Here is a 922,746-nt window from a genome sequence, read left to right as displayed (position 1 = left end):
GTGGCGCTTCGGCGGTCGTTTCTACAATTTCCAAGGCCTACGGGCATTTAAGGGCAAGTTTCAGCCGGGCTGGGAGCCGCGTTATTTGGCGGTATCGGGCTGGGCGAGCGCCGTTCTGACATTGCTCGATCTTTCGATTTTGGCGGGGGGCCGCCGTTCATGACTTTTCACGCAGTATTGAAAGCAATCAAATGGTTGGCGTTGCTGGCGAGTGCGTCGTCCATCTGCATCGGCGCGCAAGCAGCCGAAACCCATGTGTCGGGCGGGCGTTACGGCGAGGTGACCGTTGAATGGCCGCAAGGCGAGATGCGAGGCTTCGTCGTCTTGTTTTCCGCCGGCAAAGGCTGGACCGCAGCCGATTCGCAAGCGGCTCATGCATTGGCCGAGCAAGGCGCATTGACGGTGGGCGTCGATACCGGCCGGTATGCGGCGAACCTCGCGGCCGAGAAAACCTGCCGGCATTTGGACGGCGATGCGGAAGCGGTGAGTCACCAGCTCGAACGTCAGTTGAAGTCGAATCGCTACTTCGCGCCGATCATGGCGGGCACGGGCCAGGGCGCGACGCTTGCCCTGCACGTGCTCGCACAGGCGCCCGCGAATACCATCGCCGGAGCGGCGGCTGTCGATGCCCAAGCAAAGCTCGACCAGGATTTCGCACAATGCCCCCCCGATCCGACGATCAGTCGCGGCAGCGCCTTGCCCGGTTTTGTCGAGGTCGGCGTGACCAAGCAAAGCGCAATCGCCGCGATGCAAGCGGCCGAGCGCTCGGCCGTGAAGGAAGGCGCCGATTCGCCGGGATTCAACTTCGGTAAGAACGCGGATGCATTGGCGGCGCCCCTCTTGGCCAAGTCACCGCGCATGTTCGCGCCTACGACGACGAGCGCGACCCAACTCGTCGCATTGATCAAGCCGCACTTGCAAGCCGATACGGTGAGCGAGCAAGACGTCTCCGATTTGCCGCTCGTCGAATTGCCCGCCGCACATCCGCGCGGGATGCTGGCGATCGTCATGTCGGGCGACGGCGGATGGCGCGATCTCGACAAGACCATCGGCGAGCAATTGCAAAAAGACGGCGTGTCGGTCGTGGGTTGGGACAGCTTGCGCTATTTCTGGAGCGAGAAGAGCCCCGAGCAGGTGAGCCGCGATCTGAGCCGCGTGTTGCGCGCCTACGGCGCACGCTGGCATGCCACGTCGTTCGCCCTGATCGGTTACTCGTTCGGAGCGGACGTCATGCCGTTCGCCTACAACCTGCTGCCCGTGACGCTACGCAACCAGGTGTCGGTCGTTTCGCTGCTCGGCTTTGCTCCCGCCGCGGATTTCCAGATTCGCGTCACCGGCTGGCTCGGGATGCCGGCCAGCGATAAGGCCTTGCAGGCGAAGCCGGCTGTGGATCGTCTTCCCGCCGGTCTCGTTCAGTGCTTCTACGGCGAGGACGAAACCGATACGTTGTGCCCTGCGCTGACCGCGACTCAGGAAGTCATTCGCACGCCGGGCGGCCACCACTTCGGCCATGGCTACGACGTGCTGGAGCAGCGGATTCTCACCGGTTGGGAAAAGCGGATGCACGCCGGGGCCGGCACCCGCCTGACGCAATAAGTCGATCGACCGGACAGGCCTTAGGGCCTGTTCCTCCTCGCTTACTCCGAGACGCTCAGGGCGGTCTCAACAGACCGTCCTTCCTCCTCACGTAGCGTGCGGCTCATCTCGTCGCAGCTTGCCGACCAGTCCGTCAGCCAGCGCGGCATCTCCGGCGGCTCCGACGCAATCCCCATCTCGCGGGCCAGTTCTCGGGGCGATACCGTGCCTTGCGACGAACGGAACAGCCCCCGCATCACGACGACCCCTACGACACGCCCCTGCCGCACGAAGCGGTGCTCGACGAACGACCATTTGTCGTCCCAGCCCAGCATGCGCGTGTGAATCTCGAACGATTCGAACAGCTTGAGCTCGCGCCGGAACTTGCCCCATGTGTCGCCGACGATCGGCACCGCGCGATGGCGCAGCGCGACCCGAAAGGCGCCGGTACGCAGAACGTAATGCATGCGGCCGATATCGGCGAGCGTGAAGTAGCGGCCGTTCGTGACATGTCGATTGAGGTCGAGATCGGTCGGCCAAACGCGCATGCGTATGCACGTCGTCTCGAACGGATCGGCGCGCTGTCGCCAAGGCCGGCGCAGCAGCATCAAAAGTAGGCGAAACCAGAGATTCATCGGAGCGATAGGCGTTTTGGGTGAGCGAAACTCTATCGAAGCACGCCGTGTTCGGGTAGATGCGGAACTGACATATTTCATGCGAAATATGCAAACCCATTCGGCATGCATCGATTCACGCTTTGTCCATCTATGCGGATCGCGCGTCGTGCCAGAGAAAATTAGAGTGGAATACTTAGTGCCGATTTTGACGATGCGTGGGTTTCGACCTAAAACGTAGACCTAATCCACGGCGGCTCACAAGGACTCGGCGTGAAAACAACGAAAGGGCTTTGGCGGAGAGCGGTGCTGCTTGCGGCGGTGATCGTTGCCGTCGCAGTGTGGCGATATGAACGGTCGTCCCTGGCCGCGACGGAGGTTCCCGCTGTAGCGAGCGGCGCCCCGATGGCGTCGCCGCCGGCATCGCCGGCGAAAGAGACGCGGGCCGAACCGGGTCCGGCCGAACGTGCGCTCGATCTAGCGGCGCTGCGCCGAGCGCTCGCGGGTCGGCCGGATGCGCAAGCGCAACTGCAACGCATCGTCGCGTTCGCCCGATTTCGCGATCTCGTGGCTGCCTACGGCAACGGCAAGCAAAATATGAGCGCTGCGGATCGGACGCGCTTGGCGCGCCAAATCCTCGCCGAATTGCCCGAACACGTGGCCCGCAACGAGGTGTTGCCGTTGCAGGCGGAGGCGATGACCGCGGCGTTGCTGATGGATGCCGATCCCGATCCCCTCACGCGCAGCGCCGACCTTGAAGCCTCGCGCCGCCAGTGGGATGCCTACGCGCGCCAAACGGTCGGCCCCTCGCCGGCGCAGGATCCGCGATACGTCGCATACGCCCAGCAAAGCCAAGAGATCTTCCGTGAGGTCCAAGCGACCGTGGCCGATCCGCGGCAACAACAAGTCGTCATCGCGCAACGTTTGCAAGCGCTGCGCGTGCGGCTGTTCGACGGCGCTTCTTCACCCGACAAGCATTGAACTCACGGGGCGTGCAACCCGCACGTGCCGGTATTGCGTCGAGCAATCGAACTGGGAGGGGAGATGTTTGCATCGAAATGGCTCAAGGGCCTGTGCCTCGGTGGCATCCTGACGTGCGCCACGCTAAATGCGCACGCTTCGGATACGGTATTGCCGGACCCGTCGATTCCGTTTTATTCGTGGTACGAAGTCGTGCTGCCGGAAAGTAGCGGCGCCTCATGCGGCAACGGCACGCCCATGCGCTTCTATATCAATCGCGCGCAATCGAACAACATGCTTTACATGATGCAACCGGGCGGCGCGTGCTGGGACTATGCCACGTGCACGGAGACTGCCACGACCGGCCCCGAGGCGGGCCTCGGCGCCTTCAATCCCGACGGGATTCCGCAGAACTACATGAACGGCACGGCGAGCGAGACCTTGATGTCGTCGCTCCTTTCGCCGTTGATGGTCCGGATGGATCTTGCGCACATCCTTATCGGCGAGCCTCGCATCGAGACGCAGGATTGGACGCAAGTGTTCGTGCCGTATTGCACCGGCGACATTCATATGGGCAGCGCGGTGCGCAGCTATTCCTCGCCCACGGGAGACGCGCGTCTCCAGCACTACAGCGGCTTGAAGAACGCGCAGGCGGTCGCGCAATGGCTGATCGATCACGGCTTCGCTCAGCCGAGCCGATTGCTCGTCTACGGGACGAGTGCTGGAGGATACGGTGCGCTCGCCAACTACGCCAGGCTGCGCAATATGTTGCAGCCTCAAGCGAATAGTTCGATGCTCGACGACGCCGGGACGGTGTTCAACACGCCGTTCGGCGCCGACCCGTCGACGTACCCCTCCGTAGGCTTATACGACAAAGTTCGCGCGGAGTGGGATATGGACGGTCCCGACGGCATGATCACGATCAACAGCAAGCTGTCGCCGTACTTCGACCCGGACAACATGGGCAGTGCCTACGCGGCGCTCGCGAAGACATTCCCTCACGATAGATTCGGCTACACGACCTACCAACGCGATGCGATTATCGCCGCCTATCACTATCGCGAGTTCGTGCCGTCGGTGATTGCGGCACCGGACGATGCGAGCAAGGATGCGCTTTCGCTCGCGATGTTCGGCGACGAATTGAATCGACTCAAGCAGACGATCGATCCGTTGCCGAACTTCGGCTATTTCATGCCTTGGGCGCGCGGCGATTTCATGCATAACCATCAAGTCACGGCAGTCAGTTTCACCGGCTCGGGCATTCACGAAAACGGTATCGATGCCGACGTGGGTACCTTTGTTGCCGATTTGCTTAATCAACAAGACCCGGCAGCCACGCCCGTAATGAAGGCATTTCGCACTCAGCAATGGTCGGACTTCACGTTATCGACGTTTCTCGCGTGGGTAGACAGCGTCCTGAATCTGACGGGCGAGGCGGGGCCGATCTCGGGGCACCGGGCCTGAGCTTTGACGTGACGCGGCAAGCGAGGCGGGACGTCATCGAATCTCGATGCCGATAGCGGGTACGGTCGAATCTGGTAAGGTAATTGCGGTAACGACTTCAGACATGCGAAAACCGCAAACCGATACGCCATGCACGTCACGTTATTGCTTGCCGAGCATTGCTCGGCGACGAGCGCCACGATGGGGCTCGAGTTGCTTCATGCCGCGAATATCTTTGCGGGTGGCGACCGGCCGTTGTTCGAGGTGAAAACAGCCTCGCTCGACGGCCGCGACGTATCGACGTTCGGCGGGCAGACGTTGCAGCCCGATGTGCCGCTCTCGGAGATCGCCGGTACCGATCTCGTCTTGATTCCCGGCTTCATGTTCACGCTGCGGGATGCTTTGCCCACCTTTGCTCGCCACGGCAAATGGTTGCGTCGTCAGCATGGCCGCGGCGCCGTCGTCGCTTCGATGTGCACGGGCAGTTTCCTGCTGGCCGAATCGGGTCTGCTCACCGGTCTGCGCGCCACTACGCATTGGGCGTTTTCGGATTTCTTCGAGCGGCGATATCCTGACGTGCGACTCGATGCCAAGCAAATCCTCTGCGAAGACAATCGCGTGATCACGAGCGGTGGCGCGAGCGCCGCGATGGACCTCATGCTGTATTTGGTGCGTCGTTTCGCGTCGCTCGAGCTTGCGCAACTATGCAGCCGATATATGTTGATCGACAACGTGCGGACCGATCAGAGCCCATACGTGATGTGGTCGATGCCGAAGAGTCACGGCGACGCGGAGGTGCTGCGCGTGCAAGACTGGTTCGATATGAATTATGGCCAGCCCATGCTGATCGACGACGTCGCGCAACGGTTCGGCTTCGGCGTGCGGAATTTCAAGCGGCGCTTCAAGGAGGCGACGGGGTACGGGCCCTTGGCTTACTTGCAAACGCTGCGCTTGGAGAAGGCGAAGCAATTGCTCGAATCCACGCGCATGAGTTTCGATGCCATTACGTTTCAGGTGGGCTACGAAGACAGCAATTCGTTTCGACGGCTTTTTCAGCAGCGGGTGGGATTGCCGCCCGCCGCCTATCGAAAGCGGTTTCACGCTGCTAAGAGCGTCGCCGCCTAAATGGCCATGCCGCCCGATACCTCGATGCGCTGAGCGTTGACCCACCGATTGTCATCGGCGAGCAGCGCGGCGATCATGGGTCCGATGTCGTCCGGTAGCCCCGCTCTGCCGAGCGCCGTGATGTTCGCAACGAAGCGATTGATCTCGGGATTGTCGCGCACCATACCGCCGCTGAAATCGGTCTCGACGGCGCCCGGCGCGACCGTGTTGACGGCGATTCGGCGCGGGCCGAGTTCCTTCGCAAGGTAGCGTGTGAGTACTTCGACCGCGCCTTTCATCGATGCGTACGGCGCGCTGCCCGCAACCGCGACGCGCGTGAGTCCCGACGAGATGTTGACGATTCGGCCGCCGTCGTGGATGAGCGGAAGCAGCTTTTGCGTGAGGAAAAAGACGCCCTTGAAATGCACGTTGTAGAGGTCGTCCACGTCCTGTTCGGTCGTTTCCTCGATCGAGGCGTGATGCGAAATGCCGGCATTGTTGACGAGGTAGTCGAAGCCCTCGACGCCCCACCGCGAGAGCGAGCGACCGACATCTTCGACGAACGCATCGAACGTTGCGCACTTGCCTGTATCGAGCGAGAGAGCGACGGCGCGCCGTCCGGCTTGCTCGACTTGCCGTACGACGGCCTCGGCTTCGACTTGATTCGATCGATACGTGAATATCGAATCCACGCCGCGCGCCGCGAGATGGAGAACGGTGTTGCGCCCCAGTCCGCGGCTCCCGCCCGTGACGATTGCGATCTTGTTCGGCTTGCTTGCTTCGGATTGCTCTGCCATGTTTGCGCTCCAAGTGAGTCTAGATGAGCGCAAGCTTACGGGGGCAGGGGATCGAATTAAATGCCGAATCGGGGCGCGTTCTTGCCTAATCGTGCTCGGCCGCCGGCGCCACCGACGCACCGGCGATGCCATGCTTATTGAGCGACTGGGCAACGAATCCCGAGGCCTTCATCTCCTCGACGAACTTACGTAGTGCCGTCGCCGCCGCTTTGCCGCGGCGCTTCGGCGTGCCCATCGCTTGCCGGATCACCATGAATCGCTCATTCAGCAATCGAAGCCCCGGTGTTCTTTGTGCATCGGCTTCGAGCTGCTGTTTGACGCCGGCCGCGACTTCTAGGTTTTGCTCGAGGAAGGTAGAGACGACCGCTTGCGACGACGGCGCGCGAACGATTTGCGCGGCCTTTAGTTCGCGCGTCAGATAGAGGTCGTAAGCGCTGCCTTTGCCGACGGCGACCCGGTTATGCGGCTGATCGACCTCTTCGTTCGAGTTGATCGGTGCATCGTCTCGCACGAGATAGAAGCCCTCGATCAACACGTAAGGGGCGGTGAACTCGATCTTTTCCCCGCGCAGGGGATCGATCGCGAAGAAGCCGAAATCCGCGTGCTCTTCGCTGACCGCCTCGACCGATTTGCCGGCCGTATCGAACACGACGAGTTCGAGGTCGACGCCGAGCCGTTTCGCGAACGCATGGGCGAGGTCGATCGATACGCCGAACGGCTCGCCGGTTTCGGGATCTTTTTGGGCGAGAATGGGATTGCCGAGATTGATCGAAGCACGTAGCTTGCCGGTGGGCGTGAAGGCGCTGACGATAGACGGGTCGATGGTCATGGGCGCTCGCGATGGAGTGGGCATAGGGGAATTGGGCCGGTTCGATTACGCGGCTCGCGCGGCCAGCGCGTTGCTTTCTCGTGCGCGCATGCGTTTGCGCATCCAAATCGTCCAGAGCATCATCGCGCCGTAGATGACGTAGCTGATGATCGGCAAGACCGCTAGGGACCGTTCTACAGGCCAATGCCATGCGAGCCAACAGCGCAACAAGGCCTCCGCGGTTAGCGCTCCGCCCCACATGGCGGTCATCGCCCGTAGATTCGCGCGGAGGTGCGCCCGCTCATGCCAGAGCGCATCGAACCGGCCCGCGCTATTCGCGTCTTGACGCGCCACCGTGGCTCGGGCGAGATGGAACACGAGCGGCCGCTCGCGCAGCAGCGACAGCAAAAACACGACGCCGATCAATCCCGAGGCGAGCGATTCGCGTACAAGCAGGATTCGGGGGCTTCCGCCGAGCGCCATCAATACGATCGATAGGGCAATGCCGAGCAGCACGAGGACGCTGAGCGCGTCGACGCGCCGTACCTTCGCGAATTCGACGACGCTCCATATCAGCGGCGGTGCGGCCGATGCGTAGAGCGCGCCCAGCGAGCCGAGAGAGGGTAGCGCCAGGCGATACACGAGCCAAGGCAGGAAAAGGTTGACGACAAGCTCGAGGACAACGCCGGTCTTTATTTTCATATTGAATAGGCCTTCTATTGGACGACGGCTTTACTGCAAAGAAGGAAGTATGAGGCGAAAAGCACTTAGCGGAAAGTGTGTGCTTTGCGCTGACGATTGCGGTGCTGAGGAGTGCGCGCGAGCCTTGCCCCAAGCGAGCGTTCCGTACGCGCAGTAACATTGCGATACTCGATCGCATGGGGGAGTTAAATGACGCGCGCACTGATAGAGAGCGTCAAACGCTATACCGAGCGCCAAGGTGGGCAGAGCCCATTCGTTACGCCCATCGACGGCGTGACGATTTTGCGCGCCGATCGCGAAAGGCATCCATCGCACCTCGTGATGAAGCCGGCGCTGTGCGTCGTCGTGCAAGGCGCAAAGTGGACGACGTTCGGCGGCAAACGATACGATTATCGGGCGGGGCAAGCGCTGGTCGTGAGCGTCGAATTGCCGGCAATGAGTCGGATCGTGCAGGCGAGCCCTGACGAACCCTATCTTTGCGTGGTGATCGAGTTCGACCTCGGTTTGATGCGCGAGGTGATGGAGCAATTGGATCGCCCCCCAATGTCCGAAGGGGAGCTTGGACACGGCGTATTCGTTACCGACTTCGACGGTCCGCTCGCCGATTGCGTGCAGCGCGCGATTCGATTGCTCGACACGCCGCGCGCCATTCCCGTGATCGCGCCGATGATTATGCGGGAGATTGGCTATTGGCTACTGACGGGTGCGCACGGCGGGGAAGTCGCCAAGCTCGTTCTGGCGAACGGTCACGTGGAGCGTGTCGTTAGCGCGATCCATGATCTGCGCAATCGATTCACCGAGACGGTGCGAGTCGAAGAGCTCGCCTCGGTAGCGCAAATGAGTTTGTCGGCATTTCATCGTCAGTTCAAGGCATTGACTTCGATGACGCCGCTGCAATATCAAAAGCAGCTTCGCTTGCTCGAAGCGCGCCACTTGATGTTGACGGGCGCGGCGAATGCGGAAGCGGCCGCGTATCGCGTGGGCTACGAAAGCCCTTCTCAATTCAGCCGTGAATACGCTCGAATGTTCGGGGCACCGCCGCGGCGCGATATTGCCGCACTCGCCACCGCCTGAAAATTGCACGTTTAAGCATTAGTCCTTCGGCAGCGCGGCCTTGCGGCTGCGCTTCGGTTGTGGCTCGACACCGACTCGCGGGTCGCGTGCAAGCGCGATGGCGACGATGCGCTCGACAATCGTTTCGAACTCCGGATGAGCCTGCGAAATATAGAGCCATTTGCGGATCACCGGATGAACTTGCAGGGCAGGCATCTCTTCGATGAGCGAAGCATGATGGTCTTGCGACGTGCATACGAGCATGCCGTTCCACGGCTCCTTGCGGTCGCCCGCGGTGATGCAGAGCCGGGCGTCGATATAGGCGGCGTCCATGCTGAACATTCTTTTGCGGACAAAGGTCGGGTCGCGTTCGAACGCATCGAGGATCCAGGCAAGCGAGTTGCGGATGGTGGCGGGCATAGGTGAATTCTCGGCCGAAGATCAATCTGCGCGACGTGCCGCTTGCCGGGCTTCCCAAGCCGCGAGCGCCGCTTCGTATCGATCGAGCGCTTCTTCGTAAAGTTCGAATATGCAAGGCGAGCAGCCGCTATGGCAGCACTCGTCTTGCGTGGGACGCTTGGGCGGTGTGGGGCGAGGGTCGTCGATGGACGAATCCCGGCCGGAAACGTTAGGCACGGCGCTCGTTAAATGAATTTGAGCGCTTAGTATAAGTTTCTTTGGCGACCAATTATCGGCAGGCTAGCGATCTAAAGCGAAGGGGCCGCGCGAGCCGCTTGCTATCTCGCGCGGCAGGCCCGTTTGCGGGCTCGCTATGCCAGTAACTCCGCTGCTTGTACATACGGCTGGCCGAGCGCTTTCGCCACCGCCTCGTAGGTGACGTGTCCCTCGCATACGTTGAGACCGGCACGCAGGTGCGCATCGTCGCTCATCGCGCGCTTCCATCCCTTGTTCGCCAATGCGATCGCGTGTGCGAGCGTGGCATTGGTCAACGCGAACGTCGAGGTTCGCGCGACGGCGCCCGGCATGTTCGCGACGCAATAATGAATGACGCCGTCCACCACGAACGTCGGCTCGGCATGCGTCGTGGCATGAGACGTCTCGAAGCAACCGCCTTGATCGATGGCGACGTCCACCACGACGGCGCCTTTTTTCATCGTCGAAATCATGTTGCGCGTGACGAGCCTGGGTGCGGTCGCGCCCGGTATCAGCACGGCACCGATGACGGCATCGGCACTCGCCACGCATCGTTCGAGGGCGTGCGCGCTCGAAAAAGTCGTCGTGATTCGGTTGCCGAAAATCAAATCCAACTGGCGCAGACGGTCGACGTTCGTATCGAGGATCGTGACCCGGGCGCCCATGCCGACGGCCATTTGCAACGCGTTCGTTCCCACCGTCCCGCCGCCGATGATGACCACATGTCCCGGGGCTACGCCGGGCACGCCGGCTAGCAGCAGCCCCATGCCGCCGGCGGGCTTCTCCAGATGTGCGGCGGCAACCTGAATGGCCATGCGGCCGGCCACTTCGCTCATCGGTGCCAGCAGAGGCAGTCCTCCACCGGGGCCGGTAATCGTCTCGTAGGCGATGCATACGGCGCCGGAGGCAATGAGCTCCATGGCCTGTTCGCGGTCGGGGGCGAGGTGCAAGTAGGTGTAGAGGATCTGACCGCGCCGCAACATCGCCCGTTCCACGGCCTGCGGCTCCTTGACCTTGATGATCATGTCGGCGCGCGCAAAGATTTCTTGTGCGTCGCCGCATACCGAGGCGCCGGCGGCGACGTAGGCTTCGTCGGGCAGGCCAACGGCCGCGCCGGCATCTTTTTGAACGAGTACTTGATGACCGCGGCTAACGAGTTCGCGCGTGCCCGCGGGGGTAAGGCCTACGCGGTATTCCTGGTTTTTGATCTCTTTGGGAATGCCGACCAGCATGATGCACCTCCTCCGTGTACGGAATCGATCGATCGAATTTTCAGCCTAGGCTTGTGGCCTGGGATGACGTCGGTCAAGTTTTTGGCGCGTATGACCGAATTTGGCAGGGGAATGCGAAGAGCGTCTGAATGGCATGGGCATCGCCTGCTGAACGACATACTACGCCGTTGTACGCGATGGCGCGGTGCGGTTCGCGTAGCGAGAGGGCTTTCCAGCGCACGGCACTTCTGCGATGATCGCCCTATGGAACCTTGTAACGAACGCTTCTACGCTCGCCACCATCACGGCCGCTCAAAACCGCGCCGTGGTTCGTTACGTCCATAGCACTGAATGCAGGGATCACGAAGACCCTGACTCAAGTGAAAAAACCAAGGCGCTAATTCATTCGAATGGCGCCTTTTTTTATTGATACGGAGTAATTATGACGATGCTTCGCGGAACCCGTTTCGTTGTTGGAAAACAAGCCGCTGCCATGCGGATGCTCGAGAGCCGTTTCCGGAGTTACCTTCATCGATAGCGGTGCGCAGGAGGCGATCGTTCCGGCTTTGTGGTCGCAAGATACGTTCATCGAGAAAACCGGCGGCAGTGAAATCATCGATCAGATGTGGGCCTTTCCCGACAAGAAGGGGCGCCCGTGTTGCCTGATTCCGGAAGCCACTGCACTCTTTCAAGAGAAAGCTCGTGAATTGCTCGACGGGAAGCCGGAGCGCTTGCTTTTCTACATCGCGCGCTGTTATCGATATGAGCGCCCACAGGCGGGACGTTACCGCGAGTTCACGCAACTCGGATTCGAATATCTGTGCGAGGAGCCTCAGCGGGCATTGGAGGTTAGCCAAACCATCGCGAAAGGCTTCTTCGACTCATTGGGCCTTTGCTACGCATTCGATAGTGCGGCTAGACGAGGGCTCAGCTATTACCTCGACGGACAAGGCTTCGAGATGCGCTGTAGCGAACTGGGCGCGCAGCAGCAAGTGGCCGGGGGCGGGGCGTATCGAGAGGGGGCCGGTTTCGGCATCGGCCTTGAACGGCTATCGCTAGCGATGTCGATGCAGCGATTGTTGGAGTGAAGCCCTAGGGCCGGGCTTCGATCTGACGGCGAACGCGCGCAAAACGCGCGCGCCGCCGGCATAACGTGGCTTACAGGTAGCTGCAAACGTAATCGAGCGTTTCGATGACGTCGATGTCGAAGCGGCTCTTCCCCGGCACCGAGAACGACTGTCCCGCGCTATACGTCGTCCACTGATCGCTTCCGTCGAGGCGAATGCGGCATTGGCCGGCTTGCACTTCCATCAGTTCGGGCGCATCGGTACCGAAGTTCAAAGTACCGGGCAAGATCACGCCGAGCGTCTTGCGGCTGCCGTCCGGGAAGAGAACGGTGTGCGAGACGCACTTGCCGTCGAAGTAGACGTTGGCTCGTTTGACAACCGACACTTGATCGAATTGGGTTGCTGCCGTCATGGCGGTCTTCCTCCTGTTAGTCGCGAGTGGGTGATTGGGTGCACCGTTACGGGGCGCGCAATGCGGGCGCTTTAAACACAAGTGCGAACCCGCCATCATACCGACTGCGGGCAGGGTTGATCTCAAGCGCCCTGACCGACCGAGTATGATGCCCCTTTAAGAACGTACGGCCCCGGCATGCTTGCGCTGAAACTCACGCTTGTTCCGCTGTTCCTCTTGATCGTTTCGATGTCTGGAAAATGGTGGGGGCCGTCGATTGCCGGATGGTTGGCGGGGCTACCCGTCGTGGCCGGCCCGATCTTGTATCTGCTTGTGCTCTCGCATGGCCCGACCTTCGGCGCTCATGCCGCAGAGCGTTCGCTTTCCGCCGTGTTCGCATCGGAGGCATTCAATTTCGCTTATGCCTGGACCTGCCGCTCGCGCGGATGGCCCGTCGCATTGGCGGCCGCGTTGATGGCTTGGTTTGCCGCTGCGTGCGGACTATCGCTATTGCCCACGTCGGCTACATGGGCTGCCGCCATGGCGCTTGTCGCGGTTTGCTTCGGGCAATCGTTTTTGCCGCGAAGTTATGCGGTCGCACGGGCCGGATCGCTTTCCCGTGCCGATCTGGCGGGAAGGATGGCGGCCGGGGCGGTCCTGACGCTCATCGTGACTTCGATATCCGGTTGGGCCGGTCCCGCGTGGAGCGGCTTGCTTGCCGTATTCCCGCTGCTCGGAATCATCCTGTCGGTGTCTTCCCATCGCGCCCATGGTGAGCAATTCGTCATTGCTTTGTTTCGGGGCATGGTTCTCGGCAGGTTCTCGTTTGCGGCGTTTTGCTTGATGCTTTCATTCGCGCTACCGCGCCAGCGTCCGCTCATCGCATTCGCGGAAGCGGCGTTCTCGGCGATGATCGTGCAGTGGTGTACCAGGCAAGCGACGAGGAACGCACCCGCGAAGTCGAGCGTACTTCCCGTCGCAACGCAGGACTGAGCCGGTCGTATCGCCCCCCGATTTCTCGGCACGGACCGCGAGAGAACTTTCGTTTCGTATACCATCGAATCCCCGCTTAGGCGCCGCAATAACAAGAAGCATCGAGCCGACGCCCGCTATCTTTTCGATCGCCTTTCATGAGACTCGCTCGCTCGTTTTTCGATGAACTCAATCGCGATTACTTGCGGCTGTTAAGCATCGAGGGTGAGCTGTACTGGTCGGTCTATACAGGTCGGAGCAGCGAGCACGCGGCGCTTGCCGAGGCGACGCTTAATCGAAAAAGATTTGCGGGCGATGCAGCGCGCCTTGAGCGCGTGCGGGAACACCTTGCCCGCGTTATGGCGACAGAGTCGTCGCCCGAGCGCGACGCTCTGACGACAGGTCTTCGAGGCTGGGTGGCCGTCCTCGAAGCGAACGCGATCGGGAACGGTCGCGCCGCTGAAATCTTGAGTGAGCTGACTGCGCTGGACGCCGATCTGTTCGCGAGACGTCAAGCGTACAAAATGACCCACGTCAACGCCGACGGCCGGCGAGAAGACGCGTCGCCCTCGGCGTTGCGAAACAACCTGGCGTCGAACCCCAACGAGTCGGCGCGCAAGAGTTCGCATGACGCGTTGCACGGCCTTGAACAATGGGTATTGGCGAACGGTTTCGTCGATATCGTCGGCAAGCGCAACGCGCTTGCTCGGGAACTTGGCTACCGCAACTTTTTCGAATATCGGTTAAAGACGAACAGCGGCCTCACACCGGAACGATTGTTTTCGGTTTTCGATGAGTTCGAGAAAAGCACGCGAGAAACCCATCGGAGTGCATTGGCGCGTCTCGTCGAACAATATGGGCCCGACGCGTTGCTGCCGCATAACCTTACGTATGCGATGCAGCGCGGCGCTGCCGGTGAGGTCGATGCCTACTTCCCGCTTGGCAAGGCACCGGAGCGCTGGGCGGAATCGTTCCGACGTTTGGGCGTGTCGTACCGAGGCGCGCGTATCGAGATCGACTTAATGGAGCGGCCGGGGAAATTCCCTACGGGGTTCTGTATATCCCCGACGCCGGGCTACCACGACGACGTGCTCGGTCCGATTCCCGCGGACGTGAGGTTCACGTCGACCGCACGCTTGACGCAACCGGGCGCGGGTTTGCGGGCGCTAACCGTGCTCTTTCACGAAGCCGGTCATGCCGCGCATTTCGCCAACGTCAAAATGAACTCGCCGTGTTTTTCGCAGGCGTTTCCGCCGAGTTCTCCCGCTTTGCTCGAGGCGCAAGCGAAGTTCTTCGACGCCTTTCCAACCGATCCATGCTGGTTGAAACGCTATGCCAAGGACGTCGATGGAAATGCGATGCCTGACGAGGCGATTCGAGTTCAGGTACAAGCTCGTCAGGCTTATCTGGCCTATACCGAACGGCGCGATCTCGTTCCCACGTGTTTCGAGTGGGAGTTGTACAGCATGGACGACGCCGAGCGTACCGCCGGATCCATACTCGAGTTGGCGAAGTCGGTGACGCAAAGCGTGCTCGGCATTCCCGGCCACACGGACTATGTGCTCGCCACACCGCATCCGATCTACCACGACATCGCCGTCTACTACCAAGGTTACTTGATGGCCAAGATGGCCGCCGCGCAAGTTCGGGCGCATCTGACGAAGTCGTTCGGCTATATCGTCGACAACCCGCGAGTCGGCCCTTTGCTTGCCGAACACTGTTGGGCGCCCGGCAATAGCGCGACGTTGGACCAAACGTTGATCGCTTTGACTGGGGAGCCGCTCAATCCGTCATATCTCGCCACGCAATGCAATCGCTCACCGGAAGCGGCTTGGGGGCAGGCGATGGAAGCATTCGAGCGAAGCGACCGAATGCGACACGATCCGGTTTCCAGCGAACTCGATGCGTCGATTTCGTTAGTGCACGGCAGCGAACGGATAGCAGATAGCAGTGCTTCCTTGTCTGGGATGTATGCGGCATTCGAGCGTTGGATCGAAGATCATTCCGCGAGGTCTCGTCATGCAAGCGCTTAGAATCGCACGACCAGTCACCGATCTAGCTCGTGCGGAACGCATGTACTGCGCCGCGTTTGGACTGAAGGTCCTCTCTCGGTTCGAGGATCACAAAGGTTTCGACGGCGTGATGCTGGGCAGCGCCGGTATGGACTATCACTTTGAGTTCACGTATTGCACGCAGCATCCCGTAACGCCGAGCCCGACATGCGACGACCTAATGGTGTTCTATGTCCCCGATCGGGAGGAGTGGCAATCGCTATGCGACCGCGCCGAAGACAATGGATTCGTACAAGTGAGGTCGTTCAATCCGTATTGGGACGTGGCGGGGCGCACATATGCGGATCCGGACGGCTATCGGATCGTGTTGCAGCAAGGGGCGTGGAAGGTTGATAGCTGGCCACGCGGAAAATAGACGACCGGGTGCTGGAACCGGAGAGGAGGCTACATGAGATTCATATTGACAGTATTGCTTTGTCTTTTCGCTACTATGTCGCAGGCGGCTGGACTCAAATTCGCCGAGATTCCGGCCAGCGCCGGCGGCCCGGAATTGAAGGTGGCGATATGGACACCGTGCGCTGCCGCCGCAGGAAAGATGACGGTGGGCCCCTACGTTCTAGATGCAACGCCGAATTGCCCCACTGTCGGCAATAACCTTCCTTTGGTCGTGATTTCTCATGGCCACGCCGGCTCGCTGCTCAATCATCACGATGTGGCAGAAGTGTTGGCCGACTCGGGATTCGTCGTTGCGGCCATCAATCATCCCGGCGACAACTATTCGGACCTGAGCCGCACCGCGGATATGTCGGTTTTCATCGAGCGCCCGGCAGATATCAAACGATTGATTGATTACATGCTTGGCGCGGCGCCGGATGCGCAGCGTATCGACGCTGAAAAAATCGGCTTCTTCGGCTTTTCGCGCGGCGGCTATACCGGCCTGGTGTTGGCGGGTGCGAATCCCGATCCCCTTCACGCGAATGTGCCTTGTCCCGATCCGCAGCTTCCGATCTGCCGGCAATTGCGGCGCAAGCAGGTACCTCGCGAGCCGTTGACCCACGATTCCCGAATCAAAGCGTTCGTTTTAGCCGATCCGCTCGACGAGTTCCCGACCGCGAAAAGCTTGAAAGACGTAAAAGCGCCGATTCAACTCTGGGCGTCCCAGTTCGGCGGCGACGGCGTGCTACCGGAAACGATGCCGGCGCTTGCCCATACGCTTCCAAACGAGCCCGATTACCATTTGGTAGCCGAAGCAGGGCATTTTGCGTTTCTTGCGCCGTGCAGCCTCCAACTTGCGAAGGCTACGCCCCAGCTATGCGTCGACGCCAAAGCATTCGATCGCGCAACGTTTCATCGAGCGCTCGATCAGGAGGTATTGCAATTCTTCGAGGCGCATTTGAACTGAACCGCGGATGGCTGCTGCGGCCGGGTAGATCGAAGTCCGGCTCCTAGTCGGCCGCGCTTAAGCGCCATCGCGCAGCGCATCGACCACGATCGACAACGCTTTCGAATATTCGCGCCGGCTCGGATAGAAGATATGCAAGCCGGGGAACGTTGGAAACCACTCTTCGAGTACCCATCTAAGCCGCCCATCCTCCACGTGAGGCCGCGCGAGGTCCTCGGGGACGAACGCCAGGCCAGTGCCTGCGATCGCCGCGTTCAGCATCTGATAGGTGCCGTTGAACGTAAATTGTCCGTCCACGCGCACTTGCGTTTGGCGCTTCCCCTTCTTCAATTCCCACGCGTACAGTCCCCCGCGCGTGGGTAGGCGCAGGGTGATGCAGTTATGTTTGAGCAAGTCTTTCGGCTGCTTCGGTATCGGATGTTGCTCGAGGTAAGCCGGAGAGCCGACGATCGCGAGCCGGGCATCGGGCGCGATTCGAACCGCGATCATATCTTTCGCCACTTGATCGCCCCAGCGCACGCCGATGTCGAAGCGCTCGGCGACGATATCCGTCAACCCATAGTCCACCACTAATTCGACTTTGATGTCCGGATAGTCCGGCAATACCTTGGCTAGGCGGGGCAGCAGGACGGTATCGGCGGCGTAGTCCGTCGTGGTGATTCTGATCGTGCCGGCCGGCTTGCCGCGCGTTTCGACGATCGCGGCCAACTCGGTTTCGATCTCTTCGAAGCGCGGTGCAACGGTTCGCAACAAGCGTTCGCCCGCGGCGGTGGGCGCGACGCTGCGCGTGGTCCGGTTCAACAGCCGTACGCCCATGCGCGCCTCCAACGCGCGCAACGTGTGGCTCAGCGCGCTTTGCGTCACGCCCAGCTTTGCGCTGGCGCGGGTAAAGCTGCCTTCGCGTGCCACCGCGATAAAGGCGAGAAGATCGCTAACGTTTTCGCGCAGCATTGATGAGCCTCGTTCATAAGTCTTAGCGAATTCTACGGCTAGCCGGACGCCTCGGGGTTGTGCAAACTGAGAGGCTTCTTCCCTAACACAACGAACTAGGAGAGCGACATGTCGACTAAACCGACAACGGCACGCGAGTCATTCGGCGCGGTGGCGCCCAAGCTGGCCGAACTGAGCGACGACGTGCTTTTTGGCGATGTTTGGGAGCGCCCGGATTTGTCCAAGCGCGATCGCAGTCTCATCACTTGCGCGGCGTTGATCGCACAGGGAAAGACCGAACAAATGAATTTCCATTTCCCGCGCGCGGTCATAAACGGGGTGACGCCCGACGAACTGATCGAGATGATCACCCATCTCGCCTTCTACGCCGGCTGGCCGAGCGCAATGTCGGCCCTGGCCAAGTTTAAAGAACTCATTCCAGCTACGAACAAGTGAGAAAAACGCTATGCAATTGAAACGACCCGGCTCGCAGCCGTCGATCAAGGGGCCAGCGCAATGGTTCACTGGCACGGTGCGGATCGATCCGCTGAACGCACCGCCGCCGCCGGCGCGCGTGTCCTGCGCCAGCGTGACCTTCGAGCCCGGCGCTCGTTCGAATTGGCATACGCACCCGTTGGGTCAAACGTTGATCGTCACAGCCGGTTGTGGCTGGACGCAGTGCGAAGGCGAGCGCATCGTGGAAATCCGTGCGGGCGACGTGATTTGGTGCCCACCGGGCCACAAGCATTGGCACGGTGCCTCGCCGACGACATCGATGACCCATATCGCGATTCAAGAAGCGCTCGACGGCAAGAACGTCGAGTGGCTCGAACCGGTTACCGACGATCAGTATTTCGCCGGACCAACGGCACTCGGTTGAGTGGGCCGACGCGGATTCATTACCGAATTTATATGGATTAGCTCGCCGATTTTGCGGCATTCTTTTACCGCCTTCGGATACCGTTGAATCCTTTCCCAACGGGTAAGGCGGTGAAAATAATGATAGGCGAATCCGGCCGACCACGGTGTACGGGCCGTCGCACGCTCTGTAGCCTGGTATCTGCTGTGCTCGCTGCCATGGCATCGTCCGCATTCGCCAATGGCTTGGCCGACGCGGCGACCCAAGCCGGGGCGAGTGTCGCGATGCCCTCCGATTCGTTGGCGGTACCCGTCGATTCGAGACGGGTCCGACACGCCCCCTCGGAGCCAGCCGGAATCGTCTTGTCGGCGCACGATATTGCGACCGTATTGGCGTTGCGATTTCACGTCGGCCTCGAGGAGGCGGAGAGAATCGGGCGCGCGGTAATCGACGCGGCGCGCCGCGAGGCCCTTTCGCCGATGCTGTTGCTTGCGGTGATCGCAGTCGAATCGGGCTTCGACCGCCATGCGCTGAGCGAAGCGGGAGCGGTCGGTCTGATGCAAGTGTTGCCATCTCAGCATAAAGACCGGGTACGGCATGCTGCGCAGCTTTGGGATACGGATACGAACGTGAGTGTCGGGTCTTCGATCCTTCACGAGTACCTCACGGCCGCCGACGGCGACTTGAATGGGGCGCTCGTGCGCTACAGCGGCGGGGCGAGAGGCTACCCGGCTCGTGTGACGACTCGGTTGAATCAAATCGAGGTTGCGTTTCGTGGAAGGCCTCCTACCGTCTCCATCAACGAAAATGCCGCCAAATATTGACGATATTTTTACGCGGGCGGGCAATAGTTTTTCGGCATCTTTGCGCTTGGTTTGCTGCAATATCACTATCGACCAAGCCTAGTGAGGCAGGCAAGTGCTCAAACTCATGATCCCGATATTCAACGGCGGCGGGGCGCCCGAAGCTGCGCGTCACGCTGCCTTCCTGTTCGCCGAGCGGTGCGTATCGGAGGTTGAACTCATTGAGGTGCTGAAGGATGCGAATCAAGGACGCGCCGCGGCATTCCATTCCGCTGGAGACTTGCGTCGTAGAGAAATAGGGTCGATGCGCGATGCGTTGGCGACTACGCGTACGATCTTGGAGGACGCCGGCGTGCCTTACACGTTCAAGCGCGTGTTCGGACCGGCGGAACGTACGATCGCAGAGCACGCCGCAAGCGATCATGCCGACATCGTGGTGCTTGACGCGGGACGCCTCGGGTTTTTTCGAAGATGGGGGACGTTCGCACGATTGTGGCGATTATGCTCGAAGCCCGTGACTATGATTCATTGATATCGGAATACGTGGCTAGGCCATGCAGAAGGTTATAAAGTTTTAACAAGATTAACTTGAATATTTACACGGCGTTTCTCGGCTTCCACCTAGACTGAAGGCGTGTTCGACAGATAGCGTCCACGGCTCCGAGAGGGAGCGACGGCGGACGCCGGTACGATGAGATCACTCAACGAAAACGCCGCAACGGGAAGCCTCAGCGCAAATGAGTCACGCCGATCGACGCGGGTGCAAAGCGATCCTGATCCGCAAGATAGCGACGGCAAGGATACCCGCACGGTCTCGATGTCGATTCGCATTGGCAGCAGCGAGCTTTCGACCTTAAGGCGCACGCTTCATCAAGTTCTAGGCCCCGAGTTGGATGTCTACACGGCGGTCGTCGATAAAAAGCGTGACTGCGCCACGCTGCAAGTCATCTTGCACGCACAGCGGGTGCATCAAGCGATGACGCTCATCATGGGCGCTCTGCCCGAAGCCGAGTTCGGCCCGATCCGCTCTTCCGTTGCAACGCTACCCCATTAGAGAAAATGCCGGGAAATTTGAGTCCCGGCTGAGCTGCCTAGCGACGTATTTGCACGATTTTTACGAAAACAACGTGCTTTTTTTGATGAGTCGAGCGAATGAGCTCCATAGAATTCAGAGCTGTAGTTATTTGTATCGACTGAATACTTTGGGGTTTCTAAGTGAAGAACAAAATCATCGGCGTCGCCGCATTGGCCGCCTTCGGGGCAGCGGCATCCGCGCACGCGCAAAGCAGCGTCACACTCTACGGGTTGATCGACACGGGGATCGTCTACACGAACAACCAAGGCGGCCATAGCGCCTGGCAAGAAAACAGCAACATGCTGTCGAACGCTGTCTGGGGTTTAAAGGGTTCTGAGGATCTCGGCGCGGGCCTCCACGCGATCTTCAGGCTGGAAAGCGGCTTCTACGCGCAAAACGGCTCGAGCTACTACGGCAATAGCATGTTTGGCCGCCAGGCCTACGTCGGCCTACAGGACGATAAGTACGGAACCGTCACGCTGGGCCGTCAGTACGATTCGGTCGTGGATTACCTCGGCGCCATTGCGCTGGCGAACTACGGCGACGGCAACAACTTGGCCGCGCACCCGTTCGATAACGACAACATCGACGATTCGTTCTACATTAACAACTCGATAAAGTATACGAGCGCAAACTACGCCGGCGTGCAATTCGGCGGCGTGTTCGGTTTTAGCAATCAGCCAGGCGGCTTCTCGAAAGATCGTGCTTATAGCCTTGGCGCGTCGTATAGCAACGGTCCGATCAATCTGGCCGTGGCCTATATGCAGTTGAACAACGGCGGCTCGATCGGGAACGGCGCGCTTTCGACCAATGACGCGCCGAATTTCCCGGCCGCTCGTCAGCGCGTAATGGGCGCGGGTGGCAACTATACGTTCGGCCCCGCGACGATCGGTCTCTTGTGGACGCATACGTTGTTCGACGATACGTCGTCCGGCGCGGTGTCGGGTGCGATGAGCCGGCTGCATTTCAACAACTATGAGTTCAATGCGCATTACGCGTTGAGCCCGGCGATTTCGCTAGCGGGCGCCTATACGTTCACCGAAGGCGGATATAGCGGCTCCGGCGGGTCGGCCCATCCGAAGTGGCATCAACTCACGTTGATGGCCGACTATTCCCTTAGCAAGCGCACGGATGTGTACGTCGAGAGCGTTTATCAACATGCGTACGGCGCGGCAGCCGGCTCGGCGCTATCGGTGGCCGATATCAACGGATTGGCCGCATCGTCGACGCAGAACCAACTGGCTGCGACTTTCGGAATCCGGCACCGCTTTTAAGCACACCGGGCAAAAGGCGGAAATATGAAGGTCGATCCATTGATGCGCGTTCGTGGCGCTGCCAAAGTCGTCGTTGTGGCGATGTTGGCTAATGAAGTGTTGACCGTCGTGTTTGCAACGATTGCCCGGCGGATCGATCCTGACGTTTCCGTTCAGATGATCCAGATGTTCAGCTTTGTCATTGCCATGCTGGCTGGTTTTTGGTTTCAGGCAGATGCGAGACGCGCGTTTCACGAGGCGCAAAAAGGCGGTTACGTCGTGTTGCGACGCGTACCTGAGCCGGATATCCTCATTCGGGAGAATTGCCCAAAACGATGGATGGTCCAACTCTACGTCGAGTTGAATCCTTCGATGATTCGGGGATAAACGCCGATCGGACGATTTAAAATGCGTCCGATCGGCGTTTTGCCGTTTAGAGAATGAACCGCGGCGGTAGCCGGGATCGCCGGCGCATCGACGCTCGATCTCAGCGCGTTTACTGCTACGCCAGCGAAAACAAGAACGGCAGTACTGAAGCTAGATAGACAACCAGGCCCGCCACAGGCCAACCGGCTGTGATTGCAATCGCGGCGATCACGGCCCCTGCCAAAGCGAATTCATACTGTAGTTTCCTGCGGGCATGCCGACGGTCGAAGGTGTGCAACGATTTGGACGTCGCGAGAGATTCTTCTTTCACGGCATGCTTCCAAAACGTAAAGCCGAGCATGACATCCTCCAAAATGGATCGGACCATTCTGGCGCCGCGCCTATTGAAATAGGATAAATAACGAAGGCATGATTGCAAACGGCGCGTAAAAATCGAATCGCACCGCTTTGCCGTCGACTCTTGGCTCACATCTCCGGCGTACGCTCGCGATGCATCCCTCGATCGCCGAACTGCTGTTGCGTACGCGCAAATCGAAGCGCGAACCGCCGCTGTCTCACCGTCGCACTTAAGGTGTCGTCGAATCTTCTTGGTAGACTTGCGCTTCGAGCAAGACAACGGGGAGAGCGCGTGAGCCTCGACGAATACTACAAGCGGCTAGAACTGCCGGGCACAGCCACGCCGGCGGACGTCAAGCGCGCGTACCGGCGGCTCAGAGCGAAGTATCATCCGGACCGAAATAAAGGGCGTGAAGCGTCGGTCGAGCCGGTGTTCAAGCGTATCCAAGAGGCGTTCGAAATTCTGATCGGCGAACGCAAAGCGCCGATCTCGGCCAGCGTTTCGCCTGTGCGTACGCCTACACCCGCGTCGAAGCCGGCGCCGGACTGGACATGGACTTGGGGGCAGACGTCGGAACAGGCACACGGCGAAGCTGCAACCGAGCCGCCCTCACGCGGCCATCGCAGCGGACCGCCGCTACGCGGTGCAAATTGCCTGACCGAGCTGTTCGTGCCCCTCGAAGCGGCGATTCACGGCGGGGCCGTGGATGTGAGCTACATGGTGCAAGGCGTCTGCGACCAATGTCGTGGGCATGCGCGCAGCCGTTGCCCGTTGTGTTTCGGCAAGGGCGTGGTGTCCTATCGCAAGTGCGAGACGGTCAAGGTCGAGCCCGGCGCTTGGGACGGGCAGCGTATGGTCGTCGAAGGCGCGGGCCATCCGGGGACCAACGGCGGCGCGGCGGGCGATGCGATTTTTTCGATCGTGGTCGTGTGCAGTTCGGCATTTCGGCGCGATGGGCTGCATGTCGCTTGCGATATCGAGGTCGATTTCGTCACGGCCATGCTGGGCGGCTCATACCAAGCTCAGGTGCTAGGTTGCGCCCTGCCGGTCACGATCGAGCCCAATTCGGGACCGGGCACGACGATCCGTTTGCGCGGGCAGGGGCTCTCCGACCGCAACGGCACGCGAGGCGATCTGACGCTGCGCGTCGTGCTCGCCATGCCGGCCGCCGCCGTGCATCTGACCGAGCGAGAGCGCGATTCGTTGCGCGAGCTTTTCGCGGCGGCTGAGCGCCGCATGGCACCGAGATGAGCGCCCACCGCACCGAAGGCGAAAGAAGCTACGTATTCGTCAGCGACCCCTCGGATGTCGATTGGGCTCGCAAGACGGTCTTGGAATTGGCGCTGCACGAGCGCTTTACGCATAAGCGAGCTGGGGCATTGGCGACCGCCGTCACCGAGATCGCGCGCAACATTGTCGTTCACGCGGGCAGGGGACGCATATCGTTTGCGCCCGTGGCCGAGGGCGAGCGACAAGGTATCGTCGCGGTGGCGCGCGACGAAGGCCCCGGTATTTCCGATATCGCGCGCGCGATGCAGGATGGATATTCGACGAAGGGCAGCCTCGGGTTAGGGCTGTCGGGCGCAAAGCGGCTTGTCGACGAGTTTCATATCGAATCGGCCGCCGGCGCCGGCGTCACCGTTACGTTGACCCAGTGGAATAAGGACGATCTACACGACGAATGACAAGCGATTCACCGCGCCTTTTTCATTTCGATGGAAGCGAGCGGCAAAATCGCGGTCAAGGAAAATCCCGCGCCGGGCTGCGTGACGATCCGAATTTCCCCTCCGAGCAGCGTCGCTCGCTCGCGCATACCGAGTAGCCCGAAAGAATGCCGCCCCTTCGATCCGTCGTGCAAGGCGCCGTGCCCATTGTCGACAACGCGCACGATGCAATGCGGGTCCTCTCGCAACATCTCCAAGACCACTTCGCTCGCGCCCGAATGCCGCGCTACGTTGGTCAAGGCTTCCTGCACCATTCTGAACATTTCGATTCGGCATTCGCGATTGAAATCGATCGTACCCGCCTCGATGCGGCGAATGACGCGGATGCGATAGCGCGCGGAAAATTCGTCGATCAAGCTTTCGATGGCGGGAAGCAATCCCAAGTCGTCTAGGATCACCGGATGCAAATCGGCGGCGATGTGTCGCACGGATCGGACGAGCTCGTCGATCATTCCATAGATGCCGCTCAGCGCATCCGGTGGCGGCCACCGCTTCTCGCCGTCGGCGGGGTACTCCAAGATCGATGTCGCCATCTTCAAGGCCGTGAGCTGTTGCCCGAGGTCATCGTGAAGTTCGCGTGCGATCCGCGCTTTCTCTTCCTCCCTAACTTGCTGGACGTGCGCCGACAAACGCCGCAACTCCTCGCGCGACGCACGTAGCGCTTCTTCGTCGCGTTTGCGATCGGTGATGTCGAGGATCCAGCCGACCATCCGATACGGGACGCCCGCCTCGTCCCACAACGCCTGGCCCCGGCATTGCACCCAGCGTAGTTCGCCGAGCTTCGTGCGAATGCGGTATTCGACATCGAAGACGCGGCGATGCGTCAAATGCGACTCCAACGACTGGGCGGCTTGTTCGAAGTCTCTCGGATCGATTGCGTTCAGGTGGGCTTGGCGCTCGTTGGGCAATTCGTTGTCGCTGTAGCCCATGATTCGCTTGAAGAGGGGCGAGAAATACATCTCGTCGGTCTGAGGGTTCCAGTCCCACAGTCCCGCCATTGCGCCGCTAATGGCCAATTCGAACCGTTCTTCGCTTGCGGCCAGGGCCGCGCGGTAGCCGTTGATGGATAGCTCGAACGGCGCGAGAAGCTCGTTGAAGAAGGCGGTCGACGCCTCCAGCAAGCGGGGATGCTCGGCGGGTGGGCACGGGAGAACGAGCGTGTCGAGTGCGGCGCGATGTGCCGCGACCATGTCGAGCAATCCCATTCCGTCGGCCATCGCTTGCCGCCCCAGCTCATAGGCATGCGCGAATCCGGCCTCGCTTTCGCGTTCGAGGTAAGCGCTAAGACCGGCCAAATACTCGGCGCGCAGCGCGGCAAGCCTCGTCGTCATGGCGGCGCTCCCATGTACCGCGCCACGACCACGTGCGCATCGTCCGTTCCCTTCGCATACTTCGTCAAAAGCGACTCCGCGATGGCTTGCACGCCGAACTGCATGACGATACCTTTGCCGAACGTACTTTGAATGCCGTCGGTTGCCATCACGAGCGTGTCTCCCGGCGTCACGGGATAGCGCTCCACGCGCAAGGGCGGCAAGCGGTAGCCCACGACGCCGCCGCGCGTCGCGATCGCCTCGTCGCTCGATGAGGCGTTGGGGGCAGCGCGGATGAGCAGGCTATCCACGTTGCCGACCCCCGTCCAAGTCATCGACGCGTCGCGCGCATCGAACCACGCCACGCTCATGACGGCGCCGCGCGTCTTGCGCAGCGCGTCGTGGCATCGTTGCACGAGATCGGCCACCGATGCCCCCGCGTGCGCCTCGATGACCGGCATGGCGGCGCTGACGGCCTTCGCGGCTTCCGGGCCATGTCCGAGGCCGTCGAGCAGCGCGACGAGCGCCCCATGTTCGCACTCGACGACGGCGTGCATATCGCCCGAAATATGCTCCAGTGCGCGGCCCGCCCAACCCCATTCGATCACCGGGCGGCGCGGCGCTAGGGGGGCCGTCATCGTAGCCACCTCTTCATGCGGACCGTGGTGCCTTTGCCGACGACGGACGTCAACTCGAACTCGTCCATAATCCGCTTCGTGCCCGGTAGCCCGACGCCCAAACTCTTGGCGGTCGAATAACCGTCGCGCATCGCGAGTTCGATATCGGCAATGCCGGGGCCTTCGTCCTCGGCGACGATCGAGATCCCTATGCGGGCGCCGTCGTTGATCTGGCACATGATGACTTCGCCGCGATGCGCATAGCTGATGATGTTGCGTGCGATCTCCGAAATCGCGAGTGCGATGATCGTGCGATCCGTATTCGAAAAGCCCGCTTCGGCCGCGAGTTCGCGGCCCTTTTGGCGCGCGATGACGACGTCGGTCTCGCGCTCGATCGGCACGCGGATTTCAGCCGGCATGAGGCTGGCTCCCTCCCGCGCTCGCACCTGCGGAATACCGTAGATACTCGAGCCCCTCGTCGAGATCGAGCGCCGTCGCCACGTCTTCGAGATCAAGGCCCAATTGCACCATCGCGAACGCAACTTCAGGCTGGATGCCGACGACGACCGTTGTCGCCCCGCGCAGCTTCGCGACGTAGGCGATGCCGCGCAGCGTGCGCGTGGCGAACGAATCGAGTACGTCGAGCGCCGTGACGTCGATGACGACGCCCCGGCTTCGGAACAGCCCGACCTTTGCGGCGAAATCGTCCCGTAGCTGGACGAGGTCTTGATCGGAAAGCGCCGACTGTATGGTGGTGACGAGCACGTCGCCAAGTCTGAGGATAGGAGCTGACACGATCTCAACTCGCTACGTTTGCGAGCGCTTGGATCTGCTCGCCTTCTATCACGCGATAGCCGAGATTGCGTTCGGCCAACTCGATGCCGCCTTGGAGATCGCCTACGGTGTCGAGCCCGTTAAGCTCGATGCCTAGGGCGACGAGCGATTGCGCCACCGGCGCGGAAATCCCGGTCACGATGACCTTCGCGCCCATCAAGCGCGCCGCGGTTACCGTTTGCAGGATATGGTTCGCAACCCTTGAGTCGATCGTCGCGACGCCCGTGATATCCATCACGACCATTTTTGCGCGGTTGGTCCGAATCGCTTCCAATAAGCTCTCGGTGATGAGGCGCGCGCGGTACGTGTCGATCACGCCGATGATCGGCAACAGCAATAACCGATCGCGCAATTGGAGGACCGGCGTCGAGAGTTCGCGTATGGCGTCCTGTTGCTGGCGAATGATGCGCTCGCGCTCGAAGACGAGGACGTCGACAATGAGTCCAAGGTCGAAGAATGCGACCTTCTTAAGCGACATGAATGCCTCAAATGCGTCGACCGGCGAACGATCGGCGTATTTCACGACTTGCGTGCCGATATGCTTAAGTAGATTCAGAAACGCGCCTAAGAAGACGCGCGTGTCGAGCCCCGCCGCTGCGTAAAGCAGCCCCAATTCGATCCGCTGCTCGACGTATCGCTCGCCGTAATCGCCGGAGACGAGACCGCGCAAATGCTCGAGCTTCAATTGCCGCGCTTTCTCAGCCAATGCGCGGTTCTCGATCAGCGGATGCGCCTCATCGAGTTTCGCAAGATGGTCGAAGAAGGCGGACGCGTATTCGTCCAACTGCCTTAGCACCACATCTTTGATGGTTTCTATTCGTGTCAGGTCGCCCGGCGTGAGGCCGACGATTTGCTTGCGGCGCTCGATTGCTCCGCTCGAGAGCCCCATTTGATGCATCATTGCGAGCGACTCGCGTGATTCGGCCTGGCCTGGCATGCGCACCTCCTCGGTTGCTGTCGGGGGCGAGCGCCCCAGGACACACATTGGATTCGGGGATCTGACACGGCCGTACGGCAGCGGTCGGCGTGCCGGCGGCTCACCTAGGCGCAGGACAATGGCGGCCCGGTATGTAATGCGAATTCAATTCACGCCATGCCGCAACAATGGGAAGCAGGACTGCTTGTCCTCGCGCCGAGCCGATCCAACCCGCTTATTACGCAATTGCTCGAAGTATAGACACGCGCGGCAAACTGGCAAGGTTGATGCCGGTTGGGTGCAATGAGCCCCATCGGCTCGATGCGTAGACGTAAAAACGATTGCAGTCGTCGTTTCACCGCTTCCTCGGGCCTGTCGATTCGCGCACGATAAGCTCCGGTCCGCGAACGACGTAACGCTCTTGCGTCGGTGCCGTGCCTTCGACCATTTCAAGCGCGAGCGCAACGGAGCGAGCGGCGATGTCGGCGGTGGGAAGCCGAATCGTCGTCAATGCCGGACGGAATTGATGGGCCAACGTGATGTCGGTCAGGCCGATCACGGACAAATCGTCCGGTACACGCTTGCCAAGATCGGCAGCCGCCTGCATCGCGCCGATCGCCATCAAATCGTTCGTGGCGAACATCGCCGTCACGGCCGGTTTATTCCGCATGAGTTCCACGGCGGCTTCGTATCCGCTTTCGATCGAGTCGTGCGAGTGGACGACGACGAGCGATTTCTCCGAATGGCCGTGTGCCGCGAGGGCCGTCGCGAAGCCGTCGAGCCGAATCGTCTGCGGGCCGCCCGAGCCTGCACCGACGAGTGCGCCGAATTTGCGATGCCCGAGCCCCGACAGATGTGCCGCGGCGAGCGCGCCGGCCGCCGCAAAATCGACCGTGACGCAAGGCAGCGCCCGCGATGCCTGAACGTGCTCCCACATGCAAAGGACGACGGCGATGCCCTTGCGCGCCATCTCCGTCAATTCGCCCTCGCCAAGATCGGTATTCATGACGATGACCCCCGACGCAAGCGAGCCGGCGATTTGCTCCAAATAGGCCCGGGTGATCGCGGGGTCGTCGTCGGTATTGCAGACGAGCAGGAAATACCCGCGCTTGCGCGCTTCCCGTTCGGCGGCTAACACGAACTCCGGATAAAACGGATTGGTAATGTTCGACAGCATGAGCGCAAGCGTCGAAGTGCGCCCTCGCGCCAATGCACGCGCGGTCAGATTCGGCCGATAGCCGAGCTCGCGAATCGCCGCCATGACTCGCTCGACGGTTTCGGGCTTCACCTTCTGCGGATTGCGCAATACGTTCGAAACGGTTGCGCCCGTGACTTTCGCGCGTCGCGCGACTTCGGCAAGCGTCACCACAAACTCGTTCCCCCGACTTCAACACGCGCCGGCCTCTCGGCACGGATCGCGATCATTGTTCAAATGCTGGGATGGTTTCCCAAAAGTTGCGCAACCCTCGTCGATTGCGCTACGTTCCATCCCATCACGATAGCGATGCATAACAGCGGAGACGACATGGTACGAGCATATGCCCCGTTTTGGCGACAGAAATTTAAGCGCTTAAATTTTGTTGTCGTCGACACGACGTCCGACGACCGGAGAGCATGATGGCGGCCATTTCGTTGCGGCATGTTTCGAAGCAATACGGTCAGCACGCGCCGGTCCTGCGCGACGTCAACCTCGACATTGCACAGCACGAGTTCTGCGTGTTCTTGGGCCCGTCGGGCTGCGGCAAGTCCACGCTGTTGCGCATCATCGCGGGCCTCGAAGACTTGACCACGGGTGAGCTCTGCATCGCGGGGGAACGGATGAACGAGACGCCCCCGGCCGAGCGCGGCGTCGCGATGGTGTTCCAAAGCTACGCGCTGTTTCCGCACATGACGGTATTCGAAAACATCGGATTCGGGCTGCGTATCGCACGCGTGCCGAAGGACGAAATTCGCCGGCGCGTCGGCGAGGCCGCGCGTGTGCTGCAACTTGAAGCATTGCTCGAGCGCAAGCCTCGGGAGCTTTCGGGTGGACAACGCCAGCGCGTAGCGATCGGGCGTGCGATCGTGCGCGAACCGAAAGTATTTCTATTCGACGAACCGCTCTCGAATCTCGATGCGGCATTACGCGGCCAAACACGTATCGAAATCGCGCGTCTGCATAGCCGCTTTCCTGAAGCTAGCTCGGTCTACGTGACCCACGATCAAGTGGAAGCGATGACGCTGGCCGACAAAATCGTCCTGCTGCGTTCGGGCGATGAGGTTGCTCGCGCGGGCAGCATCGCGCAAGTCGGCGCGCCGCTCGATCTCTATCATCGGCCCGCGAGTTTATTCGTGGCCGGTTTCATCGGTTCGCCGAGGATGAATTTCCTGCCGGCCACGATCGAGTCGGTCGACGCGGATTCGATCGGATTGCGGTTAAGCGATAGCGACGAACGCTTGACGTTGCCCGGTAACGCGACGCGGCTGCCGCTTTCGGCCGGCCAGCCCGTTACCCTCGGCATTCGGCCCGAACATCTGGCGGCTGCTTCCGAAACCGACGCGACTGTCGGTAGGCAATCGATCGTGCGAACGGTACAGCTCGTCGAGCAGCTCGGCGAGGCAGCCTACGTCCACCTCGATCAGCCCGGCGGCGCGCCTTTGTTGGCCAAGGCTCAGGGCACGTCGGCGCTGCGCCCCGGGGACCGGCAGTCATTTCAGCTTGCCGACGGCGCGTGGCACTTGTTCGATGAAAGAGGTAATGCGATCGCGCTCGATCGAGCGCGCGACGCCCTCGTCCCCGCATAGCAGAAGCCAATCGATGCAGTAGACAGTCGGCGCGCCGACCCCAAGACCAATGAAAGGAGACAGAAATGAAGCTACCCGTTCGCATGCTCGCGCTCGCTTGCATGACTTGCACCGCGCTCGCCGCGGTATCGACTGTGCAGGCCGGAACGCTGAATGTCACCGTATCGGCGCGAGGCAATCAGCGCTCCACGTGGCAGAACGCATTCGATGAATTCAAGAAGGCGAATCCCGATGTCGATCTGAAAGTCAGCTACGTGGGCGAGGAGGCCTACAAGGTTCAGATGTCGGGCTGGCTCGCGACGGATCCTCCCGATGTGCTGAGCTGGCACAACGGCGAACGTATGGCCTATTTCGCCAAGCGCGGCTTGCTCGCGGATCTGACGCCCGATTGGCAAAAGAACGGATGGAATCAGAACTACGCATCGGTCAAGAGCTCGTCGACCTACGCGGGCAAGCAGTACAGCGTGCCGCTCGGTACCGACGCGTATGGTTTCTTCTACCGCAAGGACTTGTTCCAAAAAGCCGGGATCGCGTCGGAGCCCACTACGTGGGCGCAACTGCTGGACGACTGTAAGAAGCTGAAGGCGGCCGGCATTGCCCCGATCGCCGTGCCCGCGCGCGATGCTTGGACGCTGGCGGCGTGGTTCGATTATCTCGACCTGCGCGTCAACGGCTATGCCTTCCACCAGCAGTTGATGGCCGGCGACGTGGCCTATACGGATCCGCGCGTGAAGCATGTGTACGAAACGTGGAAGACCTTGATCGACGATAAGTATTTCGTCGACAACGCGCTCTCGTACGACGTCGATTCCATTAGCCCGCTGCTCGTGAACGGACAAGCCGCGATGATGTTGATGGGGACGTTCTTTTCCGCGGGCCTGCCGGCCGCCACGCGCAGCCAGATGGGCTACTTCCGTTTCCCGATCATCGACGCATCGGTGCCCGTCGCCGAGGACGGCCCCGTCAACGTGTTGATCATGCCGGCCAAGGCCAAAAACAAAGCGGACGCCCGGCGGTTGCTCGCATTCATGGGACAGCCGCAGATCAACGGCGAACTGGCGAAGGGCTGGGGGCAGCTGCCGTCGAACAACCAGGCCGCCGAGCCCCAAGATCCGATATCGAAGGTGGGCTTTCACACGCTTTCTTCGACGACGGGCGGTATCGCTCAGTTCTACGACCGCGATATGACGAAGGAGATGGCCGACGAGGGCATGAAGGCGATGCAGCAGTTCTATTCGGATCCGAACCAGCTCGACTCGATCTTGCAACACCTCGAAGCCACGCGTAAGCGCATTTACAAGAAGTAGGCGCATCGAGCGAACGGGGGGCGTGTCGCCCCCGGCCAATTTTGTCGGAGTGCGAATCAATGTCGATTTCCGTAACTCAGCGATCGTTGCGGCGAGGCACGTGCGCGGCGGCTAAGAAGCCCATGCCGCTCGGCGGGCGTCGCACGCGGGCCGCGTTGCTGTTCTTGCTGCCGGGCTTGGTGCTGTTCTGCGTTTTCGTCATTTATCCGATCGTGAGCAGCATCTGGCTCAGCTTCCATCATTGGGATGGCATGACGGACAAGACGTTCGCCGGCCTCGATAACTATCGCGAGATGTTTGCATCCGATACGTTCTATGTCGCGCTGAAGAACAACCTGATTTGGCTCGTGCTGTTTCTGCTCGCGCCGCCTGCCGGATTGGCGCTTGCGTTGTACTTGAATCAGAACGTGTTCGGCATTCGGCTCGTGAAATCGCTGTTCTTCGCACCGTTCGTGTTGCCCGGTGTCGTCGTGGGGCTCGTCTTCTCTTGGTTTTACGATCCGACGTTCGGCTTATTGAAGCTGATCGTGGGCCACGGCATTCCCGTCCTCGGCGATCCGCGCTATGTCACCTACGGCATCATTTTCGCCGCGCTGTGGCCGCAGATTCCCTTTTGCATGATCCTCTATCTGACCGGGCTCACAGGCATCAATCCGGAGATCATCGAGGCGGCCCGCATGGAAGGCGCACGCGGTTGGGCGCTTCTTTGGCACGTGATTTTGCCGCAGTTGCGGCCGGCCACGTTCATGGCGGTCGTATTGACCGTCATCGGCGCATTGCGCAGCTTCGATCTCATCTCGGTGATGAGCGGCGGCGGGCCGTTCGATAGCTCGACCGTGCTTGCCTATTTCATGTACGACCAAGCGATCAAGTACTACCGCGAAGGCTATTCGGCCGCGATCGCCGTCGTGCTTTTCGCCATCATGCTCGTCTATATCGCCTGGCAACTGCGGCGCCTCGTGCGCAACGAGTCGTAAGGAGCGTTTTATGTATCCAATGCCCGTTCAGCGGTGGCGCCCCGTACCGAGGGCGATCTATCGCTTGTCTTTGCCGATCGCACTCATTGCCTGGCTCGTTCCTTTGCTGGCCGTGCTGGTGACGTCGGTGCGCTCGAGCGATGAACTATTAGCCGGCGATTATTGGGGCTGGCCCAAGCATTTCGCGCTGATCGCGAACTACGGCACCGCGCTCACGCAGACGCCGATGCTCCATTACTTTTGGAATAGCTGTGTCATTACGGTGCCGGCGGTCGCTATCTCGATCTTCCTCGCTTCGATGGCCGGGCATGCGCTGGCCAATTACCGCTTTCGCGGTAATGCCGCGTTGCTAGGTTTGTTCGTGGCGGGCAACTTCGTGCCGATTCAGATTCTGATGATTCCCGTGCGCGAATTGATGGCGAGTCTCAATCTCTACAACACAGTGTGGGCGCTGATCGTATTTCATGCGGCGTTCCAAACGGGATTTTGTACGCTGTTCTTGCGCAATTTCATTCGCGAACTTCCCTACGAGTTGATCGAGGCGGCGCGCATCGAAGGTGCGAGCGAATGGGCGATCTACATGCGCGTGGTGCTGCCGCTCGTGCGGCCGGCGCTGGCCGCCTTGGCGATTCTCGTGTTCACGTTCGTTTGGAACGACTACTTTTGGGCGCTATGCCTCACGCAAGGCGACGATGCCGCGCCGATCACCGTCGGCGTGGCCGCGCTCAAAGGACAGTGGACGACGGCCTGGAACCTTGTATCGGCGGGCTCCGTCCTGGCGGCGTTGCCGTCGGTGGCGATGTTCTTCGCTATGCAAAAACATTTCGTTGCGGGCCTGACGTTCGGCGCCACGAAAGGTTGACCGATGCGCCGCACGCATCTATCACTCATCTCAAGACATGCAGGTGTGCGCGGCGTTGGCGCGCAAGCCTTCGTCGACGCAATCAAGGAATCTTAAATGCGGCTTGGCGTTTGTTATTACCCGGAGCACTGGCCGGAACATCAATGGGATAGCGATGCGCAGCGCATGGCGCGAATGGGCATATCGCGCGTACGGATCGCCGAATTCGCGTGGTCTCGCATCGAGCCCGAGCCCGGACGCTACGATTGGCCGTGGCTCGACCGCGCCTTGGATACGCTTGCACGTTATGGGCTCAAGGTCGTCATCGGTACGCCGACCGCCTCGCCGCCGAAATGGCTCGTCGATGCGCATCCCGACATCCTGCCCGTGTTGCAGGACGGGACCGTCATGCAATTCGGCTCGCGACGGCACTACGACATATCGAGTCCTACCTATCGGGAACACTGTGGACACATCGTCGAAGCGATGACGCGCCGGTATGGCGAACATCCGGCGGTTGTCGCATGGCAGACCGACAACGAATTCGGTTGTCACAATACGTTGCCGAGCTATACGCCGGCGGCGCTGCGGCGCTTTCGTCTGTGGCTGGCGGCACGCTACGAAACGATCGGTGCGCTCAATGCAGCCTGGGGCAATGTGTTTTGGAGCATGGAGTATCGTAGCTTCGACGAAATCGAGTTGCCGCAACATACGCCGACCGACGCGAATCCGTCGCACGTGCTCGATTTTCGTCGCTTCCAGTCGGACGAGGTAGCGAGCTTCCATCAGTTGCAAGCCGAATCTATTCGAAAGCATTCTCCTGGACGTGATCTCTTGCACAACTTCATGGGCTTTTATGCGGCGTTCGATCACTACGCATTCGCCCGGCGCGGCCTCGACGTGGCGGCATGGGATAGCTACCCGGTGCCGCGCACCGAAGTGCTGCCGTTGCCCGAAGCCGAGAAGCATCGCTGGGCACGTACCGGGCACCCCGACGTATCGGCGTTCAGCCATGATCTCTATCGCGGCGTCGGCAATGGGCGTATGTGGGTGATGGAGCAGCAAGCCGGGCCGGTGAATTGGGCGCCTTGGAATCCCGTGCCGAAGCCCGGCATGGTGCGGCTCTGGACGTGGGAGGCGTTTGCGCATGGGGCCGAACTCGTATCGTATTTCCGCTGGCGGCAGTGTCCCTTCGCGCAAGAGCAAATGCACTCGGGGCTCAATTCGCCCGACGACGAACTTTCGCCCGGTGGCCAAGAAGTATCGCGCGTCGGCGCCGAGTTGCTTGCGCTTGGACCGCTGGCGCAGGATCCGATGCCGAGCGAGCGCGCGCCGGTCGCGCTACTGTTCGACTACGAAGCCGAGTGGGTCATCGAAACGCAACGGCATGGCGCCGATTTCGACTATCAGTACCTCGTCTTCGAGTGGTACAGCGCGTTGCGCGAGATGGGGCTAGACGTCGATATCGTCTCTGCCCGGGACGATGTAGGCGCCTATCGGCTCGTGGTGGCCCCTACTTTGCCGATCCTGCCCGATTGCGTCGTCGAGCAGATCGAGCGCGGCGCCAATCACTGGGTATTCGGGCCGCGCACGGGATCGAAAACGGAGACGTTCGCGATTGTCGAGGGCTTGCCGCCCGGCAAATTGCGCTCTGCGCTGCCGGCTCGCGTCGTCGAAGTGGAATCGCTGCGTCCGTCCCTTCGGCCGACGCTCCGCTTGGACGGCATCGAGGGCGAGGCGGTGAGATGGCGCGAGCATGTCCAACCGGGTGTCGAAACGGAAGTCGTCGCTCGGTTCGACGACGGTTTGCCGGCACTGCTTCGGCGCGATCGGGTCACCTATATGACTGCGTGCTTCGACCGCGTGGCGCTCGGCGCGGCCTTGGCGAAGTGTGTGCGTGACGCCGGTATCGATACGGCGCGCTTACCCGAAGGCCTGCGCTTGCGGCGGCGCGGCGCATTGCGATTCGCGGTCAATTACGGCAATCGCGAACAGCGCGTGCCGGCGCAGGCAGGCGCGCGGTTCGTGCTCGGCGGCCCGATCGTGGGCCCGATCGACGTTGCCGCTTGGATCGAAGAAGACTGAACGGTGCGCACGCGTCTGACCGAACTTGTCCGCACGGCACACTTCGTGCCGCTTGCGACCGCGACGCTGATGCTCGGCGTCGCGTTGTCATTTACGGCACCGTACTTGTCGCTATTCGGGATCGAAGAGGCCTCGATGTCGCCCTTGCGGCTCGGTGTGTTCATGACTCTCGTTTCCGCGAGCGGTGTGTTGGCCAGTACCGCTGCCGGACGCTGGTCGGATCGTCGAGGCCGCCATCGCGGGATGCTCGTCGCATCGCTGGTCGCGGCCACGCTCGGCTTTGCGAGTCTAAGCTTCGTACGCGGCTATGCCGCCCTCACGGTGGTGGGCCTTGTGCTACTTGGCCCGGGCGCCGCATCGTTGTCGCAGATATTCGCGTTCGGCCGCGCCGCCTTGCGGATCGAAGACCCCGCGCAGAGCGAATTCGCCTCGGCCACCCTGCGGACGCTTTTGTCCGTCGCTTGGGTATTCGGTCCGGCAGTGGGGGCATTGATTCTGGCCCAGGCGGGCTTCAAGGGGCTCTTCGCGTTCGCGGCGGCGAGCTTCGCGGCTAGCGCGGTAATTGCGTTGCGCATCGCCGAAACGGGTGCGGATTCACCGAAAATCGCTGTGGTTGCCGATGCTCGATCGGCCTCGGTGCCAGTTACGGGGGCGATCGGCGATAAGGCTTCGAACGAAGCGCTGGCCGCCTACGCGCGCCGAGCGATCCCGCGTATCTTGATTGCGCTGGGGACGATCGGTCTGGTCGCCAATGCGACGATGATCCTATTGCCGCTGTATCTCCTTCACGCGCTCAACGGTACACGCTTGGCCGTATCCGCCGCGCTCGGCACGGGTGCGCTGCTCGAAATCCCGATGATGCTTTGGCTCGGCGTCATGTCCTCGAGATTGCACAAGCCGAAGTGGCTGACCGCAGCGGCGGCCGTGCATGCCGCATACTTCGTTGCGTTGGCGGCGATAAGCGATCCGTGGGCGGTCGTGCCTCTACAGGCGCTGTCCGCCACCGTTGTTGCGATTACTTCTTGCCTGGGGATGACCTATATCCAGGATCTGATGCCCGGCGAGACCGGTGCGGCGACGGCGCTCTTTTTCAACGCGTCGCGCGTCGGATCGATACTTGCCGGCGTGTTGTCGGGAACCATCGTGGGCGCATTCGGTTATCGCGCGGCGTTCTTGCTCTGCGCGGCGCTTGCGGTGTTTGCATTTGCGTTGCTCTCGTTCGACAGCGTGCAATTGAACAAAGCGAGCGCGCGCGCCGCCGTGCGGCGCGCTTGAATCTGCTTAACGCCGGCGGAACGCATCCAGCGATGCGAGTGCATTGCCGTGAAAGTCGAACAGCGTGTTGTTGTCCCACTGGTCGCCCGCGCCGACCTTCCAGCCCACGCCCGGAACCGGGGTCCATTCGGGCTCCCACCAGAACACGCCTTTCCCGCGATTGCTAGGCACTGCTTTGACGAGATCGACGAGGGCGCCGATGAATTGGGCTTGACCTTCGGGGGTGGGTGGATAGGAGACCGACCCGGTGTTCGTCATCGCATTGGGTTCGGAATCGCCATCGCTCGTCGTCCACGGATAAGCGGTCTCCACGACCATGACGTCCTTGCCATAGCGCGTGGCGAGATCGTTCATGTTCGCCCCGAGATCGGCGAGCGTGCCCTGCCATTGCGGGTAGTAGGACAGCCCAATGACATCGAACGTGACGCCGCGCTGCATGGCGTTGTCGAACCACCAGCGACTCGTGGCGTTGTTGCCGCCGCTGTCCAAGTGAAGCATGACGTCGATATGCTTATCGACGGATTTGACCGCGTCGTGCCCAGCCTTCAGCAGGGCCGCAAGATTGTCCCATTGGTCGTATTTGCCGAGCGGCCACAGCATGCCCCCCGTGATTTCGTTGCCGATCTGAACCCACTCGGGGCGTACACCCTCGGCGCGTAGCATCCGCAATACGTCCTCCGTGTACGCGGAAAGCAGACTGCATGTTTCGTCGAGACTCGCACCGGCCCAGGCATGCGGTGGGTACTGCTTGCCGGGGTCGGCCCACCAATCGCTGTAGTGGAAGTCGATGAGAACGCGCATCCCCAGCGCCGCGGCGCGGCGCGCGAGCGCGCAAACATGCCGCGCATTGTTGTATCCGGCCGAAGGGCTCTGGTTGGCGGGGAAGAAGTCGGGATTGCCGGGATCGTTCCAAACCTTGAGGCGAATCGAATCCACGCCATGACGACGGAGAATGTGTAGGCAGTCTTGCGCGACGCCATGTTCATAGTAGTGCGCGCCATGCGCCTCGAGTTCGAGCAGCGTCGATACGTCCGCGCCCATCGCGAACGGCCGATTGCCCGGTTTCGGCAGGTCGCTCGTTGCGGCGCCCGCTAGTTCCGGCAAGCCCGCGGTCATGCTTGCCGCCGCAGCCGTTGCCATCCATGCCAATACAGATCGTCTCTTCATCGGAATGCCTCCTGGTGACAGATTTACGTTCTTGGCCTGCGTCGGAAGATGACGTCGTCGTCAAAATTTAAGCGCTTAAATTTTTGAGCGAATCGACGCGTGAAATTACCCCTCGGAACGAAGGAATCCTAAGCGTTTAGACGAAGCGGCGCTTAGCCGACACAGTGACGTCAGCCTATCAAAGCCCTTAGCGCGATGCAAAAGGCTCGGCACGTGTCCACTATGTGGTTGGTACGGCCGGCCGATTGCGTCGCTCCAATCCTTAGGCTTGCACGATAGGCGAGTGTATGCGGCCACCGGCGGCGAGCAGTGACGCGATGACTTCGGGCAGTGTCGTTTTGCCAAAGCGACGTTCGGTCTTCGCCGTCTCTTCGACGTCGATTTTTCCGGCGTTATGCGCGTCGAAAAGTTCGGCGATCAAGCGCGCATGTTTGTCGGTCAGTCCAGCGCGCAGCAATGTTGCGGTCCATTCGCTGCGGGGCACTGCGATCGCGGCGATCTTGGCATTGCCTGCCTCGCCGAGGACTTGTGCGACGTAGTCGGCGCTGATTCGCTGAGGGCCTTCGACACTGACTATCCGTGCAAGATCCGATCGCGGCTTGTCGAGCAACAGTTCCGCGGCGACGAGGCCGACGTCGCGCGCGGACACGGTTGGGAACGGCTTGGTCACCGGATGATGCAAGCTCGGGAGAATGCCTTGTTGCGAAGCGATTGGGATCACGCGCGCCCAGTTTTCCATATGTTCGGCCGATCGCAGCAGCGTCAGACGTCCTCCAAGCGAATGGAGTCGTGTTTCGAGGTAATTGAAGAGCAAGGTGATCCCTGTGCCATGGCTCAGCTCGGCGCCGTAATCGGATAAGGCGAGTACGCGTGCGTGCGGGGCGGCACGCAGGGCCTCGGCGGCGACGTCGATCATTCGGCGCATCGTCGATTCGGGGTCGCTGTCGCCCACCGGAACGGGACACAGCATCTGAATGGCTTGCGCACCCTCGATCGCGGATCGCACGGACTCGGGGGTGCGCAGATCGGCTACGACACTCTCGCAACCGATCGCCGCGAACCGTTTGGCCTCGTCTTTGTTTCGCACAACCGCGCGGACGGCGTGCCCAGCTTGACGCAATGCGGTGACGGTGGCGCTGCCTACCTTGCCCGTCGCTCCGAAGATGACGTACATGAATCCTCCTTTGCTTGTCCTACTCGGTATCGAGTCATGCTACGGTCGTGCCGCCTTAGAGGCGATCAAGATCGGATCGAAAGAACACGAATGGATGGTCGGTTGAGTCGGTTGCGTGGTTCGTTGCGGGGATTCGGCCATGTCATTTAGACTCGTCGCAGCGACGCCGAGAACACTGCGAAGGATCGAACGCCATGAACGTTTTAGCTTCACGTGCCGAATTGGGCGACGGTACTCGTACGAGCTTGCTTTCAAGCAAGGGGCGGGGGTGGAAAGGTTTTGGGGCGGAGATCCTCGCGATTTCGGCGGGTACGCACCGAATTCCGGCGGCCGACCAGCACCGTGTCGGCGTTCATATGGGCAAACCCGTGAGAGCCCATTGCATCTGCGACGGCAGGCGGCACGCACGCGTCCAAGCCCATGGCGATGCCGATGTCGTTCCGGCCGGCATGGAAGGCGAATGGGCCGACGACTCCGATTGCACCGTCTTGCGCATCTGGTTCGACGAGGCATTCGCCGAATCGATCTACGAGCAATTGGAATTGAAGCCTTCTCGCGCCGAGTTTCAAATGCGTCTGCAAATGCGCGATCCGCGACTTCAGCATTTGGCGTGGGCCTTGCAGGCCGAATTGCAAGCCGAAGAGGCGTCCGATTCGCTGTTCGCGGAAAATCTTTGCACGGCGATGCTGGTTCGGTTGGCGGGCGCTGAGCTTGCGCTCGACCGGAAGCGTCAGGCGCTCGCACCCAAAGCGGCCGCGCGGATTGCCGACTTTGTCGACGGTAGCTTGGATCAGCGGCTGACGCTGGCGGATCTGGCGGCGGTACTTGGCATGAGCGTGCCGCACTTCAAGGTATTGTTTCGCCAGACGTTTGGCGTACCGGTTCATCGTTATATCGTGCAGCGCCGGGTCGAGCGAGCGAAAGCGTTGTTATTGACCGGGGCGCTCGACATCGCGCAGGTTGCGCTCGAAACGGGGTTTGCGCATCAAAGCCATATGGCGCATTGGATGAATCGGCTTCTCGGTGTCGGTCCGCGCGCATTGATCAAATCGAATTCGAACGAAGGATGAAGGCGTTCGGCCGCCAATGCGTCGCTTTTCGGCGCATTCCTATGCGGGAACGGACTATGCGACGCGGCGGTAATATGGCTGACACCGCCCGTGGGCGATAATGGCGGAGTTTGGGGCCGCTAAATGAGGCGGGCTGCCGGGCATCTTCATCTTTAGGGAGTATGCGATGGATAAACCGGACTCGATATCCGATGCGCAGTTCTTTGCCGAACGGCAACGCCGTTTCGAAGAGGATCTCGTCGACGCCTACGACGAGGAACTCGAAATGGAGATTGACGACCGCATTTTAGACGGTTCCGACGCCTTCACTCCCGAGGCGCGCAGCCTGCGCCGGCACTACTTCCGCGAGTTGTTTCGGCTGCAAGGCGAACTCGTCAAGCTCCAAGATTGGATCGTGGCAACGGGGCACCGGCTTGTCGTGATCTTCGAAGGCCGCGATGCGGCGGGCAAGGGCGGCGCGATCAAGCGGATCACGCAGCGGCTCAATCCCCGCGTATGCCGCGTAGCGGCGCTGCCCGCGCCGAGCGATCGGGAGCGCACGCAATGGTATTTCCAGCGTTACGTCGGCCACCTGCCCGCCGGCGGCGAAATGGTGTTGTTCGATCGTAGCTGGTATAACCGCGCCGGCGTGGAGCGCGTGATGGGGTTTTGCTCGGATGACGAGTACGAAGAGTTCTTCCGCTCGGTGCCCGAGTTCGAAAAGATGCTCGTGCGAAGCGGCATCCAGATCGTCAAATACTGGTTCTCGATTACGGACGAAGAGCAGGAGATTCGATTCCAGGCTCGCATTCACGATCCGCTCAAGCAGTGGAAGTTGAGCCCGATGGATCTTGAGAGCCGGCGCCGATGGGAAGCGTATACGCAAGCCAAGGAAGTCATGCTGCAACGCTCGCACCATAGTGACGCGCCTTGGTGGGTCGTGCAGGCCGTCGATAAAAAGCGGGCGCGCCTGAACTGTATCCATCACTTGCTGAGCCAGGTGCCTTATGGCGAGGTGGAACACCGCGCGATTCAGCTACCGGCACGGGTGCACAACGAAGACTATATTCGGCAACCGGTGCCGGGCAATATGATCGTTCCCGAGATCTACTGATCATTCTCGCAACGCGTTCGTCCGCTCCCGGCGCGACGATCGGCGCTAGGCCAAGACTGGGCGAAAGAAGCTGCGCTCGTAGCTGACAACGCAGCGGGTTTTTCGCGCGTAGTCGAATGCGGCGCGGCAACCCGGGTCTTGCTGCGAATCGGTTCGATATACCTCGTATGCCGCGAGGCTTGGAAACGAGAAAAGCGCCAGCGCGATGTTATTGGCGCCTTCGCCGGGAAGGAAGTAACCGTGATGCGTGCCGCCGAATCGCTCTACAAGGGGAATCCACATCTTCGCGTAGGTTTCGAATTCGGCGATGTGATCCGGATCGATGATGTAACGGACGTGGCAAGTGATCATAATGGACGATGGCGGAGGTGAGTCAGTCACATATTCGTCGAGCTGTAGATCTTAATGTTTCGGTGCTTGGCGTCAATATCTGTTCCGCAATCGTGCGGTCTCTCCTCTAGCGTCAGGCCGACGCGCTCGCAGAGTCGCCGGCTTTTCTTATTCCGTTCGTCGACTAAGGCTTGGACTCTGCGTGCCCGCAGATCGGCAAACGCGAATCGAAGCAATGTTTGCACGCCTTCAGTGATCAAGCCTTGGCCGAGATAGGGCGTTCGGCCCCACCAGCCGATATCGAATGCCGCATGCGACCAGACAGGCCGATGTATGCCTCCGCAGCCGATCACCGTGCTTGTGTCGCGAAGTAGCATGAGGAAGGGGAAGTCCCGCCGAGCCGCGAAGTTTTCGGATCCACTACGGCAAAACGTTTCGGATAGATCGACCGAAGGTACCTCGGTCGCCCATGGGAGCGACGCCGGGAATTCGCGCAGCTCATCGAGCGAATCCATCGTTGCTTCGAACACCGCTTTGCCGTCGCCGGTTTGGGGGCAGCGAATAGTTAGCCGTTCTGTATGGAAGATTTTGTTCACATCGAGTTGCTATGGAATTAGGATGCGGTGCCTGCAAGCGCGCCGATCGCGCATAGGCACGCGATCGCACGGTGGATCGTCAAGCACAACGACGACTTCAACCTTCAGTCCCGGCGTAGGCCGCCTTCAATGCGGCGACATCGAACTTAGTCATTTGCATCATCGCCTTGGCCACGCGCGCCGCCTTGACCGGGTCGGGATCCGAGATCATCGGAATCAGATCGTTTGGGACGATCTGCCACGAGACGCCGAAACGATCGCGGAGCCAGCCGCAGTTGTCATACGCGCCGCCGCCTTCGACAAGCATGTCCCAGTAGCGGTCGAGTTCACGCTGATCGCCGCAATTGACCATCAACGATATGGAGTGATTGAACGATTCGCCGCCTTCGTGGCTCATGGCGATGAAGGGCTGCCCAAACAGCAGGAATTCCACCACTTTGGTCGAGCCCGCGCCCGGGACAGCCGTGACCTTGACGATGCGCGAGTCGGGAAAGATGCCGGCATAGAACGCGGCCGCTTCTTCGGCTTGCGTCGAGTACCAAAGAAATGGCGTGATTTTCTGAATCGACATGGCGAGGCTCCTCAACATAACAAACTGAAAGGTACGGCGAAGGCCGTCATCGATACGACGATCGAAGGCCGTTGGGATCGACATGACGCGATCGCCCATGCGATCCGAACCTTCCGTGCGGCGCACCGGTCCAGTCAAGAATTCAAACAATCGTTTAACGGCGGCTCACACTAAACCGCGATTGCCCCGAGTTGTAGTAGGTGCGTTTGTGAATAAGTCGCCATTGTTCCTAAGATATGGGAACTATCGCATTTTCCGAGCGACGATTGTAGGAGACGCCCAAGCCATGAACGAACCCGCTCGTTCGCAGCTACACCCGAGTCGCCTTACTCCAGGGATCTTAATCGCGGTCGCCGCGGCGGTTTCGTTCGCCGGCTGTACCGCATTACCGCCCCAGCAACAGGGCGCAAGCGCGCAACAAGCTCAATGCGTCGGCGCGATCGAACCGCCCTATGGCCTCACGCCGGTCAGCGATCCGGCGTTACTTGCCGCTACGGTACAGCCGCCCGGAAAGGGCGGCCTATGCATGGGAGAGGCGTACCAGGTCACGCAGCCGCTCACGGTCTACCGCGTCTGGGATACGGCCAAGCCTTGGAGCGAACTCGGGAAATGGTGGAGCTTCGCACCGCCCGCGGGGCCGCGCGACGCCTACCGGGTAAAGAATGAGATCTGCCCAAGCTGGAGTGCACTGGATCAGGTGACGCAATGCCGATTGAAAGTCGGTTCGGAGATCGTCATCGGCCCCGGACAGAGTGCCGCTTGCGATCCCAAGGATAACGTGAACTATCCGCCGTCGGCTGAGATACAAGTCTATGTGCCAAACGACAATTCGAATCCGGGCAAGGAGCTCGTCTTCGATTGCGTGGCGAAAGCCGCCTGGCCTTAATGCGACGATGCCCGGTAGTCGATAGCCGAGATGTCGCTCGAATGGAGCAATCGAGGACGTTGTGAGAATGCGCGCGTTTCTCTAGACTGCAACTCATTGCCGCTATCGGCCGGGAGACGCGCGATGTCACGCAACGACGACGAGACGTTTTGGCTCAACGCTAGCCGGCATCTGGTTCGGTATGGCGGCAAGTTCGAGCCGATGATCATCGAGCGTGCGCAAGGCAGCTTCGTCTATGACGCGGACGGACGTGCGATTCTCGATTTCACGTCGGGGCAAATGAGCGCGGTGCTCGGGCACAGCCATCCCGACATCGTCTCCGTCATCAACGAGTACGCGGGCAAGCTCGATCACTTATTTAGCGGAATGCTCTCGCGGCCCGTCGTCGATTTGGCGACGCGATTGGCGGACATCACGCCCGCCGGCCTCGACCGTGCCTTGCTGCTGAGCACGGGCGCGGAATCGAATGAAGCGGCTATTCGGATGGCCAAACTCGTCACCGGCAAATACGAGATCGTCGGATTCGCGCAGTCGTGGCACGGGATGACGGGCGCGGCGGCCTCCGCGACTTATAGCGCCGGGCGCAAGGGCGTCGGTCCCGCCGCCGTCGGTTCGTTCGCGATCCCGGCGCCGTTCACCTATCGGCCGCGTTTCGAACGCGCGGGCCAATACGATTTCCTCGCGGAATTGGACTATGCGTTCGATTTGATCGATCGCCAGTCCAGCGGCAATCTGGCGGCCTTTATCGCCGAGCCGATCTTGAGCTCCGGCGGCATCATCGAATTACCGTTGGGGTATATGGCCGCGCTCAAGCGCAAATGCGACGAACGCGGCATGTTGCTGATTCTCGACGAAGCGCAAACGGGTGTCGGTCGCACGGGGACGATGTTCGCCTGCCAACGCGACGGCGTGACGCCCGACATGCTGACATTGTCGAAGACGCTGGGAGCGGGTTTGCCGCTGGCGGCGATGATCACCTCGGCGCAGATCGAAGAGCGGGCGCACGAATTGGGCTACCTGTTCTACACCACGCACGTATCCGATCCGCTTCCCGCCGCGGTCGGCTTGCGCGTGCTCGAGGTGGTGGAGCGCGACGGCCTCGTCGCGCGTGCGAACACGATGGGCGATCGGCTCAAGCGAGGGCTGCTCGATTTGATGGAACGCTTCGACTGCATCGGCGACGTTCGCGGAAGAGGGCTGCTTCTCGGGATGGAGATCGTCAAGGATCGCCGCACGAAAGAGCCCGCGGACGGGCTCGGTGCGAAAATCACCCGGGAATGCATGAATCTTGGGCTCAGCATGAACATCGTGCAATTGCCGGGCATGGGCGGTGTTTTTCGGATCGCACCTCCGTTGACCGTTAGCGAAGACGAGATCGACTTAGGCCTGCGCTTGCTCGCGCAGGCCATCGAGCGTTCGCTATGACGGGTTAGCCTTTCGTCGCACCGAACGTCAATCCGGCGACGAAATGCTTTTGCATCGCGAAGAACATCGCGACCGACGGCATAGCCGCCAGTATGGAGCCGGCCGATACGAGATTCCAGGCAGTCGTCCATTGCCCCTTTAGCGCCGCCACGCCCACGGTGATCGGTGCCGCATCGTCGCCTTGGGTCAAGCAAAGCGCCCAGAAGTAGTCGTTCCAGACGAACGTGAACACCAAAATTGCGAGTGCCGCGAGCGCGGGCCGAATGAGCGGCAGCACGATCCTGAAGAACACGGTCCACTCGTTCGCGCCTTCGATGCGCGCGGCCTCGATCAATTCGAACGGTAGCTGCTTGATGAAGTTTCTCAAGAACAGTGCGCAAAACCCCGTTTGGAACGACAAATGAAAGAGGATCAATCCACTCACGGAGTTGTATAGGCCGAGCCTCAAAGACAAGTCACGCACAGGAATCATCAAGACCTGAATCGGCACGAAATTACCCGCGACGAAGGCCGCGAACAGCGCCGAGTTGCCCGGAAACCGATAGACCGCGAGCGCGAAGCCGGCCATGGCGGCGAGCGCGATCGCACCGGCGACGGCGGGCAACGTGATCTGCACGCTGTTCCAAAAGTAATGGAGCATGGGCGATGCCGTCAGCGCTTCGCGGTAGTTCTCGACGAGAGCGAAATGCTTGGGCCATCCCCAATAATTTCCTTCGCTGAGTTCTTCCGAAGACCGCACCGATGTGACCAGGACGGCGATCATCGGCAGCAGCCATATCATGAGCGCGACCGGCAGCGTCAGCTTATAAGCGCGTCGTGCCGCGGGTTTCCATTTCTCGACCGGCATGGGATACATGTTCGTGACTCCTTATCGCTCGTTCTTGAGCAGCCGGCGCAGATGAAAAACGATGTAGAGCAGCATGATCGCGAACAATACGACAGCGATCGCGGCCGAGTAACCGAGCCGGTAATACTTGATGGCCTGGTCGTACATGTAATACGCGAGCACCGTCGAGCTCTCGAATGGGCCGCCGCCCGTCATGACTGAAATCAGATCGAAGCTGCGCAGCGCGCCGATCACGGTCACGACGACGGCCATGAACGTCGTCGGCCGCAACTGCGGCAGAATCACGTGCCAGAGGAGCGCCCAACCTTTCGCGCCTTCCATGCGCGCGGCTTCGATTTGCTCGCTGCTCAACGTCGTCAGGCCGGTGAGGTACAGAATCATGCAGTACGCGGTTTGCGGCCACAGCGCGGCGAGGATGATGCCCGGCGTTGCATAGTGGGGATCGCCGAGCACGGGGATCCCGTGTCCCACGATCAACGCGAGCAAGCCGAAGGTCGGGTCGTAGAACCATGAAAAAATCAGGCCGACCACGACGCCCGACAACACGAACGGCGCGAAGAAGAGCGACTTGACGATGCGAATGCCGGCGACCGCTTGATTGAGGTAGAGCGCGATCGCCAACCCCATCGGCGGCGCAAGCAAGAACATCGCCAGCCAAATGACGTTGTTCTTGAGTGCGGTATAAAACGTCTGCGAGTGAAAGAGTTCCACGTAGTTCGCCAAACCGACGAACGTCGCGTCGGTCATGCCGTCCCAGTTGTAGAGGCTGAGGCGGATCGTCGACAGTACCGGCCATATCACGTAGATCGCGACCATCACGCATGCCGGTGCGAGAAACAGCATCGCCGCGCGGCGTTGGCGGCGTGCCGTCGGCGATAGGCGACGGCGCGCACTCGGGCTTGGCCGGCCCGTCGGCGCGGACGGCGGGAGCCCATCGCCTGGGCGGGCGGCCCCGGCGCTATTGGCTCGCTGAGTGATGAACTGAGACACGTCAACCTCCTAAACGAACACGGCAGCGGCGCGCGGCGTACTCGATGAGCGGCGCCACGCGCGGCCTCATCAAGCTACTTCTTATAGATGCGCTGACGCGCTTGCTCCAGATGGGCGAGGATCGAATCGAGTTGCGTGGGATCGGATACGAACTGCTGCATACCCTTCATGCCTTCGTCGGCCATTTCCTTCGTCATATCGCGATCGTAGAACTGAGCGATACCGCCCTTCGTATTCGACAGAATTTGGAAGCCGATCTTCGAAATCGGATCGTCGGGCTCCGGAGACTGGCTGTTTGCCGACAAGGAGCCGAGTCCCACCGCGAGTTGCGCGCCGACTTGGGGCGTCTCGACGAACGCGAGGAATGCGCGCGCCTCGGCCTTGTTTTTCGCCTTCGCGGGAATGTTCAGCGTTTCGACGGGGCCGTCTTCCGCCGTCGGCACGTTCTGATCGATGATCGGGAATTGGAAGTAGCCCATTTGCTGCTTGACCGTCGGCGAAAAGCCGCCCGTGATGAACGTGCCCATCAACATCATCGCCGCCTTGCCCTGGAATAGGAACGGCTGTGCGGAGTCGAGATCGTACGACAGCGAGTTTTCGATGAAGTAGCCCGCATCGAGCAATTGCTTCCACGTCGTATAGACCTTCTTCACGCGTGCATCGGTGTACGGGACTTCCCCGGCCATCAACTTCTGATGAAACGCATTGCCGTTCAAACGCAAGTCGAGGTAATCGAACCAGCCCGCCAACGTCCATGCATCGCGTCCCGCCACGGCGATCGGCGTGATGCCCGCGGCTTTGAGTTTCTTGCAATCGTCGAGCCATTCGTTCCACGTTTTCGGTTCGCTCGCGATCCCGACTTTCTGGAAGAGATCCTTGCGATAGAACATGCCCCACGAATAGTAGACGGTGGGCGCGGCGTACTGCTTGCCGTGATACGACGACGCCTCTTTCGTCGACGCATAGGTCTGGTCCCAGCCGTTTTTCGTCCAATCGCCGGAGAGGTCTTCGAACAAACCGCGCTTGGCGTAATAAGCCATGCGTTCCCCGTCGTGCCAGTTCACGATGTCGGGCGGCGCCGTGGTCAACCAGCCGGGCAATTGAACTTTGTACGCTTCCTCGTCGATGAAGGCGACTTTGACGTCGGTGCCGGGATGCGATTTTCTGAATTCGTCCACCACCTGGGTCCATACGGCGCGCTGGCTCGCTCCCTTGAAGGCGATGTTGATGTCGAGCGTTGCGGCCTGAGTCGGTGTCGCGAGCGTGCCCATCGCGAAGGTCGACGCGAGCGCGACGGCGGCGAGCGTGGTGCGGGGTTTGTACGTCATGCCTGTCTCCTATGTATTACGTCGTTGTCGGTGCTGCATCGGAATCCGTGTCGGGCGTTCAGCGCGCCGGCGTGCGATAGGCGGCGATCCCTTGCGGCTCGAGATCGCGAGAGCCGACCAGAAACGCGTCGCTGGGTATGTCGGCCTGCAACGTGTGGGTTTGCGTGCCGTAATTGAAAACCCACGTGACGCCGCCGCGTCGACTTACGCGCACGGTATCGCCAAGCGGTTCGGGTGAGAGCCCCGCTTCGCGCGCGACGCGGGCGAAGAGCGCTTGCGTGGACGCATCGTCGAATAGGCTCGCGAAGTAATGCACCGCGCCGTATTTCACGTAGGCGGGATGACCGTCGCTGAACGCCGCGCGGATCTCGATCGATTCGCGGCTGTCTTTTCCGAGGTCGACGTCGATCAGGTCGCGCCAGTGCCGCGCATGTCCCTCTCCCACGTTGCCGCTAAACGTGACGCGCGGATGGACGTTCGGCCGCATCGAGTCGACGCGCCACACCCGCACCGGCATGATCGAAGCGAGGGGGCCGGGCGGCAAGTTGGAGGGAATCTGTAGTTCGGCCGTCTTCGATCCCGTGCGCGGCCCGATGATCACGTGGGCAAGCGAATTTTCGAGCCGCCGTACGAGATCGTGCGGCACCACGGGCAACGGCGGTACGACGATCAACCGGTAGCCGTCGAGCGACGCTTGCGTTGAGACGATGTCCACGTCGAATCCAAGCGCTCGCAACGCCGAGTAGTATTCGACGGCGAAGCGCGGATAGTGGAAATCGATCCCCTGCGGGTGGACTTCAAAGAGCCACTTGGCTTCGTAATCGAAGACGAGCGCGACGCGCGTATCGATGCTGCCTTGCGGGTCCGCGTCCGCATGGTCGGCTAACGCGCGCAGCTCCTGTGCGACGCGCTGCGCTTCGCTGCCGCCGATGTCGAGGCGATTGTCGGGCGTATTGAGTCCCGCGTGCATCTGTTCTTGCGCAAACCGCGCTTGGCGCCAACGGAAATACGATACGCAGCCCGCGCCGTGCGCGAACGCTTCCCAGCTCCATAGCCGCACCATGCCCGGCAGCGGCGCGGGATTCCATTTCGCCCAGTTCACGGGGCCGGGCTGCTGCTCCATGACCCAGAACGGCAGCTTCGACATGCCACGGTAGAGATCGTGATTGAACGATGCGAAATCGGGGTGGCCCGTGCGAAGGAATTTTGCTTTGACCTCGGGCTCGTACCACTGTTCTTCGAGCGCGCCGAGCGGGTAGCTGTCCCATGCGGCGACGTCGAGGTCGTCAGCCACCTTATAGTGGTCGAACTCGGTAAAGAGCTGCATGAAGTTATGCGCGATCGGCCGCCCCGGCGAATGCTTGCGGATGATGTCGACTTGCATGCGGTTATAACGCGCAAGCTCGTCGGATGCGAAGCGCCGATAGTCGAGCCGATGCGACGGATGCGCTTCGGTGACGGTGCCGATCGGCGCGTCGATCTCATCGAAGTCGCGGTACTCCATGCTCCAAAACACGGTGCCCCATGCGCGGTTCAGCGCGTCGATCGTGCCATAGCGCGCTTTCAACCATCCGCGAAAGCGTTCGAGCGCGGCGGGCGAATAGCTGACGACGGTTTGGTGGCAGCCGTATTCGTTGTCGGTTTGCCAATAGGCGACGGCGGGGTGCTTGCCATAGCGCGACGCAACGGCTTCGCAGATGGCCTTCGACGCTTCGAAGTACGAGGGCGAGGAAAAGTCGTAATGCCTGCGCGATCCGAATGCGCGCACGCGCCCATCGGCGCCTACCGGCAAGATGTCGGGATGACGATCGATGAGCCACTTCGGCGGCGTGGCTGTGGGTGTGCACATGACGACGTTGAGCCCTTCCGCCGCGAGCGTGTCGATCGCGCAATCGAGCCAGCCCCAATCGAATTCGCCGGGCGAGGGCTCGATGCGGCTCCATGCGAATTCGGCGATACGTACCTGCTTGATGCCGAGCTCGCGCATCCGCACGGCATCGTCTTTCCACATGGCCTCCGGCCAGTGCTCGGGGTAATAGCAGACTCCTAGACGCATTGCATGGTCCTCTTGTCGGTGTCGATGTCGATCACGCGTGTTGTGCGACGTTGCTGAGCGGCGCAACGGCGAAGCCGTCTTCCGCGAATAGGTGGCATGCATGGGCCGGCGCGCGAAAACGGACGGTGTCGCCGCGCGTTAGACGTGCGTCGCCCGGCGCCTTGGCAATCAGTACCGCACCGCCCGGTTGGTCGAGGTGCACGTAGCTGTGCTCGCCGAGGGCTTCGATGAGCGTGACGGTGCGATCGAGCGTGACGGCGTCGCGCTCGATGGGCTTGGACGTTTCGTTTTGTATGGGTTCGAGATGCTCGGGGCGCACGCCGAACGTGACGGCTTCGCCGATGAGAAGCCGCTCGCCTTGCAAGGGCAGCCGCACCGATTCGCCGCTGCCGTCGAGCGTGACGGTCACGCCGTCAGATTCGATCGAGGCGATGCTGCCCGGCAGGAAGTTCATACGTGGAGAGCCGATGAATCCGGCGACGAACTTGCTCTTCGGCCGGTGATAGAGCTCGAGCGGCGCGCCGACTTGCGCAATGCTGCCGAACCGTTCGGTGTCGCGGCCGGCATGCAGCAGCACGATCTTGTCGGCGAGCGTCATGGCCTCGATCTGATCGTGCGTGACGTAGACGACGCTCGCGTCCGCGAATTGCCGATGCAACCGCGCGATTTCGATGCGTGTTTGCCCGCGCAACGTGGCGTCGAGATTCGACAGCGGTTCGTCGAAGAGGAAGACGCCGGGCTCCCGAACGATCGCGCGTCCGATCGCGACACGTTGCCGTTGCCCGCCCGAGAGCGCTTTGGGATGTCGATCGAGCAGGGTGTCGAGTTGAAGAATGCGAGCGGCGTCGCGCACCTTGCGGTCGATTTCGGCTTTGGGCGTCTTCGCGAGTTTCAGGCCGAACGCCATGTTCTCGTAGACCGTCATGTGCGGAAACAGCGCGTAGCTTTGGAAGACCATGGCCACGCCGCGCTGCGCGGCGGGTACGTCGTTGACGCGCTTGCCGGCGATCGAAACGTCGCCGTCGGTCACGTCCTCCAAGCCGGCGATCATCCGCAGCAACGTGGACTTGCCGCAGCCCGATGGGCCGAGGAAGACACAGAATTCGTTCTTGCCGATTTCCAGATCGACGTCCCGGATCACCGGGGCGCCGTCGCCATAGGCCTTTTGCACACCGCGCAATGAAATGCTCGCCATCGTGCCGTCTCCGTGTTCTAATCTGCGCCAAATGATTAAGCGCTTAATCAGCGTCCCGTAAAAAGCGGTCGCGATGTGCGACCGGACGCTGCGTCTCCTGCATTTTTGTTGAGTGTTCGGTGCATGGTGCCGCGCTCGAGGCGATCACGCAAATGTTGAATAACCTTCCCATTTATTGAGAATCGATGCCGACACTGAACGAAGTGGCCGTGCGGGCCGGCGTTACGCCTGCCACGGTCTCGAATGTCTTGCGCAACAAGGGCCGAGTGGGGGAGGCGACACGCCAGCGGGTGCTCGGCGCGATTGCCGCGCTCGGTTATCGGCCGCATTTGCCTGCACGCGCATTGGCCGAGGGGCGGGCGCCGACGATCGCGCTGATGGTGTCGAGCATCGCGAACCCGTTTTATCCCGAGTTCGCGCTGGCGGTGGAAAACGCCCTGCGGCGTAAGGGGCAGTTCCTTATCATCTGCAATACCGAGGGCGATCCGCAGACCGGGCGTGCCTATCTCGATCAGATCGCGGGGACGTTATCGGAAGGCGTCTTGGTGATGAATGCGAACCTCGATTTCGAGGATTTGCGGATGACCGAGTTGCGTGGCGCGCCGGTCGTGCTGTGCATGTGGGAGCGGCCGCTCGATCCCCCCGGATTGCCTTGTGTGGCGGTGGATTTTCGATTGGCTGGGGAGTTGGCCGCCAAGCACCTGCTTGAGCTTGGGCATCGACGGATCGGGGCGATCATCGGTAGCAAGGTGTACGGGATTCATGCGGCCCGTTATGACGGATTCCTCGATGCCATGCGCGAGGAGGGGCTCGACGGTGCGGCTGCACCGGTGTGTTACACACCCGACACGACACAGGGCGGCTATGCCGCAGCACTCGAGTTGTTGAAAGCGCATCCCGATCTGACGGCGCTCTTTGCAACGAACGATTTGCCGGCGCTCGGCGCGATGCAGGCGGCGGCCGATCTCGGTCTAGACGTGCCGCGCGACCTGTCCGTGATTGGGATCACCGATATTCAACTTGCGCGCGAATCGCGTCCTGCGCTGACCACGGTTGCCGTACCGACGATCGAAGCGGCCGAGTTTGCCGTGGAGTTGCTGCTCGAGTTGATCGAAACGTCGGCCGCGAGAGCGGCGGGTGAGGGCGCGCGGCAGGCTCGCGTTTGCGTGACGTCTGCGCCGCGCCTCGTCGTCCGTGCGTCGACAGGGCCGGCGCAGAAGGCAATTTGACGAGCGCACTCACGACGTTTATGTGCTTTTTGCCGAACGCCGCCTAGCCTACCGGCGGCATGGGCTTGCCGGAGCATTGAGGCCATGCCGTGCTTGCAAGGCAGTGCCGCCGCGTAGGCAGCGCCACCGCCCGAACGGCACGGCAATCAAGCCCTCAGCGAGAGTCGCTTTAGATGCGCTTCGCTTATAGATAGAACATCCGGTCCTCGTCCGACTTCGTCGCGTGCGGTTCGGCTTCGCCGCGATCCTCATAGAAAGCGAGCACCGCTTCGAGGACTTGGTCGGGTTCGTCGATCACCTGCATGAGGTTCATGTCTTCGGGGTTGATGAGCCCCATCGGCAACAGGGCCGTCTCGAACCAATGCAGGAGCCCCTTCCAGAACTCGGCGCCCACGAGAATGATCGGCACGTGGCGCGACTTCTTCGTTTGGATGAGCGTGAGCACTTCGGCCAGTTCGTCGAGCGTACCGAAGCCGCCCGGCATGACGATCACGGCATCGGAGTTCTTGACGAACGTGACCTTGCGCGTGAAGAAGTGGCGGAAACGCAGCGAAATGTCCTGCCATTGGTTGCCCGATTGCTCGTGCGGCAACTCGATGTTCAGGCCGACCGATGGCGCCTTGCCCGCATGCGCGCCCTTGTTCGCGGCCTCCATGATGCCCGGGCCGCCGCCCGAAATCACGGCGAAGCCCGCGTCCGACAGCTTGCGTGCGATCTGGGTCGCGAGTTTGTAATAGGGAGAGCTCGGTTTAAGGCGCGCCGAGCCGTAAATGCTAACGGCCGGGCGAATCTCCGAGAGGTACTCGGTCGCCTCGATGAACTCTGCCATAATCGTGAACATCTGCCACGACGCGCGGGCCTTCTTGGCCGTTGCGCGTTCTTGATCTGCGAGCGATCGCAGACTCGGAATCACTTTTCTCTTGTTCATAATGCCTGAAGAACGGAACCTGAAAGGTAAGACCCTCGTTTTGGTCGACGGATCAAGCTATCTGTATCGGGCCTACCATGCGATGCCTGACTTGCGCGGCCCCGACGGCGAGCCGACAGGAGCCATCTACGGTTTCATCAACATGTTGCGTCGCATGCGCAAGGAAGTCACGGCAGAGTATAGCGCGTGCGTCTTCGACGCAAAGGGCAAGACGTTCCGTGACGATTGGTACCCCGATTACAAGGCCCATCGTCCGTCGATGCCGGACGACCTGTCCAAGCAGATCGAGCCGATCCATTTCGCCGTACGCGCGCTCGGCTGGCCGCTGCTGATGGTCGACGGCGTCGAAGCCGACGACGTCATCGGCACGCTTGCCACCGCTGCCGAACGCGAGGGGATGAACGTCATCGTCTCGACGGGTGACAAGGATCTGGCACAGCTCGTGAGCGATCATGTCAAGCTCGTCAACACGATGACGAACGAAACGCTGGACCGCGAAGGCGTCATTGCGAAGTTCGGTGTGCCGCCCGAGCGCATCGTCGATTACTTGTCGCTGATCGGTGATACCGTCGATAACGTGCCCGGCGTGGAAAAGTGCGGACCCAAGACGGCCGTCAAATGGCTTGCGCAATATGAAACGCTCGACGGCGTCGTGGCGCATGCGAGTGAGATCAAGGGCGTCGTCGGCGAAAATCTGCGCCGCGCGCTCGATTTTTTGCCGCTCGCCAAGAGGCTCGTCACGGTCGAGCGCGCATGCGATCTGACCGAGCATGTCGTCTCGATCGACGAAACGTTGCCGGCTCGGCCTGAATCGCCGCTCGAGTTGCGCGATCTGTTCATGCGGCACGGTTTCAGGACCTGGCTGCGCGAGGTCGAAGCGCTGATCGAGGGGGCGCAAGATGCCCAGGCCCAAGCGGGCGAAACGGAGCCGTCGGGCCTGCTCGCGGCCCAGAGCGCGCCGACGATCGCCCCTGAGCGTTGCTATGAGACTGTGCAGAGCTGGGAGCATTTCGACGCATGGCTCGCCAAGATCGATTCGGCCGAGCTGACGTCGTTCGACACGGAGACGACCTCGCTCGATCCGATGCAAGCCGAGATCGTCGGCCTATCCTTCTCGGTCGGCGCGGGATGCGCGGCCTATATTCCGGTCGCGCATCGCGGCCCGGACGCGCCGGTGCAGTTGCCGCGCGACGAGGTGCTGGCCAAGCTAAAGCCTTGGCTCGAAAGCCACGATAAGAAGAAGGTCGGCCAGCACTTGAAGTACGACGAGCAGGTGCTGGCCAATCACGGTATCGAGTTAAATGGCGTCGAGCACGACACGTTGCTGGAATCGTACGTGCTCGAGTCGCATCGTCCGCACGACATGGACAGCCTTGCCTCGCGTCACCTCGGGGTCAAGACGATCAAGTACGAGGACGTAGCGGGCAAGGGCGCGCAGCAGATCGGTTTCGATGAGGTGCCGCTCGAGAAGGCGGCCGAATATGCGGCCGAGGATGCCGACGTCACGTTCCAATTGCACGAGGCGCTCTTTCCGCAGATCGAGCAAGAGGCGGGCTTACTGCACGTCTATCGCGACATCGAACTGCCGACGGCACGCGTATTGCGCAAGATGGAGCGCAACGGCGTGCTGATCGACAGCGAACGGCTGCGTCGTCAGAGCAGCGAGATCGCCTCGCGTCTTATCGAATTGGAAGGCGAGGCCTATGAGTTGGCCGGCGGCGAATTCAATTTGGGCTCGCCTAAGCAAATCGGGCAGATCTTTTTCGAGCGATTGCAGTTGCCCGTCGTGAAGAAAACGCCGAGCGGCGCGCCGTCCACCGACGAAGAAGTGCTGCAAAAGCTCGCCGAAGATTATCCGTTGCCGAAGCTCTTGCTCGAGCATCGCGGCTTGTCCAAGCTGAAGTCCACTTACACGGACAAGCTGCCGCGCATGGTCAATCCGAAGACGGGGCGCGTGCATACGAATTATGCGCAAGCGGTCGCAGTGACGGGACGGCTTGCGTCGAACGATCCGAACTTGCAAAACATCCCCGTGCGCACGGCGGAAGGCCGCCGGATCCGCGAGGCATTCATCGCGCCGGCGGGCAGCAAGATCGTCTCGGCCGACTATTCGCAGATCGAGTTGCGCATCATGGCGCATATCTCGGGCGACGAATCGCTGCTGCGCGCGTTCGCTCAAGGAGAGGATATCCACCGCGCCACGGCGGCCGAGGTTTTCGGGGTGACGCCGCTCGAGGTCACAAGCGATCAGCGGCGCATCGCGAAGGTCATCAACTTCGGCTTGATCTACGGGATGAGCTCGTTCGGGCTGGCCTCCAATCTCGGTATCACGCGAGATGCGGCCAAGCTCTATATCGATCGGTATTTCGCGCGGTATCCTGGCGTGGCGCGCTACATGGACGAAACGCGCGCGAATGCGAAGATCAAAGGCTATGTCGAAACGGTTTTCGGGCGCCGGCTTTGGCTGCCCGAGATCAACGGCGGCAACGGTCCGCGCCGGCAAGCCGCCGAGCGGGCGGCGATCAATGCGCCGATGCAAGGCACGGCCGCCGATCTCATCAAGATGTCGATGATCGCGGTGCAGGCATGGCTCGAACGAGAAAATGCCAAGAGCCGCATGGTCATGCAGGTGCACGATGAACTCGTGCTCGAAGTCCCCGACGACGAACTGTCCGTCGTACGCGAGAAACTGCCGCAATTGATGTGCGGCGTGGCGGCGCTGAAAGTGCCGCTCGTGGCGGAAGTCGGTGCCGGCGCGAATTGGGAGGAAGCGCATTGATGCGCTGATCCCGGCGCTCATGCGTTCGCCCGTATGGCTTCAATAAGCCCGGGCCGCCTCGCGCGAGCGCCGCTTCGCGGACAATGACCGACCTTGCTCGCGGCGCTCCCCACGAGCAGGCGACCGAACCGAATTATCAACGGCATAGGGAGTATCGGCATGCATCGTTTTATCGTCGTGGGAGGAGGCGCGGGCGGGCTCGAGTTGGCAACCCGCCTTGGCGATCGTTATGGCGGGCGAGGAGCGGGCGAGGCGCGTGCGCTCGTCACGCTCGTCGATCGGTATCCGACACATATCTGGAAGCCCTTGCTGCATGAGGTCGCGGCGGGCAGTCTCGATCCGTTCACACAGGAACTCGAATATCCGGCACAGGCGCGCTGGCACGGTTTCGAATTCCAGCAGGGTGAGCTGGCCGGCATCGATCGCGCGGCCAAGCGCATCACGATCGCCCCCGTCATCGATGCCGACGGCGCCGAAATACTGCCGCGACGCGAGCTTCAATACGACACGCTCGTCATCGCCATCGGCAGCACGACCCACTTTTTCGGCGTAAACGGTGCAGCCGAGCATTCGATCGCACTCGATACCGTCGCGCAAGCGGATCGGTTTCGCAAGCGGCTCATCGCAGCCTGCATGCGGGCGGAACACCAGCCGCACGAGACGGTGGAGTCGGGCCCCGGCACGTCGCCGGAAACCGAGCCGCGAATTCAAGTCGCCATCGTCGGCGGCGGTGCGACGGGCGTCGAGCTTTCGGCCGAACTGCGCAATACGGCGCAGGTGCTCTCCGCGTACGGTTTGCATAAGCTCGATCCGCGCAACGACATCGGGATCGTTCTGATCGAAGCGGGCCCGCGCATTTTGCCGGCGCTGCAAGAGCGCGTATCGAGCGCAACGGCCGACTTGCTGCGCAAGCTCGGCGTGAAGCTCATGATCGGCGAGACGGTGGCGGAGGTCGCGCCCGGCATCGTGCGCACGGCGAGCGGCAAGGTCGTACGCGCCGATCTGACGGTCTGGGCGGCAGGCATCAAGGCGCCGCCCGTGTTAGGCCAATTGGACGGGCTCACGGTCAACCGCCTCGGGCAACTCAGCGTGCGCCGGACACTGCAAACGGAAGTCGACGACGACATCTTCGCCCTCGGCGATTGCGCGGCTTGCCCGTGGCCCGGCAACGAACGCAATGTTCCGCCGCGGGCCCAGGCGGCTCACCAGCAGGCGAGCTTCTTGTTGAAGGCGTTGTCCAAGCGCCTCGAAGGCAAGCCGCTGCCCGAGTTCACGTACCGCGATTTCGGCTCGTTGGTATCGCTCGGCCATTTCAGCGCGGTCGGCAATCTCATGGGCGGCCTGATCGGCGGCAGCATGCTCATCGAGGGGCTGTTTGCGCGCTTTATGTATATGTCGCTGTATCGGTTGCACGTCGCGGCGTTGCACGGTTATCCGCGGATGATGCTCGATACGGTCGCGCACTGGCTGCGGCGGACGACGCTGCCTCGGGTCAAACTGCACTAAACGCAGAACGACGCGTGCGGCCGAACCGCTAGGCCGCACGCCGACTATCGTGTTGGGTTCGTTCGGTCTGAATCGGGGCGCCGCCGCCTATTCTCTCTGGCTAAGCGATTAGGCTTCCTGTTTTTCTCCAGGATCGCGCCTGCGCCGGCGTATGGCCGCACGATTTGCCGAAAACATGAGCCACCCCCCTCTCGCCACCCATATGGTTTCGCTTCCCGACGGGAAGCAAACCAACAACGCGCTCGGTTATTGTACGAGCACGTCGGTCAACCCCGATCGCCCCACCACGCTGAGGCCGCTCGATTCGGCTTGGTCGAAATGGGTGCTCAAGGGCACGAACGTCGTCGTTAAATGGTTGAAAGTGCCCGGGCAACCCGAGTTCTTGCATGTGCTCGACGGCGAGACATCGACTTCGACCCGGCTGCCGCGGCGCTTGCTACAGCGATCCGCGGCCGATGTCGTCACGGTTCGGACGTTGCATCCTCGGTACTTTTCCACGGATGTCGCGCTGGAGTACGGTACGGCGTCGCCCTATACGGGCGCCTCGATCATGATCACTCCGTTGGGACGATGGCAATGCGACCTGCCGCTCGGCACCGGCGTCAAGATTCTCAATCTCAGTGCCCCGGGTAACCCGGTAAAGAGCGGGGAATTCGCATCCCAGTCGTCGATCGCCAGGTACGCTTCCACTGGCGCGAGGTTTTTAAAAGACGCGCCGGGCGGGTAGCCTGGGAATGGCGCCCGGCTCGTTTGCCCGTTCGGCCGTTACGGGTTCGGGCCGGTGGCGACCGGGCGCGACGGGTCGGCGCACCATTCGCTCCACGAACCGGCGTACAGCGCGGGGCCGTGCAAGCCCGCCACTTCCATCGCTAGCGCATTGTGGCAGGCGGTGACGCCCGAACCACATTGAAGCACGACCTGCTCCGGTTGCTTTTGTCCGATGACGGCCGTGAACTCGTCGCGCAGCGTATGCGCCGACTTGAAGCGGCCATCGGCCGTCAGGTTGTCGCGGAAGAAGCGATTGAGCGCACCGGGGATGTGGCCGGCGACAGGATCGATCGTTTCGTTTTCGCCGCGGTAGCGATCGGGGGCGCGCGCGTCGACGACAACGTGGTCGCCGCCCTTCATATTGGCGAGCACATGCTGCGCGTCGACGGTTACGGCAAGCGGTGCGGCGGCTTTGAAGTCGCCGCGTGCCGCAGCGGCCGGGGTGGCCGTCTCGAGTTGCTGCCCCGCTCCCTGCCAGGCTTGCAAGCCGCCATCGAGCACGGCGACCGAATCGTGGCCCAACCAGCGGAGCAGCCACCACAGGCGAGCTGCGTAGCCCCCGCCTTGCGCATCGTAGGCGACGACCTGTTGCTGCTGCTTCAAGCCATGCGCTGCCAGCGTGTCGACAAGCGCGTCGCGCTCCGGCAGCGGGTGACGTCCGTTCTTGCCGTTCTTGGCGCCCGAGAGGTCGCGGTCCAAGTGAAGGTAGTGTGCGCCGGCGATATGGCCCGCCGCATAGGCGCGTTCTCCGGCGGTGGGATCGGCCAGGTCGAAGCTGCAATCGAAAACGAGCACGCTGCCCGGCGCGGCGGACAAGCGTTCGGCCAGATTGTCGGCCGAGATCAGCGTTGTGTAATGGGTGTGCGGCATGATGGACTCCTCGTTGGCGAGCGTGCTCGCGCGTGGACGGCGGATGACTGAAGTCTAAACAAAAAGACGGGCAAGAGGCATTTTCGCCATCTTGCCCGTCTCGAGGATCGGCGCTAGTGCAGCCGGTCCTTAGATCTCTCCGAGTTCCCGTCGCAGGAATTCGTGGAAATGTTGCATGCCGTCTTCCATAGGGCTTTGATACGGCCCAACTTGCGATTCGCCGCGCTCGAGCAGCGCCAGCCGGCCGGCATCCATGCGCTCGCCGATCTCGTCGTCCTCGCGCGCCGTTTCCATATACGCGGCGCGCTCGGCTTCCACGAACTCGCGTTCGAACAGCGCGATTTCCTCAGGGTAGTAAAACTCGACGATATTCGTCGTCTTACGCGGCCCGCGCGGAATCAGCCACGACACCACGAGTACGTGCGGATACCACTCGATCATGAGGCCCGGGTAGTAGACCATCCAGATGGCGCCGTACTCGGGAGGGGCGCCGTCGCGCATACGCAGCACCTCGTCGTGCCACTTGCGGTAGATCGGGCTGCCGGCTTTCGCCAGGCCGTTATGCACGCCGACCGTTTGCACGCTGTACCAGTCGCCGAACTCCCACGTCAGATCGTCGCAGTTGACGAAGCTGCCGAGGCCCGGATGGAACGGCACGACGTGGTAGTCCTCGAGGTACACCTCGATGAACGTCTTCCAGTTGTAATTGCACTCATGCACTTCGACGTGATCGAACATGTAGCTCGAGAAGTCGAAGTGGTGCTGCGTGCCGAGCTTGGCGAGATCTTTCGCGACGTCGCGGCCTTGCGTTTCGAACAGCAAGCCGTGCCAATTCTGAAGCTTCGTAGCTCCGAGATTCAGGCACGGGTTGTCGGCGAAGTGCGGTGCGCCGAGCAACTCGCCTTCGAGGTTATAGGTCCAGCGGTGTAGCGGGCAGACGATGTTTTCGGCCTGGCCGCGCCCGTTGAGCATGATGGCTTGACGATGGCGGCAGACGTTCGACAGCAGCTCCACCTGCGAACGTGAGTTGCGTACGAGTACGCGCCCCTCGTTTTCGCTTGGCAGTGCGAAATAATTCCCCGCCTCGGGCACCATCAACTCATGCCCGATGTAACGAGGACCCTTCTTGAAAAGTGTTTCGATTTCTCGCGCCAGGAGCGCGTCGTCAAAATAAGCCGTGACCGGCAGCTGGCTCGAAATGGCCTTGAGCTGCAATGCAGTGCTCAGATTGGACATTCCCACTCCCGATGAAAACGTGAAAGCAGCGAACAACCCAACCATCGAAGATTCGATTTAGGGAACCGGCGATTATACCCTTTCCCCCTCGCTTGGGGCGCTTAAGTACATGATTTGGGTCAAAAAACCGGAGCAAGAAGCAATCCCCTCGTTCCGAGTCGGGGCCCGACTGTTGTTTTTTTGCCCCGGGTTCGAGGGGGCATCCGAGCTGGCGGATGGGTCGGGTTGTGCGCTTTTGCCGTAGAATGTCCGACTTGTTTTTAATTTCACCCCGATCCCGATGGCGAAGACAGCACCCGAAGGCGCGGCCGCGCCCGTGTCCGGCGGCGAACCAGGGGACTCGGCGCTGCCCCAGAACTATGAAGCAGCGGTGGCCGAGTTGGAAGAGCTGGTTTCCCGAATGGAAAGCGGCGCCTTGAGCCTCGAGGAATCGCTGGCTGCGTACCGGCGCGGTGCGGCCCTCGTGGCGTTTTGTCAGCAGCAGCTGGAAAACGTGGAACAGCAGGTGCGCGTTCTCGATGGCGAGACGCTCAAGCCGTTGCCCACCGGTACCGCTCCCGCGGATAGCGGAGACGACCTATGACTTTTGAAGATTGGATGCGCGCGGTGCTCGCGCGCGTCGAAGCAGCTCTCGACCGTTACTTGCCCGCCACGGCCCTCGAGCCGGCGCGTCTGCACGAAGCGATGCGTTACGCGGTGCTGGGCGGCGGCAAGCGCGTCCGGCCGCTCCTCGTGCACGCGGCGGGAGAGCTGACGAATGCCCGGCCCGAAGCCGTCGAAGCGGCGTCCGCCGCGCTCGAGATGATTCACGTGTACTCGCTCGTGCACGACGATATGCCGTGCATGGACGACGACGCCTTGCGCCGCGGCAAGCCCACGGTGCACGTTCAGTACGACGAGGCGACGGCCTTGCTTGTCGGCGATGCTTTGCAGTCGCAGGCATTCATTGTGCTGACCGACGAGACGGCCCTGGACACGCGGGCGCAAGCAGCCCTGGTGCGGGAGCTGGCGGTGGCGAGCGGCTCGCTCGGCATGGCCGGCGGCCAGGCGATCGATTTGGCGAGCGTCGGACTGACGCTTACGCGCACGCAGTTGGAAACGATGCACAGAATGAAGACGGGCGCCTTGCTGCGCGCGTCGGTTCGCATGGGTGCGCTGGCGGGGACAGCGCCCGATGCGGACGTTCTGCGTGCGCTCGATGCGTACGCAGCCGCCGTTGGGCTGGCATTCCAGGTCGTGGACGACATTCTCGACGTCACGACCGATTCCGCAACGCTCGGCAAGACTGCCGGCAAGGACGCGAAGGACGGCAAGCCGACCTACGTGTCGATTATCGGGCTCGATGCCTCGCGTGCCTTGGCGGCGCAGTTGCGCCGCGATGCGCACGATGCGCTCGCGCCCTTCGGTGAGCGTGCCCGGCGTTTGGCCGAGCTTGCCGACCTGGTGGTGAACCGGGTGAGTTGAACGCGAAGCCCGCTAGCGCGCTATTGGCCTCGAGCAGCGCGAGAGAAAAGCGGGCGCGTAACTTTTCCTACAATGGAACGACGATGTACGACTTGTTGAAAACCATCGACGACCCGGCGGATTTGCGCCGCCTCGACCGCCGTCATTTAAAGCCTCTCGCCGACGAACTGCGTGCATTCTTGCTCGACAGCGTGTCGCAGACGGGCGGGCATTTGTCGTCGAATCTCGGCACCGTCGAGCTGACGATCGCCTTGCATTACGTATTCGATACGCCGCACGATCGAATCGTTTGGGACGTCGGCCACCAGACTTATCCTCATAAGATTCTGACGGGTCGTCGCGACCGGATGCCTTCGCTGCGTCAACGCGGCGGCATTTCCGGGTTCCCGCGCCGTTCGGAATCGCAATACGACACGTTCGGCACCGCTCACTCGAGCACGTCGATTTCGGCGGCGCTCGGCATGGCGATCGCGAGCAAGCTCGAAGGTATCGACCGCTTCTCGATCGCCGTGATCGGCGACGGCGCGATGACGGCCGGCATGGCGTTCGAGGCGATGAACAATGCGGGCGTGTGCGACGATGTGCCGCTGCTCGTGATCCTGAACGACAACGACATGTCGATTTCGCCGCCGGTCGGCGCGCTCAATCGGCATTTGGCGCGACTGATGTCGGGCCGGTTCTACGCGGCTGCCCGTGCAGGCGTGGAACGTGTGCTGCGCGTGGCGCCGCCGATGCTCGAGTTGGCCCGCAAGCTCGAAGAGCACGCGAAGGGCATGGTCGTGCCGGCTACGCTGTTCGAAGAATTCGGCTTCAACTACATCGGCCCGATCGACGGTCACGATCTCGATTCGCTGATTCCGACGCTGCAAAACATTCGCGAACTGCGCGGCCCGCAGTTCTTGCACGTGGTGACGAAGAAAGGCCAAGGCTACAAGTTGGCCGAAGCCGATCCGGTGCTCTACCACGGTCCCGGCAAGTTCAATCCGGCCGAGGGGATCAAGCCGAGTACGGCGCCTTCGAAGAAGACGTACACGCAAGTGTTCGGCGAATGGCTGTGCGACGCGGCCGAGCTCGATTCGAGCGTGGTCGGCATCACGCCGGCCATGCGCGAGGGCTCGGGCATGGTCGAATTCGAAAAGCGCTTCCCCGATCGTTACTACGACGTCGGCATTGCCGAGCAGCACGCCGTGACGTTCGCGGGCGGTTTGGCGACGGAGGGGCTCAAGCCTGTCGTTGCGATCTATTCGACGTTCCTGCAACGTGCCTATGATCAGTTGATTCACGACGTCGCGTTGCAAAACCTGCCCGTCGTGTTCGCGATCGACCGTGCCGGGCTCGTGGGCGCCGACGGTGCGACGCATGCGGGCGCATACGACCTCGCCTTCCTGCGGTGCATCCCGAACATGACGGTGATGGTGCCGGCCGACGAAAACGAGTGCCGCCAGATGCTGTACACGGCGCTTCAGCAGCCGAACCCGACGGCGGTGCGGTACCCGCGCGGCGCGGGCACGGGCGTGGCGACGGTCAAGCAGATGACGGCGCTGCCGGTCGGACGAGGCGAGATCCGCCGCGAATCGACGGCCCCGAAGGGCAGCCGGATCGCGATTTTGGCGTTCGGCACGATGGTCGCGCCGGCGTTGGCGGCAGCCGAGGCCCTCGATGCGACGGTGGCAAACATGCGCTTCGTGAAGCCGATCGATGCCGATCTGGTGCGCGAGCTCGCCCAGACGCACGATGCGCTCGTGACCATCGAGGAAGGGTGCATCATGGGCGGCGCGGGTTCGGCTTGCGTCGAATCCCTGCTTGCCAATGGGGTTGTTCGCCCCGTACTACAATTGGGCCTTCCGGACAGCTTCATCGATCATGGCGATCCGGCCAAGCTGTTGGCGGAATGCGGCCTCGACGGCGCGGGCATCGAAAAGTCGATTCGCGCGCGCTTTCTCGAGCCGGCGGCCAAACTGGCGGCGCAACGCGTCGCTTAGATCCCATGCCGGCCGCGTAAGCGGCCGCATGGTATGGATGCATACATGGGCCTTCGGGCCCATGTTTCGTTATTGGCGCGACTCGCGCCGGCCCTCGCGCGCCGGCCTCTTAGCCTCGCTCACTAGGACAGAACAACGATGAACCAAATGAACCCTGCCTTCGTTATGCCCGACGTGCAAAGTACCGTCGACACGCGGCAGATTGCGATTCAGCGCGTCGGGGTGAAGGGCGTGCGTCATCCTTTGACGGTGCGTACGGCAAGCGGCGACGTGCAGCCGACTGTGGGCACTTGGAATCTCGACGTGCATTTGCCCGCGGATCAGAAAGGCACGCACATGTCGCGTTTCGTGGCGCTCCTCGAAGGCAATAAGGCGCCGTTGGAGTCGGTCACGTTTCGCAAGATGCTAGGCGAAATGCTCGAGAAGCTGGAAGCGACGGGCGGCCGCATCGAAGTCAAATTTCCGTATTTCGTGCCGAAAACGGCGCCCGTGTCGGGCGTAACGAGCTTGCTCGACTATGAAGTGACGCTCGCGGCCCAAGCGCGCGGCGGCGAGATTCGTACGTTCATGACCGTCCTCGTGCCCGTGACGAGCCTGTGCCCGTGCTCGAAGGAGATTTCGCAGTACGGCGCGCACAACCAACGTTCGCATGTAACGATCGAAGTGGAGCTGGCTGCGGACCTACCGGTGGAGGCGTTGATTCGCATTGCCGAGGAAGAGGCGTCGTGCGAATTGTGGGGCTTGCTCAAGCGCCCCGACGAGAAGTTCGTGACCGAGCGCGCTTACGAAAATCCGAAGTTCGTCGAGGATCTCGTACGCGACGTCGCGCAGCGGCTCAATGCCGACGAACGGATCGTCGCGTATGTACTCGAAGCCGAGAACTTCGAATCGATCCACAACCACAGCGCTTATGCCGTCATCGAGCACGACAAGCGCCATGCCGCCGCCGTTTGACGGTAACGGCCGCTCCTAGCGCTTTTTTCGTACGCGGATGTGATGGCGCGGCGCCGGATGCGGCGCGCTATCGCGCGAGCGACGATAGATCCCAGCGCGGCTTGACCGTGAACGCGTAGTCCTTATCCGCTTGCTCGGGCCAGCGCTGCAAACGTAGTGCGCCCGCGAGCGCGATCATCGCGCCGTTGTCGGTGCAAAGCGAAAGATCGGGGTAGTGCACGTGGAAGCCGCGTTTTTTCGCGGCGGCCGACAGGGCTTCGCGCAGTTGGCGGTTCGCGCCGACGCCGCCCGCCACCACGAGACGCTTGAGCCGGGTGCGTTTGAGCGCAGCCAACGATTTGGCCACGAGCACGTCGACGGCGGCGTCGACGAAGCCGCGCGCCAGATCGGCTTTCGCTTGCTCGCAGACGTTGGCCCCCAACTTCTTGCTCTGTGTCAGTACGGCGGTTTTCAGGCCGCTGAAGCTGAAATCGAGGTCGCCCGAATGGAGCATCGGCCGCGGCAGGGCCACGGCGCCCGGCGTGCCGTATTCGGCGAGCCGCGAAACCTCGGGGCCGCCGGGATAGCCGAGTCCCAAAAGCTTCGCCGTTTTATCGAACGCTTCGCCGGCGGCGTCGTCGAGCGTTTCGCCGAGCGTCTCGTACACGCCGACTTCCGTAACGCGCATGAGCTGCGTGTGGCCGCCCGAAACAAGTAGCGCAACGAACGGGAAGGGCGGCGGCTCGTCTACCAATAGCGGCGAGAGCAGGTGGCCTTCGAGATGGTGAATGCCGATCGTCGGCTTGTCCCAGGCCATCGCAAGCGCGTTGGCGATACTCGCGCCGACGAGCAATGCGCCCGCGAGGCCGGGCCCTTGCGTGAACGCGATCGCGTCGATGTCGGTGCGCGAGGCGCCCGAGCGGGCGAGGACGTCCTCAAGCAACGGCAGCGCGCGGCGAATGTGATCGCGCGAGGCGAGTTCGGGGACGACTCCGCCGTATTCGCGATGCATGGCGATTTGCGAATGAAGGGCGTGTGCGAGGAGACCGCGCTCGGTGTCGTAGAGCGCGAGGCCTGTTTCGTCGCACGAGCTTTCGATGCCGAGAACGAGCATGATGAGTGGCTGAGCGCGGCCGGCGCGAGGCCGTCACCGCAAGGTGCCCGTGAAAAACACAAAAGTATAGCAGCGCGCCGTAAGAGCCCGCTTGCGCAGGTAAAATGCGCGCCATGGAATCTTTCGATATCGCCGTCATCGGCGCAGGCGCGGCGGGCATGATGTGCGCGGCCGTCGCCGGACAGCGCGGGGCGCGCGTCGTGCTCATCGATCATGCGCCACGCCTGGCGGAGAAGATTCGCATCTCGGGCGGCGGGCGATGCAATTTCACGAATCTTCAGGCGGGCCCGGCCAACTATCTGTCGAGCAATCCGCATTTCTGCCGTTCGGCGCTCGCCCGCTACACGCCGCGGGATTTTCTCGCGCTGCTCAAGACGCATCGCGTGACATGGCACGAGAAGCACCGGGGCCAGCTTTTTTGCGACCATTCGAGCGAATCGATCATCGACCTGCTCAAAGCCGAGTGCGATGCCGGTCGTATCGTTTGGCGTCGTCCCGTCGCTGTCCAGGATGTACGTCGCGGGGAGGGCGGTGCGTTCTCGATCGATACGAACGCGGGCGAGATCGGTGCGCGGGCGTTGGTAGTGGCAACGGGTGGCCTGTCGATCCCGAAGATCGGCGCGACGGATTTCGCTTACCGTGTCGCCAAGCAATTCGGACACAAGCTCGTCGATATGCGGCCCGCGCTGGTGCCGCTCACGTTTTCGTCAGAACAATGGGCCTCGTTTGCCACGTTGGCGGGCGTCTCGCTCGAAGTCGAGGTGAGCGCCGGCCCCAAGCGCGCCCAGGGTTCGTTCGTCGAGGACTTGCTGTTTACGCACCGGGGGCTGTCGGGCCCGGGGATCCTTCAGATATCGAGCTATTGGCCAAGCGGCGAGCCGATCGCGATCGACTTGCTTCCCGGGCGCGATGCGGCCGCGGAGCTGCTCGAGGCCAAAACGAGCGGGACCAAGCGGCAAATCGGCAATCTGCTGGCCCAATGGTTACCGGCGCGCTTGGCGCATGCGTGGTTGGAGGCGCACGACATTTCGGCGGAAGCGCGATTGGCCGATTTGTCCGATAAAACGTTGCGTCGTCTCGGAGAGGCGTTTTCGCGATGGACATTGACGCCTTCCGGCACCGAGGGCTATCGCAAGGCTGAAGTGACGAAGGGCGGTGTCGATACGAAGGAATTGTCGTCGACGACGATGATGAGCGCGCGCGTGCCGGGGCTGTATTTCATCGGCGAAGCGCTCGACGTGACGGGCTGGTTGGGCGGCTACAATTTTCAGTGGGCTTGGGCATCCGGGGTGGCGGCCGGCGAAGCTGCGTTCGAGTTCTCACGAAGCGCTTGACAACTTTCGTGTATTTGTGCAGAAGGTCTGCTATACTCCCGGACCTTTGGGAAATTTCCTTTTGGAAACATGACGATCATCCGCGTAAAAGAAAACGAGCCCTTCGAAGTCGCGATGCGCCGCTTCAAGCGCACGATCGAGAAGAACGGTCTGCTGACCGAGCTTCGCGCGCGAGAGTTCTTTGAAAAGCCCACATCCGAGCGCAAACGCAAGAAGGCTGCCGCGGTGAAACGCCATTTCAAGCGCCTGCGCAGCCAGATGCTGCCGAAAAAATTCTACTGATTGTCCCCACGCCGGTTCGGGCGACCCGTGCGGTTCGCGCGCGGGGCTGCATCGGCGTTTGGTTTTGTGGTGGCATCGGCTTCACGGCCGTCCCGAATCGTTCTCCTCGTCATCCGATTCGGTCGATCGCCTGGTCCTTGCCCTGCATGTAGCGCATGCCCGCGCAAAACCCGCTTGAGGAAAAGTCCCAAGCGGGTTTTTGCGCTCAGCGCTGCGCTGCATGAATTCGTTACCTATTCTTCTCTTCTTGCTTCGGGTGAAAGATGAGTCTCAAAGATCGCATCAACGACGATATGAAAGCGGCAATGCGCGCGCGCGAAACGGGCCGCCTTGCCACGATTCGTTTACTGCTGGCCGCCGTCAAGCAGCGTGAAGTGGACGAGCGCGTGACGCTCGACGATGCCGCCGTCACGGCCGTCATCGACAAGATGATCAAGCAACGCAAGGACTCGATCAGCCAATTCGAAGCCGCGGGGCGTACCGATCTCGTCGAGCAGGAGAGCGCGGAGCTTGCCGTGCTGACCGCTTATATGCCGGCGCAACTGTCCGAGGCGGAGATCGCCGCCGAGGTGCAGGCTGCCGTGGCCGAGACGGGCGCCGCGGGCCCGCAAGACATGGGCAAGGTCATGGGTGTGCTCAAGGCCAAGCTGGCCGGGCGTGCCGATATGACGGCCGTATCCGGGCTCGTGAAAGCGGCGCTGACCAAGTAACCGAAAGCGCGGTGCCGGGATGCGTGCATCGAGTGCATGCGTCCCGGCCCGCTTAGCTTTACTTCATCGCCTGTGATTCCACACGCCTTTCTTCAGGATCTGCTCAACCGCGTCGATATCGTCGACGTGGTGGGCAAGTACGTCCAGTTGAAGAAAGGTGGGGCGAATTTCATGGGTTTGTGCCCGTTCCATAACGAGAAAAGCCCGTCGTTTACCGTTAGTCCAACTAAGCAGTTCTATCACTGCTTCGGTTGCGGCGCGCACGGTACGGCAATCGGGTTCCTGATGGAGCATGCGGGGCTGTCGTTTCCCGAGGCCGTAGGCGACCTGGCTCAATCGGTCGGCTTGACGGTGCCGCAGGAGCCGTCGCCCGCGCGCGGCGGTTATGGCGGCGGGAGCGGCGGCGGATTTGCGCCGGCGCCGGTCGACGGCAAAGCCGTTGCCGCGCTCTCCGATCTGATGCAAACCGCGTGCGACTACTATCGCAAGGCGCTGCGCGGTGCGCCGCAAGCTATTCAGTACCTGAAAAAGCGTGGACTGACCGGCGAAGTGGCGGCCCGTTTCGGGCTCGGTTACGCGCCCGACGGCTGGCAGAACCTGGAAGCCGTCTTCCCCGACTATCGAAACGACGGGCTTGTCGAAGCGGGGCTCGTGATCGTCAGCGAGAAGACGGATGCACAAGGCCAGGCTCGCCGTTACGACCGCTTCCGCGAGCGGATCATGTTCCCCATCCGCAACGTCAAGGGACAGGTCATCGGCTTCGGCGGGCGCGTGCTCGACGGCGGCGAGCCGAAATATTTGAATTCGCCGGAAACGCCGCTATTTAGCAAAGGGAGCGAGTTGTACGGGCTTTTCGAGGCGCGCTTGGCGATACGCGAGGCGCACTCGGTGCTCGTCGTGGAAGGGTATATGGATGTCGTCGCGTTGGCGCAGCTCGGTTTTCCGAATGCCGTTGCGACCCTCGGAACCGCGTGTACGCCGATTCATGTCCAAAAGCTGCTGCGTCAAACCGATACGGTGATCTTCAGCTTCGACGGCGATTCGGCAGGCCGTCGTGCCGCGCGGCGCGCATTGGACGCTTGCTTGCCGCATGCCGCCGATAACCGGACGATCCGTTTCCTGTTTTTGCCGCAGGAACACGATCCGGACAGCTTCATCCGCGAGTTCGGCAAAGAGGCATTTTCGGAGCAGATCGCGCATGCGCTGCCGTTGTCGCAGTTCATGCTCAACGAGGTATTGACCGGCAAGGAGCTCGATACGCCGGAGGGCCGGGCGCGTGCGCTCTTCGATGCGAAACCGCTGTTGCAGGCGCTGCCGGCGAACGCTTTGCGCGCGCAGATCATGCATATGTTCGCGGACCGGCTCGATGTGCCGTTCGAAGAGGTCGCGGCGCTGTGCGATGTCGATACGCGTATCGTGGCCGCGGCTCGGCCGGCGCCCGCGCGTAAGGACAGGCGCCGCGTGACCGGGATCGAGGAACGCGCATTGCGTAATTTGGTGATGTATCCGCGCATCGTTTCCGTGCTCGACGAGGAGAGCGAGGAGAGTCTCTTTAACCAAAGTCACCACGGCGAACTGTTCGCGGAAGCGGCGACGCATGCGCGTGCATTGGGCGAAGCGGCCGAGTTTCAGCACCTTTCGGATTTGCTTAGAAATGGGGCCAACGCGGCGACTTTCGAAGAAATCTTCCGCGAAATTCTGGACTATGATGAAAACGTACGCGATTTGCTAATGCGCGACGCGCAGGATGGCGCGGCGGCCGAGCAGCAGCAAGAGCGCGAACGCATCGCTGCCGAGGAGTTCCAGGCGGCCATCCTGAAAATCCGCTACGACGCGTGCAGCGAGCGGCTCGAGCGTTTGTCGAGACAGGCGAAGCTTACGCAGGACGAGATCGAACAATTCGCGGAACTGAACCGGCAACGGGCCGAAATGAAGCGGCAGTTGGGGCTATGAGCGCGGACGGGTTCGGAAGAGGGACTACGCCGTGTGTGATATAATAAAAGGTTTTCAGCGGTTTAGTTTGTCTTTTCAAAGCAGGGGCGCTGCGGCAGAGGCGAGATAGCGATGGCAAAGACTACGGGCGAGAAGGCTGCTACGGCACGCTTGACGGATCCTAGCAAGGGCGGTGCCCGAGGATCGGAGAAGCGGATGACGGGGCCGGCGCGCGGAGTTGTCGGAGCTGGATCTGCTGAGGCTTCTGTCGGAAAGAAATCGGCTGCGGGCGCAGCGGAGCGGGCCGGCAAGCGATCGGCAAGCTCGGGGGCTGTGCGAACTTCGGCGGCAGCCGCCGATATGACCAAGGCGGCAAAGACGTCCGCCAAGCCGGAGACGAGAGCCGCCGCCGCGAGGCGGGCCGGTTCGAAAAGCGCAGAGGGCGCGACTGCCACGCCGGACGATTCGGCAGTGCGCGATACCCAAGTATCCACGGTGCAACCGGCTGAAGTCCAGCAGCCGCGAGTCGAGACTATAGCCGGTACGGCGAACTCCATGACGAAAAAGCTGAACGAAGTATCTGTCGATGACGACGCAACCACTCAAAACGAAGAGCCGCAAGCTCCTTCGGGCAAGGGTGAGAAAGCCAAGGCGCGCGATCGTCGCGCGAAGGAAAAGGCGCTGCTGAAGGACGCGTTCGCGTCGACTCAGCCTGGCACGGCGGAGGAGCTCGAAGAGCGCCGCTCGAAGCTGCGCGCGCTGATCAAGCTCGGCAAGGAGCGCGGCTTTCTGACGTATGCGGAAATCAACGACCACTTGCCCGATAACTTCGCCGAGACCGAAGCGATCGAAGGCATCATCAGCACGTTCAACGACATGGGTGTGGCCGTCTACGAGCAGGCCCCCGATGCCGAGACGCTGCTGTTGAACGACAACGCGCCGGCTGTTTCGTCGGACGACGAAGTGGAAGAGGAAGCGGAAGTTGCCCTTTCGACCGTCGATTCGGAGTTCGGCCGTACGACCGACCCGGTCCGGATGTACATGCGGGAAATGGGTACGGTCGAGCTGCTCACGCGCGAAGGCGAAATCGAGATCGCGAAGCGGATCGAAGACGGCCTGAAGCATATGGTGATGGCGATTTCGGCGTGTCCGACGACGATTGCGGACATCCTTGCGATGGCCGAGCGCGTGGCGAACGACGAAATCCGTATCGACGAGCTCGTCGACGGCCTGATCGATCCGAACGCGGAAGACACCGATGGCTTCTCGGCGCAAGAGGCCGAAGCGATCGAAAACGAGAGCGAAGAGGAAGAGGAAGAAGAGGGCGACGAGGAAGAAGAGGACGACGGCACGGCGCAGGCTACGGCCAACGCTGCGCAGCTCGAGGCCCTCAAGCGCACGTCGCTCGAGAAGTTTGCCTTGATCAGCGAGTGGTTCGACAAGATGCGCCGCGCGTTCGAGAAGGAAGGCTACAAGTCGAAGTCTTACCTGAAGGCGCAAGAGACGATTCAGAACGAGTTGATGTCGATTCGCTTCACGGCGCGTACGGTCGAGCGTTTGTGCGATACGTTGCGTGCGCAAGTGGACGAAGTGCGTCAGGTCGAGCGTCAGATTTTGCATATCGTCGTCGACAAGTGCGGTATGCCGCGTTCGGAGTTCATCGCGCGCTTCCCGAGCAACGAAACGGACCTCGACTGGTCCGAGAAGGTCGTGGCCGAAGGGCATGCGTATAGCGCGATCTTGTCGCGTAACATCCCTGCGATTCGCGAACAGCAGCAGCGCTTGCTCGATTTGCAAGCGCGCGTGGTTCTGCCGCTGAAGGATTTGAAGGAAACGAATCGCCAGATGGCGGCGGGCGAATTGAAGGCTCGTCAGGCCAAGCGTGAGATGACCGAGGCGAACTTGCGTCTCGTGATTTCGATCGCTAAGAAGTACACGAACCGTGGTTTGCAGTTCTTGGATCTGATTCAGGAAGGCAACATCGGTTTGATGAAGGCGGTGGACAAGTTCGAATATCGTCGCGGCTACAAGTTCTCCACGTATGCGACGTGGTGGATTCGTCAGGCCATCACGCGTTCGATCGCCGACCAGGCGCGCACGATCCGTATTCCGGTTCACATGATCGAGACGATCAATAAGATGAACCGTATTTCGCGGCAGATTCTCCAGGAGACGGGTCTCGAGCCCGATCCGGCGACGCTCGCGGAAAAGATGGAGATGCCCGAAGACAAGATCCGCAAGATCATGAAGATCGCGAAGGAGCCGATCTCCATGGAAACGCCGATCGGCGACGACGACGATTCGCACCTTGGCGATTTCATCGAGGATTCGAATACGGTTGCGCCTTCGGATGCTGCGCTGCATGCGAGCATGCGCGATGTCGTGAAGGACGTGCTCGATTCGCTGACGCCGCGCGAAGCGAAGGTGTTGCGTATGCGTTTCGGTATCGAAATGAGCACGGACCACACGCTCGAAGAAGTCGGCAAGCAGTTCGACGTGACGCGCGAGCGGATCCGTCAGATCGAGGCTAAGGCGCTGCGCAAACTGCGTCACCCGAGCCGTTCCGACAAGCTCAAATCGTTCCTCGAAGGGAACTGATTCGAGAGGATCGGTCGGTAGGGAAAAGAGGCCCGGCATCGATATGCCGGGCCTTTTTTTGAGGTGTCGGCATTCGGTATGTGTTTGTTGAGCTTTTTGCCGATTTTGCTATTTGCACGTTGCGGCATTAGCCGATAGACTCGCAATCTTTCCGCGACGATCCCGCTCGCGGACATGGACATCCGCCACGATCAGAGCATTCCAAACCGTGGCGCGAGACGGGCCGGACGCCGTGCTGGTTGCAGGCAGCGGACTCATAATCCGCCTCCGAAAGGACACCGTGGGTTCGACTCCCACCCGGCCCACCAAAGAATCTCCCGACTATCCCCAACGTCTCCCAAAAACTACGGTGAGACAAGGGCTTGGCGAGATCATGTTACCAAGTTTCACCAGAGTTTACCATTGACACCCAAAAAATTTGGGGGCATCGTTGGTGGCATCTCTTCGATTCTTGGGGCATCAATATGCCCCCTGCTTCTGATGCCCCTTACCGACGTTGCAGTACGAGCCGCGAAGCCTCGCGAGAAAGCCTACAAGCTCGCCGATGGACATGGAATGTACCTCGAGGTTATGCCATCGGGAGCCAAGTATTGGCGGCTCAAATACCGAATTGACGGGAAAGAGAAGCGCGCCGCATTGGGCGTCTATCCAAATGTGTCCCTGTTGGAAGCGCGCAAGGAGCGGGACAAGATCAAAGAATCCGTCCGGGCTGGGCTAGATCCAACGCATGAAAAGCGGCGGCTCAAGCTCGAGCGCACGCTCGACCGCGCGAATTTGTTCGAAGCTGTCGCGCGTGAGTGGCACGACAAACAGAAGGTCGGTTGGACTGAGAAGCATGCCAATCGTGTCTGGAAGATGATCGAGAACGAGCTGCTCGCTCCATTGGGCGCGCGGCCGATCCGCGAAATCTCCGCTCCCGAACTGCTTGCCGTCATGCGCACGATCGAGAGCCGCGATGCCCTAGACATCTCACATCGGTGTCTACAAACGGCGAGCCAGATCTTTCGTTATGCGATCGCAACCGGCCGGGCCGACCGCGACCCGGCGCCAGATCTCCGCGGAGCACTGAAGACGCGCGCCGTCGTGCACATGAAGCGTATCGGCGAGTCAGAGTTGCCCGAGCTGATGCAGAAGATCGCGACCTACGACGGCGACCTTCAAACGCGCCTGGCGCTGCAACTGCTCGCGCTGACGTTCGTGCGGACGGTCGAGCTGCGCAACGCCGAATGGTCGGAGATCGACGAGGTAAAGGCTGAATGGCGTATCCCAGCCGCGAAGATGAAAATGCGTTCGGAGCACATCGTCCCGTTGTCGACGCAGGCGCTCGCTGTCATCAAGCAGCTTCGGGAACTGAACGGCAACTGGGCGCTGCTGTTTCCGAGCAGGTCCAACGCCAGGAAGCCCATCAGCGAGAACACCGTGCTATACGCCCTGTACCGTCTGGGTTATCACTCTCGGATGACCGGCCACGGCTTCCGCGGGCTGGCGTCGACGATCCTGAACGAGAACGGCTTCAACAGCGACTGGATCGAGCGTCAGTTGGCTCATACGGAGCAGAACAGCGTTCGGGCGGCTTACAATCATGCGCAGTACCTGCCGGAGCGCCGACGAATGATGCAGTGGTGGGGTGCCTACCTAGAGCAATCATCTGCTGATATTTCAATTTGAAAGAAAAGTCACCATGTGGTGACTGATGGTGCTCGAGGGGGCGAGCTGCTTGCCAGGGGCGAATTTTTTCGCTTGCTAGCGAACAAAGCGTTACTTCTTGTTGAGAAATCACAAATTTTTCCCTCAACTTGTTGTGTAGAATGCCGTTAAAGCACAGGTAACGGTCTTGCACCTCACCTTCCACCGGAGAGTCCCATGAGCAACAAAGGCAATACCGGGAGCATCCACGGAATTGAAGATGCACCTCGCGACGGCGAGCATAGTCACGACGAGGAAGTTCCTCCAGTCAGCGAGCGAGCCGTTGTCCTGAACATTGCGCGCACCGTTGAGGCGCTGAAAGGTCCTTTTGTAACCGTGCCCTTGGGGCTGACCCGAGAAGAAAAGCGCCGTTTCATCCTGAGTCACGCAAAATAACACCGTCAAATGGCGTACACCTGGGCATTTAATGCGCAGTTCGCACTAGAATTTTCAAGATTCCAGAAGGACCAGCAAGACGCCGTCTTGGACTTTACGGACACGTTCGACGCCCACGGCCTTTCCGACTTCACGAAGTTCCCGGGCAAGATTACATATTCGTGGAGAGGCCTGCCGCCTGGGTCGCCTGAGTTCGTGTACGCTCGGGCAAACGAACTTTGGCATTACCATATCGGGTTGCCGGTCTATACGACCGGTCCGAAATATTCGACGTCAGATTGGGTCCTACACTTTCAATGGCCCGGTCGCGGCGATCATGTCAATCTCGTGGACCTCTGTTATCACTACACTTCGTCCGGACAGTTCTACATGCCGGGCGCAAAGTACTTGATTCCGAAATCTGACGAATAGCCTCTGCATAATTCGCCCCGCGCGGGCTTTTTCACATCTACAGCACCGCACACCGCGCCGGCGCGATCGGCACCTCAATCGCCTCCCCGACCCACAGCACCGGCCAGTCTGACGAGCCGTCGAAGCCGAGGAAATTCCACAGCATCTCACCCGCGGCGTTCCAGCCGTTGAAGCGCGCCGGCTGGATCTCGTCTTGCCACTCGTGGCCCGGCTCGCATAGGTCGCGGTCGTCGGCGTCCGGATCGATCTCGGGGATAACCCAGTAGAAGACGCCGGGGATCAGTTGCTTGTCGTTCACCATCGGATCACCTCGCGTGACGGGTTCAACGCAAGGGTAGTCCCGTCGATCGCTGTTGCGGCCCCCGGGGCGATCGTCTCGCGCTGTTTCGTGCGCGAAGCTCACTATGTGAGCCTGGCTATCTCGTGACGTACTGCGCCCACCGGGGAAACTGATCGAAGAATGTGTCGTCGAGTTGGCAGGTCAACGTGACCGGCGAGCCGGGCGCGGCCGTCTGCATCGGATCGACAATGTTGCCCATGATCAGTCGAGCATCGTTGCCGGTGTTGCGCTCCCACGCTTCCAGATCTTCTTCGAATTGCATTCGATCCCGCTTCGGAATTGTGAAGGTAGCCTGGCGCATCGTGCCCTCGAAGGTTTGAACTCGGCAGCCATTATGTCGGCGCCGGATTACGTCATCGTCGCGAGGCGATAAGATCTCGGCAATTACCGCACGCAAGGCGTCCAATGAAGATACGTCTCGACGAATGGCTCAAGCGCGAGTTCTATCCGCCGCCGGCGGTCCGGACCGCTCGGCTCTGGATCAAGCAGGGAAAGATCTACCCGCCTCCGATGAAAGTCGGACGGGCGTACTACGTTGACGAGAAGGCTGTCTACGCAGATAGCCGTATTCGTCCCACATTGGCTGAGCGCGTTTTTGGCAGGCAAAGCAAATGAGCATCCTCACCGACGAAGAGCTGGTGCAGCTTACTGGCGGCCTCAAGCAGGGCGCTGCGCAATGCCGGTGGATCGAGCGGCAACTTGGGTTCAGGCCGCCTCGCAAGATTGACGGCCATCCAATGATCACTTGGGAGCAGATCAACGGAGCGGTGCAGCCCGAGTCCAAAAAGTCCACGAGGTCGAAGATCAACTGGAAGACGCCTTTGTGAGCGACTACCTATCATCCTATGAACCCGCCGACCTTATCGGCTGCAAGCACAACCAGCGCGCGGCGATGACGAAGTGGCTGGAGCAGAATGCGTGGCCCTTCGTGGTTGATCGAAACGGCTTGCCGAAGGTTCTTCGCACGTATCGAGACTGGAAGCTCGGCATCAGCGAAGAGCGACCGGATACGCGATACGACGCTCAGCCAAACCTCGATGCGTTTAAGACGTGATACGCGACCCGTAGAGCTGCTCCATCTCTTTCACTGCGGCAGTCCGACGAGCGTCGATGTATGCAGCCAGGTCTTCGATGTGGACACCCTTTGCTCCCTTCTGCGAAGACTCCATGCGTATGACCGGTAAGCGGACCTCGCCAGCCGAGATCTTCCGTAGCAGCGTCGGCACTGTGAGCGGCGCGAAGTAGTCGCTGCAAACCGATGCGATGGGAATCACCGCTTGAGCGTCGTACTGCGCCATCAGCAAAAAGACCGTCTTCATAGATCCGTCCTTAGTTGAGGTCGATCGAGTTTACAAAATTCCGCTTGACGCCCTGTGCGCTCGCGCACTAATCTTGAATCGTCGCTGAGACAACAGCGGCCTGGGTTTAGCAGCCCGGAATACACAGGCGGACGACCGCCAATAGGCGGTATTTTTTCGTCCGTTGTATCATTGCGCACCCAGTTTATGGGTGGGCCGTGGTGGGGAGGCGCTCGCGCCTGCCGGTTCCTGTGTTCCGGTCTGCTAACCCCACTACGTGCCTGCCCACCCGTTTAGCAGCGACGGCAGGCTCTTCGAACACAGGAGCCCATCATGCCCAGTGCATCTGCTCGTCTCGAGCATCCCCAGCAACTCATCTCCATCGTCACTCACGCGATCCGTGCGGCCGCTCTGGCCCCGTCCGAACGTGAAGCGCTCGACATCGTCGGGGGCGCCTTGTCCGACGCCGTTGCGCTCCTGAAGTCCGAATCGAATCAGCGTTCTGAGGCCGTCCTCTGCCTCTTTTCGACGAATTGACGACCTGATAGTCAGTCGCAGAATTTGAGAAGAACTGACCGCGACGACAGGTCGATGAATCTGTTAGGACTACGAAATAATCAGACGATGGAGAACCATATGGACCGAAATACCGAAAGCACCGAAGCAGTCGCACATACTTTTCCGTCGACTAAACCGGCCATCAGTGAACTGCAGGCGTGCCAAGAACAACTCGCCGGCATCGACAACATGTGTCAGGTGCAGCTCGGCCAAATAGAAGCGATCGCAACTACGATGCTTCGCGCAATGGAAACACCGAAATTTTGGATGTCTCCCGAGACCATGATGGAGAACTTGGGCCTCATCCAGTACCTCGCCGCGGACCTGGCGAACTACGTCAATAGTGCCGCGGAAGAGGTGGGATGCAACTATGTCGACGAGATCAAGCGCACGCAGCAACGGCGCATCTGCGAGGCGTTTCTGACAACTCATCGGGATGAGGTCAGTCATGGATAAGCACATCAACCTCGCATCGCTCCCCAAGGACGAGGCGCTTCAGCACGCGCGCGCCGGTGGCCGTTCAATTTTCGGCGACGAGGGTGCCGTATCTTCCGTGTACACGGATTTGCTGAGGCATTGGATCGATGCGAACATGCCCTGTGCGGTCGGCCAGACGGACGAAGAGTTCGACGAGATCATGCTCGAAATGGAAAAGGAGTTCGAAGCCGGCGTCGACGATGCGATCAAACAGGCTCGTTCCGATATTCAACCTGCCGCGGCGCTCAAGCGCGCATCCGTCATGCTGATCGACGAGTCAACCGCAGCATGGCGGATATTCAACGTCCTCGCGTTCATGGCGGAGGCAATCCCGGACGATGATCGAGATGGTCTGCCAGTGAAATGCACCCTGATCAATCTACGAGAAGACATGGAAAAGCTGGCGTTGAACCTCATGGACCTGGTTTCGAAGGCTAAAAGCGACGTGGAAGACGGTGGCGGCCCAGCATGAAGGTGAATCCATCAAATCAGGTGGACCCTCAGCTCATCGATGCCGTGAATGCTGGGTGTATCGTGGTATTTTCCGATGAGTGGGGGAACGATCGAACGCTGGAAGCTCGAGCACTGGCCGTCGTATCAGGTGGCACCGCAGCATTAGTTGGGTATCAACTTGATGGCGGTGTTGGCATTGCGCCGGAGCAGCTTTGGAAGCGGATAGACGCATTGAGTCGCTTCACTGTGATGGAAGTTGCAGGAGACCTTCCTGCGCGATCGATACCGTCGCAGTACGTCGAAAATGTTGGGCGACTGCTGGCGCTGGCGCCCAATACTACGTGGGACCAGACGCGGCATATCACATCGAGCGACGATGATGCGTGATAGCGAATGCTACTTCATCCAATCCGGTTTCCAGTCCGACGTTAGTACCGGTCTCGACGATTCTCCGAACAGGCGTTCGACATGGGATCGCAGCACGGCGAGCGAGCCGTCCGGCCGCATCTTGTGCTGGATGCCCATGCTGTTGAGCACGCGAATCCTGGCGGCGTTTTGGCGCTTGCCGGTAAGCTCGGTCAGATCGTCTTCGGTCAGGAACATCGTAGGCATGGCGGTTTCAGGATAGGACGGTAGACCGCCATAATAGTTGACAACCGCGCCTAGCCCGACGGGGCGAAAGCAGGGCTCCCTTACCCTGTTGGCGCGGTTCCATTTTTAGGGGTGCGTGAGGTCGCAGATGAAGATCGGAGCTTTCAAATACTGGTATTCCATTGCTGAAGCTGCGCAAGTTGCCGCGCAGAAGATTGGCGAACCCATCACCTCCAGCGACATCGTCGACAAAATCGAGTATGGGGAATTGGATGCATGGTTTGATGCAACCGGGCGCTATGCGAAGAGGGTCTATCTTGCTTCGCACAATGAGCCTGAAACCAAACAACATCGTACCCCCGGTTTCCTTGCTAGTGGTAGTCAAGAAATAGAGGGAATGATGGGCTACTACCGGCTATACAAGGGGCCTCGCAGCGGCGAAGTGAGATTCGAGCCGATTGACGATAAGATTGCGAAAGCCGCATGGGTGGATGGTACATTGCTGGTCGATCACGATGAGGAATCCGTTTTGCAAATCGTGAAAAGGAAGGCTGGCGTATCAATGGACAGTCGAAATTCGAAAGATTTTGTGATTTGCTATGACGAATTTCCTCGCGATAAAATATGGATCGCTTCCGATGATTTACGGGGCCTGCTTGACGATAGTCGTCCCCCTCTTGAAGCGGTAGCCGACATGAGCGCTACGGAAAAGAATGCCGTCTATAAGCTACTCGCGGCGATGGCTGTTAAGAATTATGAATACAAACCTGGTGCAAAGAAGCAAGCAAAAGGTGTTATGTCTAGTATCCAGGATCACGTAAAGAGTATGGGTATCAGCCTATCCGACGAGACGATCGCAAAGTATCTGCGGGACGCCACTTCCCAGTTTGTGAAGGATACCAATCCTATCCAGGCCATGGCCAAACACCTCGCAGTCGGGAAATAGGAGCCTGGCCAATCAACCAGAAATCGTCTTGCACAACTCGATTTCGGGTTTTAGAAATTCCACTTCTCTACGATTCGCTCACCTACCAACCACAGCAAGGTTGAGCGAAAGTGACTAAGGCATCCGAAACGGCCGACCGCGGCCAAGCCGCAGCGCCGATCCTCCCTCCAATCGGCCGCTCCAAGTTCTCACAGATCGAGCCGTTCATCGGCATGTGTCGCGAGTCCTGGCGCAAGCTCGGCCTCGCCGGCAAGGCGCCGCGGCCAATCCGCCTCACGAGCTCGTGCTCGCTCTATGACAACGCGGAAGTACACCGATGGATCGCCGATCCACTCGGCTATTCCGCCGTTTCTGCACACGCTGAACAGCAAGCCGCCTGAGGCCCGCAATGACTATCTCTCAGCGGCGCGTGCGCACGGCGCGCGCATTCACTCGGCCGCGTCTTCAAACATGGTCGATGCGCGAAGCCGCACACATGGGGCTGGAAGGTCCCGAGGCCGACGAAGTGGCGCGTGAAGCGCGTATTACGGCCTTGGGAATGCTAATCAAATCGCCGACTGCATCGCCTCTATGGCGGCGCGTGGTTTGGCGTGAAGAGCAAGCCGAGATCAAGGCGCGAACACCCAATCGGATCGCCGTTATGGAACTGGCGCTCATGGAGTCGCTTTGTCAGCCGAAATCTGAGGCGGCACAGCTTTCCCGGCTGTTCGGAGACCACGAGTGAGGGCATCCGATCATCTGCTCGATCTTGGGCGTCCCGTCGCGTATTACCCAGGTCTCGTCAAGCACTTTGGTAGCGTCAACGCAGTGCTTTTCTTCGCTCAGATCTTTTACTGGCAGGACAAGGCCACATCCGAGTTCGGCGTCTACAAGACTGTCGAGGAAATCGAAACCGAAACGGGCATGACCTACCGCGAGCAAGTCACCGCTCGTAAGCAGCTCGTCGAGCAAAAAGTCTTGATCGAGACGCACAAGCGATTTGAGCATCGCATTTACTACCGAATCGATGTCGATCGCCTGAACGAGATCCTGCAATTCGCGAACTGCGGAAAGCGCATTTCGGGGCATGCGGAAAACGCAGCTCGGGAAGTGCGGAATCCGCAAGTCGGTAATAAGACAGAGATTACTACAGAGACTACATCACTCTCTCGTGCGAAAGAGATCGATACGAAATTCGAGGAAGCATGGCGGCTGTATCCGAAGCGTGAAGGCGGAAGTGTCAAGAAGACGGCATTGAAGGCATGGAACGCCCGGATGCGCGAAGGCATCGATCCGCACGTCCTGATCGCGGCCGTCAAAGGCTATGCGAAGGCCATGGAGCGTGCGGGCAACATCGGCACGCGGTTCGTGAAGCAAGCATCGACGTTCTTCGGACCGGACGGGCATTTCGAGGAATACGCGCCGAAGTGTGCCGAAGCGCCAGATCTGCTCTCGAGCGCCTCGGCGTCGGATCCATGGTGGGCGCGTGCCGGTTTCGACAACGAATGGTCGGCGATGAACGCCGGCGCCACGGAGCGTAGCGCGGGCTTGTGGCGCGACGGGCGGCCGATACGCAAGATCGCCGGTGCGAACGTCGAGCCTTGGCCGGAGGCGACCGCATGAACGCACGCGAACTGTCCGCGCTAATGGCCGAGAGCGCCGCCACGATCGCCGAGCATCTGCTGCCACAGGGCAAGAAGCAGGGCAAGGAATGGAAGGCCGGCAGCATCGGTGGGGAAGCTGGGGGCAGCCTGTCCGTCTGCATTTCTGGCGCCAAGCGCGGCGTGTGGAAGGATTTCAACACGGGCGAGACGGGCGATCTGCTCGACCTGTGGTGCCAATGCCGCGCGTTGTCGCTTGCCGAAGCCATGCGCGAGGCGAAGCAATTCCTCGGCGTGCGCGACGACATGCCCGAGCGGAGTAAGCCGGTCTATACGCGCCCGGCCCGACCGCAGGCGAAGCGGCCGACGACAGTGATCGGCGAGTGGCTGTCGGATCGCGGACTGACCGAGCAGACGATTGCGGACTTCAAGATCGCCGAGCAGAGCCGCGGCGATGCTACGTTCGCCGTGTTTCCATACCTGCGTGATGGCGAGTTCATCAACGCCAAGTATCGGAACGTCTCTGACAAGCGCGACATGCGGCAGGAAGCCGGCGCCGAGCCGTGCCTGTTCGGCTGGCATCTGATCGACCCGCGAGCGCGCACCATCGCAATCGCCGAGGGCGAGATCGATGCGATGACGCTGCACCAGGTGGGCATTTCCGCGCTATCGGTCAACGCAGGCGCCGGCAATCACCAGTGGATCGACAACGACTGGGAGCGCCTGGAGCGCTTCAGCACGATCTACCTCTGCTTCGACAACGACGAGGCGGGCCGCAAGGGCGTCAAAGAGGTCGCGAATCGTCTCGGCCTCGAGCGATGCCAGGTCGTCACTTTCGGCGATGCCAAGGACGCCAACGAGTACTTGCAGGGCGGTGCCACCCACGATGAATTCAGGAGGTGCCTTCGCGAATCGCGGACGTTCGATCCGGACGAACTGCGGTCGATCGCGGACTTCTGGCCGGGCGTCAAAGCGCTGTTCTATCCCGCTCACGACGAAACGCACGATCCGTTTCTCCGGTTCGGCTCCGAGTCGCAGGTGTGGTTCGAATTTCGACCGGGCGAGGTGACGGTTTGGACTGGCTACAACGGCCACGGGAAATCGCTGCTGCTCAACCAGGTACAGATCGGCCTCATGCAACAAGGCGAGCGCGCCGTCGTGTTCTCGGGAGAGATGACGCCGGAGCGTCAGGGCAAGCGCGTAGCGAAGCAACTAGGAGGCCTTGACCGTCCCGCGCCGGCGTATCTCGACTTTATGGCCGAGTGGCTACGCGATCGTCTGTGGCTCTTCAACCTTGTCGGCACAGCGTCGATCGATCGGCTGCTGATGGTCTTCACGTACGCGTACAAGCGCTACGGCATCCGTCATTGCGTGATCGACAGCCTGATGATGACCGACGTCCCATCGGACGGTTCCGGCGCCATTACGGCGCAGAAGGAGGCGATGCGCAAGCTCGCCAATTGGGCTCGGACGAACGGCACGCATGTGCATCTCGTCGCGCACCCGCGCAAAGGCCAGGACGAGAAGCGCACGCCGGGAAAGCAAGACGTCGCCGGCGCGGGCGTCATCACCGATGCCGCGGACAACGTCTTCGCGGTCTGGTCTGCCCAGAAAGATGAGACGGAAGGACCGGACGATACGCCCGATTCATTCCTGACGCTCTACAAGCAGCGCAACGGCGAGACGCAGCATCGTTCGCTCGCGCTGTTTTTCAATCGCGACGCGCAGCAGTTCTGCACGAGCCCAGCGCGCCGTCCCCACGTGTACTTGCCGTATAGCAACACGAACCAGGAGCAAACTGCATGAGCACTATCGAAAGCAATCTGGCCGTTATCGAGATCGGCGCGCTGAAAATCTCGTTTTCGATGAACGATCCGCGTATCGCATCGCTGTCGGAGCAAATAGCCGAGACTAGCAATACTGTGCTCGGACTTTCGGTCCCCGAGGTTGGCGCCTATTGGGACGGGCAAGGCGGGATCTATGCCGGCATCATGCCCGCGCGCGACGGAAAGCGGCCGTATCACCTGATTGCGGCGATCGAAGATGGCGTCGATTTGCAATGGGGCGCCGGCGGCAACGAAGCGAAGAGCTTGCACGATGGACTCGAAAACACGCGAGCGCTCGTTGAGCGTGAGCACGATCATCCGGCGGCCGAATGGGCGTCGAAGTACACGAAGGACGGCTGCTCTGATTTTTATCTGCCGGCGCAGCGAGAGTTGAACCTCTGTTACGCCACGTGCGCCGAGCAGTTCGAGAAGGACTGGTACTGGTCATCGACGCAGTACTCGGCCCTCAACGCCTGGTACCAGCACTTCGATGATGGCACCCAGGACTACGCGGACAAGGACCTCACCGGTCGCGCTCGGGCCGTCCGCAGATTGTTCATTTAATCATTCACCAATTTCAATTCGGCTAGGCCTGATCACTGGGCGACAAGGACGAAAAATGCAAACCTACATCGGCACGAAGCTCGTGCGCATGCAACCCATGACGCGCGGCGAGTACAACGACTTTCGCGGCTGGTTGCTTCCCGCCGACGAGAACCCGGAAGACGAAGGCTATCTCGTCGAATACCTCGACGGTGGCGCGCCGAACACGCCGCACTATGCGGGCTACGTGAGCTGGTCTCCGAAGGCGCAAGCGGACGCCGCCTATCGCCCGACAAGCGGCATGTCGTTCGGGCTGGCGATTGAGGCGCTGAAGAAAGGCGCGCGAGTGGCTCGGGCTGGGTGGAATGGCAAGGGCATGTGGCTGGCGTTGACCCCTGGGAGCGTCATCCCGTTTGAGGCTGCCCGCAGCGGAGCGTGCAAGGCACAGGCCGAGGCCGAAGGCGTTGCCTCTATCACAATTCTCTCGCATATCGACATGTGTGCCGCCGACGGAAGCATTGTGATCGGCTGGTTGGCATCGCAGACCGACATGCTCGCCGACGACTGGGCGATTGTCGAATAACCACGAGCGCAGCACCTCGGGGCAGCGGACGTTGCGCGTAAGACCCCTTGGGCACTTGGAGGAACGATGAAACTCTGCAAAGACTGCAAGCACGTTGCGATGCCGAATCCCTTGGCGAATGCTAATGCCGGATACCCGCCATACGTCATGATGATGTGCGGTCATCCATCGGCACCCAGTAGTCCGGTCGATGGACGCGCCTTGGCGACATGTTCCCAGGCGCGCGGTGAGGGACAGTTTCTGCGCGAGGCAGTCGAAGTGCTGGACTGCGGCCCGGACGCGAAGCTATTCGAGCAGCGTGAAGCAGAAGCACCGGGTATTGGACAAATGGTGCCGGTGCTCGTCAACGAGCAGTTTGGCGCAGAAGCCGCCAAGCCATGGTGGCGTCGGGTTTTCGGAGGGTAACGACAGTGAGTGAAGCCGACCTTGATCAATACGTTGCCCGCTGGGTTCACTGGTGCAATACTCGGCGCCTATTGGCACCCGGCGTGAAGTCGAACATTCTGGCTCGCCTACAGCCGGCCAAGGTTCGCACCGTCGAACCTGATGCGTTGATGGATGCCTCGATGCCTCACTTCAACGCGGCGATCCACGGCTTGTGCGAGCAAGGCGGTGACGAGGAGGCTGCCGCGGCGTTTTTGGGCGTCTACTGGTACGCAGTGAACATCAAGGCATTGGCTCGAGAGCAAAAGTGCGCGCGCGGCACCGTCTATAACCGCGCGCGCCGGTTTGCCCGTCAAGCTATCGCGATGCGCGAAACGATCCGCAAGGTGCATGAATCGATGACGGCTGAGAAGTGTTCAATTTCAGTTGAACATCACAGCGCTTGTATGGATTGAACACTTTGCCGGAAAATTGGCGCTTGATAGGCAGGCTGAATAACTGCATTCTAGATTCTCAGGAGTAGCGGGACGGCCGAAGCCGCCCCGCGTTTCCTAGGAGAGTTCCCGGAATAAATGGACGACCACAGTCACAAGTTGCATGACTTTGATCGCCACACCGACCCAAGCGCCCACCTTCATTGCTGCCGAGCGTTTCATGGCGTAACCCAAGAAATGCCCGTACCGGTACAGGCGTTTGACCTGTGTGTACTTATAAAGCGCCCTGGCTGGCGCTTGCGGTCAGCTTTCTAGAACGGCCTCACGCGCTGGCGATTGGGGGTTCTCCCATGGTCAGGGTCCAATCGACAGACGGCTCAACTCCGATCGGGTAGTCGCACACGGGGGCTCACTTTTTTAACGTGGCGTGGACCACGAAACTCGCTTTTTAGCGTGGGCGCACCACGACCCGAATACGGCGCCTTCACTCGGCATCACCTTTAGCGGTTTGCGAAGCCGCAACCGGGGTTCGCGGCCCCGGCCCGTAAAGAATAGCAGAAAGCATTTTCTCCGCTCGACATGCCCGTATCGTCGACCTTTGCCCCGCCAAGTGCGGGGTTTTTCATTTCTGGATCCGGAATGGCAAAGCTGAGCAGTCTGGCTCGAAAGCGCCTGAAGCCGTCGGACTTCGCTGATCCGAAGGATCGCAAGTTCCCGCTTGAGGACAAGGCGCATGTCCGCGCGGCCGAGTCATACGAGGGCTATGCCACGCCGCCCGAGCACAAGAAGATCGATGCGGCCGCGCGCCGCGCTTTTGGAAAGAAACGATGATCCAACCAACCGATGACCGAATCGTTGTCGAGCCGGACGAACTACGCGACGACGTCACCGACGCCGGAATCGTCGTCAAGGTGGCGCAGACGATCGAGAGCAAGCGGCACCTGGGTAAGACGGGCGTTGTCGTGGCCGTCGGCCCGGGCAAGCGCAACGGCGCCGGCCACCGCGTGCCGCTCGTGCTGAACGTCGGCGATCGCGTCGTGTTCGGCGAGTTCGAGCACCGGGAGCATCGGGAGGACGGCAAGCGCTACCTGATCATGCAGGAGGCGGATGTGTGCGGGGTTCTGGAATGAAGATCACGAAGCAGGGCCTCGACATGGCAGCGTATGTGGTCGATCTTTCGTGCGATCTGTGCCTCACCGAATTCGAAGCGTCGGCCGATCCGAAGGCTGGCGAGGCGCATGTCTACGACGGCGGCGATGTTCCCCCTTCCGGCGAAGTTCGCCAGTTGAGGGCGATTTGCAATTGCCCGAACTGCGGCGTGCAGCAGAACCAAGCCGTCCACTTGCGCAAGGTGATGGAATGAAACGGCCGCCGCTCGTTTCTCTGCCGATCCGATCCCTCCATGACTCTCAGCATATGGCGCAGAAGGTCCGCGCGCTGAGCTATCGCCTCCCGCTGCATGTCCGCGTACGAGGCGAGGTGCTGACGTTCTCGATCAGCGCCTGGCGCGGAGCGGTATGATGGAAGCCACGCACGTAATCTGCTGCCCGACGAGCCCGAATGACGGCAAGCGCGTTCGGCTCGTATCAGAGCACGGCTACAACCCGCGCACCGACGCCTACGAGCGCGGCTGGGTCGAGGTCGAAATGGTAGAGACGGGCGTAACTGGTTCGATCGAGCGCCGGTTCTTGGCCGAGGTGCAGTGATGGGGCGCCCGTCGAAGCTGACCGATGCCCAGTGGGAGGCGATCGGTAAGCGCTTGCTCGCCGGTGAGTCGGCCGCTGCTTTGGCGAAAGAGTTCGGCGTCGATCGCGCGGCTGTCACGCGTCGCTTTTCGCAACGTAACGCAACAATCAAAAATGTTGCGAATCAAATAGTTGAGACCGAGCGCGCTCTTTCGTTTCTCAACGCGTCGGAACAAATCGCAGCACGGTCGCTCGCCGACGATCTCAAGGCTATCAGCGAGCATCTCGCAGGTGCGGCTCGATTTGGCGCAGCTACCGCGCATCGATTGTCTGGGATTGCTCACAGCAAGGCAGCCGAGATTGACGATGCCCAGCCGCTGAACGAGGAAAGCATCGGCGCGTTGAAGGGAATCGCAGCGTTGACGAAACTGGCTAATGAGTCGAGCGAGATCGGCGTGAACCTGCTGCGCGCGAACAAGGAAGAGATCGAGCGCATCAACAACCCGGTGACCGGCCGGATCGGCACGATCACACGGCGCATCATCGATGCGAAGGTCGTGGAATCGAAATGAGCGGACCGGAGCTCGTCCTAGACACGCCTCGGGTGTTCATGCCCCTGCTCGAGCCCGCGCGCTACAAGGGCGCGTACGGCGGCCGGGGATCCGGCAAGTCGCACTTCTTCGGCGAGTCAGTGATTGAGCGCTCGGCGATGGAAAAGACAGACGTCGTCTGCGTGCGGGAAAAGCAGAAGTCGCTTCAGCAGTCGGTCAAGAAGCTGCTCGAGTCGAAGATTCAAACGATGAACACCGGCTACTACTTCGACGTGCAGGACGCGCTGATCAAGAGCATCCACGGCGGCCAAATCATCTTCGAAGGGATGGCGAACCATACGGCCGAGTCGATCAAGTCGCTCGAGGGCTACGACGTCGCCTGGGTTGAGGAAGCGCAGACGCTGAGCCAGAAGTCGCTCGACATGCTGCGCCCGACGATCCGCAAGCCGAAGTCCGAGCTGTGGTTCTCGTGGAACCCGCGTTTCAAGACGGACCCGGTGGACGCGCTGCTGCGCGGGCCGGATGCACCGCCGAACGCGGCCGTCGTGCAGGCGAACTACTCGGACAATCCGTGGTTCCACGAAACCGAGCTCGTCGCGGAGATGGAGTACGACAAGCGGCGCGACCCGGACAAGTACACGCACATCTGGCTCGGCGGCTATCAGCAGAGCAGCAACGCGCGCGTTTTCAAGAACTGGCGCATCGAGGAGTTCGAGCGGCCGGCGGGCACGATCTTCCGCCTCGGCGCGGACTGGGGATTTTCGATCGATCCGAGCGTGTTGATCCGTTGCTCGATCGAGGGCAATGCGCTCTACGTCGACCAAGAGGCGTATCAGGTCGGGTGCGAGATCGTGAACCTGCCCGAATTGTTCATGAGCGTGCCGGATGCCGAGAAGTGGCCTATCACGGCCGACTCGTCGCGCCCAGAAACGATCAGCCATATGCAGAAGCACGGCTTCCCACGCATCACGAAGGCCGTGAAGGGCCCGGGCAGCCTGGAAGAAGGCGTCGAGTTCCTGAAGTCATTCGACATCATCGTGCATCCGCGGTGCGTGCATACGATCGACGAGCTGTCGCTGTACCGCTACAAGACCGATCCGTTGACGGATCAGGTGCTCCCCATTCTTGAAGACAAGGACAACCACGTGATCGATGCGCTGCGATATGCCTGCGAAGGTGCGCGCCGGGCTGTGAAGCGTGTCGTGAAGCCGCAGGTCTCGCGTGTGCCGCAGCATCTGGTTGGAGGGGCCGGCTCATGGATGGCATGAAGCAGCAAACGAAGCCGCATATCTCGTTCTACCGAGTCGGAGACAGCAGTTTCGCGCGCATCGATGTGTCGCACGTGCCGATCGGCTGGAACTCGTTTCACGTTCACGTTTCGGATCGGCGTTGGGGCAAGCGTAACCGAGCGATCCGCAGGCTATTCGACAACGTGATATATGCGGCTGGCGTGCGCGGATATAACGCGCTCACAGGTCAAGCATTGCCGACCGTTCCGTGGGACTGGTCTCGGGGGCGCCCCGGCGCTTATCCATCGGACTACCAGCAGTACAAAGCATGCCGCCTCGCGGAGATGCAAGCGTGATCGTCGACCCGTCAGGCAAACCGCTCGAGTCCGGCCGCTCGTCGATCATCAAAGAGTGCGCCGAGAATCTGAAGATCGCCGTCGATGCGGATACGCAGAACCGCGCGCAGGCACTGCTCGACCTGAAGTTCGCCGCAGGCGACCAGTGGCCGGCTATGATCCAGACGGCGCGCGAACTTGAGCATCGCCCCTGCCTCACGATCAACAAGACGGATGCCTTCGTACGGCAGGCCGTCAACAACATGCGCGAGCAGCGGCCGCGTATCCAGGTCCATGCCGTCGCGGATGGCGCGGACAAGCAGAAGGCCGACGTCATCGCAGGCCTGATGCGGCATATCCAGGTCAACAGCAACGCGGATGTGGCCTACGACACGGCGGCCGACTTCCAGGTGCGTATGGGCTGGGGATACTGGCGCGTGGCATCGCGCTACGTTCGCGAGGATAGCTTCGACCAGGAGCTGTACGTCGATCGCGTACGCAACCCGTTCACGGTGTACTTTGATCCCTCGAGCACGCAGCCCGACGGCTCGGACGCCGAGTGGTGCATCATTAGCGACCGGATGAAAAAGAAGAAATTCCGGCGCAAGTATCCGAAGGCGCAGATCGTCGACTTCAAGACGCTTGGGGCCGGCGACGAGCTGATGGACTGGGCGACCGACGACGAGATCCGCGTGGCGGAGTACTTCAAGGTCGAGAAGACGCCCGACGTGCTGTGTCTGCTGTCGACCGGAAAGACGGCCTACAAGTCGCAACTAAAGCAGGATGAACTCGACCGTCTCGGCATCTCGATCGTGCAAGAGCGCGATTCGGTGCGCCGTCGGGTCATGTGGTACAAGATGACCGCCAAGGAGATCCTCGCCGAGCGCGAATGGCCCGGCCGCTGGATCCCGGTGATACCGGTCTACGGCGCCGAGTACGAGCTCGAGGGCAAGGTGATCCGCTACGGTATGGTGCGCGGGATGCAGGACCCGCAGCGCATGTTCAACTATTGGCGCACGTGCGAGACGGAAGTGATTGCGCTCGCTCCGAAAGCGCCATGGGTCGTGGCGGAAGGACAGCTCGAAGGCAAGGAAGAGGTCTGGAACGCGGCCAACAACAAGAGCTTCTCCTACCTCGAATACAAGCCCGTCGTGCTCGACGGCAGCATACCTGTGCCGCCGCCGCAGCGTCAGCAGCCGCAGGGCATGCCGCAGGCCCAGGTGAATGCGGCAATCGGCGCGAGCGAGGACATGAAGGCCGTTGCAGGCATGTTCGATCCGGCGCTCGGCGCACCCGGGCAGGAAACGAGCGGCGTCATGGTGCAGCGCCGCCAGCAGCAGTCCGACCGGTCGAACTTCCATTTCTACGACAACCTGTGCCGCTCGATCAGGCATACGGGCAAGATCATTCTGGACTTGATCCCGCACTACTACGACACGCAGCGCGTCATCCGCATCATCGGCGAAGACGGCGTGCCGGATAGCGTGACGATCAACCAGAAGCAGACGAACGAGCAGGGCGTAATCACTGCGACGCTGAACGACGTGACGGTTGGCGAGTACGACATCATCATCGACACCGGCCCGGGCTACCAGACGAAGCGCGAAGAGGCCGCAGACAACATGCTTGGCCTACTCGGCACGCCGCTCGGCGAGAAGGTGGCGGCCACGGCCGACGACATCATCATGCGTCAGTTCGACTGGCCGGGCGCCGATCAGATCGCGGAGCGCCTTGCCGCGGCGAACCCGATCGCGATGGCCGAGAAGCAGATGCCGGAGAACATTCCGGACGACGTGAAGGCGATGATCGCGCAACTGCAAGGGAAAAATCAGCAACTCACGCAAGCATTGCAGCAGGCCGAGCTCGACAAGAAGTACCGCATGAGCGTTGAGCAGATGAAGCAGTCCGGCGAAATGCGGCGTGCGCAGATGCAGGACGAAACGAAGCGCCACGACGTCGCGAGCCGCGACACCACCGCGCGCGACATCGAAGAGATAAAAGGGCACATCGCGCTGTTGCTGGCGCACATGGACGCCCGAAAGGAAACCGCCGCGATCGAGGCAGCAGCCAAGAACGACGCGACGCACTGACAGTTTCAAGTTTCATTCTCGCCCCACCCGGTTACCCCGCCGCGTGGGGCGTTTTCATTGGGGCTCGTGGAGTTATCCATGTCCGAAACACGTTCCGTTGTCACTTCCGAGACGCTAATGCAGCACCTCACCGGCCAAGCCACCGCGGCACCCGAAGCGAAGACGCCTGAAAAGACGGGCGATCCGCAGTCAACGGGCGCTGAAACGACCGGCAAGGACGGCGAGCAGCAGCCGAAGAAGAAGCCGTTGGTGGAGGAATTGGTCCGTACGCGTCACGAGCGCAACGCCGCACGCGGGGAAGCCGAAGAAGCAGCCGCTAGAGCGGCGCGCCTCGAGGCGGAACTGGCGGATCTGCGCGCGCGAATGGAGGCGAATCAGGCTATGCCGGCGCCGAAGGACCCCGATCCGAAGCCGCAGCGCAGTCAGTTCGTGTCCGACGAGGACTATCAGGAAGCGCTTACCGACTGGAAGGTCGATCAGAAGCTGGCAGAGCGACAACAAGCCGAGCAGCAAGCGCGCGTCGAGGCAACCCAGCAACAGCTCGCCGATAACTGGGCGCAGCGCCTGGAGATGGCTAAGAGCGAACTCGCCGATTTCGATGAGGTAGTAGGCAAGTCCGAGATCGACCTGCCGAATCACCTGTACGTCGCGATCGTGGAGAGCGACATGGGCCCGCAGTTGGCCTATTACCTGGCTCAAAACCCGAGCGAGGCTCGCCTGCTGAAAGGCATGTCGCAGACCGCCGCGTTGCGCATGCTCGGCAAGCTCGAGGATCAACTGGAAAAGGCCAGCGAAAAGCCCAAGGAACAACCGGCAACCGGCGCTGAGAAGAAGCCGGAATCCGCAGTCGAAAAATCAAAGGCGCCGCCGCCTATCGAGCCTCTGACCGGAGCGTCAGGACCTGTCGAAAAGCCTACCGAGCAGATGACGTACCAAGAGTACAAGGCTCATCGACAGGCGCAGATCAAGGCTCAAAACGGCCGGTAGCGCTCTACAAGCCAATGAAACCCGCTTCGGCGGGTTTTTGCATTTATGGAGCCTGAAATGAGCAACACGATGCTTACCATCAGCGACATCACGAATGAGTCGCTGATGGTCCTGGAAAACGAGTGCGTCTTCTCCGACAAGGTGACGCGCGAGTACGACGACAAGTTCGCCATCCCCGGCGCGAAGATCGGCTACACGGTCAACGTGCGGCGTCCGGCCCGCTTCAAGGGCACGGTCGGCCCCGCATTGAACGTCGAGGACTTCGTCGAATCGAGCGTGCCGGTCACGCTGACGACGCAATTCCACGTCGATACGCAGTTCTCGACGGCTGACCTCTTGCTGTCGATGGACGATTTCAGTCGGCGCCTCATCAAGCCGGCGGTCGCCACGATCGCGAACAAGGTGGATTTCGATGGCTTGCAGTTTGCCTATCAGAACACCGCCAACGCAGTCGGAACGCCGGGCACCAAGCCGACGGCCGCGCTCACGGCGCTGACCGCGAAGGCCATCATGGATTCGGAAGCCACGCCGGATGACGGGGAGCGCTGCATCATCCTCGACCCGTTTTCCATGGTGAGCATGGCCGACGCGCTCAAGGGACTCTTCAACCCGCAGGCAGCGATCGGCGAGCAGTACAAGAAGGGCATGCTCGGGAAGGCCACGTTCGGCTTCGACTGGTACCAAGACCAGAACGTCAACAGCTACAACGTGGGTGCGCAGGGCGGCACGCCGGTGTTCTCGACGTCCGGCACCTCGTCAGCCCTGATCACGACCGGCTGGCAGGACAACGGCACGCTGTACACGACCGGCTGGACGGCTTCGACGAACGTGCTGAACGTGGGCGACGTCATCACGATTGCCGGCGTGTACGCGGTGAACCCGCAAAACCGCGCTCAGTGGGGATCCAATCAGCTTCGTCAATTCGTCGTGCGCCCCGCCGTGGGTACGCCGTCGAACGGCACGTTCACGCCGATCACCAACAGCTTCGGCCAGGTGGTGGACGGCAAGTACACGTCGGACGGCTCGGGCATCCTGCAACTGACGATTGCTCCGGCGATCATCAGCGGCGGCCAGTTCCAAAACGTTTCCGCAGCGCCGGCCAATAACGCCAGCATTACGGTGTTCGGCGCGGGCGGCACGTACAGCCCGCAGTCGATGGCGCTGCACCGGAACGCGTTCACGCTGGCGATGGCCGACTTGGAGCTGCCCGACGGCGTCCACTTCGCGGGCCGCGCGGCCGACAAGAAGACCGGCATGTCGATCCGCATCGTGCGCCAGTACACGATCAACAACGACGCAATCCCGGCTCGTATGGATGTGCTGTACGGCTGGGCGTCTCTGTACCGAGAGCTCGCCTGCCGCGTTGCCGGCTAACCGCATTGAGGCCGCTCTCAGGCGGCTTATTCCTTTTCAGGAGCAAGCAATATGACCACGACCAATCCGGGTCCGGCGATCACGTCGAATCCGGTCCCCACCGGTTCCGTCGGGAACATCCAGAAGCAGGCGATTTTGCAAACGGCGTCGATCACGCCGGCGGCTGTCTCTGCGAATACGACGGCGCAGCAGTCGTTCACGGGTGTGGGCCTCGGCACGCAGCCGGGCGACTACCTGCAATCGCTTGCATTGCCCGGTGCATTCCAGGCGGGTCTCGCGATTGTCAACGTGACCGCGGATGCGACCACGAACGACAAGATCACGATCACGTTCGCCAATCTGACGGCGTCGCCGATCACGCCGAACGCCGGGTCGTACACGTTCGAAGTCTCGCGCCCGCAACCCGGCGACGTCGTCGCGGCCGGCTCGGGCTACATGAACTCGTTCTAACGCCGCGGGGCGCTTCGGCGCCCCAATGAAACCGGAGGAATGATGGAATTTCCCAAGATGCTCTACCGCGCGGATCGGCAGTTCGAGGACCAGGAAGCGCTCAAGATGGCTACGCAAACCGGCACGCTCAAGACGATGATCGTCGAGTCCGTCGACGAGCAAAAGGTGGCTCTGAAGAAAGGTTGGATCGAAGATCTCGCGTCGCTGGTCAAAGCTGAGCCCAAGGCTGAGAGCGAGGCCAAGTAATGTCGGCGACTGCGCTGGATGTCATTACGGGCGCGCTCAAGCGCATCAACGAGCTCGCGGCCGGCGAGACGCCCGACGACAATACAGCGAGCGATGCGCTCGCCATGCTCAACGACCTGCTCGACAGCCTGTCGAATGATCATCTCGCCTGCTACGCGCGTGTCGAGAACATCTTCGACCTGACGAGCGGCCAGAACATCTACACGGTCGGCAATCCGGCCGGCGGGACGTTCCTCGGGACAGTGACGCAGGGAAGCAACGTCATCTCGAACGTCACTGCGATGCCCGCTGATCTCGCGATCGGCGCTTCGGTGAGCGGATCGGGCATTGCGGCTGGTGCGACGGTAACGACGATCGGCGCAAACACGATGACGATGTCGGCCCCTGCTACGGCGACGTTCTCGGTACTGTTCCAGATCACGTACACCACGCCGGGCAACATCGCGATCCAGCGTCCCTTGCGTGTCCTAACCGGCTTTACGCGGCTCACGACGAGCGGGATTTCGCAGGTCGACTATCCGCTCGACGTAATCGGCCTCGACCAATGGTCGTCGATCGGCTTGAAGAATCAGCCGGGCCCATGGCCGAAGGTGCTGTACTACGACGCCGCGGTCCCGCTCGGGACGTTCTACTTCTTCCCCAACCCTTCACAGGGCGGTGAGGTGCATCTGTGGACCGACAACCTGTTCACGGATTTCCTGACGCTCGATACCCCGGTGACGCTGCCGCAGGGTTATGCGCGTTTCCTGAAGGTCGCGCTCGCGCTCGAGTTGTGGCCGGAATACAAGGGCATGGCGCCAATGCCGCAAGCGCTTGTCGAGCAATACAAAATCGCCAAGGCCGCAGTGAAGAACCTGAATGCCCAGGCGCAGAGCACCGCGACGTATGACCACGCGATTGCCGGCCGCGCGAAGAATGATGCCGGTTGGATTTTGCATGGAGGCTTTCGCTAGCCATGCCTCAATTCGCGTTTGTCGGGCAGGCGTATGAAGCGCCGATGTTGCTTCAGGATGCCGAAAAGCTGGTGAACTGGTATGTCGAAGTCACGCAGAACGGCGATTCGAAAACGCCCAAAGCCCTGCTCGGCACGCCGGGGTTGCTCAGTCAGATCGTGATCGGCAGCGGCCCCGTGCGCGGTGGCTGGGTGCTTCCCGGCGGATCGCAGGCGATCGTGGTGTCAGGCAATCAGGCTTTCATCGTTACCGTTAAGTCGGCCGCGACCGAGACGATGCCTGCCGTGCTCACTTCGATGGCGGTCGGTACGCTCTTGACGAGCTCAGGTCCAGTCGTCGTGCGCGACAATGGCGCTGGCGGCATCGCTGCGATTGTTGATGGCCCCAATGGCTACATCGTGAACATCGCGAAGGCCACGTTTTGGCAGATTGCAGATGCGGCGTGGCTTGGCGCGACGCGCGTCGCCTTTATCGATGGCTGGCTTGTATTCAACAAACCGAATTCGCAGACGTTCTATACGTCGCCGTTGTATTGGGACGGTAAGACGGCCCTCGACGGCACGTACTTCGCACTTAAAGACTCAAGCACTGACAACCTCGTCACATTCATTGAGGACAAGCGCGAGTTGTGGCTCATCGGAGAGCGCACCACAGAGGTTTGGTACGACGCGGGCGGCGCGACGTTTCCGTTCTCGCGGCTTCAGGGTGTCACGATGCAGCATGGATGCGCGGCAGCACAAAGCATCGCGCGCGCCGGCAACAGCCTGATATGGCTGGGTGCGAACGAGCAAGGCCAGAACACGGTGAAGGCTGCAATTGGGTATGAGATCGCCGATCGATCGACGATCGCCGTGAATCATGCGATTGCCAGCTATCCGGTGATCAGCGACGCGATCGCGTACGCCTATCAGGAGGACGGGCACCTATTCTACGTTCTCACGTTCCCGACCGCCGACGCGACATGGGTCTGGGACATAACCACAAACCTATGGCATGAGCGTTTGAGCTATGACGCCGCCGCGGGACAGTTCCATCGGCATCGCTCCAACTGCTTCATGAACTTCGCTGGTATGCGGATGGTGGGCGACTACCAGAACGGCAACCTGTATCAGATGACGCGCTCCGCCTATAGCGATAACGGCGCGCCGCTGGTTTGCTGGCGCCGCACGCCGCACGTTTGGGACGAAAGCGATCGGGAGCGCGTTTTCCATCAGCGGCTGCAACTCGAATTCACGCCTGGCGTCGGATTGCAGACAGGTCAAGGCAGCGACCCGCAAGTCATGCTGCGATGGTCCGACGACGCCGGGCAGACGTGGAGCAACGAGCATTGGAAGTCGATCGGGAAGGTCGGCAAAACGAAGAACCGGGCCATCTGGCGACGCCTCGGGAACGCGCGCGATCGTGTGTATGAGGCGAAATTCTCCGACCCGGTTCCGCGCGATGTCGTTGGCGCGACGCTGATCGTGAGCTGACATGCCCAATATCCCCGCTGGATTCCCGCTGGCGAACGTGCCGTCGTGGACGGACGCGCAAGGACGCCCTGTTCGCCCGTTCTTCTATCTGATCCAGACGCTTTGGCAGCGAACGGGGGGCGCGTCTGGATCGTCGGGCAGCACGTCCGAAACGATCATGACGTCCCCGGCATTTCTGGGAGACGGCGATAGCGATTCGAGTGATGGGTTCTGGATTCCGGGCCCGGCTGGATCGCCTGGCATTCCGGGTGCGGCTGGGCCAGCGCTGCTGCTCGACGCCCCGGAGGCCGACGAACTGATTATGCGCGCGGGACTGCTCGCGCCGGGCGGATGGTTCGACGAACAGGGTAGCGGCGGCACGATCGGCTTTGCCGCGGGCGTTGATTTCACGGGCGGCACGTCAACGACGCTGACGCTCTCACAGCCGTACGGCTCAGCGGCCAATTTGATCGTGGCCTTCGACGCTGGATTTCAGGGCGGCGATACGTTCTCGCTCAACGGCAAGATACTCACTTTTACCTCGGCGATTCCCTCTGGCATCCAGAAGGTCTACGTCAAGGGCTTCCTGATGCCACAGTAAGGAATCCAAATGGCAGCGAACAAGATACTGCGCTTCGGCCCGGTAGCACTGGGCACGACCGCCGCGAACATCGTCAATCCGCCATCGCTCAGCGGAGGGACGGGGCTCGCAGGCACGAACGCCAATACCTACGTGGTCCTGAAGCATATCCGCATCGTCAATACAGGCGCGTCGGCAGCTTCCCCGTCGCTTTACATCGGCGCGACGGGCGGATCAGCATCGGGGACCGCATTCGCTTTCAACGGAACGAGTATTCCGGCCGCCGGCAACCCCGGCAACTACCTCGACTGGTACGGCCTGTGCCGTCTCGACGTAGCCGACTTCCTGACTGGCTTGGGATCTGCGGCCGGCCTCGTGCTCGAGGCTGAAGGTGAGATCGGCATCGTCTAAACGGAGAAAAGCATGTCCGCAATGAAATTTCGCCTCGTCTCGCAGGCGAGCACCAACCTGAACCCGGTCAAGCAATACGGCGCCAATCTCAAGGGCGCGCTCTTGATCAACACGAACGCGGCAGCACGCTATGTGAAGCTGTATGAGTCGACGGATGCGCCGACGGTTGGCACGACGACGCCCGCGCTTACGATCGAGGTGCCGGCGTCGAGTCAGTTGCCGCTCGCATGGCCCGACGGCGTGAACTTCAGCAAGACGATGTGGGTAGCCACGACGACGGGCGTCGCTGATAGCGATGCAACGGGCGTGGGCGCGGGCGATCTCTACGTGCAACTGTTCGTGGAATGAGCGTCGTTTCTATCTCGCGTACGCGAGACATCGGCCTGATACGGTCGATCATGACCAATCGGTGGGTTTATCGTCACATCACCGATGACGGCTCACCCGGGGTGGACAGTTTCGATCCGCCCATGGACGAAAGGATCGTCTATCTCGCGGCGTCGGACGCCACGGGAAAAGTACTCGGCGTTTTCATGCTTCATCCGCACAACACGGTCTGTTACGAGGTCCATACGTGCATGACGCCGGCCGCATGGGGACCATTTGCGAAGGAAGCGGGCGCGGCCGGGTGTGCGTGGATGTTCGAAAACACGCTGTGCGAACGAATCATCACGAACGTGCCCGCGTACAACAAGATCGCCGCGAAGTTCGCGATCGATTGCGGGATGAAGCAGTTCGGAACCAATGACCGAAGCATTCTGAAAAACGGAGTGCTTCACGACCAGCTCGTGTACGGTCTGAGCAAAGGGGATGGGCTATGCCAGCAGCAGTGCCGTTAGCCATTGTCGGCGGGTCGATCGCGGGTGGCTTGATCTCGGGGAGCGCGTCGAAATCGGCCGCCGACACCCAAGCCGCGGCGTCGAACAATGCGACAACCGCCCAAATGGCGATGTACAACAACACGGTGTCGCAAGAGCAGCCGTTCTTGAATACCGGGACGACTGCGCTATCGACGCTTACCGGTCAGTTGCCGGCGCTCAATACCCCCATGGGGATCATGCCGTCGATCAACAACACGAACTGGAAGCAGTACATGAGCCCCGCGTACAACTTCCAGTTGGATCAGGGGACGCAAGCCTTGCAGAACAGCCAGGCTGCGCAGGACGGTGCGCTCTCTGGCGCAGCCCTCAAGGGTCTCATCAACTACAACCAAAACTTCGCACAGACGGGCTTTAACAATGCGGCCAATCTGTACATGAACGAGAACAATCAGCAGTTCAACCAGTATCAGACGCAAAACCAAAACATCTACAACCGTCTCGCCGGCCTCGCACAGCTTGGACAAAACGCTGCCTCGAATACCGGGATGACGGGCGCCGGCATGGCGAGCGGAATCGCCAACACGATCACCGGGGCGGGCAATGCGCAGGCCGCAGGCACGGTGGGCACGGCCAACGCCATCACCGGCGGCATCAATAACGCGATGGGGTACTACATGATGAACAACCTCGCAGGCGGAAACCTGTTTGGGGGAGCCGCTAATGCGTCGGCGATGAGCGCCAATACGCCCCAAGACATGATCGCTAATTACACGGGGTAACGACATGCCGATCGATCCGAGCATTCCCTTGCAGGTCAATCAGGGCAGCCCGATGCAGTCGATGGGCCAAACCCTGCAACCGATGGTGTCGCTGGCGCAACTCGCTAACATCCGGCAGCAGAACCAGATGATGCAGGCCGAGACGCTGAATCTTCAGCAGCAGGCGAGCCAAGGCGCACAGCTTCAGTCGGAGCGCCAGGCCTATTCCGCGGCGCTACAGGATCCGAATTCATCGTTTTATAACGCTGACGGTACGGTAGATCCGAACAAGTTTCAGGTATGGGCAACTCATAACATTCCGCTCTCCCAGAACCTCTACGGGCAAGAGCTACTGGCGCACACCGATGCGATCAACAAGTACAAGACGACGGTCGCGAACATGTCTCAAGGCGATCATCAAATCGTCAATGCGGCGATATCATCGTTCGTACGCCCCGACGGCTCCGTGACATCGACGCCGCAGCAGATGGGCGCGCAGCTCGACGCTCTCACGCCGCAACTGACGGGCTACGGAACTAGCTTTGTCAACCAGGCAAAACAGGCGATTGCGAACACGGCTAGTAATCCGCAAGCACTTGGCCAAGTGCTGACGCAGCTCGCACGCACGACGACGCCTGCAACGACGCAGCAAGATCAGCGACGCGCGAGCACCGCGCTCATCAACAACGGCGCGGCCACGGTCCCGGTTTCGAACACTGGCGATTACGGTGTGCAGCCGGGCACGCCGACCGGCGGTGGCATCGCGAATCAGGTCGGCCCGGAAGGACGGCAGACGGTTACCGGCAATCCGCTCACGGGCGGAATGTCAGTCGTGAACCGGGATGCCAACGGCAACATCACCGGCGTGACGAATCCCCCGACGCAGGGCGTGTACGTACCGCAGCCGGGCGACGTGCAAGCGCTGCCCGAGCTTCAAGCCGAGCGCGACTCCGCGCGCACGCAGTACACGGCGGCCGGCACGCAGCATGAGAACAATCGGATCGTGCTTTCCAACATCGATAACGTCGGAGCGACGGGTGTGTCCGGCCCGGCGTGGCGCAACATCGCAAGCGTTTTCGGTCTCAATCCCGGCGATGCGAAAGATTCGGCCACGGCCTACGACATGGTGGGCAAGGGGCTCGAGCGCTCTGCGTTGCAAGCCGCTCAGTCGATGGGGCCGCAGACGAACGCCGGCCTCGACGCACAGATCAAGGCAAACGGTAGCCTGGGATACACACCGCAGGCGATCAAGGAAATCACGAAGCTCAACGACGCACTGGTGACCGGCACGCAGTCGTATCAGCCCGGGCTCGAGCGCGCGATCGCAGCAAATCCGTCCGCCGGCGTGTTCGCAAAGCGTCAGTTTGATCAGGCCTGGGGTGCGAACTTCGACCCGACGATCTTTCGCTACTACAACGCGATCAAGAACGGCGACGCGGCCGAACAGCAAGCGATCGTGAAGCAGCTCGGAGGCCTGAACTCAAAGGGCTATAACGCGATGATGCAGAAGGCCAAAAACCTACAGCAACTGTCGAATACTGGGAGTCTCCAGTAATGGATGACCTGTTCGCCACGCTGCAAGGGGCAAGCAATTCGCCGCAAGCTGCGCCGAGTTCTCCAGCTCCAGCATCGGCTTCCGCGGGCACGCCGTCGAATATCGCGTTCGACCCGACCAAGAGCTACGGGACGCCGGCAAAGATGCTCGACAATCTGGAGATGACGGAGAGCAGCAACGGTAAGAACCTCGTCAACAAGACGACTGGTGCGATGGGTCCTTATCAGTTCACGCCGTCGACGCTGGCGATGCTTCGCAATCAGGGCGTCAAGTTCGATCCCTTCGATCCGCAGCAGTCGCGCGCGGCAGCGGACTGGTATATCCAGCAACTGAAGGAACAAAACGGCGGCACGTATCAGGGCGCGCTGAAATCTTATGGCGGCTTCGTGCATGCCGATCCGACGCAGTACATAGCGAAAGTCATGGCGGGCGTTCCCGAGAGCGCCTCGGCGCCCGCTCCGACGATCCCAGGGCAATCCAACTCAGGGCAGCAGCCGCAGCAGAACACGGGGCCGATGTCGGATCTGTTCGCGACGCTTCAGAGCGGCACACAGCAGGCGCAAAAATCGGCTCAGACGCAAGCGTCTCAACCGACGAGCGCTGCGGTCGCGCCCTCGACCTCGACTCAAAAGTCGAGCACATTGGCGACTTTCGGCCAGGGGATGGCAGGACTAGCCGATACGATCGCAAGCGCACCCGGCGCCGCCATGCAGGGCGCGGACTATGCCGTACGCCGCGCGCTGCAACAATCGCCGGATCAGGCTCAACAAGGTGCGACTGGTGATTTCGGCGGCTCGATTCACCCGTTCGGCAACCTGTTCGGCGTCACGAACACGGCTGGCTACCAAAACGAAGAGTCGCAGCGTCTTGCCAGTCTCGCCGGCAACGCCATCAACAAGGGCGCGACAGCTGTCGCCAATGCCACGGGCCTCCCGCAGCAAGACGTTTCCAACATGGCTGGATCGCTTTCGATGCTCGTGCCGGGTGCAGTGAAGGGCGTGGCGAAGGCTGTTGCGCCGATGGCACGCAACTTGGCCTCTGTGGCCGGCGATGCTGCGTGGGAAACGGCGGCAGATGACGCCAACGTACACCCGCAGGCATCCCCGACGCCGACTGCACCGCCGATGCAGGAGCGCACGGTGGTCGGTGGTGGGGCTGCCTCGACGAACATGAACCCATATCCGGTGCTAACTGGCGAGGAAAACGCGCGCGGGCCGTTTCCCCAGGTAAAGACGTCGAAGATCGCACAGGACGTGACGCCGCAAGAGCAGGCTGTGCGCTCGCAGATCGCTTCGACGATCCTCGGCGATCAGGGCGACACTGTGCGTCCGGGTGTGGTGACTGGAAACGAAAACACGCTTCGAGACGAATACGCAGCGGCCAAGTCACCGGTCCAGACGCCGGGCACGATGGCGATGAAGCAGCAGATCGCGAACGAGCAAGAAGCGCTGTCCAACTATGCGCAGGACCGGATCGACGCGACTGGCGCCAGTCAGAACATCCTCACCAACGAGGAACGCGGCCGCGTCATCAACGATGCGATCTACGGACCGGAGGACAGCCTCACGTCTTACCTGCGTGACACGAAACGAGCTATCTACGACGAAGCCCAGCGCGTGGCCGGCGACAACCCGATCAAAACGACCCACATCGATTCACTGCTCAGTGATCCCCAGTTCCAAGCCGGCGTCAAACTCAGCGGCAACGAGGGGACCGTTGGAGGCGCCGCAGACCTGATTCAGCTCGCGCGCACGACGGGCTTTCGTGATCCGGTCTCCGGCGACATGTACGCGCCGAACAGCGTGGCCGCATGGGATGCGGTGCGCAAGTCGATCAACAGCGAATGGAGTCCGTCCAATCGAAATGTCGTGCGTCAGTTGAATGGTGCGATCGATAAGGATATTGCTGCGGCCGGCGGCCAGGAAATGTACAAGCTCGGCGATCGCATCCATCAGGTCGAACAGACGCTGCTCGACTCGAAAGGTATCGGCTCGGTGCTCGGCGAATATGACGACAACGGCATCAAAACAGGCCCGTCGCTCGAGAGCATCCCGCAGAAGCTCAACACGATGCCACTCGACCAGTGGCAGCACATTCACGACACGCTCGACGATCTGTCGCGCGGCCAAATTCGCGGGGCGCCGAATGGAATGCCACCGGTTCCCCCACAGGTGCAGCAGGCCGCAGCCCAGGCGCGCCAGGAAATGAGCGGCGCGCTCGCGCGCTCGGTGTATGAGGCAGGGGGGGCGAAAGCCGGCGTATGGAACCAGAACGCGGTCAACAAGGTGCTCAATTCGTCGGTCGGGCAAAAGATCACGCGCAACTTTTCGCCGGACGAGGTGCAGGCCTTCCACACGCTGAACTACGGCGGCCAGATCATGCCAGGTGTGCACTCGTACGAGGGTGCCGGCAACCAACTGGCGCGGCTCGCGAAGCCTGGATTCGTCGAGAAATACGCCCCGAGCGTTGGCGTGAACGTGGGGCATGTGCTCGGCGCCGCGACGCAGATCCCGGGCGCGCGCTGGCTTGGATCGGTGGCCGGAGAACGATTCGGCAGGAAGCTATCCGACCTCGCGGAAACGCGCCGCGGCCAGAAGCAGTACACGCAAATCATGCAGGAGATGCGCAGGAACGCGCAGCTCGGTAAGCAACAGCCGTAACAGAATCACTGACCCAGCGAACCCGCCCACCGAGGCGGGTTTTTTCGTTTACAGGCCCGCAGACCAGTGGGCCTTTTTTGTTGAGGTGACCCGATGGGCGCATTGCTCGCACCGGATCCGATGTTCCGGGCCTACGACAACAACAACAATCCGCTGGCCGGCGGTCAACTCTACACCTATCAGGCTGGCACGACGACGCCCGCGACCACATACACGGACTCGACCGCCGGCACGTCGAATTCGAATCCTGTCGTCCTGAACGCTCGAGGCGAGGCTCCAGTCTGGCTTTCGCCCACGCAGGCATACAAGCTCGTTCTCAAGGACGCCAACGGAAACACGATCTGGACCGTCGATCAGGTCACATCGCCCGCGCCCGTTGCCGTCGGAAACATGACCGACGAGCTCGGCAGCGATGGAAATCCAGGATTCAAAACGGGAGCCGATTTTACGCCCGGAACGACGACGTCTCTCACGCTTTCGCAGAACTACGGGACCGCCGCGAACATTTGGGTGGCATTTGATGCCGCGGAGCAGGGCGCAGATTCGTTCTCCCTGAATGGCCGCACGCTTACCTTCAACGCGCCGATTCCGAATGGTACGATCAAGGTCTATGTCAAGGGCGGAACGACGCTCACCACGGGCACACCGTCAGCAGGAACCATCACTGACGCATCCGTCGCAGCAAACGCCGCCATCGACAGCAGCAAGCTCTCGTTTCTCAATTCGGGCATCGGGGCGAACAGAATCGCTCTGTCGACCTTCTTTCAGAAGTTCTACCTTCCCGAAGAATTCGGCGCAAAGGGTGACGGCGTAACCGACGATACGGCCGCTCTGCAAGCCATGGCTGCTGCAATGCGCGCCGCGGGCGGTGGCATCGCGATCATCTCTAAGCCGCACGCGGTGTTCACGACGTCTGCCGAGGCCAACGGCTCGACCCTTTTCGATCTCACGGGTTGCAGCAACGTCATATTCATCTACGAGGCCGGCGGCCTCATCAATGCGACCTATCCGAACGGCAGTAGCGTCGGGACCGCATGGATTTTCGGGTTAAACGGCGTGACCGGCTTCAAGGCCATCAATCCGACGCTCGTTGCAGCCTCGAACATTCCGACCGTTTCGGGCGTGGTGCATTTCGCCGTGAATACGACGCTCGGAGCTGGCACGCAGACGACGAACGTCGATCTCGAAAACGTCGATCAAACCGGCGGCCTTGGGGGGCTGCTCGTCTACCCGACGGGCAATGGCAGCGTGCGCGCGTCGGGCTTCCGCATGACCGGTTCTTTCACTGGCACTTTCTATCCGGCGAACTTCCAAGGTAACGGCGACGATTTCTGGGGAAAGTACGTCACGCGCAATTGTGGACGCAGCTACTTCCCGTACAACGTCTCACACCATGAGGCTTGGATCGATTCGAATAACGGAACGGGCTTCGATGACGTCGATGTTTCGTGCTACACGAACCCGAACATGCGCAACGAGACCTCCGACATCAAGGTCCATTACAAGTGCTATGGGGGATCGGCGCAGGGAAATGCGGTCGCGATCAACTTCATCCAATACGACAGCACGTCGCGCAGCGGGATCATGCACGACATCCACATCGATTTCGACTTGGACACAAGTGCTTATACCGGCGCATTCGTATCGATCAATAAGTATCTCTCCGGCAGCCCTGGAAGTCCCGGCGGCCCCGATAATACCGCGCGCGGGTACAACCTCTACAACGTCAAGTTCTCCGGGAATTGCATCAGCAGCGGCAACACGCAAAACCTGTTGCAGTTGTTCACGCAGGCGAACTGGACAGGCGAAATCGTCTATAACGTCGGCCTCACCGATTTCACGCTCATAGGCACGAACACGGTCTATATGGTGATCGACGGCCGAGGCTTGAGCTCAGGCGGCGGCGCACTGTATTTCAGAAACACCTATATCAGCATCCCGACTTCCTTTTCAAACATCCCGCAGGGCGTCACCAAGTACGACAACGCCGTATTCAACAGTGCGCGCCAGGACGGCATATCGGAATTGTGGCTCTTGCAGAGCACGGGCCCAGGCATCATGAGATGCACCTACAACGGGACAGTGTCGGCAGCAAACGGCGGTGGGGGATCGACCTTCGCGTTGCCGTTGGCCGACAAGCGCGGCGCGGCCCAGGTTTTCGCACAATCGGTCGGCACGATCTGTAGCTGGACCATCAACATCGTCGACGCAAGCCATTTCAACATCAGCCATAGCGCCGGGTCGCCCGTATCGTTCTCCATCGATGCGGTGATGGCTATCTAGAGGACCAACATGAAACGAATTCTCGTCGCGCTTATCACGCTCGCATCGTCCGTCGCATTTGCTGCGACAACCGTACCCATCCAACTGCTCAATCCGACTGGATCGAGCAGCGGACAGGCGATCGTCTCTATAGGTGCTTCGTCTGCGCCGGTATGGGGAAGCGTCGGCGCCGGTGCGATCGCCGGCACGACACAATACGACGTAGCGGTAGGGACTGGCTCCGGTCTCGGGTTTATTAGTCCTGGTACCTCGGGTTACGTATTTGGGTCGAACGGCACAAGTGCATATCCTTCGTTTCAATCATTGACGTCTCTCGGGATTGCCACGGCCGGGGCCAACGCGAACATCACGTCGCTCACTGGCCTGACGACTCCGCTTGGAACATGGGGCGGGGGCCTGGGCGCGAATAACAGTTCGGCGAATGGCGTCCCAGTGTTCTCAAGCGGCACGGCCACCGTCACGGCGACGACGGGCACAGGTGCGCCAGTGCTTGCCACGTCGCCGACGATAACGACGCCCGCAATCGTTGGCCCGACGAACGGAACGGCAGCAGCGGCGGGCAACGTCGGCGAGGTGATTTGCGCACAGGTCACGAACGGGGGCTCGCCGACAGGCTGCGCGACGAATTCGAGCACGCCGGTGTCACTGACGACGAGCGGCAATACGTACAACGTCACATCAATCATGCTGACGCCTGGCAATTGGCTCGTCTGGGGACAGGTTCTAACCATTCCCGCTGGCACTACTACGCAAAGTTCAGTAGCTGGCGGCATCAATTCAACAAGCGCCTCATTTACGGGCGTCGCTGCGGAATTCGTACTGCCGTTCTCTGCGGGCGCCGGCCAAGCCGTAGGCGGTGCGCTTCACCCGATGCCGATCCGAGTTACGACGAACACGACCTATTACCTTGTCGTTAATGCTGCGTTCGCGGTGTCGACCAACACAGCGATCGGCTATATCGCCGCGCAACGAACGAACTGAATGAGTGGGGTATCAATGACCGACCTGCACAAGACCGTGGAAGACCACTCGATCCGTATTGCCTTGCTCGAACAGGCGAAAGAAGAACACGCCGAGTCAATCAAGGGCTTGCAGGAAAGCGAGAAGGCGATCCTTGAGCGCTTGGCGATGACAGCAACCAAGGACGACATGATGGGGCTGCGTGGGCACTTTGACGGTGCGATCAATGGCGTCCTAAAAGACGCCATCAACGCGGTGCCGCAGCACGCAGCCAATTCGACGGCTCGACGTGCAAATGTCTGGTTCGCGCTGGCCGGCATTGGTAGTCTCGGCGCGCTCGCCGTGATGATCTTCGAGCATTGGAAATGAACGGCACGCTCGGTCAGCGCGCAGCGGATCTCGCAGCGAAACACATTGGAAGCTGGGCATTTCTGATCGCATTCAATATCTTCGTTACGTCGTGGTGTGTGGTCAATGCACTCCTTGGCGGCCGGGCCTTCGATCCCTATCCGTTCATCCTGCTTAACTTGGTCTTTTCCTGGCTGGCTGGCGTCCAAGCGCCGGTCATCATGATCTCGCAGAACCGCCAGGAGGAAGTCGGCCGAGAGACGCAACTCGCCATCCTGCGGCTACTACAAGCCCAGCAGCACGTCATCCAGCAGCAGGGCGAGCACATCGGCGCAACAAACGATCTGCTCGGCCAGGTCGAGAAGGCTTTGGCGAACATCGAAAAGCTCGCCAAATCGCAAGGTGTGATGCTCGAGCAAATCCTCGAAGAGGTCGAAGATGAATCTGACGCTGCTTGAAGCGGAATTGCGCCGCGATGAGAACGTGCGCTATTTGCCCTACTTGGATACCGCGGAACCGCCGAGACGCACGATCGGTGCGGGCCACAACATGGATGCGGCACCGTTGCCGACGGAGTGGACGTTTCCGCTCACAGATGCACAGGTCAATCAGCTACTCGCCCAGGACATTGCGAAAGCGTGCGCGGGCCTCGATCACTTCTTGCCGTGGTGGCGAAGTCTCGACGACGTGCGATCGCGCGTGCTGGCAAACATGGCGTTCAACATGGGTATCGGCAAGCTCCTGACCTTCCGCAACACCCTCACGGACATGAAGCTTGGGTTCTATGCCGCAGCCGCGAACGGCATGCGCTCTTCGCTTTGGGCGCGGCAGGTTGGCGCTCGCGCGCAACGTCTCGCGCGTGCAATGGAGACTGGCGTCATGCCCGATGAGCCAATTGCCGATTAACACTTTCCGTTTCAACACAAGTCCGGCCGCGCGCCGGTTTTTTTCGTTTACGGCCATGACCACAGCACAAGACACGCACGAAACGCATCGGACTCTCACCGAGGACGTCTTCTATCCCGGTCACGAACCGCGCACCGAGTCCGCCATCTTTCGCGCCAGCAAGCACGAAATGAAGGCCGAGGGCGGCTACGTGTGCGCCATTTGCGGCGACGAAGAGAAGGTCGAGTCACACCACCGATTTTTCGAATGGGCCTACAGCCACGCGATCGATTGGCGGTGGATCAAGGATGTTGCGACGAACAAGACCGACGTCATGTTCTCGCACAAGCTTCAGCGCATCGCGCCCATTCCGAAGAAGCACCCCGTGTGGGACTTGATTCGCCTCACGCAGGGCTTCGACTGGTCGGCGTTCGACCCTTGCAAGCCGGAGACGTTCGTCGATTCCGTCTTCAACCAGCTTCCGCTCTGCGAGCTTCACCACCGCGGCAAGGACCACGGTCGACACGAGGAGAGCGATCCAGTCTGGAACGTTCAGGCGTTCCTCATCCCGGGCTTCGTCTACTCCCCTGACGAGCTCAAAGCACTTCACCAGGAGCATGCATGAACCAAGCGAATAGCCTCACCACGGGCGGCATCACTATCAGCGCGGCCACGCTCGAGCCGGCCGTCAGTTGGGCGCTCACGGCGATCACCCATGCGCCGGTACCCGAGAGCGTCTCCGTGCTCGTCACGGGGCTTCTGGGTGCCGCAGTGCATGCAGCGGTGAGCTACGTCAACGCGCGATTCGGCGCCAAGCCGGTCGCTCAGCAGTAAGCCATTCGCCGCGTTCGCGGCTTCTCTCTAGTCTCAACTCCCGAAGGTTCTCACCATGAAGATGCTGCGTATCGCGGCAGGGGTAGCCCTGGCCGCTTGCTTTGCCTTGTTCGCCGGCTGCGCTACCAACGGCCCGGTCAAACTCATCCCGCCCAAGCAACTGGTCACCGATTTCTGTCCGATCGTCAATGCGGATCTGAAGGTCCTGGCCGCGTCGCCGCTGCTCAACGCGACCCAGCAACAGTTGCTGAACGGGATTCCGGGAGACGTCGCCCATCCCGGCATCATCGCCATCAACAAAGCGGTCTGCGCGGCCGGCGCGACGATCGACGCGACCGACCTTCAGACGCTCAACAACACGGCGTTTCCCGCGCTCATCGGCCTCGTCTCCGCACTTCCGATGCTGCCGAATCAGCCGGCCATCCTGCTCGGCCTGACGCTCGCACAGCCGATCCTCAATCAGGTGGCCGCACAGATCTTGCCGACGGAGCCGGCTGCTGCCTCGGCTCCCGTTGCCGCGTCGAGCCCGCAATGAAGGCCAAGATCGTCCGCGACAGCGCCGGGCTGTTTTACGGGATTCAGTACCGCTGCCCTTGTGACGACGAGGGTTGCGGGCTGACTACCCTCCCGGTGAACTGGAGGCCGGCCGGCGAATCTGCCGAGTCGCCTCACCAAGCTGGCCACCCCCATTGGTCGTTCAACGGCGATTTCGAGAAACCTGTATTTGGCCCGAGCGTGCTTAACACGTGGTCGGAGTGGCAGGGGCATGGCAAGCCGGGCAAGCCACATGTCTGCCATTCCTTCATAGGCTGCAACGGTGCTCAGCCCGGGCAGATCATCCTTTTGGGTGACTGTACCCACGGTCTTAAAGGGCAAACGGTCGATCTGCCGGAGATCGAACCATGATCGACTGGCAAGCGGCGGCGCTGGCGGCGGCGCGCGCGAACGCTGCCTACGTGATCGACGAGAGGGGGTCGAAAGCGGCGTTCGAAGCGCTCGGCGATGTCTGGATCGGCCAGTACGCTAATAGCTCGCATCAGGCCGTCCTATCGGTCGATCCGGCTGGCGAAACGCACCTTTCGATCAGTGGCACCCGGGCGAGCGCCTTCAAGGTGATGGATGTACTGGCCGACATGTCGCTTGATGCGGTCGCGGTCGACGGTGGCAACGTCACGGCGGGCGTATACGAGGGCATGCAACAGCTGTGGGAGTGGGTGCTTCAAGTCGTGCCGGCCGGCGACGTCGTGCATGTGGCGGGCCACTCGCTCGGCGGCAGCCGTACCCATCTGACGCCGCTCTTCCTGCCGGCGGCACAGATCGGCCAATTGCATAGCTTCGAGGCGCCTAAGTTCGCTGACGCCGCCTTCTATGCTGCGCACGCGGTCGCTCTCAGCGACATGGTGTGCGTCGTCAACGGAGCCGACCTATGGGCATCTTGGCCGTGGAAGGAGGGTCCGTTGAAGGATCTGCGCTGGCAGGCGCGGCCCGGGGTTCCGCACGTTTGGCTGAAAGACGACCGCGGTACGTTCTCAATCATCCCCGCGTCGCAATGGCCCGAAGGCGACGATCCTCTCGACCACGATATGTCACGCGTACAAGTGCGCGTTGACGCGATAGCCGCATCGGCCGTCAAGCCAGCCGCTTAGGCGCCGGGGGCGCGCCGACCCTCGTCGAGCACTCGGCGCCCCATTTCGTAGTTGCGGCGCCACTGCGCAAGCATCGCCTCCAATTCCCTCTGCTCTCTCGACGCGAACCCGTCAACGATCCACGCAACGACGAAGCACGGCACCGCGAAGACAGCCGTCATTACCATGATCGGAAATAGATGTCCGCCGGGCCCCTGATCTCCGATTCCGATGATGCCAAGCGCCACGATCAGCACGCCGATCGCTCGAATGACAATCACGATCCTGCGGGCCCCTTCGCTCGTTCTCATCTCACACCTCCGTTGATTGCCGTAGGGCTGAGCCTACTCAAACCACAGCGGGTACGGCTCGTCGCTGCGGTCGGTTACTGCGGGCGTAGAATCGACTGCCGTCGGTCGAGCAACCCACAGCGCGCGGACCAAAAGGCCAACGCAAAACGCGGCGATGCAAAGAAGTAGCGTCACGGTAAGACTGAAATTCATGGCCGTCCTCACGTCGAACGAGCCCTCATGCCGTCGGTTAGGTTCCCGAATCCCAGAAAAATAAGAAGGGGGCATGCAAGGGGGCATCAGTTAGTTTAAAAAATCAAACGAACCAAGCCCAACAAGCATCAGAGGCGAAAATGTGACGGGCACCCGGCCCACCAATTGAAAAGTTCCAGGGAAGCCCAGAGGGCACTCGGTCTTCTGGGGCGACTTGCCACCGCCTCACAGTAGCACAGCGGAGAACCCGCTTCAGCCTTCGCTCTTTCGCCAGTTCAAGACCGGACTAGAGTGAAGTTGACCCGCGAAAACGGACACCTATTCTTTTTGAAGAGGAGGTGCCGTTATGGGCAAGCATCGGAAGGCGTACCCGGCGGAGTTCCGGGCGCAGATGGTGGAGTTGGTGAAGGCGGGACGTACGCCTGAGGAATTGGCGCGCGAGTTCGAGCCGACGGCGCAAAGCATCATCAACTGGGTCGTGCAGGCCGATCGCGATTCGGGCGTGCGCCAGGACGGACTGACGACGGCCGAGCGGCAGGAATTGGCGCGGCTGCGTCGTAAGGTGCGCCAACTCGAGATGGAGCGCGACATACTCTCTCACGCGGCTGCCTGGTTCGCTCGGGAGACGGGGGCCGTACCGCCGAAGGGTACGGATTCATGAAAGCGAACCGGGCCCGCTGGCCCATTGCCACGATGGCGCGGCTGCTGCGAGTCTCCACCAGCGGCTACTACGCGTGGCTCGTGCGGGAACCCTCGAGGCAGGCATGCAGCGATGCGCAGTTGCTCTCGCGCATTCGCATGCTGCACGCCAGTTCGCGCGGCACCTATGGCGCGCCGCGTATCCATGCCCAGCTCAAACGCGAAGGCGTGCATGTCGGGCGCAAGCGCGTCGCGCGACTCATGCGTCTGGCCGGCCTGTGCGGGGCTAGTCGCAGGCAATGGAAATGCACTACGCGACAACGCGCGGGAGCACGGCGTGCCCCTGATCTGGTGCGTCGCCACTTCAGCGCCGCAGCGCCGAACGTGCTGTGGGTTGCAGACGCCACCTACATTCCAACCGGCGAGGGATTCCTGTATCTGGCCGTCGTGCTCGATGTGTTCAGCCGCCGCATCGTAGGCTGGGCAATGTCCAATCATCTGTACACGGAACTGATGCTGCGTGCGCTCGATATGGCGCTCGCGCAACGTCGAGCTCGCGGGGTCATTCTGCATTCCGATCAGGGCTGCCAATATACGTCGATTGCCTTCGGACGGCGCTGTCGTGAAGCCTGTGTGCAGCCTTCGATGGGTACGGCTGGCGACTGTTACGACAACGCGATGTGCGAATCCTTCTTCGGCACGCTCGAATCGGAACTGCTTATGCGCGAGCACTTCGATACGCACGAACAGGCGCGAGGACGTTTGTTCTGGTTCCTCGAGGGCTGGTACAACCTGCGCCGCCTGCACAGCAGCATCGGCTACCACTCGCCGCTCGAGTTCGAAGACGAGCACACAAAAAACGAAATCATGTCCCCGTGCGGGTTGCCCACCGCCGGGCGTCGTCGTGGTCGTGACAGGCGACCCGCCGCCCGTCCGTGGACAACCCGCGACTTACCGCTTAACGGAGGTTAAATCACATATCGATCGCTACTGCAAATCCGTCCGTAGAAGCGGGTCAACTTCAGAGCGTGCCAAGCAACTTATTGGCAACGTCTTTGAATACGCCGAATGCCTCCTTGAAGGGTGGCTTGTGCTGGCCATAAATCAACGGGGTGAGCTTGTCGGTATACTCGCCGATCGTTTGGGCATCGGACTCTATCTCGCCGAGCGCGGTCTTCATGCATGTTGCGGGATCGTCGACGAATGCCTTGTGCTTCGGAAACTCGATTCGATCAAAATCGACGAGATCCTTGAAGTGAGCGACTGCCCGATCAGCGGCGCCGGGGTCGACAGCCACGATGCGCCAGGTGTCGTAGATATGGCGCACCAACGCTTTGTCCCAGTCCTCGCGCACCTTTGCCCGGTGTTCGGCAAAGCGGCGCAGAAACGAGAGGACTTTTTCTGCCAGTGTCTCCTCTACGGAAACACATTGCATGGCGAAGGGCTCGCCAGCCTGATCAGCCAGTCGATCGATCAGATAGCCGAGCTGATGCTCGGACATCTCGAAGACGGGGGCGCGTACCGTGAACTCGACACTCAGGTGGGTGCGCAGGCTCTGATGTGGCCCGTAAACCGACGAATACATCCAGCTGCTCGCGAAATACCGGTTGGCATTTCTGGCACGAGCCTCTTCCGGAATCTCCTGGAAAGCCAGCTCCATCAGCGTTGCGGTCACCTTCCCTTTCAACGCGGAAAAGTGCCTTTTTAACGCGCTGTCGCTGAGGCCGTGCGCGGGAGACAGCACAATCTTGAGGTCGACATCCTCCGACATGCGCTCAATGATGCCGTGCGCTTTGGAGAGACTCGTCCCGCCACAGAAGACCAAGTTGACATGCTCGTGAGAGATGGCCGACAACGCACGTAAAGCGTCAGTGACATGAATGTCCTTCTCGAGAATGGCTGCGGACAGCCCGTCGACGTCTTCTTCAGCGAGTAGGGCGTCGATCAACTCCCGTTGGTCGGTCGTAATTGTTCTCATATTCAATGGTCTTTGGTCCGAAGCCCAGCTTGCGCGAGATGCGCCGATTCCCGGTATTGATTACCACGCCGGCGGCGATCTGCGTCGTCGTGCCCGCGTTATATTCGGCAGTCTGACGACGTGGATATACTTTCACGCCAAGCTTTTTCAGTGCTTCTGGTGCCAGGAACTCGACCGGCTCGACCGGGATCGGCTTCCCGCTCAACACGCTGCGCTTCGCCTTGGCGTAGACGCCTACCCCGATTTTAACCACTGCGCCTTCATCGACCAGATCGCGCAGCGCACGGCTCAGTTGGGCCTCGCTGCCCAAGTCCAAGAAATCGGCCCGCAGGAAGACATTTGTCCTTTTCCGGCCGAGCGCCTTTCTCAATTTGTCTCGTAGGGTCATGACGACCTCCGTCAAACATCAATCGCAATTCTAACCGATTGATTCTACGATGAAAATACGTCACGCGACGCTCACCGGCCAAGCTGATCCAGTATAGCCTTTGTGGACGTCTTCGCCTGCTCCACGGCCGTCAAAAGATGAGGGCGAGACGCTACAGGCGGCACAGGGTGCATGAGCACGCACCCCCACCCGGGTTGACCGGCAGACGGAGGCTGTCCTGAAAATGTGGGCCGTGAGTTCGCGATCTGGACAATTAGGTGTCGACGAGCCGCATGCGCCACGAATAGGCCAACTTGTTCCATTTTGTTCCGGTTCCCCTTGGGGGGTAGATTTGGGGGTAACCGCGCGTAATCGAATCCGAAGCTACCCGCGGGGCGGGCCTGCTCGACCTGAATGTGAATCCCACCCGGCCACCAACTGAAGGGCCCTAGGAAGTTCTAGAACGTGTCGACAACGCACGCGTGCTTCCCGGGCGGGGGAGCCATCTCGTTCGGCTATTGAGATTTGTTTGCCAACAACCTCATTGCAATCCTCATCTGCTCATTTTCCAACGCCGGCGCAAAGGCATCCAAGTCGTCGTTCGACATGCCGACCGGCGCTGATTTCGCAATTGCTTTCCAGTTGAGAATCGCCGTACATACTTCGGTGAGTACGCGCATGGCATCGGCCTCGGACAGCCAGAAGTAAGAGGCCGTGCGCACAATGTCCTTGATCGAATCAACCGGCCCCGAGTCGGCGGTGAGCCATAGCTTGAGTTCCGGGTCCTTGTCTGGAAAGGGGTTGATGTCGAAGGCTGGCGCGAGGCGCCATTGGCCATGCTCCACATGCAGAAAGCCGTGATTCTGGACGTGATCGTCAACGTTCGTGATGAGCAGGTTGAATGCGAGTCGACGCCATAGTTCCTCTAGGTCGCTTGCCGGGTTCGCGCAACGCGTTTTAATGACGTCGGCGATCTGGGTATAGGCGTGATCGTCGGCTCGCGACGCTTGCAGCATTGAGCCTGCGGAGAGGTACGGAATGCGTCCGCCGCCCTTCGCACGGTCGAATCGGCGCACGACCGCGACCGGAACGTCGTCCGACATAACAATCCTTGAATCGGCGACTGTGATGCCGGCAGCGGCGGCCAGGTGGAGGGCCAGCACTTCACCGCGTGTGACGCTGCGATCGTCCTTGACGCTCGGGAACTTGCCGATGGCTAAGTGTCCGTCCTGATCGAGTATCGTGCACTTGGGTCGCATCCCGCCTAGCGACGTACCGCGGCCTCGCAGGTATTTCAGGTCGGCTTCCGTTTCCTTGTTCATCTCCACCGCACGGGTAGCGCTGAGTAGCTGCGCGAGTTCAAGTAGCGGCGGTGTCCCGCGACATCCGTCCTCGCCGGCACGCAAGAAGTTGCCCGATGCGTCGAGTAGACGGAGCGCGCCGATACGGCTTCTGTCGTCGACGCCGAGCAGGTAATCCATCTCGGTCAGCGCGGCGCTAGACGCGGGGTTGCCAGCGGTATGAGCCGCTTTGCGCCGCTTCGCGTGGTCGCGCGCGATCACGCGGCAGCCCCAGCCATCAGGTTCGGTGTCCGCGAACGCGAAGTGAAAAATCGAATCTTCCTTTGAGGGTGCCTTGCGGAACTGGTGTCCCTCGACGAGCGCGAGATCGGGCGACAACTCGAAGCGGTCCGCCGCCGCTAGCCAAGCGGTGTCGTAAGCAAACGCGGTGAATTCGCGTCCGCCGTCTTTGCTGTAGGTAAGGGTGCCGACGGATCGTCCGGCCTCGCCTAGGGCTACCTTGACGGTTTGTTTTGCCGCCGATTTGCTCATAAGGCTCCCGAATCCGGCTTGATTCGCTTCTTTCGCACGCGCTGAGGCAGTTGCTCGTTCATGAGCGAAAGGCCGATGTCGTCGGACGCCGTGTCGAGCAATCGGGTGATTTTATCGAGCTCTCCTAGAACGAAGAACGCTTGAACGATAGTCCCAAGCGAGATCCCGGAGTCGCCGCGCTCCATCCGACGCACGGTGGCCTCGGATACGCGCAGCCGTTCGGCCATCGATGCTTGAGTTAGACGGCGGCGGCGACGCGCCAATGCCAGGTCCGCACCGAGCTTTTGCACGGCGCGCGTAACCGGGGCTGGGAGCGATTCGGTCGAACTTTTACCAGACATATTTGACCTCTAAAACGCGATAAGGTCACTTATTCGACTGCTATCAGATCCTATCGGGAATCCGCAGCATTCTCCCGCAGGTCAGGGGCAGCTGTCAACTTGCTAGAAAATTAATCGAACATATATGGATGTTTATCCCATATATACATCCATAAATGGCTGCTTATGGATGCATGTAGCGACTGGCGCCGACGCGCATGAACCAGCCGGGGAGCAAGGAGGTGGGCAGACTCATAAACCGTCTCCTAAAGGGGCGCCGTGGGTTCGAATCCCACTCGGCCCACCATCCGAAGAGTTCCGGTAAGGTCCAGAGGGTCCGGTTGGGGCATTCGGTGACGACTGCACCCGTCGAGGGCCGAGGCGGGCTAGCGAGCATATTTTTCGAACCCATCGCATCCCTGCGGTCCGAGGCCGTTAAACAACTCGCTGGCCACCCCTCAGCCAGAACCCAGCGCTACTCAGATTTGCGCCGGTATCCTTATCGAGCTCGGGCATGCCCAACTCGCACCCGAGTCGTTGACCGGTACGACCACGCCATTGGTCCCTAGAGACGATTTCACGCTGCTGTGACGGCCGACTTGCAACTCGCCGTTGGTGACGGAAAACGTCGATCCGCCGATGATGCTGCTGTTCGTGATGGCGATCCCGGTGTTGCCCGATGCCGGCACGCCCAGCAAGCTATTCGGCAGGCCGATGATTTCGCCCTGCGTACCTGCGCCCGTCGCGATTACATTATCGATGCTGACGTTCGCGATCAGCGGCAGATTTCCACCCGTGCCCGAGGTATAGGTATACGTGAACAGGAACGGCTCTTGAACGCCGATCATGCACGTATTGCGATAGATGACGCCGTTCGTGGCGCCGCTGTCTTTTGCCGTTTGATCGGTCTTGATTCGATAACCGTAGTCCGTACCGCTGAACTGAACGTTCTCGACCGTCACCTGCGAGACGCCTGGATCGCCAAGTGTATGTCCGGCCGCTTCCTGGCCGCCGATCGAGATGCCGTGACCGCCGCCGACCACGCAGTTGCTAATGTTGACGCCGGTAGTCGCCGCTTGGCCGGCATTGGATTTAATCGCGATGTCGTCATCGCCGGTATCGAGCAAGCAATTTTTGATCGTTGCGACGTTCGTGCCGATGATGTCGATAGCGTCCGTATTCGGCGCGAGATTCTTGCCGCTCGAATTGCGATTTGGGTTCGCATAGATCCAGACGCCGTCGATCGTCACGTTCTTCGAGCCCGATTCGATAACGAGTTGTTCCTTCGGCGAATTACGAATGATCAATGCGTTGCCGGTGTCGTTCGATGCGGTGGGGAATGCCACAATCGATTGCGGCTTGCCCGTATCCGTGAAGTTGGCGCCGACCTGAATGTTCGAGCCGGTAATGGCAATCAGTTTCGGGCGGGCCGTATTGCTCTTGCCCACCGCACTCGGCCAGTAGGCCTGTCCATCGCCGTCGATCGCGCCGGAGCCGGTAATGGTCACATTGGAGACCTTGCTGCCGGCGAGCATCGCGCTATCCGACGGTTGCGACGGCGATCCCTTTAACGTGAATCCCTTCTCGAGCTTGAGGACGATATTGCTCGCCAGGTTCACGCTCGTGATGACCGCCGTCGATACGCCGTTGTTCGCGGTGAGATCAACCAGGCCAGGGCTGCTAGCGGACCCCGTGCACTGATTGATCGCCGCTTGGAGGTTTGCGGTGTTTTGGGTCGACGACGAACTCCATTGAGGGGTGCAGGGGGCCGCATGGGTCGAGGAGCACATTAGTAGAAGAGCGGTCGACAAACCCGTCTCGAGTGCGATCACGATGGTTCTTTTTGTTTTCATCAGCATCTCCTTTCGTAGTAGAGAGGGAATCTACACAGCGCACAACTCTCCAATGCATTTCGCGGTTTCGGATGGATCAAGCGGGCCGCAACTCGACGCGCTCGATGTTCTTGACGATCACGAGATAGCTGAACACGGTCACGATCGCATTGATGCCGACAAAGGCCAGCGCACCGTTGAACGAGCCTTGCGTTGCCACGAGGTAACCGATCACGATGGGCGTGACGATGCCCGCGATGTTGCCGAACATATTGAACAGGGAGCCCGACAAACCGATGGCCTCCTTCGGCGCGGTATCGGCAATCACGGCCCAGCCTAGCGCGCCCAATCCCTTGCCGAAAAACGCGATGGACATGAGCGCGACGACGATCCAGTCGCTGTTCACGTAGTTGCAGCCGATGATGCACGACGACAGCATCATGCCGCCGACGATCGGGACCTTGCGAGCCACCGTCAAAGAACGGCCGGCGCGGATCAACGCGTCCGACGCCACGCCGCCTAAGACGCCGCCTAAAAATCCGCAAACGGCCGGCAGCGAAGCAATGAGACCGGCCTGTAGGATCGTCATGTGCCGAGCCTGCACGAGGTAGAGCGGAAACCAGGTGAGGAAGAAGTACGTCAGCACGTTGATGCAGTACTGAGCGAGATAGACGCCGAGCAACATCCGGTTACCAAGCAACTGGCGAACGACAGCCCAACTCGCCCCCTTGCGTGCGGCGGGCGTCGCCGGCCAGTGGCTCCCCGCGAGCCCGCCGCCTTGCACGATGTGTTCGAGCTCCTCGCGATTCACGCGCGGATGATCGGCCGGATTCATCATGGCCTTCAACCAAACACACCCGATTACGAGACCGCCCACGCCCATAACGACGTACACCCGATGCCATCCGTAGACGTGGGTGATCCATGCCATCAGCGGCGTGAACACTACTGCCGCGAAATACTGCGCCGAATTGAAGAACGCCGACGCCGTCCCGCGCTCGTGGGCCGGAAACCACATGGCGACCACCTTTGCGTTGGCCGGGAACGCCGGTGCCTCGGCCGCACCCATGGCGAAACGCAGCACAAAGAGCGCGGCTATCGCGGCGCCCACGCTGCCGAGCAAGCCTATCGCGCTTTGCAACAACGTGAAGATCGACCACAACACGATACTTCCTGCATAGACGCGGCGCGCGCCGAAACGGTCGAGTAACCAGCCGGCCGGCACCTGCGCGAGTACATACGCCCAACTGAAGGCCGAGAAGATGTACCCCATGCGGATAGCGTCGAGACCGAACTGCGCCCGGATGGCCGAACCGGTGACCGACAGCGTCGCCCGATCGGCGTAATTGAGCGTCGTGATAACGAAAATCAACGCGAGGATGAAGTAGCGGACCTTCGTTCGCCTCGCGACTTCTGCCGGGGCTGCGGTACGGCTCAAAGACATGTTGACGGACCTGTATTAGACGAATCGCGGTTCCGGGATGTGCGTTGTTGCCTGACATCACGTAAATTTGTAAGATCGGATCCTATAGTCCGTGAGGCATGGAATCAATGTCGATTCGTTGGTTTGTGCCGAAATCCAGGGTAAACGTGGATTCCTCAACTCGCACCCGACAACGGACGATAGCGCCATTGTTAGACAACTTAGACTAGCAGGGACTGCGCGTTCATTACGTGACACACAAGATTCGGACGACAAATCGATGCGCAACATGACGGTGCGGGGGAGCCTGCTTGGGGTACTGATTCTTTTCGGTGCGATGATCGCGATCGGCGGCATCGCAGGGGTGCTTGCACTGGGACAGGCGAATGCCAACGGGCAGCGCCTGCACGAAATCGCTCGCGAGACGATTCTCGTGAACGATGGATACAAGGAGACGACGCGTACGCGTTCGGCGCTGGTGCGCGCTTATAGCGCGCTCAAAGAGCGCAACGATACGGCCACGCGCGATTCGGCGCTCCAAAGCGCCGGCAAGACGTTCGAGCTCGCGGCACGCGATACGCAGGCGCTGCAAAACGCGCCCGGCTTCGAGGGCATGGACGAAGCGTTGAAGCGTCAGCTCATTGAGTCGTCGACGAGCCTTGCCGCGACGCTCGCGCGCGCAACGGACGCGTTGCGCAACGGCGATGTCAGTGCTTATGTCGCAATCAACGATCGCGATATCACGGCCGCCGGCGCTGAGTATTCGACGAAAGTAGAGAGATTCCAGCGGCTTGCGAACGAGCTCTCCGAAGCGGCGCTGAGGCAAGGCAACGTGCGCTATCGATGGATGGTGGGCCTAGTGGGTGCCGGTGTGCTACTGGCTCTCGCGCTCGTCGCGGGTACGTATTTCGTCCTACAGCGCACGGTTTCGCGGCCGCTTGCCGACGCTTGCACCGTACTCGACCGTATCGCATCGAACGATCTGACCGTGGATGTTCCGCCTGCGGGACGCAACGAGATCGGATTGCTGTTCGCCGCCATGCGTCGCATGCAGGCCGGCTTGTCCCGCACGGTGGCCGGCGTGCGCGACAGTTGCGACGCCATCCATGTTGCTGCACGCGAGATCGCGGCGGGCAATCTCGATCTATCGAGCCGCACGGAGCAACAGTCCGCCTCGCTGGAGGAGACGGCGGCCAGTATGGAAGAGCTGACTTCCACGGTGAAGCAAAACGCCGCGAACGCCTCGCAGGCCAGCACGTTGGCATCGGATGCGGCCGAGCGCGCCCGACGCGGCGGCGAGGTCGTGAACCGTGCGGTCCAGACGATGAAAGAGATCAGCGCCAGCTCGCGAAAGATCGCTGAAATCACGGGGATGATCGACAGCATCGCGTTTCAGACGAACATTCTTGCGCTGAACGCCGCGGTGGAATCCGCGCGCGCGGGCGAGCAAGGTCGCGGTTTTGCGGTGGTGGCCGGCGAGGTACGCACGCTCGCACAGCGCAGCGCGAGCGCCGCACGAGAAATCAAAGCGTTGATCGGCAGCTCCATCGATGATGTCCGCAACGGCAATGCGTTCGTCGCTCAAGCGGGTGAGGCCATGGGTGAGATCGTCGATGCGGTCGGCAATGTCGCGAAGATCATGGGCGAGATCACGACGGCCACCGCCGAGCAAAGAGCGGGCATCGAGCAGGTGGGCATCGCCGTCGGTCAAATGGATACGGTCACGCAGCAAAACGCTGCGCTCGTGGAGCAGGCGGCCGCCGCGGCGAGTGCGCTCGAACATCAAGCGCAATCGATGCGGGATGCGGTTTCCGTGTTTCGTGTCGGCGCCAACGCGTGTGTGGGCGCACCGGCCTGAACGATCTGAAGATCTACAACGACAACGATTGGAGAACGATGTGTTGAATACAACGGGGAACTTGCGCCATCTTATCGGTGGCGTGTTGGGGCTCGCTGCCTCAATGGCCGTCCATGCGGCGACTTACGTCTATGTCTCCAATGCGGACAGCCGCGATATCTCGGTGTTTCGCGCCGATGCCCAAAGCGGCGCACTCACCGCGGTCGAGACGGTGCCGGTAGGGGGCACCGTCATGCCGATGGCGCTATCGCCCGATCACCACAAGCTGTACGCGGCGTTGCGCTCGGAACCGTACAGTGCAGTGACCTTTGCGATCAACCCGCTCGACGGCAAACTGACCGAACTCGCCCGTTCGCCGCTCGCGCAGAGCATGGCCTATCTCTCCGTCGACGAGACTGGGCGTTATCTTTTGAGTGCATCGTACGGCGGCAATCTGCTGGCCGTGAATCGGATCGATCGCAACGGTGTTGTGGGCGACGTGCTCCAAACGGTAAAGACAGGTCCGATGGCGCACGCCATCCGTACTTCGACGGACAACCGTTATGCGTTCGCCTCGGTGCTTGGGGCCGACGTGTGGTTGCGGTTGAAGTTCGACAGCCGGACCGGGACACTGACCGAGGATCCGATGCCGGCCTACTCTTTGCCGAAGGGCTCGGGCCCGCGCCACTTCGTGTTCTCGCCGGATCGGCGTTTCGCTTACCTCATCGACGAATTGGACGGAAAGCTGCATGTGCTCGCGCTCCATGGGGCCGGCCAAACCGTCAAGCCGGTTCAGACAATCTCGATCTTGCCGCCCGACTTCTCGGGAGACAAGCCCTGGGGTGCCGATTTGCACCTCACGCCGGACGGCCGTTTCCTCTATACGTCGGAGCGCACGTCGAGCACGTTGGGCGTCTATCGTGTGAACAGGGTCACGGGCGAGCTCGTCCGTCTCAATACGTATGTCACGGAGCAGCAGCCTCGCGGCTTCGGCATCGCGCCCTCCGGACGCTACTTGTTCGCCGTCGGTCAACGATCGGCGACGTTGAGCGCCTACCGCATCGATGCACACACGGGTGCGCTTGAGCGAATCGGCCAGTATCCGGTGGGCAAGGGGGCGAACTGGGTGGAGGTCGTGCAGTTCGATGGGGCGAGCGATTAGCGGCATGACCCGCCCCCGCGGTTAGTACCGTACGTTAGGGTCCGTTCCAGCGAGGAACGGACAAGCGCAAAAATCAGCAGACCTCGAACCGATACGCTAACGTAACTGGGGCTTCAGGATCGAGCGTAACCGCCGTTGCCACACCTTGTGCGTTGATCGGATTCGCGGCAAGAGAGGCCTGGCAGCCCAACTCGAACGCACCGGCGATAGGCTCCACGCCGACGCACAGATTGCGGCCGTTCCATGGAGCATATCGGCGCCCACGGTTGCTGATCCACAGCAGCAGCGACGGCAGCACAGCCGCGTCCCAGGTGAGCCGGTACGCTACGTCCGCCACCTCGTCGATCATCGTCACGCTACCGTCCATGCCGCAAAGTTGAAGGATTTCTTCCGTGTCGTCTGCGAGCGGGAGCCGATCGAAGGCCGCATGCCCGCCGGCCCCGAGCGGCACGTTATCGAGCCGTGAAAATTGCGCACCGGCACGTGCGCGCGAAACGCCCGGCTCCGGGCCGCCCGGATGGACCATGCCGAAAGCGAATGCGCCCGGATCGATGCGCAACGCGCCGGTCAACGACGGCAATGCGATGTTCGGATGCAGCCCCAGCGGGCGGGCGCTTGTGCGCCGCGCCTCGATATGCAATTCGAAATCGATCGCGGGCGCGGCAAGATCCGCTCGGATCACGCGAGTGAGTCGGGAAATCGCCGACGACGTAGGATAGTCGATGGCGATGCGGATCTCGCTGGCGCTTTGCGAGACGAGGGTCCACTCGCCGATCGCGCCATAGCCGTGGAGTAGATCGTCGCTGGCGTCCATTGCAGGATCGTACTGGGCAGCCGAAGTCGTCAGCGCTGCATGCCATGCCTCGTCGACCTGGTTTGCCCGATAAGGCACGCCGAACGGCACGCAGGGAAACTCGCTGCGCATGTGCGCAACCAATCCCTGCGCCCCGGCGGCCTCTGCATCGGCTAGCCATGGTACTTCGTAGAACGGCCGCACTAGACGGCCTGCATGTTTGAACTCGACATTACCGAGCATGCCGCCCGTCGCGTAAACGGCAAGCGAGCCGTGGTGCCATTCGAGGTGCCAGCGTTGGTTCAAGGTCATGGTTGGAAAAACGAGAGGGTAGCGAGCGCAGGGGGCCGTTGCGCTCGCTTCGGTCAATTTTCTTCTTCGATCCAGCATGTCTCATGGCGCGCGAGTAGCGCGCTCGCAGCGGCCGGCCCCCACGTTCCCGCGGCATAGGGTTTCGGCGCCGCATCGGGCAAGCGCCACGCATCGAGAATCGGCGCGACCCAGCGCCAGGCCGCTTCCTGCTCGTCCCGTCGCACGAACAGCGCGAGCCGGCCGGCGATGGCGTCGAGCAGTAGGCGTTGATAGGCTTCCATCCGGTCTTGCTGGAAGAACTGATCGAATGCGAGATCGAGAAAAACACCGCGCAGATTCATCCCCATCCCGGGCTGCTTCGCAAGCGCATGCAAACGAATCGATTCGTTCGGCTGCAAGCGGATCGTGAGCCGGTTCGCACCGGAACGCAGTGGCTGCTCACCCAAGGCAGAATGCGGTACGGGCCGGAAGTTCACGACGATCTCGGCCACACGGCCGGCGAGGCGTTTGCCTGTGCGCAGAAAGAACGGCACGCCGGCCCATCGCCAGTTTTCCACTTCGACTTTCAGCGCCACGAAGGTTTCCGTCATGCTGCCCGGGCGTACCCCACTCTCGGCGAGGTAGCCGCGTACGGGCGATCCATTGATGGCGCCCGCGTGATACTGTCCGCGTACGACGTTGCGGCGGATGTCGTCCCCGCTAAGCGGTTTGAGCGAGCGCAGCACGCGCAGCTTCTCTCCACGTACGGCATCGGCATCCATCGATTGCGGCGGCTCCATCGCGATGATCGAGAGCAATTGCAACAGATGGTTCTGCACCATGTCCCGCATCGTGCCCGTTTGGTCGTAGAAGCTTCCTCGGGTCTCGACGCCGAGCTGCTCGGCCACGGTGATTTGAATGCTTTCGACCCATTCTCTTCGCCACAGCGGCTCGAACAGCGAATTGCCGAAGCGCAGCGCGAACAGATTCTGCACCGCCTCTTTGCCGAGGTAGTGGTCGATTCGATAGATCTGGTCTTCCGCGAAGATTCGTCCGACGGCGTCGTTGATCTCGTTCGACGATGCCAAATCGTAGCCGAGCGGTTTCTCCAGAACGACGCGAGCGCCGCCGGTCAACCCGGCCGCGGCCAGGCCTTCGCAAATCGGCACGAATAACGATGGGCCGGTCGCCAAGTAAAAGATGCGCGTGCCTTTCAGCGTGTCGCGCATCGCTTGTAACGCCGCGAACGCGGCGGGTTGGCTGACGTCGATCTGTAGGTAATCGAGACGCGCAAGAAATGCTGCCCACTGCGTATCGCCGGAACGGATCGATGCGATGTGCGGCCTCACATGTTCGTCTGCCCAACGCAGGTACCCGTCGCGATCGAACGGCGTGTGAGCAACCGCTAGGATGCGGCCCGACGGAGCAAGCGAACCGTCGCAATGCGCGGCATGGAGCGCCGGCAAGATCTTGCGCAGCGCGAGATCGCCGGTGCCGCCGAACAGGATGAACGTGAACGGACTGCCCGCGGCGAGATTGGCTCGTTTGCTCATGATTTCCGGGGGCTGTGCTCAGCGGGCACGGCGCGGCGCGCTTTGAACCGGTTGATCAGGTTGTTCGTCGAGCTGTCGTGCGTACCGACCGTACCCGGCGCAGCGATTTCGCGCTCGATCTCTACCGCGAGACGCTTGCCGAGCTCTACGCCCCATTGGTCGAACGAATTGATCTGCCAGAGCGCCCCCTGCACGAATACCTTGTGTTCATAGAGCGCAATGAGCGCACCGAGCGTCGCAGGTTCGAGGCGATCGAGGCAGAGCGTGTTCGTCGGCCGGTTGCCCTCAAAGTGCCGATGGGGCGCGTCGGGCGAAGGCGAACCGTTCATCAACGCTTCCGTTTGCGCGAAGCAGTTCGCAAGCAGGATGGCGTGGTGCACGTCGAGCGAATGGTGCGGACGCATGCAGGCGATGAAATCAGCCGGAATCAGCGCGCTGCCCTGGTGCAGCAACTGGAAGAAAGCATGCTGGCCGTTCGTGCCCGGTTCGCCCCAGATCACGGGGCCCGTTGCGTAATCGACCCGTTCCCCGCTCAGCGTGACGGTTTTTCCATTGCTCTCCATGTCCAGCTGCTGGAGGTACGCCGGCAGCCGGTGAAGATAGCGATCGTAGGGTGCGACGAGGTGGCTCGCCGCGCCGAAGAAGTTCGTGTACCACACGCCGATCAGCGCGAGCAGCGCGGGCAGGTTGCCTTCGAGCGGCGCCGTGGCGAAGTGCCGATCCATCGCGTGGGCGCCCGCGAGTAGCGAGTCGAAGCCGTCGGCGCCGATATACAGTGCGATCGGCAAACCGATGGCGGACCATAGCGAATAGCGGCCACCCACCCAATCCCAGAACGCAAACATGTTGGCGGTGTCGATGCCGAATGCGGAGACAGCGTCCGCGTTCGTCGAGACGGCGGCGAAATGCCGGGCGACGGCCGATTCGGGCGCGCCGCTCGCGAGGAGCCAAGCGCGGGCAGTGTGCGCGTTCTGGAGCGTTTCGCGCGTCGTGAAGGTCTTCGACGCGACGATGAAGAGCGTCGATGCGGGATCGACCGCGCGCAGCACCTCGTCGATGTCCGCACCGTCGACGTTCGAAACGAAATGCATCCGCAAGCGCTCGTGACCAAACGGCCGCAACGCTTCGCAAACCATGCGCGGGCCGAGATCGGAGCCCCCGATCCCGATGTTGACGATGTCGGTGATGGTGCGCCCCGTATGGCCGCGCCAAGCACCGTCGCGGACTGCGTCGCTGAACCGGCGCATATGGGCAAGGACCGCGTGCACTTGAGGTACGACATCGACGCCGTCAACGAAAATCGACGTGCCGGCCGGCGCGCGCAGCGCCACGTGCAGAACCGGCCGCGCTTCGGTCGTGTTGATCCGCTCGCCCTTGAACATTGCCTCGCGCCGGGCTTCGACGCCCGCCTCGCGCGCGAGCGTCGTCAGCAGCGCGATGGTCTCATCGGTCATCAAGTTCTTCGAGAAATCGGCGAACACGCCCGCGGCTTCGAGCGAGAATCGGTCGGCGCGCGTCGGATCGGCGGCGAATAGTGCGCGGATCGACGTACTCGAAAGCGCGTCGCGATGGCGCGTGAGCGCCTGCCAGGCGGGAGACTGTGTGAGCTTCGACATCGTGGTTACTTGAGCGAGTGGATCAATGGAAAGGTCGCGTTAGCGCGGCGACGACCAGCCCTTATAGCTGCCGACGTTGTCGCGCGTGACGAGCGTCGACGGCAGAAGAGTCGTGGCGCTTGCGGGCGGATGGCCGTTCATGATCCCGTAGCCTACTTCGACGGCCTTTTGCGCCATCGCCCACGGATCCTGGCTTGCCGACGCCTGCACGAGCGTATCGGTCTTCAATGCGGTCTCGATATCGGGCGCGCCGTCGACGGACGTGATAACGATGCCGCTGCGCTTGAGCTGCTTGGCCGCGAGATCGCTGCCGACGGCTTGCGGGTCGTTGATCGCAAAGACGCCGTTGATCGCCGGGAAGCGCGTCAGATAGCCCTGCATCGCGTTCATGCCGCCTTCGCGCGAGGCCTTGCCGTCCTGATCGGATGACAGCAGCTTGATGCCGGGCGCCTTTGCAAGCACCGTTTTACAGCCGTTTACGCGATCGATCACAGCCGAGACTTGCGGACCGTTTTCGATGATGACATTGCCCTTGCCGTTCAGCTTTTGCACGAGATACTGGCAGGAGATTTCACCTGCCTGCACGTTGTTGGTCTGGACTGTCGCGTTCGCGCCGGCGGCAGCCACGTCCACTGCGACGACGGCGATGCCGGCAGCCTGTGCCTTCTTCACAGCGGGTTCGATCGCTTTGGGATCGGCCGCGTTGATCAGAATCATGTCCACGTGTGCCGAAATGAAGTTGTCGATCTGCGTGAACTGCTTGTTCAGGTCGTAATCGGCCGATACCGACGTCACCTTTGCGTTTGGATTGATCTGCTTGGCTTTCGCTTCGGCACCCTTCACGATCGTGACGAAGTAGGGGTTGCCAAGCGAGCCGACCGTGATGCCGATGGACTTGAGGGGCTTGTCGGCCGCGTGTGCGGCGGACGATACGACGCCCAATGCGAGGGCGATGGCGGTCAATGCGGCCTTGGACTTGAACATATCGATGTCTCCGTGATGGTCCGTGTTATCGAATCGACGGCGAATGGGCCGCGCCTCTTTGGGAGGCACGGTGTCGAAGCGAATCGGGGTGAAGCAATGGGGCGAGTCGAGTCATACAGCGGTTATACGGCGAGCGAATCGCTCGCCGTATGACTCAGGTGCGTGCCGAGCCGCGCTGGCGATAGCGGTCGAGCGCGACGGCACCGATGATGACGAGGCCCTTGATGATGTATTGCCAGATGTCCGACACGCCGAGCAGCACGAGGCCGTTTGTCAGGACCGCGATGATCAATGCGCCGATCAACGTGCCGACGATGGAGCCGACGCCGCCGACGAAGCTGGTCCCGCCGAGGATCACCGCGGCGATCGCATCGAGTTCGTACGACTGGCCCATTTGCAATCCATTCGCCGCATACAGGCGCGCGGCCGACATCACTGCGCCGAGGCCGGCGAGCAGGCCCGAGACTGCGTAGACGAAAAGTTCGATCGCCCAGACCTTGATGCCGGCAAGGCGCGCGGCCTCGCGGTTGCCGCCGACCGAATAGACGCGCAGGCCGAGTACGGTACGACGCAACACGAACCAGGAGCAGGCCACGACGGCCAGTGCGATGATCACGAGCCAAGGAATGCCGAAGATCGCGCCGTTGCCGATAAAGGCAAACGGCAGTTGCGGATTGAAGACGGTCGTATCGTTGCCGAGCAAGCGCGCGACACCGCGCACGGCCGTCAACGCGCCGAGGGTGACGATGAACGGCGGCAGACGAAGTAGCGCGATCAGTCCGCCGTTCAGCGCGCCGAAAGCGAGGCCTACCGCAAGCGCGACGGGCACGCCGAGCCAGCCCCAATGGGGAATATTCGAGGCGAGCATCGCGGCGACGGCGGCGGCGGCAAGCACCGAGCCGACCGACAGGTCGATGCCGCCCGTCAGGATGACGAACGTCATGCCTGCGGCAAGCACGATGTTGATCGCGGCCTGCTGGGTAACGATCGATAAGTTCTGCAAACTGAAGAACGAATCGGTCATCAGGCCGAAGCCGATGCACAGTAGGATGAGGACGGGCAGCATGCCCGCGGTGCGCAGCAGCGATTGCAGGCGCTGACGATGATCGGCTGCGGCGTGCGCTTCTCGCTTCGTTACCGCGGGCTCGCCGGCGACGGCTGCGGTGGCTTGTTGTCGTGTCTGGTTCGACATGTCGTTCTCCTCAATATTCGCCTTGATCTGGCCTTGACGGTAGGGGCCGTGCATACGCAGCGTTACGCGGCCTCGCCGAGGGCGGGCCGCGAGCCCGTGGCCAATTCGATGATGGCTTCCTGGCTGATTGCTTTGCCTGAGCCGCCGCCTAGTTCTCCGGCGATCTCGCCCTCGCGCATGACGAGCACCCGGTCTGCCACGCCGATGATCTCGGGCAGCTCGCTCGAGATCACAATCACGCCGACGCCGGCCTTGGCAAGGTCGTTGACGATCCGGTAGATCTCGGATTTCGCGCCGATATCGACGCCGCGCGTGGGCTCGTCGAGGATCAAGATACGGGGCTCGGTTTCGAGCAATCGCGAAAGCAGAACCTTCTGCTGATTGCCGCCCGAAAGGGCGCCGACGTTGACGTTAGCGTGCGACACTCGAATCGACAGCGAACGGATCGCGCTACGCGCGCGCTGCGCACCCCGCGCGAGGTCGAGTACGCCGAGGCGTGCATCGCGATTGCAGACCGACACGTTGATGTTGTCGCGCACGCTCATGTCGAGAAAGAGCCCTTGACGCTTGCGATCCTCGGTGAGGTAGACGAGCCCGGCGTCGATCGCTTCGCGCGGCGAGTGCTGCGGCAGCACGCGGCCGTCGATCTCGATCTCGCCGCGGATACGGGGCTCGGCACCGAAGACGAGGCGAGCGAGTTCGGTGCGGCCTGCGCCGACGAGCCCGGCGATACCGAGCACTTCGCCCGCATGCAGATCGAAGCTACAGCCGCGCACGCGGCCGGCATCGGCCACGTCGCGCACGCTCAGTACGACGTTGCCCGGATCGTAGGGTGCGTGTTCCTTCTTGTAGAAGCCCGATAGATCGCGCCCGACCATCATCTTCACGAGCGAATCGGCGGAGAGCGCGTCGCGCATGAGCGTGCCCACATAGGCCCCGTCACGCAGCACCGATACGCGATCGGACAACTCGTAGATCTCCGCCATTCGGTGGCTGATGTAGATGATCGCGAGGCCTTCCGCGCGCAGTTGGCGAATCAAATGAAAGAGACGGTCCGTTTCACGCGACGAGAGCGGCGTGGTCGGCTCGTCCATTACGAGGATCCGTGCCCGAGTATGGACGGCGCGCGCGATCTCGACGAGTTGTTGCTCGGCGATCGACAACGTGCCGACGATCGTTTCGGGGCCGAAGCTTGCGCCTAGGCGCTTGAGTACCTCTTCGGAGCCGCGTGCCATGCCGGCCCGATCGACGAGGCCGAAACGCTTCCCGCCACGGCGCAGCTCGCGGCCCGCGTAGATGTTCTCGGCGACGCTCAGGTTCGGCGCGAGGCTCAGCTCTTGATAAATGACGGCGATGCCGAGCGCCTTCGCGTCCTGCGGGCCGTCGATCGTGACCGCGTTGCCGTCGACGACGATTTCCCCTCCCGCATCGGCTTGATAGGCGCCCGAGAGGATTTTCATGAGCGTGGACTTGCCCGCGCCGTTCTCGCCCATCAGCGAGTGGATCTCGCCGGCATGAACTTCGAGATGCACGTTATCTAGCGCGCGCACGCCGGGGAACGTCTTGTTGATGTTGCGCATCTGGAGCAACGGGTTGCTCATTTCAGTGCGGGACATGGTTGATCTCCTGCGCTTGAGAATCCGCGCCTTTCAGAATTCCGGCGCGCGGCGAGAAATTGAAGAACATCGGGAGCGATGCGGCGCCGATCGCACCGGCGTCGGGGCCGAACGAGCCCCGCATCAGTTCGGGGGTGCCGCGCGCTTCGGGTGCGCCGAGTACGAGCGCTGCATGCAGGCGCTTCATGAGGGTATCGATGAGCCCGGCGTCGATATCGGCGTCGACGACGACGACGGGGGCGTCGGTGACGCAAAGCATGGCGCGTACGGCGGGGGCGAGCGCGTCGATGCAATCGTCAATCCACGCATCGACGGCAGGCATGCCTCGGGCGACGCACGCTTCCAGCGCCGCCCGCGTATCCGCCACCTCGCCGCAATAGCGCAGATGGCGCGCGAGCGCGTTGAGCGAGGCGCGCGAGAGGAGAATGTCCCACGCGCCGGAAGGCTGCGGGGCGGATGGCAGGCGGCTCGGGGGTACCGGCATGACGGCGATGTCGCCGGCGTTGCTCTTGGCGCCGCGCAGGCAATCGCCGTCGATCGCGATGCCGCCGCCGATGGCCGGCCCCAGAAAGAGGTAGATGAAGTCGCTCGCTTGCCGGCCGCAGCCGTAGAAGAGCTCGGCAATCGCGGCGGCGTTGCCGTCGTTTTCGCTGAAGACGGGGAGCGGCGTAATGGACGCGAGTTCGCTGGCGAAATCGACGTCGTGCCAAGCATCGAACACATTCGGAGACAGGCCGAGCTCGCGCAGCCAACTGCCGAGGTTGAACGGCTGGGCTACGCCGATACCCGTAAGCCGTTCGCGCTCGACGGGCGAAAGACAGGCAAGCAAGGCACGGATGTCGTCGCCGACGAGTTCGAGGACTTTCGCGGGTGCCGGCAGCACCATGTCATGGCTGCGGCGCGCAAGCACTTCTCCCGCGAAATTGACAAGAACGCATTCGATCCCGCCGCGGTCGAGGCGTACGCCGATCCCGAACGCACCTTGCGGGGCCAATTGCAGCAACGAGGCAGGCTGTCCGCGCAGCCCTTGGACGCGGCGTCCCGTCGATTCGATGAGGCCCGCCTGCTCGAGTGCGGTGATGATGCTGCCGACCGATGTGCTCGTGAGATTCGCCGAACGTGCGAGGTCTGCCTTCGATGCGGGCTGCGTGCGGCGCAACGCTTGAAGCAGCAGACGCTCGTTGTAGCGGCGCAGGTTGGCCGAATTGCTGCCGCGGCCCACGATGGGATGCTTCACCTGTCTCCTCCGAGCGACGAGGAGCCCGCGTCGCGATTAATTAAATCAAGTGGATTTATTTAATCGCGAACGCTTCGGGGAAGAAATAAGGGTTTGTACCAGGGCCAGCCGCAGCGGCCGAATCAAGCTACGCGTCGTGGCGGACTCTCGCTTCTACGCGTCAATTCGCTGCTTGCCGAAGCAGCATTTTTGTCATGACCTACCCGCTTGTTCGAGCATAGAGAGGCGTACCGTGTTGCTATTCGATGAGGCAGCGTAGGGCAGGCGTGCCGTTTTTCGGTGGGCTATTTTGATGATCGATACCCGACGGGACGACCTTTGTACGCCTTGGCCGTCCCAACGTTGTCGTCGGGCGTGTCGAGCACTTCAATGGCCGATGTTCTCGTTCATGCAATCAGGCGGTCACGGCTCTCTTTTCGACGGCAGCCTCCGCGACCGATGCAATGCGATGGCTGGCAAGCTCCGAAAAGATCAAGGCCAGCAGAACGACGGAGCTGGCGAGATAGCCGAGGTTGTGGCTACCAATCACCGGGATAGCGCCAGCGCCAACCACGCCGGCAATCGAGACACCGATATAGGTGGCCGAAGTGTTCAAGCCGACCAAAACCGGGGCCATGGGCGGATTGAGTGAAACGAGACGGAACTGCTGCGGTACCAGCAAGCCCCAGGCACATGCACCCCATACGGCGATGGCGATGGACGCGCTCCATAGATGGATACTGGATACCGGCATCGTGACGATCACCGTCCCGACAACGAGCAGCATCGCGATAACGACCTTGCGCGAGCCGATCTTGTCGAGAATACGGCCGGTGAGCAGATTGGTAAGCGTTCCTGCGAGCCCCCAGAAAACAAGCAACATTCCAAGCACCGTTGCGTTCCCGCCGATGGCGCGATCGAACACAACTGAGAAGTAGTTGTAGATAACGAACGTTCCGATTTGCGCGAGTATGGTCGTTGCGAGCGTCAGACCGACACGGGCGTCCGTGAGCGGCGAGAGGCGCTTGCGTAGCGAGATGGCCGGCGGTAGCGGGACTTCGGGCAGAAGGGTCCAGATTCCGACGAAGCCGATCGCGCCAAGGCCAGCGACGAACGCCAGCGTCCAGCGCCAGTCGACCAAACCGCCGATGACCGCGCCAATGGGCGTACCCAGCGCAGTCGCGGTGGACAGCCCCGCGACGACAATGGAGAGCGCGAAACCTCGGCGCTCCGGCGGCACCAGTAACGTGCTCGTGCCGCTGGCCGTCGGTGAGAACATGGCGGCTCCGAAGCCTGCCAGTGCGCGGGTGGCAAGCGCAGCTGCGAGGCTAGGTGCGACGACCGTCCCGAGATTGGCCACCACGAAGATTCCCATTCCGGCGAGCAGCAAGCGCTTACGTGCGACGCCGGCCGCAAGCGCGGCAATCGTCGGTGCGAGCAACGCAAACGTAAGTGCGTACACCGTAATCATCTGCCCGACGGCGCCTATGCTCACATGAAACGAGCGAGCGAGCTGGGGCAGGATGCCGCCAAAAACGAAGCTGTCCGTCCCCAATGCAAACATGCCGAGGGCGAGGGTTAAGAGACGTCGGTCCATGGCGATTCCCCGGAAAAAGATGCCTAAATAAAAGTTGCGTGATGCAACTATATGAAGACGTCAGGAATCGCGGTATGGACAGAAATTGGCGAATACTTTATCGAAAACTGAGTAAGTTGCATGTTAAAACGTATGGTACAAATTCGCCATGGCAAAGGTTCGGGGAAATAGCGCCAGTAGCCTTACGTGATATCGAAATTTATTAGGAGAACTAAATTTATGAAACTGCTGTATGTGAAAGGGTCGCCCCGTGGCGATCGCTCTCGCAGTGCGCAAGTCGCGGCGCTCTTCATCGCAGCTTATCGTGCCAGGCATCCAAACGCGGAGATCGAAGAGCTGGACCTGTGGCAGGCTTCACTACCTGAGTTCGATGGCGATCGAGCCGCTGCCAAGATGAGCTTTTTCGGCGACCCGGAGATGAATGGCGCGCAGCGAACCGCTTGGGACGAGATCGCCAGGATTGCCAATCATTTTGCGTGCGCGGACGATTTCCTGTTCACGGTGCCCATGTGGAACAGCGGTATTCCGTATCGCCTGAAGCTCTACATCGACGTTATCACTCAGCCCGGGCTGTTGTTTGGGTTTGATCCGGCCACCGGCTACAACGGGTTGCTCAAAAACAAGCGTGCAACTGCCATCTACACGAGCGGTGTCTACGGTCCTGGCGTCGCGAAGCGTTTTGGCCGTGACTTTCATGCGGCCTATTTCGATGACTGGCTTCGATTCATTGGAATCGACGACATTGTCAGTGTTCGCTACCAGCCGAACATCTTGACTGCCGACGCGGCGGCCGGATTGGCAAGTGCTCAGCAGGCCGCGAAAGAGGCTGCGGAGCGCTGAGTTCCCAGGGCGCCGGAGCGGGGCGCGTGCGCAGTCATTGGGGGGTTCTAGGCGGTGTCGTCTTTCGCAAGATCCTGCAAAGTCTGGAGTGCTCGCTTATAGGGACCCGCATTGCCGTTTGCGGCCTGGAGAATCAAGGCGCCCTGGATGCGGGCTACCCAGTCCTCTGCGAAATATCGCGCACGCGATGCCGACAGACCGCTGTCGGCTGCCAATTTTTCGATTGCTTCAATCCAGTCCGAAAACGCCCCCTGCAAGCTCCCCCGGGCTTGGGGACCGATCGCACAAGTGGCCAATTGCCCGAGGACGCACGAGGTCCGGCCTCCTGCATACATATGGTCAAGCACCGCCACTATCTTGCGGATCCGAGCTTTCAGAGAACCCGAAGCACGCGCTGCATCGAGCAGCTCGCGATCGATCAAGATTTTTGCACGATTGAGTACGGCCTCGGCCATCTGCTCCTTGCCATCGGGGAAATGATGGTAAAGGCTGGATTTCCCCAGACCGGTTGCCCGCGACAGGTCCGCAATCGAAGCGCCGTCAAAACCTTGATCGCGAAACACCGTGAACAACCGTTCGACGATTTCGTCCTTCGACGTGGGGGTAGCCGACATGCCAAAGCTCCATAAAAACCGATCATTCGGTACAAACAACAGATTACGACATTGAAGCCGCCGAATCAATGCTTGACGGGTGCCGTGCTCGCTTGTATTGTACCGATCGTTCGGTTCAGAAATTGATGAGCCGGACATTTCCCAACTCAGGAGGTTTCAGCATGTCGACGTCTTCCCGCTATCGAACTGTTTCTGTCTCCGACTCGCGTTCCGGGGCGCCCCTCAACGTTTTCTATCGTGAGGCGGGTTCGCGCGACGCACCCGCTGTCTTGCTTCTGCACGGCTTTCCGACCTCGAGTCATCAATATCGCGGTTTGATTGACCGGCTCGCGGACAAGTACCGGGTAATCGCGCCGGATCTCCCGGGTTTTGGATTTTCCGATGCGCCGGAGGCGGCCAGGTTCGGTTACACGTTTGACCATCTGGCGCAAGTGATTGAGCGATTCACGGAAGCTGTCGGCCTGAGCCGATATGCCCTCTATGTGTTCGACTATGGCGCCCCCGTGGGCTTCCGTCTGGCGGTATCGCGACCGGAACGGATCACCGCGTTGATTACCCAGAACGGTAACGCGTACGAAGAGGGCCTGAGTGACGGTTGGAACCCGATGCGAGCGTATTGGCAAGATCCCACCGAGGAAAATCGCAACAATTTGCGGGCCTTTCTGAAGGCCGAGACGACGCAGTTCCAGTACACACATGGCGAGAGCGATGTGGCTTCGATTGCACCGGAAAGCTACACGCTCGATCAGCATTTTCTTGAACGGACTGGCAACGACGATATCCAGCTGGATCTGTTCGGTGACTACAAGAGCAACGTGGCGGCTTATCCGCGTTTCCAGGAGTATTTCCGTACTCATCGTCCGCCGACGCTGGCCGTGTGGGGGAAGAACGATCCGTTTTTCGTACCTCCCGGCGCCGAAGCATTTCGCCGTGACATCCCGGATGCGGAAATCCACTTTGTCGACGCAGGTCACTTCCCGCTCGAGACGCACCTCGACGAGATCGCGAGCACTATTCGTGCGTTTCTGGCCAAGACATTGGATAGGGCGCAGGGGCAAGCGCTATTCGGCGAGTTGAACGAGTCCTCTGTGTCGGAGCAGGCGCAACCGCTTCTCGACGCGATGCGGGGTGTGTTCGGTTTCGTGCCGAACCTCGGCTATGCGCTTGCCGCGGAGCCCTCCGCGCTCGGCGCTTACCTTACGACACTTCAGGCGCTCCAGGCGACATCTCTGAGTCCAGTTGCGCAGCAGGTCGCGCTGGCCGCTGCGAGTCATGCCAACGCGGCCGAATATGGTATCGCGGTTCATGCGACGCTTGCCGGCAAGCTCGGCGCACCAGCGGATGTCGTCGAAGCCCTGCGAGTTGGAGGCCCGCTTGTCGATGCTCAACTCGAAGCAGTGCGCAAGTTTGCGACCGCGGTTGCAACGAAGCGGACCCAAGTGTCGGACAGCGATGTGAACGCACTGACTGCCGAGGGTTTCGATCGCCGGGCGGTGGTGGCGATCGTGCTGGCTGTTGCGAGCAAGACGTTTGCCAATACGCTGGCTCATCTCGCACGACCTGAGATCGACTCGGCGTTCTTGCCGGTATCCGCCTCCGCGGCCTGAGGTTGGACGGCCTTTGCCGACGGGTGACTCGGTCATTCCTGTCGGACACGGTCTCCTCAAAAATACGGACACTGACGTGGACCGACTCGAAGCCATGGCAATGCTGATCGCGGCCGTCGACAAAGGTAGTTTGTCGGCCGCCGCGCGGGATCTGAACGTGCCCGTCCCTACGCTCACGCGCAAGGTCGGCGACCTGGAGGCGCAACTGGGAACGAAATTGCTCACGCGGACAACGCGCAAATTGACGTTAACCGACACGGGTTTCGCCTATGTGGCGGCTGCACGGCGTATTCTCGACCTCGTCCAAGAGCAGGAGCGCGAAGCCGCGGGGGAGTTTACTGCGCCGCGGGGCGATCTGGTTGTCGCGTCCTCAAATTTGTTCGGGCGCACGCACGTGCTGCCTTTAATCGCTGATTTCATCGCGCTGTTTCCTGAAATCAATGTGAAGCTGATGCAATCCGATCGGAACGTCGACCTGGTCGATGACCGCGTCGATCTGGCGGTGCGGCTCGGCGCGTTGCCTGACAGCGGCATGATTGCGACGCGCGTGGGATCGTTTCGCGTCGTAGTCTGCGCAAGCCCTGCCTTTATTGCCGGGCACCGCGTACCGCAACATCCATCGGAGCTGCTCAAGATGCCGTGTGTGATGTTTAACGGCCCGATGCTATCCCCGGAGTGGAGTTTCAAGGCGCCGGCAACCGGCGAACGCCTGGTCGTTCCCGTTACACCTCGTCTTCAGGTGTCAACGCCGGATTCCGCGGTGGACGCTGCGACGCGTGGCGTCGGGTTCACGCAGCTCCTGCATTACCACGTCGCTCACGAGGTCGACGAGGGCAGGTTGCAGATCGTCTTGCCGGAATTCGAAGTCGAGCGGGTGCCGATTCATCTCGTTCATGTTTCTCGCAACCTGATGCCGCTCAAATTGCGGTGCTTTATCGATTTCGTCGCGCCGCGTCTGCGAGAGTCGTTAGCTCGTTTTCAATGAGCATCTCGTCACGGAAATTTGCTGATCCCCCACGCAGTCAATAAAGTACGTAAGGAACGAAAATGAAATACGGTCGTATGCCGGTGCGCAGGTGTGCCTCTACCTTGCCGCTTGGCGAGGCGAAACGAAAGCGTGCAATCGCAGCCGTCATTGTCGCGCTGAGCGCTCTGATCGGTGCGGGGGAGGCAAGCGCGGCGCCAGTTCAATCGACCTCGGAAACCACCACGTATCACATGGCGAAGGTGGATGGAGTAGGCGTGTTCTATCGTGAAGCAGGACCGAAGGATGCGCCGACGATCGTTTTGCTGCATGGCTACCCTGCCTCGTCGCGTCAGTACGCATCGCTCATACCGTTGCTGGCGACGCGATATCACGTGATTGCACCCGACTATCCTGGGTTCGGCGAAAGCGATGCGCCGCCGCCGTCGCAATACGCCTATACATTCGATCAGTTGGCGCAGACGATCGCCGCCTTGCTCGACCAGTTGAAGCTCGACCGGTATGCCCTATATCTTCAGGATTACGGTGGTCCAGTCGGCTTTCGCATCATGGAGGCGCATCCGGAGCGGATCCGCGCGCTGGTGATCCAAAACGCCAACGCATATAAGGACGGATTGGGCAAGAACTGGCCGACCATTGCTCGCTATTGGGCTGATCCGGCGGCGCATCCGGAAGTGATCGACTATTTCATGTCGCTCGAACTGACGAAGCAACGGCATATCGTCAACAGTCCGAATCCGGAGCGCTACGATCCTCAGGCCTGGCTTGACGAATATGCGTTCCTGTCGAAACCGGGCGAGAGGGAAATCCAGGCCAGGCTGCTGTACGACTATCGAACAAACATTGCATCGTATCCGCGATGGCAAGAGTGGATGCGGCTACACCAGCCGCCCACCCTTGTTTTGTGGGGGCGTTATGACCCATCGTTCATTACACTGGGAGCACTCGCGTACCACCGCGATTTGCCTAACGCGGAAGTGGACGTTCTAGACGCAGGACACTTCGCCACGGAAGAGAAGGTCGACGAGATCGCATCGGACACCCTCGCATTTCTCGCGCGGGTGAAAACTGATCGCTGACAAGATGTTGCCCCAGCGGTTAATTCACTGAGTTCGCGTTACGTTTCTCGGCGTGAGCCACCGTTTCACGAAACGTCGCGAGAAGGCTCTAGACGTTCGCGGCGATATTGCGTGGCATCGCCGCTCTCTTGGAAGTCGACGTGTTGAATCAGCCGATTGCCGCCCAGCGACTTGGCGCGATATAAGGCTTGGTCGGCGGCCGAGAGCAGATCGGAAAGGGAGGATGCCTCGGGCCCCGGCACCGCTAGGCCGATGCTGACCGTGGCATGAAAGCGGTCACCGTCGGCACTATGCGATATCGCGGCAAACCTGTTTGCAACGGTCTCGGCGACCAATTTCGCGCTGTAGCTGTCGTAGCCGGGCAGCAGGGCCGCGAATTCCTCGCCGCCGATGCGCGCGAGAATCGCATTCGTATTGGTGGCGGCTCGAACCGTATCCGCAAATGACTTCAACACTTCGTCGCCGGCTTTGTGACCGTAACGATCGTTGATTTTCTTGAAGCGATCGAGGTCGAACGCCAGCAAAGCGGCCGGGCGACAATCTATCGCGCAGTCGTTGATAATCCGCTCTCCCTCTTCGAAGAACAATCTTCGATTGCCTAAGCGAGTCAAGTAATCCGAACGCGACTCCTTCAACAGTTCGCTATGAACCTCTTCTCTCGTGAGCCTAAGTAGCGTCATCGGCAAAATGACGGAATAAAGGACCCCTTCGTACATCGTGATGTCGCTGGAAATCGACAGCACGCGCACCCCGAAGATCGAGACGATCCATGGCAGAACGAAAGCTCTGGCCGCGTAAAACAGCGCGTGGATGCCCGTTACCGCCACCGCGACGCGTCGGGACTGCGCCGCCGGTATCGCATCGATTCTCATCAATTCGCGGGCTGTCATGGCGGACGCTAGCGCGATCGGAGCGGCGCTGACATAAAGCCAAACGGCAGCTTGCCAGCGCGTACCGGTTGCCGCCCACGTAAGGCTCATCAAGAGCAGCAAACCGCTCGAGCTTTTCACATGCCGCCGGCCGTTGAACATGGCCACAGCATGCAGAACCAATAGATAGCCGCCCAATATGACGAGATTGCTCACGGCGGGGCCGGCGACACCGGTCCCCAGCAGTTCATGCCGGAAGGCCGCGATCGCGCAACCGCCTCCAAGCGTCGCATAGCCGGCGGCCAGCGCTCGAAGTTCCTTGCTGCGTTTGGGATGCGATATGTGTTCCCAATACGTCATGGCCGAACTGGCCCACAATGTTCCGATCGCGAGAAGGTAAAGGGTGGCTAAATCGACTTTCATCGTCCGTGTTTAAGGGCGTCCCCGCGACGACGAGGAAAAGGTTGCGGACTAACTGAAATTACGGCAAGTTTCGCGAATTCTTGAGAAAGAGTAACGGAACGGCAATCGGCTGCAAAGAGAGTCGGCGCATCGACAAGTCGAGGAGGCCCTCGGCGTGCGATTCTTCGAGCGCACCACGCGTAGCGTGACGCTCACTACGGTCGGCCGCGTTTTCGCCTCGAGCGCAGAGCAACTGTTCGACGATCTCGACGTCGCGCTGCTCGGCATCCGCGACGTTTCGACGAGCCGTTTAGGCCATGTGACGATCGCGTGCGTGCCGTCGGTGGCCTACTACTTCCTCCCGAGCGTTATCTCAACCTATCGCCGCCGCTTTTCGCGGATCAGGGTCAAGCTTCGTGCCGGCGACGACAACCGCCCAGTTTTGCCCGAGCGTGCGAAACACCTCGCTCATGCTCGGACGATGCCTGCGCGCCTTGAATTCCTGGGTTTCTTCAAGGTTGCGGCGGAGCAGGAAGAGTTTCAGGAATGTTCGCCCGCGACCGGAAAAACGATAAGTGCAATATTTCGAACGATTGATGTGTATTCGTTATCAATCCACTAATCGACCGAACGAGAGGATTGGGCGCGCCACTTCGCGGGCGTGATGCCCACCTGCCGTTTGAAAATACGCTGAAACGCGGCTTCGGATTGATACCCCACCGCCTCGCCGATCTCGGCGATCGACATCTTCGTTTGCACGAGTTTGCGGCCGGCGATCGCCATGCGAATTTCCGTCAGCACGTCGCTCGGTGACCGACCGATCGCCTCGTCGAAATGACGCGCGAACGTGGCACGCGACATATGACATAGCTCGGCCAGCTTGGGCAGTGTCCATGGCTCGCCGGGTTCGTCGAACATGGCCGCGAGCGCCGGTTGCAGACGCTGACGCTGCGCGAGCGCAAGCAAGCCGCGCGGCGCGTCGCCGCTTTCCGAGGCATAGCGCAGGGTCAGCGCAAACAACGCGCCGGAGAGTTGGTTGACGACCGCTTCACTGCCCGGCCGCAGCTCGAATGCCTCTTCCCGCATCAATTCGATGACACGCGCAAGCCGGCTTGACGCGAATGCCGCATCGCGCGCCTGCTCGTCGCCGGCACTCACGCTGCTCACGAGCAAACGCTCCGGCAAATGGTCGCGCATCAATTGCCGCGGCACGGCCGGCAGCACGAAGCGCCCGCATAGGACGTCGGCACCCTCGCGCGTCTTGCCGTTCGTGGCAACCGTCAATGCGCCCCGGTGCTGCTTGCGCATCGTTCGAGGCGTCTTGCCGCTGCCGTCGTGCAACGTATGGGCGCTGCCGGCGGGAAACAACACGATATCGCCGGCTCTCATGTGAAGCGCCGCTTCGCCTTGCCCGTCGGCGTCTATTTCGACAACGGCTTCGCCGCGCAACAGCACGTGATAGGGCATTTCCCACTCGTTCGACTCGGGTTGGTCAATGCGCCACGGCGAGCCGAAGTGGCATCGCACATCGAGCCGTCCCGTGACGGGCATGAGCGCCAACAGTCGATCCAGGAGTTGCATGTGAGTCAATTGAGCATGAATTTGCGAAAGTATGGCATTAAACAACTCGTCGTGCATCCGTACACTGACTTCCATGCCATACGACATGGCTAACCCGCGCAACGATCGATCAACACTGAACCAAGGAGTCAATCATGTCCCGTCTGCACACCATCCGCCCCGAAGACGCTACCGGCCCGGCCGCCGAGGTATTCGCCAAGATCAAGAAGACCGTCGGCAAGGTACCCAACGCATACGCGGCCATCGGCTCGCACAGCCCCGAAGCGTTGAGCGCCGCGCTCGCGTTCGATGCTGCGGTTGCCGCGAGTACGCTCGGCAAGGCCGACATCGAAGTGATCAAGCTGGTTGTCAGCGAACACGTCGGTTGTGACTATTGCGTGGCTGCGCATACGTTGATGGGAAAACTCGCCGGGCTGTCGAACGACGAGATGAAGCAGGTGCGTGCCGGGACTGCAACCGGCGACGCGAAGCGCGACGCGCTCGCGACCTATGTGCGGACGCTCGTCGGTACGCGCGGTACGGTGCCGGAGGCGGTTGTCGATGCGGTGCGCACGGCGGGTTACACCGACCGCATGCTCATCGAAATCAACCTTGCCGTCGCGTCGATTACGTTCACGAATCTCGTCAATCGCGTCAACGACACGACGCTCGATTTCCCGGCCGTTCAGTAAGAGCGTTGGGGAGATTTGCGCTCGGCGCGTATGTCGCGCCGAGCGCTGGCCATCTAGGAAGGCGAACGGGTGATTACCGTAAGACAGAACGTACGCGCGGCACGATAACCGAGCGCTCGATAAAGATCGATAGCCGCACTGTTCGTCGAAAGCGCATGGAGCAACGGTATCCGGTCTCGTTGTTGGATCGATGCCGTGAGATGCGCCATAAGCGTTCTTGCGAGCCCTCGGCCCCGGCAATCGGGGTGGGTGCTCACGGCGCTGACTTCCACATATTTGCGGGCAATCATTCGCTCCCCCGCCATCGCGACGAGTCTGCCGTCTTCGCGAATCCCGAAAAAGTTGCCGAGTTGATGCGTGCGGGAATTGAACGGTCCCGGCTGAGCGATTTCGGCAAGTGTCCTGATATCGGCGACGTCGGCTTCTCCGAGCGAAACGATTCGATCGTCGCCGGGCGAAGAAAGCGGCCGTGAAGCAATCATTTGGATGAGCGTTGCCTCGAGTACCGTCTCGCAGTCTGTCGGAACCTGCGGGCGTTCGAGCGTGAAAAGCGAGGCCCGTTCGCCGGGACCGAGCATGGCGGCGATCGCCTTGACGTTCGTTTCCGAGTAGTTGCGCGCGGCTGCGAAAGGGGCGAATTCGGGCCTATAGCGCCGAACGTCGCCGTGGATCTGCGCCCATTGCGCGTGCGGACCGCAAAGCGCCGTCCAAACGATATTGTCGAGGGCGTCGTCGCAATCGACCTCGGGGTGTTCGTCGCCTGCCTGCTGCTCGATATTGGAATTCATGCTCTGTGTTCGGTGCGGGCTTTGGATAGGTATTATTTCGATGCGCGGCGCTGTTGAAAAGGACTGCAAAGGCATCGCCTACAAGCAGACTTCTGGCCGGTCTGTCGGCTGCACCCGATGCAGTTCGAGATTAAAACCGCATCTTCAACCCGATGTCGATTAGGATCATCCATGCTGACTGCCCTTGCCATTTCAAACTATCGATCGATTCGCGAGCTGGTCGTCCCGCTCTCCAATCTAAACGTGGTCATAGGCGCAAACGGGAGCGGCAAGTCGAATCTCTATCGCGCATTGAGTCTGTTGGCCGGCGTCGCGCGCGATGGCATCGTGGGTCCGCTCGCGAGGGAGGGCGGGTTGCAGTCGGTTCTCTGGGCGGGGCCGGACGACCGATCCGGCCGCATGCGGCGCGGGGAGGTTCCGATGCAGGGGCCCGCCAAAGGCGCGCCGGCGCCTCGTTTGCGGCTTGGCGTCAATGGCGAGGATTTCGGCTACGCGGTCAGTATGGGGATCGTGACGGGTTACGGAAACGAGGATAGAGAAACGTCTTCGTCATTCACGCTCGATCCCGAATTCAAACGCGAGTCGATCTGGTCCGGCCCCGTTCTGCGTCCGGCCGCCGTTCTCGTGGACCGCGAGGGGAGCGTGGTACGGCGCAGGACGGACGACGGATGGGCCGTCGTCACGCAGCATCTGCCGCGCTACGAAAGCCTGTTTTCGCAGATCGGGCGAGACTCCGTTAGCCCCGAGGTATTCCACGTTCGCGAGTCGATGCGAGGCTGGCGGTTTTACGATCACTTCCGGATCGATCCCGATGCGCCGGCCCGTCGCTCCCAAATCGGTACGCGTACATCGGTCCTGCATCACGACGGCCGAGATCTTGCAGCCGCGTGGCAGACCATTCGCGAGATCGGCGATCGCCGGGCCCTCGACGAGGCCGTTGCCGATGCGTTTCCGGGCGCGAGCGTCACGATACAGAGCCAGCCCGGAGGGCTCTTCTCATTGCAGTTCAATCAGGACGGGCTGATGCGTCCGTTGACGGCCGCCGAATTGTCGGACGGCACGCTGCGTTATCTGCTGCTTGTTTGCGCACTGCTGACGGCACGGCCGCCGGATCTCATGGTGCTGAACGAACCGGAGGCCAGTCTGCATCCGGATTTGATGCCGGCACTCGGGCGTTTGATACGGCAGGCGGCGCGTCACACCCAAATCTGGGTGATTTCACATTCGTCGCGATTGGCGGCGGCGCTCGACGAAGATCCGGAATGCAACTGCCTCGAACTAGAAAAGACGTTCTCGGAAACGGCGGTCGCCGGGCAGGGACTATTGGACCGTCCCGCCTGGCGTTGGGCGGACTAGGGGCCGGTCTATTTCACCCACGGCTCACCCGCCGCTCACCCAACGCTCTTCGGAAGCCATGAGGTGTGCGCGCATCGCCGTTTGCGCGGCGATCGGATCGCCGGCCTGTAAAGCCTTGAGCACGGCCTCGTGCTCGTGCACGGCGGCCGTCCACGTTTGAGCGCTTTCCGTATGGCCCCGCATCGCAGCCGCGATCGGGTCGTGGCGGCTATCGAACAATTCGCCCACGTAACGGCTGAGCACCGAATTGCCCGCCGCTTCCGCGATCAACATGTGGAATTGCCGGTCCGCCTCGACAGGCGATTTGCCGGCCGCGGCGAATCTGCGCATCCGGTCGATCGTGCGACGCAGCCGATCGAGTGTGGCGGCGGTCATATGCGCCGTGGCAAGCATAACCACGCTGCCTTCGATCGTCGCTCTCGCTTGCATCAATTCCGTCGGACTGTCGCCTAACGCTCCCACCGCACCCGCGGCGTCCTCGCTCGCTTCGCAGACATAAACGCCCGATCCCATGCGGATTTCCACTTGCCCGCCGATCTCCAGCGCGATCAGCGCCTCGCGCAGCGACGGGCGCGAGACGCCGAGCTTCAGCGCGAGCTCGCGCTCGGGCGGCAAGCGCTCTCCCGGCGGAAATTCACCCTGGCGAATCAACGCGAGGATCTGGGTGGCAACGGACTGGTAAAGCCGCTTAGGTTCTGTCGATTTCATTGTATGGGCGAAGAGGCACCGCGTAGGTTGCGTCGGAGTTTAGCACGGTGCCCGCTAACCATTGTCCCGTAAGCGATTCATAGCTCTATAGGGTTTTCACTATTGGTAAGATGTCTTTCGATGAATGAATATTGGCTTGACCAAAACGGCGATTTTGTCTTTAATTCAGCAAAATTGGACTGACCAGTTGCAAGCCAGGTTGGCCGTACATGGAGACGGAATGACAGTGCTCAGCAGTTCGCCAAGCGTTGCCGTGATCGATCCCGGGACACGGGGGCGAGAAATCCTGCGCCTCGAAGGCGTCGTGAAGCGATTCCCGGGCGTAGTCGCGCTCGACGGCATTCGTCTGGACCTGCGCGCGGGAGAGGTTCACGCGGTATGCGGTGAAAACGGCGCCGGCAAATCCACGTTGATGAAAATCATCAGCGGTCAGTACCAACCCGACGAAGGCACGATCGTCTATCGCGACGCCCCGGTTCGGTTCGGCTCGACGGCCGAGGCGCAGGCCGCCGGTATCGCCATCATTCATCAAGAGCTCAACTTGGTCCCGCACTTGAGCGTGGCCGAAAACCTCTATCTCGCCCGCGAGCCGAAGCGCGGACCGTTCGTGGATGCGCGCAAGCTCAATGCCGACGCGGTGCGCTGTTTGCAGAGGATCGGTTTGCATGTCGCACCGACGACGCTCGTGGGCACGCTGTCGATCGCGCAGCAACAGATGGTGGAAATCGCAAAAGCGCTTTCGTTCGATTCGAACGTGCTGATCATGGACGAACCCACGTCCTCCCTGACCGAATCGGAAACGGCCCAACTCTTTCGGATCATCCAAGAGCTACGCGCGGCCGGCGTAGCGATTCTTTACATCTCGCATCGGCTCGACGAGATGGCGCAGATCGTCGACCGCGTGACGATTCTGCGCGACGGCCGGCATATCTCGACCGACGATTTCGCCGCGCTGACGGTAGGCGACATCGTTGCGCGCATGGTGGGGCGATCCCTCGACGATGCATACCCCGCGCGGCATTCGGTGCCTACCGAGGACGTGTTGCTTCGCGCATGCGATCTGCGCCGCAACGGCGTATTCGGGCCTGTCTCGTTCGAATTGCGCAGAGGCGAAATCCTCGGTTTTGCGGGGCTCATGGGGGCGGGCCGCACGGAGGTCGCGCGAGCGATTTTCGGTGCGGACCGGTTGGATGACGGGACGCTCGAGGTGCACGGCGAGCGCTTGACGATCCGGTCGCCGCGCGAAGCGATCCGCCATGGCATTGCGTACTTGTCGGAAGACCGCAAACAAGAGGGCCTTGCGCTGGGAATGTCGGTCGCCGCGAATATCACGCTGTCCAACGTCGCCGCCGTCTCGTCGCACGCCGGCTTCTTGCGCTTCGCCGAAGAAGCCGAGATCGCGCGCCGCTATGTGCGCGACTTGTCCATTCGCACGCCCTCGATCGAGCAAATCGTCCGCAATCTGTCGGGCGGCAACCAGCAGAAGGTCGTGATCGGCAAATGGCTGTACCGAGGATCCAAGATTTTCTTCTTCGACGAGCCCACGCGCGGCATCGACGTCGGCGCGAAGTTCGCCATCTACGGGCTCATGGATCGGCTCGCGGCGCAGGGCGTCGGCGTCGTGCTGATCAGCTCGGAGTTGCCGGAGCTGCTTGGAATGACCGATCGGATTGCGGTCTTTCATGAGGGCCGCATAACGGCCGTTCTCGACACGAAACAAACCAGTCAGGAGGAGATCATGCACTTTGCTTCGGGGCGCACACATGCTTGAAATGACTTCCGATCGTAGTCAAAGCGCCGACCGCTCGGCGCAGCAGCGGCGCCGTGACCTCATTCAGAAATTCGCGGCCCTCGGTAGTCTCGTGGCGCTCGTCATCGCGTTTTCGGTCTCCAGCTCGGCGTTCTTTTCGGTCGACAACATGATGACCGTCAGTTTGCAAGTGACGTCGATCGCCTACCTGGGGGTGGCCGCCACCTGCGTCATCATTACCGGCGGGATCGATCTGTCGGTTGGCTCCGTGCTCGCGCTCGCCGGCGTCTCGGCCGCATTGCTTGCGAAGATGGGCGTGCCGGTACCTCTCGCGATGCTCTGCGGCGTGCTCGTGGGCGCGATGTGCGGATACGTCAACGGCATCTGCGTGACGCGAATGGGCTTGCCGCCGTTCATTGCGACGCTCGGCATGATGCTCGTCGCGCGCGGCCTGGCTTTGCAGATCACCGGCGCGCGGCCCGTTTCGGATTTGAGCAATGCGTTCGGCGTTCTCGGCAACGGCGCCTTATTCCGGGTGTCGCATATCGGCGCGGACGGATTTCCGGATACGACGTTTCCCGGTATTCCCTATCCCGTCGTCATCATGGTCGTGTTCTTCATCGCGGGCGCGATCCTTCTTTCGAAAACGTCGCTAGGCCGGCACATCTACGCCGTCGGCTCGAACCCCGAAGCCGCTCGTCTCTCGGGTGTCCACGTAAGCGGCGTGAAGATGTTCACCTACGTGCTCTCCGGCGCATTGGCCGGCGTCGCCGGTTGCGTGCTGATGTCGCGTCTCGTGACCGGCCAGCCCAACGAAGGCGTCATGTACGAACTCGATGCCATCGCGAGTGCCGTAATCGGCGGAACGTCGCTGATGGGCGGTGTCGGCACGATCTCGGGCACGGCCATCGGCGCATTCGTCATCGGCGTGCTGCGTAACGGTCTAAACATGAACGGGGTATCGAGTTTCATCCAGCAGATCATCATCGGCGTCGTGATTCTAGGCACCGTCTGGATCGATCAACTGCGAAGCAAGAAGCGTTAATCGAGCGTAGTTCAATCATCAAAAAAGAGGAGCGAGACATGGGCAGGCTTTCGATTTTTGCAGTATCGGCTTTGATGTGCGCAGCGTTTAGCACGGGCGCGTTCGCGGCAGGCGGCGAGATCGCCGTGATCGTCAAAACGGTCAATTCGAATTACTGGCAGAACGTGCAGAAAGGCGCGAAGGCTGCACTCGGCGATGCCAATGGATACACGATGACGTTCCAAGGTCCGGCCGCCGAATCGGATATCACCGATGAAGTCAATATGGTCGAGAACGCCGTCAATCGCCACGTCGCCGGTATCGTACTCGCGCCGTCGGATCCCGATGCGCTCGTCCCCGCGATCAAGAAAGCGTGGGAGGCGCATATCCCCGTCGTGTTGATCGACTCCGCGCTTTCCAATTCCGGCAAGCAGTACTACCAGTCGTTCCTGTCGACCGATAACGAGAAGGCCGGCGAGCTTTGCGCGCAGGCGCTGATCGACCGCGTCGGCCAAACCGGCAAGATCGCGCTCATGTCCTATGTGCCGGGCGCGGGATCGGAAATCGGGCGTGTCGGCGGCTTCAAGAAATATCTCGCGGCCCACTCGAAATTGCAGATCGTGGGCCCGTACTACTCGCAGTCCCAGATGGCGACCGCGCTGAATCAGACCACCGACGTGCTTTCCGCGAATCCCGATCTGAAGGGCATTTTTGGGGCGAACGAGCCGACCGCCATCGGCGTGGGCCGTGCGCTCAAGCAGTCCGGGAAGGCCGGCAAGGTGGTGGCGATCGGGTTTGACGGCAACCAGGATCTGCAAAATTTCGTGCGCGACGGGACGATCCAAGGCATCGCCGTTCAAGGCTCGTATCAGATGGGATACAAGGGGATTCAGACCGTCGTGAACGTCATCGAACATAAGCCGGTCGCGAAGGATATCGATACGGGCGTCGTGATGGTCGATCAGAAAAATCTCGACTCTCCCACGGCGAAAAACGTCCTCTATTGACGATGCCGTTCACGCCCGCGCCGACGCTGAGAAAGCGGCTGGCGTGGGTCTATACGGGCACCCCTTCAACGATCGATACAGTTACGAACGCGTCACTCGATGATCAACGCTCGCGAAATACGTTCTTTGCCGCGCGGTGGGTTGGCACTGACAGCCTTAGGTCTCGGTTGCTCTCAACTCGGCGGTCTTTATCGTCCGATCTCCGCAGCCGAGTCGGAGGCGCTCGTCGATGCCGCGTGGTCCGCCGGCCTGCGCTATTTCGATACGGCACCCTACTACGGCTATACGCTTTCCGAGCGACGCGTCGGTCAGGCGCTCGCCGCGCGCGAGCGCAATGCCTTTGCGCTCAGCACGAAAGTGGGGCGTCTAATGTGCGCCGATGCGAGCGTGCGGCCCGGCGACGATGGGTGGGCCGAGCCGTTGCCGTTTCGTCCGATCTTCGATTACAGCTACGGCGGCATCATGCGCTCGTACGAGGATAGCCAGCAACGGCTCGGGGTGCCTCGCATCGACATGCTGTACGTCCATGACATCGGGGCGATGACGCACGGCGATCGACATCCGCACTATTGGGCTCAGCTCACGGAAGGCGGCGGTTTTCGTGCGTTGACGCAGTTGCGCGAAAGCGGCGCCGTGCGCGCCATCGGCCTCGGTGTGAACGAATGGGAAATCGTCGTCGATGCGATGAACGAAGTGTCCCTCGACGTAGTCTTGCTCGCCGGCCGGTATACGTTACTCGAGCAGACGGCGCTCGCGCCGCTGCTCGACGCATGCGTGCGCGCGGAAACGGCTGTCGTCGTGGGCGGGGTATTCAACTCCGGCGTACTCGCGGGCAACGGAAAATTCAATTATGGCGATGCGCCGATCGAAGTCGTCGACAAGGTGCAACGCCTCGCCGATGTCTCCAAGCGGTTCGACGTCCCGCTGCCGGCGGCCGCGCTGCAATTCCCGTTTGCTCATGCGGCTGTCGTGTCGTGCGTCGTCGGCGCGCGCAGCGTCGCGCAATTGCAGCAAAACATCGCGTGGCTCGAACGACCGATCCCCACCACGTATTGGCAGGCCTTGCACGATGAAGGGCTGATCGCCGCCGATGCACCGGTCCCGAAGGGGCAAGCATGATGCAGCGTATCGATGCGCATCAGCACTACTGGCAAATCGCCGCGCGCGCCGGTTACTGGCCGCCTCGCGAGTTGCACGCGATCCATCGCGATTTTGGGCCGGCCGATTTGGCGCCCGAGTTGGCCGCGGCCGGAATCGGCGGCACGGTCCTTGTCCAATCGCTGCCCACCGAGGATGACACGCGCTTTCTGCTCGATCTCGCTGAGCGGACGGCCAGCGTGTTGGCCGTCGTCGGTTGGGTCGATATGAAGGCTGCCGACGCCGCCGCCAACGTTTCAGCATTCGCTCGGCACCCGAAGGCGCGCGGTCTGCGGCCGATGCTTCAAGACTTGCCCGACGTCGCATGGATCGACGACCCGGCGCTCGATAGCGCCGTCGCGGCCATGATCGAGCATGACTTGCGCTTCGATGCATTGGTGATGCCGCGCCATCTCTTTGCGCTTTACGAATTCGCGCGGCGGCATCCGGATCTGAAAATCGTCGTCGATCACGGTGCGAAACCGGGTATCGCAACGAGAACGGTCGAGCCTTGGCTGTCGGCGATGACGAAGCTCGCACTCCTTCCCAACGTGCACTGCAAGCTCTCGGGGCTTTGGACGGAGGCCGGCGACGCCGTCGATGTCGAAGCGATGAGCCGCCGCGTCCGTCCGTATGTCCGTGCGCTTGCCGAGCTGTTCGGCCCACAGCGGTTGATGTGGGGCAGCGACTGGCCGGTGCTTCGGCTCGCCTGCGCCGGCGGTTATCGCGAGTGGGTGGCCGCGTGCGAAGACGATTGCGCGCGGTTCTTGGGAGCCGAGGCGGTTCCCGACGTATTCGGCTCGAACGCCTGCAAGTTTTATCGCGTCGGCGACCTCCGTCGCCACGCTTGATTCGATCAAGAGGACATTCATATGCTTAGCGTGATCTGCGAATCGCCCGGGGTGTTGCGCGCCCAGCAATCCGACGTACCCGTTCGTGCGCCCGGCGAGGTGTTGCTGCGTGTGTCTCGGGTCGGAATTTGCGGCACCGATCTGCACATCTTCACTGGCAACCAGCCCTACCTTCAATACCCCCGCGTGATGGGACACGAGTTTTCCGCGGTGGTGGCCGATGCGGAAACCGACTCGGGCTTTGCACCCGGCGACGCCGTGTACGTCATGCCTTACTTGTCGTGCGGACAGTGTGTCGCCTGCCGGCAAGGCAAGACGAATTGCTGCGTCAACATCAAAGTATTGGGCGTCCATCGAGACGGCGCGCTGGCGGAGTACCTTAGCGTGCCCGCGCAGTTCGTTCACAAGGCCGAAGGCGTCACGCTCGATCAGGCCGCGATGCTCGAATTCTTGGCGATCGGCGCGCATGCCGTACGGCGTGCGGATGTCATGGCCGGTCAACGGGTGCTCGTGGTCGGGGCCGGTCCGATCGGCATGGCGGCCATGATCTTCGCGAAGCTGCGCGGCGCCAACGTGACTTGCCTCGATACGCGCACCGATCGCTTAGAACTTTGCAAGTCGCAATTGAATGTCGACGCGGCGGTTGCAGTCGGCCCGACCGATGCCGATGAGCTCGCATCGCTGACCGACAACGAGTTCTTCGACGCCGTGTTCGACGCGACCGGCAATATCGATGCGATGAATCGCGGATTCGGATTTGTCGCCCACGGCGGTAAATACACGTTGATATCGATCGTGCCCGGGCAGGTGACGTTCTCCGATCCGGAGTTTCATAAGCGCGAGACGACGTTGCTGGCGAGCCGGAACGCTACGACCGCCGATTTCGAAACCGTGCTGGAGGCGATGCGTGCGGGCCGCATTCCCGATCGGGCGCTGAACACGCACCGCATGCGGCTTGCCGATGTTCCGGAAGCGTTTCCGCGCTTGTTGGAGACGGGGCAGACGGTCGTGAAAGCCTTGGTGGAGTGTTGAACGAGCAGCATGGGACGTTGACGGACGCCAGTATGAATGAACCCATCCTTCAGTTCGGCACGAGCCGATTCCTTTTAGCGCATGTTGCGCTGTTCGTCTCCCAAGCGCTCGCGCGCGGCGATGCCATCGGCGGCATCGGCGTCGTGCAGACGACCGGCAATGCGGCTAGTCGAGCCCGTATCGCCGCGCTGTCGCGCGAGGGTAGCTATCCCGTCCGTATTCGTGGGAAAGAGTGCGGTTCCACTGTAGACCGGGTCGTCGTCTGTGACGCAATTCGTGCCGCGTGGAGCGCCGATAGCGATTGGACGGCGATACGCCGCGCGGCCGTCGAGCATGTGCGCGTCATCGTGTCGAACACGGGCGACGCGGGCTATCGCCTCGACGAACGCGATTCGGTCGAGCTGCTAGCGGACGACCGGGCGGTGCCGCGCAGCTTCCCCGCGAAATTGCTCGCCTTGCTTTATTCGCGTTGGCAGGAACGTGCGGAGGACGGCATTTCCATCTTTCCTTGCGAATTGGTCGCGAACAACGGCGATACGCTGCGTGACATCGTGCTCGGTCTTTGCATGCAGTGGTCGCTCTCCGACGCCTTCATCGATTACCTCCGGACTCGATGCATTTGGGTGAACTCGCTCGTGGATCGGATCGTGTCGGAGCCGATCGACCCCATCGGTGCGGTGGCGGAGCCGTATGCTCTGTGGGCCATCGAGCGACGCGCGGGTATGACGTTGCCTTGCACGCACGAAAATATCGTTCTGACGGACGACCTACGAAGCCATGAACGGTTGAAGCTATTTTTCCTCAATCTCGGTCACAGTTGGCTCGCGGACCAATGGCTCGCCGAACAGCGATCGCTCTCCGAAACCGTGCTCGATGCGATGAACGACTCGCGTACTCGCGGTGAAGTGGAGACGGTCTGGCAAGAGGAAGTCTTACCGGTCTTCGAGGCGATGGGCATGCGCGTACAAGCCGAGGCATATCTCGCCAGCGTTCGCGAGCGGTTCGGCAATCCGTACCTCGATCACCGGCTCGCGGACATCGCGCAAAACCACATCGCAAAGGTGAAGCGGCGCGTACAGCCGCTGATCGAACTCGCGAATACGTTGCCGATGCGGATCGAGCAGCCGCGCTTGCGTGGCTTGCTGTCGAAGCGCGGACTTATCTAATCGGCGAACACACCAGGCAATGATCATGGCGGATAGGAACGTCGTACGCCTTCATGACGACGACAACGTGGCGGTAGCGCTACGCGCATTAGGCGCGGGCGAGCACGTGGCGTTGAACGGACGGCATGTACAACTGCAAGCGGACATTCCCGCGGGACACAAGGTTGCAATCGCGGACATCGCCTGCGGCGCGCGGGTCTGCAAATACCGGCAAACCATTGGCGTTGCGCTGCGAGACATCTCGGCCGGCGAGCATGTACACGTGCATAACGTCGGCATGCCGGCTCGACACGAGCAGGGCCGGACGGAGGAGGGGGCGCTAGGCCTAAGCGTCGATGCACCGCTCTCCGACGCGTTCATGGGCTTCGTGCGGCCCGACGGGAGCGTGGGTACGCGCAATTTCATCGGTGTGATCGCCAGCGTCAATTGCTCGGCCAGCGTCTGCCATGCGATTGCCGATGCGTTCAAGGGCGACGCCATGACTTCGTTCGGGAACGTGGACGGCGTCGTTGCCATTACCCATCAAAGCGGATGCGGCATGTCTTCGACGGGAGACGGCATCGCGCTATTGCGCCGTACGCTCTTGGGATATGCGCGAAGCCCTAACTTTGCAGCGGTGCTTCTCGTGGGTCTCGGTTGCGAAGTCAATCAGGTCGACGCGCTGATCGAGTCGTTGGAGCCGGCCGGCGCTTGCCCGGTGAAGACGCTCGTCATCCAGGAGCAAGGCGGGGCAAGGGAGACGATCCGCAGCGGCATCGAGATCGTGCGAGGCTTGCTCGACGTCGCCGATCGATCGGTCCGGACGACGGTGCCGGCGTCGAAGCTGAAACTAGGGCTTCAATGCGGCGGATCGGACGGCTACTCGGGCATGACGGCAAACCCCGCGCTGGGCGTGGCCGTGGATCTGCTCGTGCGCAATGGCGGGACCGCGATTCTCTCGGAGACGCCCGAGATCTATGGAGCCGAACATTTGCTGACGGCGCGGGCGGCATCGAACGAGGTAGCCGAACGCCTGCTCGAGAAGCTCAGGTGGTGGGAGCGCTATGCGGCCGCGGGCGGCGGTGAACTCAATAACAATCCGTCACCGGGGAACAAGGCCGGCGGAATCACGACCATTCTCGAGAAATCGCTCGGCGCCGTGTCGAAAGGGGGCGCCTCGCCGCTCAATGCGGTGTACGACTATGCCGACCCGGTGCGCGAGGCGGGCCTCGTGTTTATGGATACGCCCGGCTACGATCCGGTGTCCGCTACGGGACAAATCGCGGGTGGGGCAAACCTGATCTGCTTCACGACGGGACGGGGTTCGGTATTCGGCTCGAAACCCGTTCCGACGATCAAAGTCGCCACGACAACGGCGCTTTTCGAGCGGATGCCGTCGGATATGGACTTCGACAGCGGGCCCATCGTCGATGGGGCGCTCAGCGTCGAGGAAGCCGGGCGGCAACTGTTTCGACTGATCTTGGCCGTCGCGTCAGGGCAGCGCACGTGCAGCGAAATGAACGGCATAGGCGACCGCGAGTTCGTGCCGTGGTTGCAGGGTGCCGTCATGTAGCGCTGCTCAGCGCAAGGGGCTCACTTTGGACTCGGCGTTCGCCCGTCGGCCTGTGCTGCGAACAACTCGCGAAGAGAGTCGATCGAGCGGACATCGAATTCGAACACTTGCACATCGGCAAGGAGTTGATGTTCTGACGGTGTCGGGGCGCGGCTCAAACAAGTCCGCTTGCGTCGGGTTAGCCGCGCCTTCGTGCCTACGTTATCCACAGATTTTGGGGGCAACGCTGTGAATAACTGCGCGGACTGAGACGCAAGTCATTGAGCGGTATCGGTTTTCTCCGTGCGCCTCGCCTTCAGTGCGAAACGAGTCAATCGAGGCGGCGAATGTCGTCGCTTCATGCGGCGATCGAAGCTTCGCTGTAAGCCGCGAAGACAGTGTGGTACCGAGGCAGGCCCGGCCGAAATAGGGGGCCGGCGAGCGGATCAGGCTCGTACGACGGCGGGCCGCGGTTATCCACAGATTTTGGGGGCAACGCTGTGTATAACGGTGGGAACCGCGCTGCAAGTCGCTGAGCCGTATCGGTTTTTGCCGACCGCTCAGGTTTCGTCTAAGGGTGGCTCCGGCATGATCGATTGCCGCTGAAGGTAAAATTTGGCGACTAGACCGTGTTGGAGCAGGTGCTTGACCGCGCAGAACCAAGGCTTCATTTTGACTCGCCACTGGCGTGATACGCCAGCTGGTACGGAGGTGGTGTTCTGGCTGGCGACCGACGACGGGCCGCGCCAGCTCCGCTTGCGCCCGCAGGAATCGGTGGCGTTCGTGCCTGCCGGGCAACGCGAACACGTCGAGCAGAGCCTACGACGGGATCCGCCGTCAGGGCGGATCGAACTACGTCCGCTCGAGTTGCGCGACTTTCATCATCGGCCGGTGCTCGGACTCTATAGCCAGCAATACCGGCAGCTCACCCAGTTGGAAAAGCGGCTAAGGCAGTCGGGTGTCGACGTATACGAGGCCGATGTGTTCCCGCCCGACCGGTACATGATGGAGCGCTTCATCACGGCGCCCGTCACCTATCACGGCCGGCCGGACGATCGGGGGACGCTGCTCGACGCCGAGATGAAGCCGGCACCCGGCTATCGCCCGAGCTTGCGCTTGGTCTCGCTCGATATCGAGACGAGTGCCCAAGGCGAACTCTATTCGATCGCGCTCGAAGGCTGCGGGCAGCGCCAGGTCTATATGCTCGGTCCCGCCAACGGTGACGACAGCGGCGTCGATTTCGACTTCGACTACTGCGAGAGCCGCGCAGCCTTGCTCGAACGGCTGAACGAATGGATGGCCCGCCACGATCCCGATGCGATCATCGGCTGGAACCTCGTGCAATTCGACTTGCGCATCCTCCATGAGCACGCGCAGCGCTATCGCGTTCCGCTGCGTTTGGGCCGCGACGGCAGTGCGATGGAATGGCGCGAACACGGACTCACGCAGGGGCATTTCTTCGCGGGGGCGGCGGGGCGATTGATCATCGACGGTATCGAGGCGCTACGCTCGGCGACTTGGAGCTTTCCGTCGTTCAGCCTCGAATACGTTTCCCAAGCGGTGCTCGGCGAGGGCAAGGCCATCGACAATGCCTACCAGCGCATGGACGAAATCCAGCGCCGCTTCGACGAGGACAAGCCGGCGCTCGCGCACTACAACCTCAAAGATTGCGAACTGGTGACGCGGATTTTCGCCAAGACGGAATTGCTCGCGTTTTTGCTCGAACGCGCGACCGTGACCGGTTTGCCGGCGGACCGCAGCGGCGGTTCGGTGGCTGCGTTCACGCACCGCTACCTGCCGCTCATGCATCGGCTCGGCTTTGTCGCCCCGAACCTAGGCGATGTCGCGGGGGCCCCGAGCCCGGGGGGCTTCGTGATGAATTCGCGGCCCGGCCTCTACGACTCGGTGCTCGTGCTCGATTACAAGAGCCTGTACCCGTCGATCATCCGCACGTTCCGCATCGATCCGGTGGGATTGGTCGAGGGCATGCGCCATCCGGACGATGCCGAGTCGATTCCGGGCTTTCTCGGGGCGCGCTTTTCGCGGACGCGGCATGGCCTGCCGTCCGTCGTCGCGCAGATCTGGGAAGCGCGCGAAGCCGCGAAGCGCGACCACAACAAGCCGCTCTCGCAGGCGTTGAAGATCATCATGAACTCGTTTTACGGGGTTCTGGGATCGACCGGATGCCGGTTCTTCGACCCGCGCCTCGCGTCCTCGATCACGATGCGCGGGCATGAAATCATGCACAAGACGCGCGAATTGATCGAGGCGCAGGGCTACGAGGTCATCTATGGGGACACGGACTCGACGTTCGTTTGGCTCAATCACGCGCGTACGGAGGACGAGGCGGCGCAAATAGGGCGGACGCTCGTTGCGACCATCAACGACTGGTGGCGGCGGCATCTACGCGAACGGTTCGATTTGGATAGCGCATTGGAGTTGCAATTCGAGCGGCACTATCGCCGCTTCTTCATGCCGACCATCCGCGGCACCGATGAAGGCAGCAAGAAGCGCTATGCGGGTCTTACCTTGCACGAGGACGGCCGCGAGGAAGTGGTCTACAAGGGGCTGGAGACGGTACGGACCGATTGGACGCCGCTAGCGCAACGGTTTCAGCAAGAACTCTACTTACGCGTGTTCAGGCGGGAGCCCTATCAGGATTACGTTCGCGACTATGTACGCCGGACGCTAAGCGGGGAATTGGATGACCTGCTCGTTTATCGCAAGCGGTTGCGTCGTCCGCTGGCCGCTTACGAGCGCAACGTGCCGCCTCATGTTCGCGCGGCCCGGATGGCCGACGAATTCAATCGGCAGCAGGGGCGGCCGTTGCAATATCAACGGGGTGGCTGGATCAGCTACGTGATGACGGGCACCGGGCCGGAGCCGCTCGAAGCGCGTCGCTCCGGACTCGATTACGAGCATTACGTGACCCATCAATTGAAGCCCGTGGCCGATGCGATACTGCCGCTGCTGAACGATAATTTCGAATCGCTGACCAGCGGTCAGCAAACGCTTTTTTAATCGGCGAGCCGAGCGCCCTTGTCGGGCGCAAGATACGATCTGAACTTTGCGCATCGGCGCTACGCTAGATGTGCGACTAGGAGCGTTCAATGACGCGACACGTGAGGGGAATCGATCATGTCGTCATTGCGGTGCGCGATCTCGACGCCGCGAGCGAACATTTCACGCGGATGGGTTTTGCGCTGACGCCCCGCGGCTATCACACCGTTGGCTCCGAAAATCATTGCGCGATGTTTGCCAACGGCTATCTCGAGCTGCTGGCGGTGAGGACGCCGCATCCCGTCACGGCGTATTTTTCTCGCTTCCTAGACCATGGCGACGGTGCGGCCGCCATGGTCGTCGCAACTGACAATGCCCAAGCGCTCCATCGCGATTGGCGTGCGGCCGGTGTGCCCGTCGCGGAACCCTTCGACTTTTCGCGGCCGGTGCAAACCGCGCGCGGCGATGCGCTCGCCCGCTTTCGGATCACTCAGGTCGATACGGCCTATACGCCGGGGGGCTTAGTCTTCGCGTGCGAGCACCTGACGCCGGAACTCGTCTATTCACCGGATGAGACGATGCATCCGAACGGCGCGACGGGGCTCGCCGCCGTGACCGTTTCGGTTGCCTCCGCGCAACTCGAGGCGGTCGCCGACCGATACGCGCGCGTACTTGCGGCCAGTACGGCTACGTCCGGCGAAGCGGAACGCTCGATCCGCTGCGGCGATGTGGACGTGCAATTGGACGATACGGCGTCCGAGGCTAAGCCGGGCACGGCGCCCTACGTCTCGGCGCTTACGTTCGCGGTCCGCTCGCTCGACGCACTCACCAACACGCTGCACCGAAACGGTGTTGCGACAAAGCGCAGCGGCGACACGCTGTCGGTCGACGGGGCAATCGTGCATGGCGTGACGCTGCGCTTTGCTCAGCGCGGTCAGACCAAACCAGCGTAATAGCGCCGACAACAGCTTGCAGGAAGCTGTCACAGACATTTCATCGAACTCATCGATACTCCGCCCAGGTTCGGAAAACGAACTCGCTCCGTGCCGGACGCACGGAAGAAAAAAATCGGAGGCTTGCATGAAGCAAGGCCTCTTTTTTTCTCGGTGGGTTGCACACGCGTGCATCGCCGAGTCAATGCTGGTTTATCAATGGGTGGGAGCACGGGGTCAAAAATGAAAAAGTCACTTTTCGCGGTGGTTGCCCTCAACGGTATTTGCGCGGCGGCGCACGCTCAGGGGAGCGTGACGTTGTACGGCATCGTCGATGCCGGCTTGGGTTATACGAGCAATCAAGCCGTGGTGAGCACGGCCGGCAAGGCCGGCACGCCCGCGGTGCTGGTCGGCAAATCGGCTTATAGCTTCGCGAGCGGTACGTGGTCGGGCAGCCGCTGGGGCTTGAAGGGCAAGGAAGAGCTGGGCGATGGCCTCGCGGCGATCTTCCAACTCGAAAACGGCTTCAACATCGGTACCGGCCAGTTGGGTCAAGGTAGCCGCGAGTTCGGCCGCCAAGCGTTCATGGGCTTGAAGAGCACGAAGTTCGGTACGGTGACGATGGGCCGGCAGTACGATCCGATCGTCGATTTCGTGGGCTCGATCGGACCGACGAGCTTCCTGACCGGTATGGGCGCGCACCCTGGCGACCTCGACAACATAGACAACCAATCGCGCGAGAACAACTCGGTGAAGTACACGAGCCCCTCGTTCGGCGGTCTGACGCTCGGCGCGTTGTACGGTTTCGGCAACCAAGCGGGCAGCGCGAAGAACCAGAGCACGTGGAGCTTGGGCGGTCAGTACGTCAACGGCCCGTTCGCGATCGGTGCGGCGTATCTCGTGGCAAACAATGCGTATGGGCCGACGAGCGCATGGACGGGCGCCTACGACGGCACGTTCTCCTCCTCGATCAACCAAGGCTTTGCCAGCGCCCAGTACCAACGCATCATCGCCGCGGCCAGCACGTACACGATCGGCACGGTCACGCTCGGCGTGTCCTATAGCAACACGCAATTCAAGGCGAGCAGCGTCTCGCTGTTCCAGGGCAAGGAAACGTTCAACTCGGCCGGCTTGACGGCGTCCTGGCAAGCGACGCCGGCGCTGCGCGTCGCAGCAGGCTACGACTACACCGCCGGTAGCGCAGTGGCTGGGCAGTCGGGCTCGAAGTACAACCAGTTCAACCTGTCCTCGTTCTATAGCCTGTCCAAGCGTACGGCGCTTTACGGCTTGATCGGCTATCAAAAGGCAAGCGGCAAGACGCTCGATCAGTTCGGCAATGTCGTGAACGCAACGGCTTCGATCGGCGACGTGGCGAACGGCATCTCGTCGGCTGGCAACACGCAAACGCTCGTGCGCGTCGGCGTGCGCCACACGTTCTAAAAAGACGCGGCAACGGCGGACACGGCGGTCGATCGCCGTGTCCGCTCGTGCAAGGCCAACGAGATCGAGACGGAAATATGTCGAAAGCAAAATGGATTGCTAACACAGCGGCGGCGGTAGCGCTGACGGTAGGCGCCGGCCATGCCGCGTTTGCGGCCACCGAAATTCAGTTCTGGCATGCGATGGAGGCTTCGTTGGGCGAGCACGTGAACGCCATCGCCGACGATTTCAATGCTTCGCAAAGCGACTACAAGATCGTGCCGGTTTTCAAGGGCAACTACGATCAGACGCTCGCCGCGGGGATTGCCGCCTATCGGAGCGGCGATGCGCCCGCGATCTTGCAAGTGTACGAAGTGGGCACGGCCACGATGATCGGTGCGAAAAAGGCCGTCGTGCCGGTATGGAAAGTATTCCAAGATGCCGGCGTGCCGCTCGACAGCAATGCATTCGTTCCGGCGATTGCGGGCTACTATGCGCAAGCGCAGACCGGGCGCTTGGTATCGATGCCGTTCAATAGCTCGACCCCGATCCTCTACTACAACAAGGACGCCTTCAAGAAGGCCGGTCTCGATCCCAACCGCGCGCCCAAAACATGGGAAGAAGTGGCCGCCGACGCCGCGAAGCTGAAGGCGAGCGGCATGTCGTGCGGGTTCTCGACCGCGTGGCAAAGCTGGGTCCAACTCGAGAACTACAGCGCTTGGCACGCCGCGCCGTTCGCATCGAAGAACAACGGTTTCGACGGCACCGACGCAACGCTCCAATTCAATCAACCGCTGCAAGTCCAACACATCGCGCGTCTCGCGCAGATGGCGAAGCAAGGCACGTTCACCTACGTGGGCCGCAAGGACGAAGCGAACTCGAAGTTCTATAGCGGCGATTGCGGCATCGTCACGAACTCGTCGGGCGCATTGGCCACGATCCGCAAGTCGGCGAAATTCGACTTCGGCACGGGCATGATGCCCTACGACGCATCGGTGAAAGGCGCGCCGCAAAACGCGATTATCGGCGGCGCGAGCCTGTGGGTGCTGGCCGGCAAGAACCCCGAGGTCTACAAGGGAGTCGCGAAATTCCTCGCGTACGTGTCGAGCCCCGCGGTCGCCGCCAAGTGGCATGAAGACACGGGTTATCTCCCGGTGACGAAAGCGGCCTACGAGCTTGCCCTCAAGCAGGGCTATTACGCGAGCCATCCGGGCGCGGACACGGCCATCAAGCAGATGCTGAACAAGCCGCCGCTGCCTTACACCCAGGGCCTGCGCCTGGGCAACATGCCTCAGATCCGCACGGTGATCGACGAAGAACTCGAACAGGTGTGGGGCGGGACTAAGACGCCGCAACAAGGCCTCGACGCCGCCGTCGCCCGTGGCAACGATCTGCTGCGCCGCTTTCAACAGCAGCAAAACTAAAGTGGTCGGATCCGCTGCGGATCCTTTATTCGGCGGTCGCGCATGCGCGCGGCCGCTCTCTTTATGCCAATCCGCTTCCGCGTCATATCGAGGAAGCGGACCGCTGAACGCATAGTCGACCGAGCCGATTTCACAGGAACGCACGCGTGGCAACGCTTACATTCAACGCCGTGGGCAAGGCGTACGCCGGTCAGTCGCCGGTATTGCAAAACATCGATCTGAACGTAGCCGACGGTGAATTCGTCGTCCTCGTGGGCCCGTCCGGCTGCGGGAAATCCACGCTGCTGCGCATGGTGGCTGGGCTCGAAAGCGTGACTTCGGGCAAGATCGGCATCGGCCCGCGTATCGTGAACGACCTAGAGCCCAAAGAGCGCGATGTGGCGATGGTCTTTCAGAACTATGCGTTGTATCCGCATATGACGGTCGAGCAGAACATCGCCTATGGCTTAAAGATACGCGGGACGGCGCCGGAAACTATCCGTGAACGAGTGGCCGCGGCGGCGGCCATGCTCGAACTTGCGCCGCTGCTCGGGCGCCGGCCGCGAGAGCTGTCCGGCGGACAGCGGCAACGCGTGGCGATGGGGCGTGCGATGGTACGCGAGCCCGCGCTCTTTCTGTTCGACGAGCCGTTGTCCAATCTCGATGCGAAGCTGCGTGCTCAAATGCGGGTGGAAATTCGCAAGTTGCACGCGCGTCTGGGTACGACGAGTCTTTATGTGACCCATGACCAGGTCGAAGCGATGACGCTCGCACAGCGGGTCGTCGTGCTCAACGGCGGAAGAGTCGAACAGATCGGCACGCCGGCGGAAATTTACGAGCGCCCCGCGAGTACGTTCGTTGCGAGCTTTATGGGCGCCCCGGCGATGAATCTCCTGTCGGGACGGGTCAACGAGGACGGGCGGCATTTCGACATCGCGGGCGGTCCCAGTCTTTCGATCGATGGGCTGCGAACGGCGGGCGCTCCGTTGATCCCGAATCGCGACTATGTGTTGGGCATCCGGCCCGAGCACATTTTGTTCGGCGAACATGCGACGAATGCCGCGCGCGCGGGTGTCACGCTGGCGATCGACATTTGCGAGTTGCTGGGCGCCGACAACCTGGCCCACGGGCGATGGGGCAAGCAAAGCGTGGTCGTGCGGCTGCCGCATCATGTGCGGCCTGAGCCGGGCACCGCGATCACATTGACGGTTCCGCCGTCGAGAATGCATGTGTTCGATACGCAAAGCGGTCGGCGGATCGGATAGTGCCGCGCGTGCTTTTCATACGGCGCGGCGAATAGGTCGCGCTGCCTGGCGTTGGCACGGACGTTGACACAGATGCGTCATGATCGGTCGCCACAATGACCGTTGGTGCGAATTTTAGTTGGGTTTTTGCGGGCATGATTGCACGCGCGTGCAATGCACGAGGCAAGCAAATTTTCGTTTGTAGTCAGACGTCTTTATTCACGGGGATGGTCGAAACTTATGGCTTCTTTGATCAAGCGAACGGGCATGTTCGCGTACTTGCGTACCTTTTCCGTTGCGGCGGCGCTGGCTGTCGTCTCGCATGCGAGTGCGGCGGCGGATCTCGTTATCGCGGGGCGCGACGACATTTATGGCCGCGCGCTTGCGCAAGCGGTCGAAGGCTTCACGGCACAGCATCCCGGCACCGATATCGAGTTGCTGAAGCTGCCGAATAGCGACCTTTATCAAAAGCTCAAACTGTCGATGCGCGAGAAGACGGGCGCGTACGACTTGGTGCTCATGGACGACACGTGGGCGCCCGAGTTCATCGGCAACGATTGGCTGGCGCCGCTGCCCGCGACGCTGGCCGATGCCGACATGATCGATTCCGCCGTTGCACTCGGCCGTGCGCAATCGGGTGGGCTCTACGCATTGCCGATCGTCGGCAACGTGGAGATGTTCGCCTACCGCAAGGACCTGCTCGCGAGCCGGGGCCTTCAGCCGCCGCGCACGTGGGACGACGTGCTGAAGATCGCGCAGACGATCGGCGGTGCGAACAAGGGTGTCTCGGGTGTCGTGTTCAGAGGGGCGAAGGGCAATCCGATCGTCACGGGGTTCCTACCGATTCTCTGGGCGTACGGCGGCGACGTCGTCGATGCGAACGGAAAAGTCACGATCGATTCTCCGCAAGCGCTGGCGGCGCTCAAGACGTTGTTGGCGTTGAAGATGTTTGCGCCGAAGGACGTCGATGTGTACGGTGCGGCCGAAGTGCGCGACGCCTTGCAAAAGGGAACGGCGGCGCAATCGATCGAGGTTTGGCCGGCATGGATTCCGGCGCTGGACGACCCGGCGCAATCGCGCGTTGTCGGCCAGGTCGCTCTACAGGCGCCGCCGGGGCAAGTGAAAGGCCCCGCACCGATGCTGGGCATCTGGCAGATGGGCGTTCCGAAGGACGCGCCCCATGCGAAACTCGCGATGCAATTTCTCGCTTACCTGACGTCGGCGAACGAGCAGACCCAACTGGCCAAAATGGGGATTCCGCCCACGCGCAAGAGCGTGTTTGGGAACGCCGAGCTGGTCAAGCAGTTTCGCTGGTATCCCGATCAACTCAAAGCGCTCGAAGCGGGGCGTGCTCGCCCGCGCGTGAAGAACTGGCAGCAGATCGAGGCGATCTTGGGCGATTCGCTCCAGCTTGCGGTGACCGGTCAGGCCGCACCGGATGCCGCGCTTCGCGGTGCCGCGCAAAAGATCGCGCAGGCGTTGCCGGCTTCGGCGAAGTAACGCGGGCATCAATCCGAACGCCGCTCGACGATGAAATCTTCTCGCCGCTATTTGCCGCTGCTCGTCTTGATGGGCCCCGCGCTGCTCGTATTGGGCGTACTCGCGCTGTATCCACTGGTGCGAGTGATCGTCGATTCGTTTTGCGACGTCGACTACGTGTCGGGGCATCGTGCGCTCGTCGGATTGACGAATTACCGCGCGGTGGTGTCGGACAGTGTGTTCGATACGAGCTTTCTGAACACGCTGCATTTCATGATCGCGGCGTCGGTTGCGGAAGTCGTGCTCGGGCTGGGGCTGGCCTTGCTCTTTGCTCGTTCGTTCGGTGGGCGCAGGATCGCGCTTCCGCTCGCGATCCTGCCGATGATGATGTCGACGCTGGTTTGCTCGTCGATCTGGCGTAGCTGGTTCAACTACAGCGGCTTCCTGAATGCGTTGCTCGGTGTGTTCGGAATCGACGGCGTGCCTTGGTTGTCGGATCCGCACGTCGCGATCTGGTCGCTGATCCTAGTCGACGTATGGCAATGGACGCCCGCCGCGTTTCTGGTCATCCTCGCGGGGTTGCAGTCGATTCCCCATGAGCTGACCGAGGCGGCGCGTACCGACGGCGCAAGCGAGTGGCAATGCCTGCGCGACATCACGCTCCCGCTCGCCGTGCCGCACATCATGCTGGCGATGTTGTTGCGGTCGATCGATACGTTCAAGCTGTTCGACAAGGTCTATGCGCTGACAGGCGGCGGGCCGGGTAACGCAACCGAAACGTTGTCGACCTACATCTACGACGCAGGATTCCGGTTTTTCAACGTTGGGCCCGCCAGCGCGGCATCGGTTTTGATGCTTGCGGCGTGCGCCGTGCTTGTCTCGGGTTACATATGGAAATCGGCCGCGAAACGGCAACTATGACGTTGGCATCGCCGGATACGCGCCAGGGCGGGCGCATTGCGCTCGGCGGATGGCTCCCTGGGCTCATGAGGTTTTGTGCGCTCGCAGGCTTGTTATTGCCTTGCGTATGGATGATCGGCGCGGCGTTCATGCCGACGCTGGAGCGCCTCGATCATCCGCTCGCGCTTTGGCCGTCGGCGCCGACGTTTTCGCATTTCTTGTCGGTTTGGCACAGTGGAATCGGGCGGCAACTGCTCAATTCGGCGCTCGTCGGACTCGGGGCAACGCTGCTTTCGTTGGCGATTGCGTTCCCCGCGGCCTATGCGCTTGTGCGCCTTCGTTTTCCGGCGAGGCTCGATCTAGTGTTTTTGATGTTCGTATTGGCGCTGAAACTCATGCCGCCGATCACGATCGCCGTGCCGCTCTTTTCGCTTGCCAAAGGACTCCATCTGTTGGACTCGGAAGTCGGATTGGTTCTCGTCTATCAGGTCTACACGCTGCCGATGGCCATCTGGATGTTGCTGCCGTTCGTGGGCGAATTGCCGATCGAATGCGAGGAGGCCGCCGGCATAGACGGTGCCAATCTGGCGCAGCGCTTGATACATATTGTCTTGCCGCTCTGCGCGCCCGGGCTTATTGCGGCCGGCATCTTCGTGTTCATCACGGCTTGGAATGAGTTCTTGCTCGCGCTGCTTTTCGTCTCCTCGCCGAGCCGCTTCACGTTGCCGCTCGCCATTGCGGGCTACGTGACGGAAAACGGCGTCGACTGGGGCGATTTGATGAGCGCGGGGTTGATCGCGTCTATTCCCACGCTCGTATTGGCGAGTTACGTGCAGCGATATCTACTGCGCGGATTCAGCGGTGCATTGAAATGAACGGCGAATGAACGGCGCTTGAACCGGCGTCGCTCGATGAGCGACGCCGTCCTATGCGCAACTCTTTCGCACGATGGTTTCGACGGGCACGATGCGCGTGCGCGATTCGCCGGAGAAGGTGCCGATCCGATCGACGAGCAGATCGACGGCCGCGTTCGCCAGTGCCTGCGTATCTTGCCGGATCGTCGTTAACTGATAGTTCTCATAGCTGGAGGCGGGAATGTCGTCGAAACCGATCACGAACACATCGCCCGGTGTCTGCAATCCGTAGTGATGACGTGCCGTATCGATCAGACCGAGCGCGATCAGGTCCGACGAACAGAACACGCCGTCGGGTCGCGGCGAATGCGCAAAAATGGCGTGCGCGGCGGCAACGCCGGATTCGTAGTCGTCGGAGGCGCTGACGTGCGCCCCCAAATAGAGTGCACCGGGAATGTTCGCACGCTTGATCGCCCGCCCGAATGCAGCGCCGCGTTCGCGAGCGCTGTAGCTGGTTTTCGTCGGGCCGACGAAGCTCAACCGTTTAGCCCCGGCGCTCGTCAGCATTCGCACCGCATTCGATGCGCCGGTTACGTTGTCGCTCAAGACGACGTCGGCGCCGGGCAAGTTTGCCGCTCGGTTGATCATCGTCACGGGGATGCGGGACTTCAGGTATTGCCGCGCCAGCGCGACGGGCGGCGACGCCGACGTCATGACCATACCGGCGATGCGATAGCTCAGCAAAACTTCGAGGGAATGTTTGATTTGGCGCGGGTCCTCGGCATTCAACACGAGCGGCGTGAACCCATGACCACTCAGCGAGGTAATGATCTGCGAGAGCAGCTTTGCGCGAAACGGGTTTTCGAACCCCGCGGTCACGACGCCGACCATGCTGCTGCGTTGCATGTTCATCTCGCGCGCGATCATGTTGACTTGATAGCCGAGCGCTTGGGCCGCCTTCATGACGCGTTCGCGGGTTTCGGGCGCGATGCTCGCCGTCGGCGTAAAAGCGCGCGATACGGCGGAGCGCGACACGCCGGCTCGTTGCGCGACGTCCGATGAGGTGACCCAGTGCCTTTGTGGTTTCTCTTTCATGCGCGATGAAAACGAGCGTAGGAATTCGGGCGGTGGACCCGCTGCCGATCGATCGGTGAGCGACATGATACGGCTTAGCGGCGTTCAGTGTGCGGAGTATGCCGCTAAAACCTTTACCGAACATTAACGCCTGACCTGAACTGCCACGCACCGTGCGAAATTCGTTTTTGTCGCGCGACGATGTTTGCGCTTCCCGATTATTTTATGAACGATCTTTTGACTGCATTGCCATTTCCTTCCGCCGACTGGATGTCGTCGATGGACGGGAGCCGAAAACTGCATACCTTCTCCCTGCCGGGGAGCCACGATACCTGCGCCTATACGGTGAACGACTCGCTCGCGCGCACACAAGACGCGACGCTTGAAGCGCAATTGCAGGCCGGAGTCCGCGTCATCGACATTCGCTGCCGTCATGAAAATGACACGTTTGCGATATATCACGCGGGCATTTCGCTCGACATGACGTTCGATCACGTCATCGATATATGCGGCCGATTTCTCGCCGGCCATCCGCGTGAATGCATCGTGATGTCGATTAAAGAGGAGTGGGCGGCTAAAGCGTGCAGCCGATCATTCGTTCAAACGTTCGACGGATACGTCTCGGAAAACGTGGGCGTGCGCTGGCATCTTTCCCCGATCGCGCCCACGCTCGAAGCGGCGCGCGGCTCGATCGTATTGCTGCGCCGCTTCGCAAGCGAGCGGCCGTTGGGTATCGATCTAACTGCTTGGCCCGACAATTCGACTTTCGTCATCGACGACGCGCCCACGCGCTTTGCGATTCAAGACGAGTTTCGCGTGCCGATTCGCGCATCCATCGAGTACAAATGGCGGGCTGTCGAAACGATGCTCGATACGGCGCCGGACGCGATGCCCACGCGCTGGGCGATCAACTTTTGCAGCGGTACGGGTATGAGCGCGCCCCCTCATTGGGTGGCGTTTGGCGATGACGAGGTGGCCGGCATCCATACGCGCCTCGATCGGCGGCTGGCCGCACGCAATCAAGCGTGCGGCACGGTCATGCTCGACTTCTGCGACTGGGCGGATTGGGCGCTCGTTCGCCGGCTAATCGCGTGTAACGTGGAGCGTGCCGCTTAGCTGCCGACGTAACGCGACGGCAGCGCAGGCGCATCGGCCGGAATGGACACGAGCGCCGTGTTGAGCCACGACTGCGGCGAACCGTTCGACTGCGCGTACGCGCCGACGTAAGGCATCATTCGCGTCGTTTGATAAACCTGCGGCGTCCAGCCCGCCGGTGCGAGGAATATCGATGTCGCTCGCTTTTCGCTATAGGGCGATGCACCGAACGTGGAGATATTCCACAGGGTCGATTGATAGGTGGAGTAGTCGGCGTTATGGCGTGAGCCCCCGGCTTGCCATCCTTCCAATTGAATGAACGTGTTGTAGGTGCCCGCGCTCGCCAATGCGTTATTCACGGTCCGTCCATAGAGGAAAGACAGGATGAGACCGCAATTGGCCGGAGCGAAGTCGCTGCCGACGCTAAGGTAGTACCGGCCGGTCGTGTTGAGCACCGAAGCGTAATGGGAGTTGCCGATATCGGTGGATGTCGATAGGCCGCTGGACCCCATGAAGTCGTCGAACGCTTGTACCGATACCCCGGCAGGAATGTCGTTCGTCGCGCTGATGGCGACCAGATGAGAGCCGGCCGCGAAGAGGGTGAGGAAGGCCGATACGCTGTCGGCGATCCAGTTGCCCGACGCGTCGACGAACGGGAATGCCCGATAGCCGCTTAGATAGAAAGTGGCAGGGCTGCTGCCGGCCTGGTAGGCGATTTGCGGCACCCACATCGTGAGCGGGCCGTTGCTCGCGGCGCTCGTGATGTAACGCTTGAGTTGATCGAGCAACTGAGCGTCGTCGCTAGGAACGACGGAGCCCCCTGTGCCATTAATCCAGCGGCTCGTCCATTGTGCGACGAACGAGGCCATCTGATTGCCCGTGAAGTCCGCGGGCGGAACGAATCCGTTCGCGGCAGTGCTTTGATAAGCCGACTGGATGACGTTGGCCGTCCTGATGTTGCTGCCGAACATGCTGTTGGCGAAGTCCTGGCAGTTGTTCCAAGCGTTCGACGCGAGCAGGCCGAGCGGAACGACGACGCCGCCGGCGGCGGTCGTCACGCCGCGATAGAGGTTGATATTCGCCACGGCGGCGTGGCCCGAGTAAGTGGCGGCATCCGCGCCCGCAATATAGCCGGAGGACGGTGACACGCCGACTGTCGTCGCGCCCGAGCCGAACGGATGGACGTAGGAAACGGCGAACGAAGCGTCGCCGCCCGCCAGAGCGAACGACCCGGTGCAATCGGCCGCATTGCTCGATGCGCTCACGGTCATGCTTTGGCCGGGGGCGACTTGTCCCGCGGACGATTGCGGCGTCGAACCGCTTTGGCTTGACGCATTGCCGAACGCCAGCGCCAAATCGGGCAGGCGATCGGTGAGATTGATCGTCATCGAGCGCCCGAAGACCCCAAGACTCGTTGCCATCGTGGTTTGAGCTTTGACGCTCGAAGATGCCGCGACGCTTTCCGTGGCGCCCCCGCCGCATGCGGAGAGCGCGCTGACGACCGGGGAGAGTGCGATTGCGGCGCCGCCTTTGAGGAATTGTCTGCGGGGTGCGGCAGACGGCTGTTTGCTTGACTTGCGAGCCATGTCGATCCTTATTGTTCACTGCGGTTGAAGGACGAGCTGCATTGCATACGTGTGCAACGCTCGACGATTTAATCAGCTTACGGATGCGATGCAACCGTCTTTATGAACGGGTTGTGTTAAAGGATTGCGACACGGGGTGCGATCGTGCGGAAAACGAGCGCGGCGGTGCGCCAATAAAAAACGCACCGATCCCGGCGAGGATCGGTGCGTTGTTCGCGGTCGGGACCGCGAGGCGGATTACTTCGCGACAGGCATCGAGAATTCCGCGCCTTTTTCGGTGCTTTCGGGCCAGCGTTGCATGATCGATTTTTGCTTCGTGTAGAAGCGCACGCCTTCTTCGCCGTAGGCGTGCATGTCGCCGAACAGGCTGCGCTTCCAACCGCCGAAGCCGTGCCAGGCCATCGGCACCGGAATCGGCACGTTGATGCCTACCATCCCCACTTCGATTTGCCGGCCGAACTCGCGCGCCACGTTGCCGTCGCGCGTGAAGCAGGCCACGCCGTTGCCGAATTCGTGATCGTTGATGAGCTGCACGGCTTCGGCGAAGTCCTTCACGCGTACGCAAGCTAGGACGGGCCCGAAGATTTCCTCGCGATAGATCCGCATCTCGGGGGTGACGTGATCGAAGAGCGTCCCGCCCGTGAAAAAGCCGTCCTCGTGACCCGGCACTTTCAGACCGCGGCCATCGACCACGAGCGTCGCGCCTTCCTCGACGCCCGTCGCAACGTAGCCTTCGATGCGCTCGAGCGCTTGTCGCGTGACGATCGGGCCCATCTCGGCGTCGGGCTCCATGCCGTTCTTCACGACGAGCTTGCGTGCGCGCTCGGCCAGGAGCGGTACGATCTTGTCGGCCACCTCGCCCACCAGCACGGCGACGGAAATGGCCATGCAGCGTTCGCCCGCCGAGCCGTAGCCGGCGCCGATCAATGCGTCGACCGTCTGTTCGATGTCGGCGTCCGGCATGACGACCATGTGGTTTTTCGCGCCGCCCAGCGCTTGGACACGCTTTCCGTGCTTAGCGCCCGTTTCATAGATGTAGTTGGCGATGGGCGTGGAGCCGACGAAGCTGACGGCCTTTACGTCGCGGTGCTCGAGCAGCGCATCCACGACGACCTTATCGCCTTGTACGACGTTGAATACGCCGTCCGGCAGGCCCGCTTCCTTGAGCAGCCGTGCCATGAACAGCGATGCCGACGGATCGCGCTCGCTCGGCTTGAGCACGAACGTGCAGCCGGCGGCCAATGCCACGGGGAACATCCAGCAGGGCACCATGCAGGGGAAATTGAACGGCGTGATGCCGGCGACGACGCCGAGCGGTTGACGCACGGTCCAATTGTCCATCCCACGGGACACCTGTTCCGTATAGTCGCCCTTGAGCAACTGGGGAATGCCGGCGGAGAATTCGATGACGTCGATGCCGCGTGCAACCTCGCCCTGCGCATCGGAAAACACCTTGCCGTGCTCGGCGACGATGATGGCCGCGAGTTCGTCTTTGTGTTGATTCATCAGCTCCAGAAAACGGAGCATGATGCGGGCGCGCCGGATCGGCGGCGTGTCGCGCCATGCCGGAAACGCGACTTTGGCGCTCGCGACCGCGGCGTTCACGTCGGCCACTTCCCCGAGTACGAGCCGGCGCGCGATTGCGCCCGTGGCAGGATTGAAGACCGGCTGCGTGCGATCTCCCGCGCCGCGCGCAAGCTCACCGCCAATGAAATGAATCACGTCTGCTGAATCGGTATAGGCCTGCATTGCCGTCTCCTGTCGAGTTAGTTCGTCGGGACTAGTGTACGAACCCGAAGACAGCGTGCACAGTACCTGCCGCTGAAATGATTGTTTTCAAAAACGAACAATCGACGAACGCAAATCTGAAAGATGCGGATGCATGGTGCTACCATCGACCGTGGTTCAAGACATGCGCGGGAATCGAATCGATGGATACGCAAAAAGTTGAGGCGCTTTGGATGCATCTGCATTGGCTGAACGTATTGGCCGCGCAGGGGAGCTTCACGGCTGCCGCCGCTCGGCTCGGCGTCAGCAAGGCGGCGGTGAGCCAGCGCATTGCGGAACTGGAGCGCGCTGCGGGTGTCGTGTTGGTGCAACGCACCACGCGAAGCGTGCGTTTTACGGAAGCAGGCAGGCAACTGGTGGAGGACACGCGTCAGGACTTCGAGCGCATTGCCGCGAGTTTTGCGAGCGTGCGCGAAATGGCCGACGTGGTGCGAGGGACGGTGCGCGTGACGGCGCCGGTCGCATTCGCGCGTCAGCAACTCGTGCCGCGTCTCGCCGAGTTTTCGCGTGCCTATCCGGAGGTGCGTATCGAGCTGGAACTCTCGGATCGTCTAAGCTCGATCGCCAGCGAGGGTTTCGATATGGCGATCCGCCATAGCGCGCATGTGCCCGACACGCATGTGGCTTGGAAGCTATGCGATACGCGCTCGGTGATCGTCGCAACGCATGCCTATCTGAAACTGCGGGGCGTCCCGCAAACGCCGGCGGATCTCGCCAAGCACGACTGTCTGTACTATCCGCGTCCGGTGGGATCGGGTATCTGGTCCTTCGAGAAGGCCGGCAGGCGCACCGAGAAGGCTCGCGTGAACGTCACGATCAACGGCCCGGTTTCGGCGAACAATAGTGAAGCATTGCGCGACGCCGCGCTCGAGCATCTCGGCATCGCGCTTTTGCCGGACTTTACCGCGCAGTCCGCATTGCAAGCGGGTAAGCTTGCGGTCCTGTTGGACAACTGGCGCCCGGTCGGCGCATTCGCGTCGCAATTGCACGTGGTACGCCCGTACGGCATGCAAGTGGCGCGCGCGGTAAAGTGCTTCACCGATTTCTTGCGACAAACGTTTAAGGACGGTTTCCCGCTTGAATGAGTGCAAGACCGGCAGGGAAGCGGGCGATGCAGGTACTCAAAACTTATGCTTCATCCCGACGCCTACGGCCCAGGGGGCGTACCCAGGTTGCACCGAATCGTTGGCGAACACCCCCACTCCCACGGTTCCATTGCGATTGTTCCGATAGTAGAGCGCATCGGCAAAAAGCGTCGTTCGCCGCGATAGGTGATACGCGTAGTTGAGCGAGTAGCTTTGGGTGACCCGGTCTCCTTGCTGAGTCACATGCGCGGTGCCGATATTGACGTCGTACGCGCCTAAAGGAATACCGGCATTGATCTGCCAAGACGAAGCGAACCAGTTATCGCTCGTGCGATGGGCATGGATATAGTTGCCTCCGATTTCGATGCCGTGCCAGCCTTTATAGGCCACGCTGACGAGCTCGGTTTTCCAGCTCGACGATGCGGAAGTTTTGTTGTCTGCGTAATAGCCGTAGTCGTTATAGGCGACGTTGAATTTGAACGGCCCGATCGCGTAACGGACCCGTGTGCCGATCTGGCGACCGGCCAGAGACTGGAAGCCCGCGACATTGGAAAAACCGTACGCGACGTCGGCGCTCAACCCCCTCCAATGCGGCGTCGAATAATAGACCGCGTTCGAAAAGTAGTCGGTGTACGTGTCGTAGCCGAGCACGGTGTCGTACTGGAGCTTGATCGCGGCAAGGCTCGAATCGCCGAAGTCGAGGTTGCGGTCGGAATCCACGTATGCCCAATAGTCGGGCTTGTGCATGCGGCCGAGCTCCAGCCGGCCGAATGCCGGGTTCGATAGTCCGACGTAGGATCCTTTGCTCCACTCGACGCCGTTGGACGGTCCTTTGCCGCTTAGAAGTTTGAACCCCTGCTCCAGAAAGAAGAACGCCACGGTGCCGCCGCCAAGCGACTCCGTTCCTCTCAATCCCCAGTACGAGGTGCCGTTCCACATCTCACGATTTTTTTGCCCGGCATCGGAATTGCCGTACATAAAACCCGTTTCCACTTTGCCGTACAGCAAGAGCGACGAGACGTCGGGCACCCGCTTGCCGGTATTGTTGAAGCTGCCGATGTCGGGGTCTTGCTCGCTAGTCGAGGCGTAAGGGGCATAGTCCGGCGGCGGCGCGCAATGGGCTGTATGCGCGAGCAGACCCGCGGTGCCTGCCGCCAGCAGGCTCCGTCCTGTCTTTGTCATCGATTCGTCTCCTAACTTATGTTCTTTTGGCTGAGCGGCTCGGAAGCGGCCGCAGCGCGTTATTCATGGCCGACGAGACAGTCGGGCGCCAACGATCGACGCGCGATGCTCATGAAGCGATCGAGCCGGCAGGCATTGCCATGGGCGGAATCCGCGCATTCTGGAATCGCCAAAGCGTGCCGCGACGGAGGATCGGCGAGCGTTAGGGGCTTCATCTCGCGCAACTGCGAAAGCGATTGATAAACGAGCTCGACAGTCACGAAGTCGGCATGAGCGAGCTTGTCTCGCCATAGCGAGAAAACGAGCGCACCGCCCGGCGGCGTATCGTCAGGCTGGTCGGGCAACGTCCAATCGAGCCCCAGCATGCCGGCCAGGTTGGCGAGATTCGTGTCGTGCGCCGCGAGCACGTACACGCGGCTGCTTGCCGGTGCATGCGTCGCGAACGCCGGCGTGCCCGTGGCGGACTGCGTGAGCGCGCCAAGGATGTCGGCCATGAGCGGCGTGCCTTTGCGCGTCGCAAGGTAAGGCGTTTTTGCCATCAGGTCGAACTGGGCATTGTGCGCCGCGAGTAGGCGCGCCCAGTCGTCGCGGTCGTGGATGGCGCCCCATGCGACGTTTTCGGGCGCCATTCCTTGGGCATACTCGAGCAAGAACACTTCAGAGACCGTGGAGGCGATGCCGAGCGGACCGTCGAGACGAAGGTGGCGGCCCGTAGCGTCGATTTGCACGCGATTGGCGAGCGTCGAGAAGCGGCACTCGGCCCCCGGCTTATCGTGCTCGCAGTATGGGCTCCTGCTGAAATCGAGCACCTTCTCCATCTGTTCGAGCGAGGCCCTGTAGCGATCGGTGACGGTATCGAGCCCCTCGCCGTCGAGCCTTGCGTCGATTGCCGCGCGGGCGGTGGCGGGGTCGAGCTTGCATTGCCCCGACTCCGTCGCGTGAAAGACGGGATCGTCTTGATCGAGTGCTTGTTGATGAGACGCGCGCAGCGTGCAACCCGGCGCGATCCCTTCGAGCAAGGCGTCCCCGGTTAGGCGCGTGCGTTGGTCGACGTCGGCCCAAGCGGCGACTTGGTTCGGCGCAGGGCAGGCACCTGCCGGCAGTACCTGCTCCTGCCTAAGCCATGCTCCGTAATAACCGCCCATCTGACCGATCAAGCTCGCGCCGCGCGCAGTCAGCTCGCCGGGCTGCACGGGCCACGTCGGCCAATCCTTGTGCGTCAGCATTGCCAACGGCGGTTTCGTTTTCGTGGGAGAACGCACGCCGTGGCGGCTGACGATGACCACCGACTCCAATTGCCAATCGGGCCGGGAAGCGACTTCGTGAGCGGTTGCGGGCGCCGTTTCGGCCCATGTCGAATGAGGGGCGCACGATGCGCCCGCAACGAGGGCTAAAAAGCCCAGCAAACGGATCGACCCTAAGCGGGGCCCCGGCGGCTGTGTCGTCATTTTTTGCACTCGATTGCAATGATGTTTAAACATAAGGAATGTTCAGAACTTTACCGTTATGCCCAAGATGACGGCCACCTGGTTGTTGGTGGAGGAGGGGGTGGAGTTTTGCGAGTCGCCGGCGAGCGCGGCGGCGTCGATGATTTGGCCGGATCCTTTTGCCCCAAGCGTCCGGCCGTTCGTGTGCGTATAGGCTTGCAACGCATACAGCGTGGTCCTCTTGGAAAGGTTGTAGGCCTCTTTGAGCGAGACTTGGTGGTAACGTGCGGCCGAGCTGATTCCGTTGGCTTTGGATGCGAGCGTGTACGAGTAGCCGGCGCCCATGGAAAATGCCGGCGTGAAATTGTAGACGGCTAGGCCGCTATAGGTATTGAAGATCGCCGTGTCGGTGAATAGCGAACGTGCGCCGGGGGCGTATCGAACGTTCGAGTAATTGAGTCCAAGCACGAGATCGCCGATCGTATAGTTTCCCGCGACGGCAACGTGCTGGATGCTGCGCGCCGAAACGTATCCTGCATTGACGGCGGAAGTGGGGATGCTGGCCGTGGATGCGCTGTCGAAGCCGCTCGCAAGCTCGGTGTTATACATCTTGAGGTAGCCGGCTGCGATGCCGATCGGCCCCGCCGCATAGCGCACCGCCGCGCTGATCGATTGACCGCGCTCGACGCTGCCCGGAATGCCGCCGACGCCGTATTGGGCCGAGGCGGTTACGCCGGCGATGGTCGGCGTGACATACGAAACCGAGTTGTTGATGCGAAAGCTGCTGTCGAGTCCGTCGATGTCGCCGGGATGCGCGGCGGTCGCCCCGGTGAGCCAGTTGCTCCCGGTGTACGGGCCGAGAAACAGGTAGTACGGCGTGTATTGCCGCCCGAGCGTCAAGGCGCCGGCTCGCTCGCTCTTGAGGCCGACGAATGCTTGGCGATTGAACAGCAGTCCCGACGTCGAGCTTGCCCCGGTATTCAAATCGAAGCCGGCTTCGAGTTGAAAGAGCGCCTTGAGGCCACCGCCCAAATCCTCCGTACCGAGCAAGCCGAACTTCGACGTCGCGAGGTTGCCGGCCCGCATGTAAGTGCGCGAGGCACCCTGCGAATTGTTGACGTAGGCGATGCCGTCGTCGGCGACGCCATAGAGAGTGACCGAGCTTTGCGCGAGCGCCGCTTGTGCGCCCAGCAAGGAAAGACCGGAGATGAGCCAGCGCAGAGCTGGTTGGGTGCGGCAAGGGCGCACCGGGCGATGCATCGACATACGACGTCTCCATTGTTTTAAAGCGCGGCACTGTGGCCGCGTTTGCCTCCGATCATTCGAGCGGAGGCTGTCACGGTGCGATCCGAAGGATTTGCACACGAGTGCAATCATCCTGCAAGTCCGGCAGCCTTTCAACGGGTAGGGCAGCTCTTTTAGATCGGCAATTACCCGAATGCTTGAGCCGGCCGTGAGCCGAAACGGCGCCAAAAATGAACACGAGTGCGAAGTTCGTACCTTTTGATAAGCTATCGCCCAAACCACAGTGGCGGCACGAAGGTACGCAACGACATGAACGAGAAGGAAAAGGATAAAAGTTGGGCGACGGCCGAGGATGTGGCGCGCCTTGCCGGCGTATCGAGGTCGGCCGTATCGCGGGCTTTTACGCCCGGAGCGAGCGTATCGACCAAGACCCGCGAACGGATCATGCGGGCCGCCCAAGAGTTGGGCTACCAAGTCGACTACAACGCCCGCAACATGATTCAAGGCCGCAGTAGCTTCGTCGGCGTAGTCACGTCGGGCCTCGACAATCCGTTTCGCGTCAAGCTGCTTGCGCCGATTGCGCACTATCTCGGCGAACACGGCTTCTTGCCGATTCTCATGAACGCCGACGATAGCGATCAGATCGCCCATTCGCTGCAAATCTTGCTGAGCTATCGAATCGCCGGGGTCATCATGACGTCGGGTGCGCCGCCGCTCGCGCTGGCGCGCGAGTATCTGAATCGGCGCGTGCCGGTGGCCATGGTCAACCGGGCGGCCGAACTGGACGGCGCGGATGTCGTCAATAGCGACAACGAAGCGGGCGGACGACTGGCGGCTCAGCGGCTCATCGAGGCGGGCGCGAAGCGTTTCGCCTTCGTCGGGCCGCACTTGTCGAATTTCAGCGGTAAATCGCGCTGCGACGCGTTCGTCGCCGCGTTGAAAGGCTTGCACGGTAAGCGCGGCGAGGCCGAAATTCTCAACACGCCCAACGACAGCTATGAGAGCGGTCAGCAGGCGGCCAACCAACTGTTGAATCGGGCGCGCGGCGTGCCCGACGGCGTCTTTTGCGCGACCGATATGATCGCGCTCGGCTTCATGGACGCCGCTCGCCATCGATTCGGGCGGCGCGTGCCCGAAGACTTGCGCATCGTCGGTTTCGACGATATCCCGCACGCCAGCCTCGACAGCTATCGACTCACCACGGTCGCCCAGAATGTCCAGGAACTCGCACGCCAAACCGTGCAGGTGCTCGTCGAACGCATGGCGGATTTTCACATGCCCGCTCGGATGCGATCCGTGCCGGTCGCGTTGATCGAACGCGAAAGCGCCGGCGTCCTGTCCGGGTAAGACCTTACGTTTTTTGGGGTACTCGTCGAAGATTTCCTTCGAGCCGTTGTTGAATCCGGTCTCAGTTGATGCTAAATTGCACTCGTGTGCAAAACGAAACGAAGCTGGTCGAATTCGGGCACGCAGGGCACCCTGGCCCGACCGGGGTAGAGTCGTTGTGCCGTGTTGGACGCAGCGACCGCGCTACTCAATAAATGGAGACAATCGGATGAAACCGCTCTTGCGACGCACCGTCGCCGTGCTTTTCGCTTTCGGAACGATCTCGGCGGCGCATGCCGCCGGGAAACTCAACGTGCTGTGTTCCGCGGACTTGGAATGGTGTCAGTTGATGAAGACGCGCTTCGAGAAAGAAAGCGGAGTAGACGTTTCGATGATCCGCAAGAGCGCCGGCGAAAGCTTCGCGCAGATCCAGGCGCAGGCAAAGAACCCGCAGGTAGACGTCTGGTGGGCGGGGTCGGGCGATGCCCATTTGCAGGCGGCGTTCGAAAATCTCACGCAACCGTATCAGTCGCCCGCACTCTCGCAACTGCAACCTTGGGCGCAGACGTTCGCCAAAGTGGCGCAATATCGATCGGTCGGCATCTATCAGGGCGTGCTCGGAATCGGCTATAACGAGGCCGAGATCAAGGGGCGCAAGTTGCCCGCGCCGAAGTGTTGGAAGGATTTGCTCAATCCCGCATACAAAGGGGAGATTCAGATTGCCAACCCCAATTCGTCGGGCACGTCGTACGTCGCGCTCGCCACGCTGGTCCAACTGTTCGGCGAGGACGACGCGTTCAAATATCTGCGCGCGCTGAACGCGAATATCAGTCAATACACCGATACGGGCGTTGCGCCCGGCGAAGCGGCATCCCGAGGCGAATCGACGATCGCGATCGAGTTCATGCACGATTTGATCAAGCAGAAGGTGGCGGGTTTTCCGATCGCCGTTGGGCCGGCGTGCGAAGGTACGGGCTATGAGATCGGCGGCATGAGTATCGTGGCCGGCGCGAAGAATCTGCCGGAGGCCAAGCGTTTTTACGATTTCGCGCTGCACGCCGATACGCAGAGCGCGGCGATAGAGGCGAAGGCGTATCAGATTCCTTCGAACGTATCGGCGAAGGTTCCGCCGCAGGCGCCGAACCTGGCTTCGATCAAGCTCATCGATTACGACTTCGCCAAATACGGCTCGCCGCAGGTGCGCAAGCATTTGTTGCAGCGTTGGACGTCGGAAATCTATTCCCACGGCAACTGATTGGCGACGATGAAAAAGATCTTGTCGATGTGGCTGGCGGCCGGCGCGTTCGCTTTAGCGGCGTTGCCGTGGTACCAGCAAGACGGCGGCGTGTTTGCGCTGCGTTGGTTGACACCGTCGGTCTTGGGTACGCGGGCCGGCGCGCCTGCCTTGGCGCAGGCTTGGCGCTGGGGGTTGGAGCCGGTATGGGTCATGCTGGCGGCGCTCGCGCTGCTTGCGCTGAGCTTGGCATCCGCTACCGCGCGGCGCTCGCTCGGTTTGCGCTGGATCGCACTCGGCGGCCTGGGTCTTGGCGCGCTGGCTTGGGCTGCATGGGGCCAGGGCGGCAATCTTCCTACCGGGCTCGGTGCCGGCGCGCTCGTCGCGGCGACGGTGTTCGTCGTCGTCGTAACGAGCGGTGCGGCCTTGATGGGTGCTTGCCGCGGCGATCTGTTCGTGACCGGTGCCATCGGTATCGTCGTCGCCTTGATCGGCATTTTCGTGTTTTGGCCGGTCGGCAATATCTTGCTCGATGCGTTCCGCGACACGGACGGTGCGTTCTCGCTGCCCGCCGTCTTGCCGCGTATCGCCTCGCGCAGCGTCTGGGGGCTCGGCTGTCTATCGGGAGGACGCAGCTGCGGCGTCGCATGGAATACGGCGGCGCTGGCGCTCGCGAGCGCGGCGGGATCCGTCACGCTCGGCGTCGTCTTCGCGCTGCTTGCGACGCGCACGCGTTCGCGAGCCGTGAAGTTGCTGCGCAGCCTGGCCGTGTTGCCGATCATCACGCCGCCGTTCGTGCTCGGTCTCGCGCTGATCCTGCTGCTCGGCCGCAACGGCGTGCTCACGCTTTTCGTCGCGGACATCCTCGGCGTGGCGCCTGGCCGCTGGCTGTACGGAATGCCCGGCGTATGGCTCTCGCAATTGCTCGCCTTCACGCCGATTGCGTTTATGACGCTCGTCGGTGTCGTGGAAGGCGTAGGGCCGTCGCTCGAAGAGGCGTCGCAAACGCTCGGCGCGTCGCGCTGGCAGACCTTCGTCACGGTCTCTCTGCCGCTCATGCGACCGGGGCTGGCCAATGCGTTCCTGCTCTGTTTTATCGAAAGCATGGCCGATTTCGGCAACCCGATCGTGCTGGGCGGCAACTTTCACGTGCTGTCGACGGAAATCTATTTCTCGGTGGTGGGCGCTCAAAACGATCCCGGCCGCGCCGCGGGTCTCGGGCTCGTGCTCCTCGCGTTCGCCCTCGGCGCGTTTCTCTTGCAGAATCTCTGGCTCGGCCGCAAGTCGTACGTGACCGTATCCGGCAAGGCGGACAGCGGTGCGCATGCCCCGCTCGATTCGCGCTTTCAAGCGCTGTTGTGGTGCGTGGCCGCGCCGTGGTTCGTCTTCACCGTGGTCGTGTACGTCATGATGCTGCTGGGTGGCTTCATCAAGATCTGGGGCGTGGACAACAGCCTAACGTTCGCGCATTACCTCGATGCGTTCGCGGTGCACGGCGATGCCGGCGGTTTGCACTGGCAGGGCCAAGCGTGGCCGTCGTTCTTCACGACGCTCGCGATCGCGGCGATCGCCACGCCGCTCACGTCGCTCGTCGGCATGCTCGCGGCCTGGCTGCTCATTCGTCAACGCTTCGCGGGCAAGCGCCTCTTCGAATTCGGAACGCTACTGAGCTTCGCGATTCCCGGCACCGTCATCGGCATCGCTTATTTGCTCACGTTCAACGCGGGGCCGATCGAGTTGACAGGGACGGGCGCGATCCTCGTGCTGTGCTTCGTATTTCGCAATATGCCCATGGGGTTGCGAAGCGGCATTGCCGCGATGCGCCAGCTCGACGCGAGTCTCGACGAAGCGTCGATCATGCTGCGTGCGAGCAGCTTCACGACGATCCGCCGCGTGATCTTGCCGTTGTTGCGGCCCGCGCTGGCGTCGGCGCTCGTCTATAGCTTCGTGCGCTCCATTACATCGGTCAGCGCCGTCATCTTTCTCGTGAGCGCCAATTACGACATGGCGACCTCCTACATCATCGGCCTCGTGTCGAACGGCAACTATGGCACGGCGATCGCGTATGCGAGCGTGCTCGTGGTGGTCATGCTCATGATGATTCTTCTGGTGCAGCGTTTCGTCGGCGTGCGCCGGCTGCGAGCCCAGACGCGTGTACAGACCGTGGGCAAGCGCCGCGCGGTATTGAAGGGGAAAACAGCATGAACAACGGGCAAAAGCGGGGCGCGCTCGCATTCGAGCGCGTCACGAAGCGGTACGGCAAGAGCGTTGCCGTCGACGACATCACATTCTCGATCGAACCGAAGACGATGGTGACGCTGCTCGGGCCGAGCGGCTGCGGTAAGACCACGACGCTGCGCATGATCGCGGGGCTGGAGCGCGTCGACGAGGGCCGCATTCGGATCGGCGGCCGCGACGTGACCGACCTCTCGGCGGCCGAGCGCGATGTGAGCATGGTCTTCCAGTCGTATGCGCTGTTTCCTCATATGAGCGTATTGGAAAACGTCGCCTACGGGCTGACCGTCGCGCGCCAGCCGAAGAAGCAGGCGCACGAGCGCGCCCACGACGCGTTGGCGCTAGTGGGCCTGGCGGAACTCGCGGCGCGTTCGCCGAGCGAGCTTTCGGGCGGACAGCAGCAACGCGTGGCGGTTGCACGCGCACTCGTGCTGCAACCGGAAATCCTCCTGCTCGACGAACCGCTGTCGAACCTGGACGCGAAGATGCGCACGCGAGTCCGCGATGAGATCCGCGACTTGCAAGTGAAGCTCGGACTCACCGCGGTCTACGTTACGCACGATCAAGAGGAAGCGCTGGCGATTTCCGACCAAATCGTCGTGATGAACCGGAAGAAGATTGCGCAGCAGGGTACCCCGCGCGAGATCTTCGAGGCCCCCGCGGACGAGTTCGTCGCCGACTTCATCGGCAATGCCAACGTGGTCGACGGGGAAATCCGCGTGGCCGACGGGAAGACGGCACGCTGCGCGGTCAGCGGCGAGCAGATCGATCTTCCCTACGGCGGAACGCGTACCGGCGCGGTGCGTATCGCCATGCGTCCCGAGGCAATCGAGTTGTCGCCGTACGAGCACGGCAGCTTGGTGACCGGCGAAGTCAGCCGCGCGATCTATCTAGGCAGGGAAATGCAATACACCGTTCAAACCCAACTCGGAGAGCTTTTTGTGGTCTGTCATCGACTCGATCAAATTTTCCCTCGGGGCGCGCAAGTCGCGCTGCGGTTCAAAGCGCATGGCGCTGCTATCGTCGGAGCGCACGCATGAGCGAGCCGGCAGCGAAAATCGAACTTGACGAGCGCTATACGCTCGCATGCACGCTTGCGCGAGAGGCTGGGCAGCGCGCGATGGCAATGTGGCGCAATCGCGATGCCCTTAAGGTCGAACACAAGGGACTTCAGGACGTCGTCAGCGCGGCCGACCGAGAAGTCGAGACGATCGTGCGCGCGGCGGTGAAAGCGGCTTTTCCGGCGGACGCGTTTTTAGGCGAGGAAACAGCCGGGGAAGCGGGCGAGGGGATCGCGCAGGAGCGTGTGGTTTGGGTCGTCGATCCGATCGACGGCACGAGCTGCTTCCTGAACGGCATGCATGCTTGGTGCGTATCGATAGGTGTCCTGATCGACGGCGAGCCGGCGATCGGCGCCGTCTACGATCCGAATAGCGACGAATTATTCCATGCTGCGCGAGGTCGCGGTGCGTGGGTGAATTCGTCGCCGATGCGGACAAGCGATGCGTCTTCGGTGCGTGACGGCGTACTCGGCGTCGGTTTCTCGCACCGCGTCAAAACCGACGCTTTCGTGCCGTTTCTCGAGCGGCTTCTGACGCAAGGCGGCATGTTCGTTCGAAACGGTTCCGGCGCACTTATGATTGCTTATGTGGCTGCCGGCCGGCTAATCGGCTATTACGAGCCTCACATCAATTCATGGGATTGCTTGGCCGGCCTCGTACTCGTGCGCGAGGCAGGCGGTACCGTCAACGACTTTCTCGCTCGACGCGGGTTGCTGAACGGCAACCCCGTGATCGTCGCGGGCCAGGGCTTGTATCCGAAACTGGTCGGGTTGATCGACGGGACGTGTTGCACGCAGTAAGCGCTGCCGGCGCTGCAACCTGCGCGCCGCTTGGCTTACCGCCCCTGCGTCTCGAGGCAAGCGGTGCGGCTCAATTGCGTGGCCCGGCGATCGGTGCCGCGCTGCGCGAGACACGCGATCGCCCAGACAGCGAGCCCGCCGAGTGCCAGCAGCGCGCCGACCCAGCCCGGCGAGGTCCAACCGAATCCGCCCGCGATCGCGAGACCGCCGAGGAACGGGCCGAGGGCATTGGCCGTATTGAACGCCGAGTGGTTGAGCGCCGCGGCAAGCCCTTGCGCATCTTCGGCGACGTCCATCAAACGCGTCTGCAACACGGTACCGAGCGCGCCGCCCACGCCGATCAAGAAGACATCCACCGTGATCGTCCAGACGTTCGGCGCAGCCAGCGGGAAGGCGAGCAGGGTCAATGCGCTCCATACGAGCAAGAGCCCGGCCGTGCGCATCACGGCGCGGTCGGCGAACATCGGCACGACGAGGTTGCCGATCGTCATGCCGATGCCGAAGACGCTAAGTACGAGCGAGGCGGTGCCCACCGAGGCGTGCGTGACCGACGCGAGCGTGTTGGCGAGATAGGTATAGACCGCGAACAATCCGCCGAAACCGATCGCGCCGATCCCCAGCGTGTACCAGACCTGCGTGCGCTTGAGTGCGCTCAGTTCGCGCAGCGGGCTTGCGCCGATCGCCGCCGGTGTCGACGGTGCCCATAGGCGTACGCAAGTCATGGTGAGGGCGCCCATGAACGCGGAGAAGCCGAAGCTCCAACGCCAGCCGATCGCATGGCCGAGCCAATTCGCGAACGGAACGCCGACGATCGTCGCGACGGTCAGGCCGAGGAACATGCGGCCCACGGCGACGGTGCGGCGATTTTCGGGCACGAGCGAGGTCGCGACGAGCGCGGCCACGCCGAAATAGGCGCCGTGCGGCAAGCCGCTGATAAAGCGGAAGACGAGCATCCAGTGATAGTTGGGCGCGAGCGCGCTCAACGTGTTGCCCACGGCGAAGAGCGCCATTAGTGCGATGAGCAAGTCGCGGCGATCGAGCCGCGCACCGAGTACGGCCAGTGCCGGGGCACCTACGACCACGCCTAGCGCATAAGCGCTGATCACGTGACCGGCGACGGGAGCACTGATGCCGAGCCCGTGGGCAAATAGGGGCAGGACGCTCATGGTGGCGAATTCGGTCGTGCCGATCGCGAACCCGCCGACCGCTAGGGCCAGGAGGACCCAGGCCGTCTTGCTCTTTGCTGCTTCAATCTGGTGCATTGCCGACTGCCGTGATCAAGTGGGGTTTACGCGCAAAGCAGCCATTCTAGTGGCGTAGCGAAAACTTCGCTTGGGCAGGTTAGCTCGGAGGGGAGAGTTTGACGCGTTTTCGACATGGATGTTTATCGTACATTGACGATGTGCAATGGACATCGTGCCGCGAACCGGCTTAATCGCAAAATCGCCTTCGAGACGACGATGCTCGTGTGCTCTCCCGGTCCGCCTTATTCGCTCGACGGTGCCGGCTCCGCCACGTCCGGTGTCGGCGTCGGCGACGATCCCGCGCCCGCGGGCGGGAAGCCGCCGTTGCCGCGCGACGCGCCCGAACCCGGCGGCAGAATCGTCGGTGCAAGCACCGGAGCCGGTGTGCCCGATGCCGCCGTCCCCGGTACAGCCGCCGGCGCGCTAGCCGGCGATCCGATTAGAGGCGGTTCGGACGCAGGTGGAGGCGCCGACGCCGGCGACGGCATAGCGGACGAAGCGGGTTCGGCCGACGGCGTCGAGGCCGACGGCGTCGAGGCCGGCGCCGAAGCCGGTTCGGTCGGCGACGCGGGCTTTGGCGCTGCCGGCGCATGGTGCACAGGACCCGAAACCGTCGGCGTCTCGGGTTTGGCGCCCGAGAACCATGCCATCCACGCGCGAAGCTTGTCGCGGAAGACGTCGAAGCGGCTCGGCTGGACCTCGGTGTCGAAGCGCACGCGCGAATCGATCAGCCGTGCCCGCAGCGCGCGCTGATAGAAATCCCCGACGATCGGCAACGCGCTATGCGCGCCTTCGCCCCAGTAATTGCCGAGCGCGACACGTCCATCGTCGAATCCCACCCACGCGCCCGCGACGAGCTGGGCATGCATCAAGATGAACCAGCCGTCCGTATCGTCCTGCGTGGTGCCCGTCTTGCCGGCCACATCCGCGCGAATCCCGAAGCGCGAGCGGATGCCGGCACCCGTGCCGCGATTGACGACTTCGCGCATGACGTCGATCAGCGTCCGGTCCGCCGCCACCGGCAACGCTTGTTCGGGCGACGACGGCTCGAACTGTGCGAGCACGCGGCCATCGTGATCGTCGATGCTCGTCACCATCCGCGGCTCGAGATAGGCGCCGTCGTTGGCGATCGTCGCGTACGCGGACACCATGTCCTTGACCGTCACCGGGCTCGTGCCGAGCGCGAGCGAAGGCACCGGCTGCAACTCGCTGTCGCGTACGCCCATCGTCCGCGCCAGACGTGCGACGCGCTCGGCGCCGACCTGCTCGATCAACTGTGCGGTAATCCGGTTGCGCGAATAAGCGAGCGCATCGCGTAGCGTCATCGGTTTGCCGCTGGGCGGCACGTCGTCGGTCGGGCGCCAGATTTCGCCGCCCTTGAGCGGGATTTCGATGGGCTGGTCGACGAACGTATCCGTCGGCTTGGCGCCGGCCGCGAATGCCGCGCCATAGACGAACGGTTTAAACGTCGAGCCCGGCTGGCGGCGCGACTGCTGGACATGGTCGAACGGCTCGTCGGCGAAATTGCGGCTGCCCACCCAGGCCTTGATCTGTCCGTTGCGCGGATCGATTGCGAGAAAACCCGCTTGAACCTGTGTTTTGTCGTGGCACAACCGGCGCATGAAGCTGCGATCCGCCCCGAGTTGCTTGAGCACCGCTTCGTCGGTTTGACCGTCGTCGCGTGCGCTGCGATATTCGGGCGATTCGCGCATGAACGTTTTAAAGAGATCGTTCGACGGCGAACAGCTCCCGCGCCCGCTCCATTGCCCGTTCGCGATCGACTGAAGTTGGTTCGCTTGCAGGGCAACCGCCGCTGTCGCCATCGCCTGCAAGCGCGAATCGATCGTCGTATGGACGATCAAGCCATCGGAATAGATGTTGTAGCCGTTGGCATCGGCCCAGCCGATCAACCATTTGCGCAACTGTTGCGCGAAATGGGGGGCGGGCCCGGGCGGCTCCACCTGACGCTCGAAATCGACCGAAAGGGGTTTGACCTTCAGCTTGTCATAGACGGCGGGCGAAAGACGGCCGTATTTGACCATCTGCGAGAGCACCGTATTGCGCCGCTGCAATGCGCGCTCGGGGTTGATCACCGGGTTGTAGTAGCTGTTGCCCTTGAGCATCCCCGTCAGCGTGGCCGCTTCGAGGATGTCCAATTCATCGGCCGATTTGCCGAAGTACGTCCGCGCGGCCATCTCGACGCCGTACGCGTTATAGAGGAACGGCACCGTGTTCAGATAGGTCTCGAGAATTTGGTCCTTGCTGTAGGCCATCTCGATCTTTTCCGCAGTGATCGCTTCCTTGATCTTGCGCGTCAGGGTGGGCGCACGACCCACCTCGTCGGGATAAAGGTTGCGCGCGAGTTGCTGCGTGATCGTCGAGCCCCCTTGGCGGCTTCCTCCGAACGTGTGCAACGCGGCCGATACGGTGCGCTTCCAGTCGATGCCGTGGTGCTGATAGAAGCGGTGATCCTCGGTCGAAATCAGCGCATCCACCATATGCGGCGAGATTTCTTTGAGCGTCACCCACTCGCGATTCGACGGCTTGAATTCGGCGAGCAGCTTGCCATCCGCCGATAGGATTTGCGCCGGCCGATCGACGCGCGCTTTACGGATGTCGCTGATGCTCGGCGTGAACGGTACCAGCACGAGCACATAGAGCAAGACGAGTGCGGACGGTACGGCAAGCGTGAGCAGCACGCCGCGCCGCGTCGGGTGGCGCATATGGTGCCACGCACGAGCGAGGGCGGACCGTATCGATTGCGCCGCCAGATCGAGCAGCGCCAGCGCGAGATGGAAGCTGAGCACCGCCAGCCGGGTCGCGCGGCCAGCCCACCGCTTAAGGAAATCGCGTACGGTCGTCATCAATCGGTGCGTCACAGTGCCGTGAGCCTGTTCTGAAAACGCTGCATGGTATCAAACGGGCTGTCGCGCCCCGGCAACCGGTCGCCGTGGCGGCCTTCAGCGTGTCTTGCCGCGCGACGTTTTCTTTCCGCCGCTTGCGCGCGGCGCTTGGGCAACCGGTGCGCTCGGCGCACCCGCTATCGGTCCGGACACCTGCTCCATCCACGACAGCGCTTCGACATAGGAAAGAAAGTGCTGTAAATAGCCGGGCGACAGCTCGCGCATCAACGAAAGAGACCGATGCACCAAGTGGCTCGAATTGAGCGGTCCCGCGTTCTCCGGCACTTTTTCGAGCGATTGCCGCAGTTGCTTTTCCGTGCTGAACTTCGACCATGTCTCGCGGAAAAAGTCGAGCATGGGCAGGTCTGGCGAACGGTCGTGCCGATGCGCGCGCGGTGTCGATGTTTCGTCCGCCGCGGTTTGCGGGGCGCGGCTTGCCAGAAGGTCGGCCAATTCGGCGAGGGGGCCCCCGCGTCGCGGTGTGGTCGGTGTCGGCGTGCCGCTGGGCGCAGCGACGGTACCTGCCTTCACCTCGGCCTTGGCGCGCTCGAGTTCTCCCGCGTATTCGGCCATCAACACAGCCAGCCGGGCGTCCAGCATACGCCGCGCGTCGCCTTCGTAAGCTGCCGCGCGCCGTGCCAAGGCTTCGATGAAACGAAAGCGCGTGGCGTTTACGCGATTCGCACCGCCGGCGCGCCACGCCTCTAACGTCGAGCGCACGTCGTGGAAGCTGCCGGCGCCGTCCATATCGCTACTCATGCTGAGTGGCCGCACCCGAACGCTTGGGAACAGGCGCGATCTCGACGCGGCGGTTTTTCGCGCGTCCGGCGTCGTCCGCGTTCGAACTGACCGGCTGCTGAGAGCCGAACGCCGCCGCGAAGACCGACGACGCGGGTACGCCCGCGTCGATCAGCGCACGCGTGACGGTTAGCGCGCGTTGGGCGGACAGCTCCCAGTTGTCGGCGAAACGGCGATTGCCGGCGCGTACCTGCTGATCGTCGGCGAAGCCGCTGACCATGAGGATCTCTTCGTGCGAGTGCAAGTACACCGTCAGCGGTCCGGCGAGCGAGCTCAATAGATCGCGGCCCTGCGGCTGCAATTGATCGGAGTTCAGTGCAAACAGCAGGCTGCCGCTGATGCCGATGCGGCCGTTGACGAGCGTCACGCGGCCCGCCGCGAGCGGTCCTGCGAGCGCCTGCTCGAGCGTCTTGCGTCGCTGCGCCTCGACTTGACGCTGCTTGACTTGGTCTTCGAGCCGCGCCGACAGCTCGAGCTGCAAGCCGATCACGCCCACGAGGATCAGCACGAACGCACCCACGAGCACCGACATCAAGTCGGCGAAAGCGGCCCAGACCGGCGCGGTCGGCTCGACGCCGCCGTCGATCTCGTCGTTCATGCCGTCTCGGCTCCGTTCGAGGTGCGTTGTGCGGCGAGCTGCTGCAAGTCTTCGACGATCTGCTTTTGCGAGAGCATGCTCAGGTCGATCACCTCGCGAGCCTGCGCCACGTAGTACGCGAGCTGTTCGTCGCTGCGCACGAGCGAGCGATCGAGCGCCGATTCGATCCGTTGCAGATGCGCGACGAGCCGTTCGTTCGACGCGCCGAATTCCTGAACGGCCGCGCCGAAGGCATCGGTCAGGCTCGCGATTTCCACCGCGCTGCCGGTCACTTGCGCGGCTACCGCCCCGAGATTGCCGGCTTGCGCCTCGATGGTCTCGGAGAACTGCGCGCCAACCCGGGCCAGCAGATCGGCCGAGGTCGAGACGAGTCCGTCGATTGCGCCGCGCTGCTCGTTGGACGCATGATTGACCGCGTTGAGCAGCGTACCGAGCGTCTCGAGCAGCCGCGCGCGCTCCTCGAGCATCGCCGTGTCGCGGACCATGCTGTCGGAGAGTTTTTCACGCAATTGCGCGACCACTTCGGCGGCGGCGCGCGGCGCCTCCGATGCGGCCTGTACGAGCCGCTCGATCTCGGCGATCGTTTCGGCCGCGTGCGCCTGCGTTTGTGCGGAGATCTCGCCTGCCGTGCGAGCCAGCGTGTCGCAAATCGCTGCTTGGCGGCTTGCGGTCTGCTCGCTGCTAAGCCGCCATTCGTCGCTTAGCGATTGCGCGACGGCATCGAGCTTGCCCGTCCATGCTTGCAGTCGCGTTTCGTCGCGCGCGGCCAGTTGCTGCTGCAACTGCGTGTGCGATTCGTCGAGCGTGCGGACAAGCGTGGCGGCATGTTGCTCGAAAACGGCGACTGACGCGGCGAAGGCTTCGCGATGATGCGCCGCTTGCGTTTCGCTCGCCTGCTCTTGTCTCGTCAGCGTGGTGTCCCAGGCGGCTGTCAAGCCGGCGACGCCTGCATCGACACGTGCCGAAACGCCATCCAGCAAGGACGACGAACGGTTTTCGAAGGTGCTTGCGAAGCGCTCCAGCGCGTCCCGCAGATGATCGATGAGCGCTTCGCCCGAGCGTTGCTGCTGCTCGAATGCTTGAGCGTGAAGCTGCGCGACGGTCGACGTCGTTGCTTCGAAGCCGCTGGACATGGCATCGAGTTGCCGCTGCACGGATTGCGTGACGGTCGCGCCGAGCGTCGTCATTTCGCGCGAGAGTCCCGCCATCGTCGCTTGCACGACGGGCGCAATGGCCGCGCTCGCGCCGCGTGCGCTCTCGGCTGCGCTATCGCGCAGCGAACGGCCGACGGACGATGCAAGCGATGCATAAGCGGCTTCGATGCTCGAATGCAACGCTTGCTGGTTCGCGAGCTGGTGCTCGTGCAACGTCATGCTGTGCCGCTCGATCGCGCCCATCATCGTTTGCAGACGGTCCACGAGTGCCGGCATCGCATCGGCCTGACGCTGCATCAGCCTGAAGCTTTCCTCGCGTCGCCACGCTTGCGAATAGGTTCGCAGCGTCGTGGCGATACGTTCGTCGAGTTGACGAGCGGCTTCGAGCCGTTCGTGCCGGCATAACGCCGAGAGCAGACCGAGCATCGCCGAGGTGGCCACACCCGCGATGGACGTGCCGAACGCAAAGCTCAGACCTTTGATGGGGGCGGCAAGCGAGGCGTGAATTGCGGCGAGATCGGTCGCGCTGTCGAGCGCGGCACCCGTGCCGCGCAACGTCGTGACCATGCCGAGTAAGGTGCCCAGCATGCCGAGCAGGACAAGCAGTCCGACTAGATAGGGCGTGAGCGAAGGCCCGGGCAACGCGGCACGCTCGCCTTCCACGCGCAAGCGGACCGTGCCGCGCAGCGTGGGATGAAGACGGTCGAGCCAAGCGTCGAGGCTCGCGGGCGGGGCCGAGAGTTCGGCGACGGCGCGCGAAAGGCTCTGCGTGCGTTGATGGAAGCGGCGCAGCTCGAGCGCGCCCGTGACATAGCAAATGCCGATCAGTAACGTGACGGCCAGCGCGAGCGGATTCGAGCCGGCGTAGCCTGCGCCGATCCAACAAACAGCGGCGAGTCCAGCGAGGAAGACGACAAGATCGAGGCGATATCTGGACATAAGGTCCCGGTTAGCAGGCGCGAAGGGCTGCGCGTAGCCCTTCGACCGGTTGAAAACGAATCTCGAGTTCGGCGAAAAGGACACTGCGCATGTCCTTGCGGAACGCGTCGAGCCATGGGCCGTCCTTCAGCAGCGAGTCGGCGGGCTGCGCGGCGGCCGGCGCGTCGGGCCGATCGGCATCCGCGGCTTCGGCGGCTTCGGCGCACGCGCTTGCGTGCTCGCTCGCGGCCAACTCGGCATCGCGCAGGCGCTCGAAATGCACGGCGAGCAAGCCGGGTACCGCGGCGAGGGCATTGTGCTCGCGTACGCCGAGCACGCGTTCCATCACAGCGTCCACCGACGCGAGCCGGGACATGGCCGGCTCGCGGCTCGCGAGCATCCCGCGCAGGATCGTGCGCAGATTGCCGATCGCGCTTTCCATGTGCTCCTGCAACGCCAGGTACGACTGCCGAAAGGCCGCATACTCGGGCGCTGCATCGGCCGGCGTATGATCGCGGCGATTGCGGGCATGGCTGCTGCGCCGATGCGGCAAAAGCGTGGCATCGCGATTGATGGCGTCCTCGAGCGACGTGCGCACGCGCAGGCACAGCGCATCCTGAGCGTGCTTGGGCGCGTGCTCTGGCGGCGCGGGGCAAGACGCGCTGCCGCTCAGCGCCGATGACAACGCGATCGCATCGGTCCAGCCGAGCCATTGGCCCAGCCGGTCGGCGAGCGAGTGCTCGGACTCCGGAAAGCCGGCGTCCGTCAGACGGGCGAGTAAGCGGATGAGCGCCGGGCCGCTGAAGGCCCGGCGCCCGGGAGCATGCACCATTGCCGTAACGCAAAAAAGGCAGCAGTTTACACGTCCCGGGGGTGGGGCTGTCCATGCCCCATTAAAACCGTGGTTGGATGCGATCGTTCCCCTTGACCCTCACGCGGCGTGAGGTCTTAGCCTCCAACGTGCGCACTTGAACGGAGGCTCTGATGTTGTTGAAAGTGGGAGAACTGGCCAAGCGTAGCGGACTCACGGTCCGGACGCTGCATCATTACGACGAAATCGGTCTCCTCACGCCTTCGGCGCGCGCCGATAACGGCTATCGGTTGTATGACCGCCGCGACGTCGCCCGATTGCATCAAATATTGGCGCTGCGTCGTTTCGGGCTTTCGCTTGCCGAGATCGGTGCTTATTTCGCCCAGCCGAACGCTCCGCTCGCGTCGATCGTCGAACGGCAGATCGCCATGCTCGACGACCAAATCGAACAGGCCTCGCGCCTGCGCGAGCATCTCGTGCGTTTGCACGGCGCGCTGCTCGACGGAGCGGAGCCCGAACTGGCCGATTGGCTCTCCACGTTGGAGTTGATGACCATGTACGACAAATACTTTTCGAAGGACGAATTGGCCCGCCTGCCGATGTACTACGATAGCCAGGCAACGGATGCGCAATGGAGCGAACTCGTCGACGAGGTTCGCGCCTTGATGGACGGCGGTACGCCGCCCGAAGACGAGAAGCCGCGCGAGCTCGCGGGACGTTGGATGACGATGCTTGCGCGCGACACCAATGGCGATCCTCGTTTGCTTGCGAAACTCAATTTGATGCACGAACGCGAGCCGTCGATGCAGGCGCATATCGGCATCTCGACGCAACTGCGCGATTATGTGTTGCGTGCTTTTTCGGAAAGGAAGATGTTGATTTTCGAAAAGTACCTATCACCCGAGGAGATCCGCTTCATGCGGGAAAACTACGGCAAACGAGCGATGGAGTGGCCGCAATTGATGGCCGACGTCCGCGATGCGATCGATGCGGGTTCGACGCCCGATTCGCCGGAAGGCGCGGCCCTTGCGCGGCGCTGGCACGATCTCTTTACAAGCTACGCCGGTGACGATCCTAAGACGCATGCGAAGTTTCGCGAGGCGTTCCAAAACGAGCCGGAACTGCGCGGCGCGCTGGCCGATGAGGCGCTGCTTATGTTCGTTCGTGAGGCGATGCAAAATGCCGCGCAGCCGGAGGGGCGGAATTAATGAGCACTGACGACGTACAGTCCGGCGCCCGCACGCGGGCCACTGCGGTGCTGCATTTGATGTGCGGAAAAGCGGCGTCGGGAAAGTCGACGCTGACCCGCGAGCTCGCAGCCGGCGCCGCTTGCGTCGTCGTCAGCGAAGACGCGTGGTTGTCGCAACTCTATCCGGGCGAGATCCGAACGCTGGAAGACTACATTCGTTGTGCGCGACGCGTTAAGCAGGTGCTCTCGACTTATATCCCGCAGCTTTTAAGCGCCGGGGTGTCGGTCATCCTCGATTTTCCGTTGAACACGGTCAACAGCCGTGCGTGGGCGCGGACGCTGGCCGAAGGAATCGATACCGATCTCGTGCTGCATTATTTGGACGTCAGCGATGAGGTCTGCAAACAGCGCCTAAAGCTGCGAAATGCGTCCGGCGAGCACCCGTTCAATACGAACGAGGAACAGTTCGACCAAATTACGCGCTATTTCGTCCCGCCGACGCAAGAGGAAGGTTTTCGGATTGTGCGGCGTTATGCTATCGATTGAGTTTTATTCGAAATGCGGCAGTCGTGCTATTTAAAGAATTGTCTGTCTATTTTGACTGCCGAAAGACGGCGTTCGGGCGCGAGCCCTTCGCCGTCGTCAAAAAATCGCGTTTGACATATAGAGCGAGTGTAGGCGATCGATCAGTCTGCGGCCATCGGCTCGAGTCGCTGTGCATGGCTTTGATTGAGCGTATCGGCCAAGCTATCGGCTTCATGCAAGGACAAGCCGATGCATGGGCTGCCTTGCATCGTCGCGGGCTCCAGCGTGCGACTATCGAAAACCGTCCAAAGCGCGCCATCGATATTGTCGGGGCGAATGTCGTAAATGCTCATAGCTTGGCTTCCTTGTGATGAACGAGGACGACGATTTCTTGCATGCGAGCGCCGCAGGTATTTGGGAGATCGCTGACCGATTTTATGTTTTTAGCTTAACAGATATCTAAGATAAAAAAGATGGGGTGAATGATTTTTGATCGGTGACATAAATCATTCATTGAAATAATTCCGCCAGGGTGTTCCGCGTAACGATTGGCTACCGCTTGTCATTCTTATTAATCATGCGGCGAAGCCGCGGCGTCCCGAGCACGAAAGTTCTCGGGCGCGCAGGTTCGGCCCCAACACGCTGATTCGTAGTCCTGGCGCGGGCCGGTTGCTCGCGGGCGTCGAAAGCAGCAGAATCAGCGTTTCCGGTAACGGCGACCAAGCGCGCGGCACTCATGCGCGCCGGGAAACCACTTCTGACTCGCGACTCTCCCATGACTTCCACCGAACTTCCCACCTACGCCGACGTCGAGGCTGCCGCGGCGCGTATCGCGGGCATCGCCAATCGCACGCCGGTCCTCACCTCGCGTACGCTGAACGAGATGATCGGCGCCGATGTTTTCATCAAATGCGAAAACTTTCAGCGCATGGGGGCTTTCAAGTTTCGCGGTGCCTTCAACGCGCTGTCGAAATTTTCGCCGGAGCAGCGCCGCGCTGGGGTCGTCGCGTTCTCATCCGGCAATCACGCCCAGGGGATCGCCCTGTCCGCGAAATTGCTCGGTATCCCCGCAACGATCGTCATGCCGCACGATGCACCGGCGGCCAAGGTCGCGGCGACTAAAGGGTACGGAGCCGAGGTCGTCATTTACGACCGTTATTCGGAGAACCGCGAGGAGATCGGGCGTCGTCTCGCCGACGAACACGGTCTGACCTTGATTCCGCCTTACGACCACCCGGACGTCATGGCCGGACAAGGCACCGCCGCCAAAGAGCTGTTCGAGGAGGTGGGCCCGCTCGATTATCTGTTCGTGCCGCTCGGCGGCGGCGGGTTGCTGTCGGGTACGGCGCTCTCCACGCGGGCGCTTGCGCCTCGATGCGTGTTGTACGGCGTTGAACCGGAGGCCGGCAACGACGGTCAGCGCTCGTTTCGCAGCGGCAACATCGTTCATATCGATACGCCCAAAACCATCGCCGACGGGGCCCAGACGCAATACTTGGGCAGCTACCCGTTCGCGATTATTAAACGCGACGTGAACGACATCGTCACGGCCTCCGATCCGGATCTCGTGAGTGCGATGAAGTTCTTCGCCTCGCGGATGAAGACGATCGTCGAGCCGACCGGCTGCCTCGGGCTCGCGGGCGCGCTCAACATGAAGGAGTCGCTGAAAGGCAAGCGCGTGGGTGTCATCGTCAGCGGCGGCAACATCGACCTGGAGCGATTCTGCGCGCTCACGGCGGCATAGCTCGCTTTCCCGTCAACGAAGTTTCGGCCGAGGCCCCCTATGAACAGCCCAGCGCTCGCTTCTCCCGTCGATCCCGCAGCGCCCGAGGAGGAAATACCTTATTCGTCGCTCGAACACCGGCAACACCAGCTCTTTCCGAAGCTCACCGCGGCTCAGATCGCGAGCTTGCGGCGCTTTGCCAGGCCGATTTCGTTCAAGGCGGGCGAGTTCGTTTTCGAAACCGGGCGCGTCGCCCTGGGCCTGTTCGTCCTGTTGAGCGGACGAGTCCGAATCTGTTCGCGCGATCGAGCGGGCACGTGGACACGCATTGCCGAGCACGAGCCGGGCAGCTTCATGGCGGAAATGGCGCAGCTCTCGGGCAGGCCGGCGCTCGTCGACGGTGTCGCCGAGACCGATTGCGAGACGCTGCTCGTCGAACCCGACAAGCTGCGCGCATTGATCGTCGCCGATGCGCAACTGGGCGAGCACATCATGCGCGCACTGATCCTGCGGCGCCTCGGCCTGATCGAACGAGGACTCGGGCCGATCATCGTCGGCGACGGCTCGGACGGGCGCGTCATCGCACTTCAAGGCTTTCTGCGGCGCAACGGGCATCCGTCGACGGTGCTCGACGCCCGTCGCGACGAAGAAGCACTGGCACTGCTCGCCGATTTGACGTTCGACGCGGGCGACCTGCCGCTCGTTTTTTGTCCCGACGGCTCGGTGCTCCGTGCCCCCGACGAAGTGCGCCTGGCCACGTGCCTCGGGCTCGTGCCGTCGTTCGAATCGGCCTGCGTCTACGATGTGGCGATCGTCGGTGCGGGCCCCGCGGGGCTCGCCGCGGCAGTCTATGCGGCCACCGAGGGCCTATCCGTGGCCGTCTTCGATCAACGCGCGCCGGGCGGGCAAGCGGGCGCGAGTGCGCGGATCGAAAACTACCTTGGGTTCCCGACTGGAATCTCCGGGCAGGCGCTGGCGGCCAGAGCCTATCAGCAAGCGTTGAAATTCGGGGCGCACCTAGCGATTCCTAGCCGCGTGTCGGACGTCGCGCGCAAAGACGGCCGTTTCGCGCTCACGCTCGAGGATGGCCAATCGATCGGCGCTCGCGCCGTCGTCGTGGCTAGTGGCGCCGCCTATCGCAAGCCCGCCGTGGCGAACCTCGACCGGTTCGAGGGGCGCGGGATCTACTACTGGGCGTCGCCGATCGAAGCGAAGCTGACGCGTGGGCAAGACATCGTGCTGATCGGCGGCGGCAATTCCGCGGGCCAAGCGGTGGTCTTTCTCGCGAATTTCGCGCGTAGCATTCGCGTACTCATCCGCGGCCGCTCGCTCGAATCGAGTATGTCGAAATACCTGATCGATCGCATCGCGGCTTTACCGAACGTGTCGGTATGCACGGGGTGTACGCTCGATGCGCTCGAAGGGGACGAAGCCGGGCTGGCTCGCGTCGTCATCCGGCACGACGGCGAAGCCGAAGTCATCGCATCGCGGCATCTGTTCCTATTCGTCGGCGCCGATCCCAAAACCGATTGGCTTGCCGCCTGCGGCGTCGAACGCGATCGCAACGGTTTTCTGCCGACCGGCCTAACCAATGAAGGCGGCACCGTCTATCCGCTCGAAACGAGCATCCCCGGCTTGTTCGCAATCGGCGACGTGCGCGCGCAATCCACGAAACGCGTCGCCTCCGCCGTGGGCGACGGAGCGGCTGTCGTCAGTCAAATCCACGCCTATCTTCGCGACGCGCCCTAGGCGGCGATGCCCGCAGCAGGCCCGCAGCAGGCCCGCGCCGGTCGCGCTGGGCAAACCGCGCGGCCGATCGCCCGGGCGCGCCGCCGCCAAATCCGGCGACCGGCCGCGCACCGGCTACAATAGCGTTTTGCGCGTCGCCCGCGCCCCTGCCGGGGTGGCGCGGGCGCCAGCCGGCCGGTTAGCTCGACTTACCCTCCATCCTCGATTGAACGGTTTCCTTCATGAGTACTATTCTTGAAAGCCTCCCGACTGGCCAGAAGGTCGGCATCGCCTTTTCCGGTGGCCTCGACACGAGCGCCGCGCTGCACTGGATGAAACTCAAGGGCGCCGTCCCGTATGCCTACACCGCCAATCTCGGTCAGCCGGACGAGGACGATTACGATTCGATTCCGCGCCGCGCTCTCGAATACGGTGCGGCTGGCGCGCGACTGATCGATTGCCGCTCGCAACTGGTGGCCGAGGGTATCGCCGCGCTGCAATGCGGCGCGTTCCACGTGTCGACGGCCGGCGTGACGTACTTCAATACGACCCCGCTGGGCCGCGCGGTAACGGGCACGATGCTCGTCGCGGCGATGAAGGAAGACGGCGTCAACATCTGGGGCGACGGCAGCACGTACAAGGGCAACGACATCGAGCGTTTCTACCGCTACGGCTTGCTCGTGAACCCCGGCTTGAAGATCTACAAGCCCTGGCTCGACCAGCAGTTCATCGACGAACTCGGCGGCCGTGCCGAAATGTCGGAGTTCATGCGCCAATCGGGCTTCGCGTACAAGATGTCGGCCGAAAAGGCCTACTCCACCGATTCGAATCTGCTCGGCGCCACGCACGAAGCGAAAGATCTCGAAAGCCTCGAGTCGGGCATCAAGATCGTCAACCCGATCATGGGCGTCGCGTTCTGGCGCGACGACGTGCAGGTCGCCAAAGAAGAAGTGACGATCCGCTTCGAGGAAGGCCGTCCGACGGCGCTGAACGGCGTGGAGTATGCCGACCCGGTCGAGCTGATGCTCGAAGCCAATCGCATCGGCGGCCGCCACGGCCTCGGCATGAGCGACCAAATCGAAAACCGGATCATCGAGGCGAAGAGCCGCGGTATCTATGAAGCCCCCGGGCTCGCGCTGCTGTTCATCGCCTACGAGCGCCTCGTAACGGGCATCCATAACGAAGACACGATCGAGCAGTATCGCGACAACGGTCGCCGCCTCGGTCGTTTGCTCTACCAAGGCCGCTGGTTCGACCCGCAAGCGATCATGCTGCGCGAGACGGCTCAACGCTGGGTGGCGCGTGCGATCACGGGCGAGGTCAAGGTCGAGCTGCGCCGCGGCAACGACTATTCGATCCTCAGCACGAAGTCGCCGAACCTCACCTATCAGCCCGAGCGTCTGTCGATGGAAAAGGTGGAGTCGACCTTCTCGCCGCGCGATCGTATCGGCCAACTGACGATGCGCAATCTGGACATCACGGATACGCGCGAGAAGCTGCGCATCTACTCGCAAGTCGGTTTGCTCACGCCGGGCGAGTCGTCGGCACTGCCGCAAATCAAGGGCGAGGACAAGTAATTCGTCCGTTATCCGGGCCGCGCGTTCGTGCGGCCCGTGCGGTCATGCGCCGCACGCAACCTTGCACATGGTGGTTGTTCCGGCCGTTTGCGGCAACGCCGCAAGTGCCATAATCGAGGCTTCCCACACGGCCCGGAGCAACGGCTATGAGAAGCATCGATAACCCTTCCCACGATCGAGAAGTCGGCATCGCCGACGCCACGCAAGATACGACGCGCATCGACGACGTTCGCATCGGCGCCGTGCGTCCGCTCATCTCGCCCGCCTTATTGCAGGACGAGTTGCCCGTCGAGCCGACCGTGCAGGCGCTCGTGGAACGCACGCGGATCGACATCGGCAATATCTTGCATGGCCGCGACGATCGTCTCGTAGCGGTGGTCGGCCCTTGCTCGATTCACGATCACGATCAAGCCCTCGAATACGCGCACCGGCTGAAAGCCGTTGCCGACGAGTTGCGCGAAGACTTGCTAATCGTCATGCGTGTGTATTTCGAAAAACCGCGCACGACGGTGGGTTGGAAGGGCTATATCAACGATCCCCGGTTGGACGGCAGCTTCAGAATCAACGAAGGGCTACGTGCCGCGCGGCGCTTGCTGCTCGACATCAACGCCCTGGGTTTGCCGGCGGCGACCGAATTTCTCGACCTGCTCGGGCCGCAGTACATCGCCGACCTCATCGCATGGGGGGCGATCGGCGCGCGTACGACCGAGAGTCAGAGCCACCGCCAGCTTGCATCGGGACTGAGCTGCCCGGTCGGCTTCAAGAACGGCACCGACGGTCGCGTGCAAATCGCAGCCGACGCCATCGTGGCCGCCCGCGCGAACCACGCGTTCATGGGCATGACGAAAATGGGCATGGCGGCGATTTTCGAAACGCGCGGCAACCAAGACGCGCATGTGATTTTGCGCGGCGGCAAGAACGGTCCCAACTACGATGCGCAAAGCGTCGAAGCATGTTGTGCCGTGCTGAAGGCCGCGGGGTTGCGCGAGCAAGTGATGATCGATTGCTCGCATGCGAACTCGGGTAAGTCGCACGAGCGGCAAATCGATGTGGCGAACGACATCGCCGAGCAGCTTGCCGACGGCGAACGCCGTATCGTCGGCGTCATGGTGGAGAGCCATCTCGAAGCGGGCCGGCAAGATCTGAAGCCCGGGGTGCCGCTGCGTTATGGCGTCTCTATCACCGACGCCTGTTTGAGTTGGGCTCAGACCGAGCCTGTGCTCGAGGTGCTGGCGCAGGCGGTGCGCCGCCGTCGCAGCGCCGGTGCCCGCGCTAGCTGAGCGAGACGGCACCCGAGCCCGATCGCGGGTTCGGTGCCGGGACGCCTTCCATGCCAAGAGGCATGCCTCAAATGATGAGCCTTGAGATCTTCGTGCCCTCGAGCGAGACGCCGGCCATGAGGCCCGCGTTTGTGAGGACGAAGGCTTCGACGGGGCCCGTGGCTGTGGAGGTGTCGACATTGCCGTTCGCGCCGATGCGCACGACGGCCACCGTCGCATCGACGCCGGCTGCCCAGCCTTGGCTACTCGTGAATTTGTCGAGGGCTTCTTGCGTCATGAACAGCATGACGATCGCTTTCGACTGCGCGCCGATCTGCAATCCGAACGAAGCAGCGGCGACGCTGTAGTAGCCGGTTGTTTGCCCGCCGACGCGCAGCGAACCTTGACCGTACTGCCCGCCGAACCAGAAACCGGCGGAAATGACGGACGGAAACACGAGCACGCCGCGCGCGTTGCCGACGAGTTCGCGCGAGCCTTTTACGGTCGAATAAAGACGCGTGAGCGTTGCATCCGCGTCGGCATCGATCGTTGCACGCCGACCCGCGTTCGCGGAGGGCGAGCCCGACGAAGAGGGGCCCGTAGTGGTACAACCGGTCAGCGAAAGGCCGCTCGATGCGAGTGCGGCCCCGGTCATTGCGATGAAGCGACGGCGTTGCATGGATTCTCCTGACAAACGAACAAATCGGTCATAGCTTCGCGCGGATGCGATGCGATACTCGCCCCGAGCGCAAGGCAAAGACACGTTCGACGATGCTGGAGTTCCTGTCGACGCCGGCCGCGGCCGCTTCGAAGGGAGGCGGTGGGCCCTTCATGGCTGGCGATAGCCATTAAAGGCCGACCCGCATCCCCCTAGCGATGCTGGGCTGACGCGATCGCCGGCTTGGCGCCGGCCAAAATCCGCCGCATCTCCGCCAAATGCCGATCCGCGAGAGCGCAGTCTTGCGCCGCTCGGGCCGGGCGAGGGGGAGCCGGCGGCCATATACCCAAATAGCGGCACAGCGCCGACACGAAGACTGCACGACCCGAATGCGCCAAGTGCCGCGCGGCCTCGGTCACGCGCACCCGGCCCGCATGCGCCATGAGCCACGCCAGCGCGTGCCGGTCGTCATCATTCGTAATGCGGATCAGTCGTTCCATACAGATCTCCGTCCTGTATAAACATACATGGATATATATACAGTACTCGATCTGCATTGGCAAGACTGGCCTGATAGCCATTGCCTCTATGTCGGCGAACGGTGCGTCTCCCCCCGCTGCGGCCGGATTTTTTCATTGGCGTTAAGCTGCCGTTAAGGCAACCTAAACGGCCATCGGCTAGGATCGAAGCCCTTGCCCGCCGGCACAGTGACGATGATGAGCGCTACGGATGTCGATTTCGCGTGCACGCAGTGTGCGAAGTGTTGCCACGATCTGCGCTTGCCGCTCACCATCGACGAGGCGATCGAATGGCTCGCGCGTGGCGGCGCCGTCGAGATCTTGTGCGAGGCCATGCCCTGGCTCGCCGAGCCGCCGAAGCACGACATCGGCGCGGCGCATAAGCGTCGCCGGTCATTCGCCGCGTCGAGCGGCGAGCTGCCGATTCGAGTGATTGCGATCCTCACGGCGGCATTCGCGGGGCCCTGTCCCAACTTGCAGAATGACAATCGATGCGGCATTTATGCGGAGCGGCCGCTCGTATGCCGCATTTATCCCGCGGAGATCAATCCGTCCGTGGTATTCGATTCGAGCCACAAGGCGTGTCCGTCCGAGGCTTGGGCTACCGGCTTACCCCCGCTTGTGCGAGCGGGGCGGTTGGTCGACGCGCGTACGGTCGAATTGATCGAGCGATCTCGAGAGACCGATGCGAACGAGGTACCGCTGAAGGCTCAGCTATGTCGAGCGTTAGGCATCGATCGCGCGGCGATCTCGAATGAAGGGTTCGTGGTCTATTCGCCGCCAGCCGACCGGTTGCTGGAGGCGCTGCAAGCGGCTCGGCAGCGAGCTAGTGCAGCCTCGGTCTCACCCAGGCTCGACGCCTCTGAATCCCGGTGGCGATTGGTATCGAATCGAACGGCGAGCGTCGCGGCGCTCGCCGCCGTCGGCGCCCAGGGCGAATTCGCCGACACCGCGAGTACACCGTCCGGCTCTTTCGGCTATTTACCGCTGGGCGATTCGACCGGCTGATCCGTCCGGGCGCATTTGACGATCTGCGGCGAGCGACGAAAGACCAAGGGTTTCACTTGTTCGCCGGCGTGCTCGAACGTCCGTTCCTCGCAACTTGCGCACGGCTCGCGCATCCAGTCTGAAAAAACATTGCGAGCCCAACGATGCAAGCTCCTTTAATGACGTCGATCCAATGACAACGATCAAAGCGGCTCCATTGCGGCCGACGAAGAACGAAGCCGTACCGATCACGCGATTGAGGTTGAGAAGGGACGGCTATCGAATCGCCTGTTCGGTGGCCGGCGCGCGCGACGGCGAGCCCGTTGTCGTCCTGCATGGCGGGCCGGGCAGCGGGAGCCAACCGAGCGCGCTGCGCTTGTTCGACCTGAACCGTCAGCGCGTGGTCTTGATCGATCAGCGCGGCACCGGCGCATCGGGGCCGCGCGGCAGCGTCCGCCATAACCGCACCGATAGGTTGATCGCCGATATGGAGGTGGTTCGCCGGCATCTGGGCTATCAACGCTGGGGCGTGGTCGGCGGTTCTTGGGGCGCTTCGCTTGCACTGGCATATGCGGGCACGCACCCTGAGCGCGTTACCGGCGTGGTGTTGCGCGGAACGTTTCTGACGTCGCCCGCTCAAGTCCGCGGCTTCCTGGTCCGGTCGCGCAAGCGTGCGCCGGCCCCATGGCAAGCGTTGGCCCGGGCCGCGCGATGCAAGAATCCGCTCCAGTTGCTGCGCTGCTGCGCCAAGGCATTGGACGCACGCAGCCCGTTTGCTCGGCGACGCGATGTCGCCCTCGCATGGCGGCAATACGAGGACGCGCTGCTCGGCTCGATCGCTGCGCGTCGCGTCGCGAGCCCCGTTAGCCGATCGCGGCCGACCGAGCAAAGGCTGATCCGCAAGTACCATGTGCAAGCTCATTATTTGACGCACACTTGTTGGCTCGGGGAGCCGCGACTGCTGCGGCATGCACGTCGTGCCGCGTTAAGCGGCGTACCGATCGCCGCGGTGCATGGCACGCTCGATCCGGTTTGTCCGATCGCGACGCTCGACCGCCTCGCGCGTGCCGTGCCGAGCCTACGTGCGGTACGTGTGCATGCAGGACACCTTGGTAGCGATCCCATGCTAGCCGATACGTTGGCTCGGATGATCGAGGCGATGTTCGTTCGCCCGTCATAGCGATGAGCGATGCCGGGTTGCTTGGACCTACTGTAGCAACTGAAAACGCCGTCGCCGCGATGAGGGGAGATGAGGGAGTCGCGGTGTATGCGCCGGTATCACATACTGTCAAACGCGGCCGGCCGAGGAAGCGGCGCGTTGCGGCGAGCGATGGCCGCCGTGCCGCGATCGGTGGCGCTCGCCACCGAAGCGCGGACGGATACCCTAACCTTAGTGCGGTACGTTGACGATACCTGCGTTGACGTCGATCGCATTGCTGCCCGGATCGGGCGCGATCGCGGGCAGATTCGCGGTGCTAAGCGCGGGCGCGGCACCCGGCGTGCCGCCGCGCGGCACGGTGCGGATGACCTGCGAAGGCGGCAATGCCGTGCCGTCCTTCAAGTGATGCCACATCAAATCGAGCGCTTGCAGATAGTAGTAATGGACGGGGATGAAGCGCGTATCGAATCCCGGAAACGGGAGGAACGCATCGAAGTGCTGACCGTGCATGACTTCATAGAGCGAGACTTGGCTGCGTGTGCCTTCTCTCGCGCTGTTCGCGGCCAAGTAGGCGCGCGATGCGTGATTGATCGGCACCAAGGCGTCGCTGCGGCCTTGCACGAGGATCGCCGGTTTGCCGTGCAAGTCGGCCTCGACCCGGATTGCGTGGACGCTCGCAGCCATGCGCGGATCGTGCGACGTCCACAAACGGCGCATGCATTCGGCCCCCGCGAAGCTCGCATCGGGGGTGGCGAGTCGATGATCGGCCGCACCGTTCGTCCCGTCGTTATAGACGAGGTTGATCCCGTTCGTCGGCGGGATGCCGTTGCCTAGACCGAAGACCGTGGGCATCGGGGGCACGCTCGGCGGGACACCTGCCGAGCCGGTCGTCGCGTTCGTCGTTCCGAAGCTGAAGCCGCATAGATTGTCGAGTACGCTCGAACGCGTGTAGGCATTCGCATAGGTGACGGCGACGGCCGGCACCGCTTGCGAATCCCACATTGGCGCTTGCAGTAGGTCGGAATCCGCCTCGTATCCGGCCGCATGCAATTGCGTGAGTGCGTCGTCGGCTTGCGCTTGCCAATCGCCGCCTGCGACATAGCCGGCAGCAGCCAGAGAAGCGCACCGTGCCTGGCGAATCGCCGTCGTTTGAGCGAGCGGGAGCGCCGTCAAGTAAGGAGCGCCGGTGGCCGCATGTGCGAGCGCCGCGCACGGTTGCAGCAGATTGGCGAGCGTGACGTAATCCGCGAGCGGCTTGCCTGCTTGGGCGATCGACTGTCCGCCTTCGAGCACTTGCGCGCGATGCGGCATGCGGACGTTCACTTGCGGCTCGCCGACCACGACGGCTGTGATCCATCCGCGCGTGTCTTGCTCGGCCGCTGCGAGCGAAGCGCCGCCGCCGTTGCTGACCGAGGCGGCGATCGTCGTGATCGAGCCCGGCTCGTAGCGGACGCGATGATGCCAGCCGCCCGTCGTTTGACCGAATTGATGATTCAAAACCCAATAAGCGAACTGGACGGCTTCGAGCGTGTCCCGACCCCAATCTTGCTCGGGGTTCTGTTGCGAATGCGCGTGCTTGAACGCGTAGCGGTAGGGGAATTTCGCAGTGTAGCGGCCGATTTCGGCGGCGCTCGCGCCGACGGTAAACAGGCTGTCATGTCCGGCGCTGGTCGCGTTGGCTAGGAGCCCGTCCATGAGCGTCACGGTGCCCGTCATCAATTCCTGCGCGCCGTTGCCGGTGCCTTTGTCGTTATAAGCCACGGCGCATCCGCGCTTTAGTCCCCATTCGCCGGCTGCCGAGATGGCGCCGTACACGCCGCGCGAGCCGGAAGAAGTGGCGGTGACGATGCAGGGATTGTTCGGATCGAAGCGCGCGGGCACCTGCACCATCAGCGTGACGTTTTGCTTGCCGCTGCCGTTGTCCGCATAAGCGAGATATTCGGTGCCCGGAATCTTGCCTTCGCCGAGCGTGTCGTTTCCGTCGACGTCGATGTTCGGTCCCCAGAAGCGGCCGTATCCGCCGCCCGGCGACATATCGACGAGCGCCCGGTAGTTCGACCAAATCGCGAGGCGGCGCAATTCGGCCGCCGTCGGGCTTGCGGGATTCGCGACGGCGGGCGCCGCGCCTTGGAGGCCGGTTTTGCCGAGGCCCGCGGTCAGCAGATCGTCGCTGACGCCGTCATAGGTGGTGATCCGCAGGCTCTCCGGCACGACGAACCACGGCAGGCGATGCAGGGTCGTCGGTGCGGCGCGGCTATCGTCGGCGTGTGCGGTGGGAAGAAGGAAGGCACCCGCGATCGCGGCGCCCGTCAATAAGGCTGCACTTCGAATTGCAACAGCAATGGCTTTCATCCGCGTCTCCTTGCTTGGCTTGGCGCTTTGCGCCGTTTCGATGCGAAGACCCTGCGTGAGTGACACTGCTATGACATCGATCGCGAGGTTCGGCTCGCTTTTTGGGCGTACTGCCTTCGATCGACCAAGTATTGTGCGGAAACTTCGCGTTGGCAGCAAGGAGCGGATAGCGCGTCGGCGGGTGTGCGCCGATATATCCGTGGGAGCCCGCAACGCTGAGCATAGGAGCCCAGGGCCGTCGACGATGGGCGCGCTTGGTCGGTGATGTACCAAAATTTGGTATATCATGGCAGCGTTGGAGAGGAGGATCCAAATGGCACGGAACACATCCATTTCCCTCGGCGAGCACTTCGCCGATTTCGTCGACAAGCAGGTCGATTCGGGCCGCTACGGCTCGGCGAGCGAGGTCGTACGCGCCGGTCTACGTCTGCTTGAATCGCACGAAGCCCAGGTGAGGGCGTTGCAGGAAGCGCTGAAAGCCGGGGAGGCATCCGGTGCCCCAACGCCGTTCGACAGCGAGACGTTTCTTAAGCGGATGCGACTGACACATGGTGGCTAGGGGGCTCCAGCTTCGGTTGACGCCATTAGCCGAATCCGACCTCGAGGACATTTGGCGCTATACCTTCGAGCATTGGTCGATCGATCAGGCGGACCGCTACCACCGCGATCTTGTCGCGACGATGGCTGCCCTGGCTCAGGGTGATAAGACTGGCCGCGTTTGCACCGTGCGCGATGGGTATTTGCAGTACGCAGTCGGGTCACACATCGTTTTCTATCGCGAGACCGAGACGACCCGCGATGTTAGTCGCGTGCTGCACCAACGCATGGATGTCGACCGACATCTATAGGCGATAGCCGGCAATAGTACGTATTCGCCGACCGCGCGCCGTCACGTTTAGACCTTTTCGACCACGTCGATACGCAGCGCATCGGCGCCGGCAGCGATCTCCAAAAGCCGATCGACATTAGGATGCGCACCGGGCCGATTGCGGGCGTCGGCCGTATGTTCTGCGAATACGGCCAAACCATGCTCGGCCGCCCTGGCGTCAAGTTTGCCGAACGCCTGTTGCAGATAGTGGTAAACGGCAAGCGAACCCTGTTTGCCGGGCTTGTTTTCGATGCTTGCCACCACGTTTGCGTTGGCATCGACGAGATCGATGCGCTCGATCGCGTCGATCGACGGCAGCAGGGCAAGGTTTTCTTTGAATACGGGGGTGGGTTCGATCACTAAAGGGCTCCGCTCATTGGGTATTACATCGCGGGCCGTATGTTAGCCGATCCTTAGCCGATCCTTAGCCGATCTATACCCTCGTCGCGTACCGCTCATTGCGCATCGCTCTCCGCGTCTACGGTCGTCTCCGTTTCCTCGCGCGGCGTCAAATACCTCGGCAGCAGCGCAATCTCGCGTTTAGGCAACGGCTTGCTATAGAGAAAGCCCTGCGCCACATCGCAGCCGTAGACATTCAAGAACGCCGCTTGGTCCATCGTCTCGACGCCTTCCGCCACGACGCGATGTCCGAGGCAGCGCGAGATCGACAAAATCGCCTTCACGAGTTCGGCGTGGCGGCGATCGCTCGTGACCTTTTGCACGAACGTGCGATCGATTTTCAGCGTATCGATCGGAAAGCGCGTCAAATAGCTCAACGCCGAGTACCCGGTGCCGAAGTCGTCGATCGCGATCGATAGCCCCATATGCTTGAACGCGGATAGCGCGTATGCGACCGAGTCGTCCTCGTCGAGTAGCAGACTCTCGGTGATCTCGAGTTCGAGCCATTGCGGGCGGCAACCCGTTTCGGCGAGAATTTTTTCGACCATCGGCACGAACCCGCGCGACTGAAATTGCCGGGCCGACAAATTCACGGCGACCGTATGCGGCACGCCGCCGGCATTCCACTGCGCCGCTGCGCGGCAGGCCTCGCGCAGCACCCATCTGCCGATGTCGACGATGAGCCCGGTTTCCTCCGCGACGGGAATGAATTGGTCCGGTGCGATAAAGCCCACGCCGGGCCGGCTCCATCTCAACAGCGCTTCGGAGCCCAGCACCTCGGCATCGCGAAACGCCACTTGCGGTTGGTAGTGGAGTTCGAGTTCGCCGCGTTCGATCGCGCGCCGCAACTGCGACTCGAGCGCGAGGTTGGCCGCGGCCTCGACGGTCAAGTCGTTCGTGTAAAAGCGGAATCCGCGACGGCCCGAGCGTTTGGCCAAATACATCGCCGAATCCGCGTATTTCAGTAGATCCTCGGCGTCTGCGCTATCGATCGGGTAGAGCGCGATACCGACGCTGCAAGAGATGAACACTTCCTTGCCGTCGAGAACGAAGCGTTCGCCGAGCCGCTGAATGATCGTCGTCGAGATTTGCTCGATGGTCCGCCGGTTATGTGCATCCGGCAGCAAAACGGCAAATTCGTCGCCGCCGAAACGCGAAACGGTGTCGCCGGGGCGTACGCTCGAGAGCAGCCGCGCCGCCGCTTCGCGCAGCAGTTCGTCGCCTACTGCATGCCCCATCGTGTCGTTTACGCTCTTGAAGCGATCCATGTCGATCATCATCACGGCCGTGAATCGATCTTGCGTTTCGCCGGAGGTCAGCCTGCGCAGCGTTTCGTTGAACGATCGGCGATTGGGCAACCCCGTGAGCGCATCGAAGTACGCCATGCGATGGATCTTTTCGCGCGAGACGTGCAACTCCGTAATGTCGCGTCCCACCGCGAGCACCGTTTCCACTTTACCGTCCGGCCCGAGTTCGGGTGTCAGACGAATCAATTGGCAAAGTTGGCCGCCGTCTGCCGGTTGCCAGCGCAATTCGAATTGCCGGTCGGTCGCGCTGACGAAGACTTCCGCCAGTTCGCGTTCGTAAAGCACCGTATTGGGGCCACCCGGATATTCCGACGGGGTTTTCCCAAGCAAAGCTTCGACTCCGCCCGCAGCGAGCCCCGCGAATGTGGGATTGACGTAGAGGCGCCGTAGATTGCGGTCGTAGCGGGCCACGGTATCGGGCGAGTGTTCGACGAGCGTTCTGAACTCCCGCTCTCGGCGCGCAAGCGTTTCGTCGAAGCGCCGGCGCTCCGTGATGTCTCGCGCCACGGCCAGCACGCCGGTGACTTGGCCGTGGTCGTCGAACACCGGGAGCCGACGCGTTTCCAATAAGACGCGCTCGCCTGTCGCCGGGCTGACGACCCACTCATCGTTCACGCAGATGCGCATCGCGCCGATGGCGGCCTTTTCACGTTCGCGGAAGAAGCTCGCTACTCCGGCCTCGAAGAAATCGAAGTCGGTTTTGCCGAGAATTTCCGTTCTCGATTTGCCGACGAATCGCTCGACCCCATGATTGCATAGCGTGAATACACCGCCCGTACTCTTCAACCACACCATATCTGGAATGGTATGCAGTACGTTCATCAAGTGGGCGCGGGCCTCCGACAGTTCGCTCGCTTTGTCTTGCAGCCGCGTATTCAGTTGCAATATTTTTTCGTACTGGGCGCGCAATTCGGTTTCGGCCCGTTTGCGTTCGGTAATGTCCAAGATCGCGCCGATCAGCCCGGCTTGACGGCCCTCGGCGTCATAAAAGACCGCTTTGGTGAATTCGACGTCGCGATCTTCTTTTTGCGCGTTCCGTGCTCTGAATTCGTAGCGTTGAATCCCGCCGTTGGTGAATAATTCCTCGTCTTTGTGAAAGTATGTTTTCGCCAATTCATAGGGATTGACCTCGAACACGGTCTTACCGACGAATTGCTCCTTGGGAATCCCGAGGAAATGTTGGAAGGCCTTGTTCAGTTGGAGATAGCGCCCCTGTCTGTCCTTGGAGAAGACCGGAATGGGGATGGTATCGAGCAGGGACGTCAGATACGATTCGCGCTCGTGCAGCTTGGCCTCCGCGCGCTTGCGCGGCGTAATGTTGAAGCACAGTGCAAGCACGCCCGGACCCTCGTCCGAAACGGGATCGGTTGCGAGCTGCACGAGGTAATGCTCGCGCTGCGGCTCGGGCAAAGCATCGAACGTCAACTCCACCTCGCGCGCCACACCGGTGGCGGCGACGTCGCCGATCGCGTCCAAATAGCGTTGCAGCATAGGCGCCGAGAGCAATTCCGATTCGCATAGCACCACCGGCGAGCCTTCACGGGGCACGCTCATCATGGCGGTCGCGGCTCGGTTCATATAGCGCCGCCGGCCGCTCGCGTCATACCGGATCACGGCGACATGCAAGTCGCCGACAGGCACTCGGTATTCGTTTTGGTTGTCGATCCCAGGTTTGTCCATGCCGTCAGAGAGACTGTTCGGCCACGTATTGCCGCCCAGGTCGAATACCCGAAAGCGGTCGCGCCGTATGCGCGAAGGCGTGCCAACAGCATGGATAACGGCTGGAAGGAGGGGATTCTGAAGCGCGGGATTGCACTGAGCGCGCCTACCGGCGCATCGCACGACCGTGCGAAGATGCGATGAGTAGGCGCGGCGGTGCTTTTCGTATCAATCGTCGAAGGTGCCTTGATACTGCTCGGAGGCATCCGCGCGGGTATTGATCTCGAACATCACGCCGCCCGGTTCACGGCAGAAAAAGCGCGAACCGCGCCCATTGTTGAACACGTCGGTTTCCATGCGGACCCCTTCGTCCTTGAAGCGATCGTATAGCTCGTGCACGGCCGCAAGGCTCGGTAGCTCGAAGCCGACATGGAAATTTTTCGGCCATTGCGGTGCGGCGTCGCTGACGTGTTCGATCACGACATCGAAACCGGGACGCTTCATGATCGCCGACTTGTCCCACGTTCCAGCGATCGTGAAACCCAAATGCCGTTCGAAAAATTCGCTCGTCGCAGCCACGTTGGCTGAAGGGAAGCTCAGGTGATTGAGCTTCATCGTTTGGATAAAGGCAGTCATCGTCAGTCTCATCGGTTGGGGCACGGCCCCATGCCGTATGCCCCGCGAGGACTTCAGAATATAAGTAAAAGCTCACATTCAACAACTCGCATCGGGTGCGGCGACGGTGTCGCCGGCAAACCGAATGGCGGCAAGGCGATGCGGGAGGATCCGAGGCGGCGCGCGCGTGGCTTGCTCACATTTTTGAATTCGCGTACGTTCGCGTACGTACCGGCGTCAGTCCGTGCCGACCTTCGATAGATAGCCGAAGAGCGCGGCGCGTAGCCGGCGCTGTAGGTCCTCGAGATCGGTCTCGCCGCGTTGGCCGGCCGCATCCACCATGCCGCGCGTGATGGCGAACAGATCGCCGGCGGCAACCTCGGGATGCCGATGCTTGGGAATCGCACGCTGCACGACGGTCGCGAACAAGGCTTCCAATTCCGGTTTGCCCACTTCGCCGCGCAAGGCCGGCCGGCTTTCCTCGATGTCGAGCAGCTTGGCCAGCACGGGCCGTTGCAACTGCTGCCGTACCGCGGCCCCGATCAAATATTCGAGGGCGGCCTTGCCGGTTCGCATTGTCAGTGCGACGGCCATGTCGTCGTGGAATCGCTTCGTTTCTCGCTGAATGAGCGCGACCGTCAGCGCGTCCTTGCCGGGGAAATATTGATAGAGCGAACCGATGCTGACGCCGGCGCGACGCGCCACCGCGTTCGTGTTGAACCCTTCAAACCCCTCGGTTTCGAGCACCTGAGCGGCGGCCTCGACGATCGAGGCCACCGTTTCTTCCGAGCGGGATTGGCTAGGGGCTTTGCGCGGCTTGTACTGCTTTCGCGGAGATCGTTCGCTCATCGCTTACCGGAGGCGGCGACCTTTGCTTTCGGTTTCGCTTTCGGCTTTTCCTTCGATGCATTGAGTTCGACCGCCTCGCGCACGAGTGCCTTGAATGCGTCGGCGTCGACGGTTTCGCCCTCGCGGATATCGATGGCCCGTCTGACGTTGCCGTCCAAGCTCGAATTGAAAAGCTTCTTCGGATCTTTGAGCGAGGCACCCTTGGCGAACGTCAGCTTGACGACGGACTGATAGGATTCGCCGGTGCAAATGATGCCCGCATGCGACCAGACGGGCGTACCCATCCATTTCCATTCTTCGACGACGTTCGGCTCCACTTGCTTGATCAGTTCGCGCATGGTGCTCAGCGTTGCGCCTCGCCAGTCGCCCAGGTTGGCGATGCGCTCGTCGATCAACTCGGATGCCGGCTTGCTTTCGGTTGTATCGGATTTATTCATGTTTTAGAACCTTATTCAACCTTCACTTATTCCGTGACCGCTCGATCCGGCCGCGCTTCAGAGTCCGAATTGCTTTTTGTACTCCTCGTGCAGACGCGGCCATTCGAATTTCATCGCCTCGCCGCCGACGATACGTCCGATCGGGTTTTCGTCGACCAAGCGATCGAGGACATCGAGGCAAATATGCCAGCCGGCCGCACCCATCGCGATGAACCCGCGATCGATGTTGTGCCACAGCGTGAGACGTGTGCCGCCTTCGTGCGGCTCGAGCGTCCAGCGCATGTCGTTGCTGCCCCAGCGGTATTCCAACACCTTGGGCGCTTCCGCTCGCGTCACCTGCGTTTCGCTGACGTTCGGTGTCGGGGCGCCGACGGTAGAAAGCGTCACGGGACCGACCGCGCCGAGATTCTTATCCGCATCGAACGGCGCCCACTCGCGCAGGCTGGCCGGATCGGTCAACGCCTTCCACACCTTTTCGGGGGCATGGCGCAAATCGCGAACGACGACGAGCGTCCAGTTCTCGCCCTCTTTGCGGATTTGCGCGCCGGCTGCGGGCCCGGGCTTGTATGTGTCGCGTGTACTCATCGTTTTCGGCCTCTTGTACTTGCGGGGGGAGGATTCGTTGCGTCGAGATGGCGCTCGAGCGCATCGAGATGGACGGACCAGAATTGCCGGAACGGCGCGAGCCATGCATCGATTTCCATCAACGGCTCCGGCCGAATGCGGTAAAGCCGGCGCTGCGCATCGATACGCGATTCGACGAAACCCGCATCGCGCAGCACGCGCAAGTGCTTCGAAACCGAGGGCTGGGGCAAATTCAACGCGTGCTCGATGTCGCCCACCGACTGCTCGGACGATGCGAGCAAACTCAAAATGGCGCGGCGGCTCGGTTCGGCAATGACGGCGAAAGTGGATTCCATAGCCTTAATATACGCATAGAGGTATATGAATGTCAAGGAATGTACTGGGTAACGAGCCCCATTCCCTTTTTATCTTCGCGAGGCCGCTTGCATGAGCCGGGAAACGAAATCAAGCACTTCGGGCCGCGCCTCGCGTTTCGCGGTCAGCACGTGATAGGCGAGCGGGGAGCCGGTTTCGAGGCGGCCGATGCGCACCAGATCGGCGCGCGCTAACCATCCGTCGGAAAACGGCTCGCGCGCCAGCGCGATGCCGAGCCCCGCTTGCGCGGCTGCGAGTACCAAGCCGTAGTCTTCGAAACGCCGGTCCTGGGGCCGTGGTTTGAGAGTGATACCTTGTTGCCCGAACCAGGTGCGCCACCCCGTGATATCGGAATCGTGCAACAGCGGCCAATCGAGCAACTGAATCGGCTTGCGCGCATTGATCTTGTCCGCGATCGCGGGGATCGCTATCGGATAGAGCGTTTCGGGCAGCAGCGGCTGAGAATCGAGTCCGGACCAATGGCCTCTGCCGCACCGTACGGCAACGTCGGCCTCGCCCGCGGTCAAGTCGGCGTTGCGATGCGTGATGTCGAGTTGAAGCGCAAGTGCGGGCGGTCCCGCTTCCAATTCGGCGAGCCGGGCAAAAAGCCAAAGCTGCGCGAACGCAGGGGTGACGCTCACTTTGACGATGCGCGGCGCGCGAGCGGGGCGCCATTGATCCGAGGCGCCGTCGATGATCGAAAACGCGTGTTCGATTCGACCGACGAGCCGCTGTCCGTCCGGCGTAAGACGCACGCCGCGCCCATGGCGTTCGAACAGCGTGTACCCAAGCCAGTTCTCGACCGTGGCGATGCGGCGGCTGATCGCCCCGTGAGTCACGCCCGTTGCCTGCGCCGCCGCGCTGAACGACCCTTCCCGCGCCACGACGCAGACGGTTTCGAGGCTCGCGAGCGGAGGGCGAGACAATGCGATGTTGTGCGTCATGATCACAGCTCGTTGTTTATTTGTGCTGTAGCTTAACAGCTCAAAACGACGGATCATCCAGTTATGAACTCTTCATCTTCCTCCGTCCGGTCGCGCTCGATTGCGTCGCCGGTGTCGGCCGCCGCGGCCGTCGCATTTACGATCGTCTCCTGGGCCAGCGCCTTTCCGTTCATTCGGATCGGCTTGGCGGGGTTGACTCCGTTGCATCTCGCCGCCGCACGGTTCGGCACAGCGGCGCTTCTCGTCGCGGCCTGGCTCGCTTATCGGCGCCCGCGATTGCCGACGGCAGGCGACGCGTTGCGCTTCGTCGGTTGCGGCTTGTTCGGTATCGCGATTTACAACGCGCTGCTCAACACGGGAGAAAAGACGGTGGCGCCAGGCGCGGCTAGCTTCATCGTCAATACGCTGCCGATTTTCACTGCGCTCTTCGCCACGATATTTCTAGGCGAACGGTTCAATCGCTGGGCCTGGCTCGGTTCGATCTTCAGCTTCGCGGGCATCGGCGTCATCGCGAGCGGCCAGCCGGGCGGGCTCATCCCCGGCGCCGGCGCGAGCCTCATTTTGTTGGCCGCAATTTGCTCGGCGGCGTTCATCGTCATGCAGCGACGATTGATTCCGGTCTACGGTCCGCTTGCGTGTACGGCCTACACGATATTGGCCGGGGCGCTGCTGTTGGCGCCATGGCTGCCCGGCGCGTTGCACGAGCTGTCCGGCGCCTCGACGCGCACCGTGCAGGCCGTTGTGGTGTTGGGTGTGTTTCCGGCGGCGCTGGGTTATGCCACGTGGGCTTATGCACTCGGTCATTTCGGTGCGGCCCGCGCCTCCAATTTTTTGTATTTGACGCCCGCGGTTGCCACCGCACTCTCCATCGCGCTGACCGGGGACGAAGTGCACGCGACGACGATTGCGGGTGGCGCGATGGTCATCGCCGGCGTGGCCTATGTCGCGTTGCGCGGGCGACGTTGAGCGTTGCCGCCTAATCGGATGCGTATGACATTGCAATCGCGACGCGTCCATCAAGCAGGCTGAGTTGCATGACGAATTGCCGCGGGCTGCGCTGATTAATCAGACTTTTCGGTAATTTCCCTTAAGAGGTTTTTGAAAAATATTCGGCAGTCCGAACTAACCCTCCCTGAAGAATTGGCAACGCTCGCCGTTAATCAATGTGAAATCATTGTTGACCGTCGCGCCGGTTGCATTGCACCAGTGGTGTGCATCGGCTTTGCCCTTGGGGGAAGTGTGAATCGTCTAACGCTTAGTAAAAAATTAGGATTGGCCTTGCTCGTGATGTGGCTGGGCTTGTTGTTCTTCGGCGGTTGGGCCGCGTTGCAAACGCGCGAGACGATGCTGAGCGGGCGCCAAGCGGCGGTTCAAAACATCGTCGAAGCGGGTGTGGGCGTCGTCGCGCAATATCAGCAAATGGCCGAGCACCACGAAATACCGGAGGAACAGGCCAAGCACGATGCCATGGCGCGTCTCTCCGCCATGCGCTTCCCGGGCAACGGCTATCTCTTCATCACGGACGGTCACCCTACCGTGATCATGCATCCGGTCTTGCCGGACTTGGTCAACAAGGATATGACCGACTATAAGGACTCCAACGGCAAGCGCCTGTTCATGGAGATGTTGCAAGTGGCGCGCGAGCATGGGCAAGGCTTCGTCGACTATATGGCGAGGCTTCCCGGCAAGAGCGAGGAGGTGCCGAAGATCTCCTTCGTGAAGCGCTTCGAGCCGTGGGATTGGTACATCTCGTCCGGCGTCTATATCAACGACATCGACGCGGCCTTCCATGTGCGATTGATCAACTATTTGCTGACGATCCTCGTGCTCGGCAGCTTGAGTTCGGTCGCCCTCGTGATGATCATTCGCAACGTCCAGCGCAGTCTCGGCGGCGAGCCCGCGTATGCGGCGGCCGTGGCCGAATCGATCGCCGACGGCGATTTGACGCGCGATGTCGTCATTCGCGACGGCGATCGCGGAAGCATGGTGTCCGCGATGCAGCGGATGCAAAATCGTCTCGCGGAGACGATGCACCGCATTCGCAGCGGCACCGAAACGATCAACGACGCCGCCCAGCAAATCGCGGCGGGCAACCTTGACTTGTCGTCACGCACTGAAGAGCAAGCGTCCTCGCTCGGCGAAACGGCGGCGAGCATGGAGCAGCTCACCGCGACGGTCAAGCAAAACGCGGATAACGCGCGACAGGCGAATCAGATGGCGGCGGATACGTCGCGCATCGCCGGCGAAGGCGGCGAAGCCGTGCAACAGGTCGTGGCGACGATGCAAAACATCGCGGCCAGCTCGGCGCGGGTCGTCGATATCATTTCCGTCATCGAAGGGATCGCGTTCCAGACGAACATCCTCGCGTTGAATGCCGCAGTCGAGGCCGCTCGGGCCGGCGAGCAGGGCCGCGGGTTTGCCGTGGTCGCGGGCGAGGTGCGCAACCTGGCGCGCCGCAGCTCCGAGGCTGCAAAGGAAATCAAGGGGCTCATCGAGGAGTCGGTCGACAGCGTAGAGGATGGCAAGACGCTCGTCGAAAGCGCGGGCAGCAAGATGAATTCGCTCGTGCATTCGGTCAAGCGCGTCACCGACATCATTAGCGAAATCTCGGCGGCTTCCGAAGAGCAGAGCCGCGGTATCGAGCAAGTGAATATCGCCATCGCGCAAATGGACCAGACCACGCAGCAAAACGCGGCGATGGTCGAGCAAGCGGCCGGTGCGGCGCAAGCGATGCAGGAGCAAGCCCGCTCGCTTGCCGATATCGTGAGCACGTTCCGCACGCGGCGTTGATCGACTAAAAGTAAAACCAAAGCTGGAACGAGCAGGCGAGGGGGGCGGGGCGTGGCTTTGCTGCCTTAGCCCCGCAGCCGATCGAGCAATGCGCGCGCTTGCGCGTCGATATCGGCGGCGTTGGGGTGAAGCTCGAACGCGCTCGCACTCGGCAGTTCGACGAAATGCCCCCTACTGCTGCGCACGTAGGCCGGATCGTAGTGCAGCGCGATGAGCTCGCCGAAGAGCGCCGCGCGCGCGTCTTCGTCGATTAGACGACACCAGTGCGTTACACGTTCTCGGCTATGCAGGCCGATCAGTTTGCTTAGTTGCGCTTTGAACGTGTCGGGCGCATCGAATAGGTGCGCGTAGTCGTCGAGCAAAAATGCAATGCGTTCTTCGCGCGGCGCATGCACGGCGACGCAGCGAGAGCGATGCATCGCGTGGAGCAACGCATCGGGCAACGCCACTTTGCCGATCGTTCGGCTTTCCGCTTCGATGAACACGGGCCGCTCGGGAGAAAAGGCGCGCAGCGCATTGACGAGTCCAGTCTCGAAGGCCTTTTGCGACGGCTGCGCTTGCCCTTGAACGGCGCCCAGCAGCGAACCGCGATGCACGGCGAGCCGTTCTAAGTCGAGGACTTGCGCGCCGGTGTGCGCGAGAGCACGAAGCAGACGCGTCTTTCCGCTGCCTGTCGCGCCCGTGAGTACGATGTATTCGAACCGTGGCGGTAGTGCCGCGAGGGCATCGAGCACCGACCGCCGATACGTTTTGTAGCCGCCCTCGAGCCGGCGCGCTTGCCAGCCCATCAAGTTCAGCCAGACCGCCAGCGATTCGGAGCGCTTGCCGCCGCGCCAGCAATAGACGAGCGGCCGCCAGCCGCGGGGACGGTCCGCGAAGGTCGTCTCTAGATGCCTTGCAATATTGCGCGCCACCATCGCCGCACCCACGCGCGTGGCTTCGAATGCCGACGTCTGCACATAGAGTGTGCCGACGACGACGCGCTCCTCGTTTTCCAGCACGGGCGCGTTGATCGCCCCGGGGATGCGGTCCTCGGCGAATTCGAGCGGCGTGCGCACATCGACGATTTCGTCGAAATCGGCCAGACGCTCCAGGCTGACGCTGAGCTCTTTCAAGGGCGATCCCAATGCGACCGAGGATGCGGCCGATTATGACACGGGGCATGGGCGCAAGCGGCGGCACCTACTCCTGCGTGCATGACCTATGCTTGCGTCTTTGAGTCGGCGGCGAAAACGCCCCATCGCAACCAAGGAACACTCATGCGCCAATCGCTTGAACATTTGCGAGTCGACGTACGTGGACGCGGCCTCGTCGAAATCACTTCGGAGGTGCGCGAGTTCGTCGCGCGGCAATCGATCGAGACGGGTCTCGTCACGTTGTTTTGCCGGCATACGTCGGCGTCGCTGCTGATCCAAGAGAACGCCGACCCTTCCGTTCGGCGAGACCTCGAACGCTACTTCGACGCGGTCGCGCCCGAGGATGCGCAGCGCTACGAGCACGACACGGAAGGCCCGGACGACATGCCCGCTCATTTGCGCACCGCGTTGACGCAAGTTCAATTGTCGATCCCGATCGATGCGGGGGCGCTCGTACTGGGTACCTGGCAGGGCATCTATCTCTTCGAACATCGCCGGCAGCCTCATCGACGAGACATCGTTATGCACGCGATCGGCGAATAGCGCGGGCATGCCGCGATGACGGCGCCCCGCGCGTATCGACCGACAAGTGCAGCCCGGCTACCCACCGTTCAGGCCAAATCGAGCGCGGCCGTCAAGTCGCCGGGCGGCGTCTCGCCGCGCGCGAGGAAAGCGCGATTTCGCGCGGCCACGCCGTCGAGCGGCGCGAGCGCGTGGACGCGATCGATGAATCGAAGTATCGAGTTCGTGTCGTAGAACGTGTGGTCGACGAACCCCTTCTTGGCGAAGGGGGCGATCACGAGCGCCGGAATGCGCGAGCCGGGCCCCCAGCGATCGCCTTGCGGCGGCGCCACGGGGTCCCACCATCCACCGTTTTCGTCATGCGTCATGACGATGACCGTGCCGGCCCATTGCGGTCCGTTGCGAATATGGTCGATCACATTCGCGATGTGCTTGTCGCCCGATTCGATATCGGCATAGCCCGCGTGCATGTTCAGATTGCCTTGCGGCTTATAGAACGAAACGGCAGGTAAGCGGCCCGCATCGATGTCGGCGATGAAGCGGTTCGTCGAGGCGTCGTCGCCAATGCCGGCGTCGCGCAGATGCCTTGCGCGCGCATCCGTGCCCGGCGCGTAATTCGAAAAATAGTTGAACGGTTGGTGGTGGTACTGAAAATCCGGCGTCATGCCGGTTTCTCGATGCTCGAGCGCATATTGCCAAGCGCCGCTGTACCACGCCCAGTCGACCCCTTTGGCCGATAGGCGATCGCCGATCGTGGCGTAGCGTTGCGGCGGCATGACGCGAACGTTCGAGGGATCGGCCAGCGAGGCGTCGCCGCCCGGCGCCGGTGCGACGAAGCTCGGTTGATAGGGCGGCGCCATCGTGTTGACGGCATAACCGTCCGGCGTGAAGAGTCCGTCGCGCGCGAACTTCGGCGGGCCGTCGAGCGCGGACGGCCCCGCACCTGGCGCGAGTTTGAGGCGCGTGCCGAGCGGGTCGTCGCCCTCGAGCACGGAGACGAGATCCTTGGCGGGGCTCGTCGCGATGTCGGGGTAGAAGGGGGCCTGCGCGGAGATCAAAAAGATGTGATTGAGCCAAGACCCGCCGAACGCGGCCATGAAAAAGTTGTCGCACAACGTATATTGCTGCGCCAAATTCCAAAGCTTGAGCGTTTGTGCCGAATTGCGGTAATGCCCCATGACGAGCGCGCCCGAGTCGGCCCACGCGACGAATTGGTCGTTGCGTCCGCCGTTGATTTGCATCTGGTTTTGATAGAAGCGATGCCATAGGTCGCGCGTGATTACGGCGTTGGGCAACGGCTTGCCGCGCGCATCGGAGACGATGAACGGCCGGTTCGGCAAGCGCGTGATGTCTTGCTCGCCGATCATGTAGCGCGTCATGCCGACCTGTTGGGCTTGCGGCACGAGACCGCCCCAGATCTTCGGCAAATACGGCAGCGGGGTTTTACCGTCTCGATCCAACTGTAAAGGAGCCTGTGCGGCGAGCCCATCGAGCGGATCGCGTACGCCCGGGAAATTACCGTAGAGATTGGCGAAGCTGCGGTTTTCCGCATAAATCACGACGATCTGGCGGACCCGCGCCCGCAGGGCGACATCGAGCTTCTCGTCTTCCGCCGTTCGCGTGACGGCGCTTTCGCGCTGCGCCGCGCGGCTGGCCGGTGTGCTGCATGCGGGCAATGCAAGCCCCATGCCGACGGCGGCGAGACCGCCCAGTACACGGCGGCGTTCCGGGTTCGTTGGCCGGTCCGCGTGATCCGATTGCGGTTCGGGATGGGGCGCGACTTTGGGCGTTTCGTCTTGCATCGGCTCGTCTCCGTTAATCGTTACGTGTCTGGGCAAAAACCGATCGGCATCTACGCGTTGGGCATACCTTGCGAGGTGCCGTTCGGCCGGTCGACATGGTAGCGCGCCGCGCGCGAAAGGCTATCGAAAGCGAGCGGACGGGCGCACGTCGGGCATCTGGCGCGTGCAATGCTGGCTAAGCGAGTCTTAAGCTAGCGTCCACGATAATGAGACCCGTTTGCAATACCAACCCTCCATCGATGCAGGAGAACAAGACATGACAGTACGCACCTCGATGGCCGTACAGGACGGCACCGACGTATGGCTCAGTAAAGTGCCGCAAGCCACGGCCGTGTTTTGGATCGTCAAGATTTTGGCAACCACCGTAGGCGAGACGGGCGGCGACGCGCTTTCAATGACCTTGCAATTGGGCTATGCGGTCGCCACCGTGGTGTTTCTCGCGTTCTTCGTCGTCACCTTGGCGATTCAGGTACGCTCGCGCAGCTATCATCCGGCGGCCTACTGGGCCGTGGTGGTCGCGACGACGACCGTCGGCACGACGACGTCGGACTTCCTCGACCGCACGGCGGGCTTCGGGTACGTGTTGTCGTCCGCACTGCTCTTGCTCGGCGTCTTGATCGTGCTGGCGACGTGGCGTGCGGTTAGCGGTCGAATCGAGTACGACCGAATCGCGAATCCGCGTGACGAAATTTTCTATTGGGTGACCATCTTGGTCTCGAATACGCTCGGTACCGCGCTGGGCGATTTCGCCGCCGACAACTTGGGCCTCGGCTTCGAACACGGCGCACTGCTGTTCGCGGGCCTGCTCGTGGTGGTCGCGCTCGTATGGCGCTTGGCTCGTAAAGTGCCGATCGGGGTATTGTTTTGGGCGGCGTATGTGTTGACGCGTCCGCTCGGTGCAACGCTAGGCGATACGCTGACCAAGCCGATTGCCCAAGGCGGGCTGAATCTGAATCGAATTTCGGCGTCCCTCGCGATCCTCGCAGCGATGATCGTGGTGATCGTGCTCCAGCACTTCGCGGGCGGCGAGGCGCGCGCGCGACGCGCGGCGCTGTCCTCATCGCGCTAAAGCGGTTTCACCGCGCGCCCAACGCGTCTTTTAGCGCGTCGTCTTTTTGACCGTCGCGCCTTTCGTCCCGCTCGGTTTGCGGACCGAGCGCGTCTTTGCCGGCTCGGCTGGCGCTACCGCTGGGGCTGCTGCGGCCGTCGTCTTCTTGACCGCCGCCGTGCCGCGGCTTCTAGGCGCGCGCGAGAGCGGTTCGAACTCCGCATGGCCGTCGTCGAACAGCGGCAACGTGCCGACGGCAATGAGTTCCGCCGGCCCGGGGCCGACGTTGACGACGCGATGCCGGTGCTGCGCATCGAAATGCAGCGAATCGCCCGCGGTCAGTTCGTAGTCCTTCTTGCGCAGCGTATAGCGCACTTTGCCGGAGAGCACGTAGACGAATTCGTCGCCGCTATGGGCGACCCATTCGGAACTGTAGCCTTCCATCATCTGCACTTTGACCGCATTGAGCAGGCTACCGTTGAACGTCGTGGAAAGGCGCTCGTATTTCTGCCGCATCGGGCCCACTTGATACGACTCGCGCCGGCCCTCATGCGAATCGGGCTGCGCTTGGCGGGGATGTTCGAGCAACGTACCGAGCGGCACGTTCAGCGCTTTGGCCACATTCACGAGCGACGAGATCGAAATGCCGGTCAAGTTGCGCTCGACTTGAGACAAGAACCCCACCGACAAGCTCGATGCGGTCGCCACTTCAAGCAACGTCATTTTCGATTCTCGGCGCAGCCGCCGAATGCGCTGGCCAATGTGATTGATATCCGAATCCATGAATCCTCGATATTGGAGGAGATCGCCGCGCGTCGTCGATCCGGCGAGCGTTTCGCACGGCACGACAAGCACGCTGCTTCTCGACGCGGATCGGCGCGGAGAGAAGCAGCCGGGCAGCAACGTGCGCGCATTGTACCGCGCTCATTTAGACACTAGCGCTCACATGGCACATCGGCGCAATTTTTTAGTGGCACCAAAATTTTAGCTTGACGTAAATTCGTCACAACGGTAGTTTTCATGACGGGGGCAAGCGAAATCGCTGCAAGCATAGACCGAACGAGCGAATCCGATGATCGATCGACTTCAATACAATTTTTCCGATCTTCCGACTTACGAGACTTCGGTGGCCGATGTCCAGGCCCGGCTTGGCGTACTCATGGAGCGGCTCAGGCTCGACGCGCTCGTGGTCACGTCGCAAGACGAATTCATCAGCGAATACGTGCCGCGCCAAAATAGTCAGCGCTACGCCGTATCGGGCTTCGACGGCTCGGCGGGCTCCGGCATCTTCTTGAGCGCCGCGGCTGCCGCGCGCATCGGCGTACCGCGCTTCGTGCTCTTCGTCGACGGTCGTTATCACCTGCAAGCCGAGGCGCAATGCGATAAGGCGTATGTCCAACTCGAAAAGCTCGAATTGGGCGTGCCGATTTGGTCGGCGCTGGCACGCTGGCTGTCAAGCCATGCCGACGTCGTGCGCTCGGTCGGCTACGATGCGCTGCGTGTGAGCGTGGGCCAACGCGACCGGCTATTCGACGATACGCGCCGCGACGCACTGCATTGGACGGCCTTTTCCGCGCGCGAGATCGATCGCGCGATCGACCTGCCGGGCTGGGAAGTGAGCCGGCCGATTTTCGAAATCCCCGAATCGCTGACCGGTACGTCCGTTGCCGGCAACATCGCCGCACTGAACGATCGTTTGCGCGGCCACCTGGGCAATGCGGGTGCGCGTGTTTGCTGGCTGACTTGCGCGGCCGACGACATCGGCTATTTGCTCAATAGCCGCGGCTATCACATGCCCAATGCCTCGTCGCATTTGGGTTACTTGTTCGTCGTCGGCGATCAAGTCGCGCTCTATCTGCCCGAGGGCTGCGACGCGTGCCCGGTCGAACTCGACGCTTATTCGAAACTGCAAGTATTCCGCAACGACCTGGCCGCGCTCGGGCGCTTCCTTGCGCTGTTCGACGTCGAACATATTTGCTACGGCGAGGACTTCGTCAATTGCGCGATGCCCGATGCGCTGAGCCGCGTGTGGCCGCATGCGCGCCACTCGAGCTTCAGCCCGGTCGAGGCGATGCGTGCATCGAAGACGCCGCAGGTGCTCGATCATTTTCGCGAGGCGTTCAAGCGCAGCAGCGCCGCGATCGCGGAAACGATGCGTTGGGCCAAGTATGGCGAGCCTGGGCAGCATCCCTCCGAATACGATCTCGCTCGTAAGATCAACGATGCCTATGCCGCGCGCGGCGCGGTGGGCCTGACGTTTACGACGATCGCCGCGCATGGCGCCCATAGCGCGCTCGCGCACTATACGGCGGCAAGCGCCGACGTCGCGCTCGAGGAGGGCGAACTCGTTCTGCTCGATAGCGGCGCCTACTACGAAGGCGGATTCGCGACGGACTGCACGCGCGTCGTGCTGCGCAAGACCGATGCGCAGACGCAGCCGCAGCCGTGGCAGCGCGAGATCTATACGATCGCGCTGAAGGCGTGCATCAAAGGGCTCGTCACGCGCTTCCCGGCCGAGTTGACGGGCGGCGAAGTGGATGAAGCCGTGCGCGACGTGTGCCGAGCGAGCGGCTACGACTTCAATCATGGGACGGGACACGGTATCGGCATTCACGTCCATGAAGGCGGCGTACGGTTCGCGCCCAATTCGAAATACGGCCTCGTGCCGAACGCGGTTATCTCCGTCGAACCGGGCATCTATTTGCCGGGCAAGGGCGGCGTTCGAATCGAGAACGTCGTCATCATGCATTCGAGCGAGCGCGAGCCCGGCAAAGTCGAATTCGAAAACATCGTGGCGGTCGGCTACGACTGGGACCTCATCGACTTGGACTTGCTCGACGAAGCCGAACGCACCTATCTATGCGAGTACGAGCGGATGTGTGCGCAACTCGGCAACAGCGTGACGCCTTGTCCGCTGCTGTAAGCGTCGCGGTGCGCGGCGCCCCGCGCCGGTGCTTGCTGCACCATGACGGTCGCATCGCGCACAGGCGCATAGCGCGCTTGCACAACGGCGGCCGCCCGTGCGCCTCCTAATGCTCTGAAGTATCGAGGCGCGTGCAATGCGCGGCGCATGGCATAGCTATTGCGTTGGTCGATGAGCGAGATCCTCGCTAAGAACTCGTGCGAACGAGAACGCCCCGTCACGGTCACGGTATCCGAGGTATGCACTCACCGTGACGCAACGTAAGAAGCCAACGCTATAGCGATCGCATCGACGATCGCGTCTCGCCATGATCAAACAGCCGCTGAACGATACGCGCCGCGCGCCCAAGGACAAAGCCGTTTCCGGCGAAACGATCGGAGAACTCATCAATCTCGCGGGCCGCCAGCGGATGCTGTCGCAGCGGATCGTGCTGCATGTACTGTTGGCGGCGCAAGGTCACGATGCCGCGAGCGAAATCGCGAAACAATGCTTGTCGATCTTCGCGCAGACGCACGCCGATCTCGTCGACGGCAACGATCGCTTGCCCGGCGTCTTTTGCGAAGCACTGCGCGAGCTCTACTTCGGCTCGCATCGTGCCGACGAGCGGATTCGCCGCTTCATCGAAGATGCGCAGCGCGCGATTGCTTCGGCGTCGGCCGGCTCATCCGATGCCGGGCCGGCAGCCGATGCGCTCGTCGAGCAAGCGTCGCCGCTTCTCGAACTTTTGCAAACTATCACGCTCGGCTACCAGAACGAAATGCGCAACGTCGAACGCGCTGCCTCGAAGCGCGACGAACAATTGGCGGAGCAGCTCGGGCGCATCTCGATGCAGGCGAACATCGTCGCGATCAACGCGCGGATCTCCGCGGGCAGAGCCGGTCCCTACGGACGCGAGTTCGCGGTCGTCACCTCGTTGCTGTCGGATATCGTCAAGGAGATGGAGCGGATGATCCATGGGGTCGTGAGTGCCCGGTCGCCGGCGCCTCGCTTGCGCTGAAATTTTGCGACGCGTATGGTGATTGGCTTCGTCCCAGATGCGAGGCCGCCGCGCCACGCCGTGCGCCATGACAAACACGCCTGCCCCATCCGCTTCGAACCGGTCTATCGCGGAACGCCGCACGATCGATTACATCCCCGATTCGGAACGGCACGGCAGACCGGTCAGTCAATTCACGCTTTGGCTTGGTGCGAACCTACAGATCACGGCGATCGTCACGGGCGCGTTAGCGGTCGTTCTGGGCGGCGACGTGTTTTGGTCACTCGTGGGCTTGGCCGCCGGCCAAGTGCTGGGCGGTGCCGTGATGGCGCTGCATGGCGCGCAAGGCCCGAGGCTCGGGCTTCCGCAAATGATTTCGAGCCGCGTTCAGTTCGGCGTATTGGGCGCCACGTTGCCGCTCGTGCTCGTGTGCCTCATGTATGTGGGGTTCTCGGCCGGCGGTACCGTGCTGGCCGGGCAGGCGATCGCCCAGTTGAGCGGCGTCACGCCTACTGCGGGCGTGCTCGTTTTCGCGGCGCTCGTGCTCCTCTCGGCCGTGCTCGGCTATCGCCTCATTCATGGCTTGGGGCGCTTGATGAGCATCGTCGGCGTGGTCGCGTTCGCTTATCTTTTCGCTCGCTTGCTGGCCGAGCACGATATGGCCGCGCTGCTCGCGAACCGGCACTTCACGTTGGCCAACTTCTTGTTGGCGATGTCGTTGTCGGCGTCGTGGCAAATCGCGTACGGCCCATACGTCGCCGATTATTCGCGCTACTTGCCGCGAGAAACGTCCGCGCTTCGCACGTTTTGGGCCGTCTGGTTAGGGTCGGTCATCGGGTCGCAAGCATCGATGACGTTCGGCGTTTTCGCCGCCGCGCTCGCGGGCCGAGCGTTCGCCGGGCATGAGGTGGCCTTCGTCGTCGGTCTCGGCGGAGGCGGCGTGACCGCGGCGCTGCTTTATTTCGCGATTGCGCTGGGCAAGCTGACGGCGACCACGTTGAACGCTTATGGCTGCGTCATGTCCGTCGCGACTATCGCCACGGGGCTTGCAGGGAGACGCAGCATCTCGGCCGCGGTGCGCACGGGCTGCATCGTGGGCATGCTCTCGATCGTCGTGTGGCTCGCGCTCGCGGGGCAGCATACGTTCTTGAAAGCATTCTCGTCGTTCATTTTGTTTTTGCTCGCGTTTTTCACGCCTTGGAGCGCGATCAATCTCGTCGACTACTATTGCGTCACGAAAGAACGTTACGACGTCCCCGCGCTCTACGATCCGAATGGACGTTACGGCCGCTTCAATGTCGCAGGGCTCGTTGTCTATGCGATCGGCGTGCTCGTGCAGATGCCGTTCATCGCCACGGGCTTCTATACGGGCCCGCTCGTCGATGCACTCGGTGGCGCGGACATTTCATGGATCGTCGGCCTTACGGTTCCCGCACTGCTCTATTTCATTGCAGTTAGGCGTAACCGAGCGCATGTGCCCGACCGTCTGATCTTGCCCGGCGATGCCACGGACGCCGCAGTTATAACGAGCGGCGCCTGGAACGAACCGCCGGCTGTGCGGGCAGCCGGCGAATCGTCGCGTTGAATGCGAGGGAGCGCACGCGTCAAGTCGGATGCGCCCCGCAACGCGGCACCGACGACTTGGTTACGCGCCGGTTTCGTCGAGCGACGTCAAAAAGCGGCGCGTATGTGCGGCCACTTCGTCGCAGGCTTCGTCGAGTGCGAAGTGACCGGCCTCGAGCAAGTGCACCTCGGCGTTCGGTACGTCACGCCGATAGGCATGCGCACCTTCCACTGTGAACGAAGGATCGTGCTTGCCCCAAAGCACGAGCATCGGCGGCTGGTGTTCGCGCATATAGCGCTGCCAGTGCGGATAGCGCTCGACGTTCGTTCGATAGTCGTAGAAGAGTTCCGTTTGAATGTCGATCTGCCCGGCGCTCGATAAGAATGCGAACTCGTCGTGCCACGCGTCCGGGTCGTAGCGCTCGGGATGCGTGGTATGGCCTACGTGCCGAAGCCGTGTCGCATCGAACGACAATAGATTCTTGCGCAACGAGGCCTCGTGCCGCGACCGATCGGCCCAAAACGCCTTACGTGTTTCCCAAAGCGGCCCTAGCCCCTCTTCATGCGCAACGGCGTTTTGAACGACGATCGCACGAATCCGCTCCGGCTGAGCGTGCGCCATCCGAAAGCCGATCGGGCCACCGTAGTCCTGGACGAATAGCGTAAAACGTTCGAGCTCCAGCCGATCGACGAACCGAGTCATGACGTCGGCGAGTCGATCGAATGTATAGACGAATTCGCTGGGCGATAACGCCGTGCTGTGACCGAAGCCCGGGTAGTCGGGAGCGATGAGGCGAAAACGATCGGCAAGCGGGGGCAGCAGGGTCTCGTACATCCGGGACGACGAAGGAAAGCCGTGCAGCAACAACAAGACGGGGGCATCGTGCGGACCTGCTTCGCGGTAAAAGATATCCAAGCCTTCGACACGAACGGTCTTATATCTGATGTTTGCGCGAGTCCAGTTCATTTTGTTCTCCTAAGCAAGAATGCGTGAAGTCAGGCCGGCGTTCGATTGCGATGCGTCTGATGTATGACTGCGGCCGCGGCGAATGCGGCGAGCGAGACGGCGCATACGCCGAGCCATCCGAACGAAGCAAGCGTCGGGCCGGAGAGCGCTGCGCCAAGTGCGCCGCCGATGAAGAATAAGCCGGTAAACAAGCCGTTGACGCGTCCGCGCGAGGCCGGTGCTAGCAGATTGATCGCGCGGCGGCCCAGTGCTTGATCCGCGATGACGCCGGCATCCAAGAGAAACGCCGCTGCGGCGGCGAGGCCGATCGCCACCGAGCGCGATAGCGGTGCGGTGAGGGCCAACGCGGCTATCGCAATGGCGAAGATTGCGATCAAGTGCGAGATTTGTTTCGCACGCCGCACGTGGCCCCGATCGGCTGCATGGCCTGCGATCGGGGCGGCCACGGCGCCTCCGGCACCCGCCAGCGCAAATGCCGCGATTTGCGCCGCGCTGCAATGGAACGGTGCGCGCGACAGTACGACGGCAACGCTCGTCCAAAACATATTGAAGCCGATCATGAGCAATGCTTGGTCGAGCGCATGTCGCCGAAGCGTTTCGACGGAGACGACGAGTTGACCCAGCGAGGCAATCAGCGCGCGATACGACGGTTTGCTCGCGGGCAGAAGCGGCGGTAAGCGCGGCACTGCACACGCGGCGACGATCGCGAGCAGTGCGGCGTCGGCGATAAAGAATCCGCGCCACCCGAGTGCCCGTGTTGCCACGCTGGCGAGCGGGCGCGACAGCAAGATGCCGAGCATGAGTCCGCTCATGACGTTGCCGACCACTGCGCCGCGCGCTTCGACCGGGGCGAGGGCGGCAGCGGCAGGAACGAGCATTTGAATCGCGCTCGCGGTCACGCCGATGGCGAACGATGCCGCCAGAAAGACGATAGGCGCCGGCGCGAGCGCAGCGACGGCGAGGCAACAGGCTTGGGCCGCGAGCGTGGCGCCGATGAGCGGCCGATTCGGCAATCGATCGACGAGCGGAACGAGCACCACGAGCCCCACCGCGTAGCCGAGCATCGTCAGGGCCGTCACGAGCGTCGTCCACGCGCGCAGATGCAGCGACGCGTCGAGCGGGCCGAGCATGACTTGCGATGCATACAGCGGCAGTACCGTCACGCCTACCAACGTAGCGAACAGCAAGATCGGAACTTTGTTACGACCTGCTGTCGATTGAGTTGTCGCGCGCTGCGTACAGATATCCATAGAAACGCCCATCCGAAAAGAGAGTGCGATCGATGCTACTCTCTCGATTCATCTAAGTAATCGGCGCTTTGGTAGAGAGATAGTCAAAGAAATCGGGAGAATAGCGATGCAATCGTTGCGAGAACTCGAAACCTTCGTGGCGATCGCGGAGGAGGGCAGTCTGACTGGCGCGGCGCGGCGTGTGGGCAGGTCGCTTCAAGCCGTGAGCCGTGGATTGCAAACGCTCGAGAGTGAGATGGGCGCCACGCTCGTTTTGCGCACGACGCGTACGTCGCGACTGAGCGCGGCCGGCGAGCGCTTCTATCAGCGCGTGAAGGCGATTCTCGCCGACCTTGAAATCGCGCAAACGGAGCTGGCGGAAGACGCGCGGCGGTTGACCGGCACGTTGCGCGTGAATGCGCCGAGCCTGTTCGGGCCACGCTTCGTCGTGCCGCTCGTCGCCGAGTTCTTGCAGCGTCATCCGGAACTCGCGGCGTCCGTGACCCTCGACGACGAGTTCAGCGATCCCGCGACGAGCGGCGCCGACGTCACCGTGCGGATCGGCGCCTCGCCCGATTCACGCTTGGTCGCGCGCAAGCTGGCGGACGTGCGGCGTGTGGCGTTCGCGTCGTCGTCGTACCTTGCGGCGCACGGCTCTCCACAGATGCCCGAAGAGCTCGCAGCGCATGCCTGCGTCGTGCGAACGGGCGTGGCGAACCCGTATCGATGGAGCTTTACCGCCCGCACGGGCGAGGAGGTATCGGTGAATGTGGCCGGTCGCTTCGAAAGCGATCAGGTCGCTGCCGTCAACGCCGCCGTCATGGGGGGCTTAGGCATCGGGCTGGCCGCATTCTGGCAAATCCGGGCGGAGCTGGAGGCCGGGCGGGTGAGCATCGTGCTGCCCGAGCACGAACCGGCGCCGCTGCCGTTGTTCGCGGTGTGGTTGCGCACGCGCAAAATGCCGGCACGAACACGCTTGTTGATCGATTTTCTGGCAGCGCGGCTGGCCGGCGAGAAGCTCTGACGCTCGATCCGATATCGCGCTACCGGTGCCTCCCATGCCCTCGCGGGCGCCCCCTGCGGCGGCAGGTTCTCCTCGATCGGCGTAGAATGCGCGTCGTCGCTGCCCGTGCCGGTGCGAACGCTGGGTCGTCACTGCCGCAACCGCCGCGAGCACCGTTAGCGCTGTTGGAGGAGTCGCCGTCCATCATGACCGAATCGCCTACTTCGATTCGACTGACCGAGCCTTCGTCTCACGAGCCCGTCGCCGGCCATGCGGCGCTCGATGCTTTGTGCGAATTCGTCGCCACACACAAACGGTTGTTCGTGCTGACGGGCGCCGGCGTCAGCGTTGCGTCGGGTATTCCCGGCTATCGCGATCTGCACGGCAACTGGATGCGCGCGCAACCGATTCAGTGGCAGGCGTTTCGCGACTCGGAGCATGCAAGACGCCGCTATTGGGCGCGTAGCATGGTCGGTTGGCCGATGCTCGACAAGGCTCGGCCGAATGCGGCGCACGACGCGCTGGCGCAACTCGGCGCCGCAGGCCGTATCGCTCGTCTCGTGACACAGAACGTCGACGGGCTCCATCAACGCGCCGGCAGCACCGGCGTGGTGGAGCTGCACGGCAGTATCGACGATGTCCTCTGCCTCGATTGCGGCAGCCGATATGCGCGCGCGCAGATCCAAACGTGGCTCTTGCGCGATAATCCCGACCTCGCCGATGTGAGCGCAGCGGTTTCGGCCGACGGCGATGCGCACCTCGAGTGGGATGAATGGGATGTTTTTCGCGTGCCGACGTGTCCGCATTGCGGCGGCATGCTCAAGCCCGACGTGGTCTTTTTCGGCGAGAACGTCCCGCGCGAACGGGTTCAGGCGGCTTCCGAAGCGCTCGAAGCCGCGGATGCGATGCTCGTGGTGGGCTCGTCGTTGATGGTTTTTTCCGGCTATCGCTTCTGTATGTGGGCCGCGAAGGCGGGCACGCCGATTGCCGCGATCAATATCGGCGTGACGCGCGCCGATGCGCTGCTCTCGCTGAAAGTTCAAGCGCCGTGCGGCGAGGCGCTGGCCGAGGCGGCCGCGCGCGTCGCCCTTTAGTTTTCTTATCGTTGACGGTCGTACCGTCGTGACGTGCGCGGCGCGATCCGCCGTGCGCATCGGCCTCTTGGAGAATTCGAGAAATGGGCAAACCAGCCATTGGCGTCATCGGGCTTGCGGTGATGGGCCGCAATCTTGCGTTGAACATCGAAAGCCGCGGTTATACGGTCGCGGTCTACAACCGCAGCCACGAGAAGACGGACGAACTCGTTGCGCAGTTCCCCGATCGGAAACTCGTGCCGGCACACTCGCTCGAGCAGTTTGTCGATTCGCTGGAAAAGCCCCGTCGCATTTTGCTGATGGTTAAGGCCGGCGAAGCGACCGATGCCACGATTGCGGCGCTCAAGCCTTTGCTCGATAAAGGCGACGTGCTCATCGACGGCGGCAACACCCCGTTCACCGATACGATCCGCCGCAATCAAGAGCTGGCCCAGGCGGGGCTGCATTTCATCGGCACCGGCGTCTCGGGCGGCGAGGAAGGCGCGCTCAAAGGCCCCGCGATCATGCCGGGCGGCCCGCGCGACGCGTACGAACTCGTCGCACCGATCCTGACGCAAATTGCGGCGAAAGCGCCGGACGGCGAGCCCTGCGTGGCCTATATCGGCCCGGACGGAGCCGGTCACTTCGTCAAGATGGTGCACAACGGCATCGAGTACGGCGATATGCAATTGATCGCCGAAAGCTATGCCGTGCTCAAGCAAGTGGCCGGGCTCGCGAACGCCGAATTGGCCAAGGTCTACACCGAGTGGAACGAAGGCGAGCTCGATAGCTACCTCATCGATATCACCGCGAAGATTTTCGGCAAACGGGACGAAGAGACGGGCAAAGATCTCGTCGACGTCATTCTCGATCGCGCCGCGCAGAAGGGCACCGGCAAGTGGACGAGCCAAAACGCGCTCGACCTCGGCGTGCCGCTGCCGCTCATTACCGAATCGGTGTTCGCCCGTGTGCTGTCGTCGCTGAAGTCGCAGCGCGTCGCCGCGAGCAAGGTGCTGTCCGGTCCGCAAGCGGCGCCGTTTGCCGGCGATCGCACCGCTTTCGTCGAAGCCGTGCGCCAGGCGCTGTATTTCAGCAAGGTGATTTCCTACGCTCAAGGCTTCGCCCAGTTGCGCGCCGCATCCGAAGAGTACAAATGGAATCTCGACTTTGGCGGTATCGCCAAGATCTTCCGGGCCGGCTGCATTATCCGGGCGCGCTTCCTTCAGAAGATCACGGACGCTTATTCGAACGATCGCGCGTTGGCTAACTTGCTGCTCGATCCGTATTTCCGCGAGATCGCCGAACGTTATCAATCGGCATTGCGCGATGTCGTGGTTGCCGCCGTCAAGGCCGGCGTGCCGGTACCGGCGTTCGCTTCGGCGATCGCTTATTTCGACGCGTACCGCTCCGAGCGGCTGCCGGCGAATCTCGTGCAAGCGCAGCGCGACTTCTTCGGCGCGCATACGTTCGAACGCATCGACCGTGAGGGCAGCTTCCACGCCACGTGGGCGTAAGCAGCAAGTAAGAGGTCGGGGTCGATGTGCAAAAAACGCGCCATTGATCCCGATTTTCGTAGGAAACTTTGCCGATTTCGCGGGATTGTTGCTTTTTCAGAAATTCAATTTCGTCAAATTAATGGTTTTCCCTAGGTGATCGACTGACTAGACTGGAATCAATCGCCGCGGCACATCGCATGCGGCGAACCAGTAAAAACGGAGGTTGATCATGAAGTCATTCGTGTATGCAGTGGTTGCGGCTTCCGCTCTGGCAGCTCCGCTCGCGTCTTTCGCTCAAACAGCAGAGAACGGTCCTGTTACGCGCGCCCAGGTACGGCAAGATCTGATCAATGTGGAGCAAGCGGGCTATAACCCGAGCGCTCGGAGCCCGTACTATCCGGACGACATCCAAGCGGCCGAGCAGCGTGTCAATTCGCAGCAGGGCTACGGCGGCGTGACCGCCGGCACCTCGCAGTCGGGTGCGCCGGCAGCGGTGCGGCCGATGGGTACGACGGACAACTCGCAAGCGCAGTCGGTCTATTTCGGCCGCTAGGTCTTCGACGCGCGCTGACGGAACGCGATCGCGCCCTCAAGGTCACACGGTAGCGATCGGTTGAAATGCGGCTGGCTCGCTGCCCCCGTAAGGGGGCGCGAGCCAGTTTTGTTTTGTCTTTCGGCGCGAGCATGTACGATGCTCGGCAAGTACGATCGTGAAAGACGAGAAACGTCCGTCCGCCGGCGCAAGCGGTTTGTCAGGTGCCGATGGATCGGGTTTAGAAAGGCAATATCGTATCGATCGAGGGCCGAGGGTAATGAGAGTGATTCCAGCACGACAGCGTCTCGTTTGGGCGCGCGCTGCGGTGGCGCTGACCGGCGCAACGGTTTTGGGCGGCTGCGCGACGGGGGATTGGTTTCAATCCCCGTTCGGATCGCAGTCCCAGTCGCAAACTGTGCAAAGCGCGCGTGTACCGGCGGGATTTTATCGCGTCAATCCCGGCGATACGCTGCCCGGAATCGCTAGCGCGTTCGGTCAGAGCGCGGACCAATTGGCCCAATGGAACAACCTGCCGCGCACGGCCATGCTAACCCCGGGGCAAGTGCTGCGCGTTGCGCCGCCGCCTGGCGTAAGCGCTAGTTCGAACGGTGGCGACGCGGTGATCGTTCATCCGGCTTGGCCCGCGTATGGGCAAGTGGTTCGCCTCACGGGCGATGCCGGAAACGTCAAAGGCATCCTTATCACGGGCCGCCCCGACGAGGCCGTCAAGGCTTCGGCCGACGGCAGCGTGATCTACGTCGGCACCGGTATCGATCGATATAAAACGCTTGTCGTGGTCAAACACGGCGGCGATGTCGTGACCGGCTATGCGATCAACGGAGACGTCTTCGTCAAGGAAGGCGATACCGTCAAGCAGGGGCAGCAACTCGCCCAAATGGGTGCCGACACTTCCGGGCGCGGCACGGTCGAATTCGAGATTCGACGCGCGGGCAAACCCGTCGATCCGCTCGCTTATCTGCCCCGCTGATTCGCGCCATTTCCCACGAGCCTCGGCTGGCACCCGTCGTGCTGGCGTCCTAAGACAGCGACGCTAGCACGATGGCGAGCCGTTTCACGTTCGCGTGGAACGCCTCGAGCGTGTCGCGTTGTGCGGAACCGCTCGCGTGCGGCTGGGTCGACACTTCGGCATGGGCCTTCATTTCGTCGGCGATCGCGCAGCGCGCTTCGCGTGGCAGTGCTCGGACGATCGAGAGGGTCAAGAGTTCTTGCGCGTGAAGCATGCCGATGACCGAATGGATGCTCGTTTGGGTTGTCATAGCGATCTCCGATGTACGCCGGCTGTGCTTGCATACTAGGCCGGCGCGCGCTCGGGTGCCAATGTTGCTCGCGTGCATGGCTCGCGTGCACGCGCGAGGAGCGGGGCCAAAGAGGGCGCTTCGTATCCGCTCGAAATGGCGTAACCTGCATATATCCGCGGTAGGCGTCCGGGGCCGCTCGCCAGCAAGGCGCATGCCGCTCGTTGCCCGAGGAGGAATTCGATGACAGCCGTCGATCTGGAGTTCGACCAGCTCAACAGTACCGTCGACGCGCTTAGGCGCTCCATCTCTAACCGGTTGATGTACGGCGTGGGTAAAGACGCCGTCGCGGCCAGGCCGCAAGACTGGCTCAATGCCGCGGCGCTTGCCGTGCGCGACCGGCTCGTCGCTCGCTGGATGACCACCACGCGACAGCAATACGAGCAGGACGTGAAACGCGTCTATTACCTGTCGATGGAGTTTCTCATCGGCCGCACGTTCACGAACGCGCTGCTTGCGCTCGGCATCTACGATCAGATGAAGGAGGCGTTGGCGAGTCTCGGCGTCGACATGGAGGCCGTCACCGATCTCGAGCCCGATGCGGCGCTCGGCAACGGGGGCCTCGGCCGGTTGGCCGCGTGTTTTCTCGACTCGATGGCGACGCTTGCCATCCCGGGATTCGGCTACGGGATTCGTTACGATTACGGCATGTTCCGCCAGCAGATCGTGGACGGCGAACAGCTCGAAACGCCGGACTATTGGCTGCGTGCCGGCAACCCGTGGGAGTTTCCTCGTCCCGAGGTGCAGTACATCGTTCATTTCGGCGGGCGTACGATCGTGCGCGACGGACATACCGAATGGGTCGATACCGAGCACGTCAATGCGATGGCGTTCGACACCGTGATACCGGGCTTCGGAACGAGCGCGACGAACACGTTGCGGCTTTGGTCGGCAAGGGCGACCGAGGAGCTCGATCTCTCGGCCTTCAATCAGGGCGACTATCGTCGCGCCGTCGAAGCGAAGGAGCATTCCGAGAACGTCTCGCGTTTGCTGTATCCCGACGATTCGACGCCGGCCGGCCGCGAATTGCGATTGCGCCAGGAGTACTTCTTCGTCTCGGCGACGATGCAAGATTTGATTCGCCGCTATCAGCGCACGCATAGCACGTTCGGACGTTTCGCGGAAAAAGTCGCGATCCACTTGAACGATACGCACCCCGTCCTTGCGGTTCCCGAACTTATGCGGCTGCTCGTGGATGTCCACCACGTGCCATGGGATCGCGCGTGGAAGATGGTGCATCAGGTGTTCTCATATACGAATCACACCTTGATGCCCGAAGCGCTCGAAACATGGGATGTCGACATGTTGGCGCGCCTGCTGCCGCGGCACCTCGAAATCATCTTCGAGATCAATGCCGATTTTCTGAAAGAGGCTAGCGAGCACTTCGGACACGACATCGAGGTGATTCGGCGGGTGTCGCTCGTCGACGAGTTCGGGCAGCGTCGCGTTCGCATGGCGCACCTGGCGATCGTCGCGAGCCAGAAGGTCAACGGTGTCTCTCAGTTGCATTCGCAGTTGATGGAGCGCGAGTTCTTCAGCGAGTTCGCCCGCTTTTTCCCCGAGCGCTTTACGAACGTTACCAACGGCATTACGCCGAGGCGGTGGCTTTCGCAGGCGAACCCGCCGCTTTCCAAGCTCATCGATTCGCATATCGGCACGCGCTGGCGCACGGATCTGTTCGAGCTGGCGAAGCTGCGCGAGTTCAAGGACCACCCGGCATTCACGTCGGAGTTTCGGGCGGCCAAGCGGAGCAACAAGATTCGGCTCGCGCAGCGCTTGTTGCACGAGACCGGTTGTGCCGTGCACCCGGATGCGCTGTTCGACTTGCAAGTGAAACGGATTCACGAGTACAAGCGGCAACTGCTGAACGTGTTGCACGTCGTCGTCCGGTATAACCGCATTCGGGCCCGGCCCAACGACGATTGGGTGCCCCGCGTCGTCATTTTCGCCGGCAAGGCAGCTTCCGCTTACAAGATGGCCAAGACGATCATCAAACTCATCGGCGACGTGAGCGAGAAGATCAATAACGATCCCGCCATCGGCGATCTCTTGAAGGTCGTGTTCGTGCCGAATTACGGCGTGAGCGTAGCCGAACTGATGATTCCCGCCGCCGATCTGTCGGAGCAAATTTCGATGGCGGGCACCGAGGCGTCCGGCACCGGGAATATGAAGCTCGCGTTGAACGGTGCGTTGACGATCGGCACGATGGATGGAGCGAACATCGAAATCTGCGAGGCTGTGGGACGCGAGAATATGTTTATTTTCGGTCACACGGCGGATAGCGTCAGCGCTTTACGTGCATCCGGTTACCGGCCTCGCGAGATCTACGAACACAATCCGGAATTGCGGCTCGCGCTCGATCAGATTCGCTCGGGGTACTTTTCCGACGGCGATCCGCATCGCTTCTCGGATATCTTCCACACGCTGGTGGACTGGGGCGATCACTATATGGTGCTCGCGGATTTCGCGGCATTTGCAGCGGCTCAAGATGCCGTCGATGCGCGCTTCCGAGACCCTCGCGCCTGGACCGCGAGCGCGATCGAGAACGTCGCGGGCATGGGCCGTTTCTCGTCCGATCGAACGATCGACGAGTATGCGCAAAAGATTTGGCGTGTGAAACGGTTGTCGTTCGAGTGAACGAGAACGCTCCGCCGCCTTGATACCGAGGCAGCGGAGCTGGACCGACAGAGACGTTATTGCGTAGTGGCGGTGCTGCGGATCGATGCGAGCGAGTCTTGCAGCGCTTGCTCGACGCGTTTGACGAAGTCGAGATCGGGGCTCGTGAGGGCTTCGCGATCGCCGCCTTGCGTGGAGACCATGAGCCGGTGCTTGATGTCTTGCGTGGTCCAAGCGAGGAGGCCGACGACGATCGTCATCGCGCCCAGCGTGAGCGCGGCGCCAGAAGACCCTATCGCACCGGCGATGGCGACGCCTGCGCCCGCGAGCGAAAGCGTGAGCGGCAGGACCTTATTCTTTTGAATCGTCTCGACGCGCGTGCCTTGAATCTCGCGCAACGAAAAAATTTGGCCGCCCGCGCTCAGCCCGTTGCGCGTGATCATGACGCCACGCTCGTTGAAGTTGTTATCCATCGAGAAACGTTGGAACGGAGGTGATTGGCCCGCCAGCCTAGCAGATAACGGCGCGCCGCGTCATTAGACACGGCGTCGCACCGCTATAGGCTTCGCTTCAGCTAAGTTCCTCGAAGTACACGCGCCCCGGCACGTGCGACGCGACGAGCCTCGCGATGTCGGTATCCGTGAACTCGGCCGGTACGACACACCGGTTGAACGGTGAATCCTTATGCATCGTCCATTCGACGAGCCGGTAAGTGCGCCCCCAAGGGCGTTGCACGGGCATCGACACGCGGCAGCTTTGGACCGGTAGTGCGTGCTCGCGCTTGAGCATCGTGCGTAGATGCTTGAACACCGTATCTTCGATCATCGCCGTTTCCCTTTACGGCACCGCACGGGCCGTGCGGCCGCCACGCGTAGGAGAATAAAAAAACGCCGCCGATGCTCCGGCGGCTCAACAGGGGTGGTATGGGATGCATAGTCGCAGCCCAGAATTAAGCGAGCCTTAAAGCGGGGGGTGTTTCGGCGCGTTTCGGGATGTGCCGGAAAGCAAGCTAATCGATTGAAATTAAAGGACTTGCGCGTGCCGAGGCGCACCGTCGTGTATTGCGGTGTTACACATTTCATCGGTAGCTAGACTGGGCGCTGCGGGGCATTGAAATGAGGTTGTCGATGGTGCTCGGCAGGCTGTGGCCTCGCGCGATAACCCCGCTTGCCTCGGACTACCTCCATAGGTGTCAACGCCGATTTAAATCTGACCCACTTTTTCGACGAATGGATCTTGTTGCGCTGGAAGACGCACGCCCTTGAGACGTTCCAACGCGAAATCGAAAAAGACGAGCGGCACGTGGCGCAGTTTGCGCAGTACGATGAGGCGACTCTCGGGCGGGCCCAGGCCTGGCTTCAACTTAAGGTCAAGCGCCTCGACGCTCCAGTCGGGCCTGTCTCTGGCAGTAGCGCGGCGCTGTGGTCGATCACAAATGTCAAGGACGCGCGAGGACGCGCGTGGCTGCACGACACCTTCCTTCGAGGATTCGCTCCCGACAATTGGACAAACACCCTACTGCTGTGGGGGATCGCCTTTGTGTTTGGAATGTCGATCGGCGCGGCCCTCAGAAAGGTCGTGCTGGGCCGGTACACTTATCAGCTCGAACTAGTCGGCATGGCACTGGCGCGCAAGGCCAACGATGCGGTAAAGCTGGCCGCTGCGATGGTGGAGTAACCGCGAACGGTACGGAAGCCGCCGGCAAAAGGAAAAGGACATATGTTTGGACGGATTACAACGAATGTGCTTTGTGCATCGGCACTCTGCCTTGTAGCGTGTAGCAGCACGATTGAGGTCGCGCACACAGCAAGCGCAATTTGTATCGTATAGGGTCGACGTGGTGGGCGCCTACTGGCGTGACAACCGCGCTCTGATCGACTCTTTCGCGAAGGACGGCCCATACGGCTGGGTCGAGGTGCAAGCGCCGTCAGAAGGCGACGCGCAGCTCGTGCACGCTGGCTAAATGAGGACGGCATAGAGGACGTTAGGGCGGGCGGCACGGGAGAACCGGACGCCGCGACACTGATCGGCTACTGGCCGAGTAGCGAGAACTGAACGCGCGCATTGATGTCGCGATGCAAGCCGAACGTGCCCAAGCGATCTCGACGATCCGCGAGTTGATGGAGCAGTTCGGAATCACGGCAAGGGACCTTGCCGCGAAGCGCGGTCCCCGGACGCAAGGCCCGTTGTCCGTGAAATATCGCGATCCGAAGACGGGTGCAACATGGAGCGGAAGGGGGCGAGAACCACGCTGGATTGCGGGGAAGGACCGCCGTGCGTTTGCGATTTGATCGGCCGAGGCTCAGGGCCTAAAAGGAAAGCTCATTTGGCCCCTCGATTCACGCGGCTGACTGCGCCGCGACGGTCGCCCGGGCATCAGTGAAAAGGACTGACTGACTTCCTCTGTGTAGGTCGACGAGCCTGTTACGATTCCGCCGTCAACGCAGAACCCCGGCTCCTTAGGTATTGTCCAGTTATCCCGCGCCTTGATGCGACGAATCTCGTCGTGGTAGATGCTTTCTACTTTTCCGATTGCGGATAACCCGATTCGGCCTGTCGTATTAAATAGCGTCCCGTTGTCATAGATGTGGGCCTCAGAGTCGAATGGTAAGGGGGGGCGCAGGCAACGTCGGCTGGCTGATTTCTATCATCTGCTAATGAAAATGAATCGGGTTCGATGACCGGTCACGAGCTTACTTTGCTTCGTTTCGTCCGTCGATTGTCGACGATTGTGGTCGATGTGTCGAACGACCGGTTCATGGCCGGCACCGGAAATCCGCCCTCTCTTCTCCCCACGCAACAAACCTGCGCCTGCGTTGAGCAGCCGCGCAGGCCAAGGGTCTACTCGCCGTGCGGGATGCCCTCTATCGGACACTCCGCCGTGCCGGGCGTGGTACGCGTGAGCGCCTCCACCTTGCGCCGCGTGCCTTCGGGGTCTTCGATCCAGTTGCGATAGAACCCGAACGGGCACGCGGCCACGCCGTCGGCGCAGTCGCCGGAATGAAGCGTTCCCGTGTAGCCGCGATGAAGCAGCTTATACAGATGGTTTTGCGACTGCATGTTGCGCCGCGCGTCGCGAATCATGCCAAGCGATAGTTCGGCATACTGCACGCCCATTTCTTCTTCGCCGCACTCGCCCAGCGTGCGTCCGTCGAAGCCGACGATCGCCGAATGACCGAAGTACGAATACACGCCGTCCCACCCGGTCGCGTTCGCCACCGCGACATACGTGTTGTTCATCCACGCCATGGCCTTGGCGACCATCACCTGCTGCTCTTTCGCGGGGTACATATAGCCCTGGCAACGCACGATGAGCTCCGCGCCGCCCATCGCGCAATCGCGCCAGATTTCCGGATAGTTGCCGTCGTCGCAGATGATGAGGCTGATCTTGATACCCTTCGGTCCTTCCGTCACGTAAGTACGGTCGCCGGGATACCAGCCTTCTATCGGCGTCCACGGCATGATCTTGCGGTACTTTTGCACGATCTCGCCGTGGTTGTCGACGAGGATCAGCGTGTTGTACGGCACCTTGTCCGGATGCGCTTCGTGCCGCTCGCCGGTCAGCGAAAATACGCCCCACACGTTGGCCTTGCGGCACGCCGCCGAAAATATTTCGGTTTCCTCTCCAGGTATCGTGGCCGCCGTGTCGAACATCTCCTGGCGGTCGTACATGATGCCGTGCGTGGAATATTCCGGAAACACCACGAGGTCCATGCCGGGCAGGCCCTGTTTCATGCCGACCACCATGTCGGCAATCTTGCGGGCGTTCTCCAGCACTTCGGCTTTCGTGTGCAGGCGCGGCATCTTGTAGTTGACAACCGCCACGCCTACGCAGTCACGGCTGCTCGAAATATCACCATGTCGCATGACTCGGTTCTCCTTGAAGACGGATGCACAGGCCGCTGCAACGGCCCGTGCTGAGTGATAAGTGCCTGGCTAGTGGCTGATCATCCACGGCCGCCCCGCCGGCCGCTTGAGCCCCGCCGACGTCTGCGCGCTCGCACCGGCGAGCAGTGTGCGGCTGCCCGAGCAACAACTACAGCCGGGCCTGTGTCGAAGCGACGGCCCATCCGCGGACTGGCGCGGCGCGTGAGCTGCACGCTCGTTGGTCGCATGCGCAATGCGGCTTGCGCCCGCCATCAACGCGAGCGACGGCGCGGTCACCACGCGCGACGCCTCGCCGCCGCAATCGGGGCAACGGCAAGGCATATCGCGGTCTGCGATGCGTCGCATGACGGCGAACGGCCCACAGCTCGCGCACTCGAAGTCGTAGATCGGCATATCGGGGCTCCGAATCAATCAGCGGTTTATGACTGCACGAGATCGGGCGAGCACGGCATGTCTACTGCGCCCTGCACGTGACGAACCGGTCCGTGAGCGTTCGGGCGGATGTCGAAGTCGAAGATTTGCGTGGGCAGCCACAGCGTTGCGCACGCATTCGGAATGTCCACTACGCCGCTGATATGCCCCTGCACCGGCGCGCACCCCAGCAGGGAATACGCCTGCGCCCCTGAATAGCCGAACTTCTTCAGATACTCGATGGCATTGAGGCACGCCTGCCGATACGCCACTGTCACGTCGAGATAGTGCTGGCCGCCTTGTTCGTCTACGGAAATGCCTTCGAAGATCAGATAGTCGTTGTAGGCAGGCGTGATCGGGCTTGGCTGGAACACGGGATTGCGAATGCCGTATTTCTCCACGCCGCCTTTGATCAGGTTCACGCGCATGTGCACCCAGCCGGCCATCTCGATCGCGCCGCAAAACGTGATCTCGCCGTCGCCCTGGCTGAAATGCAGATCGCCCACCGAAAGGCCGGCGCCATCCACGTAGACAGGGAAAAACACCTTCGAGCCGCGCGAGAGGTCCTTGATGTCGCAATTGCCGCCGTGCTCGCGCGGCGGCACGGTGCGTGCACCTTCGGCGGCGGCCTTGTCGCGTGCCTCGCCGGCCAGCTTGCCCATATGTGCCGTGGCGGCGAACGGAGGATTCGCGAGCGGCGGTACGCGTTCGGGTGCCGTCGCGATCAGCCCCGTCTCGCGCGCGTTCCACGTTTCGAGCAGCTTCGGATCCGGCAGGCAGCCGATCAAACCCGGATGGATCAGCCCCGCGAAGTTGACGCCGGGAACATGGCGCGAACTCGTATAGAGCCCGTGGAAATCCCAGATGGACTTCTGTGCGTGCGGAAAGTGATCGGTCAGGAACCCGCCGCCATTCGTCTTCGAGAAGAAGCCATTGAAACCCCACTGGCTGTCCGCCTTCGCCCCGATGTCGAGCAAATCGACCACGAGCAGGTCGCCCGGCTCAGCGCCATGCACGCCAACGGGCCCGGACAGAAAGTGGACGATCGAGAGATCGATATCGCGCACGTCGTCGGCACTGTTGTCGTTCTTGATGAAGCCGCCGGTCCAGTCGTAGGTCTCCAGAATGAAATCGTCGCCGGGGTTCACCCAGCAGGCCATCGGAATATCCGGGTGCCAGCGGTTGTGAACCTGTTCGTTTTCATAGGCGGACTGGTTCAGATCGACCTTGATGAGCGTTTCAGCCATTGCGTTCACTCCTTGATCCAAGTACGTGTTAGGGGCTAAACAGAGAGGTATTCGCGTATGCGACCCGTGTCCCCGGCGTCGCGTGTGCTCTGATGCACGAAGCGCCCGCCTTCGATCACGAACAGCCGGTCGGCCACATCCAAGGCGAAGCTCAACACCTGTTCCGAAACGACGATCGCGATGTCTCGCGTCGCGCGAATCTGGTTCAGAGCCTTCGCGATGTCCTTGATGACCGACGGCTGAATGCCTTCGGTGGGCTCGTCGAGCAGCAACACCTTCGGGTCGGTGGCGAGGGCGCGTGCAATGGCGAGCTGCTGCTGCTGACCGCCCGAGAGATTGCCGCCCTTGCGTCTGCGCATGTCGAACAGCACGGGAAAAAGCGCGTAGAGGTCGTCGGGCACGTGCTGGCTCACCGCGTTTTCGAGACCTGTCCGAATGTTCTCCTCCACCGTGAGCGACGCGAAAATCTGCCGCCCCTGGGGCACGTAACCAATGCCTTTGGCCACACGGCGATAGCTCTCGTCTTTCGACACGTCCGCACCGCTCACGCGCACCGTGCCGCGATTGGCGGGCAGCATGCCGATCAGCGCCTTGAAGAGCGTCGTCTTGCCCATACCGTTGCGGCCCATTACCGCCACGCTTTCGCCCTTGCCAACGGAAAAGTCGATACCGTGCAGCACCTCGCTCTGGCCATAGCTCACAACAAGGTCGTCTACTTCGAGCATGATCTGTCCTCCGTTTAATGCCGCGTCAGTGGCCAAGATAGACATCGATCACGCGCGGGTCGGCCTGCACCTGCGCCATAGGCCCTTCCGCGAGAATCTTGCCCTGATGCATCACCGTGACTTTGTGGGCGATGCGTTCCACGAACGCCATGTCGTGTTCGATCACGATCATGGAGCGGTTGCGGCAGATGCGGTCCAGCAATTCGGCTGTCAGTTCGCGCTCTCGTACGCTCATGCCCGCAATCGGCTCATCGAGCATCAACAGTTCGGGATCCTGCATGAGCAGCATGCCGATTTCGAGCCATTGCTTCTGACCGTGCGAAAGCAGGCCAGCTTCAAGGTCGAGCGACTCCGCAAGACCGATTTCCTCTGCCACGGTGCAGACGCGGTCAGTCACTTCGTGGTCCGCGCGGTAGGCGAGGGCACCGAACACCGACCGTCCGCGCGGAAACGACACCTCCAGGTTCTGCGCCACGGTAAGGTTTTCGTAGATGGAAGGCGTCTGGAACTTGCGCCCAATGCCCTTGCGCACGCGGCGAAACTCCGCGAGCTTCGTGATCTCCTCGTTGCGAAACTTGATGCTGCCCGCCGTTTCCTTCGTCTTGCCACAGATCAGATCGAGCAACGTAGTCTTGCCCGCACCGTTCGGCCCGATCACCACACGCAGCTCGCCGGACTCGATATAGAGGTTCAGCGAATCGATGGCCTTGAAGCCGTCGAACGATACGGTCAGGTCTTCGATGGCCAGCAGAAAATCGGTATTGCTCATGACTCACCCCTCCTTGTTTTCCGCGCCGAGCAGCCGCCGCACGCGCGGTCTCACGTGCTCTTCGTAGAGCCCCGCGAGGCCGTTCGGAAAGACCATCACGACGCCAATGAACATGGCGGCCATCAGATAGAGCCAGAGGTTCGGAAAGCTCTCGGAAAACCAGCTCTTGCCGAGGTTGACGAGAATCGCGCCGTACACGGCGCCCACCAGCGACATGCGCCCGCCCACCGCCGCATAGATCACCATCTCGATCGAAGGCACGATGCCCACGAACGACGGCGACATGAAGCCCACCTGTAGCGTGAACATCGCGCCGCCAATCGCAGCCAGCAGCGCTGCGAAACAGAACGCGAAGACCTTGAACATCGCTACGTCGTAGCCCGAAAAGCGCACGCGGTCTTCCTTGTCGCGCATGGCGAGCAGCAGCGTGCCCAGCTTGCCGCGCTGCACCCAGCGGCAGGCCAGCAGCGCACCGATCAGAAGCGCTGCGTTGACGAAGTACAGCGCGAGCTTGGCGTGGTCCGTGCGGATGTCCCAGCCCAGCAGCGTGCGCAGGTCGGTAATGCCGTTCACGCCGCCCGTATAGCCCTGCTGCCCGATGATGAGCACCGAAAGAATGAGCGCCACCGCCTGCGTGATGATCGCGAAATACACGCCGCCCACGCGCCGCTTGAACATCGCGTAGCCGATCACGAACGCGAGCGCCGTGGGCACCACGAGCACCGCGAGAATCGAGAACGGCAGCGAGTGAAACGGCTTCCACCACACGGGTAATGCAGTGACCTGATTCCAGTCCATGAAGTCGGGAATGCCCGGTGTGGTCTGCGTGCGCGTGGCCACAGGGTCGGACGCTTCGAGTTTGAGGAACATCGCCATGGCATAGCCGCCCAGCCCGAAGAACACGCCTTGCCCGAGGCTCAGCACGCCGCCGTAGCCCCATGCGATCACGAGGCCGACCGCAACGAACGCGTACGTCAGGTACTTGCCCATCAGATTCAGGCGGAACGTGTCGAGTGCAAGCGGAAAAACGACCACGATGAGCAGCGCGAGTATCACGATGCCGGCATAGCCCGACGCATCGAGCCGCGCCGCCATTGCGCGCCAGCCGTCGTGTGCCGGACCGGGCCGGGCAGACGGGGCACCTGCGCTCGATACGCCTCCCGCTGTAGGTTGGATGGGTTCCATGTCCCTCTCTCCGTACAAGTAAATCGGTGAAGGCCCCGGTGCAGCAAGGACCACTCTGGGCTCACGCGCGCCGCACTTTCGAAGCGAATAGCCCCTGCGGGCGCAGCATCAGAATGACCACGACCGTCAGCAGCGTGAGCACGCGCGCAATCGACCCCGAGAGAAAGAACTCGCTGATCGACTGCATCTGCGCGATGCCGAATGCCGACGCCACGGTGCCGAGCAAACTCGCCGCGCCGCCGAACGTGACCACGAGAAACGAATCGACGATGTAGAGCGAGCCGCTCGTCGGCCCGGTCGAGCCGATCGCCGTGAACGCCGCGCCCGCCACGCCCGCAATACCGCAGCCAATGGCGAACGTCATGCGGTCGGTACGGCGCGTGTTGATGCCCGCCGCGTTCGCCATGGGCCGGTTAGCCACGGTGGCGCGCACGCGCAGCCCCCAACGCGAGCGGTACAGCGCGAGCAGCAGGCCGCCCGTCATGATGAGCGCAAGACCCATCACGAACATGCCGCTCACCGGAATGTCGAGACCCGGCGCCGGTTCCCACGAGCCCATCAGCCAGTCAGGCAGCGCGGGACTCACTTCCTTGGGACCGAAGGTGGAGCGAAACACCTGCTGCATGCCGAGGCTCAAGCCCCAGGTGGCGAGCAGCGTGTCGAGCGGGCGCCGGTAGAGATGGCGAATCAACGCCCATTCGGCGAGCCAGCCCACCGCGAACGCCAGCACGAAGGCCGCCACGATGGCGAAGAAGAAGTAGACCGGCGTGAACGCGTGCCACACGTTCTGCGCGAACCACGAGAACATGTAGACCGTGTAAGCGCCGATGGTCATGAACTCGCCGTGCGCCATGTTGATGACGCCCATCTGGCCGAAGATCACGGCGAGCCCCAGCCCCATCAGAAGCAGGACGCTGAAGAGGCTCAGACCGGCGAAGCCCTGCATCAGCGTGATGTTGAGAATGTCGGTTGCGGACATCGAACGCTCCTCGCGCGACGGCGCACGGCCGCCGCGCAGTGCCGGGTTGCGGGATTACATGTAGCCCTTCGGGAACGGATTGGGCTGAATCGGCTGGGCCGATTGCGCCACCACCTTGAACTGCCCGTCCGCCTGCCCTTCGCCGATCAGCGACCGGCTCCACAGGTGGTGGTTCGCGTCCACCTTCGCGTAGCCCTGCGGCGCGTTGGGCAGCTCGATGCCCGCGGACGCCGCCACCACCTTGTCCACGTCGAAGCTGCCGGCGCGCTCGCAGGCCGCCTTCCAGATCCAGGGGCCCAGGTACGCGGCCTGCGTCACGTCGCCGATCACGGACTTCGGGCCGTAGCGCCCCTTGAATGCCGCCACGAACTTCTTGTTGTTGTCGTTATCGAGTGACTCGAAATACTTCATCGACGAATAGAAGCCCGCGAAGTTGTCGCCGCCAATGCCGAGCACTTCGTCCTCCGTCACGGAAAGCGTGAGCAGGAACTGCTTCTGCGGCGTAATGCCCGCGGCCTTCAACTGCTTGTAGAACGCCACGTTCGAGCCGCCCACCACCGTTGCGAAGATGCAGTCGGGGCGTGCGAGCTTGATCTTGTTCATGAGCGAATTGAATTCGGTGGTGCCGAGCGGGTAATACTCCTCGCCCACCACCTTCGCGTGCAGATGCTGTTCGATGTGGCGGCGCGCGATCTTGTTCGAGGTGCGCGGCCAGATGTAGTCCGAGCCGATCAGGAAGAACGTCTTGGCCTTCTTCGTGTTCGATGCCCAGTCGAGCGCCCAGAGAATCTGCTGGGTGGCTTCCTGGCCCGTATAGAAGACGTTCTTCGACTGTTCGAGGCCCTCGTAGAACGTGGGGTAGTAGAGCAGCCCGTTGTCTTTCTCGAAGATGGGCAGCACGGCCTTGCGCGAGGCCGAAGTCCAGCAGCCGAACACGGCCGCCACGTGATCGTTTTCGAGCAGCTTCTTCGACTTCTCCGCGAAGGTCGGCCAGTCGGACGCACCGTCTTCCTGGATGATCTGGATCTTGCGCCCCAGCACTCCACCCATCGCGTTGATCTGTTCGATGGCGAGCCGCTCCGCCTGGATGGAGCCCGTTTCCGAAATGGCCATCGTGCCCGTTGCCGAGTGCAACTGGCCGACGGTCACCGTGGTGTCGGTCACGGCGAGGTGCGTCGTGTTCACCTTCGCCGTGGGCGGCACCTGCGCGAACGAGGTGCGCGGCAGGCCGAGCGCCATGAGCGGGGCCGCGGCGAGGCCGCTCAGCAGGCGCCGGCGCACCGGCGAGGGCATGTTGGCGTTGGCGTCGTCGTCGATTCGATCGTCTGCGGACATCACGTTCTCCTTGTCGTGGGCCCGCAGCGCACGTGCCGCGGACGGGTTTCGAGGGTTGGACGCAATGTAGGAAGCCAAATTGGCGATCGAAATACGTCGATTGACGTATTCCCTGCTATCGCACTGGAATGTAATTTGCTCTGGGCATGGCTCCTGCCGCTTGCCGGCCCATGCGGCACTGTCCGGCACCAATCCGGATCATCTTCATGTCCCAGATGCACCAGAGTTCAGTACACACGCCCGGCACGCAGCGCATCGTCAAGGTTCGGCGCGACTACAACGCGTGGGTAGGCGACGAAACGCTCGAAGACTACGCGCTGCGCTTCACGCCGCGTTCGTTTCGCCGCTGGTCGGAATTGCGCGTCGCGAATACGGCGATCGGCGCGGTATCGTTTCTCGTGCTCGAAGCGATTGGCGGCAGCCTCGTCATCAACTACGGGTTCACGAACGCGTTCTGGGCCATCGCGGCCGTGTCGGTGCTGATCTATCTGACGAGCCTGCCCATCAGCTATTACGCGGCGCGCTACGGCGTGGACATGGACCTGCTCACGCGCGGTGCGGGCTTCGGCTATATCGGCTCCACTGTCACGTCGCTCTTTTACGCGATCTTCACGTTTATTTTTTTCGCGCTCGAAGCCGCGATCATGGCGCTCGCGCTACAGCTGTACTTCCATATATCGCTCGCCGTCGCGTACGTGCTGAGTTCGCTCGTCGTGATTCCGATCGTGATGTTCGGCATCACGCTCATCAATCGTCTGCAAAGCTGGACGCAGCCGCTCTGGCTCGTGCTGTTCGTGCTGCCCTACGCCGCGGTGCTGTGGCACCAGCCGGGCCTCGTCGCCGAATGGACCACGTTCGCGGGCTTTGCTCCGCAGGGCCGCGCATTCAGCCTCATCGCCTTCGGCCAGGCCGCTACCGTGGTGTTCGCGTTGATCGTGCAGGTGGGCGAACAGGTGGACTACCTGCGCTTCCTGCCGCCGCTTACCGAAAAGAACCGCGCGCGCTGGTGGCTCGCGCTGCTTTCCGCCGGGCCCGGCTGGATCGTGCCGGGCGCGCTCAAGATGCTGGGCGGCGCCTTTCTAGCGTTCGTCGCGATCCAGCACGAAGTGGATATCGCGCATGCCGCGCAGCCCACGCAGATGTATCTGGTCGCCTATCACCAGTTGCTCGACCGCATGGGCCTCGCCAACTGGGCGGTTCCCGCCATGACGTTGTTCGTCATCGTTTCGCAGCTGAAGATCAACGTGACGAACGCGTATGCGGGCTCGCTCGCGTGGTCTAACTTCTTTGCGCGTCTCACGCACAGTCACCCCGGGCGCGTGGTGTGGCTCGTCTTCAACGTCATGATTGCGCTGCTGCTCGTCGAAATGGGCGTGTTCGACGCCATCGGCAAGGTGCTCTCGCTGTATGCCAACGTGGCGATCGCATGGGTCGGCGCGCTGTTCGCCGATCTCGTCATCAACAAGCCGCTCGGCTACAGCCCGCGCTACATCGAGTTCAAACGCGCGCATCTCTACGACGTCAATCCGGTTGGCGTGGGCGCCATGCTCATCGCCGCAGCCGTCGGCATGCTGGCGCACGGCGGCGCGTTCGGCGCGCTGGGCGAGGCCATGTCGTCGTTCATCGCATTCGGCGTGGCGTTCGTCTGTGCCCCGGTGCTCGCCATCGCCACGCGAGGGCGCTATTACCTGGCACGTGCCGCGCAGCCCACGGGCGATGCAACGTCGTTGCGCTGCGCGATCTGCGAAAACACCTTCGAACCCGACGATACCGCGTATTGCCCCGCTTACGGCGGCACCATCTGCTCCCTCTGCTGCTCGCTCGATTCGCGCTGCCACGACCGCTGCAAGCCGCACGCGCGCCTCGCCACGCAGGTCGATCTCGCCTTGCACCGTGTGTTTCCGCGCGCGCGGCTGGGCCCCTCCGCGCTGCGCCTCGTGCACTACGCGAGCCTCGTGGTCGCGATGCTCACCGTGCTTGCGAGCGTGCTCTATCTGATCTGGTCGCAGAGCATCACGTCGCTGGCCACTGCCGATTCACCCGCGGGCCAGGCCATTGCCGGCAGTTTCCTCAAAATCTTTTTCGCGCTTTCGCTCGTGGGCTGCATCGCGGCCTGGTGGTTTGTGCTGGAGCGTGAAAGTCGGCGCGTCACGCAGGAAGAATCGCAACGGCAGAACGAGCTGTTGATGCAGGAAATCGACGCGCACCAGAAAACCGACGCGGCACTCAAGCGTGCGACGGCCGCCGCCGAATCGGCCAACCAGGCGAAGAGCCGCTACGTCTCCGGCCTCAGTCACGAACTGCGCACGCCGCTCAACAGCATCCTCGGCTACGCGCAATTGCTGCTACAGGCGAAAGACGAACTCTCGCCGTTGCGCTACAACGCCGTGCGCACGATCCACCGCAGCGGCGAGCACCTGCTTGCGCTGGTGGACGGGTTGCTCGACGTGGCACGCATCGAGGCCGGCAAGCTGCAACTGAACATCACGAAAGTGCCGCTGGCCGATTTCGTTGCGCACGTTACCTCCATGCTGCGCCCGCAGGCGCTGGAAAAGGCGTTGTCGTTCGAGGTGCAGACCATCGGGCGGCTGCCCGCCACGGTGAAGTCCGACCAGAAGTGCATGGGGCAGATTCTCACCAATCTGATCGGTAACGCCATCCGCTTTACGTCTGCGGGCACCGTCACGCTGCGCGTGAGCCACGCGCTCGATACGCTGAAATTCGAGGTGGTCGATACCGGCCCCGGCATTCCCGCCGCCGAAATGGAACGGCTCTTCCTGCCTTTCGAGCGCGGCGAAGCGGCGCACGCGCACGATCACGGCGCGGGGCTCGGCCTCACGATCTGCCGCCTGCTGACTCACGCGCTAGGCGGCAGCCTCGAAGTGGACAGCGAAGTGGGCCGCGGCACGCGTTTCGTAGTGAAGCTGTTTGCGCCCGCGGTACACAGCGCGGCAGACGCGCGCACCGAACTCGCCGCCATTCAGGGCTACGTGGGCGCACGCCGCACGATTCTCGTGGTGGACGATCTGGCGGACCAGCGCGGCATCGTCGCGCAGTTCCTCACGCCGCTCGGCTTCGACGTAGCCGAAGCGGCAAGCGGCCCCGAAGCGTTACGCTGGCTCGGCACGCACGCGGCGGACGCCATCATCATGGACATTTCGATGCCGCTCATGGACGGCTATGAGACGAGCCGGCTCATCGGCGAAAACCAGTTGTCGAGCGCGCCCATCGTGCTGCTTTCGGCCAATGCGTTCGCCGACGACCGCGAACGCGCCAGCGCCACCGGCTGTGCCGGCTATCTCGTGAAGCCGTTGCAGGTGAACGTGCTGCTCGACAAACTCGCGCAACTGCTGGCCATCGAGTGGATCGCCTCGCCCGTGCCGGCCCTTGCCGACCCCGCGGGCCCCGTACGCACCGAGTCACGGGTCGCGCTGCCCGAGCCGGTGCTGCAACGCATACGCGCGCATCTCGACGTGGGCTACGTGCAAGGCGTGGTCGAACAGCTCGACGCGGCGCGCGCCGCTTACCCTGCCTTGCGCACGCAGGTCGATGCCCTGCGCGCACTGGCGGAGCGCTTTCAGCTAAGGGATCTAGAGAATGAACTCGACAGACTGCCCGGCAGTCGCACCGCATGACGTTCGCGCCGACGCGGGCGAGGCACCCGCATGGCTCGGCAACCGCCCCGTCGTGCTGATCGTAGACGACACGCCCGACAACCTGGCGTTCCTCTCCGATACGTTGCAGGCGCACGGCTATGCGGTGCTCGTCGCGCTGAGCGGCGAGGCCGCATTGAAGTGCCTTGCACGCGTGACGCCCGACGTCGTGCTGCTCGACGCGATGATGCCCACCATGGACGGCTTCGAAACCTGCGCGCGCATGAAGCAGGACGACCGGCACGAGCATCTGCCCGTGATCTTCATGACGGCGTTGACCGAGAGCGAGCACGTGGTGCGCGGCTTTCGTGTGGGCGGCATCGATTACGTCACGAAGCCGGTGCGGCCAGAGGAAGTCTGCGCGCGCATCGGTGCGCACGTGCGGCGCTCGCGCGCGCAGCTCTATGCGAATGCCGCGCTTTCGCTGGAAACGCGTGCGGCGCTGGTCGTCGCGGCAGACGGCACGATCCGCTGGCAAAGCCCGCAGGCCGCACGGCAGATCGAAGCCTATCGCGCGCGCGACGGGCAAGCGTCCGGCGAGGCCATCGCGCAACCGCGCTTGCCGCCCAGGCTGCGCGGCTGGTTCGCCGACTGGCTCGCGCGCGGGTGCCCCACCAAGGCCGTGCACGAATTCACCGAGGGCGACGTGCGGCGCTCAGCGACCGTCGCGCCCGCGCCCGAGCAGGGTGAATGGATTGTCATCCTGACCGAAGTGGACGACGCCGCGCACCGCGACGCGCTCGTCGCCCGCTTCGGGCTGACGGCGCGCGAGGCCGAAGTGCTGCTGTGGGTCTCTCGCGGCAAGACCAATCGCGACATCGGCGACATTCTGGGCATGGCGGCTCGCACGGTGAACAAGCACCTCGAACACCTGTTCCGCAAGCTGCATGTGGAAACGCGCGCCGCTGCCGCGGCGCTTGCGGTGAAGACGCTGGACCGGTCGTAGTGTCGTTCGGGCGTAATCGTGCGTCTACGTGCGTCTGGTCCAATGTGCCTACTGCGTCCGCGTCCATTCGTGCAACTGGGCGGGACGACTCCAGCCCCATCGCAGCAATCAGCGCCGTAGACAGGGTCACCCCCGCCGCAAGCACCACCGCGACGTGCAGCCCACTCACCAGCCCACGTGCCGCAACGCCGGTGGGCGAGCCGAACACGCCCACGCCCAGCACGCCGCTGTTCGCATGAACCCACACGAGCGACCCATACCCCGCCGCTGCCAGCACCTGACCGGCGATCATCGGAAGCCGGTATCCAAACCGCGCGGTGAGCGCACCCGAGACGATGTTGGCCACGATGACGACAGCCGTCATCGGCAGGAACGCGAGGCCCGTTTCGAGCGGCGTATCGTGGCGCATGTTCTGGAAAAGCAGGCTCAACGCAAACATGAGCCCGTAATAGCCGAAGTTCAGCGAGAGCCCCGTCAACGCACCTACATTGACCTCTTTGCCGGCACGGGCCGAGTACAGGTCAAATACACGTCGACATTTTCGGACGGTGGACCGTTGGCGGCCTGGACCATGGCGCAGCAGCGCCGCGGGACGTTTCCGCACTTCTTCGTCGCGGACGCTAACCCAGAATATTGGGCTGCCTGTGATGAGCGGTTGCGCAAACGCGGAGCTCCGGTTCAATCTGTCGTGGGGCGCGCGGACCAAACGATCGACTGGGTGATCCCGCAACTGGATCGGCGAGGACTGCATCTGGCGTTGCTCGACCCATTCAACGCGGGCAACCTCCATTTCTCGATCATCGAAAAGCTGGCATCGATGCCGTTCATTGACATTGTGGTTCATCTGAGCACGGTATCCAGTGCGAAACAGCAAAGGTTCAACCATGAACTGGCTGTGTCTGCTCGCCCGACACGCGCAGGCTGAGAAGCTTTGGCGTGATGCCTGCAACCTCCGGGGTCGCTCACTGTTCTGACTCTCCGTCTGCCGGGTGCGGGAAACGGTCGAACTGGGCTGAGGAACTGGCTTCTATGTTGAGCTTCGCAAGCACGGCCGCGATCGTGCAGGTTCTAGCCAACGTCTCTTGATTTCACGTCTCTGGGGTAGTTGTTCTAGGGTTCCGAGCACCGGGTTGGCTTCTTATCACAGGAGGCTTATACGTAGTTGGTGCACCCCTACGTCGCAACCGTCGGAGTTGGGAAACAGCCAACTTTTGAGTACGATGGAAAACTTCATAACGAGGGCTTTCCCATGATCCCCCGCGCGCGGCTCGACTCCGTAACTGAAGCCGACATCCATAACCTGATCGACCACAGCGTGCGCGAGAGTCGCGCGCTGGACTACAAACGAGACTGGCCCAGCGATCGAGACGGCAGGGCAGAACTTGCCAAGGACGTCTGCGCGTTTGCGAATTCTTTGGGTGGGTGGGGGCGATGTAAAAATGACCCACCTCGCCGAAGTAAACCTGACCCACCTGGGGGGAGCAAGATGGCGGCTTTTTGCCGCCGATGCTGATTCAGGAGCAAGCAGTGGAAATCAAGGTGTTGGCAAGACGGGGAATGGGCGTACGGGAGATAGCGAGGCAGACGGGCATCTCGCGCAACACGGTGCGTCGCTATCTGCGTGACGAAGAGGCCGTGCATTACAAGCAGCGCGAGCCGCGGGCGACGAAGCTCGAGCCGTTCAAGAGCTATGTGCTCGAACGCGTGGCGGCGGCTCGGCCGCACTGGATTCCCGCGACGGTGCTGCTTCGAGAGCTGCGCGATGCCGGTTATGAAGGTGGCATCAGCCAACTGAAGGCATTTCTAGCGCCGCATAAGCACGCCGAAGCGGAGCCGGTGGTTCGCTTCGAGACGGCGCCGGGCAAGCAGATGCAAGCCGACTTCACGGTCATTCGCCGGGGCCGCGCACCACTGCTGGCGTTGGTGGCGACGCTGGGCTACAGCCGTGCGAGCTTCGTGCGCTTCACCGCCGGCGAGGATGCGACGACGCTGTGCGAGTGCCTGCGCGAAGCGTTTTTCCACTTCGGTGGGACGCCCGAGCAGGTTCTGTTCGATAACGCGAAGTCGGTGATTGTCGAACGCGATGCCTTCGGCGAAGGCCAGCATCGATGGAATACGCAGTTGCTCGCGCTGGCGGAAACGTACGGTTTCACACCGAAGGTATGCCGCCCCTATCGAGCCAAGACCAAGGGCAAGGTCGAACGTTTTAACCGGTATTTGAAGGAGAGTTTCGTCGTGCCGCTGGCGGCTACCCTGAAGCAATCGGGCCTTACGTTGGATGTCGACGCAGCGAACGCGCATATCGGGCGATGGCTTACGGAAGTCGCCAACGTGCGCGTGCATGCGACGACGCGCGAGCGCCCGGCCGCGAGATTGATGCTTGAGCAAGCGGCGTTGTTGCCGCTGCCTGCAACGATGATGGCGCCCTTGCCGACGGCGCCTCGGCCGCGCCGCGTGTTGCCGCGTGAGAGCTTGCAACATCCGTTGGCAGTGTACGACGCGTTGCTGGAGGTGGCCGCATGAACTTGCAGCATGAACGCATTGCCGGCCTATGCATGCAGCTCAAACTCGACTGCATGGCCCGCGACTGGGGCTCGCTCGCGCAACACGCTGCAACGCGCGATGCGAGCCTGGCCGACTTCCTTGAGCAACTGCTACAGGCGGAATTCGATGCGCGCGAAGAACGTAAGCGGCAGACGCTCACGAAGCTCGCGTCGTTGCCAAGCGTCAAGACGCTGGAGCAATACGACTTCGCCTTCGCCAGCGGCGCACCGCGCGCACAGATTCAGGAGTTGGCGAGCCTGGCGTTCATCGAGCGCGCGGAGAACGTGGTGCTGCTCGGGCCAAGCGGCGTCGGCAAGACGCACATTGCGAGTGCGCTGGCCTATCGCGCGACGCAGGCGGGCATCAAGACGCGGTTCATCACTGCCGCCGACCTGATGATGCAGTTGGCGACGGCGCGACAGCAGAACCGGCTGAAGGAGTTCTTCAATCGAGCGGTCGTCGGGCCGAGACTACTCGTGATTGACGAAATCGGCTATTTGCCGTTCGGGCGCGAGGAAGCGGACCTGTTCTTCAACGTTGTCGCCAAGCGCTACGAGCGCGGCGCCATCGTGTTGACGAGCAACTTGCCGTTCACGCAATGGGCCTCGGCGTTCGCCGACGACCAGACGCTGACGGCCGCGATGCTCGACAGGCTGTTGCACCACGCGCACATCGTCCAAATCAGCGGCGAGAGTTACCGCTTGAAGGACAAGCGCAAAGCAGGGCAAACGAGCACGCGGGCGGGCGCGAAGGCAGCCGCGTGATAGGGGCCCGGGTGGGTCAGTTTTACTTCGGCGATTCGTCGAAAAGTGGGTCAGATTTCAATCGGCGTTGACAGGTGTTAGCGCCGATCATCTTCGGAATACGCGAAGATGGTGGTGCATTTTCGATACTCGTCCGCGTTACACCCGCGAAAGATAGAATTGACCACGGAAAGCAACCGGCGCGTAAGCGCCCCGCAACCGCCGGTAGCCGGTAGATGCAATCATGTCCAAGACCTACAAAGAACTATTGGCCGAGCAGCGAGAACTGAACGCGCGCATTGATGCTGCGATGCAAGCCGAACGTGCCCAAGCGATCTCGACGATCCGCGAGTTGATGGAGCAGTTCGGAATCACGGCAAGTGACCTTGCCGCGAAGCGCGGTCCCCGGACGCGAGGCCCGTTGTCCGTGAAATATCGCGATCCGAAGACGGGCGCAACATGGAGCGGCAGGGGGCGAGAACCACGCTGGATTGCGGGGAAGGACCGCCGTGCGTTTGCGATTTGACCGGTCGAGGCTCAGGACCTAAAAGGAAAGCTCATTTGGCCCCTCGATTCACGCGGCTGACTGCGCCGCGACGAGTCGCAGCGCAGGTGCCGGACACGGGTTCGACTGACGCTAGCCGCACACGGGAATGCAATGTAGTGAGGCACATCCGAACATTCCGACTGCAAGCACGAGTACCGTTGCGATTTCAATGAGCTTCCTCACCATTCTTTTCTCTCTCGGTTCAGACTTCGGTATACGACGCGGACTGCGACGCGACGAGCTGTGGCGGCGTGAGGCACTGGCAGAAGCAAAGGTCATCGCTCAGCGCAGCCTGACGGCCATCGGGGCCGGTGGTCGAAATCCGTTGCCCATCGCAAACGATTTTGCCCATCGTTTTGCAGGCTGGGCACCAGACCGGATCGTTTTCGTACGCTTGCTCGCGCTCGCCTATTACATCGCTGGCATCGCCGCCTTGCACAACGCCGCCAGCGGTCGTGGTATCTCCCTTAACGATGTCGTACCGCCGCATATGGGCCTCCTGTTATACCGCGCCGGGACGCAGACGCAGGCTGTTCAACAGGGTGTCCCAGACCTGAAGTGCGCCGGCTTCGTCGACGGGGGAGGTGGCTTGCTCCGGCGTCAAATCAGGACTGCTTGCGCCAAGCAGCAGTTGAATGGCGGTGTGGGGCTTCGCGAGTGTGCTCGGGTCACCCGGCGCGAGCAGGTAGAACCGATAGGAGGTGGCCCCGCCGTCTTGAAGCTCAAACAAGACTTCTTCGGCATTCATTCCAGCGACCGTGCGCTTCGCCTCGCGAAGGACGCGGTAGTGCCCCGGCTGCCGGGACAGTTGGGCGCGGAGAGCGGGTAGTGTCTTGGTCAGGGGCTCGCTTTGATCCTGCTCGACCGAATCGCGCATCTGGATCACGAGCAGCGCCGGGCGTCCCGGCATCAGTGCGAACGACTGGCTGACTTCCTCGGTGTAGGTTGAGGAGCCCGTTATGATCCCACCGTCAATGCAGAACCCCGATTCCGTCGGTACGGCCCAGTTATCGCGCGCCTTGATTCTACCGTAAGTATCCGCGTAGATAGAATCGACTCGGTCCAGTGCGGCGGAGCCTATACTCCCTCGCGTATGAAAGATACTTCTGTCTTCAAAGATGAATCCTTCCGTTTTGAAGTCCAGCGCTGAGGCTGCGTCGAATTGTCGGAAAACAAAAACGCTCGAATGCTTCGTCGGAGAAAATTCCTTCTCAAGCCAGGCATGGCTCGTTGACGAACCCGTCCCGGGATTTATCCGCTGCTTGTACTTTAGGTCAGCACTCAATGCAGCAATTTTCCCCCGATACACCTCGATCGACGAACTGTGCGTTGTTTCAATGCTTTCGCCGCGATATTCATAGCGTTGATTGGAAATTTCGCTCGTTGCGGGACGATCGAATACAAAGCGTCCGATGCACCACGGACGAGACTTGGACAGCAAGGGATTGGTGATCATTGATTCCCCGTAGGATGCCATTGAGCAGGCAGACAAGCTTGCCACGAGTATGAAGACTTTCGCGATACGATTCAGCATGAAGGCTCCGGCGCATCTTGTGCTATCTGCACGACGCTGTAGAGGAGTGCCCAGCGGGTCCATGGATGTTTGTAGCTCATCTGATGGTCATACCCATGTTGGGCGAACGCCATTTGTACTCCCCTTGCAGGGTCGCCCTTCACATTGGGATCGAGTCCGCGCGCCTGAGCTTGTGCCGACCACACCGGCACCGTTCCGTCTCCAGCGATGATGCCGTTCCTCGTGTCATGAGGCGATGGGTTGGACTCGTCTGAGCCGGTCGGAAGTTTGTTCACTTTTTGGGCCTCGAATTCGATCGCCAACTTGCGTGCCGCAAGATGCACACGCAGGTTACCGGAGTGCGAGTCGTGCAGTAACTTCGCAGCGCGCAGTTCCTCCTCCGTTACGTCGGACGGCATGTTCCCTTTCCAGAGCACCTTGCCCCACGTCAACAAAGCGTCGAGGGGCTTACCTTCCTCGATCTGCGCCGCGTTTTGATGATCACTTCCCGACGCGGCTTGCGATTTCGGCTTGGGTAACGCCCCATCGCCGTATGCGGCGTACGTCATGTCATGGTACTTGTCTTTAATCCCCCACTGGTTGGTGACGACGAGGGACATCGTGTCTTTGAAGTTGCCAAAAACAGTTTTGTTTGTATTATTTTTCTTCAGCCGTGCTGCCACGATTCCTGCTGGGTCGAGCAATTTCTCGTCCGGCATGAGGCCATACCACTCTGTATTCGTATAGATCTCGTCATACGCGTTTTTGTCCGCAGGTAGCTGCATTACGGGCGTGCCGTCGGGCCGAGTAAATATCCACCAAGGTTCGCCGTTGTTGTAATCCGGCATAGGCAACAATTCTAGCGGCCCGGGCGCATTCGCCAGCACGGCCACAAATTCGTTCGCGTCACGCCCAAGAAGGCTACCGCCGATAAAGCTATTGAGTCCCCCCTCGTTGCCTGCGCCAGTTCTGAAGCGTTTGGCTGCAACAGGCGCCCCCGTCGCCGGTTGCACGTTGTGAAAGACCCCGTGCATCAAATCCGCACCGCCATGCATTGCGATCGCCATTCGAGCCACCAATCCGCCCATCGAATGTGTCAAGATGATGGCCTTGCCCGTATGGTTCTCCGCGCAAATTTCCTTGATGCCCATCAATCGCGTGGTTTTCTTCGTCTTTGGATCGTAGTAGTCAGAGCCTTCGATTATTTGCCTTCCGGAATCTGTGTTCGATTGCAGCCAGTTATAGCCGATCGCGTATATACGGTAACGGAATTTCGCGAAGTGCTTGAACTCCGGCGAGTCTTCGGTAAGTGCTTCCCCCTTACCGAATGCACCGTAGTCGGTCGGTGCCGTACCCAACAACGGCTTGAGCGTCCATTCTTTCCCCTCGGGGTCGGGATCGACCCATGCGCCTTTGACTTTGCCCAGGTGCATCGGCTCATTGAGTTGCTCCTCGAGCCACGCGAGGACCGGGTGATAGCTCGTGCGGTGCACCGATCCCCAGCCACGCCGACGCGCCTCGGCCTCGTCGATGTACTGAGTGGGGGCATCCTTCTCGTTTTGCTTGTTGTGCCGGCCAACGTTGATGGGCCCGAGCGGCGTGACTGCCGCTCGCGTCGGATCAAAGGTCTTTTCCCGTGACGTGGCACTCGCGAACCACATGCCGATCAACGCCCCGAGCGCGCCTATATCAGAGAACACAGTGTCTGTGTTCGGTGCGAAGAGCATTTCATCGCCCGTATCCTTGAAGGTGAGCAAGGAGCCCATCACGCCCGGCAGAAAGATGACCGGAATAATGGGCCGCACGTCGCAAAGCATTTCCTTGGGTCGCGTATCGCTAGCGGGAGTCAACGTTGCGTGCGCATACGACGCCCCGTCCTTATCCGTGCGCCCGGCCAACCGCACAACCTCTTGCTGGGCGCTGTCATCGAAGGGCGAACCGCCGCTTTGACCATCTGCCTGGTTATCGCTCATTTCGGCTTATTGGATTGGAATTAATGTCGTGGATCTCAAGCGGGTGTGCCGCCGGCCTTTGAGTTCGGCCTCAAAGCACGCAGCATGATCGACTCGACGTTTTCGCTCTTTTGCTCGGGTACGTGTCCCAGCTCGTTCGTCATCCCGGTTAGGCGCGTACCGTCCGCACGGACCAATTCGTAAGGATGGTTTTTCAAAACCTCGCCGGTGATGCGATTGCGCAGCACATAAGGATCGTTGAACTTCGTTTTAGGCAGGCTGTTCATGTGCTCCGCGACCGAGCTTGGTCCTTGTCGGCTGAACGACGCGGACTTCACTGTTCGTGCACCGCGCGTGCCGTCCTCGATGCCGTCGGCCGTAATACGGATATAGGAGCCGCCACACTTGAGCATTAGCTCTTGTTTGGCCTCGATCACGACGCGTCCTTGGTTGCTCGTGATCGTCATGTCCTGGTCCGCATACAGCCGCATTTCATCGCTTTGAGCCGCAACCTCGACTTTCCCCTTGGCCGCGAACAGCTTCATTCCCGCCTGCTGAACGAAAAGGCTGATCTTCTCGGCCGCCGCAATGATCAACGACTTCCCAGCGGCGACGTTGGTGTTTTCGCCGCTGATCACGCTGATCTGCTGATCAGCCGTGACCTGCGTCGATTGCTGCGTCGACAGGACAATACCGGCGGGGCTTGCCATCGCAAGCAACGGCGTTGCGAAACTATTGGCTTCGCCTGTACCGCCGCCTCCGGTGCGCCCGCCGGAGGCGCTGCCCGATGCGCTCTTTAGCGTGGCGCTTTTCATTGCCTTGAGGGTATCTTGACTGGCTTGCAACGGCTCGGCCTGCGCGGTCGCGCTAGCACTCGACAACGATTCGACGAGCATCCCGGTGCGATTGAACTGATCCTGTAGTTCATCGACGCCAAGTTGCTCGTTGTTGTACGAGCTTGAATGCGTGCTGACATACAGGCCGCGATTGGCACGCACGGCGCCGTAGTCGTCGGTGTGCAGCATAAAGCCACTACCCAGATACCGGCCTCGCGTATTGCCGTCCTGCGCAATCAAGTACCCTTGATGAAAGGCGCTGTAGCTTTTGCCCGTATAGCTTGTCAGGCGTGTCCCGCCTTGGTTCGTCGCGTCGTCGTGAACCAGTGCGTTATAAGCCCCCGAGTTTCCGAAGCCGCTCGAGCGAAAGCCCGAGAGCAATACGTTCGTGTGCCAGGGCGGCTGCGTGGTGCCGCCGGTGAGTCGGCCAAGAATGAATGGACGATCGCAATCGCCGCCCCAATGACCGATCGCCAGCCACTCGCCCGCGCGAGGTACATGCACGCCGCCATAGCCGTTTCCTGTGTCCGCTTGCATCGACAGCAGTAACGGCGAGGAAACGAAGGAGCCGGCTGGCGTTTGTCGATCCCACGCATAGCGAACACGGATCCGATTGAGCGCATCAGCCCACGCTTCTTCTCCTTGCGGGGCGACCGCCTGGGCATGCTCGATCTGCATGACAGGTTTGCTGTGCTCGAAGGGGCTCCGATATTCAACCGTCGCGAGCTGTGCGTCGAGCTCGACTACAAAAAATCCGGTCTGTCCGTCGGCCGGGTGCGGCTTGGACGCGAACCGCGTGCCGTGTGCGGCCTTTGCGTCTGCGATCGCGCGTTGCAGACTATGAGGAAAGGCCGCGTCGTGGCGCCCGATCGGCACATTGTTTTCGATGTGCCAGCGCAGTTCGACCGCGACGAACTGTCTGTCGCTGGGATTGCCGCCCTTGTGTCGTGGATGGTTGTTCAGCTCGAATTGTGAACCGGCGTCCGCCCATCTCAAGCCACCCACGCCTAAGAATCGACGTGCCTGCGCATCCCACGCTTGGGTGCGCAGCCGCACACGGTCATCGCCTGCGTCGGAGTTCGGATAGCCGTAGGGTAGCGATTCATAGACTTCCATCGGCGCGGTCGGAATCTGGCGCGATTCTTGATGACGCCATTGTTCGACGGTATATGTCGTCGTCTTGAGTGGACTCGTCGCCTCGAAGTCATGGCTCGGGCGCATATAGTCGAACGACCGGTTCGTATAGCGAAGACTCTGTAATGTCTGGACATCGGCCCATTGCGTTAGACCGTTGACCTCGTCGTCCGTGTTGCCCCGGTAGTACTCGACCTGTTTTCCCTGGGGGAGGGCCGCCAGACGATCGACGATGACGAGCGTCGTTGCCCCAGCCTCGTCACTCGCATGCTCCCAATAGAAGTACCAGCCTTCATCCTCGAGTATTCTGTGAACGAAATTCAGATCTGATTCCGCCTGCCGGCAATACGAGCGTACGGGTGGCTCCTTCGCAATATCTAGGCGAACGTTGCCTTGCAGCTGTGGATATCGATCGAGAACGTCGAGGACGATTTCACGTGCGTTTTTTTCGAGCCAATAATGATCGTTACGCGTATGGTCGAGGAAATAAAGTGCGGACGAGAATTCGAGCTGATAGACCGCGAGATTGCCGTCGCTCCCTAGTACGCTGATTCGATGAACGAAGCCGTGGACAGGACGGTACGTAGAACCAGAAGATTGCGCCGACGCCTGCTGAAGCCATAACGTCACGGGCTGATGCATCAGCGACAACAACGGGATATTGTTGCGTATTGATGCGGCGTCTACCGTCCAGCGATAGTCGCGGCCGAGCTTCGCCCAGCCTTGTGCGCGCAGCGGAACGAGTACGTCGGATCCGAGTGGCGTATCGAGCTTAAGCAGGCGTTCTCGTTGCAGTACGCCTCGCTGGATTGCATCGTATATGTCGCTGTACTTCAGTTCCCCGGGCGCGGCGGATCTGATTAGCATTATTGTTCCAATCTCTCAGTTGCTCCGAACGGCCGCGGAGCGGGGCAAGCCGCTGAATCGAATATCATGCGGCTTTGCTGTCATTTATTCTTTAAATCCTAACATAAATCCAGGATTTTCAGCTCGAACGCGCCAATCGTCGTATGCGATTGCGCCGAGGTTCGGGATGATGCGGCAGACCATTCGATTGCAGCTTGGATGTGACTTTTCCTACGGGCGCTCAGGCCGCCATGCGGTGCTCATAGTACGGCCGCTCACGTGCGTCGGGAGTCGCGTATAGCGCGGGGAGGTCGCTCGCGTCGGGCGTCAGCCAGGCATCAACTTGAGCCGGCTGGATGGGAATGACGCAGCGATCGTGACCGGCCGCCGCAATTTCGGGTGGCGGCTCGTTGGTGATGGCCGCAAACAACAGTAGATCGGGCTCGCCCTTGCCTTGCCAACGAGACTACAGGCACGCCACGAACATGTCGATCGGCGGAATCGGCTTGAATTCGAGCACGACGTTCGCATCCTTGGGGCGCCCTTGGAGTAGCGCCCCACTGACGTTTTCGTAGAAGGCATTGATCACTGACACGCCGAGCGAGTGGCCGAAAAGCAATTTCCGGAAGCCTTCGAGATTGTCGCGCCGTGCGTTGTAGGTACCGGGAAACTTGGGGTCGTAGAACGCCGGTCTGCCGGCTGGCCGGCATTGATAGCGCATTGGCTTGATGACGCGCTCGCCGTTTTCGTTGACCATCACTGGAGCGTAGTGGCTGGGGAAAATCCGCCCGTCACGAGCCTGTGGTGTTGGGCGCCGAAGGTCGCCCAGCCGCCGCAGGAAAGCGTCGATCTTTTCGGTGGCGATACGTTTGTTCTCAAAGACGGTCTTGGTCGCTTTCGCCTGTAGGGCACGCTCCGCATCCGCGAGACGGTTGCGCTGCTCGAACAAGCCTTCCTCGAGCTTGGATATCGATCATCGCCTTGATGCGCAGTTCGTTGTCAGACTGAGGCTGTGCAAAAAGCGCGTCGACGAGTTTCGTGATCTTGATTGCGCGACCCTGCTCACGCTCCCAGTACATCCGGATCAACTCGTCGAGGTCCAATCGCGCGCCGAACGCCCTGACAAACCGCAAGTAGTCATCTTTGATTTGAGCTGAATAGCACACAGGTCGCCTCCGCACCGGGCATTGCCTTGACGACCAGCTTACGCGAAGCCGGGCGCTGCGACTGCGGGATTGAGCGCAGCCACATACTCGCCGCGCTTTACGTGGAAGCTTTTTCTGCCGAGCTATCAGGGGACAACCATTGCGGGCGCAGTGATGGGCTTCAGTGATTGGCGACGGATGTTAGCGGCCCGAAGCCGCGGCCGACATCCGCGTCTCGATCCCAATCGGCCAAGTACGACCCACTGCCGTCATTCGCCTCCCTAGTGGCTCAGCGGTAGGTATTGGCGCGAAGCAGTCACGGGGTTCGGCTACTCACCGACAGCACCTCGGCCGAAACTGTCATTGAAGTCGGTCGCTTTCCACCTTAAACGAATGACAGCCTCTACGGAATCGAGAGCACGTACGTCTGCCGTATGGTCGAGCGTGGCGAACAGGAATCGTGCGATAGGATGGTTCCATCAGAGCGGCGGTCCGGAACCCCATCACATTGATACAATGCCGGGCCGCGAGCAGCATGAGGACAGGTATGACTGATCTCAGAACCGACAACCCTGACTATGGCGCCGTTCATGGCGACATCATCGCCCTGCTGGAAACTGCTCGCCGCACAGCCGCCCGCAGCGTCAACGCACTGATGACGGCCACCTACTGGAAGATCGGTCGACGCATTGTCGAGTTCGAGCAAGGCGGCGCAGAACGGGCAAGCTATGGGCAAGCCCTCCTCAAACGCCTGTCGGCCGACCTGTCGGCGCAGTTCGGACGAGGTTTTGGTACAGATAACCTGGAGCAGATGCGTCTGTTCTATCTGGCGTACCCGCCAGACCAGATTTCCGAGACACTGTCTCGGAAATTGCCACCGAAGAATGCGCGCGAGAAATCCGAGACGCTGTCTCGGATGTTAAGCCTTGAGCAGTTGGCCACAGTGTTCCCGCTGTCATGGTCGCACTACGTTCATTTGATCCGTCGCACCCGTTCCGTGGAAGAACGCGAGTTCTACGAAGGCGAGGCCCTGCGCGGAGGCTGGAGCATACGCCAACTCGATCGCCAAATCGCCACTCAGTACCACACCCGTGCCCTGCTTTCTAGGAACAAGCGCGCGATGCTGGAAAAAGGCAGCCGACCGCAAGCCAGCGATCTGGTCACGCCGGACGAGGCGATCAAGGACCCCTACGTTCTCGAATTCCTCAACCTTAAAGACGAGTACTCCGAATCACACCTGGAAGACGCGCTGATTCACCGGCTCGAGGATTTTCTTCTGGAACTCGGTGGCGACTTCACTTTCGTTGGGCGTCAGCGTCGCCTTCGCATCGGCGAGACCTGGTTCCGCGTCGATCTGCTGTTCTTCCACCGGCGTCTTCGCTGCTTGATCATCATCGACCTGAAGCTCACTGAACTGAGTCACGCCGACGTCGGGCAAATGCACATGTACTGCAACTATGCTCGCGAACACTGGACGCTGCCCGGTGAGAATCCACCAGTGGGCCTGATCCTCTGCGCCCGCACCAATGCGGCGGTGGCACGTTACGCGTTGGAAGGATTACCCAACAAGGTACTGGCCGCCGAATATCAGACTGTCTTGCCCGATGAGAAGGTGCTGGCCAAGGAATTGGCAAGGACGCGGCGAGAGTTGGAGGCGCGATCCCTGACACGGCCGGGAGATGCACCGGCTCAATGAATGCGCGCCGCCGTCACCGGTTCCCAGGGCGCGAATTCACCCGAGACGTCCTCCCCTCGACGTCAAGGCGGCTCGCAGCTATATCGACATCTATGCTGATCAACCTAGAGGCACGGCCTCGCTGAATCACTGAAATGATCTTCGATAAGCTACGCATGGTTTCGGTTTCGCACAGGACGTAGGAGCAATTCGCATGTGCGATACCAGTCGTCGCTGATCGACCGGATTGGCGAATCGTGAACGGCCAGATTGGCCGCGTTGCTCGCCGAAGCGCTCTGGCAGGTTTCAAAGTGAAGCGGCCGTTCAAATGGCTGCCCTGCTGGAACGCCAAACGGCAGCTCATGGCCGGCACCGGAAATCCGCCCTCTCTTCTCCCCACGCAACAAACCTGCGTCTGCGTTGAGCAGCCGCGCAGGCCAAGGGTCTACTCGCCGTGCGGGATGCCCTCTATCGGACACTCCGCCGTGCCGGGCGTGGTACGCGTGAGCGCCTCCACCTTGCGCCGCGTGCCTTCGGGGTCTTCGATCCAGTTGCGATAGAACCCGAACGGGCACGCGGCCACGCCGTCGGCGCAGTCGCCGGAATGAAGCGTTCCCGTGTAGCCGCGATGAAGCAGCTTATACAGATGGTTTTGCGACTGCATGGTGCGCCGCGCGTCGCGAATCATGCCAAGCGATAGTTCGGCATACTGCACGCCCATTTCTTCTTCGCCGCACTCGCCCAGCGTGCGTCCGTCGAAGCCGACGATCGCCGAATGACCGAAGTACGAATACACGCCGCATCCGCGGAGATTCCCGCCGCCATCGAACGCAATCGCACCGACTCGCGCATTGGCAAGGTTGTAGCCGATTTCTTGCGCTAATCCATTTCTACTAGGAGATTCACATGAGCATTGTCGTTACAGACCGCGCAATCCTCCGGCCACATCGCTGTAGGTAGTTAACCCGAAGCGGCGGCACACGTTGGTGCCGCTCCTAAAGACGCGTCTGCAATCTGGGCGCGCATCTGGCGAAGCAGAAGCGCGCCGCTTCCATGTGACCTAGCCCACGTTCGGACCGGTCGATATGAATTCAAGCAGAATGTTGGGTACAACTACGGGACTGTTGAAACTAAATTGCGCGACCACCGCCGGTGAAGGAATCCACATTTTCACATCGTTAGTAATCAGATACTGTGCAGGCCCCGCTCCTTGGGCAATTACAGCCCCACTCGAGATAGCCGGGCCCGGAGGGCAATTGTCGACCAGATAATCGTTTTGTTGGACAGTAGGCGAGTTAAATAAATTCGCAAAAGTAGCGGGATCTGGCACGAGGCGGAGTAGCCCATTCATGATCAGGAAGATTCCGCCTGCGCCGCCATTACTGCGCATAACCAACTGGCCGTCATAGAGACGCCAGTCGGTCGCGGCCAAGGCCTCATGGACCTGGCCCTTAGTAGCAGCCTGATGAGACATTGAAGTTTGTGTCATCAAATTTCCCCTTGAAAATTATCATCACCAACCGGATAGACATCTTTACAATGTGCCTAATGCCGGCGAGAAAAATATAGGTAGTTTGTGCCGTCAGTTCAAGTTATCAAACCCTAATTAATCAGACAGGTCTGTATATATAAAATTCCACTTCGCATCGGCGCAAACCGTTTCGCATATCGATACCGTATTAAATCTCCACGGCGCGGCCTCGCAGGATGGACCAGAGCGTGATTGTATTGATACTTTTTGTCCATTTTGAGCATAATTAAATATCAACTCGCACGCCGCGCTGCTCGGCGAGAATCACGTGGACCTGACTGGCGACTATATGTGGTATATCAAGAAGCCCGTCGCCAAATGGTGATTTGGGCCGCTACGCACGGCCAGATCAATTAAGGTCAAGCCTCACTAGCTATCTCGCTGGACTTGGTCGGTCCAGATGTGCTGACGGGGCATCCGGAGCAAAGGTCTGGAGTGCTGCGTTAGGACGTGTTGGTCGCAATGTGGCGACCCTCAGTCTTTAGTGTCCGGCCATGAGCGGTCGTTCGACACGGGTGCTCAAATCGCCGACAATCGAACTGTTTGTTCCCGTCGACAGCTCGCGTTCTCGTTGCCGAATCGCCAGGATGAAATCGCCCGAGATTGTCGAACCACTTGAGCATCCACTGGCCGAGTTTTCATCGACCGCCGGTTGTGCTCGAGAAGTCGTGGTTGCGGGGCTGCGTTGGCCAACTGCGTATTGGTGCAGTCTGGCGGTTGATTGGCTCGAGCAAGGACTACCTGTCGACGATGACATCGTTGAACTGCTGGAGGCGATCGCCAAAAATCGAGGGTTTCCGCAGAATCTGCGGCACCGTGCATTGTCCATCTACAAACGGTCGACAAAATAGCAGGGCGCGCAGTAGTGGTTCGTCGAACTGTATAGGACTCAAGACGCCGTTCGTTTAGGGATTCGACGCCTGCCAACACGCACGGAGGCACCGTCACGTTCCTGTGGCCGATGGCAGGCATCAAATAACCCGACCATTTGTGCTGCCGAAGCTGACCTCGAACGAAGCCATCGCCTGAACTAGCAGTATTGAACTGCGCGTCTACCTTCAGGCCGCTATCCGAAAGCCGGATATCACCGAGCTGGGCATAGTTCGCTCCACCGGCAAACCGATTGCCGATCGTCATCGCGTCTTTAATGCCGAGCACGTCGACACGCAGATTCGCCCTCGTTGCAATCGTGGCAGTCATCCGAGCGAACGAGCCAATTGCAGCCCGGCGACTGCACCCTCGATGTGGTTTGTACGATGTTCGATAATCGCACCATATTTCGATAATCGCCGTTGACGCGCCAAGTATGCGCCTCTACATTGTTCGTCAACGCGAACCTTGAGGCGTTCCGGTAGGGCGCATACACCGATGATCGATAAGACAATTTCCTCGCTCGAAGCTGCCGTTGCGGGCATTGCCGACGGCGCCACCATCATGATCGGCGGGTTCGGCTCGGCCGGACAGCCGGCCGAGTTGATCGATGCGCTCATTGCACAGGGCGCGCGCGATCTGACCATCGTGAACAACAACGCAGGCAACGGCGAGATCGGTCTGGCCGCGCTGCTCAAAGCGCGGCGTGTGCGCAAGATCGTCTGCTCGTTTCCGCGGCAGGCCGATTCGCAAGTATTCGACGCGCTGTTCCGTGCCGGCGAGATCGAGCTCGAGCTCGTGCCGCAAGGCAATCTCGCGCTGCGGATTCAAGCGGCCGGCGCCGGGCTCGGCGCCGTGTTTACGCCCACGGGCTACGGCACGCGTTTGGCCGAAGGAAAGGAAACGCGCGTGATCGACGGCAAACCGTACGTGTTCGAATACCCGATCAAGGCCGAGTTTGCCTTGATCAAAGCCCACAAGGGCGACCGCTGGGGCAATCTGGTTTACCGCAAGGCGGCGCGCAACTTCGGACCGATCATGGCCATGGCCGCCACGACGACGATCGCCCAAGTCTCGGAGATCGTCCCGCTCGGAGCGCTCGATCCCGAGACCATCGTGACCCCGGGGATTTTCACGCAGCGGGTCGTGGCCGTGCCCCAAGCCCACGCGCGCGCCGCTTGAGGAGCAATCGATGAACAAATGGACCCGCGATCGAATCGCACAACGCGTCGCCCGCGACATCCCTGAAGGGGCCTACGTCAACCTCGGCATCGGTTTGCCGACGAAGGTGGCCAATTACTTGCCGGCCGAGCGCGAAATCTTTCTGCACAGCGAGAACGGTTTGCTCGGCATGGGGCCCGCGCCCGCACCGGGCGAGGAAGATCCCGAGTTGATCAATGCCGGTAAAGAGGCCGTGACCTTGCTCGAGGGCGGGGCGTTCTTCCACCATGGTGATTCGTTCGCGATGATGCGCGGGGGCCACCTCGACATCTGCGTGCTCGGCGCATTCCAAGTGTCCAAGAACGGCGACTTGGCGAACTGGCACACGGGCGCGGCCGACGCGATCCCCGCCGTGGGCGGTGCCATGGATCTAGCGATCGGCGCCAAGCAGGTATTCGTCATGATGGATCACCTGACGAAGACGGGCGAATGCAAGCTCGTCGAAGCGTGCACGTATCCGCTTACGGGTATCGAATGCGTCGATCGCATCTACACGGACCTGGCGGTCATCGACGTCACGGCGGACGGCCTCGTCGTCGTCGATATCGTCGAAGGCTTGAGCTTCGATGCGCTACAGGCAGTCACGCCCGTGCCGCTCAAGCAAGCCTGATCGACGCCGCACATTCTCAGGACACCTGAGTATCTGCCTGTCGATATGCCGCGAAGAGCATCGGCTCGATGGCGGCATATCGGCGTTTCGCTTTTTCGGAGACAGCCTGTATGCAACACGCGAACGGCATCGCTTACACGACGGCAGGCCCGCAAGACGCGCCCGCCATCGTCCTCTCGAATTCCCTCGGCACCACGCTCGACATGTGGTCGCCGCAGCTCGATGCGCTGGCGCAGCGGTTCCGCGTCGTGCGTTACGACGCGCGCGGCCATGGGGCCAGCGTCGCACCGGTCGATAGCGTCTCCCTCGATACCCTGGGGCGCGACGTGCTGGCCGTGCTCGATGCGTTGAACCTCGAGCGCGCGCATTTCTGCGGCATTTCGATGGGCGGTTTGACGGGGCAATGGCTCGGTGTGCATGCCGGTGAGCGAATCGGCAAGCTGATCGTCGCCAATACGGCCGCGCGCATTGGTTCGTTCGACGGGTGGGCTGGGCGGGCTGCGCTCGTGCGCGCCGAAGGCATGGCCGAAGTTGCGGGCGGCGCGGCGGGGCGTTGGTTCACGGCGGATTTCGTCGAGCGGCACCCGCTGGTCGTCGCGGAACTAACGGAACAATTGCGCGCCACGCCGGCGGACGGATACGCAGCCTGTTGCGATGCATTGGCGAGCGCCGATCTGCGCGAAAGCATCGCAACGATCGCCGTGCCCACGCTGGTGATAGCAGGCGAGCACGATCCGATTACGACCGTGGACGACGCCCGGTTCATCGCCGAGCGCGTTGGGGGCTCGCGCACGGTAGCGTTGAATGCCTCGCACCTGTCCAACGTGGAGGCGGCCGAAGCATTCAACGCGGCTGTGTTGGCGTTTCTCGCCGAATGAGTGGGAAGGGATATTGCACGGAGCGCCGCTCTGGTGGCGCTCCATGCCGTGGCTAGCCGTTGTCGCCGCCTGCAACCGGCAGAACTGCGCCGGTGATGTACGCGGCCTCGTCGGATGCGAGAAAGAGAATCGGTGCGACTTGTTCGTCGAGTGTGCCGTATCGCTTAAGGAATGTCGATTCCGTTACCTGTTTCACGGCTTCGCTCATCCAAAGCTTTTCTTGCGCGCTATCGCCGGATAGATTGCGCGGCACGCGTCTCGCGGGCGCCTCGGTACCGCCCGGCGCAGCGGCGACCACACGGATGCTGCGCTCGCCGTACTCCATCGCAAGCGATTGGGTCAACGCGTTGACGCCGCCCTTGGCGGCCGAATACGGAACGCGGCGAATGCCTCGCGTTGCATTGGAGGAGACGTTGACGATCGTTCCGCGGCCTTGCGCGAGCATGTGCGGAAGCACCGCATGGCAGGCGTACAAGGTCGGCATCAGCGAGCGGCGGATTTCGGCATCGATCTGTGCCGGCTCGAACTCGGCATAGGGCCGCATGCGAATGGCGCCGCCCACGCCATTGACCAAGATGTCGATGCGGCCGAACGTGCTCTTGGCAAATGCCATCGTGGAGGCCGCGCCTTCATAGGTCTCCAGGTCTGCAACGAAACCGGCAGTCTGTGCTCCGACCGCCTCCGCCGCAACCTCGGAGACGAATTCGGCGCGATCGACCAACAGCACCGCCGCGCCTTCGGCGGCGGCGCGTAGCGCAACGCCGCGACCGATGCCCTGAGCGGCACCGGTCACGACCATCACCTTCCCGTCGAATCGCCGCGTGCTCATGCGGCCACCGCCGCTGCGTTGGGGGTGAATTTCTCGTAGTGGAAGCTCGCGGGCTCCACGCCGCTGTCATCGAAATACCGGCGAACGGCGTCCACCATCGCCGGCGGTCCGCACAGGTAGACATCGACATCGCCGTCGTTCAAGGATTCGACCGGTATATGTTGGGTAACCCAGCCTTTGCGCGGATGGTTCGAACCGGCCTCCGCCACGACCGTAGAAAACGTGAAATTCGGCAGCCTCGCCGCGTAAGCTTCGATCGCCTGCACCTGGACCAGGTCGAGCTCGCGCGTCACGCCGTAGACGAGATGGATGCGCTGCTGGGAATGGCTGCGGGCCAGAACTTCGAGCATGGACAGGAACGGCGCCAAGCCCGTGCCGCCCGCCAGAAACAACAAAGGCCGTTCGACCGCCCGCAGATAAAAGCTTCCCAGCGGGCCGGTCAGCGCGACTTTGTCGCCGGGCCTCGCCGATTCGAGCCACGTGCTCATCACGCCACCGGGAATCTTCTTGATCAAGAAAGCGATCTTCGATTCGCCGGACGCGGACGAAAACGAGTACGAACGACGCTCTCCGCTATTAGGCACTTCGATGTTCACGTACTGTCCGGCCAAGAAAGCGGGAGGCCAACCCTCCACCTCGAACTCGAGCACCACCGCGGCGTCATTGTGCGGTTCTAGCTTCGTGAGCGTCGCCGCGAAACGGCTTTGTTCCGTTTTGCATGCCGCCGACGAAGCCGGGACCGCGATCACGCAATCGCTATGCGGCACCATTTGGCAGGTCAGCACGAGACCCTGGTCTTTCTCTTCGTCGCTCAAAGCGTCTTCGATGTAATCCTCGCCCAGATCGTAGGCGCCGCTTTGAGCCCGGCACTTGCAGGTGCCGCATACGCCGTCGGAGCAATCCATCGGCAGGTTGATCTTGGCTCGAAATGCGGCATCGAGGACTTTCTCTCCGGCTTTGCATTCGACGAACCGCGTGACGCCGTCTTCGAAATTCAGCGCGATGGTGTAGCTGGACATGGTGCCTCCGACATTCAGTCTCGTTCCGGCCGTGGGCATCAAACGTGATACACGTCGAGCACTTGGCGGATGTAGTCGTTCTTCAGCACGATCTTTTTGCTCGAGATCAACAAGCGGCCGTCAACTTTTCGGAAGGTGACGTAGATGGTGCCGAAGAACTGGTCCGTGATCTTGTAACGATGGTTTAGCGTGTTGAAGTTGTATCGAACGTCCACTTCGTTTTCTCGCTCGGTCAGCACTTCCACGTTGGACACGGTGTGGCTGGTACGCGGCTCCGGCATCGACGCGCCGCTGCGCTCGGTCTTGATGCGAAAGACGCGGTCCTCCAAGCCACACCGGTTGGCGTAATACATCAACGAGATTTGGCTTTTCGGGTCTTCGGTCAGCTTGTCGTCGTCGTCCCAGGCCGGCATCCAATAGTCGACGTCCTCGGCATAGCAGGCCAGCCATTCGTCCCACTCGCGGTCGTCCAGGAAGCGCGCCTCGCGATAGAGCGCATTGCAGATGTCTTGATAGCCGATGCTCATGCTGCCGCCTCCGACTGTTCCTTGCGCAGCGCTTCGCGCATCGTTTTCATCCAGTATTCGTGCTGAACCACGAAAAGGCCTTCGTCTTCGCTTCGCTCGCCTGAAACGAGCGGGTTCAAACCTATGGCTTTCGCATTCGCATCCGGCCCATGGACCCACAGCGGGGCGCCGCGCGACATGTCGTTCCAGGCGGCCGCCGTGCCGCCGTATCCGGTTTGGCACGCGCGGAATTCCTCGAGGTCGTCGCTCGTGCCCATGCCCGAGACGTTGAAGAAGTCTTCGTACTGGCGGATGCGGATGGCTCGGCTTTCCGCGCTTTCGCCTTTCGGGGCGAAGCAAAAAATGCTGACTTCGGTTTTGTCGACGGCAAGCGGACGGATCACGCGAATTTGCGTACTGAATTGATCCATCAGGAATACGTTCGGGTACAAACACAGATTGCGCGTTTGATTGACGATGTATTTCGCTTTTTCTTCCCCCACGCGCGCGGCGATCTCGTCGCGATGCCGGTACACCGGCCGCACTTCGGGATTCATCGTATTGGTCCAAAGCAAGATGTGTCCGTGCTCGAAGCCGTAGACGCCGGCCACGGACTTGCTCCAGCCGTTCGCGTCGACGGCGCGCGTGCCTTCGACGTTGCGGCGGCCCATCGTGGCCGCGTAGTTCCAATGAACGGTGCTGACGTGATAGCCGTCGCAACCGTTTTCCATCTGCATCTTCCAATTGCCGTCGTAGACGTAAGTGGAATTGCCGCGCAGCACTTCAAGACCGTTGGGCGCTTGCGAGACGATCTGGTCGATGATGACCTTGGTCTCGCCGAGATAGTCTTCGAGCGGCATGACGTCGGCGTTCAAACTGCCGAATAAGAAGCCGCGATAGTTTTGAAACCGCGGCACCTTCGTGAGATCGTGCGAGCCGTGCTTGTTGAACTGCACGGGATATTCGGTGGTCTTCTCGTCTTTCACTTTCAGCAGCTTGCCGGTGTTCGAGAACGTCCAGCCGTGAAACGGGCAGGTGAAGCTGCCCTTGTTGCCATGTTTGCGACGGCACAGCATGGCGCCCTTGTGCGCGCACGCGTTGATCACCGCATGCAACTCGCCGCTCTTGTCGCGCGTGACGACGACCGGTTGGCGGCCGATCGACGTGGTGTAGTAGTCGTTGATCTCCGGCACCTGGCTTTCATGTGCGAGGTACACCCAGTTGCGCTCGAAGATGTGCTTCATCTCGAGTTCGTACAAATCGGCGTTCGTGAAAATCTCGCGGCGGCAGCGGAACACGCCGCCTTGCTCGTCGTGTTGAACCGCGTGGCTGAGCAAATCGTCCAGTTGTCGGGCTGTGTCGGTACTTGCGGACATGAGTCGTCTCCCTCTGCGCGTCGCGGGCTTCGGGTGAAAGCCCCGCGCATCGGTTCGAATAGTTCGGGCGAAAGAAGGTAGGCGGCCGCGCGATGAGCGAGCCGCCGAGGATGCGATTACAGCGTGACGGTTGCGCGCGGGCGGTTGACCAATTGGTTGTCTTTGCCTTGCACGAGCGGCGTCAACGCGATGTTGAACTCGATTTCCCGGTAAGCGTCGGCCTTGAGGCCCAGCGCTGCACCGCCGGTCTTTGCCACCACGTGCGGCACGAGTTCCTCGCGTGTCGCATAAGCGAAATCGTCCCAAATGAGCGGATCGCCCTCGATGTTGATTTGCGTCGTCAGCTTGCGTGTCTTCTCGCTCGTAACGAAGAAATGCACATGCGCGGGGCGGTTACCGTGACGTGCCAGCGCGTTCAGAAGCTGCTGTGTCGCGCCTTGCGGCGGGCAGCCATAGCCGACGGGCATGAGCGTGCGGAACTCATACTTGCCGTCGGGGCCGGTCTTGACTGCGCCGCGCAGGTTGAAGTCGTCTTGAGCGCCGGTCGGATCGAAGTGCGAGTAAAAGCCCTTCGAATTGGCGTGCCAGCATTCGACGAGCGCATTGCTCACCGGCTGTCCACCGGGGCCCGTCACCGCGCCGCGAATGACGAGCGGGGCTGCGTTCTCGTCCGGGTTCACGTCGATCTTGGCGACGCCCTCGCGCACGGGTGCGCCTGCGACATACAGCGGACCTTCGATGGTGCGCGGCGTGCCGCCGTGGATGTCTGCTTCGCGATCGGCCGCATCCATCCGGATGTCGAGATACTTTTCGAGTCCTAGGCCGGCCGCGAGCAACGCGGCTTCGCCGTCCCGCCCGAGCTTGTTGAAGTAGTTCACACCGGCCCAGATTTCATCGGGCGTCATGTCGAGCTCGTCGATGGCCCTGAACAGGTCGCTCAGCAGGCGATGCGTAATCTGTTTCACGCGGTCGTTGCCCTCGCCGCTTCCGAGGTTGGACGCTGCCTTCAGCAGGTCCTGCACTTCGCTCGATTCGAATACCTTGGCGCTCATTGTCTGCTCCTGACTCTCGTTATCGTCGATGGGGTTAACCCTCGCCTTCGTCCAATCCGATAATGCTCAGAAGGTATAATTCGGACGGAAATCAGCGTGTGGATGCAGAATAGAGGACGTAAAATGCCCAGGTCCAACACTGATTTAGTATCGGTCTATATCCAAGAGGTATTGAGATGGAGTTGCGACATCTTCGCTACTTCGTAGCGGTTGCCGAGGAGCGCAACTTCACGCGCGCGGCGCAGCGGCTTCACATTGCCCAGCCGCCGTTGAGCCGGCAGATACAACAGCTCGAGGAATTGCTCGGCGTGCAGTTGTTCGAGCGAAACTCGCGGCCCTTGAAGCTGACGGAGACGGGTAAGTTCTTTTACTCGCATGCGGTGCAGTTGATCGCGCAGACGAGCGAGTTGGAATCGATGACGAGGCGCGTCGGCAACATCGAACGCAGTTTGTCGGTGGGCTTCGTCGGTTCGACGCTTTACGGCATGCTGCCGAAGATCATTCGCCGCTTTCGCGACGAGAACGCGACGGTCGAACTGAGTCTGCACGAGATGTCGACGATGGACCAGTTGCGCGCGCTCAAAGACGGCCGCATCGACGTGGGCTTCGGCCGCATCCGGCATGAGGACCCGAACATTCGCCGCGTGATTCTGCGCGAAGAAAAATTGATCGTCGCGCTTCCTGTCGGTCATGCGCTTTCGCTCGCCAAGCCCGCGCTGTCGCTTCGCGAACTCGTCAACGAGACGCTCATCATTTTTCCTCAGTCTCCGCGGCCGAGCTATGCGGACCAAGTCCTCGCGGCATTCCAGGACCGAGCGCTCACGCCTCGGCGCATCTACGAAGTCCGCGAATTGCAGATCGCGCTCGGGCTGGTCGCGGCGGGCGAGGGCATTTCGGTCGTGCCGAGCAGTGTGTACGGTCTGAAGCGCGACGACGTGAGCTACATGGAGCTCGACGATCCGACGCTCGTCTCCCCGATCATCATGAGCATGCGCGCGATGGACGAGTCGCGCGACATCAAGGAAATGCTGGAGCTCGTCTACCGTTTGTATGAGGAAGAGCGGATCCCCTACCAGCCGCGCACCGACAAGGGACGATAGGCGGCGATAGAAGTCCCATACCTAGTAGGTATCGCATCAGACATCGATGGTCTTGGACAGGCGCAGAACTGGCGGGCAATACTGCTGCAACCCACCCACTTCGTCATTTCAGGTATGAACGCCCAAGTAACATCCGTCGAAGCGATCTTGGTCGATCTTCCGACCATTCGCGCGCATCAGCTCTCCATGGCGACGATGCGGCAACAAACCATGGTGATCGTCCGCCTGCGCTCGAGCGACGGCATCGAGGGCATCGGCGAGGCCACGACGATCGGCGGGTTGTCCTATGGGGAAGAGAGCCCCGAAGGCATCAAGCTGACCATCGACCGGTACTTGGCGCCCGCGCTGGCCGGACACGACGCGACTAACATCAACGCCGCCATGCTCAAGCTGAACAAGGCGGCGCGTGGCAATCGCTTCGCCAAGTCCGGCATCGAAACCGCGCTGCTCGATGCGCAAGGCAAACGGCTCGGCGTGCCCGTCTCGACGCTGCTCGGCGGGGCGGTGCGCAAGACGTTGCCGGTGCTGTGGACGCTCGCCAGCGGCGATACCGATCGCGATATCGAGGAAGCCGAGATGCTCCTCGCGGAACGCCGCCACCATACCTTCAAGTTGAAGATCGGCCGTCGTAGCGTTCGCGAAGACGTGGCGCACGTGTCGAAAATCAAAGCCGCGCTCGGCGACCGTGCGAAGGTGACAGTGGACGTGAATCAAGCGTGGAGCGAAATCGACGCGGCGTCGGGCATCGCTTCGCTGGAAGCCGCCGGTATCGACCTCATCGAACAACCGACTCCCCGCGAGCATCGCGGGGCGCTGGCGCGGCTTGCCGCGCGGTTCATCGTGCCCATCATGGCCGACGAGGGCATCACCGGTCCCGAAGATGCCCTCGAACTCGCGCGCGATGCCTGCGCGGATGTGTTCGCGCTGAAGATCGCGAAGGCCGGGGGCATCTACGCCATGATGCGGACCGCAGCCGTCGCCGACGCGGCGGGCGTGCAGCTTTACGGCGGAACGATGCTCGAGGGCAGTATCGGCTCGGTTGCCTCGGCGCACGGATTTAGCGCGTTGTCGCAACTGTCGTGGGGGACCGAACTCTTCGGGCCGCTCTTGCTCAAGGACGACATCGTCACGGCGCGCCCTGCCTATCGGGACTTCGATCTCCATCTTCCCGAAGGCCCCGGGCTCGGTCTGGAGATCGACGAAGAGAAGCTTGCTTTTTACCGCCGCGACAAAGACGCGTAAGCGCGCACCGCTCGGGCCACATACCAACGATCACTCTCGAAGGAGGCAGCATGCTGTATCTGGTAAGAATGGACGTGCACCTGCCGCACGAAATGCCGCAGGCACAGGCGGAAGAAATCAAAGCACGAGAAAGGGCTTATTCGCAGGAGTTACAGCGAGCGGGGAAGTGGCAACAGTTGCATCGCATCGTCGGCGAGTATGCGAATTACAGCGTGTTCGACGTCGAGTCGCACGACGAACTGCACAGCATTCTTTCGGCGCTGCCGTTATTCCCCTACATGACGATGCAGGTGACGGCGCTTGCGCGTCATCCGTCGTCGATTCGTTGAAATAACTCAAGGCAAGGTGCATTCCGGGCCGGCGCTTAGCCGTGCCCGCTTGGGGCGACTTCAGAGCGCGAGCAGCGCCAATTCCCCTGCGCTCTCGCGCAGCGCCGGCAAAATGCGGCTTTCCATTTCGGCCGGCGACATGCGCGCCGCCTGCACGCCGACGTTGAGCGCTGCGATCACCCGCCCTTCGGCGCCATGAATCGGCACGGCGATCGAGCGCAAGCCGATTTCCAATTCCTGATCGTTGAGGGCATACCCGTTGGTGCGCACGGAAGCGATCGTGTCGCGCAAGCCCTCGCGGGAAACGATCGTACGCGGCGTGTATTGAATGAGTTTCGTGCGATCTAGATAGGCGTCGAGCGCCTCGGCGCTCAATTGCCCCAGCAGCACGCGGCCCATCGACGTGCAATAGGCGGGCAGCCGGCTGCCGATGTGAAGATCGATCGACATGATGCGCGAAGTCGATGCGCGTGCGATGTACAGGATCTCATCGCCGTCGAGAATGGCGACCGAACTCGACTCGTTCAGCGTGGCACTGAGATGGCGCAACACGGGCTGTGCCGCGTGAGCGAGCGGCGTGGTCGCGAGGTAGGCGTGGCCGAGTTTCAACACGCGCGGACGAAGCGTAAACAGGCGGTTGTCCTCCTCGGCCACGAAACCCAATTTCGCGAGCGTGTAAAGACACCGTCTGACGGCAGCGCGCGGAATACCGGTGCGCTGACTGATCTGGGACGTCGTCAGCACCCGGCGCTCCTGCGAAAACGCTTGGAGAACGGCTAAGCCCCGTTCGAGCGAGGTCATGAAATTCGGATCGCCGGCCGGGGCCGATTCCGCCGCAGGTTCGTTGCTCTCCTGTTCGCCGCCGGCATGCGCGGCAATTTCTTCTGGTGTTTCCGGTTCGGTGCGGCGGCTCGCTCGTTTCATGGCAATTCCTTTAGCTGGGCGAATTATAGCGATAGGTGCGTTACGCGCGCGGCGCTTGCCGCCGACGGCAGCCGCCGGCCCTGATCGCCTCTTTAAATGGTCGATAATCGCACACTATTCTGATAACCGCACTTGACGCTGATGGCGCGCGAACCCCAAGATGATCCATCGAACGTCATCACCCTGAAGCCGGAGTGCCGGCACCAAGCTAAGGATCCGAGATGGAAAACGCCTTTATCTGCGACGCAATTCGAACGCCGATCGGTCGCTACGGCGGTGCACTGGCATCGGTGCGCGCCGACGATTTGGGCGCGGTGCCGATCAAAGCGCTGATCGAGCGCAACGCCACGGTCGATTGGAACGCGATCGACGACGTCGTTTTCGGCTGCGCGAACCAGGCGGGGGAGGACAACCGAAACGTCGCACGCATGGCGGCGCTGCTCGCCGGTTTGCCCAAAGAGGTGCCGGGTAGCACGGTCAACCGGCTTTGCGGGTCGGGGCTCGACGCGCTGGGTATCGCGGCGCGAGCGATCAAGAGCGGCGAAACCGAGCTGATGATCGCAGGCGGCGTCGAAAGCATGAGCCGCGCGCCGTTCGTCATGGGCAAGGCGGAGAGCGCGTTCAGCCGCGCGGCCAAGATCGAAGACACGACGATCGGCTGGCGTTTCGTCAATCCCGCGATGCGCGCGATGTATGGCGTCGATTCGATGCCTGAAACGGCGGAGAACGTGGCAAGCGAGTTCGAGATCGGCCGCGCTGATCAAGATCGATTTGCGCTGCGTAGCCAGCAGCGTGCGGCGGCGGCGCAAGAGAGTGGGCGTTTTGCCGAGGAAATCGTTCCGGTTGCCGTCGCGCAGAAGAAGGGGGAGCCGCTCTGGGTGGCGATGGACGAACATCCGCGCGCGACGACGCTCGAGGCGCTCGCTAGGCTCAAGGGGGTGGTGCGGCCCGATGGCACGGTGACGGCGGGCAATGCATCGGGCGTGAACGACGGCGCGTGCGCATTGTTGTTGGCGAACGAGCGCAGCGCGGCTCGATTCGGCCTGCGGCCCCGTGCTCGCGTCGTGGCGATGGCGACGGCGGGCGTCGCGCCGCGCATCATGGGCGTTGGGCCGATCGATGCCGTGCGCAAGGTGCTGCGTATTGCCGGGCTGACGCTGGATCAAATGGACGTCATCGAGCTGAACGAAGCGTTCGCCGCTCAAGCGTTGGCGGTGGGGCGCGCGCTCGGGATCGGGGATGACGATGAGCGACTGAACCCTAACGGCGGGGCGATCGCGCTGGGGCATCCGCTCGGCGCGTCCGGTGCCCGGCTGGCGACGACGGCGACGTATCAACTCGCGCGTACCGGTGGGCGATACGCGCTATGCACGATGTGCATCGGCGTAGGGCAGGGAATCGCGTTGGTGCTGGAGCGGGTTTGAACCTATGTGTCGGCGCCAACGGCAGCCGACACGTCTCGAGCGATGACGAGGATGTCGAGTTGGCCACGATCTTGGAGCGGCACTCGCAGCAGACTCCGTAGCGCATGGCAGCCCATTCCGATTCGCTCCACCCATGATCGCGCACTGCCGGAAGGAGCCAAGCTGTGGAGTGCTGCCCCTGACGCGGCTATCGAGTTCATGTATCTGGCGTCGGCACCGGGACTCGACGCCGACGAAGAGGCCGCGATCACGAGGCTCGTTCGTGCGCTCACGGGCGATAGCAATACGCGCAAGGTCACATACCGCACCGAGGCCAAGGGCCGTTCGCAACCGCAAAAAGAGATTCATTGCGGCGCTGCAATGCAATGTGTCATGATTCATTGAGTGGCTCGCGTCTGAAAGGGAGCATGGGCCACGGCCGGAAGCAGGAAAATCAAGTCATTTCGAGGATTGGCTGGTTATAGTTGTTTTTGGCGTCGGCGGAGTATGGGTGATGTTTTTTTGAATTTGATTTATACAAAAAGCCGTGAAAAAGTGAAAATATTATTCATTGTGTTGTTTGGGATTTCTTTGTTTGTTCGGGCATCGCTATCCGTTGCGGATAGCGACCATGGGAAAAGGATCTTCTTGGCGCGATGCGCCATGTGCCATGGATCGGATGCCAAAGGAACGGGGCCGCTTGCGAATAGGAGCAATCCGCCTACGCCCGATCTTACGACATCAACTTTCAAAAAGCGGCTCAGTGATTATCCTGGCGTCATTGTGTCGTCGATCATACTTCGTCCAAACGGAGACTTGATTCCAAGAACTTTGCGAGAGAATGGTGTAAAGCTCTCGCCTTACCCTTGGACTATTAAAGATTTTCGGGATTTAAATCAATATCTGACTGCTTTGATTTCGCGCGGTTAAATATTTTTGAGTCGACTCGAATTCAGTGAAGGCGCGGACGATCACGGGCGAGCGTTGCAGCAGTTCTTACACGTGGTCGAACACAGTGCCTTTTCCACGTTCGCGAAGAAGCCGTCGTAGACCTCCCGTTGCAAGACAGTCTTCTTGCGCGCATCACCGTTGCTATCCCAGACCGTCCTGTCGAATCGCGCGCGCACGAGTGCCGACTGTTCGCCGGCACCGGATCGAACCGTCACGATTGCTGCAATGCGCTCGTGGTCCGGCTTGGCTGGAAACATGCCGGTGTAGCTCTTGAGTGCGCCCCGGAGTAGCTCGCGCCACTTCGGCACGAGCGTTGCACTGCGACCGGCCTCAACCAGGCCCGTCTCCTTGTCGACCGACACCGGCGCGTATCCCAATTCCTCGAGCGCCTTGGCGACAGCGTCAAGCACGTTATTCGGCGCGGCATTCGCGAAGGTGCGGTCGCGCATGCTTTGCAAGCTCCGTTGCTCGGCCTCGGTCAGGTCGACGCTCACTTGCCGCGAGCTGTATCGCACCAATGTTCCACCGCTGCCGGTCTCACGCTCGTTCGGCTGTGCACATGCCGCCAGGAGCAAGGTGGCCCCGACCAGCACCAGCTGCCCGCCTACCCGGACGATCCAATCGCTTATGCCGGCACTCGTTGGCGTGCGTGCCCTAGTCCAGCCCGCCGTCATGCGGCCGCGCCGTACGGCGTTTGGCGTGTCGCAACAGTGCTGAACTGCGAGGTTTCGAGTGGACTTGGCACGATTGTCATCTCCGGCTGCTGTGTGCCGCTTATGATAGGGATTAGGCTCTGTACGAACAAACGAGAAATACTTCCGGACTCTTTAGCCGATCTTTGACATTGCGCCATGCGCCGACTACCGCCTTTGAATGCCTTGCGCAGCTTTGAAGCCGCCGGGCGCCTGAATAGCCTTACCCTTGCCGCCAAAGAATTGAATGTCACGCAGAGCGCAATCGCGCAACAGATCCGCGTGCTGGAGTCTTTCCTTGGACAGAAGCTCTTCGAGCGCGATGGGCGGTCCCTGCGCCTAACGTTGCGGGCTCGTCATTACCTGGTGGACGTTGCAAGCTGTATCGGGCGCCTGAGCGATGCCACGGAGCAGATGTTCGATGCTTCTGACCGGCACCGGATTCGGGTCAACACATCCTCCTCGTTTGCACACGGTTGGTTGCTTCCGCAACTGGGCCGCTTCCATGTGCAGCACCCCAGTATCGAGGTCGAGCTTGTGTCCACCCCGGACATGGAGCTCGAACGCATCGATGAATCGAGCGACGTGATCATTCGGCGGTATACGCCGGAATTGCGGCGCAAGGGTTTCGCGTCCAGGCCGCTTCTGACGAATGCCGCCGCGGCGGTCTGCGCGTCGGGTCATCCGGTGTTGGAGACGCTGCGGACACCGTCCGATTTGCTTCGAGCACCGCTGCTGCACTACGCGGGCCTGCCACAGGTATGGCAATACTGGTTTCACCAAGCGGGTGTGCCGGTTGGCGAGACCCTGCGCGGCTTTTTTTACGACGAGTTCGCCTTGATGCTTAAAGCGGCGACGAGCGGTCTGGGTATCTGCCTGGCGCCGCGTCCCGTGGTTCGGGACGAGGTTGCAAACGGGCACCTGACGGTACTCTTTCCGGAGGTGAAGCTGGAGGGCCCCCCGTTTTACTGCCTGTATCGGGAAGCGCCGGACGACCGGCCCCTCGCCGCGTTCATCGCGTGGCTGTTCGACTGCGCCGCCGCAGGGCACGATCGATCGGCCGGGTGAGATAGAGGAACACCATCAGCGACCGGGAGGGTTCGATCGGCGACTTTGCCCAAGAATGTCCGACCACGGTTTCAAAGGATAGATTAATTAATCGAAGCGCGGCGCGGTGCCAAAAAAGCAATCGTCGCTGTTGCGGCGTCCATGCTCACTGCCGCGTGGCACATGCTTCGCAACGGCGTGGAATACCAGGACCTGGGCCCTGATTACTTCAATCGGCACGACATGCAGGGGACTGTTAAGCGGCTGCTCAAAAGACTGACGGATCTCGGGTATCCCGTTCAACCCGCGTCTCCATCGTAATGGCTTCTTACCAGAATGGAACTATGGACAAGTCGAACAAGTTTTCTGCTTAGCTACTTGGGCATGCAGTTCGCATGGTGCGAGAGCATCGCGGCGAGTATCCGTCGCAGTGGGCGGCGATCGAATCCATTGCACCTAAGATCGGCTGCACGAGCCAGACGCTGCCTGGATGGGTCAAACGAGAAGAAGTCGATAGCGGCGAACGCGAGGGTGTGAGCATGTCGGAGCGCGCGCGACTCGAGGTGCTGGAGCGCGAAAGGAAGGAACTGCGTCGTGCCAACGAGATTTTGAAGCTGGCCAATACGTCAGCATTCGCTACAGCGAGCGCTTGGCCGAAGCGGGCATCGAACCGTCGGTCGGCAACTGGCGCAACAGCTATGACAACGCCTTGGCTGAAACGATCAACGGCTTGTGGAAGGTTGAACTGATTCATCGCCGCGCCTGGAAAACGCGAGAATTCGTTGAACTGGCAACGCAGGAGTGGGTGGGCTGGTTCAATCATCATCGATTGATGGAACTCCTCGGCTATATCCAGCCCGCCGAAGCGGAGGCAAACTACTACCGGCGACTCTGTAACGCAGTCGCAGTGCCGGCATCAATCTAAACCAACCGGCCTCCACAATTCCCGGGGCGATTCACCTCGGCGATTCAAGTTCACCACCCGGATAGCCCGCGGACAATTAATGCGACCCGTTCGATGCGCGTGCTGCTTTTGATCCGGCCGGAGCGCTCTAGCTCGGCCAACCCATGAAGCGCCGCCCAGAACGTCTCGGTCGCCACATCGACATTGGCGCTTGACGGCGAAATAACCGCCGCAAGCGCCTCAAAGGCATTTTTTAGTTCCGACCTTGTTTCGACCTCTGCGAAGCGTAAGTCGGTGGGGAGGGTGAACATGGCTTCGTAGAGGGCCGGATGTTCGCGCGCGAAGGCGAGATAAGCCAAGGCAACGCTCTCGAACGCATGACGATGATCGGTTGATGCGCGCGCTGCCTGATGAAGCGCCATCGTGATTTCCCGAAAACCCTCGACGGCGACAGCAGCAACAATCGCGTCCCTGTTCTTGAAATGGGAATAGAGGACGGGCTGGCTGTATTCGATTTCCTCCGCCAACCGGCGAATCGTGACGGCATTCCAACCCTCGCTTTCCGCGATCAGGCGCGCCGCCTCTGTAATGCGATGCTCACGTTCAGCCCGTTCTTTACCCTTGCGCTCAGCGACACCCAATCTTCGATCTCCTTGAAAGCCACACACTCGTAACGCCCCCACGCTTGACATTCTAGCATTGCTAGAATATTGTCCTAGCGTTGCTAGTTTATCTTGTCTCGCTAGGTTCAACAAGCACAGTGCGGCCGTTCCAGCGCATGAATCCCTAACCAGCTACCGGAAGCCATTACAAATGGAAACCTCAGTCTCAATCGATCTGACCAAGCTCGGCCACCTCTTTGCCGAGATCATGTCGAGCCACGATCTGTCGCGCCTCGACGAGATCAAAGCGCCCAGCTATGTGAACCATAACGCCTTCGCCGAACCCGGACTCGAAGGATCCAGGAAGGTCCTTGGGGCCATTATCGCGGGTGTGCCCGACCTGAAGGTCACCGCGGAAGACGTCTTTGTCTCTGCCGATGGTTCCCGCGTGGTCGGTCGCTACCGGTATGAGGGTACGCACACCGGCAACCTCCTCGGCTACCCTGCGACCGGCAAGCCGTTCGTCATGCGCTCGATCGACATCTGGCGGGTGGAAAACGGACGTTTCGTCGAGCATTGGGACGAACTCAATACCCTCGACGTCTTCATTCAGATCGGCGCCGTGCCGCCGCCTAAACAACCTTCCTGACCTGGGTCTCTTCGCGTCGCGCAACCGGAGACAGCGCGTGTTTTATCGCAATCGGTGACGGTTTCCTCATACTCATCGCTTGCTACCTTTGGTTGCGTAGTGACGTTTCATGAAGTCGAGGAGCGATGTCGGCCGCACTATCGGATATTGGTCATTCGCGACCTCGCGCAAAGTCCCTTCGCCCGACATCATCGGCAGCAGATACTGAAGCGGCAGCATTGCCATCGGATGTGCACCAGCCTTCGCCATTCGCCTTAGTTCGGCATATCCGTCCGCGATCGAGCCTCGGCGCACGCGACGAAGCTCCTTTCCTGTTGCGGCGGCGTAGTCGACTGCAATCTGGGCAATGGTGCGGCGGTCGCCTGCTACGGAAACCGTTCTATTAACTGTCGCCGGGTCGTCGATGGCAGCCGCTGTCCAAGCTGCAACGTCGCTCATGGAGGTGAAATCGAGAGGCGCCTCGTCGTCGCCCCAGTAAGTGATCGTGCCCGCCTCGGCGTCGATCAGGCCGGGGTTGGAGAACACGGCCTCCATGAATCCACCGTTCAGGATGTGCGTATAGCCGATGCCGCTCGGGGCGACCTTGCGATCGAAGGTCCGCCGCATGTCGAGGTAAGGATTAATGCCTTCGGGAATCGAGAACAGGTTCTCGGAAAAGTCAGACGGGACAAATCGCCCGACGTCCGCCGCGAGCGCTGCCTCGAGCAAACGGGACTGGCCATCAATAATGGTGTCCGGGCCACCTTGAACTGCTGAAATAACGGTACCGACGCCGGCACAGGCGTGCTCAAGGCTGAGCGGATCGTCCAGGTCCATATTGACGACGGTTACGCCGTTCGCCACCCACCCGCTTGCACGATGGGCGTGCTTACCTTTAGAACTGCCGCGCACTCCCGCACGGATTTCTCCGGCGGGCCGTGTGCGGAGTAACGCATCGATGATTCGGTGCCCCAGATTGCCGGCGGCGCCGGCGACCAGATAGCTCGTGTGTGCGTTCTCCATGACTCCCTCAGTTCGTTATGACGCTCGGTGTACGTCGTCGAGGAGGAGTCTAGGTCGTTCCGAATTTGAATATAAGATAGCTAAATCGCGACTCGCTGTTCCGATAAACGACACGAAATGGACCAAGCCGACCTCATCATATTTCTTCGATTAGCGGATAGCGGAAGCCTTTCCGGTACGGCACGGACGCTGAAGTCCCCCAAATCGTCCATAAGCCGGGCGCTCGTACGATTGGAGACGGAGATTGGCTCGGCGCTCTTCGACAGGTCCACACGACACTTTCGGCTAACCGACGCGGGAAAACTGCTACTACCCTACGCGTCGCGGGCAGTTCACGACCTACAGGAAGCGCAGGCGATCATCGATGGTTACGCGGGGGAGCCACGCGGGCTGCTACGTATCAACACGACGCAGTCGTTCGCACAGGGACTCATTGCGCCCATGCTGCCTGAATTTCTCGACCGGTATCCGGAGTTGGCCGTCGAGCTAACCACGGACTCAAATTACGTCGACATCGCGCGCGAAGGTATCGACGTAGCGGTGCGCGTGGGTACACTTCCTGACTCGTCGCTCATCGCTCGCAAACTGCCACCAGTCGAATTGTGGCTATGCGCAAGTCCATCCTATCTGTCGCGATCGGGCGTTCCGTTGGAGGCAACTGAGCTTCTTGAACATAGGCTCGTCGTTCGGGAGGCTCCCACGAATTGGGTCTTTCAGGATGGCCAAACGGAATTGACCATACAGCCGCGGGGTAGGGCAATCATTCCTGACGCGGCTGCGCAGAAGATCGTTCTTGAAGGCGGCGGCGGGATTGGTTTTCTTCCAAGCTACCTCGCAGCGCCCGCCTTGACGGCAGGTACCTTGGTTCGGGTACTTCCGTCATTAAGACGGGAACCCATCGAGCTTCACGCGCTGTATCCGACTCACCGCAGCATGTCAGCAAAGGTCCGCGCTTTCATTGATGCCCTTATTGGGCACCTTGAGACAGTCAAGCTAACGTCCTCGCGCGACTAGTAACTGTCGTCCGCCAGGGATCAGAGCGCGGCCTTCAGGTCCGCCAGCGTTATCATGACCGTCATCGGTGCAAGCGGCGAGACCTCGAAGCCTAGCGCGAGATAGAAGCGGTGCGCGTCCTGGTTGAGCGCGTGTGCGATGACGCCGCGTATCCCGATTACGTCCGCTGCCTGCACGATGCGCGCGCCGGCATCGCGCATCAGCGCCCGAGCCACGCCTTTGCCCTGCCAAGCGCGATCGACGGCCAACCGTGCGAGCACAATCACAGGTATAGGATCCGGCATGTTGGGGCGGAAACGGCCCGGCGCCGCGTCGACATCGACGGCGCCCGAGGCGAGCGCGTAGTAGCCGACCACGCCCGCATCGTCGCAGACGACGAAGGTACGCGTGGCGCCGCTCGCTTGGTTCTTGAGCGCGCGGCGCCTCAGCCATTCATCGAGGCTCGGTTCGCCCGACTCGAAGGCTTTGAGGACATGGTGGCTATGGAGGGGTTCTGGTGCGCGCAGCGTCATGCCTCTCCGCCGGGAGCGTCCCAGGGTGGGGGGGTGCGCATGGTGCGTTTGAGGCGCTCGTTCGGCGCGGGCGCGGCATCGAGGCGCGTCATGAACTCGGCGAAGACCTCGGGTGCCGCCCGGACGAGCGCCGTCTCGACAAGCGTTTCCTCCGCCGCGGCGCGCGCTGCCGCGAGAATGAAGTCGGTACGCGTCTGGCCCCGAGCAGCAGCGGCCCGGTCGATCAGATTACGCTCGTCGGACGTGATCCGCATGTTGAGCGCCTCGCGCTTTGGAGCGACGGCATGTGGGGTAGGCATAAAGGCCTCCCTGAAAAACTGGAGAAGACTGGAGTATAACAGAAGCGTAATGACGGCGTCATTACGATAAGATAATGATGCTGCTCCCTGGAGAAGTCAGGGCACCCGGCGGAACGGCGGAGGTGGCCCCCTTTCATGCACCCATATCACTACAGATATCGGCCGGAAATGAGGGATGAGAGGCAGTCCGGCCCGACAGGATACCGTCTCGCCAATTCCGGCGGCGCGACGACACCGGTGGCATCCGCGAATTCGTGGTGTGTTGGTGACCGAGACCTTCAGCAATGCCTGTTGTTCACCGGAGCCCGTGTAGTCGGCTGGCTCGCTTACCTCCATCCGCACGTTTTCGCCATCAAGGCAGAAGTACGGGGGATCCACGATCAGCGTATTCGCACAGGCATTAGCCCCCCACGCCGGCAAGCGCCCCGATTTGATCTGCAGTTTCCCCGCCCTCTGCATATCGCTGAAAGTTTCACTTGGGTTGTCGGGATTGAAGTCGCTATCGCCGCATCGCAAAGCAAAGCACATGAGTTCACCGGCGTATGGCCTGACATCGATGAAATCGATTTTCACCTGATCCCGCGGCGGCCGCGCCTGCGCCTCGAATAGCATGAACTGGCATGCACCAAATGCCGTACCCATGGAATCCATTCCGACCGTGTCATTCGTATAGGACCAGGCGCCAGCGGTCAATGTAGCTAATGCGTGTATCGACCCCTGAGTGCAGTGCGGGTCGCTGGTTATCGTTCGGTGTATAGGTGTTGACCATAACCATTCCGTGCATTGTCGGATTGCCGACGAGTGGTCGTGTCGCTGCGTCCATGCATGATCGACACCCTCCGCTTCAATGACTGCGGAGGGCTAAAGATTTCTAACGCGAGCCAACTGGGTTCAATTGCCACGCAAGCACGGGATGTGTCGCGCCGGCGGGCATGACCCAATCGCCTCCAGGGCCGAAATTCCAACCGACGAAGCTTGCGGCGTTGCCCATCTGAGCGGTGGTGAGCCCGTTCGCCGCCGGAATAGGGGTGCCGTAGCCGACACCCACCGTGGTACCCGTTGTGTTGCTGTTCCAGTACACGTCGTTCGCGATCGTTCCGGCGTTTTGCACTGCGATGCCATACGCTCCGTTGCCTGTCCCTGACTCCGCACTTGTGACTGCACCGCTCGCGAACGACTGGCTGATCGTCCCCTGGTTGCTGTACACGAGCGCGGCGCCGCTCGTGCATGCGAATGCGCCGCACCCGTTGAATACCGAAGCAGTTGCATAAGATTGGGTGATCGTCCCGGAATTGGTGCCGACCAGGCCGCCGGGGCTGCCGAAGCTGATGCCCCCAAGCACGCCATACACGCCGCCGGTTACCTGCCCCGACGCAAACGATTGACTGACCACGCCGTCATTCTCGCCGACTAGCCCGCCCAAATTTCCGCCGGTGGTGACCGCGGCGCTGCTCGACGAGCGTTGTATGGTGCCGCGGTTCGTGCCCACGAGTCCGCCGGCCGTCGTGATGTCTCCTTGCGCCGAACCTGCGGCGTCGACGATACCGGACGTGTTGACGCGCAAGATGGTCCCGTCGTTTTCCCCGGCCAAGATGCCCTCGGTCCCCGAGGTGGGTATATCGTCGGAGGTCTAGTTTATCGTGGCGTGGCCGTTGACGTTGAGATCGCGCACCACCGCCGTTTTGCCCAGGGACGCGAACATACCCACCGTTTGTGTGGGTAGCCCGTCTATCGTCAGCGATCTGATCGTGTGGCTCTGTCCGTCGAATTGGCCAGTGAATGCCGTACTGCCACTGCCGATCGGGACGTATGAGCCATCGCTTGTCGAACTCGCATCGATGTCCCTGCCGAGTGCATAGTTCCCGGCCAAATTGGCGTTGACGTGCTCCAGATCGGCCAGCGAATTGACGAGCAGGTAGCCCGTGATTTGCGTGACGAGTCCGCTGTAGATCGGCGAGGTCCACGACTTGTTGGTGAGCAGATTCCCCGGGCTATAGGTGCCATTCATATCGTAGAACAGACTGACGATGCCATGACTCGTCGACCAATCCACGGTGCCCTTGTTTGCGATGCTGCCGCCGTTATCGATTGCTTGCGCATCGGCGCGTAGAGTCAAATTGCCGTTGCCGCAGTTTCTAAGGTTCGCGGCCGCTTCGATCGTCAGCGAGTGATACGCGCCGAGTGTGAGCGATGCCGTGCCGATCCAGTGGATGCTCGAGACCACGTCGATATCGCCGCTCGTGCCGCCCGCACCGGTCGTTTGTAAGTTGATCGACGTACCGCGGTCGAGGTTGCTTTGGAAGACCGGCGCAGCCAGACCATCGATCGTGAAGTTCGGCGTAGTGATGTTCCATTGCTTCGCCTTCACGATCGGACCGCCCGCGATCCGCAGCGTTGCGGCGTTCGTATCGACGGTGCCGCCGCTGCCCGTTGCGTTCCTTGCTTCGACGGTGCCGTCGAGCCAGACTCTACCTGTATCGGCAACGAGCCATACATGACCGTCGCGCATGGTGGTGCCCGTCGCGCGCAGGATGGAGTGGTTACCGGCCAGCGCGAAAATGTTGCCATCGGCCGCTTGCAGGCTGATCTGCGCGGCTTCGACGGTACCGCGATTGACGATCTTTCCGGCACTGCCGTTCTGGACGAAAACTTGTTGGCCCGTACTGGAGTCCTGTAAGAGCACGCGTTGCCCCGCGGCAATCTCGGCCGTTCCGTGCGCAGCGCTGATGGTGCCGACGTTATCGACTTCGCTACCGGAGATGAGCAATACGTCGCCGCCGCTCGAGGCGATCTTACCGAGGTTCACGACGGTGCCGTCGTAAATGCCCAAAGGGCTCGAGAACGTCAGTGCGCCGCCGTTCATAAACGCGGTGTTGTCCACATCGAGCGTGGACGCGACGAAGCGCCCGCCGGTGGAGACGACGCCGCTCTGGCCGACGACAATGCCTTGAGGATTGATGAGGTAGACACTGCCCGTCGCGGAGAGTGCGCCGAGAATCGACGAGGGATTGGCGCCGGTGACGCGGTTCAGCGTTGCGCCGGGACCGTTGTTGATGCTGACGCTGTTGCCGTTGCCGATCGAGAAACTGTTCCAGTCGACGATGCCGCGAGCGGATGTTTGGTTGATCGTGAGCGATGTGGAATTGCCGGTCATCGACCCGGTGCCGGCGACGAAATGACCGCCTTGCGGTAAAGGTCCCGCTGCGAGGGCAACTCCTGGTATGGCGAACGAGAGGGCGATGAAGAGCGGTGTTAGTGCGGGCTGCGTTGGGTGTTGGAAACGGCGCGAGTGTTCCATCCGTGAGGCTAGAAGCATTTCGGTTCCCCTGACTTTTTGAAAGAGCGGACTCATGCCGACGCGCATGAGCTACCTCAAAGTCTATTTATCCTACGAAACTGTTCTAGAGACGGTATCGCCAAAGCAGCCGTCGATCCCGCCATCGTTAATCGTTGGGGTCCTCGGGTTGCGGCAGCGATAGTCCGGATGATCCGAGTTGGTCGGGTTATCGAAATGATTAACGGCCTCGCGCTTCTGTGTCGGTATCGGTGGCGAGTGCCTACTCGCCTGACCGTAAAGGCATCCATCTACAAATCGATCTGGCGGGATTCGAGGGCGTCTTGCAGACCGACGCCTAGAGCGTCTTCAACGAACTGTATGCGAGCGGAAAATCCGAGAAGCTGCATGCTGGGACCACGCAAGACGGTACAGATAAGACGTTCATGCCCGCACGCCTACCGAGGCGACCCGAAAGTGCTCTGACTGATTCCGCATGCGCCCCATGGCAATGGCCCACAAGTGCAGCGCCTTGGTAACAATGGCAGCTTGGTTGCCGGAGTCTACGATGGCCCCTGGGATCAGTTGTTTCGGTCGTGTGGGAGATATAAGGTCACGAGAAGGGAAGAATTTTCCAAGGCCTCGAGCCAATGGGTTTCCCCTCCCAGCAGGAATAACATGTCTCCACTGCGCATCAGTCGCACGCCCGCGCCGCTCCCGAATTTGACCGCGCCTTCCAGGCACTGCACGGTTATTTCTCCGGGCGCACGATGTTCGGGAATGTGCTTGCCGGCCGGAAGCACAAGCCGGAGGACCTCAAGGTGGTCCGCGCGTGCGAGTGTGATGGATTTCGAATCGCGCAACCCATCGCCAAGCGGCCGGACATCGATCAACTCGCCTGGTGTTGCTTTTGGTGTTGCCATAAGTGACTACCTCCGTTGGTTTTGCCCTACGCCGCTTAGATAGCCCTGCGCGCAAGCATGCTGCGAATTTCGCCGATCGCCTTTGCCGGGTTCAGGCCCTTGGGGCAAACATCCGTGCAGTTCAATATGGTCCGGCAGCGGAAGAGGCGATACGGGTCGTCGAGATTGTCGAGCCGCTCGCCCGTGCCTTCGTCGCGTGAGTCGACGAGGAAGCGATAGGCTTGTAGAAGCCCCGCGGGGCCAACATATTTATCCGGATTCCACCAGAAGGAAGGGCACGCGCCGGAACAGCAGGCGCATAGGATGCACTCGTAGAGGCCGTCGAGTTGATCGCGTTCTTCGGGCGTCTGATGCCTTTCCCGCTCAGGCGTAGGCGTGTCGTTGATCAAATATGGTTTGATCGAATGGTATTGCTTGAAGAACGCGGTCATGTCGACGATCAGATCGCGAACGACCGGCAATCCCGGTAGCGGACGCAACACCGTGTGGCGGGGGAGTTCGTTTAGGTTAGTGACGCAAGCGAGTCCATTTTTGCGGTTGATGTTCATGGCATCCGAGCCGCACACGCCTTCGCGGCAGGAGCGGCGAAAACTTAGCGTCTGATCCTGTGCTTTAAGCCGGACGAGCACATCGAGCAACATCCGGTCATGCGGCGATACTTCGATTTCATACGCTTGCATGTATGGCTTGGCGTCGCGATCCGGATCGTAGCGAAAAATTTCGAAAACTCGTGTGTCACTCACGATGTGCCTCCTTGGCCAAGCAGGTCTCGCGACACCTTAGCGTTGAGCAATTCGAACGTCGTACCCGGCATCGTAGAACGCAACGAGGAATTCTTCGGCAAAGAGCCAGGAGGACACGTCCACCGTGTTCGCTCCCACGTCTGCCGAGACCTTTGCGTCAGGGTCGACCGAAATGATGGCGTCTGCAATTTTCGGTACGTCGCCGTCGCTGAGCTGCTCCCGGATCCTAAATTTCATGGCCAGACCTTCTTTGTTAAATAACGAGCGCGACGAATATCGCCGTCGCCGAAACCTCGCGTTTCTCACATTAACTTGAAGATGCGGGAGCAAGTTGCGGTAGATCAAGGATAGCGCTTTTATATCACGATGTGATATAAAAGACTGGCGAGCAAGAGCCGCGCGCGAATGAAATATGGAGTCTGTCGGTGCAACGGCCCGCGTTCAGCGGGCCGTCCACGCGATCTGGGTTTTTAGTGATGCCAGGCGCTGTTGACCGCCGCCAGCAATGGCGCACTAGTGATGACGGCGTTCGACGGATTGGACGGATCGAACGTCGCGCCGCCGTTCATATTGGCGAAGCTCGCCCCGAATGAAGCCATCGCCTGAACCAGCGTATTGATCTGCGTATCAAGCTTCAGGCCGCTGTCTGAAAGACGAATGTCACCGAGCTGCGCATAGTTCGCGCCGACGGCAAACCAGTTGTCGATTGTGATCGAGTCGTCGGTACCGAGCACGTCGACACGTAGATTCGCCCCGGTCGACGTTACATGGCCAGTGTCATCTACGCGGTCCAGCCAGATAGCGGTATCGGCAATTCCGGAGCCCAGCACGAGTTCGCCTGCTGCCGCATTCGACGTCGTGACTCCATTCACGATCCGCTCGACTCCATCGCCTTTCGCGAAGTTGTACGTATCGACTCCGCCATTGCCCACGAGCGCGGCAAAGTGCTGCCGGGAACCATCAAGCACATCAGCGCCCGCGGTTCCGGAAATGACTGGCGATGCCGACCAGTTGCCTGCGACTGCCGTTTGTAGTGTTGCGTCGCTCGGCAACGCCGTTGCCGTCGCTGGCAGGAACGATGGATTGGCTGCCTGATAGGCGGCCATGACCCTCTCAAGCGCGTTGACGCCAGCTGTCGTCAATTGTCGGCCCCCAAGGGAAATGGACTGGAGCTCGTAAGCGCTGGACGTGAACCACTGATTGATCGTCACGCTGTCCGTCGTGCCGATGAACTGCACGAGCAGGTTCTGACCAGACTGGGAAAACCAGACGCGATCGGGCGACCAACCAGGATCGAGAGCGAGCGTATTACCCGGGAGCCCGTCCGGTACGTTGTTCGCAATGCTCTGTTGCCCATACCCGACGTTAAATACGTACGTTGTCTGCACGCCCGCGAAGCTCCCCGACAGCGTCGAGTTGCCTGGACCGGCATCGAGTACGTTATCCACTTTCGCCACAATACCGACCGAAGAAATTTTCCGCGCCCAGTTGGCGTCGATTGCGGTCGAGATGCTCGTATCTGCGGGCATTTGCGTTGCCACGGCGGGATTGAAAGCGGGATGAGCCTGCTGGTAGGCCGTCATTGCCGCGGCCAGTGCTGACATCTGGGCGCCGGTCATGAACGTATCGGCACCGACAGCGTTCGCGCCCACGAGCGTTTTGAGGCCCAGCAACTGGGAGGCGTTCGACACAAACCAGTTTTTTATCGTTTCCCTGGTCGAACTGCCGAGGACCTGTATCACCAGATCGTTGCCAGCTTGACTAAACCAGAGATTTTCTGCACCCAGTTTCGCGCCTAGCTGGAGATACCCGGCCTGCGACCCTGCGATATTCGTGATCTGATCGCTTCCATATCCCCGCTCGAGAAGGTAGCTTACGGACGCCCCTCCCGACATCGCGACATTGCCTGTGCCCGGATCGATCACGCTCGCCGCGCCTGGCGCGCTCAGAGAATCATTTGCACCGGTTCCAACGACGATGTTCGGCATGTTTGTCGATACTGCCGATCGGACGGTGGGGTCGTCTGGAAGCATCAGCGCCGTTTGCGGATTGAATTGCGGATTTGCTCGCTGGTACGCCGTCATCGCGGTGGCAAGCGCATTCACCGCCGCCGTCGTGAGATTGGTGATTGAGGCGTTGAAGGCTATGATGCGTGTGAGCGCCTCACCGCTAAACCAACCCGTGACGGTGATTTCGCTGGCGGTGCCCAGCACCTGGATTTTCAGATCGTTCCCGCTTTGCGTGAACCACAGTTTGCTAGGTAGCACTTCAGGCAGCACGATACTGCTCATCGAACCGGTTGTAGCTGCACCATTAACAATGGTTGCCTGACCCACGTTCAAGCCGAACATATACCTCGTATCGGCCCCGGGCGCGCCGACCAGTAGTTCGTTGTCGCCCGTCACTACAATCTGGTTGCCGGCGCCCCGGCCGGCTGTTACGGCGCCATTTTGTACGCCGAGAATCGTTCGCGTCCAGTAGCTGCCAAGGGCCCTAATCAACGTTTGGGTGGCCGAACTCGCATCGTTCGGAAGCTGCGTCGCCGTGGCCGGATTGAACCCGGGGTTTGCGGCCTGCCACGTCGCCATGGCGCTCTCCAGCGCGTTGATGCTGGAATTCAAAATCTGAGATCCATCTGCGAGCGTCAGATAGCCAAGTTGCGCCCCCGTTCGTGCAAACCAGCCCTTCACCGTCACTGCGTTCGTTGTCCCCAACTGCTGTATGACGAGGTCGGAGCCCGATTGGCTGAACCACAAGTTATCCGGATTTAGCCCCTCGCCCAGTACAAGCTGCCCAACCGCCGATGTACTACCGGAGACGCCATTGATGATGGTCTCCGTTTGGTTCGCCGTGGCGAAGTCATAAGTATCGATCCCGCCGTTACCCAGAAGTGTGTCGTTGAACTGGCCCGCTGGATCAAGAACGTCGTTGCCCGCTGTCCCCGTGTACGTCATGCCGCCAGGCCAGGCCGCTGTAATAGCGCTTTCGATACCGGACGGCATCGCTGTCGCCGTTTGGGGCGAGAAGCCCGGATTCTGGCTCATCCAAGCCGTCATGGCCTGTGCCAAGTGGCTGACAGCGGTCGAGCCCAGCGCCACAGTCCCGGCCTCGATCGAGGCGAGTTGACGGCATACGTTGGCAAACCAGCCCTGGATTGTTACCTTGCTCGTCGTACCGAGCACCTGAATGACGAGGTCGTTGCCCGACTGTGAGAACCACAGATTTTGGGCCGATAGTCCGGTTCCTAGCTGAAGTTGACCGGACGGTCCCGGATTCGAGGTCGAGCCATTGACAATGATGTCCTGCCCGTACCCTGCGTTGAACACATAGGTTGCCTGACCTGCACCGCCAATCAGCGTATCGTTTCCCAGTCCGCCATCGAGCCTGTCGGCTCCCTCGTGGCCGGATAGCACGTCGTTTGCAGACGTTCCCGTAAGCGCGCGTGTCCACGCACTCCCCAGAACTGTCGATAACGTTGCGTCGACCGGGAGGCCGGCTGCCGTTGGTGCACTGAACGACGGATTCGCCTGCTGGTAGGCGCTCATTGCCGCGGCAAGCTGGGCGAGCGCCCCGGTTCCGATGGATGAGCCATCCGCGAGTACCAGCGACTGCAACTGGCTGTATGCGTTCGAATACCAACCCTGGATGGTCACTTGCTCCGACGTGCCCAGCACCTGAATGACAAGATCTTTCCCGGATTGCATGAACCAGAGATTGTCGGGCGTGAGCCCCGCACCAAGCCGCAGGGTACCCGCTGCTACATTGGAGGACGCAATACCATTGACAACCGTTTCACGATAGCTACTTTGCGCAACGATGTAGGTGTCGCTGCCACCGTTGCCGATGAGCGTATCGTTGACCCCGTCTGCGGCAAGCGTATCGTTACCGCTCGTACCGCTGATGGTTCTGGTCCAGTACTCCGCAGCGACGGCTGACAAGGCGGGGGGCAACGAAGTGGCGCCTGACGGGACGAATGCGGGCGCGGAAGCCGCAAAGGCGGCCACAAGCCCGTTTACCGTGGCGGTACTCAACTGGGTCCCATCGGCAAGCGAGATGCTCGATAGCTGTCGATAGGCCGCACCAGCCGCATACCAACCCTGAACCGTAATCTGCTCCGTCGTACCCACAACCTGGATGAGAAGGTCCGTCCCGGATTGCGAGAACCACAGGTTGTTCGCGGCAAGTCCGGCGCCCAGTTGCAGTTGACCCGAGGGTCCTACGCTCCCGGCGGCACCGTTGACGATGACATCCTGACCGTACCCAAGCTTGAAAACATACGTGTCCGCGCCACCGCCGCCCACGAGCATGTCATTTCCGCCGCCACCATCCAGCGTATTGTTAACGCTATTGCCGAAGATGAGGTCGTTGCCGGACGAGCCAACAACATTCTGGATATTGCCCAGCGTATCCGTTCCACCATATCCGTTGGATGCCGTTCCGGCCGACAGATCGACAGTTACGCTACCCGGCGCACCCGCGTAGGAGGCGGTGTTCACGCCTCCGCCGCCGTTCAACACATTGTTGCCCCCGCCCCCCGAGAGGGTATCGTTCCCTGCGCCGCCTGTAATGGTGTTGTCCTGTTCATCACCGGTAAGCGTGTCGCCGTAGTTGCTGCCGATGATGTTGCGGATGTGTGTCGAGCCATCGTATGAGCGCGGCGTAACCGATGCGAGACTAACCGTGACACCGTGTGCCTCGCTGGCGAAAGCGGCCGTATCCACGCCTACGATATCGTCATAGAGCGACAACGCATTGAGCGCAACGCCGGCCAGCACGACGGTGTCAGTCCCACCATTACCAACGACAAAACTGACGTCGGTGGTATTGCCGGAATCCGTCAGACTGACGGTCCGGTTCTGCGCCGGAACGATCAGCAGGCGATCGCCTTGCGTGCCTGTCTGAAAGTTTTGCACGGTAGCGGAGCTCGTGTCATTCCAGCTACCGAAGGCAAACGTGTCGCGCCCCCCGCCACCGTTGAGGACGTGGTAACCGCCACCGGCTGCGATCAAGAGGTCGCCCCCCGTGTCCGCGCTCAGGTTCGCCGACGGTCCCGCTACCTGCGCCGACGCATAAGGACCAAAAGCCTGCAAGGCAGACAGCAGCGCGCCGAACTCGCCATTGGCGAGGTTCAACGCATTCTGTGCGGCCGATTGGGCCGACTGTAACGCATTGAACTCATTCTGGTCCTGTTGCGTATAGAAGCTGAACGTTGTGGTGTAGGTGTCCGTCACCGTTACGGTTTGGCCGTAGATATTGGTCCGCTGAAAGGACTGCGTCGTCACTTGCGTGGGCGGCAGGATACCGTTGAGTTCTGCTGAGATAGGGGACAAAACACCGGCAGCCGCCGCGAGATTGTTTTGCGTCGGCACCCACTGCGCGATTGCCGCGGCGAAGTCGGCTTCCGCGGTCAGCGCGTCTGCGCGAGCTAAGGAAGCCGCCTGCGAACTGAACGTTGCCCCTGCGTTATTGGCCGCAACTGCCGCGCCAAGCGCCGTCTGTTCGGCACTGTCTGCGTTCGCCACCCCCTGTGCCAGCGTTGCGCTGCTCGCAATCAGGCCATTCGCTTGACTGACTGCGTTGATCACGTTGCTCATCGTGCTGGAGTCGCCCAGGAAAGCCCACGTCGTGACCGTTCCCGTCGACACCTTATCCGTAGCCCGGATATAGAATGTCGTAGGCGTCAGCGCCCCGATCTGTTGATAGCTCGTCACGCCAGGCGGAGGCCCACCGAGACTGGTCCCTGGATATGGCACCCATGCACTGGTGTACAGTCCAACAAATGTCAGGGACGAACCCGATTCGGTGTACTGGTAAGCATAGTTGTAGCCAGAACCATACGGCGCCGGGAGTGCCTTCGGACTGTTGGCGAGCGCATTCGCATAACCATTAACGTTCGATACATTGGCTACCTGCCCGTTAATCGCTCCCACCTGGGAAGCTGCAACGTTCGCACCGCTTGTGGCATATGCGCCGTTGAACTGGTGCTGTGTCGCGAGCGCAACATTAGTGGCCACCGGCACCGTCGTCGGGTTCGGCAGCGGTACGAACCAACTCGTCAGGTCGATACCACCCGGCATGACCTGCACCGATTGCGGATCGAAGCCCGGGTTCGCCGTCTTGTAGAGCGACTGGATCCTGAGGATCGTAGCGACAGACTGCGGTGAAACTTGCAGGCCGTTCGCGAGGGATATGGACTCAAGCTGCTGCCAACCATTGGCGAACCAGCCTTTGACCGTCACTTGGCTGCCAGTGCCCAGCACCTGGATTACGAGATCATTGCCCGATTGCGTGAACCATAGGCTGTTGGCGCCGATGCCCGAACCAAATAGCAGCGTGCCGCTAGGGATTCCGTTAGCGGCGACACCGTTTTCGATGACGTTATGGCCGTAGCGTTCGTTGAAGAGATAGGTGTCGTTACCGCCGCCACCGATCAGGATATCGTTGCCCCCGCCACCATCGAGAACGTTGTTGGTCGTATCGCCCGAGATGGTGTCATCGTGCGCCGTACCCCTTACGTTCTGGATACCGAAGAGCGTGCTTCCAAGATTATCTGCTCCGCTCTGGAGATTGACGTTAATTCCAAGCGGAACATTCGCGTACGAAACGGTGTTTATCCCGCCGCCGCCATTGATGGTGTAGCCGTTCCCATTGACGATAAAGGTATCGTTGCCCGCGCCGCCTGTTAGCATCGTGGCGGCGGAGTCTCCGCTCAGCGTGTTACCAGCATTCGATCCGGTAATGCTCGTGACGTGAATTTGGCCGTCGTACACCCGTGAACCGCCCGTACTGAGCGTACTGGAGGCTTCAACGCCCTGATACGAAACTGCGCTGACGCCTGAGATGTTATTGACGATGTCGAGCGAATTTGCCGCGATGCCCGCGAGATCGACGGACTGGTTGTTTCCGTAGCGGATCAGTGTGCCGCCATTGCCGTCGTCCGACAGCGTCATGGTCGAGCCGACGTTCAAGAACTGTAGCTGATCACCACCCGCGCCGGTCTTGAATCCCTTGACGGTGAGATTTCCGGAGTCCGGATTCAAAAGGATCGTGTCCTGCGCCGCGCCGTCGACGAGGGTTTCACTACCGCCCGCGGCTAGGAACACATCGCGGTCGCTCGCAAGGGTCGTGGTTGCTCCGGCCTGACCGACGAACGCCTGCGCGTAGTCGCCAGACTGAGCGATAGCGGTCAGCGCACGGTCCAGGCCGTCCTTCATTTCGGCAAAGCTCTGTTCTCCAGCGACGAAGCCCGAGAAGGTATCGGCGGCGAACTGCGCGTCGCCTGCGGAAAAATAGCTATAGCCGTTGGCCAGATTGCTGCTTACCGCGTAGCTGACGGGCACAAGCGCGTTCAGCTCGCTGGAGACGTTCGACAGTTCCTGCGACAGCCCCGCAACCTGCGCCACCGTGTTCAGGTAGCCCGCGATCGCGTTACCCCATGTGGTGTTCGCAGTCCGAGCGGCCGTTTGCGCGGCGGCAACATCGGCCGCGGCACCGGTCAGATCAGCGTGCTCCGCCGCGACTTGTGCCGACATAATGGCATTGGCACCCGCCGCAATTGCATTGGCCGTATTGACGGCCACCGGCTTGAGCGCACCGATATCGTTCAGCGCCCGGACGGTATCTTCCGGTGCGGTGCTATCGAGCCTGTATTCACCTCCCCAGGCTTTTGCCCCGGCAATGGGTGTGGTGCCAAGCGCAGAGATATATTGCGGCACGCCCGTTTCGTGAAGGGTATCGCTCGCGCCCACTTCTATCCGGCTCGTGGTGTACCACGCCTGGATCGTGGCGATGGCTCCCGAGAAGCTGACTGACACACTCTGCAAGCCGTTTGTGATTGCCTGCGCCTGACCGGCGGCAGTAGCCGCGTATGCCTTGCTGACATATTCGCCGACGGCGAGCGCACCGGCTGCGGAAATTCCAGCCGTCCCGGTTGTGCTACCGGCTGACGTGGCCAGGCCAATATCGTCGATGGCAAGGGTCGTGCCGTTCGCCATCGTATACGAGGCGGAACTCTCGACTGTGTTGCCACTGACGTTCTGGTTGATCGGCGTCGACTGAAGACTAATTGATGTAATCCCCAGGTCTGCCAGCGAGTGAAGTTCTCCGGCATCCTTCTGGCCGTTTTGGTTGGCGTCCACCCAAACCTGCAACTCATCGAAATAGGACACACCAGTCGTTGAGTCGATCAGCGAGGTGGCTTTCGAGAATGCGGTCGCCCCGGATGTTGCGAGGGTCGCCAGTGCCTGAAAGCCGGTTTGGTTCGCCGGCGGAGTTGAACCATTGGCGGAGAAGTGCTCGCCAAACCATTCGCTTGCGTTATCGATGACTCCGTTATGGTTTTTGTCGAACACGAGAATGCCGTTGGTAGGCCCCACCCATCCGACTTGCTCGCGCGTGCCTGTATCGTTGATGTCGAACGTAGCAGTGCTTTGCGATGCCGGGACGAGGTTGATGCCCTTGCCATCCAGGTCCAGTACGAGGGGAGATTGCACGCCAAAGCCCGAGACTTGAACGTTGACTTGCCACTGGCCAGGTATGGTGCGAACTGCGGTCGAAATGAGCGATTGCAGCGCGGCGGCCGCGGGATCGAAGGTCCCCGCTGCCACAATGCCGGCCAGTGAAAACGTTGAGCCTGGCGCAGGCCCGATGAAGGCCGCGACCCACTTGTCGGAAACGTAGCCATTAGCAATGCGCTGGCTCAAATAGTTCAGCGCCGTAACGTCTTCTGTCAGTGCCGCGTCAATCCCGACGAGAGTGGTTACATCGGATGGCAATCCGGCGCCATTACCAGCGGCGATCAGATTTAGGTCATTGCCATATACGCTCGCGACCAAGTTTTGACTCGCTGCGTTGATTTGAGCAGCGTTGGCGTTTGCCCCGGCGGCGACAGCGGATACCACGTTGCGGCCGCTATAGGTTGTCCCGTTTTGTGTCCAGCTCGATAACGCCAGTTGGCCGGAGAACTGATCGATCCATTGAGCAGTGACTGCGCCGTCTGCACTTTGCGCACCGACAGAAATGCCAGAGCTGCTCACCGCAACTGCCTCGTCGACGCCGGATTGTTTGCCCGTCAACACGATTTGGTTAGCGCTATCGGTGACACTGAAGCCTTCCCCCAATACAAAACTGGGCCCGGCTAGATTCCCTCCTAGTAAAATGGACACTATCCCGCTGCTGTCCGTGCGTATGGCAATTGCTAGTCCGGCGACATCGACACCGTCGAGCACGACCGAGCTGCCGTTGGCTAGCAAGATCGTGTTTTGCGTCCCACCCAGGGTTACGCTGCTATCGTCTCCTACGGACACCGTGGCGCCGCTGATATTTAGGCTGTTGCCAGTGCCGGTCACCGAGTAGACGATTGCGCCGTCCTGGTGGGTAGTTTGCATTTCGCCTGTTAAGATGCCATCGGCGTAGCTGTCGATCAGCGTGACCTCACCAGACGTGTTGTAGTACGACGTCTGCCTAAGCCCGCCCGACGCGTCGTAATTTGATTGATTCAGCAGGATAGCTGCGGATGTATAGGAGGCGGCTTCCTGCATCTGCCCGTTAGGACCATAAAGTGTCGCGGTGAACGCGAGTCCGGGAGCAAAATCGATAGACTCGGCCGCACCGGACGTCAGGTTTTCCTTAATTGAAATCGGCAGACCAGTGCTGGAGTCAGTTGTAAAACTGACGCTCGATATGGGCGCAGGTGCTGTTAGCGTTCCTGGGCGCTTAGCGCCCCAGTGGGTGCCGTAGTAATCGGCGTAGGTTTGACCGGTGTTGCTTGTCGGTAGTGTTGCATAGTAACCGCCAGCAACATCGATCATTATGTTCTTCAGTACATCTGTCGGCGTGCCGTTAGCCGTCTGCTGCGCATATAAGGTATTCAGGACGGAAATTAGACTTGTACCTGTCGGCGCGGAATACCCCCCGGCTACTGTGATCCCCGTGCCACTACCCTGAAGTATCTCCTGATAGACAATAAAATTGTTGTAAACCGCCTCCCCTTCTTGATGCAAACCCTCCCACTCGGCAAAACCGTAGTCTGTTTGCAACTGAGGAAGGTAATTTTTTTGAAGATCCAGATCTGACGTATTGCTTAAATAATGTCCGATCTCATGCGAAAGCACACCGACGAAAGTTTCAGCATCCATTCCGGAGCCACCACCCCCATCACCATATAAACCAAAGACGATTGCATTTTGACCCGGATCCCAGTATATTCCTTGCTTACTCGGATTACTTATAAATGGATTAATTGGATTATCTTTGCGCAATACCGCTTGATTGTACATCAACAGCTCACCCACCAGCGTTGGACTTTTGTTTATTAAAGCAATCTCCGCAGAGGTTAATTTTATACTTCCGAACATATTTTCGTTGCCGGTGATTGACGACGAGCTTGTTTTTTTGCCTCATTTCACATTTCCTTGTTCGATATCTGAATAGTTAAAATCAATTCGCAGGCCACTCAACCGGACGATCACGTAGAATTACATTATCCCGATTGCGAATGCGATCGATGCGCATCACATCGAAGAATGTCAATGAGAGCGTCGATAGTTTTCCCAAAAGAATTTTCGGCACTCAATCGGCTTACGGGCTCGATCATTGGTGTTTCCCGTACTGCATCAAGCGCAGTCATCGTCGCGAAGTCTCGCTGGAATTCAACAAGAAAGTCTATCCACTCCTGCACCGCGTAATATCGCTTGTCAACGGACTCGTCAGGCTTAACCTGATCTATCTCGGACAAATGTGTCCGTAGGAATTCGATTTGCTCGTGCATCTTCCAAGCGAGGAAGTCCGGTTGCCTTCGGAGCGCCTCTCGTAGAGATGTCGCAGCAACAACACCAAGCTTCTCAAGATAGTCGGGCTGTCTTAGCGGTGCCTCCTCTCGTGCGAGCTCCGCAATTCGAGCATCCGATACCACGGGAACGGTGCCCTCTATCTGATTAAGAGTATCGGCAAAGCGCAGTTCAGCAATTTTCCGATAATCCGATTCGCACACCGACGGGGGAGGCTCCGGCGATAGCGCGAGCCCGGGCGTTGTGTTCAAAAATGCAAAAGTGAAAATTGCGATGCGTACAATTTTCATAATTTGATAACTCATAGTGTTGATTTTCAAAATATCAAAAAAATGGTGCAGAAAGCCTCTGAGTATGCCGAGCCCGTGTCTCGGCGACTGTAATAATTGATCCGAAAATTGGCAGAGAGCAGGACGAGCATTTCAGGTTGGCTCGCTGCGAACGGCATCAGCCAAGCTTCCAAGTGCCGAGACGGATGACCCGATACGGATCATGACTTGCCGAGCATTTAGCTAGCAGTGGCGACTTGGACCATGACGCACCATGTTCATACAAGAACGTTAGCCTCAGGTAAGTCCAAATCGCAAAGAGACAATGCATTGCTTTTGTCGGCATTTCGTGCGGGTACTCAACGTGAAGCCCCCATGTATAGGGCAGGGGAGCAGCGCAGAAAAACAGCCCGCTCCTACAACGATAGCGCCAGCAACTATCGGCGCACCTATATCGCTAAGACGTATCGAATCGCTATAACCCGAAAACATTATGAAGATGAGATGATCTAAATAGACGGCCCTGTCTTTGTTATCGAACGGTATAACACACTTCTTCCGCAGCGGCAGCGATAGTTGATCGTCGAACTTGCCGTAACTTCTTGTTTTTTAAATCCTGATTTAACGAAATGGAGCGTAGACATTCACGATCAAGAACAACTCCAGAATTCAAATAAATTTAACGTTTAGGGTACGCAGGTAGCGACCACCAGAGATGCAAATCCTTTTGGGAATAGAATGATCAACGCGAGCCATACAGATATAGCTGCATCAGAGCGAGTAAAGTCCTTGCGTGAACGGGTCGTTACTTGCGTTCACTTTTGTAAACATACTGACTCACTGGCAAGGCAATCGACGATCGTTGACATGTTCAGTCTGCTTGAAATTTGTCTGATTAGGGGAAAATTTCCATTAGATGTCTGCTCGCTACATAAATCCCTCTCAACAAAGACAGAAGCTTTTAGCCTACTCTGTTATGGCAAATTCATACCCTAATTCACCTTCACCGGCAACCAAAAAATCTTGCTTGGGCAGAATCGCTGGAGGTTTTCGTCAGCTTGAAGCCCTTCGATACCAATGCGTGATCGACTAACGTGGATGAGCAAAGAGCAATGGTCAACTGGATCTGCGGAAAGAATGTAGAGGCCATCTCGTATCTTGCGCGCTTCACCTGTGGCGCCGTACAGCCGCCCCCCGTTTCCAATCAGGACAATTTCAATCGTCGCTCCGTCACTCGTGAAATTCCCAATCTTTGCAATGTCACGCACCTCTGCCACATGTGGCAGCGACAGTTGATGCGAAAGCTCGTAAATCACGGGTGGACCAAACCACTCCGGCTCGCTGACACCGACATCGGCATAGCTCGAATTTTGGAGCGCGACCGCTACCGCACAGCAAATAAAAATCGTCAGCATCCGCCTAAGCCGGATTCCGACGCCACTTAGGAACCAAAGTCTCTGGCGCTCACGGCATCCGCTGATCAATGGAGCTCCCCGTTTTAAGAATAGATACAACTTGCCTCAACATCAGTATTTCGGCACAGCATGCGTCACTAACCGCCTGAATCGCGTTACGCTACCGGCGGAACCTAGAATGAAATTCACCGCATTGCTTATGTAGTTTTTTCGAATTAATTGTCGTAGACGATGTCGTAGACGATGTCGTAGACGATGTCGTAGACGACTCGTGCGTCATTACGATATCCGATCTCGCGCTATTTTTCAGTGAACATCTAATGGCAAATGTTGGGTACAAAATGCGGGCACCTCACGACGACCGTCGTAGACGATGGCGAGAGCGGACATCAAAGTCGTGCACCGTCCGAATGCGCCTGCGGCTCGACAAAGAAAAAGGGCAACAGCCCATCCGCGCTGTTGCCCTTCGTCCCTTCCGGCGCTTTAATGCCGGCGATCTTCGCGTTTAACGATCGGGGCTGTCACTCGTATCATCGGCCTTCATCAGCGTGCTCTCCGACGCCATGAACACGCCATTGACCGTCGCCATCGCAAAGACGATCGAGCGCGAACCCATGACGTAGTACCCGGTCCGGTCACCGGCGCTCCCGAGCCCGAATTGAACGCAAAGCTCGCAGCCGCATCGGTGAGGATGAACGACGCCGACGTTACCTGCGCCCACGTCGTAGCTGTCAGTGTCGGCGTCGCCGTTGGCATGTTCTTCGTCGAGAACTCGAAATCGAATTTGCCGCTTACCGAGGTCGGGCTCGACATCGTCCATCCCGTCGCGCTAGCTCTCGTTGAAATTCAAAATACCCAAGGGGCTTCCGATAGAACCGGGAATGGTTCCCCGAACGGCGCGTTCGGCTGTGTGTATGGCCGCCGACCTCCAGTATTGGTGGCGCGTATCCGAAAGCTGCCTGCCTGGTCTGACGCCGTCCAGACAGGTAGGTATAGAAAAAATCAACAGTGTCGCCTCGCGGAACTGTAGGGAGCGAGGCGGAGAACTTGTCCGGAATCATACAAGTCAAGCAAACCGATTTCCGATGAATTTGTGATCTCATTCGAAGCATCGAGTACCCAATCGGAATACCTTAAAAACTCTGAACGATTTACTTGATTTTAACAGGTAGTTTCCTATGATTAGCATGCTGGTTGGGGGGGGGAGGCGGCTGATATTTCCATTTAAAAGGGAAATATCGTACATGGAAAATACATTCCCCAGCAAAAGCGTAGAGAGCGATTTTGCAGGCCTGCACCTCAAAATTCGGCTGCATGGTACGAATAGTCGTCGGTGGGCCGTGCCGCGTGGGCGTCGCGTTTCCTTAGTGCACGGGCCAATAAACCTGATGGCAAGGTTTTTGCAAAATCAGAGTTTAAGTCGAAAGCATTCGCTTGGCGAATGCCGGCATTTTACATGCCAAACTTTACTGCGATTCACTACGCCTTTCCGGTGTCATTTTTCGTGATCAGATAAAAACGTTATGACGCATTACCGAACGAGTTACGAGTTCAACTCGTTAAGGCGGCACTATTTCCTAAGGGAAGAATGCATGAGTAACCCGATTAAGAATATCGTCATCGTGGGCGGCGGCACTGCGGGCTGGATGGCCGCCTCATACCTCGTCCGGGCGCTCCAACAGCAGACGAGTATTACGCTGATCGAGTCTGAGGCGATCCCCCGGATCGGCGTGGGCGAGGCAACCATTCCGAGTTTGCAGAAGGTGTTCTTCGACTTCCTCGGAATACCGGAGCGAGAGTGGATGCGCGAGGTGAACGGCGCATTCAAGTCCGCCATCAAGTTCGTGAACTGGAGGAAGTCTCCCGACCGCTCGCGCGACGATTACTTCTACCATTTGTTCGGCAGCGTGCCGAACTGCGACGGCGTGCCGTTGACCCACTACTGGCTGCGCAAGCGCGAACAGGGCCTCAAGCAGCCGATGCAGTACGCCTGCTATCCGCAGCCCGAGGCGCTCGACGGCAAGCTAGCACCGTGTCTGCTCGACGGCACCCGACAGATGTCACACGCATGGCACTTCGACGCGCACCTGGTGGCTGATTTCTTGAAGCGCTGGGCCGTCGAGCGCGGCGTGAAGCGCGTGGTCGACGAGGTCGTGGAGGTCCACTTGAACGACCGCGGCTACATCTCCAGCCTGTCCACCAAGGAAGGTCGGACGTTGGAGGCGGACCTGTTCATCGACTGCTCCGGCATGCGGGGGCTCTTGATCAATCAGGCTCTGAAGGAGCCGTTCATTGATATGTCCGATTACCTGCTGTGCGACAGCGCGGTCGCTAGTTCCGTGCCAAACGACGACGCGCGCGTAGGGATCGAGCCGTACACCTCCTCGATCGCCATGAACTCGGGGTGGACTTGGAAAATTCCGATGCTGGGCCGATTCGGCAGCGGCTACGTTTTCTCGAGCAAGTTCACCTCGCGCGACCAAGCTACCGCCGACTTCCTCAACCTCTGGGGCCTCTCGGAGAAGCAGCCGCTCAACCAGATCAAGTTCCGCGTCGGGCGCAACGGGCGGGCGTGGGTCAACAACTGTGTCGCGATCGGGCTGTCGTCGTGCTTTTTAGAGCCGCTCGAATCGACGGGGATCTACTTCATCTACGCGGCGCTTTACCAACTCGTGAAGCACTTCCCGGACACGTCGTTCGATCCTCGGTTGGCCGACGCATTCAACGCCGAGATCGTCGGCATGTTCGACGACTGCCGAGATTTCGTTCAGGCGCACTACTTCACTACATCGCGCGAAGACACGCCGTTCTGGCTCGCGAACCGGCACGATCTTCGGCTCTCGGACGCCATCAAAGAGAAGGTCGAACGTTACAAGGCTGGGCTGCCGCTCACCACGACGTCGTTCGACGATTCCACGTACTACGAGACGTTCGACTACGAATTCAAGAACTTCTGGTTAAACGGAAACTACTACTGCGTCTTTGCGGGCTTAGGCATGCTGCCCGAGCGGTCGTTGCCGCTCTTGCGCCATCGACCGGAGTCGATCGATAAGGCCGAGGCGATGTTCGCCCGCATTCGGCGCGAGGCCGGGCGTCTGCGGACGAGCCTGCCGACGAACTACGACTACCTGCGGTCGCTGCATCAGGGCGACGCGGGGCTGTCTCGCAGCCAGCCTGGGCCGGCGCTCGCCACGCCGGTAATCCTGTAGTGGAGCGCACCCTGGAGCGGGTAGACGCATTCGCGGCCACGCACGCCGCGGTGGCGGCTTGCGATCCGCTGAAGGCGAGGGCGATCGTTCTACAACTGCCGGGCCTGAACCGTAAGAAGGACGTGCCCGGCATCGTCGGCCTGTTGCGCAAGTTCCTGCCAGCGCGCGGCGTGCCCACCGGCTGGGGCTTCGTCGAAGCCGCCGCCGCAATGCGCGACATCGGGTTCTTCCTGGGGTCGCTCAAGCGGCACGGACACGAGCCCGTGGACGTGGTGCCCGGGCTCGAGCCGGTGCTCCTTGACTTGGCGCGCGTGACCGAGCTGCCGCCGCGCGAGACGCTTTTGCATGTGACGGTTTGGAACCCTGCGGCGGCCGACGCGCAGCGGAGCTACACGGGGCTCCGTGACGAAGCGCACCTGCTCGAAAGCGTGCGCATCTCGATGGCGGCCCTCGAGGCAGCCATCGAGATGACTGTCGAACTAGCCGACGTGCCCCTGCGGTCTACTGCTTTCGCGCAAGGGTGCGACGAGCTAGCGGCCTATCTTCAGAAAATGGTCGAATCGATCGTCTACGCCTACCGCTACATCTCGGTGCAGGTCTTCTACGACGAACTCCGCCCCTACTACGAACCGATTCGAGTCGGGGGGCAGAGCTACCTCGGCCCCGGTGCCGTAGAAATGCCGCTCTTCGTACTGGAGCACGTCCTGTGGGGCTCGCAATCGGACCATCAAGCTTATCGAGAATTTAAGGAGACGTATTTGCCTTACGTGCTTCCCGCGTTCAGGGCTGTCTACGCGCGGTTCGCCGGGGAGCCGTCGCTCCTCGACCGCGCGCTCGACCAGGCGCAAGCGGTCGGCACGCGGAGCGAGCCTGTCGTGGCCGGACTGACGGCGCTCGACCGGGTCTTCGATGTCCTGCTGCGCTTCCGAGCGCCCCACGTCAAATTGGCGGAGCGGGCGTACGAAGCCGGGCGAAGCGGCCCAACCATCGGCAGCGGGGGGTACGCGCCCAGCATGCTCGGCGATTTACTCACCCTCACGCGTGCTGCGCGGTCCCGCCTTCGCGTTGCCCAGGGCGAGCATTGACGCCTAATGCGCGCGGCCCTGTGTTCCATCTCATAAGGAGAGTTTGCCACCATGACTCAAAAGAGCCCCGCGAACGGGCATGACAGCAACCACTTCGACGTGATCATCCTCGGCTCGGGCATGTCCGGCACGCAGATGGGGGCCATCCTGGCCAATCAACAGTTTCGCGTGCTGATCATCGAGGAGTCGTCGCACCCGCGGTTCACGATCGGCGAATCGTCTATTCCCGAGACGTCTCTGATGAACCGCATCATCGCCGATCGCTACGGCATTCCGGAGCTCGATCACATCACCTCGTTCTACGCGACTCAGCGTTACGTCGCGTCGAGCACGGGCATCAAGCGCAACTTCGGCTTCGTGTTCCACAAGCCCGGTCAGGAGCACGACCCGAAAGAGTTCACGCAATGCATCATTCCCGAGCTGCCGTGGGGGCCGGAGAGCCATTACTACCGGCAAGACGTCGACGCCTACCTGTTGCAAGCCGCCATTAAATACGGCTGCACGGTTCGCCAGAAGACGAGCGTGACCGAGTACTACGCCGACAAAGACGGCGTCGCGGTGACTACCGCCCAGGGCGAGCGGTTCACCGGCCGCTACATGATCGATTGCGGCGGACCCCGCGCGCCGCTCGCAACCAAGTTCAAGCTCCGCGAAGAGCCGTGTCGCTTCAAGACGCACTCGCGCAGCCTCTATACGCACATGCTCGGGGTCAAGCCGTTCGACGACATCTTCAAGGTCAAGGGGCAGCGCTGGCGCTGGCACGAGGGGACCTTGCACCACATGTTCGCGGGCGGCTGGCTCTGGGTGATTCCGTTCAACAACCACCCGCGCTCCACCAACAACCTGGTGAGCGTCGGCCTGCAACTCGATCCGCGTGTCTACCCGAAAACGGACATCCCCGCGCAGCAGGAATTCGACGAATTCCTCGCGCGGTTCCCTAGCATCGGGGCGCAGTTCAAGGACGCCGTGCCGGTGCGCGACTGGGTCAAGACCGACCGCTTGCAGTTCTCGTCGAGTGCCTGCGTCGGCGACCGATACTGCCTGATGCTGCATGCGAACGGGTTCATCGATCCGCTCTTCTCCCGAGGGCTCGAAAACACTGCGGTGACTATCCACGCGCTCGCGGCGCGCCTCATCAAAGCGCTGCGCGACGATGATTTCTCCCCCGAGCGCTTCGAGTACATCGAGCGCCTCCAGCAGAAGCTTTTGGACCACAACGACGACTTCGTCAGCTGTTGCTACACGGCGTTCTCGGACTTCCGCCTGTGGGACGCGTTCCACAGGCTGTGGGCGGTCGGCACGATCCTCGGTCAGTTTCGGCTCGTGCAAGCCCACGCGAGGTTCCGTGCGTCACGCGACGAGGGCGACCTCGATCATCTCGACAACGACCCTCCGTATCTCGGGTACCTGTGCGCGGATATGGATGGGTACTACCAGTTATTCAACGAAGCAAAAGCCGAGGTCGAGGCCGTGAGCGCCGGGCTCAAGCCGGCCGAGGAGGCTGCGGCGCGGATTCATGCCCTCATCAACGAACGTGACTTCGCCAAGCCGATGTTCAGTTTCGGGTACTGCATCAACGGCGCCAAACCGCAGCTCAACAACTCGAAGTACAGCCTTGTGCCGGCGATGAAGCTGATGCACTGGACGCAGACCAGTGCGCCGGCAGAGGTGAAGAAGTACTTCGATTACAACCCGATGTTTGCGCTGCTCAAAGCGTACGTCACCACCCGCATCGGCTTGGCGCTGAAATAGTCGACCGACATCGACACGGACACCGACACGAAAATGATGGACGACATTCAATTAGAGCAAGCGGCCGCCAAGGAGCATCCCGCGACGGTGTACGACGCGACCACGCGCTTGGCCGCGAGCTGGTACGTCGCGATGCGTTCGGACGACCTCAAGGACAAGCCGAAAGAGTTGACGCTCTTCGGCCGGCCGTGCGTGGCGTGGCGCGGGGCGACGGGGCGGGCCGTGGTGATGGACCGCCACTGCTCGCACCTCGGCGCGAACCTGGCCGACGGGCGAGTCGAGGACGGGTGCATCCAGTGCCCGTTTCACAATTGGCGGTACGACGAGCAGGGCCAGTGCGTCCATATCCCCGGCCACAGCCCGACGGTGCGCAGGCTGGAGCCCGTCCCGCGCGGCGCGCGCCAGCCGACGTTGGTCACCGCGGAGCGGTACGGCTACGTGTGGGTCTGGTACGGCTCCGCGCAGCCGCTGCACCCGCTGCCGGAAATCGCCGCGGCCGATGTCGACAACGGCGACTTCATGCACGTGCACTTTGCGTTCGAGACGACGACGGCGGTTTTGCGGATCGTCGAGAACTTCTACGACGCACAACACGCGAACCCTGTGCATGCGCTCCCGATCTCGGCCTTTGAGCTCAAGCTCTTCGATGACTGGCGCCAGTGGCCGGAGCTCGAGCCGCTGGCCCGGGCGGGCGCATGGTTCGGTGCCGGCATCGACTTCACCGTGGACCGGTACTTCGGACCCCTCGGCATGCTGTCGCGCGCGCTCGGCATGAACATGTCGCAGATGAACCTGCACTTCGACGGCTACCCCGGCGGGTGCGTCATGACCGTTGCCTTGGACGGAGAGGCGAAATACAAGCTGCTCCAGTGCGTGACGCCGGTGAGCGACGGCAAGAACGTCATGCACATGCTCATCTCGATCAAGAAGATGGGCGGCGCTTTGCGCCGCGCGACCGATTTCGTGCTATTCGGGCTTCAGACCAGACAGGCTGCGGGGTATGACGTCAAAATCTGGAACGGGATGAAGCCGGACGGCGGCGGCGCGTACAGCAAGTACGACAAGCTCGTGCTCAAATACCGCGCGTTCTACCGCGGCTGGGTCGACCGTGTCGCCGAGCCGACTGCTCGACCGCAACGCCGCGAGTGAGCTGGCGGCCCGAACGCCGGGCTCGACGGTAGCTAGCGCAAAAAATGTCATCGCGCCGAGGACGACCTTACGCCCGCGGGCGAGCGCGAGGGCCTCAATGCGTATTCGGCTGCTCGAATGCTCGGCTTCTGCGAAAATCTCCTGGCGCTAGTCTTTTCCGCTAAAAAAAGGAGATTTCAATGACCGCATCGGCTGCCATTTTCGCCATCGTGGCCGCGCTCTTGCTGGGCGCGATGATTCCAGGCCCAAGTTTCGTCGTCGTCGCGCGCAATGCAATTGGGCTTTCTCGTAGGGATGGCCTCGCCACGGCCCTGGGTATGGGGGCGGGAGGGATCTTTTTCGGCAGTATCGCCCTCGCCGGGCTTTACACGCTTTTGCAGGCCGTCGAATGGCTCTATATCGGGCTGAAGATCGCAGGCGGTGCTTATTTAATTTATGTCGCGTCGAAAATTTGGCGCGGCGCCGACCGCCCGTTTGCGATGCAAGATGCGGCGCTGAAACGTTCGGGTGCACGGCACAAATCGTTCTGGATGGGGTTGACCACACAACTGAGCAATCCTAAGACGGCGATTTGGTACGGCAGTATTTTTGCCGCGCTGCTGCCTCAGCATCCCCCGCTTTGGTGCTATTTTGCGCTGCCGCCGCTCGTGTTTTCGGTCGAGTTCGGCTGGTACACGGTCGTTGCCTTGTGCTTTTCGAGCAAGGGCCCGCGCGAAGTCTATCTGCGCGCCAAAAAGTGGATCGATCGGATCGCAGCCGGTGCGATCACCGCGTTGGGTTTGCGATTGATTCTTTCCGCTCCGAAAGCCGGGATTTGACGATCGCTGCTGCATCCGGGGGGCGTACTTAGCGTCATACTAGGTTGCGTCCCCGATCGCCTTCTCGGCATGAGCCGGCGATCCGGGGCCATCGATGTCCACATTTTGAGCGCTGTGTGAATCGCAGGTTGCCGTAATCCGTTTGTAAATTGAGGTAATTCGATCATCTGTCGTCCTGCACGTTCTCGTCGAATCGCCGATGTTCTTTCAATTTCCCGCTAAATCGAATTATTCAAATCGGGCCGCTGAACATCGATTGAAATGCAGAGGCCTCATGCGAAAAGCTATCCGACTGGGTAGAGAGCGCCGCAGTCCATTCCGGGTTTATCCATTTTGAATAGATTGCGAGGATGAGAGGTCGCTCTATAGAGGGTCGTTCGATCGGGCGCCGAAATCATAGTGGTAGTTGTGTCGACTCATAAATCCGATGTATCATCGCGTGAATTTCACGGGCCGCGGTACATCGATATCTCCTATATACCAAATTCGGCTAAGGCTGATGGCGGCTGCGCCCAGGTGGCGTTCAATCGCCAAGGTCGGCCATGTAAACCCGTCTGTAAGAAAACCCATATCGCATAAAGAAATGTATTTCTGTTAAAAATAATGGAAAGCCATTATTGCCGGCCTTCTGTCATAAGGTTCGGTAATAAGCATTGTTATCGTCGTATACGTCGCAGATTCAGTGCAGTCCTGCCCGAATGGATACATTGTCAAATGGACACCGACACGGAAGACTTGGTTGCGCACTGCGGCGTCGACTTTGCCGGTGCGCATGACGAAACCGAATTGTTCGAAATTGCAGCAAGCATGGCGCGTGAGCTCGGATTCGAGCACTGCTCGTATGTGATGCGCATTCCCCTGCCGATTTCGGACCCACGGTTTCTGTTGTTTTCGAACTATCCCGACGTGTGGATCGATGAATATACGCAGAATGATTACTTCAATATCGATCCGACGGTCCAGCACTGGTTGCAGGGAATGACGCCATTGGTCTGGTCGGCGAAGGAAGCCGTCGATGCGCCGTCGTTCTGGGGCGCGGCCCGGACTCAAGGCTTGCGCTATGGCTCATGTACGCCTTCGCGTGGCCAATACGGCACAATCGGTTTGCTCTCGCTGGTGCGCGGCGCGGAGCCGATCTCGAAGAATGAGCTGGTCAGGATGGAGTCGTCGTTGCTCTGGTTATCGACCATGCTTCATGGCGCGATGACCCGCCAGGTTGCGAATTCGTTAATACCCGAGGCTTCACAGGCACTTACGGTGCGAGAGAAAGAAGCGCTCAAATGGACGGCCGCGGGAAAGACCTATTCGGAGATCGGGCAGATCCTGTCGATCGACGGTCGTACGGTCAAATTTCATCTGGTCAACGCGATGCGCAAGCTTGGTGCGTCGAATAAAGCGGAAGCTGTGGTGAAGGCGTTGATGCTCGGCTTTTTGTATTAAAGGGGACTTCGAACGCGCTCGGGCGACCGATGCGATGCGCTCGCTTAAAGCGGTTCGCCGCGCAGTTCCCCGCGCGGCGAACCAACACCGTCGAGCTTATTCGCCGGACAGCTCTAGGACTCGCCGGCGTCGCCAGCTCAGGCGGATCGCGGCAACGGCGAGCGCCGCGCCCGTGAACATGAGCGCTACGAAGTACGACATATTGCGGTCGGCGAAACTGGCCAGCAAGCTGCTGAACGTCGCGCATGACACCATTGCGGTGGCGAACATGGCCATCTTGGCGCCGGCCGGCTCATTGCTTCCGTCAATGGCCATGCGCTGGAAGATCGCGAACGTCAGGCCGTTTCCCACGTTGTAGACGAAGACGCCGGCAAGCAGCAGCCACACGGAGTCGACGACCCATTCGGATAGCATAAGCAGCAGACCGCCCGCGAGCGCGATCGTGATGCCGGCGCGCACGAAGACTTCTTTTCGCAGCGCCGACGCCTGGCCGTTCACCACGGCCGCGCCGATCATGAAGCCGGCGAACAGCAGAAGCTGGGTCAGCCCGTACCGGACGGGACTGTAGCCTTGCACCTCGAGCAGCAGATGCGGGCTGGATACGATCCATGCAAGTGTGCCGGCAAATAGGATCGAGGCGGACACCGTATTCACCATAAAGGCCGGATTGCCGAGCAGGCGGCCGTAACGCGCGGTGATATCGCTTATTCGCAGCGAGGTACGCAGCGCCGCCGGATGGCTCTCCGGTACGCGCCATGCGATCAGCAGCACGACGACCGCGGCTGCTGCGCCGATCAGACCGAAGATCGGACGCCAAGCCCACCACTCGACGACGATGCCGCCGAGCGTGGGACCAAAGGCCGGCGCCAGCACGGTGAGGAAGCTCATCCAGCCTAGCGTTTTGACGGCTGCGATCTCGTCCATCATTTCGTGGATCGTCGCGTAGCCGCAAACGGCGACCGCGGATACGGTCGCCCCCTGCACGAAACGCGCGGTCAGGAACAGCACGATGTTGCTGGTCGTGGCGCAGGCGGCCAAACTCGCGCAGAACAGCACGCCCCAAACCAGCAGCACCGGCTTGCGTCCGAAACGATCGGACACCGGACCCAGCAGCAGATTGAACACCGCACCGCCGAGGAACCACAGGGTCAGTGTCTGCTGAGCCAGGCTGGTGCCGGCGGACAGATCGTTACGCATGACCGGCAGCGCTGGCAGGAACATGTCGTTGGACAGATAGACTGCCAGTTCGAACAAGGCCAGCAGGACGGGCGTCCAAGTCATAGCGGAGCGCGATGAGAGCGACATGGCGACCGGTCCGTTCAATGCAGGAAGCGGGACGTCGGATGTTCCTTCGTCCATTGCCCGGGCTTGATGCTGACCAGTGCCTCCGCCACCTTGTCGATATCGGTCTGCGTGTTGTAGACGCTGAACGACATGCGCACGGTGCCCAGAACCCCCAGGCTGTCGACGAGCGGTATCGCGCAATGCACGCCGGTGCGCACCGCGATGTCGAAGCTGTTCAAATGATTGCCCACGTCGTAGGGATGTAGATCGCGGACGCCGAACGACAGGATGCTGCCCGGCTCGCCGGGTGCGCCGAACAGCTGTACGCCGGGCAGGTCGCCGAGCTGCTTCGCGGCATGCAGGAACAGCGCATGATCGTGCTCCCGAACCGCGTCCAAGCCCAGGGCGGCGAGGTAGTCGGCCGCCCGCGCGAGTCCGACGGCGCCCGCCACGTTCGGTGTGCCGGCTTCGAAGCGTTGCGGTGCCGGCATGTAATGCGTCACGCGCTCGTAATTGACGCCGTAGGCAACACCGCCGCCGGTTTGGAACGGCGCGAGCCATTCCATCTGGCGCGGATGGATATACAGCACACCGATGCCCTGCGGCCCATACATCTTGTGACTGGAGAAGCAGTAGAAATCGACGTCGAGATCCTGCACGTCGACCTTCAGGTGCGCGATGGCTTGCGCGCCGTCGATCAGGACGGGGATATCGCGCTCGCGCGCCAGCCGCGCCATCTCCTTCACCGGATTGGTGACGCCGAGCACATTCGACACGTGGGCGATCGCAACGAGCCGGGTGCGGGGCGACAGAAGCGCCTGGTAATCCTCGATGCGGATCCGTCCCGTTGTGGCATCGACCGGCACCACGCGCAGGGTGGCGCCGGCTTCCTGGCAGGCGGTCTGCCACGGCAGCAGGTTGGAGTGATGCTCCATGCCGGTGACCACGATCTCGTCGCCTTGTTCGAGCCGTCGCCTCGCAAAATTCTGCGCGACGAAGTTGATCGCTTCGGTGGTGCCCTTGGTGAAGACGATGCTGTCGCTCGAGGCTGCATTGATGAAACGGGCGAGCGTTTGGCGGCTGGCTTCGTAGGCTTCGTGCGAACGATTGCTGAGCTTGTGGACGCTGCGTCCGACGTTCGCATTGATATGACTGTAGTAATGCGTCATGGCATCGATGACCGAGGCCGGCTTTTGCGTCGTTGCGGCGTTGTCGAGATAGATCAGGCTTTCGTCATGGGTGAAGATCGGAAAGTCTTTCTTGGCCTGGTTGAGAGACATGGTGACCCTTTCTTGAAAAGATGAGGGAACGCGATGGTGTGGGCGTTACAAATAGCGCGCCAGATCGGCTGACAGGTCGGCGATATCCTCGATGCCCACCGACAGACGGATCAGATTCGGGGTGATGCCGAGGCTTCGCTTGAGTTCGTCCGGCACGGTGCGATGCGTCATGAGCGCGGGGCATTCGATCAGCGAGAACACGGCACCGAGGCTCACGGCGCAATGAAAATACTTCAGGCCGTGCATCAGCGCCGTCACGTCGCCGAGATACTCGAACGAGACGATCGCGCCGGGACCGGTCATCTGCCGCGCGCATAACGCGTGCTGCGGATGCGATTCGAGGCCGGGATAAATCACGCGCGATATCCGTGGCGATCGCTGTAGCTGTTCGACTAGCGTCCGCGCATTGGCCACCTGACGTTCGACGCGCAGGCCCAGTGTCTTCACGCCCCGGTGGACCAGGTAACAGTCGAGCGGTCCGGGCACCGCGCCCGTCACCGTGCGATGCTTCGCGAGAACGCGGTGATGCGACTCGTCTCGCGAGATCAGGGCGCCGCCGATGACGTCGCCGTGGCCGGCGAGGTATTTGGTCGTGCTATAGAGCACGAGATCGGCGCCGAGATCGAGCGGGCGCTGGAGATACGGGCTGGCGAAGGTGTTGTCCACCAGCACCAGCGCCTCGCGCCGCTTCGCGAGTGCGCAGATCGCCCGTAGGTCCGCCAGTTTCAGCGTCGGATTGGTGGGCGTCTCGATCCATACGAGACGCACGTCGCCGGAGAGGGCGGCTTCCACCGCCTCCAGATCACTCATCTCGACCTTGCGGTGCCGCAGGCCGCTGGTGGCTTCCAGCGCCTGGAACAGGTCGAGCGTCCCTCCATAGACGTCATCCGAGCACAGGAACGTATCGCCCGGCCGCAGTAGGCTCAGCGCCGCCGCTCCGGCAGCCTGTCCGGAGGCGAACGCGAGCGCGTGTTCGCTGCCCTCCAGCGCCGCCAGGCAGCGCTCGAGCGCTTCACGGGTCGGATTCTCGCCCCGGCCGTAGAAGTAGCGTAGCGGCTCCTGGTTTTCCTGCGCGAACGTCGACGCCAAATGAAGGGGCGGCACGACCGCCCCCGTGACCGGATCCGGCTCCTGGCCGACATGTACCGCGATCGTGTCGAATTTCATCAGGCGACGCTCTCGGCTTCGATGTCCTTCTTGGTGCCTTCTTCCCAGGCGTCGAGATAGCTCCGTTGTTCCGGCGTGAGCACATCGATCTCGATGCTGCGCGACGCGAGCTTCATCGAAGCGATCATCGTGTCGACTTCAGCCGGCATGTCGAGCACGCTGATCGGCAGGCCCGGATGCTTGAGCAGATACTCGCAACCCAGCGCTTGGTTCGCGAAAGACATGTCCATCACTTCCGCGGGGTGCCCCTCGGCCGCGCACAGATTGACGAGACGGCCCTCGGCGAGCACCGAGATGCGTCGTCCACTTGCAAGCGTAAATTGCTCGATGTCCGAGCGGATCTTCTGGGTGCTGGTGGACAGGTCGCGCAGACAAACGAGGTCGATCTCGCAATCGAAGTGGCCGGCATTGGCAAGCACGACGTTGTCCTTCATCGACGCGAAGTGGCGGTTGTCGATGACGGATTTGTTGCCCGTTACCGTGACGAATACATCGCCGAGCGGCGCGGCTTGCTCCATCGGCATGACGCGAAAGCCTTCCATGACTGCTTCGAGCGCACGGACCGGATTGATCTCGGTGACGATTACGTCGGCGCCCATCCCGGCTGCGCGCATGGCCACGCCGCGTCCGCACATGCCGAACCCGGCCACGACGAACTTCTTGCCGGCCAGCAGCATGTTGGTCGCGCGCAGGACTGCGTCGACCGTCGATTGGCCGGTGCCGTACCGGTTGTCGAACATATGCTTGGTCTTGGAATCGTTGATCGCGATAATCGGATACTTGAGTCCGCCCATGCGCTCCAGGTTCTTCACGCGGATCACGCCGGTGGTCGTTTCCTCGAGCCCGCCGACGATGTTCGCGGCAGCAGCTGCGTAGTCCGAATGCAGCAGCTTGGTGAGATCGCCGCCGTCGTCGATCACCACGTGCGGTTGCGCGTCGAGCACCATGCGGCAGTGACTCTCATAGGTCTTCAGATCCTCGCCGTGAATCGCGTACACGTGCACGCCCTGCGACGACAGATAGGCGGTGACCGGGTCTTGCGTGCTGATCGGATTGGATGCGCAGAGGAATACCTTCGCGCCGCCGGCACGCAGCGTCTCGATCAGGTTGGATGTCTCGGCCGTGATATGCAGGCAGGCGCCGACGACGCGATTCGCCAACGGTTGTTCGCGTTCGAAGCGTTGCCGGATCGATTCGAGAACGGGCATGCTGCGCCGCGCCCATTCGGTCAGTTCACGGCCTTGGTCGGCCAGCTTGATATCGGCGATATGAGACGGATGAATATTCATGCAGGTACCTTGTCGAGGACGATTGAGAATGAAGGAAACAATGGTTTGACCGCTCACCGTCGGGCGGAAAAGCACAACGCATGCGAAGGCAGCAATACCGTGCCGTCCGCTTGCACGAAGCGGCCGGCCGCTTCGGCGAACTGAATCCACAAGTCGGCGAGTCGTTCCGGTGACGCGCGTTCGGCGATGGCTGCGCCGATACCGGGCGGGATCAGGTCGCGCGAGAACCGGACGAATTCGTCCACCGTTTCGAACCTGAACGGCGCGACGACACGTTCACATCGAATCTGCGAGAAGCCCGCAGTCTCCAGCTCGCCGTGTACCGCTTGCTCGTCGGCCATGCAAAACGGATTGGGCTTGCCGGGTGGCGGTGGCGGCAGATTCAGTTGGCGAGCGAAGAAGCCGACCGCGAGGCTGATCATCGGCACCTGGTCCGGCGTGCTCCACGTGGAAAAGACGAGTCGTGCGCCAGGTGCCATCGCCTCCCGCAAGCGCAGCAGGCAAGCCGGCCGATTCGGCAAGAACATCAGCCCGAACCGGCTTGTCACTACCTGGTAGCGCGAATCGGGCTCGAACAGTTCGGCGTCGGCCACAGCGAACGTTACGTTTGCGATCGAACCCTGACGCCGGCGCGCGACGGCGATCATCTCTTCGGAAATGTCGATGCCTGTCACGTGTCCGTTGAGGCCGACTAGTGCTGCCATGCTTAGGGCTGGTTCGCCTAGCCCGGTCGCCACGTCGAGAACATAGTCGCCGAGCTGGAGGGCGGCGGTGCCGATTAGCGTTCGGCTCACATGGCCTGCACCGCGCTCGAATGCGTCGCCCCAGCGTTCCCACGCCAGGGCCAGCGCATTCCAGGTTTGCCGCTGTTCCTGGCTCGGGGAAATCGTATTCATATGCCTTCCTTATAGAGAGCGCTCAAATCGCGCCGGTGTCGACGAGCTTGCGCAGCGCCGCGATATATTTCGGCGACGTGCCGCAGCATCCGCCGACGAGGCTCAGCCCATAGCGAGAAGCGCTCTCACTGATGAATTCGGCAAACTGCCGCGTGGAAACGTTGGGGCGCAAGTAACCTCCGGGTGCGTCCGCGGGCTCCTCCGACCGGTCTTCGACGTTCGGATAGACGCCGAGGGCGAGGTGGCCGCCCGACGGCAAGTGGGAGAGCGCCAGATGCGTCGTCGCCAGGTTGCTGCAATTGATGCTGATCGCGAGCGGCGCAAATTCGGCGACGAAGTCCGCGAGCGGTGCGTAGCTTTCGCCGCTGAGCAGCAGACCATCGGGATTGCAGACGAAGCTGACGATGAACGGCGCCTGCATCTCGCGGCATAGAGCGCCGATTACCTGTGCCTCCCGCCACGTGTTGATGGTTTCGGCCAAGATGAGATCGACTCCGGCGCTGAGCAGATTCGCGATCGAATCGCGATGTTCCTCGAACAAAATGCCGCTCGAGGGTGTCGCTTCAGGGCGATAGGCATCGGCAACCGGGGCCAGCGATCCGGCGATTAGGATCGTCCTGTCGCTATCGGCCCCGTCGATAGCTTGCCGCGCCAGGCCGACGGCACAGGCAGTCAATTCTGCGGCCGTGATGCGATGGTTGCTTGCCGAAACAGCCTTGCGGGTCGTCCGAAATGTGTTGGCGGTGATGATGTCGGCGCCGGCCTCGACGTACTCCCCATGGATTTCCACCAGCGCTGCGCGCCCTTCGAGCGTCAGCAAGGCTTCGGCGGACCACAGGGGCGGCCGCATCTCGTAGCCGCGGCGCTGTAGTTCGGTCGCCGTAGCGCCATCGAGCAGCACGGGCATCTTCGACGCAAGCCTCAGGCGAAGCGACGTCAATGCGTGTTCGCTCATATCGGCTGTCCCGTCCACGGTTGGACGACGCTCTTGCGAAAGCGCTCGATCAGGCAGGCCGGCAACAGCATCGCCTTTTGCGGAGGATAGCGACGCGAGCGCGGTGGACTGTAGTCGCTGTCGACGCGTGTCGGAAGACGCAGCGTCCTGTCGAGGAGGTGGGACCCGCGATAGAACCAGCATATCTGGCCGACCGTCTCGGTAAAGACGGCGCGGCCTGCCGTAGTCGACAGCAACTCGAGATGATGCAGTGCGGCCATGCATTCGCCTCGCAGCGAGAAATCCTGGCGCGGCGAATAGTGGCAGTAGTAGTCGTGGACAGCTCGAAACAGGTCGTTGTACGCGAACCGGTAGCCGTCGATCACGATCTCGCTGAGCTCCAGCATCGGATGGTCGGGCGGGGCCGCGATATCGCTGCCGTATCCGCGCGAGGTTAGATAGACGAAGAGCGTGCTGGTCGACGCCACCTGGGCCATCATCTCTGCCGAATTGGCATAGGGCTGCCCTTGGCCCAGGAACGGACGTATCCTGATGTCATGCCGGGACATGAACTCGAATTGCATCAGGATCTCTTCCTTGAGCGCTTCGTAGGCCTCGCGAACGTCCGGATCATGCGGGGCGTGGGGTGTCATGTCGTAGGTCATCGCCACGCGGGAGAAGAAGTGTTCCTGCATGCGAAGATCCAGAGCTTTTCGCTCCCTGAAAGGGAATTTTTCCTTGATATAGCATTCCGCCAATAAGGTCATGAAGTCTGTCCTGTCAGCCAAGTGAACGGAAGCAAATAAGCGTTATCGCTATTTAATCTTTTCTTATTCCAAGGAAGAAGCTGCCCGAACGGGCAGGGCGGTGACGATGCGTGTCTGGCGGCTGAGGTCGAGGCGGATTTCGCGTGCCAGGTGCTGCGGAAGACACCGCAAATTTGGACGGCCGATCCCCTTGGCGGGGTTCAGTTGTGTCGAGGGGCCCCCTGTTTACAAGAACGAACGCGGGACTGGATATCGCGTTCGAGCGCGCTGGAACACACCGTATATCGACGAGCTTCGCGAACCGAGCGGGCAGCCGAAGGCTTGCCGATCCACCGAACGGTCGATGAAGTTAGCGACTTGGGGCCGTTTTCAATGGTGACGCTTTTCGAGACCATCGAACATCTACATCAAGAAGAACTGGTCGATTTCCTCCCGACATGCGATCGCGTATTAGGGCTGGACGGTGGCATATTAATCAGTGGCCCGATCGAGATTGGGCCTGCATTGCTCCTGAAGGAGGCGAATCGTTCTGTTCTTCATTTTCGTCGGCCCGAGCATGGTTTGCTTGAACTTGCCAAAGCAAGCGTTCTGGATATTCGCGCATCTCGCGCGACCGATATTAAGCGGAGCCATAAAGGTTTCGATTTCAGGAAGGCCATCTCGGCGATCGACACGCTAGGCTGGGGTGCGGAGATTTTGCATTTCGGCCCGCTGCCGATTGGCACATGGTACGGAAACTCGCAATTCTATTTGTGGGTTACCCGGAAGGAGCCGCGGAGTGTAGAGCTTCGTCAGCAAGGGCAAGTGAGTTGCAAGAATCGTAAACGTGAGGCTCTATCGTTCCAGACGCCAGATAATGCTATCTGGCTCAAGATGGCGCACGCATCACCGATTCCTCGGCTTCGCGACGATGCTTCGTCGAGTCTGCGGCGGGCATCTCCTTTCTCGCTCCGCGCGCTTTGCCCTGGCGCCTTACATCGCTGGGGCACAGCCGCCTCCTGCGAATCTCGGAAACGTGACAGAAACGTACGTGGCAAGGGGCAGCCCGGGCGGGAGCGCGACTCACTATAATGCCAAGGTTAAAGGCTGAGCAGACCGATGGCACATTCTCCGCACAATCATCACGAACATCATGACCATGCGCACGATCATGATCATTCCCAAGGCCACACGGGCCATAGTCACGCTCACGAGGGCCATGGTCACGCGGGGCACGATCATCTACATGGCGTAACGGACCAGCGGCGCATCGGCGCGGCTTTCGTCATCATCGCGATTTTCATGGTCGTCGAGATCGTGGGTGGCCTGCTATCCGGGTCCCTGGCACTGTTGGCCGACGCCGGGCATATGGTCAGCGACACGGCCGCATTGGGTTTTAGCTGGGCGGCGATTCACTACGGGCGCAGGCCTGCGACCGCGCAGCTCTCATACGGTTACAAGCGCCTCGAAATCTTGGCGGCATTCGTGAACGGCTGCGCGCTCTTCGTGATCGCCGGCTGGATCATCGTGGAGGCGGTTCGACGGTTCGCGGAACCCGTGCCGGTTGTCGGCAAGACTATGTTAATCGTCGCGTTTGCGGGACTTGCCGCGAACATTGCGGCGTTTTTGGCGCTACATGGTGGGAATCGGGAGAATCTCAATCTCCGCGGTGCTTGGCTTCACGTGTTGGGTGACATGCTGGGTTCGGTAGCCGCCATCGTCGCGGCAGGTGTGATTCTGCTCACAGGCTGGACGCCGATCGATCCGATTCTTTCGATCGTAGTCGCGGTGATCATCCTCAAAAGCGCTTGGGGCATCGTCAAGTTGTCTGCCCATATCCTGCTCGAGGGGACGCCCCATGGAATGAGTCTGGAGGAAATCAAGGCGGACCTCGAAAGCAACGTTGTCGAGGTGCGCGATGCCCATCATATTCATGCGTGGTCGATAACCGCCGAACGTCATATGGTTACGCTACATGTGCATCCGGCGCCCGGAGTGGGAGCGCGCGAAGCTGTGACTGCCGTTCAGCGCCGCCTGTCTACGCGCTTCAACGTCGAGCACGTGACCGTCCAGGTTGAGGAAGACGATTGCGTGGACGCACTGCATGAACATGGGCACAGCGTGTCCAAGCCTTCTTGCCACTAGTCGTTTTCTGCCTCGGTCCTGCCGTTCCGAATCGCACGTGTGCCCATTCGGACGGCCACTTCCTCGAAGATCATCTCCGCGAATTCGGCAGCGGGCGGCTTTTCCTCGTCGTACGCCGTGACGAACTCGATATCCGGCAGCTCGGGCAGACCTTCGGTCGTACCAAGTTCGCGAAGCGTGTCGTCGATCGTGCAGCGCGGCAACGGCGCAATCGCAATACCGGCCCGAGCAAACGCATAGATACCTGCGGCGCTTGGGCTCTCGCACGCGATTCGATACGGCATGCGGGCTAAAGAGAGTGCTTTGATAGCCGCTTCCCGAAACGGACAGGGATCGGGGAAACACGCTAGCGGTACGTCGCCTTCGGGCAGCGGTTCGTGACGCGCAAACGTCCAAGCGAGCGGTTCTCGCCATAGCGTCGTACCGTTGCTCAACGGCGCGCACCGGCTGCCGACTACGATATCGAAATCTCCATTGGCGTGTCTTTGAAACAAACGGTCGCCGATGTCGACGGTCAAGTCCAGCAGCAAACCACGGCGCGCGGTACTAAAGCGGCGCATCGCTTCAGGTAACCATCCACTCGCAACATCGTCCGATGCGCCGATGCGCAGCTTTCCGCTATAGGTTTCGCCGGATCCTAAGCGGGTTCTCGCTTCTTCGCTAAGGTTCAGCATGGCCCGCGCATAGCCGAGCAGCATCTCGCCATGGGCGGTCAATGCGACGTTCCGCGTGTTGCGCACGAGCAGCGCGCGGCCGATTTGCTCCTCTAGACGCACAACTTGAGCGCTTACCGCCGATTGACTCAGATGGAGCCTGCGGCCGGCTCCGGTAAAGCTGCGAGTGTCGGCGACGGCAACGAACGTATGCAGCAGCGCAGTGTCGAGCGGACGGCTCATTGATCACCAAATCAGGTTAGTGCAACAAATTTATATCGTTTCTAAATTATAGGTGGTCTCGATACGCTGCGAAGCACAGACGAGCGACTGTGCTTTTTTCCTGGCGCCGTCTTCTTTTCTTATTCCTTGCAAGGACTGCTGCCATGACTCGCGTTCTCTATATCGAAGGCTCGCCCAACAAGGGGTATTCGGCATCCATCGAAGTGTGCCGCGCGTTTCTCGATGCGTACCAAGCGGCGCATCCCGACCATGTGATTCAGAAATTCGACGCGTGGGGGGAGGGATTGCCGGAGTTTGATGAGGACGCTCTGGCTGCAAAGTATGCCGGCCTCAGCGGGACGCCGTTGACCCCGAAGCAGGCGGATGCTTGGCGACGGATCGAGGAACTCGCAGCGCCGTTTCATGCAGCGGATAAGCTGCTGTTCGGGGTACCGCTGTGGAATTTCAGCATTCCGTACAAGCTGAAACAACTGATCGACTTGATCTCGCAGAAGGATGTGCTCTTTTCGTTCGATAGCTCGGGGTTTGCGGGGCTATTGCGTGGGAAAAAAGCTGCGGTCGTTTATGCGCGTGGACTTAGCTACACGTCGCCAGGGTCGCTGACGCCGGCTAGTGAGTTCGACCTGCAACGGCCCTATATGGAGACCTGGCTTAAGTTCGTGGGGGTGGAGGATGTGGCTGGCATTGTCGTCGAGCGCACACTGTTCGGGGCCGACGGGAAGGTCGATCGGAGCCGGGCGATTGAAGAGGCGCGTGCGGTTGCGCGGGAGTTTTGAGGGTGAGAAAGCAGGCCGGCTTACTGTGCGGATAGCTCGCGTCCAGCGTCATTGGCAGGCTTGCGCATTGAGCTAACCAGTAAGCCGACGAATAGCGTGCCTGCCTTTACTTTATAAGGGATCTGCCGGTTGCTGCCCTCAGTCGGCACAACCCGTCGCGGTGGCTATTCGTCTATCGCTGCCACTGGCGTGCCGGAGCGATCGGCTGAAAAGACCTATTCCGGTCAATTACGCCTTTCGAAATCGGCCGCTCACGAGTGCGTTTCGACGATGAACATCCGCGCTTGCTGAGCCTCCAACCGTTCGGCCTTGATTGGCGCATACGCCTCGGAATCGTAGAACGCGCGTGCTTGGGCAAGCGTTGGAAACTCGAACACGCCGGCTAGCGGCAGCGGCTTCTCATCGCCTTCTAGAACCTGCGCAACAGGACCGAAATGCAGAATCTTCCCTCCCGCCGCTTCCAATGCCGCCTGAAAACGTGGTGCAAGCGATGCTTGTTTGGCTGCGTCGATGATCCGCAGATTGACGTGTACATAAGCTGGCATTAGGCACTCCGTAAATGGTGCATATACATTATTATTGGAGGATCGAATTGTCAAGGAAGTGAACGTGGACGGTTTTGATCTAGAGTCTCTGAGCGATGTCGAAGCGCAGTGTCCTGGTTTCCAGGCTCGCGCGACGGCGCGCGCACTTACGCGTTACTACAACGCCTGTTTCAAGCCGCTCGGATTGACGGCCGAGCAATTCAGCCTTCTTGTTGGAATAGGTACCGCCGAGGGGGCGACGCTTGTGGAGCTTGCGCACAGAGCCGGCGTGGATCCGACGACGCTTAGTCGAAACGTTCGGAATTTGGAGAGCCAAAAGCTGGTCTATGCTCAGGGTGGGCGTGGGCGCGCTGGAAAGCAGTTAGCGCTGACGCCGTCCGGTCGCCAGCTCGTGGTCGATGCGTTCCCGGTGTGGAGTGCGGCCAAGGCCGAGCTTGCCCGCCGCATAGGCGATAGAAAATTGCGTTCCGCCAGGCAAGCCATGGTGGAACTGGCCAAGGCCGCAGAGCCGTTAAACACGTAACTTTGCGGCACCGGCGATCGCTATAGAAAACAGTCGCACTTTACGAGGTATGACTGCTTCCGGGCCGGTGTCAGCCTGACGCCTTGCTACATCCCTACGCCGAGAGATCGCGCTGATGTGTGGCGATCTGCCAGGTGTTTCCCCATGGATCTCTTATCATCGCGCGCCTGTCGCCGTATGGCATGTCAGCCGGAACTTCGAGCGAAATCGCATTTGCCGCGATCGCTCGCTGATAGGTCGAATCGACGTCCTCAACGTAGACATACAGAAATGCCACCATCGGCTCGCGAAGGCCATCGCCATCGCTCACCATCACGACAGAATCGCCGATCAGGATTTCGGCTGGCCGTCCGTCACGGAATTCTCCCTGCGCTTGAAATACCGCCTTGATGAAAGCGATCAGGCTTTCCGGTTCGCGCACGACGATTCTTGGCGTGACGGTGTGCCATCCGTCAGGCTGAAACTTAGCCATATGAGCGCCTCGGAAACGATGTGCAAGGCATTATCCTCTGGGCGCCGGACGCCTGCAAAGCGTCGCTGCGAGCAAGGCACGTTGCAAGCCTAGATGCGTCGCTTCGATATGAGCGACCGCCCAACCGACGACTTCGCTCCAAAGACTTCACCACAACGAGCGGAGCAACGGATGTCGACTTACATGCGCAAGCCATTTTGCCCCCGTATCATGGCTGTTCTTAAACCTACTCTACGTACGCCGTATGGACGCGTTCTCGCCGAGCGAGCAATATTTGCAGGATTTCCATCAGCGCCGTCCCGGCGCGACGAGTGCGGCGTTCTCCGCATTGCCGGCCAAGACGCCATCCCAAGCTTATAAGTCTTCTTATGCGGTCCTTGCCGCCGTCGCCCAAGACTTGTCATCTTCGAGCACGATACTCGACGTAGGCTGTGGCGACGGGCATCTTCTCGGTCTTCTCGATGCATGCTCGCCTCAATCGAAGCTTATCGGTCTCGACCTGAGCCGCGGAGAACTTGACGTCGCGAGACGCACGTTACCAAGTCGGATCCTGTTGCTAAGAGAGCGCGCTCAACAAATGTCGTTGGCGAGCAAATCGATCGATCTTGTCGTTTCTCACATGGCTTTGATGCTCATGGACGACATCGAGGCGGTGCTCTCGGAGATTCATCGCGTTCTTGTACCCAACGGTAGATTGGCCGCAATCGTCGGGCGCGTCTTCATGCTGGGCCCCGTGAACGATATCTTTCTCGACATTTTCCGGCCAATCGCTAAAGTGGATCTTCCCTCGATGCCCATGGGGGATCGCAGAACTCGCAGCACGGAGGGTTGGATAGAACTGTTTGAGGGCGACTTCTATGATCCACAAATCGAAGACGTGGATGTCGCCTGGCAGCCCACGCCGGGCGAGCTATGGGACGCACTGATCGAAACCTACGACATAGATAGACTGTCGGTGGCGGCACGTCTCAAGCTGAAAGACACGCTTATTGCAGAGACTTCGAGCATGCTCGACAGTGAAGGGCGGCTTCGCACGGGTTGGGGGCTGCGCTTCATTCAAGCATCTGCTCGCTGAAGCGCCCGACTCACGAACTACGTGGCTGCGAACAGTACGTGCCCACCGCCGGAGCGCGGTCCACCGCTTTCTACGGTTGATGCAGTAGGCGACCTTGCCTGTTCGATGTACCGGGAAAGCAATTGGCGACCGCTGACATCGTCGATTTTCGAAAAGCCTAGGCCGCATAGCTTTTCATGTAGGGCCGGTGGGTCAAAATAGCTAAGGAACGGTTCGCCGGCGGCAGCCACCCGTTTCGCTCTAATCTCGTGTATCGCCAATAGCTCCGGGGAAAACGAGGTAGGCGGGTCGCTATAGTCGAAGACCACCTCGGCGCCGCCGGAGAGACCGGCGATCGTCCCAAGCGTTCCAACAATCGCTTTCTCCGTCAGGTAAGGAACGACACCTAGCCAAACGAAAAACGTTCGCTGCATCGCGTCGAAACCGACTGCATTGAGCCCATCCAACAGCGTATCGTGCTCGAAATCGACCGGCGCATAGATAAGCGCATCCGGATGCGCAATGCCGGCTTGGTCAAGCCGTCTCCGTTTCCATAATTGTGTGGCTGGGTGATCGACTTCGAAAATGCGTGGATCGCCGCGCAGCCGGCTGCGATACGCGAACGTATCCAACCCGGCGCCAAGTATCACGATTTGTCGTACCCCACGCTGCTCGACACCGAGCTCGAGGGCTGCTTCTGCGTAACGGGATCGAGCTGCAATAAACAACCGAATATCGCGTCTAGACCTTTGCGACTCGTAGTCCTTCTGTACTTCCTCTGCCTTCAATCCGACTATCCGGAGGGCGAGGGGATCGTTGAAGATTTTTCCCTTTTCCACCACCTGATGGATAGCCCGATGCGTCGCGGCAGACAATGCTGTGCGGCTTGGTTCTTGTTCTCTCATCTCGTTCTCGTCGAGTATCGCGCGTCACATATTCGCAGGGCGAAGGGGCTCCCGAGCGACCGCGGATTTCCTATCGGTTCGACCCGGGTAGGAATGGGCTGGCCGCTGTCAGACATCCTACGATCCTAGGCGTTCAGTCAATGGAAGAATGCGCTTTGTAATCTTCCCCCACAACATCCGCAGCCCAATCGCCTTATTCCAAGATTTATCGCGGTTCGACTACGGAAATCAGCCGGCAGACACCCGAAACATTGCCAATACTTAGCCGGAACGACCTGTCCTTGGTGTTCAACGCCCGCTGAACTCAACCGAACCCGAGGCCGGTCTTCCTCAATTCATTGGCAATAAAGGGGAATCAACGTGTCTTATTCGGCTCCGCTCAGTGCAGGACGTGCACTGGCTCCAGACCTTTCACCCTACGCGGATCGGCCTTTGCCGCCAGACCCTGGGCCGTCCGGGGGCGCCACCGATATGGTGACGGGCAATGCGCATATCGTTTGGGGCACCGACGGCGGCAGCGAGACCGAAACCGCGACGATCACTAACAATGAGAATCAAATCGTCGGCCAGGTGTGCGTCGATAACAAGAACAACACCGTCTCGGTCACGAAATTCGACGTTAAAACCGGAAAACCCGATGTAGATCCGGCGACGGGGAAGCCCGTTTCATCGACCTTCCACTACGACGCCGAAGGCAACCTCGTCAACGATGGGAATCTCTCGTCGGAGGATAGGGCTCACGTGCCCCTCGACGACTTTCATGACATTCGCAATCAATTCGTCACCCTACAGGACGGAACCGCGAATACGTTGCCCATTTCAGTCGACATCGCGCCGAACCTAACCAGTGCATCGGGCCATTCGCTGACGGCAATGATTACGATGCCGGCCAAGCCGAGTTCGAATCCCGACCACAAGATCGACATGCTATTGATGGAGCCGGGTGGCGTGGAGGGCACCAATGCCGATCCCAAGCAGTTGATCGCGCAGTTCATGCCCGAGGCGAGCGACAACAAGACAACCACCTATGTCTCGCCGATGCCGACACCGGCGCCGACGCCAGCGCCGGCCCCATCCGGCGACAAGGGGTTGCTTCACGACTGGTTTTCCTGGCTGTAGCGCCAGGCGTAGCAATCCATACGCAGCCCGCACGATGATCGACGCGGGCTGCTCGTCGTAGCGCCACTAAATCACGCTGTCCGGTCGCACTTATCCTCCCGACACACCCTCGACGCGACCCGTCGCTCGCCTCCATGATGCCGCGCTTGCATGCCAGCCTGCGTTTGGCTTTTTAATCAAGCAGTTACATCACACACCCTCAGGTTACCCACAGCCTTGCCAACAAAATCTGGGGATAACACGGCCGCCGGCAATACCGTCCACGCCCGGCCGCCAGCCAATCTCCCCGTCGCGTCCTAGGGTAAACACAAATGCCCCCTCCCTCCCCAGGCGATCTAAAATTTGCTCAATTCATAAATAGCAAAAACACTTGCTATAGTTTAATTTGCAGTCAGGAGACGCCATGGCGGTCGATTACCAAACGCTGCGGTTCGACTACGTTCGAGCCGCCGAGCACGACGCTCCCTCGCAGTCATTGCATCCCGTGGTCGTCGTCGGAGCGGGGCCGATCGGCCTATCTGCCGCAATCGATCTTGCACAGCAGGGCGTCAACGTAGTGCTTGTCGATAATGACGACACGCTCTCGAACGGATCCCGCGCGATCTGCTTCGCCAAACGAACGCTAGAGGTCTTCGATCGCTTAGGTTGCGGCGACCGCATGGTCGAAAAGGGTGTGAGTTGGAACGTCGGGAAGGTGTTCTTTCAGGACGAGCTGATCTATATGTTCAACTTATTGCCGGAGGCGGGGCACGCTCGGCCGGCATTCATCAACCTGCAACAGTATTACGTCGAAGGTTACCTCGTCGAGCGGGCGATGGAGCTTGAAAACGTACAGATCCGTTGGAAGAGCAACGTAGTCGGGGTGACGCAGCATGACGATCATGTCGAGCTGCAAATCGAAACGCCCGACGGGATCTATGCGCTGCGAGCGCAGTATGTCGTTGCCGCCGACGGCGCGCGAAGCCCGATTCGAAACATGCTCGGCGTCGATAGTCATGGCCGCACGTTCAAGGATCGCTTCCTCATCGCCGACGTCAAGATGAAGGCCGCGTTCCCCACGGAGCGCTGGTTCTGGTTCGATCCTCCATTCCACCGAAATCAGTCCGTACTGCTGCACCGTCAGCCCGACGACGTTTGGCGAATCGACTTCCAGTTGGGTTGGGATGCCGATCCCGTCGCCGAAAAAGCCCCCGAGAAAGTGATTCCCCGCGTGAAAGCACTGCTCGGCGAAAACGTCGAATTCGAACTCGAGTGGGTCAGCGTATACACGTTCTCATGCGTACGCATGGATTCTTTCCGTCATGGCCGGGTGCTGTTCGCCGGCGATAGCGCGCATGGGGTGTCGCCATTCGGCGCGCGCGGCGCGAACAGCGGCGTGCAGGATACGGACAACCTCGCATGGAAGCTAAGGCTCGTGCTCGATGGCAAGGCGCCCTCGAAGCTGCTCGACACTTATGCGTCCGAACGCGAATTTGCCGCCGACGAAAACATTCGCAACTCGACGCGCGCCACGGATTTCATCACCCCCAAGAGCGCGGTCTCCCGCCTCTTCCGCGACGCGACGCTCAAGCTCGCGAAAGACTGTGCGTTTGCACGCCGCATCGTGAACAGCGGCCGCTTGTCGGTGCCCGCCGTGCTGTCCGAATCGCCATTGAACACGCCGGATGTCGCGGGCGATACATTCTTGGGCCCGATGGTTCCGGGCGCCGTCTGCATCGATGCACCGATTGCGATCGACGGCAAGCCGGCGTGGTTTCTCAATCAAAGCGCGGGAAGCACGTTCACGGGCATTTACTTTCTCGGTCTAGACGAGGATTTGACGAAGGCAACGGCAAACTTCGGTGCGCTTTCACGCCTTCCGATTGGCGTGCGATCGGTGATCGTTATCGCCCATGGCGCTCAGGTACCGCCGATTCCGGATGTAACGATCGTAGAGGACGTTGAAGGGCTCGTCACCGAGCGATTCGACGCGCGTCCCGGCACGTTCTATTTACTGCGTCCCGATCAGCACGTTTGCGCCCGCTGGCGCGCACTCGATGTGCGCTCGGTTTTCGCCGCGGTCGATCGCGCCACCTGCAATGTCACTTCGAACGGTTGAACGATCATGAGCCAACTCAATCTCGATCCCAACATCGCCGACATGGATGCGTTCTACGAACAGTTGATCGATACGCACCAGGGACTGAGCGACGCCGATAGTCACATGCTGAACGCGAAGCTTGTGCTCCTACTCGCCAACCATATCGGCGATATCGACGTACTCAAAGAGGCCTTTGCAAAAGCGCGCTTGGGTTTGGCGGCGCCCACGCAAGGGTGACCATGCAAAGGAGAGCCGGGCGTTTCAATCCTCGTTCGACTCGGGCGTGTGCAGGCCGAAGCGCCACGACAGCCGTTGCGTGGCGCTAAGCAGCGCACGTCCGATCGGCCCTTGCGCACTGCGATCGAATCCGCTCGACGGGCCGATGACGGCGATTACCAACCGAATGCTGCCCGTGTGATCGAAGACCGGAGCGGCGAGGGTGCCGATGCCGGGGATAGGCGAATCGAATGCTTCGTCGATGCCGCTTTCGCGAATGCGATTCAACCGCGTGCGATAGCTGCGGGAGATCGAGGCGGGCGCCGTCGCATCGCCGGCAAGCCTGATCGGCTCCTGTGCCAAGAAGCCATTCAGTAGGTCTTCCGTCATGTACGCCGCGAACACGCGGCCGATCGCCGTATTGACGAGCGACATGACCGTACCCACGCGCAAGCTGATATGTTGCGGCCGCGCGGATTCTTCCAACCGGATCACCGTAGGCCCCAACGGTCCGAGCGTGGCCGCCGCAACGGAGAGTTCGGTGGCTGCCGCGAGGGCGACGATTTCCGGCTCGGCGTCGCGCGTCGGCGATAAGCGTTGCAATGCGATCAACCCGAGTTCGAATGCAAGCGGACCAGCCGTGAAGCAACCGTCGTCGTTACGCAGCAGCAGGCCGATTTTTTGCAGGCTGACGAGGTGAGGGAACGCTTTTGCGGGCGGCATGCCGGCGGCCGCGGCGAGATCGCGCAAGTTCAGCGGGCGGCCGGCCGATGCGAGTACCGAAAGGAGTTCGCCCGTGCTGTCGAGCGCATTGATGCCGCGTTGCGCCTTGGCTTGTGTTTGCCCGATGTCGTCGGTCGGGCCTTCTGTGGAATCAAACGGCATGAGTCGGGGTCCGGTGAAGCAGGGCCTGCATGATGCGATTGGCGGTTTCGGTCATCTCGTGCGCGATCGCGCCGCCCCAGCCGATATCCATCGTGCCGGACGGCCCGATGACGGTCAGCGCGAGCAATAGGTTCTCGTCGGCATCGAGCACGGGCACGCTCATGCTGCTAATGCCGGGGCTCGGCATATCGACGCTGCGCGCAAGGCGCCGTCGCCGGATCGCGTCGAGGCTTGCCTGCTTATCCGCACTCGCCGCGCCGTTTGCGGCGATCGTCTGCGGTTGAACGAGTCCCTGACGTTCCCGCATGGCGGTGAGCGATGGCTCGTCGAGAAAGGCGCTGAACACGCTGCCCGTGGATGTGGTTTCCAACGACATCACCGTACCCACGTGAAGGTTCACATGCAATGGATTGCCGCCGCGCTCGTAGCGCACGATCGTAGGCCCTTGCGCGCCCGCGATACAGATGGCCACGCTAAAGCCGGTACGTTCGGCCAGTTGCATCGCATAAGGCCCCGCGATGCGATAGGCCGGTTGTTGCTCGACGTAAATCAGGCCCAGCCGCAACGAAAGCGGTCCGGGTTCGTAGTAGCCGGTGAGGGCGTCGCGCTTCACCAGCCCAAGCTTCGTGAGACTCACCAAATAGGTATGCGCCTGTGCGGTCGACAAGCCCGCTGCCGATGCCAATTCGCTCAGCGCGACGCGCTCGCGCCGCGAGGCGAACGCCTCGAGAATGCGTCCGGCCACTTCGACGCTTTGAATCCCACGTTGCGCTTTGGGGGTTGTTTCTTTCAATTGTCCTATCCGCTCCTGCGGGCGTACGCCACGGAGCAAGATCGTAACGCATCCGCCGATCGCGTCCCGCACAGGGGTTTTCCCGTAGTTCAACTATAGCAAGGTCATTTGCTATTGACAAAGATCAAGGGCAACGTGACCATGCGACCATCCACCGCAGACTCATAGGAGATAGACGTGGCCAAGGCATTCGCATCTCAAGCAGACCTCGAAGAAAAGAAGATTACGTTCGCGCAGTTGTCCGAGAACGCATGGGCGTACACGGCGGAAGGCGATCCGAATTCGGGCGTCATCATCGGCGACGACGGTGTCTTGATCGTCGATACGACGGCTACGCCCGCCATGGCGCAAGATCTGATCGCGAAGATTCGTAGCGTGACGGACAAGCCGATCAAATACGTCGTGCTGTCGCACTACCACGCGGTGCGCGTGCTCGGTGCATCGGCTTATTTCAAGGAAGGGGCGCAGCAGATCATTGCAAGCCGCGGCACGTACGAGATGATCGTCGAGCGCGGCGAGCAGGATATGAAGTCGGAGATCGAACGCTTTCCGCGCTTGTTCGCCGGCGTGGAGACGGTTCCGGGTTTGACGTGGCCCACGCTCGTGTTCGAGAAGGAAATCACGCTGTGGCTCGGTAAGCTCGAAGTCAAGATCGCGCATCTGGGCGCGGGTCATACGAAAGGCGACACGGTCGTCTGGCTGCCGTCGCAAAAGGTGCTGTTCTCGGGCGACCTCGTCGAATACGACGCGGCTTGCTATTGCGGCGACGCTCAGCTCGAGCAATGGCCCGCGACGCTCGAGGCGCTGCGCGCATTGAACCCGGAAAAGCTCGTGCCGGGCCGCGGCCCCGCGCTGCTTTCGCCGGCCGAAGTGAACAAGGGTCTCGACTATACGAAAGACTTCGTCACGACGCTGCTGCAAGCCGGTCGCGACGCCGTCGCCGAAAAGCTCGATCTAAAGGGTGCCATGGCGCTGACGCGCAAGTCGATGGATCCGAAGTTCGGTCAGGTCTTCATCTATGAGCATTGCCTCCCCTTCGATGTCTCCCGCGCTTACGACGAAGCGAGCGGCATCACCCATCCGCGCATTTGGACGGCGGAGCGCGACAAAGAAATGTGGAGTGCGTTGCAGAACTAAGGCAAGCGGCGGTGTAGGAAAGGTCCCGCGGGACCTTTCTTTTTCGTGAACCACCTAGGGCGCGTAAGACGCCATGAAGACAGGCGAACCGTTTCACGACAGGCGGCGCCATGGAGCGAGACAATGCAGAACACGTTGAACCTTGAAGCGTCGGGCGCCGAATTCGCGGCGGCCGACGAGCAGCGCATATTCGCGAAGGTCGCTTGGCGCACCATTCCCTTTCTATTCGTTTGTTACGTCGTATCGTTCTTGGACCGGATCAACATCGGCTTCGCGCAGTTGCAGATGAAACACGATTTGGGGTTCAGCGACGCGATGTATGGTCTCGGCGCGGCCGTGTTCTATATCGGCTATGTCCTCTGCGAAGTGCCCAGCAACATGCTGCTGGCCAAGTACGGCGCGCGTAAGACCTTCGCGCGCATCATGTTGCTGTGGGGCGCCGCATCGGTCTGCATGATGTTCGTATCGAAGCCGTCGCATTTTTACGTGCTGCGCTTCATGCTCGGCGTGTTCGAAGCGGGTTTCTTCCCCGGCATCGTGCTGTATCTAACGTATTGGTTTCCGGCGAATCGCCGTGCGGCTGTGATGTCGGTGTTCTTCGCCGGCGTGGCGGTAGCAGGCGTACTCGGCGGTTTGATGTCGGGCTGGATCATGCGCGACATGAGCGGCGTGGGAGGGCTCTTCGGATGGCAGTGGATGTTCGCATTGGAAGGCGCGCCCGCATTGCTGCTTGCCGTCGCCGCGCTGTTCTATTTGGTCGATAAGCCCCAGGATGCCCCGTGGCTCAGCGTCGCCGAAAAAACCACGCTGATCGCGCTCTGTGCGCAACCCGGCCCGAAGGCGAGCAAGCACGGGGCACACGACGCGCGCAGCTTCGCGGCCGCACTCGCGAATCCGCGCGTTTACTTATTCGCCTTCATCTATTTCTCGCTGACGTGCGCATCGCTGACGCTGAACTTTTGGATGCCGCTGATGATCCGCGATTTCGGGATCAAGGATGTCGTGCAAGTCAGTCTCTACACGGCTATTCCCAATGCCATCGGCGCGATTGGCCTCGTTTTGATCGCGCGTCGCTCGGATCGCCGAGCCGAGCGGCGTCGTCACTTCGCGTTTTGCACGATCGGCGGGGGCATCGCGCTGGCAGCCTTGACGCTGCATCTGAGCAGCTTCGCCGCGATGCTCGCGATCCTCTCGGCGGCGGCCGCTCTGATCTTCGCGGCGCTGCCGATCTTCTGGGCCGTGCCGCCCAGCTATCTGTCCGGCAATGCCGCAGCCTCGGGAATCGCGCTGATCAGCAGTATCGGGATTACGAGCGGGATCGTGAGCCCGTGGGTCATCGGCCAGATCCGCACGAGCACGGGCAGCATGGATCTCGCCGTCTATCTGCTTGCCGGCTTGCTCGTGACAAGCGGCATCGCATTGATGGCGGGCGTGAAGCCCGGCGCCGCAACGCTTCGCTGAGGCGGACTCAGACGAAGCGGAACGAAATCGATCCGAGCCGCCCGTAGTCGATATGGAACGCATCGCCCGCCGCCGCAGGCGTCGGGCGCGTGAACGAGCCGGCGAGCACGATGTCGCCGGCGTTCAGCTTCTCGCCGTGCGGTGCGATCTTGTTGGCCAGCCAAGCAACGCCGCTGGCCGGATGATTGAGAACGGCTGCCGCAAGTCCTGTTTCCTCGATCACGCCGTTCTTGTGCAGCAACGCACCGACCCAACGTAGATCCACCTCCATCGGCTTCACCGGCCGCCCGCCGAGTACGATGCCCGCGTTGGCCGCGAAGTCGCTGATCGTGTCGAAGACTTTGCGCATGGCGCGCGTGTCGCGATCGAATTGCTCGATTCGAGCGTCGATGATCTCGATGGCCGGCACGACATAAGCCGTGGACGACAAGACATCGAATAAGGTCACCCCCGGTCCTTCGAGCGGCTTATCGAGCACGAACGCTAGCTCGACCTCGACGCGCGGCGCGATGAAGCGGTTGGCCGGGATGTCGGTGCCCGAATCGAAGAACATGTCGTCCATCAGCGGCGCGTAGTCGGGCTCGCTAATTTGGCTGGCCTGCTGCATCGCGCGCGAGGTCAGCCCGATCTTTCGGCCTTTGATCGTGCGGCCGTCGGCCATCTCGAGCTTCACCCACTCGCGCTGTATGGCGTAGCCGTCGTCGATCGTCATCTCGGGGAATCGGCTCGAGAAATGACGCAGCTGCGTGCGAGTCTTACGTGCCTCGTATAGCTCGCGCGCCAGCGACGCGATCGTATCTTGCGGAACCATGGATCAGCCTCGCGAGAACAGCGGGTGCAGAGAACTCAGGCGCGCGTTGTACACCTCCGCGCCTTCGTCGATTTGCAGCGTGATACCGATATGCCTCGTTGCCAAGAGCGGGGCGAAATGCGCTTCGGCGCAGGCGCGAAGCGCGTTGCCGGCCGCCTCGTGCACCGCTGCACTGCGCCCCTTCGCAAGGCGCAAATTGAGGTAGGCGAACGAATACTCGCCCGTGCCTCCCGCGGCACGGCCGGCCGCGCCGCCGTCGGCGACGGCGCTGTGAGCGGCGGGGTAGGCGAGCACGCGGATGCCGCCTGTCGGGAAGACGGGTTCGCCGCTTTCATCGCGTTGCGCGCGCATCGTGTCCGCCAGCGCGGTGCACAACGCTTGCATGTCCGTGCCGCCTTCGGCAACCGGGTGGTCGAGATCGGGGGTGTAAAGAATCGTCAGATGCGGCACGTGTCTCTCCTGAATTCGGGCGCGCTCATAGGCGCGAAAATGCCCGGTATTGCGTCGCGCTCGATGCTTCGGCCGCGGGGATCGCTTGACCGCTTTGCGGCGTCACCGGAAATACGGCGTTGATCTGTCCGGTGCCGGATGCGCCGAAATACGGGGTGATGACTTCCGCTCGGCCATCGTAGTCGGACCAGCCGAGCGCGCCGAGCATCATCGCGGTGTCGTGCATGAAGCCTTCGCCGTGCCCCTTCGTTGCATACTCGGGCAGCATGGTGCAAAACGTCTCCCATTCGCCGCGCTCCCACATCGCGACGACCTGTCGATCGAGCGTCTCCAAAAGCGGGCTCCAGATCTTGAACGCATACTCGGGCGCGAGCCCGTTTTGCGCGAATCGATGGCTCAAGCTGCCGCTCGCGAGGAACGCGACCTTGCCGTCATAGTGCGTTTCGACGGCGCGACGCATCGCCCAGCCTAGCCGGACGCTATCGTTCAGATAATGCGCCATGCAAAGCGCCGAAACCGAGACGACTTTGAAGTGTTCGTCGGCGTTCATGTAGCGCAGCGGAACGAGCGTGCCGTACTCGGGCGCGAGCGTCGTCGCATCGTGCGCTAGCGTCTCGACGCCGAATTCGGTGCAGGCCCCAGCGAGCAATCGACCGAGCGCGGGATTGCCCGGCGCCTTGAACGGCATGTTCGCAATGAAGTGCGGCAGCTCGTTGCTCGTATATCGTCCTTCGAAATGCGGCGCGCAGTTGATGTGGTAATTCGCGTTGACGAGCCAGTGCGTATCGAACACGACGAGCGTATCGACGCCGAGCGCCTTACATCGTCGAGCGATTTCGCGGTGCCCGTCGATCGCATCCTGGCGTGTGCCTTTGCGCGGGCCGTCGAGTTCCGAGAGGAACATCGAAGGCACGTGCGTGATCTTTGCAACGAGCGCGAGTTCGCCCATGTTCGTCTCCTTGGCATCGCTCGATCGAACTTAAACGCGACCCCACTGCGGGATAGCGTGCGAACCGAGCGATACGCATACGTTTTTCGGCTCGAGGAATACTTCGTAGCTCCATGTGCCGCCTTCGCGCCCGACGCCCGAGGCCTTCGTGCCGCCGAACGGCTGGCGCAGATCGCGTACGTTTTGGCTGTTGACGAAGCACATTCCGGCCTCGATCGCGGCGGCGACGCGGTGTGCCCGCCCCGTGTTTTCCGTCCAGACGTAGCTCGACAGGCCATAGGCGATGTCGTTTGCGATTCGGATCGCTTCGGCCTCGTCGTCGAACGGAATCAAGCAGGCGACAGGGCCGAAGATTTCTTCCTGCGCGATGCGCATTCGATTGTCGACGTCGACGAACACGGTGGGCGCAACATAGTTGCCTTCTTTTAACGATGCCGGTAGGTCGAGCGCATCGAGACCGCCGCATGCGAGCGTCGCGCCTTCCTTCGGGCCGAGTTCGATGTAGCTTTGTACTTTCGCAAGATGACCTCGGCTGATCATCGGGCCGACGATCGTGTCGCCGTTCATCGGTTCGCCCACCGTGAGCCGTTTCGCGCGTTCGATGAAACGATCGGCGAAGCGCGCATAGATCGAACGCTGCACGAGGATGCGCGACCCGGCGGTACACCTTTCGCCGTTGTTGGAGAAGATCATGAAGACGGCCGCGTCGAGCGCGCGCTCGAAATCGGCATCGTCGAAAATCACGAACGGCGATTTGCCGCCCAACTCCATCGAGAATTTCTTCAAGCCCGCTGCTTGGACGATTCGATGACCGGTGGCAGTCGAGCCGGTGAACGAGACCGCTCGAACGTCGCGGTGCGAGACGAGCGGTTCGCCCGCTTCCGGGCCATACCCGTGCACGACGTTCAGCACGCCCGGCGCGATGCCGGCCTCGAGCGCAAGCTCGCCAAGCCGTGAGGCGGTAAGCGGCGAAAGTTCGCTCATCTTCAAGACGGCGGTATTGCCGAAGGCGAGACACGGCGCGACCTTCCAAGTCGCGGTCATGAAAGGCACGTTCCACGGCGAGATCAGTGCACAGACGCCCACCGGATGAAATAGCGTGTAGTTCAGGTGCGTGTCGGTCGGATAGGTGTGTCCGTCCACGCGCGCGCACATGTCGGCGAAGTAGTGGAAGTTATCGGCCGCGCGCGGAACGAGCTGTTTGCGCGTTTGCGAGATTGTCTGCCCCGTGTCGTTCGTTTCAAGCTCCGACAACTCGGGCACGTAACGCGTGATTAGCTCGCCGAGCTTGTGCAGCGCTTGCGCGCGGTCTTTCGGCGTGCGTGCGGCCCAGCCGGGAAACGCGGCCTTCGCGGCGGCGACGGCCGCGTCGATTTCTTCGGCGCCGCCGCGCGCCACTTCGGCGAGCACGGCTTGATTGGCGGGGTTGACGGTCTCGAAGTAATCGCGGCCGCCGCGCGATTCGCCGTTGATGAGGTGGTCGATGCGCATCAAAAGTCCTCTATCGGATTCGTTCAGACACGCCCGAACAGAGCGTCGGAGGTGATGTCGTTGACGAGACGGCCGAGACCGTCGATTTCGCAGACGACTCGATCGCCTACATCGACGTTCACGACGCCTTCGGGCGTTCCGGTAAGAATCACGTCGCCGGGAGCGAGCGTCATGAAGCTGCTCAGGTATTCGATCAACGCCGGCACGTCGTTAATCAAGTCGCGCGTGTTGCCGCGTTGGCGCAACGTGCCGTTCACGTACGTGCGCAATTCGAGGTTACCGACATCGGCAACATCGGCGGCATCGACAAACCATGGGCCTAGCACCGTGCCGCCGTCGCGGTTTTTGACGCGCAGATTCGGGCGGTAGTAATTCTCTAGGTAGTCGCGAATAGCATAGTCGTTAGCGATGGTATAGCCCGCAACGTGCTGCATCGCATCCGCGCACGCGACGCGTTGCGCCGTGCGACCGATCACCACCGCTAGCTCGCATTCGTAATGCATGAACGTGACGTTGGAAGGTCGCCGCGTGACGCCGCAGTGGCCGATCACTGTCCCGGGACCTTTGAGGAATACGAGAGGCTCTTCCTGCTCAGTGAATTGCAGCTCTTTCGCATGATCGGCGTAGTTGAGCCCAAGTGCGAAGATCGTGCCCACCTCGATGGGCGCAAGCCACACGACTTCATCCTCCCGAACGATGCGGCCGTCGGCGAGCCGCACTTGGCTTTCACCGCTCGGATAGGCTTCATGGATGGCGCCCGAGTAGGCGACGCGAGCGCGCATCATGGCGTATCTCCGGCCAGTTTCGATCCATCGACGAACGACACATGCAGCGGCGCCATATCGCCGATGTCAATATCGGCTTCGTCGCCGGCGCGCGCAACGGGGGCACCGTGCGGCACGCCGAGTGTCAGTATGTCGCCGGGTGCGAGCGTCATGAAGTCGGTCACATCGGCGAGCAGGCGCGCGACATGGCGTATCGCCGTGGCGGTAGTCGCCTCGAACGACGGGCGGCCTTTCACATTCACGCGAATCGCGACGCTATCGGGATTCGGCAGATGCCGCTTCGCAACGAGTGCGGGGCCGATCACGCAGAAGCGGTCGCGCGCGCGAAAGCGGACCGAGGGACGGTAGACGCTCGCGTGAGGGATGCTGAGATCGGCGACCGCCGTATAACCGGCAACGTAATCGAGTGCATCCTCGATGCGAACGCGCGTCGCCGTCCGCCCGAGCACGATGCCGAGCGAGGCGCCGATTTCGATGCCGTCCGCATCGGCCGGGATGGCTACGGAAGTGCGGTGGCCGGCAAGCGTATTGCGCGGCTTCAAATAGAGGACGGGTGCGTTCGGCGGCGCCTTGTAGGGCGCTTCGTGCATGGCGTCGCCGAGTGCGTCGAGCGCGGCGCGGTCATTGAGCAGGACGCCATACACCGCGCCGGCAATGGGCGCACGGCAAGCGACCTGGCGCGTGAGCAACGCTCGCAAGGCTTGGGCGTCGAGCTCGCGCGGTAACGCATCGCCCTCGACATGGACGAGATGATCGGCCAGTGTGAACATGAACTGGAATCCTAGTTCATAAATCGCTAATATGTTAGCGAGTCTGCGCTTGATATGATTCGCGGTCAATAAGATCGCCGTGTTTGTGCGGGTTTCCCCTCGAGGCGCCGAGCCTCAATCGTCTTCCATTGCCATGTCCCATTCCGCTACCGACGGTCCTGTCCACCGCAATTTGCCGATGTTGTTGTTGCGCGCGAGAGAGAAGATGATGGAGCGGTTCCGGCCGCTTTTGACGGCGAACGGGCTCACCGAGCAGCAGTGGCGCGTGATTCGAGCGCTCGATGAGAACGGATCTCTCGAGCCGCGGCAGATTTCCGACCTCTGTACGATTTCGAGTCCCAGTATGGCGGGGGTGCTCGCGCGGATGGAAGCGATGGGGCTCGTCACGAAGGAACGCTTCGTGGCCGATCAAAGACGCGTGCGCGTTTCGATGACCAAGAAAAGCGCGAACCTCGTGCGCGTGCTCGCGAAGGATCTCGAGAAGCAATATCGATTGCTCGAGCAGCAGGTCGGGCCGGACGTCGTTGCGGCGGTCTATGGCGCCGTCGATGCGTTGTTGGCCGGGCTCGAGCAACCGTGAGCATCGGCCGGCGAATGCTGCCATCCTCGTGCGCCCAGGCGTCTGCCGCTTTGCAATCAACGACTTAGCCGATCAGCCCGCAGGTTACCCACAACCTTGCTAACAAAATCTGGGGATAACCCGCATCGCGCTCGGCCCGATTCTCGCGCGATGCGCTCGCGCCTGCCGCGCTTGTGCGCCCAGGGGCCTTCATCCGTCAAAACAATGACTTAGGCGATGAGCCCGCAAGTTACCCACAAGCTTGCTCACAAAATCTGGGGATAACCCGGAGTCGATGCGGCTAGCGATTCGCTCTCGATATCACGCATTAGGCCTTATCCGATGCGGGCTTGCGGCTGTCTTTCCAGTCGCGTTGATACAACTCGATACATAACGGAAACAAGCACGATACGTGAGGGGTTTTCAATTACCCCTGGTTGCTTATCGCCCTTGCAGTGTCTTCCCTTGGAGCCGAGCGAGCACGCCTTGCCAGCTTAACGGACGAGTACTTCTCTTGAAGCCTTGAGCATTGTCGAAAGGGTGCGAGGTTGGCAGCCGACGCTATCGAACGGGCTTGCGTCGGGTGCCGTGGCAACGCCTTGCAACGAACTGCTATTTTTCGGAGGTACAAGTATGTCTGATCAAGTCAACGAACGGCGCCGGCGCATGTTGGGCACCGGAATCGCTGGTATCGCGCTGCTAGGTTCGGGCCTGAGCGAGATCGCCAACGCGCAATCGTTGTCCGCCGCGACGGGGTCGGTAGCGAGTGCGGGTCTCGGGTCGTTCGGCACGCTGCGCCACGTCGAGGCGAACGGACTCACCATCGGCTATATGGAAGCGGGTCCCTCCGGTGCGCCGCCCGTCATCCTCTTGCACGGGTGGCCCTACGATGTTTATAGCTTCGCCGAGGTTGCGCCGCTGCTCGTGGCAGCAGGTCATCGCGTGCTCGTGCCGTATCTGCGCGGCTACGGTCCCACGCGGCTGCTCTCGGCCGATGCGCCTCGCAACGGCCAGCAAGCCGTCGTTGCGGTCGACGTCATCGCGTTCATGGACGCGCTCAAGATCAAGCAGGCTGTGATCGGCGGCTTCGATTGGGGCGCGCGGACGGCCGATATCGTCGCGGCGCTCTGGCCCGAGCGCTGCAAGGCGCTCGTCTCCGTCAGCGGATATCTGATCGGCAGCCAAGAGGCGAACAAGAAGCCGCTGCCGCCGCAGGCTGAGCTAGCGTGGTGGTATCAGTTTTATTTCGCCACCGATCGAGGCGAGGCGGGTTATGCCGCGAACCGGTTCGACTTCAACAAGCTGATTTGGCGCCTGGCTTCCCCGCAATGGCGTTTCGACGACGCGACATACGCGCGTTCGGCCGAGGCGTTCGACAATCCCGATCATGTGGCGATCGTCATTCACAACTATCGTTGGCGGTTAGGGCTCGTGCAAGGCGAGCCGCAATACGACGAACTGGAAAAGAAGCTGGCGATGTCACCGGATATTTCGGTGCCGACGATCACGATGGAGGGCGACGCGAACGGTGCCCCGCATCCGCAACCGGCGGCCTACGCCAAGAAGTTCAAGGGCGCCTATCAACATCGGAACATCGGCGGCGGCATCGGCCATAACTTGCCGCAAGAAGCGCCCAAGGCGTTCGCGGACGCCATCGTTCAAGTGCAAAAGCTGTAAAGGAACGGTCGCATCCGCTGCGGCCAGTTGCGCAGCGGATGCCGATCTAGCGACTAGGACAGGCCGAGCAGCGATCGAACACGCGCCTCGGTCTCGGCATAGTCGCCTTCGCCGAAGTGGCTGTACACGAGGTTGCCCTTCTGATCGAGCAGATAGACGGCCGGCCAATATTGATTGCCGTACGCATTCCACGTGGCGTATTGATTGTCCTGTGCGACGGGGTAGGTGATGCCGTAGCGTTTGATCGCGTCCGACAGATTTTTCGTATCGCGCTCGAACGCATATTCGGGCGTATGTACGCCGATCACGACGAGCCCCTTGTCGCGGTACTTCTCGTACAAGCCTTCCACATGAGGCAGCGTATGCACGCAATTGATGCAATCGAACGTCCAGAAGTCGACTAGCACCACTTTGCCGCGCAGTTGCCGCAGATTTTGCGGCGGCCCGTTCAGCCAGTGGTCGATGCCGGTGAACTCGGGTGCCGGCGCGCCGGCGGCGATGGCCGGGCCCCCTGGCGATGCGGCATTCGTCGATGCATAGGCGACCAGCGCGGCGGCTGCGACGCCGGCAAAAACGGTTGCGATCTTGATCCGTTTCAACATGATTACACCTCTCGAAAATTGAACTTCAGGTGTATTTGAGCGCCGCGACGTATGTGGCATTTGTCCGAGGAAGCGGCATGCGAATCGGCGTGTATCCAAGCCTACCGCGGATACGTTCGGATACAAAATCGCGCCCACCGAGGTACGGGGCGCGCGATGTGCGGCCGGGGCCGACGCCGCATCCACTGGACGGCTCGCGGTGTGCGCCGGCAGCTGCGGCCCCGGCAACTTGCACTTGATCAACGGCCTATTCGATGCCCATCGCAACGGGCAGCCCGTGCTGGCCATCGCCGCGCATATCCCCTCGACGGAAATCGGCCTCGGCTATTTCCAAGAGACACACAGCTGATGCTCGGCACCGATTTTCCTTATCGCTCGTTTTATCCGTCCAACGCGAAAATCGTCCAAATCGACCGCCAAGGTTCACGGCTCGGTAGACGGGCGCCGCTGGCGCTCGGCCTCGTCGGTACCGTCAAAGAGACGATCTCGGCGTTGTTGCCGCTGCTCGATCGTAAGGAGGAGCGCAGCTAGACCCGTGATTGAACGATCCGTGTAGCTGGCGAACGCGCTGCCGCAGGCGCTCGGCGCACAAGACGCACATCGCTCGCGACAGGTCGTATCGCTTTCGGGCGACGGCGGTTTGTCGATGCTGCTCGGCGATTTGCTCTCGGCACGCCAGCTGGACCTGCCCGTAAAAGTCGTCGTATTCAACAACAGCTTGCTCGGGTTCGTTTCGATGGAATTGAAAGCGGCGGGCTACTTGGACACGAATGTCGATTTGGCCGAGACCGACTTCGCGGCCATTGCGAGGGGCGCCGGCATCCACGCCGTCAGAGTCGACGATTCCGCGGCGCTCGAGGGTGCCTTGCGCGCGGCGTTTGCTCACCCCGGCCCGGCGCTCGTCGATGTGGTGACGTCCAAGCACGAACTCGCGATGCCCCCCAAGGTAAGCGCCGAGCAGGCGAAAGGCTTCAGTTTGTACATGTTGCGGGCGATTCTCAGCGGTCGGGGCGACGAAATCGTGGAGCTGGCCCGAACCAACCTGCGCTGACCGGCGCACGAATGCAATATTTCTTGTCCGGGTCCCGCTCAGATACATTGAGACACAAAGCGAGGTGGCCTTTGATGTATAACCCCGTTATCGCCGATGTCTTCCAAGGAGCCGAGATGAGTGCCGATGTATGGAAAGGAGCTTGCCACTGCGGAGCCGTGAAGTTCGAAGTCCGCGCGCCTTTGTCGCCCGCGTTTCGCTGTAACTGTAGTCTGTGCCGCCGCAAAGGCGTGCTGATGACGCAGCCGGTTCCCGTCGAAGATCTGAACATCGTTTCGGGTCGCGATGAATTGACGCTATACCAATTCAATACGCACGTGGCGAAGCACTATTTCTGCAAGCATTGCGGCATCCATCCGTTCCATCAGACGCGTATGGATCCGACGCGTTGGCGCGTGAACATTTCCTGTCTCGAAGGTGTCGACCCCTACGCAATCGAATACTCCGTTTTGAATGGGGCAAGCCTGCCTCTTGCCGAGCCTAGCGTATGAAACGACTGATCGCTGTTCTCGCGTTTGCCGTCGGTGGCCTGGCGTCCGAGCTGGCGCATCCGGTCCAGTGCTTGTTGATTGCCCCTAGCGGCGTATCGGAACGACGGCGGAAGGTCGAACGTTCATGAAGGACACGATCGACCACGTTCTCGTCGTCGACGACGATCGCGGGATTCGGGAATTAGTGGGAGCCTACCTCGAAAAGAACGGCATGCGCGTATCCCTGGCCGCCAACGGTCGAGAGATGCGCGCGGCGTTGCAGTTCGCCGTGCCCGATCTCATCGTGCTCGACTTGATGATGCCCGGGGAAGACGGTCTCATGCTGTGCCGCGAACTGCGCGCCGGAAAGTTTCGTACCGTACCGGTGGTCATGCTGACGGCGCGCGGCGATGAGACCGATCGAATCGTCGGGCTCGAAATGGGCGCGGACGATTACCTCGCGAAACCGTTCGCCGTGCGCGAGCTGTTTGCCCGCATCCGTTCGGTATTGCGTCGAGCGCGGATGTTGCCGCCCGGGATGCAAGTCACCGAGGTCGCGCCTATGCTGGCGTTCGGCGACTGGCGACTCGATACGACCGCGCGCCACCTCTTGGACGAGCAGGGCACGATGGTCGCGTTGAGCGGCGCCGAGTATCGGCTGCTGCGTGTCTTCGTCGATCATCCGCAGCGCGTGCTCACGCGCGATCAGTTGCTCAACCTCACGCAGGGACGGCAGGCCGACCCGTTCGACCGGTCCATCGATCTGCTCGTGAGCCGGTTGCGTCAGCGCCTGCGCGACGGTGCGCGCGAGCCGCGCTATATCAAGACGTTGCGCAATGAAGGCTACGTATTTTCGGCGGCCGTGACGGTGATCGAGGCGGCGCAATGAGGATGTTTTCGCGTTGGCATTGGCCGCGCAGCTTGTTCGCGCGGCTGGCGCTCATCTTCTGCGTGGGGTTGGCGCTCGCGCAGGCGTTGTCGTTCTGGCTCACCGTGACCGAGAGGGACGAAGCGACGGTCAATGTCATGACGGGCTATGTGGAGCGCGAGGTGGCCAGCTCCGTGGCCCTGCTCGATCATTTGCCGCCGGACGAGCGCGCTCGATGGCTACCGCGGCTCGCACGGCGTAGCTACGAATTCATCCTCGGCCCCGGCGAGCCCGGCACGCCCGTCGATGCGCGTCTTTCGGAGCGTTTCGCGCGCTCCATCACGGACGGACTCTCGCGTACTCACACAGTAACGACCAACGCGATCGCCGATAGCAGCGAGCATTTTCAGGCGCATTTGACGCTGACGGACGGCACGCCGCTGACGATCGATTTCCACCCGATGTCGAGCATTCCGCTTTCGCGTTGGCTGCCGCTCATGCTGATCGCGCAGTTCGCGTTGCTGATCGGTTGCTGCTGGCTCGTCGTTCGCTTGGCGACGCGACCCCTCAATCAACTGGCGCGAGCAGCCGATTTGCTCGGCCCCGATCTGAAAGGGGCGCGCCTGCCTGAAGCGGGGCCGTCGGAGGTGGCGCGGGCGGCGCGCGCGTTCAATGCCATGCAGGATCGCATTGCGATGTATACGGCCGAGCGCGTGCAAATCCTCGCGGCGATTTCGCACGACTTACAGACGCCGATTACGCGTATGCGCCTGCGCGTCGATGTCATGGACGATGGCGACGAAACGGACAAGCTGCGTCAGGATTTGCTGGAGATGGAAAACCTCGTGAAAGAGGGCGTGACTTATGCGCGTAGCCTGCATGGCGCCAATGAACCGCCATGCAGGGTGGACCTCGATGCGCTGCTCGATTCTCTCGTGTACGACTACACGGATGCAGGCAAGGACGTGACGCTTGCGCAACATGTCGCCATCGCCGTGATGGCGCGGCCGCGCGCCCTGCGGCGCGTGCTCGGCAACCTCGTCGACAACGCCTTGAAATTCGGCGGCTCCGCAACGATCGAAGCGACATCGACGAAGGGCGGCGGCGCGATCATCTGTATCCGCGATGAAGGGCCTGGCATTCCGGAGGCATTGCTCGAGACGGTGTTCGAGCCGTTTTACCGTATCGAAACCTCGCGCAATCGTAGCACCGGTGGAACGGGGCTTGGCCTCGCGATCTGTCGGCAGCTCGCCCAGTCCATGGATGCCACGCTGACATTGCGTAATCGCAGCGGCGGCGGCCTCGAAGCGGTGCTGGCGCTCACCGGCACGCCTCGGGAATGACTTGGCGGATTGGTTGCCCGAATAAGATTGGAAAGTCTTACAAGCCGTGCCGAAGCTGCGTTTCGTATCCATACCCGGGGCGTACGGTTGGGCTTTCGTTAAGCTCGTCCGCAAGCTCTATTTCAACATCACAGACCATCGCGAGTATCGCCCATGTTTGAAGTTCGACTTGCTGTCCCTTCGGACACTCCGGCGCTCGAGGCGCTCATTCGCCGCTCCGGTGTGGGATTGAGCGTGGGCTTCTACACGCCTGAGCAGGCGCAGGCCATCACGCAGCACGTATTCGGTGTCGATAGCCAACTCGTGGAGGACGGTACTTATTTCGTGGTGGAGCACTACGGATCTCCCGTGGCTTGCGGCGGATGGAGCAAGCGCCGGACGTTGTTCGGCGGAGATAGGGCAAAGTCCGGGCCGGACCCGCTCCTCGATCCTGCTGTGGAAGCTGCGCGTATCCGCGCGTTCTTCGTGGAGCCGTCCATGGCACGTCGCGGGCTTGGCAGGCTCCTTATGGACCGCTGTATCGCAGAGGCCTTGCGGGCAGGATTTCGGTCGATGGAACTCGTGGCGACACTTCCCGGCGAGCCGCTGTACCTCGCCTCAGGCTTCGCGGTGCTGGAGCGCTTCGAGTTGTCTCTCCCACCGGACATCCGGGTGCCGGTGACGCGCATGTCCCGGCCGCTGTCTCCTGCGGACGCCTGCGAGGGACCGGCCGCGGCGGGAAGCGCGGCCAAGGGCGATAGCTCGGCAACGGCCGAACGCGATCGACTGTAGCGGCGGCGGCCTCGAAGCGGTGCCGGCGCTCAAAGGAAGGCCTCGAGAATGATTTGGCGCATTTGCTCGCTGAATTGAGTTTTATATAGGAAAATGCGCCTGGAAAAATCGGACGGATTTCGGATGTAATCCGCCAAATCGATTGAATAAGATGCTCGACGGATATTCGGAAATGCCGAGATTGATTTAACAAAACTTAACGCGTTTCGCGGTCTTTTCTTCCTATAGTATGGGGCGAACGTTGTTTCCATTGCTTCGGAAATGTTGAGGAGAGGATGCCGTGAACCAATTCGCTGCCGTTGATCTTTTGATACAGACCAAATCCGGGCGGTCTGTCTATTCCGGACGATTAGCTGCCGGTGCGATATTTGGCGCTTTAAGCTTGGTCAGTCCTTTATCGATGGCGAGCGTGGTGCCGGGCCCCATCGTATGCACCGGCACCGTTGCATCGACAGGCGGCAATCCCAATGGTCAACTCTCCGTCGATACGCCGACGCCTGATGGCGTGCGCCTTTTCCCTGTCGGCCAGGCGTTCAAACTGTCGTTCCTCACGGCGGCTCCGGCATCGGACGCCGTCATCTGGTCGATCAGCGACGCCTCCGGGGCGGTGAAGGAGCGCGGGGCGTTCAGAGTCGAAAAGGGCGCCCAGACGAACACGCTCTCTTGCCGCGCGACGTTAGCCGGGTACTTTGCCGTGTCGGCGAAGTTGGCGCGTGCGGGTAGCGTGCTGCCCGAGGCGGGCACACGTCCTCGCGGCATCGCCACGTTCGGGATCGTCGCTGACTTATCGGCCGTCGTGCCGGCAGTCACGTTCGCGCATCAAGATCAGCACCGCTTCGGCATGCAGGGCATGAACGGCAATGCCGCCGCGCTCGCGGGCCTGGGCATCGCGCAAACGATCGACGCGCGTCAGCTTTCCGTCATGGAGCCGAGCGGGCCGAACACGTGGACGCCGTCGCTATCCGATCTGGGGTCGGACTATACGAGCGGCAAGATCATGCGTCTCGTTCGCCTCGACGGCATTCCCGCGTGGGCCAGCCCGACAGGCGCATACGAGGACGACACGAATGCGCCGACCAATCTCGCTTACTACCAGAACTATATGGCGCGTGTCGGCAGCGACACCGCCGCGATCAAACGCGCATATTTCCCGAAGCAACAGCGCAATTACTATCAGGTCACCTGGGAACCGCAATGGGCGGACGCTCAAGCGAACTTCGTCGCCATGTACAAAGCCGTTTATAACGGCTTGCATTCGACCGATCTCAACGCGGTCGTGATGGGAACGACGAACGCGTCGCCGGCGAACTGCGCAGCCGATTGCACGAGTGGCTATCTGCAAACCTATGCGGCGCTGGGCTTGGGCAGTTATATCGACGGCGTGACGACCCACGGCTATTACGATGCCGGTACTTATCCGGCGCATCCGCCCGAGTTCTACGATACCGATTCTAATCCGGCCAATGTTGCGAAGGCATTGGATAAGCAGATGCAGACGCTGCGCGCGCAAATGCAGTCGGTTAGGCAGAACATGAGGTTGTGGTCGACCGAATTGGGCATTCGCTACGATCCGGGCGCAGCCTATGGGCCCAACTATCCGACGGCCAACGAACTCTATGCGCAGGCGGCGGTTGCGGCTCGCGCACACCTGATCGTTCTTGGCGAGGGCGCGCAGGTCACGTACTTCGGCTTCGGGCCCGATACGGCGGAGAAGGTCGGCGACGGCACGTTTTTCGATCTCGTCGATGCGAACGGAAACGAAGCGGCAACGAATCTGAGTCCGAAGCCCGAAGCGATGGCGTTCGCCGCGATGACGCGCATCGTCGACGGTACGCAAACGCTCGGCCGGCTGAATGACTTGCCGCCGAAGGTCTACGGCTATGCGTTCCAACAACTCGGTGACGGCAAGATCATTACCGCTTTGTGGACCCATGACAACGCGCAATGGCCGACGCCGTCCGGCGTCTACAGTACGACCTATAGCAAGTGCTATTCGCTCGCCGTCGATGCGCCGGGCACGCACGGCGACGTGGCGGTGCTCGACATGATGGGGAACGCGCGTACCGTCGAATATACGAATGGGAAGGTCGATTTGACGCTGACGGAGACCCCGCTTTACGTCGTCTCGACGAACGCCGCATGGACGAAGGCCAATGTAACGGCGCCGGTCGGCTATGCCGGTCAATGAAGTCGAATAGCGTTCAGCTCTAACTTTATTCGATTGAGTTATAGATCCGGCTTGATGGCGGAAATTGGTCGTTTTGAAGTTGTCTTCCCGTGATGAATTCTGTATTTAACGAATTCGATGCGACTGTCAAAAGTGATAGGTGTGCGGGCCGCATATGCGGTATAGGCTAGTTGCGCCTAAGTGGCCGTCGCCGCTCTTTTGTCGAGCGGGGAATGAACATCAAGTCGACCAATCAATAACGGGGCGGGGATCATGCTTAATAGATTCGTTATGCAACGCATGTGCGTTGAGCGTATCGTGCCTTCCTTGGCAGCCGCAGTCCTATTCGGCACCTGTGCTTCTGCCGCATTGGGCAAATGTCCGAGTTCTGTGGGAACGTCCGATCAAATTGTCGTGTGCTCGACGTTCCCGGACGACATTCAGGGAAAATATGGCGCGCAAGGTGCCTCGCTCAGAGAGGCCGGGGAGTTTGCCTGGCAAGAATTCATTGCTTTGAACTGGCCTGCACTTGCCAATAAACGCGATACGCCGGATGACTCGAAAAAATTCGGCGACACGTCGCTTAGCGGCCCGCTAGTGTGGCATACCTTCCGAGGGAAAGTGGAGATATACCCGGGGCTTTACCAACCCGAACGGAACCCACCCACGGACAATCCCCCTCCGGGCTACGTCGACTCCGCCGCGAAAGATTACGGTTATGACGCCGGCCCCGCTTATTGCTATGACCGGCCGGGATCGGGAGTCAGTGCTTCCGCGCCGAAGTCGTGCGCCTTGGACACGAATCCACCGTGGATCAATCTTGATGAGAACAGCCAAATCTTTCTCGATCAGATGTTCGCGGGCGTCGTGTCGCAGAATAATAAACTGTACGACGATCAAGTTCTCTTCATGGCGAAAGCCAATCGGGTGGAGTACAAGTACATCGCCGGCAATCATTGGTGGGATGGCACAGCGCCGCTGAAGGCGACGTCCAATTATATAAAGGCGAACAATACACTGCCTCCACCCGGGTCCAGCCAATACGTGAGCTTTCCTGCCGGGGCGGTGGAGGTAAAGGCCGCCTGGCGACGGCTCTCGCCCACCGAAGATCCGAGTCGATATTACATGACCAAGGTCCGCTACTACGTACATGACGCGGCCGGCAAGATTGAGTCCGTCGACACGGAAATGGCGCTGGTGGGGCTCCATATCATTCACAAGACGGAGACGGCTCCCTATTTTATTTATGCCACGTTCGAACAGGCCGATAACATCATCAAGCGCGATGGATCGTTCGCGGAGGACGTCGACGGGGCCGAGATCAATCCGCCGGATACTTTTTTTGCGCCGGAGATCGCATCGATCAACTCGACTTCCGGCACGACCCCGCAACAGTTCTCTTTCGGTAACTTTTCAAACGTCACGCGCAACCAGTTGTACTATTTGAATACGCCTTATACCGGTATTCCGGTGAAGCATTTCTTCAATTCCCATCTTCAAGAATCGGAAAAAATTCTCGTCAATAAGCGGAAGCATCGGATTCCGGACGATATCGTTTCCGTCAACAAGCTAGCCCATGCGGCGATCGATGCTTATACGAACGACAAGTTCGGCAAGATGGCTCCCCGGTCGCCTTGGAAGTACTACAAGCTCGTCAACGTTCAAAGTAAGCCCATAGCAGGCAAGGTGGCGAGCGTAGACTACCAAGCGTCCGACGCCGCGACCTACTACCAAGCCAATAGCGTGATCGAAACGGACTACAACTTGCAGGACTTCAGTGGGAGATTTTTTGCCGAGTTCAAAACGACGGATCCCCATAAGTTCACGATCACCGATTATGCTGGGGCCGTAAGCGGTTCGAAAAAATCCGCGACGGAATTTAACAATGTTCTTTATAAGAACTTAGTCTCCAATCAAATCGCTTCGGTCAACATGGGCGGGTGCATGGGGTGCCATGGCAATGTCGAGCTGAGGGGCGCGGACTTCAGTTTCATTCTGGCCGGTGGACGGGTTCATCTCCCCGATGTGTCTGGCGAGCCCGTGACTTCCGAGCAAGTCGCCCGCTTCGTCAAATACTTCGGCGCGCACCAGTGATACATCGGTGACGCATCGGGGGAGCCAATATTCGGTATCCCCCGATACGTGTCGCTCAACGATTTTTCGAAGCGAGAGCCCCAGCCTTCCTAGCTTAGCCGCAGATCGACGGAGCCGAGTTCGATCAAGTTCTGCATCTCATCGTCTTTGCCGCCGGCGGTCGTCGCCGGTACGGAATATTGGCCGATAACGTCACCTTCTTTGTTGAACAGATCCTCCGACTCCGTCTGCGTGGTGGGAATCTGGAAGTAATCGAACTTGAAGTAGGCGCTTGGCGAAAAAGGCCTGCCGTCCGGCGTGCTGAACGTAAACGCCATCGTCATCAACGGCGTCCCATTGCCGACGTTCTTTGGAACCGTTAGGCGCGTGGCGGCCGTGCCGTTCGTCGAAAACGTGCCGTCGTCTTGGAACGAGCCGCCCTCCAAACGCCTATCGGTGCACTGCGCCACCCATCGCGTTTTCTCAGGGATATCGTAGCCGATCATCGCGACGATGAATTGGCTTGCCACCGGATTGGCGTTGCCGAACGTCAAGTATTCCGTGATGTTGGCTTCGGATCCGGGCTGATGGTCGATGTTACGCTGGGCTACGTTGGGGTTGTTGCGTATCCACTTGACGAAATCCGCGTTGCTGTCGAATTTCTGCGGTATGCCGAACGGAATATTATTGTTGTTGGCCACTGCGATGAAGCAGAAATGCTGTCCCGGCTGTAGATGATTTAAAAGAAAGGGTGCTTCAACGATCCCGATCGAGCCTTCCGGAATCTGAGCGCTGTTGAGGCGGCCGACAAAGGGAATGTTTCCGTAAGGTTTGTCGAGCTGAGTCCACGTGCTCGGCAATAAAAATAGCGATGCATTCGCATAGTACAGATTGACGTTGCCGCGCATCGTCTTGTTCGAGATGTTTTTACAGCGCACATAAATGTTGTTGTTGAGGTTGTTGACGACCGGCTTGCCGAGGTCGGGTCCGCCGTAAGTTTCAACCGCCCGCTCGTAGCTGAGAACGTCTCGTCCATAGGGAATGATATCCGGTGCAGTCCAATGGCATTCCGGCGCCGGGATGGCCCCGGTATCGCCGAAGGCCGTGCGAACCAGTAGTCCTTCGTAAGTTGCCATGTTGCATCTCCCCATTATCAGATGACCCGTAGCGGTCTTGAACGCTCGAAGACCTGCAATAACGAAGTGCCGGATATGGAATGGGTATTGCCCCCGGCCCAAAACAACGACGCTTGCCTCGTCGATCCGCACCCTTTGTCGAAAGAGAGCTTGATCGATTTCCCATTCATCGATCAGTATAGGTAATCGCTAGCGCTTTTCGCGCCTTGAGATGTGAACAATCGTTATTGCCATTGTTATCCCGTGTAATTGACTTTCCGAAGAATGGTTAATATGAATACATCTACCAAATTTGGTAGTGCGTTTTTTGGTGGGCTTTGATCTAGGATCAATGACGGCAATGCGAAAAAATCGATGCTTGAGATGAAACATGAAATCTCCGCCGGACGTCTACCCGATTCCAATGTTGACGTATCTTCTCCAGTCGCGTCTGACCCTAGATGGCTGGGAATTTTTAACGGCTGCGTTCGATGAAATAAAAAGCGGCGTTTCGTTTCTGCGTTTCAAGCAATTGCTTTCGCTTGCTAGTCGTCATGTCGCTTCCGACGTTACGCTCGATCCAAATTGCGATGAGCTTCGCCGGTTCGAGCGAGAGAAGGCCGATTTCGATCCGGTCCGCTGGAGCCTGCTCGAAACCTTGCGCATTGCGCTGCTGCTCTCATTTGCGGAAGTCGCGAATGGCGATTTCCCTGCGTTATTCGATCGTTGTTTCCGTTTCGCGGATCACAACGAAACATGCGCGCTCTATCGAGCGTTGCCGTTGTTGCCGTATGGACCGCTTTTAGTTGCGCGTGCGAGGCAGGGGTGCCGTACCAACATGCGAACGGTGTTCGAAGCGGTCGCTTGCGACTCCAACTTCCCGGTTCGGCATTTCGACGACGCTTCGTGGTGCCAACTCATCCTCAAAGCGGTGTTTATCGACGTGCCGCTTGCACGCATCGAATCGCTCGACACCAGGCTGTCGCCCGAGCTTGCGCGCATGGCGCTCGATTTTGCCGACGAGCGGCGCAGCGCAGGGCGCGATGTGCCGGCGCAATTGTGGCTTTGTCTCGGTCCTTACGCCGGAGCGAGAGGACTCGCCGCGTTGCGTGCCGAGCTGCAAGGCGGCACCGAGCGCGGAAAGCAAGGCGCGCTGCTTGCCTTGGGGCGTGCCGGGGCGCTGACGCATGACGAACCGGCGATCGATTGCGCGTGGCAAGAACACGCGGCGTTCGTCGAGCGGGCTCGCGAAGCCGGGTTCTCCGCACGCGCGATCCACCTTTCCAGCCAACTCAGATGAGGGGTTTTCCGTGAGATTCTTCGACCCGCACATCCACATGACCTCGCGTACGACCGACGACTTGCAAGCCATGGCTGCCGCGGGTATTCGCGCCGTCATCGAGCCGGCATTTTGGTTAGGTCAGCCGCGTACGAACGTGGGTAGCTTCATCGACTACTTTTCGAGTCTCGTCGGCTGGGAACGCTTTCGCTGCGCACAGTTTGGCGTGGCGCACCACTGCGCTATCGGCTTGAACTCCAAGGAAGCGAATGACGAGGGGCTCGCACGCGAGGTCCTCGAATTGATTCCGGAGTTCGCCTTGAAGCAAGGCGTCGTGGCGATCGGGGAGATCGGCTATGACGAGATTACGGACGCCGAGGAATTCGCCTACTGCGCGCAACTCGATTTTGCGCGCCGGCACGAGATGGTCGTCATGGTACACACGCCCCACCGCGACAAGAAGCGCGGCACGCGGCGTTCGATAGCCGTTGCTCGGGAACATGGCGTGGAGATGACAAAGCTGGTCGTCGATCACAACAACGAAGAGACGATCCGAGACGTACTCGAAGCCGGCGCCTGGGCCGCGTTCACGATCTATCCGAATACGAAGATGAGCTCGGAGCGGATGGTGGAGATCGTGCGCCAGTATGGGGCCGAACGCATCATCGTCGATAGCTCGGCGGATTGGGGCGTCAGCGACCCGCTCGCAGTCCCGAAAACCGCGCGTCTGATGCTGGAGCGGGGCATCGCACCGGCCGACGTCGAAGCGGTGACCTGGGGCAATGCACTCGCGGCTTACGGACAGTCGCAACAAATCGATATCGCCGAACTCGCCCGGACACCGCGTCTCGATCAGCGCCAATTGTTCGCCGACAACTCGGTGTTGCGAGGGCAAACACCCTGCGTCGACGAACCCGTGCCGAATTGATCGGGCGGGCGAATGAATCGACAGGGCGGCACGCAGCTCTGTCGAGCGACGAGACGTCATACGGGAGCGTCCATGCTTGAGCATCGCATCGATCAGCGTTTCACCGTGACATACAGCTACCCCGTGTGCTTCACGCGGAAAGCGTTCTCGCCGGACAATCCGGTATTGGCGGAATTAATGCGAATGCCTGAACAAGGCATGAAGGCGCGCGCACTTGTCTTGATCGACTCGGGCGTTGCGGCTAGTCGCGACGGCTATATCGAATCGATCGAACGCTACGCCTACGCGCATAGGCATTTATTCGAACTCGCCCATCCTCCGGTCGCGATGCGCGGCGGCGAAGCGGCGAAACACGGATTGCGGGAGGTCGAACCGATCTACGACCTCGTGCGCGAGATGCGGATTTGCCGACATAGCTATGTCGTGGCGATCGGCGGCGGTGCGGTTCTCGATGCCGCCGGCTATGCGGCTGCGACGGCACATCGCGGCGTTCGACTCATTCGTATGCCGTCCACGGTGCTGGCGCAAAACGATGCCGGTATCGGCGTCAAGAATGGGGTCAACTGGTACGGGCGAAAGAATTTCGTCGGGGCGTTCGCGTCGCCTTTCGCCGTCGTCAACGATTTCGATTTGCTCGCAAGCGCTCCCTCGCACGTTCGTCGCGCGGGTATCGCCGAAGCGATCAAGGTCGCGCTGATCCGCGACGAAGCGTTTTTTGCGCAACTTCATCAGCAACGCTTCGAACTGGCCGATCTCGCGCCTCATGCGATCGAACCGATGATCGTACGCTGCGCGCAACTGCATCTCGCGCAGATTCGCAACGGCGGAGATCCGTTTGAACGCGGCAGCGCACGCCCTCTCGACTTCGGACATTGGGCGGCGCACAAGCTCGAGGAGCTATCGCAACACCGTCTGCTGCATGGCGAGGCCGTCGCGATCGGCATCGCGCTCGATACGCTCTATTCGCAACACATCGGGCTCATCGACGGTGCCGCCGTGGACCTCGTGCTCGACACGATGCGCGATATCGGGTTCGTCCTCGACGACCCCGTACTCGACGAGCTCGACCTAGAGCGGGCGCTTGCCGATTTTCGCGAACACCTCGGCGGCCTGCTTTGCATCACGTTGCTCAAGGGGATCGGGGAGGGCATCGAAGTCGACCGTATCGATATGGCGGCCATGCGCGAGTGCGTCGCTCGATTGCGCGTCATGCGCCAGGCCGTGCAAGCGGTGCGGGCGGCGTCGGAGGTATCGACGTGAGCGACGACTATCCGCTGACGTATTGCACGAATATCCATCCGGGCGACGCATGGGACGATGTTCTTCGCAATCTCGACGACCATACTCTGCACGTGAAGCGCACCTGCTCGCCCGCAAGTCGCTTTCCGCTTGGTTTGCGTGTATCCGCGAAAGCGGCTTCAGTGCTCGACGATGCGAAGATTCGCGATTTCGCCCGCTGGTGCGATCGTCACGACTGCTACGTGCTGACGCTCAACGGCTTTCCCTACGGCTCGTTTCACGGCACGAGCGTCAAGGAGTCGGTCTACCAACCCGATTGGCGCGATTCGCGGCGAGCGGTTTATACGAAGCGGCTCGCCGACATCCTCGCTCAGTGGTCGAGCGAGGGCGGCGAACGCTCGATTTCGACGGTACCGATAGCATGGCGCGACGGCTTCGACAACGGGGATTGGACGCTCGTCAGAGCGCATCTCATCGACGTGCTTTCGCATCTTGCGCGTCTGCGGGAACGCAATGGAACGCTGATTTGCCTGGCGATCGAACCGGAACCGCACTGCGTGCTCGAAACGACCGACCAGGCAATCGAATTTTTCGCGCGTATGGCGTTCCCGTCATCGCTATCGGAGCATATCGGCCTGTGTTTCGATTGCTGCCACCAAGCCGTCGAGTTCGAGGAGCCGGCGGTCTGTCTCGCGCGGCTGGCGAACGCCGGTATTCGCGTGGCTAAGGTGCAAGTGTCTTCGGCATTGCGCGCGCGTGGCGATGAGATCGCCAACCTCTCCAAGTTCGACGAGCCGACGTATCTTCATCAGGCCGTCGCTCGATGCCCCGATGGGCGCACGCTGCGCTTCGCGGATTTGCCCGATCTCGCGAGCTGGCTCGAGCGCGGCGAGTCGATCGACGAATGCCGGGTTCATTTTCATGTGCCGATCTTTCTCGCCGAAATCGGTGATGTCGGTACGACACGTTTCTTCCTCGAAGATTGCCTGCCGCGGCTCGCCCCCGGAACGCCGCTCGAGGTGGAGACGTACAGCTTCGGCGTCTTGCCGCCGAAGCTGCGTCTAGATTCGGTCGCAAGTTCGATCGCCCGGGAGTTGGGCTGGGTCAAGGAGACGCTCGATGCAGCGCACTGCTGTCATTGATGTCGTCGGTCTAACGAAAAGGCTGCTCGGCCCGCATACCCCGAATTTGTCCTCGTTCAGCGACGAAGTGGCCGCGATCGATGCGACGATGCCGGCACTAACCTGTTCGGCGCAGACGACCTACCTGACGGGCAAGCGACCGGCCGAGCACGGGATCGTCGGCAACGGCTGGTATTTCCGCGAACTGGATCAAGTGTGGTTGTGGCGGCAAAGCAATAGGCTCGTGCAGGCGCCGTGCATTTGGCATCTCGCGAAGGCGCGCGATGCTTCCTTCACGTGCGCCAATACGTTTTGGTGGTACGCGATGGCCACCGACGCCGACATCACGCTAACGCCACGGCCGCTCTATTGCGCCGACGGATTGAAACTGCCCGACTTCTACGCGCAACCGTCGACATTACGTCGCTCGCTGCGCGAGCGGCTCGGCCAGTTTCCGCTATTCCAGTTCTGGGGGCCCGGCACGTCGATTCGTTCGAGCCAATGGATCGCCGACGCGGCGCTCGAGGTCGAAATGCAGTTCGCGCCGACGCTGAATTTGATCTATTTGCCGCATCTCGACTACTGCCTTCAACGCGTCGGCCCGGATGCGGATATCGTTGCCGATCTGCGCGCGATCGATGCGGTGTGCGGCCAATTGATCGCGGCGTTGCGACAGCGTGGCGTGCGCGTCGTGGTGCTCTCGGAATACGGCATTACGCCGGTGACCCGCCCCGTGCACATCAACCGCGTGCTGCGCGAAGCGGGTTTCGTGAGCATCAAGCAAGACCTCGGGCGAGATTACCTCGACACCGGCGCATCGCGTGCGTTTGCCGTCGCCGATCACCAGATCGCCCACGTCTACGTCCGCGATCGCCGCGATCTCGCCGACGTCGGCCGGCTATGTGCTGGGCTGCATGGGGTGGGCGAAGTGCTCGATGAGACCGGCATGCGCCGTCACGGACTCGGGCATCCTCGCGCCGGCGAGTTCGTTTTGTTGGCCGAACCCGATAGCTGGTTCACTTATTACTTCTGGCTCGACGACAAAGCCGCGCCGGACTATGCCCGCACCGTCGACATCCACAACAAGCCCGGCTACGACCCCGTCGAATTGTTCGTCGACCCCGGCATCCGCTTTCCGAAGTGGAAGGTCGGGGCCACGCTCGCGCGCAAAGCACTGGGCATGCGCTACACGATGGACGTGATTCCGCTCGATGCGTCGCTCGTGCGCGGCTCGCACGGCATCGGAGCGTTCGACGCCGCCGACGCGCCGATCCTCATGAGCTCCGAACGCAACCGAGTCAAGCGCGGCAATCTCGCCGCAACCGATGTTTGTGCCGTGCTACTCGACCACATTTTTACGCCATGAGCACGCTTACGTTCAATAGCCGATGCCATGCGGCGCTCGCGTTGTGCCGCGTCAGCAATCTGCCGACGGTCTGGATGAATGTGTTGACGGCGGCCGTGCTGTCCGGTCCATCGAATCAGGGGCCGCACGGCGCGTTCGTGCTGTTGCTCGCTTTCGCGCTCTCGTGCTTCTACTGCGGAGGGATGGCGCATAACGATCTATGCGACCTCGATCACGATCGCGCGCACCAGCCGTTTCGCCCCATTCCTGCCGGGACGATCGCGCTCGGCTCAGCGCGCGCGTTGACATTCTCGCTCTTTGCGATCGGCTTCGTTTGTCTACTGCTCGCTCCGCATCGTGCTGGAGCCGCTGCCGGCGTCGCGCTGCTCGTCGTAATCTGGGTCTACAACCGTTTTCATAAGCGTCATCCGTCGACGATGTTCGCGATGGCGGGCGCGCGGCTGCTTATCTATATCGTCACGGCCCTCGCGTTGACGGGCGAGGTATCGACGAAGGTCGAATTGGCGGCCTTGGCGCAGGCCGCGTACACGTCGGTACTCACTGCCGTTGCACGTTTCGAACCCCATACGGCCACGCAGCGCTATCGATGGCCGGTCGTTCCCTGGATGCTCGCCGCGATGCCGATGATCGACGGTTTGGTGCTAGCCGCGCTGGCCGATCCCGCCTGGCTGCTTGCGGGTGCCGCAGGGGCCGCGTGCGCGCGTGCGGGGCAACGCCGCATCCGTGGCGACTAGCGCGTCGATGAAGGAAGACCATCACCAAAACCGAGGAGAGCCATGACTTCCCTATCTACTCAACCTGTCAGCTTGACCTCTCGCTGGTTCGTCCGGCCCGGTTGCGAGCAAGCGGCCGAGGAGGCGTTGCGTCAGCTGGCGAGCGACGTCGAACGCAACGAACCCGATACGCTGACCTACCTCGTTCACCAGCCCTATCGAGGCGACGGCCGTTTGCAATCGCTGCCGCCGTCAGAGCCGCGCACGGTGCTTTTCTTCGAGACGTACCGTAGTGCCGATGCGTTTGTGCGACACGTCAATGGACCGGTATTCGGCGCGTTCGTCGAACGATACGGCGAGCTGTTCGTCGCCTCGAACGGCAAGCCATTCACGTTCGTCGAATTCGTGCAAACGCTCGCGGGATTCGTTCGCGCAGCCGGTTCCCCTGTCGGAGCAGGCTCCGATGCCGCCGCAATCCCGGCGCTATGCGGCGGCAATCGGCACCCGAGCGTGATGTTCGAAGTCATCGCTCGTGACCAGGCCAAGCTGAAGCAATTCTTCAGCGATGTATTCGAGTGGGACTACGAGATTGGAAAAGAGAGCGGCTTCGCGTACATCCCGTTTCCGGAGCAGTGCACCGCGCTACTGGGCGGTATCGGACAAGCCAATCCGCAAATGGCCGGCTTCGAGGCCGGTACGAATTTTTATTTACGTGTGGCCGATCTCGAAGCGGCGATCAAGCGCGCGGTCAAGTATGGCGGCCAGCAGTTCGTCGATCCGGTCAGCGCCGATGGATACAAGTTCGCGATGGTCAAGGACCCCGAGGGCAATGCGATCGGATTGATCGAGCCATTCGAATGAGCGCCTCGCAGCGTGGTTGCCACGGCAGATGCGCGCCGCCCAAGGCGCGCGTTTTGGACTAGGGAAGTGCATTTAAGGAGTGGAAATGAGTTACTTACAATTCCCGAGACTGGCATTTTTTGGTGAGTTCCAAGCCGACGTTTCGACGGTCAACAACGATCCGCGTCATTTCGACGTCGGCACCTTCGAGCCTTCATTCCAACAATTCCAGGAGAAAGGGACTAACAAGGACGGCCGTTTCGACTATTACAACGGCTGGTGGAACCCAGGCGGTACCGCGATCATGCGCTTCAAGGACTGCTTCGTTAAAAGCCTGCGCGATCGGTCGGGCGCTTATATCGGCAGCGCCGCGGGCGATCCGCTCGTCGGATGCAAGATCGGCAATGCTTCGGATAGTCCGTCGGGAAAGATGGTCGATCTGGATACCGATTGGCAGAACGCCTCGACGATCTTCGGGCTTGTTGTTTCTATCGTCGATCCCAATGGTTCGCCGATCCTCGTAGCGGATTACGAACATGGCCCATTTCGCGATCTGTGGGCCACGCGCTCGGGCCGGGCATCCGATAAGAACGCTTCGGCGATATTTCAATCGAGGCTTAAGCTCCGACAGTATGCGCTCGCCGATATCGAGAGTCCGTTCCTCAAGGAGCTGCTGGCGGCATCGGAAGACGGCTACTTGTCTATCCGTTTGACCACGTACGGCTTCCAAGGAAACTTCGGCGAAGGCGGCAATCTCAGCACGGTGTTGAATCCGAGATTTAGCTATGGGAAGCTCGTCGGCACTATCGGGCCGGTGCGGCACGAACAGCCGCGTACGTTCATTCTTGGCCGCCGCTTCCTGCCGACTACGGAAAACTATGCGCAGGATCTCGTCAGCAAAAACGGAATCGGGTGCTTCTCGTCGTATATCGATCCGGACGATGGCTATTTTCATGCCGATTTGAGCAATGCACTGCCGCTCGACGGCGCATCGGATTTCCGTATCGCCAATCAAGGAAACCTTGCGTTCGTCGCACTGCATGACGACTTCATCACGCAGGACGACACCGTTAGCAGCGACCAATACACTAAGCTGGGTTTGGTCGATCAGACCGATCAGCTTCAAGAAAACGCGGGCGGCATTTGTTCGTTGAAACTGAACCCCGGTCAGCTCAAGGCGAGCAAGGGGAGGCCGCTCGCGATCGTCAAGCTCGATCGCGATTCAAGTAGTGCGACGGTTTGCGTGCGTGAGGCAGCTTATGGCTTGGAAGTTCGCGCCGAACAGATTGCCTTCAAGCTCGACCCGAACGACCGAGACGGGAACGCACAAAAAGTGTTGCTCTATGCGACCGCCTACGGGGAGCCTTATATCAACCGGGCGTTGAGCTTTTCGGTCGGCCAGACAACGCCCGATAGCCCAAATACCCCGGACAACGTGCCTGCCGACACATCGCCGCGCGCGCCCGTGCCTTCATACAACGACCCACAGGACTGCGTGCGCTTCGCGCCCGCCAATGTGACGACGGACGAGTTGGGCCAAGCGACGGTGACGATCTCCGGTCCGAAGACGATGGGTACGCCGCGCGGATACATCGATGGTCAGCTTTATGTGATCGCCTACAACTTCACAGTGGGAAACAAGGCGCAACAGCATCCGCTGGATGCGATTGCCGTGGTGATTTACAGCACGTTCCCCTCGCTGGTGTCGGAGCGGCGCATCGACATCGACAACCCGACATGGGAAGACGTCCAACCCATTCTCCAACAGTACGCGAATCTCTATCCGGTGATGAGCCAGGGGATGTTCGATTTCTCGAAGCAATCGGTGGCCGATTCCGCTGCGTTCATCATGAAATTCGTCTTCGATAAAGATATCGACGATCCGGACCAGATGCCCGTGACGCGCGACCTCTCGTCGTCGAAGCGGCGGATGCTCGTCAACTATTTCGGCAACGTCATCAAGAACACCGGTAAGAACCTCGACATGCAGATCGCCTTCGGTAAGCGCTGCCCTTTGCATCGTTTCGTCGATCCCGAGAAGGCCGCCAGTCTCACGGACGTCGCGCTAACGAAAGGCAAAAGGCAATAGGCAATGAGTTCGGATCTGCGGGCCGGGTATCCACTATCGAATAGGATGATTCCATCATGTTGAAAGTCAGGAAAGAGATCATCGATAAACTGAACGCGGCAACCGATGTCACGCCCGTTCAGGAATCGCTGAAGGCTGCGGTATTGACGGAATTGATGACGATCCCTCCTTATCTGACCGCGCTGTTTTCGATCGCGGAGGGAAATGACGAGCCGCGAAAGCTCGTGCACTCGGTAGTCGTCGAAGAGATGCTACATATGACGCTCGCCGCCAATACGTTGATTGCGATCGGCGGCACGGTGCCGATCCTCGCGTTGGGCACAAGCGTCCGTTATCCGTCCACGTTTCCCTTGGACGTCGATGACGGCTTGGTGGTGAGTCTCGCCTCGTTGAGCACGGAACAGACCCATGATGTGTTCATGGCGATCGAGCGGCCGGACACCACGGCGGTGCTCCCCGGTGAGTCCGCACCGCTGCCGCCGGTCGGTACGCCGCAGGGTTATGCCTCCCTCGGCGATTTCTACAACGCGGTGATCGAGGCACTTAAGCGACTTGGCTCCGGCATCTTTGCCAAGCCGCGAGTCGATCGGCAAGTGGCCATCAGCGGATGGTTCAACTACGAGATCGACGGGGCCTCGGACGGCCGGGTGAGTTCGTTCGCATCCGCGCAAGCGGTCCTCAACAAGATCGTCGCGCAGGGCGAGGGACTTCAGATCGTTCATGATCGGATAGATCCGAAAGATGGTGACAAGACCTACGCGCACTATTTCAAATTCGGCGAGATCTATCACGGGAAACAGCTCATTCCCGACAAGAACGATGTCTCGGGCTGGTCGTATACGGGCCCCGATGTCGGGCTGGAGACGGGGCGTATCCGCACGGTGCAGAAAAACGCGGCGCTCTCGGACTACACGGCCGGTAGCGGCGCCTATATTGCAGGCTCCGCGTTCTACGGCGCGTATTGCCGTCTGTTGAAAGCATTGGACGAGACGTTCAACGGTAACCCCGCCAAGCTGGATTCGGCGATGGGCATCATGTTCGAGCTCAAGTTGCTCGCCCGTCAGGTCATGCGGTTTAGGGTATCCCAGAGCGCCTTCGCGGCACCGCCTTTCATGCCCGACCATTCGCGGATGGGCCCCGCCTTCGATCTTTGATGACGGCGGGCTTCGCGATCGCTTAGGCCGAGAGCAAAGAGCCGGTGCGATAAGGCGTCGCGCCGGCAATGCGCGCCACCTCCATGCCCGCCGTAGCGAAGCGGGTGCGGTGACGTGCGTACAAGACGCCCGACGTGCCGGCTCTCACCGTTTCGACCCGGTCGCTCACCGGGTCGACGATATCGGCCACCTCTTGCCCCTTCTCGATCCAAATGCCGGCCGGCGTGCGAAACACGAGCACGCCGGAGATCGGCGCATGAAGCGGTTCCGTGCCGGCGAGCGGCGTGGCGGGAAACGCGAGCGGCGGCATATGCGCCGGCGTACCGTCGATGAGCCCGCGGTGCGTCAAGAACTCGACGATGGCTTGCGAGTCGTGCTCGGCATGCGTGTAGGACACGTCGGCCTGGCCGCGCAATTCGACCGTCACCGAGATCGAACCGTTCGGAATGGGGAAGCGCTCGCCGAAGCGCGCGCGCAATTCCGACCAGCAAAAGCTATGGATCTCATCGAATGGATTGCCGATCGAGTTCAGCGCCAACAGCGAGGCTTTGGCGTCGAGATAGCGCGCGAGCGGTTCGACGTCCGCCCACAACTCGGGGTTCGTGTAGAGGTGCATCGCACCTTCGAAGTCGCAGTGCAGATCGAGCACGATATCGGCGTCATACGACAAGCGCTGCAACGCGAGGCGCTGCGATTCCAATTCCGTGCGAGGCGTTTGCGCATCGAGCGCTGCCCCCATCGACTGTCTCACCGCGCGTAGATTCGCCTCGGCATCGCCTGTCAGGCGCGCTTCGATGCGCGGCACGACGAGGGCGGCCAGGTCGTAGAAATTGCGATTGAAGTTCGTGGCCGTGTTCGCCTCGAAGCGGCCGATCATTTGTCCGAGCACGTGCTGGCTGAGCCCGATCGGGTTCGGGACCGGGACGACGACGATCTCGGCGCGCAGCATGCCGGCCGCTTCCAGCGCCGCGAGCTTGCGGCGCAATTCCCAGGCGACGAGCATGCCCGGCAGCTCGTCGGCATGCAGCGACGATTGGACGTACACCTTGCGTCCGCCTTCGGGCCCGTAGTGAAAGCTCGTCAATGCGCGCTCGGTACCGAGGGAAGGGGAAATCAGCGGATGAATCTTCTTTTGCATAGCGATTTTCAGCGTCGTTGCCGCACGCCGCGCAAGGGGAAGGGTGTTCGATTGTACGTCGGGGCGGCGCAACGTTCCATGCGGTAGGCGACGCCGAATATAAAAAAGGCTCCGGTTTGACCCGGAGCCTTTGGATCGAACACGGGGCGCCTGGCGCCCAGCCGGCGATCAGCTCTTCGGAGCGACGTCGAAGTCGAAGTACTTCTTCTCGAGCGTCTTGTACGTACCGTCCTTCATCATGCCGTCGATGGCCTTGTCCACGTCCGCCTTCAGGTCCGTGTCTTCCTTGCGCAGCCCCATTGCCGCGGCGCCGCTCGGAATCGACTCGCCGACTTTCTGGAACTGAGCGCCACGCGGTTGCTTCAGGAAGCCGAGGTCGGCTTGCACTTGGTCTTGCAAGGCTGCGTCGAGACGGCCCGAGATCAAGTCTTGGTAGACCTGGTCTTGGTTCTGATAGGGAACGACCTTCACGCCCTTCGGTTCCCAGTTTTGCTTCGCGTAGGTTTCCTGAATCGTGCCTTGCTCGACGCCCACCGACTTGCCCTTGAGCGAATCGGCCGTCGGCAGCAGGCCCGAGCCCTTCTTCGCGACGAGCGCCGTCGGCGTATCGAACAGCGGCTTCGAGAAAGCGATTTGCTTTTCGCGATCAGGCGTGATCGTCATCGACGACAGGACGCCGTCGAACTTCTTGGCCTTCAAACCGGGGATCATGCCGTCGAAGTCGTTTTCGACCCAAACGCATTTGGCATGCAGGCGTTTGCAGATCTCATTGCCGAGGTCGATGTCGAAGCCGACGAGCTTGCCGTCCGAGGCTTTCGATTCGAAGGGGGCGTAGCTCGCGTCGACACCGATACGAATTTGCTTCCAGTCTTTCGCTTGCGCCACACCGGCCGATGCGGCGAGCGTAGCGATGGTCACGGCGGCTAACAATTTTTTCACGTTGACTCCTCGAGTGGTTCGATCGACCTCGATGCGGCAGCTTGTCACATCGAGGCGCCGCTGCGGCGCATCGCAGGCGGCCGGTGGTTGTCCCAGGCTGCCGTAGGCCGGCAGCGCGGCGCACAGCATACCGCGCCAAAATAACGGCGCTGCTAGTAAAACACCGGATGGCGAGCCAATGCAACATCTCGCAAAACGCGCGGCGCGTATTGAGTCGAAGACGCAACATAGGAGCGCCTTCGCACAACGGTTAATCGAACGCGGTGCGAAGGCTTCTTTTATTGCGTATTTTGAAATAAATCAACGTGTTAAATCGCGATTAGACTTAAACGCCCATGCACAAATACTTGACCACGACGTATTCGTCGATTCCGTAGTGCGATCCTTCCCGTCCGAGGCCCGACTGCTTGACGCCGCCGAACGGTGCGACTTCGTTGGAGATGATGCCGGTGTTGATGCCGACCATACCGTACTCGAGCGCTTCGGCCACGCGCCAGACGCGGCCGATGTCGCGGCTGTAGAAGTACGCGGCCAGGCCGAACTCGGTATCGTTGGCCAAGCGCACGACTTCCTCGTCGCTTGCGAACTTGAAGAGCGGCGCGACGGGGCCGAACGTCTCTTCCTTCGCGATCTTCATGTCCGAGTTGACGCCGGTCAGAATGGTCGGTTCGAAAAAGTTGTGGCCGAGCGCATGGCGCTTGCCGCCGGTGCTGACCCGCGCGCCTTTCGAAACGGCATCGGCGATGTGCGTTTCGACCTTGAGTAATGCGGCTTCGTTGATCAGCGGGCCTTGCGTCACGCCGGGCTCGGTGCCGCGGCCGACTTTCAATTGCTGCTCCACGGCGGCTTGTAGCTTCGCGGCGAACGCGTCGTAGACCTTTTCGTGTACGTAAAAGCGGTTCGCACAGACGCAGGTTTGCCCGCTGTTGCGGTATTTCGAGGCGATCGCGCCGATCACGGCCGCATCGAGATCGGCGTCGTCGAACACGATGAACGGGGCGTTGCCGCCGAGTTCGAGCGAAAGTTTTTTGACGGTCGAGGCGCACTGCGACATCAACAGGCGACCGACGCCCGTCGAACCCGTGAACGAGAGCTTGCGCACGAGGGCATTGCTCGTCATCTCCGCGCCGATCGCCTTCGGATCGCCCGTCACAACGCTGAGGATACCGGCCGGTACGCCCGCGCGTTCGGCCAGCACCGCGAGCGCGAGCGCCGATAGCGGCGTCGCCTCGGCCGGCTTCACGACGATCGGGCAGCCCGCCGCCAATGCCGGACCGACCTTGCGCGTGATCATCGCGGCCGGGAAATTCCACGGCGTGATGGCGGCGCAGACGCCCACGGGCTCCTTCACGACGACGATCCGTTTATCGGTCGTCGGGCTCGGGATCGTATCGCCGTACACGCGCTTCGCTTCCTCGCCGAACCACTCGAGGAACGAGGCCGCATATTGGATTTCGCCCTTCGCCTCGGCGAGCGGCTTGCCTTGCTCGGCCGTCATGATGGCCGCGAGATCGTCCGCGTTTGCGATCATGAGTTCGTACCAGTTGCGCAGCACCGCCGCGCGTGCCTTCGCCGGCTGCGCGCGCCATGCGCCCCAAGCGGCGTTCGCCGCCTCGATGGCACGGCGCGTCTCGCTCGCACCCATTTGCGGCACTTGCGCAAGCACGCGGCCCGTGGCCGGATTGCGCACTTCGAAGGCGGCGCCGTTCTCTGCGCCTTCCCATTTGCCGGCGATGAACGCCTGCGTGACGAGCAGCGACGGGTCCTTCAGATCGATCGTTTCGAGGTTCTGCATGTCAACTCCAACGGCGTGAACCGAGTGAGTAAAAAATTCAGCCTACGCCATTGCGCCGATGCTTTCTTTCAACGCCAGTTCGAGCAGATCGAGCGCTTCGTCGAAGACGGCCGTCTCGATGGTGAGAGGAAACAGGAAGCGAATGACGTTGCCGTAGGTGCCGCACACGAGTAGTAGCAGGCCGTGTTCGAGCGCGCGCGCTTGCACGCGCTTGACGAACGCCGCATCCGGCGTGCGCGAGCCGGGCTCCAGAAATTCGGCCGCAATCATCGCGCCCGGGCCCCGTACGTCTGCCAATTGCGGGATGTCCGCGCGTAGCGCTTCGAGACGGGCCTTCAGTTTGTCGCCGAGTTGCGTGCCGCGCTCGCATAGGCGTTCCTCGTCGATCACGTCGAGCACCGCGTGCGCCGAGGCCAGCGCGAGCGGATTGCCGGCGTAGGTGCCGCCGAGCCCGCCCGGTGCGGCCGCGTCCATCAGATCGGCCCGGCCGACGACGCCGGACAGCGGCATACCGCCCGCGAGGCTCTTGGCCATCGTGATCAGATCGGCCGCGACGTCGTAGTGCTCCATGGCAAAGAGCTTACCGGTGCGTGCGAAGCCGGTTTGGACTTCGTCGGCGATCAATACGATGCCGTGTTGGTCGCAAATGCGGCGCAAACCGCGCACGAATTCGGGCGGCGCGACGTTAAAGCCTCCCTCGCCTTGTACGGGTTCGAAGATCATGGCCGCTACGCGGGCCGGCTCGATATCGGCTTTCAAAAGCGTTTCGACGGCCGCCAGCGCATCCTCGGTCGTGATGCCGTGCACGTGGTTCGGAAACGGGGCGTGGTATACGTCGGACGGAAAGGGCCCAAAGCCGATCTTGTAGGGCGCGACCTTTCCGGTGAGCGCCATGCCCATCAGCGTGCGGCCGTGAAAGCCGCCCGCGAACGCGATGACGCCCGGGCGGCCCGTCGCGGCCCGCGCGATCTTGACGGCGTTTTCGACGGCTTCGGCGCCCGTCGTGAAAAACGCCGTTTTCTTCGGATGTGCGCCCGGCGCGCGGGCGTTGATCTTCTCGGCGAGCTCGACGTACGATGCGTACGGCACGACTTGATAGGCCGTATGCGTGAAGCGCTCCAGTTGCTCCTGAATCGCGGCTACGACGCGCGGATGGCGGTGGCCCGTGTTGACGACGGCGATGCCGGCGGCGAAGTCGATGAAGCGGCGGCCCTCGATGTCCCACAGCTCGGCGTTTTGGGCGCGCGCTGCGTAAAAGTCGCACATGACGCCAACGCCACGCGGGGTGGCGGCATTTTTTCGGGCTTGCAGATCGGAATTCTTCACGCTGTTCTCCTAGTCTCGCCGGATCGATTGGGGGCTTTGTCGGCGCTCGTCTCCGCCGACACGGTAGGGCGACTATAGCCAGCTTTGGCTCTTAGCTTCAGAGCCATTTGTGCGAAGACAATGGAACCGCTTTGAGTCGGAACGGTGGAAAGTCCGCCGAGAAAAACGTGCTTGCGCGCATCTAGGAGCGGCAAAACGGCCTATATTGAGGAAATCGTCGGTTACGACGGTACTCCTCATTCGATCGACGCTCGGGTTGCAAGCGATGACCGTCTCTCTTCCCTCGTTGCCCGAGACCACGTTCCCCGAATACGAAGAGCTCAAAGCGATTCTGGACGCGGGCGGCCGAGGCTTGGCCGTGCGCGTGGTGTCCCAGGTGAACGCGCACGGACGCGACTTTCCGATCTACGTCGCCTCGCTCGGCTCGCCGGATCCGCAAGCGCCCGCGATCGGGTTCTTTGCCGGCATCCACGGATTGGAGCGGATCGGCACCCAGTTGCTGCTCGATTACATGCGGTGTCTCGTTGCGCGCCTCGAATGGGACGAACTCTTGCAGGACGAACTGCGTTCGGTTCGCCTAGTATTCATGCCGATCGTCAATCCCGGCGGCATGTGGGCGATGACGCGCTCCAATCCGAACGGCGTCGATCTCATGCGCAATGCTCCGCAAAACGCCGAAGGCCGCGTGCCGTTTTTAGCCGGCGGCCAGCGGATCGGCGCGTGGCTGCCGTGGTATCGCGGCGCCAGCGGGGCGCCGATGGAGCTCGAAGCGGCGACGATGTTGCGCGTGGTCGAGGAAGAGCTGCTATCGCGCCCGCTCAGTTTCGCGCTCGATTGCCATTCGGGCTATGGCTTTCGCGACAGCATCTGGTTCCCTTACGCGAAATCGACACGGCATATCGTGCATTTGCCCGAGATGTTCATGCTCAAGGCGATGTTCGAGCAAGCGCATCCGCACCACGGTTACCAGTTCGAGCCGCAAAGCATGCAATACCTGGCGCACGGCGATCTCTGGGACTACGCGTATGACCGGCGGCGTACCCCGTCGATTTTTCTGCCGTTGACGCTCGAACTCGGCTCGTGGCTTTGGATCAAGAAAAATCCCCTACAGATCTTTCGGCGCGAGGGCATGTATCACCCGATCAAGGCCCATCGGATCGAGCGTGTGCTGCGCCGTCATACGAACTTCCTCGATTTTCTCGCGCGCGCCGCTTATGCGTCGCAGCGCTGGCTGCCGTGCGGCACGAGCCGCGACCTGTTGATGACGCGCGCGGTGGAGTATTGGTATCGGAGGCCCCGGGCATGAGTGCCTGGATCTTGCTACGGGGACTGGCGCGCGAACGGCGGCACTGGGCTCGACTGCCCGACCGGCTGCGCGCACGGGGTCTCATCGAGGAGATCGTATGCGTCGACCTGCCGGGCAGCGGCGAGTACGCGCATGAGCACGCCCCGACGAGCATCGCGGCGACCACGGACTTCGTGCGCGCGCAACTCGCGGCGAGCGGGCGGGCGCCGCCGTATCGCGTCGTCGCACTTTCGCTCGGTGCGATGGTGGCGGTGGATTGGTCTCAGCGCTTTCCGCTGGAACTCGAGCGCCTCGTGCTGATCAATACGAGCCTGCGCGGTTACAACGAACCGTTCGAGCGGCTACGGCCGAGCGCTTGGCCGCAGCTCGCGCGCGCCGCGTGGTGTTGGCACGCGCGCACGAGGCGGCGCGCCGAATCGGCGATTCACACGTTGACGTGCCGCCGTATCGACGAGCGCGAAGCGGATCTGGCCGCGTGGACCGCGATCTATGAGAGTGCGCCGCCGAGCCGGCGCAATGCCTTCCGGCAGGTGCTGGCGGCGGCGCGTTTTCACGGCGGCCGATCGGCGCCGTGCTGTCCTACGCTCGTGCTTTCTTCGCGTAACGACGCGCTCGTGCATCCTGCTTGCTCCGCGAAGTTGGCAGCCATATGGGGCGCGACGCTGATCGAGCATCCTTGGGCCGGGCACGACCTGCCTCACGACGACAGCGCCTGGCTGGCGGATACGATCGCGGCGTGGGTGGGGAATGCCTGGACTGTCGCCCTCCCGTCCGCCAGCGCATAATCGCTCCCAAATGGCCGAGCCCATCACGAACGCCGAGCATCGCCCCCGGAGGCACCATGCCGTCGAAAAACGAAGAAGCCGTCGCTCATTTGCTGACAGACGTTGTTGAATACGCGCGAGGACGATGGTCCGAGCCGGCCTTTGCACCGATCGAATCGTTTCTGACGTTTTATTACGAGCTTGTCGATGCTCAAGACTTGAAAAGCCGTAGCATCGCCGATCTGTACGGCGCGGCGATGGCCCACTGGCAAACCGCTCAGCGATTCGCCTCCGGCATGGCCGCCCTGCGTGTCTACAACCCCGTGCTCGACGAGCACGGCTGGCATTCCGATCACACCGTCATCGAGATCGTCAACGACGATATGCCGTTCCTCGTCGATTCCGTGACGATGGAAGTGAATCGCTGCGGCTTGACGCTGCATTCCGCCATCCATCCCGTCTATCGCGTATGGCGCGACGCACAAGGCGCCATTGCGCGTATCGAACCGGGCGGGGCCGCGAACGGCGAGGAAGACGCGGCGAATCGTTCGCATCTGGAATCGTTCATCCACTTCGAGATCGATCGCTGCGGCGAGGCGTCGAAACTGGCCGAGCTACGGGCCAACATTGCACGCGTGCTCGGCGACGTGCGGGCCGCCGTCGAGGATTGGCCGAAGATGCAAGCGGTCGCCAAGGAAACGATCAAGGGCCTGGCCGCACGCGAAACGGGCGACGACGCCTTCGAGGCGCGCGCATTTCTCGAATGGATGGTGGCGGACCACTTCACGTTCTTAGGCCTGCGCGATTACGCGCTCGTGCCGCATGAAGGAGGCTTCGCCCTACGCGGCGTGGAAGGCACCGGCGCCGGGATTTTGCGCGAGAGCTTGCGCCGAGCCGAGGCGCCCGATCTGACACCGCTGCCCCACGCGGCGGCCGCGATCGTCGACGAAGCTTCGCCGATTTTTCTGACCAAGGCCAATTCGCGCTCGACGGTGCACCGGCCCGGCTATCTCGACTACATCGGCGTGAAGCTATTCGGTCCCGACGGAAAGCTCATCGGCGAGCGCCGCATGCTGGGCTTATATACGTCCACGGCTTATACCGGTTCGATCAGCGATATTCCGATCGTCCGCAGAAAATGCGCGAACCTCATGCGGCGCGCGGGTTTTCTCGCGAAGGGGCATCTGCATAAATCGCTTGTCACGGTTCTCGAGCAATATCCGCGCGACGAGCTGTTTCAGGCGAACGAAGACGAGCTTTACGACATCGGCCTCGGCATTTTGCGGCTGCAAGAGCATCAGCGAACCCGCATGTTCGTGCGGCGCGACCGCTTCGAGCGCTTCGTCTCGTGTTTGATCTTCGTTGCGCGCGAGAAATACAACACCGATTTGCGTCAACGGATCGCCAAGCTCTTGGCCGATGCGTTCAATGGTACGAGCGTCGAGTTCACGCCGTTGCTTTCGGAGTCGCCGCTCGCGCGCATTCATATCGTCGTGCGCACGAATACGGGGGTGTTGCCCGAAGTCGATACGCAAGAGCTCGAGGCGCGGCTCGTGCAAGCGACGCGCCGTTGGCAAGACGATCTCGCCGACGCGCTGCTCGAACGCTTCGGCGAGGAGCAGGGCAATCGCTTGTTGCAGCGTTACGGCGATTCGTTTCCGGCCGGTTATCGGGAAGACTATGCCGCGCGCACGGCCGTGCGCGATATCGAACTCGTCGAAGCGGCCCATCGCAACGAGACGCTATCGATGAATCTGTACCGTCCGATCGAGGCGGCGCCCCGTGCGTTTCGCTTCAAGGTCTATCGCGCCGGACAATCGATCGCGCTCTCGCGCAGTTTGCCGATGCTCGAGCACCTGGGTGTGCGCGTCGATGAAGAGCGCCCCTATCTGATCGAGCCCGCCGGTTCAATACCGGCGTGGGTGCACGACTTCGGATTGGAGTTGACGGACGACGTCGAATTCGACATCGAGCGCGTGAAGGCGTTGTTCGAGCAGGCGTTCGCCCGTGTCTGGTCCGGCGAAGTCGAAAACGACGATTTCAATCGGCTGGTGCTGCGCGCTCAACTCGCCGCGCGCGAAGTGTCGATTCTGCGCGCCTATGCGAAGTATTTGCGGCAAGTGGGTTCGACCTTCAGCGACGCTTATATCGAACGCGCGGTGACGGGCAATCCGGCGCTGGCGAAGGGGCTCGTCGATTTGTTTCTCGCGCGCTTCGATCCCGCGCTCGGGGCCGCGCGCGTGAGCCGGACCGAGGTGTTGCTAAAGGGCATCGAGACCGCACTCGATCAAGTGCCGAATCTCGACGAAGACCGGATCTTGCGGCAATTCCTCGGCGTCATCAACGCGACGATCCGCACGAACTACTTCCGGCGCGATGCCAAGGGCGAGCCGCTGCCTTATATCTCGTTCAAACTCGATCCCTCTCGCGTGCCCGGCTTGCCCGAGCCGAAGCCGATGTTCGAGATCTGGGTCTATTCGCCGCGTGTGGAGGGCGTGCATTTGCGCGGCGGGCGCGTCGCGCGCGGCGGCTTGCGCTGGTCGGATCGACGCGAGGATTTCCGCACGGAAGTGCTGGGCCTCATGAAGGCGCAGATGGTCAAGAATACGGTGATCGTTCCGGTCGGCTCGAAAGGCGGCTTCGTCGTCAAGAATCCGCCTGCCGGCGGCGATCGCGAAGCGATGATGCGCGAGGGCATCGCGTGCTATCAGACGTTCTTGCGCGGCTTGCTCGACGTGACCGACAACCGGCAAGCCGATGCGATCGTGGGACCGCCCGACGTCGTGCGCCACGACGGCGACGACCCCTATCTCGTCGTCGCGGCCGATAAGGGCACGGCCACGTTTTCCGATTACGCGAATGCGATCGCGCGCGAGTACGGCTTTTGGCTCGACGATGCGTTCGCCTCGGGAGGCTCGGTCGGTTACGACCATAAAAAGATGGGCATCACGGCGCGCGGTGCTTGGGAATCCGTCAAGCGTCATTTCCGCCAGATGGGCGTGGATACGCAGACGACCGATTTCACTGTCGTCGGTATCGGCGATATGTCGGGGGACGTCTTCGGCAACGGCATGCTGCTCTCGCGTCATATCCGCCTCCTCGCCGCGTTCGATCATCGCCACATCTTCCTCGACCCCGACCCCGATCCCGAAGCGAGCTTCCTCGAACGCGAGCGCATGTTCGGCCTAGAACGTTCGAGCTGGGCCGATTACGATCACACGAAGATCTCGGCAGGCGGCGGCGTGTTCCCGCGCACCGCGAAAGCGATACCGGTTTCGCCGGCCATGCAGGCGGTACTTGGCATTACCGCGACGGCGTTGGCCCCGAGCGAGCTGATTCGCGCGATCCTGCTCGCGCCCGTGGATCTGCTCTACAACGGCGGCATCGGCACTTACGTCAAGGCGACGCGCGAAACCCACGCGCAGGCCGGCGATCGGACCAATGACGCCGTGCGCGTGAACGGCGCGCAATTGCGCGCGAAAGTCGTCGCCGAAGGCGGCAATCTGGGGCTCACCCAATTGGGCCGAATCGAATACGCGCAAAACGGCGGCCGTATCAATACCGATGCGATCGACAATTCGGCGGGAGTCGATTGTTCCGACCACGAAGTCAACATCAAGATCTTGCTCGGGCTCGTCGTGGCCGACGGCGAAATGACCGAGAAGCAACGCAACGTGTTGCTCGCGGAGATGACGGAGGAGGTGGGATCGCTCGTCCTGCGCGATAACTATCAACAGACGCAGGCGCTTGCGATCGCGGGGCGCTATGCGGGCGAGTGGTTCGAGTCCGAAGTGCGCCTCATGCGTTCGCTCGAGCGCGCCGGCCGCCTGAATCGAGCGATCGAGTTTTTGCCGAACGACGACGAGATCGCCGAGCGGCAAGCGGCGAAGGCCGGCTTGACGTCGCCCGAACGCGCGGTACTGCTGGCTTATAGCAAGATGTGGCTCTACGACGCGTTGCTGGAGTCCGATCTCCCCGAGGACCCGCTCGTCGCCGACATGCTGCGCGGGTACTTTCCGAAGCCGTTGCAAACGCGCTTCGCGGATGCGGCGGCGCGGCATCCGCTCAAGCGCGAAATCCTCGCGACGCATTTGGCCAATGCGCTGCTCAACCGAGTCGGCTGCGCGTTCGTTCATCGCCTCGAAGAGGAGACCGACGCCAAGCCCGGCGACATCGTGCGCGCCTGCATGATGGCGCGCGACGTATTCGACATCGACGATCTCTGGGGCAATATCGATGCGCTCGACAACCACGTCGCCGACGATGTGCAAGCGCGCATGTTCGTCGACGTGGCTCGGCTCATGGAACGTGCGGCGCTCTGGTTCTTGCGACAGTTGCAAACCGAGCCGCGTGCGCGCGAAAGCGGGAATGTCCGCGCGCTGATCGAGCGCTGCCGCGAAGCCGCGGCGCGGCTCGCACCGCGTATGCCGACGCTGTTGCCGAGCGCCGAGCTGGAGGCGTTAGACCAAAGGCGGCAAGCGCTCGAGCTGGCCGGCGTCGATGCGGAGTTGGCTAGGTGCGTGTCCGGCGGCGAAATATCGGTGGCCATCCTCGACGTTGCCGAAGTGGCATCGAACGTCGGCAAGCCGCTCGAACTTGTCGCGGGGGTTTATTTCGCGCTCGGCACGCTGCTCGATTACGGGTTCATCGGCGAGCGCGCGAGTGCTTTGCCCACGCATACGCATTGGGACATGCTCGCGCGCGCGGCCGCGCTCGCCGAGTTGGCCAGACTCAAGCGCGCGCTGACGATCAGCGCGCTCGCCCATGCGTCGGAGCGCGCGAGCGCCGAGGCGATCGCGGCGGCTTGGCGCGACGAGCGCGGGCCGCAACTTGCACGGTTCGCGCAATTGGTCGGCGAGCAACGCGCATCGGGCGGGGCGAGCTTGTCGATGCTGCTCGTGCTCGTGCGCGAAATGACCGTACTGGAGCGCGGGTGAACGAGCCGACGAAAGACCGGCCCGAGGCGAACGGCCAAGCCCCGCGCCTCACGAGCCTCTCGCATGGCGGCGGCTGCGGCTGTAAGATCGCCCCCGGCGTCTTGGCGCAATTGCTCGCGACGCAGACCTTGCCGTTTCCAGCTGCCGCGTTTCCCGATCTCATGGTCGGACGCGAAACGTCCGACGACGCGGCCGTCTATCGGCTGAACGACGAGCAGGCGATCGTCGCCACGACGGATTTCTTCATGCCGATCGTCGACGATCCGTTCGACTTCGGGCGCATCGCCGCCACGAACGCGCTGTCGGATATCTATGCGATGGGCGCGCGCCCGCTGCTCGCACTGGCGCTGGTCGGCATGCCGATCAACGTGCTGCCGCACGAGACGATCGCCGCGATATTGCGCGGCGGCGAAAGCGTATGCGCCGACGCGGGTATTCCGATCGCGGGCGGACATTCGATCGATTCCGTGGAGCCGATTTACGGACTTGCCGCAATCGGCGTCGTCCATCCGGCACGCGTCAAACGCAATTCGACGGCGCGCGCAGGGGATCTCCTCGTACTCGGCAAACCGCTAGGCGTCGGCGTGTTGTCGGCTGCGCTCAAAAAGGATGTGCTCGATCGCGCGGGATATGTCGAAATGATCGACGCCACGACGCGATTGAACCGTCCGGGCATTGCGCTGTCCGATATGCCGCAGGTCCATGCGTTGACCGACGTAACGGGTTTCGGCTTGCTCGGCCACGCGCTCGAGGTTGCGCGCGCGGCCGGTTGCGGCATCCGCCTGCGCTATCGCGACCTGCCTTGGCTCGCGGGCGTGGAGGCGTTGGCCGCGCGCGGCATCGTGACGGGCGCGTCGGCTCGCAACTGGGCCTCGTACGGTGCGCAGGTCGACCTCGATCAGGCGCTGCCTGACGTGGCACGCGCCTTGCTGACCGATCCCCAGACCTCGGGCGGCTTGCTTGTGGCGTGTGCGCCGGAAATCCTCGACGATGTGCTCGCATGCTTTCGCGCCGAGGGTTTCTCGCGTGCGGCGGCGATCGGAGAGGTGATCGCAGGCGAGCCGCGCATCGTCGTGGCTTGACCTGCGGCGATCGGCGACGCACGCTTGTCAAAAAATCGTTCGGTGAGAACGGAGTCAGATCAGGACGGCGCGGGCGGTGCGTGACCCGCCGCGTGGGCATCCTGTCGTTGGCATTTCTTCCTCACGGCCCTATGCGTAAATTCTTTTTCGTCGTCCTGCTGCTCCTTTCCTTTTGCGTTTCGTCGGCCTATGCCGCTTCCGCCTCTGCACCCGCGGCGGCGCAGCCCGTCTCCAACCCTTCCACCGTCGTCTTGACGCCCGAGCAAGCGAAGCACGCGCTGCAAGTGCTTGGGGACCCCAAGTCGCGCTCGCAGATGGAGGACACGCTGCGGGCGATCGCCGCAGCAGGTGCGCTTTCGACGCCGCCTGCCGCGAGTGCCCCGGCCGCCGCGTCCGCGACGGGTGCGTCCGCCGTTCTATCGGCGATCGCATCGAACGGGTTGGTCTCCCAGGTTTCGCACGAAGCGGTACGTCGTATCCGTGACATCGGCAAATCGTTGCGGCATTCGACGGCCGCGTTGCTCGACGTGCGCTCGGTGCGCGCCTGGTGGGGCTACGAGATCACGAGCGTCCAGGGTCGCACGCAACTCGAGCAATTGGCGTGGACGCTCGTTGCGACGTTCGTCCCCGCGTGGCTCGCGAGCTGGCTCTTCACGTGGCTGTTGCGAAAACGCGTTGCGGCGTTGGCGTTCGGCGAAGCCGAAGTTCAAGACGAGGGCGGCTCGAACGGCCGAGGCGACAATGCGAACGCGCAGGCGGACGACGAGGTTCGTTCGCTAAACGCCAACGTTCCGGCCGCGAGCATCGACGAGCACGCCGTGCGGGCAGCGCGCAACCAGCGCAACGCGGTGAGCGCAGTCAAGCATTGGTCGTTATTGCAGCGGTTGCCCTATGCGTTGTTGCGGACGTTGCTAGAAGCCATTCCCCTGGCGGCGTTCGTCGGCGTCGCCATCGTCGCGATGTCGCTGCTCACGGACGAGGGAACGCCGGAGGCCGACGTCGTCGAAACGATCATCGAAATTTATGCCGTCGCGCGCGCCGTCGTGCTTGCGAGCACTTTCTTGTTCGCCGCCGGGGCGCCGAGGTTGCGCATGTTGCCGCTTGGCGATACGTGGGCCGCTTTCAGCGAACGCTGGGTGCTGCAATTCGTCGTGGTGCTCGGCGTCGGCGTGGCGCTGGCCGAAACGCCCGTGTCGCTCGGGCTCACGGCGGAAGCGCATTTGGGCATTGCGAAAGCCGTGGCGCTCGTCGGGCACTTGATGCTCGCGGCGTTGATCCTGCAAATTCGCCGCCCCGTCGCGGCTTGGATTCGATCGAAATGCGCGAGCTCGGTACTGCTCCGATTTTTTTCCAATTGGCTGGCCGATATCTGGGCGGCCGTCGCCGTGTTCATCGTCATGGCGCTGTGGTTCATTTGGGCGCTCGACGTGCGCAACGGCTATCAGGCATTGCTCGAGCATGGCGGATTGTCGCTGTTGATTTTAGTGGGCGCGCGCGTGGTCATGATCGTCACGTTCGGCGTGCTGGGGCGCATCTTCAAGACGCGGGAGGGCGAGTCTCCGTCGATCGGGCTGCAACGCGCGCAGCGCTACTATCCATGGCTGCGGCGCCTTGTCGGTGTGGCGATTCTGCTGGCGGCTGCCGTACTCGTGTTATGGGTCTGGGACGTCCACGTCTGGCGTCTATTCACCGGCAACTTTATCGGCCGGCGTTTGATATCGGCGAGCGTAACGATCGCCGTTGCGGGTTTCATCGCGCTCTTGGTCTGGGAATCGATCAACGTGTCGATCGAGCGGCGGCTGCACCGGTGGACCGATGCGGGCGACCTCATGCGGGCTGCGCGCCTACGCACGCTGCTGCCGATGTTGCGTACGGCGCTATTCGTGGGCATTGCGCTCGTCGTCGGTCTAACGGGCCTCAGTGAAATCGGCGTCAACATCGGGCCGCTGCTTGCAGGTGCCAGCATTTTCGGCGTGGCCCTCGGTTTCGGCTCGCAAAAGCTCGTGCAGGATTTCATCACGGGCATGTTCTTGCTGATGGAAAACGCGATGCAGGTCGGCGATTGGGTCACGCTCGCGGGCGTGTCGGGCACCGTCGAATATCTCTCGATCCGCACCGTTCGTTTGCGCGGCGGCGACGGGGCGCTCCACACGGTGCCGTTCAGTTCGGTATCCACGGTGACGAATTCGAACCGGGGGCTCGGCAATGCGGCCGTCAAAGTCAGCATCGCTTACGGGCAGGACATCGAGCTGGCGACGAAGACGCTCGGCGAAATCGGCGCCGAGTTGCGGGACGATCCGAAGTTTAAGGACGGCATCGTCAGCGACTTCAGTTTCTGGGGCGTCGATCAAGTGGACGGCTCGATGGTCACGCTCGTGGGCCAGATGCAATGCCGCGATACGGCGCGCTGGCCGATTCAGCGCGAATTCAATCGGCGCATTGCCGAGCGCTTCCGCGAGCGCGATATCGCGATCGCCAATCCGCTGCGCAACGTCCTCGTACCGCCGAGCAATGGGACGCCGAAGGCGGACGACGACGATCGAACACAAGCGGCGGTCGGCGACCAAGAGCAAGGAAAGGTGCAAGAAAAGGCGCCGCCTTCGCATGAATGACGGCGCGTGGGCGTGCCTCTATACTGACGCGCGCGGTACCGAGGGTATCCGCGTCAGCGAGCGGTTCTGTTAAACAAATCACGAAACCAAAGGAACGCCCATGCTTACTCGCACTATTGTCTCGATCGGCGCCATTGCGCTGACCGCCTGCGCGGCCACGGCCTCGAGTGCGCAAGACAACGACTCCGATTTTGCCGCCGGCTACGGCTCGCATGGCCGGCACGTGAAGGTCATGATCATTTCGATGTTCGCGCCGGAAGGACAGGTCTGGCTAGATCATCTCGGGCCGTGGGAGTCGATTCCGGTTGCGGGTTTGTCGCCGGACTACCCCGACGTCCATTGCAATAAGCAGGACATTTGCGTGATGACGACAGGCATGGGCCACGCGAACGCCGCGGCCTCGACAATGGCATTGGCGTTCTCCCCGCGCTTCAATCTGCGTCACACGTATTTCCTGATCGCCGGGATCGCCGGCATCGATCCGGGGCAGGGCACGATCGGCTCGGCGGCCTGGTCCAAATACCTCGTCGACTTCGGCATTCAATGGGAACTCGATGCGCGCGAAATTCCCGCAGGTTGGAAGACGGGCTTTCTCGGGATCAACACGACGAACCCGAATCAAAAGCCGCCGCTCGACTACAAAACCGAAGTGTTCCAACTCAATGCGAAGCTGGCCGACGCCGCTTACGCGCTGTCGCGCAATGCCGTGCTGACCGATAGCGCGCAAGCGCAAGCGGCGCGCGCGAAGTTCGACTATGCGCCCGCAAACCGGCCGCCGGCCGTGATTCAGTGCGACACGCTGGCGGGCGATACCTGGTTCTCGGGTACGGATATCGCCGAGCGCGCCCGCGATTGGACGAAGATCCTGACTGACGGCAAGGGCACCTACTGCACGACGCAGCAAGAGGACAACGCGACCTTCGAGGCCCTGACGCGGGCCGCGAACGCGCATCGGGTCGATCTCTCGCGAGTGGCGGATCTGCGCACGGGATCTGATTTCGACCGTCCGTACGCCGGCCAATCGAGCGCCGACAATTTGCTCAATTACGCGGCTCAGGGCGGCTACACGCCCGCTGTTCAGAACCTGTTCGCGGCCGGCAATCCGCTCGTGCAAGAGATTGCGACGCATTGGGGCGAATGGCGAGACGGCGTGCCGCAGCGCTGAGCGCGTCGTACGCGGCGGCGTGTTGCCGCCGCGTGACGAACGGCGTCCAGACGGGCGTGTCGCTGTCCCAATGATCGAGAACGGAAGGCGAGACGTCGAACATTTAGAACTCCTTATATCGAGCGCTACGCAATTGCCTGGTTATTGGCCGGCCCGTGCGAGCGAGACGCGCGTATCCGCACCTTCGGCTGCCGCTACGCGAGCCGCTTGGGTTTGGCCGGCAAGGCTCAGTTCGGGATAGCTTTGCTTGTTCATCGAGGGCAGCGTGCCGTCGCGCCGAGCCGCGACGATTTCGGCACGCACTTGCTCACGCGTCTTCGTGCTGGTGCCGATCCAAGATTGATCTTGGTACGAGCCGTTGTGGCCGATGCCGCCGTCGGCGAAAGCCGCGGTGCTGGCGAAAAGCGAAACGAAAAGGGCGGCTGCAAGGGTGCGCTTCATGATGTGACTCCTGTTGTATCGATTGCGTTGCCGGTAATCGGCGTCGCGACAGGAGCAAATGTAGGCGCGTTCGATATCGGGATAAACCCGAGTTTTGCGAAATAATTTGTCGGATCGGCGGAACAATCGACGTTCGACGTTCCGCCGAGGAGGTCAGACGACCCACTCCGTGAGGACGGGCGTATCGAGCGCCGGGGCGCTTTCGCGCTCTTCGGGCGTGCGCTTGCTACATACGGCGTCGAGGCTTTGGCGGCCGCTCAGCAGCGGGCAGCGGTCGAATACCTCGGCCACCCAGTCGACGAATACGCGCACCTTCGGCGACAGATGACGGCTGTGCGGATACACGGTGGATATCGGCATCGGCAACGGCTTCCACTCGGGCAGCACTTCTTTGAGCGCGCCCGAGCGCAGATGCGGCAGCGCCATATAGAGCGGCGCTTGGATCAGACCGAAGCTTTCGATCGCGCAGGTCAGATAGGCATCGGCATCGTTGACGGATACCGAGCCGGGCATCTTCACCTCGACTTCCTCGCCGTTCACGAGGAACGACCAATCCATGATGCGGCCCGTTCTACTCGAGAAGTAATTGACGGCTTGATATTGGCTCAGTTCCTCGAGCGAGCGAGGCTCCCCCGCGCGCGCGAGATATTCGGGCGAGGCGCAGGTCACGCATTCGAACAAGCCGATGCGGCGCGCGACGAGCGACGAATCTTGCAGCGCGCCCACGCGAATCACGCAATCGACGCCCTCTTGCAGCAGATCGACGGGCCGATCGGAGAAGCCGAGCTGCAAATCGATATCCGGGTAGCGCGTATGGAATTCGCACAACGATGGAATGACGAGCGTGCGGCCGATCGAGCCCGGCATGTCGACGCGCAATTTCCCGCGCGGCTTCTTGCTGCCGTTTTGCAGACTGCTCTCCGTTTCGTCGACGTCCGCTAAGATACGCACGCAGCGCTCGTAATAAGCGGCGCCGTCCGGCGTCAAGCTCAACCGGCGCGTCGTGCGGTGCATGAGCCGCACACCGAGGTACGACTCGAGATTTTGGATGATCGTCGTGACCGACGCACGCGGGAGATCGAGCGTTTCAGCAGCTTTCGTGAAACTGTTCGTATCGACCACACGCGTGAACACCTGCATGGCCTGAAGGCGATCCATCTTCGTTCTCCAACTGAAGAATCAATGTTCCCCGCTTTTGTGCGCTAGTGCGCCATCCCGAGGCAATCCCATCTAATGGGATCCATTGTTCGGGCGCGGTGAATTGTGTTGCCGGATTATAGGCATTTATCCGCAACTCTGCCGAACACACAATTCGGGCATCGTGAAACTGCCGCGCATTGCGCGTTTCAAACATGCCAACTACGCATTCCCGTGGTCTGTCGGCGGGATCGCCCTGGGACGAACCGCCGCTTCAGGTCGACCAAGCTCAGATCGCAGGCTATGAGAGCAATATTCAGGTACGGCTTTATCGCCGTGCCGGCGTAGGCTCGTTGCCCGTCATGCTTTATTTCCATGGCGGGGCTTTTGTCGGGGGATCGCTCGACGACGCCGAATTCGCCGCGAGACATTTCGCGGAGCATTTACCTGTATTGGTCGTCTCCGTGGGTTATTCGCTCGCGCCTAAGCATCCGTTTCCGGCCGCGCTGGAAGACGCGTATCGCTCGGCTCGCTGGGCCCTGGCGGCGGGCAAGTCGATCGGTGCGGACGGCAAGCGCCTGTTCGCGGCCGGTCATTGCGCGGGCGGTCACGTGGCCAATGGGCTCTCGTTCATCGCCCGCGATCGCGGCGACGTTAGGATCGGCGCGCTCGCTTTGTTTAGTCCGATGCTCGATCCAAGCATGACGTGCCTTGCGCACGAGCGCGAGGTCGATTCCGACATCTCGCCACGGCAGTGTTTAGCGAGCTACAAGGCTTATCTGCCCCAGGCTTCGCAGCGGATGCATCCGTACGCGGCGCCGCTCGAATCGGCGCGGCTCGCGGGTTTGCCGCCCGCGTTCATCGCAACGGCGCGCAACGACGTCTTGCACGTGGAAGCGGAAACCTACGCCGCCCGCTTGATCGGCGCGGGCGTGCCGACGCAGGTCATGCGCTATTCAAATGCGACGCATGAGCGAATCGCGTACGATCCGCAAGCTTTGCAAGACGCCGTTCGTTTTTTCGAGCGCCATCTTCAACCGCATGCTGTAACGGCAGGCTGAGCTCGAACGTCATACAACAAGTCATCACAGTCATCACACCCCGGAGCCTCGACAATGTCCAAGAAACCTCTTCCTCGTAAACGCATCGCCTACGCGGTCCTTGCCGTCGCAGCGGTTGCCGGCATCGGCGCGGTGAGCGCGATTCGCGTGAATGCGAGCGCGCCGGCGCAAGCGGCGCCGATGGAACCGGAGGTCGATGTCGCCAATGTGCTCAACCGGACCGTCACCGATTGGCAGACGTACTCGGGCCGGCTCGAGGCCGTCGATAAGGTGGACGTGCGTCCGCAGGTCTCCGGCACGATCGTCGCGGTCGACTTCAAGGACGGCGCGCTCGTCAAGAAGGGGCAGACGCTGTTCGTCATCGATCCGCGTCCGTACGCGGCCGAAGTCGATCGCGCGAAAGCCCAGCTCGCCTCCGCGCAGGCGCGCAACGGCTACGCGCAAACCGATTGGCAACGCGCGCAGCGCTTGATGACGGACAACGCAATCGCCAAGCGCGACTACGACGAAAAGCAAAACTCCGCGTTGCAGGCCGCTGCCGACGTAAAGGCGGCCCAGGCCGCGCTCGAAACGGCGCAGATCAACTTGGGCTATACGACGATCGTCGCGCCGGTCGCGGGGCGCGTCTCGCGCGCCGAGATCACGGTGGGCAACGTCGTGTCGGCCGGGGCGAGCGCCGCGCCGTTGACGACGCTCGTCTCGGTCTCGCCGATCTACGCGTCGTTCGACGTCGATGAGCAGACGTACCTCAAGTACATCGGCCGCGCGCGCAACGGCGCGAACGTGCCCGTCGATCTCGGCCTCGCCGACGAAACCGGCTACTCGCGCAAAGGCACGATCGCCTCGGTCGACAACCGGCTCGATACGTCGTCGGGCACGATCCGCGTGCGCGCACGCTTCGACAACGGCGACGGCACGCTCGTGCCGGGCTTGTACGCACGCGTGAAGGTGGGCGGCGGCGAGCCGCACAGCGCGCTGTTGATCGACGAAGCCGCGATCGGTACCGATCAAGACAAAAAGTTCGTGCTCGTCGTCGACCAACAAGGGCACGTGGCCTACCGCGAAGTGAAGCTCGGCGCCGAGCACGGCAATTTGCGCGTCATCACGGCGGGTCTCGCCGAAACCGACCGCATCGTCGTGAACGGTATCCAGCGCGTGCGTCCGGGCTCGACGGTACGGGCGCACATGGTGCCGATGACCGATGACCCGGCAGGCGGCAACAACGGTAACGCCAGTGCCGATGCAGGTCAGGCGGGCGAAGCGAAGAATTCCTGAGATACGTGACTCAGATAGCCATATGAACATATCCAAATTTTTTATCGACCGACCTATTTTCGCGGGGGTGCTCTCGGTCTTGATCCTGCTGGCCGGCGTGATCGCGCTGTTCCAGTTGCCGATCTCCGAGTACCCCGAAGTCGTGCCGCCGTCGGTCGTCGTGCACGCGCAGTATCCGGGCGCGAACCCGAAGGTGATCGCGGAGACCGTGGCCTCGCCGCTCGAAGAGCAGATCAACGGCGTCGAGAACATGCTCTATATGCAGGCTCAGGCGAACAGCGACGGCAACATGACGCTGACCGTCACGTTCAAGCTCGGCACCGATCCGGACAAGGCGCAGCAACTCGTGCAGAACCGCGTCTCGCAAGCGATGCCGCGTCTGCCCGACGACGTCCAGCGCTTGGGCGTGACGACGATCAAGAGCTCGCCCACGCTGACGATGGTCGTGCACTTGATCTCGCCGGACAACCGCTACGACATGACGTATCTGCGCAACTATGCGCTGCTCAACGTCAAGGATCGTCTGGAGCGGATCTCGGGCGTCGGCGAAGTGCAGTTGTGGGGTTCGGGCGATTACGCGATGCGTGTTTGGCTCGATCCGAACAAGCTTGCGCAACGTAACTTGGCGGCAACCGACGTCGTGAACGCCATTCGCGAGCAAAACGTGCAAGTGGCGGCCGGCGTGATCGGTGGCTCGCCGTCGCTGCCGGGCGTGCCGCTGCAACTGTCGGTCAACGCGCGCGGTCGTTTGCAGACGACCGAGCAGTTCGGTGCGATCGTCGTCAAGACCGCGCCCGACGGCGCCGTGACGTATCTGCGCGACATCGCGCGTGTCGAACTCGCCGCGTCGGAATACGGCCTGCGTTCGTTGCTGGACAATAAGCCGGCCGTGGCGCTCGCGATCAACCAGCAACCGGGTGCGAACTCGCTCGCGATTTCGGATCAGGTTCGCCGGGACATGGCCGATTTGAAGAAGGATTTCCCGGCCGGCGTCGATTACAGCATCGTCTATGACCCGACGCAGTTCGTGCGCTCGAGTATCGAGGCCGTGATCCATACGCTGCTGGAAGCGATCGCGCTCGTCGTGGTCGTGGTGATCGTGTTCTTGCAGACGTGGCGTGCTTCGATCATTCCGCTCGTCGCGGTGCCCGTGTCGATCGTCGGGACGTTCTCGCTGTTGCTGGCGTTCGGCTTTTCGATCAACGCGCTCTCGCTCTTCGGGATGGTGCTGGCGATCGGGATCGTCGTCGACGATGCGATCGTCGTCGTGGAAAACGTCGAGCGCAACATCTCGGCCGGGTTGACCGCGAGAGCGGCCACTTACCGAGCGATGCGCGAGGTGAGCGGACCGATTATCGCGATCGCGCTGACGCTCGTCGCCGTGTTCGTGCCGCTTGCGTTCATGAGCGGGCTGACGGGCCAGTTCTATAAGCAGTTCGCGATGACGATCGCGATCTCGACGGTGATCTCGGCGTTCAACTCGCTGACGCTTTCGCCGGCGCTTTGCGCGATCTTGCTGCGCGGGCACGACGCCCCGAAAGATTGGCTCACGCGTGCGATGGATCGTGTATTCGGCGGCTTCTTCCATCAGTTCAACAAGGTTTTCAAGCGCGGCTCGCAGTCGTACGGTCGCGGCGTGACGAGCGTGCTCGGCCGCAAATCGCTGATGCTCATCGTCTATGCAGTGCTGCTCGGAGCGACGCTGCTCGTGACGCACATCGTGCCGGGCGGGTTCGTGCCGGCGCAGGACAAGGAGTACCTGATCGCGTTTGCCCAGCTGCCGAACGGCGCGACGCTCGATCGCAGCGAGCAAGTGATTCGCGATATGGGCGAGATCGCGATGAAGCAACCGGGCGTCGAGCACGCGGTGGCGTTCCCCGGCTTGTCGGTGAACGGCTTCACGAACAGCTCGAGCGCGGGCATCGTGTTCGTCACGCTCAAGCCGTTCAAGGACCGCGGTTCGAAGGCGCTGTCGGCCGGTGCGATCGCCGGGGCGCTCAATCAGCAATACGGGAGCATCAAGGGCGCGTTCGTCGCGGTGTTCCCGCCGCCGCCGGTGCTGGGTCTCGGGACGCTGGGCGGCTTCAAGCTGCAACTCGAGGATCGCGGCGCGCTCGGCTACGCGCAACTCGACGGGGCGACGCAGGCGTTCATCAAGCGTGCGCAACAGGCGCCCGAGCTCGGCCCGCTGTTCACGAGCTATCAGATCAACGTGCCGCAGCTCAACGTCGATCTCGATCGCGTGAAGGCGAAGCAGCTCGGCGTGTCGGTCACGGACGTCTTCAACACGATGCAGATCTACCTCGGCTCGCTGTACGTGAACGACTTCAACCGCTTCGGACGCGTCTATCAAGTGCGCGTGCAGGCGGACGCGCCGTTCCGCGCACATCCGGACGACATCTTGCAGTTGAAGACGCGCAATGCGTCGGGCGATATGGTGCCGTTGTCCTCGCTCGTGACGGTGTCGCCGACGTTCGGCCCTGAAATGGTGGTCCGCTACAACGGTTATACGGCGGCCGACATCAACGGCGGGCCGGCCCCCGGTTACTCGTCGGGTCAGGCGCAGGCGGCGATCGAGCGTATCGCGAAGGAAGCGTTGCCGCGCGGGGTGAAGTTCGAGTGGACCGACTTGACCTATCAGCAAGTGCTGGCCGGCAACTCGGCGATCTGGGTGTTCCCGATCAGCGTGCTGCTCGTGTTCCTCGTGCTCGCCGCGCTGTACGAGAGCTTGACGCTGCCGCTCGCCGTCATCTTGATCGTGCCGATGAGCGTGCTGTCCGCGCTGACCGGTGTGTGGCTGCTGCACAGCGACAACAACATCTTCACGCAGATCGGCTTGATGGTGCTGGTGGGCTTGGCGTCGAAGAACGCGATTCTGATCGTCGAATTCGCCCGCGAACTCGAGCATGACGGACGTACGCCCGTTGCCGCGGCGATCGAAGCGAGCCGGCTGCGGCTGCGCCCGATCTTGATGACGTCGATCGCGTTCATCATGGGCGTGGTGCCGCTGGTGTTGTCGACGGGCGCGGGCTCGGAAATGCGCCATGCGATGGGTATCGCGGTGTTCTTCGGGATGCTGGGCGTGACGCTGTTCGGCCTCATGCTGACGCCGGTGTTCTATGTGGTGCTGCGTACGCTGGCCGGCGGCAAGATCCATGTGGCGGGCAAGGACTCGCATAAGGAATCGGACCTCGAGCCCGAGTTGACGGATGCTTGAGGCCAGGAGAAACATGAAGATGAAACGGTTTGATTCGGTTGCCGGCGCCTCGCGCCTTGCACAGCGAGCGTTGGCCGGCGGGTTGTTGATGACGCTGGTTGCCGCGTGCTCCATGGGGCCGACCTACAAGCGGCCCGATGTCGATACGCCTGCCGCGTTCAAGGAAGCGCCGCTTCCGGCCTCGGAAGCGGGGACCTGGAAGAGCGCGCAGCCTTCGGAAGTCTTGGAGCGCGGCCAATGGTGGACGGTCTTCGGCGATGAGACGTTGAACAAGCTCGAAGACCAAGCGCTCGCGGAAAACCAAAGCCTGAAGGCGGCTGCGGCGCGCGTGCGCGAGTCGCGTGCTTCGCTCAATGCCGCACGCTCGGCTTGGTTCCCGGAACTCGACGCGGGCTTCGGCCCGACGCGCGAGCGGGTGTCGCCCGCTTCACAATCGCTGCCGCAAAACGCGTACGTGCCGCCGATGACGCTCTGGCGCGCCCAGGCGACGGCCTCTTACGAGGCGCCGCTGTTCGGCCGTGTCAGCGATAACGTCGCGGCCACACGTGCGGATTCGCAGCAGCAAGAAGCGTTGTTCCGTTCCGTACAGCTCGCGCTGCAAGGGGACGTGGCGTCGAACTACTTCTCGCTGCGCGAACTCGATACGGAGCAGGATCTGTATCGCAAGACGGTGGCATCGCGCGAAGAGGGGCTCAAGCTCGTCAAGCATCGTTACGATGCGGGCGAAGTCAGCGAGCTCGATCTTCAGCAAGCTACCAATTCGCTCGCGACCGCGCGCTCGGAAGCCGCCGGCGTCGAGCGCCAGCGTGCCGCGGCCGAGCATGCGCTGGCGGTGCTGCTCGGCAAGCCGCCCGCCGAGTTCTCCTTCCCGCAGCAGCCGCTCGAGCCCGTGCTCGCACGCGTACCGGCGGGCTTGCCCTCCGGGTTGCTCGAACGCCGTCCGGACATCTCGGCGGCGGAGCGTGCGATGGCGGCGGCCAATGCGCGCGTGGGCTTGGCGAAGTCGGCGTTTTTCCCGCAACTGAACGTGACGGGGGCCTTCGGCTACGAGTCGTCGGGTTTGAGCCAGTTGTTCCAATGGTCGAGCCGGACGTTCTTGCTCGGGCCGTTCGCCGGGACGGCGCTTACGCTGCCGATCTTCGACGGCGGCCGGCGCAAGGCCGAACTCGCGCAGGCGCGCGCGCAGTACGACGAACAGGTGGCGAACTATCGCTCGCAGGTTCTGACCGCGTTCCGCGAGGTTGAGGATAGTTTGTCGGACCTTCGATTGCTCGACGATCAGATTCGCGCCCAAAACGATGCCGTGAATGCGGCCGCGCGGGCACAGCATCTGTCTGAAGCGCAATACCGCGAAGGCGAGGTGAACTACCTCGACGTACTCGACAGCCAACGCACGACGCTGCAAGCGCAACGTCAGGCGAGCCAGTTGGCGGGATCGCAGGCCGTGGCGACGGTCAACCTAATCCGCGCGCTTGGCGGCGGCTGGGGTGACATGAAGGCGGCCGATGCGCAGCAGGTGGCGAAGCAATGATGCGGTGATTGAGTGAAGCAGTGCGCCGCCGCATCGGGCATGAGGCTTGATGGGGCGGCGCGTTTCGAATCGACAGGGCGGCAGGCGCCGTGGTTCAGCGCTCGATCGCTGCCGTGTTCGTGCACCGCGTGTGCATGAAGGATGCGAGGTACAAGAGATGAACTCGACGGTCGTAGTGGAGGATATCGCGCAAGGCGAGAGCTTCGAACAATTCATGAGTTCGCTGCGGGATCCCGCGTTCGCGGCGCCGATCGTATCGGCGCGGCGTTTTTCGGAGGCGCTGCATATCGACATGCAGACATTGGCGCGGCAGGCGGGCGTGCACCGCAATACGCTGAGCCGGACGCCGGCCTCGGAGAGCGTGCAGCGTTTCTTGCGCGAGGCGCTGCGCGTCATTCGTGCGGCTACCGATATTCAAGGCTGCGTGAAGCAAGCGCTCTTTTGGTATCGCAATGAGCCGTTGTCGGAATTCGAGTACAAGACGGCGGAACAGCTCGTCTCGAGCGGGCGCACGGACGATGTATTGAAGTACATCGTCTCGAACGAGATGCAGGCGAATCTGCAATAGGTGAGCCCGATGCGCGCCGTGTCGCGCATCCGAACGAGGCAAGGCGGCTAGTCCGCCTCGCTTTGCGCCACGTACGCCCGCATTCGTTCCTGTAGAAAATCGCGCAAGCGGCTAAGCGCCGGCGTGAGTGCTAGCCGGTGCGTGCTGACGAGGTTGACGGGCGCACGCTCGCCGAGCCAGTCGTCGAGCGCCGTCTCGAGGCGTCCCGCCCGTAAATCCGCCAGCACATCGAGGCGCGATTTGTAGGCGAGCCCTTGTCCCGCCACCGCCCAGCGGCGTACGAGTTCGCCGTCGTCGCTGATCCGGTTTCCCGTCACTTTGATCACCCGTTCGTCGCCGTTCTTTTCGAACGTCCAACGATCGTGCATCGCTTCGCTGAGCGCCAGGCGCAGGCAGTTGTGTCCAAACAGCTCCTCGAGCGAAGCCGGCTTGCCGTGGCGCGCGAAATAGGCGGGCGACGCGCACAAGACGCGCCGATTGTCGGGCGCGAGCGGCGCGGCGACGAGCGTCGAATCGTCGGGCACACCGTAACGAACGGCGGCATCGACGGGTTGCCGGAACATATCCACGCGCATATCGCCGATTCGCACGTTCAGCGCGAGCGCGGGATGTTGCACCATGAATACATCGAGCCAATCCGTCAAGACGTTGCGCCCGAGGTCGGACGGGATCGATATTGTCAGCGTCCCGTGTAGCGCCTCCCTTTCTTGCATGAGTGCATCATGTCCGGCGCGCAACTCGGCGAGTGCGTTGCGGGCGAATTCGACATAGCGCGCGCCGTCGGAGGTCAGTCGCAGGCTGCGCGTGGAGCGCGCGAACAGGCGTACGCCGAGTTCGGCCTCGAGGCGCTTGATGGCGGCGCTCGCCACGGCGGGGGCGATGTTGAGCAAGCGGGCGGCGGCCGACATATTGCCGTTGTCGGCCGCGAGTACGAACACCGTCAGATCGTCGAATCGAATCATTGCTTAAGGGTCGAGGCAGGCGCCGCGAACAGATCGCGGTAGCCGCCATAGATGGTCAGCAGCATCGGCGCAAGCAGTACGAGCGACGAGGCGAGCAGCGGCACTTGATGGGCCAGCAACACCGCATCGGCCACGGCCACGACGTAGATGAGCGTGGTGCGCCAGTTGCGAATGGTACCGTGCAAACTGGCCGCCATTGCGTCGAGCGGCGCGCTATCGCGCAATACGACGAGCGCGGGTGCGAACCAAGCGGCCGCGAGCGCGACGGTAAAGATCGGCAGCGCGACGAGCGTGGCTATCGTGCCGCGCAAGCCGGGGCCGCCGTAGCTGATCGAGAGGTGATGCGCGCCGCTCGTGACGAACGACTTCAGCACCGATGCGTCGACGACGATGGCCGAGAGCACATACCCGATCACGATCAGTGCCGCGCTGGATAGTCCGATCGCGAGCAGGGCGTAATAGTGATGCGCGACCGCGGCAACGATGTCGCCTACCCGTGCGGGCCGGCCGATCCGCACGCGCTCTTGCGCGATCATGAGACCGCCCACGACAAGCGGAGCGATCAGCACGATCATGGGGCGAAGCAGCGGCAGATGCTTGCAGGCGACGGCGAATGCGGCGCAGGCGAGGAACGTGCCGAGCCAAAGCAGCGGCTGGGCTCGAACCGCGCGCCAGCCCGTTTCGAGCCAATCGAGGATGAACATGGCATCGAGTTGCAGTCCGTCGAGACGTGCGGGTACCGGCGCGGGCCGCCGCTGGGCGGTTTTGGAGACATCGGCGAGATAGTGCAGGCTCATGGCGATTCCTTTCTTTCGATGTAACGTCAGTGAAATTGTATAGGACTACTAACTAGTTAAGGGCCAGCCATAATGTGGCGATGGCTGGTCCCGCATGAAGCGGGTATTACGATGTTTGTCCTTGTTCCTCGAGTCGAGCGGAGAGGGCGGCGATCTGGCGATGCACGTAGCGGGACAACGCGAGCCAGGTCAAGCGCGTCAACCAGATGCAGGCGATGAGTCCGAGTACGCCGCCGACGAGCATCGCCAGCGCGGTGGCGAACGAGATGGCGCCGAGCGACCAGCCGAGCGGCGCCACGATATGGATTCGGTCGTGGGCGTCGTTGACGGTGAGGCCCTTGTTCGCGTCGATGACGACCGATTCTTTCCCGCTGCGTACGGCGAGCCGGCCCATTTCACCGTGATCGCCTTGCTGGAACTGGACATGATCGGCACCTTCGTCGTCGCTGACGTCCCAGACCAGTGCCGAATCTTTATCGCCCTCGTGGGCGACCGATACCGTTTTGCCGTCGCTGTCCTTGATCGTCATCGCGGTTACATCGTGCGTTGCGATACGGTAAGTACCGTCGCCGATCTCGGTCAGCAGCGTTTCCGCACCTTTGCCGACGGCGACGATCTTCGTCTTTCCGTCCTCCTTCTTCAGCGTGACGACGCCATGATGCGTGACGATCGATGCTTCGCTGCCGTCGTCGAGCTTAAGGACGAAGTGTTGACCGTCGAGTTTGACGTTATCGACGTTCGGCACTTGATCGGAGGCTTCGTCATCGCCGGAGGCCGCGTGCGACGCGTTCGCGCTGATGTGCAAGGAGGGCTTATCCGATGCGGGCCAGCCGAACAGTTGATGGCTGCCGATGCCGACTACGGCGACGAGGCCGCCGAGCGCGAATGCGACCGACACCATATAGCCCGCCGTCAGCAGCAGCAGGTAAAGCATGAACGGTACGAGCAGAATGAGATTCAGCAACCCTAGCCCGGCGATCGACGCGACGACGCGAGCGAGATTGCCGAACGAGCGGCGCGCCTGCCATTGCCGGTAGGTCGCCTGGGCTTTGATCTCGCGTGCCAGTTTGTCCGGATCGCCGAGCGCGGCGATGACTTCCTCTTCATTGCGGCCGGCGGCGATCGCATCGCCGATATATTCCCGGTAGTCGGCGACGATTTCCTCGACTTCCTGTTTGGGCAGGTTGGCCAGGCCTTGCCGCAACCGCTGGATAAATGCGTCCTGCTTCATTGACCTTCCCTCTCGTCTTGTTTCATGCCGGGCCAGCCGAGCACACTGTTCACTTCGTCGACAAAATCGCGCCATTCCACTTCCATCTCTTGCAGGCTGCGCCGGCCCAGGTCCGTCAACGTGTAGTACTTGCGCGGCGGTCCGGACGTGGATTCGACGAGGTAGGTCGATACCCATGCTTCGGCTTGCAGCCGGCGCATCAGCGGATAAATCGTGCCTTCGCTGATCTCCATCGTTTTCGACAGGGTGGAGACGAGCTCGTAGGCGTAGCTGTCGCCGCGCGCAAGAACGGCCAGGACGCACATATCGAGCGTGCCTTTTTTCAGTTGGGTCTTCATGTGCCGCGGGGTCGAACGAATCGGCCGTGCTCTGTGCTATGCATCGCAAGGTACTTGGTTTGACATGGTTCGAACTGTAGCAGGCAGTATTGTTTTATGCAAGGTACTGGGTGAAGCAGAGGAGCGTCCAACCTGCCTTCGTCCGGCGGCCCCGGTTTCATGCGGTTCACCGATAGAACGCGGACGGGGCGATGCCGAAATGGCGCTTGAACATTGCGGCGAACGCGCTTTGGCTCGTGTAGCCATGATCGAGCGCGACGGCGACGATCTTTTCACCGTGCGCGAGACGTTCGAGCGCTAGGAAAAGACGTGCGTGCCGTCGCCACCGCCCGAGCGTCATTCCGGTTTCGCGCTGAAACGCGCGATGCAACGAGCGTTCCGCCATCGATAGCGTTCGTGCCCAAGCGGCGATTTCATGCGGCGCATCGGGCGCGTCGAGGATCGCCTCGCATAGCGAGCGCAAACGCGCATCGGTAGGCCAGGGAAGATAGAGCGGGAGGCGCTGCGTCACCGTGAGTTCGGCCAGCAACAGACGCATGAGCAAGTCGTCGCGGCTTGCGGGCGCGTAATCGAGCGGGATGCGCACGGCATCCAGAATCAATTCCCTTAAGAGCGGCGGCACTTCCACCACGCAATTGCCGCGAGGCAGATCGCGCGCGGCGCCGGGTTCGACGAACACGGTGCGCATGCGTACGTTGCCGCTCATCCGAACGGTGTGCTCGAGCCCCGCATCGAGCCAGACCGCGCGCGTGGGCGGTACGACCCATCGGCCCGCCTGCGCCTCGATCAACATCACGCCCTCCACTGCATAGAGCAACTGCGCACGCCGGTGGCTGTGCGTGGCGACGAACGCGCCATGCGGATAGTCGGCCGCAAGGGCTGCGACCGGCATCGGCGTGTCTTCGAAGGGGAGGTGCACGTCCGGCGCGGGGAGATGCTTCATCGAGCTGTCCGACGGCAGGCGGTTTTGGTTTTGGCTTCGGCTTTGGTTGGCAGTTTTGCGACAAGCGTTGCCATTCTAGCGTGAGACAGACCTTGTCTGTGGCCCGCATCCTCGTGGCTCATCGAATCATCCACCCAGGGATGTACTTTTGGAGGCCCCATGCCCTTGACTGCTCCGCGTCGCGCGTTCCATGCGCTTTTTCCCATCGTCGCCATCGCATTGTGGTCCGGCAACGTCGTGGTGTCGCGGTTGTCCGCGCACACGATTCATCCGTACGCCATTACGTTTTGGCGCCTCGTGCTGGCCGTTGTATTGATGAGCGTCTTCGTGCCCGCGGCGGCTTGGCGCAACCGGGCCGCCATCGTGCCGCAATTGCCGAAGCTTGCATTTCTTGGCTTGCTGGCGATGGCGCTGTTTCAGTGCTTATCGTACGAGGCGGCGAAAACGACGACAGCCGCCAATATGGCGATCATGACGGCGCTCGTGCCGCTCTTGACGATGTTGCTCGCGGTGGCGCTGCTCGGCGAGACCCCGACGGCGGGCATGGTGGCCGGCGGGCTGCTCTCGTTCGCGGGGCTGCTGTGGCTCATCACAGCGGGACATCCTGCGACCTTACTCGCCGGAGGCGTTCACGCAGGCGACTTGTTGATGCTGTGCGCGAGCAGCGCCTATGCGCTCTACGGCGTGTTGCTCAAGCGCTGGCATGTTGGCTTGCCGTCTTGGCAGTCCACCTATTTCCAAGCGATCGCCGCGCTCGTCTTCATGCTGCTTCCGCTTTCGCGTCTTCCGCTCGCCGAGGTCTTGCCCACGCGCGCAAGCTTGCCGCTCATCGGCTACGCCGGCTCCCTCGCATCGGTCGTGCTTCCGTTTTTCTGGATGCAGGGGGTCAAGCACCTCGGGCCGAGCCGTTGCAGCCTCTACATGAACTTGCTGCCCGTCTTCACGGCGGCGCTCGCTGTCGGCGTGCTCGGCGAGCACTTGCATGCGCACCATCTGATCGGCGGTGGCGTGGCGCTTGCCGGCGTGCTGCTCGCGCAGATATGGCGCGCGCCGCTTATATTGCAGCGCGCGCCGCGCGATGTTGCCTAAACGGAAGGCCGTCTACGAAGCGTCGCAGCTAAACCGATAGCTGTCGTCGAGTTTTTTCGCGAGCACGAGCGTGCGCAGGTTCGCCGCATGGGCCGCCGCGCAAAGTGCGCTCTGCTCGCTCGCCGTGTGGTACTTCTGGGCGTACTCCGCGTTCAGGACCGGCTTGTTGTCCGAGGTGAACGCGCCGTAATTACATTCGTTCTGTTCATGACATTCCTCGTTGATGGCGAAGTCGAACAGCGGCTCGAGCTGATCGAGTTGATCCATGTCGTTCTTGAGCGCAACCGCGAGATTGCGGCTATGCGCCTCGTTCGCGAGGAACGTGTTGTAGTCGATTTGATCTTGCGCGCTCAAAGGGAAGCCGGGATCGTTCGTATAGCCGTCGACATTGTCGGGCTCGACGCCGTCGCAGCCCTTCGATACCGCGAGATCGAGACGTTGCTTCATGATCGAGCGGACATTGTCGGAGCGGATGTCGAGCCAATTTTCCCCGACCCATTCCGGATCGAGTGGATTGCCCATATCGCTGGCCTTGAACTCGCTGAAGTCGGGCCGCCAGTTTTCGGAGCTGCCTGCCGAGAAGTAACAGACTACCTTGCGTCCCGCGTTTTGCAGCGACTTGATCGTCGCCGTATCGGTGTTGAATAAATCGATGTCGTAGATCTTCACGTCATACGACGTGTTGATCTTGCCCTGAAGTTGCCACTGCCACGTATCGGATGCGACGGGCGTCCAACGCGTTGCAGCGGCCTGTTGCCGAGCGGCGACCGCTTGTGCGGATGCGGGATTGGACGAGCCGTCGCCGCAGGCTTGCAGAAGCGCCGCGCATAGCGCCATCGCCGCGGCACCATAAAGGGTACGTGGAGTTTTCATCGGGGAGCTTCTCCTTTTTATTCCGGCGGTGCGCCCACAGCTTTTCTCGATGACGCACGCTTTCGGTTTGCCGGCCGCGCTATCGTACAGGGCACTGCGGTGACGCGCATCGAAAAACTTACTCATCGTTCTTTCGCTCCGAGGTCGTTTTTCGCGCGAAATGGCGCATGTTCGTCGGCTTCGATAAGGGCGTCGGCTAATATGCTCGTTTGCCCCGGCGCCCCGGTCCGGCCAAACCCTTGATTCCCCCGCGCTCGCTCGAAGGTATCGAAGCATGTTGATCAACTGCGCTGCTTACCAGGACGGCAAGAAGCTCGCCGACATCGAAATTCACGAAATCAGCGATTACGTCGCCAAACCCGACTGTTTCGTTTGGGTCGCGCTCAAGGATCCCGAGCCCGGCGAACTGGAAACGATGAAGGAGGAGTTCGGGTTGCACGAGCTTGCCGTCGAGGACGTTCGCCATGGGCATCAGCACCCGAAAATCGAGGAGTACGGCGAATCGCTGTTCGCGGTGTTGCATACGATCGAGATGGACGACGACAACGAATTGCTGATCGGCGAAGTCGATGTGTTCGTCGGTCCCAACTACGTCTTGTCGGTGCGTAATAGAACGGTCCACGGCTTCCAAGACGTGCGCGCGCGATGCGAGCGGCAGCCCGATTTGCTTAGGGCAGGCGCGGGCTTTGTGCTGTATGCGCTCATCGACGGCGTCGTCGATCGCTATTTCCCGATCCTGCAAGCACTCGGAGCGAAGCTCGAGGAAATCGAAGACCGTATCTTCGAGAAACATAACTTGGCGGCATCGCGCGCCATTATCGAAGACCTGTATTCGCTCAAGCGCAGACTCGTTTCGCTACAGCACCATATCGCGCCGTTGCTCGAGAGCGTCGGCAAGTTGACGGGCGGGCGCATTCCGCAAGTGTGCGTAGGCATGAGTGCGTATTTCCGCGACGTATACGACCACCTCGAACGGATCGTACGGACGATCGAAGGCCGCCGCGAAATGATCGTGACGGCGATTCAGGTGAATCTCGGCATGATCTCGCTCGCCGAAAACGAGGTGACGAAGCGCCTTGGTGCGTTTGCCGCGCTGTTTGCCGTGCCGACGATGATCGCGGGCATCTACGGAATGAATTTCCAAAGCATTCCCGAGCTGCATTACGCCTATGGGTATCCGGTTTGCCTCGCGGCGATGCTCGCGATCGACGTGATTCTTTGGTGGCGGTTCAAGGCGGCGGGGTGGCTGTGAAGCACTCGTATGCGCTCGCCCCCGCGAACGATGAGCTTTCCTTCGAAAGGCGCGAGCGCGTCGTGACTCTCAATAGCTAGTACGTTGGCCAGTCGGCGCTAGATTTTCACTGATCGTGGCCAGTAAAAACTTGTGACGACCCATCCCCGTCTTGTACAACGGATAAGAGAATCTTTTCGAACCTCGGCCACGATAGCGTTGTGTTCGATGCCGGGTTCTCGGTCCAATAGATAGAGGGGATGTTTAAATGACTCAGTATAAATTCCAGCTTCAGTATTCCCCGCCGCCGGAAGACGCGATCGTCGAGCCGAATTATTATCGGATCAAAACTGCGGGTCAGAATTATGTATCGCGGGATGGCGATCGTTTTATGGTCGGCGTGAACGGGATGATTCCTCGCATAGACTTCGTGTTGGATACGCAAGCTAAGACGCTGACTGCCGATTTTCGCCAAATCGGGCTGGACGAAGACAATTATTTAGTGCTAAGCAACTCCTCGCAACTCGTCGCGTGGCAGGTGAAAAATCAACAAATTTCGCTATATTTCAGCTCGGGATACCTGGAGTATAGTTGTTGGGTGGTTTCTGACTATCTTCAAGCTTCCGGAATTGGAACGTCGTGGTTCGATGTGATCGGCGACAAGATACCGGACACGCCGGATTAAACGCACACGCATATCTGCCCTGGCGATACGCGCGAGGTCAATGCGACGAGACAAAGGCCGAATCGGCGAACGCCTCCGGAATCGCAAAGCTGTCTCTCATACGCTTGGCCTCGGCCGCCGGCGTCAGGCCGAATAGACGCTTGAACTCTCTACTGAATTGCGAAGGGCTCGTATAACCCACGGCCTGGCTCGCCGCCTCCGCGGTTAGGTCCTGGCGCACCATCAACAAGCGGGCTTGGTGCAAACGCGTCGCCTTCACGTACTGCATCGGCGACACCCGCGTGATCGCCTTGAAATGGCTATGGAAACTCGGCACGCTCATCCCCGCTTCTTGCGCAAGTTGCGCGACATCGAGCGATCCGGCATAGCCGGCATGGATCAGCCGCAGCGATTTGCCTATCCTCCCGAATTGTCCGCGCATCGATAGAGCCTCTCGCATCGCGCCGCCTTGCGGGCCGGTAAGCACGCGGAAATACAACTCGCGCAATAGACTCGGCCCCAGTACCGCCGCCTCTAAAGGCGCCTTCATCGCTTCCAAGAAGCGCAACACGGACCCCTGCATCGTCTCGTCGATCGGCGTCGACATCATGCTTTGGGGCGCTTGCGCGGATATCGTTGCGCCTTCGGCGTCGATTTGCGCCGCCAGTTCGGCCGCCGTCGAAAAGTCGAGGTGCAGATACAGGGCGAGCAGGGGGCGCTCGGCCGTCGCATCGGTTTCCATACTGAACGGGACGGGTACGGAGACAGCCAAGTAGTGATGCTCGTCGTAGAGATAGAGTCGATCGCCGAAGTAGCCGCGTTTGCATCCTTGGCAAACGATCACGATGCCGGGGTCGTATAACACCGGGGTGCGCGATAGCGCCCGGTTCGAGCGGAGGATGCGGACGCTCGGCAACGGCGTCAGGTTGTAGCCTTCTTCGGGAGCCAACTCGCGCAATAGCGCGACGATCCGTCTTTTGGGGCCGCGCGGGGAGCCAAGGGGGCGATCCGTCGTCGTGCGCTTCGTACTCATAGGTTTATGCAAGAAAAGCAGGGGAATGTGGCTTATTTGACCTCGCCGATGAGACTAGTATGCACGCTCCTATCGATATTCCGGAGCAACTTCGATGTCATCGAGTAAAACTTTGCTGATCACCGGCGTCAGCAGCGGCTTCGGCCGAGCGCTTGCCAACGAGGCGCTGGCGGCGGGGCATAAGGTCGTCGGGACCGTTAGAAGCGCACAGGCGAAAGACGCATTCGAGTCGCTCTCTGCACACGCCGCGTTCGCACGCGTGCTAGATGTGACCGACTTCGATGCCATCGACGGCATCGTCGCGGGCATCGAAGCGGACGTGGGGCCGATCGACGTGTTGGTCAACAACGCGGGGTACGGCCACGAGGGCATCATGGAGGAATCGCCGCTCTCGGAAATGCGCCGGCAGTTCGACGTCAACGTGTTCGGCGCGGTCGCGATGATGAAAGCCGTTCTTCCGTTCATGCGGGAACGCCGCAGCGGCCGAATCTTGAACATGACGTCGATGGGCGGCCACATCACGATGCCGGGAATCGCCTATTACTGCGGGAGTAAGTTCGCGCTGGAAGGGATTTCGGAAAGCCTCGGCAAAGAAGTGAAACCGTTCGGCATTGCCGTCACCGCCGTGGCGCCGGGTTCGTTTCGCACCGATTGGGCAGGGCGGTCAATGATGAGGACGCCGCGAGCGATCGCGGACTACGATGAAATCTTCGATCCGATTCGCAAGGCGCGCGAGGAAAAGAGCGGCAAGCAATTGGGCGATCCGCAAAAAGCGGCGCGTGCGATGCTTGCCGTCATCGATTGCGAGCGTCCTCCCGCGCATTTATTGCTGGGCAGCGACGCGCTTGGACTGGTACGCGACAAGTTATCGGCGCTCTCCGACGAGATCCGCACGTGGGAGGCCGTTACCTTGTCGACCGATGGCGGCCTCGCCTAACTCAATACAATCGGCATCGGCAGGCGCGGCATTACGCCGACTCGGAAACGATCTGTCTGATCGCCTGCTCGAATACTTCGGGGGGCTGTCCGCCGCTGACGAGGTAGCGCTGGTTGAAAATGACCGACGGCACCGACTGAATGCCCATCGCCTGATACTGCCGCTCTTCGGCGCGAACCTCGTCGGCGTATCGATTGCTTTGGAGTACTTCGCGCGCCTCTCCGGCGTCGAGGCCGACCGAGCTCGCGGCTTCGATCAGAACGTCGTGATTGGCGGGGTCTTTGCCGTCCGTATGATAGGCCTGTAGCAAGGCCTGCTTGAGCGGCACTTGCTTGCCTTCGATTCCCGCCCAATGCAGCAGCCGATGCGCGTCGAACGTGTTGTAGACACGCGTGCGCGAGCCGAACTGGAAACCCACGGCCGCACCTCGTTCGCGGATCATCGCTTGGGTTTCGGCGATCTGCTCCGGTGTGCGGCCGTATTTTTCGCCGAGGTATTGCACGACGTCTTGGCCGCCGGGCGTCATCGAGGGGTTCAACTCGAACGGATGCATGACGATTTGCGCATCGACCTCACCCTCGAGTCGTGCGAGCGCCTGTTGCAGCGATGAAAGTCCGATCGCGCACCAAGGGCATGCGACGTCGGAGACGAAATCGATTTGAATCTGTTGTGCGGTCATTGCAATTTTCCGAAGATCATCCGGCGCTTGGCTTCGATAGCGTATCGCCGCGGTGACCAAGCGTAACGCGAATCGCGGATCTCTGCCGGCGGGCACCGCGAATGCCGTGAGCGTCGGCTTTGCTCAGCGATGCTTGATTTGCTCGAGCAGTTCAATACCTTCAGGCCAAGCGCCTAGATTGCTGTCCGCATTGAGATGCCCCTTTGCGCCCACCTCGACAAGTTCGCTGCCCCAGGCGGCTGCACAGGCTCGTGCATGGTCCACGCTGCCGTACGGATCGTTCGTGCTCGACACGACGATGGTCGGAAACGGCAACCGGCACGACGGCAACGGCGCGAAGCCGGTCGCGGCCGCTCGTGGAAAGGCCGGCGATGCGGGGTCGGGCACGGCGACCAATAGCGCGCCTCGAATGGCGCGCGCCGACCGAGCCGCCCAATGGGCTACCGTCAGACATCCGAGACTGTGCGCCACGACGATCGTCCCGGCTCCGCTGTCGGGAAGCTGCCGATCCAAGGCTGCTACCCAGGCGTCGCATGCCGCCTCGTCCCAATTGCCGACTGCTAGTCGCCCCCAATCGGGATGCGCGGACTGCCAGACGCTTTGCCAGTGGGATGGGCCGGAGTTGCCGATACCGGGCACGACGAAAACCGATGAATCCATTGATCAGATCTCCATGAGTGAATCTGTACCGAGTGTAAAAGGGCAAGAATTCGGGCAACATGGCCCATTGAATGAATTGACGGCCGTCTGCATCGGAATTGACGGAATTTCAGGGTGTTTGCAAATGAAAACAAAGTCCGTGACGTTGGATAGGCTTGACTGGCGGATCTTGGAGGCGTTACAGCGCAACGCGCGCATGACGAATACGGAGCTGGGTAAGCTGATCGGTCTTTCCCAGCCCGCGGTCACGGCGCGTATCAAGCGGCTCGAGGAGCGGGGCGTCATCGAGGGCTACACGGCACGCGTCAATCCGGGCCTCGTCGGCCGCAGTATCGGCGCGATGGTGCGAATCCGCACGACGCATGCCGAGATCAAACGTTGCTTGCACGCGTTCGACACCATGCCCGAGATCGTCGAGGCGCATCGCATCAGCGGCGAGGACTGCTTTATCGTGCGCATTGTGGTGGAGCAAATGGCCGAACTCGAAGCCGCCATCGATGCATTGGCGAAGTTCGGGCCCGTCACCACGTCCGTCGTGCTGGCAAGCTATCCGCCGAAGGCGATCGTCGAAGGGTAACCGGAGAAGCCGCTATGCACCCCGATCGCGACGATACGTTGACGGCCGAACTCATTGCGCTAGCCGCAAAATCCAATTGGCTGCGGCCGGCGCTGGTTGCGGTCCGCGAATTGGGCTTGCCCTCGTGGTGCATCGGCGCGGGCGCGATCCGCAATCTCGTATGGGACAGGCTTCACGGTTTCGATGATCCCTCGGCGCTGGCCGATATCGACGTTGCCTATTTCGACGCATCCGACATGTCGATCGACCGCGATAGGCAACTCGAATGTCGACTCGCTGCCGCCTATCCGGCGCTAGCCTGGGACGTCAAGAATCAGGCAGGCGTGCACTTATGGTATGAATCGAAGTTCGGGCAGGCCGTAGCGCCTTTCGAATCTTTGCAAGAAGCCGTCGCTTCATGGCCGGAGGTGGCGACGTCGGTCGGTTTGACGCTTCGCGCCGACGATTCCATCGAAGTCATCGCACCGCACGGGCTCGGCGATTTGTTTGCGATGGTGGTTCGCCATAATCCGACGCGCGTCGGCGTCGAGACGTTCCGAAAGCGCGTGCAAGAGAAGCGGTATCAAACGCGTTGGCCACGGGTTATTGTCATTTCAGCTTGATCTTCAATGAAAACACATCGCATCGATTGCTTCGGCCGTACCGATAAAAGCGGAAATCCCGCGATCGTGGTCGAAAGCTCAACGTTAGTAGAGGAACAGAGACAAGCGTTTGCGCGCGGGCAAGACGCAGGCGCGACGGTCTTTGTGGAGACGAATGCTTCCGGCGAAGTTCAGCTCGACTATTACTACCCGCACGCCCGCAGCCCGCTGTGCCTCCATGCGACGCTCGCGGCGGCGGCCGTCCTCTTCGAGCGCGACCCTGGCATGGAACGCATTCGGTTCGTCACGAGCGTTCATCGGCAGATCCTCCACGTCGAACGTGCAGACGAATGCATTTTTATCGGCGTCAAGGCGCAGCCATGTGCGTCGTTGAATGCGGATGTCACGGAAACCGCCCGATTGTTGGGTGCCCAGGAAGCGGACCTGATCGGCATTCGCGGGCCTGCTTCGGTCGGCAGTGCGAAGCTGCTTGTCGAGGTCGCGGACGAATCGGTGCTGCATGGCTTGAATCCCGACCTTGCGGGTATCGCTGCTTGGAGCCGAAAGTACGGCGTCTCGGGCATATACGCTTATTGCCGCGTGCGCGATGACCTCTATGCGGGGCGGAATTTCAATCATCTCGAGCCGCGTTTCGAAGATGCGGCCACGGGCGTCGCCGCCGGCGCATTGGCATTGTCGCTCGCGCGAAGCGTGACGCTCATGCAAGGCGATCGGCTCGGTCAGCCGTGTACGCTCGTCGCGCGATACCTCGACGGCGCAGTGCAGGTCGGGGGCCGGGCGGTTCGCGCTGCTTCCGGCCGCCCCCTGGCTATTTGATCGGACTGCCATGCAAGTACTCGTCGATGCGGACGCCTGCCCCGTTGTCGTGAAGGACATCCTGTTTCGGGCGGCACGGCGTACCGAAGTGTGCGTCACGCTAGTTGCGAATCAGTATCTTCGTACGCCGCCGTCCCCCTTTATCAAAGCGCTGCAAGTGCCATCCGGCTTCGATGTGGCCGACGATCGCATCGTCGAACTCGCCTGCCAAGGGGATCTCGTCGTGACGGCCGATATCCCGCTCGCCGCCGCGGCGCTCGAGAAGGGCGCGTATGTGCTCGATCCACGCGGCGACTGGACGACGCGCGACAACATTCAAGAGCGTTTGACGATGCGCGACGTCATGGATCAATTGCGCAATTCCGGCGTTGCAACGGGCGGCCCGAGACCGTATGCGGCGCAAGACGCAAAGGTCTTCGCGGGACAGTTGGATCGCTTCCTCGCCCGTCACAAGGCCGCACCGGGCCGATAGATCGACTTCTCGCCGACGAAAGCGGGAATAGACGGCCGGGTTCTCGGGTTTACGTTCGTGTAGACAGAGACCGAGCCGTTTCCCCCGAAAGTACGGAAGTGCTCAACACGACGGCGCCCACGAACGTTCTCCTGTCTGCGGCACGGATATCCTCACGTTTAATTAGGAGTACGAATCATGTCAAAGTTTGCATCCCGCTGGGCTCTCGCTCTAGCTATTGCCGCCCTAGGCGCGCCGGTATCGAGCTTCGCGCAGGCGAGCCATCCGCTAACGCGAGCCGAAGTGCTTGCGGATCTAATCCGGGTCGAGCAAGCGGGCTACAACCCGGCTCGCGGCGACGACCTGAACTACCCCGCCGATATTCAAGCTGCCGAGGCGAAAGCCGCTATGCAAGGCGACGGCAGCTCGACCCAGCAGGACGTCGGCGGCGTCGCGCAAAGCGGTTCCTCCGGATCGCGATCACCGTCTCCCATGCCGATGCAACCGAGCTGTGTCGGGCCCGCCGGCTTCTGCTCGCCGTACTTCGGCAGCTAGGTGGGATCATTCGCGGCCTATGCGCATTTTGACCGGCGCATAGGTTCCCTCACCGCGTCAATGCTGCATTCGACCATCGATCGTTCTCATATTCCGGGACTTCTTTCTTGCGGATCGAAGGCTGACCTATCGCCATATTTTCGACTGATCTAACGTTGTCGATGCTGTCGCGTTCTATTCGATCCCGTAGTTTCAATCGTCGCTTTATCCGACTGACAGGAGGAGATTATGTCGACGTTGGCAAGGTTTTACCCGGAGATTATCGATGTCGCCGTTTTGGTCGATGCCCCGCGCATTATTTATCATTACGGGGTCAATAAGGCCCGCGATCACGTGAGCTTCAGCGATTACGTTCCGCTCGGCCCTCATGCTCAAGGTGTCGGCTACGTCTACATGGTCTCCACTTGGTGGGACTCGCAAGGCGAAGGCGGCTCCGAGTTTCGAGTCTTCGGCAAACCGGGAAACCGGATTCGTTGGCGCATTCAATCGCTATCGATGGGGGGCATCGCCGACGGTGTGCCCGCCGATGTGCATATGCCGCCGGTTCGTTCGGACGGAGTTGTCGAAGCGAAACCGGCCGTCGCCTATCGCCCGTTTATCAGAGGGTTCGTCATCAATAGCGGCGCGCAGAACATCACCCCTCCGAAGCAGGTCGTCGAGACGGTGAATAGTTGGCATGTCGATCCGGTGACGCAGAAAATCGTGCGTGCGCAAATCACGGACGTCTACTGGGAATCCAAGGTGCTACAGCAAGCGCCGGTCGTGTACCACATGCCTTTCAACATCTTCTGCAACTGCGAGAAATGCGCCGACGGCGATGACGGTGGCGACGACGGAGGCCATGGCGGCGGCGGAGGCGGCGGCGACGGTTGCGGAGGCTGGCTGCACGACCCCTTCGTCAACTGAGCCGGCGGTCGAACGTCTCCTCAGTCCTTTAAAAACAACTCGTGCATCGGCGCGAAGTGTGCGTAGAGCGGCAAAATCGCACCGCCCATCGCTCTCGCATCCGCGCCGATGGTTCCTTCGATCAGTTGCGGTCTGACCATCCCTTCCCATTCGATTCGATCGAGTTCGCGTTGCGTGCGCCGGATGATCTCGCGCACGAGCTGACGGTCCACCTCGCCGTCGATGACGATCGCGTCCAAGTCGAGCAAGGCCGTCGAGCTTGCAATCGTCATCGCGATGGCGGGGCAGGCTTCGTCGAGCCATCGTTCGGTAACGGCCCAGACGTCGGCGTTCAGTGCGCGATGATCGTGCGCCGCCGCCGCCGGCACCCCCGCAGCGACAAACCGTTGCTCCAGCACGAACCCCGACGCCGTATGCAGCAATTGCCGAGGCGCGTATCCGTTGCCTAGCGCGAGCGGCATCGAGCCGACGGCTCCGGCGTTGCCGTGGGGGCCGGCATGCAAGCGCCCGTCGATCACGAGGCCGCCGCCGATGAACGTACCGACGAAGAGATACAGGAACGATCGAATTCCGCGCCCTTGACCCATGACCAGCTCGGCGGCACAAGCTGCGGTCGTATCCTTCGCGAATTCAACGGGTAGCCCCGTCAACGCGGCGATGCGCGCGCTGATATCGATTGCGTTCCAAGCCTCGAGCGCAGCGGGCGGCGCGCCCAGAAAGTCGCGCCATCCGCCGAGCCAGAGCGGCGCGGCCACGCCGATGCCGACGACCTTATCGACATGCGCGCCGAGCGTGCCCGTCACGCGCGCAAGCTTGCCCTCTAGCGCGGGGAACAACATCTCGGGATCGGGATACGCATACTCGAGCACGTCGCGCGTGCATACGTGCCCCGTGAAATCCATGGCCAGTACATCGAGGCTGCGGCGGCCCACCTTGATCCCGATCGTGTATGCGCCGTCGGGCCTCAGCGCGATCGGCACCGACGGCTGGCCGATGCGTCCGCGCACACGGGCCTGCTTGGCCAGTAGACCGTCGTCGATGAGCCGATCGACGATGGTGGACACGCTTTGCATGCTCAGCCGAGTGAGCCGGGCGACGTCGGCCTTCGGCAGCGGCCCGTGCAAGCGAATCGCTTGCAACACGATTCGCTCGTTGAATTGCCGCATGCCGACTTGGTTCGAACCGACCGTCCTCGTCGCATGCGGATGCGTTCGCGCGTTCATATGGCCTTCTTCGATCATTGAATTCGCCTCGAACAGTACTACGCCGTGCGTAGCGCCGCTCGGGCGAGCCGTTATGCGATGGCCCGGACGTCGGCTTGCTTGGCACCCGTCATGATCGCGACGGCGTCGGACATATGAATGTCCTTCGTATTGACGAGCGCGGCGCGCCGTCCGAGCCGCTGAATGTGAATGCGATCGGCAATCTCGAACACGTGCGGCATGTTGTGGCTGATGAGAATGACGGGCAGGCCGCGATCTCGTACGCGCCGAATCAGCTCCAGCACCATGTTGCCTTCCTTCACGCCGAGCGCGGCGGTCGGCTCGTCGAGAATGACCACGTGCCTGGCGAACGCGGCGCTGCGCGCCACCGCGACGCCTTGGCGCTGCCCGCCCGAAAGCGTTTCGACGGGCTGGCGCATCGATCGAATGCCGATTTGCAAATCCTTCATGTGCGAGGTGGCCTCGTCGAGCATGCGGCGCTTGTCGATCATTTTGAGCAGCGAGCCGCGCCAGCCGGGCATGCGCCGTTCGCGGCCGAGGAACAGGTTCTCGGCGATGGTCATCGCGGGCGCGACGGCGAGCTCCTGGTAGACCGTTTCGATGCCTTTTTCGCGCGCATCGAGCGGGCTGCGAAACTTCACGGGGGCCCCGTCGAGCAGAATCTCCCCGTCGTCCGGGACGGTCGCGCCCGACAGCGCTTTGATCAGCGACGATTTGCCGGCGCCGTTATCGCCGATCACGGCGAGGATCTCGCCGGGCATGACTTCGAAATCACAGCCGTCGAGCGCGGTCACTTGTCCGTAGCGCTTCACGAGGCCGCGTGCTTGCAGCACGGGAGTCGCTGCGCGAGAGCTTGAGGTCGACATGACGTTTCCTTGGCGAATACGAGTTCGGGTACGAATGCGGTTGCAAGTGCAGGCTCGATCAGCCTTTACGGTGCGTAAGCTTATCGGCCGCCACGGCGAGAATCACGAGGATGCCGGTGATCAGTACTTGATAGACCGACGAGACCCCGATCAACGTGAGCCCGTTGCGGAACACGCCGACGATCAGCGCGCCGAGCAGGGTACCCACCACCGATCCGCGTCCGCCAAAGAGGCTCGTGCCGCCGAGCACCACGGCGGTGATGCTGTCGAGGTTGTCGGTCTGGCCGGCCTGCGGGTCGCCCACGCCGGTACGCGAGACGAGCAGCAACGCGGCGATGCCGTAGATCGCGCCGGACAGCGAGTAGACGGTCAGCAAAATCCGTTGCGACGAGAGGCCCATGAGGCGCGCCGCTTCGGGGTTGTTGCCGAGCGCGTATAAGTGACGGCCCGGTACCGTATTTCGGAGTACGAACCAAACGGCCAGGTACATGAAAAGCGCGAGCACCGTGCCGTACGTGACCTCAGCCGGCCCGACTCGGAACGTGTTGCCGAGGAACATCATCGCGGCGGGTAGATTCGAGACCGTCTCGGCGTTCGAGTAGAGCTGCGTCAAGGCGAACGCGATGTTCAGCGTTCCGAGCGTCACGATGAACGACGGCAGTTTCACGCGCGTGACGAGCACGCCGTTCAGGAGCCCGAACAAGGCGCTGGCCGCGATCCCGCACAAGATGGCGAGCACGGGCGGGATGCCGAGCACGACCGCGAACTTGGTCATGATGATCGAGCCGAAGGCCATCACCATGCCGCACGACAGATCGATGCCGGCCGTCAGTACGACGAGCGTTTGGCCGATGGCGATGACGGCAACGACGATCGTTTGCTGAAGGATCAGCGAGAAATTCTGAAACGATAGGAAGCGATGGCTCTGCGAGACGAAGAAGGCGCACGCGGCGATGAGCGCGATCAACGGACCGGCCTCCGCCAGGCTCGGCATGCGATGTCCGTGCGAATGGGGAGCGGGTGCCGGCGCCAGCGGGCCGGCTGATTGAGTCGTCATGATGCGTCTTCTCCTACGATCGAAATGACTGACAGAGCCGGCGCGACGACGAAGCTTCGCCCGCGCGCCGCCCGCCGAACTACCTTACTGGCCCCAGCAGTTCTGCAAGCCGAAGCTCGTGTCTTTGCTATCGACGCCGGACATCGGCTTGTCCGTAATCAGCGTGACGCCCGTGTCGGTATAGCCGCTTACTTTCTTGCCGCTCTTCGCGTATTCGACGCCGGCATCGACGCCGAGCGCGGCCATCTTGAGCGGGTATTGCTGCGCGGTCGCCGCGATTTGGCCCGCCTTGACGTTGCGCACGCCTTCGCAGCCGCCGTCGATCGACACGATCAGTACGTTCTTCTCTTTGCCCGCGGTCTGGAGCGCGCGATAGGCGCCGGCCGCGGCGGGCTCGTTGATCGTGTAGACGACGTTGATGTCGGGCGATTTCTGCAAGCAGTTTTCCATCGCCGCTTGACCTTTCGATTGATCGCCGCGCGTGTCTTGGCTGCAAACGATGCTCGGATCGCCCGCCTTGATGCCGAAGCCTTGCAGGAAGCCGTTGTGCCGCAAGATGCCGACCGAGATGCCCGGCGCAAGGTCGAGCGTCGCGATCTTGGCGGGCTTATTGCCGAGCGCCTTGCGGGCGTATTGACCGATCAGCTCGCCTGCCTTGAAGTTGTTCGTGGCGAACAACCCGTCGGTGGCGTTTTGCGGATCGGTGGGGGTGTCGAGCGCGATCACCATCACGCCGGCTGCGCGCGCTTTTTGGATCGACGGCACGATGGCCTTCGTATCGCTCGGCGTAATCAGGATCGCCTTCGCGCCCGCCGTCGTCATATTTTCGAGCGCGGTGACTTGCGAGGAGTTGTCTCCGTCGAACCGGCCGGCGGCAGTCAGCAGTTTCGCGCCGTCTTTCTGGGCGGCAGCCTGCGCGCCTTGCTTCATCTTCACGAAGAACGGATTGGTGTCGGTTTTCGTGATCAGGCCGACGATCGGCTCTTCGGCAAGCGCCGCGCCGGCGCACAAGACCGAGGCCGCGGCGGCGCCGAGCATCAAATGCCGGGCGGCGACCAGATAGGGACGGGTTTTCATCGAACGCTCTCCTCCGGGTGATTAACAACGAATTGGCAGCGCATCGGATCACGCCGCTCGATTAAATCAACTGTGTGGATTTAGTACAGCAGCGCGAGGGAAAGGAGTCAAGGACGCGCGTTGGATGCATTGCGAAAAAGGCAATCCGATCTAAGGGCAGGGGAAGGCCGCCCTATCGGAAATAAACGGGAATCGTGCAATGCAGCGATGAAGAAGGTGACTCAGGGAAAATCCCGAGTCGAATGACGATGGGACGAAGCGCTTAATTCGCTTTTTTTAGCTTCTTTCGCTCGTCTGTTTCGCTGCGGAGTGAGGGCGGTCCCAGGCCGGGTCGTCCCCGAAGGTGTCGACGAGATGGTCGACGAAGCGCCTAACGCGCAGCGGGATATGGCGCGTGCTTGGGTATACGGCCTGGAGATCGAGATCGGCAGCGCGATAGCGCGGGAGGATGGCCGCGAGCGCGCCGCTGGCGAGCGCATCGCCGAATGCGAACGAGGGGCCGTAGGCGATGCCGCTTCCGGCGAGCGCCGCGCTCACGAGCATCTGCATGTTGTTCGACACTAGCCGGCAAGGGCCATCGATCGTATGGGCTCGGCCCTTGGTGTCGAAAACCGTCCAGTCGCCGGGCGAGACCGCGTCGCTGAACGCGAGCCGGTCGACGCGCCGCAATGCGGCCGGGTTGCGTGGGGTGCCGTGGCGCTCCAAGAATGCCGGGGATGCGCATAGCGTCATCCGGCACGGCGCAATGCGCCGCGTGACGAGCGCAGGGTCGGTCAGCTTGCCGATGCGCAATGCCACGTCCACGCCGGCATCGAGCAAATCCACGTAACGATCGCTTAGGGCGACTTCGACGTTCACCTCGGGATGCGCGTTGAGAAAGCGGGCCACGACCTCGCCCAGATGCAGCGCGCCGAAGGCGACGGGGGCGGCGACGCGCAACACGCCGCGAACGGTGCCGTGCGCGGCGCTGGCCTCGCGATTCGCTTCGTCGACGGCGTCTAAAATGGCCTTGCAGCGCAGATAGTAGCCGTGACCGATGTCGGTAAGCGTTAGCCGGCGAGTGGTGCGCTGGAGCAAGCGCGCGCCGAGTTGCGATTCCAGCGCGGCCACATACTTGCCCGTCATGGCGGCGGACATGCCGAAGCGGCGCGCCGCAGCGGCGAGGCTTCCTTCATCGACGGCGGCCACGAACAGGCCCATGCCGGTGAGGCGATCCATTCGATTCTCCGGTGATTCAATCGCCGTGCTATCGATTCACGGCGCAAAGACGTTCATTATCAACCGGCGGCGGACAGGCGAGCGCCCGCGCGTGACGGTATCGGAACCGGTCACGCGGCAGGCGGGCGTTCGATGGGCGAGGAAAAACGGATGGCGGTCAAGCCGCGCGAGCGGCTTCGGCGGACTGCGCCGCTTCCAAATTGTGCTTGGCGGTCGCGGCGCGTTTGGTCTTGCCCGCGCGGGACGGCGGCTGGCAGGCACCGCAGACGACGTTGTGTTGCAGATCGTGCTTATGCGCGACGAACTTTCCGCTGCAACGACAGCACGGCGTCAGTTGCAAAATGTCGGCGTCGAAGAAGCGCACGAGCGTCCAAGCGCGCGTCAGATCGAGCACGGGCTCGGCATCGCTATGCTTGCAATGTTCGAGATACAGGCGGTAGCCCTTGGTCAGCGCGTCCAGATGCGAGCAACCCGCTTCGTGCTTCAGAAAGACATACGTGTTGTAGAACAGCGACGCGTGAATGTTCGCGAGCCACGTCATGTACCAGTCGGCCGAAAAGGGCAGCATGCCCTTCGGCGGCGATACGCCTTTGATTTCGCGATACAGGCGGATCATGCGGTCGCGCGAGAGGGTCAACTCGCTTTCGAGCACCTGCATGCGCGCACCGAGCTCGATGAGCGCGATGGCGCGGAATACTTCCTGGGCATCTTCCGTGAGGCTCTTTTTCTGGACCATGGCTTAGCCTCGTCGATTTACGCGAACTGCTCAGCCGGTTGGCTGGCAAGCAAAATCGCGGTGTGCGTGGCGGCCACTTCGGCATTTTTCGCGGTCTGCGTCAAAGCCGACAACATCGAGTGGTCGTTGAAGCGGAAGAAGCACAAAAGCTGATCGGAGGAAGCCAGCTTCACGCTTTGCGCGAGCGAAAGCCCGGCCAGCAGATCGGCCAACTCCGACGACAGGCCAAGACGGAACATGCCGATGGCCTTGTCCTCGCGCAGCATGCGCTGCGCGAGCATGATGTACGACAAATTAATTTCGCGGATAGAGTCCAGCGTCTCGCTGCTGCGGTCCATTTCTCACGTTTCCGAAGCCCCGTTGACCCAGTCCGGTATTTTCTACCGTGTAATTTTGTCGCTCGCGGGGACGACATCGTTTGCGCGACCCCGGTGCATTCTTTGATACAGCCAGTTACAACTTGTAACACCACGGAGGCCATTCTAAGAACCGCTTTTACCGAAAGCAATCCCTTCCTAAAAAAATGTAGGAAAAAAGCACACATAGGGTTTTCGGCAATTTTTTCATGCCGATGTAACAAGAAAAGTTGACCGACTTCAGTCAGGGTTATTTCCGGCCAATGTGTTGCATCTATGCCGAAGCTCTTGTTCTGTAGGCAATTTGAAGGCAAATTGTCGTCTATGAGTAAAAATTGCCAGGCCTACCGGTCGGTTGATCGTCGTTCGGGCATCAGCCGTGGGTGTGCCACCACTGCTTCGCCAGCGGCCAGAGCACTGTCGCCCAGGTCATCGCGCCGATGACGAGCGCAAGGAGGACAGCCGCGCTGCCGCAATCTTTCGCGCGGCGCGACAGTTCGTGGCGATCGAGCGAAATGCGGTCGACAACGGCCTCGATGGCCGAATTCAAGAGTTCCACGAGTAGTAGGAGCAGGACGGAGCCGATCAGCATGACGCGCTCGATGGCGGTCACGGGAAGCAACGTTGCACACGGCACGAGTACGACGGCTAGCGCGACCTCTTGGCGGAAGGCGCTTTCGGAACGGAAGGTCGAGCAAAGCCCGTCGTACGAATGTTTAAAGGCAAATAGGGCGCGGGTGATACCCGTTCGCTTGGGAGGCGGCACGAGCGGATTGTGCGAACGCGTGGCGGAAGGCGATTTACTGGGGCGAACCATCGGACGTACCTATCGATCGGTCGCGCGGGACGCGGCCGATTTTGCTGGGGGTACCGCAAGTTTGTCACACTTGTCTGCTATGCTAAAAGGTTTCGCGCAGCGATTCGTCCCCATTATGCGGGGCGCTCGCAATACTCGTCGAAACGGAAAATCTTGTTTGGGCGGGCACTCGCTTTGCTCCGCGCGTGAACGCGTCGGCTTGCGCCACGCGCATAGGCATGTGGAGCCGAATGGCCGCGAGCCCTAGGTTCAAATCATTTGTCGCAAGTCAAAGTTCCGTCTATATAAGCGGTGTATGCGGATGCGGATGAGCCGAAATCGGCGCGCGCGGCAACCCCGTCAGTTCACACAACGGGCGTGTCGCCGGATTGCAAGCTGTGCAAGGACGGGCCGTCGACTCGACGCCCATCGTTCGGCATGAAACGGGCCGTCAATGAAGAAACTCGTACTATCGACCTACGTTTGTTCCGCTGTTTTAGCCGGCTCGCTTTCCGGTCCTTCCTTAACAGCCGCCGCGCCAAGCGCCGCCGCGGCCCCGACGCTAGCGGCTAGCAGCGCGGCGCCGGTATCGTCCGCCGCGTTCAAGTTCGCGACGCTCGGCGCTTACGAGCCGCTTCATCTCCGCGGTCCGGACGATACGCGTACGATCAATGTCGGCGTAAGGCTCGACCGCGTCGTGACCGCCGCTACGCTACGGCTGCGCTACACCTACTCGCCGGCACTCGTCTTTCCGCTCTCGCATCTGAAGGTGTCGATCAACGGCGAGGCTGTTGCGACCGTACCGTTCGATAGCGAGCACGCGGGCCAGATGGTTACGCGCGACATCGTCCTCGATCCTCGTTTTCTGACGGACTACAACCAACTGAACGTGCAATTGATCGCGCACTACACGCTCGATCATTGCGAGGATCCCGAGAACTCCGCGCTGTGGGCCGACATCAGTCCCACGAGCGAGATCCTGCTCGATACCCAGCCGCTGCGGCTTCCCGACGATCTGAGCTTACTGCCCGCGCCGTTTTTCGATCGACGCGATCCGCAGCAGTTGCGGTTACCGTTCGTGCTGCCCGCTTCGCCCGACAATTCGACGCTCGAAAGCGCGGGCATCTTGGCTTCGTGGTTCGGCGAGCTCGCGGATTACCGTCAGGCGCGTTTCTCCGTCTCGAATGCCTTGCCTGCCGATGCGCATGCCGTCGTCGTCGGCAAGCGCGAGCAGTTGCCCGCCGGGTTAGCGTTGCCGGCGATCGACGGGCCGATGCTCATCATGGCCGACAACCCGGCCGCGCCCAATAAGAAATTGCTGATCGTGACGGGCCGCACCGAAGACGAAGTCAAGCAAGCCGCCGATGCGCTCGTGCTGGGCAAGGCGGCCCTCTCCGGGTCGGAGGCCAGCATCGAACATGTCGATATCGGCCCGGAGCGCAAGCCTTACGATGCGCCGCGCTGGCTGCCGATCGGAAAGCCGATTCCGTTCAAGCGCCTCGTCGACGACCCTAGGCAACTGCAAGTGGCCGGTAGCCGGCCCGATGCGATCCGCCTCAATCTGCGCGTACCGGCCGATTTGTATTCGTGGAGCGGGCAGGGCGTGCCGATCGATCTCAGGTACCGTTACACCGCGCCGACCGTGCAAAACAACTCGGCATTGGCGATCTCGATCAACGATTTGCTCGTGAAGTCGCTGCGTCTGCCGCCGGCCGACGACAAGGACGGGAAGGGTAGATTGCAGTTGCCCATCTTGGGCGGTGCCGACGCACGCACGGCCGATCTGTTCGACATCCCGGCCTTTCGCGTCGGCAGCGCCAACCAGTTGCAACTGAAGTTCGATCTCGACTCGCAAAAGACAGGGCTGTGCCAAGGCGTCGCGCAAAATCCCGTTCGTGCCGCCGTCGATCCCGATTCGACGATCGATTTCTCGCATTTCGTGCATTACGCGCGGATGCCGAATCTCGCCTACTTCGCCAATAGCGGCTTCCCGTTCACGCGTTATGCCGATCTCGCGCAGACGGCTGTCGTCGTACCGGATCATCCCGCGCCGCAAGATCTCGATGCGTTGCTGACGGTGCTCGGACACATGGGGCAGTGGACGGGGTTGCCCTCGCTGCGCGTGCAGGTGCTGCGCGCCGGGCAGGCGCAAAGCGTGCAAAACAAGGACTTGCTCGTGATCGGCGATAGCCGCTCGGCCGTGTTGCCGCCTAGCTGGCGCGCCGCCTTGCCGCTGTCGATCGCGCAGGAGCCGAGCGGCCAAGTGACGCGCACGGCTTTTTCCGTGAAGGAGTACTGGCGCGACGGCGTGCAGGTACCCGAGGGTAGCGCGCGCGTCGGCGAAAGCGGGCCGATCGCCGCGCTCCTCGGCTTCGAATTGCCGAAGAGTCACGGACGCAGCGTGGTCGCCATGACGGGCACCTCACCTACGCAGCTCGACGATTTGCTCGATGCCCTCGAGCGGCCCGATCTCGTCGCCAAACTGCAAGGCGACGTCGCGCTCGTTCGGGGCAGCCGCATCGAGAGCATGCGCGTGGGCGAAACCTACGTGGTCGGCTACGTACCTTGGTATGCGCAGATTTGGGGACGTGCCATTCGGCATCCCGTTCTGCTCGGCGTGCTCGGCGCCATCGGCGGTCTGCTGCTGGCGATCGGCGCGTTCACGGCGTTGCAAGAACTGGCGGCGCGACGCCGGGGGATCTGACGGATGGTCGGAAAGGATCGGCGGGGCGCGCTCGGAACAGCAAAGCGTTGGGCGCTTCGCGGTATCGCCGCGGGCTTCTTGGCGGGGGCGAGCGCCGCAGGCGCGGCAACGGTATCCGCATCGGCATGCAGGCCCGACTGGCCGCGATGGGAAGCGTTCAAGCATAGCTTTTTATCGGCTGACGGCCGCGTCATCGACGTCGGCTCGGCCGACGATCGCACGGTATCGGAAGGTCAGGCCTATGCGTTGATGTTCGCGCTCGTCGCGAACGATCGAGCGACGTTCGACACCGTATTGCGCTGGACCGAGAACAACCTCGCTCAGGGCGATTTGACGAGTCATTTGCCCGCCTGGCTCTGGGGCCGGGACAAAGACGGCGCTTGGCACGTACTCGATCAGAACGCCGCATCGGATGCCGATTTGTGGATCGCCTATGCGCTCATGCAGGCCGGCGCGTTGTGGCATGAACGCAGCTATACCGCGCGAGCAAGCGTGCTGGCACGGCACATCGTCGAGCAGGAAACGGCGACGCTGCCGGGTCTTGGCCTCACGTTGTTGCCCGGTCCGCAGGGCTTTCATCCGAACCCCGACGCATGGCGGGTCAACCCGAGTTATATGCCGTTGCAGGTCTTGCAGGGGCTGGCCGAGGCGTTGCCCGACGACGCGCGTTGGAAACGCCTGGCCGAGTCGGCATCGGCCGTCTTGCTCGGCACCGCCCCGCGAGGCTATGCGCCCGATTGGGCGCGCTACGCTACCGGTCGAGGATTTCTGCCGGACCCCGATACGCAGGCCGTGGGCAGCTACGACGCGATTCGCGTCTATCTCTGGGCCGGCATGCTCGATCCGGCTCAGCCCGGCGCGAAGCCATTGCTTGCACGCTTGACGCCGTTTGCCGATTACATCGCGGAGCACGGCGCCCCCTACGAGTCGATCGATACGACGAACGGCGAGACGAAGCGGTCGGGCAACGCCGGTTTCTCGGCCGCGGCCGTGCCCTTTCTGAGCGCACTGGGACGATCGGCCGCCGCCGCCGCACAAGTCGAACGCGTGCAGTCGCTCGAGGCTCAAAATCCTCCCGGCTACTACTCGAGCGTGCTGACGCTGTTCGGTCTCGGCTGGCTCGACGGGCGCTATCGCTTCAAAGCCGATGGCACGCTGGAACTTCGTTGGCGAGCGGCATGTTCGGGCGAGGAGCGATGACGGATCGCGTGCGTAAAAGCGCGGGCCCCCTCGTCCGATGCGCCGTCTTGGCCGCGCTGGCATGGGTCGCCGGCAGCGACGTTGCAAACGCCGCGGATTCGGCCGCGCCGTCCGCCGCTACGCAGCCGACGACGCCCGAGGCCCGTCTGCTCGCCACCGCACGTTTATGGGCCGCGAAGCATCGCGACGACCTTGCGTTGCAAGCCGTGCAAAAAGCGTTGCTGATCGCGCCCGACGATCCCGTGCTGCTCAGCGAAGCGGTACGGATCGAATTGCGGCTGGGGCACGCGCGAGCGGCTGAGGCGCAACTCGATCGCCTGAAGGCGCGGCAACCCGACGCCGCGGCAACCCTGCAACTCGAAGACGAATACCGGTCCGCGACGAGCGGCCGCGGGGAACTGGCGACGATTCGCCTACTTGCGCGCAGCGGACAGCGCGAGGAGGCCGCGCGCCGATTGCAGGTCCTGTTCCCGCACGGCGCCCCGCCTGGGGCGCTCGGCGCCGAGTACTACCGGATCCTGTCCGGCACGCCGGCCGGCTATGCGCAAGCCGTCGACGGCTTGCGCCGCCGTATCGCGGCCGACCCAAGCGAAACCGCGGCGGCGTTGACGCTCGTGAGTCTGCTCAACGAGCATGGCGCGACGCGAGCCGAGGCCAATCGACTCGCTTGGGCGCTCGCGCTGCGTCAAGACGTCGACCACACCGACGCTATGAACGCCTGGCGAAACGTGTTGCAGGCGGCCGGTGCGGACCCCGCCTATCTCGACGCCGTCCATGCCTATCTAGCGCTCGATCCCGACGACAACGAGTTCAAGGATCGCGCTAAAACGCTCGACGCAGAGCGTCAGGCGCAGTTCAAGCTCGAGCACGACCCGGATTACATCGCGCAGCGCGAAGGCTTGAGAGCGCTCGGGCGCGGCGATCTGCCGGCAGCCGACTCGCTGCTCGCGCGCGCGGCCAAGGCCCGGTCGAACGATGCCGATGCGGTGGGTGGCTTGGGTCTCGTTCGGCTACGCGAAGGGCGGCAGGACGAAGCGCGCGCGCTATTTTTGCGTGCGGCTTCCCTCGCGCCGGACAACCGGTCGAAATGGGACGGTCTGGCTCGCACGTCGCTCATCTGGGGCACGATCGCGAAGGGGCGTGAAGCGGCTGCGGCGGGCCGCCCGGCGGACGCGCAACGCGAGGCGCAAGCCGCGCTGGCGCTCGACCCGGGTAACGCGCAAGCGAAGCAACTGCTCGCGGATGCTTGGCTTGCGCAGCGCAATTGGGCCGCTGCCGAGCCGATGCTGCGCGAGCTCTTGGCCAGCCGGCAGTTGAATCTGGGCGCGGTGCAGGGGATGCAGACGCTTTTGCGCGAAACCGGCCGCGGTCAGGAAATTCCGGGGCTGCTCGATGCCTTAAGCCAACGGTTCCGCGATCAGGCGGACCGCCAAGGACTCGCCGGCCTGCGTGCCGATGCGCTGACGCTGGAGGCCGAGCGCTTGGTTTCCACGGGCAAGCTGGGCCCGGCGGCCGAGGACTATGAAAAGGCGCTGCGCTTGGCGCCCGCCGAGCCCTGGACGCGCTTTGCGCTCGCGCGAATCTATCGCGATCTTGGCTTGCCTCAATTGGGGCGGGCTGTGATGGACGATGGGCTCCAAGCGCAAGCGTCGCCCGAGATGCGCTATGCGGCGGCGCTCTATCGTAATTCGATCGACGACCTAGCCGGCGCGCAAGCCGCGCTGGAAGGCGTTGCGCCCGACGCGCGTACGGAAGCGATGCGTGCATTGGCCCGCAAGCTCGATGCGCAAGTGGCGTTGCGGCAGGCGCGTACCGCGTTCGCGACCGGCGATCGCGAGGCGGCTGACCGGGCGCTGTCCGTCGCACGCACGAACGGCAGCGACGATCCGTACGTCACGGCGTCGGTAGGGGCGGCGCTCATCGACGAAGGACAGCCCAAGCAAGGCCTCGGATTGATGCGCGATTGGATGGCGAGCCATCCGCAAGAGACCGATGTCGACGTTAAGCTTCGCTACGGCGACTTGCTCGGCAGCGCCGGACGCAACGATGCGCTGGCCGATTGGCTTGCCAAGCTTCGTCGCGAGCCTCATCTGACGGCGCAGCAGAGTGCGCGCCTCGAAGATCAATCGCTGCGTCTGGTGTTGCGCGAGACGGATGCCGCCCTCGACGAAAAAGACTTTTCGAAGGCGCGCCGAATCTTGATGCAAGCGAGTACGGCGGGCAAGCGCGATAAGCGTTATGCCCTTGAGCTGGCCGACCTCGAACGCGCGCAAGGTCGTTACAAAGCCGCCCGCGCAGCGCTGGCACCCGTGCTTGCGCAGTCGCCGGACGACCCCGATGCGCGCTTAGCCATGGCTCGCGTGCTCGAAGACAGCGGCCACCGCGCGCAAGCGTTGGACCTCGTTCGGGGCGTGCTCGAGACCGCATCGCCCGACGATGTCGATACCCGCCTGTCCGCCGCGCGCCGTTTGGCTGCACTGCGTCGGCCGCAAGAGGCGACGCGGCTGACCGACGCGTTGCAGCAAGCCTATCCCGAGCGTCCCGATGTCACGATCGAGGCGGGGCGCTTGGCGGAGGATCTTGGCCGTTACGACGAGGCGGCGTCGCTGTTCCGCCGTTCGATGAGGCAAGAGCGTGCCGCCGGCGTGGTGTCGAGCGATCCGGCCGGCACGCCAGGGCAAGCGGCGATGGCCGATCTCGAGCAGCGGCGCGACCCCGAGATCGAATCCGGGTGGATGCCGGCGTTCAAAGCGGGCGATCCCGGTATCTCCGACTATCACGCTCAGCAGGTGCCGATTTACATTCAAGTGCCGTATCGCTACGAGGGGCATTTCTTCCTGCATGTCGATACGGTGCACTTGGATGCCGGCACGCTCTCGATCGCCGACTCGCCGTCGTACGCGCAGACCACGTTCGGCACTTACTCGGCGTTTTTGCCACCCGCAAGCAGCCCTGTCTTTGTCACGCATCAACAGGCGACCGGCGTCGCGCTGGGCACGGGTTTCACATCGGATGCATGGCGGTTCGATCTCGGTACTACGCCGCTGGGTTTTCCGGTGCACTACCTCGTGGGCGGCGTGCGCTACCGGTTCGACGCGGGTCCGGCGAGCTTTTCGGTCAGCGCGTCGCGGCGGCCGCAAACGAGCAGCGAACTCTCGTATGCCGGGCTGCGCGACCCTTGGACCAACGCCACCTGGGGCGGCGTGCGGCGCGACGGTATCGATCTGCATAGCGGCATCGACATGGGCCGCGTGAGCTGGTTTTCCGAGCTCGGCGCCGGCGTGCTGACAGGCAAGCACGTTGCGTCGAATCAGGAAGTGACGATTCGCGCGGGCTTCACCACGCCGGTCTATCAAGGCCGCGACATGCGCGTGAGCACGGGGCTCGTCGGCAACTGGTGGCATTACACGAACAACCTGCGCTTTTATACGTATGGCCAGGGCGGATACTACAGTCCGCAACGTTATACGTCGTTCGGGGTGCCGTTCGAATGGAATGGCCGGCGCGGCGGCCTAACTTGGGATTTGACCGCCACGGTCGGGGCATCGAATTCCTACGAAAAAGATTCGCCGTATTACCCTGATGGGCTCCCGGGCGCGCCGCCTGGGCTGTCCGCGCAAAACCCGGGCAGCTTGGTTTATTCGGGCGGATCGACGGCGGGGCTCAGCCTCTCGTACGGCATTACCGGCGTGGTGCAGTATCGCTTCAATCGCCGGTTGGTTGCGGGGGTACGCTTCGATATCGACCATGCTCACGATTACGCACCGAGTTCAGGGATGATTTACGTGCGATATTCGTTCGACGCGCGAAAGCCGGATACGAGCCTGTCGCCGAGGCCGGTCGGCCTTTATTCGGATTATTAGGACCATGGAAGAAGGCAAGCAACCCGCACCGCAGCGTGACGAGGCGCGCCGGCCCGAGAGGGCGGGCGACGACGTGCGCTCGTTGGTCGGACGCGGGCTCGGTCTGCTCCGCGACGCCGCAGGCGCCAAGGCGCTCGCAGGCAGCCGGCTCGCGATCGAGGCGTTGCCCGACGAAGTGGCCCTATTGGCACCGGGCAACTTCTACGCGATCTACGCCAAGCCGCGCACGCCGGCCTGCGATGCGTTGATTTGGGGGACGGCGAAGACCGCTCGCACGCGACACGTCTCGATCGTGCTGTCGCGAACCCGTGGCCAAGCGGCGGCTCGGATGCGCGAACTCGGATTCGGATCGGGCAGCCCGGTGCCCGGCTGGCCCCGCAATTTGAACGTACTGGCGATGCCGGACGCGCCGAAGGGCGGCGACCCCAAAGGTGGGGCGCCTGAAGGCGCGTTGCCGCCGGGCTCGCGTATCGCATTCGCTCGCCTATTCGGCGGGCTGCGGGCGCTCAAGCGTTTCGGCTTCCGCCAAAACGCGTTGTATTTGGTGGAAGGCGCCGAGCGCTGGCTGACATGGGGCGATCCCGATGCGCTCGCGCGCGAGGCGAATTTGCTCGCGAACTGGTGCGCCGCGCGGCGGATTGCGCTCGTGTTGCTGCTCGATCCCACCAAGATCGGCGGCAAGGCGGCCGACGATCCGAATGTCGATCGTTTCATGAACGAGGAGCTTGCGCAGCAGCCGGGCTACCTTGAATTTCACGGTGCGTGCGGCGGCGTGGCCCGGATGGGGCGCACGCATGGCGAACTGCTTTGGCACGTCGAGTTTTGGCGCGCGGGCCGCGCGTTGGCGACGGGCGAAACGCGCGCATTGCGCTTCACCGACGACGGACGGTTGAGCGTCGCGCTCGACGTGGCCGACGGCCAGGCGCAAGCCGCGTTGCACCTTGCGCGCGACGAGTCGCGCGTGGTGGCGACGCGGGCGGTCGTCGCCAGCGAGAGCTGGGCGCCGCCGGAGTGGGACATCGTCGACGACCAGCAGGCCGCGGTGGCCGCTTGCGTCGGTGCTCAAGCGGCGACGGTGCTGCTCGATTTCCGCGATCGCTCGACGCTAGAGCCGTTGTGCGCGGCCGTGCATGCGCTGCGGCGCGAGTGCGGGCGGGCATTGAAGATCGTCGTCGTCGAACGCCGCGAGGCGCTGCGCCATCAGTACGAGTTGTTGTTGCTGAGCCTGGGCGCCAATCTCATCATCGGACGCGAACTGCCGTTCTCGCGCGTGCAATCGCTGCTTCGTTCGTTGCAGGGGCAGCTCGATACTCGTCCCATCGCGCACGATTACCGCGCGGCATTGGCGGCGGCATTGACCGATGAAGTGCGTGGCTACCTGCCGGTCGCCGCGTTTTGCGATCGTATCGAGGCGGTCCTCGCGCGCGGGGCCGTGCTCGATTTGCCGCACGTGCTGGCCAAGATCACGTTGCTGCCCGACCTCGCTCACGCGCAGGCGCTGAAGTATTGCGCGCCGCGCCGGGCGGGCGATGTCGCGACAGCCGATGCCGCGCATCTCTATGTATTCTTGTTCGCGTGCCGTTTGCCCGATGCCGATGTCGCGCTCGGCCATATCTTTACGGTTCCGCTCGACCATCTGTCGGATCGAGTCGTTTACTTGGCCGAAGCGAGCATCGAGCGCGAGATAACGGCGCTGGCCGACGCGAATCGCCGCACGCCGGTCGCCGATTACAGTGATTTGTTCCGTCTTGCCGTGCCGCAACAAGCGCCGCGGCCCGCGACGAGGGAAGAAGCGCCGGCCGATGCGGCACTCCAGCTCAAAGCGGTCGAAACCATGCTGCAAAAGATCAATCGAGAGGGGTCGCCCGCGCGTCGCGAAGCGGATCGACCGGGGGAGGCGCCGAGCGTCGACACGCCGTCATCGCCCGCATCCTCGCCCAAGCATCGACGTGCCGCGCAACCTTGGCCGATGCCCATGCGCGGCGAACGGAGCGGCCCATGATCCCATTCTTGCTTTTTTGCTTTGCGGCCGGCATCGTGATTGCGGTGCCGGTGTGGATCGTTTCGCAACGATTCGGCGCGCGCCGGGGGCTCCAAGCCGCCCGCCGCTTCAACCCCGACGACGCCGTGCCTTGCGTGATCGAACCCGTAGCGCTCAAGGGCCGCCTGATGCCCGATCTCGTAGGCGTGGACGAGGCGCCGGCATCCGAGGACGAAGGAGGCGCGCGATGAAGGTGGTTGCAATCGTGTCGACGGTCGGCGGCGCCGGAAAGACGACCGTGGCGGCCGCGTTGGCCGTGCTGCTCGCCCGGCGCGGCCGCCCCGTGGCCGCGGCCGATCTGGATCCGCAAAACATGCTCGGTGCGCATTTCGGCTTGGATAGCTTCGCTCGCCGCGGACTCGGTCACGCCATGGCGGGACATGGCGAGCCGTGGGACGGCCATACGTGGCGCAATGCCGATGGCGTGCTATTCGCGCCGCACGGAGAGACGACGCTTGGCGAACGGACGGCATACGAAGCCCGGATGGCGCAAGCGCCGCGCTGGCTGGCCGATGCGCTCGCTCGAATCGATTTTCCGGCGCGCGGCGTGGCGCTCGTCGATACCGCGCGTTATCCGTCGCAACAGGCCGCGCAAGCGGTCCGCGCGGCGGATCTCGTGCTATGCGTGACCCCGCCCGAGCCGGCAGCCTGCGCGACGCTGGCGCGCTGCTTTCCGAGCCTACGGGACGCGGCGGCAGTCGTGAAAGTCGTCGTCAATCGTTTGAATCCCGCGCGCGAGATGCAGCGCGACGCGCTCGCCTTGCTGCGCGCCGCGGTCGGCGATGCGTTGGAGCTCGCCCACCGTGTGCATTTCGACGCCGCGATGCCCGAATCGCTCGCTCGCGGTGCATGGCTGTTCGACGAAGCCCCGCACTCGCAAGCGTCGCACGATCTGCACGGCTTGGCGAATTGGATGGACGCGTGGCTGGACGGCGCACTCGACGTCGATGCGGACGTCGATTCGGAGCAGGCGAGATGAAAGCGCGCATCGTCGGCGCATGGAACCATGCGCGAACCCGCTTGATCGATTGGATCGCGTTGGGCCTCGGTCTGCCTGCCGATCGCACGCCGCTCGATTGGTTCGTCCGGCTTTTCTTCAAGCCGCCGCGCGCCGGCCGCCCCGATGTGCCCAGGCGTTGGGCGCGCGCCGCGCTGCTGACGCTTGCCGCGCATTGGGGCGTGATCGATCCGCGCAGTTGGCGCGCTTGGCTCTGGCGCGCTTTCGTGCGGCCTCCGCGACCGCAGGCGCAATCCGACCTGTCGCGCGCGCGCGAGACGCTGGATCGCATTGAACGCATAGTGCTACCGGCGGTGCTCGTCGTGCGCGGCGCTTGGCGCCGGTTCGAGGGGCTCGTCGCGCTGCTGCCCTGGCAGCGCTGGGGCGATGCGCTCGAGCGCGGCACCGAGCGTATCGGCCACGTGCGCTGGCTCTTGCCGGTGCTGACCGTGCTGGGTGCGTTGCTGTGGACCGGCGTGGGCGCATCGCCGCTTCAGGCCGGCGGCCAAGTGCAGTTTTTCGCGTTTACGATCGCGATGGCGCTCGTCGTGCGCCGTTTCCCGGGCCGATTGCCGGTACTGATCCTGGCGACGCTCTCGCTCCTCGCGATGGGACGCTACATTCTCTGGCGTGTGACGGAGACGCTGACGTTCCGTACGCCGATGGAAGCGATCGTCGGCTATGCGTTGTTCTCGGCCGAGATGTACACGTGGTTGATCATGACGTTCGGCCTGATCCAGACGGCGTGGCCGCTCAATCGCACGGTTGCGCGTTTGCCGAGCGACCCTGCGACATGGCCGACGGTCGATATCTACATCCCCACGTACAACGAACCGCTTTCCGTCGTGCGACCCGCGGTATTCGCGGCGCAAGGCGTCGATTGGCCGTCGTCGAAACTGCGCGTCTATCTGCTCGACGACGGACGCCGCCCCGAATTCGAAGCCTTCGCGCGCGAAGCGGGGATCGACTATCTGACGCGCACCGACAATCGCAACGCGAAGGCCGGCAACATCAATGCGGCGCTCAAGGTGACGAAGGGCGAATACATCGCCATTTTCGATTGCGATCACGTGCCCACGCGCTCGTTCCTCCAGATGACGATGGGGACGTTTTTGCTCGATCCCCGGTGCGCGATGGTGCAAACGCCACATCACTTCTTCTCGCCCGATCCGTTCGAGCGCAATCTGGGTACGTTCAACCGCGTGCCGAACGAGGGCAAGCTTTTCTACGGCCTCGTGCAAGCGGGCAACGACCTGTGGAACGCTTCGTTTTTCTGCGGTTCGTGCGCGATCATCAAGCGCGGACCGCTGCAAGAGGTGGGCGGAGTGGCCGTCGAGACGGTGACCGAGGATGCCCACACGGCGCTGCGGCTGCATCGACAAGGCTATACGACGGCCTATTTGCCGACGGTACAAGCCGCGGGTCTCGCGACCGAGAGCTTGGCCGGCCACATCAAGCAGCGCACGCGATGGGCGCGCGGGATGGCGCAGATCTTTCGCATCGACAATCCGTTCCTCGGGCGGGGCCTCGGCTTTTTCCAGCGGCTTTGCTACGGCAACGCGATGATGCATTTCTTCTACGGTGTGCCGCGGCTGATCTTCCTCGTCATGCCGATGGCGTACCTGTTCTTTCAGCTTTACTTCATCAACGCCGCGGCGACCACGATCGCAAGCTATGTTCTGCCGTACATCATCGTTTCGAACATCGCGAATTCGCGCATGCAGGGCCAATACCGGCACTCGTTCTGGGCGGAAGTGTACGAATCGGTGCTGGCCTGGTACATCGCACTGCCGACGACGTTCGCGTTTTTCAGCCCGAAGCACGGCAAGTTCAATGTGACGGAGAAAGGCGGCCGGGTCGACGAAGGCTATTTCGACTGGAGCGTATCCAAGCCTTATCTCGTGTTGCTCGGCATGAACCTCGTGGCGTTCCTCGCAGGGGCGTACCGGCTCGCGTTCAACGCGAACGGCGAGGGGGCGACGATCCTCATGAACATGGTCTGGACGATCTACAACCTTGCACTGCTCGGCGCTGCGGTGAGCGTTGCGAGCGAGGCGAAACAAGTGCGCGTGACGCATCGCATCGCCATGCGCGTGCCCGCCACGCTGTTGCTGGCCGACGGCACGACGCTCGCCTGCACGACCAGCGACTATTCCACGGGCGGGCTCGGGCTCGAGTTGCCCGTAGCGGGGCTAGCGTTCGATCGCGGCCAAGCGCTGCACGTCACGCTGAGCCGCGGCGATCGCATCTTCCATTTCCCGGCGCGCGTTACGCGTTTGGGCGGCAAGCATTTGGGCCTGCAATTCGAAACGCTCACGCTCGAGCAGGAGCGGCAGTTCGTGCAGTGCACGTTCGGTCGCGCCGATGCGTGGCTGAGCGGCGAGGAGCGGCCGGAGGAGGATATGCCGTTGGCCGGCTTCAAGGAAGTGATGCTGATGGGTGTCGAAGGATATGCTCGGTTGGCCCAAGGGGCGATGCGCTCGGTCCGATCGCTGCTGGCGCTGGATCGAGCCCGGTATTGAGACCGATATTGAGCACGGTATCCGGCACGATATCGAGCACAACGAGAACGGTTGGATCGGTGAGCGCCACGCGGCGGCGCCGATGCGCAAGGAAATCAGTTCATGACGTTTTGGAATCTCTATTTCATCCTTAAGCTGTATCTGTTCGCGACGGGACATCTCAAGCCGATATGGCTTGCCAACCTCGCGTTCGTTGCCGCGCTCGCGTTGACGAGCCCCATTCGGCGGCGTTTCTGGCGCATCGTCCGCTTCGTCGTAGGCCTCGGCATCGGGGTGCCGCTGCTGTACTACGAAGCGATCGTGCCGCCGTTCTCGCGCGTGTTGGAGGAGGCATCCGGTCTAGAGTCGTTCACTGCCGGTTATTGGTTAGAACTCGCCGGTCGCTTCATCCCGCCCGCACTCATCATCGCGGTCGTCGCCGTCGTGCTCGGGCACTGGCTCGTCAACCGTTGGTTGCGCGTGGCGACGTTCGTCGTCGTTGCCTTGGTGGCCTTGCCGGTGTGGCGCACGGCGAGTCTGGCCATCACGGCGGCGCAAAGCGCTTCGACGGGCGGCGCACGTACGACGTCCGTCGTCGAGCAGCCGCTCGACCACAATGCCGCGCTGGCGGCTTTCCGCACGACGGAATCGCAACGCCAAGTCACGTTCGGCAAGCTCAGTGCCGACCCGAGCCAGCAGTTCGACGTGATCATTTTGCACATCTGCTCGCTGTCGTGGGACGACCTAGATGTTACGAAGGCTCGCGACAATCCGATGCTGAGCCACTTCGACTATTTGCTGACGAACTTCAGCACGGCGGCCAGCTATAGCGGTCCGGCCGCGATACGCGTGCTGCGGGCGAGCTGCGGGCAAGAGGCGCATGCCGATCTTTACAAGCCGGCGCCGCAGCAGTGCTATTTGCTGAGCGACCTCGCGCACGCCGGCTTTACGCCCCAAATCTTAATGAATCACGACGGGCACTTCGATAACTTCTTGGATCTCGCGAAGGAAAATGCCGCCGTGCAGGACGTGCCGGTCGAATCGAATGCCAATGCGACCGTGACGATGCATGCGTTCGACGGATCGATCGTTCACGACGACTATTCGACTTGGGCGAATTGGTACGCGCAGCGCGCGCAGACCCCAGGCCCCGTGGCGCTCTACTACAACACGATCAGCCTGCACGACGGCAATCGCGTGAACGGCAAGGAGAAGCTGACGAGCCTCGAGTCGTATCCCTATCGCGTCAATACGTTGATGAACGAGGTCGATCAATTGGCCGACTTGATCGCGAAGTCGGGGCGGCGTGCCGTGATCGTGTTCGTTCCCGAGCATGGCGCGGCGTTGCGCGGCGACGCCAATCAGGTCGCGGGCTTGCGCGAGATTCCCACGCCGCGCATCGTTCATGGACCGGTTGGGGTGCGAGTCGTCGGGCTCCCGGGCACGCACGGCCCCACCACGGTCATCGATACGCCGACGAGTTTCCTCGCGCTCGCGCAATTGCTGTCGAACCTCGTGTCCAACAGCCCGTTCAAACCCGGCGTCGTGCTCTCGCAGTACGCCGCCGGCCTGCCGCAAACGCAGATGGTCGGCGAGAACGAAGGCACCGTCACCATGAAGACGGCCGACGGCTATGCCGTCAAAACGCCGGACGGCGTATGGGTGGACCAGAAATGACGATCGACGAGGCGAACGGCCGAGGCTGGCCCATCAACGATATCGGCGGCCTCGCGCGCCACGTGCCCGAAATCGATCCGAGCCGGTATTTCGACGAGCAAGCGCGCCTCGCCTACGAAGAGGCGCTCGTCAAATGGCCGGTGCTCGCACGTTTGATGGGACTCGCCGGCGAGCAGCAAAGCGACGATGAAGCCTCGCTTTCGAGGGACATGTCGTTGCCGGCGCCGCCTACCCGCTGATGCCGGTTCTGCCGGGCTTGACGGGATCTAAGCGTCGACGACGTCGCGCCCGCGCCCGATAGCGGTGCCGTGGCCCGTCTCGGCAACGAGCCGGTCGACGAGTTCGTCGACGGCGCGCTCGGCCGCTGCGATCGATGCGGCGAGCCGCGCATCGCCGAACTCGTCGTATTCGATCGCGACGCAATGCACGTGCTCGATGCCGATATAGGCGAATGCGGTCGCGATACTCGATTCGACGTGATTGCGATCGGCCAGGCGCGGCGTGTCGTAGCCGTAGTCTCCGCGCGAACTCAACAGCACCAAGCGCTTTCCTTGGCCTGCGAGCATCGGCCAATACGGCTCGCCGGCACGGGCCCGATCGAAGCCGAACGTGCGGCCGACACGCACGATGTTGTCGATATACGCCTTGAATTGCGCCGGCGGTCCGAAGTTATACATCGGCACGCCGGCGACGACGATATCCGCTGCGAGCAGTTCGTCGACGAGCGCATCGCTCGGCGCCAAAACCGCATGCATAGACTCGTCGCGCTCGCCGGGCCGTGTAAACGCCGCGCGAATCCAGTCGCCGGTGACGGGCGCGGGCGGTGCGGCGCCGAGATCGCGGTGCACGACCGTGATCTCGTCGATCGTTTCGCGCCGGCGCGCGACGAAACGCGCGACAAAGCGCGCGGATAGCCTGCGCGTATGAGAGCCATGGGCGTCGATGCCCGATATGCCCGTGCGGGCGCTCGAATCCAAATGAAGAATACGTGTCATGATGCTCGCTCGTTCGGGTTGAAGATGTATGCGACGTGACGTTTCGCATGGGCTTCGACTATACGAACGCGCGGGGCGGTACGACAAACGAGGAATTTTGGTCGGCACAGCCGAGAAAAACTCATCCATGCGCGCCATCGTGCCCGCGATTCACCGACCGGCGATTGTTCACCACATTAACGGATATGAGGAAGCTGCCATCGTTGAACGCGTTGCGTGCGTTCGAAGCCGTCGCGCGGCATATGAGCATGAAGCTCGCGGCGCAGGAGTTGGCCGTCACCGCGACAGCGGTCAGCCATCAGGTGCGGCAATTGGAGGAGGCTATCGGCGCGCCCTTGTTCGAGCGCCGCGTGCGTTCGCTCGTCTTGACGCCGCAAGGCGCCGCATTGCTGCCCGTACTCTCGCAAGGGTTCGACGCCTTCGAGTCGGCACTTGCCACGATTGCGCACGCAAGCGTACGCGAGACGGTGACGATCAGCACTACGACGGCGTTGGCCGCGTGCTGGCTCGCCCCGTCGATCGCATCGTTTCGAGCGGTATGCGGGGAGTTCGATTTGCGGATCCACGCCGCCGATGCTGCCGTCACGATTCCAAGCGAGCACGCGGACGTAGCGATTCGCTACGGCGCCGGCCATTGGCCGGGACTCGTGGCCGAGCGGCTGTTCGACGACGCGTATGCGCCCGTCTGGCATCCGCGGTTGGGTCTGCGGGATCGGGGCGATTTGAACGCGCACGCGCTCATTCACTCTGAGTGGCAGCCGAGTCTGCGCAATGTGCCCGATTGGGGTGCGTGGGCGAGCGCGGCGGGCATGAAGCTGGCAACGGCGAGGGAGCTCAAGTTCTCGGACGAATCGCATGCGATCGGCGCGGCGATCGCGGGCCAGGGCGTGGCGCTCGTCGATCTGCCGCTCATCGAGCGGGAATTGCGCAAGGGCGAGCTCGTCGCGCCGTTCGGCCCGGTCCTGCATCGGTTCTCGTTCTGGCTCGTCTACCCGGAGCTGGCGACGCTCGGTAGCGGCGCGCGCAAGACCGCCGCGCTGTGCGAGTGGATACGCGCGCTGCCGCGACCGAACGTGAGTGCGTTACTTGGCGACGGCGAACAGCGTCACGTTCATTAACAGCTTGAACGCTTCGCCGAGCAGCACGGCGCCGACCACGCCGCCGCACCAAAGCGCGACGAACCAGACCCAGCGAGGCAGAGCGCCTCGCCGCTTAGTGATAGTGATGCTCGCCATGACGTACCTTCCCGCGGAAAACCCAGTAACCGAGCATCGTGTAGGCCAAGATGATCGGCAAAATGACGACGGCGCCCGTCAGCGTGAACGTTAGGCTGCGCTCGGGCGAGGCCGCTTGCCAAAGCGTGACCGACGACGGGATGGCATACGGCCATAACGTAGCCAACAAACCCGCATAGCCGAGCACGACGAAGCCCATCGCGAGCAAGAACGGGCGCGTATGGTGACGCTCGCGTGCCGCACGCCGCATGAAGAAGGCGCACAGCGCAACGAGGAACGGTGCGGGCAGCATGCGATGAAACCATCGGGCGCTGAACCAACGCGCGGCCACGCCGGGTTCTTGCAGCGGAGTCCAAATGCTGACGGCGACGATGAACGCGATCAGCACGAGCGTGAGCGGCCAGACGAGCCGATGCAGGCGGCGCTGCAAATCGTCTTCGGTTTTCGCCACTAGCCAGCAACAGCCGAGCAGCGCATAGGTGGCCACGACGCCGAGCCCCGTGAGCAGCGTGAACGGCGTGAGCCAGCCGAATGCATCGCCGGCGAATTCGCCGTTTGCGAGCGGAATGCCTTGCACGAATGCGCCGAGCGATATGCCTTGAAAGAAGGCCGCTCCCGTCGAGCCGCCGATGAACGCGAGGTCCCACAGATGCTTCGTGCGCGAAGCTTTGCCCCGGATTTCGAACGATACCCCGCGCAAAATCAAGCAGGCGAGCATTCCGACGAGCGGTAGATAAAGCGCCGACAGCACGGTCGCGTAGACGATCGGAAACGCGCCGAACAGCGCGGCGCCGCCGAGTACGAGCCATGTTTCGTTGCCGTCCCAGACGGGCGCGACGGTGTTCATCATGAGATCGCGTTCGCGTTCGTCGGGAAAGAGCGGAAAGACGATCCCGATGCCGAGATCGAAGCCGTCCAAGACGACGTAAAGCAGCAGGCCGAGCGCGATGATCGCGGCCCAGACGACGGTGACATCCATGTTGATCCTCGAATGACGAAAGTTCGGTATCGGCGTTTGCGCGGGAATCGCTCAGGCGGTGATGGGCACGGTGCGGCGGCCGCCCGTTTTGGCTGCGCGCTCGTCGTCGTCCGCGTGCGAGATCTTCGGGCCCGCGTTCATGATCTTGAGCATGTAGTAGACGCCGGTGCCGAATACCAGGAAGTACACGACGACGAACGTCATCAGCGAGATGCCGACTTGCTGCGCAGTGAGTGGCGAGATTGCTTGAGACGTGCGCATGACGCCGTAGACGACCCAGGGTTGGCGGCCGACTTCGGTCGTAATCCAGCCCGCCAGCAGCGTGACGAAGCCGCTCGGACCCATAAGGAGTGCGAAACGATGGAACCAGCGCGCCTCATAGAGCCGGCCGCGGCGATCGAGGATCCAAGCGGCGAGCGCCAAGACGATCATCAAGATGCCGAGGCCGACCATCACGCGAAAGCTCCAGAACACGATGGCCGAATTCGGGCGTTCGTCCGGTGCGAAGGACTTCAAGCCGCGGATCTCGCCGTCCCAGGTGTGCGTGAGCAAGAGGCTGCCCAAGTGCGGAACGGATAGCGCGTAGCGCGTCGTTTCCGCTTGCATGTCCGGCAGGCCGAACAGATTGAGCGCAGTGCCGTTCGTCTCGGTGTCCCACAGACCTTCGATGGCGGCGATCTTCGCGGGCTGATAGCGCAGCGTGTTCAAGCCGTGCTGGTCGCCGACGAATGCCTGTAGCGGGGCGAGCGCGAGGAGCATCCACAGCGCCATCGCGAACATCTTCTTGACGGCCGGATCGCGCCGGCCCTTCAGCAGGTGCCAAGCACCGGTCGCGGCGACGACGAGCGCGGCGACGAGGAAGGCGGCCAGCGTCATGTGCACGAGGCGATAGGGGAACGACGGATTGAAGACGATCTTGAACCAATCGACGGGAACGGCCTGGCCGTCGACGATCGCAAAGCCTTGCGGCGTTTGCATCCAACTATTCGATGCGAGGATCCAGAACGCCGACATCAGCGTACCGACGGCCACCGTAAGCGTGGCGGCGAAGTGGGCACGCGGACCGACGCGATTCCAGCCGAAGAGCATGATCCCGAGAAAGCCCGCTTCGAGAAAGAATGCGGTCATCACCTCGTAGGTGAGCAGCGCGCCCGTGATGGGGCCCGCGAACTTCGAAAAGCCGGCCCAATTCGTGCCGAACTCGTAGGCCATGACGACGCCGGATACGACGCCCATCCCGAAGGCGACGGCAAAAATCTTCGACCAAAACAGACACAGGTCCTTGTAATAGGCTTTGCCGGTTTTGAGCCATCGCCATTCGAGGACCGCGACGAAGCTCGAGAGTCCGATGCTCAGGGCGGGGAAGACGATGTGGAAACAGACGGTGAAGGCGAACTGAATGCGTGCGAGATCGAAGGCGCTAAATGAAGACGTTTCCATAGCTGATACCTGATACCGGTGACGGACGACGCGCGCCGGCCGTTGTCGACGCGCACTGCATGAGCAGCCGGTCGCAAGCGTAGATCAGCGGAGAAAAAAATGCTGCACCGCATGTAGCGGGCGGTGAGCAGGCGGGATGCGGCAATTTACCGTATCGACATGCGTTAACGCACTGACGAGTAAGCGAAAATTCGATGCATCGCAGCATCGTCGAAAAACGATGCGTGCGGCGATCTGCGGCAATACACCGCGCAGATGCGCGCGGATTGCTTGATGCATGTCGTCTGCGGCGAGCCCCGCGTAGTGCTAGCGATGGGATGGGTCTAAAGCAGCGCGACCGATCCTTGGCGCGGTTCGCACCGGCGCAAGAGCGCGCCCGTGGACTTCGACAGCACGACGAGTTGCACGAAGCTGTTGACCGGTGCGAACGGGGCGAAAAAACCGTCCATGACTTCGACGAATGCGCTGATGCTGCTGCCCGAAAACGCTTGCTCGTCGACGGCCAACGTGACCTCGATGCCGCGCACGAGCGCGGGGCACGGCTCCATGACGATCCATTGCATCGTCGAGCGCGAGCCGACGAACGCGATGCCTTCGATCTGGCGCGCGGGCGTGGGCGAGAGCGAGGCGTATTGGCGCAACAGACGCTTGATCTCGTCGAGCCCTTCCGTGCCGAGCGAGATCGCGTGCGGCGTGAATTGCGACAGCAGGCGCCATAATGCGCCGTGAGTTTGCTGCGCGCGAACGCTTTCCGTCGGGCGGCGCAGGAGAGCGAGTCGGCACGCCACGGAGCCGCCCTCGATCATCAAGTCGCCGGTGGCCGAGCCGTACGAAAGTGTCGAAGGCAGATTGCGGTTCGTGCAACTGACGTCCACGGCCACCTGCGATACGGGCACGGTAGCCGGATGGCCGTCGAGGCCGACGAACGCGAGCATCGTTCGCTGTTCGTCGCGGTGCTGCGGATCGTCGTCGGTGCGCGCAACCCAGTACGGGCCGCTCAACGCCGCGGCGCTCCCGTGCATGAGCCCGAAAAACGGCTGGAATGCGCCGGGGCTCGACGGCGATTGCTTTTCCGGATAGACCGCGTCGATCGAATACACCGCGAAGTCGGACGTGCTCGCCGATTTCTGCACTTTGGGCGTGACGGCATAGGCCTGCGTGAGCGGATCGATCTTGATCGGCTCCGCCTTCGTCGAGAACAAGTTGACGACGGGCGTGCAAAAAAGCTTCAGGTGTTTCTCGGTCAATTGCGCGAGGCGCTGGCCGGCCCACGAGTCGTCATGCACCCCTTCGATCACGAGATAGAGCGTGAGCGTCGTGCATGGGCCGGCTGCGGCCAGCATCGACGCCGCATCGACGTCCACGAAGTCGAACTTGTCGGGGAACGCGAAGTATTCGGCGAGTAGGCGAAATTGCGCGCTGGCCGCCGTCCCCTTTTCGACGAGTGCATCGTCCGCGTCGACCCCCGCCGCTTTGATGGGAAAACGATCGAGTGCGATCCAGCGCCCGTTGCCGTCGGCTTCCACGAACGCCTTGGTGGCGCGCAGCAAGAGCGTATCGGTGACGGTCGTGACGATTTCGCGTTGCCCGTGCGCGTGCAGGCGGATGGTTCGCGGCGCGACGGCATGCAACCCGGCCGCGCCGGCCGCTTGGGCGAACGTGATAGCGACGAGCCCCGAGGTGGCGGGCGGCAGCGACGCGTTGGCGGGCGCCACCGCGCTGCGTAGATAGCGTGCGCGCGTGAGGCGCATCGGCGCGAGCGTCACATCGTAAGCCGTACGAAAGCGGCAAGGCCGGTCCTTCGTGACGAGATCGGTGCCGCGCTCGACCGTGACGGGTCCCGACAGGCCCTCGAACAATCCCTCGATGTCGAATTCGACGATCGAGCACGACGGATAAGGCCGCAAGTAGTGCGGATACAGCGTCTCCAGCATCCCCTCGGTGAACTCCGGGTAGTCGTCGTCCAGCCGAGTGTCGATGCGCGCCGCCAGCAGTGCGAACGATTGCAGCATCCGCTCGACGTGCGGATCGTCGGAATGCTCGCCCGAAACCGCCAAACGTGCGGCGATCTTGGGATACCGTGTCGCGAACTCGTGCAGCGAGCGGCGCAGCATGGCGAGTTCACGTTCGTAATGCGGCAGCAGGTCTTCCATTGAAAATCCGAGTTTGAGAAAACGTGCCAATTCGAGCCGCGGTATGCGCGGCCATATCGGGCGACTCGAATATTACTACCGATGCAAGAGACGGATTCGCCCGGCGGCGCGATCGGGGGCCGCCGGGCTTCAAAGCGCGCTCGCCGTTATTCGCCCGGAGCGTATATGTCGAGCAATTTTAAAGTCACGCCGTTGGTCCAGCCGAATCCGTCTTGCAGCGGATATTCGCCGCCGCCCCCGCCGCCGGCATTCGGGCCTTCGACGACGTATTTTTCGACGAGTTTATGGTCCGAAGCATAGACTTGGTTGACGTCCGAGAGAAACCGAGTACCGACTTCCTTCGCGAATTGCCGGTCGCCGTAATGCTGCGCGCCCTTGAGTGTCAGCCAATGCAGCGGTGCCCAACCGTTCGGAGCATCCCACTGCTGACCGGTCTCGACGGTGGTCGTCGCGAGCCCGCGCGTCTGGAGCAGCTTCGCTTGGAGCGTGCGTAGCGTTTCATGAGCGCGGTTGGGCCAAGCGGCCCGTACGAACAGGGGATAGGCGGCTGCCGCCGATACGCTGCCGCTGAGCTTGCCGAGCCGCCAGTCGTAGTCGCCGTAATAGCCGTTAGGATTCCAAAGGTATTGATTGATCGCTGAAGCCCGCCGCTGCGCTTTTTGCACGTAATCGGCCGTGCATCGGAAATCCAGCGAAAGTGCGCACGCCTTGGCGATCGTCGCTTCGAGCGAGAACAGCAAGCTGTTCAGGTCGACAGGCACGATCGACGTCGTGCGGATCGTAGCGAGGGTTTTGCCGTCGGCGAGCCAGCGGGAGCTGAAGTCCCAGCCCGATTCGGCAGCCGCGCGCAGGTCCCGATAGACCTGCTTGGGATCGCGGCCGGCCGCTTGCTTTGCCGTCGTCACGTCCTCGTAGTACGACTCGTCGCGCGGCGTGTCGCGCTCGTCCCAATAGCGGTTCAACACCGTGCCGTCCTTGAAGACCACGACGTTGCGCGAGGCCCCGCCGCGCGGCGTCGTATCGGCGCCCGTCATCCAGTAGGCGTATTCCTTCTTCAGCTCCGGCAGATACTTTTTATAGGCGCGCTCGCCCTCGACCTTCGCGGCAAGCTGAACCATGAGGCCGAAAAACGGGGGCTGCGAGCGGCTGACGTAGTAGGTTCGATTGCCGTTCGGAATATGCCCGAATTGGTCGATCTCGTAGGCGAAGTCGTCGAGCATGTCGTCGACGAGGTCCTCGTGCCCCGATTCCTGCAAGCCCAGCATCGTGAAATAGGTGTCCCAATAGTAGGCTTCGCGAAAGCGCCCGCCCGGCACCACGTAGGGCTTCGGCAAGGGGATCAGGGAGCTGTTCGGCGGGACGTCGGCGGCGGTGGTCGTTCTCGTCAATTTCGGCCATAGCCAATCGATATGCTCGCGCAGCGTTTGGCCGCTGGGCGGAGTGATGACGGGCTCGCTCGGCAGCGTGAAGTTCGCGAGTACGAACTGTTTCAGATCGAAGTTCGGCTGGCCTTTCGATTGTTCGTACTGCTGAACGATCGCCGCCGGATCGCTTTTCGGTACCGCATCGACGAACGTTTTTTGATCCGGGAGGATCTGCTGCATCTGTACGGCGACGAACAAGTCGCCATACAGCTCGGATGGCGGGGGCGGCAAGTTGGGCGCGGCATCCACGTGGCACAACGGGCAAGCGGCGAGCCCGGCGGCCAACAAAAGGCCGGCGAGGCGCGCAAGACGCGGGCGCGTGGCGGCGGGGCGAGCGCGGCGCGCAAGGGACGATTCGAACATGACTCCTCCATGAGATGGGATAGGTTCGTTCTTGGTCCCCTCGTTCTGACCCGAATCGATGCGCATGGCCACCCGGCGGTTCGGCGATTTTGCCTCACCGGGAAATGAAAAGAAATCCGCTGAAAACGTAGGGCCGTTAAAGACGGGGATTTTCGGTGCCGGCTAGAGGTTCGAACAGACAAGAACGTCTAGCATAAAAGCGGCGTTTTATTATTTGGAATTTCTGAAGTGCCGGTGGAATGGATTGTGCTGCGGAGGAACCGGTGCGATCTGTTTGAAATGCGTCGAGAGCCGACTGTGATCGAACGTTGGCGGGCCGAGAGGACGGTGATCCGAGCAGTCAAAACGCCGACGGCGTGCCGGTGCGGCACGCCGTCGCATACTTACGTCTGATGAATCAGTGGTGGTTGTGCCGCTGTTGACTACGTAGGTCTTCACGCACGCGCTTCGTCACGAGTACGGGCAGGTAGTCCGTGATGCGAGCGCCGTCGCTGAAGGCCTGCCAAGTCTGCGAGACCATTCTCGACACGGTTTCGGGCGGGGCGCCGGTATCGCTTGCGATGGATTGCACCAGGTCGTCCACGTTCGGTTGGGTCATTTCGATCTCCGTGGGAAGCGCGCAGCGATCGTATGCCCTGCGCGCCTCCCGATATTTGAGGTGTGGGTTGGCGGCGTTGCCAATTGAATTCACCTATCGGGCGCGCGACGGTTCGTAGTGGATCGGCGGGCGCTTGCGGGGATGGCATTTGTCTAGACGTATCGTTGGCTTGCCGCTGACGCATGTCGGGCGTCATTCGTTCTGGAAAATCAGAGTCGATTTATCGAATTGTCCGAGTCGTGTCGCGATAATGACGATAGATTTTCGGATAATAACGATAATCTATATGATTCGGATTCAATTCGATTTATATCGATGATTTATCGAGCCGCGTATATGAGGGCGAGACGCATTGTGGTGCCTCCGCTAGATCGTCGACAAATGCGATGACAGCTTGCGCAACGGCATCGGCACGACTCAGCAAGACCCAGTGGGTCGCATCGAGTTCGAGACGGCGATGCGGACCGAGCCATCGATCCAATCCCGTCGATAACGATGGTCCGACATACCGGTCGCGCATCGGCACGATGAATTGCACGGGAGCATGGGCTGCGCGCGCGTTGGGTCGACGAAGGCGTTCGATGAAATTGGCGCGGTAGAGCCCGAGGCCGTGAATCGCATTGCGCAACAGCGCGGGGTCGGGTGTCGTTTTGATGCCCTCGGTCGCACGAAGCCACAGCGTCCAAGTCGGCGCCCACAATCGACGCCAAGCGAATTCGGGGAGCCGCGGCAGCAAGAAGAAGTAGATATAGCTCGATTGCAACATCTGCCGCATGCTTCGCAGGAGGGCTCGCGGAGATTTCCATCGATTGCCCTCGCGTAGTTGCACGGCGGCGTAGTCGAGCGAGGGTCCCGAAATCGAAGTGAAGGAGGCGATGCGACCTTCGAATGCCGGACTCGTGACCGCCTCCCAGCTTTGCACCGAGCCCCAGTCGTGCCCCACGAGATGAAACGGTCGCTCGCCGCACGTCGCATCCGCAACGGCGGCGAGGTCGTCGGCTAAGCGCTCGAGACGATAGCCGGCAACGCTCGTAGGCGCCGACGAGGCACCCGCGCCCCGTACGTCGTAGGCGATCACGCGAAAGCGCGTTTCGAGCCGAGCGCGTACGGCGTCCCAAACTCGCGCGGAATCGGGGTAGCCGTGGACGAGCACGATGAGCGGTGCATCGGGCGGCCCGCTCGCATAAACGGCAAGCGATACGTCGCCCGATTGAACCGTAATGGTTTCTGTGACGAAAGACGGGCCGTCGATGCGGCTTTCCTCGATCATGTGGATGTCTGCGACCGGGCGAGCATGCGGGCCCGTACCGCGCTTGGACCCTCGCGGCCGCCGGCCGCTTCGACCGCGGCGACGATCGAATCGATGCGCGCGAGATGGCTGCGATTGTCGTCGTCCCATGGATGGAAGCTGGGTTTGAAAAAGCGCAGCCAGTCCAGCGCGATGTTCGGAAACACGCCGCGTCGTCCATACAAAAAGCGCATGAGGTTCCATATCCCTCGCAGATGGCCGCCACGATGCCGATCAGCGATCAGCAAGCGAACGTGAAAGCAGAACACGATCGTCCAGAACATCAAGGTCACTTGCAGCATCGCCGCGGCTCTGATCAGGTATCGCTTCAATCCCGGCCTGATCGCCGCGTTCCAAACGTCGAACGACACGGCTTTATGTTCGGTTTCCTCCAGCGCGTGCCAAATCCATAGTTGCGCGTAGATAGGGACGTCGCTCGCGATTCGCGAATCGTCGTCCAATAGCATGCCGGCCAGCATCGCAGTGTAGTGCTCGAGCGCAACGGTTTGCGCGAGTTGAAGCGAATGCGGCGCGGTTCGACGCCCGTAATCGAGCAACTTGACGACATATTTTTCGAGCTTCGATGCGGGGAGCCCGGCAGCGTTCAGCGCTTCGTTGTATTCGATGTGCTCGCGCGTATGCATCGCTTCCTGGCCGATGAAACCCAGCACCTGTTGCTTGAGCTCGGGATCGTCGATGCGATCGCGATAGTAGCGCACGCTGTCGATAAAGTAACGCTCGCCGGCCGGGAACAGCAGCGATAGCGCGTTAAAGAAGTGCGTGACGTAAGGCCCCAACGAATGCCAGTCGCAGGCGCGATCGGAGGGCAGCGGGAAACGCAAATCGCGGCGTATGGGCGTGTTCATGGCAGATTGTTCTCCATGGTGGCGGCATGGGCGCGCTTGCGCGCGGCGCGACTGAGACGCAGCGCCGATCGAACGACGAGCGCCTGATACCCCGAGGGCAGCAACCGCGCGAGCCAATCGGCGGCGTGCGCGTCTCGTCCGATCAAGACGCGGCGCCGGTTATGGCGCACCCCGTCGAGAATGGTCTCGGCGGCTTGCTGTGGGCTGGTGATGAAGAGCCGCTCGAAATCGCGCCGGCCTTGCCGGTCGTCTTCGATCAAAAAGCCGCACATATTCGATGAAATGCGGCTCGCCCGCGCGATGTTGGTTCGAATGCCACCCGGGTGGACACAGGTGGCCGATACGCCGCAGCGAAGCATGTCGAGTTCTTCGCGCAGCGACTCGGTGAAACCGCGCACGGCGAATTTGGTTGCGTTGTAGGCGCTCATGCCGGGTTGAGAGAACAAGCCGAATACGCTGGACGTGTTGACGATGTGTCCGTCGCCCGTGGCTTTCAAATACGGCAGGAACGCCTTCGTGCCGTGCACGACACCCCAGAAATTGATCGCGACGATCCATTCGAGGTCCTCGTAAGCCATCCCTTCCACCGTGCTCGAGAGCGCGACGCCGGCATTGTTGAAAACGAGATTGATGCGACCGTGACGTTCGTTCGTCGTGCGCGCCCAGTCGTACATCGCCGCACGGTCGGCTACGTCCACGACCGACGTCGAGATGCGTAGATCGCCTCGATTCGCTGCATTGCCTGTGCGGGCGGCGGCGGCCAGCGTCGCCGTCTCGTCGAGCGCGCGCCCGTCGACGTCCGAGAGCGCCAGATGACATCCTTGCCGCGCCAATGTCACCGCGAGCGCGCGTCCGATGCCGGAAGATGCACCGGTGATCGCGGCGACTTTATCGTTGAGCGTTTTCACGACGCGCGTCCTTATGTGGTGTGGGCAGTATGCGTGTTTGGCGTAGCGGGCATGCCGTTGTCCTCGGTCGGACCCGGCTGAGCGGGCGTCGTACCGGGCTCGGCGTAGGCGAGATAGTCGGCCATGCGGAACGTTCGTGTGGCCTGGCGAAAGCGCCATGCGAATCCCGGCCAGAGCGTGGTGTTCTTGCCGCTTTTGGGGTCGAGGTACCAGCTGTTGCATCCGCCCGTCGACCAGATCGCACGCGTCAGTTTGCGTTGAATGCGAGCGTTGTACGCGCGCTCGACGCTGCCTCTGACTTCGATCGCGGTGGTGCGTTCGTCTTGCATGGCGCGCAGCGCCCGCATGATGTATTCGACCTGGGACTCGATCATGAACACCATCGAATGGTGGCCGAGTCCGGTATTCGGGCCGACGATCATGAAGAAATTCGGGAACCCCGGCAGCGTCGTGCCGAGGTAAGCGTGTGCGCCGTCGCGCCATACGTCGACGATATCCACGCCGCCACGGCCATGGACGAGACCGCGCGGGAACGGATCGGTGACGTGAAAGCCGGTGCCGTAGATGAGGCAATCCACGCGATGCAGTTGCCCGTCGTCGGTCACCGGACCTTCCGGGGCCACCCGTACGATCTTCGACGTCACCACCTCCACGTTCGAACGCGCGAGCGCCGGATAGTAATCGTTCGATATCAATACGCGCTTGCAGCCGATCGTGTAGCTCGGCTGAAGCGTTCGACGCAGCGCTGGGTCCGCCACCTGGCGATGCAGATGCCGCAACGCGATTTTTTGCACTTGCTTCATCAATGCGGGATGGACCGAGAAGCCGAGCGCGCGCGATTCGAGTTGCCAATACAGACCCGCGCGAACGAGTTTTTGCACGGCGGGTAGATGTTCGAACAGCCAGCGCTCGGTGCGCGTGACCGCGCGATCGGGTTTCGGCATGATCCAAGGCGGCGTGCGTTGAAAGAGCGACAACTGCGCGACGCGGGGTGCGATGCGCGGCACGAATTGGATCGCGCTGGCTCCCGTGCCGATCACGGCAACGCGCTTGCCGTCGAGGGGATAGGCATGGTCCCATTGCTGCGAATGAAAGCTCTTGCCCTCGAACGTCTCGATGCCGGCGATCTCGGGCAATGCCGCGCGCGAGAGCCCGCCCATCCCCGAGACCAATACGCGTGCGCGCAACGTCGTGCCGTCCGAAAAGCGCAGGCGCCAGCGCTGCGTAGCTTCGTCGTAGGCAGCATGCGTGAGCGCTTTGCCAAAGCGCAAATGCGGTTCGATGCCGAAGCGCTCGGCGCACGCTCGTAGATAGGCGTGAATCTCGGGCTGTGGCGCGAACATGCGCGTCCAGCGCGGATTCGGCGCGAACGAAAACGAGTAGACGTGCGATTGCACGTCGCAAGCACACCCGGGATAGTGATTGTCGCGCCAGGTGCCGCCGATCGCATCGGCTTTTTCCATGACGACGAATTCGTGCATACCGGCTTGCTTGAGTCGAATCGCCATGCCGAGTCCGGCAAAGCCCGATCCGATGATGGCAACGTCGACCGTCTCCATCCGCGCCCTCCCTGATTGGCGTCTATCGTTACATTGATCGATGTAAAGATACGACGGGCGATGCGCCGCTTCAAGGACACGTTTAGACGCGAAATTCTATGAACGGGGCGAGACGCGAGGAGGCCGGCCGGCCAAGGCTCGATGGGCGATATTCAAACGCGAAGTGACGCAAGCGTGCACTTGCGCGAAGCTCATCGTATGAAAAACGCGCCGATAGAAGCGGGGCTGGACTCACTCCGCGCGTTTGCGGCGCGAGCGTGGCGTCGAAGGGGCGGGGGTGGCCGTGCGCGCGTTGGTCCGCTCGATACGCTTGTCCAAAATCGCCGAAACGCGATTCGCGAGATACCCTTCGGAGGCCTCTTCCAACGCGCGGTTCATTTCGCTTTCGACGAGCACCATCGCCTGTGGACGTAAGCGCCAAATGGCATCGACGAGCGCGGGGACGTCGGCCGGCGGAGGAAGCGTATCGGCTTCGTAGCGATCGAGCCGCCGTACGACAAGGTCGACGAGCGCTTGTGCGACTTGCTCGAAGTGCGGGCGCAAAACGCGCACGGCTTCGAGTAGATCGGCGGCCGGCACGCCTTCCTTGACGAGCGCGGCACCGGCGTTCAGGGCGGCGGGGCTGCGTGCGACGAACTTCGTTCCGGTCCGCTCGAGCAGGCCCAGGTTCAGCGCTTTCGCCAGCCGTGTGGGCGATACCTCGCCGAACAGCGTGGCGAGCTCGGCGAGCGAATAGGTTTGCGCTCGCTCGTGCGACCAGCGCGAACCGATCGCGCTTTCGAGGCCGAGAATCGAACGCAGATCGTGGCCTTCTTCGATTGCTCCGATCAAATCCTGGATATTTGCCAGCGTATACCCACGTGCGAGCAGATGATTGATCAGCGTTAAGCGCGCCACGTGCGTATCGTCGTATACGGCGACGCGTCCTCGCTTGGTCGGCGGCGAAAGTAATTCCCGGTCCTGGTAAGCGCGAATATTGCGAACGGTTGTACCGGCGACGCGAGCGAGTTCGTCGACGGTGTATTCGTTCGGCTCGGAGGAGGGGGCTTTCGACATGCGCGGATTGTAGCGTGAGGCGATGGACGCTCGGTGGCAATCCGGGTGCGGCATTTGCCAAGGCCGATGTTCGGCATCCTCGGACATTTCGCCCTGCGCAAGCGCCAAATGCGCGCCGTGCGCATGGTTATAGCTCGTCGTGAGAATTTCATCGTCGTAACTTAACGGCGTGGTATCGTCCGCCCCGATTCCAGCCCCCATCCCCCGATGTATGGGCTGCGACCGAATCTCGCATGCAACTTCCGCGAGGGTGAAACGGTCCGAGGTGCTGGCGTAAGTATCGATAGCGACAACAAAGGGTATGAACGGACTGATGAGACTCGAACAGATGACGGTCGTCGTTGTAGAAGACGACCCGTCCAGCAGAGAGTCGCTTGCGATGGTGCTCGAATCCGAGGGCGCGCGAGTCGTAGCTGCCGCCGATGCCGAGGAAGGTGTCGAAGCGGCGCTCAAAGTAGCGCCGGACGCCGTCGTCTGCGATATCGATTTGCCGGCGATGGACGGCTTTTATCTGATCCAACGGCTGCGCGACGACGAGATCCGCAACGATCGCCCCGCCGCCGTGGCCGTAGCGCTGACGGGCCATACGGACGAAGCCTACCGGCTGCGCAGCATCGGCGAAGGCTTTCATCACTTCATGAGAAAGCCCGCCGAGCCCGAGCAACTGGTGTCGTTGCTGGCGGACGCCGTGGCGACGCGAGCCATCGGCTGACGGCCGAAAGCAACTCGCTGACGGATGGAGTTTTTGCAAAAGCGAATGTCAAAGTTGCTCTCGCAACGACAGGCGCGCGCCCGGCGTTCGCTTACGTAGGCTAAATCGGCGACGATAGCTGCGGGCGGCGCGCGCGCGGCGTGCCGCATGCTCGCTTGAATGAGCGCGTGCGTAGGTTAGGCATGACTTGTGCTTTTTTGTTTTCCTAGCGGCAACCTGTGTCGCATTTTTCCAAAATGAAAACGCCGCCGTCATGCGTCCGGATAGCTTCGCCAGCGATAGCCGCTCCATATCTTCGCCGCCCGAACCGGTGGTGACGTCCGAAGAACGTCTGCGGATTTTGCTCGAGTCCGTGCAGGACTACGCCATTTACTTGCTCGACACCGACGGATGCATCATCAGTTGGAACAGCGGTGCCGAGAAGATCAAGGGCTATACCGCGCAAGAAGTGCTCGGTCAGCACTTCTCGATGTTTTATCCGCCCGATGACGTCGCCAGGGGCACGCCCGAGGCCGAATTGAGCGTTGCAGCGCGCACCGGCCGAGTCGAGGAGGAAGGCTGGCGCGTGCGCAAGGACGGCACGATGTTTTGGGCCAACGTCGTCATTCGTGCCGTCTACACGCCGAGCGACGACGGGCCGCGGCTGCGCGGCTTCGCGAAAGTCACGCGCGACATGACGGAGCGCAAGCGGCTGCGCGAGCTCGAGGCCGCGAGCCAGCATATGAACGAATTCTTGGCGACGCTCGCCCACGAATTGCGCAATCCGCTCGCGCCGGTCAGCAACGCGCTGAGCGTGATGATGCTCGAGCCGCTTGTCAGCCCTACGTTGCGTCAGTGCCGCGACATGATCGATCGGCAGATTTCGCATTTGACCCGCCTCGTCGACGATCTTCTCGACGCGGGCCGCATCACGACTGGCAAGGTCGCATTGCGGCTGGAGCCCGTGGAGTTGTCGGACATCGTCGTGCGCGCGATCGAGATGATTCGTCCGCATGTCGCATTGCGTCAGCAAGCGGTGGAAGTGCATGTGCCGCCGACGGGGATCATGGTGAACGGCGACAGCACGCGGCTCGTGCAAGTCGTGCAAGGCTTGCTGAATAACGCGTCCAAGTTCTCCGAGCACGGAGGACGCATCAGCGTCGAGATCGACAAGGTCGGCTCTTTCGCGCGTTTGCGCGTGTCCGACGACGGCTGCGGCATCGAGGCCACGGCCCTCGAATCGATCTTCGATTTGTTCGTTCAGGCCGACAACCGATTCGAGCGGAAGGAAAGCGGCCTAGGGATCGGACTGACGCTGTGCCGTTGGCTCGTCGAGATGCACGGCGGATCGATCGAGGCGGCCAGCGACGGCCTGGGGCACGGCGCCATGTTTACCGTGCGGCTGCCGCTGTTCGCGGTGCAAGGCGCCGCCAACGACGAAGGGATGCGCGGCAATTCGACGGGCCATGCGGAGTTGGGGACGCTGGCCGTGCTCGTCGTCGACGACAACTGCGATTCGGCGGACAGCATGGCGATGTTGCTGCGCATGAAGGGGCATCGCGTCCAGGTGGCTTATAGCGGCGCGCAGGCACTCGACGCCGCGGAACATTCCGACCGAATCGACGTCGCCCTCATCGACATCGCGATGCCCGGTGCCGACGGCTTCGCAGTCTTACGTCAGCTCAAACGCATCAAGGCGCTTGGCGACGCACGCTTTGCCGCCATGACCGGGTTCGGCCAAGAGAGCGACGTTGCGCGCTCGCTGGATCAGGGTTTCGATCTGCACCTGACCAAGCCCGTTCAATTGCCGCTGCTCGATACGTTGCTCGAACAAGCGGGCGAGCGCCGTGCGCATCCGTGACGGCACCGCGCGCGCCGCGCAGTTTCAGGTCAAAGGCAGATCGATGTACTTCTTGAAGGCGGCGCGCTGCGTCAATCGCTGATACCAGCGCTCGAGGCTCGGCATCGGCGGACGCTCGATTCCCTCGAGCCCGAACCAACGTTTCGCGAATGCGCCCAGCACGATGTCGGCGATCGTGAAACGGTCGCCTTCGGGATGAAAGCGCCCTTGCAAGTGACCGTCGACGATTTTCCAGCGCGCCACTAGCGTCTTCATATTCGCGGCGAGCGCGTCCATATCGCGCTGCTCGGGCGGCGTGCGCACGAGGGCGATGAAAACGGGCCGTTCCGCGGGCGCCAAGGTCGAGAGCGACCAATCGAGCCACCGATCGATGCTCGCGCGCAGCTTCGGATCGGCCGGGTACAGCGAGCTCGACGCGCCGTATTGCATGGCCAGGTAGCGCAGGATCGAGTTCGACTCCCAGAGGACGAACGTGCCGTCCACGAGCGTCGGAATCTGACCGTTGGGATTGAGTTCCCGGTAGTCGGGGTCGTTGACGCGGCCGAACTGCAAGCCTGCATCGACGCGCTCGAACGGGACGCCCAACTCGTCGCAGCACCACAAAATCTTTTGTACGTTGACCGAGTTGGCGCGTCCCCAAATCTTCAGCATTTGATTTTTCCTCCGGAAGAAAGCAGCGGCGTCTCGATCGTTTCGAGCAAGCCGGCGCCGCGCGGTTTGTACAATACGCCGAATTCAGAACCTCAAAGCGAGGATTACCCCGCCATGGCACGCCTAATTCCCGACGATTGGAAGAATCTGGCCGCAACCGGCGCCGCCGAGCGCGAGCGCGAAACGCTCACGTTGCTCGAGCAGGCGCTGCCCGACGACTACACCGTGTATCACGGCGTGCATTGGACTCGCCTGAATCGGGCTTTCTCCGTATTCGGCGAAGCGGACTTCGTGATCGTGAGCCCGGCAGGGCGGCTCATGCTCGTCGAGCAAAAGGCCGGTTTCCTGCGCGAGACGCCGAAGGGACTCGTCAAGGTCTACCTGCAAACCGAGCGGAACGTCTCGATCCAGCTCGCGAGGACCGTCGAAAGTCTCCATCGACGGTTCACGGCCGCCTTCGGCGCGGGTACGTACTGTATCGAAGCGCTCTTGTTTTGTCCCGACTACATCGTGAAGAACGCGGCCATTGCGGGCGTGCCTGTCGAGAGCATCGTCGATGCGACGCGCAAGGATCGTCTCGTCTCGGTCATCCTGGCCGCGCTGCCGGCCGATGAGCCGAAGTTGCCGAGCGCTGCGAAGATTCATCACTTCTTGGCCGACGAATTGGCGCTGACGCCCGATACGAGCGCGCTCGTCGGGCAGGCGGGCACGCTCGTGACGCGCCTGTCTGGCGGATTGGCGACGTGGGCGCGCCGGCTCGAGTTCACGCCGTTTCGGCTGCGCGTGATCGGGACCGCAGGCTCGGGCAAGACGCAACTGGCCGTGCAAGTCATGAAGGATGCGGCGGCAAACGGCAAGCGCGCCTTATATGTCTGCTTCAACCGGCCGCTGGCCGACTATATTGCCCGCGTCGCGCCCGAAGGGGCACGTGTCGCGAACTACCACCAGCTATGCGATTGGGTGGCGCGAGACGTGGGGGCGGTGCAGGATTTCCGCGCGGCCGACGTGTTCGCGCGATTGGAGGCGGCGTTCGTGAGTGCGCCGATCGAAGCGCGTTGGCAATTCGACGTATTGATCGTCGACGAAGGGCAGGATTTTCAAGAACCGTGGGTGGAAGCGCTATCGCGTCTGGTTCGCCAGGGCGGCGCCTGGTGGTGGCTCGAGGATCCGCTGCAAAACCTCTATATGCGCGAACCGGTCGCGTTACCGGGGTGGACCGTGCTCACGGAGATGACGAACTATCGCAGCCCGCGCGATATTTTGGATTTCGTGCGCGAGAAGGTCGGCGCGGCCGTGCCGCGAGCGGCCGGGCTCCTTGCCGGCAGCCCGTTCGACGGCTCGCAGATTTCCTTCACGCCGTATGACGATACGCAAGACGAAGCGGTCGTCGATGCGACCAAGCGGGCCATCACGCAAGCGCTCGCGCTGGGTTTTCGCAAGCAAGACATCGCCGTCCTCTCGTTCCGAGGGCGCGAAGGCTCCGCGCTGACCGCGCTCGAGCATTTGGGCCCGCATCGGCTGCGTAGCTTCACGGGTAAATACGATCTATTCGGCAATCCCGAATATCGTGACGGCGATGTCCTGCTCGAATCGATTTATCGGTTCAAGGGGCAGTCGGCACCGTGCGTGGTGCTGACCGAAGTCGACTTCGAGGCGTTCGACGAGCGCGCGGCCCGTAAATTGTTCGTCGGCGCGACGCGCGCCACGATGAAGCTCATCGTGGTGGCATCGCGTCGCAGCTGCGCCATGTTGGACGCACACGCCTGAAGCGCACCTGCGCCCGCGACTCGCGGTCATCTTGCAGAGAGGATCGCGACAGTTTAGAGATAATTTATTTCGAGCCGGAAACGTTTTCATTCTATTTTGCTTAATTCATTGGTTTTGATTTATCCGGATCGGATAATGACGCAATGCAGAATTGATCTCGATCAAAATGAAAGAGGGGCTCGCGTTATATCGTCGTTGGGTTCCTGGGGCGGGCGGAATTAATTGACCTCGAAATAGGGAGGCGCTCCGTCCTGCAAGGGTTTCAGGCGTGGCGCGCACTCCGTGAAAAGTACGATTGTTACATTTTCGCGGATATCTGTCCCCGAAATAGGGGGTAAACGATTTAGATCGTCTGCTAGATGTCGAATGAGAAATTCGACTCCATGTTTTCCCTAAAATCGCTTGTAGAATATTTATTCTATTGTTAGTCTGTCCTTGACCTCGGTGCTAAGCCGAGGCGGTCAAGACAGCAAACGGTTTTGCCGTTTCATTCCGTTTGCTAACGCACGAATCGCTTACCGTCCTTAATCGGACGGACCAATGCTTTGCGACGGAGTTCATATGTCGACGGCTACCCGTGACCTAGTTGATCAGTTTTGCGTAGGTGATGTCGTGACCCTGAAGGTGGGTGGTTCGCGCATGACGGTGACGGCTGTCTCGAACGACGCTGTCCTATGCCAATGGTTCGACGAGCACGGCGAGTTCCGTCAAGATACGTTTGCCGGGGAGGCGCTGGGGCGCGAGCCACGCTCGATTTCGCCGGGCCTCGTTCACGTTCGCCTCTACGCCGCGGCGATGGCCGGCTCGGTGGCGGCCGGCATGCCGTTCGTCGAGGCGGCGCTGAAGTCCGCCCTTTGATGCTCACGGTGCGATGCCGTCTGTGATGCCGTCTGCGGGCCCTTAACCCCGCGTCCCTCAAGGTACGGCTCTCGTTTGCCGTACAGGCCTCTTAGTGGCGATGCGCGCTGTCTTGCTTAGTTGCCCGCCGGTCGATCCGCGCCATTAGCGCGCTCGAAAACGCCGTCATCCGCAGCAGCTTGCGCTTGGCCGTGACTTCGCGCGCCAAGCTTGCGGGGGGATTCGGCAAGTGGGCCCAATACAGCGCGAGAAGCCAGCCGAGGACGGTCCAACCCAAACATGCATTGAACAGGGCGAGCGTCAGCACGTCGTGGCGTTTGCGATGGTCCGCGATGATCGCCGGCAAAAAGTAGATCGCCAGCGCAAACACCACCTCGACGACTTGGAGGGCAATTCGATCCAACATGATGCCTGCCTCGAGGGTGGGGTATGACGGATTGTCGCGCGTTCCACAGGTTTTTGCTTGAAGGCACGCGCTCTGCTCGCGATGTTCGGTTTTGCCTCATACGTTTCCGATTCAGGACAGCCGAATCGGGACTATCATGTGCGCTTTGACTGCCACAGCCCACCGCCATGACCGCACTTGATGCGAAGCAGCAAAACGAGACATCGATCGACCGCCCCGCATTGACCGAATTCGTCGAGCGCAAATGGAATGACGAGATCATTCCTGCGCTGACCGATTACATCGCGATCCCCGCCAAAAGCCCTGCTTTCGATGCCGATTGGGATAAACACGGATATCTTGAACGGGTCGTCGCCGATGCCGCCGCTTGGGCGCAAGCGCAGCGGGTCCGTGGGCTCAAGCTGGAGATCGTGCGGCTGCCCGGACGCACGCCGGTGATTTTCTTCGAGACGCCGGCTACGCGTTCGGGGAGCACCGATACCGTCTTGCTTTACGGCCACCTCGATAAACAACCCGAATTCGAGGGATGGCGGCGCGACCTCGGCCCGTGGACGCCGAAGCTCGAGGACGGCAAGCTGTACGGCCGCGGCGGTGCCGACGACGGCTACGCGATTTACGCGAGCCTGTGCGCGCTGGCGGCGCTCGATGCGCAAGGCATCGAACGGCCGCGCTGCGTCGGTCTCATCGAGACCTGCGAGGAATCGGGCAGCTACGATCTGCTCCCTTATGTCGACGCGCTACGCGACCGGCTCGGCAACGTCGGGCTCGTCGTCTGCCTCGATTCGGGGGCGGGCAATTACGATCAGCTCTGGCTGACTACGTCGCTACGGGGACTCGTAGGCGGTTCGCTCGAAGTTCAGGTGCTCGACGAGGGCGTGCATTCGGGCAGTTTCGGCGGCATCGTTCCATCGAGCTTCCGTATCATGCGGCAGCTATTCGAGCGGCTCGAGGATTCGGCGACGGGCAAGTTGCTGCCGTCCGCGTTTCACTGCGAGATTCCGGCGGGCCGGCTGGACGAAGCGCGCGCGACCGCGGGCATTCTCGGCGAAGAAGTGTGGAAGGCGTCGCCCTGGGCCTGCGGACAAGACGGCAAGCCGGTGCTACCGGTCACGGCCGATCCCTACGAAGCCCTGCTCAATGCGACCTGGCGTCCGTCGCTATCGGTGACGGGGGCGCAAGGGCTCCCGCCGCTCGCGAGCGCCGGCAACGTTTTGCGCCCGCGCACGGCATTCAAGCTCTCGCTGCGCGTGCCGGCGCTCGTCGATGCGGCGCGCGCCGTGGCCGACCTCAAAGCGCTGCTCGAACTCGATCCGCCGTACAACGCCAAGGTCACGTTCAAGCCGGAGGCCGCCGCATACGGATGGAATGCGCCGGAGCTGGCGCCCTGGCTGGCTACCGCGGTCAACGAAGCATCGCGCGATTACTTCGGCGCCGATTGCGCGTTTATCGGGCAAGGCGGCACGATTCCGCTCATGAACGTCTTGCAGGAAGGCTTTCCGAAATCGCAATTCGTCGTTTGCGGCGTCTTGGGTCCGAAATCGAACGCGCACGGCCCGAACGAATTCCTCCATGTGCCTTACGCCAAGAAGCTGACGGCGGCCATGGCGCAAGTGATCGCCGCGGCGCCCTGACCTGACATTGCTCGCAACCGGGCGCCGTGCGGCGCCCCCCTCGAGTTCACCCGCGACACGCAGATAAAGCCGGTAACAACGAAGGAGTTCGACGTGGCGATACTGATTCTGGGCTTGCTCATTTTCATCGGCGTGCACTCGATACGGCTTGTGTCGCCGTCATGGCGCGATGCCCAGGTCGTCCGCTTCGGCGAACACGGTTGGAAAGGACTGTATTCCGTCGCCTCGCTCGTCGGATTCGTTTTGATCGTTTGGGGCTATGGCGTGGCGCGGCGTGTCCCGGACGTATTGTGGATCCCGCCGGTCGGCATCCGTCACCTGACTGCGCTGTTCGTTGCCGTCGCGTTCGTGTTGATCGCCGCCGCTTATGTGCCCGGCAATCGGATCAAGCGCACGATCGGGCATCCGATGATGGCGGGCGTGGCGATGTGGGGGCTCGGGCATCTCCTGGCCAACGGGACGCTCAATGCGATTGTTTTGTTCGGCGTGTTCCTCATCTGGGGCGCCGTCGGCGCGATCGTCTCGCGCGGCCGCGATCGTGCGGCGGGCGTGCGCTATCCGGCCGGTACCGTTTCGGGCGACGCCAAGGTCGTGATCGTCGGTCTCGTCGCCTGGGCGATCTTCGCGTTTGCGCTTCATCGCTGGCTGATCGGGATGAGTCCGCTCGCCTAATCGCGCGGCGCGTCCGGCGATCGCCGTCCCGCGCCGTTAAGCCGCCGCGAGCAGGGCTTGCTCGATCTCGCGCGGCGCCGAGCCGATCGCCAATTCGGGCGTGCCGTGCCAGCTAGCGCAACGCTCGAGTGCTCGGCGCATATCGGCGAGCATCGATGCGCTCACGCGCAGTCCCGGCTCGAGATGGACCGCTTTCAATTCGAAGATCCCCTGGGCACGATGTGCCTTCGCATCGACGCGCCCGATCAATCGACCTCGGTGCAGAATCGGCAAACAGAAGTAGCCATATTTGCGCTTGGCCGCCGGCGTATAACACTCGATCGTGTAATCGAAGTCGAACAGCATAGAGGCACGCTTGCGATCCCAGACCACCGGGTCGAATGGAGAAAGGACGGTCGTTACCGTCGAGCGCAGACGACCTTGCGCGACATCGTCGATGAGCGGCGCCAACTCGATCGGAACGAATACGTCTTCCTTCCAGCCCTCGACTTTCACAGGGACCGCTTCCCCCGCATCGGCGAGCGCATGCAATTCGGCCGTGTATTTACGGCGTTCGATGCGATAGTAATCGGCGATCCAATCGGCGCGCGCGACGCCGAGCGCGCGACAAGTCCGCTCCACGAGCGTGGGAGTCACGATCGAGGCGGCGGGCAGATCGCGCTTGTCGCTCCAATCGGGCAACACACGTTGCGCGACGTCGTAGACGCGGTGGAAGTTGCGTCGCTCCGCCACCATCAAGTGCCCCAGCGTGAACAGCACTTCGAGGTGGCGCTTTTCCGGCTTCCAATCCCACCAGCCGCTGCCGCGTCCCGCCTCGCGTTCGAAATCGGCAGCGCGGACGGGACCGTTTTCCTGCACGTGGGCTAGCAGCCGATCGATGTCGTCCTTATGACGCTGGTGCCATTCGGCCGCGTATTTCCATCCCATCTTGCTCGGGTCCAACATGCGATGGCGCATGAGGCCGTAATCCTCGATCGGGATGAAACAGGCTTCGTGCGACCAGTATTCGAACAGACGTCCCTCAGCCAAAAGTTCGTCGAGCCATTGCGGCGCATAGGGACCGATTCGGCTGAACAGAACGAGATAGGGGCTGCGGGCGACGACATGAATCGTGTCGATCTGCAACTGCGCCATCCGCTGGATTGCCGTCAGCACGTCCTGCTTGACGGCCTTGCGGCGCGGCGGAGTAAGGAGTCCTTGAGCGGCGAGATGAAGCGTGCGGGCGGCGGCGATGGGAAGCGTGATCATCTGTGGCGAGGAGGGCGAGCTTCGTTTTTTTGGACGCGATGCGGCAGCGTACACCGGCTTTGCCGATCGTGCGTGTCGGCGCAGCGTTGCCCGATTCGAGCATCCCTTCCATCGATGAGCGCTAGACTGCCCCGAATCGCGTAATACAGCATGACGAACCTACGGGGAACGAAATGAGCTTGCACGAAGTGAAAGCGCTGCTGTTCGATGTGTTCGGTACGGTGGTCGATTGGCGTGGCGGCGTCGCGCGCGAAGCCGCGCCGTTTCTCGCCGAATATGGCGGGGAGGGTGCGGATCCTTTTGCCTTTGCCGATACCTGGCGCCGCCGCTATTCGCCGGCGATGGAAGAAGTGCGTAGCGGACGGCGCCCTTTCACGCGCCTCGACGTTTTGCACCGGGAAAATCTCGAAGCCGTTCTGCCCGAGTTCGGTATCGACGCGGCGCGTGTGCCGCGTGATGCGATCGATACGCTAAACCTCGCGTGGCATCGCCTCGATCCCTGGCCGGATTCGGTGCCGGGCCTCACGCGGCTGAAGGCGCGCTACATTATTGCGCCGCTTTCCAATGCGAACATTCGGCTCATGCTCGATATGAGCAAGCGCGCTCGCTTGCCTTGGGACGCGATTCTCGGCGCCGAAGTCGCGCAAGCGTACAAACCGACGCCGCAATCGTACTTGCGCACCGTCGAGATACTGGCGCTGCGTCCGGAGCAGGTGTGCCTTGTCGCCGCGCATAACGGCGATTTGGCCGCGGCGCGCGGATGTGGTTTGAAGACGGCGTTCGTCGCGCGGCCGACCGAGCATGGCCCGGCTCAAAGCACGGATCTCGCGGCCGAGCAGGCATGGGACGTCGTCGCAAGCGACTTCGTCGACTTGGCGGATCGGTTGGGTGCGTAGTGAGTAGTGCTTAGTGCTTGCGCTTTCGCGAAATGGCGACGGCCGCTCGGTGCGAGCGGCCGCACTTTTTCTCGGGCGAGCGGTTAGCGTTGCGCCGGCCGCGGGAACAACGGATGGGTCAGCAGCGCGATCAGTCCCGCGACGAGCCACACGACCGACCACGAACTAGCGGCCAGCAGATGCGGTAGCAAGAACGGCACGAGGAACATGCCGCAGTAGACGAGCGCATTGGCCATCCCGAGTGCGGTACCGGCTCGGGCGGGCCCCGCGAGTGTCGCCAGCTCGGCATAGGCGACGCCGTGCCAAGCGGAGACGCAGACGCCGGCGAAAACGATCAACCCGATCACCCAAGCGATCGACATCGCGTGCCCGAGCGCGACGGCGAGTGCCAGCGCGCCGAACGAGGCTGCGGCGACGAGCGTCGAGCCGCGGATGTAGCCCCGGCGGTTGCCGCGGCGGTCCGTATGGCGTCCGCTCCAGATCCGCATGACGATCGCGCCGATTTGCAGTGCGGCCATCGTCGCGCTGATGCCGGCAATGCCGAGGTGGCCGAAGTCGTGCAAAAAGACGGTGGCAAAGGTCAGCACGGCCAATTGAGGCATGCATAGCACGCCGATGCCGAGCGCGACGCGCCAGATTCCGACGTCGCGAAGCGGGGTGCGTTGCGGCGCGACGCCGGGCTTCCCGGCCACGGCTGCATGAGGCGGCTCATGAAGCCAGAGAATCGCCAGCGCGGCGGGCACGGCGCATAGCAACGCCAACGCGCTGTAGACGGCGCCGAAACCGTAGGTCGAGGCGAGCCACGGCAGCAGCGACGCGCCGATGCCGCCGCCGAGCGGCACTGCCGTTTGCCGGAGGCTCATCGCAATGCCGCGTTCGCCTTCCTTGAACCAGCTCATGATCGCGCGGCCGCTCGAGCCGTTGACGCTGCCGCCGAGCAAGCCCACCAAGGCCAAGGCGGCGGCCAATATCGGCAAGGCCGGTACCGATGAGGCCGACGGCACGATGAACAGCGCCATCGAGAGCAGCGCGAGCGCGGTCGCGAGCAGACCGGCGATGAGGACGGGCCGGTCGCCGAATCGGTCCGTCGCGACGCCCCACGGAAGTTCGGACAGCGCAATGCCCAGCCCCGTCGCGCCGATCGCGATACCCAATTGGGCGTTCCCGAGGTGATAGCCCGTGCGCATCCATACCGCCGTGGTCGGAATCCCGGCCGCCGCCGCGGAGAATCCCGCATTGGCCGCGACGCCGACCCCGAGCACTTTCCACCGGTGTGCTGCGTCGAACGCTTTGCGCGGCGCCCGGGTGACATAGCGCGTGTCCATTCATGACTCCGTATGAGGTTTGACGGACGCAGTCTCGCACTCTATGATCGTCCTGAAAATCGGATAATTTCGAATCGATCATTCGAAAATTCAGGACGATGGAGGTGCGATGAGTCAAACGAACTTCGATCTCGCGGCGTTGCGCAGCTTCGTTACGGGAATGGATTTGGGTAGCTTTGCGAAGGCGGCGGACCGAGTGGGGCGTTCCACCTCGGCGGTCAGTGCGCAAATCAGAAAGCTTGAAGAACAGGTGGGGGCGCCGCTCTTTCGAAAAGCGGGCCGAGGCCTCGGGCTGACCGACGCCGGCGAGGTGATGCTTCGCTACGCGCGGCGGCTCGTCGAGTTGAACGACGAAGCCGCGTTTGCCGCGCGCGGAACGGATCTCGAAGGCTGGGTGCGTCTCGGGTTGCAAGAGGACTTCGCCGAATCGGTGCTGCCGGGCGTATTAGGCCGCTTCGCCCGCGCGCATCCAAAGGTTCGAATCGAGGCGCGAGTTGCGCGCAACGCCGAGTTGACCGCGCGGCTCGACGCGGGCGAGCTCGACCTTGCGCTCGTATGGGACGATCGCAACGTCTCGATGCAAGCCCGGCGTGCGGCTGGCGCGAGCGTCGAGGTTGCGAAGCCACTTATGCGGTGGATCGGCTCGGAGGCCTTGCAATGGTCGCCCGACAGCGACGAGCCGCTGCCGCTCGTTTTATTCGACGGCGGTTGTTTGGTCTGTTCGCTGGCGACGGATGCGCTCGATCGGGCGGGTATCGCTTGGCGCGTCGCGATGACGAGCCCGAGCCTCGCGGGCCTATGGGCCGCGGCGGCGGCGGGCCTTGGACTCACGGTCCGCACGCCGCACGGATTGCCGGCCACGGTGCGCACGCTCGATCCCGGCGAGTACGGCTTGCCGACGTTACCGTCGATCGGGCTGACGCTGCTGCGGGCTTCGAGCAAGGCCACGCCCCCGGTCGAGCAATTGGCGACGATCATCGTAGAAGCGGTGAGGGGCTACGCCAGCGTGGACGGCACACAGGGCATCGCGGCGTGAGCGATGCGGACAGGCTTGGGGTGCCGGGACCGCTTATCCGCGCGTGCCTCGGGCGATCTCGTCGCCCGCATTGGGCGCGAGCCGGCGCGTAATCGGAATCGAGCCGAGCGAGAACAGCCCGACGACGACGAACGACGGCCAGAAGTCGGACCATTGCGCATGGGTGTGCCCATGCAGTGCGCGCGAGATTTGAAGGACGATTCCGCCGACGGTCACGCCGAGCCCGAGCGACATCTGCTGCACGACGCTGCCGAGGCTTGTGGCGCGCCCGACGTCCTTGCTTGCGATTTCGGCGTAGATCATCGAGTTCAAGGCCGTGAATTGCAGTGCGGGAAAGAACCCGCCGAGCAGGACGACGAGCCACATCGCCCATATGGGCGTGCCGGGGAAAAACGTCCCGTAGGCCGCGATGGCGATCCCCGAAAACACGGCGTTGTAGATGAGCACCTTGCGAAAGCCGAAACCGCGCAGCACCGAAGAGGTCATCGAGCGCATGAAGATGCTGCCGAACGCCGAAGCGCACGTAATGGCGCCCGATTGAAATGCCGACATGCCGAGCCCTTCTTGCAAGGCGAGCGGAAGCAAAAACGGCACCGCGCCTAGCCCGATCCGAAACATCGATCCGCCGAGGACGCTGGCGTGAAAGGTCGGGACGCTAAGCAGCTTCAGGTCGAGAAGCGGCCGCTCGGCACGTTGGGCGTACAGCACGTAAAGCGCGAGAAGTAGCGCGCCTGTCACGCACATTTCATAGGCGGTGCGGTCCGAGATCAGGTCGCTGCCGATCAACGAAAGGCCCAGCAGCAAAAGCGAGGCGCCGCTCGCCGAGAGCAGGAAGCCGATCCAGTCGAGCGGGCCCGGATGCGGCTCGTGCGTGTTGACGATGTACCGGTTCGTGAGATAGATGCCGAGAATGCCGACGGGCACGTTGACGAAAAAGATCAGGCGCCAGTGCAAATACGTCGTGATGAATCCGCCCAGCAACGGCGCCGCGGCCGGCGCGAACATCGCGGGCAGACTCAGATAGTTCATCGCACGCACGAACTCCGTCTTGGGCACGGCGCGAAAGATGATGATGCGCCCGACCGGCACCATCATCGCTCCGCCGATGCCTTGCAGAAACCGCGCGAGCGTGAAAACGTGCAGCGAGTGGGAGAAACCGCATAAGGTCGAGCCGACGACGAAAATCCCGATGGCGGTTCGAAATACCGTGCGGGCGCCGAAGCGATCGGCCAGCCAACCGCAGATCGGAATGAACACGCCGAGGCCGACCACGTAGCTCGTGATCGCCACTTTCAACGCAACCGGGTCGCTGCCGAAGTCTCTGGCCATCGACGGCAAAGCCGTGACGATGATGTTGCCGTCTACGGATTCCATGAACATGGCGCAGGCCACGATCAGCGGGGCGATAAAAGCTTTGATGGCAAGCGGCATGGACAAGCGGCGCTGCGACGCGAGCGTGGACAAGGACGCAAAGCAGCGATTATGCGCCGAGTTCCGCGAACGTGCCGCCCAATATGCCGTTTGTGTTGTTTGTTGCGCGTACAACGAAATCGCCGGCCCGGCTTGCGGGCGGGCCGGCGAGAAGCGAGAGACGCCGCCCGGCTTGCGCCATCGGACTTTCGTGGCGAATCGGGCGGTTGCCTATCGGCGTGCCTCGGGCTTGCCTCGTGCGCTTTACTGCGCGAACGAGTGGCTCTTCACGTACGACGCGAGGTTGGACATGATCAAGCTGCCCCAGCCGGTCGGGTAGTCCCAGCCTTTGGCGGCCTTGTAGCCATAGCCTTGGTAGCCGTTGTTGCCGGACGTGACATCGTGCACGAGCGACGGCGTCGACTTCACTGCGCTATAGATGCTGGCTGCGGGAAAGCCCAGTGAGTTCGAATGCGCGGATTCAAGCCGTGCCCACAACCCGACGAAAATTGGCGAAGACAAGCTCGTGCCGCCGATCTGTTGAATCTGGCCGTAGTTGTAGACGAGCGCACCCGTTCCCTGCGCGGCGTCGAACGAGATATCGGGCACGGCCCGGCCGGTGGGCTTCGGGCTCACCGCCAGCGAGCTTTGCCACGAGGGCAGCGCTTCGACCTGGCTGATGCCGCCCGTCGATGCCCACAGCTTGCCGTTGCCGTCGAGCCCTTCGTTCCAGACGGTCTCGCTCGCCCAGCCGCCGCCGCTCGTCGTGTATAGCGTCGTACCGCCCACCGAGATGACGTTCGGCGAGGACGCGGGCCACGAGATCGAGTAGGTGCTGCCGTCGGGATAGCCGCGGTTGTTGCACTCGTAGGCGCCTTCGTCGCCGGAGGACACCGAGAACGTCTGCCCTTGCGCGACCGCCGTGGCGAAGATCTGATCTTCGGCGGCGACCGAGCCGTCGGCTTGGGCATCGGTTTCGCACCAGCCGAGCGAAACGTTGATGACCTTTGCCGTGTTGTCGGAGACGGCTTGGTTGAATGCTTGCGTGAGGCCCGTGTTTCCGGAGGCGTTCTGGTCCGCTTCGTAGAACAGGAGCTGACTCACGGCACCGCCGGCCGCGCCGACGACATCCTGGCTATCCAAGTCCCATTCGCCTTGACCTTCTTGATCGTCGCTGTAGTTACCGCTCGGATCTCCGGTTTGCACCGCGGATACGTTGACCGTCGGCAAGTTGTTCGCCTGGGTGAACTGATTCAAGTCTTGCGTCGCTTGGTCGGCACCGCCGATCGTGATAATGCCCACCGTCGTGTTCGAGGCAGTGGGCAGACTGGTTGCGCCATACAACGTCGGCCATTCAGTCGGATAGTGACCCGTCTCCGTACCGGTGGCCATCGTCTTCGCTTGCGTACGCGGGCCCCTGACGGCCATCGTATGCGCGCGCGTTACGTTCTGGAGTCCGAGCACGGACAGCACCGTGCCGCCCAGCGCTTCAGGCACCATCGCGGGCGCCGAGTTTGCGAAGACGGTTCGGTCGCCCTTACGGAAGTGAACGAGCGGCGTATTGAAGGCCGTCTTCACCGTGCCGGCCGTGCCGTTGGCGGAAACGAGGAGCCGGTTCTTCGATACGCGGATATTCACGAAGCCGCTTTTGCGCATGTACGCGACGACCTTTTGCACGTCGGCTTCGGTCGGTGCGTAATCGGCAAGGAATTGCTTCGGCGTCAGGAAGTGGTGATAGCTGCTGTTGCCGCGCTCGTTGACGGCGAGCCCAAGCGCCTTCAGCTTGTTCATGTTGCGCACGCGCAGGCTGACGACCACATGGGCGGGCTCGCCCGCGGCTGCTTGAGCTTCGGGCGCCGCTGCGAACGTCCGCATTTGCGCCGGGGTAAGAAACGCCCTTGTTTCAGTGCTGACCCAACTCGTCGGAGCGCTGGCCGCATGAGACGGCAACGCAGCGACGACGAGCGGCAAAGCCAATGCCGCGGTTTTGCAAATACCTTGTACCGACCCCTTCGATTTTACTGTCGACTTCAATTTGACCTCCTAGGATTGCAACGCCAAGAGACGCCGTATCCGCGGGATAGCGGTGAGTCAACGGATTTAAAATTTGATGCCGTCTCGAGCCATCGTTTCGATTGTGGAGTTAATAAAATCGCTCAACGATTTATTGAGCATTATTAACCTAACAAGCCAAAAAGGTGGCCGTGTAGCTGTTAGGAGTGGTAGTGGAAATGGAGGTCTGTATGTGTTGTGTCACCCGGGCTGGGGGCGGATCCGCCCCCAGCATGCGACGTGGGTGTTTCGTAAGGTGGTGTCATATATCGATTTCGGAATTCGATATAAAAATATTTCCATTAATCGACGCTTGATTTGTTTTGGTTGTCGAGTCGATGGAGTGTATAAATGGTCGTATGGTCCTATTTGCTAGGTCTGAATTTTCAGCTGGGATTGCAATTTGCTTTTAAGTTTGTGCGTTCACGGTCGGTTCGCTTCGTCATAAAATAGATCCAAATCGCCCTTCAGTCTGTGCAATGCCGAGTCGTCGAGGTAAATCATGTGCCCCGTCGCGTAGTAGGTGATGCGTAGATTCGCGCGCAGCGACGGCTCGAGGCCCATATGCGACAAGTCGTACTCGGTGGCGAAAAACGGCGTCGCCAAATCGAAGTAGCCGTTGGCGGACAGCACCTTCAGGCGCGGGTTCTGCCGCATCGCCTCCGCTAGATCGGCTGCCGCATAGGGCACCTCGAGCGATTCGCCCCACCAAGCGTGATGTTTCCAGTCCCACGCGTCGAGTACGTGGTCGTTGAAGACACGGTATGCCGTATCGCTCGAATAGTGAAGGTCTCGCGCCAAGTGCTCGTGAAACGCCGCGTTGAAAGCGCTCGTCACGTACTTCTCGGAAGGATCGTAGTCCGGCGACGAGGTGGTCTCGTCGGCATCGATGCCTTCGAAGCGGCCGTCGTAGCGGCCGAGGGTGCGCGCGCGACCAAGCAGCAGTTGCTTGCGGAAATGCCCGGGCGAGACGCGCAGCCGCGCACGCGCGACGTACGCGGCATCGAGCCCCGTGTATTGCGCAACGCGCGCGGCGATCGCATCTCGCTCCGTATCGGGGAGCGCATCGCCCTCGGCCAGCGCCGCGGCGTAGGGGCCTTGTGCAAAGCGGCGCACCTCGTCCAAAAACGCACTCAGATCGGCGGGTTTAGAGGGGCCGAGCTTGTCGTGGTACCAGGCGGTGGCGGCATATGAGGGCAGATAGCGCACGTACATCAAATCGAGACCGGGCGCGCGCATGCCCGAATTGAGCACCGAGGAGAGCAGCACGACACCGTTCAGCGAGATCTCGTGCTGTCCGAGGCGGTAGGCCAGCATGGCCGCGCGTGCCGTGCCGTACGATTCGCCGATCAGATATTTCGGCGAGTTCCAGCGCTCGTTGACGCTGAGGTAGCGGTCGATGAACCGGACGAAGGCATCGAGATCGCCGTCCACACTCCAAAAGTGCTTCGCGTTGCCGTGCCCCACCACCCGCGAGAATCCCGTGCCGATCGCATCGACGAAGACGAGGTCCGTTTTGTCGAGCAACGAATCGGGATTGTCGGTCAGCGTGTAGGGTGCGGGCGCCGTGGCGCTCGGGCTCGACGTGTGCACGCGTTTCGGGCCGACCGAGCCCATCAGCAAAAAGACGCTCGCCGCGCCGGGGCCCCCGTTGAACAGGAACGTGATCGGGCGTGGCGTAGTGCGCTCGCCGGCCGGCCCAGCCGTATAGGCGACATAGAACATGCTCGCCTCCGGCTGACCTTTCTCGTCGCGCAGCAAGAGGTTGCCTGCGCTAGCCTGGTAGTCGAGCCGGCGACCGTTCAGGCGCAGCGCGTGCTTCGTCACGACGGAGGCCTCGCGCGGCTCTGGCGCGCTGTCCACGGCTTGCGTCGCCGAGGACGCCGCTGCCGGCGCCGCGCTGGCCGCGAGCGGCGCATGGGCGTCGCGGTTCGACGGCGCCGTTGCGCTGGCTGCGTTCTCGGCCGGTTCGGCTTGCGTGTTGCCGGCGGCGATGGCCTGACCGTTCGCACCGATCAAGGCGGTCAGCGCGACGGCGACCGCGGCGTGCTTGATTAGACGCATGCGGGATGGGATCGGGGCAAAACGCACGTGCATGACCGCTCCTGGGCGATGGTGTGGAATGCGGCGGGTCAAATTCGCCGTATCGGTTGGATTTTTTTTCAAACCGCGATGCGAAGTCAATGGCGGCGAGATCGAGCGCAGCCGAACTTCGATAACATGTCGCCGATCGACACTCTCATCGCAAAGGCGTTTCTCATGCCCATTTTCCCGCTTGCCACGAACGATTCCGCCGATGGAAAGCGTAGACAGCGCATTGCGACGTTACTGCTCTACGCCGTGCTCGTCGCGCTTGCGCTTTGGGTCATTCGATCGTTCATTCCGTCCATCGTCTGGGCCCTCGTCATTGCGATCGTCGTTTGGCCCTTGTTGCAGCGGTTGAGTGCGCCCAAGCAAAGTTCGATTCGCGCGAGTGCGATCGCGCTCGCACTGACCACCGTTGTCGGCCTCTTCGTCGTCCTGCCGATCGTAGGCATTTTCACGCAGGCGCTGCATGAGACGCACCACTTGATGCAATGGGCGACCGACGTCGAGCAAAACGGCATCCCCGTGCCCGATTTCTTGAGGCAGGCGCCGTTCGGCAAACAAATTGCCGATTGGTGGCAGGCGAATCTTGCGCTCCCGCTCCAGGGCTCGCCGGCCATGCAAGAGTTACGCGGTAGCCATGTCGCGACCGCCGGGCGCCAGTTCGGCAAGCTCGCATTGCGCGGCGTCGTGCATTTCGGCTTCATGCTGCTTACGCTGTTCGTCGTGTTGCGCACCGGACCTCAAGTATCCGAACAAATCGCCAAGGCGGTGCGCCGCGTGTTCGGCGCCGACGGCACGCATCTGGCAACGCGAATGGCCGCCGCCGTACGGGGGACGGTGACCGGACTCGTGGTGGTCGGGTTGGGCGAGGGGGTGCTCATCGGCATCTCTTATGTCGTTGCGGGCTTACCGCACGCAACTGAATTGGGACTCGTGACTGCCATCGCCGCGATGCTGCCGTTTTGCGCACCGGTTGCCTTCGGCTTGGCGGCGCTCTGGCTGTTCGCGCATGGGCAGATGGCCGGTGCGATCGGCGTGCTGGCGACGGGCAGCGTCGTCGTCTTCGTGGCCGAACATTTCGTGCGGCCGGGATTGATCGGGAGCACCACGCGCCTGCCGTTCCTGCTCGTGCTGTTCGGTATTCTCGGCGGCGCGGAGACGTTCGGCCTCGTGGGCCTGTTCATCGGTCCGGCATTGATGACGATTTTGACCGTGCTGTGGCGTGAGGCGCTGCGTTGAAGCAAGTGCTCGAGCGCTGCGACACGAAGCGCTCGACGTTATCAGGCGGCCGGTGCGAGGCGAGCGGCCGGCCCCGGCTGGCGAAGGTGGACGACGGCGACGAGCGCCGCAATCGCGAGCGCGTCGGCGGCTAAACCGAGCGGCACGTGCAATAGGCCGTTCGTGAGGGCGTAAAGAATCGAATCGACGACGAGCGAGATCGCCGCGCCCGCGATGAACGAAACGAGCCCGGCTCGGCCGATTCGATTGATCCAATGCGCCCGGCGCGCAAGCCAGGCGATCCAACCGCGCCGCGTCATCTCGGCGGCGAGCCATGCGATTGCGGCGAAGTTGAGCAGGCGCAGCCAGCCGAGATCGGGCTTGGCGGCAAAGGCGTGCAAGTCGCTCCAGCCGCCGAGCTTGGCAATAGCCAGTGCCGTGGCCACGCCGGCCGCGACCGTGCCGAGCATGCCGGCGCCGAGCCGCGTACGGGCCTCGTGAAAGACGGGTTGGGAACGCGCAAGCGCACCGAGGACGAAAACGAATTGCCAGGCGAGCGGATTGAAGCGCCATGTCGATGCGTCGATCGAAGGCAGCCAATCGGCGGCCACCCCCGCAATGCCCCACACCGTGGCGCTCACGGCCAGCAACGGCCAGGGGCGGCTCGCGGCGAGGGGAACGACGACGGGGGCCGCCAACGCGAACACGATGTACATCGGCAGCACGGATGCAAGATACGGCTGACGTCTCAACGATGCGATATCCCATAGGGTTTGCGCCGGCATCGCAGCCAAATCCCCGAGATCCCTTGAAACTAGATTCGGCGCGTCGATCCGTAGTGCCGCGAACGCGGCGCTGATGGCCAGCATCAAGGCGGCCGTGACGAGAAAGCCGCGATAGAGCTCGGCGGCCCGTTGGGCGAAGCGTCCGCGCGCCGCTCGTTCGCCGCGCTTCGAGGAGACGGATAGATAGGCCGTGGCCGCCGCGTATCCGCCCAGAAATACGAAGACGTCCGCGGCATCGTTGAATGCGTAAGCATGCAACGTAAATCGCGACAAGATGCTGCCGCCGATATGATCGACGACGATCACGAGCATCACGAGACCGCGAAGGAAATCGAGTTCGATAAGGCGCGACTGGGGTGAGGGCATGCGTACGGATGGCGCCGCGGCGGGCTTGAGGGCGATTGAGTTAGGTTGTGATTGTAATGCAAAAGAAAGGTTTGTTCGCCGCGGCTCGGTGACCGCTAGGTGCGGCTTTGCATCGTAAGTCCGAACTCGCGGGCGAGGACATTGGGCAACTCGCTCGCCGCCAGGGTGCGCTTTTCAGTGCGACCGTGCGAGACGATCTTAAAGCTGTCGCCGCCCAAGATTTTGCGCCCGGTTTCTGTCATCACCACGGCGACGGTCATTCGTACGAAGATCGCGTCGGGATGCGTGGAGTTGAGGTAATTGGCCGGATCGAAGTCGACCCACTCCTGCGGCGAAAGGTCGAACGCGTATTGATTCGTCCATTGCCCGTCGACCTTCGCCTGGAGCACGTAGAACCCGTCTTCGCCGAGCGTCAGCTTGAAGGTGTCGTCGTCCTGAGCCACGTCGACGTCTAGAGCCGAAAGGGACATCGGGGCTCGAATGCCATAGCTGCCGAAGCCGAGATCGCACAGCCAACGCTCGTCGCCGAGCGTCGCCACAACGGCCATATGCGTACGCGGGCGCCGCACCGGATAAAACATCGGACGCGCGGCCACGAATTGGTAGCGGATGCCGAGCGCTTCCAAAGCCATGGCGAATAGGCCGTTGACTTCGTAGCAATAGCCGCCGCGCTTGCGGCCGACGATTTTCTCGACGATGTCCTCGGGCACGAGCGAGACGATCTTGCCGGCTTGCACGTCGAGGTTCTCGAACGGCACCGTAAAGAGTTGACGCCGCATCATGGCTGCAACGGTCTCGATATCGGCCTGCGGGGTTTGCGTGAAGTCGATGCGGTTGAGGTACTCCGCCAGGGAAAAATTATCGGCGTGCATGGGTGAGGCCAGTCCTTCGATCGAAATAATAAGTTGTGTGCGCAACGATGTGCGTCGTGCCGGTCTCGATTACCGGGCAAATTGCGATGCAACCGCAAGCGCTTCTTGTACGGCGGCCGCGTCCACATCGAGGTGCGTGACCCAGCGTTGGCGCGTGGAGCCGTAGGTCGAGACCACGCCGATCCCGTGCTGGGCGAGGTGTGCCGCGAAAGCGGGCGCAATCGACGCATCGACGCCCACAAACACGATGTTCGTATCGGGCTGGGAGACGCTCAAGCCCGGCAGCGTCGCCAAGCCCTGCGCGAGCGTGCGTGCGTTCGCATGATCTTGTGCGAGCCGTTCGACGTTGTGTTCCAGCGCATAGAGGCCCGCGGCGGCGAGGATACCGGCCTGCCGCATGCCGCCGCCTAGCATCTTGCGCAAGCGGCGCGCACGCGCGATAGCGGCCTTCGAGCCGACAAGGACCGAGCCGACGGGGGCGCCGAGGCCTTTCGATAGGCAGACCGACACCGTGTCGAACGGTTGCGCCAACGTGGCGGCAGGTACGCCGAGCGCCACGGCCGCATTCATGAGGCGCGCCCCGTCGAGATGGCAGGCGAGACCATGGCGTTTGGCCAGGGCGGTAGCGGCTCCGACGTAGTCGGTCGGCAAGATCTTGCCGCCGATCGTATTTTCGAGCGCGAGCAAACGCGTGCGCGCAAAGTGCGAATCGTCCGGTTTGATCGCCGCTTCGATGTCGGCCAGTGCGAGCGTTCCGTCCGCGCCGTTTTCGAGCGGTTGCGGCTGGATGCTGCCGAGCACGGCCGCACCGCCGGCTTCCCATCGATAGCAGTGCGCTTGCTGGCCGACGATGTATTCGTCGCCGCGCTCGCAATGCGTCATCAGTGCGATGAGATTCGACTGTGTGCCGGAGGGCACGAACAAGCCGGCTTCCTTGCCGATGAGCTCCGCCACGCGCGCCTCGAGCCGTTTGACGGTCGGATCGTCGCCGAACACGTCGTCGCCCACTTCGGCCGAAGCCATCGCCGCCCGCATGGCGCTGCTCGGGCGCGTGACCGTATCGCTGCGAAAGTCGTATTTCAATGCTGCCGTTTCCATCGTCGTTCTCCTGTCCTGAAGTGCCGCGAAAGTGTGCTCATGATGGCATGACCCGCGCCCTGTCCCTATACACAACAGGGGCAAATCTGTTACATAACAGATTTTCACGCTTTCTTTTATCTGCGCGCCATGGATCGTCTCGAGCAGCCCGTCCCGCTATACCTTCAATTGGCGCAACGTCTTCTCGACGCGATCGACCAGGCCGCGATGGACGAAGGCGCGCGTCTGCCGTCGGTGCGCACGCTCGCCGCGCAGCATGCGATGAGCGTATCGACGGCGCTCCAGGCGTTGCGTTGGCTCGAGACGCGCGGACATATCGAAGCCCGGCCCCGGTCCGGGTACTTCGTGGCGAAGCGGTCGAAACGGGGCAAGCGCGCACACGGCGCCGCCGGCGCAAGGGCGGCGGGCGCAAGCCGGTGGGCGAAGCCAATGCCCGAACTCGATGCGCAGGCTCGCGATCATTTGACCATTGCGGCGGCTCCGGCCGGCGTCGGGCTCGACTTGGCGTCCGCCGAGACGGTGCTGTATCCGGTCGAGCGCTTCAGCGTACTTTTGCGTCGGCTGGCCTACCAGCACCGCGATCTCGTCGGGTCGCACGTGCGCGGCACGGGATACCCTGCGCTGCGCGCCCAAATCGCGAGGCAGGCGATGCAGTACGCCTGTGAACTCGATCCCGACGAGATCGTCGTGACGAACGGATGCGTCGAAGCCTTGAACTTGGCGCTGCGCGCGGTCGCGCGTCCCGGCGATGTGATTGCCGTCGAGTCGCCCACCTATTTCGTACTCCTACAAATGTTGCGGGCGCTCGAAATGCGCGTTCAATTGATTCCGTGCGACCCGAACACGGGAATCGATCTGCATGCATTGAGAACGGATCTCGATCGCGGCGTGCCGATCAAGGCCGTGGTGACGGTGGCCAATTGCAATAACCCGCTCGGAAGCGTACCGAACGATGCGCGAAAGCGTGCGCTCGTCGCGCTACTGCGCGAGCACGATATTCCGCTTATCGAGGACGATATCTTCGGCGATCTTTGCTTCGGCGAGACGCGGCCTCGCCCCGTACGCGCGTTCGACGACGCGCATGGGAACGTATTGCTTTGCGGGGGGTACTCAAAGAGCTTGTGCCCCGGATTGCGACTGGGGTGGATCGCGGGCGGTCGCTTTACGGAGCGCGTCAAGGCGCTGAAGTACACCACGAGCATGGCGACGGCGGAGCTTCAGCAAGCGGCCGTGGCGGAGCTGCTGGCCACCGGCGGTTATGCCTTGCATTTGCGGCGCTTGAAAGCGGCCTTGCAAACCCAGCACCAAGCGCTGCGCGAAGCGGTGCTGCGATATTTCCCGGCAGGCACCGAAGTTACGAATCCGGCGGGCGGCCTCGTGCTGTGGGCGAAGCTGCCGGCCATCGACGGTCGATCGCGCAGCACCCGCGCGCTATTCGAGCAGGCGCGCGCCGAAGGCATTAGTTTCGCGCCAGGCCATTTGTTCGGCGAGGGCGGCGCTTTCGACGATTGCTTGCGCTTGAATGCGGGCAATCGCTGGACGAGCGATCTGGAGGCGGCGGTGCGACGGTTGGGCGAGCTTGCGGTATAAGAATCGTGTATTCTTGCCGGGCCGTAAATTGAATTGAAAAATATAAATAAGCCGTCGCATTAAGATAAAAAAGAGCCTCGAGGTGGTATGACGCAAGATGAGAACGTCTGGTTCGACCAGGTGGCCGGGGGTATTGCCGTAAACCTAGTGTCACGTTCCACGCGCCAAGCAATGGCCGTTCGTTACGCGCTCTATTTAAATCGTACAGATCTGTTTGTATTTAATTCTGCATTCGGATCGGGCGAGCGCGAATGAAGCCGAACACCGATGACGGTGTCCAGCGCGGGCCTGTTTCAGCACGCAAGCTGAAATGGGCGATCTTGCTCGTCACGTCGCTCTACACTCGATTTCATCCCGTTCTTTTCTCGCTCAATTTGGGCGTTAGCGCAGTCTTGGCGATCGTTGCGTTCGCTGGATTGTGCCGGTCTGCCTTTCGCGGACGGATGGACCAAGCTCGGCTTGCCGCCGTTGTGATCCCGGTCGCTTGGTACGGATGTTTTGAATTGAATTTGCACTACTCGTGGGTCGAGAGAGTGGAAATCGAGCTGCATATGAACACGTTCGCTTCGTGTGCGGCTCGTGGTGTCGAGGTGGGAGCCGGGCAGCGGCTTTCGATATGTGAAGTCGATAATCGATGGTGGCGGTATGGGTTTACAAAAGCCATCGTTTATGACTCGAGCGGTCAAGTCGCACTCGCGCATCCGCATCGTACGCCGGTATGGGAGCAAGCCGCGCATCGCATGAGCGGAGTTCCGTTTGGGATAGTGGGGTTCTCCGTATCACATCTTCGCGGCAACTACTACGCGCTTTTTTTCGAAGACGACAAATTACCCGATTTCTAAGGTCATAAAACAATATGAGCGATCTTATTTTCTATGTAAAGAGTAGGTCTGGGCAACTGGTTCCCGCACGCTTCTTGACATATAACGGGCAATACATCAGCGATCCGAATACGCTCACGGCGACATCGATGCCGATTTACACGAGCGATGGGACCGCCGTGCAAAACGCCAACCCAAACGGCTATCTGATCGTTCCCGCCGATTACACGATCGACGGTGCGCTTTCGTTCGCTAACCAAGTCGCGGCGCAACTGAACGGTCCCGGCACGCCGCTCGCGCCAGGCGACGTGGGTGCCGACGGCTCCGGCAACTTTATGGCGGCGGCTGGAATGATGACCGGTGCTTTTGTGCCGAACGGTCCTCAGGATCTTCAGCGGACCTACCCGCAAAGCTCCGGCGTCAATCCCGATTGCTTCGTATCGGCGTTTACCGATGCGGCCTCGTTCAACCTCGGCGTCATCTCCGAGTACTCCGGCTTCGGTCAGGAATCGGCACTGCTTGGCGGCGGCACGCTCAACTTTCTCCATAAGATCGTCAATTGGAAGATCGATACGAGCGGCCCGGATTTCAATACGCCGAACAATGGCCGATCGATTGCGGCCGGGGCTGCGTTCGTCGACGGTACGCTCGGTAAGAAGGCGCAGTTCCCGAGCTCCGAGAATTCGCTCATCTCTTCGTTGCAATCGCTCTTTCATACCGCGTTGCGACCTGTCGATCCGCTGGTGCTCGACCTGACCGGTTCGGGCGTCAGAACGGTTGGGATCAACGCCGGCGCGCACTTCGACTACAACGGAACCGGGTTTGCCCAGCAAACCGCGTGGGTCACGCCGGACGAGGGCATCTTGGTGCTCGATAAGAACGGCGACGGCAACATCACGGGCGACGAATTGATCGGCAACGCGGGTACCGATGCGACGACCGCGGCCGCGAACGGCTTCACGACACTCGCATCGCTCGACTCGAACGGCGACGGCGTCATCGACAGTCACGATGCCGGGTTCGCGAATCTTCGGGTCTGGGTGGATGCGAACGGCGACGGCAAGTCGGAGGCGGGCGAACTCAAAACGCTGACGGAACTGGGTATCACCTCGATCAGCCTCGCCTATACGGGCGAAAACGTCACGGATGCGAACGGCAATAAGCACTTGGCGATCAGCTCGTTCACGACGGCGGACGGCAAGACGCATACGATGGAAGATCTTTGGCTGAATGTGGATACGGCCAGAACGATCAATACGACGCAGACATCGGTCAACGCTACAATTGCCGCCTTACCCGATTTGGCCGGCTTCGGTAACGTCCCCAGCTTGCACGCCGCAATGGCGCTCGATACGACGGGGAAACTGCAAGGGCTCGTGCAATCGTTCGTCGGTACGACGGATCCTACCCAGCGCGCTCAGATCGTCACCGATTTGATCTATACGTGGGCGGGCGTTGCGCAGAACAACCCGAACGGTCGCGACAACAACATCTATGGCCACGTCATCGATGCACGTAAGATCGAGACGCTCGAGTCGTTCCTCGGCCAGCACTACGCCGCGAATTACGGCGCCGGCGCAGATCCCAATCCGCGCCATACGGACGCGGGCATTTTGTCGAACGCGTTCGACGAGCTATCGACCTACGTCACGGGGCAACTGCTTGCGCAGTCCGAACTGAAAGACCTCTGCGCCGGCGTGCAACTCTCGCTCGATGCGAACGGAAAGGCCGTTCTCGACGTGTCCGCCATGGTCGCTAGCCTGAGCGGCATGTATCAGAAAGATCCCACCGCCACGGCAAACGTCATTGTCGATTTGAGCTCGACCTTGAAGAGTTTGGGCGACTTCGGGCAGCAAGTCATGACGGCATTGCGTGCTCAAGGTTCCTTGGCGCAATCGGGCTTTTCGGGTCAACTCGCCGCGCTCGGTGCCAATGTGATCGTTGCCGACGCGAGCCACCTTGTCATCCGGGGACAGGCCGGCGTCGACAACATTTTGATGGGCACGGACAAGTCCACGCTTTATGCCGGTTCGGGTACGGACATGCTGGTCGCGGGCACGGGTGCCGAAACGCTATTTGGCGGGGCAGGGCGCGACACGTTCGTACTCAAGCCGGGGTTCGGCAACGTTGCGTTGAACGAATCGAGCAAGGTCGGCGGGTTCAACCTCGACGATGTGCAGATCGGAGGCGGCATTACGGCCGCGCAAACCATTGCTTATCGCGATCAGTCGAACAATCTCGTGTTGGTGTTCAACGGTGGAAGTCAACTGACCGTCGCGAGCTATTTCTCCAATGCCGCCAATCAGCCGGTGATCGTGTTTGCCGATGGCACCAAGTGGGATTACACGGCCGTCGCGAGCAATGTCGTGCTGACGGACATGGGCGGTGGGGGCCATACGCTCAATGGGTTGTATGGTACCGACAACCGGATCGTGGGCGCGGCGGGCGACGTGATTTATGCGGGCGACCGAAACGATACGATCACGGTGGGCAAGAACAACACGGTCTACGCGGGCCGTGGGACGGATACCGTGATCGTCAACGCGGGTAGCGGGCAGGTCGTGTTCAACGACGGTTACGCCAGCAAGACCGGCGGTTTGAATCAAGACGTGGTGAAACTCGGTACGGGCATCTCGGCATCGAGCACGCAGATCGCGCGAGATTTGTCGAACAATCTGATCCTGAACTTCGGCAATGGCGATTCATTGAAGCTCTCCGGCTACTTCGGCAGCGGTTCGAACCGGCCGATGATTTCGTTTGCCGACGGCACGAACTGGGATTACACCGCCATCACGAACAATCTGGTCTTCACGGATACGAGTGCAGGCGGCAATACGCTCAATGCCTTGTATGGCGTGGATAACCGGATCGTGGGGGCCACGGGCGACACGATCTATGGAGCCGACCGCAACGATACGATCACGGTGGGCAAGAACAACACCGTCTACGCGGGTCGAGGGACGGATACCATTCTCGTGGGCGCGGGTAGCGGGCAGGTTGTTCTGAACGACAGCTATTCGAACAAGAACAGCGGCGCGAATCAGGACGTGGTGTCGCTCGGCGCGGGGATCTCGGCATCGAATACGCAGATCACTCGGGATCTGTCGAATAACCTGGTTCTCAGTTTCGGTAACGGCGATTCGCTGAAGCTCCTTGGCTACTTCGGCAGCAATCTCAATCGGCCGACGATTACCTTTGCCGACGGTACGAACTGGGATTACACGACCATTACGAACAACCTGGTGTTCACCGACACCAGCGCCGGTAGCAACACGCTGAATGCCTTGAACGGTGTCGACAACCGGATCGTGGGCGCCACGGGCGACACGATTTATGGGGCCGACCGTAACGATACGATCACGGTGGGTAAAAACAATACCGTGAATGCAGGCCGAGGCACGGATACGATCGTCGTCAATGCGGGCAGCGGGCAAACCGTGCTGAACGACAATTATTCGAACAAGAGTAGCGGCGTGAATCAAGATGTCGTGGCGCTGGGCGCGGGGATCTCGGCATCGAGCACGCAAATCACGCGGGATCTATCGAACAACCTGGTTCTCAGTTTCGGTAACGGCGACTCGGTGAAGCTCGTCGGCTACTTCGGCAGCAACCTCAATCGGCCGGTGATTGCCTTTGCCGACGGCACGAAATGGGATTACACCGCCATCACGAACAACTTGGTGTTCATGGACACGAGCGCGGGAAACACGACGCTCTATGCTTTGAACGGCGTGGACAATCGGATCGTGGGCGCGATGGGCGATACGATTTATGGGGCGGACCGTAACGATACGATCACGGTGGGTAAGAACAACACCGTGAATGCAGGTCGAGGCACGGATACGATTATCGTGGGCACGGGCACCGGGCAAACCGTGCTCAACGACAACTACTCGAACAAGAGTAGCGGCGTGAATCAAGACGTCGTGGCGCTGGGCGCAGGCATCTCGGCATCGAATACGCAGATCGTGCGGGATCTATCGAATAACCTGGTTCTCGGTTTCGGTAACGGCGACTCGGTGAAGCTCGTCGGCTACTTCGGCAGCAACCTCAATCGACCGACGATTGCGTTTGCCGACGGCACGAAATGGGATTACACGACGATCACGAACAACCTAGTGTTCACGGATACGAGTGCGGGCAACACGACGCTCTATGCTTTGAACGGCGTGGACAATCGGATCGCGGGCGCGACGGGCGATACGATTTATGGGGCGGACCGTAACGATACGGTCACGGTGGGAAAGAACAACACCGTGAATGCAGGTCGAGGCACGGACACGATTATCGTGGGTGTGGGCAGCGGGCAAACCGTATTGAACGACAACTACTCGAACAAGAGTAGTGGCGTGAATCAAGATGTCGTGGCGCTGGGCGTGGGGATCTCGGCAGCGGGCACGCAGATCGTGCGAGATCTGTCGAACGATCTGGTGTTGAACTTCGGCAACGGCGATTCGCTCAAGCTGACGGGTTACTTCGGCAGCGGTTCCAACCGGCCGACGATCACGTTTGCCGACGGCACGAAGTGGGACTACTCCGTCGTGGCGAACAACCTCGTGTTCACCGATACGAGTGCGGGCGGCAATACGCTGTACGGATTGAACGGCGTGGACAATCGGATCGTGGGTGCCGCGGGCGACTCCATCCACGGCGGCGACCGTAACGATACGATCACGGCGGCTAAAAACAGCACCGTTTATGCAGGCAACGGCGACGACACGATCACGGTGGGGCAGAACAACACCGTCTATGCCGGTCGGGGCACGGATACCGTTATTGTGGGCGCCGGTAGCGGGCAGGTGGTACTGAACGATAACTACTCGAGCAAGAGCATCAGTTCGAATCAGGACGTGGTCAAGCTTGGGGCGGGGATCTCGGCGTCAAGCACGCAGATCGCGCGAGATCTATCGAACAACCTGGTCTTGAACTTCGGCAATGGCGACTCGCTGAAGCTGATTGGTTATTTCGGCAGCAGTTCGAACCGGCCGACGATCGCGTTTGCCGACGGTACTACGTGGGACTACACGGCGGTCACGAATAATTTGGTCTTCACGGATACGAGCGCGGGCGGCAATACGCTATATGCGTTGAACGGCGTGGACAACCGGATCGTGGGGGCTACGGGCGATGCCATTTACGCGGCGGATCATAACGATACGATCACGGTGGGCAAGAACAACACCGTGTATGCGGGTCGGGGTACCGATACGGTTATCGTGGGCGCTGGCAGCGGGCAGGTTGTGCTGAACGACAATTACTCGAGCAAGAACAGCAGTTCGACTCAGGACGTGGTGAAGCTTGGAACGGGTATCGCCGCGTCGACGACGCAGCTCGCGCGAGATCTGTCGAACAACCTCGTCTTGAGCTTCGGTAACGGCGACTCGCTAAAGCTGACCGGCTACTTCGGCAGCACCTCGAACCGGCCGCTGATTACGTTCGCCGACGGCACGAAGTGGGACTACACGGCGATCACGAATAGCCTGGTGTTCACGGACACGACCGCGGGCGGTAATACGCTGTATGCGTTGACCGGTGTGGACAACCGGATCGTGGGAGCCACGGGCGATGCTATCTACGCGGCGGATCATAACGATACGATCACGGTGGGTAAGAACAATACCGTGTACGCGGGTCGGGGCACGGATACCGTTATCGTGGGCGTCGGCAGCGGGCAGGTGGTGCTGAACGACAATTACTCGAGCAAGAACAATAGTTCGACTCAAGACGTGGTGAAGCTTGGAACGGGTATCGCCGCGTCGACGACGCAGCTCGCGCGAGATCTATCGAACAACCTGGTCTTGAGCTTCGGCAACGGCGACTCGCTGAAGCTGACCGGTTACTTCGGCAGCACCTCGAACCGGCCGACGATCACGTTTGCAGACGGCACGAAGTGGGACTACACGGCGGTCACGAATAACCTGGTGTTCACGGATACGACGGCGGGCGGCAATTCGCTGTATGCGTTGAACGGCGTGGACAACCGGATCGTAGGAGCCGTGGGCGATGCTATCTACGCGGCGGATCATAACGATACGATCACGGTGGGCAAGAACAACACCGTGTACGCGGGTCGGGGTACCGATACGATTATCGTGGGCGTCGGTAGCGGGCAGGTCGTGCTGAACGACAATTACTCGACCAAGAGCAGCGGCCAGAATCAAGACGTCGTGAAGCTTGGTGCGGGTATCTCGGCATCGAACACACAGGTCGCGCGAGATTTGTCGAATAACCTCGTCTTGAGCTTCGGCAATGGCGATTCGCTCAAGCTCACGGGCTACTTCGGCAGCACCTCGAATCGTCCGGCGATTTCGTTTGCCGACGGCACGAAATGGGACTACACGGCGGTCACGAACAACCTGGTATTCACGGATACGAGCGCAGGTGGCAACATGCTGTATGCGTTGAACGGCGTGGATAACCGGATCGTCGGGGCTGCGGGCGACAGCATTCGTGGCGGCGACCATAACGACACGATCACCGCGGGCAAGAACAACACGATTTACGCGGGGACGGGCGCGGACTTGTTCGAGGCTAGCCGAGGCTGCGGCGCGGTCACGATCAACGAAGCGACGAAGGCTAACAGTTCGAATCACGACACGTTGTTGCTCGGTGGCGTCGATACGAACCAGCTCTGGTTCAAGATGTCGGGTAGCAACCTTGTCATCGACATGATGGGGACGAGCGACCACGTCACGATCAATGGCTGGTCAACGTCGGCGGTTACCTCGTTGCAGACGATCGAGGTCGACAACGGCGCAGGCGGGAAGTCGCTGCTGGGGGCAGGCGCGGTGAGCCAGTTGGTTCAGGCTATGGCCACGTTCTCCGCGAACAATCCCGGTTTCGATCCGACGTCGACGTCCACTCCGACGATCACGGATCCGAACGTGATGCTTGCCGTTAGTTCTGCCTGGCATCGCTAAGGTTCGCGCGATGTAAGGTCGCCGGTTTCCGTTTGTTTTTGCGGAAACCGGCGATACCTCATCTCATACGCACCCCTCAATCAGCGCGTAAGCACATCGAACGCTTGTAACAACCGCTCCATATCTGCCGCTTCGATCTCGCCCATCGTCGAAATACGGAACAGTTGCTTCGAGAGATCGCCCTGTCCGGCATAGATGACGAATCCCTTCGCTTTCAACCCGTCGTGCAGCACTTCGTATCCAACCCCTGCCGGCAACGCATAAGCGCGCAGCACTACCGAAGACTGCTCGGGTGGCAGAACCGAGGCAATACCTCGCGAGGCGAGCCCACTACGCACCTGTTCCGCAAGCCTCGCATAGCGCTCGTGCCGCGCCTCGAGTCCCCCTTGTTCCTCGAACTCGCGCAGCGCTTCGACAAGCGCATAGTACGCGTGTACAGATGGCGTAAAAGGCGTATTGCGCTGCGCTTGTAGCTTAGCAAGCCGAGCCAAGTCGAGGTAATACGTACGGCTAGCCGCGCCTTCGATCGCCGTTCGACGGGCAACAACGAAAGCCGCCCCCGGTACACCGTGCAGGCACTTATTGGCCGTAGCGGCAACGGCAGCGATGTTCGCGTCCTCAAAATCGATCGCCTCGGCTCCGAAGCTACTGACCGCATCGACGAGCAACTGCACGCCGCGGGAACGGCACGACGCCCCGATCGCGCGCAGATCGTTGAGCCGCCCGGTCGTCGTCTCGTGATGCACGATCGCCACGTGCGAAAACGGTCCGTTCGCATCGAGGCACGCTTCGATGCGGGCCAAATCGGGCGCCTGCATCCAATCGTGCGCCACGATCTCATGCGCGATGCCGTATTGCTTCGCGATGCTCGCGATCCGTTCGCCATAAACGCCGTTTTGTACGATGAGCAACTTGCCCTCTTGCGGCACGAGCGAAGCGATCATGCTTTCTACGGCGCCGGTTCCCGACGCCGTCATCAGCACAGCCGACCACGCTTTCGGATCGAGCCGATAGACGTCGAGCAGCCGAGCACGCGCTTCGTCCTGCAAATCGTAAAACTCGCTTTCGCGATGGCATAGATCGGGCTGCAACAAGCTTTGCCGCACGCGATCGGTCAACGTAACGGGGCCGGGATTCAGCAACAATGTTTTCATAGAGGGCATTCCTTAAACAGCCCCGATATGCCGCATCAATCGCGTTTTGACGTCGGCGGGGGAAATGGTCGGGCGCGGCAAGCCATCGGGTGTCCCGCGCCGAATCGTCAGCCGTGCGAAGCGCGGGCCGCGGCGCGTATCGTCATTGGCGTGGCGCATAAACAGCGTATCGACGAGCGAAAGATCCTCACCTTCAATCGCCAGGGCATAACCGCACGCCGCCGCGACGCCCGCGAAGGAGACATGGTGCGAGACGGTCGCTTGTCCACCCGTGGAATCGTGTGCACCGTTATCGAGCAAAAGGTGCGTGAGATTATCTGGCCCATATGCACCGATCGTCGCGAACACACCCATTCGCATGAGCGCCGCGCCATCGCCGTCGAGGGCAACCACATGCAGATCGGGCCGCGCGAGCGCAAGGCCGAGCGCGAGCGGCGTCACGCATCCCATCGACCCCACCATATAAAGCTGGTTCGGCCGGTCGCCCAACGCATAGAGTTCGCGTCCGCAAAAACCCGTCGATGCGAGTACCACCGTCGACTGAAGGGGCGTGTACGCGATCACGCGTTCGAGCGCATCGTGCCGCGACGGCAAGCCGTCTTGCGTCGCACCCCGCCAATACGATTGCGGCGTGCAGGTGCGCTGCGGCGTCGCTTTCGTATCGTCGAGCGGGTAGGGCGATACGCTGCCTTTTTGCATGACGAGTGCGTACGGGCGACCCGTCTTATCCATATGCTCGACGGCACGGGCGAGCGCGGGCTCGATTGCCTCGGCCTCGCGTGGAAACGGCTCCCAAGGGATCTCCATCGTCTCGAGCAGCGACGGCGTGATCGGCCCCATCAGAGCGTGCTGAGGCTCGTCGGCAACGCCCGGTTCGCCGCGCCATGTGACGATGAGGAGCTGCGGCAGCCGGAAGGTCCACGTGAGCGAGGTCAACGGACTGACGGCGTTCCCGAGCCCGGAGTTTTGCATCATCGTGATGCCGCGCGCGCCGCCCTGCGCACCGAGCGCCACGCCCGCGATCAACGCAACCGCGTCGCCCTCGTTGGCCGCGCTGACATAGTGCAGCGAAGGATCTTGAAGGACGTAGTTGATGAAGGGCGTAAGAAACGAACAGGGTACGCCCGCATACCACGTAAATCCGCGGCTACGGGCCGCTTCGACGAATTGTGCCGCTTCGATCATGAGGCACCGCCCTGACCGTTGCGCCCGACGGCGAACGGCGTTTGCGCATGCGCGAAGTCGCCCGCGCGCCGGAAATCTTCGAGGTCGTTCACGCCGCACCAATGCCCGTGTACGTATTGCACCTCGATTTGCTCTCCGGCGTCGATGAGCGCGTTGAGCAGCGCCGGCACGTCTAGAGCGTCGAAATCGGGCTGCCGACGCAGCTCGGCCAGCATCGTTCGCAACCGCTCGATACCGTGCCCCCGAACGCTTAGCAGTCCGATCCATCGGCCGTCGGGTGGCGCGACGCCGGGTTTCCCGCTATGAATGCGCTCGAGCAACGTCTTGCGGCCGAACAGCGCGCGGTCGTCGGGTGTCGAGCAATAAGCGAAGTCTCTAACGCTTTGGTTCGACATCTGCGTGTGCGAGGAATCGACGACGACCGTGAACGGCGCATCGCTTTCGGCGAGATCTCGCAAGATGTAGCTTCGAAACAGCAGGTCGCCGTACGAGATGATCGTATCGGTCGTCAATTCGCCCGCATCGACGGCGCATGCGAGGGAGGCGAGCTCGCCCGTTTGCGCATGCGCTTGATTGACGACGAGTTTGATGCCCGCCGCGTCGATCGCATCGGCACGATAGCCACCTACGACCGTGATGTCGTTGACGGCTTGTTTTTTGAACGCATCGACAAGCCAACGCAGGAGGGGCTTGCCGGCCACGGGCAGCATGACCTTGGGTCGATCGGCCGTGACGGCTTCGAGGCCGTGTCCACGGCTCGCCGCCAGCACGATCGCGGCGCCGGGTTTGCGCGATGCGGAAAGGTAGACGCGCTCGGCCGCCGCATATTCGTCGGCATCTTGCAGACGGAAGATCTCCTCGACGCTTGCGATCCGATCCTCGACATTGACGAGGGTTTCGCTCTCGTGGATTTCCTTCGCAACGGCTTGCATCGACGAAGCCGCCGCGCGCACGAGGTGATTCGCCCAAATTACCGTGCTGATCCCCGCCTTGCGAAATACTTCGGTGGGCGTGCTGTAGTACTTCGTCGGCACGATGACGAGCGGCCCGCGGCCGGCCCACTCGCGCGCGAACGCCAAAATTTCGTCGGGACGCGACAGCTTGCTGTGAATCAGAATGGCATCGGCTCCGGCCTGGCGATACGCCTCGGCGCGTTCGAGCGCTTCTTGCAAGCCCCAACCCGCGATCAAGGCTTCCACCCGCGCGACGATCGAAAAGCTTGCTTCGGACTGCGAATCTTTGCCGGCCTTGATTTTGCCGCAGAACTCGTCGACGTCGGCCAGCGGTTGACGTTCGCCGCCGATAAAGCTGTTCGTTTTAGGGAATTGCTTGTCTTCGATACACACGCCGGCAATCCCGCGCTGCTCGAGCTTACGCACGAGACGCCGCACATTGTTGAAGTTGCCGTAGCCCGTATCGCCGTCGAGCAAAATCGGCAGGTCGCTGGCGTCGGCCATGAATTCCAACGTATCGACGACTTGAGTCCAACTGGCCTCGTTGTTGTCGCGCACGCCGAATTGCGCGGAGATCGCCAGTCCCGAAGCCCAGATGCCTTTGAAGCCGGCCTCGCGCACGATGCGCGCGGACAGACCGTTGTGGGCTTCCATGAGGAATTCGAGTTCGTCGCTAACAAGCATGTCGCGTAGTCGCTCGAAGCGCGAGCGAGCGGCAATACCAGGGTCCCGGGCATTCATCGTGCAACTCCCGCGGGTTGAGCGAGGCGCGGCAGCACCTCGGTTTCGGCGCGTGCGACGTCGCCCGGAAAGTCGATCTCGATCCACGGCAGGCCCGTGACGTCGGCCACGTCGTAGTGGCGTCCCCCCTCGAGCAGCAAATCGCGTACGGCTTCCTCGTGCGGCATATTTTGCCGGCCGCTGCTCACGTACCCGGCGACGATCTGCGCCAGCCTGCGCGCGGTGTCTTCGCGAAAGCGGAAGAACCCGACCGATTCGCCGATCGTGTCGTATTGCAGCCCCACCGCCAGCTGCTTGCGCAGTTCCACCGGCACGCCTTGCTTGATACAAAGCTTCACGGGCTCGTCGCCCGTTTCGAAATCGCGGTCGATCAGCAACCGGTCGACGCTCGGGCCTTCCACCAACGCTCGCAAAATGCCTTCGTCGTAGAGAACGTCGGCATCCATCAGCAGGACGTCGCCGCCGCGCGTGAGCGCATCGGCCATCGTGTGCACGGTGAGGACGCTACCGAGGTCGTAGCGTTCGTTCAGGACGATAGAAGGCCGCGGTTGCCATTCGATCCGATCGAGTTCGGCTTCGATCTGTTCGGGCTGGAACCCGAGCGCAAGCTCGACCTCGGTGATCCCGAGCGCACGGAGTGCACGCAAATGGCGCTCGAGCAGCGTCACGCCTTGAAAGCGCAACAGGCACTTCGGAAATTGCTGTTGCGGCGGTTGCTGTAGGCGCAGGCCGAGGCCCGCGGCGAGAATGATCGCTCGCATGTTTTTCTTCTCCTAGCAAGAGCCGACTGGCGCGACGGCCTAGATGCGTCAATCGGCAAGGGGCAAGCCGGGCGTGCGCCGGCGTCGCCAATCTCTTTCACTCCACTGCAAATAGACAATGCCGGGCAGCCCGAGTGCCAACTCTCGTGCGCGCTTGGCCAGCGACAAGGCGAGCGCGGCCTCGGGCGAAATGCCGACCACGTGCGCGAGCAGCAAATAGCCGCCCTCTTGAGCGCCGAGCGATCCCGGAATCGCGAACGCGGCCCCGCGTATTGCTTGCCCCACGCTTTCGAGCAGCAAGGCATCGAGCCAGCTCACGGGGTGGCCGATGAATAAGAGCGCGAGCCAGACTTCGCCGATCCCCACGAGCCACCCGATCAAGCTCAGCGCAAACGTAGCGGCGATTTTTCCGCGCCGGCGATACAGGGCGCGTACCGCCGCATCGATCGCATCGGCGCGCGTAGCGGAAGCCATCGCCCCGTGCGGGCCGAAGAACTTGCCGAGCAGACGCGAAAATCGACCGAACAAGCCGCGTTGCTGCGCGTAATAGAACGCTCCTACCGCAACGGCCAGCACCCCGCTTGCACCGAGCGCCGCGAGATGCAAGGCATGGATCGTGCCGGCGCCGCGATCGTCGGCAAAGGCGGCGAACATGAGCAACCCCAACAGCGCGAATCCAATCTGTGCGACGGACTGCATCGTGGTCGACACGGTGACGGCGGCCGCCGCATCGTGCATGGCGATACCTCTTTGTGCGAGATGGCGCGCCATTAGGACGGGTCCGCCGATTTGACCGGCCGGCAACAAGCTATTGACGGATTCGCCGACCCACCTCGCACGCAACGCGTCCGCGAACGAGGCAGCGCCTCCGATCAGTACGGCAATCGCAGCCGCATCGATAACGAGCGGAAAGAGATGAAAAGCCGCGACGAGCGCTAAGCCCCAGCCGGCTGTCGCAAGCGTTGCCGCGACGGCGCCCGCGCCTTGCCATGCGAGCAATGCGACGAAAACGGCGATGCCCAGCGATAACAAAATCGCGGCGGTACGCGTCATGCGGAGTCCGAGCCGGCGGACGGCTTACCGTTCGCGCGAGACACGTTGAATACTTGGCGGAAGCCGAAATAAGCGATGGCATCCTTCATGTTCGAAACGAACCGGCGCCATGGGCGCATGCGTGCGTCGGTGACGTATTCGAAAGTCAGCGATACGCGCATCTCACCGGCTTTCGACGGGGTGATGCGATGGCGAAGCTTGTCGCCGTCGAACAGCACCATCGCGCCCGGGGGATACTGGATCGAACCGGGCACGGCCGTTGCACCGGGCGTGCGCGTGTGCAATTCATAGTCGAGACGGCATGACGAATCGTCTATCACGCCGAGCAAGAGCGTGTAGCGCCGCCCTTCATAGTACGACGTGTCGTAATGCCAGCCGATATGATCGCCCTCTCGCGTGTAGTAGTACAGCGCGTAGGCGTGCGGATCGTCGTCGGGCGAAGGCAGGAGCCTATCGCCGGTAATCGCCTCGAGCCAATCGATGAGCGCGGGCGAGCGATAGAGCTCGGCGATCTGCGGCGCGAGCCGGTCGATCGTATGGCGGCTCACGCTGCCGCCTTGCTTGTGTCCGGGCAGGTAGTTGCGATTGACGGCCGGCAAAAGCGCTCGCGCGCTATCGGCGAGGCGGGCCGTCAGCTCGCGCGGCAAAAATGCATCGAGGTAAAGAAAAGCGCCTTGCTCGACGTACCGCTCGCGTAGTTGCTTACGATCGAGGCTGTGTAACGAGGCGCTCACCGTATCATCGATCGTCGGAAACTCGTCCCGCCCTGCGGATACCGGCACGGATGCCTCTTGAACGCGCGCATTCACCGCGACCCCCATGCTTCGCTAGATTGCTGCGGGGACGGGCCGGTGCGGCGCATGACGCGCCGATAGTCGATCGCGACCCACAGCGCGAATACGGGTGCCCCGATCGATGCGGCGATGACGAAGGGCTCGACCTGGCGCGTGAGTGTTACGAGCGGTAATAAATAAAGTACGTCTTCGGTTTCGAATCCTGCTGCCGACGCTTGCCGCGTGCCGACTTTGCCTGCCATCGATTCGATGCGCATCCGCAAATAAAAGATCAATGCAACGGCGATTCCGGCGACGGCGCCGAGCCAAGTGGATTGCGAGAGCGCGCTGTCGCCGTGTAGTGCCGCGACGCCGAGGCCCATGCAAAGGAACAGCGCAATGGTGACGAACGCATCGCTCGCCAAATCGTAAAAATGGCCGAACTTACTCGATTTACCGCTGATGCGCGCGAGTTCACCGTCTGTGTGATCGATGAAATTGGATAGGACGATAAGCAGCGCGCCTAGGTTGGTCGCGACGAACCCGCCGCGCGCAAGCGCGACCGCTCCGGCGACGCCCACGGCCAGCCGAACGGTGGTGAGATGGTTCGGGGTAACGCGCGATGCTTTAAGCGGGGTGACGAGACGGCGAGCGAGCCGAGCATCCCATGTACGAGGCATGGGCGCAATGGCGCGATTAGAAGAGTCGGCGCGTTTATCCATCCTCGGAAATATATACGCTTTTGCGTGGGCCTGCTTTCTAGCACGACATACAGGGCATGGCGCGGGCCTCGGCGCTCGGCGGTGGCCTGAACCGGCGGGCGGCCGTAAAACGCGGTAAAGTGCCGCGCTTTCGCCTAAATTGGATTCGGCACGCTGCGTGCGACGCGGCAAATCCAAATCGATAATCATGCCCGGTCGCACCGCGGGCGCCACAGCCATGATGAACCGTTTCGCCCTCGCATTCGCCACTGTCCTTATCGCCGGCATTTCCTGCGCCCCGGCCTTCGCCGCGTCGCTCGACGAGCCGTTACACTGCGACCGCCCCGCGCACGACTTCGTCGGTGCACTCGAGTCGAAAGGTCTGATCGATCCGCATCCGTCACACGTCGAACCCAATTCGATCAACGCATTCAATCCCACCCGCGCCGCAGACTTGACGGCATTCGGCTTTCACGTTTTTGCAATCGTCGGATATCAGAAGGACGATCCGATGTTCCACAAAGGCGACGGTAAACCGCTTGCCGACTCCGCGTACGGCGCGGTCGTGCTCGGCTCGACCGACAGCGTGCAGGCCGCGGTCAGAGCGGGCGGGAGTTCGGCCATCGTTCATCACGTCGGCCCGTTCGTCACGGCAATTTTTTGCCAAATCGACAGGGACAAGCCGGCCGATCCACAGTAGACGGCCTTCCAATTTGATCTAAGGGCTTCCTGCTAGTTCTCGGCAAATAGTTCTCAGGGTTAATTCCAGCTTGCGCATATTTTTTGCCGATCGCTATCGCCTTGGATCTCCGATTGCAGTGCCGACATAGGCGAATGAGTTGGCAATAAGCAACGATGCGGCGTAGGTCCGCAACGCGGGATGGACTTGCCGACTCGCTCGTGCAACCATTCTGTGCATCGCGTCGCCGATGCGTGGCGACGAATAGTGCGAGGAAGGCCCAGAGCGATCCAATCGCCGATAACAACAAGCAGTCGGGCGCGGCCCGGTCAATAAAACCTTTCGAATTCACTAGCCGGCTTGGAGCACTAGATGAAAAAACACCTTTTTTCGCTCGCCGCTTTAGGGGCATTTGCGGTACCCGCGTTCGCGCAGTCGAGCGTGACGTTGTATGGCGTGATTGACGAAGGCTTCAACTACACCAACAACGTGCAAGGCAACCATAATTACGAGTTGGCCAGCGGCGACGTGCAGGGCAGTCGCTGGGGGCTCAAGGGCGCCGAAGACTTGGGCAACGGCCTGAAGGCGGTCTTCCAGCTCGAAAACGGTTTTGACCTGAACTCCGGCCGCCTGGGGCAGGGCTCTCGCATGTTCGGCCGGCAGGCCTTCGTCGGTCTGTCGAGCGAAGCCGGTACGGTTACGCTGGGCCGCCAATACGATGCGCTCGTCGACTATCTGGCACCCACCACCGGTAACGGCAACTGGGGCGGTTATTTGCTGTCCCACCCGTTCGATAACGACAATACGGACAATTCATTCCGCGTCAATAATACGATCAAATACGCGAGCCCTGACTACGCCGGCTTCCAATTCGGAGGCACGTATAGTTTCAGTAACGACACGGGTTTCTCGAATAACCGGCAGTACAGCCTCGGCGGGCAGTATCAGCGCGGCGGTTTGCTGGTGGCCGCGGCCTATTTGCAGGCGAACAATCCGGGCGTGACGACGGGCGGCGCCATTGCGACGAACGACGCGAACTTCGTGTCCTCGCGGCTGCGTATCTTCGGCGGCGGTATCAACTATACGTTCGGGCCCGCCACTGCCGGCTTCGTTTATACGAATACGAATATCAGCAACCCCACGGGCAATAACTCGTACTTAACCAACGCTGAGTCCTTGCTGCCCACCACCGGGCCGCTCGCCGGCGCAACGGTGAATACGCTTAAGTTCCAAAACTTCGAAGTCAACGGCAAATATCAACTCACGCCCGCGCTCTACGTTGGGGCGCAGTACATCTACACGATGGAAACCTACGACACGACGCTCGGCGGCGTGAAGCCGAAGATCCATACGTTCGGGCTGATGGTCGATTACAACCTCTCGAAGCGCACCGACGTCTATATCCAAGGCGCGTTCCAGAAGGTGGCGGGCGACAGCACCGGCTCCTCGCTCGATCATGCGTTGATTCCAGGGGCGGACGACTTGTCGAGCACCTCGAAGCAGGCCGTGGCGCGCGTGGGGATTCGCCACAAGTTCTAACTCGACTCGGATAGATCCTAGACTGACGAATGGGCGGCGCGTGTCGCGCCGCCCATTCTTATATCGGCCCATCCGATATTGGAAGATCATGACCCATCCGCAAGAACTGGCCGCGCGGTTGGTGCAAGCGCGCCGGACGCATACGCTCATCGATCCGGGCTCGTTAGGGGCCGAGAAGCCCACGAACGCCGACGATGCCTACCTCGTGCAGCAACTCGTGTTGGCAGAACTGGGCGGGTGCGCCGGATACAAGATCGGCGCCGGCTCGCCGACGGCGGTCCCGTCGTGCTCGCCTTTACCGGCGACCAAGGTTTTCGGCGCGGCGACTGGTATCCGTCAAAGCGATTACGCGCGGATCGGGCTTGAGCTCGAGATCGCTTTCAGCTTTGCCGAGGATGTGGACCATACTTTGTCCGAGCAAGCGGATGAGGTCATCGATGCGATCGATACGATGTCGGTCGTCGTCGAAATCGTCGACAGCCGCTTCGAGTCCTGGCCGGAGGTGGATCCGTTGCTGCAACTGGCCGATCTACAAAACAATGGGGCATTCGTGATCGGCGAGACACGCCCATACGATCGGAATTTCGATTTCAGTATGCCGCATGTCAGTTTTTACTGCGGCGACCACTCGATCTTTCAAGGCAAGGCACAACATCCCGCGGGCGATCCGCGGCGCTTGATCGCGTGGCTCGTGGCCCGCACGCTCGAAACGGGGCATTCGATTCCGGCGCGTACCATCCTCTCGACGGGCTCCTATACGCCGTTTTACGTGGCGACGGGGCCCGGCGTCGTGCGTGGGTCGATCGAAGGATTCGGGAAAATCGAATTCGAAATCAAGTAGCCGAGCCTTCCCCTTGCTCGCGCATGATGCCTGTTGCCGTTTGCGGGGCGAACGTCGTGGCGGCTTGCGGCTGGACGTGCCGAGGCGAGAGCACGCGCCGCAGCCATTTCCTGCCGGGCAGTTCGATGAACCGATGCGTCAAGTGGCTTGCGGCGAACAGCATCGCGAGCAAAACGAAAACCTGCATCGTCGGCGAGCCTGCGAGCGCGGCGCTCGCCTTGCGTGCTATCGATAGGCCTTCCATCGGAAAGCGTTGCACCATGTAGAGGCAATACGAGATCTCGCCAAGATAGACGATCGGACGAAACGCCAGCAGCGGCGCGACGAAATCGGCGTTGGAGGACAGCCCGAAGATGAGCAGGCCCAGGCCGATTACCGTCAACGTATCATGCCGAACGACGATGCCGAGCGCGATGATGCCGATTGCCGCGAGACCGAGCATGCGCGGCAGCGTCGCGAATGCCGAGGCACGCCGCAGGCGAAACAGCAGGACTCCGGCGTAGAACTCCGGAATCAATCGTGCGAGCCCTCCGGGCAGCGAGAGTGCCGTTGCGGAGTGCCACTCGAGCGCCGCCAGCGCGCCGGCGGGCACCACGAGCAGCACCGCCGCGAAGAGCCGGTTACGTGCGGGCGCCAGTGCGACGAAGAGCGGGAAGAAGACATACGCGAACCATTCCGCACTAACCGACCAGGCGACATCGTTCCAGCCGGTCACGAAATCGAACGACCACGCATTGAGCAAAACGAAATTCGCCGCGAGCGCCGGATAGGTGTTTTGCGCAGTGCCGATGACATGCTTGTGTAAGACGAAGTGCCTGATGCAGACAAGACCGATAGCGCCAAGCAACGTCACGAAGTGGACCGGATAGACGCGTGCGAATCGGGCGCCGACGAACGCCCGATAGTCGAGCGGCCGGCCGTTGGCATAGTTGTACGCGAGGATGAAGCCGCTCAGAATGAAAAAGCCGTCGACGCCGAGATAGCCTTGGTCGAATGCGAGGAAGCGGGTGCCGAAATCGATAAATGCGCCGTTCTCGAACGGATGGAAGAGGTGCCGAGTAACGACCCAAAGGGCGAGGAAGGCACGGAGCCCTGTGAGTTGATCGATCTGACGCACGTTGTCGTTTGGATTCATTCGCGGCCCTTTTTTAGAATGTATTGCCGATTCGGGGGGCATCAGCCGGCGCCGCGCTCGGTGTTTCACTACGCCGTGCACGCATGCCCCTCGATCGTCTCGATTGGTCAATGATGGCCGATGAACGGGCCGATTGGGCAGGAGAATGGCAGCGCGATCTCGCCAATCTCTCGTCGATTTACGTCGCAACGACGCAGTGATCGTCAAATGAAATAAAAGTGAAAGAAAGCGTGCGGGATATTGGCTTCGGTTCGACGCATGACGTAGGTCGCACGAACGCCGGCGATAGTTACGCGCCGTCCCCGATCCGTCGTTTCACGCTTTCAATGAACCGATCGTCGGCGAACGCGGCCGCCGCAAGCGCGGCAACGTCCGGATACGCCGCATGCACGATGTCTGTCGATACGCGCCCGGGCGGTGCTTCGAGGATGAGTGTCGCGCCACGCTCGACGATCGTCGTCAGTACATCGAACCATCGCACGGTGTAGCGCATATTCGTCGCGAGGTCATCGCGAACATCGTCCCCGCGGTACAGCGCACGTGCGCGACGGTTGCCGATGTAAAGATGCTTCGGCGTACCGACCGGTATGGCCGAGGCATAGTCGACGAGCGTATCGCAGGCGTCCCGCAAGAGTTCGCAGTGGGAAGGGACGCTGACCGCGAGCCGTTTCGCGCGGTGTGCACCCGCCGCTTGCGCGCGGTCATTGAACGCATCGAGCGCCGCGTCGGAGCCGGCCACGACGATTTGACGAGGCGCGTTCACGTTTGCCACATACACGCAGCCGCCGCCCGGCGCGCCCTCGGTGCCGATCAGCGCTTCGATTTGCGCCTCGGTCAACCCCTCGATCGCGGATAGGCCGTAGCCCTTCGGGTAAGCACGTTCCATCAACTCGGCGCGCCTCTTGACCATCCGCAGCGCATCGGCGAAGGCAATGGCCCCGCAGCCGACGGCCGCGGCATAGGCGCCGACCGACAAACCCGCATGCACTTGCGCTTCGATACCGGCCTCGGCAAGTCGCCGTGCAGTCGCCACGCCGGCGACGGCGAGTGAGATTTGAACGGCCACGCTCGATTGCAGCGCTTCTTCCGAATCGAGGCTCAGAACGTCGAGCGATAAAGCATCGGAGGCTTCCTCGATCGTCGATGCCACGACGCCGTGCGGCGGCAGGCGATGCAGGAAGCCGGCGCTTTGCGCCCCTTGGCCCGGATAGAGCAGTGCGAGCATCATGCGTGCTCGCCGACCGAAGGCCCGGCCCACGGATCGTCGACAAGTCGCGGTCCGCACACCGAGCGCGCCATCACGCGCGGCTTGCCTTGCGCCCACTCGACGAGCGCGACGCCTCCGGCAGGCGTTTCGAGTTGCGCGTCGATATGCAGGCCTAGGTCTCGTTCGAGTTCGGCCAAACGTTCGCATAGCATTCGTGCATAGGCGCGAGAAAGCGGCGACGGCATTCGTATCAACAGATCGAGATCGCTCGTTTGCGTGACGGTCGGCTGCGTCGTAGTCAGTTCGAAGCCGACGCTACCCGTGGGTCCCCAAACGAGCGCATCGAGGGTGCCTCTCTGGACGATTTCGCGAAGCGCGGCGAAGGCTTTGAGCGCCGCGCGGGCGGGGCTCGTGCTTCGTTCGCGGAGTCGTTCGGGCGGATACGCCGAGAGGACGGCCGCACGCGGCACATATGCACCGTACCGTTCGGCGCGCGTAGCGCCGCGAAAGCCGACGGCGACGAAATCCTCGGGCGCCTGCGCCCTGCGCACCACAGCGTACGGCGCGAGCGCGAACGCATCGGCAAGCCACCGAGGCGCGTCGGTCGCCACCGGCAACGCATCGAGCCGGAGCAGATCGTGCGCGCCGAATGTCATTGCTTCGGGCAAATCACACTCGCTCATCTCGTCCAACATTCGTCAATCTGCATCCCATTGCGACGCTAGCCGCCGCCGCACTTCGATGGAGGCTGCGCGCGTGGTCCGCGCCGTTTCGGAATCGAGCCGACGAGAAAGCTCGCGCGAGCCGTTGCGCGCCGCTGCCACGGCGGCCTCGAGGGCCGCTCGCACGGTGGCGATCTGCGTGTCGGTCGGCGCGTCCGCATCGACGCCTTCGATGAGTTGGTCGAGTAAGCCCAATTTCGCGAATCCGCCCTTGAGCGAATACGACATCGGCGTGATGGTCTCACCGAGTTCATCGAGTGCCTCGACGCACCGGCGCGTCACGCGGGCCGCCGCTTCCTTGCCCATCGCATGGACCATCGTGCCGGGCGCATCGAGCGCGAGGATGCGATCGGCCTGGTAGCCGTGTGCGAGAAAGGCGCCCGACATCGCCGGGCCCACGATCAACGCAACGATCGGATGACCGGCGAGCCGCGCGGACGCATAGGCATCGACAGCCGCCGCGCACGCGAGATGAATGCCGAGCATTTCCTCGCGATAACCGTAGGCCTGGCTCTTGACGTCGACGATCGCCACGATGGGCCGCTTTGCGGCAGCGGTCGCGTCCGTGTTCAGGGTCTCGCGTACGGCCTGCGCAAGACGCCAGCCTTGCTCGAGGCCGATGACGTTGTCCCGCGCGCGCGGGAAGCGGTTCTCGGGATCGGGTACGACGGCGATGAAGCGGGCCGGCTCGGCGCCGAGCGCGGCATCGGCATAGCGAACGGGCGCGTTGCCGGCGGGCGTACCCGCGAGCGCGCGCAGCCATCGTTCGCCGCGCGATAGGGCAATCGTCTCGTTCATTGGGCGTCCTTATCGGTCGATGCGTGCGCGGCCGAGCGACGCTCGCCGTTTCCAAAAAGCGCACGCATATCGCCGGGCGAGATCGTCGCGGGATCGACGCGCGCGAGTAGCGCTAGGTAATGATCGACCGCTTGCGTGCGGTGGATCGCGGGCACGCCGGCCGCGAACGCGGCTGTCACGGCGGTACGGATCTCGTCCACGTCGTCGCCGGCTAGATGATCGGCGAGCCCTGTTGCGACGCGCTGCTCGCCGCCGATCAGTTGCCAGATGCGGCGCCGATCGCCGGCGTCGAGCTCGTCGATCCCGGCTTCTTGTTCGATGACCTCGGGGCCGTTCATGCCGAGCCGGCCTTGCACCGTCATGACTAAACGCGTGCAGAGCGCGGCCGCGAGCGACATGCCGCCGAAGCATCCGACCATGCCGGCGATGACGCCTACCACGGGCACATAGCGTCGCAGCGCGACGATGGCGGCCTGAATTTCGGCGATGACCGCGAGACCGAGATTCGCTTCTTGCAGCCGCACGCCGCCCGTTTCGAAGACGATGACGGGACGCACGATCTTGCCGCGCTCGCAGTCTCGTAGCGCGAGTTCAAGCGCCCCGGCGATCTTGCTGCCCGACACTTCGCCGATGCTTCCGCCCTGGAACGCCGATTCGATCGCGCAGACGACCGCCGCTTGGCCGTCGATCGTCCCACGCGCAATGACTGCGCCGTCGTCGGCCTGACAAACGATCCCTTGTAGCGGCAGCCACGGCGAGGTCATGCGATCGAAGGGGCCGAGCAATTCGCGGAACGTGCCGGCGTCGAGCAGACACCGAGCGCGCTCGCGTGCCGTCAATTCGATGAAACTCGCGCGCGCCATGAAAGGCGCGGCGGCGGTTGCGTGGAGCGTGTTCATTCGCCGGCTCCCTGCCCAGCGTCGGAAAGCTCCGCCGCTTCGGCCAGACGCAGTGCGACAACGCCGGGTGTCGCGCCGAAATCGTTGATCTCGATCGAAGCGGCCCCGTCGTAACGCGTGAAGAACCGTTCGAGGACGCTTTTCCAAATGTGCGAATAGCCGTCTACGCTCGTGTTGACGATCACGCGGGCTTGCATCGTCTCGCTGGGCGCGAGCAGCACTTCGAGGTCGCCCGAACCGACCACGCCCACATGAGCGCGTGCGGCGACCGTGCGACGCGCCGGGAAATCGAACGTTAGATGCTCCATCTTTGTTTTCCCTTGGAGGCGCTCGGCGGCGCCAGCCTGTCGATAAATAGGGTTGCCGCAAGCAAGTCCGCGGCGCCGCCCGGGGAGGCATTGAGCGCCAGCAGATGCGATTCGAGTCGGGCGAATTCAGCTTGTCCTTCGGCCGTCGAACTGCCGCCTAACGATAGGACCGTTTGCGCGCCTCGCTTGGCGGCGGCGAGCGCCGGTGGGCCGGCGCGATGCAATAGGCAGGTATCGTCGAGCGTCGTCATGATGGCTAAAAGCGCATCGATTCGCGCCGCGCTCTCGGCAATGCCGCGCAGGCGCGCGGCGCGTAACGCCGGCAGCCCGATATGCAAGGCATGCGGAAAGCCTTCCTGCGCTTCGCGCCGCGCGCCGCCTACGCCGTAAAGCGCGCGCACGCGTGAACCGTTGCTTGCCGTGATCGGTGCGCCGTGGTCGGGAAAGCAAGCGATTTGCGCGCCGATCGCGCAGATCGTTTCGGCGGACGATAGGGACGGCTGCACCAGCTCCGAATAGATGGTTGCGCCCGCAACCAGTAGGCCGACGATCCAAATCGCCCCGCGATGGGTGTTGCTGCCTTGCGTGGCGCCTAGCATGACCGCTTCCCCGGCTCGGCCGATCGCGCCCAATTCGGCGCGCAAAGCGGCCGACGGACGCATGCCGCGAGCCGCCCGCGAGAGGGCGGCGAACGTCGGCTCGAGCACGCGCGCGGAGCGCTCCATCAAGGCGAGGTTCAGATCGCGATGTGCCCCGTTGCCGCGCCGATCGACGAGCGCGGGCTTCGGGGTTGCGTGCGCCTCTTCGATCAATGCGTCGGTGGCCATGCGGCCGAGCCGCGTTGCGAAATCATCGTCCGGCGTAGCCGGAACCGGCTCGACGCGCTTTACGTTGCAAACGACTCGCGTAGGCATGCGTCACCAACTCCTGAAACGAGCCGGCGGCGCATATAGGCCGCCCGACCAGGTTACGAGATCGTCGATGCTGCGAGCGGCCAGCAATGCGCGCTTCGCTTGCGCGCGCCGAATCCCGAGATCCTCGGGGTAGGCGACGATGCCGCGCCGCCTGAGTTCGGCCGTGCGCTCGGGCTTCGCGCGCAAGCCGATCGGCGTGACGCCGGCAACGGCGGCCAGCGCCGCGCGCCGTTCTTCGACACCCTCGGCCTTGTGCAAGTAAGCGATGCCTTCCTCGGTCACGACGTGGCTGACGTCGTCGCCGTAAATCATCACGGGCGCGATCGGCATGGCGCTTTTGTTGCCGACGGCGATCGCATCGAGTTCATCGACGAACGTGGGCTCGCCCCCTTTCTTGTAGGTCTCGGCGAGTTGAACGACAAGCTTGCTGCCGCGCGAGATCGGCCCGGCGTTTGCCTTCGCCAATTTGAGCCACGCCTCGCTCGCGTGACGCCGGCCGCGCGGATCGTGTCCCATGTTCGGCGCGCCGCCGAAACCGGCAAGGCGTCCGCGCGTGACGGTCGACGAATTGGCGTCCGCATCGATTTGCAGCGTCGAGCCGATGAACAGGTCCACACCATATTGGCCCGCCAATTGGCACAGCACGCGGTTGGAGCGCAAGCTGCCGTCGCGGCCCGTGAAGAATACATCGGGGCGCGCGGCAACGTAGGCCTCCATGCCGACTTCGCTGCCGAAGCAATGGACGCTCTCGATCCATCCCGATTCGATGGCGGGAATCAGCGTGGGGTGGGGATTGAGTGTCCAGTTCGTGCAGATCTTGCCTTTCAGGCCGAGTTCTGCGCCGTACGTCGGCAGAATCAATTCGATGGCCGCGGTATCGAAGCCGATGCCGTGGTTCAGCGAGGTCACGCCATACGGCTCGTAAATGCCGCGGATGACCATCATCGCGGTCAGCACCTGCAAGTCGCCGATGTGACGCGGATCGCGCGTGAACAACGGTTCGACGGCGAACGGCTTGTCCGCTTGCACGACCACGTCGACCCACGAGCCCGGTATGTCCACACGCGGCAGCGTATCGACGATTTCATTGACCTGAACGATGACGATGCCGTGCCTGAAGGCGGCGGCCTCGGCGATCGTCGGCGTGTCTTCGGTGTTGGGGCCGGTGTACAGATTGCCGTGCCGGTCGGCCTTTTCCGCGCAGAGCAACGCGACGCGGGGCGTCAGGTCCACGAACATCCGTGCATAAAGCTCGACGTACGTGTAGATCGAGCCGATTTCGAGCAGACCGTCTTCGAGCAGTTGAGCGACGCGTAGGCTCTGCGGTCCCGCGAACGAAAAATCGACCTTGCGTGCAATGCCGCGTTCGAACAGCGTCAGATGCTCGGGGCGGCTGATGCTCGAGATCAGCAGGTGGATGCCGTTGACGATATCGGGATCGACGCGCGCGAGCGAGCGAGACAGGAAATCGGCTTGCTTTTGGTTGTCGCCTTCAAGCGCGACGCGATCGCCGGGATGGATCAATACTTGAAGCGCGTCGACGATCCGTTCTCGCGGAAGGATGCCGTCTTCGAGCCACGGCGCTACCGCCGCTAGCCGGCGCGCTTTCTCGTCGCGCAGCGTGGTCCAGCTACGAGGCGACGGGTGTTCTGTTACGGAGTTCATCGGAAGAAACGACTCCTATGTTCGGGACTTCGGACGGCCGTGGATCGATCGATCAATTCGTGCGGCTGATGCGCTTTTTCGGCGCGAGTATAAATGACTGGGCTGCGGGTGCTTTGCCGCGTTTGCGCGCGGCCGGAGCTGGCGCCGCGGCCGGCTCGCTGAGCAGACGATAAAGCAGCTCGCCCGTACCGAGCAAATGATCGGCAATCAGTTTTTGCGCGGCGACGATATCTTTGCGCCGAACGAGGCGCATGAGCTGACCATGCTCGTCGTCGGAGACGCGCTTGTGTTCCGGCAGCCCGAATTTCACGCGCAAATAGCGTTCGCCACGCCGATGCAGCGTGCCGATCATCTCGATCAATTGAGGACGACCGGCCGGCGCGTAGAGACCCATATGGAACGCTTCGTTGCGTGCCACATAGAGCGCGGGATCTCGTTCGAGTTCCGCCGCCTCGTAGAGGGCCTGCACCTCGCGCAGCGTGGCCTCGGTGTGATGGGGAATCGCCAGCGTGAGCGCGAGGCTTTCGAGCGCCGCGCGGATTTCGTAGATTTCGCGTGCCTCGGCGGCCGAGAGCGGGGCGACCGTGGCCCCCTTGTGCATTTCGACCTTCGCCCATCCCTCGCTTTCCAATTGACGCAGCGCCTCGCGCACCGGAATCGCACTGACCGAGAAGTGGCGGGCCACGGCGTCTTGCCGTAGCGGCGCACCTGGCGGCAAACGGCCGTCTACGATTGCCGCGCGCAGCGCGTCGGCCACCATGCGGGACGCGCTCGTACGCGGCGCGACATCCACGGCGGCGAGCGGCAGGCCCGAATCGGACTCGGGCTCTAGGGGAAAACGATTCGTTGCATCGGTCATGGTGCTCGATATTATATACAAAATATTAGATTTGAAATCGGGCAAACCCGGGGCACATCGGGCCCGCAAGGACGAGACGCGGCAAGCGCCGCGCTCTCGTGCAGTCATGAGACGTCAGTAGTCCTAACCGCTTCACCGGAGGAGTCAGATGAGTTCAATGACAGACACCGCGCGTGCCGCCCGACGACGCACGCCGCTCAATCGTTCGCAAATCGCGGGTTTTTGGGGCGCCTGGGCGGGCTGGACGCTCGACGGCATGGATTCGTTCATCTATGCGCTCGTGCTGACGCCCGCGCTGACCGAGTTATTGCCGCGCTCGGGCTATGCCGCGACGCCGGCGAACGTGGGGTTGGCCGGGTCGATTCTCTTTGCGCTGTTCTTGGTGGGGTGGGGCCTGTCGTTCATTTGGGGGCCGCTTGCCGACCGGTTCGGGCGCACGAAGGTCTTGGCGGGGACGATTTTCACGTTCGCGATCTTTACGGGCCTCGCCGCGACGGCCCATAGCGTCTACGAGCTGGGCATCTATCGCTTTCTGGCCGGCGTGGGGATCGGCGGCGAATGGGCGTTGGCCGGGACCTACGTGGCCGAAGCATGGCCCGAAGACCGCCGTAAGATGGGCGCCGGCTATTTGCAGACGGGTTACTACGCGGGCTTCTTTTTGGCGGCCGCGCTCAATTACACCGTCGGCGTGCATTTCGGATGGCGAGCGATGTTCTTGACGGGAGCGGTCCCGGTGGTCATCGCGATTCTCGTGCTGTTGCGCGTGAAAGAGCCCGAGAAGTGGAAGCAGGCGGAGGCGCGTGTCGTTCACGCCAAGCCGCTTGCCACGATCCTAGGACCCGGTTATCGGCGCCGCACGTGGGTGGCCTGCGCGCTGTTGACGATCGCGATCGTCGGTTTATGGGCGGGTGCGGTGTACGAACCGTCGGCGGTGATACAGCTTGCATTGAAGTCTGGCATGGACAAGGCCGGCGCGATCAAGACCGCGTCGCTCGCGACCGGGTTGCTGTCGATCGGCACCATCCTCGGCTGTTTGGCCTTGCCGCCGCTCGCGGAGCGCATCGGGCGCAAGAAGACGTTGGCGGTCTACTTCGCCGGCATGGCCGTTTCGATCGTCGGCAGCTTCGGCTGGGCGTTTTATTTACCGGGCGGACTCGCTCCGTTCATCGCGTGGCTGTTCGCGCTCGGATTTTTCGGGGGCAATTTCGCGCTGTTCAGCTTGTGGCTGCCCGAGCAGTTCGAAACGCGCGTACGTGCGACGGCGTTTGCGTTTTGCACCTCGTTCGGCCGCTTCATCGGCGCGGGCGTGAACTTTCTGCTCGGAGCGGCCGTACTGCATACGCATACGCTCGGGCTGCCCGTTGCGTTGACGGCGGTTGCATTCGTGATCGGATTGTTCCTCATTCCGTTTGCACCGGAGACGCGCGGAGAAGCGTTGCCGCAATAGCCGAAATAGCCCCCGGTGCATAGGCGTCGCGAACCTCGTTATCGCGCGGCGATGCGGTCGTTGCCGTTCGCCGCTTGCCACCAGAATTTGGCGGCGCGCAGATTCGGGTCGGTGATCGCAAGATAGGTCGTACTCCAAAGCTGAGCGGCGTTCGCCTCGGTCGCATCCGCGCTATGGGTGCCGAACGCCTCGGCTTGATACGTGCCGTTGGTATAGGACCACGTCCACATCTCCGATGCGCGCATCTGGGAGGCATTCGAAATCACCTGCCAGATACGCAAGCGCGCGTTGGTCAGCAGGGTTCTGACGTCGGCGGGCAAGTCTTGGCGTGCGAGTTGCCGGTCGAGCCCGGCCACCCACATCGCTTGCTGCCAAGACCAGACGACGGTGCCGTGATAGGCGGCATTGGTGAAGCGCGGCCAGAGCGCAGCATCGGCATAGGCCGGATTCGCGACGAGCATACCCGCGTCGGTCACGAGGCCTACCGGGAACGGCTGAACGGTCGCGGTGACGATCCTTGTGAGGACGTCGGATGAGGGTGTGCCGAATAATAGAGCGAAGCCGCCGTCGGAGTTCATGACCGGGATCGGATTGCCCTGTTCATCGAGCGAAACGGCATAGAACGAGGTAGTCGACGTTGGAAGGGTGCCGGCTGGTATCCCTGTTTGCGTGGCGTAGCTCGGTACGTCCGCCGCGGCTTGCGATGCCGATACCGATACCTGGAACAGCGGCGCCGCGGCCGATTCCCATATCGATGCTTGCTGCGCGGCATCGGCGAGGGCCGTGCGCTGGTCGCTGCTGAGGTAGGGGTCGAGCAACCCGCTATCGAGAAACCGGCTCGCGGCCCGTAGGGCGGCCGGTACGAGTACGGCGTTGACGTCGTAGGGGTAGACGCCGCCCGCTAGTCCATCGGTACTGTCGCGCCAATTGCCGACGATTTGTCCCGAACGCAAATGGATGAGGTTCGAGGCGATGCTTTGCTGCGAGAAGGCGCGCGCGGTATTGGCGACGTGCACGAGATTCGTGACGAAGCGGCTACCGTTCGTTTGTCCGCCTTCTTCCGTCTGTGCAAGATACGCGGCTGCCCGCGCGGCGCCGCGCGTATCGTCGAGGAGCCAGGCAGCCATGACCGGGCCGAGCATGTAGTCGCCGTCGATCATTTTGTAATCGTAGGTGGGGGTGGCGTTGTTGCCGCGGCCGTTTTTCTCGTTGTCGATGACGGCGAATTCGCCGATGCCTTCTTCGTGCGCGACGATCCCATCAGGCGAAAGCCGGCTCAAGACGGATGTGAGTCCGGCTTCGATGGCGGGAGGCTGCAAGACGGGCATGAGCATGCGCACTGAGATCAGCGTGTCGCGGCCGAAGTAGGTGTCGTACTGCCAAGACCCGGCGAGCAGTTTGTCGCCGTAGCTGAGAAACTGGACGACGTTTTGGCTCTGCGTGTCGGGGTTGACGGTGTTGTTGAACAGATCCGCATGCGTGATCGGCGTGAGGGGCGTCTCTCCGGTCCATGAGAGAACGTGCAAGTGGATGCTGTTGGCGCCGTTCGCGGCATTGAACACGAGCGAGCCGGTTGCGTCCGTACTGACCGTTCCGCCGCCCGTCAATTGGACGGTAAGCTCATATCCGGCGGCGCCGTCGACGCGATCGCGTTGCCAGTGGATGGTGCTTCCGTTGACGACGGGTTGAGTCTGAACGCTCGCAGGTGCCGGATAGCCGCCGTTGTAGTCGCGCATGAAGCGCACCGAGGTCAGCAATGCGCCGCGCAGCGTCAATTGCTGCGCATTGACCGAGACATTGGCCGAGATGCCGTAAAGCGCCCGGCCGCGACTGTCGTGATCCAAAGTGGGCGAAATGGCGGAATCGAGCGTCCACGTGACGGGCTGTGCGGTATCTTGGAACCATAAGCCGGTCCCGCTGTTGCCGGCGGGGAATACGACGAGCAGCCTCGGCTTGGTCGACGAACGCATCAGTAGGTGTGCGGCCACATTGCCTTGACGAAAGAACTCATTGGTTTGCCCGCCTGCCTGCATTTCAAAGGAAAGCGCTTCGCCCGTTGCGGGCGCGGTGGTGTCATTGCTGCCGCCCGAGCAGCCGGCTATCAAGCTCGCGAAGACGATGAGCAAGCACAAAATGCGAGTCGAAGAGATTTCCTTCATGTGCGTCTCCTTTTCTTTTGGGATTTCAATGCGTCGCTTGATGCTTAGCTGTGGCGTTATTTATGTTTTTTTGTTTGGGTAGTCGAGAGCGAGCAATTAAAGTGCCTAGAAATTCCGGGGGCGGCGCGGAGTGGTCTAATATGAGCGAGCGGAATGATAGTCGGCAATGGAGGGGCTTGGATAGCAAGGTAGATTGAAGGCGTTTTATCGAGTTTTGAAATTTGAAATTTAGTCAACTATCAAAAATATTAGGTTTTGACGAAGGTGAAGTTCCCTTTTCGGCACTTCGCGGCATCTTGTGTATCGAGAAAAATGTCTGTAGTGTCATTGGTCCGATGAAAAGACCTTGCCCGCGGCAGGAAGCATCCCTGTATGCATCGGGATCGGGCAGTGATTTCAAAGCATCATCCGGGGGCACGCAAACGCGGAAATATTCCCACTCCAAGTGATGCCCCTATTTTTGCCGATTCATAGGCGGCTTATTGGCGCTACGGCGCCGCGGAGGTCAGCTATGTTCTTCGTCGATGAAGGTGACGTCGACACATTCTTCCACCTGACTACGGGCGGTGAAAGTCCATATTGGAGCATTGCAGGCGATAGCGATGCGCTTTGCCTGGGTGGTTCCCCGCAATGCTCGGACATTGCATGTAAGTTGAATGCGGTCGATCTAGAAAAACTGCGTTCGTTGACCGATGAGCCTGAAGAAGTGTTGTGCTCGCTCTCATTTTACGGACAGCAATTCAATGTCTTCCTCGTAGGTCGCCAAACTTCGGGCAATAAATGGCAGGGAATCGCATCGGCTCGCTCTCGGTTAGCGACGACGAACGCGTCGTTGGGTGACGCCGGCGGGAAGGCATATTACGGCACGCGTTGACTGCGGACGCATCTTGACGCTAGGTGAGCGCTATGAAAGGGAATGGGGCATTTCGCGATCTTGAAGACCTGTTGGGTACGACGAGCCCAGTCTGGAAATTCGCCAGCAATAGTTGCGCGCTGACGCTTTGCACTACGGGCGAAGGAATCGAGTCGAACGTTACGGTCGAGCTGAGCGCCCGTCAAGCCGAGCGAATTCGGAGTCTAACCGGGGTGACCGGTGTACTCATCTTGGATGTACAGATGCTCGGCAGGCGCTGCAAACTGCATCTAGTGGGAAAAAAGATCAGCGCCTACGAATGGGCGGGTGTTGCGGCGCTTTTGACGGATTCCGAATCCGTTGCCGAAAACTCTCTGCAAGCATTGGCATTCGCCGAAGGAATCGTATCGGAGGTGAACGCGATTGTCGTTGTGTTGGATAGAGCATGTACGATACGACGATTCAACAAGAGAGCCGAAGAATATACGAACTGCAAAGAGGAAAACGTAATAGGCGAGAATGCGCAAGCGCTGTTCATGACGCCCGACGAGGGGCAGAGGTCGAAGGACAACATATCGCGGTTTTTTGACGAAGGGCGGTCGACTGACGTCATGCGAGTGATTCAGACCGTGAACGGTGCTCGCTCCTTTATCTTTCGAAATAGATTCCTTCGTCCGATGCACGACGGCAAGCCCGAACTCATCGTCTGCTCGGGGGTGGAGGTCAAGCACCCCGATCCCGTTCCCGCGATCGAGGAAGACGATGAGCTGAGCGTTGGGTTGACCGAAGTGCATGCCGCCGACGTGATGCGCAAGATCATGAACTGGGGCGCGCTCGTCAACGGTGCGAGGGCTTTGCTCGACTCCGATCATGGCGTTCCCGACCCGGACGCGCTTGAGGACGCTAAGCGCCTTGCTGCATGGGCAGTTCGAGACGCGCACAGTCTCTATGACGAGATCGATGCAAGGCTCGTTTGTGCCCGCAGACGGAAGTAATAAGCGTTAATTCGGATCGTCGTTGCTGCCGTCTGCGGCGCGTTTTGTGCGGGCAGCCTTCGGCGTGCCATGCAGTCGGCTCGTTTGCCGGGCCGCGACCAAACCTTCGACAAAGCGGCGAGTTATTTCCAGTTCTTCCGGCGTAAGCGCCTCGAGCCACTCGGGAGCGGGTAGGCTGCCCGTCATAGGACCTCTATCGAGGGCAAGCCATACAGGATTTACGCCGTAAAGTAAGGCAAGCGCAACCGTGAATGCCGACCCGGCTCCCGTTTGCTCGAGCTCCGCCAGATTGCTTGCAGATATCCCGATTTCTTCAGAGACCTGGCGTTGAGTCAATCCCTTCCGTCGCCTGGCAAGAAAGAGGCGTTCTCCAAACGGGCTGCGTCCCCGGCCATCATCCGAACTCTTACTTTTTTCCATCAAGGCTCACTGTATTGCATGTTCGGAATTCCGAACAAAAACATTTGTATTTGATCGGAATTCCGTTATTATAGCTGAGCCGAAAACCGGCCGCGGCTCGCTGTTATCAGTGGTCAGTGCGTTATCGATGCTTGCGATGACATTCACGCGGGAGGGTGCTCCATTCGTTGCGCCTCGAAGATTACCGCGCAAATGACGCGTGGTGAAGTAAAGATGGATCTCCTGATAGCAAAGCTCGAGGCAGCAGCGGTCGACGTTGGTGGTGACCCGTCAACCTCGGCGAGACCCAACGACGCGGATGGTATCGCCTGTGGCAACGGCAGGAAGCACAAATTGACCTTGCCGTAATGATGCTCGATATCGATCCAAGAGTATGGAGATTAGTACTCCTAACGGACTCTATCGGGCTTTTCAAGTCGTCGATCTGATAGCGGAGGGACAATCAGTGAACTTGCGAATTGTGCGGATTCGGCGCGCCATACGCACGCTGCTCACCTTCATCGCGTTGGCGGCGGCGCTCGGTGTCACGTACTGGATCGTTCAGCTCGGCTCGATAAGTGAATGTATTACGTTCGGGGTGCTTGCTCTTGGCTGGGTCGGCTGGGTCTGGCTCCGACGTCCGGAGATGAGCGGCGTGGGTCGGCACGTAGGGGAGTGACGGATCAAGCGAAGTCCGGGGCTAACCGACAATGAAGAGAAAACGACGCCTTGAGGCCGCAATCGGTCCTGCTGCTCGCGAACAATCGGACCCGTGGGCCGATCGCCACGATCGAACGTGGGCTTGGATCGTCCGCACGGGCGTCGTCATCTTCGGAGCGGGGCTGCTCGGCCTGGCCGGTTTGGCGGCTACCGAAGCGTTTGAAGCGTTCGAAGGCGTTCGGTCTCCCAGCGCTCAGCTAGCAGGATTCTCCTCGGCCGGCGGCGGCGCTGCGCCGCTCGGCATGCCGAGAATCGATAGTTGAAATATGCGCGTCGCGGCAAGCGATTCGAGGCTGGGATCTTCCGGTACGCGCAGCAGTAAAGGAAAGATCACCGAACCCCCGATCACGGAGCGCCGGCTGTTGTCGGCGGGACGCATCCCCCAGATGTCCTGATAGACAAGCGGGACCGTGCGTCCGTCACGCGTGGTGTTTCCCAGATAAAGCATAACGTGCCCGCCGATATAGATCAGCGTACGCATCGGCTTACCGTGTTCGATCAAATAATCGAGCCGCTGCTTCGGTGAATCGGCGGAAAGATCGGTCATATCGCCGGCCGTCATTTGCGCCGACGAGTGGCGCGGCAACCATACGCCGAACGCGGCGAAAATGCTCTGCAATTCGGAGGAGCAATCGTTATAAAAATTCATGTTGCCCCAGCCATAAGGGCGGCCGATCAACGATTTGATCAGCAACGCCAAATGGCGAGGGGTGGCGGCGATCGGCGCGGGAGCGATCGCCGCATTGGTCAGTTGCGCTTCGCGTATGACGGCGCGACCCTCGATATCGCGGGCGGGAACCAGCACGGTGTACTGACCCGATGCACCGTCGGCCGGGGAAGTTGCGACATGTGCAAGCGGTAGCAGCGTGCCCGCCGTCGCATTGAAGCGAAAGACGCCGGTCGTATCGCCGACGGCCGTCGACGCCGCAACGATCACACCCCAGCCGTTGCTCGGCCGATGGGTCCAAGCCGAAACGAACGCATCGTCGACGGTGCCCACCCCGCTTGCAAGTACCCACCCTTGAACGTCAGGTGTTTGCACGTAATCCCAGGCGCCGTCCACGCTGTGCCCAAGCACGTAGAGCGGCGTGCCCGGCCGGACCGAAGAGATCTGCAAATTGTCGAACGGATAACCTTGGCCTGCGAGCGTATGCGAATAGAAGGACGGATCCATCGTCGGCAATTCGCGCACGAGTAGCGCATCCGTCGCGATTGCCCGCGCGTTGGGCGTATAGCGGGGCGCCTGCGCGAATTGCTGCAAATTCATATTGCGCTCGATATCGTCGATCCACCGAGCATCGTGAGGCAGATAGTTCTGCCCATAGCCGATCGTTTTGCTCCCCTTGCCCGCGTTATCGTAGTTACCGATGCGGCGCAGTTGCAAGTCGACGATGTCGGCACCGTCGTCGGCGTACAGGCGATCCGCGATGTGCTTCGGATTCCAAGGCGACGCGTCATGTTCACCGTTGCCGAAATAGCGAGCGAGAAACGCGCTCCAATGCGCTTGCTGCTGTGCCATGCTCAAAAACGGCGTGTCGTAATCGGCGCTGGTTGGATCGATCCAGTGGTCGACGTTCTGATCGTACGCCGCCATCGGAAACGGCCCGATGGGATCGACGTATGCATGAGCCGCACTGGGGGGATTCGGTGCCGCACACGCGGCGAGCGCGAGTACGAATGAGGCAAGCGCGGCGCGAATGCAAAGGGCGCGCGTCGACGTAACGACAAGGGCGGACATGGGAAAGACGGTTCGTCGAGAAAAGTATGACCCGGACATGATAATCCGTTCGCCGAACGAGCCGTCTAGACGACATCCCGGCGCGGCAGCGCGACTCGGCGCAGCAGCGTCATCGGGCCGATGGCGCGGACGGTCTCCATCTCCTGCGCGTTGCGTACGAAAAGCGACCCGGCGAAGCCGAGCGAGTTCACGGCGATACCCTCGACTTGCTCGGCGCTACGCGGCACGAGCAGCATCCACTTCGGCGTCACAAGTAAGTTGTAAGGTCCCGATTGATGGTCGCGGCCGGCCACCTTCAGCGCTCCGAGACCAACGGTGCCGAGCAACGTGCGATAGCGCTCGAGTGCTTGGTCGGCCATCTCCGAGACCGATCCCGGCACGAGTCGCGCGAACGCATGGTCGAACGGCAAACCCGGCAGCCGGCCGATCGCCGGCTCCGGCGAGGCGGCGTCGATCAGCACGTCGATCGGAAGCGCCTGGCCCGCGTCCCCTAGCGGCAGCGGCACGATTTGCAGATGCTTATGCGGTTGACTTGCACCGGCATCGCGTCCGCCGTTGTAAAAACCGAGCCCGTCGAACGCGTTCAAACAAGCGAACCACGCTTGAAAATCGTCGCGATCGAGGAGCGCTTCTTGCGGTTCGAACGCCCGCGTCACGATCAGCAAGTGGCGATCGATGACGTTGAACTTATTGAGAAGCGCGAAGTGCGTCGGCGATAGGTCGGCGACAAACAGATCAGGATCGTGCGGGAGGAACGGATCGACGAACGATCCGGTCGAACGCCTCGTTTGCGAAGACTTGCGCACCAAGCTCGACACTTGCCTGACGACGAAACGAACGCCCGCGTCATCGAGCGTGGTTTGGGTCGTCTCGATCGGATGGATTGCACCACAAGCGAGCGCATGAGCCGATTGCGCAACGAGAGCGGGCCACAGCGCATCGGGCCTAAGCGAACGGAGAGTCATCGTCGAATTGAACGTCTAGCAATCGATGTCGGCATTGTGACGCAAATGCGGTGAGGCAAGCGCGGCTGTCGCGATAGACGCGGTCCTCGATAGATTTCGACGGGGTGGAACCGGTACGATTGTCGATGCAGGGCGAGATGTCCAAACTGTGCCGACGACGTGTCTCGAACCACCGATTTTTAAGAGGTTCTAAGCGGAAAAAAGCGGTTGCGTCCGTGAGATCTTGTTCTAGACTGCACTGCCGTGCGAGGGCGTTTCAGCAAAACCAATAAGAAAGCGATAGGTCTCAGGGAGAAAGCGATGAACATTCGGCTGGCGCAAACCCGCTCGCCGTGGGCGACGCTTGTATTGCTAGACATGGCGGTCAGTTCTCCGAGCAGTCGTCTCTACCGGAATGGCCGTCAGCAAGTCGAGTTGACCGTGCGGCTGCGCGCGCTCGATGCGATGGGCGAGTCCATCGCGCTTAGCGACGCACAGCGCGACAGCATTAGGCTGATCGACTACGACACCGGGCAGCCGCTGCCGAACGTGCCGCCGTCGGGCGAGGTCGCGCAGGGATGGGGCGCGACCCGGGTGCGCAACCGATACGCATTTTTTCCCGGCAGCGACGAACGCCGATCCGCGGACAAAGCGCGGACGTTAGGCGAAGAGTCGATCGTTTGGTATGTGCAGACGGTCGAGACGCGTCCCAAGCGAATCGGCTGCCAAGTGCGCGGCGACGACGGCATGCTCTCGGCGTGCACCGGCGACGCTAGCGTGCCGTTCGTGCAGTTGACCCCGGAGCGGCTACCGGCGCAGGATTTCGCGCGGACGGTCGAGTATCGCTGCGAGCGGGAAAGCGCGTTCCCGCCGAACATGGGGCGCGGCGATTCGGCGCGCGACGTCGATTATTACTATTGCAGTGTCTATGTGGACGGCCGCCGCTTAGGACTCCTATCGTTCGACGTTCAACCGGCCAGCCTGCTTCATTGCGACGATACGGAAGGGCGCGCCGCGGCGTTCAGCTTCACGGGGTTTGCCGCGCCCGGGGGGAGGTCGATCCATTACGCCGTGCCCTCGACGCTCGATGCGCACCGGCACCGCATCGTCGCGCGGCCCCGCGCCGGAGAGGGTGTCATCGTCGTCGTGCACGGCGAGGCCAGTGCGCACGATCGTCCCGCGCGGCTCGCGTGGGAGTCGTGCGATATTCATGCGATCGACGAGTTCGGCACCCCGCACGCGATGCGTATCGCCTTCGCCACGTCCGGCGCGCGCCGGACGCTCGAGTTCGCGCGACGCTGAGTCGATGCGCTGACGTTACGCGGCGCCGGTCCGCACATCGTTATTCGCCGAAAAGGCTACGGATGTCCTTGGCGTCGTCGGTGTCGGACAAGTTGTATTCGGCCCGCACCGCGCGCAGTACCTCGTCGACGAAGCGATCGTATCCGACGGCGTTGCCGAAGTGCTTCATCGTCCAGTTGCATCCGCTCGCATCGAGCTCCTGCTTCTGCGGGCGCGGCACGCGAATTTTGACGCCGTCTTCGACGATCTCATGGATGCGATGAAGGCGGCGGCTCACTTCGTCCTGTAGACGCGAAGCGTTCATAGTCTTGCGGATCACGGTACCTCCTGATGGGGCGGTATTGCATCAGCCGTGACTATGCCATGGATGAGCGCCGTTCGGCCCTGGGCATCCGTGCCTGCGGCGCTCGCCTCTTTAGTTGACCAAAACCGGCGGGATATAGGCGCCGTAATAAGACGGCGTTCCGCCTCCTCCGGGCCCTACGTTCGTCGGAAGGTAGTTGGTGATGAAGTGGCCCTCGAGGTACGGGTTGCTGCCGTTGGCCGACTTATCGATTTCGAACGGTGCGAATGCGACGATCGGTTGGTTCGAACCCGCCGAGACGTCGGCGACAATGGGCAACAAGACCTGGATCGGCGTCGGCACGGCGTTGTAAATCGAGTTCTTCGTTCCGGTATCGATCCATGTGTTGCTGCCGATACTGAGCGTTGTCGGGTTGCCGTTCGTGATGAGATTGATGACGGTCGGCGTATCGTTGGCAACGGTGTTGAAGGTTGTCCATTGCCCGTAGTAGCAAGAGCCCGTGTGATAGGAGGAGCCGATCTTCACATCGTAGGGCTGGCCCGTCGATGGGTCGATCGTCGGCTGGTTTGTCGTCGAGTTCCAGTAGATACCGAGCATGCACTGGGTGATGGCGACCGGAAAGAGCGCGCCGGGTTTGGCGACGCCCGGTGTGGCGATCGCCGCGACCGCGGTCGCACTGACATCGATCGTGCTGGTGCCGATGAGCCCTGCGAAATAGGTTTGAAGTGGGCCGCCGTTCGAACCGGCCGCACGGCTTACCGTCACTTGCACGGCCGGCAATTCGTTCGCGTTCGGTGTGATCGTCGAGGATTGCATGCCCGAAGGCGAGCCCGTCACGCTCCAATAGCCGGCCGTGACCGTCCCCGTGCTGAGCGCTTGCCCGTCGGCGTAGTTGAGCGCGACCGCGGCATTGGCCTTCGATGTCGCATTGGCCCACGTGGTGGGGGTGTTCGTCCATTTGAGCTGACCGGCACCGGCCAACGCCGCCGCATCGGCGGCGTTTTGCAACTCGTTGCGGACCACCAGCGCTCGCCCGATATCCACGGACAGCGCGATGAACCCCATCATAACGATCAAGAACAGCGCGACATAGACTGCGATCGAGCCGCGTTGCCGGCCGGCGAGCCTTGCGAGTTGAGCGTCGTTGCGCATGATTTTCCCCCGGTCCATCTTATGAGTTGCATCTCGGTTTCGTTCTTTCGCAACCGACTTATTCGTAGTTCATCGTCGTCGTGGCGCTCATCGTCAGCAGGCTCGGCATCGGATCGACGAACGCATTCATCCCGAGGCTCGTGTAGCCGTATGTGACGGTGACCGTGAGCGGGTTGCCCGAGGCCGTGCCCGACGGGTGACTCACGGTCACGGTCGGCGTGGGGTTGCTTCCGAGCGAGATGAGATATGTCGAGCAGTAGTTCGTCGCAACGGTTTGAACCTGCGCGTTCGTCAGTTGCGGCGAGGCGTAGACGATGCCGGCCCGTGCTGCCTCTCGGCTCGCGTTCGTGATGACCGCTTTGTCGTAGAGCGCGATCGAAAACTCGATGATGCCGAACGTGATGACGAGCAAAAGCGGCAGCAGCAGCGCGAACTCGACCACCGCGGCACCGCTCTCATGCCTGCGCCGCCCTAGCCGCCCGAATGGCCGGCGTTTGGCGCGAGACCCGATACGGGTCGGTAGATGATTGTTCATGATTCCCCCGGTTTACTGCGCGATAGCCGAAATGGCATGCCGATGAGCGTTCCGTTCGTGCGACGAACTCGCCCCTTGCTTGCCGGCACCGACGCTCTTGGTTTGCGAGCGGTTGCGCGTTACGTCTTAGCGAAAAGCGCGCCATCGCGCCAGCGGCTGCGCGGGCGCTAGCGAGGCCCAACGCGACAGGATCGAAACCGGTCGTATCCGTCCGGGTTGTCGCACGTGCAATACAGATTTCGGGGAATTTCGGCGCGCCTCGATACGCCCGAAGGTGCGTCGAGCCGGCGGGCGCTCGAAGCGACGGGCTTTCCGCGGCCTATCCGTTTCGAAACGCGCGCCGGCGAGCCCGCGCGATTTGTTTCGTCGATGAAACGGATGGTGCGATAGCCCACACAACGACGGCCCCGCGCGTTTTCTTCTTGAGACCTCTTGAAATCCTTCCGGCCGCCGCTATTTTTTGTTCTGCTCGGACAGCAGATCGTTCCTGCGTGCTGCTCCGGAAACCTTAGAGGGAATAATGATGAGTGACTTCCTATTCGGAAACTTCGGCAGCGATTTGTTCCGCGAATTCAATCGCCTTCAACAGCATATGTCGTCGCTATCCGGCGGCTTTCCCACGAGCCTGCGCTCGGCCCAAAGTTTCTTCCCGCCGATCAACATCGGCACGACGGACGATTCGATCGAAATCGTCGTCTTCGCGCCGGGCTTCGACGCATCGCAATTCGATGTGTCGATCGATAAAGGCACTTTGACGATCGCCGGGGAGCGCAAACGGCCGGAAGCCGCGACGCGTGAGGAAACGCGTTCGTATGCGCGAGAGCGCTATATGGGCGCATTCAGGCGCGTCATCGAGTTGCCGCAAAACGCGAATCCCGACGACGTCCATGCGAAATACACGGACGGCTGCCTTTCGATTCGTATCGGCAAGCAAGAGTCGTCGAAGCCGCGCAGCGTCACTGTTCAGTAATTAACGCAACGATCAGGCGAAGGAACAAACCATGAACAACGAAACCGAAGTCGCGCCGCGTGATGCAGGCGCCCTAAGTCAACGCGAAGCCGGCGCGCGCCGCGCGGCGATCGTGCCGGCTGTCGATATCGTCGAAGACAAGAGCGGTGTGACGGTGTGGGCGGATTTGCCCGGCGTGCCGAAAGACAAGCTCGAAGTGAAGGTGCATGACGGCAACCTATCGATCGAAGCCGAGGCGGTGGTGCCGATGCCGGCAGGGCTTAACGTGACGCACCTCGAAGTGCGCGCGCCGCGCTATGCGCGCGCGTTCTCGATCAGCTCGGACTTGGATACGTCCAAGATCGACGCGAGCTTGCAAGACGGCGTCCTGACGCTACGCATCCCGCGTCGCGAAGCCGCGCTGCCGCGGCGGATCGAAGTCAAGGCCGGTTGAGCCGACGTCCAAGTACGTTTTCGGCGACGCGGTGCCGGCGGAAAATCGCCGGTGCCGCGTCGCCGGCTACGTTAGAAGACGAGCGGTATCAGGCGATAGCGAACGGCTTTGCGATAGCAACGATAGGCGATGTCGGTGGCGAGCATCCGCTCTTCTTGCAGGATGCGGCCCACCTGCAATCCCACTTGAACGACGTGCACCCCAAGATTGAACAGCGAAAAGTTCGTCAGCAAAAAGCCGATATCGGTCACGAAGTAGCCCAGGTACATGGGGTGCCTAACGAATCGGTAGGCGCCGTGCGACACGACGCCTCGATTCGCGGGCAGTACGCCGAACGAGCGCTTCAGCGAGACTTTGGCGAACAGTTGCCACCCGATGCCCGCGATCTGAAGCGACGCACCGACATTCTCGGGCACGAATTGAATGCCCGGGTTCAAGTTGTACGCCATGCACCCGTAGGTGCCGCCTAACGAACAAAGCAACGCCACCGGGCGCCAGTCGCGCCGCACGGGCGTGCGTGAGAACAGCGCTAGGCCCGTCGTGAAGCAACTTTCGACGACGATCAAAAGCAGCGTGATTCGCGTTGGTGCGGCAAGCCATTGAGAGACGGCAACGATGGCGAATACGCCGAACACCGCGACCGTGATGGCACGCAAAATCAGGTCGGCCATGACATGCCGGTCGACAACCGGCATGCTTGCCATCGATTCTTGATCTAGCGAACTCATTCAAGCACCTCCCATGTGGCTCATCGTCGGCAGAAGCTGACGATAGATCTGAATAGCGGCCGGGCCGACGAGGACGACGATCAGTGTCGGAAAGATAAAGAAGATCAACGGAAAGAGCAGCTTGAGCGCCACTTTGGCGGCCTGTTCCTCGGCCTTCATGCGCCGCTTCGTGCGCATGCTGTCGGTGTAGACGCGCAGCGAATCGCCGATGCTCGTACCGAAGCGGTCCGCTTGGATCAGCATCGTCGTGAGCGTATCGATGTCCTCCACGCCCGTTCTGGCCGCAAGGTTGCGCAAGGATTTCTCGCGGCCGGCGCCGGCGCGCAGTTCGAGCAGCACGAGCTGGAGCTCGGTGGTCAACGTCGGACTCTTGGTGCCGAGTTCCTCGGTCACGCGCAGCATGGCGGCATCGAGGCCAAGCCCCGCTTCCACGCAGACGGTCATCAAATCCACGGCGTCGGGCAGCGCTTCGACGATCGCGCGTTGGCGGCGGCTCGTCAAATGCGACATGACAACGTTCGGCGCGTAGAACCCGAGCGCGGAGGCGGCGAGCAAGATGAACAGCGCATCGAGCGTGTGACCCGCGGAAAACCGCGTTGCCGCGAAAGCCAGCGCGATTGCAGGCAGTGCAAGCGCGAGTATCGTTTTAGCCGCGAAGTAGTAGGCCGGCGCCGCCCTGCCGCGAAAGCCCGCATGCATGAAGCGTAGACGCAGGGCCGATTGGTCCCAGTCGTCGTCCTTCGGCTGCGAAAGCTTGGCGACGCGCTCCGAGACTTCGGCGATCCGTTGGCCCCACTTGCTTTCGAGCTGGCCTTCGAGTCCGCCGGTGCCCGCGCCCGACCCGGCCGTCGCGCCGGCGAACGGCATGGAAAGCTCTTCGATGCGCCGCTTCATCGGATTGGGGCGCATGAGTTGCAACGCTCGCAGCACGGTGCCGAAGACGACGAGGAACATCGCCGCAAGCAAAACAATTTGTTCGGTTCTCATGATCGGTCCTTGAGAGTTCTGTGAATCCGGGCACTAGACACGAATCCGCACGATTTTGCGCATCCACAAAATTCCGATCGCCATCATGCCGAGGCAGATTCCGGCGAGCTTCTCGGCGGCGGTATCGGTCCAAAAAATCCGCATGAAGTGCGGGCTCAAAACGGAGAGCACGCCGATGACGACGAACGGCAGTAGCGCGAGAATCCAGGCCGATAGCCGGCCCTCGGCGGATAGCGCGCGGATCTTCCCGAAGAGCTTCAGTCGCTCGCGGATGATGAAACCGATGTTGCCGAGAATCTCCGCGAGGTTGCCGCCCGATTCGCGTTGGATCAGCACTGCGATGACGAAGTAGCGCAGATCGTCGATCGGTACGCGCTCGGTTAGGTTGTATAGGGCCTTGTTCATCGATACGCCGAAATTGATCTCGTCGAAGACGATCCGGAATTCGGTGCCGAGCGGATCGGAGAGCTCCTCTGCCAGCATGCCGAGCGCGCTGGCGAACGAGTGGCCGGCTCGCAATGCGCGCGCGATCAGATCCGCGGCGTCCGGCAATTGGCGCTCGAGCTGCTTTAGACGTTGGTTGCGTTTGCGCCGCACATAGAGCCAGGGCAGGGGCGCGAACGTGCAGGCGAGCGCGAGCTGAACGAGCAGCGACAGGTGCAGCAACATGCCGAGGACGAGACCGAAGGCGGCGCAACCGAGCGTGTAGCCGAGGAATCGGCCGACGGTCACGGACAGGCCGGCTTGTTTCAGCGTGTGATCGACCGCCTGCACGCCCGGCATGCCCGTCAGCACGCGCACGAGCCAGCGCGAGTCGCTCAGTTTGTGATCCTTCAGGATCGAGAGCGGCTGCGTACCGGCCTCGCCGTGCGCCGAACCGAGTGCGAGGCGCGCGGCGATCCGCCGTGCTTCGGGGCCATGACGACCGACCCAGAACAGGTACAGGCCTTCGATGCAAAGTACCGTCGCGAAGAAAAGCAGGACGGCGAAGCCGAGATACGTCGTATTCATGGCGCTCTCCTTGCCTCAGGCGTCGAAACGCCGTGACGGGTCGAACAGATCGTCCGGCAACGCCATGCCGAATGCCGCCAAGCGCTCGCAAAACTTGGGGCGTACACCGGTTGCGCAAAAGTAGCCGGTGATCTTGCCTTCCGCGTTCACGCCCGTACGCTTGAACGTATAGATCTCCTGCATGTTGACGATGTCGCCTTCCATGCCCGTGATTTCTTGCACGCTCATGAGGCGGCGCGTGCCGTCCGTCAGGCGCGAGGCTTGTATGACGACGTCGATCGCCGAGGAGATTTGCTGCCGCATCGCTTTGATCGGCAGCGAGAAGCCGGCCATCGCAACCATGTTCTCGAGACGCGTCAGCGCATCGCGCGGCGTATTCGCGTGCAGCGTCGCCATCGAGCCTTCGTGGCCGGTGTTCATCGCGTGCAGCATGTCGAGTGCCTCGGCACCGCGAACTTCGCCGAGCACGATGCGATCGGGGCGCATCCGCAACGCGTTGCGCACGAGCGCACGCTGCGGAATCTCGCCTTTGCCTTCGATGTTCGGCGGCCGGGTCTCCAAGCGCAGCACGTGCGGCTGGCGCAGTTGCAATTCGGCGGCGTCTTCGATGGTGACGATGCGCTCGTCCGCGGGAATGAAGCCGGACATCAAATTGAGCAACGTCGTCTTGCCGCTGCCCGTTCCGCCCGAAATCAAAATGTTCAGCTTGGCCTTGCTCATCGCTTCGAACATGCGCGCGATGGAGGGCGTGAACGTCCGGTTGCGAATCATGTCGTCGACCGTCAATGGGTTGACGGCGAAGCGACGAATGGAAACGAGCGGTCCATCGATCGCGGAGGGCGGGATGATCGCGTTCACGCGCGAGCCGTCGGGCAACCGCGCATCCACCATCGGCGTCGATTCGTCGATGTGGCGGCCCACGCGCGAAACGATGCGCTCGATGATCTTCATCAGGTGCGCGTCGTCGAAGAACGTGATGTCGGTCAATTCAAGCTTGCCGCGCCGCTCCACGTACACCTGCCGCCAGGTGTTCACGAGGATATCGCTGACGGTGGGATCGGCGAGCAGCGGCTCGAGCGGTCCCAGGCCGAACATTTCGTTGTGCACGTCTTGAGCGAGGCGCCGCCGTTCGGCCTCGTTCAGCGGAATCTTTTCCTCTTCGACGATGCGTTCCACGAGCTGGCCGAGTTCGCGCGTGATCTGTTCGGGCGTCAAGCGCTGCAACTTGTCCAATTCCACGAGTTCGATGATCGTGTGATGAACGTGCATCTTCAACTGCTGGTACGCTTGGCCCCCGCCTCGCGGTTCGCTTGTACCGGGTAAGTTGGAAGCGGCCGTGTCGAACGCAACGACACCGCTTTGCATCATCAATTGCTCACGCAAGGACATGGCTGTCTCCGCGATAGGTCATGGGTTCAGGATTCGGCTTTCAGCGCACGCAGGGGCGCGGCCGCCGGCTTGGAAGCGAACAGGCGGGAGAACATGCTCGTCGCCGTTTCAGTCTGCTGCGGCCACAGCAAGTCCGCCAAGGCGTCGATGCTTTTCGCGAGCGCGCTCGCTTTGGCCACTTCGAGCAGCGGCGCGCCTTGGTCGACCGCTTGGATCGCATGCTTGTCGTCACGAGGAAGCCGGTGCGCGATGCGCAGCCCGAGCGCTTGCTCGAGCGTGTCGATATCCACGGTTGCGCTCTTGTCGTATTCGTTGAGCAAGAGTCGAAGCTTGGTGCCCGGGTAACCGAGCTCGCGCAAAATGTCGACAAGCCGTCGGCCCGTATGCAGGTGCGGAATGCTTTGACGCAGGACGACGCCGATATCGCTGCTGCGATCGAGCGCGAGCATCGACACGGGATCGACGGATCGGCCGAGGTCGACGAGCACCGCGTCGTACCGCGGGATCACGAGCGAGAACAAGCGCTCGACCTGCGCCGGCCTAATGTCGGCCGCTTTGATCGGATCGCTCGCGCCTGCGAGCACATCCAGGTTCGGATGCACGTGCATGGCGCAGGTGTCGAAAAACGCGCCGTCGAGACGCTCGAATTGAGAGCACACGTCGACGAGCGTCGCTGCGGGTGGTTTATCCGCCAGCATTAAATGCGCGTCTCCGAACTGGCGGCTCAAATCGATCAGCAGCGTGCGCTTGCCGCGCTCGCGCGCCAGCGCGTAGGCCAGGTTGACCGTCACCAACGTGGTGCCGCTTCCGCCGCGAGGCGAAACGAACGACAGCATCCGGCTCTCGCGGCCCGTGCCTGCGGATTTCTTTTCGCCGATCAGCGACAACTCCGCGGCGAACGATGCTTCGTCGATCGGCCATGAGAGAACATGGCGCACGCCCGCGCGCATCGCCGCCACGAGCCACTCTTGCGAAAGCGACGGAGTGACGAGCAGGCAACTGAGCCTCGGTGCGCTGGCGGCGATCGCCTCGACGGCAGCCAGATCGCGCTGTGCCAGATGCAGGTCGTCGATGATGAGCAGGTCGGCTTTCTGCGCACTTTCTCGATATTCGCCAAGCCGCGAAGCACCGGCGCGGATCGTACGAAGACAATGGCCGGTGTTTTCCTGTGCGACGAGGGCGGCGATCCGGCCTGCGCGCTCCTCGTCCGACGAGATCAACAGAATGTCGAGCATGGGATTACCTCGTAATACCGCTGGGCGGCGTTGGGCGTATCGTGGCGGCGCGTATCAGTTGCTCGCGCCGCTGGAGCTGCCCACGCCGATCGTGAGAACGTTGACCGGCGGGGGCGGCGTGAGGAACGACTTGCCGTAGTTTTGCTGCGCGGCCGTCGCGGCGGTGCCGTCGACACCGATGACCGGGTCTTCGTTGGCCGCTGCGTTCGGATTGAGGGTCTGCATGGCCGCGACGGTGTGCATCGAGTTGCCGAAGGTGTGGTCCCACACCGGGGTGGAACTGAGGCAGCCGTTCAGGGCTGCGCAGCCGGCCGCGATGAGCGCGAGGCGAAGGGCGATGTGTTGGATCTTCATGTCGATCTCCGATGTTTTGGATCGTGTCTCGTCGGCCGTTAATGCGTGGCCGGTTGCGTTTGGTCTTCGGCGAGCTTGGCCGGCGCATCGGGCAGCGGCGTGGCCACCGGATCGGCCGTGGCAACGGGTTGCACGCTGGCGTCGGGCGCGGCCTTCGCGTCGGGCGAGGGGGCAGTGTCGGGCTGCGCGGCCGCGGCGGGCGTAGCGGGCGCCGACGGCGCGGGCAGGGCGCTGACGGGAGCCGCCGGTGCGCTCGGCGCGGGCGCCGGCGTGGCCGGTTTGGCGGGAGCGTGCCCTTCCATGTTGCCGGTCGCGTAGATGCCGCCTTCGCTGACTTGCCCGAAGTGGTCGGTCGGCAACGGATAGTTCGGCGGCAGCGGCTTCGCCAGGTGAGGCGTGACGACGAAGACGAGTTCGGTCTTATCGTTCTGGTAGTTCGTGCTGCGTGCGAGCGCGCCGAGGATCGGCAACTCGCCTACGCCCGGAATCGCTTTGATCGTGCCCGTGATGTTGTCCTTGAGCAGGCCGCCGATCGCGAAGCTTTGGCCGTCGTTGAGCTGCACCGTCGTCGAGGCGCGGCGGGTCGTGATCAGCGGCAAAATCGACGTATTGTTGCTGTTCGATGCCGTGACGGTTACGCCCGTGGGAGACAGCTCGGAGACTTCGGGTGCGACCTTCAGATTGATCCGCCCGTTTTCGAGCACCGTCGGCGTGAACACGAGGCCGATACCGAAGCGCTCTTCTTGCAGAATGATCGTCTGCGAGCCGTTGCTGTTATTGCTCTGCGGCACGGGAATGAACACTTTGCCGCCGGCGAGGAAGCTCGCTTCTTGGCCGCTGATGGCCATCAGCGTCGGTTGCGCGAGCATCTTGACGAGCTGATCGTCGTGCTCGGCGTCGAGCAGCAAGCTCAGCGGCTTGTTGTTGGATTTCGCGATCGTCAGCGCGCTCATGCCGCCCGAGAGGAAATCCGCCAGCAAGCCGACGTTCCAACTGCCGAACGCCCCTTGAAGGTTCGGCATCGCGCCGAGCTCGTTGATCAGGGTTTTCGACACCTCGGCGACCTTGACCTCGAGCATGACCTGTTGCGGCGCGGCGATATGCATCATGTCGATGATGTGCAGCGGCGTAGGGCCCGACGAGGTCGGGGCCGCCGCGGCCGCCGGTGCGGCGGAAGCCAACGCGGCGCCGTTGTGCCCTTGGGTCGCCAGCGGCGTCTGCGGACGCTGTGCGAACGCGTTGGCAATTTCGAGGATGCGTTGCGCCTTGACCGCGTCGGATACGATCCCCGTCAGCACGATCGTATCGGCGGCGGCTTGAACCTTGACGCCTGTTTCGCCGGGCATCAGTTGGGCGATGGCCTGCTGCAAGCCGCTCGTGTCCGCGCCCACGACGACGTCGATGATGCTGCACGAGCCGCTGCGTCCTTGCACGATCATGTTCGTCGAGCCGATGTCCGACCCGAGCAGGTACAACGTGCGCGGCGATACGAGCATCGCTTGCACGACGGACGGATTGCCGACGGTGCGTGCGCGTACAGGCTCGGGCAGCGCGACCATCGTCGATTTGCCGAGCGGAACGACGACGGAAGTGTGCATCGCCACATCGCCTACGCAATTCGGACCGTGCTCGGCGAACGGCATGGCGCGCGTCGCGGCTTGCGGCGCAGCGGCGGCAGCCGCTGCTGCTGCCGTTGCCGCGGCTACCGCCGGCTGCGCTTGTACGTGCGTCATCATGCTGAAGAACAGCGCGCCGGCGATGCCGCACATCCGCGTCTTCGAAAGGCGTACGCCGGAAACCGGATGAGGGCGAGCGCGGGTGTGCCGCGTTGCTCGGCTGAGGCGTTCGGATTGAGTCTTCATGTCGTTCCCCCGGTGATGCAATAAGTGATGCCAATTTCGCTTGCGGGCCGCATAGTTGTTCGGCGGCGCGTGCGTTATCGAGTCGTTACGGTCCTTCGTGCGGTCGCTGCTTGCTTGCGTTAGTCGTTTAGTTAGCAGCCCGAACGAACCTTCGGTCGGCGGTTAAAAGCATTCTTGCGTGTTGCTCGAGCCATCGATTACGTGAACGCAGTCGCGTGGCGCGGCTTCGTGATGCACGGCGACCTTGACGGGCGCCGGGCGGACGGGCGCCGGCGGTTGCGGCAGCTTGAGCAGCGAGGCGCGCGTTGCGCCGTCCGTATTCGGGTCTTGCGGATCGACTTGGTTGCGCAACACGAGCGACAGCGTGCCGATGCTGCGTGCGAGGTCGATCTTCTCGGCCTGGTCGGGCGTCACTTGGAGCGTGACGGCATCGACGACTTTCGGCTTCGTCTCGTCGCGGCCGGCTTCTTGCGCGACGGCCAGCACGAGGATGTGCTCGAGAACGATCTTCGAGATCTTTTGATCGTTCTGGACGCTCTGCACGTTCGACTCTTTCTGCGTGTTGACGATGATGTCGACGTAGTTGCCGGGCAGCGCGAAACCCGCGACGCCGATGACGTCGTTCACCCGGACGGTGATTGCGCGTTTGCCGGGATCGATGACGGCCGACAATCCTCCCGTCGAACCTTCCGGCGAGAGTTTCGCGTCCAAGATCGGCTCGCCGCGCATCGCGCTTTCCTTGAGCACGCGGCCGTCGACCTTGCCGATGTCGTGAAAGGCGCCCGGCGGAACGCTGCCCGACGGCCAGTCGATGGTTTTGATGAATTCGGGCGAGATGCGCTGCCCGAGGTCGATATCGGCGGTTGCCACGACCACTTTGGTCGTCGCGTTCGAGTTTTGCGCCATCATCCAACGCGATGCGAAGACGACGGCGGTCAATCCGGCCGCAGCGGCAATCAGAAGCATCATCAATGCGCGAAGGTTTTTCATGTCGTTCACCTATCGGTTGCTTGTCAGCGCGAGCGGCATTCGAAGTTGCCGGAGTAGCGCGTCGAGGCGGCGTGTATCAAGCGTTTTCCCGTGCGGCGTCGCCGCGTCGTTTAAGCATCAAAGCTCGGGGGAGTCATGCAACGAGGCGTTGGCCCGCGTCGCTCGCACGTACGATTCGTACGCGCTTCGTTTGGCGTGACCGCGCGAGGCGGTTCGTTTGACGTTCTTGCTCATTGCACTTCCCCCGAATAAGCTCGCCTCTCGGCGTGCGATAGACCGGACAACTGCTCTCGCACGTCTTTGCCTGCGTGAGCCGCTGCCCTTACGCGTCCGCGTTTTCCTCCCGCACGCGGCTTCTCGTTTTTCAATGTCGTCTCGGCTTCTCGACCGGCGCACCCGCGCTCGGCTCGGCTTCGATCGACCCTCCCGGCCCCCGTTTAATCGAATCTCGCTACCTCGTTTTCTCTCAGGCTCAGCTACGCATTCGCGGCGATCGCGATCACGGAACCGATCGCAATCGCGATGCCGTACGGGAGCGAACCGACCGCTGACCCGAGGGCATGCTTCCTTTCGGCCGGATCCGGCGTATCGTCGGCCGACATCGTGATCAGTATCGACATCGCGCTTGCCACGCCTTTGCGCAACCGGCGCTTTTGCAGCAGCGCGACGAACGAGATCGCTCCGCCCACCACCGTTGCCGCCAACACGGCCTCGAGCGCGCCCCGCGGTCCCATCAGCGCGCCGACTGCGGCCATCAGCTTGACGTCGCCGGCGCCGAGCATGCGAATCAGATACCCGGGCATGAAGAGCAAGCCGCCGGTCAACGCGCCGGTTAGCCACCAGATCGGACCGATCGGCAACCCGTTGGCGACGATCTCGATCGGTAGCGCCAGGACCAAGGCCGTTCCCACGAGCCAGTTCGGGATACGGCGTGCGTGCAGGTCGTACGACATGGCCACCACGACGAGCGCCACGACGCATGGGCCGGTAGGAAAGAGGACGGTATTCATTGCATTCCCCGTTCGTCGCAATGACGCTTATGAATTCGATAGGGCGCTTCGCAACCTGTCGCCTTCCGGTGCCGCCGCGACGCACTTGAGGCGGGCGAGGGCATGGCGTTCGGCACATGAGGCGAAGCGCTGGGTCCCTTTCAGGACCGGCTTCAAGGCGCGGCGATGGCGCCCAGCGCCGTGCTGACGTACCCGTACACCGTATTCAGATTGGTACCGATCAGCCCGACCGTTACAACGATCGCCACTGCGATCAGACCGGCGAGCAGACCGTATTCGATTGCCGCCGCCCCTTCTTCTTGGCGCAAGAACTGCCGAAGCTTGTTCATGCTTCCCCCCTGATGGTTGAAATCTCGCAGAATCTCGAGCGCGACGAGGCGCTCGAGATCGTCGCCGCGCGATCAGGGGGCTTTCACGCCGGACAAAGCGGTCTGGACGTAGCCGAAAACGGTATTCAAATTCGTGCCGATCAGCGTGACCGTCGTGATGATCGCGACCGAGATCAGACCCGCCAGCAGACCGTATTCGATAGCGGCCGCACCGTCTTCTTCGCGCAAGAAACGTTGAAACTTGCTCATAATTGCCCCCGATGGAGAGGTTGAAATCAACCAAAAACGCCGCGGCCGTTCATAAATGACCGCGACATACTTAGTCGCCCTAAGGACGACGACCTAGACGGGGCACCTCGCTCGTATGTCCGCATCGCTCGCATAGCGGCGCGACGGCCTCGTCGTTTCCCCGGCGCTTAGCCGGCGCACTATGTCGCCGGCTCTTTGCCGAAGTTCGTTGCCGCAATCCGGTGAGGCGTCTGCAATTGCGGCGAATTCGATTGCGAGGGCAATAAGGCAATGGGTATGCCATCGGGCTGCAAACCGTTGCGGGTCAAGGAACGTCGCAACGCGTTGCGCGCTTTTTGGCGGCTTTGGAAAGGGGGATGTTTCGTTACTGAAACATTGCGACTGACGATAACGCTTTGATTCCGGCGATATCGCACGGACGTTCGCCCGTGCGATAAGGATTGCCGCGGTGCAGCGAATGCGTTGTCGGAGGCAGCGGCCCGTAATTGCCGGGGCTATCCAATCTGAGGAATAGACACGCGCGACCTTGTGAAAAACGCCTACGTCGGGGATGTGTCATCGGTGAGACGATACCTTTTGGACGCGCGGTAAGCCTAGAGTCGGGCGCTGTCGTCGCGGAAATGATCGCTCGCCAACAGATAACGGTAAGAACTACTGCGACTCCGTATTCGGCCCGATGGCGTTTTTTCCTATAGTAATTCGTAAGGTTCAGGGCTATGTTGCATTGCATAACGAAATACAGCACGGGACGCAACGAACCCGACGCTTTGAGAGATTCCGAGGTGGGGGTGTGCAATTCGGTACGACGATTCGGCCGAGGCAACCGAGCGTCGTATTTGATGCATATCAATGCGTGATGGCTGGCAACGCTGCATGAGACGGCGTGCCGACGCGATTTCAATCGGGTGACTGAGGCGTGCGTAGCGCCGCAAAAACACTGACGGAAATCAAAAATGGCTTCGATTCGCCGAGATAGTCTGGCTGAGGAAACTCGCGTATCGATACGGGGGCAATACATGAGTACTGGTTTTCATCCGCTGCGCGCGGAACGCACTGTTCTTCTGGTTTCGCTTAAGCCGGACCCGGAGACTGTCGATTGGCTGGTGTCGACGGGGTGGAACGTTGTCCACGCGAAGACACCGCAGCAAGTGCAGCGGACCGTCGAACGCGGCGCGATCCATGTCGGCCTCGTTCAATTGCCGGCCGAGTGCAGCTCGCAGCAACTGGCCGAACTCGAGTCGTGCATTGCTGATACGGATGTGGCTTGGATCGCCGAGGTGCGTCCGGGACAAGCCGAAGATCCCCCAGTCCGCCGCTTCATTCTCGATTTCTGCTTCGATTTCGTGACCTTGCCCTGCCATGACGAACGGTTGACCATCTTGATGGGGCATGCCGACGGCTTGTGGTCGTTGCGCGATACCGCCAGCCGCGCGAAGCCGCTAGCGGTGAATAGCACGATGATCGGGCAATGCGAGGCCATGCAGCAACTGAACCGCGGCGTGGACAAGTGCGCGCGTAACGAAGCGCCCGTTTTTATCGCGGGCGAATCGGGCACGGGCAAGGAATTGACGGCGCGGGCCATTCACGATCGCTCCTCTCGCACGAAAACACCGTTTGTCGCGATCAATTGCGCGGCCATCCCGCCTTCTCTGTTGCAATCGGAATTGTTCGGCCATGAGCGCGGCGCGTTCACGGGGGCCTTGCAAAAGAAGATCGGTCGTATCGAAGCGGCCGACGGCGGCACGCTGTTTCTCGACGAGATCGGCGACATGCCGCACGAATGTCAGGCCGTTCTCTTGCGATTCTTGCAGGAAGGCACGATCGAGCGGCTCGGCGGCTCCGGACCGATCAAAGTCAATGTACGTATCGTCTCCGCCACGCACGTCGATTTGATGGCGGCGATCGAAACGGGCCGGTTCCGGATGGACCTTTTCCATCGGTTGTGCGTCTTGCGTCTCGACGAGCCGCCGTTGCGCCAGCGCGGCGGCGATATCAAGCTGCTCGCTCAGCATGCGCTCGAACTCTATCGCCGCGACGGCGCACGAAAGATCCGCGGATTCTCGAGCGATGCGATTTCGGCGATGTTCAACTATTGCTGGCCCGGGAACGTGCGCGAACTGATCAATTGCGTGCGCCGCGCCGTGGTGATGGCCGAGGGGCGCTTCATCACGGCGTCGGATTTAGGCCTGCCGGGCATGGAATCGAAAGCCGGCCGTACGCTGGCCGAGATCCGCTGCGATGCCGAGCGCGCGGCCGTTCGCGATGCGCTCGCGCGCCACGCCTACAGTCTTTCGAGTGCCGCGATCGAACTCGGCATTTCTCGCGCCACGCTATATCGGCTCCTCAACTCGAGCGGGCTGCGCGACGAATCCCCTTCGCAGCGTCATCCGCGTGCCGCTCCGGAGTGCGAGCGCTCGGGCAATGCAAGCCGGCAGGGCATGGAGCAAATCGCCCCCTAGCGCGCTCGCCGGTTAAGGGCCGAGCACATCGGCGCTTGGAAATCCGGGCCGTAGCGCATATCCTGACCTTCGACGTCCGCGCGCGTTCATCGCGCGCTGTCTTTTTTATGGACTAGGAGGTTCGGATTCATGACGCGTGCCGCTGATTCGGGAATCATTCTCATTGCACGTTTGGCGCTCTCGGTGTTGTTTCTATGGTCGGGCGTGATGAAAGTGCTCGGCTACGGCGCGTTTGTCGGCTACCTGCAAGCGAAGGGCGTACCGTTCGTGCAAATCGCGGCAGCGATCGCAACCGCCGTGGAAGTGATCGGCGGTCTCATGCTGATCGTCGGTTTTCTGATTCGTCCGCTCGGGCTCGTCATGGCCGTTTATACCGTCGCCACCGCCGTGATGGGCCACGATTTCTGGAATGTGACGAGTGCCGCGCTCGAGCACGATATGGTCATCCATTTTTGGAAAAACATCGGCATCGCCGGCGGGTTTTTGCTGCTCATGGTGACTGGGGCCGGCGGTGCGAGCATCGACGCCGCGCGCACCCCGAGACGGCCGTCGCTCTAGGCGCCAGACGATTCGCGACTCGCCCCGTCGATATCGCGCACGATCCTTGCTTGCCGATGTCAGGTGTTTGTGCGTGAAGGAGGGCCCGCGGATGATTCAGAGCTTCGAGCAGCAGATCGACGGACGTGCGATGCACTTTTGCGCGAGCCTGGGCGAGGGAGAGTCCAAGCATCGCGTCATCATCAGCCGTGACGATTCGGCCGAAACCCTAGTGATCTTCGATGCGTCCGGACTAATCGGTTCGTTGAAGGCGGAGATGGCCGCGCCCGAGCAACTGATCTCGGATGCTATACGCAAGGCGTTAGACGAAGGCCTTATCGAACGCGCCCTTGATACCGGCGCTATCCAAAACGCGACACTGTAGCGGTTGCATTCGCGAAACAGGGCGAGCGTCGCGCCGCTTCCGCGGCGCTCGCGTTGCCCCTCGAGCCCGACTATCGGCCCGAACTCTCCCGCTGCGCCTCGTTATCGGTGCTTGAGCGCGCGTGTGCCGTGGGATGGACGAAGCTCGCAAGCCCGAGCCCTGCGACGAGCAACCCTGCCGCCACGGCCGCCGATATCCTCGTACCCGAGACCACGGACGCCGCACCGGCGCCGCTCGCCAGTGCCCCGAACGCAGCCACCCCGACCGCGCCGCCGGCTTGACGCGCGGTGTTGAGCAGTGCGGAGGCGGTGCCGGATCGCTTGTGTTCGACCGATGCGAGCACGGCCGTCGTCATTGCGGGCACGGCAAGGCCCATGCCGGCCGGGATCAATAGAAACGGTACGAGCAGCGCAAGCAGTGGCGTATTCGCTTGCGTGAAGTGCAACAACGCGTAGCCGAGCGCACCGACGAGCGCGCCGATCATCATCGGCCGGCGCGGGCCATAGCGCGCCACCACCCAGCCGCTGGCGATGTTGGATATCAAGAACCCCCCGGTAAGCGGCAAGAAGGCGAGTCCGGCTTGCAGCGGCGTCTCGGCGCGCACGCGTTGCAAGAACAGGCTCAGCACGAATACGGTGCCGTAATAGGCCATGTTCACGCAGACGCCGAAGGCTACCGCCGCGCTAAACGTCTTGTCGCGTAGCAGCGAGAGCGGCACCATCGGCGCCCGGCTACGCGCCTCCACCGCCACGAACGCGAGTGCCGCGAGCACCGAGGCGATGAGCGCGCCGACGATCAAGGGGTGACTCGGGCCGAGGGGGCGCATCTCGATGACCGCGCCTGTGAATGCGGTCAGCGCGATGACTGCGATGGACTGCCCGGGCAAATCGATGCCGACCGGCGTGCGGGGCATGTGAGCTTGGTCGTCGCGACGGGGAATCCACGCGTACGTGGCGACGAGTCCCGCCAGGCAGATCGGCACGTTGACCAAGAAGATGCTGCGCCAGCCCCAATTTGCAATCAGGATGCCGCCGAGCACTGGCCCCGCCGCGATGGATATGGCGCCGGAAGCGGTCCACAAACCGACGGCGCGCGCCCGTAAATGCGGATCGTGGCGGGATGCGCGATTGAGCAGCGCGAGGGAATTGGGCAGCATCGCCGCGGCGCTGATGCCTTGTATGGCGCGCGCCGCGACGAGCGCGCTCGCGTTGGGCGCGATTCCGCAGCCCAGCGAGGCGACGGCAAACAGGGCGAGGCCGGCCGCGAACAACCTTCGCGCTCCGAAGCGATCGCCCAGCACGCCGGCCGACAGCATCAATACCGCGAACGCAAGCGTGTAGGCATCGACGATCCACTGTAGGACGGAGACCTGCGCGTGCAATTGCGCGCCGATGCTCGGCAGCGCGATATTGACGATGGTGACGTCGAGTTGCGTGACGACGAATGCGGCGCTAACGGTCGCAAGCACGCGCGCGACAGTGGGTGAAAAAGGGGCGGGGGCATGGTTTGAGTTCATGCCGACGATGCTAGCAGCATGTCGGCGCCGACGTTTCGTGGTACGACGAAATATCGATGTCGAGTTTCGCGGCGCAATATCGACGAATTAAGAATAAGAAATTATCAACATATCAACTGCGCTATCACGGATGCCGAACGATACAGTGTGCGCCACCTGACACTTTCATACTTTTTGAGCGCGCGAGAACTCGCTTAACCGTGCATGCTGATAACGCAGGGTAACGAGTCATGCGCGAACCCCCTTCGCCTTGTCCGTCCCGTGCTGATCAAACTTGAGAAAGCCCTCGCGATGTTCCCCCGAGCATCGCGACGGTACTGCACGTCCAAAACCCGTTCGCCGCCGAGGCCGCGCGCGGACGAACAAGAAGGAGCCGGCTATGCCCGTCCGCCATATTGAACACCGCCCTCGCAAAGTCACGCCGATTGCAATGGGCCTCGCTTTATCGATTGCGCTTTGCGGCGCTTTATCCATGCATGCAGCCAAGGCACAAACCGCAAATCCCGCATCGAGTTACAAGGTGCCGCCTCGGCCGATCCTTTCCGGGAACGTGAAAGTTCAGCCTGGCATGTCGAAAAAAGATTGGAACGACGCTTATAAAGAAACGGGTCGTCCCAAGTTTCAACTGAATACCGTCAAACGCGTCGGCGGCACGGTCGAGCGCGACTAGGGGAGACCGGACATGAAAAAGATCATCCTGATCGTCGCGCTGTTGATGGGATTCGCGCAACTAGCGATGCCCGGCATCGCTCGCGCGCAAGCCACGACCGCGAGTACGCTGATTCTCTACGACAATCCGCAAAACGACCCGTATTCCAAGCTCGGCCTGATGTACGCGATCATGCTGCGCAACTTGCTCGGACACTTCAATACCACGGTGACGATCGAGCCCGTGCAGAACTACACCGCGGGCCAGATTAATGCGACCACGGCGACGTTCTATATCGGCGACTACTACAACAATCCGTTGCCCACCGCGTTCATGAGCGACGTCATGACCGCGAAAAATACCGTGGTCTGGTTCAAGTACAACCTATGGGAAGTGGCTTGGAATTCCGCCTATACGTTCACGCAAACGTACGGCATCAACTTCCTCGGTTTGGCAGGGCTCAACGCACAGCCGTCGTCCAGCAACCCCAATCCGGGTTTCTACGATACGGTCTCCTACAAGAACATGTCGATGGTGAAGTACTACGCGTACGACGCTTCGACGGGTACCGTCAGCGCCGATCCCGACATGGGCCTCACCTCGGTGGCCAATGCCGCGTTGGCGCAATCGCTCGTGACGATCACGAACAGCAAGACGGGCGCAACGGCACCTTACGTGATGAGATCGGGCAACTTCTGGTATTTCGCCGACATGCCGTTCTCGTACATCGGCCCGACCGATCGGTATCTCGTGATTTGCGACATGCTGCACGACATCCTCAATACGGGCGCGCCGGTCAATCATCGCGCGCTGGTGCGGTTGGAGGATCTCGACGCTTATACCACGACGAGTTCGATGCAGCAGCTGACCAACTATCTCTACAGCTTGAAGATCCCGTTCACGATGGCGACGATCCCGGTCTACACGGATCCGAACGGGTACTACAACGGCGGCGTGCCTGAGACGATTCACCTTGCGCAAGCCACCGGATTGAAATCGGCCCTCAACTATGCAATCGCACGAGGCGGCTCGATCGTCATGCACGGAGAAACGCACCAATACGATTCGACGCCGAACGTCCAGAACGCCGTGTCGGGCAACGACTACGAGTTCTGGTACATGGTGCAGAACCGGCCGGTGGATGAAGACTCCGAGCAGTGGGCGGCAGGGCGGATGCAAGATGGCTTGGCCGAGTTCACTAACAGTGGCTATAAGGTAGCCGGCTGGGGTGCTCCGCAATACCAGATGTCACCGCTTGCCTCGCAAGCAGCGGCAGCGGAATTCTCTACGTCGTTTCAGCGGGCGGTCTACTACACCGCGACGGATCCGCAAATCGGCACGGGCGCGGCCAATCAGGATTTCTCGGCGGGTCAATTCTTCCCGTACATCATCAATCAGGATTACTACGGCGAGCGGATCGTCCCCGAAAACCTCGGCAGCATCCAGTACAACATCTGCAATGTCGATCCGTTCTCGTGCGTGGCGTACACCTGGCAGCAAGTATTGACGAACGCACAGTACGCGCTCGTCGTGCGCGACGGGTTCGCTTCGTTCTTCTTCCATCCGTATTGGCTGGAGCCCAGCTTGAAAGTGCCCGCAATGAGCGACTTCAAGAGCCTCGTTTCCGGCATCACGAAGCTTGGATACAAGTGGGCGGACGGCACGACGGCCAAGTAACCGGAGGATTTGACGTCGATCAAGAGCGCGTCCGAGGCGACGCGCTCGCGCTGCCCCTATGCGGTAGCTCCCACAGACATTGCCATGGCCGATCTTTTACTGTCGGGTTGCAAGCGAATTGCAAGCAAACGGCGCCGGCGGGGATCGGCATAGCCAAATCAGCGGGGAAAAAATGAAGAAGGTTTTAACGGTATTCGGTACGCGGCCCGAAGCAATCAAAATGGCGCCGCTCGTCAAAGCGCTGGCCGACGAGCCGGACATCGACGCGAAGGTGTGCGTCACCGCACAGCATCGGCAAATGCTCGATCAAGTGCTGGAGCTGTTCGATATCGTGCCCGATTACGATCTCGATTTGATGCGCGAGGGCCAGACGCTCGGCGATCTGACTTCGGGCATTTTGCAGTCGATCGGCAAGGTCTACGACGATTGGCAGCCCGACGCCGTTCTCGTGCACGGCGACACGACCACGACGCTTGCCGCAAGCCTTGCGGCGTTCTATCGCTACATCCCGGTGGGTCACGTGGAAGCGGGGCTTCGCACCGGAAACATTTGGTCGCCATGGCCGGAAGAGTTGAATCGGCGCGTGACGGACGCCGTTTCCTCTTGGCTCTTCGCCCCGACCGAGCAAGCCAAACACAACTTGTTCAGTGAAGGGGCGCCGGCTTCGCAGGTCATTCTCACGGGCAATACGGTGATCGACGCGCTGCTTCAAGTGAAGCGCAGGCTCGATGAAGACACCGCGCTCGCCGATTCGATTGCCGCGCGCTATCCGTTTCTCGATCCTTCGCGCCGTTTGATTCTAGTGACCGGACATCGCCGAGAAAGCTTCGGCGATCCGTTCAAGCAGTTTTGCGAGGCGCTGCGGCAAATCGCGCTCAAGTACGACGACGTGCAGCTCGTTTATCCCGTGCATCTGAATCCGAACGTGCGCACGCCGGTCAACGCGGTACTGCGCGACGAGCCGAACGTGCATTTGATCGATCCGCAAGACTACTTGCCGTTCGTCTATTTGATGTCGAAGGCGCACTTGATCATTACCGATTCGGGCGGCATTCAAGAGGAAGCGCCGGCGCTCGGCAAGCCGGTTCTCGTCACTCGCGAGACGACCGAGCGTCCCGAAGCGGTGCGTGCCGGTACCGCTCGGCTCGTGGGCACGCATACCGAGCGCATCGTCTTCGAAGTGGGCCGCTTGCTGGACGATCGGAGTCAATACGTCGCGATGGCTCATGCCACGAACCCGTATGGCGATGGGCATGCGAGCGAGCGCATTGTCGATTCGCTATTGACGGTGCCGGCCACGTTCTCGTCGCTGACCCAGTCCGTCGGGCAAGCGCTGCCGCTACACAATGCGATCGCTTCGGGATTGCAAGCGCTGCGTTCCGCTTGAGCGTTGGAGCAATTCGCTATTCGACTGTGTAATCAGTGTGGGGCGACGCACGGTATCAGGCCGGTATTCGACGCACGATATTCGTGTGGTAAGTGAAAGCGACTATACGAAAAATGCACGATCTATCGGTATGGGGTTCCTATCTGCAAGGGCTGAACGCCGTCGCCATGGCGACGGCGATCATCATCTTCATTAGTACGGTAGACGATCTGTTTCTCGACGGTTTTTACTGGATATTCGAAATAAAACGAATGTTGCGTCGAGAGTCGAATACGGGTGTCGATGCGCAGGCACTGCGCGAACTCGACGAGCAGTATTTGGCGATCATGGTTCCGGCTTGGAAGGAATACGACGTCATCGCGAAGATGATCGAGAACACGCTCGCGACGATGGAGTACGAGCACTACATCATCTTCGCCGGCACGTATCACAACGATGCCGAAACGACGGCCGAGGTCGAACGCATGGTGCGCCGGCATCCGGGGCGCGTCGTGCGCGCGGCAGTGCTCAACGACGGACCGACATGTAAGGCCGATTGTCTGAACTGGATCATCGCCGCCATTCGCCGTTACGAAACCGCGCACCATATCGAATTCGCCGGCGTGATCATGCACGACTGCGAGGACGTGATCCATCCGATCGAGTTGAAGTACTTCAACTACGCGATCGTCGATCACGACCTAGTGCAGCTACCGGTGCTCTCGTTGCCGAGAAAGTGGAATGAGTTCGTGGCCGGCACCTACATGGACGATTTCAGCGAAACGCATCAAAAGGACATCCCGTCGCGGCAACTATTGACGGGCATCGTGCCGGGCGCCGGCGTCGCGTCCTGCTACAGCCGGCGCGCGATAGAGACGGTGTCGGTCGAGCGCGGGGGCAAGCCGTTCAATACGTCGACGCTGACCGAAGACTACGACTTCAGCTTCCGGCTGCGCGAGCTCGGTATGAAAGAAATGTTCGCGCGTTTCCCGATCGCCGACGTCGTTCGCGAGCAGGTACGACGCAAGCGCATGACGCTCAGGCGCAATTTGCTCGCGACGCGCGAGTACTTTCCGAGCACGCTGCGGACGGCGTATCGGCAACGTACGCGTTGGATTCTCGGCATCGCGTTTCAGGGATGGCAACAGCTCGGCTGGAAGGGGAGTTGGCGCGATCGCTACATGTTCTTTCGTGATCGCAAAGGCATGGTCACCTCGATCGTGTCGATCGTCGCTTATGCCGTACTCGCCAACTATCTCTCGATCGCAGGGCTGCGTGCAGCTGGATGGGCGCCGCCCGGGCAGGCCGACGAAGGGTTGGTGAGCGGATCGCTCGCGCCGCTGTTGGCCGTCAACACCGTCCTGCTCGTGCTTCGGCTCGGCGAGCGCTTCTATTTCGTCGCGAAGCTCAACGGCGCGCTACAGGGCATGCTGTCGCTGCCGCGTCTGTTCGTCAACAACCTCATCAACTTCATGGCGGTGTGCCGCGCGTGGCGCATCTTCATCAACCATTTGATTACCGGCAAGCCGATCGCTTGGGACAAGACGAGCCACACCTACCTGTCGAACGATCAGATGGGTCGGGCGCGCCGCAAGCTTGGCGAAATTCTCGTCGAGTGGGGCGTTGTCACGGCGGCCCAAATCGATGCTTCTCTCGCGCGTCAAGCCGAGTGCGGCAGACGCCTCGGCGAGCTTTTGCTCGAAGGAGACCACGTTGGGACGGAGACGCTTGCCGATGCGTTAGCCGAGCAAGCGGAATTGCCGAGAGTGAGTTTGTCCAACGTGGCGTCAGGACATTTCAAAACAGCCTTTGCGCTGGAATTACAACAAACGTATCGGGCCGTGCCGTTTTCGACGGCGGACGACGGGACGTTGAACGTTGCCGTCGGCAGTCCCCTCACCGAAGACGAGCGAGAGACCGTCAAGCGTGCGGCGGGCTGCAACGTCGCGTACTTCGTGGCGAGCGACGCCGAAATCTCGACCGAACTCGCGCGCCACGCACGGCGCCCCGATCTCGATCGAGCGGTGGGCGGCGTGGCGTTCGCGGGGCGCGTGCCGCAATCGGCTCAACCGGGGGAATTGAGATGAAACGAGCACGATCTAGGCGTGCGCGGCGCTTACCAGCGATAGCGAGAAGCGGCGGCCTCGCGGCCTTCGCCGTGCTCGTACTGTATGCGAACGTTGCATGGGCCGACCCTCAAGCATTGACGCCGCGTGCGTACCGGCTCGCCGACGCGGCTTATAAGGCGATCGCATCGGGCGACCTCGTGCAGGCCGAGCGCTACGCATCGCGCGCGATCAAGGTGCAGCCCACGAGCTTGCAATTGGGGTTGCTGCTACTCGACGTCTATGTGCGCGAAGGCAAGATCGATGAGGCGGACCGGCAAGCCGATGCATTGCTCGCGCGTTATCCGGAGGACGGCGGCGTATTGGCGCAACACGGCTTTCTCCAGCAAAAGCAGCAACGCTATGAGCAGGCTGCGGCGGACTTTTCGGCCGCGCTTGAACACGGCACGTGGGACGAAACGCAGCAACGCAATTTGCGGATCGCTTGGGCCGATAGCGCGTTGATGACGCATGAGCCCGACCAAGCGGCAAAGGCGCTGGCGCCGATCGAAGACGACGCCGATGTCGGCGTTCAACTGCGCGTCGCGCAATTGCGCTTACGCAACGGCGATCGCCAAGGTGCGTTGGCGGCCGCTCAGCGCGCGCAAACGAGTGCGGTGTCGGACGACGATAAAAAGAGCGCGGCGGCATTGATCGGCTATGCGCAACAGAAAGAGCCGGATCCGAAGGACGAACAAGCGCAAAAGACGCTGCAACATGCCTATGACCTGCTTCGCGAAAACAAGGACGATCAAGCGCTCGCGGCGTTCGAACAAGGGTTCGCGCTTGGCGGCGGAAAAGCGGATAACTACGCCGATGCCGGCTACGCGGCTAAGCGGATCGGGCAAAACGACGAGGCCGTGAAGATGTTCGAAGCGAGCTTGGATGCCGACGAGCACCAGCACGAATTCGACGAGCAACGGCGCTTCGGATACCGCCGCGAGGTACAGCAACTCGAGCGGACGTGGGGCTTCGTCGTCAGCTTGCCGTATCAGGTGTCGGCTTTCTCGTATCAAGGCACGGTCAGCGTTTTGCAGCCGGGTATCGAAGCCTATTGGCAGCCGCCTAAGATCGGCTTTCGAAACGGGCGCATCTTGCAGTTCTTCGTGCGCGGCTACGGTACGGCATACGACGGCTCGGGCAACGTCACGGGTGCGCCCACGCTGCAAGGATCGATCGGCGCGCGCTATAAGCCGCTCGTCGATCAGAACCTCGTATTGAGTGCCGAACGGCTGGTGCGCATAGGGAGTCAATCGCAAAACGATTGGCTCGCGCGCTTAGGCTACTCCTCGGAGGCGGGCAACGATTTGCGCGTGACCGAACCGAGCTGGCGAGCGTGGCAAGTGTATGCGGAAGCCGACTATTTTCTTCACCAAGGCCGTTACGTTTTGTATTCTCAGTTACGTTACGGACACACTTGGGCGGTGACCCAAATCAGCGATCACCTAACGGTATACCCGCATATCGCGTTCATTTTCGATCACGACAGCAGGGAGCAAAACGAAACGGCAATGAGTATCGGCCCGGGCGTGCAGTTCCGCTTTTGGTTTCGCGAAGGCCGATACAGCGCGCCGGCGAGCTATGCCGACCTGACGGTGCAGTACCATGTCCCGCTGACATCCGCCGCTCGCGCGCGCGGCTTGGCCGTTCAGTTGACGCTTTGGTACTGATCGGCGCGGCGTATTGGAGGCAGCTCATGAGGCGGTTTTTGCGAGGTCGTGGCCGAGCTCGATTGGCGGTTCTCGGCGCCGCCTATGCCGTGACGGCGTTCACCGCTTCATGCGCCAACCTGCCCGGCGACAGTCATGCGCAAGGCATCGTCTGGCAAGTCGATAACGCCACGGCCGATCCGGTGGGCGATTGGCATCTGCTCGGTGTCCGTGAGCTGCTAGTGCAATGGCTTGTGGTCGACGACACGGCGTTCGTGCCGATTGCCGGCCTGCAATCGGCCGCCAATCTTCCCGATTGGGCGCGCATCGGCCGCGAACCCTGGGCGCGCAACGTGATACTGGGGCTTGCCGGCGATGCCGACGAAAAGCGTGCACGAGAAAATGTCGATAAGCTTGTGCGCGAGTCGGCGCAAATTGCCCGCGTGCCGCTGCCGCTGCACGTGACCGGTTACTACTTCCCGGTCGAAGTCGACCCGACGTGGACCGACGCACCGAAGCTCGGCACGTTGTTGCAGACGCTACCGCGTCCCTTATGGATTTCCGTCTACGATCGCTCGAATGTGGGTGGCCAGGCGCTGGCGGATTGGTTGAACACATGGCTGCCGCGCGACGTCGGCGTGTTTTTCCAAGATGGGTGTGGGGTGTATGCGCGGGGGCCTCTAGTGGCCCGAAGCTATCTAGACGAGCTCTCGCGGCGATTGGGCCGCGATCGCGTGCGCGTTATCGCCGAGGCGTTTCGCCCGAGCGAGCACGGCGGCTTCCGTGCGGCAAGCGCCGACGAGTTGCGCTCGCAACTCGCGGCGTATCGCGGGTATGAGGCTTACTTGTTCGACGGGCCGCATTACGTGTCGAACGAGTTGGCCCGGACGCTGGCGCCCCGCGCCGCGGCGCGGCATGGGGCGAGCGATCGATGACGGCGGCGCGTCACGACGGCGCTTTGAGATTGATGATCGTGTTGCGCAGCAGTTGGAAGTACTGGCTCGTCGAGTACGGGAGCATTTCCTCTGCGTAGTACCACCAGAAGAAGCCGCCGATAAACTTCGGATCGCCCAGCGTATCGACCATCGGATAGTACGTCTTGATCAGGTTCGACTGAACCGACCAGGGAGCGGACGTGCTTGACGTACCGATTTCGCCGAAGCCGACCTTCGCATTCGGGAACAGGCTTTCGAGCGCCGCGAAGTCGTTCTTCCACGACGGCGTCAGCCCCGGGCAATCCTGATACGGGTAGTAGCTGAACAGAGCGTAATCGGCGCCGTTACGTACGGTCGACGAGAGGAACTGCGTCGGCCACGTGCGCCAGTTGTCCATCGGCAGTTGCCAGCAATTGTTGCCCGCGGGATCTTGGTTGTAGTACACCGTCACGGCCACTTTGCCGCCGGCTCCCTTCACCACGTTGTAGGCGGATTGGACCATCTGGCCGATCTGCTGTTCTTGCGTCGTCGCCGTCGCCGTCGGGCCGTTGGAGTTGGCGCGCAACCACTCTCCGTTGATTTCGTTCGCGATCTCCCAAACGTCTACATTGGCGCCGAGCGTCGAGACGAGTTCTTTCGCGCGGGCCGTGTAGGTCGTCAAATCCGTCGGGAAATAATACGAATCGTAGATCTCGCCCATGACGTAGGCGTATTGATGCAGCTTGACGATGTACGGGTAGTAGTCGGCCGCAGTCGTACCCGGATCGAACACCACTCGAACGGTCGGGCGGTACGGAAGATTTTGCAAAGACGCGATGATCGCGTTGAACTTCGAGAGGTCGTCGAGCGTTACGCCGTAGATGGGGGCCTTGGGCGTTTCGACCTGTGCGTGCGCGGATTGTGCGAAGGGCAGGTACATCGCGCAGCTAACGAGCGCAGAAGCCGCTAATTTGGAGAAGAATTTAAATCGTCTGAACGTCACGTGTCTTCCTTGGGGTGGGCTGAAGGAAGCGCGATGTTACATGGAAATAAATACCAATTATCCGAAGATAGCGGCACATTCGTGTGATGAACCGGTTGGATAATTGGTTGTGCCGGCAACGATCCGCCGCTCGAAAGCGGCGGCGGACACGGCGGTAAACAGCGAGGTTTTGGCGTTCGAAATGCGTCTTTCAGGCGTAGGCGAGCGGCGATGAAACCCGTCGCGCGAGGCAGGGTTTAAAGCTTCGGCAATGGCGGCCGCGATTCGATAGTATTCCTAATCAATTGCTCGACTGCATTGCGTTCTTCACCGACGAGGGGCAACCGGGGAGGACGGACGGGTTCGGTCCCGAGGCCGACGATCGCCTCCGCGAGCTTAATGTTCTGAACGAGCTTGGACGAGACGTCGAGCGCAAGCAACGGTGCAAACCAGCGATAGATCGTGCGGGCTTCGTCGATGCGTCCGGCTTGCAGTAGGCGGTAGATCGCAACCGTTTCGTGCGGGAACGCACAGACGAGTCCGGCCACCCAGCCGTGCGCGCCCATGAGCATTGCTTCCATGGCGAGGTTGTCGACCCCGCAAAAGATCGCGTAGCGCTCGCCCACCGCGTTGAACAAATCGGTGACCCGGCGCACGTCGCCGGACGATTCCTTGATGGCGACGAGTTTGGGCTCGTCGGCGATTTCCTTGAACATCTCGGGCGTCATATCGACGCCGTAGGCGAGCGGGTTGTTGTAGACCATGATCGGCAGCGGGCTTGCTTTGGCGACCATGCGAAAGTGATTGATCGTTTCGCGACGATCGGACAAGTAGCGCAGGCCGGGCAGCACCATGTAGCCGGCGGCGCCGTGCTGTGCGCCGCGCGCCGCTTGGCGGCAACCTTCGAGCGTGCTGTCCTCGGCGATCGTCAGCAAAACGGGCACGCGGCCGCGAGCGGCGTCGACGGCGATATCGAGCACTTCGAGCTTTTCGTCGAGCGATAGCGTCGATGCTTCGCCGAGCGAACCGCAGACGATGATGCCGTCCACGCCGGCGTCGATTTGCGCTTCGATGTTCTTCTTCGTCCAAGCATGGTCTATGCTGAAATCTTCGTGAAACTTCGTCGTGACGGCGGGCATGACGCCTTGCCAAACTGGTGCCATTTCATTTCTCCGGAAGCGGTGGATAAGAACGATGCGAGGGCAGTGTAGGACGGGGCCCGGGTGCCGTCTTGCGCGGTTCGCGCATCGGCGATGACGATTTCGGCATAGGTTTGCGGAGTGGGGCGGGATGTGCCGAAATCGGCATGTCGAGCGCGCACCGCCGCCAAGACGCGGCGCCGGTGCGTTTCTACCATTAGCCGCATGAAAGCCATCCACATCATCGATTCCCATACAGGCGGTGAGCCCACGCGTCTCGTGATCGCGGGCGGTCCCGACCTGGGGAGCGGCCCGCTCGCCGAGCGGCTTGAAATCTTGCGTACGCGCCACGACGATTGGCGCGCGAGCGTCGTCACGGAGCCTCGCGGCTCCGATGTCGTCGTGGGCGCGTTGCTGTGCGAACCGTTCGATCCCGATTGCGCGGCCGGCGTGATTTTCTTCAATAACGTCGGCTATCTCGGCATGTGCGGGCACGGAACGATCGGACTTGTCGCCTCGCTGGCGTACATGGGACGGATTGCGCCGGGCGACCATCGCATCGAGACGCCGGTCGGCATCGTGCAAGCGACGCTGAACGAGGACCGTACGGTATCGGTGCGTAACGTTCCGGCGTACCGGTATCGGCACGACGTCGCAGTGAACGTGCCGGGTGTCGGTCGAGTCCTGGGCGATATCGCGTGGGGCGGGAATTGGTTCTTCCTGGTGGCCGATCACGGCCGCGCACTGCAACCGGCGAACATCGGCGCATTGACCACGTTCACGCATGAGATTCGCGAAGCATTGATCGCGCAAAACATCACCGGGGCCGACGGTGCGCTCATCGATCATATCGAGCTATTCGCGCACGGCGACGAGCCCGGCATCGACAGCCGCAATTTCGTGTTGTGCCCCGGCGACGCGTACGACCGGTCTCCGTGCGGCACGGGCACGAGCGCTAAGCTGGCGTGTCTCGCCGCGGACGGTAAGCTGGCGCCGAACGCAGCATGGCGTCAGCAAAGTATCGTCGGCAGCCTTTTCGAGGCGCGATACGTACCGGCCGATGCATCCATGGACACGTCGCCGGCGATCGTCCCGACTATCACGGGGCGCGCTCATGTCATGGCCGAAGGCAAGCTGTTGTTCGAAGCCGACGATCCGTTCGCGGCGGGTATTCCGAGTACGCGGCCGGTATGAACCGCGATGCGATCGTGATCGGCGCCGGTATCGTCGGCGCAGCCTGCGCCGCCGAGCTGGCCGCGCTTGGTATGCAGGTCGAGGTGCTCGAGGCGGCCGGAGTCGGCGGTGGGGCGACGGCGGCGGGTATGGGCCATATCGTGGTCATGAACGATTCGCCGGCGGAACTTGCGTTAAGTGCGTATTCGCGCGAACTGTGGCTCTCGCTCGCGCCTTCGCTGCGCGCTTCCGATGCATTCGCGCGTTGCGGCACGTTATGGGTCGCGGCGGATGACGAAGAGTTCGATGCGGCGCGTTCGCTAAGGGACGCGTTTGCCGATGGCGGCGTAGAGGCGGAATTGCTCGACGAGGCCGCGCTGCGCGAGTGCGAACCCTCGCTTGCTGCGCCGATGGCGGGCGGCTTGCTCGTGCGCGACGACGCGATCGTCTATGCGCCCGGAGCGGCTCAATGGCTGCTTAGGCATTCGTTAGGATATCGAAACATCTGCGTTCGCGAGGGGTGCGAAGTGACGGCCCTGTCGAGCGGCGGCGTTCGGCTTGCGAACGGCGAGATGATCCACGCCGACGTCGTCGTAGTTGCCAATGGCTTATCCGCTCAGCGGCTCTTGCCCGAACTGCCGATCGTGCCGAAGAAAGGGCATTTGCTGATCGCCGATCGTTACCCCGGCTACCTTCGCCATCAAGTGCTCGAGCTCGGGTACATCAAAAGCGCGCATCAAACTCAGGGGGCATCGGTCGCATTCAATGCGCAGCCTAGGCCAACGGGGCAAATACTGCTCGGCTCGTCGAGGCAGTTCGATACGCTCGATGCAGCGGTTGAATGGTCTGTGTTGGCGGGCATGCTTCAGCGCGCCGCGCGCTATTTGCCTGCGTTGCCGTCGATGAATGCGATACGGGCGTGGACAGGTTTTCGCGCGGCGAGTCCCGACGGTTTGCCGCTCATCGGCCCCGCCGGCGACGCGCTGCCGGGCGTTTGGATGGCCGCGGGGCATGAAGGGCTCGGTGTCACCACGTCGCTCGCGACCGCAAAGCTGTTGGCCGCGCAGATTATGGGTACGCGTGCGGCGATCGATGCCGCGCCGTATCGGGTCGATCGTTTCGCAATGGAGTGCCGTCATGGCGCGTGAAGTGCTCGTCGTGATCGACGGTGCGTCGCTAGCCGTGCAGCCCGATACGACGGTGGCCGCCGCGCTTGTCATGCGTTACGGTGTGCGAGGCACACGCAGATCGGTGCGCGGGCAGCCGCGGGCCGCCTTATGCGGCATGGGCGTGTGCCAAGAGTGCAGGGTCACGATCGATGAGCGTGCGCATGCGCTGGCTTGTCAGACGATGTGTCGGGACGGCATGACCGTTCGCACGGAAGCGCCCATGCTATGAAAGCGAAATTCGATCTCGTTGTCATCGGCGCGGGCCCGGCTGGACTTGCTGCCGCGCACGCCGCCGCATTGACTTCGCAGTCGGTCGCCGTCATCGACGACAACCCGCGAGCAGGCGGACAGATATGGCGTCAAGGCGCGAATGCGAAGAAGCCGGCTGCGCTGAGCCGGGTACTCGACGAATTGATTAGTCATCCTAATGTAACGTTCTATCCGGCTACTCGCGTGTCGGTGCTGGAAGGGACACACGAAATCATCGTCGACTCCGCGCAGCAAGGCGGAATCTCGATTGCATTCGCTAGGCTCGTCATTGCGGCCGGCGCGCGCGAACGTTTGCTGCCGTTCGACGGGTGGACCCTGCCCGGCGTAACGGGCGCAGGCGGGTTGCAGGCACTCATCAAGGGCGGCATGCCGGTTCGTGGCGAACGTTTGATCTTGGCCGGTAGCGGGCCATTGCTCATTGCCGCGTTCGCGACGGCGCGCTCGGCCGGGGCTCGTGTGTTGGCCGTGGTCGAGCAAGCGCCATCGCACGCCATCTTGCGGTTCGGCTTATCGCTATCGGCCACGCCTTCCAAGCTTGGGCAGGCGATGCGGCTGACGCGCGGTTTCGCGGGTACCCATTACTGGACCGATAGCGTGCTGACGCACGCGCTCGGCAACGAGCGCGTCGCGGCGGCGGTGATTCGTCGCGCAGGCCGCGACGTTACGCTCGAATGCGATCGCATCGGCAGCGGTTACGGTCTCGTGCCCAACGTTTCGCTGGCCCAGATGTTCGGATGTACGCTCGCGCGAGGGGCGGTCGTCGTGGACGATATGCAACGCACGTCGGTGCCAGATGTATGGGCGGCGGGGGAGTGTACGGGGATCGGCGGGATGGAGCTTGCCCGTGCCGAAGGACGGATCGCCGGGCTCGCCGCGACGGATCAGGCGGTGCCCGCGTCGCTCGTGCGCGAGCGCGAGCATTGGCGCCGCTTCGCGCGCCGCGTGGCGCGCGCGTTCGAACTCGGACCGCAGGCACGCACCAGGCCGAGCGCGGAAACGATCGTCTGCCGTTGCGAGGACGTGGCGTTCCGCGATGTCTCGGCCCATGCGAGCTGGCGCGATGCGAAGTTGCATACGCGCTGCGGAATGGGGCCGTGCCAGGGGCGGATTTGCGGCGCGGCCCTCGAGACTTACTTCGGTTGGGACGCCGCGCCGCCTCGCCCGCCCCTCATGCCTACTCGCATCGGCGCGTTGCTCGAGGCCCGGGAAGGAGACGACGCTCGCCTATAATCGAGGCGCTTTGCGCGGCGCATCCTTGCCGCGCGGCTTTTAGCGCTTCGCCACGATGCCACCCACGATTCCCTTGCCGCAAATGCCCGCCGCCGAAACGCTAGCCGATATGCTGCCGTATTACGCGCAGCTCGAACCGGTGCTCGATGCGTTGCCCGATCTGGTCTTCTTCGTGAAGGATCGCGATGCGCGTTATGCGCTCGTCAATCGCACGTTGGCGACGCGTTGCGGCTGCAAGGACAAGCGAGGGATCGTCGGCAAAACGACCGAGGAAGTTTTTCCGTCGCGCTTCGGTGCGGCTTACATGGAACAGGACCAATCGATCATCAACGGCGGTGCCGCGATGATCGACCAACTCGAGTTGCATCTGTACCCCGGGCGTCAGCCGGGATGGTGCCTAACTTCAAAAGTGCCGTTGTTCAATAGCGAAGGGCGCGTCCTCGGTATCGCCGGGGCGTCGCGCGACCTGAAAGCCAACGAGCGTACGCATCCGGCTTATTCCAAACTGGCCGAAGTCGTTCAGTACATCCAAGAGAACTACGTGCAACCGCTGAACTTGACGCATCTCGCGAAGATGGCGGGCATGTCGGTTGCACAGCTCGAACGGTATTTTCATAAGGTCTTTCATTTGACGCCGCGGCAAGTGCTGTTGAAGACGCGTTTGGATGCGGCAACGGCATTGCTTGCATCGAACGACAAAGTGACCGACGTCGCCGCGCTTTGCGGCTATACCGATCACAGCGCCTTCACGCGGCAGTTCAAAGCGACGGTGGGTGTGACGCCCAGCGAATATCGGACCCTGCTGCACGGCGCGGCCTCGCGCTGAAAGTTTGCGTCCGATGGTTTGCATCGCATGCATGGCGCTAGCGCGATAAATGGCGTCGCAACCGATTGGCAACTAACTACGAACTTCTGGCCGATTTGTCCGGATGGAGATGGCGACTTAGGCTTGACGCATAAGAGACGCTAGTCGATAGTGGGCCACTGGTTCGATTCGATCAACGATTATGGATATGCTTTTTTATCGAATCGAGCGGTTAATCGCGCTCGCCAGCACGAGCGCTCATTCGAGGCGAGGCGCACCGTCTGCTTCGTCCGTACGGTAGGAGTACGGACATGCGCGATCAAACCGCTCGCGAGCCGAAATTTCCGGTGGCATGTGCCCGATGCGGCGGCCGGATTTCGGAACCTATCGCTTTCTGCCCGCATTGCGGCGCCCATGCGCGCTTCGCGCTCGGCGGCGCAGCGACTCCTGTGGAAACCACGCAATACGCCGGCGGTGCGCGGTCAGCGCCGCATGGACGTAACACGACGGCGCACGGGAGAGCTGCCGCACCGGCGGACGACTTCGAGGGCGACTTGGACCTGCCGTGGCCCGGCCGGCCCACGCCGCTGTTCGCCTCCCCGGATGGCGACCCCTATGCAGACGTGCATGCGCCTGCCTTTAGAGGAGGGGCGCGCCAATGGGGGTTCAAGGGAGGAACGGCGCTTGTCGTCGCCGCCTTCATCGTCCTCTATGGCGGTGCGGTCGCGATCCATCGATACGACGGCACCTCCCCGGCGTCGCAGCCGAGCGCGTCGAAATCCGTGGAGGGTGCCATTGCGTCGAACGGCGGCGACGATTCGAGCGTGGCCGCATCCGTCGGCGGGAAGGCGCCTGCGCAAGCCGTGACGAATGCGGGCAACGACCGAGCGACGGCACCCTCCTCGGCGGGCAACGGCGCAGGCTCTAACGGATCGCCTTCGGCCAGCGTGGCATCGAACGATGCTCGAACCGCCCCGATCGCGCCGCCCGCCACGCCGCAAACCGGCGCTTCCGGCGAGGCGCGTGCACCCGACGCATCGATTGCCTCGATACCCCCGCCGGCCGTAACGGCGCAAATGCCGCCGAGCCCGGCGCAAGCGGTTGCGCCTGCCGCGCCTACGTCTACGGATAGGCAGCCGAGTGCCGACACGCGGTCGGCCCGAGCGCCCGCGCGAGACAACGACGCGGCGGTTGCGAATGCGCCGGCACGGCAGCGTACGCGGTCACAGCGCGAGCCGGCCGTTGCTCAGTCGGGGCGTGCCAACGCTGCTTACGCGCTGAACAGTGCGCAGGCGCAGCTAGCGAAGAGCGATCTGCGAGGCGCAAGAGCGTCGCTGGCGCGCGTGCTGAGCGCCGATCCGCGCAACGGCGAGGCGCTTGCCTTGCGCGATCAGCTTCTTTCGCGAGAGCAAGCACGCGATGCCTCGTTGGGCGAGGCGCACGCATGCGTCGTGCAGTCACGCTGGAATTGCGTCTGGCATAACGCGGGCAAAGCGCTCTCGATCGATGCGAGCAGCACCGAGGCGAAAGCGCTCGTCGACCGCGCAATCGTGGAATCGGGCGCCGCGACCGCTCCGGCGGGGCCGGGTCCGGACAACGTCGAAGTGCCGATGGTGCAATAACTGCCCTAGTGGCACGCGCTGTCGCGCTGTCGCGCGTGCCGAGCGCGCTAGCCTTCGAGCGCAACCGTGCGTTCGAGGGCGAGGCCGGTGTGCTCAGCGCGCTCTGCGTTCGGCGATCGCATCGCCGGCGATTTTCGTGAGGTAGGTCGCCTCGGCCGCGGCGAGCCCGAGTATGCCGTGTGCCGGTTCGAGACCGAAGCGGGCGAAGGCGGCCGGAATCGGCCGCCCTTCGGCGATAGCCGCGGAGATCAATTCGCCGGCCGTCGTTGTCGGCGCGACGCCGTGTCCGCCGAAGCCGACCGTATGCCAGATGCCGTCGCCGCAACGGCCGATCTGCGGCATCTTATGGCGTGCGTAGCTCATCAAGCCGCCCCAGGCATGATCGATCTCGACACCCTTCAACTGCGGATAGACGCGCAGCAAGTCACGCATCAACAGCTTGGCGATCGTGCGCGGGTCGCGCTCGAAAATCGAAATCCGTCCGCCCCAGAGAATGCGCGTGTCGCGCAGGGCGCGGTAATAGTCGAAAGAGAAACGCGTATCGTAGACGGCGGCCGAGCAATCGATGGCCTCTTTCAGTCGAGCGCCCAGGGGCTCCGTCGTGACGACATAGGTCGCGATCGGAAGGATCGCGCGCTCCACGCGGCGATAGACGCCGCGCGCATATCCGCCGCCGGCCATGACGACGTGACGCGCCGAGATCGATCCGTTCGTTGTGCTGACTAAGTAGCGATCGTTCTGACGTTGCACGCTAAGCGCCGCGCTACGCTCGTAGATGCGCACGCCGCCTTCTGTCAACGCATTGGCGATACCTAGCGCGTATTTGAGCGGATGAAAGTGAAAGCCGTGCGGCTCGAGTAGGCCGCCGTGGTAGCGGTCTGTCTTTAGACGATCGCGCAGCGCGCTCTTCGAAAGCGGTTCCCATTGCACGCCGAACGAATGTTGCATCAATCGGCGCTGCGCTTCGAGCGTTTCGGGTCGACCGAACCAATCGGCCAGAATGACGCCTGCGTTCACGACGTCGCAATCGATCGCATAACGCGCAATCCGCGCGCCGATCAATTCGACGGCATCGAGCGTCAAGCGATAGAGCGCTCGCGCGTCGCGTTCGCCGAGCACACGTAGCAAGTCGGCGCATTCGAGGCTGTATCCGCCGAAGACAAATCCGCCGTTACGCCCCGATGCGCCGAACCCGACGCGCTGGGCTTCGAGTATGACGACATCGCGCATGCCGCGTTCGAGCAAACCGAGCGCCGTAGCGAGCCCCGCGAAACCGCCGCCGACGATGCAGACCTCGGCTTCCTCGCGCGCTGCGCTAAGCGCGGGCCGCTCGATGCGTTGAACCGTGGCTTCGTAAAAGCTCGTTGCTGCCGTGTGCATGCGGGAGTCTCCTTCAAGGTTTGTCGAGGATTGCTCGCCGGCCGGCTAGGCCAGGTGCCGCGCAACACTACGGGCGACTTCGGCGATCGCGGCCTCGCGGGCGGCGGCCGGCGCTTGCGTTTCGGTCAGATAAACGGTGACGAGAACCGGTGCCCGCTCTTGCGGCCAGAGTATGCCGATGTCGTTCGTCGTTCCGTAGTCTCCCGTGCCCGTTTTGTCGGCGACGCGCCAATCGCGCGGGACCCCGGCGCGCAGGCGCGCATCGCCGACACGGTTGCCGACCGCCCATGACAACAGTTGCGCACGCGATGCGGGCGAAAGCGCGTCGTCGAGCAGTACGCCGCGCATGCTGCCGAGCATGGCGACCGGTGTGGTGGTGTCGCGCAGATCGCCGGGAATCGCCGTATTCAACGTGGGCTCGGTGCGGTCTAGGCGCGTGACAGTATCGCCCAATCGTCGCATGAACGCCGTCAAACCGGGTGGCCCGCCGATGGTGTCCAGCAAGACGTTCGCTGCCGTGTTGTCGCTCATCGTGACCGCCGCGTCGCATAGCTCGGCGACGGTCATCCCAGGCGCACCGACGTGCCGGCTTGTGACCGGCGCATAGTGTTCGAGCCGATCCCTGCCGAAGACGATGCGGCGCTCGAGGTTTTCCTGGTGCGAGTCGACGCGCGCAAGGACGCTTGCCGCGAGCATGAGCTTGAACGTGCTGCACATCGGGAATCGTTCGCTCGCGCGGTGACCGGCCGAAAGCCCGGTCTGTAAATCGTGGATCGCGACGCCGAGCCGGCCATCGACGCCTTTCTCGATCGAGGCCAGCTCCGCTTCGATGGCCTGTGCCTTAAGGGCGAGCGCCGGCGAGGGCGACGATGTGGCCCAAGTCCGAGCCGATAGGCTAGCTATGACTGCCCCGAACGCGGCGCCGACGAATTGTCTTCTTTGCATCTGACTTTGCTCCGTTGAAAGAGGCATGAATATCGCGGTTTCGACGTTCAGCCACAATCGACGATAATTTTTCAGACGCAAAACTATTTCTAATGGGTCCTCGTGTAAGGCAAGACATCCGCCGCGCAATGCGCTGCGCGCGTCGGGCGGCTACCTAGAGGCGTGCATCATCAGGAGCCACCAGCGGTTGCCGCTTGCTTGAGATCGGGATCAAGATTCCCAACGAAGCCGTCCATCGTCGCTTCGCCTAGATCGACTGCTTTGGCACCCCCGCCGGCAACGATCGTTACATCGGTGATGCCGATGACGCCGAGGATCAGCTTCAGGTACTGGGTCGCGATATCGCGATCGCGGATGGGCGACCCTTCTGTATAAATGCCGCCGGATGCCAGTAGCACCGTCGCTTTCTTGCCGGTGACCAAGCCTTTCCCGTCGAAACCCAGTGTCATGCCCTTGCGCACGATGTGATCGACCCATGCTTTGAGCAGCGCCGGTACGTTGTAGTTGTACACGGGCGTGGCAATAACGATCTGGTCGGCAGCCAGGACTTCGGCGATCAGTTCATCGGACAACGCCAGCGCTTCCTTCATCGCGGACGAATGCTGCTCGGGCGGCGTGAAGTAAGCCTGCAACCAAGGCGCAGTGACGAAGGCCAAATTCGTTTCGACGAGATCGCGATTGACGATCCGGCCGCCCGGATGTGCCGCTTGCCACTGCGCGACGAAGCGGCGAGTCATGTTGCGCGAAATGGAGGCATCGCCGCGAGGGCTGGTTTCAACAACGAGTAACTGGGTCATGGGTTTTCTCTTTGCGTATCGATAGATGAGCGGACGGCGGTCGAAGCGAAAACCGGAAAAAGCAAATCGGTTTTTCAACTCGTGCGCATTGAAGTTTGGCGGCCACCGGGCTTCATGAGAAGAGATATAATTTTGATAATTTCCATCGGAATTTATGATTGATGGCGCTCGGAAGCCTTAGCTTGGACCACCTGCGGGTGATCGTGACGATTGCCGACGTGGGTAGCTTCTCGGCCGCTGCCCGTAAGCTTCGACGTGCGCAATCGGCTATCAGCCAGGCGGTGGCTGCCCTTGAAGAGTTGCAAGGCGTCCGGTTGTTCGACCGAAGCGGACATCGGCCGCGGCTCACGGACATCGGCCAAGTGCTTGTCGAACAGGCGCGTCTGGTGCTTGCCAGCGCGGCCCGCTTCGAGGCGGTCGCAGCCAGCAACCGCTCGGGACTCGAGGCCGAACTCGCTCTCGCGATCGACCCGCTAGTGCCTACTGGACCGCTGATCGAGAGCCTGCACGCGCTGCGCAAGACTTATCCCGACCTTCCCGTCAGTTTTACGACGGAAGGACTTGGCGGCGCCTTGCGCCGCCTGCGCAACGACACTGCCGCGCTGGCTATTTGTCTGCTGCTTCCTGCCGTGCCGGAGGACATCGTTGCGTATCCGCTACTGCGTATCGACATGATTCCGGTGGTTGCGTCGGGCCATCCATTGGCCTCGCTCACGAGGCCGGCAACGCGAAGCGATCTCGAGCCGCATGTCCAACTCGTACTCTCGGATCCGCTCGACCCTAGCGGCGCATCTTATGGTTTATCGAGTGCCAGGCTATGGCGTTTCGTCGACCTCGGAAGGCGCTTGGATTTCCTTCTGGCGGGCTTCGGATGGTGCCGCATGCCAAGTCATCTCGTCAGCAAACCGATTGCTGCGGGGCAGTTGACTCGCATCGAGATTGAAAACGACCCGACTCCCCCCGACGGATTGACGATCTATGCAGCTCATCGACGCAACCGCGCGCCAGGAGTCGCCGGACGTTGGCTACTCGACGAACTCAAGCGCCGTTTGTGCGCCTGAATGAAGGTCGAAACGGAAAGGCAAACAAAGCGTCATGCGCATGACGGCTCCGACCTTCAGCCACGATCGACGATAATTTCTCCGACGCAAAACTATTTCTTGTGGGTTCGTGTGTATGGCAAGACATCTGCCGCTCAATGCGTTGCGCGCGTTCGAATCGTCGGCGCGCCATCTGAGTTTCACGCGCGCGGCGCGCGAGCTGAACGTCACGCAAGCGGCGGTCAGTCAACAGGTTCGAGCGCTGGAGGAAAAGCTCGGCGCGCAGCTTTTCAAGCGGCTTGCGCGCGGGCTCGGCATGACCGATGAAGGGCAGGCGCTGCTGCCGGTCGTCTCCGATGCGTTCGGCCGGATCGACGCGGTGCTCAAGCAGTTCGAGGGCGGTCATTTCCATGAGGTGCTGACGGTGGGTGTCGTCGGCACCTTTGCCGTAGGCTGGCTGATGCCGCGCCTGAGTGGATTCCGCGCGGAGTATCCGTTCGTCGAGCTTCGACTGCTGACCCACAACAATCTCGTCGATTTCGCGGCCGAGGGCTTCGACTTTGCGATTCGCTTCGGCGACGGCAACTGGCCGGGCACCCAGGCAGTGGCCCTGCTCGATGCGCCGCTCACGGCGCTATGCGCGCCCGATGTGGCGAAACGGTTGACTGCGCCGCGTGATCTGGCGTCCGAAACGTTGCTGCGCTCGTATCGCGCCGACGAATGGGCATTATGGCTAGCGGCGGCAGGTTTGCCGCAGGGCGCGGTTCGCGGACCCGTATTCGACTCGTCGCGCCTGATGGTCGAGGCGGCCATGCTTGGGGCCGGCGTGGCGCTCGCGCCGGCGCGTATGTTCGAGCGGGAGCTTCAGGCCGGGCGGCTTGTGCGACCGTTCGATGTAGAGGTCAACACCGGGAGCTATTGGCTGACCTGGCTCAAATCGAAGCGGATGGCGCCCGCGATGCAGGTGTTTCTCGACTGGATCGTAGCGCAGGCCGGCGCGGCGTAGCGGCTGGCTCCGGCACGAGCGACATGAGCCACTGCGACAGCGCGACGAACGGTTCGTCGTTCGCCACGGCGTCGGGGGCGGCGAGGAAGTAGCCGGCGTCGCTCGGGAGCGGCATATCGAGCGCGACGGCAAGCCGTCCCGAGGCCAGTTCGTCGGCGATCAGAATTTCAGGCATCAAGGCGATGCCCATCCCCGCGATCGCCGCGCTCGACAGCATCGTGAAGAGCTCATAGCGCGGCCCGCGCACCGCACGCGCGTCTTCGCTCGAGCCGTACGCGCGAAACCAATCGCGCCAAGCGTCCGGACGCGTCGATAGATGCAATAGGGGCATATCCATTAAGCGCTCGCGCGTGAGCGGTGCGCTATCGGCCGTGAGGGCGGGGCTACACACGGGCACCGCGCTTCCTTCGCGAAACAGCAGCGTGCCCTGCGTCCCCGGCCATACCGATCGGCCGAAATAGATTGCGGCGTCGAAGGGCGAATCGCTGAACAGGAACGGTTCCGTGCGGATCGATAGATTGATCGTGATATCGGGCCGCAGCGCGCGAAATTGCGGCAGCCGGGGAATGAGCCATTGACTGGCGAAGGTCGGCACGACGGCAAGTTCCAGTACGCGGCCGATACCGCGTTGCGCCATCAGCTCGAGCGTGTCGCGCTCGATGCGCTCCAAACTTTTTCGGATCTGCGTGGCGTAGTGGCGTCCGTGCGGCGTCAACACGACGCGCTTCTTGATGCGCAGGAACAAGGCCACCCCGAGGCGATTCTCGAGTGAGGCGACTTGCCGGCAGACGGCGCTCTGCGTGAGCGCCAGCTCGTCGGCGGCTCGCGTAAAGCTTTCGTGCCGTGCTGCCGCCTCGAAAACCTGCAACGCGGCGAGATTCGGGATCCCTTTTCTCATCGATGGTCTGACGGTGCTAAGCGGTGAAGTTGGTGCGTTTTAGGAATGAAGTGGTGAGTTTAAATCAATTGTGAAAGGCAGGGGCGGCAGCGACAATGCCAATCGACCGGTGAGTGACAGAGTGCCGACCGGATTGGCGTCGAGTGCGCGCCGGCAGGCAAGCTACGGAATATGGAAAACGGGGAACGATGTGATGAACAGCAATCTGGACGCGATGCTCGAAGCCGCCTGTGGAGCGGGCGCTGCGCAGCAGTTAGTGCAATTGATGAATGTGCCTGCGGCCCTCGATCGCTGTGAGTCCGGCATCGTGACGCGTGCCGAGCTAGCTCAAGCGCTCAACATGGCGCTGTTCGCCGGGCTCCTCGAGCGCGTGCCGACCGGCCGCGCTTATACCGAGGACGTCGTACGCGCAGGCGGGCGTGTCGAGTTCGATCACGGGGCGTTGCGGACGGTGCGTTGGCCGCATTGCGGCGCGTTGCCGCCGGGAGAAGCCGCCTTCACGCGGATCCTGAAGCCGCTCGGCTATCGCCTGAACGGGACTTATCCGCTCGATCGCATCAAGATGACGGGGCGTTCCTACGCGCACTTGGACGCACCCGAACACATCGCTCAATTCTTCGTCAGCGAATTGCACCCCGAACGCTTTTCCGCGGCGTTCCAACAGGCGGTGACGAATGTCGTCGGCTCGTCGGTGGATCCGCTTACGCCGCAAGCAGTAGCTTGGCTTGCCGAACTCGAGCGCGACGCGGCGCTGCCGCTGGCCGACGCGTGTGCATTGCTGCCGATTCTCATGCGCTGCTTCGATCGGCAGCATATGACGCCGCGCTTGTCGGACTATGAGACGCTGCTTGCCGAGTCCGCCGAAATGGCCTGGATCGCAACGGAAGGCAATGCGTTCAACCATGCGACGGATCGGGTCGCCGACGTGTTCGCGGTCGCTGACGCGCAGCGTGCGTTGGGCCGCCCGATCAAAGAGCGCGTGGAAGTCTCGAAGTCGGGGCGGGTCAAGCAAACGGCGTTTCAGGCCGATCGCGTTGTTCGCGTATTTCGCGGCGACGACGGCACCGAAGCACGCCGCGAAGTGCCGGGCTCGTTCTATGAATTCATTACGCGCGACACCTATACGGACGCGGAAACGGGGCGCGTCGCGCTCGATCTGGGTTTCGATGCCGGCAATGCGACCGGCATCTTCAAAATGACCGCCGCGGCTTGAGCCCATCTGCCGGTGCTGCTTGCCGCACTCTGAAGTCGAGAGGAAACCGATGACGTCAGGCCTTACCATGCAAGCGGCCACGCCGGACGATGCATACGAGTTCGTGGCGCCGTTTCGTGCGCCGCAGGGCTCGCCGATCCGCGAGTTGTTCAAATACGTAGGCCGTCCCGGAATGATTTCCTTCGCGGGCGGCTATCCGTCGAAGGATTTGTTCGATCGCGATGGCCTCGCGCAAGCGCTCGAGGCTGCATATCGGAGCGATCCGATCGCGTGTTTGCAATACGGCGACACGGCCGGCGCGCCGCTGCTGCGCCGCTCGCTCGCGCGGCTCATGGCTGTGCGGGGCGTCGAGTGCAGCGGCGACGACATTCTCGTGACGACCGGCTCGCAGCAAGGCTTCGATTTGCTCGTGCGTACGTTGATTGCGCCGGGCGATACGGCGCTCATCGAGGAACCGGCCTATCCCGCAGCCATCCAAGCGTTGCGGCTCGCCGGCGCGACCATCGTGACGATGCGCACGGACAGCGACGGCATCGACGTCGATGCGCTCGCCGATCAGCTCGATACGTGGGGTGACGCCAAGCGGCCGAAACTGCTTTACACCGTGCCGACGTTTGCCAATCCGACGGGCGCGACACTGCCGCGCGCAAGGCGCGAGGCGCTCGTGCGGCTCGCGGCCCGGCATCGTATCGTGCTCGTGGAAGACGATCCGTACGGGGAATTGCGCTTCGCCGGCACGCCGGTGCCGCCGATCCTTGCCTTGGCCGACGCTTGCCCGGGCGCACGCGATTGGGTGGTCTATTTCGGCAGTTTGTCGAAGATCGTCGCACCGGGTTTGCGAATCGGCTGGGCCGTCGCGCCCGCGCCGATCGCACGCAGAATGATCGTCGCCAAGCAAACGAGCGATTTGTGCACCTCGCCGCTGTCCCAAGAGGCGGCGCGGCATTATCTCGACAGCGGCAGCCTCGAGTTGCATCTGCGTTCGATCGTCGGCGCGTATCGGTCGCGCTGCGACGCACTGCTTAAGGCGCTCGCGCACTTCGCCCCGGAGGACATCGAGTTTTGTGCGCCCCAAGGCGGCATGTTCGTCTGGGCCAGGCTCAGTGCGGGACGAGACGCGGCGGAGGTGCTCAAACGTGCGATCGAGCGCAATGTGATGTTCGTGCCGGGGACGGCGTTTTTCGTACGAAATCCCGACGTGAGCAGCTTGCGCCTGTCGTTCGCTGCGCCGAGCGAGGCCGAGGCGTTCGAAGGGGCGCGGCGGTTGGCATCCGCGCTAGCTTAGTTTCGTCGCCGCTTGCACGGGCGGCGCGAACGCGTTTCAATCGCTGGACGTGGACGTCCGGCAAGGGAAACGCTCCAGACCAATTTTGACGAAGTAACTCGACATAAAGAGGACGTGATGGTAGTCAACGATATTTTCGCAGCGCTGGGCGTCGACCTTTCGGCTTGGAAGGGCGATGCCCTCACGGCCCGCTCGCCGCGCGACGGCGCGACGCTCGCGACCCTCGCCGTCGATTCGGCCGCCGGCGCCGAGCGTAAGATCGATGCCGCCCATGCCGCCTTCCTGAAGTGGCGGACCGTGCCGGCGCCGCTGCGCGGCGAGCTCGTACGTATTTTCGGCAACGTCCTGCGCGAGCATAAGGATGCGCTGGGCCGGCTCGTCACGCTGGAGGCGGGCAAGATCCGCTCGGAAGGGCTCGGCGAAGTTCAGGAAATGATCGACATCTGCGATTTCGCGGTCGGGCTCTCGCGTCAGCTCTACGGTCTGACGATTGCCTCCGAGCGCCCCGGCCATCGCATGATGGAGACGTGGCATCCGCTCGGTGTCTGCGGTGTGATCTCGGCATTCAACTTCCCCGTGGCCGTCTGGGCGTGGAACGCCGCGCTGGCCTTCGTCTGCGGGGATCCGGTCGTTTGGAAACCGTCCGAAAAAACGCCGCTTACGGCGATCGCCTGTCAGGCGCTGTTCACGCAAGCGTTGCGGCGATTCGATGAGGCGCATCCCGGCGTCGCTCCGGAAGGGCTTTCGCAACTGATCATTGGCGGCCGCGACGTGGGCGAAGCGTTGACCCGCTCGCACAAGGTGCCGCTCGTGAGCGCGACGGGCAGCGTGCGCATGGGTATCGAAGTGGCGCAAACGCTGAGCAAGCGCCTGGCTCGCAGCATTCTCGAGTTGGGCGGCAACAACGGCATGATCGTCGCGCCGAGCGCCGATCTCGATCTGGTCGTGCGCGCCGTGACGTTCGCGTCCGTGGGCACGGCAGGGCAGCGCTGCACGACGCTGCGCCGCTTGATCGTGCATCGCAGCGTCGCCGATCGGTTGCTGCCGCGTCTCGAGAAGGCGTTCGCATCGGTCAAGGTCGGCGACCCGCTCGAGGGCGATACGCTCGTGGGCCCGCTCGTCGATCGCGGCTCCTTCGATGCGATGCAAACGGCACTGGCCGAGGCTCGTAAGGACGGCGGTCAAGTGACGGGCGGCGAGCGTGTCGACGTGGGGCATGACGGCGCTTACTACGTGCGTCCCGCGATCGTGCGGATGCCGGCGCAAACGGCGGTGGTGGAGCGCGAGACGTTCGCGCCGATCCTATACGTGCTCGTCTATGATGAATTCGACCAAGCGCTCGCCGTGCATAACGCGGTACCGCAAGGATTGTCTTCGGCCATCTTCACGAACGATATGCGCGAAGCCGAGCAGTTCATGTCGGCGGCCGGTAGCGATTGCGGCATCGTGAACGTGAACATCGGCACGAGCGGCGCCGAGATCGGCGGTGCGTTCGGCGGCGAGAAGGAGACGGGCGGCGGCCGCGAGTCGGGCTCGGATTCCTGGAAGAACTATATGCGCCGGGCGACGAACACGATCAACTACAGCCGCGAGCTACCGCTTGCGCAAGGTGTGAAGTTCGACGTTTGAGCGCGCATGTTGCAGCCCCGGCAGGGCCGGGGCGCATCGACCGAGCGAGGCGGCAAGCCGGTGGGTTGCCGCCCGCCGGTTCACGTTCGGCCCAGGCGCTTCGAAAGGTCCGCGACGAGAATCGCGAGGCGCGCCGGCTTTTCGTAGCAAGCCACGTCGAAACGGCGGATGACTTCGCTGATCTCCGATTCGCTTGCCTTGCCGGTCAGCAAGTCGCCCGTGAGCAGGAATATCGGCGCATCGGGTTGCGGCGAGCGGCGGACCGATTCGATGGCCGACGCGGCTGTGCACCCGTCGAAAAGCCAATCGGTCACCACGGCGTCAAACGTTTGCGCTCGAAGCGCATCGACGAACGCGGTCAGGCGATCGTAGACGTGTGCCTCGAAGCCGTTCTGCAACAGGTAGTCGCCGAGCGCTTCGGCGGCGGCGCGATCGGCGTCGACCACGGCGACCGTCGCCCTTTGCGCTTCGCCCCGGCGCGGGTGAATCTCGATCTTCTGCACTTCATGGGCATGTTCGCCGGGTGTGCCGTCGCATCGGACGATGCGCCAGCGCTCGCCTTCTCCGTACGCGACGAATTCGGCCCGCTCGTCGCGGCCGAGCTGGGCTCCGATCCACGCGATACAGGGGCCTTCGAAGCCGCCCAAGTTCAACGTTGCCTCGCGCGGTTGCGCGCCGGCGGTATCGAGGCCGATTTCCTGGGCGCCGAAGAGCTGCGTGGGCGGTTCGCCGAAGGCCTGGGCGACTTTACGGATCTGCGCGAGGGTCCATGGACTGCTGCCGCGCAGTTTGCGGTGCCCCTGCGAAAAGCTGAGATCGAGGATGCGGCAAAGCTCGGTGGTTTGCTGTCGTTTGCCGATGCCATGGCGAACCATTAGCGCGCGCACGCGATCGGCAACGGCGAGTGAGTCCGCTAGTGTGGCTTCTGTGGTCATGCTGCTTCAGGTCGCTGCGGCGTCGGTGGCGGTCACGGAACGAGAATCGCCGGGCCACAAGGCTTGGCCGCAGCGGTAAAAATATGGAGGCGGGGCGTATTTTAACGGGCAACGCGCCGCGCCGCCCTCGTCAAATATGTATCGACAGGTTACGTTCGTTACTGGTAGTCAACGGCGACCGGTTAGGCAATCGTCGAATGCCTGATCGCGCCCCCGCGGCGCATGGCCGCATGCTTGTTTCGCCGGCGGCGCCCGGGTTCGCCGGGCGTCCCGTATTGGAGGAAACCCTATGACGATACCGTTTTACGACGCCGAAGCAACAGCCGCGCTCACACCGTTTCCGGCGCTCGTCGAGGCGCTCGCTCAGGCGAGCTTGGATGCGGCGCGCGGCGAGATTGCGAGTCCGGCTCGGCTCGTGGTGCCGCTCAACCAAGGGGGCACGATGCTGTCGATGCCGGCGGCGGCGCGCGACCTTGCGATCCATAAGCTTGTCAACGTCTGTCCCGCGAACCGGGAGCGCGGTTTGCCGACGATCCACGGCCAAGTCAGCGTCTGCGATCCCGACACGGGCGAGGCCCTGCTCACACTCGACGGGCCGACGGTGACGGGCCGACGCACCGCAGCCGTGACGTTGCTGGCGATGCGAACCTTCTTGCGGGCGGCGCCGCGTGAAGTGTTGCTCATCGGCACCGGCACGCAGGCGGCGCATCATGCCGACGCGCTTGCGGCCGTCTATCCAGACGCTCGTGTGTGGGTTCGCGGCAGCTCGCTCGAACGCGCCCGCGAGTTTTGCGCAAACCGGGGCGGCCGCGCCGACATACGTCCGTACGAGCGCGACGCGTTCGCCGAAAACATCGATGCCGTCATTGCGCTGACGACGAGTCGCGCGCCGATCTACGACGAGCCCGCGCGCCCGGATCGGCTCGTGGTTGGGGTGGGGGCCTTTACGCCCGAGATGGCCGAGATTGGAGCGCGCACACTAGCGGGCAGTGCGCTTTATGTCGACGATCCGGCGGGCGCGCCTCACGAAGCCGGCGATTTCATTCAGGCGGGCGTCGATTGGGGGCGTGTCGGCTCGCTGGCCGACGTCTTGGCCGCGGCTGGAACGTCGCCTTTAGGCAGCGGTGCGGGACCGATGCCCGTCGTCTTCAAGAGCGTCGGGTGCGCCGCGTGGGATTTGGCGGCCTGCCGTGTCGCACGCGCACACCAATCGGGCGGCGCTTGACGGCGGGTTCTTCAAACCCGGCGCAGTTGGGCGGCGAGCCGCGGCTCGCCGCTCGAATCGCGCCCTTGACGCGCGACGAGTTGCCGGTCGATACGGTTGAACTCGCGCGTTTCATGGTCGGCAAATGTCTCGTTCACGATACGCCGCAGGGCCGCGTGAGCGGCCGTCTCGTGGAAACCGAGGCCTATCCGATCGGCGATTCGACGAGCCATGCCTACCGGGGGCCGCGCCCGTACAACGGCGCTTTGTTTCGGGCGCCGGGGCATGCCTACGTGCGGCTCGTCTACGGCGCGTCATACATGATCAATATGTCGGCGGAAGCCGAGGGGCAGGGAGCGGCGGTCTTATTTAGGGCCGTCGAGCCGCTGGACGGCCTGCGGCTCATGCGCGATCGGCGGCCCGGCGTCAAGGATTCGGATTTGGCGAGGGGGCCGGGGCGACTGTGCGCGGCGTTCGCCATCGGCCCGGAGTTCGACGGCGTGGACCTCTGCGGGGGCCACGCCCTCTGGATAGGGCGCCTAAGCGAGCACGACGCGCCCCCGGCTCGGATTGCGCTCGCCAAACGCATCGGTTTGTCCCGCGAAATGCACGAGCTGCTCAGGTTCTACGAGCCGGGCAGCGCTTTCGTGAGCGGCCCCAAGCGATTGCTCGAGCCCATCGTACGTTGACGGATCGGATTCCGGCCCCTGAAACAGCGCCTCGTGTGTCTGTTCTCCGAGGTCGATCGATAGGGCAATGGTGTCGGCGTTGCCGATGCGCACGGGCGGGCCGTAGCGCCGCGTCGCGATCCTCGCCCGGATCAGCAAACGTTCCACGGCGGTGGTCGTAACCGTCACATAGCTCGTAATTCGGTGCCGATCGGCGAATGCGACGACGGCCCGCATCGCATCGAGCGCCAATTCGCCAAAACCGAAGCGCGTTCGCTCGCGCGAAACAATTGCAAAGCGGCTCAACTCCCAGATTTGCGCGGACGCGGGCGCGTCTTGCTGGTAAAGCAGTTCCGGAAATGTATTGCGTAGCATATACGGCCCTTCGGTCGGCAACAGGCGCCAACACCCGCATACTTCGTCGTAATTGTTGCGCATTACCATGTAATAGGGCGATTGTGCGTCATATTCGTCTATTTCCATCCCGGATAACACCGCGACTTCCCATCCCATCCGCTCGCCGAAAATCTTGGCGCGTAACCGATACATTTGCGCCAGCGCGTCGAGATCGAAAGTACATTGTTTATCGATCGTGATCTTCGTGCTCATCTCGCTCTCCCGGATTGTCATGCTCGTAAGGGGCATCGACCATATGCACTTTGCGTGCTAGGTGTAACTGTCAAGCAAGATAGGTACAAAATATCGGTCACAGTTGGGATGATGCGGGTATCGAGTACGTCCCTTGAACAGGTGAAAACCATGTCCCTAGCCGATATTCGTCAACCGCTAACTGAAGATGCGGCCCGGCCGGTTCGGACCGAAATCAACAGTGCCTTCGTTCAGGCTTATCGCAAGCAAGTCAAGGAGAGCCAGAAGACCTTCTGGGCCCGATTCGGTGTAACTCAGTCCCGTGGTAGCCGTTTTGAACTGGGTGCGAATATCCCAAAACCCGTCATGATTCTTCTGAGACTCTATTTCGAGGCCAGGATATCGGACGAGGATATTCGCGCCGTTTCGCAAAAGCGTGCGCCGGCACTTCGGCCGGCGCTGCTCAATCAAGATCTATCAACCCCATTCGGGTCGCTTTGACCGCTGCTGCGCTCCGCGAGCTGACGCCGAACTTGCTGCGGATATTGGTCATGTGAAAGTTCACGGTTGCTTCCGAGCAGCCGAAGATCTTGGCGATTTCCCAGGTCGACTTTCCTTGCGCCGTCCACTTCAAGCATTCGTATTCGCGCGGCGTCAGCTTGGGGACGAGCCGTTCCGTATATCCGTCCAGGAACCGCTGGCTCGTATCGAACGCTACGTCGCGCAGTAAGGTCAACATCGGGAGATTGCGCTCGACATGAGCGTTGAGCGCATTGGGCGCCTGTTCGTCGCGGACGAAGCAAAGCATCCCTACCTCTTGCTTCGGGCCATGTATCGGAAGAGCTACACCGCTGCATAGTCCGTACTGACAGGCTTCCTCGTACATCTCCCGCTGATTGAGATCGGCAAAATTGGTGGATGTCCAAATCAATGGCGACGTCTGGGTTAAACAGTGTGCGACCGTCGGATCGATGTGAAAAAGGGCGCGCTCGTTATAAGTCTGACGCCAGCTATCGTCATAGGTGCTCCGTAGATACGCGTCGGTAAAGCGCATGCCGGGCCTTGGCACTACAGCAAATAGCGTGTGCTCGAAACCGTATTTTCTACCCAGCAACGCAAGCGCTTCGAACCACGTTTTTTCATCCGTCGCACGCCAAAGCGGCGACATCGGTTCAATAAATTGGCGCGGCATATGTCCTCGCATGTCGAAAATATTACTTGCCTGAAACAGGTAAATTGCCCAATCTACCGAAGACAGTTTCAGACGACTCTCTTTTTGTGCGAAACGTGTCAGACGAATCGAATACTATCCTGCTGCTACCTGGTATGTGGGGTATTGTCGGAGTAAAACTGGGGCTTTTGAATAGAAGCTCGATCATGCGGCGCGCGGGATCGATTTCAGTTGTCGGTGGGAATTCGAATATCGCCGAAACTTGCGCTGCCTAGTTTTTGTAGTTGACGTTTGTTCAAACCGATTCCATTCGTCGATTTTAGTGCTAATACGGGCTAAGTGTTTTCGGGCGAGCGGTTTGATATTTGCAGGTTGTGCAAAGGTGATTAACCGAAATCTAGGGTTTTCGCGAACCTACGTAAAAAAGCAGGCTGCGAAAAGCCTGCCGATGTGGTGGATGGCGGGCGGAGGGAAGGGGGCGAGTGCCGAGGCACTCGCCCGGATGCGTAACTAGATATGGACGCCGGAAATGTAATGCTCGAGTTGTTGGATAGTGAACTGTTGCTCGGAAATGATCGCTTTGACCAAATCGCCGATCGATACCATACCCACGAGCTTGCCGTCGTCGATGACCGGCAGATGGCGCATCCTGTGTTCGGTCATCAGCGCCATGCAGGCCTCGGTCGAGTCCGTCATGCGCACGTGCAGCACCTGCTGCGTCATGATCTCGCTGACCGCTGTCGACTTCGAGGAGCGGTCGAGCAAGACGATCTTGCGGGCGTAATCGCGCTCGGTGATGATGCCCGCGATTTTTCCTTCGCTGCCCTCGGTGACGATGAGTGCACCGATCTGATGTTGAGCCATCATTTTGACGGCTTCGAAAACCGACGATCTTGCATCGATTGTGAGGACCGGCGCTTGAGCGATTCTCTTTGCGGCCTGTGGGTCGTCGAGCTTTGACTTGAGAATCTGCGCTACGTTGGGCATAGGAGTCTCCGTCTTCTGTTTTCGTTGGGCGGGGATCGGCCAGCGTCGCACGTTCATGGCGGCGCGGGACTATTTCCCAGTATAGGCGGTGGCGCGGCGCGCCGTGGCGCCCGTGACGGGCTGCGATCGGTGAATAGGGTTAAACTCGCGGTGCGCGCATCGACTGTCGGTGCGAGTGCGAACCGATATAAGCCATAAGTCACTACCAACTCGTTATGCCCACGTCAGCCCAGCCTCCCCGCGCAGGCGGCGAGTCCACTACGCAGTGCGTCTCGCTCGCCGCGAAGGCCACCTTGCCCACCCGGTACGGAACGTTTACCTCGTACGCCTATCGTGTCGCTGCGGGAGAAGCCGAACATTTGGCATTGGTGATGGGCGATGTCAGTGGGCAGGAGTCGGTGCTCACGCGTCTGCACTCCGAATGCTTGACGGGCGACGTGCTCGGTTCGTACCGATGCGATTGCGGAGAGCAATTGGACTTGGCGCTGCGCTATATCGCCGCGGAAGGGCGAGGGGTTCTTCTTTACCTGCGCGGTCATGAAGGCCGGGGCATCGGCCTGTCGAACAAGATTCGCGCTTATCAGTTGCAGGAGCAAGGGCTCGACACGGTAGAGGCGAACCTCGAATTGGGCCTACCGGACGATGCGCGCGAGTACGATTCCGCCGCTGCGATTCTGCGAGATTTGAACGTCACGTCGGTCCGGTTGATGAGCAACAACCCCGACAAGTTCGAGACGCTTTCGCGCCACGGCATTCCCGTGTGCGAGCGAGTGGCGCTTGCGATTCCCGTACGCGACGAGAACGAGCGGTACATTCGCACGAAGCAGGTGAAGTTTGGGCATTACTTCGAGGAGAACGAGTAGCGGAGATTTCGGCTTTGTCCGATGTAGTGGCCATGTCTTGCGGCGCACCCTACGTGAACTCGATTCCTCATCTGTAACCTAGGCCGGTCGGCGATTCCGCATCGATGCCTGCCTCCAGCGGCAGCATGGACGCTTAAGATACGACACACCTTCCTGGCGAGCTTGCCAACGGTCGCGTAGGCTTGTTGGGCGGTCCATAAGTCGGCTCGCCCGCCATTTTCGATGCCCGGCCATTGCTCCAGACGTAGTGCCATTGCGGGCGAGATTGTCGGAGGGCATTCTGAATGCGCGACGGAGCCGAGCGTGTCACGCCAAGCCGCTCGGCTGCTTCCGTGACCGTGAGCCTCAGTTCGAGCAATACGTCTTCGCACAGCGTTTCGCCGGGATGCGGCGGACTGAAGATTCGAGTCATGATTGCCTCAGTCATCGTCTTGGTAGTCGAAGAGAATTGCATCGGTGCCATCAAAGGTGAACGCGATGCGCCGGTTGCCATCGACTTTCACCGAATAATGGCCGGCAAGATCCTGAGCCACAGAATGCAGCCGCCAGCCCGGTAAGTTCATATTGTCCATGTCGGAGCCGCGGCACCGCAAGTTAGGAAGCAATCGTAACGGGCCTGCTCGGCTGTTCCTTATGAAATTTTGCGGTGGTAGAAAGATCTTGCAGGCATCCTGCCAGCGCCCTCACGGGCAGCCGCGTTTAAAGTGACCCTGCCAAACCGCTTTAACCGAAAGGAGTTCGTGACGAACTATGGCGGTGTCGACCGGCACTCGAACCTCAGCGTGACGGGATTGATGCCAGTCGCACTGGCCGGCATCGTGGTCGAATCCAAGCACGACTGGTCCTGGCGAATCTGCTGATTGCACGCCGCCGAATTTTCATTCGCTCCTAACCAATCGGTTTCGAGCAGAGACTTTGTGCAAGGGGCATAGACATCAATCGATACTGTGCGGATCTGTACATCTACGAGATTGGCTATCGTCTCTACCGTGACTATGGAAGGTGCTAGGCGAAGAATGAAGGCGGAGCGTCAATCCGTTGTCGGCGGTCTGTACTCCGAGGCGCCAACCCGATCGACGGAGGCGGAGGTCGTCTATTTAGTCCGATGTAGGCGCGTGCGTGCCCGTCTTTCGATTGTCCTTTTACGACAACCACATCTCGCAATCGGCGCGCCTCAAGGCAGTGAAGACGAGAGCAGCGTAGGATTGTTCCCATACGTCCACGAGTTGAGGGAGTGCTCCGGGGCGATCACTGCTGGGCGTCTCTTCCGAATGCAGTAAACCGGCGAGTGTAGGGCGCGCATTGAATTCGATTCGACCGCCGGGGCATTTTCACCGGTATCCAACGATATGATCGTGAACTCTTATGAACCTACGCAGCGTTGATCTGAATTTACTGGTTGTCCTTGATGCACTGTTGACGGAAAAGCACGTGACTCGAGCGGCGACGAAGGTGGGATTGAGCCAGTCTGCTATGAGCAGCGCACTCCGACGCTTGCGAATTCTCATGCGGGATGAATTGCTGATACGCAACGCGTCGGGAATGGAGCCGACGCCGCGCGCGTTGGAGCTGGAAGAGCCGCTGAAACAGATGCTTCGTCAAGCGCAGCGGCTCATCAAATCCAGCACTAAGTTTGATCCTGAAACCTCAGCGGAGCATTACCGGATTAGGATGTCTGACGTGCTCGAGTATCTATTGATGCCGCCTCTGCTCGCACAACTGGAAAGAGAGGCGCCGAACGTGACGCTCGACGTGGTTCACCTTCCACCAGGGCAGACTGTGATTGCACTTGACGCGGATGATATCGATGTCGCGGTGAGCATGGATCTGGAACATACGAGCGCGGTGTGCGCAATGCCCTTGTTCGATGATCGTATGGTGTGTGTGCTGGCAGAAGGACACCCGAATGCCGCGGATGAGATGACGATGGAACTCTTTCTTGCATTGCCTCATCTCAAGGTGTCCATGAGTTCGACCGACGGCCGTTATGTGGATGCGGCGCTTGCTGATATGCACCGCGTTCGGCATGTCGCGCTGAATGTTCCACATTGGCTGGTGGTCCCTCATCTGTTGCGCAGTTCGTCGATGATTGCCGTGATGTCGGCGCGTTTGGCAAGTCGTTTTGCGGAAGTTGGTCTATTGCTTAAGGAGCTACCGTTCACTGCGACAGATTTTCGTTGGTCGATGTACTGGCATCGGCGCCACGAGAGCGTACCTGCGCAAGTGTGGCTGCGCGAAAAAATCCACGCTGCGGTTCTTCGACTGGAGTAGTGGAGTGCGGGATTTGCGCGGTCGGCGACGTAGCTGCTCTCTGGGCAGGTCCGATAACCGCCAGCTCCATCGCCCATGTGCCTGAGGAGTCCGGCGGACGGGCGGGTACTACTCGGCGATTACAGCTAGGTCGGACGATACGCGTTGAACTGGCGAGAAAATAGCACCCAGCTCTTCAAACTGCTCGAGGAATTCTGGAAAGGAGCAGATGACGTCGTTGAATCCATCGATATAGCTCGGGCGACGGAATTTCAGCGATGCGATGAATAACGACATGAAATTCCGGTGATCGCCGCAGCTAGTGAAGAACGTGCCGCCTTCATAGTCGCTTCGTCCGTGCGTGACGAAGCCATCAATATCGCCCTGCTGGTTCCAAAGCGTCTTGATGTCTGCGCCGAGCTTGGTCGCCTCCGTGACCATCGACTCGATGCGCGAAGACTTGTGAAGCCGAGTGACAGAACCTCCGATGACGCGGAACTCTCCCTCCACGAAAAGGCTTAGCGCGACGAGCGTCGGAATGATGTTTGGGCCGTCGCTGACATCGATCTCGTGTTTGCCGGAGAGCGTAGCATGAATGCTCGAGACGAGGAGTTCCTTTGCTGCGTCGTCATGCACGACCTTCACACCCAGCGCCTTCACGACGTCGATAAAGATTCGTTCACCCTGCAACGTATCGCTTGTGATGCCGCGGATCACATACTCGCCAGAGAAGATCGTGCATGCGAACAGCAAGTAAGACAGCGAAGTGTAGTCTGCGTTAATGTATGAGTCAAAGGCCTTATATTCGCCCGGGCGCACAAAAAAATGATTGAATCGTGGATCGACGTCGATGTCGATCGATGCGCGGCGCAGGAAGTCGACCGTTTGTGCGATATAGGATTTCGACAGCACTGGGTCGCTCTGGCGAATTGTCAAGGGCTGGTCCGACAGTGGCGCCAGGAACAGCAGAGCAGTAACGAACTGTGAGCTGACGTCGCCTGGCAGGTCGGCGTTCGAACGCGAGATCGGCTGCCCCCAGTTGATCACAGGAGCGTTGCCGGCGTCGCTGAGATGCTCGATATTTGCGCCAAGCGAGTCCAGTGCATCGAACAGCGGCCTCATTACTCGCCGACGCAGCGTATGGTCTCCCGTCAGTATAGTGGGTGCTCGACGTGCACAGGCGACAGCCGATAATGTGCGAAATACTAGTCCGGAACCCTTTGCGTCGATGACGATGGTGTCGCGAGTGAAATCGCGGCCAACGCCGCTGACTTCAAGAAAGCCGTCGTACTCGCTGATTTGCGCCCCCAACTGCCGGCAGGCGCGCTTCATGGTCTCAGTTTCCAGGCAGCGTAGATCGTTATAGATTCTTGAGAGACCTGCCGCCAAGCTTGCTGTGACAATTGCGCGCTGGGTCTCTGGTTTCGATGCGGGTACAGACATGACAGGCTTCAGATACGACGTGGGATTCACTCGCAGATACATGACAGTCTCACTTGTCTTGATGAAGGGTAGGGCTAGTCCGGTGTAGCCGGCTACCGACGGATTACGCGACGGCATAGCCGCTGGATTTCATGTCCGACATCGACTTGTTCAGGTGAGAGCCTTCCTGCACCTCGTAGATGGAGCCGAAGTCTCGCTCTGCGATCGGCAAACGATGCACGCCGGATTCCACTCGAGCGAATCGGGCGGCCTGGCCACGCAGCAGTCGAACGCCCGGCTCGTTATGGGCGGCGTGCGGACCGAAGTAGATTGGAAACGCGTCGGCCGCGCGGTAGGCTGGCAGGAATGTGCGGCGCGGAAGATCGGACGTATTCTTTTCTGACGCGTGCAGGGTGAGGCAATGCAAAAATAGAGCGCCACCAGCTTTGACCTCGACCGCGACGGCGTCCGATTCGTCGACATCGGACACCGTGCCTCGGAAGTAGCCGTCGATGTCATGCGACCGAAGTCCCCGGCGGTGAGAGCCTGGAATTACGCGAAGGCAGCCGTTTTCACGAGTGGCGTCGTCCAAGAAGATGAGCGCGGTCAACAAATCCGAGTTGGTGTGCGGATAGTAGGAAAAATCCTGATGCCATTTCACGACGCTGCCGACCTTAGGCCCTTTCATATTGATCTTGCTGTAGTGAAACATGACGTCGTCGCCTATCAGTGCCTGCACGCAATCGACTAGGGCTGGATCGGCAGCCAGGCGCTCGAAAACATGGTGCTTCTGCGTTGGCGACCAGATGCGGCGGACGGTCGCCCCATCATTGGGTTCCATTTCAAATGCCTTGCCGAGATTGCTGGGATCTAGTAGTTCATCGATTGCACCGATCGCCTCGCGAATCGTTTCCGTGTCGAAGACATCGTCGACGACTACAAAGCCATGGTGGGCGTAAAACTGGGCTTGCTGAGCGGAGATCATCACAACTCCTTTAATGGACTGGATATACGACTGCACAACGATGAGCTACTTGGTTGTACGGCGATCATTGCTCGTGGCCGTCAACCAGAATGGTGACCTTGCCCCTGTTTCGCGAATCCCATAGCTGAGAGCTTTATGCGGCTCGCCCCTGCTGAGCGGCGAACCAGTTTTTCTCGAACGTCATGGGGCTGACGTAGTCGAGCGTCGAGTGTAGCCGGCGCGAATTATAAAAGCCAAGCCAGTCGACGATTTCATCCATTGCAGCACGCCGCGTCACGAAGTGCCGACCATGCAGGCGTGCGACTTTCAGCGAACCCCATAGGCTTTCGGTTGGCGCATTATCCCAACAGTCGCCACGCCGGCTCATTGAGGAACGCATACCGTACGCTCTTAGCGAGTCCTGGAAGAGCCCGCTGCAATACTGACTGCCCCTGTCGCTATGGACGATGACGCCAGCGTCTGGGCGGCGCCGGAACCACGCCATACGCAGCGCGTCGGTGACCAGTTCTGCTTTCATGTGTGACTGCATCGACCAGCCCACCACCTGTCTGCTGAACAGGTCGATGATGACCGCCAGATAAACCCAGCCTTCGGCCGTCGCACAGTACGTGATGTCGCTTGTCCAGACCTGATTCGGCGCCGTCGCCGTAAAGTTGCGCGCCAACAAGTTCGGCGCCACCGGCAGGTTGTGGTTCGAGTTCGTCGTCGCGATGTATTTGCGCTTGTGCCGGGCCCGGATACCATGCTGTGCCATCAGTTTGCGTACACGCTCCTTGCCAACGCGAACGCCGCGTGCAACCAGCTCTTTCCACATGCGCGGCCAGCCGTACTCGCCTTTGACCTCTGCGTGAATCGCCTTGATATGCGCCAGCAGCGCATCGTCGCTTACGCGGCTTCGGCGGGGCTTGTCCTGCGCGGTACGTTGCCGCCGCTGATGAAAGCCGCTAGGGCTCACATCGAGCACCTCGCACAGCACCGAAATCGGCCAGTGATGGCGATTGCGCTCGATGAACGCGTACTTCACGTCGACTCCTTCGCGAAGTACGCGCACGCTTTTTTTAAAATATCGCGCTCCATCTTTAAGCGTGCAACTTCGGCGCGCAGCCTCGACAGTTCCATCTGCTCCGGGCTCACCGGCTTTGTGCCGGCCCCGCCAAGCTTGCCTTCCTGCTCAGCCTTCAGCCAGTTGGAAATCGACTGCGCCGGTAAATCCAGCGTCGCGGCGACCGCCGCAACGCTCTGACCGGCCTTGACCAGCCGAACCGCTTCCAGCTTGAATTCGAGCGTGTAGCGCGCCCGCGTCGTCTTGTTCATCTTCTTGACTCTCCTTGCTTGAGTTTAAACGCTCAGCAAGGGATTCGTTTTGCGGGGGCAAGCTCATGGGGCTGAAAAAGCCGTCATATATAAGCGGCTTGGGCAAGGTTTTTCTAGCCTCTCTAACGAGACGGCGCGGACGACCGACGACTAAGTGTTGCGTATCGATCGGCCGGAGAGAACAGCTAACCATGTTGTGAAAAAACAGAAACGAAAGTCGATCTCAAGTGCCGCAGACCGAACATCAATCCACTGCACTTGGGCCGAGCAGTGCGGTACGAAAGCGATCCTTGAGGTAAGAGCCGTCGCGTGGTGGCATCATGAGTGCAGGCTTATTTGGCGCAATTTTGATTTGTGAAAACAGTACCCTGGTACAAGAATGCAATGTGTCTCGAATATCCGTCACATCCTTAGGGACACGGGCCACCGACGCACACTCTATTCCGCATGCCTGCGCGATTTCCATAAGATTGACGCCGCTAGCGGTGTGTGTTTTCTGCATGCCCGTTTCGCAATAGCATTCATTGTCCAGAACCACGATCGACAGGTTCCTGGGCCGCTGCACGCCGATGGTCGCCAGTGCACCAAGCTGCATCAACATCTCGCCGTCTCCTGTGACAACGAGCACCGGGCGCTCCGGTTGCGCAAGAGCGAGGCCCAGCCCGATAGTCGAAGCGGCGCCCATGGCCCCCCATACGGGAAAGTTGAGGGGATGATCTCCCGCCGCAGTGATGTCCCAAACAGCTGAGCCCAAGCCGCTAATCACAAGAAGATTTCCGCGAGACTCTAGTAGTGTTGATACGACCCACCGACGTTCCAACAACCCGTTTAACATTGCATTTTTAGACATTGGTTTTCCTTGGGGATGAACTCATCTAGGCCCAGGGACATCTACATCGTGTAGCCAGTTGATGACTGTCTGGTATCGCGCTACCAGGAACGAACTGAGCTTGCCCCCGCAAAACGAATCCCTTGCTGAGCGTTTAAACTCAAGCAAGGAGAGTCAAGAAGATGAACAAGACGACGCGGGCGCGCTACACGCTCGAATTCAAGCTGGAAGCGGTTCGGCTGGTCAAGGCCGGTCAGAGCGTTGCGGCGGTCGCCGCGACGCTGGATTTACCGGCGCAGTCGATTTCCAACTGGCTGAAGGCTGAGCAGGAAGGCAAGCTTGGCGGGGCCGGCACAAAGCCGGTGAGCCCGGAGCAGATGGAACTGTCGAGGCTGCGCGCCGAAGTTGCACGCTTAAAGATGGAGCGCGATATTTTAAAAAAAGCGTGCGCGTACTTCGCGAAGGAGTCGACGTGAAGTACGCGTTCATCGAGCGCAATCGCCATCACTGGCCGATTTCGGTGCTGTGCGAGGTGCTCGATGTGAGCCCTAGCGGCTTTCATCAGCGGCGGCAACGTACCGCGCAGGACAAGCCCCGCCGAAGCCGCGTAAGCGACGATGCGCTGCTGGCGCATATCAAGGCGATTCACGCAGAGGTCAAAGGCGAGTACGGCTGGCCGCGCATGTGGAAAGAGCTGGTTGCACGCGGCGTTCGCGTTGGCAAGGAGCGTGTACGCAAACTGATGGCACAGCATGGTATCCGGGCCCGGCACAAGCGCAAATACATCGCGACGACGAACTCGAACCACAACCTGCCGGTGGCGCCGAACTTGTTGGCGCGCAACTTTACGGCGACGGCGCCGAATCAGGTCTGGACAAGCGACATCACGTACTGTGCGACGGCCGAAGGCTGGGTTTATCTGGCGGTCATCATCGACCTGTTCAGCAGACAGGTGGTGGGCTGGTCGATGCAGTCACACATGAAAGCAGAACTGGTCACCGACGCGCTGCGTATGGCGTGGTTCCGGCGCCGCCCAGACGCTGGCGTCATCGTCCATAGCGACAGGGGCAGTCAGTATTGCAGCGGGCTCTTCCAGGACTCGCTAAGAGCGTACGGTATGCGTTCCTCAATGAGCCGGCGTGGCGACTGTTGGGATAATGCGCCAACCGAAAGCCTATGGGGTTCGCTGAAAGTCGCACGCCTGCATGGTCGGCACTTCGTGACGCGGCGTGCTGCAATGGATGAAATCGTCGACTGGCTTGGCTTTTATAATTCGCGCCGGCTACACTCGACGCTCGACTACGTCAGCCCCATGACGTTCGAGAAAAACTGGTTCGCCGCTCAGCAGGGGCGAGCCGCATAAAGCTCTCAGCTATGGGATTCGCGAAACAGGGGCAAGGTCAAACAACCTGTTCGAGGTGAAATGGACTAGTTCCGCCACGTGGCGGTGGGAAACCACCGCCGGGGTAGTATTGACTAAGCCGTTGCTTGTAATTTTCCGAAGGACTTGGTGCCTATCACACGTTGTGAAATGAGTACGGCACTGGCCTTGTAGCCGTAGAAGGCCATTTTTAGCGCAGCTTCGACGGCTGGAGCAATATCATCCGATTTCTCAGCATGAATAACGGAGAAATCGAAAAGTTCGAGACACTTACGAGCGGCTTGCCCCATTGGAATCTGCCACGGTACGAATTCACCCCATTCGCCACGCATCGTGACGAGAATGACCGCCGGCATTGTGCAACTGCGAATAAGTGAGAACAGGTTGACGCAGTTGCCGACTCCCGAAGACTGCATCAGCAAAACAGCGCGTTGTCCACCGAGCCAAGCACCCGCGATGAGGCCGATACCTTCTTGCTCCGTTGTCAGAGATATGGTGCGAATCGCGTTGTCGGTGTCAAGCCTCGCAATGAGCTCTGCATTGCCTCCGTCGGGGACATAGGCCGCCTGCTTGATCCCGAACTTCGTCAGCAGAGCATGAATTTCCTTCGGCCATGTGGCGGTTGCGTCGGATCCGCCGAAATCGTATGACTCGGAATTCGCGGTGAGATGTGATGTCGACATCTTTTTAGACCTTCTAAACCAGTTGATTGATCCAAGCTCAAATATATCGGGCGGGCCTGGAAATGTCTTATTCTGTCCGGATCGAAGTGCTGACCAAAGCGTGGTCCCACACGTCTATGTCGCTTTGGCCAGCAACGAAATATCGGCCAATCCCGATTTGATCGGATTGATTTGCGACCGACAGCGTCGGCGAACATCATAAATCAAACAAGCAGGAACCCTCTCCCAGTTGAAGCATATTTCGTACATCGGACGTACTTCTCCTTGATATGGGCTATTCGATAAGTCGTCTCAGTCGTTGCATCTAAGGACTCAATGATAAATTGTTTAAAAGTCGATTTGAAATTGATAGTTGTAATATCGGTATTTGTCGAGTGAATGTGATATGAAAAATGCATAGATGAGGCTTGCGCGGATGGGTTGAGTGATGGGCGAAAATGGCGCAAATATATGTTGCTTTTAATTCTGAATGAAAAGTTTTCTTTATTTTTTCCGTTTTTCGGGTCAGTCTTTGTGGTCGCTGGTTTGTCATTTGTGTATTAATTTTGTGAATATGTTGATTGTTTTGGTTGATGTGGCTCGATTTGTAAATTGAATGTGTGGTAGGTTGCGATAAGATTTAGAGTGGGTGTTGCAGTTTGTTGACTTCTCGTTGGTTTTTTGTGTTGGCACAATTTCTGTGCTTCAATTCCTTCGATGAACAAACGACCAACTGAAGGAAAATTGTTCCTGGTCTCGCGGGTCGACGAGCCTCATTCGCCAAATGAAGAATGCAACGCTATCTAAACTATATCGATGGAGCATTCGTCGCCCCTGATTCCAACGCTTGGCTGCCAAGCGCAAATCCGTACACTGGTGAAAACTGGTGCGAGATTCCACGGAGTAATGAACGAGACGCCCGAGCCGCGGTCGACGCCGCCAGTCGCGCATTCCGTAGCAGCGCATGGTCGTCGTTCAACGCGAGTCAGCGAGGTGTATTGTTGCGCCGGCTGGCTGATCTCATCACTGAGCATGCAGAGTCGTTGGCTTGCACAGAAGTGAGGGATAACGGGAAGTTGATCACCGAGATGCGCGGCCAGCTGCGATATATTCCAGAGTGGTTTCATTACTATGCCGGGCTAGCCGACAAGATCGAGGGCAGTGTTCTACCGATAGACAAGCAGGACTATTTGACGTTCACTCGATACGAGCCTCTCGGTGTTGTTCTTGCTATTACCGCGTGGAATTCGCCGCTCCTACTGCTCACTTGGAAACTGGCGCCGGGTCTTGCTGCCGGCAATACGTTTGTGATCAAACCTTCCGAGTATGCAACCGCGTCGACGCTCGAGTTCGCCGCGCTATTCGGACGAGCGGGATTTCCGCCTGGTGTTGTCAATGTGATTTCCGGTTATGGATCCGAGATTGGCGATGCCCTGACTGGTGACAGCCGGGTTGCTAAGATCGCATTCACCGGATCCGATTCGACCGGGCGCAGAGTAAACGAGCAAGCCGCACGTGATTTCAAGCATGTAACGATGGAGCTCGGCGGCAAGTCGCCGAACATTGTCTTTGCTGATGCCAATGCGGATCAGGCAATCGCAGGAGCGATTTCAGGAATCTTCGCTGCCGGCGGGCAAACCTGCATGGCAGGATCCCGGCTGCTGCTTCAGGAGCCGATATACGACGAATTTATCCGACGCCTCGTGGCGGCATGCGGTGTTGCTAAACTCGGAGATCCGATGGACGATACGACACAGGTGGGCCCCATCGCGAATCGGCCGCAGTATGATCGGGTGCTCTCATGCATCGAGATGGCCCATGCGGACGGTGCCACACTTGTACTGGGAGGCCGGCCGTACACCGAAGGCAACGCAAAGCGCGGCCTCTTTATCGAGCCGACGATTTTTCGCGATGTTTCCAATGAGATGCGGATCGCTCGCCAGGAGGTTTTTGGGCCCGTGCTTGCGGTGATTCCGTTTACAAGTGAAGAGGACGCGGTCGCTATTGCGAACGATAGCCCGTATGGCCTGGCGGCGGGTGTCTGGACCAAAGACATGGGGACCGCGCTGCGCATGTCGCAGCGTCTCGAAGCGGGAACAGTCTGGGTCAACTCCTACCGCGCGGTCAGCTACCTTGCTCCATTTGGTGGTTACAAGCAGAGCGGCATCGGTCGTGAGAGCGGGTACGAAATGATTAAGGCGTACTTGCAGACCAAGACCACGTGGATCTATTCAGGCGAGGCCTGCCCGGACAATCCGTTCGTGATGCGATAGCTCGACGCGATAAGCGATCAGCTTGGCGTTCGCCAACGCGCGACGGGCTTCGACGCTACCCGCGAATCAACCCAACCGCAAGCTAAGTCTGGACAACCCCTCTACACCGCCGCGCAATATATCCGTGCGATTGACGGATAGGGAGGGGCTAGGCGAGCCGGTGAAAACAAGATCTCCGCGTCTCAGGGGAAGTTGATCGGAGAGCAGGGAGACGATCTCCGGTATCGGCCATGCCATTTCTCCCAGTGTCGCTTCCATTGCGGGGCGATTGTTCAGATCCAGCCACACCAAATTGTTCTCGCATTCGAAACATGCCCTTGGAACGAGCGCGCTACAGACAGTTCGGCAATTCGGGCGCGCACCTCGATCGACTTCTGCCGGACCGATTGCATGCTTTGGTGCAGAGTCGAGGAAATTCACGGCGACGCCATACGCGCAAATGTGCTGAAGGGCGCGCGATACTGGGATGTGGCGCGCAGACTTTCCGATCACGGCAAAGATCTCAATCTGGCACTTCCAACAGCTGCCGGTCAAGCACGAAATCCCGTATTCGAGCGAGACGATTGTATTTATGTCCCTTACTAGGAAATTCGCGCTACGCGTTCGCTGGAGCCCTCGAGCGCTGTAGTTCTGCTCGATCCCGAATGCACGAAAGACGTCGACGTAGTCGTTTTGGCCTTGCATCGCGAGCTTCAAATGCGCCGAAGACGAGGAGTGCGTCATTTCAGATCCTGATGGCCTAAGATGAGTGAGATGCTAATGGCGCGCGGGGAACTATCGCGCACTTGCCGCGATTCAGCTTGAATTTACGGTACGTCGCTCTGGCATGCCCCCGAGCAGGAAGATGTAAGCATTGAGCGCGATTACTCTCAGGCATTCTCCAGTTCGTTTAAGCGAAGTACTGTACGTGGCTGCGACGCTTCTACTAGCGCTGCACCATGCAGCTCTTGCAAGCTACGAGCGCCGCGAACGCGCGCGGCCTGCTTTTCCCAACCGTCGCGATCGGTTATATAACGCGGTTCGGCTGCGTGTATGGAGCACACATCGGCTACCCCTTCTCGGAGTACATACTTCACCATACCGGTGACGGCGGTTGCTCGATAAGCGACGAACTGATCAATGCTGCTTCGGAGATCGCCGAACCAACGCCCTTCGATCGCTTCGCGAACCCAGATCTGCTCCAGCGAGAGCTTTTCTCGAATCAGTTCCGGATCGAATGTTGCCATCTCTAGGTGCCGATATGCATTCATCAGGACGTGTGCTGCCGGTGCCTCGCGCACCTCTAGAACCTTCTCGCCGTCGTCCAGATGTTCTAGACCGCAGTAGCGTCCGATCCTGTAAGCGCCGACGCAGTTATTTAGTCGCGCAATCAATTCGACCAACGGAAGCTTAACGTCGTCGATTGCTACAGGCGTCCCGGCGTCGAACCGGATTGAGACGGTGTTGCGTGGCGCGATGTTCGCTCGCGGGGCTGTCCAGGCAAAAAGCCCTTCGGGCACCTCGAAGGCCTCCGGATTGTCGAGCGATCCGGACTCGAATTCGCGACACCAGAGATTCGCGTCCCCGCTCGTGCCGCGAGCCTCAAAAGCGGCGAGGCCGGCGCGACGAAGTGCTTCGATCTTTTCTTGTCGTGTCAGTGCGGAGTATTCGTAGGGACTTCCGTAAAAGCCACCGAATCCGAGTTGGTGGATCGCTCCGTTTAGCCGACGCAGGCTATTTTGAGATTGATTGGCCGTGTGCACGATTGTATTGCACCCGATTCGAGCGGCCTGGCGGACGGCAATTTGACAGATGACGGGCCGCGACAGCGATGAACTGATGGGATACATCGCCAAGTACTGTGCGTTACAACGTATTGCTGACAAGACGGCGTCATGGGCGAAAGTCTCGCGGCCATCGACGATCACCGATCGGGCGCCGAAATGCGAAGCAATCATGGCAAGATCATCCCTATTGACGCCATCGCCCAGATCGACGGTCAGGGCCGTGACCTCGCAGTTGCGATATTTGGCCAATTTCATCAGCACGTAGCTGCTGTCGACGCCACCGCTGAACAAAGTCAAAACGCGTCCGCAGTTGCGGGCGACGTATTCCAGATCGGCAAAGCTGCGGATACGACGTTGCGTTTTCATGTTCGTCCTTTGTATGTGCTTGGATGGCCGTTAGGGAATCCGAATGTCCCGGTTGTACGGCTGCGAAGGCCATAAGTGATAAATGACTGGGGAATTGGTGTGGCGGGGGGCGGAGTTTTTACGAGATTGACGAAGGCGTTGAAGACCGAACGAGGGAGGGCGATTCTGTAATGAGCTCTATCAATCAAGCCACCGCATTCTGGTGTCACAAGCGTGGTATCACGCGTTTCGCCAGCGCGGCAGGAGCCGTAAGCAACTGACGAAGGTACCTACCAGCGCGAAGGCACTGCCGATCCATAGAGCGACAATCGGACCGTTTCCTCCATGGACGTGAAAGCAAAGAGCGACCAGCGCGGCACCGAGTGTTTGTCCGAGCAAGCGCGCGGTGGCAACGATCCCACTGGCGCCGCCGCTGCGTTCGGGCGGTGCGCTTCCCATCAGCGCTTTGAGATTGGGAGATTGAAAAAAGCCGAATCCGGCGCCGCATAGAACCATGCGCCATGCAATATCGATCGTTGACGGTGTGGGCGGCAACGTGGCCAACGACGCCATGCCAATGCATAAGATGAGGAGGCCGGTTGTTCCGAGAAAGCCCGCGGGATATCTCTCGACTAGGCGACCCGCAATGGGTGCCATGATTGCTACGACGGCTGGCCATGGTGTCATCAAAAAACCCGTTGCGACCTGGCTGTTTCCAAGGCTCACTTGTAAGAAAAACGGTAGCGATACGAATGCAAGGCTCTGCGCCGAAAACGAGCAGATCGAGGTGATCGCAGACAGTGAGAAGACAGGGCGCTTGAAGAGGTCGAGCGCGAGCATAGGAGCAGGGTGGCCGGCCTGGCGTCTCAGCAAAGCGGTCCCGCACGCGGCGGCGATCACCCACTCGATGACCTTGCCCCTGTTTCGCGAATCCCATAGCTGAGAGCTTTATGCGGCTCGCCCCTGCTGAGCGGCGAACCAGTTTTTCTCGAACGTCATGGGGCTGACGTAGTCGAGCGTCGAGTGTAGCCGGCGCGAATTATAAAAGCCAAGCCAGTCGACGATTTCATCCATTGCAGCACGCCGCGTCACGAAGTGCCGACCATGCAGGCGTGCGACTTTCAGCGAACCCCATAGGCTTTCGGTTGGCGCATTATCCCAACAGTCGCCACGCCGGCTCATTGAGGAACGCATACCGTACGCTCTTAGCGAGTCCTGGAAGAGCCCGCTGCAATACTGACTGCCCCTGTCGCTATGGACGATGACGCCAGCGTCTGGGCGGCGCCGGAACCACGCCATACGCAGCGCGTCGGTGACCAGTTCTGCTTTCATGTGTGACTGCATCGACCAGCCCACCACCTGTCTGCTGAACAGGTCGATGATGACCGCCAGATAAACCCAGCCTTCGGCCGTCGCACAGTACGTGATGTCGCTTGTCCAGACCTGATTCGGCGCCGTCGCCGTAAAGTTGCGCGCCAACAAGTTCGGCGCCACCGGCAGGTTGTGGTTCGAGTTCGTCGTCGCGATGTATTTGCGCTTGTGCCGGGCCCGGATACCATGCTGTGCCATCAGTTTGCGTACACGCTCCTTGCCAACGCGAACGCCGCGTGCAACCAGCTCTTTCCACATGCGCGGCCAGCCGTACTCGCCTTTGACCTCTGCGTGAATCGCCTTGATATGCGCCAGCAGCGCATCGTCGCTTACGCGGCTTCGGCGGGGCTTGTCCTGCGCGGTACGTTGCCGCCGCTGATGAAAGCCGCTAGGGCTCACATCGAGCACCTCGCACAGCACCGAAATCGGCCAGTGATGGCGATTGCGCTCGATGAACGCGTACTTCACGTCGACTCCTTCGCGAAGTACGCGCACGCTTTTTTTAAAATATCGCGCTCCATCTTTAAGCGTGCAACTTCGGCGCGCAGCCTCGACAGTTCCATCTGCTCCGGGCTCACCGGCTTTGTGCCGGCCCCGCCAAGCTTGCCTTCCTGCTCAGCCTTCAGCCAGTTGGAAATCGACTGCGCCGGTAAATCCAGCGTCGCGGCGACCGCCGCAACGCTCTGACCGGCCTTGACCAGCCGAACCGCTTCCAGCTTGAATTCGAGCGTGTAGCGCGCCCGCGTCGTCTTGTTCATCTTCTTGACTCTCCTTGCTTGAGTTTAAACGCTCAGCAAGGGATTCGTTTTGCGGGGGCAAGCTCACGACTATGACGATCGGTGACACGCCTTCATGCGAAATCGTGCCAAGACCAAGTATCAGCAGCGCGAAGAAAGTTGCGCAGAGCATCGCTGCGGCTATATCGAAATCGTACCGTGCTCGATGAGTGATCGGCAGCGTACGGGTCGCCAGCGCAATAGAGAATACGCCGAGGGGAACGTTGGTCAAGAACAGCCAGTTCCATGACGCCACGGACAGGATCGCCGATGCCACGGACGGGCCAAGGGTAAACGAAACGGCTACGACGAGCGCGTTCAGTCCAACGCCACGCCCCAGCAGTTTGAGGGGGTAGGAAAAGCGTATGAGCGCGGTGTTGACGCTCATGATTGCGGCTGCCCCAACACCTTGCATCGCGCGTGCAGTGACGAGCGTGGGAAGTGACCACGCGAGGCCGCAGCCGAGCGAACTAGCCGTGAAGAGCGTAAGCCCTGTGATATAGACGCGCCGGTGTCCGTGTATCTCGCCGAGGGCTGCAAACGGAAGAAGCGTCGCGACCATCGCAAGTTGATAGGCGTTGACCACCCAGATCACCGAAGACGGAGAAGAGCGGATGCTCATCGCGATCGTCGGAAGGGCGGTGTTGGTAATCGCCGTATCAAGGTTGGCCATCGCGACTGCAAGCGAAATGGCGATAAGCGCCGCTACTCTCTGCCGTGTTGGCAAGCCGTCTTGAAATGGGGTGTTCAGCGGTAGGTCGGTAACGGACATCGCAAAGCGGAGCAGATTGAATGAGCGACACTTTGTCACTCGCGACAAAATTAATCCAATGGATGTTTGTAATGTCGATATCTATTCCGTGGATGTCAGTGCTGCGGCGCGCCGCTCAACGGAGGTGGTCTCGATGCCAAAATCAGGAGCCTTACCTGGCATGCCCGTGCGGGCGGTGATTGGACTTAGCCGCCTGAATCATGCGCCGCAGCTTGCGTTGCAGTGACAGAGACATATCGCCGGTCTCGTCGAGGAAAAGCGTGCCGCCGTGAGCCAGTTCGAATTTGCTGACAAGGCCTTTTCGGTCCGCGCCGGTGTTGGCGCCCGCAGCCGTGCCGAACAGCTCGACCTCGAGCGGCGAATCGGGAACGACCGCGACGTTGACCGCGACGAACCGCCTGTCGGTGCGCGCCGACGCGCCGTATCAATCGCGTCACGACGAACATTTCGGACGGCCAGCGCATTGCGCTCCCACGCATTAGCTGTAATCGCTCAGGATGGTGCCGAGCTTTGTTGCCATGTGGATTTCTCCTTGTTGCGTGACAGTACAGCCCGGCCCTGCTTGTTGCGAATCGTCTAACATTAGAGACACTAAGGCGAGAAGTGTCTCAACTTGTGGACGCGCGGGGGAACGGGAATTCCCCTTATCAGTCGCGTTTTATCGCGCAAAAAGAGGCATGCCGCGGCAATAGATGCGCCGTCAACGGCCGCGTTGCGCCGATACATACGGGCATGGATGCTGCTTTTGATCCGCTCGCCGTCGGGGCATGACCGCTGTTCGGTCGCTTCCTGACGCGGTTGGCGGCATGTCGATTCGTTCGATCGGAACCGGCCGGCCATTCAAGACGGAACGGTCCATCGAATCAGTCGAACCCGCTTCTTATGCGGTATTCAAACAAGTAAAGGAGACGTCATGCAATTGCTATCACGGCGCCAGTGGCGATGGCTTGTGTGTTTCTTCGCTGCGCTCGTAACGACTTCTGCATTGGCTGCTGTCACGCCCGGCCCCGGAACCTGGAGTGCGCAGCAAACCTGGGCCGCGGATTCGGTGAACGGCGGCAATCTGACCGGTTATTACTACTGGCCGGCGAGCCAGCCGACAACCCCCAACGGTCAACGGGCGCTGATATTGGTGCTGCACGGTTGCCTACAGACCGCGTCCGGTGACGTCATCAATAACAGCAATGGGGCCGGTTTCAACTGGAAGGCGATCGCCGATCAGTACGGCGCGATCATCCTGGCGCCGAACGCAACCGGCAATGTTTACAGCAATCACTGCTGGGACTATGCGAACACTTCCCCCAGCCGCACTGCCGGGCATGTCGGGGTGCTGCTGGATTTGGTAAACCGCTTCGTGTCGAACGCTCAATACGCGATCGATCCCAACCAAGTGTACGTGGCGGGCCTATCTTCGGGTGGCGGCATGACGATGGTGTTAGGTTGCATCGCGCCCGACATTTTCGCCGGCATCGGGATCAATGCCGGGCCGCCGCCGGGAACGACCACGGCACAGATCGGCTACGTGCCGAGCGGCTTCACGGCGACAACGGCGGCGAACCAGTGCAAGGCGTGGGCGGGCTCCAATGTGAGCAAGTTTTCGACGCAGATTGCCGGAGCTGTGTGGGGGACGTCGGATTACACTGTCGCTCAGGCCTACGGTCCGCTCGATACAGCGGCTTTGCGCAGCATTTACGGCGGCACCTTTACGCAAGGCGCGAAAGTGACGATTCCGGGCGGCGGAACGAACACACCGTATTCCGACAGCAGCGGCAAGGTCCGGACGCACGAGATTTCGGTGTCCGGGATGTCGCATGCGTGGCCGGCCGGATCGGGCGGTAACAACACGAACTACGTGGATGCCACCCACATCAACTATCCGGCATTCGTCATGGACTTCTGGGTCAAGAACAACCTTCGCGCCGTGTCGGGGCCGGCGCAGTCCGGCTCCGTCCCGACCGGTTTGGCAGTGACCGGCACCACGCAAACAAGCGTTTCGCTTTCGTGGAATCCCGTTGCCGACGCAACGAGCTACAACGTCTATCGAAACGGGAGCAAGGTTGGTTCTTCCACATCCGCGAGCTACACCGATTCGGGCTTGGTCGCAGGGACAACTTATTCCTACACCGTGACCGAAATCGATCCAAGTGCGGGGGAGAGCGCGCAATCGTCCGCCGTATCGGCGACAACGCAATCGAGCTTCACCTGTACCGAGACGACGGCGTCGAACTATGCCCATGTACTGGCGGGCCGTGCGCACGATTCCCTCGGTACGGCTTACGCCAATGGGTCGAACCAGAACATGGGGCTCGACAATCTCTTCTATTCGAATACGCTAGCGCAGACGTCGGCGGGATACTACGTCATCGGCAATTGTCCTTAGCAAGGCGTCGGCAATAGCCATCGACTCGTGCCTCAAGCGTACACGGCCTTCGCTTGCAGGAGGCTCAATCGCTCCGCGAGCTTGCGCGCCTCGGGCAAGCGCGGCGTACCGAAAGACGGTGAGATGAACGCCGAAAACGGGATCAGCACCGCCAGCGCTTCGCCCGCGTCGCCGGTTTGCGCGAGCGACGCGCTCAACTCCAGCGCCGAGCGCAACTCGAACAAGCGCGCGCTCTGCTCATGGGCCAGCGCCATAGCCTCGCGCAAGTAACGACGGCCCGCCTCGATATACGGCGCCGGGCTCTGGCCGCCGCGCGCTTCATGCTGTCGCGCGGCGGCCAGTTCGACCATGCCACGCACGCGCAACAGTTCGGCGGCAAAACCGAGATCGCCGTGGGCATCGCCATGACGCTGCGCATCGTCAAGCTTCGCGATGGCCTCGTCGATGCGCCCGCGCTCGGCGAGCGCTTGTGCGCAGGCACAAATCAACGGCGTGGTCACTCGCCGGTACCCGCGCGACGCCAGGCCGGCCAACCCGGCCTCGAGTTGCTTCAAACCGTCGGGATTGCCGGTCTCCAATTCGAGTTGTCCGACGAGGCACCGGCCGTAATCCTCCCACCCGTCGAACCGGTTCAGCGCGGCTTGCGAGCGCAGCAAACCGATATGGTGGGTGGCCGCTTCGATCTCGCCGCAAGCCAATTCCAGCGGCACGACCAACACGGCCAAGAGATGACAAAAAGACGGCTCGAGGATATCGGCACGCAGGAAGTTGATGGCACGCTCGACGAGTTCCAACGCCAGCGCCGTATCGCCTTGCATCCATGCAATACGCGCCAACGTACCCGTCCCGAAGATGCGAGGATCGACCGCCAGAGCGCTCTCTTCGTGCCCGGGCTGCCCGAGTAAGTCGAGCGCCGCAAGCGTCTGCTCGAGGCGCTCACGCGCCTGAGCGTGCTCGCCGAAGCAATGCAACGTGGCCGCGAGCGTCGCACTCGCGCAGAGCTTTTGCCAAGGCGTGCCCTCGCGCTCCGCGCGTGCCTCGAAGCGCGTAGCGAAGCGCAGCGCCGTATGAATATCGCCGCTCGTCATTGCCGCGTTCCACAGGCCCCATTCCGCGCGGGCGGCGAAGATGTCGTGATTGCCGCCTTGCGCTCGCTCGAGCACGCGGGTCCACAGACGGGCCGCGTCGGATACGGCTCCGCCGGTCAACACGAGCGATGCAGCGTACGCGGAGCATATGCGCATTTCGCAGACGACGTCGACGGCGTCGAGCGGCAATCTGTCGAGCGTCGCGAGCGCATATTCCGCACGCTCGCGGCATTCGTGCACGAGCGACGTGTCAAGCAGCATGCCGACCAGCGAGCCCGCGAGCGCCACGCCAAGTGCGGGATCGCCTTCCGTCGAGAATGCCCAGTCCCACGCGCTGCGCGCTTCGTCGAGCGACGGATGACCGAGCGGCTGCCCATCCTTTCGATAGGGCGTTAGTGCCGAGTGATCCTCGATGTGCCGCTGAAGATAGCGCAGGTGACGATAGGCGACTCGCTTGACTTCGCCTCCGTCGCGCAGCTTTTCCATCGCGTAAGCACGCGTCGACTCGGTGAGGCGATATAGCGCGATCGCGCCGTGGAATTCAACGGCGAGTAGCGATTTGGCGGCCAGCTCGCCGAGGGACGCGATCGCCACCGCGATCGGCGCACCGGGTTCTATCGCCACCGCGCAAACGGCATCGAACGTAAAGGCGCCGGAAAAGAAGGCAAGACGGCGGAACAGGGCGCGGGCCTCGGTATCGAGCAAGCCGTAGCTCCAGTCGAACGTCGCTCGCAAGGTTTGATGACGCGGCAACGCGGAGCGCAGACCGCCGCTCAATAGATTCAAGCGGTCGTCAAGGCGCGCCGCGACGCCCTCGACCCCAAGCGTCGCCACCCGTGCGGCCGCCAACTCGATCGCGAGCGGCAAACCTTCCAGGCGCCGGCAGATATCCGCCACGATGCGGATACTGGCCGCGTCGCCGGCGCAACTCGGTGCGAAGTTGCGAGCGCGCAGCAGAAACATCTCGACCGCACCGTAGGCGGGGATCTCCTCGGCGCTCGCCTCGCAAGGCGGCACGGCAAGCGGTTCGATTCGAATGACCGCCTCGCCGCGAATCGCAAGCGGCTCGCGGCTCGTCACGAGCACACTGAGCGCATTCGAACCGGAGATAAGCGCTTCGACGATCCCGGCCACCGAGTCGATGACGTGTTCGGCGTTGTCGAGTACCAGAAATGCGCGCTGCGCGCCCAATCCGCTCAGCAGCGAACGAGCGTCGCGCATCGCTTGCGACGGGTCGGCTTGCAACGTCATCGCGAGCGTGGCGATGACCGCTTCGCGCGAGGTGGACGAGGCCAGCTCGACGAAGTGTACGGAGCCGTCCCTGTCCGCACTCAATGTGCGAGCGATGCAAGATGCCAGCGCCGTTTTGCCGATCCCGCCGGCGCCGACCAGCGTGACGACCGATGTCTGCCGCAACTGGGCGAGTATGCGCGTTACGTCCTCGTCTCGCCCGATGAGCGGCGTATTGGGCGGCAGCGTCTGAGCGACGGTCGCCTCGCGCGCGACGCCCGAGAACGGCACGAGCATATATCCGCGGCCGCTCACCGTCTTGATGAGTTCGCGATCGGCATCGAGCACCTTGCGCAAGGCGGCGATATGAACCTGCAAACAGTTTTCTTCGACGATCTGATTGCGCCAGACCGCTTCGATGATCTTGTCTTTCGTGACGATCGACCCGTTGGCGCGAAACAGTACTTCGAGGATATCGAACGCACGAGCGCTGACGCGCAGCGCGAGACCGTTCCGGCGGATCTCCCTCCGTTCGAAATTCACCAGCAACGTGCCGATCTTGACCATGGTTTTCTCCGAGGACCGCTGAGCAGCACGCATTAAGCATGCGGGTACGGCGAAGGCATACCGAGGCTGCAAGTGATGGGGCGAACCCAATGTAACGGAATCGGGACCGATGCGTCTTGAACGAAAATGCTCCGCGACCCGGCATGGACGTGAGAGGCCGCTTCGGCGAAGCGGATACCGCGCTTTTCAGCCGGCATGCAATGCACGGTCATTCTTGATTATTTTTCAAATATGTCTTGATTCGGTGTCAGTACAAATCGACCTGCCCATGAGGCAGACTATGGCTCATGCCGGTTATCTAGCCGACCCTGTGGCGGAGCATCATGAAAATTGACCTGGAAGAAGGCCGATGTCACTTGGCGGCTCCGTGCGAGGCACGGCAAATTCCATGGCTCTCGTGCGCTTTGCGGATTCTCCGGTCCGATTTGGCTGCTGAACTTTCGATGTCGGATGTCGCTGCATCAGTCAATCAGTCCACCGCACATTTTTTTCGGACCTTTAGGCTGACCGTTGGGCAAACGCCTCATCAATGGAGGTTGAACGTACGCATCGCCGCTGCGCAGTCCGACCTCATTGAGTTGCCCCTATGTACGGCTGAAATCGCGCACAAGTACGGCTTCAGCGATCAGGCTCACTTCACGCGAATCTTCAGGCGGATCGTAGGACAAACGCCCGGGGCGTGGCGCCGAATACATTAACGGGCGAATTCCGTGCCGCGTACCGCTTCGATCAGATAGTCGACGAAGGAGGCAACGCGCGCCGAAGTCGCCGTATTGCGGTAATAGACCGCGTTGATCGGCTGCCGAACGTCGTGAGTCTGGCGGGCGAAGAGCTGGATGAGCGTTCCGTCGTGACGATCGCGCGCAGTCATGAAGTCGGACAGACACACGATACCGGCGCCCGCCAACGCCAACTGCCGGAGCGTTTCTCCGCTAGACGACAAAATAGTGGGTGCGATCCGATACGGCTCATTGTCCGGTCCCGTTACGGGCCAAACATTGAGTGTCTCCGGCCGGTTGAATCCGAGCAACACATGTCGCGATAGATCTTCTACGCGCTTAGGGTGCCCGTGGGTCGCGAGGTAGGCGGGACTTGCAAGAATACGCATGCGACTACGACCGACTGCCTTGCGATGCAGTGAGGAATCTCTCAGCGGGCCGATGCGTAGCGCGACATCGGTGCGCCGCTCCAGCAGGTCGATGATTTCGTCGTTACTATTGAGCTCCAGTTCGACGTGCGGATAGCGCTCGCGGTAGCCCTGTACGAGCGGCACGATCACATGGAGCATGAACGGTGTGGCCGCATCCACGCGCAGCCGCCCGGACGGCCGCCCTCGGCGCGCGGCCATTTGCTCTTCCGCGCCCTCTACCGACGCGATGATCGCTCGTGCATCGCTCAGGAAGGCACGCCCCTCTTCCGTGAGTTCGAGGCGGCGCGTCGTACGCAGCAGCAACGTGGTTTTCAGTTTCTCCTCTAATCGTCCCAACGTGCGGCTCGTGGCCGAAACGGTCAAATCAAGCTGTTCCGCGGCGGCCGTGATCGACCGGCTGTCGACAACGCTTACGAACGCCTGCAATTCGTCGAGTGTGATCTTCATGTATGACTTAAAAGCAAATCCGGTTCGTTCGAAGAGGAATTTCTAAATAAGCGCTCTCGGCGCCCACCGTTCAGGACGTTTAAGCGCTCATTCAGGACTTCTCATTCGCGCGTTGCTACGCTTCGATCTTGCGATAGAGCCGGCGGACCGTCGCTGTGTCCAATCGAGTAAGAGACCTCGCGGAAGCATTGTCTAGCAGGGGAGCGTGAAATGTCGATGATCGAAACCGGTGGGGATCCGTGGCGGCATACCGTCAATTTACTATTTTGCGTGAAAGATTCGAACGGCGCTGACTGCGCGCGCGCCGATCTGTTCATGATCGACAAGCGTCGACAGAAAGCCGGAACCGCGGGACGGTACAACCCACGCGATATCACGATCCGTCTACTCGAGCGGCAAGGCGCCGCGAGAGCGACCATCGCGTGGCACGATCCGACGCGTTGCTCGTACGGCTACCAAACGTGGCAAGCCGCGCGGGCCCGTCATTCGGGCATCTGCGCGGTAAGCGGACGCCCCGTCTGCCGCGGTGACGAGGTATTCAAACCGCGCCTTCATAAACAGCGGGCATCGAATGCCGGGGAAATGATTTTGGCGTCGGTGTTGCGCACGATCGAGATCGACGACATCGTGAAGGCCTTGGCGCCGGCGCGGCCGCTGCTACCGCGATCGTAACCGTACTTATTGCCGCCCGCCCTGAAGTGTCGGGACGGCGGCATAGACGCCCGCCAGCCAATCCACGAAGAGCTTGAGCTTGGCCGGAACGTGCCGATTCGGTGGGTATAGCACGGAGATCGGCCGTGGCGGCGGGTTGAACTCGGCCATGACTTCGCGCAACGCGCCGGACTTCAGATGCGGCTCGACAAAAAACAGCGTGGTTGTGATCAACCCGAATCCCGCGATTCCGCACGCGATGTACGTGTCCAAGTCATTGGCCGAGACGGTGCTACGCATTTGAACGATATGGGTTTCCCCGTCGACGGCGAACGTCCAGCTGCGCGGCCGGCCGGTGTCGGCCGACGTGTGATTGACCGCGATGTGTTGGGCCAGATCGTCGATCGTCTCCGGAATGCCGTACCGTTCGAGATACGAGGGCGATGCGCACGTGCAGGTTGTGAGGCTGCCGATTCGCTTGGCGATCATGCCCGAGTCGTCCAGTGCGCCGACTCGTAAGACGCAATCGACACCTTCACCGACCAGATCGACCTGGCGGTCGGTCAAGCAAAGCTCGACCGTGAGGTCCGGATGCGCGGCAAGGAACCCGGGCAGGGCGGGAACGACGATTTGCTTGGCCATCGCCGGCGGCATGCTCACCTTTAAGCGGCCGCGCGGCGCGTTGCGCGAGTGCGACATCGATGCCTCCATGTCGTCGATCTCGCGTAGCACGGCGACGCAGCGTTCGTAGTAGGCCTGTCCGTCCTCGGTCAGCGACAGCCTACGCGTGGTGCGATTCAACAGCTTGCAGCCGAGATGCTGCTCCAGCATACGCAATAGGGCGGACACGCGCGGCGTTGCCAGGCCGGACGTATCCGACGCGCGAGTGAGGCTGCCGGATTCGACGATACGTGCGAACACGCGCATCGAAAGAAGTGTATCCATACGGGGTGAATCCTTTCCGCGGTAGGTAATGGGCGTTTGTCGCTGCCGGCCCGTCCGTCTCGATCGCCCTCGCCCTTGCGACGATCACGGTGGGAGTCTAGGCACGCCCGCCTACGAAGTCTTGAAGCGATGCTGAAAAATTCTGAAGTGGCGGGTTGTCAACGTAGGGGCGCACGAGAATGCCGGATCGATCGAGTACCTGTCTTCAGGACGTTTCAGGCGGACTTCAGGACATTTCCGTGCACTTTGCGTAGTCTTCGTCCGAGGCCCAGGTTTTCGGTGATCCACAAGGACGATACGCGCGATGAACAACCCTAAGCTCGAAGTACTGACGACGGAAGCTGGGAGCGCTGTTTTAGCGATCCCGCTGGGCGGTCCGACATGGTGACGATAAGTGGCCGGAGCAACCCGGCATGGGTTGGCCTGGTCCTGGCTCAGCCGTGGGTGATGCCGCTCGCGCGTCTGGCGTTGGTATCCGCATACCTCATCGGCGGTATCGACAAGGTCTTGCACTTTAACGACGCCATCTCGGAGCAAGCGCATTTCGGGCTGCATCCCGCTGCGCTCTGGGCCGTGCTGGCTATTGCGGTCGAGATCTTCGGCTCCCTGTGCGTCATCTTTCGTCGCTTCACGTGGTTCGGCGCCGGCGGCCTCGGCGTACTGACAGTCGTTGCGATGCTCGTCGCCAACGACTTCTGGAACCACATCGGAGCCGCGCGTTTCATGGCGCTCAATAGCTTTTTCGAGCATCTTGGCCTAATTGCCGCGCTCGTCCTCGCGACCGTTCTCAGTGATTCTCAACATGAAATCTGAAGACACGTTACTGGCGGCGATCGCGGGTTTCGTCGATACGCTCAGTTTTGTCGCGCTGTACGGGCTATTCACCGCGCACGTGACCGGCAACTTTGTGCTGATCGGTGCCGGCATTGCCGGCTATGCCCAAGGTGTCTTGCTAAAGCTCATTGTGTTTCCCGCGTTCATCGGCGGAGTCGTTTTTAGCGCTTTGCTTGTGCGATCGCTGTCCGGTCGGCGCGCTTTGCAGGGCGCGCGGTGGCTCTATACCGTACAAGCGGTCCTCATGTTCGGTTTCTGTGTGGCTGGGGTTTGGTCGACGCCGACCAGCCGGCCCGACGGTCTGCCGACGATAGTGGCGGGGGTGCTGGGCGCGTTGGCGATGGGGGTGCAAAACGCGCATTCGCGTTTGATCCAGCGCGCAGGCGTGCCCAATACGGTGATGACGGGCAATGTCACGCAGGCCATTCTCGACGTGGTCGATATGCTGTCGCCCAACGCTGGCGAGAGCCTACGCGTGTCGGCGCGTGCGCGCTTCGAAAAAATGATGCCGGCCATCCTCGCATTCGCGATCGGTGCGACGGCTGGCGCGTTCGGCTTCCGGTATGCGGGATTTTGGGCGTTGGCGGCACCGGTGTGTGCGCTCGTGGGGCTTGCATTGACGGCAGGCGAACATGAACGAGCGGCACGTGCGGTGTAGTGCTCGATCGCAAGCTACGAGTTCGACGTGCCTGCGTGGCTGCGTCCGGCGATGGGCGTCGATGCCGCGTCGGACGACTGCGATGGCAGTCCCGCCACGACCGAGTACATGTTGAAATCGCCCGGAGTGCCGCGCACCATGCGATAGGCGCGCAGCAGGCCCTCGTATTGGAAGCCGCACTTTTCCAGCACGCGTATCGATCGACGATTGGCGGTCAGCACGGTGGCTTGGATTCTGACGAATCCGTATTCCCGTTGCGCCCATTCCACCAGCGCGGCGGCCGCCGCCGCACCGATGCCTCTACCCCAGTACTCGGGGCTAAGGTCGTACGCTAGCTCCGCGGATCGATTCGTATCGGAAACGGTATGAAATCCGATGGTTCCCGCGAGGCGCAGAGATTTCGTTTCGACAATGGCAAGGCGGCGAGCCGAGTCGATGGCCGTCGATTGAAACGCGGAAAATTGCGGATCGAGGTCGTCTGCACAACGTAGCGCCCAACTTGTGTGCTCGTACACGCTTGGAATCGAGAGATATTCATACCAGGCGGGTTTGTCGGCGATTTCCAGTTGCCTCAACGCAAAAGCGGACATTCCGAAAGAGGGCGGTGTTTCGATTCGCATGGACGTCCCGTGGAGTCAAATGGTGTCGCCTTTGAGATGCGGTAGCGTATGAAGCCAAACCCGCTACCTCACTGTATATCGTCCGGAACGATGTGGCGATCTTCACGCGAGCGGGCGATTTCGTCGAGGACCCTTTGGCGGATCGATGGCTGAATATTCGATTGCGCGAAGTGGGCTCCATAGTGCGCCCGGACGCGTGGATTCATCACGCGGAACCAGAGCGGCGGCACGTAAGCGAGGAGGATCATCGTCGCATAACCCGCAGGCAGTTGCGGTGCGTCGTCGAAGTGGCGCAGTGCTTGATAGCAGCGCGTCGGATTTGCATGATGGTCGGCATGCCGCTGGAGTTGATAGAGGAACAGATTGGTTACGGTGTGATTGCTATTCCATGAATGCTCCGGCATGCAGCGCTCGTAACGCCCGCTTGGCAACCGCTTACGGCCAAGCCCATAGTGTTCGACGTAATTGACGACTTCGAGCAGCGATAGGCCGTACACGGCCTGAATCAACAAAAACGGGACGACCTTCGCGCCGCACAATGCAATCGCGATGCCCCATAGCGCCGCTGTCATCGCCCAGGCGTGCAGTACCTCGTTGCGCCACGTCCAAGGCGAACGGCCGGTGCGTGCGAGTCGCACCCGTTCGAGCCGCCACGCGGAAGCGATACTGCCCAGCACCGTCCTCGGCAAGAACGACCAGAGCGATTCGCCGTAGCGGCCGCTGGCCGGATCGTCCAGCGTCGCGACGCGAACATGATGGCCGCGATTGTGTTCGACGAAGAAATGGCCGTACGCGACAGGGGCGAGCGTGATTTTCGCCAGCCAGCGCTCGAATCGATCGGTCTTGTGACCGAGCTCATGGGCCGTGTTGATCGAGACGCCGGTAGCGGTGCCGAGCGATAACGCGAAGCCGATGTAGTCGTACCAAGCGAGGGACCGTGTGGTCACGATCCATAGCGCCCATCCGAATGAAAGATAGGCGATCGCTGTGGCCAGATAAACGATGTACCGGTAGTAGCGCTGCCGTTCGAGCGTAGGCACGATCGATTCGGGCGGATTGTCTTTATCGGCGCCGATCAGTACGTCCAGAAGCGGGATGACCCCGAAGACGAATATCGGCCCGAACCACCAAAAGATCGCCCAGCCGGTCGACAGCGCCTGCTGCGCGGCAAGGATCGGCAGCGTCATCGTCAGCGCGCCCAGCATCCACCAATAGCGCTTCGTATCGGTCCACGGCACGCGTGCCGGTTGCTCGGTTGCCATCGGGGCCTCCCGTGTTCGAATATACCGAATCTTCTCGGCTGGCTGGACGTGCGAGCGAAATGCGCGCGCCTATCGCAGCCAAGTTGGTGACTCATACAGTGAGTTATAAGCCGATATTCGCGCAATGCCAGATTCGAACGAACGTCTCAAAGGAATCCTCTAGAAATGGGTTCGAACGTCGATGTGTAAACCCGTGGGCGGAAGGTGCAGCACAATTAAAGATCGAATCCCGTAAATCGAAAAAAATAGAATGATCCGAGGGCCGGCGCAACTCGATTGCATATCCCACATGATGAGGGCTAAGAAAACGCGTCCTATGGAGGATGGTTTCCCTCTCAACTTACGCTTGTAGGCGGCGGGTACCGGGGACTAGCATCTCCGAAACGGCGTGAGGGATGTATCGAGGCCTACATCGTTTCCCCGCTCGCACGCTTGACACACCTTGCTTGGGCCATTTCGAACGCTGAGTGCGGGCGATCGACGTAGCCGGTCGGTCGGCGGCTGTTTTTCGTTTAAAGCGGATCGACGGTATCGGTCTGTTTTAATGCACGGTCTATCAAATTGACACAGGGCGAATAAAGAATGTCGCGGCTGAAGGTGTGTTTGATAAAAAAGGCAAAGAACGTATGCTTGATGTTGTCGTCGATATCGATAAGCGTCTACGCAATGGCGGTGCAGGCAGCTGTTTTTTAATCAATCGATGAAATAACATTGCAAACAAATATTTATAACGCCCGCTATCGACACGATCCTGATCACCTTCGGTATTCTCCACTGATCGGTGCGGAGTTGCGCAAGCAAGGCGGGTGGTTGTATGGAGGAGCGTTATTCCGTAATTCATTCGGACAGTTTTCTCAAACCCTGTACGTCGGCCACCTTTGGTATGTCGGGGATTCGGGATTCTATGGGAAGGTGGTGGGCGGTTTGATTCATGGTTACGTAGGAAGGTACAAGAACAAGGTGCCGCTCAATTGCGGTGGGTTTTCTCCCGGAGTCATTCCCGCGCTCGGTTATCGCATCGGCGCGCTTCGTGTCGAAACGCAATTTTTTGGAACGAGCGGTTTGATGGTGACAGCGGGACTCGCTGTTCGCTGACTTTCTCGGAATTCTCGGAAATTGGGCGAACCCACCGCTATTGGTTGCGGTTGAATGGGTTCGCCGCCCTCGGATGGTTATTTAGAAGAAAACGAATAGCTACCAGCGCGCGAGCTTCGCACGGTGCCGCGCCCACACCATCCGATCGGAGAAGCCGAGGAGGCGGTGGAGCCCGATAACCAATGCTCCACCGTCATCCCCAACTGACGTGCCGCCTCCGCCTCGATGCCGCTACAAGCGGTCTCCGCGCAGCCTCGGACGGCCGCCTGCGTGCATCGAAACACGAAGCGGATCTCGACCTCGTGATCGACCACGCGCATGAAGATCTCCCGAAGATCGGCGGTCGCATCGCTCGTCCTTGCCCATGCGCGAATTTCGGCGAAGTGATAGTCGAGCCAATGAGAGAAAAACCATGCGTCCTCCGGGCTGGCTAACGTGAATGCGGCGTCACAGGAAACGAGGCTGTACGGATCGGCTTCGCCGGCCCATACCGAAGCCGTCGCGCGTCCGCGCTCGTTCGCCTCCATCCGAACGTACATTTCGCTGTCGGCGCCGCACGGCATACGCCCGTTATGCGACGCCGTACAAGCCGGTTCCGCTGTGGCGGGGCATGTCCATCGAGCCGATTCGTCGCCCGATGCCACGGCACCCAGGTGAATCTGATAGGCGCGCAGCGCTTGCCAAAGCAACGCATGATCGTCGGCGCGCGACGGTTGCAGCGTGACCGCGAACGTGCCGCCGTGCAACGGCTTCGCTCTGCGAGCGACAAGACGCAACTCGCAGAGCGTCTCCCCGTCGGCAACGATCAGTGCGCGGCGAGGTAAGCCGATGGCCGGCTGATCGGCATCGTCGACCGTTACGGTCAGTCCGAGCCGATCGAGCCGCGCGAGTGGCATCGTCAACGGACGGTCGAGATACCGCACCTCGATCCGAGCTTGTGAGGCGAAGTCGTCATGGGAAACGGGTGCCGGCACGTCGCGAGTAATGGTCACGGTGTATCTCCTTCTATATAACGCAGGCCGACAGCAGCGACGACCGAGGTGCGCGTCGCCCTATGGAGACGCGACGCGCGAAGCAAGACGTTAGAGGGGGACCGAGTACCGGGACCGCCGCCTTGATTGCGGAGGCGCTTGCCATGGGCAAGCGCCGATCGCGCGTGCCGGCACGCCCGCGAAGAGGGCGGGTACACGCGGAACAGTGCCATGGCCGCCGCGCCTCGCGACGGAGCGGTCAGCCGCGAAGCCGTCAGGCTCAGGCTTGCAAAGCCAACTCGCAGTCCTCGGCTCGTTCGATGAGAGCGGGATCCAACCCGAGCGCCGTTAGGGTTTGCACATCGAGATCGATCCAACAAGCGACGACCATGCGGCCGTCGATCCGCTGCGCAGGACCGGCCCGGTGAGCATGCACGCCGATGCGACGGAACAGCCGCTCCATGCTGAGGAACGTTACCCCGATCAGCTGACGCGCACCGAGCTTGACGGCGCACTCGACCACCGATGCGAGCATCGGGCGCACGGCCCACGCCCCCGCTTCGTCCCCGAATGCCCCATCGGACGTGCTCGCCGCAAAACGAGACAGTTCCCAGACGTCGGCGGTTTTGGGCGGCGCGATGCCGTCGGCCAATAACGACGGAAAAAGCTCTTGCAACAGATAAGGACGGGTAGTAGGCAACAACCTCGCGCAACCGCAAATGGCCCCCGATTCGTCATGGGCGACGACATACACGGTGTCGTCGCGATCGTATTGGTCTCGCTCGAAGCGGTCATCGGCACACGGCAGACGCCATCCCAGCAGTTCGACGAAAATCCGGTGCCGATAATGCGCCAGCGCAGCATCGAGATCTTCGGGCAGTCGCCCGTCGCCGTGAACAGAAGTCCGCATGAAATCCCTCGCTTTTGATTTTTGATGAGCGCATTACAGCGCGCGCTCCGAGGGTCGGTAACTGTCAACGTTGACAGGACTACAATGGATGCACATTTCCCTGCCAAAGCGGCGCAGCGCTTTTGGGCAAGTCAGTCGAAACTAATAATGAGATTGAAATGAGCCGGCGATTTGCTTATAAATGAGACCTGTGGATAAATTTACAGATGAATCGAGCGCGGGCGTGCCGATTTTGCAGCCCGGCTCGGCGTTATTGGAGCGTCGGACCGTACGTAAGCGGCGTGCCCCACGGGGCAAGCGCGGCTTGCGCGACGGCGTTCGGCCAGTTCAGGCCGGCGACGCGCCGCAACAATGCTTGAGCCGTATGCGTCATGCCCATGTCGAGACCGCGCGGGTCGATGCACATGACGTTGCTGCGAATGTCGCTCCAGGCAACCAGCAGGGCGCCCGTTCCGCGATCGACGTACCAGTCCCAGCCGAGCGTCACGTGCGCTGCGCCGGGGCCGCTCGGGCGTTGCCATTCGGTGTACCCGGCAGTGTTTGCGTCGACACCTTCTGCGCGCAATTCCGCGAGCAGTCCGTCGTCGAGCGCGGAGGCGACATGGACGAAATGAAGCCCGGCAAGCGCGCACTCTTGGAGGCGGACATAGCCGTCGACGTGGTGGCTGGGCAGCGTGGCGGAAGGATGTCTCATGCGCCGGACTGTAGCAGCCCGTCGCAGCTGTGAGACCTGGCAACTATGACAGCCTTGTGTCCCGTGTTACTTATCAATTGGGGTATTCATGGAATCGCCGTTGCGGTGGCAAGATAGTTACGAACAGTTGCGCTCGGCGACCGACGAGCGGCAACTGTTCGACCGAATCGCGGGGTTGGCGAAGCGACTCGGTTTTGAGTATTGCTGTTACGGCATTCGCGTACCCCTGCCGGTTTCGAATCCGGCGGTCGCCATCTTCGATACGTACCCGTCGGGGTGGATGAAGCACTATCAGGAAAACCACTTCATCGACGTGGATCCGACGGTGCGCGAGGGGATGACGAGCTCTCGGCTCATCATTTGGCCGGAAGCGTCGGCGAACGCGCCGCGCCTATGGACGGATGCGCGCGATTTCGGTCTGCGCGTAGGCGTGGCGCATTCGAGTTGGGCGGCGCACGGTGTCTACGGATTGCTGACGATGGCGCGGCACGCCGATACCCTCAGTACCGAGGAAGTCGACGATTTGACCCTGCAAGCGAGCTGGCTCGCGAATCTGTCGCATTCGCTGATGAGCGAATTTCTCGTGCCGAGATTGGCGCCCGAAGCCGGCGTCGTGCTGACGCCGCGCGAGTGCGAAGTGCTGTGCTGGACCGGCGAGGGCAAGACGGCGTGCGAAATCGGCCAAATCCTCAGCATCTCCGAGCGGACAGTGAATTTTCACGTCAACAACGTCTTGTTGAAGCTGAACGCGACGAACAAGGTGCAGGCCGTCGTGAAGGCGATCGCGATGGGGCTCATCGCCTCCGTTTAATCGCACGCTGGGCGGCAAGATGAGATGAAACGGGCGGCCGATCGGTCGCCCGTTTCATTTTCGGTCTCCGGCGGGCGCCGCTATCGCGCTTCGGTTCGACGCTTATGAGGGGAGCTGCGACGAGCGGATCGCCGGCAGTGCGCCGAGTTCGGCGAGCGGATGCTTTGCACTGGGCCAGGGCGAGCGCAAAAAGTGCGCGATCCGCTCTTGGCGTACCTCGGCCAGCGAGGCCGGTTGCCAACGCGGGCTGCGGTCCTTGTCGACGAGATGCGCGCGTACGCCCTCGCGGAAATCGCCTTCCTCGATCGCGCGCGAGACGATCCCGAGCTCCATCCGGTAGGCCTCGGCCAGCGTGATGCGCCGCCCGCGCAGGATCGCTTCGCGCGTCACGTGCAGCATCGTGGGAGAGTAGCCGTGCAGTGCCTCGAGCGCCGTCTGCAACCATGCGCGCATTTCGGCAGGTGGGTTCGAGATTAGCGTAGCGGCAAGCGAGGCCGCCATTTCGTCCACGGTCAAGCTGGCCGAGAAGTGTTTTTCGATTCCGCGCAGCACGCCTTCGATCGGGGCGGGCGGCAACGGCGCGGCGGGCGGCACGAACGCCTCGCGCAGACGGGCGCCGACTTGCTCCGGCGGCAGCGCGGCCAGGCGGGCTTCGAATCCTTGCAGCCATACGCTTTGGACGCAGACGTCAGCGAGATTGCAGCGTACCGCGTCCGCACCCGTCAAGACCGCGCCCGTCAGCGCGACGTATAGCGCGAGTTCGACCGGCATGACGCTCAGAAAACGCGTTGCGCCGACGTCCGGCACGAAGCCGATGCGCGTTTCGGGCATCGCGATCTTGCTGCGCTCGGTCGCCACTCGTAGCGAAGCGGCTTGAGCGAGTCCCATGCCGCCGCCCATCGCGATGCCGTCGGCGAGCGCGACGATCGGCTTGGGAAAGGCGTGCAGCGCGAAGTCGAGCCGGTATTCGTCGATGAAAAATTGCCGCCAGCCGTCGTCGCCCTCGACGCGACCGGCGTTGGCGGCATGATAAAGCGCGCGTACGTCGCCGCCTGCGCAAAATCCCTTTTCGCCGCTGCCGCGTAAGACCAGCGCGACGATCGTGTCGTCCTGGCGGCAGCGCTCGACTTCCTGCGCGAGCTCGCGAACCATCTGATGCGAGAGCGCATTGAGCGCGTGCGGCCTATCTAGCGTGAGGATCGCGACGCCATTGACGACGTGGCTCAGCACGCGCCCCTCGGCCGGCGGCGCGGCGCTCGATCCGCCGTCGCGTCCGGCATCCGAGAGTTCGACACGTGCGTTCATTCATTGTCTCCGTTCATAGTCTTGCACGACAGTAAGCGCAGGCGCGCACGTTTCATTGCTGCGCCGCGCGTTGTTGATACAGCGCGATGATCGCGGAAAAATCCAGGCCGCCTTGGCCGTTCGCGCTCATCGCCTGATAGAGCTGCTGAGCGAGCGCACCGAGAAAGATCGGCTGCTTGGCCCCGCGAGCCGCTTCCGCGGCAAGCCCCAGGTCTTTGAGCATCAGATCCGCACCGAAACCGCCCGTATAACCGCGCGACGCCGGTGCCGTCTCCACGATGCCCGGATACGGGTTGTACGTATCCGAACTCCAGCAACGGCCGGTCGAGGTATTGATGATGCCCGCCAATACCTTCGGATCGATCCCGAGCGCGGTGCCGAGCGACATGGCTTCCGCCACGCCCGTCATCGTGATGCCGAGCAGGAGATTGTTGCAGATTTTCGCAACTTGGCCCATGCCGGTATCGCCGCATCGGACGATGTTCTTGCCCATCGCGCCGAGCACGCCTTGAAGTTCGGCGAACAGCGTTTCATTTGCGCCGACCATGAAAGTCAGCGTCCCGGCCGCCGCGCCGCCCGTGCCACCCGACACAGGCGCATCGACGAAAGGATTGCCGTGTGCCGCCGCGAGTTTGGCGAACGCTTGCGCGCTTGCGGGATCGATCGTGCTGGAATCGACGATCGTGACGCCCGGTGCGATGCCGGCCAGCACGCCTTGCTCATCGGTCAACACCGCGCGCACGTGCGCGGCCGCGGGCAGCATCGTGACCACGAGTTCGACATCGGTGGCCGCTTGCTTCGGCGACGCGCATGCCGTGGCGCCCGCCTCGGCGAGCGTGTGCAGCGCGCCTTCGTTTAAATCGAACGCTTGCAGCGTATGACCGCTTTTCAGCAGGTTGCGCGCCATCGGCGCACCCATATTGCCCAACCCGACGAATCCAATCTTCATGGCGAATCTCTCCGTGTGCGGTGCGAGCCGAGCGCGCAGAACCGTCGATCGATGACCGACGGTTCGCGGCCGCTGCCTTGTCTTCAGCGCAGGTTGATCGTCGTGTTCACGCCGCCGGTGGCTGGCGCGTCGTCGAACCAGCGTGCGGTGACCGTCTTCGTTTGCGTATAGAACTGAACGACTTGCTTGCCGTACGGGCCCAAGTCGCCGAGCTTCGAGCCGCGCGAACCCGTGAAGCTGAAGATCGGTACGGGTACCGGGATCGGGATATTGATGCCGACTTGTCCGACGTCGATGTCGCTTTGGAACTTGCGCGCCGCCGCGCCGCTTTGCGTGAACAGGCCGACACCGTTGCCGAACGGATTGCGATTGACGAGCGCGATGGCATCGTCGAGCGTCTCGACGCACAGCACGACGAGCACGGGGCCGAAGATTTCCGTACGGTAGACGGTCATCTCCGTCGTCACGTCGGAGAAGATCGTCGGGCCCACGAAGTTGCCGTTCTCGAAGCCTGGGACGCGCACGTCGCGGCCGTCGAGCAAGAGCGTCGCACCTTCTTCGACGCCCTTGGCGATCAGCGATAGCACCCGTTCCTTGGCGGCCTTCGACACGAGCGGGCCCACATCGGTATTCGGCTCCGTTCCGGCATTGACTTTGAGCGTCTTCGCGCGGGCGACGAGGTCGGGAAGCCACTCGCGCGCCTCGCCCACGAGCACGACTGCCGACGTCGCCATGCAGCGTTGACCCGCCGCGCCGAAGCCCGCGCCGGCCAGCGCGTTGAGCGTTTGCTCGCGATTGGCGTCGGGCAGCACGACGGCGTGATTCTTGGCGCCCATCATCGATTGCACGCGCTTGCCGTGTTCGCTCGCCAGCGTATAGACATGCGTGCCGACGGCCGTCGAGCCGACGAACGAAACTGCTTTGACGTGCTCGTGCGTGCAGAGCGCATCGACGACTTCCTTGCCGCCGTGCACGACGTTGAGCACACCGCGCGGCACGCCGGCTTCGAGGGCCAACTCGACGAGCGCCATCGTCGACAGCGGATCCTGTTCGGACGGCTTCAGCACGAACGTGTTACCGCAGACGATCGCCATCGGGAACATCCAAAGCGGGATCATCGCCGGAAAGTTGAACGGCGTGATGCCCGCGCAAACGCCGATCGGCTGGCGCAGCGTGTACGTATCGACGCCCGACGCGACGTTCTCCGCGAACTCCCCGAGCTGCAACGTGCCGATCGACGCGGCATGTTCGACGACCTCGAGCCCGCGGAAAATGTCGCCTTCTGCGTCGGGCAGCGTCTTGCCTTGCTCGGCCGTGAGGATTTTCGCGATGCGCGGCATGTGCTCGCGAATCAGCGCCTGGTATTTGAGCATGATGCGCGCGCGTACGCCGATCGGGGTCGACTTCCACTGCGCGAAAGCGGCTTGTGCGGCGCCGATGGCCGCATCGACTTCCGCGAGCGTCGCGAACGGCACGCGCGCCAGCACTTCTTGCGTGGCGGGGTTGACGATGTCGCGCCACTCGGTCGAGACGGATTCGACGAATTCTCCGTTGATCAGCAGTATGACGGTCGGGCGGTTCGTGCCCGCGGAGGAAGGAAGGCTCATCGATAGGCTCCTGATCGGTTCATTGGAATGCGCGGGCGGACAGACGCGCCGCGCGAGGGCGAGCACTCGCCCGGATGGGAATGCGGCTTGAGCTGGATCGTCGATCGCATGGTATGCAGATCAGCGCAGCTCGGGGAAGTCGTCTTCCCAATATTCGCCTGCCAATCGCTCGACCGCCTCGCCGCGTTCGATCTCGCGGCGGCGCAACTCGACACGGCGGATCTTGCCGGAAATCGTTTTGGGCAACTCATATACTTCGAGACGCCGAATGCGCTTGTACGGCGAGAGACGTTCGCGTGAGAACGCAAAAATGCTGCGGGCAAGTTCCGGGCCGAACGTATAGCCGTGGCGCAGCATGACATAGGCTTTCGGCACCGAGAGCCGCAGCGGGTCGGGGCTCGGCACGACCGCCGCTTCGGCGACGGCCTCGTGTTCGATCAGCGCGCTTTCGAGCTCGAACGGGCTCAAGCGATAGTCCGATGATTTGAAGACGTCGTCGGCGCGGCCGATATACACGTAATAGCCGTCGTCGCGGCGCATCGCCACATCGGATGTGTGATAGCGGCCGTTGCGCATGATGTGCTCCGTCGCATCGGCATTGTTCGCATAACGCGTCATTAAGCCCAGCGGGCGGCGGCAAGGCTCGGCCGCGCCGGTCGTATCGGCCGGCGCGCCAAGGGGTAGGGCGATTTCCCCTTCTTCGGCAAGGTGATCGTCGGGATCGACAAGCTCGATGCGATAGCCGGGCATCGGACGTCCCATCGAGCCGGGCACGACGCGCTGCCCCGGCGAATTGCCGATCTGACAAGTCGTTTCCGTTTGGCCGTAGCCGTCGCGGATCGTGATGCCCCAAGCGGCCTTGACGCGTTCGATGATTTCCGGGTTGAGCGGTTCCCCGGCGCCGACGATCTCCCGCAGCGAGATGCGATACGACGCCAGCGGCTCCTGCACGAGCATCCGCCATACGGTCGGCGGTGCGCAGAGCGTCGTGATGCCGTTGTGCGTCAGCGTATCGAGCACGGTCTTCGCGTCGAAGCGGGCGTAATTGAGCACGAAGATGCAGGCCTGTGCATTCCAAGGGGCGAAAAAGCTGCTCCAAGAGTGCTTGGCCCAACCGGGCGAGCTGATGTTCCAATGAACGTCGCCCGGTTGCAGGCCGATCCAGTAAAGCGTCGACAAGCTACCGACGGGGGAGCTTTCTTGCGTGTGTTCGACGAGCTTGGGCTTCGAGGTCGTACCCGACGTGAAATACAGCAGCATCGGGTCGCGCGCGTGCGTGACGGCGAGCGGCTCGAAGGCCGGGGAGGCGGCATAGCCGTCTTCGAAGCGGCGCCAGCCTGGCAGGTCATCGGCATCGTCTTGCCTACCCACCACGAGCTTGACGAGCGGTGTCTCGATGCCGGCGAGCTTGCCGCATTCGGCCGCATCGACGATCGCGAACGCCGGCTGACCGATTTCGAGGCGCTCGCGCAAATCGTCGGTCGAGAGCTGAGTGGTGGCCGGCATCACGACCGCGCCGAGTTTGATCGCGGCCAGCATCGCATCCCATAGCTCGACCCGGTTCGGCAGCATCAGCAAGATGCGGTCGCCACGACCGACGCCCAATTCGCGCAGGAAATTCGCGATGCGGGCCGAGCGCTCGGACATCTGCGCGAAAGAGAGCTTGGTGTGTTCCCCGGTGCTGGCATCGACTAGCCAGAGCGCGCAGGCATGGTTGTCGCGGGCGATTTCGTCGAAATAGTCGATGGCCCAATTGAATTCGTCGAACTCGGGCCACGCGAAGTGACGATAGGCGTAGTCGTAATCCGACCGGTGGCGCAGCAGGAAATCGCGCGCGGCTAGAAAGCGCTGTGATGCGTTCATCCTTGTCTCCGTCGATCCGAATTTGCGTTCTTCTCGCGTGTTCGGATCCCATGCTTCGCGGTAGCCGCGCTGGGCCCGCGCAGGGCCGGATGGCCTTGCCGATGGTACCCGCGCGTTTCCTTTATTGATGGATGCGGCTGCGTCAATGCGACCGGCACGGCGAATCTTGGGCCGCCTATGCCGATGTACTACGCGTCGAAGTGTAGGTCAGCGGCGGAGCCGCTTTCGATGCTCAAGACGCTCACTTTGGATGAGCGCATTTGCCACCCGCTGAGCGCAAGGGCGGAGTAGGGGGACGGCGGGCTAGATTTAATTGACCCCGAGCCCGCGCAAGACGGCGGTGCCGTCTTCGGTCAATTGGAAGCGTGTGGTACCCGATTCATGCTCGATGGGCTCGACGAGCCCCGCCTCTTGGAGCATGGGAATCTCGGGCTTGGCCGAAACGTCGATCGGTGCATGCAGCAAGAGCAGCAGCGTGGCGATTTCGTGGTGGCTTAGGATGCGCCGCAACATAGTGCGCGGCTTGCGCGGCGTGGCGTGTTCGTTCGAGTCAGTCATTGGGCCGGCCTCCATCGCGTCTGGCTGCGGGCAGATATTGGACATGGCGCCTTAAGCGATCCTTAAAAACGCAGGTTGTGCGCATGGGTGACGGGGTGTGCCGCTCCGGTCTTAGAACGATCGATAACCACTGAAATATAAGGCGTTTTCCTGTTTCGCTGCGTAGTCGCGATGAACCGGTAAGTAATGCCGCGTTACAGTTTCGATAGAAGAATGGAACTTTAGGTAGGCTGGATTGCGGGCCGTGCATATCGTCGCGTAGTCCGCAACCGTCTCTGCGCAGTCGCAGACGGGGACGTCATTTGGGAGCGAATGTCACTATCTCGCCATGGTGTGCTATCAATGATTACACTTATGCGGTACCAATGCTATCGTTGATAGCAAACCGACTGTGAAGTGAAGCATGGGCAAATCTTCTGGTGAGAAACGTCGACGAGGGACTAGTTCAAAGTCTTCGTGAGCGGGCCGCAGCTCATGGGCGCAGCGCGGAAGCCGAGCATCGCGAGATTTTGGCAAAGGCGCTACGCGGACCGCAGCGTAAGACGTTTGCGGAAGTGTTGATGAGTATTCCGAACGTCGGCACCGATGCCGACTTTACGCGCTTGGATGACGGTGAGGCGGCGAATGTATTTGGTTGATACCAACGTCGTCAACGAAGTACGAAAGCGGGATCGAGCGGACAAGGGCGTCATGGCATTCTTCCGCCAGGCTGCGCAGAAGGACGCTGACCTTTACCTTTCTGTGGTAACAGTCGGTGAACTCCGGCGCGGGGTGGAGATCATTCGCCACCGAGGCGATGAGCACCAGGCAACGCGTCTTGAAAAGTGGCTCGAGGGCGTGCTTGGTGAGTTTGCCTCGAACATCCTAGCCGTGGACGAAGAGATAGGGCAACTGTGGGGACGCTTACGTGTCCCACACCCCGAGCACTCGTTGGACAAGTTGATCGCTGCAACTGCATTGATTCACGACCTCACCGTCGTGACGCGAAATGTCGATGATTTCGCGGGAACGGGCGCCCGCGTCCTGAACCCATTCAAAGGATAGTTCGAGTCTAGGGACGGCCGACCGCGACCAAGGCGTCCTTCGCGCGTTCGGACCCAGGGTTGGAACGACGGTAAATCGAAGCGCGGTTGGGGCAAAGCTAGTTCAGAACATTTCAGGTCGTGTTAATGCGCTTAATGGCGCCAGGTGACACGATATTGCACGCTCAAACACGACCAGTGAGGAACTAGTATGACCGAAGAAGCAAAGTGCCCGTTCAATCGGGTTGCCGGCAGCGGGACGACCAATCGCGATTGGTGGCCGAAGCAGTTGCGTGTGGATCTACTCAACCAGCACTCGAACCGCTCCAACCCGCTCGATCCCGACTTCAATTATGCACAAGCATTCAATAGCCTCGATCTGAAGGCTGTGAAAGAAGATCTCGCCGAGTTGATGACGCATTCGCAGGACTGGTGGCCTGCCGATTTCGGGCACTACGGACCGCTCTTCGTTCGCATGGCTTGGCACAGCGCCGGCACCTATCGTGTGGGCGACGGCCGAGGCGGCGCCGGGCGGGGCCAGCAGCGCTTCGCACCGCTCAACAGTTGGCCCGACAACGCCGGCCTCGATAAAGCGCGCCGGCTGCTGTGGCCGGTCAAGCAGAAGTACGGTCAGACAATTTCGTGGGCGGACCTGTTGATTTTGGCCGGTAACGTCGCGCTCGAGACCATGGGCGTCAAGACGTTCGGTTTCGCCGGCGGCCGGGCGGACACCTGGGAGCCGGACCAGGACGTCTATTGGGGTACCGAGCAAGCCTGGCTAGGCGGCGACCTACGTTACGCCGGCGGTAAGGAGCGCATCGCAGGCCAGGAAGCGCGGGGTGGCGGCGAGAAGAGCCCAGTCGAGCACGAGCGCAATCTGGAAAGCCCGTTGGGCGCGGCGCAGATGGGTCTGATTTACGTGAATCCGGAGGGGCCGGACGGGAACCCGGATCCGATCGCCGCGGCGCACGATATCCGAGAGACGTTCGGACGCATGGCGATGAGCGACGAGGAAACGGTTGCGCTCATAGCGGGCGGTCATACGTTTGGGAAAACGCATGGCGCGGGTCCCGCCGATCACTTGGGACCCGAACCCGAGGGCGGCGCACTCGAGGACCAGGGGCTCGGCTGGAAAAACAGTTTCGGCACCGGCCGTGGCGCCGATACGACCACGAGCGGGCTCGAGGTGACTTGGACTAGTACGCCGACGAAGTGGGGCATGGGCTTCTTCCAGAATCTGTTCGGCTACGAATGGGAACTCACGAAGAGCCCGGCCGGCGCCAACCAGTGGATCGCCAAGGATGCGGAAGCGACGATCCCTCACGCACACGACCCGTCGAGGAAGATCAAGCCGACGATGTTGACCACCGACTTGTCGTTGCGCTTCGACCCGATCTACGAAAAAATTTCGCGGCGCTTCATGGAGCATCCGGAGAAGTTCGCGGAAGCTTTTGCGCGTGCGTGGTTCAAGCTGACCCACCGCGATATGGGCCCGCGCGCTCGCTATCTGGGCCCGGAGGTGCCGGCCGAGGAGATGATCTGGCAGGACCCGATTCCCGCAGTGAATCATCCGCTCGTCGATGCTCGCGATATCGCTTCGTTGAAGCAGAAGATCGCGGATTCGGGGCTCTCCGTGGCGGACCTGGTATCGACTGCCTGGGCCAGCGCGTCCACCTTCCGCGGATCGGATAAGCGTGGCGGAGCCAACGGTGCGCGCATTCGGCTCGAGCCGCAAAGGAATTGGGAAGTCAACCGGCCGGAACAGTTGGAGAGGGTGCTGACAGCGCTCGAAAGCATACGAGCCGAGTTCAACGCCGCGCAAACGGGAGAGAAACGCATTTCGCTCGCCGATCTGATCGTGCTGGCAGGCGCAACCGGTGTCGAGCAGGCGGCGAAGCGGGCAGGTTATACGATTACGGTGCCGTTCGCGCCTGGTCGTATGGACGCCTCTCAGGCACAGACCGACGTTGAATCGATGGGAATGTTGGAGCCCTATGCGGACGGCTTTCGCAACTTCGCCAAGGCTCGCTACCGCGCGACGGCGGAAGCGCTGCTTATCGACAAGGCGCAATTGTTGACGCTGACTGCGCCGGAAATGACGGTGCTCGTCGGCGGCCTACGCGCGCTCGACGTACGGACGGGTGAAGATGCCCACGGCGTCCTGACCGATCGGCCCGGAACGTTGACCAACGACTTCTTCCGCAATTTGCTCGACATGGCTACCGAGTGGCGGGCGGTTTCGCCGGAGCGAGAACTATTCGAGGGTCACGACCGGAAGACGGGGGCGCTGAAATGGACAGGGACGCGCGTCGACCTCGTATTCGGTTCTCACTCGGTTCTGCGGGCGCTGAGCGAAGTGTATGCGAGCGCGGATGCGCTCGAGAAGTTCATCCACGACTTCGTGGCCGCATGGGGCAAGGTGATGAATCTCGACCGCTTCGACTTGGTTTGAGCGGATTGCAGTGGACCGGCGCTTCGGCGCCGGTTCGCTCTGGCGCCAAGGTGCGGTTTGTGCCTCGCACGACGTGCAGGGGCGGCGTTATTTGGCCGCAGCCCGTTCCTGCACGCGTACGTGTGCTTGCCGAGAACGATTTTTCTGATCAAGCGTCGATCAGCTTGCGAAGCTTCTCGCCGGCCAACGGCATGTCGCGCACTCGCTTGCCGGTCGCATCGAAGAGTGCATTCGCGAGTGCGCCGGCCGTCGGACCCATCGATGCCTCCGCCGCGCCGAGGAACGGTGCGCCGGGTCGATCGATCAAATGGATGTCGATACGCTTGGGAACCGACGAAAATCGCAGGATCGGGTACGTGCCCCAGTCGAAGCTGCGAATTCGTTCGGTGTCGAAGCGCAGTTCCTCGTATAGCGTGCAACTTGCAGACTGCACGATGCCGCCTTGAATCTGATTGCGAATTCCGTCGGGATTGACGATTTGCCCGGCATCGACGGCTGCCACGGCCTGCTCCAGCACCACGTGACCGGTTTCGGGCTCGACGGAAATTTCAATCGCGAGGGCGACGTACGCCATTAAATTTTTGTACTTCGCAAATGCGAAGCCGACACCGCGATTGCGGGCGCGCGGCGGACGGGGCCAACCGAACTTCTGCGCGGCCAATGCGATGACTTCCCGTGCGCGCGGATCTTGCATATGCCGGAGACGAAACTCGACCGGATCCGTAGCCGCCATATGGGCGAGCTCGTCCATGGCGCTTTCGATCGAAAATATATTGACGTGTGCGCCGAGAGAGCGCATCGCCGACGTTTGCAATGGCATCGTCGGCGAGAAGTTGTTCATCACGTACATATTCGGCAGCGAGTACAACGGGATCCCGTTACGATCGCCGCCGCCTTCGGGTTGCAACATGGGAGTGGATGGTGCGGGCACGAACGGTTTTTCGAGCATTCGCGCCGGAAGCAAGCGCCCCGCATTGACGATCCGTTCGTTGTGCGAACTGCTCCATAGCGCGTATTTCCAATCGACGATCTTGCCGCGTGCGTCGATGGATGCTTCGAGTTCCGTTACCATCGCCGGCGTGAAATGATCCCACGTGTGCTCTTCCTCGCGCATCCATTGCACGCGGATGGGATGACCGGGCATCGTCGCGGCGATCAGGGCGGCATGGGCGGCGGCATCGTCGGCACCATTGTGTCCATAGCACCCCGAGCCTTCGGTATGAACGCAACGCACCTTCGACTTTTCCATCGACAGCATTTCGGCGAGTGCGTCGCGTAGCGGATAGACCCCTTGAGAATGGGTCCAAACGGTCAGCGCACTGCCGTCGAACATCGCGACGGCACAGGATGGGCCGATGGAGCCGTGCATGAGATAGCGCTTGGTGAAGCGCGCGTTCAGTGTCTTGACCGCCGGCGGCGTCGACTGATGTTGGTCGGCGATTTTGATTTGTTGGGTCGAAAGCTTCTTGAGATCCCGGTGAACGGTTTTCGGATCGGGCAGGGCGCGTCCCGGCGTCCATTTGCTGCCCGCCAAGAGCGCGCGCTGGGCCACGACCGCCTGCCACTCCCCTCGAGCGACGACGGCGAGCATGCTCCCATTGCGGACGACCGCGACGACGCCCGGCATCTTCGCGATCGCCGCTTCGTCGAAGGAAAGCAGTTTCGCATCGTAGACAGGGGGCATGACGACACGCGCGTGAAGCATGCCGGGCAGCGACATGTCCTGGACGTAGCTTGCACCGCCGGTGACTTTCGAAGGAATGTCGATGCGAGGCAATGAGGTGCCGATCGTCCGGAATGTTTTCGGATCCTTAAGGGGCGATGCCGGCGTCGCCATGCGATGCAGATCGACGATCCCGACCGCTTCGCCATAAGTCATCTGCCGTCCGTCGCTCGTGCGGATGACCGCATCGTTGACGACGAGTTTCGACCTGTCGACCTTAAAATGGTCCGCAGCGGCATCGACGAGCAACCCTCGCACTTGCGCCGCCGCATTGAGCAGTGCGGTGCCGCTGTCGGCAATCGTATGACTGCCTGCCGTGAGTCCCTCGTCCGGCGATGCCCCGGTGTCGGCAGTGAGAAATGTAATCAGCGAGGGCGCCATGTCCAACTCTTCGGCGGCGATTTGGAGCAGGGCGGTGCGTACGCCCGTTCCGAGTTCGACTTTACCCGTGAAAACGGTGACCTTGCCTTCGGGCGTGATTTTGATCCAGGCATCGAGGAACGGGTTCGTCTTCAAGCTTCCCGCCAACGCTTGAGTCGCCTTCCCGATATGGACCGCCGCGCCTTCGTCCGCAATGACCTCTTGGGCGAACGGCGCCTTGGTGGGCGCCATGCTGAACGCAACGAACAATGCGCCTGAAATCATGAAACGCCGCCGGTTCTCATCGACGGAATCGTATGGGTTGCTCATCGTGAAACCTTCGTTTCTAAAGAGGTTGAGCCGACGCTGGGTGAGCTTGAGGTTCGGGTAAGCCCGCTACCTCGCGTATGGCGGCGAGAATGCGCATGTGTGTGCCGCAGCGGCACAGGTTGGGTTCCATGTGCGCACGCAGCGCCTCTTCGGTGGGATGAGGGTTCCGCTCTAACAGCGATTGCGCGCGCATGATCATGCCCGCGATGCAATACCCGCATTGCGCCGCCTGATGCTTAACGAACGCCTTCTGTAGCGGCCCTGGGTGATCGGGTGTGCCTAGGCTTTCGAGGGTCCGCACGGGCCGCGTGCCGATAGCGCCGACGGGCACGACGCAGGAGAACGTCGGCTCGCCGTCTACGATCGCCGTGCAGGCGCCGCATTGCCCCATCCCACAGCCGAATTTCGCGCCGTGCAACTCCAGGTCGTTACGCAACGCGTAGAGGAGCGGCGTCGACGGGTCGATGTCCAGCGTGTGTTGCACGCCATTCACGTTGAGGGAAATCATGGCGCACTGTCCTCCTTCCTGAGCTTTGCGACCATCGGCTCGATCTCGAGCCAGGCTGGCTTGTTCGAATAGGTGCTACGCAAATACGAGGCGAGATCGGCAATTTGCCGGTCGTCGTAGATATGGATAAAGCTCGGCATGTAATTGGTCGCATCCTCGCCATGCCAGTTGATTCCGTTCAGGATCGTCTGAACGGCATTGCGTGGCGTGCCGGCATCGATCGCCGAACTGAAAGCCAGCGTCGGGCGCTGGCCGATGCTTTGCATCGGCGAACCCGCACCATGACACTGCGCGCAAGAAGCATTGAACAAAATCGCCCCTCGCTGTTCGGAATCGGCAACTTGATGAACGGAATCCGCCTTCGGTGCGGGCAGGCTGGCCTTTTGGAGTGAAAGGATGTAGATGGCGATTGCCTCGACATCGCTTTCAGGGACGGTGGCGAGATCTCGTGTGACGGGACGCATCGGACCGGCCGCGGCGCCATGCTGCGACGCTCTTCCGGTGCGCAAGTACATGACGAGTTGCTCCTTCGTCCATGGTTGAGCGGCGCGGCCGAGCGCATTGAGAGCGGGGGCCTCCCAGCCGTCGACGATACCGCCGTCGAACGCGTGGCCGGCTTCCTCGGCGCCGATCGCATTGAGCGGCGAGTGGCATGACGCGCAATGGCCTAGGCCGTCCACGATCAGCTTGCCGCGGCTCCATTGAGTGTCCTGCGCGGCGTCGGTCTTGCGCGGTCCGGGATGAAGGAACAATACGTTCCAAAATGCCACGAACGGCCGGAAGTTGAGCGGAAAGATCAGGTGGTTGGCCGGCGTCCTAGCATGGACCGGTTCGCGACTCATCAGATACGCGTACGCCGCCGAAATGTCGTGGTCGGACATGCGGGTAAAGTGGACATAAGGGAACGCCGGATAGAGCTGATGGCCATCGCGCGAAATGCCGTAGCGTACCGCGCGCATGAAAGCCGCCTCCGACCACTTGCCGATACCCGTCTCGGCGTCGGGCGTGATGTTGGTGGCGTAGATCGTGCCGAACGGTGTTCGCAGCGGCAATCCCCCCGCGAACGGGCGGCCGCCGTTCGCCGTGTGACACACCACGCAATCGCCGAGCGCCACGATACGCGCGCCCTCCTGCTTAAGCCCGGTATCGAACCCGCTCGGCTCAGGCGGCGCGATCGGGGCAATCGACGGTTCATAGGCAATGACGGCCGTAAGCGCCAAACCCGCGACGATCAGGCCGACGATACCGCTCCAAAGTAGTCTACGATTCATTGCAATGGCGTCCTTGCATCGTTGACATGGTCATATATCTTTATGGTGATGAACGTTAGGCGCGGCTGCGGTTAGGGTTTGCTCGGCGCATGGGATCTCGCGACGAACAGGAAGTGACCGAGAGCGATCAGCGGGAAAATGGCCGAAACGATCGCTATCAAGGTCCAGCCGCCGCGTTCGAAGAGCACGCTCGCCACGCTCGAACCGAGCGCTCCGCCGATGAAGATCGTCGTCATATAGAGCGCGTTCAGTCGATTGCGGCTGGCAGCGTGCAGGGCATAGATCTCGCGCTGGCCTAGCACCATGTTCATCTGTACGGCGAAATCGAGCACGATTCCCGTCACGACCAATCCATATGAACCTGAAGATAGGTGAATCAATGCGGGCGTGAATGAAAGTACGCCCGCAATGAGCGCGATAAAGGTTGCGCGAATCGAATGGCCGGCATCGGCGAGGCGTCCCGCGACAGGTGCAGACGTTGCCCCGATCGCACCAACCAGCGCGAAGAGCCCGATCTGAGATTGAGAGAAGCCGTAGTGGCGGGTCAACTCGATCGGCACGGCGGTCCAAAACAGACTGAACGAGGCGAACATCAACCCCTGAGAGAGCGCTCGCTGACGCAACACGGGCATCGTTCGAACGAGAGACAAGAGCGAGCCGATGAGCTCGAAGTAACTGGCGCTATGTTCGGGCTGCCGCCGCGGAATGGTTAGCGCGAGAACCGAAGTCACGAGCGCCATCAAGATCGCGGCGGCGCCGAATACGAAGCGCCATCCGAAATGGTCCGCAACGAGACTGGAAATCGGGCGCGACAACAAAATGCCCAACAGCAAGCCGCCCATGATCGTGCCCACCACGCGACCCCGCGAATGATGCGGCGCGAGATGGGCTGCAAGCGGAATCAAAAGCTGGACGGCGACGGAGCTAAAGCCGATCAAAAGCGATATGGCAAGGAACCATCCCGGAGACTCCGCTAACGAGGCAGCCGCGAGGCTGACGATGGAGACAAGTGCGGTCGCGATCATCAACTTGCGGTTTTCAAGCAGGTCGCCGAGCGGCACGATGAAGAACAACCCGAGCGCGTAGCCGATCTGCGTAAGCGAGACGATCAGGCTCGCGAGGCCGCCCGACATATGAAGCGAGGGGGCGATGAGTTCCGTGATGGGCTGCGCGTAATAGAGGTTTGCGACGATCGCTCCGCAACTGAATGCGAATAGCGCAATGAGCCCTTGGGTGAGTTTGGCGGCGGGCTCGTCACCGGAATGCGCATGCGTTGGGGAGGACATTCAAAGACTCCTTTGATGCAGATTAGCTGTACGTCGAACGCAACGGAATGTGCACGGGACGCAAACCCTCGTTGCGCTCCGTGCAACGAGGGAAGCCCTCAAGGCTCGAACGTTCCAGTTCGGCCGAATAAGAATCGCATGGCGGGCTCTGAATAGTCCTGAACGAGTCTCTTAATTTTTCCAATGATCATGCCGTTCAGTGTGAGGCTGGCTACGCCGCGCAATCCACGCTTGCAAGCGCCAGGTATTTCACGCCTCGCGGGGAGGAGGTACCCTGCGGCGTGTAAAGAACAATTCAGCGCGCCTTAAAGAATTTTCAGTGCTCCTCGCACTACTATGCATCGCCGTATCGAGGGTCAATCGCCACGATTTTTCGAGACGATGAGTTACTCGTGCGCGATCCCGCCGTCGTTCGGGAGGGATGCTTCATTGCTAGACATTCAAGGGGTGTCATGGATAGTGTGAACATGGACGTGATTTGCGCGGCGTATCAATGGCTCGAGGAAGGCCGCCGCCCCTTGCTTGCGACGGTCGTCAAAACATGGGGTTCTTCGCCGCGCGTGCCGGGTTCGATGCTCGTGATCCGCGACGACGGACTCGCGATCGGATCGGTGTCCGGCGGTTGTATCGAAGACGACTTGATCGCGAGGGTGCGCGAACGACGTATCGACGCCACGCGCCCATACACCGAGCGCTATGGCGTGTCGGCAGAGGAGGCGCATCGGTTCGGATTGCCCTGCGGCGGTACGATCGAACTCGTACTCGAGCCGTTGAACGCCTCGAGCGGCATTGCTGCGCTACTGGATGCCTTGCGGGCCGGACGTCTCGTGACGCGTACGTTGGATCTTGCCACGGGAGCGGCAACGCTCGCACCGGCATCCGTGTCCGACGGCATTCACTTCGATGGAAAAGCGCTACGGACGGTGCTCGGTCCGCGCTATCGCCTTCTCGTCATCGGAGCCGGACAACTTTCGCGGTATTTGGCCCATATTGCAGTCGGTCTGGATTTTCAAGTGACCGTTTGCGATCCGCGCGAGGAGTATGTGGACACATGGGATATACCAAGCGTCGAACTCGTCCGCGAGATGCCGGACGATGTCGTGACGGCGATGCGTTTGGATGAACGAAGCGCCGTGGTTGCCTTGACCCACGATCCGAAGTTGGACGACCTCGCACTGATGGAGGCACTGAGAACGCGTGCCTTTTATGTCGGTGCGCTCGGTTCGCGGCGAAACAACGATGCGCGGCGCGCGCGTCTACGCGAATTCGATCTGGACGACGAGCGCATCTCGAGAATGCATGGACCTGCCGGCATTCATATCGGCAGTCGTACGCCGCCTGAAATTGCAGTCTCTATCGCGGCGGAAATGATCGCCGCGAAAAACGGTATTCAAATTCCGCTTCGAATGCAGGTACGCTTCGGCAAGGACGGCGCTCGGCCTGGCTTGCACGCTTAGCTTCGGCGTACGAGCCAGGCCGGATTTCGTCAACGCGATTCGAGGGCGAGCGCCGGGTAATCGATATATCCGGCTTCGCTGCCGCCGAAGAATGTGCTGGGATCGGGCTCGTTGAGGGCGAAGCCCTCCCGCAGCCGCTGGGGAAGGTCAGGATTGGCGATAAAGGGGCGGCCGAACGCGATGACATCCGCCCGTCCGTTTTCGATCGCCCGTTTCGCCGAGTCGAGGGTATAGCCGCCGGCAAGCATCAGCACGCCTTCGAATCGTTCGCGCATCAACTTGATGATGCTGTCCCAACGGGGATCGTACTGCTCGTCCTTTTCCGTGCCGACAATGGCCGGTTCGACAAGATGCAGATACGCGAGGGAACGATCGTTCAAATGCTGCGCGATGTAGCCGAACGTCTCCTCGGGGGTCTCGTCTCCCATTCCCATAAAACGTCCCATAGGTGTAAGCCGGACACCGACGTTCGCGTGGCCTACTTCCGTACTTACGGCATCGACGACTTCGAGCAGCAAGCGTGCACGGTTCTCGAAGCTGCCGCCGTATCGGTCGTCGCGGCGATTGCTGTTGCTATTGATGAACTGATCGAGCAGGTATCCGTTACCGGCGTGGATCTCCACGCCATCCATGCCGGCTGCCATGGCGTTGCGGGCGGCGGCGCGGAAATCGTCGACGATCGCAGCGATTCCGCCGAGCGTCAGCGCCTGCGGGATCGGAATGTCCACCCAGATACCGTTGCCGTTTTCGTCGGCGATAAACGTCTTGCCCGGCACCGGTATCGCCGACGGCGCAACGGGTAGGCTGCCTTCCGGCTGAAAGACGGGATGGGAGATGCGTCCGACATGCCATAGCTGTAGAAATATTTTGCCGCCTTCGGCATGGACCGCATCGCTTACGGCGCGCCATCCGCGGATCTGCTCGGCCGTGTGGATGCCGGGAGTCCATGCATAGCCTTGGCCCTGCTGAGAGATTTGCGTCGCCTCGGTGACGATGAGCGCGGCGCTTGCGCGCTGCCGATAGTATTCGACGTTCATCGAAGTCGGGACGTTGCCGGGTTGACCGGCGCGAGAACGGGTGAGCGGCGCCATGGCGATGCGATGGGGTAGCGTGTGACGACCCAGTTGAATTGGGACGAATAGCGCATGAGTTTCGGACATTTCAATCTCCGTCGATGTGGGTATCTTCATGCAGGAAGTTATCGGCGATTCGTCCGCGCGTGAATCCGGTATCTGCGCAATCCAACGTTGCGCGAATTGCAACGGACGTAGCGGTGCGCATGAATGAAACGGAATCTTTGGTCGATGGAGGGGCGTCCATCGGACCGTCATATGCGAACCCGATGGAATTGATTTTGTACGCTGCGCGTGAATAGGCGAAATGAAGCGTTATAAAAATTCCTTACCGTCGTGTTGGGCATTGAGCCCCAGCGCCGTGCGGCAAGCTTCAGTTCGTGTTTTGTGAGGCGATGGGTAGGCGAAACACGAACTCTCTAGCGCCGTATTGTCGACGCGCAACGCTCGTGGTTTCCGGATTCAGGTGTTGGAGATTGCGCATCGAAAGCGATTGCCCGCATGCTATGAGCGGCACTTGCGGTCACGGTGTCGATGGTGGCGATTCGGTGCTGTGCGAGGAGCGGCCACAAGACCCATCCCTCGGCGATTACCCCGTCTTACGGATGCCGAGTTGCTGGGCCATGACCACGAGATCCGCAAACGTACGCGCCTTCATCTTGCGCATCGCTTGACCGCGGTGGATTTTGACCGTTACTTCACTGATTCCGATTTCACCGGCGATTTGCTTGTTTAGCAATCCGGTCACCGCAAGACCCATGACCTCCGACTCGCGCGCCGTCAATGTCGCGTAATTGGCTCGGATTTCCTCGATCGTGCGCAGCCCCTGTCTGCGTGTCCGATCCTTCTCGAGGGCGGCCGAGACCGCATCGAGCAGATCCTGATCGCGGAACGGCTTCGACATGAAATTCTCGGCGCCGGCTTTCATCGCTGCGACCGTCATCGGGATGTCCCCGTACCCGGTCATAAAAATGATGGGCACGCCGACGCCTTGCTCGGTGAGTTGCGCTTGCAAGTCGAGGCCGCTCGGGCCGCGAAGCCTTACGTCGAGTATCAGACAGCAGGGAACGTCGGGAATGGGGAATTTCAGCAGTTCGGCAGCCGATGCAAACAGCGCGACGTTGAGGCCGACCGAACGCAAGAGGCTAGAGACGCTGTTACGCACGTTGTCGTCGTCATCGACGACGAGGACGATCGCGTCGTCATCCACGCTCGTATCACTTATCTCGAGATTGCTGCGTGTCACTATCAAAACTCCAGTCAGCTCTAGGGGCTTGAGTATCGGCCTTCGCTTGACTGCGTCAACCCTGTGGCGCACTCGCGGGTGATGTGCCGAGGGATGATGCGCACCTAAATTTACGGCGCAGTCTAGCATAGACTCTATGAAAAGAATTTTGCTAATTGCTCGAAACGAGGCTCCCGCGCAATTCACGACTCATACCTTAGTATTAGGATAGACAAGGCGTCATAGCGTTGCGCCGCCAAGCCCGATGAAAGCGACGGTCGGGCGAGTGCCCCGCGGCCGTGCCGTGCCGTTCGCCTTCCGGAGTGTGTTCGCTCGACCGGCTTGTATCCGACTACCGTATGATGGTGCGACGTGTTGCTTGTCGCTACCCTTGTGAATATCCGGTGGAGGCGTGATCCGACCTTGTCACTGCTTCTAGAACCCAGGAATTTTGAGTGAATACCACCCCGGTCATCGCTGTCGTTGACGACGACGTATCCATTAGAGAGGCCATGGGTCAGTTGATTCGCTCCTTCGATTTCGCGGTACGACTGTATCCAAGCGGCCCAGAGTTATTGGAATCGCAGGCACTCGACGAATTCGACTGCATCGTTACCGATATTCAGATGCCCGTGATGACGGGCTTTGCCTTATGTGAAGCATTGCGTTCGCGCGGCATCGGCGTGCCTATCGTCTTTATGACGGCTTTCGTAAAGGAAGGATATCAACAGCGTGCGCGCGATTTCGATGCGGCTTGTTTTCTGACCAAACCGTTTCAAGGCACCGATATCCTGCGCTGCATCGAGCACGCGCTCAGAATGCGTCGGCGTTGAGTCCGATCTCCTTTTAGATCGCCGCCGCCGCGGCGTATCGCCAATATTTTCCTAGGCGGACCTACTTCCCTGCGGCCTCTCCGCACGGCGATCCCAACGCTGCGGCGCGACCTCCATCCGATCTCCCGCTGAAAGCAAGGCGAGTGCGCGCAGGTGTGCTTGCGCCGACCGCATGAGCGAAAGAGCTAAAGAGCGGTTAATACTAAAGTGAGGTCCCGCTAGATAGAACGATGGCGCGGCAATTTGCACGCAGCCAATTGCCGCGTGCGATGCGTCGGTACGGACTCGGTCTATAGGGCAATCCAACTCACACGATGGAATGATGGAAGGTCGCGGCTGCCCATACTACGATGCCTGCGTAGTTGCTCCGGTCAAAGCGAGACGTTTATCGCGGTGGAATCGATCGGAGCAGTGGAGCGCCCCGGTCCGTTTGCCGGCAGGGGATTGAGCGTCAATCAATTAGGCAGGCTCAGCATGCATACGTTCGATCGTATAGCGGTCTCATTCGAGAGTCGCGAGGTTTTCGTCGATGGCGAACTCCAGCGCATTAGTATGCGAGCGCTGGATATCCTCGAATTGTTGATCGAAGCGGACGGCGGGCTGGTCACGAAGGACCAGATCATGCGGGCGGTTTGGCCGACCACATTCGTTGTCGACAATAACATTCAGGTGCATATCTCGGCCCTTCGCAAACTCCTGGGCGGCAAGGACGGCTGGATCAAAACCGATCCGGGGCGCGGGTACCGTCTCGCTCGACCGAGACCGGAGAGCGTATCGGATACGACGGCGCCGAGCGCGCTTGCCTCTTACCGGACGAAACCTCTTACGAACGCTATGCTCGTGGGTCGAGATCGTGCAGTCGAGGAAATCCTCGAGATGGTCGAGGCCGATCCGATCGTGACGATCGTTGGTGCCGGCGGTATCGGCAAGACTTCCGTCGCACGAGAGGTCGCACGCCAGTATGCAACGGGTCTGGGCGCACAAGTATGCGTCGTCGATCTTTCCACGGAAGCGCGAGGCGCAACTGTGGCGCAGGCCATCGCCGAGACGTTGGGCCTGCATCGGCGCCAAGACGAGAGCGGCCTGGCGTCGAGATTGAATGAGCTATCGGGCCGATACGCGGTTCTGGTGTTGGATGGATGCGACCACGTAATCGCCGAAGCCGCGGCGGTTTGCGAAGCATTGTGTGCCGAGCAAGCGAATGTGCGACTTATCGTCACCGCGCGTGAGCCATTACGGATCGCCGGCGAGCGCGTCTATCGCTTACAACCGCTAAGCCTACCTGGGCCCGAAGCCGGCGAGGACGAAATCCTGGCCAGTCCCGCAGTGCAGCTATTTTTGCGTCAGTGCGGCAACCTGGGTGCTATTGCTTGCGCGGATCATGCTTCTCTACTGTGTCTGTCGTCGTTATGCCGGCAACTCGACGGATTACCGCTTGCCATCGAACTCGCTGCTCAGTGGGCCGCGGCAATTGGCGTCGACGACTTGTTGGCAGCCCTAGACACCCTGATCCTTGCGCTTTCGAACCGACTGCGTTCCGTGCCTGCACGGCACGAGACGCTCAGAGCATCCATCGACTGGAGCTATGGCTTGCTCACGGAGTTCGAACGTGTCGTGCTGCGCCGGCTTGCGATCATGGATGGTGCGTTCGACTTGAAATCCGCATGCGAAGTTATTTCATGCGAAGAGTTCGATGCGACGATGATATTGGGCGGTATCGTAAATCTTGTGTCGAAGTCGCTCGTTGTGGCCGATAAGGGAGATGGCGCATCACGCTACTACCGCTTGACAAAGGTTACCCGTACCTTTGCCAAGGAAAAGCTTGACGCCACGGACGAGTTCGCCTGGTTGCGGCACAGATTGGAGGCCTGCTCGTTCGACGACCGCGGCACTCATGAGGCGAGCATGGATCGTCCGGCATCAGGCGTTCGACATCCGTTTCAGTATCGTCGACAATCTCGCATGCGCATCGCACGACGGCAAATCGTGCGGCGTGCTGACTTATCCGTCGTGTAACATCAACATCCGACGGATCATGACAACCGTTGGGCTCGAGTTCGGGCCATCGACTTCTTTCGTCCACGCGGTCTCACATCGATGCTGGATCCCGCAGTTGCTATCGCTACATCCGCGCTCATGTGCATCGTCTTATTGGTGCTGCTCGGCTCTCTCGTTCGATCGGGCATACCCGGCGTGCGCGAGTGGCTCGCAGCCAATACCGCGATGGTAGCCGCGTTGCCGCTTATCCTTATGCGTGGGCGAATTACCGACATCCTGTCCGTCATCGTCGCGAATATGTTGATGGCATTGGCGGCAGTCACGTATTACGCAGGCTGCGCGCGATTTTTGGGGCGCCCGGCCCGTTGGTCGGCCTGGATGGCGTCGCTCGTGCCGCTTTGCGGCGCTCTGGTGTATTGGCGTTACGCCGTCGACAGCATTCCAGTTCGCGTGCTGGTGACGACGCTCTTTACCGCCGCGGTTTGCATCGCCGTCGCACTTTTGGTTCTCCGGTATCGTCCACCTGGGCGGTCCGCCTATCCCTACCGGGTGACCGCTTGGATGGCATTGCTATTCGCGGCATGTCAGTGCGCGCGCGGGATTTACTTCATGACGTTATCCGGGGTGTCGACTCCGCTAATGTTCGCCTTGCCCGGGAGCGTGCTCATGCTTGTCGCCGGCGCGGCCGTGATGCCGACCCTGTCGATGTCCGCAATGATGATGGTGCACGACAAGCTGCTCGCCGACGCCCGCGAGGCGGCGAATCGAGACTTTCTCACCGGAGCGCTTTCGCGTAAGGGCTTCGAAGCCGTCGCGCGAACACAGTTGGCCGACGCGCAAAGGCAAGGGCTGCCCGTCTCGCTTTTGATCGTCGACCTCGACCATTTCAAATCGATCAACGACACGCTCGGCCACGCCGGCGGCGACACGGTGCTGCGCGAATTCGTGCGCGCGACCCAGATGCAACTGAGGCGCGGCGACGTGCTCGGGCGCATGGGGGGCGAGGAATTTGCCGTATTGCTTCCCGCAACGGCGTTGGACGATGCACGGCGCTTTGCGGAACGGCTACGTGCCGCCGTCAACGCACATTCCGTCACGACAGCGGCTGGGCCGTGCAGATATAGCATGAGTGGCGGCTTAGCCGCTTGGCAAGCGGACGAGGCGCTAGACCAGCTGAGCATGAGAGCGGACGCTGCGCTCTACGAGGCGAAGCGGGCAGGGCGCAACAAAGTATGTGTCCGCGAGACGGCGCCAAGCGAGGCCGCGTTGCAGCGTGCGCAAGGCCGGTCGCTAGCTTGAAATGAATACGCCGTCCGGGCGCGAAGCCTGCTGTTTGGTGCGCAGGCCTAGCGTTACAGCCGCAAGTACCTACCGTCTCTTTTGCAACTCTTGAATGTATTGGCCTGCGACCCCGCGTCCGCGATGGGATAAGCGTGGAACGTAATCACGGGCCCGTCTTTTTCTTTCTGCCAGCCGCCCTGCACAAGAATGTCGGTTTCGCCCTCGGTCCCGACGATCGTTCTGCCGCAATCGAAGATGATATCGACGCCGCCGACGCTACGTTCGAATCGCCCCCATGGGACGGCCGCGGCGATTCGCTTACACAGAGTGAGTTCGCTCTGACTGAACTGGTCCCCTAAAAAAACCGGCTTGTCGGTTGGCGTTTGGCCTGGCCAATTCCCAAGATAAACATGCTTGCGTTGATGGTAGTCGCAGTAGATTGGAACCGAATCCGCGTGAATGGCCACGAGGATTCCAAGTTTTTTGTCCACGGTACCGATCGCGTCCAAGCGACGGCCAGGCGCTGTTTTCAACGCCATCGGCCTCCCGGGACCGTCAGGCATATATTCCAGGTCGCACTTATGTATCGGACAGTGCGGGTCCTTGGCTTGCATATTGGGGTTCGCCGCCGTTGCGTGGACCGGACGCACACTGGGTGCGAAGGCCCAGATATGGCAGGTCGGATCGGGACATATCCATTTGGGCATGGTCGAAAATCCTATCGTTTGTAGCGTTGGCGGTTCGCGGTGTGGATCCAATGCCGCACAATGCAGGCGCCTGTCCTCCCCAAGGACATCGGCACTTGCCGTTGCCCGTTCACGGGCGGCGGATCTTCAGTGGCGCATTATTATCTTAAGAATTGCCATCCTAGCAAACCTTCGCTTGGCTCGGCTAGGGATGTTAGGGCGCGCGCTTATAGAGGGGCGGACCCGATCGCTTTTATGCGTTCGCTCGCCCATGTATTTACATCGATCTTGAAAACCTCAACCGCGGGGCTACGAAGTCCGCAAGCGATTCTCGCGCCTCAGCCGCTCGGGACTCGCCCCCGTCATTTGCCGGACCATGGCGATATACGCCGAGGTACTGTTGTAACCCAGTCGCCGGGCAATCTCGTCATTCGAGAAACCTTCCTCGAGCATCGTCAGTGCGGCGACGAGCTTGGCGCGTTGGCGCCAATCGTGAAACGACATGCCGGCCAGTTCGCGCCAGCGCCTCGACAGGCTGCGTTCGCTTAGCGCGACTTCCTCCGCCCATTGCGCGAGATTCCGCCTGTCTCCCGGCGTCTGCACGATCGACGTCATGATACGTGCAATTGCCGGATGGTCGACAAAGGGTAAATAGCCGCCGAATTCGCGAGCGAGACGTATCCGGTCGATCAAAACGTCAGCGAGGCGCCGATCCTCGACCGAGGTCGGAATTTCGATCGAGCGGGCGGCGAGGTCCTGAACGATCGCAAAAAGAATATCGTCACACCGCAACGCGGTGACTTCCGCAGGCAACGAATCGCATCGCTTCTCGGCGATATAGATAGCCGCGTATCGCGTCGCTTGACGTGTTCTCGATTCGTGTTCGATGAATGGCGGAATCCAGAGCGCGTAAGCCGGCGGCGATAGATATCGTCGTCCCGCGATAGTGAATTCGACGACGCCGCTCACGGCAAACAAAAACTTTCCCCACGGCGCCGACTGCGGCATGAATGCCGTACCCGCCGGAAAATCCACGACACGCACGGAAACGGGCTTCGGCGCGGGGCCGATCAAGGCGGGGTGTTCCGCGTGTGGCGGCGCGCCGATATCTTCTGGCCGATTCTCGCGATTGCCTTGCCAATCCTCGGTTTCTACCATTTGCAAGCTACTTTCGGAGAAAGAAATATGGAATCGAATGATTGGATAGACGTTCACGCGCATTTTACGCCGCCCATGACAGAGGCCGAAAGCGATGCGCGCTGGAAGGCGATGCAAGAGAACGATTGGGTGGGGCCCAAGCCGCCCGACTGGTCCGTGGACAGCACGCTCGAGGCAATGGACCGGCTGAATATCCGAATGCAGATGTTGAGCAATATCCCGTTTGCGCTGGATAGGCTCAAAAAATCGAATGAATTCGGTGCCTCTATCGTGAAGCGCTATCCGTCGAGATTCGGCTTGCTCGCCGCGTTGCCTACGGACAACCCCGATGCGGCATTGGCCGAGATCGAACGCGCCGCAACGGAACTGAACGCCGACGGTTTCGCGACGACATGCTGCTACAACGGCGTCTACCTGAGCGATCCACGGCTTGAACCGGTTTGGGCCGAATTGAATAGAAGGAAGGCCGTGGTGTTCGTCCACCCGAACGCCTATGGCCCGGGCATGTTCGGGCGGGCAAGCGCGCTGCTCGAAGTTGCGTTCGAAACGACGCGCACCTTGGTCGACATGCTTTATGCCGGGATTTTCCGCCGCTACCCGGATTTCAAATTGATCGTGGCGCACTGTGGGGCCGCGCTGCCGGCGTTGTCGGGAAGGCTGACGCTCCTCGGAACGCAAGCTTGGATCGGCAATCCCGCGGCGATCACCGAACTGGAAATGCGCAATCAGCTTGCGCGGCTATATGTCGATACGGCGATGACCGGCTCCATTCACACGATCGCCCCCGCGGTCGCCATGACCGGCCTCGACCATATCGTCTACGGCTCCGATTGCGGCGTGCCTTGCACATGTTTCCAGACGATGGAAGGCAACATGCGTGCGTTGCGCTTGTCGTCGGGACTGGACGCCGAGCAAGTGCAGCGGATCGGTCGCAATGCCTTGAAGCTGTTTCCGGCAGCTTCAAGGCGGATCGAGGAAGACGCGCCGCTCAAAGACTGCGCGCGATGACCATGCGCTGCACTTCGCTCGTGCCTTCGTAGATCTGCGTGATCCGCGCATCGCGATAGTGACGCTCGACCGGATAGTCCTCCAGGTAGCCGTAGCCCCCGTGGATCTGAATCGCCTTCGAGCAGACGTCTTCGGCCACTTCCGACGCGTATAGCTTGGCCTGCGACGCCTCCGACAGACACGGCATACCGGCGCTGCGCAATCGCGCGGCGTGATGCACGAGCAGTCGCGCGGCGTTCAGGCGCGTCGTCATATCGGCGAGCATATTGGCGATCGACTGATGTTCCTTGATGGCTTTGCCGAACTGGACACGCTCGTTTGCATAGGTCTTCGCCGCGTCGAAGGCGGCGCGAGCGATACCGACCGCTTGAGCGGCAATGCCGATGCGTCCACCTTCCAGATTCGACAAGGCGATCTTCAAGCCTTCGCCGCGCTCGCCGAGTAAGTTCTCCTCCGGGACGGCGCACGATTCGAGCGTAATCGGGCAGGTATCCGACGCGCGAATCCCGAGTTTGTTCTCAGGCCGCCCCACGATGAAGCCGGGCGTGTCCGTGGGCACGATGAAGGCGGAAATCCCACGTTTGCCGAGATCGGGATCCGTGACGGCGAAGACGATGGCGACACCGGCGCGTCCGCCGTTCGTCACGAATTGCTTGCTGCCGTTGATGACCCAGCGCCCGCTCTCCAGCACGGCGCGCGTCTTCAGATTGTTCGCTTCCGAGCCGGCATGCGGCTCGGTCAAGCAAAATGCGCCGATCGTTTTACCGAGCGCGAGATCGCCGAGCCAACGCGATTGTTGCGCCGCATTACCGAACTTCAAAATCGGCCCGCAGCCCACGGAATTGTGTACGCTCATCATCGTCGCGCATGCCGCGCAGCCGGCCGCGATCTCCTCGAGCGCGAGCGCGTAGGCGGTGTAATCGGTGTAGGTGCCCCCGAGTTCCGCGGGTACGATCATGCCGAGCAGACCGAGCTCGCCCATTTGACGGACGACGTGTGCCGGCAGGGCGCCCTCGCGGTCCCACTGCGCGGCGTGCGGCGCGAGGCATTCGGTGGCGAATTGCCGTGCGGTGTCGCGGATCATCCGTTGTTCTTCGGTATAGAACTCATCCATGGCTGTGCAAGCGTACGAAAGGGAGTCGAAAAAGATTGTGTCGCGGCCGCCTGCCTCACGCCCAGGGAGCCCGCTTGGCGCTGGGTCGTACGGGCCTTACACTGTCGCGTTTTAGTGCCGGCTGCGCCGCGTGCACGCTCGCACCGGCTCCGGCCGTCTTGGCGCGTACGTCGGGCAAGCCGTCTACGCGTCGAAGTGTAGGCAGGCTCGCCGCGGCTTTCGATGCTCAGGCCGCTCAATCGGCGTGAGCGCATTTGCCACCGGAGCGATCGCAAGGCAGTCCGCTAGGCCCGTTGGAACGACTCATGGATAAAGAAAAAGGAACCATCGCCGTCAGTCTCGTGGAGGAGGCCGTGCGCTGTGTCGAGCGCTGCGGCGTGGATCCGAAGCCCATGCTCGAGTCGGCGGGTATTTCGGCGCAACTGCTCGCGTCGCCGCAGGCGCGCGTGTCGTCGGCGCAGTACGGCGCGCTCTGGAATGCGATCGGCCGCGGGCTCGATGACGAATTCTTCGGTCAAGACTCACACCCCATGCGCAGCGGCAGCTTCATCGCGATGTGCCAAGCCGCGCTCACCGCACGCGACGGTGCGCAGGCGGTCGCCCGCGCGACGGGATTCATGCGGCTCGTGCTCGACGACATCACCGCGGACGTGGAGATCGCAAGCGACCGCGTGCGCTTGGTCTATCGGCTGCGTGACGGCGTGCCCGAAAAGCAGATGTTCGCCTACGCCACCCACTTCATCCTCGTGTACGGCTTGGTCTGCTGGCTCGTTGGGCGCCGCATTCCCGTCCGTGCCGCTCGCTTCAGCTGTGCCGAGCCCGCCGCCGGACACGAATACCGTTCGATGTTCTGTGACGACCTGCGGTTCGGCGAAGGCGACTCGTATGTCGAACTTGCCCCGGCGTTTCTCGAGTTACCGGTCATTCAAACGCCGAAATCGCTAAAAACTTTTTTACGCAATGCCCCCGCGAGCTTCATCGTCAAATACCGCAACCCCGATGCGCTGACGGCGCGCGTGCGGCGCGCGCTACGCGCCCGGCCGATCGCGGATTGGCCGGCGGCCGATGCGTTGGCCGCCGAATTGCGCATCGCCGAGGCGACGATGCGGCGCAAATTGAAGCGAGAGGGCGAGACCTATCAGTCGATCAAGGACGCGCTACGCCGCGACATGGCGATTGCCGCGCTGCAAAGCGGGGAGGGAACGATTGCCGATATCGCCGTCGCCGTTGGATTTGCGGAGCCGAGCGCGTTCCATCGGGCGTTTCGTAAATGGACCGGCGCTCGGCCCACCGACTATCGTCCCGTAGGCACGGCAGACGCTTAGCACCCACCAAGACGAAAGCGCCATGGGACGATAGGGCCGCGAATTCGCGTCCATAGCGCCTGTGCGTCTGGGATTCGTCTGTCGAATTTCCTACTATCTTGTAACGAAGCACCGTAATGCACGTTCGAGGCTTGAAGAAATGAATAACGTGGTTAAGCGGTTCGACGGCAAGGCGTGGCGGTGGATCGGATGGGGTTGGCCTTTTATCGGCCTGCTTATGCTGGTGACGGCGGGTATCGGCGCGGTCGGCACAGTCACGCTCTACAACAGCGAAGCCGAGGTCCAACATTCGAACGAGGTCTATACGGGTCTCGAACGGCTGTTGTCGCTCGCGCGCGACGCCGAATCGGGGCAGCGCGGCTATGTCATCACGGGGCGCGATGAGTATCTGCGGCCCTACCTGCAAGCGGAGCCGCAGATCGGCGTCCAGCTCGACCGTCTCGACGCGCTGATCAAGAGCAACCCGGTCCAGGAACGGCGGCTCGCTCAACTGAGTGACTTACTGGATGCGAAAAAGCGCGAGCTAAGCTCGGTCATCGAGCTGCGGCGCACGCAAGGGTTCGAGCCTGCACAAGCCATCGTCTTGAACGACTCGGGCATGACCTTCATGGATCACGCGCGCGCAATCGTCCTTGCCATGGAGCAAGATGTAGCGGCGCAACTGGTTGCCCGGCAGGCCACGGCCCGGCACACGCGCGACTTGGCGATCGTCATCGGCCTGGCTTCCGGTGCGCTGACCGTCTTCCTCTGTTTGTCGTTCGGTTACCTAGCTCGTCGCATGCTCGACGAGGCTTCGAAATCGGCCAACTCGATGTTCGAGCAAAAAGAACTGCTGGAAGTGACCCTCACGAGTATCGGCGACGGCGTGGTGGCGACCGACGCCGATGGACGTATCGCGTTTTTCAACCGCGTCGCGCAGGCGCTGACGGGCTGGCGCGCCGCCGAAGCGATGAGGTGTCCGGTCGATGATGTGGTGCGATTCGAACGAAGCCGCGATAAGAGCCGAGCCGAGAATCCCGCTTTAGTGGCCATGCGCGAGCGGCGCACGGTCGATCATTCGAGCGGGACCTTGTTGATCGGCCGCGACGGCACGCGAACGCATGTCGACGCGAACGGCGCTCCGACGTTCGATTCATCGGGGCGGCTGGTCGGATCGGTTCTCGTCTTGCACGATGTCACCGAACGGGAGCGCGCCGAGGAGCGTTTCCGCGTGGCGGTGGAGGCGGCACCGAACGCGATGATCATGGTCGACGACGCCGGCAAGATGACGCTCGTCAATACGCAAACCGAGCGGCTATTCGGCTACAGGCGCGCCGAGCTGCTCGGTCAGTCGATCGAGATGCTCGTCCCCGAGCGGTTTCGCGGGCACCACCTCGGCTATCGCACGTCGTTTTTTGCGAATCCGTCGGCGCGGCCGATGGGCTCTGGCCGCGACCTGTTCGGCTTGCGCCAAGACGGCAGCGAATTTCCGATCGAGATCGGTTTGAACCCGATCGAAACGTCCGAAGGCACCTTCGTGCTGAGTTCGATCGCGGATATCACCGAGCGCAAGCGTGCCGAGCGGCAATTGCGGCAGCGCACCGAGGAGCTTGCCCGTTCGAACCGCGACCTCGAGCAGTTCGCCTATGTTGCATCGCACGATCTGCAAGAGCCGCTGCGCGCGGTGGCGGGACCGTTGCAACTCTTGCAGCGCAGATACGAGGGCAAGCTCGACGAACGCGCGGACGAATTCATCGGCCACGCGGTGGATGGCGCGACGCGCATGCAAACCCTCATCGACGACTTGCTCAGCTATTCGCGTGTCGGCCGGCTCGAAGATCCGAAGCAATCCGTGGAAGTGGCGCACGCGCTCGAGCTTGCTCTCAAGAACCTGGCGGTCGTGATTCAAGAAACCCAAGCGCAGATTACGCACGATGCGCTGCCGACGGTACAGGGCATTCCGACGCAGTTGGCATTGCTGTTTCAAAACCTCGTCGGCAACGGCATCAAGTTTCGGAAAAAGGACGGACCGGTGCAAATTCATGTCGCCGCGGAGCCGGCCGGCGAAGCGTGGCAGATTTCCGTCGCGGACAATGGCATCGGGATTGCGGAGCAGTATTTCGAACGTATTTTCGTGATCTTCCAGCGCTTGCATACACGGCGCGAGTATCCCGGCACCGGCCTCGGGCTCGCATTATGCAAACGCATCGTCGAGCATCACGGCGGAAGGATTTGGCTGGAGTCCACGCCGGGCGAGGGCACGACGTTCTTTTTCACCCTGCCCCGACCGGCGGGGCAAAGCGCAGGCTAATGCATCGGTCTTGGGAGTGTTGCTCATGCTACGCGATGACAGCGGTAAGCTCGTCCACATCCTTCTCGTCGAAGACAGCCCCACGGACGTCATGTTGACGAGAGAAGCGATGGAGCAATACAAGGTCCTCAATCCGCTCGACATTGTCGAGGACGGGGTGGACGCAATGGACTATCTGAAGGGGCGCGGCAAATATGCCGATCGAGAGCCGGCGCGCCCGGGGCTCATCATTCTCGATCTGAATTTGCCGCGCATGAGCGGCCGGGAAGTGCTTTACGAGCTCAAGCAAGACCCGGAACTGCGCAACATTCCCGTCGTCGTGCTGACCACCTCGAAGTCGGAGGAGGACGTGGTGAAATCGTACTGTCTGCACGCCAATTGCTACATCACCAAGCCTGTCGACTTTTCGAAATTTATCGACGTCGTACGCAGCATCAGTGATTTCTGGTTCGGCGTCGTCACTTTGCCACCCGTGCGCTCTTGAATACCCCGTCATCCGTCAAGGTTCTGCTCGTTGAAGACAGTCCGACCGATGCGTTGATCATTGGCGAGGCCCTTGTCGACATCAGCGAGTTCGAGCACACGCTAGAGCGTGCCGAGTCGCTGCGCGACGCGCTGAGGTTAGCCGAGGGTACGCACTTCGACGTCGTATTGCTCGATCTCGGCTTGCCCGACGGAAATGGAATCGATACCTTTCGGCGTTTTCGGCAGATCGCCCCCGATACGCCGGTGCTCGTCTTGACGGGGTTGGCCGACATTTCGGTCGGTCTCGTGGCGATCAAGGAAGGGGCGCAAGATTACGTGCTCAAACGCGAGATCGAAGCGGCCCTGCTGAGCCGCGCGATCCGCTATGCGATCGAGCGCAAGCGTGCGATGACCGCGCTCGCAGCCAGCGAGGAGCGGTTCCAGCTTGCGGTTAGCGGCGCGAGCGCGGGCCTGTGGGACTGGAATCCGCGGACCGGCGAAATGTATTTATCGCCGCATTTCAGGGAGATCGTCGGGCATGACGAGGACGAGTTGCCCAATTCGATGCGTGCGCATTACGACATCATTCATCCCGACGATGTCGAGCGGGTCATGCTTGCACTCAAAGCGCATACCGAAGACAGGCACCCTTACGATATCGAATACCGTGTACGTACCCGCGCCGGCGAATATCGCTGGATTCAATCGCGCGCTCAAGCGCTCTGGGATACTTCGGGCAAAGCCTACCGGATGGTCGGCTGGATCCTCGATGTAACGGATCGGCGGCGTGCCGATGAGGCGCTGCGCGAATCGCGCGAAGAGTTGCAACGGTTATCGGCGAACATTCAACACATTCGCGAAGAAGAAAAGACGCGTATCGCCCGCGAATTGCATGACGATCTGGGGCAGTTGCTCACGGCGATGAAGATCGACATGGGCCGCTTCGAGCGGACCATCGAAGGCAAGCTCGATGAGCATGCGACGGGTGCATTGCGTAGCATCTATGGGCTTATCGACCAACTCGTCGCGTCGGTGCGCCGCATTGCCGCCGATTTGCGCCCGGTCATGCTCGACGATCTCGGTCCTATTCCGGCCATCGATTGGTTCATCCACGAGTTTTCCGCCAGACATGGTATTGCGGTCAACGCGCAGCTCGACATCAACGAAGTCGCCTTCAACCGCGATAGCGGAACAGAGGTGTTTCGAATGGTGCAAGAAGCGCTGACGAATATCGCCCGCCACTCGGGGGCAAGCGAGGCGGAGGTCGAAATTGCACGCGATGAGCCGTTTTGCATCGTCAAGATTAGCGACAACGGCCGCGGCGCGCTGCCCGATGCTCGGCGCAGTCGCAAGTCGTTCGGACTGATCGGTATGCGGGAGCGGGCCGCGCGACTCGGCGGCGAGTTGAGCGTCGCCACGGCGCCGGGCGAGGGCTTCGCCTTGACCGTAACGTTACCGCTCGCCGTGGTCGAAGCGCCCGACATCGACGATGCGGCGGCCGGTGCCGTTAAGCATTGACGCGCAAGCACGGAAGTTGCTTGGCTTGTTAAGAGGCAAGCACTTTCTACGGATCGCGTTAATGACAGAAGCAAAGCTTTCCGGCCGGCGCTCGGCACAGGGGCACGACCGCTCGTCGAAGAACATTCAAGGCATTCAAGGACCCAATCGAAATCGGCAGTCGAAATCGTATCTAACGAGGGGCGTGACTCGCGCGGCGGCGTCGATCATCGGCTGTATGATCGGCTGCGGCGCGATCGGCTCGCCCACAATGGCGCTCGCGGCGAGCGCCGCCGGGGCGTCGGCGGCATCCGGCGCGGCTTCCAATCCCGGCGCAAAGCCCGCGTCGGCCGCTTCTTCGGCATCGGTTGCTTCCGCAGCATCGGCAGCATCGGCGGCCGAAGCGGCATCGGCCGCGTCCGCCGCGGTGGCTAGTGCGGCACGTCACGCCGCCGATGTCGCCGCGCACCTGGACCCACGCGACGCGCTCAAGCTCAGCAGTCAATTCGATAGCGTGGTGACAAGGCGGTTGTCGGTGCCGCCCGCCGATCAACTTGCGTATGGACGTCGTCTACAGGCCGCGTTGGCGGAAAAAGGGCTTGGCGCGTTGTCGAGGCAATACGTCGTTCTCGTCGATCGCAATCCGAACGTGCAAGCGCTGTTCATCTATTTTCGAGGCGACGCGGCCAATGCCTGGACGCTGATCGGCGCCTCGCCGGTATCGACGGGCTGGCCGGGCCGATACGACCATTTCGTGACGCCGATCGGCGTGTTCGAGCACACGCCGCAAAATATGGATTACCGCGCCGAGGGGACGCTCAACGAAAACGGCATTCGAGGATACGGCGCGCGCGATATGAGGATTTTCGATTTCGGTTGGAACGATGCCGTGCGCGGATGGGGAAAGGGCGGCGTTTCCTCTATGCGCTTTCAGATGCACGCGACAGACCCCGATCGGCTCGAACCGTTGCTTGGAATCCGACATTCGAAGGGGTGCGTGCGCATACCCGGTTCGCTCGACCGGTTTTTAGACCATTTCGGCGTGCTCGATGCCGACTATCAAGCGATGGCCGACGCCGGCCTCGCGCTCTGGGTGTTGCACCGCGATCGAGCGGTGACACCCTGGGCCGGCCGCTACTTGGTCGTCGTCGATTCCGGCGCGAAAACACGGCCATCGTGGTCGCCGCAGCCGCGGCCGGAAGTTAGAGCGCGCGTGCCCGAAGGAGCCGACACGGCCGACTGACGAACGGTTTTCGCCGAATGCGGCGATTCACCGGGCGAGCCAAACGACGCCAATGCCGAGCAGCGCGCCCGTCATGGCGCAGGCCCAGAGCAGGCGCCGGGTCACGCGCTGCTCGTGGCGCAACTGCGCGACCAAGATCGCCGTTTCGTGCGGTTCTTGGTCCACGAACAGCCGTTGCAGCCGATGCACGAGGAGGTTGGGAAGACGCGGCATCGCCGATAGATGCGGCAGCTCGCGCGCGAGCCGCTTGAGCCAACCGCGGTGGCCGATGTCTTCGCGGGCGAGCCCCTTGAGCGTGCCTCTGACGATGTGCCATGCATCGAATCCCGGCGCCAGCGTGCGGGCGAGCGATTCGGCGCGCACGAGTGCCTGATGGGCCAAGACAAGCGCGGGCGAGACCCTGCCATCGAACGGCTCGACGGCGCCGAGCAGGTGTCCGAGCAACGCGGCCGGCGAGCGATCCTCGCTGCGCGCCGCGAAATGCGGTTCGGCCCGCGTGCGCAATTCAGCGGATAACACTTCGTCTCGGGTGCTCGGTGCGACATGGCCCGCTTCACGATGCATGGCGGCGAGCCGCGCGTATTGCTGGTCGAACAGCGCGCTCGCCCCATGAATGAAAAACTCGCGCTCGGGCTCGGTCAGCGTCGCCATGATCTTTCCCTCGCCGAACACGAGCCTGCCGAATGTCCGAGCGTCGAGGCTGACCCGTAGCCGCCCGGCATCGAGCGCCGCATGGAAGAAGCCGTGGGAGAACGCCTGTTCGACGACGACTTCGACGATCCGTTCGGCTAAGGCTTCGAGATCGACGCCACGCGTGCGCAGCACGTCGATATCGGTGACCGCGACGGACTCGATGCGTTCGATGACGAGGACGTCGTCGGTGCTGAGCGCCCACACGACCTCGGGCACGATGACGCGTTCATCCGAGACGAAATGGCGTCCCGTCTGCGACAGGTTGGCTGCCTCCGTGCGCAGATCGAAGCGGCGTTGGACTTCGGCTGCGAACGTTTGGGCGAGAGCATGCAGTTGCAGTTCGCGCGCGCCGGGCGAAAGGCGCTCGAGCAATCGCGCAACCCAGCCGAGCACGGCGATGTCGTCGCCCAAATGCTCCACTTCCTTAACGCGCAGCAGTTTGATCGCGGTTTCGTCGAAGCCGCCGTCGGGACGGTCGGCCTTTTCGCGCGCATGCAATAGCCCGACGTGAATTTGCTCGGCGATGCCGCTTTCGAGCGGTACGAGCTCTACCGAGGCGAACGCCGTATCCGGCGGCCGTCCCATGGCTTTGGCGAGCGCGGGAACGACTTCGCCGGGCGGCAGGGGCTGCGCCAGCGCGGTTTCCACGGTGCCGAGCCGAGCAAGTGCGTCGTGGATCGAGCGCCCGACGCTCTCTCGATCGGCCAATGCCTGTACGGCGAACGCACTGACGAGCGGCGCGAGGCGCGGGAGCGCCGTATGCAGCATCTGGCGCGAGCCCTCGACCGCATGTAAGCGGGACGCAAGGTGCACGAACCAGCGCGCTCTGTCCTCACGCGGCGCGGCGGACCACAGCAGCTTTGCGCCGTAACGCAGCATGCAAGCCAAGAGAACCAGTCGTCGAAACGTCGTACGCATAGGCGAGGAGGCGGGCGAGGGAAAACCGGATGCCAGCGAGAAGGATGCCACGTGATGCAGCGCACGGCGCGTCGTTGTGACACGTTGAGCTGCCGGCGTCCAAACGAAGCGTAAGTGCGGCGGTGCACAACAAGAAAAATCTACCGACCCCTAAAGTTAGGCACTTTATTGCCGTAAAGGGGACATCGGCCCGACCGCGCTACCCGCAACGAGCACACCAGCGCCTCGCCCGTCATGACGGGACGCATGCCGTTGTTGTCATCCATGAGAGAGTCAACGATGTCGCATCCTGCATTTTTCAATCGACTGTTCCCGCAAAGCGTGGCGATCGATCTCGGCACCGCGAATACCCTCATTTACACACGCGGGCAGGGCATCGTGCTCAATCAACCGTCGGTAGTCTGCTTTCAGCGGTCGGCCGAGGCGGGTCGAACCAAAGTGACGGCAGTCGGCGATCAAGCTAAACAGCTGATCGGACGTTCGCCCGGCAACGTCGAGGCCGTCCGGCCGATGCGACACGGTGTCATCGCCAACTTTTCCGCCGCGGAGCATATGTTCCGCGAATTCGTCGATATGGCCCGGCTGCGCTCGCTGTTCGGGCGTCGAGCCGAGTTCACGATTTGCGTCCCGTCCAACGCAACGGCCGTGGAGCGGCGTGCGATCCGCGAGGCGGCGATCGCAGCCGGGGCGGCCAAGGTGACGCTGATCGGCGAATCGCTGGCGGCGGCCGTCGGCGCCGGCCTGCCCGTTGCCGAAGCGCGCGGCTCGATGGTCGTCGATATCGGCGGCGGCACGACGGAAGTCGGCATCGTCTCGCTGGGCGGCATCGCGTATCAAAGTTCGGTGCGCGTGGGCGGCGATCAGTTCGACGCGGCGATCATCGGACACGTTCGCAGCATCTACGGCGTGATCATCGGCGATCAGACGGCCGAACTCGTCAAGAAAACGATCGGTACGGCGACGGCAAGCGTGCCGCGCGAATGCATGCGCGCTGTCGGCCGCAGTCTCAGCGACGGCTTGCCCCGCACGATCGAGCTCTCGAATCATGACGTTGCCGAGGCGCTGGCCGTGCCGCTGAAGGCTGTCATCGGGGCGGTCAAGAACGCGCTCGAGAACGCACCGCCCGAACTCGTCACCGATATCGCCGACACCGGCATCGTATTGACGGGCGGCGGCGCGCTGCTGGCCAATCTCGATCAGCGGCTCGCCGAGGTGACGGGGCTTGCCGTGCGTGTCGCCAACGAGCCGTTGACCTGCGCCGTGCGCGGGGCAGGGGCGGCTGCCGATTGCGTCGATTCGGCGTCGTTCCTCCAGTAGTCGGAAGCCGGGCAAGGCCCCTTGCCCACGTAACAACGTCGGCCTTGATGCGGTGTTACCATCGGCGTTCGCTTATTCGCCTCGGCCCGCTCGGGCTTCGTCATGCCTTCCATCAGCCAACTCAACGTCTATCCCATCAAATCGTGCGGCGGTATTTCGCTCGACACCGTTCGTTTGACTTCTCACGGTCTCGAGCATGACCGCGATTGGATGCTGGTGGATGCGCAAGGGCGGTTCGTCACTCAGCGTACGCATCCTGCGCTAGCGCTCGTTCGGCCTGAATTGAACGGCGATGGGCTCGCGGTGGGCACGCCTGGAATGCCAACGCTCACGCTCGCCTTGGACGCCGCGGAATTGGCGGGTGCGCCCTCGGTTACGGTGACGGTATGGAGCGATACGTTGACGGCGCTCGATGCGGGCGACGACGCGGCGCGTTGGTTCTCGGATTTCCTCGGGGCCTCGGTCCGCTTGGTGCGGTTCAACCCTAATGTGGAGCGCCTCGCGAGCCGGAAATGGACCGGCGATGCCACGGCTGGCGTCCATTTTGCCGATGGTTTCCCGCTGTTGCTCATCGGCGAAGCGTCGCTCGCGGATCTGAACGCGCGCTTGAGCGGCAAAGGCGTCGATCCGATCCCGATGAACCGCTTTCGACCGAACGTCGTTCTGGCGGGCGTGGACGCATACGAAGAGGATTACACCGATACGCTCAGCATCGCGGCGGCCGACGGCAACGTGCTGCTGCGCATCGTCAAACCGTGTTCGCGTTGCCCGATTCCCACGATCGATCAAGCGCGCGGCGCGCCCGATCCGCGTTGGCCGAACGAGCCGACCGATACGATGAGCACTTATCGCGGCGACAGCCGACTCGACGGCGCCGTCACGTTCGGTCAGAACGCGATCGTCGTCGCCGGCGCCGGCGATACGCTTGCCGTGGGGCAACCGATCGAAGTCGAATTGCGGTTCGACGCATGAGCCGAAGCGTTGCGATGACCGCCCGATCGGCCGCGATCGGCCGCGCCGCCGTCGTTCCCGACGACGAAGTGCGCTTCATCGAATTGGATGGCGGGTTACGAATGCCTTACGTCGAGCGAGGCAGTGGGCCGCTTTTGCTCTTCGTACACGGCTCGCTTTGCGACTATCGATATTGGCAGCCGCAGCTCGCGGGGCTCGCCGCGCGTTATCGCTGCGTGGCCGTTAGCCTGACGCACTACTGGCCTATCGCGCCGTTGCCGAGCACGGTGCCGTTCAGTTGGAGCCGGCATGCCGACGAACTCGCGCAGTTTTTGGAGCGACTGGGCGGCGGGCCCGCACACGTCGTCGCGCATTCGCGCGGCGGTGCGGTCGCCTTCCAATTGGCCGCGCGCCATCCGCAGCATCTCCGCACGCTGACGCTCGCCGATCCCGGCGGCCCGCTATGGGCACCCGGCGAGCGCGAGGGCACGTTTCCCGATACCGTCAACCCGCTGCGCGCGCGGGCGGCGCAACTCGTCGAGCAGGGCGACTTAGAGGCCGGCTTGCAGCTCTTCGTCGATTCGGTGAGCCGCGTCGGCTCTTGGGCCAAGAGTCCGTCGGCCTTTCGCGCGATGGCGATCGACAACGCCCTGACGTTGCCGCTCCAATTCCAAGACCCGTTGCCGGCCTATACGCGTGAAGCCGCCTGGAGTTTGCGATGCCGTTCGATGCTGATCGACGGAGAAAAGAGCCCGGAGCTCTTTCGGCGCAACGTCGGCATGCTCGAAGGGTGGCTGCCCGATGTCCGGCGGCATACGATACGCGGGGCGTCGCATGGGATGAACCTTGCGCATCCGAGCGCGTTCAACCGCCATATCGACGAATTCATTCGTGACGGCGATTAGCGCGATACGCAGGCACCGCGCTTGCGCGGCTCATCAGGCACGAAGCGAGATCCGCCGCGCCTGTTGTTCCGCCCACGCGCCGCTTCGTACAATCGGAGCAAGCGAACGGCCGCGAGGCAGGGGCTCAAACGGAGCGCCCAACGAGCCGACGCGGTAAAGTGGCGAAGCGCCAACTCCAACCGACCGGAGAGAAGACGATGCTCGATACCGACGCACTGACCGATATCCCCACGCAAACCGGCTCCCCGTTGCATAGCGATCCCGACGGCGCGTTCATCGCGCCCGAGCATCCGTATATCGCACGTACGAGCCAATACGTACTGAAGTCGGGCGATACGTTCGTCGTCAACGATCCGCTCGGCGATATCAACGGCATCGACGACGGCTTATTCGTCAACGACACGCGCATGCTCTCGCAACTGCGCTTGACGTTCGGCGGGCGCGCGCCTTCGTTGCTCTCCGGTAACGTCAGCAGCGACAACACCTCGTTCACCGCGCATTTGACGAATCGTCCGCTGCCGCCGCTCGGCGGGGAGGGCACGCCCGAGGGCGTCATTCACGTCGAGCGGTTGCGCGTGCTCTGCGGCACGGTCCTGTACGAAGCGATTACGCTGACGAACTACGGCTTCAGCGATGCGGTCGTGCCGTTGTCGATTTCCTTCGGCAGCGATTTCAAGGACATGTTCGAAGTTCGCGGCCTGAAGCGAACGCAGCACGGCACGGTCGAACCGACACACGTGAGCGGCGACGAGGTCAAGCTCGCCTACGTCGGATTGGATCGAGTCCGCCGAACGGTCGATATCGCATTCGCACCCGCCCCGGATCATCTGTTCGAAGATCGAGCCGATTACACGGTGCAGTTATCGGCGCATGCCTGCGTATCGATTTACTTGTCCGTGGCCGCGCATACGCAAACGGTGGCCGGCGCGGGCAATATCGAGCCGCCCGGCGCGCAAGTCGCACAGCCGCCGCATAGCTCGCGCCCCGCGCATTTCACGCAGATCGATGCCGTCCCTCCGCGCGTGGGCCGGGCGGCAGTGCGTGCGGCGCTGGCCAATGCGCACTTGTCGATGCGCGAGCGCCGCCATGCCACCGCGCGGCTACGCTCGAGCAATCCGCTGTTCAACGCGTGGCTCGATCGCTCGTTTGCCGATCTGAGCTTACTTACGACGGATTTGCCGACGGGGCCTTACCCATACGCGGGGATTCCGTGGTTTTCCACGCCGTTCGGACGCGATGCTGTCGTCACATCGTTGCAGACGTTGTGGTTGCAGCCCTGGCTTGCCCGCGGCGTGTTGCGTTTTCTTGCCGAGCATCAAGCGCGCGAGGACTCCAAGTTCCGCGACGCCGCCACGGGCAAGATCATGCACGAGATGCGCAAGAGCGAGATGGCCGCGACCGGGGAGGTGCCGTTCGCGTTGTATTACGGCGGCGTCGATACCACGCCGCTGTTCATCGTCCTCGCGGGCGCCTATGCCGCGCGCACGGGCGATCATGCGCTCATCGCCGAACTGTGGCCCGCGCTCGAACGGGCGGCGCAGTGGGTGGCGACCGTCTGCGACAAGAACCGCCATGGGCTCGTCGATTACCGGTGCGAGTCGGACCGCGGGTTGGCGAACCAAGGCTGGAAGGATAGCCACGATTCGGTGTTTCATGCCGACGGGCGGTTCCCGGAAGGCCCGATCGCGCTCGTGGAAGTTCAGGCCTACGCATGCGCGGCGTTCGACACGATGGCGCAATTCGCGTCGCAGCGCGGTTTGACGAAAGACGCGGCGCAATATGCTGCGCGTTCCACGGCGCTGCGCGAGCGCGTCGAAGCATTGTTCTGGATGCCTGAAGCCGACTTTTACGGGATCGCGCTCGATGGGCACGGCGAGCTATGCCGCGTGCTGGCATCGAATGCGGGTCACTTGCTGGCATTCGGACTGCCGACGAAGGCGCGCGGCGAGGCCGTCGCGCGGCACTTGCAATCGACGCTCTTTCATACGGGCTGGGGGGTACGCACGTTGGCGGCCGGTCAAGCGCGCTTCAATCCGATGGCTTATCACAACGGATCGGTGTGGCCTCACGACAACGCGCTGTGCGCGCGGGGATTGGCCCGCTACGGCAACAAGCAAGCCGCCGTGCACTTGCTGCAAGCGCTGTTCGAAGCCGCGGTCAGTTTCGATATGCGGCTGCCGGAGCTCTTTTGCGGCTTGGGGCGCAGGCGCGGCGAGCCGCCCACGGCATACCCGGTGGCTTGCCTGCCGCAGGCGTGGGCCGCGGGCGCACCGTTCATGATGCTCGAGGCGTGTCTCGGCGTGACGGTCGATGCCGAGCGTGGCGAAGTGCGCATCGACCAGCCCGCGCTACCGGAAGGGATCGACTGGCTCGAAGTGCGCAATTTGCGCGTGGGCGACGGGGCCGTCTCGATCACGTTCCGCCGCGTCGGCGAGAAGGTCGTCCCCTCCACCGATAGCGGCAACGTTCGCGTCGTCGCTATGCTGTGAACGCGCCGGCTAGGGGCTAAGGGGCGCCCCGGCCGGCCACTGCGCCGGCGATCGCGAATCCGCGTCGATCAAGCTTCGAGGGCGAGCAAGGCGAACGTGGCCAGCCAATGTTCGCCCATGTAGTCCCCGGCGACGTGGGCAAGGGCCGCATCGAGGTGCGTTTCCGCGGAATCCTCGAGCAATGCTTTGCGAACGTCGCCGTCGGCCAAGGCGCCTGCCAGCGAGCGCTGGCACCAGGCTCGGCTCAGATTGAGTCCGTCGAGATGCGCGATTTTTCCGTCGGTGCGGTCGGTCACGACGGCCGGCGTGAATAGCGTCGCCGGCTCCTGTTGCGCAAGGCGAGGCAAGAACCGTTCGAACCATATGCTGAAAGCGTCGTGCGGCAGCACCCGCCGCATGAGTTCCGCCTCCATCAACGCCGGCGACAGAAACTCGTCGCCGCCCGGCTCCCATGCCTGGCAATCCATATCGCGCTTATACCAGCGCCAGGCCGTTTCCTCGATGAGCGCTTCCAGCTTGGCGCGCTCCGTTGCCTGCGCGAAATCCAAAGCTAGCGCAAGGGCGAACGCCGTATTGAAATGGGTGCCCACGCGCAGCGGATAGGTCGCTTTAGGCAGGAATTCCGTAAATCGGTCGACGATGGCATCGGCAAGCGGCGCCAGCACGCTCGACCATCGTGCCGCTTCGGGCGAGCGCATGCCGTCCAATTGGCCGGCAAGCGCCAGCAGCCACGCCCACCCATAGGGCCGCTCGAAACCGCGATTGTGAGGAAGGCTCAAATATGCGAGTTCGCCGGCGACCTTGGCTTCGGTGAAATGCGCGTTGACCACGTCGCGGATCTGTTGCGCCTGCGGCAGCGCCGGGTAACGATCGAGCAGCCGCAGCAGCAGCCAGTATCCGTGGACGCAGGAATGCCAATCGTAGCTGCCGTAGAAGATGGGGTGCAGCTCGCGCGGCGAACGGACGTCTTGAGGGCCCGCCAGGGAGTGCGTGAGCTTGTTGGGGTATTCGCGGGTCAGATGAGATAACGCCAAGGCGGCGAATTTCGAGGCGAGCTCAGGCGTGAGGCGGGTAGTCATCGAATGGGACAAGGATAAGGAAACCAAACGATAGTCGTGCCGTCCGCATTGGGCAAGTGCCCCGAGAGGGTTGCCTGCGCGATTGCCGCGTTCAATCGTCGGTTTTATCGCGCTTGTGCTTGCGCTTGTCGGTCGTGCCGGCAGCCGCTTCGGCCGCGGCGCTCGGCTGGGACACGCTCGCCTCGTAGCGCCGCATCGCTTCCCCGAGATCGTTTCTGAGTTGCACCAATGCCGCCACGGCGGGCGCCGGCGGCTGAAGCGCCGTCCACAGGATATCGATCAAACGGTCGGCCGTGACGTCGATGTCGGGACTCCGATGCGCGAGCGCCGCGTCCCACAGAACGTGCTCCACGGGACCGAACACCATCGAGCGCATCAGCCGCAGCGGCAAATCGGTCCGGATCTGCCCCGACTGCTGGGCCTGGGCGAGCACCCGCATCAGCGGGGCCGTGTAGCGGCGCTGCAACGCGGTGAGCTCGGCGCTGAGTTCATGGTGTTTCGCGCGGCCTTCCGACAACACGAGCGAGCACATGCCCGTGCCGTGCACCAACATCAGTCGCAGGTGAGTGCGCAAGATGAAGGCGAACTGCTGGCGCGGGGTGCCCTCGCGGGGCAGGCCGGTTTCGATCGCCGCGATAATTTCGTCATACCAGTCGGCGATCACCCGTGCGCACAGCTCGCGCTTGCCGCGGAAGTAACTGAACACGGTCGCCTCCGAGACGCCGAGCCGTTGCGCGATTTCGGCGGTGGTCGCGCGTTCGTAACCTTTTTCGGAGAACACCTCGCGCCCCGCCTGAAGGATGTCCTTCACGCGTTGCTGAGATTTGCGCCCCGCGGGCTGGCGTCGGGCGCCGCCTGCGTCGGTCTTCGTTTCTTCCCCAGTCTGAGTCGTGTTCAAATTCGTCGCACCCGCTTGATTGCTGGGCCGGATATTAGCACCGCAAACCCGTATCCAGATGGCGCAGCAAAAATATGAGCTTTCCTCAAGAAAACTATTGACGCATACGTAAATGTGGCGTGAAATGCGCGGTGATCGAGCGCTATGCCGCTCGTTGGGCCGCATCCGGCCACCATCCGAATTCGAGGAGACGTTCATGAGCAATGTGCCTGGTTTGCAGTTCGCGCTCGGTGAAGACATCGACATGCTGCGCGACGCCGTCGCCAACTTCGCGGCGAAGGAAATCGCGCCGCGCGCGGGCGAGATCGATCGCAACGATCAATTTCCGATGGATCTGTGGCGCAAGTTCGGCGAACTCGGCGTGCTCGGTATGACGGTGTCGGAGGAATACGGCGGCGCGAACATGGGCTATACGGCGCATATGATCGCGATGGAGGAGATTTCGCGCGCGTCGGCTTCGGTCGGTCTGTCGTACGGCGCCCACTCGAACCTGTGCGTGAATCAGATCCATCGCAACGGCACGCCGGCGCAAAAGAGCAAGTACCTGCCCAAGCTCGTGTCGGGCGAGCATGTCGGCGCGTTGGCCATGAGCGAGCCGAACGCGGGTTCGGACGTCGTCAGCATGAAGCTGCGCGCCGATAAGCGCGGCGACCGCTACGTGCTGAACGGCACGAAGATGTGGATCACGAACGGCCCGGACTGCGACACGCTTGTCGTCTACGCAAAGACGGACGTCGAAGCGGGCGCCCGAGGCATCACGGCCTTTATCGTCGAAAAGGGCATGAAAGGGTTCTCCGTTGCGCAAAAGCTCGACAAACTCGGCATGCGCGGCTCGCATACGGGCGAACTGGTGTTCGAAGACGTCGAAGTGCCTGAGGAAAACATCCTCGGTCAACTGCATGGCGGCGTGAAAGTCTTGATGAGCGGGCTCGATTACGAGCGCGCCGTGCTGGCCGGCGGCCCGACCGGCATCATGCTCTCCTGCATGGACGCCGTCGTCCCGTACATCCACGATCGCAAGCAATTCGGCCAAGCGATCGGCGAATTCCAACTGATCCAAGGCAAGGTCGCCGATATGTACACGACGCTGCAAGCGTGCCGCGCCTATCTGTACGCGGTCGGCCGCCAGCTCGATACGCTCGGCAAGGACCACGTGCGCCAGGTGCGCAAGGACTGCGCGGGCGTGATTTTGTACACGGCGGAGAAAGCCACGTGGATGGCCGGCGAAGCGATCCAGATCCTCGGCGGCAACGGCTATATCAACGAGTATCCGGTCGGCCGCCTCTGGCGCGACGCGAAGCTCTATGAGATCGGCGCGGGCACGAGCGAAGTGCGCCGCATGTTGATCGGCCGCGAGCTGTTCGCCGAAACGCTTTGATGCCGAATCAACCCTCGTGACGGAGCATCGCGCACCATGCCGATCATCGAAAGCAAGTTGAACCCGCGCTCGGACGAGTTCCGAGCCAACGCCGCCGCGCTGGACGCGCTCGTCGCCGATCTGCGCGCGAAGGTGGCCCATCTCGCGCAAGGCGGCGGTCAGGCCGCGCGCGACAAGCACGTCTCGCGCGGCAAGCTGCTGCCGCGCGATCGCATCGCGCAACTGCTCGATCCGGGTACGCCGTTTCTCGAGTTCTCCCAGCTCGCCGCGTTCTCGATGTATCACGACGCCGCGCCGGGCGCCGGCATCATCACCGGCATCGGCCGGATCGCCGGGCAAGAGTGCGTGATCGTCTGCAACGACGCCACGGTCAAGGGCGGCACGTACTACCCGATGACGGTGAAAAAGCACGTTCGGGCGCAAGAAATCGCCGCGGAGAATCGGCTGCCTTGCGTGTATCTCGTCGATTCGGGCGGCGCGAATCTGCCCAATCAAGACGACGTGTTTCCCGATCGCGATCACTTCGGCCGTATCTTCTTCAATCAAGCGACCATGTCCGCCGCGGGCATCGCGCAGATCGCGGTCGTCATGGGCTCGTGTACGGCCGGCGGGGCGTATGTGCCCGCGATGAGCGACGAGTCGATCATCGTCAAGAACCAAGGCACGATTTTCCTGGGCGGCCCGCCGCTCGTGAAGGCGGCGACGGGCGAAGAAGTCAGCGCGGAAGATCTCGGCGGCGGCGACGTGCATACGCGGCTGTCGGGCGTGGTCGATCATCTCGCGCAAAACGATGCGCACGCGCTTGCATTGGCGCGCGGCATCGTCGGCAAGCTCAATCGCACGAAGCAACCGAGCGTTGCGATGCGCGAGTCCAAGCCTCCGCGCTACGACGCCCAAAGCGTATACGGCGTGATTCCCGTCGATACGCGCAAGCCGTTCGACGTACGCGAGGTCATCGCCCGCATCGTCGACGATTCGGAATTCGACGAATTCAAGGCGCGTTTCGGCACGACGCTCGTCACGGGCTTCGCCCACATCTGGGGGCACCCCGTCGGCATCATTGCCAACAACGGCATCTTGTTCTCCGAATCGGCCGTGAAGGGCGCGCACTTCATCGAATTGTGTTGCCAGCGCAAGATTCCGCTCGTGTTCCTGCAAAACATCACCGGCTTCATGGTGGGCCGCAAGTACGAGAACGAAGGGATCGCGCGCAACGGTGCGAAGATGGTCACGGCCGTGGCGACCGCGAAGGTGCCGAAGTTCACCGTCATCATCGGCGGCTCGTTCGGCGCAGGCAATTACGGCATGTGCGGCCGAGCGTACTCGCCGCGCTTCCTCTGGATGTGGCCGAACGCGCGCATCTCGGTGATGGGCGGCGAGCAGGCCGCGTCGGTGCTCGCCACCGTCAAGCGCGACGGTATCGAAGCGAAGGGCGGGACATGGAGCGCCGAGGAAGAAGAGGCGTTCAAAAAGCCGGTTCGCGAACAATACGAGCACCAAGGGCACCCGTACTACGCGAGCGCGCGGCTGTGGGACGACGGTGTTATCGATCCCGCGCAGACGCGCGACGTTTTAGGACTCGGGCTGTCGGCGGCGATGAACGCGCCGATCGAAGAGACGCGCTTCGGCGTGTTCAGAATGTAAGGCATCGTCCTTCTCACGGAGACGATCAATGTCAATGCAATACAGCATGCTGCAAGTGGCGTTCGCGGGGCACGTGGCGACGGTCACGCTCAATCGCCCCGACGTGCGCAACGCCTTCAACGAAACGACGATCGCCGAGCTGACCGAGGTGTTCGCGAAGCTCGATGCGCGCGACGATGTGCGCGCAATCGTGCTCGCGGCCAACGGTCCTGCGTTTTGCGCGGGGGCCGACTTGAATTGGATGAAGAAGATGGCGACGTTCTCCGACGAGGAGAACCGGGTCGATGCACGGCGTCTCGCCGATATGCTCGCGGCCATCTATCGCGTCTCCAAGCCTGTCGTGGCCCGCGTGTCGGGCGATGCCTTCGCGGGCGGCGTGGGCCTGGTCGCGGCGTGCGATATCGTCGTGGCCGTCGATACCGCGCGGTTCTGCCTTTCGGAAGCGCGTCTCGGTCTCATCGCCGCGACGATCGCACCGTATGTCGTCCGTGCGCTCGGCGAGCGCGCCTCGCGCCGCTACTTCACGACGGCCGAGCCGTTCGATTGCGCGACCGCGCAACGCCTGGGGCTCGTGCACGAAACGGCTACGGCCGATATGCTCGATAGCGCCGTCCAAAAGATCACGGCCGCGCTGTGCGTGAACGGTCCGCAGGCCGTGCGCGAATCGAAGCGTCTCGTACAAGACGTCGCCGACCGCATGCTCGACGAAGCCTTGATCGACGATACCGCCCGCCGCATCGCACGGATCCGCGCGAGCGAAGAGGGGCGCGAAGGCGTCGCGTCGTTCCTCGAAAAACGCGCGCCGGCTTGGCGTGATTGACCGCAACCGACTGCAACCGACTGCCGCTTCATTGCGAGACATTCCATGTTCAACAAGATTTTGATTGCAAACCGCGGCGAGATTGCTTGCCGTGTGGCGGCGACGTGTAAGCGGCTCGGGATCGCGAGCGTCGCGGTGTATTCCGATGCCGATGCCAACGCCAAGCACGTCGCGGCTTGCGACGAAGCGGTGCATATCGGCGGCGCGGCGGCGAGCGAAAGCTACCTTCGCATCGAGCGCATCATCGACGCCGCGTTGCGAACCGGTGCGCAAGCCATTCACCCGGGCTACGGTTTTCTCTCCGAGAACGAAGATTTCGCGCAGGCTTGCGAGGCCGCCGGGCTCGTCTTCATCGGCCCGCCGGTCTCGGCGATCGCCGCGATGGGATCGAAGGCCGCGGCCAAGGCGTTGATGCATGCGGCGGCTGTGCCGCTCGTGCCGGGCTACCACGGCGACGAGCAAGACGCGGATCTGCTTCAGCGCGAAGCCGATGCGATCGGCTACCCCGTCCTGCTCAAGGCGAGCGCGGGCGGCGGCGGTAAGGGCATGCGCGTCGTCGAGAAGCACGAGGACTTCGCCCAAGCGCTGGCTTCATGCAAGCGCGAAGCGGCAAGCAGCTTCGGTAACGATCGCGTGCTCATCGAGAAGTATCTGACGCGCCCGCGTCACGTCGAGGTGCAGGTGTTCGCCGATAGCCACGGCGGCGCGGTATACCTGTTCGATCGCGATTGCTCGGTTCAGCGCCGCCATCAAAAGGTGCTCGAGGAAGCGCCCGCACCGGGGCTTGCCGACGAAGTGCGCCGGGCCATGGGCGAGGCCGCTGTGGCCGCCGCACGCGCCGTTTCCTATGTCGGTGCCGGTACGGTCGAATTCATCATGACCGACACCGCGTTCTACTTCATGGAAATGAACACGCGGTTGCAGGTCGAGCATCCGGTCACCGAAATGATCACGGGGCAAGATCTCGTCGAGTGGCAATTGCGTGTGGCTGCCGGCGAGCCGTTGCCGTTGCGGCAGGAGCAATTGCGTATCGACGGTCATGCGATCGAGGCGCGCGTCTATGCCGAAAATCCGGCGCGCGGATTCCTGCCTTCGACGGGTACCCTTAAGTATCTGCGCATGCCCGAAGGCGTCGAATTTGCGATCGGGTCGCCGTCGCGTGCGCCGATCCGTATCGACAGCGGCGTCCGCGAAGGCGACACGATCACGCCGTTCTACGATCCGATGATCGCCAAGCTGATCGTGCACGGCGCGAATCGCGAAGAAGCGCTCGCGCGCATGAGCCGCGCGTTGCAGGCCTGCGAGGCAGTCGGCCCGCAAACGAACGTTGCGTTCTTGCGTCGCATCGTCGAAAGCAAGCCTTTTGCGACCGCCGATCTCGATACGGGGCTGATCGAACGCCATCATGCCGAATTGTTCGCCCCGGCCGATAAGCCTTTCAAGGAGGCATTGGCACTGGCTTGCGGCGCGTTGATGACGCGCGAGGGCGGCGTCTCCCATGGTGCGTCGCCGTGGGATGCGCTATCGCATTGGCGTTTGAACGGCAGCTATCGGCAGACGATCGAATGGCGCGATACGGAAAACGAGAACGCATTCAAGGTTTTCTATGTGCGTGAGGGCGAGGTGCGAACGCTCGAGCATGACGGCGTCGCCGAGCCGTTCGAATGGTGGCGCGGTAGCGAGGCCCATACGTACGGTGCGCGCCTGGGCGATGCTCGCGTGACGGGCCGCGTCTTCCTCGACGGCGATCTGTTTCACGTGTTCTGCCTAGGATCGGCCCTGACGTTCGAATGGCAAAACCTCCTCGCGCACGCCGCCGACGCCGAGCACGGCGAAGGGCGATTGACGGCCCCGATGCCGGGCAAGGTCATCGCGGTCTTGGTGGAGCCGGGTACGATCGTCGAGAAGGGCGCACCGCTGATCGTGATGGAAGCGATGAAAATGGAGCATACGATCGGCGCGCCGGCATCGGGCAAAGTTGCGGAAGTGCTGTACGGCGTGGGCGACCAAGTGGCCGACGGCGCTCAGTTGCTCGTCATGGAAGCGCAGTAACGTAGTGAGCCGTCATCGGCGGATACCCACGCGGGCGGCGTGAGCGGCATGGTTTGCCGCCCCGCCGGCCCCCTCCGCCGGCGGCGCGCATCGAGCGTCGCTGCCGTTATTGCAAAGTGCCCCACCGATCGACGGCCGGCTCGGCCGATGCCCACTTCCACCGGCCGCCTTGCTGACAGGCGTTCGCGGTGAACCAGTCCACCTTCGCATCGGCCTTCTCGCCGTCGACGACCGAGAACGCGAATTCCTTGCAGTTTGCTAACGCGGTATCGAAGGCGCGGAGCACTCGCACTTCGCCGTGGCCGTTCTCGACGGGCAGCGTGTGGCTCACGCGCCACGGCTCGGATGCGCCCACCGGCATTTCGCCGACCAGCATCGCGATCGCGTCTTGTTGATCGCGATGCATGACGAGCATGTAGCGGTTGACGGCTTCGTCCGTCGCCGCCTGCACCGCGATACCGACGCCGATTCCGACCGCCGGGTTTGTGGTCACGATACCGGTCGCGACGCCGGCCGCCGCACCGCTGGCGGCACCGATCGACGAGCAGCCGCCAAGCGTCGCGCCCGCAACGGCGCACGCCAGCGCGGCGAGCATCAAGCGCGCGCTCATTGCAGTGCACCCCAGCGTTCCGTGGCGGGCTCCGCCGACGCCCATTTCCATGCATTGCCGTCCCGGCAGATCGACGCGACGTAAAAAGCGCTCGACGCCGGTTCTTTCTGGGTCGCGTCCTGGTCGACGGAGAATACGATTTCCTTGCAGTCGAGCGCGCCGGTGCTGATCGTGCGGCTCACGGTCACGCGGCCGTGCTCGTCGCTTTCGATCGCCAGCGTGTGCTTCGAGTCCCAAGGCGCAATCGCGCCGACCGCGAGCGGTCCGGCTGCCGTCGCGATGGTGTTCTGGGTGTTCCGGTGAATGACGCGCTCGGTATATTGCACGCCTGCTTTCGCGGCGGCGACGGCGCCCAGGCCAATACCGGTGGCCACCGCCGCGTTACGCGTGACTTTGGCCGCCAATGCGGCACCGGCGATACCGGCGCCCGCCGAGGCGCTTTCGCCGTATAACGAGCTGCATCCGTTCAGATTGGCAATGGCCGCGGCGGCCAACACGGCGATCGCAAACCGGTGCATGGTGAATTGCATATTGCCTGCCTCTTGGTTCTTACTTTTTTGCATTGGCTTTTCGCATAGCACGAAGCACGCCGCCGAGCCGGCGATAGGCCGGACCCGCTGCGGGCCGCACCGCGCGTGCGTTGCCGCGGCATTTTGCAGCATCGGGTTCGATAATGACACTCGGAAAATGCAAAAAATTGCAAATGCGAGGGTATATCGGCTATTTATCGACTATGCGATCACAACGGCTGGGCGGCGTTGCACCGATGGTCGAGCAGCGTCTCGGCCGAGCCGGTGCCCCCGTCGGTATCGAGGCTGCTATTGACGACGAGCCAACCCGCTTCCGCGGCCGAGGCGCCGGCGCCGGTCACGAAGATAGTTTGGCTCGCCATGAGGTCCGGGCTCGTTCGGGCGCCGGCGACGAGATCGAAGGGATTGAAATCGAACGTGGGACCCGGAATGCGCATGATCCGATAGCGGCTACCGTCGATCGTATCCCAGGTCCAAACGCGCGGCGGATCGCTGCGATGCCGAGCAAGCGCTGCGGTGGCATCGGCATGCACGCAGTCGATATGGATATGCAGTTGCTCTTGCGAGCGGCGCAGCGCCGAATTGATCTCGAGCCCAATCTGATCGTCCGCGAGCGGCTCACGCTGAGCCTTCTTTAAAGCGGTTTCGACGTAGCGGCGCGCATCCCAAGCGTCGGCCCAGTAGTTCGGGGCGGTAGGCGCCAAGAGCAGCGGACTTTCGACGCCGGAGATCCGGTCGGTCGGAATCAGCAGGTGCTGGGCGACGCCCGATCGATCTTTCAGGAGCGCATAGCGTCCCGGCAAATCGACGGTCGCGCAAAGCCCGGTTTTTCCCGTCGTACGCGCTGCCGGCACGCAGTCCAAGTTGACGATCTGCCACAACGCGTTGGGGTCGGCGGCCGCGAGGACCGAACAACCGGCCGCGACGAGCGCAGCGCAAGCGGCGACGATGAACGAACGCCGGGGGGATCGCAACGGGAGGAACATGGCTTGCCGCGTGGACGGGTTTCGAGACGCGGCAATTCTGTCATGAAACAAAAACGGACGGGGTCGAGCTGCGCAGACGCAGCGTCGGGTTGGGGCGGCGCGAGCATCACCTGCTAATGGAGGTACTTTGCCCGCAGATCTGCCTTTATATCGCGATGCGACGGCTATTAAAGCTTCTCTCGAATCGCTTCTGTCATGTCGTCTACTGGAACAACTAATAGGTTGTTAGGCGAATGCTTGTGCTACCGTATTTTCATCGAATGACGAATGCTTGGTTCAGGTAGGGTTGTGATAAGTCACATTTGAGAGCCAAAATATTCCATCGATGTCGCGCTCGCTTCTTTTGTTTGTAAGGATCGTGGGGGAGTTAAAGCGTATTCAGTGAAAGTCGTTTGCGAGGGTGAGTCATGAGTGAGCGGTCAATTGTCTGCATAATTCATAATCAGTCAAGCCAAACTCTATTGTTTGATAGAATTGATAGACGCGAGGAGGGGCAGTCGCATCCGGATGCTCTATATCCTGGAGTCACGAATCAAGTGAACATTTGGAGTGACGATGTTTTCTACGGCTGTGAATGTTGGTTTTACTACTCAATATCTCCTCGAGGTTATAATCTGGGGTGGATTAAATTGCATTTGGATAATCCCTGGATTGGTCATAACCACTGCTCGCTCGAGTTAGACGGTGGGGCTCAGAATTTACTCAAGGTTTCTCCTGCGGGATCGCAGGAGCCTGGCGGAAATAACACCTCTATCACTTTCACATTGACGGATGCGTAAGCCGTCGATGGGAGGTTTCCGACTGCCGGCCGGTCACGCCGGCAGTTAGATTCTCGGAAAGACTCAGAACACCTTCGTGATCGTCGCGAAAAACGTCGTTTTCAGCGGGTTCGAAACCGCGATGTTGCCCGACGAATCCGGCGCGCCCGTCGTGTAGCGATCATAGACGTTCGTCGCGCCCCACGCTTTGGTCACCGCACCCGTCAACGTCCAGCCGCCGTCGAACGTCTTGGAGACGGCCACTTTCGCGTCTTGCCAGTTGTAGGCCGAGAAGTTCTGCACGCGTTCCCAACCGTAATGCAGCAGCAGCGAGAAGCCGTGCGTGAGGTCGATGTTCGTGTTCAAGTCGAGGTAGCCCGAGCCCCGGCTATTCTGACCGCTGCCGATGCCGAGCGATTGACTGTCATAGCCGAAGTAGTTCGGCGTATAAGTGAGCCAGTACTTGGCGGTGAACCACTTGTACGTCAGGGCCGCGACGAATTCGCCGTAGTTGTAGCTCGTCGAGGTGGCCGACATGCGCGCGCCCGGATAGACGTAGTAGTAGACCGTCCCCGTGTACGACAGATCGCCCAACGCGCCGCCATACCCGCCGTACAGATCCCATTCGACGCTGCCCCCTTCGATGAACTTGCTGCTGACGGTCGAGAGCCACGTGCCCGCGAAAAGCCCATTCGGATTCGTATAGTCGAAGCCGCCTTGGATCGCCGGTTTCCCCCACGTTTGCCTAAAACCGCGGGAGACGTACTGAGACGCGAGCGTGACGTTGGCCGTGAACGGCGAAGTGCTGGGCGCCGGGCTCGGAGCGGCCGCGCTCGGGGCCGACGCCGGATCGGCGCTCGCGGCCGCGGCGGCAACCGGTGCGCTTGCGCCGGTACCGGCCGCATCGGCCGTTTGCGCGAATGCGGCGGGTGTGTGAAGCGGTCCGAGCAATAGCGCCGCGCCGCCAAGAACGGCGGATGATAGGCGTGACTGGGTCTTGCGGTGACTCATGGTGCGCTCCGTCGTCGTTGTAATCGGTCTTTTGTGCTTGCCCGGATTCCAATCGGGTGCGGATCCGGTTGGGCTGAGTATTGCCAGCCGATATGCGCGGTGCGCACGCATTTTCGGACGCGAATCTGTCGTTTCGCGACATGGGTCAAGCATGCGAGGATTGCATTCGAGGCACGCAGCCTTATCGTACGGGGCTCGGCGGGAAAGACGCGCGATGGCGTGATTGGGCCCGTGTCGCATTTTCGCAAGCGTGCGTCGGAATTCGTCGGCCGCACGGGGATTTTTCTGGCAACCATGTAGGCAGACTGTGCAGGCGTCGGCCTGCCGCAAGGAGACGGAAGAGATGAGTTCACCGAAGGTGATGGTGCAGGGGCTCAGCAAGGTGTTCGGCGCGAACCCCAAGCAAGCGCTCGACATGCTGGCGGCCGGTTCGACGAAGGATGAAATCTTCGCTCGCACGGGACAGGTCGTCGGCGTGCACGACGTTTCGTTCGATGTTCAGGAGGGCGAAATATTCGTCTTGATGGGGCTCTCGGGCTCCGGCAAGTCGACATTGATTCGCCTGATCAATCGGCTCGTCGATCCGACGGCCGGCAAAGTGCTCATCGACGGACGCGACGTTGTTGCGGCGCGGCGTCGCGATTTAACGGCGCTGCGGCGGACCGATATGAGCATGGTGTTTCAGTCGTTCGCGCTAATGCCGCAGCGCACCGTGCTCTCGAACGCCGCCTTCGGCCTCGAAGTGGCCGGCGTGGCTCGCAAGGCCCGTGAAGCTCGCGCCATGGCGGTACTCGAGCAGGTGGGCCTCGCACCGTTCGCGCATAAGCTGCCGGCCGAGCTCTCGGGCGGCATGCAACAGCGTGTCGGCTTGGCGCGGGCGCTGGCCGTGAACCCTTCGCTGATGATCATGGACGAAGCGTTCTCGGCGCTCGATCCGCTCAAGCGCAAGGAGATGCAAAACGTCTTGCTGCAACTGCAAAAGGAGCAGCGCCGCACGATCATGTTCGTGTCGCACGATCTCGAAGAGGCGCTGCGTATCGGCAACCGCATCGCAATTATGGAAGGCGGCTGTCTCGTGCAGGTCGGTACGCCCCAGGAGATCATCAGCCGCCCGTCCAACGATTATGTGCGAGCGTTCTTCGACGGCGTCGATACGAGCCGTTATCTGACGGCCGGCGATCTAATGCAGACCGACGCCGTGCCGCTCGTGCGCCAACTCGATGCGGCGGGCGTGGCTGCCTCGCTGAACGGCAGTGCCGATTATGCGTTCGTACTCGATGCGCAGCGCAAGATTCGCGGCTTCGTGACACGCGATGCGTTGGGCGATGCGTCGCCGCGCTTGGCGCAAGTCGAATGCATTGCTCGCAGCGCGACGCTCGAACATGTCGTTTCGCGCGTCGTCGCACACGCGCGCGCACTCCCTGTCGTCGACGACGACGGTTGCTATTGCGGCTCGGTCGATCGCGCCGTCGTTCTAAATGCCATCACGCGTACGAGAGGCTCGCATGTCTGAACTCATTCCGCTCGGCAGTTGGGTCGATCAGTCCGTCCACTATCTGCTCGATCACGATAGCCAAACGTTCGACGTCATCGGACGTGCGATCGACGGTCTCGCCGGCCTCGTCGAACATGGCTTGCAAGCCATTCCGATGTGGGCGTTGATGGCCGTATTCGTGGGGATCGGCCTATGGCGCATCGGCTGGCGATTCGCGCTATTCACGACGCTCTCGTTGCTGCTCATTTACGCGACCGGTTTCTGGGACCAGACGGTGATCACCCTCGGCCTGACGCTGTCGTCCACGCTCATCAGTCTCGTCTTCGGTATTCCGCTGGGGATTTGGACGGCCAAGGATAAGCACGTCGCCATCGTCGTGCGCCCGATCCTCGACTTGATGCAGACGATGCCGGCCTTCGTCTATCTGATTCCGGCCGCGATGCTGTTCGGTCTCGGCCGCGTGCCGGGGATCTTGTCGACGGTCGTCTTCGCGATGCCGCCCGCGGTCCGCTTGACGAGTCTCGGCATTCGTCACGTCAATCGCGAGATCGTCGAGGCGGGGCAGGCGTTCGGTTGCACGCCGTGGCAATTGCTCTACAAGGTCCAGTTCCCCAACGCGTTGCCCTCGATCATGCAAGGCGTGAACCAGACGATCATGATGGCGTTGTCGATGGTGATCATCGCATCGATGGTAGGGGCCGGCGGCCTGGGCAACGACGTGCTGGCGAGTATTCAGCGCTTGGATATCGGGCTGGGTTTCGAGAGCGGTTTGTCCGTCGTGTTGCTCGCGATCATCTTGGATCGTATTACCGAAAGCTTCGGCCGTACGCCGGGAATGGCGAACGCACCGCGCTTCAAAGGCCTGCGCAGCGTCATGCGGCTACGCGCGGGTGCCCAGCAACCGATGACGCAAAGCTGACCTGCGCGAGGCAAGCATGACGCCGGCCACCGTGATGCAGCCCGAAGCACTAGCGTCGATGCCCGTGCATTTCGGGTTTCTGACGCTGCCCAATTTCTCGATGATTGCGTTCACGAGCGCCGTCGAGGTGCTGCGGATGACGAATTACGTCTCGCGCGGCACGCACTACCGCTGGTCGGTCGTGTCGGCCGACGGCGTGCCGGTGCGCGCGAGCAACGGCGTCACCGTCACGCCGACGCGCACGCTCGAGGAAGTCGGTATTCCCGACGTCTTGATCGTGTGCGGCGGCACGCAGATCCGCAGCGCCGTGGACACGCGCGTGACAACGTTGCTGGCCGATCTCGGCGCGCGCGGCGTGCCGCTAGGGGCGATTTGCACGGGCGCCTATGCCTTGATGAGCGCCGGCTTGCTCGACGACTATCGCTGTACCGTACATTGGGAAGACATGTCGTCGCTGCATAACGAGTTCCCGCGCGTGAAGTTCCGCGACGAACTGTTCGTCATCGACCGCGACCGGTTGACGTGCACGGGCGGCACCGCGCCGCTGGATTTGATGTTGCATCTCGTAGGTGAGCGGCTCGGCCGCGACCTAGCCGCGCAGGTCTCGGCCCAATTCATCCTCGAGCGTATTCGCAGCGCCAACGATCATCAACCGATCCCGGTCGACGCGCGCATCGGTTTCTCGCGCGCGGAGCTCATCGAAGTCGTGCGGTTGATGGAGGCGAACATCGAAGAGCCGCTTTCGCTCGAAGAGTTGGCGCGGCTCGTCAGGCTCTCCCAGCGGCACCTGCAACGCATGTTCAAGGTGTATCTCGACGTTTCGCCGACGCATTACTACCTGTCGTTGCGATTGCGGCGCGCGCGGGATTTGCTGCGTACGACCGATGCATCGATTGCCCGCGTGACCAGCGTATGCGGGTTTCAATCGCCATGCCACTTCAGTAAGGCGTACCGGGCTCAGTTCGGCTACGCGCCTAGCCGGGAACGCCGGCAAGCCAATTGATTCACAGTAGATGCTTAGGAGTCCTAGTAATACGTCGAAGTATTTTTTAAAACGGCGATGAGCCGACATAATTGTGCGATTGAGGAGAGTCTAATGAACCAACGTTTGATGAAAGCCGGCTGGGCCTTGGCTGCGGCTGCCCTGATGACGACGAGTGCCTATGCGTCGGATTCGGCCGTGTGCCGCAACGTCCGTTTCGCCGACGTGGGCTGGACCGATATTGCCGCTACGACGGGGCTGGCTTCGGCCGTATTCGAGGGGTTGGGCTATAACCCCACGAAGACGATCGCATCGGTGCCGATTACGTTCGCGGGCATCAAGAGCAAGCAGATCGACGTGTTTCTGGGCTACTGGTCGCCGACGATGGATCCGATGATCGAGCCGTTCGTCAAGTCCAAGCAGATCGAAGTGTTGAGCGCGCCCAATCTGACCGGTGCCAAATACACGCTGGCCGTCCCCGACTACGTCTACAACGGCGGGCTCAAGTCGTTTGCCGATATTCAGAAATACGCCGATAAGCTCGGCGGACGCATCTACGGCATCGAGCCAGGCAACGACGGCAATGCGTTGATTCAGAAGATGATCGGCGGCAATCAGTTCGGACTGGGCAAGTTCAAGCTGGTCGAGTCGAGCGAGGCGGGGATGCTCGTGCAGGTGAATAAGGCGATTCGCGAGAAGCAATGGATCGTCTTCCTCGGCTGGGAACCGCATCCGATGAACGTGCAGATGAAGATCGACTATCTGAACGGCGGCGATGCGGTGTTCGGGCCGAATTACGGCGAAGCGAAGGTGTTCACGGCGACGCCGCCCGATTACGCGACGCGCTGCCCGAACGCGGCCAAGCTTGTATCGAATCTGCATTTCACGACGGATATCGAAAACCACGTGATGGTGCCGATCATGGACAAGCAAGACCCGAACAAGGCGGCGGCCGCGTGGCTAAAGAGCAATCCGCAGGTGCTCGACAAGTGGCTGGCCGGGGTGACGACGTTCGACGGTAAGGACGGCCTTGCCGCGGTGAAGGCGTACATCGCCTCGCATTGACGCGGACGTTCGCCCCGGGCAGGGACGGACGGTTGGTCCGGCGAAGCCATGGAGCGATGGAATTTGAAACGGGCCAGACGGCCCGTTTTTCTTTTTGTCGATGGCGCGCATGCCGTTGCCGCGCCGAGGTTTGCAGGGCGCGATCAGGGGTCATTCGTTCCGATATTGCGACCTGAACGCTGAGGAGACATCGGGGCGGAGCCAATATAGCGGGCTGGCGTCGGGGGCCATCTCGAAGAGTGGCATGGGATAATTATTGCAGCTACAATAATGCGTATCAAAATCGAGTTCGATCCTGCCAAGGATGCCGGTAACAACCAAAAGCATGGTGTGTCACTGTCTACGGCAGCCGAGCTGGATGTTCAACGCTATGAGCAGCAAACGTAAATTGGTCCATCCAACGGATGAAGAAGACGCGTCGATCCAGCGGGGTATTGCGGCGGATCCGGACACGCGCGAGTTGAGCGACGAGGAGTTCAAACGGCTGCGTCCATTTGGAGAGGTCATGGCCAAGCGACGTGCGGGACGCCCACCCTTGGAAAGCCCGAAGGAGCAGATCAGCATTCGCTACGACGCCGACATCCTTGAGGCATTTCGTGCTACGGGCGACGGCTGGCAAACACGCATGAACACGGCGCTTAGAGTGTATCTATCGGAGCATCCGCTGGGTAAAGCGTCGCGATAGCTACACGGGCGGAACCACTGCTAAAGCCGGTTATTCGCCCGCTTGCCCCCAACCTCAAGACATCGCCCCCGACGCCAAGAAATATTCGTCGCAAACCTGGTCGTCGGGGGCACTCCCAGTCTTGTTTTCGCGAAACGCCACGGGCGGCATCCCGTACTGCTTACGGAACTCGCGACCCAAATGCGACGCATCGGAAAAACCGCAACTCGATGCGATGTCCGCAACCGTTCTATCCGAGCTCGTCAGCAACCAAGCCGCCGTGCGCAGCCGTACATGCTTAGCGAAGGTCTGCGGCGTCTTACCTGTTTGCGCCTTGAAAAGCCGTTCGAGTTGACGCGGCGACAAATCGAGCTTGCCGGCCAATTCCTCTAGCGTCAGCGCACGCCCCAGATGCTGCTCCATGAGCAAGATCGCGCGCTTGATCTTCGGGTGCGTAGCCGGCTCGAGCCCCGGTGGATGGGGTTGCGGCGCGTTCCCGTTCTGCATCTCCCCAACCAGCAAGATCCGCAGCGCCTTTTGCACCGTCGCATGATCGAAATGCCGTAGCAAAATGGCCGCCGCCACATCGATCGACGCACGGCCCCCGGAACACGTAATGCGCCGCCGATCGATCACGAAGAGGCGATCGGCGACGAGCATCTGTGCATCGGCCGCCGGAAAGCGTTCGATGAAGTCCCAGTAGTGAAACCAGCTCACGCACACGCGGTGGCCATCGAGCACGCCGGCCCGCATCAGCGTAAACACCCCCGTGCAAATCCCGACGATCGTGGCGCCGTCGCTCGCGGCGCGGCGAATGAAAGCTAACGTCTCATCGTCCGCTTGCGGGCCGGAATGCAAGAGCCCGCCTACGACGACGACGTAATCGAACGGCTCGGCCTCGTCGAACGTCTCCCAGGGGGTGACCTGGATTCCGCAGCTCGCCCGCACGGGCGCGAACGTCTTGCCGACCACGCTCCAGGCGCAACGCACAGGCTTGCTGAAATCGCTATCGTCAGCCGATAGCCGCAACATGTCGACGAAGCCCGAGAACGCCGTCAGCGTGAAATTGGGCAGCAGCACGATCCCGAAGCGGATGCGCTCTCGGGCGGCGGTGGAAACGAGCGGTGACGGTTCGACGGCGTTCATGCGAGTGAAGAATAGGGGATGCAGCAGCATACCCGCCCAGCGTCGCCGATTGCTCCGCTTAGCGTTTGTGGTTTTCCGTCGCCGATCATCGCTGAAACGCCCGCAGCGGCAGGCCCCAGCGAGGTTTGGCGACGGCATCCCAGCGCGATGCCGTTTTTGTTCTATCGGCGGATTTTACGCTTTGGTGTACTGGCGTCCATAGCATTCCTCCATTCGAACCCAACGCGAGGCAGTCCCTATGAACGTTAGCGTCTTCGATCTGTTCAAGATCGGCATCGGCCCGTCGAGCTCGCATACGGTCGGGCCGATGATCGCTGCATGCCGCTTCGTATCGCACGTCGAGGATGCCAACCTGCTCACCTACGTGCGCCAAGTCAAGGTCGAGCTGTACGGCTCGCTTGGCGCGACGGGTAAGGGGCACGGCACCGATAAGGCCGTATTGCTCGGCCTTGAAGGCCATCTTCCCGACTCGATCGACCCCGATCTGATCGAACCTCGGCTGGCCGCGATCCGGTCGGATAAAAAGCTGCGGCTCATGGGCGGGACCGAAATCCGCTTCGACGAGAAAGACGATCTGGCCTTCTACCGCCGGATGATGAGCGGCACGAGCGTCGTGCACCCGAACGGGATGCGCTTTCAGGCGTTCGACGAAAACGGCCAGTTGCTCGTCGAGAAGGAGTATTACTCCGTGGGCGGCGGCTTCGTCGTGAATCGGGACGGCGATCGGGTGAACGGCGTGCGCGCCGGCGCCGAAGTGCCCCATCCGTTTCGCACGGGGGCCGACTTGATGCGTGCATGCCTGGAGAGCGGGTTGTCGATCGCTCGCGTCGCTTTCGAGAACGAATGCGCCTCGCGTTCGCCCGCCGAGGTACGGGAAGGACTCCTGACGATTTGGCGCACGATGGCAGGCTCTGTCGAGCGCGGCTGCCGTACCGAGGGCGAACTGCCCGGCCCGATGCGCGTGAAGCGCCGTGCGGCCGAGCTCTCGAAGCACTTGCGCGCGCGTTCCGAAGAGTCGCTGCGCGATCCGCTCTCGATGCTCGATTGGGTCAACCTCTACGCCATGGCCGTGAATGAGGAGAACGCGGCGGGCGGGCGAGTCGTCACCGCGCCGACCAACGGCGCCGCCGGCGTCATTCCTGCCGTGCTGCACTACTACGTCAAGTTCGTGCCGGGCGCGAACGACGACGGCATCGTCGATTTTCTGCTGACGGCCGCCGCGATCGGCATCATCTACAAAGAGACGGCGTCGATTTCGGGTGCCGAAGTGGGCTGCCAGGGCGAGGTGGGCGTCGCCTGCTCGATGGCGGCCGCGGCGCTCGCAGCCGTCATGGGCGGCACGCCGCAACAGGTGGAGAACGCCGCCGAAATCGGCATGGAACACAACCTCGGCATGACCTGCGATCCCGTCGGCGGGCTCGTGCAGATCCCGTGCATCGAGCGCAACGCGATGGGTGCGATCAAGGCGCTGAACGCGTCGCGCATGGCGCTCAAAGGCGACGGGCAGCATTACGTTTCGCTCGATTCCGTCATCAAGACGATGCGCGAGACGGGCGCCGACATGAAGACCAAATACAAGGAGACGTCGCGCGGCGGGTTGGCCGTGAACGTCATCGAATGCTAAGACAAACCTCATCAAAGCCAATCTTCCCTTCGAGACCACCGCTATGAGCCGCTTTTCGATATTCAGTTTGGTGCGCAACGGATTGTCGTACCACGAAAACTGGGAGCGCCAGTGGCGCAGTCCCGAACCTAAACGAGAGTACGACGTCGTCATCGTCGGCGGCGGCGGGCACGGCCTCGCCACGGCCTACTACTTGGCGAAAGAGCATGGCGTGCGCAACATCGCGGTGCTCGAAAAAGGATGGATCGGCGGCGGCAATACGGCTCGCAATACGACGATCATCCGCTCGAACTACCTGTGGGACGAATCGGCGGCCCTTTACGAAAAAGCGATGAAGCTTTGGGAAGGGCTCTCGCAAGACGTCAACTACAACGTGATGTTCAGCCAGCGCGGCGTGATGAATCTCGCGCATACGCTGCAAGACGTGCGCGATACGATGCGACGCGTCAACGCGAACCGGCTCAACGGCGTCGATGCCGAATTCTTGACACCCGAGCAAATCAAGGAAATCGAGCCGACGATCAACTTGAACGCGCGCTACCCGGTCCTCGGCGCATCGTTCCAGCGGCGCGGCGGCGTGGCTCGCCACGATGCGGTGGCTTGGGGCTTCGCGCGCGGCGCAGATGCGCACGGCGTAGACATCATTCAGAACTGCCAAGTCACGGGCATCCGTCGCAACGGGGGCGCCGTGGTGGGCGTCGAAACCGTGAAGGGCTTCATCAAGGCAAAGAAGGTCGCGGTCGTCGCGGCCGGCAACACGACGACGCTGGCGGATATGGCCGGCGTGCGTCTGCCGCTCGAAAGCCATCCGTTGCAAGCGCTGGTGTCGGAGCCGATCAAGCCCGTTGTGAATACGGTCGTGATGTCCAACGCGGTCCACGCCTATATCAGCCAATCCGATAAAGGCGACCTGGTTATCGGGGCCGGCATCGATCAATACACGGGTTTCGGCCAGCGCGGCAGCTTTCACGTGATCGAGGGCACGCTACAGGCGATCGTCGAGATGTTCCCGGTCTTCTCGCGCGTACGCATGAACCGGCAGTGGGGCGGCATCGTCGACGTATCGCCCGATGCGTGCCCGATCATCAGCAAGACCGACGTGAAGGGCTTGTACTTCAACTGCGGCTGGGGTACGGGCGGCTTCAAGGCGACGCCCGGATCGGGCTGGGCGTTCGCGCACACGATCGCAAACGACGAACCTCACCCGCTGAACGCCCCGTTCTCGCTCGATCGCTTCTACACGGGCCACCTCATCGACGAACACGGCGCCGCCGCCGTCGCGCACTAATGCACGCACTTTGGAGACTGACATGCTGACGATCGAATGCCCTTGGTGCGGGCCACGCGCCGAAAGCGAATTTTCATGCGGGGGCGAGGCCGATATCGCTCGCCCGCTCGAGCCCGAGAAACTGAGCGATCGCGAGTGGGGCGAGTACCTTTTCATGCGCAAGAACCCGCGCGGCGTCCATCGCGAGCAGTGGTTGCATACGCAGGGTTGCCGCCGTTGGTTCATGGCAACGCGCGATACGGTGTCGTACGCGTTCCAAAGCTATGAAACGTTCGGCGGCGCGGCTTCGCCCAAGCGCACCCAAGGAGAGAAGTGACATGAGCAATCAAAAAGATCGCCTGGGCTCGGGCGGGCGGATCAATCGTGCGATCCCGCTCACATTTACGTTCAACGGGCGCACCTACCAAGGCTATCAAGGCGATACGCTTGCCTCGGCGCTGCTCGCCAACGGCGTGCATTTCGTGGCGCGTAGCTGGAAATATCACCGGCCGCGCGGCGTGATGACGGCCGGCGTCGAAGAGCCGAACGCGATCGTTCAACTCGAAGGCGGGGCGTACAGCGTACCCAACGCGCGCGCGACCGAAGTCGAACTTTATCAAGGCCTCGTGGCCACGAGCGTGAATGCCGAGCCGTCGATCGAAAACGATCGGCTCGCCGTCAATCAAAAGATCGCGCGTTTCATTCCCGCCGGCTTCTATTACAAGACGTTCATGTGGCCGCGGAAATGGTGGCCGAAGTACGAAGAGAAGATCCGCGAGGCAGCCGGGCTCGGCAAGGCCCCCGATACGCGCGACGCCGATCGTTACGACAAATGCTTCGCGCATTGCGACGTGCTCGTCGTCGGTGGCGGTCCGGCCGGGTTGGCCGCGGCTTATGCGGCCGGAAGCGCGGGCGCGCGCGTGATCCTGGTCGACGATCAACGCGAATTGGGCGGCTCGCTGCTCTCGTGCCGTGCGCAAATCGACGGCAAGAATGCGATGCAATGGGTCGAGAAGATCGAGCATGCGCTCTCGCAGATGCCGGAGGTGAAGATCCTCTCGCGCAGCACGGCGTTCGGCTACCAAGACCATAACCTCGTCACGGTGGTGCAACGCTTGACCGACCACCTGCCCGTGTCGATGCGTAAGGGCACGCGCGAACTCGTCTGGAAGATTCGCGCCAAACGCGTGATTTTGGCGACGGGCGCTCACGAACGGCCGCTTGTTTTCGGCAACAACGATCTGCCCGGGATCATGATGGCATCGGCCGTATCGACGTACATCCAGCGTTACGGCGTGTTGCCGGGGCACGAAGCCGTCGTCTTCACGAACAATGACGACGGTTATCAAAGCGCGCTCGATTTGAAAGCCTGCGGCGCGAAGGTCACCGTCGTCGATCCGCGCGCGCAAACCGATGGCTCGCTGCCCGCGGCGGCGCGCCGGCATGGCGTCGTGGTCATGAACGGCGCGGTGATCAATCAGGCTCGCGGCAAGTGGCGCGTGTCGTCGGTGGAGGTGGCGTCCTTCGCCAAAGGCGCGCTGGGCGCGCCGCTCGCTACGTTGTCATGCGATCTCGTCGCCATGTCGGGGGGATGGAGCCCCGTGTTGCACTTGTTCGCTCAATCGGGCGGCAAGGCGCATTGGCATGACGAAAAGGCCTGCTTCGTGCCCGGCAAGGGCATGCAGCCCGAAGTGAGCGTGGGGGCGGCAGCGGGCGAGTTCAGCTTGGCGCGCGGCTTGCGCTTGGCGCTCGACGCCGGCGTCGAAGCCGTCCATTCGCTCGGAATGAAAGCGGCCTCGCGGCCCGCTTCGCCGCAAGTGGCCGATATCAAGGAGTCGCCGCTCATGCCTCTGTGGCTGGTCGGCACGCATGAACGCGCGGCGCGCGGACCGAAGCAATTCGTCGATTTCCAAAACGACGTATCGGCCGCCGATATCTTGCTGGCCGCACGCGAGGGCTTCGAATCGGTCGAACACGTGAAGCGGTATACGGCCATGGGCTTCGGGACGGATCAGGGCAAGCTCGGCAACATCAACGGCATGGCGATCCTCGCTCAGGCGCTCGGCAAGACGATTCCCGAGACGGGCACGACGACGTTCCGGCCGAACTACACGCCCGTGACCTTCGGCGCGATCGCGGGGCGCGAGATCGGCGATTTCATCGATCCGATCCGCAAGACGTGTGTCCACGAATGGCATGTGGAACACGGCGCCTTGTTCGAGGACGTCGGAAACTGGAAGCGCCCGTGGTACTTCCCGCAGGGCAGCGAGGACTTGCACGCCGCCGTCGCCCGCGAATGCTTGGCGGTGCGTACCAGCGTGGGGATCATGGATGCCTCGACGCTCGGCAAGATCGACGTGCAAGGACCCGACGCGGCCAAGCTGCTGAATTGGGTCTATACGAACCCGTGGTCGAAATTGGAAGTCGGCAAGTGCCGCTACGGCCTCATGCTCGACGAGAACGGCATGGTTTTCGACGACGGCGTGACGGTGCGCCTCGGCGAGCAGCATTACCTCATGTCGACGACGACGGGCGGAGCGGCCCGCGTCTTGACCTGGCTCGAACGTTGGCTGCAAACGGAATGGCCCGATATGAAGGTGCGGTTGACCTCGGTGACCGATCACTTCGCGACGTTCGCGGTGGTGGGACCGAATAGCCGCAAGGTCTTGCGCAAGGTGTGCCGCGACATCGACTTCTCGAACGAGGCATTCCCGTTCATGACGTTCCGTGAAGGCAACGTGGCCGAAGTCAGTGCGCGCATCATGCGGATCAGTTTCTCGGGCGAGCTGGCCTATGAAGTGAATGTCCCGGCCAACGCTGGCCGTGCGGTGTGGGAAGCGTTGATGGCCGCGGGCGAGGAGTTCGACATTACGCCCTACGGTACGGAAACGATGCACGTGCTGCGTGCCGAGAAGGGGTACATCATCGTCGGCCAGGATACGGACGGTTCGATGACGCCCATCGACTTGGGCATGGGCGGTCTCGTGGCGAAAACGAAGGATTGCCTCGGCAAGCGCTCGTTGACACGCTCCGATACCGCGAAGGAAGGGCGCAAGCAATTGGTGGGGCTGTTGACCGACGACCCGTCGTACGTCTTACCGGAAGGCAGTCAAATTCTGGCGCAAGGCGCGAGCGGCCCAGCCAAAGATCAAGTCGCGGACACGCCTGTGCCGATGTTGGGGCATGTCACGTCCAGCTACTACAGCCCGATCCTGAAGCGTTCGATTGCGATGGCCGTAGTCAAGGGCGGCCTCGGCAAAATGGGCCAAAAGGTATCGGTGGATTTGAACGGAAAAGCGATGGCTGCGACGATTGCGAGCCCCGTCTTCTACGACGTCGAAGGAGTGCGTCAGAATGTGGAATGAGAATAGAACGAGTGCGCTTGCAACGGGCGCCGGCGCACAGCTCGAATCGCCGCTCATCGGCGCCCAGGCATTGCTCGATGCGAATCTCGCGCAACAATCGAAACGCTTTCGACTGCGCGAGCGAGCGTTCCTCGAACTCGTCAACGTGCGGGGCGATGCACGCGACGGCGCTTTTGCCGCCGCGGTGCAAAGCGTGATCGGCATGCATTTGCCGGCCGCGCCGAATACGCTGGCGCGCGGCGGCGAGTACGAGGCGCTGTGGCTCGGCCCGGACGAGTGGCTCGTGCGCTCCAACGAAGCGCGCACGCCCGAACTCGAGGGTAAATTGCGCACGGCATTGGGTGCGCTGTTCGCTTCCGTCGTCGACGTCGGCAGCGGATACACCGTGCTGGAGGCGAGCGGCGAATGCGTGCGCGACGTCCTCGCGCGCGGGTGCCCGCTCGATTTGCATCCGACCGTGCTGAAGCAGGGGCAGTGCGCGCAGAGCCACTTTTTCAAGGCATCGATCGTTCTGATTCCGACGCACGACGATACATTCGAGATCATCGTGCGCCGCAGCTACGCCGATTATTTTTGCCGCATCATGCTTGACGCGGCGGCGCCGATCGTATCGTGAAGCCGAGCGAGCCGTTTGCCGTGCAGGAAGGGCTTTGGCGCTCGGCTGAGACGTCCATCCGCGGTGGGCGCGGATGGACGGTCTTCGTCGATGGGCTCGAAGCGTTGACGCGGGTAGGCATTCATCCGCACGAGCACCTGGCGCCGCAGCCGGTCGTCATCGATGCGCGGCTAGGTTACCGGTGCGCGCCGGCGGAAACCGATGCGCATGAATGGATCGATTACGAACGGTACTGCGAACGACTGTCGCAATTTCTCGAAACGAAGCCTCACACTCGCTTGCTGGAAACGTTGGCGGTCGAGCTCGCGGTGCGTTCGTTCGAAGACTTTGGCGCGCTCGATACGATTACGCTCACGTTGCACAAGCCTAAGATTCGGCCGGGAACGCAACGGATCGGTATCGAGCTGAATTGGACTCGCGCCGATTACGAACTCCATGCGGGCCGCTGCTCCCATCCTGCTCGTCCTTGAATAGCGCGGCCGGTTAGGCGTCGAACCCTTTGTGAAGGTGACCGGCCTCGTCGATTCGACTGATCACACGTCGCTCACATCCACGGCGAAATAGGGGGCCATCCGCTTCCAATCGGCTTGTGCCGGGCGCCCGGACGTTTTGGATGCATATCTGCGAATCTGGGTGCGTAGTGATTCATACTTAGGAGAGCCGAGGTAGCGTTTAAGCTCGGATTCGTTGTAGCCCAGTAAGGTCGTTATCGATCTGACCTGGCCAGGAAATTGCCTTTGTAGCGCTTTGACAACCCCGGCCGCCCTTGCGCGCACTTCTTTTCGTCTACCAGCTATTTCAGGCTTGGCATCGTTGAGTACCTGCTTAAACGTTGAAATTGGATGTACGTTTGCGTCAGGCGGATGAACGTTGCCGGTCTGCGGATGCATGCCGGGCGCGGGCTCCGCGATAGGAGACGTCGCGGCGCCGACAGCATGATGCGCACCGATGGCCCCCGACCCCGATGGGACGCCGCTTTGAGGGCTGACGTTAGCCGAAGCGTGAGTGGCAGCGGCGTCTGTCATGTCGACTCCCTGCCGATGCGAGGATCCAAACGTTCCGGCGTTAGGCATCGGATCGGTTTTCGGTGCTGCTTTCGGTGCTGCTTGACGCGCGTCCATCTCCTCTAGCGCGCTCATTGTTTCCTCGGCCGTCAGTCCATAGATGCTGAACATATGCCCAGTCGGATCGATACGGTTGATTGGATCGTCCGCGCAATATGAATAGGGATGAATGCCGCCGACGCCGAACGGACTCTCGCTATCGAGTGCGTTAAAGCGCATGAGCGAAGGCAGAAACCAGCGATAACCGCTTCCCAACGGATAAGCGCATGTGACGACGTCTTCGTATTCGCCGGTGAAACCGATCGAGATAGCGTGGTACATACCTGGGTTGTCCGCGAGTTCCGTTGGATCTGGGCTAGGCCTTTTTCTCGCGAAAGCGTAGCGAATTTCGACGGCTCGAATGCTATTTTTATAGCCGGATTGGGACTGAGAAGAGGCGTTGTAACGCGGTGAATTTACTTAGTGGGACACCGTCGCGCCGGACGATGCGGCGCGTGCCACGTGCTGAGCGGTTGCCTCAAGCATGCGTCACGCGCCAGATTGTTACCGAAACACTCCGGTCAGTTCGACTTCGGTTTGCTCTGTGCCTTCAACTGACCTTGGTAGAACGGCATCCGCCGCTCGAACGATTGCTGCGGAGTGCGCTCGATGAGCATCATCCGAGCCGCGACGTTCGGTGCAAGCGAGAGCGAATCGATGCTCTTCTCGCGAGACGGATCGGCGAGACCCGCGCCTACGAGTAGGTGCGCCTCGAGCTTCAGGTTCGTCAACCTCGGCGGATCTTGGAGCGCCCCACTTTGCGTAAACAACTCGCTCCAAGCATTGTCGCCGTAGTTCACGACGTAGTAGTCCTGTCCGCTCGGATCGGCGAGCACGGCGCCGCAGCCGGCGAGCCGTACTTGCATCGACGTATCCGACATCGCAATCGTCTTCCGGTTATTGAAATTGAAGCCGTAAGCCAGCGTGACCGGGATTGTCCATTGCGTGCCTGGATACGCGTTCTGATTCGGGAACGCCTGCTGCTTGAGCGTTACGACCGTTTGATCGTTCGTCAGATCGCATTGGGTCTCCAGCGATACGAGCGGTACCCCCGTTTGACGCACGAAGCTGTCGCCGATCGCATTCATCGGCTGGCCGCTGGCGCGGGCGAGTTCGTCCCAGAGTCGCTTAGGCGTGGCATTGCCGAATGAATAGTCGGTCAAGTACTGCTGCAACCCTTTTCGCATGACGTCTTCGCCCAGGTAGCCCTCGATCATCTTGAGGACCTGACCGCCCTTGTCATAGACGAACGATGCGGCGTTGATGACGAAATCGTTCGATGCCCATGCATTGAAGTTCGGTTGAACCGGGTACGACGAGGACGATAGGTCGCCCGCGATGACCGCGTACTTGTTCTTGACCTGACCCGCGAGACTAAAGCGGTCGGGGAAGAACGCGATCTTCGTTTTGTTTTCGAAGAACGTCGCGAACGATTCGTTGAGCCAAACGTCGTCCCACCAGTCGAGCGTGACGAGATCGCCGAACCATTGGTGCGCGGCTTCATGCGTGAGCACGGTGACGCCGTAGTTCGACATCGTCGTGCCGGGTGGCGGCAGGATGTCGTCGGCGAACTCAAGTATGGCGCCCCAATTTTCCATACCGCCGAAGTTCAGGTCCTTTTCGGCTTTGAACGCGTCGTTGGCCGCGATCGTATCGAATTTCTTCAGCGGCAACGGGATGCCCGTGTAGCGATAGTAGAAATCGAGCGCTTGCTTAGTTTCTTCCATGGCCGGCTTGGCCCATTCGCTCATGCCGGGCGGCGTGAAGACGCGCAGATGCAGTCCTTTGCCGTCGGGTAGCGGGCTCGAGAAGTCGTCCTCGAACGTATCGAACTGGCCGCCGCCGAAGAACAGCAGATATGAGGGCATCGGCGGCGTCTTCTCGAAGCTCACGCGTTTATAGCCTTGATCGACGTTGACTTCGTCTTTCTCCGCGGCATTCGAGACCACGCGCCAATTTTGCGGAACGTCGGCGCTAACCTCGTAGGTCGGCCGAAATGCCGGCTCGTCCCAACCCGGGAACCATTGGCGAGCGAGATCGGATTCGCCTTGCGTCAAGATCGCGCCGCTCGTCTTCCCTTCGGGCGATTTCAGATCGACTCGGAACACGCCCTCTGCGGCGGAGCAGCCCGGGTAATTGTCGTTGCCGCAGCTACCGCCCGTTTTCGTCGCCGGGTCGTCGTAGGTCTTGAAGTTGATGATGCCTTTCCATTCCATGTGCAGCGAATAGGTGCCCGGGGCGATCTGGCCGCTTTGCGGGCGCAGCTGATAGTAGTCGCCCTCGTCCTGCGGGTTGGCGATCAGCGGTATGTTCCCGGGCTGGAGCGTCAGGTTCCCGTTGACGAACGTCAGACGGTGCGCGGCCACGACAATAGAATCGACCGGCTTGAGCACCTTGATTTCGACGTCGGCGCGGCCGTCGAATGCATTGAGCGCGGGGTTCGGGCGGAACCATAGCTTGTAGTTCACAGGCACCACGGTGTCGGGCATTTCCACCGGCGGCACGGTTTTATCGATGCCCGGCGTGGCGGCAGCCGGCGCCGCCGGGGCGGGCGCGGCCGCCGCCGGTGACGCAGACGGCGACGCGGCGGCACCGGCGCGGCTTCCCGCCGACGAACCTCCGTCTCCGCCGCCGCAGCCCGCCAGCACAATGGCTGCGGCCAACGAAATGCAGTTCAATTTCGTATTGAATGGAAAGCGCATTTTCAACCCTCTAATGGGAATGTTTCGTTCACTTGCGGGACGAACGTTATTTCCAGCTATCTCGAAGAAAAGCAAAGTAAATCTATCGCGCGCAATGAAGGCGTGCGAATTCGTGACGCGCGTTATTCGAGGCGTATATTTCAGCGTTCAAGAAAAACGCGCTTCTAGTTAGGAATGCTAAGCAAAATACGGGATCGAAAAGACAGTCATGGACAGGCCTGTCTTTCGAGAGTTCGCCGGTGAACTCTCGGACGTCATCCTGCTTTCGCGCGACGTGTCCGGATTGTTTGACGGCGATGCGAGAGAGATTAGGTGGGCAAGGCTCGCCGTGTCAACTTCATTTCTATTTTTTATTTTTTGCGAAATCTTGAAACGTTTTTCCTACGGTCTTTAGTAGATTGGTCTGTATATTTTTTATGGTAATTGATTCCGAGTGGAGTTAAATATGTGAAATATTGACTGAATGCCGAGAATGAATGCGTTGTCGAAATTCGGCAAGACACGGATTACCTTCGGCGGATGTCATGGCGTCGAGGGGAACCGACTCAATCGAGCGCATGGCCTTTGCGTTCGGAGACCAGGAAAATCGTAGCCGCGATGTCGAGCACGTAGAGTGCGGCGAGTGTCGATATTGCGACGGGATAGGAGTAGCGGCTCGCGATGGCGCCGACAACCAGCGGGCCAAGGCCGCCGACCGCACGCCCCGCGTTCCACAAGACGTTTTGTGCAGTGGCGCGTGCGCGAGTGGGATAGAGTTCCGAGAGCAGCGCGCCATAGCCGCCGACCATCCCGTTGACGAACGCGCCCATGACCGCGCCGGCCCAAAGCATCGAAGCGGGCTGGGTCAGCCGTGCATAAAGGACAACCGTTACCGCCGCGCCGATTTGATAGAGGACGAACGTGGGCTTGCGGCCCACTCGATCGGCGAGCTGGCCGAAGCACCAGACGCCGGCCATCATGCCTAGAACGGTGACCGCCGTCCACATCCCCGAGCGCGTCAACGAGAAGCCGAGCTTCGCGCAGAGAAACGTCGGCATCCAGATCATGATGCCGTAGTAGCCGAAGTTCTGAATCGAGCAGAGCACGAACAACGCGGCGCTCGATTTAATCGAGTGGGCATCGCCGAATAGCGCTTTAATTCGCTCGGCGAACCCGATCCGCTCCGGCGTTCGTCGAACGAACGTTTCCGGCTCGCTCAGTGTGCGTCGCATTACAAAGGCTACGAGAGCGGGCGCCAGGCCGAGGGCGAACATGCCGCGCCAACCCAAGAACGGAAGCAGAAGCGGTGTGAGTAGCGCCGCGCCGAGCACGCCGGCTTGCCACCCGAGTGCAACGTAAGAGGAAAAGCGCGCACGCTCTCGAGGAGGACACGCTTCGGCGGCCAACGCCATACCGATTCCGAACTCTCCGCCGAGGCCGACACCGGCCATCGTTCGATAAAAGAGCAGATCGGAAAAACCTCGCGCAACCGCACATAGACCCGTGAATAGCGCAAAGACCGCAATCGTCCAAGTTAATACGCGCACGCGGCCGAAGCGATCGCTGAGCAGACCAAAGCCGATGCCCCCGACAACGGCGCCGACGAGCGTCCATGTGACGAGCGCGCCCGCTTGTTCGGGCGATAGATGCAGTGCTGCCCGAATGGCGGGCAGCATGAATCCGAGGATCAGCAAATCGAAGCCGTCCATCGCGTAGCCGAGCGCGGACCCAAGCAGCGCCTTGCGTGCGTAAGAGGACGATGCGGGAGCTGCGAGCGGGGAATCGGCTACGGGCGGTTGGACTTGTGCTTGCACGGTGCGCTTCGTGAAAATAAAAATCGGCCTGGCGCTCGGCAAGGGCGCCGGGCGGCCGATAGTTTACTTCGTTCGCACCGTCGAGACCCGCTATTGCGCCGGGACTAGCGCACTCGCTTCGGATCGGACGCTCTTTTCGCGCACCGCCCGTTTGTTCGCATACATCGCACGATCGGCGATATCGATCAGTTCGGCGATCGACGTGTCGTCGTTCGTGTCGCAGGGCGCGTATCCCACGCTGAATTTCAGGTCGTAGCCGCGCCGACCGTCGCGGTTGTAGCGGGCCACGCCCAGGCGAACGCGATCGATGATTTGCGCTTCGTCGCCGGCCTGAGCGCCCGCGACCAGCGCCACGAACTCGTCTCCGCCAAGGCGGGCCAGCACGTCGGTTTCGCGCATCGCGCCGCGCAATACCCCGGCAAAGCCGACGATGGCTCGATCGCCTTCGGCGTGGCCATAGACGTCGTTGATCTGCTTGAAGCCGTTTAGATCGAAGTAAAGCAACGATGCGCGCGAGCGAGCCCGCTTGGTGAGTGCCAGTACGTGATGACCCAGCGCCTCGAAACCGCGGCGATTGGAAAGCCCGGTCAGATCGTCCGTGGCCGCGAGCTGCAAGACTTCGAGTTCGCGCTCGGCGATACGAGCGAGATCCCGTAGCAAGTCGCGCTCGGTCGCATCGAGCTTACGAGGCTTCGTATCCACGAGGCAAAAGGCGCCCACTCGAAGGTTCTTGTTCAAGGTGAGCGGACTTCCTGCATAAAACCGTACGCCGAGATCGCCGGTGACGATAGGGCTGTCGGCGAAGCGTGGGTCCAATTGCGCGTCTTCGACGACGAGCAAATCGTCGTCGAGAATCGTATGCGCGCAGAACGAGATGTCGCGGGGCGTTTCGTCGACCGAAAGCCCGATGCACGATTTAAACCACTGTCGATCGGTATCGACGAGCGAGACGGTGGAAATGGGGACGTCGAATAGGCGCCTGGCCAACCGCGTCAATCGATCGAATCGCTCGTCCGGAGGCGTGTCGAGAATATCCAACGATCGCAACAGGGCGATTCGAGCGGCTTCGTTCGACGCATGAGCAGGGGGGGACATATTGCTCCTATCGCTCCATATGATTGTTCAGGTGCGGTCCGCGCGGCGCACCATTTTCAGTTCGTACAGGATAAGGCGCTCGCTCGCGCGGCGATCGAGCGAATAAGGCAATCATTCGGTCCCGTTTCGCGGCATTGGATGTGGCCCCGGCCGGCCCGGCAGCGTTGGGTACGAACGTTGCAATAGTCGGAGCAATACGTTCGAAAGGAGCCGCAATGAAGAAAATCGTCGCTTGCGTTACCGTTCTCGCGCTTGGCTTGTGTGCCGGTCAAGTTCAAGCAAAGGGATGTATGAAGGGCGCCGTGGTGGGCGGCGCGGTAGGCCATGTCGCCGGCAAACACGGTGTGGCGGGCGCTGCCGCGGGCTGCGCGATCGGCCATCATGAAGCGGCTAAAAAGGCCCGCGCCGCGAGCGAAGCCGCCGCGCAGCAACCCGCGCCCGCCTCCGCATCGAAATAGTCGTAAGCGCAGCTCGCCGTTGCGGGCCAGGGGTGGCCCGCGCGCCCCGAACGCATCGTTTCGGCAGAGGGATTATGCTTTCGCTTTGGCCGTCTAAGGCGGCGTGCTTGGGAGAAAGCGATGCAATACCGTAAGTTCGGCGCAACCGGTTTGAGCGTGTCGCGCGCCTGCCTCGGGACGATGACGTTCGGATATCAGATCGACGAAGCCACCTCGGTCCGAATCATGGATGCCGCTGCCGAGGCCGGCGTGACGTTCATCGATACGGCGAACGTCTATCCGCTCGGAGGCGGGGAGACGCGCGTGGGGGTTACGGAGGAAATCGTCGGCCGGTGGCTCAAGGGCAAGCGGCACGGCTTTGTGCTCGCAACGAAGGCCGTCGGCAAAATGGGTCCTTCGCCTTGGGACCAAGGGGCTTCCCGAAAACACCTGCTAGACGCGATCGACGCCTCGCTGCGCCGGCTCGGCACCGACTACGTCGATCTGTACCAGTTGCATTCGGACGATCGAGAGACCGCGTTCGACGAAACACTCGAGGCGCTCGACGTCATCGTCCGCTCGGGCCGCGCGCGCTACGTGGGCGTGTCGAATTTCCTCGCTTATCGTCTGGCAAAAGCGCTCGGGCGGGCCGATGCATTGCGCACGGTCCGCTTCACGTCGGTTCAGCCGCGCTATAACTTGCTCTTTCGTCAGATCGAACGCGAACTGCTGCCGCTTGCCGAGGAAGAACGTTTGGCAGTCCTACCTTATAACCCGCTCGCGGGCGGGTTGCTGACGGGCAAGCACCGGCGCGACACGCCGCCGCCGGAAGGGCGTTTCACGGTCGGCACCGCCGGGCAGTTGTACCAGGACCGTTATTGGCACGAGCGCGAGTTCGAGACGATCGAAGCGTTGAAAAAGCTGACGACCGACGCGGGCGTGTCGCTCTCGACACTCGCCGTCGCTTGGGTGCTGGCCAATCCTGCTGTAACGTCGGCGATCCTTGGCGCCAGCCGCCCCGAGCAATTGGCCGATACTTTGGCCGCCGTCGATTTCGTGCTGGATCCGCAGCTCAAGGCGCAACTCGACGCGTTGACGCACCCGTACCGTTTCGGGGATGCCACCCGCTAGTCGGTGCAGCGCGAGCGCGGCTCAGTCCGCGGTGACGAAGCAGGACTGGCCGCGCTTCGCATATTGCGGCTTCGCATTCATGCTCGGCTCGCCTCCGGTGCGCATGCGCTTTACGTCGTCAGCCGGGCTCGTGCCGAAGAGTCGCTTGAATTCGCGGCTGAACTGCGACGCGCTTTCGTAGCCCACGCGCGTGGCGGCCGCACTGACGTTCAGCCGGTCCTGAACCATCAGTAAACGCGCGTGGTGTAGACGCGTCGTCTTGACGTATTGCATCGGCGAGGTTTCGGTCACGGCTTTGAATTGCGCGTGAAACACGGCCAAGCTCATTCCGGCTTCGCGCGCGAGCGTGGGGACGTCGAGGTTACCCGCGAAATCCTGGTGTATGCGCCGCAAGGCTTTCGCGATCCTGCCGAAATGGTCTTGCTGGGTCAGCGCCGCCCGAATCATGTCGCCTTGCGATCCCGTGAGCACGCGGTAGCAAATCTCGCGAACGATCGCCGGGCCGAGAATGCGGGCATCGTGCTGCGACGATAGCGATTCGAGAAGCCGCAGCACGGCGTCGCTTAGCGTCGCATCGAGCGGTGTGGCGTAGACGGCTCGCGGTTCGCTATCGATGGGCCCGCGCGTATCGTTGAGCATCATCAACAGTTCGGCCACGACGGCAAGATCCACGCGGATCGAAATGGCCAGCATCGGCTCGTTAGGCGTGGCTTCGGTTTCGCACTCGAACGGCAGGGGCACGGCGAGCACGAGATAGTGCTGCGCGTCGTAGGTGAAGGCTTGGCTGCCGAGAAAGCCGCGTTTGCGGCCTTGCGCCACGATCACGATCGACGGTTCGTACATCACCGGCACGCGCGGGATCGAGACATTCGTGCGCATGAACTTTACGCCGTCGAGCGCGGAATGCGTGTACCCCTCGTCGGGGGCGAGCTTGCCGAGCAAGTGCACCATGCGCGCCTGAGCAGGGCCGGCGAAACTAGGAGGCGGGGCTTGAAGGGACATGGCGGCGGAGCATAAGCGTTAGGAGAATCAGGCTGAAAATATAGCGCCGATTTTGCTTTCCCGCCGGGGCTCAAGAGAAAAAGGCAAGCGTTCGATAGATTCAGGCATTGGCTTGCGGGCACGCCGCTTCCTACTATTTGCCCCTGCGAAGCTCCATGTCGGAGCGCGCATTTTGCAGGAGCGAACCCCCATGTACAAGACTCACGGATACGCAGCGCACGACGCCAACTCTCCTCTTGCCGCATTCGATATCGAGCGCCGGGACGTGCGCGATCACGACGTGCAAATCGAAGTGCTGTTTTGCGGCGTCTGCCACTCGGACCTGCATCAAGCTCGCAACGAATGGCGCAATACGGTCTATCCCGTCGTGCCCGGACATGAGATCGTCGGCCGCGTAACGAAGGTCGGCGCCGGCGTCACGCGCTATAAGAGCGGCGACTTGGTCGGCGTGGGCTGCCTCGTCGATTCGTGCCGCACCTGCGCAAGCTGTGCCGAAGGCCTCGAGCAATACTGCGAAAACGGCTTCGTCGGCACTTATAACGGCGTCGACCGCGTCAGCGGCGAGATCACGTACGGCGGCTATTCCACCAGCGTGGTCGTCGATGAGGCGTTCGTATTGAGCGTGCCGGACAATTTGGATGCGGCTGGAGCCGCGCCGCTACTTTGCGCCGGAATTACGACTTATTCGCCCCTGCGCCAATGGGGAGCCGGCCCAGGCAAAAAGGTCGGTATCGTCGGTTTGGGCGGTCTTGGGCATATGGGCGTGAAATTGGCGCGTGCAATGGGCGCGCATGTCGTGCTATTTACGACCTCTCCTTCGAAAGTCGAAGATGCAAAGCGTTTGGGTGCTCACGAAGTCGTGATTTCCAAAGATTCGGCCCAAATGGAGGCCCACTCGAATAGTTTCGATTTCATCCTCAATACGGTGGCGGCCCAGCACGACTTGAATCCGTTCATCCAACTGCTCAAGCGCGATGCGACGATGACGCTGGTCGGCGCGCCCGAGCACGACCATCCGTCGCCGCAAGTCTTCAACCTGATCTTCAAGCGGCGTCGTCTGGCCGGCTCGCTGATCGGCGGTATTGCCGAAACGCAAGAGATGCTCGATTTCTGCGGTCAGCACGGGATTACCTCGGATATCGAAATCATTCCCATGCAAAGCATCAACCAAGCTTACGACAGAATGTTGAAGAGCGATGTAAAGTACCGCTTCGTAATCGACCTCAATTCGCTTAGGCAATAGCCGGAGGGCTCATGACGACGCTGACGATCAATGGAAAAACCCATGTAGTGGATGCGCCTGACGATATGCCGTTGCTTTGGGTAATACGGGATCTCGTAGGATTGACGGGCACTAAATTCGGTTGCGGAATTGCGCAATGCGGCGCTTGCACGATTCATTTGGATGGCGCGGCCGTTCGCTCATGTGTTTTGCCGGTTTCGGCTGTCGTCGGCAAAAAGATCACGACGATCGAAGCGGTCGGCGAAACGCCGGCCGGCCGCAAGGTCCAAGCGGCGTGGACCGAACTCGACGTCGTGCAATGCGGGTATTGTCAGTCCGGGCAGGTGATGTCGGCCGCATCGCTGCTCGCGACAAACCCGCATCCGAGCGATGCCGATATCGATGAGGCGATGTCGGGCAACATCTGCCGGTGCGGGACCTATAACCGTATTCGCGCGGCGATCAAACATGCCGCCGGGGAGGCATGACATGTCGCAAGGTCTCCTCGAAGCCGGGCGCGTGAGCGCGCCTTCAAAGGCCGGCGTATCGCGCCGCACGTTCCTCAAATATGGCATCACGGTCGGCGCTGCCGCGGGCGGCGGGTTGCTGCTCGGTTTCAGTGTGCCGGCCTCGGCGAAAGGCGGCAATCGGGTTGGCGTACCGATCGGCGATGCCCAGCCATTGCCGCGCACCGGTGTGCTCGAGCCGAATGCGTTCATTCGAATCGACCGCCAGGGCGGCGTGACGCTCATCATGCCCAAGGTCGAAATGGGGCAGGGCGTCTATACGGCGATTCCCATGCTGATCGCCGAGGAGTTGGAGGTGCCGCTGCAAAGCGTAGCGCTCGATCATGCGCCGCCCAATGCGAAGCTGTACGGCGATCCGTTGCTCGGCGGCGGGCAAGTCACGGGCGGCTCGACTTCGATCCGCTACGCGTGGCAGCCGATGAGAGAGGCGGGCGCGACCGCGCGCGAACTGCTCGTCGCCAGCGCGGCGCAGCATTGGAAAGTCGATGCCGCGACGTGCCGAGCGGAGCAAGGCTACGTCGTGCACGTTTCGTCGGGGCGTCGTATCGGCTATGGCGAGCTCGTCGATACGGCAGCGAAGATGCCGGTGCCCACGGGCGTCAAGCTCAAAAGCCCTGCGCAGTTCACGCTGGTGGGCAAGCCGACCAACCGGCTCGATTCGCCGCAAAAGGTAGATGGGTCCGCTCGCTTTGGTTTGGATGCGCGGGTGCCTGGGATGCGCTACGCGGCGATCGTGCATTGTCCCGTTCTAGGCGGTACGGTTGCGAGCGTCGACGATTCGGCCGCTAAGAAGGTCAGCGGCGTTCGGCAAGTGGTCAAACTGACCAACATCGTCGCGGTGGTAGGCGACCACACCTGGGCGGCCAAGAGCGGCGCGGCGGCGCTCGACGTGAAGTGGGACGGCGGCCCGGGTGCGGCCTTGTCGACGAAGGATATCGTCGACGATCTGGCGAGCGCGGCGCAAAAGCGCGGCGCGGTCGCGCACCAGGAAGGCGACGCCGAGAAAGCGTTCGGCACGGCCAAGCAGCATATCGACTCCGTCTACGAACAGCCGTTCCTCGCCCACGCGACGATGGAGCCGATGAATTGCACGGTGCACGTGCGGCGCGACGGCTGCGATATTTGGGTGGGTACGCAGGTACCGGGATTCGCCGCTCAGGCTGCGCAAAAAGTGACGGGCCTGCCGCTCGAAAAGATCACGGTGCATAACCACTTGATCGGCGGCGGGTTCGGGCGGCGCCTCGAGGTCGACATGATCGTCCAGGCGCTCGAGATCGGAAAGCAGGTGGATGCGCCCGTCAAAGTATTTTGGACCCGCGAGGAAGACGTTCAGCACGACATGTATCGGCCGTATTACTACGATCGCATCTCGGCCGGGCTCGACGAGAGCGGACGGCCGGTCGCATGGCAGCATCGCATTGTCGGATCGTCAATCTTTGCGCGCTTCGCGCCCGGAGCGGTCGGCAACGGCGTCGATGCTGATGCCGTCGAAGTGGCCGCCGAGTTGCCTTATGCGATTCCGAATCAATGGGTGGACTACGTTCGCCAGGAACCGCGCACGGTGCCGACGGCGTTCTGGCGCGGCGTGGGTGCGACACGCGGCACCTTTGTCGTGGAGAGCTTCGTCGATGAGTTGGCGGCGCAGGCGCGGATCGATCCCGTGCAATACCGGCGCGATCTGCTCAAAGATAAAACGCCGAGTGCATTGAACGTTCTCGACGTCGCCGCGCGCGCGGCCGGTTGGGGCGAGCCCTTACCGAAAGGCGAGGGCCGGGGCGTCTCGGTCATGCATGCGTTCGGCAGCTACTTGTCGATGGTGGCTCACGTGGCTGTGGATGCTCAAGGTCAAGTCGTCGTCAAACGCGTGGTCTGTGCAGTCGATTGCGGTATGGCGGTGAATCCGAAGACGATCGAAGCGCAGATCGAAGGCGGCGTGGTGTTCGGTATCAGTGCGGCGCTTTACGGCGAGATCACGTTGAAAGACGGGCGCGTCGAACAGTCGAACTTCACCGACTATCGCGTGCTGCGGATGAATGAGGCGCCGCCGATCGAAGTGCATCTCGTTCAGAGCAGCGAAGCGCCCGGCGGGATCGGCGAGCCCGGAACCGCGGCGCTCGCGCCTGCCGTGACGAATGCGATTTATGCGGCGACGGGTACGCGCGTGCGTAAGCTGCCGGTTGGGACGCAGTTGAAGCAGGCGTGATAGTGGGGGGCGAGTCGAACTCGCCCCTAATTCGGCCCCAATGACCCTCGGTATGGAATAACGGAAACGCGTGCAGGCTGATCCAACCTACGACGTCCTCCGGCATCGCGGCGCCGAACCCACTATCCGTGGGGCTTAAACGCAACGACTCCATCTTCGTTGCTAAGTTCGTGCCTTTCACGAACATCCGGTATTCGTACGAATCGAGCGGAGTTCCCAAACGGCTTGGAATCTCGTGTCGACTGGCCTATGATCTGCGCCTCGTCAAGCAACGTCCGGCGTAGTGGTGAGAAGATGCGGGGCGGTTTGCGGCGCACGTGCAAGCCGAAGCGCCAAACCGCCAACCCCTCGTGCAAGCCGGATATCCGACTGAAGAAAGCCTTTATGAATACCGCCAGCCACGCGCGGCACCATGAACGTGACCTGACCTGGTTCTGCAAGATTGCGGTCTTGCTAAAGAGCAATGGGTGGACGATCTCCAATTTTCTCCGGGTTATGTTGCTCTGCTGGATTGCGCACGTGCCGGCGTCGGCCGCGGTGCGCCTGCCCGATTCCGGGCGCGTCGATCTCGAGCAATGGGCGTTGCTGCGCGACCCAGCTAGCGCACTTACTGTAGACCAGCTATCGAAACCGGAAGTGAGTGCGGCGTTTCAAGAACGACACGCCGCTCCTGCTCTTGGCTACGCGAAAGGCACAGTCTGGCTTAGGATCACGGTGATCCGCCCCGTACAGTCCTCCCCGGTTTGGCTGCTGGATCTGCGCTCGCCCTTATTGAAGGATGTCACCTTATATCTGCCGCGGCAAGACGCGGGATATCAGGAGCACGGTGTCGCAAATACACAGCCCTTCGTTCAGCGCGACATAGCGTATCGGGAGCCGCTGTTTCGTATCGATCTGCCGCCGGACCAACCCGTCACGCTGTATCTGCGAATACGTAGCCACAGCACGATGAGCTTCTCCATGGTGATGTGGTCGCCCGAGGTGTTCATTTCGGCGATGAGCAGCGAGTCGCTGCTATTCGGCTTATTCTTCGCAGCGCACGCAGTCCTGCTTATTTCGAGCATTTGGCTTTACCGCGTCACGCGCAATCCGTCGTTCGGCCTCTTCGGGCTGAGCGTGCTGGTGAATCTGTTCACATCACTCGGTGCCGAGGGATACCTTTATCAGTATCTTCTGCCAGGCTCCCCATCCGCGAGCGATGCAATCTATTTATGGAGCTGGCTGCTCGGGACGCCGGCGGGTACGTTGTTCGCTGCCGACTATCTTGGTTTGTTCGAATTACCCTATCGGCGCAAGACGGTTGCATTTTGCTGGGTCACGCTCGCGGCCGCGGTCCTCGCCGCTCCGTGGATGCTCGTGTTCAACGTCTGGTGGGTGCGGCCGCTGTACATGCTGTGGCAATTGGCCGTGCTGATGATCACGCTCTCGGTCGTCATCTGGCTGGTTTCGCGTGGGCAAAAGCCGGCCCGCGTATTTCTGTTCGTTTTGATCCTACTGCTGGGCGGTACCGCATTGCGTGTCGCACGCAACGTGGGGTGGGTCGCCCCGGGGCTTCTCGTCGACAACGCGACCTATCTCGGGATGCTGGCGTTCATGTTGATCATGAATTCGGCGATCAGTTGGCGCTATACCGACATGCGGGCAGAGAAAGAGGCCGCGCAGGCCGAAGCGCTGCGCGTTGCACTCCAGGCCGAGCGCGATCTCGAAGCGAAGGTCGCACTGCGTACTCAGGCGCTCAGGGAGGCGATGGAGCAGGTCGAGGAATCCCTCGCGCTGGAACGGCGAGCGCAGGACGAGCAGCGGCAGTTTCTCGCCACTGTCTCGCACGAGCTGCGAACGCCGCTGGCCGTGATCGATGCCACTGCGCAAAATCTCGACCTCGACGACTCACGTCGCGATCCGCTTACCTCTGCCCGGTATCAGAAGATCCTCCGCGCCACGCAGCGGTTGGCTGTGCTCGTGAACGACTCGCTGCATGAAGATGGCTTCGAGCTGCTACGGCGCGGTTTTCGAGCGACGCCTACCGAGCTGGTGCCCGTTCTGCAAGATGCTGCGGCTGCGGCAAGCCTGCTTTCGGAAGGGCACCATCTCGAGGTCGAAGCACATGACTTGGAGGGCGCGTTTTTGTGCGACGCGAGCCTGCTGCGCCTCGTCCTGCGCACGCTCGCCGACAACGCGGTGAAATACACGCCGCGAGGCACGCATGTCGTGCTGCGTGGAAGGCGGGTCGAGCGCGGCGTTGAACTCGAGGTGGAGGATAACGGCCCGGGTATTGCCGAGGCCGACCTGCCTCACGTTTTCGAGCGCTTTTATCGCGGCCAGAATGTCGGTCAGAAGCCCGGAACCGGGCTTGGTTTGCCGCTTGCCCTGCGAATGATCGAGATGCAGGGAGGTTCGCTGAGCCTGGATAGTGCGCCGGGCCGGGGCTGCCGCGCGAGGATTTTTCTGCCGTCCGACGTTCAAGTCAGCGCCAGCGGCTCGGCGAACGTATAGCCGATACGATGCGCGGTCTTGAGCGGTAATTCCGTACCCGCTTCGCTGCGCCAGCGCTGGCGCAGGCGACTGACCATCGCTTCGAGCCTTCGTTCGTCGTAGTCCAGCCATTTGTAGCCGAAGCACTCCGCGATCTGGCGACGACTGACCGGCTGCGACGGATGGCTGGCGAGCAATTCGAGCAGCGCGCTTTCACCGGCGGATACTTCCAGGCGGTTGCCTTGCGGTGCAACGAGCGCGCCGGCTTGCCGGTCGAGGCGCCAGTTGCTCACGACCCTTCGAGTCAAGGCTCGAAGAATCGCTTCAAGTTCGAGCAGCTTGATGGGTTTGACTAGATAATGATCCGCGCCGCCGGTCAGCCCGCTCACCTTGTCGTGGGTTTCGCCGCGCGCAGTCAGCATGACGATTCCGCAACTATCGCGCTTCTCCCTCAACCACGAAGCGGCCTCGAAACCATTGCCGTCGGGCAACATTACGTCGACCACGGCGATGTCGGCGTGCATCGCCAACGCTCGAAACTCCGCGACCGTCCCTGCGTGACTGACCAGCCAGCCACGTCTTTCCAGAAAGGCGGCTATCTCTTCGCGCAACTCGACCTCATCGTCGAGCAGCAAAACCTTACCCATATCTGTGTCCTACAGGTGCCTGTGCGTTGAGAACCATTCTTCGTTTTGCTTGACGTGGCAGGCGCAAGTTCGAGCCGATATCTCGACTCCTGCTCCAATGGGGCGCCTGTTGCGGTGTGACCTTTTCATGGTCACTACTCCCTCCACCGCAATACCGTCCGATCGGCACAGGTTCCACGCAGCCTTAGCCGCTTTTACGGCGGGATACCCGAAAACTTTAGGCCACCCACGCGGTATCGCGAATGCAGAGAACCGAACGTCACGCCGGCGCTCGAGCCTCGATGTCAGAACTTGTCAGCTTTTGGCTCCCCCGTTTCCCTAGAGTCGCTGGTCAATGTAGCGAGGCTTCGCCACGGCGTTTGCTCTTCGGCTCGCGGAGGTCGGAGAGGTAGATGACGGCTGCTTTTAAGGGCTACCCGTTTCGGGGTGCCCTAGCGATTCCGATCCGGACATGACGTTGATGCGCCCGCATAAGTTTTTTATTTGTAAATCGTAAATCATTAGACGGCAATTAAGCAGATGAAAAGAAACGCTTCTCAGATCCCGCGAGTCAAGGTCATTTCACTTGCCGTTGCTGCCGCGATGGCGGCTATTCCTCAATCGGCAGTGAGGGCGCAGTCGATCTCCGGGCCGCAGGGGTCGGTTACGGCGACTAACGGTACCAACATTACGATTACAAGTTCGGGGCAGATTTCTGGCGGGGCGACGGGCATTACTGTTGGCAGCGGCGTTTCGTTCGGTACGCTGAGCAACAACGGTGGCATGATTGCCGGTAACAGCAATGGCATCGTGAGCAATGGCACGATCAATGCGCTGAACAATGGCGGCTATATCAATGGTAGTCAAGCCGGTATCGTCAACGGCGGCTCCATTGGCACCCTGACCAATAGCGGCTCCGTCTCGGGGATGAACGGTATAAGCAACAACGGCTCGATCGGCGCACTGGCCAACAACGGCGGGACGATCTATGCCGGTGTCGCCGCCATTGACAACAATGGGGTGATCGGAGCCCTCACCAATAGCGGCACGATAGGTAACGATTCGCAGCTCAACAGCCACGTTATATCTAGTACCTACGGTATCTCAAACAGCGGGACGATTCGCACGCTGACCAATAGCGGCTTGGTCGCCGGTGATTCGGGCATCAGCAACACATCCTTCGGTACGATCGGTACGCTGACCAACAGCGGCACCATCGTCAGCGCTGGCGGTAACGCTATTTCCAACTCCAGTTCGATTGACACGCTGTCGAACAATAACGGCACGATCAGCGGCAATGCCGGTATCGCCAATAGCGGCACGATCGGGACCATTTCCAACAGCGGCACGATCACAGGCACCCTGACCTCCGGCATCAACAACAGTGGGACGATCAGCGCGCTATCCAATAGCGGCACGATCGGCGGTGCGCAATCGGGCATCGGCAACAGCGGCAAGATCAGTACGCTCTCCAACAATGGGGCGATCGGTTCGCTGGTCAATACCGCCCCCAGCAGCGGGATGAACCCGGGCGGCATGCCGGGCTTCAGCGGCTTCAGCAGCGGCGGTACGATCGGGACGCTCACCAACAACGGCAATATCGCGTCGCTCACTAACGGCGGCACGGTCGGTGGCGGCGCAGTAGGCATCAACAACGGCACGGGCGGCACGATCGGCCTGCTAACCAACAGCGGCACGATCACGGGCTCAAACTTTGCGCTAGATAACGCCGCGTCCGGCTCGCTGGGCACGATCATCAATTCAGGGGTGATCGCGGGCAACATCATGAATGCCTCGAGCCATGGGCTGGCGATCAACGGGGGGACGGGGACGGTCGTCGGTACGCTGACCGGCTACGGCGGAACGATCGGCACGATCACCAATACGGGGTCGAACGTGGTGTTCGGCTCGGGCAGCCTGGTGCTGAACGACGCGATCAACGTGGGCAGCGGCAATCAGGTGAATAACATCGGTGCGACGCTGCGGGTGAATGCGCCGATGACGATCACGGGCAACTATAACCAGGGAGCCGGTGCGACGTTGCTGTCGGGGGTGAGTTCGAGCACGAACTACGGGGAACTGGTTGTGACGGGCAACGCGACGATCGCCTCGGGCTCGTCGGTTGGGCTGACGAGCCAAGGCTATGCGCTCGTGGCTGGGCAACGCTACCTGGTGGTCGATGCGGCGGGCAGCGGCCAGTACAACGAGGGCAGCTTGCACTATTCGGCGCTGGGCTACAGCGGCACGATCATCGGGCAGGCGGTCACCGTGAATGGCCACAACGACCTGCAAGTCTGTCTTGCAACGTGTACGCCGACACCCACGCCGACACCCACACCGACGCCGACGCCGACACCGACGCCCACACCGACACCGACGCCCACACCGACGCCCACACCGACGCCCACACCGACGCCAACGCCAACGCCAACGCCAACGCCGACGCCAACGCCAACGCCGACGCCGACGCCAGCCACGGCTACGGCGCCGAACTCGATTGCTGCGCTCGGAGGGATGTCGCACTACACGGGTTTCGACGCAGGCTTGATGAACTTACAGAACGCGGTGCTCGCCGCGAACAGCGGCAACTCGAGCGCGGTGGCCAACCGCGTGGGTGCGCAGCTCGCGCCGGTGCATCCGGGCACCAGCGCGCGGGCCGCCGCGGCGCCGACCTTCGACGTGCTGTCGATCGTATCGGCGCACACCAACAGCCTGCGCCTGGCGCAGGCCGACGGCGAAGGGGTGACGCAATCGGGGGTGTCGACCGGCGAGCGTGCTCCGAGCTGGGGTGTATGGGGACAGGCGTTCGGGGGGCACGCGGGCCAAGGTGCGGTGGACCAAGTGGACGGCTACAGCGCGAACTACGGGGGACTGCTGTTGGGTGTGGACCGAGCGATCAACGAGCGTTGGCGAGCAGGGGGCGTGTTCAGCTACAGCAACACGCTGATCAACGGCACGGAGAACAGCGCGGGGGACTCGACGCGGGTGAACGGGTACGGGTTGATCGGCTACGCGAGCTATCTTGGCGCGCCGTGGTACCTGAACCTGAGCGGCGGGGTGGTGCAGCAGCGCTACGACACGACGAGGCAGATGAATCTGACGGGTTTCTCGTCGGTGGCCAACGGACAGTTTTCCGGGCAGCAGTACGTGGCTAACGTGGAAGGGGGCTGGCCGCTGGCGGTGGGAGGACTGACGGTGACGCCGCTGGCGAGCCTGACGTACAGCTATCAGCACGAGAACGCGTACACGGAAAGCGGTGGTGCGGGCGCGGCGCTGTCGGTGGGGGCGGCGCACAGCACGTCGGTGAGGAGTGCGTTGGGAGCGAAGCTGGAGCGAGGCTTCGAGAGCGCGTACGGCACGATCGTGCCGGACTTGCAGCTGAAGTGGGTGCACGAATACGTGCATACGCAGACGAGCACGGGGGCGAGCTTCGCGGCGGACCCGAGCGGGCAGACGGCGTTCACGACGGTGGGGGCCTCGCCCGTGTCGGATCTGGCGGACGTATCGCTGGGCGTGACGGTGCTGCGGGCGAACAACCTGACGTTGACGGCGCGCTACGAGTTGCAGGCCGCCCCGCGCTTCGTGTCGCAGACCGGCACCGTGCGCCTGCGTCAGCTGTTCTAAGTACCTCTAAGTACCTCTAAGCTTTTGGCGCGGAAGGGCGCATGGTTCGGTCCGACGGAACCATGTGCCCTTCGCGCTTCGCTCGTCATAGCATTTCTTCCTTTGAGTTTTTGTGTGTTTTGCGGAGTTCCCGATGTCAAGCATTACCCCAGATCCCGGTTCGATGAGCATCGCCGAGGCGCTCACCCGCGCGCATGCTCACTGGAACGCGGGTCAGGCCGACCAGGCTGAGCAGCTCTGCCAACGTGTGCTGGCCGCGTGGCCGGGCCAGGCGGACGCGCTGCACCTGCTGGGGTTGATCGCACACGCGTACGGCAACCTCGATCTGGCGATTGCCCACCTGCGAGAGGCGTGCAAGGCGCCGCGGGCTTCGGCGCTTTATTCGAGCAACCTCGCCGAGATGTGCCGTCAAAAGGGTCTGTTGGCCGAGGGGGAAGAGGCGGCGCGGCGGGCCGTGGCGATGGCCCCGTCGCTCGATACCGCTTGGAACAACCTGGGCATCGTGTTGCAGGAGGCCGGCAAGTTCGAGGAAAGCCGCGCATGTCTCGAACGCGTGCTTGCGCTCAAGCCCGAGTGGCCCGACGCGCACAACAACCTAGGCAACACCTGCCGTCGTCTTGGCCGCTTCGATCTAGCCGAGACGCACTATCGGCAGGCGCTGGTGCTCAACCCCGAGTATGCCGAGGCACACAGCAACCTCGCGTTCCTGCTCTCGACTCAGGGGCAGCATGACGAAGCCGCGCGCGCCGCACATCGTGCGATCGAGCTCAATCCCAGGCTCGTCGATGCCTACCTGAACCTGGCGGAGGTCGAGGCCTCGCGTTTTCGCTACGAAGCTGCATTGCGCGCATTGGACATGCTAAGGGCGTTCGCGCCTCAGCACCCGGCGGCGCTCGTCGCGTCCGCGAAGGCGCTGCGACAGCTCGAACGCTATGATGAAGCGCTCGGCTTCGCGAGGCAGGCCATCGCCGTTGCCCCTCGAAACGCGGAAGCGCAACAGACGTTGGCGTCCGTGCTCCAGGCGCTTGGGCATGCGCAGGATGCGCTCGCGGCATTCGAGCTGGCAGCCGGCCTACCCGGCACGGTCGCCGAGGAGGCGCTCGTGGGGCGCGCCACGCTGCTGATGGAGGCCGGGCGCAAAGAGGAAGCGCTGGCGGCGTTCGAGCATGCGCTCGCTACCTTTCCGGGGTCCGTGTTGGCGTTAGCCGGTCGCGCCGACGCTCGCAAGCTCGATGTGGGGGACCCCGATATTGCGGCGCTGGAGGCGTGTGTCGAGGAAGGCGGGCGGCGTTCTCTCACCGACCGTATTGCCGCACGCTTTGCGCTCGGTAAGGCCTATATGGATGCGGGCGATCCTGCGCGCGCGTTCGTGCATCTGGACGAGGGCAATCGTCTAAAACGCGCGAGCTTCGACTACGACTCGGGCGCGGCGGGTCGTTGGATGGAAGCCGTTGCGCGGTGCTTTGCGCAGGATCGATATGCGGGGCTTGCACGGGCGGATGAACGAACGGAGCTGCCGGTCTTCGTGGTCGGGATGCCGCGTTCGGGCACCACGCTGATCGAGCAGATCGTGTCGTCGCATCCGCAGGTGACCGGCGCGGGCGAGCTGTCGGCCCTCCGTCTGTCGGTGGACGGCAGCGGATACTTTCCCGAAGGCATGGTTTCGATGACCGCCGAGGACGCCGCGCGCATCGGGCGTGATTATCTCCGGCGTGTGACGCCGCTCGCGGGGGGGCGCGCGCGTCTGGTCGACAAGATGCCGGCCAATTTCATCTACGCCGGGCTGATCCCGTTGATTTTGCCCGGTGCGCGGATCATCCACGCCCGGCGCAATGCCGTGGATACTTGCCTCTCGTGCTACACGAAGCTGTTCGGTGGGGAGCAACGCTTCACTTACGATCAGACCGAGCTCGGCGAGTTCTATAGCCACTACGAGAAACTGATGGCGCACTGGCGTGCCGTGCTGCCGGCCGACCGTTTCATCGAGGTCGATTACGAAGCGGTGGTGGACGATGTCGAAAGTGAAGCACGGCGCCTGATCGATTTTCTGGGGCTGCCCTGGGATGCTGCGTGCCTGAATTTCCACGATAACCAGCGCATCGTGCGCACGGCAAGCGTCAACCAGGTACGCAAGCCGATCTACCGGACCTCGAAAGGCCGCTGGCAAGCCTACGCCCCTTGGCTCGGGCCGTTGCTCGCCGCGCTCGATGTCGAGGCGCCGTGATGTCGGGCGTCGCTTTCGACATCAACGCGATCGATAGCCAAGCTCGCCGGATGATTCAGTCGGGACAGTTCGAGCAAGCGGAGGCGCTCGTGCGGCCCTATCTGGCGAGCGGTCGCGGACCGCTTGCGCTGTGGAAGCTGCTTGCGGCCGCCATTCGTCCGCAGGGGTGCATCGCCGAGACCCGCGCGATCCAGCAGATGCTGGTCGAGCAGGTACCCGGCGATTTCGCGACGCGTTTCGACCTGTCCGAAACGCTGCTGTTGCTGGGCGAATTCGAACGCGGCTGGCGCGAGTACCGGCACCGCTACAGTCTCGCGCACACGACGCAGATCGAGCGGAAGGTGCAGCGGCCGCGTTGGAACGGCGAGCCGATTCCGGGCAAGACGCTATTGATTCACGACGAACAAGGGTATGGCGACACCTTTCAGTTCATGCGGATGGTGCGCTGGGCAAAAGCCAAAAGCGGTGCCCGGGTGGTCCTGGAGATAAACGCGGACACGCTGCCGCTAGCACGGCGCATGGAAGGTTACGACGACCTCTTGGAGCGCGGCAGCTTGCCGCCTGCGTTCGACGTCCACTGCGAAATGATGAGTCTGCCGATGGCGATGGGGCTCACGCTGGCCGATCTTCCCGGGTCGACGCCGTATTTGACGGCCGACCCGCAACGTATCGCGAAGTGGCGGCAGCGGCTCGCCGATCTGCCGCGTCCGCTCGTCGCGCTGGTATGGGCGGGGCGTCCGACGCACGTGAACGATGCGAACCGTTCGCTGCATCTCGACCAGCTTGCCCCGCTCGCCGTGCCAGGCGTCACCTTCGTGTCGATCCAGAAAGGGCCGGCCGAGGCGCAGGCGATGAGTCCACCGGCGGGCTTGCCGGTCATACCGCTGTCGAGCGAGATCCAAGACTTCGAGGATACGGCGGCGATTTTGAGCGTCGTCGATCTGCTGGTCTCGGTCGATTCGTCGCCGGTGCATCTAGCCGGTGCGCTGGGCCGTCCGGCTTGGGTGATGTTGCCGATGGTGCCCGATTGGCGATGGCTGCTCGAGCGCAGCGATACGCCTTGGTATCCGACGCTGCGCCTATTTCGCCAGAAGTCGCGCGGTAATTGGTGCGATGTCGTGGACGCGATGGCGTCCGAACTCGCGCGCTTCTAGCCACCGACGACGCCGACAAGCGTCGTGCGGCGGAGAAGCGGTTTGGGAAATGTCTAGACGTGTATGGCCGCGATATTCGCTCTCGATGGCCTTGCGCAAAGACGAGTGAACGCGGCCCAAGGAGAAGAGATCAATGCAGTTTGTCGACGCCACTTGGGAAGCCTGGCTGACCGATAACGTACACCGTGGCTGCACCGCGCAGTCCATGGTAGAGGCCATGGTGGGAGCGGGTTTCGATCCGAAGGTAGCCGGTGCCGCCGTGCAACGCGCAATCGGTGGCGATGCAGGGTTCGAGGCGAGTTCGGCTCGCGGCAAGCTCGGCGAATATCAGTATGACCGTGGCCCTGTCTCGGGCGGCAATTCGATTCGCGCGTTCGATCGCGACGTCAAGGTATTGATGCGCTGTGAGCGACCGCAGGTCGTGCTCTTCGGAGATGTTCTGTCTGGCGAGGAATGTGCCGAGATGATCGAGCGTTCGCGACACCGGCTCGAGCGATCCACGACGGTCCATCCGGAGACGGGGCGTGAGGACATCATTCGCAATCGTACGAGCGAGGGCATCTGGTTTCAACGCGGCGAAGATGCATTCATCGAGCGCCTCGAGCAGCGTATTGCAAACCTCATGAACTGTCCGGTCGAAAACGGCGAGGGGTTCCAGGTACTCCACTATGGCGTCGGAGCCGAATATCGGCCGCATTTCGACTACTTCCCTCCCGAGCAAGCCGGCAGCGCGGTTCATACCGCGCGCGGCGGACAACGGGTGGCGACGCTGGTCCTTTACCTGAATGACGTGCCTGGCGGCGGCGAGACCGTGTTCCCCGACGCGGGGCTGGCGGTCGTCGGCCGACAGGGCGGCGCCGTGTATTTCCGCTACATGAACGGCCTGCGGCAGCTCGATCCTTTGACCTTGCACGGCGGCGCGCCGGTATTGTCCGGCGACAAATGGATCATGACGAAGTGGGTGCGCGAGCGGGCTTATGTGTGAGCCGGGATGAGAGCGCGATGCGAGGCTCGTCGTCCTTCGACAGGTAGCGAGCGTACCCGCACATACGTCGTGTTTTCGCCCAAACGTTTGCGCTTGAAATCGTTCGCTCGCTGTCAGCTTTTGTCAGATATTGCGATGCGCGCTTGGATACGCTCTGCCTCGCTAGAGTTTCAAGAACGCGAGATAAATGATGAAAAGCCAGAGCATCCGTAATCCCAAGCAAAAGAAGGTCGTACTGGCGATCGCCGCAGCGTTAGCGGCGATTGCTTCGGCACAGGTGCAAGCCACCGGCGCCTGTTCGGTCACTGCGCCGACTACGTCGGCCGTCAATTGGAGTTCGGGCGATTGCGTGATCTCCAGCAGTGGCGCTATCACTGGGAATGGAAACCTGAACATCGGTACCGGCGTAAGCGTGGGCACCTTAACCAACGCCGGCACCATTAATTCGAGTACGCTTGCCATCTGGAATTCAGGGTCGATCGCTTCGTTGAACAATGTCAACGGCGGTACTTTGAGCGGCCGGGCAGGCGTGTACAGCGGCATGTCCGGCACGATCGGAGCGCTGACCAACTCCCTCGGCGGCTTCATCAGCGGCACGAGGGACGGCATAGACGTGGATGGGGTGCTTGGTACGCTGACCAACAGCGGTACGATCAGCGGCGCTTCGTTCGGGATCTACGACAACGGAGGCACGATCGGTACGCTGACCAATAGCGGTATGATCAGCGGTGCGCTCGGCATCAGCAACAATAAGACGATCGGTACGCTGATCAACAGCGGCACGATCACCGGCTCCAGTTTCGGTATCGCAAACGGCGGAGTGTCCGGAACGCTGGCCACGATCGGCCAACTGACGAATAATGCCGGCGGTTCCATTAGTTCGCTGTCCAATAGCACGTCCGGCTTCATCGGCGGCGTGGCAAACGCCTCGGGTATCACCAACGGCGGCACGATCGGCACGGTGACCAACAGCGGGACCATAGGCGCGACGATCAGCGCCGTGGGCATCGGAAATCACGGCTCAATCGGGACGCTCGTCAACAACGCAGGCGCGACGATCCAGGGCGGTTTCGACGGCATCCAAAGCTTTGGCGCGATCGGTCAGTTGAGCAACGGCGGCGTCATCACCGGCTCTTATGGCATTTCGAACGTCGGCGGTACGATCGGCACGTTGACCAATAGCGGCGTCATCAGCGGCGGCACTGGCGGTATTTCCAATAGTTTGGGTGTGATCGTTACGCTAACGAATACGGGCACAATCACCGAGCGTATGACGGGCATCGGCAACACCGGCACGATCAGTGTGCTCGCCAACAGTGGCGCGATTTCTAGTAGCGCGATCTTTAACCAAAGCGCAGGGATCCTAAACAACGGCGTATCGGGCACGCTGGCCGCGATCGGCCAGTTGACGAATAGTGCCACCGGCTCGATCAATTCGCTGAATAACGGTACGTATGGTGTGATCGGCGGTATGGGCGTCGCGGCGGGTGTGTCCAATAGCGGCACGCTCGGGGTGCTGAACAACAATGGCACGATTAGTGGCGGTCACGCGGGCCTAGTCAACAGCGGCACGATTGGAGGGCTGTACAGCTTCAACACGATCAGCGCGCTGTCCAACACCGGCACGATTAATTTGCTGAACAACGGCGGCACGATTGGTCACGGCGAATCCGGTATAGAAAACGACGGAGTGATCGTTTGGCTGACCAACAGCGGCGTGATTGTCGGCAACAGTAGCCCTATTTACAACAGCGGCACGATCGGTACGCTCACCAACAGCGGCACGATCGGCCCGCATAGTGCATCGGGTATCGGCAACAGCGGTACGATCGGTACGTTGACCAATAGCGGCACGATCAGCGGCACTCACAACGCGATCTTCAACAGCTCGAGCGGTACCCTCGGTGCGATCACCAATTCAGGGGTGATCGCGGGCAACATCTGGAACGATTCGAGCAATGTTTTGACGATCAACGGCGGGGCGGACTCGGCATTCGGTACGCTGACCGGCTACGGCGGAACGATCGGCACGATCACCAATACGGGGTCGAACGTGGTGTTCGGCTCGGGCAGCCTGGTGCTGAACGACGCGATCAACGTGGGCAGCGGCAATCAGGTGAATAACATCGGTGCGACGCTGCGGGTGAATGCGCCGATGACGATCACGGGCAACTATAGCCAGGGAGCCGGTGCGACGCTGCTGTCGGGGGTGAGCTCGAGCACGAGCTACGGGGAACTGGTTGTGACGGGCAACGCGACGATTGCCTCGGGCTCGTCGGTTGGGCTGACGAGCCAAGGCTATGCGCTCGTGGCTGGGCAACGCTACCTGGTGGTCGATGCGGCGGGCAGCGGCCAGTACAACGAGGGCAGCTTGCACTATTCGGCGCTGGGCTACAGCGGCACGATCATCGGGCAGGCGGTCACCGTGAATGGCCACAACGACCTGCAAGTCTGTCTTGCAACGTGTACGCCGACACCCACGCCGACGCCGACGCCGACACCCACGCCGACGCCAACGCCAACGCCAACGCCGACGCCAACGCCAACGCCAACGCCAACGCCGACGCCGACGCCGACGCCGACGCCCACACCGACGCCAACACCGACGCCAACACCGACGCCAACACCGACGCCAACGCCGACGCCAGCCACGGCTACCGCGCCGAACTCGATTGCTGCGCTCGGAGGGATGTCGCACTACACGGGTTTCGACGCAGGCTTGATGAACCTACAGAACGCGGTGCTTGCCGCGAACAGCGGCAACTCGAGCGCGGTGGCCAACCGCGTGGGTGCGCAGCTCGCGCCGGTGCATCCGGGCACCAGCGCGCGGGCCGCCGCGGCGCCGACCTTCGACGTGCTGTCGATCGTATCGGCGCACACCAACAGCCTGCGCCTGGCGCAGGCCGACGGCGAAGGGGTGACGCAATCGGGGGTGTCGACCGGCGAGCGTGCTCCGAGCTGGGGTGTATGGGGACAGGCGTTCGGGGGGCACGCGGGCCAGGGTGCGGTGGACCAAGTGGACGGCTACAGCGCGAACTACGGGGGACTGCTGTTGGGTGTGGACCGAGCGATCAACGAGCGTTGGCGAGCAGGGGGCGTGTTCAGCTACAGCAACACGCTGATCAACGGAACGGAGAACAGCGCGGGGGACTCGACGCGGGTGAACGGGTACGGGTTGATCGGCTACGCGAGCTATCTTGGCGCGCCGTGGTACCTGAACCTGAGCGGCGGGGTGGTGCAGCAGCGCTACGACACGACGAGGCAGATGAATCTGACGGGTTTCTCGTCGGTGGCCAACGGACAGTTTTCCGGGCAGCAGTACGTGGCTAACGTGGAAGGGGGCTGGCCGCTGGCGGTGGGAGGACTGACGGTGACGCCGCTGGCGAGCCTGACGTACAGCTATCAGCACGAGAACGCGTACACGGAAAGCGGTGGTGCGGGCGCGGCGCTGTCGGTGGGGGCGGCGCACAGCACGTCGGTGAGGAGTGCGTTGGGAGCGAAGCTGGAGCGAGGCTTCGAGAGCGCGTACGGCACGATCGTGCCGGACTTGCAGCTGAAGTGGGTGCACGAATACGTGCATACGCAGACGAGCACGGGGGCGAGCTTCGCGGCGGACCCGAGCGGACAGACGGCGTTCACGACGGTGGGGGCCTCGCCCGTGTCGGATCTGGCGGACGTATCGCTGGGCGTGACGGTGCTGCGGGCGAACAACCTGACGTTGACGGCGCGCTACGAGTTGCAGGCCGCCCCGCGCTTTGTGTCGCAGACCGGCACCGTGCGCCTGCGTCAGCTGTTCTAAGTACGGCCACCCTTTGGTGCGCCGAGTGCTCGTTCGATCGACGGCCGACGAGCACGGGGCGCGATGTAAGTCCGTTCGAATGCTTCCGCGTATTCGAAGTCGATTTGCATCGCGCCCGGACGAACCGTCGTCGCACTATTCCACTCGAACTCGACTTCGAAACCATCGCGTCCCGACATGCCGAACTTGCGCGCTCGGGCTGGACCATCGGCGACTGTCATAGTCCCTTTTCAATCGAGATGCGCCGCTGCATTGTCGAGTACCACGCGTTTCAGTTGCGCCAGCGCGGGCGAAACGTCTTTTGGCCGGCTGTGCAAACAGAGTTCGACCGTCGGCAGCGGAGGCAGGCCATCCTTTTCGCCGAGTTGCCTAAGCGATGACGGGATGCCGGCCGCTGTTCTCAACGTAATCCCGAGACCCGCCGCGACGCCGGACCAAAGGCTTTGAAGACTGGCGGTGGTGTAGGCGAGTCGCCAAGAGATATGAGCGTTATCGAGTGCTTCGATCCCGGCTCGGCGAAACAAGCAAGGCGATTGATACAACGCCAAATCCAAAGGACGGCCGGGGCTCAAGCGCATCTGTGCGTCGCAAGGCCCGATCCATGTCATCGGCAACATCGCGAGGGGCTCGGCATCGGGACGGCTACCGTGCCCCAGGACCAGCACGAGATCCAGTTCTCCCCGGTCGAGTCGCTCAAGCAGCAGGGCATTGCGTTCGACCGCGACTTCTACGCGAACCGCCGGATGGGTTTTCTTGAATTGCCCGAGCGCAGCAGGCAACCAAGTTTCCGCGAAATCGCCAGGAAGGCCGAAGCGCACCGCCCCTTCGACGCTTGCGCCGCGCACCGCGCGGACAGCTTCATCGTTGAGATCCAGAATACGGCGGGCGTATGACAGAATCAAATCGCCGAATTCAGTCAATACCAAGCCTCGCCCTTGACGGCGGAATAACGGCTGGCCGATCTGTTCCTCGAGCTTGCGCATCTGTTGGCTAACGGCGGATTGAGATCGGCCGATGCGCTCAGCCGCCCGATGCAGACTGCCTAATTGCTGAGTCGCCAGGAGCGTGCGTAAAGCATCCATATCGAGGTTGGGCAAAGGCATAGTTCAGTTTTACTGAAGCAACGGTGCGGAATTATCGCATTCATTACAGTCTCGCTATGACTAAGATGGACGCCGGTTAGCCCAATCATGGAGAACGCTATGCCTAGCCGTATTTTTGGACACCGCATGTTCGGTGCCGCTATTTTTGCATGCGCGGCAGTGGCGAGCGCAGGGTACGCCGGCGCCGCGACCGTCGCACCGGTATTTGCAGGAACGTGGACATTGGTCGCGGCGGACGTCGTACATCCTGACGGCTCCCGCGCGCACGACTATGGCGCGGCACCCAGCGGCCTTCTGGTCATTGACACGCAGGGACGTTATTCGCTGCAAATCTTTAAGGCGGAGCGTGCGCGCTTCGCTTCAGGCGATAAGTCCGCCGGCACGGCTGACGAGTACAAAGCCGCGGTCACGGGCTCGAGTACGCACTTCGGCACGATCGGCGTCGATCCCAAGGGCGGGACCCTGGTCTTTCATATCGAACATGCATCGTTCCCGAATTGGGAAGGCGAGGAGCAAAAGCGTAGCTATGAACTCAACGGAGACGAATTGAGCTATCGCGTCGCGCCGAGACCGAATGGAGATGTACCGATTTCGGTCTGGCGACGCATCAATTAGCGGTCGGAAGTCGCGTTTAGTGCGGCCGTCTTCGATCAAGTGCTCGCGCGCCGACTACCGAGCCTTATCGAACGCGGCGACATATCCATCCGCGTTCGCCGCCCCGCCATCGCTTTGCCCCAATGCTTCGAGTGCAAGGCCCTTGGTCTCGATGCCCATCGTCGCAACGGCGATGGCGGCCAGCGCAAACGAGCACGCGCCGAGCGTGAACACGCCGCCTTGTCCGAACGTGGGTAGCACGACGCCCACTGCATAAGGGCCGATCAACGAACCGATCCGTCCTATCGCCGAAGCGAAGCCCGAGCCGGTCGCACGCGCCCCCGTGCCGTACAGCTCGGGCGTGTATGTATAAAGTGCGGCCCACATCCCAAACAAGAAGAACTGCATGGCGAGCCCGGCGCAAATGACGAGCGCGACGCTTGCACCATGCAGCGCTGCTTGGCCATAGACGTAGGCCATTACCGCCCCACCCACCAGGGAAGCCACGCAGGTGGGCTTACGTCCCCACCGTTCGACGAGCCACGCCGCGCAAAGAAAACCGGGAACGCCTGCCAACGAAATCCAAACCGTGTAGAGCACCGATTTGGCGACGGCGACGCCCGATTGCTGCATCAATGCGCCGAGCCAAGAGGTGAGCCCGTAAAACCCCAGCAGGGCAAAAAACCAGAGCGTCCAAACCATGATGGTGCGGGTACGGTAGGTACTGCTCCATATCTCCCGGAACGCGCCTTGTTTCCGCTGGAGCGGCGGCTGGCTATGAGCGATGATCGGAGCAGGCAATTCACGTAGTCCGCAAGCGCGCATCACTTTGGCTTCGATCGACGAGAGCACCGATTGTGCTTCGCGCAGGCGGCCGCGATGCTCAAGCCAGCGCGGCGATTCGGGAACGATGCGACGCACGACCAAAACGAATACGGCCGGAATCGCGAGCAGCGCAAATACGGTACGCCAACCGAAGCTCGGTATGACGAAGTACGAGACGACCCCCGATGCGATAAACCCGAGCGGCCAGAAGCCATCCATCAGGGCGATCAAGCGCCCGCGCGAAGCCGCCGGTACGAATTCGGAAAGCAACGCCTGCGCAACCGGGAATTCCATCCCCATGCCGATACCGAGCAAGATGCGGTACACGATCAAGGCATCGACGTTTTGCGCGGTCGAGCATAAATACGACGCGGCCCCCCAAAGCACCATGCTCCATTGGAAAACGGGGCGCCGCCCGAAACGATCGGCGAGCAAGCCGGCCACGGCCGCGCCCGCCACCATGCCGAAAAAGCTCGCGCTTGCTACGAGACCGGCCGCAGCCGTGCTCAAGCCGAACTCCTTTTTGATCGATCCGAGCACGAACGTCATCGTGCCCAAGTCGACCGAGTCGAAGAAAAAGGCGAGGGCGATGACGATGAACAGCAGGCGGTGATACGACGAGAACGGCAGGCGTTCGAGTCGTGCGGCGGCGCTCGCGCGCAGCGGCGTCGTGGGGGCGGCTTTCGGCATGGCGGGTTCCGAGTGAGAAGTCGGTTGGAATCCGTTCGGACTAGCTAGCGATACTCGCGGTCGATCGGGGGGCTTTCGCACCGCCTGGCGCGGTGGCCGATGCCCCCTCTCGTGCGGGCGCTCCGTTCGCCACGTAATACGGTACTTCGACGCGCGGCAGCGGCGAGCGCCCCCGAATGCGATCGGCGATCTTTTCGGCCAGCATGATCGTCGGTGCATTCAAATTGCCGGTCGTGATGCGAGGCATGATCGAAGCATCGACGACACGCAGGCCGTCGATACCATGCACACGCCCTTCGCTATCCACGACCGACATGTCGTCGTATCCCATCGCGCACGAGCAAGACGGGTGATAAGCCGTTTCCGCGCGCGCCCGGACGAACGCGTCGAGCTCGGCATCGGTTTTGAGTTCGCCGCCGGGGCTCAGCTCGCGTCCGCGATACCGATCGAGCGCTCGCTGCCCGATGATGTCGCGTGTCGCGCGGATGCCGTCGCGGAACTCACGCCAGTCGAGCGGCTCGGCCATGTAGTTGAATAGGATGCTCGGATGGGCGCGCGGATCGCGCGAGCGGAGCCGGATGCGGCCACGACTGGGGGAGCGCATGGACCCCATGTGCGCTTGGAAGCCATGCATCTTGATCGCGTTCGAGCCGTTGTAGTTGATGGCGATCGGCAAGAAATGGTATTGAATGTTCGGCCAGGGATCGTCGTCGCGCGTTCGAATAAAGCCCCCCGCTTCGAACTGATTGCTCGCGCCGATACCCGTACCGTTGACGAGCCATTCCAACCCGATCGCGGGCTGGTTGTACCATTGCAGCGCGGGATAGAGCGAGACGGGCTCTTTGCACTCGTACTGCATGTAGATCTCGAGATGATCTTGCAGATTGCGGCCCACGCCCGGTAGATCGAGCACGACGGGTACATCGAGTTCGGTGAGCCACTCGCCGGGCCCGACGCCCGAGCGTTGCAGCAGTTGAGGCGAGGCGATCGCGCCCGAGCATACGAGCACTTCGCGGCGCGCATGCGCCGTCACCGGTGCGTCATGTTGCAGATAGGTCACGCCGGTGGCGCGTTTTCCCGAGAACAAGACGCGATCCGCCTGCGCATGCGTGACGATCGTCAGGTTCGGTCGTTCGCGTGCTTGATCGAGGTAGCCCCGCGCGGTGCTCGCGCGTCGACCTTGCGCGGTCACGGTCCGATCCATCGGGCCGAAGCCCTCCTGCTGGTAGCCGTTCAAGTCGTCGGTGCGCGGATAGCCTGCTTGCACGCCGGCCTCGACCATCGCACCGAACAGCGGATTGTTGCCGGGCTTACTCGTCGTGACATGCACGGGGCCGTCGCCGCCGTGATAATCGTTGGGGCCGACGTCGCGCGTTTCGGCTTTCTTGAAGTAGGGCAGGCAATCGAGGTAACTCCAATTCTCGAGCCCCTTGTTTTGCGCCCAGCCGTCGTAATCGAGTGCGTTACCGCGGATGTAGCACATGCCGTTGATCAACGACGACCCGCCAAGTCCCTTGCCTCGGCCGCATTCCATGCGGCGATGATTCATGTGCGGTTCGGGCTCTGTCTCGTACGCCCAGTTGTAACGCCGGCCCTGCAAGGGGTAGGCGAGCGCGGCCGGCATTTGCGTGCGGAAGTCGAACCGGTAATCGGGGCCGCCTGCCTCGAGCAGCAAGACGGTGACGTCGGCGTCTTCGGTCAGGCGCGTGGCCAGCACGTTGCCGGCCGAACCCGCGCCGACGATGATGTAGTCGTATTCCTTGGCACTCACGGGCGCTCTCCTTCGTCCTTCAGAACACGGGCCGATAGGGGCCGAGTTCGACCTGAACCGATTTGATCTGGGTGTAATGCTCGAGCGTGGCGATCCCGTTCTCGCGGCCGACCCCCGATTGCTTATAGCCGCCGACAGGCATTTCCGCCGGCGATTCGCCCCATGTATTGATCCAGCAAATGCCGGCTTCGAGGCGGTGGATTACTCGGTGTGCACGGGAGAGACTCTCGGTGACGACACCGGCGGCCAAACCGTAATGCGTCGCGTTGGCTCTCGCAATGACTTCGCTCTCGTCGTCGAATTCGAGTAGGCACATCACGGGGCCGAAAATCTCTTCGCGCACGATGCGCATATCGTCGCGGCAATCGGCGAAGACCGTCGGCGCGACGTACTGGCCATGCGAGAAAGGACCATCGGCGAGGCGCATGCCGCCCGCGACGAGGCGAGCCCCCTCGCGCTTTCCGCTATCGATGTAGTCGAGCACTTTACCCAGTTGCGCTGCACTTGCGAGCGGGCCGAAGTTCGTGTCGGGATCGGTGGGCTTGCCTACGCGGATGCGCTTGACGCGCTGCGCGACGAGCGCCTCGAAGCGGGCCATGACCGAGCGTTGTACGAACACGCGCGTGCCGTTCGTACAAACTTGGCCGGCGCTGAAAAAGTTTGCCGTGACGGCGATATCGGCTGCGCGTTCGAGATCGGCGTCCGCAAATACGATCAACGGCGATTTGCCGCCGAGCTCCATCGTCACCTCCTTCAGCGACGAGGCCCCCGCCATCGACATGACTTTCTTGCCCGTCTCCACGCCACCCGTAAACGAAACCTTCGCGATGGACGGATGTTGGGCCAGCATCGCGCCGACGGATCCTCCGCCTTGCACGACGTTGAACACGCCGGGCGGTACACCTGCTTCGGTATAGATTTCGGCCAGCTTCAGCGCCGACAACGGCGTGATTTCACTGGGCTTGAAAATCATCGCGTTGCCCGCGGCGAGCGCGGGCGCCGACTTCCAGCAGGCGATTTGAATCGGGTAGTTCCATGCACCGATGCCCGCACATATGCCCAAGGGCTCGCGTCGCGTATAGACGAACGAATCTTCACGCAAGGGAATCTGGCTCCCCTCGAGCGCCGGCGCGAGGCCCGCGTAGTACTCGATGACGTCCGCGCCCGTCACGATATCCACGGCCCGCGTTTCGGCGATCGGTTTCCCGGTGTCGCGCATTTCGAGTTCGGCGAGCTCGTCGTTACGCGCACGCAGCAAGTCGACCGCGCGTCGCAAAACGCGCGAGCGCGTCATCGCGCTTTGCGCCGCCCATTCGCGTTGCCCGTCGCGGGCCGACGCCACGGCGCGCTCGATGTCGTCGCGGCCCGCTTGTCCGACCGTTGCCAAGCATTCGCCCGTGGCGGGATCGAACGTGGCGAAGGTTTCGCCCGAGGTCGCATCGACATACGTTCCCCCGATGTAGAGACGCTGTGGGCCATAGACGGAGGACTGGGTCATCGACAATCTCCAAGAAGCTTTGTCAGTGATTCGAAGGCTCCAACGATAGGCGTTTTGCGCCGCGCCATCAATCGATTAGGGGTGGATCGCACCGTTCGTGTCGGGTTCTAGCAAGCGCGTGTCGCGTTTTGTACGATCGCGGCCGCCCGTTGCGGACTACGCTGCAAACGGCGGCGGAAGGGGCGCACGCGCTCCCCCGCAACAGGGATCGCCGGTCGGCGGTCGAGACGACAGGAGACGAATACGATGAGTAGCAACCGAGGTGTCGTGTATCAAGGGGCGGGCAAGGTCCAGGTGCAATCGATCGACTATCCGAAGATGGTCGATCCGAACGGTCGCTCGATCCAGCACGGCGTGATTTTGAAGGTCGTGAGCACGAACATTTGCGGCTCCGACCAGCATATGGTGCGAGGCCGCACGACGGCGCCGGAAGGGCTCGTGCTGGGCCATGAGATTACGGGCGAGGTGATCGAAGTGGGGCGAGACGTCGAGACGCTGAAAGTTGGCGATCTCGTCTCGGTGCCGTTCAACGTCGCCTGCGGTCGGTGCGCGATGTGCAAGGAGCAGCACACGGGCGTCTGCTTGAACGTGAACGCATCGCGGGCCGGCGGCGCATATGGCTATGTCGACATGGGCGGATGGATCGGCGGTCAAGCCGAGTATGTGCTCGTGCCGTATGCCGATTTCAATCTGCTGAAATTTCCCGACCGCGATCACGCGCTTGCGAAAATTCGCGATCTGACGTGCTTATCCGACATTTTGCCGACCGGTTACCACGGCGCGGTGACGGCCGGCGTGAAGCCCGGCTCTACCGTCTACGTCGCGGGCGCGGGCCCCGTCGGTATGGCCGCGGCCGCATCCGCGCGCCTGCTCGGCGCGGCGGTCACGATCGTCGGCGACATGAACGAAGAGCGCCTTGCGCACGCGAAGGCAATGGGTTTCGAAACGGTGAATTTGTCGCTCGATGCTTCGCTCGGCGAGCAGATCGAGCAAATCCTCGGCAAGCCGGAGATCGATTGCGCCGTCGATTGCGTCGGCTTCGAAGCGCATGGCCACGGCAATGCGCATACGCAAGAAGCGCCGGCGACGGTTCTAAACTCGCTGATGGAGATCACTCGGCCCGCGGGCGCCATCGGGATTCCCGGTCTTTACGTGACGGACGATCCGGGTGCGACGGATGCGGCCGCCCGGCGCGGCAGCTTGAGCCTTCGCTTCGGCCTCGGTTGGGCGAAGTCGCATTCGTTCCATACGGGACAAACGCCGGTCATGAAGTACAACCGCAACCTGATGCAAGCGATTCTGTGGGACCGGTTGCCGATCGCCAAGATCGTCAACGTGACCGTCATTTCGCTCGAGCAAGCACCGGAAGGGTACAAGGCGTTCGATGGCGGTGCCCCGCGCAAGTTCGTCATCGATCCGCATGGGATGCTCAAGGCAGCCTAACCGCGGCATGAGACTGCCGCCCATCGCGTAGCACCAAGCGACGGGCGGCCGACCGATACAGTAGGCGGGCGCGCCTAGCGGCGCGCCCGTCGTCTCAAGCGAAAGCTCGCACGGCGCCCGCGCTCGGCAGCTTGAACACGGCCGCGGCCGCGCGCAGCTTGCCGGCCTGATCGCTCATGGAATTCGAGGCAGCCGCGGCTTGTTCCACGAGTGCCGCGTTTTGCTGCGTCACGTGGTCCATTTGACTGACCGCCGTGTCGATTTGCTCGATGCCGCGGCTTTGCTCTTCCGACGCGGCCGTGATCTCCCCGACGAGATCCGCCACGCGACGGATCGCATGCTTCACTTCCACGATGTTTTGTCCCACTTCGTCGGCCTTCGATACGCCGTCGCGAACGGTGTCTATCGACGTTTCGATGAGATCCTTGATCTCCTTGGCGGCCGACGAGGAGCGCTGCGCAAGGCTGCGGACCTCGCTCGCCACGACGGCGAAGCCTCGGCCTTGCTCGCCCGCGCGGGCGGCTTCGACGGCCGCGTTCAGGGCGAGGATGTTCGTTTGGAACGCGATGCCCTCGATCAGCGAGATGATGTCGGCGATCTTGCCCGAACTCGTACTGATGGCGTTCACCGTCGTCACGAGCGCTTCGACCGACACCGTGCCTTTCTCGACGGTCGCGACCGCGTTGGAGCCGATCATGTTGGCTTGCCGCGCGTTTTCGAGGTTTTGCTTCACGGTGGCCGTCAGCTCGCTCATACTCGCGGCCGTTTCTTGGAGCGAGGCGGCTTGCTGTTCGGTGCGGGCCGACAGGTCGTTGTTGCCGGCCGTGATTTCGCCCGACGCCGTCGCGATCGCGTCGGTGCCGTTGCGCATGTCGGTCACGATGCGAACGAGGCCGTCGTTCATCGTTTGCAGCGACCGCATCACACGCGAGATCTCGTCTTTCGAGGCCGGATCGGCGTGACTCACGTCGAAGTGCGAAGTAAGATCGCCTGAGGCGACTCGGCCGGCCGTCGATGCAGCCACTTCCAAGCCCGCGACCACCCGCTTGAAGATGATCTGGAGCATCAGCGCGAAAAACGCCAGCACCCCGATCGCCACGATCGCCGAGATGATCTTCCACATATGCGCCGTTGCCTGCGCATCGGCGATCGCGCCTTCCGTACGATGATCGAGCAAGATCAGGAAGTCGTTGATCGGGTGCATGATCTTCGCCTTGAACTGGTGATAGTTCGCATCGAACATCATCGTTCTGGCTTTCTCGAGATCGGGCTGGCCTTGCGTGAAATTGCCGCTCGCATCTTGGGTCCGACCCTTGACGAGATTCATGGCGATCGTCTCGGTCTTCACGAGATCGTCGGAGTTTTGCTCGGCTTCGTGGAGCTTGGCGAACTCTTCATCCGTGAAGCCCGCCTGCTTCATCATGTCTTGCAGCGCGATCGTCTCGCCGGTGCCCGAGTCCGCGGGCTCCCCGGCGGCGCGGAAGTCCCAGTAGATACGATCGTAGTTCAGCGGCCGAGGGGCTTTGCCGCTGCGGATCGCCAAGATGTCGTTGTATTCCTGCTCCCACTTCTCGTCGCCGGTGACGACATACGTCCGCGCGAGGCGAGTCAAATCGTCGGAGCTACGGCGCAGCTCGTTCGCCAATTGCGTGGAGACATAACGGCTCTGATAAGCCTGCGCGACGTGCTGATTCGCGACGTCGAGCCGCCATTCGCAAAAACCGACGGCGACGGCGGCGACACCCAGTAAACCCAAAAGCAGCGATACTTGTTTGCGCAATGAAAGGGTGTTTAGAAATCCCACGGTGTTCTCCGGTTGGTCTATCACGCGTTGATGACTCGTTATCGTCGTCTCGATCGGATGTTTGAATAAGTGGTATTCCGTACGTCTTATATTGGCGTCGCGCCGAAGCGTGCCCTAGTATCGATTCGAAGGGGCGATATTCGCTTGGTGTGAACGAATCGTCGGGAAACATGCGTGCGATACAATGTTTGCCCGCATTGCGCGGGTATCCGCCTATTGAGCGAGAACACGAACAAAGATGACCATGTACGTAAGCGAACTCATGACGACGCGCCTCGTGACCGTCGGCTTCGACGAAACGTTGGCGACGGTGCGCGAGATTTTTCATCACGCCAACTTTCACCACTTGCTGGTGGTGGACGATGGCGTGCTACAGGGTGTCGTGTCCGACCGGGATTTGCTCTCGGCGCTGAGCCCGTTCATCGACAGCGTCGTCGAAAACGCGCGCGATCTGGGCACGCTCGGCAAGCGCGTCCATCAAATCATGTCGCGCAAGCCCGTCACGTTGACGGCGGAGGCGACGGTGGCCGACGCCATTGCGCTTTTCATTGCCAATCCGATCTCTTGCATTCCGATCGTGGACCGCGCGTTCAGGCCGGTAGGAATCGTCAGTTGGCGCGACATCTTGCGCACGGATCCGCGAGCGGCTTGATTCAAGCGCGGCCGATCGCGCGAGCCAGGCGCGCGATCGATGCCTCGATCTCCTCTTCGTCGATGCAACCGAATCCGAATGCGATTCCCGCACTCGCGCTAGCGCTCGCTCGACGCTCGAGTAAAAAGCTGCCGGCGTCTCGCGCGCCGGCGGCATACTGTGCCGTAAGCGAAGCGATTCGCTGCGCTTGTCTCCGATCGCGATACCGCGCATAAAGGTGAATGCCGGCGCCGGGCTCGACGGGAATCAGCCAGTTGCCTAAATCGCGATCGATTGCCGCGAGCAACGTATCTCGCCGTCTGGCGTAGCGCTTACGCATTCGGCGCGTGTACCGAGCCAGATCGCCATCGAGAATCAACCGTGCCACCGCCTCTTGGATGGCGACGTTGCCGCCGTTGTCGGCGCTCTGTTTTGCCTCCGTCAGCGCTTCGATGAGCCAGGGTGGGGCGACGATATAGCCGAGGCGCAGCGCCGGAAACAAGCTTTTCGAAAACGTGCCGACATACACGACCTTTTCATTGCGATCGAGCATTTGCAGCGCATCGAGCGGTTGCGTTCCGTAACGGAATTCGCCGTCGTAGTCGTCCTCGATGATCACGGCGCCATGCCGTTGCGCGAAATCGAGCAGCGCGCGCCGGCGCGCAAGCGACATTGCGACGCCGGTCGGAAACTGATGCGACGGCGTGACGCAAACGATCCGTACATCCGGCGGCAAACGATCCACGATAAGCCCTTGCTCATCGACGCAGATCGGAACGAGTTGCGCGCCGGCCGCCGACATGGCCGCGCGTAGCGGCGGATAGCCGGGATCCTCGACCGCGACTTTCGTTTGTCCGCGCGTGACGAGCACGCGCGCGAGCAAGTCGAACGCCTGTTGCGCACCCGAGGTCACCACCACGTCGTTGTCGGTGCAGACGACGGCACGCGCGTAGCCGACATGCTGCGCGATAGCCGCGCGAAGCAGCGGCCTGCCTTCGGGCGCGGGGTAGCCGAATGCATCGGCGAGTGCGGGGCTCGATGCGCGCATCAACGCGCGGCGCCAGACATCGGATGGGAACCAGCGGTGTTCGGGTACGCCCAATTCGAAACCACGCGTGATTGAAGATCTCTCGGTCGCCTCCGCGGGTCCTGCTTTGCGCCAATCCATCGCGGGTGGGCGCGGGGCCAGCCGGGGCTGCCGCTTGCGTCCGCTCATGCCGGTTTGCGTCGCGACGTTCGCGACTTCGGCCGCCGCGCCGGCCCGCGTGACGATGAATCCCTCCGCCATGAGCAGATCGTAAGCGGCGATTACCGTGTTGCGCGCGATCCCGTAGGCTTGCGCCACGCGACGCGTAGACGGTAGCCGCGTGCCGGCGATCAGTCGTCGCTCGATGATCGCCGCGCGCAATTGCTGATGCAGTCGTTGCACCCGGCTACCGGGACCGCGCTTGGCGAGCTCGAGCGGAAACTCGAAAACTGGTTCCATCGATGGGTTAGAGACTGGATCAAATGTTGAGCCAGTGTACCGCTAAAGTGCGGCGCATACGGCTTCCTCTCCGCCGTTCAATGGAGCTACCGCCATGAGTCACATCGAGCCGAAATTACCCGCATCGCCGATCGAATATCTTCCCGCGCGCATTGCCAGTGCGCCCGACATGCCGTGGATTCCCGAATCGCCCGTCAAGGCATGGAAGCCCTTGAGGTTTTTCTCCGACGGCAGCGGGTTCGTCGAATTGATGCGTATGAGCCCGGGCGCGATCATGCCGTTGCATCGGCACACCGGTGCGATTCACGCGTTCAATCTCGAAGGCGAGCGTCTGCTATGCACGGGCGAGCGTATCGGCCCGGGGCAATACGTCTATGAGCCGCCGGGCAATACCGATTGGTGGAAGGTGGTGGGCGACGTGCCATTGGTCGTCATGGTCGTCGTCTATGGCGAAGTCGAGTTCATCGGTGCCGATGGGACGGTGCGCAACCGAGTGGGCGCGTCGACCCAACTGGCTGCGTACCGTCAGTACTGCGAAGCGAACGGCTTGGCGGTGGCGGATTTAATCGACTAACGGCTAAGCGGCGTGCGTTTGCTTAGACGCGCTGACGGGCGAGCTCGGCACGAAAGAGGGCGAGTTCCTCTTCGAATCCGCGCGCGGCGGCGGGCCGCGCCATGACCCGCTTCATCAGACCCAGTGCCGCCGGCCACGGCGCGAGATCGACGTCGCAATAGCGCGCCCAGTTCAGCACGACGGCCAGATAAATATCGACGATGCTGAAGCGCTCCAGCATCCACTCCCGAGCGGCGAGATGCGCTTGCAGCATTTGCATGCGCCGCGCGACGTGCTCGCGCGCGTAGCGTTTGACGTCGTCGTTCGCCTTCTCGTCTAAAAGCGGCACGAACAAGGCTTTGTGCAGCTCGGTACCGATGAATCCTAGCCACTGGTGCAGGCGTGCGCGTTCGAGTCCGTCGACGGGAGCAAGCTTTGCGGCCGGGAATCGATCCGCCACATAGGGCAAGATCGCCGAATTTTCGAATAACAGCGAACCGTCGTCGGTACGCAAAACCGGCACTTGTCCGAGCGGATTGATCGCGAAAAAGTCACTGCCGTCCTGCAACTGCTTGCGCTTGGTGTCCACCTGAATGTATTGCGCCTCGTAACCGGCTTCGTAAAACGCAATGCGGGTGGCGAGCGAACACGCCATCGGCGAAAAGTACAGGTCCATCCGCTATCTCCTCGTTGGTTGGTTTTTGTACTATAGTGAACAAAATTTCGAACGGTCAAGTAATTTTGTTCTAGATGGTACAAAAAAAGACGGAAGACAATCGGGCGGAGCCGAAGCGCTCGCGCGGCCGCCCACGCGCATACGACGCGGCCGATGCACTGGCGCGCGCACGCGACACGTTCTGGCGAAGCGGTTACAGCGCAACGACGCTCGATGATTTGAGCTCGGCGATGGGCATGAATCGGCCCAGTTTGTACGGCGCCTTCGGCGACAAGCACGCGCTGTATCTCGCGACACTCGAGCGCTACATCGAAGTCAGCTTGGCTGCGATGGATAAGGCATTGAGCGAGGATCTGCCGCTCAAGGACGCGCTGATGCACGTGTACGACCTTGCGCTGGGTCTCTACTATCGCTCGGGTCACGTGGCCAACGGCTGTTTCCTGACGGGTACGGCCGTGGTCGAGGCGATGAACGACGAGGCCGTGCGTACGATCTTGGCCGACGGTTTGCGCGTCTTCGATCGCTCGTTCGAGAGACGGCTCGAGCGTGCGCAGCGCGACGGCGAACTTTCGCAGGATGCCGATCCAGCCGCGTTGTCGCGGATCGCATCGGCGATCATGCATTCGCTGGCCATGCGCTCGCGGGCGGGCGACGAACGTGAGACGTTACGTGCGACGGCCGAGGCGGGCGTCGCGTTGATTTGCGCCTCGAACGCGACCACTGCAAAGAAGTGATCCACTGCACCGATTCATCTGGTATGGACGAGCGGGCGCGCACTGCCGAAGAGAGTGCGCGCGCTCGTCGATTTTCTGGCCCTGCGGATCGGCGCCGAAGTCGGCTGACACGCCGGCTCGTTCAATGGGCGGCCTCGTGCTCCACGCGCAGCTCCGGCCGCCAGCCGAATTCGCGTTTGGCCTTTTCGCTCGTGACTTCGGCGCCGTCCTCGGCGATGTTGAACGCCCCGCCGCGCGGGTGCCGAACCGCGAGCAACGCCGCCCAAGCCGCGGCTTCGACGTGCAGCGGGCTGGCGCCTTGCGGCGTGTCGCGCCCGGTGCCGGGACCGTACAGATTGCCGTAGCGCAGTACGGTGCCGATCCCGCCCGATTCGTTGAGGCTCAGGACCCAACGCTCAAGCGCTGCGGTGCCGACGACAGTGACGGCGCGCGCGCCTTCGGCGCAAAGGTCGAGCGGGTGCGATTCCTCGTAAGGCTGGGCGCCGGGTGCATACGCCCAGGCGATGCTCTGCGCAACGACGTGCTCGCATCCTGCCGCACGGGCCGCCGCCACGAGATTGGCCGTTCCTTCGCCGCGAATGCGCGCGTTTCGCGCCACGGCGTCGCCCATGAGCTTGGGATCGAGCCCCGGCGGCAAATCGGTCAATTGATGAATGACGATGGTCGGCGCGATGCATTCGATCGCATTGGCCAGCGTTTCCCGGTCGAATATGTCGACGAGGATGGGGTGCGCGCCCGCAGCCCGAATCGCGTCCGTTCGCTCCAGCCGCCGTGTCGTCCCATATACCTCGTATCCGGCGTCGACGAGCAGCGGTGTCAGCGCGGCGCCGATGGCCCCCGCGGCGCCTGCCAAAAAAACTTTTCCTTTCATGGGTCCGATCCTCCCTTAACGATTCCGTGGTAGTTTGATCGCGCCATGCACCACTGAAAAGAACCAAAAATGAAGAAAGCGACTAGGCCATCGATGGCGCCGGCGAATCGCGGAACGGATGAGCGAACATCGATCGCGCGAATCGATCGGCGCAAGCAGGTTCCGCTCTCGCTGCAAATCTACGAGCGGATTCGCGCGGCGATCGATAGCCGCGCGCTGGCGCCCGGCGCGCGCGTTGCGTCGGCGCGCGTGCTCGCGAGCGAGCTCGGCGTCGCGCGCGGAACAGTGGAGGCGGCGTATCAGCGGCTTGCGGGGGAAGGCTATTTGCTTGCGCGTGGGCCGGCCGGAACGGTGGTCTCGCCGAATCTTCCGCTATCGTCGCGAGGCCGCTCGGCGAGCTCCGACGCCGCTTCCGAGAGCGCGAGTTCGTTCGGGCGGAACAAGGGCTCGCCCGCGCTTGTCGCGCTGCCGCCGCTGCCGTTGCAACTCGGCGTTCCGGCACTCGATGCATTTCCACGCAAGACATGGTCGCGTCTTGCGGCAAGGCGCGTTCGCAGTGCGCAACCAACCGACCTCGGGTATGGGAATCCCTCGGGAGAACCGGCGTTGCGGCAGGCTATCGCGGCCTATTTGCGGGTGTCTCGCGGGATTGGCTGCCGCCCGGAACAGGTGTTCGTGACATGCGGCTACCGCGCGTCGCTCGCGCTGACCGTGGGGACGCTATTGCAGTCGGGCGACTGCGCATGGATCGAAGATCCATGCCACTTGGCTACGCAAGCGGTGCTGGAGCGGCTGGCGGTGACGATGGCGCCGATTCCCGTCGACGAAGAAGGTATTGCCGTATCGGTGGGGTGCTCATCCGCACCCGCCGCGCGATTGGCGATCGTCACGCCGTCGCATCAAGCGCCGCTTTGCGTGTCGATGACGGTATCGCGCCGTCTAGCGTTGCTCGAGTGGGCTGCGCGAGCGAAAGCATGGGTGTTCGAAGACGACTACGACGGCGAGTTTCATTACGCGGGTCCGACGCTGCCGGCGCTCAAGAGCCTCGATTCGCGCGACCGCGTGATCTACGCGGGCAGCTTCTCGAAGGCGCTCTTTCCCGCGCTATCGATGGGCTACATCGTCGTCCCCGATGCGATCGCGCCGCTTTTCGAAAAGGCCGTGCGAGCGGGGGCAGGCGGGAGCGGGGCGCGTTTAGCGCAAATCGTCGTGGCCGATTTCCTGACGCAGGGGCATTTCGCCCGCCATTTGAAGAAGATGCGATCGCTCTATGCGCGCCGCCGTACGTGGCTTGCCGATGCGCTGCATGCCGCGTTTAGCGAGCGCATTCAGATCGATCAAACGCGCGGGGGCATGCACCTCATCGTGCGGATTCGTTCGCGCGCCGGCGATCGTTCGCTCTCGCGGCGTGCGCGGGAGATCGGGCTGAGTTGCCAGCCGCTGTCCGAACGATATGCGAAGGCCGGGCCAAAGCAGCAAGGCCTGTTGATGGGATTTACGAACGTAGGCTCGCCGAGCGAGGCGGACGCGATCGCCCGCCGATTGCGCGACGCGTTGACCGCCGCGTGATAGGCGAAGGCGAGCGGATAAGCCGAATCAGACGTGCAATGCCGGTGCGGTAGGCGCGCCGGCTGCCGAGCGTGCGAGCGGCGCCACCTGCTTGCGGCGTTCGCGCGTCGGCGCGGTGCCGAATGCGTCGCGATAGCTCTTGCTGAAATGGCATGCCGATTGAAAACCGCACGCCATCGTGATGTGCATGATCGACATGTCGGTTTGCAACAGCAACTCGCGCGCGCGTCGTAGCCGCAGCGTGAGGTAGTAATGCGTGGGCGTCATGCCGAGGTGCTCGCGAAACAGCCGTTGAAGCTGCCTTTGCGACATATTCGCGAGCCGTGCGAGTTCTTCGCGCGACAGCGGCTCCTCGATATTGTTCTCCATCAATGCGATGACTTCGAACAGCGACTTGTTTGCCGAGCCCAGGCGCGCGACGAGCGGCATCCGTTGCTGGGCGCTCGTATCGCGGACGTGTTCGACGATGAACTGCTCGGCGATTTGCGTGACGCGAGGCGTGCCGATTCGCGGTGCGATCAAATGCAGCATCATATCGAGCGGCGCCACGCCGCCCGTGCAGGTGATCCGATCGCGATCGACGACGAATAGCTCCTTCAAGAAACGCGTGCCGGGGAACTCTTCCTTGAGCGCCGACATGTTTTCCCAATGAATGGCGCAGGCGTAACCGTCGAGCAACCCTGCGCGCGCGAGTGCATAGGTACCCGTGCATAGGCTGCCGAGCGCAGTGCCCGACCGCGCGAAACGGCGTAACTCGGATAAATGCGCGTTCGTCGTGGAGTGCTGTACGTCGATGCCGCCGCAGACGAAAACGACGTCGGGCTGCTGCTCGAGCGACGACACGGGCACCGTTTCGACGGCCAATCCGTTGCTGGCCATGATTGGGCCGCCGTCGGGACTGACGACCGACCAGCGGTAGAGCGTCTGGCCGCTGAGATAGTTCGCCATCCTAAGCACTTCGACCGCATTCGAAAACGCGATCATCGTGAAGTTCGGCAGGGCCATGAACACGAAGTTCGACAGCGATGCAGTGCGGTCAGGGGACATGGGGACGTTCCTTTGAATCCGATCTAATGCTGCTGCGGCTACCGCCGAGCCGGCGCGTTTCATTGTGGATTCCAGGGCAACAAGCATGCCATACGGCTTAACCCTATACCCGCGCGGTGCGGCGATTTATGCTGCACCGCAGCCGTGCGCCGGTGCCCAGCGAGCGCCCGTCTCGGCATGCGATTGGTGCATTCGTGCTGCATTGCGAGGTGGTCGCGATTCGGTGCGTATCGGCGGCGCTCCCGGCTCGCCGTCGCCGCCTATCGCCCGATCGTCGCCGCATCGATACGGCGCATCCGACTTGTCCAAAACGGACGCGCGTGTCGGAAAAGGTAAAGAACGCGTCTGAATTCGTCAATCCGCAAAAAGGGCGAACCGCAAGAATAGAGCCGTCGCCAACGAACGCCGGCGGCGCCGAACCGCACAGTGCGCCGCGCCCTCATTACGGATACGCCATGTCGAACACAGAGCCGTTTTTCACGCAGACGCTTGCCGACCGCGACGCCCCCGTGCGCGCGGCCGTGCTTCGGGAACTCGAGCGGCAGCAGTCGCAAGTCGAGTTGATCGCATCGGAGAACATCGTTTCGCGCGCCGTGCTCGAGGCGCAGGGTTCGGTGCTGACCAACAAGTACGCGGAAGGCTATCCGGGCAAGCGCTATTACGGCGGATGCGAGTTCGTCGACGAAGTCGAGGCGCTGGCGATCGAGCGCGTGAAGCGCCTGTTCGGCGCGGGCTTTGCGAACGTGCAACCGCACTCGGGTGCGCAAGCCAACGGATCCGTCATGCTCGCGCTCGCCAAACCCGGCGATACGGTGCTCGGCATGTCGCTCGATGCGGGCGGGCACCTGACGCACGGCGCCAAGCCGGCCCTCTCGGGCAAATGGTTCAACGCCGTGCAGTACGGCGTGAATCGAGACACGATGCTGATCGATTACGACCAGATCGAGGCGCTGGCCGCCGAGCATCGGCCTAGTCTGATTATTGCGGGCTTCTCCGCTTATCCGCGCGTGCTCGACTTCGCCCGCTTCCGAGCGATTGCCGACAGCGTCGGCGCGAAGTTGATGGTCGACATGGCCCACATCGCCGGGATCATCGCGGCCGGCCGGCACCCGAACCCGATCGAGCACGCTCACGTGGTGACCTCCACGACGCACAAGACATTGCGCGGCCCGCGCGGCGGCTTCGTGCTGACGAACGACGAAGACATCGCCAAGAAGATCAATTCGGCCGTGTTCCCGGGCTTGCAGGGCGGACCGCTCATGCACGTGATCGCGGGCAAGGCCGTCGCCTTCGGCGAGGCGCTCGAAGACGGCTTCAAGGGTTACATCGATCGAGTCCTCGCCAATGCGCAAGCGCTCGGCGCGGTGCTGCGCGAAGGCGGCGTCGATCTCGTGACGGGCGGCACCGACAACCATCTGTTGCTCGTGGATCTGCGGCCGAAGGGGTTGAAGGGCACGCAAGTGGAAACCGCACTGGAACGCGCCGGCATTACCTGCAACAAGAACGGCATTCCGTTCGATACCGAGAAGCCGACGGTGACGTCGGGTATTCGTCTGGGTACGCCGGCCGGCACGACGCGCGGCTTCGGCGTAGCGCAATTCGAGCAGATCGGACGGCTGATTTTGGAGGTGTTCGAGTCGCTCACTCGCCACCCTGAAGGCGACGCGCAAACGGAACAGCGCGTGCGACGCGAGATCTTCGCGCTGTGCGAACGCTTTCCGATTTACTGATCGGACGCGCGCACGCTTGCATGACCGCTTCCATTCGCCCCGTCCAAGCCAGGAGCCATTGATGTCCACTCTTCATGAAAACAGCATCGTCATCGACGGTTTAAATATTTCCAAGTTCGAGCGCTCGGTGTTCGAGGACATGCGCAAAGGCGGCATCACGGCCGCCAACTGCACGGTCTCGGTCTGGGAGAGCTTTCCGAAGACCGTCGACAACATCGCGCAGATGAAGCAGCAAATTCGCGAGCACGACGAAATCTTGACGCTCGTGCGCACGACCGACGACATCTTGCGCGCCAAGCGGGAGAACAAGACCGGCGTCATCCTCGGCTTTCAAAACGCACATGCGTTCGAAGACAACCTCGGCTATATCGAAGCGTTCCACGACATGGGCGTGCGCGTGGTGCAGCTTTGCTACAACACGCAAAACCTCGTCGGCACGGGCTGCTACGAGCGCGATGGCGGCTTGTCGGACTTCGGCCGCGAAGTCATTACGGAGATGAACCGCGTCGGCATCATGGTCGACCTCTCGCACGTGGGCGGCAATACGTCGTCGGAAGCGATCGCGTTTTCGAAGAAGCCGGTCTGCTATTCGCATTGCCTGCCGTCCGGGCTCAAGGAGCACCCGCGCAACAAGAGCGACGCGCAACTGAAGGAGATCGCGGATGCCGGCGGCTTCGTCGGCGTGACGATGTTCGCGCCGTTTCTCAAGCGCGGTATCGACGCGACGGTCGAAGACTATATCGAAGCGATCGACTACGTCGTCAATTTGATCGGCGAGGATGCCGTCGGGATCGGCACCGATTTCACGCAGGGTTACAGCGTCGATTTCTTCGATTGGCTTACGCACGACAAGGGGCGTTATCGCCGCCTGACGAACTTCGGCAAGGTCGTCAACCCCGAGGGTATCCGCACGATCGGCGAGTTTCCGAACTTGACCGCGGCTATGGAGCGCGCCGGCTGGAGCGAGACGCGCATCCGCAAGATCATGGGCGAGAACTGGGTGCGGGTATTTCGCGACGTATGGGGCGCGTAACGTACCGTTTTTGATTTCGAACGAGGACCCTCTAGATGCAACCGCAACTTCCGATCGACGTCGATGCCGATACCGGCGTTTGGACGACCGACGCGCTGGCGATGCTTTACGTGCCGCGCCATTTCTTCACGAACAACCACGTCGCCGTGGAAGAGGCGCTCGGACGCGATGCGTACGCCGAGATTCTCTATCGCGCCGGCTACAAGTCGGCCTATCACTGGTGCGACAAGGAAGCCAAGCAGCATGGGCTGACGGGCATGGCGGTGTTCGAGCATTACTTGAAACGCCTTTCGCAGCGCGGTTGGGGTCTGTTCACGATCGCGGAAGCCGACCCGGCGCGCGCTCACGCGCGTATCGAGTTGCGCCACTCGTCGTTCGTTCTGGCCCAGCCTGAAAAGGAGGGAAAGCTTTGCTACATGTTCGCCGGCTGGTTCGCCGGCGCCATGGATTGGGTCAATGACACGGCCGGGGGCGGTAAGGCCCCGCGTTCACAGTCGAAGGAGACGCAGTGCGCGGGCGAAGGCCACGAGCATTGCGTATTCGAAGTCTCGCCGCTGCCGAACTAATTGATCGGCGACGCAAACCCCATCGCTATTTCGCAATACAGCTCGTCAGAGAACACGCTCGAGGTCGATCGACATGCGCTACCCCCATTTGTTCAAACCGATGACGCTGAACAAGCTGACGCTGCGCAACCGCATCGTCAGTACGGCGCATGCGGAGGTCTACGCGGAGCCGGGCGGGCTGCCCGGAGACCGATATATCCGTTATTACGAGGAAAAGGCGAAGGGCGGCGTGGGTCTGGCGGTGTGCGGCGGCTCGAGCCCGGTATCGATCGACAGCCCTCAGGGATGGTGGAAATCGGTCAATCTGTCGACCGATCGCGTCGTCGATCCCTTGAACCGGTTGGCCGAAGCCATGCATCGGCACGGCGCGAAGATCATGATTCAGGCCACGCATATGGGACGCCGCTCCGCGTTTCACGGCGAGCATTGGCCGCACTTGATGACGCCCTCGGGGGTGCGCGAGCCCGTGCACCGCGGCAATGCGAAGACGATCGAGGTCGAGGAAATCCGTCGCATCATCGCCGACTTCGCGCTAGCGGCCAAGCGCGTTCAGCAAGCGGGCATGGACGGCATCGAAATCTCGGCGGCGCACCAGCATTTGATCGATCAGTTCTGGAGTCCGCGCACGAATTTCCGGACGGACGAATGGGGCGGCTCGCTCGCGAACCGGCTGCGCTTCGGCGTTGAGGTGTTGACGGCGGTGCGCGAAGCCGTCGGACCCGATTTCGTCGTGGGGCTGCGCATGTGCGGCGACGAGTTCCACGAAGACGGACTCGATCACGAGCAACTGAAGGAAATCGCGCAAGCGATGTCGGAGACGGGCCTCATCGACTACCTGGGCGTCATCGGCTCCGGCGCCGATACGCACAACACGCTGGCCAACTGCATGCCCCCGATGGCCTTGCCGCCCGAGCCGTTCGTTCATCTCGCGGCCGGGATCAAATCGGTGGTGAAGGTTCCGGTCATGCACGCGCAAAGCATCCGCGACGCGGGGCAGGCCGAGCGTTTGCTCGCATCGGGGATGATCGACCTCGTCGGCATGACGCGCGCGCAGATCGCCGATCCGCATATGGTCATCAAAATCCGCGACGGTCGCGAAGACGAAATCAAGCAGTGCGTCGGCGCGAACTACTGCATCGATCGTCAATACAACGGCTTGGACGTGCTGTGCGTGCAAAACGCGGCCACCTCGCGCGAAGCGACGATGCCGCACGTGATCGAAAAGTCTCGTGGGCCGAAGCGCAAGGTCGTGGTGGTCGGCGCGGGGCCGGCGGGACTCGAGGCGGCGCGCGTCGCGCGCTCGCGCGGCCATGACGTCGTGCTGTTCGAGAAGAATACGGAAGTGGGCGGTCAGATCGTGCTGGCGTCGAAGGCGCCGCAGCGCGAGCAGATGGCCGGCATCGTCCGGTGGTTCGATATGGAGACGAAGCGGCTCGGCGTCGATCGTCGGCTCGGCGTCGAGGCCGACGTGAACACGATCATGGCCGAGAAGCCGGACATCATCGTGCTCGCCACCGGAGGCCGCGCATTCTCGGATCAAGTCGCTGCATGGGGCGTATCCGACGGAGTTGCCGTGAGCTCGTGGGACATCCTCTCGGGCCGTGTCGAGCCGAAGCGCAACGTCCTCGTCTATGACGGCGTGAGTACGCATGCCGGTGCGGGCGTGGCCGACTTCATCTCGAGCCGCGGCTCCAATGTCGAAATCGTGACGCCCGACGTGAAGGTGGCCGACGATTGCGGCGGCACGACGTTCCCGATCTTCTATCGACGGCTCTATGCGCAAGGCGTGATCCATACGCCGAATTACTGGCTCGATCGTGTCTACGAAGAGGGCGGCAAAACGATCGCCGTGCTGCGCAACGAATACACGGAGGAGCAAGAGGAGCGTGCCGTCGACCAAGTCGTCATCGAAAACGGTAGTACCCCTAACGATTCGCTTTACTGGAAGCTCAAGCCCGAATCGGTGAATCGCGGGCAAACCGACGTCAACAAGCTCTTCGCGGCCGAACCCCAGCCGTCGCTGTCGGAAACGCTCGGCAACGGGCGCTTCCTGCTGTTCCGTGTCGGCGATTGCATCTCGATGCACAACATCCACGGCGCGATCTACGATGCGCTGCGGCTTTGCAAGGACTTCTAACCATGAGCCCGGCGTTTCTGATCACAGTGTTGCTGTGGCTTTCGGTGGCGGGGCTCGCATTTGCCGTTGCCAAGCGTTCGGCCTATTGGCGGCTCGGGCGTGCGACCGCGCCCGGCGCGTTTGGCGTTTCGAATCTGTTCGCGATTCCCAAGCGATATTTCGTCGATCTGCACCACGTGGTCGCGCGTGACCCGTATATCGCCAAGACGCACGTCGCCACGGCGGGCGGTGCGATCGCCGCGCTCGCGCTCGTGTTCGTCAATTACGGTCTTGCGATCTATTCGCCCTGGCTCGACAAGCTGATCTTTCTCGCGGCGCTCGCGATGCTGATCGGTGCGGTATTCGTTTGGCGCCGCAGGCAAGCGCGCGACGTTCCCGCTCGGCTCTCGCGCGGACCTTGGAATACGCTGCCTTGGCTGCTGGGCTCGTTCGCACTGGGGCTGCTGCTCTTCACCGTCGTGCCGGCCGCGGCGATGTCGCGTGCATTCGCCGTGATTTGCGCGGTGCTGATCGGCATGGGCGCATTCGCGATGACGCTCGGCGCCGCGAAGGGCGGGCCGATGAAGCATGCAATCGCCGGTCTGTTGCACCTTGCCTTTCATCCGCGCCAGGAGCGGTTCTCGGCAACGGCCGCGGCTTATACGGGAAGCGGCAGCGCCGTTCCCCCCACCGCGCTGAAGACGCCCGATCTCGAACGCAGTGAATTCGGTGTGTCGAAGCCCGTCGAGTTTCGCTGGAATCAACTGCTGAGCTTCGATGCCTGCGTGCAATGCGGGAAATGCGAGGCCGCGTGTCCGGCGTTTGCCGCGGGGCAGCCGCTCAATCCGAAGAAGCTGATCCAAGATCTCGTCGTGGGCATGGTCGGCGGGACCGATGCCGCCTACGCCGGTAGCCCGACGCCGGGTATCGCCGTGGGGCGCCACGGCGGCGATCCCAACGGGCCGATCGTGTCGGGGCTGATCGAGTCGAACACGCTTTGGTCGTGCACGACCTGCCGCGCTTGCGTACAAGAGTGCCCGATGCTGATCGAACATGTCGATGCGATCGTCGACATGCGCCGGCATCGTACGCTCACCGAAGGCGGTATTCCCGGCAAAGCGCCGGAAGTCCTCGCCAACTTGCGCGAGACAGGCAGTGCCGGAGGCTACGATATTGCCGCCCGCTACGACTGGGCCGTGGATTTGAACGCGCGCGTCGCGGAGCCGGGCGTGGCGGTCGACGTGTTGCTGATCGCCGGCGAGGGCGCGTTCGACATGCGCTATCAACGCACGTTGCGTGCGCTCGTCAAAGTGCTGAACAAGGCGGGCATCGACTTCGCTGTGCTCGGCGGCACCGAAGCCGATACGGGCGACGTCGCGCGGCGACTCGGCGATGAAGCGACGTTTCGCGCCATGGCCAAACGCATGACGGCGACGCTCGGCGCGCTCAGTTTCAAACGGATCGTGACAGCCGACCCCCATGTCATGCACAGCCTGCGCAACGAGTACCGCGCGTTCGGCGTGCGTTATGAGGTTCAGCATCATACGAGCTTGCTGGCGGAACTCGTGCAATCGGGCCGCATTTCGCCGAAGGCGTCGGCCGCGTTGACGGATAAACGCATCACCTATCACGACCCGTGCTATCTCGGCCGCTATAACGGCGAAACCGAAGCGCCGCGGCGCGCGCTCAAATCGATCGGCATCAAGGTGATCGAGATGGAGCGTCACGGCATGCGCGGGCGCTGCTGCGGCGGAGGCGGCGGAGCGCCGCTCACGGATATCCCCGGCAAGGCGCGCATTCCGGACATCCGCATCGCCGATGCGCGGTCGGTCGGCGCGGACGTCGTCGCCGTGGGCTGTCCCAATTGCACGGCGATGCTCGAAGGCGTCGTGGGGCCTCGCCCCGAAGTGCTCGACGTTGCCGAACTCGTTGCTTCCGCGCTGGAGTGATACGCCATGACGACCATCAAACGAATCGATCCGCGCCGGCCGTTCGTCATTGCCGCATCGGGGCTCAAGCGCATTACGCTCGGCGAGGAGCGGGCCGGCGATGCGGCCGATGCGGCGATGTTCGCCGCGCCGCTCGGCGCACATGCGCCGGCGCCGAAGCCGAAACGGGCCTATGAAGCCGGTGTTCGCACGCTGTTAGCCGTCGCCCATAGCGACCGCGGCGCGCTCGACGAACACGCCCGTCAGGCGCTCGCCGCCGCAGCCATTCTCGCCGATGCGCGAACGGAGGTGGCCCTGCTCGTATTCGGCGAGCTGACTGACGATGCGGCTGCGCTCGGGGCGGACAAGGTCGTCCAGTTGCCGCTGTTGGCCAGGCCGGCGTTCGCCCCCGACAAGACGCTTGCCGCGCTATGCGATTGCGTCGATGCGTTCGCACCGGCGCACATCTTCATGCCCGACAACGCGACCGGCGACGGCGATCTCGGCCGCCGGTACGCGGCGCGAGCGCGTGCGAGTATCGCGACGCACGTGGTCGAGATCGATGCGGAGCACGTGGGCTGCTATGTGGATGCGGGCCGCGCCTTCGCCACTCGCAGTTTGCCCGACGTGATCTTGCTCGATCCCGAGGCGGTATCGGCCAAGCTTCCGTTCGTTGGGGCGGGAGAGGCGGTCGCGTTGCGAACGGACGGCGCAGCCGAGCGACGGCACGATGCCGGACGCTATGCCGACCGCGGCACGGCTCAGCTCGACGCGGCGCAAGTCGCGCTCGAAGAAGCCGACTTCATCATTTCCGCGGGCAACGGCGTGACCGACATTGCCGCCTTCGAGACGCTGGCCCGTACGCTCGGCGCCGCGATAGGGGCGAGCCGTGTGGCCGTGGACAACGGTCATTTCACGCGCGACAAGCAAGTGGGCGCGACGGGTAAGACCGTCAATGCGAGCGTCTACATCGCGTTCGGCATTTCGGGCGCCGTCCAGCATCTGCAAGGGATCAAGGACTGCCGGCACGTAATCGCGGTCAATTTGGACGCGAGCGCGCCGATCGCCAAACGCGCCAATCTGACGGTGGTCGCCGACGCGCAATCGACGATGCGTGCGTTGACCGACGCGGTCGGCGAAGCGAAACAGGGCGGTCACAGCCATGCTGGGGCTGCTGCGAGTACCAACGTGCGAGAGGGATTGGCTGCATGAAAGCGGATCTGAAACCGAAACGTACGCCGAACCGTATTGCGGTACTGGTGTCGGTGGGACGGCATCGCGTGAGCGGTGTCTCGTGCTATAGCCGAAACGATGCGTGCGCGCTCGAAATCGCTCGCATGCTTGCGCAAGCGAATGGGGCCGAGCTCGACGTGGTGCATGCGGGCGATCCGTCCAATCTCGCGTTGACCGATTACCTGGCGCTGGGCGCGCCGCGCGTGGACGTGTTGAGGTGCACCGACGGGGACGATGCCGCAGCCTTGATCGCCGATCGTTTGCGCGGCGTCTCGCTCGTGCTCACCGGCACGCGGGCCGAAGGCGCCTATGACACCGGCATGCTGCCGTACCGCGTGGCGAACGCGCTCGGCTATGCACTGATCGATTCGGCACTCGACGTGGCGATCGACGGCGAGCGTGTTGCGGTGACGCAGTTCTTGCCGAAGGGCTTGCGCCGGCATATCGATGCTTCGCTGCCGGCCGTCGTAGCCGTGCATCCGCAGGCCGGCGCGGCGCCGCGCTATGCCTATGCGCGCAGTGTTGCGGGTTCGATCGAGCCGCAGCGCACGGCGTGCGTTCATGACGCCGACGTCGACGCTTGGCGCACGGCCCCGGTTCATCGTAAGCCGATCAAGCTCGCAGCGGCCGAAAAGCGTTCGGGGCATGCGCGGATGCTGACGGCGACGACGACGGAGAGCCGTGGCGGAAACGTCGTAATTGAAGGGACTTCGGTCGAAAAAGCACAAGCCATCTTGGGGTATTTGCGGGAGCATCGACTCGTCGATTACTGAATTCGCAGGGTTTGCAGCAGATAAACCGCATCTGGCCCTTGCGACGAGCACTCGCACGAGGCGTGAGCCGAAGCGGACACGCACAACACGTTATGCAGACAGTATTCAAAGCACTTAAAGCACGTAAGCATTCGGAGCAGACATGACCGTATCCGTAGACATTCGCGCGCTCATCGATCGGCGCAAACAGGGTTACAGCTTGGAGGCGCCGTTTTATCTCAGCGAGGAGATCTTCGCGCTCGATATGGAGGCGATCTTCCGCAAGCACTGGATCCATGTCGCGGTCGAACCCGATATTCCCGAGCCGGGCGACTATGTGACCGTCGAGCTCGCCGGGGAATCGGTCCTGATCGTCCGCGACGACGATATGTCGATCCGCGCGTTCCACAACGTATGCCGGCATCGCGGCGCGCGCTTGTGCAACGAAGAGCGCGGCACCGTGGGCAACATCGTTTGCCCGTATCACAGCTGGACCTACAACCTGAGCGGCGCGCTGATGTTCGCCGAGCACATGGGCGAGAAGTTCGACCGCTGCAAGCATAGCCTCAAGTCGGTGCACGTCGAAAGCTTGGGTGGCTTGATATTCGTTTGCCTTGCGGAACAACCGCCCGTCGATTTCGCGATGATGCGCGCGGCGATGGAGCCGTATCTGCTGCCGCACGATTTGCCGAACTGCAAGATCGCGGCGCAGGTGGACATCATCGAAGAGGGCAATTGGAAGCTCACGATGGAAAACAATCGCGAGTGCTATCACTGCGTCGCGAACCATCCCGAGCTGACGATTTCGCTCTATGAATACGGGTTCGGCTATCAGCCGTCGCCTGCCAATGCCGAGGGAATGGCGGCGTTCGAACGCACTTGCGTCGAACGTGCGGCCCAGTGGGAGGCGATGAGCTTGCCCTCGGTGGAAATCGACCGCTTAAGCGACGTCACGGGTTTTCGTACGCAGCGCTTGCCGCTCGATCGCAGCGGCGAATCGCAAACGCTCGATGCACGCGTGGCGTCGAAGAAATTGCTCGGCGAATTCAAGCGCGCCGATTTGGGCGGGCTCTCGTTTTGGACGCAGCCGAATTCGTGGCATCACTTCATGAGCGATCACATCGTGACGTTTTCGGTGATCCCGCTGTCGGCCGGTAAAACGCTCGTGCGTACGAAGTGGCTGGTGCACAAGGACGCCGTGGAGGGCGTCGATTACGACGTCGAGAATCTGACGGCCGTCTGGAACGCAACGAATGCGCAGGATCGCACGCTCGTGGAGTTCTCGCAGCGCGGCGCGGGCAGCAGCGCGTACGAGCCCGGTCCCTATTCGCCGTACACGGAAGGGCTCGTGGAAAAATTTTGCGATTGGTACATCCGGCGCCTGGGCGCTCACGTCGGGGCTTAGCGGATAACGAGGCACGACATGATGCGAGACGCGCAAACCTTCGAGCTGCAAGACGGACGCCTCGCGCGGCCCGCCTTTTGGGGCGCCCTGGGCGAGCCGTGGACGAGCGATGCGGAGGAAACGCTCGTCTGCTGCCAGGTCCGGCAGGAGACGCACGATGTGAAGAGTTTTTTCTTCATGTCGCGAGCGGGGCGGACGTTTTCTTTCGAACCCGGGCAGTTCATCACGCTCGAGCTCGAGATCGACGGCGAGGCGATCAACCGCTGCTATACGATTTCGTCGCCGCCCACGCGGCCTCATACGATTTCGATCACGGTCAAGCGCGTGCCCGGCGGGAAAGTATCGAATTGGCTGCACGATACGCTGCGTCCGGGCGATTCGGTCCGCGTGCTCGGGCCTGCCGGGGAATTCACCTGTGCACGCCATGCCGCCGGCAAATACTTGTTCTTGTCGGCGGGCTCGGGCATTACGCCGCTAATGTCGATGAGCCGTTCGCATCATGAGTTGGGCGAGGACCGCGATATTGTTTTCGTGCATAGCGCTCGTACGCCCGACGACGTCATCTTCGCCCGCGAGCTTGAGCTGATCGCGGCGAATCAGCAGCATTTCCGGACCTCGTTCGTCTGCGAGCGGGTGGGACAGCGCACGACTTGGCCGGGCATTACCGGTTTTTTGACGCTGCCGTTGTTGCGGCTGATCGCACCCGACTTCATGGAGCGCGAGATCTTCACCTGCGGCCCCGCGCCTTATATGAAGGCGGTGCGCGATATGCTGGCCGAGGCGGGCTTCGACCGGTCGCATTATCACGAGGAAAGCTTCTCTTTCGATTCGCTGCCCGCGGCCGAGCAGGCCGCGGCGTTGGAAGGCGCGAGTGCGCCGGCCGGTGATGCGCAAACGGACGATGCTACGACGTTCTCGGTCACGTTTGCGAAGATGCGCCGGGATATCGAGTGCGGGGGGCACGAACACGTGCTCGATGCGGCGAAGCGCGCGGGCGTTCGTCTCCCCGCATCGTGCACGCAGGGCATGTGCGGGACGTGCAAGGTAAAGCTGGTTTCGGGACAGGTGGACATGCGTCATAACGGGGGCATTCGTCAACGGGAGATCGACCAGGGCATGGTGTTGCTTTGCTGTAGCAAGCCGCTTAGCGATCTCGTCGTCGACAAATAACGACACGCGCGGGTCGCTCACGGACAAGCGCATGTCGGAAACCGCACTCACAAGCGATTTATGGCTTCGCAATCTAAAGCCTGTGACACCCGCGCCGCGGACAGACCTGGAGAGACCATCATGAATTTACTTAGACGATTGCTGACGACCGCCGTGCTCGGCGCGACGCTGGCGTGTGCCGTGCCGGCCCTGGCGGACGGCAAACCCACGATCAAGATCGGCTATGTCGAGGGCTGGGACGACAGCGTCGCGACCTCGAACGTGGCGGCGCAAATCATCGAAACGAAGCTCGGGTACCCCGTCAAGCTTGTGCCCGTCGCGGCCGGCGTGATGTGGGGCGGCGTGGCGCGCGGCGATTTGGACGCGACGCTCTCGGCTTGGCTACCGGCTACCCACGCGGCGTATTGGGATCAATACAAGTCGAAGGTCGAGGACCTCGGCGCGAATTTCAACGATGCGAAGATCGGGCTCGTCGTGCCGGCCACGGTGAAAGCGACGTCGATTTCCGATCTACAAGCTCAAAAGAGCGATTTCGGCGGACGTATCGTCGGTATTGACGCGGGCGCGGGCGTCATGAAAAAAGCCGACGACGCGATCAAGGCCTATAACCTCGACTATCAACTCATGCCGAGCTCGGGCAGCGCGATGACCGCGGAGCTTGCTCGTGAGATTCACGCCGACAAACCGATCGTCGTGACCGGATGGGCGCCGCATTGGATGTTCGCGAAGTGGAAACTGAAGTTTCTCGAGGATCCGAAGAAGGTGTTCGGCGGCGCCGAGCATGTCGACAATGTGATCAACCCCGAGCTTGAGAAGAAGGCGCCCACCGTCGTCGAATTCTTGAAGAAATTCCAGTGGAAGCCGGGCGAGATCGACGGTGTAATGCTCGCGGCTCAAAACGGTACCAAGCCGGTGGATGCGGCGAAATCATGGGTGTCGGCGCATCCCGACCGCGTGTCGGATTGGCTTGCCGGCGTGAAGTAGTCGCACCGAGCATCAAGTATCAAGTATGGAGCAGGGTCCCTGGCGGGGCGCACGGTCGGAAAGACCGCTGCGTCCCGTTTTTTTTGGTTGCGATCGGCGATGTATTTCGACGTCGAGCATGCGCGAACTCCGCGCCGGTTGCTTGCGCGGAGCGATACCAAGGCGATCTTCTTAGGGGGCTCTTACTGGAGCACGACGGTGCGCTCGCCGTTGATGAATACGCGCCGTTCGATGAACGCTTTGACGGCCCGCGCGAGCGTGATGCATTCCACGTCCCGCCCGACGGCGAGCAGCCGTTCCGGGCTGTGCGAGTGATCGACGCGCTCCACCGATTGTTCGATGATGGGGCCCTCGTCGAGATCGTCTGTCACGAAATGGGCCGTCGCGCCGATGAGCTTCACCCCGCGAGCATGGGCTTGGTGATAAGGCTTCGCCCCCTTGAAGCCGGGCAGGAACGAGTGATGGATGTTGATGGCGCGTCCGGCGAGCTTGCGGCTCGTTTCTTCGGAAAGAATTTGCATATAGCGCGCGAGCACGATCAGATCTGCGCCCGTCGATCGGTACAAATCGAGCAGTCGCGCTTCTTGCCTGTCCTTCGTGTCGGAGGTGAGGGGCAAGTAGTGAAACGGCAAGCCGTGTTGCACGGCCATCGCCTCGAGCGTCGTGTGGTTCGATGCGATGCCGACGATATCCATTTTGAGCTCGCCCATGCGCCAGCGGAACAACAGGTCCGCCAGGCAATGCTCCAGTTTCGAGACCATGATGAGCACTTTGGGGCGCACGTCGGCGTCGTGGATCGCCCACGTCATATCGAAATCGGCGGCGATCGGGGCGAATTGCGCTTTGAGCCGATCGATATCGAGCGGTTCGCCCGTCGCTCGTGCGCCGTGAAAGACGCAGCGCATGAAAAAGCGCTCGCTGAGGTCGTCGTCGAAGACGGTGAGCTCGTCGATGTAGCCGCCGTGCTTATCCAGCAGCGCGACGACGGCGGCCACTTGGCCGGCGGCGCTCGGGCAAGCGAGCGTGAGCACGAATTGGTGAGAACGATCGGGAGTCGACATGAAAGTAGCCTTGGTTCTTCAATGGAATGCGCGCGATCGAACCGTCACGCTGCCTATCCAGTAGACCAGGCCAGATTTTCCGCCGATAGAACCGAATCGCCGCGGCGATGGTATCGGTACGTCAGCCGGCGTCGCGCGCCAACCGAAAGCGCGCCACGGCTTCGTCGAGGCGGCGGCTCTGGTCTTCCAGCGAAGCCGCGGCGGCCGACGCCTCTTCGGCGAGCGCGGCGTTGCGTTGCATCGCCTGTTCCATGTGCGCGACCGAGGCGTTGACCTGTTCGATGCCGATCGACTGTTGCTCCGATGCGAGGCTGATCTCGGCGATGATCGTGCGCACGCGCTCCACGGCCTGTGCGAGATCGGTCATCGTCGCGCCGGCCTCGCCGACGAGTGCGCTGCCGCCGTTCACCCGTTCGGTGGAATCGCCGATTAGCGCTTTGATTTCTTTCGCGGCGGATGCCGAGCGTTGTGCCAGATTGCGCACTTCCGCCGCGACGACGGCAAAGCCGCGGCCGTTTTCCCCGGCACGCGCCGCTTCGACGGCTGCGTTCAGGGCAAGAATGTTCGTTTGGAACGCGATGCCTTCGATTACGCCGACGATGCCGGCGATTTGCGCCGAGCTGGTCGAAATCGCGCTCATCGTCGACACCACGCGCTCCATGGCACTGCCGCCTTTCAACGCGATCTCGGCGGCGCTGACCGCAAAGGCGCGGGCGCTACGGGCATTTTCGGCGTTCTGCCGAACGGTGGCGGTCAATTGCTCGATGCTAGCGGCCGCTTCTTGCAGCGACGCGGCTTGCTGCTCGGTGTGGTCCGAGAGCTCCATGTTTCCGTGCGCGATCGCGCGCGCATCGCCGACGATCGACTCGGTGCTCGTCCGAACCTGGCTCACCGTCCGCGCCAGGCCGGTTTGCATCTGGTTCAGTCGGGTCAGCAGGTGGCCCATTTCGTTCATGCGCGCGATCGACACGCCTTCCGTCAAATCGCCTCGAGCGATGCGATCGAAATGCGCCACGGCCGTATTGACGGGCGCGACGATCGCACGGGCGAGCGTGCGTTGTATGACCCACCCGACGGCAATCGCGAGCGCGGCAGCTGCGCCCAGTGCCCATAGCGCGCGCTGAAAGCGCAGATCGGCCGCTTCGAAGCGCGCTTTCTCGCGCGCCACTTGCAGGTCCTCCAACGCGGCGATGGCATCCTGATAGGCGGAGAACAGGGCGGGCGGGGCCTCGCGCTGAGTCGAGAGGAAATCGACCATATTGTCGTCGTCCAGTTGCGACAACGCCTTTTGCACCGTTTGACTCATGAGTGCTTGCCGGCGGGCAAGCAATGCGTCGAGCAACTGTTTCTCGACGGCATCGGGGCGATGTAACTGCTGATAGGCGGCCAATTCGTCGTTACTCTGGGCGAGCAATCGATGCAACCGAGCGATTTGGGCTTGGGCCGGCTGACCGGCGCTGATCAATTGCTCCACTTCGCTTAATCCCCCGCGCAGCACGAGCAGCCGCTCCGAACTGGTCTTGAGATGCAGCAGCGAGGCCGTATCGTCGAGATACATCGCGGCCAGGGCGGCATTGCCCGCCGACAGCATCGCGACCGCCCCCGCAATGACGAGTACGAGCAACGCCGTATAGCCGGCGATGGCGGCGGCAAGGCCGCCTCGAATGGAGAGCGAGATTCGCATGGCGATGATGGTTCATGTGCGGTGCGCCCGGCCGGCGGGCGGGCGCCGGTGCGCGTGCGCGTTCGAAGACGGCAGGCGGCACGCGGCGGCGGGTTGCGCGCAAATTAGCGGCGCTTACCGCGTGAATATCGGCAGTCCTAATTAGCGGCTATTGTCAGCAAGCGACAGCAGCCTGGCCAATTGCGACAGAGGCCTCGGGCGGGAGCGTGCAACGGCACGCCGAAATAGACATAAATGGTGGCGCTCGGCAACTACCGGAAATCGTAGCCTTGCCCGGCCGGCTAAATAGAATTATTCCTCGGCGGAATGGCCGAACGCGTCGACGGAGATCATAGCCGCCGCATTGGCCGGCGCGGGACGTTCCGCGGGACGAAATACGGCGTCGCCGCGGCGAATCGCCCGGCGCGATACGATGCAGGTTCCCGATGCATTGGCCGAGCGGCGGCGCCAGCGCTGTTCCCCATAATGGCAGCGGCCGGGCTCTACCCAACGAATGATTAGCGTCGTGTCGGATTGTTCGAGAATTTCGATTTGGACGCGGCTTACGTCTATAGCGTGAGACTTTTTGGTCCTCATAGCAGCTCCTGGACTCGAGCTTGGTAAATGTATTCGGGTCCGGCCAGGATCGCTATCGTTATATCCGTAGAAACACAATTCTCCAAATGGAAATAATCGGGATCGGCTTACGTTAATTTGCACAAATTAGTACACATTTCTGCACTGTCGCGTGGTAATCGCTTCGCCGAAATCCTAACAGTAAGTAGGCAAACCCCTGTACCCCGGGGTTACGCCGTATATCGAGTCGCGCTCAAAAGCGCGCCGGGCGATAGGGGCTGGGGTCGGTGAAAGGCGCGGCGCCTGTCATCATTTCGGCGAGTAGCCGTCCCGTGACGGGGCCGAGCGTCAAACCGTGGTGCGCGTGGCCGAAGGCAAACCACAGACCGCGGTGCCTCGGCGCCGGGCCGATGACGGGGCGCATATCGGGCGTGCAGGGGCGCAGCCCCAGCCAAGGCTGCGGATCCAAGCGCTGCCCGAGCCCGAAGGCGGGGCGTGCATAGGCTTCCGCGCGCGCGAGTTGGATGCCGGTGGGGGGAGCCTCGCGCGCGGCGAGCTCGATGCCCGTCGTCAAACGTAAGCCGCGTTGCATCGGCGCGATCACGTAGCCCTGCTCGCGATCCAAGATCGCACGGCCGAGCGGTGCCTCGCGCGTCGCTTCGTAATGCATGTGATACCCGCGTTTCGCTCGCAACGGAATCCGATAGCCGAGCGGCGCGAATACGGTATCGGACCAGGGGCCCAGGGCGACGACGAGTTCGCGCGCGCTGATCGTGCCGTTAAGCGTTTGTACGGTCCAGGCGTCGTTTTCGGCGCGCGCCGTCGCCGCATCGCCCGAGACGATTGTGCCGCCGCCAGTCTCGAACAGTGCGGCATAAGCTTTGGTGAGCGCACCCGGGTTCGTCACGCATTCGGGATCGAGCCAATGCAGGCCCGCGCAGAATGCGTCGGAAAGCGCCGGTTCGCGCGCGCGTAGGGCCGCGCCGTCCAGCGTATCGAGACGCAAGCCTTGAGCGCTCGCCAACTGCTCGGCGCGCTTGGCGGCGGCCGAGTATTCGCTAGGTGTCCTAAACGCCTCGATCCAGCCGGTGGGGTGAACGAGCGTGGCGGCATCCGCGCCGGCGCGTGCGACCAGGGCGTTATGTTCGTCAACGCACAGCCGAACGAGCGGAAGCATGTCGCGGGCGGCTTCGGCGAGCCGTGCCGGAGACGATTCGTGCCAATACCGCGCAAGCCACGGCGCGAAACCGGGCAGGGCCTTGTAGTCCCAATAGAGATCGGTGGAACGATTCCGCGCATAGCGCAGCAGTGCGCCCATGCTGCGCGGGAACGCATAGGGCGTGACGGCCGAACGTTCGATGAGCCCGGCGTTGCCGAAACTCGTCCCATCCCCGGGAGCGCCGCGGTCTAGAAGCGCGACTCGCCGCGAACGGTCTTGCAGGTGGATGGCGCAAGACACGCCGACGATGCCGGCACCAAGAACGATGACGTCGAAATCCATGGGATGAGGTCCGGTTCGGTTGATCGGGGGGTACGGCGCGATAGGCGGCTAGCGCTGCCGGCCGTTTAGTTTTCGTCGGGGATCGGCAGCTGCGATGCGGCTTTCACTTCGCGCAGGGTCAAGCTCGACTGAATCCAAGCGACGCCGGCTTGCCGTCGCAAGTCGAGCCCGATGGCGCGCCGGTCGATATTCGCGTGATAGCCGGTGATCACGCTTTCGTCTTCCAAGTGTTCGCGGCGTCGCCAACAGGGCGTGACGCTCAGCGAAAGCTTTTCGCGGAGCGCCGCGTTCGATAGCGATCCGTCGTCTTGAAGCATGCGCAGCATTGACCGATCGACGGTATCCATTTCGACTTTGGGACGCTTTGTGCTCATTTTCGTCGTTTTGTAGGCGAACTGCCCGGTAGTCTAGGCTGCACAGAAATCGAAAGCAAAATCTTGGCGGCCCGTGCTCCGTAGACTGTTGCCTATGTTCAACGGGACCGTCAACCCATGCTCACTATCTATAGCAGCGACCATCGTTTTCATTATGGCGTCGAGCTCGAGGACGGTGCGGTTTCGGAATCGTTCGAGAAGCCAGCCCGAGCCGAGACGGTGCTTGCACAAGTGATGGCCGCCAAATTAGGCGACGTCGTCGGTCCGCATTCCTATGACCAATCGATTTACGCCGGCGCACATAGCCAGCGCTATGTCGAATTCCTGGCGGGGGCGTGGAACGAATGGAGCGCGACCGGGCGCAGTTGCCAAGCATTGCCGCTGGTGTGGCCCGTGCGGGGCCTAGCGAGCACGGAATTGCCTCAATTCATCGACGGCAAGCTCGGCTTCTTTTCGATGGATGCGGGCTCGCCCATCAACGCCGGTACATGGGACGCCGCGTGCGCAAGTGCGAATTGTGCGCTGACGGGCGCCGACCGGCTGTCCGGCAGCATGCGGGCCGCATTCGCGCTATGCCGTCCCCCGGGACACCATGCCGGCCGCGAGTACATGGGCGGTTATTGCTATTTGAACAATGCGGCCATCGCCGCGCAGCGATGCATCGATCAAGGCGCTCGCCGTGTGGCTGTGCTCGACGTGGACTTTCACCATGGAAACGGTACGCAAGATATTTTTTACGATCGCAACGAGGCTGCTGGACGTCGTGGCAATGTGAATCGTGCACGCGCTCGGTATCGATCCGATGCGCGCGAAGCTAGCGACCGACGAACGCATCCGCTAGCTTGCGCCCGCATCGGGCGCAACGATTCAAACGAGTCGATCGGCGAGCAAGCGTTTAGCTTGCTCGTTGTCGCTCGTCGCGATGGTTACGATGCAGCTCTCGGCCTGACGGCTGACCGTGCGCATCATCCGGATGTCGAGACTTGCCTCGGCTAGCTCGCTCGCCACGCGCGCGAGCGCGCCCGGCACGTTTTCCACTTGTAGCGTCAGCACCTCGTCCGACATGACTTGGCAGCCGGCGCGTGTGAGTACCGCCATCGCGGTGGAGAGATTGTCGACGTCGATGTGCAAAATCGCGTTCGTGCCTACCGCGCGGCCGTCCATCGCTGCGACGTTGACGCCGTTCGTTGCGAGCAGGCCGGAAAGTTCGGCGATCAGACCGGTGCGGTCGGTGGTGATCACGGTGAGGGAGTTCATGCTTGCCCGGGCTCCTGGGTTGTCGAGATATTCGTGGCTTTGCCGCCGTTGCGACCGTCGCGCTCGGCAATCATATCGTCCACGAGCGCATCGACTTGTGCGCGCGTGACGTTGGGCATCACGATCAAATGAGATTGTTCGCCTTGCGTGGCGAGTTGCCAGCGCGCCTTGAGGGCGTCGCCGACCTTCGGAAATACGACCGTGAGCGCTTGCGGATTGCGCCAGGCCGGGATACCGGCGTCCTTCATACGTGTCTCGGCGTAGGCGGCGAGCTCGAGCGCCGCGGCGGCGCGCCGGCGCAATCCGTCGATGCCGAGCTCCTTGAGCCGATACCACAGCACGAGGGGCGTGAAGCCGTTGCGCGACCCGGTGATCGTAGTGTCGAGCGAGCCGATGTAACCGATCGAACGCGCAATGCGCTCGACGTGGCGTTTACGCGCGATCACGACGCCGCAAGGCATCGGCGAGCCGAAGAACTTATGGCCGCTGATCGAAATCGAGTCGGCGCCATCCGCGAAATCGAATGCCGGGCGCGGCTCCAGAAACGGCGCGAAGCCGCCGCAGAGCGCTGCGTCGGAGTGAATGTAGTAGTCGCGAATCGCAAAGCGCCCAAGCAAGCCCTTGATCACGTCGATATCGTCGCGGGCCTCGGTCATCGTCGTGCCGATATTGGCGAAGATGATTGCCGGTTTGTCGCGATTGATACGCAGCGTTTCGGCTAAATCCTCGTAATCCATTTCGCCGTTCGGTTGGCTGCGAATCGTAATCGAGCGCAGACCGAGGAAATGAATGTTCTTGGCGACCGAGTAATGCGTGTCCTCGGAGAAATAGACGATACCGCGTGGCAGCAACTCGCGGGCAAGGTATAAGCCGTAGAGGTTGCCTTCGGTGCCGCCGTTGGTGACGTAGCCCCAAACCTCGCCGGCCGGTGCGCGTAGAAGGTCGGCGACTAAGCCGACGACTTCGCGTTCGAGTTCGCGCGTGCCGACCTCGAAGGTGGAATCGACGAACGGATCGCCTAGATTGTTCAGCGGAAAGCGCAGAAAGCGCTCGAGCGGCCCCATATCGAAGTCTTTCGACACGGGATAGCCGAGGAAGCGTTCCGTAGCCTGCTCGAGCGATTGATAGAGCGCGTCGAGCCGACGGAGGTCATGTTCGGTAAGCATGATGCAGACACTTCTAGTGGTGGACGATACGCCGCATGGGGGCACCGATTCTATTGCCGATGCACCAGCATGGAGCGCGTGCATTCTAACGCCAATGAAGGCGCGGAAAGAATGTTTCTGTCGACGTAGCCGCCAATTGATGAGTGTATTTCTTTGTCGAAGCGATTAGGTTATCGTGAGTCGCTTTCGATAGACGTGTCCAGACGAAAACATCGCGAGCGAAATCGCCGCCAGGGCAAGGTGAACGCATATGTCGACAGCATTGCGCCGTTTGACGCGACGGATTAGGCGTGTGTTCGCCAGCGCGATCTTCCTGCTAACTTCATGCAGTCTCCCGCCGTCTCAGCAACCGGGGCATATCGTCGGCCATATCGATGGCATCAGCCGAGATGGGGATCACTACCTTCTCTCGGGTTGGGCTTGTCAGCGCGGGTTGATGCAGTCGATCAAAATTCAATTGTTTGCCAATGCCGGGGCGGACAGCGTCGCGGGCATGGCCCCCGTGCTGACGGAAACGGCGGATTTGTTCAGTGAGCCCGGCGTGGCGCAAGCGTGCCGTACTTCTGTGGCGGGAAAGCATCGGTTCGTTCTAGTGTTGCCCTATGGTTACGGGCCGAATAGCATTCTCGCCGTGCATGGATTGCGGATCGTGGACGGTGTTCCCAATGACGCAATAGCCGGTTCGGGAACAAAGCTCCCCGTTTTGGCGGCTCCCGCGGTTCCCTATGCGCCGCTGCCACGCCCTACAGGCGCTTACAGTAGCCTCGCCATGCATCCTGGCGTGTTCATGACGCCAAAGGAAGTCAAAGACATCGCGTCGCGGATCGATCGTCCGAATAGCTACTCGAGGCACCGCTTTGATTTGCTTGCGGCAAAGATTGCCCAAGATCTGAAATCCGGAATCGATTGGGACGTTACCTATTCGGGCGGCGATCCGAGCGTTTATCAGTATTCATTCTCGTATGAGCCGCAAGATGGACACGATGCACAGACTCGGGCCGCGCTGAACGTTCCATCTGGCATCAAGGCTCCGGCGGGAGCCGCGGTCGTCGCGTCTCGTCTTGCGCTCTACGCCGCGCTCGTCAACGCCGGCGCCGTCCCGCCCCCAGGCGCGCCGGGTGCCGCGGAGCCCGCAGCGCTGGCCAAACGCATTCTCCTCGCGTGGGCGGACCGGGGATTTCGCGACCCAAGCGGGCGTTTCCAGAGCCTCGGGTCATTCGTCCGCGACGGTCGCGCGCGCCCCCAATCGGGACTCGGGCTGACGCTGGGACGAGGGGTGATCTATTCGGTGCAAGCCCAAGATCTGCTCGAATCGCTCGGTATGTTCGATAGCGATGAGATACGGCGGCTAAACGCGGCCAACGAAGCCCTCTTCGAATTGATTCGCCAATCGGAAAACGTGCTATTCGCGGGAGTGGGCTATCCATACTCGGCGTGTTCGCGCTACACCAATCTTGCGGCAAACGCGAATGTTGGAATGTTAGCCACGGCACGTCTGCTGAACGATTCGCGCAAGGTCGAGGCCGTGGTTTTCGGCGGCGATCCTTCGTTGCCGGTGCTGGCGCCATGGACGCAACTGTTCGATCGATTGGTGTACGGCCAATCGGACGGCCCCGATCCGGCCTGTGTCGAAAACCGAGAGGCCGATAGCGAGTCCAGCTTGCTTCATCACGATGCGTATCAAACACCGCGCGCCGCGCCAGGTGAGATCGCCGACCGGTTTCGGAACGCGACGCCGCTTCAAGGTATTGGGTATCCGATGTTTACGCTCGAACGGCTGCTAGATGGCGCGGAGCTACTGCGGTTCGCCGGCTTCGACGTGTACGATTACCGTGGCCGTCGAGGGCAATCGATCGAATTGGCGGTGCAATATTACGCTTGCTTTGCCAAGCGGGCGGGTTTCTACGGAGTGGTGTCGGCGGCGAACGCTAGCGATTGCCCGAATGCCGGCCAATATTATGGAAAGCTCGTCAACGGGGTCGACACGAACATACTGATTGCGGCATATCGATTTCCTAACGATCCGATCATTCGAGACGTTTTAGCCGCCGCCCAATCGCACGCATCCGCAGGTGCGTTTTCCGATGACGCGATCCTCTTTGGAAAGTGGCCCGATTAAGTTTGCGCGGCTGTTCGAGCTTTTCCTCGATGCCGCTTACTTCTGTTGCGGACGATCGATTTCGGCCTCTGGTACCAGTAGCACGAGATCCGTCTCGGCGAGCGCGACACACGGTAAAACCCAACCCTCGTTTTTTTCTTCTTTCGTCAATCCGGGCCATTCGATGCGATACGACACTGTGCCGCTGATTAAGCGGCACATACAGGTGCGGCAGGAGCCGTTCCGGCACGAGCGCGGAAGTCTGACCTGGGCGGCCGTGGCTGCTTCGAGGAGCGAGACGGACGGGGACGACTCGAACGAGTACCCGTGAGGTTCGATGCGAACGATGCGGGGCGCTGGCGATGAAGTCATGATAGGCAAAGGATGGAGCAGGGAGGCTCAATTCGGCGGTGACGGCGCAGCGTTCGCGGAGCGTAGCGGAAGCACTGAACATGCCGACAGTGTATCGGTCCGCGCCGCGACGTGCGTTCCCGTCCGATGCGCCTATTCGTGTCGGGCGTCATGCTCGAGGACACGATAACCGGCGAGCACTCGGGAAAGGATTCGGACTCCTTACTATTTCCACCCGCAATTGAAACCTATTTCCTCGTATCTACAGACGATAAAACCCGGAATCTCAAGGAAAACTTGCTCGCCGCCGCAAACGTTCTAAAGTAAATGCAATCGGCGAGGGCCGTTGTGCTCTCGCCGTTGAGCCCGCGCTTCCAGCAAGAAGGAAGCACTCCCCACTCGGCGCGGTTATCGGCGTGTCTTCGTCACGGCAAAGGCGAACCCCATGCAGATCAGTTTTCCCAATGAAGCGCCCGAGTACTCGGGGCGCGAGTTGAAAGTAGCGTTTCCGGCGCTTGTCAACGGCCAGCGCGTTTGGTGCAGCATTACGGCCGAAGCGCTCGAAGACCATTTCGGCGCCGCTTCGCCGCGACTAGAGGACATGGTCGGTGCTTTCGACGCGCATCGCACCCGCATCGAGGCGGCGACGCGCAGGCTACTGGCCGAGACGAGCGGCCAATGCGTGACCCTGCGCAGCGGCTACGTGAGGTTCTACGAGGCGAATGCAGGCGCCTAAGCACGCTTGGAAACGCTGTTTCGTCGGCTCGCGCTATCGCTATCGCGGAAACAACGAAGCCGCCCCAAAATGGCGGCGGCTTCGCTATGTCTGCCTTGCGCCGACGGCGCGCTGTATTAGCCCCCGCCCAGATAAAAGAAGCGGAACAGGAAAATCGCGGCGATGATCCAGACGATCGCCTTGACCTGGCGCGCCCGCCCCGTAAAGAGCTTGAGACCGGCATAGGTAATGAAGCCGAATGCCACGCCGTTGGCGATCGAGTACGTGAACGGCATCATCAGCGCAGTCAGCACGGCCGGCACCACTTCGGTGGCGTCGTCCCAGGGCAGATCGGCCAATTCCCTCAGCATCAGGCATGAAACGTAGAGCAGTGCAGGCGCCGTGGCATAGCCGGGTACGACGCCGGCGAGCGGCGCGACGAACAGGCAAGCCAGGAACAGGACGGCGACGGTAATTGCCGTCATGCCCGTGCGGCCGCCGGCTTGAACGCCCGAAGCGCTTTCGATATACGCCGTCGTGGACGACGTGCCGAGCAGCGAACCCGCGACGATTGCCGTGCTATCGGCGAGCAGCGCCTTGTTCAACCGATCCATCTTCCCTTCGACGAGCAGCCCCGCGCGGTTGGCCACCCCCATCAACGTGCCCGTTGCATCGAACAACTCGACGAGGAAAAACACCAGAATCACGTTCAAGATTCCGGTGGAAAGCGCGCCGCGGATATCGAGGTGAAACAGCGTGGGGACAATGGACGGCGGCGCCGAGACGACGCCGTGAAATTCGTTGCCGCCGAAGAAGAACGACAAGACCGTCACCGTGAGGATGCCGATCAGAATCGCGCCGCGTACCCGCAAACAGTCGAGGGTGACGATGGTGAAGAACCCGATCGTCGCGAGGATCACCTCGGGTTTATGCAAGTCGCCCAGCGTAACGAGGGTAGCGGGGTTGCCGGTGATGACACCGGCCGTCTTCAACGAGATGATGGCGAGAAATAAGCCGATCCCGCCCGTGATGGCGGCGCGGATCGATCGCGGTATACCGTTCACGATCATCTCGCGTACGCCGATCAGCGTGACGATTAGGAACAAGCAGCCTGAAATAAAGACGGCGCCGAGCGCCGCTTCCCACGAAAAGCCCATGCCCTTGACCACGGCGTAGGCGAAGTACGCGTTTAGCCCCATGCCGGGTGCGCAGGCGATGGGGTAGTTCGCATACAGGCCCATGATTAGCGTGGCGATGGCCGCCACGAGGCATGTTGCGACGAAGACGGCGGCTTTCGGCATCCCCGCGTCGCCCAGAATCGCGGGGTTGACGAAGATGATGTAAGCCATCGTAAGGAACGTCGTTATGCCGGCCAGTATTTCCGTACGGAAATTGGTGCCGGCCTCCTCGAAGCCGAAATAACGCTTTGCCGATTCCAAGAACGGAAGGGCTTTGACTTGTTCCATTGAGTTGCGTCTCCTATCGATTGCGCCGGCGGCCGCTCTCCTATACAGGAAAGCGGCCAATCCGCAGACCAGCCGCACAGTTTAATAGCGAGGATGCGTCGACGCCAGCGCGTCGCGTCCTGTCTACCGCGGATGCGCGTGGCCTTAAGGCGGATCACCGTCGATCGAGAAGCGTATTGAGCAAGTCGATGGGCAGAGGGAAGACGATCGTGGAATTTTTGTCGGCGGCTATCGTCGTCAGTGTCTGTAAATAGCGCAATTGCATCGCCTGCGGCTCATGGGCCAGGGTTTGCGCTGCCTGTAATAGTTTCTGCGAGGCTTGAAGTTCGCCGTCGGCATGAATGATTTTGGCGCGACGCTCGCGTTCGGCTTCGGCTTGCCGGGCGATGGCGCGAATCATCGACTCGTTGATGTCGACATGCTTGATCTCGACGTTCGATACCTTGATGCCCCATGCATCCGTCTGCGTGTCGAGCGTTTTTTGAATATCGGCGTTCAGTTGCTCGCGCTCGGCCAGCAATGCGTCCAGCTCGTGTTTGCCCAGTACCGCGCGCAACGTGGTTTGAGAAAGCTGGCTCGTCGCTTCCATAAAGCGGGCGACCTGAATGACGGCCTTTTCCGGATCGACGACGCGAAAGTAGACGACGGCATTGACTTTAACGGAGACGTTGTCGCGGGTGATGACGTCTTGCGGGGGCACGTCGAAGACGATCGTCCGTAGATCGATGCGTACCGCTTGTTGCACGATCGGCATGATCAAAACGAGGCCTGGACCTTTGACCTTCCAAAAGCGGCCGAGTAAGAACACCACGCCGCGTTCGTATTCGCGAAAGATGCGGATCGAGGAGGCAACGATGACGATCACGATCAGAAATAGGATCGTGCCGAAGCTGAATGTGAAACCGATCATGGCGACACTCCGCGTTGTTGTGGTTCTTCGGTCGATACGACGTCGAGCACGAGTCCGTGCCGGCCCGTGACGCGTATGTGGGCGCCGGCCGCGAGCGGTGCGGCTGCCCTGACGCGCCAGCGCTCGCCGTGGACGCGCGCCCAGCCGACGCTCGCCCCCGTCGATTCCTCGTCGGCCGGGGCCAGGGCGGCATCGATGACTTCGCCGACGCTGCCGACGAGTGCCTCGCCGCCCGTGACGACCGGCCGTCGCCGTGCGCGATAGGCAAAGCTCGAGACGAAGAAGACGAAAACGGCGCCTGCGGCCGAGATGGCGGCGACCGTCGGCAGGGGAACGCCGTAGCCGGGCTGATCCGTATCGATCAGCATCAACGCGCCGGCAGCGAAGGCGACGATACCTCCGAAACCGAGCGTGCCGAACGTGGGTAGAAAAGCTTCCGCGATCAGGAAAGCGATGCCGAGAAATATGAGCGCCAGTCCGGTATAGCTGATCGGCAGCAATTGCAGTGCAAAAAGACCGACCAAGAGACAAATTGCGCCCGCTACGCCGGGTAGCACGAAGCCCGGATTGGCGAATTCGAAAAAGAGCCCGTACATGCCGATCGTAAGCAGGATCAGCGCGACGTTCGGGTCCGTTACGACTGCTAGGAAATGGCTGCGCCAATCGGGTTCGAACGTAACGACTTGTGCGTGAGACGTCGCGAGCTTATGCGGCCCGGTTGCCGTTTCGACGATTCGGCCGTCGAGTTTCGTGAGCAGATCGGGCAGATCGCGCGCCGTTAGATCGACGACATGTTGTGCGAGTGCCTCGCTCGCGGATAGGCTGACGGCCTCGCGTACGGCCTGCTCGGCCCATGCGGCATTACGCCCGCGCAATTGCGCCAGTCCGCGAATGTAGGCGGCCGCATCGTCGATCTGTTTGCGTGTCTCGGTGGATTGCGTCTCGGTTGCCGGAGCGGATGCGGCGCCTTTCCCCGCCTCGCTCGGACGTTTAGGTTCCGGGGCGGCGAGACCTGGCGCGCCGAGTTGAATGGGTGTAGCTGCGCCGAGGTTCGTGCCCGGCGCCATCGCCGCGATATGACTGGCGTAGACGATGTACGTGCCGGCGCTTGCCGCGCGCGCACCCCCTGGTGCGATGAACGCGGCGACAGGGATGGGCGAGGCCAGAATGGCTTTGATGATTTGCCGCATCGAAACGTCGAGCCCGCCGGGCGTATCCAACTCGATGACGGCCAATTGCGCTCCGGTATTCGCCGCGCGGGTGAGCGAGCGCGTGATGAAATCGGCACTGGCGGGGCTAATTGCGCCCACGACGGGGATGACGACAACGTCTTGTCGGGTCGGCGCGGCGGCGTGCGCGATCGCCGCGCAGGCGAGGAGAACGAGAAAAGCGGCGGCGCAATGAGAAAGCCACATGCGCAGCCGGGTGGGCGGGCGCACGAGGGGAGTCGATGCGAGTCGCGGCAACGGATGGATTTTCATCGTTTTCAGCCGACGCATGCGAATGCGTCGCCGCCGGCGGAGAAGCCGCCCTTGATATTGAAAGCTTAGGACGATTCGCTGACGTTCGCTAAATGGCGATGACTGGTAGGCGCGATTGTAGAGGGACGCTTACAGTCTGTTGTCGGTTTTTCTATTGTTTTAATTTCTTACTTATGTCGCCGTCGATGGACGAGATTCTTGCGAACGAGACGTTGAAGTTGCGAGAGCGTGCCCCGGGGAACGGGCGTACGGGCAGGCGGTGGGTCTTATTCCCCATGCAGTCGGGGCGTTCCCATTTTGAACCAAGCCTTTGCGATCTTTCCGCCGGAAACTTCGTAAATCGCTAGAACGTCGATCTCCCCCGGCCCTTTAGGGAAGGTGCGCGTTACGCATTCCTGATCGACGACAAGATTTCCTACTACGGCGCGATGGATGAGTCGACCGAACAGGTTCGATTCCTCGAAGCGTTTGACGTGACGCTCGCGAATTTCCGCCGCGCCGCGTGCGAGCAGGCGGGAGGGGAATTCGTAGTACTCGCAATCGTCCGACCACCACTGCATAAAGCCGTCGATGTCGCGCGCGTTATAAGCGTTCAGTTGCTGCTCGACAGGGAAAGCTGCCGAGACTTGTTCTTGTGCGTGGGTGGTGGCGTTCACGTGTGGCGGTCGTTGTCGTAGTGGGCTTGAGCGTGTCGCGTCAGCCGGCCTTCGGCGTTCGCGCACGTTCTCCTTCAATCACGCTTTTTTAACGAATTCCGATTTCAGGCTCATCGCGCCGAAGCCGTCGATCTTGCAATCGATGTCGTGGTCGCTATCCACGAGTCGAATGTTCTTCACCTTGGTACCCATTTTGACCACACCGCCCGAACCCTTTAGCTTCAGATCTTTGATGACGGTGACGGTGTCTCCGTCTTGTAGGATGTTTCCGGCGGAGTCCCGGTAGACTTTGGCGGCCGCATCGGTCGGTGCATCCGCTTGAGCAGACCATTCATGCGCGCACTCCGGGCAGATATAGGTGCTCCCATCTTCATAGGTGAACTCGGAATTGCATTGGGGGCAGGGAGGCAACGCGCTCATGTCTAATCCTTGGTGCCTTGCGAGAGGCGATTAAAACGAGGAAGTATACGCTGCCGTTCGCGCTGCTCGGCGGTTGGGTGTCGATCGCCCGGCCGATGTTGCCGACCGCTCCCAAAACTCGACAATGGCATTACCGAGGATCATGCGTACGGATGTGCCACGGCTGCATCGCGATATTGCGTCATGAATCGACACACACTAGACGCGTCAACGAGATCGATCCCGGAGCGTTGAGCCATAACCTGCCGTTAGCCTCAGTTCTCGATCGAAGAGGAGTTTCGACGTGTCGCGTTACGCAAAAATAATGATTGCCGGTGGTGTTTTGGCTTTAGTAAGTACCGTTGCACGGCCCAGCCCCGTCTTTTCGGATACGGGATATTCGGCCGATGCGTACGGCGCCGCGGATGGCTATCCTTTACCGTTATCCGGCCACGCAAGAACGAAAAAGCAATTCGTCGGCTATTACAGCCATTACGATGACGTCCGCCCTGCCGATGCGATCGCCAAGGCCGGCGCGCCCTCGATGCTCAAGACATCGGAGCAGGAACTTACGCTGAACTACCCGTACGGTGGGCAATATCGCAATCTCGACGACTATCTCGATCGCAATCCGGTGACCGGACTTTTGATCGCCCGCGGCGATTCGATTCTGTACGAACACTATCGCTACGGTCGAAAGGATTCGGACAAATTTTTGTCGCAATCGATGGCTAAGACAATCGTCGGGATGCTCATCGGAATTGCCGTATCCGAGGGCGCGATACGCTCGATCGACGATCTTGCGGACGTTTATGTGCCGGAACTCGCAGATAACCCATACGGGCAAACCTCGATTCGGGATCTGCTACATATGTCTTCAGGCGTTCATTTTTTTGAAGACAGCAACGCCGGCGACGATAGAGATAAGCTGGGCCTCGATCTTTTCGATCCGCACGGCTTGGGTGCGATACACGCCGTCAAGCGTTTCCATACGCGCGAACGCAAGCCCGGGACGCATTTCAGCTATGCGAGCATCGAAACGGAAGTGCTCGGGCTCGTTTTGAGCCGGGCGACGCATATGAGCGTCGCGCAGTACGCGAGCGAACGCATTTGGAAAAAGATGGGCATGGAGTCCGATGCATCGTGGGGACGCGATGCAACCGGGCAAAACATCACCTTTTGCTGTATGAACGCTACGTTGCGCGACTGGGCGAGGGTAGGGCTGATGCTCGCCTATGACGGCCGGTGGAATGGTCAGCAGATCGTGCCCCGCGATTGGGTGTTGGCAGCCACGAGCGTGGCGCCTCAAGACGGTTTCTTGACTCCGGGCAAAGCTAATCCGGTTTTCGGTTATGGATATCAAGTCTGGTTGCTGCCGGGGGAGCGGCGCATGTTTGCATTGCAGGGAATGGACGGCCAAAGAATCATCGTCGACCCGGCCTCGAAACTTGTCCTGGTTCAGACTGCCGTCTGGACCAACGACCATGATCCAGGCATGCGGGAAATCTTTGCTCTATGGAATGCGCTTGTCGCGCAGTATGGAATCGCCAGTGTCGCAAATAGATGACGCCGGTCATTGCGGTATGCGAGAGATCGTTGTCGCCCTGTAGCCAAGGGAACAAAAGGCTCTCGCATGAGATAGCCGACAATCGGGGCCGGGCAGTCACGCAAGATTCACGAGAGCAGGTACGCGTTTAGCGATTAGGGTCGGCGTCGCCATTTTTTACGCCGGATACTCCCCGCGGATCGCCAAGATGCTTGCTCACTTCGCCCCGTCTTCCGCTGTCATTGTTGCAATGCTCGTCGTGTGCCTCGTCATGGTCTTGGCATTCGAGGCAAGCAACGGGTTTCACGACTCGTCGAATGCCGTTGCGACGGTCATCTACACGCGCTCGCTCGAACCGGTGCAAGCCGTGGTTTGGTCCGGCATCATGAATCTTGTCGGGGTGCTCGTCGGCGGCATCTCGGTTGCCTATGCGCTGGTCGAGATACTTCCCCCCGACGTCCTGACACCGCCCGACGGTGCGCCCGCGGTGCCGATGCTCGTTTCGATTTTTGCCTCGGCGCTCTTTTGGAATGTGCTGACATGGGCATTCGCAGTGCCCAATAGCAGCTCGCATTGCATCATCGGCGCGTTGATCGGTGTGGCCTGTGCGGACACGCTCGTCAATTCGCGCAACGTGGGACGGAGCGTCGACTGGCAACAGATCGCCACCGTGCTGAAGGGACTCGCCGTCTCGCCGCTGCTGGGATTTCTCATCGCCGGCGGCCTTTACCTCGCGTTGAGGCTAGTCGTTCGGAAAGGGCATTGGCTGGTGCCGCCCGGTCCGGGCGAGCGTCCGGTTTGGTGGCTGCGCGCGTTGCTCGTGACGACCTGCACAACGGTGAGCTTTGCCCACGGCACCAACGACGGACAAAAGAGCATCGGCCTCATCATGCTGACGATCATCGGCTTGCTGCCCGCAACCTATGCGCTGAATCCGAGCGCAGTCGAGCAACTGTCCGCGCTGCCGTCGCATGCCGCGCAAGGGCAGCCGCTGATTGCAACCTACGGCAACGACCGGAAGACCCGCGCCGTAGCTGCCGCACAAGCGCTCGTACATGCACAGCCGCAATTGGCTTGGGAGGTGGCCGAACTGCGCGCGCGGCGACCTGCAAGGGACGGCGAGCGTGTGACGCGTTCGCGATTGCGGGGATATGTGTACGACGTCGTGGCTCAACTGAAATATATGAGCGAGCGCCGCGACGTGCCGGATGGGCCGCGGCATGAGGCGTCGCAGTTGGCTTCATCGGTCAGCCTGCCTGTGGAGTATGCGCCGTGGTGGGTGCGCGTACTGAGCGCGATTTGCTTGGGCGCGGGAACGATGGTCGGCTATCGCCGGGTTGTGCGCACGCTTGGCGAGCGCCTTGGGCGGCAGCAGATGACTCCGGGGCAGGGTGCATGCGCGGAGCTCGTGGGTTCGCTGCTGATCGGCACTGCGGGTTTTACGGGGTTGCCCGTGAGCACCACCCATATCATCACGTCGGGTATTGCTGGGACGATGGCGGCGAGCGGCCAGGGCGTGCGCGGCGCCATGATTGCGCGCATCGTACTCACGTGGGTCGTTACGCTTCCAGTCACGGCGGCTCTCTCGGGTGGGCTTTTCTATCTGCTGGGTTAGGTCCGCGCGCTTGCAACCCGGGATTTCGATTTGGACGAGGGATAAGCGACTGGGGAAGTCCGCCGAGGACTTGGGGGTGGCCGCGGGATTGTTGAATTAGCGGGCACTCCCGGGCGCTACAAGCGCGCCACCCCTGGTTGCGCATGCGCCGCCTCCTTTCGGCGACAGGCCGACGGGAAAGATGGCATCGGCGGATTGCGACCTCGCTTTCTATACGCGGCTAACGATTCGCTATGACTGGCCGCGATCAAAAGATCGATCGCTTGGTTAATGTGGTCAACCATTCGAGGGATAGCGTGCCCGCGAGCGAATTGCCGTTCGCATCGAGTCCAGGCGACCACACGCAAACCGCCATCTCTCCGGGCAGCACCGCCACGACGCCGCCTCCAACACCACTCTTGGCGGGAAGTCCGACGCGGTAGACGAAATCGCCGGCCGCGTCATAGGTCCCGCAGGTCAACATGAGTGCCGACAAGCGCTTAGCCGAACTCGGATCGAGGATTCGCTCTTGCGTGGCGGCCGATACGCCGCCGTTCGCGAGGAATAGGGCGGCGCGCGCGAGCTCGACGCAATTCATCTCGATCGCGCATTGACGGCAGTAGGCGTCGACGACCGTCTCGGGCGGCATTTCCAGATTGCCGAAGCTTGCTATGAAATGCGCCATCGCGCGATTGCGCTCGGCGTGCTGGAGCTCCGATTGCGCGACGCGCGAGTTGTAGTCGATGTCCGTTGCGCCGGACAGCCGCCGAACAAATTGCACGAGCGCCGTCTCGGCGCCGACGAAGCGGCGGCACAGCACATCGGTTACGACGAGTGCTCCTGCATTGATGAATGGGTTGCGCGGAATTCCTCTTTCCGTTTCGAGCTGGACGAGCGAGTTGAACGCCGTACCCGACGGCTCCCGCCCGACGCGCTGCCATAGCGCGTCGCCGAGCAACTGAAACGCGAGCGTGCAGGCAAAGAGCTTGGAGATGCTTTGAATGGAGAAGCGCTCTTGTGCATCGCCGACCGTGAAGACTTCGCCGTCGAGGGTGACGACGGCCATGCCGAACCGTTCGGCGGGTACCTTGGCGAGCTCGGGTATGTAGTTGGCGACGCGACCTTGAGTTCGCCACGGTTCGATGTCGCGATAGATCTGCTCGAGGATGAGTGGGTAGTTCGGCTGATGATTCATTGGCTGTTTTATAGACCGATACGCTTGCGAGAGGCCTGGCCACGCTTGCTATATATGTCTGCATATATAGACGGTGTCCGCGGGGCCCCCGTATGGAACCCGCAAGCGAGCATGGCCGTCAAGCGTCCGATATATATGGGCGCCGCCGTTGCCGAGACCTATGTAGATAGCGACTGCAAAAAACCGCTTGCGCGGTTCGGATAAGCCGCCTAGAATTGCGCCCTTTCGTGCAGTCAGTGTGACTGAACGAAGAGAAGCGAGGCCTTGTGGGGTGCGGTTTTCCGCGAGGTCGTCGTCAACGGTTCTTCAGCAAGCAGATGCAAGCGACGCGAAAAAAACTGTTGACGAGATGCAAAAGGTTCTGCATAATCTCGTTTCTCTGCTGCTGACGCAGCAACGCAAGACGGGCGGTGCTGAGAAGAAGGTGTTCCGGTGCTGCTGACGGTTAAGCGACGCGATCTTTAAAAATTTACAGCCGATAAGTGTGGGCGCTTGATGGCGACGCAAGACGGATTCTTCGGGATCTGTCGAAAGCGAAAGTATCAAGTCTCACACAGTATTAGAGGAAGGTTTATCTGTCGAAAGACGGATTAATCATCGTCAGTACGTTGAGTGAGCGACCGGTTGGTAACACAACCGAAAACAGTAACAGGTATTGAACTGAAGAGTTTGATCCTGGCTCAGATTGAACGCTGGCGGCATGCCTTACACATGCAAGTCGAACGGCAGCACGGGGGCAACCCTGGTGGCGAGTGGCGAACGGGTGAGTAATACATCGGAACGTGTCCTAGAGTGGGGGATAGCCCGGCGAAAGCCGGATTAATACCGCATACGCTCGAGAGAGGAAAGCGGGGGATCTTCGGACCTCGCGCTCAAGGGGCGGCCGATGGCGGATTAGCTAGTTGGTGGGGTAAAGGCCTACCAAGGCGACGATCCGTAGCTGGTCTGAGAGGACGACCAGCCACACTGGGACTGAGACACGGCCCAGACTCCTACGGGAGGCAGCAGTGGGGAATTTTGGACAATGGGGGCAACCCTGATCCAGCAATGCCGCGTGTGTGAAGAAGGCCTTCGGGTTGTAAAGCACTTTTGTCCGGAAAGAAATCCTCTGGGTTAATACCTCGGGGGGATGACGGTACCGGAAGAATAAGCACCGGCTAACTACGTGCCAGCAGCCGCGGTAATACGTAGGGTGCGAGCGTTAATCGGAATTACTGGGCGTAAAGCGTGCGCAGGCGGTTCGCTAAGACCGATGTGAAATCCCCGGGCTTAACCTGGGAACTGCATTGGTGACTGGCGAGCTAGAGTGTGGCAGAGGGGGGTAGAATTCCACGTGTAGCAGTGAAATGCGTAGAGATGTGGAGGAATACCGATGGCGAAGGCAGCCCCCTGGGCTAACACTGACGCTCATGCACGAAAGCGTGGGGAGCAAACAGGATTAGATACCCTGGTAGTCCACGCCCTAAACGATGTCAACTAGTTGTTGGGGATTCATTTCCTTAGTAACGTAGCTAACGCGTGAAGTTGACCGCCTGGGGAGTACGGTCGCAAGATTAAAACTCAAAGGAATTGACGGGGACCCGCACAAGCGGTGGATGATGTGGATTAATTCGATGCAACGCGAAAAACCTTACCTACCCTTGACATGGACGGAATCTTGCTGAGAGGTGAGAGTGCTCGAAAGAGAACCGTCGCACAGGTGCTGCATGGCTGTCGTCAGCTCGTGTCGTGAGATGTTGGGTTAAGTCCCGCAACGAGCGCAACCCTTGTCTCTAGTTGCTACGAAAGGGCACTCTAGAGAGACTGCCGGTGACAAACCGGAGGAAGGTGGGGATGACGTCAAGTCCTCATGGCCCTTATGGGTAGGGCTTCACACGTCATACAATGGTCGGAACAGAGGGTTGCCAACCCGCGAGGGGGAGCTAATCCCAGAAAACCGATCGTAGTCCGGATTGCACTCTGCAACTCGAGTGCATGAAGCTGGAATCGCTAGTAATCGCGGATCAGCATGCCGCGGTGAATACGTTCCCGGGTCTTGTACACACCGCCCGTCACACCATGGGAGTGGGTTTTACCAGAAGTGGCTAGTCTAACCGCAAGGAGGACGGTCACCACGGTAGGATTCATGACTGGGGTGAAGTCGTAACAAGGTAGCCGTATCGGAAGGTGCGGCTGGATCACCTCCTTTCTCGAGCTTAAGCGTCACAAGTTAAGCGCCCACAACTTATCGGCTGTAGATCAAGACAGACTCAGGGGTCTGTAGCTCAGTCGGTTAGAGCACCGTCTTGATAAGGCGGGGGTCGTTGGTTCGAATCCAACCAGACCCACCATTTGCGATGATCGTTAGTGCTTTAGCACTTACGAGCATCTCACCCCCGAAGGGGGTTAAGCGGTGGTGATAATCGAAGAGTTATTTGAGTCTGACAAATGGTTATGCTGGGGGCATAGCTCAGCTGGGAGAGCACCTGCTTTGCAAGCAGGGGGTCGTCGGTTCGATCCCGTCTGCCTCCACCAATCACTAATGACAAGTGTTCGATCTTGTATCGAGTTTTTGTCATTGGCGATTGAGCCAGTCAGAGCGACTGAAGGTATGAGTCGGCTGTCGATCTTTAACAATCTGGAAGAAGTAGTAATGGATATTGAAAGCGTCTATGAGATGGACGTGGAAGATATCATGGGTAGTGATTGTATCAATGTATTTAAAGTGATCGAAAGATGACTTGGAATACGGCACAACGCGAGAACTCAAACCTGTAGCGAGTGTTCTAACCCTGTTGGTGGTGCCTTTTGGGTGCCCCCTACGGGGGTGGTTCCCAGTAAGTGCTAAAGCACTAACTGGTCACGTAAGACGCTCTCGTTATAGGGTCAAGCGAACAAGTGCATGTGGTGGATGCCTTGGCGATCACAGGCGATGAAGGACGCGGTAGCCTGCGAAAAGCCCCGGGGAGCTGGCAAACGAGCTTTGATCCGGGGATGTCCGAATGGGGAAACCCACTCCGAATGGAGTATCCATAGCTGAATACATAGGCTATGTGAAGCGAACGCGGTGAACTGAAACATCTAAGTAACCGCAGGAAAAGAAATCAACCGAGATTCCCAAAGTAGTGGCGAGCGAAATGGGAAGAGCCTGTACGTGTTATCTGTGTTGTTAGCTGAACGCTCTGGAAAGTGCGGCCATAGCAGGTGATAGCCCTGTAAGCGAAAACAGCGTGGAAGAACTAGGCGTACGACAAGTAGGGCGGGACACGTGAAATCCTGTCTGAAGATGGGGGGACCATCCTCCAAGGCTAAATACTCGTGATCGACCGATAGTGAACCAGTACCGTGAGGGAAAGGCGAAAAGAACCCCGGGAGGGGAGTGAAATAGATCCTGAAACCGCATGCATACAAACAGTCGGAGCCTCGTAAGGGGTGACGGCGTACCTTTTGTATAATGGGTCAGCGACTTACGTTCAGTAGCAAGCTTAACTGATTAAGGCAGGCGTAGCGAAAGCGAGTCCGAATAGGGCGTTCAGTTGCTGGGCGTAGACCCGAAACCAAGTGATCTATCCATGGCCAGGTTGAAGGTGCGGTAACACGTACTGGAGGACCGAACCCACTAACGTTGAAAAGTTAGGGGATGAGCTGTGGATAGGGGTGAAAGGCTAAACAAACTTGGAAATAGCTGGTTCTCTCCGAAAACTATTTAGGTAGTGCCTCGTGTATCACCTTCGGGGGTAGAGCACTGTCATGGTTGAAGGGTCCATTGCGGATTACTTCGCCATAGCAAACTCCGAATACCGAAGAGTGCAATCACGGGAGACAGACATCGGGTGCTAACGTCCGGTGTCAAGAGGGAAACAACCCAGACCGCCAGCTAAGGTCCCCAAATATAGCTAAGTGGGAAACGAAGTGGGAAGGCTAAAACAGTCAGGAGGTTGGCTTAGAAGCAGCCACCCTTTAAAGAAAGCGTAATAGCTCACTGATCGAGTCGTCCTGCGCGGAAGATGTAACGGGGCTAAGCTATATACCGAAGCTGCGGATGCGTGCTTGCACGCATGGTAGGAGAGCGTTCCGTAAGCCTGCGAAGGTGCATTGTAAAGTGTGCTGGAGGTATCGGAAGTGCGAATGCTGACATGAGTAGCGATAAAGGGGGTGAAAGGCCCCCTCGCCGTAAGCCCAAGGTTTCCTACGCAACGTTCATCGGCGTAGGGTGAGTCGGCCCCTAAGGCGAGGCAGAAATGCGTAGCTGATGGGAAGCAGGTCAATATTCCTGCACCATTGTTAGATGCGATGGGGGGACGGATCGCGGAAGGTTGTCCGGGTGTTGGAAGTCCCGGTCGCTGCATTGGAGAAGGTGCTTAGGCAAATCCGGGCACGTAATTCAAGGGTGTGGCGCGAGCGGCTTTAAGCTGCGAAGCAATCGGAAGTGGTTCCAAGAAAAGCCTCTAAGCTTCAGTCTAACAGTGACCGTACCGCAAACCGACACAGGTGGGCGAGATGAGTATTCTAAGGCGCTTGAGAGAACTCGGGAGAAGGAACTCGGCAAATTGGTACCGTAACTTCGGGATAAGGTACGCCCTTGTAGCTTAACTGGCTTGCGCCAGAAGGGTGAAAGGGTTGCAATAAACTGGTGGCTGCGACTGTTTAATAAAAACACAGCACTCTGCAAACACGAAAGTGGACGTATAGGGTGTGACGCCTGCCCGGTGCCGGAAGATTAAATGATGGGGTGCAAGCTCTTGATTGAAGTCCCGGTAAACGGCGGCCGTAACTATAACGGTCCTAAGGTAGCGAAATTCCTTGTCGGGTAAGTTCCGACCTGCACGAATGGCGTAACGATGGCCACACTGTCTCCTCCCGAGACTCAGCGAAGTTGAAGTGTTTGTGATGATGCAATCTCCCCGCGGCTAGACGGAAAGACCCCATGAACCTTTACTGTAGCTTTGCATTGGACTTTGAACCGATCTGTGTAGGATAGGTGGGAGGCTATGAAACCGGAACGCTAGTTTCGGTGGAGCCGTCCTTGAAATACCACCCTGGTTTGTTTGAGGTTCTAACCTTGGCCCGTAATCCGGGTCGGGGACAGTGCATGGTAGGCAGTTTGACTGGGGCGGTCTCCTCCCAAAGTGTAACGGAGGAGTACGAAGGTACGCTAGGTACGGTCGGAAATCGTGCTGATAGTGCAATGGCATAAGCGTGCTTAACTGCGAGACCGACAAGTCGAGCAGGTGCGAAAGCAGGTCATAGTGATCCGGTGGTTCTGTATGGAAGGGCCATCGCTCAACGGATAAAAGGTACTCTGGGGATAACAGGCTGATACCGCCCAAGAGTTCATATCGACGGCGGTGTTTGGCACCTCGATGTCGGCTCATCTCATCCTGGGGCTGTAGCCGGTCCCAAGGGTATGGCTGTTCGCCATTTAAAGAGGTACGTGAGCTGGGTTTAAAACGTCGTGAGACAGTTTGGTCCCTATCTGCCGTGGGCGTTGGATATTTGAAGGGGGCTGCTCCTAGTACGAGAGGACCGGAGTGGACGAACCTCTGGTGTACCGGTTGTCACGCCAGTGGCATCGCCGGGTAGCTATGTTCGGAAGAGATAACCGCTGAAAGCATCTAAGCGGGAAACTCGCCTTAAGATGAGATATCCCCGGGGACACCGATCCCCTTGAAGGGTCGTTCGAGACCAGGACGTTGATAGGTCGGGTGTGTACATGCAGTAATGCATTTAGCTAACCGATACTAATTGCCCGTACGGCTTGATCCTATAACAAGTGCGTTTTGCGATTCGCACAGGTTTGAGCGCGTAGTGCCACACAATCGCTGCCCAAGCGACATTACACCGAGCCCAACACGCTCGATACTTCTTCCCAGATTGGCTGTGGCGCCCTGCGCGACACAGCAACAAGTCATGCCTGATGACCATAGCGAGTTGGTACCACCCCTTCCCATCCCGAACAGGACCGTGAAACGACTCCACGCCGATGATAGTGCGGATTGCCCGTGTGAAAGTAGGTAATCGTCAGGCTGTTCTATTGAAAAACCCCCGATAGCACACCGCTGTCGGGGGTTTTTGCTTTGCGCGGCGGAAAATGCCTGTTCGCCAGCGCACCTCGCGCCAGTATCTCGCGCCGCGCCTACGTTGTCATTGCAACGCCGTTAGCACACAAGCGTCACGCCCCCCTTAGAACTCAGACTGGTCCGAATTTCCCCCTGCCCACCGATCCGATCGATCGCGCGGCATAGACTACGCGCCCGTTTTCTTCCCGGAGCCCGTATGTCGTGGAAAGCATTTTCGTTTGTAGCGATTTTGGCAATGCCCGTTGCGGCCGAAGCGTCACTGCGTGACAACGCGGCCTATGACGATTGCATGCTGCAATCGTTGCGCGAGAGCCGTAGCGGCGACGTAACGAATTTAATCCGTCAATCGTGCGACGCGCTTTACCGCAACGGCGCGATGCTCTTACCCCGCGACCGCAGGTACCACGAATGCATCTTGCAATCGCTGCCCGGCGTGAGAGACGAGGCCGCGGCCCAGCAAATCGTCTCGATCTGCCGTCGGCGCGGCGGACTTTGACTTGGGGCATGCCGGTTGCTCGCGGTCCTTCGTAGCCGCTGCGTTCGCGGCGCTTCAATCGAGGAGCCAACGATGACGAGCAGACCGACACCGCCGTTGCCCAATCAGCAGCAGGAGCAAGTCCCGGGTAAGACCGCACCAATGTCTCCCCAACCGGATCACGGTGAGCGGAGCTACGAGGGACATGGGCGTCTCGCCGGCAAGTCCGTGATCGTGACGGGCGGGGACAGCGGTATCGGCCGAGCGGTTGCCATCGCTTTCGCGCGTGAAGGCGCCGATGTCCTCATTGCCTATTTCAACGAGCATGACGACGCGCGAGAGACGGCACGCTGGGTCGAGCAAGCGAGCCGAAAGGCCGTACTGGTCGCAGGCGACCTCGCGCAACGCCAACAGGCGCGAGAGATCGTCGATCGCGCGGTCGATGCTTTCGGCAGAATCGACGTGCTCGTGAACAACGCCGCGCACCAGATGAATTACGAATCCGTCGAAGAGATCTCTGACGACGAATGGGATCGAACCTTCGATATCAACATCGGCGCGATGTTTCGGCTCGTCAAAGCGGCTTTGCCGCATATGAAAGCGGGTAGCGCGATCGTCAACACCACGTCGGTCAATGCCGATAAACCGCGTCCCACATTACTGCCCTATGCCACGACGAAGGGGGCAATTCAAAACTTCACCGGCGGATTGGCCGGGCTGCTGGCCGAGCGCGGTATTCGAGTGAACTGCGTCGCGCCGGGACCGATTTGGACACCGTTGATTCCAGCCACGCTGCCGCCGGAGAACGTCAAAGAGTTCGGCAAGCAAACCCCGATGAAGCGGCCCGGACAGCCGGCGGAGTTGGCACCGGTCTACGTAATGCTGGCAAGCGACGAAGCGAGCTATGTCTCTGGTGCGACCGTCGCCGTGACGGGCGGAGTGCCGATTATTTGACGGATGCTTGTTTAAAGATGACAGGCACTGCGGATATGGACGCCGCCGTTAGGACAAGCGAGGAAATACGGGAATCGAGCGCAGGCAGGCAAAGACATGGGCTGCTCGAAGCCGGGCGTAACTGCCGATCGATCGAGCATGCGGATCGATTCGCACTGCTTATCGACGGCAGTGCATATTTTTCCGTGTTGCGCGATGCGCTGCTTGCGGCGGAGCGAACGGTATTCATCGTCGGTTGGGATATCGATAGCCGGATGCGGCTCGTGCCGGGGCAAACGACCGATGGACTTCCTGCGGCGTTGGGCGAATTCTTGCAGGCGCTTTCGGCAAGGCGGCGTCGTTTGCGCATTTATGTCCTCGCATGGGACTTTGCCATGATCTACGCGTTCGAGCGTGAATGGATGCCCGTTTATCAAACGGGCTGGCGCTCGCAGCGGGGCGTCGTTTTCCGACAAGACGGAACCCATCCGCGCGGTGCCTCGCACCATCAAAAGATGGTGGTGATCGACGATCGACTCGCATTTGTCGGGGGTCTCGATTTGACGCGTTCGCGTTGGGATACGCCTTCGCATTCCGCGGACGAGCCGCGCCGCCGCGATGCGAACGGCGCGCCTTACGGGCCGTTCCACGACGTGCAGGCCATGTTCGACGGCGATGCCGCCGCCGCCATCGGCACGCTTGCTCGCGAACGCTGGCAACGCGCATGCGGCAAACGGATCGCACTGCGCGCGCATCGGGCCGTCGACCGCGATTCCGATCCTTGGCCGCTCAGTGCGAAGGTGGAGTTGCGCGATGTCATGGTCGGCATTTCGGTCACGCAGCCCCCTTATCGCATACACGATGCGGTTCAGGAAATTCAAGCGCTCACGGCCGATGCGATCGGCGCGGCGCACAGCAATATCTATATCGAGAACCAGTACTTCACGGCTGCCGTCGTGCGCGAGGCGTTGAGGGCGCAGCTCGCGCGCAACGACGGGCCGGACGTCATCGCGGTGGTTCCTCGCTTGCAGAGCGGATGGCTGCAAGAGGCGACGATGGGCGTGTTGCGTGCTCGGCTACATCGCGCACTCGTCGACGCCGATCGCTATGGCCGCTTCCGCATGTATTGTCCTCACGTCGATGGCCTCGGCAACGGCTGCGTCAACGTGCACAGCAAATTGACGATCGTCGACGATACGCTCATCACGGTCGGCAGCGCCAATCTAAACAATCGATCGATGGTGCTCGATACCGAGTGCAACGTGACGATCGACGCCAACGGCGAGGCGCGCGTCCGCGAGGCGATCGCAAATTGGCGCAATAGGCTGCTGGCGGAACATCTTGACGTCTCGGAGGACGCCGTTGCGGCGGCACTCTCGAAAACACATCGCCTCAATGGAGCCATCGCGACGCTGCAACGCACCGAGGGCCGCACGTTGCAGCCGTTCACGCCTGTCGTGACCGCCGATTTGGATGCCCTCGTGCCGGTCAACGCGTGGCTCGACCCGGAACAGCCGATCGAACCCGATGCGCTGGTGCGCGAGTTTATCCCCCAGGGCCGCCGTACGTCCTTGACCGTGCGTTTTTTTGTGCTGGGCGCACTCGTGTTGGCATTGGCTACGATGGCTGCCGTTTGGCAATTCACGGCGCTCGGCCATCATTTGAATTTGGCCGAACTCTCGCGGCTCATCAGGCGAATCGATGCGCTTCCGCTCGCGCCGATGATCGTTCTGACGGGCTATGTCGTCGCGGCGGTGGTGTCGGTGCCCATCACGCTGCTTATCGCTGCGACGGGATTAGTCTTCGGCGCCTGGCCGGGAATCGGATATGCGCTTGGGGGAACGTTGCTGTCGGCGCTGGCGACGTACGGTCTCGGCGTCTTGCTGGGCCGCGACGCCGTTCGACGCCTCGCAGGGACGCGCGCCAATCGGCTCAGCGAACGCATCGGGGCGCGAGGTATCGTCACCGTGATGATTTTACGATTGTTGCCGATCGCCCCGTTCACGATCGTGAACCTCGTTGCCGGCGCGTCGCATATCCGGCTGCGCGATTTCTTGATCGGCTCCACGCTGGGCATGGTGCCGGGCATTGTGTTGACGGTCACGTTCGCGCATCAATTGCTCAATGCGATTCGCCATCCGAGCCTGGGTTCTGTGGCCGCGATGTTGGCGATCGGTCTCGCGCTCGTAGGCATTTCGGTGATGCTGCAACGTTGGCTGGGGGGGCGCAGATGAACGCGAATCTGAACGGCCAGGCCGAGCCGATCGTCGAATCGACACCCGCTTCCGGCGAGTTCAAGCAACGCGCCGGCATCCGGCCGGAGCGCGTCTGCGAACTGCGTATCGCCACCTACAACATTCATGGCGGTTTGCCCGCTTGGACTGCGCAGTCGAGACGCCAATTGGTGGAGCGCATCGCTCGCGTCATCGAAGAGCTCGACGCGGATATCGTCGCGTTGCAAGAGGTGCCGCTCGGCGGCGCCGAAGCGCCCGATGTACTGTCCCAGCTTCGCGAGTTGAGCGGGATGTTCGCCGTGGAGGGGCCCACGCTCGATACGCCGAAACGTCGCTACGGCAACGCAGTGCTGTCCCGGTTGCCGGTGCGCATGGCGCGCACGCTCGATTTGTCGTTCCACCGCCGTGAGCCGCGCGGCGCGCTGGATGCCGACATCGAATGCGCGGGACGATTGATCCGCGTCGTTGCCACGCATCTGGGATTGTCGGCCACCGAACGCAGCGCGCAGGTGCGGACGCTGCTGACGGCCTTCGACAATAGCGAGCTACCCGTGATTCTACTCGGCGACATCAACGAATGGTTCGTACGCGGGCGAGCGCTGCGCGCTCTGGTATCGCATTTTCGGCCGGCGCCGGCGCCTCGCACTTTTCCGACGTTTTGCCCGATCTTCGCACTCGATCGCATTTGGATGCACCCCGGCGAATACTTGATGGATGTCGCGGTTCATCGCAGCGAGTTGGCCCGCCAGGCCTCGGATCACTATCCGCTCGTCGCGCGCATTCGTATGCCGGTCAATCCGTAGGCGGGTTATGAGGAGGTATGTCATGAATACGAGCGACCTAGACGGATGCGCACTCGATTATTGGTGCGCCCGTGCACTTGTCGACGGCGATGAGCAGATCGTGTTCATTCAGGTCGAGCCGAGCGTCGTCGTCACGCTGACCCACGGCGCGTTGCGCAAGCTCGCCCAGCCGTTTTCGCCGGCGACCGAGTGGGTCGACGCGCTCGAGGTCTTGGAGCGCGCTCAAGCGTTGCAATGGCAACGCGACGAGGGCGGCACGCATTGCCGCGTACGCTTTGGCGGCGCCGATCCTTGCGAGGCCGATGCGGCGCATCCGCGCGTCGCGTTGCTGCGTGCATTCGTGCGCGCGCGTTTTGGCAATGCCGTCGGCGATCGCCCCGCCGAGCCGCACGCCGTCAGGCAAGGGAAAGTGCGTCCTTACGATGCGGGCGGCGTGCCGCCGACATACGGCGACAACGCCGGCGCCGGCGACGAGATCGGCAATATCCGCTCGGTGCCGCGGCCGTAGACGCGCTTAAATCGTCGCGCCTCGCACGAGACGCAGACGCGTGATTTCCGACGGCGCGCCGAGCCGCTTGGGTGGTCCCCAGTAGCCGGTGCCGCGGCTGGTATAGACCCAGAGCGCATCGATCTTGGCGAGTCCGGCTGTGAACGGCTGCTGAAAGCGGACAAAGAAATTCCAGGGGAAGAACTGGCCGCCGTGCGTATGCCCCGACAGTTGCAGCGTGTAACCGGCGCCGGCCGCGGCGTGTGCCGTACGCGGCTGATGCGCGAGCAGCACCTTGAGGCGAACGTGACCGGGCGCTTCGGCTAGTGCAGCGGCAGGATCGCTGCGATGCGACGTGTCGAAGTGTTCGGCCGTGTAATCGGTCACGCCCGCGAGGACGAACTCGGCGCCCTGGTGTTCGAGCACCACGTGCTCGTTCATGAGCACGCGCAATCCAAGACGTTCGAACTCCGCGATCCATTGCGCCGCACCCGAGTAGTACTCGTGATTGCCCGTCACCAAGTAAGTGCCATAGCGGGCCGTGAGCCTGCCGAGCGGCTCCGTATGGCTGGCCAGCTGCGCGACGCTGCCGTCGACGACATCCCCCGTCACCGCGATCACATCGGGCTTTAAATGGTTGACGGCATCGACGATCGCCTCGACATATCGCGCTTTGATCGTCGGCCCGACGTGAATATCGCTGATCTGAACGATCGTCAGCCCCTCGAGTTCGGCGGGCAAGTCGTCGATCGGAATATCGACGGAGACGACTCGCGCGCGGCGGCGCGCATTGACGAATCCGATCGTCGTCGACAGGAGGGCCAGCGCGAGTACGCCCACGGCCGTATCGACTCGCCAACGATCCAATGCGAGCGCATGGTGCAGGAGCGCATCGACGGTCAGCGCCGAGGCGAGCACGATATCGCGCAGGAAGGTGAATACCAGCAGCGATGAAAACAAACCCATCGCGATCAGGCCAATCCATGCGATACGGTCCGCCTGTGGTTGACGTTCGAACGTTCGCGCGAGCATCCCGAGCGGGATCAAGCAACACGACAGCACGAGCGCGCAGGCGGCGAGCAGTTTGACCGGCAAGCCGACCGGTAACTCCGGGACGATTCGCAAGCCGACGTAAAGGTGCATCAGCACGCCGATCAATATCGCGCGCGTGAAAAAGGATGAGCGACGCATAGGCAGGGAAATGGGCAGGGATCTCGAGCAATCCCTGCCGTTGAACGATATGAGCCGATGCATTGTACCGGCCGCGGAGCAACGTTGCCCGATGCCCGCCCCGCAACGAGCTGAGCCGGGTTAACGGTTGTTTCCCATCTGGTGAAATGGATCTAAGCTACGAGTATTCATGATTCGATTCCCAAGCGGCTTTGGCATTCGACAGGGAGGAGGCGAATGATGAAAACGGCTAAATGGCTCCATAGACCGCATCGCCCTCACCATCTCGGTTACGAGGGCAGCCATGTCATGTTGCCGCTCGTGGTCCTCTCGCTGATGGCGCTCGTCGTCTATTACCTTGTCCGTAGCTTCGATTTGCTGGAAATCAGCCGTAGCGCCTTGTTCGACGTCATGATGGTCTTTGTCGCACTGGGAATCGCCGGGCTTTTCGGCGTGGCGGGTGCGTGGCTGCGTTCGGACGGCGACGGCAAGAACGAAGGCTTTTGCTTCGTCGGCGCATTGATCGGCGCGATCGTTTTTTACGTCGCGTTATTTAGCTGAGCGGTAGGTTTCGGTGCGCCGACGCCCACTTGGGCGAGGGGGCGGGCATGTTTTCGAGGGGCACGTGTCCGGACCGGAACATGCCCCGATTACGAAGGGGCGCTTATTCGATACGAGCCGCTTCGTCGAATGAAAAGCGCGGGTTGCGCGGAGGCAGTTTTGTGCGATCGCCGTAGCCGAGGTTGATCAGGAAGTTCGACGTGACGGTCGTTCCCGCGAAAAACGCCTCATCTACTTTGGCGGCGTCGAACCCGGACATCGGGCCGGCGTCCAAGCCCAATGCCCGTGCCGCCATGATCAAATAGGCGCCTTGCAACGAGGCATTGCGAAACGCCGTGCTTTGGATCGCTTGCGCGTTGCCGGCGAACCAGCTCCGCGCATCCGTGTGCGGAAAGAGTTTCGGCAGCTGTTCATAGAACGCCATATCCATGGCGACGATCACGGTGACGGGCGCCGCCATCGTTTTCTCGACGTTGCCGGCCGAAAGTGCCGGCTTCAGCTTTTCCTTTGCCTCGGCCGATTTTACGAAGACGAAACGGGCGGGGCTGGAATTGGCCGATGTCGGGCCCATTATCGCCAGGGCGAATACTTGCTTGAGGAGAAGGTCGTCGACGGGCTTAGCCAGCCAGGCGCTGTGCGTACGGGCTTCGCGGAAGAGTTGATCGAGAGCGGCGTCGGAAAGGGACATGTTCGACGAAAGGCGGAGCCAAGAGTTAAATCGGGTCAATGATAGCGGTGCAAGCGTTCGCTTGCAGCAGCCGGAGCGACGATTTCCGGCGCATTGCACCCGCAATGAGGCAGCAAGATTTCCGAAGCGCTTGCCTCGCTCTTCGGGTGACATTGAAGCCGTGAGTGGGGAAACGATAATCGGCCTCGGGCCGTCAAGGTATCGCGTAAATGATCGATGACATGTTCGGTGGAATGCCTCAAGTCGATATCGACTGGCATCCGCATTGGTTGTCGCCTGAGGAAGCCACGCTCGCGCTGGATGCGCTGCTCGAGGAAGTTCAATGGAAACAGGACCTCATTCGCACGCCCGGCGGCATCAAGCCGCTGCCGCGTCTCACGGCTTGGCAAGGCGATTCGGGAGCGGTCTACGTCTACTCGGGCATCCGCAATGAGCCGCTGGCTTGGACGCCGACGGTTCAGGCCCTCAGGTCGCTCGCCGAAGCCACCTGCGAGACGCGCTTCAATAGCGTGCTGCTCAATCGATATCGAAGCGGCGAGGACAGCATGGGATGGCACGCCGATCGTGAGCCCGAGCTCGGTGCGCAGCCCGTGATCGCCTCGGTGAGCCTTGGTGTCGCGCGGCGTTTCGATCTGAAGCATCGCGCGACCGACACGATGCGCTCGTTCGAATTGACGAGCGGCAGTCTGTTGGTCATGCGAGGGCAGACGCAGCAAGAATGGCGACACCGTATCGCCAAGGCTCCCGGGCTGCGCGGGGAGCGAATAAATCTGACTTTTCGCTTTGTCACCCCGATAGAGAAGAGCCCCCGACGCTAAACGTTGGGCGCTAGTGGAACTATAAAAGTAATAAGTTTTTATGCGCATAAACTTTTTCGACAATCGGCGCCATCAGGTCCCTTAGTGGGGAAGATATGGCGGATCGTGCCGATACTCTCTCGCCGTCGCGGAGGGCGGCCGCCTTATGCTGACCGCATCTTGGTCGGCTGCGAGCCGATCGGTCCGATTCTCGAAGGAACACCCGCGCATGAAGATTCCTCTCATCCTTGGCGCGACGGCGCTCGCCGTCTCGACGGCCGCGCTCGCTCAACGGCCGGCCGTTTATCCTCTGCGCAGCCAAACCGCGGCGACGCAGGGGCTAGACAATGCCTATTGTTATTGGCAAGCGAGGCGGGAGACGGGCGTCGACACCGTCCGGCAATCGCAGCGTCCCACGCGCACGAAACCGCTTCAGTTCGCTGCCGACGGAGGCAAAGGTGCGAGCGAGCCCCCGTTGCCCGCGCCGCATGCCGGGCCGGCCAGCACGACCTCCGCAGGGAAGCCGGTTTCGCATGAGGCCGAAGTCTCCGCGGCGGCGAGCGCCGGTGCAGCATCGATCCCCGCAGCCCGCTCCGGCCGGGGCGATGCGGGCGGCGCCGGCGGTGCTTCAGCGCAGACGGCGGCGGCGCCAGGCTCGGCGGGCGCGGCATCCGGCGCGTCCCCGGGGCTTCCGCCGCTGCCGCCGCCCGAACCGCCGATGGAACGATATTGGCAAGCGTATGGCGACTGCATGCAAGGCCGAGGCTACGGCGTGCAGTAAAGCGCTTTGCATGGAACAGGCGCGGGTGACCGGTTTCGTACCCGCGACGTTTCGTTGCCTTGCAATCGACTCCCTGCGACATAGACTTTATTGCTTACAGGACATCGTGGGGGAATAGGAGATGCGTTTGACCATTCTGATTAACGGTTCTGATCCCACCGTCAATCACGATTACGCTGTGCTTTGGCTCGATACCGAGGAACGCGTCTGGTCTAGAGAGTCGCATGACGGGATCGACCTTCCGCCCTGGGGAGAGTTGCGGGACGAGGGCGATGTAACGAAGTTGTGCGCGCCGACCGCGGAACAACCGCTATGTACCCTGCTGGGGTTGCACGTCGAGCGCGATTACCCGACAGCGGCGCAGGGCGGGGCGCAGTGGTCTTGTGGCTCGATCGGCCCAACCGACGGCGTATGGCGCCTGCAAGCGGTCGAGAAAAAGCAGGTTCAACCGGAGCACAGTGTCTTTAGACGGTAAGTCGTCCGTCTTGCGAACGCTGCGCGTGTGAAAAATGTCTTACCGTTCGTTACGAAATCCCCCGAACGGCATTTCGTTTAGGTATAGTCGGCCTTGGCTATCTCGAGGCCAACCCTCCTAGGCCCGTTCGGCTTTTCGCCGACGGGCCGTCTTTTTGTCCGCGCTCCGTTCGCTCCGATCTCCGTCCTCGTATCCATCCCTCCTAGAACTGGGTGGTGTGCGATCGCGCGAGCTCGGGAAAAATAGCGGTTTCGCAGCCGTGCCGCAGCAGCCGTCTTACTATTTCCCGAGGCAGTGCCTGCGATGTATTTCAGCGTCTCGATGCCGCCGCTGAAGCGGCACCCCCGCCCATGCGAAGCGCTCATGCATGGGCGCCGGCTCAGTGCTCCCTGCCTTCCGGTCATGACCGCCATATGAAAAGCGTTGCGATTTTGCAACTGCCGTTCGGTCAAAACGACCGCTTCCCCTCAGTCCGACTCGACCCCCTACCACAAAACAAATCCGTTCAAAAACAATGATCTAGGGGTTTTTCCTAGGTTGATTGTTTCAGATGGCGCAAGAATGTGTTGTGTGATCCGCGTATACCCTAGCTAGGGTCGGCACGTAGACTCGGCCCTCATCGGACGGGTCAATTGGTTTGATCGCGTAGCTGCTTGAGAAGCGGCGTCGAGGGTCGATCCGTCTATTCCGAAATCTGGCAGTGAGCCAGTTTTATAAAAGGGACTTCTCAAATGAAAAAAACCCTGGTCGTCGCAGCGGTTTCCGCCTCTTTCGCAGTCGCAGCACATGCACAAAGCAGCGTCACGCTCTACGGCGTGATCGATGCAGGTCTGACGTACACGAGCAACGTCGGCGGTAGCTCGAACTGGCAACAAAACTCGGGCGGCGTCGATCAAAGCCGCTTCGGTCTGCGCGGTTCGGAAGACCTCGGCAATGGTCTGAAGGCAATCTTCAACCTCGAAAGCGGTTTCAACCTGAACAACGGCCGTTACGCAAACAACGGCGGCCAGTTCAACCGTCAATCGTACGTTGGTCTGTCGAGCAACTACGGCACGGTCACGCTGGGCAAGCAATACGACGCAGCGCAAGACTTCCTGGCTCCGCTGAGCGCAACGGGTAGCTGGGGCGGCACGCAGTTCGCCCACGTCGGCAACCTCGACAACCTGAGCACGAACGGCGGCAACTCGGTCAACAACTCGATCAAGTTCACGAGCGCGAACTACGCTGGCTTCACGTTCGGCGGCACGTACGGCTTCTCGAACCAAGCCGGCGCATTCGCGAACAACCGTGAATACAGCCTCGGCGCGGCTTACCAGTACCAAGGCCTGCGTGTGGCGGCTTCGTACGCTCAGCTGAACAACCCGTTCGGCAACACGGTCGGCGCAACCGACAACGCAGCGACGATCGCGAACGGCAACTTCCGCGATCGTACGTACGGCGTGGGTGCTTCGTACGCTTTCGGCCCGGCGCAAGTCGGCGCTGTTTGGACGCAAACGCGTCTGGACAACTTCCTGGTTGCGCAATCGCTGCGTCAAGACAACTATGAAGTCAACGCCAAGTACAACCTGACGCCGGCTCTGGGTCTGGGCGTTGCTTACACGTTCACGGACCAACAAGGTTCGGGCTTGGCGAACGGCTTCTCGGCTCGCTTCCACCAAGTCGGCGCGCAAGCTGACTACTCGCTGTCGAAGCGCACGGACGTCTACGCTCAAGTTGTGTACCAACACTCGAGCGCAGCTGGCGCATCGATCTACAACGGCACGTTCGGTGGTGTGTCCACGTCGGACAACCAAACGGCTGCTACGGTTGGCCTGCGTCACCGCTTCTAAGCCGACAGTCTCGGCTTAGTCGTCGCAAGAACGGCGCTGCTACCGCGGCGCCGCGCATTGCGGATGAACCCCACGTTTTCCGGAACGTGGGGTTTTTTCTTGTGCGTCATATCGCCGCTTCGGCGATGCTTCTCCCTACTCGCCGGCGGGCCACTGCCGCGACCGGTCGGGGTTCTCCCTATACTTGATCTCGTCAAGCGTGCACGCGCTAACTGTGCCGTGCACGTCCGATGCATGGGCCTCATCGGGGCCTTCGTCATCATCATCGAAGAGGTAGGAACCATGAGTGAAGCAGCGGCACCGAGGGAGGACGAGGTCCTTCGCACCGACGTCGTCATCATCGGCGCGGGACCAGTAGGGCTTTTCGCAGCGTTCGAAGCCGGCGTCATCGGCTTGTCGTGTCATATCGTCGACGCGCTCGAGCAAGTAGGCGGCCAGTGTATCGAGCTGTATCCCGATAAGCCCATTTTCGACATCCCGGCCGTCCCGGTGTGCACCGCGCGGCAACTGATCGACCGCCTCTCGGAGCAGTGCAAGCCGTTTTCTCCGCCGATTCATCTCGGGCATCGGGTCATGACCGTGGAGCGCATCGAGCAAACGCAACGTTGGCGCGTCAGTACCGACCGCGGCCTTGTGTTCGATACCGCAGCGGTGCTGTTATCGGCCGGCAACGGTGCGTTCGTGCCGCAGCGTGTGGGCCTGCCCGAAGCGCAAGCGCTCGAAGAGCGCTATGTTCACTATGCCGTGCGCAAACGGGCAATGTTCGCCGATCAACGCGTCGTCGTGGCGGGCGGGGGCGATTCGGCGTTGGACTGGGCACTTTCGCTGCGCGGCTATGCGAAGCACGTCACGCTCGTGCATCGACGCAATGCGTTTCGCGCAGCCGACGCCACCGTGCAGGAGGTCAAGCGCGCAGTGGCCGCCGGCCAGATGGATCTCGTCATCGGTACGCTCGCCACGTTGAACACCACGGAGGACGTACTACGCTCGATCGAGGTCAAGACCCTCGATGGAAGCTTGACGATCGAGGCCGACCATCTCATCGCACTGTACGGCCTCGTAGCGGATCTCGGGCCGATCGCTCAATGGGGGCTCGATGTGCGGGCCGGGCGAGTTGCCGTGGATACTTCGTACTACGAAGCGTCGGTGCCGGGCATTTTCGCCGTCGGCGACATCGCGATTTATCCCAACAAGCAAAAGCTCATTTTGTCGGGCTTTCACGAGGCTTCGCTTGCCTTGCGCAAGGCATACGCCTACGCGTTCCCCGATAAGAAGCGCGTGCATGTCCACTCGAGCTACGACGCCGGCTTGTCTGAACGCATCCTCGGCACGCCCGCGACGCAGGAGCCAGCGCACTCCTAATTTCGACAGTTGATCTGAGCCGCATGTCGTCGCGATACTTCATCGGATGGCTAACGACTCGCAAGCCGCCACGCGACCGAGTGGCCGGCGTCAATCCTGGAGGACGGAAATGTACCAACGGATCTTAGTCCCCGTCGACGGTAGCGAGGGCGCGCGGCACGCGCTCGACGAAGCTCTGAAACTCGCGCGCCTCTCCGGCGCGCAACTGCAAGCGGTGTATGTTCTGCAACATCCCACGCAGGTAGTCGATGTGGCGGCGGGATTCGTGGAACAGGTCCAAACGCGCGATACGTCGAGCGCGACAGCGACCGCCGTACTGGCCGATGCGCGCGAGCAAATGGCGCCGTTCGGGGTGACCGGAACGGTACGCGCGATCGACGCCTACGGCGAAAACTTGGCGGCGGTGCTCATGCGCGCGATCGATGAGTTCGACGCCGACGTCGTCGTCATGTACTCGCACGGGCGCAGCGGGATTCGGCGGCTCTTCGCGGGGAGCGTGGCCGAGTCGTTGCTGCACGAAACGACCGTCCCACTATTGCTACTGCGCAACGGAGCCGATTCCGAAACCGAATAGCGGGCTATTGCGGCGTGGGGCCGGAAGCGAAAGTGCGGGTTGACCTGAATTGGTGCGTGTTCAATGGCTAGCTAGAATGATGGGTTTTGCCCGGGCGATCACGAGTCGATCGGGCCATACCATCAGGAGAGGAGGTCTGTTTTGACGCGTCCCACCGAGCACGACGGTTTACACCGCGGGCTAAAGAATCGTCATATCCAATTGATCGCGCTCGGCGGCGCGATCGGCACGGGGCTCTTTCTCGGCTCGGCCAGCGTCCTAAAGGCGGCCGGCCCTTCCATGATTCTCGGTTACGCGATCGGTGGCTTCATCGCCTTCATGATCATGCGTCAACTCGGCGAGATGGTGGCGCAAGAGCCCGTGGCCGGCTCGTTCAGTCACTTTGCGCACAAATATTGGGGCGACTTCGCCGGCTTTCTATCCGGCTGGAATTATTGGGTGCTCTATGTGCTCGTCAGCATGGCGGAACTCACTGCGGTGGGCACCTACGTACACTTCTGGTGGCCTGCCGTACCCACTTGGGTCTCGGCGCTCGTGTGCTTCGTCGCCATCAATGCGGTGAACCTCGCTAACGTGAAGGCCTACGGGGAGACGGAGTTTTGGTTCGCGATCATCAAGGTCGTGGCCGTGATCGGCATGATCGTCTTCGGCGTGTATTTGCTCGAAACGGGGCGAGGGGGACCGCAAGCGTCGATTTCCAATTTGTGGCGCTACGGCGGATTCTTTCCTCATGGTTTCAACGGCCTGTTCATGACGCTGGCCGTCATCATGTTTTCGTTCGGCGGGCTCGAACTGATCGGGATCACGGCAGCGGAAGCCGACGATCCGCGTCGCACGATCCCGAAAGCCGTCAATCAGGTCCTCTATCGCATCTTGATTTTCTATATCGGATCGCTCGTCGTCCTACTCGCGCTGCATCCGTGGAATGAGGTCGCGCAAGGCGGGAGTCCGTTCGTCATGATCTTCTCGCAGATCGGCGCCGGGCTCACGGCGAACGTGCTCAATCTCGTCGTCTTGACGGCCGCGCTGTCCGTCTACAACAGCTCCGTCTATGCGAACAGTCGCATGCTCTACGGCCTGGCCGAACAAGGCAACGCGCCGCGCGCGCTGCTCAAGGTCGATCGGCGCGGCGTGCCCTACGTCGCCATCGGTTTGTCGGCGGCCGCAACGTTCGCGTGCGTCATCGTCGACTACTTGATGCCTGCGCGTGCGCTCGACGTATTGATGGCGCTCGTCGTCGCCGCGCTCGTCATCAATTGGGCCCTCATCAGCCTCACGCATTTGAAGGCGCGCAAGGCGATGGTGGCGGCGGGGCAGGAGCTCGTCTTCAAATCGTTCGCTTATCCCGTGGCCAACTGGATCTGCCTTGCGTTCATGGCGATGGTGCTCGGGATCCTTGCGTTCACGCCGGGATTGTCCGTCTCGGTCTGGCTCGTGCCCGTATGGCTCTTGGTGATGTGGCTCGGGCATGCGGCTAAACGGCGCTCGAACTCCGCGTTGCCGGCCGGAGCCGGCGGCCGCTAAGCTCGCGTCCCGCGCACGGCGCCGTCTCGGCCCTGGGCGCGCGCTTGCGAAGGCGCGTCGCGCCATGATGGGGCGCCCGGGTCCGGGGCCGTGTCGTGGCGTGGCCTTGCGGCAACCGCTCGCGCGTGACGGCCTCGATCGCTTCCGCAAAGCGCTGTAGCGCCGGCAGCGAGCCGCATACGCTGTGGTAGGTTTGACTGCCGATGCGCGCATCGAGCAGCACTTGCAGGCCCGCTTGCCGGGCCAATTCGATGATATCCATGGCACGCCTCCCCGTTAGGCGTTGACGCAACGCATAGCGTTGCGAAACCGGCTGAATTCGTCGCCGCGCCGCGCGATGCATCGTCCGCACCCGCGGTGCCGAGTATCCAGCCGGCATCCCCGCTCGCTTGTTTTCGTTTTGTGCTGGCGCCATTGACGCACACGATCATGAGAAAACGTCGAAACGGCCGATTTCATTCCTGCCGTGACTCGTATGCCCATTGTCGTGCTCCCCGCCACGCCGCGAATGTGCGCGGGCGTACCGCCCTGCGCTTATCGTCGTTCGCTCGTTCATTCGCGAAGGCCGCACTGCTCCTCGCCGGCGCCATGGAGCGCCCCCCGTGTCCATGTTCGTTGCCATTCGTGTGACGAATGGTAGTCGACGCGGTGCGTGCCTGACAGCGTGGTAACTACCTATGCTCCGGGCCCGCTCGCCACGGCGAGCGGGGACTCGAGCGGGGTAGACGCCGGGCGGCGGCGTTCAGCCCATCACGACATTGGTCAACTCGAATCGATACGGGACGGCCGCCGTGCCGCCGCCGCCGCCGGTCATGACGATATCGGCGCTGGCGATGCCGAGCAGCGAAAGCTCAGTATTGATATCGGATAGCACGGCCGAATTCATGAGTTTGCCTTCCTCGATTTGCGATGCCGTGCCGATCCACAGTGTGGGTTTGAATTCGAAGACGGCCTTTTGTCCCGGGGCGATGCCGGTCTTCGTCGACAGCAGCCGGCCGTCTTTGAAGATGGAGGCATTGATGGCCCCCGCGCCGAGGTCGTTACGCACTTGCACTTCGCGCGATGTCGATGCGCTGCCGCCGGCGGCGAGTATATTGCCGGAGTGCGAGCGCGTGACGGTAAAGAGTTGGCCGTTTTGCGCCGCTTTTTGCGGCATGAAATTGCCGTCCGAATCGCTGGCCGTTACCGTCGTCGCCATCGGAAACACGAACGGGTGGTTCGCGCCGCGGCCGCAGTTCGAAATGACTTTCCATGCCACTGCCAGTTCGTCGAAGTCCGTGGAGACGTTCTTTTGAAATACGACAATTTGCGAATTGTTGACGTCGTTCGACAAGTTGATGAAGTTGAGTTTGATGTCCATCGCTAACCCTGCCTATTGATTGTTTGTCGATGTAAGTCGAGCGGCCCGTTTAGCGCGCCGCCGATTGCACGGTGCGTTACGCCATGACGACGTTTTCGAGCCGGAAAGCGAACGGCAGCGACGTGGGGCCGGGACCGCCGCCGGTCATCACGATATCGGCGCTCTTGATGCCGAGCAGGGAGACTTCGGTATTGATGTCCGACATCACGGCCGAATTCATCACCTTGCCCTGTTCGACCTGGGAGGCCACGCCGATCCAAATCGTGGGCTTGAACTCGAAGACGGCTTTTTGTCCGGGAGCAATGGACGTTTTGATCGCGAGCGGCGTGCCGTCTTTGTAGATCGTCGCGCCTACCGCGCCTTGCGGTAGATCGTTGCGCACCTGGACCTCTTTACTGGAGCCCGGCTGCGAAGCGAGCTGCATGACATCCCCCGACGGTGCGCGCACGACCTGGAACACTTGGCCGTTCGTCGCGTCTTGCTGCGGCATGTAGTTTCCATAACTGTCGCTCGTGCTGACGGCCATCGCCATCGGAAAACGGAACGGATGATTGTCGCCCTGACCGCAATTGCGAATGACTTTCCAGGCAACGTGCAACTCGTCGAAATCGGTCGACACGTTTTTCTGGAAAATGACGATGCTCGAATTGTTGGCGTCGTTCGAGCGATTGACGAAGTTCAATTGAATGTCCATCTACAGCTCCTGATCAAAAAGCGGCAATCGGTTTGCCGCGTACCTAACCGCCGGCCCACGCGAGCGCGGGTCGTCGAACCTTTAAATCGACTACGGGAACTGCAATCCGGGCGGGCGTGCCGGTGCTACCGGCGTGAGACGTTTTCGAGTTCGAATTGAAACGGCCGAGCGTTTTCGCCGCTGCCGCCGCCTGTCATCACGATGTCGGCCGATGCGATCGCGCCGAGTTCGAACGGCGTGTTCGCGCTGGAGATCACAGCCGAGGCGAGCGCGCGGCCTTCTTCGATTTGCGAGCCGACCCCGATCCAAAGCGTCGGCGCAAAACGGAACACGGCTTTTTGTCCCGGCGCGACGGCCGATTTGGCAGCCATCAAACGGCCCGCGACGAATGCATTGACGTTGACCGCACCACGCCCCATTTGATTGACGACTTCAATGTCGCTATGGACCGTCCCTTCGGACGAGCGCGACAGACGCGGCCGTCCGCCAGCGTGCGCGGCGATTGCAAGGCGGGTACCGTTTCCGGCGGGCACGCGCGGCGAGAAGTTGCCGTAATCGTCGCCGAGGGCGATCTCCACCTCGTTCGAATAGCTGAACGGATGTATGCAATCGCGGCCGCAATAGCGGATGACATGCCAGGCGATCGCCAACTCATCGAGGTCGGGAACGACGTCGCGTTGAAACAGCACGACTTCGCTGTTGCCGCAATCGTTCGACCGATTGATGAAGCGCAGTGCGATGTTCATGGCGCCCCCGCCGTGTCGTCGTCGCTATCGAGCTGGGTTTCCGCCCACTGCACGAGCGCGGCCGGCATACCCACCGCGAGCGAAGAGAGATGAGCCGCATAGGCGCTTGCCTGGCTGTGCATGTCGCCGAGGAGCTTCGCGGCGAGCATCGACGTATCTTGCAGATTTCGGCAGCGTTCGAGGCCCTCGAGATATTCCGCCGTAGCGGTCGTGAGCGCGCTCGCGTGCTGCGTCTGGCTTTGCGTCATGCGCGAGGCGAAATCGGCTTGGATCTCGGCAAGGGCTTTGATCGATGCCGCCGCGCCTTTCAACTGAAGCTGCGTGCGCTCCTTTCGCCAGCCGTCGTCGATCGCCGACTGCATCGCGTCGGCGTAATGGCGGCCCATGTGTAAAGCCGCTTTCGTCAGGTTCTTCCAGACGTTTGCGTTCGGCATGACACCGGCGGTTTGCAGCGACGCGTGCGTTTCGGAGGCGAGTTTATCGGCGAGGTCCAGCGCGGCTTTGTGCGCGCTCTCCCATTGCGCAATGACGGCGGTCAGCATGGCAAATCCTTATCGAGTGGACGTGGTGGGAGAAGCGTGCAGGCGCTCGATCATTTTCATGACCGCTGCCATTTGCGGCGCCTCGCGCGTGAAGAAGTCGGGATGGCTTGCGTCATCGCTCGTATAGCCCCAAAAATCCCAACATTCGAGCGGATTGCTCGGCGAACCGCGATCGGACGAGGCGATCTGGGGATAGAGCACGATGATCCGGTTGGTGTCGGCGAATTCGTTGTAGCCGGTGTCTCTGACGAATCGTAGGTCGACCTTATGGACGTTTTGCAGACAGCCGTGAAAGACGACGTGCACGGCGCAGCCCTCGGCTTCGCAGCTTGGCGGCACGTAGACGTAGCCGGTTCGCGCGAGCGAGGCGCGTCGATCGCGATCGAATTCGGTTTGATCGAAGGCCACGAGCTCTCCCGTCGCCTTCGCCGCGGGGGCGTTGAGCGGTGCGCCTGCCTTGCCGTAAATCCACTTCAGGATTTCGTGCGACTGCTCGACGCCGCAGCCGTTGATGAACGGCGCTTTATTCGAGTCGCACGCGATGTCGTCCGTGCGGTTCGTCAGCAGCGCATGTCCCGCGTTCGGCAACTTTTGATAGTCGATGTCCCGGCTAGGCACGCCTGCCAGCTCGTAAAAGCGCGCGGCCTGATCGACGACTTTGGTGAAGACGACCGTATCCTTCGCCCCGCTGAACAGATAGATCCTCTGGCGTTTGAGGTTCGCCGGATCGTCGATGAGACCCTGTCCCGCGAACGTTCGCGCATCCTTGTAGGCGATCTCGGCTTTCGGTGCCGGCCCGAGCGGTTGCATACAAGACGTCACGGCGGCAAGCGAAAGCGGTGTCACCCCGGAGGCGCCCGCGCAGTAAAACTCGCCGCCCGCGACGATGCCGGCGCCGATCAATTTGCTCGAATAGGCAACGTCGAACTGGGCCGCCATGAATGCGCCGGACGACAAGCCCGACACCGAAGTGCGCGACAGATCGGCCGCATAGCCCTTTAGCGGCGGCGCCTGTGTCTCTTGCGCAAGGGCCGCCTTCGATACGAGCGCGACGAAGGCGAAGCCGATCGCCGCTACGCACGCGATACGGCGTATCGTCCTCCCCGTCGATGCGTGCGAGGCGCCGGCCGCGTGCAGCCGGCGGATCGCTTCGAGACGTGCGGAACCGCTTACTGGGTACGTGCGCTGCGATGGCCGATGCCGGTATTCGGAGATGGATTTCATTTAGGATTCCTATTTAATTGTTCGACTTCTGTTTCGATGTCCATGTCGATAAGGTACGGGGATTCGGCGCTGTACCCTATAGGGCGGATGGGCCACCCGTCTTCCCATGACTTCCGTACGATGTACTCGAGTCGCCGGACGTCGAACCGCTCATCGCGGCGATGCGACGCAATAAGTCAGCGCGATAAAGGTTTTCTTATCTGCCGTTGCGAGGGCAATCGGCTCGTTGGCGCGCGAGTAGATCAAGCGCAAAGCACCGCGCGGGCCGTATCCGCTATCGATATCGGCGGCTAGCCGGTCGCCGTCGACGATCCCCGCCCGGCTCTTACCCGAGAACATGACAGGGCGCGTTTGAGGATCGTCCCATTCTGCCGAGTCGGCCGATAAATAGAGCGACGGCGGCAGCCTGCGCTGTCCATACATGCTTTCGAGCGTGGTCGTGAGTCGCGCGGCGCAAGGCGCGCAAAGCTGTGGCTGCTGTTGTGCGACCAGCGATTGCGCGAGCTGTTCGACTTCGGCTCGACAAGTCGGCGGCGAATCGGCATGCGCCGTGCCGATCAGCATCGCGGCAAAGGCTGCGGCGAGGGCGAACGGGATGCCGCCCGCGCGTGAGGTAGGTTGTGCGTTCATGGGATGGCTCCGAGGGTAGGGAAGGAATCGATCTCACGAGCGAAACAGCGCGCGTTCGGCTTGGCGGCGTTTCGTCAGCCCGGCGAGCGGCTTGCCGCCGGCCTTGTTCCAGACGAGGAATTGATCGGCGGCTCGATCGAACTGCCCCGCGTTCAAGCAGCGCAGCAACGTCGACGATTGCAACCGTCCCGGCCCCAGGTTGAAGACGAAGCCCATCAGCGCATCGAACTGCTGTTGGGTGAGCGCGACGCGTACGAGCTTGCGCAGGGCGAGTTCGTGGCTGCGTAAATCCTTCTTCAGCAAGCTTTCGGCGGCGGCCGTCGTCAGCGGCGCATCGAACTTTTCGTGCGGTAGGATCAGGTGGCCGTAACCGATCGTCGGTTTGCCGACGGCATCGAGATAACGGCGAAGGCGTAGGCCCTCGAACCGTTTGATGAGCTCGATGCCGTCCTGGCCCGTGTGTTCGGGGTGTTCAAGCATGGGTATTCTCCTCGTCGGTCGGCGCGCCGCGCTTCGGGCGCGGTACGAGCCGATGCGTGTACTCGTCGATGACGCGCATGATCGCGTCGGGGGGATCCAGTGCGGCGAAGTGCATCTCGATGTCGATGTGCTCGGTATCGCGCTCGCGTCCCGAGCTCTCCCCCGCGCGCTTGGAGGGTGGGGCCAGCGTGACGTGGAAACGCGCCCGATGATCGCCGCCGTCGAGCGGCATGGCCTCGGCGAAATCGCCGCGCACGGTCAAATGCACGACCATCTTTTCCAACGCGAGCCCGCGCGGCGTCGCCAGCGCCACGAGCGGCACGGGCATCGTATGTTCCGCGTCGAGTTCGACGTCGACCGAACGCGCGGTCAAGAGCCCCTCGTCGTTCGAATCGAAGAACGTATCGAGCACGCGCGTGTACTGCTGGGCCAGCAACTGGTTGGCGCTCGCGGCGGCGTGTTGCATGCCGCGGGCGATTTCGTCGAGCGCCAAGCCGCGCGGCGGCGCGGGCGGGCTTGACGGCGGTTCGGCCGGTGGGCTCGGCGCACCAGGCGGTGGACCGCTGGGCGGTGCGCCGGATGCGGCATGCGAGCCGGGAGCCGCTTGCGTTGGGTGCGTTGGTTGCGTGGCTTGCGAAGCGGATGGCGACGCGGCTTCGTCGGTGGCTTTGGCCGCACTGGGTGCCCGTGGCGCCGATGCAGGGCCGTCCCATGTTTGCCACGAATCCGCGTCGTCGGCTGCCGGCGATTGCGACGGCGCGGCTTGCTGCGCTTGCGGCGCATGAGGCTGGTCATTCGTGCGCCGGCGCCTGAAGAGCTTGAACATGGAGATCTCCGCTACGCAAGGACGGCCGGTTTAAGGCGTCGTGCTTGCCGTTTGCGGTTGCGCGTTGCCCGATCCCGCGGCGGCATCGCTCTTCGGACCGACGAGCGTACCGTCGGTGGGCGTCGGCGGCAGGGGTTGCGGGTTCTTCGATTTGTCCTCGGTCACGACGGGTTTGGTGGCGGCATCGGTCAAGAAATCGATGACCCGCATCAGCGCCTCGGGCGGCGGCTGGCGACGCACCTGCGTATGAATCGAGTATTTGGCGCGCGTATCCGTGCTGCGTGTTTGTTCGGCCTTATGCGAGACGCGGCCCGAAATGCTAACGCTGACCGGACCCCACCCGAGCTTGGCTTGGAATTCGCCCCCCGCTTCCGTGGACGACGACGATTTCTCCGATTGTGTGATCTCTAGCTCGAAATCGATCGTCCCTTCTTCGATGGCAATGATGGGATGAACAATGGCCGCTAACAGCGGAATGCGCATCGTTTTTTGCACGACGCCCTTGGAGACGCCATTTTCGTCGACGAGCGATTCGTCGTAATCGAACTGCACGGCGACGGCTTTACCGCCTTGAATGCAGACATGCATCAAAAAATCGGCGTAGCTTTTGGCCGCTTGGGTTTGCGCCGTAATCATCGCGTTCAAGGGGCCCGCAATCATTTGGTCCATCGGTAATGCGTTGATCACCGACCCGATAAAATTTGCTTCCATGAGAAAAACCCCTCCGTGTTAGAAATGGCGCAGCGTCAGTTCGCTGACGTTGTTCACTTTACGGGGTTCGAGTAGATGAACGAAGGGGCCGCAGGTCATGGCCGGAGACACAGGACTATTGCGCTGCGCTGGGCCGCGCTGCCACGGGCCTTTAGGATTAGTACGTCGGTCATGGATCTTCGGTGCTAGTGCGCACCGAGGAAAACGGCGGTAAAAAGCAACCGAATGAGATGTGTTAGGCGTCGTTAATAGAACATCTCGCTACCGAGGGAAGCGCATAACATGAACGTCCTGATGATCGATAGTCTGCCCCTTTTCGTAGCTGGAGTCGCCGATGCGCTCCTTAAGCTCGATAAAGATTGGAAAGTCTGGTCCGCGGAAAATCCCGACGATGTTTATCGGGTGCATGACGAATTACTCGGCGATGGTATCGATGCCATTACTCTAGAGTGGGATGACGACGCGGCTCGCGTGGGATGGCCGACGGTATTGCCGAACGTTTTCGGCACGGTGCCTTGGTTATTCGTCGTGCGCAACGGAGGGCGCCACGCTATCGCGGATGCATTGCTAGCGGGGGCGGCGGGTGTCGTCGAGCGACATGCGACGGCCGAGGAATTCGCGCTCGCGCTTAAGCAGGTCGCCTCCGGCGCGATATACGTGCCGTCGCGTTATCAAGACGACGGCGAGCCGTGCGCACGCACGGGCCTGGCGCTCGGCGAACGGCGGCTCGATCGACTGACGCCTCGTCAACTCGAAGTGCTCAGGCTGCTCGCGCAAGGGAAATCGAATAAGCAGATCTGCCGGGCGTTGAACGTCGCCGAGGGTACGATCAAAAATCATCTCTACGCGCTATTTCGACAGATCGGCGTCAGCAATCGGACAGAAGCGGCGCTATGGCTCGCTCGGCGCATCTCGGGGGAAGCCGTGCGGCTGCCGCTGCCGCGGGCCGCTTTTGCCGGAGCCGAGTGAGCCTAGCGTGGCGATCGATCAGGGATTCGAGCGAGGCGCAGCGGGGAGGCCCGAATGGATCGGCTCCGCGCCGAGCATCGTGCGCGTCAGCGCCGCCAGCCGCCGTTTGACGTCTTCGGTCGACGCGGTATCGTCGAGTGCCTGTTGAAGCTCGACCAGGCTCGCCGCAAGCTCGCTTTGCATCTGTGCCCGCGTCTGCGCGGTTTGTGCCCGTTCGGCGTTACGCATCGCCGCGATGCCGCTGGCGGGGTCGCCTTTGACGAGGGCATCGAGCGTATCGACGAGCCTTTGCAACAGCCGATGTACGGCCGTCGCGGAAAAACCGCCGAGCATCGCAAGCGCCGGTTTGCCGAAACTGCGCATGCCGCCGCTTTCGAATAGATCGCGCGGCAACATCTCGACGAGAATCAATCCTGCGATAACGCCTAAGATGAGGCGAGCGCCGTACGAGGCGTCGTAGCGCGGGTCGTAGGTCGCCTCCGCGATGTATCGATGGGCTTGAAATAGCGCGGCGAACGAGGCACCCAGTCCGGCGCAAAAGATCAGAAACAAGGTATTCCACAGCAAGCTGGTGCCGCTCGCCGTCAGAAAACCTTGTTCGATGTTTTTGGCGGAAACGTCGGGCGACAAGCCGGTCGCGATGACGGCGACGAGAAATGCGATTGCTGCGACGCTTAGCAACCGGATCAACGGGACGGGCCCGAGCCACGCGAAGGGATGCGTGCCGCGATAGTGGGAATCGAGCAGCAATACGGCATGAGGGGTGGCCGGCGCGATCGCGGCCGCGAGCTTGCCGTGCAGCGTCGCGAGCGTGCGCCGCACGTCGGGGTTGGTCGATACGGGCGACGCCGCCGCGTCCCCCGAGATCGCACGGGCGAGTTCGGCGATCGATTCGGGCGCGACAGGCAAGCCATGGCGCAGCGCGAAGCGCGCCATCGCATCGCATTCATTGCGCAGTTGGGCGTCCAACGTATCACCCGGATCGGGCGACGATGCATCGCGAGCGCGCGAGCGAATTGAGAACCAGGGCAGATGCATGACGATCGTCCTCGACAGGGAACCGATGGGACCGGCAACGGCCGGCATCGGCTGCACTGTGCGCCCGGGGCCCGGCCGCGAACAATCCGACGGAAGTCATGCAAGCGGGAAGGGGAGAAACGTTCCGTGAGGGAAGGGCTCCATCACATCGACGACTAGACGACGCCAAGAAGGCGAGCGGGCGGGCCACCGAGGCGCCGCCGCTCGCGCACCCGATTCGATCAAGCTTGATTACGGCGCTTTACCGGGCGCCATGCCACGCGACGGAAGCGCTCTCGCTTTTGTTCCTCTTCGAAGTGCATGCGCGAGGGTTTGACGAGGTCGCTGCGCGAGACGATACCCTCAAGCGTCATGGAATCGCGATCGGCCACGACGGGCACGCGCTCGAGCCCATGCACGGCGAGCCGCGCGGCGACCAATCGGCACGTTTCGCCCGGCAAGGCGACCGTGACCGACTTGCCGGCGTATGCGTCGCCGATCTTCATATCGGCGGGTGCGCCGCCTTGGGCGTCGGCCAATGCCGCGAGCGTGGCCCGATCGGCGATGCCGACGAGCCGCTTGCCGCTGATCACCGGATAGGCACGATGCGTCTGACTCGGGCCGAAGAAGTTGGCTAGCGCTTCGCCGACCGACAAGTGGGCATCGATGGTTTGGACCGCGCGCGTCATGACTTCGTCGATATGATGACGTTCGAGCGGATCGACGCCGTATTCCCGATAGATGTGATATCCGCGCCGCGCGATTTTTTCCGTCATGATCGAACGTCGCATGACGACCGTCGTGAACCCGTGCGCAACGAGCGTCGCCGCCAGTAGCGGTAAGAGTGCGTTCGCGTCGTGCGTTAGCCCGAATGCGAAAACGATCGCGGTGAGCGGCGCGCCGAGCGTGGCGCCAAGCGTGGCGGCCATGGCCACCAGCGGCCAGAGCGCCGCATCGTGTCCGGGCAAGATCGGTCCCATGACGATGCCGAGGCCCGCGCCGAGCATCAGCAACGGGGCGAGCACGCCGCCGGAGGTACCGGATCCCAGGGCGATAACCCAGATAATGGCTTTGACGACCAGAATTGCGACGGCCACCTTGATGGCGAGCTGCTGGTGCAGCAAATCGCCGATAACGTCGTAGCCCACGCCGAGCACGCGCGGCTCGATCAACCCGCCGACGCCGACCGCGAGGCCGCCGATCGCCGGCCACCACATCCAATGCAGCGGTAACTTGCCGAACAGGTCCTCGGTGGCATAAAGCGCGACGGACAATCCCGATGCCAGCGCGCCGGACGCCACGCCCAGAATCAAGCACGAGAGCAAGGAAATGGCGCCCGGCGGCGCGGTCTCGAGCGGAAACAGCGGGCCTACGCCGAACCAGATTGCGCGCAGGAACCCGGCGACCGCGCACGCGAGCGCCACGGGCAGGAAGCTGCGGGGCCGCCATTCGAACAGCAGCAACTCGACGGCTAGCAGCACGGCCGCAACGGGCGTACCGAAAACGGCGGTCATGCCGGCCGCCGCACCGGCGACGAGCAGCGTCTTGCGTTCGGCCGCCGTGACCTTCACGCACTGCGCGAGCAGCGAGCCCAATGCGCCGCCCGTCATGATGATCGGCCCTTCCGCGCCGAACGGCCCGCCGCTGCCGATCACGATGCCCGATGAAAGCGGTTTGAGGATGGCGACTTTCGGCGACATGCGGCTCTTGCCGAATAAGATGGCTTCGATCGCTTCGGGAATGCCGTGGCCGCGAATCTTATCGGAGCCGAAGCGGGCGATAAGACCGACGATCAACCCGCCGAGCGCGGGAACGAGCACGACCCAGGCCCCCAGTTTGTTATCGGCCGGGGAGTGATTCGCGAACGAGAACGTGCCGAAAAAGAACACGTTCGTAAACATATAGATGAGCTTGAGCAGCACGACAGCCGCGATGGTGCCCATCACGCCGATGACGGCGGCCAAGGCGCAAATACCGGGTAACCGGGCGTTGGCGGAAAAGTCCCGCTTGTTTGGATCGAGGTGTTCGGTGCTCATAGCTGTATCAAGGTCATAAATCGATTTGCGGCACGGTGAAGGCGCCCTGGAGCGACTTCAGTTCCGCGCGGTGCAATGCCGCCAGTCTTGCCAATACCGTTTCGCCTGCTTTGAGCAAGTGGACTTCCACTTGCCGTCTATCCGTTTCGCTCACCTTGCGTTTGACGAGCTCGAGTGCTTCGCAGCGCGAGACCAATGCGACCACACCGTGATGCTGCGCTTGCAAACGTTCGGCCAACTCGCCGATCGTGGCCCATTCGCGGCCGGGATACCCTTTCACATGCAAGAGCAGCAGGTACTGCAACGGCGTGATGCCTTCGCCCTGAGCGGCACGCTCGGAGAAACGCTCGAATCGGCGCATCTGATAGCGGAACTCCGACAGTTGCTCGAAATCGCTTTTGGCGAGCGTGCTGCTGTGGGCGGATGTTTTCATGGGAATCGAGGGTAAGGACGAAACCGAAAATTATATCACGTTGTGATATAAATGGCCGCGCAATGGCTTGGATCAAGGTTTTCCAAGTTAGCACTGTTTACCGATCGTCCCTTCTTCTCGACCTATGCCGTCCGAAGCTGGCGCGTTTGCGTTTGCCGATGCAGACCGCCGATCAAATCCGACTGCGTAATCATGCCGATCAACCGCCGGGCGTTATCCACGACCGGAATATGGTGGTGTCCGTAATGCGCGAATACCGGAATCAGCTCGGCCACGGGCAAGCTCGGGTCGACCGTGCGCACGTTGGGCGTCATCAGGTCATCGACACGGTATGTCTCGCCCGGGTTGCGCCAAAGCGATCGGCGTTTGCCGCGCGGACCGCGTAGCCCGAATGCGGTGCGGCCGACGAAGTCGGTGCGCGTCACGATACCGACCACGCGTTTCGTCTCATCGACGACGGGCAGTGCCTTGATGCGATGACGCTCGAGCAATCGCCAAGCGGCGGCGGCCGAGGTTTCGCTGGAGACGCTGACGGCGTCGCGCGACATGATTCCCGCGCACGTCAATTCGTGGAAGCTGCGCGCATAGGCAAGCAGTTGCGCTTCGTGCACGAGCGATTCCAAATCGTCGGAGGCGACGTCGATCAATTCGCCGCGTTCCCGCACGATGGCTTCGAGATCGGCGCGCGTCACCCCGGTGCCGCCGGCCGTTTGCGTGGCGGGGCGGCTGACGTGCGGATAACGGTGGCCCGTGACGGTGTGATAGATGATCGCCGCCGCTAGCAATACCAACGATTGCAGCGCGACCGGCTCGAGAACGAAGCGCAGGCCGAGCGCATGAATGGCGGGACCGCCAAGAACGGCTGTGAGCGCCACGGCACCGGAGGGCGGGTGAATGCAGCGCAGCGCGAACATGACGGCGATCGCGGCCGCGAGCGCAACGGCGGCGGCAGCGACGGGGTTGTCGATCCACATGGCGCTGAGCACGCCGAGCGTTGCCGCCACGAGATTGCCGCCGAAGAACGACCACGGTTGAGCGAGCGGGCTGGCGGGGACAGCGAACAGCAGGACGGCCGATGCGCCCATCGGCGCGATCAAAAACGGGACTTGCGTCTGTGGCCCGAGCAGCCAATGCATCGACGCGCCGGTTGCAGCGATCCCCAGCAGCGCGCCGAAACAAGCGCGTAGGCGCTCGCGCCAAGAGACGGCGATCGGGTGCGGGGCAAAGCTGGCGAACCAGCGCAGAACGGCTTGACTAGGCACGGGTATTTGTTCGTATCACATGACGAAAGCGCGGCGAAAGGTCGCATCGACGCCTGGGGAGCCCGAGATTGTATCTCAATGTGATATAAGCGCGCCAACGCGAGGGTGATACCGTTGCGGCGAGGCCGCAAATCCTCTGTATCGGGTGCGCGTGATGAGGGAGGAGGCGGGCGCCGGGCAGCCCGCTCAAAGCGCACGGCTCACCGCGGCTCGGTTATGGAAGAGAGTGAAGGCGTAGGGCGTGTGAAAGGGCCGGCACTTAACGCCAACTCGACCCGTCGCAAAATCGATCGACCTGCGTTTCTTCCTCGGGCGGAACCGGCACGTCCGAGCGCGCGGCTGCTTCCCGATAGAGCTTCGTTTGATTGATCGACGCGGCGATCGCGGCATCGTCGGCCTGGGCATCGAACCCCCGCAGCAAGCCCCAGCGCCGATACTGCGCCAAAAACCAACGGCCTTCGGCCACCCGCGGATAGTTCACCGAGCCGCCATCGAAGAACGAAACGGGAAGCGGCGCGTGGGCATAGCGCTTTCCGCCTTCACGGCCGGCGAGCCGCGGCGCGATGAGCTCGCGCGGTACGTCGAGCGCGTCGGGCTTCGCAAGCCAAGCAGAAATCTCGTCGCGATGCTCGGGAGCATCGACCCATCGGCACGCTTCGAGCATCGTGCGGACGAGCGCGCGCGCCGTAGCCGGGTAACGTTCGACGAACTCGCGCCGGCAGGCGAGGACTTTCTCGGGATGATTCGGCCAAATCTCGCTTGTGGCGACGACGGTTTCCCCCGCTCCGCGCGCTTCGGCCACCGCATGCCAAGGCTCACCGGCACAGAAGCCGTCCAGCACGCCGCGCTCGAGTGCATCGACCATGCGCGGCGGCGGAATGACGACGCTTTCGATATCGTCGCGCGGATGCACGCCATGCGTGGCGAGCCAATAGTAAAGCCAGAGCGCGTGCGTGCCTGTCGGAAACGTCTGCGCGAACACCGGTGCGCGTCCGAGCGTGGCGAGCGCGGCCTTTAAGTTGCCTTCCCGGTCGAGCGCGCGGGCGAGCGGCGTGGACACGGTAATGGCTTGTCCGTTGCGATTGAGCACCATCAAGATGGCCATCTCGTCGCGCGGCCCGCCGATGCCGAGTTCAATGCCGTAGACGAGTCCGTACAGCGCATGCGCACAATCGATTTCGCCCGCGAGCAGTTTGTCGCGCACGGCGGCCCAAGAGGGCTGTCGACAAAGCTCGAGCGTGAGGCCGTACCGATGCCCGAATTCGAGCACCTTGGCCGCGATGAGCGGCGCGGCATCGGAGAGTGCGACGAAGCCGATACGCAAATGCGTTTTTTCCGGTGCGCCGTCGTTCGGCGTTGCGATGTTCATGGCGTTGCTACCTCGAAGAGTCGGCCGCCTCGAGCACGCGGCGTGCGATTTCGGCCAGACGGACGCCCGCATCCATCGCGCGTTTGCGCAATGTGGCGTAGGCGTCGTGTTCGGAGAGTTTGCCGCGCTCCATCAATAGCCGCTTCGCCCGATCGATCGTCTTGCGGTCTTCGAGTTCGCTTTCCGCCTTCGCGAGCCGCTGGCGCAGCTTTTCCTCATGCGCGAAACGCGCAAGCGCCACTTCCAGAATCGGCGCGAGCTTATCGGCAGTGAGCCCCTCGGCCATGTAGGCGGTGACGCCCGCATCCACGGCGGAGCGGATCAACTGCTGGTTGGCATCGTGACTGAACATGAGCACCGGGCGCGGCGCCGTTTCGTTCATCACCGCCAAATGCTCGAGCGTGTCGCGCGAAGGCGATTCGGTATCGATGATGACGACGTCGGGCCGCTCGCGTTCGACCACCTTCGGCAACGTGTGCGGCGCGGCGGCCTCGGACAGCATCTCGTAGCCGAGGCGAGCGAGCGCCTCGCGCAATTCGCCGATGGGCTTTTCGGTATCGGTGACGAGCAAAATACGCAGCATCTAAGCGGGTGTCGTCGCGGTGAGCAACCGCTTTATCTCAGGGACGCAAGAGCCGCAGACAGTGCCACAGCCCAGTGTCGATTTCAACTCATCCAACGCGGCGCCTTTCGCAACCGCCTGCTCGATCTGCGATTGCTTCACTTGCTTGCAATTGCAAACGACGCGATCGCGCGGCGCCCGAGCGCGTTGTTGCGGCAGCTCGCCGCCGAGCAAGACGATGGCATGGCGCGGGCCTTCCCACGGCGTCTCGCCTCGGATCTGCTCGATCAGCGCCGTAGCGGGGCTCGTATCGCCGGTCAGCAAAAAGCCGTCGACGAATTGCCCGTCCCAAGCCACGCGCTGAGTGCGGCCGCGGCGCGGATCGCGGTATTCGAGCAAATCGTCGCCACGTGCCAATCCTAGCGCATCGTGCAAGCGTTCGGTCCAGGCGGCGTCGGCGTCGATGTCGGCGGCGGTCACGACGATCAGTTCGTCCGCCTCTACGCGGATCGAGGCATAGCGACGTTCGGCGAGCAGCGGTTGCACCGCCGCGCGCAATGCGAGCACATCGCCGCGCTTGGCTGCGACGAGACGCCAAGGCAGTTTCGCCGCTTCGATGCGCACGGCCGCGTGTTTCAGCTCAGGCTGCTTCGAATCGGGATCGACGGCGCCGATCGTCGCCTCGTTGATGCCGCCGCTTGCGAGGAATTGACCGCTCCAATGCATGGCCGCGAAGACCGTGCCGGGCGCCAAGTCGTCGCTCATCTCGAGCGGCAGCACGAGTCGGCCGCGCCGGCTCGCCACCGTCACCAAGTCGCCTTCCTTGAGCCCGCGACGAGCCGCGTCTTCGCGGCGCATCGATAGGGTAGCTTGGGGGGCGTGGTTGAACAGGATGCCCGCGCGCCCGGTCCGGCTCATCCCATGCCATTGATCGCGCAGGCGTCCGGTCAGCAGACGGAACGGGTAGCGCGCATCGACGCTCTCGGCCACAGGCAAGTAGCGCGGCGCATGAAAGCGAGCAAGGCCGTCGGCAGTAGGGAAGCGGCCGTCGCCGTAACGGCGCGCCGAACCGTGCTCGGCACCGGCCGGAAACGGCCATTGCTGCGGGCCGCTGTCTTCGAGCACGCGATACGACAACCCGCCGATGTCGAGGTCGCGCCCGATCGTGAGGGTGCGGTGTTCGTCGAATACTTCTTGCGGCGAGGCGAACGGAAACAATGCGGTGCCTGCGGGCTCGCTTTGCCGAGCGCATAGCCGTGCTTCGAGCTTGCGCGCGACTTCGTTCACGATCCACCAGTCGGGCCGTGCTTCGCCGGGCGGCTCGACGGCCGCGCGCACGCGTGAAATGCGTCGCTCGGAATTCGTAACGGTGCCCGACTTTTCTCCCCAGGTGGCCGCGGGCAGCAATACATCGGCGTAAGGGACCGTGTCCGTTTGTTCGAAGGCTTCTTGTACGACGACGAACTCCGCGGTTCGCAGTGCCTTTCGTACGCGTTCGATGTCGGGCATCGAGTGAACCGGATTCGTACAGGCGATCCAAATCGCCTTGATCTTGCCTTCGGCAACGGCGTCGAACAAATCCACGGCCGGCAATCCGGGGCGCGGGGATAGACCCGTGATACCCCAGAGCGCTTCGACTTCCGACCGATGCTCGGCATTGCCGATATCGCGATGCGCGGCCAGCATCGTCGCCATGCCGCCCACCTCGCGACCGCCCATGGCGTTCGGCTGTCCCGTCAGCGAAAACGGCCCCGCGCCCGGCTTGCCGATTTGCCCCGTCGCCAGATGCAGGTTGATCAACGCGAGATTCTTGTCGGTGCCGTGGCTCGACTGGTTTAAGCCCATGCAATAGAGCGAGAGCGCCGCGGGGCTCGCGGCGAACCATTGCGCCGCCGTCAGCAAATCGGATTCGGCGACGCCGCAAATCTCGGCGGCCATGCTCGGCGAATAGCCGCGTACCAGCGACTTCAGCTCTTGAAATCCGTTCGTGTGCGCGGCGATATAGGCCGGATCGATCGAACCTTCCCAGATCATGTGGTGCAGCATGCCGTTGAACAGCGCCACGTCGGTACCGGGTGTGATCGCGAGGTGCAGATCGGCCAGCGCGGCCAAATCGGTGCGGCGCGGGTCGACGACGATCCATTTGATCGACGGATCCTTCGCCTTCGCTTCTTCGAGCCGCCGGAACAACACGGGATGCGCGTAAGGCATGTTGCTGCCGGCGAACAAGACGGTATGCGCGAGTTCGAGATCTTCGTAGCACGTCGGCGGACCGTCTGCGCCGAATGCCTTCTTATAGGCGCTGACCGCGCTCGACATGCACAGGCGCGAATTCGTGTCGATGTTGTTCGTGCGGATGAGCCCCTTCGCGAGCTTGTTGAAGACGTAATAGTCTTCCGTCAGAAGCTGCCCCGAAATGTAGAAGGCCACGGCATCGGGACCGTCGCGCTCGATGATGTCGGCAAAGCGTGCGGCGACATGATCGAGCGCGACGGTCCAATCGGCGGGCTCGCGCGACGATTCGCGCGTGAGCCGCATTTCGGGTCGCAACGCCCGGCCGGCATGATCCGCCACGGTGAGGGGCAACGTGCGCCCCTTCGTGCAGAGCTTGCCGAAGTTGGCCGGATGATCGGGGTCGCCGGCGATGCCCGTGATGCGGCCTTGCTCGGCTTCGATCAGCACGCCGCATCCTACGCCGCAGTAGCAACAGGTCGAGCGGGTGACGGTTTTCATCGCGGCGGGGCCTTTAAGCGAAGCGAACGAACACGGCTTCGCCGTCGACTTTCACGGCGAAACGCATGGTGCAGCCTTCATCGGGCGCGCACGCTGCGCCTGTTTCCAGTGCGATGTTCCAGCTATGAAGCGGGCACGTCACGCTCTTGCCGTGCACGATGCCTTGCGAGAGCGCGCCGCCCTTGTGCGGGCAGCGATCGTGCAGCGCGAAGACTTCGTCGTCCGCCGTGCGAAAGAGCGCGATGTCGCCGTCGTCGCGCTTGAGGACGCGGCTGCCGAGTCGCGGAATGTCGGCCACGCTGCACACGTGCGTCCACGTGGAGGAAATTGTCGTATCCATATCCAAATCCATGTCCCTATCCGTGTTCTGTTGTTCGATACGCCTAGGCGATGACTTTGAGCGGGATGTATTCGCGCTCGTGCTGCCCGCCGATGCGTGCCTGCCAAGGGTCGGGCAAGCCGTCGAGCGCGTAGAGCAAGCGTTCGTACAGCGCGCGGCGATTGGCGGCGTCGTCCACGACCTTTTGCTTGACGTAGTCGAGGCCCACGCGGTCGATGTAATGGACCGTCCGGTCGAGGTAGTGCGCTTCTTCCCGATACAGTTGCAAGAACGCGCCCGTGTATTCCTTCACTTCCTCGGCCGTCTTTACCTTGACGAGGAACTGGGCCACTTCGGTTTTGATGCCGCCGTTGCCGCCCACGTAAAGCTCCCAGCCGCTATCGACCGCGATCACGCCGACGTCCTTGATGCCCGCTTCCGCACAGTTGCGCGGACAGCCCGAGACGGCCAGCTTGACCTTGTGTGGGGACCACATGTTCGCGAGCATGGTCTCGAGGTCGATGCCCATTTGCGTGCTGTTTTGCGTGCCGAAGCGGCAAAACTCGCTGCCGACGCAGGTCTTCACGGTACGAATCGATTTGCCGTAGGCGTGACCCGACTGCATGCCGAGGTCTTTCCATACGTCGACGAGATCTTCCTTCTTCACGCCGAGCAAATCGATCCGCTGGCCGCCGGTGACCTTGACCATCGGGATCTTGTATTTGTCGGCGACGTCGGCGATGCGGCGCAGCTCGTCCGGCGTCGTAACGCCGCCTTTCATCTGCGGCACGACCGAGAACGTGTTGTCCTTTTGAATATTCGCGTGCACGCGCTCGTTGACGAAACGGCTTTGCGGATCGTCCACGGCTTCATGCGGCCACGTAGACACCAAGTAATAGTTGACGGCGGGGCGGCACGTTGCGCAACCGTTCGGCGTCCGCCATTCGAGGAATTCGTAGACGGCGCGATGCGTGAGCAGCTTATGTTCGCGCACGGCTTTGCGCACCTCGTCATGCGTGCGATCCGTACAACCGCACAGCGCTTTCGTCTTCGGCGTTTCTTGGAAGCTCGTGCCGACCGTGCTCATCAGGATCTGTTCGACGAGGCCCGAGCAGGAGCCGCACGAACTCGCGGCCTTCGTATGCTTCTTGACCTCGTCGAGCGTGAAGAGTCCTTTTTCGGTGATGGCCTTGACGATCGTGCCCTTGCACACGCCGTTGCAACCGCACACTTCATCGGAATCCGCGAGGGAGGCGGCGCGGTTGTGGCCTTGCACGCCGGCGTCGCCGATGCTCGACTCGCCGAACATCAAGCGATCGCGCAATTCGCCGAGCTTGCGGCCTTCGCGCAGCAATTTGAAATACCAGGCGCCATCGGCCGTGTCGCCGTACAGGCAAGCGCCGACCAAGCGGTCGTCTTCGATCACGAGCTTCTTGTACACACCGCTCGCGGGATCGGACAGCACGATTTGCTCGGTGTTTTCGCCGCCGACGAAGTCGCCCGCCGAGAATAAATCGATCCCGGTGACCTTGAGTTTGGTCGAGAGCACGGAGCCCTTATAGCTGCCGATGCCCATCAGTGCGAGATGGTTGGCGCACACCTTCGCTTGCTCGAAGAGCGGCGCGACGAGTCCGTACGCGACGCCGCGATGGCTCACGCATTCGCCCACCGCGTAGACGCGCGGATCGTACGTTTGCAGCGTATCGTTGACGACGATGCCGCGATCGCAATGCAGACCGGCCGCCTCGGCGAGCGTCGTGTTCGGGCGGATGCCCGCGGCCATGACGACGAGATCGGCTGCGATTTCGCTGCCGTCCTTGAAGCGCACGCCCGCGACTTCGCCCGCCTCGTTGCCGATGATTTCGCTCGTGGCTTTCGAAAGCAGAAACGCTAGGCCACGGGCCTCGAGCGAGCGTTGCAGCAGACGGCCCGCGTTTTCGTCGAGTTGCCGCTCGAGTAGCGTCGAGGCCAGGTGCACGACCGTGACGTCCATGCCGCGCAGCTTCAGACCGTTGGCCGCCTCGAGCCCGAGCAAGCCGCCGCCGATCACGATGGCGCGCCGTTTGACGGAAGCCGCGTCGATCATCGCTTGCGTGTCGCCGATATCGCGATACGTAATGACGCCTTTGAGCTTGGCGCCGGGCACAGGCAAGATGAACGGTTGCGAACCGGTCGCGATCAGCAGCCGATCGTAGGGCGCTTCGGTGCCGTCGTCGGCGACGACGATGCGCCGCTTACGGTCGATGCGAGAAACGCTCTTGCCGAGATGAAGGCGAATGCCGTTCTCCTCGTACCATTCGAGCGGGTTCAGCACGATGTCTTTGAACGTCTGCTCGCCGGCCAGCACGGGCGAGAGCAGGATCCGGTTGTAGTTCGGGTGCGGTTCGGCGCCGAAGACCGTGATCTCGTAATGATTCGGCGCGAGCGCGAGCAATTCTTCGATCGTACGGATGCCGGCCATGCCGTTGCCGATTACGACGAGTCGGGGCGCGTTCATCGTTGCATACTCCTTGAATCGTTGAGGTCGCAGCGTCATTGCACGACGGGAGAACAAAACATTAGCCACATGGCATGCGCCAACGAAAACGGCGTCCGCTCGTGCCGAGGCACGAGGGGACGCCGTTGTCCTTGAAGCGTGAGCGAAGGGCGAGCGGCGGGCGAACTCGCAAGTGGTTCGCCCCTATCGCCGCGCAATCGCGTTGCGTTGCATGCATCCCGGCGCCGTTGCCGGGTACGCGCGAGTGCTATGCAAAGGCTATGCCATGTGAGTGAAACGTCGAGCCGGTAAGGCTTCAGGCGAATGGACTCGATCCCGCAAGAGGGTCATGCACCGATTTGCCGCACCGCAGCAGTGCAGCGGCTAGGGGATGCCGCACCCGTTCGGCGCGACGCCGTCCGCTTCGGTGCGTCATTGACCGATGCGGCGACGCATCGGGGTCTATAATTCGGAGCCTCGATTGAAACTCATCCCGCACGGCCCGCGCGGGCAATACAGCGGGCGGTAGCGGATCTTAGTGCTTGCCAACGTAAATAACGGAGGAGGTTCGATATGACCATCCGCATCGGCGACGTCGCACCCGATTTCACCGCTGAAACCACAGAAGGCACCATCAAGTTTCACGAGTGGATCGGCGATCACTGGGCGATCCTGTTCTCGCATCCGAAGGATTTCACGCCCGTTTGCACGACCGAACTCGGTACCGTCGCACGTTTGAAGCCGGAATTCGACAAGCGCAATACCAAAGCGATCGGTCTGAGCGTCGATCCGGTCAGCGATCACGAGAAGTGGGTCGGCGACATCGCGGAGACGCAAGGGCACGCGGTCAATTTCCCGGTCATCGGCGACCACGATCTGACCGTGTCGAAGCTGTACGACATGATCCATCCGAACGCCAGCGGCGGCGCGCGCACGGCGAACGACAACGCCACGATTCGTTCGGTTTTTATCGTCGGCCCCGATAAGAAGGTCAAGGCGATGCTCATCTACCCGATGAGCGCCGGCCGCAACTTCGACGAAGTGCTGCGATTGCTCGACGCTTTGCAAGTGAACGCCCAGCACTCGGTGGCGACGCCCGCCAACTGGCGCCCGGGCGACGACGTGATCATCCCGACCTCGGTGTCGGATGAAGACGCGAAGAAGAAGTACCCGGATGGGTTCAAGACGCTCAAGCCGTATCTGCGCACGGTTGCGCAGCCGAAGTAACGGCACGGCCGAACGTGGAAAGCTTATTCCACGTTCGGCTTTAGCCCGCCCACACGGCGGCGCCTATCCCGGCCGCCGCACATAGCGCCACCACGGCAAGCGGCGGCGTTTTCCATCTGACGAGCAATAGAAAGCCGATGGCGGCGATCGCGAAATCGATCGGCTCGCGCACGGCGCTGGTCCATACGGGCGAATAGAGCGCCGCCGCAAGCAAACCGACGACGGCCGCATTCACGCCCGCAAATAGAGCGGCCGTCGACGTGCGCGCTCGCAACGCTTGCCAGTGAGGCAACGCAGCCACAACGAGCAGTAACCCCGGCAGGAAGATCGCGACGGTGGCCAGTGCCGCGCCGGCGAGATGCCCGCCTGCGCCGGCCATTACCCAGCCTAGGTAGGCGGCGAATGTAAACAGCGGCCCCGGTACGGCCTGCGCGGCACCGTAGCCGGCCAGCAACTCGTTTTGGCCGACGGCGGCGTGAATGACCGGTTGTTGCTGGAGTAGCGGCAGCACGACATGGCCGCCGCCGAACACGAGCGCGCCGGAGCGAAAGAACGCATCGAACGCCCCGAGCAATTGCCCGTCCGCCGCGCCCAGCATCGGTGAAAAACGCAGGATCGCAGGAAGGCCGGCCAACAGCGCGCAAAACAAAACGAGTGCGACGATGCCGGCCGCATGCGACACGCGCCGCTCGAACGTTGCCGTCGTGCGGGGCACGGCGAGCGCATCGAACGCCGGATCGTTTCGGTACAACGCTAGCCCGGTTAGCGCGCCCAACGCAATGACGATCAACTGGGCATAGGCGGTATGCATCGCACTCAGGAGCGCGATGGCGGCGAGGGCGATCGCGGTGCGCCGCCGGTCGGGGCACAGGCGGCGCCCCATATCCCACACCGCTTGCGCGACGACTGCAACGGCTGTCAATTTGAGCCCGTGAATCAGCCCTTGCCCATAGTGGCCGCCCAGATCGGGCGCCAATGCTGCAAAGGCCAGCAGCAACGCCACCGACGGCAGGGTAAAGCCGCACCAGGCGGCGAGCGCGCCGAGCCAGCCGGCCCGCAGCAGCCCGACGGAAAACCCGACTTGGCTGCTGGCAGGGCCGGGCAGGAATTGGCAAAGGGCGACGAGATCGCCGTAGGTCGCCTCGTCGAGCCAGCGGCGGCGTTCCACGAATTCGCGACGGAAATAGCCCAAATGCGCAACAGGCCCACCGAAAGAGGTGAGCCCGAGCTTTAAGAAAACGCACAAGACTTCGAAGGCGCCGCGCCCGCGAGCAGGTGCGGTAGTTGTAACGGTCAGCGGTTTAATGGTCGAGCCTTTTCATCGTTTCGGATTCCATCGCGGCGTGCCATTCCTCAGAGGCTTCGAACGGATTCGTTTCGTCTTCGACCGAAAACTGCGCGCGCTCGGCTGCCGTGCGTGCGCCTGTGAAGCCGGTGTCGAAGTCGTCTTCGGCGTCGTCCTCGCCCGGCGGCTCCAGCATGTCGCGCAGCATCGCGCCGAGCTCGGGCGTGTCCCAAGGCTTGCCGTGTTGCTTGCAAACCTTGATGTAGTGCCGGATTTCCGCATCCTGTTCCGGGGTCAACGGCAGCCCACGAAAGGTCCGCTGGGGATCGAGGTCGCTCATGATGGGGCTCCGCGCAGAGAGATGCCCCAGTTTAGCGCCGTTACATGACGGTGCGCTATACGGGGACATCCGATATAACGTCGCGCCCCGCACGTAGCGCCGCTTCGCATCGTAGGCGAGCGCTTCGCTGAGCGCGACGATTGGGCGATCTCGCATCGCTAGACTCCTTTCGAACATATCTAAGCGCTCGCATAGGTTGCGAGCGCGCAGGCCATTCGATGTCGCACACGACAGGGGAGCTGCGATGCCTTTCTTGAGAAACGCCTGGTACGTCGCGGCGTGGAGCCGCGAGTTGAACGACGGGGAGCCGGTGCAGCGCACGTTGCTCGGCGAATCGGTGGTGCTCTTTCGCGACTCGCAAGGCCGCGGCGCCGCATTGGCGAACCGGTGTCCGCATCGCTTCGCACCGCTCGGCGGCGGCAAAGTGCGCGGCGATGCGATCGAATGTCCTTATCACGGGTTGCAATTCGATCGAACGGGCCGGTGCGTGCACAACCCGCATGGCGACGGCCGCATTCCGTCGGCGGCCCAGGTTCGGTCCTATCCGACGATGGAGCGCTACGGTGCGCTCTGGATTTGGATGGGCGAGCCGCAGCGCGCAAGCGATACGGCATTGCCCGCGTTCGATTATCTCGACGAGCGCGAGAACGAGACGAGCAACGGCTATCTGCTGACGAAGGCGCACTATCAATTGAGCGCCGACAATCTGCTCGACCTGAGCCACTTCCAATTCCTGCACCCGCAAACGCTCGGCACCCAGCAGATGGCCGCGCAAGGCGACGCGACGTTCGACCACATCGGCGACACCGTTTGGTCGCGCCGTCTGTGCCGCAACGAACACCTACAGGAATTCGTCGCGAGCGCATACGGCGTGCCGCCCGGGATGGCCGTCGATCGTCGCCTTAATGTCCGCTGGGACGCACCGGGGCTGATGTCGATCGAGGTTGGCGTGACGATTGCGGGCATGCCGCCGGAATTCGGGCGCGTTTCATTCTCGGGCCACTTCCTGACGCCCGAAACGCAATCGTCGACGCATTACTTCTTCGGATTCGGTCTGCCGAAGGCCATGGGCGAGGCTGCCCGGGCGCTCGTCGAATACGCCGTGCACGGCTTGATGACGCCGTTCAAGCAAGAGGATCTGCCGATGCTTGAGGCGCAGCAACATGCGATCGGCGACAGCGACTTTTGGGCGGCGCGGCCCGTCATGCTGTCGATCGACGGGGCAGCCGTGCGAGCGCGGCGCATCATGGAGCGCAAACTCGCCGAGGAGGAGCGTGAACGCGCGTACGCCGAGACCCTGCGCGCAATGGACTCGCACGGCGATCACGGTGCCGCAGACGATGCGCATGCGCACGGCGAGCCGAAGAGCACCGTGATCGACGTGTTCCCGATCGATTTCGTAACGCTAGGCCGCTAGGCGAGGTACGACCCACAATGGATGCTACTTGCCTTGAAGCCAGCGATTGCGCCGACGATGTAACCGCGATCGAAGCCAACCTCAATCAGTTATGGCTCGACTGCGTGCTCGATCTCATGGAGGCGGCCGGCGTGCGCCGGGCCGTCCTATGCCCGGGCGCTCGCTCGGCCGCCATGGCGCTAACCGTGCGCGAGCGCGCGTCGTTCGCCGACGTGCTGGTGAGCGCCGATGAACGGACGGGCGCCTATACCGCACTCGGCATGATCAAGGCAACGGGGGAGCCCGCGATGGTCGTGACGACGTCGGGGTCGGCCGTCGCCAATCTCGTGCCGGCGTTGACCGAGGCCGACGAGTGCGCGTTGCCGCTCGTGCTCGTGACCTGCGATCGCCCGAGAACGCTGCGAGGGAGCGGTTTCGGACAAATGATCGATCACATCGGGGCCTGCGCGGCGTTCGTGCGGGCCAGCGTGGATTTGCCCGATCCGCTCGACGAGGCACAGGCTTTCGCGCAGTTGCGCGAGCGCGTCGGCGAGGTGCTGGCTTCGTTAGCGGGCCCGCGGCCGGGCCCCGTGCACGTCAATATCCCTTTCGCCGGCCGCTACGACTCGACGGAGCCAAGCGCGATTTCCCCCACAGCGCTGCGAGAAGCCAGACGGCCGGCTTTTTTCCACCCGGCGAGTAGGCCAGCCACGAACGATACCGCCGCCCTTATCCGATCGCTTGAATTGCGGCCGGGCATGCGCGGCATTATCGTGGCCGGGCCCGAGTGCAGTATTGCGCCCGATACGCTCGCGCGTTTTGCGGCGCGAACCGGTTTCCCGGTTTTCGCCGATGCCGCGAGCGGAGTTCGGGCGACGGGACTGGCCTCGGTCATAAGCGGCTACGACGCCGTCAGCGCGCACAGCATGCGGCCGCATGAGGCGCCCGAACTCGTGATACGGACGGGCTTCGCCCCCGTGATGCCGGCCGTGCAGAACTATCTGCTCGAGCACCCCTGCCCGACGATACGCCTCTCGCGCACGCCCATCGAGCGCGACTATCTTCATCCGAGCTTCGAGTCGCTTGTCGCGCCGAGCGGCGAGGCGCTCGATACGCTGGCCGATGCGCTGGCACTCGGCGACGTTCGCTGGTTGAACGGCTGGCGGCGCGCCGCCAACAGGGTGGCCGCGCAGCGCCGCGGCGTGGCCGATGCGTTGCCGTGGGGAGAGCTGCCCGCCGCGCGTGAGATCTTCGCGCATGAAGGGTTCGATTTCATTCACTTCGGCAATTCGATGCCGATACGGCACGCCGATTTGTACTATGAAGCGCGTGCGAGCGGGCAGCCGGCGTTTTCGAATCGCGGCGTATGGGGCATCGACGGCACGCTCGGGACGTTTCTCGGCGAAGCGGTCGCGCTCGATGCTGCCGGCCTGCTCGTGTTGGGCGATCTCGCGTTTTTGCACGACCTGCCGGCGTTGGCCAATTTGCAGCGCCATGCTAAGCCCGCTTGCGTTTGCGTGATCAACAATTCGGGCGGGGCCATTTTCGATTTCCTGCCGTTGGCGAGCCGACCGGCCTATCGCGTGGCCATTAGGAATCCTTATCAATGCGACATCGGGTTGGTTGCCGCCGCGTTCGGACTGGCCTTCGAGCGCGCGCAAAGCCGCGAGGCGGTGCGTGACGCACTCGATCGGGCTGCGCGGCACCCGGGCGTCACCATCGTCGAGGCCGCAGTACCCGCCGATTCGGCTTATGACGGACTGCATTGCCTCGATGCCGTGTTGGCTTATATGTAGCTGCGCCGCCTTTGCGGCGGTTCGACAAGAATAATGAGGAGCAAGCGAGTGAACGCTATCGATATGGCCGATGAAGCCAAACAAACGGAATGCGTCGAGGCCAGCGCCGCGAAGATCGACCGTCAGCGCCGCTTTTTGTGTGCCCCCGATCCCGACGCCGTATTCCTCGACGACTTCGAGGCGCTGATCCGCGCTGCTCGCGCGAGCGGTGCGTCGTTGCAGCGAAAGGAGCCTGCTCGCGCGCGTTCCCAAGAGGAACCGCTGCGCGTGCTGCTGCTCGGGTACACCGGCGCGGGCAACACCGGCGCCGACTTGCGCACCATCGAAACGATTCGCCAGCTTCGTGTACTGTTCGACGATCGTCGGCTCGAATTGACTGTCTTTGCGGTGGATAGTCTGCTAGACCATCCGGACCTGCAATCTGTGCGCATTTTCACGCCGCGCGACGCATATCTACCCGATGCGCTCTCTGACGTACTCGACGATTACGACGTCGTATTGAATGTCGAGGGCTCGACCTATACGTCGAAATTCTCCGATGCGTTGGCGGCGTTGCTCATCGGCGCCGTTGGACTGGCCGCGGCGCGTGGGCGTATTGCCTGCGCGTACGGTATCGATGCGGGCACGATGACCGACCGGCTGACACGCTTCGCGACCCGCACAGCGGAAGGCGTCGAGATCGTTTGCCGAAGCGGCGGGGCGAGCGAGCGGTTGCGCGCGTTGGGGTTGACCGCTGAAACAGGCGCCGATACGGCATGGACATTCCGCGCGGCGCCCGGTGCGAAGCCCATGCTGCCGGCCCGGTATGCGGTGCTTTGCCCGAACAATCCGTTTTGGTGGCCCGTGCGGACTGACGTGCAGCGCGCACTCGAACTCGACGTGGCCGGCACGCGATCGCCTTTGCGTTACGGCCCGCTCAGTTTTCACGCATGGGACGATCTGCGCGCGGCGCGCTTTGCGGCTTACAAGCGTAGTTTTGCCTCTATCGCGGAGGGCTTGAAGCAGCGCGGCTATACGCCGGTGTTCGTCGCAATGGAGCGTTTGGATCGCGCCGCTTGCGAGGAAATCGCGGCCTTGCTTTCGTTTGAAGTGCCTATCGTCGCGCGGGGTGAGCATACCCTGGATGCGGTGGTCGCGACGCTCGAGGACGCGCAATGGGTCGTCACGACGCGCTATCACGCATCGGTCTTGGCAATCGCTAACCGCGTTCCGGTGGTCGGCGTGTCGATGGATAGCCGTATCGATCAACTGTTCGCGGAGAATGGATTGAGCGAGTGGGTGCTCTCATGCGACGAACGGGGCTTCGACGCAGGTGTGCTCGAGCGGATCGATGGCGGTGTCGGTCGCGTACTCGATGAATTGCGCGATCGGTATGCGCAGATCGCGCAGCGGGAAGCTGAGACGTTTGCGCGGATGGGGCGCAAGTTGAAGGAGCGGGTGGATCGGGGAGGCATAGCGAGCTGATAGAGCATGTTCGAAGCCGCATGCCTAAAAGGTCGATGAACTGTGCCGCAATCACGCTGCATTCGCTAAAGCGTGTGTTTCGCTGTCGGTCGAAATCATTTTTCTAGCTCCAGCTCAGACAGTAACGCGGGACTACCGGCCAAGTGGGCGTGTATAGCTCGAGCGGTAGCGCCCTATCCGGCGTATTCCCTTCCGCGTTGCTGGATTCCGCATTTGGTGCAAGCCAAGGAGCGCTTCTGTATCGCGGCTCGGCCGGATAGGCCGCATTGACACCGGGAACAGTGGGCAGTTATCGCAGGACGTACGCGATCCAGTCGACACCTACACCTTTACGGTGAACAACGATGGACGCAATGCCGGTGCCTCGCTGAACGGTGCGATGGTGGGCAGCTATCTATACAGCGCCTTCGGACAACGAGTGCAGAAGGTCGCGGGCGGAATCACGACGCAACTGCTCTATGATCGTATCGGTCACTTGTTGGAAGAGGCGAACGGTTCAGGCGCTGCGCTGCGAGACTACATCTGGTTCGACGATGTACCGGTGGCGATGGTTGACGATACAGGTGCGAGCCCCGTGATCTACTACATTCATACGGATCAGTTGGGCACGCCACAGAAGATGACCGACGGCTCGGCTAATATCGTACGGGACAACGTGTCGGATCCGTTTGGTAATGCGATTGCAACGCAAGGAATGAACTGGGACGCGGCGAACTGGGGCAGCTTTAACTGGGCTGTGTCCATGCTGTCGCTCAGCAATTTTCGGTTTCCGGGGCAGTATTTCGATAGTGAGACGGGACTGAACCAGAATTGGAATCGTGATTACGATCCGACTACTGGGCGGTATGTACAAAGCGATCCGGTTGGGTTGGCTGCGGGATTAACACCTACGCCTATGTTGATGGAAACCCGACCAGTTCAATTGATCCGCCTGGTCTTGAGCCAATTCCCGATCCGAACGGCATCGTGCTCGGCGGACCGTGGACGCCGAATCCAAAAGGGCGGCCTGGGAACTTCTTAGGCTCGAAAATCGGACATGGTGGGCGGGAGCAATGTCAGTGGGTACCGGAACAGGAAAATGGTGGCCCGCAGGGCTCGAAAGGGTATTGGAAAGTTAATATGCCTGGGAAAAAGGGCTGGAATCGTTATGATAGAGGTTCTGGCGAGCCTATTTCCCTTGACGAAGCGCACCCAGGAAATGCGCAGGATGCGTCACCGGTTTCCCCTCCTGATGCATCGCCTGGCTCACCGCCGGCAGCTGCGCCGTCCGTTCCGCCATATCTTCCGTCGGGTATTCGATTCGGGGTAGGTCTGAGTCTTTTCCTATACTCATCGCCTGTTTATTGATCGTGAGGATAATTGGTATGCAATCGTTGTCAATCGAAGGTGCACAAGATTATCTTCGGAAGATTGGAATGAAGATAGGCGCTTGGAATGAGATTTGCTATATCGAAACATTGCAATCCGAGGAGCCCGCATGGATAAGGTGTCGTGCACCGAAGGATGCACGCGAGCTTTACGTATTCTCGCAGTATGTTGCTGGCTGGTTGCCGGGCGGTAGTTGGAAGATATTTCAAGTTGATAATTCGACATCGCTTAGCGTTGATGAGTCATATTTGTTTTGTCGTCTCGTTGGAATTGAGAATTATATTGAATTCAGTGAGGGAATGCCGTGTCGAACATTTTTGTTGGAGTCTGCTGACGGTTTTGATCTCGATCTTTCGTTCAATTTGATGATGGCAAATATAATATACATATTTTTGTTGTTCGAAGGGCATGGCCACCTTGTTTCATCGGGGAGCCGTAGTGGAGAGAAAATCGGCGTTCAAGATGGGTTTGTATATTTCAGTTCAGGCAGAGAGGGGTTGTCGCGCGCGAAACAATCGATGGCGGATTTTGAATCAAATCCGTTGATGTTGCCAGAATGGGTTAGGTTGACCTGAAATCTGTCGTCAGCGACAAAAAAATCGGCATACTTGATCAAGGCCGCAGCTGATAGACAGGCGCTTTTCGATCTTGCGGCTGAGAAGGTGGCCGAAGGCTTACGAACTAAGTTAAAAGACCGATGAATGAGGCCGAGCGGCATCTTCAAGAAGCGGTCGTTTTGGGCATGACGAAGTCACGCGTATTTCCCCGAGCTCCGGCCCACGTTGAAAGCCCGCTCGGACGAGAGCTTTAGTTAAAACAAGCTATCAAAATTACGTGGCGGCGAACGATCAGTCGGTATTTGACAAATTCATACGTGGATTCAAGCCCCTGCGACCAAACAATTCAATATCTACAAAGCGAACCAAAATCCAAAGACTTGTCAGTGCTTCTGGCAGTCGCGTGGGGCAGTAGCACCGGCGGATTTGCCGCCAGGGGCGATGCCTATTGAACCATTCTCAAATTGATGCGGAGATCATTAGATGAAATACCCTGATGGTCAGGATGTTCGGCTGGGAGACAAGGTGAAGCTTTGCGATGACGTCGGTATTGTCGTTTGTTCCATCGATACGGGCGAATACAGTGCTGACCATCCAGAAGCCGCGTGGGGCTATCTAAAGAAGGGCGTGATGATCTCATTCCCGAAACATGGCCTCATCCACTACGAAGAGCCCGAGGCGGATCTACAGCTTATTTCCCGATCCTGTCCGTAGCTCGTAGTTGCTTGCAACGTGCAAGTCCCAGCGTTGACCCGCGTGTAAGAGAGGTGGCCGCGCAAATTCGGACAGCCGGATAAGTGGAGCGACCGGGGCTTGAGCCAGCGATAATGCAGGCAAAGGAACCGAGGGCCAGACTTCGTCTCTCGATTTCCAATTCCGAGTCGAGAGCGGCCGGCGCTGCGGGTTAATCGCCTTGCCCAGCGCATAGACGGTTTCGCGCTGCGCCAACACGGCAGTAGCGACACCGCAGTGAAGCTGCGTCTGTATGACGAATTTCAGTCCGCTGGGCTTGTGATCGCGGTCGGATCAACGCACGAACTGCTGCGCCCACGCGCATGCTACGCATCGCGAATGCTTTGCGCGGGTAGTCAGGCTCATACTTGCACGTGCGCAATACCGGCTCGGCGTACGGGTTGTCGTTACTCACGCGTGGGCGGCTGAACGGGGCTGCCACGCCGAGGTTTTCCAGCGTGGCGCGCATCGTCACGTCTTTCATCGCACTGCCGTTTCATCCGTTCTGTAAATGACCTTACGCACCGCCGGCGGGAATGCGAAGAACGGAACGCCGCGATCCCAAGCATTGCGCTACGCGGCACTAAGGACGGTGTTCAAAACTCACGCATGCCCGGGTCACCTCGTCCGGCGTCCAACCGTCCGGTTCAGCCCATTAGTTGGGATCGACGAGAATCACCTGCTAATTCTAGGGGGTCTCAAACAGTAATTTTTTCCGTATGCTGGCGCGTTTCGGATGATTTTCTGACGCTCGGCCGCCGGAATCGCCCATGGTGGCGTACCGCTGCCTCGACAAATCCGAGCGAATTGCGACATTACGGAGGTGGCCGCATGCCGGAAGCAAAAAGCATTCAAACTGCTAAGTCGGCAGATGATCGGCGGCGAATGTCAAGGCGGCTTTGGGCCGACCCCTCCATCCTATGGATCCCTATCGGAACTGTTCTGCTCATTTTGAGTATCTGGTTCGCCACGATTTGGCGGATTCAGACGGAAGGGCAAGAAGCGTGTATTGCGGCCTCTAACGCGACCTCGCAGGCCGCCAAATCGTTTGCCGCACACGTTGACAAGACAATCCACGATGCTGACGTTATCGTGCGATGGGTCGAATACGAATATGAGCGTTCGCCTTCGACGTTTCGCCTAGATGCGTTGGATGCAAGCGGCGTGATTTCAGCCGACACCACCGTTCAAGTGACGATCATAGGTCCGACCGGTGAGGTCTTACAAACCACGACGCCCGACGCCCAGCCAATCAACCTGAGCGATCGCCAGCACTTCATTGTCCAAAAGAAGGATCCATACGTGGGGCTGTATATCAGCCGCCCGGTGCTCGGCCGGGTGTCTCACCGATGGACTCTGCAATTTACCCGGCGCTTGGACGGCCCCGACGGATCGTTTGCCGGCGTCGTCGTCGTATCGGAGGATCCCAATTTCCTCACGACGGGTTTTGGCAATCTCGATTCCGAGGGCCAAGGGAGCATGCTCGCCGTGCTTTCCGACAAAGGCTATCTACTCTCGCGCCGCGTGGCCGGGGAGGCGGCGTCCCCCGAGGGGCCGTCAGCAGATGAATACCGCAGAAGCTTCAGCGCGGAAGGGGCGGTGGTTCCCGATCCTATCGATCACGTACGCCGATTCGTTACTTATCTCCACTCGGGGCGTTATCCGGTAGCGATCCTTGTAGGCATGCCGGAGAGTACCGCCTTGGCAAGCTACCGACATGCCAAGGCGTTATATCTCTTGTTGGCAAGCTTGCTGACGGCGGTTTTGTCGATCGCGGGCGGACTCATCGCAAAGAACATGGGGCGGCTTGCGGCAGCCCGCGTAGAGATGCAGCACCTAGCGGAAACGGACACTTTGACAAGTCTCCCGAACCGGTATCTGCTGACTGAAACGCTGCGTCGTCGTATCGAGAAAGGAATGCCTTCCGGACGACTCGCGGTCCTCTTTGTCGACCTAGATAACTTCAAGCGGATCAACGATGCCCTTGGCCATCAAACAGGCGACGAACTGCTCCAGAATGTGGCGCGACGCCTCGAAAGGGTTGCCGGCGCCGATGCGTTTCTTGCTCGCGTGGGCGGAGACGAGTTCGTTGTCGTAATCGAGCGTCCCGAAGCAAGCGTGGTGGCGCAAAATCTCGCTGGATCGATCGTCGAAGCGTTCGAGATCGCATTCGGTTTGCGTGGCAACAGTTACGTTATTCGAGTGAGCATCGGGATTGCCGTCCATGACGACAATACCGAAGCCGAATACGATCTACTGAGGCGCGCCGATCTGGCGATGTACACGGCCAAGGAGGAGGGCAAGCGAACGAATGTCAGCTGCTGGCGATGCTACGCGCCCGATATGGCGAGCCGTGCCATGCGCGATATCGAACGTCAGCAGGAATTGCAGTATGCGATCGACAACAAGGAATTCTTCGTCGAGTACCAACCTATTGTCTCGTTGAAGACGGGGCGCACACAGGGCCTCGAGGCCCTTGTCAGGTGGCAGCACCCGGAGAAGGGTCTCATCGCACCGGGCGATTTCATTCCCTTTGCTGAAAATACCGGGTTCATCATCCCGATCGGTGAACAAGTCATGGAAGCGGCTTGCAACCAGCTAAGAGAGTGGATCGGGCAGGGGCTCGATGTGCCGTGGGTCTCTGTGAATGTTTCCGCTGCACAGCTCATCCATGGCGACTTGCTTGGCGTAATGCGCCGGTGTGCCGCCGAGTACGGTCTCGACCCAGCAAGATTGAAGCTTGAAATCACCGAGACTGCTCTTCTCGAGCGCTCCGCTGTCGTTGAGCGGACCATCAATGGGCTCCGCGAGCTCGGCGTCAGCGTTATTTTGGATGATTTCGGGACTGGCTATTCCTCGTTGTCACATCTGATCAACTTGACTGTGGATGGCATCAAAATCGATCGTGGGTTCACGCGAGGTATACCGCAAGACCGCGCTGCGGTAGCCATGTTGGAAAAAGTTGTAGCGCTCGCTCGCGAATTGGGCCTGTCCGTTGTCGTCGAGGGCGTAGAGAGCGAGCAGCAAGCGGTATGGCTTCGTCGTCTCGGCGATATCGAGGTGCAGGGCTTCTACTTTGGTCGCCCAGTTTTGCCGTCAGCCTTGCGCGTTTCCCACGTTGCATAGCCATGCGCACCATTGGCGCTGTTCAGTCAGAGCATTCGACAGGCGAAGTCCTGTTCGACGCAGACGTACAAGTGCTGAAGGATCGGGTCATCCTGCGCCTAGTGCGTGGTCTTGATGCTCAATATGTACTTGAGCATCACCTAGTTCGAATCGATGGCACGAGATTGATCCAGGTTCTCTCATTGGCGGAGAGTGCCGTTCTCGAAGAATTTATCGCTGCGGATCCGTACGGCGAACATCTGCGAACGCAATACGACTCGATCGGTCGACTATGTGGCGAACTGACGAACCGTTATACGGCGCATCGCCTCGTCCCCAGCGACAAGCTCGACGCGCTTAAAGACGTTGGCGCCATTGCCGCCTGCTCGAGCGAATCGGAAGTCATGGCGATCGCCGCTCGTGTGCTGGCGCAGTGCGGAGGGCAATCGTATACCTATCGTTGGCTCCGTATCGACGAGAAGACGGGCGCGATCGGCTTTCAGCGAACGCTGGTTGGTTGTCATCCCGCGTGGCTGCATACTTATGCGAAACGGCAGTGGTACAAAAAGGATCCGTTCGTGGAGTATGCACGGCGTAACGGGTCTCCGGCGCGCAGTAGCGATGTTTCCGTCTTTGGCAACGAACATTGGGGCCGTGAAGAAGCGAGCCGCTACGGCTTTCGAAGCACCATCGTGTGCCCGGCTCACCCTGCTTCTGGTCCCAGCATTGGTTTGCTGCAAGTGGGCAACGAACTGCCCTCGGAGGAAGGCGAGCAAGCGCTCTGGCAGCATCGCGTCCTTTTCAGGGCGCTTGCCGATGAGATGTTGGATTGGGGCATCGCTCGTCGACGCAGCGAAGAGGCAAGCCGCGTCGCGCTTGAACCTCGCGAGTTGGTTGCTCTGCGGCTTTTGAGAGACGGTCGTACCGCGTTCCATGTTGCGGAAAACCTGGGCGTTTCTGAAAGGACGGCCTACGGCATCTTCCGCAAAATCAATGACAAGCTGGGCGTCTCACATATTGCGCGTGCCGTCGAAATGGCTGCGGAAAGAGGCCTGATCGAGTAGGGAGTCGCCTCGTCAGGTCGAATGGCAAACTCTTTATCATACAAAATTCCTGTGCATTTGCATATGTCAGAATCAATTTGGTTTTGACATCGAAGTCTTCGGTAGAGTGACGGATATTCGGTGCGCGATTCGTTGAATCGTGGTTCGCGTACTCAACAGTGTTATCCATTACTCGAGAAAGTCAATGTTCAAGAGAACATTAGGACTACTAATCGCTGTCTCTGCCCCGATGTTGGCGCTATTTTCGCCGCAAACGGTTCGCGCACAGCAAACGGGACAACAGTGGGTGATCGCATCAGATCATCCCGACGATACTGTCGGTGGGAGCGCAATCCGGCAATTTTCGGTTTCGCTATCTGAACGTACCGGAGACGCCGTTTCCGGTATTATCAGAACAAAGTCGAAGCCAAAATTCGAAGAACTGATCGAAGAAATTCAACAGGGACGCTTGCAGGTCGTCGATGTATTTTCTGGATCGCTTGTTCGACTCGATCCGATCTTTGAATTGCCAACCCTCCCGTTTATCGTGCGCTCGGCGAGCGATGCTCATCAGTTGGCATGTATAGCGTTGCCGGCCTATCGCAGCGCGTTATCGAAAGCAGGTTTTCACTTGCTCTTTATCTCCCCATGGCCTCCGACCGGGCTATGGTCGAGAGAGCCCGTCGACTCGGAAGCTGACATCGCAGCGCTAAAGGTGCGGACCTATGACGAGGCTTCCGCTGAAGTGTTGCAAGCGATCGGTGTGCAGGCGGTGGCTCTTCCTATTCATGAGGTCGCCCCGCGTTTGCGTATCGGCAGCCTCAACGCCGTTCTCTCATCTGGAGACGGCGCGGTGGGGAAACTTCTTGCTAAGGACTTACCGAATTTCAGCGCTATCGGATATGCCTATCCGACATCGTTCGTGCTTATGAAAGCGTCTGTCTACAAGGCACTACCCAAGCGGCTTCGCGATCAGGTAGATGCAGCGGCAACTGATGTCTCCGAGCAGCAATGGAACGCATTCCCGCAGCGAATTCGTTCGAATTACGAACGGATGAAGTATGCAGGAGTCACGGTAGCGATGTCTCCAACCGGCGCAATGGAGTCGCGCTTGGCCGATGCTAGCCGGGATCGAGTCGAGAGTTGGCTATCGCGCGTGCCCGCCAGTTACGCAGAAATCATCAAATCCTTGCACGACGCCAAGGCGAAGGCCGTGACCGACGCATGCACGTCGAAATTCGATTCGCTCAAGGTCCAGAAAACGGCGCCGTACGCCGCCAGCGTCACAGCTTCGAGGGATGCAGTCTCGGCATTGTATTGACTTTGTACTTCTACCAGTGGCTCCGTCGACGATGGGGTGGCACGCGATGGAGTCGATACACACATAACGGATGGCAACCAACGATGGCTAAGAACACGATTGACTTGAATGTTGACATCGGCGAAGGATTCGCGCACGACGTCGAATTGCTCGACTACGCGACGTCTGTGAACGTAGCGTGCGGATGGCATGCGGGCGATCCGCTAACGATGCGAAACATCACCTCGGAGGCGATTCAGAGGGGGATTGCCATAGGCGCACACCCAAGCTTCCCTGACCGGGAAAACTTTGGACGGGTACCGATGGACCTCTCTCTGGAGGAGGTGTACGCCGGCGTGCAATATCAAGTCGGCGCATTGGCGGCAGTTGTCGCCGGGCTGAGTGGCCGGGTCACGCATGTAAAACCCCATGGGGCACTGTACAACCAGGCCGAACAGGATGCCGATCTTGCCCAAACCATTGTTCGTGCGGTGCGAGATGTCGACAGCGAGATGGCGATATTCGGGCTGGCCGGAGGTCAACTTGTGCGTATTGCTCGGGAGGAAGGGTTGGTAGCCATCGATGAGGGCTTTGCCGATCGTGCATACACTTCGACTGGCAAGCTCGTCCCGCGGTCGCAGTCGAATGCAATGCTGGGGTGTAAAGAATTGGCCTGTGCACAAGCAATCCGAATGGTGCTCGACGGGCGCGTGAGAACCGAAGATGGAAGCGACGTTGGAATTGACGTTCAGTCTATCTGCCTGCATGGCGATACGCCAAACGCACTCGCTTTCGCGAGGATGGTTCGTACGGAGCTGGCGAAAGCAAACATCATAGTGCAATCCATCGATCACTCGAGAAGTCCAACAGCTTTTTCCAAAACAAATGGGGTGATCCGCCCTGTCGCGGATGCCGCCTGATAAAACAAAGCATACGGTCCGGCTTTCGCCATAGGCGTGTAGCGGTTTCGATATTCGACTCGAGTGCGACGAGACCGCCTGTAAAGGATTGGCATTTGCCGAACTGAAGCGCTGCTTCCGTCTGCGTGATCGAAAGTCGGCACCTCTCCTTAAGTAGGTGCCCGAAAAAATCAGAATGGTCGGTCGGAGCGCTAATTCATTAGTAGTCCTAATTGGCAAGATTGGAATGCTCGTCTAACCGATGCGTTGAAAGCGGGTCAATCGACAATCGCCGGTCCGAGGCGCCGCTTACGGCGGACGTTGACTAACGATGAAGAAAAACCTACGTCTCGATGCGGCTGCCGGCCCCACGACTCGCGAGCAACTGGCGCGGAGAACGGGTCAACACGATCGAATGTGGGATCGGATTGTTCGTGCGGGCATAGTCATCTTTGCACTGGGTCTTTTCGGCCTTGCCGGTTTGGCCACGATAGAAGCCTTCCAGACGTTCAACGGGGTTCAGCCCTCGACGGGGACCACCTCATCCGCGAGGTGAAGAGCACCATCGACGTCGTGCTCTCCTTGGAAAATAATATGATCAAGAAAACCTACTTCGGTCTCGTGACAAAGTGGATGCTGCTGCGGGGGGCAGTATGAGCGGCCGCACGAACGTTCCCACCGATCCGGCGGACTACGCGCACACTCAATGGCATGGATTGGAGCAAACCCTTGGGAATCGTTCGTCGAACGCAGTCGTGGATCGATTGGCAGAGCGGATCCCTACACTGTGCGACGCGAGCGGGGCGTTACCGTCGCAAGAAAGGCTGGCGAAGGCGTTGGGCGTCAGCCGCGCGTTGCTGCGCGAAGCGCTGAGCCAGCTCGTTGCACGGGGTGTGGTCCTTGTGCGCGCCAAAGCCGGCTCTCGTGTCGTCGACGAACGAATGTGGCAACTCGTCGATCGTCACGTCGTTGGCTGGCGCCTGGCTCGTGCGACGGATCCGGCCTTCGCGGCGGATATCGCAGGAATCCGCCGCGTGCTTGAGCCGACCGCGGCCGCCGACGCAGCAAGACACGCAAGCCCTCAGCAACGTGCGCGGATCACCGTCGCGAGCGCAACGCGGCTCGCTGCGAGGACACTCCTCGAATACGCGAGCGCGCGGCGCGAGTTGCATGTGGCGTTGTTAGCGGCGAGTCCAAACCAGTTTCTCCAGCAACTGACTTGCCTGGTGCCGCCTGTCGATCCCGACCTTGATCCGCGTGCTGTCGCGCCGGAAATCCTCGAAGGCGAGCGCCGGGCTGTAGTGTTGCTCGACACGGCGATCCGCAACGCGGATGCGGGCGTAGCTCGCGAGGCGATCGAGCGCCTGAACGGCTTCGATCTGCCGCGCGTGTGAAGGCTCGGGCGCTTGATTGAGGGAGATGGAAGCGGCGCTGCTTCGGGTCTCAGCGAACCGGACGTGTATCGCTTCGAACGTGCGTCTTACCAAGAGGCAGTAGCAAAGTCGATTGCAAAAAATATCGACGATAAATTCGCGGAAACAGTCGATTCAAAAACGCTGATGCGGGATCCACTTCCCCCTTGTCTGCTTTACAATTTAGAAACGTCGCAGTGCATGTTCATGCGATATACAAAATTGTAATAAAGTAGTCTCGATTTCGTGAGGCAAGGGGATAAAATGGCACAGTGCATAAAATGCGGGGCTTGGTTTAAAGACGGAACTTCATGCACAACCTGCGGCCCGTCGACGTCGATCGTTGCGAGTAAGAAGAGAAGTCACGCTAACTATCTCGGTGGGCAAAGCACTGCATCGTCTTCCACCGCTTCGCCTGCCGTTCCCGTTCCATCCTCCTCTTCCTCGTCCCCGCCTTCGCTTTGGTCGTCGTCATCGCCTCGAGTTCAAAAACGTACTCGGCGCGTTCCCGCCGAATCGTCGAGCTATATCCTTCTTCACACCTTGGGTGGAAACGAGTTTGAACCGTTATCGGGAGACGGTGCCTATTCCGAATGGCTTCAGAAGGCGTTTACATCCTACCCCATTAACCAACGGGGATGTGTATTCTCCAAACGACTGGAATATGTCGGCGACCCTGAGGCTGCGGACTCATTTATGAGACCGGAGCTGAGCAGGCAGTTCGCGGAGCAATTTTTTAAAATTCTCGAGGAGAATGATTTTGGGTCCGCCTCCGTGATCGTTCTCAATTGGCACCTGAGGCAGACGGGTAGGCCCGGCAGATGGACCGGGAGAGGCCTTCATAAAGGTCTCGTCGATGTGCTGACGAATATTGCGAACGCATGGGGGTTCAGACTGCTCATCGTATACACGATTCATGAGCAGGAGAAATTGAAGACTTTCATAAGCGAGTGTGCTAGGCCTACCGGTCTCGTTTCGCTAAATCCAACGGTTCATCAGTTTCTCGCCAAAGAATTCACGGGCTTGCCTGTCGAGAGTTCCCAGGTTCCCGGTTTTATGACCTCACTGCACACATCGAGCGTCGAACATATCCTCAAGTTCTTGCCGCGGGACACACCGCCGGACGCGTTGAACATGGCGGGCTCATGTCTTCTTCAAATTCTCAAGGCTCACAACAATTGGCCTCGTCCGCGAGAACTCGCAAGGGTGTCCGAGGGTATCGTCGTATTTGGAATGATCTCCGCGCGCCACGGCACCACGGTCGAAAACATGAAAGCGTTGTGCTGCGCTTTGGGAAAATATAATGTCCCGAAGACATTCAAGGTTGTCATCATTGGCATGCCGGAGGTGAAGCTGACGAAGAACTTGAACACCCTCGCCAAGCAATACGGACGGCTGGTCGTATTTGGCGCGCTGCCTTCTTCCTTACCCTTTGACCAGTTTATGCAGAGCGTCGGGAAAGAAAGCGTCGCCAGCGCGGCGATAAAAAACGTGAATGTCAACATCGGTTTTAATCCGATTGCACAATGTCGATATGCGATTTCTCTTGATAAGCTCGGCTACCGAGAAAATGCCTCGGCGATGGTGAATATGGTTCGAGCGGGAAATTTGCTGTTTTCGAGAATTGGCGGTGAGACGGATGAAGATTTGATCGATCGCTGCGCGCGGGTGATCGCACACTGCCGTCAAGATCCTGTTCACTACTCGAACCTATTGGCCGAGCAACAACCTCGATTTCGCGATACCGATTCGACTGTAGTAGGTTTGCGACTCAATAACTTTTTCAGTGATCTCGTTAGGGCAGGGCTTCGGACGGTAAGTGCGCCGAATAAAACTATATTCAAATTGAGGCAGCCTTATAAGGTTTATTATGCGTGGGCGATCGAGAGCGTAGTCGTCTATTGCCAGGTAAGCGGAACGATACGGATCGACGGGAGCACGCGCGAAGGAAGTGGCGGAAAGCGCTATTTTCAGTTCACCGTGCTCAATGGGACGGTCATTGCCTATGCGACCGGTTTCCCGACAGTGACGCTGGCGAAAGGCGCTTTTGCTTCAACCCCGCTCTTCATTCACGAGGATTTCTTGCGCTAGCGTATCGCCGACGTGACGGACTCGACCGCTGCCCAACGGCGAAGCGCCACGAATGGCGAGCCAGATCGGGCAGCGAAGGAGCGCGTGCGGGTGACGACGTTTATTACGCATGCGCGCAATGCCGCGACCGCGCGAACGCCGGCATGACATCGCGTGCGAAACGCGCCATCGATGCGAGCACGCGTTCGTGCGACAGATCGCCGAACCAAAAGCTCGCACTGAAGTAGTCGCATCCGAGTCCATCGCGAATCCGTTGAAGCTGGCGAATGCATTCGTCGGCCGTGCCGACGACGACATAGTCGTTGCGCATCTGTTCATCGGTCGGCTCGCCGGGGAAGGCGTCCGCGCGCACGATGCCGTCTTGAACCTGTGCCGAGTCATACCGCAGCCGCACCGTAGCGCGTCCGTTCCAGCGCGCCGCACGTACCGCGTCAGCCGCATCCGCTTCGTTTTCCGCGACATAGACGGGCCGCTGCGTACCCACGAGCAGTCGAGGACGTTCGGCGAACAGCTCGGGATAGGCTGCGCGTACGTCAATGAGTCGAGAGATGGGTTCGAGCACGCCCGTGAACAGGTTCATGTCGGCACGCGTGGCGGACGCCACCGATTCGCGCTTGCTCGAATTCACCACGAGCCAAAACGGCGCGCGCCGCTGCAACGGTTGCGGATATAGCCGAGTCGGTGCGATCCGAAAGCGCTCGCCCTCGTACGAGAAGGTCGGCTGGTGGAGCGCACGTCGAACGATCTCGAGCGATTCCTCATAGCGCCTTTCGTCCTCGCCCTTGGTCATGCCGAACCGGTCGTACTGATATTGCTGATAGCCTTTGCCGAGTCCGACCTCCACTCGTCCGCCGCTTAGGACGTCGAGCGTCGCCAACTCCTCGGCCACGATGAGCGGATGATGCAGCGGCATCGGCACGATCGCCGGCCCAAGACGGAGGCGGCGCGTTTTCGCTGCGATATGCGAGAGCAGCACGAGCGGCCGCGACGTATACGCGTAATTTGTGAAATGATGCTCGGCGAGCCATAGCCGAGTCAGGCCGATCGATTCGGCCATTTGCGCCACGTCGAGCGCTCGCGCATAAATGCGATCCGCGGGTGCCGCGTCGGGCGATTGCATGGTCATGAAGGTGCCGAACTCCACGGGCGGGTCTCCTTATAGTGTCTCGGCATGCACCAGTGCATCGAGCGAGGCGCGCGCCTCTGTATATTCCATCGAATGAAATGCCGCTTGCGGTTGGCTTGCAACGGGTTGCGCCTCGTCGTGGGCAACCTCGTCGGGCGACGGCTCGAGAGAAGGTTTGGTCAACGCGAACATGAGCGCGTCGTCGATCTTAAGGCCCGCGTTCGGGCGTGCGTCCCAATTGCATAGCCGCCCTTCGAGCTTGAACCCGAGCTTTTCCATCACGGGCGTCGATGCGGCTTGCGGCGAGCAACACGCGAAGAGGCGATGAACGCCGGGTTGGGCGATGATCCAATCGATGAGCTTGCGCAGCGCCAGCAACCCCGCGCGCCGGCGGCGATGCGTCTCGCGCATGCTGATCGCCACGCCGATTTCGACTCGCGGCAGGCTGGGCCGAATTTCGATCATCGCGGTCAGATACCCGGTGCGCTTGTCCTCCAACGCCCAGGCGAAGCACGTCTTGCGCTCCCAGCCCAATTGCATTTTGCGAATCATGGTGCGTGCATCGTCGACCGATTCGAGCGTCGGCGTGGGCAACCATTCGGTGACTTCCGGGTCGCCGAACAACGCGTGATAGAACTGCGGTGCATCGCCCTCGGCGAACGGCCGAAGCAATAGATGATCGGTTTCGATGAAGCGAGGCGGATCGAAGGGTTCCATGACGACCTCACGGATCAGGCGAATATCAGGCGAATGAATAGCGCGCACAGGATCTATGTCTGTGCTCGGTCGAATGCACGATCAACGTGCGAGCGTTTCGGAAGGTGCCTCGTGAAACACCTTGCGGTAGCCGTTGACGAGCGTCGAGCGATGCTGAACGCCCCAACGATTCGCCACTTCGAGCACGCCGGGCGAGTGGCCATCGTCGCGTGTCAGTTCATGACGAATACGTTCCATCCGTTGGCGGCGGATGAGCTGACACGGCGACAAGCCGAGGTGCGTCTTGAAGGCCGCCTGGATGGCGCGTTCGCTGACGCCGATATGGGCGGCCAGCTCGCGCACCGATAGGTCGTGACGGTCGAGGTTCTCCATCATGTAGCGATAGGCGCGCCGGTATTTGCCGGGCAGGCGCGCGCTCACATCGTCGGACACGGGTTGGCGCATGTCTTGCAGCGAATCTGCGGTCGCACCGGTCATCGAGATGTTGTCCGCACGCACGTGGCGAATCGAAGCCAGCGCATAGCGCCCGTAGAGCTGCGCGTATTCCTGAATGCGGCCTTGACGCTGACGCACTTTGGACAGGCAATAGGCGTACTCCAAGTACCAACGCTCATGCCAAGGTTGTTGCGCTTGACTGACTCGACACTGTTCGAGCATCGATTCGGCCGTGTTGGGTGCGCCGGCCGCGAGTGCCGCGACGGCGATTTCGAGGCAAAGGCCGCGGTGGTATGAGCTAACGCCCGCGCGCGCCGCCCAATGCAGGTGCTCATCGAGCTTGTCGGCGACTTCGCGCCGCCCCGCGGCAAATGCTTGCAGATGAGCCAGATAGGCGAGGCGCGCTTCGATGAGTGCAATGTGTGCATCGGGTTTAACGTTTGCGGTATCGACGACACCCTCGGCCAAGGCGGGCCGGTCCGATTCGATCGAGCGCCAGTAGATGTGATCGTGCAGCTCCTGCGCGTTGCGCACGTGCTGTTGGATGCGAAGATCGCGCGCCAACGAGGAGGCAAGCGTCGACCAACGCGGATCTGCGGCTTGCGCGGCTAGGGCTGCGAGCGTGTCGGCACGTGCGTCAATGGACGATAGCCGGCCCAATTGATGAAGCACGAGGATTTCGCCGACAAGGCTTTCCATCCTTTGTCGATCGGTGGCTTGCGCGTCGCCGCTAATGCGCGCGAAGCATGTGAGCGCAGTCGTGAAACGATGTTGGAAGAAGGCTTGCCAACCGGCGTTGCGGCACGAGACCGTGCGTAGCGTGATGCGGCAATCGCGAATGAGGCGTTGCGCCGAGCGATACGTTTCCTCGGCTTCCACGGGACGGCCGAGCACCAATTGCGCGTCGCCATACGCAAGCAGCGCCGTGTGATCGGTGTCGCGGCCCGTGCCGTCGGGCTCCGACCACGCTGCCGCGGTCGAGCAGGCATCGGTCAATTGGCCGGCGATGACTTTGCGCGTATAAGTGGGAAAGCGCTCGTGAGCCGAGAGTGCGGAAACGACGGCGAAGTAAAGGCTCGAGAACATGACACACTCCATTGAGATCGTTGTGCTTGCAAACGGATCGACACCCTGTGTCTTGGCTGCAATCTTCTCAACGGCGGTCGCGTCTTCGTTCGAATTGTGATGGTTTGTTACGTTGCGCCGAAGCGGGGCTCTAGCATAGCGGCGCGGCATAAATGTGAAATGCGCCGCGGGAATGCGGCGCATCGTATCGCTTTCAATTTCGCTACAACTGAATAAAAAAGAAAGGCCGGATGGGAACCCAACGTTATTGGATCTTTTGCGACGCTTTGGACACGCTGCCCACCAAATCCTTTTGGAATTCGATGGTGGTCTCGATAAGCTTGACGGCCATGGAGCGTTGAGCGGCTTCCATTTGCATTTGCATCATCGCTTCCATATTGGAGTTCATCACGTGGTTGGCCGTGCCTGAGAGCTGGTTGCCCGCGTTCCCGACGTCCTCGGTTTTGTGCAGTAAGGCGTTGTTATTGAACCCTGGGCGCGAACTGAGGCCTCCTAGCTGCGGCGACGTGCTCTGATGACTAGATCGATGCTCGGGGCCGGACGGGGTTTCGGTGTTGCCGTGAGGGGCGGTGAGGTCGGCCTCTACCGGGGTAGAGGTATTGGTACCAATAGAGGCAGTTTCGTTCATAGCGCTTTCCTCGTAAAGTAACCGGCTCTGCGCCGGAGCGAAGTGGGGCGTTGTTTGAGCAACTACCCCAATGCGGCAGTTGTACGTGACCGCACCCATTGGAGCGCTTTCTCTCGCGAAGTCCCAACTTCCAAAACGAAGCGAAGCGCGCGCCGATCGCCTCTATGGTTGCCAGTGCAACCTTTTCATAACAAACGGAAGAGATGACCTCATAAAACGCTATCGATGCGATAGTCGGAAAATTAAACCGAGTGAATCGCTCGGAAATATAAATGAAACATTACGCATGCACTAAATTGGCTCTGGTGAAAACCCTAATGCGCACGCTATACTCCCGTGCCGATAAGGCTGGGGTCTCAGGAAGCGTGCGCAGTGCGGTTTTTCTTTTTTGTACAAATAAGATGTACCGCTAAGCGTCAGATAAAGGTAAGTTTCGCTACCGATAATCGGCGCATCGCGAGTTTGTAAATCTTTGTCAAACATCGTGCGCGACGTGCGTCCGACCGGTTTTAATCCGGTCAACGCTTGATCGAACCTTGGAGCATCTCATGCAGTTCCATCCGATTGTAGGTGGCACGCAGCGCGTCGCGCGACGAGATCGTGCCGCGCGAGACGAGCGAAGCCAGATGTTCGTTCATGGAACGGGACATGTTGTCTTCCTTGCGACGGATGAACTCGCCCACGAAATGCAGCTTGTTCGGGTCGACGAGCAGTTTGCTCACTTGTTGGTTCGTGTTGAAGAGCAGTTCGCTCGCAAGTGCGAAGTTCTCGCCGTCTTCGGTCGGCACGAGGCTCTGGCAGATGACGCCGATCAGCGAGTTGGCGAGCGAGACGGCGTGGCGTTCGCGCTCCATGGCGGGAAAGAAGGACAACAAGCGTGTAAGCGTGCTGAGCGCACTGCTCGTATGCATCGTGGCGAATACGAGGTGGCCCGATTCGCCGGCTTGCAAGACGGTCTCGGCCGTTTCGAGGTCGCGCACTTCGCCCACCATGATGACGTCGGGCTTTTGTCGCAGCGCCTCGCGCAGGCCGGCCGAGAAGCTCGAGGTGTCGGTGGGCACTTCGCGCTGCGAAACGATCGATTGGCGGCTGTCGAGGTAGTACTCGATGGGTTCCTCGATCGTGATGATGTGCGAGTTGCGCGTTCGGTTGACGTGATCGAGCAACGACGAAATCGTCGTCGTTTTGCCGGAGCCCGTGGGGCCCGTCACGAGCACGAGGCCTTTGGTCGCTTCGAGCATCGTCTTCACGTACGCAGGCAAGCCGAGCTTGTCGAGCGCAAGCGGCTCGAGCGGCAAGCGGCGCATCGAGATAACGGTTTTGCGGCCGCCCGAGCTGCGGTAGACGTTGCAGCGCAAGCGGCAGCGCGTCAGCAGGAACGGGCGATCGAGGGCGCCGACGGCGAGACGCGTTTGCCAGTCGGGATCGATCGCATCGAGCATCGGCAACATCTCTTCGAAGAGCACGGGGCCGTCGCCCGTTTCGACCCAGCCGCGCGGCGTCTTGATCATGATGGGGCGATCTTGCTCGATGTGGATGTCGGTGAAGGTTTGGCGTAAATCGACGAGGTCCAGTATCTCGCGCGTTAGATCGCGCATCGTGCCGAAGTCGGTAGTCATAGCGGTAAGTGGTGGTTTGAAGTGAAGGCCGCGGGGCGCATCGAAGGCTGCGCAGCGAGTCACCGCGGCGGATGTCGCGAGCTTATGAATTAACGCAGTCAAAGTAAAGCAGGCTTAAGCAGTCCAAAACAAACGAAACAGCCGGAAGATTCCGGGCCCGGACGGTGTGGGCAACTGGAGCGAAACCGGCGGCAGGCAAGCCGTCTCGTGGGGGGACGGCTACGAGGGTGCAGACTTTCGCCCATATCGTCGGACGCGGTTTGCGTGTCCGGGCTTGCCGCTGGCTTTGTTGATCGAATCGGCAAGGACAAGAATATGCAGAAGCTGACAGTGTGCATTGCCGTTCTCGCGGGTATGGCATGCGGCATCGCCGATGGCTCCGCGGCGTTGGCGAAATCGTTGGATTCGGAGCAGGTACGCGTCGCGGGCGAGGCCCGCGCCGTGCCGCGCGTCGAAGAGGGCGGCCGCAGTGTGCCTCTTCGACACGCGCTCGAACAAATCGTCCCGCCCGCGTACAGCATCAACATGCCCAACGCGGGGCCCTGGGCCGACGTGCCGGTGAGTTGGCACGCGCATGTTCCGTTCGTCGTCGCGCTGCGCGAGGCGCTTGCCGCCGATCCCACGCTGAGCGCCGACGTCGACGTACGCCTTCGACTCGTCACGGTGCGCGCGAACTTGAGCGCGGCCGGCAGTGCCATGAGCGACGATGCGAGTCTCGCGATGCGACATGTATGGGGCTTGCCGCCCGATGCCAACGCGCCGGCAGCGCCGACCGTGCCTGTGCTCAAGGCGCAACCGCCGTTGCTCGCGGCGATGCAATCGGCGCCGGCCGCCGCGCAGCCCATGGCGGTTAGCGCTTCGCCCGAAGCGAATCGTGCCGTGAATCAAACGGCAACCCCTCTCGCCAAGCCCGCGATGCTTTCCGCGCCGGCGCAACCGGTGGTTGTTGCCGCACCCGCTGCACCGGCTGCACCGGTCGTGTCCAAGGCGCCGGTCCCGGCACCTGTGTCGCCAGCCACGGAGGTATCGCGCTCGAATATCGCGAGCACGTCGAGCGTTCCGGGCACGGGAACTACCGCATCCGCCCAGAACACGACACCCCCCAAAAGCTCGCCGGCGAACGCCCGAGCGGTTGTGGCGACGACGGTTAGCGCACCGGCTGCGTCCGACCCGCATACAGATGCGCCTCCGGCGCCGTCGGAGCCGATTCGAAGCTGGCATCTCTCGCTGTCGGACCATACCGTTAAGACCGTGCTTACGCGCTGGGCGAAAGAAGACGGATGGCAACTCGTGTGGGACGTGCCGATCGATTTCGGCGTCGATGCCGATGCCACCGTCACGGGCACCTTCGAGCAGGCATTGGAAGCTGTCGTCGAAGCGCTGAAGAAATCCGACACGCCGATTCAGGCGGTTCTGTACCGGGGTAACAAAGTTCTGCGAATCGTCGCGAAGGGGGCAGCATGATGCGCAACATCCGTTCGACACGCTGCACGGCAATGGTTATGTCGTTAGTGTTCCTAATGAACGCGGGCTGTTCCGGCCTTTCGCAACGCATCAGCGATGCGGCGGACCAAGATGCCGCGCATAGCCATGCGCTCGTCGCAGATACGAGCAAGGGCCACAATGCGGTTCGCGCGCTCGACGACGTGGTCGTCGACAACGGCATCTGGCTGTCCGGCCGCACCGTGAAGCTCGGCACGGAGGCGGTGTTGCCCGCGATCTTCGCGCAACCGGCGACGTTCGATCGATCGGTCGCCTCGCTGCAAGAGTTCGCCGAACGCGTGACGCGCCTCACGCAATTGCCGACGAAGGTCGCCCCCGATGCGAACGCAGCGGCCGAGCGCACGCTCGAAGGTGTCGCGGGGAGCGACGGGCGCTCGGGCTCGGCGGGGGGCAACGCCAACGGCGCAGTCGCGGTCAAACCCCCGCTGCCCACGGCGCGCGGCTCGCTTGCGGGCGGTACAGGCGGCAGCGCCATGCCGCTGCATATCGTCTACAGCAACGGCGATCTGAAAGGGTTGCTCGATTCGGCCTGCGCACAGTTCGGCGTGTATTGGAAATACGCGAACGGGGTCGTCGATTTCTATTTCACCGATACGCGCACGTTCCAAGTCAGCGCGGTGCCGGGCGATTCGGCGGTGAAGGCCAATGTGGTCAGCTCGGCCACCAACTCGAACGCGAGCGGCAGCGGTACGAGCGGCACGATCGGTTCGACGGGTACCTCGGGCGGCTCGGGCGGCACGGGCGTGTCCTCGGACAACAGCTCGACGACGCTGGTCAATACGCAGTTGTCGATCTTCGGCAGTTTGGATGCCGCGATCAAAGCGATGCTCTCGCCGTACGGGCAGGTGGTGTCCTCGCCAGCCACCGGCTCGATCTCGGTTACCGATACGCCCGACGCACTCGAGCGCGTCGCGAACTTCATGCAGGAGCAAAACCGCGTGATGTCGCGGCAAGTCATGATCAACGTGACGGTGCTCACGGTCACGCTATCCGACCAGGACAGCTACGGCATCGATTGGACCGCCTTCTATCAAGCGCTCGGAACGCGATTCAATCTCGCGAACTCGTTTCCCGCGACGCTTACGAATCCCGTGTCGTTCTCGGCCTCGGTCATCACGCCGAACAGCCGCGCGAACGGAACGGTGGCCGCGATTTCGGCCTTGTCGGAACAAGGCAAGGTGCGACGCAAAACGTCCGCATCCGTGACGACGCTCAACAATCAGCCCGTGCCTGTCCAAGTCGCGACGCAGCAAGGCTATCTCGCCTCGATCTCGACGACGAACACGGCCAACGTGGGCTCGGAAACGTCGCTGACGCCGGGCACGGTGACGACGGGTTTCAACATGACGTTGCTGCCGCACGTGTTGGACGACGGCACCATCTTGTTGCAGTTCTATACGAACTTGTCGTCGTTGATCCAGTTGCAGCAGGTGTCGAGCGGCGGCACCAATCCGCTGCAAATCCAAACGCCGGAAATCGATACGCGCAACTTCCTGCAACGTGTGGCGATGAAATCGGGATCGACGCTGGTCATCAGCGGCTATGAAGGGACGAACGACAATCTCACGCAACGCGGCACGGGCAAAGCGCAGAACTACTTGTTCGGGGGCGGCTTCGAGGCCACGCGCTCGCGCGACATCATCGTGATTCTGCTCACGCCGATTTCGATGTCGGCGGCCGGCGCATAACGCACGCGCCAAGGGGCACATCATGTCCAATCTCGTCCTCCAGATCGGCCGCCAGCGATTCGTGAGCGGACTGTTCTGGCAGTCGCTGTCGCGGCGCCGGGAGTTGCGCAAGGAAGCGATCGAGCTCGCGCACAAGCTCAATTTCGATCTGCTGATCGTGCGCATTGGCCGCGACGTGGCCGAGGCCGGCTTCTCAAGTGCGCGCGACGGCGTACAGCCGGGACTGCTGTCGCTCGGCGCGATCGTGAGCGAGGCGATCGCGAAGCAAGGCGCGCATTACGACGGGCGTCAACAGCCGGCGCCGAATTGGCTCGGGGCGTTCAAGGTGCCCGACGGTCGTTGGGCCTACTTCGCGGTGCGCGACAACGTCTTTTTGCCGAACGGCGATTGGCTCGGCTCGCGCGAGGAAGTATTCGATCGATTGATCGCGGACTACGGCTTGGGCGGCTGGAACGTCGTGATCGGCGATGCCGAACTCGAAAGCCTCGGCTTCCACAATTTCTACCAACGCAGCCTCGACGAGTTGCTGCCGCAACGTAACGGCAAGCTGCGCGTTCCGCGCGCTTTGGCCGTGCAACCGGTGCGGCGCTCGCTTGGCACGCCGTTGCTCGTGGCCGCCGGCGTGGCCACGCTCACGCTTGGCGTCGCCTTCGGGTATGCGAAGTACCGCGACCACGAGCGTCAAGTCGAGTTCGACAAGATGGTTGCGCTAATGAAAGCGCGCGCGGTCGCGAACGGCAATCGCAGTGGGGCGCCCGCGCCGATCGTGCATCCGTGGGCCACGCAACCGACGCCCTCGGCAATGCTGCGTTCGTGTCTACGTGCGTTCGGCATCCTATCGCCGGGCGGCTGGCAACTCGACGAATATTCGTGCTCGCAAGCCAGCGCGAGCTACGTGTGGTCGCGCAACGGCTCGACGGTCGGCTTCTTGTTGGCCGCGCAGCCGAGCGCGCAGATCGACGGTAGCGGCGATCGGGCCGTGATGACGGTGCAGCTTCCGTCATCGCGGCTAGACGATGAGCCCCTCGATGCGGAAACGCAGTTGCGGTTGCGCTTACTCGATGCGTTTCAGCCGCTCGGCGTGGCATTAAAGCTAGACGCGGTGCAGCAGCGCGACGACACCTCGGTGAAGTCGACCATCGTCAATTCATTACCGGGCAGGCACGACCCGCCCGCAGCCGCGCCCACGTGGCGCGTCTGGCGCTTGTCGGCGAACCTCGAAGGCATTGCGCCCACGCTCGTCGCCCCGCTGTTCGATCAACCGGGCGTTCGACTTCAGAAGGCGTCGTATCAAAACGGCGCTTGGGTTGTGGAAGGAGAGATCTATGCAAGGTAAGTCGATCCAAAGCATGCAAGCGATTGCGCTCGCTTGCGTCGCGCTGGCGCTGTCCCCGCTCGCGCATGCCGCGCCGCAAACGCCGGCGGCGGCTCCGGTCTCCGCGTCGGCCACGCCGGCCGCAGCGATGACGTCTCCGCCGCCTGTCGTCGATGCGCCGTCCCCGCAAGCGCAAGCGACCGTTGCGGCGCTTACGCGGCTCGAGGGCGAGACGGTCGTGCTGAAAGCCGAACTCAAGAAGCTCGAAACGCAGACGCAAATCGCGCAGCGTACCGCTGAGCTGAATCGCTTGAATGGATCGGGCGGTCCCGACGAAGTGCGCGTGCGTGCCGTCGAAGGACTTGGGACGAAGCTGTTCGCGACGCTCGAGAGCCGTAACGCAGGCGAGTTCGAGGTCAAGGTAGGCGACACGCTGCCCAACGGCATGAGGATCGTCTCGATCAAGCCCAATGCCGTCTATGCGCAAGTGCGCGGCGGCGCGAAAGTTCAGTTGCCGATGGTCGGATCGTGGGATGGATCGGCCTATGCCGGCGCCCCCGAGTCGAACGCCACAGGCTTTCCGCCGCTGCCGAGGAACTGATCATGCGCATACTGAACGCGAAGTCCCATTCCGCTGTCCCCGTGCCGCTGCATCCGTCGCGTACGTCGGTGGAATCCGCGCGGGCCGCATTGGGCATCAAGCACTCGGAATTCAAAACGAAAGCCGAGCCGCTCGACCTTGCGAACGCGAAGGCGCTATCGGATAGCGGCGAGTTCGCCGCCAGCGAAGAGGAGCGCAAGTTTCTTTGCTTGCTCGACGACGGCCGGCTCTTGATCGCCGAAGGGCAGGCGATGAACCCGTTCGTGCTCTCTTACCGGGCGCGGCTCGATCGCCTCAGTCACCGGCATGTGCCGACGTTCGTCGGCCTGGACGTGGTCGCCCGCGCGTATCGCGAGCGTTGCCGTGCGGGCGCGGAGCCGCTCGATCATACGGCGATGCAAGTCCTTGCCAAGGAGCTGATCGCGCAGGCTTGCCGCGAACGCGCATCGGACATTCACATTCGCGTTCATCGCTTTAGCACCGAGATTTTGTTTCGCGTGCATAACGAGCTTCAACGCGTGAAGGAGCAGACGCGCGAGCAGGGCGAACGGCTGCTGGCCACGCTGTATGCGGCGATGGCGAGCGTATCGGACAACACGTATAAGCCGACGGAGCGTCAAGACGCCGCGATCGGCGACCGCGACAAGTTGCCCGATCAATTGTTCGGCGTTCGCATTGCCACCGCGCCGACGAGCGAAGGCAGCTTGATGGTATTGCGCCTGCTCTACAACGACGCGGGCGATACCACCGAGCTTCAGCGCCTCGGCTTTACCGATGCGCAGGCAGACGCGCTCGAATTCCTGAAGGCCCAGCCGATCGGGATGAACATCATCAGCGGGCCGACGGGGTCGGGCAAATCGACGACGCTGCAACGCGTGCTTGCGAGCGAGATCAAGGATACCGACGGGACGATTCACGTCATCACCGTAGAGGATCCGGTCGAATATCCGATCGCCGGTGCCGTGCAAACGCCAGTCGTCAACGCGCTCGGCGAAGAGGCGCGTTCGGCGGTTTTCGCGGAAGCGATTGCGAACGCAATGCGGCTGGACCCGGACACGATCATGATCGGCGAGATTCGCGATCGCGCGTCGGCCCAAACGGCATTGCGCGCATCGATGACGGGGCACCAGGTCTGGACGACGTTGCATGCGAACAGCGCGGTCGCCATCGTCGACCGTCTGATCGACCTCGGCTTGCCGCTCCGTATGGTCACCGACGAGACCGTCGTGACGGGGCTGATCAGCCAGCGCCTCGTCAAGCTGCTCTGCCCGCATTGCAAGGAGCGCTTCGCCGATCGGCTGCACGAACTCGATGCGCCGCTCGTGTCGCGCATCAAGCGTGTGGCCGGGGCGCGCATCGGCGATGTCTGTTTGGCGGGCCCAGGCTGCGAGCATTGCCGGGAGCGCGGGACGATCGGACGAACCGTGGTGGCTGAGGTGATCCGCACCGACGCGCGATTTTTTGCCTTGCTGCGCGATGGCGATAAGGCGGGCGCCATCGCTTATTGGATTCGGCACTTGGATGGGCAAACCGTCGTCGATCACGCGATCGAGAAGGTGCTCGACGGCCTCGTCGATCCACGCATGGCCGAGCGCGTCGTCGGGCATCTGACCGAGCAAGTCGATTACGACAGCTTCGGCGGCAATGTGATCGGAGCCAATTATGGTGCGGCTTGATTTCATTCGCTTGCCGTTCGCGCTGCCCGACCTCGAGCGCGCGTTCGCGAAACTGCAACTGACGACGGGCGAGCGGCTGCGGCTTTATCGCAAGATCAGCAAGATGCTCTCGAACGGGCTGCCGCTCTTGAAGGTGCTGGAGGAGCTGGAGTTGCGCGCCTCGCATGGCGGACGTAAGCCGAAAGAAGCGATGGCGATCGTCCTTGGCGATTGGCGTCATGCCGTGCAAAACGGCGGCATGCTGGCTGAGGGCATGGCGGGTTGGGTGCCGGAATCGGAGCAATTGATCATCTTGGCGGGCGAGCAAGCGGGGCGGATCGAATCGGCGCTCGTTTCGGTGGCGGGCGTCGTGCAGTCGAGCCGCAAGATTCGCTCGGCGATTCTCGGCGGCATCGCCTATCCGGTGATGGTGCTCGCGATGGTCGTTTGCTACTTATACCTGTTCGGCACGCGCGTCATTCCGCGGTTCGAGCAATTCGCCAACCCTGCCGATTGGCATGGCACGGCACGTTCGCTCTATGTGATGTCGGGCTTCGTGCAGCATTGGCTGTGGCCCTCGCTCGCCGTGCTCGGGCTCTTCGTTGCGCTCGTGGGCTGGTCGATGCCGCACTGGAACGGCCGCATTCGTACCGCGCTCGACCGCGTGCCGCCTTACTCGGTTTACCGGCTCGTGGTGGGGAGCGGTTTCTTGATGGCCTTTTCGTCGTTGCAGGCGTCTGGGTTCACGGTCGAGAAGTCGCTGCTTAGGCTCGCGACGAATGCGCGGCCGTGGCTGCGCGCGCGGATCGACGACACGCTGTTCGGCGTGAAATCGGGCCTCAATGCCGGCGAGGCAATGCGTAACGCGGGCTATCGGTTTCCGTCGCAAGAAATCGTCGACGACTTATGCGTCTACTCCGAATACAGCGGGTTTTCGGAGGCTTTGAAGACGATCGCGGAAGAGTGGCTCGAGGAAGGGGTGGAGACGATCTCCGTGCAGATGAAGGTGTTGAACGGTGCAGCCATCATCGTGCTTGCTCTGGTCATCGCATGGCTTATTACCGGGTTTTTCGGGATTCAGCAGGAAATCGCAGCCGTCACGCGCGCGATGCGCTAAGCGGCACTTCGGGATTTTGGACATTGCCGTCATTGATGAACTGGGGGACCAAATGAAAAAGCATCAGTATTCGAAGACACGTCGGTTGCAGAAAGGGGCGTCGCTGCTCGAAGGGATCGCCTACTTGGGGATCGCCGCGATCGTCGTGATTGGGGCCATCGCGTTGCTTAATACGGCGTTTAGTAGTTCCAATGCCAACGATGTGAATTCGCAGCTATCTGCCATTCAAACTGCGACACGCAAGTTGTTTATGACGACGCAGGGCAGTTACGGGACCACGGATATCACGCAGACGCTGATCACCGCAAAGGCGTTTCCTCAGACCCTGTCTGTTGGAGCGTCCACGGTTAGAGCGCCGTGGAACGGTGGGGTGAAGGTTTCCGGGGCAGCCTCTGGGCAGCAATTCACGATCACTTACACCTCTTTGCCTGCCGATCTTTGCGTCAACGCAATGACGGCGACCTCCAACGGGTGGGTTTCGGTCACTGGGCCGGCCGATAAGGCAGCTCACACACCTCCGATCTCTCCGGCCGATGCCCAAACCTCATGCGGGTCGAGCGCCGGCGACGTAGTTTGGACCTCTAACTAAGTAACGTCGTTCGATCCTTGTACCCCTCGCCGGCCCACCCGCCGGCGGGCCCTGCTCATCCCTACTACGGAGAAAACCGTGTTAGCGATTGCCATGTTCGCGGTGTTAGCGATGCTGATCGCCGGCTACGAGACGTTCGTCGGCGAGCAAATGAACGTCTTAGCCACGACGTCGACGCAAGCGCTCGCCTTGAATATGGCTGCGTATCGGCAAATGGTCATCAATTACGCGACGGCGCATCCGGCGTTTAACGGCGCGGTGCAATCGAATCAATTGACGCCGGTCGCCAATTACACGCCGAACACGATGTGGCAAAACTACGTGCAAGGCCATACGGTCGTGGTCTATACGACGAGCAACGTCTCGCCGGAGATCGTCGCGGAAATTTCGCAGCTCGCCTTGGGCTCCGTATTCGCGGGACGGGCCTTTAACGGAAAGGAAATACCGCCGTCGAAGGTCTCGATTGCCATCCCGTTGCCCGCGGGTATAGCGGCCTCGATTCCGAACGGCAGCCCGGTATGGCTGGCGCAGGTCTATGCGAGCTGAGGGGGGCCAACCGATGCGGCGTTCGATCACCTTCAGCCCACGCAGTCGCCAACGCGGCGCCACGCTCGTCGAAGCGCTGGGCGTGCTGTTTATTGCTGCCTTGATGTTCCTTGGCTTGTCGATGCTCATCAACACATCGATGCAGAACATCCGCGACCAGCAAGCCGCGCAATATCAGGCCCAACTCGCCACCGCCGCGACGCAACTCGTGCAGGCCAATTACCAGCAGCTTGCATCGGATGTGGCGGCCAAGTCTCCGGTGGTGGTGCCGCTGAAAGCGCAACCCGGTGCTTTACAATTGGCCTCCTTTTTGCCGGCAAGCATCCAAGATAAAAACGCATACGGTCAGTCCCCATGCTTGCTTGTAACAGCCAGCCCGACCGGCATCGACGCACTGCTCGTAACAGAAGGCGGGCAGACGATCCCCGATCTCGAACTCGGCTATATCGCGGCGAATGCTGGAAAGGGCGGCGGCTCGATTCCATCCAAAATCGCCTCGGGCGCGGCGAACAACGGCGCGGCCTACGGCGCCTACGGCGCGTGGATCATCGGCGCCCCCAATCCGACGGGGCAGAGTTGCGGCAGCCTCCCCACGGCCGCCGGGCACCTCGTTAGCGAAGTATTCACAAGTGCAGTCGCGAACAAAAACCCCGACTTCCTATATCGCTCGCGGGTGGCGGGTTATCCCGACGCAAATGCCGTTCATGCACCGATCTATTTGAACGACACGGTGCCCCATGCGAAAGAAGTGCTCGATGCCGATTGCAATCACCAGGTGTCCAATGCGATCGGTAAGATCACGACGGACGCGAACGGCCGTTTGCTCGTCTGCGTGTCTCCAGGCGATTGGGAGTACGCGGGCTCGGCCTATTGGCTCGATCCCGTTGCGACGGACGCCGACCGCCTTAACCTAAAGAATGTGAAGGTGGGCGACGTCACACTCGTCTTGTCGACCGGCGTACCTTGGCAATACTCAGGCACCGGCAGCAACAACGGATGGCACCCCCTCGTCGTCGACAACAACGGTAATCTGATCATCGGCGATGCGCTGATCGCCGCAGCGCGGCTAGATCTGACGAAGACGAACAACATCGGCGACGGGTGCCCGGACGACTCCAAACTGATCGCCTCCGCCGGCCAGATTTCGATGGACAGCTCGGGCAGCGTGCTGTCCTGTCAGAACGGCACGTGGCAGAACCAATCGCAAATCAGCCCGGGCGGTAGCGATCAGGGTTGCTACATCATCATGGGTACCCCTGGCGCGCAAGACTACCCGGAATGCAAATTTCAGTACACGGGAACGTATCCGTCGGGCAGCGGCAACCCAGGCTACGACTCCGGCACGGGCAGCTATAGCTTCACCATTACGCGAACGGTGAAGCTGTCCAAGCCGGGCATCATCTCGGCCGCCGTCTGGGCGCACATGTACGACGAGCAGTGCGTAGGCGGGAAGATCATCGGTACCAACCGAGGGCAGGTGGCGCAATACGTCTCGATCTACGACAACGACACCCATACGCTCATCGGCCGCAACCAGGCGCAATCGCCGACGATCGTCAACGATGCCGCAGGGATCAACGTCAATCTTCTGCAATCCGCATCGCCGAATACAAAAGGCTACGACGTCGTATTGGAAACCGATTGGGCCAATTACGACGGTATCCAAACTCCCTATAACACGAGCTATTGCGGCCCGAAAGGCAATGTCGTGCTGACGTCGCCGGTCGTGTCCGGCTGGACCATCAATTCCTTTTACTGAACATGTCGCGTCAACCGGAGAGTGCAAGCGTGCGTAATCATCGTCAACACGATCGTCATCGCCCGACACGGCGTCGCTTTCGCAGCTTAGCGCCGCTTGCCGCGCTCGGCCTCGCGCTGACGCTGATCGCGCCGAGCCTGCCCGCCGCGACGGTGCATTGGAAGACGAATACGGTCACCTATTCGACGGACGGCAAGGACGTGAAGGAAGTGCTGCGCGATCTCGCCGCGAGCCAAGGCATTCCGGCCAATATCGGCGGCGAGGTGTCGGGCTCGGTCAGCGGGCGGTTCAACATGCCGCCCCAGCGCTTTCTCGATACGCTCGCCGCCACGTTCGGCTTCGTCTGGTACTACGACGGACAGGTGCTCGACATCGTCACCCCGGGAGAGATGAAGAGCACGCTGCTGCGCTTGGATAGCGCGTCGGCCGAGCAGCTTCGGCGCACGCTCGATCAACTCGGCGTAGCGGACAAGCGCTTCCCGCTCATCTACGACGACTCGCAAGGCGCCGTCATCGTCAACGGTCCGCCGGGCTACGTCCAGATGGTGTCGAACGTGGCGGACCGGATCGATCACAACGCATCGCACCGCTCGGGCACGGAAATTCGCGTGTTCCCGTTGCATCACGCATGGGCGACGGACCGCACGGTGGACGTCGACGGCCAGCCTGTCACGATCGCGGGCGTCGCTTCGCTGCTCAATAGCATGTACCACCCGAATCAATCGGGCGTGGGGGGCGCAGCGGGTGCGGCCGGTGCGGCGGCAGGCGTGATGAAGGCCAAGCCGATGAACGACGTGGCGGGCTCGAACGCGGGCGGTTATCCGAACGGCGGCACCGGCGCGGCCGGTACGCCGCCGTTGCCGCCGATTCCGAGCGGCGGACCGCTCGCCGGCTTGTCGGGCAAACCGTCGGCGCCCGTCGCGCAAGCAGCGAACAATGCCGCCCCCGCAGGCGGTGACGCGAGCGGCGGCCAGAAGGACGACGAATTGCCCGTCATTCAAGCCGACCCGCGCACGAACTCCGTGCTCGTGCGCGACACGCCCGACCGTCTGTTTCAGTACCCCGAATTGCTGCAACGGCTCGACGTCAAACCGCAGTTGATCGAGATCGAGGCGCACATCATCGAAATCGACGACAATGCCCTACAGCAGCTCGGCGTGGATTGGAGCGCGCACAACAGCCACGTCGACATTCAAACGGGCGGGGGCACGCTGCCGCAAAATACGTATAACGGCACGCTTACGCAGACGTTCGGCGGCACGACGTTGAACGGGTCGTTGCAGTCGCCGGTGCCCGTTTCGCCGACGGGCCTCTCGATGGCGGCCGTGCTCGGCGATGCCGGGCGGTACTTGATGACGCGCATCGATGCGCTGACGCAAACGAACGAAGCGAAGATCGACGCGAGCCCGAAGGTCACGACGCTGAACAACCTCGAAGCGGTGATGGCGAACAAGACCCAGTTCTTCGTGCCCGTAACCGGTTATACGTCGGCCGATCTGTACTCGGTATCGACGGGCGTCTCGCTACGCGTGCTGCCGATGGTCGTCGGCGAAAACGGCTCGACGCAAATCAAGCTCGACGTCTCGATCGAGGATGGGGAATTCACGGGGCAGATGGTATCGAATCTGCCGGTGGTCACGAGTTCGAATATCAACACCTCGGCATTCATCAAGCAAGGCCAGGCGTTGCTCGTCGCCGGATACCGCGTCGACAATCGTTCCAACGGCATTTCGGGCGTACCTGTCCTTTCGAAGATACCGCTCATCGGCAACTTGTTTAAGACCACGAGCACGAACGACAGTCACATGGAGCGCTTGTTCTTGCTGACTCCACGCATCATCGAACCGTGACCGGGTGCATTTTGCAAGGGATGAATATGGAAAGCCTCCGACACATCGAACCCGCCGCTCAGCGCGAATCGCAGCACGATGCGCAACCCGATGCCGGCAGAAAGCGCTTGCAGGCGATGCTCGACAGCCAGCCCTGGGGATCGATCGCGTTAGGACGCGACGGGCGCGTCGTCGCCGCGAGCGCTCGCGCCCGGGCGATGCTGCGTATCCCCATCTCCGTGGGCGAGTCGATCGAGAGCGTACTGAGCTTCTGCTTGCACGGCGGCGCCGAGGCGTACGCGACCCTCGAACAAGGGCGTGAAGTCGAGATCGAGGGCACCTGGTGTTGGCTCAAGCTCACGCGCGTCGACGAGCAAGGGGACGACGACGGCCGCGGCGATCCGTACTATGTGGCAGCATCGGTGGCGGTCGTCGATATCACGCCGGTGCATCGCGCGCTCGACGAACGAATCGCCTCGCTGCGCTTTTTATCGCACGATCTGCGCTCGCCGCTCAATTCAATCGTCGCGTTGACGCAATTGCAAGAACTCGATGCCGCGACGTTCGCGCAATGCGGCGGCATGCGGCAGATCGGGGAGTTGGCCCGCTATGCGCTGGGGCTCGGCGAGAATTTCTTGTTTTCGTCGGTCGTGGGCAATCTCGAGCGGCGCGACTTCTCGCGCTTCGACCTGCGCGCCACGCTGCGCGAGCTCGTGCCGCAATTGGAGGTGGCGGCCGTCTATCGCGGTGTCTCGCTGCGGTTGTGGTTGCCAGACGGCCGGCCCGCATGGGTCAACGGACTTCGTCCGTTCGTCGCGCGTGCGCTGCAAAACCTGATCGACAATGCGATTCAGGCGTCGTCGGCCGGTGCGACCGTGTCTGTCACATTCAAGCTGCAAGACGATATCGTCGAAATCGGCGTGAAGGATTCGGCGGGCGGTTTGCCGGGTCTCCATCAAAAAGGGCGCATCGATTCGTTCGATGAACTGGCGCAAAAAACGTCGAAAGGGTTCGGCCTTGGGCTGAAGCTGGCCACGCGTATCGTCACGCTGCATGGCGGGACGCTGCACGCGCAAATCAATGAAGACGGCGGTACGACGTTCGTCATGCGTTTGCCGAGTGTCGTCAAGCAGCAGCGGGCGGCCGATTCCGCGGCGGCGGCCATGCCGAGCGTGCGCGATTCGGTGCGCGCGTTCGCGGCGGGAGCGATGAAATGATTCAAACGACAGGCAAACCCGTCCGCGTGCTCGTCGTCGAAGACGACCCGGCCCAGCATGCGATGCTCGTCTCTTGGCTCAAAGCCGAGGGTTATCAGGTTACGTCGTTTCACGACGGGCTCGAGGCGCGCAACCATCTCGCCGATCATTGGGCGGATCTTCTCTTGCTCGATTGGGACGTGCCCGGCGTGAATGGCGAGCAATTGCTTTCTTTCGTGCGAGGGCGCTCCCGTTCGTCAGTGCCGGTCATTTTTCAGACGGTGCACTCGTCCGAAGCCGATATCGCCAAGATTCTCGACACGGGCGCGGACGATTTTCTCGTCAAGCCCGTGGATCGAACGGTCTTGCTTGCTCGCATCCGCGCCGTGCTGCGCCGAGCCAGCAGCACGAACGTCGACGGTCGCAAGATGATCGTCGGCGACTGCGTGCTCGACCGAGGCAGGCAGGCGCTCGTCGCGAGCGGCGCAACGCATCCGCTCGGCACGAAGGAGTTCGACATTCTTTGGCACTTGGCCACGCATGCGGGAACGGTCGTGCAACGGCAGGACCTCCTCAGCGTGGTCTGGGGCTGGGATGCGAACGTGCAGACGCGTTCGGTCGACATGTACGTCAGCCGCGTCCGCGCCAATTTGAAAGCGGCCGGCGTGGGCTGGACGATCCAGTCGGTTTATGCCACGGGCTACCGCCTCAATACGAGCGCCGGCGACGAAGAGGGGACGAGTGCCGAGGCGCGCCCCGCGGCGCTGCCGGCCGATCCGCCGTCGGCCGCGGCCCCCAGTCCTTCGCAAGAGCCCACGCTCGAATCGGTTTGGTCGAGCCGTAAACCTGATTGAATTGTCGAGAGCCGTCTCGCTATGAACCCGTACCTGATATCCGCCTGCGCTGCCTTGCTTTGCATCGGCGTGGGGAGCATGCCGCGCGAAGCGCGCGGCGCGTCGATTCCTTGGCAAACCGAACGGTTCGATTACTCGGCCCAGGCCGTGCCGCTGACCGATGCATTAGCGGCCTTGTCGTCGCAGACCCATGTCGAAATCGACGTTGCGCCCGGTGTGTTGGGTAGCGTGACCGGCCGCTTCAACTTGCCCCCGCAGCAATTTTTGTCGACGATGTCGTCGACCTACGGCGTGAGCTGGTACTACGACGGCATGGCGGTGCACGTGGCGCCTGACGCGGATCGGCGTACGTCGGCGATGCGCTTGAATTACACGACGCCCGACGCCGTACTCGCGCAATTGTCGAGCACGGGCGGCAGCGATGCGCGGTTCGCCCCGCAAGTGGACGAAGCCACCCGCACGGTCGTCGTGGCGGGGCCGCCGGCGTACGTCGCACGCGTCGAGTCGACTGCGCGCGCATTGGAACGCGAGGCACGCGAGCGCGTGCGCACGGCCGTGCGCGTCGTGACGCTGCAATCGGCGCAGGCCGCCGATCGGCAAGAAACGATCGGCGGCGCGCCGTCGGTTAGGCCCGGCGTGGCGACGCGATTGCGCGAGCGTTTTGCGCTCAATCGGCAACGTCCGTTCGCCGACGGTCGCGTGCCGCTTGAATTCGAGGCACCGTTGCCGCTCATCGAAGCCGACGTCGATCACAACGCGATCGTGATTCGCGATCGGCCGGAACGGCTCGAGGCCGACGCGCAAATGGCACGCGCTTACGATGTGAGGCCGGCGCTCGTGCGCATTTCGGGCTACGTGTTCGACGTCGATCCCGAAGCGTTGGCTGCGCTCCCGTTCGATTGGCGGCCGGTGGCCGGCTCGGCGCCGGATGCCTATGCCGTGCCGGGTACGCCGCCGGCAGCCCGGTATGCATTCAGTGACGAAGATGCGGCGGCCGTTGCCGCCCAATTGAACGAGTTCGTCTCGGAAGGACGCGCAACCAAGGTGATGCAACGCGATGTCATGACGGCCGACGGTACGGCTGTGCGATTGGACGAGCGAGCGGCTAGGCTAGTGGCCGCGGCCGACGATGGTGTGGGGATGGCGGGCAGCGACGCCTCTTTGCTCGATGTGCCGGAGGGCTTGTCGCTCGACGTCACGCCGGTAGTGGAAGGGGCGATGGATTTTCCGCATGTTGCATTGACGGCGCAATTCGCATTGCCGGGCGGTGCGCCATCCACGGTTCAGGTGGATGTGCCCTCGCGCAGAGCCGTATTGATCGCCGCGGCGCCGAGCGGCGGCATCGCGCCGCGCATAGAAGGATCCGATGGGGGCGCTGCGTCCCATGACGGCGAGCGGCCGCCGCGTACGCGAGTCGTCGTGCTCGTTCCCTACGCCAACGTCCATTGAGTTCGGCGGAGCGGCAATCGGCGCTCAGTGTTTTTCCTTCCATTACCGCACGGCTTCCATCGTCGCTTCGATCAGTTGTTGCGTCGATTCGAATACGTTGCGCGCATGTCGTTCGGGGTCGTTGAAACCGGTCATCGGCACCGCCAGTGAAATCGTGGTGGCTTCCGGAAGCTCTGCCAGCAGGTCTTTGAGCGGCAGCGTGCCTTTGCCCGGCGTCAGCCGTCCCGAGCGGTTTTCGGTGATGCGCGCATGCATCGACGCCGGCGCGATCGGGCCCGCGTCGCACAATTGCGCCGCGCGGATGCTACCGGGCGGCGCCGCGCATAAGTCGAGTGCACAGCCACCCGACCGCCACAAGTGCAATGCGTCGACGAGCACGGAGCCGTTCGATTGCCCCGCCGCCATGACGATATCGAGCGCGTCGTCGAACGAGGCGATCTGACGCCAAGCCATGAATTGGAGTGCGATGTTCAACCCAAGCGGCAAGGCCATCTCGCAGACGCGGGCGAAGTTCTCGGTTAGGCGAAAGGCATCGGGATCGTCGCCGAACACGGTCAGGCTCTTCGCATCCAGCGCGTACGCCGCCTCGAGCAGCGGAAACGCTTCCGAAGTGTCGAAGTTTCGGCCGATTCCCAGCGACTCGATACTGTTGACTCCGATCCCCTCATTGCGCAGATGCGAGGCCATTTGACGCGAGGCGACCGAATCCGTGCCGAGCGGATAGTAAGTCGAGCCCGGAAACGACGGATGTAGACGTAAGTCGATACTGGTGTAGCCGATCGTCGAGGCAAGCGTCGCGAGTTCGATGGGCGGCGTTTCCAAAATCGTCGAATGCGCTAGTGTCAATTTCGGTGCGGTGGAGAAATTCATCGTTTCATCACCTATTCGTTCGAAGCTCAAGTGGGAACGAGCGCTACGAAGGAAAGCCTAGCATTTGGATTATTTTAGATTCAACGGAAATTAGGCCGATTAATCGAAGGCCTAGGATTTTTGATAGTTTTATAAAGCGTGAATTGTCAAACTGTGGGATTTGTCGAGGCGAATGCACGCTAACAGGTGCGGGCGTTCAAGCCTTTAACCAGTAGTAGGTGCCCGAGGCGATTCCGTTGAACATGTCGTCGGACGACTCGATGACGTTTTGGCGCCAATAGCGTCCATGTTCGGCGTAGTGGGTAAAGAGGTCGGCGATGACCTCTCCGGTGACGTCGGGCGTGAGAGGCAAACGCAAGATCAAAATCATCCCGCCGGTGTCGGCATCGAGCCCGAGCTGGGCTTGATCTTGCGCGTAGATGAGCAGGTTCGCCTCGAGCATGAGGCGAAAGACCGTGAGCGTACGGCCCGCGGTGACGGTGCCGTAGTGGAAGTTGACATACATCGCCTGCGGATCGTTTTCGAAGTGATCCATGCGAACGTCGAAGCCTTCCACTTCGAGCGTGCGTGTTTGCAGAACTTGCTCGGCGTCGGGCAATCCGACCACCGCGCAGGTTTCGCGCACCACGTCGACGTAACGTTCGAGACTCATGCCATTTCCCGGTGTTCATGCAGTGCCGCACCCTCGTTGCGAGGGTGGGGCTAACGGAGCGAATATTCGTCCCGACGGGCGTGTAGCCCGAAGTGATGAAGATGCCTGACGTCGATGCAGAAGAACCACCCCGACGACAGGCCGTCCATCACTGAGGCGTCGTCGAGACGTTTTTTACCGCCGACGCCAACGAGCGTTGCAGGTTCAGAACCGACTCCATCATCGTGATTTCCATCTGCATTTGCGCCGTTTGCTGCATCATCGGCATCATTTGGCTCATGCTCGATTTCATTGCGCCGCCGGCTGCACTTGCTGATCCGCCAATTGCCATGGTTGCCTCCAAGAAAAGAGATTACGGTTAGGGAACGACAGTTTTACTGCTTCACTGCTTTTGCTGCTTCACTTCAAATAAGACGATCGCGTTACGCATCCAAGCCGGCTTGCGCCTTGAGGTCGGCCAGGCGCTGCACGACTCGGCCGGCTGCGGCGAAGCCGCGCTGGAGCGTTTGCAGATGCGCGCGCTCGCGCTCGACGGTTGCGGCTTCGAGCTTCGCCGAGAGGTTCTTCACGGTGTCGTCGAGCGCCGACGTGAGGCGCAAGACGCGCGCATGGCTCGTCGGCGAATTCAGGGTTGCTTCGAAGCCGGCCATATCGGCGGCGACGGCTTGCAGTGCTTCGTACATGGTGATGACCTCGCTGATGTTCGACTTCGTTGAAATCAACGGCTCCGCTCAATCCGGAACCGAATGTGCTTTAGCGCTCGGGCGATGCTGCTCGCCCGGCACGGACGCATTGCCGGGATAAAGGTGTTTCACGCCATCGGGCGTCTCGACGTAGCGCACGTCTCCAATCGCAATGAGCGCCGTGTAGTCGCCCGCGCTTTCGATCGGCGCGGGGCGTTCGCGCACGGCCACGTCGATGCGCTTGATATTCGTGTCGAGATCGCTTTTGACGCGGGCCAGCGCGGCGTGGAACTGCGTCATCGAACCGACCGTGCCTTCCACCTCGAATACGCCCGCTCCTCGATATTTCACGTGCGCGCCGTCGATCGCGAGTGCGTCCTCGAGATTGCGCCGGTCCGTTTCGCCCACGTCGTATTGACGCAGTACCTTGTCCTGGTCGGGAGAGACGCGGGCGAATACGCCGCGCGCCGCGACGTCCTCGGCTGCCGTCGCAACCATTCCTTGCACGACGACGGCGCTGCCGCGCGGGACCGCTTGCAAGTCCGCGAGCCCCGCCGCATGCAGCGCGTTGGCGATTCGCGTGGCCAATGTGTCGGGGCTTTGCATCGCTTGCGCGTCGCGCGGCTTCGAGCCGAATAACGTCGCGCCGGCAACGAGCACTGCCGCGATCATGGCGCCAGCCAAAGCCACGCCGATGGCGCGAGGGTTTTGCAGCCCGTGTGGCGTTGAGGCGGGCTCCTCCGGCTTGACCCACAGCATGCGCAGCAAGTCGACATCGGCCGGCCATTGCGCCTGCTCGGGGCCGATGCACAGTACGATCTCGCCGAACGGCAAGGGGACGAGATCGGGCACGAGCGTCACCGTGGCCTCCGGCTCTGCAACGGCCGGTGCGGCTGCGTTTTCCACGCCGTCCGTTTCGACGTCGCGCACCGGTTGGCTCGCTTGCGCGAACGTCCACCGCGCGACGCCCTTATCGTCTAGATCGATGCGAATGCTCGCTTCGGTCCAATCGGTGATGCAAATATCGGCGCCATCGTCGGCACCGAGCCGGTAAGTGCCGGGCACCAGTCTTACTTGGGCGCCGGAATGCGCGCCGGTCAAGATGCGCAGTTGTTTCAATTCGGTTGCCTCTTCGCTCGCATGATGGTGTGCACTTGTTGCCGCTGCGTGCTCGTCGATTTCTTGATGTTCAGTCTATCGGTGCAGGCTTGTTTCGTAGGTCTCGATGCGAACCGGTCAAAAGTTTTGCGAAGCGCGGCTGCGGCTCTTGGTCGCGCTCGCGGTCATTCCGTGTCGCGTTGCTGGGCACGCGCAGAGCGCGCCATGCGCTCGGCCCGCAGCGCTTGCGCGGGATCGACGGCCTGGCCCGTGGCGAACAGCAACGTGCGGATGCGGCAGACCGACAAACGCAGTTGCGGACGCGTCGACGGGCGCTCGCCGTGAAGGACGAATAGCGGCGCGAGTAGATTCAAATCCTTCTGACGCTCCGACAATTCGCCCGCCGATTGCGGCTTGAACGACGGCTCGTCCTGGACCGTTTGCAGTTGGTGCTTCACGCCGAGCAAGCCCGTTTGCCGCGTGGCATCGCGCAATGCCGTATGCCGGAAGCGGGCCGCGATCATATCGAGGGAAGAACCGAGAATGACGGGGGTGACGGCGGCTTTCGGATCGAGCGCCAGGGCCGCGCCGAAGCCTAGGCAGGTTCGTGTCCACGCGAGGCGCATTTGCGTTTCGAGCTTGATCGGCTCGTCGCCGTTCGCATCGGCAAGCGTGCGTAGATCGCTTCGAATCGCCGAGGGCGAGATACGCTTGCTCAGCTTGATCTTGACGATGTTGCGTCGATCCTGCTGCTGTTGCTGCTGGCGGCCCGATCCTTGTCCGCCGTCGCGATCCATCCGCTCCACACGGCGCTGTGCACCGGGTTCGTGCGGATGTTCCCCGTGAGCCGCATGTTCATGGGTTTTGTGTTCCCCGTGGGCGTTGTGCTCCGCGTGCGTCTTGTGCTCGCCATGCTTCTCGGTCTTCTCGGATTCGCCGCGCTGCTTCAACTCGCTCAGTAACTTTTGAGCGCGTGAACCTCGTGTGCGTTCCGCGCTCGCGCGGGCGGCGGCGAAGCGGGCCTGCAACTGCATGCCGGCGCGCCGGCGCGCCGCCGCTTGGCGCATCTTGAGCAGCCGCTGACGCTTGAAACGTACGGCATCGTTGCTCGCATGTTGCGTTGCGGCCTGTTCGGCTTGCTGCTGCGTTTGGCTCTGCTCGGCGCGCGCTTGTTCGATCGCCTCTTCGCGCTGAGCGAAGCTGTCGTAGCGAATGTCGCTCATGACGGCACCGCGAGCTGAACGAGTTCATTGGCGAAATGCAGGATCGTCGATCCGCCCCACGGGGCAAGCACGGCGATGGCGGCGATCGAGACGACGAGTTTCACCGCATAGGAGATCGTTTGATCCTGCAACGAGGTGATCGCCTGAATGAACGAGATCAACAAGCCGGTAATCGCGGCGATAAGCACGATCGGCAACGAGACGTAAAGACAGAGCAGCATCGCTTGCATCGCGAGGCGAACGAGGTTTTCGACTTCCATGGCGCGATTCCTACGGTTCGTGCAAAGCGGCGGCGGCCGCTCATCGGTACGTCAGTACGAGGCCGTGCATCAGCGCGGACCAGCCATCCATCACGACGAACAGCAGCAGCTTGAACGGGATCGCGACGTTGGTCGGCTGAACCTGGTTCAAGCCCATCGCCATGAGAACATTGGCGATAACCAGGTCGACGATGATGAAGGCGATATAGAGCAAGAATCCGATCTTGAACGCGTCGGTCATCTCGGTCAGCGTGAACGCGGGGGCGAGCACGATGAGGTCGTTCTCCTTCAGTTCGGCGGCCATTGCCTTGGGCCACACCACAGAGGCGGAACGCAAGAAGAAGCGCTTTTCGCGTTCGTGCGTATGCTTCATCAAGAACTGGCGGAACGGCTCTTTCGCGGCGCCGAATGCGCTGATCATCACTTGCGACGTTTCGCTCGGCATTTGCCGGTTTTGCATGTTCGCCATCGCTTGCATGCCGACGGGCGCCATGATGTAGATCGACACGAGAATCGCAATGCCGTTGAGGACCATGTTCGGCGGTACTTGCTGAACGCCCAGCGCGTTGCGCAGCAAGCTCAGGACCACGACGATCTTCGCGTACGAGGTCACCACCATCGCGACGAAGGGCAACATGCTCATCGCCAAGACGGCGATGAGCAGGCCCGTGTAATCACTGAACTGAACCATTGCCGTGCATCATCTGAAGGACGCGAACGCCGAGCTGGTCGCCGACGGTGACGAGCTCGCCGGTGCCGATCGTTTGACCGTACGAGGTGAGCCGGATGCGAGCATCCACGATCGGGACGGGCAGCTCGACGACGTAACCGGGCCGCAGCGCCGACAACTGAACGACGGGCATTTGCACGGTATCGAGTTCGAATTTGACGGGTAGATTCAGCTCGCCGATATCGATCGGCTCGTCGCCGCTCGCGGGGGAGGTGTCGTGGTCTTGCGTTTCATGGCTCATCGTAGGGGTCTCCTTTAAAGTCAGCGTGTGTCCTTCGAGGCGTGCGCCGGCGGCCAATTGCGCGGCGCCGGGCGTGCCCCACAGCGCGCGCAGATCGGCGGCCCGCGGCGGTGTGGCAAGCGAGCCGGCAAGCGCGGGGTCGACGGCGCGCAGCAAAATGTCGCCCGGGCGAAGCGTGCGCAGCGTGTCGATCCGATAGGTTTTCGCGCCCACGACGAGTCGGCCCGGTACGTGGATCTGGCTTGCATGCTGCGCGAATGGAATGCGTTGACGAGCGATACCGGCCGCGAGTGCTTCGACACAGGCGTCGTCGAGCCGGCCGAGGCGGCATTCGATATAGCGCTGGCCGAGGCGGAACGCGACCGATAGCGTCGTGCGCGGATCGGCTTGCTCGCGGCTGCGGCGCACGCCGAGCACGCGCACGTCGGGCATCCCGAGCGAGGCGAGGCGATCGGTGAGCGGCGCGAGCAGGATCGCGGCAACGGCGTTACGCAAGGCAATATCGCCTCCGCGCGTATCGTCCTTTATGACGTCGGTTTGGCGGCCCGACGAGGCGTTGCGGCTGTCGTCGTCGACGGCAACGCTCGCGAGCGCCGGATACAGGCTTAGATCGATGGCGATCGAAGCATGCGCGAAGCCGTGACTGAGGTCGATCCAAGCCGGTTGCGCGAGCGTCGCGGATTCGCCTGTCCCTACGGCGAGGCCCGTAATGCCCAACTTCAGATGCAGTAACGCGGCGAGCCGCTCGTCGGCGGCGAGCCGCGCGAGGCGCGCCAATCGCGCGTCGATCGCGGGCAGGGTCGCGAGTGCTTGCGCGCCCCGGACGATCGGGCCGTGGCGCGATGCGGCCGGCGAGGGCGGTGACGTGAATTCCATGCTTACCTTGTCGTAGATGAGTCGGATCGGGCTCGTCGCTATTCGAGCGTGATCTGAACCGTGCGAGGTGCGTCGTGCCGCAGCAGGAGCGCCTCGAGTCGACACTTGAGAACGTCTCCGTGATGTAAGACTATTTGCTTCGAACTCGCATGACCTGTGTCGAACCGAAGCACCAAGTCAAAATGCGAAAGCGTCAAGGACAACTTGCATTCGGGCAGGATCGAAGGGTCGAGCGTGAGGCTCATCGACCAGTGTCCTTGAGCCAGGACGGCCGGATCGGAGCAGAAATCGGCGACACGCGCGGCGAGGTAGTCGACTAGCAAAAAAACCGTGTGTTGCTCGCGCGAAAGGGCTTCGAGGTACGGCGCGTCATGCCGTTGCAGTTGCTGCGTCAGCGATTCCGTTTGCGCGGGCGGCGCTTTCCGTCCTTGCTCGGCATCCGCGGCCGGCGATACCGGCGCACGGCCGGTTGCCGCGCCATCGGAATGCTCGGCGCCGCCGTCCTGGTCGGCTTGCGGCGATCGCACCGATTCGCTGTCGGAGGCCCCGTCTTGCGATTGTGCGAGGCCTGACGCGCCGCCGTTGCGCTCGCCAGTAGCGCCGCTGTCGTTCGAGGTGTCGGCGCTGCCGGCCGGCAGGCGCGGCGGGGCCCCGCTTGCGGCGTGACCTTTTCGCTTGAGCAGGGACGCGTAATCGAAGCCGTTCCGTCGTTGTGCGCCAAGGGATGGGTCGACGCCGAGCTCGTCTTCGTCGATGGCATGCACGGCATACCCGCGAACGATAGCCATATCTATGGGTGGTGACGGAGGAAATGGCTTGCGGGGGTTACATCGTCACGCGGCCGAGCGCTTGCAGCTCCACGTGTCCGCCTAGCTCTTGGTAGGAGTAGACGGGCAACCAGCCGAGGCGGCTTTCGATCATCCGGCGGACGTAACGGCGGATGTCCATCGACGTGACCACGGCCGTGGCCGGGCGCGGCGCGTCGCCGGCATGGGCGGCGATGCTATCGACGAAATATTTGATTTCGTCGGGCGGCAGCGCGAGAAAATTGCCCGTCGGTGTTTGCCGGATGGATTGCCGAATGTGCTGCTCGACGGGGACGTCGAGCACGACGGCGGTGAGCGTACGCCCGCCGCCCGCCGCGCGATGGGCGATGTAGTGCGCGAGATCGCCGCGCACGTATTCGGCGAGCAGCAGCATGTCCTTTTCCTTAGGACCCCAAACGATCAGACTTTCCATGATTCCGCGGACGTTACGCACGGAAACCTGCTCTTCGAGCAGCCGCCGCAATACGTCGGCAATTTTTTGCAACGGCAGCGCCTTCGTCACTTCGGCGACGAGGCCCGGATAGTCCGCTCCGAGCTGGTCGAGCAGCCACTGCGCTTCTTGGATCCCGAGGAATTGGTGAGCCCGCGTACGCAATAGTGTGATGGCTTCATGAGCGATGACTTGCTCGGCGCGCCAAGACTTCGCTCCCGACGGAACGCTTTTCTCGCCGATCCAAAAGCTCGTCGCGAAGCCGCCGGCCGCACCGCGCGCTTCGCATTGCGCGGCGAGCGCCGAGTCGCCGGCGGCGTCGGGCAGCATGACCTTGCCTGGCGCAAGCTCCGCGCGCGAGCAGGGCACGTCGTGAACGAGGATCTCGTAGGCATTCGACGGCAGCGTTTCCGCCGTCCACATCACGATGCCGGGAAACGGCAGGCCCAGTTCGTCTTGCAACGCGGCGCGCTCGCCGTCGAAGGCTTTGTCGAGATGAGGGGTGGAAAGCCGCACGATGAGATCGGGCGCGACCCGCACGCCCACGGGCGCCGTGAATTGCGGAGCGCGCGGCAAAATGGACGGCGCGTCGCCCTTAGCGCCCGCGCGTTGAAAAGCGCCGACGCTCTCGCCTTTGGCGCCGGTCGTGCGGCGGCCCGTGCTTTTCTTCGCGAGCCGGTAGCCGGTGAAGGCGAGGACGGCCGAAAGCAAAATGAAAAGCGGCGCCGGAAAGCCGGGCACGGCGGCGAAGCCGAGGAGCAGCAACGCGGCGAAAAACAGCGGACGCGCGCTGCTCGCGAGCTGGCCGAACATGTCGGTGCCCAGCGAACGCTCGGTATCGTGGTTGCCGTCTTCCACGCGCGTAATGATGACGCCCGCGGCGACCGAGATGAAGAGCGACGGAATCTGCGAAACCATCGCATCGCCGATCGACAGAATCGAGAAGCGATTCGCGGCGTCGCCGGCGGTCATCCCGTGGTAGGCCACGCCCACGGCGATACCGCCGAGAATATTGATCAGCGTGATGATGAGACCCGCGATCGCGTCGCCCTTGACGAACTTCATCGCCCCGTCCATGCCGCCATGCAATTGGCTTTCCATCGCCAGTTGCAGCCGCTTTTTGCGCGCATCCTCTGGGGACAGCACGTTGGCGCGGAGCTCGGCGTCGATGCTCATTTGCTTGCCGGGCATGGCATCGAGCGTAAAGCGCGCGCCCACCTCGGCGACGCGCTCCGAACCTTTGGCGATGACGATGAACTGCACGGTCGAAATGATGATGAAGACGACGAGGCCGACCACGAGATTGCCGCCGACGACGAGCTCACCGAAACTTTCGATGATGTGGCCGGCGTCGGCGTGCAGCAAGATCGACTTCGTCGACGCGATGTTGAGCGACAGCCGATACAGCGTGGTGAATAGAAGCATCGACGGAAACGCCGATAGCGAGACGATGCTGCCGACGTACATCGTCACCATGAGCAGGGTCACGCTCAGCGTGATGTTCAAGGCAAGCAGAACGTCGATGATTTCGGGCGGGAGCGGCAAGATCATCAGCGAAACGATCGCGACGACGAGCACCGCGATACCGATTTCTCCCGCGCCGGGGATGCGCAGCGACTTGAACATGATTAGGCTCCAATGCGTGGCGCGCCGACGCTATCGACCCAGCGCAGGATCGCGGCGACCACTTCGAACATCGCTTCGGGAATAGGCGCGTCGTATTCGACGCGGTACAGCGCACGCGCGACAGGCGGATTCGCCACGATCGGCACGCCGGCTTCGGTTGCATAGCGGCGCACGAGCGCCGCTTGCTGATCGACGCCCTTGGCGACGACGACGGGCAGCGGATCGATGCCGGGCCGGTAGCGAATGGCCACCGCGTAATGCGTCGGATTGGTGAGCACGACGCTTGCGCCGCCCACGGCCGGTTTGTCCGGTCCTTTGTTGATCATTTCGCGACCGCGTTTGCGCCGTTCGCGCTTGACGTGCGGATCGCCGTCTTGCTGCTTGCGTTCGCGCTTGATGTCGTCCTTCGACATTCGGTTTTGCCGAATGAAGAGCCACTTTTGGATCTTGAAGTCCGCAAAGCCAATGACGAGGTAGGCGACGAACGAGATTGTGAGTAGCTTGAGCAAGGCTTGCCAGAGCACCTTCATCAACGGACCGAGCGGCTGATAGGCGGCGCTCGAGAGCAACGGCAGCATGTGTTCGATCGAGATCCACATGACCGGCAGCAGGACGGCGAGCTTGATGAGACGCTTGCCGACGTCGATGACGGCGCGTAGCGAGAAAATGCGCTTCAGGCCGGCGCCGGGGTTGACCGCCTGAAACTTCGGCATCACCGGCTCGAAGGCGATGACGAGGCCGGCCTGCGCCGCCGTGCCGACCGCCGCCGACAGCGCGCCCGCGCCTGCGATCGGCAGCAACATCATGACGGCGACGCCGAACAAGTGATAGAGCGTATGCAACATGCTCTGGAGCGAATGGTCGCCGCGCACGAACGCGAGCGTCTGGGTGACGAGGCCGCGCAACGAATCGGCGATCATGTGCTCGCCCATCATCAACACCCCGATCACGCCGAGCATGCAGACGGTTTCCGTCAAATCGGGGCTTTTGGCGACTTGCCCTTTCTCGCGGGCATCGTCGAGTTTCTTCTGAGTGGGCTTTTCGGTCTTTTCGCTCATCGGGTCCGCGTTCCCATGGCGTCGACGCACGAGCGGCCGACAATGCCGCGAACGATAGCTCGGGCATTGCCCCGTTTCGTTCGAGCGGGCGAAGCACAGGGAGGAAAAGCGAACGCGCCGAAATTTCACCTACCAAAATTGGCAGCTATGCCACTACGAGATCTCCTACCAGAATTGACAGCTATGCCACCGGGGTTTCCCCTACCAAAATTAGCGACGCATTACGGATCATTCACAAGGCCCTAACAGCTAGTAAGTTATCCCTCGGAGCGCAAATTAGATCGGCTCCGCCTGAATGGAGCAAGTCCAGCAGCAAATCGGTGTGACCCAAGCTGACGTGACGGTACAAGCGTTCTCCCGTCACCCGCAACGTCCCCTCCAACCGCTTCAGCAAGGAACGCGCGAGTAGCCGCGCCGCGGCTTTCATCGCTGCATCGGTGTCAACGCTAGTTATGTCTGTGATCACAGCGTGAGTCGTCCGCATCAACTCGTGCTGCACTTTGTTTTCTGACATTGCGCCTATCAATATTGCAAAGCGTAGATATGGAAAAGCGAATCAAGATCAGTTCAGAAAATCCGATTGTTGCTGGTCATGAGGTTCAAGGTAGCAAAGTACTTCCCGGCTTGGCCTATATCGACATGCTCTACCAGTTCTTCGGGAAGCATGGGCATCGCTACGATGAGCTAGAGCTGCGTAACGTGGTGATCTATCAACCTCTCGTGGTGAAGTCCGGCGAGTCGATCGTGTTGACGATCCGTTGCTCGGCGGCGGGCGAGGGAAGCTGGAACGTAGTCGTTGCGCGTCAGGGCGCGGGCGATCGGCATGGCGATTCGCAAGATGGGCGCTATCTGACCGCCGAGATGCACCGCGTCGGCGCTTTCGTATTCGCCGAGGCGTTGGACGAACACTTGCTCGCGGATACGGCTTCGGGTACGGATCTGGAGACGATCTATTCGGTCTGCCGCGCCCGCGGCTTGGTGCATAGCGGAGTGATGAAGGTCGCGGGACGCATGCGACATCTGGGCGACGCGGTCATCGTCGATTGCCGCCTGGCGCAGGGCGTAGGCGCGGGCCCTGTGCCGTCATTTCATCCGGCGTTGATCGACGGCAGTGCGGTGTGTGCCGGCGCCGCCTGGCATTCCGTTGAAAAAAATGACGACGCCAGGTTGCTGCTGCCGCTCTATTACGAATCGTTCCGCGCCGTTGCGCCGCTTGGGCAGCGATGTATCGCCCGCGTTCAACTGAGCTCCCGCCGTAGCAAGAATGAAATCGGATATCAGACGCTGGAGTTTTTCAGTTCGACGGGACAAAAGGTCGCGGAATTGAAAAACTTGGGGAGTAAGTTCGTCCGCGATTCGACGACGATCGGAGGCGGATCCGTGTCCGACGCGAGCGCACCGCGGATTGAGTTCGCATCGGAACAGACCGATGGAGCCTTATTGTCGCGCGCCGATATCGAGCGGATCTTGTGCGAGCTAATTGCCGCCAAGTTGAATGTCCTTGTCGGTAAGATCCGGACAGATGCCGGTTATTTCGAAATGGGACTGCAATCTTCCGATCTGCTGGGGCTCGTTGAGACGATCCAGCGCAAGCTCGGTGTGACGCTGGCCCCAACCGTTTTGTTCGAATACGCAACGATCGCCGAGTTGGCTGAATACTTGAGCGGGGTTAGCGTGCCGGCCGGGCGGCTGACCTCGGCTGTGGCGGAAAGTCCCAGCGTTGTCGCCGAGGGTGTGGGCGTACGTCTTAAGCAAGATGCGCAAGAAACCGTGCAAGCGATGCCGTTTGTCGGCATCGCGCAGCCAGGCGCTTCAGTGCGGGCGCCGTCGATGGATATCGCGATCATCGGTTTGAGCGGACGATATCCGCAGGCGCGCAATGTCGCCGCGTTCTGGGAGAACCTGGTCGCAGGTCGCGATTGCGTTGAGGAAGTGCCCACCGAACGCTGGGACCATCGGGACTACTTCGACAACGACAAGGACAACACCGAGAAGACCTATTGCAAGTGGGGCGGCTTCATGGAGGGCGTGGATGAATTCGATCCACTCTTCTTCAATATCTCTCCGCGCGAAGCGGAGGTCATGGATCCGCAGGCAAGACTCTTCTTGGAGACGATTTGGGAATTGCTGGAAGACGCAGGTCATACCCGAGAAATATTGCATGAACGTTATAGGCGCAGGGTAGGTCTGTACGTCGGGGCAATGTACCAACAGTACCGGTCGCTAATCGAAGACTCGCATGGGGAATCGATCGCGGCCATTTCGTCTTATAGCGCGATCGTCAACCGAGCGTCATATTTCTTCGGTCTGGAAGGCCCCAGCATCGCCGTCGATACGATGTGCTCGTCGTCGATGGTAGCGATTCATATGGCTTGCAAGGATCTGTTGCTCGGCGAGTGCGAGTTGGCGATCGCGGGCGGCGTCAATCTCTCGATAGACCCGAAGAAATTCGTCGGCTTGAGCCAGGCGCAACTGATCGGCTCTCATCCGGATAGCCGCAGCTTCGCCGATGCCGACGGCTTTTTGCCCGCCGAAGGCGTCGGGGCGGTACTGCTGAAGCCGTTGGCGCGCGCGGTGGCGGACGGCGACAGCATTCTCGCGGTGATCAAGTCGTCGGCCACGAATCATAGCGGCCGCTCGAGCGGTTATGCCGTCCCCAACCTCAATGCTCAGGCCGACCTCGTCGAGCGTACGCTCGATAAAGCGGGGATCGACGCGCGCAGTATCAGCTATGTGGAAGCGGCCGCCAACGGATCGCTGCTCGGCGATCCGATCGAGATTGCGGCGCTGAATAAGGCGTTCGGCAAGTTCACGACGGATCGGCAATTGTGCGCGATCGGATCGGTCAAGTCGAACATCGGCCACGCGGAGGCCGCCTCCGGAATCTCGCAACTCACGAAGGTGGTGCTTCAACTGCGGCATCGTCAGCTTGCCCCCTCGATCAAGGCTGACACGCTCAATCCGAATCTCACGTTCGAAGGTACGCCGTTCCGTTTGCAGCGGACGTTGCAGGAGTGGATGCAACCCATGATCGAGATCGATGGCGTACGGCGGGAGGTGCCTAGACGGGCCCTGATCAATTCGTTCGGCGCCGGCGGCTCTTACGCGAATCTAATTGTCGAGGAATTCATTCCGGCGCCGATGCACGCGCAGGGCGAATTCGCTGACGGTCCGGTCGCCATGATTTTCTCGGCGAAGACGCGTGAGCGCCTGAATGCCGTGGTCGAGCAGATTTCGGCGTACGTGCGCAGTCAAGAGGCGATCTGCCTCGCCGATCTGGCCTATACGCTGCAAACGGCGCGCGAACCGTTGGACGTGCGCGTGGGGTGGGTGGTGGCAAGCCGCGATGAATTGCTGCAAGCGATGATGCAGTACCTAGCGTCACAGCGCGAGGAGCGCGATCGCGGGGACGTCGACGAGACGAATGAGCAAAGCAAGATTCGCACGCTGCTTTCGGGCCGGACGGGCGAGATGATGATGCAGTCGCTGCTCGCCGAGCGAGACCTGGAAAAGCTCGTTCTCCTGTGGACGCAGGGCGCGAAGATTTCGTGGCAATCGCTCTATACGGGCCGGCATCCGCATCGAATTTCGTTGCCGACCTATCCCTTTGCGAAGATGAAGTTTCGCTTCGCGAAGCGCACGTCGACCGGTTCGGCCGCTTCCTCCATGCAGGCCCCCGTGATCGGCGAGGGTCAATCGATCGAAGAACACGGCGCGCCTCGCAACGAGGGTGTCGAGCGCTGGGTCTTGCGATTCCTCTCGGATGCGCTGCGTATTCCCCTCGAATCGCTGAATCCGGCCAGCCGGATCGACGATCTCGGGGGCGATTCGATCGTCAGAATGCGGCTCGCCCGTGGGTTGGAGCGCGACTTCAAGATCAAGCTCTCGGGACGCGAGTTGCTCGATCACCCAACGATCGGCGCGTTGAGCCGCTTGGTACGCGACAAGTACAAGCCGAACGATCTCGTTGCGGACGTGGCGGCGCTTGCTCAGCCCGAAAGCGCCGAGGCCGCATTGCATCGAGAGCGCGTCGCACAGCCCGTTGGCGACGACACGGTGCAAGCATTGGAAATGTTCCGCAACGGCGAGTTCGATTTGGACGAACTCGAAGACATCTTAACGGAGAGGCTACTCGCCTAGCTCGCGGCCGGCATTCCTACGGTTCGCTTTAGCCCACTCGCCGCGGCGCGCGCGAGTCTCCTAGAAATCGCTTCATCATCGAAACGGGTACGAGGATGGTCAGTCGGGAAATCTTAGCCGCATACAAGGCAGGCAAGCTCTCAACCGCGGAGGTGCTCAAGCACCTTGAGGCGCTAAGGACGCAGGCTCCGAAAAAAGAGCTTTCGGAAAATCAAAAGGGCCTGTGGGCGTACCAAAAGATTTTTCCCGAATCGAACGTCTATAACATCCCGATCTGCTTGCGAGTTCGCGGTGAGTTCGACCGCGCGGCGCTTGAAGCCGCTTGGGCCGCGCTGCTTCGAGCCTATCCGATCTTGACGACCGTCATCGAGGAAGAAGGCGGCAAGCCCTATCAGCGCTGGGCCAAGGAACGCCGCTTCATCATCGAATACGAAGACATTTCGGCGCTCGCACCCGAGCAAGTCGTCTCGTACGTGAAGGAAAGGGCTAAGCCGCCGTTCTCGCTTCAGGCCGGTCCGTTGGTGCGATTGCACGTGCTTTCACGGTCGAGCGACGAGCAAATGCTGTTGTTGGTCGCGCATCACATCATCGTCGACGGCCGCTCGCTTCAGCTATTGCTCGAGGCGTTGCTCGGCGCCTACGCAAAGTCATGCCGCGGCGAGACGCTCGCGCCTCGTGCCACCAAGACGCAATACGACGATTTCGTCGCCTGGGAGCAAAGGTTTCTAGCGAGCGACGAGGCGCGCGCCCAGCGCGAATACTGGTTGAAACAGTTGGAAGGGCCATTGCCCGTTTTGGCGCTGCCGACCGACCGGCCGCGCGCGGCCGATCGCCGGCGGGTAGCCGATTCGAGCGCCCGCACCGTCTCCGCGCCGCTGAGCGAAGCGCTTCGTGCGTTTTGCTCGACGCATCGGATTTCGCCGGCAGTTATGTTTCTCGGCATCTATAACGTTTTTCTGCACCACTACGGCAGCGAGGGCGACGGCGAGGTCGTTGTCGGCGTGCCGATCATGGGCCGGCCCGAGCAAGCCTTCGACGATGTCGTCGGCAACTTCGCGAATATGATCGCGGTTCGCAGCCGTATCGAAGAGAGCCGGTCGGTCCTCGATACCGTCAAGTCGTTGCAATTGACGCTGACAGACGGAATGGACTATGCGTTGTATCCGTTCCCTCGCGTCGTGCGCGAGGTGAAGAGCGGCCGCACGACCGATGTCGCACCGATCTTTCAGGCGGCGTTCGAATTTCAAAGCGCGAACGTAATCGATCTGCAAAGTCTAGCGCACGAGTTTCAGATCGAATTTGTCGACGGCTTGAGCCAAGAAGGCGAATACGAACTCGTACTCGAGGTGCTGGAGCGCGCCGACGGCTTCATGTTGCGACTCAAGTACGACGCATCGCTTTTCGATCGCGCGCGTATCGAAAGCATGTTGGCGCACTATCTGTCGCTGATGCAGCAAATGGTCGACGACCACGATCGCGCGCTATGCGAACTCGACTTGCTCACGGCCGCCGATGCGGACAAGGTATTGGCGTCGTGGAATGCGACCGCCTTGGATTATCCGCGCGATGTTTGCCTTCATGATCTATTCGATCGGCAGGCGCAGCGCACACCCGAGAAGATTGCCGTAACGTGCGACGGCCATTCGCTGACCTATCGTGAATTGCAGGATCGAAGCGATGCGCTCGGCCGCTATCTGCAAGCACGCGGCGTAGGCCCCGATCGGTTGGTCGGGTTGAGCGTGGAACGCTCGCTGGACATGATCGTCGGGCTGCTCGGCATTCTCAAAGCCGGTGGCGCCTATGTGCCGCTCGATCCCGCTTATCCGATCGATCGATTGCGCTATATGCTGGACGATTCGGGTGCCGCGCTGGTCGTCACGCAAGCGCGACTGCTCGATCTACTCTCGCCGCTGCTGGGCGATCGCGTGCAGGCCGTGGTGCTGGATCGCGACTGGAGTCAGATCGAGCGAGCACCGGCGCGAAGCACGGGCGGGGCCCTGCCGCCGACGTCGAGCAACCTCGCGTACGTGATGTATACGTCGGGCAGTACCGGTCGCCCTAAAGGCGTGATGATCACGCACCAGGCGCTCGTGAATTTCCTGACGTCGATGGCGGACATGCTCGTAGTCGGGCCGCAAGATAGTTTGCTAGCGGTCACCACTTATAGCTTCGACATTGCCGGATTGGAGCTGTATTTGCCGATCGTCCGCGGCGCCCACTGTCATATCTGTACCGACGGGACCGCACGCAACGTCGACCAATTGCTTGCGGTACTTAAGCGCGTAAAGCCGACGCTGATGCAGGCCACGCCTACGACGTGGACGATGTTGTTTCAGGCGGGATGGAAGAACGAGACGGGGATCAAGATTCTTTGCGGTGGCGAGGCGCTTCCGCAAGCACTGCGGCAATCGTTCGTCGCGAGCCGCTCGCCCGCGTGGAATATGTTCGGCCCGACCGAAACGACGATCTGGTCGACGGCCGCGCCGATCCATGGCGACGGCCCCATCACGATAGGTCGGCCGATCGCCAACACGCAAGTCTATGTGGTCGACACCCGGTTGCGGCCCGTTCCGGTCGGCGTGGCCGGTGAGCTGTGCATTGCAGGCGATGGATTGGCCCTCGGCTATTTGAATCAGCCGGCACTGACCGAGCAAAAATTCATCGATAACCCGTTCACGCCCGGCACGAAGCTCTATAAAACCGGCGACCTCGCGCGTTGGCTCGCCGACGGGACGCTCGAATATATCGGTCGGATCGATGCGCAAGTGAAAGTGCGCGGTTTCCGGATCGAGTTGGGCGAAATCGAAACGCAATTGACTGCGTTGCCCTTGATCGGCAGCGCGGCCGTGGTCGCCTATGACGACGGCGGCCGGCAGAAGTTGGTCGCGTACTACGTCGTTCGGCCGAACGGCACGGGCGATCGCGCATTGGATGCGCGTCAGATTCGCGAGCGTTTGAAAACAGTATTGCCCGCCTATATGGTGCCGTCGCAGTTCGTCGAACTCGACGCGCTTCCGCTCACGCCTAACGGCAAAGTCGATCGCAAGACGTTGACCGCCCGAGATCCGGGTGCAAGCAAGCGGTTGCCGCGCACGCCTGCCGTGAACGATTCCGAAATCGTCGGAAAGATATTGGCGATCTGGCGCGAGGTGCTCGATACGGACGATATCGCGCTCGACGACGGGTTTTTCGACGTGGGCGGCGATTCCGTGCTGGCGGCGGTGGTCGCGGAGCGGATTCGGCAAGAAGTGCCCTGCGACTTCGATGTGACGACGCTCTTTAAATACGCCAGTGTCGGGAAAATCAGTCAGTTTATTGCCGATGCCAAGCGCCGGGAACGTAACGATGCGGCCGCGGCAAACATTGCGATCGATTCGAATCTCGAGCCCGGAAAGACGGCGGATCAGCCGGCCGCGTATCCCGACTACTACAAAGATAGCATCGCGATTATCGGCATTTCTTGCCAATTCCCGGGATCGCAAGATCATCGCCGCTTCTGGGACAACCTTCGGCATGGCCGCGAGGGCGTGCGGACGCTTTCGCCGGAAGCCCTGCGCGACGCCGGGCTGCCCGAGCCGTTACTCAGCAATCCGAATTACGTTCCGGTGTACTCGTCGATCGAAGGTAAGGATCGGTTCGATCCTCGTTTTTTCGACATTTCCCCGCGCGACGCCGAGTTGATGGATCCGCAGCTGCGGCTGCTCTTGATGCATGCATGGAAAGCGTTCGAAGATGCCGGCTATGTCAGTAGCCAGGTACCCGACACGGGCGTGTTCATGTCCGCGAGCAACAGCTTCTATCACTCGCAATTGGGTACGAATGCACAAGAGCCTGATCCGGAAGGGCAGGCAGCGGGGTACGTACCGTGGTTGCTGGCTCAAGGCGGCACGATTCCTACGATCATCTCGCATCGATTGGGATTGAAGGGCCCAAGCTTCTTCGTGCATTCGAATTGCTCGTCTTCGTTGGCCGGGCTGTATTCGGCGTATCAGGCCTTGCTGTCCGGCAACGCGAAATGTGCGTTGGTGGGCGCGGCCACGCTCTTCGCTTCGGAGCGGCTTGGGTATCTCTATCAACCGGGCTTGAATTTCTCCAGCGACGGCCGGCTGAAGGCGTTCGATGCGAACGCCGACGGCATGGTGGCCGGAGAAGGCGTCGCTGTCGTGCTGTTGAAGCGAGCTGAGGATGCGATTGCCGACGGCGACAACATTTATGCGCTCGTTCGAGGCGTCGCGCTCAATAACGACGGGGCGGATAAGGCCGGTTTCTATGCGCCCAGCGTGCAAGGCCAAGCCGACGTCATTCGCCGGGCGTTGAACGTATCCGACGTGGATCCCGAAACGATCAGCTATGTGGAAGCGCATGGCACGGGTACGCGCATCGGCGACCCGATCGAACTCGCGGCGCTCACCGAGGCCTATAAGACCTTTACCGGAAAGCATCGGTTTTGCGGTATCGGATCGGTCAAGACCAACATCGGGCATCTGGATACCGCGGCGGGGCTCGCCGGCTGTATCAAGATCGCATTGGGATTGACCTTCGGCGAAATCGCGCCGAGCTTGCACTATAAGCGTCCCAACCCAGGCATCGACTTCGACAATTCGCCGTTTTATGTCGTCGATCGACTCACGCCCTGGGCGCGCACGAATGCGCCGCTGCGCGCAGCGCTGAGCTCGTTCGGGATCGGCGGCGCGAACGCGCACGCCATTCTCGAGCAAGCGCCCCGCATCGAAGTGCAAAAGGAAAAGGTACACCGCGGCTCGTACTTGATTCCCGTATCCGCACGCAACGATGAGCGGTTGATCGAGTATGCGCGCAGCCTGCTGGATTATTTGAAGGAAACCGTCGACGTCGATTTGGCTGATCTTGCGTACACGTTCCAGGTGGGACGCGAAGCAATGGCTAGCCGGCTTGTTTTCGTCGCGGATAGCCGGCAAACCGTGATCGGTCAGCTCGAACGCGTTTTGGCCGGTGGCGAATGCGGTGTCGGCGTGTACCGAGGGGAAGCCAAAGCGGCCACAGCCGACGAGGCGCTGACCCATCGCCATGCCGACGCGTTGATCGAGCGCGCGGTTTCGCGCAAAGCATTCGACGAAGTCGCGCAAGCGTGGGCGGATGGAATGGCGCTCGATTGGCGTAAGTTATATGTCGGTGCAACGCCGCGCCGAATCAGCTTGCCGACGTACCCGTTCGCGCAAGAGCGCTACTGGATCGCGGCCGATCGCGCCGCGGCGCGCGCCTCGACAAGCGCGGCGACGGCGCACGCCGGCGTGTTGCATCCGCTCTTGCAGCAAAACACGTCGGATTTCAACGAGCAGCGCTTCAGTTCGACCTTTACCGGCGGCGAATTCTTCCTCGCCGACCACGTCATCAAGGGCAAGCGTGTCCTTCCCGGGGTGGTCTACCTCGAAATGGTGCGCGCGGCGATCGCTCAGGCGCTTGGCGATGCCCCCGGAAGAGCCGGTTTGCGCGACGCAGCCCGCGTGCGCCTCAAAAACGTCGTATGGCCGCAGGCCGTCACTGTCGCCGATCAGCCCGCGCGCTTGCATGTTCGCGTCGCGCCGGAAGCGTCGGGCGAAGTGAGTTTCGAGGTGTACAGCGGCCCGATGGGAACGGCTGCGAGCGAGAATTTAACGCGCATTCATTGCCAAGGGCGAGCAGCGGTGCAGCCGCACGCAGACGCCGAGCACGTGGACGTCGCACGTTTGCGTCAGCAATGCAACGTAAGAACCTTGTCGGCGGACGATTGCTATTCCGTGTTGCCCGCCATCGGCTTCGTCTTCGGTCCTTCGTTCCGCGCGATCAAAGCCATTCACATGGGGCAAGACGAATCGGGACGCCCGCAAGCGCTTGCCGAACTCGAGCTGCCCGAACCCGTGTCGAGCACGCTCGAAGACTACGTGCTCCATCCGAGTCTCATGGATGCCGCATTGGGCGGTTTGGCATTGGACGCCGGGGCGTCGACGAATCAGTCCGGCAAACCCAAATCGACGCTGCCGTTCGTCTTGCATGAACTGACCGTCTATGGTGCCTGCAAGCAGCGCCTCTTCGCCTTGATTCGATTCAGCGAGGGAAGTCAGTTTCTGGACAAAGTCCAAAAATACGACATCGACCTGTGCGATGAAGACGGCGTCGTCTGTGTTCGGATGAGGGGCTATTCGCGACGCGTGCTCGATGGCGAGTTCGGCGAAACCGCGCGCATCGGTACGCGTTTGTTCAAGCCCGAGTGGCGGCCGCAGCTTATCGAAGACGGCGTCGCGCATGCCTACGCGCAGCGCTGGGTCGTACTCGGCGAAGGCTTGGCGGAGTTGGCCGCGAGCGTCGAAGCGCAAGTGCCGCAAGCGCGATGCGAAGTGCTGCGCGGGGAAGGCTCGATGGCGGCTCGCTTCGAGTCGGCTGCGACGCAGATGCTCGCACTGCTCCAAGTCGTATTGCAGGCCAAACCATCCGGCGATGTGTTGCTGCAACTCGTGGTAGCGGACGAAGGCGAGTCGCAGTTGCTGGCCGGTCTTTCGGGATTGCTCAAGAGCGCACGCCAAGAGAATCCGAAGTTGCTGGGGCAGGTGATCGGCGTCGGCGCGCAGGCGAACGCGCAGGAGGTGGTGGCCGCACTGCAAGAGAACGCGAACGCGCCCCACGATGCACGAGTGCGCTACGTATCCGGGAAACGGCAGGTCGTCGCATTGACTGATTTGACCGATTTGACCGATAAACAAAGCGGCGAGTCCCCGCAATTGCCGTGGCGCGATGCCGGGGTGTATTTGATCACGGGGGGCACCGGCGGATTGGGGATGCTGTTCGCGCAAGAGATCGCTCAACGCGTCCATGCGCCGGTGCTCGTGCTGAGCGGTCGCTCGGCCTCGGACACCCGTAAGCAAGCCCAACTCGATCAATTGCGAGCGCTCGGCGCGACGGCGGTCTATCGGCAGGCGGATATCGCGGATCCGCTCGTCGTGCAAGGACTCGTCGACGGGATCGTGGACGAGTTCGGCGCGTTGCACGGCGTATTGCACTGCGCGGGCGTCATCCTCGATAACTTGCTGCTAAGGAAATCCGCCGGAGAACTGCGGGCGGTGCTGGCGCCGAAGGTGTCGGGTGTGGTTGCACTCGATCACGCGACCAAGGCCCTGTCGCTCGACTGGCTCGTCTTGTTCTCCTCGGTGGCCGGCGTGTTCGGCAATCTGGGGCAATCCGACTATGCCGCGGCCAATGGTTTCCTGGACGGATATGCGGCGTACCGGAACGCGTTGACGGCTGCGGGGCAGCGGCATGGTCGCACGATTTCGTTGAACTGGCCGTTATGGGCCGACGGCGGCATGCAGGTGGATGCAGCGGTGCGCGAGCGCCTGCAAACAAGCGGCATGCATGCGTTGGAAACGGCCGCCGGCGTGCGGGCGCTCTACGATGCGTTCGTATCGAGTGAGTCGCAAGTGGTGGTGCTCGCCGGCGAATTGGAGCGCTTGCGCGATGTCACGGCGACCGACAAGAAGCCGGCGCCGGCGGAAAAGGCTGTCGCGATCGATGCGCACGCGTCGCATTCCGATGCGGATGAAACGCGCGAGCGGGTGCTGAACCTATTGATGAAGACGACGGCGAAGCTTTTGAAGATCAGCGCCGACGACTTGGAGCCCGATGTCGAACTGAGTAAATACGGTTTCGATTCGATCAGCTTGACCCGGTTTTCCAACGAACTCAACCAGACGTATCGTCTGGAGCTTTCGCCAACCCTATTCTTCGAGTATTCGACGCTCCATGGGCTGGCGGATTATCTGGCGCAGGAGCACGCGTCGGTATTCGTCGACTCGTCCAAGCCGGCTTATCGATCCAGTCAAGAGGCGATCTCTCCCGCCCCGTCCGCGCTCGTGGAAGCCCCCGCGGCAGCGGTGCGACTCGACAGGCCGCGGCGATTTGCGAGCGCCTCGCTCGGCGCGGGCGCCGAGACCTTCGAGGACAATCAGCGTCCCGAGCCCATCGCGATCGTTGGGATGAGCGGCCGCTTCCCGATGGCCGAAGATCTAGACGCCTTTTGGGAAAACCTCGTCGGCGAGCGAAACTGTATCGCCGAGGTTCCGAAGATGCGCTGGGATTGGGAAGCCATTTACGGCGATCCCACGAAGGAAGGGAATAAAACCAACGTCAAATGGGGCGGCTTTATCGACGGTATCGATGAATTCGATCCGTTGTTCTTCAAGATATCGCCCAGCGAAGCGGAGGGCATGGATCCGCAGCAGCGTCTGCTGATGACGCATGTTTGGAAGGCGCTAGAAGACGCCGGCTATGCGGCGCAAGATATTTCCGGAAGCCGAACGGCCGTCTTCGTCGGCATGGCGGAGAGCGGCTATAGCGGACTCATTGCGCGTTCCAACCGGCCTGTCGAAGGCAGCACGATGACCGGCGCTGTGCCCTCGCTCGGGCCGGGACGGATGAGCTTCTTCTTGAACCTGCATGGGCCTAGCGAGCCGATCGAGACGGCATGTTCGAGTTCGCTTGTCGCCATCCATCGAGGCTTGGCCGCGATCCGGAACGACGGCTGTGAAATGGCGCTCGTCGGCGGCGTTCACGCCATGCTGACGCCGGCCGCGCATATCAGCTTCAGTAAGGCGGGGATGCTCAGCGAGGACGGCCGTTGCAAGGCGTTCTCCAAGGACGCCGACGGTTATGTTCGTGGGGAAGGCGTCGGCATACTCGTGCTAAAGAAGCTCAGCGCGGCCGAGCGGGACGGCGATCACATCTACGGCGTGGTATTGGCCTCGGCCGAAAACCATGGCGGGCGCGCCAATTCCCTGACGGCTCCCAATCCGAGGGCGCAAGCGGATTTGCTGAAAGACGCGTACTCGCGCGCAGGCATTGCGCCGTCGACGGTCGGGTATATCGAAGCACACGGCACCGGGACCTCGCTTGGCGACCCGATCGAAATCGAAGCGCTGAAGACCGCGTTCAAGAGCTTCGGGGAAGCCGAGGGCGACGCTCGATGCGGCGTCGGCTCGGTCAAGACGAACATCGGTCATTTGGAATTCGCCTCCGGTGTGGCGGGCGTCATCAAGGTGCTGCTGCAACTCAAGCATAAGACGCTGGTCAAGAGCTTGCACAGCGAGGAGATCAATCCGTATATACAGCTCGAGCAAAGCCCGTTCTACATCGTTCACGAAACGGAACCTTGGCCGGCGCTGCGCACGGAGAGCGGCGAGGCGCTGCCCCGCCGAGCCGGCGTCAGTTCGTTCGGCTTCGGCGGCGTCAATGCGCACGTCGTGATCGAGGAATATGTTCCCGACAATCGTAGGCATGCCGAATCGCGTACCGGCCACGGCGAACCCGTTGCGATCGTACTCTCCGCGAAGAACGAGGCACGCCTCAAGGAACGAGCCGAGCAATTGCTGCAAGCGCTCAAGCAAGGGCGCATAGCGGAAAGCGAGCTCGCGCGCGTGGCTTATACGCTCCAGATCGGCCGCGACGCGATGGAGGCTCGTTTAGGTTTGATCGTCGAATCGGTCGCACAGCTGATCGGAAAATTGGAGCAATTCGTTTTGACCGATTCGGTCAGCGATCTCCATCTGGGACATATCAAGCGCGACAAGGCTGCATTGTCGCTGTTCAAAGCGGACGAAGACCTGCGCGATGCCGTCGAGGCGTGGATTGCCAAAGGCAAGCTCGAACGGATCTTGGACCTGTGGGTTAAGGGCTTGGCATTCGACTGGCGGCGCCTATATCCGAATGGAACGCCGCGGCGGATCAGCCTGCCGACCTATCCGTTCGCAAAGGAACGTTACTGGATTTCGGTCTCGAAAACATCGGCCCCGGTCCATGCACCGGTGTCCGACGTGCCCCCGGTTGCGGTACCGGCTCACGTCGATCCGGCATCCGCCGCAAGCGAAGAGCGGCCCGAGTTGATGACGTTCGAGGAGAGTTGGTGCGAATCCGCGCAGACGCCAGCGGATGGCTCGATCGCGTTGCGTGTCATCGTCTGCTTCTTCAATGAAGCGGAACATCGGCGCAAGGTGCGCGAGACGGTGGCGTCGTATGACGCATCGATCAAGGTCGCTTTCGTCACGCATGATGCGAGCGATAGAGACGACGCAGAGGTGGTCTATTCGATCTCGGTGGCGGCGGACATGCCGGCCTACGCCAGCGTGCTCTCCACGATCGAGGCCGAACACGGGCGCATCGATGCCGTCCTTTATGGCTGGCCGCTCGAAACGCCGCAATGGGGCGAACGTGCTACGCCGGTAGTGCATTTGATTCAGGCCTTGGCGCGCAACAAATCCTCATGCAAACGTGTACTGCTTGGTACGAGCGGCGCCGAAGCGCTGTCGCGTTCCCATAGCGAGTCTTGGATCGGGTTCGAGCGTTCGTTGGGACGGGTGCTTCCGCAGCTAAAGATAGCGGTGATGCACCTGGAGGGCGATGCGGCAGCAAGCGCTGAGGAATGGACGCAACACGCTTGGGCGGAACTGAATGCCGTCACGTTCGAAAGCACGCGTTACCGGGAAGGTGAGCGCTATGTTTTGCGCGTCCGACCTACTGTGCTCGGAGGCGGCGAGAGCCGTTTGCGTCAAGGCGGTACGTATCTGATCACCGGGGGATGGGGCGGCCTCGGGCAGCTATTCGCACGGCACTTGGCCGAGCGCTACGGCGCCAAGCTGATCCTTACCGGCCGCTCGCCGCTGAACGCCGAGCGGGAGCGTCAACTGCGGGAGTTGGAAGCCTTGGGTGCGCAGGTCGAGTACCTGCAAGCCGATGTTTGCGACGCTAGCGCGATGCAGCCAGGATTGGCGCGGGCGAGGGAACGCTTTGGCGCGATTCATGGCGTGATCCATGCAGCCGGGATCGACAGCGCGCAAAGCATCTTGACGACGCCGTCGCAGCAGTTCGAGCATGTACTTGAGCCGAAGGTCAAAGGCACGCTGGTGTTGGATGCGTTGTTGCAAGATCAGGCGCTCGATTTCGTCTGCTACTTCTCGTCGACGTCGGCGGTGCTCGGTGATTTCAGTGCGTGCAGCTATGCGATAGGCAATCGGTTCTTGATGGCCTATGCGCGGGAGCGGAATGGCCAACCAGGCGCGGCGCGCGTGATCTGCTGGCCGCTGTGGCGCGATGGCGGCATGCAGGTGGGCGATGAAGGGGCGACCCGGTTGTATCTGGAGTCGAGCGGTCAGCGCGCGCTGGCGGCGCCGGAGGGCTTGGATGTTTTCGAGCGGGCGCTGAGCGCGCAGAGCGTGCAGTACTTGGTCATGTCCGGACGGCGCAGCCGGATTCACGCGATGCTAGGCGTCGGCGCGCGTAGTGAAGCCAGCTCAGCCACCATGCAGCCCGCGCCAGTCTCGGCCGGCAAAGGCTATCGCACGGCGATGCAGGGTTTCACGTTGGAGCAATGCGTGACGTGGGACCTGAAGGAGCTGGTCAGCGAGCAATTGAAGGTTCCGCGCCAGCGTCTCGATGTGACGGAGAACCTGGCCGATTTTGGGTTCGATTCGATCAGCCTGGCCACGTTCGCTCGCAATTTGAGCGCGCATTACGGTATCGAATTCACGCCGGCTCAATTCTTCAGCCATCCGACGCTGGAGCAATTGGGCGTGCATTTGCAGCGGCAGCACGGCGAGATGCTGGAGGCGTTCTACCGAGAAGGCGGCCAGGTCGAAGTGGTGCAAGCGGCAATGCCTGTCGCAGCCTCAGCCCCGGTATCTACATCTATCGCAGCGCTCCCAACCGCGCATGCTATCGGCTCGGCGATTGAGACTCGCTCCTCCGCGACCGGAGATAAGAAGCAACCGCGCGATATCGCAGACGAGCCCATCGCGATCATCGGCATGAGCGGGCGTTTCCCGCAAGCGCGCAGTGTTGCCGAACTATGGGCGATTCTGAGCGGCGGCAAGGATGCGGTTGAAGAGATCCCGGGCGAGCGCTTCGATTGGCGCGAATACTTTGGCGACCCGGCCAGCGAGCCGGGCAAGACCAATTGCAAGTGGGGCGGTTTCGTCCCCGGCGTGGCGGAATTCGATCCGCTGTTCTTCGAAGTATCGCCTCGCGAAGCCGAGCGTATGGATCCGCGCCAACGGCTGTTACTGCAAGAGGCGTGGAAAGCGCTCGAAGATGCAGGCTACGGCAGCGAACAACTCAATCGAAGCAAGGTGGGGATGTTCGTTGGCGCCGAGCAAGGCGACTATCAGTTGCTGCCGGGCAGCCGAGGCGCGGTGACGGGCAACCATGACGGGATGCTTGGGGCGCGGCTCGCGTACTTCTTGGACCTGAAAGGTCCGGTGATGACGATCAACACGGCGTGCTCGTCGGGTTTGGTTGCGGCCCATCAAGCGTGCTTGAGCTTGCATGCCGGCGAATGCGATACGGCAATCGTGGGCGCGGCCAATCTGTTGCTCACGCCGGGTAGTTACGCCGGCATGAGTCAGATGGGCATGCTTTCATCCGATGGGCACTGCTTCGCCTTCGATAAGCGAGCCAACGGGATGGTGCCGGGCGAGGCTGTGGTGGCGTTGGTGCTGAAGCGGCTGAGCCAAGCACAGGCCGATGGCGATCCGATCTACGCGTTGATCCACGGTAGTGGCATCAACTACGACGGCAAGACCAACGGCATTACGGCGCCGAGCGGCGCTTCGCAGACGGCGTTGCTGCGGCAGGTGTACGAACGCCATGCGATCGATCCGGAGTCGATCAGTCACGTGGTGACGCATGGCACCGGAACGCGCCTAGGCGACCCGATCGAAATCAATGCGTTGTACGACACGTTCAAGGACCAAACAAGCAGCCAGGGTTTCTGCGCGCTGACGTCGACCAAAAGCAACCTCGGTCATACGTTGGGTGCGTCGGGGCTCGTGAGCCTAGTGGCATTGACGCAAGGGCTGCGGCACGAGGTGATTCCGGCGAGCCTGCATTGCGAGCAAGAGAGCGACTATATCCAGTGGCAATCGAGCCCGTTCTATGTGAACAAGGAAACGAAGCGTTGGCCGGCGAGAGCGGGACATCCGCGCCGAGGTGCGGTGAGTGCATTCGGGATGACGGGCACGAACGCACACATGGTGGTCGATGCGTACGACGCGCCTGAGACGCAGGTGGTATCGAACGTGCCGCCGAGTTTCCTGCTGGTGTTGTCGGCGAAGACGAGCGAGGCGTTGGAGCACAAGATCGCCGATATTCTGACGGTGCTGCGCGAAGGCGAGTGGGACGCGCAAGCGCTCTCGCAGATGAGCTATACGTTGTTGTGCGGGCGGCAGCACTTCCGGTATCGCAGCGCGGTGGTAGTGCGCGATCGCGACCATGCGGTGCATGTCTGGAGCGAGGCGGCGAGCAAGGAGAAGCTGTCGAATCTGTTCCATGGCGAGGTTGGCCGCGACTTTACCGGGCAAAAGGCGATCGAGTCGTATGCGCGGGATTTGCTGGTCCAAACGGCGTTGTTGCAGGGCGAGCGCCAGCGGTACCAGGAGAACCTGCATGCGTTGGCGGATTTGTACTGCCAAGGCTATGCGTTGCGGTGGGATCAGTTGTACGGCGAGCACAAGCCGCGGCGTATCAGCTTGCCGACTTATCCGTTCGCGAACGAGCGGTACTGGGTGCCGGTTGTAGAGGAACGATCGACGATCGGCGGTGCCGCGTTGCATCCGCTGCTGCATCAAAACACGTCGACGCTCGAAGCGCAGCGTTTCAGCTCGACCTTCAGCGGCGAAGAGTTCTTCCTGCGTGACCACGTCGTTCAAGGCCACCGTGTCTTGCCGGGTGTGGCACACCTGGAAATGGCGCGGGCGGCTATCGCTCAGGCAACGGGCGCTGCGACCATCACGATCGAGCAGGCCGTATTCGCCCGTCCTCTAGTGGTGGGGGAAGCCGGACAGACGGTACATATCGCCCTGATCCCGCGAGACGGCGGCGAGATCGACTATGAGATCTACACGCAAGCCGATCAAGACGAGCCAGCTGTCCTGCATTCGCAGGGCCAAGCGATGCTGGGCGAACCGATCGAGCCGGAGATCATCGCACTGGACGAATTGCGCTCGCAATGCCAGGGCGCAAGGATGGACGGTTCGCAATGCTATGCCGTGTTCGACACGCTGGGCTTGCAATACGGCGCGAGCTTCCGTGGGCTCGAATCGTTGCAGGTAGGACACGATGTTCGTGGACAGGACCAAGTGCTGGCCAAACTCGCGTTGCCCGCGGGCCTGTCCATGGAGCCATTCGTCTTGCATCCGAGCATGATGGACGGCGCGCTGCATGCGTCGCTCGGGATGAACCTATCCGTCTCCGGCGGCAAGACCGCGTTGCCGTTTGCGTTGGAGCGGCTCGAGTTCGTGAGCGCTTGCCCGTCGCAAGCTTGGGTTTGGGTCCGCTATAGCGACGGTTGTACGGCCGATAGTCCTGTGCGCAAGCTCGACGTCGACGTGATGGACGAGCAAGGGCGGGTCTATGTGCGTATGCGGAGCTTCAGCTCGCGAATCGTCGAAGGATCCGTCTCTCAGGCCGAGCAGCGGCAGCTATCGTACCCCGACGCGGTCCATAGTGAAGCGGCACCCGTCGAACCCGCGAACACAACCGCACCGGCCGCCGAGCCGGCGGTGGTCCCTCAAGCGGCGGCCGTATCGTCGATGGGCGACCTGACGGAACAGACCGCGCAATATCTGAAGCGAGTGTTGTCCGCGACGTTGAAGCTTTCCGCGGACCGGATCGACGTGAACGCGCCTTTGGAGCAATACGGGATCGATTCGATCCTCGTGCTTCAACTGACGGCCGATCTGGAGAAACGCTTCGGTCCGTTGTCGAAAACCCTGTTCTTCGAATATCAGACGCTGCGCGCGTTGACCGACTACTTCGTGCAGTCGCATAGCGATCGGTTGGTCTCGCTGCTGGATATCGGGGCGAACGTGCAAGCCGCGAAGCCCGCGGTGCCGGCAGACGCCGCGCCGGCACTCGCCACCGTGCGCAGGGCCACGCGTACGTCGGAGCCGACTCGTAACCGGCGCTTCGCTCCGCGGACCGGGAAACAAGGTGCGCTGCTCGGGGCCGGCGCGGTCGATATTGCGATCATCGGCATGAGCGGACGCTATCCGGAGGCGCGCAATCTCGACGTCTATTGGTCGAATTTGCGTGCGGGCAAGGATTGCATCCGAGAGATTCCGGCCGAGCGTTGGGATCATGGTCTGTACTTCGATGCCGATAAAGAAAAGCTTGGCAAAAGCTATAGCAAGTGGGGCGGCTTTATCGAGGGTGTGGATCAATTCGACCCGCTGTTCTTCAATATTTCGCCGCGTGAGGCCGAGGTCATGGACCCGCAGGAACGGTTGTTCCTGCAATGCGTGTACGAGACGATCGAAGACGCAGGCTATACGCGCGAGCGCTTGCGCACGTATCAAGCTCAGGGGCTGGATGGCAATGTCGGCGTATTCGTCGGCGTGATGTACGAGGAATACCAACTCTATGGCGCGCAAGAACAAGCGCGCGGTCGTGGGCTTGCGATCTCCGGGAGCGCGTCGTCGATTGCCAATCGCGTGTCGTACTTCTGTAATTTCCATGGCCCGAGCCTGGCGATCGACACGATGTGCTCATCGTCGCTGACCGCATTGCATCTTGCTTGCATCAGTCTGCAACGCGGCGAATGCGAAGTAGCGGTGGCGGGCGGCGTGAACGTTTCGGTGCATCCGAACAAGTATTTGCTGCTCTCGAGCGGTAAGTTCGCCTCGAGCAAGGGCCGCTGCGAAAGCTTCGGCGAAGGCGGCGACGGCTACGTTCCCGGCGAAGGGGTAGGCGCGGTGCTGCTCAAACCCTTGGCGCAAGCCATTGCCGATGGCGACCAAATCCATGGCGTCATCAAAGGCACAGCGATCAACCATGGCGGCAAAACCAATGGGTATACGGTTCCGAATCCCAACGCGCAGGCGAGTGTGATCGGCCAAGTGTTCAAGAATGCCGGGGTACATCCGCGGACGATCAGCTACATCGAAGCGCACGGCACCGGGACTTCGTTGGGCGATCCGATCGAGATCACCGGCTTGAGCAAAGCCTTTGGGCAAGGACGCGATGCGGGCCAATACTGTGCGATCGGCTCCGCCAAGTCGAATATCGGCCATTGCGAAAGCGCCGCCGGTATCGCGGGGATCACGAAGGTGCTGTTGCAGATGAAGTACAAGACGTTGGTGCCGAGCCTGCACTCGGAAACGCTCAATCCGAACATCGACTTCGCGAAGACGCCGTTCGTCGTACAGCGCGAGCTGGGCGAATGGAAGCGACCCGTGGTGTCGGTCGACGGCGCTCCGGCACGGGAATATCCGCGCATTGCGGGCGTCTCGTCGTTCGGCGCCGGAGGCTCGAATGCGCACGTGATCATCGAGGAATACATCCCGGCTCAAGACGTTCGCGCGGCGACGCCGGTTTCGCCGGCAACGCCCGCGGTGGTGGTGCTGTCGGCGAAGAACGACGAACGTTTGAAAGAGCACGTGCGGCAACTCTTGGACGCAATCGAAGCCAAGGACTTCAGCGACGCGCAATTGATGGATGTCGCGTACACGTTGCAGGTCGGCCGCGAGGCGATGGAGGCGCGGATCGGCGTGCTGGCCGATTCGGTCGATGCACTCAAATCGAAGCTGGGCGCAATCCTCGCCGGCGAGGACGTCCCAGACGTCTACGTGGGGCAGGTCAAGCGCAATAAGGATGCGCTGGGACTATTCGCGGCCGACGAAGACTTGCAGCAAGCGATCGAATCGTGGGTATCGAAGGGCAAGTACGGCAAGTTGCTCGAACTCTGGGTCAAGGGTTTGGCATTCGACTGGGAGCGGCTGTATCCGGCTGCGAAGCCGCAGCGCTTGAGTCTACCTACCTATCCGTTTGCGAAGGGGCGCTATTGGGTTCCGGCGCCGGCGTCGCGTCCGCAAGCCGTTGCGCAAAGTGCCGCGGTTGTCGCATCGGTCGACAACGGTTTCGATACGGCCTTCTTTGCCAAGCTGATAGACGAAATTGACAGCGATTCGATCAACATCGATGCGGCCGTTGCCGAGGCGCGCAGAAAAATTGTTGCATCGGTCGAGCCGACGGAGGCCGGTTAGTGCACTGAAGCATGCGATGGATGCCGATTGGCGTTGGCGAAAGGGCCTTGTCGACGCCGGCTTTCTTGTAAAACGCGCTTGATCCGAGTCGGGCGCTACTGCGATTGAATCTAAAAATGATTGACTTTCTTCAATATGTATTCCAAGAAGTAAAGAGCAAGCGTTTGTCGAAAATCAAGGCATTGGAAGTTGTGCGGCAGTTTCAGGAGCGAGGGGGAAGAGAGTCCTGCGCGTTGCACCCGATGCTGCATCGGAATACATCGAATCTTAGCGAGCAGCGCTTTAGCTCGACGTTCAAGGGCGACGAGTTCTTCCTGCGCGATCACGTGGTGCAGGGGCAGCGTGTGCTGCCGGGCGTGGCCCACTTGGAGATGGCGCGCGCAGCCCTGGCGCAGGCGGCGGAGCTCGGACCCGAGCATGCCGCGGCGGTTACGCTCAAGCAGGTGGTATTCGCTCGTCCACTGGTGGTCGGCGACGGCGGACAAGACGTCCATATCGCCTTGATGCCGCAAGAAGGCGGCGAAATCGACTACGAGATCTACGCCGACGCGAGCGGGGATGCCCAATCGGTGGTGTATTCGCAAGGCCAGGCTGTGCTGGAGCCGCTTGCCGAGCCTGTAACGCTTGCGCTGAACGAATTGAAAGCCCAATGCCAAGTCAAGACGGTGGACGGCGCCCAGTGCTATGCGGTGTTCGATACGTTGGGGTTGCATTACGGAGAGAGTTTCCGTGGGCTCGAGGCGTTGCACGTCGGGCGCGATGGCAATCGACAGGTCCAGGCGCTGGCAAAATTGACGATGCCCGCGGGGTTGACCGAAGAGCCGTTCGTGCTGCATCCGAGCATGATGGACGCCGCGCTACAGGCTTGCCTTGGGTTGAGTTTGGGAGAGTCCGGCGCTAAGGCGTCGTTGCCGTTTGCGCTGGAGCGCTTGCAAGTATGGCGTGCATGCCCGTCGCAGGCGTGGGCGTGGGTGCGATATAGCGCAGGCAGTACGGCCGACGATCCCGTGCGCAAGCTCGACATCGACGTGATGAACGAGCAAGGCGTGGTATGCGCGCGGCTGCACGGATTCAGCTCTCGCGTAATGGACGGCGCGAAAGCGGCAGAACCGGCCGCCGCGGGGACGTTGTTGCTGAAGCCGGAGTGGCGCGATCAAGCGGTCGAGGCCGCGGGGCCGGGCGACTATGCGCAGCGTTGGGTCGTGCTTAGCGACGCGTTCGGTGCTTTGGCGGCCACGGTGGAGGCGCGCCTTGCTCAAGCGCAGTGCGAAGTGCTGCGCGGCGAGGGGGGAATCGCGGCGCGTTATGAATCGGCGACCACGCAAATGCTGGCGTTGCTGCAAGTGGTCTTGCAGTCGAAGCCCGCCGGCGATGTGCTGCTTCAGGTCGTTATCGCCGATGATGGGGATGCGTCATTGCTGGCCGGGTTGTCGGCTTTGCTCAAGACGGCCCGTCAAGAGAATCCGAAGTTGCTGGGCCAAGTCATCGGCGTCGGCCGGCAATCGAGTGCGGATCAACTGGTGGCGGCATTGCAGGAGAACGCGGCCGCGCCGCAAGATGTCCGCGTTCGTTATGTTCAAGGACACCGGCAGGTGGTCGAACTTGCCGAGGTGGCGATCGGCAAGCAAGCACGCTTGCCATGGCGCGATTCGGGTGTGTACCTCATTACGGGCGGGGCCGGTGGATTGGGGCTCGTCTTCGCTCGCGAGATCGCACAACGCGCTCATGCGCCGGTTCTGGTGCTGAGCGGGCGTTCCGCGCTCGACGATCGCAAGCAATCGCAGCTAGACGAATTGCGTGCGTTGGGTGCCAAGGTGGCCTACCGGCAGGCGGATATCGCCGACGCGCTGGTGGTGCAGGGCCTGGTGGAAGGGATCGTGGATGAATTCGGCGCATTGCATGGAATCGTGCATAGCGCCGGGGTCCTGCAAGACAATTTTCTGCTTAGGAAGACGACGGCCGAATTGCGCGCCGTACTGGCGCCGAAGGTGTCCGGGCTCGTGGCGCTCGACGAAGCAACACGGACGATCGTGCTCGATTGGTTCGTGCTGTTCTCGTCGGTGGCGGGCGTTTTCGGCAACGTTGGGCAAGCCGACTATGCGACTGCCAACGGCTTTATGGATAGCTATGCGGCGTACCGTAATGCGTTGGTTGCCGCGGGAGAGCGTCAAGGACACACGATCTCGCTGAATTGGCCGTTATGGGCCGAGGGCGGCATGCAGGTGGACGCGGCGGTGCAAGAGCGGCTACAAACACGTGGCATGCATGCGCTTGAAACGGCTGAGGGCATTCAGGCGCTTTACGACGCATTCGCCTCGGGCCAGTCTCAGGTGGTGGTGTTGGCCGGCAGCGTCAAGCGGCTGAAGTCGATGTTCCTGCGCGAGGCGGCGATGCAGTCGCAGGCCGCGGCAACGCCGGCAATGGGAGAAGGGGAGCTTACCGAGAAGGTACAGGCGGCGCTGATGCAAACCGTCTCGACCTTGCTGAGGGTCGAGATTGCCGCTTTGGAATTGGACGCGGAACTGAGCGAGTACGGCATCGACTCGATCGGCTTCACGCAGTTGAATAACCAACTGAATCGCGCTTTTAAGCTGTCGCTCGAGCCGACGGTTTTCTTCGAATACACAACCCTGGGCAGTATGGCCGAGTATCTGGTGCGATCGCACGGCGACGCGATGGCGGCCGTATTGGCGCCGGGGCAGGCGCATGCACAGGCGCAGCCGAAACCCGAGGCGGAATCGGTACAACAGTCCTCCGGGGTCGCGCATGCGCATCCGGTCGTGGCTCGCTCGCTGAACGCAGGGCGTCGCCGCCGCTTCGCCTCGGAGCTGCCGGCGGTAACGACGCAGCGCTCTGCGAAGGATGAACCGGAGGCGATCGCGATTATCGGCATGAGCGGGTGTTTCCCGCAAGCGCCGGACTTGGACGCGTTCTGGCAGAACTTGCTGCAAGAGCGTAGCTGCATTAGCGAAGTGCCGGCCGAGCGTTGGGATTGGCGCACGGTCTACGGCGAGATGGGCCCGAAGGACGGCAGCGGCGGCCTCAAATGGGGCGGCTTCATGGACGGCATCAGCGAGTTCGATGCGCTGTTCTTCGGCATCTCGCCGCGCGAAGCGGAATTGATGGATCCGCAGCAACGCTTGTTGATGACGTTCGTATGGCGTGCGATCGAGGATGCAGGGTATTCGGCGCAGAGCTTATCCGGTAGCGATACGGCGGTGTTCATTGGCGTGGGCGATACCGGATACAGCGGACTGATTTCGCGAGCGGGCGCGCGCGTGGAAGGCTATAGCAGTACGAGTTTGGTCCCCTCGATCGGGCCGAACCGGATGAGCTACTTCTTGAATCTGCACGGTCCGAGCGAGCCGATCGAGACGGCGTGCTCAAGTTCGCTGGTGGCGATCCATCGCGCATTGCAGGGCTTGGCCAACGACAGTTTCGAAATGGCGGTGGTGGGCGGCGTCAATACGTTGGTCAGCCCGATGACGTTCCTGAGTTTCAGCAAGGCGGGAATGCTCTGCGAGGACGGGCGGTGCAAGACGTTCTCGAAGGATGCGAATGGGTACGTGCGCGGCGAAGGCGCGGGGATGTTGGTGCTCAAGAAACTGAGCGCGGCCGAACGCGACGGCGACCATATCTACGGCTTGATCCGAGGCAGCGCGGAGAACCATGGCGGACGAGCGCAGTCGCTCACGGCGCCCAATCCGAAGGCGCAGGCCGCTTTGCTCAAGCGTGTGTATTCGCAGGCGGGTATCGATCCGCGTACGGTTAGCTATATCGAGGCGCATGGGACGGGCACGCCGCTGGGCGATCCGATCGAAGTCAATGCGCTGAAGAGTGCATTCGCCGAATTGGGCGGAGAGGGGTTGCCGGCAGGCTATTGCGGGTTGGGCTCGGTCAAGACCAACATCGGTCACTTGGAGTTGGCGGCGGGCGTGGCGGGCGTGATCAAGGTCTTGTTGCAGTTCAAGCACAAGACGTTGGTGAAGAGCTTGCACAGCGAGCAGGTCAATCCGTATATCCAGTTGGAGGACAGCCCGTTTTACATCGTGCAGCGCAATCAGCCGTGGGAGCGACTGAAAGACGAGAGTGGAAACGCGTTGCCGCGGCGCGCGGGCGTGAGTTCGTTCGGCTTCGGCGGGGTGAACGCGCACGTGATTCTGGAGGAGTACATTCCGAAGGAAGAGGCCCGCGTTGCGATGCCGGTGTCATCGGCTAAGCCGGCGATGGTCGTGCTGTCGGCGAAGAACGATGAGCGGTTGAGGGAGCAAGTTCAGCAACTGCTGGAGGCGGTTCAAGCACGGCAATTGACCGACTCCGATCTAGCGGATGTGGCGTACACGTTGCAGATCGGGCGCGAGGCGATGGATGCGCGGCTGGGCCTGCTGGTCGATTCGATGGCGGTACTCAAGGACAAGCTGCGCGCGGTCTTGGATGGCCGTGACGTCGCAGGGGTGTACCAAGGGCACGCCAAACGTGGCAAGGAAGCACAAGACGGAACGATTGGCGCAGACGTTGCGCAGTGGGCCGCCGATGGTCACTACGGCAAACTGCTCGAGTCGTGGGTGAAGGGGCTGGTGTTCGACTGGCGCAAGCTCTACAGCGAAACCAAGCCGCGGCGTCTCAGCCTGCCTACCTATCCGTTCGCGAAGGACCGGTATTGGATGCCCTCTCCGAAGGCCCTCGTGTCGACGAGCGATGCGGTGGTGGCCTCTGTACTGGATCAAAACACTTCGAGCCTAAACGAACAGTGCTTCAACTCCGCCTTGGGCGGTGACGAATTTGTCGAAGGAAAAGCCCTCGGTATCCAGGCGACGTCTGAAGTCGCGGCCGAGATCGATGCGCGTCTGTTGAGGGAGAAGACGCTATATCGATTGAAGACGGTGTTTTCGGAAGCGAGCAAGCTGTCTATCGATCGTTTGGATGCGAGCGAGCCGTTCGAGAGCTACGGCATCGACTCGATCATGATCATGGCGCTGAACGAGAAGCTAGTGGCGGTGTTCGGTGAGCTGTCGAAGACGTTGTTCTACGAATACGCCACGCTCGATGCGTTGGCCGGCTACTTTGCGCAAGCGCATACCGAGGCGAGTACGCGTTGGTGCGGTCTAGACACGCCGACGCACGAGAGCGGATCAAGGCCGCGAAACGAAGGTGCAATTGAGCCACGTTCGACGCGAGGCCAAGTAGACGGCGAACGCCGTGTACTCGCAACTCGACAGTCCGCGGAACGTGAGCCGATCGCAATCATCGGTATCAGTGGGCGGTATCCGCAGGCGTCGAGCTTAGAGGCGTTCTGGGAGAACTTGAAGTCGGGCCGAGATAGCATCACGGAGATCCCGCAAGAGCGGTGGTCGCTGACCGATTTCTATGAGGCCGACCCCGAGCGGGCATTGGCCGAGGGCAAGAGCTATAGCAAGTGGGGTGGTTTCCTCGACGGCTTCGCCGATTTCGATCCGCTGTTTTTCAATATTCCGCCGAGCCAAGCGGAAGGAATGGATCCGCAAGAGCGCTTGTTCGTGCAGGCGTGCTGGTCCGCGCTGGAAGATAGCGGTTATACGCGGGAGCGTTTGGAGAGCCGGCACCAACGCCGGGTAGGCGTGTTCGCGGGTATCACGAAGACGGGCTTCGATCTGTATGGCCCGCCGCTATGGCGTCAGGGCGAGAAATTCCATCCGCACACGTCGTTTGGTTCGGTGGCCAATCGCGTGTCGTATCTGCTGAATCTGCAAGGCCCGAGCATGCCGATCGATACGATGTGCTCGGCTTCGTTGACGGCAATTCACGAAGCGTGCGAGCACTTGTATCGAGGCGAATGCGAGTTGGCCTTGGCCGGAGGCGTGAACCTTTATGTGCATCCGTCCAATTACATCGCGTTGAGCATGCAGCGGATGCTGTCCTCCGACGGCCGGTGCAAGAGTTTCGGTGAAGGCGGCAACGGCTTCGTGCCGGGCGAAGGCGTAGGTGTCGTGCTGCTTAAGCCGCTGAGCCGGGCACAGGCCGATGGTGACGTGATCCACGCGGTGATTCGCGGCACGAGCATCAATCACGGCGGCAAGACCAACGGCTACACGGTACCAAGCCCGAATGCGCAGGAAGAATTGATTCGTCAGGCGCAGCAGCGCTCGGGCGTTCATCCGCGCACGATCAGTTATATCGAAGCGCATGGTACGGGCACTTCGTTGGGTGATCCGATTGAAATCACGGGATTGACTAAGGCGTTCGGAGAAACGGGCGAGGCGGGCCAGTACTGCGCGATCGGCTCGGCCAAGTCGAACATCGGTCATGCCGAGAGCGCAGCGGGTATTGCGGGCGTGACGAAGGTTGTGCTTCAGATGAAGTACAAGACGCTTGTGCCGAGCCTGCATGCCGATACGCTCAATCCGAACATCGACTTCGAGAAGACGCCGTTCGTGGTTCAGCGCGAGTTGGGCGAATGGAAGCGGCCGGTGGTGTCGGTCGACGGGGGGCCGGCAAAGGAATATCCGCGCATCGCGGGCATTTCTTCGTTTGGCGCGGGCGGCTCCAACGCGCACGTGATTCTGGAAGAGTACATCCCGAGCGAAGAGGCTCGTGCAATTGTGCCCGTCACGTCGGCAAGGCCGGCGGTTATCGTGCTGTCGGCGAAGAATGAAGAGCGCTTGCAGGACCAAGTTCGCCAATTGTTGGAGGCAGTGCAGGCCAGAGACTTGACCGATGCCGACCTAGCCGACGTAGCCTACACGCTGCAAGTGGGACGCGAGGCGATGGAAGCGCGCGTGGGCCTGCTGGCCGATTCGATGCAAGCGTTGAAGGACAAACTGAGCGGCATCCTCGAAGGACGGAGCCTCGAAGACGTCTATGAGGGCCACCAGAAGCGCAGCAAGGAATCGCTGGGGCTATTCGCCGGAGACGACGACTTCCGTCAAACGATCGACTCGTGGGTGTCCAAGGGCAAATACGGCAAGCTGGTGGAGCTGTGGGCCAAGGGCATGACGGTGGACTGGGAGATGCTGTACGGCGATACGAAGCCGCGCCGTCTGACTCTGCCGACCTATCCGTTCGCGAGGGAACGTTATTGGGTACCCGCTACGCAGGAGCGCGCTGCGACGGCCGCTTCCGTATTGCATCCGTTGCTTCACCGTAATACCTCGACGCTTAGCGAACAGCGATTCAGCTCGACTTTTACCGGCGACGAACGCGCGCTGCGCGAACTCAAATTGGAGGGTCGGTGCATCCTGCCGCCTGCGAGCCAACTGGAGATGGCGCGCGCCGCCGTGATCCAGGCGGCGACCGTAGCGGACAAAGATGGCACTGGAGTCGTGCTCAAGCATGTGACGTTCGGTCGTCCGCTGGTGTTCGACGACGGCGAACAAACCGTACACGTTGCGCTGCTGCCGCAAGCGGGCGGCGCGATCGGCTACGAGATCTATACGCAAGCGGATGCCAATGCGGAAGCGATTGTCTATTCGCAAGGTCAAGCGGTATCGGAACAAGCAATTGAGCCGGTGACGGTCGAAATCGATGCGTTGCTGAAGCAGTGCCAGAACCAGCGGATCGACGGCGGTCAGTGCTATGCGGCCCTTGAAGCGTTGGGCCTTCAATATGGTCGGGGCGTCCGTGCGCTCGAATCGCTGTACGTGGGCGAAGACGATCGAAACCGTCCACAAGTGCTGGCTAAGCTCGCGATGCCGGCGGGGTCGAGTGTCGAGTCGTTCGTGTTGAATCCGAGCGTATTGGACGCTGCGTGGGTTGCTGCGTTGGGGCTGAATCTAGGCGAGTCAGGGACGTTCGACGGCAAGGCGTCGTCGCCCTTTGCGCTGGAGCGCCTCGAAATCTTCGGCGCATCTCCGTCGCAAGCATGGGCATGGGTGCGTTTTAGCGCGGGGAGCAAAACCGATACCGCGGTCCGCACGCTCGACATCGACCTGATGGACGAGCAAGGGCTCGTCTTCGCTCGTTTGCTGGGTTGCCGCTCGCGCGTGCAAGCGCTCGTTGAAAGAGAGGTACCTTCGGATCGAGTCGCGTCCAATACGGATCTCCTGAAGGAGAAAACGCTATATCGGCTGAAGATGCTGTTCTCGGAAGCGAGCAAGCTGCCGATGGATCGTCTGGATGCGAGCGAGCCGCTCGAAAGTTACGGCATCGACTCGATCATGATCATGGCGTTGAACGAGAAGCTGGTGGCAGTGTTCGGCGAATTGTCGAAGACGCTGTTCTACGAATACGCAAGCCTCGATTTACTGGCCGGTTATTTCGCGCAAGAGCACGCGGAGACGAGCATCCGTTGGTGCGGTGTGAATGCCGCGAAGCGCGAGAGCCAGCGACAGACACAAAGCGTTAGCGAAGGCGCCACTCAGTTGCGCTCGTTCAGAGGACAAGGACGTGCGCTATTGAGCCGGGGTTCCGCGGAACGCGAACCGATCGCAATCATCGGCATTAGCGGGCGCTATCCGCAGGCGTCGAGTCTAGAAGCGTTCTGGGAGAACTTGAAGTCGGGCCGAGATAGCATCACGGAGATTCCGCAAGAGCGGTGGTCGCTGACCGATTTCTATGAGGCCGACCCCGAGCGGGCATTGGCCGAAGGCAGGAGCTATAGCAAGTGGGGTGGCTTCCTCGACGGCTTCGCCGACTTCGATCCGCTGTTTTTCAATATTCCGCCGAGCCAAGCCGAAGGGATGGACCCGCAAGAACGCCTGTTCGTGCAGGCGTGCTGGTCCGCGCTGGAAGATAGCGGTTACACGCGAGAGCGTTTGGAGAGCAGGCACCAACGCCGGGTAGGCGTGTTCGCGGGTATCACGAAGACGGGCTTCGATCTGTATGGCCCGCCGCTGTGGCGTCAGGGCGAGAAATTCCATCCGCACACGTCGTTTGGTTCGGTGGCCAATCGCGTGTCGTATCTGCTGAATCTGCAAGGCCCGAGCATGCCGATCGATACGATGTGCTCGGCTTCGTTGACGGCAATTCACGAAGCGTGCGAGCACTTGTACCGAGGCGAATGCGAGTTGGCCTTGGCCGGGGGCGTGAACCTCTATGTGCATCCGTCCAATTACATCGCGTTGAGCATGCAGCGGATGCTGTCCTCCGACGGCCGGTGCAAGAGTTTCGGTGAAGGCGGCAACGGCTTCGTGCCGGGTGAAGGCGTAGGTGTCGTGCTGCTTAAGCCGCTAAGCCGGGCACAGGCCGATGGCGACGTGATCCACGCGGTGATTCGCGGCACGAGCATCAACCACGGCGGCAAGACCAACGGCTACACGGTACCGAGCCCGAATGCGCAGGAGGAATTGATTCGTCAGGCGCAGCAGCGTTCGGGCGTTCATCCGCGCACGATCAGTTATATCGAAGCGCATGGCACGGGTACGGCGTTAGGCGATCCGATCGAAATCACCGGATTGACTAAGGCGTTCGGAGAAACGGGCGAGGCAGGTCAGTACTGCGCGATCGGTTCGGCGAAATCGAACATCGGTCATGCCGAAAGCGCGGCGGGCATTGCCGGTGTCACGAAAGTTGTGCTCCAGATGAAGCACAAGACACTGGTGCCGAGCCTGCATGCCGATACGCTCAATCCGAACATCGACTTCGAGAAGACGCCGTTCGTCGTTCAGCGGGAGTTGGGCGAGTGGAAGCGGCCGGTGGTGTCGATCGATGGGGGACCGGCAAAAGAATATCCGCGTATTGCAGGCATCTCGTCGTTCGGCGCGGGCGGCTCCAACGCGCACGTGATTCTAGAGGAATACATCCCGAGCGAAGAGGCTCGTGCAATTGTGCCCGTCACGTCGGCAAGGCCGGCGGTTATCGTGCTGTCGGCGAAGAACGAGGAGCGCTTGCAAGACCAAGTGCGCCAACTGCTGGAGGCCGTGCAAACCCGAGACTTGACGGATGCCGACCTAGCGGACGTAGCCTACACGCTGCAAGTGGGACGCGAGGCGATGGAGGCTCGGTTGGGCGTATTGGCCGAGTCGGTCGATTCACTGAAGGATAAGTTGCACGCGATCATCGACGGCGGCGCCTCGGAAGACGTTCACACAGGACAGGTCAAGCGAAATAAGGACGCGCTGGGTCTGTTCGTCGGCGATGAGGATTTGCAGCAAGCGATCGAATCGTGGGTATCCAAGGGCAAATACGGCAAGCTCCTCGAGTTGTGGGTGAAGGGACTGGTATTCGATTGGAACAAGCTATACGGCGATACGAAGCCGCGCTGCATCAGCCTGCCGACCTATCCGTTTGCGAAGGAACGGTATTGGGTACCGGCCACCAAAGAGCGCGTCGCGGCAGGTGGTGCCGCATTACATCCGCTCCTCCATCAAAACACCTCTGACTTTAACGAACAGCGCTTCAGTTCGACCTTCAACGGAAGCGAGTTCTTCCTGCGCGACCATATCGTCCGGGGCCAACGTGTGCTACCCGCGATGGCTCATCTGGAGATGGCGCGCGCGGCCTTGGTGCAGACCACGCGCGCTGCGGGCATCAAGCTCGAGCGTGTGACGTTTGCTCAGCCATTGATCGTGGGCGATGCGGGACAGCAGGTACACGTCGTGTTGATACCGCAAGACGGCGGGATGATCGCCTATGAGATCTACTCGCAAGCTGAGGAGGACGCGCAAGCCATCGTCTACTCGCAGGGCCAAGCGGTATTGGGCGAACAGACGGCGTGCGCCGCGTTGTCCGTGAATCAGCTGCGGGCGCAATGCGAGGACCGGACCGTCGGCGGCGCCGACTGCTATGCGGCCTTCGATGCATCGGGCTTGAATTACGGTGCGAGTTTCCGCGGGTTGGAGGCGCTATACATCGGTCGCGACGATCAGGGGCGGGTTCAGGCGTTGGCAAAGCTCGCGATGCCGGCCGGCACTAGCGTCGACGGGTTCGTGTTGCATCCAAGCATGATGGAGGCGGCGCTGCAAGCTGCCTTGGGCATGAACCTCATGGGCGAATCGGGCCGCAACGCACTTTCGCCCAGTGCACTGGAACGATTGGACGTGTTCGGTCCGTGTTCGTCGCAAGCGTGGGCGTGGGTGCGTTATGGCACTGGCAGCACGGCCGGCCGCACGGTGCGCGAACTCGATATCGACGTGATGGATGTGCACGGTCAGGTTTGCGCGCGCCTGCACGGGTTGAGCTCGCGCGTTGTCGAGCACATCGCCGTGTCGAATAATGCGCCTGTCGGCACGCTGCTGCTCAAACCGCAGTGGCGAGCCCAACCCATAGAAGGCGCTGCTCGTGCGGCCCATGCTCAGCGCTGGGTGGTGCTGAACGCGGAATTCGAGGCCTTGGCCGAGAAGATCGAAGCGCAAGTGCCGCAAGCGCGACATGCGCTGTTGGGCGGCGACAGCGGCATCGCCGCGCGCTACGAAGCGGCAACCGCGCAGATGACGGCACTGTTGCAAACGGTCCTAAAGGCGAAGCCGGCCGGTGATGTGCTGTTGCAAGTCGTGATCGCAGACGACGGCGAGGCCCAATTGATGGCGGGGCTCTCGGGGCTCCTGAAAACGGCTCGTCAAGAGAATCCGAAGCTGCAAGGGCAATTGATCAGCGTGAGCAGGCAAGCCACGGCGGACGATGTCTCAACCGTATTGCAAGAAAACGCAGCCGCTCCGCAGGACGCGCGTGTGCGCTATGTAGGGGGCGAACGGCAATTGGTTACGCTCGCCGAGGTCGAGGTGCCCGCAAACACGCCGGCTCAATTGCTGTGGCGCGACGCCGGCGTGTATCTGATTACCGGTGGAGCGGGGGGATTGGGGTTGCTGTTCGCGCGCGAAATCGCCGAGCACTGCCACGCGCCGGTTTTGGTACTGAGCGGGCGCTCCGCACTCGATGAGCGCAAGCAATCCCAGCTCGAGCAACTGCGCGCGTTGGGCGCGACGGTGGTGTACCGCCAGGCGGATATTGCCGATGCGCTCGTGGTGCAGGGCTTGGTCGATGGAATCGTCGACGAGTTCGGCGCATTGCATGGGATCGTCCATAGCGCGGGGGTGATTCGCGACAACTTCCTGCTGAAGAAGACGACGGCCGAGTTGCGCGCGGTATTGGCGCCGAAGGTGTCGGGGCTTGTCGCGATTGACGAAGCGACGCGGGAGATGGCACTCGATTGGATGGTGCTGTTTTCATCGGCAGCCGGTGTGTTCGGCAACGTGGGGCAAGCGGACTACGCGGCGGCCAATAGCTTTATGGACGGTTACGCGGCGTATCGCAACGCCATGGTTGCGGCCGGCCGGCGGCATGGACGAACCCTTTCCGTCAATTGGCCGTTGTGGGCCGAAGGCGGTATGCAGGTGGATGCCGCTGTACGTGCGAGTTTGCGCGAGCGGGGTATGCGTCCGCTCGAAACGGCCGCGGGGATTCAGGCGCTTTACGACGCGTTTGCATCGGAACAGTCGCAGGTGGTCGTACTCGCCACTGCCGAGGCGCAACCGCGCCAAGCTACTGCCAAAGCAGGTGCCGAGATCGCGGAGGTCGCCGAAATCGACGCGCATGTCGTGAAAGAGAAAACGCTGTATCGATTGAAGACGTTGTTCTCGGCGGCGAGCAAGCTACCCGTCGATCGTCTGGATGCGAGCGAGCCGCTGGAGAGCTATGGCATTGACTCGATCATGATCATGGCGCTGAACGAGAAGCTGGTGGCGGTATTCGGGGCGCTGTCGAAGACGCTGTTTTACGAATACGCGAGTCTCGATGCGTTGGCAGGGTATTTTGCCGAAGAGCATACCGAAGCGAGTAAGCGTTGGTGCGGGCTGAATGCAACGCGCGGTGACCATACGCCGAAGGCGAAAACTTCGAGCGATGGCCAGGGCACGCTTCAGCTTCGTTCGATTAGAGGGCAGACGATAGGCCGGAGCCGGGCGCCGGAGGCTCGAGGGCCTGGCGAACGCGAGCCGATCGCAATCATCGGTATCAGTGGACGGTATCCGCAGGCGTCGAGCTTAGAGGCGTTCTGGGAGAACTTGAAGTCGGGCCGAGATAGCATCACGGAGATCCCGCAAGAGCGGTGGTCGCTGACCGATTTCTATGAGGCCGACCCCGAGCGGGCATTGGCCGAAGGCAGGAGCTATAGCAAGTGGGGTGGCTTCCTCGACGGCTTCGCCGACTTCGATCCGCTGTTTTTCAATATTCCGCCGAGCCAAGCCGAAGGGATGGATCCGCAAGAGCGCTTGTTCGTGCAGGCGTGCTGGTCTGCGCTGGAAGATAGCGGTTATACGCGAGAGCGTTTGGAGAGCAGGCACCAACGCCGGGTAGGCGTGTTTGCAGGTATCACGAAGACGGGCTTCGATCTGTATGGCCCGCCGCTGTGGCGACAAGGCGAGAAATTCCATCCGCACACGTCGTTTGGTTCGGTGGCCAATCGCGTGTCGTATCTGCTGAATCTGCAAGGCCCGAGCATGCCGATCGATACGATGTGCTCGGCTTCGTTGACGGCAATTCACGAAGCGTGCGAGCACTTGTACCGAGGCGAATGCGAGTTGGCCTTGGCCGGAGGCGTGAACCTCTATGTGCATCCGTCCAATTACATCGCGTTGAGTATGCAGCGGATGCTGTCTTCCGACGGCCGGTGCAAGAGTTTCGGTGAAGGCGGCAACGGCTTCGTGCCGGGCGAGGGCGTGGGTGTCGTGCTGCTTAAACCGTTGAGCCGAGCGCAGGCCGACGGCGACGTGATCCACGCGGTGATTCGTGGCACGAGCATCAACCACGGCGGCAAGACCAACGGCTACACGGTACCGAGCCCGAATGCGCAGGAAGAATTGATTCGTCAGGCGCAGCAGCGCTCGGGCGTTCATCCGCGCACGATCAGCTATATCGAAGCGCATGGCACGGGTACGGCGTTAGGCGATCCGATCGAAATCACCGGATTGACTAAGGCGTTCGGAGAAACGGGCGAGGCAGGTCAGTACTGCGCGATCGGTTCGGCGAAATCGAACATCGGTCATGCCGAAAGCGCGGCGGGTATTGCCGGTGTCACGAAAGTTGTGCTCCAGATGAAGCACAAGACACTGGTGCCGAGCCTGCATGCCGATACGCTCAATCCGAACATCGACTTCGAGAAGACGCCGTTCGTGGTTCAGCGCGAGTTGGGCGAATGGAAGCGGCCGGTGGTGTCGGTCGACGGGGGGCCGGCAAAGGAATATCCGCGCATCGCGGGCATTTCTTCGTTTGGCGCGGGCGGCTCCAACGCGCACGTGATTCTGGAAGAGTACATCCCGAGCGAAGAGGCTCGTGCAATTGTGCCCGTCACGTCGGCAAGGCCGGCGGTTATTGTGCTGTCGGCGAAGAATGAGGAGCGCTTGCAGGACCAAGTTCGCCAATTGTTGGAGGCAGTGCAAACCCGAGACTTGACCGATGCCGACCTAGCCGACGTAGCCTACACGCTGCAAGTGGGACGCGAGGCGATGGAAGCGCGCGTGGGCCTGCTGGCCGATTCGATGCAAGCGTTGAAGGACAAGCTGAGCGGCATCCTCGAAGGACGGAGCCTCGAAGACGTCTATGAGGGCCACCAGAAGCGCAGCAAGGAATCGCTGGGGCTATTCGCCGGAGACGACGACTTCCGTCAAACGATCGACTCGTGGGTGTCCAAGGGCAAATACGGCAAGCTGGTGGAGCTGTGGGCCAAGGGCATGACGGTGGACTGGGAGACGCTGTACGGCGATACGAAGCCGCGCCGTCTGAGTCTACCCACCTATCCGTTCGCGAAGGAACGCTATTGGGTACCGGCAATGAAGGAGCGCGGCGCCACGGGCGCTGTCGCACTGCACCCGTTACTCCACCAAAACACGTCTAACCTTGCCGATCAACGCTTCAGTTCAGCCTTCAAGGGAGACGAATTCTTCCTGCGCGATCATGTGGTTCAGGGACAGCGCGTCCTGCCCGGTGTCGCGCACCTTGAGATGGCCCGCGCCGCGGTGATGCAGGCGGCCGATCTTGACCAAAATGGCACGAGCGCGGTCGTGCTCAAGCAAGTGACGTTTGCTCGGCCGCTTGTGGTGAGCGAGTCGGGACAAGCGGTGCATATCGCCTTGACGCCGCAAGACGATGGCGAGATCGACTACGAGATCTACACGCAAGCGGATAAGACCGCGGATGCCGTCATGCATTCGCAAGGGCGTGCCGTGCTCATCGAAGCGAGCGAGCCGGACGCATTGGCTTTGGACGCGTTGCATGCACAGTGCCAAAGCACGATCGTGGAGGGCGCGCAGTGCTACGCCATCTACGATGCGCTCGGCCTGCAATACGGCGCCACCTTCCGCGGCATCGAAGCCTTGCATATCGGCCAAGACGATCGCGGTCAGGCGCAGGTGTTAGCCAAGCTGGCGCTGCCGGCCTCCTTGAGCGTCGAACCGTTCGTTTTGCACCCGAGCATGATGGATGCCGCGTTGCAGTCTTCGCTGGGGCTGAGCCTTGGCGAATCGGACGGAAAGGCCGCGTTGCCGTTTGCGCTGGAACGCCTAGAGATCGTCGGCACGTGCCCGGCGCAGGCTTGGGCGTGGGTGCGATACAGCGACGGTAGCTCCGCGGATAGTGCAGTGCGTAAGCTCGATATCGACTTGATGAACGAGCAAGGGCTCGTCAGCGTGCGTCTGCGAGGATTCAGCTCTCGAGTAGTCGAGGCAGGGACCGCCATCGAGGCAACGGCCGACGCCGACGACGTTGCGATGATCGGCGCGATTTCGCTTACGCCGGTTTGGGGAGTCGCGAAGCCGGTGTGGGAGGCGCCGGTGAGCAGCGCAAACGGTCTCGTGATCGTCGGTGGGATCGAACGTCAACGCGAGGCCGTCTTGCGGCGTTACCCGGCCGCTCGCGTATTGCCGCTCGACGCCGAGGACAGCATCGATGCGATCGTCGAAGTGCTCAAGGCACAGGGGCCGATCGAGCACGTGTTCTGGATCGTGCCGGCCGATGAAGACGGTTTTGATCGGCAACAAGAGCGCGGTGTGATGACGGGCTTCCGCTTGATCAAAGCGCTCTTGCAATTGGGTTATGAATCGAAGCCGTTGCGTTGGACGGCCATCACCGAGCAGACCCAAGGCATCGATCGCCATGAGGCGATCCAGCCCGGTCACGCCAGCGTGCACGGATTGATCGGCTCGCTCGCCAAGGAATACCGCGGCTGGAAGGTGCAGTTGATCGACGTGGCGGCCGGCACCTGGCCGTTGGATGACATGCTGACGCTACCTGTCGAGGCCGGAGGCAATGCATGGGCTTATCGTGCGGGCCAATGGCATCGGCAACAGGTCGTCCCTTGCGAGTTGGCGCAAGCGGATAAAACGCGTTTCCTCCAAGGCGGCGTCTACGTCGTCATTGGTGGAGCCGGCGGCATCGGCGAAGCGTTGAGCGAGTATCTGATTCGGCACTACCAGGCCCAGTTGGTCTGGATCGGCCGCCGCGAAGTCGATAGCGCGATCCAAGACAAACTAGATCGTCTGGGCGCGCTCGGTCCTCGTCCGCGCTACTTCGCGGCCGACGCTGCCGATGCGGGCGCATTGAACCGGGCATATGAGCAAATCAAGGCGGCATTCGGCGCGATCCATGGCGTGGTTCATGCCGCGATCGTGTTGTCGGATAAGAGCCTGGCTCAAATGGAAGAAGCGCGATTCAAGCAGAGCCTCGTCGCCAAAGTCGATACGAGCGTGCGGCTGGCCGAGGTGTTCGGGCGAGAAGCGTTGGATTTCATATTGTTTTTCTCGTCGCTACAGTCGTTCGTCAAAGCACCCGGTCAAAGCAATTACGCGGCCGGCTGCACCTTCAAGGACGCGTTTGCGCAATGGCTTGCCGGCCAAGTCGCTTGCCCTGTAAAGGTCGTGAACTGGGGCTATTGGGGCAGTGTGGGCGTGGTGGCATCGTCTTCGTATCAGGATCGGATGGCACAGGCGGGAATCGGCTCGATCGAGCCGCCGGAAGCCATGGACCTCTTGGAGAGGCTGCTGGCGGGGCCGATCGATCAAGTGGCGTTCTTCAAGACGACGAAGCCGGAAGTGCTGCCGGTGATGAGAAAGAGCCTTGGCTTGGAGTTGAGCGTGCAGGAAACCATTCGGGTCTCCCATCGGAGCGCACCGTCCCTCATGCCAGCGCTGGGCCGCGTAGGACAGGCGAAGCGCGTGGCCGCCGTGGCACAAGATCGCGGCGCCGAAGCGAACGCCAAGGCCCTGATGGTAGCGCTCGGCCAATTGCTGTGGGCGCAGCTCGGTCAATTGGGATTCGCGAGCGGCGTATCCGATTTGCCTCGCTGGAAAGCGCAAGCCGGCTTGCCGGCGATGTATGAGCGATGGCTCGAAGAAAGCCTGCGCGTGCTCGAGAACGACGGCTTCTTGACGTCGGAAAACGGATCGTATCGTGCAACCGGCGTTACCCCGGCGAACGTGGATGAGCTGTGGCCGCGGTGGGACGAGGACAAGGCGACATGGTCGAGCTCGCCGCACATGCGCGCGCAGTTGCGTCTGGTCGAAACCACGTTGCGTGCGCTGCCCGATGTCCTCACCGGCAAGCGTCTCGCCACGGACGTCATGTTCCCTGACTCTTCGATGGAATTGGTCGAAAACGTCTACAAGAACAACCGGCAAGCGGACTATTTCAACGAGGTGCTTGCCGACGTCGTGGTTGCCTATGTCGAGGCCCGAATCGCGGCTCAACCCGATGCGCGCGTACGCATTTTCGAAATCGGCGCCGGCACGGGCGGAACCAGTGCGTTGGTCTTCAAAGCGCTCAAGCCGTACGAGGCGCATATCGAGACCTATGTTTACACGGACCTTTCGAAGGCATTCTTACTGCACGCTCAAGAGCAGTACGGACCGACCACGCCTTATCTGGATTACCGGCTGTTCAACGCGGAGCAGGCGCCGGAGCTGCAAGGCGTAGACATGGGCAGCTTCGACTTGGTGCTGGCGACCAATGTGTTGCATGCAACCCGGAATATCCGTGAGACGGTGGGCCACGCCAAGGCGATATTGAAACGCAATGGGGTGTTGCTGCTCAACGAAATGTCCAGCAACAACCTGTTCACCCATTTGACCTTCGGTCTGTTGGAGGGGTGGTGGCGCTACGACGATCCGGCACTGCGCATCGAAGGATCGCCGGCACTGACGCCGCAAAGCTGGCAACGCGTGTTGACGGCCGAGGGGTTCGGTTCCGTCTCTTTTCCGGCTGAACCGGCCCATGGCCTGGGGCAGCAAGTCGTTGTGGCCGAGAGCGACGGTGTGATCCGCCAACGACGAGTCGCGGCGCCTGCGCCTGTGCGTAGCGTGCGCGTCGAAGCCGAGCGGCCGGTCATTCGCGAAGTCGCGGCGAGGGCGCCTGAATCGGCGGCTCGCACGTCGGTTCCCGTCGCGCCGACGGCGCAAACCGGCGCCGCGCTCAAAGAGAAGTTGACGTCGCACATCAAAAAGCTGGTCGCGCAGACGCTGAAAATGTCCGCGAACCAACTCGACGCGTCCGAGCCGCTGGAGCGCTACGGGATCGATTCGATTCTCGTCGTGCAAATCGGCAATAGGCTTAATCAGGTGTTTAGCGACGTGAACAGCACGTTGCTATTCGAACATAAAACGATCGATGCGCTCGCGGACCATTTCTTGGAAACGCAGCGGGAAACGGCGCTGAAGATCACCGGGCTCGACGTTCAGCAGGCCGCGCCTCGCGCGACGAGCGCGGCGCCCGCGGCGTCCGCGGCGCCCATAATTAAACCGGCGGCCGGCAATCGGTTGACCCGTCAGCGTGTGCAGTTGCAACAGGTACCGTCAGCTTCGCCGGCGCGCAATCAGGACGTGGCGATCATCGGGATGTCGGGTCGTTACGCTCAGGCCCGCGATACGACCGAGTTCTGGACCAACCTGCGCGAGGGCAAAAATTGCATCGGCGAGATTCCCGCGGAACGTTGGAAATGGGAGGCCTACTTCTCCGAGGAAAAAGGCAAGTGGGGGTCGATTTATACGAAATGGGGCGGCTTCATCGACGGCATCGACGAGTTCGATCCGCTGTTTTTCCATATCGCGCCTAGCGAGGCCGAGCAAATGGATCCGCAGGAACGGCTGTTCTTGCAGGAAGCCTATGCCAGTATCGAAGACGCCGGCTATACGCCTGCGAGCCTGTGCGCGAGTCGCAGCGTAGGGGTTTTTGTCGGGGTGATGAACAGCACCTATACGGTGCAGCCGAATCATTGGTCGATCGCCAATCGCGTGTCTTACCTGCTCGACTTCAATGGTCCGAGCCTGGCGGTGGACACGGCCTGTTCGTCGTCGCTGACGGCGATTTATCTGGCGTTGGAAAGTCTCGCCAACGGCACGAGCGAATGCGCCATTGCGGGCGGTGTGAACTTGATCGAGCATCCGGTCCACTACATGGGCCTGTCGGCGATGACGATGCTGTCCAGCGGCAATCAATGCCGTGCCTTCGGCGATAAGGCCGACGGGTTCGTGGACGGCGAAGGTGTCGGCGCACTGGTGCTGAAGCCGTTGCAGCAAGCGATCGCCGATGGCGACCATATCTATGGCGTGATCAAAGGCGGCATGCTCAATGCGGGCGGTAAGACCAACGGGTTTACCGTCCCCAATCCCACGGCCCAACAAAAGCTCATCGCGGCCGCTTTGCAGCGCTCGGGCGTGCATCCGCGCACGATCAGCTATATCGAGGCGCACGGCACCGGAACCGCGCTGGGCGACCCGATCGAAATCGCCGGACTGAGCAAGGCGTTCGCGCCAGGCGGCGATGCGCGCCAGTACTGCGCGATCGGTTCGGCCAAATCGAATATCGGGCATTGCGAGAGCGCAGCCGGCGTGGCGGGCGTCACCAAAGTGTTGCTGCAAATGAAGCACAAGACGCTCGTCCCGAGCCTGCATGCGCAAACGCTGAACCCGAATATCGATTTCGAAAAGACGCCTTTTGCCGTCCAACGGGAATTGGGCGAATGGAAGCGGCCCGTCGTCTCGGTGGACGGCGCCGCGCTGCGAGAGTACCCGCGCATCGCGGGCGTGTCGTCGTTTGGCGCCGGTGGCGCTAACGCGCACGTGATCTTGGAGGAGTACATCCCGAGCGAGGGAGCTCGCGCGGCGATCCCGGTGTCGGCGGAACGACCCGCCGTGGTGGTGTTGTCGGCAAAGAACGACGAGCGGTTGAAGGAGCAAGTTCGCCGGCTTTTGGATGCGGTTCGGGCACAGGAGCTCGGCGACGAGGATCTGGCCGACCTGGCTTACACGCTGCAAGTCGGACGCGAGGCGATGGAGGCGCGTATCGGCTTGCTCGCCAACTCGGTCGAATCGCTGAAGGACAAGCTGCAAGCGGTCCTCGACGGCGAAGACGTGGAGGACGCGCACACGGGGCAGGTCAAGCGCAATAAGGAAGCGCTGGGCGTATTTGCCGGCGACGAAGACTTGCAACAGGCGATCGAATCGTGGGTGGCCAAGGGCAAGTACGGCAAGCTGCTCGAGTTGTGGGTGAAGGGGTTGGTATTCGATTGGGCGCGTCTCTATCCTGATGGGACGCCGCGGCGTATCAGTTTGCCGACCTACCCGTTCGCGAAAGAGCGGTATTGGGCGCCGATCACGAAGGCGTTGACGGCGGGGCATGCCCCGGCGAATGAAGCGTCGCCGGTGACGGTGGGTATCGATGCGGCTCCTGTCTCCTCGGTTCAGAGCGAACCGGCCGAGGTGCTGACGTTCGAGGAGGCGTGGGTAGAGCTGGCGCCGCCCGAACGGGATGGGCAATCGATACCGCGTACCCTGGTGTGTTTCTTGAACGATGCGCAGCAGCAACGGGATGCGCTCGAGACGCTGGCGGCATTCGATTCGTCAATCAAGGTGGTGTTCGTCGCGCGGGAAGTGCGGGAAGCCGCTGCGGACGCGGCTGTCTATTCGATTGCGGCGGCATCGGATATGCAGGGCTACGCTAGCCTACTCTCCGCGATCGAGACCGAACAAGGCTGCATCGATGCCGTCCTTTACGGCTGGCCGCTCGAAGCGCCGCAGTGGGTCGAACAAGCCACGCCGGTCGTGCATTTGATTCAGGCGTTGGCGCACAACAAATCCTCGTGCAAACGCGTGCTGCTTGGGACGAGCGGCGCCGAAGCGCTATCGCGCTGCCATAGCGAGTCGTGGGTCGGGTTCGAGCGCTCGTTGGGTCTTGTGCTGCCCCATCTGAAGGTTGCCGTGATGCACCTGGAAGACGAGGCAGCGGCGGACGCAAGGCAATGCATGCGTTGCGCCATGCACGAGCTAGGGTCGACTTCGTTCGAAAGCGCGCTATATCGGCACGGCAAGCGTTATGTTTTGCGCGCGCGATCGACCGTCCTGCAACACGGCGAGACTCGGCTGCGTCAACGCGGGACGTACCTGATCACCGGGGGATGGGGCGGCCTCGGGCAGCTATTCGCACGGCACTTGGCCGAGCGCTACGGCGCCAAGCTGATCCTTACCGGCCGCTCGCCGCTGAACGCCGAGCGGGAGCGTCAACTGCGGGAGTTGGAAGCCTTGGGTGCGCAGGTCGAGTACCTGCAAGCCGACGTTTGCGACGCTAGTGCAATGCAGGCGGGATTGGCACGGGCGAGCGAACGCTTTGGCGCGATTCATGGGGTGATCCATGCAGCCGGGATCGACAGCGCGCAAAGCATCTTGTCGACGCCGTCGCAGCAGTTCGAGCAAGTGCTCGCGCCGAAGGTCAAAGGCACGCTGGTGCTGGATGCGTTGCTGCAAGATCAGGCGCTCGATTTTGTCTGCTACTTCTCGTCGACATCGGCGGTGTTGGGCGACTTCAGTGCGTGCAGCTATGCGATAGGCAATCGATTCTTGATGGCGTATGCGCGCGAGCGGAGTGGCCAATCAGGCGCGGCGCGCGTGATCTGCTGGCCGCTGTGGCGCGATGGCGGCATGCAGGTGGGCGATGAAGGCGCGACCCGGTTGTATCTGGAATCGAGCGGTCAGCGCGCGCTGGAGGCATCGGAGGGCTTGGACGTTTTCGAGTGCGCGCTGAGCGCTGACGGTATCCAGCATGTGGTGATGTCAGGACGCCGTAGTCGGATCAACGGTATGTTGGGGCTGGGTGCGGATAAGGTGATTGCCTTGTCGACGTCGGTACCGCTTGCGACTACTCCGACATTTACTACCGCTACGCCGGCCGGCAAAGGCTATCGCACGGCGATGCAGGGTTTCACGTTGGAGCAATGCGTGATGTGGGACCTGAAGGAGCTGGTCAGCGAGCAATTGAAGGTGCCGCGCCAGCGTCTCGATGTCACGGAGAATCTGGCCGACTTCGGGTTTGATTCGATCAGCCTGGCCACGTTCGCTCGCAATTTGAGCGCGCATTACGGTATCGAATTCACGCCGGCTCAATTCTTCAGCCATCCGACGCTGGAGCAATTGGGCGTGCATTTGCAGCGGCAGCACGGCGAGATGCTGGAGGCGTTCTACCGAGAAGGTGGCCAGGTCGAAGTGGTGCAAGCGGCAATGCCGACTCAGGTTGCGGCACCCGTGGCTCGGCCTGTTGAGGCGAGTCGCAGCGACGTTGTTGGTGCTACACACGGAAATCAGCCGCTCAACATAGCGAACGTCAAGCAACCGCTCGGCATGGCGAACGAGCCCATCGCGATCATCGGCATGAGCGGCCGCTTTCCACAAGCGCGCAGCGTTGCCGAGTTGTGGGCGATTCTGAGCGGCGGCAAGGATGCGGTCGAGGCGATCCCGGGCGAGCGCTTCGATTGGCGCGAATACTTTGGCGACCCGGCCAGCGAGCCGGGCAAGACCAATTGCAAGTGGGGCGGTTTCGTCCCCGGCGTGGCCGAATTCGATCCGCTGTTCTTCGAAGTGTCGCCTCGCGAAGCCGAGCGTATGGATCCGCGCCAACGGCTGTTACTGCAAGAGGCGTGGAAAGCGCTCGAAGATGCAGGCTACGGAAGCGAACAGCTCAATCGAAGCAAGGTGGGGATGTTCGTGGGCGCCGAGCAAGGCGACTATCAGTTGCTGCCGGGCAGCCGAGGCGCGGTAACGGGCAACCATGACGGGATGCTTGGCGCGCGGCTCGCGTACTTCTTGGACCTGAAAGGTCCGGTGATGACGATCAACACGGCGTGCTCGTCAGGTTTGGTCGCGGCTCATCAAGCGTGCTTGAGCTTGCATGCCGGCGAATGCGATACGGCAATCGTTGGCGCGGCCAATCTGTTGCTCACGCCGGGTAGTTACGCCGGCATGAGTCAGATGGGCATGCTTTCATCCGATGGGCACTGCTTCGCCTTCGATAAGCGAGCCAACGGCATGGTGCCGGGCGAGGCCGTGGTGGCGTTGGTGCTGAAGCGGCTGAGCCAAGCGCAGGCCGACGGCGATCCGATCTACGCGTTGATCCACGGTAGTGGCATCAACTACGACGGCAAGACCAACGGCATCACGGCGCCGAGCGGCGCTTCGCAGACGGCGTTGCTGCGGCAGGTGTACGAACGCCATGCGATCGATCCGGAGTCGATCAGTCACGTGGTGACGCATGGCACCGGAACGCGCCTAGGCGACCCGATCGAAATCAATGCGTTGTACGACACGTTCAAGGACCAAACGAGCAGCCAGGGTTTCTGCGCGCTGACGTCGACCAAAAGCAACCTCGGTCATACGTTGGGTGCGTCGGGGCTCGTAAGCCTGGTGGCATTGACGCAAGGGCTGCGGCACGCGGTGATTCCGGCGAGCCTGCATTGCGAGCAAGAGAGCGACTATATTCAGTGGCAATCGAGCCCGTTCTATGTGAACAAGGAAACGAAGCGTTGGCCGGCGAGAGCGGGGCAGCCGCGCCGAGGTGCGGTGAGTGCATTCGGGATGACGGGCACGAACGCACACATGGTGGTCGATGCGTACGACGCGCCTGAGACGCAGGTGGTATCGAACGTGCCGCCGAGTTTCCTGCTGGTGTTGTCGGCGAAGACGAGCGAGGCGTTGGAGCACAAGATCGCCGATATTCTGACGGTGCTGCGCGAAGGCGAGTGGGACGCGCAAGCGCTCTCGCAGATGAGCTATACGTTGTTGTGCGGGCGGCAGCACTTCCGGTATCGCAGCGCGGTGGTGGTGCGCGATCGCGACCATGCGGTGCACGTCTGGAGCGAGGCGGCGAGCAAGGAGAAGCTGTCGAATCTGTTCCATGGCGAGGTTGGCCGCGACTTTACCGGGCAAAAGGCGATCGAGTCGTATGCACGGGATCTACTGGTCCAAACGGCGTTGTTGCAGGGCGAGCGCCAGCGGTACCAGGAGAACCTGCATGCGTTGGCGGACTTGTACTGCCAAGGCTATGCGTTGCCGTGGGATCAGTTGTACGGCGAGCACAAGCCGCGGCGTATCAGCTTGCCGACCTATCCGTTCGCAAGAAACCGATACTGGGTAGAGATTGCGGCCGAACACGTCGAAACGGTCGAGGCCGTATCGCGTCCGGTATCGCAACCCGTGCTGCACCCATTGCTGCATGTCAATACGTCGAACCTCGATAAGCAGCGTTTCAGTTCGACCTTCACGGGCGAAGAGTTCTTCTTGCGTGATCACGTCGTGCAAGGCCAGCGCGTGCTGCCTGGTGTGGCGCATCTGGAGATGGCGCGTGCGGCCATTGCACAAGCTGCGGACATTGCAGAAGCGCGTGCGGCCGGCGTCACGATCAAGCAGGTTGTGTTTGCTCGGCCACTGGTCGTGGGCGATGCGTCGCAATCCGTGCATATCGCGCTAGTGCCGCAAGACGCGGGCGAGATTGGCTACGAGATCTACACGCAAGCGGAGAAGGGGGGCGAAGCGGTCGTGCATTCGCAGGGGCGTATCGCATTGGGCGAGCGTCCCGAGTCCGTCACGCTAACGCTGGACGCATTGCGTGCGCAATGCCAAGACAAGCGCATCGAGGGGGCGCAGTGCTACGCGCTCTTCGATGCGTTGGGGTTGCAATACGGGTCGGGCTTCCGGGCAATCGAATCGTTGCATATCGGTCGCGACGCGCACGGACAGGCGCAGGTGCTCGCCAAGCTCACGATGCCTGCCGGGTTGAGCGCAGAGCCGTTTGTGTTGCATCCGAGCATCATGGATGGCGCGCTACAGGCGTCGCTCGGACTGAGCTTCGGCGAATCCGGCGGCAAGGCGTCGTTGCCGTTTGCGTTGGAGCGGTTGCAGCTGTGGGACGCTTGCCCCTCGCAGGCCTGGGCGTGGGTGCGCTATAGCGCCGGCAGCACGGCAGACAGCGCGGTACGCAAGCTCGATATCGACGTCATGGATGAAAGCGGCCGAGTTTGTGTCCGGCTGCATGGATTCACCTCGCGAATGGTCGACGGCTCGACCGATACGGCCGCTGTCGGCACGTTGCTGCTGAAACCGGAGTGGCGGGCTCAGGCGGTCGAGAGCGAGGCGCCGGTTGGCTTTGCGCAACGCTGGGTGGTTCTGGGCGAGCAATGGGCGGCACTGGCCGCCGACGTCGAAGCGAAACTCCCGCAAGCGCAATGCGAAGTACTGCGTAGCGAAGGCGGTATTGCGGCGCGCTACGAATCCGCGACTACGCAGGTGTTGGCGCTGCTGCAAGTCGTGTTGCAAGCCAAGCCGAGCGGCGATGTGCTGTTGCAGGTGGTGATCGCCGACGAAGGCGAGGCTCAACTGTCGGCGGGGATAGCGGGACTTCTCAAGACGGCTCGGCAAGAGAATCCGAAATTGCTCGGGCAAGTCATTAGCATCGGCAAACAAGCGAGTGCCGATCAAGTGGCGACGGCGCTGCAAGAAAACGCGTCGGCCCCGCAAGATGTGCAGGTGCGCTATGTCGAAGGCGCGCGGCAGGTGGTTGGCCTAGTCGAACTCGATGCGTCCGCGCTCTTGCCAGTTGGATCGCCGTGGCGCGACGCCGGCGTGTATCTGATTACCGGTGGTGCGGGGGGATTGGGGTTGCTGTTCGCGCGCGAAATCGCCGAGCATTGCCACACGCCGGTTTTGGTCCTGAGCGGGCGCTCCGCACTCGACGAGCACAAGCTATCCCAGCTCGAGCAACTGCGCGCGTTGGGCGCGACGGTGGTATACCGCCAGGCGGATATTGCCGATGCGCTCATGGTGCAGGGCTTGGTCGATGGAATCGTCGACGAGTTCGGCGCATTGCATGGGATCGTTCATAGCGCGGGCGTGATTCGCGACAACTTCCTGCTGAAGAAGACGACGGCCGAGTTGCGCGCGGTATTGGCGCCGAAGGTGTCGGGGCTTGTGGCGCTGGATGAAGCAACGCGGGAGATCTCGCTCGATTGGATGGTGCTGTTTTCATCGGTAACCGGTGTGTTCGGCAACGTGGGGCAAGCGGACTACGCGGCGGCCAATAGCTTTATGGACGGTTACGCGGCGTATCGCAACGCCATGGTTGCGGCCGGCCGGCGGCATGGACGAACCCTTTCCGTCAATTGGCCGCTGTGGGCCGACGGTGGTATGCAGGTTGACGTCGCCGTACTAGAGCGGATGCAAACCCGCGGAATGCATGCGCTCGAAACGGCCGCGGGGATTCGTGCGCTTTACGAGGCGTTTGCGTCCGAACAAGCGCAAGTGATCGTTGTGGCCGGTGTCGTCAAGCGATTGCAGTCGATGTTCTTACGCATTCCGAAGCCCGCGCCGGCCATGCAAGCCGAAGCGGTGACCACATCGACGATCACGCCGGCGATCACCGAAAGCGAGCTGCTGGAAAAGATCCAGACGGCCTTGATGCAAGCCGTCTCGACTTTGCTCAAGGTGGATGTGGACGATTTGGAACTGGACGCGGAACTGAGCGAGTACGGCATCGACTCGATCGGCTTCACGCAGTTGAATAACCAACTGAATCGCGCTTTTAAGCTGTCGCTCGAGCCGACGGTCTTCTTCGAATTCACGACGCTGGGCAGTATGGCCGAGCACCTCATGCAATCGCATGGTGCCGCAATGACAGCGGCGTTGGCCCCGGCTCAGGTGGAGACCAAGGTAGCGGTTGCGGCGCCGACTCGGTCGCCGTTGCCGGTGGACGTGGTCCCGAGGCCGGAGCTGGACACCTTCGTCGAGCCGCCCCCCATTTATGCCGAGCCGGTGAGCCTAGAGCGTGGACGCCGGTTCACATCCGAGCTACCGGCGGTAACGACGCAGCGCTCCGCGAAGGATGAACCGGAGGCGATCGCGATCATCGGCATGAGCGGGTGTTTCCCGCAAGCGCCGGACTTGGACGCGTTCTGGCAGAACTTGCTGCAAGAGCGTAGCTGCATTAGCGAAGTGCCGGCCGAGCGTTGGGATTGGCGCACGGTCTACGGCGAGATGGGTCCGAAGGACGGCAGCGGCGGCCTCAAATGGGGCGGCTTCATGGACGGCATCAGCGAGTTCGATGCGCTGTTCTTCGGCATCTCGCCGCGCGAAGCGGAATTGATGGATCCGCAGCAGCGCTTGTTGATGACGTTCGTATGGCGTGCGATCGAGGATGCAGGGTATTCGGCGCAGAGCTTATCCGGTAGCGATACGGCGGTCTTCATTGGCGTGGGCGATACCGGCTACAGCGGACTGATTTCGCGAGCGGGCGCGCGCGTGGAAGGCTATAGCAGTACGAGTTTGGTCCCCTCGATCGGGCCGAACCGGATGAGCTACTTCTTGAATCTGCACGGTCCGAGCGAGCCGATCGAGACGGCGTGCTCAAGCTCGCTGGTGGCGATACATCGCGCATTGCAGGGCTTGGCCAACGACAGCTTCGCCATGGCGGTCGTGGGCGGCGTCAATACGTTGGTCAGCCCGATGACGTTCCTGAGTTTCAGCAAGGCGGGAATGCTCTGCGAGGACGGGCGATGCAAGACGTTCTCGAAGGATGCGAATGGGTACGTGCGCGGCGAAGGCGCGGGGATGTTGGTGCTCAAGAAACTGAGCGCGGCCGAACGCGACGGCGACCATATCTACGGCTTGATCCGAGGCAGCGCGGAGAACCATGGCGGACGAGCACAGTCGCTCACGGCGCCCAATCCGAAGGCGCAGGCCGCTTTGCTCAAGCGTGTGTATTCGCAGGCGGGCATCGATCCGCGTACGGTTAGCTATATCGAGGCACACGGGACGGGCACGCCGCTGGGCGATCCGATCGAAGTCAATGCGCTCAAGAGCGCGTTCGCCGAATTGGGTGGAGAGGGGTTGCCGGCCGGCTATTGCGGGTTGGGCTCGGTGAAGACCAACATCGGTCACTTGGAGTTGGCTGCGGGCGTGGCGGGCGTGATCAAGGTCTTGTTGCAGTTCAAGCACAAGACGTTGGTGAAGAGCTTGCACAGCGAGCAGGTCAATCCGTATATCCAGTTGGAGGACAGCCCGTTTTACATCGTGCAGCGCAATCAGCCGTGGGAGCGACTGAAAGACGAGAGCGGAAATGCGTTGCCGCGGCGTGCGGGCGTGAGTTCGTTCGGCTTCGGCGGGGTGAACGCGCACGTGATTCTGGAGGAGTACATTCCGAAGGAAGAGGCCCGCGTTGCGATGCCGGTGTCGTCGGCAAAGCCTGCGATGGTCGTGCTGTCGGCGAAGAACGATGAGCGGTTGAAGGAGCAAGTTCAGCAACTGCTGGAGGCGGTTCAAGCACGGCAATTGACCGACTCCGATCTAGCGGATGTGGCGTACACGTTGCAGATCGGGCGCGAGGCGATGGATGCGAGGCTGGGCCTGCTGGTCGATTCGATGGCGGTACTCAAGGACAAGCTGCGCGCGGTCTTGGATGGCCGCGACGTCGCAGGGGTGTACCAAGGACACATTAGGCGCGGCAAAGAAGCACAAGACGGATCGGTCAGTTCAGACGTTGCGCAGTGGGTATCCGATGGTCACTACGGCAAACTGCTCGAGTCGTGGGTGAAGGGGCTGGCGTTCGACTGGCGCAAGCTCTACGGCGAGACCAAGCCGCGACGCCTCAGCCTGCCTACCTATCCGTTCGCGAAAGAGCGGTATTGGGTGTCGTCAGCCAAGCCGAGCATTGAAGAACCACAGGAAAAAAACCTAGTCAATGACCTCGACGAGCACGCGTTATATGGCGCGTTGATCGATGGCATAAAGGGAGGTGAATTGACGGTTGAAGAGGCGATACGCGAACTCGAGCGAATGGGCATTACGTTCGATGAGCCCGCTTGAATTTGCAAGGGCCCGGCGGAATTCCGCCGGGCGAGTGCGCTCGCTTTTTCCGAATGCGCCGCCGATGAGGCGGTTCACGAAGAACCGTTCGAAGTTGGTGCGCACTGAATTTCGAGCACATTTTTCAATTGTCGATTGATACTGAACTATGTACAATAAAAGCGCTTCACTAAGCACGCTAGTGCATTATTTAATGACTTTTGATCGTCATGATAATGACTATGCGCTGCCTGTTTTCCGCGTTCCTTGAGGCGGGGGTGCGAGCTCAGTGAGATCTTAGGTTCGCCGGGCGCGGCTATGCTCGGCAAGGTCGTCGCTCGAGCGGGCCTCGGCTTGTCTGATGGTGCAGTCAACCTCCCTTTCGCCGGAGGCGTCGCGTCTGTTTTTGCCCGATCGGCGCGCGTAGCGTTTCGACGTCGCCTGCCATCGATTCAGTAATATTAATATTTTGCCGACTATGACACATCAAGACGTACTCGATCTTGTCAAGAAGTGTATTTGTTCGATATTGCCGAATCTGAACGGGCAGCAGATCGGCACCGCCGACAGCTTGGTCGCGCTCGGTGCGAACTCGATAGACCGAGCTGAAATCACCGTTATGGCGCTAGAAGAGTTAGGGTTGAGGATTCCTCTAGTGGAAACCTATGGCCTTAAAAACATCGGCGAACTAGCGACCCTTCTGCATGACAAGCTCCAGAGCGCATGAACTCGCCATCACGGGGATCGGCGTAACGTCCGCCATCGGTCAGGAGAAGGCGTCCTTTAGTTCGGCCTTGTTTTCGGGGCGCTCGAATTTTCGAGTCATGGCTCGGCCGCTTCGTCAAAAAGACTCTCATTTCCTCGGCGCGGAAATCGATACGTTGGCGTGCCCCGATAGGGTCCGCCCGAACGTGTTCTCCGCCGTATCGCTTTCCGCGCAAGCTGCGCTGGCGGCGGTCGCCGAGGCATGGATCGACGCTAAGTTGGACGACGTCGATCCGGCTCGAATCGGCCTCGTCATCGGCGGATCGAACGTACAGCAGCGCGATCTCGTCGCGACGGTCGAAAAATACGCGGAGCGCATGGCGTTCGTCAGGCCGAGCTATGCCTTGTCGTTCATGGATACGGACATCTGCGGACTATGTACCGAAGAGTTCGGCATCAAAGGCTTGGCGTTGACCGTGGGCGGTGCATCGGCCAGCGGGCAAGTCGCGGTGTCGCAGGCGATGCAGGCCGCGCTTAGCGGGCAAGTCGACGTTTGCATTGCCGTGGGCGCCCTGATGGACCTCTCGTATCTCGAGTGTCAGGCTTTCCGCTCTTTAGGCGCGATGGGCAGCGATCGCTTTGCGCAAAACCCGGAGCTGGCCTGTCGGCCCTACGACAAGAGTCGCGACGGATTCATCTTCGGCGAGTGTTGCGGGGTAACGGTCATCGAGCGCGCCGAAGGCTGGGCGCGAGCCGGCGTCACGCCGTATGCTCGCATCTCGCCCTGTGCCGTGGCCATGGATGCGAATCGGCGGCCCAATCCGTCGTTGGAAGGAGAAGTGCGAGCGATCGAGGCGGCGCTTCAATACGCGCACCTGTCGCCGAAAGACATCGATTACATCAATCCGCACGGCTCGGGCTCGACGGCCGGCGACGAAGTGGAACTACAGGCGATTCGAGCGAGCGGCTTGTCGCATGCGTACCTTAATGCGACGAAGTCGCTGACGGGACACGGCTTGAGCGCGGCAGGCATCGTGGAAGTGATCGCGACGGTGCTGCAAATGCAGTCGGCTCGTCTGCACGGCTCGGTGAACCTAGACGAACCGATCGACCCATCGTTCAATTGGGTCCCAGCCGCGGGGCTGGAGCAAGAAATCAGGTGTGCGCTAAATATAAGCATTGGATTCGGCGGAGTGAATACCGCCTTGTGCATTCAACAATATTAGAGAGCGAGGGAGTAGTAGATGTCGGCTGCCGGAATCGAATCACTCAATATTTTTGCTGGATCGGCCTACATCGGGTTGCGCGAGCTTGCCGAATACCGGCAGCTCGACCCCGCGCGATTCGATAATTTGTTGATGAAAGAAAAAACGGTCGCGCTCCCGTACGAGGACCCCGTGACGTTCGCCGTGAATGCGGCCGCGCCCATCGTAGCCGCGTTGGACCCATCGGAGCGCGACAGGATCGAATTGCTGATCACCTGTACCGAGTCGGGCATCGATTTCGGAAAGTCGCTTAGCACGTATGTGCACCACCATTTAAAGCTCAATCGAAACTGCCGCTTATTCGAGATCAAGCAGGCCTGCTACTCGGGCACGGCCGGTTTCCAGATGGCGCTGAACTTCATATTGTCGCAAGTGTCGCCGGGTGCGAAGGCGTTGGTGATCGCCACGGACATCTCGCGCTTCATGGTCGCCAATAGCAGTGACGTTCTCACGCAAGACTGGGCGTTCACGGAACCCACCTCGGGTGCCGGAGCGGCTGCGATCCTCGTCGGGGAGAACGCGACGATATTCGCCCCCGATATCGGCGCGAACGGGTACTACGGCTATGAGGTGATGGATACCTGCCGCCCTGTTGCCGACAGCGAAGCGGGCAATGCGGACCTCTCTCTTTTGTCCTACCTCGATTGCTGCGAAAAGAGCTTCGTGGAATACGAAAAACGGTTGGCGTCCGTCGATTACAAAGAGACGTTCGATGCGTTGGCCTTCCACGTTCCCTTCGGCGGCATGGTCAAGGGGGCGCATCGGACGATGATGCGGAAATTCAAGAAAGCATCGCCGGAAGATATCGACGCCGATTTCCGCGCACGCGTGCTGCCGGGTTTGACCTACGCGCAGCGTGTCGGAAACATCATGGGGGCGAGTATTTTCATGTCGCTCGCCAGCATCATCGACAACGACCGCGCCGATTATCCGCGGCGGATCGGTTGCTTCTCCTACGGTTCGGGCTGTTGCTCCGAGTTCTATAGCGGTATCGTGCCTGAAGGCGCTCATCGGTTACTGCAACGATTCGAAATCGCCGCGCATTTGGACGGCCGCAAGAAGCTTTCGGTCGATGAGTATGCGGCGCTGCTCGAATCGAGCGATTGCGTGAAGTTCGGCACGCGCAACTCGAAGATCGCGCGCGGCGCGATCGACCCGCTGAGCGGCGCCGCCGCAGGGGGCGCGCGACTCGTCCTCAACGAGATTGCGGAATTCCACCGTCAATACGAGTGGGTGCAATGACTTACGAGACGATTCAGGTTAGGGCGCAGGGACCGGTCTGTTTCATTCGGTTCGACCGCCCCGACGCGCGCAACGCAATCAATACGCGCATGCTCGAGGAAATTTGCCATGCGCTCGATACCTATGAGGACGCTGCAAGCATCGTCGTGTTGGAAGGCTCGGCCGAATACTTTTGCTTCGGCGCGGATCTCAGCGACGCGCGCAGCCTGTCTTCGCAAGGAACGCCGAACGCGCCGGCGCCCGATCTGATGTACGACCTGTGGATGCGTCTCGCCGGGAGCGCGTTCATCACCATCGCCCATATCAAAGGCGTCGTGAATGCCGGGGGTGTCGGATTCGTGGCTGCGTCAGACATCGTGATCGCCCAGTCTTGCGCGTCGTTCGCCTTGTCGGAGATGCTGTTCGGGTTGATGCCTGCATGCGTCATTCCGTTTCTGGCGCGTCGCATCGGCTTCCAGCGGACGAACTTCATGACGTTGAGTACGCAAACCGTCTCGGCGCAGCAGGCCCTCGATTGGGGCCTGGTGGACATCCTCGATGACGACAGCGATGCGGCGTTGCGTCGAAATTTGTCGAGGCTCAGACGCATTTCAAAGCGAGCGATTGCTTCGTACAGGCAATACGCGAAAGCGGTCGATGAGTCGCTACCGAAATGCAAGGATGTAGCCGTCTCGACGAACGTGGCGATCTTCTCCGACCCGAAGAATATTGCCGCGATCAATCATTACATGGAAACGGGGCTGCTCCCGTCGATTGAGAGTTGAGCGCGGCGTCGCGGCATCGCGGCAGTTGTGGTGTGGACGAATCGTATTCGAGCGAGGCGCGCGGTGTGCGGCAAGCGCTTGCTCGCTTTGTAAAAACTGCGGAGGGTAGCTGATGCAAGTGTTTTTGTTTCCGGGCCAAGGTTCGCAATCTCGCGGAATGGGCGGCGCATTGTTCGACGAAGTACGAGAATTCGTCGAGCTGGAAAAGCAAATCGACGACGTGCTCGGGTATTCGATTCGACGCCTTTGCCTCGAGGATCCCGACAATCAGTTGGGACAGACCCAATACACGCAAGTCGCGTTGTATGTCGTGAATGCCTTGCACTACTACAAGGAGCTGGCGAGCGCAGGCAAGCCCCGATTCTTTGCCGGCCACAGCCTGGGCGAGTACAACGCATTGCTGGCCGGCGGTGCGTTCGATTTCCTAACGGGGCTGCGCCTCGTGCAGAAGCGCGGCGAACTGATGGGCCAAGCGCGTAACGGATCCATGGCTGCCGTCGTGGGCCTGAGCCCGGAAACGATTAAGACCGGGTTGATGGAAAACGAGTTGAACGGGATCGACTTCGCGAACTACAACTCTTACGAACAGTTGGTGATTTCGGGACCCGAGGCGCAGATCAAGGCGGCCGGTCCGATTCTCGAGCAGCTTGGGGCTAAGTTGTATCTGCAACTGTCGGTGAGCGCCGCATTCCATTCGCGCTATATGAAGGACGCCGCGGCCGCATTCGAACAATTCCTCGCGCCGATCGATTTTCAACCGATCACCGAGCGCGTGCTATCGAATGTCACAGGCGCGCTCTATCCTCAAGGGGAAGCGAGTGCGAGCGCCAAGTCGCTGCTCGTGCAGCAAATCGCGAGTCCTGTGCAGTGGACTCAAGGCATTCGCTACCTGATCGCGCGGGGCGCTTCGGAGTTCAAGGAAGTCGGCCCCGGCAACGTCTTGACGCGATTGGTCCAGCAGATCAGGAGCGCGTAGACCCTCTCCCTTCCTCGGAAGCGGTGAAAGGGCGGGTGAACTTTAAGGGTTGCAGCAGATGGCCGAAATGTCGAATGTGTTCATGTTTTCAGGGCAAGGTTCCCATTACTACCAGATGGGGCGAGCGCTCTTCGATGCCCATGCGGGCTTTCGATCGCGCTTACAGACACTGGATGCGATCGCGACGCCGCTGGTGGGGCATTCGCTCATCGATTGCTTATACAACAGCGGGTACTCGAAAGCCGATACGTTCGACCGGACCGTGCTGACCAGTCCGTCGATCTTCATGATCGAATATGCGTTGGCGCAAACGTTGATGGAAGACGGTATCCAACCCGACTACGTGCTCGGCGCAAGCCTCGGTACGTTTGCCGCGGCGTGTATCGCGGGTAGCATGAGCGTCGAGCAAACGCTGCCGCTCATCGTCAAGCACGCGAGAACGTTCGAAAGCCGCTGCCCGCATGGATCGATGGTGGCCATCTTGGCGAGCCCGGATCTCTATCGCACCGAACCGGCGCTGCATAACAATGCGGAGATGGCGGGCGTCAATTTCGCTTCGCACTTCGTCGTTTCGGCCGCCGGTGACCATTTGGCACGCGTATTGGCCTACTTGAAAGAGAAAGGGCACACGTATCAGCCCATTTCGGTCTCACAGGCGTTCCATTCACGATGGATGGACGACGCCCGGGGACCTTGTCTCGACGAGCTAGAGGCCGTCACGATTCGCGCCGCGGATATCCCGGTCGTCTGTTGTGCGCGGCGGGGCATCGTCGAGACGATCACGCCTGATAGCCTGTGGGCGGCGATGCGCGATCCGATTCAATTTGCGGATACGATCGAAGGGCTGGAGGCTCGTGGGCCGCATCGCTATATCGATGTCGGGCCGGCGGGGACGTTGGCGACGGCGGTGAAATACAATTTGCGCCCCGGATCCACATCGAGCACGGCGAGCATCCTGACGCCGTTCGGTAAGGATGTCGACAACTATCGCAAGCTCGTTTCGGCCGACGTGAGCCAGCTCGCTTAGCTCGCCATCGCTTGCGAATCGAGCCCTTTCGGTAGGGCTCCGACAGGGAACATGAGAGTATTTGCCATATCCGATGTGCACGTCGATCATGAGGTCAACTCGAAATGGGTGGACAGCCTATCGACGTCCGATTTCCAACAGGACGTGCTGATTCTGGCGGGCGACATCTCCGACTCCCTCCGCCGTCTCGAGCACTGCTTCACCCGGTTTGCCCGTCGCTTCGCAAAGGTTCTTTTCGTTCCCGGTAACCACGAACTCTGGGTGGTTCGCGATTCGCCGTTGATGACGTCCTTGCAAAAGTACGCCGTCGTGTGCAATCTCGCCGAGCAGTGCGGCATTTCCATGAGTCCGTTGCATATCGGGAAGCTCTCGATCTTACCGATGATGAGTTGGTACGACTTCTCGTTCGGGGTGCCGAGCGTGCATCTCACGAACGTCTGGATGGATTTTCGCGCTTGCCGCTGGCCCCTCGGCTTCGACGAAAGCCAAGCGACGTCTCACTTTCTTCGAATGAATGCCGAGCTTGCGCGTAAAGGCGACGAATTCATTATTTCGTTCTCGCACTTCCTTCCTCGTATCGACGTTATGCCTACTCGGATTCCGGATTCGACGCGCGCACTCTATCCTGTCTTCGGCAGCGCTCGGCTCGGGGAGCAGGTGAGGGCTTTGAAGTCGAACGTTCACGTTTATGGGCATAGTCACCTCAATCGCCGTACGGTGCTGGACGGAACGCTCTACGTAAACAATGCCTTCGCCTATCCGCAGGAAACGCATATCTCGGCGAAGGCGCTGGCGTGTATCTATGAAGTCCAATAGCGATCTCGCCGGCGTCGCGCTAGCCAGCGCCGATTGCGAGCGATTGCATCGGTCGCAAGTGCACGTGTGGTATGCCTTCCTATCGGAGGGGGACGCACAGCTCGATGCGGACCAATACGCGTTATTGGCGCCTTCGGAGCGCGCGCAGCATAGCCGCTTCTTTTTCGAAAAGGACCGGCATCGCTACCTCGTGACTCGGGCGCTCGTGCGCACGATACTTTCGCGCTATGCCGACGTGCGCCCGAAAGAATGGGCCTTCGAGGCGGGCCAGTACGGTCGCCCGGTCATATCGAACCCGGATCCTTACGCCCGTCGCCTTTCGTTCAATGTCTCGCATTGCGACGATCTGGTCGTTCTCGCGATCGCGATCGACCGCGAGATAGGAATCGACACAGAGAGCACGCGGCGAGACGCACCGCTCGATCTGGCCTACCACTACTTTTCGCCTCGCGAAATCGCTGCGTTGCGCGCGTTGCCTTTCGGCTCGAGAGCGCTGCGGTTTTGGGAACTTTGGACGTTCAAGGAAAGTTATATCAAGGCTCGTGCGATGGGCTTGTCGCTTCCGCTCGACAAGATCTCGTTTCTACTCGAGCAAGAGGGATCGGTATCGGCGACGTTCGATCCGGGGATCGAAGCCGATGACGATCGGTGGCAGTTTTGGCAGTTCCGGCCCGATGAGGACCATCTGGTCGCGATTTGCGTCGAACGCGTCGCAGATCAGGCTGTTCGTTTTTCCAATTGGCAAGCCCATCCACCGCATGCCGCGCAGTCCTTGCAAGTGAGAACGACGCGCATTCCGTATCAAGCGGTCGCGTCATAGCCGGCATCATTTCGTCGAATACCAGGATCGTTCCGATGCACGACACTCAATCCGACAAGCGTAGCGTCATGCGCGACTCGAATTTCCTTTGGCTGCTAAGCGGCAGCGCGATTTCGATGTTGGGCGACCAATTTACCGTGTTGGCATTGCCCTGGCTGGTGTTGCAGGCCACCGGCAGCGCATTCGCGACGGGCATGATCGTCGCCACGATCGGGTTGCCGCGCGCCGTTTTCATCCTGATCGGCGGCGCGCTCGTCGATCGCTACACGCCTAAGCGCGTCTTGATGTTGACGAAATATGTCAACGGCGTCTTGCTCGCGCTGCTCGCTGCGATGGTGCTAACCAACCATATCGTCCTTCCGCTCATCTTTGCGTTGGCGGTTGCGATCGGGTTGGCCTCGGCGTTCAGCATTCCATCCGGTACGGCAATGCTTGTGCACGTACTGCCGCTGCAAAAGCTCCAAACGGGCAATAGCATGCTGATGGGCGCGCGTCAAATTGCCTTGCTCGGCGGGCCGCTGCTAGCCGGTCTGTTGATCTCGGTCGCCGGAAACGACGCCGCTATGCCGGTGGCCGATTCGCGCGGGTTAGGCCTTGCATTCGGCCTCAATTGTTTGAGTTTCGTCATCTCGGCATGGACGCTCGCGAAGGTGCGCACACTGAACGTGCCGAAGCCCCCGCATCGGCCGCCCGTCCTCGGTGCGGTGCGGACTGGCCTCGCGGCGGTTTGGCATGACCGCGAGATGCGCACTTGCTTCGGCTACTGGGCAGTGGTGATGTTATGTCTGGGCGGCTCGATGCAAGTGGCGTTGCCGGTGCTGGCGAATACTCGATTGCATGGCGCGGGCGCGCTCGGCCTGTTGACCGGCGCGCATGGCGCGGGCAGCCTGATCGGGATGGGCGCGATCGCGCTCGTCGGGCAGCGCCGGGCCGGTACGCTGGGGTGCACGTTGCTGCTGGTCGATGCCGTCGCGGGCGCGCTCTTGATTCCATTGGGGTGGATCGGGGCAGCCTGGCAAGGCGTGCTTTTGCTGCTGCTCTTGGGCGCGCTTGCAGGGTTCACCCAAGTCGCCGTTTCGAGTTGGCTCCAAAAGCGCGTACAGCCGGCATTGCTGGGTCGCGTGATGAGCATCTTCATGTTCATCCTCCTCGGGCTCGCACCATTGTCGGCATTGGTGACGGGGTGGTTGATGCAGTACGTCGGCCTCGCGCAACTGTTCGCCGCGAGCGGGTGCGTACTGATCGGCTTGGCCATCTTGACGTTTCTTTTTACGCCGATGCGCCATGTCGTCGATACGCCGCCCGCATCCCCGATACAGCCCGCTTCTTCTCAATGAGTGCCGGCTAACGGTTCATTTCCGACGAGACTACCGATGAGCGTCACTTTCTACTGTGGTTCCGGGTCGCCGTACGCCTGGCGCGTATGGCTGGGGCTCGAGCACAAAGCGATACCCTACGAGCTGAGACTATTGTCGTTTTCCGCCGGCGATACGCGCACGCCCGAATTCATCAAGCTCAATCCGCGAAACAAGGTCCCCGTCTTGGTGGACGACGGCTATGTGCTCTACGAATCCGCCGCGATTTTGGAATACCTCGACGACCGGTTCCCCGACGCGCCGAAGCTCTTTCCGGGGAACGCCTCGGCACGCGGAACGATTCGGCAGCTCATCCGCGAGATTGACGAATACGTTAGCATTCCGAGCCACCGGCTGACGAATCAATTGTTTTTCAACCCCCGCGAGCGTTGGGTTCAAAGCGAAATTCACGACGATGTGCAAGCGTGCAAGGCTGAGTTGAAATATTTTGAAAATCAACTGCTTGACGATTACCTCGCGGGGCCGATCTCGGCGGCGGATTTCTCGTTGTATCCTCGCCTGGCGATTTTGATTTCGTTAAGCCGCCCACTGTCGCGATTGGGGATGGAGATCCAGATTCCGCCCAAGCTCACGGCATGGATGCGACGGATCGAGCGCTTGCCTTACTTCGACAAGACTTATCCGCCGAGCTGGCGTAGATGATATCGCCGTTCCGCTGTGCGGCCGACGGCGGGCGCGTAGACACTCACATAAACTCATTCGAATTTCACCTACTAGATTTGGCAGCTATCCCCCTACGAGTTCTCCTACCAGAATTGACAGCTATACCCCGGGGGTTTCCCCTACCAAAATTAGCGACGCATTACGGATTGTTCACAGCACCCTAACAGCCGGAAATCACCCTTTGAAATGTCGCCGGAGCGCGATGGGAAAAGTCGCGTGCTCCGTATGGCGTTGCATAAGGCATTCTCACGCGCTGCAGTCGCTCGTGGTGTATTCGATTCGGCGGTGATGGATTAGATTTGTCACAACATCCTGTCAATAGAATCGTATTGAACAAGGGAATTGGGCAGCCTAGCAGTAAATTGATATGAAGCATGCCGGCGCGGTGGTTCACCTCGAAGTGCCGCCTCGGCCTGGGTGTAGTTACAGCGACGATGCCGTCGAAATGGCGGTGGATCCTTCGCGCCACTCCTTCATCGGCTCGATCTTCGAGCGCGTGTGACGTTGATGCACCAACGGTGCAACACCTCGGAGATGACATGGAATTGCTTGCGTTCGAGAGTCTTGAGCAGTCGTTTGCGGTACGGCCGGGCGCGGGCTGTGGATGTGAAGCCTTGGTGAAGTTCAGTCGCAACGCCCATGTCTCGGGTAATCGGCGAGGCTTTATCGCCCAAGATCGTTGCAATACATCGTTTCGTCATATCGGCTTCGCTTCGCGAGGCCGGCCGCTGCATTTCGGCGCGGCTTCCTTTCCGCGAATTCATTGATCCGACGCTTCTCGATGGTGTAGTGCGTCGGGCCTGAGCGTTTTCTTCCCGATTCGGCATCGCGCGCCAAGCGCGTTTTGATCGCCAAGCGAACCTTATCAATCTCGGTGAAATATTCATGATTATGCGTGACATCTCAGCGCACAGCGTGCCCGGCATTTCGGCGCAGGTCCTGGGTAGCCCCGAATTCCGAGCCGCTTACGGTGTGAAGTACGCCTATTGCTCGGGAGCGATGTACAAAGGAATTGCCTCGGCCAATCTCGTCGTCGCCATGGCGAACGCCGGTCTGATGAGCTATTTCGGCACGGGCGGGCTCGAGGTGGACTTCATCGAAGCATCGATCCGCGATATCCAAGCGCGCGTGCCGGAGCATGCTCCGTACGGTATGAATCTCATGCATACCCCGGGCAATCTGGACCGTGAAGAACTCATGGTGCAGCTTTTCTTCAAGCACGGCATCCGCCGCGTCGAGGCGGCTGCCTACATGCAAATTACGCGTCCGTTGGTTCGCTACCGGCTGAAAGGATTGCGCCGCAATCCGGACGGCAGTCTGCACAAGCCCAATCGCGTGTTGGCGAAAGTGTCGCGGCCCGAGGTGGCGGCCGCGTTCATGGATCCCGCGCCGAGCGAGATCGTCAGTCAGTTGGTCGCAGCTGGCCAATTGACGCAGGAAGAAGCTGCCCTCGCGCCGTTGATCCCGATGGCCGACGACATCTGCATCGAAGCGGATTCGGGCGGTCATACGGACCAAGGGGTGGCCTATGCACTGGTACCCGCCGTATTGCGTCTTCGGCGCGACGCTATGGAGCGTCATGGCTACCGCAATTCGATCCTCATTGGCGCCGCCGGCGGAATCGGTACGCCGATGGCGGCGGCGGCGGCATTCGTCATGGGCGCGGACTTCATCGTTACCGGCTCGATCAATCAATGCACGGTCGAGGCCGGCGCGCCCGATATCGTGAAGGACATGCTCGAGGACGCGGAGGTGCAAGACACCGATTACGCGCCGGCCGGCGATAAGTTCGAGATGGGCGCGAAGGTTCAGGTGCTGAGAAAGGGCGTATTTTTTCCGGCGCGGGCCAATAAGCTCTATGAGCTTTACCACCGGCATGGATCGATCGACGAGATCGACGAAAAGACGCGCAAACAAATAGAAGAAAAATACTTCAAACGCTCTTTCGCGGACGTATGGCGAGAAACGAAGGAATATTACATACGCAGCGGCCGCAAGACGTCCGAGGAATTGGAGCGCTTCCCCAAGCAGAAGATGGCGCTCATCTTCCGGTGGTACTTCGCCTATAGCACTCGAGTCGCTTTGAGCGGCTTGGAAGAGCATAAGGTCGACTATCAGATTCAATGTGGACCGGCACTCGGTTCGTTCAATCAATGGGTCAAAGGATCAGCCATCGAGTCGTGGCGCAACCGTCACGTGGCGGATATCGCGCACAGGATCATGGAGGGTGCGGCAGAGCACCTTCATACGTGGTTCACGAGCTTGCAACGGACTGGCCCCGATCATGTCTCCGCTCCCGCGGCGGCGGTCGGGGCGCTTGCCGATAGGCTCGGATAACACCCCTCTCTCGCGATGAGCCGCCCGGGCCTCTCTCCTTGAGAGGCGGGGCTGGCTCGGGTTGTGTGAAGAAGTCGAAAAATTAACTGCAAGTGGGCCGACCGCCATGAATACATTGGCTGTAGAAGAGAAAAGCGCCGCGGATTTCGACGCCGCGATCCTGGCGATATTCGACGCGCAACCCATTCGGTCACAGCCGAAATTTCTCGTGGACCTGGCCTGCGGCGATGGCGCCCGACTCAACCGGTTGCATCGCCTCATTGAAGAAAAGACGCGGCGTGGCCGGCAACTCGCACAATATCCTTTGACGTACGTCGGCGTTCATCCCGACCCTGCGCGCCAATCGTTGCTCGATCGAAACCTTCAAGGCATCGATCACGTGCTCTTGACCGAGGATGACGAGCATCCGCATCGCCTGCAAACGCAATTGCATCGCCTCGGCGTGCAGGCGCCGTCGGACGCCGTGTTCGTTTTCGCGGGGGATGCGTCGGCGTCGGTATCGTTATTGCGAAAACTCGATCGCAACGATAGCGCGCTGCTTGCCGGGCACGGCTTGGTCGCGCTCGTATCGCCGTTCGGCTCGGCCCGGGCCGTCCCATCGTCGGACAATGCGGCGTGCGACGCCGAAACATTCCTGATGGCAATGGCCGATCTCGGCCTCTTTCCCGAGTCGTTGCACAAAGCGCCGTCGGGTGCCGAGTCGACGGGCGCGTTGGTCGGCCGTTTTAAAAAGCGCGAGTACCGCGTCCGCTATGCAACGCAGTCCGACTTCGCCGCGCTGATCCAACTCGAGCGCCGCTGCTGGGCGCCGGGAGTCCGTTCACCGGCCGAGCGAATCAAGCATCGAGTGAACGTCTACCCCGAAGGTCAACTCGTGCTGGAATGGGCCGGCAAGCCGGTGGCCGTGCTGTATTCGCAACGTGTGGATACCGAAGACATGCATGGCCAAACGGCATTGACCGTGCATCGACTGCACCGCGATACGGGATCGACGCTTCAGTTACTGGCGCTAAACGTGCTGCCCGAGATGCAAGATCGAAGCTGCGGCGACCAGTTGCTCGAATTCGCGTTGCAGCGATGCATGCTGATGCCGGGCGTCTCGACCGTTATCGGCGTCACGCGTTGCAAGGACTTCCATAAGCATCCGGATTTGGCGATCGGGGAATACATACGGACACGCAATTCGAAGGGCGTATTGGTCGACCCGATTCTACGGTTTCACGAACTTCACGGCGCAACGATCAAAGCAGCGATCCCGGCCTATCGTCCCAACGATACGCCTAACGACGGGTACGGCGTGCTCGTGTGGTACGACGTCGATAAGCGCCGACGTAGCGAGATTGCACTGAGCGACGCGGGCAGGTCGAACGTCAACGAAGAAGGCCTGCGCGGCAAGCGGATCGACGTCGAAAAGCGAATCAGGCAGACCGTCGCCGCGCTGCTGAACGAAAACGGCGCGGCGATTGCGTTCGACGTGCCGCTGTTCGAGGCAGGGTTGGATTCGGCCGATCTGTTGCGCTTACGGGAAGCGATTGCCGCCGAGCTAGGCGTGTCGGTCGACCCGGTATTCTTCTTCGAGCACAACACGGGTGAGCGGATCGTTTCGTACCTGGCCTCCGTGCTCGAATCGCAAATCGAAGAAAGCGAGCAGGAAGGCGGCTCGCGCGCTTTGGAAAACTCGAATGACGCCGGAGCTGACGGGGCCGCGCTCGTCGACTCGCCCGAGTCTCTGCGCGGCGTCGCGATCGTCGGTATCGGCTGCTTGTTGCCCGGCGGAGTGACGAACACCGAGCAGCTCTGGGCGTTGCTGGAAGAAGGGCGAAGCGTTGTCGGAACGCTGCCTGAAGGGCGGTGGCAATGGCCGGCCAATATCGACCCGCTCGATAAGCACAAAGGGATTGATCGCGGTGCGTTCCTAGAGAATGTCGAGCGCTTCGATCCCGCGTTCTTTCGCCTTTCCCCGAAAGAGGCGAGGTTGATGGACCCCCAGCAACGCCAGCTATTGCAGCTTTGCTGGGCGTGCTTGGAGGACGCGGGCGTGACGCCCAGCGCGCTGTCGGGAACGAAGACGGGCGTATTCGTCGGGGCGAGCGGATCCGAATATCACCTCCGGTTGGCGGAACAATCCGATGGGGATGTCGACGCACAGTTCGCCCTTTGCGGCTCGATGGCGATACTCGCCAATCGATTGTCGTATTTCTTCGATTTGACCGGGCCCAGCATCCAGGTCGATACCGCATGTTCGAGCTCGCTCGTCGCCGTTCATGAAGCGGTCAGAGCGATCGAATCGGGCAGTTGCGATCAGGCATTGGTCGCCGGTATCAACATCATGTGCCATCCCAGCACGACGATCGCCTACTACAAAGCGGGGATGCTTTCGGTAGACGGATCGTGCAAAACGTTCGACGGAGCCGCCAACGGCTACGTTCGCGGCGAAGGCGCGTTAGTTGTTCTCCTCAAGCCGGTGCAGGCAGCAATGCGCGACCAAGACCGTATTTATGCGGTCATCCGCGGCAGCGCGACCAATCATGGCGGTCGGGCGGCGGGTTTGACCGTGCCGAACCCGGTGAAGCAAGCCGATCTAATCGTTCAGGCTTGCGCCTCGGCCGGAATCGGGGCCCAGGAACTCAGTTATGTCGAAGCCCATGGCACGGGAACGGCGCTGGGCGATCCGCTCGAAGTCAAAGGGCTCAAAGACGCATTCGCTCAGCTCGCTATTCCTGAGATTTCAGAGAAAGCGGGGTATTGCGGGCTGGGTTCGATCAAGACGAACGTCGGTCATTTGGAGGCGGCGGCCGGGCTTGCCGGCTTGGTCAAAATCGCGCTGTCGATGCAGCGCCGGATCTTGCCGCCCCTGGCCAACTTCAAATCGCTGAATGCGGGCATCACACTGACCGATTCGCCGTTCTACGTCGTGCAAACGCGTAAGCCTTGGGACCTTGTTGCCGGCCAATCTGCGCGGATTGCCGGCGTCAGCAGTTTCGGCTCGGGCGGATCGAACGCCCACGTGATCGTCCAGGAATACGTGCAAGGCGCTAGGTCCGTGCCGAACGAGCCGCGCGGACCGGCCATCGTCGTGCTTTCCGCCAAGAATCGCGAACGACTCGAAGTCAAGGTCGAGCAACTGCTTGCTGCACTCGAGACGCAATCGCTCGCCGATGTTCGGCTCGCCGATCTCGCGTATACGCTTCAGGTGGGGCGCGAGGCGATGGAGGCCAGGTTGGCGATCGTCTGCGATTCGATCGACGAACTCACGGCCGCACTCTGTGAATTCTTGTCGCAAGGGATGACGAACGAACGCGTACATTTCGGCCTTATCGAAGCAACCGGTGCCACGTCGGCAGGAAAATCCGAAATCGCCGATGCGAGCCGAGTCCTGCATCACGCAGTCGCTAGCGGTCAGTACGAAACATTGCTGGACCTATGGGTTCAAGGCTGCGATTTCGATTGGACCGAGCTCTATGCATCGGGCGCAACGCCCAAACGCATTGGATTGCCGACCTACCCGTTCGCCACCGAACGTTATTGGCTGCCGGAAGGTAAGAAAAGCACGCCAACGCCGGAAAGAGCGACCGTGGTCGCCCCGCCCGCCGCGGTGCCTTCGCGGCCGGCCGTCGACACCACCGCAGGGCGCGACAAACCCGCTGGGCTCCAATTGCGTTCCGTGTCGCAAGCGGGGAAACCGCACGTACCATTGACGACACGGGTATTGGAATTAGCCGACGTCAGCCGGCCGAAAAAAATCTCTCTGCCAGAATTGTCGTCACCGCAGTTACCGTCGAAAGCGGCTCAAACGGGTGCGATCAGCAAACCGGTCGATTCGTCGCGGGGGCGTGTGTCCGCAGCCGCATCTGAACAGTTGCTCGATGAGTTGGCGCAAAGCCTTGCCGATGCACTGTTTATGGACAAGGCCGACGTCGGTGCCGATAAGCAGTTCGCCTACCTTGGTTTGGACTCTATCAGCGGTGTCGAATGGGTTAGCGCGATCAACAAACGCTACGGCACGTCGCTCTCGGCCACGGTCATTTACGCTTACCCGACATTGCGGCAATTCGCTGCACACGTCGCCGAAGTGTTGGGCGATGCGTTGGCGGATAGCGGCGACGTGCAGCCGGAGCGCGTCGATTCGGGACCCGCAACAAGTGCTTCGGCTATGGCGGGGTCCAGCGAGCCGGCATCGGAAGCGGACGGCGGTCAACGCAACGAACTTCCCGATGCGCCTTCGGGCGTTCCGGCTCAAGAGACGGCCGCTCATTCGTACGCAGGGCCCGCGGAACGATCCACGGGATCCGAGCGGATCGCGATCGTCGGGATGTCCGGTCGCTACCCCGGTGCGAGCGGCTTGGACGCTTACTGGGAACTCCTCGCGAACGGCCGCGATGCGGTGACGCAAATCCCCGCTGCGCGCTGGGACGTCGATCAGTATTTCGATGCACGGCAAAACCAGGACGGTAAGACGTACAGCAAATGGCTGGGCGTCATGGATGACGTCGATCAATTCGATCCGCTGTTTTTCGGCTTGTCCGCGGCGGAAGCGGAAGTCATGGACCCGCAGCAGCGGATCTTCCTGCAAGAGGCCTACCGCGCGCTGGAAGATGCCGGCTATACGCAAAGCGAACTGAACGGTGCGCGGTGCGGGGTATATCTCGGCATCAGCAACAACGAATACGCGAGCTTGCTCAGAAATACGGGGCGAGGCGTGGCCGATCGAATCGGCAACAGCTGCGCTATCGCGGCATCCCGCATTTCGTATCGCCTGAACTTGCGCGGGCCCGCCGTCGCATTGGATACGGCTTGCTCTTCGTCATTGGTCGGTGCGCATTTGGCCATTCAGGCACTACAGCGCCACGAGATCGACATGGCGATCGTGGGCGGGATCAGTCTTTATCTCACCCCCGAGTTGTACATACTCATGTCGGCCTCGGGCATGCTGTCGCCGGACGGTCGATGCAAGACGTTCGACGATCGCGCCGACGGCATCGTGCCCGGCGAGGGCGCGGGCGTTTTGATATTGAAAAGATTGAGCGATGCCAAGACGCATGAGGACAACATTCATGGCCTCATCATCGGATCGGGCATCAATCAAGACGGCAAGACAAATGGGATTACGGCGCCGAGCCTGCCGAGTCAAGTGGACCTGTGCCGCGAGATCTATCGGACTCACGATATCAATCCGGAAAGCATCAGCTATGTAGAGATGCACGGCACCGGCACCAAGCTGGGCGATCCGATCGAGCTCGAGGCATTGGCAACGGCATTTCGCAGCTGGACCGATAAAAAGAATTACTGCCGTATCGGCTCCGTAAAAACCAATATCGGCCACGTGACGGCTGCGGCCGGCGTGGCCGGGATGCAGAAAGTGCTTCTATCGATGAAGCATGGGGAGCTTCCGCCGTCGATTCATTTCAGCAAACCGAATTCGCATTTCGATTTCTCCGCATCGCCGTTCTTCGTCGGGACGGAATTGACGCCGTGGCACGCGCCGCAGGGGCACATGCGGCGGGCCGCGGTGAGCTCGTTCGGGATCAGCGGGACGAATGCGCATATCGTGCTGGAGGAGTACGTCGACGACGCGAAGCGGCTCGCGAGCCCGGGAAGCGCTATGGAGGGCGCAGCCGCGTTGATCGTCTTGTCGGCGAAAAACGAAGAACGCTTGAATGCGCGAGCCGCGCAGCTTCTGGCGTTCATCGAAGCACCGCATATCGCCGAAGCCGATTTGTCGAATATCGCCTATACGCTACAGGTCGGACGCGAGCCGATGGAGGCTCGTCTGGCGATGTCGGTACGATCGCTCGAAGAATTGAAGACCAAGCTCGGCGCGTTCGTTGCGGGGCAAAAGCACATCGCCGGCTTGTATCGCGGCGAGGTCAAGCGCGATAAAGATTCTCTGTCGCTCATCATCGACGACGAAGAGTTTCAGGAAACCGTCGAGAAATGGATCGCGCGCGGAAAATTCGGCAAGCTGCTGGAGTTGTGGGCCAAAGGATTGATCGTCGACTGGCGCAAGCTGTACGGCAAGCATCGGCCACGGCGCATTAGCTTGCCCACCTATCCGTTCGCGGATGAACGCTACTGGGTGCCGCAGACGAACGAACGCGTCGCGGCCGGACGTGTCGTGCTGCATCCGCTGCTGCACGAGAACACATCGACGCTCAACGAACAGCGCTTCAGCTCGACCTTCAAGGGCGATGAGTTTTTCCTGCGCGACCACGTCGTACAGGGGCAGCGTGTGCTGCCCGGGGTTGCGCACCTGGAGATGGTGCGTGCCGCCGTCGCACGCGCGGCCGAGATTCCGCCCGACAGTCCCATCGGTATCGCGCTTAAGCAGGTCGTGTTCGCACGGCCCTTAGTCGTGGGCGATGCCGGACAAACGGTGCATGTCGCCCTCATACCGCAAGAGGGCGGCGAAATCGAGTACGAAGTTTTCACGCAAGCGGATGGCGACGCCGAGGCGGTGCTGCATTCGCAGGGGCGGGCGCAATTAGGCGAAGCCGCGCCGCCGGCTGCGATCGCGGTGGAGACGCTGCGCGCGCAATGCGCGGACAAGCGCGTGGACCGTACGCAATGCTATGCGTTGTTCGACGAGCGCGGATTGCACTATGGAGAGAGCTTCCGTGCGATCGAGTCGTTGCACATCGGGCGCGATAGCCAAGGGCAACCGCAGGTGCTGGCTCAACTCGCGATTCCGGCAGGCGTGGCCGCCGAGCCGTTCGTATTGCACCCGAGCGTGATGGACGCGGCGCTGCAAGCCTCGCTCGGTGTTCGCTTGGGCGAGTCCGGCGAGGCGAGCAGCAAAATGTCGTTGCCGTTCGCATTGGAGCGGCTCGACGTGTGGGACGCCGCTCCGTCGAACGCATGGGCCTGGGTGCGATACAGCCCGGGCTGTACGGTCAACAGTGCCGTGCGCAAGCTCGATATCGATCTGATGGATGACGAGGGGCGTTTGTGTGCCCGTCTCCAGGGTTTCACCTCCCGGGTGGTCGACGCAGCCGAAGCGACGCAAGCGGCTCCCGTGGGAACGCTGCTGCTCAAGCCGCAGTGGCTTGCCCAAGCGGTCGAAGCCGAGGCGAGCGCCGGTTATGCCCAGCGTTGGGTTCTGCTGGGCGAAGCGTTCGAAGCCTTAGCCGGACATGTCGAAGCGCGGCTACCGCAGGCGCAATGCGAGGTGTTGCGCGGCGAGGGCGGCATAGCGACACGCTACGAATCGGCTACCACGCAAATGTTGGCTTTGCTGCAAGTCGTGCTGCAAGCCAAGCCTACGGGCGACGTGCTCGTACAAGTCTTGATCGCCGACGAAGGCGAAGCCCAATTGCTGGCGGGATTGGCCGCCGTGCTCAAGACGGCACGGCTCGAAAATCCGAAGCTGCTCGGCCAGGTGATCGGCATCGGCAAACATGCAGCCGCCGACGACATTTTGACCGTGCTCGAGGCGAATGCTGCGGCATCGCAGGACGTGGAGATTCGCTACGTCGCGGGACAACGGCAAGTGCTGGGGCTGGCAGAGGTCACCGAGGGTACGGCCGGCGTACCGGCGCAAGCGCCGTGGCGCGATGGCGGGGTATACCTCATCACGGGGGGCGCCGGCGGGTTGGGGCTCTTGTTCGCTCGTGAGATCGCGCAACGTGCGCATGCTCCGGTCTTGGTACTGAGCGGTCGCTCCGCGCTCGACGAGCACAAGCAAGCACAGCTCGCGCAATTGCGCAAGCTGGGCGCCACGGTGGCCTATCGCCGGGCCGATATGGCCGACGCGTTGATGGTTCAAGGTCTGGTCGACGGAATCGTCGATGAATTCGGTGCATTGCACGGGATCGTGCATAGCGCCGGTGTGCTTCGGGACAACTTCCTGCTCAAAAAGACGACGGCCGAGTTGCGGGCTGTGCTCGCCCCGAAGGTGCCCGGGCTCGTGGCGCTGGACGAAGCAACGCGCGGCATCGCGCTCGATTGGCTGGTGCTCTTTTCGTCGGTCGCCGGTGCGTTCGGTAATGTGGGGCAGGCCGACTATGCGGCGGCCAACGGCTTCATGGACCGCTACGCCGCGTACCGCAATGCACTCGTGGCGGCGGGGCGGCGGCACGGGCGCACTATCTCGTTGAACTGGCCGCTATGGGCCGAGGGCGGGATGCAGGTGGATGCGACGGGATTGGCGCATCGACAAATGCGCGGCGTGAACGCGTTGACGACGCCTTCCGGGATCGACTCGTTCTATCAGGCTTGGTCGTGCGGCGAGACGCAGGTCATCGTTCTCGCCGGCGACGTCGGTCGTTTGCGCTCGCGGCTATTGAACGCGGTCGCGCAACCGCGGCAACGGGAAACTTCGGCGCCGTCCGTCGCACCGGTTCGAGCGGATTCAGCCGATTGGTCGCATAAGGTTCTTTCGTTCTTCAGAAGGATATTGGCGGACGTCACCAAGCTGCCGATCGAACGAATCGATGTCGCCGCCCCGCTCGAGGATTACGGCATCGACTCGATCATGGCGATGCGCTTGACTCGCGAACTGGAGAAGTCGTTCGGCTCGCTGTCTAAAACGCTCTTCTTCGAATATCAAGATCTCCAAGCGTTGGCTGCGCATTTCCAACAAGCCTATGGCGATCGATTGGCGGCATTGTTCGGCACGGAGCCGAAAGCCTCGCCGATGGCCACACCCGCGAGCGAAGCGCTTGACGTGAAGTCGTCGCTTCCCGCATCGCATAGGACGACGCGCCGCTTTGCCGCAACGATCGCCACACGCGAAGCGTCAGCCGTTGCGACCGACGCGGATATCGCCATCATCGGCATGAGCGGACGGTATCCGGAAGCGCGCAACCTCGACGCCTTCTGGTCGAACTTGAAGGCAGGCAAGGACTGTATCCGTGAAATTCCGGCCGAGCGCTGGGACCATGGTCTCTATTTCGATGCGGACAAAGAGAGCTCGGGCAAGAGTTATAGCAAGTGGGGCGGCTTTATCGAAGGCGTGGACGAATTCGATCCGCTGTTCTTCAATATCTCGCCGCGCGAAGCGGAGTTGATGGATCCGCAGGAGCGTCTGTTCCTGCAATGCGTGTACGAGACGCTCGAAGATGCGGGTTATACGCGCGAGCGCCTAGGCCGATACCAGGCGTTGGGGCTCGACGGCAACGTCGGCGTCTTCGTCGGCGCAATGTACGAGGAATATCAGCTCTATGGCGCGCAGGAGCAGGCGCGTGGTCGCGGACTGGCGATTTCCGGCAACGCTTCGTCTATCGCGAACCGCGTTTCTTACTTCTGCAATTTCCATGGGCCGAGCCTGGCAATCAATACGATGTGTTCGTCGTCGCTGACGGCCTTGCATCTGGCTTGCCTCAGTTTGCAACGCGGCGGGTGTGAGTTGGCGATCGCAGGCGGCGTGAACGTGTCGGTGCATCCGAATAAGTATTTGCTGCTGTCGGGCGGCAAGTTCGCATCGAGCAAGGGCCGATGCGAGAGTTTCGGCGAGGGCGGCGACGGGTATGTGCCGGGCGAAGGCGTCGGCGCGGTGCTGCTCAAGCCGCTGGCGAAGGCGATCGCCGACGGCGATCAAATTCATGGCGTGATCAAGGGCACGGCGATCAACCATGGCGGCAAGACGAACGGCTACACGGTGCCGAATCCGAATGCTCAGGCAAGCGTCATTGGCCAGGCATTAAAGGCTTCGGGCGTGGATCCGCGCACGATCAGCTACATCGAGGCCCACGGCACGGGTACGTCGCTGGGCGATCCGATCGAGATCACGGGCTTGAGCAAAGCGTTCGGGCAAACCGGCGACGCAGGCCAGTATTGCGCGATCGGCTCGGCCAAATCGAACATCGGGCATTGCGAAAGCGCGGCGGGCATCGCAGGTATCACGAAAGTGCTGCTTCAAATGAAGCACAAGACGCTCGTGCCGAGCCTGCATTCGGAAACGCTCAATCCGAACATCGACTTCGAAAAGACGCCGTTTGCCGTTCAGCGCGAGATCGGCGAATGGAAGCGGCCGGTGGTATCGATCGATGGCGGTCCGGCACGCGAATATCCGCGTATTGCCGGGGTATCTGCCTTCGGTGCCGGCGGCTCAAATGCTCACGTGATTTTGCAGGAATACATTCCGAGCGAGGACGCAAGTTCGGTGGTGCCTCTGTCGTCGTCGCGGCCGGCCGTGATCGTGCTGTCGGCAAAGAGCGACGAGCGTTTGAAAGATCAGGTTCGCCAACTGCTGGAGGCGGTGAAAGCGCGGCAGTTGAACGATGCGGATCTGGCCGACGTCGCATACACGTTGCAGGTCGGACGTGAAGCGATGGAGTCGCGCCTGGGTTTGTTGGCCGATTCGGTCCAGGCACTCGGGGACAAGCTGGAAGCCGTCCTCGCCGGCCGCAGCGTGGAAGACGTCTACACGGGACAGGTCAAGCAAAACAAGGAAGCGCTGGGGCTGTTCGCAAACGACGAGGACTTGCAGCAGGCGATCGAATCGTGGGTGGTCAAGGGCAAGTACGGCAAGCTGCTCGATCTATGGACCAAGGGCATGACCATGGATTGGAACAAGCTCTATGACGGGGCGAAGCCGCGCCGCATTAGCTTGCCGACCTATCCGTTCGCTCGCCAACGTTACTGGGTCAAGCTGAGCGCACAGAGCGCGACCGCACCTGTCGATGCCTCGCCGGGCGCGGACGCACCGGCAAGCGCTTCCGGCAGCCGCGGCATTCGCTATTTGAGTAAGCAATGGGAAGCTGCCGCGCCGAGCGTGACTCCACAATCGAGCGCAGCAGTGCTTATCGTTGCCGATAAACAGACGACGGATATCGCCGCGCGCCTGGCACAGCGCTTCGGTCAAGCACAAGTACTCGATGTGTCCAACGGCACAGCCGTCGCTGCGAACTGGGCCGATTGGCAGGGCTGGATCGATTTGACCGGTATTGGCGCCGGTTTTAACGAAATTGCGTTGGGTTGGCTACAGCAGTGGCTGGAGCAAGGCCCGCGAGACGGCGCCGTAGCGCTCGGTATCACGTGCGGCTTGGAGTCGCTCGACGCTCGCACGCAAGACACGACCGGCGCGTTGGCCGCAGGCCTGTATCGCATGCTGCAAAGCGAGTACGGCCGGATATCGGCCCGTCATGTCGATTTAGACTCGGCGCAGCAAGAGCAGGCTTGGTTCGAGCAAATCATGGCGGAGTTGCAAGCCTTAAGCGACGAGCCGGAGGTCTGCTACCGCGCGGGCACTCGCTATCGCAGCCTATTGGCCGAATCGGAGCCAGGCAGCGTCGAGATGCAAGGCAATGCGCTCGACCTCGCACCGAATGCAGTCGTCTGGGTGACGGGGGGCACGCGTGGCCTCGGTTATTTGTGCGCGCAACACCTGGTTCGGCAATACGGCGTCAAACGCTTGGTTTTGAGCGGGCGTGACGCACTCCCGGCGCGCGAGCAATGGAGCGCATACCGGGACGGTACCGATGCCGTGAGCCAAAAGATTCGCGCCATCGAGGCGTTGGAGGCGCAAGGCGCGCAGGTCCGGGTCAGTGCTGTGGCACTAGACGACACGCAGGCCCTGAATCGAGAACTCGCGGCGATCAAGGCGACCCTTGGCCATATCGGCGCGTTGTTCCATGCCGCCGGCAGTATGGACCTGAACACACCCGCACTCATCCGCAAATCGCCGGCGGGGATTCGGGAAGTTTTGCGGCCGAAGGTCGAAGGCCTGACAACGCTATTGGCCGCTCTGGCCAACGAGCCGCTGCGATCGGTGGTGCTTTTCTCGTCGGTATCGGCGGTCGTCCCCAGTTTAGGCACCGGTCGAGCCGATTACGCGATGGCCAACGCCTATATGGACTATGTGGCTCAAGCGAAAGCACGGACCGAGCGCTACCGGATGGTTAGCATCCAATGGCCGAGCTGGAAGGAGAGCGGGATCGGCGAAAGCCGTAGCGCCGCTTATCAAAAGACGGGTCTGCTCACGCATACCGATGCGGAGGGGCTGGGGTTGCTCGACGAGGTGTTGCGTCGCGGATTAGGACCCGTGGTCATGCCGGCGATCGTCGATGTATCGCGATTCGATGCGTCCGCGTTGATGTCTCGGCCCGTGCCATCCAAGCCCATTCCAACGCGTCCAGCGGTGTCGGTCGTGACCGACGCGCAGCCGTTGGCCGCCGAAGCACTGGAGACGCGCGCACTGAGTTGGCTCAAAGCACTCGTGGCTGAGCAGTTGAGGCTGACGCTGGAGGAGGTGGAAGCCGATACGCCGTTGCCCGATTACGGCGCCGATTCGGTGATGCTGGCGCAGATGCTGCGGCCGATATCGACGGCGGTAGGCGTACCACTTGATCCGTCGATCGTGTACGAGCATTCGACGCTGAATGCGTTGACGCGTTGGCTCGTTAAAACCCACGGGGAGGCGCTGGCCGTCAAGCTGCCGGGCAATAGCGATAACGCTAGCGATAGCGTCGAACCTGATATGCCAAGTACGTCCAAGGTCGAGACGCCAGATGTGCAAGTCGCACAGGAAGCACTTCCGACGTCGCTGCCGCAGCGCGAGCCGAGGCATCTCGCGGCATCCATCAAGCCGGACCATGCGACAAAGATTGCCGTGGTCGGACTGTCCTGCCGATTCCCGGGCGCACCGACGCTCGATGCGTACTGGCAACTGCTGGCAAACGGCGAAAGCGCGATCAAAGCGATTCCGCAGACGCGTTGGGGAAAGCAATCGAGCACGTACTACGCGGGCTTGCTCGATAACGTGACGCACTTCGATCCCGAGTTCTTCCTCATTTCGCGGGACGATGCACGAGCGATGGATCCCCAGGCATTGCTCTTACTAGAGGAGAGCCTGAGCCTTTGGCATCACGCCGGTTATCGGCTGGCGGAGGTGAAGGGGCGGCCGATCGGCGTTTATCTGGGCGCTCGGAGCCAGCATCGTCCGGACGAACAGACGTTCCTGCAAGCGAACAACCCGATCCTAACGGTGGGCCAAAACTACCTGGCGGCGAACATCTCGCGCTACTACGACCTGCGCGGCCCGAGCGTGGTGGTGGATACGGCGTGTTCGTCGGCGTTGGTCGCGATGAACATGGCGATCCAGGCGCTGAAGGCCGGCGATATCGAGGCGGCGTTGGTGGGCGGTGCGAGTGTGCTGCAATCGGATGGTGCATTGAGGCTGTTCGAGCGGCGCGGCATCTTGAACCGCGAGCCACATTTCCACGTATTCGATCAACGCGCGCGCGGCGCGGTGTTGGGCGAGGGCGTTGGGCTGGTCATGCTCAAGCGTCTGGACGACGCGTTGGCCGACGGCGATGCGATCTACGGCGTGATCGATGGGATGGCGATCAACAACGACGGGCGCACGGCGGGGCCGGCCGCACCCAACATCGAAGCGCAACGCGAGGTGATGCGAAGCGCGCTGGCGCGCAGCGGCCGCACGCCCGAGAGCGTGAGCCATATCGAAGCGAATGGTTCAGGTTCTGAGGTCACGGACCTGCTGGAGTTGAAGGCGATCGAGTCGGTGTATCGGGCGGATAGTGGCGCGCCGTGCGAGCTGGGTGCGATCAAGCCCAATATCGGCCATCCCTTGAGCGCGGAGGGAATCGCCAGCTTCATCAAGGTGATCTTGATGCTGCACCACGGGCAGCGCGTGCCGTTCCTCTCGGCGCAGCAACCGATGACGCACTACGACTTCGCGGCTTCGCCGTTCCGTTTCAATCGTCGTTTGACGCCGTGGGGCGAGTGGCCGGCGGTCGCGGGCATCAACTGCTTCGGCGACGGCGGGACCAACGCGCATGTGATCGTCAGTGCGTGGCAAGGCGAAACGGATGGGCGCTTCACGCGCTTGCCGATCGAGGTGCCTGCCCTCAAACGGATCGACATCAAGTCCACGACGACCGAACCCGCCCAGCCGACTGCGCCCGCGGCGCGCGATACGCGGTTGGACGCCGAGCCGGAATCGAACGCCGGTGCAATGAAAGCGGCGTTCTGGGAATAAATGACGCAACACCATTCACTATCAGTCGGGAACCTGGCAACAATGATTACGCGTCAAGTGACAGATCATCTCCTGCTTACGTTGAAGCATCCGGTGCTCCAGCACCACCGCGTGTATGGCCAGCATCTGTTGCCAGGGCTCGCCTACATCGACTTGTTGTTCCAGCTGCTCGCGAAGCGCGGTCACCGCTACGACGAACTCGAACTGCGCGATCTGTCGATCTATCGCCCGCTGATCGTGAAGGACGACGGCAGCGTCTCGCTGTCTATCCATTGGACCGAAGTCGAGTCAGGTGTATGGAAGACAGTCGTCGAGGGTATCGACCGAGAATCCGACGGACAGGATAAAGCGCCGGTGCGCTATGCCGCCGCACGCGTTCATCGCGTCGAACCGGTCGTATTCGACGAGACGATCGATATCGACACGATCAAAGCCACCGCGCTGCGCGAGATCGACCTCGAGTCCATCTATGCGACGTATCGGGAAAGAGAGCTCGTTCATAGCGGGTTGATGAAAGCGCGCGGGACGGCATATGTCGGCGACACCGCGGTCTATCTGGATTGCACGGTCGACGACGTGACGCACGATGGGCGATCGTTGCTGACGTTTCATCCCGGGTTGATCGATAGCAGCGCCGTTTGCGCAAGCGCTTTGTGGCGAGAAGAGTCGGAGGGGCGCGACGACGACCGTTTGGTCTTGCCCTTGCATTACGAGAATTTCCGTGCAGCGGCCACGCTTCAAAACCGCTGCTTTGCCCGCGTTCAACGCAGTTCTAGGCGGATTCAGAATGAACTGACCTATCAAACGTTGGAGTTTTTCGACGCATCCGGAAAAAAGGTCGCCGAGCTGGGCAATTCAGTCGGGAAGCTCGTGCGCGATCTGTCCGCAATCGACCCGATGCGTGCAGCGGAGAACGGGGAGCGTGCGCCGGCAACCGAACGACCTGCCTCGCCGCAAGCGACCACGCCGGCCGATTCGCCTGTCGACGATTTCACGGCCGAGCTCGAAGGCTTTCTTACGCGGTTGCTGGCCAAACACTTGCGAGGCGAACCGGAGCGGATCGATCCGCAGGCCGGGTACTACGAGATCGGCCTCGATTCAGCAAAGCTGCTCGAGGTCGTGCAGGACATCGCGGATATCGTCGACGCCCGCGTATCGCCGACGCTGCTCTTCGAATACACGACGATCTCGCTACTCGCACAACACTTGGCCGAAAACCATCGCGAGGCGTTTCAGCGGGCAATGGGCTCGACGGGGCCGGCGCAGGCAGCCCCTGCTGAAAGCGCAGGCAGCCCATCGGCGTCGGGCGGTACGCACGATCACGCGGCCGCTATTGGCGATCGACGTCACGGCGAAGCAACCGATCAATCGGATATCGCCATCGTCGGCATGGCCGGACGTTTTCCGCAGGCGGGAAATATCCGGACGCTCTGGCAGAACCTTCTCGCACAAAAAGATTGCGTGACTGAAATTCCGGCATCACGCTGGGATTGGAAGGAGATGGCGGACTTCCGTTCGCCTTCGGGCAAACCGATTTCGCGATGGGGAGGATTCATCGACGATGTGGATTGCTTCGATCCGCAATTCTTTCGGATTTCACCGAGGGAAGCCGAGCGTCTCGATCCGCAGGAGCGATTGTTTCTCGAGTCGTGCTGGGAGGCGATGGAGGATGCCGGATATACGCCGCAAACCCTCATGCGGCACGACGGTTCGCCGCGCGAACGCCGGGTCGGCGTCTTTGCCGGCGTGATGCAGAAAGATTACGCGTTGCTGAGCCAAGAGGCGCGCGCGCAAGGCGGAAGCTTTCCCGTCTCGTTCAGCAACGCCGCAATCGCCAACCGCGTGTCGTATGTGTGCGGATTCCATGGTCCCAGCATCGTTGTCGATACGGTCTGCTCGTCGTCGTTGATCGCCGTCCATCTGGCCGTCGAAAGCTTGTTGCGCGGCGAAAGCGATAGCGCGCTCGCGGGAGGCGTCAATCTCTCGCTGCACCCGGCCAAGTACCTCTCGTTCGGCGCGATGGACATGCATTCGAGCGATGGACGCTGCCGGACGTTCGGCGAGGGCGGAGACGGCTACGTTTCCGCCGAAGGCGTCGGTGCGGTGCTGCTCAAGCCGCTGCGAGCCGCGTTGGCGGATGGCGATCACGTTTATGCGGTCATCAAGGGCAGCAGTATCAACCATGTCGGCAATGTGAGCGGCTTTACGGTCCCGAGCCCGGTAGCGCAGGCCAATGTCATCGCCGATTGTCTGGAAAAGACGGGCATAGACCCGCGTTCGATCAGCTATATCGAAGCCCACGGCACCGGAACCTCGCTCGGCGATCCGATCGAAATGGAAGGACTGACGCGCGCGTTTCGACGTTATAGCGACGATAAGAAATTCTGCGCAATCGGGTCGATCAAATCGAATATCGGGCACGCGGAATCGGCAGCCGGTATTGGTGCGCTGATTAAAACAGCGTTGCAAATCCATCATCGGACGCTGGTCCCCTCCCTGCATTCGGAAACGAAGAACGCGCATATCGATTGGGAGCAATCGCCGTTTTTCGTCCAACGCACTTGCGGCGAATGGGCTAGGCCGACTGTCGCGATCGACGGCGAGACCAAGACATTCCCGCGTAGAGCCGGGATCAGCTCGTTCGGTGCGACCGGCTCGAACGTTCATCTAATACTCGAGGAGTGCGAGGAGCGCCCCGCGCCTGTGGCGCCGCGGTTTAGCGAAGCAGACCCGGCCGTCATCGTGCTATCGGCCAGGACCGACGAGCGTTTGCGCGATTACGCGAGTCGTTTGGCAACGCATTTACGCGAAATCGACGTGGACTTGTCAGCACTGGCTTATACGCTGCAAGTCGGGCGCGTGGCATTGGAAGTACGCATCGCCTTTCTCGCCCATGGCATCGAAGATCTTCGCGCCAAACTCGAGGCGTTCGCCAACGGATCGGCCGAGATCGCCCATTGCTTTCGAGGGAAGATTCCATCGGCCGGGGTCCCGTCTCGTGACGAACGCGATTCCGCTCGTTGGCCGGCAATGACCGCCGCGCGAGGGCTGGCGGAATCGATCGCGGCATCTTGGGTCCACGGCGAGCGCGTCGAATGGGGTGCGTTATATGCTGGAGACAAGCCGCGACGCATCAGCTTGCCGACTTACCCGTTCGAAAAAGAACGCTATTGGGTGCAGGCCGCAAAGCGCACCATAGCGGCAGCCGGCACTGTCTTGCATCCGCTGCTGCATCGGAACACGTCTGACTTCAGCGAACAGCGTTTCAGTTCGACTTTTGACGGTCGAGAATTTTTCCTGCGCGATCACGTGATGCGCGGCCAACGGGTGCTCCCCGGCGTGGCGTACCTTGAGATGGCGCGCGAGGCTGTGGCGCAAGCATCGGGTGTCGGGCATGCGCATGCGGTCGATATCGCGCTCGAACAGGTGATATTTGCACGACCGCTGGTGGTGGGCGACGCGGAGCAGACCGTGCATATCGCCTTGATGCCCGAGGACGGCGCCGAGATCGCCTTCGAAATCTACACCCAATCCGGCGATAACGAGCCGGCGCTCGTGCATTCGCAAGGGTGTGCCGCGATTCTTGAGGCGTCGCCGCAAGAAGTGCTCGATTTGGACGCGTTGCGTGCGCAATGCGGCGGTAGGCGCGTGGACGGCGCGCAATGTTATGCGGCGTTCGACGCGCGCGGTTTGCAATACGGTGCGAGCTTCCGCGGTATCGAGTCGTTGCAAATCGGGCGGGACGATAAGGGGCGGGCTCAAGTCCTGGCCAAACTCGCGATGCCGTCGGGGCAAAGCGTCGAGCCGTTCTTGATGCATCCGAGCGTCATGGATGCCGCGCTGCAAGCCTCGCTTGGAATCGGCCTCGCCGAGTCGGACGAAGCCGGTTCAGCGAGCGGCAAAGTGTCGTTGCCGTTTGCACTGGAGCGGCTGACGGTCGCCGGTGCTTGCCCGTCGCTCGCCTGGGCATGGGTGCGCTATAGCCCGGATAGCACCCCCGAAAGTCCGGTGCGCAAGCTCGACATCGACGTCATGGATGAGTTCGGGCGCGTCTATGCGCAATTGCGCGGATTCAGTTCGCGACTCGTCGGGGAGATGGACGATACGGCTGACGGCGGCGCATTGCTGCTCAAGCCGCACTGGCAGACCCAAGCGGTCGAACCCGAGGCGCCGCGCGACTACGTGCAGCGATGGGTGGTGCTCGGCGACACGCTCGACACCTTAGCAACCAAGGTACGCGCGCAGTTGCCTAATGCCCAGCATGAGGTATTGCGCGGCGAGGGCAGTATCGCGGTGCGCTACGAGACAGCCGCGACAAAGATGCTTTCGTTGCTGCAAACGGTGCTCAAGGCGAAGCCGCTTGGCGACGTCTTGCTGCAACTCGTGATAGCGGATACGGGCGAGTCTCGATTGTTCGCGGGCTTGGCGGCGTTGCTCAAGACAGCTCGCCAAGAGAATCCGAAACTGCTCGGGCAGTTGATCGTCGTCGGCGAGCGGGCGGACGCAAGCGAAGTCGTGGCCGCGTTGCGAGAGAGCGCCACGGCTCCGCAGGATATGTATGTGCGCTATCTCGCCGGGCAACGGCAAGTCATGACGCTCGCTCAGGTAGGCGATGCGGCGCCCGCCGCGCAGGTGAAATCGACCTGGCGCGATGAAGGTGTCTATCTGATCAACGGCGGCACGCAGGGCATCGGGCTGCAATTCGCCTATGAGATCGCGCGTCAAGCGCAGGCTCCGGTGCTTGTGCTGACCGGCCGCGCGGCGCTCGATGACGCCATGGAATCGCAACTCGATGCACTGCGTGCGCTAGGCGCGACTGTCGTCTACAGGCGGACGATCGAAACGGATCTCGAGGCCCAGCGGCTATTGATCGGGGCGCTCCAAATCGAGTATGGCAGCCTGGATGGCGTATTCGCCGACAATCGATGGCAGAGCGAGGATTTGCCGTTGCTGCCGGTGGCGGATTCGCCATGGCGCGATGCGGGGGTGTACCTGATCACAGGCGGTGCGGGTGGTCTGGGGCTGCTGTTCGCTCGCGAGATCGCACGCCACAGCAAAGCGCCGGTGCTCGTGCTCAGCGGACGCTCCGCACTGGATGAACGCAAGCAGGCGGAGCTCGACGCATTGCGCGCGCTAGGCGCTACGGTGGTGTACCGTCAAGCCGATATTGCCGATGCGCTCGTGGTTCAGGGCCTCGTCGACGGCATCGTGGACGAATTCGGCGCGCTACATGGCATCGTTCATAGCGCCGGCGTCATCCTCGACAACTTCCTACTTAGGAAGACGACTGCCGAGGCCGGCGCCGTGCTCGCGCCGAAGGTCTCGGGCCTGACGGCGCTCGACGAGGCGACCAAGGACTTGGCGCTGGATTGGCTGGTGTTGTTTTCGTCGACGGTGGGTGTCTTCGGTAATGCCGGGCAGGCGGACTATGCAGCGGCCAACGGTTTCATGGACGCCTACGCGGCCTACCGCAACGACCTGACGGCGGCGGGGAAGCGACATGGACGTACGCTGTCGCTGAACTGGCCGCTATGGGCCGAAGGCGGCATGCAGGTGGACGAAGCGACGCGGGCACGGTTGAAACGCGATGCCGGCGTCGTGCCGCTCGAGGCGCCGGTCGGGTTGGCCGCGTTCTATCGAGCCATGGGGCTTGGCTTGTCGCAAGTCGTCGTCGTGTCGAGCGAAACGCAGCGCCCGCAGGCGCAATCGGTCAGGCGCGCTGCCGTCGCGGTGGCGCCGCTCGCAGTGCCCGCATCATCGTCGCGCGCGATTGCTTCGACAGAGGTGTCAACGGGAGCGGGTGATCTGCCCGAAAAGACGGCGCATTACCTGACGCGATTGCTGTCGTCGACATTGAAGCTGTCGGCCGGCCGAATTGATGTCGATGCCCCGATGGAGCAGTACGGGATCGATTCGATCCTCGTGATGCAATTGACGACCGAGCTCGAAAAGCATTTCGGCCCGCTGTCGAAGACGCTGTTCTTCGAATATCAAACACTGCGCGCGCTGACGGATTATTTTGTGCAGTCGCATCGCGATCGATTGACCGCATTGCTCGGCATGGATGCGCGGCCGGAGTCGAAGCCGGAGCAGCCCGCGCGCAGGCCCAGCGCGGCTTCCGTGCGCACCGCGGAACGGTTCGGGTCGAGCCGCTTCACGGTACGGAGCGCCAAGCAGGATCGGCCGGCCGTGTCGAACGATATGGATGTCGCCATTATCGGCATGAGCGGCCGCTATCCGGAGGCACGCAACCTCGACGCCTTCTGGTCGAACTTGAAGGCAGGCAAGGACTGTATCCGTGAAATTCCGGCCGAGCGCTGGGACCATGGTCTCTATTTCGATGCGGACAAAGAGAGCTCGGGCAAGAGTTATAGCAAGTGGGGCGGGTTTATCGAAGGCGTGGATGAATTCGATCCGCTGTTCTTCAATATTGCGCCGCGCGAAGCGGAGTTGATGGATCCACAGGAGCGTCTGTTCTTGCAGTGCGTGTACGAGACGCTCGAAGATGCGGGTTATACGCGCGAGCGTTTGCGTGGGTACCGAGGGTTGGGGCTGGACGGCAATGTGGGCGTCTTTGTCGGCGTCATGTATGAGGAATACCAACTCTACGGCGCGCAAGAGCAGGCGCGCGGTCGCGGGCTGGCGATAGCCGGTAGCGCTTCGTCGGTTGCGAACCGCGTGTCTTACTTCTGCAATTTCCATGGGCCGAGCCTAGCGCTCGACACGATGTGTTCGTCGTCGCTGACGGCCTTGCATCTGGCTTGCCTCAGCTTGCAACGCGGCGGGTGTGAGTTGGCGATCGCCGGCGGCGTGAACGTATCGGTACATCCGAATAAGTATTTGCTGCTGTCGGGTGGCAAGTTCGCTTCGAGCAAGGGTTACTGCGAGAGTTTCGGCGAGGGTGGCGACGGGTATGTGCCGGGTGAAGGCGTCGGTGCGGTGCTGCTCAAGCCATTGGCCAAGGCGATTGCCGACGGCGATCAAATTCATGGCGTGATCAAGGGCACGGCGATCAACCATGGCGGCAAGACCAACGGTTACACGGTCCCGAATCCGAATGCTCAGGCAAGCGTCATTAGCCAGGCATTGAAGAGCTCGGGTGTCGATCCACGCACGATCAGCTATATCGAGGCCCACGGCACGGGTACGTCGCTGGGCGATCCGATCGAGATCACGGGCTTGAGCAAAGCGTTCGGGCAAACCGGCGACGCAGGCCAGTATTGCGCGATCGGCTCGGCCAAATCGAACATCGGGCATTGCGAAAGCGCGGCGGGCATCGCGGGTATCACGAAAGTGCTGCTTCAAATGAAGCACAAGACGCTCGTGCCGAGCCTGCATTCGGAAACGCTCAATCCGAACATCGACTTCGAAAAGACGCCGTTTGCCGTTCAGCGCGAGATCGGCGAATGGAAGCGGCCGGTGGTCTCGATCGATGGCGGCCCGGCGCGCGAATATCCGCGTATTGCCGGGGTGTCGGCATTCGGTGCCGGCGGCTCCAACGCTCACGTGATTTTGCAGGAATACATCCCGAACGAGAACGCACGCTCGGCGGTGCCCGTGTCGTCGTCGCGGCCGGCCGTGATCGTGCTGTCGGCCAAGAACGAAGAGCGTTTGAAGGATCAGGTTCGCCAACTGCTGGAGGCGGTGAAAGCGCGGCAGTTGAGCGATGCGGATCTGGCCGACGTTGCATACACGTTGCAGGTCGGACGTGAAGCGATGGAGTCGCGCCTAGGGCTGCTCGTCGATTCGATCGATGCGCTGACGGATAAGCTGCGGGGCATCCTCGAAGGCCACGATGTCGACGGCCTGTACACGGGACAGGCCAAGCGAAATAAGGATGCGCTCGGTTTATTCACGGGCGATGAGGATTTCCAGCAGGCGATCGAATCGTGGGTGGCCAAGGGCAAGTACGGTAAGTTGCTGGAGCTGTGGACCAAGGGAATGTCCATCGACTGGCACAAGTTATACGACGATGCGACGCCGCGGCGGATTAGCTTGCCCACCTATCCGTTCGCTAGGGAACGGTACTGGGTACCGCTCTCCAAGGCATCGACCGTTGTGGATGCGGTCGCGATGGAGGCGCCGACCCTTGCTGCGCATTCGCACGTCGCGCCCCAGGCACTCGTTGCCGAGGAGCCGCTGGAGCTTATGACGTTCGAAGAATTGTGGCAGGAACAGGCCCCGACTGAATCGGCTGGGCAGGTCGCACCGCGAACGTTGGTCTGCTTCTTGAACGACGCCCAGCATCGGCAAGCGTTGCTCACGGCGTTAGGCGGTAACGATACGCCCGTCAAGGTGGTGTTCGTCACGCGAGAGGCGATCGAGGCCGGCGAGGCGGCAACGGTCTATTCGATCTCCGCGACGGCGGAAATGAACGACTACGCGCGCTTGTTCGTTGAAGTCGAAGAGGAACATGGCGCCGTCGATGCGGTGTTTTACGGCTGGCCCCTTGAAGCATCGACGTATGTCGAGCAAGTCGCGCCTGTGGTGCACCTCATTCAAGCGCTGGCGCATAGCAAGTCTTCATGCAAACGGTTGTTGCTGGGCACGAGCGGGGCTCTGGTCTCGGCGCGTTGTCATAGCGATTCGTGGATCGGGTTCGAGCGCTCGCTCGGGCTCGCACTGCCGCACCTCAAGGTTGCGGTGATGCACTGGGAGGACGACGCAGCGGTTCATGCGACCGACTGGGCGCGTGGTGCTTGGGCCGAACTGCGTACCGACGCATTCGAAAGCACCCGCCATCAAGATGGGAAGCGCTACGTTCTGCGCGTTCGGCCCACACGCATCGACAGTAACCAAAAGCATTTGCGCCAAGGCGGTACGTATCTGATTACGGGCGGATGCGGCGGCTTAGGACAGTTGTTTGCGCGCTATCTGGCCGAACAATACGGCGCCAAGTTGATCCTTACCGGCCGCTCGGCGCTCGATGCCGGCCGGCAACGGCAGCTCAAGGAATTGGAGGCATTGGGCGCCGAAGTGGAATATGTCCGAGCCGATGTCTGCGACCTGAGCGCTATGCGTGCGGGGCTCGAGCGCGCAAGCGAACGGTTCGGCCCCATCCACGCGGCGATTCATGCGGCAGGCGTAGATGGCGGGCAAAGCATCTTGGCAACTTCGCGCGAACAATTCGAGCGAGTACTCGCACCGAAAATCGACGGCACGCTCGTGTTGGATGCGTTGTTTCAGGATCAACCGCTCGATTTCATCTGCTATTTCTCATCGTCGTCCGCGGTACTGGGCGACTTTAGCGCGTGTAGCTATGCGATCGGAAATCGCTTCCAGGTCGCGCACGCGCAAGAGCGTCATCGACAGGGGCGTCGGACTTACGCGATCAGTTGGCCGCTGTGGCGCGACGGCGGCATGCAGCTCGGCGGCGACGCCGCGACTCGGCTCTACCTCGAATCGAGTGGGCAGCGGGCATTGGAAGCGTCGGAAGGGCTAGCGGTATTTGAGCGTGTCCTGGGCGCGGACAGTGCGCAGCATTTGGTGATGACGGGGCGGCGCAGCCGGATTGAGGCCATGCTCGGTATCGGTGCTCGTAGGGATGCGAGCGTATCGGCCAAGCCGACGATACCGGCTTCGGCCGGCAAGGGCTATCGTGCTGCGATGCAAGGCTTTTCGCTTGAGCAATGTATTACGTGGGACCTGAAGGAGCTGGTCAGCGAGCAATTGAAGGTGCCGCGCCAGCGTCTCGATGTGACGGAGAACCTGGCCGACTTCGGGTTCGATTCGGTGAGTTTGGCGGCCTTTGCTCGCACTTTAAGTAGCCATTACGGCATCGACTTCACGCCGGCTCAGTTCTTCAGTCACCCGACGTTGGAGCAATTGGCCGAGTATTTGCAGCGGCAGCACAGCGAGATGCTGAAGGCGTTCTATCGCGAGGGCGGACAGGTTGAAGCGGCAGCGCCGGCACGGTTCGCGCCTGCTATGGCTACCGGACTCCAACCGATTCGAGCTGTAGAGAGCCCTGCGATCGGTGCAGTGAACGAGCCCATCGCGATCATCGGCATGAGCGGGCGTTTCCCGCAAGCGCGCAGTGTTGCCGAACTATGGGCGATTCTGAGCGGCGGCAAGGATGCGGTTGAAGAGATCCCGGGCGAGCGCTTCGATTGGCGCGAGTACTTTGGCGACCCGGCCAGCGAGCGGGGCAAGACCAATTGCAAGTGGGGAGGCTTCGTCCCCGGCGTGGCGGAATTCGATCCGCTGTTCTTCGAAGTATCGCCTCGCGAAGCCGAGCGTATGGATCCGCGCCAACGGCTGTTACTGCAAGAGGCGTGGAAAGCGCTCGAAGATGCAGGCTACGGCAGCGAACAACTCAATCGAAGCAAGGTGGGGATGTTCGTTGGCGCCGAGCAAGGCGACTATCAGTTGCTGCCGGGCAGCCGAGGCGCGGTGACGGGCAACCATGACGGGATGCTTGGCGCGCGGCTCGCGTACTTCTTGGACCTGAAAGGTCCGGTGATGACGATCAACACGGCGTGCTCGTCGGGGTTGGTGGCAGTGCATCAAGCGTGCTTGAGCTTGCATGCCGGCGAATGCGATACGGCGATCGTGGGCGCGGCCAATCTGTTGCTCACGCCGGGTAGCTACGCCGGCATGAGTCAGATGGGCATGCTTTCATCGGATGGCCATTGTTTCGCATTCGATAAGCGAGCCAACGGCATGGTGCCGGGCGAGGCCGTGGTGGCGTTGGTGCTGAAGCGGCTGAGCCAAGCGCAGGCCGATGGCGATCCGATCTACGCGTTGATCCACGGTAGTGGCATCAACTACGATGGCAAGACCAACGGCATCACGGCGCCGAGCGGCGCTTCGCAAACGGCGTTGCTGCGGCAGGTGTACGAACGCCATGCGATCGATCCGGAGTCGATCAGTCACGTGGTGACGCATGGCACCGGAACGCGCCTAGGCGACCCGATCGAAATCAATGCGTTGTACGACACGTTCAAGGACCAAACGAGCAGCCAGGGTTTCTGCGCGCTGACGTCGACCAAAAGCAACCTCGGTCATACGTTGGGTGCGTCGGGGCTCGTGAGCCTAGTGGCATTGACGCAAGGCCTGCGCCACGAGGTGATTCCGGCGAGCCTGCATTGCGAGCAAGAGAGCGACTATATCCAGTGGCAATCGAGCCCGTTCTATGTGAACAAGGAAACGAAGCGTTGGCCGGCGAGAGTGGGACATCCGCGCCGAGGTGCGGTGAGTGCATTCGGGATGACGGGCACGAACGCGCATATGGTGGTTGATGCGTACGAGGCGCCTGAGACGCAGGTGGTGTCGAACGTGCCGCCGAGTTTCCTGCTGGTGTTGTCGGCGAAGACGAGCGAGGCGTTGGAGCACAAGATCGCCGATATTCTGACGGTGCTGCGCGAAGGCGAGTGGGACGCGCAAGCGCTCTCGCAGATGAGCTATACGTTGTTGTGCGGGCGGCAGCACTTCCGGTATCGCAGCGCGGTGGTAGTGCGCGATCGCGACCATGCGGTGCATGTCTGGAGCGAGGCGGCGAGCAAGGAGAAGCTGTCGAATCTGTTCCATGGCGAGGTTGGCCGCGACTTTACCGGGCAAAAGGCGATCGAGTCGTATGCGCGGGATTTGCTGGTCCAGACGGCGTTGTTGCAGGGCGAGCGCCAGCGGTACCAGGAGAACCTGCATGCATTGGCGGATTTGTACTGCCAAGGCTATGCGTTGCCGTGGGATCAGTTGTACGGCGAGCACAGGCCGCGGCGTATCAGCTTGCCGACTTATCCGTTCGCGAACGAGCGGTACTGGGTGCCGGTTGTAGAAGAACGATCGACGATCGGCGGTGCCGCGTTGCATCCGCTGCTGCATCAAAACACGTCGACGCTCGAAGCGCAGCGTTTCAGCTCGACCTTCAGCGGCGAAGAGTTCTTCCTGCGTGATCACGTCGTTCAAGGCCACCGTGTCTTGCCGGGTGTGGCCCATCTGGAGATGGCGCGCGCAGCAGTCGTGCAGGCGGCCGACATTGCGCACGAGGTTGCCGTCCGAATCGCGCTCGAGCAGGTGGTGTTCGTACGCCCCCTCGTGGTGAGCGAAGGCGGACAAACGGTGCGGATCGCGCTGACGCCGCAAGACGATGGAGCGCTAGAGTACGAAATCTATACACGCGCCGATAACCATGCGGAGGCCGTCGTGCACTCGCAGGGCCGTGCCGTGCTCGGCGAAGCGGTCGAGGTCGAAGCGCTGGACTTGGCCGCGTTGCGATCGCAATGTGAGGAGAAGAGCCTAGACGGTGCCCAATGCTACGCAGCCTTCGAGGCGATGGGCTTGCGATACGGCACGAGCTTCCGCGCACTCGATTCGTTGCACGTCGGGCACGATGCCCAAGGGCGCGCTCAAGTGCTGGCCAAGCTATCGTTGGATACGCACTTGCGCGTTGAGCCGTTCGTGTTGCATCCGGGCGTAATGGACGCCGCCTTGCAGGCTGGTTTCGGATTGAGCGTGGGCGAGCGCAACGAGAAGGCCGCGTTGCCGTTCGCACTGGAACGTCTGGAGATTGTCACTGCGTGCCCATCGCAAGCGTGGGCATGGGTTCGGTATAGCGAGGGGAGCAACGCCGACGGCGCCGTGCGCAAGCTCGATATCGACGTTCTGGACGAACAAGGGCGGGTGTGCGTCCGGGTGCACGGATTTAGCTCGCGGGTCATCGAGCGGGAATCGCAGGCATCTGGCGACACGACGCAAGAGCCAGCCGCAGCGCAGCCGGTGGCGGCAAAGTCCCCCGCGCCAGAACCCGTCAATGCGGCGCCGGCACGCGCTAACGACCTCTCGGAAAAAACGGCGAATTATCTGAAGCGGTTGCTGTCCTCGACGCTGAAGATGCCCGCCGACCGAATCGACGTCAATGCACCGCTCGAACAATACGGCATCGATTCGATCCTCGTGCTGCAACTGACGGCCGATCTCGAGAAAAGCTTCGGTCCTTTGTCCAAGACGCTGTTCTTTGAATATCAGACGCTGCGCGCGCTGACGGGATATTTCGTGCAATCGCATGCATCGCGCCTGATCGCATTGCTCGGTCTGGAGACAGACGCACAAGCACTGCCGCCGGCACCGGGCGATCAGTCCGCGAAAGCCGAGCCTGCGCAAACGCGGCGGCCGGCACTCGCGGCCGAACGGGTCCGTCAGAGTCGCCTCGCACTGAGAAGCACCAATCGAGGCATGCCGTCCGCGACGAGCGATATGGACATCGCGATCATCGGCATGAGCGGCCGGTATCCCGAAGCGCGCAATTTGGACGCCTTCTGGGCGAACCTGAGCGCGGGCAAGGATTGCATTCGCGAGATTCCCGTTGAACGATGGGATCACGGCCTGTACTTCGACGCCAATAAGGAAACGCTGGGCAAGAGCTACAGCAAGTGGGGCGGTTTCATCGAAGGCGTGGATGAATTCGATCCGCTGTTCTTCAATATCTCGCCGCGCGAAGCGGAGTTGATGGATCCGCAGGAGCGCCTGTTCCTGCAATGCGTGTACGAGACGCTCGAAGATGCGGGCTATACCCGCGAGCGTTTGCGTGGGTACCAAGGGTTGGGGCTGGACGGCAATGTGGGCGTCTTTGTCGGCGTCATGTATGAGGAATACCAGCTCTATGGCGCGCAGGAACAAGCGCGCGGTCGTGGGTTGGCCATCCCGGGCAACGCGTCCTCCGTTGCCAATCGCGTCTCGTACTTCTGCAACTTCCACGGGCCGAGCATCGCGATCGACACGATGTGTTCGTCGTCGCTGACGGCGTTGCATTTGGCGTGTCATAGCCTTCAGCGCGGCGGATGCGAGTTGGCGGTCGTCGGCGGGGTCAATGTCTCCATCCATCCGAATAAGTACTTGTTGCTCTCGGCCGGTAAGTTCGCATCGAGCAAGGGCCGTTGCGAGAGCTTCGGCGAGGGCGGCGACGGGTATGTGCCGGGCGAAGGCGTCGGTGCGGTGCTGCTCAAGCCGCTCGCAAAGGCGATCGCCGATGGCGATCAAATTCATGGTGTGGTCAAGGGCACGGCGATCAACCATGGCGGCAAGACGAACGGCTACACGGTTCCGAATCCGAATGCTCAGGCAAGCGTCATCAGCCACGCGTTGAAGAGCTCGGGCGTGGATCCGCGCACGGTCAGCTATATCGAGGCCCATGGCACGGGTACGTCGCTTGGCGATCCGATCGAGATCACGGGCTTGAGCAAAGCGTTCGGACTCCCCGAGGATGCGGGGCGGTACTGCGCGATCGGCTCGGCTAAGTCGAACATCGGCCATTGCGAGAGCGCAGCCGGTATCGCCGGTATCACGAAAGTGTTGCTTCAGATGAAGCACAAGACGCTCGTGCCGAGCCTTCACTCGGAAACGCTCAACCCCAATATCGATTTCGAAAAGACGCCGTTTGTGTTGCAGCGAACGTTGGGCGAATGGGCGCGTCCTATGGTGTCGATCGACGGCGGCCCGGCGCGCGAATATCCGCGGATCGCGGGCGTTTCTTCGTTCGGTGCGGGCGGATCCAACGCTCACGTGATTTTGCAGGAATACATTCCGAACGAGGACGCGCGCTCGGCGGTGCCCGTGTCCTCGTCGCGGCCGGCCGTGATTGTGCTGTCGGCCAAGAACGATGAGCGGTTGAAAGATCAAGTTCGCCAACTGCTGGAGGCGGTGAAAGCGCGGCAGTTGAGCGATGCGGATCTGGCGGACGTCGCATACACGCTCCAGGTCGGGCGTGAAGCGATGGAGTCGCGCCTGGGGATCGTCGCGGCTTCCATGGACGCGCTCAAGGTAAAGCTGCAAGCGATTCTCGACGGCCGTGACGATCAAGAAGACGTCTATACGGGTCAAGTCAAGCGCAATAAGGAAGCGTTGGGCCTATTCGCCGGCGACGAGGATTTGCTGCAAGCGATCGAATCGTGGGTATCGAAGGGCAAGTACGGCAAGCTGCTCGAGCTCTGGGTGAAGGGCTTGGCATTCGAGTGGGACGCGCTGTATGGCGACGCGAAGCCGCGGCGTATCAGCTTGCCCACTTATCCGTTTGCGAAGGAGCGGTACTGGGTGAAGCTGACTCAAGAGCGTCTAACCGCCGGCAGTGCGGTGTTGCATCCGCTGTTGCATCAAAACACGTCGACGCTTGACGAACAGCGCTTCAGTTCGACCTTTAACGGCGAAGAGTTTTTCTTGCGAGACCACGTGGTGCAAGGCCAGCGTGTGTTGCCCGGGGTCGCTCACTTGGAAATGGCGCGTGCGGCCGTCACGCAGGCGGTGGATAGTGCTCAAAGCGATGCGACTCGCGTCATGCTCAAGCAAATCGTGTTCGCCCGGCCTCTGACGGTGAGCGCTACGGGCCAGGCGGTCCATGTCGCGCTGACGCCGCAAGACGGCGGCGAAATCGAATACGAGATCTACACGCGAGCGGACACAGGGTCGCAATCGGTCGTTCATTCGCAGGGACGCGCGGTACTTCTCGATGCGACCGAGCCTATCGTGCTGGCGATCGATGCATTGCGCGCGCAATGCCAGGACAAGCACGTCGACGGCGCGCAGTGCTATGCGACGTTCGAGGCGATGGGGCTGCAATACGGCACGAGCTTCCGCGGTTTGAATTCGTTGTCCGTGGGACGCGATGCGCAAGGGCAGGCTCAAGTCTTGGCCAAACTGGCGATGCCGTCGGGGATGAGCGTCGAGCCGTTCGTGTTGCATCCGAGCATGATGGATGCCGCCCTGCAAGCGGCGTTCGGGCTGAGCCTCGGCGAGTCGAGCGGCAAGGCATCGTTGCCGTTCGCGTTGGAGCGGCTGCATATTTTGAGTGCGTGTCCGTCGCAAGCGTGGGCATGGGTTCGGTATAGCGAAGGCTGCACGGCCGGTAGCCCGGTGCGCAAACTCGATATCGACGTGATGGACGAGAGCGGACGCGTCTGCGTTCGCCTCGAAGGATTCACGTCGCGCGTGGTGGACGGTGCTCCGGCGACGGATTCGTCCGGTATCGGCACGCTGCTGCTTAAGCCGGAGTGGCGCGCGCAAGCCGTCGAAGCCGAGACGGCGCGAGCTTACGTTCAGCATTGGGTTGTGCTTGGCGACGAATTGTCGGGTTTGGCCGATGCGGTGCAAGCGCAGTTGCCGCAAGCGCAACTCGAACTGTTGCGAGGCGAAGGCAGTGTTGCGACGCGCTATGAGTCGGCAACCACGCAAATGCTTGCGTTGCTGCAAGCGGTGTTGCGGGCTAGGCCGGCGGGCGACGTGCTGCTGCAAGTCGTGATCGCCGATGACGGCGAGTCTCGATTGCAGGCCGGCTTGGCCGCATTGCTGAAGACCGCGCGTCAAGAGAACCCGAAGTTGCTCGGGCAGGTGATCGGCGTAAGCAAGCATGCAAACGCGGGCGAGCTAGTAGCGGCATTGCAAGAGAACGCCGCTGCGCCGCAGGATACGCGGGTGAGCTATATCGAAGGACGGCGGCACCTCGTGGAACTGATGGAGGTGGCGATCGATCAACCGGCGCGATCGCCGTGGCGAGACGCGGGCGTGTATTTGATCACGGGCGGCGCGGGCGGGCTCGGGTTGCTCTTCGCGAGGGAAATCGCGGAACGCGCCCATGCGCCTGTGCTCGTACTGAGCGGCCGTTCGCCGTTGGATGCGCGTAGACAATCGCAGCTCGATGCATTGCGCGCGCTCGGCGCGACGGTGGCCTACCGGCAGGCGGATATTGCCGATGCGCTGATGGTGCAAGGCCTCGTCGACGGAATCGTCGACGAGTTCGGCGCGTTGCATGGCATCGTGCACAGCGCGGGTGTCATCCACGACAACTTCTTGCTGAAGAAGACACCGGCCGAGTTGAAGACGGTTCTGGCGCCGAAGGTATCGGGCCTGGTGGCGCTGGACGAGGCGACGAAGGCGATCTCGCTCGATTGGCTCATGCTGTTCTCGTCGGTGGCCGGGATGTTCGGCAACGTCGGGCAGGCCGACTACTCGGCGGCCAACGGCTTCATGGATGCCTACGCGGCCTACCGGAACGGCTTGGCGGCGGCAGGGCTGCGCCAGGGGCGCACGCTTTCGCTCAATTGGCCGCTGTGGGCAGAGGGCGGCATGCAAGTGGATGCGGCAGTGCAAGAGCGGATCCAAGCGCGCGGAATGCATGCACTGGAGACGGGCGCCGGCATCCAGGCCCTGTACGACGCATTCGCCTGCGACCAATCGCAGGTGGTGGTAGTTTCCGGCGTCGTCAAACGGCTGCAATCGCTGTTTTTGCGTGAGCACAAAACCGCACCGGCGGTCGTGCCGGTGACGGTCGTTCAGCCGCAACCGCAACCTAAACCGCAAGCGAAGCCCGAACCGCAACCTCAACCTCAACCGCGGCAGATACAGTCTTCGGCTCCTGCTGCCGTCAGCGGCGGCGATCTGCTGAAAAAGGTACAGGCGGAATTGCTTCAAGCGGCCTCTGCGTTTCTCAAAGTCGAGGCCGGCAATTTCGAGTTGGATGCCGAGCTCAGCGAGTACGGCATGGACTCGATCGGCTTTTGGCGATTGACCAATCAATTGAACGAGACCTACGGACTCTCGCTCGAGCCGACCGTCTTCTTCGAATACACCACGTTGGAGAGCATGTCGCAGCACCTCGTGCGCGCCCACGGCGCGGCGATGGCCGCTGTGCTGACGCCGACGCAAAGTCATGCGCCGGTTCAGGTCGAGGCCCTGGCCGCTGGCATGCCAGCGCCGCAGCCCGTGCCGCAGGCGGCCCGCTCGATCGAAGTGCGCCCTCGGGCTGCTCAACCGTTGAACGCCGGGCGTCGCCGCTTTACGTCGAACGTTGCGGTTGCCGCACCCGAGCAAGCAATCGAGCGCGCGGCCAAGCATGATCAGGAGGCGATTGCGATCGTCGGCATGAGCGGGTGTTTCCCGCAAGCGCCGGACTTGGACGCGTTCTGGCAGAACTTGCTGCAAGCGCGCAACTGCATTAGCGAAGTGCCGATCGAGCGCTGGGATTGGCGTACGGTCTACGGCGAGATGGGCCCGAAGGACGGCAATAGCGGCGTCAAATGGGGTGGCTTCATCGACGGCATGACCGAGTTCGACCCGCTGTTCTTCGGCATTTCGCCGCGCGAAGCGGAATTGATGGATCCGCAGCAACGCTTGTTGATGACGTTCGTATGGCGTGCGATCGAGGATGCGGGGTATTCGGCGCAAAGCTTATCCGGTAGCGATATGGCGGTATTCGTCGGGATAGGCGATACAGGCTATAGCGCCTTGCTTTCCCGAGCCGGCGTACGCAATCAGGGTTACAGCAGTACGAGTTTGGTCCCCTCGATCGGGCCGAACCGGATGAGCTACTTCTTGAATCTGCACGGTCCGAGCGAGCCGATCGAGACGGCGTGCTCCAGTTCGCTGGTGGCGATTCATCGCGCCTTGCAGGGCTTGGCCGACGGCAGCTTCGAAATGGCGGTCGTGGGCGGCGTCAATACACTAGTCAGCCCGATGACGTCGTTGAGTTTCAGCAAAGCGGGAATGCTTTGCGAGGACGGGCGGTGCAAGACGTTCTCGAAGGATGCGAACGGATATGTGCGCGGCGAAGGTGCCGGGATGCTGGTGCTCAAGAAGCTGAGTGCGGCCGAGCGTGACGGCGACCACATCTACGGCTTGATTCGAGGCAGTGCGGAGAACCATGGCGGACGAGCGCAGTCGCTCACGGCACCCAATCCGAAGGCGCAGGCCGCTTTGCTCAAGCGCGTGTATTCGCAGGCGGGCGTCGATCCGCGTACGGTCAGCTATATCGAGGCGCATGGGACGGGCACGCCGCTGGGCGATCCGATCGAAGTCAATGCGCTGAAGAGTGCGTTCGCCGAATTGGGCGGAGAGGGGTTGCCGGCAGGCTATTGCGGGTTGGGCTCGGTGAAGACCAACATCGGCCACTTGGAATTGGCTGCGGGCGTGGCGGGTGTGATCAAGGTCTTGTTGCAGTTCAAGCACAAGACGTTGGTGAAGAGCTTGCACAGCGAGCAGGTCAATCCGCTTATCCAACTGG

General features: G+C 61.6%; 743 protein-coding genes, 3 tRNA genes, 3 rRNA genes and 18 pseudogenes (2 of these 767 running past the window's edge). 419 read left to right on the top strand and 348 right to left on the bottom strand.

Going from position 1 to position 922,746, the window contains the following annotated elements; translation table 11 throughout:
• Positions 1–163, top strand: partial view of a bifunctional lysylphosphatidylglycerol flippase/synthetase MprF gene (gene mprF / locus AB1286_RS30455; protein ID WP_430366909.1) — the 3' portion only. Its footprint begins 2,426 nt before the window's first position; the window shows 163 of its 2,589 coding nt (coding positions 2,427–2,589); its start codon lies beyond the left edge, outside the window; the stop codon is at positions 161–163.
• A complete protein-coding gene (locus tag AB1286_RS30450; RefSeq protein ID WP_430366908.1) occupies positions 160–1,596 on the top strand; it encodes a virulence factor family protein in 1,437 nt (478 codons plus the stop codon). The genes mprF and AB1286_RS30450 overlap by 4 nt, the downstream gene beginning before the upstream one ends.
• A gap of 41 nt (positions 1,597–1,637) precedes the next feature.
• Here AB1286_RS30450 and AB1286_RS30445 read toward each other — a convergent pair whose 3' ends face one another.
• On the bottom strand, positions 1,638–2,210 hold the full coding sequence (locus AB1286_RS30445) for a thioesterase family protein (protein WP_430366907.1): 573 nt from the start codon (positions 2,208–2,210) through the stop codon (positions 1,638–1,640).
• 252 nt (positions 2,211–2,462) lie between these two features.
• Here AB1286_RS30445 and plcR point away from each other — a divergent pair, with 252 nt between their 5' ends.
• The 3 genes from plcR to AB1286_RS30430 all read left to right on the top strand — a co-directional run bounded on the left by plcR (position 2,463) and on the right by AB1286_RS30430 (position 5,717).
• Positions 2,463–3,170 (top strand): phospholipase C accessory protein PlcR, encoded by a 708-nt coding sequence (gene plcR / locus AB1286_RS30440; RefSeq protein WP_430366906.1) that lies wholly within the window; start codon positions 2,463–2,465, stop codon positions 3,168–3,170.
• 63 nt (positions 3,171–3,233) lie between these two features.
• The gene (locus AB1286_RS30435; protein WP_430366905.1) at positions 3,234–4,613 is read left to right on the top strand and encodes a pectin acetylesterase-family hydrolase; all 1,380 of its coding nucleotides are present in this window, start codon (positions 3,234–3,236) and stop codon (positions 4,611–4,613) included.
• A 129-nt stretch (positions 4,614–4,742) separates the two neighbouring features.
• The gene (locus tag AB1286_RS30430) at positions 4,743–5,717 is read left to right on the top strand and encodes a GlxA family transcriptional regulator (RefSeq protein ID WP_430366904.1); all 975 of its coding nucleotides are present in this window, start codon (positions 4,743–4,745) and stop codon (positions 5,715–5,717) included.
• Here the strand turns inward: AB1286_RS30430 and AB1286_RS30425 are convergent.
• The 3 genes from AB1286_RS30425 to AB1286_RS30415 form a co-directional block, all read right to left on the bottom strand.
• The gene (locus AB1286_RS30425; RefSeq protein WP_430366903.1) at positions 5,714–6,493 is read right to left on the bottom strand and encodes an SDR family NAD(P)-dependent oxidoreductase; all 780 of its coding nucleotides are present in this window, start codon (positions 6,491–6,493) and stop codon (positions 5,714–5,716) included. The two genes, AB1286_RS30430 and AB1286_RS30425, sit on opposite strands and share 4 nt — an antisense overlap.
• Before the next feature lie 85 nt (positions 6,494–6,578).
• The gene (locus AB1286_RS30420; protein WP_430366902.1) at positions 6,579–7,322 is read right to left on the bottom strand and encodes an ABC transporter substrate-binding protein; all 744 of its coding nucleotides are present in this window, start codon (positions 7,320–7,322) and stop codon (positions 6,579–6,581) included.
• Positions 7,323–7,367: 45 nt separating this feature from the next.
• Positions 7,368–8,003: a VC0807 family protein gene (locus AB1286_RS30415; RefSeq protein ID WP_430366901.1), complete on the bottom strand. Its 636-nt coding sequence runs from the start codon at positions 8,001–8,003 to the stop codon at positions 7,368–7,370.
• A gap of 189 nt (positions 8,004–8,192) precedes the next feature.
• On the opposite strand from AB1286_RS30415, the gene AB1286_RS30410 reads away from it, so the two are divergent.
• Positions 8,193–9,077: an AraC family transcriptional regulator N-terminal domain-containing protein gene (locus AB1286_RS30410; protein ID WP_430366900.1), complete on the top strand. Its 885-nt coding sequence runs from the start codon at positions 8,193–8,195 to the stop codon at positions 9,075–9,077.
• Positions 9,078–9,095: 18 nt separating this feature from the next.
• Here the strand turns inward: AB1286_RS30410 and AB1286_RS30405 are convergent, their stop codons facing one another.
• The 3 genes from AB1286_RS30405 to ald form a co-directional block, all read right to left on the bottom strand.
• Entirely contained in the window at positions 9,096–9,476 is a 381-nt protein-coding gene (locus tag AB1286_RS30405; RefSeq protein WP_430366899.1) for a hypothetical protein, read from the bottom strand.
• A 21-nt stretch (positions 9,477–9,497) separates the two neighbouring features.
• Positions 9,498–9,692 (bottom strand): oxidoreductase-like domain-containing protein, encoded by a 195-nt coding sequence (locus AB1286_RS30400; RefSeq protein ID WP_430366898.1) that lies wholly within the window; start codon positions 9,690–9,692, stop codon positions 9,498–9,500.
• 134 nt (positions 9,693–9,826) lie between these two features.
• Positions 9,827–10,942 (bottom strand): alanine dehydrogenase, encoded by a 1,116-nt coding sequence (ald, locus tag AB1286_RS30395; RefSeq protein ID WP_430366897.1) that lies wholly within the window; start codon positions 10,940–10,942, stop codon positions 9,827–9,829.
• 449 nt (positions 10,943–11,391) lie between these two features.
• Between ald and AB1286_RS30390 the strand changes: the two genes are divergently transcribed.
• Positions 11,392–12,009: an ATP phosphoribosyltransferase regulatory subunit gene (locus AB1286_RS30390; RefSeq protein ID WP_430366896.1), complete on the top strand. Its 618-nt coding sequence runs from the start codon at positions 11,392–11,394 to the stop codon at positions 12,007–12,009.
• Between the two features lie 70 nt (positions 12,010–12,079).
• Here AB1286_RS30390 and AB1286_RS30385 read toward each other — a convergent pair whose 3' ends face one another.
• Positions 12,080–12,400 carry a pyrimidine/purine nucleoside phosphorylase gene (locus tag AB1286_RS30385; protein ID WP_430366895.1) on the bottom strand — a complete coding sequence of 107 codons (321 nt, stop codon included), beginning with the start codon at positions 12,398–12,400 and terminating at the stop codon, positions 12,080–12,082.
• A 177-nt stretch (positions 12,401–12,577) separates the two neighbouring features.
• Between AB1286_RS30385 and AB1286_RS30380 the strand changes: the two genes are divergently transcribed.
• From AB1286_RS30380 to AB1286_RS30365, 4 genes are all read left to right on the top strand, one after another.
• Positions 12,578–13,372: a hypothetical protein gene (locus AB1286_RS30380; protein ID WP_430366894.1), complete on the top strand. Its 795-nt coding sequence runs from the start codon at positions 12,578–12,580 to the stop codon at positions 13,370–13,372.
• A gap of 137 nt (positions 13,373–13,509) precedes the next feature.
• Positions 13,510–15,384 (top strand): M3 family metallopeptidase, encoded by a 1,875-nt coding sequence (locus AB1286_RS30375; RefSeq protein WP_430366893.1) that lies wholly within the window; start codon positions 13,510–13,512, stop codon positions 15,382–15,384.
• The gene (locus tag AB1286_RS30370; protein WP_430366892.1) at positions 15,371–15,778 is read left to right on the top strand and encodes a VOC family protein; all 408 of its coding nucleotides are present in this window, start codon (positions 15,371–15,373) and stop codon (positions 15,776–15,778) included. Before AB1286_RS30375 ends, AB1286_RS30370 begins: the two co-directional genes overlap by 14 nt.
• Positions 15,779–15,811: 33 nt before the next feature.
• Positions 15,812–16,765, top strand: coding sequence for an alpha/beta hydrolase family protein (locus AB1286_RS30365; RefSeq protein ID WP_430366891.1), 954 nt, complete (start codon positions 15,812–15,814; stop codon positions 16,763–16,765).
• A 57-nt stretch (positions 16,766–16,822) separates the two neighbouring features.
• Here the strand turns inward: AB1286_RS30365 and AB1286_RS30360 are convergent, their stop codons facing one another.
• Positions 16,823–17,716 carry a LysR family transcriptional regulator gene (locus AB1286_RS30360; RefSeq protein ID WP_430366890.1) on the bottom strand — a complete coding sequence of 298 codons (894 nt, stop codon included), beginning with the start codon at positions 17,714–17,716 and terminating at the stop codon, positions 16,823–16,825.
• 108 nt (positions 17,717–17,824) lie between these two features.
• Between AB1286_RS30360 and AB1286_RS30355 the strand changes: the two genes are divergently transcribed.
• The 3 genes from AB1286_RS30355 to AB1286_RS30345 all read left to right on the top strand — a co-directional run bounded on the left by AB1286_RS30355 (position 17,825) and on the right by AB1286_RS30345 (position 19,378).
• Entirely contained in the window at positions 17,825–18,151 is a 327-nt protein-coding gene (locus AB1286_RS30355; RefSeq protein ID WP_430366889.1) for a carboxymuconolactone decarboxylase family protein, read from the top strand.
• Between the two features lie 10 nt (positions 18,152–18,161).
• Positions 18,162–18,575 carry a (R)-mandelonitrile lyase gene (locus AB1286_RS30350; RefSeq protein WP_430366888.1) on the top strand — a complete coding sequence of 138 codons (414 nt, stop codon included), beginning with the start codon at positions 18,162–18,164 and terminating at the stop codon, positions 18,573–18,575.
• 197 nt (positions 18,576–18,772) lie between these two features.
• A complete protein-coding gene (locus AB1286_RS30345) occupies positions 18,773–19,378 on the top strand; it encodes a lytic transglycosylase domain-containing protein (protein ID WP_430366887.1) in 606 nt (201 codons plus the stop codon).
• Here the strand turns inward: AB1286_RS30345 and AB1286_RS30340 are convergent.
• Entirely contained in the window at positions 19,353–19,604 is a 252-nt protein-coding gene (locus tag AB1286_RS30340; protein WP_430367395.1) for a hypothetical protein, read from the bottom strand. The genes AB1286_RS30345 and AB1286_RS30340 overlap by 26 nt on opposite strands.
• Between AB1286_RS30340 and AB1286_RS30335 the strand changes: the two genes are divergently transcribed.
• The 4 genes from AB1286_RS30335 (at position 19,485) to AB1286_RS30320 (ending at position 22,072) form a co-directional block, all read left to right on the top strand.
• The gene (locus tag AB1286_RS30335; protein WP_430367365.1) at positions 19,485–19,889 is read left to right on the top strand and encodes a universal stress protein; all 405 of its coding nucleotides are present in this window, start codon (positions 19,485–19,487) and stop codon (positions 19,887–19,889) included. The genes AB1286_RS30340 and AB1286_RS30335 overlap by 120 nt on opposite strands.
• A 228-nt stretch (positions 19,890–20,117) precedes the next feature.
• Positions 20,118–20,411 (top strand): sugar ABC transporter permease, encoded by a 294-nt coding sequence (locus AB1286_RS30330; protein ID WP_430366886.1) that lies wholly within the window; start codon positions 20,118–20,120, stop codon positions 20,409–20,411.
• 161 nt (positions 20,412–20,572) lie between these two features.
• Positions 20,573–21,706: a porin gene (locus tag AB1286_RS30325; protein ID WP_430366885.1), complete on the top strand. Its 1,134-nt coding sequence runs from the start codon at positions 20,573–20,575 to the stop codon at positions 21,704–21,706.
• A 24-nt stretch (positions 21,707–21,730) separates the two neighbouring features.
• Positions 21,731–22,072 carry a hypothetical protein gene (locus tag AB1286_RS30320; protein ID WP_430366884.1) on the top strand — a complete coding sequence of 114 codons (342 nt, stop codon included), beginning with the start codon at positions 21,731–21,733 and terminating at the stop codon, positions 22,070–22,072.
• A 115-nt stretch (positions 22,073–22,187) separates the two neighbouring features.
• Here AB1286_RS30320 and AB1286_RS30315 read toward each other — a convergent pair whose 3' ends face one another.
• Positions 22,188–22,412, bottom strand: coding sequence for a hypothetical protein (locus AB1286_RS30315; protein WP_430366883.1), 225 nt, complete (start codon positions 22,410–22,412; stop codon positions 22,188–22,190).
• Between the two features lie 288 nt (positions 22,413–22,700).
• On the opposite strand from AB1286_RS30315, the gene AB1286_RS30310 reads away from it, so the two are divergent.
• Positions 22,701–23,660, top strand: a complete 960-nt coding sequence (locus AB1286_RS30310; RefSeq protein WP_430366882.1) for a DnaJ C-terminal domain-containing protein — start codon at positions 22,701–22,703, stop codon at positions 23,658–23,660.
• Entirely contained in the window at positions 23,657–24,094 is a 438-nt protein-coding gene (locus tag AB1286_RS30305; protein WP_430366881.1) for an anti-sigma regulatory factor, read from the top strand. Before AB1286_RS30310 ends, AB1286_RS30305 begins: the two co-directional genes overlap by 4 nt.
• Positions 24,095–24,102: 8 nt before the next feature.
• On the opposite strand, the gene AB1286_RS30300 is transcribed toward AB1286_RS30305, so the two are convergent.
• The 6 genes from AB1286_RS30300 to AB1286_RS30275 form a co-directional block, all read right to left on the bottom strand.
• The gene (locus AB1286_RS30300) at positions 24,103–25,464 is read right to left on the bottom strand and encodes a PAS domain-containing protein (protein WP_430366880.1); all 1,362 of its coding nucleotides are present in this window, start codon (positions 25,462–25,464) and stop codon (positions 24,103–24,105) included.
• Positions 25,461–26,081: a SpoIIE family protein phosphatase gene (locus AB1286_RS30295; RefSeq protein WP_430366879.1), complete on the bottom strand. Its 621-nt coding sequence runs from the start codon at positions 26,079–26,081 to the stop codon at positions 25,461–25,463. The genes AB1286_RS30300 and AB1286_RS30295 overlap by 4 nt, the downstream gene beginning before the upstream one ends.
• On the bottom strand, positions 26,078–26,479 hold the full coding sequence (locus tag AB1286_RS30290; protein ID WP_430366878.1) for an anti-sigma regulatory factor: 402 nt from the start codon (positions 26,477–26,479) through the stop codon (positions 26,078–26,080). The genes AB1286_RS30295 and AB1286_RS30290 overlap by 4 nt, the downstream gene beginning before the upstream one ends.
• The gene (locus AB1286_RS30285; protein ID WP_430366877.1) at positions 26,469–26,855 is read right to left on the bottom strand and encodes an STAS domain-containing protein; all 387 of its coding nucleotides are present in this window, start codon (positions 26,853–26,855) and stop codon (positions 26,469–26,471) included. Before AB1286_RS30285 ends, AB1286_RS30290 begins: the two co-directional genes overlap by 11 nt.
• A gap of 4 nt (positions 26,856–26,859) precedes the next feature.
• Positions 26,860–27,831, bottom strand: a complete 972-nt coding sequence (locus AB1286_RS30280) for a protoglobin domain-containing protein (RefSeq protein ID WP_430366876.1) — start codon at positions 27,829–27,831, stop codon at positions 26,860–26,862.
• Positions 27,832–28,165: 334 nt separating this feature from the next.
• Positions 28,166–29,179, bottom strand: a complete 1,014-nt coding sequence (locus AB1286_RS30275) for a LacI family DNA-binding transcriptional regulator (RefSeq protein WP_430366875.1) — start codon at positions 29,177–29,179, stop codon at positions 28,166–28,168.
• Between the two features lie 248 nt (positions 29,180–29,427).
• On the opposite strand from AB1286_RS30275, the gene AB1286_RS30270 reads away from it, so the two are divergent.
• The 6 genes from AB1286_RS30270 to AB1286_RS30245 all read left to right on the top strand — a co-directional run bounded on the left by AB1286_RS30270 (position 29,428) and on the right by AB1286_RS30245 (position 37,079).
• Positions 29,428–30,594 (top strand): ABC transporter ATP-binding protein, encoded by a 1,167-nt coding sequence (locus AB1286_RS30270; RefSeq protein ID WP_430366874.1) that lies wholly within the window; start codon positions 29,428–29,430, stop codon positions 30,592–30,594.
• A 65-nt stretch (positions 30,595–30,659) separates the two neighbouring features.
• Complete coding sequence (locus tag AB1286_RS30265; RefSeq protein WP_430366873.1) at positions 30,660–31,901, top strand: ABC transporter substrate-binding protein; 1,242 nt, start codon at positions 30,660–30,662, stop codon at positions 31,899–31,901.
• Positions 31,902–32,023: 122 nt separating this feature from the next.
• On the top strand, positions 32,024–32,878 hold the full coding sequence (locus tag AB1286_RS30260; RefSeq protein ID WP_430367364.1) for a carbohydrate ABC transporter permease: 855 nt from the start codon (positions 32,024–32,026) through the stop codon (positions 32,876–32,878).
• A 10-nt stretch (positions 32,879–32,888) separates the two neighbouring features.
• Positions 32,889–33,740 (top strand): carbohydrate ABC transporter permease, encoded by an 852-nt coding sequence (locus AB1286_RS30255; protein ID WP_430366872.1) that lies wholly within the window; start codon positions 32,889–32,891, stop codon positions 33,738–33,740.
• Between the two features lie 96 nt (positions 33,741–33,836).
• Positions 33,837–35,804, top strand: coding sequence for a beta-galactosidase (locus AB1286_RS30250; protein ID WP_430366871.1), 1,968 nt, complete (start codon positions 33,837–33,839; stop codon positions 35,802–35,804).
• A gap of 3 nt (positions 35,805–35,807) precedes the next feature.
• Entirely contained in the window at positions 35,808–37,079 is a 1,272-nt protein-coding gene (locus AB1286_RS30245; RefSeq protein WP_430366870.1) for an MFS transporter, read from the top strand.
• A gap of 6 nt (positions 37,080–37,085) precedes the next feature.
• Here the strand turns inward: AB1286_RS30245 and AB1286_RS30240 are convergent, their stop codons facing one another.
• Entirely contained in the window at positions 37,086–38,246 is a 1,161-nt protein-coding gene (locus AB1286_RS30240) for a glycoside hydrolase family 53 protein (RefSeq protein WP_430366869.1), read from the bottom strand.
• Positions 38,247–38,508: 262 nt separating this feature from the next.
• Positions 38,509–39,420, bottom strand: a complete 912-nt coding sequence (locus tag AB1286_RS30235; RefSeq protein ID WP_430366868.1) for an NAD(P)H-binding protein — start codon at positions 39,418–39,420, stop codon at positions 38,509–38,511.
• A gap of 194 nt (positions 39,421–39,614) precedes the next feature.
• Here AB1286_RS30235 and AB1286_RS30230 point away from each other — a divergent pair, with 194 nt between their 5' ends.
• Positions 39,615–40,490, top strand: coding sequence for a helix-turn-helix transcriptional regulator (locus AB1286_RS30230; protein WP_430366867.1), 876 nt, complete (start codon positions 39,615–39,617; stop codon positions 40,488–40,490).
• Between the two features lie 166 nt (positions 40,491–40,656).
• Positions 40,657–41,583 (top strand): polyphosphate kinase 2, encoded by a 927-nt coding sequence (ppk2, locus tag AB1286_RS30225; RefSeq protein WP_430366866.1) that lies wholly within the window; start codon positions 40,657–40,659, stop codon positions 41,581–41,583.
• A 45-nt stretch (positions 41,584–41,628) separates the two neighbouring features.
• Here ppk2 and AB1286_RS30220 read toward each other — a convergent pair whose 3' ends face one another.
• The 3 genes from AB1286_RS30220 to AB1286_RS30210 form a co-directional block, all read right to left on the bottom strand.
• The gene (locus AB1286_RS30220) at positions 41,629–41,934 is read right to left on the bottom strand and encodes an NIPSNAP family protein (protein WP_430366865.1); all 306 of its coding nucleotides are present in this window, start codon (positions 41,932–41,934) and stop codon (positions 41,629–41,631) included.
• 26 nt (positions 41,935–41,960) lie between these two features.
• Entirely contained in the window at positions 41,961–42,509 is a 549-nt protein-coding gene (locus AB1286_RS30215; protein WP_430366864.1) for a GNAT family N-acetyltransferase, read from the bottom strand.
• Positions 42,510–42,606: 97 nt separating this feature from the next.
• Positions 42,607–43,080, bottom strand: a complete 474-nt coding sequence (locus tag AB1286_RS30210; RefSeq protein ID WP_430366863.1) for a VOC family protein — start codon at positions 43,078–43,080, stop codon at positions 42,607–42,609.
• A gap of 286 nt (positions 43,081–43,366) precedes the next feature.
• Between AB1286_RS30210 and AB1286_RS30205 the strand changes: the two genes are divergently transcribed.
• Both AB1286_RS30205 and AB1286_RS30200 read left to right on the top strand, forming a co-directional pair.
• A complete protein-coding gene (locus tag AB1286_RS30205) occupies positions 43,367–43,966 on the top strand; it encodes a hypothetical protein (RefSeq protein ID WP_430366862.1) in 600 nt (199 codons plus the stop codon).
• 123 nt (positions 43,967–44,089) lie between these two features.
• Positions 44,090–45,391: an aspartate aminotransferase family protein gene (locus AB1286_RS30200; protein ID WP_430366861.1), complete on the top strand. Its 1,302-nt coding sequence runs from the start codon at positions 44,090–44,092 to the stop codon at positions 45,389–45,391.
• A 4-nt stretch (positions 45,392–45,395) separates the two neighbouring features.
• On the opposite strand, the gene AB1286_RS30195 is transcribed toward AB1286_RS30200, so the two are convergent.
• The 5 genes from AB1286_RS30195 to AB1286_RS30175 form a co-directional block, all read right to left on the bottom strand.
• Positions 45,396–46,247: a carbohydrate ABC transporter permease gene (locus tag AB1286_RS30195; protein ID WP_430366860.1), complete on the bottom strand. Its 852-nt coding sequence runs from the start codon at positions 46,245–46,247 to the stop codon at positions 45,396–45,398.
• Between the two features lie 12 nt (positions 46,248–46,259).
• Positions 46,260–47,228: a carbohydrate ABC transporter permease gene (locus tag AB1286_RS30190; protein WP_430366859.1), complete on the bottom strand. Its 969-nt coding sequence runs from the start codon at positions 47,226–47,228 to the stop codon at positions 46,260–46,262.
• 74 nt (positions 47,229–47,302) lie between these two features.
• Positions 47,303–48,556 (bottom strand): ABC transporter substrate-binding protein, encoded by a 1,254-nt coding sequence (locus tag AB1286_RS30185; RefSeq protein WP_430366858.1) that lies wholly within the window; start codon positions 48,554–48,556, stop codon positions 47,303–47,305.
• 58 nt (positions 48,557–48,614) lie between these two features.
• On the bottom strand, positions 48,615–50,612 hold the full coding sequence (locus AB1286_RS30180; protein ID WP_430366857.1) for a beta-galactosidase: 1,998 nt from the start codon (positions 50,610–50,612) through the stop codon (positions 48,615–48,617).
• Between the two features lie 31 nt (positions 50,613–50,643).
• Positions 50,644–51,807, bottom strand: a complete 1,164-nt coding sequence (locus tag AB1286_RS30175; RefSeq protein ID WP_430366856.1) for an ABC transporter ATP-binding protein — start codon at positions 51,805–51,807, stop codon at positions 50,644–50,646.
• Positions 51,808–51,992: 185 nt separating this feature from the next.
• Here AB1286_RS30175 and AB1286_RS30170 point away from each other — a divergent pair, with 185 nt between their 5' ends.
• Positions 51,993–53,036 (top strand): LacI family DNA-binding transcriptional regulator, encoded by a 1,044-nt coding sequence (locus tag AB1286_RS30170; protein ID WP_430366855.1) that lies wholly within the window; start codon positions 51,993–51,995, stop codon positions 53,034–53,036.
• A gap of 184 nt (positions 53,037–53,220) precedes the next feature.
• Here AB1286_RS30170 and AB1286_RS30165 read toward each other — a convergent pair whose 3' ends face one another.
• Positions 53,221–53,964: a TIGR00730 family Rossman fold protein gene (locus AB1286_RS30165; RefSeq protein ID WP_430366854.1), complete on the bottom strand. Its 744-nt coding sequence runs from the start codon at positions 53,962–53,964 to the stop codon at positions 53,221–53,223.
• Between the two features lies 1 nt (position 53,965).
• Between AB1286_RS30165 and polA the strand changes: the two genes are divergently transcribed.
• From polA to AB1286_RS30150, 3 genes are all read left to right on the top strand, one after another.
• Positions 53,966–56,743, top strand: coding sequence for a DNA polymerase I (polA, locus tag AB1286_RS30160; RefSeq protein WP_430366853.1), 2,778 nt, complete (start codon positions 53,966–53,968; stop codon positions 56,741–56,743).
• A gap of 159 nt (positions 56,744–56,902) precedes the next feature.
• Complete coding sequence (locus AB1286_RS30155) at positions 56,903–58,249, top strand: NAD(P)/FAD-dependent oxidoreductase (RefSeq protein WP_430366852.1); 1,347 nt, start codon at positions 56,903–56,905, stop codon at positions 58,247–58,249.
• 175 nt (positions 58,250–58,424) lie between these two features.
• Entirely contained in the window at positions 58,425–58,976 is a 552-nt protein-coding gene (locus AB1286_RS30150; protein ID WP_430366851.1) for a hypothetical protein, read from the top strand.
• 38 nt (positions 58,977–59,014) lie between these two features.
• Here AB1286_RS30150 and AB1286_RS30145 read toward each other — a convergent pair whose 3' ends face one another.
• Positions 59,015–59,887 (bottom strand): sulfurtransferase, encoded by an 873-nt coding sequence (locus AB1286_RS30145; protein ID WP_430366850.1) that lies wholly within the window; start codon positions 59,885–59,887, stop codon positions 59,015–59,017.
• Positions 59,888–60,016: 129 nt separating this feature from the next.
• Positions 60,017–61,123 (bottom strand): aromatic ring-hydroxylating oxygenase subunit alpha, encoded by a 1,107-nt coding sequence (locus AB1286_RS30140; RefSeq protein WP_430366849.1) that lies wholly within the window; start codon positions 61,121–61,123, stop codon positions 60,017–60,019.
• A 280-nt stretch (positions 61,124–61,403) separates the two neighbouring features.
• On the opposite strand from AB1286_RS30140, the gene AB1286_RS30135 reads away from it, so the two are divergent.
• The 4 genes from AB1286_RS30135 (at position 61,404) to folE2 (ending at position 65,523) form a co-directional block, all read left to right on the top strand.
• Entirely contained in the window at positions 61,404–61,706 is a 303-nt protein-coding gene (locus AB1286_RS30135; protein WP_116139032.1) for an exodeoxyribonuclease VII small subunit, read from the top strand.
• A complete protein-coding gene (locus AB1286_RS30130; protein ID WP_430366848.1) occupies positions 61,703–62,587 on the top strand; it encodes a polyprenyl synthetase family protein in 885 nt (294 codons plus the stop codon). Before AB1286_RS30135 ends, AB1286_RS30130 begins: the two co-directional genes overlap by 4 nt.
• Positions 62,588–62,670: 83 nt before the next feature.
• On the top strand, positions 62,671–64,569 hold the full coding sequence (gene dxs / locus AB1286_RS30125) for a 1-deoxy-D-xylulose-5-phosphate synthase (RefSeq protein WP_430366847.1): 1,899 nt from the start codon (positions 62,671–62,673) through the stop codon (positions 64,567–64,569).
• 138 nt (positions 64,570–64,707) lie between these two features.
• Positions 64,708–65,523 (top strand): GTP cyclohydrolase FolE2, encoded by an 816-nt coding sequence (gene folE2, locus AB1286_RS30120; RefSeq protein WP_430366846.1) that lies wholly within the window; start codon positions 64,708–64,710, stop codon positions 65,521–65,523.
• A 67-nt stretch (positions 65,524–65,590) separates the two neighbouring features.
• On the opposite strand, the gene tsaD is transcribed toward folE2, so the two are convergent.
• A complete protein-coding gene (gene tsaD, locus AB1286_RS30115; protein WP_430366845.1) occupies positions 65,591–66,616 on the bottom strand; it encodes a tRNA (adenosine(37)-N6)-threonylcarbamoyltransferase complex transferase subunit TsaD in 1,026 nt (341 codons plus the stop codon).
• Between the two features lie 113 nt (positions 66,617–66,729).
• Between tsaD and AB1286_RS30110 the strand changes: the two genes are divergently transcribed.
• From AB1286_RS30110 to AB1286_RS30075, 8 genes are all read left to right on the top strand, one after another.
• A complete protein-coding gene (locus tag AB1286_RS30110) occupies positions 66,730–67,950 on the top strand; it encodes an NAD(P)/FAD-dependent oxidoreductase (RefSeq protein ID WP_430366844.1) in 1,221 nt (406 codons plus the stop codon).
• 69 nt (positions 67,951–68,019) lie between these two features.
• Entirely contained in the window at positions 68,020–68,232 is a 213-nt protein-coding gene (rpsU, locus tag AB1286_RS30105; RefSeq protein WP_430366843.1) for a 30S ribosomal protein S21, read from the top strand.
• A 263-nt stretch (positions 68,233–68,495) separates the two neighbouring features.
• Entirely contained in the window at positions 68,496–68,942 is a 447-nt protein-coding gene (locus tag AB1286_RS30100; RefSeq protein WP_430366842.1) for a GatB/YqeY domain-containing protein, read from the top strand.
• A gap of 72 nt (positions 68,943–69,014) precedes the next feature.
• Positions 69,015–70,895, top strand: coding sequence for a DNA primase (dnaG, locus tag AB1286_RS30095; RefSeq protein ID WP_430367363.1), 1,881 nt, complete (start codon positions 69,015–69,017; stop codon positions 70,893–70,895).
• 195 nt (positions 70,896–71,090) lie between these two features.
• Positions 71,091–73,472 carry an RNA polymerase sigma factor RpoD gene (gene rpoD, locus AB1286_RS30090; protein WP_430367362.1) on the top strand — a complete coding sequence of 794 codons (2,382 nt, stop codon included), beginning with the start codon at positions 71,091–71,093 and terminating at the stop codon, positions 73,470–73,472.
• A 220-nt stretch (positions 73,473–73,692) separates the two neighbouring features.
• Positions 73,693–73,780: transfer RNA gene (locus AB1286_RS30085), tRNA-Ile, on the top strand.
• Between the two features lie 172 nt (positions 73,781–73,952).
• The gene (locus AB1286_RS30080) at positions 73,953–75,140 is read left to right on the top strand and encodes a tyrosine-type recombinase/integrase (protein WP_430367361.1); all 1,188 of its coding nucleotides are present in this window, start codon (positions 73,953–73,955) and stop codon (positions 75,138–75,140) included.
• 195 nt (positions 75,141–75,335) lie between these two features.
• Positions 75,336–75,554: a hypothetical protein gene (locus tag AB1286_RS30075; RefSeq protein WP_430366841.1), complete on the top strand. Its 219-nt coding sequence runs from the start codon at positions 75,336–75,338 to the stop codon at positions 75,552–75,554.
• Positions 75,555–76,002: 448 nt separating this feature from the next.
• Here AB1286_RS30075 and AB1286_RS30070 read toward each other — a convergent pair whose 3' ends face one another.
• The gene (locus AB1286_RS30070; protein WP_430366840.1) at positions 76,003–76,266 is read right to left on the bottom strand and encodes a hypothetical protein; all 264 of its coding nucleotides are present in this window, start codon (positions 76,264–76,266) and stop codon (positions 76,003–76,005) included.
• Positions 76,267–76,381: 115 nt separating this feature from the next.
• Positions 76,382–76,567, bottom strand: coding sequence for a hypothetical protein (locus tag AB1286_RS30065; protein WP_430366839.1), 186 nt, complete (start codon positions 76,565–76,567; stop codon positions 76,382–76,384).
• Positions 76,568–76,710: 143 nt separating this feature from the next.
• Here AB1286_RS30065 and AB1286_RS30060 point away from each other — a divergent pair, with 143 nt between their 5' ends.
• From AB1286_RS30060 to AB1286_RS30050, 3 genes are read left to right on the top strand one after another with little or no spacing between them, the layout of a single operon-like run.
• On the top strand, positions 76,711–76,920 hold the full coding sequence (locus AB1286_RS30060) for an excisionase (RefSeq protein ID WP_430366838.1): 210 nt from the start codon (positions 76,711–76,713) through the stop codon (positions 76,918–76,920).
• Entirely contained in the window at positions 76,917–77,132 is a 216-nt protein-coding gene (locus AB1286_RS30055; RefSeq protein WP_430366837.1) for a DUF4224 domain-containing protein, read from the top strand. The genes AB1286_RS30060 and AB1286_RS30055 overlap by 4 nt, the downstream gene beginning before the upstream one ends.
• The gene (locus AB1286_RS30050; RefSeq protein WP_430366836.1) at positions 77,129–77,359 is read left to right on the top strand and encodes a DUF4224 domain-containing protein; all 231 of its coding nucleotides are present in this window, start codon (positions 77,129–77,131) and stop codon (positions 77,357–77,359) included. The genes AB1286_RS30055 and AB1286_RS30050 overlap by 4 nt, the downstream gene beginning before the upstream one ends.
• Here AB1286_RS30050 and AB1286_RS30045 read toward each other — a convergent pair.
• The gene (locus AB1286_RS30045; RefSeq protein ID WP_430366835.1) at positions 77,349–77,624 is read right to left on the bottom strand and encodes a pyocin activator PrtN family protein; all 276 of its coding nucleotides are present in this window, start codon (positions 77,622–77,624) and stop codon (positions 77,349–77,351) included. The two genes, AB1286_RS30050 and AB1286_RS30045, sit on opposite strands and share 11 nt — an antisense overlap.
• 312 nt (positions 77,625–77,936) lie before the next feature.
• Between AB1286_RS30045 and AB1286_RS30040 the strand changes: the two genes are divergently transcribed.
• The 4 genes from AB1286_RS30040 to AB1286_RS30025 all read left to right on the top strand — a co-directional run bounded on the left by AB1286_RS30040 (position 77,937) and on the right by AB1286_RS30025 (position 79,478).
• The gene (locus tag AB1286_RS30040) at positions 77,937–78,140 is read left to right on the top strand and encodes a hypothetical protein (protein WP_430366834.1); all 204 of its coding nucleotides are present in this window, start codon (positions 77,937–77,939) and stop codon (positions 78,138–78,140) included.
• A 99-nt stretch (positions 78,141–78,239) separates the two neighbouring features.
• Positions 78,240–78,617, top strand: coding sequence for a hypothetical protein (locus AB1286_RS30035; RefSeq protein ID WP_430366833.1), 378 nt, complete (start codon positions 78,240–78,242; stop codon positions 78,615–78,617).
• A complete protein-coding gene (locus tag AB1286_RS30030; protein ID WP_430366832.1) occupies positions 78,610–79,110 on the top strand; it encodes a hypothetical protein in 501 nt (166 codons plus the stop codon). Before AB1286_RS30035 ends, AB1286_RS30030 begins: the two co-directional genes overlap by 8 nt.
• The gene (locus tag AB1286_RS30025) at positions 79,107–79,478 is read left to right on the top strand and encodes a hypothetical protein (RefSeq protein ID WP_430366831.1); all 372 of its coding nucleotides are present in this window, start codon (positions 79,107–79,109) and stop codon (positions 79,476–79,478) included. The genes AB1286_RS30030 and AB1286_RS30025 overlap by 4 nt, the downstream gene beginning before the upstream one ends.
• Positions 79,479–79,487: 9 nt before the next feature.
• On the opposite strand, the gene AB1286_RS30020 is transcribed toward AB1286_RS30025, so the two are convergent.
• Positions 79,488–79,703, bottom strand: a complete 216-nt coding sequence (locus tag AB1286_RS30020; protein WP_430366830.1) for a DUF4224 domain-containing protein — start codon at positions 79,701–79,703, stop codon at positions 79,488–79,490.
• 127 nt (positions 79,704–79,830) lie between these two features.
• Between AB1286_RS30020 and AB1286_RS30015 the strand changes: the two genes are divergently transcribed.
• The 39 genes from AB1286_RS30015 to AB1286_RS29825 all read left to right on the top strand — a co-directional run bounded on the left by AB1286_RS30015 (position 79,831) and on the right by AB1286_RS29825 (position 111,070).
• On the top strand, positions 79,831–80,628 hold the full coding sequence (locus AB1286_RS30015; protein ID WP_430366829.1) for a hypothetical protein: 798 nt from the start codon (positions 79,831–79,833) through the stop codon (positions 80,626–80,628).
• Between the two features lie 457 nt (positions 80,629–81,085).
• Entirely contained in the window at positions 81,086–81,352 is a 267-nt protein-coding gene (locus tag AB1286_RS30010; RefSeq protein ID WP_430366828.1) for a hypothetical protein, read from the top strand.
• On the top strand, positions 81,349–82,230 hold the full coding sequence (locus tag AB1286_RS30005; protein ID WP_430366827.1) for a hypothetical protein: 882 nt from the start codon (positions 81,349–81,351) through the stop codon (positions 82,228–82,230). The genes AB1286_RS30010 and AB1286_RS30005 overlap by 4 nt, the downstream gene beginning before the upstream one ends.
• Complete coding sequence (locus AB1286_RS30000; RefSeq protein ID WP_430366826.1) at positions 82,227–84,014, top strand: toprim domain-containing protein; 1,788 nt, start codon at positions 82,227–82,229, stop codon at positions 84,012–84,014. Before AB1286_RS30005 ends, AB1286_RS30000 begins: the two co-directional genes overlap by 4 nt.
• Entirely contained in the window at positions 84,011–84,598 is a 588-nt protein-coding gene (locus AB1286_RS29995) for a hypothetical protein (RefSeq protein WP_430366825.1), read from the top strand. The genes AB1286_RS30000 and AB1286_RS29995 overlap by 4 nt, the downstream gene beginning before the upstream one ends.
• 88 nt (positions 84,599–84,686) lie before the next feature.
• Positions 84,687–85,160 (top strand): DUF2829 domain-containing protein, encoded by a 474-nt coding sequence (locus AB1286_RS29990; RefSeq protein ID WP_430366824.1) that lies wholly within the window; start codon positions 84,687–84,689, stop codon positions 85,158–85,160.
• A 66-nt stretch (positions 85,161–85,226) separates the two neighbouring features.
• The gene (locus AB1286_RS29985; RefSeq protein WP_430366823.1) at positions 85,227–85,565 is read left to right on the top strand and encodes a hypothetical protein; all 339 of its coding nucleotides are present in this window, start codon (positions 85,227–85,229) and stop codon (positions 85,563–85,565) included.
• Positions 85,566–85,570: 5 nt separating this feature from the next.
• Positions 85,571–85,999 (top strand): hypothetical protein, encoded by a 429-nt coding sequence (locus AB1286_RS29980; RefSeq protein WP_430366822.1) that lies wholly within the window; start codon positions 85,571–85,573, stop codon positions 85,997–85,999.
• 618 nt (positions 86,000–86,617) lie between these two features.
• A complete protein-coding gene (locus tag AB1286_RS29975; protein ID WP_430366821.1) occupies positions 86,618–86,809 on the top strand; it encodes a DUF6582 domain-containing protein in 192 nt (63 codons plus the stop codon).
• On the top strand, positions 86,806–87,108 hold the full coding sequence (locus tag AB1286_RS29970; protein ID WP_430366820.1) for a co-chaperone GroES: 303 nt from the start codon (positions 86,806–86,808) through the stop codon (positions 87,106–87,108). The genes AB1286_RS29975 and AB1286_RS29970 overlap by 4 nt, the downstream gene beginning before the upstream one ends.
• The gene (locus tag AB1286_RS29965) at positions 87,105–87,341 is read left to right on the top strand and encodes a hypothetical protein (protein WP_430366819.1); all 237 of its coding nucleotides are present in this window, start codon (positions 87,105–87,107) and stop codon (positions 87,339–87,341) included. Before AB1286_RS29970 ends, AB1286_RS29965 begins: the two co-directional genes overlap by 4 nt.
• Positions 87,342–87,498: 157 nt before the next feature.
• The gene (locus AB1286_RS29960; protein WP_430366818.1) at positions 87,499–87,684 is read left to right on the top strand and encodes a hypothetical protein; all 186 of its coding nucleotides are present in this window, start codon (positions 87,499–87,501) and stop codon (positions 87,682–87,684) included.
• Positions 87,684–88,235 (top strand): helix-turn-helix domain-containing protein, encoded by a 552-nt coding sequence (locus AB1286_RS29955; RefSeq protein ID WP_430366817.1) that lies wholly within the window; start codon positions 87,684–87,686, stop codon positions 88,233–88,235. Before AB1286_RS29960 ends, AB1286_RS29955 begins: the two co-directional genes overlap by 1 nt.
• Positions 88,232–89,482, top strand: a complete 1,251-nt coding sequence (locus AB1286_RS29950) for a PBSX family phage terminase large subunit (protein ID WP_430366816.1) — start codon at positions 88,232–88,234, stop codon at positions 89,480–89,482. Before AB1286_RS29955 ends, AB1286_RS29950 begins: the two co-directional genes overlap by 4 nt.
• On the top strand, positions 89,470–89,799 hold the full coding sequence (locus tag AB1286_RS29945; protein ID WP_430366815.1) for a hypothetical protein: 330 nt from the start codon (positions 89,470–89,472) through the stop codon (positions 89,797–89,799). Before AB1286_RS29950 ends, AB1286_RS29945 begins: the two co-directional genes overlap by 13 nt.
• The gene (locus AB1286_RS29940; protein WP_430366814.1) at positions 89,796–91,868 is read left to right on the top strand and encodes a portal protein; all 2,073 of its coding nucleotides are present in this window, start codon (positions 89,796–89,798) and stop codon (positions 91,866–91,868) included. The genes AB1286_RS29945 and AB1286_RS29940 overlap by 4 nt, the downstream gene beginning before the upstream one ends.
• A gap of 78 nt (positions 91,869–91,946) precedes the next feature.
• Complete coding sequence (locus AB1286_RS29935; RefSeq protein ID WP_430366813.1) at positions 91,947–92,855, top strand: hypothetical protein; 909 nt, start codon at positions 91,947–91,949, stop codon at positions 92,853–92,855.
• Between the two features lie 57 nt (positions 92,856–92,912).
• Positions 92,913–94,229, top strand: coding sequence for a P22 phage major capsid protein family protein (locus AB1286_RS29930; protein WP_430366812.1), 1,317 nt, complete (start codon positions 92,913–92,915; stop codon positions 94,227–94,229).
• Positions 94,230–94,280: 51 nt separating this feature from the next.
• Positions 94,281–94,679 carry a hypothetical protein gene (locus AB1286_RS29925; RefSeq protein WP_430366811.1) on the top strand — a complete coding sequence of 133 codons (399 nt, stop codon included), beginning with the start codon at positions 94,281–94,283 and terminating at the stop codon, positions 94,677–94,679.
• Between the two features lie 42 nt (positions 94,680–94,721).
• Positions 94,722–94,925 carry a hypothetical protein gene (locus AB1286_RS29920; protein WP_430366810.1) on the top strand — a complete coding sequence of 68 codons (204 nt, stop codon included), beginning with the start codon at positions 94,722–94,724 and terminating at the stop codon, positions 94,923–94,925.
• Complete coding sequence (locus AB1286_RS29915; RefSeq protein WP_430366809.1) at positions 94,925–95,878, top strand: hypothetical protein; 954 nt, start codon at positions 94,925–94,927, stop codon at positions 95,876–95,878. The genes AB1286_RS29920 and AB1286_RS29915 overlap by 1 nt, the downstream gene beginning before the upstream one ends.
• A 2-nt stretch (positions 95,879–95,880) precedes the next feature.
• Positions 95,881–97,350: a hypothetical protein gene (locus AB1286_RS29910; protein WP_430366808.1), complete on the top strand. Its 1,470-nt coding sequence runs from the start codon at positions 95,881–95,883 to the stop codon at positions 97,348–97,350.
• Position 97,351: 1 nt separating this feature from the next.
• Complete coding sequence (locus AB1286_RS29905) at positions 97,352–97,930, top strand: hypothetical protein (RefSeq protein WP_430366807.1); 579 nt, start codon at positions 97,352–97,354, stop codon at positions 97,928–97,930.
• Between the two features lie 9 nt (positions 97,931–97,939).
• Positions 97,940–98,320, top strand: a complete 381-nt coding sequence (locus AB1286_RS29900) for a hypothetical protein (RefSeq protein WP_430366806.1) — start codon at positions 97,940–97,942, stop codon at positions 98,318–98,320.
• Positions 98,321–98,332: 12 nt separating this feature from the next.
• A complete protein-coding gene (locus AB1286_RS29895; protein ID WP_430366805.1) occupies positions 98,333–98,668 on the top strand; it encodes a hypothetical protein in 336 nt (111 codons plus the stop codon).
• A complete protein-coding gene (locus tag AB1286_RS29890; RefSeq protein WP_430366804.1) occupies positions 98,665–99,159 on the top strand; it encodes a GNAT family N-acetyltransferase in 495 nt (164 codons plus the stop codon). The genes AB1286_RS29895 and AB1286_RS29890 overlap by 4 nt, the downstream gene beginning before the upstream one ends.
• A complete protein-coding gene (locus AB1286_RS29885) occupies positions 99,138–99,920 on the top strand; it encodes a hypothetical protein (RefSeq protein ID WP_430366803.1) in 783 nt (260 codons plus the stop codon). The genes AB1286_RS29890 and AB1286_RS29885 overlap by 22 nt, the downstream gene beginning before the upstream one ends.
• Before the next feature lie 4 nt (positions 99,921–99,924).
• The gene (locus tag AB1286_RS29880; protein WP_430366802.1) at positions 99,925–101,454 is read left to right on the top strand and encodes a hypothetical protein; all 1,530 of its coding nucleotides are present in this window, start codon (positions 99,925–99,927) and stop codon (positions 101,452–101,454) included.
• Positions 101,454–104,114, top strand: coding sequence for a lytic transglycosylase domain-containing protein (locus AB1286_RS29875; RefSeq protein ID WP_430366801.1), 2,661 nt, complete (start codon positions 101,454–101,456; stop codon positions 104,112–104,114). Before AB1286_RS29880 ends, AB1286_RS29875 begins: the two co-directional genes overlap by 1 nt.
• Positions 104,115–104,207: 93 nt before the next feature.
• Positions 104,208–106,397 carry a hypothetical protein gene (locus AB1286_RS29870; RefSeq protein WP_430366800.1) on the top strand — a complete coding sequence of 730 codons (2,190 nt, stop codon included), beginning with the start codon at positions 104,208–104,210 and terminating at the stop codon, positions 106,395–106,397.
• A gap of 9 nt (positions 106,398–106,406) precedes the next feature.
• Positions 106,407–107,378: a hypothetical protein gene (locus AB1286_RS29865; RefSeq protein WP_430366799.1), complete on the top strand. Its 972-nt coding sequence runs from the start codon at positions 106,407–106,409 to the stop codon at positions 107,376–107,378.
• A gap of 15 nt (positions 107,379–107,393) precedes the next feature.
• Positions 107,394–107,726 (top strand): hypothetical protein, encoded by a 333-nt coding sequence (locus tag AB1286_RS29860; RefSeq protein WP_430366798.1) that lies wholly within the window; start codon positions 107,394–107,396, stop codon positions 107,724–107,726.
• Positions 107,723–108,163, top strand: a complete 441-nt coding sequence (locus tag AB1286_RS29855; RefSeq protein ID WP_430366797.1) for a DUF1003 domain-containing protein — start codon at positions 107,723–107,725, stop codon at positions 108,161–108,163. The genes AB1286_RS29860 and AB1286_RS29855 overlap by 4 nt, the downstream gene beginning before the upstream one ends.
• A complete protein-coding gene (locus AB1286_RS29850) occupies positions 108,144–108,611 on the top strand; it encodes a glycoside hydrolase family protein (RefSeq protein WP_430366796.1) in 468 nt (155 codons plus the stop codon). Before AB1286_RS29855 ends, AB1286_RS29850 begins: the two co-directional genes overlap by 20 nt.
• 55 nt (positions 108,612–108,666) lie before the next feature.
• On the top strand, positions 108,667–109,215 hold the full coding sequence (locus AB1286_RS29845) for a hypothetical protein (RefSeq protein ID WP_430366795.1): 549 nt from the start codon (positions 108,667–108,669) through the stop codon (positions 109,213–109,215).
• Positions 109,212–109,424: a hypothetical protein gene (locus AB1286_RS29840; RefSeq protein ID WP_430366794.1), complete on the top strand. Its 213-nt coding sequence runs from the start codon at positions 109,212–109,214 to the stop codon at positions 109,422–109,424. Before AB1286_RS29845 ends, AB1286_RS29840 begins: the two co-directional genes overlap by 4 nt.
• A 55-nt stretch (positions 109,425–109,479) precedes the next feature.
• On the top strand, positions 109,480–109,959 hold the full coding sequence (locus AB1286_RS29835) for a hypothetical protein (protein WP_430366793.1): 480 nt from the start codon (positions 109,480–109,482) through the stop codon (positions 109,957–109,959).
• Entirely contained in the window at positions 109,956–110,330 is a 375-nt protein-coding gene (locus AB1286_RS29830) for a hypothetical protein (RefSeq protein ID WP_430366792.1), read from the top strand. Before AB1286_RS29835 ends, AB1286_RS29830 begins: the two co-directional genes overlap by 4 nt.
• Positions 110,327–111,070 carry a lipase family protein gene (locus tag AB1286_RS29825; RefSeq protein WP_430366791.1) on the top strand — a complete coding sequence of 248 codons (744 nt, stop codon included), beginning with the start codon at positions 110,327–110,329 and terminating at the stop codon, positions 111,068–111,070. The genes AB1286_RS29830 and AB1286_RS29825 overlap by 4 nt, the downstream gene beginning before the upstream one ends.
• Here the strand turns inward: AB1286_RS29825 and AB1286_RS29820 are convergent.
• Complete coding sequence (locus AB1286_RS29820) at positions 111,067–111,360, bottom strand: hypothetical protein (RefSeq protein ID WP_430366790.1); 294 nt, start codon at positions 111,358–111,360, stop codon at positions 111,067–111,069. The genes AB1286_RS29825 and AB1286_RS29820 overlap by 4 nt on opposite strands.
• A 538-nt stretch (positions 111,361–111,898) precedes the next feature.
• Here AB1286_RS29820 and AB1286_RS29815 point away from each other — a divergent pair.
• A pseudogene (locus AB1286_RS29815) lies at positions 111,899–113,043 on the top strand (IS3 family transposase); the annotation flags it as partial.
• Between the two features lie 169 nt (positions 113,044–113,212).
• On the opposite strand, the gene AB1286_RS29810 reads toward AB1286_RS29815, so the two are convergent.
• The 6 genes from AB1286_RS29810 to AB1286_RS29785 all read right to left on the bottom strand — a co-directional run bounded on the left by AB1286_RS29810 (position 113,213) and on the right by AB1286_RS29785 (position 119,964).
• Positions 113,213–114,169, bottom strand: coding sequence for a nucleotidyl transferase AbiEii/AbiGii toxin family protein (locus AB1286_RS29810; protein WP_430366789.1), 957 nt, complete (start codon positions 114,167–114,169; stop codon positions 113,213–113,215).
• On the bottom strand, positions 114,117–114,557 hold the full coding sequence (locus AB1286_RS29805) for a DUF6088 family protein (protein ID WP_430366788.1): 441 nt from the start codon (positions 114,555–114,557) through the stop codon (positions 114,117–114,119). The genes AB1286_RS29810 and AB1286_RS29805 overlap by 53 nt, the downstream gene beginning before the upstream one ends.
• A 494-nt stretch (positions 114,558–115,051) precedes the next feature.
• A complete protein-coding gene (locus AB1286_RS29800) occupies positions 115,052–116,215 on the bottom strand; it encodes a type II toxin-antitoxin system HipA family toxin (RefSeq protein WP_430366787.1) in 1,164 nt (387 codons plus the stop codon).
• 149 nt (positions 116,216–116,364) lie between these two features.
• Complete coding sequence (locus AB1286_RS29795; protein WP_430366786.1) at positions 116,365–116,709, bottom strand: helix-turn-helix domain-containing protein; 345 nt, start codon at positions 116,707–116,709, stop codon at positions 116,365–116,367.
• Positions 116,710–117,167: 458 nt separating this feature from the next.
• Entirely contained in the window at positions 117,168–118,478 is a 1,311-nt protein-coding gene (locus tag AB1286_RS29790) for a glycoside hydrolase family 28 protein (RefSeq protein WP_430367360.1), read from the bottom strand.
• A 139-nt stretch (positions 118,479–118,617) separates the two neighbouring features.
• Positions 118,618–119,964, bottom strand: coding sequence for an MFS transporter (locus tag AB1286_RS29785; RefSeq protein WP_430366785.1), 1,347 nt, complete (start codon positions 119,962–119,964; stop codon positions 118,618–118,620).
• A 259-nt stretch (positions 119,965–120,223) separates the two neighbouring features.
• Between AB1286_RS29785 and AB1286_RS29780 the strand changes: the two genes are divergently transcribed.
• A complete protein-coding gene (locus tag AB1286_RS29780; RefSeq protein WP_430366784.1) occupies positions 120,224–121,801 on the top strand; it encodes a methyl-accepting chemotaxis protein in 1,578 nt (525 codons plus the stop codon).
• 103 nt (positions 121,802–121,904) lie between these two features.
• Complete coding sequence (locus tag AB1286_RS29775) at positions 121,905–122,942, top strand: lactonase family protein (RefSeq protein ID WP_430367359.1); 1,038 nt, start codon at positions 121,905–121,907, stop codon at positions 122,940–122,942.
• A gap of 73 nt (positions 122,943–123,015) precedes the next feature.
• Here AB1286_RS29775 and AB1286_RS29770 read toward each other — a convergent pair whose 3' ends face one another.
• From AB1286_RS29770 to AB1286_RS29735, 8 genes are all read right to left on the bottom strand, one after another.
• A complete protein-coding gene (locus tag AB1286_RS29770) occupies positions 123,016–124,047 on the bottom strand; it encodes a hypothetical protein (RefSeq protein WP_430366783.1) in 1,032 nt (343 codons plus the stop codon).
• A gap of 53 nt (positions 124,048–124,100) precedes the next feature.
• Positions 124,101–125,579 (bottom strand): glucose-6-phosphate dehydrogenase, encoded by a 1,479-nt coding sequence (gene zwf, locus AB1286_RS29765; protein WP_430366782.1) that lies wholly within the window; start codon positions 125,577–125,579, stop codon positions 124,101–124,103.
• Positions 125,576–127,195, bottom strand: coding sequence for a glucose-6-phosphate isomerase (gene pgi, locus AB1286_RS29760; RefSeq protein WP_430366781.1), 1,620 nt, complete (start codon positions 127,193–127,195; stop codon positions 125,576–125,578). The genes zwf and pgi overlap by 4 nt, the downstream gene beginning before the upstream one ends.
• 39 nt (positions 127,196–127,234) lie before the next feature.
• Positions 127,235–128,179: an ABC transporter substrate-binding protein gene (locus tag AB1286_RS29755; protein ID WP_430366780.1), complete on the bottom strand. Its 945-nt coding sequence runs from the start codon at positions 128,177–128,179 to the stop codon at positions 127,235–127,237.
• Between the two features lie 154 nt (positions 128,180–128,333).
• Positions 128,334–129,371, bottom strand: coding sequence for an ABC transporter permease subunit (locus tag AB1286_RS29750; protein WP_430366779.1), 1,038 nt, complete (start codon positions 129,369–129,371; stop codon positions 128,334–128,336).
• A 62-nt stretch (positions 129,372–129,433) separates the two neighbouring features.
• Complete coding sequence (locus AB1286_RS29745; protein ID WP_430366778.1) at positions 129,434–130,987, bottom strand: sugar ABC transporter ATP-binding protein; 1,554 nt, start codon at positions 130,985–130,987, stop codon at positions 129,434–129,436.
• Positions 130,974–132,224 carry an ROK family transcriptional regulator gene (locus tag AB1286_RS29740; RefSeq protein WP_430366777.1) on the bottom strand — a complete coding sequence of 417 codons (1,251 nt, stop codon included), beginning with the start codon at positions 132,222–132,224 and terminating at the stop codon, positions 130,974–130,976. Before AB1286_RS29740 ends, AB1286_RS29745 begins: the two co-directional genes overlap by 14 nt.
• A gap of 394 nt (positions 132,225–132,618) precedes the next feature.
• Positions 132,619–133,800 (bottom strand): MFS transporter, encoded by a 1,182-nt coding sequence (locus tag AB1286_RS29735; protein ID WP_430366776.1) that lies wholly within the window; start codon positions 133,798–133,800, stop codon positions 132,619–132,621.
• Between the two features lie 219 nt (positions 133,801–134,019).
• Between AB1286_RS29735 and AB1286_RS29730 the strand changes: the two genes are divergently transcribed.
• A complete protein-coding gene (locus AB1286_RS29730; protein WP_430366775.1) occupies positions 134,020–134,640 on the top strand; it encodes an FMN-dependent NADH-azoreductase in 621 nt (206 codons plus the stop codon).
• Positions 134,641–134,687: 47 nt separating this feature from the next.
• Here the strand turns inward: AB1286_RS29730 and AB1286_RS29725 are convergent, their stop codons facing one another.
• A complete protein-coding gene (locus AB1286_RS29725; protein ID WP_430366774.1) occupies positions 134,688–135,392 on the bottom strand; it encodes a TetR/AcrR family transcriptional regulator in 705 nt (234 codons plus the stop codon).
• A gap of 23 nt (positions 135,393–135,415) precedes the next feature.
• Here AB1286_RS29725 and AB1286_RS29720 point away from each other — a divergent pair, with 23 nt between their 5' ends.
• The 3 genes from AB1286_RS29720 (at position 135,416) to AB1286_RS29710 (ending at position 138,925) form a co-directional block, all read left to right on the top strand.
• On the top strand, positions 135,416–136,861 hold the full coding sequence (locus AB1286_RS29720; protein WP_430366773.1) for an alpha/beta fold hydrolase: 1,446 nt from the start codon (positions 135,416–135,418) through the stop codon (positions 136,859–136,861).
• A 94-nt stretch (positions 136,862–136,955) separates the two neighbouring features.
• Entirely contained in the window at positions 136,956–137,846 is an 891-nt protein-coding gene (locus AB1286_RS29715; protein WP_430367358.1) for a LysR substrate-binding domain-containing protein, read from the top strand.
• Positions 137,847–137,908: 62 nt separating this feature from the next.
• A complete protein-coding gene (locus tag AB1286_RS29710; RefSeq protein ID WP_430366772.1) occupies positions 137,909–138,925 on the top strand; it encodes an alpha/beta fold hydrolase in 1,017 nt (338 codons plus the stop codon).
• 65 nt (positions 138,926–138,990) lie between these two features.
• Here the strand turns inward: AB1286_RS29710 and AB1286_RS29705 are convergent, their stop codons facing one another.
• Positions 138,991–140,217: a diguanylate cyclase domain-containing protein gene (locus tag AB1286_RS29705; RefSeq protein ID WP_430366771.1), complete on the bottom strand. Its 1,227-nt coding sequence runs from the start codon at positions 140,215–140,217 to the stop codon at positions 138,991–138,993.
• A gap of 119 nt (positions 140,218–140,336) precedes the next feature.
• Here AB1286_RS29705 and AB1286_RS29700 point away from each other — a divergent pair.
• A pseudogene (locus AB1286_RS29700) lies at positions 140,337–140,611 on the top strand (LysR family transcriptional regulator); the annotation flags it as partial.
• On the opposite strand, the pseudogene AB1286_RS29695 reads toward AB1286_RS29700, so the two are convergent.
• Positions 140,606–140,734: pseudogene (locus AB1286_RS29695) on the bottom strand (citrate-proton symporter); the annotation flags it as partial. The pseudogenes AB1286_RS29700 and AB1286_RS29695 sit on opposite strands and share 6 nt — an antisense overlap.
• A gap of 80 nt (positions 140,735–140,814) precedes the next feature.
• Positions 140,815–141,777, bottom strand: coding sequence for a cupin domain-containing protein (locus AB1286_RS29690; RefSeq protein WP_430366770.1), 963 nt, complete (start codon positions 141,775–141,777; stop codon positions 140,815–140,817).
• Between the two features lie 134 nt (positions 141,778–141,911).
• Between AB1286_RS29690 and AB1286_RS29685 the strand changes: the two genes are divergently transcribed.
• Positions 141,912–142,448, top strand: a complete 537-nt coding sequence (locus tag AB1286_RS29685) for a carboxymuconolactone decarboxylase family protein (protein ID WP_430366769.1) — start codon at positions 141,912–141,914, stop codon at positions 142,446–142,448.
• Between the two features lie 53 nt (positions 142,449–142,501).
• On the opposite strand, the gene AB1286_RS29680 is transcribed toward AB1286_RS29685, so the two are convergent.
• On the bottom strand, positions 142,502–143,236 hold the full coding sequence (locus tag AB1286_RS29680) for a GNAT family N-acetyltransferase (RefSeq protein ID WP_430366768.1): 735 nt from the start codon (positions 143,234–143,236) through the stop codon (positions 142,502–142,504).
• Positions 143,237–143,407: 171 nt separating this feature from the next.
• Between AB1286_RS29680 and AB1286_RS29675 the strand changes: the two genes are divergently transcribed.
• Positions 143,408–144,592 (top strand): AAA family ATPase, encoded by a 1,185-nt coding sequence (locus tag AB1286_RS29675; protein ID WP_430366767.1) that lies wholly within the window; start codon positions 143,408–143,410, stop codon positions 144,590–144,592.
• Positions 144,593–144,616: 24 nt separating this feature from the next.
• Here the strand turns inward: AB1286_RS29675 and AB1286_RS29670 are convergent, their stop codons facing one another.
• Complete coding sequence (locus AB1286_RS29670; protein WP_430366766.1) at positions 144,617–145,300, bottom strand: FadR/GntR family transcriptional regulator; 684 nt, start codon at positions 145,298–145,300, stop codon at positions 144,617–144,619.
• Between the two features lie 220 nt (positions 145,301–145,520).
• On the opposite strand from AB1286_RS29670, the gene AB1286_RS29665 reads away from it, so the two are divergent.
• The 16 genes from AB1286_RS29665 to AB1286_RS29590 all read left to right on the top strand — a co-directional run bounded on the left by AB1286_RS29665 (position 145,521) and on the right by AB1286_RS29590 (position 166,050).
• Positions 145,521–147,071, top strand: coding sequence for a sugar ABC transporter ATP-binding protein (locus AB1286_RS29665; RefSeq protein ID WP_430366765.1), 1,551 nt, complete (start codon positions 145,521–145,523; stop codon positions 147,069–147,071).
• Positions 147,064–148,095, top strand: a complete 1,032-nt coding sequence (locus AB1286_RS29660) for an ABC transporter permease (protein ID WP_430366764.1) — start codon at positions 147,064–147,066, stop codon at positions 148,093–148,095. The genes AB1286_RS29665 and AB1286_RS29660 overlap by 8 nt, the downstream gene beginning before the upstream one ends.
• Before the next feature lie 38 nt (positions 148,096–148,133).
• Positions 148,134–149,081: an ABC transporter substrate-binding protein gene (locus AB1286_RS29655; RefSeq protein ID WP_430366763.1), complete on the top strand. Its 948-nt coding sequence runs from the start codon at positions 148,134–148,136 to the stop codon at positions 149,079–149,081.
• 102 nt (positions 149,082–149,183) lie between these two features.
• Positions 149,184–150,200 (top strand): aldo/keto reductase, encoded by a 1,017-nt coding sequence (locus AB1286_RS29650; protein ID WP_430367357.1) that lies wholly within the window; start codon positions 149,184–149,186, stop codon positions 150,198–150,200.
• The gene (locus tag AB1286_RS29645; RefSeq protein WP_430366762.1) at positions 150,197–151,069 is read left to right on the top strand and encodes an amidohydrolase family protein; all 873 of its coding nucleotides are present in this window, start codon (positions 150,197–150,199) and stop codon (positions 151,067–151,069) included. The genes AB1286_RS29650 and AB1286_RS29645 overlap by 4 nt, the downstream gene beginning before the upstream one ends.
• Before the next feature lie 21 nt (positions 151,070–151,090).
• Complete coding sequence (locus AB1286_RS29640; protein ID WP_430366761.1) at positions 151,091–152,101, top strand: zinc-binding alcohol dehydrogenase family protein; 1,011 nt, start codon at positions 151,091–151,093, stop codon at positions 152,099–152,101.
• Between the two features lie 32 nt (positions 152,102–152,133).
• A complete protein-coding gene (locus AB1286_RS29635) occupies positions 152,134–153,267 on the top strand; it encodes a mannitol dehydrogenase family protein (protein WP_430366760.1) in 1,134 nt (377 codons plus the stop codon).
• Positions 153,268–153,292: 25 nt separating this feature from the next.
• A complete protein-coding gene (locus AB1286_RS29630; RefSeq protein WP_430366759.1) occupies positions 153,293–154,819 on the top strand; it encodes a UxaA family hydrolase in 1,527 nt (508 codons plus the stop codon).
• 624 nt (positions 154,820–155,443) lie between these two features.
• Positions 155,444–157,819 carry a DNA polymerase II gene (locus AB1286_RS29625; protein WP_430366758.1) on the top strand — a complete coding sequence of 792 codons (2,376 nt, stop codon included), beginning with the start codon at positions 155,444–155,446 and terminating at the stop codon, positions 157,817–157,819.
• A gap of 89 nt (positions 157,820–157,908) precedes the next feature.
• Positions 157,909–158,751, top strand: a complete 843-nt coding sequence (locus tag AB1286_RS29620) for a VOC family protein (protein ID WP_430366757.1) — start codon at positions 157,909–157,911, stop codon at positions 158,749–158,751.
• A gap of 222 nt (positions 158,752–158,973) precedes the next feature.
• Entirely contained in the window at positions 158,974–160,170 is a 1,197-nt protein-coding gene (locus tag AB1286_RS29615; RefSeq protein ID WP_430366756.1) for a porin, read from the top strand.
• 77 nt (positions 160,171–160,247) lie between these two features.
• Positions 160,248–161,573, top strand: a complete 1,326-nt coding sequence (ugpB, locus tag AB1286_RS29610) for a sn-glycerol-3-phosphate ABC transporter substrate-binding protein UgpB (protein ID WP_430366755.1) — start codon at positions 160,248–160,250, stop codon at positions 161,571–161,573.
• A 146-nt stretch (positions 161,574–161,719) separates the two neighbouring features.
• On the top strand, positions 161,720–162,817 hold the full coding sequence (locus tag AB1286_RS29605; RefSeq protein ID WP_430366754.1) for a sn-glycerol-3-phosphate import ATP-binding protein UgpC: 1,098 nt from the start codon (positions 161,720–161,722) through the stop codon (positions 162,815–162,817).
• A gap of 219 nt (positions 162,818–163,036) precedes the next feature.
• Positions 163,037–164,296, top strand: coding sequence for an ABC transporter substrate-binding protein (locus AB1286_RS29600; RefSeq protein WP_430366753.1), 1,260 nt, complete (start codon positions 163,037–163,039; stop codon positions 164,294–164,296).
• A gap of 30 nt (positions 164,297–164,326) precedes the next feature.
• Complete coding sequence (locus AB1286_RS29595; RefSeq protein WP_430366752.1) at positions 164,327–165,196, top strand: carbohydrate ABC transporter permease; 870 nt, start codon at positions 164,327–164,329, stop codon at positions 165,194–165,196.
• Positions 165,193–166,050, top strand: coding sequence for a carbohydrate ABC transporter permease (locus AB1286_RS29590; RefSeq protein WP_430366751.1), 858 nt, complete (start codon positions 165,193–165,195; stop codon positions 166,048–166,050). The genes AB1286_RS29595 and AB1286_RS29590 overlap by 4 nt, the downstream gene beginning before the upstream one ends.
• Positions 166,051–166,101: 51 nt before the next feature.
• On the opposite strand, the gene AB1286_RS29585 is transcribed toward AB1286_RS29590, so the two are convergent.
• The gene (locus tag AB1286_RS29585; RefSeq protein WP_430366750.1) at positions 166,102–167,124 is read right to left on the bottom strand and encodes a LacI family DNA-binding transcriptional regulator; all 1,023 of its coding nucleotides are present in this window, start codon (positions 167,122–167,124) and stop codon (positions 166,102–166,104) included.
• Positions 167,125–167,328: 204 nt separating this feature from the next.
• Here AB1286_RS29585 and AB1286_RS29580 point away from each other — a divergent pair, with 204 nt between their 5' ends.
• Entirely contained in the window at positions 167,329–168,219 is an 891-nt protein-coding gene (locus AB1286_RS29580; RefSeq protein WP_430366749.1) for a phosphatidylinositol-specific phospholipase C, read from the top strand.
• On the opposite strand, the gene AB1286_RS29575 is transcribed toward AB1286_RS29580, so the two are convergent.
• On the bottom strand, positions 168,216–169,784 hold the full coding sequence (locus AB1286_RS29575; protein WP_430366748.1) for a hypothetical protein: 1,569 nt from the start codon (positions 169,782–169,784) through the stop codon (positions 168,216–168,218). The two genes, AB1286_RS29580 and AB1286_RS29575, sit on opposite strands and share 4 nt — an antisense overlap.
• Positions 169,785–170,021: 237 nt before the next feature.
• Positions 170,022–171,533 (bottom strand): CoA-acylating methylmalonate-semialdehyde dehydrogenase, encoded by a 1,512-nt coding sequence (locus AB1286_RS29570; RefSeq protein ID WP_430366747.1) that lies wholly within the window; start codon positions 171,531–171,533, stop codon positions 170,022–170,024.
• A gap of 182 nt (positions 171,534–171,715) precedes the next feature.
• Here AB1286_RS29570 and AB1286_RS29565 point away from each other — a divergent pair, with 182 nt between their 5' ends.
• Positions 171,716–172,657 (top strand): LysR family transcriptional regulator, encoded by a 942-nt coding sequence (locus tag AB1286_RS29565; RefSeq protein ID WP_430366746.1) that lies wholly within the window; start codon positions 171,716–171,718, stop codon positions 172,655–172,657.
• Between the two features lie 36 nt (positions 172,658–172,693).
• On the opposite strand, the gene AB1286_RS29560 is transcribed toward AB1286_RS29565, so the two are convergent.
• The 3 genes from AB1286_RS29560 to AB1286_RS29550 are packed head-to-tail and all read right to left on the bottom strand — an operon-like array spanning position 172,694 to position 176,532.
• Complete coding sequence (locus AB1286_RS29560) at positions 172,694–173,839, bottom strand: porin (protein WP_430366745.1); 1,146 nt, start codon at positions 173,837–173,839, stop codon at positions 172,694–172,696.
• Between the two features lie 59 nt (positions 173,840–173,898).
• Positions 173,899–175,287 carry a histidine-type phosphatase gene (locus AB1286_RS29555; RefSeq protein ID WP_430366744.1) on the bottom strand — a complete coding sequence of 463 codons (1,389 nt, stop codon included), beginning with the start codon at positions 175,285–175,287 and terminating at the stop codon, positions 173,899–173,901.
• A gap of 42 nt (positions 175,288–175,329) precedes the next feature.
• Positions 175,330–176,532 carry a porin gene (locus AB1286_RS29550; RefSeq protein ID WP_430366743.1) on the bottom strand — a complete coding sequence of 401 codons (1,203 nt, stop codon included), beginning with the start codon at positions 176,530–176,532 and terminating at the stop codon, positions 175,330–175,332.
• 288 nt (positions 176,533–176,820) lie between these two features.
• Here AB1286_RS29550 and AB1286_RS29545 point away from each other — a divergent pair, with 288 nt between their 5' ends.
• From AB1286_RS29545 to AB1286_RS29525, 5 genes are all read left to right on the top strand, one after another.
• Positions 176,821–177,858, top strand: a complete 1,038-nt coding sequence (locus tag AB1286_RS29545) for a LacI family DNA-binding transcriptional regulator (RefSeq protein ID WP_430366742.1) — start codon at positions 176,821–176,823, stop codon at positions 177,856–177,858.
• A gap of 208 nt (positions 177,859–178,066) precedes the next feature.
• Positions 178,067–179,092 (top strand): ABC transporter substrate-binding protein, encoded by a 1,026-nt coding sequence (locus AB1286_RS29540; RefSeq protein WP_430366741.1) that lies wholly within the window; start codon positions 178,067–178,069, stop codon positions 179,090–179,092.
• Between the two features lie 9 nt (positions 179,093–179,101).
• Positions 179,102–181,276 carry an ABC transporter permease gene (locus AB1286_RS29535; protein ID WP_430366740.1) on the top strand — a complete coding sequence of 725 codons (2,175 nt, stop codon included), beginning with the start codon at positions 179,102–179,104 and terminating at the stop codon, positions 181,274–181,276.
• Positions 181,273–182,346, top strand: coding sequence for an ABC transporter ATP-binding protein (locus AB1286_RS29530; protein WP_430366739.1), 1,074 nt, complete (start codon positions 181,273–181,275; stop codon positions 182,344–182,346). Before AB1286_RS29535 ends, AB1286_RS29530 begins: the two co-directional genes overlap by 4 nt.
• Positions 182,343–183,167 carry an inositol monophosphatase family protein gene (locus AB1286_RS29525; protein WP_430366738.1) on the top strand — a complete coding sequence of 275 codons (825 nt, stop codon included), beginning with the start codon at positions 182,343–182,345 and terminating at the stop codon, positions 183,165–183,167. Before AB1286_RS29530 ends, AB1286_RS29525 begins: the two co-directional genes overlap by 4 nt.
• Positions 183,168–183,202: 35 nt before the next feature.
• Here AB1286_RS29525 and AB1286_RS29520 read toward each other — a convergent pair whose 3' ends face one another.
• The 6 genes from AB1286_RS29520 to AB1286_RS29495 form a co-directional block, all read right to left on the bottom strand.
• On the bottom strand, positions 183,203–184,429 hold the full coding sequence (locus AB1286_RS29520; RefSeq protein WP_430366737.1) for an MFS transporter: 1,227 nt from the start codon (positions 184,427–184,429) through the stop codon (positions 183,203–183,205).
• A 224-nt stretch (positions 184,430–184,653) separates the two neighbouring features.
• Complete coding sequence (locus tag AB1286_RS29515) at positions 184,654–187,275, bottom strand: transglycosylase domain-containing protein (RefSeq protein ID WP_430366736.1); 2,622 nt, start codon at positions 187,273–187,275, stop codon at positions 184,654–184,656.
• A 96-nt stretch (positions 187,276–187,371) separates the two neighbouring features.
• The gene (locus AB1286_RS29510; RefSeq protein WP_430366735.1) at positions 187,372–188,073 is read right to left on the bottom strand and encodes a DUF2894 domain-containing protein; all 702 of its coding nucleotides are present in this window, start codon (positions 188,071–188,073) and stop codon (positions 187,372–187,374) included.
• Positions 188,066–188,710, bottom strand: coding sequence for an OmpA family protein (locus AB1286_RS29505; RefSeq protein ID WP_430366734.1), 645 nt, complete (start codon positions 188,708–188,710; stop codon positions 188,066–188,068). The genes AB1286_RS29510 and AB1286_RS29505 overlap by 8 nt, the downstream gene beginning before the upstream one ends.
• Positions 188,707–190,803: a DUF802 domain-containing protein gene (locus tag AB1286_RS29500; RefSeq protein ID WP_430366733.1), complete on the bottom strand. Its 2,097-nt coding sequence runs from the start codon at positions 190,801–190,803 to the stop codon at positions 188,707–188,709. The genes AB1286_RS29505 and AB1286_RS29500 overlap by 4 nt, the downstream gene beginning before the upstream one ends.
• A 10-nt stretch (positions 190,804–190,813) precedes the next feature.
• The gene (locus AB1286_RS29495; protein ID WP_430366732.1) at positions 190,814–191,614 is read right to left on the bottom strand and encodes a DUF3348 domain-containing protein; all 801 of its coding nucleotides are present in this window, start codon (positions 191,612–191,614) and stop codon (positions 190,814–190,816) included.
• Positions 191,615–191,766: 152 nt separating this feature from the next.
• Here AB1286_RS29495 and AB1286_RS29490 point away from each other — a divergent pair, with 152 nt between their 5' ends.
• Together AB1286_RS29490 and AB1286_RS29485 are read left to right on the top strand one after the other, a co-directional pair.
• The gene (locus tag AB1286_RS29490) at positions 191,767–192,801 is read left to right on the top strand and encodes a MerR family transcriptional regulator (RefSeq protein ID WP_430366731.1); all 1,035 of its coding nucleotides are present in this window, start codon (positions 191,767–191,769) and stop codon (positions 192,799–192,801) included.
• Positions 192,801–193,328 carry an AAA family ATPase gene (locus AB1286_RS29485; RefSeq protein WP_430366730.1) on the top strand — a complete coding sequence of 176 codons (528 nt, stop codon included), beginning with the start codon at positions 192,801–192,803 and terminating at the stop codon, positions 193,326–193,328. Before AB1286_RS29490 ends, AB1286_RS29485 begins: the two co-directional genes overlap by 1 nt.
• Positions 193,329–193,468: 140 nt before the next feature.
• Here AB1286_RS29485 and AB1286_RS29480 read toward each other — a convergent pair whose 3' ends face one another.
• Positions 193,469–193,660 carry a hypothetical protein gene (locus AB1286_RS29480; RefSeq protein WP_430366729.1) on the bottom strand — a complete coding sequence of 64 codons (192 nt, stop codon included), beginning with the start codon at positions 193,658–193,660 and terminating at the stop codon, positions 193,469–193,471.
• 422 nt (positions 193,661–194,082) lie between these two features.
• On the opposite strand from AB1286_RS29480, the gene AB1286_RS29475 reads away from it, so the two are divergent.
• The 4 genes from AB1286_RS29475 to AB1286_RS29460 all read left to right on the top strand — a co-directional run bounded on the left by AB1286_RS29475 (position 194,083) and on the right by AB1286_RS29460 (position 199,615).
• Positions 194,083–195,051, top strand: a complete 969-nt coding sequence (locus AB1286_RS29475) for a threo-3-hydroxy-L-aspartate ammonia-lyase (RefSeq protein WP_430366728.1) — start codon at positions 194,083–194,085, stop codon at positions 195,049–195,051.
• A gap of 39 nt (positions 195,052–195,090) precedes the next feature.
• Positions 195,091–196,779, top strand: coding sequence for an FAD-dependent oxidoreductase (locus tag AB1286_RS29470; protein ID WP_430366727.1), 1,689 nt, complete (start codon positions 195,091–195,093; stop codon positions 196,777–196,779).
• A 221-nt stretch (positions 196,780–197,000) separates the two neighbouring features.
• On the top strand, positions 197,001–198,335 hold the full coding sequence (gene argG, locus AB1286_RS29465) for an argininosuccinate synthase (RefSeq protein WP_430366726.1): 1,335 nt from the start codon (positions 197,001–197,003) through the stop codon (positions 198,333–198,335).
• Between the two features lie 146 nt (positions 198,336–198,481).
• Entirely contained in the window at positions 198,482–199,615 is a 1,134-nt protein-coding gene (locus AB1286_RS29460; RefSeq protein WP_430366725.1) for a 3-deoxy-7-phosphoheptulonate synthase, read from the top strand.
• Positions 199,616–199,682: 67 nt separating this feature from the next.
• On the opposite strand, the gene AB1286_RS29455 is transcribed toward AB1286_RS29460, so the two are convergent.
• Together AB1286_RS29455 and AB1286_RS29450 are read right to left on the bottom strand one after the other, a co-directional pair.
• Positions 199,683–200,273, bottom strand: coding sequence for a BPSL1445 family SYLF domain-containing lipoprotein (locus tag AB1286_RS29455; protein ID WP_430366724.1), 591 nt, complete (start codon positions 200,271–200,273; stop codon positions 199,683–199,685).
• Between the two features lie 191 nt (positions 200,274–200,464).
• Positions 200,465–200,752: a hypothetical protein gene (locus AB1286_RS29450; protein ID WP_430366723.1), complete on the bottom strand. Its 288-nt coding sequence runs from the start codon at positions 200,750–200,752 to the stop codon at positions 200,465–200,467.
• Positions 200,753–200,944: 192 nt separating this feature from the next.
• On the opposite strand from AB1286_RS29450, the gene AB1286_RS29445 reads away from it, so the two are divergent.
• A complete protein-coding gene (locus AB1286_RS29445; protein ID WP_430366722.1) occupies positions 200,945–201,778 on the top strand; it encodes a YkgJ family cysteine cluster protein in 834 nt (277 codons plus the stop codon).
• A gap of 172 nt (positions 201,779–201,950) precedes the next feature.
• Entirely contained in the window at positions 201,951–202,937 is a 987-nt protein-coding gene (locus tag AB1286_RS29440; RefSeq protein WP_430366721.1) for an alpha/beta fold hydrolase, read from the top strand.
• Between the two features lie 210 nt (positions 202,938–203,147).
• Here the strand turns inward: AB1286_RS29440 and AB1286_RS29435 are convergent, their stop codons facing one another.
• On the bottom strand, positions 203,148–205,268 hold the full coding sequence (locus tag AB1286_RS29435) for a D-(-)-3-hydroxybutyrate oligomer hydrolase (RefSeq protein ID WP_430366720.1): 2,121 nt from the start codon (positions 205,266–205,268) through the stop codon (positions 203,148–203,150).
• A 313-nt stretch (positions 205,269–205,581) separates the two neighbouring features.
• Here AB1286_RS29435 and AB1286_RS29430 point away from each other — a divergent pair, with 313 nt between their 5' ends.
• Both AB1286_RS29430 and AB1286_RS29425 read left to right on the top strand, forming a co-directional pair.
• A complete protein-coding gene (locus AB1286_RS29430; RefSeq protein WP_430366719.1) occupies positions 205,582–205,827 on the top strand; it encodes a type II toxin-antitoxin system ParD family antitoxin in 246 nt (81 codons plus the stop codon).
• Positions 205,817–206,116: a type II toxin-antitoxin system RelE/ParE family toxin gene (locus tag AB1286_RS29425; protein WP_430366718.1), complete on the top strand. Its 300-nt coding sequence runs from the start codon at positions 205,817–205,819 to the stop codon at positions 206,114–206,116. Before AB1286_RS29430 ends, AB1286_RS29425 begins: the two co-directional genes overlap by 11 nt.
• Positions 206,117–206,163: 47 nt before the next feature.
• Here the strand turns inward: AB1286_RS29425 and AB1286_RS29420 are convergent, their stop codons facing one another.
• The 8 genes from AB1286_RS29420 to AB1286_RS29385 all read right to left on the bottom strand — a co-directional run bounded on the left by AB1286_RS29420 (position 206,164) and on the right by AB1286_RS29385 (position 213,285).
• The gene (locus AB1286_RS29420; protein ID WP_430366717.1) at positions 206,164–206,496 is read right to left on the bottom strand and encodes a DUF2322 family protein; all 333 of its coding nucleotides are present in this window, start codon (positions 206,494–206,496) and stop codon (positions 206,164–206,166) included.
• A gap of 95 nt (positions 206,497–206,591) precedes the next feature.
• Entirely contained in the window at positions 206,592–209,522 is a 2,931-nt protein-coding gene (locus AB1286_RS29415) for an EAL domain-containing protein (protein ID WP_430366716.1), read from the bottom strand.
• A gap of 207 nt (positions 209,523–209,729) precedes the next feature.
• The gene (locus AB1286_RS29410; RefSeq protein WP_430366715.1) at positions 209,730–210,137 is read right to left on the bottom strand and encodes a VOC family protein; all 408 of its coding nucleotides are present in this window, start codon (positions 210,135–210,137) and stop codon (positions 209,730–209,732) included.
• Positions 210,138–210,353: 216 nt separating this feature from the next.
• A complete protein-coding gene (locus AB1286_RS29405) occupies positions 210,354–210,965 on the bottom strand; it encodes a TetR/AcrR family transcriptional regulator (protein ID WP_430366714.1) in 612 nt (203 codons plus the stop codon).
• Positions 210,962–211,402 carry a DUF1801 domain-containing protein gene (locus AB1286_RS29400; protein ID WP_430366713.1) on the bottom strand — a complete coding sequence of 147 codons (441 nt, stop codon included), beginning with the start codon at positions 211,400–211,402 and terminating at the stop codon, positions 210,962–210,964. Before AB1286_RS29400 ends, AB1286_RS29405 begins: the two co-directional genes overlap by 4 nt.
• A 57-nt stretch (positions 211,403–211,459) precedes the next feature.
• Positions 211,460–211,987 (bottom strand): SRPBCC family protein, encoded by a 528-nt coding sequence (locus AB1286_RS29395; protein ID WP_430366712.1) that lies wholly within the window; start codon positions 211,985–211,987, stop codon positions 211,460–211,462.
• Positions 211,984–212,322: an ArsR/SmtB family transcription factor gene (locus AB1286_RS29390; protein ID WP_430366711.1), complete on the bottom strand. Its 339-nt coding sequence runs from the start codon at positions 212,320–212,322 to the stop codon at positions 211,984–211,986. The genes AB1286_RS29395 and AB1286_RS29390 overlap by 4 nt, the downstream gene beginning before the upstream one ends.
• 69 nt (positions 212,323–212,391) lie before the next feature.
• Complete coding sequence (locus tag AB1286_RS29385) at positions 212,392–213,285, bottom strand: LysR substrate-binding domain-containing protein (RefSeq protein WP_430366710.1); 894 nt, start codon at positions 213,283–213,285, stop codon at positions 212,392–212,394.
• Between the two features lie 63 nt (positions 213,286–213,348).
• Between AB1286_RS29385 and AB1286_RS29380 the strand changes: the two genes are divergently transcribed.
• Together AB1286_RS29380 and AB1286_RS29375 are read left to right on the top strand one after the other, a co-directional pair.
• A complete protein-coding gene (locus tag AB1286_RS29380; RefSeq protein ID WP_430366709.1) occupies positions 213,349–214,251 on the top strand; it encodes a DMT family transporter in 903 nt (300 codons plus the stop codon).
• 273 nt (positions 214,252–214,524) lie between these two features.
• Positions 214,525–216,075 (top strand): methyl-accepting chemotaxis protein, encoded by a 1,551-nt coding sequence (locus AB1286_RS29375; protein ID WP_430366708.1) that lies wholly within the window; start codon positions 214,525–214,527, stop codon positions 216,073–216,075.
• Positions 216,076–216,140: 65 nt separating this feature from the next.
• Here the strand turns inward: AB1286_RS29375 and mnmH are convergent, their stop codons facing one another.
• Complete coding sequence (gene mnmH, locus AB1286_RS29370; RefSeq protein ID WP_430366707.1) at positions 216,141–217,190, bottom strand: tRNA 2-selenouridine(34) synthase MnmH; 1,050 nt, start codon at positions 217,188–217,190, stop codon at positions 216,141–216,143.
• 144 nt (positions 217,191–217,334) lie between these two features.
• Between mnmH and AB1286_RS29365 the strand changes: the two genes are divergently transcribed.
• Positions 217,335–217,754 carry a secondary thiamine-phosphate synthase enzyme YjbQ gene (locus AB1286_RS29365; RefSeq protein WP_430366706.1) on the top strand — a complete coding sequence of 140 codons (420 nt, stop codon included), beginning with the start codon at positions 217,335–217,337 and terminating at the stop codon, positions 217,752–217,754.
• A gap of 68 nt (positions 217,755–217,822) precedes the next feature.
• On the opposite strand, the gene AB1286_RS29360 is transcribed toward AB1286_RS29365, so the two are convergent.
• On the bottom strand, positions 217,823–219,535 hold the full coding sequence (locus tag AB1286_RS29360; protein WP_430366705.1) for an acid phosphatase: 1,713 nt from the start codon (positions 219,533–219,535) through the stop codon (positions 217,823–217,825).
• Between the two features lie 256 nt (positions 219,536–219,791).
• Here AB1286_RS29360 and AB1286_RS29355 point away from each other — a divergent pair, with 256 nt between their 5' ends.
• A complete protein-coding gene (locus tag AB1286_RS29355; protein WP_430366704.1) occupies positions 219,792–220,604 on the top strand; it encodes a COG4705 family protein in 813 nt (270 codons plus the stop codon).
• 30 nt (positions 220,605–220,634) lie between these two features.
• Here AB1286_RS29355 and AB1286_RS29350 read toward each other — a convergent pair whose 3' ends face one another.
• Complete coding sequence (locus AB1286_RS29350; RefSeq protein WP_430366703.1) at positions 220,635–221,366, bottom strand: helix-turn-helix domain-containing protein; 732 nt, start codon at positions 221,364–221,366, stop codon at positions 220,635–220,637.
• Between the two features lie 289 nt (positions 221,367–221,655).
• Between AB1286_RS29350 and AB1286_RS29345 the strand changes: the two genes are divergently transcribed.
• The 3 genes from AB1286_RS29345 to AB1286_RS29335 all read left to right on the top strand — a co-directional run bounded on the left by AB1286_RS29345 (position 221,656) and on the right by AB1286_RS29335 (position 226,067).
• Positions 221,656–223,506 carry a M24 family metallopeptidase gene (locus tag AB1286_RS29345; RefSeq protein WP_430366702.1) on the top strand — a complete coding sequence of 617 codons (1,851 nt, stop codon included), beginning with the start codon at positions 221,656–221,658 and terminating at the stop codon, positions 223,504–223,506.
• Between the two features lie 307 nt (positions 223,507–223,813).
• Positions 223,814–224,503: a type IV pili methyl-accepting chemotaxis transducer N-terminal domain-containing protein gene (locus AB1286_RS29340; protein ID WP_430366701.1), complete on the top strand. Its 690-nt coding sequence runs from the start codon at positions 223,814–223,816 to the stop codon at positions 224,501–224,503.
• A 67-nt stretch (positions 224,504–224,570) separates the two neighbouring features.
• On the top strand, positions 224,571–226,067 hold the full coding sequence (locus AB1286_RS29335) for a purine-cytosine permease family protein (protein WP_430366700.1): 1,497 nt from the start codon (positions 224,571–224,573) through the stop codon (positions 226,065–226,067).
• Between the two features lie 60 nt (positions 226,068–226,127).
• On the opposite strand, the gene AB1286_RS29330 is transcribed toward AB1286_RS29335, so the two are convergent.
• Together AB1286_RS29330 and AB1286_RS29325 are read right to left on the bottom strand one after the other, a co-directional pair.
• A complete protein-coding gene (locus AB1286_RS29330; protein WP_430366699.1) occupies positions 226,128–227,012 on the bottom strand; it encodes an alpha/beta fold hydrolase in 885 nt (294 codons plus the stop codon).
• A 29-nt stretch (positions 227,013–227,041) separates the two neighbouring features.
• Entirely contained in the window at positions 227,042–228,199 is a 1,158-nt protein-coding gene (locus AB1286_RS29325; protein WP_430366698.1) for an MFS transporter, read from the bottom strand.
• A gap of 169 nt (positions 228,200–228,368) precedes the next feature.
• Between AB1286_RS29325 and AB1286_RS29320 the strand changes: the two genes are divergently transcribed.
• The 5 genes from AB1286_RS29320 to AB1286_RS29300 all read left to right on the top strand — a co-directional run bounded on the left by AB1286_RS29320 (position 228,369) and on the right by AB1286_RS29300 (position 233,336).
• Positions 228,369–229,265, top strand: a complete 897-nt coding sequence (locus tag AB1286_RS29320) for a LysR family transcriptional regulator (RefSeq protein ID WP_430366697.1) — start codon at positions 228,369–228,371, stop codon at positions 229,263–229,265.
• A gap of 185 nt (positions 229,266–229,450) precedes the next feature.
• Positions 229,451–230,338, top strand: a complete 888-nt coding sequence (locus tag AB1286_RS29315) for an NAD-dependent protein deacetylase (protein WP_430366696.1) — start codon at positions 229,451–229,453, stop codon at positions 230,336–230,338.
• Between the two features lie 83 nt (positions 230,339–230,421).
• Positions 230,422–231,831: an NADP-dependent phosphogluconate dehydrogenase gene (gene gndA, locus AB1286_RS29310; RefSeq protein ID WP_430366695.1), complete on the top strand. Its 1,410-nt coding sequence runs from the start codon at positions 230,422–230,424 to the stop codon at positions 231,829–231,831.
• A gap of 211 nt (positions 231,832–232,042) precedes the next feature.
• Positions 232,043–232,366 (top strand): DUF4148 domain-containing protein, encoded by a 324-nt coding sequence (locus AB1286_RS29305; protein WP_430366694.1) that lies wholly within the window; start codon positions 232,043–232,045, stop codon positions 232,364–232,366.
• 259 nt (positions 232,367–232,625) lie between these two features.
• Positions 232,626–233,336 carry a peptidoglycan DD-metalloendopeptidase family protein gene (locus AB1286_RS29300; RefSeq protein ID WP_430366693.1) on the top strand — a complete coding sequence of 237 codons (711 nt, stop codon included), beginning with the start codon at positions 232,626–232,628 and terminating at the stop codon, positions 233,334–233,336.
• Positions 233,337–233,385: 49 nt separating this feature from the next.
• Here AB1286_RS29300 and AB1286_RS29295 read toward each other — a convergent pair whose 3' ends face one another.
• Positions 233,386–233,625: a hypothetical protein gene (locus AB1286_RS29295; RefSeq protein WP_430366692.1), complete on the bottom strand. Its 240-nt coding sequence runs from the start codon at positions 233,623–233,625 to the stop codon at positions 233,386–233,388.
• Between the two features lie 222 nt (positions 233,626–233,847).
• Between AB1286_RS29295 and AB1286_RS29290 the strand changes: the two genes are divergently transcribed.
• On the top strand, positions 233,848–236,301 hold the full coding sequence (locus AB1286_RS29290; RefSeq protein WP_430366691.1) for a glycogen/starch/alpha-glucan phosphorylase: 2,454 nt from the start codon (positions 233,848–233,850) through the stop codon (positions 236,299–236,301).
• A 56-nt stretch (positions 236,302–236,357) separates the two neighbouring features.
• Here the strand turns inward: AB1286_RS29290 and AB1286_RS29285 are convergent, their stop codons facing one another.
• Positions 236,358–236,753 (bottom strand): DUF6232 family protein, encoded by a 396-nt coding sequence (locus AB1286_RS29285; RefSeq protein ID WP_430366690.1) that lies wholly within the window; start codon positions 236,751–236,753, stop codon positions 236,358–236,360.
• Positions 236,754–236,850: 97 nt separating this feature from the next.
• Positions 236,851–237,105 carry a DUF2866 domain-containing protein gene (locus AB1286_RS29280; protein ID WP_430366689.1) on the bottom strand — a complete coding sequence of 85 codons (255 nt, stop codon included), beginning with the start codon at positions 237,103–237,105 and terminating at the stop codon, positions 236,851–236,853.
• A gap of 411 nt (positions 237,106–237,516) precedes the next feature.
• On the opposite strand from AB1286_RS29280, the gene AB1286_RS29275 reads away from it, so the two are divergent.
• Together AB1286_RS29275 and AB1286_RS29270 are read left to right on the top strand one after the other, a co-directional pair.
• Positions 237,517–237,957 (top strand): hypothetical protein, encoded by a 441-nt coding sequence (locus AB1286_RS29275; protein WP_430366688.1) that lies wholly within the window; start codon positions 237,517–237,519, stop codon positions 237,955–237,957.
• 398 nt (positions 237,958–238,355) lie between these two features.
• A complete protein-coding gene (locus AB1286_RS29270) occupies positions 238,356–238,571 on the top strand; it encodes an H-NS family nucleoid-associated regulatory protein (protein ID WP_430366687.1) in 216 nt (71 codons plus the stop codon).
• Positions 238,572–239,121: 550 nt separating this feature from the next.
• Here AB1286_RS29270 and AB1286_RS29265 read toward each other — a convergent pair.
• From AB1286_RS29265 to urtA, 8 genes are all read right to left on the bottom strand, one after another.
• Complete coding sequence (locus AB1286_RS29265) at positions 239,122–240,147, bottom strand: aliphatic amidase (protein WP_430366686.1); 1,026 nt, start codon at positions 240,145–240,147, stop codon at positions 239,122–239,124.
• Between the two features lie 69 nt (positions 240,148–240,216).
• Positions 240,217–240,561 (bottom strand): FmdB family zinc ribbon protein, encoded by a 345-nt coding sequence (locus AB1286_RS29260; protein ID WP_430366685.1) that lies wholly within the window; start codon positions 240,559–240,561, stop codon positions 240,217–240,219.
• 26 nt (positions 240,562–240,587) lie between these two features.
• Positions 240,588–241,826: a formamidase gene (fmdA, locus tag AB1286_RS29255; protein ID WP_430366684.1), complete on the bottom strand. Its 1,239-nt coding sequence runs from the start codon at positions 241,824–241,826 to the stop codon at positions 240,588–240,590.
• Between the two features lie 35 nt (positions 241,827–241,861).
• Positions 241,862–242,551: an urea ABC transporter ATP-binding subunit UrtE gene (gene urtE / locus AB1286_RS29250; RefSeq protein WP_430366683.1), complete on the bottom strand. Its 690-nt coding sequence runs from the start codon at positions 242,549–242,551 to the stop codon at positions 241,862–241,864.
• A 25-nt stretch (positions 242,552–242,576) separates the two neighbouring features.
• A complete protein-coding gene (urtD, locus tag AB1286_RS29245; protein WP_430366682.1) occupies positions 242,577–243,320 on the bottom strand; it encodes an urea ABC transporter ATP-binding protein UrtD in 744 nt (247 codons plus the stop codon).
• 3 nt (positions 243,321–243,323) lie between these two features.
• The gene (urtC, locus tag AB1286_RS29240; RefSeq protein ID WP_430366681.1) at positions 243,324–244,505 is read right to left on the bottom strand and encodes an urea ABC transporter permease subunit UrtC; all 1,182 of its coding nucleotides are present in this window, start codon (positions 244,503–244,505) and stop codon (positions 243,324–243,326) included.
• Between the two features lie 61 nt (positions 244,506–244,566).
• Entirely contained in the window at positions 244,567–245,484 is a 918-nt protein-coding gene (gene urtB / locus AB1286_RS29235) for an urea ABC transporter permease subunit UrtB (protein WP_430366680.1), read from the bottom strand.
• A 54-nt stretch (positions 245,485–245,538) separates the two neighbouring features.
• A complete protein-coding gene (urtA, locus tag AB1286_RS29230; protein ID WP_430366679.1) occupies positions 245,539–246,819 on the bottom strand; it encodes an urea ABC transporter substrate-binding protein in 1,281 nt (426 codons plus the stop codon).
• Positions 246,820–247,025: 206 nt separating this feature from the next.
• Here urtA and AB1286_RS29225 point away from each other — a divergent pair, with 206 nt between their 5' ends.
• The 6 genes from AB1286_RS29225 (at position 247,026) to AB1286_RS29200 (ending at position 255,231) form a co-directional block, all read left to right on the top strand.
• Positions 247,026–250,454 carry a hybrid sensor histidine kinase/response regulator gene (locus tag AB1286_RS29225; protein WP_430366678.1) on the top strand — a complete coding sequence of 1,143 codons (3,429 nt, stop codon included), beginning with the start codon at positions 247,026–247,028 and terminating at the stop codon, positions 250,452–250,454.
• Complete coding sequence (locus AB1286_RS29220; protein ID WP_430366677.1) at positions 250,417–251,418, top strand: response regulator; 1,002 nt, start codon at positions 250,417–250,419, stop codon at positions 251,416–251,418. Before AB1286_RS29225 ends, AB1286_RS29220 begins: the two co-directional genes overlap by 38 nt.
• 235 nt (positions 251,419–251,653) lie before the next feature.
• On the top strand, positions 251,654–252,343 hold the full coding sequence (gene tcmP / locus AB1286_RS29215; protein WP_430366676.1) for a three-Cys-motif partner protein TcmP: 690 nt from the start codon (positions 251,654–251,656) through the stop codon (positions 252,341–252,343).
• Positions 252,344–252,924: 581 nt separating this feature from the next.
• Positions 252,925–253,941, top strand: a complete 1,017-nt coding sequence (gene istA, locus AB1286_RS29210; protein ID WP_430366675.1) for an IS21 family transposase — start codon at positions 252,925–252,927, stop codon at positions 253,939–253,941.
• A complete protein-coding gene (istB, locus tag AB1286_RS29205) occupies positions 253,938–254,726 on the top strand; it encodes an IS21-like element helper ATPase IstB (protein ID WP_430366674.1) in 789 nt (262 codons plus the stop codon). Before istA ends, istB begins: the two co-directional genes overlap by 4 nt.
• Positions 254,727–254,949: 223 nt before the next feature.
• Positions 254,950–255,231, top strand: a complete 282-nt coding sequence (locus AB1286_RS29200) for an H-NS family nucleoid-associated regulatory protein (protein WP_430366673.1) — start codon at positions 254,950–254,952, stop codon at positions 255,229–255,231.
• A 223-nt stretch (positions 255,232–255,454) separates the two neighbouring features.
• On the opposite strand, the gene AB1286_RS29195 is transcribed toward AB1286_RS29200, so the two are convergent.
• The 5 genes and pseudogenes from AB1286_RS29195 to AB1286_RS29175 form a co-directional block, all read right to left on the bottom strand.
• The gene (locus AB1286_RS29195; RefSeq protein ID WP_430366672.1) at positions 255,455–255,742 is read right to left on the bottom strand and encodes a PAAR domain-containing protein; all 288 of its coding nucleotides are present in this window, start codon (positions 255,740–255,742) and stop codon (positions 255,455–255,457) included.
• A gap of 12 nt (positions 255,743–255,754) precedes the next feature.
• The gene (locus AB1286_RS29190) at positions 255,755–256,786 is read right to left on the bottom strand and encodes a T6SS immunity protein Tli4 family protein (RefSeq protein WP_430366671.1); all 1,032 of its coding nucleotides are present in this window, start codon (positions 256,784–256,786) and stop codon (positions 255,755–255,757) included.
• Complete coding sequence (locus AB1286_RS29185) at positions 256,780–258,738, bottom strand: esterase/lipase family protein (RefSeq protein ID WP_430366670.1); 1,959 nt, start codon at positions 258,736–258,738, stop codon at positions 256,780–256,782. Before AB1286_RS29185 ends, AB1286_RS29190 begins: the two co-directional genes overlap by 7 nt.
• A 35-nt stretch (positions 258,739–258,773) precedes the next feature.
• A complete protein-coding gene (locus tag AB1286_RS29180) occupies positions 258,774–261,554 on the bottom strand; it encodes a type VI secretion system Vgr family protein (RefSeq protein ID WP_430366669.1) in 2,781 nt (926 codons plus the stop codon).
• A gap of 220 nt (positions 261,555–261,774) precedes the next feature.
• Positions 261,775–262,699 (bottom strand): annotated as a pseudogene (locus tag AB1286_RS29175) (SOS response-associated peptidase family protein).
• Positions 262,700–263,225: 526 nt separating this feature from the next.
• Here AB1286_RS29175 and AB1286_RS29170 point away from each other — a divergent pair.
• Entirely contained in the window at positions 263,226–264,374 is a 1,149-nt protein-coding gene (locus tag AB1286_RS29170; RefSeq protein WP_430366668.1) for a PDDEXK nuclease domain-containing protein, read from the top strand.
• Positions 264,375–264,798: 424 nt separating this feature from the next.
• Here the strand turns inward: AB1286_RS29170 and AB1286_RS29165 are convergent.
• Together AB1286_RS29165 and AB1286_RS29160 are read right to left on the bottom strand one after the other, a co-directional pair.
• Positions 264,799–265,152: pseudogene (locus AB1286_RS29165) on the bottom strand (nitrilase-related carbon-nitrogen hydrolase); the annotation flags it as partial.
• A 261-nt stretch (positions 265,153–265,413) separates the two neighbouring features.
• The gene (locus tag AB1286_RS29160; protein ID WP_430366667.1) at positions 265,414–265,842 is read right to left on the bottom strand and encodes a hypothetical protein; all 429 of its coding nucleotides are present in this window, start codon (positions 265,840–265,842) and stop codon (positions 265,414–265,416) included.
• 536 nt (positions 265,843–266,378) lie between these two features.
• Here AB1286_RS29160 and AB1286_RS29155 point away from each other — a divergent pair.
• The 4 genes from AB1286_RS29155 (at position 266,379) to pcaD (ending at position 269,463) form a co-directional block, all read left to right on the top strand.
• Entirely contained in the window at positions 266,379–266,735 is a 357-nt protein-coding gene (locus tag AB1286_RS29155; protein ID WP_430366666.1) for a hypothetical protein, read from the top strand.
• A 517-nt stretch (positions 266,736–267,252) separates the two neighbouring features.
• Positions 267,253–267,936 (top strand): 3-oxoacid CoA-transferase subunit A, encoded by a 684-nt coding sequence (locus AB1286_RS29150; RefSeq protein WP_430366665.1) that lies wholly within the window; start codon positions 267,253–267,255, stop codon positions 267,934–267,936.
• A 10-nt stretch (positions 267,937–267,946) separates the two neighbouring features.
• Positions 267,947–268,585, top strand: a complete 639-nt coding sequence (locus AB1286_RS29145; RefSeq protein ID WP_430366664.1) for a 3-oxoacid CoA-transferase subunit B — start codon at positions 267,947–267,949, stop codon at positions 268,583–268,585.
• Between the two features lie 110 nt (positions 268,586–268,695).
• On the top strand, positions 268,696–269,463 hold the full coding sequence (pcaD, locus tag AB1286_RS29140) for a 3-oxoadipate enol-lactonase (RefSeq protein ID WP_430366663.1): 768 nt from the start codon (positions 268,696–268,698) through the stop codon (positions 269,461–269,463).
• A 52-nt stretch (positions 269,464–269,515) separates the two neighbouring features.
• Here the strand turns inward: pcaD and benD are convergent, their stop codons facing one another.
• From benD to catA, 5 genes are all read right to left on the bottom strand, one after another.
• On the bottom strand, positions 269,516–270,292 hold the full coding sequence (gene benD / locus AB1286_RS29135) for a benzoate diol dehydrogenase BenD (protein ID WP_430366662.1): 777 nt from the start codon (positions 270,290–270,292) through the stop codon (positions 269,516–269,518).
• Complete coding sequence (gene benC / locus AB1286_RS29130; RefSeq protein WP_430366661.1) at positions 270,289–271,311, bottom strand: benzoate 1,2-dioxygenase electron transfer component BenC; 1,023 nt, start codon at positions 271,309–271,311, stop codon at positions 270,289–270,291. The genes benD and benC overlap by 4 nt, the downstream gene beginning before the upstream one ends.
• Before the next feature lie 38 nt (positions 271,312–271,349).
• Positions 271,350–271,838 (bottom strand): benzoate 1,2-dioxygenase small subunit, encoded by a 489-nt coding sequence (gene benB / locus AB1286_RS29125; protein ID WP_430366660.1) that lies wholly within the window; start codon positions 271,836–271,838, stop codon positions 271,350–271,352.
• Entirely contained in the window at positions 271,835–273,193 is a 1,359-nt protein-coding gene (locus tag AB1286_RS29120; protein ID WP_430366659.1) for a Rieske 2Fe-2S domain-containing protein, read from the bottom strand. Before AB1286_RS29120 ends, benB begins: the two co-directional genes overlap by 4 nt.
• A gap of 116 nt (positions 273,194–273,309) precedes the next feature.
• Positions 273,310–274,245 (bottom strand): catechol 1,2-dioxygenase, encoded by a 936-nt coding sequence (catA, locus tag AB1286_RS29115; RefSeq protein WP_430366658.1) that lies wholly within the window; start codon positions 274,243–274,245, stop codon positions 273,310–273,312.
• 176 nt (positions 274,246–274,421) lie between these two features.
• Here catA and AB1286_RS29110 point away from each other — a divergent pair, with 176 nt between their 5' ends.
• The 3 genes from AB1286_RS29110 to catC all read left to right on the top strand — a co-directional run bounded on the left by AB1286_RS29110 (position 274,422) and on the right by catC (position 276,916).
• A complete protein-coding gene (locus tag AB1286_RS29110; RefSeq protein WP_430366657.1) occupies positions 274,422–275,345 on the top strand; it encodes a LysR family transcriptional regulator in 924 nt (307 codons plus the stop codon).
• 114 nt (positions 275,346–275,459) lie between these two features.
• Complete coding sequence (locus AB1286_RS29105) at positions 275,460–276,587, top strand: muconate/chloromuconate family cycloisomerase (protein ID WP_430366656.1); 1,128 nt, start codon at positions 275,460–275,462, stop codon at positions 276,585–276,587.
• Positions 276,588–276,637: 50 nt separating this feature from the next.
• On the top strand, positions 276,638–276,916 hold the full coding sequence (gene catC, locus AB1286_RS29100) for a muconolactone Delta-isomerase (protein WP_430366655.1): 279 nt from the start codon (positions 276,638–276,640) through the stop codon (positions 276,914–276,916).
• A 60-nt stretch (positions 276,917–276,976) separates the two neighbouring features.
• Here the strand turns inward: catC and AB1286_RS29095 are convergent, their stop codons facing one another.
• Positions 276,977–277,840 (bottom strand): IclR family transcriptional regulator domain-containing protein, encoded by an 864-nt coding sequence (locus AB1286_RS29095; RefSeq protein WP_430366654.1) that lies wholly within the window; start codon positions 277,838–277,840, stop codon positions 276,977–276,979.
• A 221-nt stretch (positions 277,841–278,061) separates the two neighbouring features.
• On the opposite strand from AB1286_RS29095, the gene pcaF reads away from it, so the two are divergent.
• The 3 genes and pseudogenes from pcaF (at position 278,062) to AB1286_RS29080 (ending at position 280,173) form a co-directional block, all read left to right on the top strand.
• Entirely contained in the window at positions 278,062–279,264 is a 1,203-nt protein-coding gene (gene pcaF, locus AB1286_RS29090; protein ID WP_430366653.1) for a 3-oxoadipyl-CoA thiolase, read from the top strand.
• Between the two features lie 177 nt (positions 279,265–279,441).
• Positions 279,442–279,579: pseudogene (locus tag AB1286_RS29085) on the top strand (acetylornithine deacetylase); the annotation flags it as partial.
• A gap of 219 nt (positions 279,580–279,798) precedes the next feature.
• Positions 279,799–280,173, top strand: coding sequence for a c-type cytochrome (locus tag AB1286_RS29080; RefSeq protein WP_430367356.1), 375 nt, complete (start codon positions 279,799–279,801; stop codon positions 280,171–280,173).
• 41 nt (positions 280,174–280,214) lie between these two features.
• Here AB1286_RS29080 and AB1286_RS29075 read toward each other — a convergent pair whose 3' ends face one another.
• On the bottom strand, positions 280,215–280,709 hold the full coding sequence (locus tag AB1286_RS29075) for a hypothetical protein (protein ID WP_430366652.1): 495 nt from the start codon (positions 280,707–280,709) through the stop codon (positions 280,215–280,217).
• Positions 280,710–281,063: 354 nt separating this feature from the next.
• Between AB1286_RS29075 and AB1286_RS29070 the strand changes: the two genes are divergently transcribed.
• From AB1286_RS29070 to AB1286_RS29060, 3 genes and pseudogenes are all read left to right on the top strand, one after another.
• Positions 281,064–281,954 (top strand): LysR substrate-binding domain-containing protein, encoded by an 891-nt coding sequence (locus AB1286_RS29070; protein WP_430366651.1) that lies wholly within the window; start codon positions 281,064–281,066, stop codon positions 281,952–281,954.
• 90 nt (positions 281,955–282,044) lie between these two features.
• A pseudogene (locus AB1286_RS29065) lies at positions 282,045–282,254 on the top strand (IS110 family transposase); the annotation flags it as partial.
• Positions 282,255–282,328: 74 nt separating this feature from the next.
• Positions 282,329–282,858: pseudogene (locus AB1286_RS29060) on the top strand (integrase core domain-containing protein).
• 50 nt (positions 282,859–282,908) lie between these two features.
• On the opposite strand, the gene AB1286_RS29055 reads toward AB1286_RS29060, so the two are convergent.
• A complete protein-coding gene (locus AB1286_RS29055) occupies positions 282,909–283,478 on the bottom strand; it encodes a TetR/AcrR family transcriptional regulator (protein ID WP_430366650.1) in 570 nt (189 codons plus the stop codon).
• A gap of 172 nt (positions 283,479–283,650) precedes the next feature.
• Between AB1286_RS29055 and AB1286_RS29050 the strand changes: the two genes are divergently transcribed.
• Positions 283,651–284,088: an ester cyclase gene (locus tag AB1286_RS29050; RefSeq protein WP_430366649.1), complete on the top strand. Its 438-nt coding sequence runs from the start codon at positions 283,651–283,653 to the stop codon at positions 284,086–284,088.
• Positions 284,089–284,160: 72 nt separating this feature from the next.
• Here the strand turns inward: AB1286_RS29050 and AB1286_RS29045 are convergent, their stop codons facing one another.
• Entirely contained in the window at positions 284,161–285,090 is a 930-nt protein-coding gene (locus tag AB1286_RS29045) for an NmrA family NAD(P)-binding protein (protein WP_430366648.1), read from the bottom strand.
• Positions 285,091–285,207: 117 nt separating this feature from the next.
• Here AB1286_RS29045 and AB1286_RS29040 point away from each other — a divergent pair, with 117 nt between their 5' ends.
• The gene (locus AB1286_RS29040; protein WP_430366647.1) at positions 285,208–286,104 is read left to right on the top strand and encodes a LysR substrate-binding domain-containing protein; all 897 of its coding nucleotides are present in this window, start codon (positions 285,208–285,210) and stop codon (positions 286,102–286,104) included.
• A gap of 20 nt (positions 286,105–286,124) precedes the next feature.
• On the opposite strand, the gene AB1286_RS29035 is transcribed toward AB1286_RS29040, so the two are convergent.
• The 5 genes from AB1286_RS29035 to AB1286_RS29015 form a co-directional block, all read right to left on the bottom strand.
• Complete coding sequence (locus AB1286_RS29035) at positions 286,125–286,616, bottom strand: N-acetyltransferase family protein (RefSeq protein ID WP_430366646.1); 492 nt, start codon at positions 286,614–286,616, stop codon at positions 286,125–286,127.
• Positions 286,613–286,915: a DUF1778 domain-containing protein gene (locus AB1286_RS29030; protein WP_430366645.1), complete on the bottom strand. Its 303-nt coding sequence runs from the start codon at positions 286,913–286,915 to the stop codon at positions 286,613–286,615. Before AB1286_RS29030 ends, AB1286_RS29035 begins: the two co-directional genes overlap by 4 nt.
• 96 nt (positions 286,916–287,011) lie before the next feature.
• Positions 287,012–287,557, bottom strand: coding sequence for a hypothetical protein (locus AB1286_RS29025; protein WP_430366644.1), 546 nt, complete (start codon positions 287,555–287,557; stop codon positions 287,012–287,014).
• A gap of 229 nt (positions 287,558–287,786) precedes the next feature.
• Positions 287,787–288,506 carry a hypothetical protein gene (locus AB1286_RS29020; RefSeq protein WP_430366643.1) on the bottom strand — a complete coding sequence of 240 codons (720 nt, stop codon included), beginning with the start codon at positions 288,504–288,506 and terminating at the stop codon, positions 287,787–287,789.
• A gap of 39 nt (positions 288,507–288,545) precedes the next feature.
• A complete protein-coding gene (locus tag AB1286_RS29015; RefSeq protein ID WP_430367355.1) occupies positions 288,546–290,213 on the bottom strand; it encodes a filamentous hemagglutinin N-terminal domain-containing protein in 1,668 nt (555 codons plus the stop codon).
• 248 nt (positions 290,214–290,461) lie between these two features.
• Here AB1286_RS29015 and AB1286_RS29010 point away from each other — a divergent pair.
• Positions 290,462–290,625, top strand: a pseudogene (locus AB1286_RS29010) (IS66 family transposase); the annotation flags it as partial.
• Between the two features lie 145 nt (positions 290,626–290,770).
• On the opposite strand, the gene AB1286_RS29005 reads toward AB1286_RS29010, so the two are convergent.
• From AB1286_RS29005 to AB1286_RS28975, 7 genes are all read right to left on the bottom strand, one after another.
• The gene (locus AB1286_RS29005; protein WP_430366642.1) at positions 290,771–291,112 is read right to left on the bottom strand and encodes a cupin domain-containing protein; all 342 of its coding nucleotides are present in this window, start codon (positions 291,110–291,112) and stop codon (positions 290,771–290,773) included.
• Between the two features lie 35 nt (positions 291,113–291,147).
• Positions 291,148–291,855 (bottom strand): succinate dehydrogenase/fumarate reductase iron-sulfur subunit, encoded by a 708-nt coding sequence (locus AB1286_RS29000; protein ID WP_430366641.1) that lies wholly within the window; start codon positions 291,853–291,855, stop codon positions 291,148–291,150.
• 36 nt (positions 291,856–291,891) lie between these two features.
• A complete protein-coding gene (locus AB1286_RS28995; protein WP_430366640.1) occupies positions 291,892–292,092 on the bottom strand; it encodes a copper chaperone in 201 nt (66 codons plus the stop codon).
• A gap of 233 nt (positions 292,093–292,325) precedes the next feature.
• Positions 292,326–301,991: a calcium-binding protein gene (locus tag AB1286_RS28990; RefSeq protein ID WP_430366639.1), complete on the bottom strand. Its 9,666-nt coding sequence runs from the start codon at positions 301,989–301,991 to the stop codon at positions 292,326–292,328.
• Positions 301,992–302,335: 344 nt separating this feature from the next.
• Positions 302,336–302,947: a hypothetical protein gene (locus tag AB1286_RS28985; protein ID WP_430366638.1), complete on the bottom strand. Its 612-nt coding sequence runs from the start codon at positions 302,945–302,947 to the stop codon at positions 302,336–302,338.
• A gap of 956 nt (positions 302,948–303,903) precedes the next feature.
• Positions 303,904–304,326 carry a hypothetical protein gene (locus tag AB1286_RS28980; RefSeq protein WP_430366637.1) on the bottom strand — a complete coding sequence of 141 codons (423 nt, stop codon included), beginning with the start codon at positions 304,324–304,326 and terminating at the stop codon, positions 303,904–303,906.
• Between the two features lie 505 nt (positions 304,327–304,831).
• On the bottom strand, positions 304,832–305,146 hold the full coding sequence (locus tag AB1286_RS28975) for a hypothetical protein (RefSeq protein WP_430366636.1): 315 nt from the start codon (positions 305,144–305,146) through the stop codon (positions 304,832–304,834).
• Between the two features lie 772 nt (positions 305,147–305,918).
• Here AB1286_RS28975 and AB1286_RS28970 point away from each other — a divergent pair.
• From AB1286_RS28970 to AB1286_RS28945, 6 genes are all read left to right on the top strand, one after another.
• Positions 305,919–307,535, top strand: coding sequence for a tryptophan halogenase family protein (locus AB1286_RS28970; protein ID WP_430366635.1), 1,617 nt, complete (start codon positions 305,919–305,921; stop codon positions 307,533–307,535).
• On the top strand, positions 307,535–308,620 hold the full coding sequence (locus AB1286_RS28965; RefSeq protein ID WP_430366634.1) for a monodechloroaminopyrrolnitrin synthase PrnB family protein: 1,086 nt from the start codon (positions 307,535–307,537) through the stop codon (positions 308,618–308,620). The genes AB1286_RS28970 and AB1286_RS28965 overlap by 1 nt, the downstream gene beginning before the upstream one ends.
• A 51-nt stretch (positions 308,621–308,671) precedes the next feature.
• A complete protein-coding gene (locus AB1286_RS28960) occupies positions 308,672–310,372 on the top strand; it encodes an NAD(P)/FAD-dependent oxidoreductase (RefSeq protein WP_430366633.1) in 1,701 nt (566 codons plus the stop codon).
• Between the two features lie 36 nt (positions 310,373–310,408).
• Positions 310,409–311,521, top strand: a complete 1,113-nt coding sequence (locus AB1286_RS28955; protein WP_430367354.1) for a Rieske 2Fe-2S domain-containing protein — start codon at positions 310,409–310,411, stop codon at positions 311,519–311,521.
• Between the two features lie 179 nt (positions 311,522–311,700).
• The gene (locus AB1286_RS28950; RefSeq protein WP_430366632.1) at positions 311,701–312,339 is read left to right on the top strand and encodes a LysE family translocator; all 639 of its coding nucleotides are present in this window, start codon (positions 311,701–311,703) and stop codon (positions 312,337–312,339) included.
• 714 nt (positions 312,340–313,053) lie between these two features.
• Entirely contained in the window at positions 313,054–313,779 is a 726-nt protein-coding gene (locus AB1286_RS28945) for a LuxR family transcriptional regulator (protein ID WP_430366631.1), read from the top strand.
• 96 nt (positions 313,780–313,875) lie between these two features.
• On the opposite strand, the gene AB1286_RS28940 is transcribed toward AB1286_RS28945, so the two are convergent.
• The 7 genes from AB1286_RS28940 to AB1286_RS28910 are packed head-to-tail and all read right to left on the bottom strand — an operon-like array spanning position 313,876 to position 321,396.
• Complete coding sequence (locus AB1286_RS28940) at positions 313,876–315,060, bottom strand: MFS transporter (protein ID WP_430366630.1); 1,185 nt, start codon at positions 315,058–315,060, stop codon at positions 313,876–313,878.
• Between the two features lie 38 nt (positions 315,061–315,098).
• Positions 315,099–316,343, bottom strand: coding sequence for an aminotransferase class V-fold PLP-dependent enzyme (locus AB1286_RS28935; protein WP_430366629.1), 1,245 nt, complete (start codon positions 316,341–316,343; stop codon positions 315,099–315,101).
• A gap of 45 nt (positions 316,344–316,388) precedes the next feature.
• Positions 316,389–317,510 carry a trans-sulfuration enzyme family protein gene (locus AB1286_RS28930; RefSeq protein ID WP_430366628.1) on the bottom strand — a complete coding sequence of 374 codons (1,122 nt, stop codon included), beginning with the start codon at positions 317,508–317,510 and terminating at the stop codon, positions 316,389–316,391.
• A complete protein-coding gene (locus tag AB1286_RS28925; RefSeq protein WP_430366627.1) occupies positions 317,510–318,799 on the bottom strand; it encodes an adenosylhomocysteinase in 1,290 nt (429 codons plus the stop codon). Before AB1286_RS28925 ends, AB1286_RS28930 begins: the two co-directional genes overlap by 1 nt.
• A gap of 53 nt (positions 318,800–318,852) precedes the next feature.
• Complete coding sequence (locus tag AB1286_RS28920) at positions 318,853–319,695, bottom strand: class I SAM-dependent methyltransferase (RefSeq protein ID WP_430366626.1); 843 nt, start codon at positions 319,693–319,695, stop codon at positions 318,853–318,855.
• Between the two features lie 22 nt (positions 319,696–319,717).
• Positions 319,718–320,650, bottom strand: a complete 933-nt coding sequence (locus tag AB1286_RS28915) for a homocysteine S-methyltransferase family protein (protein WP_430366625.1) — start codon at positions 320,648–320,650, stop codon at positions 319,718–319,720.
• Positions 320,647–321,396 carry a hypothetical protein gene (locus AB1286_RS28910; protein ID WP_430366624.1) on the bottom strand — a complete coding sequence of 250 codons (750 nt, stop codon included), beginning with the start codon at positions 321,394–321,396 and terminating at the stop codon, positions 320,647–320,649. Before AB1286_RS28910 ends, AB1286_RS28915 begins: the two co-directional genes overlap by 4 nt.
• Before the next feature lie 372 nt (positions 321,397–321,768).
• On the opposite strand from AB1286_RS28910, the gene AB1286_RS28905 reads away from it, so the two are divergent.
• Both AB1286_RS28905 and AB1286_RS28900 read left to right on the top strand, forming a co-directional pair.
• Positions 321,769–322,467: a hypothetical protein gene (locus AB1286_RS28905; RefSeq protein WP_430366623.1), complete on the top strand. Its 699-nt coding sequence runs from the start codon at positions 321,769–321,771 to the stop codon at positions 322,465–322,467.
• A 27-nt stretch (positions 322,468–322,494) separates the two neighbouring features.
• A complete protein-coding gene (locus tag AB1286_RS28900) occupies positions 322,495–323,520 on the top strand; it encodes a cation diffusion facilitator family transporter (RefSeq protein WP_430366622.1) in 1,026 nt (341 codons plus the stop codon).
• On the opposite strand, the gene AB1286_RS28895 is transcribed toward AB1286_RS28900, so the two are convergent.
• On the bottom strand, positions 323,517–324,416 hold the full coding sequence (locus AB1286_RS28895; RefSeq protein WP_430366621.1) for a LysR substrate-binding domain-containing protein: 900 nt from the start codon (positions 324,414–324,416) through the stop codon (positions 323,517–323,519). The two genes, AB1286_RS28900 and AB1286_RS28895, sit on opposite strands and share 4 nt — an antisense overlap.
• 143 nt (positions 324,417–324,559) lie before the next feature.
• On the opposite strand from AB1286_RS28895, the gene AB1286_RS28890 reads away from it, so the two are divergent.
• On the top strand, positions 324,560–325,192 hold the full coding sequence (locus AB1286_RS28890; RefSeq protein ID WP_430367353.1) for an FMN-dependent NADH-azoreductase: 633 nt from the start codon (positions 324,560–324,562) through the stop codon (positions 325,190–325,192).
• A 251-nt stretch (positions 325,193–325,443) separates the two neighbouring features.
• Here the strand turns inward: AB1286_RS28890 and AB1286_RS28885 are convergent, their stop codons facing one another.
• On the bottom strand, positions 325,444–325,737 hold the full coding sequence (locus tag AB1286_RS28885) for a DUF1330 domain-containing protein (RefSeq protein ID WP_430366620.1): 294 nt from the start codon (positions 325,735–325,737) through the stop codon (positions 325,444–325,446).
• Between the two features lie 64 nt (positions 325,738–325,801).
• Here AB1286_RS28885 and AB1286_RS28880 point away from each other — a divergent pair, with 64 nt between their 5' ends.
• A complete protein-coding gene (locus AB1286_RS28880) occupies positions 325,802–326,260 on the top strand; it encodes a MarR family winged helix-turn-helix transcriptional regulator (protein ID WP_430366619.1) in 459 nt (152 codons plus the stop codon).
• 94 nt (positions 326,261–326,354) lie between these two features.
• On the opposite strand, the gene AB1286_RS28875 is transcribed toward AB1286_RS28880, so the two are convergent.
• A complete protein-coding gene (locus AB1286_RS28875; protein ID WP_430366618.1) occupies positions 326,355–326,732 on the bottom strand; it encodes a VOC family protein in 378 nt (125 codons plus the stop codon).
• Between the two features lie 244 nt (positions 326,733–326,976).
• Here AB1286_RS28875 and AB1286_RS28870 point away from each other — a divergent pair, with 244 nt between their 5' ends.
• Positions 326,977–327,807 carry a class I SAM-dependent methyltransferase gene (locus AB1286_RS28870; protein ID WP_430366617.1) on the top strand — a complete coding sequence of 277 codons (831 nt, stop codon included), beginning with the start codon at positions 326,977–326,979 and terminating at the stop codon, positions 327,805–327,807.
• Positions 327,808–327,824: 17 nt separating this feature from the next.
• On the opposite strand, the gene AB1286_RS28865 is transcribed toward AB1286_RS28870, so the two are convergent.
• Positions 327,825–328,691 (bottom strand): class I SAM-dependent methyltransferase, encoded by an 867-nt coding sequence (locus tag AB1286_RS28865; RefSeq protein WP_430366616.1) that lies wholly within the window; start codon positions 328,689–328,691, stop codon positions 327,825–327,827.
• 432 nt (positions 328,692–329,123) lie between these two features.
• On the opposite strand from AB1286_RS28865, the gene AB1286_RS28860 reads away from it, so the two are divergent.
• The 3 genes from AB1286_RS28860 to AB1286_RS28850 all read left to right on the top strand — a co-directional run bounded on the left by AB1286_RS28860 (position 329,124) and on the right by AB1286_RS28850 (position 332,127).
• A complete protein-coding gene (locus tag AB1286_RS28860; RefSeq protein ID WP_430366615.1) occupies positions 329,124–329,810 on the top strand; it encodes a hypothetical protein in 687 nt (228 codons plus the stop codon).
• Positions 329,811–330,213: 403 nt separating this feature from the next.
• Positions 330,214–331,908 carry an FAD-dependent oxidoreductase gene (locus AB1286_RS28855; protein WP_430366614.1) on the top strand — a complete coding sequence of 565 codons (1,695 nt, stop codon included), beginning with the start codon at positions 330,214–330,216 and terminating at the stop codon, positions 331,906–331,908.
• 6 nt (positions 331,909–331,914) lie between these two features.
• Positions 331,915–332,127 (top strand): DUF2783 domain-containing protein, encoded by a 213-nt coding sequence (locus AB1286_RS28850; RefSeq protein WP_430366613.1) that lies wholly within the window; start codon positions 331,915–331,917, stop codon positions 332,125–332,127.
• Between the two features lie 24 nt (positions 332,128–332,151).
• Here the strand turns inward: AB1286_RS28850 and AB1286_RS28845 are convergent.
• Positions 332,152–333,793: pseudogene (locus AB1286_RS28845) on the bottom strand (IclR family transcriptional regulator).
• Between the two features lie 168 nt (positions 333,794–333,961).
• On the opposite strand from AB1286_RS28845, the gene AB1286_RS28840 reads away from it, so the two are divergent.
• Positions 333,962–334,921, top strand: coding sequence for an MBL fold metallo-hydrolase (locus AB1286_RS28840; RefSeq protein WP_430366612.1), 960 nt, complete (start codon positions 333,962–333,964; stop codon positions 334,919–334,921).
• 123 nt (positions 334,922–335,044) lie between these two features.
• Positions 335,045–336,382 carry an MFS transporter gene (locus tag AB1286_RS28835; RefSeq protein ID WP_430366611.1) on the top strand — a complete coding sequence of 446 codons (1,338 nt, stop codon included), beginning with the start codon at positions 335,045–335,047 and terminating at the stop codon, positions 336,380–336,382.
• A 7-nt stretch (positions 336,383–336,389) separates the two neighbouring features.
• Here the strand turns inward: AB1286_RS28835 and hpaH are convergent, their stop codons facing one another.
• Genes hpaH through AB1286_RS28805 form a run of 6 tightly spaced genes read right to left on the bottom strand, consistent with a single transcriptional unit; the run spans position 336,390 to position 341,638 of the window.
• On the bottom strand, positions 336,390–337,193 hold the full coding sequence (hpaH, locus tag AB1286_RS28830; RefSeq protein ID WP_430366610.1) for a 2-oxo-hept-4-ene-1,7-dioate hydratase: 804 nt from the start codon (positions 337,191–337,193) through the stop codon (positions 336,390–336,392).
• A 3-nt stretch (positions 337,194–337,196) separates the two neighbouring features.
• Positions 337,197–337,643 (bottom strand): 5-carboxymethyl-2-hydroxymuconate isomerase, encoded by a 447-nt coding sequence (locus AB1286_RS28825; protein ID WP_430366609.1) that lies wholly within the window; start codon positions 337,641–337,643, stop codon positions 337,197–337,199.
• 25 nt (positions 337,644–337,668) lie between these two features.
• Entirely contained in the window at positions 337,669–338,592 is a 924-nt protein-coding gene (gene hpaD / locus AB1286_RS28820) for a 3,4-dihydroxyphenylacetate 2,3-dioxygenase (RefSeq protein WP_430366608.1), read from the bottom strand.
• Positions 338,593–338,622: 30 nt separating this feature from the next.
• Positions 338,623–340,083 (bottom strand): 5-carboxymethyl-2-hydroxymuconate semialdehyde dehydrogenase, encoded by a 1,461-nt coding sequence (gene hpaE / locus AB1286_RS28815; RefSeq protein ID WP_430366607.1) that lies wholly within the window; start codon positions 340,081–340,083, stop codon positions 338,623–338,625.
• Positions 340,084–340,106: 23 nt separating this feature from the next.
• Positions 340,107–340,868 (bottom strand): fumarylacetoacetate hydrolase family protein, encoded by a 762-nt coding sequence (locus tag AB1286_RS28810; protein ID WP_430366606.1) that lies wholly within the window; start codon positions 340,866–340,868, stop codon positions 340,107–340,109.
• Positions 340,865–341,638 carry a fumarylacetoacetate hydrolase family protein gene (locus AB1286_RS28805; RefSeq protein WP_430366605.1) on the bottom strand — a complete coding sequence of 258 codons (774 nt, stop codon included), beginning with the start codon at positions 341,636–341,638 and terminating at the stop codon, positions 340,865–340,867. Before AB1286_RS28805 ends, AB1286_RS28810 begins: the two co-directional genes overlap by 4 nt.
• A 133-nt stretch (positions 341,639–341,771) precedes the next feature.
• Between AB1286_RS28805 and hpaR the strand changes: the two genes are divergently transcribed.
• Positions 341,772–342,218 (top strand): homoprotocatechuate degradation operon regulator HpaR, encoded by a 447-nt coding sequence (gene hpaR / locus AB1286_RS28800; RefSeq protein WP_430366604.1) that lies wholly within the window; start codon positions 341,772–341,774, stop codon positions 342,216–342,218.
• A 612-nt stretch (positions 342,219–342,830) separates the two neighbouring features.
• A complete protein-coding gene (locus tag AB1286_RS28795) occupies positions 342,831–343,874 on the top strand; it encodes an alpha/beta fold hydrolase (RefSeq protein ID WP_430366603.1) in 1,044 nt (347 codons plus the stop codon).
• Positions 343,875–343,927: 53 nt separating this feature from the next.
• Here AB1286_RS28795 and AB1286_RS28790 read toward each other — a convergent pair whose 3' ends face one another.
• On the bottom strand, positions 343,928–344,476 hold the full coding sequence (locus AB1286_RS28790; RefSeq protein WP_430366602.1) for a thioredoxin family protein: 549 nt from the start codon (positions 344,474–344,476) through the stop codon (positions 343,928–343,930).
• A gap of 151 nt (positions 344,477–344,627) precedes the next feature.
• Between AB1286_RS28790 and AB1286_RS28785 the strand changes: the two are divergent.
• From AB1286_RS28785 to AB1286_RS28755, 7 genes and pseudogenes are all read left to right on the top strand, one after another.
• Positions 344,628–345,527 (top strand): annotated as a pseudogene (locus AB1286_RS28785) (thiamine pyrophosphate-dependent enzyme); the annotation flags it as partial.
• Between the two features lie 116 nt (positions 345,528–345,643).
• Positions 345,644–346,018 carry a GFA family protein gene (locus AB1286_RS28780; RefSeq protein ID WP_430366601.1) on the top strand — a complete coding sequence of 125 codons (375 nt, stop codon included), beginning with the start codon at positions 345,644–345,646 and terminating at the stop codon, positions 346,016–346,018.
• Between the two features lie 124 nt (positions 346,019–346,142).
• Positions 346,143–346,886: a response regulator gene (locus tag AB1286_RS28775; RefSeq protein ID WP_430366600.1), complete on the top strand. Its 744-nt coding sequence runs from the start codon at positions 346,143–346,145 to the stop codon at positions 346,884–346,886.
• A complete protein-coding gene (locus AB1286_RS28770) occupies positions 346,883–348,208 on the top strand; it encodes an ATP-binding protein (protein WP_430366599.1) in 1,326 nt (441 codons plus the stop codon). Before AB1286_RS28775 ends, AB1286_RS28770 begins: the two co-directional genes overlap by 4 nt.
• Positions 348,209–348,361: 153 nt before the next feature.
• On the top strand, positions 348,362–348,979 hold the full coding sequence (locus tag AB1286_RS28765; protein ID WP_430366598.1) for a GNAT family N-acetyltransferase: 618 nt from the start codon (positions 348,362–348,364) through the stop codon (positions 348,977–348,979).
• A gap of 382 nt (positions 348,980–349,361) precedes the next feature.
• On the top strand, positions 349,362–351,167 hold the full coding sequence (locus AB1286_RS28760; RefSeq protein ID WP_430366597.1) for a hypothetical protein: 1,806 nt from the start codon (positions 349,362–349,364) through the stop codon (positions 351,165–351,167).
• 369 nt (positions 351,168–351,536) lie between these two features.
• Positions 351,537–353,240 carry a hypothetical protein gene (locus tag AB1286_RS28755; RefSeq protein ID WP_430366596.1) on the top strand — a complete coding sequence of 568 codons (1,704 nt, stop codon included), beginning with the start codon at positions 351,537–351,539 and terminating at the stop codon, positions 353,238–353,240.
• An 89-nt stretch (positions 353,241–353,329) separates the two neighbouring features.
• On the opposite strand, the gene AB1286_RS28750 is transcribed toward AB1286_RS28755, so the two are convergent.
• Complete coding sequence (locus AB1286_RS28750; RefSeq protein WP_430366595.1) at positions 353,330–354,487, bottom strand: hypothetical protein; 1,158 nt, start codon at positions 354,485–354,487, stop codon at positions 353,330–353,332.
• 238 nt (positions 354,488–354,725) lie between these two features.
• Here AB1286_RS28750 and AB1286_RS28745 point away from each other — a divergent pair, with 238 nt between their 5' ends.
• From AB1286_RS28745 to AB1286_RS28705, 9 genes are all read left to right on the top strand, one after another.
• Positions 354,726–355,634, top strand: a complete 909-nt coding sequence (locus AB1286_RS28745) for an EboA domain-containing protein (RefSeq protein WP_430366594.1) — start codon at positions 354,726–354,728, stop codon at positions 355,632–355,634.
• A gap of 10 nt (positions 355,635–355,644) precedes the next feature.
• Positions 355,645–356,541, top strand: coding sequence for a TatD family hydrolase (locus AB1286_RS28740; RefSeq protein ID WP_430366593.1), 897 nt, complete (start codon positions 355,645–355,647; stop codon positions 356,539–356,541).
• Between the two features lie 72 nt (positions 356,542–356,613).
• The gene (locus tag AB1286_RS28735; RefSeq protein ID WP_430366592.1) at positions 356,614–357,801 is read left to right on the top strand and encodes a 3-dehydroquinate synthase; all 1,188 of its coding nucleotides are present in this window, start codon (positions 356,614–356,616) and stop codon (positions 357,799–357,801) included.
• On the top strand, positions 357,798–358,922 hold the full coding sequence (eboE, locus tag AB1286_RS28730; protein ID WP_430366591.1) for a metabolite traffic protein EboE: 1,125 nt from the start codon (positions 357,798–357,800) through the stop codon (positions 358,920–358,922). Before AB1286_RS28735 ends, eboE begins: the two co-directional genes overlap by 4 nt.
• Entirely contained in the window at positions 358,900–360,267 is a 1,368-nt protein-coding gene (locus tag AB1286_RS28725; protein WP_430366590.1) for an alkaline phosphatase family protein, read from the top strand. The genes eboE and AB1286_RS28725 overlap by 23 nt, the downstream gene beginning before the upstream one ends.
• Positions 360,264–361,001, top strand: coding sequence for a UbiA family prenyltransferase (locus AB1286_RS28720; RefSeq protein WP_430366589.1), 738 nt, complete (start codon positions 360,264–360,266; stop codon positions 360,999–361,001). Before AB1286_RS28725 ends, AB1286_RS28720 begins: the two co-directional genes overlap by 4 nt.
• A gap of 42 nt (positions 361,002–361,043) precedes the next feature.
• Positions 361,044–361,841, top strand: coding sequence for an antibiotic biosynthesis monooxygenase (locus AB1286_RS28715; protein WP_430366588.1), 798 nt, complete (start codon positions 361,044–361,046; stop codon positions 361,839–361,841).
• 85 nt (positions 361,842–361,926) lie between these two features.
• On the top strand, positions 361,927–363,909 hold the full coding sequence (locus tag AB1286_RS28710) for a hypothetical protein (RefSeq protein WP_430366587.1): 1,983 nt from the start codon (positions 361,927–361,929) through the stop codon (positions 363,907–363,909).
• Between the two features lie 56 nt (positions 363,910–363,965).
• The gene (locus tag AB1286_RS28705) at positions 363,966–365,063 is read left to right on the top strand and encodes a ferritin-like domain-containing protein (protein ID WP_430366586.1); all 1,098 of its coding nucleotides are present in this window, start codon (positions 363,966–363,968) and stop codon (positions 365,061–365,063) included.
• A 22-nt stretch (positions 365,064–365,085) separates the two neighbouring features.
• Here the strand turns inward: AB1286_RS28705 and AB1286_RS28700 are convergent, their stop codons facing one another.
• The 4 genes from AB1286_RS28700 to gabT all read right to left on the bottom strand — a co-directional run bounded on the left by AB1286_RS28700 (position 365,086) and on the right by gabT (position 370,261).
• On the bottom strand, positions 365,086–366,201 hold the full coding sequence (locus tag AB1286_RS28700) for a succinylglutamate desuccinylase/aspartoacylase family protein (RefSeq protein WP_430366585.1): 1,116 nt from the start codon (positions 366,199–366,201) through the stop codon (positions 365,086–365,088).
• A gap of 168 nt (positions 366,202–366,369) precedes the next feature.
• Positions 366,370–367,140: an ABC transporter substrate-binding protein gene (locus AB1286_RS28695; protein ID WP_430366584.1), complete on the bottom strand. Its 771-nt coding sequence runs from the start codon at positions 367,138–367,140 to the stop codon at positions 366,370–366,372.
• Between the two features lie 325 nt (positions 367,141–367,465).
• Positions 367,466–368,935 (bottom strand): NAD-dependent succinate-semialdehyde dehydrogenase, encoded by a 1,470-nt coding sequence (locus AB1286_RS28690; protein WP_430366583.1) that lies wholly within the window; start codon positions 368,933–368,935, stop codon positions 367,466–367,468.
• Positions 368,936–368,977: 42 nt separating this feature from the next.
• Positions 368,978–370,261 carry a 4-aminobutyrate--2-oxoglutarate transaminase gene (gene gabT, locus AB1286_RS28685; protein WP_430366582.1) on the bottom strand — a complete coding sequence of 428 codons (1,284 nt, stop codon included), beginning with the start codon at positions 370,259–370,261 and terminating at the stop codon, positions 368,978–368,980.
• Positions 370,262–370,526: 265 nt separating this feature from the next.
• Between gabT and AB1286_RS28680 the strand changes: the two genes are divergently transcribed.
• The 6 genes from AB1286_RS28680 (at position 370,527) to AB1286_RS28655 (ending at position 382,127) form a co-directional block, all read left to right on the top strand.
• Positions 370,527–371,567, top strand: coding sequence for a M14 family zinc carboxypeptidase (locus AB1286_RS28680; RefSeq protein ID WP_430366581.1), 1,041 nt, complete (start codon positions 370,527–370,529; stop codon positions 371,565–371,567).
• Positions 371,564–372,352, top strand: a complete 789-nt coding sequence (locus AB1286_RS28675; RefSeq protein WP_430366580.1) for an alpha/beta fold hydrolase — start codon at positions 371,564–371,566, stop codon at positions 372,350–372,352. The genes AB1286_RS28680 and AB1286_RS28675 overlap by 4 nt, the downstream gene beginning before the upstream one ends.
• Before the next feature lie 56 nt (positions 372,353–372,408).
• Positions 372,409–377,268: an NAD-glutamate dehydrogenase gene (locus AB1286_RS28670; RefSeq protein ID WP_430366579.1), complete on the top strand. Its 4,860-nt coding sequence runs from the start codon at positions 372,409–372,411 to the stop codon at positions 377,266–377,268.
• Entirely contained in the window at positions 377,265–378,350 is a 1,086-nt protein-coding gene (gene selD, locus AB1286_RS28665) for a selenide, water dikinase SelD (RefSeq protein WP_430366578.1), read from the top strand. Before AB1286_RS28670 ends, selD begins: the two co-directional genes overlap by 4 nt.
• A 131-nt stretch (positions 378,351–378,481) precedes the next feature.
• The gene (locus AB1286_RS28660; protein WP_430366577.1) at positions 378,482–380,962 is read left to right on the top strand and encodes a mechanosensitive ion channel family protein; all 2,481 of its coding nucleotides are present in this window, start codon (positions 378,482–378,484) and stop codon (positions 380,960–380,962) included.
• A 100-nt stretch (positions 380,963–381,062) separates the two neighbouring features.
• Entirely contained in the window at positions 381,063–382,127 is a 1,065-nt protein-coding gene (locus tag AB1286_RS28655) for a purine-nucleoside phosphorylase (protein ID WP_430366576.1), read from the top strand.
• 141 nt (positions 382,128–382,268) lie between these two features.
• Here AB1286_RS28655 and AB1286_RS28650 read toward each other — a convergent pair whose 3' ends face one another.
• Both AB1286_RS28650 and AB1286_RS28645 read right to left on the bottom strand, forming a co-directional pair.
• Positions 382,269–382,568: a DUF4148 domain-containing protein gene (locus tag AB1286_RS28650; RefSeq protein WP_430366575.1), complete on the bottom strand. Its 300-nt coding sequence runs from the start codon at positions 382,566–382,568 to the stop codon at positions 382,269–382,271.
• A 153-nt stretch (positions 382,569–382,721) separates the two neighbouring features.
• A complete protein-coding gene (locus AB1286_RS28645) occupies positions 382,722–383,726 on the bottom strand; it encodes a LysR family transcriptional regulator (protein ID WP_430366574.1) in 1,005 nt (334 codons plus the stop codon).
• A gap of 194 nt (positions 383,727–383,920) precedes the next feature.
• Here AB1286_RS28645 and AB1286_RS28640 point away from each other — a divergent pair, with 194 nt between their 5' ends.
• From AB1286_RS28640 to AB1286_RS28620, 5 genes are all read left to right on the top strand, one after another.
• Positions 383,921–384,766: an alpha/beta hydrolase gene (locus AB1286_RS28640; RefSeq protein ID WP_430366573.1), complete on the top strand. Its 846-nt coding sequence runs from the start codon at positions 383,921–383,923 to the stop codon at positions 384,764–384,766.
• A 54-nt stretch (positions 384,767–384,820) separates the two neighbouring features.
• Positions 384,821–386,041 (top strand): efflux RND transporter periplasmic adaptor subunit, encoded by a 1,221-nt coding sequence (locus AB1286_RS28635; protein WP_430366572.1) that lies wholly within the window; start codon positions 384,821–384,823, stop codon positions 386,039–386,041.
• 22 nt (positions 386,042–386,063) lie between these two features.
• Positions 386,064–389,258, top strand: a complete 3,195-nt coding sequence (locus tag AB1286_RS28630) for an efflux RND transporter permease subunit (RefSeq protein ID WP_430366571.1) — start codon at positions 386,064–386,066, stop codon at positions 389,256–389,258.
• A gap of 19 nt (positions 389,259–389,277) precedes the next feature.
• Positions 389,278–390,789, top strand: a complete 1,512-nt coding sequence (locus AB1286_RS28625) for an efflux transporter outer membrane subunit (RefSeq protein ID WP_430366570.1) — start codon at positions 389,278–389,280, stop codon at positions 390,787–390,789.
• A gap of 157 nt (positions 390,790–390,946) precedes the next feature.
• Positions 390,947–391,357 carry a DUF2384 domain-containing protein gene (locus tag AB1286_RS28620; RefSeq protein ID WP_430366569.1) on the top strand — a complete coding sequence of 137 codons (411 nt, stop codon included), beginning with the start codon at positions 390,947–390,949 and terminating at the stop codon, positions 391,355–391,357.
• A 47-nt stretch (positions 391,358–391,404) separates the two neighbouring features.
• Here the strand turns inward: AB1286_RS28620 and AB1286_RS28615 are convergent, their stop codons facing one another.
• From AB1286_RS28615 to AB1286_RS28595, 5 genes are all read right to left on the bottom strand, one after another.
• Positions 391,405–392,319 carry a LysR family transcriptional regulator gene (locus AB1286_RS28615; protein ID WP_430366568.1) on the bottom strand — a complete coding sequence of 305 codons (915 nt, stop codon included), beginning with the start codon at positions 392,317–392,319 and terminating at the stop codon, positions 391,405–391,407.
• The gene (locus AB1286_RS28610) at positions 392,316–393,116 is read right to left on the bottom strand and encodes a BPSS1780 family membrane protein (RefSeq protein WP_430366567.1); all 801 of its coding nucleotides are present in this window, start codon (positions 393,114–393,116) and stop codon (positions 392,316–392,318) included. The genes AB1286_RS28615 and AB1286_RS28610 overlap by 4 nt, the downstream gene beginning before the upstream one ends.
• Positions 393,117–393,222: 106 nt before the next feature.
• On the bottom strand, positions 393,223–394,347 hold the full coding sequence (locus AB1286_RS28605) for a DUF1700 domain-containing protein (protein WP_430366566.1): 1,125 nt from the start codon (positions 394,345–394,347) through the stop codon (positions 393,223–393,225).
• A complete protein-coding gene (locus AB1286_RS28600) occupies positions 394,344–394,685 on the bottom strand; it encodes a PadR family transcriptional regulator (RefSeq protein WP_430366565.1) in 342 nt (113 codons plus the stop codon). Before AB1286_RS28600 ends, AB1286_RS28605 begins: the two co-directional genes overlap by 4 nt.
• A gap of 166 nt (positions 394,686–394,851) precedes the next feature.
• Positions 394,852–395,628, bottom strand: a complete 777-nt coding sequence (locus AB1286_RS28595; protein ID WP_430366564.1) for an AraC family transcriptional regulator — start codon at positions 395,626–395,628, stop codon at positions 394,852–394,854.
• A 159-nt stretch (positions 395,629–395,787) separates the two neighbouring features.
• Here AB1286_RS28595 and AB1286_RS28590 point away from each other — a divergent pair, with 159 nt between their 5' ends.
• A complete protein-coding gene (locus AB1286_RS28590; protein ID WP_430366563.1) occupies positions 395,788–396,717 on the top strand; it encodes a DMT family transporter in 930 nt (309 codons plus the stop codon).
• Between the two features lie 12 nt (positions 396,718–396,729).
• On the opposite strand, the gene AB1286_RS28585 is transcribed toward AB1286_RS28590, so the two are convergent.
• Positions 396,730–397,590 carry an endo alpha-1,4 polygalactosaminidase gene (locus AB1286_RS28585; protein ID WP_430366562.1) on the bottom strand — a complete coding sequence of 287 codons (861 nt, stop codon included), beginning with the start codon at positions 397,588–397,590 and terminating at the stop codon, positions 396,730–396,732.
• 274 nt (positions 397,591–397,864) lie between these two features.
• On the opposite strand from AB1286_RS28585, the gene corA reads away from it, so the two are divergent.
• The gene (corA, locus tag AB1286_RS28580) at positions 397,865–398,842 is read left to right on the top strand and encodes a magnesium/cobalt transporter CorA (protein ID WP_430366561.1); all 978 of its coding nucleotides are present in this window, start codon (positions 397,865–397,867) and stop codon (positions 398,840–398,842) included.
• Between the two features lie 247 nt (positions 398,843–399,089).
• Positions 399,090–399,506 (top strand): hypothetical protein, encoded by a 417-nt coding sequence (locus AB1286_RS28575; protein ID WP_430366560.1) that lies wholly within the window; start codon positions 399,090–399,092, stop codon positions 399,504–399,506.
• A gap of 37 nt (positions 399,507–399,543) precedes the next feature.
• Here AB1286_RS28575 and AB1286_RS28570 read toward each other — a convergent pair whose 3' ends face one another.
• A complete protein-coding gene (locus AB1286_RS28570; protein ID WP_430366559.1) occupies positions 399,544–400,518 on the bottom strand; it encodes an AraC family transcriptional regulator in 975 nt (324 codons plus the stop codon).
• 94 nt (positions 400,519–400,612) lie between these two features.
• On the opposite strand from AB1286_RS28570, the gene AB1286_RS28565 reads away from it, so the two are divergent.
• Positions 400,613–401,455, top strand: coding sequence for an oxidoreductase (locus AB1286_RS28565; protein ID WP_430366558.1), 843 nt, complete (start codon positions 400,613–400,615; stop codon positions 401,453–401,455).
• A 31-nt stretch (positions 401,456–401,486) separates the two neighbouring features.
• Here the strand turns inward: AB1286_RS28565 and AB1286_RS28560 are convergent, their stop codons facing one another.
• Together AB1286_RS28560 and AB1286_RS28555 are read right to left on the bottom strand one after the other, a co-directional pair.
• The gene (locus AB1286_RS28560) at positions 401,487–402,134 is read right to left on the bottom strand and encodes a DsbA family oxidoreductase (RefSeq protein WP_430366557.1); all 648 of its coding nucleotides are present in this window, start codon (positions 402,132–402,134) and stop codon (positions 401,487–401,489) included.
• Positions 402,135–402,257: 123 nt separating this feature from the next.
• A complete protein-coding gene (locus tag AB1286_RS28555; protein ID WP_430366556.1) occupies positions 402,258–402,794 on the bottom strand; it encodes an RBBP9/YdeN family alpha/beta hydrolase in 537 nt (178 codons plus the stop codon).
• A 124-nt stretch (positions 402,795–402,918) separates the two neighbouring features.
• Here AB1286_RS28555 and AB1286_RS28550 point away from each other — a divergent pair, with 124 nt between their 5' ends.
• The 6 genes from AB1286_RS28550 (at position 402,919) to AB1286_RS28525 (ending at position 406,701) form a co-directional block, all read left to right on the top strand.
• The gene (locus AB1286_RS28550) at positions 402,919–403,371 is read left to right on the top strand and encodes an Lrp/AsnC family transcriptional regulator (RefSeq protein ID WP_430366555.1); all 453 of its coding nucleotides are present in this window, start codon (positions 402,919–402,921) and stop codon (positions 403,369–403,371) included.
• Positions 403,372–403,385: 14 nt separating this feature from the next.
• Positions 403,386–403,973 carry a nucleotidyltransferase family protein gene (locus AB1286_RS28545; RefSeq protein WP_430366554.1) on the top strand — a complete coding sequence of 196 codons (588 nt, stop codon included), beginning with the start codon at positions 403,386–403,388 and terminating at the stop codon, positions 403,971–403,973.
• 6 nt (positions 403,974–403,979) lie between these two features.
• Positions 403,980–404,789, top strand: a complete 810-nt coding sequence (locus AB1286_RS28540) for a PhzF family phenazine biosynthesis protein (protein WP_430366553.1) — start codon at positions 403,980–403,982, stop codon at positions 404,787–404,789.
• A gap of 10 nt (positions 404,790–404,799) precedes the next feature.
• Positions 404,800–405,261, top strand: a complete 462-nt coding sequence (locus tag AB1286_RS28535; protein WP_430366552.1) for a YaiI/YqxD family protein — start codon at positions 404,800–404,802, stop codon at positions 405,259–405,261.
• 177 nt (positions 405,262–405,438) lie between these two features.
• Positions 405,439–405,795: a DUF4148 domain-containing protein gene (locus tag AB1286_RS28530; RefSeq protein WP_430366551.1), complete on the top strand. Its 357-nt coding sequence runs from the start codon at positions 405,439–405,441 to the stop codon at positions 405,793–405,795.
• A gap of 228 nt (positions 405,796–406,023) precedes the next feature.
• Positions 406,024–406,701: a hypothetical protein gene (locus tag AB1286_RS28525; RefSeq protein ID WP_430366550.1), complete on the top strand. Its 678-nt coding sequence runs from the start codon at positions 406,024–406,026 to the stop codon at positions 406,699–406,701.
• 20 nt (positions 406,702–406,721) lie between these two features.
• Here the strand turns inward: AB1286_RS28525 and AB1286_RS28520 are convergent, their stop codons facing one another.
• The 8 genes from AB1286_RS28520 to AB1286_RS28485 form a co-directional block, all read right to left on the bottom strand.
• Entirely contained in the window at positions 406,722–407,924 is a 1,203-nt protein-coding gene (locus tag AB1286_RS28520) for an ROK family transcriptional regulator (RefSeq protein WP_430366549.1), read from the bottom strand.
• A 71-nt stretch (positions 407,925–407,995) separates the two neighbouring features.
• Positions 407,996–408,790 (bottom strand): ATP-binding cassette domain-containing protein, encoded by a 795-nt coding sequence (locus tag AB1286_RS28515; protein WP_430366548.1) that lies wholly within the window; start codon positions 408,788–408,790, stop codon positions 407,996–407,998.
• A gap of 58 nt (positions 408,791–408,848) precedes the next feature.
• Positions 408,849–409,784: an ABC transporter permease gene (locus AB1286_RS28510; RefSeq protein ID WP_430367352.1), complete on the bottom strand. Its 936-nt coding sequence runs from the start codon at positions 409,782–409,784 to the stop codon at positions 408,849–408,851.
• 147 nt (positions 409,785–409,931) lie between these two features.
• Complete coding sequence (locus AB1286_RS28505) at positions 409,932–410,924, bottom strand: sugar ABC transporter substrate-binding protein (protein ID WP_430366547.1); 993 nt, start codon at positions 410,922–410,924, stop codon at positions 409,932–409,934.
• Positions 410,925–411,200: 276 nt separating this feature from the next.
• Positions 411,201–412,142 carry a LysR family transcriptional regulator gene (locus tag AB1286_RS28500; protein WP_430366546.1) on the bottom strand — a complete coding sequence of 314 codons (942 nt, stop codon included), beginning with the start codon at positions 412,140–412,142 and terminating at the stop codon, positions 411,201–411,203.
• Positions 412,143–412,299: 157 nt separating this feature from the next.
• A complete protein-coding gene (gene flhC / locus AB1286_RS28495; protein ID WP_430366545.1) occupies positions 412,300–412,878 on the bottom strand; it encodes a flagellar transcriptional regulator FlhC in 579 nt (192 codons plus the stop codon).
• 17 nt (positions 412,879–412,895) lie between these two features.
• Entirely contained in the window at positions 412,896–413,216 is a 321-nt protein-coding gene (gene flhD / locus AB1286_RS28490) for a flagellar transcriptional regulator FlhD (RefSeq protein ID WP_102648920.1), read from the bottom strand.
• Between the two features lie 391 nt (positions 413,217–413,607).
• Positions 413,608–414,051: a diacylglycerol kinase gene (locus AB1286_RS28485; RefSeq protein WP_430366544.1), complete on the bottom strand. Its 444-nt coding sequence runs from the start codon at positions 414,049–414,051 to the stop codon at positions 413,608–413,610.
• A gap of 433 nt (positions 414,052–414,484) precedes the next feature.
• Here AB1286_RS28485 and bcsB point away from each other — a divergent pair, with 433 nt between their 5' ends.
• The 9 genes from bcsB to AB1286_RS28440 all read left to right on the top strand — a co-directional run bounded on the left by bcsB (position 414,485) and on the right by AB1286_RS28440 (position 429,252).
• A complete protein-coding gene (gene bcsB / locus AB1286_RS28480; RefSeq protein ID WP_430366543.1) occupies positions 414,485–416,734 on the top strand; it encodes a cellulose biosynthesis cyclic di-GMP-binding regulatory protein BcsB in 2,250 nt (749 codons plus the stop codon).
• Positions 416,735–416,737: 3 nt separating this feature from the next.
• Complete coding sequence (gene bcsZ / locus AB1286_RS28475; protein ID WP_430366542.1) at positions 416,738–417,934, top strand: cellulose synthase complex periplasmic endoglucanase BcsZ; 1,197 nt, start codon at positions 416,738–416,740, stop codon at positions 417,932–417,934.
• Positions 417,913–421,797, top strand: coding sequence for a cellulose synthase subunit BcsC-related outer membrane protein (locus AB1286_RS28470; protein ID WP_430366541.1), 3,885 nt, complete (start codon positions 417,913–417,915; stop codon positions 421,795–421,797). The genes bcsZ and AB1286_RS28470 overlap by 22 nt, the downstream gene beginning before the upstream one ends.
• A 4-nt stretch (positions 421,798–421,801) precedes the next feature.
• On the top strand, positions 421,802–423,799 hold the full coding sequence (gene bcsE / locus AB1286_RS28465) for a cellulose biosynthesis protein BcsE (protein ID WP_430366540.1): 1,998 nt from the start codon (positions 421,802–421,804) through the stop codon (positions 423,797–423,799).
• On the top strand, positions 423,796–424,029 hold the full coding sequence (locus AB1286_RS28460; protein ID WP_430366539.1) for a hypothetical protein: 234 nt from the start codon (positions 423,796–423,798) through the stop codon (positions 424,027–424,029). The genes bcsE and AB1286_RS28460 overlap by 4 nt, the downstream gene beginning before the upstream one ends.
• Positions 424,026–424,817, top strand: a complete 792-nt coding sequence (gene bcsQ / locus AB1286_RS28455) for a cellulose biosynthesis protein BcsQ (RefSeq protein WP_430366538.1) — start codon at positions 424,026–424,028, stop codon at positions 424,815–424,817. The genes AB1286_RS28460 and bcsQ overlap by 4 nt, the downstream gene beginning before the upstream one ends.
• Positions 424,814–427,357: a UDP-forming cellulose synthase catalytic subunit gene (bcsA, locus tag AB1286_RS28450; protein WP_430366537.1), complete on the top strand. Its 2,544-nt coding sequence runs from the start codon at positions 424,814–424,816 to the stop codon at positions 427,355–427,357. The genes bcsQ and bcsA overlap by 4 nt, the downstream gene beginning before the upstream one ends.
• Before the next feature lie 102 nt (positions 427,358–427,459).
• Entirely contained in the window at positions 427,460–429,013 is a 1,554-nt protein-coding gene (gene bcsG / locus AB1286_RS28445) for a cellulose biosynthesis protein BcsG (RefSeq protein ID WP_430366536.1), read from the top strand.
• Positions 429,010–429,252, top strand: coding sequence for a hypothetical protein (locus AB1286_RS28440; protein WP_430367394.1), 243 nt, complete (start codon positions 429,010–429,012; stop codon positions 429,250–429,252). Before bcsG ends, AB1286_RS28440 begins: the two co-directional genes overlap by 4 nt.
• Positions 429,253–429,279: 27 nt before the next feature.
• Here the strand turns inward: AB1286_RS28440 and AB1286_RS28435 are convergent, their stop codons facing one another.
• A complete protein-coding gene (locus AB1286_RS28435; protein WP_430366535.1) occupies positions 429,280–430,008 on the bottom strand; it encodes an FMN-dependent NADH-azoreductase in 729 nt (242 codons plus the stop codon).
• A gap of 185 nt (positions 430,009–430,193) precedes the next feature.
• Between AB1286_RS28435 and AB1286_RS28430 the strand changes: the two genes are divergently transcribed.
• The gene (locus tag AB1286_RS28430; RefSeq protein ID WP_430366534.1) at positions 430,194–431,126 is read left to right on the top strand and encodes a LysR substrate-binding domain-containing protein; all 933 of its coding nucleotides are present in this window, start codon (positions 430,194–430,196) and stop codon (positions 431,124–431,126) included.
• Here AB1286_RS28430 and AB1286_RS28425 read toward each other — a convergent pair.
• From AB1286_RS28425 to AB1286_RS28375, 11 genes are all read right to left on the bottom strand, one after another.
• On the bottom strand, positions 431,091–431,243 hold the full coding sequence (locus AB1286_RS28425; RefSeq protein WP_430366533.1) for a hypothetical protein: 153 nt from the start codon (positions 431,241–431,243) through the stop codon (positions 431,091–431,093). The genes AB1286_RS28430 and AB1286_RS28425 overlap by 36 nt on opposite strands.
• Positions 431,221–432,222, bottom strand: a complete 1,002-nt coding sequence (gene cydB, locus AB1286_RS28420; protein WP_430366532.1) for a cytochrome d ubiquinol oxidase subunit II — start codon at positions 432,220–432,222, stop codon at positions 431,221–431,223. Before cydB ends, AB1286_RS28425 begins: the two co-directional genes overlap by 23 nt.
• A gap of 51 nt (positions 432,223–432,273) precedes the next feature.
• Positions 432,274–433,662, bottom strand: a complete 1,389-nt coding sequence (locus AB1286_RS28415; protein ID WP_430366531.1) for a cytochrome ubiquinol oxidase subunit I — start codon at positions 433,660–433,662, stop codon at positions 432,274–432,276.
• A gap of 323 nt (positions 433,663–433,985) precedes the next feature.
• Positions 433,986–435,815, bottom strand: a complete 1,830-nt coding sequence (gene tssF / locus AB1286_RS28410) for a type VI secretion system baseplate subunit TssF (protein WP_430366530.1) — start codon at positions 435,813–435,815, stop codon at positions 433,986–433,988.
• A gap of 146 nt (positions 435,816–435,961) precedes the next feature.
• Positions 435,962–437,602 carry an alpha,alpha-trehalase TreA gene (treA, locus tag AB1286_RS28405; RefSeq protein ID WP_430366529.1) on the bottom strand — a complete coding sequence of 547 codons (1,641 nt, stop codon included), beginning with the start codon at positions 437,600–437,602 and terminating at the stop codon, positions 435,962–435,964.
• Between the two features lie 397 nt (positions 437,603–437,999).
• Positions 438,000–438,200 (bottom strand): DUF3562 domain-containing protein, encoded by a 201-nt coding sequence (locus tag AB1286_RS28400; RefSeq protein ID WP_430366528.1) that lies wholly within the window; start codon positions 438,198–438,200, stop codon positions 438,000–438,002.
• 307 nt (positions 438,201–438,507) lie between these two features.
• Positions 438,508–439,470: an alpha/beta fold hydrolase gene (locus AB1286_RS28395; RefSeq protein ID WP_430366527.1), complete on the bottom strand. Its 963-nt coding sequence runs from the start codon at positions 439,468–439,470 to the stop codon at positions 438,508–438,510.
• Positions 439,467–440,354, bottom strand: coding sequence for a metal-dependent hydrolase (locus AB1286_RS28390; RefSeq protein WP_430366526.1), 888 nt, complete (start codon positions 440,352–440,354; stop codon positions 439,467–439,469). Before AB1286_RS28390 ends, AB1286_RS28395 begins: the two co-directional genes overlap by 4 nt.
• The gene (locus AB1286_RS28385) at positions 440,351–441,262 is read right to left on the bottom strand and encodes an SDR family NAD(P)-dependent oxidoreductase (protein ID WP_430366525.1); all 912 of its coding nucleotides are present in this window, start codon (positions 441,260–441,262) and stop codon (positions 440,351–440,353) included. Before AB1286_RS28385 ends, AB1286_RS28390 begins: the two co-directional genes overlap by 4 nt.
• Positions 441,263–441,273: 11 nt before the next feature.
• Complete coding sequence (locus AB1286_RS28380; RefSeq protein WP_430366524.1) at positions 441,274–442,821, bottom strand: flavin-containing monooxygenase; 1,548 nt, start codon at positions 442,819–442,821, stop codon at positions 441,274–441,276.
• A gap of 231 nt (positions 442,822–443,052) precedes the next feature.
• Positions 443,053–443,877: a MerR family transcriptional regulator gene (locus AB1286_RS28375; RefSeq protein WP_430366523.1), complete on the bottom strand. Its 825-nt coding sequence runs from the start codon at positions 443,875–443,877 to the stop codon at positions 443,053–443,055.
• Positions 443,878–444,178: 301 nt separating this feature from the next.
• Here AB1286_RS28375 and AB1286_RS28370 point away from each other — a divergent pair, with 301 nt between their 5' ends.
• Both AB1286_RS28370 and AB1286_RS28365 read left to right on the top strand, forming a co-directional pair.
• Positions 444,179–444,589: a response regulator gene (locus tag AB1286_RS28370; protein WP_430366522.1), complete on the top strand. Its 411-nt coding sequence runs from the start codon at positions 444,179–444,181 to the stop codon at positions 444,587–444,589.
• A 313-nt stretch (positions 444,590–444,902) separates the two neighbouring features.
• Positions 444,903–446,429 carry a hybrid sensor histidine kinase/response regulator gene (locus AB1286_RS28365; RefSeq protein ID WP_430366521.1) on the top strand — a complete coding sequence of 509 codons (1,527 nt, stop codon included), beginning with the start codon at positions 444,903–444,905 and terminating at the stop codon, positions 446,427–446,429.
• Between the two features lie 24 nt (positions 446,430–446,453).
• On the opposite strand, the gene AB1286_RS28360 is transcribed toward AB1286_RS28365, so the two are convergent.
• On the bottom strand, positions 446,454–447,080 hold the full coding sequence (locus AB1286_RS28360; RefSeq protein WP_430366520.1) for a glutathione S-transferase family protein: 627 nt from the start codon (positions 447,078–447,080) through the stop codon (positions 446,454–446,456).
• A gap of 114 nt (positions 447,081–447,194) precedes the next feature.
• Between AB1286_RS28360 and AB1286_RS28355 the strand changes: the two genes are divergently transcribed.
• Positions 447,195–448,847 (top strand): ATP-binding domain-containing protein, encoded by a 1,653-nt coding sequence (locus tag AB1286_RS28355; protein WP_430366519.1) that lies wholly within the window; start codon positions 447,195–447,197, stop codon positions 448,845–448,847.
• A gap of 561 nt (positions 448,848–449,408) precedes the next feature.
• A complete protein-coding gene (locus AB1286_RS28350; RefSeq protein ID WP_430366518.1) occupies positions 449,409–449,705 on the top strand; it encodes a YodC family protein in 297 nt (98 codons plus the stop codon).
• Between the two features lie 91 nt (positions 449,706–449,796).
• On the opposite strand, the gene AB1286_RS28345 is transcribed toward AB1286_RS28350, so the two are convergent.
• The gene (locus tag AB1286_RS28345) at positions 449,797–450,111 is read right to left on the bottom strand and encodes a superinfection immunity protein (RefSeq protein ID WP_430366517.1); all 315 of its coding nucleotides are present in this window, start codon (positions 450,109–450,111) and stop codon (positions 449,797–449,799) included.
• Positions 450,112–450,278: 167 nt separating this feature from the next.
• Between AB1286_RS28345 and AB1286_RS28340 the strand changes: the two genes are divergently transcribed.
• Both AB1286_RS28340 and AB1286_RS28335 read left to right on the top strand, forming a co-directional pair.
• On the top strand, positions 450,279–451,742 hold the full coding sequence (locus AB1286_RS28340; protein ID WP_430366516.1) for a M20 family metallopeptidase: 1,464 nt from the start codon (positions 450,279–450,281) through the stop codon (positions 451,740–451,742).
• A 93-nt stretch (positions 451,743–451,835) separates the two neighbouring features.
• Entirely contained in the window at positions 451,836–452,414 is a 579-nt protein-coding gene (locus AB1286_RS28335) for an NnrU family protein (RefSeq protein ID WP_430366515.1), read from the top strand.
• A gap of 36 nt (positions 452,415–452,450) precedes the next feature.
• Here AB1286_RS28335 and AB1286_RS28330 read toward each other — a convergent pair whose 3' ends face one another.
• Positions 452,451–453,662: a winged helix-turn-helix domain-containing protein gene (locus tag AB1286_RS28330; protein ID WP_430366514.1), complete on the bottom strand. Its 1,212-nt coding sequence runs from the start codon at positions 453,660–453,662 to the stop codon at positions 452,451–452,453.
• Positions 453,663–453,835: 173 nt separating this feature from the next.
• On the opposite strand from AB1286_RS28330, the gene AB1286_RS28325 reads away from it, so the two are divergent.
• Positions 453,836–454,558, top strand: coding sequence for a haloacid dehalogenase type II (locus AB1286_RS28325; protein ID WP_430366513.1), 723 nt, complete (start codon positions 453,836–453,838; stop codon positions 454,556–454,558).
• 83 nt (positions 454,559–454,641) lie between these two features.
• Here AB1286_RS28325 and AB1286_RS28320 read toward each other — a convergent pair whose 3' ends face one another.
• A complete protein-coding gene (locus tag AB1286_RS28320) occupies positions 454,642–455,883 on the bottom strand; it encodes an MFS transporter (protein WP_430366512.1) in 1,242 nt (413 codons plus the stop codon).
• Positions 455,884–455,992: 109 nt separating this feature from the next.
• Here AB1286_RS28320 and AB1286_RS28315 point away from each other — a divergent pair, with 109 nt between their 5' ends.
• Positions 455,993–456,919, top strand: a complete 927-nt coding sequence (locus AB1286_RS28315; protein WP_430366511.1) for a LysR substrate-binding domain-containing protein — start codon at positions 455,993–455,995, stop codon at positions 456,917–456,919.
• Positions 456,920–456,952: 33 nt separating this feature from the next.
• Here AB1286_RS28315 and AB1286_RS28310 read toward each other — a convergent pair whose 3' ends face one another.
• From AB1286_RS28310 to AB1286_RS28300, 3 genes are all read right to left on the bottom strand, one after another.
• A complete protein-coding gene (locus AB1286_RS28310) occupies positions 456,953–458,350 on the bottom strand; it encodes an MFS transporter (protein ID WP_430367351.1) in 1,398 nt (465 codons plus the stop codon).
• 243 nt (positions 458,351–458,593) lie between these two features.
• On the bottom strand, positions 458,594–460,363 hold the full coding sequence (locus tag AB1286_RS28305) for a S53 family peptidase (protein ID WP_430366510.1): 1,770 nt from the start codon (positions 460,361–460,363) through the stop codon (positions 458,594–458,596).
• A 441-nt stretch (positions 460,364–460,804) separates the two neighbouring features.
• Positions 460,805–462,445 carry a S10 family peptidase gene (locus tag AB1286_RS28300; RefSeq protein ID WP_430366509.1) on the bottom strand — a complete coding sequence of 547 codons (1,641 nt, stop codon included), beginning with the start codon at positions 462,443–462,445 and terminating at the stop codon, positions 460,805–460,807.
• A 195-nt stretch (positions 462,446–462,640) separates the two neighbouring features.
• Between AB1286_RS28300 and AB1286_RS28295 the strand changes: the two genes are divergently transcribed.
• Positions 462,641–463,708, top strand: coding sequence for an AI-2E family transporter (locus AB1286_RS28295; RefSeq protein WP_430366508.1), 1,068 nt, complete (start codon positions 462,641–462,643; stop codon positions 463,706–463,708).
• A gap of 41 nt (positions 463,709–463,749) precedes the next feature.
• Here the strand turns inward: AB1286_RS28295 and AB1286_RS28290 are convergent, their stop codons facing one another.
• The 3 genes from AB1286_RS28290 to ltaE all read right to left on the bottom strand — a co-directional run bounded on the left by AB1286_RS28290 (position 463,750) and on the right by ltaE (position 466,808).
• Entirely contained in the window at positions 463,750–464,838 is a 1,089-nt protein-coding gene (locus tag AB1286_RS28290; protein WP_430366507.1) for an OpgC domain-containing protein, read from the bottom strand.
• 95 nt (positions 464,839–464,933) lie between these two features.
• On the bottom strand, positions 464,934–465,710 hold the full coding sequence (locus AB1286_RS28285) for an arylamine N-acetyltransferase family protein (RefSeq protein ID WP_430366506.1): 777 nt from the start codon (positions 465,708–465,710) through the stop codon (positions 464,934–464,936).
• 69 nt (positions 465,711–465,779) lie between these two features.
• Complete coding sequence (gene ltaE / locus AB1286_RS28280) at positions 465,780–466,808, bottom strand: low-specificity L-threonine aldolase (protein WP_430366505.1); 1,029 nt, start codon at positions 466,806–466,808, stop codon at positions 465,780–465,782.
• 129 nt (positions 466,809–466,937) lie between these two features.
• Here ltaE and AB1286_RS28275 point away from each other — a divergent pair, with 129 nt between their 5' ends.
• Positions 466,938–468,398 (top strand): PLP-dependent aminotransferase family protein, encoded by a 1,461-nt coding sequence (locus AB1286_RS28275; protein WP_430366504.1) that lies wholly within the window; start codon positions 466,938–466,940, stop codon positions 468,396–468,398.
• An 856-nt stretch (positions 468,399–469,254) separates the two neighbouring features.
• The gene (locus AB1286_RS28270) at positions 469,255–476,139 is read left to right on the top strand and encodes a calcium-binding protein (RefSeq protein ID WP_430366503.1); all 6,885 of its coding nucleotides are present in this window, start codon (positions 469,255–469,257) and stop codon (positions 476,137–476,139) included.
• A gap of 80 nt (positions 476,140–476,219) precedes the next feature.
• Here the strand turns inward: AB1286_RS28270 and AB1286_RS28265 are convergent, their stop codons facing one another.
• Genes AB1286_RS28265 through AB1286_RS28235 form a run of 7 tightly spaced genes read right to left on the bottom strand, consistent with a single transcriptional unit; the run spans position 476,220 to position 483,481 of the window.
• Complete coding sequence (locus tag AB1286_RS28265) at positions 476,220–477,293, bottom strand: 2-aminoethylphosphonate aminotransferase (protein ID WP_430366502.1); 1,074 nt, start codon at positions 477,291–477,293, stop codon at positions 476,220–476,222.
• Positions 477,294–477,305: 12 nt separating this feature from the next.
• Complete coding sequence (gene aepY, locus AB1286_RS28260) at positions 477,306–478,478, bottom strand: phosphonopyruvate decarboxylase (RefSeq protein WP_430366501.1); 1,173 nt, start codon at positions 478,476–478,478, stop codon at positions 477,306–477,308.
• The gene (aepX, locus tag AB1286_RS28255; RefSeq protein WP_430366500.1) at positions 478,475–480,172 is read right to left on the bottom strand and encodes a phosphoenolpyruvate mutase; all 1,698 of its coding nucleotides are present in this window, start codon (positions 480,170–480,172) and stop codon (positions 478,475–478,477) included. Before aepX ends, aepY begins: the two co-directional genes overlap by 4 nt.
• Positions 480,169–480,933: an NTP transferase domain-containing protein gene (locus AB1286_RS28250; RefSeq protein ID WP_430366499.1), complete on the bottom strand. Its 765-nt coding sequence runs from the start codon at positions 480,931–480,933 to the stop codon at positions 480,169–480,171. Before AB1286_RS28250 ends, aepX begins: the two co-directional genes overlap by 4 nt.
• Before the next feature lie 48 nt (positions 480,934–480,981).
• Positions 480,982–481,986: a flippase-like domain-containing protein gene (locus AB1286_RS28245; RefSeq protein ID WP_430366498.1), complete on the bottom strand. Its 1,005-nt coding sequence runs from the start codon at positions 481,984–481,986 to the stop codon at positions 480,982–480,984.
• Positions 481,983–482,807 carry a HalD/BesD family halogenase gene (locus AB1286_RS28240; protein ID WP_430366497.1) on the bottom strand — a complete coding sequence of 275 codons (825 nt, stop codon included), beginning with the start codon at positions 482,805–482,807 and terminating at the stop codon, positions 481,983–481,985. The genes AB1286_RS28245 and AB1286_RS28240 overlap by 4 nt, the downstream gene beginning before the upstream one ends.
• On the bottom strand, positions 482,792–483,481 hold the full coding sequence (locus AB1286_RS28235; RefSeq protein ID WP_430366496.1) for a CDP-alcohol phosphatidyltransferase family protein: 690 nt from the start codon (positions 483,479–483,481) through the stop codon (positions 482,792–482,794). The genes AB1286_RS28240 and AB1286_RS28235 overlap by 16 nt, the downstream gene beginning before the upstream one ends.
• Positions 483,482–483,668: 187 nt before the next feature.
• On the opposite strand from AB1286_RS28235, the gene AB1286_RS28230 reads away from it, so the two are divergent.
• The 3 genes from AB1286_RS28230 (at position 483,669) to AB1286_RS28220 (ending at position 486,519) form a co-directional block, all read left to right on the top strand.
• A complete protein-coding gene (locus AB1286_RS28230) occupies positions 483,669–484,160 on the top strand; it encodes a hypothetical protein (protein WP_430366495.1) in 492 nt (163 codons plus the stop codon).
• Positions 484,161–484,511: 351 nt separating this feature from the next.
• Entirely contained in the window at positions 484,512–485,678 is a 1,167-nt protein-coding gene (locus AB1286_RS28225; protein ID WP_430366494.1) for a porin, read from the top strand.
• Positions 485,679–485,766: 88 nt separating this feature from the next.
• The gene (locus tag AB1286_RS28220) at positions 485,767–486,519 is read left to right on the top strand and encodes a 2-keto-4-pentenoate hydratase (RefSeq protein ID WP_430366493.1); all 753 of its coding nucleotides are present in this window, start codon (positions 485,767–485,769) and stop codon (positions 486,517–486,519) included.
• On the opposite strand, the gene AB1286_RS28215 is transcribed toward AB1286_RS28220, so the two are convergent.
• From AB1286_RS28215 to AB1286_RS28175, 9 genes are all read right to left on the bottom strand, one after another.
• A complete protein-coding gene (locus tag AB1286_RS28215; RefSeq protein ID WP_430366492.1) occupies positions 486,512–487,654 on the bottom strand; it encodes an acyltransferase family protein in 1,143 nt (380 codons plus the stop codon). The two genes, AB1286_RS28220 and AB1286_RS28215, sit on opposite strands and share 8 nt — an antisense overlap.
• 289 nt (positions 487,655–487,943) lie before the next feature.
• On the bottom strand, positions 487,944–488,879 hold the full coding sequence (mdcH, locus tag AB1286_RS28210) for a malonate decarboxylase subunit epsilon (protein ID WP_430367350.1): 936 nt from the start codon (positions 488,877–488,879) through the stop codon (positions 487,944–487,946).
• A complete protein-coding gene (locus tag AB1286_RS28205; protein WP_430366491.1) occupies positions 488,879–489,529 on the bottom strand; it encodes a malonate decarboxylase holo-ACP synthase in 651 nt (216 codons plus the stop codon). The genes mdcH and AB1286_RS28205 overlap by 1 nt, the downstream gene beginning before the upstream one ends.
• 30 nt (positions 489,530–489,559) lie before the next feature.
• Entirely contained in the window at positions 489,560–490,381 is an 822-nt protein-coding gene (gene mdcE, locus AB1286_RS28200; protein ID WP_430366490.1) for a biotin-independent malonate decarboxylase subunit gamma, read from the bottom strand.
• Positions 490,378–491,280 (bottom strand): biotin-independent malonate decarboxylase subunit beta, encoded by a 903-nt coding sequence (locus AB1286_RS28195; protein ID WP_430366489.1) that lies wholly within the window; start codon positions 491,278–491,280, stop codon positions 490,378–490,380. Before AB1286_RS28195 ends, mdcE begins: the two co-directional genes overlap by 4 nt.
• A complete protein-coding gene (locus AB1286_RS28190) occupies positions 491,277–491,588 on the bottom strand; it encodes a malonate decarboxylase subunit delta (protein WP_430366488.1) in 312 nt (103 codons plus the stop codon). Before AB1286_RS28190 ends, AB1286_RS28195 begins: the two co-directional genes overlap by 4 nt.
• Positions 491,576–492,502, bottom strand: a complete 927-nt coding sequence (locus AB1286_RS28185) for a triphosphoribosyl-dephospho-CoA synthase (protein WP_430366487.1) — start codon at positions 492,500–492,502, stop codon at positions 491,576–491,578. The genes AB1286_RS28190 and AB1286_RS28185 overlap by 13 nt, the downstream gene beginning before the upstream one ends.
• Before the next feature lie 3 nt (positions 492,503–492,505).
• Positions 492,506–494,167, bottom strand: coding sequence for a malonate decarboxylase subunit alpha (mdcA, locus tag AB1286_RS28180; protein WP_430366486.1), 1,662 nt, complete (start codon positions 494,165–494,167; stop codon positions 492,506–492,508).
• A gap of 52 nt (positions 494,168–494,219) precedes the next feature.
• Positions 494,220–495,026, bottom strand: coding sequence for a GntR family transcriptional regulator (locus AB1286_RS28175; RefSeq protein WP_430366485.1), 807 nt, complete (start codon positions 495,024–495,026; stop codon positions 494,220–494,222).
• Between the two features lie 148 nt (positions 495,027–495,174).
• On the opposite strand from AB1286_RS28175, the gene AB1286_RS28170 reads away from it, so the two are divergent.
• The gene (locus AB1286_RS28170) at positions 495,175–496,473 is read left to right on the top strand and encodes an MFS transporter (protein WP_430366484.1); all 1,299 of its coding nucleotides are present in this window, start codon (positions 495,175–495,177) and stop codon (positions 496,471–496,473) included.
• 38 nt (positions 496,474–496,511) lie between these two features.
• Here AB1286_RS28170 and AB1286_RS28165 read toward each other — a convergent pair whose 3' ends face one another.
• Positions 496,512–498,632 (bottom strand): hypothetical protein, encoded by a 2,121-nt coding sequence (locus AB1286_RS28165; protein WP_430366483.1) that lies wholly within the window; start codon positions 498,630–498,632, stop codon positions 496,512–496,514.
• 511 nt (positions 498,633–499,143) lie between these two features.
• Here AB1286_RS28165 and AB1286_RS28160 point away from each other — a divergent pair.
• Positions 499,144–499,506, top strand: a complete 363-nt coding sequence (locus AB1286_RS28160; protein WP_430366482.1) for a hypothetical protein — start codon at positions 499,144–499,146, stop codon at positions 499,504–499,506.
• Positions 499,507–499,748: 242 nt separating this feature from the next.
• Positions 499,749–500,480, top strand: a complete 732-nt coding sequence (locus tag AB1286_RS28155) for a PAS domain-containing protein (RefSeq protein ID WP_430366481.1) — start codon at positions 499,749–499,751, stop codon at positions 500,478–500,480.
• A gap of 6 nt (positions 500,481–500,486) precedes the next feature.
• On the opposite strand, the gene AB1286_RS28150 is transcribed toward AB1286_RS28155, so the two are convergent.
• On the bottom strand, positions 500,487–500,900 hold the full coding sequence (locus tag AB1286_RS28150) for a helix-turn-helix domain-containing protein (protein ID WP_430366480.1): 414 nt from the start codon (positions 500,898–500,900) through the stop codon (positions 500,487–500,489).
• A gap of 445 nt (positions 500,901–501,345) precedes the next feature.
• Here AB1286_RS28150 and AB1286_RS28145 point away from each other — a divergent pair, with 445 nt between their 5' ends.
• Positions 501,346–501,558 (top strand): hypothetical protein, encoded by a 213-nt coding sequence (locus AB1286_RS28145; protein WP_430366479.1) that lies wholly within the window; start codon positions 501,346–501,348, stop codon positions 501,556–501,558.
• A gap of 234 nt (positions 501,559–501,792) precedes the next feature.
• Here the strand turns inward: AB1286_RS28145 and AB1286_RS28140 are convergent, their stop codons facing one another.
• Together AB1286_RS28140 and AB1286_RS28135 are read right to left on the bottom strand one after the other, a co-directional pair.
• Entirely contained in the window at positions 501,793–503,337 is a 1,545-nt protein-coding gene (locus AB1286_RS28140; RefSeq protein WP_430366478.1) for an SH3 domain-containing protein, read from the bottom strand.
• Between the two features lie 65 nt (positions 503,338–503,402).
• Positions 503,403–504,302 carry an ATP adenylyltransferase family protein gene (locus AB1286_RS28135; RefSeq protein WP_430366477.1) on the bottom strand — a complete coding sequence of 300 codons (900 nt, stop codon included), beginning with the start codon at positions 504,300–504,302 and terminating at the stop codon, positions 503,403–503,405.
• A 300-nt stretch (positions 504,303–504,602) separates the two neighbouring features.
• On the opposite strand from AB1286_RS28135, the gene AB1286_RS28130 reads away from it, so the two are divergent.
• Positions 504,603–505,583: a hypothetical protein gene (locus AB1286_RS28130; RefSeq protein WP_430366476.1), complete on the top strand. Its 981-nt coding sequence runs from the start codon at positions 504,603–504,605 to the stop codon at positions 505,581–505,583.
• Positions 505,584–505,623: 40 nt separating this feature from the next.
• Here the strand turns inward: AB1286_RS28130 and AB1286_RS28125 are convergent, their stop codons facing one another.
• The 3 genes from AB1286_RS28125 to AB1286_RS28115 form a co-directional block, all read right to left on the bottom strand.
• Positions 505,624–505,902: a hypothetical protein gene (locus tag AB1286_RS28125; protein ID WP_430366475.1), complete on the bottom strand. Its 279-nt coding sequence runs from the start codon at positions 505,900–505,902 to the stop codon at positions 505,624–505,626.
• A gap of 96 nt (positions 505,903–505,998) precedes the next feature.
• A complete protein-coding gene (locus AB1286_RS28120) occupies positions 505,999–507,039 on the bottom strand; it encodes a TadG family pilus assembly protein (RefSeq protein WP_430366474.1) in 1,041 nt (346 codons plus the stop codon).
• Positions 507,040–507,097: 58 nt separating this feature from the next.
• Positions 507,098–507,574 (bottom strand): TadE/TadG family type IV pilus assembly protein, encoded by a 477-nt coding sequence (locus AB1286_RS28115; protein WP_430366473.1) that lies wholly within the window; start codon positions 507,572–507,574, stop codon positions 507,098–507,100.
• A gap of 523 nt (positions 507,575–508,097) precedes the next feature.
• On the opposite strand from AB1286_RS28115, the gene AB1286_RS28110 reads away from it, so the two are divergent.
• On the top strand, positions 508,098–508,544 hold the full coding sequence (locus AB1286_RS28110) for an Hsp20/alpha crystallin family protein (protein WP_430366472.1): 447 nt from the start codon (positions 508,098–508,100) through the stop codon (positions 508,542–508,544).
• Positions 508,545–508,575: 31 nt separating this feature from the next.
• Complete coding sequence (locus AB1286_RS28105; protein WP_430366471.1) at positions 508,576–508,977, top strand: Hsp20/alpha crystallin family protein; 402 nt, start codon at positions 508,576–508,578, stop codon at positions 508,975–508,977.
• 71 nt (positions 508,978–509,048) lie between these two features.
• Here AB1286_RS28105 and AB1286_RS28100 read toward each other — a convergent pair whose 3' ends face one another.
• From AB1286_RS28100 to AB1286_RS28050, 11 genes are all read right to left on the bottom strand, one after another.
• A complete protein-coding gene (locus AB1286_RS28100; RefSeq protein ID WP_430366470.1) occupies positions 509,049–509,705 on the bottom strand; it encodes a methyltransferase family protein in 657 nt (218 codons plus the stop codon).
• The gene (locus AB1286_RS28095) at positions 509,706–510,692 is read right to left on the bottom strand and encodes a type II secretion system F family protein (RefSeq protein WP_430366469.1); all 987 of its coding nucleotides are present in this window, start codon (positions 510,690–510,692) and stop codon (positions 509,706–509,708) included.
• Between the two features lie 33 nt (positions 510,693–510,725).
• Positions 510,726–511,703: a type II secretion system F family protein gene (locus AB1286_RS28090; RefSeq protein ID WP_430366468.1), complete on the bottom strand. Its 978-nt coding sequence runs from the start codon at positions 511,701–511,703 to the stop codon at positions 510,726–510,728.
• 15 nt (positions 511,704–511,718) lie between these two features.
• Positions 511,719–513,092 carry a CpaF family protein gene (locus AB1286_RS28085; RefSeq protein ID WP_430366467.1) on the bottom strand — a complete coding sequence of 458 codons (1,374 nt, stop codon included), beginning with the start codon at positions 513,090–513,092 and terminating at the stop codon, positions 511,719–511,721.
• A 26-nt stretch (positions 513,093–513,118) separates the two neighbouring features.
• Entirely contained in the window at positions 513,119–514,327 is a 1,209-nt protein-coding gene (locus tag AB1286_RS28080) for an AAA family ATPase (protein ID WP_430366466.1), read from the bottom strand.
• A gap of 54 nt (positions 514,328–514,381) precedes the next feature.
• On the bottom strand, positions 514,382–514,681 hold the full coding sequence (locus AB1286_RS28075) for a hypothetical protein (RefSeq protein ID WP_430366465.1): 300 nt from the start codon (positions 514,679–514,681) through the stop codon (positions 514,382–514,384).
• 38 nt (positions 514,682–514,719) lie between these two features.
• Complete coding sequence (locus AB1286_RS28070) at positions 514,720–516,543, bottom strand: type II and III secretion system protein family protein (protein ID WP_430366464.1); 1,824 nt, start codon at positions 516,541–516,543, stop codon at positions 514,720–514,722.
• A gap of 162 nt (positions 516,544–516,705) precedes the next feature.
• Complete coding sequence (gene cpaB / locus AB1286_RS28065) at positions 516,706–517,533, bottom strand: Flp pilus assembly protein CpaB (RefSeq protein WP_430366463.1); 828 nt, start codon at positions 517,531–517,533, stop codon at positions 516,706–516,708.
• Positions 517,534–518,009: 476 nt separating this feature from the next.
• On the bottom strand, positions 518,010–518,543 hold the full coding sequence (locus AB1286_RS28060; protein WP_430366462.1) for an A24 family peptidase: 534 nt from the start codon (positions 518,541–518,543) through the stop codon (positions 518,010–518,012).
• Between the two features lie 152 nt (positions 518,544–518,695).
• Positions 518,696–518,872, bottom strand: coding sequence for a Flp family type IVb pilin (locus AB1286_RS28055; RefSeq protein WP_430366461.1), 177 nt, complete (start codon positions 518,870–518,872; stop codon positions 518,696–518,698).
• Between the two features lie 72 nt (positions 518,873–518,944).
• Positions 518,945–519,121, bottom strand: coding sequence for a Flp family type IVb pilin (locus AB1286_RS28050; RefSeq protein ID WP_420823402.1), 177 nt, complete (start codon positions 519,119–519,121; stop codon positions 518,945–518,947).
• Between the two features lie 1,016 nt (positions 519,122–520,137).
• Between AB1286_RS28050 and AB1286_RS28045 the strand changes: the two genes are divergently transcribed.
• The 3 genes from AB1286_RS28045 (at position 520,138) to AB1286_RS28035 (ending at position 522,502) form a co-directional block, all read left to right on the top strand.
• The gene (locus AB1286_RS28045; protein WP_430366460.1) at positions 520,138–521,580 is read left to right on the top strand and encodes a sigma 54-interacting transcriptional regulator; all 1,443 of its coding nucleotides are present in this window, start codon (positions 520,138–520,140) and stop codon (positions 521,578–521,580) included.
• Between the two features lie 129 nt (positions 521,581–521,709).
• Entirely contained in the window at positions 521,710–522,138 is a 429-nt protein-coding gene (locus AB1286_RS28040) for a DoxX family protein (protein WP_430366459.1), read from the top strand.
• 91 nt (positions 522,139–522,229) lie between these two features.
• Positions 522,230–522,502: a hypothetical protein gene (locus AB1286_RS28035; RefSeq protein ID WP_430366458.1), complete on the top strand. Its 273-nt coding sequence runs from the start codon at positions 522,230–522,232 to the stop codon at positions 522,500–522,502.
• 70 nt (positions 522,503–522,572) lie between these two features.
• On the opposite strand, the gene AB1286_RS28030 is transcribed toward AB1286_RS28035, so the two are convergent.
• The gene (locus AB1286_RS28030; RefSeq protein WP_430366457.1) at positions 522,573–524,018 is read right to left on the bottom strand and encodes an MFS transporter; all 1,446 of its coding nucleotides are present in this window, start codon (positions 524,016–524,018) and stop codon (positions 522,573–522,575) included.
• A 682-nt stretch (positions 524,019–524,700) separates the two neighbouring features.
• On the opposite strand from AB1286_RS28030, the gene AB1286_RS28025 reads away from it, so the two are divergent.
• The 5 genes from AB1286_RS28025 (at position 524,701) to AB1286_RS28005 (ending at position 532,399) form a co-directional block, all read left to right on the top strand.
• Positions 524,701–526,344 (top strand): DUF2334 domain-containing protein, encoded by a 1,644-nt coding sequence (locus AB1286_RS28025; RefSeq protein WP_430366456.1) that lies wholly within the window; start codon positions 524,701–524,703, stop codon positions 526,342–526,344.
• 172 nt (positions 526,345–526,516) lie between these two features.
• Positions 526,517–527,731, top strand: a complete 1,215-nt coding sequence (wecB, locus tag AB1286_RS28020) for a non-hydrolyzing UDP-N-acetylglucosamine 2-epimerase (protein ID WP_430366455.1) — start codon at positions 526,517–526,519, stop codon at positions 527,729–527,731.
• A gap of 113 nt (positions 527,732–527,844) precedes the next feature.
• Positions 527,845–529,797, top strand: a complete 1,953-nt coding sequence (locus AB1286_RS28015; RefSeq protein ID WP_430366454.1) for a glycosyl transferase family protein — start codon at positions 527,845–527,847, stop codon at positions 529,795–529,797.
• Positions 529,794–531,485 (top strand): NfrA family protein, encoded by a 1,692-nt coding sequence (locus AB1286_RS28010; protein ID WP_430366453.1) that lies wholly within the window; start codon positions 529,794–529,796, stop codon positions 531,483–531,485. The genes AB1286_RS28015 and AB1286_RS28010 overlap by 4 nt, the downstream gene beginning before the upstream one ends.
• Positions 531,486–531,511: 26 nt before the next feature.
• A complete protein-coding gene (locus AB1286_RS28005; protein WP_430366452.1) occupies positions 531,512–532,399 on the top strand; it encodes a hypothetical protein in 888 nt (295 codons plus the stop codon).
• A 10-nt stretch (positions 532,400–532,409) separates the two neighbouring features.
• Here AB1286_RS28005 and AB1286_RS28000 read toward each other — a convergent pair whose 3' ends face one another.
• Complete coding sequence (locus AB1286_RS28000) at positions 532,410–533,318, bottom strand: hypothetical protein (RefSeq protein WP_430367349.1); 909 nt, start codon at positions 533,316–533,318, stop codon at positions 532,410–532,412.
• A 299-nt stretch (positions 533,319–533,617) separates the two neighbouring features.
• On the bottom strand, positions 533,618–534,523 hold the full coding sequence (locus AB1286_RS27995) for a dihydrodipicolinate synthase family protein (protein ID WP_430366451.1): 906 nt from the start codon (positions 534,521–534,523) through the stop codon (positions 533,618–533,620).
• Between the two features lie 201 nt (positions 534,524–534,724).
• Between AB1286_RS27995 and AB1286_RS27990 the strand changes: the two genes are divergently transcribed.
• From AB1286_RS27990 to AB1286_RS27965, 6 genes are all read left to right on the top strand, one after another.
• Positions 534,725–535,693 (top strand): 4-hydroxyproline epimerase, encoded by a 969-nt coding sequence (locus tag AB1286_RS27990; protein ID WP_430366450.1) that lies wholly within the window; start codon positions 534,725–534,727, stop codon positions 535,691–535,693.
• On the top strand, positions 535,690–536,820 hold the full coding sequence (locus AB1286_RS27985; protein ID WP_430366449.1) for an NAD(P)/FAD-dependent oxidoreductase: 1,131 nt from the start codon (positions 535,690–535,692) through the stop codon (positions 536,818–536,820). The genes AB1286_RS27990 and AB1286_RS27985 overlap by 4 nt, the downstream gene beginning before the upstream one ends.
• Complete coding sequence (locus AB1286_RS27980) at positions 536,810–537,070, top strand: 2Fe-2S iron-sulfur cluster-binding protein (protein WP_430366448.1); 261 nt, start codon at positions 536,810–536,812, stop codon at positions 537,068–537,070. The genes AB1286_RS27985 and AB1286_RS27980 overlap by 11 nt, the downstream gene beginning before the upstream one ends.
• Entirely contained in the window at positions 537,067–538,341 is a 1,275-nt protein-coding gene (locus AB1286_RS27975; protein ID WP_430366447.1) for an FAD-dependent oxidoreductase, read from the top strand. The genes AB1286_RS27980 and AB1286_RS27975 overlap by 4 nt, the downstream gene beginning before the upstream one ends.
• Positions 538,342–538,396: 55 nt before the next feature.
• Positions 538,397–539,167, top strand: coding sequence for a helix-turn-helix domain-containing protein (locus AB1286_RS27970; RefSeq protein ID WP_430366446.1), 771 nt, complete (start codon positions 538,397–538,399; stop codon positions 539,165–539,167).
• 290 nt (positions 539,168–539,457) lie between these two features.
• Positions 539,458–540,768, top strand: a complete 1,311-nt coding sequence (locus tag AB1286_RS27965; protein ID WP_430366445.1) for a hypothetical protein — start codon at positions 539,458–539,460, stop codon at positions 540,766–540,768.
• A 93-nt stretch (positions 540,769–540,861) separates the two neighbouring features.
• On the opposite strand, the gene AB1286_RS27960 is transcribed toward AB1286_RS27965, so the two are convergent.
• From AB1286_RS27960 to AB1286_RS27950, 3 genes are all read right to left on the bottom strand, one after another.
• Positions 540,862–542,148 carry an NAD(P)/FAD-dependent oxidoreductase gene (locus AB1286_RS27960; RefSeq protein ID WP_430366444.1) on the bottom strand — a complete coding sequence of 429 codons (1,287 nt, stop codon included), beginning with the start codon at positions 542,146–542,148 and terminating at the stop codon, positions 540,862–540,864.
• 45 nt (positions 542,149–542,193) lie between these two features.
• A complete protein-coding gene (bla, locus tag AB1286_RS27955) occupies positions 542,194–543,093 on the bottom strand; it encodes a class A beta-lactamase (protein WP_430366443.1) in 900 nt (299 codons plus the stop codon).
• A 170-nt stretch (positions 543,094–543,263) separates the two neighbouring features.
• A complete protein-coding gene (locus tag AB1286_RS27950) occupies positions 543,264–543,890 on the bottom strand; it encodes an FMN-dependent NADH-azoreductase (RefSeq protein ID WP_430366442.1) in 627 nt (208 codons plus the stop codon).
• 182 nt (positions 543,891–544,072) lie between these two features.
• Between AB1286_RS27950 and AB1286_RS27945 the strand changes: the two genes are divergently transcribed.
• Together AB1286_RS27945 and AB1286_RS27940 are read left to right on the top strand one after the other, a co-directional pair.
• Positions 544,073–544,951: a LysR family transcriptional regulator gene (locus AB1286_RS27945; RefSeq protein ID WP_430366441.1), complete on the top strand. Its 879-nt coding sequence runs from the start codon at positions 544,073–544,075 to the stop codon at positions 544,949–544,951.
• A 115-nt stretch (positions 544,952–545,066) separates the two neighbouring features.
• Positions 545,067–545,936: a LysR family transcriptional regulator gene (locus AB1286_RS27940; RefSeq protein WP_430366440.1), complete on the top strand. Its 870-nt coding sequence runs from the start codon at positions 545,067–545,069 to the stop codon at positions 545,934–545,936.
• Here AB1286_RS27940 and AB1286_RS27935 read toward each other — a convergent pair.
• Positions 545,863–546,834: a LysR substrate-binding domain-containing protein gene (locus AB1286_RS27935; RefSeq protein ID WP_430366439.1), complete on the bottom strand. Its 972-nt coding sequence runs from the start codon at positions 546,832–546,834 to the stop codon at positions 545,863–545,865. The two genes, AB1286_RS27940 and AB1286_RS27935, sit on opposite strands and share 74 nt — an antisense overlap.
• A 193-nt stretch (positions 546,835–547,027) precedes the next feature.
• Between AB1286_RS27935 and AB1286_RS27930 the strand changes: the two genes are divergently transcribed.
• From AB1286_RS27930 to amaB, 3 genes are all read left to right on the top strand, one after another.
• Positions 547,028–548,047 (top strand): DUF1338 domain-containing protein, encoded by a 1,020-nt coding sequence (locus AB1286_RS27930; protein ID WP_430366438.1) that lies wholly within the window; start codon positions 547,028–547,030, stop codon positions 548,045–548,047.
• 49 nt (positions 548,048–548,096) lie between these two features.
• Positions 548,097–549,332, top strand: coding sequence for a PLP-dependent aminotransferase family protein (locus AB1286_RS27925; protein WP_430366437.1), 1,236 nt, complete (start codon positions 548,097–548,099; stop codon positions 549,330–549,332).
• A gap of 117 nt (positions 549,333–549,449) precedes the next feature.
• Positions 549,450–550,961 carry an L-piperidine-6-carboxylate dehydrogenase gene (amaB, locus tag AB1286_RS27920; RefSeq protein WP_430366436.1) on the top strand — a complete coding sequence of 504 codons (1,512 nt, stop codon included), beginning with the start codon at positions 549,450–549,452 and terminating at the stop codon, positions 550,959–550,961.
• A gap of 80 nt (positions 550,962–551,041) precedes the next feature.
• On the opposite strand, the gene AB1286_RS27915 is transcribed toward amaB, so the two are convergent.
• Positions 551,042–551,896, bottom strand: a complete 855-nt coding sequence (locus AB1286_RS27915) for a helix-turn-helix domain-containing protein (RefSeq protein ID WP_430366435.1) — start codon at positions 551,894–551,896, stop codon at positions 551,042–551,044.
• Positions 551,897–552,185: 289 nt separating this feature from the next.
• Here AB1286_RS27915 and lhpI point away from each other — a divergent pair, with 289 nt between their 5' ends.
• On the top strand, positions 552,186–553,121 hold the full coding sequence (gene lhpI / locus AB1286_RS27910; RefSeq protein ID WP_430366434.1) for a bifunctional Delta(1)-pyrroline-2-carboxylate/Delta(1)-piperideine-2-carboxylate reductase: 936 nt from the start codon (positions 552,186–552,188) through the stop codon (positions 553,119–553,121).
• Positions 553,118–553,789, top strand: coding sequence for a DNA-3-methyladenine glycosylase (locus AB1286_RS27905; protein ID WP_430366433.1), 672 nt, complete (start codon positions 553,118–553,120; stop codon positions 553,787–553,789). Before lhpI ends, AB1286_RS27905 begins: the two co-directional genes overlap by 4 nt.
• Positions 553,790–553,828: 39 nt before the next feature.
• Here the strand turns inward: AB1286_RS27905 and AB1286_RS27900 are convergent.
• Positions 553,829–554,317, bottom strand: a pseudogene (locus tag AB1286_RS27900) (acyl-homoserine-lactone synthase); the annotation flags it as partial.
• A gap of 210 nt (positions 554,318–554,527) precedes the next feature.
• On the opposite strand from AB1286_RS27900, the gene AB1286_RS27895 reads away from it, so the two are divergent.
• On the top strand, positions 554,528–554,857 hold the full coding sequence (locus tag AB1286_RS27895; protein ID WP_430366432.1) for an XRE family transcriptional regulator: 330 nt from the start codon (positions 554,528–554,530) through the stop codon (positions 554,855–554,857).
• Here AB1286_RS27895 and AB1286_RS27890 read toward each other — a convergent pair.
• Together AB1286_RS27890 and AB1286_RS27885 are read right to left on the bottom strand one after the other, a co-directional pair.
• Positions 554,820–555,524 carry a helix-turn-helix transcriptional regulator gene (locus AB1286_RS27890; protein WP_430367348.1) on the bottom strand — a complete coding sequence of 235 codons (705 nt, stop codon included), beginning with the start codon at positions 555,522–555,524 and terminating at the stop codon, positions 554,820–554,822. The genes AB1286_RS27895 and AB1286_RS27890 overlap by 38 nt on opposite strands.
• A gap of 513 nt (positions 555,525–556,037) precedes the next feature.
• Positions 556,038–556,514, bottom strand: a complete 477-nt coding sequence (locus tag AB1286_RS27885; RefSeq protein ID WP_430366431.1) for a CBS domain-containing protein — start codon at positions 556,512–556,514, stop codon at positions 556,038–556,040.
• A 215-nt stretch (positions 556,515–556,729) separates the two neighbouring features.
• Here AB1286_RS27885 and ribA point away from each other — a divergent pair, with 215 nt between their 5' ends.
• Complete coding sequence (gene ribA, locus AB1286_RS27880; RefSeq protein ID WP_430366430.1) at positions 556,730–557,377, top strand: GTP cyclohydrolase II; 648 nt, start codon at positions 556,730–556,732, stop codon at positions 557,375–557,377.
• Positions 557,378–557,455: 78 nt separating this feature from the next.
• Here ribA and AB1286_RS27875 read toward each other — a convergent pair.
• Together AB1286_RS27875 and AB1286_RS27870 are read right to left on the bottom strand one after the other, a co-directional pair.
• Positions 557,456–557,789: pseudogene (locus tag AB1286_RS27875) on the bottom strand (HigA family addiction module antitoxin).
• A gap of 7 nt (positions 557,790–557,796) precedes the next feature.
• Positions 557,797–557,949, bottom strand: a complete 153-nt coding sequence (locus AB1286_RS27870) for a hypothetical protein (RefSeq protein WP_430366429.1) — start codon at positions 557,947–557,949, stop codon at positions 557,797–557,799.
• A gap of 793 nt (positions 557,950–558,742) precedes the next feature.
• On the opposite strand from AB1286_RS27870, the gene AB1286_RS27865 reads away from it, so the two are divergent.
• Complete coding sequence (locus AB1286_RS27865; RefSeq protein ID WP_430366428.1) at positions 558,743–559,648, top strand: LysR family transcriptional regulator; 906 nt, start codon at positions 558,743–558,745, stop codon at positions 559,646–559,648.
• A gap of 108 nt (positions 559,649–559,756) precedes the next feature.
• Here AB1286_RS27865 and AB1286_RS27860 read toward each other — a convergent pair whose 3' ends face one another.
• From AB1286_RS27860 to AB1286_RS27845, 4 genes are all read right to left on the bottom strand, one after another.
• Positions 559,757–561,112 carry a 3-phosphoshikimate 1-carboxyvinyltransferase gene (locus tag AB1286_RS27860; protein ID WP_430366427.1) on the bottom strand — a complete coding sequence of 452 codons (1,356 nt, stop codon included), beginning with the start codon at positions 561,110–561,112 and terminating at the stop codon, positions 559,757–559,759.
• A 61-nt stretch (positions 561,113–561,173) separates the two neighbouring features.
• Positions 561,174–562,034 (bottom strand): phytanoyl-CoA dioxygenase family protein, encoded by an 861-nt coding sequence (locus AB1286_RS27855; protein WP_430366426.1) that lies wholly within the window; start codon positions 562,032–562,034, stop codon positions 561,174–561,176.
• A 133-nt stretch (positions 562,035–562,167) separates the two neighbouring features.
• Positions 562,168–563,348 (bottom strand): IS3 family transposase gene (locus AB1286_RS27850; RefSeq protein ID WP_430361773.1). Its coding sequence is split into 2 segments (ribosomal slippage): positions 562,168–563,096 and positions 563,096–563,348, totalling 1,182 coding nucleotides; the frame shifts between segments, so codons are not numbered across the junction.
• A 244-nt stretch (positions 563,349–563,592) separates the two neighbouring features.
• Positions 563,593–564,198 carry a thiamine pyrophosphate-dependent enzyme gene (locus AB1286_RS27845; protein WP_430366425.1) on the bottom strand — a complete coding sequence of 202 codons (606 nt, stop codon included), beginning with the start codon at positions 564,196–564,198 and terminating at the stop codon, positions 563,593–563,595.
• A gap of 161 nt (positions 564,199–564,359) precedes the next feature.
• On the opposite strand from AB1286_RS27845, the gene AB1286_RS27840 reads away from it, so the two are divergent.
• Positions 564,360–565,540 (top strand): IS3 family transposase gene (locus AB1286_RS27840; RefSeq protein WP_430361773.1). Its coding sequence is split into 2 segments (ribosomal slippage): positions 564,360–564,612 and positions 564,612–565,540, totalling 1,182 coding nucleotides; the frame shifts between segments, so codons are not numbered across the junction.
• 113 nt (positions 565,541–565,653) lie between these two features.
• Here the strand turns inward: AB1286_RS27840 and AB1286_RS27835 are convergent.
• Positions 565,654–566,241, bottom strand: a complete 588-nt coding sequence (locus AB1286_RS27835; protein WP_430366424.1) for a phosphonopyruvate decarboxylase — start codon at positions 566,239–566,241, stop codon at positions 565,654–565,656.
• A gap of 770 nt (positions 566,242–567,011) precedes the next feature.
• On the opposite strand from AB1286_RS27835, the gene AB1286_RS27830 reads away from it, so the two are divergent.
• Positions 567,012–568,493 carry an aldehyde dehydrogenase gene (locus AB1286_RS27830; RefSeq protein ID WP_430366423.1) on the top strand — a complete coding sequence of 494 codons (1,482 nt, stop codon included), beginning with the start codon at positions 567,012–567,014 and terminating at the stop codon, positions 568,491–568,493.
• Between the two features lie 66 nt (positions 568,494–568,559).
• On the opposite strand, the gene AB1286_RS27825 is transcribed toward AB1286_RS27830, so the two are convergent.
• From AB1286_RS27825 to AB1286_RS27805, 5 genes and pseudogenes are all read right to left on the bottom strand, one after another.
• Positions 568,560–569,177, bottom strand: coding sequence for a fumarylacetoacetate hydrolase family protein (locus tag AB1286_RS27825; RefSeq protein ID WP_430366422.1), 618 nt, complete (start codon positions 569,175–569,177; stop codon positions 568,560–568,562).
• 185 nt (positions 569,178–569,362) lie between these two features.
• Positions 569,363–570,625, bottom strand: a complete 1,263-nt coding sequence (locus AB1286_RS27820; protein ID WP_430366421.1) for an argininosuccinate synthase-related protein — start codon at positions 570,623–570,625, stop codon at positions 569,363–569,365.
• Between the two features lie 219 nt (positions 570,626–570,844).
• Positions 570,845–571,510, bottom strand: a pseudogene (locus tag AB1286_RS27815) (MFS transporter); the annotation flags it as partial.
• A 42-nt stretch (positions 571,511–571,552) separates the two neighbouring features.
• Positions 571,553–572,676 (bottom strand): IS3 family transposase gene (locus tag AB1286_RS27810; protein ID WP_430367347.1). Its coding sequence is split into 2 segments (ribosomal slippage): positions 571,553–572,469 and positions 572,469–572,676, totalling 1,125 coding nucleotides; the frame shifts between segments, so codons are not numbered across the junction.
• Positions 572,591–573,523, bottom strand: a complete 933-nt coding sequence (locus tag AB1286_RS27805) for an MFS transporter (RefSeq protein ID WP_430366420.1) — start codon at positions 573,521–573,523, stop codon at positions 572,591–572,593. Before AB1286_RS27805 ends, AB1286_RS27810 begins: the two co-directional genes overlap by 86 nt.
• Positions 573,524–573,539: 16 nt before the next feature.
• Here AB1286_RS27805 and AB1286_RS27800 point away from each other — a divergent pair, with 16 nt between their 5' ends.
• Entirely contained in the window at positions 573,540–573,749 is a 210-nt protein-coding gene (locus AB1286_RS27800) for a hypothetical protein (protein ID WP_430366419.1), read from the top strand.
• Here the strand turns inward: AB1286_RS27800 and AB1286_RS27795 are convergent.
• Positions 573,717–573,947: pseudogene (locus AB1286_RS27795) on the bottom strand (sigma 54-interacting transcriptional regulator); the annotation flags it as partial. The gene AB1286_RS27800 and the pseudogene AB1286_RS27795 overlap by 33 nt on opposite strands.
• A 489-nt stretch (positions 573,948–574,436) precedes the next feature.
• On the opposite strand from AB1286_RS27795, the gene AB1286_RS27790 reads away from it, so the two are divergent.
• On the top strand, positions 574,437–575,903 hold the full coding sequence (locus tag AB1286_RS27790) for an extracellular catalytic domain type 1 short-chain-length polyhydroxyalkanoate depolymerase (protein WP_430366418.1): 1,467 nt from the start codon (positions 574,437–574,439) through the stop codon (positions 575,901–575,903).
• Between the two features lie 32 nt (positions 575,904–575,935).
• On the opposite strand, the gene AB1286_RS27785 is transcribed toward AB1286_RS27790, so the two are convergent.
• Positions 575,936–578,788 (bottom strand): winged helix-turn-helix domain-containing protein, encoded by a 2,853-nt coding sequence (locus AB1286_RS27785; protein ID WP_430366417.1) that lies wholly within the window; start codon positions 578,786–578,788, stop codon positions 575,936–575,938.
• Between the two features lie 323 nt (positions 578,789–579,111).
• On the opposite strand from AB1286_RS27785, the gene AB1286_RS27780 reads away from it, so the two are divergent.
• Complete coding sequence (locus AB1286_RS27780; protein ID WP_430366416.1) at positions 579,112–579,486, top strand: helix-turn-helix transcriptional regulator; 375 nt, start codon at positions 579,112–579,114, stop codon at positions 579,484–579,486.
• Here the strand turns inward: AB1286_RS27780 and AB1286_RS27775 are convergent.
• Positions 579,483–580,385, bottom strand: a complete 903-nt coding sequence (locus AB1286_RS27775) for a LysR substrate-binding domain-containing protein (RefSeq protein WP_430366415.1) — start codon at positions 580,383–580,385, stop codon at positions 579,483–579,485. The two genes, AB1286_RS27780 and AB1286_RS27775, sit on opposite strands and share 4 nt — an antisense overlap.
• 210 nt (positions 580,386–580,595) lie before the next feature.
• On the opposite strand from AB1286_RS27775, the gene AB1286_RS27770 reads away from it, so the two are divergent.
• Positions 580,596–581,057 carry a DUF3331 domain-containing protein gene (locus AB1286_RS27770; protein WP_430366414.1) on the top strand — a complete coding sequence of 154 codons (462 nt, stop codon included), beginning with the start codon at positions 580,596–580,598 and terminating at the stop codon, positions 581,055–581,057.
• A 6-nt stretch (positions 581,058–581,063) separates the two neighbouring features.
• Here AB1286_RS27770 and AB1286_RS27765 read toward each other — a convergent pair whose 3' ends face one another.
• The gene (locus AB1286_RS27765) at positions 581,064–581,981 is read right to left on the bottom strand and encodes a LysR family transcriptional regulator (protein WP_430366413.1); all 918 of its coding nucleotides are present in this window, start codon (positions 581,979–581,981) and stop codon (positions 581,064–581,066) included.
• Positions 581,982–582,362: 381 nt separating this feature from the next.
• On the opposite strand from AB1286_RS27765, the gene AB1286_RS27760 reads away from it, so the two are divergent.
• Positions 582,363–582,794, top strand: coding sequence for a DoxX family protein (locus AB1286_RS27760; protein WP_430366412.1), 432 nt, complete (start codon positions 582,363–582,365; stop codon positions 582,792–582,794).
• On the top strand, positions 582,784–583,473 hold the full coding sequence (locus AB1286_RS27755; RefSeq protein WP_430366411.1) for a YoaK family protein: 690 nt from the start codon (positions 582,784–582,786) through the stop codon (positions 583,471–583,473). Before AB1286_RS27760 ends, AB1286_RS27755 begins: the two co-directional genes overlap by 11 nt.
• 14 nt (positions 583,474–583,487) lie before the next feature.
• Here AB1286_RS27755 and AB1286_RS27750 read toward each other — a convergent pair whose 3' ends face one another.
• Positions 583,488–584,093 carry a GNAT family N-acetyltransferase gene (locus tag AB1286_RS27750; RefSeq protein ID WP_430366410.1) on the bottom strand — a complete coding sequence of 202 codons (606 nt, stop codon included), beginning with the start codon at positions 584,091–584,093 and terminating at the stop codon, positions 583,488–583,490.
• Positions 584,094–584,161: 68 nt separating this feature from the next.
• Positions 584,162–585,355: an alkane 1-monooxygenase gene (locus tag AB1286_RS27745; RefSeq protein WP_430366409.1), complete on the bottom strand. Its 1,194-nt coding sequence runs from the start codon at positions 585,353–585,355 to the stop codon at positions 584,162–584,164.
• 711 nt (positions 585,356–586,066) lie between these two features.
• Between AB1286_RS27745 and AB1286_RS27740 the strand changes: the two genes are divergently transcribed.
• Positions 586,067–586,450 carry a sn-glycerol-3-phosphate transporter gene (locus AB1286_RS27740; RefSeq protein WP_430366408.1) on the top strand — a complete coding sequence of 128 codons (384 nt, stop codon included), beginning with the start codon at positions 586,067–586,069 and terminating at the stop codon, positions 586,448–586,450.
• A gap of 77 nt (positions 586,451–586,527) precedes the next feature.
• On the opposite strand, the gene AB1286_RS27735 is transcribed toward AB1286_RS27740, so the two are convergent.
• From AB1286_RS27735 to AB1286_RS27725, 3 genes are all read right to left on the bottom strand, one after another.
• Positions 586,528–587,442: a hypothetical protein gene (locus tag AB1286_RS27735; protein WP_430366407.1), complete on the bottom strand. Its 915-nt coding sequence runs from the start codon at positions 587,440–587,442 to the stop codon at positions 586,528–586,530.
• Between the two features lie 259 nt (positions 587,443–587,701).
• A complete protein-coding gene (locus AB1286_RS27730) occupies positions 587,702–588,331 on the bottom strand; it encodes an acyl-homoserine-lactone synthase (RefSeq protein ID WP_430366406.1) in 630 nt (209 codons plus the stop codon).
• A 250-nt stretch (positions 588,332–588,581) separates the two neighbouring features.
• On the bottom strand, positions 588,582–589,025 hold the full coding sequence (locus AB1286_RS27725) for a DUF4902 domain-containing protein (RefSeq protein WP_430366405.1): 444 nt from the start codon (positions 589,023–589,025) through the stop codon (positions 588,582–588,584).
• An 88-nt stretch (positions 589,026–589,113) separates the two neighbouring features.
• On the opposite strand from AB1286_RS27725, the gene AB1286_RS27720 reads away from it, so the two are divergent.
• Entirely contained in the window at positions 589,114–589,836 is a 723-nt protein-coding gene (locus tag AB1286_RS27720; protein ID WP_430366404.1) for an autoinducer binding domain-containing protein, read from the top strand.
• 102 nt (positions 589,837–589,938) lie between these two features.
• On the opposite strand, the gene AB1286_RS27715 is transcribed toward AB1286_RS27720, so the two are convergent.
• From AB1286_RS27715 to AB1286_RS27695, 5 genes are all read right to left on the bottom strand, one after another.
• Positions 589,939–591,141: an enoyl-CoA hydratase/isomerase family protein gene (locus tag AB1286_RS27715; RefSeq protein ID WP_430366403.1), complete on the bottom strand. Its 1,203-nt coding sequence runs from the start codon at positions 591,139–591,141 to the stop codon at positions 589,939–589,941.
• A gap of 52 nt (positions 591,142–591,193) precedes the next feature.
• Complete coding sequence (gene mmsB, locus AB1286_RS27710; protein ID WP_430366402.1) at positions 591,194–592,090, bottom strand: 3-hydroxyisobutyrate dehydrogenase; 897 nt, start codon at positions 592,088–592,090, stop codon at positions 591,194–591,196.
• Between the two features lie 83 nt (positions 592,091–592,173).
• Complete coding sequence (locus AB1286_RS27705; RefSeq protein ID WP_430366401.1) at positions 592,174–593,697, bottom strand: CoA-acylating methylmalonate-semialdehyde dehydrogenase; 1,524 nt, start codon at positions 593,695–593,697, stop codon at positions 592,174–592,176.
• 120 nt (positions 593,698–593,817) lie between these two features.
• Positions 593,818–595,560: an AMP-binding protein gene (locus tag AB1286_RS27700; RefSeq protein ID WP_430366400.1), complete on the bottom strand. Its 1,743-nt coding sequence runs from the start codon at positions 595,558–595,560 to the stop codon at positions 593,818–593,820.
• Between the two features lie 309 nt (positions 595,561–595,869).
• Positions 595,870–596,118: a hypothetical protein gene (locus tag AB1286_RS27695; RefSeq protein ID WP_430366399.1), complete on the bottom strand. Its 249-nt coding sequence runs from the start codon at positions 596,116–596,118 to the stop codon at positions 595,870–595,872.
• 416 nt (positions 596,119–596,534) lie between these two features.
• Between AB1286_RS27695 and AB1286_RS27690 the strand changes: the two genes are divergently transcribed.
• From AB1286_RS27690 to katG, 3 genes are all read left to right on the top strand, one after another.
• Positions 596,535–596,756, top strand: a complete 222-nt coding sequence (locus AB1286_RS27690; protein ID WP_430367346.1) for a FitA-like ribbon-helix-helix domain-containing protein — start codon at positions 596,535–596,537, stop codon at positions 596,754–596,756.
• The gene (locus tag AB1286_RS27685) at positions 596,743–597,162 is read left to right on the top strand and encodes a type II toxin-antitoxin system VapC family toxin (protein ID WP_430366398.1); all 420 of its coding nucleotides are present in this window, start codon (positions 596,743–596,745) and stop codon (positions 597,160–597,162) included. Before AB1286_RS27690 ends, AB1286_RS27685 begins: the two co-directional genes overlap by 14 nt.
• Positions 597,163–597,351: 189 nt before the next feature.
• Positions 597,352–599,592: a catalase/peroxidase HPI gene (gene katG / locus AB1286_RS27680; RefSeq protein WP_430366397.1), complete on the top strand. Its 2,241-nt coding sequence runs from the start codon at positions 597,352–597,354 to the stop codon at positions 599,590–599,592.
• A gap of 148 nt (positions 599,593–599,740) precedes the next feature.
• Here katG and AB1286_RS27675 read toward each other — a convergent pair whose 3' ends face one another.
• The 4 genes from AB1286_RS27675 to AB1286_RS27660 form a co-directional block, all read right to left on the bottom strand.
• Positions 599,741–602,005: a molybdopterin cofactor-binding domain-containing protein gene (locus AB1286_RS27675; RefSeq protein WP_430366396.1), complete on the bottom strand. Its 2,265-nt coding sequence runs from the start codon at positions 602,003–602,005 to the stop codon at positions 599,741–599,743.
• Between the two features lie 16 nt (positions 602,006–602,021).
• Entirely contained in the window at positions 602,022–602,513 is a 492-nt protein-coding gene (locus AB1286_RS27670; RefSeq protein ID WP_430366395.1) for a (2Fe-2S)-binding protein, read from the bottom strand.
• Complete coding sequence (locus AB1286_RS27665) at positions 602,510–603,784, bottom strand: cytochrome c (RefSeq protein ID WP_430366394.1); 1,275 nt, start codon at positions 603,782–603,784, stop codon at positions 602,510–602,512. The genes AB1286_RS27670 and AB1286_RS27665 overlap by 4 nt, the downstream gene beginning before the upstream one ends.
• A gap of 71 nt (positions 603,785–603,855) precedes the next feature.
• Entirely contained in the window at positions 603,856–605,070 is a 1,215-nt protein-coding gene (locus AB1286_RS27660; protein ID WP_430366393.1) for an MFS transporter, read from the bottom strand.
• 452 nt (positions 605,071–605,522) lie between these two features.
• Between AB1286_RS27660 and AB1286_RS27655 the strand changes: the two genes are divergently transcribed.
• Positions 605,523–606,527: an XdhC family protein gene (locus tag AB1286_RS27655; RefSeq protein ID WP_430366392.1), complete on the top strand. Its 1,005-nt coding sequence runs from the start codon at positions 605,523–605,525 to the stop codon at positions 606,525–606,527.
• A gap of 29 nt (positions 606,528–606,556) precedes the next feature.
• On the opposite strand, the gene AB1286_RS27650 is transcribed toward AB1286_RS27655, so the two are convergent.
• Both AB1286_RS27650 and AB1286_RS27645 read right to left on the bottom strand, forming a co-directional pair.
• Positions 606,557–607,687: an alkene reductase gene (locus AB1286_RS27650; protein WP_430366391.1), complete on the bottom strand. Its 1,131-nt coding sequence runs from the start codon at positions 607,685–607,687 to the stop codon at positions 606,557–606,559.
• A gap of 502 nt (positions 607,688–608,189) precedes the next feature.
• Positions 608,190–608,846 carry a response regulator transcription factor gene (locus AB1286_RS27645; protein WP_430366390.1) on the bottom strand — a complete coding sequence of 219 codons (657 nt, stop codon included), beginning with the start codon at positions 608,844–608,846 and terminating at the stop codon, positions 608,190–608,192.
• A 434-nt stretch (positions 608,847–609,280) separates the two neighbouring features.
• Here AB1286_RS27645 and AB1286_RS27640 point away from each other — a divergent pair, with 434 nt between their 5' ends.
• The 3 genes from AB1286_RS27640 to AB1286_RS27630 all read left to right on the top strand — a co-directional run bounded on the left by AB1286_RS27640 (position 609,281) and on the right by AB1286_RS27630 (position 612,955).
• A complete protein-coding gene (locus AB1286_RS27640; protein ID WP_430366389.1) occupies positions 609,281–609,658 on the top strand; it encodes a response regulator transcription factor in 378 nt (125 codons plus the stop codon).
• 474 nt (positions 609,659–610,132) lie between these two features.
• Positions 610,133–611,674 (top strand): winged helix-turn-helix domain-containing protein, encoded by a 1,542-nt coding sequence (locus tag AB1286_RS27635; protein WP_430366388.1) that lies wholly within the window; start codon positions 610,133–610,135, stop codon positions 611,672–611,674.
• A gap of 81 nt (positions 611,675–611,755) precedes the next feature.
• Positions 611,756–612,955, top strand: coding sequence for a GGDEF domain-containing protein (locus AB1286_RS27630; RefSeq protein WP_430366387.1), 1,200 nt, complete (start codon positions 611,756–611,758; stop codon positions 612,953–612,955).
• A 53-nt stretch (positions 612,956–613,008) separates the two neighbouring features.
• Here AB1286_RS27630 and AB1286_RS27625 read toward each other — a convergent pair whose 3' ends face one another.
• Together AB1286_RS27625 and AB1286_RS27620 are read right to left on the bottom strand one after the other, a co-directional pair.
• Positions 613,009–613,476 carry a hypothetical protein gene (locus AB1286_RS27625; protein ID WP_430366386.1) on the bottom strand — a complete coding sequence of 156 codons (468 nt, stop codon included), beginning with the start codon at positions 613,474–613,476 and terminating at the stop codon, positions 613,009–613,011.
• Positions 613,477–613,932: 456 nt separating this feature from the next.
• On the bottom strand, positions 613,933–614,781 hold the full coding sequence (locus AB1286_RS27620; protein ID WP_430366385.1) for an AraC family transcriptional regulator: 849 nt from the start codon (positions 614,779–614,781) through the stop codon (positions 613,933–613,935).
• Positions 614,782–614,808: 27 nt separating this feature from the next.
• On the opposite strand from AB1286_RS27620, the gene AB1286_RS27615 reads away from it, so the two are divergent.
• Positions 614,809–615,789, top strand: a complete 981-nt coding sequence (locus AB1286_RS27615; RefSeq protein ID WP_430366384.1) for an amidohydrolase family protein — start codon at positions 614,809–614,811, stop codon at positions 615,787–615,789.
• Here AB1286_RS27615 and AB1286_RS27610 read toward each other — a convergent pair.
• Entirely contained in the window at positions 615,770–616,903 is a 1,134-nt protein-coding gene (locus tag AB1286_RS27610) for an acyl-CoA dehydrogenase (protein ID WP_430366383.1), read from the bottom strand. The genes AB1286_RS27615 and AB1286_RS27610 overlap by 20 nt on opposite strands.
• A 305-nt stretch (positions 616,904–617,208) precedes the next feature.
• Between AB1286_RS27610 and AB1286_RS27605 the strand changes: the two genes are divergently transcribed.
• The 5 genes from AB1286_RS27605 (at position 617,209) to AB1286_RS27585 (ending at position 623,723) form a co-directional block, all read left to right on the top strand.
• Positions 617,209–618,228 carry an AraC family transcriptional regulator gene (locus tag AB1286_RS27605; protein WP_430366382.1) on the top strand — a complete coding sequence of 340 codons (1,020 nt, stop codon included), beginning with the start codon at positions 617,209–617,211 and terminating at the stop codon, positions 618,226–618,228.
• Positions 618,229–618,367: 139 nt separating this feature from the next.
• Positions 618,368–620,518 carry a sensor histidine kinase gene (locus tag AB1286_RS27600; RefSeq protein ID WP_430366381.1) on the top strand — a complete coding sequence of 717 codons (2,151 nt, stop codon included), beginning with the start codon at positions 618,368–618,370 and terminating at the stop codon, positions 620,516–620,518.
• Between the two features lie 25 nt (positions 620,519–620,543).
• Positions 620,544–621,002, top strand: a complete 459-nt coding sequence (locus AB1286_RS27595) for a response regulator (protein ID WP_430366380.1) — start codon at positions 620,544–620,546, stop codon at positions 621,000–621,002.
• Positions 620,999–622,501 carry a PAS domain-containing protein gene (locus AB1286_RS27590; protein ID WP_430366379.1) on the top strand — a complete coding sequence of 501 codons (1,503 nt, stop codon included), beginning with the start codon at positions 620,999–621,001 and terminating at the stop codon, positions 622,499–622,501. The genes AB1286_RS27595 and AB1286_RS27590 overlap by 4 nt, the downstream gene beginning before the upstream one ends.
• 217 nt (positions 622,502–622,718) lie before the next feature.
• A complete protein-coding gene (locus AB1286_RS27585; RefSeq protein ID WP_430367345.1) occupies positions 622,719–623,723 on the top strand; it encodes a L,D-transpeptidase in 1,005 nt (334 codons plus the stop codon).
• A gap of 27 nt (positions 623,724–623,750) precedes the next feature.
• Here AB1286_RS27585 and AB1286_RS27580 read toward each other — a convergent pair whose 3' ends face one another.
• A complete protein-coding gene (locus tag AB1286_RS27580) occupies positions 623,751–625,334 on the bottom strand; it encodes an ABC1 kinase family protein (protein WP_430366378.1) in 1,584 nt (527 codons plus the stop codon).
• A 279-nt stretch (positions 625,335–625,613) separates the two neighbouring features.
• Between AB1286_RS27580 and AB1286_RS27575 the strand changes: the two genes are divergently transcribed.
• The 4 genes from AB1286_RS27575 to AB1286_RS27560 all read left to right on the top strand — a co-directional run bounded on the left by AB1286_RS27575 (position 625,614) and on the right by AB1286_RS27560 (position 630,996).
• The gene (locus tag AB1286_RS27575) at positions 625,614–626,651 is read left to right on the top strand and encodes a rod shape-determining protein (RefSeq protein ID WP_430366377.1); all 1,038 of its coding nucleotides are present in this window, start codon (positions 625,614–625,616) and stop codon (positions 626,649–626,651) included.
• Between the two features lie 102 nt (positions 626,652–626,753).
• On the top strand, positions 626,754–627,623 hold the full coding sequence (locus AB1286_RS27570) for an MOSC domain-containing protein (RefSeq protein ID WP_430366376.1): 870 nt from the start codon (positions 626,754–626,756) through the stop codon (positions 627,621–627,623).
• A gap of 101 nt (positions 627,624–627,724) precedes the next feature.
• Positions 627,725–628,507 (top strand): alpha/beta fold hydrolase, encoded by a 783-nt coding sequence (locus tag AB1286_RS27565; protein WP_430367344.1) that lies wholly within the window; start codon positions 627,725–627,727, stop codon positions 628,505–628,507.
• Between the two features lie 197 nt (positions 628,508–628,704).
• Positions 628,705–630,996 carry an amylo-alpha-1,6-glucosidase gene (locus AB1286_RS27560; RefSeq protein WP_430366375.1) on the top strand — a complete coding sequence of 764 codons (2,292 nt, stop codon included), beginning with the start codon at positions 628,705–628,707 and terminating at the stop codon, positions 630,994–630,996.
• A gap of 68 nt (positions 630,997–631,064) precedes the next feature.
• Here the strand turns inward: AB1286_RS27560 and AB1286_RS27555 are convergent, their stop codons facing one another.
• Complete coding sequence (locus tag AB1286_RS27555) at positions 631,065–632,075, bottom strand: DUF2891 domain-containing protein (RefSeq protein ID WP_430366374.1); 1,011 nt, start codon at positions 632,073–632,075, stop codon at positions 631,065–631,067.
• A gap of 91 nt (positions 632,076–632,166) precedes the next feature.
• A complete protein-coding gene (locus tag AB1286_RS27550; RefSeq protein ID WP_430366373.1) occupies positions 632,167–632,973 on the bottom strand; it encodes a TetR/AcrR family transcriptional regulator in 807 nt (268 codons plus the stop codon).
• Between the two features lie 196 nt (positions 632,974–633,169).
• Here AB1286_RS27550 and AB1286_RS27545 point away from each other — a divergent pair, with 196 nt between their 5' ends.
• From AB1286_RS27545 to AB1286_RS27530, 4 genes are read left to right on the top strand one after another with little or no spacing between them, the layout of a single operon-like run.
• Positions 633,170–634,351 carry an isovaleryl-CoA dehydrogenase gene (locus AB1286_RS27545; RefSeq protein WP_430366372.1) on the top strand — a complete coding sequence of 394 codons (1,182 nt, stop codon included), beginning with the start codon at positions 633,170–633,172 and terminating at the stop codon, positions 634,349–634,351.
• Between the two features lie 36 nt (positions 634,352–634,387).
• Entirely contained in the window at positions 634,388–635,995 is a 1,608-nt protein-coding gene (locus AB1286_RS27540) for a carboxyl transferase domain-containing protein (protein ID WP_430366371.1), read from the top strand.
• Between the two features lie 34 nt (positions 635,996–636,029).
• A complete protein-coding gene (locus AB1286_RS27535) occupies positions 636,030–636,815 on the top strand; it encodes an enoyl-CoA hydratase/isomerase family protein (protein ID WP_430367343.1) in 786 nt (261 codons plus the stop codon).
• Positions 636,816–636,860: 45 nt separating this feature from the next.
• Positions 636,861–638,867, top strand: a complete 2,007-nt coding sequence (locus AB1286_RS27530; protein ID WP_430366370.1) for an acetyl/propionyl/methylcrotonyl-CoA carboxylase subunit alpha — start codon at positions 636,861–636,863, stop codon at positions 638,865–638,867.
• 106 nt (positions 638,868–638,973) lie between these two features.
• On the opposite strand, the gene AB1286_RS27525 is transcribed toward AB1286_RS27530, so the two are convergent.
• The 4 genes from AB1286_RS27525 to AB1286_RS27510 all read right to left on the bottom strand — a co-directional run bounded on the left by AB1286_RS27525 (position 638,974) and on the right by AB1286_RS27510 (position 642,762).
• A complete protein-coding gene (locus AB1286_RS27525; protein WP_430366369.1) occupies positions 638,974–639,477 on the bottom strand; it encodes a hypothetical protein in 504 nt (167 codons plus the stop codon).
• Positions 639,474–640,007, bottom strand: a complete 534-nt coding sequence (locus AB1286_RS27520) for a hypothetical protein (RefSeq protein ID WP_430367342.1) — start codon at positions 640,005–640,007, stop codon at positions 639,474–639,476. Before AB1286_RS27520 ends, AB1286_RS27525 begins: the two co-directional genes overlap by 4 nt.
• Before the next feature lie 209 nt (positions 640,008–640,216).
• Positions 640,217–640,993, bottom strand: a complete 777-nt coding sequence (locus tag AB1286_RS27515) for a CDP-diacylglycerol diphosphatase (RefSeq protein WP_430366368.1) — start codon at positions 640,991–640,993, stop codon at positions 640,217–640,219.
• 842 nt (positions 640,994–641,835) lie between these two features.
• A complete protein-coding gene (locus AB1286_RS27510) occupies positions 641,836–642,762 on the bottom strand; it encodes a TorF family putative porin (protein WP_430366367.1) in 927 nt (308 codons plus the stop codon).
• Positions 642,763–642,994: 232 nt separating this feature from the next.
• Here AB1286_RS27510 and AB1286_RS27505 point away from each other — a divergent pair.
• The 5 genes and pseudogenes from AB1286_RS27505 to AB1286_RS27485 all read left to right on the top strand — a co-directional run.
• Positions 642,995–644,275: pseudogene (locus AB1286_RS27505) on the top strand (quaternary amine ABC transporter ATP-binding protein); the annotation flags it as partial.
• Positions 644,268–645,176: a choline ABC transporter permease subunit gene (gene choW, locus AB1286_RS27500; RefSeq protein ID WP_430366366.1), complete on the top strand. Its 909-nt coding sequence runs from the start codon at positions 644,268–644,270 to the stop codon at positions 645,174–645,176. The pseudogene AB1286_RS27505 and the gene choW, both read left to right, overlap by 8 nt.
• Before the next feature lie 16 nt (positions 645,177–645,192).
• Positions 645,193–646,179 carry a GlxA family transcriptional regulator gene (locus tag AB1286_RS27495; protein ID WP_430366365.1) on the top strand — a complete coding sequence of 329 codons (987 nt, stop codon included), beginning with the start codon at positions 645,193–645,195 and terminating at the stop codon, positions 646,177–646,179.
• A 108-nt stretch (positions 646,180–646,287) separates the two neighbouring features.
• Positions 646,288–647,223, top strand: a complete 936-nt coding sequence (locus tag AB1286_RS27490) for a choline ABC transporter substrate-binding protein (protein WP_430367341.1) — start codon at positions 646,288–646,290, stop codon at positions 647,221–647,223.
• A 370-nt stretch (positions 647,224–647,593) separates the two neighbouring features.
• Positions 647,594–647,908, top strand: coding sequence for a BrnA antitoxin family protein (locus AB1286_RS27485; RefSeq protein WP_430366364.1), 315 nt, complete (start codon positions 647,594–647,596; stop codon positions 647,906–647,908).
• Between the two features lie 54 nt (positions 647,909–647,962).
• Here the strand turns inward: AB1286_RS27485 and AB1286_RS27480 are convergent, their stop codons facing one another.
• Positions 647,963–649,033 (bottom strand): GlxA family transcriptional regulator, encoded by a 1,071-nt coding sequence (locus tag AB1286_RS27480; RefSeq protein WP_430367340.1) that lies wholly within the window; start codon positions 649,031–649,033, stop codon positions 647,963–647,965.
• 238 nt (positions 649,034–649,271) lie between these two features.
• On the opposite strand from AB1286_RS27480, the gene AB1286_RS27475 reads away from it, so the two are divergent.
• From AB1286_RS27475 to AB1286_RS27450, 6 genes are read left to right on the top strand one after another with little or no spacing between them, the layout of a single operon-like run.
• The gene (locus AB1286_RS27475) at positions 649,272–650,657 is read left to right on the top strand and encodes an L-serine ammonia-lyase (RefSeq protein WP_430366363.1); all 1,386 of its coding nucleotides are present in this window, start codon (positions 649,272–649,274) and stop codon (positions 650,655–650,657) included.
• 43 nt (positions 650,658–650,700) lie between these two features.
• On the top strand, positions 650,701–651,945 hold the full coding sequence (locus AB1286_RS27470; RefSeq protein WP_430366362.1) for a sarcosine oxidase subunit beta family protein: 1,245 nt from the start codon (positions 650,701–650,703) through the stop codon (positions 651,943–651,945).
• A gap of 22 nt (positions 651,946–651,967) precedes the next feature.
• Positions 651,968–652,261: a sarcosine oxidase subunit delta gene (locus AB1286_RS27465; protein WP_430366361.1), complete on the top strand. Its 294-nt coding sequence runs from the start codon at positions 651,968–651,970 to the stop codon at positions 652,259–652,261.
• A 1-nt stretch (position 652,262) separates the two neighbouring features.
• Positions 652,263–655,289 carry a sarcosine oxidase subunit alpha family protein gene (locus AB1286_RS27460; protein ID WP_430366360.1) on the top strand — a complete coding sequence of 1,009 codons (3,027 nt, stop codon included), beginning with the start codon at positions 652,263–652,265 and terminating at the stop codon, positions 655,287–655,289.
• The gene (locus AB1286_RS27455; RefSeq protein WP_430366359.1) at positions 655,279–655,905 is read left to right on the top strand and encodes a sarcosine oxidase subunit gamma; all 627 of its coding nucleotides are present in this window, start codon (positions 655,279–655,281) and stop codon (positions 655,903–655,905) included. The genes AB1286_RS27460 and AB1286_RS27455 overlap by 11 nt, the downstream gene beginning before the upstream one ends.
• Positions 655,902–656,375, top strand: a complete 474-nt coding sequence (locus tag AB1286_RS27450; RefSeq protein WP_430366358.1) for a dihydroneopterin aldolase — start codon at positions 655,902–655,904, stop codon at positions 656,373–656,375. The genes AB1286_RS27455 and AB1286_RS27450 overlap by 4 nt, the downstream gene beginning before the upstream one ends.
• A gap of 63 nt (positions 656,376–656,438) precedes the next feature.
• Here the strand turns inward: AB1286_RS27450 and AB1286_RS27445 are convergent, their stop codons facing one another.
• The 4 genes from AB1286_RS27445 to AB1286_RS27430 form a co-directional block, all read right to left on the bottom strand.
• Complete coding sequence (locus tag AB1286_RS27445; protein WP_430366357.1) at positions 656,439–657,290, bottom strand: RHS repeat-associated core domain-containing protein; 852 nt, start codon at positions 657,288–657,290, stop codon at positions 656,439–656,441.
• A 239-nt stretch (positions 657,291–657,529) separates the two neighbouring features.
• Entirely contained in the window at positions 657,530–659,710 is a 2,181-nt protein-coding gene (locus AB1286_RS27440) for a M1 family metallopeptidase (protein ID WP_430366356.1), read from the bottom strand.
• A gap of 545 nt (positions 659,711–660,255) precedes the next feature.
• Positions 660,256–661,398, bottom strand: a complete 1,143-nt coding sequence (locus AB1286_RS27435; protein ID WP_430367339.1) for an MFS transporter — start codon at positions 661,396–661,398, stop codon at positions 660,256–660,258.
• 195 nt (positions 661,399–661,593) lie between these two features.
• On the bottom strand, positions 661,594–662,598 hold the full coding sequence (locus AB1286_RS27430) for a diguanylate cyclase (RefSeq protein WP_430366355.1): 1,005 nt from the start codon (positions 662,596–662,598) through the stop codon (positions 661,594–661,596).
• Between the two features lie 215 nt (positions 662,599–662,813).
• Here AB1286_RS27430 and AB1286_RS27425 point away from each other — a divergent pair, with 215 nt between their 5' ends.
• Positions 662,814–663,056: a hypothetical protein gene (locus AB1286_RS27425; protein ID WP_430366354.1), complete on the top strand. Its 243-nt coding sequence runs from the start codon at positions 662,814–662,816 to the stop codon at positions 663,054–663,056.
• A gap of 120 nt (positions 663,057–663,176) precedes the next feature.
• A complete protein-coding gene (locus AB1286_RS27420) occupies positions 663,177–664,166 on the top strand; it encodes an aldo/keto reductase (protein WP_430366353.1) in 990 nt (329 codons plus the stop codon).
• 21 nt (positions 664,167–664,187) lie between these two features.
• Here AB1286_RS27420 and AB1286_RS27415 read toward each other — a convergent pair whose 3' ends face one another.
• Complete coding sequence (locus tag AB1286_RS27415) at positions 664,188–665,168, bottom strand: AraC family transcriptional regulator N-terminal domain-containing protein (protein ID WP_430366352.1); 981 nt, start codon at positions 665,166–665,168, stop codon at positions 664,188–664,190.
• A gap of 190 nt (positions 665,169–665,358) precedes the next feature.
• Here AB1286_RS27415 and AB1286_RS27410 point away from each other — a divergent pair, with 190 nt between their 5' ends.
• The 4 genes from AB1286_RS27410 to AB1286_RS27395 all read left to right on the top strand — a co-directional run bounded on the left by AB1286_RS27410 (position 665,359) and on the right by AB1286_RS27395 (position 671,613).
• On the top strand, positions 665,359–666,411 hold the full coding sequence (locus AB1286_RS27410) for an NAD(P)-dependent alcohol dehydrogenase (RefSeq protein ID WP_430366351.1): 1,053 nt from the start codon (positions 665,359–665,361) through the stop codon (positions 666,409–666,411).
• An 11-nt stretch (positions 666,412–666,422) separates the two neighbouring features.
• On the top strand, positions 666,423–666,878 hold the full coding sequence (locus AB1286_RS27405) for a (2Fe-2S)-binding protein (protein WP_430366350.1): 456 nt from the start codon (positions 666,423–666,425) through the stop codon (positions 666,876–666,878).
• Position 666,879: 1 nt separating this feature from the next.
• Positions 666,880–669,120, top strand: coding sequence for a molybdopterin cofactor-binding domain-containing protein (locus AB1286_RS27400; RefSeq protein WP_430366349.1), 2,241 nt, complete (start codon positions 666,880–666,882; stop codon positions 669,118–669,120).
• A gap of 384 nt (positions 669,121–669,504) precedes the next feature.
• Positions 669,505–671,613: a sensor histidine kinase gene (locus AB1286_RS27395; RefSeq protein WP_430366348.1), complete on the top strand. Its 2,109-nt coding sequence runs from the start codon at positions 669,505–669,507 to the stop codon at positions 671,611–671,613.
• Here AB1286_RS27395 and AB1286_RS27390 read toward each other — a convergent pair.
• The gene (locus AB1286_RS27390) at positions 671,580–672,227 is read right to left on the bottom strand and encodes a response regulator transcription factor (protein ID WP_430366347.1); all 648 of its coding nucleotides are present in this window, start codon (positions 672,225–672,227) and stop codon (positions 671,580–671,582) included. The genes AB1286_RS27395 and AB1286_RS27390 overlap by 34 nt on opposite strands.
• A 531-nt stretch (positions 672,228–672,758) precedes the next feature.
• Between AB1286_RS27390 and AB1286_RS27385 the strand changes: the two genes are divergently transcribed.
• The 4 genes from AB1286_RS27385 (at position 672,759) to AB1286_RS27370 (ending at position 680,205) form a co-directional block, all read left to right on the top strand.
• Positions 672,759–675,842: an autotransporter outer membrane beta-barrel domain-containing protein gene (locus AB1286_RS27385; protein WP_430366346.1), complete on the top strand. Its 3,084-nt coding sequence runs from the start codon at positions 672,759–672,761 to the stop codon at positions 675,840–675,842.
• A 133-nt stretch (positions 675,843–675,975) separates the two neighbouring features.
• Complete coding sequence (locus tag AB1286_RS27380) at positions 675,976–678,066, top strand: tetratricopeptide repeat-containing sulfotransferase family protein (RefSeq protein ID WP_430366345.1); 2,091 nt, start codon at positions 675,976–675,978, stop codon at positions 678,064–678,066.
• Complete coding sequence (locus tag AB1286_RS27375) at positions 678,066–679,220, top strand: glycosyltransferase family 9 protein (RefSeq protein WP_430366344.1); 1,155 nt, start codon at positions 678,066–678,068, stop codon at positions 679,218–679,220. The genes AB1286_RS27380 and AB1286_RS27375 overlap by 1 nt, the downstream gene beginning before the upstream one ends.
• Positions 679,221–679,353: 133 nt before the next feature.
• The gene (locus AB1286_RS27370) at positions 679,354–680,205 is read left to right on the top strand and encodes a 2OG-Fe(II) oxygenase (RefSeq protein ID WP_430366343.1); all 852 of its coding nucleotides are present in this window, start codon (positions 679,354–679,356) and stop codon (positions 680,203–680,205) included.
• A 162-nt stretch (positions 680,206–680,367) separates the two neighbouring features.
• Here the strand turns inward: AB1286_RS27370 and AB1286_RS27365 are convergent, their stop codons facing one another.
• Entirely contained in the window at positions 680,368–680,748 is a 381-nt protein-coding gene (locus AB1286_RS27365) for a hypothetical protein (RefSeq protein WP_430366342.1), read from the bottom strand.
• On the opposite strand from AB1286_RS27365, the gene AB1286_RS27360 reads away from it, so the two are divergent.
• A complete protein-coding gene (locus AB1286_RS27360) occupies positions 680,747–684,004 on the top strand; it encodes an autotransporter domain-containing protein (protein WP_430366341.1) in 3,258 nt (1,085 codons plus the stop codon). The genes AB1286_RS27365 and AB1286_RS27360 overlap by 2 nt on opposite strands.
• A gap of 230 nt (positions 684,005–684,234) precedes the next feature.
• Here AB1286_RS27360 and AB1286_RS27355 read toward each other — a convergent pair whose 3' ends face one another.
• Entirely contained in the window at positions 684,235–685,107 is an 873-nt protein-coding gene (locus AB1286_RS27355; protein WP_430366340.1) for a LysR substrate-binding domain-containing protein, read from the bottom strand.
• 126 nt (positions 685,108–685,233) lie between these two features.
• On the opposite strand from AB1286_RS27355, the gene AB1286_RS27350 reads away from it, so the two are divergent.
• Positions 685,234–685,722 carry a lipocalin-like domain-containing protein gene (locus AB1286_RS27350; protein WP_430367338.1) on the top strand — a complete coding sequence of 163 codons (489 nt, stop codon included), beginning with the start codon at positions 685,234–685,236 and terminating at the stop codon, positions 685,720–685,722.
• A 54-nt stretch (positions 685,723–685,776) separates the two neighbouring features.
• Here AB1286_RS27350 and AB1286_RS27345 read toward each other — a convergent pair whose 3' ends face one another.
• The 3 genes from AB1286_RS27345 to betB are packed head-to-tail and all read right to left on the bottom strand — an operon-like array spanning position 685,777 to position 690,485.
• Positions 685,777–687,216 carry an MFS transporter gene (locus tag AB1286_RS27345; protein ID WP_430366339.1) on the bottom strand — a complete coding sequence of 480 codons (1,440 nt, stop codon included), beginning with the start codon at positions 687,214–687,216 and terminating at the stop codon, positions 685,777–685,779.
• A gap of 40 nt (positions 687,217–687,256) precedes the next feature.
• A complete protein-coding gene (betA, locus tag AB1286_RS27340; RefSeq protein ID WP_430366338.1) occupies positions 687,257–688,987 on the bottom strand; it encodes a choline dehydrogenase in 1,731 nt (576 codons plus the stop codon).
• A gap of 19 nt (positions 688,988–689,006) precedes the next feature.
• Positions 689,007–690,485 carry a betaine-aldehyde dehydrogenase gene (gene betB, locus AB1286_RS27335; RefSeq protein WP_430366337.1) on the bottom strand — a complete coding sequence of 493 codons (1,479 nt, stop codon included), beginning with the start codon at positions 690,483–690,485 and terminating at the stop codon, positions 689,007–689,009.
• 246 nt (positions 690,486–690,731) lie between these two features.
• Here betB and fdhA point away from each other — a divergent pair, with 246 nt between their 5' ends.
• The gene (gene fdhA / locus AB1286_RS27330) at positions 690,732–691,928 is read left to right on the top strand and encodes a formaldehyde dehydrogenase, glutathione-independent (protein WP_430366336.1); all 1,197 of its coding nucleotides are present in this window, start codon (positions 690,732–690,734) and stop codon (positions 691,926–691,928) included.
• A gap of 94 nt (positions 691,929–692,022) precedes the next feature.
• Here fdhA and AB1286_RS27325 read toward each other — a convergent pair whose 3' ends face one another.
• Complete coding sequence (locus AB1286_RS27325; protein ID WP_430367337.1) at positions 692,023–693,732, bottom strand: methyl-accepting chemotaxis protein; 1,710 nt, start codon at positions 693,730–693,732, stop codon at positions 692,023–692,025.
• A gap of 244 nt (positions 693,733–693,976) precedes the next feature.
• Here AB1286_RS27325 and AB1286_RS27320 point away from each other — a divergent pair, with 244 nt between their 5' ends.
• Entirely contained in the window at positions 693,977–694,384 is a 408-nt protein-coding gene (locus AB1286_RS27320; RefSeq protein ID WP_430367336.1) for a CBS domain-containing protein, read from the top strand.
• 1 nt (position 694,385) lies between these two features.
• Here AB1286_RS27320 and AB1286_RS27315 read toward each other — a convergent pair whose 3' ends face one another.
• Positions 694,386–695,849 carry a PLP-dependent aminotransferase family protein gene (locus AB1286_RS27315; RefSeq protein ID WP_430366335.1) on the bottom strand — a complete coding sequence of 488 codons (1,464 nt, stop codon included), beginning with the start codon at positions 695,847–695,849 and terminating at the stop codon, positions 694,386–694,388.
• 94 nt (positions 695,850–695,943) lie between these two features.
• Between AB1286_RS27315 and AB1286_RS27310 the strand changes: the two genes are divergently transcribed.
• On the top strand, positions 695,944–696,423 hold the full coding sequence (locus AB1286_RS27310) for a cupin domain-containing protein (RefSeq protein WP_430366334.1): 480 nt from the start codon (positions 695,944–695,946) through the stop codon (positions 696,421–696,423).
• Positions 696,424–696,445: 22 nt separating this feature from the next.
• Here the strand turns inward: AB1286_RS27310 and AB1286_RS27305 are convergent, their stop codons facing one another.
• Complete coding sequence (locus AB1286_RS27305) at positions 696,446–697,078, bottom strand: glutathione binding-like protein (protein ID WP_430366333.1); 633 nt, start codon at positions 697,076–697,078, stop codon at positions 696,446–696,448.
• Between the two features lie 74 nt (positions 697,079–697,152).
• On the opposite strand from AB1286_RS27305, the gene AB1286_RS27300 reads away from it, so the two are divergent.
• The gene (locus AB1286_RS27300) at positions 697,153–697,812 is read left to right on the top strand and encodes a TetR/AcrR family transcriptional regulator (RefSeq protein WP_430366332.1); all 660 of its coding nucleotides are present in this window, start codon (positions 697,153–697,155) and stop codon (positions 697,810–697,812) included.
• Between the two features lie 121 nt (positions 697,813–697,933).
• Here the strand turns inward: AB1286_RS27300 and AB1286_RS27295 are convergent, their stop codons facing one another.
• On the bottom strand, positions 697,934–698,683 hold the full coding sequence (locus AB1286_RS27295; protein ID WP_430366331.1) for an NAD-dependent epimerase/dehydratase family protein: 750 nt from the start codon (positions 698,681–698,683) through the stop codon (positions 697,934–697,936).
• 69 nt (positions 698,684–698,752) lie between these two features.
• Here AB1286_RS27295 and AB1286_RS27290 point away from each other — a divergent pair, with 69 nt between their 5' ends.
• Positions 698,753–700,252 carry a PLP-dependent aminotransferase family protein gene (locus AB1286_RS27290; RefSeq protein ID WP_430366330.1) on the top strand — a complete coding sequence of 500 codons (1,500 nt, stop codon included), beginning with the start codon at positions 698,753–698,755 and terminating at the stop codon, positions 700,250–700,252.
• A gap of 27 nt (positions 700,253–700,279) precedes the next feature.
• Here the strand turns inward: AB1286_RS27290 and AB1286_RS27285 are convergent, their stop codons facing one another.
• On the bottom strand, positions 700,280–701,299 hold the full coding sequence (locus tag AB1286_RS27285) for a GlxA family transcriptional regulator (protein ID WP_430366329.1): 1,020 nt from the start codon (positions 701,297–701,299) through the stop codon (positions 700,280–700,282).
• A gap of 455 nt (positions 701,300–701,754) precedes the next feature.
• Here AB1286_RS27285 and AB1286_RS27280 point away from each other — a divergent pair, with 455 nt between their 5' ends.
• The 10 genes from AB1286_RS27280 (at position 701,755) to AB1286_RS27235 (ending at position 714,216) form a co-directional block, all read left to right on the top strand.
• On the top strand, positions 701,755–703,029 hold the full coding sequence (locus AB1286_RS27280) for a serine hydroxymethyltransferase (protein ID WP_430366328.1): 1,275 nt from the start codon (positions 701,755–701,757) through the stop codon (positions 703,027–703,029).
• A 61-nt stretch (positions 703,030–703,090) separates the two neighbouring features.
• The gene (locus tag AB1286_RS27275; protein ID WP_430366327.1) at positions 703,091–704,062 is read left to right on the top strand and encodes a dipeptidase; all 972 of its coding nucleotides are present in this window, start codon (positions 703,091–703,093) and stop codon (positions 704,060–704,062) included.
• A 35-nt stretch (positions 704,063–704,097) separates the two neighbouring features.
• Positions 704,098–704,628 carry a DUF5943 domain-containing protein gene (locus AB1286_RS27270; RefSeq protein ID WP_430366326.1) on the top strand — a complete coding sequence of 177 codons (531 nt, stop codon included), beginning with the start codon at positions 704,098–704,100 and terminating at the stop codon, positions 704,626–704,628.
• Positions 704,629–704,701: 73 nt separating this feature from the next.
• Positions 704,702–706,765, top strand: a complete 2,064-nt coding sequence (locus tag AB1286_RS27265) for an FAD-dependent oxidoreductase (RefSeq protein WP_430366325.1) — start codon at positions 704,702–704,704, stop codon at positions 706,763–706,765.
• A gap of 2 nt (positions 706,766–706,767) precedes the next feature.
• Positions 706,768–708,693, top strand: a complete 1,926-nt coding sequence (locus AB1286_RS27260; protein ID WP_430366324.1) for a (Fe-S)-binding protein — start codon at positions 706,768–706,770, stop codon at positions 708,691–708,693.
• 6 nt (positions 708,694–708,699) lie between these two features.
• On the top strand, positions 708,700–709,884 hold the full coding sequence (locus AB1286_RS27255; RefSeq protein WP_430366323.1) for an electron transfer flavoprotein subunit alpha/FixB family protein: 1,185 nt from the start codon (positions 708,700–708,702) through the stop codon (positions 709,882–709,884).
• The gene (locus AB1286_RS27250) at positions 709,881–710,678 is read left to right on the top strand and encodes an electron transfer flavoprotein subunit beta/FixA family protein (RefSeq protein ID WP_430366322.1); all 798 of its coding nucleotides are present in this window, start codon (positions 709,881–709,883) and stop codon (positions 710,676–710,678) included. Before AB1286_RS27255 ends, AB1286_RS27250 begins: the two co-directional genes overlap by 4 nt.
• A gap of 142 nt (positions 710,679–710,820) precedes the next feature.
• Positions 710,821–712,062: an aromatic ring-hydroxylating oxygenase subunit alpha gene (locus AB1286_RS27245; RefSeq protein WP_430366321.1), complete on the top strand. Its 1,242-nt coding sequence runs from the start codon at positions 710,821–710,823 to the stop codon at positions 712,060–712,062.
• An 18-nt stretch (positions 712,063–712,080) separates the two neighbouring features.
• Complete coding sequence (locus AB1286_RS27240; RefSeq protein WP_430366320.1) at positions 712,081–713,232, top strand: FAD-binding oxidoreductase; 1,152 nt, start codon at positions 712,081–712,083, stop codon at positions 713,230–713,232.
• Between the two features lie 120 nt (positions 713,233–713,352).
• Complete coding sequence (locus AB1286_RS27235) at positions 713,353–714,216, top strand: glycine betaine ABC transporter substrate-binding protein (protein ID WP_430366319.1); 864 nt, start codon at positions 713,353–713,355, stop codon at positions 714,214–714,216.
• A gap of 182 nt (positions 714,217–714,398) precedes the next feature.
• Here AB1286_RS27235 and purU read toward each other — a convergent pair whose 3' ends face one another.
• From purU to AB1286_RS27210, 5 genes are all read right to left on the bottom strand, one after another.
• Positions 714,399–715,277 (bottom strand): formyltetrahydrofolate deformylase, encoded by an 879-nt coding sequence (purU, locus tag AB1286_RS27230; RefSeq protein ID WP_430366318.1) that lies wholly within the window; start codon positions 715,275–715,277, stop codon positions 714,399–714,401.
• 121 nt (positions 715,278–715,398) lie between these two features.
• Positions 715,399–716,961, bottom strand: coding sequence for a methyl-accepting chemotaxis protein (locus tag AB1286_RS27225; protein WP_430366317.1), 1,563 nt, complete (start codon positions 716,959–716,961; stop codon positions 715,399–715,401).
• A 291-nt stretch (positions 716,962–717,252) separates the two neighbouring features.
• A complete protein-coding gene (locus AB1286_RS27220; protein WP_430366316.1) occupies positions 717,253–717,537 on the bottom strand; it encodes a DUF3331 domain-containing protein in 285 nt (94 codons plus the stop codon).
• A gap of 232 nt (positions 717,538–717,769) precedes the next feature.
• Entirely contained in the window at positions 717,770–719,017 is a 1,248-nt protein-coding gene (locus AB1286_RS27215) for an NAD(P)/FAD-dependent oxidoreductase (protein ID WP_430366315.1), read from the bottom strand.
• A gap of 65 nt (positions 719,018–719,082) precedes the next feature.
• On the bottom strand, positions 719,083–719,391 hold the full coding sequence (locus AB1286_RS27210) for an Lrp/AsnC family transcriptional regulator (RefSeq protein WP_430366314.1): 309 nt from the start codon (positions 719,389–719,391) through the stop codon (positions 719,083–719,085).
• A 117-nt stretch (positions 719,392–719,508) separates the two neighbouring features.
• Between AB1286_RS27210 and AB1286_RS27205 the strand changes: the two are divergent.
• A pseudogene (locus tag AB1286_RS27205) lies at positions 719,509–720,135 on the top strand (histone deacetylase family protein); the annotation flags it as partial.
• Between the two features lie 123 nt (positions 720,136–720,258).
• On the opposite strand, the gene AB1286_RS27200 reads toward AB1286_RS27205, so the two are convergent.
• Complete coding sequence (locus AB1286_RS27200) at positions 720,259–720,648, bottom strand: hypothetical protein (RefSeq protein ID WP_430366313.1); 390 nt, start codon at positions 720,646–720,648, stop codon at positions 720,259–720,261.
• Positions 720,645–721,814: a histidine decarboxylase gene (locus AB1286_RS27195; RefSeq protein WP_430366312.1), complete on the bottom strand. Its 1,170-nt coding sequence runs from the start codon at positions 721,812–721,814 to the stop codon at positions 720,645–720,647. The genes AB1286_RS27200 and AB1286_RS27195 overlap by 4 nt, the downstream gene beginning before the upstream one ends.
• A 250-nt stretch (positions 721,815–722,064) precedes the next feature.
• Between AB1286_RS27195 and AB1286_RS27190 the strand changes: the two genes are divergently transcribed.
• A complete protein-coding gene (locus AB1286_RS27190) occupies positions 722,065–723,933 on the top strand; it encodes a hypothetical protein (protein ID WP_430366311.1) in 1,869 nt (622 codons plus the stop codon).
• 36 nt (positions 723,934–723,969) lie between these two features.
• On the opposite strand, the gene AB1286_RS27185 is transcribed toward AB1286_RS27190, so the two are convergent.
• Positions 723,970–724,284 carry a 2Fe-2S iron-sulfur cluster-binding protein gene (locus tag AB1286_RS27185; RefSeq protein ID WP_430366310.1) on the bottom strand — a complete coding sequence of 105 codons (315 nt, stop codon included), beginning with the start codon at positions 724,282–724,284 and terminating at the stop codon, positions 723,970–723,972.
• Between the two features lie 424 nt (positions 724,285–724,708).
• Between AB1286_RS27185 and AB1286_RS27180 the strand changes: the two genes are divergently transcribed.
• Positions 724,709–724,999 (top strand): DUF1488 domain-containing protein, encoded by a 291-nt coding sequence (locus AB1286_RS27180; protein ID WP_430366309.1) that lies wholly within the window; start codon positions 724,709–724,711, stop codon positions 724,997–724,999.
• 116 nt (positions 725,000–725,115) lie between these two features.
• On the opposite strand, the gene AB1286_RS27175 is transcribed toward AB1286_RS27180, so the two are convergent.
• The 5 genes from AB1286_RS27175 to AB1286_RS27155 form a co-directional block, all read right to left on the bottom strand.
• Positions 725,116–726,417, bottom strand: a complete 1,302-nt coding sequence (locus tag AB1286_RS27175; protein WP_430367335.1) for an NCS2 family permease — start codon at positions 726,415–726,417, stop codon at positions 725,116–725,118.
• 181 nt (positions 726,418–726,598) lie between these two features.
• Complete coding sequence (locus AB1286_RS27170; protein ID WP_430366308.1) at positions 726,599–727,354, bottom strand: slipin family protein; 756 nt, start codon at positions 727,352–727,354, stop codon at positions 726,599–726,601.
• Positions 727,351–728,820 carry an NfeD family protein gene (locus AB1286_RS27165; protein ID WP_430367334.1) on the bottom strand — a complete coding sequence of 490 codons (1,470 nt, stop codon included), beginning with the start codon at positions 728,818–728,820 and terminating at the stop codon, positions 727,351–727,353. Before AB1286_RS27165 ends, AB1286_RS27170 begins: the two co-directional genes overlap by 4 nt.
• Positions 728,821–729,101: 281 nt before the next feature.
• The gene (locus AB1286_RS27160) at positions 729,102–729,491 is read right to left on the bottom strand and encodes a nuclear transport factor 2 family protein (protein WP_430366307.1); all 390 of its coding nucleotides are present in this window, start codon (positions 729,489–729,491) and stop codon (positions 729,102–729,104) included.
• Between the two features lie 78 nt (positions 729,492–729,569).
• Entirely contained in the window at positions 729,570–729,911 is a 342-nt protein-coding gene (locus AB1286_RS27155) for a zinc ribbon domain-containing protein YjdM (protein ID WP_430366306.1), read from the bottom strand.
• A gap of 283 nt (positions 729,912–730,194) precedes the next feature.
• Between AB1286_RS27155 and AB1286_RS27150 the strand changes: the two genes are divergently transcribed.
• Both AB1286_RS27150 and AB1286_RS27145 read left to right on the top strand, forming a co-directional pair.
• A complete protein-coding gene (locus AB1286_RS27150) occupies positions 730,195–731,457 on the top strand; it encodes a serine hydrolase domain-containing protein (protein WP_430366305.1) in 1,263 nt (420 codons plus the stop codon).
• A gap of 187 nt (positions 731,458–731,644) precedes the next feature.
• A complete protein-coding gene (locus AB1286_RS27145) occupies positions 731,645–733,051 on the top strand; it encodes an inorganic phosphate transporter (protein WP_430366304.1) in 1,407 nt (468 codons plus the stop codon).
• 247 nt (positions 733,052–733,298) lie between these two features.
• On the opposite strand, the gene AB1286_RS27140 is transcribed toward AB1286_RS27145, so the two are convergent.
• Positions 733,299–734,225, bottom strand: a complete 927-nt coding sequence (locus tag AB1286_RS27140; RefSeq protein ID WP_430366303.1) for a glutaminase — start codon at positions 734,223–734,225, stop codon at positions 733,299–733,301.
• 657 nt (positions 734,226–734,882) lie between these two features.
• Here AB1286_RS27140 and AB1286_RS27135 point away from each other — a divergent pair.
• The 10 genes from AB1286_RS27135 (at position 734,883) to AB1286_RS27090 (ending at position 745,237) form a co-directional block, all read left to right on the top strand.
• Positions 734,883–736,413, top strand: a 16S ribosomal RNA gene (locus AB1286_RS27135).
• Positions 736,414–736,478: 65 nt separating this feature from the next.
• Positions 736,479–736,555: transfer RNA gene (locus tag AB1286_RS27130), tRNA-Ile, on the top strand.
• A 108-nt stretch (positions 736,556–736,663) separates the two neighbouring features.
• Positions 736,664–736,739 (top strand) — tRNA-Ala (locus AB1286_RS27125).
• A 349-nt stretch (positions 736,740–737,088) separates the two neighbouring features.
• Positions 737,089–739,970 (top strand): 23S ribosomal RNA (locus tag AB1286_RS27120).
• Positions 739,971–740,117: 147 nt separating this feature from the next.
• A 5S ribosomal RNA gene (gene rrf / locus AB1286_RS27115) occupies positions 740,118–740,231 on the top strand.
• The 16S, 23S and 5S rRNA genes sit together here with 2 tRNA genes alongside, the layout of an rRNA operon.
• Positions 740,232–740,480: 249 nt before the next feature.
• Complete coding sequence (locus tag AB1286_RS27110; RefSeq protein ID WP_430366302.1) at positions 740,481–740,780, top strand: VF_A0006 family four-cysteine protein; 300 nt, start codon at positions 740,481–740,483, stop codon at positions 740,778–740,780.
• Between the two features lie 72 nt (positions 740,781–740,852).
• Complete coding sequence (locus tag AB1286_RS27105; protein WP_430366301.1) at positions 740,853–741,713, top strand: glucose 1-dehydrogenase; 861 nt, start codon at positions 740,853–740,855, stop codon at positions 741,711–741,713.
• 35 nt (positions 741,714–741,748) lie between these two features.
• Positions 741,749–743,926: a VTT domain-containing protein gene (locus tag AB1286_RS27100; protein ID WP_430367333.1), complete on the top strand. Its 2,178-nt coding sequence runs from the start codon at positions 741,749–741,751 to the stop codon at positions 743,924–743,926.
• Positions 743,923–744,729, top strand: coding sequence for an endonuclease/exonuclease/phosphatase family protein (locus AB1286_RS27095; RefSeq protein WP_430366300.1), 807 nt, complete (start codon positions 743,923–743,925; stop codon positions 744,727–744,729). Before AB1286_RS27100 ends, AB1286_RS27095 begins: the two co-directional genes overlap by 4 nt.
• 22 nt (positions 744,730–744,751) lie before the next feature.
• Entirely contained in the window at positions 744,752–745,237 is a 486-nt protein-coding gene (locus AB1286_RS27090; RefSeq protein WP_430366299.1) for a phage protein NinX family protein, read from the top strand.
• A 6-nt stretch (positions 745,238–745,243) separates the two neighbouring features.
• On the opposite strand, the gene AB1286_RS27085 is transcribed toward AB1286_RS27090, so the two are convergent.
• Positions 745,244–746,407, bottom strand: coding sequence for a metallophosphoesterase (locus AB1286_RS27085; RefSeq protein ID WP_430366298.1), 1,164 nt, complete (start codon positions 746,405–746,407; stop codon positions 745,244–745,246).
• 216 nt (positions 746,408–746,623) lie between these two features.
• Between AB1286_RS27085 and AB1286_RS27080 the strand changes: the two genes are divergently transcribed.
• On the top strand, positions 746,624–746,947 hold the full coding sequence (locus AB1286_RS27080) for a hypothetical protein (protein ID WP_430366297.1): 324 nt from the start codon (positions 746,624–746,626) through the stop codon (positions 746,945–746,947).
• 103 nt (positions 746,948–747,050) lie between these two features.
• Here AB1286_RS27080 and AB1286_RS27075 read toward each other — a convergent pair whose 3' ends face one another.
• Positions 747,051–747,635: a malonic semialdehyde reductase gene (locus AB1286_RS27075; protein ID WP_430366296.1), complete on the bottom strand. Its 585-nt coding sequence runs from the start codon at positions 747,633–747,635 to the stop codon at positions 747,051–747,053.
• A gap of 209 nt (positions 747,636–747,844) precedes the next feature.
• On the opposite strand from AB1286_RS27075, the gene AB1286_RS27070 reads away from it, so the two are divergent.
• The 7 genes from AB1286_RS27070 (at position 747,845) to AB1286_RS27040 (ending at position 754,977) form a co-directional block, all read left to right on the top strand.
• Positions 747,845–748,453 carry an alpha-ketoglutarate-dependent dioxygenase AlkB family protein gene (locus tag AB1286_RS27070; RefSeq protein WP_430366295.1) on the top strand — a complete coding sequence of 203 codons (609 nt, stop codon included), beginning with the start codon at positions 747,845–747,847 and terminating at the stop codon, positions 748,451–748,453.
• A gap of 208 nt (positions 748,454–748,661) precedes the next feature.
• Positions 748,662–749,213 (top strand): hypothetical protein, encoded by a 552-nt coding sequence (locus AB1286_RS27065; RefSeq protein ID WP_430367393.1) that lies wholly within the window; start codon positions 748,662–748,664, stop codon positions 749,211–749,213.
• 121 nt (positions 749,214–749,334) lie between these two features.
• Positions 749,335–749,688: a DUF3564 domain-containing protein gene (locus AB1286_RS27060; RefSeq protein ID WP_430366294.1), complete on the top strand. Its 354-nt coding sequence runs from the start codon at positions 749,335–749,337 to the stop codon at positions 749,686–749,688.
• 731 nt (positions 749,689–750,419) lie between these two features.
• Positions 750,420–751,517, top strand: a complete 1,098-nt coding sequence (locus tag AB1286_RS27055; protein WP_430366293.1) for a porin — start codon at positions 750,420–750,422, stop codon at positions 751,515–751,517.
• Between the two features lie 282 nt (positions 751,518–751,799).
• Positions 751,800–752,879, top strand: a complete 1,080-nt coding sequence (locus AB1286_RS27050; protein ID WP_430366292.1) for an NAD(P)/FAD-dependent oxidoreductase — start codon at positions 751,800–751,802, stop codon at positions 752,877–752,879.
• Between the two features lie 109 nt (positions 752,880–752,988).
• Complete coding sequence (locus AB1286_RS27045; RefSeq protein ID WP_430366291.1) at positions 752,989–753,453, top strand: universal stress protein; 465 nt, start codon at positions 752,989–752,991, stop codon at positions 753,451–753,453.
• Between the two features lie 141 nt (positions 753,454–753,594).
• Positions 753,595–754,977, top strand: coding sequence for an amino acid permease (locus AB1286_RS27040; protein WP_430366290.1), 1,383 nt, complete (start codon positions 753,595–753,597; stop codon positions 754,975–754,977).
• On the opposite strand, the gene AB1286_RS27035 is transcribed toward AB1286_RS27040, so the two are convergent.
• The 10 genes from AB1286_RS27035 to AB1286_RS26990 form a co-directional block, all read right to left on the bottom strand.
• Positions 754,928–755,239 carry a hypothetical protein gene (locus tag AB1286_RS27035; protein WP_430366289.1) on the bottom strand — a complete coding sequence of 104 codons (312 nt, stop codon included), beginning with the start codon at positions 755,237–755,239 and terminating at the stop codon, positions 754,928–754,930. The two genes, AB1286_RS27040 and AB1286_RS27035, sit on opposite strands and share 50 nt — an antisense overlap.
• Before the next feature lie 480 nt (positions 755,240–755,719).
• On the bottom strand, positions 755,720–756,337 hold the full coding sequence (locus AB1286_RS27030) for a hypothetical protein (RefSeq protein ID WP_430366288.1): 618 nt from the start codon (positions 756,335–756,337) through the stop codon (positions 755,720–755,722).
• Between the two features lie 76 nt (positions 756,338–756,413).
• Positions 756,414–757,031 carry a hypothetical protein gene (locus AB1286_RS27025; RefSeq protein WP_430366287.1) on the bottom strand — a complete coding sequence of 206 codons (618 nt, stop codon included), beginning with the start codon at positions 757,029–757,031 and terminating at the stop codon, positions 756,414–756,416.
• A gap of 125 nt (positions 757,032–757,156) precedes the next feature.
• Complete coding sequence (locus tag AB1286_RS27020; RefSeq protein WP_430366286.1) at positions 757,157–757,777, bottom strand: hypothetical protein; 621 nt, start codon at positions 757,775–757,777, stop codon at positions 757,157–757,159.
• Positions 757,774–758,319, bottom strand: coding sequence for a phasin family protein (locus AB1286_RS27015; protein ID WP_430366285.1), 546 nt, complete (start codon positions 758,317–758,319; stop codon positions 757,774–757,776). Before AB1286_RS27015 ends, AB1286_RS27020 begins: the two co-directional genes overlap by 4 nt.
• A gap of 9 nt (positions 758,320–758,328) precedes the next feature.
• On the bottom strand, positions 758,329–759,543 hold the full coding sequence (locus AB1286_RS27010; protein ID WP_430366284.1) for an extracellular catalytic domain type 2 short-chain-length polyhydroxyalkanoate depolymerase: 1,215 nt from the start codon (positions 759,541–759,543) through the stop codon (positions 758,329–758,331).
• Positions 759,544–759,693: 150 nt separating this feature from the next.
• The gene (locus AB1286_RS27005; protein WP_430366283.1) at positions 759,694–760,173 is read right to left on the bottom strand and encodes a hypothetical protein; all 480 of its coding nucleotides are present in this window, start codon (positions 760,171–760,173) and stop codon (positions 759,694–759,696) included.
• Positions 760,174–760,206: 33 nt separating this feature from the next.
• Positions 760,207–760,653, bottom strand: coding sequence for a lysozyme (locus tag AB1286_RS27000; RefSeq protein WP_430366282.1), 447 nt, complete (start codon positions 760,651–760,653; stop codon positions 760,207–760,209).
• A complete protein-coding gene (locus AB1286_RS26995) occupies positions 760,646–761,479 on the bottom strand; it encodes a DUF2589 domain-containing protein (protein ID WP_430366281.1) in 834 nt (277 codons plus the stop codon). Before AB1286_RS26995 ends, AB1286_RS27000 begins: the two co-directional genes overlap by 8 nt.
• Before the next feature lie 30 nt (positions 761,480–761,509).
• Positions 761,510–762,190: a DUF2589 domain-containing protein gene (locus AB1286_RS26990; RefSeq protein ID WP_430366280.1), complete on the bottom strand. Its 681-nt coding sequence runs from the start codon at positions 762,188–762,190 to the stop codon at positions 761,510–761,512.
• Between the two features lie 282 nt (positions 762,191–762,472).
• Here AB1286_RS26990 and AB1286_RS26985 point away from each other — a divergent pair, with 282 nt between their 5' ends.
• On the top strand, positions 762,473–763,159 hold the full coding sequence (locus tag AB1286_RS26985; protein ID WP_430366279.1) for a response regulator transcription factor: 687 nt from the start codon (positions 762,473–762,475) through the stop codon (positions 763,157–763,159).
• 18 nt (positions 763,160–763,177) lie between these two features.
• Here AB1286_RS26985 and AB1286_RS26980 read toward each other — a convergent pair whose 3' ends face one another.
• From AB1286_RS26980 to nirB, 9 genes are all read right to left on the bottom strand, one after another.
• Positions 763,178–764,197 (bottom strand): hypothetical protein, encoded by a 1,020-nt coding sequence (locus AB1286_RS26980; protein WP_430366278.1) that lies wholly within the window; start codon positions 764,195–764,197, stop codon positions 763,178–763,180.
• Between the two features lie 221 nt (positions 764,198–764,418).
• The gene (locus tag AB1286_RS26975; protein WP_430366277.1) at positions 764,419–766,212 is read right to left on the bottom strand and encodes a chloride channel protein; all 1,794 of its coding nucleotides are present in this window, start codon (positions 766,210–766,212) and stop codon (positions 764,419–764,421) included.
• 13 nt (positions 766,213–766,225) lie between these two features.
• Positions 766,226–766,645, bottom strand: a complete 420-nt coding sequence (locus AB1286_RS26970) for a MarR family winged helix-turn-helix transcriptional regulator (protein ID WP_430366276.1) — start codon at positions 766,643–766,645, stop codon at positions 766,226–766,228.
• A 122-nt stretch (positions 766,646–766,767) separates the two neighbouring features.
• Positions 766,768–767,907, bottom strand: coding sequence for an HPP family protein (locus AB1286_RS26965; protein ID WP_430366275.1), 1,140 nt, complete (start codon positions 767,905–767,907; stop codon positions 766,768–766,770).
• Between the two features lie 259 nt (positions 767,908–768,166).
• Complete coding sequence (locus AB1286_RS26960) at positions 768,167–769,276, bottom strand: CmpA/NrtA family ABC transporter substrate-binding protein (protein WP_430366274.1); 1,110 nt, start codon at positions 769,274–769,276, stop codon at positions 768,167–768,169.
• A gap of 7 nt (positions 769,277–769,283) precedes the next feature.
• Positions 769,284–769,859: an ANTAR domain-containing response regulator gene (locus AB1286_RS26955; RefSeq protein WP_430366273.1), complete on the bottom strand. Its 576-nt coding sequence runs from the start codon at positions 769,857–769,859 to the stop codon at positions 769,284–769,286.
• Positions 769,860–772,571 carry a molybdopterin-dependent oxidoreductase gene (locus tag AB1286_RS26950; RefSeq protein WP_430366272.1) on the bottom strand — a complete coding sequence of 904 codons (2,712 nt, stop codon included), beginning with the start codon at positions 772,569–772,571 and terminating at the stop codon, positions 769,860–769,862. It lies immediately after the preceding gene.
• Positions 772,572–772,584: 13 nt separating this feature from the next.
• Positions 772,585–772,899 (bottom strand): nitrite reductase small subunit NirD, encoded by a 315-nt coding sequence (gene nirD / locus AB1286_RS26945; protein ID WP_430367332.1) that lies wholly within the window; start codon positions 772,897–772,899, stop codon positions 772,585–772,587.
• A gap of 55 nt (positions 772,900–772,954) precedes the next feature.
• Positions 772,955–775,387 carry a nitrite reductase large subunit NirB gene (gene nirB / locus AB1286_RS26940; protein ID WP_430366271.1) on the bottom strand — a complete coding sequence of 811 codons (2,433 nt, stop codon included), beginning with the start codon at positions 775,385–775,387 and terminating at the stop codon, positions 772,955–772,957.
• Between the two features lie 552 nt (positions 775,388–775,939).
• Here nirB and AB1286_RS26935 point away from each other — a divergent pair.
• Complete coding sequence (locus AB1286_RS26935; RefSeq protein ID WP_430366270.1) at positions 775,940–776,593, top strand: peroxiredoxin; 654 nt, start codon at positions 775,940–775,942, stop codon at positions 776,591–776,593.
• Positions 776,594–776,633: 40 nt separating this feature from the next.
• Here AB1286_RS26935 and chrA read toward each other — a convergent pair whose 3' ends face one another.
• A complete protein-coding gene (chrA, locus tag AB1286_RS26930; RefSeq protein WP_430367331.1) occupies positions 776,634–777,890 on the bottom strand; it encodes a chromate efflux transporter in 1,257 nt (418 codons plus the stop codon).
• A gap of 4 nt (positions 777,891–777,894) precedes the next feature.
• Entirely contained in the window at positions 777,895–778,218 is a 324-nt protein-coding gene (locus tag AB1286_RS26925; RefSeq protein ID WP_430367330.1) for a hypothetical protein, read from the bottom strand.
• A 244-nt stretch (positions 778,219–778,462) separates the two neighbouring features.
• On the opposite strand from AB1286_RS26925, the gene AB1286_RS26920 reads away from it, so the two are divergent.
• From AB1286_RS26920 to AB1286_RS26895, 6 genes are all read left to right on the top strand, one after another.
• Complete coding sequence (locus AB1286_RS26920; RefSeq protein ID WP_430366269.1) at positions 778,463–779,635, top strand: Rieske 2Fe-2S domain-containing protein; 1,173 nt, start codon at positions 778,463–778,465, stop codon at positions 779,633–779,635.
• Positions 779,636–779,652: 17 nt separating this feature from the next.
• Positions 779,653–781,410, top strand: a complete 1,758-nt coding sequence (gene menD, locus AB1286_RS26915) for a 2-succinyl-5-enolpyruvyl-6-hydroxy-3-cyclohexene-1-carboxylic-acid synthase (protein WP_430366268.1) — start codon at positions 779,653–779,655, stop codon at positions 781,408–781,410.
• A 48-nt stretch (positions 781,411–781,458) separates the two neighbouring features.
• Positions 781,459–782,874 carry a polysaccharide pyruvyl transferase family protein gene (locus AB1286_RS26910; RefSeq protein ID WP_430366267.1) on the top strand — a complete coding sequence of 472 codons (1,416 nt, stop codon included), beginning with the start codon at positions 781,459–781,461 and terminating at the stop codon, positions 782,872–782,874.
• Positions 782,875–783,208: 334 nt separating this feature from the next.
• A complete protein-coding gene (locus AB1286_RS26905; RefSeq protein ID WP_430366266.1) occupies positions 783,209–783,895 on the top strand; it encodes an RHS repeat domain-containing protein in 687 nt (228 codons plus the stop codon).
• 343 nt (positions 783,896–784,238) lie between these two features.
• Positions 784,239–784,817, top strand: a complete 579-nt coding sequence (locus tag AB1286_RS26900) for a hypothetical protein (RefSeq protein WP_430366265.1) — start codon at positions 784,239–784,241, stop codon at positions 784,815–784,817.
• Between the two features lie 465 nt (positions 784,818–785,282).
• On the top strand, positions 785,283–785,513 hold the full coding sequence (locus AB1286_RS26895; protein ID WP_430366264.1) for a hypothetical protein: 231 nt from the start codon (positions 785,283–785,285) through the stop codon (positions 785,511–785,513).
• A gap of 135 nt (positions 785,514–785,648) precedes the next feature.
• On the opposite strand, the pseudogene AB1286_RS26890 reads toward AB1286_RS26895, so the two are convergent.
• Positions 785,649–786,027: pseudogene (locus AB1286_RS26890) on the bottom strand (hypothetical protein); the annotation flags it as partial.
• A 335-nt stretch (positions 786,028–786,362) separates the two neighbouring features.
• Between AB1286_RS26890 and AB1286_RS26885 the strand changes: the two are divergent.
• From AB1286_RS26885 to AB1286_RS26860, 6 genes are all read left to right on the top strand, one after another.
• Positions 786,363–788,657: a bifunctional diguanylate cyclase/phosphodiesterase gene (locus tag AB1286_RS26885; protein WP_430366263.1), complete on the top strand. Its 2,295-nt coding sequence runs from the start codon at positions 786,363–786,365 to the stop codon at positions 788,655–788,657.
• Between the two features lie 2 nt (positions 788,658–788,659).
• Positions 788,660–789,700, top strand: coding sequence for an autoinducer binding domain-containing protein (locus AB1286_RS26880; protein WP_430366262.1), 1,041 nt, complete (start codon positions 788,660–788,662; stop codon positions 789,698–789,700).
• 184 nt (positions 789,701–789,884) lie between these two features.
• Positions 789,885–791,000, top strand: a complete 1,116-nt coding sequence (gene dctP, locus AB1286_RS26875; protein ID WP_430366261.1) for a TRAP transporter substrate-binding protein DctP — start codon at positions 789,885–789,887, stop codon at positions 790,998–791,000.
• 83 nt (positions 791,001–791,083) lie between these two features.
• Positions 791,084–791,899, top strand: coding sequence for a 5-oxoprolinase subunit PxpA (locus AB1286_RS26870; protein ID WP_430366260.1), 816 nt, complete (start codon positions 791,084–791,086; stop codon positions 791,897–791,899).
• Between the two features lie 632 nt (positions 791,900–792,531).
• Positions 792,532–793,272 (top strand): FadR/GntR family transcriptional regulator, encoded by a 741-nt coding sequence (locus tag AB1286_RS26865; protein WP_430366259.1) that lies wholly within the window; start codon positions 792,532–792,534, stop codon positions 793,270–793,272.
• A gap of 714 nt (positions 793,273–793,986) precedes the next feature.
• Positions 793,987–795,381: a hypothetical protein gene (locus AB1286_RS26860; protein ID WP_430366258.1), complete on the top strand. Its 1,395-nt coding sequence runs from the start codon at positions 793,987–793,989 to the stop codon at positions 795,379–795,381.
• Positions 795,382–795,484: 103 nt separating this feature from the next.
• On the opposite strand, the gene AB1286_RS26855 is transcribed toward AB1286_RS26860, so the two are convergent.
• From AB1286_RS26855 to AB1286_RS26835, 5 genes are all read right to left on the bottom strand, one after another.
• On the bottom strand, positions 795,485–796,525 hold the full coding sequence (locus AB1286_RS26855; protein WP_430366257.1) for an LLM class flavin-dependent oxidoreductase: 1,041 nt from the start codon (positions 796,523–796,525) through the stop codon (positions 795,485–795,487).
• 12 nt (positions 796,526–796,537) lie between these two features.
• Positions 796,538–797,224 carry a GNAT family N-acetyltransferase gene (locus AB1286_RS26850; protein ID WP_430366256.1) on the bottom strand — a complete coding sequence of 229 codons (687 nt, stop codon included), beginning with the start codon at positions 797,222–797,224 and terminating at the stop codon, positions 796,538–796,540.
• An 81-nt stretch (positions 797,225–797,305) separates the two neighbouring features.
• Positions 797,306–798,745 (bottom strand): helix-turn-helix domain-containing protein, encoded by a 1,440-nt coding sequence (locus AB1286_RS26845; RefSeq protein WP_430366255.1) that lies wholly within the window; start codon positions 798,743–798,745, stop codon positions 797,306–797,308.
• A gap of 244 nt (positions 798,746–798,989) precedes the next feature.
• Positions 798,990–799,373: a hypothetical protein gene (locus AB1286_RS26840; protein WP_430366254.1), complete on the bottom strand. Its 384-nt coding sequence runs from the start codon at positions 799,371–799,373 to the stop codon at positions 798,990–798,992.
• A gap of 518 nt (positions 799,374–799,891) precedes the next feature.
• Positions 799,892–800,992: a type IV pilus twitching motility protein PilT gene (locus AB1286_RS26835; RefSeq protein WP_430366253.1), complete on the bottom strand. Its 1,101-nt coding sequence runs from the start codon at positions 800,990–800,992 to the stop codon at positions 799,892–799,894.
• 315 nt (positions 800,993–801,307) lie between these two features.
• On the opposite strand from AB1286_RS26835, the gene AB1286_RS26830 reads away from it, so the two are divergent.
• The 13 genes from AB1286_RS26830 (at position 801,308) to AB1286_RS26770 (ending at position 817,093) form a co-directional block, all read left to right on the top strand.
• Entirely contained in the window at positions 801,308–802,456 is a 1,149-nt protein-coding gene (locus AB1286_RS26830) for a TcpQ domain-containing protein (protein ID WP_430366252.1), read from the top strand.
• 32 nt (positions 802,457–802,488) lie between these two features.
• A complete protein-coding gene (locus AB1286_RS26825) occupies positions 802,489–804,183 on the top strand; it encodes a PilN family type IVB pilus formation outer membrane protein (protein ID WP_430367329.1) in 1,695 nt (564 codons plus the stop codon).
• A gap of 22 nt (positions 804,184–804,205) precedes the next feature.
• Positions 804,206–805,519 carry a type 4b pilus protein PilO2 gene (gene pilO2, locus AB1286_RS26820; RefSeq protein ID WP_430366251.1) on the top strand — a complete coding sequence of 438 codons (1,314 nt, stop codon included), beginning with the start codon at positions 804,206–804,208 and terminating at the stop codon, positions 805,517–805,519.
• Positions 805,509–806,099, top strand: coding sequence for a type IV pilus biogenesis protein PilP (pilP, locus tag AB1286_RS26815; protein ID WP_430366250.1), 591 nt, complete (start codon positions 805,509–805,511; stop codon positions 806,097–806,099). The genes pilO2 and pilP overlap by 11 nt, the downstream gene beginning before the upstream one ends.
• Positions 806,100–806,101: 2 nt before the next feature.
• Complete coding sequence (locus AB1286_RS26810; protein ID WP_430366249.1) at positions 806,102–807,775, top strand: GspE/PulE family protein; 1,674 nt, start codon at positions 806,102–806,104, stop codon at positions 807,773–807,775.
• Positions 807,762–808,871 (top strand): type II secretion system F family protein, encoded by a 1,110-nt coding sequence (locus tag AB1286_RS26805; RefSeq protein WP_430366248.1) that lies wholly within the window; start codon positions 807,762–807,764, stop codon positions 808,869–808,871. The genes AB1286_RS26810 and AB1286_RS26805 overlap by 14 nt, the downstream gene beginning before the upstream one ends.
• A gap of 52 nt (positions 808,872–808,923) precedes the next feature.
• Positions 808,924–809,460, top strand: coding sequence for a type 4 pilus major pilin (locus AB1286_RS26800; RefSeq protein ID WP_430366247.1), 537 nt, complete (start codon positions 808,924–808,926; stop codon positions 809,458–809,460).
• Between the two features lie 78 nt (positions 809,461–809,538).
• On the top strand, positions 809,539–810,006 hold the full coding sequence (gene pilM / locus AB1286_RS26795) for a type IV pilus biogenesis protein PilM (RefSeq protein WP_430366246.1): 468 nt from the start codon (positions 809,539–809,541) through the stop codon (positions 810,004–810,006).
• Positions 810,007–810,019: 13 nt separating this feature from the next.
• Entirely contained in the window at positions 810,020–811,765 is a 1,746-nt protein-coding gene (pilV, locus tag AB1286_RS26790) for a shufflon system plasmid conjugative transfer pilus tip adhesin PilV (RefSeq protein WP_430366245.1), read from the top strand.
• 2 nt (positions 811,766–811,767) lie between these two features.
• Positions 811,768–813,615, top strand: a complete 1,848-nt coding sequence (gene sctC / locus AB1286_RS26785; protein WP_430366244.1) for a type III secretion system outer membrane ring subunit SctC — start codon at positions 811,768–811,770, stop codon at positions 813,613–813,615.
• Positions 813,616–813,731: 116 nt separating this feature from the next.
• Positions 813,732–814,811 carry a sensor histidine kinase gene (locus tag AB1286_RS26780; RefSeq protein ID WP_430367328.1) on the top strand — a complete coding sequence of 360 codons (1,080 nt, stop codon included), beginning with the start codon at positions 813,732–813,734 and terminating at the stop codon, positions 814,809–814,811.
• Positions 814,808–815,644: a response regulator transcription factor gene (locus tag AB1286_RS26775; RefSeq protein WP_430366243.1), complete on the top strand. Its 837-nt coding sequence runs from the start codon at positions 814,808–814,810 to the stop codon at positions 815,642–815,644. The genes AB1286_RS26780 and AB1286_RS26775 overlap by 4 nt, the downstream gene beginning before the upstream one ends.
• Positions 815,645–815,665: 21 nt before the next feature.
• Positions 815,666–817,093, top strand: a complete 1,428-nt coding sequence (locus AB1286_RS26770; RefSeq protein WP_430366242.1) for a secretin N-terminal domain-containing protein — start codon at positions 815,666–815,668, stop codon at positions 817,091–817,093.
• A gap of 42 nt (positions 817,094–817,135) precedes the next feature.
• On the opposite strand, the gene AB1286_RS26765 is transcribed toward AB1286_RS26770, so the two are convergent.
• The 12 genes from AB1286_RS26765 to sctU all read right to left on the bottom strand — a co-directional run bounded on the left by AB1286_RS26765 (position 817,136) and on the right by sctU (position 827,667).
• Positions 817,136–817,963: a sugar phosphate isomerase/epimerase family protein gene (locus AB1286_RS26765; protein ID WP_430366241.1), complete on the bottom strand. Its 828-nt coding sequence runs from the start codon at positions 817,961–817,963 to the stop codon at positions 817,136–817,138.
• Positions 817,964–818,159: 196 nt separating this feature from the next.
• On the bottom strand, positions 818,160–818,615 hold the full coding sequence (locus tag AB1286_RS26760; RefSeq protein WP_430366240.1) for a molecular chaperone Tir: 456 nt from the start codon (positions 818,613–818,615) through the stop codon (positions 818,160–818,162).
• Between the two features lie 148 nt (positions 818,616–818,763).
• The gene (locus tag AB1286_RS26755) at positions 818,764–818,895 is read right to left on the bottom strand and encodes a hypothetical protein (RefSeq protein WP_430366239.1); all 132 of its coding nucleotides are present in this window, start codon (positions 818,893–818,895) and stop codon (positions 818,764–818,766) included.
• Between the two features lie 142 nt (positions 818,896–819,037).
• On the bottom strand, positions 819,038–819,337 hold the full coding sequence (locus AB1286_RS26750) for a hypothetical protein (protein ID WP_430366238.1): 300 nt from the start codon (positions 819,335–819,337) through the stop codon (positions 819,038–819,040).
• 9 nt (positions 819,338–819,346) lie between these two features.
• A complete protein-coding gene (locus AB1286_RS26745) occupies positions 819,347–820,417 on the bottom strand; it encodes a type III secretion system protein (RefSeq protein WP_430366237.1) in 1,071 nt (356 codons plus the stop codon).
• 164 nt (positions 820,418–820,581) lie between these two features.
• Complete coding sequence (locus AB1286_RS26740) at positions 820,582–821,619, bottom strand: hypothetical protein (RefSeq protein WP_430366236.1); 1,038 nt, start codon at positions 821,617–821,619, stop codon at positions 820,582–820,584.
• A complete protein-coding gene (gene sctS, locus AB1286_RS26735) occupies positions 821,616–821,879 on the bottom strand; it encodes a type III secretion system export apparatus subunit SctS (RefSeq protein ID WP_430366235.1) in 264 nt (87 codons plus the stop codon). The genes AB1286_RS26740 and sctS overlap by 4 nt, the downstream gene beginning before the upstream one ends.
• A 40-nt stretch (positions 821,880–821,919) precedes the next feature.
• Entirely contained in the window at positions 821,920–822,570 is a 651-nt protein-coding gene (gene sctR / locus AB1286_RS26730) for a type III secretion system export apparatus subunit SctR (RefSeq protein ID WP_430366234.1), read from the bottom strand.
• Positions 822,554–823,726 carry a type III secretion system cytoplasmic ring protein SctQ gene (sctQ, locus tag AB1286_RS26725; RefSeq protein WP_430366233.1) on the bottom strand — a complete coding sequence of 391 codons (1,173 nt, stop codon included), beginning with the start codon at positions 823,724–823,726 and terminating at the stop codon, positions 822,554–822,556. Before sctQ ends, sctR begins: the two co-directional genes overlap by 17 nt.
• Before the next feature lie 38 nt (positions 823,727–823,764).
• The gene (gene sctP, locus AB1286_RS26720) at positions 823,765–824,514 is read right to left on the bottom strand and encodes a type III secretion system protein SctP (RefSeq protein ID WP_430366232.1); all 750 of its coding nucleotides are present in this window, start codon (positions 824,512–824,514) and stop codon (positions 823,765–823,767) included.
• Between the two features lie 37 nt (positions 824,515–824,551).
• Positions 824,552–826,612: a type III secretion system export apparatus subunit SctV gene (gene sctV / locus AB1286_RS26715; RefSeq protein WP_430367327.1), complete on the bottom strand. Its 2,061-nt coding sequence runs from the start codon at positions 826,610–826,612 to the stop codon at positions 824,552–824,554.
• Complete coding sequence (gene sctU, locus AB1286_RS26710) at positions 826,612–827,667, bottom strand: type III secretion system export apparatus subunit SctU (protein ID WP_430366231.1); 1,056 nt, start codon at positions 827,665–827,667, stop codon at positions 826,612–826,614. Before sctU ends, sctV begins: the two co-directional genes overlap by 1 nt.
• A 543-nt stretch (positions 827,668–828,210) precedes the next feature.
• Here sctU and AB1286_RS26705 point away from each other — a divergent pair.
• The 17 genes from AB1286_RS26705 to AB1286_RS26625 all read left to right on the top strand — a co-directional run.
• A complete protein-coding gene (locus AB1286_RS26705; protein ID WP_430366230.1) occupies positions 828,211–831,807 on the top strand; it encodes a beta-ketoacyl synthase N-terminal-like domain-containing protein in 3,597 nt (1,198 codons plus the stop codon).
• Positions 831,808–831,902: 95 nt separating this feature from the next.
• Entirely contained in the window at positions 831,903–848,843 is a 16,941-nt protein-coding gene (locus tag AB1286_RS26700; protein ID WP_430366229.1) for an amino acid adenylation domain-containing protein, read from the top strand.
• A 116-nt stretch (positions 848,844–848,959) separates the two neighbouring features.
• Positions 848,960–877,855 (top strand): SDR family NAD(P)-dependent oxidoreductase, encoded by a 28,896-nt coding sequence (locus tag AB1286_RS26695; protein ID WP_430366228.1) that lies wholly within the window; start codon positions 848,960–848,962, stop codon positions 877,853–877,855.
• A 457-nt stretch (positions 877,856–878,312) separates the two neighbouring features.
• Positions 878,313–878,561, top strand: a complete 249-nt coding sequence (locus tag AB1286_RS26690) for an acyl carrier protein (RefSeq protein WP_430366227.1) — start codon at positions 878,313–878,315, stop codon at positions 878,559–878,561.
• Entirely contained in the window at positions 878,539–879,765 is a 1,227-nt protein-coding gene (locus AB1286_RS26685) for a beta-ketoacyl synthase N-terminal-like domain-containing protein (RefSeq protein ID WP_430366226.1), read from the top strand. The genes AB1286_RS26690 and AB1286_RS26685 overlap by 23 nt, the downstream gene beginning before the upstream one ends.
• Before the next feature lie 18 nt (positions 879,766–879,783).
• Positions 879,784–881,046, top strand: coding sequence for a hydroxymethylglutaryl-CoA synthase family protein (locus AB1286_RS26680; protein WP_430366225.1), 1,263 nt, complete (start codon positions 879,784–879,786; stop codon positions 881,044–881,046).
• Positions 881,043–881,810: an enoyl-CoA hydratase/isomerase gene (locus tag AB1286_RS26675; protein ID WP_430366224.1), complete on the top strand. Its 768-nt coding sequence runs from the start codon at positions 881,043–881,045 to the stop codon at positions 881,808–881,810. The genes AB1286_RS26680 and AB1286_RS26675 overlap by 4 nt, the downstream gene beginning before the upstream one ends.
• Before the next feature lie 112 nt (positions 881,811–881,922).
• Positions 881,923–882,786, top strand: coding sequence for an ACP S-malonyltransferase (gene fabD / locus AB1286_RS26670; RefSeq protein ID WP_430366223.1), 864 nt, complete (start codon positions 881,923–881,925; stop codon positions 882,784–882,786).
• Positions 882,787–882,868: 82 nt separating this feature from the next.
• Positions 882,869–883,813 carry an acyltransferase domain-containing protein gene (locus AB1286_RS26665; RefSeq protein ID WP_430366222.1) on the top strand — a complete coding sequence of 315 codons (945 nt, stop codon included), beginning with the start codon at positions 882,869–882,871 and terminating at the stop codon, positions 883,811–883,813.
• Positions 883,814–883,864: 51 nt separating this feature from the next.
• Positions 883,865–884,629: a metallophosphoesterase family protein gene (locus AB1286_RS26660; RefSeq protein WP_430366221.1), complete on the top strand. Its 765-nt coding sequence runs from the start codon at positions 883,865–883,867 to the stop codon at positions 884,627–884,629.
• Positions 884,616–885,449, top strand: a complete 834-nt coding sequence (locus AB1286_RS26655) for a 4'-phosphopantetheinyl transferase family protein (protein ID WP_430366220.1) — start codon at positions 884,616–884,618, stop codon at positions 885,447–885,449. Before AB1286_RS26660 ends, AB1286_RS26655 begins: the two co-directional genes overlap by 14 nt.
• A 35-nt stretch (positions 885,450–885,484) precedes the next feature.
• Positions 885,485–886,786, top strand: a complete 1,302-nt coding sequence (locus AB1286_RS26650; protein WP_430366219.1) for an MFS transporter — start codon at positions 885,485–885,487, stop codon at positions 886,784–886,786.
• 36 nt (positions 886,787–886,822) lie between these two features.
• Positions 886,823–887,467, top strand: a complete 645-nt coding sequence (locus AB1286_RS26645; protein WP_430366218.1) for a glutathione S-transferase family protein — start codon at positions 886,823–886,825, stop codon at positions 887,465–887,467.
• A 388-nt stretch (positions 887,468–887,855) separates the two neighbouring features.
• Positions 887,856–887,990: a hypothetical protein gene (locus AB1286_RS26640; protein WP_430366217.1), complete on the top strand. Its 135-nt coding sequence runs from the start codon at positions 887,856–887,858 to the stop codon at positions 887,988–887,990.
• Positions 887,991–888,373: 383 nt separating this feature from the next.
• Positions 888,374–889,825 (top strand): PfaD family polyunsaturated fatty acid/polyketide biosynthesis protein, encoded by a 1,452-nt coding sequence (locus tag AB1286_RS26635; protein ID WP_430366216.1) that lies wholly within the window; start codon positions 888,374–888,376, stop codon positions 889,823–889,825.
• 106 nt (positions 889,826–889,931) lie between these two features.
• Entirely contained in the window at positions 889,932–903,761 is a 13,830-nt protein-coding gene (locus tag AB1286_RS26630; RefSeq protein WP_430366215.1) for an SDR family NAD(P)-dependent oxidoreductase, read from the top strand.
• A 57-nt stretch (positions 903,762–903,818) separates the two neighbouring features.
• On the top strand, positions 903,819–922,746 hold the 5' portion of the coding sequence (locus tag AB1286_RS26625; protein WP_430366214.1) for an SDR family NAD(P)-dependent oxidoreductase. Its footprint extends 14,948 nt past the window's final position; only the first 18,928 of its 33,876 coding nucleotides appear in the window; it begins with the start codon at positions 903,819–903,821; its stop codon lies off the right edge, out of view.

Source organism: Trinickia sp. NRRL B-1857 (assembly GCF_050470685.1).
Classification (GTDB): Bacteria; Pseudomonadota; Gammaproteobacteria; order Burkholderiales; family Burkholderiaceae; genus Trinickia.
The sequence above is the reverse complement of the archived record's forward strand: the minus strand, read 5'-3'. Positions and strand labels throughout refer to the sequence as shown.

Coding starts and splice junctions, on each gene's coding strand:
- AB1286_RS30065 (WP_430366839.1), bottom strand. CDS start 76,567: ATGCAATTCGAAGAAGATCTGGAAGCGTGGGAGCGCAACACCGGCAAC.
- AB1286_RS26740 (WP_430366236.1), bottom strand. CDS start 821,619: ATGAGCGACATTCGCTACGACAGCTTCGCTCAGCGCGAAGAGGCGATC.
- AB1286_RS27345 (WP_430366339.1), bottom strand. CDS start 687,216: ATGCCGAAAGCCGCCCCCACGACGCCGCTGCGCGCGAGCGCCGCCGCA.
- flhD (WP_102648920.1), bottom strand. CDS start 413,216: ATGGACCGCAGCAGCGAGACGCTGGACTCTATCCGCGAAATTAATTTG.
- AB1286_RS27305 (WP_430366333.1), bottom strand. CDS start 697,078: ATGGACCTGTACTTTTCGCCGATGGCGTGTTCGCTCGCCACCCGCATT.
- AB1286_RS28690 (WP_430366583.1), bottom strand. CDS start 368,935: ATGCAGAACCTCGAAACGATCGATCTGAAGGACCCGTCGCTGCTCGTC.
- AB1286_RS29360 (WP_430366705.1), bottom strand. CDS start 219,535: ATGCAAGACGAAACGCCCAAAGTCGCGCCCCATCCCGAACCGCAATCG.
- AB1286_RS29440 (WP_430366721.1), top strand. CDS start 201,951: ATGACAACGATCAAAGCGGCTCCATTGCGGCCGACGAAGAACGAAGCC.
- AB1286_RS28630 (WP_430366571.1), top strand. CDS start 386,064: ATGAACATATCCAAATTTTTTATCGACCGACCTATTTTCGCGGGGGTG.
- AB1286_RS27990 (WP_430366450.1), top strand. CDS start 534,725: ATGAAAGCCATCCACATCATCGATTCCCATACAGGCGGTGAGCCCACG.
- AB1286_RS30060 (WP_430366838.1), top strand. CDS start 76,711: ATGAAGATACGTCTCGACGAATGGCTCAAGCGCGAGTTCTATCCGCCG.
- AB1286_RS29920 (WP_430366810.1), top strand. CDS start 94,722: ATGGAATTTCCCAAGATGCTCTACCGCGCGGATCGGCAGTTCGAGGAC.
- AB1286_RS29970 (WP_430366820.1), top strand. CDS start 86,806: ATGATCCAACCAACCGATGACCGAATCGTTGTCGAGCCGGACGAACTA.
- AB1286_RS27655 (WP_430366392.1), top strand. CDS start 605,523: ATGGATAGTGTGAACATGGACGTGATTTGCGCGGCGTATCAATGGCTC.
- AB1286_RS30185 (WP_430366858.1), bottom strand. CDS start 48,556: ATGACGTACAAACCCCGCACCACGCTCGCCGCCGTCGCGCTCGCGTCG.
- AB1286_RS27755 (WP_430366411.1), top strand. CDS start 582,784: ATGAAATCTGAAGACACGTTACTGGCGGCGATCGCGGGTTTCGTCGAT.
- AB1286_RS28290 (WP_430366507.1), bottom strand. CDS start 464,838: ATGCCCTCACCCCAGTCGCGCCTTATCGAACTCGATTTCCTTCGCGGT.
- AB1286_RS28645 (WP_430366574.1), bottom strand. CDS start 383,726: ATGGATCGCCTTCAGGCCATGCAGGTGTTCACGCGTGTGGTCGATACG.
- AB1286_RS28590 (WP_430366563.1), top strand. CDS start 395,788: ATGCCCTTGACTGCTCCGCGTCGCGCGTTCCATGCGCTTTTTCCCATC.
- AB1286_RS27935 (WP_430366439.1), bottom strand. CDS start 546,834: ATGAGAAAAGGGATCCCGAATCTCGCCGCGTTGCAGGTTTTCGAGGCG.
- mdcA (WP_430366486.1), bottom strand. CDS start 494,167: ATGAACTCCGTAACAGAACACCCGTCGCCTCGTAGCTGGACCACGCTG.
- AB1286_RS29710 (WP_430366772.1), top strand. CDS start 137,909: ATGAAATACGGTCGTATGCCGGTGCGCAGGTGTGCCTCTACCTTGCCG.
- AB1286_RS27455 (WP_430366359.1), top strand. CDS start 655,279: ATGTGGAATGAGAATAGAACGAGTGCGCTTGCAACGGGCGCCGGCGCA.
- AB1286_RS28855 (WP_430366614.1), top strand. CDS start 330,214: ATGGCGGTCGATTACCAAACGCTGCGGTTCGACTACGTTCGAGCCGCC.
- AB1286_RS30170 (WP_430366855.1), top strand. CDS start 51,993: ATGCCGACACTGAACGAAGTGGCCGTGCGGGCCGGCGTTACGCCTGCC.
- AB1286_RS29550 (WP_430366743.1), bottom strand. CDS start 176,532: ATGTCGATGCATCGCCCGGTGCGCCCTTGCCGCACCCAACCAGCTCTG.
- AB1286_RS29885 (WP_430366803.1), top strand. CDS start 99,138: ATGCCAGCAGCAGTGCCGTTAGCCATTGTCGGCGGGTCGATCGCGGGT.
- AB1286_RS29110 (WP_430366657.1), top strand. CDS start 274,422: ATGGAGTTGCGACATCTTCGCTACTTCGTAGCGGTTGCCGAGGAGCGC.
- AB1286_RS28950 (WP_430366632.1), top strand. CDS start 311,701: ATGACCGCATCGGCTGCCATTTTCGCCATCGTGGCCGCGCTCTTGCTG.
- AB1286_RS27365 (WP_430366342.1), bottom strand. CDS start 680,748: ATGCCGCTGTACACGCCTGCCCGGCCGCTCAAAGTACCGCCGTTGACA.
- AB1286_RS27595 (WP_430366380.1), top strand. CDS start 620,544: ATGCTACGCGATGACAGCGGTAAGCTCGTCCACATCCTTCTCGTCGAA.
- AB1286_RS30320 (WP_430366884.1), top strand. CDS start 21,731: ATGAAGGTCGATCCATTGATGCGCGTTCGTGGCGCTGCCAAAGTCGTC.
- AB1286_RS28350 (WP_430366518.1), top strand. CDS start 449,409: ATGTCGACGGCTACCCGTGACCTAGTTGATCAGTTTTGCGTAGGTGAT.
- AB1286_RS26825 (WP_430367329.1), top strand. CDS start 802,489: ATGGTTATGTCGTTAGTGTTCCTAATGAACGCGGGCTGTTCCGGCCTT.
- AB1286_RS28005 (WP_430366452.1), top strand. CDS start 531,512: ATGAGGCGGTTTTTGCGAGGTCGTGGCCGAGCTCGATTGGCGGTTCTC.
- AB1286_RS27420 (WP_430366353.1), top strand. CDS start 663,177: ATGCAATACCGTAAGTTCGGCGCAACCGGTTTGAGCGTGTCGCGCGCC.
- AB1286_RS26845 (WP_430366255.1), bottom strand. CDS start 798,745: ATGTTCTCGAGCCTTTACTTCGCCGTCGTTTCCGCACTCTCGGCTCAC.
- AB1286_RS30415 (WP_430366901.1), bottom strand. CDS start 8,003: ATGAAAATAAAGACCGGCGTTGTCCTCGAGCTTGTCGTCAACCTTTTC.
- AB1286_RS29720 (WP_430366773.1), top strand. CDS start 135,416: ATGTCGACGTCTTCCCGCTATCGAACTGTTTCTGTCTCCGACTCGCGT.
- AB1286_RS29195 (WP_430366672.1), bottom strand. CDS start 255,742: ATGCGGCGGTACGACATCGTTAAGGGAGATACCACGACCGCTGGCGGC.
- AB1286_RS29225 (WP_430366678.1), top strand. CDS start 247,026: ATGTCCCAGATGCACCAGAGTTCAGTACACACGCCCGGCACGCAGCGC.
- AB1286_RS28095 (WP_430366469.1), bottom strand. CDS start 510,692: ATGAGAACCGAACAAATTGTTTTGCTTGCGGCGATGTTCCTCGTCGTC.
- AB1286_RS27065 (WP_430367393.1), top strand. CDS start 748,662: ATGAAGATTCCTCTCATCCTTGGCGCGACGGCGCTCGCCGTCTCGACG.
- pgi (WP_430366781.1), bottom strand. CDS start 127,195: ATGTCGAAGCTCACACAGTCTCCCGCCTGGCAGGCGCTCACGCGCCAT.
- AB1286_RS29005 (WP_430366642.1), bottom strand. CDS start 291,112: ATGGCAACACCAAAAGCAACACCAGGCGAGTTGATCGATGTCCGGCCG.
- tssF (WP_430366530.1), bottom strand. CDS start 435,815: ATGGAAGACCTGCTGCCGCATTACGAACGTGAACTCGCCATGCTGCGC.
- AB1286_RS29585 (WP_430366750.1), bottom strand. CDS start 167,124: ATGAAAGAGAAACCACAAAGGCACTGGGTCACCTCATCGGACGTCGCG.
- AB1286_RS28110 (WP_430366472.1), top strand. CDS start 508,098: ATGAGTGACTTCCTATTCGGAAACTTCGGCAGCGATTTGTTCCGCGAA.
- AB1286_RS29335 (WP_430366700.1), top strand. CDS start 224,571: ATGACAAACACGCCTGCCCCATCCGCTTCGAACCGGTCTATCGCGGAA.
- AB1286_RS26810 (WP_430366249.1), top strand. CDS start 806,102: ATGCGCATACTGAACGCGAAGTCCCATTCCGCTGTCCCCGTGCCGCTG.
- AB1286_RS27385 (WP_430366346.1), top strand. CDS start 672,759: ATGAAAAGAAACGCTTCTCAGATCCCGCGAGTCAAGGTCATTTCACTT.
- AB1286_RS27355 (WP_430366340.1), bottom strand. CDS start 685,107: ATGCCTTTGCCCAACCTCGATATGGATGCTTTACGCACGCTCCTGGCG.
- catA (WP_430366658.1), bottom strand. CDS start 274,245: ATGAGCGCCAAGGTATTCGAATCGAGCGAAGTGCAGGACCTGCTGAAG.
- AB1286_RS29095 (WP_430366654.1), bottom strand. CDS start 277,840: ATGAAACGAGCGAGCCGCCGCACCGAACCGGAAACACCAGAAGAAATT.
- folE2 (WP_430366846.1), top strand. CDS start 64,708: ATGAACCAAATGAACCCTGCCTTCGTTATGCCCGACGTGCAAAGTACC.
- AB1286_RS27670 (WP_430366395.1), bottom strand. CDS start 602,513: ATGATTTCCCTCAACGTGAATGGCGTGCAACACACGCTGGACATCGAC.
- AB1286_RS27275 (WP_430366327.1), top strand. CDS start 703,091: ATGTCCACTCTTCATGAAAACAGCATCGTCATCGACGGTTTAAATATT.
- AB1286_RS28170 (WP_430366484.1), top strand. CDS start 495,175: ATGAGTTCAATGACAGACACCGCGCGTGCCGCCCGACGACGCACGCCG.
- AB1286_RS28220 (WP_430366493.1), top strand. CDS start 485,767: ATGACCCATCCGCAAGAACTGGCCGCGCGGTTGGTGCAAGCGCGCCGG.
- AB1286_RS27235 (WP_430366319.1), top strand. CDS start 713,353: ATGAATTTACTTAGACGATTGCTGACGACCGCCGTGCTCGGCGCGACG.
- AB1286_RS27225 (WP_430366317.1), bottom strand. CDS start 716,961: ATGCGAATCTCGCTCTCCATTCGAGGCGGCCTTGCCGCCGCCATCGCC.
- AB1286_RS29950 (WP_430366816.1), top strand. CDS start 88,232: ATGAGCGGACCGGAGCTCGTCCTAGACACGCCTCGGGTGTTCATGCCC.
- AB1286_RS29830 (WP_430366792.1), top strand. CDS start 109,956: ATGAAGGCCAAGATCGTCCGCGACAGCGCCGGGCTGTTTTACGGGATT.
- AB1286_RS30305 (WP_430366881.1), top strand. CDS start 23,657: ATGAGCGCCCACCGCACCGAAGGCGAAAGAAGCTACGTATTCGTCAGC.
- AB1286_RS27320 (WP_430367336.1), top strand. CDS start 693,977: ATGTACGTAAGCGAACTCATGACGACGCGCCTCGTGACCGTCGGCTTC.
- AB1286_RS28050 (WP_420823402.1), bottom strand. CDS start 519,121: ATGAGCAAGTTTCAACGTTTCTTGCGCGAAGAAGACGGTGCGGCCGCT.
- AB1286_RS27300 (WP_430366332.1), top strand. CDS start 697,153: ATGGTACAAAAAAAGACGGAAGACAATCGGGCGGAGCCGAAGCGCTCG.
- AB1286_RS29515 (WP_430366736.1), bottom strand. CDS start 187,275: ATGACGACCGTACGCGATTTCCTTAAGCGGTGGGCTGGCCGCGCGACC.
- AB1286_RS27525 (WP_430366369.1), bottom strand. CDS start 639,477: ATGAGCGCGCGCTTGATGCTCGCCGCGCTGGCGTGCGCCGTTGCGGGC.
- AB1286_RS27280 (WP_430366328.1), top strand. CDS start 701,755: ATGTCGAACACAGAGCCGTTTTTCACGCAGACGCTTGCCGACCGCGAC.
- AB1286_RS28810 (WP_430366606.1), bottom strand. CDS start 340,868: ATGATGCGCGCTCGCGTCGCCTACTCGGGCGCCATCCATGAAGCCTAT.
- AB1286_RS27585 (WP_430367345.1), top strand. CDS start 622,719: ATGATCGGCTGCGGCGCGATCGGCTCGCCCACAATGGCGCTCGCGGCG.
- AB1286_RS29295 (WP_430366692.1), bottom strand. CDS start 233,625: ATGACAACCCAAACGAGCATCCATTCGGTCATCGGCATGCTTCACGCG.
- AB1286_RS27250 (WP_430366322.1), top strand. CDS start 709,881: ATGAAAGCGGATCTGAAACCGAAACGTACGCCGAACCGTATTGCGGTA.
- AB1286_RS28195 (WP_430366489.1), bottom strand. CDS start 491,280: ATGAACACGCTCCACGCAACCGCCGCCGCGCCTTTCATGGCGCGCGCG.
- AB1286_RS28635 (WP_430366572.1), top strand. CDS start 384,821: ATGTCCAAGAAACCTCTTCCTCGTAAACGCATCGCCTACGCGGTCCTT.
- AB1286_RS30055 (WP_430366837.1), top strand. CDS start 76,917: ATGAGCATCCTCACCGACGAAGAGCTGGTGCAGCTTACTGGCGGCCTC.
- AB1286_RS26680 (WP_430366225.1), top strand. CDS start 879,784: ATGTCGGCTGCCGGAATCGAATCACTCAATATTTTTGCTGGATCGGCC.
- AB1286_RS27545 (WP_430366372.1), top strand. CDS start 633,170: ATGAGCAATGTGCCTGGTTTGCAGTTCGCGCTCGGTGAAGACATCGAC.
- AB1286_RS27200 (WP_430366313.1), bottom strand. CDS start 720,648: ATGAACTCCCTCACCGTGATCACCACCGACCGCACCGGTCTGATCGCC.
- AB1286_RS27415 (WP_430366352.1), bottom strand. CDS start 665,168: ATGTCCCTTCAAGCCCCGCCTCCTAGTTTCGCCGGCCCTGCTCAGGCG.
- AB1286_RS29895 (WP_430366805.1), top strand. CDS start 98,333: ATGTCCGCAATGAAATTTCGCCTCGTCTCGCAGGCGAGCACCAACCTG.
- AB1286_RS29480 (WP_430366729.1), bottom strand. CDS start 193,660: ATGAGCATTTACGACATTCGCCCCGACAATATCGATGGCGCGCTTTGG.
- AB1286_RS27625 (WP_430366386.1), bottom strand. CDS start 613,476: ATGGCGTTGAAAACAGCGCCTGGCCGTCGCTTGGACGCGATCGGTACC.
- AB1286_RS28650 (WP_430366575.1), bottom strand. CDS start 382,568: ATGAAGCGCACCCTTGCAGCCGCCCTTTTCGTTTCGCTTTTCGCCAGC.
- menD (WP_430366268.1), top strand. CDS start 779,653: ATGGATGCTACTTGCCTTGAAGCCAGCGATTGCGCCGACGATGTAACC.
- AB1286_RS27560 (WP_430366375.1), top strand. CDS start 628,705: ATGCTCGATACCGACGCACTGACCGATATCCCCACGCAAACCGGCTCC.
- AB1286_RS29435 (WP_430366720.1), bottom strand. CDS start 205,268: ATGAAAGCCATTGCTGTTGCAATTCGAAGTGCAGCCTTATTGACGGGC.
- AB1286_RS28570 (WP_430366559.1), bottom strand. CDS start 400,518: ATGAGTACGAAGCGCACGACGACGGATCGCCCCCTTGGCTCCCCGCGC.
- AB1286_RS28625 (WP_430366570.1), top strand. CDS start 389,278: ATGAAACGGTTTGATTCGGTTGCCGGCGCCTCGCGCCTTGCACAGCGA.
- AB1286_RS28960 (WP_430366633.1), top strand. CDS start 308,672: ATGACTCAAAAGAGCCCCGCGAACGGGCATGACAGCAACCACTTCGAC.
- AB1286_RS26860 (WP_430366258.1), top strand. CDS start 793,987: ATGAGACCGGAGCTGAGCAGGCAGTTCGCGGAGCAATTTTTTAAAATT.
- AB1286_RS29595 (WP_430366752.1), top strand. CDS start 164,327: ATGAAATCTTCTCGCCGCTATTTGCCGCTGCTCGTCTTGATGGGCCCC.
- tsaD (WP_430366845.1), bottom strand. CDS start 66,616: ATGCTCGTTCTCGGCATCGAAAGCTCGTGCGACGAAACAGGCCTCGCG.
- AB1286_RS28010 (WP_430366453.1), top strand. CDS start 529,794: ATGAAACGAGCACGATCTAGGCGTGCGCGGCGCTTACCAGCGATAGCG.
- AB1286_RS26635 (WP_430366216.1), top strand. CDS start 888,374: ATGATTATGCGTGACATCTCAGCGCACAGCGTGCCCGGCATTTCGGCG.
- AB1286_RS26800 (WP_430366247.1), top strand. CDS start 808,924: ATGAAAAAGCATCAGTATTCGAAGACACGTCGGTTGCAGAAAGGGGCG.
- AB1286_RS29320 (WP_430366697.1), top strand. CDS start 228,369: ATGCAATCGTTGCGAGAACTCGAAACCTTCGTGGCGATCGCGGAGGAG.
- AB1286_RS28295 (WP_430366508.1), top strand. CDS start 462,641: ATGCCCATTTTCCCGCTTGCCACGAACGATTCCGCCGATGGAAAGCGT.
- bcsB (WP_430366543.1), top strand. CDS start 414,485: ATGAAGAAACTCGTACTATCGACCTACGTTTGTTCCGCTGTTTTAGCC.
- AB1286_RS30425 (WP_430366903.1), bottom strand. CDS start 6,493: ATGGCAGAGCAATCCGAAGCAAGCAAGCCGAACAAGATCGCAATCGTC.
- AB1286_RS29750 (WP_430366779.1), bottom strand. CDS start 129,371: ATGTCGAACCAGACACGACAACAAGCCACCGCAGCCGTCGCCGGCGAG.
- treA (WP_430366529.1), bottom strand. CDS start 437,602: ATGTTCGAATCGTCCCTTGCGCGCCGCGCTCGCCCCGCCGCCACGCGC.
- AB1286_RS30280 (WP_430366876.1), bottom strand. CDS start 27,831: ATGCCAGGCCAGGCCGAATCACGCGAGTCGCTCGCAATGATGCATCAA.
- AB1286_RS28160 (WP_430366482.1), top strand. CDS start 499,144: ATGTTCTTCGTCGATGAAGGTGACGTCGACACATTCTTCCACCTGACT.
- AB1286_RS28070 (WP_430366464.1), bottom strand. CDS start 516,543: ATGAAGACTCAATCCGAACGCCTCAGCCGAGCAACGCGGCACACCCGC.
- AB1286_RS27685 (WP_430366398.1), top strand. CDS start 596,743: ATGTATTTGGTTGATACCAACGTCGTCAACGAAGTACGAAAGCGGGAT.
- AB1286_RS28805 (WP_430366605.1), bottom strand. CDS start 341,638: ATGTTCACACTGGCCGATCATCTCGTCCATGTCGAGGGCGATGCGTTA.
- AB1286_RS28140 (WP_430366478.1), bottom strand. CDS start 503,337: ATGTCCGCCCTTGTCGTTACGTCGACGCGCGCCCTTTGCATTCGCGCC.
- AB1286_RS29385 (WP_430366710.1), bottom strand. CDS start 213,285: ATGACGCACAACATCGCATTGTCTCGCCCTCCGCTCGCGAGCCTCGAA.
- AB1286_RS28025 (WP_430366456.1), top strand. CDS start 524,701: ATGAAAAAGATCATCCTGATCGTCGCGCTGTTGATGGGATTCGCGCAA.
- AB1286_RS29150 (WP_430366665.1), top strand. CDS start 267,253: ATGATCGATAAGACAATTTCCTCGCTCGAAGCTGCCGTTGCGGGCATT.
- AB1286_RS29390 (WP_430366711.1), bottom strand. CDS start 212,322: ATGGAATCCACTTTCGCCGTCATTGCCGAACCGAGCCGCCGCGCCATT.
- AB1286_RS28530 (WP_430366551.1), top strand. CDS start 405,439: ATGTCAAAGTTTGCATCCCGCTGGGCTCTCGCTCTAGCTATTGCCGCC.
- AB1286_RS27845 (WP_430366425.1), bottom strand. CDS start 564,198: ATGTCTAAAAATGCAATGTTAAACGGGTTGTTGGAACGTCGGTGGGTC.
- AB1286_RS27705 (WP_430366401.1), bottom strand. CDS start 593,697: ATGAGCCTTCCTTCCTCCGCGGGCACGAACCGCCCGACCGTCATACTG.
- AB1286_RS27970 (WP_430366446.1), top strand. CDS start 538,397: ATGCCACCCACGATTCCCTTGCCGCAAATGCCCGCCGCCGAAACGCTA.
- AB1286_RS29330 (WP_430366699.1), bottom strand. CDS start 227,012: ATGAACTGGACTCGCGCAAACATCAGATATAAGACCGTTCGTGTCGAA.
- AB1286_RS29900 (WP_430366806.1), top strand. CDS start 97,940: ATGGCAGCGAACAAGATACTGCGCTTCGGCCCGGTAGCACTGGGCACG.
- AB1286_RS28680 (WP_430366581.1), top strand. CDS start 370,527: ATGACCGTCTCTCTTCCCTCGTTGCCCGAGACCACGTTCCCCGAATAC.
- catC (WP_430366655.1), top strand. CDS start 276,638: ATGCTGTATCTGGTAAGAATGGACGTGCACCTGCCGCACGAAATGCCG.
- AB1286_RS27315 (WP_430366335.1), bottom strand. CDS start 695,849: ATGGAACCAGTTTTCGAGTTTCCGCTCGAGCTCGCCAAGCGCGGTCCC.
- AB1286_RS29520 (WP_430366737.1), bottom strand. CDS start 184,429: ATGCACCAGATTGAAGCAGCAAAGAGCAAGACGGCCTGGGTCCTCCTG.
- AB1286_RS29350 (WP_430366703.1), bottom strand. CDS start 221,366: ATGGATTCGGATATCAATCACATTGGCCAGCGCATTCGGCGGCTGCGC.
- AB1286_RS28780 (WP_430366601.1), top strand. CDS start 345,644: ATGAGTGCCGATGTATGGAAAGGAGCTTGCCACTGCGGAGCCGTGAAG.
- AB1286_RS27360 (WP_430366341.1), top strand. CDS start 680,747: ATGTCCGGCACGATCGGAGCGCTGACCAACTCCCTCGGCGGCTTCATC.
- AB1286_RS28035 (WP_430366458.1), top strand. CDS start 522,230: ATGATTCAGAGCTTCGAGCAGCAGATCGACGGACGTGCGATGCACTTT.
- aepY (WP_430366501.1), bottom strand. CDS start 478,478: ATGATCGAAGCGGCACAATTCGTCGAAGCGGCCCGTAGCCGCGGATTT.
- AB1286_RS29565 (WP_430366746.1), top strand. CDS start 171,716: ATGGATACGCAAAAAGTTGAGGCGCTTTGGATGCATCTGCATTGGCTG.
- AB1286_RS29835 (WP_430366793.1), top strand. CDS start 109,480: ATGAAGATGCTGCGTATCGCGGCAGGGGTAGCCCTGGCCGCTTGCTTT.
- AB1286_RS27775 (WP_430366415.1), bottom strand. CDS start 580,385: ATGAAGATCACACTCGACGAATTGCAGGCGTTCGTAAGCGTTGTCGAC.
- AB1286_RS27310 (WP_430366334.1), top strand. CDS start 695,944: ATGAGTCACATCGAGCCGAAATTACCCGCATCGCCGATCGAATATCTT.
- AB1286_RS27515 (WP_430366368.1), bottom strand. CDS start 640,993: ATGTTCCTCCCGTTGCGATCCCCCCGGCGTTCGTTCATCGTCGCCGCT.
- AB1286_RS29945 (WP_430366815.1), top strand. CDS start 89,470: ATGGATGGCATGAAGCAGCAAACGAAGCCGCATATCTCGTTCTACCGA.
- AB1286_RS29840 (WP_430366794.1), top strand. CDS start 109,212: ATGAACCAAGCGAATAGCCTCACCACGGGCGGCATCACTATCAGCGCG.
- AB1286_RS28045 (WP_430366460.1), top strand. CDS start 520,138: ATGAGTACTGGTTTTCATCCGCTGCGCGCGGAACGCACTGTTCTTCTG.
- AB1286_RS26970 (WP_430366276.1), bottom strand. CDS start 766,645: ATGAAAACATCCGCCCACAGCAGCACGCTCGCCAAAAGCGATTTCGAG.
- AB1286_RS29535 (WP_430366740.1), top strand. CDS start 179,102: ATGAAAAAGATCTTGTCGATGTGGCTGGCGGCCGGCGCGTTCGCTTTA.
- AB1286_RS29170 (WP_430366668.1), top strand. CDS start 263,226: ATGACTGATCTCAGAACCGACAACCCTGACTATGGCGCCGTTCATGGC.
- AB1286_RS29775 (WP_430367359.1), top strand. CDS start 121,905: ATGGCCGTCCATGCGGCGACTTACGTCTATGTCTCCAATGCGGACAGC.
- AB1286_RS29380 (WP_430366709.1), top strand. CDS start 213,349: ATGAACTCTTCATCTTCCTCCGTCCGGTCGCGCTCGATTGCGTCGCCG.
- urtA (WP_430366679.1), bottom strand. CDS start 246,819: ATGTCCGCAGACGATCGAATCGACGACGACGCCAACGCCAACATGCCC.
- AB1286_RS29910 (WP_430366808.1), top strand. CDS start 95,881: ATGCCTCAATTCGCGTTTGTCGGGCAGGCGTATGAAGCGCCGATGTTG.
- AB1286_RS28850 (WP_430366613.1), top strand. CDS start 331,915: ATGAGCCAACTCAATCTCGATCCCAACATCGCCGACATGGATGCGTTC.
- AB1286_RS28215 (WP_430366492.1), bottom strand. CDS start 487,654: ATGAATCCAAACGACAACGTGCGTCAGATCGATCAACTCACAGGGCTC.
- AB1286_RS27470 (WP_430366362.1), top strand. CDS start 650,701: ATGAGCCGCTTTTCGATATTCAGTTTGGTGCGCAACGGATTGTCGTAC.
- AB1286_RS27485 (WP_430366364.1), top strand. CDS start 647,594: ATGAGCAGCAAACGTAAATTGGTCCATCCAACGGATGAAGAAGACGCG.
- AB1286_RS29410 (WP_430366715.1), bottom strand. CDS start 210,137: ATGACTGCCTTTATCCAAACGATGAAGCTCAATCACCTGAGCTTCCCT.
- AB1286_RS28130 (WP_430366476.1), top strand. CDS start 504,603: ATGAACATTCGGCTGGCGCAAACCCGCTCGCCGTGGGCGACGCTTGTA.
- AB1286_RS29930 (WP_430366812.1), top strand. CDS start 92,913: ATGAGCAACACGATGCTTACCATCAGCGACATCACGAATGAGTCGCTG.
- AB1286_RS28230 (WP_430366495.1), top strand. CDS start 483,669: ATGCCCGGTCGCACCGCGGGCGCCACAGCCATGATGAACCGTTTCGCC.
- AB1286_RS27075 (WP_430366296.1), bottom strand. CDS start 747,635: ATGTCCCTTTCCGACGCCGCTCTCGATCAACTCTTCCGCGAAGCCCGT.
- AB1286_RS29675 (WP_430366767.1), top strand. CDS start 143,408: ATGCTGACTGCCCTTGCCATTTCAAACTATCGATCGATTCGCGAGCTG.
- AB1286_RS30130 (WP_430366848.1), top strand. CDS start 61,703: ATGACTTTTGAAGATTGGATGCGCGCGGTGCTCGCGCGCGTCGAAGCA.
- AB1286_RS29985 (WP_430366823.1), top strand. CDS start 85,227: ATGAAACTCTGCAAAGACTGCAAGCACGTTGCGATGCCGAATCCCTTG.
- AB1286_RS27430 (WP_430366355.1), bottom strand. CDS start 662,598: ATGTCCCCCCCTGCTCATGCGTCGAACGAAGCCGCTCGAATCGCCCTG.
- ald (WP_430366897.1), bottom strand. CDS start 10,942: ATGCTGGTCGGCATTCCCAAAGAGATCAAAAACCAGGAATACCGCGTA.
- katG (WP_430366397.1), top strand. CDS start 597,352: ATGACCGAAGAAGCAAAGTGCCCGTTCAATCGGGTTGCCGGCAGCGGG.
- AB1286_RS29105 (WP_430366656.1), top strand. CDS start 275,460: ATGAACGCCCAAGTAACATCCGTCGAAGCGATCTTGGTCGATCTTCCG.
- AB1286_RS30290 (WP_430366878.1), bottom strand. CDS start 26,479: ATGCCGGCTGAAATCCGCGTGCCGATCGAGCGCGAGACCGACGTCGTC.
- AB1286_RS29160 (WP_430366667.1), bottom strand. CDS start 265,842: ATGACACAAACTTCAATGTCTCATCAGGCTGCTACTAAGGGCCAGGTC.
- AB1286_RS29030 (WP_430366645.1), bottom strand. CDS start 286,915: ATGCCTACCCCACATGCCGTCGCTCCAAAGCGCGAGGCGCTCAACATG.
- AB1286_RS28370 (WP_430366522.1), top strand. CDS start 444,179: ATGAACGGACTGATGAGACTCGAACAGATGACGGTCGTCGTTGTAGAA.
- AB1286_RS30405 (WP_430366899.1), bottom strand. CDS start 9,476: ATGCCCGCCACCATCCGCAACTCGCTTGCCTGGATCCTCGATGCGTTC.
- AB1286_RS30360 (WP_430366890.1), bottom strand. CDS start 17,716: ATGCTGCGCGAAAACGTTAGCGATCTTCTCGCCTTTATCGCGGTGGCA.
- AB1286_RS26645 (WP_430366218.1), top strand. CDS start 886,823: ATGAGCGTCACTTTCTACTGTGGTTCCGGGTCGCCGTACGCCTGGCGC.
- AB1286_RS27950 (WP_430366442.1), bottom strand. CDS start 543,890: ATGACCCAGTTACTCGTTGTTGAAACCAGCCCTCGCGGCGATGCCTCC.
- AB1286_RS29050 (WP_430366649.1), top strand. CDS start 283,651: ATGGAAACCTCAGTCTCAATCGATCTGACCAAGCTCGGCCACCTCTTT.
- AB1286_RS28400 (WP_430366528.1), bottom strand. CDS start 438,200: ATGACCCAACCGAACGTGGACGACCTGGTGCAATCCATCGCAAGCGAT.
- AB1286_RS26695 (WP_430366228.1), top strand. CDS start 848,960: ATGATTGACTTTCTTCAATATGTATTCCAAGAAGTAAAGAGCAAGCGT.
- AB1286_RS28775 (WP_430366600.1), top strand. CDS start 346,143: ATGAAGGACACGATCGACCACGTTCTCGTCGTCGACGACGATCGCGGG.
- AB1286_RS27555 (WP_430366374.1), bottom strand. CDS start 632,075: ATGACTACCCGCCTCACGCCTGAGCTCGCCTCGAAATTCGCCGCCTTG.
- AB1286_RS27375 (WP_430366344.1), top strand. CDS start 678,066: ATGTCGGGCGTCGCTTTCGACATCAACGCGATCGATAGCCAAGCTCGC.
- AB1286_RS28340 (WP_430366516.1), top strand. CDS start 450,279: ATGACCGCACTTGATGCGAAGCAGCAAAACGAGACATCGATCGACCGC.
- AB1286_RS28550 (WP_430366555.1), top strand. CDS start 402,919: ATGAAAACAAAGTCCGTGACGTTGGATAGGCTTGACTGGCGGATCTTG.
- AB1286_RS29810 (WP_430366789.1), bottom strand. CDS start 114,169: ATGAGAACAATTACGACCGACCAACGGGAGTTGATCGACGCCCTACTC.
- AB1286_RS30350 (WP_430366888.1), top strand. CDS start 18,162: ATGCAATTGAAACGACCCGGCTCGCAGCCGTCGATCAAGGGGCCAGCG.
- AB1286_RS27100 (WP_430367333.1), top strand. CDS start 741,749: ATGGACGCCGCCGTTAGGACAAGCGAGGAAATACGGGAATCGAGCGCA.
- AB1286_RS28355 (WP_430366519.1), top strand. CDS start 447,195: ATGGCACGCCTAATTCCCGACGATTGGAAGAATCTGGCCGCAACCGGC.
- AB1286_RS27605 (WP_430366382.1), top strand. CDS start 617,209: ATGGATAAAGAAAAAGGAACCATCGCCGTCAGTCTCGTGGAGGAGGCC.
- AB1286_RS28720 (WP_430366589.1), top strand. CDS start 360,264: ATGAGCACGCTTACGTTCAATAGCCGATGCCATGCGGCGCTCGCGTTG.
- rpoD (WP_430367362.1), top strand. CDS start 71,091: ATGACGGGGCCGGCGCGCGGAGTTGTCGGAGCTGGATCTGCTGAGGCT.
- AB1286_RS28055 (WP_430366461.1), bottom strand. CDS start 518,872: ATGAACAAGCTTCGGCAGTTCTTGCGCCAAGAAGAAGGGGCGGCGGCA.
- AB1286_RS29705 (WP_430366771.1), bottom strand. CDS start 140,217: ATGAAAGTCGATTTAGCCACCCTTTACCTTCTCGCGATCGGAACATTG.
- pcaF (WP_430366653.1), top strand. CDS start 278,062: ATGGAAAACGCCTTTATCTGCGACGCAATTCGAACGCCGATCGGTCGC.
- fmdA (WP_430366684.1), bottom strand. CDS start 241,826: ATGGCTGAAACGCTCATCAAGGTCGATCTGAACCAGTCCGCCTATGAA.
- AB1286_RS29395 (WP_430366712.1), bottom strand. CDS start 211,987: ATGAGTACACGCGACACATACAAGCCCGGGCCCGCAGCCGGCGCGCAA.
- AB1286_RS30250 (WP_430366871.1), top strand. CDS start 33,837: ATGCGGCTTGGCGTTTGTTATTACCCGGAGCACTGGCCGGAACATCAA.
- AB1286_RS27255 (WP_430366323.1), top strand. CDS start 708,700: ATGACGACCATCAAACGAATCGATCCGCGCCGGCCGTTCGTCATTGCC.
- AB1286_RS27565 (WP_430367344.1), top strand. CDS start 627,725: ATGCCTTACGTCGAGCGAGGCAGTGGGCCGCTTTTGCTCTTCGTACAC.
- ribA (WP_430366430.1), top strand. CDS start 556,730: ATGCCCACGTCAGCCCAGCCTCCCCGCGCAGGCGGCGAGTCCACTACG.
- AB1286_RS27665 (WP_430366394.1), bottom strand. CDS start 603,784: ATGAATCGTAGACTACTTTGGAGCGGTATCGTCGGCCTGATCGTCGCG.
- AB1286_RS27475 (WP_430366363.1), top strand. CDS start 649,272: ATGAACGTTAGCGTCTTCGATCTGTTCAAGATCGGCATCGGCCCGTCG.
- AB1286_RS28585 (WP_430366562.1), bottom strand. CDS start 397,590: ATGAAAACTCCACGTACCCTTTATGGTGCCGCGGCGATGGCGCTATGC.
- AB1286_RS29730 (WP_430366775.1), top strand. CDS start 134,020: ATGAAACTGCTGTATGTGAAAGGGTCGCCCCGTGGCGATCGCTCTCGC.
- AB1286_RS30180 (WP_430366857.1), bottom strand. CDS start 50,612: ATGCGTCTAGGAGTCTGCTATTACCCCGAGCACTGGCCGGAGGCCATG.
- AB1286_RS30255 (WP_430366872.1), top strand. CDS start 32,889: ATGTATCCAATGCCCGTTCAGCGGTGGCGCCCCGTACCGAGGGCGATC.
- hpaE (WP_430366607.1), bottom strand. CDS start 340,083: ATGCGCATCGACCACCTCATCAACGGCGAATCGCGCGGCGGCCGCGAT.
- AB1286_RS29845 (WP_430366795.1), top strand. CDS start 108,667: ATGACCACAGCACAAGACACGCACGAAACGCATCGGACTCTCACCGAG.
- pilV (WP_430366245.1), top strand. CDS start 810,020: ATGCGGCGTTCGATCACCTTCAGCCCACGCAGTCGCCAACGCGGCGCC.
- AB1286_RS27960 (WP_430366444.1), bottom strand. CDS start 542,148: ATGCACACGGCAGCAACGAGCTTTTACGAAGCCACGGTTCAACGCATC.
- AB1286_RS29990 (WP_430366824.1), top strand. CDS start 84,687: ATGCAACCCATGACGCGCGGCGAGTACAACGACTTTCGCGGCTGGTTG.
- AB1286_RS30220 (WP_430366865.1), bottom strand. CDS start 41,934: ATGATCACTTGCCACGTCCGTTACATCATCGATCCGGATCACATCGCC.
- hpaD (WP_430366608.1), bottom strand. CDS start 338,592: ATGGGCGAACTCGCGCTCGTTGCAAAGATCACGCACGTGCCTTCGATG.
- AB1286_RS28235 (WP_430366496.1), bottom strand. CDS start 483,481: ATGGATAAACGCGCCGACTCTTCTAATCGCGCCATTGCGCCCATGCCT.
- AB1286_RS26830 (WP_430366252.1), top strand. CDS start 801,308: ATGCAGAAGCTGACAGTGTGCATTGCCGTTCTCGCGGGTATGGCATGC.
- AB1286_RS29220 (WP_430366677.1), top strand. CDS start 250,417: ATGAACTCGACAGACTGCCCGGCAGTCGCACCGCATGACGTTCGCGCC.
- AB1286_RS27650 (WP_430366391.1), bottom strand. CDS start 607,687: ATGTCCGAAACTCATGCGCTATTCGTCCCAATTCAACTGGGTCGTCAC.
- AB1286_RS29715 (WP_430367358.1), top strand. CDS start 136,956: ATGGCAATGCTGATCGCGGCCGTCGACAAAGGTAGTTTGTCGGCCGCC.
- AB1286_RS30030 (WP_430366832.1), top strand. CDS start 78,610: ATGGATAAGCACATCAACCTCGCATCGCTCCCCAAGGACGAGGCGCTT.
- AB1286_RS27620 (WP_430366385.1), bottom strand. CDS start 614,781: ATGGTAGAAACCGAGGATTGGCAAGGCAATCGCGAGAATCGGCCAGAA.
- AB1286_RS29645 (WP_430366762.1), top strand. CDS start 150,197: ATGATGCAGCGTATCGATGCGCATCAGCACTACTGGCAAATCGCCGCG.
- AB1286_RS26900 (WP_430366265.1), top strand. CDS start 784,239: ATGCAATCGTTGTCAATCGAAGGTGCACAAGATTATCTTCGGAAGATT.
- AB1286_RS28395 (WP_430366527.1), bottom strand. CDS start 439,470: ATGATCGAGGAAAGCCGCATCGACGGCCCGTCTTTCGTCACAGAAACC.
- AB1286_RS29460 (WP_430366725.1), top strand. CDS start 198,482: ATGAGAAGCATCGATAACCCTTCCCACGATCGAGAAGTCGGCATCGCC.
- AB1286_RS27215 (WP_430366315.1), bottom strand. CDS start 719,017: ATGGATTTCGACGTCATCGTTCTTGGTGCCGGCATCGTCGGCGTGTCT.
- AB1286_RS28710 (WP_430366587.1), top strand. CDS start 361,927: ATGAGTTACTTACAATTCCCGAGACTGGCATTTTTTGGTGAGTTCCAA.
- AB1286_RS29880 (WP_430366802.1), top strand. CDS start 99,925: ATGCCGATCGATCCGAGCATTCCCTTGCAGGTCAATCAGGGCAGCCCG.
- AB1286_RS27615 (WP_430366384.1), top strand. CDS start 614,809: ATGGAATCGAATGATTGGATAGACGTTCACGCGCATTTTACGCCGCCC.
- AB1286_RS30370 (WP_430366892.1), top strand. CDS start 15,371: ATGCAAGCGCTTAGAATCGCACGACCAGTCACCGATCTAGCTCGTGCG.
- AB1286_RS27395 (WP_430366348.1), top strand. CDS start 669,505: ATGAATACCGCCAGCCACGCGCGGCACCATGAACGTGACCTGACCTGG.
- AB1286_RS27695 (WP_430366399.1), bottom strand. CDS start 596,118: ATGACTGACTCGAACGAACACGCCACGCCGCGCAAGCCGCGCACTATG.
- AB1286_RS27940 (WP_430366440.1), top strand. CDS start 545,067: ATGGCAAGACATCTGCCGCTCAATGCGTTGCGCGCGTTCGAATCGTCG.
- AB1286_RS27480 (WP_430367340.1), bottom strand. CDS start 649,033: ATGAACGCCGTCGAACCGTCACCGCTCGTTTCCACCGCCGCCCGAGAG.
- AB1286_RS27540 (WP_430366371.1), top strand. CDS start 634,388: ATGCCGATCATCGAAAGCAAGTTGAACCCGCGCTCGGACGAGTTCCGA.
- AB1286_RS28425 (WP_430366533.1), bottom strand. CDS start 431,243: ATGGCGAGCATCACTATCACTAAGCGGCGAGGCGCTCTGCCTCGCTGG.
- AB1286_RS27790 (WP_430366418.1), top strand. CDS start 574,437: ATGCAATTGCTATCACGGCGCCAGTGGCGATGGCTTGTGTGTTTCTTC.
- bcsQ (WP_430366538.1), top strand. CDS start 424,026: ATGAAGGTGGTTGCAATCGTGTCGACGGTCGGCGGCGCCGGAAAGACG.
- AB1286_RS26755 (WP_430366239.1), bottom strand. CDS start 818,895: ATGAGCCAAATGATGCCGATGATGCAGCAAACGGCGCAAATGCAGATG.
- AB1286_RS28320 (WP_430366512.1), bottom strand. CDS start 455,883: ATGGACACGCGCTATGTCACCCGGGCGCCGCGCAAAGCGTTCGACGCA.
- AB1286_RS29345 (WP_430366702.1), top strand. CDS start 221,656: ATGATCGATCGACTTCAATACAATTTTTCCGATCTTCCGACTTACGAG.
- AB1286_RS28175 (WP_430366485.1), bottom strand. CDS start 495,026: ATGACCGATGCAACGAATCGTTTTCCCCTAGAGCCCGAGTCCGATTCG.
- AB1286_RS30410 (WP_430366900.1), top strand. CDS start 8,193: ATGACGCGCGCACTGATAGAGAGCGTCAAACGCTATACCGAGCGCCAA.
- AB1286_RS27110 (WP_430366302.1), top strand. CDS start 740,481: ATGTCGTGGAAAGCATTTTCGTTTGTAGCGATTTTGGCAATGCCCGTT.
- AB1286_RS27860 (WP_430366427.1), bottom strand. CDS start 561,112: ATGTATCTGCGAGTGAATCCCACGTCGTATCTGAAGCCTGTCATGTCT.
- AB1286_RS27675 (WP_430366396.1), bottom strand. CDS start 602,005: ATGAGCAACCCATACGATTCCGTCGATGAGAACCGGCGGCGTTTCATG.
- dxs (WP_430366847.1), top strand. CDS start 62,671: ATGTACGACTTGTTGAAAACCATCGACGACCCGGCGGATTTGCGCCGC.
- AB1286_RS27265 (WP_430366325.1), top strand. CDS start 704,702: ATGCGCTACCCCCATTTGTTCAAACCGATGACGCTGAACAAGCTGACG.
- AB1286_RS26975 (WP_430366277.1), bottom strand. CDS start 766,212: ATGAGCACCGAACACCTCGATCCAAACAAGCGGGACTTTTCCGCCAAC.
- AB1286_RS26775 (WP_430366243.1), top strand. CDS start 814,808: ATGATTCAAACGACAGGCAAACCCGTCCGCGTGCTCGTCGTCGAAGAC.
- AB1286_RS29270 (WP_430366687.1), top strand. CDS start 238,356: ATGCAAGCCGAACGTGCCCAAGCGATCTCGACGATCCGCGAGTTGATG.
- benB (WP_430366660.1), bottom strand. CDS start 271,838: ATGAGCATCGGCTATCAAGACATCTGCAATGCGCTCTATCGCGAGGCG.
- AB1286_RS27440 (WP_430366356.1), bottom strand. CDS start 659,710: ATGCGCTTTCCATTCAATACGAAATTGAACTGCATTTCGTTGGCCGCA.
- AB1286_RS29505 (WP_430366734.1), bottom strand. CDS start 188,710: ATGAACGACGAGATCGACGGCGGCGTCGAGCCGACCGCGCCGGTCTGG.
- AB1286_RS30450 (WP_430366908.1), top strand. CDS start 160: ATGACTTTTCACGCAGTATTGAAAGCAATCAAATGGTTGGCGTTGCTG.
- gndA (WP_430366695.1), top strand. CDS start 230,422: ATGGGCAAACCAGCCATTGGCGTCATCGGGCTTGCGGTGATGGGCCGC.
- AB1286_RS28080 (WP_430366466.1), bottom strand. CDS start 514,327: ATGCTCGACATTCTGTTGATCTCGTCGGACGAGGAGCGCGCAGGCCGG.
- AB1286_RS26920 (WP_430366269.1), top strand. CDS start 778,463: ATGCCTTTCTTGAGAAACGCCTGGTACGTCGCGGCGTGGAGCCGCGAG.
- AB1286_RS28790 (WP_430366602.1), bottom strand. CDS start 344,476: ATGTTGAAACGGATCAAGATCGCAACCGTTTTTGCCGGCGTCGCAGCC.
- AB1286_RS27865 (WP_430366428.1), top strand. CDS start 558,743: ATGAACCTACGCAGCGTTGATCTGAATTTACTGGTTGTCCTTGATGCA.
- AB1286_RS28675 (WP_430366580.1), top strand. CDS start 371,564: ATGAGTGCCTGGATCTTGCTACGGGGACTGGCGCGCGAACGGCGGCAC.
- AB1286_RS29790 (WP_430367360.1), bottom strand. CDS start 118,478: ATGTGCTCCTCGACCCATGCGGCCCCCTGCACCCCTCAATGGAGTTCG.
- AB1286_RS28460 (WP_430366539.1), top strand. CDS start 423,796: ATGATCCCATTCTTGCTTTTTTGCTTTGCGGCCGGCATCGTGATTGCG.
- AB1286_RS29305 (WP_430366694.1), top strand. CDS start 232,043: ATGAAGTCATTCGTGTATGCAGTGGTTGCGGCTTCCGCTCTGGCAGCT.
- AB1286_RS28555 (WP_430366556.1), bottom strand. CDS start 402,794: ATGGATTCATCGGTTTTCGTCGTGCCCGGTATCGGCAACTCCGGCCCA.
- AB1286_RS29340 (WP_430366701.1), top strand. CDS start 223,814: ATGATCAAACAGCCGCTGAACGATACGCGCCGCGCGCCCAAGGACAAA.
- AB1286_RS29035 (WP_430366646.1), bottom strand. CDS start 286,616: ATGACGCTGCGCGCACCAGAACCCCTCCATAGCCACCATGTCCTCAAA.
- AB1286_RS29040 (WP_430366647.1), top strand. CDS start 285,208: ATGGACCAAGCCGACCTCATCATATTTCTTCGATTAGCGGATAGCGGA.
- pilO2 (WP_430366251.1), top strand. CDS start 804,206: ATGTCCAATCTCGTCCTCCAGATCGGCCGCCAGCGATTCGTGAGCGGA.
- AB1286_RS26895 (WP_430366264.1), top strand. CDS start 785,283: ATGAAATACCCTGATGGTCAGGATGTTCGGCTGGGAGACAAGGTGAAG.
- AB1286_RS27985 (WP_430366449.1), top strand. CDS start 535,690: ATGAACCGCGATGCGATCGTGATCGGCGCCGGTATCGTCGGCGCAGCC.
- AB1286_RS26700 (WP_430366229.1), top strand. CDS start 831,903: ATGGTCAGTCGGGAAATCTTAGCCGCATACAAGGCAGGCAAGCTCTCA.
- AB1286_RS26650 (WP_430366219.1), top strand. CDS start 885,485: ATGCACGACACTCAATCCGACAAGCGTAGCGTCATGCGCGACTCGAAT.
- AB1286_RS28620 (WP_430366569.1), top strand. CDS start 390,947: ATGAACTCGACGGTCGTAGTGGAGGATATCGCGCAAGGCGAGAGCTTC.
- AB1286_RS28275 (WP_430366504.1), top strand. CDS start 466,938: ATGGATCGTCTCGAGCAGCCCGTCCCGCTATACCTTCAATTGGCGCAA.
- AB1286_RS28985 (WP_430366638.1), bottom strand. CDS start 302,947: ATGAGTTATCAAATTATGAAAATTGTACGCATCGCAATTTTCACTTTT.
- AB1286_RS27720 (WP_430366404.1), top strand. CDS start 589,114: ATGGAATCGCCGTTGCGGTGGCAAGATAGTTACGAACAGTTGCGCTCG.
- AB1286_RS27370 (WP_430366343.1), top strand. CDS start 679,354: ATGCAGTTTGTCGACGCCACTTGGGAAGCCTGGCTGACCGATAACGTA.
- AB1286_RS28940 (WP_430366630.1), bottom strand. CDS start 315,060: ATGACTTGGACGCCCGTCCTGCTGGCCTTGTTCGAACTGGCAGTCTAT.
- AB1286_RS29540 (WP_430366741.1), top strand. CDS start 178,067: ATGAAACCGCTCTTGCGACGCACCGTCGCCGTGCTTTTCGCTTTCGGA.
- AB1286_RS29875 (WP_430366801.1), top strand. CDS start 101,454: ATGGATGACCTGTTCGCCACGCTGCAAGGGGCAAGCAATTCGCCGCAA.
- AB1286_RS28900 (WP_430366622.1), top strand. CDS start 322,495: ATGGCACATTCTCCGCACAATCATCACGAACATCATGACCATGCGCAC.
- AB1286_RS27085 (WP_430366298.1), bottom strand. CDS start 746,407: ATGCGTCGCTCATCCTTTTTCACGCGCGCGATATTGATCGGCGTGCTG.
- AB1286_RS26840 (WP_430366254.1), bottom strand. CDS start 799,373: ATGAACGAAACTGCCTCTATTGGTACCAATACCTCTACCCCGGTAGAG.
- AB1286_RS27765 (WP_430366413.1), bottom strand. CDS start 581,981: ATGGATACACTTCTTTCGATGCGCGTGTTCGCACGTATCGTCGAATCC.
- bcsG (WP_430366536.1), top strand. CDS start 427,460: ATGACGTTTTGGAATCTCTATTTCATCCTTAAGCTGTATCTGTTCGCG.
- AB1286_RS30445 (WP_430366907.1), bottom strand. CDS start 2,210: ATGAATCTCTGGTTTCGCCTACTTTTGATGCTGCTGCGCCGGCCTTGG.
- AB1286_RS28520 (WP_430366549.1), bottom strand. CDS start 407,924: ATGAACGCGCGAACGCATCCGCATGCGACGAGGACGGTCGGTTCGAAC.
- AB1286_RS30045 (WP_430366835.1), bottom strand. CDS start 77,624: ATGAAGACGGTCTTTTTGCTGATGGCGCAGTACGACGCTCAAGCGGTG.
- AB1286_RS30235 (WP_430366868.1), bottom strand. CDS start 39,420: ATGTACGTCATCTTCGGAGCGACGGGCAAGGTAGGCAGCGCCACCGTC.
- AB1286_RS27220 (WP_430366316.1), bottom strand. CDS start 717,537: ATGAGGACCAAAAAGTCTCACGCTATAGACGTAAGCCGCGTCCAAATC.
- AB1286_RS28075 (WP_430366465.1), bottom strand. CDS start 514,681: ATGAAGATCCAACACATCGCCCTTCGCCTCGCGCTCATCGCGGCCGGC.
- AB1286_RS30040 (WP_430366834.1), top strand. CDS start 77,937: ATGCCCAGTGCATCTGCTCGTCTCGAGCATCCCCAGCAACTCATCTCC.
- AB1286_RS28190 (WP_430366488.1), bottom strand. CDS start 491,588: ATGGAGCATCTAACGTTCGATTTCCCGGCGCGTCGCACGGTCGCCGCA.
- AB1286_RS29455 (WP_430366724.1), bottom strand. CDS start 200,273: ATGCAACGCCGTCGCTTCATCGCAATGACCGGGGCCGCACTCGCATCG.
- AB1286_RS27495 (WP_430366365.1), top strand. CDS start 645,193: ATGACGCCGGCCACCGTGATGCAGCCCGAAGCACTAGCGTCGATGCCC.
- AB1286_RS28870 (WP_430366617.1), top strand. CDS start 326,977: ATGGACGCGTTCTCGCCGAGCGAGCAATATTTGCAGGATTTCCATCAG.
- AB1286_RS30240 (WP_430366869.1), bottom strand. CDS start 38,246: ATGAAGAGACGATCTGTATTGGCATGGATGGCAACGGCTGCGGCGGCA.
- ltaE (WP_430366505.1), bottom strand. CDS start 466,808: ATGGAAACGGCAGCATTGAAATACGACTTTCGCAGCGATACGGTCACG.
- AB1286_RS27530 (WP_430366370.1), top strand. CDS start 636,861: ATGTTCAACAAGATTTTGATTGCAAACCGCGGCGAGATTGCTTGCCGT.
- AB1286_RS29355 (WP_430366704.1), top strand. CDS start 219,792: ATGACAGTACGCACCTCGATGGCCGTACAGGACGGCACCGACGTATGG.
- AB1286_RS27270 (WP_430366326.1), top strand. CDS start 704,098: ATGCAACCGCAACTTCCGATCGACGTCGATGCCGATACCGGCGTTTGG.
- nirB (WP_430366271.1), bottom strand. CDS start 775,387: ATGAACGCGCCCCGACTCGTCGTAATCGGCAACGGCATGGCCGGCATC.
- AB1286_RS27995 (WP_430366451.1), bottom strand. CDS start 534,523: ATGGCACCAGTTTGGCAAGGCGTCATGCCCGCCGTCACGACGAAGTTT.
- AB1286_RS29185 (WP_430366670.1), bottom strand. CDS start 258,738: ATGAGCGATAACCAGGCAGATGGTCAAAGCGGCGGTTCGCCCTTCGAT.
- AB1286_RS28345 (WP_430366517.1), bottom strand. CDS start 450,111: ATGTTGGATCGAATTGCCCTCCAAGTCGTCGAGGTGGTGTTTGCGCTG.
- AB1286_RS28150 (WP_430366480.1), bottom strand. CDS start 500,900: ATGGAAAAAAGTAAGAGTTCGGATGATGGCCGGGGACGCAGCCCGTTT.
- AB1286_RS29770 (WP_430366783.1), bottom strand. CDS start 124,047: ATGACCTTGAACCAACGCTGGCACCTCGAATGGCACCACGGCTCGCTT.
- AB1286_RS26665 (WP_430366222.1), top strand. CDS start 882,869: ATGTTTTCAGGGCAAGGTTCCCATTACTACCAGATGGGGCGAGCGCTC.
- AB1286_RS27005 (WP_430366283.1), bottom strand. CDS start 760,173: ATGAACGCACAACCTACCTCACGCGCGGGCGGCATCCCGTTCGCCCTC.
- mdcH (WP_430367350.1), bottom strand. CDS start 488,879: ATGCTCGCACTGCTCTATCCGGGCCAAGGGGCGCAAAGCGCCGGCTTC.
- AB1286_RS27600 (WP_430366381.1), top strand. CDS start 618,368: ATGAATAACGTGGTTAAGCGGTTCGACGGCAAGGCGTGGCGGTGGATC.
- AB1286_RS30015 (WP_430366829.1), top strand. CDS start 79,831: ATGAAGATCGGAGCTTTCAAATACTGGTATTCCATTGCTGAAGCTGCG.
- AB1286_RS28975 (WP_430366636.1), bottom strand. CDS start 305,146: ATGGACGATGTCGAGCCCGACCTCGGTAAGCGGCAAATTCGATTTCGA.
- hpaR (WP_430366604.1), top strand. CDS start 341,772: ATGTCCCATTCCGCTACCGACGGTCCTGTCCACCGCAATTTGCCGATG.
- AB1286_RS29925 (WP_430366811.1), top strand. CDS start 94,281: ATGACCACGACCAATCCGGGTCCGGCGATCACGTCGAATCCGGTCCCC.
- AB1286_RS27915 (WP_430366435.1), bottom strand. CDS start 551,896: ATGACCACAGAAGCCACACTAGCGGACTCACTCGCCGTTGCCGATCGC.
- AB1286_RS28795 (WP_430366603.1), top strand. CDS start 342,831: ATGTCTGATCAAGTCAACGAACGGCGCCGGCGCATGTTGGGCACCGGA.
- AB1286_RS27885 (WP_430366431.1), bottom strand. CDS start 556,514: ATGCCCAACGTAGCGCAGATTCTCAAGTCAAAGCTCGACGACCCACAG.
- AB1286_RS28545 (WP_430366554.1), top strand. CDS start 403,386: ATGCACCCCGATCGCGACGATACGTTGACGGCCGAACTCATTGCGCTA.
- AB1286_RS27055 (WP_430366293.1), top strand. CDS start 750,420: ATGAAAAAAACCCTGGTCGTCGCAGCGGTTTCCGCCTCTTTCGCAGTC.
- AB1286_RS28640 (WP_430366573.1), top strand. CDS start 383,921: ATGCCAACTACGCATTCCCGTGGTCTGTCGGCGGGATCGCCCTGGGAC.
- AB1286_RS30195 (WP_430366860.1), bottom strand. CDS start 46,247: ATGTATCCCATGCCGGTCGAGAAATGGAAACCCGCGGCACGACGCGCT.
- bla (WP_430366443.1), bottom strand. CDS start 543,093: ATGCAAAGAAGACAATTCGTCGGCGCCGCGTTCGGGGCAGTCATAGCT.
- AB1286_RS29735 (WP_430366776.1), bottom strand. CDS start 133,800: ATGGACCGACGTCTCTTAACCCTCGCCCTCGGCATGTTTGCATTGGGG.
- AB1286_RS27140 (WP_430366303.1), bottom strand. CDS start 734,225: ATGAATCATCAGCCGAACTACCCACTCATCCTCGAGCAGATCTATCGC.
- AB1286_RS29685 (WP_430366769.1), top strand. CDS start 141,912: ATGTCCCGTCTGCACACCATCCGCCCCGAAGACGCTACCGGCCCGGCC.
- pilP (WP_430366250.1), top strand. CDS start 805,509: ATGCAAGGTAAGTCGATCCAAAGCATGCAAGCGATTGCGCTCGCTTGC.
- AB1286_RS27895 (WP_430366432.1), top strand. CDS start 554,528: ATGTCCCTAGCCGATATTCGTCAACCGCTAACTGAAGATGCGGCCCGG.
- AB1286_RS26655 (WP_430366220.1), top strand. CDS start 884,616: ATGAAGTCCAATAGCGATCTCGCCGGCGTCGCGCTAGCCAGCGCCGAT.
- sctU (WP_430366231.1), bottom strand. CDS start 827,667: ATGAGCGAAAAGACCGAAAAGCCCACTCAGAAGAAACTCGACGATGCC.
- AB1286_RS28765 (WP_430366598.1), top strand. CDS start 348,362: ATGTTTGAAGTTCGACTTGCTGTCCCTTCGGACACTCCGGCGCTCGAG.
- AB1286_RS28835 (WP_430366611.1), top strand. CDS start 335,045: ATGCAGAACACGTTGAACCTTGAAGCGTCGGGCGCCGAATTCGCGGCG.
- AB1286_RS29190 (WP_430366671.1), bottom strand. CDS start 256,786: ATGCTGAATCGTATCGCGAAAGTCTTCATACTCGTGGCAAGCTTGTCT.
- AB1286_RS26835 (WP_430366253.1), bottom strand. CDS start 800,992: ATGACTACCGACTTCGGCACGATGCGCGATCTAACGCGCGAGATACTG.
- AB1286_RS30230 (WP_430366867.1), top strand. CDS start 39,615: ATGAACGTTTTAGCTTCACGTGCCGAATTGGGCGACGGTACTCGTACG.
- AB1286_RS30335 (WP_430367365.1), top strand. CDS start 19,485: ATGATCCCGATATTCAACGGCGGCGGGGCGCCCGAAGCTGCGCGTCAC.
- AB1286_RS30110 (WP_430366844.1), top strand. CDS start 66,730: ATGGAATCTTTCGATATCGCCGTCATCGGCGCAGGCGCGGCGGGCATG.
- AB1286_RS29490 (WP_430366731.1), top strand. CDS start 191,767: ATGTTGTTGAAAGTGGGAGAACTGGCCAAGCGTAGCGGACTCACGGTC.
- AB1286_RS29555 (WP_430366744.1), bottom strand. CDS start 175,287: ATGACGACACAGCCGCCGGGGCCCCGCTTAGGGTCGATCCGTTTGCTG.
- AB1286_RS30155 (WP_430366852.1), top strand. CDS start 56,903: ATGCATCGTTTTATCGTCGTGGGAGGAGGCGCGGGCGGGCTCGAGTTG.
- AB1286_RS27570 (WP_430366376.1), top strand. CDS start 626,754: ATGCCTTCCATCAGCCAACTCAACGTCTATCCCATCAAATCGTGCGGC.
- AB1286_RS27825 (WP_430366422.1), bottom strand. CDS start 569,177: ATGCAAGGCCAAAACGACTACGTCGACGTCTTTCGTGCATTCGGGATC.
- AB1286_RS29315 (WP_430366696.1), top strand. CDS start 229,451: ATGACCGAATCGCCTACTTCGATTCGACTGACCGAGCCTTCGTCTCAC.
- bcsA (WP_430366537.1), top strand. CDS start 424,814: ATGAAAGCGCGCATCGTCGGCGCATGGAACCATGCGCGAACCCGCTTG.
- AB1286_RS28515 (WP_430366548.1), bottom strand. CDS start 408,790: ATGTCGACCTCAAGCTCTCGCGCAGCGACTCCCGTGCTGCAAGCACGC.
- AB1286_RS27025 (WP_430366287.1), bottom strand. CDS start 757,031: ATGGACATTCAATTGAACTTCGTCAATCGCTCGAACGACGCCAACAAT.
- AB1286_RS26980 (WP_430366278.1), bottom strand. CDS start 764,197: ATGCATCTGCCCTGGTTCTCAATTCGCTCGCGCGCTCGCGATGCATCG.
- polA (WP_430366853.1), top strand. CDS start 53,966: ATGCCTGAAGAACGGAACCTGAAAGGTAAGACCCTCGTTTTGGTCGAC.
- AB1286_RS30430 (WP_430366904.1), top strand. CDS start 4,743: ATGCACGTCACGTTATTGCTTGCCGAGCATTGCTCGGCGACGAGCGCC.
- zwf (WP_430366782.1), bottom strand. CDS start 125,579: ATGAGCAAACGAGCCAATCTCGCCGCGGGCAGTCCGTTCACGTTCATC.
- AB1286_RS28040 (WP_430366459.1), top strand. CDS start 521,710: ATGACGCGTGCCGCTGATTCGGGAATCATTCTCATTGCACGTTTGGCG.
- AB1286_RS28895 (WP_430366621.1), bottom strand. CDS start 324,416: ATGAGCCGTCCGCTCGACACTGCGCTGCTGCATACGTTCGTTGCCGTC.
- AB1286_RS28955 (WP_430367354.1), top strand. CDS start 310,409: ATGGACGACATTCAATTAGAGCAAGCGGCCGCCAAGGAGCATCCCGCG.
- AB1286_RS30380 (WP_430366894.1), top strand. CDS start 12,578: ATGCTTGCGCTGAAACTCACGCTTGTTCCGCTGTTCCTCTTGATCGTT.
- AB1286_RS27630 (WP_430366387.1), top strand. CDS start 611,756: ATGCTGGATCCCGCAGTTGCTATCGCTACATCCGCGCTCATGTGCATC.
- AB1286_RS27980 (WP_430366448.1), top strand. CDS start 536,810: ATGGCGCGTGAAGTGCTCGTCGTGATCGACGGTGCGTCGCTAGCCGTG.
- AB1286_RS30135 (WP_116139032.1), top strand. CDS start 61,404: ATGGCGAAGACAGCACCCGAAGGCGCGGCCGCGCCCGTGTCCGGCGGC.
- AB1286_RS28525 (WP_430366550.1), top strand. CDS start 406,024: ATGTCGACGTTGGCAAGGTTTTACCCGGAGATTATCGATGTCGCCGTT.
- aepX (WP_430366500.1), bottom strand. CDS start 480,172: ATGAATGCCCGGGACCCTGGTATTGCCGCTCGCTCGCGCTTCGAGCGA.
- AB1286_RS28715 (WP_430366588.1), top strand. CDS start 361,044: ATGACTTCCCTATCTACTCAACCTGTCAGCTTGACCTCTCGCTGGTTC.
- AB1286_RS28925 (WP_430366627.1), bottom strand. CDS start 318,799: ATGAATATTCATCCGTCTCATATCGCCGATATCAAGCTGGCCGACCAA.
- AB1286_RS29825 (WP_430366791.1), top strand. CDS start 110,327: ATGATCGACTGGCAAGCGGCGGCGCTGGCGGCGGCGCGCGCGAACGCT.
- AB1286_RS29485 (WP_430366730.1), top strand. CDS start 192,801: ATGAGCACTGACGACGTACAGTCCGGCGCCCGCACGCGGGCCACTGCG.
- AB1286_RS29995 (WP_430366825.1), top strand. CDS start 84,011: ATGAGCACTATCGAAAGCAATCTGGCCGTTATCGAGATCGGCGCGCTG.
- cpaB (WP_430366463.1), bottom strand. CDS start 517,533: ATGAAAAACCTTCGCGCATTGATGATGCTTCTGATTGCCGCTGCGGCC.
- AB1286_RS28560 (WP_430366557.1), bottom strand. CDS start 402,134: ATGACCGCACAACAGATTCAAATCGATTTCGTCTCCGACGTCGCATGC.
- AB1286_RS30165 (WP_430366854.1), bottom strand. CDS start 53,964: ATGAACAAGAGAAAAGTGATTCCGAGTCTGCGATCGCTCGCAGATCAA.
- purU (WP_430366318.1), bottom strand. CDS start 715,277: ATGTCGACTCCCGATCGTTCTCACCAATTCGTGCTCACGCTCGCTTGC.
- AB1286_RS29660 (WP_430366764.1), top strand. CDS start 147,064: ATGCTTGAAATGACTTCCGATCGTAGTCAAAGCGCCGACCGCTCGGCG.
- AB1286_RS28300 (WP_430366509.1), bottom strand. CDS start 462,445: ATGCGTCTAATCAAGCACGCCGCGGTCGCCGTCGCGCTGACCGCCTTG.
- argG (WP_430366726.1), top strand. CDS start 197,001: ATGAGTACTATTCTTGAAAGCCTCCCGACTGGCCAGAAGGTCGGCATC.
- AB1286_RS27635 (WP_430366388.1), top strand. CDS start 610,133: ATGCATACGTTCGATCGTATAGCGGTCTCATTCGAGAGTCGCGAGGTT.
- AB1286_RS29495 (WP_430366732.1), bottom strand. CDS start 191,614: ATGGTGCATGCTCCCGGGCGCCGGGCCTTCAGCGGCCCGGCGCTCATC.
- AB1286_RS28435 (WP_430366535.1), bottom strand. CDS start 430,008: ATGACACGTATTCTTCATTTGGATTCGAGCGCCCGCACGGGCATATCG.
- AB1286_RS28970 (WP_430366635.1), top strand. CDS start 305,919: ATGAGTAACCCGATTAAGAATATCGTCATCGTGGGCGGCGGCACTGCG.
- hpaH (WP_430366610.1), bottom strand. CDS start 337,193: ATGGTTCCGCAAGATACGATCGCGTCGCTGGCGCGCGAGCTATACGAG.
- AB1286_RS28165 (WP_430366483.1), bottom strand. CDS start 498,632: ATGAAGGAAATCTCTTCGACTCGCATTTTGTGCTTGCTCATCGTCTTC.
- AB1286_RS27240 (WP_430366320.1), top strand. CDS start 712,081: ATGATGCGAGACGCGCAAACCTTCGAGCTGCAAGACGGACGCCTCGCG.
- AB1286_RS27405 (WP_430366350.1), top strand. CDS start 666,423: ATGACGACGCTGACGATCAATGGAAAAACCCATGTAGTGGATGCGCCT.
- AB1286_RS27930 (WP_430366438.1), top strand. CDS start 547,028: ATGAACAGCAATCTGGACGCGATGCTCGAAGCCGCCTGTGGAGCGGGC.
- AB1286_RS27855 (WP_430366426.1), bottom strand. CDS start 562,034: ATGATCTCCGCTCAGCAAGCCCAGTTTTACGCCCACCATGGCTTTGTA.
- AB1286_RS30075 (WP_430366841.1), top strand. CDS start 75,336: ATGAGCAACAAAGGCAATACCGGGAGCATCCACGGAATTGAAGATGCA.
- AB1286_RS28735 (WP_430366592.1), top strand. CDS start 356,614: ATGCTTGAGCATCGCATCGATCAGCGTTTCACCGTGACATACAGCTAC.
- AB1286_RS29805 (WP_430366788.1), bottom strand. CDS start 114,557: ATGACCCTACGAGACAAATTGAGAAAGGCGCTCGGCCGGAAAAGGACA.
- AB1286_RS29560 (WP_430366745.1), bottom strand. CDS start 173,839: ATGACAAAGACAGGACGGAGCCTGCTGGCGGCAGGCACCGCGGGTCTG.
- AB1286_RS27035 (WP_430366289.1), bottom strand. CDS start 755,239: ATGGATATCATCGAATTGGCCCGGCAAGCGGGCCTGCAAGTGCTGCTC.
- AB1286_RS30365 (WP_430366891.1), top strand. CDS start 15,812: ATGAGATTCATATTGACAGTATTGCTTTGTCTTTTCGCTACTATGTCG.
- AB1286_RS27400 (WP_430366349.1), top strand. CDS start 666,880: ATGTCGCAAGGTCTCCTCGAAGCCGGGCGCGTGAGCGCGCCTTCAAAG.
- AB1286_RS29615 (WP_430366756.1), top strand. CDS start 158,974: ATGAAAAAGTCACTTTTCGCGGTGGTTGCCCTCAACGGTATTTGCGCG.
- AB1286_RS30035 (WP_430366833.1), top strand. CDS start 78,240: ATGGACCGAAATACCGAAAGCACCGAAGCAGTCGCACATACTTTTCCG.
- AB1286_RS30355 (WP_430366889.1), top strand. CDS start 17,825: ATGTCGACTAAACCGACAACGGCACGCGAGTCATTCGGCGCGGTGGCG.
- AB1286_RS30145 (WP_430366850.1), bottom strand. CDS start 59,887: ATGCCGCACACCCATTACACAACGCTGATCTCGGCCGACAATCTGGCC.
- sctQ (WP_430366233.1), bottom strand. CDS start 823,726: ATGGAATTCACGTCACCGCCCTCGCCGGCCGCATCGCGCCACGGCCCG.
- bcsZ (WP_430366542.1), top strand. CDS start 416,738: ATGGTCGGAAAGGATCGGCGGGGCGCGCTCGGAACAGCAAAGCGTTGG.
- AB1286_RS26880 (WP_430366262.1), top strand. CDS start 788,660: ATGCGCACCATTGGCGCTGTTCAGTCAGAGCATTCGACAGGCGAAGTC.
- AB1286_RS27745 (WP_430366409.1), bottom strand. CDS start 585,355: ATGGCAACCGAGCAACCGGCACGCGTGCCGTGGACCGATACGAAGCGC.
- AB1286_RS27835 (WP_430366424.1), bottom strand. CDS start 566,241: ATGTCGACATCACATCTCACCGCGAATTCCGAGTCATACGATTTCGGC.
- AB1286_RS30070 (WP_430366840.1), bottom strand. CDS start 76,266: ATGGTGAACGACAAGCAACTGATCCCCGGCGTCTTCTACTGGGTTATC.
- AB1286_RS26805 (WP_430366248.1), top strand. CDS start 807,762: ATGGTGCGGCTTGATTTCATTCGCTTGCCGTTCGCGCTGCCCGACCTC.
- AB1286_RS27580 (WP_430366378.1), bottom strand. CDS start 625,334: ATGCGTACGACGTTTCGACGACTGGTTCTCTTGGCTTGCATGCTGCGT.
- AB1286_RS29415 (WP_430366716.1), bottom strand. CDS start 209,522: ATGGACAAACCTGGGATCGACAACCAAAACGAATACCGAGTGCCTGTC.
- wecB (WP_430366455.1), top strand. CDS start 526,517: ATGAAGAAGGTTTTAACGGTATTCGGTACGCGGCCCGAAGCAATCAAA.
- AB1286_RS30140 (WP_430366849.1), bottom strand. CDS start 61,123: ATGTCCAATCTGAGCACTGCATTGCAGCTCAAGGCCATTTCGAGCCAG.
- amaB (WP_430366436.1), top strand. CDS start 549,450: ATGGTAGTCAACGATATTTTCGCAGCGCTGGGCGTCGACCTTTCGGCT.
- AB1286_RS29025 (WP_430366644.1), bottom strand. CDS start 287,557: ATGGGTACGGCATTTGGTGCATGCCAGTTCATGCTATTCGAGGCGCAG.
- AB1286_RS28535 (WP_430366552.1), top strand. CDS start 404,800: ATGCAAGTACTCGTCGATGCGGACGCCTGCCCCGTTGTCGTGAAGGAC.
- AB1286_RS29530 (WP_430366739.1), top strand. CDS start 181,273: ATGAACAACGGGCAAAAGCGGGGCGCGCTCGCATTCGAGCGCGTCACG.
- AB1286_RS28575 (WP_430366560.1), top strand. CDS start 399,090: ATGACTCAGTATAAATTCCAGCTTCAGTATTCCCCGCCGCCGGAAGAC.
- AB1286_RS29865 (WP_430366799.1), top strand. CDS start 106,407: ATGAAACGAATTCTCGTCGCGCTTATCACGCTCGCATCGTCCGTCGCA.
- benC (WP_430366661.1), bottom strand. CDS start 271,311: ATGTCCAGCTACACCATCGCGCTGAATTTCGAAGACGGCGTCACGCGG.
- AB1286_RS28225 (WP_430366494.1), top strand. CDS start 484,512: ATGAAAAAACACCTTTTTTCGCTCGCCGCTTTAGGGGCATTTGCGGTA.
- AB1286_RS30270 (WP_430366874.1), top strand. CDS start 29,428: ATGGCGGCCATTTCGTTGCGGCATGTTTCGAAGCAATACGGTCAGCAC.
- AB1286_RS27660 (WP_430366393.1), bottom strand. CDS start 605,070: ATGTCCTCCCCAACGCATGCGCATTCCGGTGACGAGCCCGCCGCCAAA.
- AB1286_RS26985 (WP_430366279.1), top strand. CDS start 762,473: ATGAACGTCCTGATGATCGATAGTCTGCCCCTTTTCGTAGCTGGAGTC.
- AB1286_RS27520 (WP_430367342.1), bottom strand. CDS start 640,007: ATGCAATTCACCATGCACCGGTTTGCGATCGCCGTGTTGGCCGCCGCG.
- AB1286_RS28430 (WP_430366534.1), top strand. CDS start 430,194: ATGAGGAAGCTGCCATCGTTGAACGCGTTGCGTGCGTTCGAAGCCGTC.
- AB1286_RS28905 (WP_430366623.1), top strand. CDS start 321,769: ATGGTGACGCTTTTCGAGACCATCGAACATCTACATCAAGAAGAACTG.
- AB1286_RS28285 (WP_430366506.1), bottom strand. CDS start 465,710: ATGCACGCCGATAATTTTTCCCTGGCGGAGTACCTCAACCGCATCGAC.
- AB1286_RS29965 (WP_430366819.1), top strand. CDS start 87,105: ATGAAGATCACGAAGCAGGGCCTCGACATGGCAGCGTATGTGGTCGAT.
- AB1286_RS29655 (WP_430366763.1), top strand. CDS start 148,134: ATGGGCAGGCTTTCGATTTTTGCAGTATCGGCTTTGATGTGCGCAGCG.
- AB1286_RS30265 (WP_430366873.1), top strand. CDS start 30,660: ATGAAGCTACCCGTTCGCATGCTCGCGCTCGCTTGCATGACTTGCACC.
- AB1286_RS30175 (WP_430366856.1), bottom strand. CDS start 51,807: ATGGCGAGCATTTCATTGCGCGGTGTGCAAAAGGCCTATGGCGACGGC.
- AB1286_RS29015 (WP_430367355.1), bottom strand. CDS start 290,213: ATGGAACACTCGCGCCGTTTCCAACACCCAACGCAGCCCGCACTAACA.
- AB1286_RS27410 (WP_430366351.1), top strand. CDS start 665,359: ATGTACAAGACTCACGGATACGCAGCGCACGACGCCAACTCTCCTCTT.
- AB1286_RS27750 (WP_430366410.1), bottom strand. CDS start 584,093: ATGCGAATCGAAACACCGCCCTCTTTCGGAATGTCCGCTTTTGCGTTG.
- AB1286_RS30435 (WP_430366905.1), top strand. CDS start 3,234: ATGTTTGCATCGAAATGGCTCAAGGGCCTGTGCCTCGGTGGCATCCTG.
- AB1286_RS26660 (WP_430366221.1), top strand. CDS start 883,865: ATGAGAGTATTTGCCATATCCGATGTGCACGTCGATCATGAGGTCAAC.
- AB1286_RS28500 (WP_430366546.1), bottom strand. CDS start 412,142: ATGGATCGCCTCACCGGCATGGGCCTGTTCGTGGCCGCCGTCGATGAA.
- AB1286_RS29780 (WP_430366784.1), top strand. CDS start 120,224: ATGCGCAACATGACGGTGCGGGGGAGCCTGCTTGGGGTACTGATTCTT.
- AB1286_RS30300 (WP_430366880.1), bottom strand. CDS start 25,464: ATGACGACGAGGCTTGCCGCGCTGCGCGCCGAGTATTTGGCCGGTCTT.
- AB1286_RS28600 (WP_430366565.1), bottom strand. CDS start 394,685: ATGAAGACCCAACTGAAAAAAGGCACGCTCGATATGTGCGTCCTGGCC.
- AB1286_RS27245 (WP_430366321.1), top strand. CDS start 710,821: ATGACCGTATCCGTAGACATTCGCGCGCTCATCGATCGGCGCAAACAG.
- AB1286_RS29680 (WP_430366768.1), bottom strand. CDS start 143,236: ATGAATTCCAATATCGAGCAGCAGGCAGGCGACGAACACCCCGAGGTC.
- AB1286_RS28270 (WP_430366503.1), top strand. CDS start 469,255: ATGAGCGATCTTATTTTCTATGTAAAGAGTAGGTCTGGGCAACTGGTT.
- AB1286_RS30000 (WP_430366826.1), top strand. CDS start 82,227: ATGAACGCACGCGAACTGTCCGCGCTAATGGCCGAGAGCGCCGCCACG.
- AB1286_RS29290 (WP_430366691.1), top strand. CDS start 233,848: ATGACAGCCGTCGATCTGGAGTTCGACCAGCTCAACAGTACCGTCGAC.
- AB1286_RS29155 (WP_430366666.1), top strand. CDS start 266,379: ATGAGCGGTCGTTCGACACGGGTGCTCAAATCGCCGACAATCGAACTG.
- AB1286_RS28565 (WP_430366558.1), top strand. CDS start 400,613: ATGTCATCGAGTAAAACTTTGCTGATCACCGGCGTCAGCAGCGGCTTC.
- AB1286_RS27460 (WP_430366360.1), top strand. CDS start 652,263: ATGAGCAATCAAAAAGATCGCCTGGGCTCGGGCGGGCGGATCAATCGT.
- AB1286_RS28115 (WP_430366473.1), bottom strand. CDS start 507,574: ATGAACAATCATCTACCGACCCGTATCGGGTCTCGCGCCAAACGCCGG.
- AB1286_RS27445 (WP_430366357.1), bottom strand. CDS start 657,290: ATGTACCACGCTATCTCGATCGGTTTCACCGGCGAATACGAAGACGTC.
- AB1286_RS27975 (WP_430366447.1), top strand. CDS start 537,067: ATGAAAGCGAAATTCGATCTCGTTGTCATCGGCGCGGGCCCGGCTGGA.
- AB1286_RS28945 (WP_430366631.1), top strand. CDS start 313,054: ATGGACACCGACACGGAAGACTTGGTTGCGCACTGCGGCGTCGACTTT.
- AB1286_RS29785 (WP_430366785.1), bottom strand. CDS start 119,964: ATGTCTTTGAGCCGTACCGCAGCCCCGGCAGAAGTCGCGAGGCGAACG.
- AB1286_RS28660 (WP_430366577.1), top strand. CDS start 378,482: ATGCGTAAATTCTTTTTCGTCGTCCTGCTGCTCCTTTCCTTTTGCGTT.
- AB1286_RS29120 (WP_430366659.1), bottom strand. CDS start 273,193: ATGTCCGCAAGTACCGACACAGCCCGACAACTGGACGATTTGCTCAGC.
- AB1286_RS28470 (WP_430366541.1), top strand. CDS start 417,913: ATGTTCGGGCGAGGAGCGATGACGGATCGCGTGCGTAAAAGCGCGGGC.
- urtC (WP_430366681.1), bottom strand. CDS start 244,505: ATGGAACCCATCCAACCTACAGCGGGAGGCGTATCGAGCGCAGGTGCC.
- AB1286_RS29450 (WP_430366723.1), bottom strand. CDS start 200,752: ATGGAACGACTGATCCGCATTACGAATGATGACGACCGGCACGCGCTG.
- AB1286_RS29510 (WP_430366735.1), bottom strand. CDS start 188,073: ATGAGTAGCGATATGGACGGCGCCGGCAGCTTCCACGACGTGCGCTCG.
- AB1286_RS28745 (WP_430366594.1), top strand. CDS start 354,726: ATGAAATCTCCGCCGGACGTCTACCCGATTCCAATGTTGACGTATCTT.
- AB1286_RS27425 (WP_430366354.1), top strand. CDS start 662,814: ATGAAGAAAATCGTCGCTTGCGTTACCGTTCTCGCGCTTGGCTTGTGT.
- AB1286_RS28325 (WP_430366513.1), top strand. CDS start 453,836: ATGAGCTTGCACGAAGTGAAAGCGCTGCTGTTCGATGTGTTCGGTACG.
- fabD (WP_430366223.1), top strand. CDS start 881,923: ATGCAAGTGTTTTTGTTTCCGGGCCAAGGTTCGCAATCTCGCGGAATG.
- AB1286_RS27490 (WP_430367341.1), top strand. CDS start 646,288: ATGAAAGCCGGCTGGGCCTTGGCTGCGGCTGCCCTGATGACGACGAGT.
- AB1286_RS27925 (WP_430366437.1), top strand. CDS start 548,097: ATGACGTCAGGCCTTACCATGCAAGCGGCCACGCCGGACGATGCATAC.
- AB1286_RS27610 (WP_430366383.1), bottom strand. CDS start 616,903: ATGGATGAGTTCTATACCGAAGAACAACGGATGATCCGCGACACCGCA.
- AB1286_RS27145 (WP_430366304.1), top strand. CDS start 731,645: ATGCTTGCTCACTTCGCCCCGTCTTCCGCTGTCATTGTTGCAATGCTC.
- AB1286_RS27830 (WP_430366423.1), top strand. CDS start 567,012: ATGCAACGCTATCTAAACTATATCGATGGAGCATTCGTCGCCCCTGAT.
- AB1286_RS29500 (WP_430366733.1), bottom strand. CDS start 190,803: ATGTCCAGATATCGCCTCGATCTTGTCGTCTTCCTCGCTGGACTCGCC.
- AB1286_RS29285 (WP_430366690.1), bottom strand. CDS start 236,753: ATGGATAACAACTTCAACGAGCGTGGCGTCATGATCACGCGCAACGGG.
- AB1286_RS28245 (WP_430366498.1), bottom strand. CDS start 481,986: ATGACGCGTACCGCCGCGATTTTGTTATCGCTGGGCATCGCCGTTTTC.
- AB1286_RS27780 (WP_430366416.1), top strand. CDS start 579,112: ATGAAAATTGACCTGGAAGAAGGCCGATGTCACTTGGCGGCTCCGTGC.
- AB1286_RS28375 (WP_430366523.1), bottom strand. CDS start 443,877: ATGTCGAAAGCCCCCTCCTCCGAGCCGAACGAATACACCGTCGACGAA.
- AB1286_RS29260 (WP_430366685.1), bottom strand. CDS start 240,561: ATGCCGATCTACGACTTCGAGTGCGCGAGCTGTGGGCCGTTCGCCGTC.
- AB1286_RS28330 (WP_430366514.1), bottom strand. CDS start 453,662: ATGATCACGCTTCCCATCGCCGCCGCCCGCACGCTTCATCTCGCCGCT.
- AB1286_RS28485 (WP_430366544.1), bottom strand. CDS start 414,051: ATGGTTCGCCCCAGTAAATCGCCTTCCGCCACGCGTTCGCACAATCCG.
- sctR (WP_430366234.1), bottom strand. CDS start 822,570: ATGGTTCAGTTCAGTGATTACACGGGCCTGCTCATCGCCGTCTTGGCG.
- AB1286_RS30260 (WP_430367364.1), top strand. CDS start 32,024: ATGCCGCTCGGCGGGCGTCGCACGCGGGCCGCGTTGCTGTTCTTGCTG.
- AB1286_RS28310 (WP_430367351.1), bottom strand. CDS start 458,350: ATGCCGCTTGCCATCAAAGCTTTTATCGCCCCGCTGATCGTGGCCTGC.
- AB1286_RS29755 (WP_430366780.1), bottom strand. CDS start 128,179: ATGTTCAAGTCCAAGGCCGCATTGACCGCCATCGCCCTCGCATTGGGC.
- AB1286_RS28015 (WP_430366454.1), top strand. CDS start 527,845: ATGCACGATCTATCGGTATGGGGTTCCTATCTGCAAGGGCTGAACGCC.
- AB1286_RS28615 (WP_430366568.1), bottom strand. CDS start 392,319: ATGATTCGATTCGACGATCTGACGGTGTTCGTACTCGCGGCCGACAAC.
- AB1286_RS29570 (WP_430366747.1), bottom strand. CDS start 171,533: ATGCAGGCCTATACCGATTCAGCAGACGTGATTCATTTCATTGGCGGT.
- AB1286_RS30020 (WP_430366830.1), bottom strand. CDS start 79,703: ATGCCTACGATGTTCCTGACCGAAGACGATCTGACCGAGCTTACCGGC.
- istA (WP_430366675.1), top strand. CDS start 252,925: ATGCTGATTCAGGAGCAAGCAGTGGAAATCAAGGTGTTGGCAAGACGG.
- AB1286_RS30025 (WP_430366831.1), top strand. CDS start 79,107: ATGAAGGTGAATCCATCAAATCAGGTGGACCCTCAGCTCATCGATGCC.
- AB1286_RS29725 (WP_430366774.1), bottom strand. CDS start 135,392: ATGTCCGGCTCATCAATTTCTGAACCGAACGATCGGTACAATACAAGC.
- benD (WP_430366662.1), bottom strand. CDS start 270,292: ATGAGCACGCGGCGATTCGACGGGAAGGTGATGGTCGTGACCGGTGCC.
- AB1286_RS27070 (WP_430366295.1), top strand. CDS start 747,845: ATGATCGATGACATGTTCGGTGGAATGCCTCAAGTCGATATCGACTGG.
- AB1286_RS29630 (WP_430366759.1), top strand. CDS start 153,293: ATGGCGGATAGGAACGTCGTACGCCTTCATGACGACGACAACGTGGCG.
- AB1286_RS26640 (WP_430366217.1), top strand. CDS start 887,856: ATGAAGCATGCCGGCGCGGTGGTTCACCTCGAAGTGCCGCCTCGGCCT.
- AB1286_RS26950 (WP_430366272.1), bottom strand. CDS start 772,571: ATGAAAACCGTCACCCGCTCGACCTGTTGCTACTGCGGCGTAGGATGC.
- fdhA (WP_430366336.1), top strand. CDS start 690,732: ATGAGTAGCAACCGAGGTGTCGTGTATCAAGGGGCGGGCAAGGTCCAG.
- AB1286_RS26675 (WP_430366224.1), top strand. CDS start 881,043: ATGACTTACGAGACGATTCAGGTTAGGGCGCAGGGACCGGTCTGTTTC.
- AB1286_RS30420 (WP_430366902.1), bottom strand. CDS start 7,322: ATGACCATCGACCCGTCTATCGTCAGCGCCTTCACGCCCACCGGCAAG.
- AB1286_RS29955 (WP_430366817.1), top strand. CDS start 87,684: ATGGGGCGCCCGTCGAAGCTGACCGATGCCCAGTGGGAGGCGATCGGT.
- AB1286_RS26960 (WP_430366274.1), bottom strand. CDS start 769,276: ATGAACATCGCAACGCCGAACGACGGCGCACCGGAAAAAACGCATTTG.
- AB1286_RS29525 (WP_430366738.1), top strand. CDS start 182,343: ATGAGCGAGCCGGCAGCGAAAATCGAACTTGACGAGCGCTATACGCTC.
- AB1286_RS29470 (WP_430366727.1), top strand. CDS start 195,091: ATGAACAGCCCAGCGCTCGCTTCTCCCGTCGATCCCGCAGCGCCCGAG.
- AB1286_RS28920 (WP_430366626.1), bottom strand. CDS start 319,695: ATGAATACGATTTCCCCGAGCCAGGAACAGCGGCAAACCTGGAATGCG.
- AB1286_RS28155 (WP_430366481.1), top strand. CDS start 499,749: ATGCTCGGCAGGCGCTGCAAACTGCATCTAGTGGGAAAAAAGATCAGC.
- corA (WP_430366561.1), top strand. CDS start 397,865: ATGTTGATCAACTGCGCTGCTTACCAGGACGGCAAGAAGCTCGCCGAC.
- AB1286_RS28315 (WP_430366511.1), top strand. CDS start 455,993: ATGAGTCAAACGAACTTCGATCTCGCGGCGTTGCGCAGCTTCGTTACG.
- AB1286_RS27965 (WP_430366445.1), top strand. CDS start 539,458: ATGCGCGATCAAACCGCTCGCGAGCCGAAATTTCCGGTGGCATGTGCC.
- AB1286_RS28510 (WP_430367352.1), bottom strand. CDS start 409,784: ATGCCGAGCCTGGCGGAGGCCGGTCCGTTGATCGCGCTCATCGCCGCG.
- AB1286_RS29575 (WP_430366748.1), bottom strand. CDS start 169,784: ATGGCTCGCAAGTCAAGCAAACAGCCGTCTGCCGCACCCCGCAGACAA.
- AB1286_RS28105 (WP_430366471.1), top strand. CDS start 508,576: ATGAACAACGAAACCGAAGTCGCGCCGCGTGATGCAGGCGCCCTAAGT.
- AB1286_RS29890 (WP_430366804.1), top strand. CDS start 98,665: ATGAGCGTCGTTTCTATCTCGCGTACGCGAGACATCGGCCTGATACGG.
- urtE (WP_430366683.1), bottom strand. CDS start 242,551: ATGCTCGAAGTAGACGACCTTGTTGTGAGCTATGGCCAGAGCGAGGTG.
- AB1286_RS30205 (WP_430366862.1), top strand. CDS start 43,367: ATGAACGAACCCGCTCGTTCGCAGCTACACCCGAGTCGCCTTACTCCA.
- AB1286_RS28540 (WP_430366553.1), top strand. CDS start 403,980: ATGAAAACACATCGCATCGATTGCTTCGGCCGTACCGATAAAAGCGGA.
- AB1286_RS29960 (WP_430366818.1), top strand. CDS start 87,499: ATGGAAGCCACGCACGTAATCTGCTGCCCGACGAGCCCGAATGACGGC.
- AB1286_RS28705 (WP_430366586.1), top strand. CDS start 363,966: ATGTTGAAAGTCAGGAAAGAGATCATCGATAAACTGAACGCGGCAACC.
- AB1286_RS27095 (WP_430366300.1), top strand. CDS start 743,923: ATGAACGCGAATCTGAACGGCCAGGCCGAGCCGATCGTCGAATCGACA.
- AB1286_RS28030 (WP_430366457.1), bottom strand. CDS start 524,018: ATGAACTCAAACCATGCCCCCGCCCCTTTTTCACCCACTGTCGCGCGC.
- AB1286_RS27210 (WP_430366314.1), bottom strand. CDS start 719,391: ATGAGCACAAAGCGTCCCAAAGTCGAAATGGATACCGTCGATCGGTCA.
- AB1286_RS29915 (WP_430366809.1), top strand. CDS start 94,925: ATGTCGGCGACTGCGCTGGATGTCATTACGGGCGCGCTCAAGCGCATC.
- mdcE (WP_430366490.1), bottom strand. CDS start 490,381: ATGAACGAGACGATTGCCCTATCGCGCGGCGAACGATGGCTGCGCGCG.
- AB1286_RS28610 (WP_430366567.1), bottom strand. CDS start 393,116: ATGAGCCTGCACTATCTCGCCGATGTCTCCAAAACCGCCCAGCGGCGG.
- AB1286_RS28700 (WP_430366585.1), bottom strand. CDS start 366,201: ATGCAAAAGAAGATTCATCCGCTGATTTCCCCTTCCCTCGGTACCGAG.
- AB1286_RS28360 (WP_430366520.1), bottom strand. CDS start 447,080: ATGCTGAAGATTTGGGGACGCGCCAACTCGGTCAACGTACAAAAGATT.
- AB1286_RS27195 (WP_430366312.1), bottom strand. CDS start 721,814: ATGCTTACCGAACATGACCTCCGTCGGCTCGACGCGCTCTATCAATCG.
- AB1286_RS27050 (WP_430366292.1), top strand. CDS start 751,800: ATGAGTGAAGCAGCGGCACCGAGGGAGGACGAGGTCCTTCGCACCGAC.
- AB1286_RS27030 (WP_430366288.1), bottom strand. CDS start 756,337: ATGGACATCAAACTCAACTTCATCAACTTGTCGAACGACGTCAACAAT.
- AB1286_RS29690 (WP_430366770.1), bottom strand. CDS start 141,777: ATGCAACTCCTGGATCGACTGTTGGCGCTCATGCCCGTCACGGGACGG.
- AB1286_RS28185 (WP_430366487.1), bottom strand. CDS start 492,502: ATGCCTACGCGAGTCGTTTGCAACGTAAAGCGCGTCGAGCCGGTTCCG.
- AB1286_RS29975 (WP_430366821.1), top strand. CDS start 86,618: ATGGCAAAGCTGAGCAGTCTGGCTCGAAAGCGCCTGAAGCCGTCGGAC.
- AB1286_RS27870 (WP_430366429.1), bottom strand. CDS start 557,949: ATGGACAATATGAACTTACCGGGCTGGCGGCTGCATTCTGTGGCTCAG.
- AB1286_RS26760 (WP_430366240.1), bottom strand. CDS start 818,615: ATGAGTCTCGAACGTTACGTCGACGTGGTGCGCGAAACCTGCGCGGTG.
- AB1286_RS29795 (WP_430366786.1), bottom strand. CDS start 116,709: ATGTCTGGTAAAAGTTCGACCGAATCGCTCCCAGCCCCGGTTACGCGC.
- AB1286_RS29860 (WP_430366798.1), top strand. CDS start 107,394: ATGACCGACCTGCACAAGACCGTGGAAGACCACTCGATCCGTATTGCC.
- bcsE (WP_430366540.1), top strand. CDS start 421,802: ATGGAAGAAGGCAAGCAACCCGCACCGCAGCGTGACGAGGCGCGCCGG.
- AB1286_RS27295 (WP_430366331.1), bottom strand. CDS start 698,683: ATGAAAGGAAAAGTTTTTTTGGCAGGCGCCGCGGGGGCCATCGGCGCC.
- AB1286_RS26870 (WP_430366260.1), top strand. CDS start 791,084: ATGGCTAAGAACACGATTGACTTGAATGTTGACATCGGCGAAGGATTC.
- cydB (WP_430366532.1), bottom strand. CDS start 432,222: ATGGATGTCACCGTCGTCTGGGCCGCGATCATCGCGCTCGGCCTGCTG.
- AB1286_RS28875 (WP_430366618.1), bottom strand. CDS start 326,732: ATGGCTAAGTTTCAGCCTGACGGATGGCACACCGTCACGCCAAGAATC.
- AB1286_RS29870 (WP_430366800.1), top strand. CDS start 104,208: ATGGGCGCATTGCTCGCACCGGATCCGATGTTCCGGGCCTACGACAAC.
- AB1286_RS28980 (WP_430366637.1), bottom strand. CDS start 304,326: ATGCTGACGATTTTTATTTGCTGTGCGGTAGCGGTCGCGCTCCAAAAT.
- AB1286_RS29635 (WP_430366760.1), top strand. CDS start 152,134: ATGAATGAACCCATCCTTCAGTTCGGCACGAGCCGATTCCTTTTAGCG.
- AB1286_RS29400 (WP_430366713.1), bottom strand. CDS start 211,402: ATGAATAAATCCGATACAACCGAAAGCAAGCCGGCATCCGAGTTGATC.
- AB1286_RS27105 (WP_430366301.1), top strand. CDS start 740,853: ATGACGAGCAGACCGACACCGCCGTTGCCCAATCAGCAGCAGGAGCAA.
- lhpI (WP_430366434.1), top strand. CDS start 552,186: ATGACGATACCGTTTTACGACGCCGAAGCAACAGCCGCGCTCACACCG.
- AB1286_RS29590 (WP_430366751.1), top strand. CDS start 165,193: ATGACGTTGGCATCGCCGGATACGCGCCAGGGCGGGCGCATTGCGCTC.
- AB1286_RS27080 (WP_430366297.1), top strand. CDS start 746,624: ATGATGAAAACGGCTAAATGGCTCCATAGACCGCATCGCCCTCACCAT.
- AB1286_RS29300 (WP_430366693.1), top strand. CDS start 232,626: ATGAGAGTGATTCCAGCACGACAGCGTCTCGTTTGGGCGCGCGCTGCG.
- AB1286_RS27000 (WP_430366282.1), bottom strand. CDS start 760,653: ATGCTTGAACACCCCGAACACACGGGCCAGGACGGCATCGAGCTCATC.
- AB1286_RS27575 (WP_430366377.1), top strand. CDS start 625,614: ATGTCGCATCCTGCATTTTTCAATCGACTGTTCCCGCAAAGCGTGGCG.
- AB1286_RS28890 (WP_430367353.1), top strand. CDS start 324,560: ATGACTCGCGTTCTCTATATCGAAGGCTCGCCCAACAAGGGGTATTCG.
- AB1286_RS29405 (WP_430366714.1), bottom strand. CDS start 210,965: ATGAGCGAACGATCTCCGCGAAAGCAGTACAAGCCGCGCAAAGCCCCT.
- AB1286_RS27010 (WP_430366284.1), bottom strand. CDS start 759,543: ATGAAATCCATCTCCGAATACCGGCATCGGCCATCGCAGCGCACGTAC.
- AB1286_RS28120 (WP_430366474.1), bottom strand. CDS start 507,039: ATGCGCAACGACGCTCAACTCGCAAGGCTCGCCGGCCGGCAACGCGGC.
- ppk2 (WP_430366866.1), top strand. CDS start 40,657: ATGGATAAACCGGACTCGATATCCGATGCGCAGTTCTTTGCCGAACGG.
- AB1286_RS28505 (WP_430366547.1), bottom strand. CDS start 410,924: ATGAAAACCCGTCCCTATCTGGTCGCCGCCCGGCATTTGATGCTCGGC.
- ugpB (WP_430366755.1), top strand. CDS start 160,248: ATGTCGAAAGCAAAATGGATTGCTAACACAGCGGCGGCGGTAGCGCTG.
- AB1286_RS30200 (WP_430366861.1), top strand. CDS start 44,090: ATGTCACGCAACGACGACGAGACGTTTTGGCTCAACGCTAGCCGGCAT.
- AB1286_RS26955 (WP_430366273.1), bottom strand. CDS start 769,859: ATGCTGCGTATTTTGCTCGTCACCGATACCGAAAAGCCCATCGGCGAA.
- AB1286_RS30010 (WP_430366828.1), top strand. CDS start 81,086: ATGCGCGAAGCCGCACACATGGGGCTGGAAGGTCCCGAGGCCGACGAA.
- AB1286_RS28240 (WP_430366497.1), bottom strand. CDS start 482,807: ATGGGGGTCGCGGTGAATGCGCGCGTTCAAGAGGCATCCGTGCCGGTA.
- pcaD (WP_430366663.1), top strand. CDS start 268,696: ATGCAACACGCGAACGGCATCGCTTACACGACGGCAGGCCCGCAAGAC.
- AB1286_RS27180 (WP_430366309.1), top strand. CDS start 724,709: ATGCAGATCAGTTTTCCCAATGAAGCGCCCGAGTACTCGGGGCGCGAG.
- AB1286_RS27380 (WP_430366345.1), top strand. CDS start 675,976: ATGTCAAGCATTACCCCAGATCCCGGTTCGATGAGCATCGCCGAGGCG.
- AB1286_RS27805 (WP_430366420.1), bottom strand. CDS start 573,523: ATGTCCGTTACCGACCTACCGCTGAACACCCCATTTCAAGACGGCTTG.
- AB1286_RS29145 (WP_430366664.1), top strand. CDS start 267,947: ATGAACAAATGGACCCGCGATCGAATCGCACAACGCGTCGCCCGCGAC.
- AB1286_RS26990 (WP_430366280.1), bottom strand. CDS start 762,190: ATGGAAGCAAATTTTATCGGGTCGGTGATCAACGCATTACCGATGGAC.
- AB1286_RS28100 (WP_430366470.1), bottom strand. CDS start 509,705: ATGAGTTCGCTAGATCAAGAATCGATGGCAAGCATGCCGGTTGTCGAC.
- AB1286_RS26925 (WP_430367330.1), bottom strand. CDS start 778,218: ATGAGCGACCTCGATCCCCAGCGGACCTTTCGTGGGCTGCCGTTGACC.
- AB1286_RS28605 (WP_430366566.1), bottom strand. CDS start 394,347: ATGAAGCAGGACGCATTTATCCAGCGGTTGCGGCAAGGCCTGGCCAAC.
- AB1286_RS27465 (WP_430366361.1), top strand. CDS start 651,968: ATGCTGACGATCGAATGCCCTTGGTGCGGGCCACGCGCCGAAAGCGAA.
- AB1286_RS26770 (WP_430366242.1), top strand. CDS start 815,666: ATGAACCCGTACCTGATATCCGCCTGCGCTGCCTTGCTTTGCATCGGC.
- AB1286_RS28670 (WP_430366579.1), top strand. CDS start 372,409: ATGCCGTCGAAAAACGAAGAAGCCGTCGCTCATTTGCTGACAGACGTT.
- AB1286_RS28915 (WP_430366625.1), bottom strand. CDS start 320,650: ATGAGCGAACACGCATTGACGTCGCTTCGCCTGAGGCTTGCGTCGAAG.
- AB1286_RS28090 (WP_430366468.1), bottom strand. CDS start 511,703: ATGAATACGACGTATCTCGGCTTCGCCGTCCTGCTTTTCTTCGCGACG.
- AB1286_RS28000 (WP_430367349.1), bottom strand. CDS start 533,318: ATGTACCTGCCCTTCGCACAATCCGCGCACGCACAGGTCGAAACGCCC.
- AB1286_RS28995 (WP_430366640.1), bottom strand. CDS start 292,092: ATGAAATTTAGGATCCGGGAGCAGCTCAGCGACGGCGACGTACCGAAA.
- AB1286_RS27725 (WP_430366405.1), bottom strand. CDS start 589,025: ATGAGACATCCTTCCGCCACGCTGCCCAGCCACCACGTCGACGGCTAT.
- AB1286_RS27045 (WP_430366291.1), top strand. CDS start 752,989: ATGTACCAACGGATCTTAGTCCCCGTCGACGGTAGCGAGGGCGCGCGG.
- AB1286_RS26935 (WP_430366270.1), top strand. CDS start 775,940: ATGACCATCCGCATCGGCGACGTCGCACCCGATTTCACCGCTGAAACC.
- AB1286_RS30315 (WP_430366883.1), bottom strand. CDS start 22,412: ATGCTCGGCTTTACGTTTTGGAAGCATGCCGTGAAAGAAGAATCTCTC.
- AB1286_RS28390 (WP_430366526.1), bottom strand. CDS start 440,354: ATGAACACGCCCATACGCCGCGATTTGCGTTTCCCGCTGCCCTCCGAT.
- AB1286_RS30375 (WP_430366893.1), top strand. CDS start 13,510: ATGAGACTCGCTCGCTCGTTTTTCGATGAACTCAATCGCGATTACTTG.
- AB1286_RS26850 (WP_430366256.1), bottom strand. CDS start 797,224: ATGGAACCCTTCGATCCGCCTCGCTTCATCGAAACCGATCATCTATTG.
- sctC (WP_430366244.1), top strand. CDS start 811,768: ATGTCGCGTCAACCGGAGAGTGCAAGCGTGCGTAATCATCGTCAACAC.
- AB1286_RS27785 (WP_430366417.1), bottom strand. CDS start 578,788: ATGGTCAAGATCGGCACGTTGCTGGTGAATTTCGAACGGAGGGAGATC.
- AB1286_RS29850 (WP_430366796.1), top strand. CDS start 108,144: ATGAATCTGACGCTGCTTGAAGCGGAATTGCGCCGCGATGAGAACGTG.
- istB (WP_430366674.1), top strand. CDS start 253,938: ATGAACTTGCAGCATGAACGCATTGCCGGCCTATGCATGCAGCTCAAA.
- AB1286_RS29855 (WP_430366797.1), top strand. CDS start 107,723: ATGAACGGCACGCTCGGTCAGCGCGCAGCGGATCTCGCAGCGAAACAC.
- AB1286_RS29745 (WP_430366778.1), bottom strand. CDS start 130,987: ATGTCCCGCACTGAAATGAGCAACCCGTTGCTCCAGATGCGCAACATC.
- AB1286_RS29640 (WP_430366761.1), top strand. CDS start 151,091: ATGCTTAGCGTGATCTGCGAATCGCCCGGGGTGTTGCGCGCCCAGCAA.
- AB1286_RS30385 (WP_430366895.1), bottom strand. CDS start 12,400: ATGACGGCAGCAACCCAATTCGATCAAGTGTCGGTTGTCAAACGAGCC.
- AB1286_RS30080 (WP_430367361.1), top strand. CDS start 73,953: ATGCCCCTTACCGACGTTGCAGTACGAGCCGCGAAGCCTCGCGAGAAA.
- AB1286_RS30100 (WP_430366842.1), top strand. CDS start 68,496: ATGAGTCTCAAAGATCGCATCAACGACGATATGAAAGCGGCAATGCGC.
- AB1286_RS27890 (WP_430367348.1), bottom strand. CDS start 555,524: ATGTCGCCGCTTTGGCGTGCGACGGATGAAAAAACGTGGTTCGAAGCG.
- sctP (WP_430366232.1), bottom strand. CDS start 824,514: ATGGCTATCGTTCGCGGGTATGCCGTGCATGCCATCGACGAAGACGAG.
- AB1286_RS27190 (WP_430366311.1), top strand. CDS start 722,065: ATGTCGACAGCATTGCGCCGTTTGACGCGACGGATTAGGCGTGTGTTC.
- AB1286_RS28595 (WP_430366564.1), bottom strand. CDS start 395,628: ATGAAGCATCTCCCCGCGCCGGACGTGCACCTCCCCTTCGAAGACACG.
- AB1286_RS28865 (WP_430366616.1), bottom strand. CDS start 328,691: ATGAGAGAACAAGAACCAAGCCGCACAGCATTGTCTGCCGCGACGCAT.
- AB1286_RS27760 (WP_430366412.1), top strand. CDS start 582,363: ATGGTGACGATAAGTGGCCGGAGCAACCCGGCATGGGTTGGCCTGGTC.
- AB1286_RS29265 (WP_430366686.1), bottom strand. CDS start 240,147: ATGCGACATGGTGATATTTCGAGCAGCCGTGACTGCGTAGGCGTGGCG.
- AB1286_RS28060 (WP_430366462.1), bottom strand. CDS start 518,543: ATGAATACCGTCCTCTTTCCTACCGGCCCATGCGTCGTGGCGCTCGTC.
- AB1286_RS27535 (WP_430367343.1), top strand. CDS start 636,030: ATGCAATACAGCATGCTGCAAGTGGCGTTCGCGGGGCACGTGGCGACG.
- AB1286_RS27715 (WP_430366403.1), bottom strand. CDS start 591,141: ATGAACGCACGTGTCGAACTCTCGGATGCCGGACGCGACGGCGGATCG.
- dctP (WP_430366261.1), top strand. CDS start 789,885: ATGTTCAAGAGAACATTAGGACTACTAATCGCTGTCTCTGCCCCGATG.
- AB1286_RS27820 (WP_430366421.1), bottom strand. CDS start 570,625: ATGAAAACGCAACGTCGTATCCGCAGCTTTGCCGATCTGGAATACGTC.
- AB1286_RS29180 (WP_430366669.1), bottom strand. CDS start 261,554: ATGCTAATCAGATCCGCCGCGCCCGGGGAACTGAAGTACAGCGACATA.
- AB1286_RS26685 (WP_430366226.1), top strand. CDS start 878,539: ATGACAAGCTCCAGAGCGCATGAACTCGCCATCACGGGGATCGGCGTA.
- AB1286_RS29600 (WP_430366753.1), top strand. CDS start 163,037: ATGGCTTCTTTGATCAAGCGAACGGGCATGTTCGCGTACTTGCGTACC.
- AB1286_RS29905 (WP_430366807.1), top strand. CDS start 97,352: ATGCCCAATATCCCCGCTGGATTCCCGCTGGCGAACGTGCCGTCGTGG.
- rpsU (WP_430366843.1), top strand. CDS start 68,020: ATGACGATCATCCGCGTAAAAGAAAACGAGCCCTTCGAAGTCGCGATG.
- AB1286_RS28935 (WP_430366629.1), bottom strand. CDS start 316,343: ATGTCTCTCAACCAGGCCAAGAAAGACTTTCCGATCTTCACCCATGAC.
- AB1286_RS30345 (WP_430366887.1), top strand. CDS start 18,773: ATGGCATCGTCCGCATTCGCCAATGGCTTGGCCGACGCGGCGACCCAA.
- AB1286_RS28885 (WP_430366620.1), bottom strand. CDS start 325,737: ATGCCAGCTTATGTACACGTCAATCTGCGGATCATCGACGCAGCCAAA.
- AB1286_RS29620 (WP_430366757.1), top strand. CDS start 157,909: ATGACGCGACACGTGAGGGGAATCGATCATGTCGTCATTGCGGTGCGC.
- AB1286_RS27155 (WP_430366306.1), bottom strand. CDS start 729,911: ATGAGCGCGTTGCCTCCCTGCCCCCAATGCAATTCCGAGTTCACCTAT.
- AB1286_RS29200 (WP_430366673.1), top strand. CDS start 254,950: ATGTCCAAGACCTACAAAGAACTATTGGCCGAGCAGCGAGAACTGAAC.
- AB1286_RS27060 (WP_430366294.1), top strand. CDS start 749,335: ATGCGTTTGACCATTCTGATTAACGGTTCTGATCCCACCGTCAATCAC.
- betB (WP_430366337.1), bottom strand. CDS start 690,485: ATGACCCAGTCCTCCGTCTATGGCCCACAGCGTCTCTACATCGGGGGA.
- AB1286_RS28655 (WP_430366576.1), top strand. CDS start 381,063: ATGCTTACTCGCACTATTGTCTCGATCGGCGCCATTGCGCTGACCGCC.
- AB1286_RS29365 (WP_430366706.1), top strand. CDS start 217,335: ATGCGCCAATCGCTTGAACATTTGCGAGTCGACGTACGTGGACGCGGC.
- AB1286_RS30295 (WP_430366879.1), bottom strand. CDS start 26,081: ATGACGGCCCCCCTAGCGCCGCGCCGCCCGGTGATCGAATGGGGTTGG.
- AB1286_RS29545 (WP_430366742.1), top strand. CDS start 176,821: ATGAACGAGAAGGAAAAGGATAAAAGTTGGGCGACGGCCGAGGATGTG.
- AB1286_RS27090 (WP_430366299.1), top strand. CDS start 744,752: ATGAATACGAGCGACCTAGACGGATGCGCACTCGATTATTGGTGCGCC.
- AB1286_RS26885 (WP_430366263.1), top strand. CDS start 786,363: ATGCCGGAAGCAAAAAGCATTCAAACTGCTAAGTCGGCAGATGATCGG.
- AB1286_RS26690 (WP_430366227.1), top strand. CDS start 878,313: ATGACACATCAAGACGTACTCGATCTTGTCAAGAAGTGTATTTGTTCG.
- urtB (WP_430366680.1), bottom strand. CDS start 245,484: ATGTCCGCAACCGACATTCTCAACATCACGCTGATGCAGGGCTTCGCC.
- AB1286_RS30210 (WP_430366863.1), bottom strand. CDS start 43,080: ATGTCGATTCAGAAAATCACGCCATTTCTTTGGTACTCGACGCAAGCC.
- AB1286_RS29425 (WP_430366718.1), top strand. CDS start 205,817: ATGGTGGCTAGGGGGCTCCAGCTTCGGTTGACGCCATTAGCCGAATCC.
- AB1286_RS26630 (WP_430366215.1), top strand. CDS start 889,932: ATGAATACATTGGCTGTAGAAGAGAAAAGCGCCGCGGATTTCGACGCC.
- AB1286_RS27290 (WP_430366330.1), top strand. CDS start 698,753: ATGAAGAAAGCGACTAGGCCATCGATGGCGCCGGCGAATCGCGGAACG.
- AB1286_RS27260 (WP_430366324.1), top strand. CDS start 706,768: ATGAGCCCGGCGTTTCTGATCACAGTGTTGCTGTGGCTTTCGGTGGCG.
- AB1286_RS29580 (WP_430366749.1), top strand. CDS start 167,329: ATGAACGATCTTTTGACTGCATTGCCATTTCCTTCCGCCGACTGGATG.
- AB1286_RS28085 (WP_430366467.1), bottom strand. CDS start 513,092: ATGTCCTTGCGTGAGCAATTGATGATGCAAAGCGGTGTCGTTGCGTTC.
- mmsB (WP_430366402.1), bottom strand. CDS start 592,090: ATGAAGATTGGATTCGTCGGGTTGGGCAATATGGGTGCGCCGATGGCG.
- AB1286_RS28725 (WP_430366590.1), top strand. CDS start 358,900: ATGCAGCGCACTGCTGTCATTGATGTCGTCGGTCTAACGAAAAGGCTG.
- AB1286_RS27185 (WP_430366310.1), bottom strand. CDS start 724,284: ATGACTTCATCGCCAGCGCCCCGCATCGTTCGCATCGAACCTCACGGG.
- AB1286_RS26995 (WP_430366281.1), bottom strand. CDS start 761,479: ATGTTCAAGCTCTTCAGGCGCCGGCGCACGAATGACCAGCCTCATGCG.
- AB1286_RS27730 (WP_430366406.1), bottom strand. CDS start 588,331: ATGCGGACTTCTGTTCACGGCGACGGGCGACTGCCCGAAGATCTCGAT.
- AB1286_RS29935 (WP_430366813.1), top strand. CDS start 91,947: ATGTCCGAAACACGTTCCGTTGTCACTTCCGAGACGCTAATGCAGCAC.
- AB1286_RS28250 (WP_430366499.1), bottom strand. CDS start 480,933: ATGCGAGCGATCATTCTCGCCGCGGGCCTCGGCCTGCGCCTACAGCAA.
- AB1286_RS29820 (WP_430366790.1), bottom strand. CDS start 111,360: ATGAGAACGAGCGAAGGGGCCCGCAGGATCGTGATTGTCATTCGAGCG.
- AB1286_RS29045 (WP_430366648.1), bottom strand. CDS start 285,090: ATGGAGAACGCACACACGAGCTATCTGGTCGCCGGCGCCGCCGGCAAT.
- AB1286_RS26865 (WP_430366259.1), top strand. CDS start 792,532: ATGAGCGGCCGCACGAACGTTCCCACCGATCCGGCGGACTACGCGCAC.
- urtD (WP_430366682.1), bottom strand. CDS start 243,320: ATGAGCAATACCGATTTTCTGCTGGCCATCGAAGACCTGACCGTATCG.
- AB1286_RS26780 (WP_430367328.1), top strand. CDS start 813,732: ATGCTCGACAGCCAGCCCTGGGGATCGATCGCGTTAGGACGCGACGGG.
- choW (WP_430366366.1), top strand. CDS start 644,268: ATGTCTGAACTCATTCCGCTCGGCAGTTGGGTCGATCAGTCCGTCCAC.
- sctS (WP_430366235.1), bottom strand. CDS start 821,879: ATGGAAGTCGAAAACCTCGTTCGCCTCGCGATGCAAGCGATGCTGCTC.
- flhC (WP_430366545.1), bottom strand. CDS start 412,878: ATGGTCCAGAAAAAGAGCCTCACGGAAGATGCCCAGGAAGTATTCCGC.
- AB1286_RS27170 (WP_430366308.1), bottom strand. CDS start 727,354: ATGATCGGTTTCACATTCAGCTTCGGCACGATCCTATTTCTGATCGTG.
- AB1286_RS29670 (WP_430366766.1), bottom strand. CDS start 145,300: ATGAAATCGACAGAACCTAAGCGGCTTTACCAGTCCGTTGCCACCCAG.
- AB1286_RS28990 (WP_430366639.1), bottom strand. CDS start 301,991: ATGGATGCTGAAACTTTCGTCGGTGTGCTTTCGCATGAGATCGGACAT.
- AB1286_RS28265 (WP_430366502.1), bottom strand. CDS start 477,293: ATGAAAACATTGTTGCTGAATCCCGGCCCCGTTACGTTGACCGATCGC.
- AB1286_RS28415 (WP_430366531.1), bottom strand. CDS start 433,662: ATGGAAACGTCTTCATTTAGCGCCTTCGATCTCGCACGCATTCAGTTC.
- AB1286_RS27015 (WP_430366285.1), bottom strand. CDS start 758,319: ATGCTGACCGCCGTCATTGCGCAATGGGAGAGCGCGCACAAAGCCGCG.
- AB1286_RS26765 (WP_430366241.1), bottom strand. CDS start 817,963: ATGAATTTCTCCACCGCACCGAAATTGACACTAGCGCATTCGACGATT.
- AB1286_RS27350 (WP_430367338.1), top strand. CDS start 685,234: ATGTTCGGTGCCGCTATTTTTGCATGCGCGGCAGTGGCGAGCGCAGGG.
- AB1286_RS29665 (WP_430366765.1), top strand. CDS start 145,521: ATGACAGTGCTCAGCAGTTCGCCAAGCGTTGCCGTGATCGATCCCGGG.
- AB1286_RS28380 (WP_430366524.1), bottom strand. CDS start 442,821: ATGGAGACGGTCGACGTTGCCATCATCGGATCGGGCTTTGCCGGACTC.
- AB1286_RS28135 (WP_430366477.1), bottom strand. CDS start 504,302: ATGACTCTCCGTTCGCTTAGGCCCGATGCGCTGTGGCCCGCTCTCGTT.
- AB1286_RS28910 (WP_430366624.1), bottom strand. CDS start 321,396: ATGACCTTATTGGCGGAATGCTATATCAAGGAAAAATTCCCTTTCAGG.
- AB1286_RS30150 (WP_430366851.1), top strand. CDS start 58,425: ATGAGCCACCCCCCTCTCGCCACCCATATGGTTTCGCTTCCCGACGGG.
- tcmP (WP_430366676.1), top strand. CDS start 251,654: ATGAACCCACACGAGCGACCCATACCCCGCCGCTGCCAGCACCTGACC.
- AB1286_RS29280 (WP_430366689.1), bottom strand. CDS start 237,105: ATGATCGAAGATACGGTGTTCAAGCATCTACGCACGATGCTCAAGCGC.
- AB1286_RS26705 (WP_430366230.1), top strand. CDS start 828,211: ATGGAAAAGCGAATCAAGATCAGTTCAGAAAATCCGATTGTTGCTGGT.
- AB1286_RS29475 (WP_430366728.1), top strand. CDS start 194,083: ATGACTTCCACCGAACTTCCCACCTACGCCGACGTCGAGGCTGCCGCG.
- AB1286_RS28770 (WP_430366599.1), top strand. CDS start 346,883: ATGAGGATGTTTTCGCGTTGGCATTGGCCGCGCAGCTTGTTCGCGCGG.
- AB1286_RS27510 (WP_430366367.1), bottom strand. CDS start 642,762: ATGAGTCACCGCAAGACCCAGTCACGCCTATCATCCGCCGTTCTTGGC.
- AB1286_RS28930 (WP_430366628.1), bottom strand. CDS start 317,510: ATGAAATTCGACACGATCGCGGTACATGTCGGCCAGGAGCCGGATCCG.
- AB1286_RS27700 (WP_430366400.1), bottom strand. CDS start 595,560: ATGAACGCATCACAGCGCTTTCTAGCCGCGCGCGATTTCCTGCTGCGC.
- AB1286_RS27435 (WP_430367339.1), bottom strand. CDS start 661,398: ATGGACGGCTTCGATTTGCTGATCCTCGGATTCATGCTGCCCGCCATT.
- AB1286_RS27285 (WP_430366329.1), bottom strand. CDS start 701,299: ATGTCCCCTGACCGCACTGCATCGCTGTCGAACTTCGTGTTCATGGCC.
- AB1286_RS28440 (WP_430367394.1), top strand. CDS start 429,010: ATGACGATCGACGAGGCGAACGGCCGAGGCTGGCCCATCAACGATATC.
- AB1286_RS27020 (WP_430366286.1), bottom strand. CDS start 757,777: ATGAACATCGCACTGCGCTTCATCAATCGGTCGAACGATTGCGGCAAC.
- AB1286_RS27770 (WP_430366414.1), top strand. CDS start 580,596: ATGTCGATGATCGAAACCGGTGGGGATCCGTGGCGGCATACCGTCAAT.
- AB1286_RS29430 (WP_430366719.1), top strand. CDS start 205,582: ATGGCACGGAACACATCCATTTCCCTCGGCGAGCACTTCGCCGATTTC.